833 protein-coding genes, 51 tRNA genes, 3 rRNA genes, 1 other RNA gene, 6 pseudogenes and 3 riboswitches (2 of these 897 only partly in view) are annotated in these 922,746 nt (G+C 40.2%); of the genes and pseudogenes, 334 read left to right on the top strand and 560 right to left on the bottom strand.

Translation table 11 applies throughout. From position 1 onward, the window contains the following. The 4 genes from lepB (RB215_RS06620) to aceK form a co-directional block, all read right to left on the bottom strand. A protein-coding gene (gene lepB / locus RB215_RS06620; RefSeq protein ID WP_309217052.1) for a signal peptidase I crosses the window boundary here: on the bottom strand, positions 1 to 113 show its 5' end (the start). It extends 538 nt beyond the left edge of the window; 113 of the gene's 651 nt are visible here — the first part of the coding sequence; the start codon lies at positions 111 to 113; its stop codon lies off the left edge, out of view. 141 nt (positions 114 to 254) lie between these two features. After that, the gene (locus RB215_RS06615) at positions 255 to 506 is read right to left on the bottom strand and encodes a DUF2999 domain-containing protein (protein ID WP_058373242.1); all 252 of its coding nucleotides are present in this window, start codon (positions 504 to 506) and stop codon (positions 255 to 257) included. 83 nt (positions 507 to 589) lie between these two features. Further along, positions 590 to 1,552, bottom strand: coding sequence for a zinc-binding dehydrogenase (locus tag RB215_RS06610; RefSeq protein WP_086995580.1), 963 nt, complete (start codon positions 1,550 to 1,552; stop codon positions 590 to 592). 89 nt (positions 1,553 to 1,641) lie between these two features. Continuing rightward, the gene (gene aceK / locus RB215_RS06605) at positions 1,642 to 3,420 is read right to left on the bottom strand and encodes a bifunctional isocitrate dehydrogenase kinase/phosphatase (protein ID WP_011327988.1); all 1,779 of its coding nucleotides are present in this window, start codon (positions 3,418 to 3,420) and stop codon (positions 1,642 to 1,644) included. Between the two features lie 102 nt (positions 3,421 to 3,522). On the opposite strand from aceK, the gene RB215_RS06600 reads away from it, so the two are divergent. Next, a complete protein-coding gene (locus RB215_RS06600) occupies positions 3,523 to 4,470 on the top strand; it encodes a LysR family transcriptional regulator (RefSeq protein ID WP_011327987.1) in 948 nt (315 codons plus the stop codon). 112 nt (positions 4,471 to 4,582) lie between these two features. On the opposite strand, the gene RB215_RS06595 is transcribed toward RB215_RS06600, so the two are convergent. Beyond that, positions 4,583 to 4,951: an MliC family protein gene (locus tag RB215_RS06595; protein ID WP_011327986.1), complete on the bottom strand. Its 369-nt coding sequence runs from the start codon at positions 4,949 to 4,951 to the stop codon at positions 4,583 to 4,585. Positions 4,952 to 5,265: 314 nt separating this feature from the next. Here RB215_RS06595 and RB215_RS06590 point away from each other — a divergent pair, with 314 nt between their 5' ends. Beyond that, a complete protein-coding gene (locus tag RB215_RS06590; RefSeq protein ID WP_086995586.1) occupies positions 5,266 to 5,712 on the top strand; it encodes a hypothetical protein in 447 nt (148 codons plus the stop codon). 12 nt (positions 5,713 to 5,724) lie between these two features. Here RB215_RS06590 and icd read toward each other — a convergent pair whose 3' ends face one another. Both icd and RB215_RS06580 read right to left on the bottom strand, forming a co-directional pair. Continuing rightward, positions 5,725 to 6,975, bottom strand: coding sequence for an NADP-dependent isocitrate dehydrogenase (gene icd, locus RB215_RS06585; RefSeq protein ID WP_041454683.1), 1,251 nt, complete (start codon positions 6,973 to 6,975; stop codon positions 5,725 to 5,727). Positions 6,976 to 7,201: 226 nt separating this feature from the next. Then, positions 7,202 to 7,765 carry a hypothetical protein gene (locus RB215_RS06580; RefSeq protein WP_375144250.1) on the bottom strand — a complete coding sequence of 188 codons (564 nt, stop codon included), beginning with the start codon at positions 7,763 to 7,765 and terminating at the stop codon, positions 7,202 to 7,204. A gap of 341 nt (positions 7,766 to 8,106) precedes the next feature. On the opposite strand from RB215_RS06580, the gene RB215_RS06575 reads away from it, so the two are divergent. Continuing rightward, positions 8,107 to 8,274: a hypothetical protein gene (locus RB215_RS06575; protein ID WP_007375427.1), complete on the top strand. Its 168-nt coding sequence runs from the start codon at positions 8,107 to 8,109 to the stop codon at positions 8,272 to 8,274. Between the two features lie 137 nt (positions 8,275 to 8,411). Further along, on the top strand, positions 8,412 to 9,263 hold the full coding sequence (locus RB215_RS06570; protein ID WP_011327981.1) for a transporter substrate-binding domain-containing protein: 852 nt from the start codon (positions 8,412 to 8,414) through the stop codon (positions 9,261 to 9,263). A 34-nt stretch (positions 9,264 to 9,297) separates the two neighbouring features. Here RB215_RS06570 and RB215_RS06565 read toward each other — a convergent pair whose 3' ends face one another. From RB215_RS06565 to RB215_RS06545, 5 genes are all read right to left on the bottom strand, one after another. Further along, entirely contained in the window at positions 9,298 to 9,876 is a 579-nt protein-coding gene (locus RB215_RS06565; RefSeq protein ID WP_011327980.1) for a YceI family protein, read from the bottom strand. A gap of 63 nt (positions 9,877 to 9,939) precedes the next feature. Beyond that, positions 9,940 to 10,497 carry a cytochrome b gene (locus tag RB215_RS06560; RefSeq protein ID WP_309217050.1) on the bottom strand — a complete coding sequence of 186 codons (558 nt, stop codon included), beginning with the start codon at positions 10,495 to 10,497 and terminating at the stop codon, positions 9,940 to 9,942. 233 nt (positions 10,498 to 10,730) lie between these two features. Next, complete coding sequence (locus tag RB215_RS06555; RefSeq protein WP_089368950.1) at positions 10,731 to 11,483, bottom strand: ScpA family protein; 753 nt, start codon at positions 11,481 to 11,483, stop codon at positions 10,731 to 10,733. 96 nt (positions 11,484 to 11,579) lie between these two features. After that, positions 11,580 to 12,200 carry an L-threonylcarbamoyladenylate synthase gene (locus RB215_RS06550; protein WP_011327977.1) on the bottom strand — a complete coding sequence of 207 codons (621 nt, stop codon included), beginning with the start codon at positions 12,198 to 12,200 and terminating at the stop codon, positions 11,580 to 11,582. After that, positions 12,197 to 13,051 (bottom strand): PHP domain-containing protein, encoded by an 855-nt coding sequence (locus RB215_RS06545; RefSeq protein WP_182683269.1) that lies wholly within the window; start codon positions 13,049 to 13,051, stop codon positions 12,197 to 12,199. The genes RB215_RS06550 and RB215_RS06545 overlap by 4 nt, the downstream gene beginning before the upstream one ends. Positions 13,052 to 13,539: 488 nt before the next feature. On the opposite strand from RB215_RS06545, the gene RB215_RS06540 reads away from it, so the two are divergent. From RB215_RS06540 to trpA, 6 genes are read left to right on the top strand one after another with little or no spacing between them, the layout of a single operon-like run. Continuing rightward, a complete protein-coding gene (locus tag RB215_RS06540) occupies positions 13,540 to 15,108 on the top strand; it encodes an anthranilate synthase component 1 (RefSeq protein WP_182683268.1) in 1,569 nt (522 codons plus the stop codon). A gap of 1 nt (position 15,109) precedes the next feature. Beyond that, positions 15,110 to 15,712, top strand: a complete 603-nt coding sequence (locus RB215_RS06535; protein ID WP_041454404.1) for an aminodeoxychorismate/anthranilate synthase component II — start codon at positions 15,110 to 15,112, stop codon at positions 15,710 to 15,712. Between the two features lie 11 nt (positions 15,713 to 15,723). Further along, positions 15,724 to 16,791, top strand: coding sequence for an anthranilate phosphoribosyltransferase (gene trpD, locus RB215_RS06530; RefSeq protein ID WP_089368172.1), 1,068 nt, complete (start codon positions 15,724 to 15,726; stop codon positions 16,789 to 16,791). After that, complete coding sequence (trpCF, locus tag RB215_RS06525) at positions 16,784 to 18,148, top strand: bifunctional indole-3-glycerol-phosphate synthase TrpC/phosphoribosylanthranilate isomerase TrpF (RefSeq protein WP_309217047.1); 1,365 nt, start codon at positions 16,784 to 16,786, stop codon at positions 18,146 to 18,148. Before trpD ends, trpCF begins: the two co-directional genes overlap by 8 nt. Positions 18,149 to 18,155: 7 nt before the next feature. Next, positions 18,156 to 19,340 carry a tryptophan synthase subunit beta gene (gene trpB, locus RB215_RS06520; protein WP_011327971.1) on the top strand — a complete coding sequence of 395 codons (1,185 nt, stop codon included), beginning with the start codon at positions 18,156 to 18,158 and terminating at the stop codon, positions 19,338 to 19,340. After that, positions 19,337 to 20,158: a tryptophan synthase subunit alpha gene (gene trpA / locus RB215_RS06515; protein ID WP_309217046.1), complete on the top strand. Its 822-nt coding sequence runs from the start codon at positions 19,337 to 19,339 to the stop codon at positions 20,156 to 20,158. Before trpB ends, trpA begins: the two co-directional genes overlap by 4 nt. Positions 20,159 to 20,242: 84 nt before the next feature. Here trpA and RB215_RS06510 read toward each other — a convergent pair whose 3' ends face one another. Together RB215_RS06510 and RB215_RS06505 are read right to left on the bottom strand one after the other, a co-directional pair. Then, the gene (locus RB215_RS06510; protein WP_089368169.1) at positions 20,243 to 20,512 is read right to left on the bottom strand and encodes an HU family DNA-binding protein; all 270 of its coding nucleotides are present in this window, start codon (positions 20,510 to 20,512) and stop codon (positions 20,243 to 20,245) included. 199 nt (positions 20,513 to 20,711) lie between these two features. Beyond that, positions 20,712 to 22,136, bottom strand: coding sequence for a sodium-dependent transporter (locus tag RB215_RS06505; RefSeq protein ID WP_011327968.1), 1,425 nt, complete (start codon positions 22,134 to 22,136; stop codon positions 20,712 to 20,714). Positions 22,137 to 22,324: 188 nt separating this feature from the next. Here RB215_RS06505 and RB215_RS06500 point away from each other — a divergent pair, with 188 nt between their 5' ends. From RB215_RS06500 to RB215_RS06475, 6 genes are all read left to right on the top strand, one after another. Then, positions 22,325 to 22,627 carry a YciI family protein gene (locus RB215_RS06500; protein WP_058373227.1) on the top strand — a complete coding sequence of 101 codons (303 nt, stop codon included), beginning with the start codon at positions 22,325 to 22,327 and terminating at the stop codon, positions 22,625 to 22,627. A gap of 159 nt (positions 22,628 to 22,786) precedes the next feature. After that, positions 22,787 to 23,044 (top strand): PepSY domain-containing protein, encoded by a 258-nt coding sequence (locus RB215_RS06495; RefSeq protein ID WP_011327966.1) that lies wholly within the window; start codon positions 22,787 to 22,789, stop codon positions 23,042 to 23,044. A 3-nt stretch (positions 23,045 to 23,047) separates the two neighbouring features. Then, a complete protein-coding gene (locus RB215_RS06490) occupies positions 23,048 to 23,722 on the top strand; it encodes a response regulator transcription factor (RefSeq protein ID WP_002959806.1) in 675 nt (224 codons plus the stop codon). Continuing rightward, positions 23,716 to 25,053 (top strand): ATP-binding protein, encoded by a 1,338-nt coding sequence (locus RB215_RS06485; protein ID WP_011327965.1) that lies wholly within the window; start codon positions 23,716 to 23,718, stop codon positions 25,051 to 25,053. The genes RB215_RS06490 and RB215_RS06485 overlap by 7 nt, the downstream gene beginning before the upstream one ends. Next, the gene (locus RB215_RS06480; protein ID WP_182677070.1) at positions 25,040 to 25,450 is read left to right on the top strand and encodes a hypothetical protein; all 411 of its coding nucleotides are present in this window, start codon (positions 25,040 to 25,042) and stop codon (positions 25,448 to 25,450) included. Before RB215_RS06485 ends, RB215_RS06480 begins: the two co-directional genes overlap by 14 nt. 102 nt (positions 25,451 to 25,552) lie before the next feature. Beyond that, positions 25,553 to 26,647, top strand: coding sequence for an FAD-dependent oxidoreductase (locus tag RB215_RS06475; protein ID WP_309217045.1), 1,095 nt, complete (start codon positions 25,553 to 25,555; stop codon positions 26,645 to 26,647). A 50-nt stretch (positions 26,648 to 26,697) separates the two neighbouring features. Here RB215_RS06475 and RB215_RS06470 read toward each other — a convergent pair whose 3' ends face one another. Further along, positions 26,698 to 27,732: an AI-2E family transporter gene (locus tag RB215_RS06470; RefSeq protein WP_041454403.1), complete on the bottom strand. Its 1,035-nt coding sequence runs from the start codon at positions 27,730 to 27,732 to the stop codon at positions 26,698 to 26,700. A 172-nt stretch (positions 27,733 to 27,904) separates the two neighbouring features. Between RB215_RS06470 and RB215_RS06465 the strand changes: the two genes are divergently transcribed. Together RB215_RS06465 and RB215_RS06460 are read left to right on the top strand one after the other, a co-directional pair. Then, positions 27,905 to 28,795, top strand: a complete 891-nt coding sequence (locus RB215_RS06465) for a TIGR01777 family oxidoreductase (RefSeq protein ID WP_182677066.1) — start codon at positions 27,905 to 27,907, stop codon at positions 28,793 to 28,795. Positions 28,796 to 28,935: 140 nt separating this feature from the next. Beyond that, positions 28,936 to 30,114 (top strand): GGDEF domain-containing protein, encoded by a 1,179-nt coding sequence (locus RB215_RS06460; protein WP_208834038.1) that lies wholly within the window; start codon positions 28,936 to 28,938, stop codon positions 30,112 to 30,114. A gap of 75 nt (positions 30,115 to 30,189) precedes the next feature. Here the strand turns inward: RB215_RS06460 and RB215_RS06455 are convergent, their stop codons facing one another. Both RB215_RS06455 and RB215_RS06450 read right to left on the bottom strand, forming a co-directional pair. After that, positions 30,190 to 30,858: a DUF2987 domain-containing protein gene (locus RB215_RS06455; protein ID WP_041454402.1), complete on the bottom strand. Its 669-nt coding sequence runs from the start codon at positions 30,856 to 30,858 to the stop codon at positions 30,190 to 30,192. Further along, positions 30,851 to 31,660 carry a glucosaminidase domain-containing protein gene (locus RB215_RS06450; RefSeq protein WP_089368164.1) on the bottom strand — a complete coding sequence of 270 codons (810 nt, stop codon included), beginning with the start codon at positions 31,658 to 31,660 and terminating at the stop codon, positions 30,851 to 30,853. The genes RB215_RS06455 and RB215_RS06450 overlap by 8 nt, the downstream gene beginning before the upstream one ends. 186 nt (positions 31,661 to 31,846) lie before the next feature. Here RB215_RS06450 and RB215_RS06445 point away from each other — a divergent pair, with 186 nt between their 5' ends. Continuing rightward, the gene (locus tag RB215_RS06445; RefSeq protein ID WP_306288096.1) at positions 31,847 to 33,139 is read left to right on the top strand and encodes an anti-phage deoxyguanosine triphosphatase; all 1,293 of its coding nucleotides are present in this window, start codon (positions 31,847 to 31,849) and stop codon (positions 33,137 to 33,139) included. Positions 33,140 to 33,226: 87 nt separating this feature from the next. Here RB215_RS06445 and RB215_RS06440 read toward each other — a convergent pair whose 3' ends face one another. Further along, complete coding sequence (locus RB215_RS06440; protein ID WP_309217043.1) at positions 33,227 to 35,383, bottom strand: prolyl oligopeptidase family serine peptidase; 2,157 nt, start codon at positions 35,381 to 35,383, stop codon at positions 33,227 to 33,229. A 158-nt stretch (positions 35,384 to 35,541) separates the two neighbouring features. On the opposite strand from RB215_RS06440, the gene RB215_RS06435 reads away from it, so the two are divergent. Together RB215_RS06435 and RB215_RS06430 are read left to right on the top strand one after the other, a co-directional pair. Beyond that, positions 35,542 to 35,850 (top strand): DUF962 domain-containing protein, encoded by a 309-nt coding sequence (locus tag RB215_RS06435; RefSeq protein ID WP_011327955.1) that lies wholly within the window; start codon positions 35,542 to 35,544, stop codon positions 35,848 to 35,850. A gap of 217 nt (positions 35,851 to 36,067) precedes the next feature. Continuing rightward, positions 36,068 to 38,650 (top strand): TonB-dependent siderophore receptor, encoded by a 2,583-nt coding sequence (locus RB215_RS06430; RefSeq protein ID WP_011327954.1) that lies wholly within the window; start codon positions 36,068 to 36,070, stop codon positions 38,648 to 38,650. A gap of 109 nt (positions 38,651 to 38,759) precedes the next feature. Here the strand turns inward: RB215_RS06430 and RB215_RS06425 are convergent, their stop codons facing one another. From RB215_RS06425 to RB215_RS06415, 3 genes are all read right to left on the bottom strand, one after another. Beyond that, on the bottom strand, positions 38,760 to 39,755 hold the full coding sequence (locus RB215_RS06425) for a branched-chain amino acid aminotransferase (RefSeq protein WP_011327953.1): 996 nt from the start codon (positions 39,753 to 39,755) through the stop codon (positions 38,760 to 38,762). A gap of 230 nt (positions 39,756 to 39,985) precedes the next feature. After that, positions 39,986 to 41,038 carry an acyl-CoA desaturase gene (locus RB215_RS06420; protein WP_309217042.1) on the bottom strand — a complete coding sequence of 351 codons (1,053 nt, stop codon included), beginning with the start codon at positions 41,036 to 41,038 and terminating at the stop codon, positions 39,986 to 39,988. Continuing rightward, positions 41,035 to 42,078 (bottom strand): FAD-binding oxidoreductase, encoded by a 1,044-nt coding sequence (locus tag RB215_RS06415; RefSeq protein ID WP_309217041.1) that lies wholly within the window; start codon positions 42,076 to 42,078, stop codon positions 41,035 to 41,037. Before RB215_RS06415 ends, RB215_RS06420 begins: the two co-directional genes overlap by 4 nt. Positions 42,079 to 42,305: 227 nt before the next feature. Between RB215_RS06415 and RB215_RS06410 the strand changes: the two genes are divergently transcribed. After that, positions 42,306 to 42,479, top strand: coding sequence for a DUF6435 family protein (locus RB215_RS06410; protein WP_182677052.1), 174 nt, complete (start codon positions 42,306 to 42,308; stop codon positions 42,477 to 42,479). Between the two features lie 28 nt (positions 42,480 to 42,507). On the opposite strand, the gene RB215_RS06405 is transcribed toward RB215_RS06410, so the two are convergent. From RB215_RS06405 to RB215_RS06385, 5 genes are all read right to left on the bottom strand, one after another. Beyond that, on the bottom strand, positions 42,508 to 43,101 hold the full coding sequence (locus RB215_RS06405) for a DUF2238 domain-containing protein (RefSeq protein ID WP_309217157.1): 594 nt from the start codon (positions 43,099 to 43,101) through the stop codon (positions 42,508 to 42,510). A 42-nt stretch (positions 43,102 to 43,143) separates the two neighbouring features. Next, positions 43,144 to 43,935, bottom strand: a complete 792-nt coding sequence (locus RB215_RS06400) for an SDR family oxidoreductase (protein ID WP_309217040.1) — start codon at positions 43,933 to 43,935, stop codon at positions 43,144 to 43,146. Positions 43,936 to 43,986: 51 nt separating this feature from the next. Further along, positions 43,987 to 44,490, bottom strand: coding sequence for a DUF962 domain-containing protein (locus tag RB215_RS06395; RefSeq protein ID WP_011327946.1), 504 nt, complete (start codon positions 44,488 to 44,490; stop codon positions 43,987 to 43,989). A gap of 87 nt (positions 44,491 to 44,577) precedes the next feature. Further along, positions 44,578 to 44,985, bottom strand: coding sequence for a hypothetical protein (locus RB215_RS06390; RefSeq protein WP_309217038.1), 408 nt, complete (start codon positions 44,983 to 44,985; stop codon positions 44,578 to 44,580). A gap of 228 nt (positions 44,986 to 45,213) precedes the next feature. Further along, positions 45,214 to 46,167, bottom strand: a complete 954-nt coding sequence (locus RB215_RS06385; RefSeq protein WP_306288099.1) for a LysR substrate-binding domain-containing protein — start codon at positions 46,165 to 46,167, stop codon at positions 45,214 to 45,216. A gap of 108 nt (positions 46,168 to 46,275) precedes the next feature. Here RB215_RS06385 and RB215_RS06380 point away from each other — a divergent pair, with 108 nt between their 5' ends. Then, a complete protein-coding gene (locus RB215_RS06380) occupies positions 46,276 to 47,223 on the top strand; it encodes a sodium-dependent bicarbonate transport family permease (RefSeq protein WP_011327943.1) in 948 nt (315 codons plus the stop codon). Positions 47,224 to 47,646: 423 nt separating this feature from the next. Continuing rightward, complete coding sequence (locus tag RB215_RS06375) at positions 47,647 to 48,816, top strand: MFS transporter (RefSeq protein WP_011327942.1); 1,170 nt, start codon at positions 47,647 to 47,649, stop codon at positions 48,814 to 48,816. A 121-nt stretch (positions 48,817 to 48,937) separates the two neighbouring features. Here the strand turns inward: RB215_RS06375 and RB215_RS06370 are convergent, their stop codons facing one another. After that, entirely contained in the window at positions 48,938 to 49,345 is a 408-nt protein-coding gene (locus tag RB215_RS06370) for a hypothetical protein (RefSeq protein ID WP_011327941.1), read from the bottom strand. Positions 49,346 to 49,688: 343 nt separating this feature from the next. Here RB215_RS06370 and sbcB point away from each other — a divergent pair, with 343 nt between their 5' ends. Continuing rightward, positions 49,689 to 51,134, top strand: coding sequence for an exodeoxyribonuclease I (sbcB, locus tag RB215_RS06365; protein ID WP_182677048.1), 1,446 nt, complete (start codon positions 49,689 to 49,691; stop codon positions 51,132 to 51,134). Between the two features lie 227 nt (positions 51,135 to 51,361). Here sbcB and RB215_RS06360 read toward each other — a convergent pair whose 3' ends face one another. Continuing rightward, positions 51,362 to 52,243, bottom strand: coding sequence for an NAD(P)-dependent oxidoreductase (locus RB215_RS06360; protein ID WP_041454398.1), 882 nt, complete (start codon positions 52,241 to 52,243; stop codon positions 51,362 to 51,364). 118 nt (positions 52,244 to 52,361) lie between these two features. Here RB215_RS06360 and RB215_RS06355 point away from each other — a divergent pair, with 118 nt between their 5' ends. After that, positions 52,362 to 52,856, top strand: coding sequence for a glutathione peroxidase (locus tag RB215_RS06355; RefSeq protein WP_086993431.1), 495 nt, complete (start codon positions 52,362 to 52,364; stop codon positions 52,854 to 52,856). 53 nt (positions 52,857 to 52,909) lie between these two features. Here RB215_RS06355 and RB215_RS06350 read toward each other — a convergent pair whose 3' ends face one another. Further along, entirely contained in the window at positions 52,910 to 54,235 is a 1,326-nt protein-coding gene (locus RB215_RS06350) for a sodium-dependent transporter (protein WP_011327935.1), read from the bottom strand. Between the two features lie 173 nt (positions 54,236 to 54,408). On the opposite strand from RB215_RS06350, the gene RB215_RS06345 reads away from it, so the two are divergent. Then, entirely contained in the window at positions 54,409 to 55,152 is a 744-nt protein-coding gene (locus RB215_RS06345; RefSeq protein ID WP_309217036.1) for a 4'-phosphopantetheinyl transferase superfamily protein, read from the top strand. Here RB215_RS06345 and lysC read toward each other — a convergent pair. Both lysC and nhaD read right to left on the bottom strand, forming a co-directional pair. Next, the gene (lysC, locus tag RB215_RS06340; RefSeq protein WP_172459232.1) at positions 55,129 to 56,520 is read right to left on the bottom strand and encodes a lysine-sensitive aspartokinase 3; all 1,392 of its coding nucleotides are present in this window, start codon (positions 56,518 to 56,520) and stop codon (positions 55,129 to 55,131) included. The two genes, RB215_RS06345 and lysC, sit on opposite strands and share 24 nt — an antisense overlap. Positions 56,521 to 56,595: 75 nt before the next feature. Further along, a riboswitch (Lysine riboswitch) is annotated at positions 56,596 to 56,768 on the bottom strand. A 132-nt stretch (positions 56,769 to 56,900) separates the two neighbouring features. Next, positions 56,901 to 58,148 (bottom strand): sodium:proton antiporter NhaD, encoded by a 1,248-nt coding sequence (gene nhaD / locus RB215_RS06335; RefSeq protein WP_182677040.1) that lies wholly within the window; start codon positions 58,146 to 58,148, stop codon positions 56,901 to 56,903. A 231-nt stretch (positions 58,149 to 58,379) separates the two neighbouring features. Between nhaD and RB215_RS06330 the strand changes: the two genes are divergently transcribed. The 4 genes from RB215_RS06330 to RB215_RS06315 all read left to right on the top strand — a co-directional run bounded on the left by RB215_RS06330 (position 58,380) and on the right by RB215_RS06315 (position 63,631). Continuing rightward, positions 58,380 to 59,651 carry a hypothetical protein gene (locus RB215_RS06330; RefSeq protein WP_011327930.1) on the top strand — a complete coding sequence of 424 codons (1,272 nt, stop codon included), beginning with the start codon at positions 58,380 to 58,382 and terminating at the stop codon, positions 59,649 to 59,651. 5 nt (positions 59,652 to 59,656) lie between these two features. After that, positions 59,657 to 60,205 (top strand): hypothetical protein, encoded by a 549-nt coding sequence (locus RB215_RS06325; protein ID WP_058373159.1) that lies wholly within the window; start codon positions 59,657 to 59,659, stop codon positions 60,203 to 60,205. Next, complete coding sequence (locus tag RB215_RS06320) at positions 60,202 to 62,976, top strand: ATPase (protein ID WP_011327928.1); 2,775 nt, start codon at positions 60,202 to 60,204, stop codon at positions 62,974 to 62,976. The genes RB215_RS06325 and RB215_RS06320 overlap by 4 nt, the downstream gene beginning before the upstream one ends. Positions 62,977 to 63,085: 109 nt before the next feature. Further along, positions 63,086 to 63,631: a DUF4136 domain-containing protein gene (locus tag RB215_RS06315; RefSeq protein WP_011327927.1), complete on the top strand. Its 546-nt coding sequence runs from the start codon at positions 63,086 to 63,088 to the stop codon at positions 63,629 to 63,631. Between the two features lie 147 nt (positions 63,632 to 63,778). On the opposite strand, the gene RB215_RS06310 is transcribed toward RB215_RS06315, so the two are convergent. Beyond that, positions 63,779 to 64,288 (bottom strand): peptide-methionine (S)-S-oxide reductase, encoded by a 510-nt coding sequence (locus tag RB215_RS06310; RefSeq protein WP_011327926.1) that lies wholly within the window; start codon positions 64,286 to 64,288, stop codon positions 63,779 to 63,781. A gap of 164 nt (positions 64,289 to 64,452) precedes the next feature. Between RB215_RS06310 and RB215_RS06305 the strand changes: the two genes are divergently transcribed. Further along, positions 64,453 to 66,321: a TonB-dependent siderophore receptor gene (locus tag RB215_RS06305; protein WP_208834048.1), complete on the top strand. Its 1,869-nt coding sequence runs from the start codon at positions 64,453 to 64,455 to the stop codon at positions 66,319 to 66,321. 55 nt (positions 66,322 to 66,376) lie between these two features. Here RB215_RS06305 and RB215_RS06300 read toward each other — a convergent pair whose 3' ends face one another. Further along, positions 66,377 to 66,640 carry a YkgJ family cysteine cluster protein gene (locus RB215_RS06300; RefSeq protein ID WP_011327924.1) on the bottom strand — a complete coding sequence of 88 codons (264 nt, stop codon included), beginning with the start codon at positions 66,638 to 66,640 and terminating at the stop codon, positions 66,377 to 66,379. Positions 66,641 to 66,952: 312 nt separating this feature from the next. On the opposite strand from RB215_RS06300, the gene RB215_RS06295 reads away from it, so the two are divergent. Then, positions 66,953 to 68,623, top strand: a complete 1,671-nt coding sequence (locus RB215_RS06295) for an RluA family pseudouridine synthase (protein WP_309217035.1) — start codon at positions 66,953 to 66,955, stop codon at positions 68,621 to 68,623. A 62-nt stretch (positions 68,624 to 68,685) separates the two neighbouring features. Here the strand turns inward: RB215_RS06295 and RB215_RS06290 are convergent, their stop codons facing one another. After that, positions 68,686 to 69,309, bottom strand: a complete 624-nt coding sequence (locus RB215_RS06290) for a LysE family translocator (protein WP_011327920.1) — start codon at positions 69,307 to 69,309, stop codon at positions 68,686 to 68,688. 120 nt (positions 69,310 to 69,429) lie between these two features. Continuing rightward, positions 69,430 to 70,365: a LysR family transcriptional regulator gene (locus RB215_RS06285; RefSeq protein ID WP_089368947.1), complete on the bottom strand. Its 936-nt coding sequence runs from the start codon at positions 70,363 to 70,365 to the stop codon at positions 69,430 to 69,432. A gap of 168 nt (positions 70,366 to 70,533) precedes the next feature. Here RB215_RS06285 and RB215_RS06280 point away from each other — a divergent pair, with 168 nt between their 5' ends. Beyond that, on the top strand, positions 70,534 to 71,190 hold the full coding sequence (locus RB215_RS06280; RefSeq protein WP_086993412.1) for a nitroreductase family protein: 657 nt from the start codon (positions 70,534 to 70,536) through the stop codon (positions 71,188 to 71,190). 72 nt (positions 71,191 to 71,262) lie between these two features. On the opposite strand, the gene ribB is transcribed toward RB215_RS06280, so the two are convergent. The 7 genes from ribB to dapB all read right to left on the bottom strand — a co-directional run bounded on the left by ribB (position 71,263) and on the right by dapB (position 81,020). Beyond that, positions 71,263 to 71,916 (bottom strand): 3,4-dihydroxy-2-butanone-4-phosphate synthase, encoded by a 654-nt coding sequence (ribB, locus tag RB215_RS06275; RefSeq protein WP_011327916.1) that lies wholly within the window; start codon positions 71,914 to 71,916, stop codon positions 71,263 to 71,265. Between the two features lie 159 nt (positions 71,917 to 72,075). Further along, positions 72,076 to 72,256: riboswitch (FMN riboswitch) on the bottom strand. A gap of 64 nt (positions 72,257 to 72,320) precedes the next feature. Further along, the gene (locus RB215_RS06270; RefSeq protein ID WP_089368110.1) at positions 72,321 to 73,379 is read right to left on the bottom strand and encodes a S66 peptidase family protein; all 1,059 of its coding nucleotides are present in this window, start codon (positions 73,377 to 73,379) and stop codon (positions 72,321 to 72,323) included. Between the two features lie 207 nt (positions 73,380 to 73,586). Then, entirely contained in the window at positions 73,587 to 74,432 is an 846-nt protein-coding gene (locus RB215_RS06265) for a magnesium transporter (RefSeq protein ID WP_011327914.1), read from the bottom strand. A gap of 522 nt (positions 74,433 to 74,954) precedes the next feature. After that, positions 74,955 to 75,431: a transcription elongation factor GreA gene (greA, locus tag RB215_RS06260; RefSeq protein ID WP_011327913.1), complete on the bottom strand. Its 477-nt coding sequence runs from the start codon at positions 75,429 to 75,431 to the stop codon at positions 74,955 to 74,957. A 53-nt stretch (positions 75,432 to 75,484) separates the two neighbouring features. Beyond that, the gene (gene carB, locus RB215_RS06255) at positions 75,485 to 78,703 is read right to left on the bottom strand and encodes a carbamoyl-phosphate synthase large subunit (protein WP_197108078.1); all 3,219 of its coding nucleotides are present in this window, start codon (positions 78,701 to 78,703) and stop codon (positions 75,485 to 75,487) included. 16 nt (positions 78,704 to 78,719) lie between these two features. Further along, complete coding sequence (gene carA, locus RB215_RS06250) at positions 78,720 to 79,856, bottom strand: glutamine-hydrolyzing carbamoyl-phosphate synthase small subunit (protein ID WP_041454397.1); 1,137 nt, start codon at positions 79,854 to 79,856, stop codon at positions 78,720 to 78,722. A gap of 360 nt (positions 79,857 to 80,216) precedes the next feature. Then, on the bottom strand, positions 80,217 to 81,020 hold the full coding sequence (gene dapB / locus RB215_RS06245) for a 4-hydroxy-tetrahydrodipicolinate reductase (protein ID WP_011327910.1): 804 nt from the start codon (positions 81,018 to 81,020) through the stop codon (positions 80,217 to 80,219). A gap of 308 nt (positions 81,021 to 81,328) precedes the next feature. Here dapB and RB215_RS06240 point away from each other — a divergent pair, with 308 nt between their 5' ends. Then, positions 81,329 to 82,642 (top strand): Na+/H+ antiporter NhaC family protein, encoded by a 1,314-nt coding sequence (locus RB215_RS06240; protein WP_011327909.1) that lies wholly within the window; start codon positions 81,329 to 81,331, stop codon positions 82,640 to 82,642. Between the two features lie 115 nt (positions 82,643 to 82,757). After that, positions 82,758 to 83,546 (top strand): nucleoside-binding protein, encoded by a 789-nt coding sequence (locus RB215_RS06235; protein WP_086993405.1) that lies wholly within the window; start codon positions 82,758 to 82,760, stop codon positions 83,544 to 83,546. 124 nt (positions 83,547 to 83,670) lie between these two features. On the opposite strand, the gene RB215_RS06230 is transcribed toward RB215_RS06235, so the two are convergent. Beyond that, positions 83,671 to 84,468: a M48 family metallopeptidase gene (locus RB215_RS06230; RefSeq protein ID WP_011327907.1), complete on the bottom strand. Its 798-nt coding sequence runs from the start codon at positions 84,466 to 84,468 to the stop codon at positions 83,671 to 83,673. A gap of 401 nt (positions 84,469 to 84,869) precedes the next feature. Here RB215_RS06230 and RB215_RS06225 point away from each other — a divergent pair, with 401 nt between their 5' ends. Next, positions 84,870 to 86,072 carry a Bcr/CflA family efflux MFS transporter gene (locus tag RB215_RS06225; RefSeq protein WP_309217031.1) on the top strand — a complete coding sequence of 401 codons (1,203 nt, stop codon included), beginning with the start codon at positions 84,870 to 84,872 and terminating at the stop codon, positions 86,070 to 86,072. A 27-nt stretch (positions 86,073 to 86,099) separates the two neighbouring features. Here the strand turns inward: RB215_RS06225 and grpE are convergent, their stop codons facing one another. Both grpE and RB215_RS06215 read right to left on the bottom strand, forming a co-directional pair. After that, positions 86,100 to 86,711 (bottom strand): nucleotide exchange factor GrpE, encoded by a 612-nt coding sequence (gene grpE / locus RB215_RS06220; protein WP_011327905.1) that lies wholly within the window; start codon positions 86,709 to 86,711, stop codon positions 86,100 to 86,102. Positions 86,712 to 86,768: 57 nt separating this feature from the next. After that, positions 86,769 to 87,734: an HrcA family transcriptional regulator gene (locus tag RB215_RS06215; RefSeq protein ID WP_041454395.1), complete on the bottom strand. Its 966-nt coding sequence runs from the start codon at positions 87,732 to 87,734 to the stop codon at positions 86,769 to 86,771. Positions 87,735 to 87,901: 167 nt separating this feature from the next. Between RB215_RS06215 and nadK the strand changes: the two genes are divergently transcribed. From nadK to recN, 3 genes are all read left to right on the top strand, one after another. Continuing rightward, positions 87,902 to 88,786: an NAD(+) kinase gene (gene nadK, locus RB215_RS06210; RefSeq protein ID WP_011327903.1), complete on the top strand. Its 885-nt coding sequence runs from the start codon at positions 87,902 to 87,904 to the stop codon at positions 88,784 to 88,786. A gap of 77 nt (positions 88,787 to 88,863) precedes the next feature. Next, on the top strand, positions 88,864 to 89,421 hold the full coding sequence (locus tag RB215_RS06205) for a hypothetical protein (protein WP_089368105.1): 558 nt from the start codon (positions 88,864 to 88,866) through the stop codon (positions 89,419 to 89,421). Positions 89,422 to 89,496: 75 nt separating this feature from the next. Further along, on the top strand, positions 89,497 to 91,170 hold the full coding sequence (gene recN, locus RB215_RS06200; RefSeq protein WP_011327901.1) for a DNA repair protein RecN: 1,674 nt from the start codon (positions 89,497 to 89,499) through the stop codon (positions 91,168 to 91,170). Between the two features lie 688 nt (positions 91,171 to 91,858). Here the strand turns inward: recN and RB215_RS06195 are convergent. Continuing rightward, complete coding sequence (locus RB215_RS06195) at positions 91,859 to 92,197, bottom strand: Grx4 family monothiol glutaredoxin (RefSeq protein WP_004335359.1); 339 nt, start codon at positions 92,195 to 92,197, stop codon at positions 91,859 to 91,861. A 267-nt stretch (positions 92,198 to 92,464) separates the two neighbouring features. Between RB215_RS06195 and RB215_RS06190 the strand changes: the two genes are divergently transcribed. The 4 genes from RB215_RS06190 to RB215_RS06175 all read left to right on the top strand — a co-directional run bounded on the left by RB215_RS06190 (position 92,465) and on the right by RB215_RS06175 (position 98,036). Next, positions 92,465 to 93,046 (top strand): superoxide dismutase, encoded by a 582-nt coding sequence (locus RB215_RS06190; protein WP_011327899.1) that lies wholly within the window; start codon positions 92,465 to 92,467, stop codon positions 93,044 to 93,046. Between the two features lie 210 nt (positions 93,047 to 93,256). Beyond that, positions 93,257 to 95,179: a PrkA family serine protein kinase gene (locus tag RB215_RS06185; protein WP_011327898.1), complete on the top strand. Its 1,923-nt coding sequence runs from the start codon at positions 93,257 to 93,259 to the stop codon at positions 95,177 to 95,179. Positions 95,180 to 95,209: 30 nt separating this feature from the next. Next, on the top strand, positions 95,210 to 96,493 hold the full coding sequence (locus RB215_RS06180) for a YeaH/YhbH family protein (RefSeq protein WP_309217029.1): 1,284 nt from the start codon (positions 95,210 to 95,212) through the stop codon (positions 96,491 to 96,493). Positions 96,494 to 96,512: 19 nt separating this feature from the next. After that, the gene (locus RB215_RS06175) at positions 96,513 to 98,036 is read left to right on the top strand and encodes a SpoVR family protein (RefSeq protein ID WP_309217028.1); all 1,524 of its coding nucleotides are present in this window, start codon (positions 96,513 to 96,515) and stop codon (positions 98,034 to 98,036) included. 78 nt (positions 98,037 to 98,114) lie between these two features. Here the strand turns inward: RB215_RS06175 and RB215_RS06170 are convergent, their stop codons facing one another. Beyond that, positions 98,115 to 99,086, bottom strand: coding sequence for a diguanylate cyclase (locus RB215_RS06170; protein WP_011327895.1), 972 nt, complete (start codon positions 99,084 to 99,086; stop codon positions 98,115 to 98,117). A 5-nt stretch (positions 99,087 to 99,091) separates the two neighbouring features. After that, positions 99,092 to 100,096, bottom strand: a complete 1,005-nt coding sequence (locus RB215_RS06165) for a response regulator (RefSeq protein ID WP_011327894.1) — start codon at positions 100,094 to 100,096, stop codon at positions 99,092 to 99,094. 226 nt (positions 100,097 to 100,322) lie between these two features. Here RB215_RS06165 and tpx point away from each other — a divergent pair, with 226 nt between their 5' ends. After that, positions 100,323 to 100,904 (top strand): thiol peroxidase, encoded by a 582-nt coding sequence (gene tpx, locus RB215_RS06160; protein WP_011327893.1) that lies wholly within the window; start codon positions 100,323 to 100,325, stop codon positions 100,902 to 100,904. Positions 100,905 to 100,977: 73 nt separating this feature from the next. Here the strand turns inward: tpx and adk are convergent, their stop codons facing one another. The 12 genes from adk to RB215_RS06100 form a co-directional block, all read right to left on the bottom strand. Then, the gene (gene adk, locus RB215_RS06155; protein WP_011327892.1) at positions 100,978 to 101,622 is read right to left on the bottom strand and encodes an adenylate kinase; all 645 of its coding nucleotides are present in this window, start codon (positions 101,620 to 101,622) and stop codon (positions 100,978 to 100,980) included. Positions 101,623 to 101,786: 164 nt separating this feature from the next. Then, the gene (htpG, locus tag RB215_RS06150) at positions 101,787 to 103,700 is read right to left on the bottom strand and encodes a molecular chaperone HtpG (RefSeq protein WP_086993345.1); all 1,914 of its coding nucleotides are present in this window, start codon (positions 103,698 to 103,700) and stop codon (positions 101,787 to 101,789) included. A gap of 110 nt (positions 103,701 to 103,810) precedes the next feature. Beyond that, complete coding sequence (locus tag RB215_RS06145; RefSeq protein WP_011327890.1) at positions 103,811 to 104,524, bottom strand: RluA family pseudouridine synthase; 714 nt, start codon at positions 104,522 to 104,524, stop codon at positions 103,811 to 103,813. 197 nt (positions 104,525 to 104,721) lie between these two features. After that, complete coding sequence (locus tag RB215_RS06140) at positions 104,722 to 105,891, bottom strand: alginate export family protein (RefSeq protein WP_309217026.1); 1,170 nt, start codon at positions 105,889 to 105,891, stop codon at positions 104,722 to 104,724. Between the two features lie 980 nt (positions 105,892 to 106,871). Then, entirely contained in the window at positions 106,872 to 107,480 is a 609-nt protein-coding gene (recR, locus tag RB215_RS06135) for a recombination mediator RecR (RefSeq protein ID WP_182679204.1), read from the bottom strand. A 6-nt stretch (positions 107,481 to 107,486) separates the two neighbouring features. Continuing rightward, entirely contained in the window at positions 107,487 to 107,813 is a 327-nt protein-coding gene (locus RB215_RS06130; RefSeq protein WP_011327886.1) for a YbaB/EbfC family nucleoid-associated protein, read from the bottom strand. A 63-nt stretch (positions 107,814 to 107,876) separates the two neighbouring features. Beyond that, positions 107,877 to 110,411, bottom strand: a complete 2,535-nt coding sequence (gene dnaX / locus RB215_RS06125; RefSeq protein WP_309217025.1) for a DNA polymerase III subunit gamma/tau — start codon at positions 110,409 to 110,411, stop codon at positions 107,877 to 107,879. A gap of 3 nt (positions 110,412 to 110,414) precedes the next feature. Next, entirely contained in the window at positions 110,415 to 110,960 is a 546-nt protein-coding gene (gene apt / locus RB215_RS06120) for an adenine phosphoribosyltransferase (RefSeq protein ID WP_011327884.1), read from the bottom strand. 163 nt (positions 110,961 to 111,123) lie between these two features. Further along, positions 111,124 to 111,246: a hypothetical protein gene (locus tag RB215_RS06115; RefSeq protein WP_011327883.1), complete on the bottom strand. Its 123-nt coding sequence runs from the start codon at positions 111,244 to 111,246 to the stop codon at positions 111,124 to 111,126. A gap of 72 nt (positions 111,247 to 111,318) precedes the next feature. Continuing rightward, a complete protein-coding gene (locus tag RB215_RS06110) occupies positions 111,319 to 112,071 on the bottom strand; it encodes a DUF2063 domain-containing protein (protein ID WP_011327882.1) in 753 nt (250 codons plus the stop codon). Between the two features lie 45 nt (positions 112,072 to 112,116). After that, a complete protein-coding gene (locus RB215_RS06105; RefSeq protein WP_086993388.1) occupies positions 112,117 to 112,944 on the bottom strand; it encodes a DUF692 domain-containing protein in 828 nt (275 codons plus the stop codon). A gap of 123 nt (positions 112,945 to 113,067) precedes the next feature. Then, on the bottom strand, positions 113,068 to 113,553 hold the full coding sequence (locus tag RB215_RS06100; protein WP_309217024.1) for a hypothetical protein: 486 nt from the start codon (positions 113,551 to 113,553) through the stop codon (positions 113,068 to 113,070). 217 nt (positions 113,554 to 113,770) lie between these two features. Here RB215_RS06100 and RB215_RS06095 point away from each other — a divergent pair, with 217 nt between their 5' ends. Both RB215_RS06095 and RB215_RS06090 read left to right on the top strand, forming a co-directional pair. Next, entirely contained in the window at positions 113,771 to 114,751 is a 981-nt protein-coding gene (locus RB215_RS06095; RefSeq protein ID WP_086993336.1) for a tRNA-dihydrouridine synthase, read from the top strand. 60 nt (positions 114,752 to 114,811) lie between these two features. Further along, positions 114,812 to 115,138: a conjugal transfer protein TraR gene (locus RB215_RS06090; RefSeq protein ID WP_309217022.1), complete on the top strand. Its 327-nt coding sequence runs from the start codon at positions 114,812 to 114,814 to the stop codon at positions 115,136 to 115,138. A 35-nt stretch (positions 115,139 to 115,173) separates the two neighbouring features. Here RB215_RS06090 and RB215_RS06085 read toward each other — a convergent pair whose 3' ends face one another. From RB215_RS06085 to RB215_RS06055, 7 genes are all read right to left on the bottom strand, one after another. Continuing rightward, positions 115,174 to 116,217 carry a hypothetical protein gene (locus tag RB215_RS06085; RefSeq protein ID WP_309217021.1) on the bottom strand — a complete coding sequence of 348 codons (1,044 nt, stop codon included), beginning with the start codon at positions 116,215 to 116,217 and terminating at the stop codon, positions 115,174 to 115,176. A 62-nt stretch (positions 116,218 to 116,279) separates the two neighbouring features. After that, positions 116,280 to 117,539 carry a lipopolysaccharide assembly protein LapB gene (locus RB215_RS06080; protein WP_011327876.1) on the bottom strand — a complete coding sequence of 420 codons (1,260 nt, stop codon included), beginning with the start codon at positions 117,537 to 117,539 and terminating at the stop codon, positions 116,280 to 116,282. A gap of 11 nt (positions 117,540 to 117,550) precedes the next feature. Next, entirely contained in the window at positions 117,551 to 118,168 is a 618-nt protein-coding gene (locus RB215_RS06075) for an energy transducer TonB (protein ID WP_011327875.1), read from the bottom strand. Then, the gene (locus RB215_RS06070) at positions 118,168 to 118,572 is read right to left on the bottom strand and encodes a biopolymer transporter ExbD (RefSeq protein WP_007583867.1); all 405 of its coding nucleotides are present in this window, start codon (positions 118,570 to 118,572) and stop codon (positions 118,168 to 118,170) included. Before RB215_RS06070 ends, RB215_RS06075 begins: the two co-directional genes overlap by 1 nt. Positions 118,573 to 118,586: 14 nt before the next feature. Next, positions 118,587 to 119,111, bottom strand: coding sequence for a MotA/TolQ/ExbB proton channel family protein (locus RB215_RS06065; protein WP_011327873.1), 525 nt, complete (start codon positions 119,109 to 119,111; stop codon positions 118,587 to 118,589). After that, positions 119,111 to 120,475: a MotA/TolQ/ExbB proton channel family protein gene (locus RB215_RS06060; protein ID WP_011327872.1), complete on the bottom strand. Its 1,365-nt coding sequence runs from the start codon at positions 120,473 to 120,475 to the stop codon at positions 119,111 to 119,113. The genes RB215_RS06065 and RB215_RS06060 overlap by 1 nt, the downstream gene beginning before the upstream one ends. Before the next feature lie 6 nt (positions 120,476 to 120,481). Then, positions 120,482 to 121,252 carry a DUF3450 domain-containing protein gene (locus RB215_RS06055; RefSeq protein ID WP_011327871.1) on the bottom strand — a complete coding sequence of 257 codons (771 nt, stop codon included), beginning with the start codon at positions 121,250 to 121,252 and terminating at the stop codon, positions 120,482 to 120,484. Positions 121,253 to 121,924: 672 nt separating this feature from the next. Between RB215_RS06055 and RB215_RS06050 the strand changes: the two genes are divergently transcribed. Then, the gene (locus RB215_RS06050; protein WP_309217020.1) at positions 121,925 to 122,059 is read left to right on the top strand and encodes a hypothetical protein; all 135 of its coding nucleotides are present in this window, start codon (positions 121,925 to 121,927) and stop codon (positions 122,057 to 122,059) included. Between the two features lie 652 nt (positions 122,060 to 122,711). Here RB215_RS06050 and RB215_RS06045 read toward each other — a convergent pair. Continuing rightward, the gene (locus RB215_RS06045) at positions 122,712 to 122,915 is read right to left on the bottom strand and encodes a cold-shock protein (protein WP_002961702.1); all 204 of its coding nucleotides are present in this window, start codon (positions 122,913 to 122,915) and stop codon (positions 122,712 to 122,714) included. 493 nt (positions 122,916 to 123,408) lie between these two features. After that, entirely contained in the window at positions 123,409 to 124,461 is a 1,053-nt protein-coding gene (gene pyrC, locus RB215_RS06040; protein WP_086993324.1) for a dihydroorotase, read from the bottom strand. Between the two features lie 206 nt (positions 124,462 to 124,667). On the opposite strand from pyrC, the gene RB215_RS06035 reads away from it, so the two are divergent. Then, entirely contained in the window at positions 124,668 to 127,037 is a 2,370-nt protein-coding gene (locus tag RB215_RS06035; RefSeq protein WP_011327867.1) for a GGDEF domain-containing protein, read from the top strand. A gap of 124 nt (positions 127,038 to 127,161) precedes the next feature. Here RB215_RS06035 and RB215_RS06030 read toward each other — a convergent pair whose 3' ends face one another. After that, complete coding sequence (locus tag RB215_RS06030) at positions 127,162 to 127,227, bottom strand: hypothetical protein (protein ID WP_231613568.1); 66 nt, start codon at positions 127,225 to 127,227, stop codon at positions 127,162 to 127,164. A 378-nt stretch (positions 127,228 to 127,605) separates the two neighbouring features. Between RB215_RS06030 and RB215_RS06025 the strand changes: the two genes are divergently transcribed. Then, a complete protein-coding gene (locus RB215_RS06025) occupies positions 127,606 to 128,493 on the top strand; it encodes a LysR family transcriptional regulator (RefSeq protein WP_309217019.1) in 888 nt (295 codons plus the stop codon). A gap of 53 nt (positions 128,494 to 128,546) precedes the next feature. Continuing rightward, positions 128,547 to 129,311 (top strand): YdcF family protein, encoded by a 765-nt coding sequence (locus RB215_RS06020; RefSeq protein ID WP_309217018.1) that lies wholly within the window; start codon positions 128,547 to 128,549, stop codon positions 129,309 to 129,311. Between the two features lie 410 nt (positions 129,312 to 129,721). Here RB215_RS06020 and RB215_RS06015 read toward each other — a convergent pair whose 3' ends face one another. The 3 genes from RB215_RS06015 to RB215_RS06005 form a co-directional block, all read right to left on the bottom strand. Beyond that, positions 129,722 to 130,849, bottom strand: a complete 1,128-nt coding sequence (locus tag RB215_RS06015) for an MFS transporter (protein WP_309217156.1) — start codon at positions 130,847 to 130,849, stop codon at positions 129,722 to 129,724. 581 nt (positions 130,850 to 131,430) lie between these two features. Beyond that, the gene (locus tag RB215_RS06010; RefSeq protein WP_309217017.1) at positions 131,431 to 131,763 is read right to left on the bottom strand and encodes a YnfA family protein; all 333 of its coding nucleotides are present in this window, start codon (positions 131,761 to 131,763) and stop codon (positions 131,431 to 131,433) included. 369 nt (positions 131,764 to 132,132) lie between these two features. Continuing rightward, positions 132,133 to 132,885, bottom strand: coding sequence for a Nif3-like dinuclear metal center hexameric protein (locus RB215_RS06005; RefSeq protein WP_309217016.1), 753 nt, complete (start codon positions 132,883 to 132,885; stop codon positions 132,133 to 132,135). Positions 132,886 to 133,035: 150 nt separating this feature from the next. Between RB215_RS06005 and RB215_RS06000 the strand changes: the two genes are divergently transcribed. Next, the gene (locus tag RB215_RS06000; protein WP_011327857.1) at positions 133,036 to 133,377 is read left to right on the top strand and encodes a hypothetical protein; all 342 of its coding nucleotides are present in this window, start codon (positions 133,036 to 133,038) and stop codon (positions 133,375 to 133,377) included. A gap of 129 nt (positions 133,378 to 133,506) precedes the next feature. Here the strand turns inward: RB215_RS06000 and RB215_RS05995 are convergent, their stop codons facing one another. From RB215_RS05995 to RB215_RS05970, 6 genes are all read right to left on the bottom strand, one after another. After that, positions 133,507 to 136,689: an amidohydrolase family protein gene (locus RB215_RS05995; protein ID WP_309217015.1), complete on the bottom strand. Its 3,183-nt coding sequence runs from the start codon at positions 136,687 to 136,689 to the stop codon at positions 133,507 to 133,509. 99 nt (positions 136,690 to 136,788) lie between these two features. After that, positions 136,789 to 137,613: a M90 family metallopeptidase gene (locus RB215_RS05990; RefSeq protein WP_182678473.1), complete on the bottom strand. Its 825-nt coding sequence runs from the start codon at positions 137,611 to 137,613 to the stop codon at positions 136,789 to 136,791. 58 nt (positions 137,614 to 137,671) lie between these two features. Next, on the bottom strand, positions 137,672 to 140,560 hold the full coding sequence (locus tag RB215_RS05985; protein ID WP_309217014.1) for a two-component regulator propeller domain-containing protein: 2,889 nt from the start codon (positions 140,558 to 140,560) through the stop codon (positions 137,672 to 137,674). Positions 140,561 to 140,696: 136 nt separating this feature from the next. Next, a complete protein-coding gene (locus RB215_RS05980) occupies positions 140,697 to 141,335 on the bottom strand; it encodes a chloramphenicol acetyltransferase (RefSeq protein WP_080516808.1) in 639 nt (212 codons plus the stop codon). Positions 141,336 to 141,458: 123 nt separating this feature from the next. After that, positions 141,459 to 142,499: a Glu/Leu/Phe/Val dehydrogenase gene (locus tag RB215_RS05975; RefSeq protein ID WP_089368020.1), complete on the bottom strand. Its 1,041-nt coding sequence runs from the start codon at positions 142,497 to 142,499 to the stop codon at positions 141,459 to 141,461. 658 nt (positions 142,500 to 143,157) lie between these two features. Further along, positions 143,158 to 144,684 carry a fumarate hydratase gene (locus RB215_RS05970; protein ID WP_011327851.1) on the bottom strand — a complete coding sequence of 509 codons (1,527 nt, stop codon included), beginning with the start codon at positions 144,682 to 144,684 and terminating at the stop codon, positions 143,158 to 143,160. A gap of 165 nt (positions 144,685 to 144,849) precedes the next feature. Here RB215_RS05970 and pabB point away from each other — a divergent pair, with 165 nt between their 5' ends. The 3 genes from pabB (at position 144,850) to RB215_RS05955 (ending at position 148,259) form a co-directional block, all read left to right on the top strand. Further along, a complete protein-coding gene (gene pabB / locus RB215_RS05965; protein ID WP_089368018.1) occupies positions 144,850 to 146,190 on the top strand; it encodes an aminodeoxychorismate synthase component I in 1,341 nt (446 codons plus the stop codon). 16 nt (positions 146,191 to 146,206) lie between these two features. After that, positions 146,207 to 146,782 (top strand): CoA pyrophosphatase, encoded by a 576-nt coding sequence (locus RB215_RS05960; protein WP_011327849.1) that lies wholly within the window; start codon positions 146,207 to 146,209, stop codon positions 146,780 to 146,782. Positions 146,783 to 146,882: 100 nt separating this feature from the next. After that, positions 146,883 to 148,259, top strand: coding sequence for an L-serine ammonia-lyase (locus tag RB215_RS05955; RefSeq protein ID WP_011327848.1), 1,377 nt, complete (start codon positions 146,883 to 146,885; stop codon positions 148,257 to 148,259). 94 nt (positions 148,260 to 148,353) lie between these two features. Here the strand turns inward: RB215_RS05955 and cysB are convergent, their stop codons facing one another. Next, positions 148,354 to 149,331 carry an HTH-type transcriptional regulator CysB gene (cysB, locus tag RB215_RS05950; protein WP_011327847.1) on the bottom strand — a complete coding sequence of 326 codons (978 nt, stop codon included), beginning with the start codon at positions 149,329 to 149,331 and terminating at the stop codon, positions 148,354 to 148,356. Between the two features lie 286 nt (positions 149,332 to 149,617). On the opposite strand from cysB, the gene RB215_RS05945 reads away from it, so the two are divergent. Further along, a complete protein-coding gene (locus tag RB215_RS05945) occupies positions 149,618 to 150,376 on the top strand; it encodes a hypothetical protein (protein WP_182683239.1) in 759 nt (252 codons plus the stop codon). A gap of 75 nt (positions 150,377 to 150,451) precedes the next feature. Here the strand turns inward: RB215_RS05945 and RB215_RS05940 are convergent, their stop codons facing one another. Then, entirely contained in the window at positions 150,452 to 151,744 is a 1,293-nt protein-coding gene (locus RB215_RS05940) for an NCS2 family permease (RefSeq protein ID WP_050754470.1), read from the bottom strand. 436 nt (positions 151,745 to 152,180) lie between these two features. Here RB215_RS05940 and RB215_RS05935 point away from each other — a divergent pair, with 436 nt between their 5' ends. Beyond that, positions 152,181 to 152,615 (top strand): SulA-like leucine-rich domain-containing protein, encoded by a 435-nt coding sequence (locus RB215_RS05935; RefSeq protein ID WP_011327844.1) that lies wholly within the window; start codon positions 152,181 to 152,183, stop codon positions 152,613 to 152,615. Positions 152,616 to 152,655: 40 nt separating this feature from the next. Then, entirely contained in the window at positions 152,656 to 153,135 is a 480-nt protein-coding gene (locus tag RB215_RS05930; protein WP_011327843.1) for a YchJ family protein, read from the top strand. Positions 153,136 to 153,346: 211 nt separating this feature from the next. Here the strand turns inward: RB215_RS05930 and RB215_RS05925 are convergent, their stop codons facing one another. From RB215_RS05925 to RB215_RS05915, 3 genes are all read right to left on the bottom strand, one after another. Next, a complete protein-coding gene (locus tag RB215_RS05925) occupies positions 153,347 to 154,267 on the bottom strand; it encodes a diguanylate cyclase (RefSeq protein WP_011327842.1) in 921 nt (306 codons plus the stop codon). A gap of 306 nt (positions 154,268 to 154,573) precedes the next feature. Further along, on the bottom strand, positions 154,574 to 154,876 hold the full coding sequence (locus tag RB215_RS05920) for a DUF6172 family protein (protein WP_011327840.1): 303 nt from the start codon (positions 154,874 to 154,876) through the stop codon (positions 154,574 to 154,576). Positions 154,877 to 155,164: 288 nt separating this feature from the next. Then, a complete protein-coding gene (locus RB215_RS05915) occupies positions 155,165 to 155,692 on the bottom strand; it encodes a VC2046/SO_2500 family protein (protein WP_011327839.1) in 528 nt (175 codons plus the stop codon). Positions 155,693 to 155,804: 112 nt separating this feature from the next. Between RB215_RS05915 and RB215_RS05910 the strand changes: the two genes are divergently transcribed. Beyond that, positions 155,805 to 155,889 (top strand) — tRNA-Tyr (locus RB215_RS05910). A 49-nt stretch (positions 155,890 to 155,938) separates the two neighbouring features. Next, a tRNA-Tyr gene (locus RB215_RS05905) sits at positions 155,939 to 156,023 on the top strand. Between the two features lie 76 nt (positions 156,024 to 156,099). On the opposite strand, the gene RB215_RS05900 is transcribed toward RB215_RS05905, so the two are convergent. Continuing rightward, positions 156,100 to 156,786, bottom strand: a complete 687-nt coding sequence (locus tag RB215_RS05900) for a M48 family metallopeptidase (RefSeq protein WP_011327838.1) — start codon at positions 156,784 to 156,786, stop codon at positions 156,100 to 156,102. A 162-nt stretch (positions 156,787 to 156,948) separates the two neighbouring features. Between RB215_RS05900 and RB215_RS05895 the strand changes: the two genes are divergently transcribed. Together RB215_RS05895 and RB215_RS05890 are read left to right on the top strand one after the other, a co-directional pair. Next, a complete protein-coding gene (locus RB215_RS05895) occupies positions 156,949 to 160,272 on the top strand; it encodes an MHYT domain-containing protein (protein WP_309217013.1) in 3,324 nt (1,107 codons plus the stop codon). A 3-nt stretch (positions 160,273 to 160,275) separates the two neighbouring features. Next, complete coding sequence (locus tag RB215_RS05890; protein WP_179806739.1) at positions 160,276 to 161,271, top strand: two-component system response regulator; 996 nt, start codon at positions 160,276 to 160,278, stop codon at positions 161,269 to 161,271. A 1-nt stretch (position 161,272) separates the two neighbouring features. On the opposite strand, the gene RB215_RS05885 is transcribed toward RB215_RS05890, so the two are convergent. Together RB215_RS05885 and RB215_RS05880 are read right to left on the bottom strand one after the other, a co-directional pair. Beyond that, positions 161,273 to 161,704 carry a VOC family protein gene (locus tag RB215_RS05885; protein ID WP_086993303.1) on the bottom strand — a complete coding sequence of 144 codons (432 nt, stop codon included), beginning with the start codon at positions 161,702 to 161,704 and terminating at the stop codon, positions 161,273 to 161,275. Beyond that, positions 161,691 to 162,350: an HD domain-containing protein gene (locus RB215_RS05880; protein WP_011327834.1), complete on the bottom strand. Its 660-nt coding sequence runs from the start codon at positions 162,348 to 162,350 to the stop codon at positions 161,691 to 161,693. The genes RB215_RS05885 and RB215_RS05880 overlap by 14 nt, the downstream gene beginning before the upstream one ends. A 152-nt stretch (positions 162,351 to 162,502) precedes the next feature. Here RB215_RS05880 and RB215_RS05875 point away from each other — a divergent pair, with 152 nt between their 5' ends. After that, positions 162,503 to 163,693 carry a class I SAM-dependent methyltransferase gene (locus RB215_RS05875; protein WP_011327833.1) on the top strand — a complete coding sequence of 397 codons (1,191 nt, stop codon included), beginning with the start codon at positions 162,503 to 162,505 and terminating at the stop codon, positions 163,691 to 163,693. Positions 163,694 to 164,076: 383 nt separating this feature from the next. Here the strand turns inward: RB215_RS05875 and RB215_RS05870 are convergent, their stop codons facing one another. The 11 genes from RB215_RS05870 to RB215_RS05820 form a co-directional block, all read right to left on the bottom strand. Then, positions 164,077 to 164,373 carry a PilZ domain-containing protein gene (locus tag RB215_RS05870; RefSeq protein WP_086998101.1) on the bottom strand — a complete coding sequence of 99 codons (297 nt, stop codon included), beginning with the start codon at positions 164,371 to 164,373 and terminating at the stop codon, positions 164,077 to 164,079. An 8-nt stretch (positions 164,374 to 164,381) separates the two neighbouring features. Next, complete coding sequence (locus RB215_RS05865) at positions 164,382 to 164,762, bottom strand: two-component system response regulator (protein WP_058373030.1); 381 nt, start codon at positions 164,760 to 164,762, stop codon at positions 164,382 to 164,384. A 76-nt stretch (positions 164,763 to 164,838) separates the two neighbouring features. Continuing rightward, positions 164,839 to 168,726: an ATP-dependent RNA helicase HrpA gene (gene hrpA, locus RB215_RS05860; RefSeq protein WP_182676876.1), complete on the bottom strand. Its 3,888-nt coding sequence runs from the start codon at positions 168,724 to 168,726 to the stop codon at positions 164,839 to 164,841. A gap of 127 nt (positions 168,727 to 168,853) precedes the next feature. Next, on the bottom strand, positions 168,854 to 169,888 hold the full coding sequence (locus tag RB215_RS05855) for an isoaspartyl peptidase/L-asparaginase family protein (protein ID WP_089368012.1): 1,035 nt from the start codon (positions 169,886 to 169,888) through the stop codon (positions 168,854 to 168,856). Between the two features lie 122 nt (positions 169,889 to 170,010). Beyond that, a complete protein-coding gene (locus tag RB215_RS05850) occupies positions 170,011 to 170,715 on the bottom strand; it encodes a SapC family protein (RefSeq protein WP_011327828.1) in 705 nt (234 codons plus the stop codon). 341 nt (positions 170,716 to 171,056) lie between these two features. Next, positions 171,057 to 171,767: a 6-phosphogluconolactonase gene (pgl, locus tag RB215_RS05845; protein WP_182676874.1), complete on the bottom strand. Its 711-nt coding sequence runs from the start codon at positions 171,765 to 171,767 to the stop codon at positions 171,057 to 171,059. Then, positions 171,767 to 173,242 (bottom strand): glucose-6-phosphate dehydrogenase, encoded by a 1,476-nt coding sequence (gene zwf / locus RB215_RS05840; protein WP_011327826.1) that lies wholly within the window; start codon positions 173,240 to 173,242, stop codon positions 171,767 to 171,769. The genes pgl and zwf overlap by 1 nt, the downstream gene beginning before the upstream one ends. Before the next feature lie 299 nt (positions 173,243 to 173,541). After that, positions 173,542 to 175,188 (bottom strand): glucose-6-phosphate isomerase, encoded by a 1,647-nt coding sequence (gene pgi / locus RB215_RS05835; protein WP_011327825.1) that lies wholly within the window; start codon positions 175,186 to 175,188, stop codon positions 173,542 to 173,544. Between the two features lie 272 nt (positions 175,189 to 175,460). Beyond that, positions 175,461 to 177,719 carry an aminotransferase class V-fold PLP-dependent enzyme gene (locus RB215_RS05830; RefSeq protein WP_182676870.1) on the bottom strand — a complete coding sequence of 753 codons (2,259 nt, stop codon included), beginning with the start codon at positions 177,717 to 177,719 and terminating at the stop codon, positions 175,461 to 175,463. A 133-nt stretch (positions 177,720 to 177,852) separates the two neighbouring features. Next, positions 177,853 to 178,926 carry an AI-2E family transporter gene (locus RB215_RS05825; protein ID WP_011327823.1) on the bottom strand — a complete coding sequence of 358 codons (1,074 nt, stop codon included), beginning with the start codon at positions 178,924 to 178,926 and terminating at the stop codon, positions 177,853 to 177,855. Beyond that, positions 178,919 to 179,137 (bottom strand): hypothetical protein, encoded by a 219-nt coding sequence (locus tag RB215_RS05820; protein WP_011327822.1) that lies wholly within the window; start codon positions 179,135 to 179,137, stop codon positions 178,919 to 178,921. The genes RB215_RS05825 and RB215_RS05820 overlap by 8 nt, the downstream gene beginning before the upstream one ends. A 146-nt stretch (positions 179,138 to 179,283) precedes the next feature. On the opposite strand from RB215_RS05820, the gene RB215_RS05815 reads away from it, so the two are divergent. Genes RB215_RS05815 through RB215_RS05795 form a run of 5 tightly spaced genes read left to right on the top strand, consistent with a single transcriptional unit; the run spans position 179,284 to position 182,809 of the window. Then, a complete protein-coding gene (locus tag RB215_RS05815) occupies positions 179,284 to 179,949 on the top strand; it encodes a hypothetical protein (protein WP_089368010.1) in 666 nt (221 codons plus the stop codon). A gap of 1 nt (position 179,950) precedes the next feature. Then, entirely contained in the window at positions 179,951 to 181,408 is a 1,458-nt protein-coding gene (locus tag RB215_RS05810) for a M48 family metalloprotease (protein WP_011327820.1), read from the top strand. 53 nt (positions 181,409 to 181,461) lie between these two features. After that, positions 181,462 to 181,809, top strand: a complete 348-nt coding sequence (gene arsC / locus RB215_RS05805) for an arsenate reductase (glutaredoxin) (RefSeq protein ID WP_011327819.1) — start codon at positions 181,462 to 181,464, stop codon at positions 181,807 to 181,809. Continuing rightward, positions 181,809 to 182,363, top strand: coding sequence for an NAD(P)H:quinone oxidoreductase (gene wrbA, locus RB215_RS05800; protein ID WP_011327818.1), 555 nt, complete (start codon positions 181,809 to 181,811; stop codon positions 182,361 to 182,363). The genes arsC and wrbA overlap by 1 nt, the downstream gene beginning before the upstream one ends. Then, entirely contained in the window at positions 182,360 to 182,809 is a 450-nt protein-coding gene (locus tag RB215_RS05795; protein ID WP_011327817.1) for a DUF2069 domain-containing protein, read from the top strand. The genes wrbA and RB215_RS05795 overlap by 4 nt, the downstream gene beginning before the upstream one ends. Before the next feature lie 164 nt (positions 182,810 to 182,973). On the opposite strand, the gene RB215_RS05790 is transcribed toward RB215_RS05795, so the two are convergent. After that, positions 182,974 to 184,311: an ankyrin repeat domain-containing protein gene (locus tag RB215_RS05790; protein ID WP_089368009.1), complete on the bottom strand. Its 1,338-nt coding sequence runs from the start codon at positions 184,309 to 184,311 to the stop codon at positions 182,974 to 182,976. 221 nt (positions 184,312 to 184,532) lie between these two features. Next, positions 184,533 to 185,126, bottom strand: a complete 594-nt coding sequence (locus RB215_RS05785) for a phospholipid-binding protein MlaC (RefSeq protein ID WP_011327815.1) — start codon at positions 185,124 to 185,126, stop codon at positions 184,533 to 184,535. 245 nt (positions 185,127 to 185,371) lie between these two features. Here RB215_RS05785 and RB215_RS05780 point away from each other — a divergent pair, with 245 nt between their 5' ends. After that, positions 185,372 to 185,899, top strand: a complete 528-nt coding sequence (locus RB215_RS05780) for an acyloxyacyl hydrolase (RefSeq protein ID WP_011327814.1) — start codon at positions 185,372 to 185,374, stop codon at positions 185,897 to 185,899. 94 nt (positions 185,900 to 185,993) lie between these two features. After that, positions 185,994 to 186,140 carry a DUF2897 family protein gene (locus RB215_RS05775; protein WP_011327813.1) on the top strand — a complete coding sequence of 49 codons (147 nt, stop codon included), beginning with the start codon at positions 185,994 to 185,996 and terminating at the stop codon, positions 186,138 to 186,140. A gap of 45 nt (positions 186,141 to 186,185) precedes the next feature. Here the strand turns inward: RB215_RS05775 and RB215_RS05770 are convergent, their stop codons facing one another. Both RB215_RS05770 and bamC read right to left on the bottom strand, forming a co-directional pair. Then, positions 186,186 to 187,601, bottom strand: coding sequence for a YjiH family protein (locus tag RB215_RS05770; protein WP_011327812.1), 1,416 nt, complete (start codon positions 187,599 to 187,601; stop codon positions 186,186 to 186,188). Positions 187,602 to 187,666: 65 nt separating this feature from the next. After that, positions 187,667 to 188,725 carry an outer membrane protein assembly factor BamC gene (gene bamC / locus RB215_RS05765; protein WP_011327811.1) on the bottom strand — a complete coding sequence of 353 codons (1,059 nt, stop codon included), beginning with the start codon at positions 188,723 to 188,725 and terminating at the stop codon, positions 187,667 to 187,669. A 353-nt stretch (positions 188,726 to 189,078) separates the two neighbouring features. On the opposite strand from bamC, the gene RB215_RS05760 reads away from it, so the two are divergent. Further along, positions 189,079 to 189,615: an ACT domain-containing protein gene (locus tag RB215_RS05760; protein ID WP_309217009.1), complete on the top strand. Its 537-nt coding sequence runs from the start codon at positions 189,079 to 189,081 to the stop codon at positions 189,613 to 189,615. A gap of 14 nt (positions 189,616 to 189,629) precedes the next feature. Continuing rightward, positions 189,630 to 190,109, top strand: a complete 480-nt coding sequence (gene bcp / locus RB215_RS05755; RefSeq protein ID WP_011327808.1) for a thioredoxin-dependent thiol peroxidase — start codon at positions 189,630 to 189,632, stop codon at positions 190,107 to 190,109. A gap of 302 nt (positions 190,110 to 190,411) precedes the next feature. Here bcp and RB215_RS05750 read toward each other — a convergent pair whose 3' ends face one another. The 4 genes from RB215_RS05750 to queE all read right to left on the bottom strand — a co-directional run bounded on the left by RB215_RS05750 (position 190,412) and on the right by queE (position 193,226). Then, complete coding sequence (locus RB215_RS05750; RefSeq protein WP_011327807.1) at positions 190,412 to 190,654, bottom strand: DUF2789 domain-containing protein; 243 nt, start codon at positions 190,652 to 190,654, stop codon at positions 190,412 to 190,414. A 103-nt stretch (positions 190,655 to 190,757) separates the two neighbouring features. Beyond that, on the bottom strand, positions 190,758 to 191,219 hold the full coding sequence (locus tag RB215_RS05745; protein ID WP_089368007.1) for a flavodoxin family protein: 462 nt from the start codon (positions 191,217 to 191,219) through the stop codon (positions 190,758 to 190,760). A 402-nt stretch (positions 191,220 to 191,621) separates the two neighbouring features. Continuing rightward, the gene (locus tag RB215_RS05740; protein WP_089368006.1) at positions 191,622 to 192,365 is read right to left on the bottom strand and encodes a class I SAM-dependent methyltransferase; all 744 of its coding nucleotides are present in this window, start codon (positions 192,363 to 192,365) and stop codon (positions 191,622 to 191,624) included. A gap of 195 nt (positions 192,366 to 192,560) precedes the next feature. Next, entirely contained in the window at positions 192,561 to 193,226 is a 666-nt protein-coding gene (gene queE / locus RB215_RS05735; RefSeq protein ID WP_041454388.1) for a 7-carboxy-7-deazaguanine synthase QueE, read from the bottom strand. Positions 193,227 to 193,372: 146 nt separating this feature from the next. Between queE and queC the strand changes: the two genes are divergently transcribed. Continuing rightward, positions 193,373 to 194,029, top strand: a complete 657-nt coding sequence (queC, locus tag RB215_RS05730; RefSeq protein WP_011327802.1) for a 7-cyano-7-deazaguanine synthase QueC — start codon at positions 193,373 to 193,375, stop codon at positions 194,027 to 194,029. 48 nt (positions 194,030 to 194,077) lie between these two features. Here the strand turns inward: queC and RB215_RS05725 are convergent, their stop codons facing one another. After that, positions 194,078 to 194,527, bottom strand: a complete 450-nt coding sequence (locus RB215_RS05725; protein WP_089368004.1) for an isoprenylcysteine carboxylmethyltransferase family protein — start codon at positions 194,525 to 194,527, stop codon at positions 194,078 to 194,080. A gap of 185 nt (positions 194,528 to 194,712) precedes the next feature. On the opposite strand from RB215_RS05725, the gene RB215_RS05720 reads away from it, so the two are divergent. After that, positions 194,713 to 194,955: a hypothetical protein gene (locus tag RB215_RS05720; RefSeq protein ID WP_011327800.1), complete on the top strand. Its 243-nt coding sequence runs from the start codon at positions 194,713 to 194,715 to the stop codon at positions 194,953 to 194,955. Here RB215_RS05720 and RB215_RS05715 read toward each other — a convergent pair. From RB215_RS05715 to RB215_RS05695, 5 genes are all read right to left on the bottom strand, one after another. Next, positions 194,950 to 195,996 (bottom strand): hypothetical protein, encoded by a 1,047-nt coding sequence (locus RB215_RS05715; protein WP_182676861.1) that lies wholly within the window; start codon positions 195,994 to 195,996, stop codon positions 194,950 to 194,952. The two genes, RB215_RS05720 and RB215_RS05715, sit on opposite strands and share 6 nt — an antisense overlap. Positions 195,997 to 196,105: 109 nt before the next feature. Then, positions 196,106 to 196,237, bottom strand: coding sequence for a hypothetical protein (locus tag RB215_RS05710; protein ID WP_280117935.1), 132 nt, complete (start codon positions 196,235 to 196,237; stop codon positions 196,106 to 196,108). 72 nt (positions 196,238 to 196,309) lie between these two features. Further along, entirely contained in the window at positions 196,310 to 197,248 is a 939-nt protein-coding gene (locus RB215_RS05705) for a class I SAM-dependent methyltransferase (protein ID WP_011327797.1), read from the bottom strand. A 2-nt stretch (positions 197,249 to 197,250) separates the two neighbouring features. Then, on the bottom strand, positions 197,251 to 199,245 hold the full coding sequence (uvrB, locus tag RB215_RS05700; RefSeq protein ID WP_011327796.1) for an excinuclease ABC subunit UvrB: 1,995 nt from the start codon (positions 199,243 to 199,245) through the stop codon (positions 197,251 to 197,253). Beyond that, entirely contained in the window at positions 199,242 to 200,618 is a 1,377-nt protein-coding gene (locus tag RB215_RS05695) for an MATE family efflux transporter (protein WP_011327795.1), read from the bottom strand. The genes uvrB and RB215_RS05695 overlap by 4 nt, the downstream gene beginning before the upstream one ends. A 1,049-nt stretch (positions 200,619 to 201,667) precedes the next feature. On the opposite strand from RB215_RS05695, the gene RB215_RS05690 reads away from it, so the two are divergent. From RB215_RS05690 to nth, 12 genes are all read left to right on the top strand, one after another. Continuing rightward, positions 201,668 to 201,744, top strand: a tRNA-Asn gene (locus RB215_RS05690). 21 nt (positions 201,745 to 201,765) lie between these two features. Next, a tRNA-Asn gene (locus tag RB215_RS05685) sits at positions 201,766 to 201,842 on the top strand. Between the two features lie 22 nt (positions 201,843 to 201,864). After that, positions 201,865 to 201,941 (top strand) — tRNA-Asn (locus tag RB215_RS05680). A 25-nt stretch (positions 201,942 to 201,966) separates the two neighbouring features. Further along, positions 201,967 to 202,043, top strand: a tRNA-Asn gene (locus RB215_RS05675). A gap of 150 nt (positions 202,044 to 202,193) precedes the next feature. Then, positions 202,194 to 204,137, top strand: a complete 1,944-nt coding sequence (locus RB215_RS05670; RefSeq protein ID WP_011327792.1) for an EAL domain-containing protein — start codon at positions 202,194 to 202,196, stop codon at positions 204,135 to 204,137. Positions 204,138 to 204,400: 263 nt separating this feature from the next. After that, positions 204,401 to 204,982, top strand: coding sequence for an electron transport complex subunit RsxA (gene rsxA / locus RB215_RS05665; protein WP_011327791.1), 582 nt, complete (start codon positions 204,401 to 204,403; stop codon positions 204,980 to 204,982). Position 204,983: 1 nt separating this feature from the next. Beyond that, on the top strand, positions 204,984 to 205,538 hold the full coding sequence (gene rsxB, locus RB215_RS05660) for an electron transport complex subunit RsxB (RefSeq protein WP_011327790.1): 555 nt from the start codon (positions 204,984 to 204,986) through the stop codon (positions 205,536 to 205,538). Between the two features lie 8 nt (positions 205,539 to 205,546). After that, positions 205,547 to 208,087 (top strand): electron transport complex subunit RsxC, encoded by a 2,541-nt coding sequence (gene rsxC, locus RB215_RS05655; protein WP_309217006.1) that lies wholly within the window; start codon positions 205,547 to 205,549, stop codon positions 208,085 to 208,087. Beyond that, positions 208,084 to 209,142 carry an electron transport complex subunit RsxD gene (gene rsxD, locus RB215_RS05650; protein WP_309217005.1) on the top strand — a complete coding sequence of 353 codons (1,059 nt, stop codon included), beginning with the start codon at positions 208,084 to 208,086 and terminating at the stop codon, positions 209,140 to 209,142. The genes rsxC and rsxD overlap by 4 nt, the downstream gene beginning before the upstream one ends. Then, entirely contained in the window at positions 209,139 to 209,780 is a 642-nt protein-coding gene (gene rsxG / locus RB215_RS05645) for an electron transport complex subunit RsxG (protein ID WP_309217003.1), read from the top strand. The genes rsxD and rsxG overlap by 4 nt, the downstream gene beginning before the upstream one ends. After that, complete coding sequence (locus tag RB215_RS05640) at positions 209,777 to 210,475, top strand: electron transport complex subunit E (protein WP_086998156.1); 699 nt, start codon at positions 209,777 to 209,779, stop codon at positions 210,473 to 210,475. Before rsxG ends, RB215_RS05640 begins: the two co-directional genes overlap by 4 nt. 40 nt (positions 210,476 to 210,515) lie before the next feature. After that, entirely contained in the window at positions 210,516 to 211,151 is a 636-nt protein-coding gene (gene nth / locus RB215_RS05635; RefSeq protein ID WP_041454385.1) for an endonuclease III, read from the top strand. Between the two features lie 934 nt (positions 211,152 to 212,085). Here nth and RB215_RS05630 read toward each other — a convergent pair. The 3 genes from RB215_RS05630 to RB215_RS05620 all read right to left on the bottom strand — a co-directional run bounded on the left by RB215_RS05630 (position 212,086) and on the right by RB215_RS05620 (position 216,122). Continuing rightward, positions 212,086 to 212,748 (bottom strand): hypothetical protein, encoded by a 663-nt coding sequence (locus RB215_RS05630; RefSeq protein WP_309217001.1) that lies wholly within the window; start codon positions 212,746 to 212,748, stop codon positions 212,086 to 212,088. A 168-nt stretch (positions 212,749 to 212,916) separates the two neighbouring features. Next, entirely contained in the window at positions 212,917 to 215,256 is a 2,340-nt protein-coding gene (locus RB215_RS05625) for a helicase-related protein (protein ID WP_309217000.1), read from the bottom strand. Next, a complete protein-coding gene (locus tag RB215_RS05620; RefSeq protein WP_309216998.1) occupies positions 215,223 to 216,122 on the bottom strand; it encodes a DUF1837 domain-containing protein in 900 nt (299 codons plus the stop codon). Before RB215_RS05620 ends, RB215_RS05625 begins: the two co-directional genes overlap by 34 nt. Before the next feature lie 444 nt (positions 216,123 to 216,566). Here RB215_RS05620 and RB215_RS05615 point away from each other — a divergent pair, with 444 nt between their 5' ends. Continuing rightward, positions 216,567 to 218,474, top strand: a complete 1,908-nt coding sequence (locus RB215_RS05615) for an aminotransferase class V-fold PLP-dependent enzyme (protein ID WP_011327780.1) — start codon at positions 216,567 to 216,569, stop codon at positions 218,472 to 218,474. Positions 218,475 to 218,705: 231 nt separating this feature from the next. On the opposite strand, the gene fbaA is transcribed toward RB215_RS05615, so the two are convergent. After that, the gene (gene fbaA, locus RB215_RS05610; RefSeq protein ID WP_309216997.1) at positions 218,706 to 219,788 is read right to left on the bottom strand and encodes a class II fructose-bisphosphate aldolase; all 1,083 of its coding nucleotides are present in this window, start codon (positions 219,786 to 219,788) and stop codon (positions 218,706 to 218,708) included. Between the two features lie 762 nt (positions 219,789 to 220,550). Here fbaA and gloA point away from each other — a divergent pair. Continuing rightward, positions 220,551 to 220,952, top strand: coding sequence for a lactoylglutathione lyase (gloA, locus tag RB215_RS05605; protein ID WP_309216996.1), 402 nt, complete (start codon positions 220,551 to 220,553; stop codon positions 220,950 to 220,952). 54 nt (positions 220,953 to 221,006) lie between these two features. Here the strand turns inward: gloA and RB215_RS05600 are convergent, their stop codons facing one another. The 10 genes from RB215_RS05600 to RB215_RS05555 all read right to left on the bottom strand — a co-directional run bounded on the left by RB215_RS05600 (position 221,007) and on the right by RB215_RS05555 (position 226,046). Further along, complete coding sequence (locus RB215_RS05600; protein WP_011327776.1) at positions 221,007 to 221,273, bottom strand: DksA/TraR family C4-type zinc finger protein; 267 nt, start codon at positions 221,271 to 221,273, stop codon at positions 221,007 to 221,009. A 124-nt stretch (positions 221,274 to 221,397) separates the two neighbouring features. Then, positions 221,398 to 224,265 carry a pitrilysin family protein gene (locus RB215_RS05595; RefSeq protein ID WP_309216995.1) on the bottom strand — a complete coding sequence of 956 codons (2,868 nt, stop codon included), beginning with the start codon at positions 224,263 to 224,265 and terminating at the stop codon, positions 221,398 to 221,400. A gap of 284 nt (positions 224,266 to 224,549) precedes the next feature. Then, positions 224,550 to 224,625 (bottom strand) — tRNA-Glu (locus RB215_RS05590). A gap of 178 nt (positions 224,626 to 224,803) precedes the next feature. Then, positions 224,804 to 224,879, bottom strand: a tRNA-Glu gene (locus tag RB215_RS05585). A 178-nt stretch (positions 224,880 to 225,057) separates the two neighbouring features. Further along, positions 225,058 to 225,133 (bottom strand) — tRNA-Glu (locus RB215_RS05580). 89 nt (positions 225,134 to 225,222) lie between these two features. Beyond that, a tRNA-Glu gene (locus RB215_RS05575) sits at positions 225,223 to 225,298 on the bottom strand. Positions 225,299 to 225,387: 89 nt separating this feature from the next. Next, a tRNA-Glu gene (locus RB215_RS05570) sits at positions 225,388 to 225,463 on the bottom strand. A 174-nt stretch (positions 225,464 to 225,637) separates the two neighbouring features. Then, a tRNA-Glu gene (locus RB215_RS05565) sits at positions 225,638 to 225,713 on the bottom strand. 144 nt (positions 225,714 to 225,857) lie between these two features. Then, positions 225,858 to 225,933 (bottom strand) — tRNA-Glu (locus tag RB215_RS05560). A gap of 37 nt (positions 225,934 to 225,970) precedes the next feature. Continuing rightward, positions 225,971 to 226,046, bottom strand: a tRNA-Ala gene (locus tag RB215_RS05555). Positions 226,047 to 226,781: 735 nt separating this feature from the next. On the opposite strand from RB215_RS05555, the gene RB215_RS05550 reads away from it, so the two are divergent. The 10 genes from RB215_RS05550 (at position 226,782) to RB215_RS05505 (ending at position 230,795) form a co-directional block, all read left to right on the top strand. Then, positions 226,782 to 226,857 (top strand) — tRNA-Val (locus RB215_RS05550). A 150-nt stretch (positions 226,858 to 227,007) separates the two neighbouring features. After that, a tRNA-Val gene (locus RB215_RS05545) sits at positions 227,008 to 227,083 on the top strand. 156 nt (positions 227,084 to 227,239) lie between these two features. Further along, positions 227,240 to 227,315, top strand: a tRNA-Val gene (locus RB215_RS05540). 151 nt (positions 227,316 to 227,466) lie between these two features. Next, positions 227,467 to 227,542, top strand: a tRNA-Val gene (locus RB215_RS05535). A gap of 158 nt (positions 227,543 to 227,700) precedes the next feature. Continuing rightward, positions 227,701 to 227,776, top strand: a tRNA-Val gene (locus RB215_RS05530). 150 nt (positions 227,777 to 227,926) lie between these two features. Beyond that, positions 227,927 to 228,002, top strand: a tRNA-Val gene (locus RB215_RS05525). 56 nt (positions 228,003 to 228,058) lie between these two features. Next, positions 228,059 to 228,134 (top strand) — tRNA-Val (locus RB215_RS05520). 511 nt (positions 228,135 to 228,645) lie between these two features. Continuing rightward, a tRNA-OTHER gene (locus RB215_RS05515) sits at positions 228,646 to 228,736 on the top strand. Between the two features lie 57 nt (positions 228,737 to 228,793). Beyond that, a tRNA-OTHER gene (locus RB215_RS05510) sits at positions 228,794 to 228,885 on the top strand. A 269-nt stretch (positions 228,886 to 229,154) separates the two neighbouring features. After that, positions 229,155 to 230,795 carry a response regulator gene (locus RB215_RS05505; RefSeq protein WP_309216994.1) on the top strand — a complete coding sequence of 547 codons (1,641 nt, stop codon included), beginning with the start codon at positions 229,155 to 229,157 and terminating at the stop codon, positions 230,793 to 230,795. A 5-nt stretch (positions 230,796 to 230,800) separates the two neighbouring features. On the opposite strand, the gene msrB is transcribed toward RB215_RS05505, so the two are convergent. The 17 genes from msrB to RB215_RS05420 form a co-directional block, all read right to left on the bottom strand. Further along, positions 230,801 to 231,241 (bottom strand): peptide-methionine (R)-S-oxide reductase MsrB, encoded by a 441-nt coding sequence (gene msrB / locus RB215_RS05500; RefSeq protein WP_086997997.1) that lies wholly within the window; start codon positions 231,239 to 231,241, stop codon positions 230,801 to 230,803. Positions 231,242 to 231,329: 88 nt separating this feature from the next. Then, entirely contained in the window at positions 231,330 to 231,770 is a 441-nt protein-coding gene (locus RB215_RS05495; RefSeq protein WP_309216993.1) for a hypothetical protein, read from the bottom strand. A gap of 2 nt (positions 231,771 to 231,772) precedes the next feature. Further along, positions 231,773 to 232,288 carry a DUF2919 domain-containing protein gene (locus tag RB215_RS05490; protein ID WP_011327771.1) on the bottom strand — a complete coding sequence of 172 codons (516 nt, stop codon included), beginning with the start codon at positions 232,286 to 232,288 and terminating at the stop codon, positions 231,773 to 231,775. Further along, positions 232,285 to 232,629 (bottom strand): DUF3392 domain-containing protein, encoded by a 345-nt coding sequence (locus RB215_RS05485; protein WP_011327770.1) that lies wholly within the window; start codon positions 232,627 to 232,629, stop codon positions 232,285 to 232,287. The genes RB215_RS05490 and RB215_RS05485 overlap by 4 nt, the downstream gene beginning before the upstream one ends. Beyond that, entirely contained in the window at positions 232,622 to 234,643 is a 2,022-nt protein-coding gene (ligA, locus tag RB215_RS05480) for an NAD-dependent DNA ligase LigA (RefSeq protein WP_309217155.1), read from the bottom strand. Before ligA ends, RB215_RS05485 begins: the two co-directional genes overlap by 8 nt. A gap of 81 nt (positions 234,644 to 234,724) precedes the next feature. Continuing rightward, positions 234,725 to 235,471: a cell division protein ZipA gene (gene zipA, locus RB215_RS05475; RefSeq protein WP_011327768.1), complete on the bottom strand. Its 747-nt coding sequence runs from the start codon at positions 235,469 to 235,471 to the stop codon at positions 234,725 to 234,727. Between the two features lie 68 nt (positions 235,472 to 235,539). Beyond that, positions 235,540 to 238,953, bottom strand: coding sequence for a chromosome segregation protein SMC (smc, locus tag RB215_RS05470; protein ID WP_309216992.1), 3,414 nt, complete (start codon positions 238,951 to 238,953; stop codon positions 235,540 to 235,542). A 53-nt stretch (positions 238,954 to 239,006) separates the two neighbouring features. Next, positions 239,007 to 239,738: an RNA methyltransferase gene (locus RB215_RS05465; RefSeq protein ID WP_041454384.1), complete on the bottom strand. Its 732-nt coding sequence runs from the start codon at positions 239,736 to 239,738 to the stop codon at positions 239,007 to 239,009. A gap of 67 nt (positions 239,739 to 239,805) precedes the next feature. Further along, the gene (locus tag RB215_RS05460; RefSeq protein ID WP_309216991.1) at positions 239,806 to 241,857 is read right to left on the bottom strand and encodes an FUSC family protein; all 2,052 of its coding nucleotides are present in this window, start codon (positions 241,855 to 241,857) and stop codon (positions 239,806 to 239,808) included. After that, a complete protein-coding gene (locus RB215_RS05455) occupies positions 241,857 to 242,717 on the bottom strand; it encodes an HlyD family secretion protein (RefSeq protein ID WP_309216990.1) in 861 nt (286 codons plus the stop codon). Before RB215_RS05455 ends, RB215_RS05460 begins: the two co-directional genes overlap by 1 nt. Then, entirely contained in the window at positions 242,717 to 242,926 is a 210-nt protein-coding gene (locus tag RB215_RS05450; RefSeq protein WP_011327763.1) for a DUF1656 domain-containing protein, read from the bottom strand. The genes RB215_RS05455 and RB215_RS05450 overlap by 1 nt, the downstream gene beginning before the upstream one ends. A gap of 243 nt (positions 242,927 to 243,169) precedes the next feature. Beyond that, a complete protein-coding gene (gene speB, locus RB215_RS05445; protein WP_011327762.1) occupies positions 243,170 to 244,093 on the bottom strand; it encodes an agmatinase in 924 nt (307 codons plus the stop codon). A gap of 2 nt (positions 244,094 to 244,095) precedes the next feature. Beyond that, positions 244,096 to 246,009 carry a biosynthetic arginine decarboxylase gene (speA, locus tag RB215_RS05440; protein ID WP_011327761.1) on the bottom strand — a complete coding sequence of 638 codons (1,914 nt, stop codon included), beginning with the start codon at positions 246,007 to 246,009 and terminating at the stop codon, positions 244,096 to 244,098. Between the two features lie 374 nt (positions 246,010 to 246,383). After that, positions 246,384 to 246,827 carry a hypothetical protein gene (locus RB215_RS05435; RefSeq protein ID WP_011327760.1) on the bottom strand — a complete coding sequence of 148 codons (444 nt, stop codon included), beginning with the start codon at positions 246,825 to 246,827 and terminating at the stop codon, positions 246,384 to 246,386. Positions 246,828 to 247,028: 201 nt separating this feature from the next. Beyond that, on the bottom strand, positions 247,029 to 247,199 hold the full coding sequence (locus tag RB215_RS05430; protein WP_167376930.1) for a hypothetical protein: 171 nt from the start codon (positions 247,197 to 247,199) through the stop codon (positions 247,029 to 247,031). 1,354 nt (positions 247,200 to 248,553) lie between these two features. Further along, a complete protein-coding gene (locus RB215_RS05425) occupies positions 248,554 to 250,119 on the bottom strand; it encodes a BCCT family transporter (RefSeq protein WP_011327758.1) in 1,566 nt (521 codons plus the stop codon). Between the two features lie 569 nt (positions 250,120 to 250,688). Continuing rightward, on the bottom strand, positions 250,689 to 251,042 hold the full coding sequence (locus RB215_RS05420) for a YkgJ family cysteine cluster protein (protein WP_011327756.1): 354 nt from the start codon (positions 251,040 to 251,042) through the stop codon (positions 250,689 to 250,691). Between the two features lie 352 nt (positions 251,043 to 251,394). Between RB215_RS05420 and cysZ the strand changes: the two genes are divergently transcribed. After that, on the top strand, positions 251,395 to 252,108 hold the full coding sequence (gene cysZ / locus RB215_RS05415) for a sulfate transporter CysZ (RefSeq protein ID WP_172459247.1): 714 nt from the start codon (positions 251,395 to 251,397) through the stop codon (positions 252,106 to 252,108). Positions 252,109 to 252,180: 72 nt separating this feature from the next. Here the strand turns inward: cysZ and rlmM are convergent, their stop codons facing one another. The 11 genes from rlmM to hemA form a co-directional block, all read right to left on the bottom strand. After that, positions 252,181 to 253,266 (bottom strand): 23S rRNA (cytidine(2498)-2'-O)-methyltransferase RlmM, encoded by a 1,086-nt coding sequence (gene rlmM / locus RB215_RS05410; RefSeq protein WP_011327753.1) that lies wholly within the window; start codon positions 253,264 to 253,266, stop codon positions 252,181 to 252,183. A gap of 9 nt (positions 253,267 to 253,275) precedes the next feature. Continuing rightward, entirely contained in the window at positions 253,276 to 253,644 is a 369-nt protein-coding gene (locus RB215_RS05405) for a DUF423 domain-containing protein (RefSeq protein ID WP_041454382.1), read from the bottom strand. 19 nt (positions 253,645 to 253,663) lie between these two features. After that, on the bottom strand, positions 253,664 to 254,293 hold the full coding sequence (locus tag RB215_RS05400) for an alpha/beta family hydrolase (protein WP_182683214.1): 630 nt from the start codon (positions 254,291 to 254,293) through the stop codon (positions 253,664 to 253,666). Between the two features lies 1 nt (position 254,294). Then, entirely contained in the window at positions 254,295 to 255,191 is an 897-nt protein-coding gene (locus RB215_RS05395) for a transcriptional regulator GcvA (protein ID WP_011327750.1), read from the bottom strand. A 110-nt stretch (positions 255,192 to 255,301) separates the two neighbouring features. Continuing rightward, positions 255,302 to 256,156: a 3-deoxy-8-phosphooctulonate synthase gene (gene kdsA, locus RB215_RS05390; RefSeq protein ID WP_011327749.1), complete on the bottom strand. Its 855-nt coding sequence runs from the start codon at positions 256,154 to 256,156 to the stop codon at positions 255,302 to 255,304. A 9-nt stretch (positions 256,157 to 256,165) separates the two neighbouring features. Continuing rightward, positions 256,166 to 257,419 carry a DUF819 domain-containing protein gene (locus RB215_RS05385; protein WP_011327748.1) on the bottom strand — a complete coding sequence of 418 codons (1,254 nt, stop codon included), beginning with the start codon at positions 257,417 to 257,419 and terminating at the stop codon, positions 256,166 to 256,168. A 14-nt stretch (positions 257,420 to 257,433) separates the two neighbouring features. Next, positions 257,434 to 258,264, bottom strand: a complete 831-nt coding sequence (locus RB215_RS05380; protein WP_011327747.1) for a tetratricopeptide repeat protein — start codon at positions 258,262 to 258,264, stop codon at positions 257,434 to 257,436. Positions 258,265 to 258,412: 148 nt separating this feature from the next. After that, a complete protein-coding gene (locus RB215_RS05375; RefSeq protein ID WP_011327746.1) occupies positions 258,413 to 258,787 on the bottom strand; it encodes a SirB2 family protein in 375 nt (124 codons plus the stop codon). Positions 258,788 to 258,870: 83 nt separating this feature from the next. Beyond that, entirely contained in the window at positions 258,871 to 259,710 is an 840-nt protein-coding gene (prmC, locus tag RB215_RS05370; RefSeq protein ID WP_086997954.1) for a peptide chain release factor N(5)-glutamine methyltransferase, read from the bottom strand. 5 nt (positions 259,711 to 259,715) lie between these two features. Continuing rightward, a complete protein-coding gene (prfA, locus tag RB215_RS05365) occupies positions 259,716 to 260,801 on the bottom strand; it encodes a peptide chain release factor 1 (protein WP_011327744.1) in 1,086 nt (361 codons plus the stop codon). A 6-nt stretch (positions 260,802 to 260,807) separates the two neighbouring features. Further along, entirely contained in the window at positions 260,808 to 262,064 is a 1,257-nt protein-coding gene (gene hemA / locus RB215_RS05360; protein ID WP_041454381.1) for a glutamyl-tRNA reductase, read from the bottom strand. An 83-nt stretch (positions 262,065 to 262,147) separates the two neighbouring features. Here hemA and lolB point away from each other — a divergent pair, with 83 nt between their 5' ends. The 16 genes from lolB to RB215_RS05280 all read left to right on the top strand — a co-directional run bounded on the left by lolB (position 262,148) and on the right by RB215_RS05280 (position 268,739). After that, positions 262,148 to 262,735, top strand: a complete 588-nt coding sequence (gene lolB, locus RB215_RS05355; protein WP_309216987.1) for a lipoprotein insertase outer membrane protein LolB — start codon at positions 262,148 to 262,150, stop codon at positions 262,733 to 262,735. Between the two features lie 2 nt (positions 262,736 to 262,737). Beyond that, positions 262,738 to 263,592: a 4-(cytidine 5'-diphospho)-2-C-methyl-D-erythritol kinase gene (ispE, locus tag RB215_RS05350; RefSeq protein ID WP_011327741.1), complete on the top strand. Its 855-nt coding sequence runs from the start codon at positions 262,738 to 262,740 to the stop codon at positions 263,590 to 263,592. Between the two features lie 87 nt (positions 263,593 to 263,679). Continuing rightward, positions 263,680 to 264,627, top strand: coding sequence for a ribose-phosphate pyrophosphokinase (locus RB215_RS05345; RefSeq protein ID WP_011327740.1), 948 nt, complete (start codon positions 263,680 to 263,682; stop codon positions 264,625 to 264,627). A gap of 170 nt (positions 264,628 to 264,797) precedes the next feature. Then, complete coding sequence (locus RB215_RS05340) at positions 264,798 to 265,412, top strand: 50S ribosomal protein L25/general stress protein Ctc (protein WP_011327739.1); 615 nt, start codon at positions 264,798 to 264,800, stop codon at positions 265,410 to 265,412. 18 nt (positions 265,413 to 265,430) lie between these two features. Further along, positions 265,431 to 266,015, top strand: coding sequence for an aminoacyl-tRNA hydrolase (pth, locus tag RB215_RS05335; RefSeq protein WP_011327738.1), 585 nt, complete (start codon positions 265,431 to 265,433; stop codon positions 266,013 to 266,015). Positions 266,016 to 266,067: 52 nt separating this feature from the next. After that, complete coding sequence (ychF, locus tag RB215_RS05330) at positions 266,068 to 267,159, top strand: redox-regulated ATPase YchF (protein ID WP_011327737.1); 1,092 nt, start codon at positions 266,068 to 266,070, stop codon at positions 267,157 to 267,159. Positions 267,160 to 267,478: 319 nt separating this feature from the next. Next, positions 267,479 to 267,555: transfer RNA gene (locus RB215_RS05325), tRNA-Met, on the top strand. A 65-nt stretch (positions 267,556 to 267,620) separates the two neighbouring features. After that, positions 267,621 to 267,705: transfer RNA gene (locus RB215_RS05320), tRNA-Leu, on the top strand. Positions 267,706 to 267,741: 36 nt separating this feature from the next. Further along, positions 267,742 to 267,816, top strand: a tRNA-Gln gene (locus RB215_RS05315). Between the two features lie 5 nt (positions 267,817 to 267,821). Then, positions 267,822 to 267,898: transfer RNA gene (locus RB215_RS05310), tRNA-Met, on the top strand. A 92-nt stretch (positions 267,899 to 267,990) separates the two neighbouring features. Continuing rightward, positions 267,991 to 268,075, top strand: a tRNA-Leu gene (locus tag RB215_RS05305). A 38-nt stretch (positions 268,076 to 268,113) separates the two neighbouring features. Next, positions 268,114 to 268,188: transfer RNA gene (locus RB215_RS05300), tRNA-Gln, on the top strand. A gap of 84 nt (positions 268,189 to 268,272) precedes the next feature. Next, positions 268,273 to 268,357 (top strand) — tRNA-Leu (locus RB215_RS05295). Positions 268,358 to 268,395: 38 nt separating this feature from the next. Beyond that, positions 268,396 to 268,470, top strand: a tRNA-Gln gene (locus tag RB215_RS05290). 70 nt (positions 268,471 to 268,540) lie between these two features. After that, a tRNA-Leu gene (locus RB215_RS05285) sits at positions 268,541 to 268,625 on the top strand. A 39-nt stretch (positions 268,626 to 268,664) separates the two neighbouring features. After that, positions 268,665 to 268,739 (top strand) — tRNA-Gln (locus tag RB215_RS05280). Between the two features lie 264 nt (positions 268,740 to 269,003). On the opposite strand, the gene RB215_RS05275 is transcribed toward RB215_RS05280, so the two are convergent. Next, the gene (locus RB215_RS05275; RefSeq protein ID WP_011327736.1) at positions 269,004 to 270,173 is read right to left on the bottom strand and encodes an FAD-dependent monooxygenase; all 1,170 of its coding nucleotides are present in this window, start codon (positions 270,171 to 270,173) and stop codon (positions 269,004 to 269,006) included. A gap of 264 nt (positions 270,174 to 270,437) precedes the next feature. Here RB215_RS05275 and miaB point away from each other — a divergent pair, with 264 nt between their 5' ends. The 5 genes from miaB to lnt are packed head-to-tail and all read left to right on the top strand — an operon-like array spanning position 270,438 to position 275,896. Further along, positions 270,438 to 271,886 (top strand): tRNA (N6-isopentenyl adenosine(37)-C2)-methylthiotransferase MiaB, encoded by a 1,449-nt coding sequence (gene miaB / locus RB215_RS05270; RefSeq protein ID WP_086994706.1) that lies wholly within the window; start codon positions 270,438 to 270,440, stop codon positions 271,884 to 271,886. Positions 271,887 to 271,936: 50 nt separating this feature from the next. Continuing rightward, positions 271,937 to 272,995 carry a PhoH family protein gene (locus RB215_RS05265; protein WP_011327734.1) on the top strand — a complete coding sequence of 353 codons (1,059 nt, stop codon included), beginning with the start codon at positions 271,937 to 271,939 and terminating at the stop codon, positions 272,993 to 272,995. Between the two features lie 4 nt (positions 272,996 to 272,999). Next, positions 273,000 to 273,458 (top strand): rRNA maturation RNase YbeY, encoded by a 459-nt coding sequence (gene ybeY / locus RB215_RS05260; protein WP_011327733.1) that lies wholly within the window; start codon positions 273,000 to 273,002, stop codon positions 273,456 to 273,458. Between the two features lie 22 nt (positions 273,459 to 273,480). Beyond that, positions 273,481 to 274,365 carry a CNNM family magnesium/cobalt transport protein CorC gene (gene corC / locus RB215_RS05255; protein ID WP_011327732.1) on the top strand — a complete coding sequence of 295 codons (885 nt, stop codon included), beginning with the start codon at positions 273,481 to 273,483 and terminating at the stop codon, positions 274,363 to 274,365. Beyond that, positions 274,346 to 275,896: an apolipoprotein N-acyltransferase gene (lnt, locus tag RB215_RS05250; RefSeq protein WP_309216984.1), complete on the top strand. Its 1,551-nt coding sequence runs from the start codon at positions 274,346 to 274,348 to the stop codon at positions 275,894 to 275,896. Before corC ends, lnt begins: the two co-directional genes overlap by 20 nt. Positions 275,897 to 275,951: 55 nt before the next feature. Here lnt and RB215_RS05245 read toward each other — a convergent pair whose 3' ends face one another. The 4 genes and pseudogenes from RB215_RS05245 to RB215_RS05230 all read right to left on the bottom strand — a co-directional run bounded on the left by RB215_RS05245 (position 275,952) and on the right by RB215_RS05230 (position 281,116). Next, positions 275,952 to 277,217: a hypothetical protein gene (locus tag RB215_RS05245; protein ID WP_182676827.1), complete on the bottom strand. Its 1,266-nt coding sequence runs from the start codon at positions 277,215 to 277,217 to the stop codon at positions 275,952 to 275,954. A 41-nt stretch (positions 277,218 to 277,258) separates the two neighbouring features. Further along, positions 277,259 to 277,479 (bottom strand): annotated as a pseudogene (locus RB215_RS17840) (RDD family protein); the annotation flags it as partial. Between the two features lie 16 nt (positions 277,480 to 277,495). Then, positions 277,496 to 277,807, bottom strand: a complete 312-nt coding sequence (locus RB215_RS05235) for a monooxygenase (RefSeq protein ID WP_011327728.1) — start codon at positions 277,805 to 277,807, stop codon at positions 277,496 to 277,498. Positions 277,808 to 277,933: 126 nt separating this feature from the next. Then, positions 277,934 to 281,116, bottom strand: a complete 3,183-nt coding sequence (locus RB215_RS05230) for a PDZ domain-containing protein (RefSeq protein ID WP_375144258.1) — start codon at positions 281,114 to 281,116, stop codon at positions 277,934 to 277,936. Between the two features lie 398 nt (positions 281,117 to 281,514). On the opposite strand from RB215_RS05230, the gene RB215_RS05225 reads away from it, so the two are divergent. Next, positions 281,515 to 282,111: a hypothetical protein gene (locus tag RB215_RS05225; RefSeq protein ID WP_011327726.1), complete on the top strand. Its 597-nt coding sequence runs from the start codon at positions 281,515 to 281,517 to the stop codon at positions 282,109 to 282,111. A 113-nt stretch (positions 282,112 to 282,224) separates the two neighbouring features. Here the strand turns inward: RB215_RS05225 and RB215_RS05220 are convergent, their stop codons facing one another. The 5 genes from RB215_RS05220 to RB215_RS05200 all read right to left on the bottom strand — a co-directional run bounded on the left by RB215_RS05220 (position 282,225) and on the right by RB215_RS05200 (position 287,251). After that, positions 282,225 to 283,013 (bottom strand): hypothetical protein, encoded by a 789-nt coding sequence (locus RB215_RS05220; protein WP_011327725.1) that lies wholly within the window; start codon positions 283,011 to 283,013, stop codon positions 282,225 to 282,227. Positions 283,014 to 283,154: 141 nt separating this feature from the next. Beyond that, positions 283,155 to 283,670, bottom strand: coding sequence for a hypothetical protein (locus RB215_RS05215; RefSeq protein WP_182676823.1), 516 nt, complete (start codon positions 283,668 to 283,670; stop codon positions 283,155 to 283,157). A gap of 143 nt (positions 283,671 to 283,813) precedes the next feature. Further along, on the bottom strand, positions 283,814 to 284,290 hold the full coding sequence (locus RB215_RS05210) for an FKBP-type peptidyl-prolyl cis-trans isomerase (protein ID WP_309216981.1): 477 nt from the start codon (positions 284,288 to 284,290) through the stop codon (positions 283,814 to 283,816). 2 nt (positions 284,291 to 284,292) lie between these two features. Further along, positions 284,293 to 286,716 (bottom strand): Lon protease family protein, encoded by a 2,424-nt coding sequence (locus tag RB215_RS05205; RefSeq protein WP_011327722.1) that lies wholly within the window; start codon positions 286,714 to 286,716, stop codon positions 284,293 to 284,295. A gap of 76 nt (positions 286,717 to 286,792) precedes the next feature. Next, positions 286,793 to 287,251, bottom strand: coding sequence for a hypothetical protein (locus RB215_RS05200; protein WP_011327721.1), 459 nt, complete (start codon positions 287,249 to 287,251; stop codon positions 286,793 to 286,795). Positions 287,252 to 287,483: 232 nt separating this feature from the next. Here RB215_RS05200 and leuS point away from each other — a divergent pair, with 232 nt between their 5' ends. From leuS to RB215_RS05125, 15 genes are all read left to right on the top strand, one after another. Then, positions 287,484 to 290,072, top strand: coding sequence for a leucine--tRNA ligase (gene leuS / locus RB215_RS05195; protein WP_011327720.1), 2,589 nt, complete (start codon positions 287,484 to 287,486; stop codon positions 290,070 to 290,072). 1 nt (position 290,073) lies between these two features. After that, positions 290,074 to 290,565 carry an LPS assembly lipoprotein LptE gene (gene lptE, locus RB215_RS05190; RefSeq protein ID WP_011327719.1) on the top strand — a complete coding sequence of 164 codons (492 nt, stop codon included), beginning with the start codon at positions 290,074 to 290,076 and terminating at the stop codon, positions 290,563 to 290,565. Further along, the gene (gene holA / locus RB215_RS05185) at positions 290,565 to 291,602 is read left to right on the top strand and encodes a DNA polymerase III subunit delta (RefSeq protein ID WP_011327718.1); all 1,038 of its coding nucleotides are present in this window, start codon (positions 290,565 to 290,567) and stop codon (positions 291,600 to 291,602) included. Before lptE ends, holA begins: the two co-directional genes overlap by 1 nt. Before the next feature lie 15 nt (positions 291,603 to 291,617). Next, on the top strand, positions 291,618 to 292,262 hold the full coding sequence (gene nadD / locus RB215_RS05180; protein ID WP_041454377.1) for a nicotinate-nucleotide adenylyltransferase: 645 nt from the start codon (positions 291,618 to 291,620) through the stop codon (positions 292,260 to 292,262). A 92-nt stretch (positions 292,263 to 292,354) separates the two neighbouring features. Beyond that, entirely contained in the window at positions 292,355 to 292,672 is a 318-nt protein-coding gene (gene rsfS / locus RB215_RS05175; RefSeq protein ID WP_011327716.1) for a ribosome silencing factor, read from the top strand. A 42-nt stretch (positions 292,673 to 292,714) separates the two neighbouring features. Beyond that, positions 292,715 to 293,185, top strand: a complete 471-nt coding sequence (gene rlmH, locus RB215_RS05170) for a 23S rRNA (pseudouridine(1915)-N(3))-methyltransferase RlmH (RefSeq protein ID WP_058372938.1) — start codon at positions 292,715 to 292,717, stop codon at positions 293,183 to 293,185. Between the two features lie 8 nt (positions 293,186 to 293,193). Beyond that, positions 293,194 to 295,062, top strand: a complete 1,869-nt coding sequence (gene mrdA, locus RB215_RS05165) for a penicillin-binding protein 2 (protein WP_011327714.1) — start codon at positions 293,194 to 293,196, stop codon at positions 295,060 to 295,062. Next, a complete protein-coding gene (gene rodA, locus RB215_RS05160; protein WP_011327713.1) occupies positions 295,059 to 296,165 on the top strand; it encodes a rod shape-determining protein RodA in 1,107 nt (368 codons plus the stop codon). The genes mrdA and rodA overlap by 4 nt, the downstream gene beginning before the upstream one ends. Beyond that, entirely contained in the window at positions 296,165 to 296,938 is a 774-nt protein-coding gene (locus RB215_RS05155) for a septal ring lytic transglycosylase RlpA family protein (protein ID WP_041454376.1), read from the top strand. Before rodA ends, RB215_RS05155 begins: the two co-directional genes overlap by 1 nt. A 314-nt stretch (positions 296,939 to 297,252) precedes the next feature. After that, positions 297,253 to 298,416, top strand: coding sequence for a serine hydrolase (locus RB215_RS05150; protein WP_011327711.1), 1,164 nt, complete (start codon positions 297,253 to 297,255; stop codon positions 298,414 to 298,416). A 218-nt stretch (positions 298,417 to 298,634) separates the two neighbouring features. Then, positions 298,635 to 298,913, top strand: coding sequence for a DUF493 family protein YbeD (gene ybeD, locus RB215_RS05145; protein WP_011327710.1), 279 nt, complete (start codon positions 298,635 to 298,637; stop codon positions 298,911 to 298,913). 19 nt (positions 298,914 to 298,932) lie between these two features. After that, the gene (lipB, locus tag RB215_RS05140) at positions 298,933 to 299,586 is read left to right on the top strand and encodes a lipoyl(octanoyl) transferase LipB (RefSeq protein WP_011327709.1); all 654 of its coding nucleotides are present in this window, start codon (positions 298,933 to 298,935) and stop codon (positions 299,584 to 299,586) included. Further along, entirely contained in the window at positions 299,583 to 300,548 is a 966-nt protein-coding gene (gene lipA / locus RB215_RS05135) for a lipoyl synthase (protein ID WP_011327708.1), read from the top strand. Before lipB ends, lipA begins: the two co-directional genes overlap by 4 nt. Positions 300,549 to 300,770: 222 nt before the next feature. Further along, positions 300,771 to 301,010: a hypothetical protein gene (locus RB215_RS05130; RefSeq protein WP_011327707.1), complete on the top strand. Its 240-nt coding sequence runs from the start codon at positions 300,771 to 300,773 to the stop codon at positions 301,008 to 301,010. A gap of 298 nt (positions 301,011 to 301,308) precedes the next feature. After that, the gene (locus tag RB215_RS05125; RefSeq protein WP_041454375.1) at positions 301,309 to 302,922 is read left to right on the top strand and encodes a M28 family metallopeptidase; all 1,614 of its coding nucleotides are present in this window, start codon (positions 301,309 to 301,311) and stop codon (positions 302,920 to 302,922) included. An 87-nt stretch (positions 302,923 to 303,009) separates the two neighbouring features. Here RB215_RS05125 and RB215_RS05120 read toward each other — a convergent pair whose 3' ends face one another. From RB215_RS05120 to RB215_RS05010, 23 genes are all read right to left on the bottom strand, one after another. After that, positions 303,010 to 303,225, bottom strand: a complete 216-nt coding sequence (locus RB215_RS05120) for an EF-hand domain-containing protein (RefSeq protein ID WP_011327705.1) — start codon at positions 303,223 to 303,225, stop codon at positions 303,010 to 303,012. 96 nt (positions 303,226 to 303,321) lie between these two features. After that, positions 303,322 to 303,534 (bottom strand): calmodulin, encoded by a 213-nt coding sequence (locus RB215_RS05115; protein ID WP_011327704.1) that lies wholly within the window; start codon positions 303,532 to 303,534, stop codon positions 303,322 to 303,324. Positions 303,535 to 303,683: 149 nt separating this feature from the next. Further along, positions 303,684 to 303,896 carry an EF-hand domain-containing protein gene (locus RB215_RS05110; RefSeq protein ID WP_011327703.1) on the bottom strand — a complete coding sequence of 71 codons (213 nt, stop codon included), beginning with the start codon at positions 303,894 to 303,896 and terminating at the stop codon, positions 303,684 to 303,686. 554 nt (positions 303,897 to 304,450) lie between these two features. Continuing rightward, the gene (locus RB215_RS05105) at positions 304,451 to 304,666 is read right to left on the bottom strand and encodes a TIGR02450 family Trp-rich protein (protein ID WP_011327702.1); all 216 of its coding nucleotides are present in this window, start codon (positions 304,664 to 304,666) and stop codon (positions 304,451 to 304,453) included. Positions 304,667 to 304,738: 72 nt separating this feature from the next. Continuing rightward, positions 304,739 to 305,092, bottom strand: a complete 354-nt coding sequence (locus RB215_RS05100) for a cupredoxin domain-containing protein (RefSeq protein WP_011327701.1) — start codon at positions 305,090 to 305,092, stop codon at positions 304,739 to 304,741. 30 nt (positions 305,093 to 305,122) lie between these two features. Further along, positions 305,123 to 307,369 carry a heavy metal translocating P-type ATPase gene (locus RB215_RS05095; protein ID WP_086998339.1) on the bottom strand — a complete coding sequence of 749 codons (2,247 nt, stop codon included), beginning with the start codon at positions 307,367 to 307,369 and terminating at the stop codon, positions 305,123 to 305,125. Further along, positions 307,369 to 307,803 (bottom strand): MerR family transcriptional regulator, encoded by a 435-nt coding sequence (locus RB215_RS05090; protein ID WP_179808057.1) that lies wholly within the window; start codon positions 307,801 to 307,803, stop codon positions 307,369 to 307,371. Before RB215_RS05090 ends, RB215_RS05095 begins: the two co-directional genes overlap by 1 nt. A 184-nt stretch (positions 307,804 to 307,987) precedes the next feature. Next, positions 307,988 to 308,317 (bottom strand): Na+/H+ antiporter subunit G, encoded by a 330-nt coding sequence (locus RB215_RS05085; protein WP_011327698.1) that lies wholly within the window; start codon positions 308,315 to 308,317, stop codon positions 307,988 to 307,990. A 9-nt stretch (positions 308,318 to 308,326) separates the two neighbouring features. Continuing rightward, entirely contained in the window at positions 308,327 to 308,596 is a 270-nt protein-coding gene (locus tag RB215_RS05080) for a K+/H+ antiporter subunit F (RefSeq protein ID WP_011327697.1), read from the bottom strand. Next, entirely contained in the window at positions 308,590 to 309,126 is a 537-nt protein-coding gene (locus RB215_RS05075) for a Na+/H+ antiporter subunit E (RefSeq protein ID WP_011327696.1), read from the bottom strand. The genes RB215_RS05080 and RB215_RS05075 overlap by 7 nt, the downstream gene beginning before the upstream one ends. Then, complete coding sequence (locus RB215_RS05070; RefSeq protein ID WP_011327695.1) at positions 309,126 to 310,643, bottom strand: monovalent cation/H+ antiporter subunit D; 1,518 nt, start codon at positions 310,641 to 310,643, stop codon at positions 309,126 to 309,128. The genes RB215_RS05075 and RB215_RS05070 overlap by 1 nt, the downstream gene beginning before the upstream one ends. After that, positions 310,640 to 310,987, bottom strand: a complete 348-nt coding sequence (locus tag RB215_RS05065; protein WP_011327694.1) for a Na+/H+ antiporter subunit C — start codon at positions 310,985 to 310,987, stop codon at positions 310,640 to 310,642. The genes RB215_RS05070 and RB215_RS05065 overlap by 4 nt, the downstream gene beginning before the upstream one ends. Then, positions 310,987 to 313,779, bottom strand: coding sequence for a monovalent cation/H+ antiporter subunit A (locus RB215_RS05060; protein WP_309216978.1), 2,793 nt, complete (start codon positions 313,777 to 313,779; stop codon positions 310,987 to 310,989). The genes RB215_RS05065 and RB215_RS05060 overlap by 1 nt, the downstream gene beginning before the upstream one ends. 256 nt (positions 313,780 to 314,035) lie before the next feature. Beyond that, entirely contained in the window at positions 314,036 to 315,211 is a 1,176-nt protein-coding gene (locus RB215_RS05055; RefSeq protein WP_375144249.1) for a hypothetical protein, read from the bottom strand. Next, entirely contained in the window at positions 315,195 to 316,073 is an 879-nt protein-coding gene (gene nlpI, locus RB215_RS05050) for a lipoprotein NlpI (protein ID WP_011327691.1), read from the bottom strand. The genes RB215_RS05055 and nlpI overlap by 17 nt, the downstream gene beginning before the upstream one ends. 254 nt (positions 316,074 to 316,327) lie before the next feature. After that, the gene (gene pnp, locus RB215_RS05045) at positions 316,328 to 318,454 is read right to left on the bottom strand and encodes a polyribonucleotide nucleotidyltransferase (RefSeq protein ID WP_011327690.1); all 2,127 of its coding nucleotides are present in this window, start codon (positions 318,452 to 318,454) and stop codon (positions 316,328 to 316,330) included. Positions 318,455 to 318,804: 350 nt separating this feature from the next. Then, on the bottom strand, positions 318,805 to 319,074 hold the full coding sequence (gene rpsO / locus RB215_RS05040) for a 30S ribosomal protein S15 (protein WP_011327689.1): 270 nt from the start codon (positions 319,072 to 319,074) through the stop codon (positions 318,805 to 318,807). 154 nt (positions 319,075 to 319,228) lie between these two features. Beyond that, the gene (truB, locus tag RB215_RS05035; RefSeq protein WP_011327688.1) at positions 319,229 to 320,188 is read right to left on the bottom strand and encodes a tRNA pseudouridine(55) synthase TruB; all 960 of its coding nucleotides are present in this window, start codon (positions 320,186 to 320,188) and stop codon (positions 319,229 to 319,231) included. Further along, entirely contained in the window at positions 320,172 to 320,672 is a 501-nt protein-coding gene (rbfA, locus tag RB215_RS05030) for a 30S ribosome-binding factor RbfA (RefSeq protein WP_011327687.1), read from the bottom strand. Before rbfA ends, truB begins: the two co-directional genes overlap by 17 nt. 106 nt (positions 320,673 to 320,778) lie before the next feature. Continuing rightward, on the bottom strand, positions 320,779 to 323,439 hold the full coding sequence (gene infB / locus RB215_RS05025) for a translation initiation factor IF-2 (RefSeq protein ID WP_011327686.1): 2,661 nt from the start codon (positions 323,437 to 323,439) through the stop codon (positions 320,779 to 320,781). Between the two features lie 25 nt (positions 323,440 to 323,464). Beyond that, entirely contained in the window at positions 323,465 to 324,964 is a 1,500-nt protein-coding gene (nusA, locus tag RB215_RS05020) for a transcription termination factor NusA (protein WP_011327685.1), read from the bottom strand. Positions 324,965 to 325,002: 38 nt separating this feature from the next. Then, positions 325,003 to 325,458, bottom strand: a complete 456-nt coding sequence (gene rimP, locus RB215_RS05015) for a ribosome maturation factor RimP (protein WP_041454374.1) — start codon at positions 325,456 to 325,458, stop codon at positions 325,003 to 325,005. 279 nt (positions 325,459 to 325,737) lie between these two features. Then, positions 325,738 to 325,814, bottom strand: a tRNA-Met gene (locus tag RB215_RS05010). A gap of 291 nt (positions 325,815 to 326,105) precedes the next feature. Here RB215_RS05010 and RB215_RS05005 point away from each other — a divergent pair. After that, positions 326,106 to 327,659, top strand: a complete 1,554-nt coding sequence (locus RB215_RS05005; protein ID WP_309216977.1) for a cryptochrome/photolyase family protein — start codon at positions 326,106 to 326,108, stop codon at positions 327,657 to 327,659. Positions 327,660 to 327,739: 80 nt separating this feature from the next. Here the strand turns inward: RB215_RS05005 and RB215_RS05000 are convergent, their stop codons facing one another. Then, entirely contained in the window at positions 327,740 to 328,186 is a 447-nt protein-coding gene (locus RB215_RS05000; RefSeq protein ID WP_011327682.1) for an Hsp20 family protein, read from the bottom strand. A gap of 290 nt (positions 328,187 to 328,476) precedes the next feature. Next, a complete protein-coding gene (locus RB215_RS04995; RefSeq protein WP_011327681.1) occupies positions 328,477 to 328,923 on the bottom strand; it encodes an Hsp20 family protein in 447 nt (148 codons plus the stop codon). A 349-nt stretch (positions 328,924 to 329,272) separates the two neighbouring features. On the opposite strand from RB215_RS04995, the gene RB215_RS04990 reads away from it, so the two are divergent. Both RB215_RS04990 and RB215_RS04985 read left to right on the top strand, forming a co-directional pair. Next, positions 329,273 to 329,536: a GrxA family glutaredoxin gene (locus tag RB215_RS04990; protein WP_011327680.1), complete on the top strand. Its 264-nt coding sequence runs from the start codon at positions 329,273 to 329,275 to the stop codon at positions 329,534 to 329,536. A 160-nt stretch (positions 329,537 to 329,696) separates the two neighbouring features. Next, a complete protein-coding gene (locus RB215_RS04985; protein ID WP_011327679.1) occupies positions 329,697 to 331,547 on the top strand; it encodes a DEAD/DEAH box helicase in 1,851 nt (616 codons plus the stop codon). A gap of 526 nt (positions 331,548 to 332,073) precedes the next feature. Here RB215_RS04985 and RB215_RS04980 read toward each other — a convergent pair. The 4 genes from RB215_RS04980 to RB215_RS04965 form a co-directional block, all read right to left on the bottom strand. Continuing rightward, complete coding sequence (locus RB215_RS04980; RefSeq protein ID WP_011327678.1) at positions 332,074 to 333,630, bottom strand: AbgT family transporter; 1,557 nt, start codon at positions 333,628 to 333,630, stop codon at positions 332,074 to 332,076. A gap of 161 nt (positions 333,631 to 333,791) precedes the next feature. Next, positions 333,792 to 334,067 carry a YfcL family protein gene (locus RB215_RS04975; RefSeq protein WP_011327677.1) on the bottom strand — a complete coding sequence of 92 codons (276 nt, stop codon included), beginning with the start codon at positions 334,065 to 334,067 and terminating at the stop codon, positions 333,792 to 333,794. A 30-nt stretch (positions 334,068 to 334,097) separates the two neighbouring features. Next, the gene (locus RB215_RS04970) at positions 334,098 to 335,213 is read right to left on the bottom strand and encodes an ATP-NAD kinase family protein (RefSeq protein ID WP_309216976.1); all 1,116 of its coding nucleotides are present in this window, start codon (positions 335,211 to 335,213) and stop codon (positions 334,098 to 334,100) included. After that, on the bottom strand, positions 335,203 to 335,757 hold the full coding sequence (locus RB215_RS04965) for an elongation factor P hydroxylase (RefSeq protein WP_309216975.1): 555 nt from the start codon (positions 335,755 to 335,757) through the stop codon (positions 335,203 to 335,205). The genes RB215_RS04970 and RB215_RS04965 overlap by 11 nt, the downstream gene beginning before the upstream one ends. Before the next feature lie 303 nt (positions 335,758 to 336,060). Between RB215_RS04965 and RB215_RS04960 the strand changes: the two genes are divergently transcribed. Continuing rightward, a complete protein-coding gene (locus RB215_RS04960) occupies positions 336,061 to 336,753 on the top strand; it encodes a 2'-5' RNA ligase family protein (RefSeq protein WP_309216974.1) in 693 nt (230 codons plus the stop codon). Positions 336,754 to 336,762: 9 nt separating this feature from the next. Here RB215_RS04960 and RB215_RS04955 read toward each other — a convergent pair whose 3' ends face one another. The 3 genes from RB215_RS04955 to prmB form a co-directional block, all read right to left on the bottom strand. Beyond that, positions 336,763 to 337,122: a DUF4112 domain-containing protein gene (locus RB215_RS04955; RefSeq protein WP_179807220.1), complete on the bottom strand. Its 360-nt coding sequence runs from the start codon at positions 337,120 to 337,122 to the stop codon at positions 336,763 to 336,765. 125 nt (positions 337,123 to 337,247) lie between these two features. Next, on the bottom strand, positions 337,248 to 338,345 hold the full coding sequence (aroC, locus tag RB215_RS04950; RefSeq protein ID WP_086998304.1) for a chorismate synthase: 1,098 nt from the start codon (positions 338,343 to 338,345) through the stop codon (positions 337,248 to 337,250). Between the two features lie 105 nt (positions 338,346 to 338,450). Continuing rightward, positions 338,451 to 339,386, bottom strand: coding sequence for a 50S ribosomal protein L3 N(5)-glutamine methyltransferase (prmB, locus tag RB215_RS04945; RefSeq protein WP_309216973.1), 936 nt, complete (start codon positions 339,384 to 339,386; stop codon positions 338,451 to 338,453). Positions 339,387 to 339,509: 123 nt separating this feature from the next. Between prmB and smrB the strand changes: the two genes are divergently transcribed. Both smrB and RB215_RS04935 read left to right on the top strand, forming a co-directional pair. Beyond that, positions 339,510 to 340,067, top strand: coding sequence for an endonuclease SmrB (gene smrB / locus RB215_RS04940; protein WP_041454372.1), 558 nt, complete (start codon positions 339,510 to 339,512; stop codon positions 340,065 to 340,067). A gap of 41 nt (positions 340,068 to 340,108) precedes the next feature. Further along, positions 340,109 to 341,032 carry an AEC family transporter gene (locus RB215_RS04935; RefSeq protein ID WP_086998297.1) on the top strand — a complete coding sequence of 308 codons (924 nt, stop codon included), beginning with the start codon at positions 340,109 to 340,111 and terminating at the stop codon, positions 341,030 to 341,032. Positions 341,033 to 341,065: 33 nt separating this feature from the next. On the opposite strand, the gene sixA is transcribed toward RB215_RS04935, so the two are convergent. Next, the gene (gene sixA / locus RB215_RS04930) at positions 341,066 to 341,536 is read right to left on the bottom strand and encodes a phosphohistidine phosphatase SixA (RefSeq protein WP_309216972.1); all 471 of its coding nucleotides are present in this window, start codon (positions 341,534 to 341,536) and stop codon (positions 341,066 to 341,068) included. Between the two features lie 192 nt (positions 341,537 to 341,728). Between sixA and RB215_RS04925 the strand changes: the two genes are divergently transcribed. Continuing rightward, positions 341,729 to 344,452, top strand: a complete 2,724-nt coding sequence (locus RB215_RS04925; RefSeq protein WP_309216971.1) for an insulinase family protein — start codon at positions 341,729 to 341,731, stop codon at positions 344,450 to 344,452. Between the two features lie 64 nt (positions 344,453 to 344,516). Further along, the gene (locus RB215_RS04920) at positions 344,517 to 346,772 is read left to right on the top strand and encodes an EAL domain-containing protein (protein ID WP_309216970.1); all 2,256 of its coding nucleotides are present in this window, start codon (positions 344,517 to 344,519) and stop codon (positions 346,770 to 346,772) included. 23 nt (positions 346,773 to 346,795) lie between these two features. On the opposite strand, the gene RB215_RS04915 is transcribed toward RB215_RS04920, so the two are convergent. Continuing rightward, entirely contained in the window at positions 346,796 to 346,990 is a 195-nt protein-coding gene (locus RB215_RS04915) for a hypothetical protein (RefSeq protein ID WP_011327659.1), read from the bottom strand. 139 nt (positions 346,991 to 347,129) lie between these two features. Further along, entirely contained in the window at positions 347,130 to 347,702 is a 573-nt protein-coding gene (gene yeiP / locus RB215_RS04910) for an elongation factor P-like protein YeiP (protein WP_011327658.1), read from the bottom strand. Positions 347,703 to 347,894: 192 nt separating this feature from the next. Here yeiP and RB215_RS04905 point away from each other — a divergent pair, with 192 nt between their 5' ends. Beyond that, entirely contained in the window at positions 347,895 to 348,281 is a 387-nt protein-coding gene (locus RB215_RS04905) for an MmcQ/YjbR family DNA-binding protein (RefSeq protein WP_011327657.1), read from the top strand. A 343-nt stretch (positions 348,282 to 348,624) separates the two neighbouring features. On the opposite strand, the gene fadJ is transcribed toward RB215_RS04905, so the two are convergent. Next, a complete protein-coding gene (gene fadJ / locus RB215_RS04900) occupies positions 348,625 to 350,814 on the bottom strand; it encodes a fatty acid oxidation complex subunit alpha FadJ (RefSeq protein WP_309216969.1) in 2,190 nt (729 codons plus the stop codon). Further along, a complete protein-coding gene (fadI, locus tag RB215_RS04895; RefSeq protein ID WP_011327655.1) occupies positions 350,814 to 352,124 on the bottom strand; it encodes an acetyl-CoA C-acyltransferase FadI in 1,311 nt (436 codons plus the stop codon). Before fadI ends, fadJ begins: the two co-directional genes overlap by 1 nt. Before the next feature lie 328 nt (positions 352,125 to 352,452). On the opposite strand from fadI, the gene RB215_RS04890 reads away from it, so the two are divergent. From RB215_RS04890 to RB215_RS04850, 9 genes are all read left to right on the top strand, one after another. Next, a complete protein-coding gene (locus tag RB215_RS04890) occupies positions 352,453 to 353,409 on the top strand; it encodes a MoxR family ATPase (RefSeq protein ID WP_011327654.1) in 957 nt (318 codons plus the stop codon). Positions 353,410 to 353,412: 3 nt separating this feature from the next. Further along, positions 353,413 to 354,357, top strand: coding sequence for a DUF58 domain-containing protein (locus RB215_RS04885; protein WP_086998270.1), 945 nt, complete (start codon positions 353,413 to 353,415; stop codon positions 354,355 to 354,357). A gap of 2 nt (positions 354,358 to 354,359) precedes the next feature. Then, complete coding sequence (locus RB215_RS04880; protein WP_011327652.1) at positions 354,360 to 354,794, top strand: DUF4381 domain-containing protein; 435 nt, start codon at positions 354,360 to 354,362, stop codon at positions 354,792 to 354,794. Continuing rightward, positions 354,787 to 355,773, top strand: a complete 987-nt coding sequence (locus RB215_RS04875; RefSeq protein ID WP_011327651.1) for a VWA domain-containing protein — start codon at positions 354,787 to 354,789, stop codon at positions 355,771 to 355,773. The genes RB215_RS04880 and RB215_RS04875 overlap by 8 nt, the downstream gene beginning before the upstream one ends. Next, positions 355,773 to 357,650, top strand: coding sequence for a VWA domain-containing protein (locus RB215_RS04870; RefSeq protein ID WP_309216968.1), 1,878 nt, complete (start codon positions 355,773 to 355,775; stop codon positions 357,648 to 357,650). Before RB215_RS04875 ends, RB215_RS04870 begins: the two co-directional genes overlap by 1 nt. Beyond that, on the top strand, positions 357,644 to 359,290 hold the full coding sequence (locus RB215_RS04865; RefSeq protein WP_309216967.1) for a BatD family protein: 1,647 nt from the start codon (positions 357,644 to 357,646) through the stop codon (positions 359,288 to 359,290). Before RB215_RS04870 ends, RB215_RS04865 begins: the two co-directional genes overlap by 7 nt. A gap of 101 nt (positions 359,291 to 359,391) precedes the next feature. Continuing rightward, on the top strand, positions 359,392 to 359,907 hold the full coding sequence (locus tag RB215_RS04860) for a sigma-70 family RNA polymerase sigma factor (RefSeq protein WP_372811878.1): 516 nt from the start codon (positions 359,392 to 359,394) through the stop codon (positions 359,905 to 359,907). Then, on the top strand, positions 359,907 to 360,662 hold the full coding sequence (locus tag RB215_RS04855) for a DUF3379 domain-containing protein (protein ID WP_011327647.1): 756 nt from the start codon (positions 359,907 to 359,909) through the stop codon (positions 360,660 to 360,662). The genes RB215_RS04860 and RB215_RS04855 overlap by 1 nt, the downstream gene beginning before the upstream one ends. Positions 360,663 to 360,820: 158 nt before the next feature. Further along, positions 360,821 to 361,672, top strand: coding sequence for a Tim44-like domain-containing protein (locus tag RB215_RS04850; protein ID WP_309216965.1), 852 nt, complete (start codon positions 360,821 to 360,823; stop codon positions 361,670 to 361,672). Between the two features lie 272 nt (positions 361,673 to 361,944). Here the strand turns inward: RB215_RS04850 and RB215_RS04845 are convergent, their stop codons facing one another. The 4 genes from RB215_RS04845 to RB215_RS04830 all read right to left on the bottom strand — a co-directional run bounded on the left by RB215_RS04845 (position 361,945) and on the right by RB215_RS04830 (position 365,995). Then, positions 361,945 to 363,138 carry an amino acid aminotransferase gene (locus RB215_RS04845; protein WP_011327645.1) on the bottom strand — a complete coding sequence of 398 codons (1,194 nt, stop codon included), beginning with the start codon at positions 363,136 to 363,138 and terminating at the stop codon, positions 361,945 to 361,947. 189 nt (positions 363,139 to 363,327) lie between these two features. Beyond that, a complete protein-coding gene (locus tag RB215_RS04840; protein ID WP_309216964.1) occupies positions 363,328 to 363,987 on the bottom strand; it encodes a GAF domain-containing protein in 660 nt (219 codons plus the stop codon). A gap of 55 nt (positions 363,988 to 364,042) precedes the next feature. Then, complete coding sequence (locus tag RB215_RS04835; protein WP_309216963.1) at positions 364,043 to 365,689, bottom strand: fused response regulator/phosphatase; 1,647 nt, start codon at positions 365,687 to 365,689, stop codon at positions 364,043 to 364,045. After that, positions 365,690 to 365,995, bottom strand: coding sequence for an STAS domain-containing protein (locus RB215_RS04830; RefSeq protein WP_011327642.1), 306 nt, complete (start codon positions 365,993 to 365,995; stop codon positions 365,690 to 365,692). It lies immediately after the preceding gene. A gap of 130 nt (positions 365,996 to 366,125) precedes the next feature. On the opposite strand from RB215_RS04830, the gene RB215_RS04825 reads away from it, so the two are divergent. Beyond that, entirely contained in the window at positions 366,126 to 366,455 is a 330-nt protein-coding gene (locus RB215_RS04825) for a stress response translation initiation inhibitor YciH (RefSeq protein ID WP_089367934.1), read from the top strand. A gap of 15 nt (positions 366,456 to 366,470) precedes the next feature. Here the strand turns inward: RB215_RS04825 and RB215_RS04820 are convergent, their stop codons facing one another. Beyond that, positions 366,471 to 369,479: an EAL domain-containing protein gene (locus RB215_RS04820; protein ID WP_309216962.1), complete on the bottom strand. Its 3,009-nt coding sequence runs from the start codon at positions 369,477 to 369,479 to the stop codon at positions 366,471 to 366,473. Positions 369,480 to 369,918: 439 nt separating this feature from the next. On the opposite strand from RB215_RS04820, the gene RB215_RS04815 reads away from it, so the two are divergent. Then, positions 369,919 to 371,079, top strand: a complete 1,161-nt coding sequence (locus RB215_RS04815; protein ID WP_086997942.1) for a chorismate mutase — start codon at positions 369,919 to 369,921, stop codon at positions 371,077 to 371,079. 55 nt (positions 371,080 to 371,134) lie between these two features. Here RB215_RS04815 and tyrA read toward each other — a convergent pair whose 3' ends face one another. Beyond that, positions 371,135 to 372,268: a bifunctional chorismate mutase/prephenate dehydrogenase gene (tyrA, locus tag RB215_RS04810; RefSeq protein ID WP_089368941.1), complete on the bottom strand. Its 1,134-nt coding sequence runs from the start codon at positions 372,266 to 372,268 to the stop codon at positions 371,135 to 371,137. A gap of 306 nt (positions 372,269 to 372,574) precedes the next feature. On the opposite strand from tyrA, the gene RB215_RS04805 reads away from it, so the two are divergent. Continuing rightward, positions 372,575 to 373,408, top strand: a complete 834-nt coding sequence (locus RB215_RS04805; RefSeq protein ID WP_011327637.1) for a mechanosensitive ion channel family protein — start codon at positions 372,575 to 372,577, stop codon at positions 373,406 to 373,408. A 727-nt stretch (positions 373,409 to 374,135) separates the two neighbouring features. Here RB215_RS04805 and rplS read toward each other — a convergent pair. The 5 genes from rplS to ffh form a co-directional block, all read right to left on the bottom strand. Then, on the bottom strand, positions 374,136 to 374,495 hold the full coding sequence (gene rplS, locus RB215_RS04800; RefSeq protein ID WP_011327636.1) for a 50S ribosomal protein L19: 360 nt from the start codon (positions 374,493 to 374,495) through the stop codon (positions 374,136 to 374,138). A gap of 33 nt (positions 374,496 to 374,528) precedes the next feature. Further along, entirely contained in the window at positions 374,529 to 375,296 is a 768-nt protein-coding gene (gene trmD / locus RB215_RS04795; RefSeq protein WP_309216961.1) for a tRNA (guanosine(37)-N1)-methyltransferase TrmD, read from the bottom strand. Then, positions 375,296 to 375,832, bottom strand: a complete 537-nt coding sequence (rimM, locus tag RB215_RS04790; protein ID WP_011327634.1) for a ribosome maturation factor RimM — start codon at positions 375,830 to 375,832, stop codon at positions 375,296 to 375,298. The genes trmD and rimM overlap by 1 nt, the downstream gene beginning before the upstream one ends. Positions 375,833 to 375,849: 17 nt before the next feature. Beyond that, on the bottom strand, positions 375,850 to 376,098 hold the full coding sequence (gene rpsP / locus RB215_RS04785; protein WP_011327633.1) for a 30S ribosomal protein S16: 249 nt from the start codon (positions 376,096 to 376,098) through the stop codon (positions 375,850 to 375,852). 260 nt (positions 376,099 to 376,358) lie between these two features. Further along, the gene (gene ffh, locus RB215_RS04780) at positions 376,359 to 377,738 is read right to left on the bottom strand and encodes a signal recognition particle protein (RefSeq protein ID WP_011327632.1); all 1,380 of its coding nucleotides are present in this window, start codon (positions 377,736 to 377,738) and stop codon (positions 376,359 to 376,361) included. A 252-nt stretch (positions 377,739 to 377,990) separates the two neighbouring features. On the opposite strand from ffh, the gene RB215_RS04775 reads away from it, so the two are divergent. Both RB215_RS04775 and RB215_RS04770 read left to right on the top strand, forming a co-directional pair. Beyond that, complete coding sequence (locus RB215_RS04775; protein WP_011327630.1) at positions 377,991 to 378,797, top strand: inner membrane protein YpjD; 807 nt, start codon at positions 377,991 to 377,993, stop codon at positions 378,795 to 378,797. A gap of 61 nt (positions 378,798 to 378,858) precedes the next feature. Continuing rightward, positions 378,859 to 380,127, top strand: a complete 1,269-nt coding sequence (locus tag RB215_RS04770; protein WP_140391177.1) for an HlyC/CorC family transporter — start codon at positions 378,859 to 378,861, stop codon at positions 380,125 to 380,127. Between the two features lie 59 nt (positions 380,128 to 380,186). Here RB215_RS04770 and RB215_RS04765 read toward each other — a convergent pair whose 3' ends face one another. Further along, positions 380,187 to 380,798, bottom strand: coding sequence for a hypothetical protein (locus RB215_RS04765; protein WP_193038679.1), 612 nt, complete (start codon positions 380,796 to 380,798; stop codon positions 380,187 to 380,189). Positions 380,799 to 380,931: 133 nt separating this feature from the next. Further along, complete coding sequence (gene gshA / locus RB215_RS04760) at positions 380,932 to 382,509, bottom strand: glutamate--cysteine ligase (RefSeq protein ID WP_208834224.1); 1,578 nt, start codon at positions 382,507 to 382,509, stop codon at positions 380,932 to 380,934. Positions 382,510 to 382,936: 427 nt separating this feature from the next. Between gshA and RB215_RS04755 the strand changes: the two genes are divergently transcribed. After that, a complete protein-coding gene (locus RB215_RS04755; RefSeq protein WP_309216960.1) occupies positions 382,937 to 384,484 on the top strand; it encodes a PAS domain-containing methyl-accepting chemotaxis protein in 1,548 nt (515 codons plus the stop codon). A gap of 61 nt (positions 384,485 to 384,545) precedes the next feature. Here the strand turns inward: RB215_RS04755 and clpB are convergent, their stop codons facing one another. The 3 genes from clpB to rluD form a co-directional block, all read right to left on the bottom strand. Beyond that, positions 384,546 to 387,122 carry an ATP-dependent chaperone ClpB gene (gene clpB, locus RB215_RS04750; protein WP_011327625.1) on the bottom strand — a complete coding sequence of 859 codons (2,577 nt, stop codon included), beginning with the start codon at positions 387,120 to 387,122 and terminating at the stop codon, positions 384,546 to 384,548. A gap of 97 nt (positions 387,123 to 387,219) precedes the next feature. Beyond that, positions 387,220 to 387,954, bottom strand: a complete 735-nt coding sequence (gene pgeF / locus RB215_RS04745; RefSeq protein ID WP_309216959.1) for a peptidoglycan editing factor PgeF — start codon at positions 387,952 to 387,954, stop codon at positions 387,220 to 387,222. Beyond that, positions 387,954 to 388,931: a 23S rRNA pseudouridine(1911/1915/1917) synthase RluD gene (rluD, locus tag RB215_RS04740; RefSeq protein ID WP_011327623.1), complete on the bottom strand. Its 978-nt coding sequence runs from the start codon at positions 388,929 to 388,931 to the stop codon at positions 387,954 to 387,956. The genes pgeF and rluD overlap by 1 nt, the downstream gene beginning before the upstream one ends. A 141-nt stretch (positions 388,932 to 389,072) precedes the next feature. Here rluD and RB215_RS04735 point away from each other — a divergent pair, with 141 nt between their 5' ends. After that, complete coding sequence (locus tag RB215_RS04735) at positions 389,073 to 389,837, top strand: outer membrane protein assembly factor BamD (protein ID WP_182678528.1); 765 nt, start codon at positions 389,073 to 389,075, stop codon at positions 389,835 to 389,837. A gap of 64 nt (positions 389,838 to 389,901) precedes the next feature. On the opposite strand, the gene glnB is transcribed toward RB215_RS04735, so the two are convergent. Next, complete coding sequence (gene glnB, locus RB215_RS04730) at positions 389,902 to 390,240, bottom strand: nitrogen regulatory protein P-II (protein ID WP_011327621.1); 339 nt, start codon at positions 390,238 to 390,240, stop codon at positions 389,902 to 389,904. A 160-nt stretch (positions 390,241 to 390,400) separates the two neighbouring features. Between glnB and RB215_RS04725 the strand changes: the two genes are divergently transcribed. Both RB215_RS04725 and RB215_RS04720 read left to right on the top strand, forming a co-directional pair. Beyond that, on the top strand, positions 390,401 to 390,952 hold the full coding sequence (locus RB215_RS04725) for a GspH/FimT family pseudopilin (protein WP_011327620.1): 552 nt from the start codon (positions 390,401 to 390,403) through the stop codon (positions 390,950 to 390,952). Positions 390,953 to 391,027: 75 nt separating this feature from the next. After that, on the top strand, positions 391,028 to 391,564 hold the full coding sequence (locus tag RB215_RS04720) for a GspH/FimT family pseudopilin (protein ID WP_309216958.1): 537 nt from the start codon (positions 391,028 to 391,030) through the stop codon (positions 391,562 to 391,564). Positions 391,565 to 391,570: 6 nt separating this feature from the next. Here the strand turns inward: RB215_RS04720 and RB215_RS04715 are convergent, their stop codons facing one another. The 13 genes from RB215_RS04715 to murJ form a co-directional block, all read right to left on the bottom strand. After that, positions 391,571 to 391,996 (bottom strand): type IV pilin protein, encoded by a 426-nt coding sequence (locus tag RB215_RS04715; RefSeq protein WP_086993276.1) that lies wholly within the window; start codon positions 391,994 to 391,996, stop codon positions 391,571 to 391,573. Between the two features lie 19 nt (positions 391,997 to 392,015). Beyond that, entirely contained in the window at positions 392,016 to 395,219 is a 3,204-nt protein-coding gene (locus tag RB215_RS04710) for a PilC/PilY family type IV pilus protein (RefSeq protein WP_309216957.1), read from the bottom strand. A gap of 1 nt (position 395,220) precedes the next feature. Continuing rightward, the gene (locus RB215_RS04705) at positions 395,221 to 395,751 is read right to left on the bottom strand and encodes a pilus assembly protein PilX (protein ID WP_309216956.1); all 531 of its coding nucleotides are present in this window, start codon (positions 395,749 to 395,751) and stop codon (positions 395,221 to 395,223) included. Continuing rightward, positions 395,739 to 396,749 carry a PilW family protein gene (locus tag RB215_RS04700; RefSeq protein WP_309216955.1) on the bottom strand — a complete coding sequence of 337 codons (1,011 nt, stop codon included), beginning with the start codon at positions 396,747 to 396,749 and terminating at the stop codon, positions 395,739 to 395,741. The genes RB215_RS04705 and RB215_RS04700 overlap by 13 nt, the downstream gene beginning before the upstream one ends. Position 396,750: 1 nt before the next feature. Beyond that, positions 396,751 to 397,317, bottom strand: a complete 567-nt coding sequence (gene pilV, locus RB215_RS04695; protein WP_179807241.1) for a type IV pilus modification protein PilV — start codon at positions 397,315 to 397,317, stop codon at positions 396,751 to 396,753. Between the two features lie 142 nt (positions 397,318 to 397,459). Further along, positions 397,460 to 398,161 (bottom strand): LytTR family DNA-binding domain-containing protein, encoded by a 702-nt coding sequence (locus RB215_RS04690; RefSeq protein WP_182678537.1) that lies wholly within the window; start codon positions 398,159 to 398,161, stop codon positions 397,460 to 397,462. Continuing rightward, positions 398,158 to 399,192 carry a sensor histidine kinase gene (locus RB215_RS04685; RefSeq protein ID WP_179807243.1) on the bottom strand — a complete coding sequence of 345 codons (1,035 nt, stop codon included), beginning with the start codon at positions 399,190 to 399,192 and terminating at the stop codon, positions 398,158 to 398,160. The genes RB215_RS04690 and RB215_RS04685 overlap by 4 nt, the downstream gene beginning before the upstream one ends. Positions 399,193 to 399,239: 47 nt before the next feature. Continuing rightward, a complete protein-coding gene (ispH, locus tag RB215_RS04680) occupies positions 399,240 to 400,169 on the bottom strand; it encodes a 4-hydroxy-3-methylbut-2-enyl diphosphate reductase (protein WP_086997376.1) in 930 nt (309 codons plus the stop codon). Continuing rightward, on the bottom strand, positions 400,169 to 400,609 hold the full coding sequence (gene fkpB, locus RB215_RS04675) for an FKBP-type peptidyl-prolyl cis-trans isomerase (protein ID WP_011327610.1): 441 nt from the start codon (positions 400,607 to 400,609) through the stop codon (positions 400,169 to 400,171). Before fkpB ends, ispH begins: the two co-directional genes overlap by 1 nt. After that, positions 400,606 to 401,106, bottom strand: coding sequence for a signal peptidase II (gene lspA / locus RB215_RS04670; RefSeq protein WP_011327609.1), 501 nt, complete (start codon positions 401,104 to 401,106; stop codon positions 400,606 to 400,608). The genes fkpB and lspA overlap by 4 nt, the downstream gene beginning before the upstream one ends. Before the next feature lie 10 nt (positions 401,107 to 401,116). Continuing rightward, positions 401,117 to 403,945, bottom strand: a complete 2,829-nt coding sequence (ileS, locus tag RB215_RS04665; RefSeq protein WP_089367921.1) for an isoleucine--tRNA ligase — start codon at positions 403,943 to 403,945, stop codon at positions 401,117 to 401,119. Between the two features lie 29 nt (positions 403,946 to 403,974). Continuing rightward, a complete protein-coding gene (ribF, locus tag RB215_RS04660; RefSeq protein ID WP_309216954.1) occupies positions 403,975 to 404,901 on the bottom strand; it encodes a bifunctional riboflavin kinase/FAD synthetase in 927 nt (308 codons plus the stop codon). 85 nt (positions 404,902 to 404,986) lie between these two features. Continuing rightward, complete coding sequence (gene murJ, locus RB215_RS04655; protein ID WP_375144248.1) at positions 404,987 to 406,525, bottom strand: murein biosynthesis integral membrane protein MurJ; 1,539 nt, start codon at positions 406,523 to 406,525, stop codon at positions 404,987 to 404,989. Between the two features lie 295 nt (positions 406,526 to 406,820). On the opposite strand from murJ, the gene rpsT reads away from it, so the two are divergent. Then, positions 406,821 to 407,081: a 30S ribosomal protein S20 gene (rpsT, locus tag RB215_RS04650; protein WP_002958225.1), complete on the top strand. Its 261-nt coding sequence runs from the start codon at positions 406,821 to 406,823 to the stop codon at positions 407,079 to 407,081. 174 nt (positions 407,082 to 407,255) lie between these two features. On the opposite strand, the gene RB215_RS04645 is transcribed toward rpsT, so the two are convergent. After that, positions 407,256 to 407,639 (bottom strand): response regulator, encoded by a 384-nt coding sequence (locus tag RB215_RS04645; RefSeq protein ID WP_011327605.1) that lies wholly within the window; start codon positions 407,637 to 407,639, stop codon positions 407,256 to 407,258. Positions 407,640 to 407,743: 104 nt separating this feature from the next. Between RB215_RS04645 and RB215_RS04640 the strand changes: the two genes are divergently transcribed. Then, on the top strand, positions 407,744 to 408,187 hold the full coding sequence (locus RB215_RS04640) for a hypothetical protein (protein ID WP_182683967.1): 444 nt from the start codon (positions 407,744 to 407,746) through the stop codon (positions 408,185 to 408,187). Positions 408,188 to 408,293: 106 nt separating this feature from the next. Then, positions 408,294 to 408,539, top strand: coding sequence for a hypothetical protein (locus RB215_RS04635; protein ID WP_011327603.1), 246 nt, complete (start codon positions 408,294 to 408,296; stop codon positions 408,537 to 408,539). Positions 408,540 to 408,741: 202 nt separating this feature from the next. Here the strand turns inward: RB215_RS04635 and RB215_RS04630 are convergent, their stop codons facing one another. From RB215_RS04630 to RB215_RS04555, 16 genes are all read right to left on the bottom strand, one after another. Beyond that, the gene (locus tag RB215_RS04630; RefSeq protein ID WP_309216951.1) at positions 408,742 to 410,319 is read right to left on the bottom strand and encodes an amidase; all 1,578 of its coding nucleotides are present in this window, start codon (positions 410,317 to 410,319) and stop codon (positions 408,742 to 408,744) included. Then, on the bottom strand, positions 410,319 to 411,200 hold the full coding sequence (locus tag RB215_RS04625) for an SDR family oxidoreductase (protein WP_089367919.1): 882 nt from the start codon (positions 411,198 to 411,200) through the stop codon (positions 410,319 to 410,321). The genes RB215_RS04630 and RB215_RS04625 overlap by 1 nt, the downstream gene beginning before the upstream one ends. Before the next feature lie 14 nt (positions 411,201 to 411,214). Further along, positions 411,215 to 412,366, bottom strand: a complete 1,152-nt coding sequence (locus RB215_RS04620) for an acetyl-CoA C-acetyltransferase (RefSeq protein ID WP_306287362.1) — start codon at positions 412,364 to 412,366, stop codon at positions 411,215 to 411,217. Beyond that, positions 412,363 to 413,427 (bottom strand): acyl-CoA dehydrogenase family protein, encoded by a 1,065-nt coding sequence (locus RB215_RS04615; RefSeq protein WP_309216950.1) that lies wholly within the window; start codon positions 413,425 to 413,427, stop codon positions 412,363 to 412,365. Before RB215_RS04615 ends, RB215_RS04620 begins: the two co-directional genes overlap by 4 nt. 11 nt (positions 413,428 to 413,438) lie before the next feature. Continuing rightward, positions 413,439 to 414,602 (bottom strand): acyl-CoA dehydrogenase family protein, encoded by a 1,164-nt coding sequence (locus RB215_RS04610; protein ID WP_011327598.1) that lies wholly within the window; start codon positions 414,600 to 414,602, stop codon positions 413,439 to 413,441. A gap of 8 nt (positions 414,603 to 414,610) precedes the next feature. Continuing rightward, positions 414,611 to 415,363 (bottom strand): enoyl-CoA hydratase family protein, encoded by a 753-nt coding sequence (locus tag RB215_RS04605; RefSeq protein ID WP_089367916.1) that lies wholly within the window; start codon positions 415,361 to 415,363, stop codon positions 414,611 to 414,613. Positions 415,364 to 415,366: 3 nt separating this feature from the next. Beyond that, on the bottom strand, positions 415,367 to 416,482 hold the full coding sequence (locus tag RB215_RS04600; protein ID WP_309216949.1) for a nitronate monooxygenase: 1,116 nt from the start codon (positions 416,480 to 416,482) through the stop codon (positions 415,367 to 415,369). Positions 416,483 to 416,484: 2 nt separating this feature from the next. Next, positions 416,485 to 417,354 carry an enoyl-CoA hydratase gene (locus RB215_RS04595; protein WP_011327595.1) on the bottom strand — a complete coding sequence of 290 codons (870 nt, stop codon included), beginning with the start codon at positions 417,352 to 417,354 and terminating at the stop codon, positions 416,485 to 416,487. Next, positions 417,354 to 418,160: an acyl CoA--acetate/3-ketoacid CoA transferase subunit beta gene (locus tag RB215_RS04590; protein ID WP_011327594.1), complete on the bottom strand. Its 807-nt coding sequence runs from the start codon at positions 418,158 to 418,160 to the stop codon at positions 417,354 to 417,356. Before RB215_RS04590 ends, RB215_RS04595 begins: the two co-directional genes overlap by 1 nt. 14 nt (positions 418,161 to 418,174) lie before the next feature. Continuing rightward, positions 418,175 to 419,050, bottom strand: a complete 876-nt coding sequence (locus RB215_RS04585) for a CoA transferase subunit A (RefSeq protein ID WP_058372859.1) — start codon at positions 419,048 to 419,050, stop codon at positions 418,175 to 418,177. Beyond that, a complete protein-coding gene (locus RB215_RS04580) occupies positions 419,050 to 419,940 on the bottom strand; it encodes a VOC family protein (protein WP_011327592.1) in 891 nt (296 codons plus the stop codon). The genes RB215_RS04585 and RB215_RS04580 overlap by 1 nt, the downstream gene beginning before the upstream one ends. 192 nt (positions 419,941 to 420,132) lie before the next feature. Then, entirely contained in the window at positions 420,133 to 421,068 is a 936-nt protein-coding gene (locus tag RB215_RS04575; RefSeq protein ID WP_058372857.1) for an OB-fold domain-containing protein, read from the bottom strand. Between the two features lies 1 nt (position 421,069). After that, positions 421,070 to 422,281: a thiolase family protein gene (locus RB215_RS04570; protein WP_011327590.1), complete on the bottom strand. Its 1,212-nt coding sequence runs from the start codon at positions 422,279 to 422,281 to the stop codon at positions 421,070 to 421,072. Then, a complete protein-coding gene (locus tag RB215_RS04565; RefSeq protein WP_309216948.1) occupies positions 422,281 to 424,149 on the bottom strand; it encodes a long-chain-acyl-CoA synthetase in 1,869 nt (622 codons plus the stop codon). Before RB215_RS04565 ends, RB215_RS04570 begins: the two co-directional genes overlap by 1 nt. A 20-nt stretch (positions 424,150 to 424,169) precedes the next feature. Beyond that, complete coding sequence (locus RB215_RS04560; RefSeq protein WP_309216947.1) at positions 424,170 to 424,805, bottom strand: nuclear transport factor 2 family protein; 636 nt, start codon at positions 424,803 to 424,805, stop codon at positions 424,170 to 424,172. Positions 424,806 to 424,813: 8 nt separating this feature from the next. Beyond that, complete coding sequence (locus RB215_RS04555) at positions 424,814 to 425,557, bottom strand: SDR family NAD(P)-dependent oxidoreductase (RefSeq protein WP_011327587.1); 744 nt, start codon at positions 425,555 to 425,557, stop codon at positions 424,814 to 424,816. Between the two features lie 270 nt (positions 425,558 to 425,827). Here RB215_RS04555 and RB215_RS04550 point away from each other — a divergent pair, with 270 nt between their 5' ends. The 3 genes from RB215_RS04550 (at position 425,828) to RB215_RS04540 (ending at position 429,773) form a co-directional block, all read left to right on the top strand. Continuing rightward, positions 425,828 to 426,682, top strand: a complete 855-nt coding sequence (locus RB215_RS04550) for an alpha/beta fold hydrolase (RefSeq protein ID WP_089367913.1) — start codon at positions 425,828 to 425,830, stop codon at positions 426,680 to 426,682. A gap of 42 nt (positions 426,683 to 426,724) precedes the next feature. Next, entirely contained in the window at positions 426,725 to 428,845 is a 2,121-nt protein-coding gene (locus RB215_RS04545) for an FAD-dependent oxidoreductase (RefSeq protein WP_309216946.1), read from the top strand. 139 nt (positions 428,846 to 428,984) lie between these two features. Beyond that, on the top strand, positions 428,985 to 429,773 hold the full coding sequence (locus tag RB215_RS04540) for an SDR family NAD(P)-dependent oxidoreductase (RefSeq protein WP_011327584.1): 789 nt from the start codon (positions 428,985 to 428,987) through the stop codon (positions 429,771 to 429,773). 104 nt (positions 429,774 to 429,877) lie between these two features. On the opposite strand, the gene RB215_RS04535 is transcribed toward RB215_RS04540, so the two are convergent. The 8 genes from RB215_RS04535 to RB215_RS04500 are packed head-to-tail and all read right to left on the bottom strand — an operon-like array spanning position 429,878 to position 437,924. Further along, the gene (locus tag RB215_RS04535; RefSeq protein WP_011327583.1) at positions 429,878 to 430,990 is read right to left on the bottom strand and encodes an acyl-CoA dehydrogenase family protein; all 1,113 of its coding nucleotides are present in this window, start codon (positions 430,988 to 430,990) and stop codon (positions 429,878 to 429,880) included. Further along, the gene (locus RB215_RS04530) at positions 430,990 to 432,189 is read right to left on the bottom strand and encodes an acyl-CoA dehydrogenase family protein (RefSeq protein WP_197181900.1); all 1,200 of its coding nucleotides are present in this window, start codon (positions 432,187 to 432,189) and stop codon (positions 430,990 to 430,992) included. The genes RB215_RS04535 and RB215_RS04530 overlap by 1 nt, the downstream gene beginning before the upstream one ends. A 14-nt stretch (positions 432,190 to 432,203) precedes the next feature. Beyond that, positions 432,204 to 433,373 carry an acyl-CoA dehydrogenase family protein gene (locus RB215_RS04525; RefSeq protein WP_309216945.1) on the bottom strand — a complete coding sequence of 390 codons (1,170 nt, stop codon included), beginning with the start codon at positions 433,371 to 433,373 and terminating at the stop codon, positions 432,204 to 432,206. Between the two features lie 9 nt (positions 433,374 to 433,382). Further along, positions 433,383 to 434,558, bottom strand: a complete 1,176-nt coding sequence (locus RB215_RS04520) for a lipid-transfer protein (RefSeq protein WP_011327580.1) — start codon at positions 434,556 to 434,558, stop codon at positions 433,383 to 433,385. A gap of 17 nt (positions 434,559 to 434,575) precedes the next feature. After that, a complete protein-coding gene (locus tag RB215_RS04515) occupies positions 434,576 to 434,986 on the bottom strand; it encodes a MaoC family dehydratase (protein ID WP_231617931.1) in 411 nt (136 codons plus the stop codon). Beyond that, positions 434,967 to 436,100, bottom strand: a complete 1,134-nt coding sequence (locus RB215_RS04510) for an acyl-CoA dehydrogenase family protein (RefSeq protein WP_309216944.1) — start codon at positions 436,098 to 436,100, stop codon at positions 434,967 to 434,969. The genes RB215_RS04515 and RB215_RS04510 overlap by 20 nt, the downstream gene beginning before the upstream one ends. Next, a complete protein-coding gene (locus RB215_RS04505) occupies positions 436,100 to 437,086 on the bottom strand; it encodes an OB-fold domain-containing protein (protein ID WP_197181902.1) in 987 nt (328 codons plus the stop codon). Before RB215_RS04505 ends, RB215_RS04510 begins: the two co-directional genes overlap by 1 nt. Before the next feature lie 55 nt (positions 437,087 to 437,141). After that, on the bottom strand, positions 437,142 to 437,924 hold the full coding sequence (locus RB215_RS04500) for an SDR family oxidoreductase (RefSeq protein WP_011327576.1): 783 nt from the start codon (positions 437,922 to 437,924) through the stop codon (positions 437,142 to 437,144). A 161-nt stretch (positions 437,925 to 438,085) separates the two neighbouring features. On the opposite strand from RB215_RS04500, the gene RB215_RS04495 reads away from it, so the two are divergent. Further along, positions 438,086 to 438,871: an enoyl-CoA hydratase gene (locus RB215_RS04495; RefSeq protein WP_011327575.1), complete on the top strand. Its 786-nt coding sequence runs from the start codon at positions 438,086 to 438,088 to the stop codon at positions 438,869 to 438,871. Between the two features lie 126 nt (positions 438,872 to 438,997). On the opposite strand, the gene RB215_RS04490 is transcribed toward RB215_RS04495, so the two are convergent. The 5 genes from RB215_RS04490 to RB215_RS04470 form a co-directional block, all read right to left on the bottom strand. Continuing rightward, on the bottom strand, positions 438,998 to 440,158 hold the full coding sequence (locus RB215_RS04490) for a helix-turn-helix transcriptional regulator (protein ID WP_011327574.1): 1,161 nt from the start codon (positions 440,156 to 440,158) through the stop codon (positions 438,998 to 439,000). A gap of 287 nt (positions 440,159 to 440,445) precedes the next feature. Continuing rightward, a complete protein-coding gene (locus tag RB215_RS04485; protein WP_011327573.1) occupies positions 440,446 to 441,513 on the bottom strand; it encodes an alkene reductase in 1,068 nt (355 codons plus the stop codon). 9 nt (positions 441,514 to 441,522) lie between these two features. Beyond that, on the bottom strand, positions 441,523 to 442,293 hold the full coding sequence (locus tag RB215_RS04480) for an SDR family NAD(P)-dependent oxidoreductase (protein WP_306287381.1): 771 nt from the start codon (positions 442,291 to 442,293) through the stop codon (positions 441,523 to 441,525). 90 nt (positions 442,294 to 442,383) lie between these two features. Further along, complete coding sequence (locus RB215_RS04475; protein WP_309216943.1) at positions 442,384 to 443,454, bottom strand: ferredoxin--NADP reductase; 1,071 nt, start codon at positions 443,452 to 443,454, stop codon at positions 442,384 to 442,386. 14 nt (positions 443,455 to 443,468) lie between these two features. After that, complete coding sequence (locus RB215_RS04470) at positions 443,469 to 444,689, bottom strand: acyl-CoA dehydrogenase family protein (protein WP_309216941.1); 1,221 nt, start codon at positions 444,687 to 444,689, stop codon at positions 443,469 to 443,471. 528 nt (positions 444,690 to 445,217) lie between these two features. Between RB215_RS04470 and RB215_RS04465 the strand changes: the two genes are divergently transcribed. Further along, positions 445,218 to 447,575 carry a TonB-dependent receptor gene (locus RB215_RS04465; protein ID WP_089367904.1) on the top strand — a complete coding sequence of 786 codons (2,358 nt, stop codon included), beginning with the start codon at positions 445,218 to 445,220 and terminating at the stop codon, positions 447,573 to 447,575. Between the two features lie 226 nt (positions 447,576 to 447,801). On the opposite strand, the gene RB215_RS04460 is transcribed toward RB215_RS04465, so the two are convergent. From RB215_RS04460 to rlmE, 8 genes are all read right to left on the bottom strand, one after another. Beyond that, positions 447,802 to 448,599, bottom strand: a complete 798-nt coding sequence (locus tag RB215_RS04460) for an SDR family oxidoreductase (RefSeq protein ID WP_309216940.1) — start codon at positions 448,597 to 448,599, stop codon at positions 447,802 to 447,804. Positions 448,600 to 448,844: 245 nt separating this feature from the next. After that, positions 448,845 to 448,929: transfer RNA gene (locus tag RB215_RS04455), tRNA-Leu, on the bottom strand. A gap of 85 nt (positions 448,930 to 449,014) precedes the next feature. Next, positions 449,015 to 449,368, bottom strand: coding sequence for a preprotein translocase subunit SecG (gene secG, locus RB215_RS04450; RefSeq protein ID WP_011327567.1), 354 nt, complete (start codon positions 449,366 to 449,368; stop codon positions 449,015 to 449,017). After that, positions 449,369 to 450,118, bottom strand: coding sequence for a triose-phosphate isomerase (gene tpiA, locus RB215_RS04445; protein WP_309216939.1), 750 nt, complete (start codon positions 450,116 to 450,118; stop codon positions 449,369 to 449,371). Between the two features lie 72 nt (positions 450,119 to 450,190). Continuing rightward, positions 450,191 to 451,540 (bottom strand): phosphoglucosamine mutase, encoded by a 1,350-nt coding sequence (gene glmM / locus RB215_RS04440; RefSeq protein WP_011327565.1) that lies wholly within the window; start codon positions 451,538 to 451,540, stop codon positions 450,191 to 450,193. After that, positions 451,541 to 452,386 (bottom strand): dihydropteroate synthase, encoded by an 846-nt coding sequence (gene folP / locus RB215_RS04435; protein WP_309216938.1) that lies wholly within the window; start codon positions 452,384 to 452,386, stop codon positions 451,541 to 451,543. A 97-nt stretch (positions 452,387 to 452,483) separates the two neighbouring features. Next, positions 452,484 to 454,421 carry an ATP-dependent zinc metalloprotease FtsH gene (gene ftsH / locus RB215_RS04430; protein WP_041454669.1) on the bottom strand — a complete coding sequence of 646 codons (1,938 nt, stop codon included), beginning with the start codon at positions 454,419 to 454,421 and terminating at the stop codon, positions 452,484 to 452,486. Between the two features lie 66 nt (positions 454,422 to 454,487). Next, a complete protein-coding gene (rlmE, locus tag RB215_RS04425; RefSeq protein ID WP_011327562.1) occupies positions 454,488 to 455,117 on the bottom strand; it encodes a 23S rRNA (uridine(2552)-2'-O)-methyltransferase RlmE in 630 nt (209 codons plus the stop codon). Positions 455,118 to 455,205: 88 nt separating this feature from the next. On the opposite strand from rlmE, the gene yhbY reads away from it, so the two are divergent. Then, positions 455,206 to 455,502: a ribosome assembly RNA-binding protein YhbY gene (gene yhbY, locus RB215_RS04420; RefSeq protein WP_011327561.1), complete on the top strand. Its 297-nt coding sequence runs from the start codon at positions 455,206 to 455,208 to the stop codon at positions 455,500 to 455,502. A 77-nt stretch (positions 455,503 to 455,579) separates the two neighbouring features. On the opposite strand, the gene RB215_RS04415 is transcribed toward yhbY, so the two are convergent. Continuing rightward, positions 455,580 to 456,101, bottom strand: a complete 522-nt coding sequence (locus RB215_RS04415) for a histidine phosphatase family protein (RefSeq protein WP_309216937.1) — start codon at positions 456,099 to 456,101, stop codon at positions 455,580 to 455,582. A gap of 5 nt (positions 456,102 to 456,106) precedes the next feature. Further along, positions 456,107 to 457,252: a serine hydrolase gene (locus tag RB215_RS04410; protein WP_011327558.1), complete on the bottom strand. Its 1,146-nt coding sequence runs from the start codon at positions 457,250 to 457,252 to the stop codon at positions 456,107 to 456,109. A 114-nt stretch (positions 457,253 to 457,366) separates the two neighbouring features. Here RB215_RS04410 and RB215_RS04405 point away from each other — a divergent pair, with 114 nt between their 5' ends. The 6 genes from RB215_RS04405 to RB215_RS04380 all read left to right on the top strand — a co-directional run bounded on the left by RB215_RS04405 (position 457,367) and on the right by RB215_RS04380 (position 463,088). After that, entirely contained in the window at positions 457,367 to 458,185 is an 819-nt protein-coding gene (locus tag RB215_RS04405; protein WP_011327557.1) for a hypothetical protein, read from the top strand. Positions 458,186 to 458,277: 92 nt separating this feature from the next. Next, positions 458,278 to 459,135, top strand: coding sequence for a MipA/OmpV family protein (locus RB215_RS04400; RefSeq protein ID WP_086993499.1), 858 nt, complete (start codon positions 458,278 to 458,280; stop codon positions 459,133 to 459,135). Further along, a complete protein-coding gene (locus tag RB215_RS04395; protein ID WP_041454364.1) occupies positions 459,125 to 459,511 on the top strand; it encodes a DUF3019 domain-containing protein in 387 nt (128 codons plus the stop codon). The genes RB215_RS04400 and RB215_RS04395 overlap by 11 nt, the downstream gene beginning before the upstream one ends. A 12-nt stretch (positions 459,512 to 459,523) precedes the next feature. Next, entirely contained in the window at positions 459,524 to 460,228 is a 705-nt protein-coding gene (locus RB215_RS04390; RefSeq protein ID WP_011327554.1) for a response regulator transcription factor, read from the top strand. Positions 460,229 to 460,234: 6 nt separating this feature from the next. Then, positions 460,235 to 461,533: an ATP-binding protein gene (locus tag RB215_RS04385; RefSeq protein WP_179808223.1), complete on the top strand. Its 1,299-nt coding sequence runs from the start codon at positions 460,235 to 460,237 to the stop codon at positions 461,531 to 461,533. A gap of 199 nt (positions 461,534 to 461,732) precedes the next feature. Then, the gene (locus tag RB215_RS04380) at positions 461,733 to 463,088 is read left to right on the top strand and encodes a sodium-dependent transporter (RefSeq protein WP_011327552.1); all 1,356 of its coding nucleotides are present in this window, start codon (positions 461,733 to 461,735) and stop codon (positions 463,086 to 463,088) included. A 52-nt stretch (positions 463,089 to 463,140) separates the two neighbouring features. Here the strand turns inward: RB215_RS04380 and RB215_RS04375 are convergent, their stop codons facing one another. Both RB215_RS04375 and RB215_RS04370 read right to left on the bottom strand, forming a co-directional pair. Continuing rightward, positions 463,141 to 463,590, bottom strand: a complete 450-nt coding sequence (locus RB215_RS04375; RefSeq protein ID WP_011327551.1) for a GNAT family N-acetyltransferase — start codon at positions 463,588 to 463,590, stop codon at positions 463,141 to 463,143. A gap of 169 nt (positions 463,591 to 463,759) precedes the next feature. Further along, the gene (locus RB215_RS04370; RefSeq protein ID WP_011327550.1) at positions 463,760 to 464,503 is read right to left on the bottom strand and encodes a sporulation protein; all 744 of its coding nucleotides are present in this window, start codon (positions 464,501 to 464,503) and stop codon (positions 463,760 to 463,762) included. Between the two features lie 309 nt (positions 464,504 to 464,812). Between RB215_RS04370 and RB215_RS04365 the strand changes: the two genes are divergently transcribed. Together RB215_RS04365 and RB215_RS04360 are read left to right on the top strand one after the other, a co-directional pair. Beyond that, the gene (locus tag RB215_RS04365; protein ID WP_041454668.1) at positions 464,813 to 466,384 is read left to right on the top strand and encodes a cation:proton antiporter family protein; all 1,572 of its coding nucleotides are present in this window, start codon (positions 464,813 to 464,815) and stop codon (positions 466,382 to 466,384) included. Positions 466,385 to 466,648: 264 nt separating this feature from the next. Beyond that, positions 466,649 to 466,870: a DUF3820 family protein gene (locus tag RB215_RS04360; protein ID WP_041454363.1), complete on the top strand. Its 222-nt coding sequence runs from the start codon at positions 466,649 to 466,651 to the stop codon at positions 466,868 to 466,870. Between the two features lie 162 nt (positions 466,871 to 467,032). On the opposite strand, the gene RB215_RS04355 is transcribed toward RB215_RS04360, so the two are convergent. From RB215_RS04355 to ilvY, 5 genes are all read right to left on the bottom strand, one after another. Then, the gene (locus tag RB215_RS04355) at positions 467,033 to 468,274 is read right to left on the bottom strand and encodes an ATP-binding protein (protein WP_182676801.1); all 1,242 of its coding nucleotides are present in this window, start codon (positions 468,272 to 468,274) and stop codon (positions 467,033 to 467,035) included. Between the two features lie 26 nt (positions 468,275 to 468,300). Then, on the bottom strand, positions 468,301 to 468,993 hold the full coding sequence (locus RB215_RS04350) for a response regulator (RefSeq protein WP_011327546.1): 693 nt from the start codon (positions 468,991 to 468,993) through the stop codon (positions 468,301 to 468,303). 14 nt (positions 468,994 to 469,007) lie between these two features. After that, complete coding sequence (locus RB215_RS04345) at positions 469,008 to 469,382, bottom strand: DUF3019 domain-containing protein (RefSeq protein WP_011327545.1); 375 nt, start codon at positions 469,380 to 469,382, stop codon at positions 469,008 to 469,010. Between the two features lies 1 nt (position 469,383). After that, on the bottom strand, positions 469,384 to 470,235 hold the full coding sequence (locus RB215_RS04340; RefSeq protein WP_011327544.1) for a MipA/OmpV family protein: 852 nt from the start codon (positions 470,233 to 470,235) through the stop codon (positions 469,384 to 469,386). A 228-nt stretch (positions 470,236 to 470,463) separates the two neighbouring features. Next, entirely contained in the window at positions 470,464 to 471,369 is a 906-nt protein-coding gene (gene ilvY / locus RB215_RS04335) for an HTH-type transcriptional activator IlvY (protein WP_011327543.1), read from the bottom strand. A 136-nt stretch (positions 471,370 to 471,505) separates the two neighbouring features. Here ilvY and ilvC point away from each other — a divergent pair, with 136 nt between their 5' ends. The 4 genes from ilvC (at position 471,506) to RB215_RS04315 (ending at position 477,263) form a co-directional block, all read left to right on the top strand. Then, positions 471,506 to 472,978 (top strand): ketol-acid reductoisomerase, encoded by a 1,473-nt coding sequence (gene ilvC, locus RB215_RS04330; protein WP_011327542.1) that lies wholly within the window; start codon positions 471,506 to 471,508, stop codon positions 472,976 to 472,978. Positions 472,979 to 473,138: 160 nt separating this feature from the next. Then, positions 473,139 to 475,058 (top strand): methyl-accepting chemotaxis protein, encoded by a 1,920-nt coding sequence (locus RB215_RS04325; RefSeq protein ID WP_011327541.1) that lies wholly within the window; start codon positions 473,139 to 473,141, stop codon positions 475,056 to 475,058. Positions 475,059 to 475,144: 86 nt separating this feature from the next. Further along, complete coding sequence (locus RB215_RS04320; protein ID WP_089367894.1) at positions 475,145 to 476,326, top strand: tetratricopeptide repeat protein; 1,182 nt, start codon at positions 475,145 to 475,147, stop codon at positions 476,324 to 476,326. Next, entirely contained in the window at positions 476,316 to 477,263 is a 948-nt protein-coding gene (locus tag RB215_RS04315) for a M20/M25/M40 family metallo-hydrolase (protein ID WP_309216935.1), read from the top strand. The genes RB215_RS04320 and RB215_RS04315 overlap by 11 nt, the downstream gene beginning before the upstream one ends. Here the strand turns inward: RB215_RS04315 and RB215_RS04310 are convergent. Next, complete coding sequence (locus RB215_RS04310) at positions 477,250 to 477,564, bottom strand: GIY-YIG nuclease family protein (RefSeq protein ID WP_089367892.1); 315 nt, start codon at positions 477,562 to 477,564, stop codon at positions 477,250 to 477,252. The two genes, RB215_RS04315 and RB215_RS04310, sit on opposite strands and share 14 nt — an antisense overlap. Before the next feature lie 112 nt (positions 477,565 to 477,676). Between RB215_RS04310 and RB215_RS04305 the strand changes: the two genes are divergently transcribed. Then, positions 477,677 to 478,036, top strand: coding sequence for an outer membrane protein assembly factor BamE (locus RB215_RS04305; protein ID WP_086993523.1), 360 nt, complete (start codon positions 477,677 to 477,679; stop codon positions 478,034 to 478,036). 65 nt (positions 478,037 to 478,101) lie between these two features. Here RB215_RS04305 and RB215_RS04300 read toward each other — a convergent pair whose 3' ends face one another. Then, the gene (locus RB215_RS04300) at positions 478,102 to 478,425 is read right to left on the bottom strand and encodes an RnfH family protein (protein WP_011327536.1); all 324 of its coding nucleotides are present in this window, start codon (positions 478,423 to 478,425) and stop codon (positions 478,102 to 478,104) included. After that, positions 478,422 to 478,862 carry a type II toxin-antitoxin system RatA family toxin gene (locus RB215_RS04295; RefSeq protein ID WP_011327535.1) on the bottom strand — a complete coding sequence of 147 codons (441 nt, stop codon included), beginning with the start codon at positions 478,860 to 478,862 and terminating at the stop codon, positions 478,422 to 478,424. Before RB215_RS04295 ends, RB215_RS04300 begins: the two co-directional genes overlap by 4 nt. A 147-nt stretch (positions 478,863 to 479,009) precedes the next feature. Here RB215_RS04295 and smpB point away from each other — a divergent pair, with 147 nt between their 5' ends. Together smpB and RB215_RS04285 are read left to right on the top strand one after the other, a co-directional pair. Beyond that, positions 479,010 to 479,489, top strand: a complete 480-nt coding sequence (smpB, locus tag RB215_RS04290) for an SsrA-binding protein SmpB (RefSeq protein ID WP_011327534.1) — start codon at positions 479,010 to 479,012, stop codon at positions 479,487 to 479,489. 364 nt (positions 479,490 to 479,853) lie between these two features. Next, positions 479,854 to 482,442 carry a TonB-dependent receptor gene (locus RB215_RS04285; RefSeq protein ID WP_309216934.1) on the top strand — a complete coding sequence of 863 codons (2,589 nt, stop codon included), beginning with the start codon at positions 479,854 to 479,856 and terminating at the stop codon, positions 482,440 to 482,442. Positions 482,443 to 482,501: 59 nt separating this feature from the next. Here RB215_RS04285 and RB215_RS04280 read toward each other — a convergent pair whose 3' ends face one another. Then, positions 482,502 to 483,107, bottom strand: a complete 606-nt coding sequence (locus RB215_RS04280) for a peroxiredoxin (RefSeq protein WP_011327532.1) — start codon at positions 483,105 to 483,107, stop codon at positions 482,502 to 482,504. A gap of 278 nt (positions 483,108 to 483,385) precedes the next feature. Beyond that, complete coding sequence (gene fadR / locus RB215_RS04275; RefSeq protein ID WP_011327531.1) at positions 483,386 to 484,099, bottom strand: fatty acid metabolism transcriptional regulator FadR; 714 nt, start codon at positions 484,097 to 484,099, stop codon at positions 483,386 to 483,388. 443 nt (positions 484,100 to 484,542) lie between these two features. Between fadR and dsbB the strand changes: the two genes are divergently transcribed. Further along, positions 484,543 to 485,061 carry a disulfide bond formation protein DsbB gene (gene dsbB, locus RB215_RS04270; protein WP_309216933.1) on the top strand — a complete coding sequence of 173 codons (519 nt, stop codon included), beginning with the start codon at positions 484,543 to 484,545 and terminating at the stop codon, positions 485,059 to 485,061. Then, on the top strand, positions 485,061 to 485,363 hold the full coding sequence (locus tag RB215_RS04265) for a DUF6170 family protein (RefSeq protein WP_309216932.1): 303 nt from the start codon (positions 485,061 to 485,063) through the stop codon (positions 485,361 to 485,363). Before dsbB ends, RB215_RS04265 begins: the two co-directional genes overlap by 1 nt. Before the next feature lie 15 nt (positions 485,364 to 485,378). Here the strand turns inward: RB215_RS04265 and RB215_RS04260 are convergent, their stop codons facing one another. Further along, the gene (locus RB215_RS04260) at positions 485,379 to 485,678 is read right to left on the bottom strand and encodes a helix-hairpin-helix domain-containing protein (protein WP_011327528.1); all 300 of its coding nucleotides are present in this window, start codon (positions 485,676 to 485,678) and stop codon (positions 485,379 to 485,381) included. A 314-nt stretch (positions 485,679 to 485,992) separates the two neighbouring features. Between RB215_RS04260 and RB215_RS04255 the strand changes: the two genes are divergently transcribed. After that, positions 485,993 to 486,310, top strand: a complete 318-nt coding sequence (locus RB215_RS04255; protein ID WP_089367888.1) for a YebG family protein — start codon at positions 485,993 to 485,995, stop codon at positions 486,308 to 486,310. A gap of 58 nt (positions 486,311 to 486,368) precedes the next feature. On the opposite strand, the gene putP is transcribed toward RB215_RS04255, so the two are convergent. Continuing rightward, the gene (gene putP / locus RB215_RS04250) at positions 486,369 to 487,880 is read right to left on the bottom strand and encodes a sodium/proline symporter PutP (protein WP_280117914.1); all 1,512 of its coding nucleotides are present in this window, start codon (positions 487,878 to 487,880) and stop codon (positions 486,369 to 486,371) included. A gap of 321 nt (positions 487,881 to 488,201) precedes the next feature. Between putP and RB215_RS04245 the strand changes: the two genes are divergently transcribed. Next, positions 488,202 to 489,425 (top strand): EAL and HDOD domain-containing protein, encoded by a 1,224-nt coding sequence (locus RB215_RS04245; protein WP_179807121.1) that lies wholly within the window; start codon positions 488,202 to 488,204, stop codon positions 489,423 to 489,425. A 63-nt stretch (positions 489,426 to 489,488) separates the two neighbouring features. Here RB215_RS04245 and RB215_RS04240 read toward each other — a convergent pair whose 3' ends face one another. The 10 genes from RB215_RS04240 to ccmA are packed head-to-tail and all read right to left on the bottom strand — an operon-like array spanning position 489,489 to position 497,199. After that, entirely contained in the window at positions 489,489 to 490,220 is a 732-nt protein-coding gene (locus tag RB215_RS04240; RefSeq protein WP_058372810.1) for a VacJ family lipoprotein, read from the bottom strand. A gap of 9 nt (positions 490,221 to 490,229) precedes the next feature. Then, entirely contained in the window at positions 490,230 to 491,471 is a 1,242-nt protein-coding gene (gene ccmI, locus RB215_RS04235) for a c-type cytochrome biogenesis protein CcmI (RefSeq protein ID WP_309216930.1), read from the bottom strand. Beyond that, on the bottom strand, positions 491,472 to 491,933 hold the full coding sequence (locus RB215_RS04230; protein WP_011327522.1) for a cytochrome c-type biogenesis protein: 462 nt from the start codon (positions 491,931 to 491,933) through the stop codon (positions 491,472 to 491,474). Beyond that, a complete protein-coding gene (locus RB215_RS04225; protein WP_011327521.1) occupies positions 491,933 to 492,502 on the bottom strand; it encodes a redoxin family protein in 570 nt (189 codons plus the stop codon). Before RB215_RS04225 ends, RB215_RS04230 begins: the two co-directional genes overlap by 1 nt. Next, entirely contained in the window at positions 492,499 to 494,469 is a 1,971-nt protein-coding gene (locus RB215_RS04220; protein ID WP_011327520.1) for a heme lyase CcmF/NrfE family subunit, read from the bottom strand. Before RB215_RS04220 ends, RB215_RS04225 begins: the two co-directional genes overlap by 4 nt. Before the next feature lie 2 nt (positions 494,470 to 494,471). Then, positions 494,472 to 494,951: a cytochrome c maturation protein CcmE gene (gene ccmE / locus RB215_RS04215; RefSeq protein WP_011327519.1), complete on the bottom strand. Its 480-nt coding sequence runs from the start codon at positions 494,949 to 494,951 to the stop codon at positions 494,472 to 494,474. Next, the gene (ccmD, locus tag RB215_RS04210; RefSeq protein ID WP_011327518.1) at positions 494,951 to 495,151 is read right to left on the bottom strand and encodes a heme exporter protein CcmD; all 201 of its coding nucleotides are present in this window, start codon (positions 495,149 to 495,151) and stop codon (positions 494,951 to 494,953) included. Before ccmD ends, ccmE begins: the two co-directional genes overlap by 1 nt. A gap of 2 nt (positions 495,152 to 495,153) precedes the next feature. Beyond that, positions 495,154 to 495,891, bottom strand: a complete 738-nt coding sequence (locus RB215_RS04205; protein WP_011327517.1) for a heme ABC transporter permease — start codon at positions 495,889 to 495,891, stop codon at positions 495,154 to 495,156. 1 nt (position 495,892) lies between these two features. Beyond that, entirely contained in the window at positions 495,893 to 496,579 is a 687-nt protein-coding gene (gene ccmB / locus RB215_RS04200; protein ID WP_011327516.1) for a heme exporter protein CcmB, read from the bottom strand. After that, positions 496,579 to 497,199, bottom strand: coding sequence for a cytochrome c biogenesis heme-transporting ATPase CcmA (gene ccmA / locus RB215_RS04195; protein ID WP_157863170.1), 621 nt, complete (start codon positions 497,197 to 497,199; stop codon positions 496,579 to 496,581). The genes ccmB and ccmA overlap by 1 nt, the downstream gene beginning before the upstream one ends. Before the next feature lie 113 nt (positions 497,200 to 497,312). Here ccmA and RB215_RS04190 point away from each other — a divergent pair, with 113 nt between their 5' ends. Together RB215_RS04190 and RB215_RS04185 are read left to right on the top strand one after the other, a co-directional pair. Further along, entirely contained in the window at positions 497,313 to 499,415 is a 2,103-nt protein-coding gene (locus RB215_RS04190; RefSeq protein WP_309216929.1) for a flagellar hook-length control protein FliK, read from the top strand. A 2-nt stretch (positions 499,416 to 499,417) separates the two neighbouring features. Then, complete coding sequence (locus RB215_RS04185) at positions 499,418 to 499,726, top strand: EscU/YscU/HrcU family type III secretion system export apparatus switch protein (protein ID WP_011327513.1); 309 nt, start codon at positions 499,418 to 499,420, stop codon at positions 499,724 to 499,726. 30 nt (positions 499,727 to 499,756) lie between these two features. Here the strand turns inward: RB215_RS04185 and RB215_RS04180 are convergent, their stop codons facing one another. The 31 genes from RB215_RS04180 to RB215_RS04030 form a co-directional block, all read right to left on the bottom strand. Continuing rightward, complete coding sequence (locus RB215_RS04180) at positions 499,757 to 500,158, bottom strand: DUF2802 domain-containing protein (RefSeq protein ID WP_011327512.1); 402 nt, start codon at positions 500,156 to 500,158, stop codon at positions 499,757 to 499,759. 18 nt (positions 500,159 to 500,176) lie between these two features. Next, a complete protein-coding gene (locus RB215_RS04175; RefSeq protein WP_011327511.1) occupies positions 500,177 to 500,674 on the bottom strand; it encodes a chemotaxis protein CheW in 498 nt (165 codons plus the stop codon). Positions 500,675 to 500,698: 24 nt separating this feature from the next. Beyond that, positions 500,699 to 501,448, bottom strand: a complete 750-nt coding sequence (locus RB215_RS04170) for a chemotaxis protein CheW (protein WP_193038482.1) — start codon at positions 501,446 to 501,448, stop codon at positions 500,699 to 500,701. 3 nt (positions 501,449 to 501,451) lie between these two features. Beyond that, complete coding sequence (locus RB215_RS04165; protein WP_011327509.1) at positions 501,452 to 502,222, bottom strand: ParA family protein; 771 nt, start codon at positions 502,220 to 502,222, stop codon at positions 501,452 to 501,454. A gap of 12 nt (positions 502,223 to 502,234) precedes the next feature. Continuing rightward, a complete protein-coding gene (locus RB215_RS04160; RefSeq protein ID WP_309216928.1) occupies positions 502,235 to 503,194 on the bottom strand; it encodes a flagellar motor protein MotB in 960 nt (319 codons plus the stop codon). A gap of 8 nt (positions 503,195 to 503,202) precedes the next feature. Further along, the gene (locus RB215_RS04155) at positions 503,203 to 503,967 is read right to left on the bottom strand and encodes a flagellar motor protein (RefSeq protein WP_058372798.1); all 765 of its coding nucleotides are present in this window, start codon (positions 503,965 to 503,967) and stop codon (positions 503,203 to 503,205) included. Continuing rightward, entirely contained in the window at positions 503,960 to 505,135 is a 1,176-nt protein-coding gene (locus tag RB215_RS04150; RefSeq protein WP_011327506.1) for a chemotaxis response regulator protein-glutamate methylesterase, read from the bottom strand. The genes RB215_RS04155 and RB215_RS04150 overlap by 8 nt, the downstream gene beginning before the upstream one ends. Positions 505,136 to 505,186: 51 nt before the next feature. Next, entirely contained in the window at positions 505,187 to 507,364 is a 2,178-nt protein-coding gene (locus tag RB215_RS04145) for a chemotaxis protein CheA (protein WP_182683999.1), read from the bottom strand. Positions 507,365 to 507,379: 15 nt separating this feature from the next. Continuing rightward, the gene (locus tag RB215_RS04140) at positions 507,380 to 508,141 is read right to left on the bottom strand and encodes a protein phosphatase CheZ (protein ID WP_309216927.1); all 762 of its coding nucleotides are present in this window, start codon (positions 508,139 to 508,141) and stop codon (positions 507,380 to 507,382) included. Positions 508,142 to 508,156: 15 nt separating this feature from the next. Next, on the bottom strand, positions 508,157 to 508,540 hold the full coding sequence (gene cheY, locus RB215_RS04135; RefSeq protein WP_011327503.1) for a chemotaxis response regulator CheY: 384 nt from the start codon (positions 508,538 to 508,540) through the stop codon (positions 508,157 to 508,159). A 40-nt stretch (positions 508,541 to 508,580) separates the two neighbouring features. After that, entirely contained in the window at positions 508,581 to 509,291 is a 711-nt protein-coding gene (locus tag RB215_RS04130; protein WP_011327502.1) for an RNA polymerase sigma factor FliA, read from the bottom strand. A 26-nt stretch (positions 509,292 to 509,317) separates the two neighbouring features. Beyond that, entirely contained in the window at positions 509,318 to 510,178 is an 861-nt protein-coding gene (locus RB215_RS04125; RefSeq protein WP_011327501.1) for a MinD/ParA family protein, read from the bottom strand. Then, positions 510,171 to 511,661, bottom strand: coding sequence for a flagellar biosynthesis protein FlhF (gene flhF, locus RB215_RS04120; protein WP_193038479.1), 1,491 nt, complete (start codon positions 511,659 to 511,661; stop codon positions 510,171 to 510,173). Before flhF ends, RB215_RS04125 begins: the two co-directional genes overlap by 8 nt. Positions 511,662 to 511,681: 20 nt before the next feature. After that, positions 511,682 to 513,793: a flagellar biosynthesis protein FlhA gene (gene flhA, locus RB215_RS04115; protein WP_089367879.1), complete on the bottom strand. Its 2,112-nt coding sequence runs from the start codon at positions 513,791 to 513,793 to the stop codon at positions 511,682 to 511,684. Between the two features lie 72 nt (positions 513,794 to 513,865). Then, on the bottom strand, positions 513,866 to 514,996 hold the full coding sequence (flhB, locus tag RB215_RS04110) for a flagellar biosynthesis protein FlhB (RefSeq protein ID WP_309216926.1): 1,131 nt from the start codon (positions 514,994 to 514,996) through the stop codon (positions 513,866 to 513,868). A gap of 9 nt (positions 514,997 to 515,005) precedes the next feature. Continuing rightward, entirely contained in the window at positions 515,006 to 515,785 is a 780-nt protein-coding gene (gene fliR, locus RB215_RS04105) for a flagellar biosynthetic protein FliR (protein ID WP_011327497.1), read from the bottom strand. Between the two features lie 2 nt (positions 515,786 to 515,787). Then, complete coding sequence (gene fliQ, locus RB215_RS04100; RefSeq protein ID WP_011327496.1) at positions 515,788 to 516,057, bottom strand: flagellar biosynthesis protein FliQ; 270 nt, start codon at positions 516,055 to 516,057, stop codon at positions 515,788 to 515,790. A 41-nt stretch (positions 516,058 to 516,098) separates the two neighbouring features. Then, positions 516,099 to 516,839: a flagellar type III secretion system pore protein FliP gene (gene fliP, locus RB215_RS04095; protein WP_011327495.1), complete on the bottom strand. Its 741-nt coding sequence runs from the start codon at positions 516,837 to 516,839 to the stop codon at positions 516,099 to 516,101. Between the two features lie 4 nt (positions 516,840 to 516,843). Further along, on the bottom strand, positions 516,844 to 517,227 hold the full coding sequence (gene fliO, locus RB215_RS04090) for a flagellar biosynthetic protein FliO (RefSeq protein WP_309216925.1): 384 nt from the start codon (positions 517,225 to 517,227) through the stop codon (positions 516,844 to 516,846). Then, the gene (fliN, locus tag RB215_RS04085) at positions 517,224 to 517,622 is read right to left on the bottom strand and encodes a flagellar motor switch protein FliN (protein ID WP_011327493.1); all 399 of its coding nucleotides are present in this window, start codon (positions 517,620 to 517,622) and stop codon (positions 517,224 to 517,226) included. The genes fliO and fliN overlap by 4 nt, the downstream gene beginning before the upstream one ends. Before the next feature lie 20 nt (positions 517,623 to 517,642). Further along, positions 517,643 to 518,734: a flagellar motor switch protein FliM gene (gene fliM / locus RB215_RS04080; RefSeq protein WP_011327492.1), complete on the bottom strand. Its 1,092-nt coding sequence runs from the start codon at positions 518,732 to 518,734 to the stop codon at positions 517,643 to 517,645. A gap of 9 nt (positions 518,735 to 518,743) precedes the next feature. After that, the gene (gene fliL, locus RB215_RS04075) at positions 518,744 to 519,274 is read right to left on the bottom strand and encodes a flagellar basal body-associated protein FliL (protein ID WP_089367876.1); all 531 of its coding nucleotides are present in this window, start codon (positions 519,272 to 519,274) and stop codon (positions 518,744 to 518,746) included. A gap of 57 nt (positions 519,275 to 519,331) precedes the next feature. Further along, positions 519,332 to 520,885 carry a flagellar hook-length control protein FliK gene (locus RB215_RS04070; protein ID WP_309216924.1) on the bottom strand — a complete coding sequence of 518 codons (1,554 nt, stop codon included), beginning with the start codon at positions 520,883 to 520,885 and terminating at the stop codon, positions 519,332 to 519,334. Positions 520,886 to 521,038: 153 nt separating this feature from the next. Further along, positions 521,039 to 521,488: a flagellar export protein FliJ gene (gene fliJ, locus RB215_RS04065; protein WP_041454359.1), complete on the bottom strand. Its 450-nt coding sequence runs from the start codon at positions 521,486 to 521,488 to the stop codon at positions 521,039 to 521,041. Further along, a complete protein-coding gene (fliI, locus tag RB215_RS04060; RefSeq protein ID WP_011327488.1) occupies positions 521,488 to 522,822 on the bottom strand; it encodes a flagellar protein export ATPase FliI in 1,335 nt (444 codons plus the stop codon). The genes fliJ and fliI overlap by 1 nt, the downstream gene beginning before the upstream one ends. A gap of 18 nt (positions 522,823 to 522,840) precedes the next feature. Then, positions 522,841 to 523,656: a flagellar assembly protein FliH gene (fliH, locus tag RB215_RS04055; protein ID WP_309216923.1), complete on the bottom strand. Its 816-nt coding sequence runs from the start codon at positions 523,654 to 523,656 to the stop codon at positions 522,841 to 522,843. Positions 523,657 to 523,659: 3 nt separating this feature from the next. Then, positions 523,660 to 524,700 carry a flagellar motor switch protein FliG gene (gene fliG, locus RB215_RS04050; protein ID WP_011327486.1) on the bottom strand — a complete coding sequence of 347 codons (1,041 nt, stop codon included), beginning with the start codon at positions 524,698 to 524,700 and terminating at the stop codon, positions 523,660 to 523,662. Then, complete coding sequence (gene fliF / locus RB215_RS04045; RefSeq protein WP_182676773.1) at positions 524,693 to 526,408, bottom strand: flagellar basal-body MS-ring/collar protein FliF; 1,716 nt, start codon at positions 526,406 to 526,408, stop codon at positions 524,693 to 524,695. Before fliF ends, fliG begins: the two co-directional genes overlap by 8 nt. Positions 526,409 to 526,428: 20 nt before the next feature. Then, positions 526,429 to 526,761 (bottom strand): flagellar hook-basal body complex protein FliE, encoded by a 333-nt coding sequence (gene fliE / locus RB215_RS04040; protein WP_041454357.1) that lies wholly within the window; start codon positions 526,759 to 526,761, stop codon positions 526,429 to 526,431. Between the two features lie 160 nt (positions 526,762 to 526,921). Beyond that, entirely contained in the window at positions 526,922 to 528,382 is a 1,461-nt protein-coding gene (locus RB215_RS04035) for a sigma-54 dependent transcriptional regulator (protein ID WP_309216922.1), read from the bottom strand. Further along, positions 528,379 to 529,491, bottom strand: coding sequence for a PAS domain-containing sensor histidine kinase (locus RB215_RS04030; protein ID WP_192531795.1), 1,113 nt, complete (start codon positions 529,489 to 529,491; stop codon positions 528,379 to 528,381). The genes RB215_RS04035 and RB215_RS04030 overlap by 4 nt, the downstream gene beginning before the upstream one ends. A gap of 146 nt (positions 529,492 to 529,637) precedes the next feature. Here RB215_RS04030 and RB215_RS04025 point away from each other — a divergent pair, with 146 nt between their 5' ends. Then, positions 529,638 to 530,234 carry a DNA-3-methyladenine glycosylase I gene (locus tag RB215_RS04025; RefSeq protein WP_309216921.1) on the top strand — a complete coding sequence of 199 codons (597 nt, stop codon included), beginning with the start codon at positions 529,638 to 529,640 and terminating at the stop codon, positions 530,232 to 530,234. Between the two features lie 144 nt (positions 530,235 to 530,378). Here RB215_RS04025 and RB215_RS04020 read toward each other — a convergent pair whose 3' ends face one another. After that, entirely contained in the window at positions 530,379 to 531,812 is a 1,434-nt protein-coding gene (locus tag RB215_RS04020; protein WP_179807102.1) for a sigma-54 dependent transcriptional regulator, read from the bottom strand. Between the two features lie 374 nt (positions 531,813 to 532,186). Between RB215_RS04020 and fliS the strand changes: the two genes are divergently transcribed. Both fliS and RB215_RS04010 read left to right on the top strand, forming a co-directional pair. Next, positions 532,187 to 532,588 carry a flagellar export chaperone FliS gene (gene fliS, locus RB215_RS04015; RefSeq protein WP_309216920.1) on the top strand — a complete coding sequence of 134 codons (402 nt, stop codon included), beginning with the start codon at positions 532,187 to 532,189 and terminating at the stop codon, positions 532,586 to 532,588. A 6-nt stretch (positions 532,589 to 532,594) separates the two neighbouring features. Next, positions 532,595 to 532,894 (top strand): hypothetical protein, encoded by a 300-nt coding sequence (locus RB215_RS04010; RefSeq protein ID WP_011327478.1) that lies wholly within the window; start codon positions 532,595 to 532,597, stop codon positions 532,892 to 532,894. 508 nt (positions 532,895 to 533,402) lie between these two features. On the opposite strand, the gene fliD is transcribed toward RB215_RS04010, so the two are convergent. From fliD to RB215_RS03925, 17 genes are all read right to left on the bottom strand, one after another. Beyond that, on the bottom strand, positions 533,403 to 534,815 hold the full coding sequence (gene fliD / locus RB215_RS04005; protein ID WP_309216919.1) for a flagellar filament capping protein FliD: 1,413 nt from the start codon (positions 534,813 to 534,815) through the stop codon (positions 533,403 to 533,405). An 80-nt stretch (positions 534,816 to 534,895) separates the two neighbouring features. Further along, positions 534,896 to 535,312: a flagellar protein FlaG gene (locus RB215_RS04000; protein WP_309216918.1), complete on the bottom strand. Its 417-nt coding sequence runs from the start codon at positions 535,310 to 535,312 to the stop codon at positions 534,896 to 534,898. Positions 535,313 to 535,476: 164 nt separating this feature from the next. Beyond that, positions 535,477 to 536,883 carry a flagellin gene (locus RB215_RS03995; protein WP_375144257.1) on the bottom strand — a complete coding sequence of 469 codons (1,407 nt, stop codon included), beginning with the start codon at positions 536,881 to 536,883 and terminating at the stop codon, positions 535,477 to 535,479. Positions 536,884 to 537,180: 297 nt separating this feature from the next. Further along, the gene (locus RB215_RS03990; protein WP_309216916.1) at positions 537,181 to 538,995 is read right to left on the bottom strand and encodes a flagellin; all 1,815 of its coding nucleotides are present in this window, start codon (positions 538,993 to 538,995) and stop codon (positions 537,181 to 537,183) included. 995 nt (positions 538,996 to 539,990) lie between these two features. Further along, positions 539,991 to 541,250 carry a flagellar hook-associated protein FlgL gene (flgL, locus tag RB215_RS03985; protein ID WP_309216914.1) on the bottom strand — a complete coding sequence of 420 codons (1,260 nt, stop codon included), beginning with the start codon at positions 541,248 to 541,250 and terminating at the stop codon, positions 539,991 to 539,993. Between the two features lie 2 nt (positions 541,251 to 541,252). After that, the gene (gene flgK / locus RB215_RS03980; protein ID WP_309216913.1) at positions 541,253 to 543,265 is read right to left on the bottom strand and encodes a flagellar hook-associated protein FlgK; all 2,013 of its coding nucleotides are present in this window, start codon (positions 543,263 to 543,265) and stop codon (positions 541,253 to 541,255) included. A 1-nt stretch (position 543,266) separates the two neighbouring features. After that, positions 543,267 to 544,262, bottom strand: coding sequence for a flagellar assembly peptidoglycan hydrolase FlgJ (gene flgJ, locus RB215_RS03975; protein ID WP_182684554.1), 996 nt, complete (start codon positions 544,260 to 544,262; stop codon positions 543,267 to 543,269). A 127-nt stretch (positions 544,263 to 544,389) separates the two neighbouring features. Continuing rightward, the gene (locus RB215_RS03970; protein WP_309216912.1) at positions 544,390 to 545,484 is read right to left on the bottom strand and encodes a flagellar basal body P-ring protein FlgI; all 1,095 of its coding nucleotides are present in this window, start codon (positions 545,482 to 545,484) and stop codon (positions 544,390 to 544,392) included. Positions 545,485 to 545,496: 12 nt separating this feature from the next. Next, positions 545,497 to 546,180: a flagellar basal body L-ring protein FlgH gene (flgH, locus tag RB215_RS03965; protein ID WP_011327469.1), complete on the bottom strand. Its 684-nt coding sequence runs from the start codon at positions 546,178 to 546,180 to the stop codon at positions 545,497 to 545,499. Positions 546,181 to 546,196: 16 nt separating this feature from the next. Beyond that, positions 546,197 to 546,985, bottom strand: a complete 789-nt coding sequence (gene flgG, locus RB215_RS03960; RefSeq protein ID WP_011327468.1) for a flagellar basal-body rod protein FlgG — start codon at positions 546,983 to 546,985, stop codon at positions 546,197 to 546,199. Positions 546,986 to 547,006: 21 nt separating this feature from the next. After that, complete coding sequence (locus tag RB215_RS03955) at positions 547,007 to 547,750, bottom strand: flagellar basal body rod protein FlgF (protein ID WP_011327467.1); 744 nt, start codon at positions 547,748 to 547,750, stop codon at positions 547,007 to 547,009. Positions 547,751 to 548,177: 427 nt separating this feature from the next. Next, positions 548,178 to 549,542, bottom strand: a complete 1,365-nt coding sequence (gene flgE / locus RB215_RS03950; protein ID WP_179807093.1) for a flagellar hook protein FlgE — start codon at positions 549,540 to 549,542, stop codon at positions 548,178 to 548,180. Between the two features lie 49 nt (positions 549,543 to 549,591). Further along, positions 549,592 to 550,269, bottom strand: coding sequence for a flagellar hook assembly protein FlgD (locus RB215_RS03945; RefSeq protein WP_011327465.1), 678 nt, complete (start codon positions 550,267 to 550,269; stop codon positions 549,592 to 549,594). Between the two features lie 13 nt (positions 550,270 to 550,282). Continuing rightward, entirely contained in the window at positions 550,283 to 550,714 is a 432-nt protein-coding gene (flgC, locus tag RB215_RS03940; protein ID WP_011327464.1) for a flagellar basal body rod protein FlgC, read from the bottom strand. Between the two features lie 5 nt (positions 550,715 to 550,719). Then, on the bottom strand, positions 550,720 to 551,127 hold the full coding sequence (gene flgB, locus RB215_RS03935; RefSeq protein WP_041454356.1) for a flagellar basal body rod protein FlgB: 408 nt from the start codon (positions 551,125 to 551,127) through the stop codon (positions 550,720 to 550,722). Between the two features lie 630 nt (positions 551,128 to 551,757). Continuing rightward, positions 551,758 to 552,588 carry a protein-glutamate O-methyltransferase CheR gene (locus RB215_RS03930; protein WP_011327461.1) on the bottom strand — a complete coding sequence of 277 codons (831 nt, stop codon included), beginning with the start codon at positions 552,586 to 552,588 and terminating at the stop codon, positions 551,758 to 551,760. Between the two features lie 20 nt (positions 552,589 to 552,608). After that, a complete protein-coding gene (locus RB215_RS03925; protein ID WP_309216911.1) occupies positions 552,609 to 553,544 on the bottom strand; it encodes a chemotaxis protein CheV in 936 nt (311 codons plus the stop codon). A gap of 138 nt (positions 553,545 to 553,682) precedes the next feature. On the opposite strand from RB215_RS03925, the gene flgA reads away from it, so the two are divergent. The 3 genes from flgA to flgN all read left to right on the top strand — a co-directional run bounded on the left by flgA (position 553,683) and on the right by flgN (position 555,211). Then, positions 553,683 to 554,390 carry a flagellar basal body P-ring formation chaperone FlgA gene (gene flgA, locus RB215_RS03920; protein ID WP_309216910.1) on the top strand — a complete coding sequence of 236 codons (708 nt, stop codon included), beginning with the start codon at positions 553,683 to 553,685 and terminating at the stop codon, positions 554,388 to 554,390. 76 nt (positions 554,391 to 554,466) lie between these two features. Beyond that, on the top strand, positions 554,467 to 554,787 hold the full coding sequence (gene flgM, locus RB215_RS03915) for a flagellar biosynthesis anti-sigma factor FlgM (RefSeq protein ID WP_011327458.1): 321 nt from the start codon (positions 554,467 to 554,469) through the stop codon (positions 554,785 to 554,787). Beyond that, positions 554,780 to 555,211: a flagellar export chaperone FlgN gene (gene flgN, locus RB215_RS03910; RefSeq protein ID WP_011327457.1), complete on the top strand. Its 432-nt coding sequence runs from the start codon at positions 554,780 to 554,782 to the stop codon at positions 555,209 to 555,211. Before flgM ends, flgN begins: the two co-directional genes overlap by 8 nt. A gap of 103 nt (positions 555,212 to 555,314) precedes the next feature. Here flgN and RB215_RS03905 read toward each other — a convergent pair whose 3' ends face one another. Next, the gene (locus RB215_RS03905; protein WP_011327456.1) at positions 555,315 to 555,773 is read right to left on the bottom strand and encodes an LPP20 family lipoprotein; all 459 of its coding nucleotides are present in this window, start codon (positions 555,771 to 555,773) and stop codon (positions 555,315 to 555,317) included. Positions 555,774 to 555,928: 155 nt separating this feature from the next. Between RB215_RS03905 and RB215_RS03900 the strand changes: the two genes are divergently transcribed. Further along, on the top strand, positions 555,929 to 557,122 hold the full coding sequence (locus RB215_RS03900) for a flagellar assembly protein FlgT (protein ID WP_011327455.1): 1,194 nt from the start codon (positions 555,929 to 555,931) through the stop codon (positions 557,120 to 557,122). Here the strand turns inward: RB215_RS03900 and RB215_RS03895 are convergent. Continuing rightward, positions 557,119 to 558,021 carry a LysR substrate-binding domain-containing protein gene (locus RB215_RS03895; protein ID WP_041454354.1) on the bottom strand — a complete coding sequence of 301 codons (903 nt, stop codon included), beginning with the start codon at positions 558,019 to 558,021 and terminating at the stop codon, positions 557,119 to 557,121. The genes RB215_RS03900 and RB215_RS03895 overlap by 4 nt on opposite strands. Positions 558,022 to 558,134: 113 nt before the next feature. Here RB215_RS03895 and RB215_RS03890 point away from each other — a divergent pair, with 113 nt between their 5' ends. Together RB215_RS03890 and RB215_RS03885 are read left to right on the top strand one after the other, a co-directional pair. Further along, positions 558,135 to 558,863 carry a glutathione peroxidase gene (locus tag RB215_RS03890; protein WP_309216908.1) on the top strand — a complete coding sequence of 243 codons (729 nt, stop codon included), beginning with the start codon at positions 558,135 to 558,137 and terminating at the stop codon, positions 558,861 to 558,863. 70 nt (positions 558,864 to 558,933) lie between these two features. After that, complete coding sequence (locus tag RB215_RS03885; protein ID WP_309216907.1) at positions 558,934 to 560,382, top strand: dihydrolipoyl dehydrogenase; 1,449 nt, start codon at positions 558,934 to 558,936, stop codon at positions 560,380 to 560,382. 489 nt (positions 560,383 to 560,871) lie between these two features. Here the strand turns inward: RB215_RS03885 and RB215_RS03880 are convergent. The 11 genes from RB215_RS03880 to rppH all read right to left on the bottom strand — a co-directional run bounded on the left by RB215_RS03880 (position 560,872) and on the right by rppH (position 570,380). Continuing rightward, a tRNA-Arg gene (locus RB215_RS03880) sits at positions 560,872 to 560,946 on the bottom strand. Positions 560,947 to 561,004: 58 nt separating this feature from the next. After that, on the bottom strand, positions 561,005 to 561,664 hold the full coding sequence (locus tag RB215_RS03875; protein ID WP_179807087.1) for a FlgO family outer membrane protein: 660 nt from the start codon (positions 561,662 to 561,664) through the stop codon (positions 561,005 to 561,007). Positions 561,665 to 561,675: 11 nt separating this feature from the next. Continuing rightward, positions 561,676 to 562,368 carry a FlgO family outer membrane protein gene (locus tag RB215_RS03870; RefSeq protein WP_309216906.1) on the bottom strand — a complete coding sequence of 231 codons (693 nt, stop codon included), beginning with the start codon at positions 562,366 to 562,368 and terminating at the stop codon, positions 561,676 to 561,678. Positions 562,369 to 562,381: 13 nt separating this feature from the next. Continuing rightward, entirely contained in the window at positions 562,382 to 562,975 is a 594-nt protein-coding gene (locus RB215_RS03865; RefSeq protein ID WP_309216905.1) for a FlgO family outer membrane protein, read from the bottom strand. Between the two features lie 51 nt (positions 562,976 to 563,026). Next, positions 563,027 to 563,680, bottom strand: a complete 654-nt coding sequence (locus tag RB215_RS03860) for an SPOR domain-containing protein (RefSeq protein ID WP_309216904.1) — start codon at positions 563,678 to 563,680, stop codon at positions 563,027 to 563,029. Positions 563,681 to 564,111: 431 nt separating this feature from the next. Next, a complete protein-coding gene (gene galU / locus RB215_RS03855) occupies positions 564,112 to 564,990 on the bottom strand; it encodes a UTP--glucose-1-phosphate uridylyltransferase GalU (RefSeq protein ID WP_011327445.1) in 879 nt (292 codons plus the stop codon). 23 nt (positions 564,991 to 565,013) lie between these two features. Next, positions 565,014 to 565,865 (bottom strand): thymidylate synthase, encoded by an 852-nt coding sequence (locus RB215_RS03850; RefSeq protein ID WP_011327444.1) that lies wholly within the window; start codon positions 565,863 to 565,865, stop codon positions 565,014 to 565,016. Between the two features lie 10 nt (positions 565,866 to 565,875). After that, complete coding sequence (gene lgt, locus RB215_RS03845; RefSeq protein ID WP_089367854.1) at positions 565,876 to 566,679, bottom strand: prolipoprotein diacylglyceryl transferase; 804 nt, start codon at positions 566,677 to 566,679, stop codon at positions 565,876 to 565,878. Between the two features lie 12 nt (positions 566,680 to 566,691). Continuing rightward, positions 566,692 to 567,501 (bottom strand): sulfite exporter TauE/SafE family protein, encoded by an 810-nt coding sequence (locus tag RB215_RS03840; RefSeq protein ID WP_309216903.1) that lies wholly within the window; start codon positions 567,499 to 567,501, stop codon positions 566,692 to 566,694. Positions 567,502 to 567,568: 67 nt separating this feature from the next. Beyond that, positions 567,569 to 569,833, bottom strand: coding sequence for a phosphoenolpyruvate--protein phosphotransferase (gene ptsP / locus RB215_RS03835; RefSeq protein ID WP_309216902.1), 2,265 nt, complete (start codon positions 569,831 to 569,833; stop codon positions 567,569 to 567,571). A gap of 28 nt (positions 569,834 to 569,861) precedes the next feature. Then, a complete protein-coding gene (rppH, locus tag RB215_RS03830) occupies positions 569,862 to 570,380 on the bottom strand; it encodes an RNA pyrophosphohydrolase (RefSeq protein WP_008111786.1) in 519 nt (172 codons plus the stop codon). 426 nt (positions 570,381 to 570,806) lie between these two features. On the opposite strand from rppH, the gene mutH reads away from it, so the two are divergent. Continuing rightward, entirely contained in the window at positions 570,807 to 571,478 is a 672-nt protein-coding gene (gene mutH, locus RB215_RS03825; RefSeq protein ID WP_011327439.1) for a DNA mismatch repair endonuclease MutH, read from the top strand. Positions 571,479 to 571,887: 409 nt separating this feature from the next. On the opposite strand, the gene eno is transcribed toward mutH, so the two are convergent. The 5 genes from eno to rlmD form a co-directional block, all read right to left on the bottom strand. Beyond that, entirely contained in the window at positions 571,888 to 573,186 is a 1,299-nt protein-coding gene (gene eno, locus RB215_RS03820; RefSeq protein WP_058372749.1) for a phosphopyruvate hydratase, read from the bottom strand. 109 nt (positions 573,187 to 573,295) lie between these two features. Continuing rightward, positions 573,296 to 574,930 (bottom strand): CTP synthase, encoded by a 1,635-nt coding sequence (locus RB215_RS03815; protein WP_011327437.1) that lies wholly within the window; start codon positions 574,928 to 574,930, stop codon positions 573,296 to 573,298. Between the two features lie 160 nt (positions 574,931 to 575,090). Next, positions 575,091 to 575,888: a nucleoside triphosphate pyrophosphohydrolase gene (gene mazG, locus RB215_RS03810; protein WP_089367850.1), complete on the bottom strand. Its 798-nt coding sequence runs from the start codon at positions 575,886 to 575,888 to the stop codon at positions 575,091 to 575,093. A 2-nt stretch (positions 575,889 to 575,890) separates the two neighbouring features. Next, a complete protein-coding gene (gene relA, locus RB215_RS03805; protein ID WP_192531826.1) occupies positions 575,891 to 578,047 on the bottom strand; it encodes a GTP diphosphokinase in 2,157 nt (718 codons plus the stop codon). An 8-nt stretch (positions 578,048 to 578,055) separates the two neighbouring features. After that, on the bottom strand, positions 578,056 to 579,381 hold the full coding sequence (rlmD, locus tag RB215_RS03800) for a 23S rRNA (uracil(1939)-C(5))-methyltransferase RlmD (protein ID WP_011327434.1): 1,326 nt from the start codon (positions 579,379 to 579,381) through the stop codon (positions 578,056 to 578,058). A 102-nt stretch (positions 579,382 to 579,483) separates the two neighbouring features. Between rlmD and barA the strand changes: the two genes are divergently transcribed. Together barA and RB215_RS03790 are read left to right on the top strand one after the other, a co-directional pair. Next, entirely contained in the window at positions 579,484 to 582,240 is a 2,757-nt protein-coding gene (gene barA, locus RB215_RS03795; protein WP_309216901.1) for a two-component sensor histidine kinase BarA, read from the top strand. Positions 582,241 to 582,302: 62 nt separating this feature from the next. Beyond that, positions 582,303 to 582,671, top strand: a complete 369-nt coding sequence (locus tag RB215_RS03790; RefSeq protein WP_086995046.1) for a VOC family protein — start codon at positions 582,303 to 582,305, stop codon at positions 582,669 to 582,671. A 135-nt stretch (positions 582,672 to 582,806) separates the two neighbouring features. Here RB215_RS03790 and pdxJ read toward each other — a convergent pair whose 3' ends face one another. The 10 genes from pdxJ to rpoE form a co-directional block, all read right to left on the bottom strand. Further along, positions 582,807 to 583,538 (bottom strand): pyridoxine 5'-phosphate synthase, encoded by a 732-nt coding sequence (pdxJ, locus tag RB215_RS03785; protein ID WP_011327431.1) that lies wholly within the window; start codon positions 583,536 to 583,538, stop codon positions 582,807 to 582,809. Positions 583,539 to 583,560: 22 nt separating this feature from the next. Beyond that, positions 583,561 to 584,253, bottom strand: coding sequence for a DNA repair protein RecO (gene recO / locus RB215_RS03780; RefSeq protein WP_011327430.1), 693 nt, complete (start codon positions 584,251 to 584,253; stop codon positions 583,561 to 583,563). Between the two features lie 22 nt (positions 584,254 to 584,275). Then, entirely contained in the window at positions 584,276 to 585,208 is a 933-nt protein-coding gene (gene era, locus RB215_RS03775) for a GTPase Era (protein WP_011327429.1), read from the bottom strand. Beyond that, positions 585,198 to 585,875 carry a ribonuclease III gene (rnc, locus tag RB215_RS03770; protein WP_041454353.1) on the bottom strand — a complete coding sequence of 226 codons (678 nt, stop codon included), beginning with the start codon at positions 585,873 to 585,875 and terminating at the stop codon, positions 585,198 to 585,200. Before rnc ends, era begins: the two co-directional genes overlap by 11 nt. Positions 585,876 to 585,877: 2 nt before the next feature. Next, complete coding sequence (lepB, locus tag RB215_RS03765; protein ID WP_011327427.1) at positions 585,878 to 586,813, bottom strand: signal peptidase I; 936 nt, start codon at positions 586,811 to 586,813, stop codon at positions 585,878 to 585,880. 16 nt (positions 586,814 to 586,829) lie between these two features. Further along, positions 586,830 to 588,620 (bottom strand): translation elongation factor 4, encoded by a 1,791-nt coding sequence (gene lepA / locus RB215_RS03760; RefSeq protein WP_011327426.1) that lies wholly within the window; start codon positions 588,618 to 588,620, stop codon positions 586,830 to 586,832. Positions 588,621 to 588,742: 122 nt separating this feature from the next. Continuing rightward, positions 588,743 to 589,192 carry a SoxR reducing system RseC family protein gene (locus tag RB215_RS03755; RefSeq protein WP_011327425.1) on the bottom strand — a complete coding sequence of 150 codons (450 nt, stop codon included), beginning with the start codon at positions 589,190 to 589,192 and terminating at the stop codon, positions 588,743 to 588,745. A 20-nt stretch (positions 589,193 to 589,212) separates the two neighbouring features. Next, the gene (locus tag RB215_RS03750; protein WP_011327424.1) at positions 589,213 to 590,166 is read right to left on the bottom strand and encodes a MucB/RseB C-terminal domain-containing protein; all 954 of its coding nucleotides are present in this window, start codon (positions 590,164 to 590,166) and stop codon (positions 589,213 to 589,215) included. Between the two features lie 4 nt (positions 590,167 to 590,170). Next, positions 590,171 to 590,788 carry a sigma-E factor negative regulatory protein gene (locus tag RB215_RS03745; protein WP_011327423.1) on the bottom strand — a complete coding sequence of 206 codons (618 nt, stop codon included), beginning with the start codon at positions 590,786 to 590,788 and terminating at the stop codon, positions 590,171 to 590,173. A gap of 1 nt (position 590,789) precedes the next feature. Continuing rightward, positions 590,790 to 591,371 carry an RNA polymerase sigma factor RpoE gene (gene rpoE, locus RB215_RS03740; protein WP_011327422.1) on the bottom strand — a complete coding sequence of 194 codons (582 nt, stop codon included), beginning with the start codon at positions 591,369 to 591,371 and terminating at the stop codon, positions 590,790 to 590,792. A 244-nt stretch (positions 591,372 to 591,615) separates the two neighbouring features. On the opposite strand from rpoE, the gene nadB reads away from it, so the two are divergent. Beyond that, a complete protein-coding gene (nadB, locus tag RB215_RS03735) occupies positions 591,616 to 593,223 on the top strand; it encodes an L-aspartate oxidase (RefSeq protein ID WP_011327421.1) in 1,608 nt (535 codons plus the stop codon). Here the strand turns inward: nadB and RB215_RS03730 are convergent. Both RB215_RS03730 and RB215_RS03725 read right to left on the bottom strand, forming a co-directional pair. Continuing rightward, positions 593,201 to 593,569, bottom strand: a complete 369-nt coding sequence (locus RB215_RS03730) for a hypothetical protein (protein ID WP_041454661.1) — start codon at positions 593,567 to 593,569, stop codon at positions 593,201 to 593,203. The genes nadB and RB215_RS03730 overlap by 23 nt on opposite strands. Before the next feature lie 40 nt (positions 593,570 to 593,609). After that, positions 593,610 to 593,861, bottom strand: coding sequence for a succinate dehydrogenase assembly factor 2 (locus tag RB215_RS03725; RefSeq protein ID WP_011327419.1), 252 nt, complete (start codon positions 593,859 to 593,861; stop codon positions 593,610 to 593,612). Positions 593,862 to 594,025: 164 nt separating this feature from the next. On the opposite strand from RB215_RS03725, the gene ygfZ reads away from it, so the two are divergent. Further along, positions 594,026 to 594,937 carry a tRNA-modifying protein YgfZ gene (gene ygfZ, locus RB215_RS03720; protein ID WP_197107751.1) on the top strand — a complete coding sequence of 304 codons (912 nt, stop codon included), beginning with the start codon at positions 594,026 to 594,028 and terminating at the stop codon, positions 594,935 to 594,937. A 12-nt stretch (positions 594,938 to 594,949) separates the two neighbouring features. Next, complete coding sequence (locus tag RB215_RS03715; RefSeq protein ID WP_011327417.1) at positions 594,950 to 595,435, top strand: peptidylprolyl isomerase; 486 nt, start codon at positions 594,950 to 594,952, stop codon at positions 595,433 to 595,435. Between the two features lie 67 nt (positions 595,436 to 595,502). Here RB215_RS03715 and RB215_RS03710 read toward each other — a convergent pair whose 3' ends face one another. The 3 genes from RB215_RS03710 to RB215_RS03700 all read right to left on the bottom strand — a co-directional run bounded on the left by RB215_RS03710 (position 595,503) and on the right by RB215_RS03700 (position 597,207). Further along, the gene (locus RB215_RS03710) at positions 595,503 to 595,979 is read right to left on the bottom strand and encodes a hypothetical protein (RefSeq protein WP_011327416.1); all 477 of its coding nucleotides are present in this window, start codon (positions 595,977 to 595,979) and stop codon (positions 595,503 to 595,505) included. 45 nt (positions 595,980 to 596,024) lie between these two features. Further along, positions 596,025 to 596,807, bottom strand: coding sequence for a DUF481 domain-containing protein (locus RB215_RS03705; RefSeq protein WP_086995029.1), 783 nt, complete (start codon positions 596,805 to 596,807; stop codon positions 596,025 to 596,027). 79 nt (positions 596,808 to 596,886) lie between these two features. Then, positions 596,887 to 597,207 (bottom strand): HI1450 family dsDNA-mimic protein, encoded by a 321-nt coding sequence (locus tag RB215_RS03700; protein ID WP_011327414.1) that lies wholly within the window; start codon positions 597,205 to 597,207, stop codon positions 596,887 to 596,889. A gap of 547 nt (positions 597,208 to 597,754) precedes the next feature. On the opposite strand from RB215_RS03700, the gene RB215_RS03695 reads away from it, so the two are divergent. The 4 genes from RB215_RS03695 (at position 597,755) to RB215_RS03680 (ending at position 600,568) form a co-directional block, all read left to right on the top strand. Then, entirely contained in the window at positions 597,755 to 598,546 is a 792-nt protein-coding gene (locus tag RB215_RS03695) for a crotonase/enoyl-CoA hydratase family protein (protein WP_089367841.1), read from the top strand. A gap of 67 nt (positions 598,547 to 598,613) precedes the next feature. Continuing rightward, a complete protein-coding gene (locus RB215_RS03690) occupies positions 598,614 to 598,967 on the top strand; it encodes a CidA/LrgA family protein (RefSeq protein WP_011327412.1) in 354 nt (117 codons plus the stop codon). After that, entirely contained in the window at positions 598,960 to 599,703 is a 744-nt protein-coding gene (locus tag RB215_RS03685; protein ID WP_086995023.1) for an LrgB family protein, read from the top strand. Before RB215_RS03690 ends, RB215_RS03685 begins: the two co-directional genes overlap by 8 nt. 37 nt (positions 599,704 to 599,740) lie before the next feature. Then, complete coding sequence (locus RB215_RS03680; protein WP_309216900.1) at positions 599,741 to 600,568, top strand: mechanosensitive ion channel family protein; 828 nt, start codon at positions 599,741 to 599,743, stop codon at positions 600,566 to 600,568. A gap of 18 nt (positions 600,569 to 600,586) precedes the next feature. On the opposite strand, the gene RB215_RS03675 is transcribed toward RB215_RS03680, so the two are convergent. The 3 genes from RB215_RS03675 to RB215_RS03665 all read right to left on the bottom strand — a co-directional run bounded on the left by RB215_RS03675 (position 600,587) and on the right by RB215_RS03665 (position 605,256). Next, on the bottom strand, positions 600,587 to 601,648 hold the full coding sequence (locus tag RB215_RS03675) for a DUF21 domain-containing protein (RefSeq protein WP_182684605.1): 1,062 nt from the start codon (positions 601,646 to 601,648) through the stop codon (positions 600,587 to 600,589). Positions 601,649 to 601,690: 42 nt separating this feature from the next. After that, positions 601,691 to 603,043 carry a magnesium transporter gene (locus RB215_RS03670; RefSeq protein ID WP_011327408.1) on the bottom strand — a complete coding sequence of 451 codons (1,353 nt, stop codon included), beginning with the start codon at positions 603,041 to 603,043 and terminating at the stop codon, positions 601,691 to 601,693. A gap of 545 nt (positions 603,044 to 603,588) precedes the next feature. Then, positions 603,589 to 605,256, bottom strand: coding sequence for a methyl-accepting chemotaxis protein (locus RB215_RS03665; RefSeq protein ID WP_309216898.1), 1,668 nt, complete (start codon positions 605,254 to 605,256; stop codon positions 603,589 to 603,591). A 501-nt stretch (positions 605,257 to 605,757) separates the two neighbouring features. On the opposite strand from RB215_RS03665, the gene RB215_RS03660 reads away from it, so the two are divergent. The 9 genes from RB215_RS03660 (at position 605,758) to purU (ending at position 620,477) form a co-directional block, all read left to right on the top strand. Continuing rightward, positions 605,758 to 608,469 (top strand): endo alpha-1,4 polygalactosaminidase, encoded by a 2,712-nt coding sequence (locus RB215_RS03660; RefSeq protein WP_309216897.1) that lies wholly within the window; start codon positions 605,758 to 605,760, stop codon positions 608,467 to 608,469. A 2-nt stretch (positions 608,470 to 608,471) separates the two neighbouring features. After that, complete coding sequence (locus RB215_RS03655; RefSeq protein WP_309216895.1) at positions 608,472 to 611,753, top strand: tetratricopeptide repeat protein; 3,282 nt, start codon at positions 608,472 to 608,474, stop codon at positions 611,751 to 611,753. A gap of 14 nt (positions 611,754 to 611,767) precedes the next feature. Continuing rightward, positions 611,768 to 612,283, top strand: coding sequence for a protein PelC (locus RB215_RS03650; RefSeq protein WP_182683784.1), 516 nt, complete (start codon positions 611,768 to 611,770; stop codon positions 612,281 to 612,283). After that, positions 612,280 to 613,581, top strand: coding sequence for a PelD GGDEF domain-containing protein (locus RB215_RS03645; protein WP_309216894.1), 1,302 nt, complete (start codon positions 612,280 to 612,282; stop codon positions 613,579 to 613,581). Before RB215_RS03650 ends, RB215_RS03645 begins: the two co-directional genes overlap by 4 nt. After that, positions 613,574 to 614,557 (top strand): HEAT repeat domain-containing protein, encoded by a 984-nt coding sequence (locus RB215_RS03640; RefSeq protein ID WP_011327402.1) that lies wholly within the window; start codon positions 613,574 to 613,576, stop codon positions 614,555 to 614,557. Before RB215_RS03645 ends, RB215_RS03640 begins: the two co-directional genes overlap by 8 nt. After that, entirely contained in the window at positions 614,550 to 616,067 is a 1,518-nt protein-coding gene (pelF, locus tag RB215_RS03635; RefSeq protein WP_011327401.1) for a GT4 family glycosyltransferase PelF, read from the top strand. Before RB215_RS03640 ends, pelF begins: the two co-directional genes overlap by 8 nt. After that, positions 616,055 to 617,419 (top strand): exopolysaccharide Pel transporter PelG, encoded by a 1,365-nt coding sequence (pelG, locus tag RB215_RS03630; RefSeq protein WP_011327400.1) that lies wholly within the window; start codon positions 616,055 to 616,057, stop codon positions 617,417 to 617,419. Before pelF ends, pelG begins: the two co-directional genes overlap by 13 nt. A gap of 133 nt (positions 617,420 to 617,552) precedes the next feature. Beyond that, on the top strand, positions 617,553 to 619,442 hold the full coding sequence (locus RB215_RS03625; RefSeq protein WP_309216893.1) for a hypothetical protein: 1,890 nt from the start codon (positions 617,553 to 617,555) through the stop codon (positions 619,440 to 619,442). 204 nt (positions 619,443 to 619,646) lie between these two features. Then, a complete protein-coding gene (gene purU / locus RB215_RS03620) occupies positions 619,647 to 620,477 on the top strand; it encodes a formyltetrahydrofolate deformylase (RefSeq protein WP_011327398.1) in 831 nt (276 codons plus the stop codon). A gap of 73 nt (positions 620,478 to 620,550) precedes the next feature. On the opposite strand, the gene RB215_RS03615 is transcribed toward purU, so the two are convergent. The 3 genes from RB215_RS03615 to acs all read right to left on the bottom strand — a co-directional run bounded on the left by RB215_RS03615 (position 620,551) and on the right by acs (position 624,990). Further along, positions 620,551 to 622,152, bottom strand: coding sequence for an AbgT family transporter (locus RB215_RS03615; protein WP_011327397.1), 1,602 nt, complete (start codon positions 622,150 to 622,152; stop codon positions 620,551 to 620,553). Between the two features lie 149 nt (positions 622,153 to 622,301). Further along, positions 622,302 to 622,952, bottom strand: coding sequence for a response regulator transcription factor (locus tag RB215_RS03610; protein ID WP_011327396.1), 651 nt, complete (start codon positions 622,950 to 622,952; stop codon positions 622,302 to 622,304). A gap of 97 nt (positions 622,953 to 623,049) precedes the next feature. Then, positions 623,050 to 624,990 (bottom strand): acetate--CoA ligase, encoded by a 1,941-nt coding sequence (gene acs, locus RB215_RS03605; protein ID WP_011327395.1) that lies wholly within the window; start codon positions 624,988 to 624,990, stop codon positions 623,050 to 623,052. A gap of 413 nt (positions 624,991 to 625,403) precedes the next feature. Between acs and RB215_RS03600 the strand changes: the two genes are divergently transcribed. Both RB215_RS03600 and RB215_RS03595 read left to right on the top strand, forming a co-directional pair. Next, positions 625,404 to 626,573, top strand: coding sequence for a DcaP family trimeric outer membrane transporter (locus RB215_RS03600; RefSeq protein WP_086997396.1), 1,170 nt, complete (start codon positions 625,404 to 625,406; stop codon positions 626,571 to 626,573). 201 nt (positions 626,574 to 626,774) lie between these two features. Then, positions 626,775 to 628,895: a TonB-dependent siderophore receptor gene (locus RB215_RS03595; RefSeq protein ID WP_309216892.1), complete on the top strand. Its 2,121-nt coding sequence runs from the start codon at positions 626,775 to 626,777 to the stop codon at positions 628,893 to 628,895. A gap of 85 nt (positions 628,896 to 628,980) precedes the next feature. Here RB215_RS03595 and recA read toward each other — a convergent pair whose 3' ends face one another. Continuing rightward, complete coding sequence (recA, locus tag RB215_RS03590; protein WP_011327391.1) at positions 628,981 to 630,024, bottom strand: recombinase RecA; 1,044 nt, start codon at positions 630,022 to 630,024, stop codon at positions 628,981 to 628,983. A gap of 67 nt (positions 630,025 to 630,091) precedes the next feature. Next, positions 630,092 to 630,580 (bottom strand): CinA family protein, encoded by a 489-nt coding sequence (locus RB215_RS03585; protein ID WP_041454352.1) that lies wholly within the window; start codon positions 630,578 to 630,580, stop codon positions 630,092 to 630,094. A gap of 21 nt (positions 630,581 to 630,601) precedes the next feature. On the opposite strand from RB215_RS03585, the gene mutS reads away from it, so the two are divergent. Then, positions 630,602 to 633,187, top strand: coding sequence for a DNA mismatch repair protein MutS (mutS, locus tag RB215_RS03580; RefSeq protein ID WP_182677747.1), 2,586 nt, complete (start codon positions 630,602 to 630,604; stop codon positions 633,185 to 633,187). A gap of 71 nt (positions 633,188 to 633,258) precedes the next feature. Here mutS and rpoS read toward each other — a convergent pair whose 3' ends face one another. The 11 genes from rpoS to RB215_RS03525 form a co-directional block, all read right to left on the bottom strand. Then, complete coding sequence (gene rpoS, locus RB215_RS03575) at positions 633,259 to 634,233, bottom strand: RNA polymerase sigma factor RpoS (protein WP_011327388.1); 975 nt, start codon at positions 634,231 to 634,233, stop codon at positions 633,259 to 633,261. Positions 634,234 to 634,271: 38 nt separating this feature from the next. Further along, positions 634,272 to 635,096: a peptidoglycan DD-metalloendopeptidase family protein gene (locus RB215_RS03570; RefSeq protein ID WP_011327387.1), complete on the bottom strand. Its 825-nt coding sequence runs from the start codon at positions 635,094 to 635,096 to the stop codon at positions 634,272 to 634,274. A 41-nt stretch (positions 635,097 to 635,137) separates the two neighbouring features. Further along, positions 635,138 to 635,716, bottom strand: a complete 579-nt coding sequence (locus RB215_RS03565; protein WP_041454351.1) for a YqaA family protein — start codon at positions 635,714 to 635,716, stop codon at positions 635,138 to 635,140. Between the two features lie 9 nt (positions 635,717 to 635,725). Further along, entirely contained in the window at positions 635,726 to 636,364 is a 639-nt protein-coding gene (locus RB215_RS03560; protein ID WP_011327385.1) for a protein-L-isoaspartate(D-aspartate) O-methyltransferase, read from the bottom strand. Next, positions 636,354 to 637,118 carry a 5'/3'-nucleotidase SurE gene (gene surE, locus RB215_RS03555; RefSeq protein ID WP_011327384.1) on the bottom strand — a complete coding sequence of 255 codons (765 nt, stop codon included), beginning with the start codon at positions 637,116 to 637,118 and terminating at the stop codon, positions 636,354 to 636,356. Before surE ends, RB215_RS03560 begins: the two co-directional genes overlap by 11 nt. Beyond that, a complete protein-coding gene (gene truD / locus RB215_RS03550; protein ID WP_011327383.1) occupies positions 637,099 to 638,148 on the bottom strand; it encodes a tRNA pseudouridine(13) synthase TruD in 1,050 nt (349 codons plus the stop codon). The genes surE and truD overlap by 20 nt, the downstream gene beginning before the upstream one ends. Then, on the bottom strand, positions 638,145 to 638,642 hold the full coding sequence (gene ispF / locus RB215_RS03545) for a 2-C-methyl-D-erythritol 2,4-cyclodiphosphate synthase (RefSeq protein WP_011327382.1): 498 nt from the start codon (positions 638,640 to 638,642) through the stop codon (positions 638,145 to 638,147). The genes truD and ispF overlap by 4 nt, the downstream gene beginning before the upstream one ends. Continuing rightward, positions 638,639 to 639,340, bottom strand: a complete 702-nt coding sequence (gene ispD, locus RB215_RS03540; RefSeq protein WP_041454350.1) for a 2-C-methyl-D-erythritol 4-phosphate cytidylyltransferase — start codon at positions 639,338 to 639,340, stop codon at positions 638,639 to 638,641. The genes ispF and ispD overlap by 4 nt, the downstream gene beginning before the upstream one ends. A 1-nt stretch (position 639,341) precedes the next feature. Beyond that, positions 639,342 to 639,620: a cell division protein FtsB gene (gene ftsB, locus RB215_RS03535; RefSeq protein ID WP_011327380.1), complete on the bottom strand. Its 279-nt coding sequence runs from the start codon at positions 639,618 to 639,620 to the stop codon at positions 639,342 to 639,344. A 48-nt stretch (positions 639,621 to 639,668) separates the two neighbouring features. After that, positions 639,669 to 640,301 carry a hypothetical protein gene (locus RB215_RS03530; RefSeq protein ID WP_041454349.1) on the bottom strand — a complete coding sequence of 211 codons (633 nt, stop codon included), beginning with the start codon at positions 640,299 to 640,301 and terminating at the stop codon, positions 639,669 to 639,671. A gap of 75 nt (positions 640,302 to 640,376) precedes the next feature. Next, the gene (locus RB215_RS03525; RefSeq protein ID WP_309216888.1) at positions 640,377 to 640,856 is read right to left on the bottom strand and encodes a DUF2947 domain-containing protein; all 480 of its coding nucleotides are present in this window, start codon (positions 640,854 to 640,856) and stop codon (positions 640,377 to 640,379) included. A gap of 60 nt (positions 640,857 to 640,916) precedes the next feature. On the opposite strand from RB215_RS03525, the gene RB215_RS03520 reads away from it, so the two are divergent. The 3 genes from RB215_RS03520 to RB215_RS03510 all read left to right on the top strand — a co-directional run bounded on the left by RB215_RS03520 (position 640,917) and on the right by RB215_RS03510 (position 643,515). Further along, positions 640,917 to 641,156 (top strand): DUF1653 domain-containing protein, encoded by a 240-nt coding sequence (locus RB215_RS03520; protein ID WP_179808076.1) that lies wholly within the window; start codon positions 640,917 to 640,919, stop codon positions 641,154 to 641,156. Positions 641,157 to 641,215: 59 nt separating this feature from the next. Next, on the top strand, positions 641,216 to 642,061 hold the full coding sequence (locus RB215_RS03515; protein WP_309216887.1) for a MoxR family ATPase: 846 nt from the start codon (positions 641,216 to 641,218) through the stop codon (positions 642,059 to 642,061). Between the two features lie 266 nt (positions 642,062 to 642,327). Then, positions 642,328 to 643,515, top strand: a complete 1,188-nt coding sequence (locus RB215_RS03510; protein WP_309216886.1) for a VWA domain-containing protein — start codon at positions 642,328 to 642,330, stop codon at positions 643,513 to 643,515. Between the two features lie 203 nt (positions 643,516 to 643,718). Here RB215_RS03510 and RB215_RS03505 read toward each other — a convergent pair whose 3' ends face one another. The 5 genes from RB215_RS03505 to tkt all read right to left on the bottom strand — a co-directional run bounded on the left by RB215_RS03505 (position 643,719) and on the right by tkt (position 649,097). Continuing rightward, positions 643,719 to 644,300 (bottom strand): outer membrane beta-barrel protein, encoded by a 582-nt coding sequence (locus RB215_RS03505; protein ID WP_192531710.1) that lies wholly within the window; start codon positions 644,298 to 644,300, stop codon positions 643,719 to 643,721. Between the two features lie 362 nt (positions 644,301 to 644,662). Next, positions 644,663 to 645,835, bottom strand: a complete 1,173-nt coding sequence (locus RB215_RS03500; RefSeq protein ID WP_375144256.1) for an NRAMP family divalent metal transporter — start codon at positions 645,833 to 645,835, stop codon at positions 644,663 to 644,665. A 212-nt stretch (positions 645,836 to 646,047) separates the two neighbouring features. Further along, positions 646,048 to 646,404 (bottom strand): ribosome hibernation-promoting factor, HPF/YfiA family, encoded by a 357-nt coding sequence (hpf, locus tag RB215_RS03495; RefSeq protein ID WP_011327370.1) that lies wholly within the window; start codon positions 646,402 to 646,404, stop codon positions 646,048 to 646,050. 201 nt (positions 646,405 to 646,605) lie between these two features. After that, positions 646,606 to 646,920, bottom strand: coding sequence for a pyrimidine/purine nucleoside phosphorylase (locus RB215_RS03490; RefSeq protein ID WP_011327369.1), 315 nt, complete (start codon positions 646,918 to 646,920; stop codon positions 646,606 to 646,608). A gap of 185 nt (positions 646,921 to 647,105) precedes the next feature. Next, complete coding sequence (gene tkt, locus RB215_RS03485; RefSeq protein WP_309216885.1) at positions 647,106 to 649,097, bottom strand: transketolase; 1,992 nt, start codon at positions 649,095 to 649,097, stop codon at positions 647,106 to 647,108. Between the two features lie 303 nt (positions 649,098 to 649,400). Between tkt and metK the strand changes: the two genes are divergently transcribed. The 5 genes from metK to serA all read left to right on the top strand — a co-directional run bounded on the left by metK (position 649,401) and on the right by serA (position 653,818). Beyond that, on the top strand, positions 649,401 to 650,552 hold the full coding sequence (metK, locus tag RB215_RS03480) for a methionine adenosyltransferase (RefSeq protein WP_011327367.1): 1,152 nt from the start codon (positions 649,401 to 649,403) through the stop codon (positions 650,550 to 650,552). 152 nt (positions 650,553 to 650,704) lie between these two features. After that, positions 650,705 to 651,256: a hypothetical protein gene (locus RB215_RS03475; RefSeq protein WP_011327366.1), complete on the top strand. Its 552-nt coding sequence runs from the start codon at positions 650,705 to 650,707 to the stop codon at positions 651,254 to 651,256. Between the two features lie 20 nt (positions 651,257 to 651,276). Then, on the top strand, positions 651,277 to 651,873 hold the full coding sequence (locus RB215_RS03470) for a 5-formyltetrahydrofolate cyclo-ligase (protein WP_089367824.1): 597 nt from the start codon (positions 651,277 to 651,279) through the stop codon (positions 651,871 to 651,873). 52 nt (positions 651,874 to 651,925) lie between these two features. Continuing rightward, a complete protein-coding gene (gene rpiA / locus RB215_RS03465; RefSeq protein WP_089368934.1) occupies positions 651,926 to 652,579 on the top strand; it encodes a ribose-5-phosphate isomerase RpiA in 654 nt (217 codons plus the stop codon). A gap of 9 nt (positions 652,580 to 652,588) precedes the next feature. Continuing rightward, a complete protein-coding gene (serA, locus tag RB215_RS03460; protein WP_011327363.1) occupies positions 652,589 to 653,818 on the top strand; it encodes a phosphoglycerate dehydrogenase in 1,230 nt (409 codons plus the stop codon). A 103-nt stretch (positions 653,819 to 653,921) separates the two neighbouring features. Here serA and RB215_RS03455 read toward each other — a convergent pair whose 3' ends face one another. From RB215_RS03455 to radA, 3 genes are all read right to left on the bottom strand, one after another. Further along, positions 653,922 to 654,500, bottom strand: coding sequence for a TMEM175 family protein (locus RB215_RS03455; RefSeq protein ID WP_011327362.1), 579 nt, complete (start codon positions 654,498 to 654,500; stop codon positions 653,922 to 653,924). 249 nt (positions 654,501 to 654,749) lie between these two features. Beyond that, positions 654,750 to 655,682: a hypothetical protein gene (locus RB215_RS03450; RefSeq protein WP_089367823.1), complete on the bottom strand. Its 933-nt coding sequence runs from the start codon at positions 655,680 to 655,682 to the stop codon at positions 654,750 to 654,752. Between the two features lie 81 nt (positions 655,683 to 655,763). Continuing rightward, positions 655,764 to 657,149, bottom strand: a complete 1,386-nt coding sequence (gene radA / locus RB215_RS03445) for a DNA repair protein RadA (RefSeq protein ID WP_309216884.1) — start codon at positions 657,147 to 657,149, stop codon at positions 655,764 to 655,766. A gap of 365 nt (positions 657,150 to 657,514) precedes the next feature. Between radA and RB215_RS03440 the strand changes: the two genes are divergently transcribed. Then, the gene (locus tag RB215_RS03440) at positions 657,515 to 659,992 is read left to right on the top strand and encodes a PilZ domain-containing protein (protein WP_309216883.1); all 2,478 of its coding nucleotides are present in this window, start codon (positions 657,515 to 657,517) and stop codon (positions 659,990 to 659,992) included. Here the strand turns inward: RB215_RS03440 and serB are convergent. After that, positions 659,989 to 661,017: a phosphoserine phosphatase SerB gene (gene serB, locus RB215_RS03435; RefSeq protein ID WP_011327358.1), complete on the bottom strand. Its 1,029-nt coding sequence runs from the start codon at positions 661,015 to 661,017 to the stop codon at positions 659,989 to 659,991. The two genes, RB215_RS03440 and serB, sit on opposite strands and share 4 nt — an antisense overlap. A 173-nt stretch (positions 661,018 to 661,190) precedes the next feature. On the opposite strand from serB, the gene RB215_RS03430 reads away from it, so the two are divergent. Next, a complete protein-coding gene (locus RB215_RS03430; RefSeq protein WP_011327357.1) occupies positions 661,191 to 661,811 on the top strand; it encodes an AhpA/YtjB family protein in 621 nt (206 codons plus the stop codon). Here the strand turns inward: RB215_RS03430 and RB215_RS03425 are convergent. The 4 genes from RB215_RS03425 to prfC all read right to left on the bottom strand — a co-directional run bounded on the left by RB215_RS03425 (position 661,778) and on the right by prfC (position 666,907). Further along, positions 661,778 to 662,545, bottom strand: a complete 768-nt coding sequence (locus RB215_RS03425) for a TatD family hydrolase (RefSeq protein ID WP_011327356.1) — start codon at positions 662,543 to 662,545, stop codon at positions 661,778 to 661,780. The genes RB215_RS03430 and RB215_RS03425 overlap by 34 nt on opposite strands. Before the next feature lie 21 nt (positions 662,546 to 662,566). Further along, the gene (gene pdxH, locus RB215_RS03420; protein WP_011327355.1) at positions 662,567 to 663,205 is read right to left on the bottom strand and encodes a pyridoxamine 5'-phosphate oxidase; all 639 of its coding nucleotides are present in this window, start codon (positions 663,203 to 663,205) and stop codon (positions 662,567 to 662,569) included. A 303-nt stretch (positions 663,206 to 663,508) separates the two neighbouring features. Further along, on the bottom strand, positions 663,509 to 665,260 hold the full coding sequence (gene argS / locus RB215_RS03415) for an arginine--tRNA ligase (protein ID WP_309216882.1): 1,752 nt from the start codon (positions 665,258 to 665,260) through the stop codon (positions 663,509 to 663,511). Positions 665,261 to 665,317: 57 nt separating this feature from the next. Next, positions 665,318 to 666,907 carry a peptide chain release factor 3 gene (prfC, locus tag RB215_RS03410; RefSeq protein ID WP_011327353.1) on the bottom strand — a complete coding sequence of 530 codons (1,590 nt, stop codon included), beginning with the start codon at positions 666,905 to 666,907 and terminating at the stop codon, positions 665,318 to 665,320. A 366-nt stretch (positions 666,908 to 667,273) separates the two neighbouring features. Here prfC and RB215_RS03405 point away from each other — a divergent pair, with 366 nt between their 5' ends. Next, the gene (locus tag RB215_RS03405; RefSeq protein ID WP_309216880.1) at positions 667,274 to 669,940 is read left to right on the top strand and encodes an ATP-binding protein; all 2,667 of its coding nucleotides are present in this window, start codon (positions 667,274 to 667,276) and stop codon (positions 669,938 to 669,940) included. 65 nt (positions 669,941 to 670,005) lie between these two features. Here the strand turns inward: RB215_RS03405 and rimI are convergent, their stop codons facing one another. The 3 genes from rimI to RB215_RS03390 form a co-directional block, all read right to left on the bottom strand. Next, positions 670,006 to 670,473: a ribosomal protein S18-alanine N-acetyltransferase gene (gene rimI, locus RB215_RS03400; protein ID WP_309217153.1), complete on the bottom strand. Its 468-nt coding sequence runs from the start codon at positions 670,471 to 670,473 to the stop codon at positions 670,006 to 670,008. Next, the gene (locus RB215_RS03395) at positions 670,460 to 670,780 is read right to left on the bottom strand and encodes a hypothetical protein (RefSeq protein ID WP_011327350.1); all 321 of its coding nucleotides are present in this window, start codon (positions 670,778 to 670,780) and stop codon (positions 670,460 to 670,462) included. Before RB215_RS03395 ends, rimI begins: the two co-directional genes overlap by 14 nt. A 65-nt stretch (positions 670,781 to 670,845) precedes the next feature. Further along, a tRNA-Trp gene (locus RB215_RS03390) sits at positions 670,846 to 670,922 on the bottom strand. A gap of 705 nt (positions 670,923 to 671,627) precedes the next feature. Between RB215_RS03390 and RB215_RS03385 the strand changes: the two genes are divergently transcribed. Next, on the top strand, positions 671,628 to 672,200 hold the full coding sequence (locus tag RB215_RS03385; protein ID WP_011327349.1) for a TetR/AcrR family transcriptional regulator: 573 nt from the start codon (positions 671,628 to 671,630) through the stop codon (positions 672,198 to 672,200). 66 nt (positions 672,201 to 672,266) lie between these two features. Next, complete coding sequence (locus RB215_RS03380; RefSeq protein ID WP_011327348.1) at positions 672,267 to 673,697, top strand: MDR family MFS transporter; 1,431 nt, start codon at positions 672,267 to 672,269, stop codon at positions 673,695 to 673,697. An 85-nt stretch (positions 673,698 to 673,782) separates the two neighbouring features. Here the strand turns inward: RB215_RS03380 and guaA are convergent, their stop codons facing one another. Together guaA and guaB are read right to left on the bottom strand one after the other, a co-directional pair. After that, entirely contained in the window at positions 673,783 to 675,360 is a 1,578-nt protein-coding gene (guaA, locus tag RB215_RS03375) for a glutamine-hydrolyzing GMP synthase (RefSeq protein WP_011327347.1), read from the bottom strand. Between the two features lie 106 nt (positions 675,361 to 675,466). Further along, positions 675,467 to 676,936, bottom strand: coding sequence for an IMP dehydrogenase (gene guaB / locus RB215_RS03370; protein ID WP_011327346.1), 1,470 nt, complete (start codon positions 676,934 to 676,936; stop codon positions 675,467 to 675,469). A gap of 136 nt (positions 676,937 to 677,072) precedes the next feature. On the opposite strand from guaB, the gene xseA reads away from it, so the two are divergent. Beyond that, on the top strand, positions 677,073 to 678,407 hold the full coding sequence (gene xseA / locus RB215_RS03365; RefSeq protein WP_309216879.1) for an exodeoxyribonuclease VII large subunit: 1,335 nt from the start codon (positions 677,073 to 677,075) through the stop codon (positions 678,405 to 678,407). Positions 678,408 to 678,414: 7 nt separating this feature from the next. Here xseA and RB215_RS03360 read toward each other — a convergent pair whose 3' ends face one another. The 4 genes from RB215_RS03360 to RB215_RS03345 form a co-directional block, all read right to left on the bottom strand. Next, positions 678,415 to 679,062, bottom strand: coding sequence for a hypothetical protein (locus RB215_RS03360; RefSeq protein WP_309216878.1), 648 nt, complete (start codon positions 679,060 to 679,062; stop codon positions 678,415 to 678,417). Between the two features lie 18 nt (positions 679,063 to 679,080). Next, positions 679,081 to 679,899 (bottom strand): serine O-acetyltransferase, encoded by an 819-nt coding sequence (gene cysE / locus RB215_RS03355; RefSeq protein WP_011327343.1) that lies wholly within the window; start codon positions 679,897 to 679,899, stop codon positions 679,081 to 679,083. Between the two features lie 138 nt (positions 679,900 to 680,037). After that, positions 680,038 to 680,961 (bottom strand): sensor domain-containing diguanylate cyclase, encoded by a 924-nt coding sequence (locus RB215_RS03350; protein WP_089367811.1) that lies wholly within the window; start codon positions 680,959 to 680,961, stop codon positions 680,038 to 680,040. 138 nt (positions 680,962 to 681,099) lie between these two features. Then, positions 681,100 to 683,979, bottom strand: coding sequence for an insulinase family protein (locus RB215_RS03345; RefSeq protein WP_309216877.1), 2,880 nt, complete (start codon positions 683,977 to 683,979; stop codon positions 681,100 to 681,102). Positions 683,980 to 684,250: 271 nt separating this feature from the next. Between RB215_RS03345 and RB215_RS03340 the strand changes: the two genes are divergently transcribed. Continuing rightward, entirely contained in the window at positions 684,251 to 685,207 is a 957-nt protein-coding gene (locus tag RB215_RS03340; RefSeq protein ID WP_011327340.1) for a methylenetetrahydrofolate reductase, read from the top strand. A 173-nt stretch (positions 685,208 to 685,380) separates the two neighbouring features. On the opposite strand, the gene RB215_RS03335 is transcribed toward RB215_RS03340, so the two are convergent. The 4 genes from RB215_RS03335 to RB215_RS03320 form a co-directional block, all read right to left on the bottom strand. Further along, complete coding sequence (locus tag RB215_RS03335) at positions 685,381 to 685,593, bottom strand: hypothetical protein (RefSeq protein ID WP_192531697.1); 213 nt, start codon at positions 685,591 to 685,593, stop codon at positions 685,381 to 685,383. Positions 685,594 to 685,828: 235 nt separating this feature from the next. Beyond that, complete coding sequence (locus RB215_RS03330) at positions 685,829 to 686,728, bottom strand: hypothetical protein (protein WP_309216876.1); 900 nt, start codon at positions 686,726 to 686,728, stop codon at positions 685,829 to 685,831. Positions 686,729 to 687,180: 452 nt separating this feature from the next. Then, positions 687,181 to 688,428, bottom strand: a complete 1,248-nt coding sequence (locus RB215_RS03325) for a DEAD/DEAH box helicase (RefSeq protein WP_041454344.1) — start codon at positions 688,426 to 688,428, stop codon at positions 687,181 to 687,183. A 157-nt stretch (positions 688,429 to 688,585) separates the two neighbouring features. After that, positions 688,586 to 689,287, bottom strand: a complete 702-nt coding sequence (locus RB215_RS03320) for a DUF3581 domain-containing protein (protein ID WP_011327338.1) — start codon at positions 689,285 to 689,287, stop codon at positions 688,586 to 688,588. 203 nt (positions 689,288 to 689,490) lie between these two features. Between RB215_RS03320 and RB215_RS03315 the strand changes: the two genes are divergently transcribed. Together RB215_RS03315 and RB215_RS03310 are read left to right on the top strand one after the other, a co-directional pair. Beyond that, positions 689,491 to 690,276 (top strand): CPBP family intramembrane glutamic endopeptidase, encoded by a 786-nt coding sequence (locus RB215_RS03315; protein ID WP_226898029.1) that lies wholly within the window; start codon positions 689,491 to 689,493, stop codon positions 690,274 to 690,276. Between the two features lie 104 nt (positions 690,277 to 690,380). Beyond that, positions 690,381 to 690,773, top strand: a complete 393-nt coding sequence (locus RB215_RS03310) for a hypothetical protein (protein ID WP_309216875.1) — start codon at positions 690,381 to 690,383, stop codon at positions 690,771 to 690,773. A gap of 4 nt (positions 690,774 to 690,777) precedes the next feature. Here the strand turns inward: RB215_RS03310 and RB215_RS03305 are convergent, their stop codons facing one another. The 4 genes from RB215_RS03305 to proB form a co-directional block, all read right to left on the bottom strand. After that, positions 690,778 to 691,077 carry a hypothetical protein gene (locus RB215_RS03305; protein WP_011327334.1) on the bottom strand — a complete coding sequence of 100 codons (300 nt, stop codon included), beginning with the start codon at positions 691,075 to 691,077 and terminating at the stop codon, positions 690,778 to 690,780. A 162-nt stretch (positions 691,078 to 691,239) separates the two neighbouring features. Continuing rightward, the gene (gltX, locus tag RB215_RS03300) at positions 691,240 to 692,724 is read right to left on the bottom strand and encodes a glutamate--tRNA ligase (RefSeq protein WP_011327333.1); all 1,485 of its coding nucleotides are present in this window, start codon (positions 692,722 to 692,724) and stop codon (positions 691,240 to 691,242) included. A 38-nt stretch (positions 692,725 to 692,762) separates the two neighbouring features. Further along, a complete protein-coding gene (locus RB215_RS03295) occupies positions 692,763 to 693,122 on the bottom strand; it encodes a glutaredoxin domain-containing protein (protein ID WP_011327332.1) in 360 nt (119 codons plus the stop codon). Between the two features lie 176 nt (positions 693,123 to 693,298). Beyond that, a complete protein-coding gene (proB, locus tag RB215_RS03290) occupies positions 693,299 to 694,402 on the bottom strand; it encodes a glutamate 5-kinase (protein ID WP_011327331.1) in 1,104 nt (367 codons plus the stop codon). 118 nt (positions 694,403 to 694,520) lie between these two features. On the opposite strand from proB, the gene RB215_RS03285 reads away from it, so the two are divergent. Then, complete coding sequence (locus RB215_RS03285) at positions 694,521 to 695,510, top strand: DMT family transporter (RefSeq protein ID WP_140391198.1); 990 nt, start codon at positions 694,521 to 694,523, stop codon at positions 695,508 to 695,510. On the opposite strand, the pseudogene RB215_RS03280 reads toward RB215_RS03285, so the two are convergent. The 3 genes and pseudogenes from RB215_RS03280 to pdsO form a co-directional block, all read right to left on the bottom strand. Beyond that, a pseudogene (locus tag RB215_RS03280) lies at positions 695,510 to 695,932 on the bottom strand (class GN sortase); the annotation flags it as partial. The gene RB215_RS03285 and the pseudogene RB215_RS03280 sit on opposite strands and share 1 nt — an antisense overlap. A 62-nt stretch (positions 695,933 to 695,994) precedes the next feature. Beyond that, on the bottom strand, positions 695,995 to 697,989 hold the full coding sequence (locus RB215_RS03275) for a marine proteobacterial sortase target protein (RefSeq protein ID WP_182678993.1): 1,995 nt from the start codon (positions 697,987 to 697,989) through the stop codon (positions 695,995 to 695,997). 26 nt (positions 697,990 to 698,015) lie between these two features. Further along, positions 698,016 to 698,750, bottom strand: a complete 735-nt coding sequence (gene pdsO / locus RB215_RS03270) for a sortase-associated OmpA-like protein PdsO (protein ID WP_011327327.1) — start codon at positions 698,748 to 698,750, stop codon at positions 698,016 to 698,018. Between the two features lie 202 nt (positions 698,751 to 698,952). Between pdsO and pdsR the strand changes: the two genes are divergently transcribed. The 3 genes from pdsR (at position 698,953) to RB215_RS03255 (ending at position 702,092) form a co-directional block, all read left to right on the top strand. After that, positions 698,953 to 699,642 (top strand): proteobacterial dedicated sortase system response regulator, encoded by a 690-nt coding sequence (pdsR, locus tag RB215_RS03265; protein ID WP_011327326.1) that lies wholly within the window; start codon positions 698,953 to 698,955, stop codon positions 699,640 to 699,642. Beyond that, entirely contained in the window at positions 699,642 to 701,777 is a 2,136-nt protein-coding gene (gene pdsS / locus RB215_RS03260) for a proteobacterial dedicated sortase system histidine kinase (protein WP_309216873.1), read from the top strand. The genes pdsR and pdsS overlap by 1 nt, the downstream gene beginning before the upstream one ends. A 150-nt stretch (positions 701,778 to 701,927) precedes the next feature. Beyond that, positions 701,928 to 702,092 (top strand): hypothetical protein, encoded by a 165-nt coding sequence (locus RB215_RS03255; protein ID WP_011327324.1) that lies wholly within the window; start codon positions 701,928 to 701,930, stop codon positions 702,090 to 702,092. 18 nt (positions 702,093 to 702,110) lie between these two features. Here the strand turns inward: RB215_RS03255 and RB215_RS03250 are convergent, their stop codons facing one another. Then, positions 702,111 to 703,361, bottom strand: a complete 1,251-nt coding sequence (locus tag RB215_RS03250) for a multifunctional CCA addition/repair protein (protein WP_011327323.1) — start codon at positions 703,359 to 703,361, stop codon at positions 702,111 to 702,113. 142 nt (positions 703,362 to 703,503) lie between these two features. Between RB215_RS03250 and RB215_RS03245 the strand changes: the two genes are divergently transcribed. After that, complete coding sequence (locus RB215_RS03245) at positions 703,504 to 703,731, top strand: hypothetical protein (RefSeq protein WP_089367803.1); 228 nt, start codon at positions 703,504 to 703,506, stop codon at positions 703,729 to 703,731. A 15-nt stretch (positions 703,732 to 703,746) separates the two neighbouring features. On the opposite strand, the gene RB215_RS03240 is transcribed toward RB215_RS03245, so the two are convergent. Genes RB215_RS03240 through RB215_RS03225 form a run of 4 tightly spaced genes read right to left on the bottom strand, consistent with a single transcriptional unit; the run spans position 703,747 to position 707,625 of the window. Then, positions 703,747 to 704,247, bottom strand: a complete 501-nt coding sequence (locus tag RB215_RS03240; RefSeq protein WP_309216871.1) for a DUF1543 domain-containing protein — start codon at positions 704,245 to 704,247, stop codon at positions 703,747 to 703,749. A 24-nt stretch (positions 704,248 to 704,271) separates the two neighbouring features. Further along, positions 704,272 to 705,621, bottom strand: coding sequence for a sigma 54-interacting transcriptional regulator (locus RB215_RS03235; RefSeq protein ID WP_309216870.1), 1,350 nt, complete (start codon positions 705,619 to 705,621; stop codon positions 704,272 to 704,274). Between the two features lie 2 nt (positions 705,622 to 705,623). Next, the gene (locus RB215_RS03230; protein ID WP_011327319.1) at positions 705,624 to 706,166 is read right to left on the bottom strand and encodes a hypothetical protein; all 543 of its coding nucleotides are present in this window, start codon (positions 706,164 to 706,166) and stop codon (positions 705,624 to 705,626) included. Position 706,167: 1 nt separating this feature from the next. Then, complete coding sequence (locus RB215_RS03225) at positions 706,168 to 707,625, bottom strand: HAMP domain-containing sensor histidine kinase (protein ID WP_309216869.1); 1,458 nt, start codon at positions 707,623 to 707,625, stop codon at positions 706,168 to 706,170. A 310-nt stretch (positions 707,626 to 707,935) separates the two neighbouring features. Between RB215_RS03225 and RB215_RS03220 the strand changes: the two genes are divergently transcribed. From RB215_RS03220 to RB215_RS03195, 6 genes are all read left to right on the top strand, one after another. Then, a complete protein-coding gene (locus tag RB215_RS03220; RefSeq protein WP_011327316.1) occupies positions 707,936 to 708,169 on the top strand; it encodes an EF-hand domain-containing protein in 234 nt (77 codons plus the stop codon). Between the two features lie 27 nt (positions 708,170 to 708,196). After that, the gene (locus tag RB215_RS03215; protein WP_058372653.1) at positions 708,197 to 708,424 is read left to right on the top strand and encodes a hypothetical protein; all 228 of its coding nucleotides are present in this window, start codon (positions 708,197 to 708,199) and stop codon (positions 708,422 to 708,424) included. A 155-nt stretch (positions 708,425 to 708,579) separates the two neighbouring features. Then, positions 708,580 to 708,816 carry a hypothetical protein gene (locus RB215_RS03210; RefSeq protein ID WP_011327314.1) on the top strand — a complete coding sequence of 79 codons (237 nt, stop codon included), beginning with the start codon at positions 708,580 to 708,582 and terminating at the stop codon, positions 708,814 to 708,816. A 7-nt stretch (positions 708,817 to 708,823) separates the two neighbouring features. After that, the gene (locus tag RB215_RS03205; protein ID WP_011327313.1) at positions 708,824 to 709,060 is read left to right on the top strand and encodes an EF-hand domain-containing protein; all 237 of its coding nucleotides are present in this window, start codon (positions 708,824 to 708,826) and stop codon (positions 709,058 to 709,060) included. 123 nt (positions 709,061 to 709,183) lie between these two features. Next, positions 709,184 to 710,857 carry an amidohydrolase gene (locus RB215_RS03200; protein ID WP_309216867.1) on the top strand — a complete coding sequence of 558 codons (1,674 nt, stop codon included), beginning with the start codon at positions 709,184 to 709,186 and terminating at the stop codon, positions 710,855 to 710,857. A 113-nt stretch (positions 710,858 to 710,970) separates the two neighbouring features. Continuing rightward, positions 710,971 to 711,639 (top strand): FlgO family outer membrane protein, encoded by a 669-nt coding sequence (locus RB215_RS03195; protein ID WP_011327311.1) that lies wholly within the window; start codon positions 710,971 to 710,973, stop codon positions 711,637 to 711,639. Positions 711,640 to 711,662: 23 nt separating this feature from the next. Here the strand turns inward: RB215_RS03195 and RB215_RS03190 are convergent, their stop codons facing one another. Further along, positions 711,663 to 711,899 (bottom strand): YgjV family protein, encoded by a 237-nt coding sequence (locus RB215_RS03190; RefSeq protein WP_011327310.1) that lies wholly within the window; start codon positions 711,897 to 711,899, stop codon positions 711,663 to 711,665. A gap of 277 nt (positions 711,900 to 712,176) precedes the next feature. Here RB215_RS03190 and RB215_RS03185 point away from each other — a divergent pair, with 277 nt between their 5' ends. After that, on the top strand, positions 712,177 to 712,833 hold the full coding sequence (locus RB215_RS03185) for a Crp/Fnr family transcriptional regulator (RefSeq protein WP_011327309.1): 657 nt from the start codon (positions 712,177 to 712,179) through the stop codon (positions 712,831 to 712,833). A gap of 89 nt (positions 712,834 to 712,922) precedes the next feature. On the opposite strand, the gene RB215_RS03180 is transcribed toward RB215_RS03185, so the two are convergent. Beyond that, entirely contained in the window at positions 712,923 to 713,489 is a 567-nt protein-coding gene (locus tag RB215_RS03180; RefSeq protein ID WP_011327308.1) for a phosphoribosyltransferase, read from the bottom strand. A 187-nt stretch (positions 713,490 to 713,676) separates the two neighbouring features. Then, a complete protein-coding gene (gene pepB, locus RB215_RS03175) occupies positions 713,677 to 714,972 on the bottom strand; it encodes an aminopeptidase PepB (protein ID WP_011327307.1) in 1,296 nt (431 codons plus the stop codon). A gap of 104 nt (positions 714,973 to 715,076) precedes the next feature. Here pepB and sfsA point away from each other — a divergent pair, with 104 nt between their 5' ends. The 8 genes from sfsA to RB215_RS03135 all read left to right on the top strand — a co-directional run bounded on the left by sfsA (position 715,077) and on the right by RB215_RS03135 (position 721,515). Then, a complete protein-coding gene (gene sfsA, locus RB215_RS03170) occupies positions 715,077 to 715,793 on the top strand; it encodes a DNA/RNA nuclease SfsA (RefSeq protein ID WP_089367800.1) in 717 nt (238 codons plus the stop codon). A gap of 315 nt (positions 715,794 to 716,108) precedes the next feature. Further along, positions 716,109 to 716,552 (top strand): RNA polymerase-binding protein DksA, encoded by a 444-nt coding sequence (dksA, locus tag RB215_RS03165; RefSeq protein WP_309216866.1) that lies wholly within the window; start codon positions 716,109 to 716,111, stop codon positions 716,550 to 716,552. Between the two features lie 20 nt (positions 716,553 to 716,572). Then, positions 716,573 to 717,469: a tRNA glutamyl-Q(34) synthetase GluQRS gene (gene gluQRS, locus RB215_RS03160; RefSeq protein WP_208834614.1), complete on the top strand. Its 897-nt coding sequence runs from the start codon at positions 716,573 to 716,575 to the stop codon at positions 717,467 to 717,469. 193 nt (positions 717,470 to 717,662) lie between these two features. Next, the gene (gene pcnB, locus RB215_RS03155) at positions 717,663 to 719,084 is read left to right on the top strand and encodes a polynucleotide adenylyltransferase PcnB (protein WP_309216865.1); all 1,422 of its coding nucleotides are present in this window, start codon (positions 717,663 to 717,665) and stop codon (positions 719,082 to 719,084) included. 5 nt (positions 719,085 to 719,089) lie between these two features. Next, positions 719,090 to 719,575, top strand: coding sequence for a 2-amino-4-hydroxy-6-hydroxymethyldihydropteridine diphosphokinase (gene folK / locus RB215_RS03150; protein ID WP_011327302.1), 486 nt, complete (start codon positions 719,090 to 719,092; stop codon positions 719,573 to 719,575). 30 nt (positions 719,576 to 719,605) lie between these two features. Continuing rightward, complete coding sequence (gene panB, locus RB215_RS03145; protein ID WP_011327301.1) at positions 719,606 to 720,400, top strand: 3-methyl-2-oxobutanoate hydroxymethyltransferase; 795 nt, start codon at positions 719,606 to 719,608, stop codon at positions 720,398 to 720,400. Next, the gene (gene panC / locus RB215_RS03140; protein WP_011327300.1) at positions 720,400 to 721,248 is read left to right on the top strand and encodes a pantoate--beta-alanine ligase; all 849 of its coding nucleotides are present in this window, start codon (positions 720,400 to 720,402) and stop codon (positions 721,246 to 721,248) included. The genes panB and panC overlap by 1 nt, the downstream gene beginning before the upstream one ends. 30 nt (positions 721,249 to 721,278) lie before the next feature. After that, complete coding sequence (locus RB215_RS03135) at positions 721,279 to 721,515, top strand: hypothetical protein (protein WP_011327299.1); 237 nt, start codon at positions 721,279 to 721,281, stop codon at positions 721,513 to 721,515. 78 nt (positions 721,516 to 721,593) lie between these two features. Here the strand turns inward: RB215_RS03135 and RB215_RS03130 are convergent, their stop codons facing one another. The 6 genes from RB215_RS03130 to epd form a co-directional block, all read right to left on the bottom strand. Beyond that, on the bottom strand, positions 721,594 to 722,562 hold the full coding sequence (locus tag RB215_RS03130) for a PstS family phosphate ABC transporter substrate-binding protein (RefSeq protein ID WP_011327298.1): 969 nt from the start codon (positions 722,560 to 722,562) through the stop codon (positions 721,594 to 721,596). 90 nt (positions 722,563 to 722,652) lie between these two features. After that, positions 722,653 to 723,984: a phosphate regulon sensor histidine kinase PhoR gene (phoR, locus tag RB215_RS03125; RefSeq protein WP_309216864.1), complete on the bottom strand. Its 1,332-nt coding sequence runs from the start codon at positions 723,982 to 723,984 to the stop codon at positions 722,653 to 722,655. Between the two features lie 54 nt (positions 723,985 to 724,038). Then, positions 724,039 to 724,728 (bottom strand): phosphate regulon transcriptional regulator PhoB, encoded by a 690-nt coding sequence (gene phoB / locus RB215_RS03120; protein WP_011327296.1) that lies wholly within the window; start codon positions 724,726 to 724,728, stop codon positions 724,039 to 724,041. Positions 724,729 to 725,288: 560 nt separating this feature from the next. After that, a complete protein-coding gene (gene fba, locus RB215_RS03115) occupies positions 725,289 to 726,353 on the bottom strand; it encodes a class II fructose-bisphosphate aldolase (protein WP_011327295.1) in 1,065 nt (354 codons plus the stop codon). A gap of 208 nt (positions 726,354 to 726,561) precedes the next feature. Beyond that, positions 726,562 to 727,737, bottom strand: a complete 1,176-nt coding sequence (locus RB215_RS03110; protein WP_011327294.1) for a phosphoglycerate kinase — start codon at positions 727,735 to 727,737, stop codon at positions 726,562 to 726,564. A 43-nt stretch (positions 727,738 to 727,780) separates the two neighbouring features. Further along, positions 727,781 to 728,812: an erythrose-4-phosphate dehydrogenase gene (gene epd / locus RB215_RS03105; protein ID WP_089367797.1), complete on the bottom strand. Its 1,032-nt coding sequence runs from the start codon at positions 728,810 to 728,812 to the stop codon at positions 727,781 to 727,783. Positions 728,813 to 729,323: 511 nt separating this feature from the next. On the opposite strand from epd, the gene RB215_RS03100 reads away from it, so the two are divergent. Together RB215_RS03100 and RB215_RS03095 are read left to right on the top strand one after the other, a co-directional pair. Then, the gene (locus tag RB215_RS03100) at positions 729,324 to 729,680 is read left to right on the top strand and encodes a hypothetical protein (RefSeq protein WP_011327292.1); all 357 of its coding nucleotides are present in this window, start codon (positions 729,324 to 729,326) and stop codon (positions 729,678 to 729,680) included. Positions 729,681 to 729,737: 57 nt separating this feature from the next. Then, positions 729,738 to 730,478 carry a complement resistance protein TraT gene (locus RB215_RS03095; protein WP_011327291.1) on the top strand — a complete coding sequence of 247 codons (741 nt, stop codon included), beginning with the start codon at positions 729,738 to 729,740 and terminating at the stop codon, positions 730,476 to 730,478. A gap of 209 nt (positions 730,479 to 730,687) precedes the next feature. Here the strand turns inward: RB215_RS03095 and RB215_RS03090 are convergent, their stop codons facing one another. The 5 genes from RB215_RS03090 to RB215_RS03070 all read right to left on the bottom strand — a co-directional run bounded on the left by RB215_RS03090 (position 730,688) and on the right by RB215_RS03070 (position 736,675). After that, complete coding sequence (locus RB215_RS03090) at positions 730,688 to 731,785, bottom strand: transporter substrate-binding domain-containing protein (protein ID WP_115121833.1); 1,098 nt, start codon at positions 731,783 to 731,785, stop codon at positions 730,688 to 730,690. Positions 731,786 to 732,051: 266 nt separating this feature from the next. After that, on the bottom strand, positions 732,052 to 732,675 hold the full coding sequence (locus RB215_RS03085; RefSeq protein WP_192532045.1) for a 3'-5' exonuclease: 624 nt from the start codon (positions 732,673 to 732,675) through the stop codon (positions 732,052 to 732,054). A 47-nt stretch (positions 732,676 to 732,722) separates the two neighbouring features. Further along, the gene (locus RB215_RS03080) at positions 732,723 to 734,561 is read right to left on the bottom strand and encodes a putative nucleotidyltransferase substrate binding domain-containing protein (RefSeq protein WP_309216863.1); all 1,839 of its coding nucleotides are present in this window, start codon (positions 734,559 to 734,561) and stop codon (positions 732,723 to 732,725) included. A 115-nt stretch (positions 734,562 to 734,676) separates the two neighbouring features. Next, a complete protein-coding gene (locus RB215_RS03075) occupies positions 734,677 to 736,401 on the bottom strand; it encodes a sodium:solute symporter family protein (protein ID WP_011327287.1) in 1,725 nt (574 codons plus the stop codon). A gap of 10 nt (positions 736,402 to 736,411) precedes the next feature. Continuing rightward, on the bottom strand, positions 736,412 to 736,675 hold the full coding sequence (locus tag RB215_RS03070) for a DUF4212 domain-containing protein (protein ID WP_011327286.1): 264 nt from the start codon (positions 736,673 to 736,675) through the stop codon (positions 736,412 to 736,414). 402 nt (positions 736,676 to 737,077) lie between these two features. Here RB215_RS03070 and RB215_RS03065 point away from each other — a divergent pair, with 402 nt between their 5' ends. Continuing rightward, the gene (locus tag RB215_RS03065) at positions 737,078 to 740,518 is read left to right on the top strand and encodes a PAS-domain containing protein (protein ID WP_309216861.1); all 3,441 of its coding nucleotides are present in this window, start codon (positions 737,078 to 737,080) and stop codon (positions 740,516 to 740,518) included. 63 nt (positions 740,519 to 740,581) lie between these two features. Here the strand turns inward: RB215_RS03065 and RB215_RS03060 are convergent, their stop codons facing one another. After that, complete coding sequence (locus RB215_RS03060) at positions 740,582 to 743,227, bottom strand: DUF2339 domain-containing protein (RefSeq protein ID WP_309216860.1); 2,646 nt, start codon at positions 743,225 to 743,227, stop codon at positions 740,582 to 740,584. Positions 743,228 to 743,267: 40 nt separating this feature from the next. Continuing rightward, complete coding sequence (locus RB215_RS03055) at positions 743,268 to 743,852, bottom strand: VTT domain-containing protein (RefSeq protein WP_309216859.1); 585 nt, start codon at positions 743,850 to 743,852, stop codon at positions 743,268 to 743,270. 193 nt (positions 743,853 to 744,045) lie between these two features. On the opposite strand from RB215_RS03055, the gene RB215_RS03050 reads away from it, so the two are divergent. Further along, the gene (locus RB215_RS03050; RefSeq protein ID WP_024605789.1) at positions 744,046 to 745,296 is read left to right on the top strand and encodes a TMEM143 family protein; all 1,251 of its coding nucleotides are present in this window, start codon (positions 744,046 to 744,048) and stop codon (positions 745,294 to 745,296) included. A gap of 83 nt (positions 745,297 to 745,379) precedes the next feature. Here RB215_RS03050 and RB215_RS03045 read toward each other — a convergent pair whose 3' ends face one another. The 4 genes from RB215_RS03045 to RB215_RS03030 form a co-directional block, all read right to left on the bottom strand. Then, complete coding sequence (locus RB215_RS03045; RefSeq protein WP_309216858.1) at positions 745,380 to 748,526, bottom strand: CusA/CzcA family heavy metal efflux RND transporter; 3,147 nt, start codon at positions 748,524 to 748,526, stop codon at positions 745,380 to 745,382. A gap of 8 nt (positions 748,527 to 748,534) precedes the next feature. Then, entirely contained in the window at positions 748,535 to 749,767 is a 1,233-nt protein-coding gene (locus RB215_RS03040; RefSeq protein ID WP_309216857.1) for an efflux RND transporter periplasmic adaptor subunit, read from the bottom strand. Next, the gene (locus tag RB215_RS03035) at positions 749,764 to 751,029 is read right to left on the bottom strand and encodes a TolC family protein (RefSeq protein ID WP_024605792.1); all 1,266 of its coding nucleotides are present in this window, start codon (positions 751,027 to 751,029) and stop codon (positions 749,764 to 749,766) included. Before RB215_RS03035 ends, RB215_RS03040 begins: the two co-directional genes overlap by 4 nt. Positions 751,030 to 751,194: 165 nt before the next feature. After that, positions 751,195 to 751,515, bottom strand: a complete 321-nt coding sequence (locus RB215_RS03030; RefSeq protein ID WP_309216856.1) for a hypothetical protein — start codon at positions 751,513 to 751,515, stop codon at positions 751,195 to 751,197. 97 nt (positions 751,516 to 751,612) lie between these two features. On the opposite strand from RB215_RS03030, the gene RB215_RS03025 reads away from it, so the two are divergent. After that, positions 751,613 to 751,999 carry a MerR family transcriptional regulator gene (locus RB215_RS03025; protein ID WP_309216855.1) on the top strand — a complete coding sequence of 129 codons (387 nt, stop codon included), beginning with the start codon at positions 751,613 to 751,615 and terminating at the stop codon, positions 751,997 to 751,999. A 58-nt stretch (positions 752,000 to 752,057) separates the two neighbouring features. On the opposite strand, the gene RB215_RS03020 is transcribed toward RB215_RS03025, so the two are convergent. Continuing rightward, positions 752,058 to 753,203: an iron-containing alcohol dehydrogenase gene (locus RB215_RS03020; protein ID WP_309216854.1), complete on the bottom strand. Its 1,146-nt coding sequence runs from the start codon at positions 753,201 to 753,203 to the stop codon at positions 752,058 to 752,060. 184 nt (positions 753,204 to 753,387) lie between these two features. On the opposite strand from RB215_RS03020, the gene RB215_RS03015 reads away from it, so the two are divergent. Further along, positions 753,388 to 754,272 carry an AraC family transcriptional regulator gene (locus RB215_RS03015; protein ID WP_041454651.1) on the top strand — a complete coding sequence of 295 codons (885 nt, stop codon included), beginning with the start codon at positions 753,388 to 753,390 and terminating at the stop codon, positions 754,270 to 754,272. An 8-nt stretch (positions 754,273 to 754,280) separates the two neighbouring features. Here RB215_RS03015 and RB215_RS03010 read toward each other — a convergent pair whose 3' ends face one another. After that, positions 754,281 to 755,081 (bottom strand): hypothetical protein, encoded by an 801-nt coding sequence (locus tag RB215_RS03010; RefSeq protein ID WP_050754469.1) that lies wholly within the window; start codon positions 755,079 to 755,081, stop codon positions 754,281 to 754,283. Positions 755,082 to 755,392: 311 nt separating this feature from the next. On the opposite strand from RB215_RS03010, the gene RB215_RS03005 reads away from it, so the two are divergent. Continuing rightward, positions 755,393 to 756,496 (top strand): polysaccharide lyase family 7 protein, encoded by a 1,104-nt coding sequence (locus RB215_RS03005; RefSeq protein WP_208834652.1) that lies wholly within the window; start codon positions 755,393 to 755,395, stop codon positions 756,494 to 756,496. Between the two features lie 69 nt (positions 756,497 to 756,565). Here RB215_RS03005 and RB215_RS03000 read toward each other — a convergent pair whose 3' ends face one another. Then, positions 756,566 to 756,985 (bottom strand): VOC family protein, encoded by a 420-nt coding sequence (locus tag RB215_RS03000; protein ID WP_011327270.1) that lies wholly within the window; start codon positions 756,983 to 756,985, stop codon positions 756,566 to 756,568. 259 nt (positions 756,986 to 757,244) lie between these two features. Between RB215_RS03000 and RB215_RS02995 the strand changes: the two genes are divergently transcribed. Together RB215_RS02995 and RB215_RS02990 are read left to right on the top strand one after the other, a co-directional pair. Further along, positions 757,245 to 757,610 carry a hypothetical protein gene (locus RB215_RS02995; RefSeq protein WP_176359692.1) on the top strand — a complete coding sequence of 122 codons (366 nt, stop codon included), beginning with the start codon at positions 757,245 to 757,247 and terminating at the stop codon, positions 757,608 to 757,610. Continuing rightward, complete coding sequence (locus RB215_RS02990; protein ID WP_011327268.1) at positions 757,610 to 758,005, top strand: hypothetical protein; 396 nt, start codon at positions 757,610 to 757,612, stop codon at positions 758,003 to 758,005. The genes RB215_RS02995 and RB215_RS02990 overlap by 1 nt, the downstream gene beginning before the upstream one ends. A gap of 4 nt (positions 758,006 to 758,009) precedes the next feature. Here RB215_RS02990 and RB215_RS02985 read toward each other — a convergent pair whose 3' ends face one another. Both RB215_RS02985 and RB215_RS02980 read right to left on the bottom strand, forming a co-directional pair. Next, positions 758,010 to 758,822 carry a sterol desaturase family protein gene (locus RB215_RS02985; protein WP_086997331.1) on the bottom strand — a complete coding sequence of 271 codons (813 nt, stop codon included), beginning with the start codon at positions 758,820 to 758,822 and terminating at the stop codon, positions 758,010 to 758,012. Continuing rightward, positions 758,819 to 759,262, bottom strand: coding sequence for an SRPBCC family protein (locus tag RB215_RS02980; RefSeq protein ID WP_306287508.1), 444 nt, complete (start codon positions 759,260 to 759,262; stop codon positions 758,819 to 758,821). Before RB215_RS02980 ends, RB215_RS02985 begins: the two co-directional genes overlap by 4 nt. 96 nt (positions 759,263 to 759,358) lie before the next feature. Here RB215_RS02980 and RB215_RS02975 point away from each other — a divergent pair, with 96 nt between their 5' ends. After that, positions 759,359 to 760,369 carry an AraC family transcriptional regulator gene (locus RB215_RS02975; RefSeq protein ID WP_089367787.1) on the top strand — a complete coding sequence of 337 codons (1,011 nt, stop codon included), beginning with the start codon at positions 759,359 to 759,361 and terminating at the stop codon, positions 760,367 to 760,369. A 105-nt stretch (positions 760,370 to 760,474) separates the two neighbouring features. Here the strand turns inward: RB215_RS02975 and RB215_RS02970 are convergent, their stop codons facing one another. The 4 genes from RB215_RS02970 to RB215_RS02955 are packed head-to-tail and all read right to left on the bottom strand — an operon-like array spanning position 760,475 to position 764,758. Then, positions 760,475 to 761,641 carry an FAD-dependent oxidoreductase gene (locus RB215_RS02970; protein WP_309216853.1) on the bottom strand — a complete coding sequence of 389 codons (1,167 nt, stop codon included), beginning with the start codon at positions 761,639 to 761,641 and terminating at the stop codon, positions 760,475 to 760,477. Beyond that, entirely contained in the window at positions 761,638 to 762,828 is a 1,191-nt protein-coding gene (ubiH, locus tag RB215_RS02965) for a 2-octaprenyl-6-methoxyphenyl hydroxylase (protein ID WP_309216851.1), read from the bottom strand. Before ubiH ends, RB215_RS02970 begins: the two co-directional genes overlap by 4 nt. A gap of 15 nt (positions 762,829 to 762,843) precedes the next feature. Continuing rightward, complete coding sequence (gene pepP / locus RB215_RS02960) at positions 762,844 to 764,166, bottom strand: Xaa-Pro aminopeptidase (RefSeq protein WP_309216850.1); 1,323 nt, start codon at positions 764,164 to 764,166, stop codon at positions 762,844 to 762,846. Between the two features lie 28 nt (positions 764,167 to 764,194). Then, a complete protein-coding gene (locus tag RB215_RS02955; protein ID WP_011327261.1) occupies positions 764,195 to 764,758 on the bottom strand; it encodes a UPF0149 family protein in 564 nt (187 codons plus the stop codon). Between the two features lie 288 nt (positions 764,759 to 765,046). On the opposite strand from RB215_RS02955, the gene ssrS reads away from it, so the two are divergent. Further along, positions 765,047 to 765,228: non-coding RNA, 6S RNA (gene ssrS, locus RB215_RS02950), on the top strand. Positions 765,229 to 765,366: 138 nt separating this feature from the next. On the opposite strand, the gene RB215_RS02945 is transcribed toward ssrS, so the two are convergent. The 8 genes from RB215_RS02945 to RB215_RS02910 all read right to left on the bottom strand — a co-directional run bounded on the left by RB215_RS02945 (position 765,367) and on the right by RB215_RS02910 (position 772,342). After that, a complete protein-coding gene (locus RB215_RS02945; RefSeq protein ID WP_011327260.1) occupies positions 765,367 to 768,450 on the bottom strand; it encodes an efflux RND transporter permease subunit in 3,084 nt (1,027 codons plus the stop codon). Beyond that, positions 768,447 to 769,748, bottom strand: a complete 1,302-nt coding sequence (locus tag RB215_RS02940) for an efflux RND transporter periplasmic adaptor subunit (protein WP_011327259.1) — start codon at positions 769,746 to 769,748, stop codon at positions 768,447 to 768,449. Before RB215_RS02940 ends, RB215_RS02945 begins: the two co-directional genes overlap by 4 nt. Beyond that, positions 769,738 to 771,156, bottom strand: a complete 1,419-nt coding sequence (locus RB215_RS02935) for an efflux transporter outer membrane subunit (RefSeq protein ID WP_309216848.1) — start codon at positions 771,154 to 771,156, stop codon at positions 769,738 to 769,740. Before RB215_RS02935 ends, RB215_RS02940 begins: the two co-directional genes overlap by 11 nt. Before the next feature lie 310 nt (positions 771,157 to 771,466). Next, a tRNA-Phe gene (locus tag RB215_RS02930) sits at positions 771,467 to 771,542 on the bottom strand. A gap of 221 nt (positions 771,543 to 771,763) precedes the next feature. Further along, a tRNA-Thr gene (locus RB215_RS02925) sits at positions 771,764 to 771,839 on the bottom strand. Positions 771,840 to 771,898: 59 nt separating this feature from the next. Further along, positions 771,899 to 771,974: transfer RNA gene (locus RB215_RS02920), tRNA-Phe, on the bottom strand. A gap of 144 nt (positions 771,975 to 772,118) precedes the next feature. Continuing rightward, positions 772,119 to 772,194 (bottom strand) — tRNA-Thr (locus tag RB215_RS02915). Between the two features lie 72 nt (positions 772,195 to 772,266). Next, positions 772,267 to 772,342: transfer RNA gene (locus RB215_RS02910), tRNA-Phe, on the bottom strand. Between the two features lie 337 nt (positions 772,343 to 772,679). Here RB215_RS02910 and RB215_RS02905 point away from each other — a divergent pair. Beyond that, the gene (locus RB215_RS02905; protein WP_309216847.1) at positions 772,680 to 775,454 is read left to right on the top strand and encodes an ATP-binding protein; all 2,775 of its coding nucleotides are present in this window, start codon (positions 772,680 to 772,682) and stop codon (positions 775,452 to 775,454) included. 55 nt (positions 775,455 to 775,509) lie between these two features. Here RB215_RS02905 and RB215_RS02900 read toward each other — a convergent pair whose 3' ends face one another. Further along, complete coding sequence (locus tag RB215_RS02900; RefSeq protein ID WP_309216846.1) at positions 775,510 to 775,782, bottom strand: oxidative damage protection protein; 273 nt, start codon at positions 775,780 to 775,782, stop codon at positions 775,510 to 775,512. A gap of 34 nt (positions 775,783 to 775,816) precedes the next feature. Continuing rightward, a complete protein-coding gene (gene mutY, locus RB215_RS02895) occupies positions 775,817 to 776,878 on the bottom strand; it encodes an A/G-specific adenine glycosylase (RefSeq protein ID WP_182683844.1) in 1,062 nt (353 codons plus the stop codon). 174 nt (positions 776,879 to 777,052) lie between these two features. On the opposite strand from mutY, the gene trmB reads away from it, so the two are divergent. The 3 genes from trmB (at position 777,053) to arcA (ending at position 780,370) form a co-directional block, all read left to right on the top strand. After that, a complete protein-coding gene (gene trmB, locus RB215_RS02890; RefSeq protein WP_089367781.1) occupies positions 777,053 to 777,778 on the top strand; it encodes a tRNA (guanosine(46)-N7)-methyltransferase TrmB in 726 nt (241 codons plus the stop codon). Between the two features lie 89 nt (positions 777,779 to 777,867). After that, the gene (locus RB215_RS02885) at positions 777,868 to 778,893 is read left to right on the top strand and encodes a methyltransferase (protein ID WP_309216844.1); all 1,026 of its coding nucleotides are present in this window, start codon (positions 777,868 to 777,870) and stop codon (positions 778,891 to 778,893) included. Positions 778,894 to 779,653: 760 nt separating this feature from the next. Further along, on the top strand, positions 779,654 to 780,370 hold the full coding sequence (gene arcA, locus RB215_RS02880; RefSeq protein ID WP_011327252.1) for a two-component system response regulator ArcA: 717 nt from the start codon (positions 779,654 to 779,656) through the stop codon (positions 780,368 to 780,370). A 4-nt stretch (positions 780,371 to 780,374) separates the two neighbouring features. On the opposite strand, the gene arcB is transcribed toward arcA, so the two are convergent. Then, on the bottom strand, positions 780,375 to 782,693 hold the full coding sequence (arcB, locus tag RB215_RS02875; protein WP_208834678.1) for an aerobic respiration two-component sensor histidine kinase ArcB: 2,319 nt from the start codon (positions 782,691 to 782,693) through the stop codon (positions 780,375 to 780,377). Positions 782,694 to 782,906: 213 nt separating this feature from the next. On the opposite strand from arcB, the gene folE2 reads away from it, so the two are divergent. The 4 genes from folE2 to RB215_RS02855 all read left to right on the top strand — a co-directional run bounded on the left by folE2 (position 782,907) and on the right by RB215_RS02855 (position 786,299). Then, positions 782,907 to 783,827: a GTP cyclohydrolase FolE2 gene (gene folE2 / locus RB215_RS02870; RefSeq protein ID WP_182677157.1), complete on the top strand. Its 921-nt coding sequence runs from the start codon at positions 782,907 to 782,909 to the stop codon at positions 783,825 to 783,827. A 115-nt stretch (positions 783,828 to 783,942) separates the two neighbouring features. After that, positions 783,943 to 784,539 carry a DUF2726 domain-containing protein gene (locus RB215_RS02865; RefSeq protein ID WP_309216842.1) on the top strand — a complete coding sequence of 199 codons (597 nt, stop codon included), beginning with the start codon at positions 783,943 to 783,945 and terminating at the stop codon, positions 784,537 to 784,539. 107 nt (positions 784,540 to 784,646) lie between these two features. Then, on the top strand, positions 784,647 to 785,354 hold the full coding sequence (gene mtnN, locus RB215_RS02860) for a 5'-methylthioadenosine/S-adenosylhomocysteine nucleosidase (RefSeq protein ID WP_011327248.1): 708 nt from the start codon (positions 784,647 to 784,649) through the stop codon (positions 785,352 to 785,354). After that, on the top strand, positions 785,355 to 786,299 hold the full coding sequence (locus RB215_RS02855; RefSeq protein ID WP_309216841.1) for a cobalamin biosynthesis protein: 945 nt from the start codon (positions 785,355 to 785,357) through the stop codon (positions 786,297 to 786,299). It abuts the gene before it with no gap. Positions 786,300 to 786,393: 94 nt separating this feature from the next. Here RB215_RS02855 and tyrS read toward each other — a convergent pair whose 3' ends face one another. Beyond that, on the bottom strand, positions 786,394 to 787,593 hold the full coding sequence (tyrS, locus tag RB215_RS02850) for a tyrosine--tRNA ligase (RefSeq protein ID WP_011327246.1): 1,200 nt from the start codon (positions 787,591 to 787,593) through the stop codon (positions 786,394 to 786,396). 502 nt (positions 787,594 to 788,095) lie between these two features. Here tyrS and RB215_RS02845 point away from each other — a divergent pair. Then, a complete protein-coding gene (locus RB215_RS02845) occupies positions 788,096 to 789,409 on the top strand; it encodes a peptidoglycan DD-metalloendopeptidase family protein (protein WP_011327245.1) in 1,314 nt (437 codons plus the stop codon). Positions 789,410 to 789,503: 94 nt separating this feature from the next. Here RB215_RS02845 and RB215_RS02840 read toward each other — a convergent pair whose 3' ends face one another. From RB215_RS02840 to RB215_RS02820, 5 genes are all read right to left on the bottom strand, one after another. Further along, the gene (locus RB215_RS02840) at positions 789,504 to 789,680 is read right to left on the bottom strand and encodes a hypothetical protein (RefSeq protein ID WP_011327244.1); all 177 of its coding nucleotides are present in this window, start codon (positions 789,678 to 789,680) and stop codon (positions 789,504 to 789,506) included. Between the two features lie 26 nt (positions 789,681 to 789,706). Beyond that, a complete protein-coding gene (locus tag RB215_RS02835; RefSeq protein ID WP_309216840.1) occupies positions 789,707 to 790,684 on the bottom strand; it encodes an aldo/keto reductase in 978 nt (325 codons plus the stop codon). A 129-nt stretch (positions 790,685 to 790,813) separates the two neighbouring features. Continuing rightward, positions 790,814 to 791,944, bottom strand: a complete 1,131-nt coding sequence (locus RB215_RS02830) for a sodium ion-translocating decarboxylase subunit beta (RefSeq protein WP_011327242.1) — start codon at positions 791,942 to 791,944, stop codon at positions 790,814 to 790,816. A 13-nt stretch (positions 791,945 to 791,957) separates the two neighbouring features. Next, positions 791,958 to 793,739 carry a sodium-extruding oxaloacetate decarboxylase subunit alpha gene (oadA, locus tag RB215_RS02825; protein WP_011327241.1) on the bottom strand — a complete coding sequence of 594 codons (1,782 nt, stop codon included), beginning with the start codon at positions 793,737 to 793,739 and terminating at the stop codon, positions 791,958 to 791,960. A 12-nt stretch (positions 793,740 to 793,751) separates the two neighbouring features. Continuing rightward, on the bottom strand, positions 793,752 to 793,997 hold the full coding sequence (locus RB215_RS02820; RefSeq protein ID WP_011327240.1) for an OadG family protein: 246 nt from the start codon (positions 793,995 to 793,997) through the stop codon (positions 793,752 to 793,754). 644 nt (positions 793,998 to 794,641) lie between these two features. Here RB215_RS02820 and RB215_RS02815 point away from each other — a divergent pair. The 3 genes from RB215_RS02815 to RB215_RS02805 all read left to right on the top strand — a co-directional run bounded on the left by RB215_RS02815 (position 794,642) and on the right by RB215_RS02805 (position 795,738). Beyond that, positions 794,642 to 794,812 carry a DUF1328 family protein gene (locus RB215_RS02815; protein WP_011327239.1) on the top strand — a complete coding sequence of 57 codons (171 nt, stop codon included), beginning with the start codon at positions 794,642 to 794,644 and terminating at the stop codon, positions 794,810 to 794,812. 65 nt (positions 794,813 to 794,877) lie between these two features. After that, entirely contained in the window at positions 794,878 to 795,069 is a 192-nt protein-coding gene (locus RB215_RS02810) for a hypothetical protein (RefSeq protein ID WP_011327238.1), read from the top strand. 201 nt (positions 795,070 to 795,270) lie between these two features. Further along, positions 795,271 to 795,738: a YcxB family protein gene (locus RB215_RS02805; RefSeq protein WP_011327237.1), complete on the top strand. Its 468-nt coding sequence runs from the start codon at positions 795,271 to 795,273 to the stop codon at positions 795,736 to 795,738. A gap of 50 nt (positions 795,739 to 795,788) precedes the next feature. Here the strand turns inward: RB215_RS02805 and csrA are convergent, their stop codons facing one another. The 6 genes from csrA to ribA form a co-directional block, all read right to left on the bottom strand. Then, entirely contained in the window at positions 795,789 to 795,980 is a 192-nt protein-coding gene (gene csrA, locus RB215_RS02800) for a carbon storage regulator CsrA (protein WP_011327236.1), read from the bottom strand. 90 nt (positions 795,981 to 796,070) lie between these two features. Then, the gene (locus RB215_RS02795) at positions 796,071 to 797,288 is read right to left on the bottom strand and encodes an aspartate kinase (RefSeq protein ID WP_011327235.1); all 1,218 of its coding nucleotides are present in this window, start codon (positions 797,286 to 797,288) and stop codon (positions 796,071 to 796,073) included. Continuing rightward, positions 797,289 to 799,895 carry an alanine--tRNA ligase gene (gene alaS, locus RB215_RS02790; protein ID WP_011327234.1) on the bottom strand — a complete coding sequence of 869 codons (2,607 nt, stop codon included), beginning with the start codon at positions 799,893 to 799,895 and terminating at the stop codon, positions 797,289 to 797,291. Positions 799,896 to 799,914: 19 nt separating this feature from the next. Then, complete coding sequence (locus RB215_RS02785) at positions 799,915 to 800,367, bottom strand: regulatory protein RecX (protein WP_011327233.1); 453 nt, start codon at positions 800,365 to 800,367, stop codon at positions 799,915 to 799,917. Then, positions 800,367 to 801,155 carry a BPSS1780 family membrane protein gene (locus tag RB215_RS02780; RefSeq protein WP_058372598.1) on the bottom strand — a complete coding sequence of 263 codons (789 nt, stop codon included), beginning with the start codon at positions 801,153 to 801,155 and terminating at the stop codon, positions 800,367 to 800,369. The genes RB215_RS02785 and RB215_RS02780 overlap by 1 nt, the downstream gene beginning before the upstream one ends. Positions 801,156 to 801,168: 13 nt before the next feature. Continuing rightward, a complete protein-coding gene (ribA, locus tag RB215_RS02775; protein ID WP_011327231.1) occupies positions 801,169 to 801,792 on the bottom strand; it encodes a GTP cyclohydrolase II in 624 nt (207 codons plus the stop codon). A gap of 254 nt (positions 801,793 to 802,046) precedes the next feature. Between ribA and RB215_RS02770 the strand changes: the two genes are divergently transcribed. Continuing rightward, positions 802,047 to 803,144 (top strand): energy transducer TonB, encoded by a 1,098-nt coding sequence (locus RB215_RS02770; RefSeq protein ID WP_011327230.1) that lies wholly within the window; start codon positions 802,047 to 802,049, stop codon positions 803,142 to 803,144. A gap of 123 nt (positions 803,145 to 803,267) precedes the next feature. On the opposite strand, the gene RB215_RS02765 is transcribed toward RB215_RS02770, so the two are convergent. The 3 genes from RB215_RS02765 to RB215_RS02755 form a co-directional block, all read right to left on the bottom strand. Beyond that, complete coding sequence (locus RB215_RS02765) at positions 803,268 to 803,729, bottom strand: low molecular weight protein-tyrosine-phosphatase (protein ID WP_309216839.1); 462 nt, start codon at positions 803,727 to 803,729, stop codon at positions 803,268 to 803,270. A 55-nt stretch (positions 803,730 to 803,784) separates the two neighbouring features. Further along, entirely contained in the window at positions 803,785 to 804,438 is a 654-nt protein-coding gene (locus RB215_RS02760; RefSeq protein WP_011327228.1) for a glutathione S-transferase family protein, read from the bottom strand. Between the two features lie 84 nt (positions 804,439 to 804,522). After that, entirely contained in the window at positions 804,523 to 805,029 is a 507-nt protein-coding gene (locus tag RB215_RS02755; RefSeq protein WP_309216837.1) for a DUF3087 domain-containing protein, read from the bottom strand. 229 nt (positions 805,030 to 805,258) lie between these two features. On the opposite strand from RB215_RS02755, the gene RB215_RS02750 reads away from it, so the two are divergent. Continuing rightward, the gene (locus RB215_RS02750) at positions 805,259 to 806,407 is read left to right on the top strand and encodes a hypothetical protein (RefSeq protein ID WP_182677147.1); all 1,149 of its coding nucleotides are present in this window, start codon (positions 805,259 to 805,261) and stop codon (positions 806,405 to 806,407) included. Positions 806,408 to 806,520: 113 nt separating this feature from the next. Here RB215_RS02750 and RB215_RS02745 read toward each other — a convergent pair whose 3' ends face one another. The 14 genes from RB215_RS02745 to xerD form a co-directional block, all read right to left on the bottom strand. Then, a complete protein-coding gene (locus tag RB215_RS02745; RefSeq protein ID WP_041454342.1) occupies positions 806,521 to 807,897 on the bottom strand; it encodes a Na+/H+ antiporter NhaC family protein in 1,377 nt (458 codons plus the stop codon). Between the two features lie 135 nt (positions 807,898 to 808,032). Then, a complete protein-coding gene (pbp4b, locus tag RB215_RS02740) occupies positions 808,033 to 809,694 on the bottom strand; it encodes a penicillin binding protein PBP4B (RefSeq protein WP_011327224.1) in 1,662 nt (553 codons plus the stop codon). Between the two features lie 10 nt (positions 809,695 to 809,704). Continuing rightward, positions 809,705 to 810,880 carry a DUF1343 domain-containing protein gene (locus tag RB215_RS02735; RefSeq protein ID WP_309216835.1) on the bottom strand — a complete coding sequence of 392 codons (1,176 nt, stop codon included), beginning with the start codon at positions 810,878 to 810,880 and terminating at the stop codon, positions 809,705 to 809,707. Positions 810,881 to 811,198: 318 nt separating this feature from the next. After that, positions 811,199 to 811,275, bottom strand: a tRNA-Arg gene (locus RB215_RS02730). 114 nt (positions 811,276 to 811,389) lie between these two features. Continuing rightward, a tRNA-Arg gene (locus tag RB215_RS02725) sits at positions 811,390 to 811,466 on the bottom strand. A 244-nt stretch (positions 811,467 to 811,710) separates the two neighbouring features. Continuing rightward, positions 811,711 to 811,787, bottom strand: a tRNA-Arg gene (locus tag RB215_RS02720). Between the two features lie 74 nt (positions 811,788 to 811,861). Further along, positions 811,862 to 811,938: transfer RNA gene (locus tag RB215_RS02715), tRNA-Arg, on the bottom strand. 35 nt (positions 811,939 to 811,973) lie between these two features. Further along, positions 811,974 to 812,066 (bottom strand) — tRNA-Ser (locus tag RB215_RS02710). 130 nt (positions 812,067 to 812,196) lie between these two features. Continuing rightward, the gene (locus RB215_RS02705) at positions 812,197 to 812,376 is read right to left on the bottom strand and encodes a hypothetical protein (RefSeq protein WP_182677141.1); all 180 of its coding nucleotides are present in this window, start codon (positions 812,374 to 812,376) and stop codon (positions 812,197 to 812,199) included. A gap of 193 nt (positions 812,377 to 812,569) precedes the next feature. After that, positions 812,570 to 814,105, bottom strand: coding sequence for a lysine--tRNA ligase (lysS, locus tag RB215_RS02700; RefSeq protein WP_011327221.1), 1,536 nt, complete (start codon positions 814,103 to 814,105; stop codon positions 812,570 to 812,572). Between the two features lie 27 nt (positions 814,106 to 814,132). Beyond that, positions 814,133 to 815,231, bottom strand: a protein-coding gene (gene prfB / locus RB215_RS02695; RefSeq protein WP_011327220.1) for a peptide chain release factor 2 whose coding sequence is annotated in 2 segments (ribosomal slippage) — positions 814,133 to 815,155 and positions 815,157 to 815,231 — 1,098 coding nt in all. Because the reading frame shifts where the segments join, the coding sequence is not laid out codon by codon here. Positions 815,232 to 815,376: 145 nt separating this feature from the next. Further along, complete coding sequence (gene recJ, locus RB215_RS02690; RefSeq protein WP_309216833.1) at positions 815,377 to 817,098, bottom strand: single-stranded-DNA-specific exonuclease RecJ; 1,722 nt, start codon at positions 817,096 to 817,098, stop codon at positions 815,377 to 815,379. A gap of 84 nt (positions 817,099 to 817,182) precedes the next feature. Continuing rightward, positions 817,183 to 817,911, bottom strand: a complete 729-nt coding sequence (gene dsbC, locus RB215_RS02685; RefSeq protein ID WP_041454340.1) for a bifunctional protein-disulfide isomerase/oxidoreductase DsbC — start codon at positions 817,909 to 817,911, stop codon at positions 817,183 to 817,185. A gap of 62 nt (positions 817,912 to 817,973) precedes the next feature. After that, positions 817,974 to 818,900: a site-specific tyrosine recombinase XerD gene (xerD, locus tag RB215_RS02680; RefSeq protein WP_011327217.1), complete on the bottom strand. Its 927-nt coding sequence runs from the start codon at positions 818,898 to 818,900 to the stop codon at positions 817,974 to 817,976. A 107-nt stretch (positions 818,901 to 819,007) separates the two neighbouring features. Here xerD and fldB point away from each other — a divergent pair, with 107 nt between their 5' ends. Continuing rightward, complete coding sequence (fldB, locus tag RB215_RS02675) at positions 819,008 to 819,529, top strand: flavodoxin FldB (RefSeq protein WP_011327216.1); 522 nt, start codon at positions 819,008 to 819,010, stop codon at positions 819,527 to 819,529. Positions 819,530 to 819,592: 63 nt separating this feature from the next. On the opposite strand, the gene RB215_RS02670 is transcribed toward fldB, so the two are convergent. Both RB215_RS02670 and RB215_RS02665 read right to left on the bottom strand, forming a co-directional pair. Then, positions 819,593 to 820,039: a DUF2147 domain-containing protein gene (locus RB215_RS02670; RefSeq protein WP_011327215.1), complete on the bottom strand. Its 447-nt coding sequence runs from the start codon at positions 820,037 to 820,039 to the stop codon at positions 819,593 to 819,595. A gap of 52 nt (positions 820,040 to 820,091) precedes the next feature. Further along, positions 820,092 to 820,790: a tRNA1(Val) (adenine(37)-N6)-methyltransferase gene (locus tag RB215_RS02665; protein ID WP_182683836.1), complete on the bottom strand. Its 699-nt coding sequence runs from the start codon at positions 820,788 to 820,790 to the stop codon at positions 820,092 to 820,094. 75 nt (positions 820,791 to 820,865) lie between these two features. Here RB215_RS02665 and srmB point away from each other — a divergent pair, with 75 nt between their 5' ends. Then, complete coding sequence (gene srmB, locus RB215_RS02660) at positions 820,866 to 822,092, top strand: ATP-dependent RNA helicase SrmB (RefSeq protein ID WP_058372586.1); 1,227 nt, start codon at positions 820,866 to 820,868, stop codon at positions 822,090 to 822,092. Positions 822,093 to 822,345: 253 nt separating this feature from the next. After that, positions 822,346 to 822,666 carry a BON domain-containing protein gene (locus tag RB215_RS02655; RefSeq protein ID WP_011327212.1) on the top strand — a complete coding sequence of 107 codons (321 nt, stop codon included), beginning with the start codon at positions 822,346 to 822,348 and terminating at the stop codon, positions 822,664 to 822,666. Positions 822,667 to 822,805: 139 nt separating this feature from the next. Here RB215_RS02655 and RB215_RS02650 read toward each other — a convergent pair whose 3' ends face one another. Continuing rightward, positions 822,806 to 824,983: a YgiQ family radical SAM protein gene (locus RB215_RS02650; RefSeq protein ID WP_011327211.1), complete on the bottom strand. Its 2,178-nt coding sequence runs from the start codon at positions 824,981 to 824,983 to the stop codon at positions 822,806 to 822,808. Positions 824,984 to 825,284: 301 nt separating this feature from the next. Here RB215_RS02650 and RB215_RS02645 point away from each other — a divergent pair, with 301 nt between their 5' ends. Then, on the top strand, positions 825,285 to 825,845 hold the full coding sequence (locus RB215_RS02645) for an SRPBCC family protein (protein ID WP_011327210.1): 561 nt from the start codon (positions 825,285 to 825,287) through the stop codon (positions 825,843 to 825,845). Next, positions 825,814 to 826,701: a TIGR03899 family protein gene (locus tag RB215_RS02640; RefSeq protein ID WP_011327209.1), complete on the top strand. Its 888-nt coding sequence runs from the start codon at positions 825,814 to 825,816 to the stop codon at positions 826,699 to 826,701. Before RB215_RS02645 ends, RB215_RS02640 begins: the two co-directional genes overlap by 32 nt. A 36-nt stretch (positions 826,702 to 826,737) precedes the next feature. On the opposite strand, the gene RB215_RS02635 is transcribed toward RB215_RS02640, so the two are convergent. From RB215_RS02635 to RB215_RS02590, 10 genes are all read right to left on the bottom strand, one after another. After that, positions 826,738 to 827,508, bottom strand: a complete 771-nt coding sequence (locus RB215_RS02635; RefSeq protein ID WP_086996921.1) for a TIGR04219 family outer membrane beta-barrel protein — start codon at positions 827,506 to 827,508, stop codon at positions 826,738 to 826,740. Between the two features lie 3 nt (positions 827,509 to 827,511). Further along, positions 827,512 to 828,498 carry a DUF2333 family protein gene (locus RB215_RS02630; RefSeq protein WP_011327207.1) on the bottom strand — a complete coding sequence of 329 codons (987 nt, stop codon included), beginning with the start codon at positions 828,496 to 828,498 and terminating at the stop codon, positions 827,512 to 827,514. An 8-nt stretch (positions 828,499 to 828,506) separates the two neighbouring features. Then, on the bottom strand, positions 828,507 to 829,016 hold the full coding sequence (locus RB215_RS02625) for a copper chaperone PCu(A)C (RefSeq protein WP_309216832.1): 510 nt from the start codon (positions 829,014 to 829,016) through the stop codon (positions 828,507 to 828,509). Positions 829,017 to 829,094: 78 nt separating this feature from the next. Next, positions 829,095 to 829,421 (bottom strand): hypothetical protein, encoded by a 327-nt coding sequence (locus RB215_RS02620; protein ID WP_011327205.1) that lies wholly within the window; start codon positions 829,419 to 829,421, stop codon positions 829,095 to 829,097. Positions 829,422 to 829,457: 36 nt separating this feature from the next. Then, on the bottom strand, positions 829,458 to 829,664 hold the full coding sequence (locus tag RB215_RS02615) for a PspC domain-containing protein (protein WP_086996915.1): 207 nt from the start codon (positions 829,662 to 829,664) through the stop codon (positions 829,458 to 829,460). Between the two features lie 10 nt (positions 829,665 to 829,674). Further along, positions 829,675 to 830,355 (bottom strand): PspA/IM30 family protein, encoded by a 681-nt coding sequence (locus RB215_RS02610; protein ID WP_179808192.1) that lies wholly within the window; start codon positions 830,353 to 830,355, stop codon positions 829,675 to 829,677. A 253-nt stretch (positions 830,356 to 830,608) separates the two neighbouring features. Beyond that, positions 830,609 to 831,541, bottom strand: coding sequence for a tRNA dihydrouridine(20/20a) synthase DusA (gene dusA, locus RB215_RS02605; RefSeq protein WP_375144255.1), 933 nt, complete (start codon positions 831,539 to 831,541; stop codon positions 830,609 to 830,611). 348 nt (positions 831,542 to 831,889) lie between these two features. Next, positions 831,890 to 832,004, bottom strand: a 5S ribosomal RNA gene (gene rrf / locus RB215_RS02600). A 145-nt stretch (positions 832,005 to 832,149) separates the two neighbouring features. Beyond that, positions 832,150 to 835,038 (bottom strand): 23S ribosomal RNA (locus tag RB215_RS02595). A 299-nt stretch (positions 835,039 to 835,337) separates the two neighbouring features. Next, positions 835,338 to 836,873 (bottom strand): 16S ribosomal RNA (locus RB215_RS02590). Together the 16S, 23S and 5S rRNA genes form the textbook arrangement of a ribosomal RNA operon. 1,041 nt (positions 836,874 to 837,914) lie before the next feature. On the opposite strand from RB215_RS02590, the gene RB215_RS02585 reads away from it, so the two are divergent. The 3 genes from RB215_RS02585 (at position 837,915) to RB215_RS02575 (ending at position 839,308) form a co-directional block, all read left to right on the top strand. After that, positions 837,915 to 838,352: a transcriptional repressor gene (locus RB215_RS02585; RefSeq protein ID WP_011327201.1), complete on the top strand. Its 438-nt coding sequence runs from the start codon at positions 837,915 to 837,917 to the stop codon at positions 838,350 to 838,352. A gap of 63 nt (positions 838,353 to 838,415) precedes the next feature. After that, positions 838,416 to 838,883, top strand: coding sequence for a chemotaxis protein CheX (locus RB215_RS02580; RefSeq protein ID WP_011327200.1), 468 nt, complete (start codon positions 838,416 to 838,418; stop codon positions 838,881 to 838,883). Next, a complete protein-coding gene (locus RB215_RS02575; protein ID WP_309216829.1) occupies positions 838,880 to 839,308 on the top strand; it encodes a secondary thiamine-phosphate synthase enzyme YjbQ in 429 nt (142 codons plus the stop codon). The genes RB215_RS02580 and RB215_RS02575 overlap by 4 nt, the downstream gene beginning before the upstream one ends. A 289-nt stretch (positions 839,309 to 839,597) precedes the next feature. On the opposite strand, the gene RB215_RS02570 is transcribed toward RB215_RS02575, so the two are convergent. The 4 genes from RB215_RS02570 to orn form a co-directional block, all read right to left on the bottom strand. Next, positions 839,598 to 839,673 (bottom strand) — tRNA-Gly (locus RB215_RS02570). Positions 839,674 to 839,789: 116 nt separating this feature from the next. Continuing rightward, positions 839,790 to 839,865 (bottom strand) — tRNA-Gly (locus tag RB215_RS02565). Between the two features lie 205 nt (positions 839,866 to 840,070). After that, a tRNA-Gly gene (locus tag RB215_RS02560) sits at positions 840,071 to 840,146 on the bottom strand. A 174-nt stretch (positions 840,147 to 840,320) separates the two neighbouring features. Beyond that, a complete protein-coding gene (gene orn, locus RB215_RS02555; RefSeq protein WP_011327197.1) occupies positions 840,321 to 840,866 on the bottom strand; it encodes an oligoribonuclease in 546 nt (181 codons plus the stop codon). A gap of 121 nt (positions 840,867 to 840,987) precedes the next feature. On the opposite strand from orn, the gene rsgA reads away from it, so the two are divergent. Both rsgA and asd read left to right on the top strand, forming a co-directional pair. Then, on the top strand, positions 840,988 to 842,046 hold the full coding sequence (gene rsgA / locus RB215_RS02550; protein WP_011327196.1) for a small ribosomal subunit biogenesis GTPase RsgA: 1,059 nt from the start codon (positions 840,988 to 840,990) through the stop codon (positions 842,044 to 842,046). Between the two features lie 15 nt (positions 842,047 to 842,061). After that, entirely contained in the window at positions 842,062 to 842,928 is an 867-nt protein-coding gene (asd, locus tag RB215_RS02545) for an archaetidylserine decarboxylase (RefSeq protein WP_309216828.1), read from the top strand. Between the two features lie 169 nt (positions 842,929 to 843,097). Here asd and RB215_RS02540 read toward each other — a convergent pair whose 3' ends face one another. From RB215_RS02540 to RB215_RS02505, 8 genes are all read right to left on the bottom strand, one after another. Continuing rightward, positions 843,098 to 843,844, bottom strand: coding sequence for a HesA/MoeB/ThiF family protein (locus tag RB215_RS02540; protein ID WP_099046596.1), 747 nt, complete (start codon positions 843,842 to 843,844; stop codon positions 843,098 to 843,100). Positions 843,845 to 843,865: 21 nt separating this feature from the next. Further along, positions 843,866 to 845,392 (bottom strand): thiamine phosphate synthase, encoded by a 1,527-nt coding sequence (gene thiE / locus RB215_RS02535; RefSeq protein WP_192532530.1) that lies wholly within the window; start codon positions 845,390 to 845,392, stop codon positions 843,866 to 843,868. Between the two features lie 11 nt (positions 845,393 to 845,403). Next, a complete protein-coding gene (locus RB215_RS02530; protein WP_197182785.1) occupies positions 845,404 to 846,195 on the bottom strand; it encodes a thiazole synthase in 792 nt (263 codons plus the stop codon). 5 nt (positions 846,196 to 846,200) lie between these two features. Next, positions 846,201 to 846,395, bottom strand: coding sequence for a sulfur carrier protein ThiS (thiS, locus tag RB215_RS02525; RefSeq protein ID WP_011327191.1), 195 nt, complete (start codon positions 846,393 to 846,395; stop codon positions 846,201 to 846,203). A 7-nt stretch (positions 846,396 to 846,402) separates the two neighbouring features. Next, the gene (locus tag RB215_RS02520) at positions 846,403 to 847,404 is read right to left on the bottom strand and encodes an FAD-dependent oxidoreductase (RefSeq protein WP_309216826.1); all 1,002 of its coding nucleotides are present in this window, start codon (positions 847,402 to 847,404) and stop codon (positions 846,403 to 846,405) included. 57 nt (positions 847,405 to 847,461) lie between these two features. Then, entirely contained in the window at positions 847,462 to 849,414 is a 1,953-nt protein-coding gene (thiC, locus tag RB215_RS02515; protein WP_011327189.1) for a phosphomethylpyrimidine synthase ThiC, read from the bottom strand. Between the two features lie 172 nt (positions 849,415 to 849,586). Then, a riboswitch (TPP riboswitch) is annotated at positions 849,587 to 849,699 on the bottom strand. A gap of 162 nt (positions 849,700 to 849,861) precedes the next feature. Next, positions 849,862 to 850,260, bottom strand: coding sequence for an META domain-containing protein (locus tag RB215_RS02510; protein WP_041454338.1), 399 nt, complete (start codon positions 850,258 to 850,260; stop codon positions 849,862 to 849,864). 123 nt (positions 850,261 to 850,383) lie between these two features. Further along, a complete protein-coding gene (locus RB215_RS02505; RefSeq protein WP_086993121.1) occupies positions 850,384 to 850,785 on the bottom strand; it encodes a thioesterase family protein in 402 nt (133 codons plus the stop codon). Between the two features lie 102 nt (positions 850,786 to 850,887). Between RB215_RS02505 and RB215_RS02500 the strand changes: the two genes are divergently transcribed. After that, positions 850,888 to 852,987, top strand: a complete 2,100-nt coding sequence (locus RB215_RS02500) for a TonB-dependent receptor domain-containing protein (RefSeq protein ID WP_309216825.1) — start codon at positions 850,888 to 850,890, stop codon at positions 852,985 to 852,987. 141 nt (positions 852,988 to 853,128) lie between these two features. Here the strand turns inward: RB215_RS02500 and epmA are convergent, their stop codons facing one another. Together epmA and efp are read right to left on the bottom strand one after the other, a co-directional pair. Beyond that, entirely contained in the window at positions 853,129 to 854,103 is a 975-nt protein-coding gene (gene epmA, locus RB215_RS02495) for an elongation factor P--(R)-beta-lysine ligase (RefSeq protein WP_011327185.1), read from the bottom strand. A 59-nt stretch (positions 854,104 to 854,162) separates the two neighbouring features. Beyond that, positions 854,163 to 854,729 carry an elongation factor P gene (gene efp / locus RB215_RS02490; protein ID WP_011327184.1) on the bottom strand — a complete coding sequence of 189 codons (567 nt, stop codon included), beginning with the start codon at positions 854,727 to 854,729 and terminating at the stop codon, positions 854,163 to 854,165. A 41-nt stretch (positions 854,730 to 854,770) separates the two neighbouring features. On the opposite strand from efp, the gene epmB reads away from it, so the two are divergent. After that, entirely contained in the window at positions 854,771 to 855,784 is a 1,014-nt protein-coding gene (epmB, locus tag RB215_RS02485; protein WP_041454337.1) for an EF-P beta-lysylation protein EpmB, read from the top strand. 8 nt (positions 855,785 to 855,792) lie between these two features. On the opposite strand, the gene RB215_RS02480 is transcribed toward epmB, so the two are convergent. Further along, positions 855,793 to 856,002, bottom strand: a complete 210-nt coding sequence (locus RB215_RS02480) for a hypothetical protein (protein ID WP_058372567.1) — start codon at positions 856,000 to 856,002, stop codon at positions 855,793 to 855,795. 168 nt (positions 856,003 to 856,170) lie between these two features. Here RB215_RS02480 and RB215_RS02475 point away from each other — a divergent pair, with 168 nt between their 5' ends. Continuing rightward, on the top strand, positions 856,171 to 856,461 hold the full coding sequence (locus RB215_RS02475) for a hypothetical protein (protein ID WP_011327181.1): 291 nt from the start codon (positions 856,171 to 856,173) through the stop codon (positions 856,459 to 856,461). Between the two features lie 79 nt (positions 856,462 to 856,540). Here RB215_RS02475 and RB215_RS02470 read toward each other — a convergent pair whose 3' ends face one another. Further along, complete coding sequence (locus RB215_RS02470) at positions 856,541 to 857,032, bottom strand: DUF3016 domain-containing protein (RefSeq protein WP_182678883.1); 492 nt, start codon at positions 857,030 to 857,032, stop codon at positions 856,541 to 856,543. Between the two features lie 274 nt (positions 857,033 to 857,306). Here RB215_RS02470 and galE point away from each other — a divergent pair, with 274 nt between their 5' ends. After that, complete coding sequence (gene galE / locus RB215_RS02465) at positions 857,307 to 858,320, top strand: UDP-glucose 4-epimerase GalE (protein ID WP_011327179.1); 1,014 nt, start codon at positions 857,307 to 857,309, stop codon at positions 858,318 to 858,320. Positions 858,321 to 858,509: 189 nt separating this feature from the next. Here the strand turns inward: galE and zapE are convergent, their stop codons facing one another. Continuing rightward, on the bottom strand, positions 858,510 to 859,619 hold the full coding sequence (zapE, locus tag RB215_RS02460) for a cell division protein ZapE (protein ID WP_182684100.1): 1,110 nt from the start codon (positions 859,617 to 859,619) through the stop codon (positions 858,510 to 858,512). Between the two features lie 59 nt (positions 859,620 to 859,678). Here zapE and RB215_RS02455 point away from each other — a divergent pair, with 59 nt between their 5' ends. After that, positions 859,679 to 860,377 (top strand): pseudouridine synthase, encoded by a 699-nt coding sequence (locus RB215_RS02455; RefSeq protein ID WP_309216822.1) that lies wholly within the window; start codon positions 859,679 to 859,681, stop codon positions 860,375 to 860,377. Between the two features lie 127 nt (positions 860,378 to 860,504). After that, positions 860,505 to 861,620: a non-hydrolyzing UDP-N-acetylglucosamine 2-epimerase gene (gene wecB, locus RB215_RS02450; RefSeq protein WP_089367747.1), complete on the top strand. Its 1,116-nt coding sequence runs from the start codon at positions 860,505 to 860,507 to the stop codon at positions 861,618 to 861,620. Positions 861,621 to 861,730: 110 nt separating this feature from the next. On the opposite strand, the gene RB215_RS02445 is transcribed toward wecB, so the two are convergent. Both RB215_RS02445 and RB215_RS02440 read right to left on the bottom strand, forming a co-directional pair. Beyond that, on the bottom strand, positions 861,731 to 862,504 hold the full coding sequence (locus RB215_RS02445; RefSeq protein ID WP_089367746.1) for a YggN family protein: 774 nt from the start codon (positions 862,502 to 862,504) through the stop codon (positions 861,731 to 861,733). A gap of 210 nt (positions 862,505 to 862,714) precedes the next feature. Continuing rightward, positions 862,715 to 865,144 carry a zinc-dependent metalloprotease gene (locus tag RB215_RS02440; protein WP_309216820.1) on the bottom strand — a complete coding sequence of 810 codons (2,430 nt, stop codon included), beginning with the start codon at positions 865,142 to 865,144 and terminating at the stop codon, positions 862,715 to 862,717. 154 nt (positions 865,145 to 865,298) lie between these two features. Between RB215_RS02440 and RB215_RS02435 the strand changes: the two genes are divergently transcribed. After that, positions 865,299 to 866,267: a class 1 fructose-bisphosphatase gene (locus RB215_RS02435; RefSeq protein WP_011327173.1), complete on the top strand. Its 969-nt coding sequence runs from the start codon at positions 865,299 to 865,301 to the stop codon at positions 866,265 to 866,267. A gap of 33 nt (positions 866,268 to 866,300) precedes the next feature. On the opposite strand, the gene RB215_RS02430 is transcribed toward RB215_RS02435, so the two are convergent. Further along, a complete protein-coding gene (locus RB215_RS02430) occupies positions 866,301 to 866,624 on the bottom strand; it encodes a hypothetical protein (protein ID WP_309216819.1) in 324 nt (107 codons plus the stop codon). 42 nt (positions 866,625 to 866,666) lie between these two features. On the opposite strand from RB215_RS02430, the gene RB215_RS02425 reads away from it, so the two are divergent. Beyond that, positions 866,667 to 867,017, top strand: coding sequence for a DUF5522 domain-containing protein (locus RB215_RS02425; RefSeq protein ID WP_309216818.1), 351 nt, complete (start codon positions 866,667 to 866,669; stop codon positions 867,015 to 867,017). A 145-nt stretch (positions 867,018 to 867,162) separates the two neighbouring features. On the opposite strand, the gene RB215_RS02420 is transcribed toward RB215_RS02425, so the two are convergent. The 9 genes and pseudogenes from RB215_RS02420 to RB215_RS02380 form a co-directional block, all read right to left on the bottom strand. Next, positions 867,163 to 867,966: a sulfurtransferase gene (locus RB215_RS02420; protein ID WP_309216817.1), complete on the bottom strand. Its 804-nt coding sequence runs from the start codon at positions 867,964 to 867,966 to the stop codon at positions 867,163 to 867,165. A 67-nt stretch (positions 867,967 to 868,033) separates the two neighbouring features. After that, positions 868,034 to 868,453, bottom strand: a complete 420-nt coding sequence (locus RB215_RS02415) for a group 1 truncated hemoglobin (protein ID WP_309216815.1) — start codon at positions 868,451 to 868,453, stop codon at positions 868,034 to 868,036. Further along, complete coding sequence (locus RB215_RS02410; RefSeq protein WP_192532542.1) at positions 868,453 to 869,286, bottom strand: DUF3034 family protein; 834 nt, start codon at positions 869,284 to 869,286, stop codon at positions 868,453 to 868,455. The genes RB215_RS02415 and RB215_RS02410 overlap by 1 nt, the downstream gene beginning before the upstream one ends. Continuing rightward, on the bottom strand, positions 869,273 to 871,588 hold the full coding sequence (locus tag RB215_RS02405) for an EAL domain-containing protein (protein WP_309216814.1): 2,316 nt from the start codon (positions 871,586 to 871,588) through the stop codon (positions 869,273 to 869,275). The genes RB215_RS02410 and RB215_RS02405 overlap by 14 nt, the downstream gene beginning before the upstream one ends. Continuing rightward, a complete protein-coding gene (locus RB215_RS02400) occupies positions 871,581 to 872,258 on the bottom strand; it encodes a methylamine utilization protein (RefSeq protein ID WP_192532540.1) in 678 nt (225 codons plus the stop codon). The genes RB215_RS02405 and RB215_RS02400 overlap by 8 nt, the downstream gene beginning before the upstream one ends. A gap of 121 nt (positions 872,259 to 872,379) precedes the next feature. Then, the gene (locus RB215_RS02395; protein ID WP_192532539.1) at positions 872,380 to 873,483 is read right to left on the bottom strand and encodes a phosphoribosylaminoimidazolesuccinocarboxamide synthase; all 1,104 of its coding nucleotides are present in this window, start codon (positions 873,481 to 873,483) and stop codon (positions 872,380 to 872,382) included. Between the two features lie 149 nt (positions 873,484 to 873,632). Continuing rightward, positions 873,633 to 874,936: pseudogene (locus RB215_RS02390) on the bottom strand (type II toxin-antitoxin system HipA family toxin). A gap of 22 nt (positions 874,937 to 874,958) precedes the next feature. Further along, the gene (locus tag RB215_RS02385; protein ID WP_008465246.1) at positions 874,959 to 876,161 is read right to left on the bottom strand and encodes an IS256 family transposase; all 1,203 of its coding nucleotides are present in this window, start codon (positions 876,159 to 876,161) and stop codon (positions 874,959 to 874,961) included. Between the two features lie 56 nt (positions 876,162 to 876,217). After that, on the bottom strand, positions 876,218 to 876,508 hold the full coding sequence (locus RB215_RS02380; protein ID WP_041454642.1) for a helix-turn-helix transcriptional regulator: 291 nt from the start codon (positions 876,506 to 876,508) through the stop codon (positions 876,218 to 876,220). A 360-nt stretch (positions 876,509 to 876,868) separates the two neighbouring features. Here RB215_RS02380 and RB215_RS02375 point away from each other — a divergent pair, with 360 nt between their 5' ends. Genes RB215_RS02375 through RB215_RS02365 form a run of 3 tightly spaced genes read left to right on the top strand, consistent with a single transcriptional unit; the run spans position 876,869 to position 879,311 of the window. Continuing rightward, complete coding sequence (locus RB215_RS02375) at positions 876,869 to 877,555, top strand: ABC transporter ATP-binding protein (RefSeq protein ID WP_192532537.1); 687 nt, start codon at positions 876,869 to 876,871, stop codon at positions 877,553 to 877,555. After that, complete coding sequence (locus RB215_RS02370; protein WP_309216813.1) at positions 877,552 to 878,799, top strand: FtsX-like permease family protein; 1,248 nt, start codon at positions 877,552 to 877,554, stop codon at positions 878,797 to 878,799. The genes RB215_RS02375 and RB215_RS02370 overlap by 4 nt, the downstream gene beginning before the upstream one ends. 11 nt (positions 878,800 to 878,810) lie before the next feature. Continuing rightward, positions 878,811 to 879,311 carry a DUF3299 domain-containing protein gene (locus RB215_RS02365; RefSeq protein WP_309216812.1) on the top strand — a complete coding sequence of 167 codons (501 nt, stop codon included), beginning with the start codon at positions 878,811 to 878,813 and terminating at the stop codon, positions 879,309 to 879,311. 127 nt (positions 879,312 to 879,438) lie between these two features. On the opposite strand, the gene mutM is transcribed toward RB215_RS02365, so the two are convergent. Both mutM and RB215_RS02355 read right to left on the bottom strand, forming a co-directional pair. Beyond that, positions 879,439 to 880,248 (bottom strand): bifunctional DNA-formamidopyrimidine glycosylase/DNA-(apurinic or apyrimidinic site) lyase, encoded by an 810-nt coding sequence (gene mutM, locus RB215_RS02360; protein WP_058372547.1) that lies wholly within the window; start codon positions 880,246 to 880,248, stop codon positions 879,439 to 879,441. A gap of 26 nt (positions 880,249 to 880,274) precedes the next feature. Then, entirely contained in the window at positions 880,275 to 880,781 is a 507-nt protein-coding gene (locus RB215_RS02355; RefSeq protein WP_182679283.1) for a hypothetical protein, read from the bottom strand. A gap of 119 nt (positions 880,782 to 880,900) precedes the next feature. On the opposite strand from RB215_RS02355, the gene RB215_RS02350 reads away from it, so the two are divergent. Both RB215_RS02350 and RB215_RS02345 read left to right on the top strand, forming a co-directional pair. Beyond that, complete coding sequence (locus RB215_RS02350) at positions 880,901 to 881,827, top strand: manganese-dependent inorganic pyrophosphatase (protein WP_011327155.1); 927 nt, start codon at positions 880,901 to 880,903, stop codon at positions 881,825 to 881,827. Between the two features lie 293 nt (positions 881,828 to 882,120). Next, on the top strand, positions 882,121 to 883,125 hold the full coding sequence (locus RB215_RS02345) for an acyltransferase family protein (protein ID WP_309216811.1): 1,005 nt from the start codon (positions 882,121 to 882,123) through the stop codon (positions 883,123 to 883,125). Between the two features lie 129 nt (positions 883,126 to 883,254). Here RB215_RS02345 and RB215_RS02340 read toward each other — a convergent pair whose 3' ends face one another. Further along, the gene (locus RB215_RS02340) at positions 883,255 to 884,421 is read right to left on the bottom strand and encodes a nucleotide sugar dehydrogenase (RefSeq protein WP_011327154.1); all 1,167 of its coding nucleotides are present in this window, start codon (positions 884,419 to 884,421) and stop codon (positions 883,255 to 883,257) included. Between the two features lie 344 nt (positions 884,422 to 884,765). On the opposite strand from RB215_RS02340, the gene RB215_RS02335 reads away from it, so the two are divergent. From RB215_RS02335 to RB215_RS02295, 9 genes are all read left to right on the top strand, one after another. Beyond that, positions 884,766 to 886,133 (top strand): MBL fold metallo-hydrolase RNA specificity domain-containing protein, encoded by a 1,368-nt coding sequence (locus tag RB215_RS02335; RefSeq protein WP_375144254.1) that lies wholly within the window; start codon positions 884,766 to 884,768, stop codon positions 886,131 to 886,133. A gap of 437 nt (positions 886,134 to 886,570) precedes the next feature. Beyond that, positions 886,571 to 887,866, top strand: a complete 1,296-nt coding sequence (locus RB215_RS02330; RefSeq protein WP_375144253.1) for an MFS transporter — start codon at positions 886,571 to 886,573, stop codon at positions 887,864 to 887,866. 300 nt (positions 887,867 to 888,166) lie between these two features. Continuing rightward, positions 888,167 to 888,844, top strand: a complete 678-nt coding sequence (locus RB215_RS02325) for a hypothetical protein (protein WP_225741053.1) — start codon at positions 888,167 to 888,169, stop codon at positions 888,842 to 888,844. Between the two features lie 4 nt (positions 888,845 to 888,848). Then, entirely contained in the window at positions 888,849 to 889,181 is a 333-nt protein-coding gene (locus tag RB215_RS02320; RefSeq protein WP_179807683.1) for a type II toxin-antitoxin system RelE/ParE family toxin, read from the top strand. A 72-nt stretch (positions 889,182 to 889,253) separates the two neighbouring features. Beyond that, the gene (locus RB215_RS02315; RefSeq protein WP_179807684.1) at positions 889,254 to 889,580 is read left to right on the top strand and encodes a helix-turn-helix domain-containing protein; all 327 of its coding nucleotides are present in this window, start codon (positions 889,254 to 889,256) and stop codon (positions 889,578 to 889,580) included. A gap of 27 nt (positions 889,581 to 889,607) precedes the next feature. Then, positions 889,608 to 889,732: transfer RNA gene (locus RB215_RS02310), tRNA-OTHER, on the top strand. Positions 889,733 to 890,843: 1,111 nt separating this feature from the next. Then, on the top strand, positions 890,844 to 892,163 hold the full coding sequence (locus RB215_RS02305) for a hypothetical protein (protein ID WP_309216808.1): 1,320 nt from the start codon (positions 890,844 to 890,846) through the stop codon (positions 892,161 to 892,163). A gap of 151 nt (positions 892,164 to 892,314) precedes the next feature. Further along, positions 892,315 to 892,713, top strand: coding sequence for a hypothetical protein (locus tag RB215_RS02300; RefSeq protein WP_309216807.1), 399 nt, complete (start codon positions 892,315 to 892,317; stop codon positions 892,711 to 892,713). Positions 892,714 to 892,809: 96 nt separating this feature from the next. Next, positions 892,810 to 893,322 carry a hypothetical protein gene (locus tag RB215_RS02295; RefSeq protein ID WP_309216806.1) on the top strand — a complete coding sequence of 171 codons (513 nt, stop codon included), beginning with the start codon at positions 892,810 to 892,812 and terminating at the stop codon, positions 893,320 to 893,322. A 430-nt stretch (positions 893,323 to 893,752) separates the two neighbouring features. On the opposite strand, the gene RB215_RS02290 is transcribed toward RB215_RS02295, so the two are convergent. After that, positions 893,753 to 896,008, bottom strand: coding sequence for a TonB-dependent siderophore receptor (locus RB215_RS02290; RefSeq protein ID WP_309216805.1), 2,256 nt, complete (start codon positions 896,006 to 896,008; stop codon positions 893,753 to 893,755). 215 nt (positions 896,009 to 896,223) lie between these two features. On the opposite strand from RB215_RS02290, the gene RB215_RS02285 reads away from it, so the two are divergent. The 4 genes from RB215_RS02285 (at position 896,224) to istB (ending at position 899,267) form a co-directional block, all read left to right on the top strand. After that, positions 896,224 to 896,616 (top strand): IS66 family insertion sequence element accessory protein TnpB, encoded by a 393-nt coding sequence (locus RB215_RS02285; RefSeq protein ID WP_192532861.1) that lies wholly within the window; start codon positions 896,224 to 896,226, stop codon positions 896,614 to 896,616. After that, complete coding sequence (gene tnpB / locus RB215_RS17835) at positions 896,526 to 896,741, top strand: IS66 family insertion sequence element accessory protein TnpB (RefSeq protein WP_375144247.1); 216 nt, start codon at positions 896,526 to 896,528, stop codon at positions 896,739 to 896,741. The genes RB215_RS02285 and tnpB (RB215_RS17835) overlap by 91 nt, the downstream gene beginning before the upstream one ends. Before the next feature lie 188 nt (positions 896,742 to 896,929). Next, positions 896,930 to 898,474: an IS21 family transposase gene (istA, locus tag RB215_RS02280; RefSeq protein ID WP_008111092.1), complete on the top strand. Its 1,545-nt coding sequence runs from the start codon at positions 896,930 to 896,932 to the stop codon at positions 898,472 to 898,474. Positions 898,475 to 898,502: 28 nt separating this feature from the next. Beyond that, positions 898,503 to 899,267: an IS21-like element ISShfr5 family helper ATPase IstB gene (gene istB, locus RB215_RS02275; protein ID WP_008111090.1), complete on the top strand. Its 765-nt coding sequence runs from the start codon at positions 898,503 to 898,505 to the stop codon at positions 899,265 to 899,267. Between the two features lie 72 nt (positions 899,268 to 899,339). Here the strand turns inward: istB and RB215_RS02270 are convergent, their stop codons facing one another. Both RB215_RS02270 and RB215_RS02265 read right to left on the bottom strand, forming a co-directional pair. Next, complete coding sequence (locus RB215_RS02270; RefSeq protein ID WP_192532923.1) at positions 899,340 to 899,684, bottom strand: hypothetical protein; 345 nt, start codon at positions 899,682 to 899,684, stop codon at positions 899,340 to 899,342. 89 nt (positions 899,685 to 899,773) lie between these two features. Beyond that, on the bottom strand, positions 899,774 to 900,016 hold the full coding sequence (locus tag RB215_RS02265) for a type II toxin-antitoxin system RelB/DinJ family antitoxin (RefSeq protein ID WP_008114006.1): 243 nt from the start codon (positions 900,014 to 900,016) through the stop codon (positions 899,774 to 899,776). A gap of 446 nt (positions 900,017 to 900,462) precedes the next feature. Between RB215_RS02265 and RB215_RS02260 the strand changes: the two genes are divergently transcribed. Together RB215_RS02260 and RB215_RS17830 are read left to right on the top strand one after the other, a co-directional pair. Next, positions 900,463 to 900,669, top strand: coding sequence for a hypothetical protein (locus RB215_RS02260; protein WP_024606882.1), 207 nt, complete (start codon positions 900,463 to 900,465; stop codon positions 900,667 to 900,669). A gap of 87 nt (positions 900,670 to 900,756) precedes the next feature. Further along, positions 900,757 to 901,011: a hypothetical protein gene (locus RB215_RS17830; protein WP_024606400.1), complete on the top strand. Its 255-nt coding sequence runs from the start codon at positions 900,757 to 900,759 to the stop codon at positions 901,009 to 901,011. Here the strand turns inward: RB215_RS17830 and RB215_RS02250 are convergent. The 4 genes from RB215_RS02250 to tnpA all read right to left on the bottom strand — a co-directional run bounded on the left by RB215_RS02250 (position 900,978) and on the right by tnpA (position 903,080). Continuing rightward, on the bottom strand, positions 900,978 to 901,268 hold the full coding sequence (locus tag RB215_RS02250; protein ID WP_024606401.1) for a type II toxin-antitoxin system RelE/ParE family toxin: 291 nt from the start codon (positions 901,266 to 901,268) through the stop codon (positions 900,978 to 900,980). The two genes, RB215_RS17830 and RB215_RS02250, sit on opposite strands and share 34 nt — an antisense overlap. A gap of 1 nt (position 901,269) precedes the next feature. After that, entirely contained in the window at positions 901,270 to 901,509 is a 240-nt protein-coding gene (locus RB215_RS02245; protein WP_008113998.1) for a type II toxin-antitoxin system ParD family antitoxin, read from the bottom strand. A 762-nt stretch (positions 901,510 to 902,271) separates the two neighbouring features. Then, positions 902,272 to 902,583: a helix-turn-helix domain-containing protein gene (locus tag RB215_RS02240; RefSeq protein ID WP_024606402.1), complete on the bottom strand. Its 312-nt coding sequence runs from the start codon at positions 902,581 to 902,583 to the stop codon at positions 902,272 to 902,274. 92 nt (positions 902,584 to 902,675) lie between these two features. Next, on the bottom strand, positions 902,676 to 903,080 hold the full coding sequence (tnpA, locus tag RB215_RS02235) for an IS200/IS605 family transposase (protein WP_375144246.1): 405 nt from the start codon (positions 903,078 to 903,080) through the stop codon (positions 902,676 to 902,678). Between the two features lie 98 nt (positions 903,081 to 903,178). Here tnpA and RB215_RS02230 point away from each other — a divergent pair, with 98 nt between their 5' ends. After that, positions 903,179 to 904,405: a transposase gene (locus RB215_RS02230; RefSeq protein WP_309216803.1), complete on the top strand. Its 1,227-nt coding sequence runs from the start codon at positions 903,179 to 903,181 to the stop codon at positions 904,403 to 904,405. 320 nt (positions 904,406 to 904,725) lie between these two features. Beyond that, positions 904,726 to 905,166, top strand: a complete 441-nt coding sequence (locus tag RB215_RS02225; RefSeq protein ID WP_309216802.1) for an antitoxin Xre/MbcA/ParS toxin-binding domain-containing protein — start codon at positions 904,726 to 904,728, stop codon at positions 905,164 to 905,166. A gap of 315 nt (positions 905,167 to 905,481) precedes the next feature. Here the strand turns inward: RB215_RS02225 and RB215_RS02220 are convergent, their stop codons facing one another. Next, positions 905,482 to 906,867: a Fic family protein gene (locus RB215_RS02220; RefSeq protein ID WP_192532874.1), complete on the bottom strand. Its 1,386-nt coding sequence runs from the start codon at positions 906,865 to 906,867 to the stop codon at positions 905,482 to 905,484. 1,584 nt (positions 906,868 to 908,451) lie between these two features. Here RB215_RS02220 and tnpB (RB215_RS17825) point away from each other — a divergent pair. The 3 pseudogenes from tnpB (RB215_RS17825) to RB215_RS02210 all read left to right on the top strand — a co-directional run. Beyond that, positions 908,452 to 908,616 (top strand): annotated as a pseudogene (gene tnpB / locus RB215_RS17825) (IS66 family insertion sequence element accessory protein TnpB). A 192-nt stretch (positions 908,617 to 908,808) separates the two neighbouring features. Next, positions 908,809 to 909,141, top strand: a pseudogene (locus RB215_RS02215) (transposase); the annotation flags it as partial. Positions 909,142 to 909,316: 175 nt separating this feature from the next. Beyond that, positions 909,317 to 909,511, top strand: a pseudogene (locus tag RB215_RS02210) (transposase); the annotation flags it as partial. 55 nt (positions 909,512 to 909,566) lie between these two features. Here the strand turns inward: RB215_RS02210 and RB215_RS02205 are convergent. Continuing rightward, positions 909,567 to 910,430 (bottom strand): hypothetical protein, encoded by an 864-nt coding sequence (locus tag RB215_RS02205; RefSeq protein WP_309216801.1) that lies wholly within the window; start codon positions 910,428 to 910,430, stop codon positions 909,567 to 909,569. Continuing rightward, on the bottom strand, positions 910,420 to 912,138 hold the full coding sequence (locus tag RB215_RS02200) for a hypothetical protein (RefSeq protein ID WP_309216800.1): 1,719 nt from the start codon (positions 912,136 to 912,138) through the stop codon (positions 910,420 to 910,422). Before RB215_RS02200 ends, RB215_RS02205 begins: the two co-directional genes overlap by 11 nt. Positions 912,139 to 913,694: 1,556 nt before the next feature. Between RB215_RS02200 and RB215_RS02195 the strand changes: the two genes are divergently transcribed. From RB215_RS02195 to RB215_RS02175, 5 genes are all read left to right on the top strand, one after another. Beyond that, the gene (locus tag RB215_RS02195; RefSeq protein ID WP_309216799.1) at positions 913,695 to 914,168 is read left to right on the top strand and encodes a hypothetical protein; all 474 of its coding nucleotides are present in this window, start codon (positions 913,695 to 913,697) and stop codon (positions 914,166 to 914,168) included. Positions 914,169 to 914,181: 13 nt separating this feature from the next. After that, entirely contained in the window at positions 914,182 to 915,747 is a 1,566-nt protein-coding gene (locus RB215_RS02190) for a hypothetical protein (protein ID WP_309216798.1), read from the top strand. Then, positions 915,740 to 918,592 (top strand): site-specific integrase, encoded by a 2,853-nt coding sequence (locus tag RB215_RS02185; protein ID WP_309216797.1) that lies wholly within the window; start codon positions 915,740 to 915,742, stop codon positions 918,590 to 918,592. Before RB215_RS02190 ends, RB215_RS02185 begins: the two co-directional genes overlap by 8 nt. A 10-nt stretch (positions 918,593 to 918,602) precedes the next feature. After that, entirely contained in the window at positions 918,603 to 919,913 is a 1,311-nt protein-coding gene (locus tag RB215_RS02180; RefSeq protein WP_309216796.1) for a hypothetical protein, read from the top strand. A 472-nt stretch (positions 919,914 to 920,385) separates the two neighbouring features. Further along, positions 920,386 to 921,540 (top strand): site-specific integrase, encoded by a 1,155-nt coding sequence (locus RB215_RS02175; RefSeq protein ID WP_309216795.1) that lies wholly within the window; start codon positions 920,386 to 920,388, stop codon positions 921,538 to 921,540. A gap of 72 nt (positions 921,541 to 921,612) precedes the next feature. Here the strand turns inward: RB215_RS02175 and galU (RB215_RS02170) are convergent, their stop codons facing one another. Together galU (RB215_RS02170) and RB215_RS02165 are read right to left on the bottom strand one after the other, a co-directional pair. Continuing rightward, positions 921,613 to 922,494, bottom strand: coding sequence for a UTP--glucose-1-phosphate uridylyltransferase GalU (gene galU, locus RB215_RS02170; RefSeq protein ID WP_309216794.1), 882 nt, complete (start codon positions 922,492 to 922,494; stop codon positions 921,613 to 921,615). Between the two features lie 203 nt (positions 922,495 to 922,697). Beyond that, a protein-coding gene (locus tag RB215_RS02165; RefSeq protein ID WP_309216793.1) for a nucleoside-diphosphate sugar epimerase/dehydratase crosses the window boundary here: on the bottom strand, positions 922,698 to 922,746 show its 3' portion. It continues 1,913 nt past the right edge of the window; only the last 49 of its 1,962 coding nucleotides appear in the window; the start codon falls outside the window, past its right edge; the stop codon is at positions 922,698 to 922,700.

Here is a 922,746-nt window from a genome sequence, read left to right as displayed (position 1 = left end):
GAGCCTGTAGGTACTTCGTACCAATCGGCAACTGCACTTCTAAATACGCTCATTAACGCTATAAATATGATTAATGAACGGTTATTTTTCCAAAATTTAATCTGTGTTTTCATACAATATTCCCACCATTTTATCGACTAAAACTAAGACGCTAAAAATCAATAGCAGTTCAATTGCTAATGTAACAAAACATGTTTAAGGTGAGCTAAAGTACCAAGGTATAAGGTTATACCTTGGTTAAAAGTGCGGAGGGATTACTGATTTAACTTATCTTTTGCGGCTTGTACTTTCGAAAAGTCTAAACCTAACTCGTCTGTCGCTTCTTTAATTAAGTGCGGCTGAGTCATCACTACTGCCATTAGTTGCTGTAGTTTTTCAGGTGGTATACCAAGTTGTTGCACCATGGCCATTGCCATCATTGGGTTTTGCGTTAATGCTTCAAATAGCTCGGCTATTTGCTCGTCGCTAACATTATGCTCTTTTAAAGTGGCGATAATTGGATTCATTATTAACCTTATTATGTGTGTTATAACTAAATTATATTGACTACCAGAGACATAAACAATGCCTATACATTACACGTACTGGTTTATTCTACACTTAACACTACTTTACCGGCGTTTTCATTGCGCTCTAAAATAGCATGAGCCTCGCTTGCTTGGCTCCAAGGTAGCACTTTATATAAATTAAAATCGTAGCTTTTACTTGCAATATCGCTATAAAAACGCGCTACAAAATCATCTCTTAATGCGCGTTTAAACTCTATACTACGGTTTCTAAGTGTTGATGCATGAAACGAGATACGTTTTTGCAGTAAACGGGCAAAATCAACTTCAGCAAAACGACCATCTAAAAATGCCAGCATTACAATTTGGCAATCCATAGCCGCAACAGCCGCATTTTTGTTTAAATAACTACCCGAAACAGGATCTACAATTGTGTTAGCCGTTAGGTTATTAGCCTTCATATATTCTACAAAATCAGTGGTTTTATAGTTTATAGCATGATCGGCGCCCAGTGCTTTGGCATGTGCACATTTTTCATCTGAACCTGCGGTTATAACCACAGTTGCCCCTGCGCTTTTAGCCATTTGAATTGCAGCACCACCCACACCGCTTGCACCTGCATGAATTAACGCCGTTTGCCCAGCTTGTAATTTACCTAATTCAAACAAAGCACCAAATGCTGTTAAATATACTTCACTTATTGCAGCGCCCTCTCTCATAGACACGTCATCTGGTAACTCCATTAGCTGTTTGGCATCAACCGCAACATATTCACTGTAAGCACCACCAGCACATAAAGCAAAAACGCGTTTATTAAGCCAAATTTTATCAACTTTACCACCAATATCGCAAACGATGCCTGCGCACTCTAATCCTAATATTTGGCTGTCATCTTTTGGCGCCGGATACTTACCTTGGCGTTGCATACAATCGGCGCGATTTACACCAATGGCGGCTACTTTTACCAGTACTTCATGGCTCTTTAAAACCGGTTTATTGGTTTCACTAAATGCAAGTATGCCATCTTCATGAGAAATGTATTTCATTGCCACTCCTAAGCTTTATATAACTAAACGCTATTACTAAACGTTGCATAACTAAATTAATGTAATTTATATATGGGGATCAAAACACCTTATTTAAAGCGCCAACTTTGTTTATATGGATACACGTCGGGTAAATAGCCTTGTTGTACCTGTTGTTGGCAGGTTTGCCAAAACTGGGCGTTAAATAAATCGCTGTGATGACTATTAAAAGCATTAAATGCCAATTCATTAGCACTAAAAAACACTTTAAATTGACTCGGGAAAATATCATTTGGCTCTATATCAAAATACGAGTCTGAACTTAGCTCTTCTAGCGCATTTTGCGTTTGCGGCACTTCTCTAAAGTTGCAATCGGTAAGTGGGCAAATTTCGTCATAATCATAAAAAACTACCCGCCCCCAGCGCGTAACACCAAAGTTTTTCATCAGCATATCCCCAGGGAAAATATTAGCACCGGCTAAGTCTTTAATTGCTCTGCCGTAATCTAGCATCACTTGTGCAAGTGCTTTGCTGTCGCAATCATTTATATATAAATTAAGCGGGGTCATTTTTCGCTCAACATAAACATGTTTTAAAATAAGCGCCTTGCCCGAAATAATTAAACTGGACCCAATGTGCTCTTTCATTTGTTGCAGCAACTGCTCGCTAAAGCGGCTCAAATCAAACGCTAAATACCTAAACTCATGCGTATCTACCAGTCGCCCTACTCTATCGGCTTGTTTTACAAAGTTGTATTTTTCTTTTACTTGCGCTTTAGTGGCGGTTTTTGGTGCGCTAAATTTATCTTTAATTACTTTATAAACATGGTCTGAGCCAGCAATAGTAAACACTAGCATTACCATACCCGGTGTACCTGGCGCAGCCACATACTTAAAGCTCGCGGGGCTATTTTTAGTGGTATCTACTTTATAACGATAAAACTCTGTTTTGGCATGTTTTATAAAGCCAATCGCATTAAATAGCTCAAAGCGCTGTTTATGCGGCATAAGTACACTTAAGTAATCTACATAACGCGCTGGTTGGTCGGTATCGACCATAAAATACGTGCGCGCAAATCCAAATAGTAAACTTAGCTGGTCGGCGCCCATCATTACCGCATCAATTTTAAGCCCCTTGGGGGTATTTAAAATGGCAATAGCAAAGGGCATATTATCGCCATTTTTAGCAATGCATCGGCCTATTAAGTAACAGGCTTTGTTTCTATAAAAATGTGAATATGCATATTCTATATAGCCGTCATTTAAGTTTATTAACTCATAAACTTGTCGACATTGTTGCTTAGCACCTTGCGTTAAAGTAGCCTGCAGGGTGGCAACATCTTGGTTTAAATTACTAAATGGCACTCTAAAAACCTGATTAGTGATCAGCGTTTTTATTGCGCTATTAAAGCCATGCTGCAATGAAATACGTTTAACTAAGCTGTCGTATGGTCGAGGTTGAGTACGATATTTAGCTTTTAATACAAATAAATGCACAGTACGTATTTTTTTATCGTCCCAAATAGCACCAAAGGTAGAATTAAAAAAAGTATGCGCTATTGGCTCGTTTTCATGATTTTTTACCATGTTGCCATAAATATTTTTAGCTAATTGCCAGGTCTGTGGACAGCTTAACTCCGCGTAGGCAATAACCTTTACCGCTTCACTTACACTTTTAACTTGGCGCTCATACACTTGTAAGCGCTCGCGCATAGCACTTTGTACCTCGTGATATTGTCGCTGTTCAAAGCGGCTTTGTGCGCCTAAGGTTATATTTAAAAAGGTGGCAAACATAGCTTCAAACCCAGCAAAAACGGCGCGCGCTAACTTAGTCGCAATCACATCTTGCACTGTACTATTTTGCAGTTTATTCGTTATTGTATCTGGCATATTTACTAGGCTTATTACGGCTATTATTTTTTAGTTGTTTACACCTTAGCAAGCAGGCTTTAATTTAGATAATTAATACAGTAAATAAATAAGATTGATTAAATGAATATAAGAAATGTCGATCTCAACTTGCTTGTGTACCTAAACGTACTAATAGACGAAAAAAGTGTTTCTAAAGCGGCTAATAAACTCGCACTTACCCAACCAGCTATGAGTAATGCGTTAAAGCGGCTGCGTGACTTATTTGACGACCCGCTTTTGGTGCGGGCTTCAGGCTCTATGGCGCCCACAGCAAAAGCGCTGGCACTAAAGCCCGAAATAGAGTTATTACTTAAAATGGCTGAAGAAATTACTCAGCCCACTGAGCTATTCGATCCGACAAGTGCCAAAGTAACGTTTAGAATTATGGCAAACGATTATTTAGAGTCGACGTTAATCGCCCCTTTTATAACTGAGCAGTTGAGTAAAAACCCAGGAATAAACTTTGATATACTCAGCCCAAGTGATGTAAATCTGCAAGATATGGAAAAAGGCACCATAGATTTAGCAATTAACCGCTTTAATGGCCTACCACGCTCGTTTCACCAAGCTACGGTTTGGCGCGATAACTATTGTTGTTTAACGCACCCCAATAATCAATTTTTACAACAGTCGAGCCTAGAAGATTACTTAAAAAGCGAACATATTTGGGTAAATCGTGCAGGCTGGGGGCCTGAGCCCGCTGTTACTAATAAATCTGGTAAGCAAAAGTTAGGATGGGTAGACGAAGCACTGTGGCAATTAGAACAAACTCGAAAAATACGCGTTTTTACACGCCATTATATGATTGCCAGTTTACTGTGCCAGTCAGATAAGTTAATTGCTACATTACCACGTCGCCAAGCTAAGCTGTTAACTACGCATACTAACTTGGTTATCAGCCCAGTACCTTTTCAAATTGTACCTATTGAGGTAAAAATGATCTGGAGCCCATTGTTGCATCATGCATCGGCGCACCAATGGTTACGCAGAGAACTACTGGAATTTGCAAAAACAATTGCCGACAGGTAGTAATACTAGTGCAAAGGTATATAAAATTTACAACGAGTAACTTGCACAGTAGGTGTTGCAAATTACTCGTTAAATTCGCCTAAACTTAGGCTTTAATGCGTATTAATAAGGCTTATAGCGCTGTACATGTTTCAATTGCATCACCCGTGCTACCATCTTGCATATGGCTAAACAGCGTGCCTTCAGAGCCAGTACCTGATGCTTTAGTCCAAAACTCGTACTTGTCATTCATATAGCGCGCACCACTGGCCGACACAGCAATCTTCATTTCGTATTCTGTACCTAAATAGTCAACTGTTGCAGTGTCTGTAGAGGGGTAAGTTACCGCCATTGTATTACCACTTTCACACTGATAGTTATGCACTATTACCGCTGTTTGTGCCGTGTTTTTTACGTCGGTGTGGCTGTTGTCTTGTGGCTCATTACCACAAGCCGAAAGCATTAATGTGGTGATAATAATAGCAGGAGCAAAAATTTTCATAGCAGTCTCTTTATTGTTAGTTAGTGGTTAAACCATTGCCTGTGTAACAAGGTTATTGTTAAGTGTTATCTGTTAACTTACTAATAATAGATACTTATACCAGTGTGGTTAAGCCTCTGTATCTAGTTTGTAAAATTAACAACTGTGGCTACTGTAAGCTAATTAGGCTTAATGTAGCCTTGCTAAACACACTAAAATTCGTCGTAATTTAACAGTATTGATATAATCAATATCAGTTATTGAAAACAACAATTTTATTAATACTAGAGTTAGCGCTAGAGTGAAGTTAAGCCAACTAACTAAGAGTAATAATTATGCAAACTTCATCAAGCTTCACCCAACAAGACGGATTGTTTATTAATAGCCATTTTCATCAATTTATTGAGCAGCAGTTAGCACCACTAGCGGCGATGCCAAGCGATGATATTTATCAGGTACTTGCCACTTTAGTAGATGAATTTGGCTGTACTTGTCGTAAAACTAAACATAATGCGGATGATGTTTTAGATGTGCAAACATTGCTTAATGCTTATCAGCATAATAACCACCCTTATTGCAATGTAGACTCGCAAACAACAGAAGCTGTTCTGGATGAGCATTGCTGCCAAGTTCCAGCCATTATTGTAGTTGCGTTAATGGATACGCTTAGCGGCACATTTAATACCGACCAAGATGCACATGCTATTTATCATCGTGCTGCGCAGTTAACTAATCGTGCATGTACGCATCGCGTAAACCTTGTTAACGTATCTGCAGCCTAATAATGGTGTTGTTTAAAAGTGCTCGATGACCCTAAGTGCAAAATCTGTACAACTTAAGGGCATCGAGTTATGAGGCTCAGATAGTAAATCAAACGTAACCTCTCCCGCCGCTAACGTGCGCTCTAAGGCATTTTCTATTAAATTAGCCGCCTCATGCCACTGCATAAACTTAAGCATTAATACCGCACTTAAAATGCTGCTGCTCGGATTCGCTTTATTTTGCCCAGCAATACGCGCAAATGTACCGTGCGTGGGTTCAAAAAATGCTACCTCATTATTTAAATTAGCCGCCGGCATTATGCCTACTCCACCTACTTGTGCGCTAAGCATATCTGCTAAAAAGTCACCATTTTGATTAGTCGTTGCAACTACATCAAATTGCTCTGGGTGCATTAAACACTGCTGTAACATGTTATCGGCTATAACTTCTTTAATTATAAGTGGTGGCTGCCCTTGTCGTGGAATATGTAACCAACGGCCGTTTTCATCATCAATGGCTTGGTATTCACGCTTAGCGAGTGCAAAGCCCCAGCGTTTAAATGCACCATCAGTAAATTTAAGCACATTACCTTTGTGCACTAAAGTCAGCGATTCGCTGTTATTTTTTAGCGCGTAATTAATTGCGTAACGTACTAGGCGCTCTGAGCCTTCTTTAGAAATGTTTTTAATGCCAATTCCGCATTCTTGGGTAAACCTTAAACGCGTAACCCCCATTTCTTCGCATAAAAAATCGAGTACTTTTTCGCTTTCAACACTACCAGCTTGCCACTCTATACCCGAGTAAACATCCTCACTGCTATCGCGCAACACAGTGATATTAGTTAAATAAGGATTTTTTAACGGCGATGGCAATGCACTAAAGCCTTTTATAGTGCGCATATTGACAAATAAATCCATTTCTTGTCTAAGTGCAACGTTAAGCGAGCGAAAACCACCACCTAAAGGAGTCGTTAATGGCCCCTTAATCGCTATTTTACATTCTCTTACTGCATTTATTGTTTCTTGTGGAAACCAATCACCATCATATAGTTTGGCTGCTTGCTCACCATTGTATACCTGCATCCAATGAATTTTTCGCTTTGCTTGGTAACAATGCGCTATCGCGCTATCAACCACTTTTCGCATTACAGGCATCACATCTTGGCCTACTCCATCACCATCAATGTAAGCAATAATAGGTTGCAACGGAATTTGCCATTGGCCATTTTTTGCTATTTTTATGCTTTGCCCCTGTTCGGGCACATTAATATGTTGATACTGCAAAGCTAACATCCATCAAAAGTACATTACCCTCGATTAAAGCATGTTAAATTAAGCGTGTCTGCAGTTGCTTTTTATAGCGACTATTACAGTAATGAATAGTCAGAACTTGCCATTTTATAGCTGTTAATAAATGAGTTTTTGAATTGGCGCAGCTTATAATAATTAAAACTGTAAAAAGTAATCTTAGTGGTTTTTATACGCACTTATTATTTGCAGCCGGGCATTTTTAGTGCGCTTCGCTATTCGCTGTTTTTATAACTTTATAAAAATATTGGTAACCATATTCACTAAAATTTTGTGACTGCTGATTCATAAAGCCATGCAGGTATAGTGTTTTTAAACAGCGCACATTGTTTTTGGCCGATAAATTAGTTATTAATTCATCTACATTAAAGTGCGGTTCAAACCCAGGGAAAATGAATTCACATGGATGAATAGCATCTATATTTAAATAATTACGTATTTGCGTAGGATAAAAAGCAATTACTTTTTTAAGATGTGTAGTTGTAGTGCGCGCTTGTGCCCGCCATGCAGCGCTAGCACCGGCACTAAATGCAATACAAATAGTGGGTTTGCTTAATTTATTAAAATATTCTTCGAGCTTGGCTGCATATTCGTCATGGCCACAGTGTTTAATAAATAACTTATAATATTCCTCTTCATTTTCAAGGGCTTGATGAACTCCATTATAGGGATCAACTATTTGGTTTTCAGCATTAAAGTGCTTAGCTAATTGCTGTAAACAAGGTGTTTTACCGTAAATATCGCTGATAACTAGGTATTGCATCATTTCCCTTTTAAGTTATTGATAGTGGCTGTCATAAATAATATAACAAAAAGCTTGCATATAAAATACAACTGGGTTACCTTCCCTCTCTGGTTTAAATAAACCACCGCGGTTAACCATTTACCCTGATCCAGTAAGCCCCGCAAAACGTATATTCAAAAGCTAAGTTATTGTACGGCGAGAACCCCTTAAATAATACCGAGATGATTTTATTATCATCGCAAAAGTGTCATAAAGATCGTCAACACTGTAATGAAGCTAAACACAACATCGTTAATTTATTAACTGCATATAGCTATAAAAAATAGCGCAGAATAAATAACAAGAATAAAGTGAGTTTTATTATGTCTTATAAATATAACGGGTCTATGATCCAAATTGCACATCCAGTGCAGTCAATTTCAGTAAACAAACATCGTGTAATTTTTAGTGATACACAAGGTTTAAAAAATGCATTGTTTCAAAAAGCAAGCGATGCGCGTCAATTTGTTAAATGGCTAAAAGCCAGTTAACCTACACTGATTATAATTTGCCTACTTATTAGCGCAATAATCAAAATTAAATGCCAGCCTTGTTGCTGGCATTTTACTTTTTATCACTTTATTAGCTACACTTAAGGTTAATAGAATAATAGTAGGTAAATTTTGTAATGCTCCGCGCATTTTTAGTTGTTTTTATACTTAGCTTATTCAGCTCACCAGTTATTGCTAACACCATTAACTGGTTAACGCATGACTTTGCACCCTACTACATTTTAAATGGAGAAAACAAACACCAAGGTCGCGACGAAAGCATTATTTCTTTACTCGAAAAACAACTCCCCAATATTACTTTTAATAGAATACTCATTCCTTCGGGCAGAGTTATCCAAGAACTCTCCAATACCTCAGCCAATACGTGTGCTTTGTCACTGTATAAAAATAGTTTTAGAGAAGAGCGCATTTACTTTACTGATGAAAGCTCTACTACTGGCCTTTCTCCTGCAGTAGCTATGCATATTAAGCTCAGTAGAGCACTTAAGCTACCTGCTGATAAAGCGGTGTCGTTAGCCTCTTTAATTACGGCTGATAAGTTAACTTTAGGTATTTCTATGAGCCGCTCTTACGGTAACGAAATAGACACACTTATTAATACCACACCCGATATAAATTTAATTATTAGACCTACCCGAGATAGCTTAGCAAGCCTTACTTATATGCTTAATTTAAAACGCATTGATTTGTTATTAGGTTACCCAAGCGAACACTACTATTTAGCTAAATCTATGAATTTTGATAAAAACCTAACACAGCGACCCCTTCTAGAGTCACCTGAGTTAAGTTATGGCTATATAGGTTGCACTAAAAACCAGCAAGGTGCCAAACACATTGCTTTGTTAAATGAACAACTAAAAATAATTAAACAAACCCAAGCTTATACGCAAATATTAATGCGCTGGTTACCTCCGCATTTAAAAATAAAGCTTAAAACACGCATAGCAGAAACAAAAAACGCCACATAATGTGGCGTTTTTATCGAAGTGCTTACTTCAGATATTACTGACGAATACCTTCAATAGATAAACCAATATCAACATGAGTTGATGCTGGGCCTAAATTGTAGTCAATGCCATAGTCAGCTAACTTAAGGCTAGTTTCGCCTTCAAAACCTACACGATGACCACCCCATGGATCTTTACCTTCGCCTACTTTATCTATTTCAAAGGTAATGGTTTTAGTAACGCCATGCAAAGTAAACTCACCCGTCACTTCACCAGAATCGTCGTCATCAAACTTTACGCTGGTACTTTTAAACGTTGCCGTTGGGTATTTACTAACATTTAAAAAATCTTTACCTCGTAAGTGCTTATCGCGCTCTGCATGGTTAGAATCTAAACTCGTGGTATCAATGTTTACCGTGATCTGTGATGCGTTTGGTGTTTTTGCATCATAACTAAATGTACCGTCAAAGGTATTAAAGCGACCATGTAACCAACTATAGCCTAAATGCTTTATTTTAAAATTTACAAACGCGTGTGCGCCTTGTGTATCAATCACATAATCAGCAGCGTTTACAGCACTTGCCGATAGCAGCATAGCGCCTGATACCGCGGTACTTAATAGTAGTTTTTTCATTGTAATCATCCTTTTATTGGTAAATACCCGTTAACATTAATAGCTAATCTGAGTTCAGATTAGCTATTTATTTTTAGCGTTAATTGGTTTAATCATTCGAATTAATGTTTTATCTTTATCTATAAAATGGTGTTTTAATGCACCTAGTGCATGCAGTACAGCAAAACCAATTAAAGTGCAGGCTGCGTAATAATGCACTTCCCCAGCAATATCGGCTTGTCCGTCAAATGTAAAGTTTATTGCTGGCACATTGAATAACGTAAACACTTCGATAGCTCGCCCATCTGCGGTAGAAATTAAATAGCCTGCTACAACAATAACCGCCAAAATAATGTACATAATAATATGGGCAGTGTGCGCTATTTGGTTCATTGTTTTGTTAGTACCCAGTGGCTTAGGTTGAGTCGAAAAAGAGCGCCATAAAATTCTAAACAAAAACACCGCAGCTAAAGTCAAACCTATGCTTTTATGCAAGTCTAATGAGCCTTTATACCAACTATCGTAGTAGGTAAGTTCTACCATGTACAAGCCAAGGCCAAATAAAGCAAAGATAGTTAATGCCATTAGCCAATGTAAAATAATCGCAATAAGCCCGTAAGATGCAGGCGAGTTTTTAAACATGTCTTTATTCCTTTATGTTATTACACCTACAATATCGCGCAAGAGCATAAATAGGAATAACATTTACAAACACTTTACGTGCATATACGCACAGAAGTATGTTTACGCAGCCAATTTTATTAACTAGTAGGTAATAAGTAGAGAATTATAAGACTTGCATGCGGAGCTTTTTAATAACTATTGTTAATTGTAATCGTTATTAAAAGAGGTTGTTTTTGAGTGCTTATTAATAACTATTGAGTCGATTTTTTACTGAGGCTCACATAAATAAGGCTATCTGATGTCACTTGCAGGCAGGTAATTAACCCTTCTTTTACCAGCTCAAGTATAGCGATAAAGCTAACCACTGCACCGCTTCGCCCTTCATTAACAGTAAAAAGTGCACTAAATGGTAAAGCCGATTGAGTATGTGATAACTGCTGCAATATTTGGCTCATGCGTTCACGGGTAGAAAGTACTTCGGCGCTAATTAAGTGATGTTCTAGTGTTTTAGCGCGCGCCATTATATCGCTCAGGGCAAAAAGTAAATCTTTAAGTTGCACTTCAGGAAGCTGCTCAGTGATATTTTCAGCCACCGGCATAGCAGCATGGGCTACAAAAATATCACGACCCACCCGCGGAATTTCGTCTAAGTTCTCGGCGGCTTTTTTAAATTGCTCGTATTCTTGCAAACGTTTAATAAGCTCTGCACGTGGATCTTCCTCTTCTTCTAGCTCTTTGTGTACGGGCAACAGTAAACGAGATTTTATTTGCGCCAATAAGGCTGCCATCACTAAATACTCGCCCGCAAGTTCGAGTTGAAACTCAGTCATCATTTCAACATAACTCATGTATTGCTCTGTAATACTAAAAATAGACAATTCGAGAACATCAAGCTTGTGTTTTTTTATTAAATACAGCAATAAATCGAGCGGGCCTTCAAACGTTTCTAAAATAATTTCCAGCGCATCTGGCGGAATATATAAATCAGACGGTTTATCGACCATGGCTTTACCATGTAAAAAAGCCAGTGGCAGCTTTTGCTGCACTGGCTTTTCAATGGGGGTGCTTATTGGTTTGGTGTTTTCTTCGTTCACTATTTTTTACTCAAACGGACTAGTATCACCACAGCCAACACGCAAAATTTGCACTTCATCTTCAGATAAATCAACCACTGTGGTTGCTTGCTCTGCTAAATAACCACCATGGATAATTAAATCTACGTGTTTATCTAATCGCTCAATAATTTCATCTGGATCTGACTCAGTGTATTCTTCACCTGGCAAAATAAGTGAACACGACATGAGTGGCTCGCCAAGTTCCTCTAGCAATGCACACGCAATAGGATGCGCTATAACGCGTATACCTATGGTTTTTTTCTTGTCGTTTAATAAACGTTTTGGTACTTCTTTAGTGCCTTTAAAAATAAAAGTATAAGGCCCGGGAGTATTGTTTTTTATTAATCTAAAGGTTTGATTATCTACGCGTGCATACGTAGAAAGCTCAGATAAATCGCGGCACACTAAGGTAAAGTTATGGTGTTTTTCTATGCCACGAATACGCTCAATACGCTCTTTTGCTTGTTTATTACCAATATTACACCCTATGGCGTACCCCGAATCTGTAGGGTAAACAACAACGCCGCCTTGCTTAATTATATCGGCAGCTTGTTGAATTAACCTTGATTGTGGATTCTCTGGATGAATATGAAATAGTTGACTCATGTTGCTGCTCCTTCTTGCTTTTCCCAAGCTTGCCAAACGCCGCGGCAATCCTTAGGTAAGTATAGATTTTTACCAAGCTCTAAGTAGCTTGTCGGAAAATGAAAATCAGACCCTTGTGAACACAACAAATCATACTCACGGCTCAACTCGCCTAAAAATTGACGATCACTTGGTGCTTGCTGAGGCTGAGCAACTTCCATTGCGTCTCCGCCAACAGATTTAAACTCAACCAATAATTTGCGTAGCCATTTATTAGACATTTGATAACTGCTAGGGTGAGCTAAAACCGCCACTCCACCAGCGGCATGAATCGCCTTAATAGCCGTTTGCATATCGCACCAACTACTTGGTACATAACCGGTTTTTCCGCGCCCTAAATATTTTTTAAATACCCCAGGAAAGTTTTTTGCAACACCGCGTGCTATTAAAGCGCGAGCAAAATGCGCGCGAGTAATTTGCGCATCTTTTGCAAGCTCTTTGGCTTGTTCGTAAATATCATCAAAGCCATTTTTAGCTAGGCGTGTACCTATTTCTAACGCGCGAGTTTCGCGTTTTTGCTGTTGCTCTAGCAATAAAGCCGTTAGGTCTGAATTTTCAGTATCAATATTTAACCCCACAATATGAATTTCAAAGCTTTCCCAGCGGGTTGATATTTCAACTCCGGTGATCAGCGATAATGGTAGGTTTTCGGTATCAATAATATGCTGAGCAGGCTTTATGGCCGCCACAGTATCGTGATCTGTAATAGCAAACACATCTATATTTTTATCAACAGCACGATGCAATAGCTCTGCAACGCTTAGCTGCCCATCGGAATGTGTTGTATGGCTATGTAAATCATATTTTATCAAAAGAAAACTACTTAAAATTAAGTGTGGAAAGTATCGGTAATTAGTATAACAAGTTTTTTAACTAAATTGTTTTTAAATAAACACTTGACATCAAAGCATATGATACGTTTTACTGTAGCCACTTAAAGACACTATAAGCATTAACAATAATGAACAATTCTACTTTAAACACTATTTGGTGGTGGCACTCGTAATTTCCGGGTGATGAATTGTCGTGTCTAACAAATATTCAAAACCCGCAACTGTGCGGGTTTTTTTATCACTAAATTTTATAATTATTATTTAAACGTATCTTTTTAACCAGTAACGACTGGAAAAAATAAAAAGCATTAGAGGCTAAAAAACATGAATAACAATCTTACTCTTACACATCGTTGGTGGCGCTTAATTTAGCGGGACGGTAATGATCTGTTTGTAATTTAGATATCGTTATTTAAACCCCGCATTGCACAGCATTGCGGGGTTTTATTTTTTTGAGGGAATGAGGTTTGATTTTTAGTCACATAACTACCACACCAGGTGAAGTAACCAGCATTACGCAAGTACGCGACTATATTAGTAGCCCGCTTGCACTATATAGCGCACTTGATAAGCCAAATTCGCTACTGCTTGAGTCGGCCGAAATTGAGTCTAAAGACAGTGTTAAAAGTTTAATTTTAGTTGATTGCGCACTGCGTATTGTATGCCAGGGTAAAACCGTAACTATTACAGCGCAATCAAATAATGGGCAACAGCTACTAAGCTATTTACAAGCCAATGTAAAAAGCTGCGAAGCCACTCTAAACGAGACAACATTAACGCTTGCGTACTTAAGCTCAAACAATGATATTGACGAAGCGAGTAAGTTGGTTGCCGATAATGCATTCAGTGCACTGCGCACCTGTATTAACAGTATTAAAAGCACCACCAACAATCCTTTTTCGGTTTTTTTAGGCGGTGTATTTGCCTACGATATGGTAGCCAATTTTGAACAGTTAAGTGATGTGCCAGACGGCGAAAACACCTGCCCTGATTACGTATTTTATTTAGCCGAAACACTAGTGGTAATTGATCATCAAAAACAAACCACAGAACTTATTGGTAATGTATTTAATGGCCCCGACGTACATGCAAACTGCTTTGAAGTAGGTAAAGAGTTAGAGCGCTTAAATACCTTATGCGATAACGCTGCACAATTTAGCGCCAAGATGCAAAGCGGTGAATGCGATGTTGCTATTGATATAAGCGACGAAACTTACTGCGAACAAGTAATTAAGCTTAAAAAGAATATTGTAGATGGCGATATATTTCAGGTTGTGCCTTCGCGTACTTTCTCGCTGCCTTGCCCCGACCCACTTCATGCTTACAGCAAACTTAAACAGCAAAATCCCAGCCCGTATATGTTTTATATGCGCGACGAAGACTTTGCTTTATTTGGTGCATCACCCGAGTCAGCACTTAAATACACTGTGGCATCAAAACAGGTCGAAGTGTATCCAATTGCAGGTACTCGAGCGCGTGGCAAATTTGCGAATGGTCAAATAAATCTAGACTTAGATAGCCGCATCGAGCTTGAGCTGAGAAACGATCAAAAAGAGCGCGCTGAGCATTTAATGCTAGTTGATTTAGCCCGTAACGATGTTGCCCGTATTAGCGTAGCCGGTACGCGCTTTGCAAAAGAGCTATTAAAAGTAGACCGCTACTCTCAAGTAATGCATTTAGTGTCGCGCGTTGTCGGCACGCTAAAGCCAGAGCTTGATGCACTACACGCATACCAAGCATGTATGAACATGGGAACCTTAGTTGGTGCACCAAAAGTACGCGCTGCAGAACTTGTGCGCCAAACCGAAGGTAAACGCCGTGGTAGCTACGGTGGCGCTGTAGGTTATTTAACCGGTGATGGCGCTATGGATACCTGCATTGTTATTCGCTCAGCTTTTGTAAAAAATAATATTGCTTACGTGCAAGCCGGAGCCGGAGTGGTATTTGACTCAGATCCGCAGTCAGAAGCAAACGAAACCCGTGCTAAAGCACAAGCGGTTATTACCGCTATTAAATCTACTTTCGAGGCGGGTTAACATGAGCCAGCAACACCCAATTAAAATTTACTTTTTAGATAACTTTGACTCGTTTACCTATAACTTAGTTGACGAGCTAACTATGCTTGGCTGTGAACTGGTTGTTTACAGAAACAATATTAGCGCTGAGGTTATTTTTAATAAAATGCGCCAAGAACAAGGCCAAGTGCTATTAGTACTTTCCCCAGGCCCTGGCACACCAAGTAATGCAGGCTGCTTAATGGATTTAATAGCGCTTACCAAAGGTCACTTCCCTATGCTGGGTATTTGTTTAGGCCAGCAAGCTTTAACCCAAAGTTATGGCGGCGTAATTGGCCATGCTGGGGAAACCGTACACGGCAAATCGTCAATAATTGATTTAGGTGAACACCCAGTATTTAACGGTATGGGCAGCACTATGCCCGTAGCGCGTTATCACTCTTTAATGGCCACTAAAGTGCCTGATAATATTGCAGTAATTGCCCAATACCAAGATATTCCTATGGCTATTTATCATCATGATGACAATGTTTTAGGGTATCAGTTTCATCCTGAGTCTATTTTAACCCCAAACGGCGCGCAGCTATTACAGCAAAGCATTGCCTACTTAACCGCTAGCCAATAAAGGAGAACATTATGAGTATACAAACCAAGCAAAACATTAATGTTCTCAGTGCTAATATGCACAATGCGAGCATTCAAACTGCAATTGAGCAACTGATAAGCAACCAATCATTAAGCTACACGCAATCTAAAGCGCTGTTTGATGAAATAATGCAAGGTAACATGAGTGATATTGAGCTTAGCGCACTGCTTATAGCGTTAAAATCAAAAGGCGAAATCAGCGATGAAATAGCTGGCGCTGCGGCGTCTATGCGAGAAAATGCGCTCGCCTTTAATACTACCCGTAACCAACTTGCTGATTGCTGCGGCACCGGTGGCGATGGCTCTAATACAATTAATATTAGCACTACCGCTGCTATTGTTGCAGCCGCGGCAGGTATTAATATGGTAAAACACGGTAATCGCAGTGTCTCGAGTAACTCAGGCTCTGCCGATTTGCTCAAAGCATTGGGCATCAATATTGAAATGACGCCAGCACAAGCGGCAAATTGCTTAGAACAAACAGGCTTTACTTTTTTGTTTGCACCTCAGTACCACCCAGGCGTACGCCACGCAATGGGAGTTCGCACTGCCCTTAAAACACGCACTATTTTTAATATTTTAGGGCCTTTGGTAAATCCAGCGGCGCCTGAAGTACAGTTACTCGGGGTATACAACCCCAATTTATGCCTACCTATGGCACAAACATTAAGAACCCTAGGCACCAAGCGCGCAATGATAGTACATGGCTCTGGCACCGACGAAATTGCTCTGCACGGCCCAACTACTGTGGTTGAGTTAAATAATGGCAACATTAGCGAGTATACGCTTAACCCAAGTGACTTTGACCTTGCAAACTATTCACTTGAACAACTAACCGGTGAAGGCCCACAATACAACGCTAATGTCTCTCTTGCTATTTTGCAAGGTAAGGGTGATGAAGCGCATAATGCCGCTATTATTGTTAATGTGGCCGCACTGTTATACCTAAGTGGTAAAGCGCAATCGCTAAAAGACGGCGCACAACAAGTACACACGTTATTAAGTTCAGGGCAAGCCATGAACACACTAAATGCAATTATTGAGGTAAGTAATGGCTAATGTATTAGACAAAATTGTTGCTGATAAAAAATTAGAACTAATTGAGCGCAAAGCCGCTCGCCCACTAGATAGCTTTAAGCACATTGCGGTGCCAACAACTCGCAGCTTTTATAAAGCACTTGCAGCCCCTGGCATTCAGTTTATTTTAGAATGTAAAAAAGCATCGCCGTCTAAAGGGCTTATTAGAGAACCTTTTAATTTAACAGAAATAACCTCGGTTTATAAAAAGTATGCCAGCTGTATGAGCGTGCTAACCGACACCAAGTATTTTCAAGGTAGCTTTGATTACTTAGAGTTTGTACGTAGCCAAGTAGAGCAACCTCTTATTTGCAAAGATTTTTTTATAGACGAGTATCAAGTATATATGGCGCGTATTTATGGCGGCGACGCTATATTATTAATGCTCTCAGTACTTGACGATGAAAGCTATAAAGCATTGCATAGCGTTGCTGACTCGTTAAATATGTCGGTGCTAACTGAGGTAAGTAACGAAGCAGAAGTACACCGTGCGCTTGCCCTTAATGCTAAAATAATTGGCATTAACAACAGAGACTTACGCGATTTAAGTACAGATTTAGCCGCCACCGAAAAGCTACGTAAACTTATTCCGGCTAATAAAGTCGTTATTTCGGAGTCGGGTATTTACACCCACCAAGACGTAAAACGATTAGCGCCACTTTGCGATGGCTTTTTAATTGGCAGCTCACTTATGAGCGAACGCGATTTAGAACAAGCCTGCAAAAGAGTTATATTAGGCGATAACAAAGTATGTGGCTTAACGCGCAGCCAAGATGCGCTTGCAGCGTATGAAAGTGGCGCCGTATATGGCGGGTTAATTTTTCATCCTAAGTCGCCTCGTTATGTCGACTTAGACTGCGCCATAGAGCTTAGCCAAAGTGCACCGCTTAACTTTGTTGGGGTATTTGTAGATGCGCCTATAGAGCAAGTAGCCCAGTACGCAAGTGTGTTAAAATTGGCGGCTGTGCAATTACACGGTCAAGAAAGTGACGATTACATTACCACCTTGCGTACACAACTACCTAGCGACTGCGAAATTTGGAAAGCACAGGCAATAAAAGATGCATTGCCGACTCCAGTACATGGTGTTGATCGCATTTTGTACGACACCCACAGCAACACCCAAGCTGGCGGTACAGGTAAAACATTTGATTGGTCGGTGCTACGTGATGCCACCACCCCCTTTATGCTTGCTGGAGGCTTAAATCCTGAGAACATTAAAGAGGCACTTTTTCAAGGCGCCTTAGGGCTAGACCTTAATTCTGGAGTGGAACAGTCTCCGGGTAAAAAGTGCCCTAACAAGTTACAAAACGCATTTACAAGTATTAGAAATTATTGAGGTTAAAATGAAAAATCCAGCTTATTTTGGCGAGTTTGGCGGTATGTTTGTACCCGAGCTACTTGTCCCTGCGCTTAAGCAGTTAGAAAACGAATTTAACAAAGCACAAAAAGATCCACAGTTTCAGGCTGAGCTTTCAAAATTACTTAACGAGTATGCGGGTCGCCCTACACCACTTACTTTAACGCGTAATTTAATTAAAAACCCAAAGGTTAAACTGTATTTAAAGCGTGAAGATTTACTGCACGGTGGCGCGCACAAAACTAACCAAGTACTTGGCCAAGCGTTATTAACTAAACGTATGGGTAAAACAGAGGTTATTGCCGAAACAGGTGCAGGCCAACATGGTGTTGCTACAGCACTTGCTTGTGCTCTGCTGGGTTTAAAATGCCGTATTTACATGGGTGCAAAAGACGTTGAACGTCAACAACCAAACGTATTTAGAATGGAGCTAATGGGCGCGACTGTGATTCCGGTAACAGCGGGTTCAGGCACATTAAAAGATGCTGTAAACGAAGCACTACGTGACTGGTCAGCAAATTATCAAGATGCGCACTACCTACTTGGTACTGCAGCGGGCCCACACCCATTCCCAACTATTGTGCGTGAATACCAAAAAATTATTGGTGAAGAAGCAAAACAACAAGTGCTAAAAGCTGAAGGTCGCCTACCTGATGCCGTTATTGCCTGTGTTGGCGGCGGTTCTAATGCCATTGGTATGTTTAGTGATTTTATTAACGAGCCAAGTGTAAAGCTCATTGGTGTTGAGCCTGCTGGTAAAGGTTTAGATACACACGAGCACGGTGCTACTATTTGTAAAGGTACTAAAGGTATATTGCACGGTACTTACACCTATATTATGCAAAATGACGACGGCCAAATAGAAGAGTCGTATTCTGTATCTGCCGGCCTTGATTACCCAGCTGTTGGGCCGCAACATGCATTTTTACACGAAACAGGTCGTGCACAATATGTAGCCATTACCGACACCGAAGCACTAGACGCTTTTCAGTCGCTTGCCAAAAATGAAGGTATTATTCCGGCGCTCGAATCTAGCCACGCCCTCGCTTATGCACTTAAATATGCAGAAGCGCTAACTGATGAAAGCATTATAGTGGTTAATTTAAGTGGCCGAGGCGATAAAGACTTAGCCCACGTTCACAATGTATTGTCGCAAGGAGGTCAAATATGAGCCAAGTAAAAACAGATCGCTACGGTAAAATGTTTGCAGCCCTAAATGAGCAAAAACACGGGGCATTTGTACCCTTTGTAACTATTGGCGACCCCGGTAAAGAGCAAAGTATTGCTATTATTAAAAGTTTAATTGATGGCGGCGCTGATGCCCTAGAGTTAGGTATTCCGTTTTCAGATCCAATTGCTGATGGACCAGTCATTCAAAAAGCAAATATTCGCGCCCTTAATGTACACATTAACACCCAAGACTGCTTTGATATTATTAAACAAATACGCCAGTACAATGCAGATATTCCAATTGGTTTATTACTGTATTCAAACTTAGTTTTTAAGCGCGGTATAGACACCTTTTATAAAAATGCTAAAGCCGCCGGCGTAGACTCTATTTTAGTGGCCGATGTGCCACTGCATGAGTCAAAAACATTTAGAAAGGCAGCCATGGCAAACGGTGTAGACCCTATCTTTATTGCCACCCCTAATGCTGATGACGACACGCTTCGTGCATGCGCATCGTATGGCAGAGGTTACACTTATTTACTGTCGCGTGCGGGAGTTACCGGCACTGACGAAAAAGCGCAAATGCCAGCGGGCAACATTGTAACTAAATTAAAAGAATACCATAGCGCACCAGCACTATTAGGTTTTGGTATTTCAACGCCTGATGATGTAAAAGCCGCATTAAATGCCGGTGCTGCGGGGGCTATTTCGGGCTCGGCAGTGGTTAAAATTATCGAAGCAAACCTTGATGATTTACCCACCATGACCACACAATTAAAAGCCTTTGTAACTAAAATGAAAGCTGCTACAGCGCTTTAATAAACTACAACGGAAATTAAAAAAGGGCATTTTTAAAATGCCCTTTTTTGTTTTTATAAATAAAGTGTTTAATGGAGAATAAAATTAAAGAACATCTTTTAACGTTTTAGAAGCCTTAAACACCGCTTTATTAGCCCCTTCAATTTCAATACTAGCACCGGTTTGTGGATTACGCCCAGTGCGTGCTGGGTAATAGCTTAATGCAAAAGTACCAAAACCGTTTATTTGAACTTGATCCCCTTCTGCTAGCGACTTAGTAATTACTTTTTGTAAACTGGTAAGTGCTGCTTGTGCGTCTTTTTTAGTTAACTCACTTTTTTGAGCCATAGCGGTAACTAGTTGTGCTTTATTCATTGAATGCTCCTAAATACACGCATAATGAAATTAATTAAGCGTGGGAATTTAACCATAATATAAAATAAAGTCAGGGAGGCTAAGGCTTACAAGGACGCAAGTCAACCCTGCAGCGTTAATACAATTAATATTAGCTGTACATTTATATCAGACATAAAAAAGCCGCGAAATACGCGGCTTAATTAATATTAATCAGTTTTTAAAAACCAAATAATTTCAATCCAAAAAACTTAGTTGCAACTGTGTTTATAAATATAGTCGCTAAAATAATTGGAATAAACGTTGAAAGCGAAAAGTTAACATATTTTTCCATAAAGCTGCCTGCATAATTAGGCGAGCCTATGCTCAACTCTTTACTTAAATTTGCTTTTTTCCAGCGGTACATTACAAATAAACACACCATTAAACCGTTAAGCGGTAAAATGGTGTCGTAAAATACATCGTAAACTACATCAAAAAAGCTTTTACTTTCACCGCCGTAACCAGTAAACGACGTTAAGCTATCTACCATACCAAACGACATAGTACATAAGATTGTAAGTACGCCTGTGGCTAAGGTTAAAATACCCAATGCTTTTTTACGGCTTATGCCTTTGCGATCGCTTAATGTTGCTGTAGGTACTTCTACAATAGAAACGAGTGATGTAATTGCAGCAAAAAATACTAATAAAAAGAATAAGAATGCCACTGCCGATGCACCAAAGTAACCAATATCATGTTGCAGTGCTAACAATATTTTAGGAAGGTATACAAATATCATCGATACTGATGAATCAGAAAGCGTTGCTGGGTCTGTATTTGGATCAAAGCTAAAAATAGCCGGTAACACCATTAAACCTGCAACAAACGCAACTAATGAGTCGGTAATCGCAACCATTTTTGCACTGCCTACAATGTCGTCCTTTTTAGATATATAAGACGCATACGTCATTAAAATACCCATACCAAGCGATAATGAGAAAAATGCTTGCGCTAACGCACCATTTAACACACTGGCATTCATTTTAGAAAAATCTGGAATAATATAATACTTAACACCTGCCATCGCGTTATCTAGCGTTAATACATAACCCACTAACACAATTAACATGACGAATAATGCCGGCATTAAAAATTTAGCCGCTTTTTCTATTCCTTGCTTTACGCCACCTAACAAAATTAAGTTAACAACAAGTACCACAGCTGCCATATAAGCAAATACTGTGTAGCTATTAATAAACAACCCAAAGTGTCCAGGGTTTGCCAACGAATCTAAATTACCAAGTGCGGTTTGCGTTAAATAGCCAAAAATCCATACGGTAATAACCATATAAAAAACCGCTATCATAAAAGGAGTAAATACAGCTAAAAAGCCAGCCAACTTCCATTTTGTGTCATTGTTACCCAATATTTTGTATGAACCTAGGGGATCTTTTTGCGCTTTACGGCCCATGGCCATTTCAGCCATCATTACGGGTAAACAAATAAATGCGACAAACAAGGCATAGACGAGCAAAAATGCGCCACCACCGTTTTTTGTTGCAGAAACAGGAAAGCCCACTAAATTACCAATGCCCACAGCAGAGCCCGCCGCTGCTAATATAAACCCTAGGCGGGAGCTAAAATGCTCTCTATTTTCACTCATGTATAAACCTTGTTATTATTTATCTTATCCATGGGACTCTAACAGTGTTACACAGCGCTTTTCAAGCAATTACACAGTAAAAAAATATTCTCACTGTAAACAAAGCTGTAAACACTTTTAATTCACCATTTTTCAACGCTATGCTAGTATACACTTAACTAAATTTAACAAATTTTATGAGATTCTTTATGTTGTACATGATTTATTCAATCGATGTTGAAAACAGCTTAGCACTGCGTAAAGAGGCCCGACCAGCGCACCTTGCACGCTTAAGTGAACTTGATTCGCAAAACCGTTTACTGACTGCAGGCCCGCTTCCGGCTATCGATAATGAAGACCCAAGTGATGCAGGTTTTACCGGTTCACTAGTAATTGCTCAGTTTGACTCTTTAGAGGCCGCCCGAGAATGGGCAGCAGCCGACCCTTATGTTGCGGCTGGCGTATATGAAAACTCAATTGTTAAACCATATAAAAAAGTATTCCCTGCTTAATAACGCATGTACTTAACCTTGAATGATCTCACTATAAAATTCAGGGTTTGTTCACTCGTTAATTATTAAACTGTTGCCGTAAAATTCTTATTAAGTATTTAATTGAATTTTGGTAACTCAGTTTATTAAACTGAGTAGGTCTGATCTAGGAGTCCCGTCATGCGCGTATTATTAATCCTCAACTTTTTCGCTTGTATTTGTTTTGCTAATACGCTGCAAGCTAATACAATAACCAAGGTTAATAGCGTTGAGATAAGCAAAAAGAAAGCGGTAGTACTTGCAAAAGAAACCACTGACGGTACGACATTAAAAATTACCGAAAAAATAAATTTTTATACTGTACGAATTTTAAAATCTGACGGCCACGTCGTAGATTTAAAAATAAATAAAAAAACTGGCGAAGTGAAAAAGGATTGATTGATGCGAATTTTAGTTATAGAAGATGATTTACACTTAGCAGATAACCTGCGTAATGCTCTAGAAAAAGAACGTTACAGCGTAGATTTATGCCACGATGGTGAAGCGGGTCTTTTTCATATCACTGAGTACCCTTTAGACATGGCTGTGGTTGACTTAGGTTTACCTAAAATAGACGGGATTGAGCTTATTAATAAAGCCCGTGCCCAAGGCATTACCATTCCTATTTTAATACTAACAGCGCGCGATCGTTGGCAAGACAAAGTAGAAGGCTTAGATGCCGGTGCAGATGACTACCTAACAAAACCATTTCATGTTGAGGAGCTAATTGCCCGTTGTAATGCACTAATTCGCCGCAGCGCAGGTAAAGCAAACCCAGAAATGACAGCAGGACCAATTAAAATTCATACTCGCTCGCAGCAAGTGTGGGTTGACGATAAAGAGTTAAGCTTAACTGCATACGAATACAAAGTACTAGAATACCTCATGGTTAATCCGCAAAAGGTAATTTCTAAATCAGAGCTTACTGAGCATATTTACGACCAAGACTTTGACCTTGATTCGAACGTAATTGAAGTATTTGTACTGCGTTTACGTAAAAAATTAGATCCTGATGGCGTACTAAATCCTGTAGAAACACTACGAGGACGCGGCTACAGGCTTAAAAGCCAGTGGTAGCACCGCAAATATCGTTAAAAATAAGGCAAGGATTTATCCTTGTCTTTGTTTTGTTAGTCGCCCTGCCTATTTTGTTTTACTCTATAGGCACCGCTTATTATGCCTCTTTGGTTGATGCAACAGAAAAAAACCTCGAAGCCCATCTGTACTCCCTAATTTCTGAAGTCGACTTTACAGAGCGCGGCATTATTATGCCCAGCACTATTTTAACCCCCGAGCTTAATAATTTAAATTCAGACACCTACGCAATGATATACCGCGATGATGTACCTATTTGGTATTCTGAGTCGGCGGTGAATGTTAATTTTACGCCAGAATATATTGAGCCCAAAGCCGGCGCCGCTGACTTTAGGCGTGTGGAGTATAATAACACCAGCTATTGGCAATTAAGCTTAACCGTTATTCTCAATAATATTGATCAGTCTGAGCAAGCACGCTTTATTTTACTCAAACGTAACGACGCGTTAGTAAAGCTTATGGATGGCTTTAAACAAACGCTGGTTGACTGGATGTTTATAATGGGAATAGCAATTGCTGGGTTAATGGCAATTGGTTTTATTTGGAGTGCCCGCCCACTACAGCGCCTAGATAAAGAAATTAAAGCGATAGAGTCTGGCGATATACAAGAAATAAAAGGCTTGTACCCAGTAGAGTTACAAACAATAAAAGCTGATTTAAACTTATTACTTGAGTCGCAACAACGCCAAAAAGAGCGCTACAGAGCGTCATTAAGCGACTTAGCCCACGCACTTAAAACACCATTGGCAGTACTAAAGTCGAGTCCATTGGCAAATGATGCCGATGCACAAGAACAACTAGATCGCATCAATGTGATGATCGAGCATCAATTAAAGCGTGCTGCTACAGGTGCTTCCGACACTTGGAAAAAACAAACCGTTATTAAACCTGTTTTAGACTCTATTTTAAGTGCTATGGGTAAAGTATACCGCGATAAAGATATTATTTTTGACTGTAAAGTAGGTAAAAAAGATTACTTTTTAGGTGATAAAACCGACCTAATGGAATTACTTGGTAATTTAATTGATAACGCCTGTAAAGCATGTCGCTCGCAAGTAACCATTAAAGTAGCGCAAGGTAAAACCCTGTGTATTAGTATTAGCGACGACGGCCCAGGTGTACCACAAGACAAACGCGAATCTCTGCTTACCAGAGGCACACGCTTAGATACCTACGAAAGTGGCCATGGTGTGGGTATGGCAATCGTATCTGACTTAGTTAAGTCGTATCGTGGCTTACTCACCATTTCTAAGTCTGAGCAATTAGGCGGGGCCAAGTTTATGCTAGAGTTTAATTACCATGAAAAAAAGTAACTCTATAATTTATTTATTAAGCTTAACTTTATTATTTTTTAGCTCGGTAAGCTTTGCCCAGCAAACATGTAAATTACCTGCTCAAGCAACACCAGAGGTTACTAAGCGTTACATTCAGTGCCTTGATGATCAATTAAATACAGCTAAACAACTGCAAAACACTTGGATCCAAAAGCGCAAATTTGAGTTAAACAAATTAGAATTTGAAACTGGCAATACGCAAATTTTACAGCTGTTTATAAAAAGCATTGCCAGTAACGAAAATTATATTAAGCATAGTTGCCAATGGCGCTACTCATTAAAGTTGCCTAATGCTTTAACTGCTGCAATAACCTATAAAACCTGCGAGTTATCACTAGTAGAGCAATTTACTTTAGACTTAAAGCGGCCTCTTTAATATTCAAAATAAGTGCTGCGCTATTGATATCGACATAAGTAGCGATACTAATAAATAGTCCAGCGCCTTACAATGCAAACCACAAAGGTATAAAAGCTTACTATGAGCAAATCCACTACAAATGAACCCGTTATTATTATTGGCGGCGGCTTAGCTGGGTTATATAGTGCATACCTGCTACAGCAACGCAATATTCCCTACCTATTATTAGAAGCAAAACCACAGTTAGGCGGGCGAATTGAAGCAGCACATGACACTCACAATAGTGCTATTAGCTTTGATTTAGGCCCTACTTGGATTTTTGATCATCAACCTAAAATTCAACAACTTATCTCGTTATTATGCTTACCTGTATTTGCACAATATACACAAGGCGATGTGTTATATCAGGCAGCGCAAACGCTAAAGCCGCAACAAATAGCCGGTGCAGGCGAAATGCACCTACTAAGATTAACAGGCGGCATGTACAGCTTAATTAAAGCCTTGTATAAACAGCTTAATCCGGCTTCAATCCTAACAGAGCATCACGTCGTTAAATTACATAAACAACAAAATACCTGGCATATAACCGCTAACCACAATGGCAAAGTTAAGCAATTTAGCGCAAAGCAACTAATTGCAGCGCTCCCCCCACGTATGATAACCCAACACTTAACTCCTGATCTTTGGGCTGACCAAACACTTATAAATCGCTTAACTGCAGTGCCTACATGGATGGCAGGCCAAGTTAAATTTATAGCAACTTTTGAACATGCTTTTTGGCGTGATAAAAACTTATCTGGGCAATGCTTTAGCCGTGTTGGGCCATTAGTAGAAGTTCACGATGCAAGCGCCAGTCATAATGGCCACCCCGCCCTATTTGGCTTTATTGGTGTACCTTATTCAACGCGCAGTACAGTAAGCACTGAGCAATTAAAACAAGCGTGTATAGAGCAACTTGCTTATTTTTATGGCGATGAAGTATACGCGGCAACGGGGTATTTTATTAAAGACTGGGCAGCTGACCCCTATGTAGCAAATGAAAATGATAAAACAGGGCCTTCACAACACCCAGAGTTTAACTACTCGGGGCTAAGCTCACAGTTAGCTAACTTAAATATTCATTTTGTTGGCAGTGAATTTGCGCAGCAAGAGGCAGGATATTTAGAAGGTGCAATAAACGCAGCAGATACGGCTATTAATGCTTTAAAAGTTTAATAGCCGTAAAGTTATGCTTATAGCAAAGTAGTATACTACTTTGCTATAAATTAGTTTTCAGTAAGCTCTTCGCCTGTACCTAGTAATGTTGCCACCCAGCGGCCTTCGTCACTTGCCTCAAGCCCTATTTTAACTATCATAGTTAAAGGTACCGACAGCAACATACCTACAGAGCCTAATAACCAGCCCCAAAATATCAAAGACAAAAACACCACTAAGGTAGAAAGCCCCAGCCCTTTACCTAAAAATTTAGGCTCTACTATATTACCCATCACAGTATTAATAACTAAATATCCGGCTCCCACTAAACCAGCAACTAAAGGGCCTTGCGTTATAAGTGCCAATAATACCGCAGGTACAGCAGCAATAATTGAACCGATATTTGGAATGTAATTAAACATAAAGGCTAATACACCCCACAATACAAAATAATCGACATCTAAAAACCACAGTAAAGAAGCAGCTAATATACCCGTTCCTAAGCTTACTAAGGTTTTAATGGCTAAATAAGAGTTAATTGAGTCTAAAAAGCGATTAATTTGTTTCATTTTTTTATCAGGATCGTTAAGCGCCGAATGTATTTTATGATTAAGCGACGGCCCTTCAAATAGCATAAAAACCACGGTTAAAATAATTAAAAACATATTCGCCATTACTCCACCTAAGCCGGTGAGCATATTGGTGGCGACATCAACCATTTTACCAGGATCAAACATAGATAATATTTGGTCTTTATTAATTAAAATATTGTACTGCGACGCTATATCAACCAGCCAAACAAACTCTTCTTTTAATTTAACTTTAAATTGCGGAAGTTGCTGCGAAAAATCGTTAACTGACTGCCCTACCAAGCCGCCAAGGCTGACTCCTAGCCCTACAATAATAAGCACCACAAAAATAACAGCAATGCCTTTAGGAATACGATAGCGAGCAAAAAATTTAATTAGCGGACTGCAAATAATTGCAATAAATGCCGCTAAAATAAAGGGAATAATAATAGCGCTGGCCGACTTGATCCCTGCGAGCACAATAACCAGTGCAGCAAAAATAATTAAGCTTTTATTTACCCCTGTTAAACTTGCCAATATTATGATCCTTATTATTTTTTATTAGGCTTTAGTGTAAGGCAAAAGCTAATAAAATGAAATATTTACTAAGTGATCATAAAACTGCATTACACGTATAAATTTGCAAAACCAAGCACTAGCGAGTATAAATTTTAAACACTTGCTAGCAATTAAAAAATAAGGCTGTGTTATGCATATTTTTATTACTGGAGCTACTGGCTTAATTGGCCAACACCTTTGTCCTTTTTTAACCCATCATCATAGTGTTACTGTGCTAAGCCGTAACCCCACAAAAGCAAACGTACTTTTAGGGCATAAAATAAATGCAGTTACCAACATAGAAGCGGTTGATTTTAATAATGTTGATGTAGTAATTAACCTCGCAGGTGAGCCCATTGTAAATAAACGCTGGAGTGATAAGCAAAAATCGATTATTCGCGATAGCCGCATTGAGCTAACAAAACAAATATCTGCAGCAATCGCTGCATCCAATACCCCACCGCATACGTTTATATCAGGCAGCGCTGTTGGTTTTTATGGTCGCCAAGGCATTACCCCAATTGATGAAGAAAATAATAAACCCCACGATGAGTTTAGCCACCAGCTTTGTAAAGACTGGGAAAACGCAGCATTAGCAGCTCAATCAACTAGTACCCGCGTGTGTTTACTGCGCACAGGTATAGTATTAGCAAAAAAAGGCGGTGCTTTGAGCAAAATGCTACCGGCGTTTAAGCTCTGTTTAGGCGGCCCTATTGCCAATGGCGAGCAAGGTATGTCGTGGATCCATATTGACGATATGACGCAGTTAATATTATTTATTATAAAACATAAAAATATGACTGGGCCTATTAATGCAACGGCACCAAACCCTGTAAGTAGTAAAGTATTTAGCAAAAGTTTAGGTAAGGCGTTATCTCGACCAGCTCTAATTCCTATGCCAGCGCTTGTGTTAAAGCTGTTAATGGGCGAAATGGCTGATCTGCTCATTACCGGACAATATGTTTTACCCCAAAAAGCATTAGAGCATAACTACCGATTTCATTTTTCTGATATTGATTCGGCATTAGAGAGTTTAGTATAAGCACAGTCATTCAGCATTTATAAATACTTATTTAGTTATAAATACAATGCTTTACAACGATTTTTAAAATTTTATAACAGTATATAATACACGGACGCAGCGAATTGCTCTGCCACTTTATATTTAAGAGTACTTACAACATGCTGCACTTACCAACTATAACTAGCCTATCTTTTATTTTCAACTTACTGATAGGTATACTGTTTACTTCTTTTTACCTGCACAAAAAAACAACTAGCTTTTTGTTATTTGGTGGTGCTTGTATCTCGTTTGCCACTGCTATTTTACTTGTGAGCTTTAAAGAAGAGCTAAACCTCCCATGGCTAACTCACTACCTTGCAAACCTATTTATTATACTGAGCCCACTATTACTTGTAATCGGCTTAAATAAGTTTAACAACAAAGCTGTAATAAACTTAACGCCTTTGGCTTACCTTTATGGCTTGTGCGCTTTATTACTCGTGTTTGTATACAATCATGTTTTAAGCCAAATATTAACAAGCTTTATTGTTGCCATTTTATTTTTATACGGCGCTTTTATTTTATTAAAAACACACTGCGTTGCTAAATTACAGCAACGATTACTTATAATAGGCTTAGTAACACATAGCTTAGTGATGTTAGGACAAGTTATTTTATTGTTGCTCCCCTTTATAACCTCAAATAATGATGACTTTAAGCCCCAGTTACACATACTATTAATAGCGCACCTTTTTATTACCACACTCTGTGCTTTAATTTTGCCTTTTATTATTTTTGCAAATTCAGAATCTAAGCTGATTAACTTGGCAAACAATGATTCGTTAACGCAATTATTAAATCGCCGCGGATTTTTCTCTACCTGTAAAAACATTAAAGCCAATACAGCCGATAAAAATCATACCCTTGCTTTAATTATGTTAGATATAGATTTTTTTAAGCGTGTAAACGATAAATATGGCCATGATGTAGGCGACCAAGCATTAAAATGGATAGCGCAACATATCAGCCAATTATTTATGAATATTGGCATAACAGCGCGAATTGGGGGAGAAGAGTTTGCAGTATTGCTTAATGGTTATACGCTTGAGCAAGCAAATACCTTGGCAGAGCAATTAAGCTTTAATATTCGTCAGCAACCATTTTATTGTAATGATCAATCCATTCCTCTGTCTGTTAGTGCCGGTGTTAGTAGTACCACTATTAACCAGCTAAATTTAAAAGAGCTATTATTACACGCCGACAAACACCTATACCTTGCAAAAGAAACAGGCCGCGACAAAGTAGTTAGCCAATACGATCACACCCTCTTCTCGCAAGCCAACACGTCCGCAATATAATACTTAACCAGAGTTAAGGTTACTAAATAAAAAAGCGGCAAAAGCCGCTTTAAATAATTTTTTATAAAATTATATTTATTTAGTTATCCAAGGTGTTACTTTTATAACATCTGCTATATCAGCTAATTCTTTGGTATCGTCTTGCCAATTGTCTGCAACAGCGAAATAGCACACTGATTTTTTACACTCAATGCTTTCATCATCAAAATGCATTGGCTTTTTAAAGGTAACAACTACGCCTTTTTGTTCTGGTAATAAAAACCACATTAATTTGCTAACAAAAAATCCCGATAAATCAGCCAACAGTTCGTCAAGTTCAGTGTGTATAGTAAATAACGACTGTTTAGTAAAGCTTAAACCTTCAAGTTCATTCGCTTCTATTTGTAATTTTAACTGACAGTCATGTACCGGATTTTGCGGTTGCACCACAATAACCGCTTTATCTGTATCAAGTTGCTTATCAAAAGGCAGTAATAATTGCGCTTGTTCGGTGTAATTGAGCGGGTATTCGTTATTTTCGGTTAAAATTGTGCCACTTTTAATTGCACAGGCTTCGTTAGTGCCAATATCGCTAATATAAAAATTAACTCGCGCATATTGAAAATCACCTTTATTAACCACTTTTAAGCGATCGTAAAAGCCATCGTACGACATTACAAACTCTCTAGCAGAGGCATTTAATGCGGTAACACTCAGTAGTGTTAACGACAGTGCTGTCATTATATTTAATACACTTTTATTCATCAAAGTAGGCTCTATTTTGGTTAATCATAGTGTTTAGCTCTTCTATATACGCTTCACCACGCTCTGAATACGACATTAAACCCTGAGTTAATAATGTTGCTGCTATGGGTTGTTGTTCTAAGCGTAGGTTTTCGCGAATAGATCGCAGCTCTTTATAAGCATTATGGGTGTTTATATTTTTAAAGTAAGAACTAACCGCAGCACGCACTGACTTAAACGCAGCCACTTCATGTGCAGCACCGGTATCGCGTCTACCAGGGACCATACCGCAGCCTTTTGAATAACACCACTGGCCAAAAAAGTTCAGGCCAATACGTGCAAATCGCGATGTTCCCCACGCAGACTCATTAGCAGCTTGCATTAGGGCTAGTTCTTTAGGGATCACGTCTACACGGCGAAGTGCTTGTTTAAGCGTAAAGCTATCTATTGTTGTGGGTAGGTCGTACGACTTTAATATTTTAACAATATCATTGCTTTGTTTTTCATCTAACGGTAAGTCGTTTTCAAGCATCATTCGAGCAATTTCTAAATTAGCGCGTTGTTGTAAAATCTTTTTATTTTCGGCTTCTACATGCGGTTTAATAAAGTTAAAAAATGCCCGCTTTTTATCTTTTACATCCGCAAACTCAGAAAACTTTGGTAGCGTTACACTGTGCAGCGGTTTTTCTTTTTTCTTTTGCTTTTTAGATTGCTCTGAACTTGTTTGTTCATCTGAACCACTCTCGTCACTTTGTAAAAAAGGAAACGCCAGTGCCCAAATAAAAAGTGCGGCTAATATAAACTTTATAATGTTTTTTAACATGTACTCTCTCAATAAAACTTTAAATTATGTATGGGTAATGCACATACATACGAAGCGTTATTATACCTAAGCCACTTTATAAAGGCGAACTTTCACTAACTGCGCAAATACCGTACAACGTGTGCACTCGCAATTTATAGTTCATGGGTATATTCTAACGTTATTAACTAATTACGAGTCAGTAGTATGGACAAACAGTGGCAAAGCCGAATTATAGAACAGTATAAACACCGCCCTAATGATAATCGCTCACCGTGGCAGGTTGATCGCTCACGTATTATTCATGCTGCTGCGTTTAGGCGTCTGCAAGCTAAAACCCAAATTATGGGTATTGGCTTAAACGACTTTTACCGTACTCGCCTTACTCACTCATTAGAAGTGTCGCAAATTGGCACCGGCATACTGCGCCATTTAAAAGTACAACACAGCGACTTTAGCCATTTTCCGTCAACCGGATTACTAGAAACCCTATGCTTAGCCCACGACATTGGCCACCCGCCGTTTGGTCATGGCGGCGAAATTGCACTTAATTATATGATGCGCGATCACGGTGGTTTTGAAGGCAACGCGCAAACGCTGCGTATTGTTGCCAAGCTTGAACCATACAGCGACGGCCATGGTATGAACCTTACCCGCCGCACCTTATTGGGCTTTATAAAATACCCTGCATTTATAAATAAGCTTTGGCACACTATCCCTAAAGCAAACCCTGAGCGTGCATTTATTAAAGCAGACGATTGGCGACCAGCTAAAGGCTTATATAACGACGATGCGGCTATATTCAATTGGATAGTAGAGCCCTTGAGTCAAAACGATAAAAGCTTGTTAAGTAACCACACGGCAATAGATAAGTACCGCGCTAAAACCAGCTATAAGTCGCTCGATAGCGCCATAATGGAGCACGCCGACGATATAGCCTATGCGGTACACGACCTAGAAGATGCCATAGCCACCAAAGTACTTACTCTTGATGATTGGCAAACCCATGCTTTACCACAACTGCAGGCGCTTAACTATAGCTGGTTAAACGATATGCTTGAATCACTCACTTTACGACTGTTTTCAAAGCATGATTTTGAGCGCAAAGATGCCATAGGCGAGCTGGTTAATACCTTTATCATTCATATTCATTTAGATGTGCAAAACGAAGCGTTCGAATGCCCTATTTTAAAATACACAGCCAAGCTAGAAACTCAGTACGAAAGTGTACTGCAAATACTTAAACACTTTGTGTTTCAGCGCTTAATTCGCAACCCTAAAATGCAACAAATTGAGTTTAAAGGGCAAAACCTACTGATTGAATTATTTACCGCTTTTGCCAGCGATCCGCTGCGGTTATTACCCGAAACCACGCAAGCCCAGTACATAGAGGCGCAAAAACAAAACCAAGGTATGCGTATTATTTGCGATTACCTCAGTGGTATGAGTGATGAATACGCCTATAAAACCTATCAACGGCTGTTTTCACCCGTTCAATAATGAGTGGCTTATAAACGATTAATAAAAAACCGAGTAAGTTAATTTACTCGGTTTTTTTGTGGTTACTTCACTTTTAAAAGGTCGTAATTAAAGTGACTTAACTCCCATGTTATAAAGCGTAAAGCCATACATATCGGCGTACAAATCAATAATTTTACTCGTTGGTGTGCCTGCACCATGTCCGGCGTTTGTTTCAATACGAATAAGCGTAGGGTTTGTACCCGCTTGTTTAGCTTGTAACTGCGCAGCAAATTTAAATGAGTGCGAAGGCACTACTCTATCGTCATGATCTCCTGTTGTTATCATAGTCGCAGGGTATTCTATGCCCGCTTTTACATTATGCAGCGGTGAGTAGTTTTTTATGTAAGTAAACATTTCTTTGCTTTGCTCACTGGTTCCATAATCGTACGCCCAGCCTGCGCCTGCAGTAAATGTATGGTAACGCAGCATATCGAGTACGCCTACAGCCGGCAGCGCCACTTGAAATAAATCAGGTCGCTGGGTCATAACTGCGCCTACCAATAAGCCACCATTTGAGCCGCCACGCAGAGCTAAACGCTGTTTAGATGTGTACTTTTTGCTTTGTAAATACTCAGCTGCGGCAATAAAGTCATCAAATACATTTTGTTTTTGTAATTTAGTGCCCGCATTGTGCCACTCTTTCCCGTACTCACCACCACCGCGAATATTGGCCACCGCATACACACCGCCTTGTTCAAGCCACGCGGCAGTGGTTGGGCTAAAGCTTGGCGTTAAGCTAATATTAAAACCACCATAACCATATAAAATAGTTGGGTTTGAACCATCTAACTTTATACCGTTTTTGTAGGTAATTATCATAGGTACTTTAGTGCCGTCTTTTGAGTTATAAAACACTTGCTCAGAGGTGTAATCGTCACTATTAAAATCAACCCCAGATTTACGATAAACACCCGACTCCCCTGCAGTTACATCAAACGTATAGGTCGTTCCTGGGGTTTTGTAATTGGTAAAAGAGTAATACAGCGTTGTTTGCTCTTTTTTGCCACTAAAGCCACCCGCTGTGCCCACACCCGGCAAGGTAATATCGCGAATTAGCTCCCCCTTTTTGTTGTACTGTTTCACTTTTGAAATAGCATCAACCATGTAATTTGCAAAAAAGGTATCGCCGCCTTTAGTAAGTTTTAATACATTTTCGGTTTCGGGAATAAAGTCTTGCCAGTTTTGCGGGCCAGGATCAGCTGCATCTACCGTCACTACTTTTTGATTTGGGGCATTTAAGTTAGTCACTAAAAACAGCTTACTACCTTCGTTATCAATAACCGATGTATCTGAGTCAGTGTTTCCTACAATAGTCACAAACTCGCTATTTTTTTGAGTTAAGTCTTTAATAAATAGCTTATTACCCGAAGTAGAAGTACTAGCCGAAATAAGTAAATAACGGCCATCATGCGTTACATCTGCTCCTACATAACGATGTTTTTGCTCATCGGTTGCGCCAAATACCAACTTATCGGTTGCTTGATCAGATCCTAAGGTGTGATAGTACACTTTATGCTGATCGGTTTTAGCCGACAACTCACTGCCTTCAGGTTTATCGTAGCTAGAATAGTAAAAACCCTCGTTGCCTAACCAGTCTATGCCACTAAATTTCACATCAACTAAAGCCTGCTCCACTTGCTCTTTAGTTTGCGTGTCTATAATAATAATTTTGCGCCAATCACTGCCGCCTTGAGATATTTGATACGCGAGTAATGAGCCATCTTTTGAAAACGACAACCCCGACATAGACGTAGTGCCATCGTCGCTAAACGTGTTTGGATCTAAAAACACCTCAACGTCACCACCCTCTTTACTGCGATATAAAACATACTGGTTTTGCAGGCCATCGTTTTTATAAAAGTAGGTGTAATCGCCCTCGGTAAAGGGAGCGCCTATTTTTTCGTAGTTCATTAACTTTTCAAGACGTTGCTTTAACTTATCGCGATAAGGAATTTGCTCTAAATACGAAAAGGTTACCTTGTTTTGTGCTTTAACCCAGCTGGCAGTCTCTGCGCTCATATCATCTTCTAACCAGCGATATGGGTCGGCCAGTGTTTCGCCAAAGTAGCTATCTACTACCTCACCCTTTTTAGTTACTGGGTAGCTCACTGAATTTGCTTGGCTCATAGGTGCTTTAACTTCTTTATTAGTTGCGGTATTTGTTGGCTCTGAACAGCCACTAAGTGCTACAAGAACAGCACATGCTAGGGTTTGTTTAAACATTTATCGTTCCATTATTATTGATTTTTAATAGTAGGCCTAAGTTATTAACTTTAAGCAAGTTTGTCTAGCTAGATACGTTCAATACCACTTGTCGCTGTAAACAAGTGTAAACTTAGGCTTTAATAAGATTACACAGCATTAATAAATAAGAGCAGTACATGCCCAGCCCTAAATTTAATAGCTTTAAAGCATTTTACCCCTACTACTTAACAGAGCATCGCAATATTACGTGCCGACGCTTGCACTTTATTGGCAGCACTTTAGTACTTTTTGTTATTGGCGTAGCGGTGCTTAAATCGCAATACCCTTTATTGTGGTTGTTACCAGTAATTGGCTATGGTTTTGCCTGGGTTGGGCATTTCTTTTTTGAAAAAAACAGACCCGCTACCTTCAAGCACCCTTTTTACAGTTTGTGGGGCGACTGGGTTATGTTTAAAGATATGCTCATTGGAAAAATAAAGTGGTGAGTTATATCTAGTAAACAATGTAGTGAGTTATAGCTAATAAAATAAATTTCTATTATTAACCCCTCACTTTAAAGTAAACATTATGTTTATTGAATGTTATTCAATTGACTGCCTTTGCTGCTTGGGTATATGTTAAAAGCTGTAATTTTAATTAGCTCAATTGTTACTGCAAATTTAACTGAACTAATTTACTGCGTTTTTGAATGAGGGAATCAACATGAATAATAAATTATTATTAAAACTGCAAAAATCAACGCCACTCACTGTGTGCGCGCTAAGCGTATCGGCGGCATTACTGGGCTCTATGTACGCATCTGCTGCTGAGCAAGACACCCAAGCCGAGGCAAATATTGAACAAATTAGTGTTATTGGCTCACGCCGACTAGGCCGAACTGTAGAGGACAGCCCAGTTCCAATTGATATTATTGGTGCCGATTCGCTTAAAAATTCAGGTCAAACCGAAACCAACGCCCTGCTTAGTAGCTTACTGCCTAGCTTTAACTTTCCGCAAGCATCACTCACCGATGGTAGTGACCATGTGCGCCCAGCTCAACTGCGTGGTTTAGCACCCGATCACACCTTAGTGCTTGTTAATGGTAAGCGTCGCCATAGTAATGCGCTACTTAATTTAAATGGCTCAACGGGTCGAGGCTCATCATCGGTTGATTTAAATGCTATTCCGGCCAATGCTATTGCCCGAATTGAGGTACTGCGTGATGGCGCTGCTGCGCAGTATGGATCCGACGCAATAGCCGGTGTTATTAATATTGTACTTAAAAGTGCTAGTAGTGGCGGTTCTGTATCGGCTATATATGGCGCAAACATGACCGAAATGGATGGCGTGCCTGAACTTAAATCGGTATCAGAAGATGCCAATGGTAATTTAGCCTTTAACGAAGGGAGCGACCGTTCATTAACCGATGGTCAAACGTTAACACTGCAAGGCAATATGGGATTTGAGCTAGGCGATAACGGTTTTTTAAATATATCTACCGAATATCGCGATCGTCATTCAACCAATCGCTCTGACTACGACCAACGTGAAAACTACGCTCGTTTAGATGATGGCTCCGTAAATGGCGCACTCGATCCACGCGAGTTAACCTGGGATCGCTACAATCATAATTTTGGTAATGGTAATGTAGAAGACTTTTCTGTTTTTTATAACGCAGGATATGAGCTAACAAATAACGCTGAACTGTATTCTTTTGGCTCTTATAGTAAACGTGAAGGCGAAGGTGGAGGTTTTTACCGCCGCGCGCAAGATGATCGTAACGTCACCGAAATTTACCCCGACGGCTTTTTACCGGTTATCACCTCTGATATAAATGACTTTTCTCTCGCATTGGGTGTTAAAGGCTTTGTGAGTGAGTGGAATTACGATGTATCTGCCGTATACGGGCTAGATGACTTTGAATTTGGTGTAATAGATAGCGTAAATACCTCGTATGGGCCAAGCAGCCAAACACGTTTTGATGCCGGTACACTTACCTACGACCAACTTACGCTTAATGTTGATTTTAGCCGCGAGGTTGATGTCGACTTTTTAGCCAGCGGCTTAAACATTGCTGTAGGTGCTGAGTACCGCCGCGAAGGCTACGAAATTCAAGCAGGCGAAGAAGCCTCTTATGCCCAAGGTACATTTGGCCCTGGTGGTGCAGTAACCGATCCAGTGAACGGCCCATTTGGTTCAGCAGGCTCGCAAGTGTTCCCTGGCTTTACCCCTGAATCGGCAAGCGATAACAGCCGCCATAATGTAAGCTTATACGTAGATTTAGAAGCCTACATTACCGACAACTGGAACTTAACCGTTGCAGCGCGTTACGAAGATTACTCTGACTTTGGTGATACCTTAAACGGTAAAATTGCCACACGTTATACACTAACCGAAGATTTAGCGCTGCGCGCCTCAGTATCAACCGGTTTTAGAGCGCCTTCGCTACAGCAACAACATTTTACTTCAGTCGCTACTGTATTTGTTGATGGTGAACCCACACAAACCGGTACTTTTGCACCCAGCAGTAACGTTGCAAAAGCACTCGGATCACCTGGCCTAGATGCCGAAGAAGCCACCAACTATGGAATAGGCTTTACTTGGTCAACCGACTTTAATTTCAGCTTATCGGTAGATTACTATCAAATACTTATTGATGACCGTATTGTACTGTCGAATAACTTATCTGGCGCTGCTATTGCCGATTTACTCGAAGGTACAGGGGCTAATCAAGGACGATTTTTCTTAAACGCTATTGATAGTAAAACTCGCGGTGTTGATGTTGTTGCTTCATATAACCTAATTACAGATAACTACGGCGATGTAGCATTTAATTTAGGCTTTAACTATGGCAAAAACCAAGTAACAGACATTATTGCCCCACCTGCAGAGCTGCAAGGCGCTGGGTTTGATCAAGACAACTTATTTTCTGGTAACGAACTACGTCGCTTTGAAGTAAGTACCCCGCGTAATAAATATAACTTAAGCGCGGTTTGGACTATGGATGATTGGCGTGCCACCCTACGAAACACTCGCTACGGCGAAACCCAAGATCCATCGGATATTGCACAGCGTAACGAGGTTTTAAAACCTAAATGGATCACCGATTTAGATGTAGCCTACGCAGTAACTGACAATGTATCGGTAAGCTTAGGTGCTAATAATATTTTTGATGTATACCCAGATCCAACCCGCGACCTAGTTGATGACGTAACTACATTCTCACGCTTATTTTCGTACTCAAGCTTTTCGCCATTTGGTTTTAATGGCCGCTACGTTTACGGCAAAATAGAAATGAGATTTTAATCCGCTAAGGTGTAAAGCTATTTAACCTAAGCGCTAATTAAATAGCAAAAATACAAAAGCCACCTAATTAAAGTTAATTAGGTGGCTTTTTAGTGGGTTAAATTAAAAACTAAATTTTAGTTAACCAACCGTGTGTATCTGCAGTTTTACCCCATTGAATATCGTTCAATGCTTGGCGCAGGCGCGCAGTAGTTGGGCCAGCTTCGCCGTTACCAACTTGGTATTCTTTATCATTATGAATAAATGTGCCCACTGGTGTTAATACTGCCGCAGTACCCGAAAGTGCTGCTTCAGTGCCCGGTTTAGCTGCGCGCTCTAAAAGCTCAGTAACGCTAAAGTTACGCTCGCTTACCGTCATACCTAAGTCTTTAGCTATGGTTAAAATACTATTACGGGTAACACCATGTAAAAACGTGCTATCGAGCGCTTTAGTAATAATTTCGTTGCCATCAATTAAAATAAAGTTAGCTGCACCGGTTTCTTGTACGTCGCCGCCTGGACAAAATAAAATTTGATCAGCCTGATGCTTAGTACGTGCTGCTGAAATTGGTCCTAGTGCACTGGCGTAGTTGCCACCACTTTTTATCATGCCCATGTGCGGCGCACAGCGCATACCATCTTCTTCAAGTAATACGCGCAGTGCCGTTGCACCGCCACTAAAGTAATCACCTACTGGCGATAACAAGGTATATAGCAATGAGCTCATTGAAGGCGCAGCGGCTTTACCAATTGCGGCCTCAGTACCAATATGCGTTGGGCGAATATACATAGAGCCCGGTGGTAAAGGCGTTTCATCTGCATATTGGCGCACAATATCAATAATCATGGTTTTTAGCATCTCGCCATCAACACTTGGTAAACTAAGCAATTCTGAACTCTGCTGCATGCGCGCAATGTTTGCATCCATTCTAAAAATATAGACTGAGCCATCTTCATGGCGAAAGGCTTTTAAGCCTTCAAAACATGTGCTTGAATAATGTAAAACGTGAGCGCCAGGATGCAGTTCAAGCTTATCAGAAGGGACAATTGAGCTTTCGCTCCATTTATTATCAGAAAAACGAGCTTGAATCATCTGCGGCATAAACACAGTACCAAATGCGGCCATTTTAATCTCTCTTGTGTGGTCTATTTTTCTCCATTGTATGACAACCAACTACTACTTAACCATAGCAAAACAGCCTGTTTTTTAATTAATTAGAAGAATTTTTTGCATGTAGTGATGGTTATTTAATCAAAAAAGCCATTTTCAACACTTTAATGCAATAATCAGCTAACGCCTTTACGCTAACCGATTATTTAATGCAGGCATTACCGTTACAGCTACTTTATTAATCATTATTTAAAAGAATACCGAAATATACGCTTTAACACCGAGGCATATTGACTAAAAAACCCACCAGTATTGTAAGCAATCCCTTGTTTTTGCAATACTGCTTGTACTTGCGGTGCCACTTCTTGATAACGCGACGAAGGCATATCTGGAAATAAGTGATGCTCAATTTGAAAACTCAAATGCCCGGTTAATACATGAAACCAACGCGGCCCTTTAATATTTGACGAGCCCAATACTTGGCGGTAATACCACTGCCCTTGGCTTTCGTTTACACAGTCTTGTTCTTTAAAGGTATGGGTTTGCTCAGTAAAGTGACCACAAAATATAATGGTCGACGTCCATAAGTTACGGATTAAATTTGCCACTAAGTTACCCGTTAATACCCACAAAAATAATGGTCCAGCAAGTAGCGGAAATATCACATAGTCTTTAATTAATTGGCGCGCGCCTTTACTAAAAAAGCGCTGCTTTAAGGTGCTATGCAACACGGCTCCATCGCGGTGTGGCTTCTTTTTACCTATAAACACGCGCTCGCCTGCCAGTTCGTGATACGACACTCCCCATTGAAACAACACACTTAAATTTAAATAGGTTATAAATTGCCACGTGTTTTTTAAACGCCATTTAAAATCGTCACTTAACCTTAATAAGCCATAACCAAAATCGCGGTCTTTACCTATAATATTGGTGTATGTGTGGTGCTCAAAGTTATGCACTCGGTGCCAACTTTGTCCATCGCAGGCTATGTCCCATTCATAGTTTTGTGAATTAAGTTGCTTATCGTTCATCCAATCGTACTGGCCATGCATTACATTGTGGCCAATTTCCATATTATCTAAAATTTTAGCAAGGGCGAGTAACAGCACACCCACAACCCACAGTAATGGCACAATAAAACCAAGCATAAGTAAAATACGCCCGCTCCATTCGCATACTCGCTGTTTACGTACAACAGCGCGAATATAATCAGCATCTTGCTGGCCTACTTTGCCAAGGGTATCCATTTTTATGGCATTTAATTCTTTTTCTAATTGCTCAAAGTTAATGGTTTTCATAATTGTAGCTCCAAATCACTTACCGCTTGGCTTACGCAAAGTTGAATTAACTGCTCGCCGCTATCACTCAATTCACCGGTTTTTAAATTGCGTACCACGCCTGACTTTTTAATACATTGGCACTGATGGCAAATACCAATGCCGCAACCGCGTTTAACGGGTAGCTTTTTTTCTTCAAACTGAGTCAGCAAAACATCGTTGCCCAACACCACATGCGCGCCACTGTTAATTTTCACATTAAATTGGCTATCGCCTTTAAAGCTCGGCAACGCTAAACCAAATGCCTCTTGGTAGTAATTTAAATCATGCTTTTTAGCAAAGTCACTCACCGTTTGCATAAAGGCTGCAGGGCCACAGCAATAAATATCGGGGTTTTCCCATGGTTTAATATTGCAGGTTATATCGCTTGATTGCTCGCGCGTTAATAATAAAAACGAAAAATGCTCAAACCGTGCAGCCAGTTCACCCAACTCATCAACACATTGATGCTCAGTTACTTTTGCGTAATACACTAACAACACCTTTTGCGTTGTTTGGCTTAGGTAATCATCAAGCATAGCCAGCATGGGGGTAATGCCCGACCCACCAGCAATAAAAGTGGCCGGTGTATGTGTGTTTTTAAATACAAAGTCGCCGTTTGGCGCAGAAATACTGCACCACAAACCCGCTTTTAAGGTGTTATTTAGTAAACTTGTAAAACGCCCTTGTGGATTTGTTTTGATTAGTAAACGCACTAACCCTGTATTTTTAAATTGCTGAGCGCTTGAAGCCACAGTAAAAACACGCGTTAATAATCGCCCGTTAATTTCAAGGGTTAAACTTATATGCTGCCCAGCAGTATGCTTAGGCCATTGCTTACTTGGTTTAAGTTGCACACTTAAAAAATTGCCATTAAGGGTAACTGCGTCAACTACTTGGGCTCTATATTGCCCTGCGCGCCATGCGGGTTTAAACACCTGCATAATTGGCTCTATATAACTGGCAAAACTTTGATGATGTAAAAACCATTTTGAAAATTGATCTAATATTTGCGTGATCATAAGCACTTAATTCTCTATTGCGATTCAAAACACTTTGGGCTTACACGTGTGCGCCCAAACTTTCAGCGCACAAGTGTACGCTCAATATTTGTGATTTCAACCCTGTTAGAGTAATTATTCAATATTTAGCTGCAGGACTAATTTATACTTTAATAATCGATTTTCCACGCGGCATCGTATGTATACTCAATCAAGCAAATACATTAAAAGTAATTAAGAGAGTAAGCATGTTTTCGATATTTAAATCAGATCCAAGCAAAAAACTACGCAAAGAGTACGACGCAAAATTAGAGCAAGGCATGCAGGCACAGCGTAAAGGCGATATTAAAAGCTACGCTATGTTAAGCGCCGAGGCCGAAAAAATTTGGAGTGAAATAGAAAAAATAAACGCTGAAAAGTAATATACTTCTTAGCGTTGAAGAAAGATTATTACAAATCGTTTTTAGGCTGTTTTAGCTGCTTGTCGTGTACTTTAGAAAGTACTAGCAGCGAGCAAATAGCACCTAATAGTGCTAATCCCATATCTGATTGGGTATCCCAAATATAACCTTGGGTGCCTAAAAATGCTTCGGCATTTTCGCCGCTCAACAATGCCACCCACCACTCTAGTAGCTCATAAAAAGCACTAAAGGCTAAGCATATCGAAATAATAAACGTAATGAGCCACCCTTTGCCATTAACTACATTTTTACGCAGTAAAATTTCGCGTGCTAGTAATGCAGGTACAAAACCCTGAAAAAAGTGCCCTACTTTGTCGTAGTTATTGCGCTCACTGCCAAATAAATTATCGAATAGCGGTACTTCAGCATAGGTGTAATGGCCGCCTACCATCAACACAATACAATACGCTAGAATAAACCAATATAAAATAGGGGTTAACTTAAATTGTTTATAGGTGCCAAGCATAATTACCACACCAATAATGGCTGGTAGCACTTCTAAAAACCAAGTAAATTGATCTTTTGGGTTTATGCCCGACCAGATCAGCACGCTAAAAAATAATCCGAGCCATATATACTTTATTATCATTTTTATACTCAACTATAGCTTTCTTGAATTTTGGTATTACTTAAAGTTAACTTTTGCAGTTAAACGGTTAAATAAACGTGGAAAAAAGCGTTTAATGGTAGGAGCCCAACCACTTAAACCTTGGCCAACAATCACTTCATCTTTTTTGCTATTAATAGCGTTAATCATTTTTGATGCGGCTACTTTAACATCCATGCCATTTTCTATAGCTTGCTCAGATTTATTTTGTGCAACACCTTGCGGGTTTAATGAGTTGTGCGCAATCGCGGTTTTTATAAAACCTGGGCAAATTGTTAAACAATGAATGTTATGCTCTTTTACTTCTGCGCGCAGGCAATCCATAAACCCCACCACAGCAAATTTAGTGCCTGAGTAACCGGTTCTTAGTTTAGAGCCTACCTTTCCTGCCACACTACTTATAGCCACAACCGAGCCACTTTTTCTTGCAACCATAGAGGGCAGTACCGCTTTAGTTAATGCCACTAAACCAAAATAGTTAACCTCCATTAATTGGCGGTACACTTTAAAGTCGTTTTCTAAAAATAAGCTACGCTGCGATATGCCACCGTTATTAATTAAAATATCGATTGCGGGCAACTCATTTATTGCCGCGGTAACTTTACTCAATACTTCTTCGGGCTTTGCTAAATCGAGTGGCAATATTAAATGCCCACCTCCTTTTAGTTCAGCCTTAAGAGCTGTCAGTTTTTCAACATTACGCGCCGATAAAATAACGCTAGCACCTAGCTCTGCAAACTGTATTGCCAGCTCCCTACCTATGCCCGATGACGCACCGGTGATCCATACTGTTTTATTATTATAATTCATATATTGTTACCGTATTTTTATGCTTTAGTTACAGCACGTTAGTTATTGTTTTTATGGCTTAGTTGGGCCAGCAATGTCGGTTACTTGCTGCTCTAGCTTTTTATAACAGCCCAACATAAATAATAGCTCTGCAGTTACATACAAAGGGCCAATAATAAGCCCCGATATATCATCTATAAACGCGGGTTTTTTACCTTCAAAATAATGGCCAGCAAACTGTAAAATCCAACCAAATACAAACAGCCCTACACTAATCGTTAACCAAGGAGTAAATGCCATGGCTGCAATAGGTTGCGCGCCCACAAGTAATATAGTTAATAGCACAGCCATAATAAGGCCCAACGACACACTCAACATTAAATAATACACAACTGATACAAATACAATAAGTTGTCCGCCATCTATAACAAGGCCTCCCAACGGGATCTGAATGCGCGCCAATAAGCACAATACGGCAAATACAATTAGCGGAATGCCTAACAGGTGGGTGAGTACATTGCGTTTTGAGCGGTGATAAAGCCCGTAGTTACCTAGTTGCTGCTGCAGGGTTTTCATTAGTAATCCTTGTTTATTTTTGTTATAAGTTTTTACCTTAGCAAAAGTAAGCACAATAACAATGTAAACTATTCAATATTATGTAAATTAAATAAGTGCAAAAATTATTTTTCCCGGCTCATGCTGAGGTTTCATATCCATTCGATCGCGCCCTTGTTGGTATTCTTGCTCAAGCATTTTTTCAAGTTCGTTAATTTTATCTGCAATTACATCAAGATCAGCGCCTTGCGCTTGTAACTCTTTAGTCAGCTCCTCTATTGCCGCTTTTAGCTCGTCTATTTTGTCTTTATTTACACCTAAACGCTGATAAACAAGCGCTTCTTGGGCTTTTTCTAAAAATGATTGCTCTTTAGGGGCTGAGTTTATGCCTTTAACATCACCTGCTTTTTCATCAATAGGGGGATTGATTGCCGCAACTTCGCTTGGGCTTGCCGCTTTATTTACACTAGGGGGATTATAGTTACTGTATTGATTTTTAAACGTTATTGTTGTCATTAGCTCAAATCCATTGTTGCGTTACAAGCTATGCAGCAATTTTAGTTCCAACTAAGTAAAAAAGCCCTAACAAAATCTAAACTTAAACCTTACTTAGCTTTATTTAAAATAAAACCAAAATAATAAATAGTTAGAGCTAAGTATTATGGGTGTTTTTATAACCATGTATTGATAGCAATATAACTATTCTAAGTAGTTATATTGCAACATAACTACTATTTTTTAAATTTAACTTTTAGGTTCTAAATATAATCTATGAAGTTCATTGCGTACCCATTTTGTATCGAGGTAATGCTCTAAATTAGCTTGGGCAAACTTTAAAAAGCTGCGCGCTGCGTGCGAAATGTGTCTGTCGGTACGCATTACAAAGTACCATTGGCTGGCTATATCGGTGTCGATCACATGCAGTTTTGTATAGCTATTATCATCTTTTGGTAAAACATGATGCGACAGCAAGCTAATTCCCATACCCGACGACACTGCAACCCGTATGGCTTCGTTACTCGCCATTTGTACGCCGTCGCTAAGTACTAAGCCCCTACTTTGTAGCTCACTTTCAAATAGCATACGTGTGGCAGATCCGTTTTCACGCAGTAAAAATCGATATGGCATTAAGTCCGCCAACGTTACGTTTTTTTTATTCAATAGAGGATGATTATTAGGCACTATAAATTCTAATGGATTATGTAAAAACCGAGCAGCTTGGGCTTGCTCTAACGATGGTGGGTGGCTAAAAACGTAAATGTCGTCTTCTCCACGCTCAAAGCGAGCTAATACCTCTTCGCGATTGCCTATTTCCAGCGGTAACTCTACATGCGGATGCAAATTACTATAAGGGCCGAGTAATTTAGGTAAAATATATTGCGCCGTATTTACCATGGCAATTTTACATCGGCCTCGCTCGCCTCCACGTAATTCGGCTAAAAAATCTTGGTAATCTTCAAAATGAGCAAACACCTGCTTGCAGGTTCTAAATAGCTCAAGGCCAGCCTCGGTTACCTGTAACTTTTGCTGTTGCATAGTTATTAGTGGCTCTCCTATTTCTTCTTGTAAGCGCTTTATTTGAAGTGAAACAGTAGGTTGCGTTAAATAAAGCTGCCTTGCTGTTTCACTTAACGAGCGGGTTTTTACTACACTCATAAATACTTCTAGTAATCTAAACGATATATGCCTTAAATCCATACCCACCTCATAGATAGTTATCTATATATAACCACTGTTCATTTTATTATTTACTATACAAAGTTTTCTCTACAATAGCGCCACTTAATTTTATAGCTAGGAAACACCGTGCCCGATATTGTTGTTATGTTTTTTATATTAGGTTTAATCGCCGGACTTATACACTCTGATCTTGCTATACCCAAAGCCACTTACGAAACCCTAAGCTTACTGCTAATGCTTACTATTGGTTTAAAAGGCGGTATGGTTTTACACGGTAATTTAAATTGGCAGCTACTCCCTGAAATGGGGGCCATTATGCTGCTTGGGGGGCTTATTCCTTTAATGCTGTACCCTATTTTAAAGTACGTTATTACACTTTCTCATGCTAATAGTGCCAGTATTGCGGCGCATTATGGCTCTGTTAGTGCGGGTACATTTGCTGTTGCGCTTGCCTACGCAGAGTCGTCTAGTTTGGTTGTAGGCGCTGAAGTAACTTTGTATTTAGTGATGCTAGAGCTGCCGGCCATTATTGTTGGCCTGTTGATATATAGAAAATTTAATAAAGAAAGTGCGCCAGCTAAAAAGCTGTCTTTAAAAGCGGTTTGGCACGAAGCGCTAACCAATAAAAGCGTTATTTTACTCGTTGGCGGTGTAATTATTGGCATAATGTACGGCACGCAACAAGGTAGCCAAGTTACCAGCTTATTAACTAACGGCTTTAAGGTTGTACTGGCATTATTTTTACTTGAAATGGGTTTAACCGCAGCGCAAACTTTGCGCCCTGTGCCTTGGCATCATTGGAAGTTAGCTTTATTTGCTATTATTACCCCTTTATTTTTGGGCACGCTTGGCGTAGCAGTCGGTACACTTTTACACCTGGAAATGGGTTCAATTGTAGTTTTAGGGAGCCTAGTTGCTAGTGCCTCATACATTGCAGCGCCTGCAGCCATAAAAGCCGCTATTCCAGAAGCGAATATTGGCCTTGCTATGCTGTGCTCTTTAGGTATTACTTTTCCGTTTAATGTTTTAATAGGTATTGGTTTGTATCATCAATTAGCGCTGCTAATGCAGTAATCAAACGTTTAGTTTTAACTCAGCTGCATAAATTAAAACCGCTCGTTTACAACACATAAAAGTAATCGTTTTAAAGGCTGTTACTTTTATTTGTTGTGCCGCAACTGTTTATAACTTAAAAACACTTACTAATGGTTTGCTCAATAGCTTAAACTTATTGCTCTTATCGCATTAAACCAAGCAAATAAAATAACAAAAACCATACAATTTTAATACGTTTAAAACACAAACACGTCGCAATTGTGCGCTTATTTTACGTAATTGTGCAGTTAAAAATTTATTTTCATTGATTAATAAAAAATCACTTTACTTCCTTTCAAAAGAGTCCTACATTCGCCGCAAAATCAACCAACATTAAATAATCGCCTTAAAACATAGTCGGTAAACAGCGTTTATTTATGACCTTAAAATCGGATAATTCTAATGATAGAATTCGTTGCTACTAGCAAGTCAAATAACCCGTTAGCACCTGTTATCGGTTTGTCTTTTTTTGCTATAGCTTCTGGCTTTTTAATGAGCCTGATCCCGCTATCGCTATCGGCATTTAAACTCGATGTAGATCTTGCCCCATGGCTAGCGAGTGTATTTTATTTTGGCTTACTTATTGGCGCTACATGCATTGAGCGCATAGTAGTAAAAATAGGCCACAGGTTTGCTTTTATTTTATTTCTTAGTTTATTAATTTTAAGTGTTCTTGCTCAGCTAGTTATGCCTAAAGCTGGGGTTTGGTTAATGGCGCGTTTTGTTGCCGGTATGGCCGTTGCAGGTGTATTTGTGGTGGTTGAATCGTGGTTATTAATGACCAACACGCCTAAAGCTCGTGCTAAACGTTTAGGCCTTTACATGACCTCGCTTTATGGCGGCAGCGCAGTAGGCCAACTTGCTATAGCACCGCTAGGCACGGTAGGCGCTGTGCCCTACTTATTTGTAGTTGGTTTATTATTGCTAGCAATTTTAGCACCGCTATTAATTACATCAGGCCAACCAGATAGCCAAGAGCTACAAAAACTGCCATTAAAAGAAATTAAAACCCTTAGCCGTCCAGCAATATTAGGTTGCTTAGCGTCGGGGCTATTACTGGGGCCAATTTACGGATTAATGCCTGTATATATCGCAGCACAAAGCGAGCAAGCTCAATACACAGGTTTGCTAATGGCAATTATTATTCTTGGCGGCATGTTAGTACAGCCACTTGTAAGTTACTTATCTACTCGTATGGGTAAAAACTTACTCATGGCAATGTTTTGCTTTTTAGGTGCAGCAAGTGTGTTAGGTATATTGCAAGCAACCAGCTTTAGCGGCTTAGTTGTTAGCTATTTAGTGTTAGGGGCAGCAAGCTTTGCACTTTATCCTATTGCCATTACGCTCGCCTGCGACTCTTTGCCTATGGCTAAAATTGTATCAGCAACCGAAATCATGCTTTTAAGCTACAGCCTAGGCTCTGTGCTAGGCCCAATGCTTGCAGCTAACTTCTCTGATGCAAGCGATGGTATTTTACTTTATTTAGGCGGCTGCTTAGCCACCACCTGTATTTACATGCTAATTAAAAGCATGAAAGACATTCCAACAGGCAGTACACCCGTTGCAGGCTAAGCTAGCAACCACATAAATTAGTAATACAAAAATGCCGCTCAGTAAAATGAGCGGCATTTTTTGTTGTTCACAATTAATAATAATACTTTATAAAGGCATCACTCTTTATTGTTTATGCTTTTTATAAAGATAGCTCTTGTTTAGCGCGCGTTAAATTATGAGATACAAGTGCGTTTTTATTAAGCTGCACTGCCTCGTATAAATCAGCGATTGCAGCAGTCTCGTTATTTGCTTTTAAACGTGCAACACCACGGTTACTTAACGCGTACGATGTAAGCTGGCGTAGTTTAAATTTAGAGCCTTGTGCATTATTTAATAGTGCTATTGCTTGTGTACATACGGCTTCAGCTTCAGCGTAATTTTTTGACTTAACGTTAAGCGCACAGCTGTTAAACGACTGTTCTAATTGCTGTGGTGCAGTTGCGGTTTCAATAACCATTAATTTGTAATCACTTTGCTCAGCCATTGCAGCAGCTGAACATGTAAGTAGTGAGCTAAGAGCGATAGTTTTGATAAGTGTTAATTTCATGGTCATAGTCCTATTAGTTAAGTCGTGCTTGTTGCCGACAACTGAACTTTAGAGAATTAACACAAAATCGACAAACGATTAAAATAAACTCGATAGGTGAATTAAACTAACCTATAGACTTTAGTCTAGTGATGATTCATTAATTTACTCTCATATAATTTATCTAGTTGTCGTAGCCCCTCTACTTACTTTTTGCTTCACTTATACTTAAAAAGCAAGCACATCATTTTTCACCCAAAACTATAAACTCCCCCGCCCATATGCCATAATCTAAATAATTCATAATTTTAGTAACTTGGCGCTATTTTTGGCGCTTTAAAGTTAACTACTCAAGGTTTTACGCATGGCATATCAAGAGCAAAATCAAGCAACAATCTATTGGCACGACTACGAGACTTGGGGGGCTAGTCCGCAAAAGGATAAGCCGAGCCAGTTTGCGGGTGTTCGTACCGATCTTGATTTGAATATTATTGGTGAGCCGCTTATTGAATACTGTAAACCGCAGGCGGATTACTTGCCGCATCCTGAGGCGTGTTTAATTACCGGCATTACGCCACAAGTGGCGATGAAAAAAGGCTTGGTTGAGGCTGAATTTATAGCAAAAATTCATGCACAATTTAGTGTGCCAAATACCTGTGTTGCCGGTTATAACAGTATTCGCTTTGATGACGAAGTAAGCCGTTATAGCTTTTATCGTAACTTTTACGACCCGTACGAGCGCGAATATAAAAACAACAATAGTCGCTGGGACATTATTGATTTAGTGCGTGCTTGTTATGCACTGCGCCCAGAGGGCATTGAATGGCCGTTAAAAGAAGACGGTAGCCCAAGCTTTAAGTTAGAGCATTTAACCGTTGCCAACGGTATTGAACACGCTGCGGCGCACGATGCACTAAGCGATGTAACCGCTACTATTGCACTGGCTAAACTAATAAAAGACAAGCAGCCAAAGCTGTATAACTTCTTTTTTAGTTTACGTGGTAAAAAAGCCTTAGCTGAGTTGGTTGATGTATTTAACATGACCCCACTCGTACATACCAGCTCACGCATTCCAGCAACGCAAGGCTGTACTAGCTGGGTTGCACCTATGAGCTTCCATCCGGTAAATAAAAATGCCGTAATTTGTTTTGATTTAACTCAAAGCCCACAAGTACTTATTGATTTAAGTGTTGAGCAATTACGTAAACGTTTATATACCAAGCGTATTGATTTAGCTGAAGACGAATTACCCGTAGGGTTAAAACTAGTGCATTTAAACAAGTGCCCTATTTTAGCACCTGCTAAAACGTTATTACCTGAAAATGCAGCGCGTTTAGGCATTGACCGCGAGCAATGTTTAAAAAACTTGGCGGTGTTAAAAGCCAATAGCGAGTTGCGCGATAAAGTAACTGAGGTGTTTAACGAACAAGGCGATTACAGCGCCACAACTAACGTTGACTATTTACTTTACGATGGGTTTACTAGCCATGCTGATAAAGCTAAATTTGCGATTATTCGCGATGCAAAACCCGAAGACTTAGCCGATTTAAAACTCGATTTTGAAGATAAAAAGTTTAATACTTTATTGTTTAGATACCGCGCTCGCAACTGGCCGCAAACGCTTAACCAGCAAGAGCTGGATCAATGGCGTCAGTATTGTCAAAACAAGTTAATGCACGGGGAAGATCAACCCTCAATTAACGCTCAAGACTTTATGATCACACTTGAGAATTTAGCCCATGAGCACGACGACAGTGAAAAAAACCTAACCATTTTAAAAGCCTTATATAACTACGCACAAAGCATGTAGCTTGCTTTAAGTTTATTGGTACAAGGCATACAAAAACGCGACGCTTTATAACTAAAGCGTCGCGTTTTTTGTTTTAAGTAAATGAGAAGACATAAAACCAACAATGATCTTTTTAGATCTATCACTTTCTCTAAAAGCGCAGCGCCTCTAAACCTCTTGGTGAATAAATCACTTTACGGGCTTTGCACGCAAGCTTGGCGTCTACAACGACATACTCAAGGTAAACGTTATTTTTTATGCTGTGCTTCAATGCGTGCAAGTAAGCTTGATGTATCGTAGCGGCCACCGCCTAATGCTTGCACGTCGGCGTAGTACCCATCTACTGTGGCTGTCATTGCTAGCGTTGCGCCGTTATTTTTAGCCTCATTAAGCGCTATGCCTAAGTCTTTACGCATCCAATCAACTGCAAAACCAAAGTCGTATTCCCCTGCCCACATGGTTTTGTAACGGTTTTCCATTTGCCACGAACCGGCTGCGCCTTTAGAAATAGTTTCTATTACTTTTTCACCATCAAGCCCTGCTTGCTTTGCAAAATGTAAGCCTTCGGCTAAGCCCTGTACTGCACCCGCAATACAAATTTGATTAACCATTTTACATAATTGCCCTGAGCCTACGCCACCTAACAATTGGCTAAAACGACTAAATGCCGTCATAACAGGCTGCACTTTGGCAAATACAGCTTCGCTGCCACCAGCCATTACTGTAAGCACGCCATTTTCGGCGCCAGCTTGGCCACCCGATACTGGCGCGTCAATAAAGTCGACTTTTAATAACGCTGCTTTTGCTGCCACTTCGCGTGCCACAGTTGCTGAAGTAGTAGTATGATCGACCAAAATACTGCCCGCTTTAATACCGGCTAACACCCCATTTTCGCCATATACTACCGAGCGTAAATCGTCGTCGTTACCCACACACATAAATACAATGTCGGCATCGTTTACAGCTTCGCGTGGAGTAGCTGCAAAGCTGCCGCTAAATTCGTTAGCCCACTTTTGAGCTTTAGCTTGAGTACGGTTATAAACGCACACACTGTGCCCTGCTTTTGCTAAATGCCCCGCCATTGGGTAACCCATTACGCCTAAACCTATAAATGCTACTTTCATTGACATAAAAATGACCTATTAAACTGATAACTTAAAAACCATGCCTGATTATGTCAATCGGTTGATAAAAAAGCGAATGAAGTCTTTATAAAGTTTATTTAATAGGAATTTAAGTAGGTGATCTATGGATAGTATTTATCAATTTAATGCAGAATGCTGTAACAAGGCGCTTTTTTCTTTTAAGCAGTTAAAAGGCAAAACGCTACTTATTGTAAATATTGCCAGTGAATGTCATTTGTCGGCGCAGTTAACCGCTTTAGAAAAGCTGTATCAGCAGTATAAAAACAGTGGATTTACCATTTTAGCGTTTCCGTGCAATCAATTTGGCCAAAAGGAGCCGCTTGATAATTTAGCCATTAACAGCTTTTATCAAGCGCAATTTAATACCACATTTGAAATATTTGCCAAAGTAATGGTAAACGGCCCAGAAGCTCACCCCTTGTTTAATTACTTAAAACTGCACACCAGAGGTATTTCGCAAGGACGAGTAATAAAGTGGAACTTCACTAAATTTTTAATTAATTCGCAAGGCCAACTTGTTTCTCGTTATGCGCCGCGCACCAAGCCAGAAACATTAAAGCAGGCAATTGAAAATCAGTTATTGCTAACAGCTAAATAACAAAGCAAAACGAGAGCAAAAGCTCCCGTTTTATTTATAACGTGCCGTAATGCTTAACTACTAAATGCCACATTGGCAAATACCAAGGTCATTAATATTGGGCAAACAAAACGTATGTACTGAGCAAACCAGTAATGCGCGCCGCTAGTTGCTTGGTGTAATTTGTTACCGCGCTGCCATAACCAGCCCACTGTAACAAAGTAAAACAGCCCCATTAACGGTAATTGGTACTGGGTAAATACCATAATAACCAAGCCAAATAACCAATCAAAATTAAGTATTATTAAGCTGGCAAACACTAGCACTACGCCACTAACCAGCCACGTAGCTTTAGTGCGATCAACGCCGTGGTTTTCGACTAAAAACGCCACCGGAATTTCGGTGGTTGATATAGTAGAAGTAACCGAGGCTATCGACATTAATACAAAAAACAATAAACCAACCAATAAGCCAATATCGCCCATGGTGCTGAATAACGCTGGTAAAATGGCAAAAATAAGCTGCCCTTCGCCAATTAATTTACCGTTACTAAACACTTCTACGCCGTTGTGCTGCGCCACATAAATAGCAGGCACAATAAGTAAACCAGCTAAAAAGGCCACACTGGTATCGAGTAGTGCTACGCTGGCAGTCAGTTTTGGTAAGTTAGCACCGGGTTTTAAATACGAGCCGTAAATCATCATACAGCCCACACCTAGCGATAAGGAGAAAAAGGCTTGCCCCATAGCTGCAATAATTAAGTTAGGGTCGAGTATTTGGCTAAAATCAGGTATTAAATACGCTGCAAAGCCATCACTTGCACCATCTAGCGTTGCAATATAAATAATTAAACCAATTAGCAATACTAGTAGCACCGGCATTAAACGCCGTGACCAGGTTTCAATACCCGATTTAACCCCTTTTAAAATAATACTCGCGGTTAAAATAAGCATAAGTGGGGTAAACACAAAATTACGCAGCGCAGAGTCGCTGTGTAAAAATTCGCTAGCGCCGCTAAAGCCTAAAAATGTAGTTACGGGTTCAATAGCATACGACAGCATCCACCCCGCCACTATTGAATAAAAGCTAAGCATTACAATAGCGCCGCCAAGGCCAATATAACCTGCAGCCGCGCCTACTTTAGGGGCTTTATTTTGCCATGCTTGCCTAAGTGCTTTTACCGGATTAGCTTGGGCGTAATACCCTAAATACAGCTCGGTATATAAAGCCGGCAAAGCAAGTAAAAATATAACAATAAAGTAAACCAGTAAAAAAGCACCGCCACCATGATTAGCAGCCTGCGTAGGAAAACCCCATATATTACCTAAACCTACCGCTGCGCCAGCGGCGGCCAATACAAAACCAAGTCGACTTTGAAAACCATCACGCACTTGTGTCATACACCTACAAATCTGTTATTATTTTAGCTGTTGTGAATTAAACCATATTTCATCGCGCCTTAGTAATAAAAATGTACCTAGCGCGCACAACAACTAACAACCGCTCACTATATGTTCAGCTTATGCATACAAGCAGGTAATCGGTATTAAATTTATTATTATTTTGAGCGTTTATGAGTTCACTTTACTTTAAAAACACCCTGCAAATTAATCAGCCTTTTAGTAACAATAAAAGCCCTATTTTATTGTTTGACGCTAAAACGCTCGATATAAGCCAATATAATTTGCCTGATTATTTAAGCCCTTTTGAGCTGCAAATAATAAACCGCCGTAAAAGTGTATCGGCCAAGCAAGAATATTTAGCCACGCGATTATTACTTAAGTATTTAGTTATAACCTCGCACCCTAATATGGCGGGCATTAAGCCGTGTAATATAAGTTCAGAGTTTAACCTACAAACAAGTAAATTAGCGCTACACATTAATAACAGCCACACCGTTATTAATACCTGTATATCGCATTCTAATGGTTTTGTTGGCGCTGCACTTAACCCTACAAAAGCCCAGTTTGGTTTCGATATTGAAAAAATAAGCACAAAGCGCCCATTTGAAAAGCTCGCAAAGCATTTTTATCATACCGATGAAATTGCGCTGATCACCAAGCCTGCTAATGCAGAGGATCAAGCTAAACACTTTTTTAGAATTTGGACCTTAAAAGAAGCGCTCGCTAAAGCCACTAGCCGCCCTATTGCCAAGTTGCTAAGCCCTAATGTGTTTACTGAGTTAACTTGCTCACAGCTTAATGCCAGCAGTGCTGTGATGGGTAAGTTTGATATAAGTGTAGTGAGTGAAAAAAGCACTGACTGGCAGTGCTCTCTTATTAATTTAGCTGTATTAGGCCGCGCAATCGCTCTCTAATAGTCGGCTATGAATAGCTTGCACTACGTTGTCGGATTCGCCTTGCTCGACCAAAAAGCACAAGTTATGCTTACTTGCACCGTGGCAAATTAGCCGTATATTAAAGTCACTTAATACCTGCATTAAGTTCATTTCATGCTGGCGTAACTGTATTTCTGAGCCAATAAGCGCCACTAAAGTTAAGTTATTTTCTACCGATACATGGCAAAACTCAGCAAGTTTATCTAAACACCCCTGATCAAGCTCTGGGCGCGATGCATTAGGCGCGTTATCAAGCGTTATTGCTACGCTAATTTCAGAGGTGGTCACTAAATCTACCGAAATATTAAACTCACTTAAAATAGTAAATACTCGTGCTAAAAAGCCACTAGCTAATAGCATTTCTGGGCTTTTAAGAGTAAGTAATATTTGGTTTTTGCGTTGTGTTACTGCGCGGATTCCTGGCAGTTGCGACTTTTCACGCTCAATCCAAGTACCACCACGCTCAGGTTCACGGCTCGACCCTACAAACACATTAATATGGCTGCGGCTGGCGGGTAAAATAGTTGCCGGATGCAATACTTTTGCACCAAAGGTAGCCATTTCGGCGGCTTCGTCAAAGCTGAGGCGTGCAATTGGCGTGGCTTTTACACATAAACGCGGGTCGGTACTAAAAATACCCACTACATCAGTCCAAATATGTACACTTTTAGCATGAATAGCCTCGGCCAGTAATGCCGCGCTGTAGTCTGATCCACCGCGCCCTAAAGTGGTCGTTTGGCCGTGTTCGTCGCTGCCAATAAAGCCCTGTGTAACAATTACTTGATCGTCTAACAGCGGAACAAGTAATGCGCTTGCCGCTTGTGCAGTAGCTGCAACATTAGGGGTTGCTTTGCCAAATTGACTGTCGGTTTTAAGCACTTGACGCACGTCAAAGCGTATTGCATTTAAACCTTTTGAGCGCAGCACTTGGGTAAATAAATAAGTTGATAATCGCTCGCCAAAACTTAATAGCTCGTCATGTAGCGCTTTTGTTTGTAACGTTTGGCTGGCTAGTTTTTCAAATGCCGCTAACGTCTGGGCAAAGCCCTGCTCTAAATCGGTATCTAAACTCAATTCAGCTAAAATAGCCTGCTGAATCGCTAGCACACCGTTAATATGCGCTTGGCGCTCATCTTCGCTAAGGCTGCTATTGCACAGCTCAACTAAATGATTAGTGACTCCTGCGCTGGCGCTTAGTGCAACAATACGCACGCTTTTATCTGCTACTATTATTTTACTACTGTGATCCATAGCTGCAAAGTTAGCTACGCTGGTGCCGCCAAATTTAGCAACGGTATAATTTGATTTGTTGCCTAATACTACATGTGGCACTGATTGGGTTGTCATTTCGTCTCCTTTCACGGCATCCAAACCGTAATAAAACAAGAAGAACTTGGCAGCAAATATAAGGTAAGAAAATTCACTGCCAGAAGCTCTCCACCTATATTGGTGACAGTTTTGAGGATTCAGCCCCATAAACCGAAAAATAACGACGACGACGTGTTATTTTTCTCGGCGAGTACTTCCCTCTTTAATGCTCAACGGCGTTCGTCACCTCACATTAAATACCTAAGTATCGCACCTCTTCTGAATGTTGTATTAATGGCTATTTCAGCAATCACTAATAAAACAAAACCCCAGCAATATATTGAAAAGCTCAATACTTTACTGGGGCTTTGAAAGTTATCGTTTAGACATCTAGCTGTCAAGCACTTTAATAACTAATATTAAACAAAACCAGCCATAAAATACGAGCCGGTATAGCCTACGGTGTAACAAATTAATAAATAAAACGACAAACGTAAGTAGTTCATAAAGGTCAGTTCTTTAACTTTACTCATGGCAATAATACCCGCCGCTGAGCCTATAATTAACATAGAGCCCCCTACGCCTGTGGCATAAGTAAACGACAGCCAATGCTGTTGTGTCATTACTATATCTGCTTTTAATAACGCGGCTGTAAGTGGTACGTTATCAACGCCTGCCGACAATATACCCATTAAATAGTTTGCGTATTCAGGTGCCATTATTGTGTACAGGTCGCTAAAGTGGCTTAACATACCAACTTCTTTTAGCGCTCCTACCAGTAATAATACACCTACAAAAAACAACAAGGTGTCGTATTCTATTTCACGAATGAAATCTATCATGTCTTTGTTTATGTCTTTTTTGCGCATTAAAAATTGCGCTACTAAAAACATCATAGACAAACCAAACAAAAAGGTAAGCAATGGCGGTACACTGTATAAAACACTCAGTGTTAAGGTAGCAATAACCGTAGATAAGAAGATAACTGCAATTGTAATATCGGTTTTTTCAATGCGTTTTTGCTTCGTTTTAGTAAAGTCGAGCTGGCCATTTAAGCCAATTGACAACAGTGCGGCTAACAGCATCACACTTACAAATGCTGGCCCAATTAACAATAACAAATTGCTAATAGTTACTTTGCCATCTAAAAATATCATTAACGTGGTTACATCGCCGGTAATTAACGACACACCACCGGAGTTAACCGCAAAGATAATCAGCGTGGCGTATCTAATTAGCTTTTTGGCTTCAAGTTTTAATGATAAAACCACCGCTAAAGATATAAGCGTAGCGGTTACGTTATCGGAAATAGAAGAGAATATAAATGCAAAAACACCAACCAAAAACATTAACTTACGTTCGCTAATTCGTTTTGGCATAATCCGGTTAACAATATTTTCGATAAACCCTTTTGAGTTTAAATAGGCAACAAAGGTCATTGCCGCCATTAAAAACAACCATAAGGAGGCAATTTCTAAAATATTATGATTAAGGAGTGATTGAATCGTATCAGGGCTTTGCCCATTAATAGGGAAGATAAAAGAGATAATCCAGCAGAGCGTACCAAAAAAAAGTGTCGTTTTAGCTTTGTTTACGTGGATTATATCCTCAATAACGATCAGCAAAAATGCAATCGCTATTAAAGTCAGGATAATAGAGGAAACCATGATAATTGAACAACCTTTGGAATAATGTAAAAATTGAACCTATGAAGAAAATAGAGCCGCACATTTCGTGTGCCTATTTTCGGTGCGGATGTTATCACTATGACCTGGTAAAAACTATTATTAAATCGTTGTAAAAACGAATACCATATAGCTATCAGCGCTATTAAAATTACGAATAACTAGCTTATTTAGCTACTTATTTAACAACATACTAGGATGTATAAACGCCTTATGATCCCAGCTAAAAAGCTATTAAATACCCTTAGCGAACATTGGGGGGTGCTAGAGCTATTATTTAAACGTTTTAAAATGGCCGACTTTAGTATTAAAGATTTGCAAAATGCCATTAAACAAAAACAACCTACATGGCATAACGAGCGTATTTATAAAGAAACCAATCGCTTGTTAAATCAAGATATTATAATTCCTTTAGCGAAATCTTCGCAGCTTGAAATAAACCGTGCCATTGCCGACTTTGCTACATTTTTACTGCAAGAAGAACATTTAGGTTTAGCACAAGAAATTAGCGTATTAGTAGAGGATTTAGCCCGCCTTGGCGATCGCTTAGCTAACGCGGGCGAAGTGGAAGACTTTGACGACTTACGCCGTTTTAGCCGTATTATGGATGATCGGGTGCGCAAAATAATGAAACTGTACGCACACAACGAAAACGCCATTTTAAATATTGTTGAGCAAGCTAAATCTAATAACGCGGTGCAATCGCTGCAAAAGCGTTATAAAGCGGTAATAGAAGCGTTTGACGAATACATAGAGCCAATGCTAGAAATGGTTGATATTCGAGGCGATTTTCATGCCTGCTTTAATCTTATAGAGCAGCAAATTAGTACGCAAATAGAGCATATTGAGCAATCGGGTAAAGCATATACCGACAAACGCATGCTAGAGCAATTACGTACCCGTATTCTCGAAATGCATTTAATCGGCCGCGAAAGCCTGCGTAAAAGTGCCGACATGCTTATGCCACTGCGTGAAGAACTACGCCGTAATAACTTAATTACCCGCCAAGCTGCAAAAGTGCTTGGGTTAGTGCGTAAAAATGGCGTAGACAACATGCTAACTGCGGTGCAACCGCATTTTGTGAGCGACGCACAGCGTTACTCGCTGGGGCAACAACGCCATATAGTTGCCTATATGGCAAGTTTGGTTGAGTTTGAGCATCAAGAATATCAATTGCCTGATCAGCAAGATGTACCGCCTTTTCAAACGCCAAATATTCCCGATTACAACGATGTTAAAAGCAGCTTTGCAAAACGCTTCAATACAAAACGTAAAAAGCCGCAACCATTGCTGCAATTTTTAGACGAAAGTTACCCCGATTTAGATGCCGAAGAAATGCTGTTTTTGTATCAAAAATTAGTAAGTGACAACGAGCTTGAAAAAAGCCAAAGCGATGAAAAAGCGCGCTTTAAAATTGCCGGTCAGTATTTTTCTCTTTATCCCTATAATTCACAGCCGCAAACACCTAGTAAGGCAGATGAGTAATCACCATGACACAAATAAACTTAAACGAGCTTACCCACTTACAAGCAATTAATAAAAAATTAGTGGCGGGTTATCATATTTGCGAACAAGACAACCTAATGTGGCAAGAGCTGGATCAAAACATAGACGCGTACAGCGCGCTATTTAGCGCCCTAGGTAATGAGCTAAAACACGACAGCCGTGGCTTTTATTACTTTAGCAGCGACGAAAGCACACCCAATATGGGCAAAATATCCCGTGCTATTGCGCTCACTATTTATATTTTAATTGAGCACTACGCCAACACCGGCAAAGACCCAATGCGCGCCTTGTTCGACGAAGTAAACGATTTAGAGTTAATGCAAACCTTAGTGCAAATTAACAAACATTTGTTTGATCAACTGGAGATATTTTCGGGTTCAGATCTGCGCAAAGACGTGTACCTGCGCATGGTACGCTTAGGTTTGGCACGCGAAGTAGAAGCAGGCTTTATGCTACAAGCCCCTATCCATCGCTATATAGATGCCTTAATGGAAGTAAACGAAGAAACCTACCTAACAGAGGACGAGCAATGAAAAATTTATACGGACTAAGTAAACTCGCCCTACTCAATACCGCAGGTTACGCAAAGTGTGTGATCCCGCTGGATAAAAGCAGCTCTATTTGCGCGCCCAACAATACGGGTAAAAGCTCAGTAATAAATGCCCTGCAATTTCCGCTTATTAACGATTTACGCCTAACCGAATGGGATGGCCACGATTTAGACGAAACCCGAAAGTTTTATTTTTCGTCAGATCAATCCTACATTTTGCTTGAAGCAAATTTGCCCCATGGCTCAGTAGTGATTGGTGTAGCGGGTTTGGGGAAAATTGCCGGTTATGCGCATCAATATTTTTGCTACCAAGGCAAGCTTGATTTAGAGCAGTACACCCAAGGTAAAACCATTATTAAATACACTAAGCTGTTCAGCCATTTAAAACAGCTTGGTTACAACCCCATAGAGCTAAAAGCGCAAGAACTAAACGCCCTACTCACCGGCGGTGCAACCCCGTTTGACGACGAGATCAACTTAAAAATGATCCCGCTTAATAACGTTCAAGATTCGACTATTTATAAAGAAATATTTCGCCGTATTCTTAACTTACATAAACTCGGTGCCGCCGATGTAAAACGCTTTATGCTACGTGTATTTGAGCGCCACATGTCTAACTCTAAGGTCGACTTTTATGAAGTGTGGCGTCGCTCGTTCGATAAAGTAAACCGCAGTAAACGTGAATTGCACGCCCTTGAATCGATGCAAGAGCCCATAGCGGCGCTTGAGTCGATGCTAGAGAACCAAACCGTTCTAAAAGGTAAATTAGCGGCTTATGCTCCAAAAATTGACCAAGCACTCATTGATTTTGACAACTACCAAGAGTCGCAACTAGAAGAGCTAGCAATAGCACTTGAAAACATAGAACACGAAAAACACGAGTTTGAACAAAAGCAAAGTTTGTACGTACAGCAGTCGCGCGATATAGAGCGCAGGCAAACGCAAATAGAGCAATGGTTTTTAGATTTTAACGCACTTAAAAACGAATTTGAACTGGTTAACAAAGCCACGCTTAAAACGAGCCTTACCCAGTTAAAGCAAGACTACGAGTCGCTTTCACACTCTATTACCAGCGCACAAGGGCAAAGCCTGCATACACTTGACTACCGTATTAGCGAAACCCAAAAACAAATTAAGAGCTTAAAGCTACAACTTAAAAACTTGGAGTTTAATTTATTTACCCGCATGCGCGAAGAGCTGTCGTTAAAAGAAGTGGAAGAAATTTCGCGCATTTTAAACCCCGACATGCTCTCGTTTGCAACCACCAGCAATGGCGACATAAGCATTGATGACGAAGACGCATTTAGTGCGTTTTTATCGCACTTAAGCGAAAACGTAAAAGGCGGCGTGCTTAGCTTACCTGGCGCGAGTATTAAGCTTAAAAAGCTCTCCCCTGTACAAATGCAAAGCGGCGAAAATAAAGAGCAGCTAACCGCTCAATTAAGTGCCCTTGAGCATGCTTTAAAAGAGTTTAAGCAACAGCGCGATGTAGCTGCAAATGTGGCCGATAAGCAAAAAGAAAAAGACACCTTGTACGATGAACTAATGAGCGCCGAGGCCGCCCTTAAACGTTTAGAGCAGTTTGACACTATGCTGCAATCGGCTGAAGCACAAACCATGCTAAAAGAGCAGTTGTTAGCTGAGCGCGATCAGGTTGACGACTACCTACAAGACATTCAAAAAAATAGCGGCTCAATTAGCGACAGACGCTCAATTATTAAATCAAAACAGGCGCAAATTAATCGCCAATCAGATCGTCTGCGCCAAGTGAAAAGCGAACGAATTGATCACACGCTTGATTTATACAGCGGCAAAGTTACCCCTTACATGATAGAGGTAACAATAGACTTTGATAATTTAAGCGACCTAGTGCACCACTTTAATAAAGACTGCCAAGAGCTGCGTAACTTTGAGATAAACGTACGCAATACCTATTTGCATATTTATAATGCCGGTATTACCAAGTTTGATAACGAAAACGATGAGTTTAGTAAGTATCAAAAACTCATTAGTGCGTTTCATAACATTGATAACGAACGCGATGCCGTTGAGCGTCAAGGCCGTGTGGCCCTAACAGAAGTAGCCGCAACCATTAAAGGCCTACGCGAAGATTTAGACCGCCTGCGCCGCGAAATGAACAGCTTTAATAAAGGCATTAGCCAGCATCGTATTTCGAACCTGCAAGCATTTAAAATTAATGTAATACCGCGCAAAATGTTAGTTGATAGTATAGATACTATAATTAGTACCTCGCATCAGTTTGAGCAAGGGGACACGCTGGATTTACTCAGCCAAGAACCGTATAGCGAAAGCGCAGTAAACGAGGCGAAAGATCATTTAATTAAGCTCGCCTCCGACAAAGCTGGCCTTACCCTCACCGATTTATTTGATATTCGTTTTGAAGTAGTCAATCGCGCAGGCGATACCGAACACTTTGACAAAATAGACTCGGCGGGTTCAAACGGTACGCGCATAACTATTAAGTTATTATGTGGTATGTTGTTTATTCGCTATTTGTTAAGCTCACAAGAACAAAATTTATACCGTATACCTATATACATAGATGAAGCCGCCGACATTGATCCGCAAAATCAAAAGGCAATTATTGAAACCGCACTTAGCTTTGGCTTCGTCCCTATATTTGCCTCAGTTAAACCACAAACAAGCTGCGATTATATTGTGCCAATTCGCTCAGTTAAAGACGGTGCACAAAACTGGGTAGACGAAAAAGACTGGATAGAAGTTGAACATTAAGTAATTAATCAATGGTTCAGCTATAGCAGCTAAACTGTTGTTAAGCGCTTAAATATCACACTGCCTAACAATGTGTGTTATTTTATAAAAAAGATTAGGAGTAAACTGTATGAAAAATATTTTTATTGTAGCCGCACTTGCGTTTTTAACTGCTTGTACGCAAACCGCAGATTGGGATTACGACAAGTCAGCAAACTTTGCTAACTATAAAACGTTTGCGTGGGTAGAAAATGCAGATTTAACAAAAGACACCAATAATTATCAAATTAATGCGTTAATGGAAAAACGTGTACGCAGCGCAATAAGCAGTGAGCTTAATCAAAAAATGGGCATGAGCTTAGCCGATCCTGCTCAAGCAGACGTGCTGGTAAACTACCATGCATCGGTAGATAAAGAGCTAGACGTAAGTTCTTTTAATATTGGCTACGGCGCTCGTTGGAGCTCGTGGGGTTTAGGGTATCAAAACGATATATCTGCTCGTGAATACGAAGTAGGTACTTTAGTTATTGATATTATTGACCGTGAATCAAACCAGTTAGTATGGCGCGGCGCTGAAGATGGTCGATTAAAGAAAAACCAATCTCCTGAGCAACGTGAACTGTCGGTTAGAAAAACAGTCGCTAAAATTTTAAATAACTTCCCGCCACAAAAGTAGCGGCAGGTTTTAAAGCACATAAAAAGCTCACAATTTGTGAGCTTTTTTGTGGCTGAATGTTTTTTATTAAAGTTTTACTATAGCCACAGAGCTTACTGATGAGAGAAACAGTTGCTCTTAGCATAATTGATATAGCAGACTTTAACTTTATTTCGATTTATATTTATGTAATAACTCAGGTGGGATATGACAATAGTCATCGGGAAAATTAGTTAACCGGTCTTGGTGCTCTGCATCGCTGGGAACATAATTGGTTAGCAACTGAACTTGTACCACTATTTTATCTGCATCAGCGCGTTGATTTATATAGTCGTTTGCAATTGTTAAGTGACATTGCTGTTTACTATAAATAGCACTACGGTATTTTAAACCAACATCGTTACCCTGCTTATTAACACTGTAAGGGTCAATAATCTCAAAAAAGTATTCAATCAGTTTATAGAGTGTCACGGCTGTTATATCAAAGGTTACTTTCACGCACTCGGCATAACCGTCGTATTCACCTTGTGTATTATTATTTGTGCCATTAGCTCGCCCAGCCTCAGTGGTAACAACGCCGGGTAAGTACTTAATAAACTCTTGTACCCCCCAAAGGCAGCCTCCGGCAAAGTAAATACTTTCTAGATGCAAATTTTCGCTTGTTTGTACTGTGCTCATAAAATCAATTACCCTACTTTACGAATGATTATCAAATGCAATTTTTTAAGATTAATATACAATACCAAGCCAAATTACAATTATTTGACTACTTTATCACGCCTTAACAGGCGTGTTTCGGATTTAATTGTTAGCACAATTACATATACAAAAATGAGAAAAACATGAATCGTGCCCCGCGCCTTATATTACCCGTATTATTACCTACATTGCTATGCAGTGTTACTGACTTTGCCTACGCTGAAGTGCAAACTAAAAATGCCACTGCAATAGAGCAAATAACGGTTGAAGCCTCCCCTACTGCAAATAAAGAACCCGTGGGCACTTTCGACTCACCGGTTTCTAATTTAGAGTATGATCCGCGTGTTGATGTGCAATCGCGTAATATGGCCGAAGCACAAGCAGATGTAACCATTCGTGGTGGTATTTTCGAAAATACTGGTTTTAGGGTTGGCAGCGCCACTTTGTTCGATCCGCAGTCGGGACATTATTTTGCCGAAATTCCTATAGCGCCGCAAATGCTGCGCGGCCCAGCTATATTCACCGCAGCAGATAATGCACTTTATGGCGTTAACAGTTCAGTTGGTACAGTATCGTTTGCTTGGAAGCCAATTAGTACAGGTGGTAGCGTGTCACTTGGGGTTGGTAGCAATGATTTTAATTTACAAAGCCTGCATGCGGGCGTGAATATACCATTGGATGGTATTACCGATTGGCAGCTGGGTGTGGAAGGCGAGTTTTCTCACTCACAAAGTGATGGCTCTATTGATTATGGCGATCATGACTTTACCCGCGCCTCAAGCCGTGTTCAATTAGTGGGGCCAGACTCACAAACCGATCTGTTTTTTGGCTCTCAAGAAAAGTTTTTTGGTTGGCCAAATTTGTATACTCCTTTTGGGGTTAACGAAACTGAAGATCTTAAAACTCAGCTATTTATGCTCAACCATAAGCAAAACTATAGCGCCGAGAGCTCGTTTGAAGTATCTACATATTATCGTAAACACGAGGATCACTATGTGTATTCTCGTGAAAACCCAATGTCGTTCGAAGCGTTTCATCAAACCGACGTTAAATCACTAGCACTTTCAGGGCGCCATGCGCACAGCACGTCTTTTGCTCTCAATTATTCTGCGCAATTTATTAATGATTCGATTGAATCGACCACGCTTGAAAATAATTTTACCTCACGTAATTATTATAAAGTAAGTGTGCTGCCAGAGTACCAAATGGCACTTGAGAGCGATCAACACCTTACTATTCGCCTTGGTGCGGCTTTTGACGATACCAATCGTGACGATTCTGAAATTTCACTTATTGGTGATATAACTTTAAATACACAAAATAGCGACGGCACTGAGCGCACTGTTTATTTATCGTATGCACAGGCAAGCCAAGTAGCAGGCTATACCGCAATTGGCGGCAGTGACACTGGCGGTTTGTTTAGAAGTAACTATAACCTTGAGCGCGAAAGTACTAAAAACCTCGAGCTGGGCTTATTATTAGAACGACAAAGTTGGCGCTTTAACTCTGCTGTTTTTTATCGCCAAGATGATAACTTAACCGATTGGACTTATAGTTTTGATGCCACTTCTGCCCGCTTTGCCAATCCGGTAGATATTAATACCTCGGGGGTTGAGTTTCTTGCAACTAAGCATTTTGATAACGCAGAAATTATTGCCAGTTATAGCTTTTTAAAAAAATCAGAGAATTATGGCGCAGCCGATATAGATGCCAGCTTTTACGCATTAAACTACCCAGACCACAGGCTAACCCTTGCGGCTATTTGGAACCCAACAGATATTTTAGAGTTTCGTATAGATAACGAATGGCGCAAACAACATGAAAATACGCTGCGCAGTGGCGATGATGATGCGTTATTTACTCATTTAACCTTAAAAATAATGCCGCCGCAGATTAAAAACTTATTTATTACATTGGCCGCAGATAACCTGTGGAATGAATCGTTTCAAGAGATCCCGGGCACTCCTGGACGTGGCGAGCAATATACGCTAAGCGCAACGTATAGCTGGTAGCCCACTTCACAAGCAAGCTTATTATTTACCAGGTGGTTGTAGATGATAGGCTTGCTCAGGTCAACTCCTCAAGCTCAGTAATAAGCGCTAAAGCCTGCGCATTAGTTGTACCGCATACATCTAATGTGGCGCTAAAATCGCTGCATACTTTTGGCCGACTGGCGTCGCCAAATAACTTACATAAATTACGCTCATCTAGCTGAATACAGCGCTCTCCGGCCTTTTTACCGTTTGGCATTCCTGGAATGGGCGAGCTAATACTTGGCGCAATACAACATGCCCCACAGCCTAACCGACACGCCATAGGCTGTGTTTTCATAATAACCTCTGTTTAAATGCATTTGCTTATTAGTAATCTAGTTGATGCTACACACACGATATTAACGCTTAGCGTTTTGTAAAATTAAAGCCCAGCCTAGCTCACTAAAATATTGATTTTTTAACGGGCTAATATTTTAACACGAATTACGATAAATAATGGCGCTACTCATTTAATTAAAACTTTGCAGCAACCCGTTACATCAAACAATTAAGGCACATACTAATAACACAACACACTTAGTGACATAGCAGCGACTATGTTATTATATTGGCTAATTATTTCGTTAAAAACTTCATTATTATATTGCCCATGCCAAATATTGCTACTTGCTTTACGCCATTTTCAGCGCCTGTAAATCACATGGCGCTACCAGATAAATTTACTTTTCCTTTTTACTATGAGCCTAAAGCAATTGCTGTAGCAGCAACCGAGCAGTTGCAACAACAGCTCGAAACACAGTTAGAGTACTTGGCAAACCCAGCTAATAATGAAGAGTCGGGTAAAATGTTTGGCGTACTAGTGGTGCAAAATAATCAGCAACAGCTTGGTTATTTAGCCGCTTACTCGGGGCAACTTGAGGGCGTAAGCAGTAAAATTAACTTTGTACCTGCCGTGGCCGATATGCAGCTACACGATGCTGAGTATTTAGCACAAAGCAGCATTATTAATAATATTAACGCCCAAATTGAGCAGCTAGAAAATAGTGAGCAATTTAGCACTCTTAATAACGCATTTAACCAAGCCAATGCCACTTATCAGCAGCAGTTAGAAGCGCAGCAAGCGTTAATGCAAGTTAGCCGCCGAATGCGTAAACAACAACGCACTGATGCAAGCACTCAGTTATCCCCAACTGACTTTGAGCAGCTAAAAATTCAGTTAGCTGGGCAAAGTATTGTCGAAAAAAAGCAACTACAAGCACTAAAGCAGCTGTGGCAAAGTAAACTCGACACCCTGCAGCAAGCTCTAAATAATATTACTGATGAAATTGCACACTTAAAAAAACGTCGTAAAACACTTTCTAAAAGCTTACAAAAAAAGCTGTTTGCGCAATACCAATTTTTAAATGCTAATAACGAAACTAAAGATCTAAACGCTATTTTTGCACCCTTGCCTGAGCATACGCCACCAGCAGGCGCAGGAGATTGCGCCGCGCCTAAGTTATTGCAATATGCGTATCAACATAATTTAAAACCTTTAGCTTTGGCAGAATTTTGGTGGGGCGCTGCGCCTAAATCAGCTATTAGGCATCATAAACATTACTACCCGTCTTGTTATAGTAAATGCCAACCTATTTTAGGGCATATGCTCAAAGGCTTACATGTAGAAGAAAATCCATTATTGATCAACCCTGCTATTGGTAAAGATTTAACTATTATTTACCAAGATCACGATATATTAGTGATCAATAAACCAGCTGAATTTTTGTCCGTTCCTGGGGTTAATATTGAAGACTCGGTTTATTTGCGCATTAAAACACAATTTCCACATGCTACCGGCCCGCTCATTGTGCATCGCTTAGATATGTCAACGTCAGGGTTATTAATTATTGCACTCAATAAAAGAGCGCATAAAGCCCTGCAAAAACAGTTTATAGAGCGTACCATAGAAAAACGTTACGTTGCTTTAGTTGCCGGAAATGTAGTTCAAAACAGTGGTACAATTGATTTACCTCTGCGCTTAGATTTTGATGACAAACCGCGCCAATTAGTGTGTTATCAACACGGTAAAGCATCCCTTACTACTTGGCAGGTGTTAGAGCGAAAAGATAATATTACCCGCTTGCACCTTTACCCTAAAACGGGGCGTACGCACCAGCTAAGAGTGCATTGCGCGCATAAGTTAGGCTTAAATATGCCCATAGTTGGTGATGATCACTACGGTGAAAAAGCCAATAGATTACATTTACATGCCGAGTACTTATCGTTTTGCCACCCGATTAATCATCAGCAGTTAGAGTTTGAAGTAGCGCCCGACTTTTAAAAATGGTCGAGCCTAGGCCCATTGACTTCTTATTGTTTAAATTTGCTCTCAGGGTGTTTTGTTTAAACGCCTTGGGAGAATACCTGCAGCGTAATTTCTTTCACCACAGGTGCTACCGATAAAACCAGTAACGCCGACATAGTATAATTAAAGTAGCGTCTATAACGTTCAGACTTTAATACTTGCTTTAATAATGTACCAAAAAACAACCATACTCCTGCACACGGAAAAGCAACCAACAAAAACGTCAGCGCTAATGTAAAACTTTGCCCGTAATAACCTGCGCCAACGGTTGTAAACGCCGCAATAGCACCAGTGGCTACAACCCATGCTTTACCATTTACCCACTGAAATAGTGCTCCTTTTATAAAAGTAAGCGGCTTGGTTTGACTGTTTGTTGAGTTTACACTGCCAGATTTAGCAATGAGCCATGCTAAATACAGCAAGTACAGTGTTCCTAAGCACTTAATAATTAAATGCAAATTAGGGAACAACGCAAATAATTGCCCAAAGCCTAAGCCAATCAGTAGTATCATTAAGGCAAAACCAATACAGATCCCCGTAAGTAAAGGTAGGCTTTTTCGCACGCCAAAATTTACCCCTGAGGTCATAAGCATGATGTTATTTGGCCCAGGAGTGACCGAAGCTGATACAGCAAAAAATACGGTTGCAACTAAATAATCCATAAGCACACCTTATTAAAAGTCCTTTATTTAAATTTAACTGCCCGACTTAATATTTACCACCTTAAGCTAAAGCCTTATATTTATACCCTACACTTAAAATTATCAAGCGTAAATAAATGGCTAGTCCAATACACTTTTATCAATAATACCTTTGGCAATTAACTGTTTTAAAATTGTGCGGCATTTTTCACGGCACACATCGCGCAGTAAACGCACCGCGGGAGTAATCGACTGCCTGCTTGGGCAAATAAGCCATAACTCACCGCTAACATGTTGATAATTTGGCATCACCGTAACCACCCTATCGGCCAGTAAATCATCTGCTATATCGAGCGCTGACTTAACCGCCAGCCCCTTACCTGCAACGCACCAGCGCCTAACTAAATCGCCATCGTTAGAGGCACGCTTACCTTGCATTTTAACTTTAAACTTACTTTGCCCGTCGGTAAATTCCCAGCTGTTATTTATAATGTCTTGTAGTTGATAAAACATGCCCTGATGACGATTCAATTCGTCTGGGTGATTGGGGCTACCATGTGCTATTAAGTACTCTTTAGTGGCGCAAAGGAGCCGTGGTACATTACAAATTTTAAAACCATACATATTAGTATCGCTCGGAGATCCATAACGCAGCGCTATATCGACCGAATCACGATAAAAATCAACGTTACTGTCGCTTATATGCGTTCTTAAACTGAGTTTAGGATAATTATCCATAAGCTCATCAATCCAGGGGATCACTAAATTACGCCCAAAATCTGATGACAGTGCAACGCGCAGCTCTCCCTCAATTTCATCATGTTCGCCTTTGAGGTTTTGTTTTGCTTGCTCTAGCACTGCAAGTGCTTGCTCACACTGAGGAATGTAACGCTCACCCGCTGCCGAAAGGCGTAAGTGGCGTGTTGTTCTTATAAACAGCTCACTGCCAAGGGCTAACTCTACACGTTTAATGGCAGCACTCGCAGTTGCGGTGCGCATATCGCATTTTGCTGCGGCTAAAGTAATGCTTCTAAATTCTGCAACTTTTAAAATAAGTTTAAGATCGTCTATCTGCATATTATCTATTTTTATTTGATAATGTTTCAATTATTATGCTGTTTATTTTTCACAAAGCAAAGCGTATATTAGCTGCCATTCGCACTAAGCACTTATTACTCTAACCAATCGTTAATTTTTATCTGTTAAGTATGATTGTTTTAAAGTTAAATTTACCCGGAGAAAACCATGACTCACCCTATTATTAGCGATTTAGAAAAACGCCACACGGCCAAACATTATGATGCAGCTAAACGTATTAGCGATCACGACCTTAACGTAATTTATGAAGCTATGCGTTTATCGCCTTCATCAATTAACTCACAACCGTGGAAGTTTATTGTTATTGAGTCTGATCAAGCTAAGCAACGTTTTCATGACAGCTTTGCAAATATGTTTCAGTTTAATCAAAAGCACGCAAAAACAGCATCGCATATTGTGCTTTTTGCTCACAAAACTAACTATACCCGTGATGATTACGCACACGTTATAGACACAGATATTAAAAATGGTCGCACGCAAAGCGAAAACCGTGAACAAGCTTTTGGCGCGTTTGCGTTTGTAGATATGAATACCGATGAGCAAGGCAATAATGCAACTTGGACTAAAGCGCAAACTTACATTGCACTTGGTAATACCATGCACGCAGCTGCTCGTTTAGGCATTGACTCTACCCCAATGGAAGGCGTAGATGCGCAGTTACTTGGTGAAATTTTTGCGAAAGAATTAGATGGTTACGTATGTGATGTCGCATTAGCGCTGGGCTATCACGATAGCGCTGAGGACTATAATGCTAAGTTACCTAAATCGCGTTTAGACGCTGAGCAAGTAATTCAGGTTTTATAATCGCGTTTATCGCCCGTTTTTAATAATTTAAACCCCTGTTTAATTTAATTAAACAGGGGTTTTTTATTGCAGTTAACTTACTTTTTGTTGTGCAATTTGAATGTACTGCACTAAATCCTCTATCGATACCACTGGCATATTATGCTTATTTGCATAACCGCTCACCTCAGGTAAACGCGCCATTGAGCCATCGGGGTTAGTTAGCTCGCAAATAACGCCAAACGGCTTTAAACCCGCAAGTTGCATTAAATCTACAGATGCTTCGGTATGACCACGGCGTACCAGTACTCCACCCGTTTTAGCTTTTAAGCCAAATACATGCCCTGGGCGCGATAAATCCTCAGGTTTAGCATTGTCGGCTGTGGCGGCTTTAATCGTTGTAACTCTATCGGCTGCAGAAACGCCAGTAGTTACGCCCTCTTTGGCCTCAATGGTTATGGTGTAAGCGGTATTGTTTTGACTGGTGTTATGAGTAACCATTTGCGGTAGGTCGAGCTGTTTTATGCGCTCCTCCCCCATGCATAAACACACAATGCCGCTGCCTTCGCGGATCATCTCAGCCATTTGGGCGGTGGTTAAATGCTCGGCTGAAAATACAAAGTCACCTTCGTTTTCACGGTTTTCGTCATCAACAACCAATACGCCTTGGCCTTGCTGTAGTGCGGTAATGGCATTTTCGACGCGCGTTAACGGCTCGCCAAATTGAGTAAGTAGAGACTGAATCATCATTATATTCCTGATTAAAAATAAATAGATTCAGGACACTGAAAGGATCGATAAAATAAACTCTAAAAGCATTAAAGTATAAGTACCAACAATAACTTAAATTAAAAAACATAAATAGCACACAGCCAAAAGCCACGCACTATTAACGCTATATTTAAGCCATATTCTCTTTCATCCGGACTGTAACCGTCGGCTCTGGCATCTCACCAGATCTGCTGACCTTTGATATTATATAAAACAACAAAGCGCTCGCGGGCTTATTTAAACACTACAAATGTAATTAAAATAGTGAATTAAACATACCGCCGGTGGGGAATTTCGCCCCGCCCTGAGAATGTACTTAAATAACGAATTATAAAAGCCAGCTTATTATACCCCTGTACCGGCACGTTATTCAAAGCCAATTAAGAGAGCGACGTATTTAATGACGCTTTTATTACTCTGCCTTCGTTTATATCGGCAATTAATGTGCAAGTAGCACCATTAATTAAATTTAAGTTAGGTGCAATATGGCCTATATCTGCATCTATAATAACCGGAAACATACAGCCTCCAAGCGCTACATTTAATGCGTGGCGATAGTCAAATTCGGGGTTTTTGCCTTGTGTAATTTCACTGCGGCCGATAATTATGCCGTTAATGTCGTCAAATATACCGGCTAGTTTTAACGACAGTAAAAATCGCGCTACAGTAGTGGGGGTTAATTCTGAATTTTCTAAGTATAAAATTAGCCCTTCGGGCGCGCTGTGCTTTTTAAATTCATGCAGGTCTAAAAATGGTGAATCGAGTAATAAACCCACGGTATCTAGGCAGCCTCCAAATAAACGCCCCGACATTTCGATAGTACGCTGATCAAAGTAATTTAAGCATTGCCACTGAGTCGTCTCGGTATAATTAAATAAGGCTTCTGGGTGCTGTGCATAATCGGGGGCTACTTTTTGATAATGTGTTGATGGTGCCTGTGTAAACTCACTATTTGCTGCATAACTTAGGGTTTCAAATATTTGTAAGCAATAAGGGCTTTTTTCGTTTGGGTGCAATTGCATTAAATTGGCACAATGCAGCGTTGCCCATTGGCATTTAGCAGTGAGTGCACAGGCCACAGTACTCACATCTGAAAACCCCACAAGCCATTTGGGTTTAGCCTGTTTAATAGCATTAAAATCAAGTTGTGGCAGTATTTCCATCGCAAGCTCGCCACCAAAGGGAGGCATAATTGCATCAATACTATCGTCAACTAAAAAGCCCATTAACTGCTCTGCATGGGCTTTGGTAGCTAATTCTGCTGTTGCTTCGCTGCGCCGTAAAAACGCCCCCTCAATTACTTCATAGCCACGCTGTTTTAAACCGTTTATTACACTCTCTAAACGAGCATGATATTTAGCCGCGATCCCTTCTGAAAGCGAACACACCGCAATTTTAGAACCTACTTTTAAAGGTGCCGGGTAAAGTATATTAGCCATTATTTATCCTTATTTGAGAGGACGTTAAACCGTATTGCTCCATATCAGCATAGATCAAATTGATGGCAGATGAATAACCTAAAGAAATTTTAGTTAAAAGTAATTGGTAGAGGGGGAAATGTGCAAGAATAAATTCAAACTAAGTTTTGCGCTAATTACTGAGTGTTAAGTGATTAGCGCAAAACATATAAACCTAAAATTTTTGATTTAACCAATTTCTAAAAAATAGTTAACTACGGTAAAGTAAATCCACATCCCCGATATATCAACAATTGATGCCAATACAGGGCTCACTAATACCGCGGGGTCTAGCTTAAGTGCCCGCGCTAAAATAGGTAATAACCCCCCTAGCGTAGTAGAAATAGTTACCTGAATAAACAATGCCACTGCGATGGCCATCGCAATTATATTTAAATCGAACCCACCGGCAGATTTAACATCGCTAAAAAATAAGATGCGAATAACCATTACGCCCGCCACCGCTAACGCAAGACACACTGCAATTTGGCTTTCTTTAAGAAACACAGCAAACCATTGTCTTTTTTTCAGCTCGCCTGTTGCTAACGCCCGTATTACCAAAGTAGCCGCTTGTGAGCCTGTGTTACCGCCCGCAGCCGCAATAACCGGCATGTACACTGCCAACAATACTAACTGGCTTAATGTGTCTTCGTATTGAGTAATAATTAACCCAGACACTATACCTAATAACGCTAATACTATGATCCAGCCAATACGCTGCTGCACATGCCCCAGTGCCGAGGTATTTAAATAACTTTGCGCTGTTTCAACTTCTGAGTGAATAAAACCCAACTGATGCGCATAGTGTCGAGCGAGTTTGTCGTAACCGTCTTTTTCTAAACGACTTATTAAGTCTTGTACATAAGTAATTGAACAGTGCTGTAAAATAGCAACCGCTTCTTCAACATCCATTATTGTTAATAAGTGCACTTGTTTATTATAGCTGTGCGCTAAAAACACTTTTCTAGCCGCCCCTATTTCTGCTTGAGAAAAGTGTGGGTTATTTTCTACGTAGTTTTTGCTCATTACCGTCATGGCGAATCTCCCGATTGGCTAATGCTAGGCTAATTGTATTTTATTTAAATTAATAACATGGCGTTCAAACAGTTAAAACTACTGCTTAGCTAATAGCCATTAATTAGGAGTAAAACACATTAGCATAAGGTAACGACCATCAAATAATGAAACTATATGACTGATTAAAATACCAGCGTACTAGTAACTATAATCAGCACTTTAATAAGGCTAATTTCATTATTTATATCTAGGTGTCTGAGAGAAGAAAAATAGGAAAGAATAAAATTACTCTACCGCTTAGGTAGATTTATAGAAGATAAATACCAATACGGGTTATTTTTCTGCCCTCAATCTAGAGGGATGGTCGGTATCGTTCATAAATATCTCCGAGTAAACTGCTTAATTTGCAGCCTGTATATGGTAACAAAGTAAAATTTTTAAGGCCAATTTATAAGGGCTGTTTTAACACTTTTAAACACTTTAAAACAAAAAAGCCAGTGTATTAATACACTGGCTTTTATTTACACGTAAAGTGAGTTATTAAATATACTCAACCTCGATGATTTCGTATTCAACGGTGCCTTTAGGGGTTTCAATGTTCACAGCATCATCTGCTTGCTTACCAATTAAACCTCGTGCGATCGGTGAATTAACCGAAATACGATTATCTTTAATACTTGCTTCGTCATCACCAACAATCTGGTATTTAACTTCAACATCAGTTTCAACGTTGACAATAGTAACTGTTGTACCAAAAATAACTTTGCCGGTATTAGGCATTTTAGTTACATCAATTATTTGTACATTTGAAAGCTTAGCTTCAATTTCTTGAATTCGGCCTTCACAAAAACCCTGTTGCTCACGCGCAGCGTGATACTCAGCATTCTCTTTTAAGTCACCATGCTCTCGTGCAACTGCAATATCGCTGACGATTTTAGGACGGGTAACTGTTTTTAATTCGGTAAGTTCTTTGCGCAGTAAATCTGCACCACGAACTGTCATCGGAATTGTTTGCATACTTTTTCTCACTTAATCCCAAGGCCGCAATTTAACGGCCTTGGCACATTTCCTTAGTTCAATCGCAGGTGTAGTTCTTGAACTGACGTCACCTTCCCACGGTCATCTGCTTGGTTTGCTGTACAGTTTGCAAACGCCGCATTTAAGGTCGTAGTATAGTTGGTTTTGTGCTGTAAAGCACCACGACGTAACACCTTCGAATCTTCAATCGCTTGGCGACCTTCTGTGGTATTAACAATATAGCTATACTCGCCACTTTTGATTCTATCAAGAATGTGCGGGCGCCCTTCAAATACTTTATTTACACGGCGAACCGCAATGTCAGCATTTTCAAGTGCAGCAGCTGTACCACCTGTTGCATCTATTTCAAAACCAAGGTCTGTCATGATTTTAGCTAGTTCAACAATACGTGGCTTATCGCTATCACGCACGGATAATAGCGCGCGACCACCGCGTGGTAAAGTATTGCTTGCACCTAATTGTGCTTTTGCAAACGCTTCGGCGAAAGTATCACCAACACCCATCACTTCACCGGTTGAACGCATCTCAGGGCCACGGATTGGATCCACACCTTGAAACTTAGCAAATGGTAAAACAACTTCTTTTACGCTGTAATATGGAGGAATAACTTCTTTAGTTATACCTTGGCTTGCCAAAGACTGACCCGCCATACAACGTGCAGCTACTTTTGCAAGTGCAACACCGGTTGCTTTTGATACAAACGGTACGGTACGTGCAGCACGTGGGTTAACTTCAATTAAATACACTAAGCCATCTTTTACAGCAAACTGAGTATTCATTAAACCAACAACACCAAGTTCAAGTGCCATATCAGTAACTTGCTTGCGCATTACATCTTGTACTTCTTGCGATAGCGTGTGAGCCGGTAATGAACATGCTGAGTCACCTGAGTGAACACCCGCTTGCTCTATGTGCTCCATAATACCGCCAATAATTACTTGCTCGCCGTCGCAAATTGCGTCAACGTCAACTTCAATCGCGTTATCTAAAAAGCGGTCTAGTAATACTGGTGCTTCGTTTGAGGCTTGTACTGCTTCGGTCATGTAGCGACGTAAGTCTTGCTCGTCGTATACAATTTCCATGGCGCGACCACCTAGTACATACGATGGACGTACTACTAATGGAAAGCCAATTTCAACTGATTTTAAAATTGCTTCTTCAGTTGATGTTACCGTAGCGTTTTCTGGTTGCAGTAGATTTAAACGCTCAACTAATTGTTGAAAACGTTCGCGGTCTTCTGCACGGTCTATTGCATCTGGCGATGTACCAATAACTGGCACGCCATTCGCTTCAAGTTCACGCGCTAATTTAAGCGGTGTTTGACCACCGTACTGCACAATTACACCCACTGGCTTTTCAACACGTACAATTTCTAGTACGTCTTCAAGGGTAATTGGTTCAAAGTATAAACGATCTGAGGTGTCGTAGTCGGTAGATACCGTTTCAGGGTTACAGTTAACCATAATGGTTTCATAACCGTCTTCACGCAATGCAAGCGAAGCGTGTACACAACAGTAATCAAACTCAATGCCTTGACCAATGCGGTTAGGACCGCCACCAATCACCATGATTTTGTCACGGGTTGTTGGGTTGGCTTCACACTCTTCATCATAAGTTGAGTACATGTAAGCTGTGTCTGAACTAAACTCTGCAGCACAGGTATCAACACGCTTGTATACTGGTAGAATGTTTAGTAAATGACGCTTTTTACGAATTTCAGCTTCTGATACGCCTGCAATTTCTGCAATACGTGGGTCAGCAAAACCTTTACGCTTTAACTTGCGTAGGAAGTCAGCATTTAAGCCTGCCATGCCTACGTCGCTAATTTTTGCTTCGTCTTTTAAAATGTCTTCTATTTGTACTAAGAACCAGCGGTTAACTTTTGTCAGCTCGTAAACATCCTCAACGCTCATACCATGGCGCATTGCATCGGCAATATACCAAATACGCTCTGCACCTGGCTCGCGTAGTTCACGAATGATAATTTCTTTTGCTTTAGGGTCGTCAAGCGCCACAATTGGGTTAAAACCAGTTGCACCCACTTCAAGGCCACGTAATGCTTTTTGTAATGACTCTTGTTGGTTACGACCAATCGCCATTACTTCGCCTACTGATTTCATTTGCGTGGTTAAACGGTCGTTCGCACCGGCAAATTTTTCAAAGTTAAAGCGAGGTATTTTTGTAACTACATAGTCAATTGCCGGCTCAAACGACGCGGGTGTTTTACCGCCAGTAATATCATTTTGTAGCTCGTCAAGTGTGTAGCCTACGGCTAATTTTGCAGCAATTTTAGCAATTGGGAAACCCGTTGCTTTTGACGCTAATGCTGATGAGCGTGATACGCGTGGGTTCATCTCAATGATAACCATACGGCCATCTTCAGGATTAATACCGAACTGTACGTTAGAACCGCCTGTTTCAACACCAATTTCACGTAATACCGCCATAGAGGCGTTACGCATAATTTGGTATTCTTTGTCGGTTAATGTTTGCGCTGGTGCAACTGTGATCGAATCACCCGTGTGCACACCCATAGGGTCAAAGTTTTCAATGGTACAAACAATAATACAGTTGTCGTTTTTATCACGTACAACTTCCGTTTCGTATTCTTTCCAACCAATCAGTGATTCATCAATTAGCAATTCGTTCGTTGGCGATAAGTCTAAGCCACGCTCACAAATTTCTTCAAACTCTTCTAAGTTATACGCTACACCACCACCGGTGCCGCCCATAGTAAAAGAAGGCCTGATAATACACGGTAAGCCAATGCGAGTAATGATGTCTCTTGCTTCATCCATTGAATGAGCAATTTCAGCACGTGGGCATTCTAAACCAATGTTTTTCATTGCTGTATCGAAACGTTCGCGGTTTTCTGCTTTGTCGATTGCATCTGCTGTTGCGCCAATTAACTCAACGCCGTGCTTAGCCAATACGCCGTGCTTGTCTAATTCAAGCGCACAGTTTAATGCTGTTTGCCCACCCATAGTCGGTAGGATTGCATCTGGCTTTTCTTTTTCGATAATTTTTTCTACAACTTCCCAGTGAATTGGTTCGATGTACGTCGCATCTGCCATATCAGGGTCAGTCATAATTGTTGCTGGGTTTGAGTTAACTAATATAACTCGATAGCCTTCTTCTCTCAGTGCTTTACACGCTTGTGCACCAGAGTAGTCAAATTCACAAGCCTGACCAATAACAATTGGGCCTGCGCCTAAGATAAGAATGCTTTTTATGTCGGTACGTTTTGGCATTATTACTCCGGTTAAATTAGTGTTTACGCGCTTGCATCAAATCGATGAAGTGATCAAATAATGGGGCGGCATCGTGCGGGCCTGGGCTTGCTTCAGGGTGACCTTGGAAGCTAAACGCTGGCTTATCTGTACGATGAATACCTTGCAAAGTACCGTCAAATAACGATGTGTGCGTAGCACGCAGGTTATCAGGTAGCGTAGTTTCATCGGCAGCAAAACCATGGTTTTGTGCGGTGATCATCACTACATCACGTTCTAAATCTTTAACTGGGTGGTTGGCACCATGATGGCCAAACTTCATTTTGACTGTTTTAGCACCTGAGGCAAGCGCTAATAATTGATGGCCTAAACAAATACCAAAAATAGGGATTTCGGTTTCTAAAAGGGTTTTAATTGCATCAATGGCATAAGTACACGGTGCTGGATCGCCCGGGCCATTAGATAAAAAGATACCATCAGGGTTTAATGCTAGTACGTCAGCGGCAGAGGTTTGCGCTGGTACTACAGTCAATTTACAACCACGATCTACAAGCATACGTAAAATATTACGCTTAACACCGAAGTCGTAGGCAACAACATGAAACTTTTCATCAGCCGCGTTTAAGGTTTTAAAACCTTCGCCTAATGTCCAGCTTGATTCGCGCCACTCAAACATTTCCTTGGTTGAGACTACTTTTGCTAAATCCATACCTTTTAAGCCTGGGAAGGCTTGCGCGGCTTGAAGCGCTTTGTTTTCGTCTAATTCGTCACCGGCTATAATACACCCGTTTTGAGCGCCTTTATCACGCAAAATACGCGTTAGTTTTCTGGTGTCGATGTCCGCAATACCTAAAATATTACGTTGTTTTAAGTAATCATCTAACGATTGCTCGCTACGAAAATTACTTGCTAGCAGTGGCAAATCACGGATCACTAGGCCTTTGGCCCATATTTGATTCGCTTCTTCGTCTTCGCTATTAGTACCCGTATTACCTATATGTGGGTACGTCAAAGTTACGATTTGTTCCGCGTATGATGGGTCAGTCAAAATTTCTTGATAACCAGTCATAGACGTATTGAATACTACTTCACCTACTGACATGCCGTCAGCGCCGATTGCAGTACCGCGAAACACTGTGCCGTCTTCTAGGACTAACAGAGCGGATTTAGTCAAATTAACCTCCTAACAGTAAAAAACGAGGCTAAGCAAAATGCTTAACGCCCCGCCAATACCCAGGCGATTGTTAAAGCGAGTTTTTGTGGATAAAGTTATTTTATAAACAGTGTTAAATGACGCCGATAACGAGCTTTAAACCTTAATCATTTTTTCTTGCCTTAAAACGACTTTATTCCCACTGAACCCTGCTTTTTTCAAGCCACTTGGGTATAATTGGAAACACGCGATTATTAATTTTTGGCAAATTGGCTGCATTTTACATTAAGTTTTCTTTTAGATCTAACGCTATTTAGTAAATTATAATAAATAACTGCTTGTACCTTTATTCAGACCCAAACAGCCGAAAGAACAAGTTAACTACTTCAAATCTAGCACATCTTGCATATCATAAAGTCCTGCGGGTTTATTTATTAACCAGCCTGCAGCTCTTATAGCCCCTAATGCAAAGGTCATTCTTGAGCTTGCTTTATGGGTTAATTCGAGTCTTTCGCCCATTGTTGCGAAGTATGCGGTGTGTTCACCTACTATGTCGCCGCCTCTGAGCACCGAGTAACCAATTTCATTTTGCGACTTAGCCTGCTCAACTTTGCTGCGGTCGTATACGGCAACTTTGTCGTGATCCCAGCCTTTTGCATCTGCAATGGCTTCGCCAATGGCCAGCGCAGTACCCGACGGCGCATCTATTTTATGGCGATGATGCGCTTCAAAAATTTCAATATCCATATCATCGCCAAACTTTGTAGCGGCTGTTTGCACTAAATTAAGTAATACATTTACCCCCACACTATAATTGCGCGCAAATACGATAGGAATATGGTTTGCAGCCTCGTGTAGCAATGTCATATCGGCTTCGTTTAGCCCGGTGGTACCAATTACCATAGGGACACCTTGCTTAACCGCTGTTTGTAAATGTGTGCGCATGCCGGCTGGCAAAGTAAAATCAATTAATACATCAACATTCGTAATATTAGCTTCATCGCTAAAGGTTACTGTTTTATCTGCAGCACTGTTGAGTTGATTAACATTAATGCCTAATAACGGTGAACTACTGCGCACATAAGCGGCTGCAAGTTCACTATGCTCTTTTGTACTTGCTGCTTCTAATAAGGCTGAGCCCATTCTGCCGTTGGCACCAAAAACACCGATTTTATTTTTTGTCATTACCTTACCTAATATTTTAATTTGCAGCACCTTGTGGCTCGCGCGAAGATACTATTGGTCAATTAACACTATTTACTAGGCTAGATATTACCTAAATAGCATGTAATAGTCAGGTCACAGTTTTAATTTAAGTAATAATACCAGTTTACTTTAGCCGTCTATACATTTAAACTTCTTTTCAGCGTCGATTTGGTCTTTGGCTTGCGGGCGCAGTGGTCTCCTAGTTTAAGTACAGTGGAGGATTCGCTAAACACAGCTAAAAGAGGAGTTTTTGGCTGTGATCTTTTTTCAATAATACGAGGAATATGATGCAGCCATCATTTAACAAAAATAAAGCAATACTTTCTTTGCTTCCCCTACTTACCTTTGTAGCGATATTTTTAGGCTCAGGCTTATATTTACAATCACAAGGGGTTGATTACGCTTTTTATCAATTACCTGCACCTGTTGCTATTTTACCCGCCATTATTCTGGCTTTCATTTTAAATAAAACCTCAATAAACCAAAGCGTCGAAACCTTTATTAAAGGCGTAGGTAATAACAACATAATTACCATGTGTTTAATTTACTTATTAGCGGGTGCGTTTTCTGCTGTTGCCGGTGCCACAGGTGGCGTTGATGCGGTTGTTAACGCTGGTTTGTCAATTATTCCACCTTCTTTATTGCTCCCTGGATTATTTTTAATTGCCGCCGTAATTTCCACCGCCATGGGTACTTCAATGGGAACTATTGGTGCCATTGGCCCTATAGCGTATGCAGTGTCGGTTAAAACCGGCATAGATCCAGCACTCATGGCCGGTACTATAGTATCGGGCGCGATGTTTGGTGATAACTTATCGATTATTTCAGATACCACTATTGCGGCCACCCGTACTCAGGGTTGTGAAATGAAAGATAAGTTTAAAGAAAACCTTAAAATAGCTATTCCGGCCGCCATTGTTACAATTGCGTTGTTGTTATATTTAACACCCGCTGCACAAGTTGTTGAAACCAAAGATTACGACATTTTATTAGTGTTGCCTTATGCCTTTATTTTAGTGCTTGCGGTAATGGGCTTTAACGTATTTGTAGTTTTGCTTAGCGGTATTGTTTTTGCTGCACTTATGGGCTTTACTGGTAGCTATGAAGGCGCCAGCTTTGTAAAAGATATTTATAAAGGCTTTACCGACATGCAAGAAATATTTTTGCTGTCGATGTTTATAGGTGGTCTTTCTGAGTTTATTCGCCTTAATGGTGGCCTGGATTACATAGCGCAAAAAATCCAAGCAATTACTAAAGTGATTGCTAAGTGGCATCGAAAAGTGGCTGACCAACTCGGTATAGCGGCGTTAGTAATGGCCAGCAATATGTGTATTGCTAATAATACCGTGTCTATTATTGTTACCGGCCCAATTGCTAAAAAACTTGCTGATGATGGTAATATTACTGGTAAACGCTCGGCTAGTTTGCTCGATATATTTGCCTGCGTAACGCAAGGGACACTGCCTTATGGCGCGCAAGCATTGCTACTTGGAGCTACATTTAAAATTAGCCCATGGGAAGTATCAACTTCTTCTTATTACTGTTTTATATTAGCTTTTAGTGCTATTGCGGTTATTTGTCTGCGCAGAAATAAAGCATAAATTAACGTTACTGTGTTGTAGCTTAGTGATTAAGCTGCAACACGTAATATAATAATTAACAAACCACTCCCCTTTGCTTATAATAGCGCTCCCGCGTGTCACACTAATTAGTATTATGAAACTAAAAAAATTACTTCCCGCTTTATGTTTAAGCACTTGCGCTTTATCTACCTCTGCTATTGCTGCTAACTGGAGCAGTACTGCTCTACACATTAATTATGGCGAGCAAACAAATCCATTCACAGAGCAAGAGTCAGATACCGCTGTGTATTCAATTCAGCACGCATCTGGTTATGATTACGGCGATAATTTTTTCTTTATTGATTACAGTAAAGACGACCTTGAAGACGGTTTTCAAGACCGTGATTTTTATGGCGAATGGTATTCAACCGTTAGCCTATCAGCTATTACCGGCCAACAGATTGGTTCAGGCGCGTTAATTGATGTTGGTTTAACCGCCGGTATTAACGTAGCAGGAGACGCCAAGGTAATGAAATATTTACCGGGTGTTAAATTAAGCTGGGATGTACCTGGTTTTAACTTTTTTCAGACATTGGTAACTGCCTACATTGATGACAGTGAAGGCGTAGCAAAAGGTGGTGCACCAATAGAGACTAATAGCTGGATGTTTGATGTTGCGTTTGATTACCCTTTTATGATCGGCACGCAAAAGTTTAATGTAAAGGGCCATGTTGAGTACATTGCTGAGCGTGAAAATGAATTTGGTCAAGATGTGCGTGCGTGGTTTTTAGCGCAGCCTATTATTACCTGGGATTTAGGCCATGCCCTTGAAATGAAAGAAAACACTCTGTTGCTAGGGATGGAGTGGCAATATTGGCATAACAAATTTGGCACTAATGTTACAGAATCGGTACCACAACTTCATGTTGAGTGGACTTTTTAAGCTTTAACTAGGGTCTTATATGGACTCCCTAATAGCTCTTTACTCAATAAATAAAGATTAGCACTGAATATAAAAACCCTGTAAGTAAATTACTTACAGGGTTTTTATTTGTAGTTAAACTAAATTACAGCTTACATTGTGGGTTTTTACCCTGTGCTCTTGCTGTTTTTTGCTCACCTAAAGCTTGGCTCATTTGTGCTTGCAAGTCTTTAATTCGGCTTGCTGGTGCTGGGTGAGTTGATAAAAACTCAGGTGTTGCGCCACCACCCGCTTTACTCATATTTTGCCATAAAGTAACTGACTCTTTTGGATCAAAGCCAGCTTGCGCCATTAAATCCAAGCCGATTTCGTCAGCTTCTGATTCGTGCGAACGACTAAACGGCAATACAACACCGTATTGTGCACCCAAGCCCAAACCCTGCATAATTTCGTTACGATACCCAACATTACCCATTTCAAGAGCTGCACCGCCAATTTGCATGCCGGTTTGTAGCATTGAGCTTTGCGATACACGCTCGTTCGAATGCTCTGCAATTACATGCCCTACTTCATGGCCAAGCACTGTAGCCACTTGGTCTTGGTTAGTAGCCACTTTTAGCAGCCCCGTATGCACACCAATGTAACCGCCTGGCAATGCAAACGCATTCGCTGAGTCGTCTTCAAATACCACTACTTCCCATTTTTGCGAAGCGTACTGCTTAGGTAAAACAGCCACTACTTGCTCGGCAATACAATTTACATACGCGTTAGTTTGTGGATTTTTATTGATTGGCTGATTTTTTTTCATCTCAGCAAAACTGGCTGTGCCCATTTCACTCATTTGTTGATCAGAATAAAGCGCAATTTGGGTGCGCCCTGTTGGTGATGTTTTACAGCCAGCCAGCACTGCAGTAGCTAATATAGCTATCACGAGTTTTTTCATTATATTCCCTCAAATCATATTTTTTGTTAGCGCTAGAATAGCAAATACCACCGCAGTTTAAAATAATTGCTTTTTAGCAAGTAACAATAAAATTTTGTTGTTTATTTAACCTGAACTCTGGTTAAGAGATTTACTAACGTATTGAATCATAGTTATATTTAATTTTATTTTCTCTAGCCAGAGATTTTCAGTGAAAATAAGGCAAATTTACGCGTCAATAGCTGGCCTATTGCAAGTAAATTCAACGCAGTTAGCGCTGAAAATAGCTGCTCGAGATAGGTTTATTATCCGGATCTCAGGTTATTTACCCATTACAATTAACTTAGCAGGCAAACTAAGTTTATCCAATCAGCATGCCCTGTTACACTATACATCCTGTTTAGTAATGATTGAGTTTATACATGCCTGCATCGGCTTCGTCTTTTAACACCCGTATTTTATTGCCTTTACTAGCTAGTATTGTGGCAATTACGCCTTTAGCTATTGATATGTATTTACCGGCAATGTTAGTTATTGCGGGCGACTTACAAACCAGTATGCCTAACGTACAAATATCGTTAAGTATTTATTTAGCGGGCTATGCATTAGGGATGTTATTTTTTGGCCCTATTGCCGATCAAATTGGTCGCCGTAAATTGGCTAAAATTGGCTTAACTTTATTTGGTATAACGTCATTAGCACTTGCCTTTACTACCGATATATATTCATTTTGGGTCTTGCGTACCGTACAGGCATTTACCGGTGCAGCGGCAACCGTGGTAGTTCCTGGGATAATTAGGCATATTTACCAAAAAAACACCGCCAAAGGTATGTCTTATGTATCGATGATTATGATGGTAGCGCCATTACTTGCACCTTCAATTGGTTCGCTTATTTTAGGGTTTTCTGCTTGGTCTACCATCTTTTTAATTTTAGCGGCCTACAGCTTTATTATTTTAGCTTTTGTGCATGTGTATTTAATCGACATTCCTATTTTTAAAAATGACCTTAAAGGGCTGCCATTATTTTTTAATAGTTATAAAATAATACTGAGTAACAAAGATGCACGTGCCGACATTTTAAGCTCTATGTTTGTCTCGTTTGGATTTTTTTGTTTTTTAACCTCAGTACCGTTTGTATATTTAGACTTATTTAAAGTATCAGAGCAGTTATTTGGCATTTTGTTTGCATTTAACGTTATAGCACTCATGTTTGGGAATTTTTTAAATACTCGTATTGTGCCGCGAATTGGCTCTCGTAAAATGCTCTACTACGGATTAATATTTGGCTTACTTTCGGGCGCTGCGTTACTTACTTTTAGTATTATGCAGCTGTCGCTTTACTTTATTGTTGGTGCTATTGCACCACTTATGATGAGCTTAGGCATAATAGCCAGTAATGCTGACTCACTTATTTTAATGAAGTTTGAAGCAAATACAGGCACAGCAACCGCAGTTATTGGTACGTTACGCTTTGGTAGCGGTGCTTTGGTCGGCCCCCTATTAGCTATACTACATGCTAAAAGTGCCGTGCCTTTTTCAAGCTTGATGTTTGGTGCTGTAATACTAACTGTTTTAGTGCAATTGGTTCACTATTTAAATAGCAAAAAAAATGCCTCAAATTGAGGCATTTTTTAAATCATTAATAACAACTTAAGCGTCAGCTGCTTTAGATACCATAACCATAGCTGGGCGCAATAAACGTCCGTTTAAGGTGTAGCCTTTTTGCATTACCGCTAATACTGTATTTGGCGATACATCGTTGCTTGGCTGAATTGACATAGCTTGATGAAACTCTGGATTAAACTGCTCACCCTGTGGGTTAACAATTTCAACGCCAAATTTTGCAACAGCATCGTTAAAGCTTTTTACCGTCATGCTAATACCTTCTAGCACAGGTTTTAGCGTTTCGTTTTCTTTATCAGAAAACTCAATTGCGCGCTCTAAGTTATCAATAACCGGGAGTAATTCGTTAGCAAACTTCTCTAGTGCAAATTTATGTGCTTTTTCTACATCTTGTGCTGCACGACGACGCATGTTTTCAACATCAGCAGCGGCGCGAACTACACCGTCTTTTTGATCTGCTATTGTTTGCTTTGCTACTTCAAGCTCTGCATATAACATTGCAATTTCGGCTTCAGGGCTTTGCTCTTGCTCTGCGTGTTCTTCTGCTGCTTGTACAGCGGCTTCAACATCAGCTTCCATTTTTGCTAGGTCTTCGTTTAATTCTACTTCTTGTTCTGGGTTTTGTCTCTGCTCAGACATAAATATGTGCTCCAATTCTTTACAACTGCGGTAATTATGGGGATTGAATTAAAAGATTCAAGAGTTAGATGTCTCAATTAATTTAAATTCTTGGATTATTTTTTCGATTGGCGCTGATTTTGGACAAATTACACAAAAACGACTCTGATATTCTTGATTTTGAAAGTACGGCAAGCTAATCACAATCAATTCGTTACACTCTGAAAAAGGTAGGTTTTCAGTATTAAGTACCGACACCCCATTTTTAAATACTAGCTTGTCTTCGACAAAATTTAAAAAAGACACCCCAATGTTTAGGCTTTGCTCGCAATCTATTTGTTTATACAAATAGTTTTCACCAACCACAATACTATTATCAGAGCCAAGCTTTTGGCTTAGTTCACGCGTCCATTGGTTGAGTGAATCATGACAGTTACGCGGCGCAGTATTAGCCATTGCCTGCATACGGTACAAGCCTTCTATTAAGGTTTGTTGGCTAAATACCGTATTTAACCACGTGGCAAACTGATAACGCACAGTATCACTTGCGTCATCGGGCTTATTAATACAAATGTTATGACTTTGCCCTGCTCTGTCTATTAATAAGATTAACCAATCCGTGGAATCAAAATCGAGCACTTCCACTCTAAATACTTGTTGCGAGCGTACCTGTGGCAAACCAACACAACAACACACCTGATAACGCTGACTTAAACCATGCGCTAATTCAACTAATTGTGTTTGCGCAGGTTGCCAGTAATTAGCTATGTCGGCGAGTGCAAAAAATTCCTCAAACCAATAATCAAATCCGTAGTCTGTTGGCACGCGCCCCGCTGATGTGTGGGGTGAGTAGAGCAAGCCCACTTTCTCTAAACGTGCCATGGCATTACGTACTGTAGCTGAGCAAACTGCCATACCTTTTAGCTTGGCAATTTTTGTTGATGGCACAGGTAAACCTTCACCATTACAATACGTGCTCATTACAGCCGCAAAAATTTGTTGATCTCGTGGGTTTAGTTTCATGGTTACTGCATCTTGTCTCATGTGCTTTATATCGGGGCAGAGCTTCTTAATTTCAAGTCATTAGCTACACGGCACGTAAATTAATGAGCTGCAAGATTAATTCATTGCAGTATTGCTAACGATCTGTATTTTCAAACACTTCTGTTTTAGGTTACTCTACAAATATTAAAACTTGCTGTGTATTTATTATGGATTCTCCTTTTCGCACTATCGGCCTTATTGGTAAACCAAATCATCCAGATGCGGCGGCAACCTTGCAGCGCCTGCATACATTTTTACTTGCGCTTGGTTTTACAGTTATTGTAGAAAAACGCACAGGAAGCCAACTTATTGATATACCAAAAAATAAGTTAGTTAAACTGGTCGACTTAGGTGAACAAGCTGATTTAGCCATTGTAGTAGGTGGCGATGGCAATATGCTTGGCGCAGCGCGTGTATTAGCACGCTTTGATATAGCCGTTATAGGTGTAAACCGAGGCAACCTTGGGTTTTTAACCGATTTAAACCCCGAGGGTTTCGAAGCCAGTTTAGAGCAGGTACTCAGCGGTGAGTATGTTGAAGAAAAGCGCTTCTTACTCGAAGTAGAAGTGTATCGTCATAACGAACTTAAAAGTGCAAACTCGGCTGTAAACGAAGCCGTTTTACATGCCGACAAAGTAGCGCATATGATTGAGTTTGAAGCCTTTATAAATAACGACTTTGTGTTTTCTCAGCGCTCTGATGGACTTATTGTATCTACCCCTACCGGCTCAACTGCTTATTCACTATCGGGGGGCGGCCCTATTCTTACTCCTGAGCTTAACGCAATAGCGCTAGTGCCTATGTTTCCACATACTTTATCGAGCCGACCTCTGGTAGTTGATGCCGATAACGAAGTACGCTTAAAACTAAGCCTTGAGAACACCGATAGTTTGCAAGTTAGCTGCGACAGCCATGTGGTACTCGCCGTTTTACCTGGTGATGAGGTAGTCATTAAAAAAGCCGATAAAAAGCTGCGCCTTATTCATCCTAAAAATTACTCTTATTACAACGTATTACGCCAAAAGCTCAATTGGGGCAGTCGTTTATACTAATTTTATTGCTAAGTATCGTGCTTTAGAGCAAAATATATTTTTTATAAAATAGCTAACCAAATCAGGATTGTGCGGCAATGACTTATATTGTTTTTTTTGCTTTATTATTATTAATTACATTATTAGCTAGTTATTTAATTGTTGAAAATAACCGTAAAAAAGCAATCGAAGCGAAAAAAAAGCTTTTTAATGCTCGAGTATCACAAGTTAATACTCGCTTAAAGCTAAAGCTCAATGAGTTACTTGACGCTAAGCTTATCCGACCCAAATACCTGCCACGTATACAAGCCATTGTAAGCAATTTTTTTGTGGTGCAAGCTCACACGGATGAAAACCTAAACCAGTTAGAAAGTACTGCCGATTTACTTATTAATATACTGTCGAACGAGTTAATTAAAACTTATCAAAGCAATGTTTCTCAAAATTTAGTCGATAATATCCAGTACTTTGTAGCGGAACTTCCCTTGCAAGGTATTTTATATAACAAGACTTTTTATCAAACTATTTTACCCGCCCTTATTGTTAATATTAAAACAGAAGACATAGAACAACTCGCTGATAATATTAATAATGCTGACGAAACAAGCGAAACTAATAGCCATTCTAAAATTATTCAAGATGAAGAAATTGCGTAAGTCATAAAAATTTAATTTGCAAAAAACCAAAACACTGTATAAATTAACAGTCAATTGACTGGATGGATAAACAGTATGTTAATTGGTTTAGAAATTAAAAATTTCGCAATTGTAAGTAATTTAAGTACAGAGTGGCAAAACGGCATGACCGCAATTACCGGTGAAACGGGTGCGGGTAAGTCGATTGCTATTGATGCCCTTTCGCTATGTTTAGGCGAGCGCGCCGAAGCCTCAGCTGTGCGCCCAAACACAGATAAAGCGGAAGTATGCGCGCAATTTGATTTAAGTAATTTACCCCTCGCTCATGCTTTTTTAGAACAAAATATGTTGAGTAACGCCGATAACGAATGTTTATTGCGCCGCGTGGTGTGTAAAAATGGCCGCAGCAAAAGCTACATTAATGGCAGCGCTGTAACAGCAGCGCAACTAAAAGAGCTTGGCCAGTATTTAATTTCGATTCATGGCCAACATGCCCACCAACACTTGTTAAAAGCCGAGCATCAACTGCAGCTACTAGATGCCTATGCCGGACATCATAATTTGGTCAGTGGCGTTAGCCAAAGCTATAAGCAATTTGCTAATTTACAAAAAGAATTTAAACACTTACAACAACAACAGCAGCAGCAAGCTGCGCAAAAACAACTATTAGAATACCAAGTAGCAGAACTTAACGAGTTTGCCCTACAAGAAGGTGAGTTTGAACAAATAGAAGCTGAGCATTACAAGTTAAGTAATAGCCAAACGATTTTAGAAACGTGTCAGCGTGAGTTACAGCATTTATACGAAAGTGATGAGCAAAATGCTTGTTCGTTATTGCAACACAGCGCGCAACAGTTTTCTGAGCTGGCACAATATGACGAAACATTAGCAAGTGTAGCTACATTGCTTGCAGAGGCCGCAGTACAAGTAGAAGAAGCTAGCCGAGAAGTGCGCAGTTACACTGAGCAGGCCGATTTAGATCCTGCTCGCTTGGTGGAGGTAGAAAACAGATTAAGCGGCGCTATGGATTTAGCGCGTAAACACCATATTAAACCACAGGCATTGGTTGAGTTTCATCAAGCTATTAGTCAAGAACTCGAGTCTATTAGCAATAACAGCTCTCGCTTAGAGCAGTTAGAATCTGAAATTGAAAACACACTTAGCCATTATCAACATGCTAGTGAACAGCTAAGCCAAAGCCGCCGTGAGTATGCTAATACACTAAACCGCTTAATTAGTAACAGCATGGCAAACCTGTCAATGGAAAACGGCATATTTGAAATTGCCCTAACTCAAGAAACCGAACGCGCACCAAATAGCTTAGGCTACGACAATGTATCGTTTTTAGTATCAACTAACCCAGGACAACCATTACAACCATTAGCAAAGGTTGCATCGGGTGGTGAGCTGTCGCGTATAAGTTTAGCTATTCAGGTAATTATTGCGCAAAAAGTCACAACACCTACCCTTATTTTTGATGAAGTTGATGTGGGGATCTCCGGCCCAACGGCCTCTGCTGTTGGTAAGTTATTGCGTCAATTAGGTAAGTCTACCCAAGTGATTTGTGTTACCCATTTACCGCAAGTAGCCAGCAGTGCGCATCAACAGTTTTTTGTTGCTAAAGAAATAGCAAATGGAGAAACTTTTACCCATATGCAGCCTTTAAACAAAGATGGCAGAGTTAACGAAATAGCACGCCTATTAGGGGGTGATAATATAAGTAAAACAGCAAAAGCAAATGCTAAAGAGCTAATAATGGCACACGCTTAATATTACTTTTATACGTTTATTTTAATATGTGGTTAGTAGGGTTAAGAGTTAAGGATTAAAATGCAAAATACAGTTGCCTACTTTTGTTTAACTGCGGGCTGGTTAGTGTTAATCGTTAGCCTTGTTTTTCTAATTTTGAGTACCTTTAAACATACTCACTTTAAGCAGATTTTATTGCGCTATTTAAATACAGCATTGGTATGGCAGTTATTGATCACGCTGTTTTTTATAATGAATAATACAACAGCCACTTTGAACAATTTTATTATTATTTGTGGGGTAATAATTACATTGCAATTGCTATGTAATTTAGCCTGTTATTTAGGTTTAAAACGCGCAAAAGCAAAAGGCAGACCCTCATTAGATCATTTTTCTATGGACTAAGTATTACTGTATTTTATTCAAGCAATAAATAAAGTACTTACAGTGGGGTAAAGCGTTTTAATGTGGTGCTTTGATGTTGGCTTTTAGTAGGTATTTTATTGCTGAGCTACTCAACTTTTTAAGTCTAAAAGCTAATGTTGCAGCATTTACGCACGTCTAATTTGGTTTGGCTGGTAAGTTTTTAATGATTAATTTATCGATAAGAAACGATTAATAAAAAACAATAAAACCACTATAAAAGTGGTTTTATTGTTTTAGCAAAATTTTGTATCAATACACCTTAAAAAGCGTGCTTATCGAGATATTATTCTGCGTCAGCTTCTTTATATTTAGCTGCTGTTTCAGTAATTAATGGTTGTAATTCACCACGCTGAAACATTTCGATGATAATATCACAACCACCAACTAATTCGCCATCTACCCATAACTGTGGGAATGTAGGCCAATTTGCATAAGCAGGAAGCTCAGCACGAATGTCTGGATTAAGTAAAATATCAACATATGCAAATGGTTCACCACATGACATTAACGCTTGCGATGCTTGTGAAGAAAAACCACAGTTAGGCAACTTAGGCGATCCTTTCATGAAAAGGATTATTGGGTTTTCTGAAATTTGCTGTTTAATTTTATCAATGGTTTCCATCTACAACCTCAAAATGACGATAATTTAATATACCTAAGGCCTTGAAAATAACTCAGTGAGACCATAGATCTATAACTTAAAATGGGCAAATAAAGCCGCAATTGAAATAGTCTTTAGCAATAGCATTGCTGTTTGCTAAAACTTGAGTAGAATACTCAACAATTATAGTAACACTATATTCCCGTTTGGTATAGATAACTGGCCTGTTCCAACAGGCATTACGTATTACTAAATGGACTATTAACTAAAAGAAGATGGAGATAAAAAATGGCATTTGAACTACCGTCACTACCATATGCAATTGATGCACTTGAGCCGCATATTTCAAAAGAAACTCTTGAGTTTCATCATGGTAAACATCACAACACTTATGTTGTTAAACTTAATGGTTTGATCCCAGGCACTAAGTTTGAAAACAAATCTCTTGAAGAAATCGTATGTTCATCAGACGGTGGCGTGTTTAACAACGCTGCACAAATCTGGAACCATACGTTCTACTGGAACAGTTTATCGCCAAATGGCGGTGGTGCACCGACTGGCGCGGTTGCTGATGCAATCAATGCTAAATGGGGCTCTTTTGATGCATTTAAAGAAGCATTAAACGACAAAGCAGTTAATAACTTTGGTTCTAGCTGGACTTGGTTAGTTAAACTAGCTGATGGTTCACTAGACATAGTTAACACTTCTAACGCTGCTACACCATTAACTGATGATGGTGTTACTCCAATCCTAACTGTGGATTTATGGGAACACGCTTACTACATCGATTACCGTAACGTTCGTCCAGATTACCTTAAAGGTTTTTGGTCGCTAGTTAACTGGGAATTCGCGAACGCTAACTTCGCTTAATTAGCCCTTAAAAGCTAAATTTAAAAAGACGCTGCGGCGTCTTTTTTTATGCTTGGTAAATTACCACCTCCTTGTACAAGTACCTCTTATATTAAAAAGTCAAGATCATAATTTTTAATATAAATTTTTAATTTTATTGCACAAAAATTCAAAATCGTGACTAGACTTTAAGAAGTTAAGCTATTTTTAAAGTGGGTTTTGGAGGTCTTTATGACGATTTTTGATCATTACCAAGCACGATATGAAGCTGGACAAGAAGAAGAGTACAGTATTGCTGAGTTTTTAGATATTTGTAAAACCGACAAATCTGCCTACGCAAGTGCTCCTGAGCGTCTACTAATGGCAATTGGCGAGCCACAAATGATAGACACAGCAACAGACGCACGCTTAAGTCGATTGTTTTCTAATCGTGTAGTAGCACGCTACCCTGCCTTTGCTGATTTTTATGGTATGGAAGATGCCATCGAACAAATTGTTTCTTATTTAAAACACGCCTCTCAAGGCCTAGAAGAATGTAAACAAATTCTTTATTTATTGGGTCCGGTTGGTGGTGGTAAATCATCTATTGCCGAAAAACTGAAATACTTGATGCAACAAGTACCCATTTATTCTATTAAAGGCTCCCCTGTAAACGACCACCCGCTGTCATTATTCGATCCGATTGAAGATGCTAAATTACTTGAACAAGAATACGGCATTAAACCACGCTATTTGAAAACTATTATGTCGCCTTGGGCCGGAAAACGCTTAAAAGAATTTAACGGCGACATTAGTCAATTTAAAGTGGTTAAGCGCTACCCTTCTATTTTAAATCAAATAGGGATTGCCAAAACTGAGCCTGGGGATGAAAACAACCAAGATATTTCGGCACTAGTAGGTAAAGTAGATATTCGCCAACTAGAACATTTTGCACAAAATGATCCCGATGCTTACGCCTACTCTGGATCTTTATGTTTAGCAAACCAGGGCTTAATGGAGTTTGTTGAGATGTTTAAAGCGCCTATTAAGGTACTGCATCCTCTGCTAACAGCCACCCAAGAGGGTAACTACAACGGTACTGAAGGTATTAGTGCTCTGCCCTTTAACGGCATGATACTAGCCCACTCTAACGAATCTGAGTGGCAAACTTTTAAAAACAATAAAAACAATGAGGCATTCCTAGACCGGGTATATATTGTTAAGGTTCCTTATTGCTTACGTGTTACCGAAGAAATTAAAATTTACGATAAGCTACTTCAACACAGTGAGTTGTACAACGCGCCATGCGCCCCGGGAACACTTAAAATTTTAGCGCAGTTTTCAACGCTATCACGATTAAAAGAGCCTGAAAACTCGAGCCTTTTTTCAAAAATGCGAGTGTATGACGGCGAAACCCTAAAAGACACCGACCCTAAAGCTAAATCGTATCAAGAGTATCGAGATTATGCTGGGGTTGATGAAGGTATGACAGGACTTTCTACCCGTTTTGCTTTTAAAATTTTATCGCGAGTATTTAATTTTGACACCCTAGAGGTTGCTGCGAATCCAGTACATTTATTTTATGTGTTAGAACAACAAATTGAGCGTGAGCAGTTTGCATCTGATACCGAAGAGCGTTATTTGAGCTTTTTAAAAGGCTATTTAATTCCGCAATATGTGGAGTTTATTGGTAAGGAGCTGCAAACCGCATACTTAGAGTCGTACTCTGAATACGGACAAAATATTTTTGACCGTTATGTTATTTACGCCGACTTTTGGATTCAAGATCAAGAATACCGCGACCCCGATACTGGCCAACTATTTGACCGTGATGCCCTTAATGCAGAACTTGAAAAAATAGAAAAGCCAGCGGGTATTTCTAATCCAAAAGATTTTCGTAACGAAATAGTAAACTTTGTGCTTAGGGCTCGAGCGCACCATAATGGTAAAAACCCACTGTGGACCAGCTACGAAAAATTGCGCACCGTGATCGAGAAAAAAATGTTCTCTAATACCGAAGATTTGCTACCCGTTATTTCGTTTAATACCAAAACCTCTGCCGAGGATCAGCAAAAACACGAAGACTTTGTTAATCGTATGGTCGAAAAAGGCTACACACAAAAACAAGTGCGGTTGTTATCTGAATGGTATTTACGGGTTAGAAAATCGCAATAACCTTCATATTGGTAGTTTAGGAGGTAATTAATGGCGCATTTTATAGATAGGCGATTAAACGCAAAGAATAAAAGCACGCTTAATCGCCAGCGCTTTATTAGGCGCTATAAAAAACAAATTAAAGAAGCGGTTTCTGATGCGATTAATAAACGCAGTGTCACCGACGCAAGTTCGGGAGAGAGTATTTCTATTCCGCAACGCGATATTAGCGAACCTACATTTCATCAAGGAAAAGGCGGCAATAGAGAACAAATACATCCAGGGAACGATCAGTTCTCTACTGGCGATAAAGTAGAGCGCCCTAAAGGTGGGCAAGGTGGTGGCGCAGGAGGCGGTGAAGCGAGCGACTCGGGAGAAGGCCAAGACGAATTTGTATTTTCGATTTCAAAGGATGAATATTTAGATTTATTGTTTGAGGATTTAGAGCTGCCAAACTTGCAAGAAAATCAGCTCGACAAACTAGTACAAATGAAAACTCATCGCGCTGGTTTTTGCAGCGATGGTATGCCAAGTAATATTGATATTGTACGTTCACTCAAAGGCTCGTTAGCACGGCGCGTGGCCATGAGCGCAGGTAAAAAGCGTTTATTGGCAGAGCTTGAAGCTCAGTTAGTTATTTTACTTGCACAAGCACATCCTGATGAAGCTGCTATTGTGCTGTTAAACAGTGAAATTGAACTAATTAAAAAGCAAATTAAGGCAGTGCCTTTTATTGATAATTACGACTTACGTTTTCGTAATTACGAAAAGCGCCCTCACCCTACCAGCAAAGCCGTGATGTTTTGTATTATGGATGTGTCTGGCTCTATGGATCAGGCCACAAAAGACATGGCTAAGCGCTTTTATATTTTGCTATATCAGTTTTTAACACGCAGCTATAAAGACATTGAAGTGGTATATATTCGCCATCACACGCAAGCTAAAGAAGTTGACGAACAAGAGTTTTTTTACTCCCAAGAGACCGGTGGCACGATTGTTTCGAGTGCCCTTAAACTCATGGACGAAATAATTAAAGCGCGTTATAACTCTGAACAATGGAATGTGTATGCCGCGCAAGCGTCTGATGGTGATAACTGGGCAGACGACACACCGCAATGTGGACAAATTTTGCGTAATAAATTATTAAACGCAGTGCGCTATTTTGCCTATATAGAAATAACCACACGGGCGCATCAAAGTTTATGGCGCGAGTATCAAGACATAACCCAAAGCCATGCTAATTTTGCCATACAACATATTCAAAGCGTTGAGGATATTTACCCTATTTTTAGAGAGCTATTTAAAAAAGGTCGTCAGCAGCAAGGGGCTGCATAGCCTAAGCGAGGTAGTAAATATGAAGGATAAACATATAAGTGATGGCCCAGATTGGACTTTTGAGTTATTGGCCCAGTACCGTGATGAAATAGCCCGTGTTGCACAGCACTATCGCTTAGACACGTACCCTAATCAAATTGAAGTGATCACCGCTGAGCAGATGATGGATGCCTATTCTAGCGTTGGTATGCCTATAGGCTATAGCCATTGGTCATACGGTAAAAAGTTTATTCAAACTGAGCAAAATTATAAACGCGGTCAAATGGGATTAGCCTACGAAATCGTCATTAACTCCGATCCATGTATTGCCTATTTAATGGAAGAAAACACCCTGCCCATGCAAGCACTGGTTATGGCGCATGCTTGTTATGGGCATAATTCTTTTTTTAAAGGGAATTACTTATTTAAAACCTGGACCGACGCCGGCTCAATTATCGATTACCTACTGTTTGCTAAAAAGTACATTAGCCGCTGCGAAGAAAAATACGGTATTACTGAGGTAGAAACCCTGCTCGACTCTTGTCATGCGCTAATGAATTACGGCGTAGACAGATACAAGCGCCCGCAACGTATTTCATTATTTGAAGAACAAAAGCGCCAGCAAGAACGAAAAGACTATCTACAATCACAAGTAAACGAGTTGTGGCGCACTATTCCAGCTCAACAACAAGAAGCTAAAAAGCATGAGCGTCATTTTCCACAAGAGCCACAAGAGCCACAAGAAAATATTTTATACTTTATTGAAAAAAATGCGCCATTGCTAGAGTCATGGCAGCGTGAAATCATTCGGATTGTACGTAAAATATCGCAATATTTTTATCCGCAAAAACAAACCCAGGTGATGAATGAAGGTTGGGCTACATTTTGGCATTATACTATTTTGAATCACTTATATGACGAAGGAAAATTGACTGATTCATTTATGATGGAGTTTTTACAAAGCCACACTAATGTGATTTATCAACCACCTTATAATAGCCAATATTACTCGGGTATAAACCCTTATGCTCTGGGCTTTAATATGATGGTAGACATTCGCCGTATTTGTGAGCAGCCAACAGAGGAAGATAAACGCTGGTTCCCGCAGTATGCTGGCAGTAATTGGCTCGACACGCTGCACTTTGCTATGCAAAACTTTAAAGATGAAAGTTTTATAAGCCAGTTTTTATCACCTAAACTGATCCGTGACTTTAAATTATTTACTATTGTTGATCATACAAATAACCCTCATTTAGAAATAGGTGCTATTCATGATGATAATGGCTATAAAGCAGTGAGAGAGGCGTTATCGGCGCAATATAATTTAAGTAATCACGAGCCTAATATTCAAATCTATAATGTTGATATTAGAGGCGACAGATCTCTTACATTACGTTATGTGCCGCACAATAATATTCCGCTCGCTAACTCACACGATGAAGTACTTAAACATCTTTACCGTTTATGGGGATTTAAAGTAAAGCTAGAGCAAGAGTCGAGTAGCGGTGAAGTTTCTATTCTTAGTCAATGTCCAATAGATGATTATCGCCATACCACGGAGTAAATAATCTAGGTTATGGATAATAGATTTATTAAGCAACGCTGCATACTCGCGTTAACTAACCGATATAAAAAATGACGCTTAGGCGTCATTTTTTATATCGTCAAACATAGTAATACTATTCCTACCATTGTGTTTTGAATTATAAAGTGCTTTATCGGCAGCCTCAATCCAGCGTTCATGGTTTTTAAATTCATTACTATAAGAGGCAATGCCAATACTAACCGTCATACTCACTAGCTGATCTTTGTAAGCCACCGGGGTTGCCGCAATTAGTTCACGTAAACGCTCGGCTATTATCATCGCACCTTGTTTATCAGTATCGAGTAAGGTGATAGCAAATTCTTCACCACCGTAGCGCCCTGCTATATCTGTTTCGCGCAATGTGCCTTTTAGTAATTTTGCAATATGACGCAATGCCTCGTCACCACAACTGTGGCCGTACTCATCGTTCACTTTTTTAAAGTGGTCAATATCAAACATTAATAAAGTACTGCAACCACCACTGCGTTTAGTACGCAAAAACTCTTGGCGTAACGTATGTTCCCAGTGCCCTCGGTTAGCTAGCTGCGTTAAGCTATCGGTTTGACTAACTTGCTCAAGCTTTTTATTTAACTGTTCGAGTTCTTTTTTATTAACGGCTACATCTGTTACATCGTAAATAATAATACATATATGCTCAACATCACCACGGGTATTTGTTAGTGGAATAAAGGTGGCATTTTGGTACATATAATCAGCTTTGCCGGTAATTGGCCGATAGTTTTTAAAACGAAAGATATAAGGTTGCTGTTCCCAAATTGTAAACGAGCGGTTTTTTAGTACAAACACGGATTCAGATTTACTTCTAAACCACTTTTCATCTATTGCGGGAAATAAATCAAATAAGTCTTTGTGTTTAACTGCGCTTGGCAGTAATCCAGAATGATTTTCCATAAAACCATTCCATACACACACTTTATATTCTCTGTCGAGCACCACTAGGCCCACATCAACAGTATTAAACATATCCATTAACCAATGGATTTCATTCATATTTAAATCAGCTGACATAATCGTTAATCTTCTAATAGGTAGGCAACTTTGTACTTCAAAGTTTTTAGTGAGTCTTCGGTAAATAACAACATCAAATCGCAATTTATATTGTGGTTTTCAATACCGTAACTTATCTCGATTGCTAAGGTACGTTGCCAACGTGGTTTGTTAGATTTAACCAGCTCTGATACATCTCTATGCTGACCCAGTACTATGGGATGCCCTTGGCTAAATGTCATATCAAGTTGTTTAGAGAGTCCAGTTAAAATAGCGCCAATAAGTATATTACTGATATCCATTAACAGCTCTAGCTCTACTTTTTCATTGAGCTCACCGTCGTAGTTCATTAGCGATGCTATTTCTTTAAAGCTCGAGTCATTTAAAAGTAGTAATGCTTCCCCTGATACACCGCCGCCTATAAAGCCTTGGCAGATACCCGAGGTTGAGGTGCTGTTATCAATTGAGCGCAGCGCCATATCAAGCTCATTTACTTCTAGAATATTAACATTAGGTATGGGCAGCTTAACAAATACATTAAGTAACCTTGCGAGTAGGTCGCCTGCTTGCCCCATGGCCACGTTAGTAAGCTCTTGGTATATATCTCGTACATCAGGGTCTACCTGCTCACCTAACGAGTGCGCAAGGCGCTCTCGCATTGCTTTGTCTTTAATGCCATGATGTTCAATAATAGTGGCTAGCTTTTCTGCGGAGCAAGGTTTTTGAATAAAATCAATTGCACCTAGCTCTAATACGCGCTCATGTGCCGCCGGCTGAATATCGCCAGAAACCACCACAGTGAGCACATTAAGACCAAGCTCTCGTATCGCTATGAGTACTTCATAACCATCCATTTCCGGCATATTTAAATCAAGAAAAAGAATTTCTGGCTGTATTTTTTTTATTTGGTTTATACAATCTACACCGTCATGCGCAAATTCAATTTTAATATCCCAATCCACTGGTAAAGATCGAGCTAGTTGGCGTCTAGCTAATTTTGAATCATCACATATTAGTACCGATGTTGACATATTCTCTCTCTATTTTGACCCTGTTATAGGTATCAAACTGCATTAATAAAGGTTTAATTATTGTTTTTTATATACATATTTTTTACATATGTATGTTATATCAAAGTATACCTTGTTTACAATTTTTGATTAATAAATAAAAGCATCTACTTCTTCTGCTTGGTGAGCACTTCGCAGTATAATACACTTAACGCTATTACAGCCTGAATCTAAAAGGAAATACCCTATGTTTCGCTCGTTAATTTTTGCATTAAGTGCATTTAGTTCTGTGGCTTTTGCTGCCGATTATACCGAAAACACGCTTGATGCTGGCAAAGTATCCGCACAAGGTAAACCTGTTACTTTATTAGGTAAGGGAGTTGCTGTAGGCGATAGCGCACCAGAGTTTAAAGTGGTCGACGCTAACTTTACCCCTGTTACATTGAGTGCGTATAAAGGCCAAGCCGTTTTGATTAGCGTAGTACCTAGTTTAGATACCGGTATTTGCAGCCTACAAACTAAACACTTTAACGAAAAAGTAGCACAACAATTTCCAAACATAACCATGTTGACCATTAGTAGCGATTTACCTTTTGCGCAAAAACGTTTTTGCAAAGCTGAGAACATAGATAAGGTAATTGTGCTTTCTGATTCGGTATGGCACGACTTTGGTCAGAAGTATGGATTTATAATTAAAGATATGGGGCTACTAACACGCGCTGTACTTATTTTAGATAAAAACCATAACGTGGTTTATAAGCAATTAGTGAGTAACCTTGCAACTGAACCAGAATACGCCAGCGTGATTGAAAAACTAAAGGCACTTTAAATTAACCTAAACTCTGCACAAAAAAACCGCTAAATTTTACATTAGCGGTTTTTATTTAATAGAGGACTGTAAATTAGCCTAATAGCTCACCTAACTGTTTGCTAATAGCATCAACAGCTTGTGTACCATCTAGCTTATGATACTGGGTGTTACCCGCAGCAGCTTCTGCTTGGTAGTAATCAACCAATGGCATAGTTTGCTCATGGTAAATACCTAAGCGTTTACGTACTGTTTCTTCAGTATCGTCTGCACGAATAATAAGCTCTTCACCTGTTTCGTTGTCTTTATCTGCCACTTTTGGTGGATTATAAACAACGTGATAAACACGACCAGAACCTGGATGAACACGACGTCCACCCATACGCTCAACAATCACTTCATCAGCAACATCAAATTCAATAACGTGATCAACCACTACGCCATTTTCTTTCATCGCATCAGCTTGTGGAATAGTGCGCGGGAAACCGTCTAATAAAAAACCATTTTCGCAATCAGCTTTAGTAATACGCTCTTTTACTAAACCAATGATAATATCGTCAGAAATTAACTGGCCTGCATCCATTACTTTTTTTGCTTCAAGACCCAGTGGAGTGCCTTCTTTAATTGCTGCACGTAACATATCACCAGTCGAAATTTGTGGAATACCGTATTTATCCATCAAGTACTGAGCTTGAGTGCCTTTACCTGCACCCGGCGCGCCCAAAAGAATAATGCGCATATCATTGTCCCTTAGTAATAGTTTGTTTTTTGAAGCCTGAATTCTTCCATAAGCGCCGCCGATACTCAAGCAACTTATACTAATTGATAAGTCATTAGCGGGCATATAGCGTATAAAAAAGGGAACTTAGGTTCCCTTTTAACTTAATCTTTAATTTTTTAAACTTATTTGCTTAATTCAAGCATAAGTTTATTTAAGCGAGTTACAAACCCTGTAGGGTCTTTAAGTGTGCCACGCTCTGCAAGTAACGCTTGGTCAAGTAATACATGCGACCACTGTGCAAACTTATCTTCGTCTTGCTCATCATTTAAATGCTTAACAAGTTGATGCTCTGGGTTTAGCTCAAACACAGGTTTTGCTTCAGGAGCGGCTTGACCAACCGATTCCATTAGCTTTTGCATTTGTGAGCTCATGTCGTTGTCATCGCTAACAACACATGCTGGAGAGTCGGTTAAACGATGCGTAAAACGCACTTCTTTAACTTCATCACCTAACGCAGTTTTAATACGCTCTACTAAACCGGCAACTTCTTTTTCAGACTCTTCTTGCGCTTTTTTAGTCTCTTCGTCGTCAAGCTTACCTAAGTCTAAATCACCACGGGTGATTGATTGTAGTTGCTTATCAGCAAATTCTGTTAAGTGGCTCATCATCCACTCATCTACACGGTCACTTAGCAGTAATACTTCAATGCCTTTTTTACGGAAAATCTCTAAATGCGGAGAGTTTTTCGCAGCAGTAAACGTATCAGCCACTACGTAGTATATTTTTTCTTGGCCTTCATTCATGCGCTCAACGTATTGCTCAAGCGATACATCTTGCGTTGCTGAATCGGTATGCGTAGAAGAGAAACGTAATAGTTTACAAATTGCTTCTTTATTAGCTGCATCCTCTGCAGGGCCTTCTTTGATCACTTGACCAAATTCATTCCAAAATACTTGGTAATCGTCCGCTTTGTTTTTAGCCATACGCTCAAGCATTTTAATAATACGCGATGTACACCCTTTACGAATAGCTTGCGTTACTTTGTTGTCTTGTAGAATTTCGCGAGATACGTTAAGTGGTAAATCGTTTGAATCTAACAACCCTTTTACAAAACGTAAATAACTTGGCATGAATTGTTCAGCGTCATCCATAATAAACACGCGTTGTACGTACAGTTTTAAACCACTTTGGCGATCACGATTCCATAAGTCGAATGGCGCTTTTTTAGGGATGTATAACAAACTAGTGTATTCAGTTTTACCTTCTACCTTGTTATGCGCCCAGCTTAGTGGATCTTCCCAATCGTGGCTTACGTGCTTATAAAACTCTTTGTATTCGTCATCTGAAAGCTCTGACTTATCACGAGTCCACAGTGCAGTAGCACGGTTAATACTTTCCCACTCACCTGGTACTGCTGGGATTTTTTCGCCATCTTCCCCTTCAGACTCTGGCACTTCTGCTTTGTACATTTGTACTGGGGTCGAAATATGATCCGAGTATTTAGTCACTATGCTGCGCAGGCGCCACTCATCAGCAAACTCTTTTTCTTCTTCGCGAAGATGTAGAATAATGTCGGTACCACGGCCTTCTTTTTCAATTTCTTGCAGCGTGTACTCGCCTTCGCCTTGAGACTCCCACTCGTAAGCAGTTGTTTCGCCAGCTTTACGGGTGCGAACCGTTACTAAGTCTGCCACGATAAATGCTGAGTAAAAACCAACACCAAACTGACCAATCAACTGCGAGTCTTTACTCTGATCGCCAGTTAAGTTTTTGAAAAACTCAGCAGTACCCGATTTTGCAATCGTCCCTAAAGAGCTAATTACTTCATCGCGTGTCATACCAATACCATTATCTGAAATAGTAATGGTGTTAGCTTCTTTGTCAGCGCTAATACGCACACGTAAGTCAGCGTCGCCTTGGTACAGATCACCTTGTGATAATGCTAAAAAGCGTAACTTGTCTGCTGCATCTGAGGCATTTGACACAAGTTCACGTAAAAATATTTCTTTATTAGAATAAAGAGAATGAATCATTAAGTTTAATAATTGTTTTACTTCTGTTTGAAAGCCTAATGTTTCTTTTTGTGCTGCAGTCATTTATATATCTCCAATTTGCAAAGTGTCTGCGTTATGCACTTAATATGGGGGGAGCTGCTAGAACTTCAAGGGAAAAAATAAAAAAAGTCCTAACCAATATTGTCTTAAAACTAAAACGTACCAGCGCATTGCATATGAATTTGTTCATTGCTTACCGGGTGCTGAAAATACAAATCACTTGCATGAAGCTGTAAGCGCGCTGCCATATGCTCGCTTTGTGCATTGTTATATAAATCGCACCCTAAAATAGGATGCCCTATAAACTGGCTGTGAATACGCAATTGGTGCGTACGCCCTGTAATGGGTGTAAATTGCACTAAGGTTCGCTGTGGTTGCGTTAGGCGCTGCAGCACTTTATATTCACTTACGGCTGTTTTACCTGTGGTTTCGCAGATTTTAACCCGCGGAAAAAGCAGTTTATCTTTTGCTATCGACGCACTAATTTGCCCTTCGTCGTCAATTAACCATCCGTGTAACATGGCTACATAGCGCTTTTTAATTGTACGCGCCTGAAACTGTTTATTTAGGTGCTTAGAAGCCGCCGCGTTTAATCCCACAATCATAATGCCTGATGTACCTAAGTCTAACCTATGCGGTAACTTAGCCTCAGGGTACGCAGCCGTAATACCTGTTTGCCCATTTACCAAACGATAATGCACAGAATCCCAATTGAGCGGATTTTTACCCGACAAACTCAACAAACCACTGGGTTTGTTGATCAGTAAAATGTCTTCATCGTGATAAACAATCTGCACGCTCTGATCACACTGCGGCGCGACAAAGTTATCAATAGCGCAGGGGGTTAAGTGATGAAATTCAGACATAGTCTTCCTAATAACACATAGCGCCACCTAGGCGGCATGTGTCTGGTTCAAAGTAAAGTGAGTAAATTACACCGGTAAAGCTGAGCGCTGATTAGCTGCTCTGCTAGGGATAACACTTGATACAGGGCCATTTATTAAAAGCAGATAGTAACATTTGTCGCTGTAAAATAACCCATGAATTGGTTAATCAGTGTGACTTAATAGGCAAAATGCAGCATAGCTTCAACAAAAAAGCTTTGATCTTTTTCTAAATTCGCTCTGTTACTCATATTTATATAGCTGGTAATCAGTTCAAAAGAGATTTTTTTTGTATACAAATACTGTGTTGTTAAGCTATAAGTATCGGCAATTTTAGCGCCTTTTAATTGCTCATTAGCAATAAATAGACTCCTGCCAGGACCAAAAATATCGCCCTGTTCGTTCACTCTAAATAATCGACGCATATCCAAACTAATATCAAATTTATCAGTAAGTTGAGCTTGCAATTTTGCGCCTATATGTTTGATATTTGTGGTAGAAAATATACCTGCCTCAGAATAATACGGCGCTTTTGCATATAAAGATCGAAAATATCCATCTTCATGCCCTGCCTCACCGCCCGTTGCATAACTTAAAGTAGGGCCAAACTTTAAGTTTGCGAAAGAATACAGCCCAGAAAACTGTGCAAACCATGCTTTAGTATGCTCACTCTTTACTATGCCGGTTTGATGAGCCACGTGAAAAGTGCTACTAAAACGGCCTAATTTTTTACGATATTGAGCTTCAATAGTGTGTCTGCTTTCGTTATTTTCTGCCGTGGTATCGCGGTACCACATGCTGTGCAGCAGTAATTCAGCTGTGCTAAAGTACACACCTGTTATTCTTTCAGAAGATAAATGTTTATCATCAAACACGCCTGTTTTGCTAGCCACAGCATAGCCATGGTATGCATTAATTTGCAGCTGGTTAAGGACGTTATTTTGATACATCACGCCATCGAAGCGCCTTCTTACGTTGGTACCTTCGCGCTTACCTAACAACCTTTGGTCTGCAACTGACCAAACTTGTCGACCTAATTTAATAGCATGATTAGGGCTTGTAACACTCAGATAGCCTTGATGCAGATCAAATTCATTATGCTCAAATGAATATTTTCCTTGTGCAAAAGAGGAATCATACGCAGCAATCGTTTCGAGATAAAATAAGCTATTATTACTAAGTGGCAAATCTGCCTTAAGTAGCAGTCGAGCGAAGTTGGTTGATAAATCAGTATCGGAGAGCTCATTATTTTCAATGTGTTGAAACTTAATACGTCCTTCAACGGCAACCTCAGCCAAAACACAACTACTAAGTAAAAGTAATAGTAAAGACAAACCATATCGAGTCATTTAACTTTCTCCGCACGCGACGACTAGCTAAGCTAGCTCATCAGTTAAACCTAAAGAACCACAATAATTGGTTATCTTTATTGTGTAGCTAAACGGATATTAATTTATTCCAGCCAAGCTATTTACGGTATCGGTGTTGTTTACACTAATTTTTTTGCAAACACAGCTGAAATTATAAGTGATTATTAAAAAGATCAATATTATAAAAAATAGCCTGTTACACTCTACTCACGAGAACGTAATGCCATTGTGCGTATAATTCTTACTCAAACAGTAAATTACTCGAGGTTTTCAGCTAGTAAAAGCGAATGACATCCCAGATAGCACCTACCAATAAAGCATTAAACACTGAGCACTCCTAATAGAGCCTTAAGGTATAAAATGATAAAAACGATAGCTTATTAAGTGCAGCAATCGTTGTGGCGTTAGTTTCAGCCACGGCTAATGCGAGCAGCGCATATGGATATGGATATGGATATGGAGTGAACTACCCAGCGACTAAAGATCACAGGGTTTTCTCGTTAAGTAATCGATAAAAATGCAGATCGTATTGCAGCAGGAACAAGTTTACTTGGTTACGATGTATATCGTACAAGCGATATACAGGGTAAATCTGATGGGTTTACTAAGATTAATGAGGCAATGATTGCTGCTAAAGGTTTGCAGATTGCCCAAGTGAAAAGTCGTCACCATTACGCGTTAACCGATACACTGCTATTAACAGAGAGAGTTATTAAACGTATAGTTCGTCACTCTAGTTATAGTCCAATCTCAGCGGTTGCTTAGTCAGCCTATGTAACCTGAGCTCCGGATAATAAACTTAAATATAACTATGATTCAATACGTGAGTAAATCTCTTAACCAAAATTTATCCTAAGCGTCTTACGCGGTTATAATGCTGTTAATTAAAGCGAAAATTAATCAGCCCACACAACATAAGTTATGTGGGCTGATTTAGTTATTCAAATAGCCGTGCTAGTTCAGTCTTGTGTTACCGCTCGTCTGCCACTAAAGGCATGCATTAACGTTGTCCCGTCGACTAAGTCAAGCTCACCACCTACCGGTATGCCATGGGCAATACGCGAGGCACCTACTTTGTATTTATGACAAAGCTGGGCAATATAATGTGCGGTGGTTTCGCCTTCAACCGTAGGGTTGGTTGCTAAAATCACCTCATTTATACCGCTTTGAGCCAGCTTTGTCTCTAAAACATCTAGGCCAATTTCTTTAGGGCCAATACCATCAATAGGCGATAAATGCCCCATTAATACAAAGTACAACCCTAAATATTGACCCGTTTGCTCTATAGCAAGTACGTCGCTTGGCGATTCAACAACACATAATATGCCGCTGTCTTGGCGTTTAGTACTTAAACAAATATCGCACTGCGACTGCTCGCAAAAAGTGCGACATGACTCACAATGACCAACCGCCGTCATAGCTTTTGTCAGTGCATTGCCAAGTTGAGTGCCCCCTTTACGGTCGCGCTCTAGCAAGTGAAAAGCAATTCGTTGCGCTGACTTAGGGCCAATGCCCGGCTGACAACGCAATGCTTCTATAAGCTGAGTTAAACTAGCTGAAAGTTGCATATAGGCTTAAAACGGCATTTTCATACCTGGTGGTAATTGCATACCGCCAGTTACTTTACCCATACGCTCTTGTGTTTCGTCTGCTACACGGCGTACAGCATCGTTACATGCAGCTGCAAGTAAGTCTTCAATCATGTCTTTGTCGTCTTGCATTAAGCTCTCATCAAGCTCTACGCGACGAACGTTGTGATTACCTAGCATAGTTACTTTAACTAAACCGGCACCGGCTTCGCCTACAACTTCTAATGTTGCAATTTCGTCTTGGGCTTTTTGCATGCGATCTTGCATTTGCTGCGCCTGCTTCATCATGTTACCCATTCCACCTTTAAACATAACTTTCTCTCTTTCTTTTTTAATACATTAACTAGGTTACTAAATAAGGGCTGTTGTAATAAATTACAATGCCTGAATGCTGTTTTCGTCAATTTCGGCGCTAAATAGCTGCTGAAATTGTACTATATTATCATCTGAGGTGATCACATCTATTGCTTGCTGATGACGACCTGCATCAATTTTTTGCTGAATTAAGTAAGGCGAATCAATCACCCCTTTAGCAAAATTAATACTCAGTGTTACATTGTGCTCATAAATACTGGATAACGCCGCATCAAGTCTTTGGCGTAGCATGGGCGTATCTAAATGTTTTTGTGATTCATCAACATCTATATGCAAATTATTGCCTTGCTTAGTAAAAATAGAGTGCAACGCAAACTGGCGCATACGCCCGCCTAATCCCATGCGTTTAATTAAATATGCCCACTCGTCTTGCTGATGCGCAAAGCGAATTTCGCTTATTGGGCTTTGAAAATCATCAGGCGCTGGAATGCTAGGCTGCGCTACAACAACTTCGGGTACTTTTTGCGGGTTAATTTGCTCAAGTAACTCAGGGGCTAAATTTTCGGTAATTGTTTGGTGCTTTGCTTTAAAGTCTATTTTTCGCTCAGGCTTTGACTCAAACTGAGCTTGGCTTGCTGCCTTGTTTTGGCTCCCCGCTAGTGGGAGCTGTGGCTTTTTTTCGCTCTCACCTGCGAAATCATTAGGCCACGGCGGCGGATTATCTGCGTGTGTTTGCTGCGCATTATTGTTAGCTCTACTGTGATTAATTGCATCGCTATTTGTTGTAACATTTTGCTCATTGCTGTTACTGCTATTAGCTGTAAAACGACTCGGGCGAGTGTTAGCAGAGCTTAAATTTGCTGTATTTTGCTGCTCCGTCTCTTTTGCATTTGAGAGCTTACCCGCACCCGATATATTTCTATCTCTTAAAATACGTGCAATAGCAGATTGCGCTCGCGCTTCTTGTTCGCTAATTGAGGTGTCTGTTGCTTGGCTTTGCTGAGCTTGCGCTGCCATATTTGTTGCAGGGTTAAACCCTTGATCAACCGCACTACTAATAACATCATCAAACTGTGCAGCTAATGAGTGCTCTAAATTACTTTGCTGTAAGTAGGCTTCATCTTCGCTTTGACGCTGGGCTTGCTCGTCAGTAACGTCATTTGTATGCTGATGTTGCTGAGTTACTAATTGCTCACTCGCCGCTTCATTTGGCACAGCCGACACAATTGTTGGCTCTACTGCTTGCTCAACTGCTGGTACCGTAGTTGAAACCTGCTGCGTTGTACTAGAGTTATTATTAAGTGGATCGGGCGCTACGTTTTGCGGCTCTGATAGCTTAGCGACCTCAGCTGGTTTTGGCTCAATAATTTGTGGTTGCGTTGTATCATTATTTTGAGCTGTGCTTGGTAGCGGTTTACTTTTATTTAAAATATCACGTAAGGCACTGGCCTTTGTCGTATTACTTTGCATCGGCTGTGTATTTACAGCTACTGGTTGCTGACTTTGTGTATCAATTGGTTGAAACGCTAACAGCCTCAGCATAATCATTTCAAAGCCTAAACGAGGCTCTGGCGCCCATTGTAGATCTTTTTTACCGTTTAACAGTAGCTGATAGTAAATTTGAATTTGCTGTGGATTTGTATTTTGAGCAACATGCGTGATGTAATCGGCATTTGTTTCATCAAGGGCGGCAGCTTCAGGCACTAATTGGCTTAACTGTGTCAAATGCGTTAATGCAATTAAATCATCTAGTAAGGCCACATAATTAGGATTTCTGCTAGCAACATTAGCTACTTCTTTCATTAGCGCTGCGCCATCTTGGGCAAGTAACGCGGCTAGTAAACTTTGGCTATAATGGGAGTCCATTAAACCAAGCATAGTTTGTACAGCTTGGTTATTAATATCACCATTAGTTTGCGCTATAGCTTGATCGGTTAAGCTAAGTGCATCTCGCATACTACCGTCTGCGGCTTTGGCAATAATACGCAAAGCATCGTCGTCAAAGTTCAGTTTTTCATGCGTCAGTACGTGTTCAAGCTGAGTTTTTATTTCACTTTGCGATAACGCATTTAAGTTAAATTGTAAGCAGCGAGATAATATAGTGACAGGTAGCTTTTGTGGATCGGTAGTCGCAAGTAAAAACTTCACGTGCTCAGGCGGCTCTTCCAACGTTTTTAGTAACGCATTAAAGCTGTGCTTAGAAAGCATGTGAACTTCATCGATTAGGTATACTTTATAACGGCCCCGTGTAGGCGCGTATTGTACGTTATCGAGTATTTCGCGAGTATCTTCTACTTTAGTGCGCGAAGCTGCATCTATTTCGAGTAGGTCAATGTAACGTCCTGCTTCTATATCTTTACAGCTACTACATTGACCACACGGATTTGCCGAAATGCCTTCATCACAATTTAAGCTTTTAGCAAAAATACGCGCTATTGTGGTTTTACCCACACCTCGGGTTCCAGTGAATAAATAAGCGTGGTGCAGTCTATTTTGCGTTAGCGCATTAACCAGCGCTTGTTTAACATGAGACTGTCCAACCAATTCATGAAAGGTTTGTGGACGCCATTTTCTCGCTAGAACCTGATAACTCATCGATTACTCGCCTTCGAATTCAACCAATTTTAGGATTTTAATACCCATTTTTGCGATACGCTTTTCACCACCAAGCTCTGGTAATGAAACAACAAATGCTGCATCAGTGGCTTCGCCACCTAATTTTTGCACTAATTTAATGGTTGCTTCAATAGTACCACCGGTTGCTAGTAAGTCATCCACAAGCAATACTTTGTCACCTGGAACGATAGCATCTACATGCAGTTCTAATGTGTCTTCGCCATATTCAAGTAGGTAGTCTTGACGAACAACTTCACGCGGCAGTTTGCCAGGCTTACGCACTGGAATAAATGGAATACCCAAAGCATAAGACAAGGGTGCACCAAAAATAAAACCTCGTGATTCAGTACCAATAATTTTGGTAAAGCCCTGATCTTTATATGCAGCAATAAAAGCATCGATAGTCGCTTTAAATGCATCTGGGTTTGCCATTAGTGTCGTTACATCGCGAAACATAATGCCCGCTTTAGGGTAATCAGCAATAGTAGTTATGCTGTTTTTGATAATTGCTGGTGTTACTTGAGTCATAATTTTAACTGCTCAATGGTTTATATTACAAAGCAGCTGATTATAACCTTAAGTGACCTTTGATTGCGAGTTTGACGTTATTATAAAAGGTGTTTTAACCGTTTCAGGCGAGGGGAAGTTTTATAAATAAGGCTGTTGGTAACAACAGCCTTGAGATAAATAATTAAGATAACACAGCAAACCAGCCAACAATTGCATTTAAGCAACCAATACCTACAAATATAGCTACGAAGCCAAAAAAGTACGCTGCATTGAACGGATCTTTAAATTCTTTATCATCTGACATTTTTACAACCTTTTATTAAGCACGACACATAAGGGCGTCATAATAAACGATGTAAAATAATCTATAAAGAGCTTAAGCTTGATTTTTTGTCACTATAATCCCAAGCTCAGCCATGGCACGTAAAGTAACAAGTGCGCCTTGGGCAATTTGTGCAGCGCTAAACTGCACAGCATGGCGGGTTACTTGCTCGCAAATAGTATCGAGTATCAAACCATCATGCTCACTTATAATCGATAATAACAAGGCTGTCATAGCATTAGTTGTTAAAAATTGAACTTCATCATCGCCATCGCGATATACAACAAAATAATTTGGCTGTGCTGATGGTTGTTGCGGCTGAAACTGTGTACTTATTGTTTGCACCGCAAATTGGTAACTTAAATTACGTGCAGTACTTGATAAGTACAAACGCGCAGAAGCAACCTGATCAGACGCTATGAGTTGCTCATTTTCAGCCTGCTGTGTAATAGCTACATCTAATTCAATCCATTCATAATGGGCAAGCTCGAGCATAAATGGCGGATCATATTTTTGCATCTCATAATTACTTGATAAATAATTAATGAACTCCCCTGCTATATCTAAAAAATACGGTGAGTGACAATCATATTCACTAAAAAATCGGCGAATAAGCATTTGCCATTGTTTATCGCTGTATAAGGTTTTTAACACCGGAAAACCTGACGAAATAAACCCAACAATATTATTAAAAAATAAATCGCGGTAAATCGCCATGCGTCTATCTTCAATCCCTTGCGGCTTTTTATTTTGGCTGGGTTTGCGAATATGCGCCATAAATTCGTTTTGTATTTCAATAAAGCTCATAACTAAATACTCCTTTTGCAGGCACTCTAGGTTCAGACATGCTTATTAAGCTCGCTGTTTGATTAATGATTTATCAAGGTATTTTGCTTGCAGGTTATGAATAATATCTAGCTCTTTGGTTAATACATTAATGGTCGGTATATTAAAATCTCGCTCGAGCAGCGTCGAAAATACACCGTGAGTTTGGTACGCTTTATCGAGTAACTGCCAAACTGGGTCAATTACATCTGCACCATGAGTATCTACAATTAGATCATCTGCTTCATTGTAATGCCCAGCTACATGGCCGTAAGCAATGCGCTGTGTAGGTAATCCGGTTAAAAAGGCTTCGGCGTCATAACCATGGTTTACTGAGTTCACATAAATATTATTCACATCGAGTAACAGCTTACAATCAGCTTGCTCTAAAATAGCATTAGTAAACGCCAGCTCTGACATTTGCTGCCCAGGGGCTGCGTAATAAGACACATTTTCTATAGCAATTTGGCGCCCTAATATATCTTGTACTTGTTTGATACGCGGCACTACATGAGCAATCGCTTCTAAAGTAAACGGAATAGGCATTAAATCGTACATATGCCCAGTGCCAGAGCAGTAACTTAAGTGCTCGCTGTAAATTTTTACATCATGTTCATCAAAAAACTTTTTTAGTGATTTTACAAATTCAATATCAATTGGCGCAGTTGAGCCAATTGAGAGCGATAAGCCATGACAAGCAAAACTATTAGCACTGGTTAATGCTTTAAATTGTTTTTTAAAACGCCCACCTAATTTCAGCCAATTTTCTGGAGCAACTTCCATAAAATCGACTTGTTTAGGTACATGCATTAGTAACTCGTCGAGCATTTCTCTGCGTAAGCCTAAACCAACCATACCTAAGTCAGTATTTATAATTTGTGTCATAACCACTCCCAACAAAAAGGGCCAACCGGCCCTTTATTCTATATGGTATTAAAGTATTTAACCTGAAGTAAAGTTATTCTACTTTAATAAATTTTAATGACCGCCACACTTACCTTCACCGCACTTGCCTTCTTTTTTGGCTTTTGCATCTACGCCACTTTTAGCTTCGCCACATTTGCCTTCTTTTTTAGCTTTTGCATCTGCGCCACATTTAGCTTCGCCACATTTGCCTTCTTTTTTAGCTTTTGCATCTGCGCCACATTTAGCTTCGCCACATTTGCCTTCTTTTTTAGCTTTTGCGTCTGCGCCGCATTTAGCTTCGCCACATTTGCCTTCTTTTTTAGCTTTTGCATCTGCGCCGCATTTAGCTTCGCCATATTTGCCTTCTTTTTTAGCTTTTGCTTCGCCGCCACATTTACCTTCGCCACACTTACCTTCGGTAGCATCTATTTGATAGCCGGTAACCATTTGTTGAAACTCAAAAGGATTGGCTTGCACATCCACAGATACAAAGTTTGCAGAGCCAACAACAACTGCACCTAGTGTTAACGCGATTGAACTTTTTTTGATTGTATTCATTATATGACTCTCTTTTTAATAAGATTGTATAACCAAAGAATTGGAAAATACGAGTATGTATTTAAGTAGACCTGTATAAAAATAAAAAATTTCATTTTAGTTTAATTAATTGTAAACTTTTTGGCTAAAGTAACTATGCGCGGTAATTACGGATTTATCAATTTATGATTAACGGTTACACTACACATCCCTTTATTTAGCCATAATTAATCTTTCTATGAAACTTGTTTTAGCACCGATGGAAGGTGTTGTTGACTTCAAAATGCGCCAACTTCTTACCAATATAGGTGGTTTTGACTTATGTGTGACTGAGTTTGTGCGTGTTGTTGATGCTTGCTTACCTGATAAAGTTTTTTATCGTTACTGTCCTGAACTTAGCAATAATGGCCTCACTAGTGCTGGTACACCGGTACGCATTCAGTTATTAGGTCAAGTTGCAGGTGCGCTTGCAGAAAATGCAGTTAAAGCAATTAGTTTGGGCTCCCATGGCATAGACCTAAATTTTGGCTGCCCTGCAAAAACTGTTAATAAAAGTAAAGGCGGAGCTGTACTGCTTAAAGATCCCGAGCACATGTATGAAATAATTAAAGCGGTAAGAGACGCCGTTGATAGCAAGCATCAAGTGAGTGCAAAAATTCGTCTTGGTTTTGATGATGACAGTAACAGCCAAGAAATAGTAGATGCTGTTGTCAGCGCTGGTGCAAGTAGTATTGCAATTCATGCTCGCACTAAACGTGATGGCTATAACCCACCTGCTTATTGGGAAAAGATCCCACCTTTAATTAAAGATAAAAATATTGCGGTTGTGGCCAATGGCGAAATATGGCAAGTAGAAGATGCTATGTTGTGCCAAAAACGCAGTGCTTGTACCGACTTAATGCTTGGTCGTGGTGCGTTATCTCATCCCGATTTAGCAAAAAAAATTAAAGCAAATATAAATAATGAACCTTATGTAGGGCTCGAGTGGGAGCATATTCTTTATCATTTAATAAATTCTGCTATTCATCACGACCCGGCTAAAGATGAAAAGTACTTTGCATCGCGTACTAAGCAGTGGCTAGGTTACTTAAAACGTCAGTACCCACAGGCAATAACATTATTTGACGAGATCCGCCGGTTAAAGGCCAAAGAAGATGTCGCAGAGGTACTAAGTAAGTATGCCAAAGCGCCACAGTTTGATGCAAATCATAACGCGTAAGTAAATCTACCTAGATAATACCCCTATTGCTCAATGCTAATTATAAAGGGGTTATACACGATGCAACATCAGCAAAGGTTAATTAATGAAATAGAGGAAGTAAAATTAACTATATTAAACTTACTTTCTCAATCAGCGCATCTATCTCATCAGCATTTATTATCTTTATTAACGCAAACAGCCAATGCAGAGTGGCTCGATTTGGCGGCGCAAAAACTAGGCCCCGAATACGATGAATATATTCAACGAATGACCACTTTAGAGGCTGCTGTGAGTCAAATTGAGATAGGTCAGTACGGTTATTGCTGTGATTGTGAAGAGCCTATAACCACAACATTACTCGAATTAGATCCAGCTACACAACGTTGTGAACAGTGCGCTAAATAAAGCGCACATTGAGCAACGTTAAGTCGCTGGAGCAGTTAAAGTAATTGCTGAGCAAAGCTAAATGCCTGCCCAGGGTAAAGCACTATATTTTTAACTAATCTTGTTGCATCTATTTCGCTAATGTTTAAACGCTTTATTAAGTTAACCTTTGCCTGTGGCAAGGTCCACGCATGAATATGCAACCCAACATCAGTTTCCATCATTGCTAACATTAGCGTTTTTTGCTGCGCTAAAAGTGATTTGTTTTCAGCTATAGCGGGTAAGTTTCTAAACCCCGACAACCAGTCTAAACCTGGTACCTCTTTATCCCCATTAGTAAATTGCACCAAAAATGACTGTGGATAAATTTGGCTAACCTCCTGATTAACTGGCTGTGTACTTTCTTCTTTTAACTGCTTATTTATAATAGTAAGCCACTCTAGCGGAGAGTGCACTGTACCACTAAAATAGTTTAGCTTACTTTGATACCACTCACTGCCATTAGCTAAACCATATAGCCCGACACTTCCTCTGGGGCTATATTGCACTAAATAATCTTTTAAAATATTAAGTTGAGCTAATAAGCTATTGGGTATGTTTTTATCGTTTAGTGCACTAAGCACATAATTTTTTATTAAATTGTGTTCAATTTTATTCAACTTTAAATTGCTTAATTGCGCACTTTCTAGTTGTCGCTGCACAAATTCAAGCCAATTACTTATATTTTGATAGTCACTTTCTGAACTTGCTAAGTTAAGTAAATTAACTAAAACATTTGTATGTGCTGGCCAGGCAAAGTAACGTTCAGGAAAACGCTCTGCAATAACAAGATAGTTAACCTGCTCAGTTTGCTGCTTGGTTAGTTGCATTTGCATTAAGCTTTGATAAATAGCGTGGCGTTTTTTTAAATACGCATCTGTAAAAGGCAATTGCTCACCACGCAGCCCTGCGTGTTTACTATTTTTTGGCTGATATAAAGCTAAGTTAAGCGATTTTAATGCGTGCTGCGCTTCATCAAACGATGTGTACTGCTGTGGTTGCTTAGAGCAAGAGGCCAAAAATAGACAAAGTAAAAATGAAAAAATAAGCGTTTTGTTCATGTTCATCCCAATAAAAAAAGCCCCAATGGGGCTTTTTAAAAATTGCTAATATACATTAAAAATTAAATTTTAACACCGTTGCGAGCGGCTTTATCTTTAATATATGTAGCCCAACCTTTTGCAAACTTACGCGTGCGAGGGTCATCCATAGCTTTAGTAATTGCAGCATGTGCTTGCTTATACTTAGCTTGGTAGTAGTACGCTTCAGCTAAATCTGAATAAATAGTGCCCTTTTTATCAGAGCCTAACTCTAGTGCTTTGTTCAAACGAACAACTGCAGCGCTAAAGTTTTCAGATTGTAAAAGTAACGAACCGGCTTTGCGATAAAGCTCAGCATCGTTATCAAATTTTGCAGCTTCTTCGTAATACTTAGCGGCTTTTTCAATATCTTTTGAACGATGGTAGTTACTAGCAATTGCACTGATATTTTGCTTAGTGCGTTGTACTTTTTCTTCTTTAACACCTTTTTCAAGCGTTAATGCTGCTTTATAAGGTATTTCGTTTAAAGAATAAAAGTTAGCTAGTACTTTGTATTCAACTTCGTTCTCAAAGTAACCGTTTTTGTATGCAACTTCCATAGTTGCTAGGCCTTTTTTGTAGTCTTCAGTTTGTAAGTAATACTTACCTAAGCCTACCCAAGATTTTTTATCATCTGGCCATACACGAACGATTTCTTCTGCAACTTGAACCATATTTTGATACTGCTTTTGTTCAAAATATGAAGCTAGCTTAAGTTGGTAAGGAGCTTTTGTAGGCTCTTTTTCAAGCTTAATCGCTTTATCTGCAGGTTCTATAACATCCTTAAACTGTTTAAGTTCGTAACTTGCTTGCGCAATACGAGTATAAACTTTCGGATCTTCTTCACCTGTAAAGTCCATCCAATCAGCGTAGGCTTTTTTTGCAGCACTATATTGCTCAGTACCTGCATACATATCACCTAAGGTTTTTAAACCCTGTGCTTGATCGGCAAAGTTTAATACATCTGGTGCAATCGCTGCTTTCATATACTTAATGGCTGTTTTGTATTGCTCTTTTTGAGCATACATACTACCTAAGTAACGATTTACAGTTGCTTTGTCAAAATCGTTAGACGGATCTAACTCTTTAAGTAAAGCAAGTGCACCATCAACATCATCTTCATTATACAAGTCAAACGCTTTAATTACCTTTTTACCAGTACGCTCGCCCATGATTTTAGTTTTTGCTTTTTTACGCTCTTCAATTTTTGCGTAATTTGGCGCCGCTAAAACAGGTGCAGTCAAAGCTGCACCCGACACAGACATAAGAATTGCAAGAGCAGTTACTTTAGATAAATTTCTCATTACTCGCCTCCTTAGTTGCCTTGGTTAAGTTTAAAGTCTAATTGAACTTGTAAACCAACTTGTCTTTGTGGTTTACCGTCAATAATTTTAGGACGGTACTTCCACTTGCGCAATGCACGTTTAGCTTCACGGTCAAAGACACGTTTCGGGTCAGCGTCAATTACATCAACGTCAACCACGCCACCTAACTCATCGATAGTGAACGAAAGTTGAACCCAACCTTCTCTACCATCACGTGCTGCTTGCGTTGGATATTTTGGTTCAATTCGAACGATAGGTGTCGCATCACCATCTCGTCCAAATGCACCCGGACCACTTAGTCCACCTGCCGTGCTTCCCACATCGATGCTTGGCATATTAAATGACAATCCACCAGGATTAGGGTTGTTATTTTCCGGCTGTGGCGGCTGCGGTTTAGGCGGCTGCTTAGGCGGTGGAGGAGGCGGAGGCGGAACACGCCTTCTTTCCTGCACCTTAGATTCAGGCGGATTCGTCATTATTTCGACTATGATCTGCTCTTTTTGTTCAGTATTACGGTCAGCCCCACCAGAGATGAGGAATGCCATGAAGTAGAACAAGCCGAAAGTAACTGCCCCACCTGCAATCAGTGAAAACAGAAAACGAATCATTACTGATCTCCAGCGATTGAAATTCTTAGGTTATCACCCGTCGCTTTAATCTGGTCCATCACTTTAACTACCGTGCCGTGCTTAGCTTCTTTATCAGCTTGTATAATCACAACTTCGGTAGGTTGCTCTGCTAATAAACTTTCAATTTTTGCTGAAATACGTTCAACATCAATTTGTTGTTTATCAACCCAGATTTCGCCGTTACTACGTATAGCAATAAAAATGTTAGCATTTTTTTGCTTAGTAGCTTGGGCAGCTTTTGGTTTATTGACCTCGATACCAGCCTCTTTAACGAACGATGTAGTTACGATAAAGAAAATAAGCATGATAAATACGATGTCAAGCATCGGCGTCATATCGACCGCTGCTTCTTCTTCTTCACGAAAACGTTGTTTACGTGCCATATTTAATTCTCTCTCTAGTGATGAGGCATGTTATCTACAAGTTTGGCTTTCACCATTTTAGCTTTTGTCTCAAGACGTGAGCTAAAAAACACTCCAGATAGTGCCGCAACCATTCCAGCCATTGTTGGGATTGTTGCCATTGAAATACCTGAGGCCATTAATCGTGCATTACCAGTACCTTGACTAGCCATGGTTTCGAAAACCGAAATCATACCCGTAACAGTACCTAACAAACCTATTAAAGGACAAACAGCTACTAATGTTTTAATCAACAACATACGCTGATCTAATTTTTCAGACGCTTCAGAAATCCATGCTTCACGGATTCTGTGTGCGTACCAAGACGTAGTGTCTTGGCGGGCATCCCACTTTGCAATAATTTCTTGCGATAAACGCGGAAACTCTGCAAGTAAGAACCAATAGCGCTCAATCATTAAAACCCACATCAGAAAGAGTGCTATCGCGACCACGTATAAAACCTGGCCGCCTGTGCCAACAAAATCCCTGATAGATTCCCATATCTCCATCAGGACTAGCATTAGGCTTTCTCCTTCTCCGCGTGAGTCGCAACGATACCTGCGCTTTGCTCATCTAGGATGTGTAATACCGACTTACTACGACCAGCTACAAGTGCGTGAAGTAGAATTAGTGGTAGTGCAGCAATTAGACCTAGCGCTGTAGTTACAAGTGCTAGAGAGATATTACCAGCCATGATCTTCGGATCGCCCGTACCGAACAATGTGATTGTTTGGAACGTTAATATCATACCGATTACTGTACCTAGTAGACCAAGTAATGGTGCGATTGCAGCAAGGATCTTGATAATGTTGATACCAGCTTCGATGCGTGGCGTTTCACGAAGAATCGCTTCATCAAGTTTAAGCTCAAGGTTTTCAACATCTTGATTCTTGTTGTCATGGTACACTTTAAGAATACGACCCAATGGGTTATTTGTATTCGGTGTAGCAACATTTTTAAGTTGGCTCTTAATTTTGCTTGTAGTAAGCGTAAGGTCAACAAAACGAATTAGAGTAATTAACATACCTAAAGCTAACAACGCAGTAATTATGTAACCTACTACGCCACCTTGATGGAAGTATTCCATAAGTGTTGCTTTTTGAGTGTTAATACGCAAAATCGCGCCACGTGTTGGATCCACATATACACCAGCATAGTTGTCAGGTGATGTTTTTTCAAGGTCTGCAATACCGTCTAAAATGTAGCTATCAGGCTGCTTACCAAGTGGTTGAATCGACTTTGTTTCTGGTGAATAAATTAAGTAACCGTCATCTGTAACTAAGTTAAAGTTACCAATACGTGTTACTTTTTTCATTGACGGGTTACCGTCAAGACCAGCAACTTCAGTTTCAAAAGTAGAAACTTTAGCAGACTCTGTCATTTCAGTTTGAAGTGAAATCCAAAGCTCTTCTAACTCACGAACTGTAGGAAGCTCTTTAGCCGCAGCTAATGAACGTAATACTTCAGCACGACCTGGCTTTTCAGCACTTACTAATGACGCTTCGATAGAACCGATAGCATCTTGAGCTGCACGACGTACAACACCAAACATTTCACCAAGTGTACCTTGAGCATTTTGTAGTGCTTGCTCTTTCTCAGCTAGCGTGTTTTCGTTTTGTGCATACTCTTTAGTTAAACGATCGCCACGTGACTTTTCAGCAACTAATTGGCTTTTCGCTTTATTAAGTAATGATTGCTTGTCAGCACGTTCTGATAAGAACTCTTGCTCACGTTGCTTATTAATTTTACCTTCAGAGATACGCTCTTGCTTTACTTGCTCAAGAATTTTATCTAATGCATTCGTATTTGCGTGTGCATTAAGCGCGGTACCTGCAGAAACAGTTAGTACTGCTGCAACAGCAAAACCTTTAAATAGTTTCTTCATTATTGATTACTCCGCGCCAAAAATTGGTAGTTTAACAAGTTCTAGTGTCGCTTGCTTACGTGCCATACGGATCACTTCTTTAACAGGTTTTAGGTATTCTTCACCTAATTCTTTCCACTGTTTAGTGTTGTTATCCCAAACCCAAGCATGTTTTAAGTCAAATGACTGTGCAACATAAGTAATACGACCTAAACGACCGATATCAACGTTAATGCTACGGCCATCAACATCAAGCGTACCTTGTGAAGCATTTACAGCTGAGCTGTATGATGTTTCTACTGTGTAAGCTTCAAGTACTTGACGGAATTTCTCAGACGTTGTTACAGAAGAAGAAGACATGATTTCACGTAATCTTTCAACACGACCTAAGCGCGTTTCAAGATTAAATGGAACGTCCGCTTTGATGAATTGCTCAAGCGTATCGATCATGCGATACATCAGAGGCACAACGTTTTGTTTAGTGTTATCAATAGTTGCTATTTGACGGTCAAACGATTCAATAGACGCGTTTTGGTCATCAACCAAACGTGCTACGTGATCGTTGTACACTTTCATAAGTTCAGTCTCATCAACGATGCTACGGTACTCAGCTATTAGCTCTTGAGTTTGACCATATACATTGTCAATTTTAGTTTGAGACTTAACTGCAGCCTTTTGAATTTGCTGACCTGCTTGTTGCACGTCATTCAAAGGATCTGCAATCACATTGCTGCTTGCAAATGCAAATGCGCCAACCAACGCAGTTGCTACAAGACTCTTTCTGATTTTAACAGACATAGTTCCCAACCAATTAAGTAATGTTACTTTTATAATTTAATTATCAACCTACAAGAGGAAGACAACCCTGATATCTTTTAATAGATATCAACCTTTCAATAATGCTAAATGCAGTAAGTCATGTCAACTTGATGTTTAGCATTACCTATAAATAAATATGCATATGAACTAGTTATTTAATATACCAACCCGATAACATTAACATTATTGCAACCACTTTACCGCAAATACTTTCATGAAACCCTTTTGTAATAACAACATTCATAATTAACAACTTAAAAATAAACATTATTATAACATTTGACATTAACTATTTAGAGACTAAAAAAAAAATATAAATAACCTTCTATTATTTTATCTTTAACAACTTTTGAGCGTTTTATAGACGAAAACTCATTTGTACCATAGATAATCTACAATCCACTTCATAATAACTATTGTGTATTACATTATAAAAAACTAATCATAAAGGTAGAATTCAAACAATAAATATGGCTTATCCATTTTTTAAAATGCAAAAATAATATAAATCATTACCACCCTATTAGCACAATGTTTATTTTTAATGTTTGCTACTAAAGCGGTATCTGCAGGCTTATTTTAGAGTAGTTGATAATTACTACATCCCCTAAGGCAATAATATTAATATGCTTAATTAAAAGGGTTATTTTAATGACGAGCAAGCCTCTTGGTCTTAATCAAGGCTTTATATTTCGTTGTTCTGAATTATTACTTTGCCATCACTTTCACTTAGTACGCTCGTGTGGTGACTATAAATTACTTTTAACGCAGCTAGTGATGATTTAATTCTATAGTCTGATCATTTTTTATTAATTTAAAGTGATGTGGATTGATTAACACAGCATTAAAGCTAAGGAGTGCTTACCCCTTAAACTCTGAGGCTGGTAGTTTGTAATATCCTGTTGTAGCGCCTTTGTTCGCTCGCAGCACTTACATACGCAACTTACATGCGTACACAAGTTACTTTTAATAACTTTGACGACCTTTTATTAAAACTGCTTTAAATTCAGTGGGAGTAAATAACGAAGGGGGATTTAAATTAACTACGCACAAACAAAAATTAGTTACTCTTTTTAAGTTACTTTCAACACAGTGAAGAAGCTATTTAATCTTTTTTAATAATATTACCATTAAACTTTATAATCCATGATTTGCTGTATTTGTGGTTATTTAAACTATAAATAGCAAATACATAAAGAATGATTTTATTTATTGAGTAATGGAATTTTTAAAAATTGTAATTATTAAAATGACGCATAACAACAGAGTGTTTAAGCTGATAAGTGATAATTAAAATATTTGGAGGTTAATATTTGGAGGTTAATATTTGGAGATAAAAATTTGGATTTTATTTGCGAGAATGTGAATTATTTAAAAAGAAAATTATGGTGAAACAGTAGCCTGTTTCACCACGTTGAACGAAGGTTCACATAATAAATTATGCTGCTTCTACGTTCTCAGCTTCAGGGCCTTTTTGACCTTGCTTGATGCTGAATGTCACTGCTTGACCTTCGCTAAGAGTGCGAAAACCAGAACCAGTGATTGCGCTGAAATGTACAAACACGTCAGGACCATTTTCTTGTTCAATGAAACCAAAGCCTTTAGCTTCGTTGAAAAACTTTACTTTACCAGTAACCGACATACTAAATTTTCCTGTAAGTCAATAATTAAAATTCAGCCATATTATTATGGCAATATCCTCCTTGAATCAATGCTCAAAAATATGGAGGTACAGTACAGGAAGAAGTAATAACCAAACCGGTAACCTTAAACGCAGCACAACATCCGTAAATTCATTAGGCAAAAACTCAAAGCAAGTTAAGATTAGCACATTAAATTTTATTTCGCTCTATTAATTAGAAAATATTTATCAATAATGCGTTGTTTCTGATTTTTTTTCTTAAACGGTTAATTTAAAAGCAAATAAATATAGATTTTATCCTGTAAGTGTCACCTTGCTGGCAATACTATTAAACGCTTTAGTATTTTCTATAATCATCTAACAATAAATCTAAAGCGCTTTTCTAAAATTACCAGCTGATTCTACCTAAACTTTAAACTCCGTTTAAAAAATGAAAAAGCCGCTTAGCTAAGCTAAACGGCTTTAAAAATTTTAGGTATTGTGAGCAACCAGGCTACTTAACTTGCCAGTCAATTGTATCCTCTGCCTTTATAGGTACTACTTGTGAGTCGCCAAGCGTATAACTTGCAGGCACTTGCCACGGGCTTCTTTCTAAAGTAATGGTATCTTTATTACGTGCAAGGCCATAAAAGTCTGGTCCAAAAAAGCTTGCAAAGCCTTCCAGTTTGTCTAGTTTACCAGCGCCTTCAAATGCCTCTGCGTATAACTCAATAGCAGCATGTGCGGTATAAGCTCCTGCACAACCACACGCAGCTTCTTTTTTATCTTTATAATGAGGCGCTGAGTCAGTACCTAAAAAGAATTTTTTATTACCACTTACTGCAGCAGCCATTAAAGCATGTTGGTGAATATTACGTTTTAAAATAGGTAAACAGTAATAATGTGGGCGAATGCCCCCTGCCAGCATATGGTTGCGATTGTACAGTAAGTGATGAGCAGTAATTGTTGCTGCAACATTATCCGGCGCATTAGTTACAAACTCTACCGCATCTTTGGTTGTAATATGCTCAAGTACTATTTTTAGCTCAGGAAAGTCAGTTACTACATCACCTAAAATCGTTTCGATAAATATTTTTTCACGGTCAAAAATATCAATAGACGAATCTGTCACCTCACCGTGTATTAAAAGCAGCATGCCTACGTCTTGCATTGCAGCTAAAACAGGGTAAATATTTTTAATTGAGGTAACACCTGAGTCTGAATTTGTTGTTGCACCTGCCGGATATAGTTTTGCTGCAACTATTTTGCCAGTTGCTTTGGCTTTTATTATTTCATCTGGGGTTGTTTTATCTGTAAGGTATAGCACCATTAAAGGCTCAAAATTGCCTTGTGGGCCTGCAGCCATTATACGTTCTCTGTATGCTAATGCCGTATCTGTACAAGTTGCTGGCGGCATTAAATTAGGCATAATAATTGCTCGACCCATATAACGGCTAATATCACGAACCGTGTCTTTTAATTGATCACCATCACGTAAGTGTACATGCCAATCATCTGGCCTGGTAATAGTGAGTGTTGCTGCAGAGTCTGTATTTTTAACGGTCATGAGTTGGTCCCTAAGCTAAATTTATCCGATCATAGGCATAGGACGTTTTCGAGTAAAGATCTTATTATAAATAATCAACCTTTGTAGCGCTGCAATTAAACTTTACAGTTTACATAAAGCAATTATCATTTTGTTTTGTAGGAAAGTTAATACCATGTTAAATTAGTACCCGTATTTATACTTAACTAAGAACTACATTATTTGCTATGCCTAACAAAGTAGATATCATTACAGCGCTCGAAGTTAAAACCGATCAGCTGAGTATAATTAATCAGTTCTCCTCAAGCTTGCTGCAATTAGATACGCTTGATGAGCTATTTGAATATGTAACTACCCAAGTGATTAATAGGCTTGGCTTTGTTGATTGTGTTATTTATCTTGCTGATACTGCCAATTTAACGCTTATTCAAGCCGCTTCTATGGGCGTTGCCAGTGAGCGCAAAGAATATCAAGCACAGAGAAAAGTGATCCGCTTTGATGAAGGTATCACCGGCTATGTAGCAACCACAGCTAAAGCAATCATGATTGGCGATGTAACCAAAGATAGCCGCTACATTGCTGATGAGCGCCCTGCTCAATCTGAAATATGTGTTCCACTTATATACAAAGATCATGTTTTAGGGGTAATAGATTGTGAGCACCCAATTAAAAATTACTTTACTAACTCGCACCTCGAAATACTCACTACGGTTGCTCACTTATTAAGTGCCAAAATAAACCAAGTTAATACGGTAAACAGCTTACAAACAACGGTTTTACAATTAAATAATGCCCAAAAGTTAGAAAATAGCCTGCTGCAAATTGCAAACTTAACTTATAAAGCTAAAAATTTAGACGTTTTTTTTGAATCGCTGCATTTAATTATTAATAGTTTACTCCCTGCCGATAACTTTTTTATAGCGCTATACGATAAACAAATTGACGTGTTAGATATTGTTTATATTGTTGAAGAAGGCATTAAAACCAACAGCCATCAAAAAATTTCAAAAGAGCAATTAAAAGACACTGCCTCGTATTATTTATTAGTTACGGAGCAATCTTTACTGCTCACTAATAGTGAGTTTTTACACCATGTAGAACAACAGCATTTTAAAATGGTGGGTAGGCGCGCAGAATCTTGGTTAGGTGTCCCATTTAGGGTAAACGATCGCCATAGCGGTGTTATAGTAGTGCAAAGTTACGATAAAGCACTACATTACAGTCAACACGATAATGCGCTGCTGACCTATGTTAGCCGACAAATAAGTATGGCGATTGATCGCCAATTAGCTCGCCAAGAACTAGAGCACCGCGCCCTGCACGATGACCTCACTGGCCTAGCTAATCGCTCATTACTTATTGAGCGAATTAAGCATGCTATTTTACGCCTTGCAAGAGCAAAAAAAGGCACTAGCCACGCCTTACTCTATTTAGATTTTGATCGCTTTAAAAGTATTAATGATTCACTTGGTCATGAAGTTGGTGATCACTTTTTAATAAAAATATGCCAATTAATTAAAGGCACGGTGCGCAATACCGACACATTTTCACGTTTAGGTGGCGATGAGTTTGCTATTTTTATGGAAAACATCACTCACCGCAATCAGGTAACGGATGCGCTCAAACGCATACAACTTGCCCTTTCAAAGCCAATTAATATTGACGGCCACCTATTACAAGCATCTACAAGTATTGGCGTAGCATTAAGTGATAACGAAAACGACAAAGCCTATATTTTATTGCAACAAGCTGATGCAGCTATGTACGAAGCTAAATCGACAGGACGCGGACAAGTTAAGCTATTTAATAATATTATGCGCAAAAAGCTTAAAACACATGCCGATATTGAAAACGACTTACAACACGGTATAGAGCACAATGAGTTTGAGCTGTATTTTCAGCCTATATTTACCATTGCAACATGTGAAGTAATCGGTTTTGAAGCACTTGTTCGTTGGCATCATCCCAGTAAAGGGTTTGTACCGCCAAATGACTTTATCCCAATTGCTGAAAAAACCGGGCAAATAATTAATTTAGACTTACATTTATTAGATTTAGCCGCACAACAAATTAGCACTTGGCATCAACAAGGACACCGGTTTTTAAAAGTCACCGTTAATGTATCGTCTCGTCACTTTGCCAGTTTAGATTTTGTGGCACAAATTCACGCTATTTATAATAAATATCAGCTCCCGCTGGGATCTTTGTGTTTAGAAATTACTGAATCGGGGTTAATCGAAAATTTAGACTTAGCTACGCAAATAATTGAAGGCTTATCGCCATTAAAAGTAAAGCTTTGCCTTGATGACTTTGGTACAGGTTACTCAGCGCTTGGTTACTTACATCAGCTACCTATTCATATTTTAAAAATAGATAAGAGCTTTATTGATCACTTACATGACTCAGCCAACCCACTCGTTGATGCTATTTTGTCGCTAGCAATATCACTTAATCTTGCAGTGGTTGCTGAGGGGATTGAAACTGCTGAGCAACTCGCTATTTTACAAACTACGCAGTGCAATTACGGGCAAGGCTATTTAAAATCAAAACCGGTAACAGCCCAAGAAGCTATTTTACTAATCGACGCCCCACTATAATAAAAAAGCCAGCTAATTATTGCTGGCTTATTTTTACGATTATTTTTATATAAGTAATATACGTAAGCTACATTTTTAAGGTGTAGATCTAACCTTTAACTCTTCACGCAGCTCTTTGGTTGTTTTAACCATGTTGGTAAGTGCTTGTCCCATGATCTGGTTTTAAACCACAATCTGGATTTATCCACAAACGCGCAACCGGTGCTTTAGCTGCTTTGTGAATAATTGCTTTTTATCCATGCAATACTAGGCATCTTAGCTGTATTAATATCCTAATACACTTGGTCAGTGTCATTCGGGTAATCAACATTTCAAACCTTTGTAATAAATCCATGCTCGCCCACAATATTTTTAGTAATTACACCAAAACCCAACATGAGCTAAACTCATGCAAAATCCATCAAATCTATTTTAAAATGACTTTCATGATTAAAAAACTTAATGTTAAGCATAGAGGTTACTAATAAAACACAATTAACAGCCTTCTAGACGTTGAAACGTTTTTTGTAAAAGCGTAATATGTGCTTACTCTGAGTTAAACTCACCTTTTTCATGAGAATTTTTAAAGATGATTGGTCTTAAACACTTAAAAACCATTGCTACCTTAAAAGAAACGGGATCTTTGGTTAATACCGCACGTGAGTTATTTTTAACGCAATCGGCTTTATCACATCAAATCAAAGATTTAGAGAACAAATTAGACTGCCAATTGTTCGAGAGAAAAACCCAACCAGTACGATTTACCCCCCAAGGTATGCTATTACTTGAATTAGCCCACGAAATATTACCAAAAGTAGAAGCAACCAAGTGCCGCTTAAAAGAAAGTTTAAACCAGCCTATTTCACAAATGCGCTTAAGTGTTGAGTGCCATGCGTGCTTTCATTGGTTATTGCCAACAATTAAAGAGTTTAATAATTTTTGGCCCGATATAAAAATTGATTACGAACGCGGTTTTAGCTACGACGCCATCCCTGATTTATTAAGTGATGAACTTGACCTAGTGCTCACCTCAGATATACGCGAACCCGACCAGCTAGAATACGCCCATTTATTCGACTTTAAATTAAAGCTCATTGTTGCCCCCGACCATGAGCTTGCTAAAAAAGCCTATGTAACTGCGCTTGATTTAAAAAACGAAACTATTATTTCCTACCCTATTCCGCGCGAACGCCAAGATATTTTTAAACACTTTATTCAAAATGCCCGTTTTGATGGCACACTTAAAACAGTTGACCAGGGATTACTTATTTTTCAACTCGTTAGTGCGGGCATGGGCGTGGCTGCATTACCCGACTGGCTGGTTACACCTTACGAAAGCCAAGGATTAATTAAGTCAATTCCGCTAGGAGCATTAGGCTTAACTCGCCCTATGTATTTAGCGATGAAAAAAGAAATGAAAGACAACCCTGTTTATCGTCACTTTTTAAATACCTGTAAGTTAAATAACGGTCGATAAACATCTTACACATGAGTAATATAAAGCTAACTTAGCTTTTTATATTACTCATTATGTTTGCCATTAAAAAATTATTGGGTGGTTTATTAATGCCACTGCCTTTATTGGGTCTATTTGCCCTTATTATGCTACTTTTGGCATTTAGAGGTAAAAGATCTGCTTTATTTTTATCTTTTATAAGCTTAACGGCGCTGCTTTTAGTCAGCACACCGCTGGTTGCTAACCTAATTATAAAAAATAACGAGTCACCCGCACTGGCATTTAATTCATTAAAACAGCCAAAAATTGACAAAATAGTCGTACTCGGTTGCGACATTAACCCCAACACGGCTTTAAGTGCTAATAACCAACTTGGCAACTGCGCACTTACTCGTTTAGTCGAAGGCATAAAGCTAGCCAAACTCTACCCAAATGCACAACTTATTGTATCGGGCGGCGGATACCAAAAAGTCACTAATAGTAGCTTAATGTATAACACAGCAATAAATTTAGGCATTAATAAAAATCGCTTAGTGCAAAATCCAGCGGCTATGGATACCCCAGCCGAAGCAAAATTATTAGCCCCCACATTAGTTGACTACAAAGTGGCATTGGTTACTTCAGTTTTACATATGCCGCGCGCAAAAGATTTATTTAACGCCCAAGGTGTTGAGGTAATAACAGCAGCAACTGACTATCATAACTTTGCTGTATTACCTTGGCACAAACAACTCGTACCAAATGCCCAAGCTTTGCATGTAGTAACACAATACAGCCATGAGGTAGTGGGTAAAGCGTGGATCAGCATGCGCCGTTGGATAGACCCAGAAGCACTTTAACGTAAGTTCAACGCAGTAAATTACAAATAGTGTATCAAACCGGATTACTTAAATAAGTGTCCGGTTTTATTAATTTATAACTCTTTTCGCCAGTAATAAGTGTCGTACATTCTGTCAGTGAGCGGCATAACATCCCACAAAGTTACACGTGTTAGTGCACTTACCAAAGACAGCTTTGATTACTTTGTTAAGCAACAAGCAGTGACTTTCCATCGCGCTTAGAGTCAAATTCCAAATGCTAAAGCAGATACATAGGGAGCTCACTTTAGGCCATTTTACTACATGAACAAGCTATAACTATAACCATCATCATCCGGCACTAGAGGGAGTAATATTAGCTACACTACCTTTCAATTGGCCACTTCACTTTAACTGTATAGATTTTATTTTCTTAGTATCAATAAGTTTTTCTAAAACACTTTACTTAAAGTTTTTTTCGCAAAAAATGAGATAATAATACCCGGAATAGATAAAGCAACGGCAAAGTACACCAAGCTCATAGGTGAATAAATCCCCAGCAGCAGCCCAGCAACAGAAGATGCGATCATAACGGATAAATTAAATACCGAGGACTGAACTGAAGTAGCAACATCTTTAGCATTTTTTACCTGCCTGCTAACGGCGGCCTGCATTAAAGTGACTAAGGGACCAAATGAAAGACCCCAGATAAAAAAAGCAAAATGCCCTACACCTTTTACTTTGCCAAACATTAGTAATGTGAGCATAGAAACAATAAGTAATGCAAACATGGTTATTGTTAATAGCCGCAGGTATTTATCGATAAGTTTTATAGCTAAAAAAACAGAAATCATCGAACCTATACCAAAAAACAATAAAGCACTTTCAATCCCACCAGCTAAACCAATTTCCTCAACCAGGCTTGTAATGTAAACATAGGCACCATAATGTGCGGTTACACCAAGCAAGGTAAGCACAAGAATAACTAGTACAGCTGGATTTGTTAATACCGCAAAAGGTGAGGAGCTTTTGCTCAGCTTTTCACCGGGCGCAGAAGGCAATGCAAAAAAGCTAATAATGGCAATAGCAATAATAACCAGCCCAAAGCCAATAAACTCACTTCGCCAGCCATATTCATTGCCAATAGTGGTCATTATGGGCATACCAAGACTAATTCCCAGCGTGGTGCCTGCCATAATAACCGCAATAGCCTTGCCATGATGTTCCTCATCTACCAGTCGCATACCGTAGGCTGCAATCATTGGCCACATCACACCTGCACAAATGCCTCCGATAATCCTAAGAAAAATAATAACGTTATAATTATCAATCAGCCCAACCACAATGTTTGAAACAGCAAAGCCACTCAATAAAAGCAGTAGCAAGTGCTTACGATTAAATTGCATGGTCATTGAAATGAGCGGAATTGCAAATATCGCTGACGCAATGGCGTAGTAACCCACTAAATTACCTGTTTGCATTTCACTAATATTAAGATCGGCCATCATTAAAGGCAGGATACCTGAGGGCATCAACTCCGACAGTATTCCTACAAAGGTCACTGACGACATTAAGATCATAATCAGCCAAGGGAAAAAGCTCGCGTTTTTTTGAGAAATATTTTCAGTGCTCATAGTTTTTATCGGTTCTTACATTTTTTAAATTTATTGGCTTGGATGTGGCCAGATTAAGTGTGTGGTGAAAATAGCTGTTGAGTTGCAGTAAAGCCAATTGTTACTCTATAAACACTACAGTCGCTTACTCTTCAACTCGTGGTTGTTAATTAAACAACCCCATTTGCTTTCATTATCTCATAGTCTCGCCAGAAATCGTTGGTCTGTAAAATAGCAAAACACACCCAGACTTGGTAACTAACAGCTTGTGCCTGCTCGTTTGCTATCCATGAGCCAAAAGTAAATTCGTGTCATTAGCATTTAAAAAACAAACCTAAACTCAGCATTTCCTGCCGCCTAAATTAGTATTTCCGAGGAGTATAAGTTGAAGTTTCTTAGTATAAAACTCGATAGCACCGTCTTAGTTTTCAATGATTAGAGCTACATTTTTAATGTGCGGTTGAACTGATTTAGACCTGATAATTTACGAATATATGCAGTTTTTTTAACTACGCTGTAATTACAAACCCACCACCTCAGATACTGTGTTATACGCTACGTGGAGCAAACATAATGATAGCCATACCCACAAGTGCTACACCTGAACCCACCAGATCCCATGTAGTTGGACGAATACCATCAACAATCCACAACCACAAAATAGCCATGAAAATATACACGCCACCATAAGCGGCATACACCCTACCCGCAGCGGCTGGGTGTAACGACAATAACCAAGCAAATATAGCTAGGCTAAGGGCTGCAGGAACCAGTAACCAAACCGATTTCCCCTCGCGCAACCAAAGGTATGGTAAGTAACAGCCTATTATTTCTGCCAAAGCAGTAATTAAAAAAAGACCAAATATTTTTATTTCGCTCAAAAGTGACTCCTCTCATTACTTATATTCGAGGCTCTGAAGCTTCTAGTTATAAAAAAGCCTTCAAACACTAAGCCCTAAAACGCGATAGCTGCTTAAATATAAAATAGTTTTTAATATTAATAGCTTAATTTTAAACTGTTACTTTGCATGTAGTAAAAACTCCACAGCCGCAACGTTCACTAACACATGTATTAATATGGTTTTTGCGTTATTTACCAAAACCATGGCAGCTAATGATGAGCCTCATCTCTTTATAAATAATTTCTCAATGCATTAGCCATTAGCTAATTAATCACCTAGCTGCTACCTAACTTTATATAGCAGCTAGGTAGCTAATGATGATTCTATATGTATTACATTTTCAACTATTTATACTGGGTTATCTATGTCAATAAATGTGACGTCAAAACCATGCTCTTGAGCGAGCAGCTCGCCTAATGCTTTAATGCCGTAGCGTTCTGTGGCGTGGTGCCCTGCGGCAAAAAAGTCAATATTCTGCTCGCGCGAGCTATGAATAGTTTGCTCCGACGCTTCGCCAGTTAAGTAGGCGTCAAGGCCTTGCTCTGCAGCTAGGTCAATGTAACCTTGCCCGCCACCGGTGCATAACCCAATTGTCTCTATTTTATCGGTTCGTACTAAACTGCTCAGTGGTGATCTGTTTAACACTTGAGCTATTTTATTGGCAAACTCTTCACCCGTTAACGGTGTTTTTAAACGCCCTTTCATTGCTACGCTGTTTGCAACAGGCTCTAAACCCGCTTCAATTTCAATATCTAGCAACAGTGCTAATTGTGCGTTATTACCAAGTACCGGATGTATATCGAGCGGTAAATGATAAGCAAATAAGTTAATGTCATTTGCTAATAACGCACCAATGCGGCGTTTTTTCATACCTGTAATTGGTTGCGATTCGCCTTTCCAAAAATAACCATGGTGCACTAATATTGCATCAGCATTTTTTTCTATTGCAGCATCAATCAGTGCTTGGCTTGCAGTAACACCAGTAATTATGGTTTTAATTTCATTTTTGCCTTCAACTTGTAGGCCATTTGGGCAGAAATCATTAATTGTGTGGGGTTTTAAAATGTCATTTAACAGCTGGTTAAATTCTCGATGTTGCATACAAGTTACCTTACTTAACACTGAATTTTGTGCAAATTTTGGCTGTTTATGGGCTAAAATGGAAGGAAAATCGCAAAAAATTGAAAAACACTTTTAAAATAGGTATAAATAGGACTTCTTTATCTGTGTTAACAACGTATAGGGTCTCTAATGAGCAAACTAGACAAAACAGCAGTGTTATCTGCCTTTGAATCAGCGTATGAAGCTGCCAACGGTAAAAAACCTGAAATCACTACAAAACCAGGCTGGTACAGCATCGATGGCGGCAAAAATTTACGCCTAGCTGATGTAGCAGAGTTAACTAAAAAGTTAACTTCTGGCAAAACTGCTAAAACGAAAAAAACTAAAGTGGCTGCACCTGCTAAAGCACAGAAAAAAGCACCATTTACTGTTGTTACCGAAAATGAAGACGGTTACACAGCTGAAGAGTTTTGGATTGTAGAATTAGCGCGTAAAGAGCACGACTGTCGTTTACCGCGCGGTGTTGTTTAACAACCTAATTTGATTTTAAAATAAACCGCGTTAAGCGGTTTTTTTATGCCTATAAAAAAGCGGCTAACTTAAAACTAAGTTAGCCGCTTTTAAATGTGTTATGGGTTATTTAAACTCTAACTTTAAATGCTATTTGTTGTTTTCAAAATAAAGTGGTTTACGCTGCTTTTTACCCACTTCAACCATAGTTGCGGCATTAAATAAGCGGCCGTTGATCATGGTGTAGTCAATTTTGTCTGAGTCGCGGATATTACTTAGCGGGTCGCCATCAATTACCATTAAATCAGCAAGTTTACCTACTTCAAGCGATCCGACGTTTTTATCTAGCCCTAAGTACTTAGCAGGATCAAGTGTTGAGGCCCTAATTGCTTCAAGTGGGGTCATACCACCTTGGGCAAACATCCACATTTCCCAGTGCGCACCTAAACCTTCACGTTGGCCATGCGCACCTAAGTTAACTAGCACACCTAAGTCTTGCAGCTCAGCAGCTACGCGGGCATTGTTAAAGTGGTTATAGTGATGCTCAGGTGCTTTAACGCGGCGCATTGAGCGTGGTAGTAATTGGTTTTTAGGTACAAATTTACTTAACCGTGGGTGATTCCACACATCCGTTTTATCGTACCAGTAATTTTCGCCCCAAATACCGCCATAGGCTACAACAAGCGTTGGTGTATAACCTACATCACTTTGTGACCACAGCTGTTTTATATCGTCGTAAATATGCTCTATCGGAATTGAATGCTCAATGCCTGTATGCCCATCTACTATCATACTTAAGTTATGCTGTAGTAATGAACCACCTTCAGGCACTACCATCATTTGCAGTTCACGCCCTGCTTCTATTACTTGCTGGCGCTGCTCGCGACGCGGTTGGTTGTACGATTTAACACTAAACGCGCCAACCTTTTTTAAACGCTCTAAATGAAATTTAGCATCATCTAACGAGTCAATATGCGAGGTATACCCTGGCATATTGGCGCCATATAAAATCGAACCGGTAGAGAATATACGCGGGCCAACTATCATGCCTGCTTTTTGCATTTCGCTGGCGGTGAATATTTCAGAGGTGTCGTTTGATGGATCGTGAATTGTGGTTACACCTAATGCAAGCCCTGCAAAGTTTTTCCAGTTTTGTTGTGGAATAATTTCATCACTTGCTTGCGAGCCATGCGCATGAGCATCGACTATCCCAGGCATAATCGTTTTGCCTGTTACATCAACTACTTTAGCGCCTTTAGGAATACTTATATCAGCGGCTGTGCCAATGGCTTTGATATGCTTGCCATCGGTGATTATCACGCCATTCTCAATCACTTTTTCGCCATCCATAGTAATAATTTTAGCGCCAGTTAGGGCTATCATGCCCTTTGGCTCAGCCATTTTTTTACTAAAGCTAATGTTATCGCCACTTTTTACTTTAAAGTCTTTATCGTCAGCTTTGTTAATAGCAAACATACCCTCAAGGCTGGCATGATAAAGCTCAGGACCTAAGGTCCAATACAACTTATTGCTGTTAGCGCTCCAGCTAATATTTTCTCCCGCACGAACAGATAACTGCTCAATAGGAAATTGGTTGTCTGTGGGGCTAATATTAAGCGTTTTACCGCTTTCTACAAACGGTGTTACAAATACTTTAAAGCGCTCCGCAAACGCAAGGTATTGGCCATCTGGCGATACTCTAAATTCGGTGGCATGCTCAGATTCGTAAAGCTTACGCACTTTTTTAGTATCAAGCTCTACTACACTCAGCGTTGGTTTTGGCCACGGGCTCATGATGTACACTCGATCGTTAGCTGCGCCAAACTGTGGCTGATAGCCATTTTTTGAAATTAACTCACTTTTGCCGCCTTTAGTACTTACGCTGTAAACTCCTGGGTTTAGTGACCACTTAGGGTTTAAAATACTGCCACCGGTGGCTTTGCGATAAACCACTGTTTTACCGTCTGGGCTAAAGGTAGGCTCAACGTACTTACCCGGTTGCTCAGTTATGGTGTCACCACGGCCACTGCTCGCAGAAACCACACGTACTTGGCCTTGCTCGTTATCGTCCCATGTGGTGTAAACTATTTTTTTGCCATCACGCGAGTACTGCGGAAATAGCTCATAATGATCGGTTTGTTTGGTTAAGCGTTTAATTTTACCTGATTCTAAATCACGTTTATAAATGTGTCCTAACGCTTCAAAAATAGCCGTTTCACCATCTGGGCTAATTTGTACGTTACGCAGCATTTTTACATCAAATTCATCTGTATCGAGGTTTTGAGTAAAACGCACTGCTTTTTGAATTTTTTTAGTGGTTTGTACTTTAAAAGCAATGGTTTCTACCGATTTATCGCTAACATCGAGTTTATGTATTGTGCCACCAGCCCAAAATACCAGTTGTTGATTATCTGGCGTCCAAGCAATCGTGGGGTAAACACCATGAATAGCCCAGGTTTCTTGCATATCGCGTTCTAACTTATCGTACAGTTTAGTGTGCTCACCGCTAGTTAAGTCGTATAAGTACAGGCTAGTTTGAAAGTCGTCACGCTTTATATAAGCAAGCTTTTTACCATCGGGTGAGGGGGTTGGTCTTATTGCGCCACCCATGCCACTAATCACCGTTTCAATTTCGCCGGTTTCACGGTCGTAACGTTTTATTTTATAAATTCCCGCTACAGAGTCTTTTGAATAATGAAAGGTTTTACCTGGCGTTGCATCATGTGAAAAGTACACATAACGACCATCGGGCGAAAACATTGGTTCACCCAAGTCTTTTTGATCGTCAGCTCGCTTAGTAAGCTGTACTCCTTTGCCACCCGCTTTATGATAAAGCCATACTTCGCCTGCCCCTAATGAGCGACTTGCGGTAAAGTGTTTACGGGCAACTAGGTAGTCGCCATCAGGACTCCATGCAGGGCTGTTTAATAAGCGAAAGGTTTCGTCGGTTACTGCACTTTGGTTTTCGCCGTTTAAATCCATAATCCAAATATTATCGCCGCCACCTTGATCTGAGGTAAAAGCAATGTGTTTACCATTTGGGCTAAAGCGCGGTTGCATTTGCCATGCAATATCTGAGGTAAGTTGTGTGGCACTGCCACCACTTATTGGCATAGTATAAATATCGCCAAGTAAATCAAACACCAGTGTTTTACCATCAGGGCTAATATCTAGGTTCATCCATGTGCCTTGATCAACACTAATGGTGGCATCTACAAATTGCCCTTTAGGTGAATCTACTTGCCATTTTGGCTCATCGTCTTGTTGGGCTTGTGCGTTGCCTAGTGCCAATGACACAGATAAAGCTAGCACCGTTTGCAGCATTTTTTTCATGCAATTCTCACTTATTATTGTTGCTCTATGTAACTCTCTTACATGATTGCAACAAAAACGTCGACAAGTTGCCAGCGTTATAAGATGAAATGCCGTAAATTAATGCCAGACTATAGGGTCAAATTGATAATAGTCCACCAGCAAGCGATAAATTTCAGGGTCATATCGGCGCAGTTCTGCTGGTTTTTCTAAAAAGGTTTCGGTGATCACCGCAAAAAATTCAGCCTCATTAGTCGCACCATAACTATGAATAACATGCTCCATACTATAAGCAACATGACTTTTTAACTGATTAAAGGCACGACTAAATACGCGCCCCCATTCTTTATACTCGGCTGAAGTTTTAAGTAACGGCGTGCCGGTTGTTTTGCCGGTTTCTTGATCTAGCTGATGCGCGAATTCATGAAACACTAAATTATGGCCATCACTGGGTAATCTATTCCCCTCTAGTACATCGTGCCAACTAAGTACTAGTGTACCGCCTGGCCACGACTCTCCAAGCCTAACTGCATTATGATAGCTAACTAAGCCAGCACTATCACGCGTTGACTGCGGTGCATAATAAGCACTTGGGTATAGGAGTATTTCTTTTACGTTTTTATACAAAGGCCAAGGCTTATTGAGCACTAGCAGGCAGGCATCTGCAGCAACTATTAACTTCATTGCGCCAGTTAGTTTTAAGCCATCGCACCCCACAAAGCGTTTTTCGCTTAAAAACCACATAATATGGCGCTCTAACTTTGCTCTATCGGCATCGGTCATTTTTTTATAAATAGGCATACAACGCAGTAAAATATCTTTTTGCTGCGAATTAAGCTCAAGAGTTTTATATTTACGTTGCCATAATCTATTTTGAATAGCTGGCCAACGCCAAAAAATAACCACAAAAATAATTAAGATAACAATTAACAATCCATTTATCATGCTGATGCCTTCGCTCAATGTATACTCTCTATATGTGTGCGACTGAGGCACTTTTCAATTACATGATTTCGGTACGATTACGGCCACCGTTTTTTGCTTTGTATAATGCCTGATCGGCTCCCGATAACAGTCGGTCGTAATCGTCTATATTATTGGAGTCAGAAACACCAAAACTTACGGTTACTTGATGCAACCCTTCTGCAATTACTGAAAAATCGTTACTTGCAATATCCTCCCGTAATAGTTCACACATGAGCTTTGCTTCTGCTGCAGTTTTGTTAGGAAATACTAAGGTAAATTCCTCCCCGCCCCAGCGAGCTACTTGTTGCTCTCCTTCACAGCGCGATTTAAGCATTTTGGCTATTTCACAAATAACTTTATCACCAACAATGTGTGACCAGCCATCGTTCACTCGCTTAAAGTGATCTATATCCATGATAGCAATAGCTAATATTTTATTTTCCTGCTTATAAGTGGCAAAATTTGCTGCTAACCAACTATCGAAAGCGCGCCGGTTAGGCATGTCAGTAAGTTGATCGTGAGTGGCTTGATAAGCAAAAGCATTGGCCTGTTCTTGAAGGTCCTGTGTTTGCTTTTCTACTCGTTTAGTTAGCTCTGCCTCTACTTTTTTATAATGATATAAGCGGTATTTATAAATAGCATATATAGTGACCAAAAAAGTAAAAAACAGTGTTAATTTAAAGCTCAGTTTTTGCCAATAATGCGCCTGAATTATAAAGCTAATTTTTTGCTCATTTTGCTGCCATTGAGTATTTGGATACCCGGCGCGCACCTTAAACGTATACTTACCTGCAGGTAAGTTGGTGTATTCTGCACCTGTCATGTGCTGGCGGTTTACCCACTCTTTATTAAAACCTTCTAACTGTGTTTGAAAACTTAAACGCTGCGGCATAATAAAACTCAAACCCGCATACTGAAAAGATAATCTTGAAACATTAGGCGGCAATAATACTGTTTCACCATCTAATGGGAGCGCTGTTGCTCTGCCGTTAACGCTAAAGCTCTCAATGATAGTAGGCAAATCTACTTTGCTTGATGCTTGCAATAACTCAAGTTTTAGCGCGCTTACTCCTTTTGCAGTAGCAAACCAAATGGTGCCATTTTTATGCACTGTTGCTGATGGGGTCGAGCCGCCATTAACTTGTGCACTGAGCATGCCATCGCCCTCGTCATAAAGTTGAAATACGAGTGGAATATTTATATTTTTTTGTTTTTCATCAAGAACATGATTAACGTGCTGGCGATCAACCTGAATAACCCCGCGGTTACTCGATAACCAAAATGAATCTTTATGAGCCACAATTTGAAATAACTTATCGACTGGCAGCCCTTGCTCCCGCCCTAAAATAGCCATTTTGCCCGCACTGTGCTCATAGCGCATTAATCCACGATCTGTCGTCATCCATGTGTAGTCGTCATCGAAATAAAAACCAAATCCATACTCGGCAGCAAATTGCGCTGGAAAGCTTATAGCACTAAATTGCTCAGTTAGTATATTAAACACCACAACCCCATTGCCGGTGCCAATCCAAACATTGCCTTTGTTATCTTCACTGAGTGCTAAAATAAAACCGCTAGGCAGCTCTTTTTCATTGGTAAATTGCACTAATGAGCCATCTTTTTCAACTCGCGTTAACCCCATAGCAGAGCCGATCCATAATCGCTGTTTAGAGTCGAGTAATAGCCCTCTTACTTCGTTACTCCCAAGGCCATTACTACGATTTAAATAAGGCGTTATTTTATTATTACTGACCTTTAATACACCCGATGTATAAGTGCCTATCCATACATCGCCATCCTCGCCCTCCAGTAAACTCAATACCGAATAGGGAGAACCTTCTTTAGCACCTTCTATTTGAGTTACATTATTATTTTTAATTTTGTTAAGGCCGGCACTACTCCCTACCCATAAGCTACCATCGGAGTGCGATAATACCGTTCGCACGTAATCCCCAGCTAAACCCCGCTTAGTAGTCCAGGCGGTAAATGGCGCCTCCCTTAATCTAAACAGCCCGGCATTAGTGCCCACCCAAATACTGTTTTCCCTATCTTGTAATAAAGACAATATTCTATTAGCAGGGAGTCCGCCTTTCGCATCTAATTGCTCAAGCCCAGCCACACTGAGTCGAAAAATACCTTTATTAATAGTGCCAAACCATAAATCACCGTGGTTATCTTCTAATAAACTAGAAATAGACTCGACACTGAGCTGTGGATGGATGGCAGTAAATACTGCGTCTTTGAGAATATAAGCGCCGCGCTCACTGCCAATAATTAATTTCCCTTGGCGAGTAAGTAGTAGAGTATAAACTGCTGCATTGGGTAGCCCGTCATCGGCTGTTATTAAGCTTGCTTGCTGATCAACAATTTTATATAAACCATCGCTAGTAGCAGCCCAAATAACGCCATTGGCATCTTCAAGCACACGATAAGCGCTAACATTATGAACAATGGCCTGATCGTGTTTACTATTAGCCCCGCGGTAAAATACGCCATCGTTTTCTAATGCCAGCCAAAACCCGTCATCGTTACTTTTAATTATGTGATTAACCATAGCTGAGGCACTCGGCTGAGTATTCCACTGTCTATATTGATATAAGCTGATACCACCTCTTGCACCGGCTATTAATAAGCCGCCGTCATCGGTAGGAGTAAGTGCACGAAGCCCTGAGTCGGGAATATTATTTATTTCAGCGCGAGTAAATAGTTTAAATTCTTGGCCATTAAAGCGCGCTAAACCCTCCCATGTTGCTATCCATAAATAACCGTCTTGAGTTTGCGCTAAGCTATTAATACTATTGTGAGGCAGGCCTGAGCGGGTATTCCATGTTTCAAAAAAATAATCACTTAAAGGTAAACGAGTTTGTGACTGCACCTGACACGTGAACATGACGAAAAATACACATAAAATCCCTAAATGCTTCATCACTGCGACCTTTATAATTATTATTGATTAATTAGTATTACCCACCAAATTTAACGCAATCCTAAGTGATTAAAAACCAACCAAAACCAGCTAAACTAAGAAAATACTACCACAGCCTGCAGTAGCATTTCATTAACTAATCTTTACAAAAGTTATCAAATGTATCTTGTAAAATGTTTATAAACTTTGCCACGTGTAAACCATCCATTAAAGAGTGATGTACATCAATGGCTAAGGGCATAGTTTGCTGCTGTTTATTAAGCTGACCAAATACAAATTTAGGGATCCCTAAACATTTCCCTTCACTAAACGCATGCGAAAAAGCACTAAAATTTAGCCAAGGTAACACCGAAATATGAATTAAGTCGGCCTGCCCTTCGGTTTGTGCAAAGGCGTCAGAAAATAAAGGCTGCGATTTAGCATTAAAACTAACTGCGCTGGCATGCACGGCAAACTCAGTAAAGTTGGCCTTATCACTAAAGTAACTAAACCTGAACGAGTCATCTGCTGCCAGCTCAACCACACTAGCGCGGGTGTTACTTAGTAACCATGGCTTATCATTAATAATACGCAGCATAATTGGCGGGTACGCATGGCACGCTTTAAGTGTGGCATAAGTATAGGCCTGAAAAAAAGACAGCTGATGCGCTTTACAGTAATTATATAAGGCCTTCGCGTTTAGCTGTACACACACATTAAAGTAAGGTTGAGAAAAGTGTTTAAACAACTCAAAATGTTGTTTACGGGGCCAGCTATCAAAATCAATAGGCTGCATAGAAACAGGCGAAGAAGACATAGATAAATAAACACACAAAATAAAAAACTAAGTTTAACGTATAAACAAAAAAAAGGCGTGCAATTGCACGCCCTAATATTTACGGTTAACTTATTTAGCCGATTAAAGACCGTTTTTAAGGATCTCTTGTGCAAGCTCATCAGCAATTAAATGCGTAGATTTTTGCTCTTTTTCACTACGCGCAAAAATTTCAGTTAGGGTATCAAAAATACCTTCAACATGTTTATTTGACGCAGCAGCACTGTACCCTTCTGGTAGCGTTTCATAATAAACATTAATAATACCACCGGCGTTAATTACGTAATCTGGTGCATATAAAATACCTTTCTCACGAATAATTTCACCATGGCGCGATTGTGCCAACTGGTTATTGGCACAGCCTGCAATTATAGTAGCTTTAAGGCGCGGTATAGTTGCATCGTTTATAGTTGCACCTAGTGCACAAGGTGCGTACACGTCTACGTCTAAATCGTAAATTTCGTCAATGCCAACGGCTGTAGCACCAAACTCATTAACAACACGGTCAATTGCTGCTTGGTTAATATCAGTAACATATAGCTCAGCGCCCGCCTCTGACAAATGCTTACATAAAGTATAAGCAACAGTCCCTAACCCTTGTACTGCTACTTTAATACCAGCAAAGTTTTGATGACCACGCTGATGGTTTAATGCCGCTTTTATACCTAAAAACGTACCGTATGCTGTAAATGGTGATGGGTTACCACTTTTGCCTTCAAGGCCAAGTACATAACTGGTTTCTTTGTTCATCATTGCAACATCGTCGCAGTTGATATTTACATCTTCAGCAGAATAGTAGCTGCCGTTTAATCGCTCTAATTGACGACCAAAAGCACGGAATAATTGCTCAGATTTAATTTCTTTAGCATTACCAATAATCACAGATTTACCGCCACCAAATGGCAAGCGCGCAACTGCATTTTTATAGGTCATGCCTTTGGATAAACGCAGCACGTCGTAAACGGCATCTTCATCATTTGCATAATCCCACATTCTACATCCGCCCACTGCCGGACCTAGGTTAGTATTATGTACCGCAATTATTGCTTTTAAACCCGACTCTTTATCAGTACAAAAAACCACTTGTTCATGGTTATCAAATTCAACTTGATTAAACACAACCACTTTAAATACTCCGAAATAGTTAACCCTAAAGGGTATGCATGCATGAAATTGCCGAGACTTTATCACTTCGGATAACGCTTCGCTATACCACGAGAGGATAAACCCAAGCGCAAAACAGCATTGAATTAAATAGCCAGCTTTAATGGTAAGTGCACATAAAAATTCCACAAAGGTAAAGCAATCAAGTATTAAAAGCTAAAAATAACAAACACCGCAAGGTTTACGCTTACGTGAACGTAACGCAACTAATAACTGTAAAGTTTAAATTACACGCAAGCATAATATGCAAACGCTTATGCTACATAGGTTTGCCTTAAAAAGGGGGTGGTTTAAGAGAACTGGTCAGAGCTGTTCACTCTTTTGCTAAGCAAATTAAATTACGGGGAGTAGAACAGGTTATTTAACCTGAACTCTGGTTAAGAGATCTACTAACGTATTGAATCATAGTTATATTTATCTTTATTTTCTCTAGCCAGAGATTTTCAGTGAAAACAAGACGAATTCACGCGTCAATAGCTGGCCTATTGCAAGTGAATTCAACGCAGTTAGCGCTGAAAATAGCTGCTTGAGATAGGTTTATTATCCAGAGATCAGGTTACTTAGTTTAAGTTAAACAAAAAGCGAGCACAGGGCTCGCTTTGTATATTAGTAAGTTAGATTACTTTAGCTTGCTATCTAGCTCTTCAATTTTAGCTTTCCAAATTGCAGGGCCTTGCGTATGCGCATTAGCACCTTCGCTATCAACAGCGACTGTTACCGGCATATCTTCTACTTCAAACTCGTAGATGGCTTCCATACCTAAATCTTCGAAAGCAACAACACGTGCTTTTTTAATTGCTTTAGATACTAAATACGCCGCGCCGCCAACTGCCATTAAGTACACTGACTTATGCTGCTTAATAGACTCAACCGTAGCAGGGCCACGCTCTGCTTTACCTATCATGCCTACAATACCGGTTTTTTCTAGCATCATATCGGTAAATTTATCCATACGCGTAGCCGTTGTCGGACCCGCTGGGCCAACTGCTTCGTCACGTACAGCATCTACTGGGCCTACGTAATAAATAAATTTATTATCAAAATCTACGCCTTTAGGTAAACCTTCGCCTGAGTTGATCATGTCTTGCAAACGCTTGTGCGCGGCATCTCGACCCGTTAAAATAGTACCCGAAAGTAAAACAGTTTCACCCATTTTCCACTCTTGCACATCTTTTTTGGTCAAGGTATTTAAATCAACACGACGTGTGCCTTCGCCCACTTCAAAGGTTACTTGTGGCCAATCTTCTAACTTAGGTGCTTTTAGGTTTGCTGGGCCTGAACCATCAAGGGTAAAGTGTACGTGGCGAGTAGCCGCACAATTAGGGATCATCACGACCGGTTTTGACGCTGCATGCGTTGGTGCTGTTTTAATTTTAACATCAACAACCGTTGTTAAACCGCCTAAGCCTTGTGCGCCAATACCTAATTTATTAGCACGTTCAAATATTTCTAAACGTAGCTTTTCTTCTGTGGTTTCTGCACCGCGTTCCATTAATTCATGAATATCTACCGGATCCATTAACGACTCTTTAGCCATTACTGCCGCTTTTTCAGCCGTACCACCAATACCTATACCTAGCATGCCAGGCGGACACCAGCCTGCGCCCATTGTAGGTAGCGTTTTTTCTACCCATTCTGCCACATCGTCAGATGGGTTTAACATAACCATTTTACTTTTGTTTTCAGAGCCGCCGCCTTTAGCCGCTACCATTACTTCAACCTTACCGCCCGCTACTAAATCTATATGTACAACTGAAGGGGTATTGTCTTTGGTGTTTTTACGAGTACCTGCAGGGTCTGCAACAATAGAGGCGCGCAGCGGGTTGTCTGGATTTAAGTATGCACGGCGTGTGCCTTCATCAACCATTTGTTGAACGGTTAAATCGGTTTTATCCCAGTTAACATCCATACCTACTTTAACAAAACAGGTAATAATACCTGTGTCTTGGCAAAGCGGACGCTTGCCCTCAGCCGACATACGCGAGTTAATTAGAATTTGTGCGATGGCATCTTTTGCTGCTTTACTTTGTTCTTTGTTATAGGCTTTTTCAAGCGCTTGAACAAAATCAAGGGGATGATAGAAGGAAATATACTGCAAAGCATCTTCAATGCTATCTATAAAGTCTTGCTGACGGATTGTACTCATAGTGGTTCCTTAAGTTACCGTTACGCGGGGTCGCGTAAGCTATATCAAACCGGTGACGGTGGTTTGCACTGTTTTTAATTTGGGAAGCAACTAAACGCTGCCAAAAAAATTTGACTTATGATACCCTCCTCGCCCGTTTCGAGCCAGTTCTTAAAGGGGTAGTAAATGCTAAACAATAAAAATAATTGTATAAAATTAGCCATAACACAAAGCTGTATTGATGTATTTGCGCATTTTGCCCACTTGCCTTATGCCATTTTACTCGATTCGGCCAATAGTGAGCATGTAGACAGTCGTTTTGATATTATTGCCATCGAGCCCAAAAGCACACTGGAAGTACAAAACAACCTCAGTATTTTAAATAACCAACCCGATGCAAGAAGCTGCTTTGAAATAATGAACAGCGAACTGCTAAAACTTAATAACAACAAAGCGGCCAACAACCTACCCTTTAGTGGTGGCTGGCTGGGTTATTTGGGTTATGACTTAGGCCGCACACTTGAAAACCTCCCAAGTAGCGCTATAAACGATATAGACTTGCCACAAATGGCCGTTGGCTTGTACTTAGATGCACTCATATACGATAAACAACAAAACAGTTGGTTTTATATTGCCCAGCCTAAGGTTAATCGCTTAGCACTTTATCAGCAGTATTTAGCACAACCTGCCATTATGCCTAGCTTTGCACTTAAAACTGCGTGGCAATCTAATATGAGCCGCGCTGATTATGCGCAAAAATTTGCCGTAATTGAAGATTATTTAAAAACAGGCGATTGCTATCAAATAAATTTAGCACAACGTTTTAGTGCCCAATATGAAGGCTCGCCTTGGGCTGCCTACGTTAAATTAACAGCTGCGAATAAAGCGCCGTTTTCTAGCTTTATAAACCATCCGCAAGGCGCAATTTTGTCTATTTCTCCGGAGCGTTTTATATTAGTAAGCGATAATCAAGTGCAAACTAAGCCGATTAAAGGCACGTTACCGCGAAAAGCGGATCCGCAGCAAGACGCCCAGCAAGCACAATTATTGGCAAACTCTGCCAAAGATCGCGCCGAAAATGTAATGATTGTTGATTTATTACGAAACGATTTAGGTAAAGTAGCCAAACCAGGATCGGTACAGGTGCCCTCATTATTTGCTATTGAGAGCTTTCCGGCGGTGCATCATTTAGTTAGTACAGTTACTGCCACATTGGCAGAGGGTAAAACGGCGGTTGATCAACTCGCTGCAGCATTTCCTGGGGGCTCGATTACTGGCGCGCCTAAAGTGAGAGCAATGGAGATTATTGAAGAACTTGAACCGCATCGTCGCAGTATTTATTGTGGTTCAATAGGCTATTTAAGTGCTTGTGGTAACATGGATACCAGCATTACTATTCGCACTTTAGTATGCCACGCTCAACAAATACACTGCTGGGCCGGTGGTGGCATAGTAGCTGATTCTAAAGTTGCATTGGAATATCAAGAAACATACGATAAAGTAAATAAAATACTTCCATTATTATAAATAACAGTAGGTCGCTTTGAATAGTGAACACATTATAGCGCGGTTTCAGTTAAGCCCTACGGCAGCGCCAGATCAAGGAATAGATACCCCTAAAAAGCGTGCCAGCGCAGTCATGTTGCCGCTTATTGATGTAGATGATCATGCGCATATTTTACTGTGTAAGCGCCCTATTTATTTGCACCATCATCCCGGTGAAATTTGCTTGCCCGGTGGTAAGTTTGAAGCAAGTGATATTACGCTTCGCACTACTGCCCTGCGTGAACTACATGAAGAGCTAAATATTACGCCCAGTAATGTTAAAGTATTTGGCCAATTACCTTTGTACTCAACACTCACCGGCTTTAACATTAGCCCTTTTGTTGGCATGCTTAATAAACACACTATTTGGGAGAACGATCATAATGAGGTACAAGCTAGTTTTTTATTACCACTGCGTGATTTAACTAACGAGGCTAATTGGCAGCCCCTGCCTTTTCAGCGTTTTGGTAAAACCATTATTTTATATGGTTACAATACCCCACATGGTTTACTTTGGGGTGCAACTGCAAGCATCATTAAAAACTTTACAAAACAACTCGCCTTACCAGTTTAAATGTTATTGATTAATGGTTACATAGTCACAATTTAGCGTTACTATACACGACCGTTCAAAAAAGCAGCCTAGTGCTGAGTAAACACAGAAGAGACACATTATGATAAGTGCATTTGATATGTTTAGTATTGGTATTGGCCCTTCTTCGTCACATACCGTTGGCCCAATGCGCGCATCTCGTTTATTTGTTAATGACCTACAAGAAAAACAATTATTAGCAAACGTTACCGACATTAAAGTAGAGCTATATGGCTCGTTAGGTCAAACTGGTATTGGCCACGGCTCGGGTAAAGCTGTAATACTTGGCCTTGCTGGGTATGATCCTGAAACCATCGACGCCGATTTGGTTGATACTATTTTAGCCACAATTGAAAAAGAACAAGTTATTTATTTAAATCAAACGCATAAGGCTAAATTCCCAAAGCAAGGGGCTATTGTTTTTCACCGTCGTAAAACGCTACCTAAGCACTCTAATGCAATGGAAATTATTGCCTCTAATAATGGCGAGAAGGTTTATAGCCAAATTTATTACTCAATTGGCGGTGGCTTTATTGTTACTGACCAAGATTTTGAAAACGAAAAACAAGCAGCGCTTGATATTCGTGAAGAAAACCCTGCACCTTTTCCGTTTGGTAGCGCACAAGAATTACTGGAAATGTGTAAAGAGTCGGGTTTCAGTGTATCTACTTTAATGATGCATAACGAAAAAACACTACGCAGCGAAAACGATATTAAAGACGAGTTATTTAATATTTGGCAGGTAATGAAAGCCTGTATTGAGCGTGGTATGCGTACCGAAGGGATTTTACCAGGCGGTTTAAAAGTAAAACGTCGTGCTCCTAATTTACATTTAAAACTTAATGTTGAAGTAAGTAACGACCCCCTACGTGCTATGGATTGGGTCGACTTATTTGCTTTAGCTGTAAATGAAGAAAACGCCGCAGGCGGGCGTGTTGTAACCGCTCCTACCAATGGCGCAGCGGGTATTTTACCAGCAGTACTTATGTATTATCATACTTTTATAAAAGAAGTTGATCGCGACATAGTTACGCGTTATTTATTAACCGCCGCCGCTATCGGTATTTTATATAAAAAGAACGCCTCTATTTCGGGTGCCGAAGTAGGTTGCCAAGGTGAAGTGGGCGTGGCTTGCTCAATGGCTGCAGGCGCACTTACCGAAATTGTAGGTGGTAATGTAGTGCAAGTAGAAAATGCCGCCGAAATTGGCATGGAGCATAACTTAGGGCTTACGTGTGACCCAGTTGGTGGCTTAGTGCAAGTACCGTGTATTGAACGCAACGCCATGGGCGCGATTAAAGCAATTAATGCGTCACGCCTTGCAATTCGTGGTAGCGGCGAGCAAAAAGTATCACTCGATAAAGTGATTAAAACTATGCTCGAAACCGGTAACGATATGAAAACTAAATATAAAGAAACCGCTCGTGGTGGTTTAGCCGTTAATATAATTGAGTGTTAACACACTTAATTATAATTAAAAAAGGCGCCTGTTTAAAAACAGGCGCCTTTTTTATTAGCTACTTTTAACAGTTAAGTATTAGATACCGAAACAATTATTTAACTGGCAATTCTATATCAGCAAATAACTTATCAACATCTTCTTGGTTGCGTAATAAGTTAGCACGCTCTACTCGCTCTTTTGTTAAGTGTGGTGCAAAGCGTTCAATAAAGTCATACATATAAGTGCGTAAAAAACTGCCTTTTCTAAAACCAATTTTAGTGGTACTCGCTTCAAATAAATGGCTGGCATCAATACACACTAAATCAGTATCACTGACCTGGTCAATCGCCATTGACGCAACCACTCCAACACCTAATCCTAAGCGTACATACGTTTTAATAACGTCGGCATCGGTGGCGGTAAATACTATGTGCGGCTCAAGTCCATGAGCACTAAATGCTTTATCTAGTTCTGAGCGGCCAGTAAAGCCAAATACATAAGTAATAAGCGGATATTTTGCAATATCAGCCACGGTTATACTATTGGCTTTTTTAGCTAATGGATGATCTTTTGCCACCACAATACTACGGTTCCAATGATAGCAAGGCAGCATAACAAGGTCTGAATATAAGTGTAGCGCTTCTGTTGCAATAGCAAAGTCGGCATCGCCACGTGCAGCTGCATCTGATATTTGCTGGGGTGTACCTTGGTGCATATGAAGTGACACTGCGGGGTATTTTTTCATAAACCCTTTAATAACATTCGGCAATGCGTAACGTGCTTGGGTATGAGTAGTGGCAATATTAAGCTTACCTTGATCAGGTAAAGTATGCTCATGAGCAACCGCTTTAATACCTTCCACTTTTGAGAGGATTTCGCGCGATATATTAATGACTTCTTCACCGGCACTCGTTACATGCGTTAAATGTTTACCACTGCGACCAAAAATTTGAATACCTAACTCATCTTCAAGCATGCGCACTTGCTTAGAAATACCTGGTTGTGAGGTAAATAAACTTTCAGCTGTTGCTGAGACATTTAATTTATGATTTTGAACTTCTACAATATATCTAAGTTGTTGTAATTTCATAGCTATGTATTTTCGTTATTATTCGTTTTTGAGAGGGTAAATACTTTATCTTTAAAAACTGACCACCCGACAAATGGTAGGTTTTAATTGATAATATCGTATTTAATAAATATAGGCTTAGGCTAGCACAATAAATATACTTCAGATAGCAATGATTATCATATAAAGCATTAAGATTTAAACGCTTTCTTAGCCTGCTTTTATAGTTAATTAGCGCAAAGTTTTCCTGTTCTTATATATTTAATGTAAGATTGAGCAATTAGGTTTAGAACCCGAGAACTGTAACATGATCGTCTCTATTATAATTATACTCATTGTTGCTCTTATTGTGATTGCGCTTTGGGTAAGTGCGGTGCAACAGCATAAAGAAAAACAAGAAGCTGATCGCCGTAAAGAACTAACCAAACAAAAAGCTATCATTGAGGAAACCGAGGAAGCGTTAATGAATAACGCTAATATCCCGTTTTCAGATAACACACTACGTGTTTTACAGCGTCGTAATCACGATGCGCTTAGTACTATGGTATCGCTTTCACCTGGTTCTAAAATATTAAAAAACCGTTTAAATGAAGCGAAAGAGCGTTTGAATAACCCAGTTCAAGGAAGCAATAGCGAATCGCTTTCACTGCCAAGTAACGATAAACAACTGGTATCGCTAATACAGGGCATAAAAAAATTACGTATTATTCTACGCTCTGAGCACAATAAAGGTAACCTCGATAGCCAACTATTTGTAATCGAAGACAAACGAATGGAAAAACTGCAGTTACAAATAAATATTGAAAGCCAAATTAAACGTGGTTTATCGGCGCGCTCTGCAGGTATGGTAGGTTCAGCTAGACAATATTTTGAAAAAGCCCATGCCTCACTCAGTGCGGTATCGTATAGCGATCCATATGTAACTGCTAAATACCAAGAAGTAGAAGGCTACTTAGAAGCTATTAGTGTTGAGTTAAGAGCATCGAATGCCGATGCACTTAAAAAGAAAACTGAACAAGAGCAAGATGACCTAGACATATTGTTTGCTCCGAAAAAGAAATGGTAAATTAGTACTATAATTTATAAAAAAAGCCCATACAAAATTGTATGGGCTTTTTTTATTGATAGATAAATAAGTTTTTTAAGATAAAAATGCAAACTTAACAATAAACAATGCCGTTAAAATCCACACACTAATACTTACTTGATCCTTTTTACCGCATAATACCTTAACCGCAGTGTATGAAATAAACCCAAGCGCTATACCGTGAGCAATAGAAAATGTCAGCGGGGTCATTAATAACACCACACTAACAGGAATGGCATCTGTCATGTCGTCCCAGTTTACAAACTTTAAGTTTTGTAGCATAAGTACCGAAACATATAAAATAGCACCGGCAGTGGCATACGCTGGCACCATTTGCGCTAGTGGCGCAAAAAACATCATCAATAAAAAACAAATACCCACAACAACGGCTGTTAAGCCTGTGCGTCCGCCTACAGAAACGCCAGCCACCGACTCTATGTAAGATGTAGTAGTAGATGTACCAAGCATTGCACCAGCAATAGTGGCAGTGCTATCAGCGCTAAGAGCGCGCCCTAAACGTGGCATATTGCCTTTTTCATCTGCAAGCCCTGCTTTTTGCGTGACTGCAACCAGGGTGCCTGAGGTATCAAATAAATCTACAAATAAAAATGCAAAAATAACACTCAACATTGAAAGCTCAAATGCCGCACTAAAATCAAGTTGCATAAAGGTTGGTAAAATTGACGGCGGCATAGACATAACCCCCTGATATTCAACCAAACCAAAAGCCAAAGCAATGCCTGTTACCAGTAAAATACTAATTAACACACCACTTTTAAAATCGCGATATAACAATGCCGCAATCACAAAAAAACTTAAAATAGCAAGTAATGGCCCAGGTGCAGTAATATCACCTAGCTGCACTAAGGTTGCAGGGCTAGATACTATGATCCCTGCACTTTTAAGCGCAATTAGCGCCAAAAAAGCACCAATACCGGTCGCTATTGCTTGTTTTAGCACCAGTGGAATGGCATTAATAATCCACTCTCGTACTTTAAATAAACTTAAAAATAAAAATATACAACCCGACATAAACACAGCACCTAATGCCGCTTCCCAGGTATAGCCCATTCCTAAAACAACGCCATAGGTAAAAAAAGCATTTAATCCCATACCCGGCGCTAACGCTAACGGATAATTGGCCCATAGGCCCATAATAAAACAGCCTATTGCAGCTGCAATACATGTAGCTACAAACGCAGCGCCTTGATCCATTCCTGCTTGGGCAAGCATTGCTGGATTAACAAAAACAATATAAACCATAGTAATAAAAGTAGTCATACCGGCAACACATTCACGTTGTACTGAGGAATCATTTGCGCGGATTTTAAATAAGGCTTCGAGCATAACAAACTTAAGGTAGTAAAAAGTGGCGAGATTTTAGCATAAAAATAGCGAAATACCGGACATTTTACCTTGTTATGCATTAAGTTATTGAAGTAGCTGAAATAATAAATATGACACGGTAATACGTATGTACTTCAGGTTTTAAAAATAATAATTACCGTGCTTATATGCTGAGCAATCAGCTTTACTTTAACGTAAATAATAGAGCATAAAGTACTGTATAGGTGCTATTCGCCGCATAACTTTAATAAAAAATATAAATATATACCTAAAATATTAACGCTCTGTTTTTAATAGTTATTTTTGTTTTTTTATCCGTGTAAAAATTTAAAACTGAATGACTGTACAAATAATTAGCAAAAAAACACTTGCACCATAACACTGTATAAACTACTGTATATGGGTACTGTATAAAAACCCAGTGAGTGAGAAATTTATGTTACAGCCTATTACCGTAAGAACCGTTAAAAGTTATCAGCAAGACGATAAAAGTGATTGTGTAAATTTAATTCAAATTGAAGATGAAATTTCAGCAACCTTTGAATTGCTTAAAGTATTACACCAATACAACAGCTTAAATGCATGGACACTGCTGATTGCCCCTGACCATGTACCGAGTAAAGCCTTGCTTGATTCATGCTCCATTGACACCAGCAAATTACTGGTGATCAGGCAAAAACATTTAGTAAACTTAGAGTATGTACTTAGCTCGGCGCTGCACAACGGAAACTTTGCTGCGGTTATTACCTGGACTGATATTATTAATGATCAACAGCTGACACAGCTATCATTAAATTTAAGCACTACAAATACTAAGCTTTACTGTTTTACTAAAAATACTCACAACCTTGAGATACCACTAACTCAATAAGCTTGTTAAACTCGTGTTTTAAACACTTTATATTAATATTATGACCTCATTAACGACTTCTCCTTGCTTTTGTGGCAGCCAGCAAAATTATGCTGACTGCTGTGAACCACTTCATTTAGCATCAAAAATAGCTGAAACACCTGAGCAACTTATGCGTGCTCGCTACAGTGCATATGTACTTAAAAATGCAACTTATGTTTATCAAACTTATGCAAGTGAAAAACAGGCAGAAAACCCTGTAAAAGAGATTAAAGACTTTGCTGATAGCTGCCGCTTTATAAAGCTAACCGTCATCGACACTGAGCACGATGCAAGCGAAGGCTTTGTAACATTTAAAGTAAATTACTTTTACCAAAACCTATATTGCGAGTTGCACGAAAAGTCGTTGTTTATTAAACAAGATGGGCAGTGGCGCTACCTTGAAGGCACACTATTTCCGGTAGCCGATATTAAAATAAGCAGAAATGACAACTGCCCTTGCCAAAGTGGCAAAAAATATAAAAAGTGTCATAGCGTATAACAAACTGCAGCTGTGCGGTGAGTAAAGTAGGTAATTACAGGCAACTGAACCTTAAATACATCCAATAGCCATGCCTAGGGTTGGCTGTTACAGGCGATGTGTATGGCTAAAATAAAATTTTACTTTCGAGCAACTATTGGCAATTTACATACCTATAGGCCTGTGTTAATAACTGCTCTACCGTATATTTTGGTATTGGGTTCGCTGCGCTTTAAAAGCACACTGTATTTCGCCCTTGTGCTTTAGCGGCGTACATTTTTTTATCTGCGCGTTGCAAAATATCCATGTTGCCTTCGTCTGATTGCAATAACGTAGCTCCACCTATACTTATAGTGACAAATTCAAACTCTGAGTACTTATGTAAAACACCTAAGCCATATATGTTATTTTTAATTTTTTCAGCAACACAGCGAGCGCCTTCCTCGTTGGTATGGGGTAGCACAACCACAAATTCTTCGCCGCCATAGCGGGCAACAAAATCGCTTGGCCTTTGCAGGCTGTTGGCAATTGTTTGAGCAACTAAGTGTAAAACAACGTCGCCTTCTACGTGTCCATAAATATCGTTGTATTGCTTAAAGTAATCAATATCCATAAGTAATAAAGCATATTCTGTATTCTCTCTTAATGCACTCAATTGTATTTTATTAATATGAGTATCAAAATAACGACGGTTAAATACTTTAGTTAAGTCATCAAGAAACACTTTTTGACTTAATAAGTCATGTTGCAGCTTAATAGTTAAGTGCGCTCTTACTCTTCTGTATAAGGTTTCTGGGTTAATCGGTTTTTGAATAAAGTCTACCGCACCCGCTTCCCAGCAGTCCTCTTCTTGGTTTTCAAAGGAGGTAACAAATATAACGGGAATGTCTTGGGTTTGTGTCGTCGTTTTAAGTTTTAAACAGGTTTCTATACCGCATATGCCATCCATTGAAATATCCAGCAGTACGATATCGGGAGTATTAGATTTACATATTTCAACTGCTTCTTCACCGCTGTTGGCGGTGTTAACAATAAAGTGCTTTGATAATATTTTTTTCAGTACAATTATGCTAAGTAACTGATCATCAACAATGAGAACTTTTGAGGTTTTAAGGCTAAGTTTTAAATCGCTATCGGCATAATTTAATGGCATAAATACTACTGTTTTCTATAATTATCAACTAACACAGTATAATACAGTCTTATGTTATGCAAATGTATTAAAGTTGGGTTTTTAATCAAACTTACAACCAAATATAAAAATGGCGATACAGAGTTGTTGTTAATTGTTTTAGAAAATCACGGCCATAATTTTCAGGGTAATACTGAAAGTAAGCACTGCTTATAAGCTGCTTGTACTTGAATGCTCAAGGTTTAAATCGCGTTTGTATAAACGTACAAACAAAAAATGGGCCACTAGGCCCATTTTAAAAATTACGCAAATTACTTTATAAGCGTCTTATTCGTCGTCATCCAAATCTGGTTGTTGACGTTGAGCTGGGCGCGCTAATATTTCTACATAAAAAGAAGTTAAGCTTTGCTTTTCTATTTCGCTTATATGATTACTAAGCTCTGCAACGTGCACTACTTGTGCATCTTCAGCGGTATTACCAAACTTACAATCAAACGCCCAGTAATCAGCATCGAGTGGTAGAGTTTTGTTACGCTCTCTTTTCAAATATTTTTTCACTTCATGCTTTGCGGCGTCAACCATACGAGGATATTTGATTTTCTCGTGATTTAGCGTGAATATTTTCTTCATTACGTTCCTAATTACCTTGGTTTAATGATAACGGCATTTAATGTCATACCATTTGAGCCTATTATAGCAATTGCATTTAATTTTTGGATGCTTTTTTTATATTAAATCAATTATTAATCCATTAATAAAATAAAGTATCGCTAAAATGCGCTTAAGTGTAGAGAGTTAGCGGCTTTATGTTACAGACAAGTAACTTAATAGTTAGAGTGATGGCGCAATCGTTTGCCAAGTTCTATTAATATGATTGGTTATTGCAATATCAAAGCAGTTACAGCGTACGCTTTATAATTAAGCGCTTACTAAATGCAATGGGTGGTGAAGCGCATCATTATTTAGGCTTTCGTAAAAGGCAGCAGCATCGAGTTGCGGGTTAGATAGTTGCGTTTGTGTGTTATTTATACGCCTGCGCACTGCTAATTCACAATTATCACGCACCTGAAGCGGAATATGGCTTACATCATCTCTTATAAACAATGGTTCAGGGTTTAAACAGTGATTTAATTTAATATCGCTCATTCCAGCGCGTTCCCCTGCTTGCATTAATAGTGAGGCGTTAAACTGCCCTATCAAGATATCAAACTTATCTGGCGCTAAAAGTTGCTTTGGACCTGCTCCTATTTGTTTGCGAAGGGTATCTTCGCCAACAGTTGAATCTTCAATTTCTGTTTTTGGTAAATGGAATTGGCTAAAATCGAGTGCATCATGAGATAGCATAGCGAGTAAAAGCGCAAACTCTCCTCGGCGCTTTTCATGCACACTTTTATTAAGTCGAGTGTTGAGCTGACTCTCTGTGATTAACAAATCACCGATTTGCATAGACTTTAGCCGATTGAAGTAAGTAATACCTATTTATCGGCTTTATTTCATTTTTCTTTAGCTTTTTTCTTTACTTAAATACGATGTTTGCTATTATCAGCGCCGTTGCATTGGAGGGGTTCCCGAGCGGCCAAAGGGATCAGACTGTAAATCTGACGGCTCAGCCTTCGCTGGTTCGAATCCAGCTCCCTCCACCACTTTTCTTACCGCTAAGTTAAGTGGGGCCAAATGTAACAAAATTAGTGTGGAGGGGTTCCCGAGCGGCCAAAGGGATCAGACTGTAAATCTGACGGCTCAGCCTTCGCTGGTTCGAATCCAGCTCCCTCCACCACTTTTCTACTTATTTTCTACTTATATAGTTACTACATTCCTTGTTAGTAATCTCCGTGTTTTTTCTTAGTTAAACATTAAAATACCCATTGTAAACTCATACCATGCTGTTTTAGCCATAACGTACTTGCTTTATAGTCGGGACAAAATTGTGCTACGCGCTGCCAAAATGCTTTGCTATGATTTAAATGTCGTAAATGCGCCAGCTCATGCACTATTACATAATCAATAATGCTATGCGGTGCACCAATCAATAATAAGTTAAATGTTAACGCCCTTTTACTATTACAACTTCCCCATTTGCGTTTATAAACTGCAATATTTAAATCGTTAGGCAGCGCTTCTTGCATCAGCGTGCAAAAGTCATTAAGTCGCATTTCAATGTATGCGGTTAACTGCTCTTTTAAATACGCCTCTAAAAGTAATTGGTACTTTTGCTGCTGATGCTTAACACGAGCAGAAACGGTAATAAGCAGGCCATCTTGTTGGCGCTCCACTGTAGAGGTATTGCCTTGCTGAAACGTTAAATTAATTGCTTCTGAAAAAACCCAGATCTTTTTGTCCTTAAGTGGATACTGTTTTGTATCAACCAAAGTAAGCTGTTTTTGCAGCTGCGCCTCAACCCATGATTTTTTTTCTAATAACCAGTTATCGAGCACTTTTTTTTGTACGTGATGGGGGGCATATACCGTCACATTTTGATTATGCACTTTAATAGCAACGGTCTTTCGTCGGGTACTTTTTTTTAGTTGGTAGGCAAACAAATTAATCTCTCACACTATACTAGCTAGGGGCTACTTTTCGTCTAATGGTTAGTTAATGCCGTGTTGTTTATTTATAGCTTAATAAGCAATCATAAAATTAACGGTTTATTAATTAATTAATTCTATTAAACTACACGATTAAAATGCCTATTTAGAGCCGCCATGTTATCAGCTTTCTTTATTACTGACCAAGATCCTAGTTTAATTATAAACGGGGTTTACGATCCTCTCTTGGTTTCTCTTTCAGTTTTAATAGTGATATTTGCCGCTTTTTTTACTACAAAACTCATTGATTTAGCTAAAAAAACTACTTTCCCAAGCTATCAACGTTTAGCTACTGTAACCGCTGCAGCTGTTTTTTCTGCGGGTATTTGGAGCATGCATTTTATTGGTATGTTGGCTTTTTCTTTGTGTACTAACATTAAATATAACCCAACTATTACCTTACTCTCTTTTATACCGGCATTTTTAGCGTGCCAATACGCTGTATCTATACTGGTAAAAAGTAATGGTAACTTTAAAGTATTAGCTGTTTGCTCAGTATTATTAGGCTCGGGTATTGGCACTATGCATTACAGTGGTATGGCAGCGATGGAGCTTGCGCCTATGCTACGGTATGACCCAGTTATGTTTGGGTTGTCTATTTTAGTGGCCGTTGCCCTATCGTTTATAGCTTTATATAGCCACTTTAACCTTGAAAGAATTTTCCCTCGGTTATCACAGTTACAAATTCGTTCAACCAGCGCCGTTATATTAGGCTTTGCTGTTACTGGTATGCATTATATGGGTATGGCAGCAACCCGTTTTGTAGCAACTTCCCCACTAATTTACGCAGACGAAAATGCGTCTGCTGGGCTTACATTTGTTGCAATTGCGGTTGCCACTGCAACTGTTGCAATAACCAGCGTGGTTGCTGTAATTAATGGCATGGTACGCTATAAACTGCTGCTTGAAGAAAAGTCAGCCGACGAGTCGCGGTTAAACGCCATATTAGAAACAGCAATAGATGGCATTGTGACTATTGATCATCAAGGTATTATTTTAAGCTTTAATGAAGCAGCAAGTAAGATTTTAGGTTGGCACGAACATGAGTTACAAGGTAAAAGTGTACAGATTCTTTTAAATGATAATAACGCTCTAAATAATGCGTCATCATCTGGTGATATGACTCTTGATCTAAGCGCTATTATAGGCATAAACCGCGATACTTTTGCTAAACATAAAGATAACCATTTGATCCCTGTGCGCCTTGGTATTGGACAAGTGACGCAAACTGGGCAACCTCCTTTGTATGTTGGCTTTATTACTGACTTAACGCAGCAACGAGCGCTACAAAAAACGGTCGTTGAAAATGAGCAAAAATATCGCTCATTAATGCAAAATATGCCAGGCGTTGCCTTTAGATGTAAATTCGATACTAACTACACCATGCTATTTGTTAGCCCAAGTATATTGGATTTAACTGGCTATACACCAGATGAATTTATTGAGCAACACATTGAGTTTACAGACCTGATTTTAAAGTCTGATCAACAAATGATTATTACCACGCTCACTAATGCCGTTACCGAAAAGCGTCAATACTCTGTTGAATATAGAATTCGCCATCGCAACGGCGCAACTGTATGGGTATTAGAGAAAGGTAGTTTTGACTTTAATAATACCGATGTTGCGCAGTGGATTGATGGTGTACTTGTTGATATTACTGAGCGCAAAGAGTATGAAGCAAAATTAGAGCACGCTAAACTGCAAGCAGAAGAAGCTGCAAATGCTAAGCAATCTTTTATGGCAAATATGAGCCATGAAATACGCACCCCTATGAATGCAATTATTGGCTTTAGCGATCTGCTTATGGATACACCGCTAAGTAAAGAGCAGCAAAAGCACCTTGTTACGGTTAACAATGCAGCACGCTCTTTGCTACGCCTACTTAATGAAATTCTCGACTCTGCAAAGTTAGAACGAGGAAAGCTAACCATTGAGCCTGTGCATTTTAATTTAAAGCCCGTTATCGACAGTATTATTTCAACTTTTTGGTTAGAAGCTAAAAAGAAAAACCTTAATTTAACGCTTAATATTAATAAATCAGTTAGCACCGCATACTACGGTGATCCCGACCGCCTTAGGCAAATACTTACAAACCTTATTGGTAACGCTATTAAATTTACTGAGCAAGGCGCTGTTACTGTTACCGTAAGTACCACACAAAATAATCACCTATTTTTTGAAGTACACGATACAGGCATTGGTATTGCTAAAGATCGTATTAAAGCGGTTTTTCAGCCTTTTGTGCAAGCCGATGGCACGACCACACGTCGATTTGGTGGCACAGGTTTAGGCACAACAATAAGTAAACAATTAGTAGAGCTTATGCATGGCTCAATTGATTTAGTGAGTGAAGTTGATAAAGGCAGCTGCTTTTACTTCTCATTACCTTTTACTGTTGGTGATGAAAATAAAATAGATTATTTTGAAGGCCTACATACCGAACTACCTCCGCTTAGAATATTAGTGGTTGATGATATAGAACAAAATACAGAGCTACTTTCTATATTACTTTCGCGAGATCAACACACAGTAACCACTGCAAGTAATGGTTTAGAAGCCATTGAGGCGTTTAATCAGCAAGACTTTGATGTCATTTTAATGGACATTCACATGCCTGAATGTGACGGTATTGAGGCCACCATTAAAATTCGTGCATTGGAGCAACTAAAACAAATAAAATTTACACCTATTATTGCATTAACAGCCAGCGTGTTACAGCAAGATAAACTAACCGCTAAAAATGCAGGCATGAATGGGTTTGCTAATAAGCCGGTTGATATCAACCAACTGAATCAAGAAATAGCACTGGTGCTTGGACTTGGCTTAGCAAAAGAAACATTAATTGCGCAAACCGACCCCGATGCCAAGCACATAGATTTTGAAAAAGGGTTAGCTTTGTGGGGCTCTAAATGTAAACAGCTTACCGAAATTACTAAATTTGTTAATACCAACGAAAAGCAATTTATAAGCTTATTTAAGCTGCAACTAAGCGATATTAAAAGTGTTTATACGCTTATTCACACTTTAAAAGGCGTGGCTGGTAATTTAGGGTTATTAACCTTAATGACACTGTTAACGCGTTTAGAGAACGCAGACGATGAAGCTGCGCTAACCAGCGTTTTGGCAGATATAAAAACTGAATTGGCGCTTATCGGCCAATTATTAGCAAGCACTATATGTAAAGAGCCCGCCAAACTTATCGACAATGCTGAGCCGTTATCAACAGCTGAGCTAATAGAAATTTGCCAAGAACTCTATGCTGATGCACAAAATGCCGAACTTAATGATGATCTTCTCGATCAGTTACAACGTAAATGTATAGCATCAGTACAAGTAGATATAGATGAAATAGCCAGTGCCTTTGATGAATTCGACTTTGATAACGCGCAAGTTAAATTAGCAAATTTACTTAAAAAGTTAACCCTAAAGGAGAATTAATTAATGGATTTTATTCTAGATAAGCCCCGCATATTAATTGTTGACGACGAGCCTGCAAACTTAAAAGTAATGCGCGAGGTGCTTGGTAATCAATATAGAATGTCGTTTGCTAAATCGGGCGCTGCCGCTATAGCATTACTTGAAAAAGAACTACCAAAGCTAATTTTACTCGATATTATGATGCCTGATATGAATGGCTTTGAAGTATGCCAAATTGTTAAAGCTAACCCTGCAACATCGCATATCCCTATTATTTTTGTTACTGCACTAAGTGATGAAAGTGATGAATTTAAAGGTTTTGAACTAGGCGCTGTAGACTATATAACCAAACCCATTAGCCCTGCTATTGTACGGGCACGTGTTAAAACTCACCTGTCGTTAGTGCAAGCTGAGCAGCTAAAACAAGCTCATGTCGATTTAGTACAGCGTTTAGGTCGTGCTGCAGAATATAAAGACACCGATACCGGTGAGCATATTATACGTATGAGTCAATACAGCAAAGTACTTGCATTGGCGCTGGGTATGGATGAGCAACACGCCGAATTATTACGCCAAGCAGCCCCTATGCACGATGTAGGTAAAATAGGTATTCCGGATGCCATTTTGCTAAAACCCGGAAAGTTAACTGCCGATGAGTTTACCCACATGAAAGAGCACGCTTTAATTGGTGCACAAATTTTAGCAAATTCATCATCGCCACTATTACAACTGGCGCATGTGCTGGCAATTGAACATCATGAAAAGTGGGATGGTACTGGCTACCCCAATGGCCTAAAAGGAGAAGCCATATCGCTGGAAGGCCGTATTGTTGCCATTGCCGATGTATTTGATGCACTTACCTCAAAACGCCCCTATAAAGAGCCTTGGAGCATAGAGCAAACTATAGAACATATGCAACAACAAGCCGGTAAACACTTCGACCCGCAATTGGTTGAGCTATTTATTGGCAAAATTGACGATATTATTGCCATAAAAAATGCTCATCAGGAGCGATTTTAATTTAGCTCTTTTTGGCTGTATGCGAGCCTAATAATACCTGCGGATACACAGTTTTAATCTGCGTATAGTCATGAGAGGTAATTTCATGGCTATTTCCGCTGTTATCTTTAAAATAAATTGAAAACGTAACGCCGTGATCAGCTAATACTGTTTTAATATTTAGGTGTTCAAAATGCTCAAGCCATGCAATAAATTGCTCCCCAGTGGCTAAAAAAGCAATGCCTTTACTACGTCCCTGTGCAGTAAATAACGCTAAACGCGTGGTAGCATTTGCATCTTCAAGGGTTAATGGCCCTTTGCCATCTTCATTCCAAAAGGCGAGCGCTTCAACCACACTAAAACCTAAAACACGCTCATACCATTTAACCGCTTGCGCTAAATCATCCACATTTAAATGACAATGATCAATCCCAGCTAGCTTAGGTATACTCACGCTGCTCTCCTATTTCAGACTTTAGTTGCTCTAAAAAGTCATGCATATACTCAGTACGTCTTAGTGCTTCGGCCTTAGCCGAGGGAGTATTCATGCTTTGAGCTATGTGTAATAACTTAATAAAAAAATGATCAAGCGTGTATTTTTTATCATCTGCTTCGCGTTGTAGGCAAAATGGGTCATCCGGGTTATATAGTAATCGACTTATTGAGCCACCTACTTTCATGCAGCGGCTTATACCAATCGCGCCTAGTGCGTCCATTCTGTCTGCGTCTTGCACTATTTGTGCTTCTACTGAGTTCACTTTAATATTGGCGCTAAAGCTATGCGCCGCTATTGCATGATGAATTTGAGTAAATAATTGCGCGTCGTAATTAATAGAAGCTAAAAAAGCAATCGCTTTATCGGCGGCCATAGTAGAGGCTTTAGCCCTATCTGGGTGGTTTTTAGCCACGGCTACACAGTCGTGTAACCATGCAGCCGGGAGCACTACCTTCATATTAGCTTGCTCTGCATCGCACAATTTAATAGCAACCCGAACTACGCGTTCAATATGGGTTATATCATGCGCCACATCGGCATGAATTAGTGTGGTAATAAAGGCTCTGCACTGTAAATTGAGCTGCTGCAGCTCAGGGCTTAACATTATGTCTGTCACAACGTGTTCCAAATACCTAATTAACATATTGAATTAGCCATACTTTACCGCGATTTATGGGCTCCATGCAAAACATTCATTGTATGTTGCCCTTGCCTTGACTAAAATACAGCGCTTATTTATTACTACTGAGAAGCTTTATGACATCTGCCGTTTACCTGCAAGCTGGCCGCGATAAATCATTAAAAAGAAAACACCCTTGGTTATTTTCCAAAGCCATCAAAAAAATTAAAGGTAAACCAGGCCTAGGTGACACAGTTACTATTCACGACAGTGAAGGTAAATTTTTAGCAACAGCAGCTTATAGCCCACATTCACAAATTCGTGCCCGTGTTTGGAGCTTTGACGAAAAAGAAGTTATTGATCAACACTTTTTTGAACGCCGCCTACGTCGTGCACTAGAAGCCCGTAGCCAAGTAATTGAAGAAGGTGGTTTAACTGGCTTTAGACTCTGCGCCGCAGAATCAGATTTTTTACCCGGCGTTACCATAGATAAGTTTGACAACGTATTAGTGTGTCAATTACTTAGCGCGGGTGCTGAGCGTCATAAAGGTGAAATTGTTGGCGCGTTAATGGCTATATTCCCTGGTATGAGCATTTACGAGCGCTCAGACGTAGAAGTACGTACCAAAGAAGGCCTTGAGCCAATTAAAGGGGCATTATGGGGCAATGAACCAACTGCCCCAGTACTCATTGCAGAAAATGGCTTTAAAATTGAAGTTGATATTATTGATGGCCATAAAACCGGCTTTTATTTAGATCAACGCGATAGCCGCGCTGCACTTGAACGCTTTTCTAAAGACAAAACCGTATTAAACTGCTTTAGCTACACGGGTACATTTTCGTTGTATGCCTTACGTGGCGGCTGTAAACACGTAACTAATGTGGATGTATCGCAGCCAGCCCTCGATACAGCTAAGCGCAATGTTGAGCATAACAATCTTGATTTAGATAAGGTTGATTTTGTCAAACAAGATGTATTTAAGTTACTGCGTCAATACCGCGAAGACGGTGTTTTGTTTGACACTATAGTAATGGATCCGCCAAAGTTTGCCGACAACAAAGCACAACTTACTGGTGCGTGTCGTGGCTATAAAGATATAAACATGATTGCTATGCAAATATTAAAACCAGGTGGCACCTTATTAACCTTCTCGTGTTCGGGCTTAATGGAGCAAAACTTGTTTCAAAAAGTGGTGGCTGATGCAGCCCTTGATGCTGGTAAAGACTTACTTATTATGGAGCGTTTAAACCAAGCCGCCGATCACCCTATTGCGGGTAGTTACCCTGAAGGTTTTTACTTAAAAGGCTTAATTTGTAAGGTTTACTAACGCCTAGGCTTGATTAGGGTCTGTTGATCTTTCAAGGTTGAATTTGCAGCAGTGTGTTTGGTATTTAGGCAAGGCAGAGCCTATTTGGTGTGGTTATTCCCCATAAATAGGCGATAACGTAGCATCAATGCCAAACAGGCACTGCCCGAAGGGTTCTGCCTAGGGGCGATTGACTCTTTGTTGCCTACATGGATGTAGGTAAGGGGCGTGAGCAGGACGCGGAAGCTTTGCTCGGTTTTTACTTAGCCCACTAGGTTACAAACCTCGCGCCGTGATTAAATCGCCCCTAGTTTGAACAAATTTCAATCCGCAAAGGTCAACAGACCCTAGTATTTATACGTAGTTATTACCTATTTATATGGGCAATAACCACGCTACCTAAGCTAATTAAACTGTATTATCTCAAGTCCGGCAGTTATTGTACCGTCATCTTCTTTGCTGGCGCGTATCACCTTAGCCGTTGCGTCTAAAGGCGCAATACTCGGATGAGTTGAGTCTATATGTACCAATAAAATAGTGTTTGGCTCAAGTAACTCATCTAAATGCAACGACAACCCAGTTGCACTCAAATCTACACATTCTGCATTATAATTTAAGCCAGCAATCGGCTCTATTGTGGTTAGCTTTGCTGGTGTATTGATCTGCATACGTCGAAAATTTCGCTTATCATCTGTAAACATAATTTTTCCTATACTATTTTATTAATTTGCTCTAACAACAGTGGTACAGAAAACGGCTTAACCACATAAGCATCACAGCCCGCGTCAAACCCAGCTTGCTTTTCAAGCGGTGACTCCAGCCCTGACACCATAACAATAGGGATGTTTTTTGTCTCAGGTGTATGTTTAAGCATTCTACACGTATCGTAACCATCCAGCCCTGGCATACATACATCAAGTAAAATAATATCGGGCGGATTAGCAATAGCAGAGGCTAAACAGCTTGTTCCAGAATCGGCATAATTAACATCAAACTTTGCGCTAAGTGCTGCTTTGAGTATTTCATAATTAAAATACTCGTCATCTACCACTAGTAGTTGTTGTACTTTATGTTCTATTGATGAGGACATGGCTATGTCGTTTCCTTCTCAAAACAAAAAATAAGTTCTACTATTAAGTACTTAAGCTTAATAGTAGATACACCTTTTACTCTATTTCTTTTATTGCATTTAACACACGTTTCGCCGAAATTGGATACGGAGTACCCAAGGTCTGTGCAAATAAAGACACTCTCAGCTCTTGCTGCATCCAAAAGATAGCTTCTACCTCTTTTGGAATTGGCATCCCTTTAGGGGTTTTGTTTGCTTGCTTTTTATACTCTTGAGCCACTTTATCAAGCTCAAGTACACATAATCTATCGCGATTTGGATCTATGGGTAACTTTTCTAAACGTTTTTGAATCGCTTTTAAATAACGGATTAAGTCACTTAGCTTAGTTGCCCCATGTTGGCTTACAAAGCCTTTAAAAACAAGAGACTCTAATTGCGATTTAATATCTCCATGCGCAGTGATCATGGTTAAATCTACCCGTCCTTTCATTTTTTTATGTAAGGCATGGGCTATACTTAACACTTGCTCTACTTGCGTGGCAATTTCAACTACAGCGTCACCAAGCTCACCACGTATATGCTCTTTTACATTTTCAAACGCGTCGCTGGTGCGAATGTCACCGTACTTTAATAATAAGCTATCAACACCGGCGGCAATGCAGTCATCAATTAAATCGGCTATTTTACCAAAAGGATTAAAATACAATCCAAGCTTAGCCTTATTTGGTAAGTTTTGCTGCAAATACTTTATTGGTGAAGGCACATTTAATAATACTAATCGGCGCAGCCCTTGTTGATGGGCAACCTGTGCTTTTACTTCGTTATCGAAAAGCTCAATAGCAGCAGTTGATTTTTTATCCACCAGCGCCGGATACGCTTTAATTTCGTATTGGCCTTGTTTTTTTACATATGAATTAGGTAGCTCGCCAAAATCCCACTGCGTTAAGTCTGCTTTTTCTATGCCTTTATCGGCTACTTTGGATAATGTTTGCGTTACTTCGCCTTGTAGCTGCGCTTTAAGTTTGGCTAAATCTAGGCCACGCGCGAGTAACTTATCGTTATCGCCACGTACTTCAAACTGCAAACGTAAATGCGCTGCCAAGGCACTTAAATCCCAGGCATCAGGGTCAACTCGCACCCCTGTCATTTTTAATAGTCGATTACTAAGTGCGTCAATTAAACTCCCCTGCAATGGCTCAATAGCCGCCAAAACAGCATCGGCATAGTTAGGCGCAGGTACAAAATTACGGCGCAGTGACTTAGGCAATGATTTAATTAAACCACTTATTAACTCATGTCGAAACGCAGGTATATGCCAGTCAAAGCCGCTTTCTTGCACTTGGTTTAATAGCGCAACCGGTATTTGTACCGCCACACCATCAACCGCTTGACCGGGATCGAAATGATACGCTAAAGGTAAAATTAAATTATCTTGCTGCCAAGTATCTGGGTAGTCAAACTCGGTAATACTGCTTGCACCATGCTGCATTAAGTCATCGCGGCTCATTTGCAAATAGTGTTTATTTTGTTGTTTTTGCGTTTTATACCATTTTAAAAATGCTGCACGATTATTAATTTCTTTTGGAATTTTTTTATCGTAAAACTCAAATAAAGTTTGCTCATCAACTAAAATATCGCGCCTGCGTGACTTGTTTTCAAGCACTTGAATATCTTCAATCAGCTCGCGGTTAAACTCTAAAAAGCTTTCGTTTAACCCCAGTTCTTGCTCAACTAATGCGGTGCGAATAAACAGCTCACGGCTCACTTTAGGATCAATATTGCTATACACGCAGCGGCGCTTATTGACGATTAGCAGGCCATATAAGGTTTGTTGCTCAAAGGCGATTACCGCACCGGGTTTTTTCTCCCAATGTGGCTCTGTATAACTGCGCTTAACCAAATGCTGCGCCAGTGGCTCAACCCAGTTAATGTCTATTTTGGCGTTAGTGCGGGCATATAATTTACTGGTTTCTACCAGCTCTGCCGACATTAGCCATTTTGGGCTCTTTTTAAATAACCCCGACCCCGGAAAAATATGAAACTGGCTATTACGCGCGCCTTTATAAATTTGTTTTTCATCTTTAAAGCCAATATGGCTAAGCATACCGCTCAGTAATGCTTTGTGAACTTGCTCACCGTCGGCAGCATTCGATGTGGCTTTCATACCCATTTCGTTGCATACGGTACTTATTTGATAAACAATATCTTGCCACTCACGAAGGCGCATATAAGCGAGGAAGTCTTTTTGGCAGAGTTTTCTAAACTGGCTATTAGTCAGTTCGCTTTGTTGCTCTTCTAAATAATTCCACAAGTTTAAAAATGCAATAAAGTCTGAATCAGGATCATCAAAACGGCCGTGTTTTTCGTTTGCCGCAGCACGTTTTTCTTGCGGGCGCTCACGGGGGTCTTGAATAGACAGTGCCGCCACTATAATAATTACTTCACGTAGCGCACCGAGCTTATGTGCGGTTAACACCATTTTAGCTAAACGCGGATCGACCGGTAAACGGCTTAATTCTCGGCCTGACTGGGTAAGCGCTGTTTTGTCGTTACGTTTAGTGGGATGTACTGCTTGGAGTTCCTCAAGCAAGGTTAAACCATCGCTAATATTACGACTATCTGGGGCTTGCACAAACGGAAACTGCGCCATGTCGCCTAAACCCAGCGCTAGCATTTGTAAAATAACCGAAGCTAAGTTAGTACGTAGTATTTCAGGATCGGTAAACTCTGGGCGCGATAAAAAGTCATCCTCAGCGTATAAACGAATACAAATACCCGCCTCTACGCGGCCACAACGTCCCATTCGCTGATTTGCACTGGCTTGCGATATTGGCTCTATAGGCAGGCGCTGTACCTTGGTGCGGTAACTATAACGGCTAATACGCGCCGTACCCGGATCAATTACATAACGAATCCCCGGTACGGTTAACGATGTTTCGGCCACGTTGGTCGATAAAATAATATGGCGGCGCGAGTGCGGTGCAAATATACGGTTTTGCTCGGCGTTTGATAGTCGCGAATAAAGCGGTAATATATCAGTGTGTTTTAAATTACGTTTACTGAGAGCATCGGCGGTATCGCGTATTTCACGCTCACCATTTAAAAATATTAAAATGTCGCCAGGGCCTTCTGCACACAGTTCATCTACAGCATCAAAAATACCTTGCAGTTGGTCGCCTTCGGCTTCCATATCCTCTTTATTTATCTCAGTAACTGGGTTGTAACGTACATCAACCGGGAAGGTTCGCCCTGATACTTCTATAATTGGCGCATCATCAAAGTGCTTTGAAAAACGCTCTGGATCGATCGTTGCTGAGGTAATTATTATTTTTAAATCGGGGCGCTTAGGGAGTAAGTTTTTTAAATAACCTAAAATAAAGTCAATGTTTAAGCTACGTTCGTGCGCTTCATCAATAATAATGGTGTCGTATTGATTTAAAAATCGATCTTGTTGAATTTCGGCAAGTAAAATCCCGTCGGTCATTAGTTTAATATAGGTATTATTCGAGACCTGATCACTAAAGCGTATTTTAAAACCAACTTGTTGGCCAAGTTCACACTGCATTTCTTCTGCAATACGATTAGCCACCGTTCGTGCTGCTAGTCGCCTTGGTTGGGTGTGGCCAATTAAGCCATCAACCCCACGCCCTAGCTCTAAACACATTTTAGGAATTTGCGTGGTTTTACCTGAACCGGTTTCACCTGCAATAATAACCACTTGGTTATTAGCAATGGCGTTTTTAATCACATCCTTTTTTTGACTCACCGGTAATTGCTCTGGGTAAGTCACTTTAGGCAGAGCCGCTAAACGCTGCGCGCGCAGTGCTTGGCTACGGGTAATGTCGGCCGCTATTTTTTCAAGCGCGTTGGCATGCTTATTCTCATCGGTTATTTTTTTTACGCCATGTAAGCGTTTTTTAAAAATGAATTGATCTTTTTTCAAGCACGTCTTTAGCTCGCCAAACAACTGACCTAGGTTTACCACCCGCATACCTTATAAAATTAGTAAAAGAGCCGCAATTGTAGCAAATTAAATGGCTGGGGTTAATCCTACAAAGTGCATAACGCTTAGTAGTTTGTTATATAAGCCACCAGCCAAACAAATAAAGCGCTTATTCGCCTTTAAAAATGCCTACATAAGTGGCTTGGGTATTTGATTTACTGGCTCTGTACATACCTGAGGTATTAAACGGCAAACTAATATTACCTTTAGTATCCACTATAATAACACCGCCCGTACCGCCTATTGGTGCAAGTACCCCATTAATCACTTCGTCCCCTGCTTGCGTTATGGTTTTACCTTGGTATTTAACGCGCGCACAAATATCGCTGGCTACATTGTAACGAATAAAATACTCACCATGGCCGGTAGCCGATACCGCACACGATTCATTTTCCGCAAACGTTCCTGCACCAATTACCGGCGCATCACCAATACGGCCATAGCGTTTGGCGGTCATACCGCCGGTTGATGTACCAGCTGCTAAATTGCCATTTTTATCCAGTGCTACCGCACCAACCGTGCCCATTTTATAGTTATTTGGCAAGGCTTTATGCGCCGCTTGATAGTCTTTACTGGTTGCTTTGGCTTTATCTAATTTTTGCTTTGCTTTTAATAATGCTTTATAGCGGTGCTCGGTATCAAATAAGTTATTTTCGATTAAGGGAATACCTTGCTCTTTAGCAAATTCTTCAGCGCCTTGCCCACTGAGCATGACGTGTACTGAATTATCCATAACCAAACGTGCTAAATTAATTGGGCTCTCTACATGCTTAACACCTGCAACTGCGCCCGCCTGACGATTACGACCATCCATAATTGATGCATCGAGCTCATGGCTGCCATCGTAAGTATAAACCGCGCCACGCCCTGCATTAAAATAAGTAGACTGCTCCATCACTTGAATCGCTGCCGTTATGGCATCTAAGCTTTCGCCGCCTTGCTCAAGTACTTTATAACCGGCCTCTACCGCTTGGGTTAATTTAGCACGATAAGCTTGCTCTTCTTTTGGCGTAAATTTACTTTTTTCAATCGTGCCCGCACCGCCATGAATGGCAATAGCAAAAGGTACTTCTGCGCTTAAGGCGTTATTGCTTACGCTAATAAAACTAGTGGCGATAAGCGCCATTAAAAGTGATTTTTTCATAATGAGCTCTTATAAACTTCAGTGAAACCAATGTGGATGGTCGCTAACTATTTATCAAGTAAAGTAAGTTTAAACACATAAAAAAAGCGCCCAAAGGCGCTTTTTTTTGCTGGTTTAAATTATTACGCTTGTTGCGCTTTTAAACGAGCTAAACGTGCTACTTGATGCGTAGACGTTAAAAAAGAATAAATTGGTGCTAAATAACCACGTTTACGTAGCTCTAAAAAGTCAGCATCACTTAATTCATTAAGTTTTTTCTCATCGATAAGGTAAATACCGTTGATGTCTTTTTTCTCGCCTTTAATATCAACTGTTAGCGTTTGCGCTACTAAAAGCTCTTTATCGGCTAAAAACTTCGTAAAAGCATCTGTGATCTGTGAAAACTCAATAAACGATACTAATGCTTCTTTACGACGCTTTAAGTAGTCAGTTTCTTCGCCGTTTTCAAACAACGCATTACCTTCTTCTTCGCCAACTAATGGGCTCGCTTCGTCAATAACAATACCGTATTGATCTTGATCTGGGTGTTTTACTAAACCTAGTGGGTAGCGCGTCGTAGCCATTGGTGCAAATGCTGCCGTCCACTTATCGCCTTCAACAAACAAGTTTTCGCCTGGCTCAAGGCCAAACATAGCAACTGCTTGAAAAGTGCCTGTTTCGTTATTTTTAACGAAAGACATTGGAAATTCATTCGCTATACGCGCAAATTCATGTGCAACTACTGGCACTAAATGTTGCGTTTTCATAAATTCTACATTGATGCCGTTTTTAATTTTAGTATTGGCATGTTTTTCGTTGTGTAAAGGCTGTACTTGTTGCTCCGCCATGTTACTGCTCCGTTTATTTTTAATTTGTATGTTTCTTTGTTAATACCTTTAGGCTAATGCTTTTGAGCAAAAAAAGGAAGGGAAACTTTTATGACAACCGTTTTGATAAAATAAAATTTAAATAAATCTGCACCTTGCCAAAAAACGTACACATAACAAGGGTTAAATCTGCTTAAAAATCACACACAGTAAGGCTATTTAACATACAGGCTTGTTTTTAATGTTAACCTGTTTTAACAAAATCACGTTACTAACCACGTTATTTTGGATGATAATTGCACAAATAAAAAGGCAGCTAGTTATAGCTGCCTTTTTATTTGTTCATTCGCACTCATTTTAAATTACGGCGCCCAATAAACCTCAATATTAATACTTGGGTGATTTAGCACTGCGCGCAGTGGCATGTCGTTTACATCCCCACCCGCTTTGGCTTGCTTATACACAGCGAGTTTTTCATCACCGCTAATAAGTAGCTTAACCACTTTAGATTGCGCTATCGCGTTTAACGTAAGTGTCATACGCTCAGTTATACTGCCAGTTACATCACTTTCAATGGCATTAATTGCACACACCAGTTGATCCGAGTTTAGGCCTATTTCTAAACCCTCTGCATGTGGGAATAATGACGCAGTATGACCATCTGGCCCCATACCTAAAATAGTCACATCATACGGGCGTTTTAACGCAGCATAAGCAGCTTCACACACTGCAGTGCCTTGCTGCGCTGTCTCGGCGCTATTTTTCATCGTGACAAAGTTAGCCGCAGCACCATAGTTTTGTAATAACGTGCTGTTAATAAATGCTTCGTTACTTTTTTCGTGGCTAGCATCTACCCAACGCTCGTCAACCATAGCAACATCAACATGCTGCCAATTTAAATCAAGGGTTGATAAATGCTTATACGCCGCAGCAGGGGATGAACCGCCCGATACCATTAATACTGCACGGCCATCATTGCTTATGCCATCACGTAATGATTGTTCAAGTGTTGCTGACAGCTCTGCTGTAAGCGCCTCTTTACTATCAAAAAACTTTTCAATTATTGTTGCCATTATGCTCCCTTATCACCGGTGTTAAACCATACATGGTTGTTCTCTGCTAATAATTCGTCAGCATCTTCTGGGCCCCAGCTACCTGCACGATAAAGCGCCGGTTTGCCTTTTTCTTGCCAGCGGTCGATGATTGGATCAATCCACTTCCATGCTTGGCGTACTTCATCACGATGGATAAATAACGAAGGATTATTAGCGGCTGCATCTAGCATTAAGCGCTTGTAGGCATCTGAGTGAAAACCATTGCTATAGGCTTGTGAAAGCTCAATATTCATCGTTACTGGCTCAAGCTGCATTTCAAGGTTATCTAAGCGTTTAGACATCAATGTTAGCTGAATAGTTTCCTCTGGTTGTAGGCGAATCACCAAGCGGTTTGGCTCTATTTCGCCTACGCTGTCTTCGTATACATTGTGTGATACTTTTTTATATTGCACTACTATTTCAGCACAGCGTTTAGCCATGCGTTTACCAGTGCGCAAATAAAATGGCACACCTGCCCAACGCCAGTTATCAATATGCGCTCGAATACCTACAAAGGTTTCGGTTTTACTTGAACCTTCATTAAGCTCTTCTAAGTAACCTGGTACAATTTTACCGTTTAGATCACCTGGTACATATTGGCCACGAATAATATTTTTATCTACGTCGCTGCCAATAAGTGGACGCAGCGCTTCTAATACTTTGAGCTTTTCGTTGCGAATACTATTGGCATTAAGTTTATGGGGTGATTCCATTGCTACTAAACATAACAGTTGTAACAAGTGGTTTTGAACCATATCACGCAGCGCACCGGCTTTGTCGTAAAAGCCTGCACGGGTTTCAAGGCCCACAGTTTCTGAAATGCTAATTTGAATATTATCGATTGATTTAGCATCCCACATGTTTTCAAACAACGAGTTTGAAAAACGCAGTGCCATTAAGTTTTGAACAGTTTCTTTACCTAAGTAATGATCAATTCGGAAAATTTGCTCTTCGCTAAAATACTCTGCGATTTTTCCATTGATAGCCTCAGCAGATTCACCACAATAACCAATAGGCTTTTCAACCACTACACGTGAAGTAGGCGTTATTAAGTTTTTAACAGATAATATTTCACAGCAAGTGCCGTACACAGCAGGTGGTAGTGATAAATAAAATACGCGAGATTTAGTGCTGTCGTGCTCATCTAAAATACCTTTTAGCACATCCCAGTTATCGTCAGGGGCTGTTACATTGCTAACAACAGGTACTAAAAAAGTAGCAAAGGCTTTCCAATCTTTAGCATTAAACTCATCCTTTGCTAAAAACTCTTTTAAGGCTTTGTGTGCTGTTTCTATGTACTCAGCACGTTGGGTTTCTTCGCGTACCGTTGGCAAAATACGTGAGCCTTCAGGTAAATTACCTTCTTGATATGCTCGATACATTGCAGGTAGTAATTTGCGTAACGCAAGGTCACCACCGCCCCCAAAAATTATAATATCAAAAGGATTAAGCATAGTTACTCTCTACGTTTGTGCTACCTGGCACTACCCGTTAGGTAATCAGATATAGCGGTTTATTGCTTGAATGATGTCGGTTTTTATAAATATGTTTGCACAAAAACCTGCTTTGTTATGCTGTGATGATGATGTTTTTTATTTAACCACACTGCTGGCTATTTATTTTTAATTTTATCATCTGCGCTTAAAAATGGGCCTTAGGGAACTGTAATTCCTCTCACAAAAATACAGTCCCTAAGTACACCAGCGCTACCCGTTCAAAGGTATTTGGTTGCTTATGTTACTAAGCTAAATTTTTACTGCGTACGATGTTGCTTATAATACGCCATTAAACCATTAGTTGAACTATCATGAGCATATTTAACGCGCTCATCAACTAACTCTGCTTCTATTTTTGATGCTAATCCTTTACCTAGCTCAACACCCCATTGATCAAATGAGCAAATTTCTAAAATAATGCCTTGGCAAAAAATCTTATGCTCATACAACGCAATTAAGCGCCCTACCGTTTTAGCGTCTACGCTATCTAGTAACATAGAGGTAGTTGGGCGGTTGCCTTGATGAATTTTGTGCTTTAGTAACTCATCTATTTGTGCCTGAGATTTACCCTTAGCGGTTAAATCTGCGGTGATCTCTTGCTCATCTACGCCATTCATTAGTGCTTCTGTTTGCGCAAAAAAGTTCGATAATAAAATATCGTGATGTTTATCAACGTTTACTTGCGGCTTAATTGAGGCAATAAAATCAGCCGGTACAATAACATTACCTTGATGCAAACATTGGTAAAATGCGTGTTGCCCGTTAATCCCGGTCATACCCCAAATAATTGGCACTGTTGTATAAGGCACAGTTTCACCCGCAAAGTTAACATGCTTGCCGTTACTTTCCATTTCGCCTTGTTGTAAGTACGCAGGCAACATGTGCAGCGCTTGGTCATAAGGTAAAATAGCTTGCGAGGTATAACCTAAAAAGCTGGTATTCCACACACTTAATAATGCCATAATAAGCGGAATATTTTGCTCTAGTGGTGCGTTTTTAAAGTGCTCATCAACTTCGTACGCACCCTCTAAAATTGCTTCAAAAGCGTCATATCCTGCATATAATGCAATCGGTAAACCAATAGCGCTCCATAATGAAAAGCGACCACCAACCCAATCCCACATCGTAAATACGTTGTCGTTACTAATGCCAAACTCGGCTGTTTTTTCTAAATTAGTGCTCACCGCAACAAAATGCTTAGCAATAGCGGCGTTATCTTTAGCTGTTTGTAAAAACCAATCAACCGCTGTTTTAGCGTTGGTCATTGTCTCTGACGTGGTAAACGTTTTTGATGCAATAACAAACAAGGTTGTTTCAGCATCAATATTTTTTAATACCGAGGCAATTTGTACTCCGTCAGCATTCGACACATAATGTACATTTAAGGTATCGTCACTTAATGCTTTTAATGCTTCGGTTGCCATTTGCGGGCCAAGGTTTGAACCACCTACACCTATACTTACTACATCTTTTACTGGCTTACCACTGTAGCCTAACCACTTACCACTGCGTACTTTTTCAACAAACAGTTTAATTTTAGCAAGTTCGTTATCAACCAACTCAGTTACATTTTCACCATCAACAATAAGTGGCGTATGAGCGCGGTTACGTAATGCTGTGTGTAACACTGCTCGGTTTTCGGTGATATTAATTTTTTCACCATTAAACATTTTTTCACGCCAAGCGCTAATGTCACACTCTTTAGCTAATGCAATTAACTGCGTAAAAACATCTTTATCAATACGTTGTTTTGAGTAATCAAATAATAATCCAGGGATTTGCGTAGAAAACTGAGAAAAACGCGCGTCATCTTTAGCAAATAAATCCCTAAGATGGCTTTGTTTCATCTTGGTTGCACTTTTTTCAAGCGCTTGCCAACTTGCTAATTGCGAACGGTTAGTCATGTAAACATCCCCTAAAATATTAATCTATTGATTTAAATGTATTTATTATATAAAACTTAGTTAATTAACATATATAGCAAAGTTAAAAATGAGCTGTTTTTATATTTTATGCTGTGAATGATAACGTAATTTTTTGCTTTTGACACCGGTATCATAAAATTAATATATTAATTTAACAACCCATTCAGAGGCGACTCAGTTAGCTTAATTTGGCAAATAAATAAAAAGGCCGACAAATGCCGGCCTTAATTATATTTATTTGCTAACTAATTTTAACTTCCCAGTGCCAAACCGCCATTTAAATTATAAACCGAGGTATAACCTAGCTCAATTAAATTAGCTGCTGCCAACTTTGAGCGGTTACCACTGCGGCACACTAAAATATATTGATTATTTTTATCTAGCTGCTGCTCTACTATTGCGTTTGCCATACGACTAAGCGGAATATTTAAGGTTTTAGCTGTAGCAACATTTAACAGCGATGAAATGTTATTAGCGCCATGCTCATAGGGTTCGCGCGTATCAATTAAATATACATTGCCGTGGCTGAGCATTTCTTTTGCCTGTGAATAACTCAATTGCTGTGTATTTGTATCTGGTTGCGCATTTACATAACCACAAAGCTGGTTGTTATTATCTGTTTGTTTTTGCTCATCGTGCTGCTGCTTTTTAGCAGCAAATTCATCTTTCGTTATTTGCTTAGATAATAATGCGCTCAATAAAGGAGTTTGCTGTTGTTGCACCGCCCAGTTCATAGCAAAACACTGTTGGTAATCGTGTCCTGAGCAAATAACCGCCTCTGGGGTTAACTGCTGCGCTAATAATATTAACGAGTCAGCCATTTGCTCTGCACTACCACCAAGCAAATGAGTATTACCCAGCCCCGCTGGTAAAATGAGATCACCACAAAAACAATAGCGAACCTCACCCGAGGCTTCTTTTAATAAGTAACTCACACTGTCTTGGCTATGCCCAGGTGTGGCAAGTTTTTCTAGGCGTTGCCCATTTAAATTAATCACCGTTTGGTTAACTGGCCAACCCAATTGATCAACCTCTCCTGCTACTAAACGTGCTGCTAACACACTGCGTAATAGGGTAATTGCACTATTACGCTCTTGGTGAGCATGGGTGTCTAAAATAGCGGCTATGGTTAAATTTTGCGTATTGGCTATTTTTTCAAAGCGCGGTATTAACTCTATAATAGGGTCGATGATCACCGCTTGGTTGTTGCTATTAACATATAACCAGCTGCACGCGCCTTGGTGCCTAAATTGGGTTAAGCCTAGTGCACATAATTCCTGCGTAGGTGTAGCGCTGTCAGATACTACCAGGCAATTTGCTTGTAATACTTGTTTAAGGGCGCGAATTCGCTCACAGGCATGGTCAATATCTTGTTGCGTGGCGGCAGGTCCAAACGATAAACGTATGGCGTTTTCACTTTGCCACTGGCTTGCACCCATTGCATCTAGTACAAAACTTTGTGAAGCACCAGTACTACACGCAGAGCCGCCGCTCACGCGTATGCCGGCAGCATCAAATAAATCAATAACTTCTTTACTGGTTAAGTCGTTAACCGCAAAATTAAGCGTGGTGGGCACTGAGTATGCAAAATCATGGTTAAAGGTAATGGCACCAAATGTATCGCTTATTGCATTGTGTAATTGGCTGCGATATTGCGCAAGCACAGCACTTGATTTAAACGTGCCATCGGTTTTATCTAATAACAAACTAAATAACTTATTAAGTCCTGCAATACCAGGGAGATTTTCAGTACCTGAGCGCATACCACTTTCTTGCCCGCCACCGGCTATAAATGCCGTATAAGCACTGCCTTGACGAATATATAATAAGCCAATGCCTTTGGGAGCGTAGAGTTTATGGCCCGAAAACGGTGCGTAATCTATTGTTGTTTCGCTCAACATAAGCTGCTGCTTACCTAATGCTTGAACGCAATCGACCATCCAAGACACGCTGCTATTGCGATTACGAATAACCTGCTCTATTGCCGCTAGATCTTGGTATACACCGGTTTCATTATTAACCGCCATAGTGCAAATCATCAGCGCATCATCAATATGCTGAGCAATAAAATCTAAGTCTAAAATACCGTTACTATCAACCGGAATAGCAAGTACTTGAGCGTTAATCTCTAGCACTTGATTCCAATGTTTTAGGGTATTTGGTACTGCTTTGTGCTCTGTAGCGCCATAAAGTAACACCGGATTTTTTTTATTATGGGTTTTAGCATTTATCAGCGTAGACACTACAGCCGTTTGAATACCTTCGGTTGCCCCTGAGGTAAATAAAATATCACCATTATTAGCGCCAATTACCGCGCGTGCTTTTTGTCGAGTTTGCTCCAATAAGTGCTTAGCTTGAATACCCGTTATGTGTGGGCTAGAAGGATTACCAAAACAGGTTTGCATTGCATGGCACACCACATCAACTATGCATGGCAACACAGGGGTCGTTGCATTTGCATCAAGGTAAACTTGTTTTACTGGCTCATCGGGTAATAAATACTCAGACATTAAAAAACGCACCTTATTACTAATAAATATATCTTATACCAATATTACATAGTTTTGGCTGCAATAGATAATAATCAATTAGTTTTAAAGATGCGTTTTCTATGCTTTTTTATACTTAAAGCGGTGTTAACTTTTAGCTCAGCTCTTTAATGATTTCTTCTTGAGTAGATGACCACGCATTGATCAGCGCTTTGACTAATGACGCCAGTGGAATGGCAAAAAATACGCCCCAAAAACCCCACAAGCCACCAAAAAACAATACCGCTACAATAATAAATACCGGATTTAAATCAACCGCTTCAGAGAACAATAAAGGCACTAGTACATTGCCATCAAGCGCTTGAATAATACCGTAAATAATTAAAATGGTCCAAAATTGGGTTTCAATTCCAAACTGAAACAACGCCACTGCCGCCACCGGAATGGTTACCAATGCCGCACCCACAAAAGGGATCAACACCGAAAAGCCCACTAATACTCCCAATAACGCAGCATAGCGTAAATCAAGTACCGTAAAGGCAATAAACGACACCGAGCCAACAATCAGTATTTCAAACACTTTACCGCGAATGTAGTTCATTATTTGCTGATTCATTTCATTCCACACCTGCATTATTAAGCGTCGTTGTTGCGGAATAAGTTTAGCAATACTGTGGCTAAGCTCTAGTTTGTCTTTAAGCATAAAAAACACTAACAAGGGCACTAAAATTAAGTAAATTAACCACGCAACCGCATCTTTTAAAGACGTGAGCGACACCGACAGCACTACTTGACCAAATTCAATTACTTTAGTCTCTACTGTTAATACAATTGTTTGTACTTGTTCTGCAGTAATTAAACTAGGGTACTGCGCAGGCAAGGCCAATAAAAACGATTTTCCTTGCTCTACCATATGCGGTGTTTCTTGAAATAAATTACTGGTTTGCTGCCACAGCACAGGGCCAATAACTAAAATAAGTGTCAGCATAATACCTGTAAATATAAGCATAACAATTACTGTAGCGGTAAAACGCCTTAACCCAAAACGCTCTAAGTGCAGTACCGGCCAATCGAGTAAATAGGCAATAATAAGTGCCACCAATACCGGCACTATCAAAGATCCAATAAAATATAATAAGGCTACTAACGCCAATAATAAAAATAATAAAGTAACTGAATGAGGATCAGAAAACTTTTTTTCGTACCACGCTTTTATATATTCAAACACGTAATGGCTCCACTAATAACATTCCTTGGCGCTTATTTAAGGTATAACAATATGCATGCTTTTGTAAAAATCGTTCAATGTCGTTTATATTTTCTGCATTATTAAAACTAAAAGTAATACTTTGTTGTAACGACACGGCTTTACGCAGCCCAAGTTTAAATTGAATAAACTGCTGTGGGCATTTATAAGCTGATAAATTTTGCTCTAGCATACTCGTTTCACCTTGAGTTCACATCAATAATAAGTCCCATAGTCACCACCTAAAAATGTATTAAGTGTGAACATGCATAACTTTTCCTTAAAACAACCTCGGCAATAGTTTATCCTTAGGGCATAATTAGCAGTAAGGATAGGTTAATGCCTGGCACGCATAATAAAGCGCAATTACCCAGTAATCCAACACTCAAAGAGATTAATTGGTATAAAAAACAAATAAATTGGGGCGAATTACCACCTTTTTATCACCTTGTTGCCTCATCGGTCAGCGAAGCTGAAGGTATTTTAGAACATGGGTTTGATAATGCAGTAAAAAGCCTTTTAGACAAACGTAATTGGAACCTTGATCTACTTGACGGCTACGAAACCGAACTAGGCGAAATTCAATGTAATAAAAAGCCACGCATTGCACTGCATCAAGTATTTACCGATCGTGGTTTTGAGCTTTGGGCTCAACCGTACGCTAAAGATGTTATTATTGATCAATACGTTAAAAATAATCGTTTTATGGAATTTAAAGTATGGGATCCACTTTCCATGAAGTGCTTAATTAGAATAAATCAATTACATACATTTATTGGCTTTTATTTTGAACGTGGAGACAAAGCCGATAAAGCTATTATTTTACACGCACACAAGGTAGTGCATAAAATTATTACTTTTTTACAAATACAATTGAACGTAGTAAAGCTAGATGGGGTCACAATAAAAGCGCTTTATCAATTATGTGAAAAAGACAGCCGTGCATGCAGTGACGAAATAAACATTGCCAAAATTGCTCTTGGTGAACCAATTAACAGGGAATAAAATGCAGCTAAAATCAGCCTTTATCACTTTATGTAGTGCCGCGCTTACATTTAGCCTATTAGTAAGTGAGCCTTTAAAGGCGCAAACAAACTTTAAATTGCCAGATTTAGGTACCTCAGCCTTACAAGTGCTGCCGCTCGAAAAAGAACAAGCGATTGGCGAAGTAATGATGATGCAAATTAGAGGCTCGTCGCCAATAATTAACGACCCTGTGCTTGATGAGTACTTAACCACTGTGGGCCGTAAACTTGTGGCTAGCGCCAATGATGTGCGGTTTCCGTTTTCATTTTTTTGGTTAAATAACTCTGAAATAAACGCCTTTGCATTTTATGGCGGCCATGTTGGCGTACACACCGGATTAATTGCGCAAGCTGATGATGAAAGTCAATTTGCATCGGTACTTGGCCATGAAATTGCCCACGTTACCCAGCGCCATTTAGCACGGCGCTTACAGCAACAACAAGACAACAGCGCAATGACCATAGCTGGAATGATTGCCGGTATTTTAGCCGCTGTAGTCGTGCCCGATGCTGGTATTGCTATTATTTCAGCAAGCCAAACACAATCGGCTTTTAGCCAACTAACGCATAGCCGCTCAGCAGAGCAAGAAGCCGACCGCATTGGTATGCAAACGCTTAATAATGCGGGCTTTGATCCTCGTGCATCAAGTGAATTTTTAACTAAGCTAGCTGCGCAAATTCGTTATAAATATAAGCCACCTGCGTTTTTACTTACTCACCCGCTTCCTGAAAGTCGTGTGTCTGATGTAAGATTACGCGCGCAGCAATACCCTAAACGCCAAGTAAATCCGAGCCTTGAGTTCAACTTAGCAAAAAGTCGCGTGCTGGCAAGATACGACAATAAGCCAGAAGCAGCAGAATCGCTGTTTAGAAAGTTAATTCGCGAAAATAGCTACAATAATGCCGCCCTAAAATATGGCTTAGGCATTAGTTTACTAGATCAAAAAAAGCTTGATGAAGCGCAGCCTATTTTAGATGAACTACTAAAAAGCGATCCTAAAAACTTATTTTATATAGATACCTATACTGATTTATTAATAGCGCAAAAAAAGGCAGCTGAAGCCGTTACCTATTTAGCAGAATTAAACAATTACCGCCCTAACAATCAGGTAATTACGCTAAACTATGCCAACGCAGCCCTAGAAGCAAAGCAATACGAGCTTGCCGAAAACATCTTAAAAAGCTTTTTACTAGAAAAACCAGATCACAGCTTAGGTAAGCAACTATTAACCGACGCCTATAAAAAGCAAGAAAAACTCGCCGCCTATCACGAAGCCAATGCCGATGTATTATCGCAATACGGCGCTTATTTAAAAGCTGCCGACGAAATACAAAAAGCACTCAACTTTATTGAGCCAAACGAGCTAGTTAAACAACAAAGGTTAAAAGCGCTACTTACACAATACCGACTTTTACAAAAAGAGCTTGCTAGGCTTTAAGTCTACAAGCGCTTGGCCTAAAATGGCCGCAACTCATTTATTGGAAGCACTTTATGTCTGTAACTATTTATCATAATCCGCGCTGCTCTAAATCGCGCGAGACCCTAGCTTTATTACAAAGCAAAGCTATTGAGCCAAGTATAGTTGAATACTTAAATACGCCTTTAAGTAGCGAGCAGCTAACTACATTAGTTAAGCAGCTGGGTTTTACATCTGCACGCGAGTTAATGCGCACCAAAGAAGACATTTACAAAACGCTAAACTTAAAAGATGAAACCAGTGAAGCTGCACTTATTAATGCTATGGTACAAAATCCAAAACTAATTGAGCGCCCTATTGTGGTTAACAATGATAAAGCTGCTGTTGGTCGCCCACCAGAAAACGTATTAAGCGTTTTATAATGAGCACGACCATAGTGGTACTTTACCATTCAAGCCATGGCTCAGTTGAAGCTATGGCCCATGAAATTGCCGAGTCTATAGAGCAACAAGGGGCCAGCGCTTTGCTGCGCACTTTTGTTGCTAAAAACCCACACGACATTATTATCACTAAAGACGATTTAATAAACTGTGATGGGCTTGCCTTTGGCACACCTACTCGCTTTGGTATGATGGCCTCTCAAGCAAAAATGTTTTGGGAAACCACCAGCGAATTATGGTTAAAAGGGCAATTAATTGACAAGCCAGCCTGTGTTTTTTCGTCGTCAAGCAGTATGCATGGCGGCAACGAAGCCACATTACTGAACTTATCGCTACCGTTACTGCACCATGGCATGATGTTACTCGGTGTACCTTACGATGTACCCGAATTGCTGGCAACACAAACCGGTGGCACGCCCTATGGTGCAACACATGTTGCTGGTAGTAGTAATAGTACTGAATTAAGTAAAGACGAAATTAAAATATGCCAAAGTGTTGGCAAACGCCTCACTCAAATTGCGAGAAAACTTCAATGAAAACAGCTGAAATTCCAGCTAAAAAGCCAATTACTATTAAATTTCAACGTACCGCGATTTTTGGTTATGTCGGTTTATTAATTTTAATGCCGTTATGGATGTTTGTATTTGCACCGAGAGAAGGCCACAGCAATGGCTTTATTTTTGCCGTGTACATACTGCCATTATTATTTCCTCTTAAAGGCATAATTCAAGACAAAGCGTATACGTATGCATGGGCAAACTTTATTGTTATGCTTTACTTTATTCATGGCCTTACATTGCTTTGGGTAGCGCAAGATGAGCTGGTATGGGTATTGTTAGAGCTACTATTTGCCTCTGCTATGTTTATTGGCTGTACCTACTATGCTAGGCATCGTGGGCAAGAACTTGGCTTAAAAATTCGTAAATTGAAAGACGATCTCGCCGAAGAAAAAGCAGCGCACGAGCACGAAAAAACAGATTAAATTATAATTTAAACACAAAAAACGCGCTAATTAGCGCGTTTTTTATTTATGCATCGTTATCGCCTATTTATGGGGAACAGCTACACTACATAGGCTCTGCCTTGCCTAACGGCCAAACACATTGCTGCAAATTTAACCTCGAAAGATAAACTTGCCATAAATTTTTAAACTAAAGAACTTAATGCGGCAAGGGTTACAATAGCGGCTAAACCTAACTGCCCTACTAGGCTAACTAAAGAAAAGCCTCTTAATACAAATAATCCCCACGGGTGTTTAATGTGCGGGTACAGCGCGCAGCGCTTTAAAGTAGCCGCAAAAAAGAAACACACCGCCGCAATCATAGTTAGAGTTAATGTTAATTCGCTTTTTATGGTTATTGTTTCATCAAAAAAGAAAAACAATTGCACCGGCAATAATAAAGTAACCAGAGCATGCAGCGCATGCACTTTTTTAATGCGATCAAACTGCCCTTCAGGCGACAACTCTTTAATACCAAAGTCGCGCTCAAGGCACTTTACTAAGTTACTCGCTTTTATGCTCACTGCTAAGCGATAACAGCTAAGCCCTTCGTTATTACGCACTCTAAAGTCATACCCCGCCTTTAGCAGCAATACCATAAGCGATTCGTTTTTAGAGAGCACAGCATAATGCAAGGCAGTATTCCCCTTATCATCAACTGCTTTTTTATCTTGTTGGCTCAGCAGGGTTTCAACTACATTTACGTAGCCTTTTTCAGCAGCCCACATAAAGGCCGTTTTATTGTGCTCATCGGCAAGCGTACCTGTTGCGCCTTGCTCAATAAAGCGCATGGCCATCATTTGCTTAGCGGTTTTTTTATTTAAATGAGCAAGCAAAGCTTTTTCAAGTAGTACCACAGAATCTACATCCGGCGATACTTGAGTGAGTAAAGTAAAGTAGTCTTTGCCTTTAGCCACTTTTTCACTTGCCAGTTCAGTTAAATGCTCAAGATCGGCAATTGAACCTGGAATATAAGCACTCAAACGTTCTCTAAAATCAACTTCTTGCCACAGAGCTAGCGTGTCAACCGCCGATAATTTACTGCGATTATTTAACGCATGCTCAATTAGAGTAAAATAGCGTTTAGCAAAAAATAAACTAAATAACGACTGCGGTGTATCAATCTCATTTTGCGCCGATACATTCGCGTATTTTTCGAGCCGTTGGCAAAGCATAAGTACTAAGCTTTCGGGGGTATATTCGTTATCAAAATAATGTTCTTTTACCGCGCTTATATACGTTTGTGCACTTTCGTCATACTCGCAAATATGTTGAAAATAACACTCTTCAAAAGGCTCCAGCGGAGTAAACCACGCTAAATAAAATATGGGCGGTAAAACAGTAGTACATACTCCATCATCTTCATGGGTAGAACGACAGGCAGGCCAAGCTTCTAAAGCATCTAAAATAAAGGCACCATTTTGTTCTACAAGTCCTTTGATAAGTAATGGGTATTCCTTTGGCCAAATCAGTACATTTTCCATTAAAACAACACAACTCCAGTGTAGCTTGGGACAGTGGTCAGTTATAGCAGCTTTTAGCTGACACCACGCTTAATCGACGAGCCGATATTCTAGCACACCTTGATCGCCACGCTAGCGCAAAGTAACGCAATACTTATAAAATAAAAAAGCAGCCAACTACATAACTAGTTGGCTGCTTATTTGGTTGGAGCTGGACTTAATCAGGGTCACATAATCTACTATTAGTTGCTTTTTAATTCGCTAATAACGCTCTCTATACCTACATCAGAAATACGTTGTATAATTTCTTTTTGCTTGGCGCTGAGCAATGAAATGCCTTCTGCAACTATGTCGTATACTTTCCATTGTTCATCTTTCCCTAAGCGCAATTTAAAATGTAAATCTATAGTAGGCGCATTTGCTTGTATTATCTGGGTTTTAACCGTAGCGTACTGTGAGTCGCTCAAAGCGTTATCTTGCTCAAAAACTACTTTTTGACCAGTGTACTTCATTAAAGCACCGGCATAAGTGCCTGTTAAATAATGCTCTACTGCATCAATAAAATTAACTGCTTGCTCGCGCTCAATGCCCTTTATATGTTTGCCTAATAATTTAAATGCTACAAATTTTATATCAATATGCGGCATTAAGCGCTGCTCAACAATGTTAAACATGTCTTCTTTACTTGCATCGCCTTTGGCATTAACTTGGGCTATATCGGCAAATAAAGTATCGGCTACGCTTTTAAGGAGTTGTTGTGGAGATTGTTGCGTTTGAGCAAAAAGTGAGCCGCTAAAGAATACAGCTACAACGAGAAACAGTTTTAAAAACTTCATAATAAATTATTGTCTGTGTGATTAAGATGACGCTAATTTACGCGATAATTACACCTTTAAATAGACTTAAATAAGCAACTTATTAATGCCCATTTAGCACCAATAAAACAAAGTAAATAAATTCAATTAGTTAATCAACCTCGGTTAACACCCTATATACAAGCGTATTTTTGTCCCATTGAAAACACCCATGTTGCGCCCTTACTATTTAGTCACTATTTAACTCAGGCACAGCACTGACACCTATGAAAACGTCATTTTTATCATTATTTATATTTGTTTTATTATTCACGAGTCAACACGCATTCGCACAATCGCAGCACGGCTACGCAATTGATCTGCTCAAGGGAGAAGGTGGCGTAAATGGCTTTAAACTAGCCCATCAATATTATCCTACAGGGTTGCAGTCTTTACTTGGCGATACGCGCTTTTATTTCGAAACCAGTGTAAACCTTTGGCAATATAACCATGGCGATAAAACACAGTCTAATGTAGTGCTTGCCATGTCGCCTGTGCTGTTGTTCCCAGCATTTAGCATTAACAATACCCCCATATATGTAGAAGCGGGTATTGGTATTTCATTGGTTGATGAAACCTATTTTGCGGGTAAAAACATTAGCACTCACTATCAGTTTGAAGACAGAATTGGCTTAGTTGCTGATTTTGGCGAAACCAACGTGGCGCTAAGAATTATTCATTACTCTAATGCGGGCTTTAAAGATCCCAACCCCGGGCTAAATTTTTTAACTCTATCGGTAGCAAAACGCTTTTAAATACTGCATTAGCACCATTTTTTAAGTCACTTTATTGCTGTTTTAAACTAAAACGCTCACACTTATACTTTGCTTATAATTAACGGACGTTGCTATGCAAACTTGGCACATGGTTGTTATTGTTATCATTGTATTTGCTATTATTATTGGTAATCTTGCACTGCTAAAGCACTCGGCAAATTTACCCTTTAAAAAAACAAAGCCCGATAAAACTAACTCTACAGATACAAAAAAGCCCTGAATATCAGGGCTTTTTACTGCTTAATCTTTATAACCAACTAACCAACTAACCAACTAACCAGTGCGCCATTAAGGCAATAACTGGTAAAGTGATTAAGGTTCTAAGAATAAAAATAATAAACAATTCAAAAATATTAACCGGTATTTTACTGCCTAGTAAAAGTGCACCCACTTCCGACATATAAATAAGTTGCGTTACACTCATTGCCGCAATAATAAAACGGGTTACGTCGCTTTCAATTGTGCCCGCTGCTAATATTGAAGGAATAAACATATCAGCAAAACCAACCATAATCGTTTGTGAAGCAAGCTCAGCTTCTGGTATTCGTAGCAGCTCTAAAAATGGAATAAACGGCATACCTAAATACTGAAAAACAGGGGTATATGTGGCAATAATTAACGCAAATGTACCTACCGCCATTACGACAGGTAATACAGCAAACACCATATCAAATGCATTGTGTAAGCCTTCTTTTAACGTGCCTTTAAACCCTGGCGATCTATGCGCTTTAGCTAACGCAACATCTAAAGAATGCCCAAACAAGGTTTTACCACTTGGTACAGACTCAGCATGCTCATCGCGTTTACTGCCATCTATAAAGCTATCTTTTTTGAAGCGTAACGGCGGTAAGCGCGGCACAATAATCGCAGCAACCACACCGGCTAAACACACAGTTAAATAAAACGGTGCAAAGTGACTCTCTAAGCCCACTTGTTCAATAACCACTAAGCTAAAGGTAATCGAAACTGCCGAAAACGTAGTACCAATTATGGCCGCTTCACGCTCAGTGTAATGTTTTTCTTCGTACTGACGCGCAGTCATTAAAATACCTACGCTGCCATCACCTAACCACGACGCCGCACAGTCAACAGCACTGCGCCCCGGCACACCAAATAACGGACGCATAAGTTTAGTAAACAAGGTGCCCACTAGCTCTAACAAACCAAAATTTAATAACAGCGGCAGTAATAAACCCGCTAAAACAAATACCGAAAACAAAATAGGCAATAAATCGTTTAAAACCAAGCCGCCCGTATCTGCCGAGGTAATAGCATTAAATACCGGTAATAAAAACGCAGGAAGCGCCGAGCTCACGTCTGCGCCGGTTTGACTAATAAAGGTCAAAACAATAAACAGCATACCCAGTAAGCGAATACCTAGCCAAAGCCAGTTAACATCAAATAAGTGTTTTAGTATAAAAGACTTTTTAATAAAGCTAGGCTTAACAACTTTAGCTAATAGCGAAAGCACACCCGTTACACAAATAATGAATGTAAGCAGCTCAATCATAACAGAGCTAATTCCCTCTTTAATTGCTTTAGCCATTAATGCAATGGGAATGGTCATACCATCAGCAATAGGGATTGGTGTCATAAATAAAAACAAACCAATTAGCGAAGGAACTAAAAAGGTAAGCCAAGTGCGCATATTATATTGCGACGAAGTGGGTAACTGAGACATATTTTTAACCTATAAAAACCACAAAAAGAGCAAAGTGCTCTTTTTGTGGTAAAAACTTATTATTATTAAATATTAATACCGCGCTGAATGAGTGCAGCCACTAATGCTTGCTGTAAACCATTCATAGTACCTGGCTCAAGCGTATCGCCTTGTTCATCCATCCAGGTCAGACTAGTGCCGCCTTGTTTGGTTTTACTTACTAATATTTGATATTGACCTTCATCAATAGGTAATTGGGTTACTTCGTCACCCCAAATAGAATCCCATACACTTGACTCTGGTTTTTTATAATCTGCCGTAATTAAGCCTGTATCTGGGTTAATTTCAACAATAGTGAACGACAAGCGCTCTAAAAACCCTGAAAAACGGTCAAATACAGCTTCATACGACTGCTCAGTTACAAGTGCTGCATTACCTTTGTTATCAAAGCCCATTTCTAAAGAAATAATACCTTGGCGTTTGCGCATATCAACTTCAAGTTGACGATAACGATAATCAAACTCGCTAATAACTTGGTTAAGTGCACGCACTTCTAACTGTTGCTTAAATAAATCACTTAAAGGCTCATCACCTTTAAAGTCAATAAGTTCAGCACTTAATGAAGCCGTACGCTGATGCGACTTTTCTTCAATTGTAAATTTAAAGCGTTCTAAATCAACACTTTCGTCGCTATTCCATAACCAGCTTTCTTCTGGCTTAATAATAGCGTACCAATCTGTTTCTATAATGCCTAGTAGCTTGTCTGCTTTAGTCGCTTGCGTGTTATTGTCGGCTAAAACCGCATTAATAGACTCCCAAATAAACTCATCTAGGTCATCAATACCATCGTTTTTATCAAAATAAACACGGGCGTTTTTATCTGTTTCTTCAACCCAACTACCCTTTGCTACTGTAAGTACTTGAGCAGGCGGACGGTAATTTGTAGCATCTGGATTATTACTATATTGGCCTACATCCATTTTATATGTTGGATCTTGAGCGGGTTGTGATAACGATGCAGGCACTTTTACTGCTTCATGAGCGCGATAATTACGCTCGTCATGTGCATCATTAGTAAATACACTACATCCTGATAAACTTACCAATACACTTACTGTTAGTGCTTTTGGGATCCAATACTGCACAGATATTTCTCCTTAGCATACCCTTTAATTGTTTTAACAAGTATATGAGTGGGTAATGCCGATTTGGTTCAGTGTAAAATCAATATTAACTTTACAGTTATAATTTGGTTGCCTGGTTGCTTAATACTCACCTCTGTTAACAAAAGTAAGCAACAAATAGACACATTTGGGCTATGGTACTTTCCCATGCTTGTAAAAACAAGAAACACTGTACTTTTAAACTGCTAAATTAGCAGCCTGTGTAGTTTAAACACGTTTTTGTGTTAAACTTCGCCGCCACGCAACTTTATGTGTTTACTTTTTGTGTTGCCAACTGCGCTGTTGTAATTCAAGTAACTTAGGTATTTAAACCCATGACTGCACACTCAAATCATCAAATTGTTTTAACAGCTATTGGCGAAGACAGGTCTGGCATAGTTAGTGAGTTAACTCAGCTAGTAAGCGATTGCCACTGTAATATAATAGATAGCCGCATTGCTATTTTAGGTAACGAATTTACATTTATCATGCTACTTAGCGGTGACATGTCGGCCATTAGCCGCATAGAACACACCCTGCCTACCAAAGCGATGGAACTGGGTTTGCTCACTATGATGAAGCGCACAGCAAGTCATAACCAAGGAGCGTTTCGCGCCGGTTACACACTAGAGTACACAGGCACCGACACACCCGGCACTTTGAGTAAAGTTACGCGCTTTTTTGCAGACAAAAATATTATTATTTGCTCACTAAAGTCAGACACTTATGATGACGAAGAAGCAGTAATGAGAATGCGCTGTGAACTAGAGTTTAATATTCCTGTTGAAGTAGATGTAGACCAATTTAAAATTAGTTTTGAAAAACTTTCTCACCTTCTCAACGTAGACTATATATTTAGACGTATTCGTTAAATTAAGGAGCAAGCATGAACAAAATCAGCCCATTACAAGCCGGCGACAACGCCCCCGCTTTTAGCTTACAAAACCAAAACGACGAAACAATCACCTTAAGCGAGTTGTTAAAACAGCAACAAGTACTGGTTTATTTTTACCCTAGAGCGTCAACACCTGGCTGTACCGTACAAGCCGAAAACCTACGCGACCAGCAAGCAGAGCTGGCAAAATTTAACACCCGCGTAGTAGGCATAAGCCCAGATCCAATTAAACGCCTTAAAAACTTCGAAACTAAAAAAGAACTTAACTTCGATTTACTCTCAGATGAAGATCACGCCATTGCAGATGCATTTGGAATTTGGGGCTACAAAAAATTTATGGGCAAAGAATACGACGGCATACACCGCCTGACGTTCTTAATCGGTCAAGACGGCAAAATTAAACACCTGTTCGATAAGTTTAAAACCAAAGATCACCATCAGGTAGTGTTGGATTATCTCGCAGCAGAATAAGTTAGCGGCAGAGTAAGTTACTCGCTGTTAGAAATTAGACATAAAAAAGCGTTGCTCAAGGGCAACGCTTTTTTGTGGGTGTTGATTAAATTATACTTTTCATCGAAAGGTAAACTCACAGCGACTATCAAACGCTCAATGATGATAATGTCTGAAGTCAAGATTTGACCCCTACGGCTTTCCTATGGCTTTATAATGTCTGAAGTCAAGATTTGACCCCTACGGCTTTCTATGGTTTTTGTTCTACATTCGCTACGCCCAAGATCGACATATCTATTATCTGATAATTACTGCAAATTTATTTACTCAGCGACGTTTGACAAAAGTAAATTTAAATCATCGATGACTTGAGTCCACATGCTGTTTTTATCCCATTCCTCTTGGAGAAACGTGCGTTGGCTATCATTCCAAATCTTAGATTCTTTTAATGATTCGCCTGCTGCTAATTGATTTTTTTCGATAAACTCATTAATGGCGTCATCCGAACTGTCTAATCCTAATTGCGCAAACAAGTTATTCATCGTATATTCTGATTCTGCTAACATTTTGTTTCTCCTACAATTATTTTAATTTAAACCTTAGCATATTGGCCCGGGTAAGTATACTCAGCCTGGGTAGAGCACGCGGCTTACCCTGTGTTTTGGTTCGTTAATAAATCCCCACATCAAGCCCAGCTGCTATGGTCATACCTAACGCTTCGCATTGCTCAAGAAACGCTGGTTGCCAGTCGCCACGACACACTAATGGTGGATGAGCCCAGTGCCAACGCAAGCCACTACAAATTGATTCAACTGCTCGGCAAGTACCAGTACCATCGTTACCAGCACGAACAAATAATGCACAAGGCAAACCCTGTTTTACATCTAGGCAAGGGTAATAACAACGGTCAAAAAAATCTTTCAATGCGCCACTCATATAACCGAGGTTTTCCGTCGTGCCCATAATTATCGCATCGCAAGCTAATACATCTTCAGGTGTGGCGTTTAATGGTGATACCCAGCGTGCTTGTACTTGCTCAATTTCTGGATGCTGTGCCCCTGTCAAAACAGCATTAACCATTAACTGGGTATTTTTAGAGGGCGCATGGGCAACAATTAACAGTGTTTTCATAGTTTTCCTGCTTTTGTGTTTTAGCGGCAACTGTTTTTCGCCAGCTGTGTTACTGCCGATAGAGTAGAATTTTTATACTATAAGATAAAGCCATTGATAAGTTAATACTATGTCATTAGATAAAATACCGGCGCAAATTGCCACTGCTCGGCAAGGGCCATGTGAAAAAATGCCGCCTGAGACAAAGGGGTCAAATCTTGACTTCAGACATCACGATTAATTAACGACTGATCTCCAATCGTACGACAACGCTAAATGCTGATAATAATTGGCAAGATATTTTGCTGTGTCGGATGGCGCTTCGCTTATCCGACCTACGTTTTCAAATATATAATGCGGGTTTATTAGGGGGTGGGTATTCGTTGCGTTTCGCTACGCTCTAACCAACCTACGTCGTTTGTCTTAAATTTTTACGCAAGCAAAAATAGCATTGCCCGAATTACCATTCCACGGGGTTATTTGCTCATAGTTATGCTCAAATATATGGATTTCGAAATAAGGCTGCAAAACTGCTTTTAGCTCGGTGAAGCTAAGCGCCACCATGGGGTGTTCATCATTCCAGATGAATGTTTCATCGCTTGTGGTTTTTTCAATACGCAGTTTTAGCGACTGTTTTTCGCCCGTGCCACTGTAATGCCAGCCAGAGCTGAAGGTAAATAAACTATTTTCACTAGTTGCTGTATGTTTTACAAATGAATCGTTATTTATAGTATTTTTATCAACTGCGTTAAAACACAACATGCCACCGGCTTTTAGTGCGTTATGTACGCTGATGATACATGCTTTTAATTTTTCAATGCCATCACAGTAGTGAATTGAATACAAAAAACAGGTAATTAAATTTTGCTGCTGCGCTACGGTAAACTCGCTCATATTTTGCAATGTAAATTGTGCTTCTGGGCAGCGAATAGCGGCTCTATCTAGCATAGGTTGATTAATGTCGAGGCCACTGCTTGTATAGCCAAAATTAATAAAATGCCGTACATGCGGGCCTGTGCCACACGCTAAATCTAGGTGTGTATTTGCGCCATTACCAAAAATTTGGTGTAACCGTTTAATAAAATGGCTTTGAGCTTGATAATCTATATCAGCGCACATTAAGTCATAGTAACCAGAGAGATCTGTGTATAAAGCATTTGCGGACATATTGGCCTAGTTATTAAAGGGTAAGTAATTTGGGTGGCGCATAGTAAACTAGTTATTAGTATTAGCGAAGTAAGCTTTAGGGTAGATGTAATTAAGGGTTGTCGGATGGCGCTTCGCTTATCCGACCTACGTAATATAAATTAACGCCGAGCTGGTATTAGCTCACAGCTAATCACTTAAAACCCGGCTTAATTATTAGCTAATCCCTAAATACTTATGCACTTGAATTGATAAGCGCCAGTTTTTAGCAATACAGGTTTTAATAGCCAGTTTAGTTGCTGACTCTTTTTGGCTAATAGGCTGTAAATAAACCAATTTAGGATTAACACCCGTTTTAACAAACAGCTCTTCTAGCTCCTCTACATGCTTTTGCATGGCAACGGGGTGTTTAATTTCGTTGGCGCGCTGCATGGCGGTTGTAAGTACCTCAAAACCACCGCGCATATTAATTTTTGGCGATACAGTAACCCAAGTTTGCGCAGGGGCAAGTATTTCAAAGGTGCCGCTGGTTTCTATTTGCGTACTGAAGCCGTTTTCGTGCAATAAATTACACACTGGGTTTAAGTCGTACATGCAAGGCTCGCCACCTGTGATCACCACATGCTTTGCGGTATAACCACGTGATTGAAATAACGCTAATATGTTTGCTGCGCTGGCTTGTGCCCAATGATCTGAATCGGCCTTTTTTTCTACTGTTTCGTCAAGCGACACTTTGTACACATTATCAACATCCCATGTTTGTTTTGTATCGCACCAAGAGCACCCTACTGGGCAACCTTGCAAACGCAAAAATATAGACGGTGTACCAGTATAACTAGCTTCACCTTGGATGGTTTCAAACACTTCATTTATTTTGTACAAAAGAGAACTCACTTACGATCAAGCAGCAAAATTGCTACCATTAAGGACTAAATAGCGCAGCGCAAAAATTGTTATTTATGCCGTGGGCATGTAGTATATCGTGCCCTGATATAAACCTCTATTAAAACTAAAGAGCAAAACCAGATATGACGCAAAAAGTAGTAGTTATTTATTCCGGCGGTATGGATTCATTTACCGTATTAAATAAGGCCCTGCAACAAGGACATGATGTTTATGCCTTATCGTTTGACTATGGTCAGCGTCATGTAAAAGAACTTAAGGTGGCAGCCCAGGTATGTAAGCAATTAAATGTGCCACACAAAATTGTTGATATTTCGGCTATTAATCAAATTATTGGCGGCTCATCTTTAACTGATGATATTGACGTGCCAGAAGGCCATTACGAAGAAGACAGCATGAAAAGCACAATAGTGCCAAACCGTAATATGATTTTACTGTCTTTAGCGGTAGGTTATGCAGTGTCGCTTAAAGCGAGCCAGGTTTATTATGGTGCCCACTCTGGGGATCATGCGATTTACCCTGATTGTCGTCCTGAATTTGTGCAAAAAATGGATGATGTGTGCCGCATTGCCAACTACGATGCCGTAGAAATTTTTAGCCCGTATTTAAACAATACAAAAATTGATATTTTAACCGATGGTATTGCAATGGGCTTAGATTACAGCCAAACATGGACCTGTTATAACGGCCGTGAAAAAGCCTGTGGTAAATGTGGAGCATGCCAAGAGCGCTTAGAAGCATTTGAGGTCAATAACTTAACCGACCCGCTAGAATACGAATAAACAATTTATTAAGGCTATCATCGATAGCCTTTTTTTATGGGTGCTTGTTTATAGCCAGCGTTTTACTTTGTTTTTGTATTGGATGTAATCCTCACCAAAGAGCTGAGTAAGCGCCCGCTCTTCAGGAATAATTTGAAACAGTGTTAAGTAGGCAATAAAACCCGCCACACACAAAAGTGCCCATAACGAGCTTAACCAAATACCCCACCCTAGTAGTATAAATACAAAACCCACATACATAGGGTTACGAGAAAACCTATAAACGCCACTGGTAACTAAACTTGTCGCTTGCTCTGGTTTACTTGGGTTTACTGTGGTGTTAGCCAAACGAAAACTAACCAATCCGGCAATACAAAATACGCAGCCTATAGTTACTAAACTCACCGTTAAATATAAAATAAAGGCACTAAAATCAATCACACTATAATGTGCAATTAAGGCCATTATTAATGCAAAAAAAAGCACAACAACAAGTGGAGGAATTTTATTATTTAACATAGCAGCTCACTTAATTAGTTAATAAAAGGGGCAAACTCTTTGCTTAATCATTACACAATATAGCCAATGTATAAACTACCAGCACACCGGCAATCAACATTTAGAAAAATAAAGTTACAATTAGGCGCTTTATCGTAAATGTATTACGGTTATACTTTAACCAAAGTAATTAACAGGAAGCGGTTATGTCGGGCACTACCATGATTGTATTAATTGTACTTATATCTGTTGGCTCTGGAGTTATATACGATATGTACAAAAAACATTTAGAATTTAAACACCGTATGCAAAATAATAATAGCGATGCTAATAAGCACCTTGCTGAAGTAAGTGCGCAAGTTCAAGCATTAAAAGAGCGTGTGCAAACCCTTGAAACCATAGTTACCGATTCAAGCTTTGACGTAAAACAAGAAATAAATAAACTATAAATAATTTTCATATAAATGGGCGTTTTCTGGCTGCTCAATACCGTGGGCAGCTAAAAAACCACCAATAACCTGACCACAGCCCTGTGGTGCTCGGGTGCTGTCTATTTCAAAGTTTAATTGGTTAGCGTGCTGCTTGCCCATAGAGCACAAGCCTAGCGCGTCTGGCGAACGTATAGCTACACTTAACTCCCCTATTTGCTCGGCCATTACCTGTTTGCTAAAGCGTGCAAAATTTTTATATTTAAAGTGCTCGCTTACATACTCGTTACTAATGGCTACAAGCGCTGTAATAAAGCCATGTAAAAAGCTATTTGCCGACGTATCGGTTATTAAAAATGCCATGGTTTTATTATTAAACTCATTTAATTGGCAATCACTACAATTAAGCTCAAGCGTATATAAGTGCTGCTTACTGGTTATTACTTGATGGTTTTTAATTACTATGCTCATACCGGCAAATATCAGCCGTTTAGCTATCGATTGAGCGCTCGCTTGATCAGTGCTATTACTTACCAACTCAGGGTTTTGCGCCATTAATGACAAGTCGTGGTGGTTATTAAATGGCGTACTTGTTGCCCCTTTATGCGTTAATTGCAGCAGCTCTCGCACTTCGTGCTCTCGTGCTATTTTAAGTGCTAAAAACGCAGTTTGAATAAGCTCTGAGGTTGGTAGGTTTTTTTCTACTAGCCAGCGCCTGCCAAATAATAATTTTTTTGCGCGAGTGTGATTTTTGTTAGCTGCGCTATTTTTCTCGCAGTTTGAATTATTTGAATAGTTGTCTGGGCTAAGCACTGCCACTTGTAAGTAAAGCTGTTCATTTTGCTGGGCAGCAACCACTCTAAAGTGCGCCGAAAAGTCGATATTTTCAAGCACTGTATTAACACTTTCAAGTGTGTGTTGGTAGCGTAAAAAATGCTGTGGAACAACCCAATTATTATTCTTTAATTGCACCAAAGGGGCATACGAAATTGGCTGCTCGTAACTGTATTGCCATTTTTTATTATTGACGAGAGGTATACGGTGGCTGTTTTTATTTGGCATAAATTAGTTCGCACATGGCAATATATTGTCTGTAGCTATTTACGTTATTAGCGGCAATATTAGATCACATTTATGTGCAATTCTAAGTGGCTAATATTTAATTAATTAATTAAGCTCTGCGTTTGTGATGATCGGGTGCAGGAATGCCTGCCTTAAAAGTAAAATCACCTATTACCCCCATAAACACTACTTTAGGTAAATAGCGCCTTAGTAATAAAAATGGCGCATGTATTATAAACATTACGCCACGGCTCATTTTTTACTGGTAACTAATAACTAAAAACTGGTTATTAATTAAGAGTCATAATTTAAATTAGGCTACTGTTTGCGATGTTTTATAAACAAGCGCTTTTAAGCTTCTGTCACGATCTACTTCAATAAAACGCTCTGTAGCAGCTAACCGTTCAACAAACTCAATAGCGCCCTCTGTGTGCTCTGTAATTAAGGCTTTAAAAGCCTCTTCACTAAGCTCTGGGCTGTTAGCGCAAAGTAATAACTGGGTTGTATCGCTTAATAGCTCAGGTAATCTGCGCAGTACTTTTTGATAGTCTTTCGTTAAAATAAAGCTGCCTTTTTGAAAGCTTGGCGGATCAACAATAATGAGATCAAACGGCGCTGCTTTTTTTAATTTACCAAACGACTTTAAAATATCATGCGGTAAAAAGCTCACCCCTTTATTAAAGCCATTGAGCTGATGATTTTGTTTACCCACCCTAAGCACGCCTTTGCTCATATCCATGTTCATTACATGATCGGCTCCGCCTTGCATTGCCGCCAGCGAAAACCCACAGGTATACGAAAATAAGTTAAGTACTTTTGCCTGTTTACTGTTTGCTTGCACAAACTCACGGCCGCTGCGCATATCAGGAAATATTCCAGTATTTTGGCGGCTGGTTAAATCAACTAAAAAGCCAATACCGTTTTCTTTTACCACATGTTGGCTAGGCAATTGCCCATAAACCAGAGTATTTTGGCTTTGTACACCCGCGCGCTGCTGATACACAAGCGCAGTAATAAGCTCAGGGTGATGTTGCTGCGCCCATTGCCACAGCACACTGGTTAGTTCGCTCAGCGTTGGCTCATCTATTTCATCATAAGACACTAAAAACAAACTAGGTGGGTAAAAGTCTAAGTTAATATGGCTTAGCGCTTCTACGCTATGGCCGCGGCCATGAAACACGCGGCACAGCTCATTTTTTAATAAAGGGGCATCGGCTAATGCGTCAATAAGTGGAGTAAAATTAGGGGTCATAGTTAATTTATCAACTGTTGTTGGAGTTCGTGTATTTCATCACGCACTGAGGCTGCTTTTTCAAATTCTAGATCACTGGCGTAAGCGTGCATTTTACTGTCGAGTTGCTTAATTTGCACTGTGATTTCTTTAGCACTAAGGACTTTTTTAGACTCTTTACGAATGAGTCTAAGGTTATCTTTTGGCCCTGCTTCTTCGCCTACGTCCATCGAATCTAGAATCTTTTTGGCTAACGAATGTGGTTCAATACCGTGTTCAATATTATAAGCATGCTGAATTTCGCGCCTACGTGCGGTTTCGTCCATCGCCTTAGCCATCGATTTTGTAATTCGATCACCGTATAAAATTGCGCGCCCTTCTAAATGACGTGCGGCGCGGCCTACGGTTTGAATAATAGAGCGCGCTGAGCGTAAAAAGCCTTCTTTATCGGCATCAAGAATTGCCACCAGTGCTACTTCTGGCATATCGAGGCCTTCACGCAGTAAGTTAATGCCTACTAACACATCAAATACTCCAGCGCGTAAATCGCGAATAATTTCGACTCGCTCTACGGTGTCTATATCTGAGTGAAGGTAGCGCACTTTTACATTGTGCTCACTTAAGTAGTCGGTTAAATCCTCCGACATACGTTTGGTTAGCGTGGTAACCAGTACCCGCTCACCTTTCTCAACACTTTTATAAATTTCTGAAAGCAAGTCGTCAACCTGGTCCCCCACTGGGCGCACTTCAATAAGTGGATCAAGCAGTCCTGTTGGTCGAATTACTTGCTCTGCAATTGCGCCTACGCAGCGATCTAATTCAAAATCGCCTGGGGTTGCCGACACATAAATTGTTTGTGGCGAAATAGCTTCAAATTCTTCAAAGCGCAGTGGGCGGTTATCCATAGCCGATGGCATTCTAAAACCATATTCAACCAGGTTTTCTTTGCGGCTTCTGTCGCCTTTGTACATAGCGCCAATTTGCGACACTGTTACATGCGATTCATCAATAATCATTAATGCATCGTCGGGTAAATAGTCAAGTAAAGTTGGCGGCGGATCGCCCGGTGTACGCCCCGATAAGTAACGGCTGTAGTTTTCTATGCCCGAGCAATAACCAAGCTCGCGCATCATTTCAATGTCGTACTGCGTACGCTGTGTTACGCGCTGCTCTTCTACCAATTTATTGGCACTTAATAGCTGTGCTCGGCGATCTTTTAGCTCTTCTTGTATTTTTTCGATAGCACCAAGAATTTTTTCACGCGGGGTTACATAGTGTGTTTTAGGGTAAATAGTGGTGCGCACTATGTGTTTTTCAATTGCGCCTGTGAGGGGGTCAAAAATACTTAAGCGTTCTATTTCGTCATCAAACATTTCTACACGTATCGCAAATGTGCTTGATTCTGCAGGAAATATATCAACCACTTCGCCACGTACTCGGTACGTGCCGCGGCTAAAGTCTACATCATTACGGGTATATTGTATTTCGGCTAAGCGGCGTAGCATATCGCGCTGATCCACTTTTTCGCCCACTTTTAAAAGTAGCATCATTTTCATGTATGATTTTGGATCGCCCAAACCATAAATGGCCGACACTGAGGCTACAATTATAGTATCGCGGCGCTCAAGCAGTGCCTTTGTAGCACTTAAGCGCATTTGCTCAATGTGTTCGTTAATAGATGCGTCTTTTTCTATAAACGTATCACTAGAAACCACATAGGCTTCTGGCTGGTAATAATCGTAATAAGAAACAAAATATTCAACTGCGTTTTTAGGAAAAAACTCTTTCATTTCCCCGTAAAGTTGCGCGGCTAAGGTTTTGTTATGTGCCATTATTATCGTTGGACGGTTTAAGTCGTTAATAATGTTAGCCATGGTAAAGGTTTTACCTGTGCCGGTAGCACCTAGCAAGGTTTGATGAGCAAGCCCGGCCTCAAGTCCTTCGCATAACTGCGCAATCGCGGTGGGCTGATCTCCCGCAGGCTTAAAGTGTGACTTTAGTTGAAAATGATCGCTCAATGACTGCACTCCTGTAACGATTGGTTACTTAATGTTTCAAGCTCTTTCATAAACCATTTATAGGCCACCAAAGCGGTAAACAAGTTACCCACAGCAGCGCCAATAAATAACCCCAATAAGCCAGCAAGTTCGTTGCCTATATACGCAAAGGGTAAATAAAAAATAAATAAACGAATAATACTTAAAAACAATGCGTTCATCGGTTTATGTAAAGCATTAAACGATGAGTTTGATAATATGATCACCCCTTGCAAGCCGTAACTTAATGGAATGGTGTAAATAAATAGTTTTATAACATCAATAACGGCTTGTTCTTTGCCAAATAACTGGCTTAACACGCCTGCACTAGCAATTAGTAATATATAAATAATAAACTGCCAAACCATTACAAATTTTAAGGTGCCGGTGTAGGCGTCTTTCACTCTGGATAATTTACTAGCACCAAAGTTTTGGCTTATAAATGGCGGTAATGTCATCGAAAGCGCCAATACTAACAAGCTGGCAATAGATTCTATTTTACTCCCTACCCCAAATGCAGCAACCGCTTCGGGTCCATGGTGAGCCACTAATGCGGTCATTACTGCCATTGCAACTGGCGTAAGCATATTTGCCCCTGCCGCAGGCAAACCAATTTTTAATATTTTACTAATAGAGCCAATAACCGTTTGTTTACCTGCTTTTAAACTCAATAAACGTTTTTTTAGTAATATATATAAAATAACCACTACCGCTACTGACCAGGCAATAACACTGGAAATAGCAGCGCCTTCAATACCTAATGCCGGAATAGGTCCAAAGCCAAAAATAAGTATAGGATCGCAAATGGCATTTATTAGCCCTGCCCCGCCCATCACAAAGCTAGGCGTTTTGGTGTCGCCGCTGGCACGTAATACCGAGTTGCCAATCATAGGTGTTATTAAACACACGCTGCCTAAAAACCATACATTCATATACTGATGTATTAGCGGTAATACGTTTTCACCAGCCCCTAGTAAAGTAAATATGGGGTCAATAAACACATAACCAAAAAAAGATAATATAAGTACCAAAATCACAGCCACCAATAAAGAAATACTGGCATCAAAACGCGCTTCATTTACTTTGTGGCTGCCCAAGGCTTTTGCAATAACCGCAGAAGTGCCTATGCCCAAACCAATGGCTAAGCTTATTACCATAAAAGTAACCGGAAATGTAAAGCTCACGGCTGCTAATGGCTCTGTTCCTAATAAGCTAATAAAAAACGTATCAACAATGTTAAACATCATCAACGACACCAGGCCAAATATCATTGGAATGGTCATTTTTTTTAGTGTTGGCGAGATAGGATCATTGAGTAAATCAGGGCGAGTATGTTTTTCTGAAATTACGCGCATAGAATAAGTTGGCCTCTTTTTACTGAGCTAAACATTTTAAAGCATCTGGGCAATTCAAGCCATGCTTTATTGAGTATAGAGGGCTAAATACCTAACTAAGGAGTAAAGCTTTGTTTTCAAGCCTTAGCGTATAAATTCACCTTGAGAGCGCCAAAAAACAAATATAGATCATTTAAATTACTTTTATAACATTTAACGCTTCATAAATGGTGCATTATCACACAACATATTTTTTTACTTTATCGTCACGAAAAGTTTTACTTATCGTTAGAGTCGCTTTCAGCATCAATTCATAACACACTGTTTTTTAATGATTTAAAAAAACATTCTTAAAGACTTGAAATCGTTGCAGCCCCCTAAAATACTGGGGGTACTGAAGTTCATAAAGTTTAATAAACAGAGTTATCCACAGAAACCGTGGATAACTCATTCAAAGCCGCATTTATAAAGGGGTTACAGCGGTTCAAATAAAATGCCGTATTAAACTTATCCACGTTACCAATATGAAAACTTTCTTGGGCTTTAATGTAAAGCTTGCTGTTAGCTGCAATCACCACCTTATTGAGCAACCTAAAGGTGTAAATAAAATTATTTAAGCTATTGATTGTGTTGTTTTTGTACAAACCTTTGCGATTGGCTAATTATTAACTAATAAGTAATTAAATAAAGATATTTTTAGTTTTTGCCGTATTCGTTTTTTATGGAATTTAAGTATTAAATCGATTTTAAGCGTTAAATTTTAAAAACCACTCTGCCTGTGTAAGCTCTTTACGGTAATGTTTTTGTAATATTGAGCGCTATTTTTAGGTGTAATGGCTGTTTTTTATATTTTAAATTAAGTAAATACGCCCTTTAATTTAATAATTTTTAAAAACAAAAGTACTTTTTCATAAAAATGACGCGCTTTAATTTTGGCATTTGTGCTATAAAACGTGCAGATCGAACACAAAAACAACGAATAGAGTTCTTTTTTGTATTTATGATCTTTTATGTGTTGACACTTTGCGGCTGGATCATTAATATTTCGCCCCGTTGAAAGGCAAGACGCTTCCCCCTTAGCTCAGTTGGTTAGAGCGACGGACTGTTAATCCGCAGGTCCCCCGTTCGAGTCGGGGAGGGGGAGCCAAGTTTTTCAACCATAAACGATTCCCCCTTAGCTCAGTTGGTTAGAGCGACGGACTGTTAATCCGCAGGTCCCCCGTTCGAGTCGGGGAGGGGGAGCCAAGTTTATGTTTATGATAGTAGTTCCCCCTTAGCTCAGTTGGTTAGAGCGACGGACTGTTAATCCGCAGGTCCCCCGTTCGAGTCGGGGAGGGGGAGCCAAATCATAAAATAGCACTACTTTAGTTCCCCCTTAGCTCAGTTGGTTAGAGCGACGGACTGTTAATCCGCAGGTCCCCCGTTCGAGTCGGGGAGGGGGAGCCAATTGCTAATAATTCCATAGACATTCCTCTCAATATCTACTACCCTTTCTGATTAATAACTAAAGTATATTCACTCAATTTTCGTGTTACGATTAGTTTATAAATCAAGGATTTGATTCCTTCCCTTTCTGACAATTAAAAGATTGAAAAAATGGCAGGCTTTAAAAAACTCATATTAATACAAATACTCTCTTGGTTAGCATGTGTTGCCGTTGGTAGTTATTTTATAGCTATTAGCTTTAATTACACAGTTAACGAAGCGCAAAAAAATGCACAAGCTACAGTCCAAAATTATATAGATGGTTTAACTTTATCTGATATATCAACAAACAATTTTAAACGCGCTATTACTAATAACGATACTTTTGCAAACTTCATCCTCAGAGACAATCAAGGAGCTGAAGTATTTAAAGTAACGCATTCCCCTGCACTGCCTTTTATTGCCGAATTTGTACAAACAAATTTTAACTCGGTACGTCCCCAGTTTGTAAGCGGTAGTAATACTGATATAAAAGTAGAATTTACACTTAATGTGCAACGTTTTGCACACTTATTACAAAGCGCGTTTTTTATTATTGTGCTTGTTAGTACTTTTTTAGTCCTTATTCCTATGGCGTTAATGAAGACCCTTTCTCATAGAGTAAATAAAAGAATTAGTATGGACGTGGCTGATGTTATTGATGTTTATATAAATCAAAACCAGTTAGATCATGACCTAGAAGTCAGCCTTGATACAAGCAGGCTCAAAAGCCAAGGAAAGAGCTTAGTTCCTAGCTTTAATCGTTTATCGCACTTTTTGAAAAGTAAAAATGAAGATCTGCAAAACGCAGCACTCACAATAAAACACCAAGCCTATAAAGATGGTGTAACCGATTTAGGCAATCGGAATATGTTTGTTGAGTATTATGAAAAAAATATAGAAAACAGCGAAAAAAGCACTTTTGGTACACTCGCTTTAATTAGGTGTAGTGAACTGCAATCTATTAACCAAACCCGCGGTTATCAAAAAGGTGATGAATACATTAAAGGTGTGGCTGATATTATTAAGCACATTAGTGGCACCTACACTGGCAGCCAAGTATTTAGACTTAATAGTTCTGATTTTGTAGCTGTATTACCTAATATACCGCTAAAAGAAGCCGAACGTTTTGGTGAAAACTTACAATCTCGCTTTACTCAGTATCAACAAACCCAAGAGCTCAGCTCAGTAGCTAATACTGGTATTGTGGGTTACGAAAAAGCAAAACCACTTGGTGAGTTACTTTCGGTAGTAGATAACGCCATGAGTATGGCGCAATCAAAACATGCAAACGCTTGGCATGTACAGCGCGAAAGCGATTTAATTAATAATGTAAGTGCTGGATTTGGTAATCAAAATTGGCGCAAAGTTATAAATGAAGTAATTGAAGCAAAACGTGTGCATTTAGTAATGCAAAATATTATGCCTTTGGGCAAAAATATTAAAGCGTATGCTGAGATTCAGGTACGATTTAAAACCGAAGATAATCAAATGCTACCTACAGCCTCATTTTTAGCCATGGCCGAAAAACTTGATATGGCTATAGAAATCGACAGGCTAATTATTGACTCATCACTTGAGAAAATAAAAAGCCGAAATCTTTCAGAAAAGTTTTTTGGTTTAAATGTTACGCCTTCAAGTGCGCACAACGACCAGTTTGTAATTTGGTTAGAACGCCGATTATTAAAAGATACCCATATTGCATCAAAACTTGTTTTTGAAGTAAGTGAATTTGGGCTACAACAAAACATTAAAGCGAGTAAACGCTTTATTGACATGATTCATCGCGTGGGTGCTCGCATAACAGTTGAGCGTTTTGGCGTTGGCTTAACATCGTTTAAGTTTTTCCGCGATTTAAAACCAGACTTTATTAAAATGGATGCCAGTTATACCCGCGGCCTAGAAGATGATAAAAACAATCAATATTTTATGCGCTTAATGGTCGATTTAGCACACAGGATTGGTGTAAGTGTTTTTGCTGAAGGGGTCGAAAGCCAAGAAGAAAAGCACATTATAGAAACCCTGTGCTTAGATGGTGTACAAGGTTACTACATAGAAAAACCTAAAGACATTTGATATAAGGGCGTAGTTAACCCAAGTTCAGGTTATTTAATTAATAAAAAGAGCACTTGTTGCTCTTTTTTGCTTTATTTTCAGTACTGTCACCCATACTAAAACCATAACGTTAAATAAACTCTACAAACAAATTACAGTAATTTTACATCTTCATTATGCGTTAATTATTTTACCTTATTTATTTGACTGATAACTACTCCACATGTTGTTTATCTCGGCAGAAAAAAGGATAATGCATTGGATTTTAATAGCGCGAGGCACACATGACAGAATATGTATTGTTATTGATTGGCACTGTTCTGGTTAATAACTTTGTATTAGTACAATTTTTAGGCTTGTGTCCGTTTATGGGCGTGTCGAGTAAACTAGACACGGCTATAGGTATGTCTTTGGCTACCACTTTTGTGCTTACCCTTGCCTCTGTAACCAGCTACTTAGTTAACCAATATATTTTAATACCGTTGGATATTACCTATTTACGCACCATGAGCTTTATTTTAGTGATTGCTGTAGTAGTACAATTTACCGAAATGGTAGTACGTAAAACAAGCCCTACTTTATATCGCTTGCTGGGTATTTTTTTACCCCTTATAACCACAAACTGTGCTGTGCTAGGCGTTGCATTACTTAACATTAAAGAAGATCACTCCTTTTTACAGTCGGCGGTTTATGGCTTTGGTGCCGCAGTTGGTTTTTCGTTAGTACTTGTATTGTTTGCTGCCCTGCGAGAGCGCCTTGCAGCGGCCGATGTTCCTACCCCCTTTAAAGGTGCCTCTATTGCCTTAATTACCGCAGGCTTAATGTCGATGGCATTTATGGGGTTTACCGGATTAGTGAAGTTTTAATATGACCTTGTTTTATGCATTAATAGCACTAGGCTCACTGGCATTAGTTTTTGGCCTAATTTTAGGATTTGCCGCTATCCGCTTTCGGGTAGAAAGTAACCCTATTGTTGAGCAAATTGATACCATTTTACCGCAAACTCAATGCGGCCAATGTGGCTACCCTGGCTGTAGGCCATACGCCGAAGCGATTGCCAATGGCGACGAAATAAACAAATGCCCACCTGGCGGCGAAGCTACTATGAAAAAGCTCGCCGAATTAATGGGCGTTGATCCCAAGCCCTTAGCTGGCGGAGAGCAAGCTGAACCAATTAAAACTGTGGCATATATTCGCGAAGACGAATGCATTGGCTGTACCAAGTGTATACAAGCATGCCCAGTTGACGCCATTGTTGGTGCAACTCGACAAATGCATACTGTATTAATTGACGAATGTACTGGCTGCGATTTATGCGTAGAGCCCTGCCCTGTAGATTGCATTGATATGCTCCCTGTAGCCGAAACTAAACAAAACTGGAAATGGCAGTTAAATGCAATTCCCGTTACACAAATAGATTAGAGGTTTGAGTGGATAAGTTACTTGAACAAATAAAAAAAGGGGTCGTTTGGCCATTCCCTGGCGGCGTTCACCCACCACAACAAAAATCACTCTCTAATAGTGCCAGTATTACTCGCTTGCCATTACCCGACAAACTCGTAGTTGCACTTAAACAACACATAGGTGCTAACGGTAAACTTATTGTTGAGAAAGGTCAGCACGTTTTAAAAGGCCAAGCTTTAACCATACCTAAAGCTAACTGGTCGGTGCCTATGCATGCGCCAACCTCAGGCACAATAGCCGACATAAAGTTAATGCCTTCGGCGCACCCTTCGGCCCTACCTGAACTTAGTGTAATAATTGAGCCCGATGGTAAAGATTTATGGTGCGAGCTTAACCCAATTAAAAACCCAGCAACGCTAAGCCACGATGAACTTGTTAATATTATTCATCAAGCGGGCATTAGTGGTATGGGAGGCGCTGGTTTTCCAACTTATGTTAAAGCCGATACTAAGCAACCTATCGAGTTTTTAATTATTAATGCGGTTGAGTGCGAACCTTATATAACAGCTGATGACATGCTAATGCGCGAGCATGCCAAGCAAATAGTGCAAGGTATTGAGCTAATGCAACAACTGCTCAATCCTACGTTATGCATTGTGGGTATAGAGGACAACAAGCCAGAAGCAATTGCTGCAATGATACAAGCAGCGGAGCATAATAGCTTAATATTGGTGCAAAAAGTGCCCACTATTTATCCCTCTGGTGGCGAAAAACAGCTTATTAAACTGCTTACTAATCGCGAAGTGCCTAATAATGGCATTCCGGCAGATGTTGGTATACTGGTACATAACACCGGTACTTTATTTGCTATACAACAAGCTGTTTATGAAGGTAAACCCTTAATTGAGCGCGTAGTCACAGTAACGGGTAATACTATTCATAAACCCGGAAATGTATGGGCTTTATTAGGCAGCGAAATAAAGCACTTGCTCGATTGCCAAGGTTTTTCGCCGGTACCACAGCAACAAGTAATTATGGGCGGCCCAATGATGGGCTTTACCCTACCAACAATTCGTATTGGCGTGGTAAAAACCACTAACTGTATACTCGCGCCCGATCATAAAGAGCTTGCAGAGCCCGGCCCAGAAAAAGCCTGTATACGCTGTAGTGCCTGTGCAGATGCTTGCCCTGCTTCTTTATTACCTCAGCAATTACAATGGTTTGCTAAGTCAAAAGAATACGACAAACTACAAGAACACAATTTGTTTGACTGCATAGAATGCGGCGCGTGTGCCTACGTTTGCCCAAGTGAAATACCGCTAGTGCAGTACTACCGGGTAGCCAAGGTAGAAATAAAAGAGCAGCAGGCAGAAAAAATTAAAGCAGATCGTGCTAAAGAGCGTTTTGATGCGCGAAAAGAGCGCCTTGATCGCGAACAAGCTGAGCGACAAAATCGCCATAAACGTAAGCCTGCAGTTAAAACACCAGACGAAAAACAAAAAGTAGCCGATGCTTTAGCAAGAGTTAAAAGTAAATCAGCTAATAGCGATGAAAAATCAGCCGTAGCCGCTGCTATTGCCCGTGCTAAAGCTAAAAAGCAACAAGGCGATGCACTTGAACCTGATAATAGCGAAGTAGCAAAAGAACGCGCATTGCGTAAAGAACAAGCTCGACAATATAAAGAGCAAAAAGCACAAAGTGATGAGCCAGCAAGCCCTGATGATAAAAAATCAGCTGTAGCCGCAGCCATAGCTCGCGCTAAAGCTAAAAAGGCCGCACAACTAGCAAACGCTGAAAGTACAACTGACGATGCACCGCAAAACGAGGCCCCCGTTGATGACAAAAAAGCTGCTGTAGCCGCAGCCATTGCTCGCGCTAAAGCTAAAAAGGCCGCGCAATTAGCAGACGCTGAAAGTACAACTGATGATGCGCTGCAAAACGAGGCCTCCGTTGATGACAAAAAAGCTGCTGTAGCCGCTGCCATTGCTCGCGCCAAAGCGAAAAAAGCCGCTAAAGCGTTAGCCGATGCTGACAATACAACTGACGATGCGCCACAAAACGAGGCCCCCGTTGATGACAAAAAAGCTGCTGTAGCCGCTGCCATTGCTCGCGCCAAAGCGAAAAAGGCCGCGAAAGCATTAGCCGATGCTGAAAGTACAACAGACGATGCACCGCAAAACGATGCACCCGTTGATGACAAAAAAGCTGCTGTAGCCGCAGCCATTGCTCGCGCCAAAGCGAAAAAGGCAGCGAAAGCATTAGCAGACGCTGACAATACAACAGACGATACACCACAAAACGATGCACCCGTTGATGACAAAAAAGCCGCTGTAGCCGCAGCCATTGCTCGCGCCAAAGCGAAAAAGGCCGCAAAAGCATTAGCCGATGCTGAAAGTACAACTGATGATGCGCAAGTAACGAGCGCTGTTGAGAATAACGACGCCGCATCTAGTACTAAAGCCGACGAGCCTAAAGCGAACGATGACAAGAAAAAAGCCGCAGTAGCTGCTGCTATTGCTCGAGCAAAAGCCAAAAAGTCTCAAAAAGAAGGAAATGATCAGTCGTGAAATTAACCATGGCCAGTTCGCCTCACAGCCATAGCCATAAATCGTTAACCCGATTAATGCTTTGCGTTATTGCTGCGTGTATTCCTGGGCTAATTGCTCAGATCATCTTTTTTGGTACAGGTGTGCTTATTCAGCTCATATTAGCGCTGATTGCTGTAAGTGTATTTGAAGCTGCAGTAATGCTACTTCGCAAACGCCCCGTTTGGCCTGCGTTAAGTGATGGCAGCGCGTGGCTTAGCGCAGTACTACTTGCATTGAGCATTCCGCCATTAGCCCCTTGGTGGATAGTTATTATTGGCTGTTTATTTGCCATCGTTATAGTTAAGCAGCTCTATGGTGGTTTAGGGTTTAATTTATTTAACCCTGCTATGGCCGCTTATGTATTATTATTAATTTCGTTTCCGGTACAAATGACCGCGTGGATGCCAATTACCGAGTTATTAAATACTCCGATTGGTTTTACCGAGCAGCTTAGGGTTGTTTTTACCGACTTTACTGCCACCGGTTTTAGTTTAGATCAAGTACGTGCAGGTATAGATGGCATTACTATGGCAACCCCACTGGACACTATTAAAACAGATATTGCCCATGGTTTAACCGTAACCGAAAGCATGCAAAAGCCGATATTTAATGAGTGGGCTGGACATGGATGGGTGTGGGTTAACTTAGGCTTTTTAGTCGGTGGTTTATACCTTTTAAAAGAAAAAATAATTAACTGGCATATCCCAGTAAGTTTTATTGCAAGCTTAGCACTGTGCAGTGGCATAGGTTATATAGCAGCGCCCGGTACAGAGCCTGGTATAATATTTCATCTATTAAGTGGTGCCACTATGATGGCTGCATTTTTTATTGCTACCGATCCGGTGTCGGCTGCCACCACCAATAAAGGGCGCTTAATTTATGGCGCAGCTATTGGCTTATTAGTGTATTTAATTCGCACCTTTGGTGGCTTCCCTGATGCTGTTGCTTTTAGTGTATTACTGCTCAATATTGCTGTTCCCTTAATTGACTACTACACACAGCCGCGCACTTATGGCCACGGAGCAGCAAAATGATACTATCCTCTATGGCTAAAAACGGCGCTATTTTAACTGCTTTTGCATTAGTGACTACAGGGCTGGTTGCCTCTATTAATATGCTTACCGCCGATAAAATAGCAGAGCAAGAGCTATTGCACCTTACTTCACAATTACAAGAAGTGCTCGACCCTAGTACTTACGACAACGAACTAACAACAGATTGCGTTATTATTTCAGATGAACGACTAGGCCCTTACGCTAATCAAATAGTTTACCGTGCCCGTAAAAACAATGAACCTGTAGCCCTTATTGTAAGGCACGTAACGCCAAGTGGTTACAGTGGTGATATTAACTTACTAACCGCGGTTTTAAGTGATGGTAGTATTGCCGGTGTGCGTACTACTAAGCACGAAGAAACTCCAGGCCTAGGCGATAAAGTAGAAGTTAAAAAATCACCGTGGATCACTAGCTTTAAAACGTTAACTGTACAAAGCAGTAGCGATGCACGTTGGGCGGTTAAAAAAGACGGTGGCCAGTTTGATCAATTTACCGGTGCAACTATTACACCTCGCGCTGTGGTTGGCTCGGTAAAAAATGCCGTATTATTTGCTCAAAGTGAATTTGATGCTATTTTTGCAGCACCTAATGCCGAATGTGTGGAGGTAACTAAATGAGTGAATTAAAAACACTATATAAAGACGGTATGTGGGTCAACAACCCTGCCCTAGTACAGCTATTAGGCCTTTGCCCACTGCTTGCTGTTACGTCTACCATTACTAACGCACTTGGCTTAGGGCTGGCTACACTACTTGTTTTAGTGGGTTCTAACATTAGTGTATCAATAGTGCGAAACTGGGTACCTAAAGATATTCGTATACCGGTATTTGTCATGATTATTGCCGGCTTTGTAACTATAGTGCAGCTATTAATGAACGCTTATACCTATGGGCTTTATCAGTCGTTAGGTATTTTTATTCCGTTAATTGTTACTAACTGCGCCATTATTGGTCGCGCCGAAGCATACGCGTCTAAAAACCCAGTTCACTTATCGGCGTTTGATGGGCTAATGATGGGTTTGGGCTTTATGATTGTGCTTGTTGTTTTAGGCGCAATGCGCGAGCTAATTGGGCAAGGCACTTTATTTGATGCCGCCGACTTGTTACTTGGCCCTTGGGCACAAAGCCTACGCATTGAAATATTTAGCTTTGATAATCAATTTTTACTCGCAATTTTACCACCGGGTGCCTTTTTAGGTCTTGGGCTACTTATTGCCGCTAAAAATGTAATTGACGCACAAATAAAGTCAAAACAAGTTACCCCACCAGAGCCTGAAAAAGGCCCTCGTGCTCGTGTTACTAGCTTAACTTAATAGGAAAAGCGCACATTAATAAGGTGTGCGCTTAAGTAATATGAATAAAGAAAAACGCCACCAAATTCTTACTCGCTTACGCGACGATAACCCGCACCCAGAAACCGAGCTTGAATACTCAAGCCCGTTTGAGTTACTTGTCGCTGTAACGCTCTCAGCGCAAGCAACCGATGTAGGCGTTAATAAAGCCACTCGAAAGTTGTTCCCTGTGGCTAACACACCACAAGCCATTTTAGATTTAGGCCACGATACACTGCGAGATTATATAAAAACCATCGGCTTATTTAATTCTAAAGCGGCAAACGTTTATAAAATGTGCCAAATTTTGGTGGATGAACACAACAGCATAGTTCCCGAAAACCGAGAAGCACTAGAAGCCCTACCTGGCGTTGGCCGAAAAACCGCAAACGTAGTACTCAACACCGCGTTTGGCTGGCCTGTAATCGCAGTAGACACGCATATTTTTCGTGTTTCTAACCGTACTAAACTCGCCATGGGTAAAGATGTTGTAGCCGTTGAGCAAAAGCTTGAAAAAGTAGTGCCTAAAGAATTTAAGGTCGATGTACACCACTGGCTTATATTGCACGGGCGTTATACCTGTGTGGCGCGCAAACCTAAGTGTGGCAGTTGTATCATCGAAGATTTATGTGAGTTTAAAGAAAAGACCGAAGAATAAAAAGCAGCTAAATAGCTGCTTGATTTATTTACAGAGAGGAGCATTTCTGTCTAATTTCTTTGATGAATAAGTTTTACTTGATCTGTCAAATCCAACTAATAGGGCTCGATCAAATCTGACAGTCCCATGTGTGCCATTAACGGGCCTTCAAGGCGTGAATCTGAAACTTTGTTGGGTGGCGCCTTCGGCTTAACCAACCTACCTTTTGACGTTGGTTTGAGCGCAGCGAAACCCAACGAAAAAAGGCAGTGCCAGTTAACATTAGCGTTATGTATTATCGATTACCTAAAAAAGTACCGGATGTAGGTCGGATAAGCGAAGCGCCATCCGACACAGTAAAATATCTTGCCAATTATTATTATCAGCATTTTATATTGTCGGATGTCTGGAAAGTGCCAGAAGCAGCCCTTTAAGCCGTTAACCTGAAACTCTGTTGGGTGGCGCCTTCGGCTTAACCAACCTACCTTTTGACGGTACGGTACGGTACGGGGTAGGTCGGATAAGTGGCGAAGCCACGCCATCCGACAAAAATGATGAGTTTACTAGAAACAGCCAGACTTACCGCGTTGCCAGTTACTTATACGTTCATTTAATACGCAAACAAGCAGTTTTCAATTAAAAATTAGCCCCGCAGTGCCAATTGTAGGTCGGATAAGCGAAGCGCCATCCGACACAGTAAAATATCTTGCCAATTTATTATCAGCATTTTATGTTGTCGAATGGCTGGAAAGTGCCATAAGCAGACATTGAAGATTCTTAATGTGTGAAGTCAAGATTTGACCCCATTCACTTTTTCAGAATAAATTGGTTAAATCAATTAATAAACTGACTTAACTTATTATTTACTAGCCGACCAATGCAATAGGCTAGTAAGTAAAATGGCTGAAAGAGCGTATTTAGGACTGTTATAATAATTAGTAGTATTAAAGAAAATCTAAACTCTAATAGGTCCGTACATTCCTGTATTAATTATTCCATTCCAGATAGTTTTCATTGCTTGACCCGTATCTTGGCTAATGAAAAGTGATGATCGGCTACCGTATGGTTGTCCCAAAAAATACGGTCTCATAGTCTCCCAATTTTCACTAAAGGATGCCCAAGTCCAACAAGGAATTTCCTTTTCTAACATTAATGGAATTGCAATGTTTTTAGGGATCATACGATCCGAAGGTATAGGATTATTCCATTCACACTTTACCAATACAGATTGGGTTGTTGGATTATATAAAGGTATCTCCAGCAGTTCAGCTTCAATATATGCTGCATTGTTTGGTGGTAGTTTGTTAACTGCCTTTATAACTTCATCCGCACCGTGATAGGGACAAGTTATAAAAGCGTGTGCCAGTAAAATTGTATGATCCAATCCCTCATAGCCACAACGGTCGCTAGGAGTTGTTACGGGATTTCTATTGTTATGATTAGACACGATCGGATGCCACGATGGGTATGAGTCAATTACTGGTCCATATTTATCTATTAAATCTATAACTAACTCTCTAGCTTCGTCTCTTTGTTCAGGAGTACCCTGCCTTGGTACTAAATAATTTAAGGCTCGTTCATAACCCCTATTTGTTTCACTTTCTGCTCTAAATGCCATTTTAGTATTCCTCGTTTTATAAACAACAAACACACCATAATAGAAATCCGCGCACAAAATAATGGTTTCGTGCGGAAAATACAAACATCGTGTGTTTGTGTTTTTATAAACTAAAATAACCGAATGTAAACTTTTCTATTAGTTACGCCTAAAACAAAAAATACAAACCTAGTTCTCTGAATTTAATATAGATTCTATTAATTTAAATTTAGTTAATTCAAATTTATCAAATTGCCTTTTTAATGTTGTAGATTCACCATCATCATAATATTCAACTATACGATGAGGCACACCGTAATCACTTGCTAATCGCCCTTTTTCTGACATTGCATTGTATTCAAGTTTAAGTAATAAACGATCAATACCAATTACGTTCTCCATTTCAAGCTCTGTTATAGATGATTCATAATATTTATACATCAAATTGAATACCCCTAAATACTTTACTAACTGATATTTCAACGTGTTATATACAAATTTTGAGGTATCTCTAATTGCCTGATCAACATTATAATTACTACCATCTGAATTCTTTCTTGTCATATTATATTTGACACTTCCTGAAAACCCATCAGTTAAATAAGCGGACAAAATATATATTAATGTTGAATATTGTTTACCTGCGTTTGTTCCTTTTTTAAGAATTGATTCATTTTCTATCAAAAACAGTAAGTTTAAGTTGGTAACTATTGGTTTAATTATCTTGAGCAGAACTTTAAAACCATCATAATCAATTTTTAGGCCTATATTTATCATTCTTATTAATTGCTTTATCATCAGGTGTTCTTGTACGGTCAGTATTGAAATAGAATCAAATATAGTTATTTTGTCACTATAAGAAATAACTTTATACATAGCCATTACTTCATCAGGAATCTCCCTTTCCTCCTGTTTTTCAATAACTTTCTTTTTATTATTCAAATCATCTTCATTGAGGAAATCTTCCCCTGTAATAAAGTAGTCTATTTCATTTTTTATTGAATCAGGATCAAAATTCTTATGTTTAATTTCACTATCGGTTCCGTCCATAACTTCTTTAAATTTTTTATCAAAAATTAAAACCCGTCCACTATAATGATGTAAAAACCTTCCTGCCCTACCTGCAATATTTTTTGCATCAAAAGTTTTTAGGGGCTTATTTCCTTTGGTTGCATTCAAAACCAACAAGTTTTTAGCTGAAGTATTTACTCCTTCAGTAATTGTTGTTGTTGATACTAATACATCTAAATCACCATTATTAAAAAAATTGATAATCTCTTTTTGTATATACTTGGGAACTAAACCATGATGAATACCGATCTTATGTCTTAAACTTTTAATAACAACCCAATCATCGTATTTAAAGTTAGTTACAAGATGACTGATAAACATAGATAATTCTGAAGAGAGCTCTGGAGGTTCCCCCAAAGAGAATTCAATAATTGACCTAGCATAACCTTCAGACATCCCTGGACCTTTTGAATACAGTATGGCATTTTCTCCGATTGCTCTTATGTCAAAAACTACTTTAGATATCTGTTCGGCTTTCTTTTTTCCACTATATCCTTTCAATGTTATAGCCAATTTATCATCAACGGAGTAATTTCCATTTTTAATGATGGTGCTACTTTTATTCACAATTTCATATTTGTTGTAATCAATGACTATAAATTTATTTATGTTTAAAAATGTATTAAATGATTGATTTAACGAAGAGTCTGTTTTATCAGGAAATTCGATATAAGGGCCTACCAGTAAGATATCTTGGCTTTTTAACAAAATACTTTGTAAAGCGACGCGGTAAGCTGTGTCTCTCTCATTTTCTTTATTTATCGAATCTATAAGGTATTCATTATCTATCTTATAAATCTCATCAACAAAAACAAAGTCCAACTCAATATCAGGCTGATTATCAATAAATGATAAATATCTTTCAGGAGTAAAAACAAAAATATTTCTATCTGCTAATTCTGATGTATCACTTAATGTATGTATTGAGAATTGATTTTTAAAATACTCATAATTTGAATCAAGTATGAGTCTTTCATGATTTTCGGAAAGAAGTGCAATTGTAGGAAAGATTAGAACAATGTTATTGTATTGAAGTTTTTTTATAATTTCATATATTAGAAATGTTTTACCAAAAGAAGTAGTCGCAGACAAAAAATATCTATTCTGTTCGTTTAGGATAAACTTATCTAAAACTTCTTTCTGATATCTATGTATTTTTATATTTTCATCTATATGTAGTGTACTTTCATATATACAAGCAGAAAGAGTATTCAGATCATAATCATCAATGTCATCTGATTTACCAAATTTACTAATTAAAAGATCATAGTAATGAGGTATTCCTGCAACATTGGATATATATTTAAGAAATTTTAGATCTGCTTTAGTTACATCTTCATTTTTAATTTTATCAAAATAAGCACACACCTTTGTTATGAAGTATGGCGCATCAGTTATATCGTTCTTAAAGTTATTTAACTCTTTTATGATAAAAGCGGCTTCTTTGAACTTATCCATCCAATTACATCCTCCTTTATCTTTTTAACATTACTAACAGGTACTAATATAAAAAATAACTCAATACTCACAGAAGCACTGTACTGTTTTTTAGAATATTTAGAATTAATATGATCAATCGTTTTTTTTATTTTAGATTTAAAATCTTTAGAGTTGTCTGGGTATATCAAAAGAATGGGATATACCAATTTCATTTTATGTTTTTTTACTTCATCAATAATATTAATAGATGAGTTATCAAGCCATAAGTCAATGATTTCTTGAATTTTACTTCCAGTCATAGCAAAGTTATTTGTATGGTTAACCATAGCTAAAACATTTTCCTCTAGATAAGCATCGGTAAAGGCTTTGTCAAGACCTTCTATCGCTGATTTAGCACCACTACCTAAAGTATCTCTGAACTTAACTTCTCCAAACCATAGTTCCACGCTGCCTTTTTCTTCAACCAAATGATATGAGTCATATCCTTTAGTTTCAGAGTTTTCAAGAGGGTTATAAAAATAACCTCTTGATATTAATGGCTTAGATTTATAGAAATGATAGATCATTAGATAAAGAAGAACTTCTCCAAAAAAGCCATACTTTATTTTGGTTGCATCAGTCTGATCTTCTTTGTATTTAATTTTTGTGCGAAGTGCAGCACCTAGTAAGCTATCCAGGTCTTTTCCTGTTATATCAAATTCATTAAATGAAGATTCAATTATAGAATTATAAATAATTTCAGATAGTGATGAATCACTTACACACTCAAAAGCATCATCTTCTAGCGTACTAATATCAACCCTATCTAACCCTAATTGTTTATTAGGAAGTGAATACCGAAATAACAATGTTTTATCGAGTAATTTAATAAGTGAAGGTCTCACTGATGTCCCTATAAGTTAATGACCAATTTGTTATTAATCATATAGTAAAACGATTAATTAAAGGGGATTTACATCAATAAATATCCTTATAAAATTTTCGTCCATTTTACTAATTAGACCTAAGGGGTCTAGACCTAAGGGGTCAAATCTTGACTTCATACATCATAATTTATCACTGTCCGGTTATCGCTCATAGCTGTAAGTCAGATATGAGCTACTTCAACTCAATAATTAATGCGCATTCCAGTATTACTTTTTGTTTTTTAAAGTAGGTGGCTGACTTTGGCACCTTTGATTTTTCATACCTTGTAAGTCAATTTAAATAAAATCTATTTATTCGTGATTTTGCGTAATTATTGGCGCATTTTCAAACTATTAATTTCACAAGTATCAATCCTTTGGTTATGCTACTAAACATTATGAAATTTTATTGCGAAAACGCCTATGTTACCTTTACTTCGTATCTTGTTAATTGAGCAAGACCCTATCATCTTGCAAGAGCTTTCAACGAATCTGTCGAAAACGATCCCTAACTTTGAGCGAAATGATGTTCATATCGACATAATTGAATGTCTTGATTTAAAGCAAGCGTTGGAATATGTAGAGGAAGATGGTGATATTCAAGCTGTGGTTCTCAGTTGGGATGTACACAACAAGGGCGAGAGAACATATAGTCGCTTTATCGAGCAGTTAAAAGGGATCCGTATCGAGTTGCCTGTGTATGTAATCGGCGACGACACGAAAGGGTTAGAAATAGTTAACGAGTCGGGGGAAATTGAGTCTTTCTTTTTTAAAGATGAGGTGATTTCTGACCCAGAAGCTATTTTAGGTTATATGATCAACGACTTCGATGATCGAGGAGAAACCCCATTCTGGACGGCATATCGCCGTTATGTTGGCGAAGCAAACGATTCATGGCACACACCTGGACATAGCGGCGGTTCTAGCTTTAGAAACTCCCCTTATATCAAAGATTTTTATCAGTTTTATGGCCGTAATGTATTTGTTGGCGACCTGTCGGTTTCAGTCGATTCGTTAGGTTCATTGTCAGACAGTACCAATACCATTGGCCGTGCTCAAGAATCAGCAGCGGCGACGTTTGAAGTTAAGCATACCTATTTCGTTACGAACGGTTCATCTACCTCAAATAAAATCATTTTGCAGACACTGCTACGCAAGGGCGATAAAGTAATCATCGACCGAAATTGTCATAAATCTGTGCACTATGGCATATTGCAATCAGCTAGTTTTCCCATTTATTTATCGAGTATTTTAAATCCTAAATATGGGATCTTCGCACCACCTTCGTTGGCCGACATAAAGCAGGCGATCGAGCAAAATACCGATGCAAAATTGCTGGTTCTCACTGGTTGCACTTACGATGGCCTACTTAGCGATCTGAAACAAGTGGTAGCTTTTGCCCATCAACATGGTATTAAAGTGTTTATCGACGAAGCGTGGTTTGCTTACTCCCTTTTTCATCCCAGCTTACGCTATTATTCTGCCATTCATGCTGGGGCCGACTATATCACCCATTCTGCGCATAAAGTGGTATCGGCGTTTTCTCAAGCGTCTTATATTCATATTAACGATCCAGATTTTGATGCCGATTTCTTTCGAGAAATTTACAGTATTTACGCCAGCACATCGCCGAAGTATCAACTTATAGCGTCGCTTGACGTGTGCCAAAAGCAATTAGAAATGGAAGGCTATAAGCTGCTCAATGCCTTGCTAAAACATGTGGAAGAATTTAAACAACAAATGACCTCGCTCAACCATATTAAAGTGCTTGGTAAGCAAGACTTTATGGAAATATTTCCGCACTTTAGCGGAGACAATATGGGCCATGATCCACTAAAAATTCTCATCGATATTAGTCAATTGCCTTATTCGTTAAAAGATATTCATAAATTCTTGCTGGATGAAATTGGGCTAGAAATAGAAAAATACACTCACAGCACTATCTTGGTTTTACTGACGCTTGGAGGTACGCGTTCGAAGATCATTCGTCTGTACAATGCATTAAAAAAACTCGACAGCGGTAAGGTAAAACTGTCAACATCGACGCGTCGCTCCCGCTTGCCGGAAAATTTGCCTGCCATCGACCTAGCGTGTATTCCAAGCGATGCTTTTTATGGCGAACGCGAATCTGTGCCTATTAGCAAAAGTAACAACCGCATTTGTGCCGGTTTAGTTACGCCATATCCACCGGGCATCCCACTGTTGGTTCCGGGGCAGCATATAACTGAAGATCATATAGAGTATCTGAAAGAGTTAGCGGGACAAGGATTGACGATTCAGGGAAGCTTCGATGGCGAGATCTATGTTCTTAAAGGCAAGGTTAAGAAGTAAGGCATCTTTTGGTCATAGTCTTTTTACTGGCAGCAGTGTCGCTAGGCATTGCTGCTGTATAAAGCGTTATTGAGTTAATTTTTGAATTACTATTTTAATGTTTAGCTGTATTTTATTTAACGAATAAATAGCTTAGCCATAGAAAACGGTGTTATTAGTATTAAAAGGCTCAACAGATCTGTTGAGCCTAACATACCGAGTAACTTACCTTAGCTTACTAACAAGCTATTTTTATGAGCTGTACCGATTTACACAATTTAAATCGTTAAAACATTGCTCTAGTCTTGCGGCCATATGCTGCTCTGTATGACGAAGCCATACGCGAGGATCATAGTATTTTTTATTAGGCTTGTCGTCCCCTTCTGGGTTACCAATTTGCCCTTGTAAATACGCTTGTTTGTCTTGGTAATAGTTTAAAATACCGTTCCAACACGCCCACTGCGTATCTGTATCGATATTCATTTTTACTACGCCGTATGTTAACGACTCTGCAATTTTATCGTACTCAGAGCCACTACCGCCATGAAACACAAAATTGATTGCGTTATGCTCTAAGCCAAATTGTTTTGCTACATAGGCCTGTGAGTCTTTTAATATAGTAGGAGTAAGCACAACATTACCCGGTTTATATACCCCATGAACATTGCCAAATGACGCCGCTATAATAAAGTTTGGACTAATACGACTTAAGCGCTCGTAAGCGTAAGCTACATCTTCTGGCTGGGTATAAAGCGCAGAGCTATCGAGATGTGAGTTATCCACCCCGTCTTCTTCACCACCGGTACATCCTAGTTCAATTTCTAGGGTCATGCCTATTTTTGCCATGCGCGCTAAGTAACGTTCACATATTTCAATATTTTCTTCTAAAGATTCTTCTGAAAGATCGATCATGTGCGAACTAAAAAGCGGCTTGCCAGTAAGTGCAAAATGCTGCTCGCCTTCATCTAATAAACCATCAATCCACGGTAATAATTTTTTTGAAGCATGATCGGTATGTAGCATAACCGCTACACCATAATGCTTAGCAACAGAATGAACATACTTAGCAGCACTAACCGCGCCAAGTACAGCCCCTTGGTGTTCAGGTAGCGACAAGCCCTTACCACAAAAAAACTGCGCTCCACCATTTGAAAGTTGAACGATAACCGGTGACTTCATTGTTTGCGCGGCTTCAAGAGTTGCATTTATAGACGAGGTACTAACAACGTTAACTGCAGGTAATGCATATTGATTTGTACGGGCATGCTTATATACCGCACTTACTTCATCGCCAACTATAACGCCGGGTTGAATAGTTGTAGCTAAATAATTCATTATAGGTTCCTTACTGTTTTAAAGCTTTTATACAAGCATCTGTAATTGCTCGCCAGTTTTGTTGCTCTACTCACCCTTTTTAGCAACGCCTGTTACGGCAAAAACTAACAGAGCAAAAAATACGCCGATAAAAAATTAATACCATCACACAAAGATGGCGGAAAATGTTTTTGCTCATCAAAGCCGTATTTTAACGCCATAATATCACGGTATTAAAAACACCGGGCAATACTGGCACATTACAGTTAACAAGTTCGCTGAGTGATTTTGGTTACGTAGCAGTTGTACCTATTAAATCGGTAGCCACTGCACATACTTGCTCTAGTATAGCTGTATTTATGACTGTACCTGTACCTACTTTACGCTTCGGCTGGTGTTTTTATTGCTTTTAATACCTCAACTAAGCTTGCGCCTTAGTAGAAACAGAGCAATTAGATTCTGCGCGCTAAATAAATCCCATAGTGAAATTGTTTAAGAGTAGATGTATTGCAAATCTATATGAAAACCATAGAATGTGTATCAAGACTTACTACTGTTATATTTTCTGGCCTGCGCTGAATACACAATTGTTACCAGCAATTATATTTTGAGTCTAAAATTGCAGTGTTTTACTCTGTGTATGGCCAAAGTAGCTGCTAAGCAAACATGCGATATATTATAAAAATGAGTTTCAGCTTACTTTATAATAAGCGCTATTTTGCGCAGTCTTCGTCATGTTGTAACAGTATTTTTTAAATTTAAAGACAATCCAAGGGTGCTTAAATGCGTTTATTACACACTATGTTACGTGTTGCTGATTTAGAAAAATCAATCGAATTTTATACCAAAGTACTTGGGATGAAAGAGTTACGCCGTGCAGATAACGAAGAATATCGTTATACCTTAGCCTTTGTTGGTTACGGAGACGAAAAAGACAATACGGTATTAGAGCTAACCTATAACTGGGATCAAGACAGTTACGACTTAGGCAATGCTTATGGCCATATAGCCATTGAATTTGATGATATTTACAAAACATGTGCTGATATTAAAGCTGCCGGTGGCAATGTTAGTCGTGAACCTGGCCCGGTAAAAGGCGGCAGCACTGAAATTGCTTTTGTAAAAGACCCCGATGGCTATGCAATTGAGCTTATTCAGAAAAAAGAAGATATGAGTCGTTTTTAAATTTGTATTAAAGCAAGTAGGTTTAAATTAAAAAGGTGCTTTGAGCACCTTTTTTTAGCGCAGTTGACTGTCTTTACTGCCTCGGCGATTAAAAGCCCCTGCTGTTGCGCTCTTGCCTTCAATTGCTTGCTGGCATGCAACACAATAACGAACACCGGGTAACGCCAATCTACGCGCTTGAGGGATCGCAGCATCACATTCTTCGCACAACTCAGCACTTGAGCCTGAAGCCAAATTACTGCGAGCGTACTGAACAGCATCGTTAACACTTGCGTCTATTTGATCTTGAACTGCACCTTCTCGTGCCCATCCACTTGCCATATATAACCTCCTAATGAGTTGGACGTTTATACTTATAATAGCTATTAACAGCTTTATTGGCACTGAATAGAACAAAAAAGCCGCCTGTAGCGGCTTTTTGTTTTTAATCGATTAATTTTAACAGTTATAAACTGTAATCAATCACCTGCATGCCTAACTTTTCAAGCTCAGGGCGCAAGGTTTTGGCATCACCAACAACTAAATAAATCATCTCTTTAGTGTTTAAATGTTTTTTAGCTAAGGCGTTAACTTCTTCTTTGCTAATATTACTAACAATTTCATTTCTTTCTTTTACAAAGCTAGGTTTTAAATCAAACTCTAATATTTGTGCTAAAAAGCCAAGTTTTGCATTAGGTGTTTCGTATTTAAGCGCATCTTTTTGGTTAATAGCTTTGCGCATAAACATAAGCTCTTGGTCTGTTACACCATTTTGAGCGTAGTTATTAAGCTCGTTGGTAAACTCTGTAATAGACGCAGCAGTAGAATCTGCTCTTACGGCTGCAGAGGCTGTAAAGCCACCTGATGTTTTATCACCCCAAAAATGAGAGCGAGCACCATAAGTGTAGCCTTTATCTTCGCGTAAATTTAGATTGATACGGCTGTTAAACGTGCCACCCAATGCAAAGTTCATTAAGTTAGCTTTAAAAAACTCACCGGTAATATCTTCAACCATGCCACGCTTACCAATACGAATTTCTGATTGCGGTGCGCCAGGCTTATCAACTAAATAAATTACATTTGTTTGTACTTTTGGCTCAGCAAAATTTAAATCAACGCTTGAAGCTTTGCCCTGCCAGTTTGTAAGGGCAGCTTTAATTTTAGGTTCAATTGTTGATTCTTTTAAATCAGAAACAATAATAACTTGGGCACCCTGCGGTTTAAAGTTTGCATTATAAAAAGCTTTAACATCATCGAGCGTAATGGCTTCCATACTTTCAACAGTACCGCTACTTGGTAGTGAAGCTATGTTATTTCCGTATAGTAATTTGCTATACGTATTAGAGGCTAAATAACCTGCATCTTTCATTGAATGTTGGATGTTTTGAATGCTTTGCTTTTTATTACGCTCAAAGTCATCTGCATTAAATGCCGGTTTAAATAACTTTTCTTCTACAAGCTTTAATGTTGCATCTAGATTTTTAGTTAAGCTAGAAACATATACATTTGTATGTGTTTTATCAGCGTATATGCTTACTTGACTACCCAACTTTTCAAGCGCGTTACTCATTTGCTCTGTGGTGTAGTTTTGCGTAGCCTCACTCATTAGCGATGCAGTCATTGACGATAAACCCACTTTACTCGCTTGTTCATTATACAAGCCACCCGGAACTTTAATAAAAATAGCAGTCGTTGGCGTTTCGGTGCTTTGAGTACCTAATATTTTAATACCGTTTGCAGTATTAGCTTGCCAAAGTGCAGGAACATCCACAGCAGGATTTGCACCGGCCTCTGGATGAACACTTCGATCAAATGTATCAACTGCTCTTCGTGCCACTAAATCATCAGCTGAAGTGGTCGATGGCCCTCCAAAATCATGCGCTTTAGGAGTAAAGTTGTCTGGGGCAGCTATAAGTTGAGTCTGCCCTTCTGGCACAACACTCATAATAACGGCAGATTTACCTTTGATATATTGATTAAAAACACGCATAACATCAGCTTTTGTAACTTTGTTATAACGTGCAATCTCATCTTTAGCTGAGTTTGGGTTACCTGTAAACGTTTCTGACGCGGCAAGTTGAGAGACTTTTCCTGATACGCTTTGCAGACCAAAAATTGCACCCGATTCTATTTTAGCTTTTACTTTATCTAAATCATCTTGTGTAACACCACGCTCTTCAAATTCAACAAATGAATCACGAATAATTTTTTCCATATCAGCTAACGTTTTTCCTGCTGTAGGATTAGGTAAAGCATAAAGACTAATTGAGCATGCTAACTCTTGGCATGGATGGTTTGCACTTGCTTGAACTGCAAGCTGGTTTTTAACTAGGTTTTTGTATAGTAATGAATTGTTCCCCCCACCTAATATTTCTGCAAGTATATCCAGTGGTGCTTCATCTTCAGAGCGAGCGTAAGTCGTTGGAAAACTCATACTTAATAAAGGTAAGTGAACCTTATCTTCCATTGAAATATATCTATCAGCATTTAGTGTTACCGCTGTTTTTTCTACTTTAGGTATTGCAGGGCCTTTTGGAATTGGCGCAAAGTATTTAGTAACCAGTGGTAGTATTTCATTAGCGTTGATGTCGCCACCAATGGTAAGCGTTGCATTATTAGGGCCATACCACTTTAAAAAGAATGCTTTTAAGTCATTCACATTTACACGGTTAAGGTCATCCATAAAACCAATTACAGGCCAAGAATACGGATGCCCATCTGGATACATTGCTTGAGCAACACGCTCACCTAAACGACCATAAGGGCGATTATCAACGCGTTGGCCGCGCTCATTTTTTACTGTTTCGCGTTGTACTTCAAATTTTTCTTGGGTTACAGCATCGAGTAAAAAGCCCATTCGATCAGCTTCTAGCCACAACATTTTTTCTAATTGATTTACAGGTACGGTTTCGAAATAATTTGTTCTATCTGAGTTAGTTGTACCATTTAAAGTACCGCCTGCTTCAGATATTATTTTAAAATGTTCCTCATCAGCAACGTTTTCTGAGCCTTGAAACATCATATGCTCAAAAAAGTGAGCAAAGCCTGACTTACCCAACTCTTCGCGAGCAGAACCAACGTGGTATGTTACATCAACGTGTACTAAGGGATCTGAATGATCCTCATGCACAATTACAGTTAAACCGTTATCTAGTTTATATTTTTTATACGGTATGTTGATTTCACCTGCGTTTGATTTCACTGATTCAATAAGTGTAACGCCTGGGATTGATGCTTCTGTAATAATATTTTTATCAACAGCTTGAGTTGAGCTATTACATGCAGCTAACCCTGATGCAAGTAAAACAGCAAGTGCGATTTTTGTGAGTTTCATTTTTTAGTCCATATTTAAATTAACTCAATGAGTTTAAAGACTAATTAAAAGTACAACAAGGAATATGAAACAATTGTAAGATTGGTTTTGTAACGAAGTGTAAATAGATAGATATAAAAATGAAGTGTGAAATGAGGGTATAAATTTGTAGTTTTATTCTTATAACACTGCACTAGCTTATTAAATAAATTAAGCGGCATTTACAAGATATAATTGTTCTTGATAACGTCATGAATAGAACGTCTGGTATCACACTGCTTTATACAATACTTAAAATAAGTAAGTGGCGTCCCCAAGGGGATTCGAACCCCTGTTACCGCCGTGAAAGGGCGGTGTCCTAGGCCTCTAGACGATGGGGACGCAGAAATTGGTTTGCAAATCATTGATTTACTATTTCTGTGTAAGATGAGACCGAGCCTGCGAGGCGAATGGCATTATCTTCTCAGAAACATTTTCTGTGTCACTAGGACAACTGAATTTTTAGACTCGTTTCAGGCGAGCTTTCTTAATAACACTGCACTGACTATTAAATAGTAAGTGGCGTCCCCAAGGGGATTCGAACCCCTGTTACCGCCGTGAAAGGGCGGTGTCCTAGGCCTCTAGACGATGGGGACGCAGAAATTGGTTTGCAAATCATTGATTTGCTATTTCTGTGTAAGATGAGACCGAGCCTGTGAGGCGAATGGCTTTATCTTCTCAGAAACATTTTCTGTGTCACTAGGACAACTGAATTTTTAGACTCGTTTCAGGCGAGCTTTCTCAATAACACTGCACTGACTATTAAATAGTAAGTGGCGTCCCCAAGGGGATTCGAACCCCTGTTACCGCCGTGAAAGGGCGGTGTCCTAGGCCTCTAGACGATGGGGACACATAAATGTGTCACTAGGACAACTGAATTTTTAGACTCGTTTCAGGCGAGCTTTCTTAATAACACTGCACTGACTATTAAATAGTAAGTGGCGTCCCCAAGGGGATTCGAACCCCTGTTACCGCCGTGAAAGGGCGGTGTCCTAGGCCTCTAGACGATGGGGACACATAAATGTGTCACTAGGACAACTGAATTTTTAGACTCGTTTCAGGCGAGCTTTCTTAATAACACTGCACTGACTATTAAATAGTAAGTGGCGTCCCCAAGGGGATTCGAACCCCTGTTACCGCCGTGAAAGGGCGGTGTCCTAGGCCTCTAGACGATGGGGACGCAGAAATTGGTTCGCAAATCATTGATTTACTATTTCTGTGTAAGATGAGACCGAGCCTGTGAGGCGAATGGCATTATCTTCTCAGAAACATTTTCTGTGTCACTAGGACAACTGAATTTTTAGACTCGTTTCAGGCGAGCTTTTAATAACACTACCCTACTATAAATAGTAAGTGGCGTCCCCAAGGGGATTCGAACCCCTGTTACCGCCGTGAAAGGGCGGTGTCCTAGGCCTCTAGACGATGGGGACACATAAATGTATCACTAGGACAATTGATTAGTTTAACTCACATCCTGAGTTTTAAGGTAATTGCGCTTAATACAAGTAAAGACTCGAGCTTTAATTGTGACGCTATTTTCTCGGTAAAACCGCCTTTAACTAATTAAAGCTAAATGGCGTCCCCAAGGGGATTCGAACCCCTGTTACCGCCGTGAAAGGGCGGTGTCCTAGGCCTCTAGACGATGGGGACACAGAAAACTGCTACCCTAGGACAAACACTAATAAGTTGGTGGAGCTATGCGGGATCGAACCGCAGACCTCTTCACTGCCAGCGAAGCGCTCTCCCAGCTGAGCTATAGCCCCAACTTATTTACACACGCTGTGATAAACACGTCGTGTATTGCTTAGTGCGGGGCGCATTCTATGCACCACCCAAAATAAAGTCAACAGTTTTTTGTTCTGCTTTATTTAAATGGTTTATTTTTCAACAAACTGGCTACCAAGCAGGCTAAAAAGGGCAATTTACAGTAAATTAGCCCCTTGAGTGTATTATAAATTATGGCTGGATGATTAGATAACCCCTGCTCTGCTTGTTTTAATTTTTATTGAGCATAGAAAAGGTATACATTTATATGCAAATTCAACTTGGCATATTTAGTTCATCGTTCAATGACGTATCCTTACTTTATGCCTTGGCATAATAACCACTTTACGCACTATTAGATCGCATTGGTTTTTTGCGGATTAAAATTGGTTTAATTTAAAGGCGATTTAATCACGGCGTAAATTTATAACTTAAGTGATTACTTTATATAAGCTGCACTTTATGATCAATAAACACACCACAGCAACTAAGTTAAAATAGATTGGCTTATTACTTTCTTGATTTTCGATATTAACTATCTAAGCCTAAACAGATAATACGGCGTTTATTTAAACACTAAGCATTGATTTGTCGATAAAACAAACTCCAAACATTACTTGTTGTTTATAAAACCCCCACTCAGCACATTTTTATCATTCAAGTGTTGACACATTTACAACTCTATCTATAATAGCGCCCCACAACAACGCAGCATTGTATTGTTGTTTAGATGTGGGTGATTAGCTCAGTTGGGAGAGCATCGCCCTTACAAGGCGAGGGTCACTGGTTCAAGTCCAGTATCACCCACCACTTTTTATAAGTGTTCACATCTAAATTTCTATATGAGTAATTAGCTCAGTTAGAAAAAGAGAGCATCTCCGCTACTAATAAGCAACGGCGAAGTTCACTGGTTAAAGTCCAGTACTATTTATTTTAATAGTAGCGTTTTAATTTATATGTGGGTGATTAGCTCAGTTGGGAGAGCATCGCCCTTACAAGGCGAGGGTCACTGGTTCAAGTCCAGTATCACCCACCACATATAAAACCTATGATTATATAATAGTCTCGTTTTAAAATTGTAATATGGGTCGTTAGCTCAGTTACAAAAAGAGAGCATCACCGCTACTTACAAGTAATGGCGAAGTTCACTGGTTAAAGTCCAGTACTATCTATAGATAGTAGCATGTAATATGGGTCGTTAGCTCAGTTGGGAGAGCATCGCCCTTACAAGGCGAGGGTCACTGGTTCAAGTCCAGTACGACCCACCATTTTTAAAATGGTGTATATTACAAAAATCTAAATGGGTAATTAGCTCAGTTAGAAAAAAGAGAGCATCGCCGCTATTTACAAGTAAAGGCAGTGTTCACTGGTTAAAATCCAGTACTATTTATTTTAATAGTAGCGTTTTAATTTATATGTGGGTGATTAGCTCAGTTGGGAGAGCATCGCCCTTACAAGGCGAGGGTCACTGGTTCAAGTCCAGTATCACCCACCACATATAAAACCTATTATTATATAATAGTCGCGTTTTAAAATTTTAATATGGGTCGTTAGCTCAGTTACAAAAAGAGAGCATCACCGCTACTTACAAGTAATGGCGAAGTTCACTGGTTAAAGTCCAGTACTATCTGTATAGGTAGTAGCATGTAATATGGGTCGTTAGCTCAGTTGGGAGAGCATCGCCCTTACAAGGCGAGGGTCACTGGTTCAAGTCCAGTACGACCCACCATTTTTAAAATGGTGTATATTACAAAAATCTAAATGGGTGATTCGCTCAGTTAGAAAAAAGAGAGCATCGCCGCTATTTACAAGTAAAGGCAGTGTTCACTGGTTAAAGTCCAGTGTTAACTATCACCCTTGATAGTTAATAATGTAATTTGGGTGATTAGCTCAGTTGGGAGAGCATCGCCCTTACAAGGCGAGGGTCACTGGTTCAAGTCCAGTATCACCCACCAAATTACAGTTTAAATGTTTAAAGCATTTAATTAAGCGTTATACCTATTTTATATGTGGGTGATTAGCTCAGTTGGGAGAGCATCGCCCTTACAAGGCGAGGGTCACTGGTTCAAGTCCAGTATCACCCACCACATATAAACATTTCTTAATATCTCCATCAAATACTTAAATAATATATAAATCCTTTTGGGCAATTAGCTCAGTTGAAAGAAAAAGAGCATCGCCGCCCTTTAGAATGAATGGCAAGGGTCACTGGTTCAAGTCCAGTATCACCCACCACATATAAACACTTCTTAATATCTCGGAATATCTCCATAAAATACTAAAATAATATATAAGTCCTTTTGGGCAGTTAGCTCAATTGAAAGAAAAAGAGCATCGCCGCCCTTTATAACGAATGGCGAGGGTCACTGGTTCAAGTCCAGTATCACCCACCACATATAAACACTTCTTAATATCTCCATAAAATACTAAAATAATATATAAGTCCTTTTGGGCAGTTAGCTCAATTGAAAGAAAAAGAGCATCGCCGCCCTTTATAACGAATGGCGAGGGTCACTGGTTCAAGTCCAGTATCACCCACCACATATAAACACTTCTTAATATCTCCATAAAATACTAAAATAATATATAAGTCCTTTTGGGCAATTAGCTCAATTGAAAGAAAAAGAGCATCGCCGCCCTTTATAACGAATGGCGAGGGTCACTGGTTCAAGTCCAGTATCACCCACCACATATAAACACTTCTTAATATCTCCATTAAATACTAAAATAATATAAAAGTCCTTTTGGGTAATTAGCTCAGTTGAAAGAAAAAGAGCATCGCCGCCCTTTATAACGAATGGCGAGGGTCGCTGGCATCAAGTCCAGTATCACCCACCACATATAAACACTTCTTAATATCTCCATTAAATACTAAAATAATATAAAAGTCCTTTTGGGTAATTAGCTCAGTTGAAAGAAAAAGAGCATCGCCGCCCTTTATAACGAATGGCAAGGGTCGCAGGTATCAAGCTAAGTATTACCCACCACATATAAGCCTATGAATGCATATTAAGTACTTAATAAAGTTGAGTAATAACCTAAATTCCCTTGTAAGCAGCTAAACTGTTGATTATAGTCTGTGTTAAACGTAATCACTGTTAAGCCAAATGCCAACAAAGATCTATTCAACAGCCAAAATACTTATAGTGGAGGAGCAACCGCTCGCCCAAAGCTATATGAAACAATCGCTAGAAAAGCTTGGCTTTGGACAGTTACGATTTGCAGATCATGCTAACTCGGCAAAAGAGCAGTGTATAAACGAGCAATTTGATTTAATTGTATGCTCATTCAATCTAAATAAGCATCAAGATGGTTATCAGCTTTATGAGGAATTGCGAATAAAGCAGTTAATTAAAAGCTCCACTGGGTTTATTTTTATTTCTGCAGAAACAAGTGGCTCGCTTGTACATAGTGTTCTTGAATTACAACCCGATGATTTTTTGGTTAAACCATTTACAGCACAAGAGCTTAAAATACGTATAGAGCGTATTTTAAAACGTAAACGTGATTTACAAACAGTTTACAACTTTATTGATGACGGTAATGATTCCAAAGCACTTAAGTACATAAGTGCAGCATTAAATAAAAACAACAACTACAGCCCTATTTTACTGCGATTAAAAGGTGATGCCCTACTACGCCTTAATCGTAACCAAGAGGCCAAAGACTTTTTTAAATCGGTACTCGATATCCAAAAATTTGCATGGGCTAAAGTAGGTTTAGTAGAAGCACTGATAGAAAATAATGAACATATTTTAGCCCAGCGCATGCTTAAAACCATGTTAGAGCGCAACGAAACTCGTTTAATCGCGCTTGATTTATTAGGTCGTTTAGAAATAAAACTTAATCAATTTGAGCTCGCACAAGAGTTTTTAAGTCAGGCTGCGGATATTGCTCCTCTTAATATTATGCGTCAAAAGTCTTTGAGTAATGTATCGTTAATTAATCACGATTATGAAAAGAGCTATTTAACCCAAAAAGATATTGCAAGCTATGCAAAATACTCAATTCACGATAGCCCAGATATTTATTTAAATGCGGCGCGTGCCGGTATCGACTTTGCGCTAACCACAGATCAAACGGATCAAATACAACGAATTTCTCGCCAAACTAATCAATATATTAATGATTTAAAAAAGCAGTTTCCTAATAATGTAAACCAGGCGCAAATCGATGTATTAAACGCACGCCTACACTACTTAAAAGATGAACATCAAAAAGCTAAGCGACTAATAGAGCAGCTTGATGAAGATGATACACAAATTCGCTCTGTAGACGGCGCACTCGATAAAGCAAAAGCATTTCACGAACTAGGCTTTCATCAAAAAGCTCAAAATTTATTTGCCCAAATAATTACGCATTGTCAGCGTCATCCAAGTGTAAGCGACACAACCTATTTACGTTATATTCAACAACAGCAAAGCGAGCGTCGTGATATTAAAATGGGGCCTAAAGAGTTAAACAACCATGCTGTGAATCAATTTAATAGAGGGCAATTAAATACGGCATTAGAAGCGTTTACTCAAGCATTTAGGGTGATGCCTCGTAATCAAAGTATCGCACTTAACTTATTACAGTGCTTGTTTGATTCGACCAAGCAACAAGGGGGGGATTCGTTTAATATGGGGCTTGCTAAAAAATGCTACGCCTTACTGAGCAAAGCTAAACTACCTGCAGATCAGGCGCAGCGTTTAAATAAAATTTTGCATAAAGCAAAAGATATGCAGCTAGATATTCAAGTCGACTAAACGCGTTAAAGCTTTTTCATTGACGCGGCATTAACGCAGTATCGCAGGCCAGTCGGTAATGGGCCATCAGGAAACACATGACCTAAGTGCGCATCGCACACATTACATACTGCTTCAATACGCTGCATCCCATGAGTGTTATCACTAATATAGGCAACAGCTTCTATTGTTGCGGGTTTTGTAAACGAAGGCCAACCCGTACCGCTATCAAACTTTTCATCTGCGTCAAACAATAAGTTATCGCAACATATACATACATACTTGCCTGGCTCTAACAATGTGCAGCTACCGGAGCTGTGCGGTCGCTCAGTGCCTTTTTTACGAGTAACGTAATAGGTATCTTCAGATAATAACTCTTGCCACTGAGCGTCGGTTTTAATAACCTTTTTCGGCGGCGTTGGATTGCCATTATTGGCAAAATTAATAACATCATTCCACTTCAACATAACAGCCTCTTTAAATGCTTGGTTAGCTATAAATCGTATTTAGCTTTATTGGTTAATTATTACGTTATTACATTTGCTTAAGATCAACTTAATCAAATGTAATACTTCGTCTTTCTGAATTAGTCAGTATCTGCTGTAAAAAAGCATCTAGCTCTACTTTTGACGCAGGTAAACTAATACTAAATTGCGTTTGCTGGTAGCTGTGTACTAGCAGTTCATTATTGCGGGTTGAAAGGTGCTTAATATTTTTAATTGCTAACCACTGCGGGCCAGATTTTTTATCAAAAAATCCCGCTAAGCTAAACAATACTAAATGTTTTGCATCGCGCTTAATAAAATCATTAACTTGGTTTCGTGTTTTAAACAGTGGGGTTAATCGGTAACAACAAGAGCAAAAAACAAATACCCATAAGACAAATAAAAATATAAACCAAGTCTGCTCTGTAAGCTTTGTAGTTAGCATTAGCACACTAAGCGCCACACCTATAAACAGCACCACCACCGCTATTTTTTTATTTATAGCGTCCACTTTTAATCCTTATTAAGGCGTTTTTCTGCTGCGGCTTTTTCGGTAGGCTCAGGCCAATCATTAAAAAACACTGTTAAATAACGACTTTTAGCTAAGTACCACAGCACCCATAATACAACCACCATTTGAATCGCTAAAAATAACGAAAAATGATAATAGCTATGAGCCGCTTGAATACTTAACCAAGTTAAGTCTATTACTGCACACAAAATAAGAGGCCAGCGCATATAACGCCAAATCTTAGCTAAGCGTTCACTACTTTTATGAGACTCGCGGGGTCGACGCAAACAAAATAAAATAATTGGTACTATGGCTATAGCGCCAATGGCAATAGCAATAAAAAAATCGTTTTTAGATTTAAAAAATATCGACATCAAATCCAATTCTGGGCGTCGGCTTAACCCTGCCACTATCCAAATAAAGTAAGCTCGTAACAATACCAGCACACTTAAATGAAAGGCGATGGGTGTACGGTAACTGCCGTACTTATCCCAGTACTCTGGGCCATAGCGGCTCATAATTGATTTTTCCTATCGGCAATAGTGCCCAATATAAAAAATGCTGCTAACAAGGTAACACCTAACCACTTAGTGCCAAAAAACAATAACGCCTTAATCAGTAGCGGGCTAAGCCACACAACCACAAAACCAAATCCAAAGGCGGTGATCAATACAAAGCACAGCACTCTTACTATAAAATGACGACGTGCAACCAGCCCTTTGGTTAGCTTTATAATATCGCCTGCGTATAAAGACACTAAGCACACCATTATCAGCATAGATAAATTATATAAATAACTATGCAGCCACTGCCCTACGTTAATTAAAAGTGAATTTAATATATTTAATAAATCAGCCATTATGTTGCTCTAATAAATTAATTAAATCTTCTTCTGTCAGTACATCTATACCTAAGTCTTGTGCCTTAGTTAGTTTAGAGCCGGCCTTTTCGCCTGCTACTAACGCATCGGTTTTAGCCGACACACTACCCGACACTTTAGCACCTAACTGTTGCAAACGTGCTTTGGCGTCATTACGGTTTAATGTGTTTAAGGTACCGGTAAGCACATAAACAAGGCCAGCTAATGGCTGCTCTTGCGCTGAAGGTGGAGTAAGTTCAGGCCAATTAATACCTTGCTCTACCAGCGCATTTACAACATCTAAATTATGCTGTTCGGCAAAAAAGCTACGTACATGGGTTGCTACTATTTCGCCCACATCACTTACTTGAGTTAAACTATCAATGCTGGCATTTATTACGTTTTCAAGGGTTAAGAAATGATTAGCTAAATTCTGTGTGGTTGCCTCACCCGCTTCACGAATACCCAATGAGTATAAAAACTTAGCCAACGTTGTCGCTTTAGCGTCTTGGAGCGCAGTAACCAAATTTTTAGCCGACTTTGGCCCCATACGCTCAAGCGATTCAAAATGTCCTTGCTTTAAAATAAACAAATCTGCAGGGGTTTTAATCAGCTCTCTGTCGACGAGTTGGTCAACAATTTTATCGCCAAGGCCGTCAATATCGAGGGCTTTGCGCGATGCAAAGTGTTTAATCGCCTGTTTACGTTGCGCCGGGCACACTAAACCACCAGTACAACGCGCTACGGCTTCACCTTCTACTTTTTCTACATGGGAGTCACAAATAGGGCAAGTTACCGGAAACTCAATATCGCGGGCATCATCAGGGCGGCGCTCAAGTACTACTTGCGTTATTTGTGGAATTACGTCCCCTGCACGGCGAATAATTACCGTGTCGCCCACTTTTACGCCTAAGCGCGCTATTTCATCGCCATTGTGCAAGGTAGCGTTTGATACAGTAACACCACCAACAAATACCGGCTCTAAGCGTGCAACCGGTGTAATTGCTCCCGTACGCCCCACCTGAAACTCTACATCGAGTAATTTGGTTATTTCTTCTTGGGCCGGGAACTTATAAGCAATAGCCCAACGCGGAGCGCGTGCTACAAAGCCTAAACGCTCTTGTAAGGCTTTTTGATTTATTTTTATTACCACGCCATCTATTTCATATTTAAGCTCGCCACGGCGCGTTAAAATGTCATTATAATAAGCCAGTGCAGCTTGTGGGCCTTCTACTAATTTTGTTTCAGGGCAAAGTGGTAACCCCCAATCAGTCAATTTTTCTAATTGCTGATAATGATCCTCTGCAATGCTACCGTCGGCTACAAGACCTGTGCTGTAGGCATAAAACATCAGTGGGCGTTTAGCCGTAATTTTAGAGTCAAGCTGGCGCAGGCTACCTGCGGCGGCGTTGCGTGGGTTTACAAATACTTTTTCACCACGTTTTTCAGCTTCAATGTTAAACTTTTCAAAGCCTGCATTATCCATAAACACTTCGCCGCGCACTTCTAGTTCAGCAGGATAATCGCTACCTCGTAATTTAAGTGGCACATTACGAATTGTTTTAACGTTTTGAGTTACATTTTCTCCCGTCAACCCATCACCTCGGGTCGCGGCTTGCACTAGTACGCCATCACGATAAATAATCGACACAGCTAAGCCATCTAGTTTTGGCTCACAACAAAAAGTAAGCTCTTCGGTACTCATTAAACGCTCTTTTATACGGCGATTAAAGGCAATAAACTCATCTTCGCTAAAGGCGTTATCAAGCGATAACATAGGCACTTGGTGCGCTACTTGCTCAAATTTACTTAGCGCAGCACCGCCCACTTTTTGGGTTGGTGAGTCGGCAGTTATTAATTCTGGGTGCTGAGTTTCTAGTGCGCTGAGTTGTTGTAATAAACGGTCGTATTCAGCATCAGGAATACTGGGGGTATCAAGTACATAATAATTGTAACTGTGCTGTTCAAGCGTACTACGAAGATGATTTATTTGCTCACTAATGCTGCTTGCCATTTTGACCTCAAAAAACATAAAAAAAGCCACTTTGACGAGTCAACGCCCAGTGGCTTATAAAAATTTAACCTATTGCGTTAATTACGCAGAAAATGCACGTACCTGTTCAACATATTGACGAACGCGATCTACGGTCATTTCTTCACGCTGCGCATCTAAAATTTGCGCACCAAATTCGTCGCTGAGCTTTTTAGCTGCACTGTGCAGCATATTAAATGCTGCTAAGCCATCACCTTCACACGGTAAGGTCATAAATAAGCTAACGCCTGCGGTACTAAATTGTTCCATATTATCAATATCGAAAGTACCTGGGTTATACATATTTACTAGTCTAAATAATACCGGACCTTGGCCTGCTGGATCTAAATGACGATTAAAAAAACCTTCCTCTGAGTATTTAAACCCTAAGGTGTTTACCGCGGGCAATAATTTACTGCCTTGCATGCTCATTCCATCTGGCATTTGAATATGCACAATCACAAAGTCTGAAACCTCTGCAGGCTCTTCGCTTGGCTCAAGGTCATGCTCTGGCTCAATTACACTAAGGTCATCTTCAATTGGCACTTCTGGCACGCTAGTATCTATTTGCGGCTCGTTGGCATCAAAATTTAGTTCACCAAATTGTGGTTCTTCTTGCTCAAAGGCAACGCTCTGTGCGGGCTCTGCACTTGGCGAATGAGAGTGAGCTGTGTGTTGTGGTTCGACCCGCTCGTTAGCAGGTATTTCTGGGTTGTCTTTTTTTCGCACTGACCATAAACCGTGTACTAATAAGCCACCTATGACAAATACACTGATCACGATTAAAACCCATCTTAATTCTTCGGCCATCCCCTCACCTTTTTTATTTTATATGCCTAAACCTGTGTATTAGTTAAAACCTAATACGTTTAATTTAACTATGCGTGTGCAAGTTGCACAGCTTGTTCAATATCTACAGCCACTACGCGCGACACACCTGGCTCAGCCATGGTAACACCTGTTAATCTACCAGCCATTTCCATCGCAATTTTATTATGACTAATATAAATAAACTGCACCGATTGTGACATTTCTTCAACCAAACGGCAAAAACGTACCACGTTGGCATCATCTAGCGGCGCATCTACTTCATCCAGCATACAGAATGGAGCTGGATTGAGCCTGAATATAGAAAACACTAATGATAATGCGCTCAGCGCTTTTTCTCCACCACTTAACAAATGAATTGTTGAATTTTTTTTACCTGGTGGTCGTGCCATTATACTAACACCACTTTCGAGTAAATCGTCACTGGTTAATTCTAAATAAGCACTTCCACCACCAAAAACCTTTGGAAATAGCTTTGCAAAGTCTTGGTTAACTTGATCAAAGGTCGCTTTAAAGCGAGTTTTGGTTTCTATATCAATTTTACGAATAGCCCCTTCTAGGGTACTCAGCGCTTTTGTTAAGTCATCTAATTGATTATCAAGATATTCGCTGCGCGCTTTGGCTTGATCAAACTCATCAATAGCGGCTAAATTTACCGCACCTAAGCGCTCCAACTGATTAACAATATCTGCGAGTTTATTTTGTGCTGTGCTTATAATGAGTGTTTCTGGTAACTCATCAAGCACCTGCTTTAGGTTTTGCTTTAACTCTTCTAGCGGTTCAAGCGCCAACTGTGCTTTTATTAATAAACTTTGCTCTTCTATGCTTAATTTTTGATGCTGCTCTTGTAGCGCCACCAGCTCACCTTGTGAACTTTTAAGACTCGCTTGCTTCGTGCTTAAGCTCTCTTTTGCTTGGTTTAATTTATTTTGTAATGTGTTTAAGTTTTTCTCGCCTTGCGCATGCTGTTTAAGTAACTGGGCTATTTTTTCAAGTAGTTCTTGCTCGGGTATTAGCAGCTGGGTTAATTGATCGTGTAATTCTTTTGCACCCTGCTCTGCACTTAAATGCGCTTGCTCTGCATGGCTTAGTTTAGCTTGGCTTAATTGCCACTCGCTACGTGACTGTTGCTCTGCAAGCGTTGCTTGATGGGCTTGCGTTTTATATTGCTCAAGCCTAGCTAATACTTGGCTATAATTTGTATCACTGTGGGTGCGCTTGTTATTTGCAGTAGCAAGATCACTGCTTAAACTTAACTGTTGCTGCTTAAGTGTTTCAAACTGCACTGTTTGATCTTTAAGCACCCCTTTTATTTGTGCTAACTGCGTAACTAATTGCTGTTGTTGCGTTTGGTACTGTTGCAATTGCTGCTGGTACTGCGCTACTTGCTCTTTTAACATATCGTTGCGCGTACTCGCTACGGCAATATTTTGAGCCAGCTGATGTATGGTTTCTTTAAGTTCACTTTGCTGCGTACTAAGCTCACTTTGCAGTGCTTTTTGCTGCTCAAGCACTTGGGCTGCGAGTTGTAACTCATCCTCTACATTTTTTAGCCGCGCTGTTTTAAGCTGCAATTGCTTGTGCTTTACCAGTAATGAGTTTTCAGCATTTCGATCTGAGCTTATATGCCAGTTCCGACCATGCAAAGCGGCGGTTTCATCCATTACGGCAATATAAAAATTATCCTCTAATGCTTTAAGTTCGCCGCTTTTACTATAAGCAATACGGCTCAATACTTCAGGGTAAACCCCCTGAGTTATAAATGCCGCTAAGCTATTTTTTATATTTGCCTGATTGCTTTTTGTTGATGCGATATGCCACACACTATTATTTGCCGACTGCTCACTTACATTTAAATGCTCAAGCGATTTAAGTGCCTGTTCAATACAGTGCTCAAACCCGTCTTTAACCTTTAATTGGTTAAATAAGGTGTTGTGGTGCTCGCTCTCATTATCTAGCCCTAATGTACTGCTTAGTCCTGCGATACTGGCTTTTAGCTCGTTAGCTTGCTGGCTAAGTTGCTTATATTGCTGCTCGGCATTGTTTAACTGCGAACTTTGCTCTAAAAGCAGCATTTGGCCTTTACTGTGCGCCGTTTGCTTAGTTGCTAACTCTTGAGTAAGCACTTGCCTTTGTTGTTTTTGAGAAGCTAACTGCTGTTCAACATCGCTACTTTTTAGGTGTGTAATTTGCTTATTTAACTGCTCACTTTGTTCATTAACGTGTTTGCTTTGCTGCTGAGTTTGCTCAATATTATTTGCTTGCATCTGCAACTTATTATTAAGTTGCTGCAGTTGCTCGCTAAGCGATTGCCAATCCTCAGTGTGTTGCTGCTTTAGCTCTAAAGCACTCTCAAGCTCTTGGCTTAACTCACTTACTTGCTCGTTGCGCATTAAGTTGTTTTCTATTGCCTGCTGCAAAGCGTGTTCTAGTTGTTCGCACACTGTTTGCTGCTGCGTTTTAAGCTCTAAACTATGCGTTTGGCGCTGATGTAGTTTAATCTGATTTTGTTTAAGCGTTTGAATTTGTTGCTTTATGCTTATTTGTTGTTGCTCAGATCGCGTAAGCTCAGTGTGTATTACATGTTGTTGCTGTTGCGCATCACTTACGCTTTCTTGCGAGGCTTGTACTTGGGTTTCTAAGCTTGCAAGTACGTCGTCGTGACCAGAATGAGCCGTTTTAAAAAACGTAACTTGCTCATTTAATTTATTTATTTGTTGGCTTTTTTCGAGTTGTTGTTGGTGTAGTTTTTGCCATTTTAAAACGGCAATTTGCCCTTTTAACGTTCGCTCTTGCGCTTTTAACTCGCGGTATTTTTTAGCATCAACCGACTGCACCGCTAACTTAGTAAGTTGACTTTGTAACTCTTTGCGTACATCGAGTAAGCGCTCTAAGTTTTCACGGGTGCTTTTTATTCGAGTTTGCGTTTCGCGGCGGCGCTCTTTGTATTTAGATACCCCGGCGGCTTCTTCTAAAAACACCCTAAGCTCTTGCGGTTTACTCTCTATTAAGCGCGAGATCATGCCTTGCTCAATAATTGCGTAACTACGTGGGCCAAGGCCTGTGCCCAAAAATATATCGGTAATATCGCGTTTGCGGCATTTACTGCCATTTAAAAAATACAACGACTGACCATCGCGAGTAACTAAACGCTTTATAGCAATTTGATTACGATCGGCAAAGGTATTAGGAAAGTCGCCTTTGTCGTTATCAAAAGTAAGCTCTACCGAGGCCTGCGAAATAGCTTTACGATTAGTTGAGCCATTAAAAATAACATCGGCCATGGCGTCGCCACGTAAATTTTTAGCCGAGCTTTCGCCAAGCACCCAGCGCACTGCATCAATAACATTAGACTTGCCGCAGCCATTAGGGCCTACAACACAGGTCATTTGATCAGGAAATGGAATTTTAGTTGGCTCTACAAACGATTTAAAGCCTGCCAATTTTATAGTGCTTAAGCGCATCTTTTTGTTATTACCGAATATTATTGGTTATAAACATTAACCTTGCTTTAGTTTTAAGCTTGGCGTTTAAAATTATCTAAAATAATACCGGTTGCCATAGCCACGTTCAGCGACTCAGCCTGACCAAAAGCCGGTATGGTTATTTTATCAGTTACTAATTTGGCACACGCTTCGCGTATACCGTGCGACTCACTGCCCATTAATAACACGCCTGAACCTGTAAATTGAGTGTTGTGCACATTTTCCCCGTCTAAAAAGGCACCATAAATTGGTAATTTTAATGTGGCTAAATGCGCAGGCAAATCGACTTGGCTTACCGACACTCTTACAAACGAGCCCATAGTGGCACTAATTGTTTTAGGGTTGTATGCATCGGCGCTATCTGTACTGGTTACAATATGTTTAATACCGTACCAATCAGCAACTCTAATAATAGTGCCTAAATTGCCCGGATCAGATACGCCATCAAGTGCTAATATTAAGCCACTGGTTTGTAGTTGTGCTGCTTGTGGCATATTTACAATAGCAATGGCGGCATTGTTACTAACCAGCGTACTTGCTTTTGTTAGCAGCTCTTCCTCGGCGCAAATAAAATTAATACCCAGATACTGTGCTTGATAGGTATTTATAAATGCCTCGGTAGCAAATATATCAACCGCCTTTAATGGGCTGTTTAATAACTCAAGTACGTTTTTTTCACCTTGTACAAGGTATTGATTAAATTGCTTGCGGTACTTTTTTTGGCCAAGTTGGCGAATAAGTTTGAGTTGGTTTTTTGAAATCATAACAGCCCCATAAAATGATGCGCACAGTATAGCAGATCTCATACCGACTTCTGAACTCGAAAAATAGCTAAAGTAGTGAGTTTGGGGTCTTAATACTATTGGCGCTGCGCTCAAAGGTTAAATTAATCCGCATAAACATTCCTTGTATTGCCTCAACCTGCTGCGACTCTCCTAATATACACACTAACTCTTGATATAACGCGTCGCATGCATGTTTAAACCGCTGATCAACTTGACCTTTACTTGCCAGCAAAAATGCATCGGCAAGAGCATGCTGCCACAGTGCAAAATATTTTAGATCTTTACCTGCTACGTTTTCGCACACAGAGCGTAATCGCACTGCTGCGTGGCCTAAATTTAATGCGGTTAATGCCAAGTCAGTAATAGCGCGAGACTGCGAACCTTGGTCGTAATGAGTGAGTCGTAATAATCGGTCGGCCATCCGCTGGTTATACCAAACAATAGGCGCACTGTGTTTATTAATATCGAGCAGGTCTTGATGGGTTGCTTTAAAAATTCTATGCACTAATAACTGGGCGTTTGGCCCTGTAATTAAATGAAAAACCCAAAATAAAATAGCTACCCCAGTAAAAATAGCCATTGCAGCACTCAGCGTATAATCAATTGAAAATGCTCGGCTCATATCGGTACTTGGGCTCACCAAAATAGAAAACGGTATACAAAAGCCTAATCCGTAAGGCAGGGTTTCTCTATCGGCAAGTAGTAATAAACCAATAAAGTAAGGGCCAGCTAATACCAATATGAGTATTTCTAATTGCCCACCACTGTAGGCTAATAAGTTAAGTGCATAAAAAATACTGACAAAACTAGCAACCACAACTCCAATCATTATCCGCTTTAACACCACACGCAAAACAATGAGTGGAAAACGCGCTAACATAATTGAAAATATCACCGGTAAAATCATAATCATTATTGCTGCCGGCGATCCTGTGCTTACCCAAATACACGCGCCAATAAAAAACACCATAACGGTGCGAAACCCAACAATTATTGCCGCTAACGGATCACGGTAAGTTACTGTGCTAGGTGCATTTAGCAGCCTTGTATCGCGCTCTTCAAGGGCGCGATAAGCACGCAGCAACACTGTTAACTCTGTGGCTATATCAACACTAACATTGAGCATATGCGATTCAAAGGGCAGCTCACTGCTATTATTCGCACGATATTCGGTTAACTCTCGGCGCAAGTTTTTTACTTGTTCTATGCAATCATCAACACTGTTTGCTTGCGCTATATTTGCTAAAACCTGTTTGAGCTGAGTAAATAATTGAGTCAGTAGCGGGCTCATCAGTTTTGTATGGCTACGTTGTAAACGGCCAAATATTTGAATTAACGCCAGTAAAGATAATACTTTTTGCGACAGTTGATTTGCTGCACGAGCGCGCCCAGGACCTTTAGGGCCTTCGTAACGCACCGCGCTAGAATCTTCGTTAACTGCGCCTAAGGTTGCCAAAATGCCATCTATTTGCTGGTGTCGTTCTTCGTGCGAGCCTTGTATGTTTAGCTCAGTAACTAGGTAATTAAGGGTTTGGTTTATTAGTGACTTTGCCTGAATTTGCAGCCCATTCTTCACTTTTACTGGCCAAAATAAATGGCTCACAATGCCGGCGCAAATTGAGCCAATTATAATTTCGCTCATACGCGATTGGGCAATACTAAATACAGCTTGGCTACTTACGGTGGTAGGGCTTGCTATTACCAGTAACACTATAATTTCGGCGGTAACCGCCGCCATAGCAAACCCATAAATAAAATTTGTTTGCCTAACCAAAGCCGATAACGTTGAGTTAATACCCAGCCACAACCCCAGTATGCCCAGTGCTAAGTAAGGGTAAGATATGAGCTGCGTTAATAGTAATATGCCAAACAAGCCGCCTATAACAGTGCCTACTATTTGGCACAGAGCTTTTTCGGCCACTAAGCCACTCTCTGGGCGTATTTGTAAAAACACCGCTGAAACTAAAGCCCAGTAAGGGCGATCTAAATTAAGAAACAAAGCAACTGTAAGCGCCATTGCCATAGCAATTACGCCTTTTAGTGCAAAAATAACAGCCTGCTTTTTAGGTAAAAACAGGTTACGCAGCACAGCCTCCATTAGCGCTCAACAAGTCGAATAGTTGCGGTCATTCCGGCACTAAGCTGAGTATCTGCAGGAAACACGTCTAATTTAATATCCACCGGAATGCGCTGCGATAAGCGTACCCAGTTAAAGGTTTGCTGAACTTGTGGTAAACGCTGGCCATTACTTTGCGTATTAGTATTAGCAATTGCTTTACCTATACTCATTACCTGACCAGTTAAAGGTTTACCACCACTTAACAAAGCTACATTTGCGTGTTGCTTTAAATGAATAAGAGGGATTTTGGTTTCTTCAAAGTAGCCTGTTACATAAAAAGAGTCGGCTTGTACAATGGCAAATACCGACACGCCTTGAGCAACATAATTGCCTTGGCGTAAATCTAAGTTAATTATGTAACCCGACACAGGTGCAACAACTTGGGTCCTATCAAGGTTTAACTGCGCTACTGCTTGTTCTGTTTTAGCGAGTTCATAGTTTGCTTTTGCTATTTTTGTATTAATTCGCGTTGCTTCTAAACTTTCTTCACTAATTGCTTGTTGGCTGTTTAATGCTATTCGACGCTCGTATTTATGCTTAGCAAGCTCCCAGGTATATAATGCATTTTCGGTACTGGCTTTACTGCGCTCTAGCGCTGCCTGATAACGCTTAGCATCAACACTAAAAAGCAGATCCCCTTGCTTTACACTTTGCCCGTCAATCATGTTTAAATGAGTTACCCAACCAGACACATCTGGCGCTACCGTAACTATATTGGCTCTAATGCGGCCATCGCGGGTCCATGGTGTATGCATGTAATCATTCCATACCCAACGCCCTGCAAATACGGCCATAAAAATAACCAGTACTGTAACTAAAATACGTAAATATTTGGCCATTAAATTATTCTTCCACTTAATAAATATACGGTTAATGCTAAGTAACATACAAATAAAGACACCTCAAACCAGGCAACCCGCCAAATGCGATCGTGCCAATCTAAACGGTGCAAAATAAAACGACTCAGCGCTGTTAATAAAAATGCTATGGGAAAATAAACAACCAAAGGACTAAATTCTAGCCCTCCTAAAACAACAGCCTGAAGCATAAAAAGGTATCCTATTTTAGTTTTTATAAGTGGATAATTAAGCTCAGTATAGACTGAGCCTGACGAGCTTATAATAGAATGATATGTAAATAACCTAAATTCAGGTTAAATAACACCAAATTACTGCATAACGGTATTAAATAAACACGACTAAAAAATTATACTACTTTTATGGGGCGCAAAAAAATAGGGCACGCTTTAAGGGTGCCCTATTCATTAGTATTTTCTTTAGTTTAATTTAGTTTAATACTTATTTTTATATGCCCATAAGTGCAAAAGCTCATGCGCAATGGTTGCTGCAGCAATGGCGGTTACTTCACTTTGATCATACGCTGGCGATACTTCTACTACATCCATACCTACCATATTAATGCCTTTTAAAGCACGTAATATTTTAAGTACTTTGTCTGATGTTAAACCACCACACACAGGAGTACCTGTACCAGGTGCAAACGCAGGATCAAGGCAATCAATATCAAAGGTTAAATAAACCGGTAAATCACCTACTCGCGCAATTATTTGCGCAGCAATATCGTTTGCCGATAAATCGTTGGCTTGCATGGCATCAATCACTGCAAACCCATGCTTGCTTTGATCAAAGTCGGTGCGAATACCAATTTGAATACTGTGCTCTAAATCAATTAACCCTTCCATTGGTGCATGATAAAACATGGTACCGTGGTCGTAGCGTGAGCCATTACTGTAAGTATCTGTGTGCGCATCAAAGTGCACCAAAGCCATTTTGCCATGTTGTTTTTCATGCGCACGTAGCAATGGTAAAGTCACAAAATGATCGCCACCTAGCCCTAACAAGGTTTTACCTTGGCTTAATATTTTACTCGCGGCTTGTTCAAGCTGCGCCGTAAAATACTCAGCGTCGCCTACCGGATAAGTAAAGTCTCCAGCATCGGCCACTTTTAAATGCTCAAATAATGGAAACGTCCATGGATACTTAGTGCCTTCCCACGCTAAATGCACCGATGCACGACGAATCGCGTCTGGGCCTAAACGTGCACCTGGGCGGCCCGAGGTCGCCATATCAAATGGTAAACCAAGCACTACTACATCAGCGTCAATCGCGGTAATATTTTGCACCATAGGACAACGTAAAAAGGTCATCCCATTGGAATACAATGAGTGATCTGGATGATCAAACAAAGTCGACATACTTATAGCTCTTCTAAATAAGTGTAGCCATCAAGGCCATTTTGCAATTCGTCTAAAACGCTTTGCTGTTCGTGTTCTGCAATTTTGCTACTTACCAACTGCTGATACGACTGCTGAAAACTCTCAACGTCTAAATGCACGTAACGCATCATATCGGCTACTGTATCGCCTTGGTTTATTTCGGTAATGCTGGCTACGCCGTGCTCATCCATATTCACCATAGCGCTGTGCGTATCGCCAAATAAATTATGCATATCACCTAATATTTCTTGATAAGCACCCACCAAGAAAAACCCCATTAAATATGGTTTATCTGCACTAAACTCAGGTACTGGTAGTGTACTTTCAATGCCTTGACCATCAACATAATGATTAAGTGCACCGTCAGAATCACAAGTAATATCCAGTAATACTGCACGTTTTTTTGGCGCTTCGGTTAAGCCACTTAATGGCAACACCGGAAACACCTGATCAATTCCCCACGCATCTGGCAGTGATTGAAACAACGAGAAATTTACAAAAAACTTATCGGCTAAACGTGCATTAAGCTCGTCAATTATTGGCCGATGAAAGCGGTTTTTGTTGTCCATGTGCTTATTAAGCTCATAACACACACGTAAATTTGTTTGCTCAGCCCACGCACGCTGGGTTAAGTTTAGTAACCCCATTGCAAACTGATTATGTGCTTCGGCTAAATCGCCTTGGCTATCGTGATAAATCTCAATTAATGCACGGTCATCAGTTAATACATGCAATTGCTGCCACGACATCCACATATTTTTAAGTAACTGCGGGGCATCATCAGCCGGTGCTTCAATTTCTTCAGGTGTATAACTTTCAGTACCAATCACATTTGAAATAAGCACAGCATGGTGCGCGGTTAATGCCCGCCCCGACTCCGAAATAATAGTTGGAAACGGCTGTTCATACTGCTTACAAATGTCGCCTATGGTGTACACAATATTGTTAGCGTATTCAGCTAAGCTATAGTTCATTGAGTTATGTGACTGGCTACGAGTACCATCGTAGTCAACAGCTAAACCACCGCCCACATCAAGACACTCAATTTTTGCACCTAGTTTACGTAACTCGCAGTAAAAACGTGCTGCTTCGCTTACACCTAAACGTACATCACGAATATTCGCCATTTGCGAACCTAAGTGAAAATGCACCAACTGGACTAAATCAAGTTGATCCGATTCTTTCAAACGATTAACCACATGCAAAACTTGTGATGCCGATAAACCAAATTTTGATTTTTCGCCGCCACTTGCTTGCCATTTACCTTTACCTTGCGATGCCAAGCGCACGCGAATACCAATGCGTGGCTTTACATTTAATTCTTTAGCTTGGCTAAGAACCATGTCGAGTTCAGAGAGCTTTTCAAGCACTATGTATACTTTATGGCCTAGCTTTTCGCCTATTAGCGCTAAGCGTACATATTCTTTGTCTTTGTAACCGTTACATACAATCACCGCACTGGTTTTTTCAGCCAATGCAAGTACGGTTAATAACTCTGGTTTGCTACCTGCTTCTAAACCTAGTTGTTTTTTTTCTAGTTGTGCTTGGCTGGCAACAATTTCTTCAACCACTTCACGCTGTTGGTTTACTTTAATTGGGTAAACTAATAAATAATCTTTAGGGTAGCCGTAATCTGCAATCGCGGTATTAAATGCAGCACATAAGCTGTGCACACGATGATGTAATATTTGCGGAAAACGTACTAATGCAGGCAAACTTAAGCCTTTATCTTCTAGTTGCTTAGCAATGTCCGTCAGTGCAATAGTTTGCTCTGGCGCATCGGCTTTAGGGGCAACATATACATCACCTTGTTCATTAATACCAAAAAAACCTTGGCTCCAATGACGAACATTGTAGCTCGTACGAGCTTGTTCTAGTGATGTTGTTTCTTTCATTTATCTTTCTCTTTTATTTAGAAATGCCGAACTGGCTAATTGCGCGCATTAAAAGAAAAATAGCGGTTTAAGTCCAACAAGAATTTTTACTCGTAACGAGTAAATTTTAATGTTAAAAATTAGAAACAAAGTAACGCTAAAGATCATAGCGCCTCAGAGGCAGGTAACATAAAGGAAGAATCTAAATTGCGCTTAATATACGGCTTTTATTACAACTTTTGTTATTAAGGATTGCAGATATATAGCGTAAAATTAGTTGCTAAATTGCGGCTTGAAAAGCCAATATTAGCGATATTAAAATAAAAACAGGGTACAAGCTAAAGTCGGATAAACGCAGCGCCACCCGACAAATTATAGCTTATTTAATAACTCACCTAGTCCAATACTTTTATCTGATTGAGTGATGTTATATTTATATGCGTTTGAAAATAGTACTTTCCTGTTTTTTTACCCATAGCGTAAAAATCAATTATCATACGTTTAGCCTCGCCCGTAACTTCAACTGTTTTATTAATAAAATATAAATCGGGCGAAGTTCCATACTTTTTTATAAAAGCATTTACTGTTCTAGGGTGAATAGCGACACTCACATTTCTTCTATCTCTATAATCCAATTCTGTATTTAAATAGATACCACTGTTTTGAATGCCCGCCGCCTTTATTGATAACTTAAATACGCCTTTTATTCCTGCAGGAGCGACTTCTTCGGTGAGGGCAATTAAATTCATAGTGCTGGTTATATCCGAGTTAGATATAACTTTAGGTGTTGATGTACACCCACTAAGAATTAAAATAGAAATTAAAACAAAATACTTCATCTATACAACTTCCTTGTTAATCAAATTTGTGAGGCTAGCGTACTTTTACTTAAGCCTAATATTAATAATAAATGAGCTACTATAATACGCTATAAGCAACTTTATTAGTTTAAAAATATATTATGCGCCCTTAAATAAAACGTAGTATTTATTAGTCGCTTTTACCTAAACAAACACATGGCGCAAAAATAATGCCGCTAATTAGTCTTTTTTATCTATCGTTATTTCAAGCGTTTTGCTATTCCCAGCAAACCACTTCTGAACATACAAAGATCCAACAATAGGGGCAACGCCTTCATCTGGGACTTCTTTGTAACGAACACTGTTTTTTGTTTCTTTTTCGTATTCAAAAGTTACTACTTTTTTCGACATAAAATACTCCTTATACTCACATTTATACCTAGGATAATAATTTAATAGTTTTAACAAATAACTTAAAGTATTGCTACGTAATCATTTTTAAATAATCTAAAAATATTTTTCCGCTATAATTACGTATTACATTCAAGGCCGTCATACTCTTTAAAAGTGTTGGTTAATATTACCGCCCCCTTACAAGCCAAACGCGTAGAATATAAACCAACTTAAAACAATACCTTAACTAAATTAATACTTAAATGAGTACTGCTTTCAGTTTAAAAATAATGGTTATTTAACCCATAAATTTAATCTTTAATTAAAGCATCTAAGAGAGCTTGAAGTTATTATTTAAGCTGCTATATTGGAGCTATGAAAACATATATTTTTTTATTTAATTATATTATTTGTTTGGGGAGCTTCGCCCTAAAATTCCCCGCTTAAGCGGACGCTTCTCTGCGTCCATCTGTTTCACAGAATTTACTATTAATTTTTAATTTAACTTTTAATTTAGGCCATTCTCGGCAAGCTTTCTATCGCCTAGATTAAAGTGAGATTTAAATATTACTGTGTTTTTATTATCAATATTATTTATGCGCTATTGTTTAGCGTGTGGCAAATTTGGTTATTAAATACAGTAAAAGCATAAAGTTTCTTCGTTTAGTTTTAAGCAATATAAACGAAGATCAGTAATTATTTAATCTTATTAAAGGAGGTGAATAGCCGATTGATATTGTTTCTTTAATTTTTAGTTTACTAAAAGCAGAAGTAATTAATTTGTTATTTATTAATAGGTGATGATATGTCTAAAAATGATATGAAAAAACCACAGTTATCGTTAAAAGAAAAACGTAAGTTAAAACAAGAATCGAATACAACAGAAGTAGCAAAGCCAAGGAAAAAGAGAAAGGCTTAAGTTACTTTAAGTAACGCTAACTTTTAATGTTATTAGCTATGCCTTTAATTAGGCAAATAAAGTGAGCTGCGGTGGTTATTTACGATGAAGCCGAACGTGGATCAGCCGGCTTATCGGTAGAAGGAAACTAACCCCGCTCCACTTTTAATGCGAATAATTTATAAGTAACTAACGTTTATTTTCGACAAAGTCTGGAGGTAACTTACCTTGATTGTTGTTAGGTTTTTAGTTTGTGAAAAAAGCATTTTAAATTAATCTATTATTTATTGTTTAGGTGGTGAATATGTCTAAAAATGATAAGAAAAAACCCGCTTTATCGTTAAAAGAAAAACGTAAACTGAAAGAATCAAATACTGTTGAAGTTGCAAAACCAAGAAAGAGAAAATCTAAGTAATAACAAAAAAGGGCGCCAATAATATTGGCGCCCTTTTTTATGCTCTAATATTAGCTGTATTATTTATATAAACCTTGCTCAGTAGCCATTTTTTTCGCAATTTGTGGAGCCGTCCAAAGTGATGGTAACAACACAAAAGATACTGGTACGGCGGTTACTACAATAAACGATTGCAGTGCAGAAATACCACCAGAACCTATCGAAATTAATATTGCTGCCATAACTCCCATCATAATGCCCCAAAACACTCTAATGGGTGTTTGCGGATGATCGTTACCTGTCATTACCATAGATACCGAGTAGGTCATAGAGTCACCCGTGGTTGCTACAAATATTGTGGTTAAAATTAAAAACAACACCGATATAACAAAGCCCATAGGCAGCTGCTCAGTAATGGCCAACAGCGCAGCGGGTAAATTTAAGCCCGCAAAGGGTTCTGAAATAACACCCGGGTTTGCTAACTCAAAAAATATTCCTGAACCACCCACTATCGTAAACCAAAAACAAGTAATAACAGGAGCAATTATTGAGATAAGTGTGATCATTTCACGAATAGTACGGCCGCGCGAAATTCGTGCAACAAACATAGCCATTAAAGGTCCGTAACCTAAAAACCAGCCCCAAAAGAATACTGTCCACCAGTCTAACCAAGCGGTATCGGCACGAAAAGTGGCCATAGGAATAAAGTTATTAATATAAAGCCCAAACGAATGAATATAGCTATCAAAAATAAAGGCTGTAGGCCCCATCAGCAAAATAAACAGCATTAACGCCACGGCTAAAATTACATTAAAGCGACTGAGTAATTGAATTCCTTTAGTAACACCACTTACGGCAGATAGAGTATAAATTGCAATTAAACTAAATAAAATGGCCACTTGAGTGGTGTAAGTATCTGGAATACCAAATAGTTTTTCTAAACCAAAACTTACTTGCAAGCCTAAAAAGCCAATAGGGCCTACCGTGCCTGCTACTACAGCTATAACACAACACGAATCGACAATAGCACCAAATGCGCCTTTCATTACGCGATCGCCAAATACCGGATACAACAAAGTACGCGGCTTAAGCGGTAAACCTTTTTCGTAATGTAAATGCATATACACTATGCCAGTCAGGCTGCCTAAAATAGCCCAGGCTAAAAAACCCCAATGCATAAAGCTTTGCGCTAAAGCATTAAATGCAGCCTCTTTAGTGCCTGATTCACCACCAAAAATTGGCGGCGGCGAAATAAAATGTGCCATTGGCTCAGCAGCAGCCCAAAACACCCCGCCACCAGCAAGGAGTGTACACATAATAATGCTGATCCACTTAAAGGTAGTAATCTCTGGCTTTTTTAAGCCACCTAATACCACTTTCCCGGTACGTCCAAAGGCTAAAAACAACCCAATTATAAAGGTCGAAAGCAATAATATTTGCCAAAAGGCACCAAACGTTTTAGTAGAAAAAGCAAAGGCGGTATTGATCCAACCCGACATCAAATCAATATCATAAAGTGCTAGCACAGCAAATAGCACAAGGATGCCACCACTGATTAAAAATACCGGTATATCAACCCCTGCCAAATACTTTATTGTAGATGAATGCTCATCCTTATGTTGTTTTGTTACTCCAGTGGTACTCATTTATCGTCTCCTGATGGATTTTTAGTTACCGACATAGCGACATACCACAACACCCACCCTAAATACGAAATTACACAATGAAGCGACGCTAATCAAAAGGTTAAATTATCTTTCGATCTTGCTTTATTTCGAGTTTAGAAAATGCCATAACAAATATCTTAACTGCCAATTTGTGAATATTTTACCCTTTTCAGCAACCTAATCCAACGGTACTCTAATTATTAATAGTGAATTTACACAATAGCAAAGCCTTGCTTACAGCTATTTTTAATAATAAACAAATATAAAACAACAATTTTGAAGGGGCTAGGCAAACAGAAATGGCAATATAAATAAAGAGATGCGAAAGTGTAGCTGTAAAACAAGCTGCATAAGGCTAAGTATATTAATAGTCAAATGCATAATTAATCTCGTAATAAATTTAATATGTATTGATAGTATTTTTGTAAAATAACTAAGAGAGTGTTTGGAATAAACTTATTGATGGTTTTTAAATTATTAGCAACGCGTATAACATACATAAAAAAAGCGCTTAATAAGCGCTCTATTACTTTAATAAATACCGATACTTACACTAATACTTGACGCGTGTTTGCTATAAAGTGATGTACTTCACGCTCAATTTTAGGGTCAACAGGTTCGTCTGGTCGACGATCATTCGGGCAAGGCATTCTTGGCGTAGTACCAAATAAGCGACAAATTAATGGACGCTCGTCATATACAGTGCAGCCATTGGGACCAAGATGTACACAATTGAACTCGTTTAACGCCGCTTCATGCTCGGCATCTGTTTTTACCGGTAAGCGCGACATTTCCTCTGAAGACGTTGTTACTGGCCCGCAGCAGTCGTGGCATCCTTTTACGCATTCAAACGCTGGAATATTAGCGCGTAATCGTAAAATTACTTCCTGATTTTTGTACATCACTATTTATACCCTTTATTTTTGCAACGCACTGACGCGGCAACTTTACTAATTTCTCCACAACGCATCAAAGCGATGCCTAAGCCTAGAGTGGCTAGATCAGCTATAGTACGCTTTGCACTGCCCAAAAATCAAGCTAAGTTAGCATTTAGTTACGCCATAGCGCTAATATACACAGCTTATAAACTAAATATTATTTATTAAGCAGGATGAATAAAGTAGTAAGCTGGCCGTTGTTATTATTTTACTTAAACACTTTGTTACCTAAAAATACTGTTTAAAATTACTCAGCTATTTATACTAGTGCAAATGAAAAATATTTTTTGAGGTAGTTGTGCAGATCATACAAGGTATGGAGTATTTTTTTTCGGGTTTTAAATTAATTACTCAAAAGGGATTAAAGCGTTTTGTGTTTATTCCGTTGTTAATTAATATTTTACTTTTTGGTAGCTCGTTGTTTTTTTTATTTGGCTGGTTAAGCGACAGTTTTAGCTACATAAATAATATGCTACCCGAGTGGTTAAGCTGGCTTGAGTGGTTAATGTGGCCCATTGCCCTGTTAATAGTGCTGTTTAGCTACAGTATGTTATTTACTGTAATCACAAACTTTATTGCCGCACCTTTTAATGGTTTACTCAGTGAAAAAGTTGAGTTGCATTTAACAGGTCAAAAAATTAATGATGATGGCTTTGCTGAGTTATTAAAAGATGTGCCACGCATGCTTGGCCGAGAGTGGACAAAACTTTGCTATTACCTTCCCCGCGCCATTGGCTTTTTTATATTGTTATGGGTGTTGCCGGTTATAGGGCAAATACTATGGGTGCTTTTTTCGTGTTGGATGTTTGCCGTGCAATACCAAGATTACGCGTTCGATAATCATAAAATCAGCTTTAAGCAAATGAAAACCGATTTACAAAGCAAGCAAGGTTTATCGTACGGGTTTGGTTTTGCAGTAATGTTGCTAACAGCCATTCCGTTGGTAAATTTAATTGTAATGCCTGTTGCTGTTTGTGGTGGCACCAAATTATGGGTTGATAACTTTCGCAGCCAATACCGAAATCAATAATATGAAATAAAAAATGGGTCACTTGACCCATTTTTTATTTAACCTTAACTCTGGTTATTTACTAATTCATCATTAGCTATACAAGCTTTGTGGCACTTTGGTCACATTTAAATGCACGGTCACTTCCTCGCGATCATGATATAAATGCTTAGCTTGTAACTCATAGCTTATACCGTATTTTTCCAGCTCTGCTCTGATCATGCTTAAGCACTCGTAAACACTATCAAAGCGTTTTTTCATTGGCAGCTTTAAGTTAAAAATAAGCTCTTTAGCATATGCATTTACTGCCCAGTCAATCATTAGGCTGGTTACTTTAGTTGGCTTTTCTACCATGTCGCATACTAACCAAGTAATGTTGCGTTTTTCTGGGCGATATTTAAAGCCATCGGCCCTAAAATGCTTTACCTGCCCTGTTTGCATTAAATCGTCGTTCATTGGGCCATTATCTATCGCGCTTACAAACATACCACGGCGCACTAACTGATAAGTCCAGCCACCTGGACACGCCCCTAAGTCAACACTGCGCATTCCGGCTGCAACGCGTGACTCGCGTTGTTGTTCTGGAATAAACACATTAAATGCTTCATCTAATTTTAAAGTAGAGCGGCTTGGCGCATCACTTGGCATACGTAAACGTAAAATACCCATAAAAAATGGCGAGTTATTAAAGCTATACGAGTAACCCACATAAGCGGTGTTGTTAGTTAAAAACAGTACATGCATTACTGGGCGGTTTGCTTTTGGCTCGCGCAGTACAATATTACGTTTTTCGAGGGCTTTTTTAAGGGGCGTTGATATTTTTTTACAAAAGGTTAACAGCTCTTTGCCTTCGTTGGTATCGGGGGTTTCTACACGTAGCTCAGAGCACAAGGTAAAATCTTTAGCAGCCTCTACAACGGCCCCTACACGATCTTCTACTGGCATGTTTTCGATCAGCGTACCAGCAAACCATTGACGAGCAAACACCATGTTTTTAAAATCAACTTTTTTAATTATTTCGTCGCCATGCTGCGCGTCAAAACACTCATAAATAACATAACCGGTATTTGGCTTTGCTTTAACATAACCGGCAAAACCTTGCTCGGCAGCGTGGAACGTTATTTCAGCAGCGGCATCGTTTTCAAACCCACTACGACAGTAAATCACAACACTAGACATATTAACCCTTTAAAACTTAAATCGTGCAACTTGCACTAAAATAACAATCCAACCAATAATAAAGCATAAACCACCCAATGGGGTTATTGGGCCTAGCCACTTCATACCTGTTATGGCAAGTAAGTATAAACTGCCACTAAAAAGCAGTGTGCCCGCAATAAAAAAACCGCCAGCCCAATTGAGGTTAATACCCCACTTAATTAATACCGCCACAGCTATAAGCGCTAATCCATGCACCATTTGGTACTCAGCTGCGGTTTTAAACACACCTAATGAGTACTCCGACAGTCGGCTTTTTAAACCGTGGGCGGCAAAAGCCCCTAGCATTACCGACAGCATACAAAAAAAGCTCCCGGTCATTAAAAATAATTTAATCATTTATTACTCTCTCGAATACTTATTTAACAATGCATTTTATAAAACGCACAGCACTTTGTACTGCAGTTGCTCGATTTTGCGCCTCACTAACGCCACTTTTTTTACGCGGTTTTAGTGAATGGTCGCCATCGGGTAGCCAGCAATATTCTGGTTGCTTGGGCATTAACATAGTAGCTAGCTCCTCACGAGTACCAAACGTATCGCGCTCACCTTGTAATACCAAAAATGGGCAGCCTATATCAGCAAAGTGATCGGTGCGTAGCTTTTCAGGCTTGCCTGGCGGATGAAACGGATAGCCAAACGCTAATACACCTAAAATAGCATGCTCGCTAGTACAGGCAAGCATTGACGCCATTCGTCCCCCCATAGATTTGCCACCAATAAATAACGGCAACCCTGGCTGTGCATGGCTAAGTATTTGCTCATAGTAGCTAAGCAATTTAGGCGCGCGATCGGGTGGGCGGCGTTTATTGGTTTGTTTCGCTATTTGCATATATTCAAAATCAAATAAACCAACATCAATCCCTTGCTCACTAATGAGTTGTGCCATATTTTGCATAAACTCATGGTCGCTACCGGCTCCTGCACCATGGGCAAAAATAAACTGTGCTATAGCTGGCTGCTGTGTACTTTTAAACCATTCAATCATATTAATACTCTTGTTCTTGCTCTACTAAGCTCAGCATCCATTCTTTAAATGACACTATTTTACCCATTTCAGTTTGCGACTCGCGCAGCACTAAATAATAAGCGTTTTTACTCTCTAAACTATGATTAAACGGGATCACTAATCGTCCGGCGTCAATATCGGGCTTAGCGAGTACACTATTGCCTATAGCCACACCTTGGCCATGTACTGCGGCTTGTAACACCATAGATGAGTGACTAAAAATGGGCCCTTGGTTAACTTGCACATTACGTACACCGGCGGTTTTCATCCATGTTTTCCAATTTTTACGTGTGGTGTCGTGCAATAAGGTATGGTGCGCTAAATCACTGGGTTGATTAAGTGGCTTAATGCCATTTAATAATAGCGGGCTACATAGCGGCACTAAATACTCGGTATGTAACTTAAATGTTTGCACCCCACTCCAATGCCCACGGCCATAATAAATAGCAACGTCGACATCGTCGGTTAAAGAGTTTTCGTCTAGATCTTGCGCTTTTATTCGCACGTCTATTTCTGGGTGTAACTCATTAAATAAACTTAATCTGGGTACTAACCACTGAATCGCAAAGCTTGGCGTTAAGCTTACCGTTAAAGAGCCTTTTGCACCTCGTGCTAGTAATTTTTCGGTGGCGTCTATTAGTTGGGTAAATATTTCTTTTATATCGAGAAAGTAACCCTGCCCTTCTTCGGTTAATAATAGCGAGCGGTTTCTGCGTATAAATAGCTTTAAGCCCAAATGTTCTTCTAATGTTTTTATTTGATGACTTACAGCGGCTTGCGTTACATATAGCTCTTCTGCAGCTTTGGTAAAACTTAAATGACGTGCTGCTGCTTCAAAGGCTTTAAGCGCGTTTAATGGAGGGACCCGTCTTGACATGATAACCACGCTTTGAATTAGTTTTTCTTATGCATGGAATTATATATTTAAGGTGTAAAAAAAGCGACCTTAGTCGCTTTTTAAATATTACCTAATATATAGGTTATAAATTATAAATCGCTGGCACTGGTATCAAGCGGTGCGAAGCTTTTAATTAAATCATCTACAGCTTTCATTTGCGTTAAGTAGCCTTCTAATTTACTCAATGCTAGTGCACATGGGCCATCGCATTTTGCTTCATTTGGATTTGGGTGTGCTTCTATAAATAAGCCTGCAATACCAAGTGCCATACCACTGCGGGCAAGCTCTGCTGCTTGAGCGCGACGACCATCAGCCGAATCTGCACGGCCACCTGGGCGTTGTAGTGCATGGGTAGCATCAAAAATAACAGGTGCCATTACTTTCATGTCATCCATGCCGAGCATATCAACCACTAAGTTATTATATCCAAAGCTTGAACCACGCTCACACAGTGCCACGTTGTTATTACCTGCTTCGTTAAATTTAGTAATAATATGGCGCATTTCGTGTGGGGCTAAAAACTGTGGTTTTTTTACATTTATAATTGCGCCGGTTTTTGCCATAGCAACAACCAAATCTGTTTGGCGGGCTAAAAATGCCGGTAACTGAATAACGTCAACTACTTCAGCAACAGGTGCTGCTTGATGTGGTTCGTGTACGTCGGTAATTAACGGAATATTAAATGTTTTTTTAATTTCTTCAAATATTTTTAAACCCTCGTCTAAACCCGGGCCGCGGTAAGAGTTGATTGATGAGCGATTAGCTTTATCAAACGACGCTTTAAATACATAAGGGATATTTAATTTAGTGGTTACTTCTACGTAATGCTCTGCAACACGCATGGCTAAATCACGAGACTCTAATACATTAATACCGCCAAACAATACAAACGGTTTGTTGTTTGCAAGTTCTATGTCATTAATTTTAATAATTTGGTTGTTCATTTTTATTCCTTATGGTGCAACTGCTTGCATCATTAATCCACAAATATAAGCCATATAAGTACCTACGCCATAGCCAAGTACCGCTAATAATACACCTACAGGAGCAAGCGACGGGTGAAATGCAGCGGCAACAACGGGTGCAGATGCCGCGCCGCCTACGTTGGCTTGTGAGCCTACCGCCATATAAAATAACGGTGCTTTAATTAGTTTAGCTACAATTAACATTAAGCTCGCATGGGTAAGCATCCATATAATGCCAATTACAAAATACATTGGTGTTTCAAAAATCGCCGTTATATTCATGTGTAAGCCGATTGATGCAACCAAAATATACAAAAATGTAGAAGCAACTTTCGACGCGCCAAACGATTCTATATGGCGTACTTTAGTAAACGATAAACTAATACCAATAGTGGTTGAGATCACGATTAACCAAAAAAACTTACTGTTTAAGCTGTACTCTTGTGCCCATGGGAAATTAGCACCAAAGTAAGGGCCTAAAAAGTCAGCACAAAAATGTGCCAAGCCGGTAATACCAAAGGCAATGGCAATAATCATCATATAATCGTTAAGCGTTGGCATGCGCGCATGCTCAGCATGATATTTTTCAACCCGGTTTTTAAGATCTTCAATGGCGCTGGTATCGGCACCTGTTCTTGCATCAATGGCTTTATGATTCGCTGCCATTAATAATAAAACGGCCATCCATAAGTTAGCAACAATGACATCTACCGTCACCATGGCCGAAAATATATCACCGCCAACTTCAAACATTTCTTTCATTGATGCTTGATTAGCACCGCCACCAATCCAGCTACCTGCTACTGTGGTCATACCGCGCCATACCGCATCGGGGCCATGTCCGCCAATTGCTTCTGGGTACACTGCGCTCATAATTAAAATAGCTAAAGGGCCACCAATAACAATACCAGTAGTACCGGTTAAAAACATAATGAGTGCTTTGGGGCCTAAGTTTATAATGGCTTTTAAATCAATACTTATAGTCAGCAGTATTAAACACGCTGGCAATAAGTAGCGTGACGCTACGTAATATACGTTTGATTTATTACCATCAACAATACCAAAGGTATTAAGTAATGAGGGCAAAAAGTAACATAACAGTAAAGCGGGTACATATTTATAAAATGCTTTAAAACCTGGGTGCTGGCTGTTAGAGGTTTTAAACACAAACCCTAAAATAATAGCCAGTAAACCAAGTACCACAGCATCGTTAGTAATTAATGCAGTTTGGGCTTCAACCATAGTTATTCCTATTTTTAATGGTGAGTTTTATTATTATTGTCTTCTAGTTCTTCTATTTGGTGTTGAATAATCTCTATTGCAGGATCGTCAGGGCATTCATCTACAAAAAACTGTAAATCGTCACGTGCCATTTTAGGGCAACCTAATTGATTGAGTAAATACCCTCTGTCGCGTCGCTCATAAGGGTCGTCACCAATTATATCCATCAGCATTTCGACGCAGTTTAACGCATGACCAAATTTATTTTCGCTAATAAACGACCACTTTTGCTGGGCTAAAAATAATTTATATACTTCGTCGTCAAAAATAAGCTCAAGTGGCTCTTGCTCTTGGGCATTATCTTCATCAACGTTTTCAGGAATGATATACCAGCTTTGTTGGCCGCTGCTTGGCTCAATGGTATAGCCTTCTTCATCACTCATAGCTACATGTATACCAATATCACCTTGGGTAATACTTACACAAGCGTCTAGTTTGGCATGTTGTAAAAAGTGGCTGAGTAAAATAGCAAGTGTTGTTGGTGAACCACTGCGCATAGTTAATGTATAGCTTATGCAATTTAATTTGTACTCTGGCACTTTTAAGCTAGAAGCACTAAACAGCCATTCACTATAAAAGCGATCTAATAGCTTATCTAAACGCACATGCTCGTCAGATGTTTGCAGACACAAAGCATCTATTTCCTGTTCAAAGGAAGTTAAAATTTCATAGCTAGGCGTTAAGTCAATCTGAGGGTCCCATTTAGATTCGGCTTGAATACAACGATAAATCGCCGGTGGCAAAAAATCATCATAAGCTTCATCAAAATAAGAATCATCGTGTTCATCAAACCCGAGGGTGGTCATTCATACTACAACATTTTAGAAAACGAAGGCGTAGTTTACTACTTTTTAAGCTAGATACCAATGTAGAGGGGCTTGAATGTGAACTTATGTTTAGAAATAGTTGAGCTTTGTACACAATTATACAAAGCTCAATTGGGCTAATTATTACTTATAAAAGCAGTGCCGACTTAGCGGTTGCTAAATAACCGATAGCTAAAATAACCAAAGTGTTAAAAATGGTATATGCTACTTTTGGTGCTGTTTTTGTTTGTTTTGAGCTAACAATACCAACGGCAATATAAATAACCACTAGCACTATTTTTTCTAGTAACCAATATTGCTCAAACGGATTAATTTTAGCGATCCCCATTAGCATTAATGCTGAAACAAGTAACAAAGTGTCTATGCCGTGGCTGCCAATAAACACCAGTTTATTTTTTGCCAACTTACCACTACCCATGCGTGAAAATGAGCGTACATAAAATAAAATTACACTCAACATCGCAATAGCCATGTGTGAATGTTTAACTGCTAAATAATCCATAGTTTTAATACTTCTGTTTAGTTAAATGTTTTTATTTTTAAAAACGAATAAGCAGTGCAAATATTACACTGCTGTAATTTAGTTTAAGAGCACTGTGCAAGTGTAACGCGATCGTTATTGCCTAAGTCTTTCACTGTTTTAATATTTATAAACCCCATTTGTGCAAAAAATTGGCTAACCGCACCACTTTGCTCAAAACCATGTTCGATCAAAAGATAACCTTTAGCGTGAAGATAGTCACGTGATTGGGTAATTATTTGTTTTATATCAGCCAGTCCATCATCATCTGCAACAAGTGCTGAGAGCGGTTCAAAGCGCACATCACCTTGCTTGAGGTGTATATCGGTTGTTTCTATATACGGCGGATTAGATACAATTAAATGAAACTTTTCGCCATTAAGCGCGCTAAACCAATTACTTTGCTTTACTTGCACATTATTAATGGCTAATCGCTGCTGGTTACGTGTAGCAAGTGCAACAGCATCAGCTACTCTATCTACTGCGGTAATTTGCCAAGTGGGCATTTCGCTCCCCAGTGCTAACGCGATTGCGCCAGTCCCTGTGCCTAAATCGAGCACCTTTGCATTACTTGGCACCGCCATTTCAAGCGCTTGCTCTACTAAGGTTTCGGTATCTGGACGCGGTATTAAAGTGGTGGCATTAACCTCTAGCGATAAACTCCAAAATTCACGTTGCCCTGTAATATGTGCAACTGGCTCGCCATTTAAACGCCTTTGGCAAAATGTATCAAATTGCTGCTGTTGCTCTGTACTAAGCGTGCTTTCTGGCCAAGTAAAAAGATAACTGTGAGGTTTTTGCAATATATGCAGTAGTAAAACTTGCGCGTCTAATTTAGCGCTTTCGCTGCTAGGTGCTAATAAATTAGCGCCTGCAGCAATTGCTTGTTCGAGGGTTTGGGTCACTATTATTACTCGTCGCCCATGGCCGCTAGTAAGTCGGCCTGATGCTCTTGCATTAATGGCTCTACAATACAGCTTAAATCACCGGCTACCACTTCGTTTAAGCGATATAGGGTTAAGTTAATACGGTGATCGGTAATACGACCTTGTGGATAGTTATAAGTACGAATACGCTCAGAGCGATCGCCACTGCCTACTAAGTTACGACGCTCAGAGGCTTCTGCTGCATCGCGCTTTTCGTCTTCAGCTTGTTGCAAACGCGCTGCAAGTACCGACATAGCTTTAGCACGGTTTTTATGTTGCGAGCGCTGATCCTGACACTCTACAACCACACCGGTAGGTATATGGGTAATACGAATAGCAGAATCGGTTTTATTTACGTGCTGACCACCCGCGCCTGATGCACGAAACGTATCAACTTTAAGATCGGCCGAATTAATTTCAATTGCCTCAGCTTCTGGTACTTCAGCCATTACCGCAACCGTACACGCAGAGGTATGAACTCGACCTTGCGATTCGGTTTCTGGTACACGTTGTACACGATGCACGCCAGATTCAAATTTCAGCTGACCAAAAACGCCTTCACCACTAATATTAGCAATTATTTCTTTATAGCCGCCGTGCTCACCTTCGTTGGTGGTCACCACATCTACTTTCCATTTTTTAGTTTCGGCATAACGGCTGTACATTCTAAATAAGTCGCCGGCAAATATAGCCGCTTCGTCGCCACCAGTGCCCGCTCGCACTTCTAAATACACGTTATTATTGTCTTTAGGATCTTTTGGCAGCATTAATACTTGAATTTCATCTTCTATGGTCAGTATTTGTGCTTTAGCTTCTTTGTATTCTTCTTGCGCCATTTCACGTATATCTGGGTCTGAATCTTTCAGCATTTCTTCTGCGCTTATTACATCTTGTTGCGCTTGTTGGTAGCTTAAAAACGTTTTTACTACCTCTTCTAAATCTGAGTATTCTTTAGAAAGTGCACGAAAGCGGTTTTGATCACGAATGACCGATGGGTCGCTTAGTAGCGCTTGTACTTCTTCATAACGCTCAACTAAGATTTCTAACTTATGATAAACGGATTCTTTCATTAACTGCTATTCCTGATCAATACCTAACATTTTTTTCAATTGGTTTAACTGAGCCACTTCACCTTTTTTCGCTGCATCTTGAATAGCACGGGTAGGCGCGTGCATTAAGCGATTGGTTAACTTATTGGCCAGCTCTAAAATAACTTTTTCGGCATCTTTACCTGTATTGAGCTGACTCACTGCTCGCTCTACAAGTTCGGACTTTATTGTTTGTACATCGTTTCGATAGTGGCGAATTAAATCCACCGAATCGAGTGAGCGTATCCACATTAAAAACTCTTTAGTGCGCTCGGTAATAATAACTTCAGCCTGCTCAGCGGCTTCTTCTCGGGCACTCATATTCTCGCTAACAATGGTTTGTAAGTCATCAACAGAATATAAATAAGCATCGTCAAGTTCACCCACTTGGCTTTCAATATCGCGAGGAACCGCAATATCAATAAACAACATAGGCTTATAACGACGCTGTTTAAGTGCTTGCTCCACCACACCCTTACCAATAATAGGCAGTGTGCTGGCGGTAGAACTAATAACAATATCGGCTTTATGTAAACGCTCAGGTAGCTGAGCAAGTGCAATTACATCACCCGATACTTGATCCGCTAAACTACGTGCACGCTCAAGGGTTCTGTTCGCAACCGTAATGTTTTGCGGCTCATTTTGGTACAAATGTTTGGCTACTAGCTCAATTGTTTCACCGGCACCAATGAGAAGTACATTGGTTTTATCGAGCTTGCCATAAATATGTTTAGCTAAATTAACCGCCGCATAAGCAACCGACACTGCACTGGCACCAATGTTGGTTTCAGTACGTACTTGCTTAGCAACTGAAAACGTTTTTTGAAATAATCTATCAAACGTCACGCCCACAGCATTATGAGTTTTAGCACTGTTATACGCTTGCTTTATTTGCCCCAAAATTTGCGGCTCGCCCAGTACGAGTGAATCTAGGCCACAGGCTACGCGCATTAAGTGATTTATAGCATCACTACCTTCATGGCAGTAAATGTTTTTACTCAGCTCATGTTCATCCAAACCATGGAAACTAGATAACCACTGCAACAGTGTTTGGGAATTTTGCTGTGCAAGGCTACAATACACTTCAGTTCGATTACAGGTGGAAACAATCACTGCCTCATTAAAATGGGCGTGGCCACTTAATTGCTGTAGCGCCTCTGAAATTTGCTCAGGGGAAAAAGCCACTTTTTCACGTAATTCTACGGGAGCGGTTTTGTGATTAATACCAAGTGCGATTATGGTCATATTTGCCAAATATTGATGAGCCCTACTTTAAAGGCCGCAATTTTATCAAAAATCTCAGGAATATGGAAAGTAAGGAGCAACATTTGATTCGACAATATTTTATTTTAGCGATGTTTTTCTTGTTTTTAGCCGGCTGCGCTCAAAAAAGAAACTTAGAAACAAACACTTACGAAAACTGGAAAACACATCTTGCCGAGCAAAGTATTTGGCAAGTAGAAGGTAAACTTGCTTTTATTAGCCCCGATGAGCGCCAATCTGCAAACTTAAACTGGCAACAGAGCCAAAATATCAATAATTTAGTGCTCACCACTTTTATTGGTACACGTATATTGTCACTCAAACAAACTGCAAATACGGCAGAACTAAACTATGATGGCGAGCAGTATTTTGACACTAATGCAACGGCATTACTAAAACGTTTAACTGGCTTTGCTTTACCGGTAAATAACGCCGACAGTTGGTTAAAAGGCACCATTGATGACCAAACTTTAAAGGTTGATCAATTAGGCCGCGCTAAAAGCGTATTATGGTTTGATAGTACAGGTAAAAAATGGCAAATTGAGTACGCTAGCTTTGTGCAAAAAAGCGGCTACTGGCTTCCCAGCAGACTGACCTTAACCCATCAAAAAATTAAAATTAAAATTCAACTCTACGATTGGCAGTTTAATTAACCATGAATAATATCACTTCATTTTCACTTATTGCGCCGGCAAAGCTCAATCTTTTTTTACATATTAATGGCCGCCGAGATGACGGTTACCATGAACTAGAAACCCTGTTTACGTTTTTAAATTATGGCGACGAACTTAGTTTTGAGTTAAGCGATTTACCTGCAATTATTGTTACCGGCGACACAAATGGCATAGCCACAACCGACAACCTTATCTATAAAGCGGCTTTATTATTGCAAACACAGTGCAAAATAAAGCAAGGCGTGAAAATAAATTTAATTAAACGTTTGCCAATGGGCGGCGGTGTTGGCGGTGGATCATCAGACGCTGCCAGCACATTATTAGCCTTAAATAAGTTGTGGAAAACAGCCCTCAGTTTAGATGAATTAGCTCATTTAGGCTTACAACTAGGTGCCGATGTACCCGTATTCATACATGGTAAAAGCGCCATAGCGCATGGGATTGGTGAGCAATTAGAACAAGTAATGCTTGAGCAAAAGTGGTATTGTGTGGTCTTCCCTAATCAACATGTAAGTACTGCTAAAATATTTACTCATCCTGAACTAAAACGCGACACGCCAAAAATTTCAGGAGACTGGCAACAGCATATTTTAACTAACGATTGCGAATCTTTAGTGAAAAAGCTGTGTCCCGAGGTTGAAAAAACCCTGCAGTGGTTGCTAAAATACGCTCCATCAAAGATGACCGGAACAGGTTCATGTTGTTTTGTAGAATTTGCTACGCAAGTTCAAGCACAAGATGTACTTGCTAATCTCCCCCATACTTGGCAGGGGTTTATCGCATCAAGCGTTAATACTTCTCCCGCTCATACGGAGTTAGCCGCCATATTTGATTGAAGTAACGTACAAGTAGTCATAAGTTAACACGCAGTGGTTTAATTATTGCCTGTTAGTCCAAAAATTCAGTGCCTGAGGAACCCTACCGTGCCTGACATGAAGCTCTTCGCTGGTAACGCAACACCTGAGTTAGCTCAAAAAGTTGCAAAACGTTTATATATTGAATTAGGCGATGCTGTTGTTGGCCGTTTTAGCGACGGTGAGATCAGTGTTCAAATTAATGAAAATGTTCGTGGATCGGATGTTTTCATCTTACAATCAACCTGTGCCCCTACAAACGATAACCTTATGGAACTTATCGTTATGGTTGATGCTCTACGTCGTGCATCTGCCGGTCGTATTACTGCCGTTATTCCTTATTTTGGTTATGCTCGTCAAGATCGTCGTGTACGTTCTGCCCGTGTACCCATTACCGCTAAAGTCGTTGCCGATTTCTTATCTAGTGTAGGTGTTGACCGCGTTCTTACGGTTGATTTACACGCTGAGCAAATCCAAGGCTTCTTTGATGTACCTGTAGATAACGTATTTGGTAGCCCTGTTTTACTTGAAGATATGAAAGCACGTCATTTTGACGACGTTGTTGTTGTATCTCCAGATATTGGTGGCGTTGTACGTGCGCGTGCTATTGCAAAACTACTAAACGATACCGATTTAGCTATTATTGATAAACGTCGCCCACAGGCAAACGTTTCTCAAGTGATGCATATTATTGGTGATGTTGAAGGTCGTGATTGTATTATCGTTGATGATATGATTGATACCGGCGGTACATTATGTAAAGCAGCTGAAGCACTTAAAGAACACGGTGCTAAGCGCGTATTTGCATATGCTACTCACCCTATTCTTTCGGGAAAAGCGGCTGAAAACTTGCGCAATTCAGTGATTGACGAAGTTATTGTAACTGACTCTATTCCACTGTCTGCAGAGCTTAAAGCACTTAATATTGTTAAAGTACTTACACTTGCCGACATGCTTGCAGAAACTATTCGTCGTATTAGTAACGAAGAGTCTATCTCAGCAATGTTTGAGCATTAATTAAAGATCTACTTTAGCGAAGCTAAGTAACTTTAATTTTAAAAAGCGCCTTTTGGCGCTTTTTTCGTAACTGTTATATATTTTGCTGGGGGGCGATGTTATGATAGCGCGCCTTTTGGCTAGGGACCTTGGTCGCAAAGGCCCTATACTTTTAATTATTGGAAACTATTATGTCAAACAAAACTTATGTATATAACGCAGAACTTCGCGAGCAAACTGGTACTGGTGCGAGCCGCCGCCTACGTCGCGAAGACAAAGTGCCTGCTATCGTTTACGGCGCAAACAAAGAAGCTACTTCAATCACTTTAGATCATAAAGATGTGATTAAAGCTCAAGAAAGCGAAGGTTTTTACACGCAAATTCTTACACTTAACATTGGCGGCGAGTCTGTTGAAACTATCCTAAAAGATATTCAACGTCACCCTTTCAAGCCTAAAGTTACACACCTTGATTTCCAACGTATCGATGCAAACCAAAAGCTACATACTATTGTTCCAATCCACTTTGTTGGTGAAGACGTTGTAGAAAAACTTGGTACAACTGTTGTTCGTCAGTTAACTGAAATCGAAATTTCTTGTTTCCCTAAAGCAATCCCTGATTTCGTAACAGTAGATGTTTCAAAATTAGTTGCAGGCGATTCTCTACATATTTCTGATGTTGCATTACCAGCTGGCGTTTCATCAATAGATTTAGCAAAAGGTCCTGGTCACGATCAGTCTATCCTAATTGTTAAAGCTAACAAATCAGCTCCAACTGAAGATGAAGCTGAAGACGCTGCAGAATAATATTTAAGGCTTAACACCTTGAATTCTATTCAAATGCTTGTGGGCCTGGCTAATCCAGGCCCCGAATACGCAAACACACGCCACAATGCAGGTGCTTGGTTCATTGAGCAACTCGCTGCACGCTATAACTGCACTCTAAAACACGATCCTAAATATCACGGCCTTACAGGTAAAGTGATTATTCAAGATCAAGAATTCAAATTATTGATCCCCACTACTTATATGAACTTAAGTGGTAAAGCGGTCGGTAGTTTAGCTAATTTTTTCAAAATTCCTGTGGAAAGCATTTTAGTTGCCCACGATGAATTAGACTTAGAACCTGGCGTTGCCAAATTAAAGAAAGGCGGCGGACACGGCGGTCATAATGGCTTAAAAGACATTATTGCAAAAATGGCAAATCAAAAAGACTTTATGCGCTTGCGCATTGGTGTAGGTCATCCGGGGCATCGTGAAATGGTAACTGGTTGGGTGCTAGGAAAAGCGGCCAAAGCAGACCAAGAAAAAATGGATGCTGCCATTGATGAAGCGGTACGCTGCATGGAAATACTTGCAAAAGATGGTGTGTTAAAAGCACAAAACAGACTACATTCGTTTAAACCCTAGTAACTTGGGTACAAGTTCGCCGTTTAAACGAATCTAAACAAGGTATCTTACTATGGGTTTTAAATGTGGCATTGTTGGCTTGCCTAATGTGGGTAAATCGACACTTTTTAATGCATTAACAAAAGCGGGTATTGAAGCCGCTAACTTTCCTTTTTGTACCATTGAGCCTAATACAGGTGTGGTACCAGTGCCTGATCCTCGCCTAGACGCACTTGCTAAAATTGTAAACCCACAGCGCATTCTTACAACAAGTATGGAGTTTGTAGATATTGCCGGTTTAGTAAAAGGCGCATCTAAAGGTGAAGGTCTTGGTAACCAGTTTTTAGCTAATATTCGTGAAACTGACGCCATTGGCCACGTAGTTCGCTGTTTTAATGATGATAATATTATTCACGTAGCTGGCACTATTGACCCTGCTGATGATATTGACGTTATAAACACTGAATTAGTGCTTGCCGATATGGACAGCGCTGAAAAAGCATCGTTCCGTAATGCTAAAAAAGCTAAAGGTGGCGATAAAGACGCAAAAGAGCAAAATGCAGTACTTGAAAAAGTAAAAGTACACCTTGATGAAGGCTTAACATTACGTTCTTTAGAGTTAACTAAAGAAGAAAAAGCAGCTATCAGCTCTATTAACTTTTTAACTATCAAACCAACAATGTATATTGCTAACGTTGCTGAAGATGGTTTTGAAAACAACCCATACCTTGATGTTGTACGCGCTATTGCCGCAGCAGAAGATGCGATTGTTGTTCCTGTATGTGCTGCTATTGAATCTGAGCTTTCTGAGCTAGATGAAGAAGACAAGCTTGAGTTTATGGCTGATCTTGGTTTAGAAGAGCCAGGCCTTAACCTTGTTATTCGTGGTGGCTATGAATTACTGCAATTACAAACCTACTTTACAGCAGGCGTAAAAGAAGTACGCGCATGGACTATTCCTGTAGGTGCAACTGCGCCACAAGCAGCAGGTAAAATTCATACCGACTTTGAGCGTGGCTTTATTCGCGCACAAACGATTGCTTTTGACGACTTTATTGCCTTTAAGGGTGAGAGCGGCGCAAAAGAAGCAGGTAAAATGCGCCAAGAAGGTAAAGAGTACATTGTAAAAGACGGCGATGTAATGAACTTCTTGTTCAACGTATAAATATACATTACCCAAATTTAGTGTGGTGATGATTTTAAAGGCTCGTTTTTACGAGCCTTTTTTATTTCTTTAATACCTGCTGCGGTTTTTTAACGTCTGTATTTGTTTAGCAAAATTGAAGAACTGCGAATAAGTTTAAGTTTAGTGTTTTTAATGCAGCTAAAAAAACAGCATTTATGCTAAATTTTAGCCGCTTAGCTTACTTTTCCTGCAAACAAACCAAGTTAAGTGTTTTTTTGCAAAAAAGGTGTTGACGAATTTGGGCCATATCAGCATAATACGCCCCGCACTCAGCGATGAAGTGCTAACGAAAAAATATGGCTAAGTAGCTCAGCTGGTTAGAGCACATCACTCATAATGATGGGGTCACAGGTTCAAATCCCGTCTTAGCCACCATTATTTTTTTGTTACTCAATGAAGAGTTTAAAATAACTACCTAGTGTTTAATTACACAAAGTAATGCGGGAGTGGCGGAATTGGTAGACGCGCTGGATTTAGGTTCCAGTATCTTAGGATGTGAGAGTTCAAGTCTCTCCTTCCGCACCATTCTTGATAAGAATTAAAACTATCAATTGTTTTTGTTGGGATATCGCCAAGCGGTAAGGCACCAGGTTTTGATCCTGGCATTCCCAGGTTCAAATCCTGGTATCCCAGCCAACAATGGCTAAGTAGCTCAGCTGGTTAGAGCACATCACTCATAATGATGGGGTCACAGGTTCAAATCCCGTCTTAGCCACCATTTCTTCTTTTAGAAATGGCTCTGCAAGAGTTAAATTGCAGCTCAATGAAGAGTTTAAAATAACTACCTAGTGTTTAATAACACAAAGTAATGCGGGAGTGGCGGAATTGGTAGACGCGCTGGATTTAGGTTCCAGTAACTTCGGTTGTGAGAGTTCAAGTCTCTCTTTCCGCACCATTTCTTGATAAGAAATAAAACTATCAATTATTCTTTGTTGGGATATCGCCAAGCGGTAAGGCACCAGGTTTTGATCCTGGCATTCCCAGGTTCAAATCCTGGTATCCCAGCCAACTTCTTCTACCAAGGAAAGTTGTTTAAAGAATAGCTCAGCTAAGAGCTTAAAATTGCAAACTGTGTTTTATTACACAAACGATGCGGGAGTGGCGGAATTGGTAGACGCGCTGGATTTAGGTTCCAGTAACTTCGGTTGTGAGAGTTCAAGTCTCTCTTTCCGCACCATTTCTTGATAAGAAATAAAATTATCAATTATTCTTTGTTGGGATATCGCCAAGCGGTAAGGCACCAGGTTTTGATCCTGGCATTCCCAGGTTCAAATCCTGGTATCCCAGCCAACTTCTTCTACCAAGGAAAGTTGTTTAAAGAATAGCTCTAGCTTAGAGTTTAAATTAGCAAATTAGTGATGCGGGAGTGGCGGAATTGGTAGACGCGCTGGATTTAGGTTCCAGTATCTTAGGATGTGAGAGTTCAAGTCTCTCCTTCCGCACCATGTTCTTAACTAGAACGAAAACTTGTACAAATTTATAGTTGGGATATCGCCAAGCGGTAAGGCACCAGGTTTTGATCCTGGCATTCCCAGGTTCAAATCCTGGTATCCCAGCCAATTTGTTTATACTTCCTACTTAAATTACTTTTCCTTTTGTATTACTCATAACTACTCATTTTAAATCTATTTATTTTAAACTTCTATATTTTTAATCTATCTATAAAATCTTATTTTAATAACTGTATTTAAACAGCAGTATTTTAGTGGCTATATTTTATTAGCAGCCCCTCTGCTACCGCACTTTTAATCAATAAATAAGCATAAAAAAAAGACCCATAAATGAGCCTTTTCAATAGTTCGCAAATGTTATAGCAATTAGTCTTAATTTAACTCGCCGCTAATAGCGTATTTTAAAACCCAGTTTTTTACCGGTCCGGTATTGTTAGCTATTTTTAAAAATTGGCTACGCGCCCATTTTAATGGCGCAATTTGATTAGAAAACCCAAAGTAGCAGGCATCCATCATACTCATCATTAATAAGTTTGCTTTGCGGCGCGATTTTTCATACTCATTTAATTTTAATGGGCAACCTATGTCATCAGCACTTAATAGCACCTGTGCAAGCGCTACAACGTCTTGAAAGCCTAAATTTACGCCCTGCCCGGCTAATGGGTTAATAGTATGTGCAGCGTCACCTACAAGCACTAGTCGCCCTTGCGAATATTTGTTTGCGTGCTGGCGAGCCAGTGGAAACACCGCGTGCTTTAACACGGTAAAATCACCGGCAAGCTCAGGAAACTTTTTAACAATATGTGTTTTAAGTTGCAGCGGGTTTAAACCTTTAAAGCTTTGCAGTGTATTGGCATCGTCATACCAAATTAAATTAGCGTAAGGAGCCTGCATAGGTAAAAAGGCCAAAGGGCCGGTGGGAGTAAATTGCTGCCACGTTTTTACTTGTTGCGGCGCATCAAGTTTTATAAGTACGCCCATGCAGTGCTGCTGATACTGCCAACCGGTTATACCTATGTTGGCTTTAGCGCGTAATTGCGATTGCCCGCCGTCGGCTGCAATAACTAAATCAGCGGTATACGTTTGCTCACCATACACTAGCGTAATTGCATCTGAGGTTTGCTCAATACTCGTAATAGGCGCTGCTTGCTCAATAACTTCAATGTTGTATTGCTCAAATTGCTGCCATAAACTGGCTTGAATTAGGTTATTTTCAATTAAGTGGCCTAAATGCGTGGTGTTTATATCGGCGCAATCAAATAATAAATTATCGCCACCGCGCTCAAATGCTTCTAATTGTTGATACGGTGCTAACCTGCTTTGTTTTAAAAGTGGCATTGCGCCCAATTCGTCTAGCAGCTTTTCTGAAAAACGATTTATTGCCGATACGCGAATATCAACCTGATCACTGCTTAAAACTTGCTGTGGATTTATTAGTTTTTTTTCTATTATGCGCACTGCTTTGCCTTGCTGGGCAAGTTTAATTGCCATAGCAGCACCCACCATGCCAGCACCCACAACAATTACTTTATTTTTTGTCATGTTCTCATCTTTTTAATTTCTTAAAACTATTTTAATTGTATCGTAATTAGCTTGTTATGTGCCAAAGGATACGCTCAACTGTGGATAAAACTAAAGCTGCATTGATTTGAAATCACAAACATGAAAACTATACTTGGATTTACGTGTGTATCCAGCTAAAATACGCGTCCTTTAAGTGGGTATAGCGCAGTAATGCATTTCACTTAATCCTGTTTCTAGCACATTTTTGTGCCACTATCGAATTGAACACGAGGCAATATTTCAATGAGCAAAAAGCTGCATATTAAAACCTGGGGTTGTCAGATGAACGAATACGACTCTCAGAAAATGGCTGAACTTTTAGATGCCACCAATGGCTACCAGCTAACTGATGATGCAACAGATGCCGACGTAATTTTACTTAACACCTGTTCAATTCGTGAAAAAGCACAAGAAAAAGTGTTCCACCAGTTAGGTCGTTGGAAGTTGTTAAAAGACGACAAGCCAGACTTAATTATTGGCGTAGGTGGTTGTGTTGCCTCACAAGAAGGTGACTCTATTCGCCAGCGTGCGCCATTTGTAGACGTTATTTTTGGCCCGCAAACGCTGCACCGTTTACCAGAAATGATTAAACAAGTGCAAGGCGATAAAGGCTCATCGGTTGTTGATATTTCATTCCCAGAGATTGAAAAATTTGACCGTTTACCAGAGCCAAAAGCCGATGGCCCATCTGCGTTTGTATCTATTATGGAAGGCTGCTCTAAGTACTGTACTTTTTGTGTTGTACCATACACTCGCGGCGAAGAAGTTAGCCGCCCAGTAGATGACGTACTATTAGAAATTGCCCAGCTTGCTGAGCAAAACGTACGTGAAGTAAACCTACTTGGCCAAAACGTAAACGCGTACCGCGGCGACACACACGATGGCGAAATTTGTTATTTTTCGGATTTAATTCGTCTTATTGCTGCCATTGATGGTATTGACCGTATTCGTTACACCACATCGCATCCAGTAGAGTTTACCCAAGATATAGTTGACGTATACGCCGATGTACCAGAGCTTGTAGATCATTTACATCTACCAGTACAAAGTGGTTCAGACCGTATTTTAAACCTAATGAAACGCGGCCATACGGCAATTGAATATAAGTCGACAATTCGTAAGTTACGCAAAATTCGTCCTAACTTAAGCATGTCGTCAGATTTTATTATTGGTTTTCCGGGTGAAACCCAAGATGACTTTGAAGCAACCATGAAGCTAATTAGCGACGTTGGTTTTGATATGAGCTTTAGCTTTATTTACAGTGCACGCCCAGGTACACCAGCGGCCGACTTGCCAGATGACGTAACCGAGCAAGAGAAAAAAGAGCGTTTATACTTACTGCAAAATCGTATTACACAAATGGCGCAACAAATTAGCCGTCAAATGTTCGATACAGAGCAGCGTATACTCGTTGAAGGTCCTTCTAAAAAGAACCCAATGGAATTACGTGGCCGTACCGAAAACAACCGTGTAGTTAACTTTGTTGGCCCACATACAGTGATCGGTCAGTTTGTTGACGTACGTATTACCGAGGCACTACCAAATTCTTTACGTGGTGACTTAATTCGTACAGAATCAGAAATGAACTTACGTCGTGAAATCGCTCCTTCAGCTATTTTAACCAAAGCTGCAAGCCTTGAGCCTAAACCTGACACTATAAACGAAATTGGCGTTGCTACTTTCGTCCCTTAGTGGAAATTTTAGCGCCAGTTAACACTGGCGCCATGCTATAGGAAGTAATTTTGAGTAATCAGTTAAAAACATTAGAGATTTATTTAGAACCTGCCGATAACAAACGCCTTTCTTCTTTATGTGGCCCGTTTGACGAAAACATCAAACAAATTGAACGCCGACTCGGTGTTGAAATTATCCACCGCGATAACTTTTTTAAAGTCACAGGCAAAACTTACAGTAGCGCCAGCGCTGTAGAAATTTTAAAAAACCTTTATATTGATACTCAACCTGTGCGCGGCGAAATTGGCGAAATAGAACCCGACAACGTGCACTTAGCCATTACCGAATCAAACGCCCTTGAACAAGACGCCACAACCAGCACTTACACCAAAGAAATGGTGATTAAAACGCGCCGTGGTGTTATAAAGCCGCGTAACGAAAACCAAGGTATATACGTTTCTAATATTTTGCATCACGATATTACCTTTGGCATTGGCCCTGCTGGTACAGGCAAAACATACTTAGCTGTGGCAACTGCAGTTGATGCCCTAGAGCGCCAAGAAATTCGCCGTATATTGCTTACCCGCCCAGCGGTAGAAGCAGGTGAAAAGCTCGGTTTTTTACCGGGCGATTTAAGCCAAAAGGTCGACCCATACTTGCGCCCGCTTTACGATGCGCTATTTGAAATGCTTGGCTTTGAAAAAGTAGAAAAACTAATCGAAAAAAACGTTATTGAAATTGCCCCACTTGCTTATATGCGTGGGCGTACGCTTAATGATGCCTTTATTATTTTAGATGAAAGCCAAAATACCACCGCAGAGCAAATGAAAATGTTTTTAACCCGTATTGGGTTTAACTCAAAAGCGGTTATTACTGGCGACATAACGCAAGTAGATTTACCACGTGGTGTGCGCTCAGGCTTACGCCATGCAATGGAAGTACTCGATGGCGTAGACGAAATAAGCTTTAACCACTTTAAAGCCCAAGACATAGTTCGCCACCCTGTGGTTGCGCGTATTGTTGAAGCCTACGAGCGCAACGATGAAAGCGAGCGACTTATGCGCCTAGAAAAGCAAAAAGCCCGAGAGCAACTTGCCGCTCAACAACCGCCTGCTACTAAAGAGTAATACCGTGAACACTGAACTTGATTTACAAATAGCCTGTGAGTTTGACAACTTACCAAGCGAGGCACAATTTGCGCTTTGGGCCGACAAAGCCCTTAGCCAATACCGCGACGAATCTGAACTCACTATTGTAATTAGTGACGAAGCGCAGTCGCAACAACTCAACAACGACTACCGTGGTAAAAACAAGCCTACCAATGTACTGTCGTTTGAGTTTGAAGCACCACCGGGAATAGATATTCCTTTAGTAGGTGATTTAGTTATTTGCCCAGCTATTGTATTGGCTGAAGCAATTGAGCAAGAAAAGTCATTTCATGACCACTTTGCTCATATGGTTATTCATGGATGCTTGCATTTGCTTGGATTTGACCATATAAAGAGTGAAGATGCTTTTGAGATGGAAAGTATAGAAAAGCAATTACTTGCTGAGCTAAACATAGCAGACCCATATCGGGACGAAATTTAAATAAACGGAGTAATCAGATATAATGAGCGACGGTAACTCGCATTCTAGCCAGGGTTCTTCTGGAAAAAGCTGGCTGGGCCGAATAGCCCAAAAGTTTCAAGGGGAACCCCAGAACAGAGAAGAGCTGGTTGAAGTAATTGCCGATGCGCAAGAGCGGGATGTAATCGATCCAGAAACCAAAGAGATGATTGAAGGTGTGCTTGGCGTGTCTAAGCTTAAAGTGCGAGACATTATGGTGCCGCGCTCACAAATGATCACCCTTGAGATCGACAGCCCGCTTGAAGAGCTCATACCTATGATGGTTCACTCTACGCACTCACGCTTTCCGGTGGTGTGTGAGGACAAAGACCATGTAGAAGGGATTTTACTCGCTAAAGATTTATTACCCCTAATCTTAAACAAAGACGACTTACTGCCCTCACTGCGCGATTATTTACGCCCAGCAATGGTAGTACCCGAAAGTAAACGTGTCGATACCCTGCTTAACGAATTTCGTCAGCAACGCTACCATATGGCTATTGTTATTGATGAATACGGCGGTGTATCGGGCTTAGTCACTATTGAAGATATTCTTGAAATAATCGTGGGCGAAATAGAAGACGAACACGACGAAGAAGAAGAGCAACAAGATATTCGCCAACTTGCTAAGCATGTTTACGTAGTACAAGCGCTAACCCCTGTTGATGACTTTAACGAGCATTTTAAAACAGGTTACAGCACAGATGACGCCGATACTATTGGTGGCACTGTATTACATGCCTTTGGCCACATGCCAAGCCGTGGCGAAACCATTGATATAGAAGGTTACCAATTTAAAGTAACCAACTCTGACAATCGCCGCATCTTGCAACTGCAAGTCACCGTTCCTAAGGTTGATGATAACTACAGTGAAGATTCTGCTAACTAAGTTCACCTTATTAGCAAAAGATAAAAAAGCATGGCTCGCATTAATTGCGGGCCTTATTTTAACTTTTGCCTATGCCCCCTTTGAAATTTGGCCCATTGCATTTTTTAGCCTTGCTGCCATCATTTTTTGTATTAATCCAAAAAACACCGGTAAAACACACGCAAAAACAGCCGCTAAATATGGCTTTATATTTGGTTTAGGTTGGTTTGGTGCTGGTATTAGCTGGGTACATGTATCTATAGCCACTTTTGGCGGCATGCCATTAATCGCTTCTTTAGCGCTTATGGCCTTATTGTGTTCATACTTAGCGTTATTTCCTGCACTTGCCTTTTGGGCAACAACTCGCTTTGCCAGCGGCCCTAAAAGTTATGGCGCATTATTAATTGTAAGTTTTGCCATAAGCGAATACTTACGCGCACACTTACTAACAGGCTTTCCATGGTTAAGTTTTGGTTATACGCAAACCGACAGCCCACTTAGACTGCTTGCCCCTTATATTGGCGAATTTGGTTTAACCTTAGTATGTATTGCCATTGGTTTTGCATTGTATCGCCTAAGCCAAAAAGATTTTAAAACATTGGCCATAACCAGCAGTGCTTTAGCACTACTTTTTGCCGGTGCATACACCACAGGTACAGCACAGTACTCTGGAAAAAGCATGTCGACATTACTTGTACAAGGTAATATAAAACAAAATCTGCGCTTTGATCCCAGCCAGTTTTGGACCACCATGAGTAAATACCAAGACCTAACCCGCACACACTGGGACGCCGACTTAATAGTATGGCCCGAAGCCGCAGTACCCGAAATAGAAGCGCTTGCCGACTCATACCTAGCAGGCTTAGACAGCGCCGCTTCATTTAATAAAACCGCGCTAATTACCGGTGTTGTTGACTACCAACTCGACACTAAAACTATTTTTAATACCCTTATAGTAGTGGGTAATAAAAATAAAGATGATGAACACGGCCACTACCGCTACCTAGATAAAAACCGCTATCAAAAACACCAATTACTCCCTATTGGCGAATTTGTACCATTTGAAGATTTACTGCGCCCTATCGCACCGTTGTTTGATTTACCTATGTCGTCGTTTACCCGTGGCGACAAAGTACAAAACAACCTACGTGCTAACGGCTTTAATATACTACCCGCTATATGCTACGAAATAGTATTTGCCGACCTAGTGCGTGGTAATTATCAGCACAGCTCAGATTTACTCTTTACCGTAAGTAACGATGCTTGGTTTGGCGACTCCATTGGCCCCCACCAGCATATGCAAATCGCTCGCATGCGCGCTCTAGAGCTACAGCGGCCACTAATACGTGTTACTAACAACGGCGTAAGCGGCGTATACGACCCAATAAGCCACACGCAACAAAGCATGCCACAGTTTGAAGCAACCACCATGAAAGCCGACGTTAAGTTAATACAAGGCGACAGCGTGTACAGCCAATACGGCAACATGTTTGTATGGGGATTTGTGTTGTTGCTGGGTGTTGGCGGGTTTGGGATTAGGTTTAGAAGTTAAGCTCGCTATTTAAGATGTAGAGCCTACATATTTAGCTCTACATTTTTAAATGTGTTTAATTGGCTTCTAAAGCCATTTCTTCTAAAGATAACCTTAGTAAGTAGCTACACCATTCCCTTAAATTTAGCAGGCTAACTTGGTAGTACTCTCTAGCGTTACTCATTGTATTGCTATCTAATAGTGGTATCGCACTGCCTGAGTATGAATTATCGACAAACCTAATTCCTTGGTGAAGATATCTTGACCTTAAACCGTAATATGAATTAATTATTTTAACTAATGGGTCATTATTGCTATCTTTTTCCACATAACTTCTCACTCTCTCTGAGATTGAATATACTTGTTGACCACAACTATCACACTTTTTACTCTTCGAAACTCCAATCAACGACACAACTTCTAATGAAGACATATAAAGTATCATTGCATCTTCACTTGATGATGAATGAAGTCTGGCTGCATTAGAGAATCTTAAATCGCTCTGAAAGTCGATATTACCCTCATCACTTGCCTTTCCTACTCTCGGAGTTGGGTGATATGCATCTAGAGTAAATGAATCTAAAGATCTGCCTGATGAAAAATGAGCATAAGAATTCAAAAGTAATTGAATTTCATAAGAGTAAATATCATTACTCAGTATGTAATCAATAAGGAAACAGGTTTTTTCTGAGATTTGAACTAAGCCATCAGCTATTGGTTTTGCATCAATCCAACTTATATCTCTAGAGTATTTATTAATTTCAATACTAGAGAACGATGAATCCTTGTCACATTGAGTATCTCGAATAATCACACAGTTGGTGCTAACAGTTAAAATTTCAATAATCGTTTTAATTTTTTCTGATGCTTTAGCTTCTGCATCTAAAGCATCATAACCATTAATATCAACTATCAATTTAATAGAGCTATTACCTGTTGGCTCTAAAGCAAAACTTTTACCTGAGTATGCGGCAATAGAGCCCCTAATAACTTCTAGAGAAATACTAAAGCTAAATTTAGAAATCAGTTTTTTATAATCTAAACTATTTTTAACTAGTTCTTTAATAATTTTTAGGTCGCTTATAATTTCATCATCTTCGATATAATCAGAAAACATGACCGCGACTAAGTTTCCTTTTTGTTTATACCTGACTGAAACCTCGAAAGAATCTTTACCGTTATAGCTCATACGCCCTAAAGTTATTTTTTTAGAACCTTGCTTTTTATACGGAGAGTAATGCCAAGAGCACTTGCCAAAGTGATCTCTAATACTTGCCCATAAAGATCTCAAAAAATGATTACTTTCATTTTCATTATTTAATCCTTCAAGTAAGACTTCCAAATAAATATACCTATAGTTTTATTAAGTTATGTTAATCAGAGCTAATCTTTTACTGCATCTACAACGGTTTCAACGTTTACTGGTTGGTTCAAGTTTCCTTTAATAACCACAGTCCTGATATTTTACCTTGAATAGCTTGCCTATTTGGATCCCAATATATTTGCAGGAAGCCTAATAGCTCGCTGCTTAGTACTACAACATTGATATTATGCTTTTTAACCCGACTTTTGGCCGCGCTAATGTAACGAAAGTAAACAGCAGCCCGGCAAAAATATTATCTATTTAACGGTAAGCGGTGCGTTATTAATCGCTGATAATGGCAGGTTTACATCGAATAATTGGCCACGAACTTGGGCAACCCCCATAGCCTTTAAGCGTGCTGTGTGCATAGTTAAATACGCATTAGCTGATGCTTCATCTTCAAATAGGTAAATACCACCAGCAAGTTGACCTTGTTGGTTTTCGGTCCAAATTTTCCAAATAATACCGGGTTCATGGTTAATTGATTCGGCTAAATCTTTTAATGCTGCTGACATTTGCTCCCCAAACGGGCCTGCAAAATCAAAGTCTACCTGTAATAATTTTTTCACTATAAGCTCTCTTTTAACTAAAGCGCGGTATCACGCTTTTAATAATACTCTAATAAATTAGTTAGCTACCAAGCACACGCAAAGTAGCTAACAGGCTGCGTGACTTAGCAGCTTAATTTATTGCAATTAGCGACCAAATTCACTCGGTGGTGCTGGCACTACCAATGGTTTTTTCGGATTTGCTTTAAGCTCTTTTAATAACTCTTTTACAGCGCGTTCAATCGACGGATCTTGTCCGGCTTGAATAAGCTCTGGGCGATCAATCACTTCTATGTCTGGGCTTACGCCTTCATTTTCAATGATCCAGTTACCTTCGTTATCTAAAATTCTAAAAGTAGCGGCAATAACTGAGCCGCCATCTACAAGCCCAGGGTTGCCCGAAATACCAATTAAACCGCCCCAGGTACGCGTACCAATTAATTTGCCTAAACCTGCTTGGCGAAAGTAATACGGTAGTGCGTCGCCGCCTGAACTAGAGTAGCCATTGATCAGCATAGCTTTAGGGCCATCGTGAGCAAACTGCGGGGTTTTAGTTGGCTCTACACCACGGCGCTTCCAGTAGTTAAGCGGTTTACGCGCTAACCAGGTGATCATATGTTCAGGTATAAAACCGCCGCCATTGTAACGATCGTCTATGATCATCGCTTCTTTATTAGTTTGCGGTAAAAAGTTTTTAAATAACGAACGGTTACCTTCGTAATGGGTGTTAGGTAAATGCACGTAGCCAATACGCCCATCTGAAAGCTTATTAACATACTCAGCGCGCGATTGTGCCCACTGTAAGTAACGCAATCCAGTTTCGCTGGCAATAGGCGTTACCATTACTTTCCAGCTGTTTTTTAGGCTTGGTGATTTACTGAGTAGTAATTCAACCGATTTACCTTGGGTGTTTTCTAGTAGTTCGTAAAAGTTGACTACGCTTTTTACTGAGCGGCCATTTACTGCAATTATGTAATCGCCTACATTGGCGTTAATGCCGGTTTCGTTTAGCGGTGAGCGAAAGTTTTCGTGCCAGTTTTCGCCTTTAAAAATAGTCTCTATTTTTACAAAGCCTGATTTATGCGCGCTAATTTCTGCGCCCAATAAGCCATGCTGTAAACGAGGAGATGTTGGCATATCGCCCGAGTTAACATAAATATGCCCTGAGTTTATTTCGCCTGCTATTTCACTTAATACATAATCTAGGTCGGCTCGATGTGCAATAGCGTCTGCCATAGGTTGGTAACGCGCTAAAATAGCATCCCAGTCTTGGCCATGATGGTTTTCGTCATAAAACCAGTCGCGCAGAGTGCGCCAGCCTTCACGATACATTTGTGCCCACTCGGTTTGCGGGTCAATTTTTAATACCATGTCTTGCAAGTTAAGTTGCGTAGCTTTTAAGTCTTGTTTAGCTTCTGGCTTTATTACGCTAATGTTTTTTCCTGCACGAGCAATAATATGCTCAGCATTAGCCGACACTTTATAATTACTCACTCCTGCTGCTATTGTGGCAACTTCACCATCAACGGCATTAGGCACTAACTTAAGCTCTCCTGCCGATAGTGTTAATACGCCGTCTTTTACGCCGCTTAGTGCGCCGTAGTTTCCTGCAGGTACATTTAGCGCCACAACACGGCTCATAAAGCCGTTACTTTCTATATAATTGCTGGGTGCTTTAGCTGACTTTTTATCGTCTTTATCTGCTTTTGAGTCAACAATGCTTATTTCGTCACTCAGCGGTGTATTAAGTGGCTTGATTTTACTGTTTACTGCAACCGAATACAGTCGGGTTGCATTGTTAAACATGTAGTCAAACTCGTAGCTACTAAAAGTTAAATTAAAGTCGCGCTCTGATGTGAAATACAATTGCTGCCCGTCGGGAGAAAACGCTGGGGTTGTCTCACTGCTCATGTCATCAGTTAAGCGAGTAACGCGTTTGTCTTTTAAATTGTAATGCCATAATGAGGCGTAGCGATTTTCGTTATTTTTAACAAACACTATATCCTCGCTATTAGGCGACCAAATATAGCTAGTTAAACCATCTTCATTATATTTTGCGGTATCAATTTTACGCTGCTTACCGGTTTTAATATCGAGCCACCACAGGGTGTGATTCTGATCGCTAAACAATAACTTTTTATTATCTGGTGACCAAACTGGCTCAAAACGCCAAATACTGCCATTACTGGTCAGTTGCTTAACTTGGTTATTGTTAGCTCTGTCTTTTAGGTAAATTTCGTATTCGCCTGTTTCATCACTCATGTAAGCAATATAGCGTCCATTGGGCGACCATGTAGCCGATATTTCACGCCCTTTTGGCGTATGGCTTAAGTTTCGGGTTGGGCCATTTTTAACCGGCACAGAAAACAGTTCGCCGCGGGCGGTAAATAGTACTCTTTTTCCATCGTGCGATACGTCCATTGAATCAATAAAGTCACTAACATTTTTACTGTAGGCCATTGTATGTTCACGGTTACCTTGAACATTTATGCTCAGCTTTTCAGATTGCTGCGTGGCGTCATCAAAGCGATACAAATAACCACCATTTTCATACACTATGGCGTTGGGCCCAGCCGAGGGCCAAAGCACATCAAAGTCGCTGTGGTTAGTTACTTTTATCGGATTTTTGCCATCTTGATGTTTGTATAAATTTAGCGTGTATTCTCTGTCCGACACGTAGTAAATGTTATTGTTAACCCAAGTAGGCTGTTGGTCGGTTGCTCTGTTGGTTGTTAATTGCTTTGATTTGTTATTTTCTAAATCGTAAACCCATACATCTTGTGCGCGCCCGCCACGGGTGCGTTTCCAAGTACGAAATTCGCGATCAATGGGTGTATACACATACTGTTTGCCATCGGGCGATAACATGCCACCGCCAGTTTCTGGTATGGCTAATGGTTGCTCTAGGCCACCCGCAGCTGGCACTATATAAGGTCGGCCAACACGCTGACCATAAGGGGTGCGGTTAGCTCTAAACACAATATGCTTACCGTCTGGGGTCCAATCAAGTACGCGATAATCAAAACCACCGCGCGGCGGCATTACACCTACGTCGTTATAATAAGTCAGTTGTTTTAAATCGGAGCCATCGCGGTTCATTACATACACTTGGCGGCTGCCATTATATTGGGCAGAAAAAGCGATTTGGCTGCCATCTGGCGAAAATTTAGGAAAGGTTTCAAAACCAATATGATCAGTTAAGCGCGTGCTTTTACCTGTTTTAGTGTTTGCTATATAAATATCGCCCGCATAAACAAAGGTTACTGATTCTTTATGAATATCGGGAAAGCGTAATAAGCGGGTATCTTGTGTTTGATAAGCCGCAACCATCGGCGATATTGCCGGTGCAACCGCTACTGCTATTGCTGTTAATAAAGTGCGTAGTTTCAAGGTTATCGTCCTTACAATGTTATTTCATTTCATAATAACAATAAAAAGACAGTTTGCAGCTTTGTGCGACAAATTACTGTAACAAGGTGTAAATACAGTCATTGTAAAAGCTTAATAATTGGTAATATATTTCACTCACATTTTAATATTTTAAACACCTACTCTAGCTAAAAGCAGTACTTTAAGCCCATTAAAAAAATAAAAGTTAATACTGCCTTGATTTATTCAGCTTTTGTTAATACTATCTTGCCCAATAAAATCCATTACTTTCATGGCATTACCTAACGATCTGTAATTTGGTTTTATTTAATCATAAATACACATAAAAGGAATATAATGTGAACAAAATAGCTTCAATCTTTATCGCTGTTACCCTACTTTTAACTACCGGCTGTACGGCCATTATGACTGCAGAACAAGCAGCTCCTACGTTAAATAAGCCCCAAGTTGATGAAATACAAATTGCAGTGGTAGATCATCGCCCATATGTTGTAAATGGTGACAAACTCTCTGGTTTTGAAGGATTAAGTCGCTCTGGCTTTGGTATACCTTATACACAAAACATCATTACTGGCGAAACTATGCCACAACACTTAGGTAAACGCCTTGCTGCTGGTTTTATTCGCTCTGGTATTAACGCTAAGCTAATAGCTACCACACCACAGGTCGATATTAATGACATTAAAGCAGATAGCGATACTGCGACTATTATAATCGTACTTAACGAATGGAAGTATGATCACCACGCTTTTACTGATAACTCATGGTATAACTTTGATCTAATAATTAAGGATCGCACTGGTGCTACGCTTATAAATAAAAACTTTACTGGCGAGCAAGACATTCCAAGTATGCATACCAACGACTTACAAATGCTTTATAAAGAGCGCTTTGAATTAGCGTTTGCAGATCCTGAGGTTAAAGCGTTACTGTAATTTTAAACTACGCGAACATTTTTATTGGCGAACTAAATAAGTATTTAGTTCGCCAAAGCAGCAAACAATATAACTGTTATTTACGCGCTTAAATTAAAACCCCTTCTTTATTACTATTTAATATTTTCTGAAACCTCAATCATTACCGTTTGATCTACTTGTATAAGCCCGCGCTTTGGCCGGTCTAAATCTATAATAATAAATACGATTAAAGTAATTAACAAAGAAACCAATACTATGGGCACAATCATTCGCTTACCACTGAGTCCTGCGGAATAACCCATAATGCCGCCAGACGAAATAAAAACAATAAAGAGCAGTATTAATACCACCTCAGGTACATGCATTTGCAATAAAGCATTTCGCTTTCCTTGGCTGTCTATTACATCATTAAGCGATTTTACAAACGCTCCTGTAGTTACAGGCCTTGGGTCAACATTTGTGGCTGCGATAGCCAATGACCATAACTGACGCTGTAGGTTGGCTATTTTATTATTGTAGTCGTTACGCTGCGCGTGTTTGGTTAAATCTAATTGGCCTATAGCAACTCGTAAGTCTACATACTCTTTAAATAATTCATTGGCTTGTTTTTTGTATTCTTGTGGCAGTAATTCAACCCGTAATATGGCTGTGCCGATTGTGTTTGCTTCATCTATTAACGCCATGCTGCGGTTATCATACCGTTGCATCGACATGCTAAATGTAAAACCCAGTAGTAATGCTAACAAACCTAATATACTGCCCTGAATAGAACCCGTTAGCGTCTTAACTTCACTGTCGGTTCTGCCTTGAATAAACCGCCCTGCTCTAAAGCCTATTTCGTTAAAAATAACGATCGCAATAAACAATGTAACTGCAATTAATACACTGCTGTATCCATAAAGTAATTCATCTTCGAACATAATTTAGTAAATTCCACTGGCCATTATTTGGGTGTACTTTTTAAAGCGTACTCAACAAAGTTATACTTTAAAGATACGGTAAATTTAAACTGGAAGTAAGTAAAATTAAGTTAAGGGCTGATTCACCAACCTGCCTTAACGCTAAACATTATAGTCGTGATCGCCTCGTCTTTTCATTTCACTCATAACCAGCTCAACCATTTGTTGTTTTATTGCTGCTTGCTCTGATTTTAACTCCCCTAATTGCCGCTCTAGTATATCTATTTGCTCTTGTTGTTGTGAGTTTTTATATTTTTTAGACCCTAAATGCTCAACATCAATAGCTAAACTAGCATCACTTTTATTTGGCTCATTTGCGGTGCTATTTATGGTTAAACTGCTTTGAATTGGACTTTGTTTGAGTTTGTTAATTTGCTCTTGCAATGCAATAACCCGCCCTAAAAAGTGCTTATACACTTTTTCTAGGTTTTTATATTGATCGCCAAACATTGCGTTATCTTCACTGTACTTTTGTGCTTTAGTGTCTAAGAACTTTGATAAAACATATTTTGGCTCATCCTCTGTCTCACCTTCAGCAAGTTGCTTACCTGGTTGTGTTAAAGGCTGAGTATTAAGGCTGTATGCATGGTGTAAAGGGGGCGCTGGTGAAATCTTCATTACTTTATCCCTAAAATAGCTTTGTCACTATTATAGGTATCGACCTAACATTAAAATTCTTGAGTAACGTTTACAGGCTGGCTAAAAGCAAAAAGCCCCACTTTATGAAAGCAGGGCTTAAGTAATTATTACTTAAAATAATATTACGACTCAATAGCCAATAACTCAACTTCAAATATAAGCAGTGATGCCGGTGGAATGCTGCCCACACGTTTTTCACCGTAAGCCAGTTGATGCGGTACATAAAGTAGGTATTTATCGCCGGGGCTCATAAGTTGCAGACCTTCGGTCCACCCTTTAATAACTTGATGTAAACCAAAGCTAATAGGGGCTTTACGCTCAACTGAGCTGTCAAATACTGTGCCGTCTATTAACGTACCGTGGTAATGCACATTAACCATGCTTTTGGGGTTAGGCTTGTCATCGCTTTGCCCTTGGTGCAATACTTTGTACTGCAAGCCTGAAGCGGTCTCTTGTACGCCATCTACTTTTGCATTAGCTGCCAAAAAATCAGCTTCTATTTGCGCGTTAATACCCACTTGTTGTTTGGCTTTTTTGCTGTTTTTAAATATTAAAAAGCAAAATATGCCGATAATTACCGCTAATATTATATTAAGCATAGTTAATTTTTTTCCTCTTCTGGTTCTGCGTCTTTTTCATCTTCGCTATCGCCGTTTACAATGTCTGCAATATCTTTAAGTCGTGCTAAGGCTAGGCCGTTTACTGAGTTTTCAGGATAGTGCCCGTCAACTAAATCGCCAGCTTCTAAATCCATCAGTAAGTTAAGTGCCTGATCTACCGTCTCTACTGCGTAAATATTAAATTTACCAAGTTCAACTGCATTAAGTATTTCCTCATCTAACACTAAGTTAACTTGGTTAGATTTAGGAATGATCACGCCCTCTTCGCCAGTTAAACCGCGCATTTTACACAGTTTAAAAAAGCCTTCTATTTTTTCGTTTACGCCACCAATAGCTTGTACATCGCCATGTTGGTTAATTGAGCCTGTAAGCGCAATTGATTGACTCAGTGGTAAGCTAGTAATAGCCGAAATTAACGCGCATAACTCGGCAAGTGACGCGCTATCGCCATCTATGTAGCCATAACTTTGTTCAATTGCAATATTTGCACTGAGCGTTAAGCTAAAGTGCTGCGCGTATTTATTGCCTAAATAGCCAGTAAGTAGCATTACCCCTTTAGAGTGAATTGCTTTACCTAGCTCGGCTTCGCGCTCTACATCTAAAACGCCATCGGCACCGGCATAAACTGTTGCCGTAATACGCGCAGGTGTACCAAATGAGGTATCGCCAATATGCAGTACAGTTAAACCATTTACTTTGCCTATGGCTTGGCCTTGCGTGGCAATAAGGGTGTGCCCTTCTTTAATATCACTGAGCATGTTTTCGCTAATTTGCCCAGTACGATACTGTTTACCTTCAATGGCTTCGTCAATATGATGAGCGTCTATAACCGTTAGCTTGTCTTGTTTGGCATAATAACTTGCTTCGGCTACCAGCTCTAACACATCGGCAAAGCGGGCAGAGAGTTTATTATGATGCTCGGCTTGGCGATAACTAAATTTGAGCAAGCGCACCATTGCTGCTTCTGTAGTGGTGCATTTTAAAACGTGCTCACAATAGTCAGTTACTTTGGTAATAAATTGGTACTGTAATTTATCGCTACTCGGTAAGTAGTAGTCAAAGTCGGCTAGTATTCTAAACAGCTCAGCAAATTCTTCGTCGTACTCACCTATGGTGTAGTACAGCTCGCGCGAGCCTAATAATATTATTTTTACATCTAGCGGAATTAACTGCGGGCGCAACGTAAAACTGCTGCCTACAACGCTATCTTGATACGGTAAGTCATTTTTAATTTGATGGGTTTTAAGCGATAGTTTTAAACCATCCCACACTTGTGGGTTAGCCATTACTTTTTCGGCGTCCATCATTAAATAGCCACCGTTAGCGCGATGCAATGCGCCGGCCTGAATTGAGCGATAGCTAGTTATAAGCGAGCCTTGTGAGGTAGCGTACTCAACCTTGCCAAATATGTTGCCAAACGTTGGGTTAGGTTCGTAAACCACAGGAGCGGCGTCGCCTTCTTTAAACTCAACTAAAATATTGGGCGCAAAAAAGTCTGTAAGCATGCCTTTGCGATCAAAGTCTTCTTTGTTTTCTTCGCTTTCGCCTTCATCGTCTAACCACTCAAGCACAGCGTCAATAATTTCTACGCGAATGTCTTTTAAATAACGCAGCACGCCAATATGGCTGGCATATTTATGCTCTAAGTCTTTTAATAAGGGCTTAGTTGCTTGCTCGGCAGTCGACTTTTTAAGGTTACGTAGTTTTTCGGTAGATTCACGCTTCCAGCGCGGCAGCTCAATAAGTGCTTCTATTAATGTGTCTTCGAGTTTTTCAATTCTTTCAAAAAAGGTTTCACGTAGCTCATCTTCAAGGTGCGAAAATTCATTATCGCTTAGCTGCTTGCCACCTATTAATGGAGCAAAACCTACTACGCCTTTTTCTTCAATAAGCGCCACACTTTGTTCAAGCGCCGCAATTTCTACCGCGGTAATAGCACCGTCATAGGCGTCGTTAAATTCACGGTCTATGGATTTCTTTTTGCGCTGGTACGCAGGGTTGTCAAATGCGGCAGGAAAGGTGTCGAGCACTTCGTCAATAAAAGCATCAATGTCATCGGCAAGCTTTTTACTTTGCCCAGCTTGCATAAACAGTGCGATAGGCTCGCGGTGGTCGTCGTAATTATTTACATACAACCACTCATTAGGCGTTACTCTGCCTTTGGCATGCTCTTTTAGTTTGTCTTTTACTAGGGTAAAACGTCCATGTGCAGCTTCGCCCATTACGTATACGTTATAGCCAGGTAAATCCATACCGAGTGAAAAGTCTAATGCACTTTGCGCCCGTTGTTGGCCTATAAAAGTAAAATGCTCTGGGTATGGGTTGCTCATGCAAGTATGCACGTGGCTAGTAGAAATGCTCGGCGCAAGCTTTGATACAGGTAGTGGCAGTAATTTTTTCGTCATTCTAACTTCTTTGTTTACCAGCGTATTCACTGGCTTTTGGCGTATTAAGTGGCCTGCAGCCACTTAATACTTATATTTAGGGTTGCAAAGCCTTACGGCTAAAATAGATTCCATCACACTCTAAACAAGGTGTTATTTGCGTAGCATGATAAACATCGTAACTATGATTACAATTCTTACATACTAATGTGCCCATGGCTATCCATTCGCCTACGTGATATATGCCATTGTGCTTAAAATCTTGGCTAAGTGAGTGCCACTCTAGCTGTGTTTTGTCTTCTATGTGCGAAAGCTCATACCATAATGATTCTTTAAGCTCTTGCCATGCAAGCGAATTATAGTGGGTTTCGTGCTCTTGCAAGTGTTCTAAATCGCGCATTAAGTAGTTACGATAAAGTTGATACTTTTCTTCTCCTAAATTTTTAAGTGCCTGCTCAGATTCAACAAATCGTTTTACCGCCTCTTTTAATTCATGATCTTTTACATCTTTTAACCAAAGCGTTAAATCGTTTAGCCATGTTTTGTAGTCAGCCATTTTCTTACTCCTGCAAATTTAGGGCATATTTAGATTTGTAGGTTGAACCTATTAGGGCTGTTAAATCAACCTTTAACCTATGCTTTTCAGCAACTAGCTTACAAAAGTATAGGTTAACCTGCACTGAAAGTTATAATTTAATAAAAGCGTGTTTATGGCGCTATAAATAGCGGTTTATTTGGGTTATCCTAGAGCTAATTTTTTATTAGTCGTAAGAAGTCTGGAACCGTAGATGCAAGAGCAATATAACCCTCAAAAAATAGAGTCAAAAATCCAACGTTACTGGGAAGAAAACAAAGTATTTAAAGTTACGGAAGATGAGAGCAAAGAAAAGTATTACTGCCTTTCTATGTTCCCCTACCCGAGCGGTCGACTCCATATGGGTCACGTGCGTAACTACACTATTGGTGACGTTGTATCTCGCTTTCAGCGCTTAAAAGGCAAAAACGTAATGCAACCTATGGGTTGGGATGCGTTTGGTTTACCTGCAGAAAACGCGGCTATTAAAAACAAAACAGCCCCTGCAAAATGGACCTACGAGAATATTGACTACATGCGTACCCAACTTAAGCAGTTAGGTTTTGGTTATGACTGGGATCGCGAAATTGCCACCTGTCATCCAGAATACTATAAATGGGAACAATGGTTTTTCACTAAGTTGTACGAAAAAGGCTTAGTGTACAAAAAAATGTCGACGGTTAACTGGGATCCGGTAGATCAAACTGTATTAGCTAACGAGCAAGTTATTGACGGTCGCGGTTGGCGTTCGGGCGCTGTGGTTGAGCAAAAAGAAATTCCACAGTGGTTTATTAAAATTACCGACTACGCACAAGAACTACTTGACGATTTAGACAAGTTAGAAGATTGGCCTGAACAAGTTAAAACCATGCAGCGCAACTGGATTGGTCGCTCTGAAGGGTGTGATATTGAATTTAAACGCACTGATAACAACGAAACATTTAGCGTTTATACCACGCGTCCAGATACCTTTATGGGTGTGACTTATGTAGCGGTTGCTGCAGGCCACCCAATTGCTAAAGAAGCGGCTAAAAATAGCGATTCTGTGGCACTGTTTGTTGAAGAATGTAAAAACAACAAAGTAAGTGAAGCCGACATGGCAACCATGGAGAAAAAAGGCATAGCAACAGGCTTTTTTGCTACTCACCCACTTACTGGTGAGCAAGTACCAATTTGGATCGCTAACTTTGTATTAATGCATTACGGCTCAGGCGCGGTAATGGCAGTGCCTGCACACGACCAACGTGACTTTGAATTTGCAACAGCCTACGGCCTTGATATTAAACAAGTGATTGCGCCAGTTACGGGCTCTGACCTTGAAGTAAACCTAAACAAAGAAGCGTTTACCGATAAAGGTGTATTGGTTAACTCGGGTGAATTTGACGGCCTTGATTTTGACGCGGCATTTAATGCCATTGCCGATAAGTTAGAAGCCTTGGGTGTGGGCGAGCGTAAAGTAAACTTCCGCCTGCGTGATTGGGGCGTAAGCCGCCAACGTTATTGGGGTTCACCAATTCCAATGCTTAGCGACGAAGACGGTAACGAACTTGCAGCAACCGACGATATGCTGCCAGTACGCTTACCAGAGGACGTAGTAATGAATGGCGTTACATCGCCAATCAAAGCTGATCCTAACTGGGCAAAAACCACCATGAATGGCGCACCAGCGTTTCATGAAACCGATACCTTTGACACCTTTATGGAATCGTCTTGGTATTACGCTCGTTACTGTAGCCCACGTCATGACGAAGGCATGCTAGACCCAGCAGCGGCTAACTATTGGTTACCAGTAAACCAATACATAGGCGGTATTGAACACGCTATTTTACATTTATTGTACTCGCGCTTTTTCCATAAACTATTACGCGACTTTGGTTTAGTTGATTCAGACGAGCCATTTGACCGCTTACTTTGTCAAGGTATGGTATTAGCCGAAACATTTTATCGTAAAGATGAAAAAGGAGCTGATATTTGGATTTCGCCAAGCGACGTAAATACCGAAACAGACGACAAAGGCCGCGTAACTAAAGCATGGCATAAAGTTGATGGTAACCCGGTGTTTTCATCTGGCATGAGCAAAATGTCAAAATCGAAAAATAACGGTATTGACCCACAGCATGTTATTGCACAATACGGCGCCGACACTGTACGTTTATTTATGATGTTTACAGCACCACCAGAGCAAACGCTAGAATGGTCTGACGCGGGTGTTGAAGGTGCACATCGCTTCTTAAAACGTGTGTGGAAATACGCGGTTGATGTTAAAACAGTTGGTTTTCAACCACTCAATAAAACAGCATTAAATAACGAGCAAAAAGTACTGCGTCGCGATTTACACAAAGCAATTGCTAAAGTGAGTGATGATGTTGAACGTCGTCAAACCTTTAATACTGCTATTGCGGCAATTATGGAGCTGTCTAATAAATTATTAAAAGCACCGTTAAATAGTAAGCAAGATGTAGCGATAGCTAACGAAGCGCTTGAAGCAATGCTTATTATGCTTGCACCTATTACGCCGCATTTGTCGCACCAATTATGGCAAGAGCTAGGTAAAGAAGGCGATATAGTTAACGCTTCATGGCCAGAGGTTGATCAGTCGGCTTTGGTTGAAGATGAAAAGTTAATTATTATTCAAGTTAACGGAAAACTACGCGCTAAACTAACCGTTGCAGCCGATGCCACAAAAGAGCAAGTAGAAGCACTCGCTTTTGAACAAGCAAGCGTAACTAAATACACTGACGGTGTTACCGTTCGTAAAGTTATTTACGTACCGGGTAAACTGCTTAATGTGGTAGCTAATTAATATGGCCGCTTTTAACGCCATTAAAAACGGACTAGCCTTAGTGCTAGTCTGTTTTTTATTAACTAGCTGTGGCTTTCATTTAAAAAAAGCCTCTAGCTTGCCAGACGATCTAAAACAAATAACCCTCATTGGCGACGATGAAAAGTCAGCGTTATTTAGCGCCTTAAAAAGTGAGCTTATTGCCAGTGACGTTAAACTAGTTGCGGCTAGTAAAAAGTCGGCACAGCTTTATTTATTTAAAGATCAGCTTGAACGTCAAACCTTGTCGTTGTTTCAAAATGGCCAAGTAGCAGAATACGAACTTACTTACAGTGTTGCGTTTGTGATCAATCGTCCTAATGCTGAGCCAATAGAAAAGCGCTTTGAGTTATATCGTAATTATCAAGACGATCCTGACAATGCATTAGCCAAAGCAAAAGAGCTTGCACTCCTTATTAGCGAAATACGCCAACAAGCTAGTCGTCGTATTCTTAGAGAGTTGTCGCAACTATAATGCGCTGTTACGCTAATCAATTACCGAGTGAACTAAAAAAAGGCTTAAAACCCTTTTACTTAGTGTTTGGTGAAGAGCCTTTTCAAGAAGCGCAATGTGTACAACAAATTCGCGCAATTGCTAAAGAGCAAGGCTTTGATGAAGTAATTAAATTTACTTTAATGCAAGGTTTTGATTGGCAAGAAATTATAGCTCAATATCAAAGTATGTCGCTGTTTAGCGCCCGCACTATTATTGAGCTTGATTTAAACCAGCAAAAGCCAGGAATTATTGGCAGCAACACGTTTAAAAAAATTATTGAGCTAATAAACCCCGATACCATTTTAATTATTAAAGGCGCTAAAGCCAGCCAAGACGTACAACGCAGTGCTTGGTTTAAAGCGCTTGATAAACACGGTTTATTTGTACCTTGCTATCCGCTTACCGGTACGCATGTAAAGCGTTGGTTAGATGAGCAATGCCAGCGTTTATCTCTTAATATGCAAAATGAGGCAAAGCTGAGTTTAATTAGCGCCACTGAAGGTAATTTACTGGCGTGTTTTCAAGAACTCGAAAAACTCTCATTACTACACGCCAATGCGCTCATTACACAACAATTAGTAATGCAAGGGCTATTAAATCAAGCCAAGTTTGATATTTTTGATTTAAGCGACGCACTATTAAACGGCCAAGCTAAACAAGCAATAAAAGTGCTGAATAAACTGGCCAGCGATAACACCGAAGTGGTGAGTATTTTATGGGCAATAACCAAGGAGCTTAACACCTTAATTGATGTGCAAATTGGTTTACTTAATGGCGAGCCCATTGCTAATTTATTTAAGCAAAAAGCAATATGGAAAAACCAACAAGCGCCAGTACAAAGTGCTATAAACAGGTTAAGTATTCATACCCTTGAGCAAATTAGCTCTGAGCTTGCAATATTTGACGCCAGCTACAAACAAGGTAACTTAATTGCGCCCTATCAAGCACTCGCGCATATTTGTATTAAGTTTTGCCAACCGCTGAATATTTCGCTGCCATGTCATCCTGTTAATTAAAATGCAGAATTTAACATGATCGCAATTTTTGGTGGCACTTTCGACCCCGTTCATTTGGGGCACATTAATATGGCAAAGCAATGCGTAAATGCACTTAACTTAAATACGTTGTACTTTATGCCTTGCGCACTGCCCGCCCACAAAATGGCTCCTGGCATTAGCACCGAGCACCGAGTAGCTATGCTCAATGCAGCAATTGCGCCTTACCCTTTTTTTCAACTCGATTTAAGAGAGTTGCACCGCACTGGGCCTTCTTATTCTTTATTGAGTTTACAAGAATTAAGAGCACAGCATCCAAACACGCCAATTGTGTTTTTAATTGGCATGGACTCGTTTAATAACCTCGATAAATGGTATCAGTGGCAAGCAATCACGCAACTTTGCCATATTGTGGTGTATCAACGCCCTGGGCAGCAATGTGCTGTTAGTGGCCATTTACAGCATTATATGCAACAAGCGCAAGTTAATAATGCAAAAACCCTTTCACATACGGTTGCCGGTAAACTTTATTTTTTACCCGGTGAAATGCTCGATGCAGCATCGAGTAATATTCGCCAACAACTTAAAAATACTAATAAAAAGAATGAACTATTACCCGATGCAGTGAGTCTGTATATAGAGCGCCATGCGCTTTACCAAAATGATGATAATACTAATTAACCTTGACAAGTGAATACTCTGCAAGAGTCATTGGTATAAAACCCCTAGCATGTTAAAATGCACGCTATTAAATTTAAAATTGAGACAAAACCTTGGATTCGAAACAACTACTCGCTTTTGCAATAGATAAAATTGAAGATATGAAAGCACGCGATGTGATTCATATTGACGTAACAGCAACATCAGACATTACAGACTACATGGTTGTATGCTCTGGCACATCTAAACGTCATGTTCTGTCAATTGCTGATAATTTAGCAAAAGAGGCTCGCCACGCAGGTGAAGAACCTTTAGGTTATGAAGGCCAAAGCGACGGTGAATGGGCATTGGTTGATTTAGGTGATGTGGTTGTACACGTGATGCAAAACGAAGCACGTAGCTATTACGATCTAGAAAAACTGTGGGGCTAGTAATAAACACCCACTTATTTTAGACAGGCTTGGAAGTAACACGTGAAAATACAAATGATTGCCGTTGGTACAAAAATGCCAGCTTGGGTAGAAACCGGATTTACAGAGTATCAACGTCGTTTTGCTAAAGATATGGCACTTGAACTGATTGAAATCCCAGCCGGAAAACGTGGTAAAAATGCAGATATAAAACGCATTTTACATATTGAAGGTGAAAAAACCTTAGCAGCTATTCCTAAAGGCAACCGTATTGTTACTCTAGAAGTAACAGGTAAACCACTTGATACCCACGAACTTGCTAAAAACATGGAAAAATGGCAACTCGATGGCCGCGATGTAAGTTTACTTATTGGCGGTCCTGAAGGACTTGCACCAGAGTGTATTGCTGCCTCTGAGCAAAAATGGTCGTTATCTAACTTAACTTTACCGCACCCTTTGGTGCGTATTATTGTTGCTGAAAGCCTATACAGAGGCTGGAGCTTAAATAACAACCATCCTTATCATCGCGAGTAATCCTTGCCATGTTAAAACAAAGACCCACTATTCGCGACCATTCAGCAGAGGCAAACTTATTTGCACGGCGTGCGTTTGTGGGTTTTATTTTTATATTAGCTCTAATTGCTATTTTACTCTCGAATTTATATAAAATTCAGGTAGATGATCATCAAAACTACCAAACTCGCTCCAACGACAACCGTATTAAAGTTATTCCAATTGCGCCTAACCGAGGTTTAATTTACGACCGCAATGGCGTATTACTTGCCGAAAACAAACCCGTTTATAATCTTGAGGTTATTCCTGAAGATGTTGCAGACCTGCCGCTATCGCTTGAACAAGTAAGTAAAATAATAACCATAAGCGAGCAAGAAAAAACCGACTTTTTAGACGATATAAAACATACGCGGCGTTTTAAAAGCCAAGTACTAAAAGCACGTTTAGATGAAACAGAAGTTGCTAAATTTTCGGTAAACCAACATAAATTTCCGGGCTTTAGTATTGAAGCTCGCCTCGCCCGCTATTATCCGTTTGGCGATACCCTTACCCATGCACTGGGCTATGTGGCTAAATTAAACAGAAAAGAGCTAAATAAATTAACTCAAGAAGATCAAGCTACAAATTATCGCGCCACTCACGACATTGGCAAACTCGGCATCGAAAAGTATTACGAAGAACTCTTGCATGGCCAAGTGGGCTCGCAGCATGTTGAAGTTAATAATCGCGGTAGAATAATTCGCACTTTAAGCATGCTCCCCCCGCAACCAGGGAGCGACTTAGTACTCACACTCGATATTGGTTTACAGCAAATTGCCCAACATGCGCTTAAAGATATGCGTGGTGCTATTGTCGTTATGGACGCTAAAGATGGCGGTGTACTTGCGCTTTATTCTAACCCTAGTTACGACCCTAATTTATTTGTGCACGGCATAAGCAGCAAAAACTATAAAGCCTTACTAAACCCAGACCGCCCGTTAATTAATCGTGCAACTCAAGGTCGTTATGCACCTGCCTCTACTGTAAAACCACATATGGCTATTTTAGCCCTAGAGGAGAATATAGTCAGCGAAAGTACTTCTATGTGGGATCCTGGTTTTTTTCAAATTCCAAATGTAGAGCATAAATGGCGCGACTGGAAACGTTGGGGTCATGGTCATGTTGATGTATACAAAGCAATTGAAGAGTCGTGCGATACCTATTTTTACGATGCAGCTTATCGCTTAGGTATTACTAAAATAAGTAACTTTATGTCGCGTTTTGGCTTTGGTGAACTCTCTGGTATTGATATTCATGAAGAAACTACGGCAATACTGCCCTCAAAAGAGTGGAAAGAAAATCGCTTTAAAGAGTCGTGGTGGCGTGGTGACACTATTTCTGTAGGCATAGGCCAAGGCTATTGGACCGCCACTCCAATTCAGATTGCAAATGCGACAAACATTTTAGTAAACCGTGGTATTAACCATCCGCCACATTTAGTGCAAGTCGTTAAAAAAGATAACGACATTATACAAATCAATAATGAAGAAAAGCCCCCTGTAATATTAAAAAACCCTCATCATTGGCAAATTGCTTTAGATGCAATGCACAACACAGTAAAAAAAGTATCGGGTACTGCGCATAAAGCATTTAAAGGGACTAATTATGACTCTGCTGGTAAAACGGGCACAGCACAAATAGTAAGTATTGCTCAAGGCGAACGCTACGATGCTGATGCGTTAAAAGAGCGACAACGCGACAACACTATTTATATTGGTTTTGCACCGTATAACGATCCCAAAATTGTAGTGTCTGTAATATTAGAAAATAACCATGGTGGTGTGCAAATTGCTCGGCAACTTATGGATTACTACTTTGCAGCCAACCCCGTTAATCTTGCAAGGAATAACATCCCATGACCGCTTTGCACGATAAACGCTCAATTTGGATGCGCCTACATATAGACTTACCCTTATTTATTGCGCTGCTAATAATGATGGTCGGTAGTATCACTATTGTGTACAGCGCCAGTGGCCAAGACAACGCCATGATGATCCGCCATATTACGCGTATGGGCGGTGCAATTGTAGCTATGTTCGTATTAGCGCAGCTATCTCCTGCTACTTTAAAGCGCTTAGTTATACCGCTTTATTGCTTAGGGCTATTAATGCTGGTTGGAGTGTTATTATTTGGAGTGAGTTCTAAAGGTGCTCAGCGCTGGCTAGACTTAGGTATCACTCGCTTTCAACCATCTGAATTAATGAAGCTTGCAGTCCCCATGATGGTTGCTTGGTATATAGGACGTAATCACTTACCCCCTCGCCCACTGCATTTAATTATTGGTTTTGTAATTATGATGCTACCGACGCTACTAATTAAAGAGCAGCCCGACTTAGGCACTTCTATATTAATTGCCAGCTCAGGTGTTTTTGTATTGTTTTTATCGGGTTTGAGCTGGCGTTTAATTGGTTTTTTAAGCTCTATCGTAGCACTCGCTGCATGGCCTTTTTGGCACTACGGTATGCACGATTATCAAAAGCAACGAGTACTTACTTTTTTAGATCCTGAAAGCGACCCGCTTGGCTCTGGCTATCATATTATTCAGTCTAAAATTGCGATTGGCTCTGGTGGCATTGAAGGTAAAGGTTGGTTACAGGGTACGCAATCGCAACTTGAATTTTTACCAGAGCGCCATACTGACTTTATATTTTCGGTGTTAAGTGAGGAATTTGGCTTATTTGGGGTGTGTATTTTACTCAGTTTATATTTATTTATTATTGGCCGCGGTTTATACATTGCCGTTAATGCACAAGATGCCTTTGGCAAGTTATTAGCTGGCTCACTTACACTGACATTTTTTGTTTATGTGTTTGTAAATATAGGCATGGTATCGGGTTTATTACCCGTTGTAGGTGTACCGCTTCCACTAATAAGTTATGGTGGTACGTCTATGGTGACGCTGATGGCCAGTTTTGGCATTATTATGTCTATTGCAACTGATAAAAGGATGCTTTTAAAATAATGCAATTTTATACTCGATTTTTTACTATCAGCTTTGTCCTAATACTTTTAAGTGCTTGTAGTAGCTCAAATAACACCCCAAGCAGTCGCTACAGCATGCGCCATGATGCTGCACCATTACGTGCGCCTACCACATTAGAAATGCAAGACGCTGTAGTGGTTAAAGTTACTAAAAGTGCCAGCGCAAGCCGGCCTTATACCGTATTAGGTAAAAGTTATACGCCTATGCTTGACGAGACTGGTTATGCAGAGGAAGGCATTGCATCGTGGTACGGCCGTAAATTTCATGGTTATCATACTTCAAATGGCGAAATATACGATATGTTTGCCATGACCGCCGCTCATAAAACACTGCCCTTACCTAGCTTTGTAAAAGTAACAAATACCAGTAATAATAAATCTGTCATTGTGCGCGTAAATGACCGTGGCCCATTTCATGAAGATAGAGTGATTGATTTATCCTACGCAGCCGCATACAAACTAGGTTATTACACCCATGGTACAGCCAAGGTTAAGCTTGAAGCAGTTACGCTTGACAATTCGACTGCGCATTTAACCTATATTCAGGTAGCAGCAGGTAGTACACTAGCAAATATTGAAGCACTGGCTAGTCGTTTACGCCTCGATTATAAATTACCCACTAATATCGTGCAAAAAGACGATATTTTCAGGTTGCATTTAGGGCCAATTAAAGACGCCCAGCATGCACAGCAAGTATTAACACAATTAAAACAAAACCAATTTAAAAACGCGTTCTTGCTTTACACTCAGTAAGACTAATACCCAAACTACCCTAAGATGCAGAATTCAGCGTTGTACTGGGACTTAATATCTAGGCGTTACTTTGCTGAAATGGTAATCCCTTTTAAAAAGTAACAACACAGAGAGTAAGCTCCAGTGAAACGCCCTGGAGGTTGGTTTAAAAACGATTTATACTGCGTTATTGATTTGAACAATAGAGTGACTATTATTTGTAATCAATGCCTTGCCTAAATCGTTTTTAATTCCAACGACGCCCGCATCTAGGGGTAGTTTGGGTATGTGAATGGGCTAACGCAAATCTTTAACTTTAACCATTAATGAGTATGATGAAATCTATTAAACATAAAATTCTCAACGGGGTATGCGGCCTAGTTTGTTCTGCCGCCGTATTTTCAGCCACCGCACAAATTATTCCAGCACCTCCTCAAGTTAATGCTAAAGGTTATTTTTTAGTAGACTTTACAACTGGTAAAGTTATTGCCCAAGGTGAAGCTGATACAAAGTTAGCACCTGCTAGTTTAACTAAAATGATGACCAGTTATGTTATAGGCACAGAAGTTAAAGCCGGTAATATTGCACCTACCGACATGGTTACAGTTAGCGAAAAAGCATGGGCTAAAAACTTTCCAGAATCATCTAAAATGTTTATTGAAGTAGGTAAACAAATTAGCGTTGATGACCTAAACCACGGAATAATTATTCAATCAGGTAACGATGCCTGCGTTGCTATGGCAGAGCACATTGCCGGTAGCGAAAGCGCTTTTGCTGATTTAATGAACGCCCACGCTGCAAAATTAGGCATGAGCAACACTCACTTTATTAATAGCCACGGCCTTGATACCGACGCGCACTATACAACACCGCGTGATATGGCAACACTTGGCGGCGCACTTATTCGCGATGTACCCGATGAGTACGCACTTTATAAGAAAAAGTCATTTACTTATAACGGCATTAAACAATACAACCGCAACTCATTATTATGGGATGAAAGCCTAGACGTAGACGGTATTAAAACCGGCCATACATCAGATGCAGGCTACAGCTTAGTAACCTCTGCAACTAAAAACGATATGCGTTTAATTGCCGTTGTTATGGGTACTTCAAGCGAGCGCGCACGTAAAGAAGAAAGCAAAAAGTTACTTAACTATGGCTTTCGCTTTTATGAAACAATTACACCGTACAAAGCAGGCGATAGCTTTGCAGAGCAACGTATTTGGATGGGTAATAAAGAAAATGTTTCTTTAGGTATTTTAGAAGATACCCCTATTACTATTCCACGTGGTCAGCATAAAAATTTAAAAGCGAACTTTAAATTAGATAACACGCTTGAAGCGCCATTAGCTAAAGGCACTAAAGTAGGTACTTTATTTTTACAACTAGAAGGCGAAGATATTGCACAATATCCGCTAGTTACACTTGAAGAAGTGGAAGAAGGTAGCTTCTTTAGTAAAATTTATGACTACTTACGTTTACAGATTATGCAATAGCCGCATAAAACAATATTAACGCCTCTGCTATGAGGCGTTTTTTTTTGCTTGAAAAATGCTAGAATGCGCCCCATATAAGTCAATTATGTTGAGTTGTAACTTTTTTGGCACAGCCAAACAAGCTTAACTCAGATTGCCATTAGCCCAATAGTATTAAGCTTAGGGTTTGCCACTTAGCAAAATTAAGCCAACACTTTTTTGTATGAGGAGTCACTGTCGTGGTTCAACCAGTTAAAGATACTAAATTTGATGAGTATTTAGAGTTCCCTTGCCCGTTTACATTTAAAATAATGGGTTTAGCCAATGTAAACTTAACGGATCAAATTTTAGCTAAGTTACAAGTTATTGCACCTGGCGACTATGCCCCAAAAGTAAAACCAAGTAGCAAAGGTAATTACGAATCAGTTTCGCTTGTTGCAACCGTTACTAGTGGCGCTCATATTGAAGAAATTTATAACGTGATCAGTAATCTAGATGACGTACGCCACATGCTTTAAGCCATAATTGAGATTTGTTGTGAAAGAAAACACCTTAATCGTGCGCCAACTTGGCCGCCAGCGTTACTTGCCAATTTGGCAGAAAATGCAAGACTTCACCGATACCCGCGACGACGATAGCGCGGATGAAATTTGGTTAGTAGAGCACGAAAGTGTATTTACTCAAGGCCAAGCAGGTAAAGACGAGCACTTACTCGCACCCGGCGATATAGAAGTGATTAAAGTTGATCGCGGTGGGCAAGTAACCTACCACGGCCCCGGCCAGCAAATGATGTATGTACTATTTAACTTACGTCGTTTAAAAATTGGTGTACGCGAATTAGTTACTTGGCTAGAGGAGTGTATTATTGAATCCCTCGCCGAGTACGACATTCAAGCATACGCCAAAGCCGATGCGCCCGGTGTTTACGTTAACGACAGTAAAATAGCCTCTTTGGGTTTACGCGTTCGTCGTGGTTGCTCGTTTCATGGCTTAGCATTAAATGTTAACATGGACCTAAGTCCATTTTTACGCATTAACCCATGTGGTTATGCAGGCATGAATATGGTGCAAACTAAAGAATTAAAGGGTCCTCAAAACCTAGAAACAGCAGGTGCAGGACTGGTAAAACACATGATTAAAAAGCTTAATGCAACACAGGTTAAGCATACTGAAGGGTTTGAAAACGAATGAATAAACCAGTCAAGATGGAACCAGGTGTAAAACTACGCGACGCAGCAAAAATGGCGTTGATCCCCGTAAAAGTTTTACCAACAGAAAAAAACGAAATGTTACGCAAGCCAGAGTGGCTAAAAATTCGCTTACCTAAATCAACAGAGCGTATTGAGGGTATTAAACAGGCAATGCGTAAGCATGGGCTGCACTCGGTATGCGAAGAGGCTTCATGCCCTAACCTATCTGAATGTTTTAACCACGGTACAGCTACCTTTATGATTTTAGGTGCAATTTGTACTCGTCGTTGCCCATTTTGTGATGTTGCCCATGGTCGTCCATTAACACCTGATGCAACTGAGCCTGAAAAACTAGCGCTTACAATTAAAGACATGAAGCTAAGCTATGTGGTTATTACCTCGGTAGATCGTGATGATTTACGTGATGGCGGCGCGCAGCATTTTGCCGATTGTATTCGCGAAATTCGCAAGCACAGCCCGAATATTACTATTGAGATTTTAGTACCCGATTTTCGTGGCCGTATGGACCGCGCACTCGAAATACTAATCGAAACCCCACCAGATGTGTTTAACCATAACCTAGAAACTGCGCCGCGTTTATATAAGCTTGCGCGTCCAGGGGCTGATTACAAATGGTCACTTGAGCTACTGCGTCGCTTTAAAGAAGCGCACCCAGAGATTAAAACTAAGTCTGGTTTAATGGTTGGTTTAGGTGAAGAAATTAGCGAAATAGAAGAAGTACTTCGCGACTTACGTGCCCATAACGTTGATATGCTTACAGTAGGCCAATACTTACAGCCTTCTAAGCACCACTTACCAGTAAAACGTTACGTGCCACCTGCTGAGTTTGATGCACTAAAAGCCTACGCTGATGAAATTGGCTTTACTCATGCAGCCTCTGGCCCATTTGTGCGCTCTAGCTACCATGCTGACCAACAAGCGGCAGGTAAAGAAGTAAAATAAGTCGTTTTTGGCATAAAAAAACCGCTCGCTTTTATTAAGCAGCGGTTTTCTATTAGGCACCTAGCATTATGCTAATTGCTTAAACCAAAACAAATCCGCGCATAATTATCTCGCTTGTAGCCACCACTGGCTAAACTATTTTTACTGATCGCAATTTATCGTTAGGTCAATCGGCTTTTACTTGAGACAATCGCGGTAGTTATTTTTAAAACATGGTTTATTATGAAACTATTAGTTCGCAACTTATCTCGTGCTACTTCTGAGCACGACCTTCGTACTTTATTTGCAGAGCACGGTAAAGTGACTACCTGTAACTTAGTACTTGATAAAGAAACTGGCCAATCTAAAGGTTTTGCCTTTGTTGAAATGCCAAACGACATAGAAGTTAAAGGTGCAATTAAAGCCCTTAACCAAGCAACTGTTGATAAAAGCAAAATCCGCGTTAAATTGGCAGATGCTTAATTAGTTAGCCGCGGCTATTATTGCCCTTAATATTATAAACACAGATGTGTTTTATTATTAGGGCAGTATTAATTTAGCCTACATTTATAACACTGCCACAACTAATTTTTGCTCCTTGCTCCCCCTCCTAAGTTCTAAGTTCTAAGTTCAAAGTTCAAAGTTCAAAGTTCAAAGTTCAAAGTTCAAAGTTCAATATTGTGCAACAGCTAAAACTTAAGTCTATAAAATTATATCCTGTATAGACACTTTAAAGTTCGCTGTATATAGTCGAGCTATGTATTACCTACCCTCAGTTATTATGACAATTATAAAAACAACCAGCCTTTTTTTATTTCTAACGCTCATAGGTTGCTCAGAGCAAGCTGCAGACACAACTAAACTTGAGAATTCCCAAGAACTTAGTATTAATAATATTAAGCAGCACATTAAAACACTCGCCTCAGACGAATTTGAAGGTCGTGGCCCCCTTACAGCCGGTGAAGTAAAAACGATTGGTTATTTAACTAAGCAATACCAAGCGTTTGGTTTAAGCGGTGCTTATAACGATAAGTACTTACAACCGGTGAAAATGGCAAAAGTAACTGCTGATCAAAATATGCAATTAACTATTGGTGAGCTCACTTTTAGTGCAGGTAAAGACTTTACTGCCCGTACCGAGCAGCTACAAAGCGTTATTGATGTGCGTAATTCTGACGTGGTATATGTAGGCTATGGTATTAATGCACCAGAATATAACTGGAACGATTATAAAAATCTTGATGTAACAGGCAAAACCGTGGTGGTGTTAGTTAACGATCCTGGCTTTGCAACTCAAGACGACAGCCTGTTTACCGGTAATGCTATGACCTACTACGGTCGTTGGACTTACAAGTACGAAGAAGCGGCTCGTCAAGGTGCTGCTGCCGTTCTTATAGTGCACGAAACTGCACCAGCAGCTTACCCGTGGAGCGTGGTAGAGAGCTCAAATACGGGTACTAAATATACGCTAATTGATGACACCAACAACACCTCAAAACTTCCCGTTATGGGATGGTTACACCTTGAGGCTACCGAGCGCTTATTTAATGCTGCAAACCTTAACTATCAGCAATTAAAACAACAGGCTTTAAATGCTGACTTTAAAGCGCTGCCGCTTAATGTAAAAGCCAACCTGGCTTTTAAAAATGAAGTATCGCATGCAAAATCGCATAACGTAGTAGCACAACTTACCGGTAGCGAACTGCCAGACGAATACGTTGTAATTAGTGCGCATTGGGATCACTTTGGCACTAAACAAACAGATAGCGGGCCTAAAATTTATAATGGTGCGGTAGATAACGCATCAGGTACAGCCGCCACGCTCGAAATTGCCAGAGTAATGAGTAAAATACATCAACAAACGCCATTTAAACGCTCGATCATTTTTGCCAATTTTACCGCAGAAGAAACTGGCCTAATTGGCTCAGAAGAATTTGCATCTGGTGCGGTGATCCCAACTAAACAAATGGTTGGCTTATTAAATATTGATGGCATGAACGTACTTGACGCTACTGACTATGTTTTACAGTATGGTAAAGGGCTTTCTGAAATGGAAGATTACTTAGCTAAGGCCGCTAAGGCACAAGGTCGAACGGTAAAAATGGATCCTCGCCCGCAAAATGGTTTATTTTTTCGCTCTGATCACTTTTCGCTTTCTAAGCAAGGTGTGCCCAGTTTATTATTTATGAGCCTTGGTGATACCGACCCTGATTACATTACTCATAAGTACCACAAAGAAGCCGATGATTACTCTACCGACTGGTCGCTTGGTGGTGTAGAGCAAGATAGCCAACTGATCATTAATATAGCCACACAACTGGCTAACAGCAACGATTGGCCAAAGTGGAAAGCAGAGTCTGACTTTAAAACAAAACGTGAGCAAGATAAGCGCTAGCAATTGCGTTTTAAACACACATAAAAAAGCAGCCAATTGGCTGCTTTTTAGTACGTATTATCATTATTTAGTTAGAAATGGGTAGCATTATTGAACTGCTGCAAACTCTTCTTTAGAAAGTTCACCATTACCATCTGCATCTAATTCATCAAATATTTGTGCAAGCTGCGGGTTTGCCTGCGCTTCTGTTTGGCTAATAACGCCGTCGCCATCTGTATCAAATGAGTCGAAGTCTACTGCTGCAAATGCCGCTGAAGATGATGCTAGTGCGATTAGTGCTAATGTCTTATGTAATGTTTTCATTGTGTTATCCTTAAGCTTAAAGCCTGTTTAATAAAAAATAATAAAGTGAAAAGTCCTTTTCAAGAATCCATATTCTGTAAATTAATGTGCTGAAAATTAATACTCAGCAAATTCTTCTTTAGAAAGCTCACCGTTGCCATCAACGTCAAGCTCTGCAAATTGCTCCATTAACTCAGCGGCAACCGACGCTTCGGCTTGGCTAATTGTGCCACTGCTATCTACATCAAGTGTTTCAAAGTCGGTGCCTGCAAATACTGCAGATGAAGACGCTAATGCCATTAAAACCAGTGTTGATTGTAACTTTTTCATAATTTAATCCTTCAAGTCTATGTAATATAAATGTATTAACTTTCCCATGAACACTTGAATTTCCTTATTATTCTTTATCAAAGGCTCCCTTGCCTATTTAGGTTGTCTTTGGCAACTCAGAATATTAATTGTGTTGTAGGGCTTGAGGCTTATGCCTTAGAAAATTCTTCTTTAGATAACTCACCATTTTGGTCAGTATCAAGCTCAGTAAATTTACTCATAAGCTCTGCATCTACCGACGCTTCTGCTTGGCTAATTGCACCATTACCATCTACATCGAGTGTGTCAAAATCTGTTGCTGCAAAAGCCGCTGATGAAGAAGCTAAAGCCATTAGTACCAGTGTTGATTTAAATGTTTTCATAATGTAATTCCTTCATTGGGTTATGATTTAAGCTGTTTAACTTTAATCTTGTTTTGCTCAATACAGCTTAGGTATTACAACTTCGGTGCCATGTTTTTAAATCACAATAAAAACAGTTACTTATACTTATTTAAGCCGTTTGAGGGTGTTTTATAATGATTTTTTGTTGCTTTTTAGCAACAGCTGTTTGATGTTAAATAATTAAAGCTTAAAAATCATAAGGTTAACTTTAATAAAAAAGACACAACACAGCGCAAATAAGCCACTACTGGCTGCTTTAAGTTGATTTTGTAATAAACCCACCATGAACAATTTACTTTTTATAAATTATTAAATAAAAAACAAACAATAAGGCATTGAAATTTAATAGCTTTTTATAATTAATTTTATTTATTCAGCATTTATGAAGTGTTTTAAAGTAAATGATACTTTTTGTCGCCATTTGGCGAATGCAGGGCACATTAGGATGTGATTAACAGTGAATTGAAACAAAAAACCGCTACATAATCTTAATGCAGCGGCTTTATTATTTTTACGAGAAGTGGAATTAGTTGTTATTTCCAGCCTTGTAACCAATTTTGTGCGTTTTTTAAATCTCGCCAACTAATTGGGTATTGGCTTTTTGAAATTATTGCCTCAGTAACGCACGCAATCACGTTGCTATCCTCATCGTACTCAACCTCTATAATAATAAAGTGTTTTTCTTTATTGATTGCAGGTACTGCAGTCCACTTACTATTAAGTAGCTTTTTAGGGTTTAGTTTATTCATAAAATTGCAAAGTCCAACCAAGCTGTAAATATGATAAGCCAATACGCGCTAACAATACGTTTAGCTCAACTATTACTGCACTATTAGCTTACCTTTATACATTTGCATTTGGCAGTGAAAGTCGTACTCACCTACTTTAAGCTCGGGTATTTTTAAGGTATTAGCATCGCCCATTACGAGGGTTTTACTTATATCAAGCTGTGGAAATATGACTGTTTCGCTACATGGTGCACTATCTTGGCGATCGAAGTTAAGTGTTAACTCTTTACCTGCAACAACTTTAATTTGCGCCGGCTGGTATATACCGTTATCAACCACTATAACTACCTTATTGTCGTTACTTTGCACTTGCTTTGGCTTAAAAAGCCAAAACCAGTACACAATCGCAATTATGAGTAATGCGCCTAATATATTAATCATCAACATAATTATTACTCCTAAATTAAAGGCTTTGGCTTATGATTTTGCTGGTTTAAAAAAGCGTAATCTATTGGCGTTACTAACAACCGTTAGCGATGATAGTGCCATAGCAGCCCCTGCTACTACTGGGTTAAGCAATAATCCAAAAAATGGATATAACAACCCAGCAGCAATTGGAATACCCGCCACATTATAAATAAAGGCACCAAATAGATTTTGCTTAATATTTAAAATGGTCGCGCTACTTACTGCAATTGCATCTGCAAGGCCGTGTAACGATCCGCGCATTAGGGTTATGTCGCCACTTTCTATGGCTATATCAGTGCCTGTGCCAATCGCAAAGCCAACATCGGCTTGTGCTAGTGCCGGTGCATCGTTAATGCCATCGCCCGTCATACCCACTATTTCGCCCTTTGCTTGGCGTTTTATAACTTCATTTACTTTGTCGTCAGGGAGTACTTCTGCAATAAAGTCCTTTATTCCTACTTTTTTAGCAACTGCTTGCGCTGTTGCTTGGTTATCACCTGTGAGCATGACTAAGTGAATGCCTTTATTTTGCAACCGCTTAATTGCTGCAGCTGAGTCTGCTTTAATAGGATCTGCTACAGCAATAATAGCCTGTAGCTGTTGATTAACTGCAAAATACATTGGGGTTTTTGCTTCACTTGCCAATGTTTGTGCCTGCTCGTACGCATCGTCAATTGCAACATGGTATTTATCCATTAAGGCCTTATTACCAAACAACAGCGTTTGTCCATCAAGTGTCCCTATTACTCCTTTACCGGTAAGTGCATCAAAGTCAGTTACTTTACTCAGCGTTAAGTTTAGCGCTTTAGCATAACTTATTATGGCCTCGGCTAATGGATGCTCTGAACTACTCTCTAGGCTAGCAACGTGCTGCATTACTGTGTTTTCATCGCTGTTATTAAAGGTAATAACATCGGTTACCGTTGGCGATCCTTGGGTAATGGTGCCAGTTTTATCTAAAATCATGGTGGTAATTTTAGAAGTTACTTGTAGTGCCTCACCGTTGCGGATCAGTATTCCCGACTCAGCAGCTTTACCTATGCCCACCATTACCGACATTGGCGTTGCTAAACCAAGCGCACACGGACAAGCAATAATAAGCACTGTAGTGACAGCAACTACCGCATAAGCAATTGCTGGCTCAGGGCCAAAGTTTAACCAGGCAAGCCCAGCAAGTATTGCTATTATCATTACCGTGGGAACAAAAATACCCGAAATAACATCTGCTAAACGACCAATTGACGGCTTTGAGTTTTGTGCCCGCTTTACCATATTAATAATATTGGCGAGTGTTGTTTCGCTGCCTATATGGGTCGCTTTGAATAATAATGTTCCGGTTTTATTAATACTACCAGCGACTACCGTATCGCCTATTTGTTTAGTAACCGGCATAGGTTCACCCGTTAGCATTGATTCGTCAACACTACTACTGCCTTCAAGCACTTCGCCATCTACTGATATTTTTTCGCCCGGGCGCACTCGTACCTGATCACTTTTTACTACGTCGCTAATATCAATATCGCGCTCTTGCCCGTCGCGAATAACACGTGCTGTTTTTGGTTGCAGCCCTATTAAACGCTTTATAGCCTCAGAGGTGCGCCCGCGTGCTTTTACTTCTAATGCTAGGCCTAAGCTTATTAAACCAATGATCATTGCTGAGGCTTCAAAGTACACATGCCTTGCCACCTCTGGTAGTAGGTTAGGGGTAATAACGACTACCATAGAATATAACCAAGCAGTACCGGTTCCCAGCGCTATAAGCGTATCCATATTGGCGGCATGGTTTTTAAATGCTTGCCATGCGCCATTGTAAAATTGCTTACCGGCTACGGCCATCACTGCCAACGTGGCTAAACCCACAATAAACCAAGCTATACGTTGAGTCGTGGTTATTACGTTCATATCGAAAATAAGCCCATAAAGCATTAATGGTGCACCTACGCCTAACGCTAATATCATATTGCGCATTAATTTTTTATAATGCGCGTCATCGGCTTTGGCTTTTTCATCGAGCGCATCTTGCTCTGAGTCATTACTCATGGGCTTTGCTTTATAGCCAATGTTTTCTACCGCTGCAATAAGCGCCGCTTCATCCGCTTGCCCTTCCACTTGTACGGTGCGTTGTGCAAAGTTCATTTCTACTCGCTGTGCACCCGATACTGTTTTTAGCGCTTTTTCTATTTTTGCTACGCAGCTGCCACAATTAGCCCCTTCAATAATAAAGTTTTGTGAGCTGCTGTTAATATTATTACTCATTACGCCTCCGGGTTATTTTCTTCAGTGCTAATGGGGTCAACAAATGACTCTATTAAACTACATATATCAGCGCTAGTTGCGCCATCGGGAGAACTTTGCCACTGCTTAACTGCCGCTTGCATTCGTGTGCGCAGCTTAAGTGTTTCTTGAAAAAGAGCTTCGGTTTCGGCTAAGCGTTTAACTATTAGTTTTCGTGTTAATGGGCATGGGCAGTTTCCTTGCTCCGACTCAGTAATAATGTGCTGAATATCTTTAACAGAAAAGCCCAACTGACGAGCATTGATTATAAACTTTAAACGCTGTTGATCAGTTTTTGTATATTCTTGATAACCGTTACTTACACTACGGACTGGTTTGAGCAACTGCATTCGCGTGTAATGGCGAATAGTGTCGGGTGTAACGCTCATTTTATTGGCAAGTTGTTTAACGTACATAGCTCCTCCGTGATAATTCATAGTTTAAAGCTAAATTCATACCTGTAGTGTAAACCTATGTGTCACACATAGGTCAACTTAAATACTTTAAAAACAACAAAGCCGAATAAATTAACTTTATCCGGCTTTATTGTAGTTAAATATATCTAGGGTAGTTACACGCTAAATGCATTTATAAATAATATTAATCTTCAATATTATCAAGCCCTTTGGTGCCATCTTTTGGTTTGAGCTTATGATGAATGGCTGCTTTAATTAACATATACCCACTAATCGGTGCGGTAATTAATAAAAATATAGTAATAAGTACTTCTTTAACACTCACGCCATGTTCGGTATTTGCAAAGTACACCATAGCGGCAGTTAAAATGTTCGCCATACCTAGGGTAGTTGCTTTAGTTGGGCCATGTAAGCGCATAAAAAAATCAGGCAGTTTAACTAAGCCTATTGAGCCAATTAAAATAAACACGCCACCTAGTAATAATAATATTGATACTATCCATTCACTGATCATTGCTATACCTTATTCGATTATATCGCCGCGAAGTAAATACTTACATAATGCTACTGTGCTTATAAAGCCAAGCATTGCAATTAATAAAGCCGCTTCAAAGTACAACCCCGTGCTCATACTTATACTGTATAAAATAATCAGCGCAATCACGTTTATATACATAGTATCGAGCGCTAAAATACGATCGGGAACCGATGGACCAATTACCAAACGCCATAAATTTAATAGTAGCGCTAATCCAATCATGCTAAATACAATTAATAATACGGTTTCTAACATTGAAATATCTCCTTTAAGGGAGCCTCATAACGCTCTTTTATTTGTTTAATAAGTGCTTGCTCGTCTTTAAGATCAAGTACATGAATAAGCAAATAACGCTGTTTTGGTTGCTCACCTTTATTAAGTGATTCTAAAATAGGATATACCTCAGCGCTCACAGTGCCAGGTGTGAGTGACACGCAGCTTGCCAAAATAGTAATCGGCATTTCATGGGTTAAATCTACGGGTACTTTAACAAATGCTGGGCGCATGTTTTTACTTGGCCCAAGTATTAATACAGCCACTTGTAAGTTGGCCACTATTATATCGTACAGTACAATAAAAACTTGTTTAAAGGCTAATCCGGGCCTTAAAATTAATGGCTGAGGATCGCGAAACGATATAGTAAATAACGGAATAACAATCGCAAATATAGCCGCTAATACCAAGTGCCCTGCAGACACACTATTATTTAATAACAGCCATACTATAAATAAAAATACACTACGAAATGGCGTAGGTAACAATCTAAAACGTGCTTTTAGTCGCATTAAACACCTCCTTTAAGCACGGCATTAATACCACCACTTATGTCGTGTAATTGGGTTGCGGCCTTTATGGTGTACTCACTAATAGCACCACCAAAAACAACTAGCATTACTGAGCAAATAAGTAACCCCACAATAGCAATTACTTGCAATGGATGCGCGTTTGGTGCGTCATTTGGCTCACTACCTGTGTACTTACCTTCCCAAAACAAACTAGTTCCGGCGCGTGCTAGTGCAATAATTAACACTAAACTGGTAATTAAGTAAGCAGGCCAAAATACAAGTGCATTTTCACTATTGAGTGTTGTTTTTAAAATCCAAATTTTGCCTACAAAGCCTGAAAATGGCGGCATGCCTATTACAGTTAATGCTGCAATAATAAATAACGTACCTAATAAAAACGGCTGTTTTACCACTCTACCTGCTACCAATCTGTCGCCAACTTTACCGCGTTGAATAGAAATTATATCGGCGAGTAAAAATAAAGCAGCACATACCAAAGTTGAGTGTACTAAATAATATAGCAAGGCCGCCGTAGCGTTTATGTTTTGTAACGACACTAAAGCCACCAAAGTACCCACCGACACCAGTACTAAATTGGCAGTGATCTTACGTAAATCCTGAGCGGCTAATACCCCTATGGCCCCTACAACTATCGTTGCAATTGCTAAGCCCCATAACCAAGTTTGCGCCATGTGTTCAAGTTCGCCAGCTTGCTCACCAAACATAACGGTATAAACGCGTAGCATGGCGTACACACCAACTTTGGTCATAATCGCAAATAGCGCAGCAACAACTGGGGCGGCACTTGAATAGGTATTTGGTAACCATAAATGTAGTGGCAACAACGCACTTTTTAAAGCAAATACTACTAATAACAATAGTCCACCGGCTTTAGCTAAATAAACATCGTCGCCAGTAAGTAAAGATATTTTTTGCGCCATATCGGCAATATTTAGCGTGCCTAGTACACCGTATAAAATACCTAAACCAATTAAAAACGCACTCGAACCTACTAAGTTTAAAATAACATAGTGCAATGCAGCTTTAGTTTTTTGCTTGCCACCACCGTGCATAAGCAAGGCATAAGAGGCAATAAGCAGCACTTCAAAAAATACAAATACGTTAAATAAATCGCCAGTTAAAAATGCACCATTAACACCTAAAATTAAAAAGTGAATTAGTGGATGAAAAAAACTGCCGTGTTCATCATCGCCTGCACATCCGTACAGCACAACCATTACGCCTAAAAATGAAGTAAGTGTTACCAACAAGCTAGAGAGCATATCTGCAACAAGTACAATACCAAATGGTGCTGACCAGTTACCTATTGCGTATACGTTAATACCTTCGTTGTGTACGGTTATCAGTAATAAAACACTCACTACAAATGTAATAATTGCCATTACGCCTGAAGCCAAACGACGGGCAAATAAGTTTTTACCACACGGTGGTAATAGTAAAATAATAGCTGCTAGCATAGGCAGCAATACAGGAAGCGATGTTAAATGCTGAATCATTTTTTCACCTTGTACTTACTTTTAACAAGGTGACCATCAACATGGTCATTACCTAAATCTGCACGGCCACGTATTGCTAATATAACCACAAAGGCGGTCATTGCAAAACCAATTACAATGGCTGTTAACACTAAAGCTTGCGGCAGTGGATCGGCGTAATCTGCACCTGTACCTAATACAACAGCTTTATTTGTGGTTAGTCGACCCGATGAAAATAAAAACAAGTTAACTGCGTAAGAAATCATAGTTAGACCAAGCACAACCGGAAAAGTACGTGCTCTTAGCAGTAAAAATACACCGCAACTAATTAATACACCCACGCATGACGCGTATAATAACTCCATTAAACATCACCTTCTTTTTGCTCTGCACTTGTGGTCATATCACCTAAGCTTGCTAATATCATCAATGTGGCACCCACTACGGTTAAGTACACACCAAGGTCAAATACAATGGCACTTGCTAACTCTGTTTTACCAATAAATGGAATGTCAAAATAGTCAAACCACGTGGTTAAAAATGGCTTATCAAAAAACCAGCTACCCACACCCGTGAACATAGCAATAGCGATACCCGAGGCAATAATTTTTCGGTAATTAACATCAAAGCGCTCACTGATCCAAGTAGAGCCATGTGCCATATACTGCAAAATAAAGGCAATAGAAGTAACAAGCCCGGCAATGAAGCCGCCGCCCGGTAAATTATGACCACGTAAGAAAATATACGCCGACACTAACAGTGCAAGCGGGAGTAAGCTTTGCGAAATACTGGCTAATAAAATAGGGTGGCGCTCGCGTGCCCATGAACGGCCATCACTGTCGGTTGCAGGCATAAACAATGGAATTCGCGATAAAAGCTTAAAAATCCCTAGTGCTGCAATACCTAATACAGTAATTTCGCCAAGCGTATCAAAGCCCCTAAAATCAACTAAAATAACGTTAACTACATTGGTACCGCCACCACCGGTTTTTGCATTGGCAATAAAAAAGTCAGAAATAGAATCAAGCGGACGAGTAAGCAAAGCGTAACAAATACTGGCTATAACCACGCCCACTGTCGAGGCAATACTTAAATCACGTAATATACGCAATGAGCTTGATTCTCTTGGGGTGCTTTGCGGTAAGAAAAACAATGCCAACATAAGTAGTATTATTGTTGCCACTTCTACCGTTAATTGCGTTAAGGCTAAGTCTGGTGCCGAAAAGCGGGTAAACACCACAGCTACCATTAATCCCACAATAGATACCATTAACAAAGCGACCATACGCGATCTATGGCTTATCACTGTGGCAATGGCACCTACAATTAACAAGCTAGCACCTATGCCGTTGTGTAAATCAACCGGTGTATTTGGCACACTTCCCGCTAATTTTTGCATTTCGAATAACGGCCAACCAGCAGCTAATAAAATAACGCCCAGCATAATAAATACATAGCGTTGCAGTGAGCCATTTTCTGTTTTGCTTATTTTATCTTGGCTCCAATCAATAACGCATTGTACTAAATGATCAAACATTTTTTTAGCGTTTAGCGGCGGTAAAGACGCTTGAAATTGAAACAGGTGTTTACGGTTAACATAAATAAATAAGCCACCAGCAACTGCCATGGCACTCATTAATAACGGTAAATTAAAGCCATGCCAAATGCTCAGCTGATACTCTGGCATTGCTTTGCCCAGTACTGCTAATGAGGCTGCCGATAAAATACCATCAACTACAAAGTGCGGAAACATGCCAACAAGTAAACACAACACCACTAATATTTCGATGGGTACGCGCATATAACGAGGCGGCTCGTGTGGCGTACGCGGTAAATCTATTGGGTCGCCATTAAAAAACACATCGTGGATAAAGCGCGCCGAATAAGCCACGGCAAATGCCCCCGCAATGGTTGCTAAAACCGGGATTAACCACGACATAGAGCCAAGTACTTGCTGATGCAGTGTTTCGGCAAAAAACATTTCTTTTGAAATAAAGCCATTAAGCAAAGGGACACCCGCCATTGCTGCAGCGGCAACCATAGCAAGCGTTGCTGTGTAGGGCATAAAGCGCCACATACCATTGAGTTTACGCATATCGCGCGTACCTGTTTCATGGTCAATAATACCAGTGGCCATAAACAGTGACGCTTTAAAGGTGGCGTGATTAATAATATGAAAAATAGCGGCAACAGTCGCAAGTTCGGTATCTAGGCCAAGCAATAGCGTAATTAAACCTAAATGACTTATCGTTGAATACGCTAATAAACCTTTTAAATCATGCTTAAATAAAGCCACGTATGCGCCAAATAACAAAGTAATTAAACCTGTTAAGGCAACTAATATAAACCACATTTCGGTGCCCGCTAAGGCCGGATAAAAACGCGCTAACAAAAAGATACCCGCTTTAACCATGGTCGCCGAATGTAAATAGGCGCTCACGGGTGTTGGCGCTGCCATGGCATGAGGTAGCCAAAAATGAAACGGAAATTGTGCCGATTTAGTAAATGCACCTAATAACACTAAAACCAGTGCAAGCTCATATAGATCGTGCGATTGAATAATTGCTCTGCTGGCTAAAATTATATCTAGGTTATAACTGCCAACAATGTCGCCAATTATCAGTAACCCACCAAGCAGCGCTAAACCACCGGCTCCGGTAACTGTAAGCGCCATACGTGCGCCCTTGCGCGCCTCTGACTTATGCCACCAATAACTAATTAATAAAAACGAACTTATACTGGTTAATTCCCAAAACACCCATAGCTGAATAACATTATTAGACATAACAATGCCAAGCATTGCGGTCATAAATAACATTAAGTAGCTATATAGCTTTGCCATTGAGTCGTTATTACTTAAATAATAACGAGAATATAAAATAACCAATAAGCCTATGCCCAAAATCATAAATATAAACAGTAAACTTAGACCGTCTAAGCGCAGGGAGAAATCGAGCCCTAAACTTGGGATCCAAGCAGCACTAAAACGAATAGTTTCACCGGCAAGTACCGCAGGCGCATGATATAGAGTTATGCAAAGTGCGATTAATGGTGCAAGCATAGTTAAGCTTGTCGCTTGGTTTCGCGTTAGTTTGCCTGTAAATGCAGAAATAACACTGCCAATTAAGGATAGCAGGGGTATCCAGAGCAAAGTCATAGTAAAGGACCTTTTAAAATCATAAATTTATCAATACGCTATTCGTTATAGTTAATTACCAAAGTGACTTGGGCATTAGCTTTTGTGGTCTGCTTTTTTAACAGCATTAATACGTATAGTTATACTGATAAACGCCGTTTTTGTCTATAGAAAGCGCCTCTAGCTGCATAATTATCAAGCAAATTTATATATAAATTAATGCAACAATATCAACTATGTTCGCTTTTCATACGCCTTAGAGTAAAGACTTTAAAATTTAGCGTGGCGTTATTGAGCGTTCCATGAAGGAGTTAAAACGAGGAAACACTGTAAAATGGGTATTTATGTGTGCTTGCCACAACGCTCTGTATTGCGCTGAGAGAGCTAACTGCTGATATTGCATAATAGACCAAGCTTCACTGGGCTTATAAGCCACGGCCCCTTGCTGGCAGCTCTGGCTTTTATACCAACCTACTGGTGGGGTAGCTTCGCTATTTGCTAAAAACAAATTAGGTGCCACAAAACCACTTTGTGCACACAGCCAAGCTTGCTTCGTTTTTGGTAGCGCGTATTCATCCTCAAAACCATTAAAGTGCATTAACTCATGTAAAAACACTTGGTAACCTGCTTTTGAATTTAATTGCATAATGCCACTGCGCACATTTGCACTTCCCTGCTTGGGCATCATTACTATAAAGTCAAAATCAGTAGGAAGCTGTTTTTTTAGCCTAGCGGTTTGCCAATCGCACTGCGCCATTTTATTTGCTGCACTACTACAATTAATAGCACCGCCAACATAAATCGGTTGCGATAAACAAAAAACCCCAGCACTGGGCTCAGGGCGCTTATTGTATTGCTTTATAAGTTTAGCGAGCTTATATAACCCGCTACGGTGATCGCTCATCATTAACACGTTAAACAAACATTGTTCATCCGCTTTAACCTCTGAACTCAATGATAAAAAACCAAGGCGCTGCATAAACGCTGTGGGCAGGCTGCTATAAGGCTGAGTTGTTTGCAGTTTAAGATGATTTAATGCATCTCCCTCAGGCAATAACCCCTGCTTTGCCAATAATTTAAGATCGCCCCATTGAGATTGAGCTAATAACTCCATCGCTAATGCTTGGCGTTTTGACTCATTCATAGTATGGGTGTTTTTTTGCCAAAATAACTTTGCAGTATCGGTATGGTTATTTTTTAATAATTTAAGTGAATATCTATATTGCGCGGCAGGTATTTTATTTCGCGCTAATGAAGCGAGCGCAATATCAGGGAGTTGCTGTAAATGCAGAGAAAAATAATCAGGAAATAGCCAATAATTTTGTATTATATTGGCCTTGGCATTTAAAACCTGCCAAAAGCCAATACTGTTAGCATGATTACTCGAGCCACTAATTAATAGGCTACACAGTAATACTACCGCTAGTTTATAACGCTTAGCTTTCGTCAACACCTGTCATCAGCTCAAGTTCTAATCGCGCATATTTATATTCAATAAACTCATGCACGTTGGTAGCCAGTGCCAGCTTAAAATAATCAGCGGCTAAATTAATATTACCTGCTGCTTGATGCGATTTTGCCAAATAAAAGTAAGCCTCGCATAATCGCTGTGCGTATTCTTGCTCTGATTTAACCCCATCACTAATAACAGATAAAAAATCATGTTCGCTAATATCGCCCAGGTAAAGCGCAATTAACTGATACGCCCATTGCGATTCATCAAGTGCTTTAGCATTGGTTTTAAGCACACTAAGTGCTTTAACTTTATCATCCTGTGCTTGCGCTAAAAAAAGCCATAACACACGGTAAGGATCGTTTGGAGAGCGCGCTAAAAACTCATTAAAATCGTTTTGTGCAAGCTCTGCTCTGTCGCCATAGTACAGTGCAATACCACGATTTAAATACGCATATTCATGTTCTTCGTTAAGCTCAAGGGCTGAATCAAAAAGTTCATAGGCTTTTTCATACTGCTGCATTAAGGTATGTTGAATACCTAAAAAATTATACACCTCGGCTAAATCTGGTTTTAATTTAACAGCACGATTAAAGTCAATTCGCGACAACGTGGTCATGCCTAAACTGTCAAATAATACACCCCGATCATAATAAAGTTTTGCTTGTTGCTCAGGGCTTAGATCTACTCTATTTAGTAGCTCTGAATAACGTGCAATTGCAATTTCACTTCTAAAATCAGAGGCGAGAGGCGCAGTAAAAGGCACATTAACAATCGGCATTGACTCAGCTTTTGAAGTGCTTTGGCACGCGCTTAAAGACAAAATAGTAAAAGATGCCAAGGCTAAATGTTTGAGTGTCATTAAAATCCTTAATACCAAGGTAAGTAGCAAATAAATAAGACATGCGATGTCTAGTAAGGTTCATATTAACTGCGTTTAGCTAATAAATTATTTAACGCTTTAAAATAATGATATCCATTCAACTTAAGCGCTTAAAATAATTAACTTTAAATTCAATTGCTATAAGCAGTTAGTTTCATTAAAGCATAAAAAAAGGGGCTAAACAGCCCCTTTTTATGTTATCCAGTAAATATAACCGGATTAAGTATTAGCAATTATGCGTCAGTTGGCGCATCAGCTGCAGGTGCTGCAGATTCCATTGCTTCTTTAATACTTAGACGTACACGGCCTTGGCGGTCTACTTCTAGTACTTTAACTTTAACTTCTTGACCTTCAGAAAGGTGATCAGTCACGTTATTAACACGCTCAGTACTAATTTGCGAAATATGTACTAGACCATCTTTACCAGGAAGAATATTTACAAACGCACCAAAATCAACAATACGTACAACTTTACCTTCGTAAATAGTACCTACTTCAAGCTCAGCAGTTAATTGCTCAATGCGGCTAATTGCATTTGCTGCGCTTTCGCCGTCAGTTGCTGCAATTTTGATTGTGCCATCATCACCGATTTCAATCGTTGTGCCAGTTTCTTCAGTAAGTTGACGAATTGTTGCGCCACCTTTACCAATAACTTCAGCGATTTTCTTCTGTGGGATCTTCATAGTATAAATACGTGGAGCAAACTGAGAAAGCTCTTCAGACGGTGCAGAAATTGCTTTGTCCATCACTTCTAAGATATGTAAACGTGCAGCTTTTGCTTGTTTAAGCGCAATTTGCATGATTTCTTGAGTGATACCTTCAATCTTAATGTCCATTTGTAGTGCTGTAATACCGCCAGCAGTACCCGCAACTTTAAAGTCCATGTCGCCTAAGTGATCTTCATCACCTAAGATGTCAGAAAGTACAACAAACTTATCGTCTTCTTTAACTAGACCCATTGCGATACCCGCAACAGACGCTTTAATTGGTACACCAGCATTCATAAGTGCAAGTGAAGTACCACACACAGAAGCCATTGAAGATGAACCGTTTGATTCAGTGATTTCAGATACTACACGGATTGAATATGGGAATTCAGTCAATGTTGGCATTACTGCTGCAATACCACGCTTAGCAAGGTTACCATGGCCGATTTCACGACGCTTAGGAGAACCAACAAAACCAGTTTCGCCTACACAAAATGGAGGGAAGTTGTAGTTAAGCATAAAGTGGTTTTTGTGCGTGCCAGTTAAATCGTCGATTAACTGTGAATCACGCTCTGTACCAAGTGTAGCTGTTACAAGTGCTTGAGTTTCGCCACGAGTAAAGATAGCAGAACCGTGAGTACGCGGTAATACGCCAGTCATTACGTCAAGTGCACGAATCATATCTGGTTCACGACCATCGATACGCTTTTCGCCAGCAGCGATACGGCCACGAACGATTTTCTTCTCAAGTGAACCGAAGATTTTACCAATTTCTTGCTTATCTAAAGACTCGCCTTCAGCAAGTTCGCTTGTTAATACAGCAACAACTTCATCTTTAGCTACGCCAAGTGCTTCTTTACGCGCTACTTTATCTGTAATGCGGTAAGCTTCGCCCACTTTATCAGCAGCAATAGACGCTACTTTCTCTTCAAGTGATACGTTTTTAGCTGGTGCAGTCCAATCCCAAGTAGGCTTGCCTGCTTCTGCTTTAAATTCTTTAATTGCTGTAATGATCGCTTGAGCTTGCTCATGGCCATAAACAACCGCACCTAGCATAATGTCTTCTGCAAGTACGTCTGCTTCTGACTCAACCATTAATACTGCGTTATCAGTACCAGCAACAACTAAGTCTAGCTTGCTTTCTTCTAGCTCTTTTAGTGTTGGGTTAAGTACGTATTCGCCGTCGATGTAACCAACGCGAGTAGCACCAATTGGACCACTGAACGGAATACCAGAGATAGCAAGTGCAGCTGAAGTACCAATTAACGCAACCATATCAGGTTGAATTTCAGGGTTAACAGAAACAACAGTAGCAATAACTTGTACTTCGTTTACAAAACCACTTGGGAAAAGTGGACGAATTGGACGGTCAATAAGACGTGCAATAAGTGTTTCGCCATCGTTAGGACGACCTTCGCGCTTTAAGAAACCACCAGGGATACGACCAGCAGCGTACATACGCTCTTGGTAGTTAACTGTTAGTGGGAAAAAGTCTTGGCCAGGTTGCGCTTCACGTTTACCAACAACAGTAACAAGTACTGAAGTGTCGCCAATGCTTGCAAGTACAGCGCCGTCTGCTTGACGAGCGATTGCACCAGTTTCTAGTGTCACTGTGTGTTGACCTAGTTGAAATTCTTTAATAATTGCTTGCACTTAAAATATTCCTTAAATGTTTTAAAATGTTTTTAAGTTGTCATCTAAGTACCAATTACAGTACATAATTGTATTTATTTTAAAATCAATTAAGTACTACAATTGGCGATGACGTAAATAAACGTAACTAAACCTTTTTAGCTACGCGCATAGTATATACCAAAGCGCCGTTAGAATGCGAGTCTAGCTATTAGATAAAAGCTAAGCCTTATGAAGGCTAAAAATGACGACCTTTGCTTACCTATTAAATAGAGGTTTTATTTTATAATTTAAGGTGTTTATAAAACGTCGTGCTGAATTTTAGGCACAAAAAAAGGAGCTAAAAAGCTCCTTTTTTGATAATCAAGTGCTTAGCGACGTAGGCCAAGTTCTTTGATTAACGCAGTATAACGCGTGATGTCTTTACCTTTAAGGTAATCAAGCAATTTACGACGTTGGCTAACTTTGCGAAGCAGACCACGACGAGAATGGAAGTCATGCTTGTGATCAGCAAAGTGACCTTGAAGCTTGTTGATATCAAAAGTAAGTAATGCTACTTGTACTTCAGGTGAACCAGTGTCGCCTTCAGCACGTGCGAATTTAGCAATGATATCGATTTTTTCTTGATTGCTTAGTGACATAATAACTCCAAAAATTAAATTTAAAAGGTGCTTTAGCCGATCACTAATTCAGCCAAAACGATTAAGCGGGCGTATTCTACCAATTGTACAAATAACTACAAGTTAATTATCCCATCAATATAAATAAGCTGCTGAAAATATTTAAAGCAACTATTTATTCGGGTTTTACATAATCATCTTGTTGGCTGGCCAAGCCACGTTTAACTTTTAAATGGCCGCTGGCATTACGCTCGCCTGTACCAATAAAAATACCGTCAGCTACAACCTTAATTGCGCCTTCAGGCAAATCTATATCAAGGTCTATTGCTTGGCCGTGACTAAAAATACTGCCCTGCTCTTTACTTATCTCAACAACCGGTAAATCAACTAAAGCTGTATCGAGTGGCAATAACAACGCGTCTAAATAAGTAGAAGGTGCAACTTCTTCGTCTTTAGCTTTTGCTAATAACGCTTCAATTTCATCTAGCGACACCATTTTTTCTGCAGGATATTGACCAACCGCAGTGCGGTGCAGCATAACAACGTGTGCGCCACAACCTAGCTTTTCACCTAAGTCGTCAACAATAGTACGAATGTAGGTGCCTTTAGATACATGCGCCGTCATTTGTATTACGTTATTCACTTCATCAAATTCGTCAAACGTTAAGCTAAACACGTTTATTTTTCTGCATTTACGTGGTACTTCAATACCCTCGCGTGCATACTTATATAAAGGCCTACCTTGATACTTAAGCGCCGAGTACATTGACGGGTACTGATCTGACTCACCAACAAAAGCGGCAATTTCTTTAATCAGTTGTTCACGCGTTACATTTACATCTTTAGTGCTAACAATTTCACCATCAGAATCTGATGTCGTTGTTCTCTCGCCTAATTTAGCGCGTACCACATAGGTTTTGTCTGTATCGAGTAAAAACTGTGTAAACTTGGTTGCCTCACCAAAGCAAATAGGCAGCATACCGGTTGCCAATGGATCTAGCGCACCTGTGTGCCCCGCCTTCTGTGCAAAGTACACACCTTTTGTTTGCTGTAGTGCTTTATTTGATGAAATGCCAATTGGTTTGTTTAACAACAAAATACCGTCAACTGGACGGCCTTTACTGCGCTTTGCCATCTGTATTAGTGCCTTCTTCGCTATCTGTATCAATATCTACGTGCTTAGTCTCATCTTCGCTGTTAGTTACGTCATCTTCATGATCAGTGCTGTCTTCAACATCTGTTTCATCTGCAACATGTTTAGCGTTGTCTTCGCGAATAATGGAATCAACTAAGTTAGATATACGCATACCTTCCATTAGTGAGTTATCAACTAAAAACTTTAACTCAGGCATAATACGTGCACGAATACGCTTACCTAGTAACGAGCGGATATAACCGGTCGCTTCGTTAAGTACGTTTGCACTTTGCTTCGCTGCATTATCATCTTGCGTATTAAATACCGTAATGAATATTTTCGCATAAGATAAATCGCGCGATACTTCTACCGCTGACACTGTCACCATACCTAAGCGTGGATCTTTTATTTCGCGTTGTAAAATTACCGCAATTTCTTTTTGAATTTGCTGAGCAACACGATCTGTACGAGAAAATTCTCTCATTGCATTTGTCCTAAAATCATAACCTATTGGAATATAATAAGTTAATTAAATAATGGATACACAAATGGGGGCTAAGCCCCCATTTATTAGTCTAGCTAGCTAACAATTAAAGAGTACGTTGTATTTCAACTGTTTCAAATACTTCAATTTGGTCGCCAACACGAACGTCATTGTAGTTCTTAACGCCGATACCACATTCCATGCCGTTACGAACATCAGCAACATCGTCTTTAAAGCGACGAAGTGACTCAAGTTCACCTTCGTAGATAACCACGTTATCACGAAGTACACGAATTGGAGCGCTACGTTTAATAACACCTTCAGTAACCATACAACCAGCAATTGCGCCAATTTTTGGAGACTTAAACACGTCACGAACCTGAGCAAGACCAATAATCTCTTGCTTAAATTCTGGTGCCAACATACCCGACATTGCTTGTTTAACTTCGTCAATCAAGCTGTAGATTACGCTGTAGTAACGCAAGTCTAAGTTTTCAGACTCAATTACTTTACGAGCAGAAGCATCAGCACGAACGTTAAAGCCAACCACAATTGCGTTAGACGCTGCTGCAAGTGTTGCATCAGTTTCGGTAATACCACCAACACCTGAACCTACTATCTTCACTTTCACTTCATCAGTAGAGAGTTTAGTTAGTGAATCAGAGATTGCTTCGATTGAACCTTGAACGTCAGCTTTAAGTACCACGTTAACTTCAGACACATCGCCTTCAGTCATATGACTAAACATGTTTTCAAGCTTAGCTTTTTGTTGACGCGCTAGTTTAACATCACGGAATTTACCTTGACGATATAAAGCAACTTCACGCGCTTTACGCTCATCTTTAACTACAGTTGCTTCGTCGCCTGCAGCCGGAATACCAGAAAGACCTAAAATTTCTACAGGAATAGAAGGACCCGCAGACTTAATGTCTTTACCGTTTTCATCGCGCATTGCACGAATACGACCATACTCAAGACCACATAATACAATGTCACCTTGGTTAAGCGTACCCGATTGAACAAGTATCGATGCAACTGGACCACGGCCTTTATCTAAGCGTGATTCAATAACAACACCTGCAGCCATACCAACAGTTGGAGCCGTAAGTTCTAGTAGTTCAGATTGGTTTAATACCGCTTCTAAAAGCTCATCAATACCTAAACCTGTTTTTGCAGAGATATGAACGTACTGTGTATCGCCGCCCCATTCTTCAGGAATAACGTCAAGCTGAGCTAGCTCGTTCTTAACGCGATCTGGGTCTACGCCTTCTTTATCCATTTTGTTTACAGCAATGATTAAAGGAACGCCAGCAGCACGTGCATGCTGTACCGCTTCTTTAGTTTGTGGCATAACACCATCATCAGCTGCAACCACTAAGATTACGATATCAGTCGCTTGAGCACCACGAGCACGCATTGAAGTAAATGCGGCGTGACCCGGAGTATCTAAGAAAGTGATCATGTTGCCATTAACATCAACATGGTATGCACCAATGTGCTGTGTAATACCACCGGCTTCGCCTGAGGCTACTTTAGCTGAACGAATGTAATCAAGTGTAGATGTTTTACCATGGTCAACGTGACCCATAACAGTTACAACTGGTGCACGTGGCTCAGACTTACCATCTTCATGGCGATCGTTTAGTACTTTTTGCTCTAATTCGTTTTCTTTAACAATGATAACTTTGTGGCCCATTTCTTCTGCAACAAGTTGTGCAGCTTCTTGGTCAATCACTTGGTTAATAGTAACCATGTCGCCCATTTTCATCATTGTTTTTACAACTTCAGCGCCTTTAACAGCCATGCGTGACGCAAGCTCTGCAACTGTAATTGTTTCGCTAATACGCACTTCATTTTTAACATCAGCAGTTGGTTTTGTAAAACCATGCTGTAGCGATGTAGGTGCTTTTAACTTGCCTTTATTACGGCCTTTAGACGCTGCAAATTTATCTTTTGCTGGCGCTTTTTTCTTTTTCTTCGCACGGCGTGTGCCTTGCTCATCACGAGCATCAGCAACATCTTCTGCTTCACGTGCGTAAGTAGAAGTTGTAAGGTGGTGATCAGATGTTTCTTCACGCTTCTTACGCTCTTCTTCTTCTTTCTTCCAGCGTGCTGAGTTCTCTTCAGCTAGCTTTCTTGCTTCTTCTGCTTGACGTTTCGCTTCTTCTTCAGCTTTCTTCAATGCGGCCTCTTCTGCTTCTTTTTGCAGACGCTCAGCTTCGATGCGATCTTTCTCAGACTTAGCACTTTGCTCTGGGGTCATCTGCTTTTGTTTCGCTTTACGCTCTGCATCAGCTTTGCGTTTAGCTTCTTCTTTAGCTTTACGATCAGCGTCTTCTTTCGCTTTACGTTCTGCCTCTTGTTTCGCTTTCAATTCTGCGGCTTCTTGTGCAGCTTTTTGCTGCTCTTCAAGGCGCAGTTTTTCTTCAGCGGCTAGGCGTAGCTCTTCTTGCTCTTGCTCCATTGCGCTTTTCTTCACGTAGGTACGTGTTTTGCGAACTTCAACTTGAACAGACTTTGCTTTGCCCGTTGAGCCAGTCACACTTAATGTGCTTTTGCTCTTACGTTGCAATGTCATACGCGCTGGGCCATCTGAACCTGTGCCGCCATGCTGCTTGCTTAAGTGATCAAGTAACGTCGCTTTTTCAGCTTCGGTTACGCTTTCGCCTGCTTGCTTGGTAATACCGGCTTGTGAAAACTGCTGTAGCAATTTATCAACAGTTGTACCTATATCACCGGCTAGTTTTTCAACATTTACTTCTGCCATAGTCTCTAATACCTCCGTTAATAAATTACTCGTCTGCAAACCAACAAATGTTACGTGCAGCCATAATCAGTTCACCTGCTTTTTCAGGTGATAGTTCTGTAATATCCACTAATTCATCAATACCTTGCTCAGCTAAGTCTTCAAGTGTAATTACACCCTTGCTTGCCATAACAAATGCTAAATGACGTTCTAAGCCTTCAAGCGCAAGTAAGTCTTCAGCTGGCTCTGCGCCATCTAAGCTTTCTTCCGTTTTAAGTGCTTTAGTGGTTAATGCGTCTTTTGCACGTGAGCGCAATAGATCAACCGTTTCTTCATCTAAGCCATCAATTTCTAAAAATTCAGATGCCGGTACATACGCAACTTCTTCAAGTGACGAGAAACCTTCGTTAATTAATAATGAAGCAAATTCATCATCAATTTCTAAATTTTCAGTAAATAAGTTAAGTAACTTATCTGACTCAGCTTCGTTTTTGCTACGCATGTCTTCAACAGTCATTACGTTTAGTTCCCAGCCAGTTAATTGGCTAGCTAAACGAACGTTTTGACCATTACGACCAATAGCTTGTGCTAGGTTATCAGCTTCTACAGCGATATCCATTGAGTGCGTATCTTCATCCATTACGATTGAAGCTACTTCTGCAGGTGCCATTGCGTTAATAACAAATTGTGCTGGGTTATCATCGTAAAGTACGATATCAACACGCTCACCGCCAAGTTCTGACGATACAGCTTGAACACGTGCGCCACGCATACCTACACAAGCACCAATTGGGTCAATACGTTTGTCGTTAGACTTAACCGCAATTTTAGCGCGCGAACCTGGATCACGTGCAGCGGCACGTAATTCAATCATTTCTTCGCCGATTTCTGGCACCTCAATGCGGAACAATTCCATTAGCATTTCAGGCTTAGAACGCGTTACAAATAATTGTGCGCCACGTGCTTCTGGCTTAACTTCGTATAGAAGACCGCGAATACGATCGCCTGGGCGGAAGTTTTCACGCGGTAGCATGTCGTCACGGTAAATTACCGCTTCAGCATTATTACCTAAATCAAGAACGATCGCGTCACGAGTGGCTTTTTTAACCACACCCGTTACTAACTCACCTTCTTTACTTTTGTATTCTTCTACAACTAAAGCACGCTCAGCTTCACGTACTTTTTGTACGATAACTTGCTTAGCCATTTGGGTTGTAATACGGTCAAATTTAATTGAGTCAATTTGCTCTTCAACGAAGTCACCCATTTGCAAGTCAGGTTCTTCAACTTGCGCTGCTTCTAAGGTAATTTCGCTGTATGGGTTCTCTAAAGACCCATCTTCTAATACTGCAGCAATCTGCCAGCGACGGTAAGTATCGTAGTCACCTGTTTTACGGTCAATTGCTACACGTACGTCGATGTCACCACCGTGCTTTTTCTTTGTTGCTGTTGCTAGAGCGAACTCTAAAGCTTCAAAAATCTTTTCTTTTGGAACCGCTTTCTCATTGGAGACGGCTTCAGCAACCAATAATATCTCTTTTGCCATGGGTTATGCCTCGCTTGCCCTATTCCTTTGCGCTCGAATTAAAACTTTGCAATTATGTTCGCACGCTCAATGTTGCTAAGCATAATTAAATGCTCTGTACCATCACTAGATAGTGTAATCATATCGCTAGTAACTGCTATTAAATCGCCTTTAAAATTACGACGACCGTCTTGTGGAAGTTTAGTACGTAATTGTACTTCCTCTCCTTGCGCCTGCTCGTAGTGATCTTGTTTGAATAATAGACGATCAACACCAGGAGACGATACTTCCAAATCATATTCATTTGTAATTGGGTCTTCGACATCTAAAATCGCACTTATTTGGCGACTCGCATCTGCACAATTATCAACTGAGATCCCAGCCTCATGAGTAATATAAACTCTTAAGGTAGAATGGCGACCCGCTTGTACAAACTCAAGACCATGTAATTCAAAACCTAACATTTCTACCGCTGGCGTTAACATAGCTACTAAATCTTGTTCAAGTTTTGTCACGAAAATCCTCCATACAAACAAAAAAAGGGCTTATAGCCCTAAAATATTGAGTTTAAATTTTGATTTGATCACCATGTCACAAATCAAACAGTGCAGATACAACAACGCCCCGAACCAAGCGGGGCGTCACACCAAAAAGCACAAAACTGTGTGGCCTAGGGCCAAGCTTGGTTGCGAGTCAAAAATCTGACTAAATTAAACTACAGTAGCTTAAACGCAAAACGCGCATTACTTAGAATGCGCGATATAAATTAGTAAGATTAAACCCACTATTATGATTGGTTGCGGGAGCCGGATTTGAACCGACGACCTTCGGGTTATGAGCCCGACGAGCTACCAGACTGCTCCATCCCGCGCCAATAGATACTAAACTTAATAATTTAATATCGCTGTTAGTAATATCTTTCAACATACTAAACAATGGCGGGTATTATAAGTATGTACGCCGTAATTAGCAACCATAATAAGTAATAAGTTTATAAAAAAAGTGACACCAAATAGCGTGTTTATAATTTAACGCGTAATTATTTAATTTTGTTAATTTTTGCACTTAATTATCCAAATTTAGGAATTTTTAAATCTATGTTTTTATAAAGTAAGCGATCTTGATGTAATAATTTTGCGTATTAAATTTATTTGGCTTAGGCATGACACACTTTAATACTCTTAGACTCATTTTGGGCGATCAGCTCAACCCTGCTCACTCATGGTATAAAGATAAAAAAACCAATACCTTGTATGTTATTGCAGAGCTAAAACAAGAAACCAGCTATGTTAAGCACCATATTCAAAAAATCTGTGCATTTTTTTGCGCTATGGAAAACTTTGCAACAGCATTAAACCAAGCCGGATTTAATGTACTGCATTTAACATTAAACGAAACCTGTAATGATGAAGATTTACCCGCATTGCTTACCCGTATAGCAGCGCAACATCAATGCAATACTATTGAGTACCAATACCCAGACGAATATAGATTAAAAACCCAGTTAGCCCACTTTGCAAACACCAGCCCATTAACGGTTAGCGGTGTTGACAGCGAGCATTTTTTACTGCCCTTTGAGGAAATAAAACACCGCTTTATAAAAGATAAACACATAACAATGGAGCATTTTTATCGCGCAATGCGCAAACAATTTAATATATTAATGGATAGCAACAAACCACACGGTGGAAAGTGGAACTTTGATAGTAATAACAGAAATAAATTTTCAGCCGCCGACTTAGCTCAAATCCCGCCGCCTAAATTATTTAATAACGATGTAAGTGCTATAATTGCGCGTTTAAATAAACATAATGTTAGCTACTTTGGTAAAGCCGCAGAGCAACTTCCTTGGCCCACAACCCGAAAACAAGCTATTAGCTGCTTAGATTATTTTTGCTTGTATTTACTGCCTCATTTTGGCCAGTTTCAAGATGCAATGACAGAGCAAAGTAAACATAACAGTAGCTTGTACCATAGCCGCTTATCGTTTGCTTTAAATGCAAAGTTAATACACCCACTGTATGTAATAAAGCGCGTAATAGCCCAGTACGAACAACGTCCTAATGATATTTCTATTGCTCAAGTAGAGGGGTTTGTTAGGCAAATATTGGGCTGGAGAGAGTACGTACGCGCAATTTACTGGATTAACATGCCTGATTACGCAACTAAAAATCAGCTTAAAGCCAAAAATACATTACCGCCGTATTTTTGGCATGCTAAAACTAAAATGAACTGCATGCACCATGCGCTCTGTGAAAGCTTAACTACTGCATACGCCCATCATATTCAGCGCCTCATGGTTATTGGTAATTTTTGTTTATTAACGGCTATAAACCCAGATGACGTTGATGCTTGGTATTTGGGTGTTTATATAGATGCTATTGAATGGGTAGAAATGCCCAATACTCGGGGTATGAGCCAATTTGCCGATGACGGAATTATTGCCACCAAACCCTATGCGGCAAGCGGTAACTATATTAATAAAATGAGCGACTACTGCAAAAATTGTCACTATAAAGTAAAACATAAAGTGGGCGATGACGCCTGCCCGTTTAATAGCCTTTACTGGCATTTTATGCACACGCACAGAGCAAAGTTAGAAAAAAACCCACGTATTGGAATGGTGTATAAAAACTGGGATAAACAAGAGAATACGTTACAGCAAAGTACATTACAGCAAGCCACTTACTATTTGAACAATCTAGCAAGCCTATAACTTTTAACTTCTTATCAGGACAGCAAAAAGCCGCTAAAAAGCGGCTTTACGGGGATAATCAAAAACTAAGCTTATTTAAATTACTTGCCTTCTATAAGGCTACCACTGCCTATTTCAATTTTGCGTGGCTTAAGTGCTTCTGGTATTTCGCGTTCAAGGTTAATGCTCAATAAGCCATTTGCTAAATCGGCACCAAGTACTTTTACGTGATCCCCCAGCTGAAATTTACGCTCAAAGTTGCGCTCTGCAATACCTTGATGAATAAATTTACGCTCACTGGCTTGCTCTTTACCCGTTTTAATACCCGCAACAACAAGTGTGTTGTTTTCTGACTCTATGCTCAGCTCGCTTTCGCTAAAACCAGCAACTGCCATAGTAATTCGGTATTTGTCTTTATCGAGCGCTTCGATATTGTAAGGAGGAAAGCTTGGCTGCTTATCTGAACTCGCTGCCGCATCCATTAAAGACGCTAAATGATCGAAACCGATGAATGAACGATAAAGGGGTGATAAATCTACTGTACGCATAATAATATCCTCATATTTAAGCGATATTTCAGTTGTATTTTTCTAATGAACAAACACAAATGAAGTTTAATTAATAATATAAATTTCAATTACTTCTGTTTAACAAGGACCCATCAGGCGTCCTCTACTTATCTATATATGGACGTTAAAATTGTTTTCAAGCAAATAACAAATAATTTTTTAAATTTACTCTTTTAAAATACACAACAAGGTCGTTAAACATAAATTACAATGGTAAAAATACCGCCTCAAGCGAGGCGGCTAAAACAGTGGGAAATATTTAAAGTGAATTACTTATCTTCGAGCAAATCATTGCCACCGATTGCTATTTTGCGCGGTTTTAACGCTTCAGGTATTTCACGTTGTAAATCTATGCTGAGTAAACCATGGGCTAAATCAGCAGCGATAACTCTTACATGATCTCCTAACTGAAACTTACGCTCAAAATTGCGATCTGCAATGCCTTGGTGAATAAATTTACGCTCTTTACTATCGTCTTTACTTTGTTTAACCCCGCTAACTTTTAGGGTGTTATTTTCTGACTCGATTGTCAGTTCGCTATTGCTAAAACCTGCAACCGCCATAGTGATTCTATATTTGTCTTTATCGAGCGCTTCGATATTGTAAGGAGGAAAGCTTGGCTGCTTATCTGAACTCGCTGCCGCATCCATTAAAGACGCTAAATGATCGAAACCGATGAATGAACGATAAAGGGGTGATAAATCTACTGTACGCATAATAATATCCTCATATTTAAGCGATATTTCAGTTGTGCTTTTCTAGTGAACAAACACAAATGAAGTTTAATTAATAATATAAATTTCAATTACTTCTGTTTAACAAGGACCCATCAGGCGTCCTCTACTTATCTATATATGGACTGCAAAATTGTTTTCAAGATGATTTTTCAAAAAATTATTTATTTTACTTTTAACACCACATTAAGCGCCCAATAACAGTAGCGATTATTTAAAAACGCTGATCCCTAAGGCATATCAATAAAAGCGAACAGCTTAATCGCTTGTTTGCTCTTTAATATTTAACTCAATTGGTTACACTAGTAGCAATTTAATTGAGGAGTTCACTATGTTAACTGTAATTTTTGGTCGTGAAGGCTGCCCATTTTGTGTTCGTGCTAAAGACGTAGCAGAACAACTATCAAATGAACGTGATGATTTTAAATTTCGCTATATCGACATTATTAAAGAAGGCATAAGTAAAGAAGATCTTGAAAAGTCTGCCGGCAAACCTTGCCCAACAGTGCCGCAAATCTTTGTAGACCAAAAACACATTGGTGGTTTTACAGAGTTTGAGGCCTACGCCAAAGAGAATCTTGGACTTTATCAATAAGTTCTGTATCAAATATGTTAACCAGTTAAGTAATCTAGTTACTTAGCTGGTTAAATTTCGACCAACATCAATCACCTATAAATTAGTTGTAATTTCTACAAGCATTTACCGCATTTATCCTTTATAATGCGCGCCTCTTTAAATTCGTTGAGGCGTATTAATGTCAGAACCAGTCACGTTTGAATCTCTAAATCTTTCTCCTGCAATTTTGAAGGCAGTTGAAGAGTTGGGTTACAAGACACCATCTGAAATCCAAGCTCAATGTATACCGTTATTGCTAGAAAGAAAGGACGTACTGGGACTAGCTCAAACGGGTACAGGTAAAACCGCAGCATTTGCACTACCACTATTAAATAATATTGACCCGTCTGTGAAACAGCCACAGATCCTTGTACTCACACCAACCCGTGAGCTTGCGATCCAAGTTGCTGAGGCATTTGAACAATATGCTAAACATGTTCGTGGTATTGAAGTATTGGCACTTTATGGTGGCCAAAGCTACAGTATCCAACTAAGTGCACTTCGTCGTGGCGCGCAAGTTATCGTAGCTACTCCAGGTCGCTTAATAGATCATATTAACCGTGGCACTATCAAGTTTGATGCTCTACAAGCACTTGTACTTGATGAAGCCGATGAAATGTTACGTATGGGCTTTATCGATGATGTAGAAAGCATCATGGAAAAAACACCGCGCGAAAAGCAAACATGTCTTTTCTCTGCGACCATGCCTAAGCAAATTCAAAACATCAGCAGCAAGTATATGAACAATCCTGAACAGGTTCATATCTCTGCGCGTAACTCAACTGTATCATCAGTAGAGCAAGTGTTTTGGAATGCAAGCATTCATAAGAATAAAGCCATTGTTCGCTTTTTAGAAGCTGAGCAATATGAAGGTGCTATTGTTTTCGTACGTACGCGTAACGATACAGTACAACTTGCTGAATTATTAGAGCGCGAAGGTTTCTCTGCCGCTCCACTTAACGGTGACATGAACCAGCAAGCACGTGAACGCACAGTAGAGCGCTTAAAAAGCGGCATGCTAAATGTTGTTATTGCAACAGACGTAGCGGCACGTGGTCTAGATGTTGACCGTTTAAGTTTAGTTATCAACTACGATATTCCACAAGATTCTGAAGCCTACGTTCACCGTATCGGCCGTACAGGTCGTGCTGGTCGTACTGGTAAAGCAATCTTATTCGTAAAACATAACGAACGTTATTTACTTAAAAATATCATTCGTCATACGAATTCAGATATTGCACAAGTTGAATTACCAACAGCTAAAATTGTTGAAGAAAAACGTATCGAAGCGTTACAAGCCAAGTTAACACTTGCTCTTGAAAACAAAGATATTACTTTCTTTAATGAAGTAGCAGCAAACATGGCTCAAAAGCTTGAACTTTCTGCTGAAGACCTTGCTGGTGCGTTACTGTGTTTAGCACAGCAACAATCACCAATTAAGGTTGAAGAAGTTAAGATTCAACCTCGCGAACGTAACGAGCGCAATGATCGTAACCCACGTAGCAATGACCGTGGTGATCGTGGTCGTCGTAACGAACGTGGCGGTGAACGTGGTGGCGAGCGCGCTGAACGTAAACCTCGTGAGCGTAACAGCCGTGATGCAGGTCCTATGGATACATACCGTATCGAAGTAGGTCGTGAACATGGTGTTCAGGTTAAGAACATTGTTGGCGCTATTGCTAACGAAGCTGACATTTCAAGCAAGTTTATTGGTGATATTCGTCTACACGATAATCACAGCACGGTTCAATTACCGAAAAACATGCCTAAAGATGTACTTGATCATTTCCAAAAAGTGTTTATTTGTAAACGTCCTATGGGCTTAACAATCACTGCTGATCAAGGTCCTGCTGAGCCACGTGGCGAACGCTCTGAGCGTCCAGCTGGCGGCGAAAAACGCAGCTTTAATAAAGATGACAGCGCTCGCGGTGATAAGCGCAGCGGTCCTCGTAAAGAACGTCGCCCAGTAAGCTTTACAACGCCGAAATAAGCAACGACTCTTTAATAAAAACCTTGCCACGTAAGTGAGCAAGGTTTTTTTGTGCCTAAAATAAAGCTCTAGGCTCTAGGCTCTAGGCTCTAGGCTCTAGGCTCTAGGCTCTAGGCTCTAGGCTCTAGGCTCTAGGCTCTAGGCTCTAGGCTCTAGGCTCTAGGCTCTAGGCTCTAGGCTCTAGGCAGAAAATAATATTCCCCTGAGAAAATAAACACGATATTTTATTTCCACCTCACAGCTAAATTCTCGCCTGCACACCCCTTTCTTATCTGCACTGCTCTATTACTTCTCTAAAGCGCAGCGTCTCCTATCCTCTTGGTGAATAACTCACTTAAAAGCATTTAAACAAAGAGCTGTAAATGAGGAAGGCAATGCCATAGTAACTTTTAGCATTACTTTTATTAAGGTTACTTTATTCGGGGTACAGTGTTTGCCCTACGGTTAAATCTGATCTCTTAACACAAAAAAGCCCCACCAATTTCATGATGAGGCTTTTACTTTTATATTATCTATTTGTTTTACGTTAAGGCGCTAGCGCTGGGTAAACGTAGCTGGCATCAAGCCCTAGCGGGATACCAAGTGCCCAGTAACCTAATAAAAAGATACTCCAGCCAATCATAAAGGCGATTGAGTACGGTAGCATAATAGCAATTAAAGTGCCTATGCCGGTGCCTTTCACATACTTTTGACAGTACACCACCACTAATGGGAAATAGGGCATTAACGGTGTAATAATATTAGAGCTTGAGTCACCAACACGATAAGCCGCTTGAGTTAAGTCTGGCGAAATACCAAGTTGCATTAGCATAGGTACAAATATGGGGCCAAGTAATGCCCATTTTGCTGAACTTGAACCTACAAATAAGTTAACAAAGCCGGTTAAAAAGATAATTCCCACAACCGTTACTGCACTTGGCAACTGCATTGCTTTTAATAACTGCGCGCCTTCGATTGCTAGCAATGCACCTAAGTTTGATTTACTAAATGCGGCAATAAATAACGAACAGAAAAATGCCATTACAATATAATATGCCATGCCGCTCATCGCTTTACTCATGGCATCTATCATGTCTTTAGAGGTTTTAAAGGTGCCTACGGTAAAGCCGTAAACCGCGCCGGGTATCCAAAATAATAAAAAGATTAACGGTACGATAGATTGCATTAATGGCGAGCTAAAATTAGTTAACGAGCCATCGCTGCTGCGCATTGCCGAGTTACTATCTGCCGATACATAAGCAAGTAACGCAAGGCCTGCAACCATAACTGAACTGGCAATTATAAATGCACGTTTTTCATCACTGCGGGCATCTTCAAATACGGGTAAATCTTCTTTAGCGCCATCTACCGCGGTTTTTTGTAAACGTGGTTCTATAATTTTATCGGTAATATACCAGCCTAATGCCACTATAAATAAGCTAGATGCTGAAGCAAATGCCCAGTTATTTAACGGGTTAATTGTCATTGCAGGATTAATTATTTGCGCCGCACTTTGGGTAAAACTTTGTAGCAATGGGTCGATACCCGATGGAATAAAGTTAGCCCCAAAACCACCACTCACACCCGCAAATGCAGCAGCAATACCCGCAAGCGGATGGCGCCCTGCAGCATAAAATATAACCCCAGCTAGTGGAATAACTAATACATAACCTGCATCAGTTGCGGTATGGCTTACAATGGCCACTAAAATAATTGAAGGCGTTAATAACTTTTTAGGCGTCACTTTAAGCATTAACTTAAGGCCGGTATTAATAAAGCCCGAATGCTCTGCAACCCCCACACCTAACATAGCCACTAACACTACGCCTAAGGGTGCAAAGCCGGTAAAGGTTTTTACCATAGAGGATAAAAAGGTGGCGAGCGAATCACTTGCTAGCATATTATTGATAATAATGGCTTCGCCGGTACGTGGATCTATTGCATCAAAGCTTACGCCTGAAAACCACCACGACAAAAACCAAATTAGTAACATGGCAAACAAAAATATAATGGCCGGATCAGGAAGCTTATTACCTACCCGTTCAACAAAATTTAAAAATCGTGCAATTAAACCAGTTGGCACTGCACTTTGGTTATTATTCATTCTTTAAAGCTCTCTAAATCATATTTTCAATAACCATATCCTATCTTTACACAACAGTAAATTAACCTGAGGCTAACTCCCTCATATCAATACTTTTAAACATAAAAAACGCGATAAGCCAGTAGCGTATCGCGTTTAAATTAGTTTTAGCCTAGGTTTACTCAGGCCAATGCTTTTACTTCTTCCCACAAACGAGCAACAAGGGTTTTGTCATCTTCATTAAGTTCACCATTATGATAAGCCTTCACTAAGCTTTGCTCTACGGTTTCGTTAAGTTCATCTGTGCTAATAGTTAGCTTTTCTACTTGCGCATACCCTACTGCTAAGTCAAAGTGACCTCGCAAATAGCCTCCTGCAAATAATTCATCATCGGTGGCTTTAATCACTAAATCATCAAAATAGTGTTGGGCTGCATCAATATAGTTTACTAAACTCATTTATTCTGTCTCCTGGTTTTGCAATGGGTATTAATACCCTACTGCATACATAATGTGGTCGTTAAATCCGCATGTAACTTTAATATAACCGGTTAGTTCATCATCTAAACTGCTATCGCCGGTGTCACAAATAAGTGGACGGCCATTTAAAGCCTGCAATTTTGTTTTTGTAGCTACTACTATAATGTTATTGGTGCCAATAGCGCGAATAAGCGCGGGGCTAAGCTGTTGATTACCACGACCAAAAATATGTCCTTGGCCGCCAATTAAGGTGATCACTAATTTAGTTTTTTGACCTTGCGTATGCTCAAGTAATTGCGCTGCGGTTAGGTCTTGCGCTATAAGGGTTTGATCTTTAACTAAATCGACACCTAAAAGTGTATTTTCTAACCCCATTTCTTCCATTACTGCAGCAACGGTTGAGCCACTGCCCATAATGTAAAAAGTGTCCTCATCCATTTCACTCACCACATAGGCGGCAATATCTACAAGCACTAACTCGTCGGTTTCTTTACCGCCATTTTTAACCGCTTGCATGTAACGCACTTCGCTTGGTACTTGCATTTCGCCATAACGTTTAGCTTTAACTGTGCCTTGTCTAAATGCCTCTTCGTCAATATCCATTACATCGGCGTCACCTAAGGTAACTAAATCGCCTTTTACCAGCATTTCGACTACACGCCCTGCTGCTTTTGGCGTGATTGCATATACCCCTGAGTGTATTTTGCAGCCAGCAGGAATACCCAGTACGGGTATTGTGTCCTCAACAGCATGGCAAATATTACGCGCTGTGCCGTCGCCTCCAGCAAATAAAACTAAATCTACACCTAGCTCTTTAAGTGCTTTTACAGCGTGCTCTGTGTCGTTGGCTGTGGTTATAGCATTGCTGTTATATATTACTTGCACCTTAAAGCCGAGTGCTTTAGCACAGTGCTCGCCCATATCGCCATTTACTGTATAAATAGTTAATTGGTTTTTATAAGGCAGTAATACTTCAAGTGCGGCTTTTGTACGACTATTAGCTTTAGGCTGAGCGCCAAGTGCTAGCGCTTTTGCTGCAGTTGCTGCGCCATCGCTACCTTTTAACGCTACAGTGCCGCCTAAACCCGCTAGCGGGTTTATAATTAAACCTAACTTAAACTGCATCCTTGGGCTCCTTGGGATGTTGCCAATTAAATTGCTGTGCACTCATTGGCCATGGCGTATTATAAAAATGGCTTAGTGCTTTTAGCAATGCCTCGGTACGGGAGTTAAAACCGTTATTAATAAGTGTTAAAACTTGTTGGTGTACTCGCTGCTGAAAATCAAAACGACACGTTTGCTCGCCATTTAAATTATCTACCGACACATTAAATTCAAAACCTGCGGCGGTACTCAATAGCCACTCAATGGCTTGCGGTTTTATTTCTACATTTTCAAATTCGGCTTGTTTTTGCTTATCGCGGCCGTCGGGGCAATACCAATAGCCGTAATCTTCAAGTAAACGGCGCTTATCTCCCGCCACCAGCCAATGTGCTATTTCGTGCAGGGCACTGGCGTAAAAGCCATGAGCAAACACAATTTGGTGATACGGCGTTTTATCACAGCTAGGAATATAAATAGGTTCGTGCTCGCCTTTAACCAGCCGCGTATTATAGCTTTGGTCAAAAGTGGCTGCAAAAATAGAAATTAAATCAGCAATTTTATGCATAAAAGTTTAATTACTTACTCTGAATATAGGGCTTACTGCTCATTATATTAAAAATGTGCGCGCTAAAAACGAGGTGAATTGTACGGGCTTTCGCAGCGAATGTAAAAAATTGGATAGCGGGTTAACACTTCCATGTAACGGCGTTTTATAAAGCCCGTGGGGTTAGCTAATAATAGCTATATAAGGTGCTGTCGAATAGCTGGTATTTATACTGTTTGGCGTATTTACTGCTTGAGCAATAACCCTTACCATCACTATAACGACAGAGCTGCTTAATGAAATACTAAAATTATGTTTAAACTAATGAGTATAAAAAAGGTTAAATTTTTATTTATTGCCCTGCTTGGGCTTATGGGTGTATCACTGCCTGCTGTTGCAAAAAACATCAGTATTAATGTGTTTGCTATTCCTTCGCAACCAATCATTACTTTAATGGCGCAAACCAGTGATGTATTAAAACAAGCGGGTATGGTTAGCTTTTACGATAAAGGCATGCCGGTACACGCTACTTTATATTTAACTGACTTTGCACCCGGTACAGAGGAGGCAATTAAACTTGCGGTAAAAAGCATCGTAGCGCAACAGCAACCATTTCCCATAACCGCTGAAGGCTTTAGCGTAACTAAAAGTAATTGGGCTTTTATTAATTTACAGCCGTCGCGCCAATTACAAAGACTATCTGACGAGGTAACACTTGCTATTGAACCGCTGCGCGAGCGAAATGCTACTGTGCCTACTTGGGTTAAAAACTACCCCAACAAGTTAACTGCATTTAAGCGCTACGGCAGCCCTAACGTTTTTCAAAACTTTCAGCCACATTTAACATTGTTAGCTAACGAGAAAAGCCCTCAACTGGCTGTTATAAATAAACAAATACAGGCTAACCCACCTAAAGCACAGGGGCAAATAATAGGTGTAGGTATAGGGATTTCAGATCAGTTTGGTCAACAAAAGCAGGTTATTGCAGAATACTTTTTTAACAAGGGTAAAAGCTAAATTGCTTTATTACTTTTGCTGCGCTAAGTATTTTTTTAGCAGCTGGGTATTTCGGGTGTTTGCTTTAAAGTAAGCATCAAAAATATCACCTACTATGGGTAGTAAACCGCCCACAAAGTCGATAAGCATATTAGCTAATATACGTAGTTTTATAGTCCAGCTAACACCTAAGCGCTGCGCTTCAATTAATACATAAGCAGATAAAATAAAACCGGCCATATCACCGGCAACAGGCAATAAACCAATAATCGCATCGGCACCAACTTTAAAATTAGTAAAAGGAATTTTTAAACTACTGTCGGTAATGAAGCTAAATCGCTCCAGCCTTTTCAGTGCAGCTTGTTGCTGAGCCTTTACGTTATTTGTCATTGTCACATTTAGCTCCCTCAAACCTGTTTAATTAACTTTAGTAAAAAAGTTGAACTTGCACTGATAAACAAATACAAAAAACGCGGATCGCCCGCGTTTTTATTATCTACTTAATGTAACTCTAATTATACCGAACCGGGTATCGGCCCATGCTCGTGGTGTACATGTGGGTTTTGTCCACGTTGACGTAGCAAATGATCCATTAAAGTAATGGCCATCATCGCCTCAGCAATTGGCACAGCACGAATACCTACACACGGATCGTGACGACCTTTGGTGATCATCTCAACCGCTTCGTTTTCAGTATTTATACTGTTACCCGGTATGGTAATGCTTGAGGTAGGTTTTAGCGCAATAGAAGCAATAATATCTTGCCCAGTAGAAATACCCGCTAATACGCCGCCCGCATGGTTAGAGGTAAACCCTTGTGGTGTTAGTTCATCGCGGTGCTCTGAGCCTTTTTGCTCAATTACATCAAAGCCGTCGCCAATTTCAACACCTTTAACCGCGTTAATGCTCATTAACGAATGCGCAAGTTCGGCGTCAAGGCGGTCAAATACTGGCTCACCAAGGCCTACAGGTACATTACTTGCCACTACTTTTACTTTTGCGCCTACTGAATCACCTTGCTTTTTAAGGCCGCGCATATATTCATCAAGCGCTTCTAACTTGCTCACATCAGGAAAAAAGAATAAGTTGTTTTCAACTTCGTTCCAATCAAAAACGTCTGCTTTAATTGGCCCTAACTGACTTAAGCAGGCTTTTATTTCGATACCATGAAATTGTTTTAAATATTTTTTAGCAATAGAGCCCGCAGCAACACGAATTGCCGTTTCGCGCGCTGATGAGCGACCACCACCGCGATAATCGCGCAGGCCGTATTTATGCCAATAGGTGTAATCGCCATGACCTGGGCGAAACACATCTTTAATTTTGCCGTAATCTTTTGAGCGTTGATCGGTGTTTTCAATAAGTAAACCTATGCTAGTACCTGTGGTTTTACCTTCAAATACGCCTGAAAGAATTTTTATCTGATCGTCTTCACGGCGCTGCGTGGTATAACGACTTTGCCCCGGTTTACGACGGTCTAAATCTATTTGTAGGTCGGCCTCGGTGATTTCAAGACCTGCTGGTGTACCATCAACAACGCCGCCTAATGCAACGCCGTGGCTCTCACCAAAAGTAGACACTTTAAATAACTGTCCAATGCTATTACCTGCCATTACTTTTCCTCATTCCTAATGACTACCAATAGCCGAGCTTTACACTCGGCTATTTACTTATATCAATTTATATTCAAATACATATTCTATAAATGATATTGATTTTTATTGTGCAAAATACTCATCAAGTTGCTGTTTGCTAATAACAAACACACCTAAACCACCTTGTTCAAACTCAACCCATTCAAATGGCGCACCCGGATACAATGCATCCATATGTACCATAGAGTTACCTACCTCTACAAACAATAAGCCGTTTGCAGTAAGGTGCTTACTTGCTTCGCTTAATATAGTGCGGGTTACGTCTAGGCCGTCGTGGCCTGAAGCCAAACCAAGTTCTGGTTCATGATGAAACTCACGCGGTAAGTCGGCCATGTCCTCAGCATCAACGTACGGCGGGTTAGCTATGATCAGGTCGTATGTTTGCCCTGGTACACCACTAAACACATCTGACTGAATTGGCAATACTCGTTCACTTAACTGGTAGTCTGTAATATTTATGTCGGCTACTTCTAGAGCTTCATAAGAAATATCAACCGCATCTACCTGCGCATTTTCAAACGCTTGTGCAAGTGCAATCGCGATACAACCAGAACCCGTACATAAATCTAAAATACGCTTAAGCGACTCAGGCTCTTCAAGCCAAGGGGTAAAGCGGTTATTAATTAACTCTGCAAATGGCGAACGTGGAATAAGCACGCGCTCGTCTACATAAAATGGCATATTCGCAAACCAAGCAATGTTGGTTAAATACGGCACTGGGGTAAAATCGTTAATACGCTCAGCAATTAAGCCCGCTAAGCTGTTTTTTTCTGTACTCGTTAAACGCGCATGCATTAATTCTTTCGGCGCATCTATTGGTAAGCTTAATGCGGGTAATAATAAATTTACCGCTTCGTCCCACGCATTATCAGTACCGTGACCAAAAAAAATACCACTGCTGGCAAATTGGCTTGTAGTCCAACGTAACCAGTCGTGTAAGGTTGAAAGTTCTGCTACAGCTTCTTCTAGCGTTGCTTCTTCTATTTGTAATTCACTCATGTGTATTGCCTGCCTGCTACTTTCAAAATTATTAATTCAATCGAGGCCACAATCGCCTCCCGATTGCCCTATTGTAACGCCTTTTATCTCGATTTTTACCCTTTTTTTGTTTAGACTGCCGCTATGAAAAAAGATCCTTATTCAAACAGCCCAATTAGCAATGATGACATTGACATGTTTCGTCAAAGTATCACTGGTGCGCGCGTTTTTAAACAAGACACTCACCGCTTTACTAATAAGCCTAAAGTGTCACAAGCAAAGCAGTTTGCCCAGCAAAAAAAGCAACAACAGTCAGAATTCTTCTTTTCGGATGAATATATACCTGATATTGATACCAATGGTACGGTTAATTATGTACAAGATGGCCAAGACCGCTTTTTAGCTAAGCAACTACGCCGTGGTGACTTTGTTCCTGATTTAACCCTAGATTTGCATGGCTTAAATAAAGAGTCTGCAAAAGATGAGCTAGCTGGTTTGATCCACGAATGCAAAAAGAAACATTACTATTGTGCATGCATAATTCATGGCATTGGTGGGCATATACTCAGGCACAAAGTACCGCAGTATTTAGTACAACACCCAGACGTAATTGCAATGCACCAAGCACCGCTTGAATATGGTGGTAAAGGCGCTGTACTTATTTTAATTAATTTACCGCAAAGTGATGAATTTAGGCGCTAAATAACCACAGCTCTGGTTAAATACTATTAAAGGCGATATTAGTGTCTATTTTTTCAATTATATTTCCGCTGGTATTTATTGTTACTGCTGGTTTTATTAGCACTAAGTCACAGTTTTTAGAACAACAACACATAACCGGTATTAGTAAATTTACCTTTTATATTAGTATTCCCGCTTTTTTATTTTTAAATATGGCGCAAGCTAACTTACACAATAGTGTGAGCTTAAATGGCTTTTTAAGTTTTTATATTGCGGTTGTGGGTGTTTTTATAATTGGCGCTTTAATAGACCGGTTTTTAATTACTAAGCACAGTGATTATCAACGCCATAGCGTATTTGCTCTTGGCAGTAGCTATTCAAATACCGTACTGGTTGGCTTACCAATAATTATTGCAGCAATTGGCCGTGAAATGATTGGTATAGTATTTATGATTATCACTTTTCATAGTGCATTGTTATTTACTCTCACCTTTTTAGTGAGTGCAAAAAGCGAAAAAAGTGCGTTTTCGTGGCAACAATTTGCCAAAAACATGCTGTTAAACCCTGTGGTACTTAGCATTAGCCTAGGGTTATTGGCTAATGTTTTAGGCCTTACATTGCCACTGGATATTATTAATGGCTTAGATTTACTCTCACAACCCGCTATTGGCTGCGCACTATTTGTGTTGGGAGCTAATTTAGCATTTTATAAAATAAGCCAAAACTGGCAACCTGCGCTAATCGCCACATTATTAAAGCTAGTATTGCTACCCTGCTTAGTATTATTGTTAGGCCGATTTGTGTTTATGCTAGAGGCGCAACTACTCAACGTACTTATATTATTAAGCGCATCGCCTTTAGGTGTTAATGCCTACCTTATTGCTAATCAAATAAAACAGCACCAAGCAACGCTTGCCAGCACTGTGGTTATGTCGACCGTTTTAAGTGGTATAAGCTTTACGCTTTGGCTGGCATTTTTATTATAGAGCCTTGATTAGCTAATCAGCTAACGCGTTGCATTACACGTTACCCGGAGCATGAATGCTAAGGTATTCGCTGCGCTGGGTTTGCTCATTATAATTAATTACGGCAACTGCACCGGTATTAAAAATAGGCATATGGCCCACACATAACTGATCAACCAAATAACTTACTATGGGCATGTGCGCCACTACTAGCCAAGTATTACACGCAGGATGCGCCGCTATTAACGTTTCGATGTAATCGGCTGCAATTTGCGGTTTACCTTCAGGTATAATGTCTTTGCAGGTTTCGCTAAATTTAAACGTGTTATTTTTAGCAACCCCTTTTGCTGTTTGTTGAGCTCTAATGTAAGGACTAACTAACAGCGCATCGGGTGCATAGTTTTTTGCCAGCCACAGACCCATTTTTTCAGCTTCAATATGACCCTTTTGGGTTAACTGTCTCGCTGCATCATCGGCCCGCATTGGCGTTGCTTCGCCGTGGCGCATTATTAAGATTGTTTTCATAATAAATCAACCAATTAAAGAATATAAAACAGTAGCCAATTTGCCCGTTCTTCCGCTATATTAACAAGGTAACACTATTTATTTCTTAAATAGTTCTGTCATGATATTCAGGTAAATCTTATCGCTGTATTTCTCTGTCCTGAAGTTATCATCTGTTGTTAACAAGTAAACATTTAGTTTCAGGAGCATCATTTGAATATCAGTCGCAATGATAACAGAGCCTACCGCGCTCTAACACTGGACAATGGTCTAAAAGTACTCTTAGTGCAAGATAAAGATGCAACAAAAGCCGCTGCGTCTATGGCTGTTAATGCTGGACATTTTGACGACCCTGTTGATAGACAAGGCTTAGCACACTTTTTAGAGCACATGCTATTTTTAGGCACAGATCAATTTCCTGACTCAGGTAGCTTTAATAATTTTGTATCACAAGCGGGCGGCAATACCAATGCCTGGACCGGAACTGAGCACACTTGCTACTTTTTTGACATTAATAATCAAGAATTTGAACATGCGCTAAAGCAATTTAGCCGGTTTTTTATTGCGCCATTATTAAATGCTGCAGAAACAGAAAAAGAACGTAACGCGATAGAAGCAGAATTTAAATTAAAAATTAAAGACGACGGCCGTCGTATATACCAAGTACATAAAGAAACGGTTAATCCGGCTCACCCTTTTGCTAAATTTTCGGTGGGTAATTTACAAACATTAGCTGACAGAGAGCGCTGCATTAGCGACGAGCTAAGAGACTTTTTTAAGCAGTTTTATCAAGCTCAATACATGACTTTGGTCATATGCGCTAATGAGGAGCTCGACACTCTCCAAGCATGGACAAAACAATACTTTACTGCGGTTTGTGGTAACGCCAAGCAACCAAAACCCGCAATTAGTGCGCCGCTATACCGAGCGCAAGACCTAGGAAAACTGCTGCACATTGAACCTCATAAGCATATGCAAAAGCTTATAGTGAGCTTTGCAATGCCTAATATTGATGACTTTTATCGTCACAAAACAGTGAGCTTTATTGCACACTTACTCGGTTATGAAGGTGCGGGCTCGTTATACTCTATTTTAAAACAGCAAGGCTGGATAAATGCACTTTCTGCCGGGGGTGGCATTAATGGCAGTAATTTTAAAGACTTTAATATTAGTATGGCACTAACGGATGAAGGTATTGAATACTTTGAAGATATTATTGAAATGATCTTTGAGTATATTTGCCTCATTAATAACAATATTGAACAGCTACCGCGCTTATACCAAGATAAAAAGAAGCTATTGCAAATTGCCTTCGATAACCAAGAACAATCGCGCTTAATAGACTGGGTAAGTAACTTAAGCATTAATATGCAACATTACGATCAGCCTAACTACTTACAAGGCGACTATTTAATGGAAGGCTTTAAACACGCCACCCATGAAATGGCCATGCAATGGTTAAAGCCACACAATATGCGCTTGGTACTTATTCACCCCGGGGTTGAGCCTCAACATAAAGCAGCTTGGTATAATACACCTTACAAGGTTGAAAAAATTTCGACTAGTTGGCTCGATGCACTAAGTAACATTAATAAACCACTCAATGAAATGCGCTTACCTGTTGTTAATCCTTATTTAACCAAAGACGTTGAGCTGTTTGATATAATTGAGCCACAAACAAAACCTGAGCTAATAGTCACAGAGCCTGGTTTTGATTTTTGGTTTAAACAAGACAACACCTTTCGCGTTGCCAAAGGTCATTTTTACTTGGCAATGGACTCAGACTTTGCAATAAAAGATGTAAAGCACATGGCACTTACCCGCCTCTTTTCTGATTTATTTATGGATAGCGTTAGCGAGCAATTTTACCCTGCCGAACTTGCAGGACTTAGTTATCACTTAACGTCTCATCAAGGTGGGTTAACACTACATACAGCGGGGCTCTCATCAAGCCAGTTAGAGCTGGTTGATGAACTCATTGATGCTTTATTTAACGTAGAAATTTGCTCTAAACGTTTTGCCGAGTATAAAAAGCAATTAGTAAGGCATTGGCGTAACAGTAATCAAAATAAGCCCGTAGGTGAGCTGTTTAGCATGTTAGGCGCAAAAATAATGCCGTGGAATCCACAGCCAGACGAATTGGCTGACGCATTAAAAAACACGTGCTTTCAGCAGTTTAATGAATTTAGACAAGACTTTTTTAAAGCCCTGCATGTAGAGTCATTTTTACATGGTAACTGGCAACAAACTGATGCAATTAGTTTTCAGAAAAAAGTAGCCGCGCACTTAAAAAGCGCCGCTGTAATAGCCGATTTAACACGGCCATTATTTGAAATTAACAAAGTAACGCGCTTTGAGTTAACGCTTCCTTGTAATGATCACGCTATGCTTATTTACTATCAAGCACAAACCGACTGTGTAAGTGAAAAAGTAAAAATGATGGCACTAAATCATCTAATCAATCAAGATTACTTTAACGAACTACGCACCACGCAACAATTAGGCTATTTAGTTGGTGCCGGTTACGCGCCTTTTAACACCCGCGCGGGCATTGTTTTTTATGTGCAATCACCCAAGTTTGAAGCCAAAACAATACTGCAGCGCCATAATAACTTTATTCATGACTATTTAACCAATATCGATAATTTAACCCCGCAAGATTGGTTACAACAAAAGCACGGCCTAACCACACATATAGCCGAAGCAGATAAAAACCTGCGACTGCGCTCGCAACGATTATGGTTAGCTATTGGTAATCGCGATCACGAGTTTCATATGCAACAACGCTTGCTTGATGCATTAAATGCATTAACCCTTGCAGATATAAAAGCATACGCGCTAAGCCTTTTTAATGAAAATAGACCTAGATATGAGTTTTTAAGCTCTGCAAAGCCTAATAAAGCGCATAATCAGGCCCTTTACTCGCATTCTCTTTGACAGTGAGTAACGCTTGATTTAGATTGTCGTTTGAAAATTAAATGTTATAAAAACAATAAAAATAATGATCACAATAATAATAAAAATAAGCTTACTATTAGCCCTATTAGTTGCCTCGCATAGCCTATATGCCTTAGAGGCAACTTTTAACTTAAATTTAAATACCGTTGCAGTTACGGCAAGCGCAATAATTGTGCTTGTTTTATGCTACATGCTAACGGTTATATATAAACTTAAGCGCTCGCGCTATCAACTTATGCTTTCTGAACAACGCTTAAAAAGCACTGTTGAAGGCAGTGGCGATACCCTTTGGGATTGGAATATAAAAACCGGTAAAGTACTTCGTATTAACGATAAGTACTTAATGGATTCAATATTATCAACAGAGTTTCCACCTAATAAAAGCCTTATTCACCCAAGCGACATTACCCAAGTAGAATATTTACTTAAAAAACACTTTGCTCAGCAAACTCCTTATTTTGAAGCGACTTATCGGATTAAAGATCATTTTGGCGGCTGGCTCTGGGTACTCGATCGCGGCAAAATAATAGAAAAAGACACCAACCTTAGTCCCCTACGTATGACAGGTACAGTGCGCGACATTTCACAATTAAAGCTAACCGAAGAGCGCTTAAACCTTTTTGCAAAATGCGTTGAATCGCTAACCGATGCCCTGGCTATTTACGATAAAAACTTTAAGTTAGTCGATATTAACCCCAGCTTTTTAACCTTATTTGGTGGCGTGCGCGAGCAGTACCTTAAAAAAGATTTTAATTTGCCCGGCTACGATAAAAGTTACATTAACACCATTAAAAAAACCGTATACCAGCGAGATAGCCTGCAACAAGAAGTTAAATTACGCAATAGTGCACATGTTTTATTACCCATAGAAATTTCGATTGATGAAATTAGAAATGATCAAAACCAAATAACTAACTATGTCGTTGTATACTCTGATTTAACCGAGCGTAAAAAAGCCGAATCGCAACTGCATAACCTCTCCAATAGAGACCGCACCACCAACCTGCCTAACCGTAATTTGTTTTTTACCGACTTACAAAAATTAGGGCAACTAAACTCGCACCATGCTTTGTTAGTTTTCGACTTAGATAACTTTAAAAAAATAAATGACTCTTTAGGGCACCAACTAGGTGACAGCTTACTAGCTAAACTCGCTATGCGGCTAAATAAACTCACTCGCGAAAATGACGTGTTTTATCGTTTAGGCGGCGATGAGTTTGCACTGGTAATGTCTGATACTAACGACATATATACGATTACCCGCACCGCTAAACAGTTTTTAGCGGCTATTGCTACGCCTTTTAAAATGGCCGGACATGAGCTTGCCATTACCTCAAGCGTTGGCATTGTGTTGTTCCCTGAAGATGGTAATACCCCAGAGCTACTATTAAAAAATGCCGACACAGCTATGTACCACGCTAAAAAGAAAGGTAATAGTTATCTGTTTTTTAATGACACCATGAACCGTGAAGCCGTAAAGCGCCTGCAAATAGAAAACCTAATGCGCTTTGGTTTAAAAGAAAATCATTTTGCCGTGTATTACCAACCAAAAATGAATATTCATACCGGTAAACTTGTGGGAATGGAGGCATTAGTACGCTTTATCACGCCTAAAAAAGGCATTATTAGCCCGGGTGTTTTTATCCCAATAGCAGAAGAAACAGGGCAAATAATAGAAATTGGTGAAGTGGTTTTAAATAAAGCCTGTCGCGATGTAAAAGAGTGGCTTGATGCGGGCTTATTTAATGGCAGAGTTGCTGTGAATTTATCGGCAAAGCAATTTAGTTTACCCGACCTAACAACACGTATTGATGTGATTTTACAAAAAAATGCATTGCCCTCCTACTTTTTAGAGCTAGAAATTACCGAAGGCACGGTAATGGACGATCCTAAAGATGCTATCGCAATAATGTGCTCACTCAGCGCCCGAGGTATTCATTTAGCAATGGACGACTTTGGTACCGGCTACTCTTCGCTGGCCTATTTAAAGCAGTTTCCGCTTAATACGCTTAAAGTTGATAAAGCCTTTATCGATGACATGAAAAACGAGCGCGGCCGCAATATGGTCGACTCAATTGTTACTATTGCCCATAACCTTGACCTACATGTGGTTGCAGAGGGCGTAGAGCAAGCGTCGCAAATAGAAATACTCAAACAATTAAACTGTGAAACAGTACAAGGCTACTATTACTCTAAGCCGCTATCAAAAGATGAGTTTACCGAATTTTTAAAACTCCAGCACAGCAAGTCTGTACCTAGTTTAATTAGCCCGATTAAAAAAGTGGCTGTCACTAATTAAAGTTAAAAAACAGAAATAAAAAATTAAGGACGCCATATGCAAGGGTTAATACCTACACTTCGCAGTAACGCACGGCGGTAATGTAAATTAAACAAACACCATGCAACCGGCCCAAGTAAACCCGCTAACAACAGCCAACGCTTAACCGGCATACCCTTTTTAATCGCCTCTAAATACATAATCGCTATAAACACTGCGCTTAATAAAACAAAAATCAAAGCAATACCTAAACCTGTAAAAACAAGCCGCGTATTTTAACCACAAAATGACTATTTTTAAAGCTATGCACTTACTATTTGAATCTAAGCAATAAAAAAAGCCGAACAAGTCGGCTTTTTAATATAAATAATTAGGCGCTTACTTTTCAGCACGGCCCATAAATTTATGCTCTGCAGTATTGATACGAATGCGATCGCCTGTAGAAATATGCTCAGGAACTGAAATATTTAACCCTGTAGACATACGCGCCGGCTTTGAGCGTGCGCTCGCCGAAGCCCCCTTAATAGATGGGTCGGTTTCTTCCACAACCAGTTCAACACTTGATGGCAAATCTAAGCCAACCGGTGCGCCATCTATTACAATAACGTGCACGCCTTGAGTTTCTTCATTTACGAACAAAATCTCTTCGCTAATCGCATCTTTACTTAGGTTATATGGCGTGTAATCTTCGTTATCCATAAACACATACTCGTCACCATCAATGTACGAAAGCATCGCTTCACGACGAGTTAAATCAGCAAGTGTTAACATATCACTGTCTTTAAATGTTTCATCCACTTTGCTGCCCGTTACTACGTCGTATAAACGCATACGGTACAAACTACCACCAGCACGACCTTGTGGAACTGAGCGTACTATATCTTTTACAACTAAAACGCGGCCATTAAAATCAATGGCTGTCCCTTTTTTAACTTCACTCGCCTTTGGCATGAATATATTCCTATTATTTTTGACTCTGAGAAACATACCACGAACTAGATTTTGTTCAACTAAAACTGCTTCAAAACCCCGCTATACCTTGGATTAACTCATAAAATTATGATTTTTACAAAAATACATATAATCAAACATTAAAAAAACTGTTATGGTAGTTTCATCGAGTATGACTTCAAGGAATGGATCATGGACCAACAAACTGTACATGAGTATTTAGTTAACAAACCACTAGTTAAAGTAACCCAACCTTTTTCTAAAGAAGTTGATGTTTACAAGGTAAACCATAAAATGTTTGCCACCCTTGCACTGGGTAATGATGATAATAACGACGCCAATGGCGAGCCTATTTGGTGGTTAAATTTAAAATGTGACCCCGACGAAGCACTAGCATTAAGAGATATGTTTACTGCAGTGATCCCTGGCTATCATATGAATAAACGCCTTTGGAATACCATAATACTAGATGGCACAATCCCGCAAAATGAGATTAAGCGAATGATTGATAATTCATTTGATTTAGTGGTAGATAACATGCCTGAAAAAGATAAAAAAATTATCGCCGCCCATCTTTAAGTATCCCATTTTATTTTAAATACGCTTGAAGTACTTCAAGCGTATTTATTACCAATATTTAGCCCCCCTAAAGCTAAATTCAAACTTCCTGTTAGATACCTCGATGCCAAAACACTTTTCAACACACAGCGTTTACCTTTAAATATCAGCAGCTTACAAAAACCCACTTTCAAGCAGTAGACAATACTCTCTAAGGGTATGGTTTATTACTTATTCGAGTGATATTTAGTGAGTTTAATAATTTGAGTGGTTAGTAAACTTTTTAATAGGCTTTCGCTTAAATAATTTAGCCATAAAAAAACCGCATATAAAATGCGGTTTTTATTAGTAAATGCTTATTTACTTATTCTTTAGCACTTGGCGCTGCAGCATCGTCAGTGGCTTGCTCTGCAGGCTCTGACTCAACTGTTGGCTCTGCGCTTGGCTGAGCGGCATAAAACTTAGCACCTGACTCTGCCATTGCTACAAGCGTGTCGCAAGGGGTAAAAATTGCATTGCTACTGCCTAATGTAGACATGTCTGAGCTTATTTTACTTGCGCCTAGTTTATCCATATAGCTAAATGGTCCGCCGAAGAACGGTGGAAAACCAATACCAAAAATAGCACCAATATCACCGTCACGTGGGCTGGCAATAATGCCTTCGTCTAAACAACGAACCGCTTCATTTAGCATTTGTGCGATACAACGTTTGGCAATTTCGCTTTTATTTAAACGTGGAGCTGGGGTAACGTTTAGTAGTTCGTAAACTGACTCATCAACCTTTTTACCTTTTTTATCGTACTCATAAAAGCCACGACCAGTTTTACGACCAAGGCGTTTTGACTCTATCATACGAGTAAATGCATCGGGTGCTTTAAAACGCTCGCCTAGCTCTTTTTCTAAAATTGGCGCAATTTTAGAACCAATATCAATACCCACTTCATCAAGTAATGCCAGTGGACCTACCGGAAAACCAAACTCAACTAAGGCTGCATCAATTTTTTCAATTGGCTCGCCTGCTAGCATTAAGTTAGCCGCTTCGTTTAAGTAAGGCGCTAAAATACGGTTTACATAAAAGCCGGCGGTATCTTTTACTACAATAGGTGTTTTACCTTGCTTGCGCGCAAAATTTACCACACGAGTAATGGTCTCTTTTGAGGTGCCTGCGTGTGGAATAATTTCTACCAGTGGCATTTTTTCTACTGGTGAAAAATAATGTAAACCAATCACGTTTTCAGGGCGCTGAGCTTGAGCTGCAATTTGCGAAATAGGTAATGACGAGGTATTGCTCGCAAAAATAGTATTTTCTTGGCATTCACGCTCTACATCAGCAACCATGCCTTGTTTAAGCTCAAGATCTTCAAATACCGCTTCAATTACTAAATCTATATTTTTAAAACCGCTGTAATCGGTAGCGCCTGTAATACGGCTCATTGTTAGCTGCATATCGGCTTTAGACATAATGCGGCGCTTTAAGCGCTTATCTAAAATTTTATAGGTGTAGCTCATTGCATTACTAATGCCCTGCTCTGCTACATCTTTAATACGTACCGGTACTTTAGCTTTAACGGCACTTACGTGCGCAATACCTGCGCCCATTAGTCCGCCACCTAACACTGCGGTTTTGTTAATTGCTGGTGCGTCGCCGTTGCGCCAGTCTTTTTTCATTTCTGTGGTTGCAAAAAATACACTGCGCAGCGCTTTTGATTCGTCGCTCATTACCAGCGTTGCAAAGCTTTCCGCTTCGGTTTTATACGCTTTTAGCTTATCGAGCTCTACGCTTGCACGTACTGCTTTAATAATTAAAAGTGGCGCAGGGTAATGTCCGCCCGTTTGTTTAATGACGTTTTCTTTTGCTTTTTTAAAGATAAAGTTACGGCCAAACGGGTTTGATTCTAGCAGCTTGCTCACGGTGTCGAGTTTTGGCTCTTTAGCTGGTGCTTTGCCTTTAGCGGCAAATTCTTTCGCTACTTTTAATAGCACGCTATGTGGTACGCAATCATCTAATACACCGGCTTTTTTAGCTTGCTTTGCACGAATTTGCTTACCAGTTAGCATCCATTCTAAGCCTTTTTGAATGCCAATTATTTTAGTTAAACGCTGAGTACCGCCACCGCCAGGTAATAAACCTAACTGCACTTCTGGCAAACCAATTATGGTAATACCACTGTCGGTGCCTACGCGATAATCACAGGCTAGTGCAAACTCTAACCCGCCACCTAAAGCTGCGCCATGAATAGCACTAACCGTAGTAAAAGGTAGGTTTTCCATGTCAAAAAATGCATGGTGACATAACTCGCTAATAGCTAAAGCATCTTCACGCTTTTGCACACTATCAAGCATTTTAACGTCAGCGCCAGCAATAAAGTTATCACTTTTACCACTAATAAATACCATGCCTTTTACAGACTGCTGTTTAGCTTCGGCTAGTAAGGCTTTTAAATCATCGGCAAAACTACTGCGCAGGGTATTCATTTTTTCGCCCTGCACATCTATAGTTACTACGGCGATTTTATTTTCATCAACCGTTAAATTAAATACTGAATCTGACATTACGCACTCTCCAATACAAAAGCTGCACCTAAACCACCTGCAGCACAGGCTGTTGTTAATGCTAAACCGCCACCACGACGCTTAAGCTCGTATAAGCTTTGCGTAATTAAGCGAGCACCGGTTGCTGCAAATGGATGTCCATAAGCAAGCGATCCACCTAATACGTTAAACTTATCCATGTTAATTTCGCCAATCGCTTTGCTGCGACCTAAGTGCTCTTGCGCAAACTTATCTGAGGCAAACATTTTCATGTTAGCGAGTGTTTGCGATGCAAACGCTTCGTGCATTTCTATTAAGTCTAGGTCGGCAAGGGTAATACCCGCTCTATCTAGTGCGATAGGCGTGGCATGAGCTGGACCCATAAGCATATCTTTTTCAACACCAATGGCTGAAAACGCAAAACTGCGTACATAACCAAGGATTTCGTAACCCAGTGCTTTTGCTTTGCTTTCGCTCATCATTAATACCGCAGCTGCACCGTCGGTTAATGGGGTGGCGTTTGCTGCAGTTACTGTACCGTGTTGGCGGTCAAATACTGGCTTAAGCTTAGCGTAGCCTTCAACCGTTGAGTTTTTACGAATGTTGTTATCTTCTTCAATAAAGCTTTTATATGGCGGTAAGTGCGCCGTCATTACTTCATCTTTTAATTTTCCATCTGCCCATGCTTGGGTTGCTAATGAATGCGAGCGATGCGCTAATGCATCTTGATCTTCACGGCTAATGTTATGTGTTTTAGCCATTTGCTCAGCAGTTTGCCCCATTGAAAGGCCTGTTGAGTACTCTGCAACCGCAGGAGGCACTGGCAATAGATCTTTTAAGCGCAACTTTGAAAATATTTTTAAGCGCTGACCTAAGGTACGCGCTTTATTTAAATCAACTAAACTGCCAGCTAACTTTTTGCTCACGCCAATGGGTAGTACCGATGAAGAATCGGCGCCACCAGCAATACCTACAGTAACAGAGCCGGCCATAATAGACTCAGCAACGTTGGCAATAGCCTGAAAACTAGTCGCACAGGCACGTGATACTGAATACGCATCAACCGATACCGGCATGCCAGTACCTAATACAATTTCGCGTGCTATATTTGGTGCCTCTGGCATTTGCACTACCTGACCAAATACAAGTTGATCAATTTCTGACTTGTTGAAATTTAATCGCTCAAGCATTTCGTTAACCACAAGTTTACCCATATCAAGTGCAGGTACATGGTGGAACGCAGTTGCTTGCTTGGCAAAAGGTGTACGTAGGCCGCTAACTATGGCTATACGATCGCCTTTTGGTGTTTTAAGTATGTTTTGCTCAGACATTAATTATGCTCCCGCTGACAGGTCTGACCTGTTTATTTTACTCGATTCTAAACAACCCGTGTACTAAAGCCAATAGATAAACTGAAATTTATCGATTAGTAGGCAAATAAAATTCTCTAAAACCCACTATATAAGTACTACAATAGGCTTTTTTAGACGCATTTACAAAGTTTTGTGATAGGCTAAAAGTCGTTAATAAATAACGAACTATTTTTAAAAATACAGTCTAACTCTTGAGTTATCCAATTTTAAACCTTATAACTAGGTCAGTATTTCGTACCCAAATAACTTTGGTATTATTCCAGCTGACGAGGACAGTCTATTTATTATGGCAGCTAACGCATTTTCACAATTAAAAACGTACTTAGATACACAAATTATTGGCCAGCCAGAGCTTACTCAAGCGCTACTTATTACCATTTTAGCTGACGGCCACTTATTAGTAGAAGGCCCTCCTGGCCTTGCAAAAACGCGCGCCGTAAACGCCTTAGCTAAAGGCATTGAAGGCTCGTTTCAGCGGGTGCAATTTACGCCCGACTTGCTCCCTGCCGATATTACTGGTACTGATATTTATCGCCAGCAAACCAGTGAGTTTGTATTTGAAAAAGGCCCACTGTTTCATAATCTTATTTTAGCTGATGAAATAAACCGTGCCCCAGCTAAAGTACAATCAGCTTTATTAGAAGCCATGGCAGAGCGCCAAGTAACGGTAGGTAAAAATACTTATCCGCTAAGTGAGCTATTTTTAGTAATGGCCACACAAAACCCGCTGGAGCAAGAAGGCACTTACCCGCTACCTGAAGCGCAGCTTGACCGCTTTTTACTGCATTTGAGTATAGGTTACCCCGGCGCAGAGCACGAATTAGACATACTGCGTTTAACCCGAGGCGAAGCATTAAACGAGCAACCAGCGGTAATGCAAAAAATTAGTCAAAGCGATTTATTTGCCGCTCGTAAAGCTATTTTAGGCCTTTATTTAGCACCACCACTTGAGCAGTATTTAGTGCAGCTTATTATAGCTACCCGTGAAGGTGCTAAGTTAGATGCACAACTAGGTAGCTGGATTGAGTTTGGTGCTAGCCCACGTGCCACTATTGCCCTTGATAAATGCGCCCGTGCGCATGCTTGGTTGCAAGGCCGCGATTTTGTAGCGCCCGACGATATTCAGGCAGTAGTACATAATGTATTGCGCCATCGTATTATTTTAAGTTACGAAGCCCAAGCCGATGGCATTACTAAAGATCAGGTAATTAGCCGTATTGTTGAACTTGTAGCCGTACCGTAACTTATGCAAACACCATTAGATCCCCAAGCATGGCTTGCACAAAGCCATAGCCACGGTGTTAATTTAGCGCTTAAAGAGCTGATGTATTACAAAGCCAAAGCGCAATTGCTAGAGCTGGCTCCTAAAGTAAAAATTAAAAACACCTTAACCGGGCAATACCTTGCGCCGCATAAAGGCCGTGGTATGGAGTTTGCTGAAGTACGTCACTATCAACAAGGCGACGATATTCGCTCTATTGATTGGCGTGTAACTGCGCGCACTGGCGAAACACACACTAAGCTTTTTCAAGAAGAGAAAGAGCGCCCGGTGTTTATTTTTACTGATTTTTCAAACTCGATGCTATTTGGCTCGCAGTTGTTATTAAAATCGGTGCAAGCCGCGCACATTAGCGCATTAGTTGCTTGGTCGGCCTGCCAACGTGGTGACCGTATTGGTGGCATTGTATTTAATCAGCACTCTCATTTAGAGCTCAAGCCCAGCGCCCGTGAAAAAGCGGTATTAAAGCTGTGTCATAATTTGTGTGATAGCCACCAGCAAGCCCTTAACGCAATTGACGAGCAAGCCACTAACAACTTTAGCGATAACTTAAAGCGCCTTAACCATTTGGCTAAACCCGGTAGTTTAGTGTATTTAATTTCTGACTTTAATGCCCTAGACGACGCCAGCTTTAAACAGCTCGAAATACTAAGCCGTCACTGCGAGCTAATTGGTTGCCACATAAGCGATCCATTTGAGCATCAGTTACCGGCATTTAAACAAGCCGTTACAGTAAGCGCCAATGGCCAAGACTTTGCCCTACCACTTATGGATAGTAGTTTTAGAGCGCGCTTTGCTAAAAATGCCGAACAGGCATTTAGCACACGCTTTAATCGCTTAACTAAATCGGGTCTTAATTTAATATCATTCAATGCAGCCACACCGCTTGAGCTGCAATTAGTGAGAAAATAACCATGCAAACGTCTCCACTTGATGGCCTACACGACATAATAGCGCCAAGCCAAGTAAATTGGTGGCCACTTGCCCCTGCTTGGTGGGTTATTATTGCCGTTTTGTTATTGCTGCTAAGCGCCGCAATTTATATGGCTTATAAGCGTTATAAATTTAAACAACCAAAACGCTTCGCGGTTAATTTAAGCCAACAGCACACTGATCCTCAGCAATTACATATTATTTTAAAACGCTTAGTCATTGCCTATTACGATAAACGCCTTGCTACGCAATCTACCAAGCAGTGGTGTAATACGCTTAATACACTAACCGGATTAAGTTTTAGCGAACAAGAAATTCTCAGTGTTTATAATCTTGAGCAAAACAATAGCGCGCTAGAAAATAAGTTTCGCCAAGCAATTAAGCAATTTAAGTTAAAGGAAGTGGTTAATGTTTGAATTTAGCTGGCCATGGCTGTTTATATTACTCCCCCTGCCTTTATTACTATTATTACTAAAACCGGCTGTAAACAATGCGCACACTCGACTGCGGATCCCAAGCTTTGCCAAACATAACTTAACCAGCCAAAGCGTTGAAGCTCATGCACGGCGCTTAACCCCGTTCGAGTGGGTTATATGGCTATTACTGGTAATAGCCGCGGCAAACCCTACTTGGTTAGATGATCCTATTTCAATGCCAAACGAAGGCCGCGATATAATGCTGGCGGTTGATTTATCAGGCTCTATGACCGAGCAAGACATGGCTTACAATGGCCAATATGTTGACCGCTTAACTATGGTTAAAGCGGTATTAACTGATTTTATAGAGCAGCGCCAAGGCGACAGGCTCGGCCTTATTTTATTTGGCGACACCGCCTTTTTACAAACCCCCCTTACGCGTGATGTAAAAACCGTAAGTAAAATGCTTTCTGAGGCACAAATTGGTTTAGTTGGCCGCGCCACTGCCATTGGCGATGCTTTAGGGTTGTCGGTAAAACGTTTTGCAAACAAAGATAAAAGCAATCGTATTGTGGTGCTGCTAACCGACGGGCAAAACACTGCGGGTAATTTAAAACCCGAAGAAGCCCTACTGCTTGCCCGCGATGCTGGTATAAAAGTGTATACCATTGGCGTTGGCTCAGATAATCCTCGTGGGTTTAGTTTATTTAATATGGGCGGTATGAGCGGCGACACAATAGATGAAGGGTTATTAAAACGCATAGCCGAGCAAACTGGCGGCTTGTACTTTAGAGCTAAAGATGTAGCCGGTTTACAGCAAATTTATGCCGAACTAGACAAATTAGAGCCCATTAGTGTAGATGAGCAAACCTTTCGCCCGCAAAGCTCATTATTTTACTTGCCGTTATTAATCGCTATTTTATTAATTAGCTTAAAAGTAATGTTAACAACCCTGCGCGCAATAAAGGAGCCTAACTAATGGATTTTGAATTTATTCGCCCTGCTATTTTGTGGTTACTCATACCCGCAGTTGGGTTATTTTTTGTTGCCTTAATTAAGCGCAAAAAAGCCACCAATGAGCAGCTAATTGCACCGCATTTAGCACAGTTTATTATGAGCGACGCAAGCACTAAAACTAACCAGCCACTTTGGTTACTAGCGCTATTTTGCAGCTTAGGGATTATATTTAGTGCCGGCCCCAGCTTTGAAGAAAAGCAAGTACCTGTGTTTCAAAGCAAAAACGCTCGCGTTATTGTTATGGACATGTCGTACTCTATGTACAGCACAGATATTTTACCAAATAGATTAATGCAGGCGCGTTTTAAAGCCCTCGATATGATTGATTTATTTAAAGAAGGTGACACAGCGCTAGTAGCCTATGCAGGCAGTGCTTATACCATTTCACCGCTAACCAACGACGCCACTACACTTGAAAACCTAATACCTAGCTTAAGCCCAGAAATAATGCCCGACAAAGGCTCTAATGTTTTAGCTGGCCTTGATATAGCAAAAGAGCTATTAGGACAAGCCGGTTACCTAGATGGCGATATTATTTTAATAACCGACGGCATTGATCAGCAAGAGCAAAGTGAGGTGAGCACTTTTACTAAAAACACCCAATACCGATTAAATATTTACGGTGTAGGCACCGCCCAAGGTGCGCCAATTAAACTACCCGAAGGCGGATTTTTAAAAGACCACTACGGGCAAATTGTAGTGCCGACTATTAATACCAGCCAGCTAAAAAGTTTAGCTACAAACAGCGGCGGTAAATTTGCTAGTTATCAGCCAAGTAGCGCCGACATTGCTGTTTTTGCACCTAGCGCTAATGGTGAGTTGCTAAAAGATGAAAAACAAAATCATGCGCTTTGGCGTATAGACGCCGGTATTTATGGCTTGTTACTGCTACTACCTTTAAGCCTTTATTTATTTAGACGTGCGGCTTTGCTGAGTGTGTTTTTAGTGTTTAGCTTTTTACCACAACAAAATGCCTATGCCGTAGAGCTGCCCACAGTTTTAAAAAACACCGACCAACGAGCGCTTGATGCTTATAACAATAAAGATTATGAGCAAGCAATAACAGCCCAATCGAGCCAATTAAAAGGCGCTGCGCTTTATCAGCAAGGGAACTTTGAGGCCGCGGTTAATCAATTTAGTGATGATAAATCGGCAACCGGTTTTTATAACTTTGGTAACGCACTTGCTAAAGCGGGCAAGCTAGAGGAAGCAATTAATGCTTACCAACAAGCTCAAGCATTACACCCTAACTTTACACAAGCCGCAGACAACCAAGCACTGGTTGAGCAATTACTGAATCAGCAGCAAGAGCAACAAAACCAAGACGGCGGCGAATCACAAGACGGGCAAAAAAGTGATGAGCAAAACCAGCAACAAGATTCTGATGAAACCAAGCAAGATCAGCAACAAAATGATGAGCAAGGCGAAGCCCAAAGTGACAGTGAAAAAAACAGTGACGATAAATCGGATAAAGACTCTGAGCAAGCACAAGAGCAAGCTGATCAACAAAATAAACCTGACATGCAAGCTGAGCCGCAAAACGAGCAAAGTGAAAATCAACCAGCCGAACAGCCAAATGATAACGCTGAGCAACAAAGTGAGCCACAGGCTGCAAACGAACCTGCGCCCGACGAGCAACAACAAACTGCCGAGCAACAAGCGCAAGCAGTACAAGCCAGTGAGCTGACTAACGAAGAAAAAGAACAAGCACAGCAGCTTAATCAGTTACTGCGAAAAGTGCCCGACGATCCCGCTATTTTATTACGGAACAAAATGCAATTAGAAGCCCAAAAAAGACAATATCAACGTCGCCCCACAGGAGTAGAAAAGTCATGGTAATGCGATTATTTTGCTGTTTATTGCTATTAAGTGCGATGCCATTGATGGCTGCCACCAAACTCGAAGCCAGTGTAAATAAAAACCCGGTGTTAGCGGGTGAGTTTTTTATTCTTAATATTACAGTAGACGACACAATTAAAGATGAACAACCCGATACCTCAATGCTGTTAAAAAGCTTTGTGGTTGGCCCTACTAGCTTAAGTACCCGCACCAATATTATAAATGGCAGTATGAACAAGCAAACCACCTGGTCGGTTAAACTAATGACCCGCCGTGAAGGTGAATACACTATACCGTCGTTTACTGTTGCAGGGCTTAGCTCGCAGCCTATTACTTTAAAAGTAGCCAAGCGCGCAGCTGATGCCGATAAAAATAACGATATATTTTTAAAAACATCGCTCTCAAGTAAATCTTTGTTTGTACAAGAAGCCGGTGTTTATACGCTTAAACTTTATTTAGCCAAAGAGCTACTCGACGGCAGTTTAGGCACGCCTAGCATGGAAAATGCACAACTTAGCCAACTAGGTAAACAAACGGAAGATTATGAACTGGTTGACGGTAAACGTTACTTAGTAATTACCCGAGAGTATTTAATTCAGCCGCAAAAAAGTGGTGACTACACTATTGCCGGCCCAGCTTTTCAAGGCCGTGTGCAACAAAATTACCGCCAGTTAGAAGTATCGGCACTTGGCAATGATCAGCAAATAGAAATAAAGCCTATTCCAAGTAATTACAATGGCGCTTGGCTGCCTAGTGAGTTAGTAAGTTTAGATGAGCAATGGCAACCAGAGGATAATACTGTTGAGGTAGGCACTCCTATCACACGCACAATTACCTTAACGGCACTTGGTGTAACCAAAGAGCAACTCCCCGAAATATCAATGCCCGATATTACGGGGATCCGTAGCTACCCAGATCAAAAAGAAAATAACAATGCGGTGCGTAATGGCCGTGTAGTATCGCAGCAAATTGCCTCTTATGCTTTGTTACCACAAACACCCGGCACCTATACGCTGCCCGAAATAAAACTGCCTTGGTATAACACTAAAATAAATCGTATTAGCTTTGCCACTTTACCAGAGCGCACTATTACTGTGATCCCTAGTAGCAATGCTGCTAATCCTGTGGTTATAAATGATTCGCAAAATACCAATAACCAAACAGCAGGACAAAATAGTATAGATGCAACTAATCCGCTGCAAGTACAAAGCTCAACACCATTATGGTTAATAATTGTTGCTGTACTGGGCTATTTATTATGGATTGTGACTGCAATTTTTTATTGGTTAAGCCGTTCTACTCATAATGCGCATGTAGCAACTACAACTGACAAAACACCCGCGCTGCCTAGTTTGAAAAACTTATTACATGCAGCAAATAAAAACGATGCAAAAATGTTTTATAGTGCATTAAATATATATGCAAAAACAGTAACTAAGCAAAATATGGGCGCTATTGATACTTTATGCCGTGCTATTAATGATGCAGAACTAACTAATAACGTGATGCAGTTACAAACACAATTATACAGTAATAAAAAAACAACCAGCGATCTTACAGCTATAGTTAAATTACTTAAAAAGTATCAGGCTCAAACATTAAAGTCGCAACAAGCTGTATTAAAAGACCTTTACCATTAAATTTTAATGCGTATAGGCCTTTTATTACATTAAATAATATTTAACTAAAAAAAGAACTTATGTTTGGAAATAAAAAATCGAATAATCAGGTCTTAATTGATATGGCACAAAAGCAAAAGCGCTACGAAGCCTTGGTTCATGTTTACCATAAAGAGCTTTACCGCTTTGCCTATTGGTTATGCCGTGATCCACAAGTTGCCGATGACTTAGTACAAGAGACTTTTTTGCGTGCCTGGCGCTCGCTCGACTCTTTACTAGATCAAAAAGCAGCAAAGTCGTGGTTACTTACGATTTTACGTCGCGAAAACGCGCGACGATTTGAGCGCAAACAATTTGATTATAGCGATATAGAAGATGAATTATTGGTTGATGAAAGCAGCCACTCTTTAGACGATGAAATGGAGCAAACTGTTATTCAGCGCCAAATTGCACTCTTGCCTGATGAATACAAAGAGCCGTTATTACTGCAAGTAGTAATGGGCTGCTCAGGCGAAGAAATTGCAAATATACTCGATTTAAACAAAAACACGATAATGACACGTCTATACCGTGCTAGAAACCAACTTAAAGAGGCTTTAAGCCGTGATGATGAGCAACTTAAAGGGGCATCAAAATAATGGATGAGCTTGAGTTTCGTCGCCGCACTATTGCGCAGCCAAACGATATTGACAATGAGCTTACCGAGTTTGCTAAAGACAACTCAGAGCGACAACGTTTTATTAACGACATGAAAGATTTCGATAAATATTTACAAAGTGCAGCTAATGACGTTCCGGTACCTGAAAACCTAGCCGAGCGAATTCTTTTAAACACCTCTTTAAAAGAAAAAGCACAGCAACAAGCGCAAATACCGGCTAATAAAAACGTTATTGCATCGCGATCGCGCTTTAAGTTTGACCGAGTACATTTAGCCCTAGCCGCTTCGTTTGTTGTTACTATAAGTGCATTCTTTTTTAGTTCTGAGCAAAATACCTATGGCGCAGGTGAGCATGCTTTAGCCCACGTTTATCACGAAATAAATTCTCTCGATAAAACACAAGCAATTAGCCTGCAAAGCGTGAATGAAAAGCTCGCCTTACTTGGCGGACAATTAAGTGAGCTACCCGGTAAAATTACTTACGCTATGTTTTGTGACTTTAAAGGGGAGAAAGGCATACATTTAGTGTTTGAATCTGACTTTGGCCCTATGACGGTATTTATTGTGCCGACTAAAAATAAAGTGTTTGAAATGGGCTCTGATGACTTTCATGATGACAGATTTGAAGGCCATATTAATAGAGGCCAACAAGCCGATACCGTATTAATTGCCAGCTTAGGTGCACCGGTAAATATGTATAATGAACGTGTTTCTGGCGCTATTCGCTGGCTGTAACCTTGTAGCTTCTCGCACCGCTTAGACCTGCTAAGCGGTGTGCTTAATGTTTAGTAATTTATCCTGCCCCTTAAATATTACCAACCAGCCAACTGATTTTTAAAGTAAATAATATTTCTATAGGTATAATCGACACTTTATTTTATTTAAGGATTTTCATGAAGAATTTTGTCGTTATTTTATCTTTGTTGGCCTTGCTAATGACTGCAAGCTTTGATGCACAAGCACGTAAAAAGTTTGGTAGTAGCAAACGTGGTAAAACTCCAGCTACGCAACAAACCGCACAAAAGCAACAAACAGATACCAAGGCAGTTGCGCCTGCGGCAAAGCCAGCATCTAATAAAAAAGGCATTATGGCGGGTGTATTTGGTGGGCTGCTTGCTGGTGGCTTAATTGCTGCTATGTTAGGTGGTGATTTTGAAGGATTTCAGCTGTTAGAGATGATTTTACTTGCGGGTGCAGCCTTTATAATATTTAAACTTGTTCGTGGCTTTATGCGCGCAAGGCAGTCGCCTCAACTGGCCAGTGCTGGCATGTCACAAAATGCATTTAAACAAGCACCCATTGAGCATGAACAAACAACAAGTACAGGATTTGCTAATAATACTGCGCACAGCGACGATGTGCCTTTTAACTTACCCCCTGGCTTTGATACTAACGGCTTTTTACAAGGTGCTCGTGAGCATTACCACACACTACAAAATGCGTGGAACGAAGCTGATTATCACACTATGGCTGAGTATTTAAGCCCTGAATTAGTGGCCGAATTTAAAGCAGAGCGCGAAGCAATTACAAGCGTAGCTACTGAAGTGATGTTTATAGATGCAGAATTAGTACGCGCAGATACGCTGACTGACAAGTGGCAAGTAAGCGTACGCTTTAAAGGTAAGTATCGCGATTTAGCAGATAAACAAGAACAACCTGTTTTAGAAATTTGGCATTTAGAGCGTTTAACGCTTACTGATGCACCTTGGCTGATTGTTGGCGTTGAAGATTTAATAGACGCATAGGCTCTAAATACGAGGCAAAAATAAACCGCACTAACCTAAGGTTGTGCGGTTTTTTAGTTAAATAATTTAACTAACCTGAGCTCCGGATAATAAACTTATCTTAAGCAGCTGTTTTCAGCGCTAACTGCGTTGAATTTACTTGCAATAGGCCAGCTATTGACGCGTAAATTCGCCTTGTTTTCACTGAAAACCTCTGGCTAGAGAAAATAAAATTAAATATAACGATGATTCAATATGTTAGTAAATCTCTTAACCAGAGTTCAGGTTAACTATTATGATTTACATACGTCGGCAACTGCATTTGCAAAGTATTCAATATTTGCATCACTCACGCCCGCTACGTTTACACGACTTGAGCCAACAATATAAATGCCGTACTCTTTTTGTAGGCGAGTAATTTGCTCTTTATTAATTCCTAAGAAAGAAAACATACCGTGCTGACGCTCAATAAACGAGAAGTCTTGCGCTATGTCTTTAGTCGCTAGTGTTTCTTTAATTTGTGTACGTAAACCATTTATACGGCTACGCATTTCATCAAGCTCTTGATGCCACATTTGCGTAAGCTCAGTGCTGCTTAAAATTGTATTTACAATGTCGGCACCATGCGCTGGCGGCATTGAATAAATACTACGTACAACACTAAGTAATACTGAGTTTGAAATATCAGCAGTTGCGCTGTCTTTTGCAATTAGTGAACACGCACCAATACGTTCGCGGTAAAGACCAAAGTTTTTAGAACATGAAGAACAAATAATTAACTCTTCAACTGCGTCAGCTAAAATACGCAAGCCACGTGCATCTTCTTCTAGTGAAGAGCCAAAACCTTGGTATGCAATATCAACAAGCGGCGTAAAGCCCACTTCTTTTGCAAGCTCAGCAACTACCTTCCACTGTGCTTCGTTTAAATCCATACCACTTGGGTTATGGCAACACGCATGTAGTAAAACCACATCGCCTTTAGGCACTTGCTTAAGCGTGTTGATCATCTCATCAAATAGTAAATCTTTATTTTCGTAATCGTAATAAGGGTATTCTTTTACTGTTAAGCCCGCTGCTTCAAATAAGCTAATATGATTAGCCCATGTTGGCGTAGTTACCCACACTGTTGCTTTTGGATTACAACGCATAATAAATTCAGCAGCAACACGTAATGCCCCAGTACCACCTGGCGCTTGCGCCGTACGTACACGGTTAGCTAGTAATGTTTTGTGCTCACCTAATAGTAAGCTTTCCATTTTTTGACAGTAATCTAAATTACCCGCTAAACCAATATAAGATTTGCTGGTTTCATTTTCTAAACGAAACGCTTCTGCTTTTTTTACCGCTTTAAGTACCGGTGTATTGCCTAGCTCATCTTTATAGACACCCACACCTAAATCAATTTTATTAGGGTTAGTATCTTGCTTATAGGCCGCCATAAGGCCAAGAATAGGATCTGTGGGTAATGGTTTTAATACTGAGAACATTGACTATCTCTTATCATTATTTAGGGGGTTGGTGTGAGCTTAAGCTTATCATAAAAACACGCTAGGTTGACTAGTGTTATTGGTACAAAAAAGTGAGGAATTTTAATACAGCATGCCATTAATACAGTTAATACCTTGTGCATGCAAAAAATCATTATTAAAAACCTCAACATAGTCTATTTTTGTTATTTAAACTAAAAATTGAGGAATTTTAATACAGCATGCAATTAGGACTGCGAGTACTTTTTCATCAAAAAAATCATTATGAAACGCCTCAGCATCAATAATTCCTACGCATTCACCACTCCTATTAAATAAAGGTAAGCACACCTCAGACTTAACCTTTGGGTCGCAAGTATAATACTCCCCTCCTTGGCTTAAGTATTGCTCAACATTATTAATAATACGGCCCGTTTTAGAGAGCGCAACTTGCACGTTGTTACTGCCCGCGGCAAAATCGGCTGTAAGCGGAAAAAGTGGCCTACTTGGCGCGCCATGATAAGCTAACTTTAAAAGCTGTTTACCCTGTGCAGTATCGTGAGTTTGATAAATACCATACCAATCAACCCCAGTTTGCTGCTGTATGTAGTTTACAATAGCCTGTAAGTTAGCAAACTTAGTGTGCGTTTGCTCATTGTTAGTTACGTAAGTAGTTAACTTAAACGGTTCATCTTGCAGATAACCAAATAAACTACATGCTCCGCCCTCACCTAGCTGTGGAATTTGATACTGCCAGCGAACTTCAGGCAAGCTAATGCTTACAAGTGCTTGCTCAAGCGCTGTTAGCTCTGCTGAAATTAAACGGGTGTCAGCACTGAGTTGTGCTTGTTGTAAATAGGAATTAATCATTTGGCCATCCATACTTCTATAATGTGCAAATGTTAGCATGGATTTTTTTACAGTGCTAGCTCAACTTATAACACATTTCAACTTGGTTCCCGCTGCTGTTATAAGTCACTCTCTGTGCTATTTCGTCAAGCAGTGACAGCCCGCGGCCAAACTCAGCTGCGTCATTAAACAGGGTATCTTGCTGGTGAGTGTACCCGCAGCCGCTGTCGCAAATAATAAAGTATAAGCTCAAACTATCAGGGCAGTAACTTACATCTATAGAGAGTTTTGCATTACTAAGTTCTGCAAGTTTTTTTGCGCGCAATTCATAATATTTAAAAAAGCCATCATCTTGAGTTTTTAATTGTGAGTCTAATTTAAGTACACCATGATCAAGCGCATTATTGTATGCCTCCGATAGGAGTAAAAATATATTCGCTCTATGTGCTTTTAAGCCACTAATACTGCTGAGCATATTTACTAAATCATAAACCGGATCGGTGTTTTTTATTTGCTTCGAATCTAAACTCAATGACATATTAAACGCTAATTTAGAAAATGCCTCTCTGGGTTCCGGCTTTACACTTAGTGGTAAACAATTGAGTAACACTATGCTTATATCGTCTTGTTGTTTAGTACCATCAGCAAACTGACTTACGCTATTAACGATGTTTTCGCTGCTGATCATCGGGTTCATTTTTAAGGTTTCGATAAAGCGTTGTTCACTAAAAAAAACACCTTGTTTATTCGTTGTTTCGATTATGCCATCGGTTGCAAGTACAAGCCGTGTTTGCTCATTTACTTCAAAGTGAATAACCTCATGTTCAAACTCTTGATTGTTTAATATACCCAATGCCATATGTTGCGATTCGAGCGTTTTTTTAAGGTTACCTTGCTTATCTATTAAGTAAGTATCGGGAAGTCCGCCTAGCCATGCCGATATACTTTTACCAGATACACTTAGCTCTATAATAGTTGCAGCGCAAAACATATGTCCGGGCAGTAAATTGTATAATAATAAGTTTAATTCGCGGGCAATGTCGTGTAACGCCATACCTTTTTTAACCATAGTGTAAAACACACGCGATGCAGGTAAAGCGCCTATTGCCGCCGCTAAACCATGACCGGTAAAATCACCCAACATGCAATATAAATTACCTATAGGACTTTGCGCGACTAAAAACATATCGCCGTTAAACATGGTGGCAGGCGATAAATTAAAATCGAGGTGGGTTTTAAATTGATCTTGATTTTCGAGGGAGTTATTAAAAATATGCTCAATAATTTCATACTCTCGCTCACGCTGATTTTGATGCTCCTCAAGTAATATTTTTTGCTGGTTAGCCTTTTTACTTAATTCACGGGTCCTGCAGTGGGCTTTAATTTTGGCGTGTAAAATTACTTTTTCGAACGGCTTTTGAATAAAGTCATCACCGCCAACCGCTAAACAACGCTCAAAGCTGGCGTGATCATCCAGTGCCGTAATAAAAATAATAGGTAAATGAATATCGTTAAAGCGTTGTTTTATTATTTTTGCCGTTTCAAAGCCATCCATAATAGGCATTACTACATCAAGTAGCACAATATCAATTGGGGTTTGCGCGAGTATCTTTAGAGCGGCAACACCATTATACGCCAAAGAAACTGTATAGCCTTCTTGTGTTAATAGCCTTTGCAGTAATATTCGGTTAAGGGCTTGATCATCAACAACTAAAATATGCATTTAGTTAATATCAAACTTCTTATCAAACCGAGATATTTGTAATATTTTTTTTAATTGTGGTTGGCAGTTGCTGATCTCAAATTTATTGACCTGTGTATCTATGCTTTTTTGCATATTTAGCAGCATACCTAATGCTGAGCTGTCCATGTAATCGGTTTCCCTTAGGTCGATAATTACTTTAGTAATGCTTTTGTCTATTTGCGCATACGCTTGGCGAAAAGATTGCACTAAATTAAAGTCAAACTTACCCTTTATATGTATTGTTAACGTAGCTGCATCGGCCGATATACTTTTAGTTAAACTCATATTATGTCCTATTAATATTCTTTGAATCAAATATAACTGTTTAAAACTAATTAGCAAAAATAAAAACATCAATACACAAATTTGCTATTATTTACGCCATTGTTTGATTCAATTTTTGTATAGGTTAATGATGAGCGATAGTCACTTAGTATATTCAACACAAACGGGGCGAATAGAGCAACCAAAACCAGAGAAAGAAGTTGCAGGTAAACTATTTAAAGACGGGTTTGTGCGTATTGAGCGCCAAACAAAAGGACGCAAAGGCAAAGGCGTTATGCTGGTAGTTGGAGTCGATCCTAAAGAGCATGATTTAAAAAAATTAGCTAAAGCACTTAAAAGTAAAATGGGCCAAGGCGGCGCAGTAAAAGACGGTCTTATTGAAGTACAAGGTGATGATCGCGATAAACTAAAAGCTATTTTAGAAAGCTTAACCTTTAAAGTAAAAATTGCGGGTGGTTAAACCCGCATTTTAATTTTATTTTTCGTCCTTCGCCATTTGCTCCAATCGTTCAAAAAGCGTGGGTAAATCGCGCTCTGCAATTGGCGGGCTAAAGTAATACCCTTGCACTATAAAGCAATTGTTATTTTTCAAAAACTCTACTTGCTCAACGGTTTCTACCCCTTCGGCAACCACATCGAGTTTTAGCTTTTGCGCCATGGCTATAATTGCCGCTGTTATTGCCATATCATTATTATCACCTGGAATATCTTTTATAAATGAGCGATCAATTTTAAGAATATCCACCGGAAAACGTTTCAAGTAACTTAATGAAGAGTAACCAGTACCAAAGTCATCTATAGAAATAGAAACCCCGAGTCCCTTTAATTCATGTAGTTGTGCTATAGCAGCTTCTACATTGCCCATCAGCATACTTTCGGTTAATTCTAAATGTAGGCTTTTAGCCGACACCTGTGTACTGGCTATTATTTTTTTCAGTGTAGGTAATAAACTGGCATCTTTAAACTGTCTGGCCGATAAGTTAATCGCAATATTACTCGCTCTACCTTGGCGCTCTAACTTAACTGCAAAATTACATGCTTGGTGTAATACCCACTCTCCCAGTTCAACAATTAAACCGGTAGCTTCTGCAATAGGTATAAATTTAGTGGGTGCAATCGCCCCTTCTGTTGGATGAAACCAGCGTAACAATGCTTCGTAACCCATTACAAGCTGAGTGCGGCTATCAATCTGCGGCTGATAATAAACCGTGAGTTGTTTATCTTTTATAGCTTGGCGTAGCTCGTTTTCAATAAACAAGCGTTCATTTGCAGCAGTATTGAGCTCTTGGCTATAAAAATGAAAGGTGTTACGCCCTTTTGCTTTTGCTTCATACATGGCTAAGTCGGCATGCTTTAACAGTTGGTCTTCTTCTTGGCTGTCGTATGGGGCCATAGTAATGCCTATACTGGCACTAATAATAACTTCGTTACTGCCAAGTTGAATAGGCTCATTGAGGGTTTTTTGAATCGTATTTGCCACTTGAGTTGCATGCTCTTGATGCTCAATGCCACTGAGTAATATAGCAAACTCATCACCGCCTAAACGCGCAATAGTATCCTCGGCTCTTAGGCGTTGCTTTAATCTATTTGCAACTTCAACGAGTAATTGATCGCCTGCATTATGGCCTAAGGTATCGTTAATACGTTTAAATTCATCTAAATCAAAATAAAACAATGCAAAGGCATAATGCCCGCATTCAGCGAGCGCCATCGATTTACGCAGCTGCATTCTAAAAAATGTTCGATTAGCAAGTCCTGTTAAAGTATCAAAATAAGCAAGCTGTTCCATTTTACGCTGGCTTTCTTTAACAAACGAAATATCCTGCGCAGAGGCTACGTAACTGGTAATTGTTCCGTCATCTTCGCGAATAGGTGAAATACTTAAAGAAACCCAAATAGGCGCTTTATTATTGCTTTCAATTAAGGTGTCGCCACGCCAACAATTACGACTGCGTAAATCAACATCTATATCATCAATTAATATAGCCATTTCGCTTGCAATAATACTTAATAAAGGCGCTCTATTAAAATGTTCCTCTGAAAAGCTGGTCATTTCAAGCATTTTAGGGTTTACGTATTCAATGACAAAGTTTTTATCGGTGATCACCACACCAGTACCAGAAAACGCCACGGCTTTGGATAGTCGCCTGGCTGCTTTTTCTGCAATTTCTTTTTCAATAATACGCTGGTTAAGCCCATCTATTAGCTTTCTAATTTCAATGGTCATGTCTTTAAATGAGCCGTAGAGAGTGCCTATTTCATCTTTGTTTTCTTTTGGAAATTCTATTTGTAACTGGCCTTGACCAAAGTTTGTAACGGCATAAACCAAAGAATGTATACGCCTAAGTACTAGCTGATAAAGTGCTTGATGTAAGAGTAAGGCGACTAAAATGGCATAGAGTATAAATAGCCCAAAAAACTTCATCTTTAAATCTGCTAATGCTGAGAATGTTGAAGAACGTTTTTTATATACCCCTACATACCAATCTAAGCCATCTATTTTATGAATATTAATAATATGCGCTTCATTATTTAATTTGAATGAGTCGGCATATTCAGACCGTTGTATTTTAATCGCATCATCTACAATTACTTGTAATGTAGGATCAATAAAGTCCTCAGGGAGTAGTTTTTTACCTGCTTTACCATATTGTGCATAACTTGATTGGGTTAAATTGGGGTGCGCTAATAACTGCCCTTGGCTGTCAAATACCACTAACTGTTTTTCTTTTCCGCCAATTGGCAATTGCGATATTAATGTTTTTAGCGCGATGTCACTGCCAGTAACACCTAAAAACTCACCCTGTTTATAAATAGGAACCGTTAAGCTAATAGCCCATTTATGCCATATAGTATCGTAATAAACTTTAGACCAAACAGGCCTATGTTGAGGATTAGTAAGCGCCTTAGCGTAATTAAAGCGCGTACTTTGTGTAAATGTATAATTAGCTGGCGCATTTAAAGCCTCGTTAGGCGGCGCTATGCGAATAAAGTTATCTTTAGTAATAAGGTAAAAATTAAAAAAATCTTGAGTCAGTGTTGGCGATACAATTTTCCAGAGCGTTTCAGAGTCTGATATTAATTGTTTATAAAAAGGTGAATAGCTAGTTTGTGGGATAAATGCAGCCGAAAGCCCATCAGTAGAGGCACTGCGTATCGTACCGTCATTATTTAATTGCAGTGTATTTACTTTATTACTTATTAACGATGACTGATCACTAAATAGCTGCTCACCCACGACTATATTTGCTTGCTGAGCAACTTTAATTTTAGTGTTTAGTAAGTTTTTGAATTGTTTTATAAGTAATTCGTTAGATTCTTTTAATACTTCATGCTCTTCAAAAACCAGTTGTTTTTCTTCAGATTTGAGCATTAACGCGGCCGCACACACTCCAGCAATTAAACATATTGCAGAAATCAACAATGACAACTTGACGCTAAGTGAGTTTATCCCGAAACGAGATGGGGGGCGTCGATACACCACAGGCTAACCTTTTTATTATTAATAATTATTATTATTTGAACCAGTAATTGAAATATACCAGATCCAAGATCATATTTATAAATTATTTGTAAACTATATAAAAAAAACAAAGGGAACAAGACAAATTTATGCAACAATCACGGCCTATTACAAGTAAATCCAACACAGTTAACCTTGAAAATAGCCACTAGTGATAGATTTATTTTTCAGAGCTTAAGTTATTTAACAAAAGCGCTGTTGACATTAACAGTAACTCTCCATACATTATCAGCATGAACATTACTTACGCAGTTACTTTTTTTTCGTTTTTTAGCTTCTTTATATAGAAGAGGCTGAACTGTTTGTGAGATAAAATCAATCGAATAGCAAAGCCTCCCAACCGGGAGGCTTTTTTGTTTTTGCTGTATGAACAGCATACTTTTGGAATGAGGAAAGCCAAATGAGCAATGATGTACTAAATACACTTCGACACGATATAAATGAGATAGATTCTGATTTACTGGTTTTACTAGCCAAACGACGTCGTATTAGCCATGGTGTGGTGGAATATAAAATAGCGAACAATAAACCGATTCGTGATGAAGCCCGTGAATTAGCACTTCTAGAAAAGCTGATAGGTTATGGGAAATCGTTAGGGTTAGACGCCTATTACGTAAATAATGTTTTTCAAACTATTTTAGAAGACTCTGTATTGCATCAACAAGCTATGCTGCAAAAAAACCTTAACCCAGATGCGTTAAGCGAAACCCATCGTGTTACGTATTTAGGTGGGCAAGGCTCATACAGCCAGTTGGCCTGTCATAAATACTTTAGCCGTCGCCCAGGTAAGTTAGTTGAAATAGGCTGTAGCTCATTTGACGAAATTACCGGTAAAGTAGAAAACGGCCAAGCCGATTTTGGTTTGCTGCCTATTGAAAACACCAGTTCAGGCAGTATCAACGAAGTATTTGATTTACTACAACATGCACAAGTGTCTATTGTTGGTGAAGTAACGCACAGTGTTGAACATTGTTTACTTGCCAACCCAGATACTGAGCTTAGCCAACTTACAAAAATATTTGCTCACCCGCAACCGTTTGCTCAATGTAGCCGCTTTTTACAAGGCCTTGGTGAGCTGCAACACGAAACCTGCGACTCAACTTCAAGTGCCCTGCAATCAGCACTAAATACGCCAAATAGTGCCGCTATTGGCTCTGCCCAAGCAGGTAAAAATGTAGGCCTAGAAGTGATTAAATCTAACTTAGCAAACCAAAGCGAAAACCACAGCCGCTTTATTGTTGTAGCGCGTAAGCCATTACAGGTATCAAAGCAAATACCCACTAAAACCAGTTTAATTATGGCCACTAAACAGCAGGCTGGTTCACTTGCCGATGCATTAATGATTTTTAAACAACATAAAATTAATTTGGTTAAGTTAGAGTCTCGCCCTATGCCGGGTAACCCATGGGAAGAAGTATTTTACGTCGACTTAGAAGCGAACCTTGCCGACAGCCAAGTAAAAAATGCATTAGAGGAGCTAAAAGAATACACTCAGTATGTACGTATTTTAGGCTGCTATCAAAGCGAAACGCTCCAAGCTGTGAGTGTAAATACGCAATAACGCACAGCTTATAATGTAAAAAGGGCTTAATTAAGCCCTTTTTTGTTTTTCTGTTTTAATCTAGCACTTTTGCGTCATTCGCTTTATTTAACAGGCTGCGACTTTGGGTTAAAAAGTGCGCTGTCGAATCTGAAAAATAAGCTTTTGCATCAGCAAAGGCATCAATAAGCGCGGGCTTATCTCCTGCTTTTAACTTTTTAAGTGTGTCTGCAAAAGTCTGTTGATACTGCGCCAGTAAGCTCTCTACGTTATCAAATTGCGCTAACATAATATCTGAATATAACTCTGGCGATTGCGCAAATAAGCGCCCAACCATCATTAACTCTAATTGATAGATAGGTGATGAACAGCTACGTAACTCCGCTAATGTATGGCTTTGTTTTGCTAAAAACTGCCCATATACAAAGGTGGTTAAATGGCGCATTACCTGAATTATTTGCATTGCTTCGTCATGTTTTTTCGCATCAAGTTCAACTAGCTGGCAACCCCACACTTGCAACTGTGCTAACAAGCCCTGTGCAACATCGTGGTCACGCCCTTCACACACCACCACTGTTTGCTTAACCCAGTGCGAAATATCTGGGCCAAACATAGGGTGCAGCCCTACAACTGGGCCGCTATGCGCTGCTTTTAGTGCTTTAATTGGCGCTTGCTTAACCGATGTTATATCTACCAATAAACAGCCTTCATCTAACTTAGGTAGTTCAGCAACTACAGTTTCTAACGCATTAATAGGTACACTTAATAGTACTAATTTAGCGCCTTTTAAAATTGCTGCAGCGTTTGCTTGATCTTGCTTATCAAGGGTTTTCACTTCATAACCAGAGCGCTGAAATTGCTTAGCAAATAATTGCCCCATAGCACCTTGCCCACCCACAATAACAATAGGTGATAAATGCGGTGCAGCACATGCAAGTTTAGCTTGCTGATTCTGATACGCTTCGCGCATCATACGCCTAAGAATATCTTCAACTAACTCTGGGCTTACTCCCTGATTAATTGCTTCTTGGCGCCTTGCAGCTAATAAATCAGCTTCACGATCGGGTGCATGAAGTGGCGCACCAGTTTGCTGCTTTATTGCGCCAATTTTTTGAGTAAGCGAATTACGCCTTGCCAGCAGTGCCACCAACTGTGTATCACACTCATCAATACCCACTCTTAACTGTGCTAAATCATTTATATCCGCCACTTGCATACCACCTTAAAAAGCAAAAACGCCAACTTAAGTTTACATTAAAGTAAACTAATCAATACGATAAATACTAACAGGATCAATAGCCTGATAAAAGACTAAATAAGTAAAAGGTTAAATTGAAAAACAATACTTTGAGAAGCAACGAATACCTTTAAAGTAAATATTAATTATTTACCCTAAAAGCCGCAGTCAATAAAAGTAAATTAGCAAGCTAAAAAGCCTGCATTTGTTGCATAGTAGAGTTATCACGTTTATTCTTATATTATTCATATAGTAATTAAAATAAACAGGATCCATAAAATGGAAGAAGTTTTAGGAACAGATGTAGACGCTTCACAATTAATAGACCAAGCCATATCACTCGTTATGACTTACGCACCAAAATTTGTGCTCGCTATTATTACTTTACTGGTTGGCCTATGGCTGATCAACCGCTTTGTTAAGGTTTTAGATAATAGACTAGGCAAAAAAGATCCAACACTAAACAAGTTTTTATGTGGCTTAATTAGCGCTGTAGTGAAAATTATGCTGCTTATTTCGGTGGCCTCTATGGTAGGTATCGAAACCACCTCGTTCATCGCGGTGATTGGTGCTGCAGGCCTGGCAATAGGTCTTGCACTGCAAGGCAGTCTAGCTAATTTTGCTGGCGGTGTGCTGTTGCTAATTTTTAAACCGTTCAAGGTTGGCGATACTATCGAAGCACAGGGCTTTATGGGCGCAGTCGTCGAAATTCAAATTTTATACACAGTAGTAGATACCTTCGATAACCGCCGCATTGTTATTCCAAACGGTAGCCTATCGAATGCGACACTAGTGAACGTAAGTATTTATGACAAACGCCGCTGTGATATGACCTTTGGAATTTCGTATAACGACGACATAGATACGGCAAAAGCTATCTTAAAACGCCTGTTTGAAGAAGACGAGCGCTCTTTAACAGATCCGGCACCACGTATTTGTGTTGCCAGCCTTGGCGATAACTCAGTTAATTTAATGTTTCGCGCTTGGGTTGCAACAGGTGACTTATGGCCTTACTACTGGGATATGCAAGAAAAAGTGAAAAAAGCGTTTGATAAAGAAGGTATTTCTATTCCTTTCCCACAACGCGATGTACATATTCATAACGTTAAGTAATTTGTATTGTGCATAGGTTCAACTAGCCTAATAACTTAGTCGCGGTAAGGTCGTATAAAGCGCCCTTACCGCAATCCTTACTGCCCATCCAATACCCCTTCAAGTTATACCTAGTTACACTTGGCTCCACTTTTTGAGCTATTTTCATCACCCTACTTACTTAAATAACCTGAGCTCCGGATAATAAACTTATCTCAAGCAGCTATTTTCAGCGCTAACTGCGTTGAATTTTCTTGCAAAAGGCCAGCTATTGACGCGTAAATTCGCCTTGTTTTCACTGAAAACCTCTGGCTAGAGAAAATAAAATTAAATATAACTATGATTCAATACGTTAGTAAATCTCTTAACCAGAGTTCAAGGTTAAATACTATAATTCATCTGCCAAATTTTTATTTTCTGTGCTTTATTTGGCTTAGGTATATTTAGCTTAAGTTTTGCTTGAGCAAAGTTATGCTCATACTGGCGTTAATTGGGTTATTACGTATTCTGCGGGTAAGTTGAAAAGGTGTTTAAAACACATATTGATAAAAATTTATCGAGGTGCACTTTGTGTTTAGCAATAAAGGAAGCCTAACTATACTGGTGAATATTACGACAGTGCGACTCCTAGTCCGACAGCTGTGGTTTAAGCTTTAGTATTTAGCCTGAAATTTTATGTTATAGAAACCAAAACGGGTTGCAACCCGAAGGATGCAACCCGTTTTTTTGCGTTGATAAACAGCGCGTATTAGTTAAGTTTTTCTCTAATACGTGCAGATTTACCAGAACGCTCACGTAGATAGTAAAGCTTAGCACGACGAACTGCACCGCGACGCTTAACTGTTACGCTATCAATAAGAGGGCTGTGCGTTTGGAATACACGCTCAACGCCTTCACCGTTCGAAATTTTACGAACTGTGAATGCTGAGTGAAGACCACGATTACGCTTAGCGATTACAACACCTTCAAAGGCCTGTAGACGCTCTTTAGCACCTTCTTTTACTTTTACCTGTACAACTACTGTATCACCAGCGCCGAATGCAGGTACGTCTGTTTTAAGCTGCTCATCTTCAAGCGCTTTAATAATATTTTGGTTTACTTTTGCCATTATGTTTCTCACTTTCCTAGGTGTAACTGTCTTCTAGCCACAAGCTTTTTGGTACTCTTGCTGAAATTTCGCGAGTAATACCGCTTGCTCCTCAGTCAGAGCTAGGTTATGCAACAAGTCAGGACGGCGTAGCCAAGTTCTGCCTAATGACTGCATAAGCCGCCATTTTGCTATCTCTTGGTGGTTTCCGCTGAGCAATACAGCAGGCACCTGTTTGTCGTCCAATGTTTCTGGCCGTGTATAGTGAGGACAATCTAACAAGCCATCCGAAAATGAGTCTTGCTCTGCTGATTGGTTATGACCTAATACGCCAGGCACTAATCGCGCTACTGCGTCAATTAATGTCATAGCTGGTAGTTCACCACCACTCAAAATAAAATCACCAATTGACCATTCTTCGTCAACGTATGACTCTATTATTCTCTCATCTATACCTTCATAGCGACCGGCAATCAAAATCAGTTTTTTAGAGCTTGCGAGTTCGCTAGCTCCTTGCTGATCTAGTTTGCGCCCTTGTGGGGACATATAAATTACTTTAGCACCATCACCTGCAGCTTTTTTAGCCTCGGCAATCGCTTTTTTTAATGGCTCAACCATCATTAACATACCTGGTCCGCCCCCGTAAGGACGATCGTCCACGGTTCTATGCTTATCTAAAGCGTAGTCTCGCGGATTCCAGCATTTAAAATCAATTAAGCCACTTTTTACTGCGCGACCGGTAACACCCTGGTCTGTAATAGCGTCAAACATGTCAGGAAAAAGGCTTATCACCCCTACCCATAATGAACTCGTTTGCGTCATTAAAACCCTGGATCCCAGTCTACGGTAATTTCTCTTGCGTCGTGTTTAACTTCGATAATAACTGTATCAGTTAAAAACGGAATTAAACGCTCAGCTTGACCAAATGCGTCTTTACTGTTTGCTTTAACAACCAGTACGTCATTTGACCCTGTCTCCATTAGGTCATCAACAATGCCTAAATCGTAACCTTTATCAGTTACAACCGACATGCCAATGAGATCTCGCCAATAGAACTCACCTTGCGGGAGTTCTGGTAATTGCGCTGAATCCATTGAGATTTCTGCGTGGGTATAAGCCACTGCTTCGTCTCGATCGTTTACTTGCGCAAATTTAGCGATAAAGCCTTTGTTGTGGCGACGCCAGTCGACCACTTCTAAGGTCTGCCATTTACCTTGCTGCCCTATCAACCACGGGCTGAAATCGAAGATCCCTGCGGGATCATCAGTAAATGAATGTACCTTAAGCCAGCCCTTTATACCATACGGGGCACCGAGCTTTCCTACGACAATTATTGATGAGGTGTTCTCTTGACTCATGGTTACACTTACGCCTATTAAGCCGCTTTACGAGCGTCTTTTACTAACTTAGCTACGCGATCTGAAAGAGACGCGCCCTGACCTACCCAGTGTTCAACACGTGGTAAATCTAAACGAATTTTTTCTTCTTGACCTGCAGCAATTGGGTTAAAAAAGCCTACTTTCTCGATGAAGCGACCGTCACGCGAGAAACGGCTATCCGCAACCACAATTTGATAGAAAGGGCGTTTTTTAGCGCCACCACGTTGCAAACGAATAGTTACCATACCGTCCTCTATAAAGATTGACTGTTTTCATTAATAAGATTTACTCCCCAGAATGGGGAGCTGGGGAATTGTACGAGTTTTTAGCAACAATGCAAGTAAGAAGTGATGCTAAAAGCCAGTTTAGTAGGTTAAAGCGTGATCTCAACTTTAAATTAGCGTTAATAGCGTTTAGCACGCATAATTTATTCAACAAAAAAGGAGCCATTTGCTCCTTTTCATATATTTTATATCGTTACATTTAAGCTACGTTAAACTCAACTTTAAAATTTAGGGCCACCGCCACCCATCATTCCCGGCGGTAACATACCTTTCATGCCGCGCATCATTTTGGTCATGCCACCTTTGCCTTTCATTTTTTTCATCATTTTTTGCATTTGGGTAAACTGTTTTAGTAGTTTATTAATTTCTTGTACTTGCGTACCAGAACCTGCTGCAATACGTTTTTTACGTGACCCTTTAATGATTTCTGGACGGGCGCGCTCTTTTTTTGTCATTGAGCTAATAATGGCTTCCATTTGAATGAAGGTTTTATCGCCCATTTGGCCTTTAACAGCATCGGGTAAGTTAGACATACCTGGCAATTTATCTAGCATCGACATCATGCCGCCCATGTTTTTCATTTGCTTAAGTTGATCCGCAAAGTCATCAAGGGTAAAACCAGCGCCTTTAAATACTTTTTCAGCGACTCTAGCAGCTTGCTCTTTATCTACTTTCATTTCGACTTCTTCGATCAATGAAAGTACATCACCCATGCCTAGAATACGTGACGCTATGCGGTCAGGGTGGAAAGGCTCAAGTGCATCAATGCGCTCACCCACACCCATAAATTTAATTGGCTTACCGGTAATATGACGAATAGATAAAGCAGCACCACCACGCGCATCACCATCGGTTTTTGTTAATATAACACCGGTAAGTGGCAGGGCTTCGTCAAATGCTTTAGCTGTATTTGCCGCATCTTGACCTGTCATTGCATCTACAACAAACAAGGTTTCGATTGGGTTAATTGCTTTGTGAAGATTTTTAATCTCATCCATCATGTCGCTATCAACATGCAGTCGACCTGCAGTATCGACTAATACCACATCAATAAATTTCTTTTTCGCATGAGAAATAGCTGCGGTTGCTATATCAACCGGCTTTTGCGAAATATCACTTGGGAAAAAATCAACACCCACTTCAGCAGCGAGCGTTTCTAGTTGCTTAATTGCTGCAGGACGGTATACATCGGCACTTACTACGAGTACTGATTTTTTTTTGCGCTCTTTTAAAAACTTAGCCAGTTTAGCAACACTGGTGGTTTTACCAGCACCTTGCAAACCCGCCATCATAACAACAGCAGGGGGTTGTGCATTTAGGCTTAGCTCTTCGTTGGCTTCACCCATGGCTTTTTCGAGTTCTTCACGTACTATTTTTACAAATACTTGGCCTGGGCTTAAGCTTTTTGTAACTTCAACACCTACCGCACGCTCTTTAACTTGTTTTACAAAATCGCGAACAACGGGCAACGCCACATCGGCTTCTAAAAATGCCATGCGCACTTCACGAAGAGTGTCTTTAATATTCTCTTCTGTTAGGCGGCCACGGCCACTAATGTTTTTTAAGGTTTTACCTAATCGTTCTTGGAGATTCTCAAACATATTACGGTTCCGATAAGACGTTTATACCAATCCAATTAAAGCGCCTTTAACTCTCTGCGCTGTATTAATAGAATTAATATTATTAAATTTCAATTAAAAGCAGTATACCGTAAATGGTGTCTTACAATACAGTGTTCAAGTACAGCTTGTTGAGTTTCTTTTTTTAAGGTCTATGCATTTGCTTTGCTATAAAATACAATGGCTATATAACAATCATTAATTATTTGACTCAAATTAAGTGGCCCAAGCACAATGCTGATTATTAGCTTAACTATTATTGCCAGTTTATTTTATGTGTTAGCAACGTCTTACGTGCTCTCACGGTTGTTTCATCAACAAGGCCCTAGCCAAAAGCTAACTATTATATTGAGTACTGTGGCTATTTTGGCGCACATGCTGTTGTTAGTAAATTCGGTTTTTAGAGCAGACGGACAAGATTTAAGTATTGTCAATGTGGCGCTTTTAACCTGCTGGGTTATTGTGATTTCTGTCACTACGGTATCGTTAAAGTTTCCGGCGACCTTATTATTGCCGGTCGTGTACGGCTTTGCTGCACTACTAACTATGGCAAGCTTGTTTATACCACACCATATTTTACTGCAAAGTATTGATGTTGATGTGGGCTTAGTAACCCATATTTCGTTATCATTACTCGCTTACTGTATTTTAATTATTGCTACTTTATATGGCGTACAATTTTACTTTATTGATAAGCGCTTAAAGCGTAAAGATTTAGCTATTGTACACAGCCATTTACCACCACTAATGGTGGTTGAACGCCAACTGTATCAATTGGTTAACTTAGGTACTATATTACTCACTTTGGCACTATTGTCGGGATTTGTATTTCTCGATGGTATGTTCGCTACTCAATTTATCCATAAAACGATATTATCGCTTGTTGCATGGTGTATTTTTGCTGTGATTGCGCTTGGCCATATGAAAAAAGGCTGGCGTGGTAAACCTGTGGTTATTGCTATTATGGTTGCTGCTTTTATTCTTACACTGGCTTATTTTGGCAGTCGTTTTATACAAGAAGTTATTCTAAATAAATTTTAACTTGACTCTACTAACTCACTCTAGCCTAATACACGCTAGTTTATAATAAAAGGATCCATCGTTGGACGCCATATCGACCAGTACCTTGTTTATCATTTTAGGTTTTTTGGTACTTTTTTCTGCTTATTTTTCTGGCTCAGAAACCGGAATTATGTCAATCAATCGTATACGCCTGCGACATCTCACCAAAGAGAATCATCGCGCTGCTAAACGTGTCAGTAAATTACTTAGTCGTCCGGATAGGCTCATTGGTTTAATTTTAATCGGTAATAATTTAGTTAACATTGCCGCTGCACAAGTTGCTACTATTATTGGTATTCGTTTATACGGTGATTTAGGTATTGCTGTGGCAACAGGTGCGTTAACCTTAGTAGTGCTTATTTTTGCAGAAATAACCCCAAAAACACTTGCTGCTCTCTACCCTGAAAAAGTTGCCTTCCCAAGTTCTGTTGTGCTTAAAGGATTACTAAAAATCCTTTTCCCATTTGTCGTTGTTATTAACTGGCTAACCAACGGCATATTGCGGTTATTTGGTATTAGTGCGGCACAAATAGATGAGCACAGCATGAGTAAAGAAGAGCTAAAATCAGTACTTAATGAGTCTGGTGCACTTATTCCTGCGCGTCACCAAAGCATGTTGACCTCAATTTTAGATTTAGAACAAGTAACCGTTGAAGATATTATGATCCCACGTAACGAAATTGTGGCCATAGATATTAACGATGAATGGAAACTTATTAGCCGCCAACTGACTCATGCACAACATACGCGTGTATTGTTATATAGAGATAACATAGATGACGCGGTGGGGTTTATTCATTCGCGTGATGCGCTTAGGTTACTTACAAAAGAGCAATTTGATAAACCATCGTTGCTACGCGCTGTACGTGAAATTTATTTCATACCTGAAGGCACATCACTAAATACGCAGCTATTAAAGTTTCAGCAATCTAAAGAGCGTATTGGCTTGGTGGTAGATGAGTATGGCGACATTCAAGGTTTAGTTACCCTAGAGGATATACTTGAGGAAGTGGTAGGCGATTTTACCACCACCCAAACTCGTACGCCAAGCGAAGAAGTAACCACACAAACCGATGGCTCGTGCATTGTAGATGGCGGTGCTAACGTGCGCGACTTAAATAAAGAAATGGGCTGGGAGTTTCCACTCGACGGGCCTAAAACACTCAGCGGCTTAATAGTTGAGTATTTAGAAAACATTCCTGATGCCAATTTAAGTTTGCGTATTGCCGGCTACCCTATTGAAGTACTTGAAGTAAAAGAAAACATGATAAAGCTGGTTAAAATACAGCCGAAAAAACGTAAAAAATAAACTAAAAAAGGAGCCAATTGGCTCCTTTTTTGTAGGCTAAATAAATACAACAGATGTTATTAGCCAAAAAACAAACGCTCTAACCACCCTTTATTTAAATCTGCTTCACAACGCTTTAACTGCGCACCATAACGGCTCGCACGGTGTTTTACTTTATTAGCCACACCCATTAACCATTTTTTCTTTTTGTAAGTACCGCGTTTGTAACCGCCCCACCCTTCGTGATAATTAAGATACTGACCGTAGGCATCCCATTTAGATACGCCGTTTATTTTATGGGTTTTATAAGCAAACCAGCCCATAAAGTCGATAGCATCATCAAAGTCGTCTCTATCGGCGCCACTATTCTTACTTTCACGAATATAATCAGACCAGGTCATCGTTTTTGCTTGTGAGTAGCCATAAGCAGAGCTTGCTCTACCGGTAGGAATAATCCATAAGAAATACTGCATTGGTGGAGCTGCGTCATGTTTAAACGAGCTTTCTTGGTACATCATGCTCATAAGTACGTGCTTGGGAGCGCCCCATTTTTCTTGAGCATCTTTGGCACCAAAGTACCAACTTCTTTTTTCTTCAAAAATTTTACAAATATCATCAGGCTGCTTTGGTGGAGCTGTGGCACAACCGGCTAAACTAAGCGCTAATAATAAAACAACTACATTTTTTTTCATTTGGTTTATCTCGCTGAACTTTTGCAAAAATCAGTAGTCTGATTTTAACAATGCAGCAGAGCAGCATTGTTTCTTCCCTAAAATAATTACGCAGCTACCTTGAGCTGCGTTTTTTTTGCTTAAAACTAACTATTTATTTAGGATCAAAATAAGCATTTAAAAATGCGGTAAATGATACTGAGTCACTTTGCTCAATAGCACGCTGAGCGTCGTTAGAGCGTGTAACTTGCTCCTCTAACCATTGCTTTGAAAACACTTGATAGTCTGCAGCTTGATGGCTTTGCTTATACTTTTCAGCAATTGCTAGCGCATAATGGCCGTTATCTAGCCCTGAAGCTTCTAACTCAGCTACATAACGCCCAGAATATGTAAGTTCTGGGTTATTAATCCAAGTTGCCATGCGCTCAATAGTACTTGAATAATAACTAACGCCGTAGGCAGTATCCATGTATTTTGCCACTTCACTTAATTGCGAAAATATATCTTCACCCCAAGATTGAAGGGTACGCGGTTGATTAAAGTAATTAAGTTCAAGGCCTTTTTCTCGCCCTTTATTTACTACTGTATCAAGATTTTCTGTGCTGCGTGTTTGCTCTTCCCAATCCATTGCCGGTGAGCTTTTTAATAAACAATAAGTTAAAAACACATCTAAAAAGTGGAACTGCTCTATATCTATGCCCACTTCACTAAATGGATTAACATCTAATGCGCGAATTTCGACATATTCAATACCGGCTCTAAGTAGTGCATCTGTTGGTGTTTCACCGTTTTTAGCATTACGTTTAGGGCGAATTGGCGAATAAAATTCGTTTTCTATTTGCAGAATATTCTTATTTAACTGTTTTGGATTTTCGCTGGTGTAATCGTCAAGGTTGCCGTAAATATCTGAAGGTGTGTTAATTGATTTTTTCAAACCAGCTACATATTCATCTAACGAGTTATACATTACACGCAGTGATGATTGTGCGCTATTGGTGTAACCTAAGTTACCTAAGCGCAGCGCAGTGCCTACTTCTAAATACAGGGTGCCTTTACCTAGCTTTTTAAATGGTAAATCGGTTTTTCTACCCTGTAAAAACGAACTACATAACGCAGGTGATGCACCAAATAAATAACTGATCAGCCATAATTCACGTTTAAAATTACGAATAAGCGCTAAGTAACCATCAGATATAAAATTCTCTAAACTAAGGTCGCTATTTTTTAGCGTATGTAATGACTGCCACAATGAATCTGGAAACGAAATATTAAAATGCACACCAGCAATAGCTTGCATCATACTGCCGTAACGGTTTTTTAACCCTTCACGGTAAAGCGTTTTCATTTGCCCTACATTTGAACTGCCAAATTGCGCAATAACTATGTCGTCTTGATGTTCAATAAAGCACGGCATACTAATAGGCCAAAGTAATTCGTCACCCATTTTTTCTAGGGTAAACTTTTGTAAGTCTTTTAATTGCTGCAGCGTTTGTGTGGACGATTCACTAACTGGGGTAATAAATTCAAGTAACGACTCTGAAAAATCGGTCGTAATTTGGCCATTGGTAAGCGCACTGCCCACCCCTTCTGGGTGTTTTTGTGCAGAGATAACGCCATCACTTTTAATTCTTAGTGACTCACGCTCAATACCACGTTTTATTCCGTTAATTGCATGTTTATGCTGCGTTACTGAAAGAGCGTCAAGCGCGTTTGTTAGATCATGTGTTGCCAAAAAATACTTCCTCGAGCCAAGTGGCTTAATCATAAGGTTATGGGGTCTAATTACCTATACTCAAGATAAATACTAAGAAAAAATACTATTTATAGTTCTATTGTATCTGCTTTGCTTTAAACACGCTTTATTTAACGCCATAAACGATAATCTTGCCATTGCTATACAAAATATACAATTGCTTTGCACTATTATTTATCTTATCAAAACAAAAACTAACCGTACTAAAGTAAATAATTAGCTAACTATTAGCCGTATTAGTCCCATACTGGTATGTTATATATAGCTTATATAACTTTAATCTTGATTTAGATCATAAATACAGGCAATAAATAAACTGAGTGACCTTCATAATGGGATTACCCTACTACCGCTTTATATAAGCAAGTATAATAGTAAGTATTACAAAGGATGATTAAAGAATAATATGCGTCGTAATCAAAGCTTAATAAATGAAGAAGTGACCTTCGAAGAACAACAAGAACTGGTATCAACAACTGATTTGCGCGGAGTGATCACTTACGCTAATCAAGCATTTTGTACTATAGCCGGGTATGATATAGCTGAACTTATGGGTAAAAACCATAGTATAGTACGCCACCCCGACATGCCAAAAGCTGCATTTAAAGAAATGTGGGAAACATTAAAGCAAGGCCACTCTTGGCGCGGCGCAGTTAAAAACCGTTGTAAAGATGGCCGCTATTACTGGGTTGATGCATTTGTAACTCCTATTTTTGAGCACAGCCAGTTAATTGGTTATCAATCTGTAAGAACCAAATTAAGCCCACAGTTAAAACGCCGTGCAGAACTATTTTACAGTAAAGTAAATGCTAAAAAGTCATTCTTTAATTGGCGCGAACGCACAAGTTTAAGACAAAGCTTAAGTGTATTTGCTTTATTATGTTGGTTAGTTGCAACTGCTGTATGCGCTTCATTTGCTATTGCACTAATTAGCTTAGTGGTTTGCTTAGTTATACTTGCTTTAAATTATGATGAGCTAATAACAACGCCAAGAATATTGAATCAGCAAAAACAACAGGCCGATTCTATATCTCGTTATATATATAGTGGCCGACACCCTCACAGTATTAGTGATTACAGAGAGCAAATGCTAAGCGCTAAATTACGCACTGTACTGGGGCGTATGAAAGACTCTACCTTAAGCTTTAATGATATTGCTTTAAATTTAGATCAACAGTCAACGCTCACAGAGCAAGGCATTTCATCGCAAGGCTCGCAGCTTGAGCAAATAGCATCTGCAATGGCGCAAATGAGTTCGACTATAGGTGAAATATCAAGTAACACCTGCACCACTGCCGATAAAGTAAGTGTTACTTATCAAAGTTGCTCCGATATAAAAGTACACATTGCCGATAATAATGCCATGGTTTCTGATTTAGCCGTTCAGGTAGAGCAAGCAGCAACAACCGCTAACAGCCTAGCGTCAGAAGCCGATAAAATTGGCCAAGTAATGAGTGAAATTGAAGGTATTGCCGAGCAAACTAACTTACTTGCGCTAAATGCTGCCATAGAAGCTGCAAGAGCAGGTGAGCATGGCCGTGGTTTTGCTGTAGTTGCCGATGAAGTAAGAGCGCTTTCATCAAGAACACAAAATGCCACTGCGCAAATTCACAGCTCAATAAAGGAAATTCAAGACACCTTGTTTAGCTGGTCAAAAATAATGCAAAACACGAAGCAACAAGCCGACAGTTGTGTAAATACTACAACGCAAACACAGCAAGAGCTTGATAGCATTTTCACTCAAATTAGCGAAATAGCGCAACTCGCTACTGGTATTTCGGCTGCTGCAGAAGAACAACAAGTAGTGAGCCACGACATAGGTACTAATGTAGAGCAGATTAAAAACTTAGGTGATGATAATTTAAACTTAAGTTTTAATGTTGCCAGGGGCGCTGCTGAGTTAGTTGAAGGCTCAAGAAAGATCAACGACTTACTGCTTACTTTTAAAATTTAATTGTCAGCACAAATAAAAAAGCCGCTATGTTAGCGGCTTTTTCGTTTTTACTTTATAACGCTTAACGGCTTGAAAACACTAAACCGTCGTCATTTGCATCAATTACAACAACACTGCCTGGCATATAATCACCATTGAGTAATTTTTGTGCTAATGGATTTTCAATCGTTTGTTGAATAGCTCGTTTTAACGGACGCGCACCATAAACCGGATCAAAACCACTTGCGGCAATACGCTCTAAAGCAGCGTCGCTTATCTCGAGTAAATAACCCATTTGCGTTAAACGCTCACGTAATTTACTTAACTGAATATCAGCAATCTCTTTAATGTGCTCGTTAGCCAGTGGGTGGAAAACAACGGTTTCATCAATACGGTTAATAAACTCAGGTCTAAACTCATTGATTAATACATTCATTACTTTTTCTTTCAAAGTAACGTAATCGTTATTACCCGCTTGCTCTTGAATTATATCTGAGCCTAAGTTTGAGGTCATGATGATAACGGTATTTTTAAAATCAACCGTGCGTCCTTGACCGTCGGTTAAACGTCCATCATCTAAAACCTGTAGCAAAATATTAAACACATCTGGGTGTGCTTTTTCTATTTCGTCCAATAAAATAACTGAGTAAGGTTTACGACGCACGGCTTCGGTTAAATACCCGCCCTCTTCGTAGCCAACATACCCAGGAGGCGCACCAACTAAACGTGCTACTGAATGTTTTTCCATAAACTCAGACATATCAATACGCACCATGGCACTTTCGGTGTCGAACATATAGCCGGCGAGTGCTTTGGTTAATTCTGTTTTACCGACCCCGGTTGGGCCTAAAAACAAAAACGAGCCAATCGGGCGATTAGGATCGGCAAGCCCTGCTCGTGAGCGGCGAATAGCATTAGCTACCGCTACAACGGCTTCATCTTGTCCGATTACTTTTTCATGTAGCTTTTCTTCCATCTGCAATAGTTTTTCTCGCTCACCTTGTAGCATCCGCGATACTGGAATACCGGTCCAACGAGAGAGTATTTCGGCTATTTCATCTTCGCCCACTTGGTTTTTTAGCAAGGTCATTTCTTGCATTTCTGCTTGCGATGCTAAATCAAGTTTACGCTCAAGCTCTGGTATGCGGCCATATTGTAGCTCCGACATACGCTGTAAATCGCTGGCTCTTCGAGCTACATCTAAATCAAGTCGTGCTTGTTCTAGCTCAGCTTTAATAACTTGAGTACCTTGTAAAGATGCTTTTTCGGCAGTCCATATCTCATCAAGCTCATTGTACTCTCCTTCAAGCTCGGTGATCAGCTCTTGCATTTCAGTACGGCGTTTTAAACTTGCTTCGTCTTTTTCTTTGGCGAGTGCGTTATCTTCAAGTTTTAATTGAATAATACGGCGTTCTAACTTATCTAATGACTCTGGTTTTGAATCTATTTGTAAACGAATAGAAGAGCCCGCTTCATCTATTAGGTCAATTGCTTTATCGGGTAATTGACGGTCACTAATATAACGATGCGATAATTGCGCAGCAGCAACGATAGCAGGATCGGTAATTTCAACAGAGTGATGCAGCTCGTAGCGCTCTTTTAGGCCACGTAATATAGCAATAGTATCCTCAACCGAAGGCTCCTCTACCAATACCTTTTGAAAGCGACGCTCAAGGGCGGCGTCTTTTTCAATGTATTTACGATATTCATCAAGAGTGGTGGCACCTACGCAATGTAATTCGCCACGGGCAAGTGCCGGTTTTAGCATATTGCCTGCATCCATTGCGCCATCACTTTTACCTGCGCCTACAATTGTGTGTATTTCATCAATAAATAAAATCACTTGACCTTCTTCTTTAGCCAGTTCATTTAATACTGATTTTAATCGCTCTTCAAATTCGCCGCGGTATTTAGCACCGGCCACCAGCGCGCCTAAATCAAGCGAAAGTACCCGCTTGTTTTTTAATCCCTCTGGTACTTCACCATTAATAATACGCTGTGCTAAACCTTCGGCAATCGCAGTTTTACCTACACCGGGTTCACCTATTAATACTGGGTTGTTTTTAGTTCGGCGTTGTAAAACTTGAATTGTTCGGCGAATTTCATCATCTCGACCAATAACCGGATCAAGCTTACCTTGCTCTGCACGTTCGGTTAAATCTATGGTGTATTTTTCAAGTGCTTGGCGTGTTTCTTCAGCATTTGGATCATCAACCTTTTGCCCACCACGCACTGCATTAATGGCCGTTTCTATTTTGTCGGAGGTGATATTTAAGGTTTTAAAAATATTACCCAGCGGGCCTTTATCGTCGCAAGCAGCTAATACAAACAGTTCGCTAGAAATATATTTATCTTTACGCTTTTGCGCATACTTATCGCATAAGTTGATCAAGGATATAGTGTTGTTCGATAGCTGCACATCGCCGCCTACGCCTTCCACTTTAAATAGTTTTTCTATTTCTTGGGAAAGCTTAGTATTAAGCTCGTCAGCACTAACACCTGCTTGTGCTAATAACGCGCGCACGCTAGAACCGCTTTGCTTTAACAAAGCATACATTAAGTGTACCGGCTCAATAAATTGATGATCGCGGCCAAGGGCTAAAGATTGCGCATCAGAAAGCGCAGACTGAAATTTACTGGTAAATCTATCTAAACGCATTGGGGTTACCTATTAATAAAACTCATTGCTTAAATAATGGGTATGTTAGGGGGGTTGTTCAAGGTGTTGCAGAAAATATAATCATTATATTGATAAATTAGTTGCGCCAGATCAAGCTTGCCATGCGTCCGGTTTGGCCGTCGCGTCGGTACGAAAAAAACTGTTCAGTTTGAGAAACCGTACAGTGCTCACCACCGGTAATATTTATAACCCCTAATTGACGCAATTGAATACGTGCAAGGTGATAAATATCGGCAAGGTACTTTTGGTTTGCACACGCTTTAAACGCTTTGGCAAACAAAGGGTTTTGGGCATTAAACAATGCAAACACCTCGCTACCTACCTCAAATTTATCAGGCCCTATTGCGGGACCTAACCAGGCACTTATTTCACTTTTTTTGGCATTAAAGCAGTTTAGCGTATTTTTAATTACACTTTGCTCTAATCCACGCCAACCAGCATGTATGGCAGCTACTTCTTTTCCATCGTTACTGGCAAGTAAAATGGGCAAGCAATCGGCGGTCATTATTGCCAAAGGCTGAGCAACTAGTTGTGTATATAGTGCATCTCCTTGATGGTGAGCGTTAAATTTAAATAGCCCATCAACAATGAGTACATCGCCACTATGAACTTGATCTATCCATACAGCACTATTTGGCAAATGCTTATCCAACAAAGCACGATTTTTTAATACCTGTTGTTTATTATCACCAACATGCAGCCCTAAATTTAAACTCTTAAACGGCGCTTCTGAAACACCGCCTACACGTGTGGTACTTAATGTACTCACACCTGTTATAGGGACTTGCCATGCTGCTGATAAAAACTGCATTATCTATCTATGTCAGGATTAGCTTTTGTGTCTTCACGCAGTGCCAGTGTCATAGCAACCATGTCATCTGGAATAGGTGCTTGCCATGTCATCATTTCACCCGTAATTGGGTGCGCAATACTTAATTTAACCGCATGTAATGCTTGGCGTTTAAAACTACGCAGCAATTCAAATAACTCAGGCGTTGCCCCTTTAGGTGGACGCGGACGGCCGCCATAAGACTGATCGCCAATAAGCGGATGATTTAAATAAGCCATATGCACACGTATCTGGTGAGTACGACCGGTTTCAAGGCGTAAACGTAAACGTGTATGAGCACGAAACTTTTCAGCAACACGGTAATGCGTAATCGCTGGCTTACCCTGTTCATGTACATCCATATGCGTACGTTGCGTTGCATGGCGGCCAATAGGCTTTTCAACCATACCACCAGCGGTCATTGTGCCATTGCAAAGCGCTTCGTATTCACGCGTGAAATTTTCACGTTTTTGCAGTGCGGTTACTAAATGCGTTTGTGCCGGAATAGTTTTAGCTACCACCATAAGGCCTGTAGTGTCTTTATCTAATCGGTGCACAATACCCGCGCGAGGTACATTAATAATTTCTGGGTGGTAATGTAGCAATGCATTTAGCACTGTGCCATCTGGATTACCTGCACCAGGATGAACTACCAAGCCCATAGGTTTATTAATTACCAAAATATCATCATCTTCATAAACAATGTCTAATTTGATATCTTGCGCTATGTATTCACGAGGTGCTTCAATGGTTGTTTCAACATTAAGTACTTCACCACCAAGCAGTTTAGTGCGCGGTGTGTTGAATATTTCGCCATCAACGGTGATTTTATCATCCAAAATCCACGTTTTTATCCTTGATCGTGAATAATCAGGGAACAATTGTGCTAATACTTGGTCTAGACGTTTACCACCTAAATCGGTTGGAACGTCGGCTTGAAGAGAAATTTGCTCTGACATTAGTAATTTTACCCAATTTACCAGTGCAAGCTTTGCTCGACTGGGTTAGAATCGCTTTTAATAAAAGCATAATATAATACGCATAGTTTACTCGGTTTTACCGACTTGGCCTAGCCGTAGACAACGAAGGTAACAAATAAAATGATAAATAAAATAGGGAAACGTGCATTCGCCATTGTTTTTTCAGTTTCAGTGCTTAGTTTAGGTGCTTGTTCGTCGGCTCCTGACCAAGAAGACATTCAACGTGTACCTAATAAATCGGCTCACGCTTTGTATGAAGATGCCAAGCAAACTTTAGATTCTGGTTTATATGCACGCGCAATTGAACTTTTAAGTGCTATTGACTCTCGCTACCCGTTTGGCCCATTTTCTAAACAAGTACAAATGGATTTAGTCTATGCGCATTACCAATCGGGTAATACCGAGCAAGCACTAGCAACAATCGACCGTTTTATTCGCTTAAACCCAAATCATAAAGATTTAGACTACATGTATTACATGCGTGGATTAGTTAACATTAAAGCCGATAAAAACGCATTCCAAGAATATTTTGGTGTTGATAGAGCTGACCGCGATGCTAACCGTACACGTGTGGCCTTTACCGATTTATCAACCTTGGTTAAGCGTTTCCCACAAAGTGACTACGCCCCAGAGGCAAAACGTCGTTTAGTGTGGTTGTTAAACCGTATGGCAAGGTATGAGCTAAAAGTGGCCAATTACTATTATGAACGTGAAGCCTACTTAGCAGCTGCTAACCGCGGTAAGTTTGTAGTAGAACATTACTCTCAAAGCAGCTACTTAAACTCTGCACTTGAAATGATGGAAAAAAGCTACGATAAGCTAGGCTTAAGTGAGCTTAGCGAAGACGCTAAACAAACACGAATTTTTAACAGCAGAAATAAATAATTAATTAAAAAGGCGCTTACTAACTTGAGTAAGCGCCTTTTTAGCGTACTTGTTGTAATAAAGCTTAAATAGCTTCTTCATCTTCCTCTGCAGTACGAATACGCACAACACGCTCAACTTCAGTGACAAATATTTTACCATCACCAATTTTTCCTGTTTGTGCCGTTTTAATTATTACCTCAATTGCACGGTCAACATCATCATCGCCCAGTACAATATCTAATTTAACTTTAGGTAAAAAATCAACCATGTATTCCGCACCACGATACAACTCGGTATGGCCTTTTTGACGCCCAAACCCTTTAACTTCAGTTACTGTCATACCTGTAATGCCTACTTCTGATAGGGCTTCACGCACATCATCAAGCTTAAAAGGTTTAATGATTGCTTCTATTTTTTTCATATTAATTACTTTTTAAAGCTACAGTTGCCTCGATTTTAGACAATCACAAGGCTCATAGCAAACAAAGTGACTGTATTACGGTGATAAAACAATCTGTCATGCTATGATTATGCTAATAAAAATAGCTATACTAAAACAATAAGTAACCTACGGGATCAATATGAAAAAAATACAATACGGATTCACTTTACTAGAGCTGATGGTGACAGTGGCTATTGTAGGCATTATTGCCACCATTGCATTGTGGAACAGTAGCGACATGCTAGAGGAAAACCGCGCCGAGAACTTTTTATTAGAGCTAAAACGTAATATTAGTTATGCACGCGCGCAAGCGGCAAGCACCGATGAAATAGTCGTTGTATGTCCTGCTTCTAGCGCTAATGTTGCAAGCAATCAGCCAACTTTAACTTGTCAAAGTCAATGGGGAGCGACGAGTAGTGTTATTTTATTTGTCGATGCTGATCGTGATGGCAACTACAAAAAAGATAATGATAGCCTATTGCGTGTAATGGAGGCCGTTTCTAGAAATGATAAAGTGGAATATAGCGGTAAAGTTAACAGCCTTCGTTTTAACACCAGTGGCCGCATTACCACAAGCCCTGGGGATTTTATATATTGCCCTAATAGCGATAACGAGAATAATAAAGCATTAACTGTATCTCAATCGGGCACTGCCTTTTACGTTGGAGACACCAACCTTAAGTGCAGTTAAAAACAAGCTCCATATTGTTATTTTTTGATTATTTACTAAACTAAAATAATCACCTCTCCATTTAAGGCTTCAGGGATGAAGTTAATAACATATTCAACTAAGCATAATGGTATAACCTTACTTGAGCTAATGGTAACAATTGCTATTGTGGCTATTATTAGCCAGCTTTCTATGTGGTTTTTTCCTGATTTTTTAGCGCTAAACCGTGCTGATAATCAAGTAAACTTATTACACCGAAATATTAACTATGCTCGCCTTTACGCCATAGAAAACGGTACATACGTTACTTTATGCGCGTTAAAAAACAATGAATGTCAAGAAGGTGATTGGGAGGAGCAAATATCGTTATTTATCGATAACGATAAATCTACTTCTCTTAATAACGATGAGCTAATGCTAAGCACCTTTGAACACACCCATGAGTTTGATAGCTTAGAGTACCCCCGAGAGGCACTTACTTTTAGGCCCGATGGCTCATTAAACGGTTTTCAAAATGGGACTTTTATATATTGCCCTAATAGCGATAAAGCCAATCTGGAAGGATTGGCTTTATCTGTAAGTCAAACTGGCAGAATACGTATTAAATCGACTGATAAATGCCAGGAAAGGTAACTCTAATTATCTTCCCCAACAATAGTCAATATCCTTTCCTTCGTTTGTTTTTGCTCCTTGCGCACCTTTAGTACCTATATCAGTTATAGATAGTGCAGTGCAATCACCATCTCCTTTTACCGGCCCTGCAATAGGTTTTGCTGTGATTGTAAAAGTATTTTTATCAACTACTTTAATCGCTAATTCGAAATGCCCATTCTCTGTTTTACTTTGAATCCCTAAATCACTCGCTAATTCTGTATACTCTCTGTTATCTACAAAGTACTGCTCTTGCTTATTAGCTGCATCTAATAATGCAGCAACTGCCTCTGCGCGCGAAGCACGCTTCACATACTCTGTATAATTAGGCAATGCAATTGCTGCAAGTATACCGACGATAGCAACTGCTATCATCAGCTCAATTAAGGTAAATCCATGTTGCTTTTTATTCATTTAAACACCCTTAATCATCTTAATTAGATTTGATTTCGTCGTTTTCTTCGCGCTTATAAATGTAAGTTTGCTGGGTTTTAAAACCAAACCCTAGCGCTTTATCTTTTACAAGTTGTATTTTACCATCAACAACTTTTAATCCTGGCCCTGTAATTTCAAGTGGTTGAAGCGGGTTTTCTGCATTCTCACCTTTAATACCCGGGCCAATTAAATAAAACTGACTTTCTCCAGCTTCGTTCTCACCAAAGTATAACTGTGGAGTATCAGGTACTTCATTACTTGTATCAAACTTAAGTTTATCATATACCTTAGTTCCATAATGAAGATGAAAAGCATAGAGTGAACCACCACCACCACTAAGTGAACATTGATTTTTAATTGATGAATCTAACGTTGGAGTAAAAGATGTAAAATAAGCAACACCACCAACGACAGTTGCTGCAGCTAACGACTTCTCACCTGTCGCTAGTTTATAACGCCAGCCAACAAACTCATTAGCTAGCTTATCTTCCAATATTTCAAACTCAGTTGGCACCTTTTTTTCATCGTCTGACGGGACACTATCTAATGCACTTTCAAATGGATCATCATTCATGTCCATTAAGTTAGCTGGTTTGATAGCCGCGGGCTCTTTATCTGTAAATGACTGCGTAACTGTATTTTCATCTCTAATCATAAATAATTCATCAGCTGTGCCTTCTCCATTTGGATTTGAACGATTTCCACTTCCAATCACAATTGCATCGTAGGGGGTATCTAATCGAGTGATGACGTCTCCAGTTATTGTAACCTTACTAAACATAGTTCTTGCCACTACAGGCTTGTAAAAAAAGCGTCTATCGGCATCACTACCAAGATCAGCTAACTGAAAATGACTAAATTTCCCTTCATCTGATATATCTATACGCCAAATACCTCCACCAGTATCTGCCGCATATATCCGGTCTGTATAGCCATCATAATTAGAATCTAATAACGTTACATCGGCAGCAATACTATATTTCCCTTTAAATTCGGTATCCTTAGATGCATCTCCCTTAGGTGCTAAAATCCAAACCTTTTCACCTGTTTTTGCATCAACGATATAAATACCGCGGCCAATTTTATCTTCCGTTTTTATATTAGCTTTATCGGCATCATTCGAATCTTTATTAATATCATAACCAGCCCCAAATATTAAAAGGGGTGTATTTCCTTTTGATTTTATATAAGCAACTTGGGGTTTAGACCACGTTTGGCCAAGGTTTTTAAATTTCCCTTCACCGCCCTTAATAGTCCACATTAAACTTGGAGAGTCTGGTTTCGTAATATCCAAACCATAATAATTACGGCCACCTCTGCGCATACCTACCGCAGCCCAGACTTGGTCGCCTTTATTTGCGTTAATAGTTCCATCATTTAAACCATTACCATTTAGGCTCTTATTGTTGAAATAAACGCTAATAGGTCCATCTATGCCGTATTTTTTACCACTCTCTTTTTCACGAAGAGGCTTAATGATTTTGTATAGGTCAGAGGGAATAAACGCCCAACTTTCACTAACTTTATTATTAGTATCATCATCTTTAAACATATGTAAAAAACCAGCATTAGTGCCAATTAAAATACGAATATCACCGTTACCATAATCTATTGCAACTGGCTTTGAGTGTAGTGGATCACCAAATATATCACCGCGCACTGCAGATGTTGAAAATTCATTATCAACATCAACTCCACGCGCCCAATCTATAGTATTTTTTAAGTCAGATTCATTTACATCAAAAATAACAGCAGCTTTTTTATTAGTGTCATAGGCACTTTTAATTTTATCAAGATTAAAATCTATTAATGCATTAGTATTTGCGTTTGTAAGTATTTTGCGAGTTTTGTCACTGCTTATTAATGCAGCATTTACTCCACCCTCTTTTACAGAGCTACCATCGGAAGTTCCATCAGCACTCCAAAATGTATGCGCACTCGTTTTTATAAGGCCATCACTATCAAACGCCTCAATATCTTTGGAATCAATAACTTTGTTACCTGATAATTTCAGTTTTTTTAGATTACCACGCCATCTTGTATGCTTTTCAGGGTAAAACATACCTAAGTATATGGCATCTCGACTCCGAGTTTGATCTACATTATTACTTGCAACTGAAGGGGCTGTAAAAGTACTATTTTCCTGTCTAATCGCTGCTACAGCATTATTTAAAGCTTCAGAAAGCTTTTCTGGTGTAGTTGCAGGCAAATTTTTACCACCACCTAATGTTGAGGCTTGTTTTAATAAGTTTTGACCATCTGCAGTCATACCAGAGCCAAACCCAATCGTATATAGACGCCCTGTTTCATTAATATCGGGAGTAGAAGGGTACAAATCGACAATTGTGTCGTCTGTTCCATGAATGATTTTAGCTAATTGATGCAAGTAATTATCGTAAACATAATCACTTTCTATCAAGGGTTCATTGAAATAATAATTATGGACAGCACTTATTGAAGCATCGCTCGCATTATCACTATTTTTATTATTATAACGTCCCCCCCATCTGTCATACACATATCTAGGAGATGGATCTCCATCAGTCATATAAATAATATTGATGGAATTATCACAACGTTTAGCTTCAGCTACGCTATCAGCAAAAGGGGAGATATAAGTGTAGTTATATACATTTCCCCACTTCTTACAACGTTTTCTCTTCCATTCTATGCACTGCGTACCAATAAAATTTTTATTTTCAACAATAGTATCCCTCTCTGATTCACTAACTTGCTCGCCATAGTACACACTTTGTCCTGTTATGTATAAATAAGCCTCCCAGAGTGTTTCCGCTAATGGTGTTCCGCCACTTGCAGGCAGATTATTAATAGATGCTTTTATGGAATCGGGCGAACTACCGATGCCATTTAAAACATAACCTCCTTCGTTACCATTAAAGCGCATTAATCCGAAATCGATTGAATCCTTATTATCATCGACTACTTTACTCATAGCCTTTTGGGCAGCTTCAAGCCTGCTATCAGAGCATAATATTCTATTATCTGACCAATCTTTACACTCTTTACCAGTGCTTGATGAAAAAGCCATACTCCCGGAGGTATCAAAAATTAATAGTACTCGCGGCTTTTCATCTGAGTTAGCATCTTTATTTACATAAAGCTCGATATCCTCAGCGTATGCCTGCATATTAATTGCTGATGTAAATAATAAAACGAGTGCAACATAAAGTTTAAATTTCATCTTAAATCCCCTTACCCGTACTGGCCATCTCTTGAGCTATACCAGTAACTATGGTTAGTTGATGCTTGCTTTTAGAGCCATATTCTATCGTAGTAGATACTTGAACCATATTGCATGAAACACCCGCTGTAAAACTATAACTACGAGGACAATTAAGCTCTAGCGAACCACGATTTAAGTTCGTCATTATGCTTTTCATTTCGTGCCCAGGCTCTGTAATGTCCTTCTCTGGTATAGTGATTTTATTACCATCAGCATCAAGCTTACCCGAATCTGTAGCGATCTCATCTGGAGTAAGAAAAAAGTCACTATCAGCACCTTTTTTAGCTTCTGACGCAATTACTCTTTGCACTTCGCCAATCAATTGATTTTCTGCAACTTCTCGCTCTTGTGCTGCATTAGTAATTTTAATATCAATTGTACTACTACTCATAAGAGTAACTGCAATGCCGGTAACAGCTATCACCATAATTAATGCTGTTAAAAGCACCACGCCTTGTTGCTTATTTGGTAACAACTTTAAATTTTCCATAAGTTCCCTCCAACATTACTTAAGCGAATAGTTGTTGTAAAAACAGTGCGTCTATAATTATCATCAAATTTTAAAACTCGTTTTTCGGGTCCATCTCCTAATGTATATTCTTGTTTTTTTATTTTTATACCGGGGTCCGGTTGCAGTGATCTAATTAATAAGAAGAGTTGAACGGTTAAAATACCTTTACGATTTTCCCATTCTGTAGCAGAGATAGCTGCCGAGCTTTTATAAGTATCAACCTTGCTATCGCTATTAGTATCAAGGCCAAAAAGAAAACGCATGTTTTCAACACCTTCCATTATCGTTTCAGAGGTCATTTTTCCATTTACTAATCGTTTTCGTCTTAATGCGGGGACTTTTATTTCTTTATTATTTACTAAATACTTTTCTTCTTTAATATAATAAACATGATGACTATATGGCCAAATAGTTGCATTGATATTTGTTGGGGTATGTTTACCGGTTACAAAACTTGCTTGTTCTTGTTCTGCGATAAAATAATTTATTTTATCGCTAGTTGTATTAGTACCTGCAACAGCATCATATTGAGGATCACCTTGTAAAAACTTGAGCTGAAGAATATCGGTCTCTTTATTATCAGCAGGAATAATGCCATCGTTTATGCAATGTAGGTTATCTTTACTCGTAGTAGTTTTTGCATAAATAGTACGAAAATTACTACTACTGGTTAAATCTGGAAAGCTGCCGTTATTAGTTCCATCTGAACAATCACCTGTAATCGTCGTTGCAGAAACGGTTGTATTTACTGCTGTGAACGAGTCATCATAATAAGTTCCCCAAAAGCCAACTTGCTCGATATCGCGTTGCATAATATTTATAGCTAAACGTCCTGACTCCTGGAGTTCACCGATAGTCATAGTGTCTTTTGTGGTTACTTTCATACTAATAAAAGTAAACATAACGCCACCAAGAATTAAACCGCCTATAAATAGCGAAATCATTACTTCTACTAGCGTAAAGCCTTTTTGCTTCATGTTAGCTCCTAACATATATATAGCTGGTTAAGACCACTAAACGGCGTTTATTATTAGTTTTATCACCACAGGTAACTTTTCCTGTATTCGTATTTGCTTTGAACTCTTGCCGCCCTTGCCATGCTATAATTACTTCAATGTTGAACCCTTTCCCTCCAGTATCTGCTACTGAGGCTGGATTTATACATATTGTGGCATCATCTAAAGTTCCCGTATTTTCGCTAGCTCGAATGGCGCGTTTCCATTGCACTATATCCATATCCGCTATTCCTGATGAATCACAGCTTTTCCCAAAACAAGCATCAGTTGTAGCAAGTGCACCTGTACTGTCTATTTCTGCTTTCCCATACTTTCCAATTGATGCAATGGTATCATTTGCTCGAATGCGCTGAATAATGTCGTTACCTAAAGCCACAGCGGCGGCGCGCTGCATAGAGTCAAAACTGGCTTGTTTGGCTTTTGCTTGCAGTGCAACGGCGCCTAACAAACCAAAGCTGAGGATGATAAAAGCAATAAGTACTTCGATTAAAGTGAAGCCTTTGCGTCGCTTAATTGGGGGTGAATACATAATAAAACCAAATAAATATTATCTGATTATAAGTGTATGCAAATAAAATATAGATTCAAGAACTACTAAGACTAACGGTTGATTTTGTTGATAAACGGTTAATAAACACTGTTTTTGCCAAAATAGCTTTATAGTAAATGAGTTAACACAAGGTAGATTTAACTGTTTTTAGCTCGCGGCGACTAACCGCTAACAGCTCTTGGCAATTTTGTAGTTCAATAGCATGGCTACCGCTACTTAATGAGTGCAGAGCAACCACCTTATTTTTATTTACTAACGTATTGCGGTGTACTCTTAAAACATGTGTGGGATAAAGGGTTTCTAATTGTTTTAAACTTTGCTCTATAAGCGCACTGCCCCCTTTAAATACCATTTTTGTATATTTTTCTTCAGCAGCAAAATAATAAATACACTCCATTTCTATACTTTTTAATGTGCCCGCGAGCTGATACGTAATTTTTGTTGTTTGTTGTTTTTGTATATGTACTTTATTTAAGCGCCCAAGTTGTTCAACTACTTTTTGTAATGATTGCGCCGATACAGGCTTTACCAAATAACCCGCCGCATTTAATTGCAATGCGTCTAGCGCGTGCTCAGGGTGGGCGGTAATAAATACAATGGCGGGTGGAACTGCAAGTTTGTTAAGCTCACTTGCTACCTCCAAGCCATTAATACCCGGCATATCAACATCTAAAAACACTAAGTCAGGCTGGTTTACTTTACTTAACGCAAGTGCTTCTGTGCCATTGCTCGCTTCATTTTGTACAACTATATTTTGAGCCGCCAATAAACGTACTAAACGCGCTCTAGCTAAGGGTTCATCATCAACAATAATTACATTCATAATTGACTCTCAATATGTTTAGGGATCACTACTTTCACTCTAAATACGCCATTTTTATTAGCAATAGTGAGCTGCGCTTTACCCTTGTAATAAATATTAAGTCGTTGGCGAATATTTTCCAGCGCCATGCCGTTACTTGGCCGAGTATTTGTGGTTGCCACGGCTATTGGGTTAGTGACTATAATAGTTAAATAGCCACTTGTAACATGCAGCTCAACTTTAATGACAGCGCCTGTTTCGCTAGGCTCTACGCCATGGCACACGGCATTTTCAATTAAAGGCTGCAAAGTTAAACAGGGAATATTAAGCGCGGGAAGCTCATTGGGTATTTGCCAATCGAGCTTTAAGCGGTTACCAAAACGCCATGCTTCTAGTGCAACATATTGCTTGCTAAGGGTTATTTCGTCCTCTAATGGCACACTTTGCCCTGAGCGCATTGCCGCTTGAGATAAGGCAGCTAAGGCTAAAATAGCCTGCTCAGCTGCGGTTGCATCATGATGGGTAAGCTCTGCAGCGGTATTTAAACTGTTATATAAAAAGTGTGGGCGAATACGTGCTTGTAATGCATCAAGCTCTGCGCGGGCAAGCGCTTTAGTTTGCTGCTCTTTTTCAAAATAAATTAATAAAAACTGGACGAATAAAGCAGTCAGTAAAGCCACTATAATACAATTACGAAGTATGAAATAAATTAGGCTATTTGTATCATCTATATCAAAAGCAAAATGAGAAAATAAAATACTAAAAATGCATGTAGATAATAAAAAAAAGACAAAAAACAAACTTAACTGAAAAGTTTGAGTACGTTTTTGTAAAAAAAATCTACAGAAGTATAAAGAAGAGGTACTGACTAACACTATTAAGTGTAAAAATAAGCTTATTATTCCAAGGCGAAGCCAAATATCATCTTCTACATTGGGTGCAAAAGCCAGGACAATAGCAACAACTTGCGATACAACTAACGAGGCAAGTACGCCTCGCTCATTAAAAAGAGCCGAAAAAAGCAACCCATCCACTTGTGGCGATTTGCTCATAACGGCTCCCTTTTAAGCTAATTAATTAGATATATATTTAATTCAGATTAGCGCAGCTCAATAGGAACAGCAAATACAATGTTCTCTTCTTCGCCAGGATTTTCAGTAACTTGATTGCCACCAAGTTCTTTTAAGCGGGTTATAACCTGTTGCACTAACACTTCAGGTGCTGATGCTCCTGCGGTTACCCCAACAGCATTAATACCAGTAAACCATGACTCTTGCACGTTTGTGGCATCGTCAATTAAATAAGCTTTAGTGCCCATTTTATCGGCAAGTTCACGCAAACGATTTGAGTTAGAGCTGTTTTTAGCGCCAACCACTAATAACACGTCTACTTTGTCGGCTAAGTCGCGAACGGCGTCTTGACGATTTTGCGTTGCATAACAAATATCATCTTTGCGCGGCCCATCAATAGCAGGGAACTTAGCGCGCAGCGCATCAATTACATCAGCAGTATCATCTACCGAGAGCGTTGTTTGACTGCAGTAAAATAAGTTGTCAGCATTTTTTACATTCAACTTAGCTACGTCTTCTACAGTTTCTACCAGGTAAATACCGCCCTCGTCATTGCCATACTGCCCCATGGTACCCTCAACTTCTGGGTGTCCTTGGTGGCCAATTAAAATACACTCTATGCCTTTGCGGCTCGCACGGGTTACTTCCATATGTACTTTAGTAACCAGTGGGCAGGTCGCATCAAATATTTTTAAGTCACGACGCTTTGCTTCGGTGCGTACCGCTTGCGATACGCCATGCGCACTAAATATAACTATGCTGTCGTCAGGTATCTGATCAAGCTCTTCGACAAATACCGCACCGCGGCTTTTTAAGCCGTCAACCACATAGCGGTTATGCACCACTTCGTGGCGTACGTAAATTGGCTTTTCAAAAATATCTAAAGCGCGCTCAACAATACTAATAGCGCGATCAACCCCTGCGCAAAAGCCTCGTGGGTTGGCTAGTAATATTTCCATTAACCTTGCACCTCAATAATATCTACTTCAAAGGTTAAACGCTGACCCGCTAACGGATGATTAAAATCAATCGTTACCGACTCGCCTTGCACTTCGCGTACTAAACCCGGAAGCTCGGTACCATCAGGCTGAGTAAACGCTATTATAGCGCCTACTTTAGCTGGGGTTTCTGGGCCAAATTTACTGCGATCAACATAGTAAATGTTATCTGGATTTGGCTGACCAAATGCATCTTCTGGTTCTAGCTCAAAGGTTTTGCTCTCACCTGCGTTTAAGCCTAATAAGCACTTTTCAAAGTTAGCTGTTAAGCTACCATCGCCCATAGTTAATTTAGCAGGCTTGTTATGCACTTTGGTTGAGTCGGCAGCAGAGCCATCTTCTAACTTAATAGAAAAATGAAAAATAACCTGTGAGTTTTCACCAATTACAGCTTGGCTCATGCTTTATGCTCCTTCGGACTTTCGCCTGTAAAGGCGTCAAATAATAATAATGCTGCACCAATACAAATAGCGCAATCTGCAACATTAAATACCGGAAAATGTGAGTTTTTATAAAATACGTGTATAAAGTCAATTACATAACCGTATGCAATACGGTCGTATAAGTTACCAATTGCACCGGCAAGTACCAATGAATAGGCAGCGCATAATACTTTATTAGTTGCTGGCAGGCGTTTTAACCACCACACCAGCAATCCACTAATAGCAATTGCAATAGCACTTAAAAACCAACGTTGCCAACCACCTGCATCACTTAAAAAACTATAAGCTGCACCGTAGTTATGTACATAAGTAATACTAAAAACAGGCAGTAAATTAATCGACTCTTGATAAGCCATACTACTTACAACAAGTGTTTTACTAGCAAAGTCTACTACTAACAGCAGTAGACTTAACCATAGCCACACTAAACCACTTTTTTGGGCTAGTTTGCTCACTAATTAACTCCTAAGCGAATTGACGTTGCTCGCCTTCACCGTCAACATTGCTTACACAGCGTCCACAAATTTCAGGGTGAGCAGGCTCAACACCTACATCAGCGCTATAATGCCAACAACGCTCACACTTTTGTGCGTCGGTTGCAGCAACACTAATATAAAGACCATCAATTTCGGTAGTTTGTGTATCTGCCGGCTGGCTATCAACTTCGGTTACGTTTACTGCAGATGTTAAAAATACAAAACGCAGCTCGTCGCCAAGTGCTAATAATTTAGCTGCGAGCGCTTTGCCTGTATATAAATTAACAGTTGCTTGGAGCGTTGCACCAATCACTTCTTCTTTACGTGCAGCTTCTAATAGGCGGTTTACTTCATCGCGCACTGTTAGAATTTCTAACCAATCATCGTTACTAAATTGGCTGTTAGTAGGAGCTTGTAAGCCTTCGTACCAGGTTGATGTAAATACGTAGTCACTACGCTCACCCGGTAATGCTTCCCAAATTTCTTGAGCAGTAAAGCTCATAATTGGTGCCATCCAACGCGTCATTGCTTCAGCAATATGGTACAGCGCTGTTTGACAAGAACGACGTGCGTGGCTGTCACTCTTAGCTGTGTATTGGCGGTCTTTAATTACGTCTAAATAGAACGAGCCAAGCTCACCGGTACAAAAGTTCATTAGCTTTTGCGTTACTAACAGCATTTGGTAGCTATCGTAGGCAGCTAAAATTTCTGTTTGTAATTGTGCTGCACGGCCAACAATCCACTTATCAAGCTCAACCATATCATTAACAGCTACTTGATCTGTTTTTGGATCAAAGCCATTTAGGTTAGCTAATAAGTAACGACTAGTGTTACGAATTCGGCGATAACGATCTGCTGAGCGGTTAAATATTTCATCCGATACCGTCATTTCTGCAGTGTAATCGGTAGAGGCAACCCACAAGCGTAAAATATCGGCGCCTAGTTTATTCATCACATTTTGTGGTGAAATAACATTACCTAACGACTTAGACATTTTACGACCGTTTTCATCAACGGTAAAACCATGAGTAAGTACTTGGCGGTATGGTGCATGGCCGTTAATAGCGACCGATGTCATCATAGACGACATAAACCAACCACGATGCTGATCAGAACCTTCAAGGTATAAATCGGCAGGACCAGTTAAGTCTTCACGCGCATCAACAACACACGCATGCGATACGCCCGAGTCAAACCATACATCGAGAGTGTCTTGCACTTTCATGTATTGCTTAGCATCTTCTTCACCTAACAGTGTCGCTGGGTCTAAATCGTACCATGCTTGAATACCTGACTTTTCAACCAATTGTGCTGCTTGTTCAATTAACTCTTGCGTATTTGGATGAATAGCACCGGTGTCTTTATCAGCAAACAATGCAATTGGTACACCCCAAGTACGTTGGCGTGATATACACCAATCTGGACGGCCCTCAACCATGTTTGCAATGCGGCTTTCGCCCCACTCTGGTAACCACTGCGTGTTTTTAATTTCGTTTAATGAGTCTTGACGCAAATTAGCCTGATCCATACTAATAAACCACTGTGGTGTAGCACGGAAAATAATTGGCGTTTTATGACGCCAGCAATGTGGATAACTATGCGTAATAGCATGGTGATGCATTAATGCGCCATGCTCTTTAAGCACTTCAACAATGCTCGCGTTAGCTTTAAACACATGCTGACCGGCAAATAACTCAGTGTCTGGCAAGTACACACCATTTGCGCCAACCGGGTTAGCCACTTCTAGTTTGTATTCAAGTCCAGCCACGAAATCTTCTTGACCATGCCCTGGAGCCGTATGTACAACACCCGTACCTGAGTCGGTCGTAACATGTTCAGCTACGATTACAGGAACACTAAAGTCATAAAAAGGGTGTGCTACTTGTAAATTTTCAAGCGCCGCACCTTTAACATAACCTAATACATGAAAGTTATTAAAACCAAAACGGTCCATTGCATCTTTAACGAGCTCAGAGCCTAATATTAAGCGTTGCTGCTTACCTTCATCTTCAACTTGTACTAGTGCATATTCTAATTCTGCATGTACTGCTACTGCTCGGTTAGCAGGCAGCGTCCACGGGGTGGTAGTCCAAATAACAGTACCAACTTTACCTGTACCTTTATGACCATCGGCTAAATCAAACGCACTTACTACTGCGTCTTGGTCGTTAAAAATAAAGCGTACGTCAATTGCTGGTGATTGCTTATCTTGGTATTCAACTTCGGCTTCGGCTAAAGCAGAACCACAATCGGTACACCAATGCACAGGCTTAGCACCTTTATGTAAATGGCCTTTTTCAATAATACGACCAAGTACACGAATAGCATTCGCTTCAAAATCAAAGTTCATGGTTAAGTAAGGCTTGTCCCAATCGGCAAATACACCTAAACGTTTAAAGTCGACCTTTTGACCTTCAACTTGCTTTTTAGCGTATGCACGGCACTTTTCGCGAAACTCGCTCGCGGTTACTTTAACGCCTGGCTTGCCAACTTTTTTCTCAACCATTAATTCTATTGGTAAACCATGACAATCCCAACCAGGTACTAATGGCGAGTCAAAGTCAGATAAGGTTTTAGACTTAACAATAATATCTTTTAATATTTTATTTACTGAATGGCCTAAATGGATATCGCCGTTTGCATACGGAGGTCCATCATGCAAAATAAAGGTTTTTTTACCTTTTTTAGCACTGCGAATTTGACCATATAGGTCGTCTTCATACCATGCTTTTAGCATTTTTGGTTCACGTTGTGCCAAATTGCCACGCATTGGAAACGGTGTTTCCGGTAAGTTCAAAGTATGTTTATAGTCGCTCATTAATCCTACATTCCGTATCTATCGGCTACCTAATTTAAACCAAAACACTGTTTAGCGGCGGCAACGTCAGTTGCTATTTGCGCCGTTAATTGTGTTAATGTCTCGAATTTTTTCTCATCGCGGAGTTTTTTAATCAACTCCACATGCATAAATTGTCCATAAATGTCTTGTGCAAAATCAAAAAGATGAACTTCTAATAAGGCACGAGTTCCATTAAAAGTGGGCTTATTGCCTATATTGGCAACCCCATAAACTTGTTTCCCTGCTATGGTTGCTTGCACAGCAAACACTCCATTTACCGGGCAAACTTGACGTTTAAGCGCTATATTTGCGGTTCTAAAACCCAGCTCTCGGCCACGTTTCCAACCATGTATAACACGCCCCGAAATGGCATAGTTGTGACCAAGCATTACCTTTGCAGTGCTTAAATCACCAGCGGCAAGCGCTTCACGAATTAAAGTACTACTTACTCTAGCATTTAATTGGCGAAAACTCGCGGTGCTTTTAACATCCATGCACGCTTGTTTGCCCATACTTACTAGTAAGTCAAAATTACCTTGTCGCTGCTTGCCAAATCTAAAATCATCACCAACCGTTAATGCTTTAACGCCTAGCTTTTTAATTAAAATATCACTAACAAATTGCTCTGCATGCATATTTGCAAATTGCTGATTAAAGCTAATACAAATAACTCGTTCAATACCTAACTCGCTGAGCAATAGCAGTTTATCTCGTAAGCGAGTTAAACGCGCTGGCGCATTACTTTTAGCAAAAAACTCTTGTGGTTGAGGCTCAAACAACATTACCGTACTAGGTAAATTATTTGCTTTAGCATCAATAAGTAAGCCTTTTAATACTTCAGCATGACCTAAGTGAACACCATCAAAATTACCAATAGTAAGCACACAACCAAAATGTTGTGAGCGAATATTGTGTATACCTCTAATTAACTCCATGCCACCCAATGCCTTTTTAAGCGAGTTATTAATTCACAACTCAAAATTGAATGAAGTTGCAGAGTTGCCGATTATAATCTTTTTTTTAGTTCGATTCAGTAATTGCTACACTTTTTATCGTATTTAGTCGCACACCCATCAAAAATAACAGCGTAAAGTAACTTAACCCTGCAATTGCTAGCAACACTAGGAGTAAAATAACCTGTTCGCTAAAGTGCCAAGTCGTCCAACTATACTGCTCGCTGGTAAACCAAACCAGTAACCCCATAACAATACTTGCAACAAAGCATTTAAGGGTAAAATATAAGCTCATTGACGAAAACTGGTACACATTTTCTTTTTTAAGCTGCCTGTAAAGCAAAAATGCATTACAACTTGCCGACATTGAAGTGGCTAAGGCCAATCCTAAATAGCCAATAAAAGGCGCAAGCATTATATTAAACACCATATTAAGTACCAAGGTAATGATACCAATGCGCACTGGGGTTTTAGTATCTTGGCGGGCGTAAAATCCAGGGGCTAATACCTTTATTAGCATAAAGCTGACTAAACCAACCGAATAAGCCATTACCCCTAAGCTCACCGCTTTAACATGATCAATCCCCGCTTCTTTAAATGCACCATGATCAAACAACACAGTAATAATAAGTGGGCTAATAATCATTAACCCTATCATAGCAGGCAGGCCCAAAAATATTACAAAACGCACCCCCCAATCTAAGGTATGCTGAAAATCACTGCTTTTTTTACTACTGTGTAATTTTGACAGTGCCGGTAAAATAACCGTTGCTATACCAATACCAAATAATCCCAGCGGAAACTCTATTAAACGGTCTGAGTAATACAACCAAGCAATTGAGCCGGTCATGAGTAATGAAGCAATAACGGTATCGAGCAATAAGTTTATTTGGCTAATAGATACTCCAAACAAAGCAGGCAGCATTAATTTACGTACTTTTTTTACATTTTCGTCTTGCCAAGCCCAGCGCGGGCGCGCCAACATTTTTGCCCGATATAAAAAAGGCAACTGAAACAGTAATTGCACCACACCACCAATAAATACACCGATAGCTAATGCATATGCACCTACCGAAAATTGGTCATGTAAAAAAATAGCACACAAAATAATAGATATATTTAATAACACTGGGGTAAACGCAGCCACAGCAAAGCGGTTATATACATTCATAACCGCCCCACTTAGCGCCACAAGGCTTACAAAAAACAAATACGGAAATGTCAGCTTTAATAATGCACTGGCAAGTTCAAACTTTTCGCCATCAGGGCCACCTTGCCACCAATCTATAAACCAACCTGTGCCAAATAGTGCAGCAATAACCGGAGACGCAACCACACCTACAATTGTCACTATTAATAAAATAGTGCCTAAGGTTCCTGCTGCTTGCGCAACAAAAAGTTTAACCTTGTCGTCGCCTTGCTGCTCTTTTATTTTGCTTAATACAGGTACAAATGCTTGAGCAAACGCACCTTCTGCAAATAAACGACGTAAAAAGTTAGGAATTCGATTAGCAAACAAAAAAACATCGGCCGCAGCACCGGCTCCCAGGAGGTTTGCAACAACCGCATCGCGAACTAACCCTAAAATACGCGATATCATTGTCATACAACTAACAATCATACCGGAGCGAAATAAACCTTTTGACACCGCAAACCCACACTAAAAATCATTAAGATAAGTAATTATGCCATAGTCTTTTTTATAAATCGCTTTAAAGCACTAGGCTGAATCCTCATGCTTTGTTACAATGTCGATATTAACTGCTAGAGCGGCAAATTGATGTTCGTTATAAGGAGCAGTTTTTCTTGGATTGTCAAAATTAAATTGACATTCATGATAAAAACAGGCATATTCCACGGCCTTTAATTTAAGCTTTATTTAAGATTGTTAGGAGCAAACCTTGGCTAACATCAAGTCTGCAAAAAAACGCGCTATTACAAGCGAAAAAAACCGTCAGCACAACGCAAGTCGTCGTTCAATGATGCGTACTTACTTCAAAAAAGTAATCGTAGCTATTGAAGCTGGTGATAAAGAAGCTGCACAGCAAGCTTTTTCTGTTGCTACACCTATCCTAGACCGTTACGCAACTAAGGGTCTAATTCACAAAAACAAAGCTGCTCGTCATAAGAGCCGCATAGCTGCTAAAATTAAAGCACTATAATTTGTTTTTGCAAGAATATAAAAACCGGCCTTGGCCGGTTTTTTTTTGCTTTATATTTAATATTTACAGCATTAAACAGGTATGTAGCCAATTCACACAGCACCATCATCACATATTCTTATTTAGGGCAGTTGCGCTTAAATAAGCGCTTTTAATAAAATGGCGCGTAAGTTATTAAACCCCTTCTAGCTCGGGATAAAACTTTTTCAGCATAGCTGCTATTTTTTTAGGAGAGAAAGGCTTTACCACAAAACCTTTAGCCCCTTTATCAATTGCATCTTTTACATTTTCAACCCCTGAGTGCGCCGACACCATAACCACGTTTGTTTCTGGGTTCAGTTGATTAATTTGCTCAATTAACTCTTTACCATCGCCATCAGGTAACTCTATATCTAAAAAAATCATGTTATAATTTGCAGCACGACACTCATTAATACATTGTGCGGCAGTTGATGCTTCTTTTACGTTTTCTATGCCTAAATGCATCAATGTTTGGCTTAAAAAGCTGCGCACAGTACTAACGTCATCAACGATTAAAATTGCAAGCTGCGTGTTCATATTTGATCCTTATAGGCTAAAAGCAATGTTTGCAAATGCTATCATTTGCTTTAAATACAGTTATTTATTATAGAGAACTACACCAAAAAGGCCAGATTTGCTTTATGTCTACAAATACAAAAAAACAATCATTACTAGGTAAAGCACCTAGAAGTACAAAAACAACAAAAAACAAGCAAAACCGCAGTACGGCTACAAAGCCTAATAATATTAAACAAAGTGCTAATACAAGCGCTAACAATAAAGCAGCGCAAAAATCTAAAAGCAGCTTGCTGGCCACGCTTGGACTATTACTATTTATAATAATTATAATCCCTAAGCCTACACTGCTTAGTTATCATAAATTAGGTATGGTGAGTAATAGCATTTATTGGCCTGGGGTATTTGGTTACGGCGCAACGCTCCTCGATTCAAACTTACAGCCACAGCTAGACAGTAAGCGTAAGGCACTTTATTTATGTACTGATACGGTTAACTCAAAAAGCTGTCAAAAATATAAAGTAATTGCCGATAATGGAATTATTGCGGCAATAAAAGCTTACTTTTAGCATTAAAAAAACTAATCTGAAAATTTAAAATTACTTGGTTGAAAGGTGTGCAAAAGATCAACATAATGGCGCTCCTTTTTTCAACAAATGAACTATTGAAACTACCATGCTGAACGAGCTAGATTGGCTTTTAAACACGATATTACTTGCACTAGGTTTAGGTGCATTCTTTATTAACCAACTCACATTACTGCGTATTGCCGCGGTTAGTGCCTGTGGTTTGCTATTTTTATCATTTAGCTTAGATCTTATGTCGTCGAGTATTGTTTCGAATATGAGTTTGGTGTTAATCAATACATTTTATTTGTTTAAAGTTTATACTTTTGGGCAATTTACTGTAACCCAAAATTAAGCACTTCTCCTTAGAATATTTTATAGCCCAGCTTAGCTGGGCTTTTTTTTGCCTAATATTTAACAACCAAGCTGATTGCAGCTACTGCTAACTCATTACGATAGTTAACTGCAACTGAATTAACGCCGTATAGTTACTACTTTACAACTAAAAAAGAGCCTAGTTAGCTCTTTTTCTGCTTAGCATCTCTATATTTTGTGCCTTAGCTTAATATAGGCGGCCTTTTATCTGCCCACGGAGCGGCTTGCTCTAATTGCGCGGCCAGCGTAAGCAACTGCGCCTCACTGCCATACGCACCGGCAAACTGCACACCAATTGGCAAGCCATTCTTATTCCAATGCAGTGGCACCGACATTGCTGGTAAACCTGTCATATTAAATAACGCTGCAATGGGCGATGCTTTTAATACCTGTTGCACAAATGAGTCGTAGGGTTGATTTAAACTAAGCTCACCAATTTTTGGTGGTGGCGCTGTGGTCACTGGCGTCAAAATAAAGTCGTAGTCGTTAAAAAACACGTCAAAAGCTTGCCCGCCTTGATCAAAGGCACTGCGGGCGGCTAGCATTTGCTGAGCTGTAAATTCTTTAGCCCGCTGCAGGTGTCCCCAAACAATGGCTTCAAATTCGTTTTCGCGTGCTGCACGCCCTAGTTTTAATTCTCTAGCTTGTACCGCATTAAGCATACCGCTTGAAGTGGCTATGCCCATGCCGTTAAACATTTGCTCAAGTGGCAAGGTTGGCTGTGCTACTTCAACAATATGGCCTAAACTAGTCAGTAATTTAACGGTTTTATCTAAGGCGTCGCTACAATCTTGATGCACAGGGTAACCAAACGGATGGCTTTGCATTAATGCTATTTTAAGAGGCTTTGGTTTGGCGTTAACCGCAGCTAACATATTATCGTTGGGCAGGGTAACACGCGACCCTGGCTCTGCCCCTTGTGTTAGCTGCAGCAGCAATGCACTGTCGCGCACACTGCGGGTAAGCGCATGATGAACCGATAACCCCATTGAGCTTTCTAAGTTAGTGGGGCCAGATGCCACCCGGCCACGGCTTGGTTTGAGCCCAAATAGTCCACAATGCGATGCAGGTATACGAATAGAGCCGCCACCATCGCTACCATGAGCTGCGGGTAAAATTCTCGCGGCAACCGCCACTGCAGAGCCTGCCGAGGAGCCACCACTGCTATAGCGGGTATCCCACGGGTTAAGCGTGTCGCCATGTAAGCTCGACTCACCTGTAGGCGTTTGACCAAACTCAGGACTGGTAAGCTTAGCCATAATATTTAGTCCCGCTGCTTGATAGCGATTAACTAAGGTTGAATTTTCAGCCACACGGTTATCTTTAAAAAAACGACAACCATTAGTGGTAATAGTACCGGCCATAGTTACGCCTAAATCTTTAAGCGCAAACGGCACTCCCAACAGCGGCGCGCTGGCCATTTTAGCCGTTCGCTGTGCAGTGCTTAATTGGTTTAACTTTTGTGCTTGCTCACGCGCTTGCTCAAAATGATTAACGGCTATCATATTAAGCGCAGCATTTGCTTCAAACCTTGCAATTGCACTGTCGGTTAATTCTAATGGGCTAATATCGCCTTGGCGTAATAAATCCGCCATGGTCGACATATCCCAACTGTCGTAGTCACCAAGCGGCTGTTTAGGAGTGTTTACTGTTGCAGCCGCCGATGCTTGACTTGCAAGTGATAAACCTAGCATAGACGCACCACCAATTGCGCCGCACGCCTGTATAAGTCGTCGTCTATCTAAATCTATCTTAGTCATTATTTACTACCCCATACCTTTTGTGGTGCCACAGCTTGGGCATTTAATTGATCAATCACGCCGGCAATTTCATTTACATTTAAGCGTGCGCCTTTATCAATAGTAGGCCCAGTGCGCCAGCCATCACATAATGAGATACGCCCGCCTTGCGTTTCAAATATTTGCCCTGTTACGGCAGATGATGCCTCACTGCCTAACCAAACAACCAGCGGCGCTACATTTTCCGGTGCCCAAGCATCAAAGCTATCATCTTCTGGCTTTTTCACTAGATCAGGCATTGCTGATTCGGTCATTGCGGTGCGTGCTGCCGGTGCCAATGCATTAGCAGTAATACCGTAACGCGCCAATTCCGACGCTTGTACTAAAGTAAGCGTAGCAACACCGCCTTTTGCCGCAGAATAGTTTGCTTGCCCTACCGAGCCTTGTAAGCCTGCGCCCGAGCTGGTGTTTATAATACGTGCAGCTACTGGGTTACCTGCTTTTGACTGATCGCGCCAGCGACGGCTTAAAATATTGGCTAAACAAAAGTGCCCTTTAAGGTGCACTCGCATTACCATATCCCAGGCATCTTCATCTGAATTAACAAACATACCATCGCGCAGTACGCCGGCATTGTTAACTAGCACATGCACTTCGCCAAAAGCGGCAATGGCATCATCTACTATCTGCTGCGCCGTAGCCGTGGTAGTAATATCGCTGCTATTAGCAATTGCTTTACCGCCGGCAGTAATAATTTCATCAACCACTGCTTTTGCAGCATCAAGACGAATGTCGTTCACTACCACATTGGCGCCTTCTGCGGCAAAGGCAAGTGCATAAGCACGGCCTAATCCACCGCCACTTCCGGTAATAATAACTGTACGCTGTTGGCAAATACCCATACCTTTCTCCTTAATTATAATCGTTCAATGATAGTGACATTGGCTAAACCGCCGCCTTCGCACATTGTTTGTAGGCCATAACGCCCGCCTGTACGCTCTAATTCATGTAATAACCCGGTCATTAAGCGCACGCCGGTAGCGCCAAGGGGGTGGCCCAGTGCAATGGCACCACCATTAACATTAGTTTTTTCATGGCTGTAACCGGTTTCTTTTAGCCATGCCATTACTACAGAGGCAAACGCTTCATTAATTTCTACTAAATCAATATCATCAAGCGTAAGATTCGCTTTTTTTAATGCCGCAATAGTAGCTGGAATAGGTGCTCTAAGGTGCCAAATAGGATCATCTCCCAGCACACTAACATGATGAATACGCGCTCTTGGGGTCAGGTTATATTTTTTTAATGCGCGCTCAGACACAATAAGCATTGCTGCTGATGCATCGCACACTGAGCTCGAAACCGCTGCGGTAATACTTGGGTAAGTAGGGTCAACCGGCTCAAGTTCTGCCATTTTAGCCAAACTACTTTCTCTAGGTGTTTCATCAAATGTTAATCCTTCAATCGCCACTATTTCGCGATCAAAGCGTCCTTCTGCTGCGGCTGCTAATGCACGGCGATGACTTTCTAGCGCAAACACTTCCATATCGGCGCGACTTATACCCCAATGATCAGCAATGCGCTGAGCGGCATAAAACTGATTTACCGGCGCATCGCCAAAACGGGCATGCCACAATTTACTCTCTGCAAATGGCGTACTAAAGCCAAGTGGTTGCCCGGCAAGCATTGCTGACGAAATAGGAATTTGCGTCATTGTTTGCACGCCCCCTACCGCTATCACATCTTGCGTGCCGCTCATAATCGCTTGCGCAGCAAAATGCACGGCTTGTTGCGATGAGCCACATTGTCTATCAACCGTTGTACCCGGTACATTCATTGCTAGTCCCGCCGCTAACCAACTGGTGCGGGCAATGTTTCCTGCTTGCGAGCCTATCGTGTCTACACAGCCAAAAATCACATCATCGTAATCTTCTGCTGGTATGTTATTGCGCTCAACCAAAGGTTTTAATACTGCTGCACCTAAGTCTATGGCATGCACATGGGCAAGGCCCCCTTTGCGTCTGCCTGTAGGTGTACGCAGTGCGTCTACAATATATGCATGGGTCATAGTATCGCCTCAAAAGTTTTAGAAGGAGCCAAATCGACATCAGAGTTAAGTACATAATCTTGCACTCGTGCACGATGAAAAACACTGTCACCCCAGGTGTTGTTTAATGCCCAACTGCGTTTCATAAACATTTGCAGGTCTACTTCCCAGGTATAACCCATAGCACCGTGGATTTGAATCCCGTGGCGCGCTGCAAGTGCGGCTGCTTCGCTGCAAAAATTACGCGCTTGTGAAACATGCACGTCTGTTAAAGGATGGTTATTTTCTAGTGAACACGCCGCGCGATACAGTACTGGTTTTGCAATTTCAATTTTTCCTGCTACATCGGCCAAATGGTGCTTAACAGCCTGAAAGCTACCAATTGCTTTGCCAAACTGTTTACGCTGTACACTATAATCAACGGTTAAATCGAGCATGCGCTGCGCTAAACCGAGTAATTGCCCAGCAACCGAGAGCGCCCCGCGATTAAGCGTGTCATTCCATATTTTTTTGCCCGCCTCGCCCTGTGCAATACAGGTTTCGGCTGTTGGCTGCCAAGTTACTTGCGATAAGCGGCGCGACGAATCAATACTTAAATTAACGACGTTATCCACTTGCTCACGCGGTACTAAATGCACTTCATCAGCGTGTTGCATAAGTAGTACTTGCGCTAAATGTGCATCCGATACCAGCTCACTGCATTGATGGCCAATAGCTAAGCGCAGCTCGCCATCGCAAATTTTAGCTAAGTAATCAGCTTTACAAGCCACGCTATCATCAAGGGCTGAAAATACGCCACTGCCTACATAAGCCGTATCGGCAAGCGAATCAGGAATAGCGTAATAACCTAGCTCTTGGGTCATTAATGACCACGCTATATCGCCCATTCCCAAACCACCAAACTGCTCTGGCACCGATAGCGCAGTAAGCCCTTGCTCTGCCATTTTATTTCTTAATTCGGGAGAGCGACCCGCGTCGGTTTCCCATATTTCGCGTAGTGTTTCTGGTGCTGCTTCAGTCATTAAAAAACGGCTGATAGCTTCACGAAACATTAATTGGTCTTCAGTAAAGGTAAAATCCATAGTTTCACTCGCTATCTAGGTAGGCCAAGCATACGCTCAGCAACAATATTTCGTTGAATTTCATTGGCACCCGCATAAATTGGCCCAGCTTGAGAGAATAAAAAGCCGTTTAACCAATAACCATGCTCCTCGGCAAGTGCTGCCGATGAGAGTAACTCACCACAAGTACCCAAAATATCCATCGCCGTTTGATGAATGAGCAAATCTAGCTCTGACCAAAACACTTTATTTAGGCTCGATTCAGCGCCAATTTTATCGCCATGACTAATACGTCCTACAGTGTTGTAAGCCGACAACGCATAGGCTTCTGCATCAGCCCAACATTTAGCCACCGCAGCACCAATGGCTGGGTCGCGATCGGCAGCCGCTTTGTTATCCCGGTACAGTTGTACTAGTTTGCGCACAGGTTGCTGAAAACGCGCCGGTGAGCGCAGCAACAAACCCCGCTCAAAACCTGCCGTTGCCATTGCCACATGCCAGCCTTTGCCTTCTTCGCCTATGCGGTGTTCAACCGGTACTTTGACGTTATCAAAGAATATTTCTGCAAAGGCATCTTCGCCATCCAGCGCTTTAATTGGGCGAATAGTTACGCCCTGTGCATCCAGCGGTACCATTAAAAAAGACAAACCATGGTGGCGCTGCGAACCCGCTTCTGAGCGAAACAAGCCAAATGCCCAATCGGCATAAGTAGCACGGGTAGACCAGGTTTTTTGGCCATTCACAATGTAATGGTCGCCATTGCGAATTGCTTTACTACTAATGTTGGCCATATCTGAGCCGGCATTAGGTTCAGACCAGGCTTGCGCCCACATGTCTTCACTTGATGCCATACGTGGTAAAAAGTGCGACTTTTGCTGCTCCGTACCAAATTCGAGTAAAGTAGAGCCAAGTAATAGCTGGCCATTTTGATTTACTCGCCCTGGTGCACCTGCGCCGTAGTATTCTTCTTCAAAAATAAGCCAGTCAATTAAGTTACACCCGCGGCCGCCATATTCTTTAGGCCACATAACCATTGAAAAACCCGCTTTATGTAGCTTGCGCTCCCATTGGCGGTGCAGCTCAAAGCCTGCTTTGGTGTCGTAAGTGGGCAGTTTTTCTGCAGGTACATTTTCTGCAAGCCACTGACGCACTTCCATACGGAAATTTTGTTGCTCTGTTGTATAAGTTAGTTTCATAGTCGGCCTCAAAAATTCGCTTCGCGTTTGTCTACAAACGCGCGGCGGGTTTCAGCAGAATCTGGGCTGGTATAAGCTTGCAGCGTAAACCCTTGCTCCCAACGGTATTTAGCTTCTAGGTCACCGTCTTCAATACCATTTAGGCTTTCTTTAGCAATGCGGATCATATCGGAGCTTTTTGCGGCAATTTTGCTGGCAATTTCCAGCGCGGTATCGCGTAATTGCTCTTTAGGTACAATGCGTTCAATAAAGCCGTATCTATCGGCATCTTGTACCGAAATAGTTTCGCCAGTAAAAAACAAGTAACGTACTTTTTGCACCGGAAATAAGCGCTGTAAATGCGCGCCGCCGCCCATAGCGCCACGATCTACTTCTGGTAGCGCAAAAGTGGTACATTCTGACGCCACCACAATATCGGCCGCACCAGTAATACCAATACCGCCACCCAGCACATAACCATGCAGCGCAACTATTACTGGTATTGGACACAAATGTACCGCTTTAAACGTTTCGTAATTGCCGGCGTTAACGCTAACAATACGCTCTGGGTATTTATCTAACTCTTTAATATCAACACCGGCACAAAAACCACGCCCTTCTGAGCGAATAATTAATACCCGAGCAGCCAAATTTTGGCCAATACTGTTGATCAGATCGGCGAGCGCTTGCCATTCAGCACTGTCGAGTGCATTTACCGGTGCTTTATTTATAATTATTTCGGCGATACCGTTTTCGATATGGCTTTTAAATGCTGGGTTCATAGCTTAGGCCTCTTCTTCGACTGACCGGTTAGTCCGGCGGATTAACAATTGCTCAAGACAGGTGTCTGCCTCGGCGATAATTTCGTTTATTAGTGTCTCAACGCTAGGTAAGTTATTTATTACCGCCGCCACTTGGCCGCTGGGTAAAATACCTTCGTCGGGTTTGCCTTCAACCATAGATTTTTGAATTAACACCGGTTGATTAGCCGACATTACCAATGTTGCTGCAGCTTTGGGATCTTCACGCAGGCCATTAAAAAACACTTTGAGCATATGCAGCGATGTCATGCCGGTTTCTTTTTGCCAATGGCGCGCACTTTTTAGTGCCAACCATAAGCGCTTAACACCACCCGAGCGCTCTAAATCATCAATAAATGGCGTGTTGATCATCCGGTGACGCAGGCCATCTACCGCGGTAGAAATGCGAATATCGGCACTGTCTTTAGTATCAAGATAACGCTGCTGGGTGACTTTTGGCGTGGGTGCATCGCAGGTCAGCAAAAAGCGCGTGCCCATTGCCATACCTGCAGCGCCTGCGCCTAATACTGAGGCCAAACCACGCCCGCACGAAAAGCCCCCTGCGGCAATTACTGGTACCGACACCGCATTTAACACTTGCGGTAACAAAATAGTGCTCGGTACGCTGCCAGTATGACCGCCCCCTTCACTGCCTTGAATGGTGATCATATCGGCGCCCATGGCAACCGCTTTTACTGCATGCTTTACTGCGCCTACGGTGGGAATGCACAGCACACCTGCCGTTTTGAGTCGCTCAATAGTGGCTTTATCGGGGCCGCGTCCGTAGCTCACCGCACGCAATTTGTAACTAATAGCTAAATCAAGACATTGCTGCGCGTTTTCTTGAAACATATGAAAATTAAGACCAAAATTACTGGTCCCTGTGGCAGCAATTACTTTTTTTATGGCACTTTCCACTTCTTCAGTGTTCATCGTCGCGCCAGCTAAAAAACCAAAACCGCCCGCACGCGTTGTTGCTATTACTAAGTTTGCATCAGAGACCCAGCCCATCGCCGTTTGAATAATCGGATAACGACAGCCCAGTGCCTCTGTTAACGGCGTATTCCAGCGGCCATCGGCATTATTGTGCTCTGTGCTCATATTTATTTTTCCTTGGCTGCTGATTTATTGGCTTGAGCCATCGCTTTCGCGTCAAAGCCACCTAAGCGGTCACCCGATATTGTTTCGTTATGCGCATGCGCAAAATGATGCAAACCAAACGCCATATCCATGGTTGAACGTTTACCCATTAAATCTTCGGCGTTATTAATTACTTGCTTAGTTAATTGCAAACCCAGTCGTGGCATTTGTGCAATCTGATTAGCTAAAGTAAAGGTCGTCTCTTCTAAATTATCCCTTGGCACTACGCGATTCACCATGCCCATTTGATAAGCACGGTCTGCCGACATACGATCGCCGGTAAATAAAAACTCTTTGGCAATACGTGGATTAAGCTCGTGCACATGCGCAAAATACTCAACCCCAGGAATACCCATGCGCACAACCGGATCAGAGAAAAATGCTTTGTCATCGGCAATAATTAAATCACATACCCACGCCAGCATTAAGCCACCTGCCACACAGGCACCTTGTACCATAGCAATCGTTGGCTTAGGCAAATCGCGCCAGCGACGACACATTCCTAAATACACTTCGTGCTCGCGAGCATATAAAAACTCACCGCCGGGCTTATTAGCGTGATCGTAAAAAAGGTTAGTACGATCAAAGCTTTTATCAACATCGCGCCCAGGGGTGCCAATGTCATGACCAGCAGAAAAGTGCTTGCCGTTACCGGCAAGTACAATTACTTTTACTTCGTCGTCGTTACACGCAAGCTGAAAAGCCTTATCTAGCGCGTAGGTCATTTGCGAGTTTTGCGCGTTGTTATATTCAGGACGATCCATGGTAATAACCGCCACTTGAGCGCGCACTTCGTATAACACTACGTCATCTATTGTTTGAACTTCACTCATTACGACTCCTCTGGGCGTACACCCGGTGGGTTGTCTTTTAGCTGTTTAGCTCTAATATTGTGCGGATCCAATTTAGCAATTAATGCTAACTGCTCAGCTGTAGGTGCTGGTGTGGTTGGAGTGTTTGCCTCAACGTGAATTTCAAAGCCTGTTTTTTCAATTACTTCTTGTACACTCACACCAGGGTGAACGCTCACTAAGCGCAATTGATGCTCTGGACCTTGCCAATCCATCACACAAATATCGGTGATCACTAAACGAATATCGACATCCGATAGCTGATAACCTTTTGGCAAACGTGCTGGGTTGTAACCAATTGAGCACACCACATCACATTCTTGCTCTACAAATACGCGTTTACTGTGGCTTGGTACAAAAAACGAGTTAGCATGGCTAATTGAGTTACCCGGTAAACCACGTACGCCTAACATTTGTATTTTAGGTTTATCGTAGTCGCCCCCTAGGGCTGAAATATTACTTTGCCCGTACTTATCAATTTGCGTTGGCCCTATCATGGCGTGGCGTTTACGGCTCCACACATTGTCAAAAATGCGTGAAAAACCCATCCATGTTTCGTTACGCTGTACAAAATCATCGCCACGTGCGCCAATCGGATTTGGCTCACTCAGTAAGTAGGCTTCTGAGTCTGTCATCATTAAATCTGGGTTGTTAGTACTCATAGAAATACTCGCCGCTAAACGCGGAATAACCCCAATGCCGGTGGCAAGCACTTCACCATCGTTATCAAATGCGGTTGCTGCGGCACAAATCATTAATTCTGCCAAGCTGTATTGAGTTGCTGTCATTTTAATGTCCTGCCTTAGTAACTTGTGTTAGGGATTTGACGGATCGCATCGATGCCGCCTAATTTAGCTTGGTACTCTTGCTCTGATTTATTGTTAATAAACTCATCAAAGTAAGCACTAAAGCCGCCTTCTTTTGCGTATTTGTTATATTGCAGCAAATGTTTATTATCAATGCCGTAAAATGGCGGACAACTGCTTGGATGCGCGCCCCCAGGTACTTCACTTACGGCCGTTGTTAAGCTGCGTTCCCAAAATACTTTATCTGCCGCTGTGCGATCATAAAAATGATCGCTGCTAACTAGCTTGTCGCAGGTGACATAGCTTTTATTTGCTGCGCGTACAAACCAATCGTCTAGGTAATGATCTGGACCTGAAATCTGGCACACACCACGCTCATCAGCATGATCAACATGTACCAGTGCAGCGTCGAGTTTAAGCGCTGGCATTGCCACCCATTCTTTATCGTCATAGGGGCTATCAATCACTTGAATATCTGGGTTGTGGGTAAGTACATCTGTACCTAAACCAACTTGAGTTGGAATATAAGGACAGCCCCACGCCGCAGCACGAAGGCCAAGTAACAACATACCTTCGTCAATTTCCATTAGCTCAAGCTCGCCTTGTTCACGGGCTTTACGAAAAAAAGGTTCTAGTGGAATAAAGTCTAGCGATACAAACGCAAAGATTAATTTTTTTACTTTGCCGGCTGCGCATAACATACCCACATCGGCGCCGCCATACGCCACAATAGTAAGATCTTTAAGATCCGATTTTATAATTTCGCGAATAAGCGCCATAGGTTTACGGCGCGGGCCCCAACCACCTATGCCAATTGTCATGCCATCACTTAGCTCAGCCACCATTTGCGCTGTTGTTTTTACTTTATTCATTATTTTTCTCCTACTGAGAAATCGTGGCCCCACAGGCTCACTCGGCTAAATTCAAAAGCGCAATGCTCTTCCCAGTTTTCAACTTGTAAACCACCAAAGCCATACTCTAAATCGAAGCCTGATGGTGTTTTCATATAGAATGAGGTCATTTTGTCGTTAAGGTGCTGACCTAAAGTGGCCGACAGTTGTACTTGATGTTGTTGTTGTCTGTCGTGAGCGCGGCCTACTTCTGTCATGTTTTCAACTTCGACCATGGCATGCACGCAACCGCTTGGTACCGGAAATTCACAAATAGCTAAACTGTGGTGACGTGCGTTGCCACAATGCATAAAGTAAATGCGAATTGGATCGGCCTCTGGTGCAGGTTTAAAATTAAATAAATCTGATAATTCAAACCCTAATACGTCGGTTAAAAACGCAAAGGTTTCATCAAAATTTGGCGCAGGTAGTACGGTGTGGCCAAGGCCCATATCGCCGGTAATAAAAGCGGGTACACCTTGAGGAGAAGTAAACGGTTGGCAATCTGAAACATGACCCCAATACAGTTCATGACGATTACCAGCTGGGTCATTAACTATGAGTATATTTTGTACGCGGCGTTGCTCACATAAGGCTTTATTAGCCTCTTCAAAAGCAATGCCTTTATCAAGTAATGTTTGTTTAGCGTTGTTGTAAGCTTTTGCACCTGTTAGTTCCCAACCAGAAGCAAAATAGCGCTTGTCTGCGCCGGGTATAACCAACATGCGGTATGGGCGCTCATCCATTTTGATGTAGAATCCACCGTCGTCAGTTGGCGCCGTCATCATCCCTAATACTTGCTCTGCGTAGTGTTGCCACTCTTGTGGAGCGTCAGTCTGTGCTACGAAATAACCTAATGCGCGAATATCCATGAACCCTCTCTTACAAAATTGTGATTAGGTTCATTATTAGGGCAAATTACTAATGCTTCATCGTCCATTGAGACTAACCAAAAAAACGAAAAAAAAGCATTAAGAGTCATAAGCTTAAAACTAAAAAAACAAAAAGCCGCTGAGCAATAATGTTGCTCAGCGGCTTTATATTTACCAAATTATTTACAGTGTTTAGCGATACAGGATCACCAAATCGTTGATCACACTTGGTTTATCATTGCCAACCACATGAATGTTCATTTCTAGGGTTAATTGCACCCCTTTGTGCGACACGCTAATGTCTTTTACCTTACTACGGCCATAAATAGTTGCGCCCGCAGGCACTGGCGCAGGAAAGCGCAAACGATTTGAGCCATAGTTAACCATGTTATTAAAGCCGATAATTTCAAATGGCAGTGCAATCGTTAAACGCGACTGCAGCACTTGTACTAACGAGCCATGGGCAATGGTGGTTTTAAACGGGCTATCTGTTTTTGCGCGCTCAGGATCGGTATGCAACCAGTAATCATCCCCCGATAAATCGGCAAAAGCGTTAATCAGGTCTTGATCAACAACAACCACGTTACTCCAGTCGGTATATTTATTATCGGCCAGTGCATAAAGCGCAGCAAGGTTACTTAGCGGTACTTGTACTTGCCCTTTGTCGTTGCGTTCAAGCCCATTGAGCGGATTGGTATATTCACGCACACCACCGGCATTATTAATAGAGGTAAAACGTAGCAAGGTATCGCCATCGCTACTCACTTTATCAAACACCGCTTTAACAGGCATGCCTATTTTAATGTCTTGCTCTGCCACATCTATTAACGTGGTATTAATACGAACGCCTTGAGCTAGTTCGACCACGGCTAATGCTTGCGGCATTTCGTCACTAAATTCTGGCATAGTTGGAATACGTGTAAGGGTGTATGAATATAAGGTGCCCTCACCGCTCACTTGTTGCCACTGCAGCTCGTGCGCTAAACAATGACTACAATGATTACGTGGAAAAAACACCCACCCTTCGCACTGCTTACATTGCTGAATTTTTAACTGATTTTCTTTTAGCGCCTGCCAAAATGGTGCAGAAATTTTTGTTGCGACTGGCATAGGTTTTAACGTTGCCATACTAGCCTCCTTGTAATATCAATGCGCCCTGCTCACTCATCACGCCACCGGTGCCACTAACAAATACATTGTCACACCTTTTTAGCTGTCGTTGATCGGCAGAGTTTGAAATTTGATGGAAAGCCTCAATAACTTGAGAATAACCGCCCGCTGCTGCAGCTTGACCAAAACTAAGTTGCCCGCCGTGGGTGTTCATCGGAAAGTCGCCTTTAAAGGTGAGGTTATGCTCTTTAATAAAGCGCATGCCTTCCCCTTTAGGACAAAAGCCTGCATCTTCAAGTGATAACAACACAGTAATGGTGTAACAATCATAAATTTGCGCTGCATGTATATCTTTAGGCGACAGCCCGGCCATAGTAAACGCACGCTTTGCGGCTTCGGCAACTGGCGTCACTGTCATATCTTGCGCATACGATGGCGATTTAAATGATAAACGCTCACCAAAACCGGTAATAAATGCAGGGCGTTTTTTCGCTCTTGCAGCCACTTCTTTAGAGGCCACAATAACCGCCGCGCCACCCGATACCGGCATGACTATTTCTAGTACATGCAGTGGGTCGGCTACCATTTTAGAAGCTAATACTTGTGCAATAGTTAGCTCTTTGCCTTTAAAAATAGCGTCTTTGTGGTATTGCGCATTAAAGCGCTGATCGACTGCTATTTTAGCCATAGCCGCTTGATCGTAGCCATATTGCGCTGCGTAACGCTGTGCAATCATTGCATAACCGGTGTTTTGCCCCATGTGACCATAGGGCAAATCAAACTCTGCTTCTGGTGCGCCAAATGCCGTACTGTGGCCGCCATAACGCATAGCTTGCGCCATCCAAGCTGGGTCTTCATTTGGTGCCATTGGTGCCATGCGAGCGGGAATAACACACAGTACCGCTTGGCATAATCCCAGCTCAATCGCTGCCGCTGCACGCCAAATTTGTGCAACTGCGGTACAGCCGCCTAAATCAACTACTTCGGCAAAGTTTACTTCTATTCCTAAATATTCTGCGGCCATTGCCGGCACAAATACTGAGGCCTCGTGAAAATGTGGGCCATTAATAACCAAACCATCTAAATCACTTTTTTGTAGCCCAGCATCTAATAATGCTTGATTGGCTAAGTCGGCCACTTGTTCTAAATGAAACATTTGCGGCGCGGTTTGGTATTTCTCTGGTTTATATTGCGCCGCACCAACAATCGCGGCGTTTCCTGCTAAGCCCATTATTTTTCCTCCTGATTGCTACAGAACGGTAAAAATCCTGCCGCTTGCAACGCACTTTCACAGTATGGCTGGTAGCAGCCTAACTTATCGTTACGTATGTAAATTGGCTCATTACACGCTACTGGGTCATAACCTTGTTTTTGTAAGTCGACTTTACGCAGTTTATAGGTTGATGTCATGTCGGCGGCTTTGCTTACCCTAATAAACTGAGGGGCGGCGTAATTAGGCACTTTTTCTATGGTTAAAGCATAAAACACTTGTGGATCAAACTGCCGCCCTGGTTGCATAACAATGGCCGCCATACCTGCTCGTCCCTCATTTTCAGGAACCTGTACGCCATAAATATTAACCAGCTCGGCGCCATCGTATTCAGCCAAAGCGGTAGCCACTTCTTGCGATGATACATTTTCACTTTTCCAGCGATAGGTATCACCAATGCGATCGACAAAATAAAAATAACCGTTGTCATCGTAGCGCAGTAAATCGCCCGAGCGCCAATAGGCGTCACCTTGCTGAAACACATTGCGTAAAATTTTCTGCTCAGTGCCTTGTTTTGAGGTATAGCCCTCAAAGCGCCCGCCACCAAAATCAGGCATGTTAATTATCATTCCCAGCCCTTCCCCTACTTCGCCAGGTTGGCATAAAACATAATGCCCGTTCGCATCTTTAACATGGGTTTCGGTTTCGGTATCAAATTTAACTAATCTAAAATTGGTGCGATCCCAGCGCGGCACGCGACCACACGAACCAATATAGTTATCTAAATTAAGTAAGTTAGTATTCGCTTCGGTAGATCCCCACCCTTCTAGCACGTCCATTTCGCCAAAGTACTCAAGCCAACGATGCCAACTAGTTTCGGTTAAACCGGCGCCTAACATGCAGCGCAGTTGATGATCTTTTGGCTTAATTCCCGTGGCCTCGGCGTAGTTAAGCAGGTAGCGGCAAATCTCACCTATGTATTGGCAAACGGTAATGTTATGCGTTTGAATATCATCCCAAAATTGCCTAACACTAAATTTACGCCTAACCACTATGCTTGACCCCGCCGCGAGCGCAGTTGAAGTCACTGAAGTGGCTGCAGCGCCGTGGTATAAAGGTAAACAACAATAAAATACGTCATTTGGTGTGGCATCAATGGTTTCAACCATCACATCACCCGAGGTTAACCAACGCATATGGCTGTAAATCGCCGCTTTAGGTAACCCGGTAGTGCCTGAGGTAAAAATAAGTAAAGTTGGGGTTTCGCCCACCGTTGAGCCACGTGCCTGCTTACAACTTGTGCCACTGCGCGCAGCCACATCGCTATCAAAGCTGCTATCAATCCACTGAGGAAGTACCGGTTTATCAACTACCTCATCATCGCCTACCAGCCAAATTGACTTATTTGCCAGCTCTGGTGTGTCAATAAAACGCTGTACACATTCTTCACCAACAATAACTACATTGGCATCTGTGGTGTTAATTGCATGTTCAAGCACGCTGCCTTGTACTTGAGTGTTAATAAAAGCGACCACTACGCCCAGCTTGGTTAAGCCAAACCACGCAAAGAAAAACTCAGGGCGATTTTCAATCGCAATAGCACACACATCACCTTCCATTAAACCACGGGCCTGTATCGCTTTAGCAAATTTACTTGCTTGGGCATCTACTTCGCTGTAGCTGTAGCTTTTACCTTGATAAATCAAAAATGGCGCATCGCCATGTGCTACTGCTTGCGCTTCTAGGCGGTCGGCAATGCTGTACTTTTGCGACGGACTAACCGAGCGTACTGCTAGTGCGCGCTTATCCATTTTTTGTTGTGTGGCGGCTCTAGATACTGGCGCGTTGTCGAGACTTCCAGCATAAGGAATTTTATTATTGTCCAACATATTATCTCCTTTGGTGTTAATCAACGAACGCGGATTTTAGGTGCTGGGGTATCACCCCGCATGGTGCGTAAAAACTGTTCAAGTGGCGCAGGAGTTGCCACTTCGGGTAACTCATCTGAATTAGGTCGATGCTGCCAAAACGACTGCCATGATGGGAATAAATCATGAAAGGTGCCGGTGTAAGGTTCGCGACCCGGCCAGCGCATTTTCATATCGCCAATTGGCGCTGAATTTATATCGCTGGCGTACCAATAACATGGCAAACGACGGCGGAAGTACCACACCCCATCAATGCGTTGGTAGTCATCCCAATACAGCATTTGCATCAGTACCCATTCACGCCCGGTTTCATGCTCATTTTTAGAGTACACAACACCAATGGCATTGTTCTCATCAACAAACTCAATAATGTGCTGCCCTAAATGATGCGACGTGCCGGTGAATTGATCGCGCAAGGTTGAGTCAACCCAGGCTTTTAAATGAGCTCGGCCCGTTTTACCGCCCCCGACACGTACATCGGGAGCAAATAAGCCTACATGTGCGTCAATGTCACGCATATCTAATGACAACGAGTATTTACCCGCGAGCTGACGAATTGACTCAATAGACTCTAAGCGGTCAATTCGTTGTTCAAGGCTTGAACTTAAGTCACTCATATTCACTCCTAAATAAAGGCCATGCCGCCATTTACTGCGATATTTTGGCCGGTAATAAAGCCAGAATCATCACACGCTAAAAAGCTCGCTACTTTGGCAATGTCTTCACCTTCGCCCATGCGCGCTAATGGAATAGCCGCGATCATTTGCTGCGTCCACTCCTCTGGAATATCAGCCATCATGGGTGTATTGGTTGGCCCTGGTACTATGGTATTTACCCGAATACCCACTGGCGCTAGTTCGCGTGCCATACTACGCGTAAGCCCCATAACACCGGCTTTTGATGCACAATAATGACTTGGGCCTTCGCCGGTTAATGCCGCCGTGCTGGAAACATTAATAATGCAACCCGATCCTTGGGCTTGCATAACTTTAGCCGCCTCACGACAACACAAAAAAGTACCGGTTAAGTTAACTGCAATCACTTTGTCCCAGTGCTCATCTGGGGTATCAACAAATGCATCAATAGAGCCCACACCAGCCACATTAATAATGGCATCGAGTCGGCCAAATTTTTCCACTACAGCGGCAATGGCATCACGTACTGAGTCGCTTTTTGCTATGTTGGCAGTAATAGCCACAATATTGCCGGCAACGTTTGCATTTAATTCATTAACGCTGGCATTTAATGTGTCGGCGTTAATATCTACCGCGGCGACATTAGCGCCTGCAGTAGCAAAATAACTTACTATTGATTGGCCTATGCCTTGCCCTGCACCTGTTACTAGCACAACTTGATCCTGATGTTTCATTTTTATCCCCTTGCTTTTCTCAAGCCAATTTGGCGTATATAGAGCAACATTTGCAGTCGCACCAATATTAATTTTCCAATTCATACTGGGATATGTAATAAAAACCAGCATCGTCCAATAAGACTAACCAACACAAACAAAACACTGGTCTAAATGGACGATGTTTTAAGCAAACGAGCAACGCAGTATTAAGTAGGAAAATTATATAAATAAGCAGAGGTGGTGAGCGTTCATTACCTTGTTAGCAAGGCAAAATTAGGAGTAAGAGTTTTGAATCAGCAAACAACTAATCCAGAGAAAGCACAGGATTTACCGTTACCACTGGGACACTTTGTTACCCTAGAAAACGGCCTTAAATTACATTATTTAGAGCAAGGCCAAGGCCCTATTGTTATTTGGCTTCATGGTAGTGGCCCAGGAGCAAGTGGTTTTAGTAACTTTAAAGGCAATTATCCTGAATTTGCTGATGCGGGCTATCGTAATATTGTGCTCGACTTACCTGGTTTTGGTCGCTCAGATAAACCCGATGACGTTAATTACGATTTAGCTTTTTTTGTCACAGCACTTAATGGTTTTATAAACGCCCTTGATTTACCTAAGGTGACTTTATTAGGCAATTCTTTAGGCGGTGCTATTGCGCTGGGGCAAGCTCTCGATTATCCCGATACGGTAGAGCGCCTAATTTTAATGGCCCCGGGTGGTGTTGAAGAGCGTGAAACGTATTTTCAAATGGAAGGTATAGTGCGTATGGTAGAAGTATACAGCCGTGGCCCTATGGGTGTTGATCAAATGCGCGAAGTGATGTCGTTACAACTTTTTGATTCAGCTGTACTTTCTGATGATATATTAGCAGAGCGCGCTGCAGTGGCAGTTACTCAACCGGCTAATTTATTTAGCACTATGATGGTGCCAAACATGACCGAACGCCTTGGCGAGCTTAACTGCCCAGTGCTTGGCTTTTGGGGCACTAACGATAAATTTAATCCACATCAAGGCATGCATAAAATTTTGGATAACGTACCAACAGCGCGCTTTATTATGCTTAATCGTTGTGGTCATTGGGTACAAGTAGAGCATCAACGCCTGTTTAACAGCAGCTGTATTGATTTTTTACAACACGGCTAATACAGCACCTCAAAAAACATAAATAATAAGAGGTAATAATCTATGTCACATTATCAGCACTTGCTTAAACCAGGGAAAGTAGGCGGACTAACGCTGCGTAACCGCATTATGATGGCGCCAATGGGCTCTAATTATGCTGACCCTGATGGCCATTGTAGTGAGCGTATTCAAGCTTTTTATGAAGCCAGAGCAAAAGGCGGTGTGGGCCTTATTACTATGGGATCTATTGCTATTGCGTTTCCCGCAGGAACTGCCGAACCTTATCAGGTGGGTATTTCTAAAGATGAGTTTATTCCTGGATTAAAAGCACTTACCGAGCGGGTGCATAAGCATGGTGCAAAAATTGCGGTGCAATTACAGCATGCTGGTAAAACGGCAGTACGCGATTTAGCCGAAGGCCGCGAGCTTTGGGTGCCTTCACTGCCCCCTGCGCCACCACAAAGCGATATTATGCAAGCGGTAACACCAACAGAATTAAGTACCTTTGTTAGACCTCCAGCAGATAAACCCATTACCATAAAAGTAATGGAAAAAGCCGATATTGTCCAAATGGTGGAATGGTTTGCCGCAGCGGCAAAACGTGCTCAGCAAGCGGGTTTTGATGCTATTGAGCTGCACAGCGCGCACTCGTATATTTTGGCTGGCTTTTTATCGAGCTATTATAATAAACGTGATGACGAATATGGCGGCAGTATTGAAAACCGCGCACGTTTACTGCTAGAGGTAATAGCGGCAATACGCGAACGCGTAGGCCAAGATTTTCCATTGTGGGTACGCCTAGATGCGCACGAACTCAACACCCCTGGCGGTATTACCCTTGAGGACTGTATTGCAGTGAGCAAAATGGTTGAACAAGCGGGTGTAAATGCCGTTAGTATTTCTGCTTATGCCACCTTAACCACAGGCTCTGCATTTACCGCCGCGCCGCTAGTGCATAAACCAGCAGGCTTTTTAGATTGGGCTGCAGCAGTGAAGAAAGAAGTGTCTATACCGGTAATTGCCGTTGGCCGCTTAGAGCCCGATATTGCCGATGCTGCTATTGCCAGCGGTAAGTGTGATTTTATTGCAATGGGACGTAAATTATTAGCCGATCCCGAACTACCAAATAAACTCACCGCAGATCGTGAAGCCGACATTCGTCCCTGTATTTATTGCTATGTATGCGTAAGCCAAGTATTTATTAATCAGCGCGTTAAATGTGCTGTTAATGCCGCGACTGGTAAAGAATTTGAACTAAAAGTAATAATGACCGATAAGCCCAAACATATTGTGGTAATTGGTGGCGGGCCTGCTGGCATAGAAGCTGCTGTAACCGCCAGTGAACGAGGCCATAAAGTAACCTTGTTAGAGCGCAGTAAACGCTTAGGCGGCACATTATTTTTTGCAGCGCTGGCCTATCCCGAAAATGGCAAGTTACTCGACTACCATTTAAGGCAACTAGCCCAATCTAAGGTTACAGTAAAACTTAATACCACAGCGACTCCGAAATTAATTAGCACACTAAATGCCGATGAAGTGTTTGTAGCAACCGGCGCCAGCCGTGGCATGCCCGACATACAGGGTTGTGAGTTAAGCCACGTTTGGTCTGGCGAACAACTTAGACAGTTACTTACCGGCGAAGTAAGTACTAACACTAGCAATAAGCTAACCGCGCTACAGCGCTTAATGTTAGGAGCGGGCAACACCCTGGGCTTAACAAAACACGTAGATAAATTACAACGCTTATCGCATTTATGGATGCCACTTGGCAAGCGCGTCACTATTGTTGGCGGTGGCTTAGTGGGCTTAGAGCTGGCCGAGTTTTTAGCTGAGCGTGGCCGCGAAGTGACCGTTATAGAAGCCGGACGTAACTTAGGCATCGAGCTGAGTATTGTTAGGCGCTGGCGGGTACTTGATCATGTTAGGCAATTAGGCGTTACTTTAATTACTCAGGCAGACGTTACCGCCATCGATACCCACGCTGTGCACTATAAAGTGGACGAGCAACCCCGCAGCTGCCTTGCCGATACCGTAGTAATGGCAACGGGTATTACCACTGATAATAGCTTAACAAACAGCTTAATTGCAGCTGGCCATACAGTAAAAGACATTGGTGATTGTAATGACGTTGCCTATATAGAGGGTGCAATTAGTGCCGGTTATAAAGCTGGCTTAAGCTGCTAATAGCGACTAACTACTAACACTTTTAACATAGGGGCACTCGCCCCTATTTTATTACCATAATTAAAGCTGCTGCCTTTTTATGGCTCAGCAAGAACCTCAGCAATAATACTTACAACTATTTTAAAGCGAGAAACTAACAATGAAAAACGCTACACATTTAACCAATAAAGTCGCCTTAGTTACCGGTGCCGCACGGGGTATCGGTAGAGCAATATGCCAAGCACTGGTTGACTCTGGAGCCACTGTTATAGCCACTGATATTTTAACTGAAGAGCTTAACCAAATGGCGCAAGAGCTTGGCGACAAGGTTACGCCAATGACACACGATGTAACCGATGAGCTACAATGGCAGTCGATCGTATCAGCAACTTTAGAAAAGCACCAAAAAATAGATATTTTAGTTAATAATGCGGGGATTTTACTGTTCGCAACGCTCGAAACCACAGAGCCGCAGCAGTTTCGTAAATTAATCGATATTAATATTACCGGCACCTTTTTAGGCTTACATAGCGTGATCCCCTGCATGAAAAAAGCCGGCAGTGGCGCTATTGTTAATATTTCATCAGCCTCGTCTATTTTACCTAACAATGGCACAGGTGCGTATGCTGCAAGTAAATATGCAGTAAGAGGGTTAACTCGCACCGCAGCGCTTGAGCTAGGCCCGTTTGGTATACGTGTAAATAGTGTGCATCCTGGTGCTGTAAATACCCCCATGACTAACCCACAGGGGCTAAGTAGCGAAGAGCTGAACCCACGCTATAAATTTATTCCACAGCAACGTGGTTGTCAGCCTGAAGAAGTAGCCAATATGGTTAACTTTTTAGTCTCGGATCAGGCATCTTACTGTAATGGCACCGAAATGGTGGTAGATGGCGGCCTAACGGCTGGTCAATATTATTATGGTGTACCTGGCGCGCCAGCACAGTAATAGCGACCTTCAACGCGCATTAAGGCTCTCAGCGCATGTAAAAAAAACCAGCCAGCAGTGAATAACTGTTGGCTGGTTTTTTTATGTTTAACTCTAGATGAGTTTTAAGGCGCTAAAGCTGCAAACCGCGCTTGATGGTAATCGGCATCACCAAGGCACATTTGTGCTACGCGAATGCGCTTTAGGTAAAGACCAATGTCTAGCTCATCAGTAACCCCAATGCCGCCATGCATTTGCACCGCTTCACCGCTGATTAAATCGGCTACTTTTGATAGTTTCCATTTAGCTAAACTAGCGCTTGAGGCTAAATTTGCGTCAGCCTTATCTGCATCCGAAAGTGCGGCTATAACACAAGATTGAGCTAATTCTAATTCTACATAACAGCGTGCCGCACGATGTTGTAATGCCTGAAAAGTACCAATTTTTACACCAAATTGTTCACGTACCTTTAAGTATTCTATAGTCATATCAAACAGCGCTTTAATAGCACCAAGCATTTCAGCACTTAAACATAAACGACCTAAATCGAGTGCTTGTTGCAGTGCTTTTAAGCTATTGCCAGCATCGCCTAATAAGGCTTCTGCGGGTAGTTTTAAGTCATTAAAAGTAAGCTCGGCGTAATTGCGTGCATCGATAAGGTTAAGGCGCTTAACCTTTACTTGCTCACTAAATGGCACAATAAACACACTACAGCCAGCGTTATGCTGCGCCGCAACTATCCAGCCATCGGGGCTGACACCATCAATAACCATGGTTTTTTTACCATTTAACACAAAGCCATCTACCGCTGTTGTTGCCGTTGTTTGCATGCTGTCGGGATCGTGCCTTGCGTGTTCGTCAACCGCTAAGGCTAAGCGTTTTTCACCACTCATTATTGCTGTTAACCAGGTTTGCTGTTCTGCGTTGGCTAGTTGTTGTAATAATGAACCACACAGGGTTACCGACGATAACATTGGCGAAGCACTCAGGTGTTTACCCATAGCTTCAAATATTGCGCCCATTCCTTTATAACCAAAATCTAGGCCACCCAGCTCTTCGGGAAAAGTAATTGCTCCCCAACCTAGTTCCAGCATTTGTTGCCAAATTTTTTCATCAAAATTAACTGCGGTTGGCTTATCGCGTAATGCGCGCTGCGCTGCGACAGGGCTTTGCGCACTTAAAAACTCTTCTGCGGTATCTGCCAACATGCGATCGTCTTCGCTATATACCATACTCATCAGCTTACTCCTTTATTTTCAGGTAATTGCAATACACGCTTTGCTATCACGTTCAGCTGAACTTCTGAGGATCCGCCAGCTATGGTTTGCGAAAAACTATTTAGCCAAGCGCGAGTAATTGCTTGCTCTTGCTCGCTAAAGCTATCATCTTCCCAACCTAAACCTCGGTAACCCATTGCATCGAGTAATAATTCAAATTTAATTTTTTCTTGTTCGGTATGCACTAACTTCATAATCGACATTAAACCAAAACAGCTTTGCCCCGCTTGCATTTCTGCACCTAAGCGTTGCACCGTTAAGTTGTATGCCTGCTCTTCCATATTGGCTGCAACCGCCTTATTTAGAAGCGCGGCTTCACTAGCGCTGTGTGGCGCTGGCATGTAATCGCTCATTAGTGACATTAAGTCAAAGTGCGTGGGTAATTGAAACTCACCAAACTTAGACATTGCGCTGCGTTCGTGTTGCAGCAATTCTTTAGCCAATTTCCAGCCGCCATTGAGCTCACCTATAAGATTTTCTTTGGGTACGACTACATTATCGAAAAACACTTCACAAAAAGAAGATTTACCGCTAATTAAATCAATAGGTTTGGCTTGCACACCTTGGCTGTGCATATCGAGGAGTAATAAACTAATGCCTTGGTGTTTAGGGGCTTTAGCATCGGTGCGTACTAATGCGTACATCCAATCGGATTTGTCACCGTAAGAAGTCCAAATTTTACTACCATTAACTAAGTAATGATCGCCTTGATCAACTGCGCTGGTACGAATACTGGCCAAATCAGAGCCGGCGTTTGGCTCACTAAACCCTTGGCACCAACGTACTTCACCGCGAGTCATTGGTGTTAAAAACTGTTGTTTTTGCAGCTCAGTTCCGTGCTCTAACAGCACAGGACCTAACATCCAAATACCTAAATTAATTTGTGGCGGGCGACACTTTAAACGGCGCATTTCACTTTCTAATACGCTGTTTTGCTGCGCAGTTAAACCACCACCACCGTACTGCGTTGGCCAACTAGGACAAAACCAATGTTTGTCGCGCATGCTATTAAACCACTGGCGTTGATCATCAAAAGTGAAGTTAACCTCACTCCCGCCCCAAATGAGCTCGCCATCAGGCGTTGGGGTGCGCAGCGACATAGGACAATTTGCCTCTAGCCAAGTACGAACCTGCTGGCGAAATTCAGTTAACTCACTCATGCTGTTATCTCCTGTTAGCGCACTGCGCGTGGCATACCAATACCAAATTGGGCTATTAGTTCTCGTTGTAACTCATTAGCACCACCACCAAAGGTTAAGGTAACCGAGGCACGTACTTCGTATTCCAGCTCACCCAATAAAAATGACGCGGCAGAATCATCGCGAACCATGCCATTCATTCCCACAATATCAATCAGCTTACGCAGTATTTCAATTGAGCATTCTGAGCCATATACTTTAGTAATTGACGCCAGAGCAATATCCATATGGCCTTTTTCTAAATCGGCGGCGATACGAAAGTTAATTAAGCGCATGGCTTCTAACTTAGCGTAACACTCAGCTAACGCTGCGCGCACCCAAGGGTTATTAGCAGCAGACTTGCCTTGCTCATCTGCGGTATTAGCCCACAAATATACTCGACGAAATAAGCCAACCACTTTATCAGACCACGAACCTAAACCTAAACGCTCATGGTTAAGTTGCGAAGTAATTAAACGCCAACCGCCATTTAATTCACCCACCAGCATTTCTTGAGGTACTTTTACGTTGTCGTAATAAGTAGCCGCGGTTGGGTTTGAACACGTTGGAATAACTGTGCTGCTAAAGCCTTCACTTTGGGTATCTAAAATCATAATAGAAATCCCTTTGTGACGCGCCAGCTCTTGATCGGTTCGTGCAGCTAACCAAATATAGTCGGCCGACTCAGCGCCTGAGGTCCATAGCTTATTGCCATTAACAATAAAGTTGTTGCCCTCTAGGCTGGCTTTGGTTTTTAAAGTGGCTAGATCAGAGCCCGCATTTGGTTCTGAATAACCAATGGCAAAATGAATTTCACCATTAGCAATACCAGGCAAAAACTTTTCTTTTTGTAACTCAGTACCGTATTCCATTAACGCAGGACCTACTGTGCTAATAGTAACAAATGGTAGGGGCGCGCCTGCAATATTGCCTTCTTCAAAAAATATTAGCTGCTCGGTGGCTTGATAACCTTGGCCGCCGTGCTCTTTTGGCCAACCAACAGCTAACCAGCCGTCTTTACCCATTTGACGTACAACCTTACGGAAGTCTTCGCCGCCTTCACTGCCTCTTAGCTTTTGACGCAGTTCGGGTGTCATTAATTGCGAAAAGTAATCACGTACTTCTAGGCGTAACGCCCGTTGTTCTGGTGTTAAATCAATGAACATTTTGCACTCCTACTCTGCGCCTAAAATTAAGCCGCTGGTGGGTACACCAGTGCCTGCTGTAACGAGTACATTTTCAACATTATCAACTTGGTTTACTGCTGTTCCACGCACTTGTCGTACTGCTTCGGCCACACCATTCATACCATGGATATAGGCTTCACCTAATTGTCCTCCGTGGGTATTAATAGGTAACTTACCACCACGTTGATGATGACCTGCGCGAATAAACTCTTTTGCTTTACCACGTTCCACAAACCCAAACTCTTCAAGTTGTGGTAATACAAATGGGGTAAAGTGATCGTAAATAATCGCAGTTTGAAAATCATCTGGCCCTAGGCCCGATTGTGCATAAAGCTCTTTTGCTACTATGCCCATTTCGGGTAAACCGGTAATGTCGTCGCGATAATACGAGGTCATACTTTGCTGACCTTCGGCAATACCTTGCGAACCGGCTTTAATTACTACAGGTTTATTTTTTAGCGTTTTTGCACGCTCAACACTGGTAATAATCATTGCCACCGCACCATCAGATTCTTGACAACAATCAAGTAAATGTAGCGGTTCACAAATCCACTTAGACGCTTGGTGATCGGCCAAAGTAATTGGTTTTTCGTAAAAGAATGCCGCAGGGTTAGTTGCTGCGAAGTCACGTGCGGCAACCGCAACAAGACCAAAATCTTCTGATGTAGCGCCATACTCATGCATATAACGCTGTGCAAACATACCCACCCAACTTGCAGGTGTATGAAAACCGTGGGGCATGTAATAACCGTAATTCACATTTTCAAAAATAGGGGTTGATGAAAAGCCATAATCGCCAGTACCAAAACGATACCAAGAACGCTCGTTCATCGCCCGATACACCACTACGGTTTTAGCCACACCACTGGCCACAGCCATTGCCGCATGCACTATAGGTGCGCACGCTGCGCCGCCGCCATGAGGTATTTGTGAAAAAAACTTAACTTCTTTACAGCCTAATAAACGCGCAATTTCGTACTCTGGTACTTTATCAACTGAATAACTACTAAAGCCATCCACTTCACTGGGATCAATTCCCGCATCTTTTAAAGCTGCTAATGTTGCCTCCATGGCTAAACGTAATTCAGTACGCCCTGAATTTTTAGAAAACTCTGTGGCCCCCAGACCTACAATGGCAGCTTTACCACTAATTGACTCACTCATCTTGTCTCTCCTAAATTTTATGGCAATACCAATTGCACGGTACCTGTAACATGCATGCCGTATTTATTTTTGCCGGCTAAACCTACATCCACAGTGCGGGTTGTGGCATCGGTTGCGGTTACTTCGCCCATAAAGGTCATAACATCGCCTGGGTAATTAGGCATACCTAATTTAATATCAATATTTTTTAAGCGACTTTGTGGGCCGCTCCAGCCTTCTACATAGCTTTGCACTAAGCCATTAGTGGTTAAAATATTCATAAAAATATGTGGTGATCCCAGCGCAATAGCGGCATCTTTATCGTGATGGCCTGGAAAAAAATCACGCGTTGCTAAAGCCCCATTAGAGATAAGTGCCACGGTAATTGGAATCGCTTTTTCAGGTAGCTTGTCACCTACGTTTATGTCGTTAAATTGCATTGTTTTCATCAAGGTCATATTTCCACCCCAGCTTATTATTTTCGGTTAAGGCATCGCCAAGTTTTGCCAATAATGCGGGACTCCCGCCCAAGTTTAGGCTAATAGCCCGGCTCCAATAGAGGTATCGGTAGATAACGTAACTAACATCTACACCAAAACCGCCATGCACATGTTGCGCTTTGTGGCCAATAGAATGACCCGCTTCGCAGGCATGCCACGCTGTTGCTAACGCTTCGTGATCGCAGCCTAAGTTATTATCAAGGCGATAACACAACTGCCATACATTACTGCGTAATGCCTCAAGGGCAATTTTGGTATCGGCCATGGTCATTTGTACTGCTTGAAAGGTGCCTATAGCGCGACCAAACTGTTGGCGTTCACTAATATATTCAACGGTTTTTTTAATTTGCGCTTCACTAACACCTAACTGTAATGATGCCAAAGAGGCGAATATTCTTGGTACTAACCAGTCATTAGCTTTGCTATCGAGTAACGCCGCATTACTTACAAGCAGGTTATTTAGTTGTAAGTCTGCAACTTCTTCGCCTTGGGTCATCTGCCCTTTAACTAGGGTTAAACCTGGCGCTGTTGTTGCCACTAGTGCCCAGCGTGTTTGCTCATCAAGGGTTAGTGGTAGTAAAACAAAGTCAGCGAGTCCTGCAACTGCCACCGACTGCACTAAGCCATTAATACTTAAGCCGTCATGCGTTTTTTCTACGTTGAGCGTCGCTTCGCTGTGGGTATTTACTAAGTTAAATGCCAGCGTTAATAGGTTTGTGCCCTCAGCCGCAGCTTGTGCAACTGTTTGCAGCTGTGCACCCGCAAACTTTGCAATGGCAGTAGCCACCAGCTGATGACGCCACAAAGGAACTTGCCCTAACGCCCCGCCTTGCGCCTGTAATACTAAGCTCAGTTCGGTCATACCTAAATCAATCCCGCCTGTTGCTTCGGGAATAATTACCCCGTGCAGCCCGGTTTCTATACACGAGTTCCATAACTGCGTCATGGTGCCTTGGCCTGCTTCGTCATAGTCACGCAGAAAGTCATCGGTACAGGTATCGGTAAATAAGCTATTGGCCATTTCTGCAATGGCTGATTGCTCTTCGCTTAAATTAAAATCCATTACGACTCCTTAGTTGGAACAAGTCTAAATTGTGGCAAGGTCAGCTCACCATCAAATGTGTGATATTCGACTTGCACTTTTTGGCCAATTTTAGGAGCTACACCTTCTTCAACTCCGATTAAGCCTGCTGGAATACGTACGCCTTCTTCAAGCTCAATCAAACCAATAGGATTTGGGCTATCAAATGGGGCTACATGTGGGTAGTGCATTATCACAAATGAATACAGCTCACCCTTACCACTAGCTACTTGGTAATCAAGTTCAAACGAATGGCAATGCATGCACACAGGTGCTGGTGGGTGTTGTAATTTGTCGCAGCTTATACAATGTTGAATACGCAGCTCTTGCTCGCCAAATCCTTCCCAAAAGAAGCGATTATCGTCGCTGACCCCAGGCTTAGGACGCTTTCTAGCTGGTGCTTCTTTAGCGGGCGCTGTTTGCTCAGGCCTTTGCGCTGGTTTAAATTTAATGACTCTAAACATCATGTCGCCTACTTTTTCGTCGGCTTCACCATTGGTTTTTTCTGAGAAATAAGTCATTTTTAACGTAACAAAAAAGCCGGTGCCCAGTGCGGTAGTTTTTTCTTCACTGATGCTATCGAGTACTGTGGTGTAATAAAGCTTTTCACCCATAGTAATGTAGCGATCAAACGTTAGGTTAGAATTAACTGCCACGACCGCTGGGTAGCCATTTTTTTCAAGTATTTCGAGTACGCCATACGGGTTTTCGGTAGTTGAACCTGGTGCTAAAATTTTGTCACCAAAGCCCGCTAAACACCAACTTTGTAACATTGCTGGTGGTGCTACTAGTTGCCCATACTCGGTTGTTGCCGCGTAGTCTGCATCGGTGTAAAGTGGGTTTTCTACCCCCATAATTTCACACCACTGACGTACCATAGCTTCATTAACCTTGTCCCACGCATAGATACGACCATATTGTCGCCCTATCATCGCTTCTATTTCTGCAAACCATTCATATTTAGCCAATGTTCGTCTCCTGCATTTATCAAGATAAATTCTAAAAATTAAAATTATTAATTATTTAGTTAGTTTCGCTAGCACTAAGAAAAGCGGGCATTTCACCGCCGCCATTTAGCAGTAAATTACAGCCACTTGCATAACTTGCTTCTGCTGAAGCTAAAAACAAACAAGCGTTAGCAATATCATCTGGTTGCGCCATACGCCCTGCTGGAATTGTTGCGCTTACTGCGGCAATTCCGGCCTCATCACCGTAATGTAGGTGTGAGTTTTCGGTATGTACTAACCCTGGGCTTACCGCCACAACACGCACTTTAGGTGCCCACTCTACTGCAAGTGATTTTACTAAAGATAAAATACCCGCTTTAGCAGCGCCATAAGCCGCCGTACCTGGTGAAGCTCGCATGGCACTAATACTGCCTATAAAAATAATGCAGCCACTGTTATTTGCTTGCATTATTTCGTTTGCTTGCTGTGCTACGTTTAACGGTGCAATTAAATTAAGCTTAAGAATAGCCTCATGAAAACGAGGAGATGCTTTATCGGCCAAAGCAAATGGACTGCCGCCCGCATTATTAATGAGTACATCAAGCGTGCCATATTCTTTTACTATGGTGCTAAACATGGCTGCAGTACTATCAATATCTTTCACATCTGCTTGAATAAAGTGTGCCTGACGAGTTTTTCCATCAAGGATTACCTGTGGTAGCTGCTCTACTTGTTCACGACCACACACTACTACTTTAGCGCCTGCCGACAAGAAACCTTGTGCTATACCAAGGCCAATGCCTTTAGTACCGCCGGTTATGAGTACCACTTTATCTTTATAGTTTTTACTCGCATGCATAATTAAGCCTTGTCATAAAATAATTCCATAAAAACAGTGTACAGGCAGTATTAGATAACCAGCTTCGTCTAAATGGACGATGCTGTGTTTAGCGACAACAAGTGACAATAACAACATAGAAATTTTACTGTGCGTTGCCTAGCAATGTTTTGGAGTAATGAATGACAGATACAAACGAGCCTAGCGTTTTACTAAGTTTCCCTGAGCCTGGCGTGGCCGAGTTAACGTTAAACCGACCCAGTGCCACCAATGCATTAAGCTTAGAGCTGCAAACATTACTATCTAAGTACTTTACTGAGCTGGCAAACAATAAAGACATTCGCTGTATTTTATTAACCGGTGGCGACAAAGTATTTGCTGCAGGCGGCGACATTACTAGCTTAATAGATGCAGACCCAATTGAGATTTACCAGCGCCATACAGAACGCCTATGGGCACCTATTGAGCAATGCCCAATTCCTGTAGTTGCTGCAGTAAATGGCTACGCGTATGGCGGTGGCTGTGAACTGGCCATGTTGGCCGACATTATTATTGCCGGTAAAGGCGCAAGTTTTTGTCAGCCCGAAATAGCCATTGGCATTATGCCAGGTATTGGTGGCACGCAGCGTTTAGTACGTGCAGTAGGTAAAGCTAAAGCAATGCAAATGGCGCTTACAGGCAAGCCTATTAGTGCTTACGATGCTTGGGTAGGCGGACTGGTAAGTGAGCTGTGCGAAGATGACGATGTATATAAACAGGCACTAGCAAATTGTCGTCGCATAGCACGTATGCCTCCGCTAGCGGCAGAGCAAATAAAAGAAGTTATTTTAGCAGGAATGGACGCTCCACTTGCCAGTGCTATGGCGCTGGAGCGCAAAGCAAATGCGTTATTATTTGCATCAAAAGATCAACGTGAAGGTATGGAGGCGTTTTTACAAAAACGCCATCCTGTATTTAGCGGAAAGTAAGGGTAATAGTCATTAATTTAAATTAATTAACACTCCCCTTTGTTAATTTTAGCCAGCATTTAGCTGGCTTTTTTTTGCCTACTTATTTTTACTTTAAGGTAAGGCAGGAATCGTTTGTAATAAAGTTTACAAGCTATTTCTGTCGTCGTAGCCCAGCGCAGCGACACTATTTAAAAACAATCTAACTAACTCTGTTTGCCTGCGTACACCGGTTTTAGAAAATATAGAACGTAAGTGAGCACGCGCTGTGTTACGGCGAATATTTAGCTCTTCAGCAGCTTCTTCTAACGATAAACCATTAGTTAACTGCAGTGATAGCGCAGTTTCTGCCGGCGTTAAACCAAATAGCTTTTTCGATATTTCAATACTGGTGGTCGATTTACCTACCGCATCGCGAATGTAAATTACGGCCTTGTTTTGCCCTTTACCTTCAGCCCAACCTAATGAGGGAATAACTTCAATTACTACACCAAGAGCTATTTCGCCTGATGGACGAGTAATCGACATTGCCTCTGGCATAGTTTGCTTGCCATCAGCATTAGCAAACGTTGCTTTAATTAAGCGTTTCAACTCGCGATTATCACTGTTATCTTGCGCGGTTAGTTTACCGCCAATTATTTTAAGCCCGTCTTCGGCGTCGAGTATATGGCTAGCAAATACGTTTTTATCGAGTACTTTACCATGCTCGTCAATAGTAATAGTAGCAATAGACAAACGACCAATAGCACGAGAATATAACGAGCCTAAAGAGGCACTACTATTGAGTTGTAAAAAGGTAGTAATTGCGCGTCTAAAATGCGGGATAAGTAACTCTACAAACGCTTTATCAGCTTGAGAAAAATCTTCTTGTGCATCGGTTCGCGTAACCCTAAACCTTAAATGACCAACATTAGGAGTACTAATATCGGCAGTGAGTACATGATAAATGTTATTTTTTTCGCACCAGTGTTCCCTATATGATGAATTTTTCCATTCGTTTTCATCCATAAAATCCGCAACAGTTAACACTGTATCAAGTGGTTGATCAGCAAAAGGGGTTAATTTATATTGATAGGGTAAATGCTGAACGGTGTCCCCTTCTTCTAAACCTTCACCTACTGCGATCATTAATCCTAAATCGTCTTCCTCGGGAACTTTTAATATTAAGGTGACATAGTTTGCTTGAAGTATGCTTTGGATTAGCTTAAGAGGGATATTCCAACTTGAAGAACTGGTATCTGCCGACGCTTCGTATAATGCATTTATTAATTCATTATATGCATCGAGACTTATATCTAATTGTGCCATTTTTCAACCTATAGTTATTTTTTTTGATTAAAACTTGAAAATAAAACAAAAAAATAAGCATGCTATATTATTAATTTATACTGCTATTTAATATTTCACTTACTTCACTATCACCGTTATTAGCAAGGTTTGCAAGTGACTCCTTGATTATCATTTAGTCTAATTAGAGTAATATTAATCTATTTTAACGATTAAGTTTATTGTATGAAAACTATGACAAATGATGAAATGAAGCTATTGAGTGTTGCAGCACATATTATGTTGCAACACTCAATAACAGTACTTTATTATGCGTTTGGATAATCGGTGTAGCCTGCCGCACCTGGGGTATAAAGTGTTTCACGTTTAAACTTTGCCAGCGGTAATTGCGCTGCAAAACGAGTTACTAAATCAGGGTTAGCAACATAGTGACGAGCAAATGAAACCGCTTCTGCTTGATTTGAAGTAACCGCCTCAGCAGCAGACTCCCCATCAAAGCCATCATTAATGATCAGAGCGCCTTTAAATGCTTCTCTGCCCATTTTAAAGGCGTCGATATCGGCTGTCGGCGCACGCATAATATGCAAATAAGCAAGATCTAAATCGGCCACCGCATGCAGCAAGGCCAAATGACTTTCTGCTGGGTTTTCATCTTTGGTATCGTTAAAGCGGTTTCCCGGATTCATCCGCAAACCAACTCGCCCTGCGCCAAATACCGTCGCCATAGCTCGTATACATTCACTGGCAAATTTAGCGCGTGCTTGAGCGCTACCACCAAACTCGTCGTTGCGTTGGTTTGAATCAGAACACAAAAATTGCATAGGTAAGTAGCCACTGGTGCAATGCAGTTCAACACCATCAAAACCAGCTTCTTTTGCATTTTCGGCAGCTTGGCGATGCTCATCTATTACTTGCCACACTTGCTCTGTAGTTAAGGCCTCAGGCATATCAAATGGCTGCATACCCGCACTGTCGGTATACACTTCGCCACGAGCTTTTATTGCTGAAGGAGCAACAGTAGCTACATCATTACCTTTAATATGGTGCGAGCCAATACGCCCTGCATGCATAATTTGCAGCACTATTTTACCGCCCGCCTGATGTACTGCATCGGTTACCTCGCGCCATGCTTGAATTTGCTTTGGCGTTTCTATTCCCGGTTGGCGATTATACGCTTGCCCTGTAACAACAGGCCACGAGCCTTCAGCTACAATCAGCCCAGCACTTGCTCGCTGTGCATAATAGTCACGCATTATGCTATTAGGTGTACCATCTGCATCAGCGCGATTACGCGTCATTGGCGCCATTATTACTCGGTTTGCTATTTCTATATCACCCAATTTGCATGGGGTTAATAGTGGGTTATTTGTGGTCATACAATGTCCTTAATCTAAAGCGGTTACCAATACTGCTGCGCGGCCACCATCAACAGGTAAAGAAGCCCCTGTTATATAAGATGCGTCATCGCTGGCTAAAAAGACAATTGCACTGGCTAACTCATCGGCGCGGCCAACACGACCCATAGGAATAAGCCTGTTGGTATTATTTAGCATACCCTCGTCACTTAACATACCTGCCGTAGCCGGGGTTTCTACTACTGCGGGTACTACCACATTAACGCGAATGTTATGCGCTGCACCTTCTGCCGCAGCCGCACGTGAAAAATTAACTACCGCCGCTTTAGAGGCGCTATATCCGGCCATCATCGGCGTACCTAATTCACCACAAATAGATGAAATATTAACAATAGCACCGCCTTTTTCTTTCATTAATTGCATTGCCGTTCGGGTGCCCCAAAATGTACCATCGACCGAGGTTGTAAAGTTGCTATGCCACTGTTCGGTGCTCATATCTTCAATTGCCCCATACGTAAAGGCCATGGCATTATTAACTAAAATATCGAGGCTGCCATATTGCTGCGCCGTTTGCTCAAGTGCTGTAACAAATGCTTGCTCGTTGCTTACATCGGCTTGTACTGCATGAGCGTTACCGCCTTGCTGGCGAATAGTCGCTACTACTTCGTCTAATGGTGCTTTATTGCGACCACAAATAATTACTGTGGCGCCCTCTTGTGCAAGTCGCTGTGCAGTAGCTGCACCAATTCCGCTGCCACCACCTGTTACGAAAGCGACTTTATCTTTAAAACGAGATTGCATGAGAAATTCCTTATATCGGAAACGTGCAAACAATGTTGCACTGAGTGAATGAGTGATAACGCGTTGCGTTACTGATATTAATATTAAGTGTTAGGTATATTTGAGCTTAAGCTCACTGGTTAAAGGCACTGCTTGGCAACTTAGCGTTAAGTTGTTTGCTAAATCTTTTTCATCGAGCACATCATTATTATTAAGTTTTACTTGCCCTGACACCACTTCACACATACACGAGGCACACATGCCCTCGCGACAAGAGTAGGGTAATTCAATACCTATTTTTTCAGCTGCATCAAGCACGGTTTGTCCGCTCTCACAAGCAATAACATAATGTTCGCCATCAAGTTCAAGCTTTATTGTTGCCGCTGGCATATTTGCTTCATCAACAACAAGTTCTGCGATATTGTCTTGAATCGGTGTTTTTAATGAATTGGCTGGTACCGGTTTTGTTGTAATTTTTGGCGCTGCACTAGAAAAGCGTTCAATATGGATACGACTAGCAGGAAATTTAGCGGCTTTAACGGCCAATTCCATTGCATCCATAAATGGCCCAGGGCCACAAATAAAAGCACGTCCTTGTTGCATACCATCGGCTAACGAAGTTAACAGTGATAATGAAGGAATGCCTTGTAACGAATCTAATAAATGAATCACTTCAAGACGCTCTGGGTACTGCGCCGATAATGCCTTAAATGTTTGCTGAAATATAACCGAGGCTTCATCGCGATTAGCGTATATAACCCGCACCTTTCCGGTGCCATTAATTAACACATGTCGCAAAATAGACAGCACAGGAGTAACACCACTGCCCCCTGCACATAACAAATGATCTTCCGCTAAATCTTTTGGCACAAACAGCCCAGCAGGTTGCATCACTTCTATGTTGCTACCCGCTTTAAGATTATCGCAAATCCAGTTTGAACCTCGCCCGTCTGCTACACGCTTAACCGTGACACGTAATCCTGTATCTTGGCTTGGCGTGCTCGACATAGAGTAACAACGCATCAAAAACGCCCCTTCATAAGGGAGTTTAAGGGTCAAAAATTGACCCGGCTGATAGTCAAATTGCTCGGTTAACGATGCTGGTACGTCAAATACAATTGAGTTCGCATCAGCGGTTTCTTGTATTACTTCAGCAATAGTTAAATTATGATAACGAGACATAGCGACTCCCTAGCTTATACAAAAGGATCTGAGTTAGGTAAACCTAGCATTACAGTGCCATGTGCACGCATGTAAGTATCTGTATTGTTAGCAATATGACCACGAGACTGATTTATATCGCGAAAAATTCGCTCAATCGGATTACCTTTATAAGTTCCCGACGCTGCACAAGCGCGCATAATCTCGTTAATTCTTTCACTACACTGTTTAGGCACAGCTGCTGATTGCGCGCGCTGTAGTAAACGGTCATTAACTGGCATCATTTCGCCATTTTGAGTATGCTTTACCACTTCTGCAAAATTACGAAACAACACCAACTTCAACTGATCGCTGGTCATTATTGCTTCGGTTACTGCCATTTGCGCATTCACGTCTTCTGCAGTTTTACCACCGTGTTTACCCACATGTTCAGCGCAGCGATGACGAAATTCAGTAACAGCACCATCCAGTGCACCAATACACGCGGTAGATACAGCACGCTGAAATATCTGCACAAATGGGATACGGTATAACCAGTTATCATTAATCGCGCGCCCTTTACAAGCTGCGTCGCTGTAGTCATTAGTTTGGTGGGTGCGATACTCAGGAACAAATGCCCCTTCAACCACAATATCGTGACTACCAGAAGCGCGTAGTCCAAGTACATCCCAGTTTTTTACCACTTTAAAATCAGATTTAGGTAATAAGAATGTTCTATGTTCAAGCTCTTTACTGCCTGGTGATTTAGGCACTAAACCACCTAAAAATATCCATTCACAGTGCTCTACACCGCTTGAAAAACCCCAACGGCCTGAAAAGTTAAAACCACCTTTCACTTTTTCTACTTTGCCCACTGGCATATAAGTAGAAGCAATCAATATCTCTGGGTTTTCAGCAAGTACTTCTATTTGTGCCCTTTCATCAAACAAGCCAATTTGCCAGTTATGTACGCCAATAACACCATAAATCCAAGCGGTAGACATACAGCCTTGCGCTAGCGTCATTTGAATAATATAAAATACTCTAGGGTCAAGCTCATATCCGCCCCAGCGTTTAGGTTGTAAAACACGGAACAAACCTGCTGCAATCATTTCTTTTATTGTTTCATCAGGTACTTTACCAGCAGTTTCTGCAGCTTGGGCGCGCTCAAGTAAGTTAGGAACCAACTTCTCTGCCGCTGCGATGAGACGATTAGCTTCTGGTGTAAGAAAATCATCTGAGATACCTGTAATATCAATTTTATATGGAACACTCATGGTTGTTATCCTTCATAGAATTAGCGCGCAATTGCACTGGTTAAACTCACCAACTTGCTTAACACCAGATTTTCACACTAGCCACTATCTCTCATCGTCAATATGGACTAAGCAAAAAAACTTCTCATTCCATGCAATAATTAACAGCGCTATTAAGCAACCCACATAATAAAGAATAACATTTCCCAACTCAGTGATATCACTTTAAATTCAATAACTTAACCAAAGGAAGGGGGTTGAAATATGGGTGTAAAACTCAAGTGAACAAATACGGCAACGGGCACTAACTTATATAACGCTTATAAAACAACACCAAAGTAGCAGTTTGTTTACCTCTTATTTATACATAGTCCAAATGCGTGATGCTCAACAGATCACTTATCGCTACTTTCAAACCGCAGTGTAAAAAAAGTACAACAAAATAGCGGTTAGGCATTTCCTCTTTGATAAGCTTTACTCAATGAGGGTTGCAGTAGTTAGTGAATGCCTATCGCTGAAATAAATATAAAAAATCATCGAGGAAGTGTAATGAATTTAAATGACAATAGGTTTGCATCAAATCTCACTATAAAACCGTTAGCGTTTGCTATTGCATGCGCTGTATCTGGTCAGGCATTTGCAGCGCAAGAACCAGAGCAGGCCGAAGCTAAACAGACCGCAGTTAAAGGCATTGAGCGTGTTTCGGTAACAGCCCAAAAACGTATTAGCACATTACAAGAAACGCCTATCGCCATTACCGCTTTTAACGCTGAAGCAATAGAAAACCTGGGTATTGAAGATATCAGTGATGTTAATGCGCAAGCACCCAACGTCAAAATTTTTCCTCCATATGGTAGTACCTTTAACGTTGGCATGGATATTCGCGGCCTAGGGACATCTGAACCTTCATTAGCGATTGACCCTAAAGTAGGTATTTATTTAGATGGCGTTTATTTAGCACGTAACTCTGGGGCTATTTTTAATATCGTTGATTTAGAGCGTATGGAAATACTACGTGGACCTCAAGGTACACTTTGGGGTAAAAATACAACCGGTGGTGCGCTTAACTTAGTCACTAGAAAACCATCAGATGACTTTCAATTTAAGCAAAAGGTTACTGTAGGCAATAACAGCTTACTTAGCTCAACCACATCAATTGATACCGGCGCAATTGGTAATTTTACCGCCAGACTTACGTATATGACCAGTGAGCATGATGGTTGGGCTACCAATACCTTTGCTGGTGCAAAAGAAAAAAACTTAGGTGCAGAAGATGTTGATGCACTGCGTGTTGCACTGCGTTATACCGGTGATGATTTTACCGTTAACTACAGCTATGACAATACTGATGGCAGTTCAGTAGCTATGCCTGTACAAATTAGCAATGTGCGCCCGCAATATACAGATCCAAATGTACCCACTATGGACCTATCTACGGGTAAGCTCTATGCCGGCAACGTATTTGCAATGATGGCCGCCAATGAGAAAGCGCCTGGCCGTCAAACCGAGTTTGAATTAGATCAACATGGCCGTGAGTATGTTGATATTGAAGGACACAACTTAACGTTTGAATGGGATTTTTCTGACAACCATACCTTTAAATCGATTAGCTCATTTCGCAGCTATGACTCAGATTTAAGCGAAGGTTACGATACCGATGGCGGTGCTTATTTTGCTCCAGCTTTAGATTTCAGTACTTCGCCACCAAGTGTTGACACCAGTGACGTGCTTGCTATTCCGGCGTTTCAATATACTAGCGTGAAATCACAAGAGCAAAAATCACAAGAATTTCAACTACTCGGTCAGTTTTTAGAAGGTGATTTAAAGTACGTAGCTGGGTATTATTACTTCAGTGAAGAAGGTGAAGAAAACAACCCGTGGAATATAGGTATTTTTACAGGCCAAGGCGCTAACGTATTATTCACCGGCTCACTACCATGGGGTAGCTTTTATAAAGTAAACGCTAAATCATCGGCGCTTTTTACCAATGTTGATTATAAATTAACGGACGAGTTAAATGTGGTTGCAGGGATACGCTATACAAAAGATACCAAATCTCTGACTAACGTAGCAAAGCATGATGCAATGTTAAGAAACGATTTACACTCTGAAACTGACTGGTCAAAAACAGTGGGATCACTGCTATTTAATTATGTAGTAGATCAAGATTTAACTATGTACGCTAGTATCTCACAAGGGTACGCTGCAGGGGTTTACAACCCAGGTTCTATCGACCGATTTGCTTATCTTAATCCAGCAAATATGGGCGAAGCAAACTATGAAGGAACACTAACACCTGCCGATCCTGAAGATACCACAGCGTATGAGGTTGGTGTTAAAGCAATGCTGCTGGATGACCGTTTAATGCTTAATACCGCAGTATTTTTAAATAATAACACTAATCTACAAAAAACCATTTTCGATGGCAGTATTCGTCGTTCACTTAATACTGGTGAGTCGAAAAATAAAGGGATCGAGATTGATGCTAAATTTGCTGCTACCGACAGCCTATTCTTTACCACCAGCCTTGGGTATTTAGATACGAAATACAGTGATATTACATTTACCGACAACACCTCTTATTCGGCATCTGTTGCAATGAATTGGACTATAGCCGAATTAGACTTTGGTAACTTAGCACTCAATACAAACTATGTGATGGTGGATGACTATCAATTTTCTGTATCTGACCCAAGCTTAGTGGGTGATAACTATGCGCTACTCAATGCACGCCTAACATTATCTAATATCAAGATAGGTGAGCGTTCAAACCTTAAAGTATCGCTTTGGGGGAAAAATATTACCGATGAAGAGTACATTGTATTTGGTTCGAACTTTAACTTCTTTGATGCGCAGGCATACGGTACGCCAAGAACCTATGGCATAGATGTTAGTTTTGAGTATTAATTAAATAATTATTATAGTGAAAAAAGGCCTTAATATTTATTAAGGCCTTTTTATTTGTGCTGCTATTGTTGCTACGAATACAGCTGTATTTGCACAGTAATGATCGTTGAGATAGGGTTAATACGCATAATTTGGTAGGTAGGATATAAAGTTATATTAATTATAACCTTGCTGTAATTGCGCTTAATTGACCTAGCACAAAGCAGCAAGATTATATGAGGTTCGATTATTTAGGTAGGTTTAACTCGCGCGCTAACTTTTGTGCGGAGATGGTACTGTACTGCAGCTCATCTGCTGCAGAGTTATCTGCAATCCATAACAATACATTACCTATTTCATCCGGTTCGGCTACAGCCTGCTGCAAGCCTTTAATACCCTGATCGCCAATAGTCGCTCTTAGCGTTTCAGTGTTAACAACTCCTGGGTTTACTGTAAAAGCGCGAATACCTTGATGACCATGTTCACGGCAAATAATACCCGACAGTCGCGACACTGCAGCCTTACCTGCACCGTATGCATAACCCCAGCCCCCTTTAGATGCAGGAATAGGCGGATCTTTTTCACCCGCTCCCGAGGTTATATTTATTATACAACCGCTTTGTTGCGCTAACATACTTGGTAAAACAGCTTGTGCTATTTGCACTGGCGCGCCTATGTAAGCTCTAGCAACTTTTTCAAGCGTTTGCTGCGTTACATCTAGTAAAGAAGCATTAAGGCCAGCCCCCTGATAAATAGCATTATTAACAACCACGTCAATTTTACCAAAGTGTTCAAACACCTGCTTTAGAGCACTAGCAACGGAGTTAAAATCAAGTAAATCCATTTTTAGCGCAATGACCTCACAACCTAATTGCTCCATCATTTGGGCTGTTTGTTTTAAACTCCCTTGCGTACTTTGCTGTGCTACCTCGCTATCTAATTCACGAGCTGTTATTGCTACTCGATAGCCTGCTTTTGCAAATGCGATGGCTGTTGCACGACCAATACCTCTACTTGCACCTGAAATAAACGCTACTTTTGACACAAATTATCTCCTATTTTTTATTTAACTTAGCATCAATTTAGCATTGCGGCATAGTTTAAATGGACCAAGGATTTTATTGTTATATGAAAATGCTACATAACTGATTACACAAGTAATAATGTGTGTTCTAAAAGCATCTGTTGTTAGATTAAATAAGTGATTTTGTGAGGAGATTTTGTGGTAATAAAGGTTAACGTTAGCTAAAAGCAAAAAACCCAGCAACGTTAGTTACTGGGTTTTAAATTTGGTGCGGATGGGGGGACTTGAACCCCCATGCCCTAAAGCACCACCCCCTCAAGGTGGCGTGTCTACCAATTCCACCACATCCGCATTTTTTAAGCTTGCGCTTAGGTGTTAAACTTTATGATTTATTTGAGGAGTATAAATCGTTTAACGTTTTAGCTTTTACGCTAAATTAATTTGGTACGTCAGAGCGTTGCTCTTTCGAAGATGTAACTGGCACATCTTCTTCAACAGGAATAACTGTTTCTAAAGCTGGTGCTGCTTCAAGGTTTTCCCATTCATCAGTCTTTTTAATATGACTTGCAGTAAGGTTGCCCAGTACTATGCTTAATATAAAAAACACAGAAGCTAAAACTGTCGTTGTTTTAGTCATAAAGTTACCTGCACCTGATGATCCGAAAACAGTTGACGAAGCACCCGCGCCAAATGAAGAACCCATATCGGCACCTTTACCTTGCTGGATTAAAACCATTCCAACAAGCGCTAAAGCTACAACTAAATAAACTACTAGTAAAATTTCGTACATTTATACGGTCCCTTTTGCACTGTTGCAGATAGCAGTAAATGAATCTGCTTTTAAACTTGCGCCACCAATTAGGCCGCCGTCTATATCTGTTTGTGCAAATAATAATTCGCTATTTTTTTCGTTAACGCTACCACCATATAAGATGGTTAGCCCTTGTGCTAAATCGCTGTTTAATGAAGCGATTTTGTCACGGATAAATTTATGAACGCTTTGTGCCTGTTCTGGCGATGCAGTCTTACCTGTGCCTATGGCCCAAACGGGTTCATATGCTATCACAGAATCTTTGAGTGCTGCTACACCTAATTTTTCAATTACTGCATCAATTTGTGCAGCAACTATTTGTTCTGTTTTACCGTTTTCTTGCTCACTTTCGCTCTCTCCAACACATAAAATTGGCGTTAAACCAACTTGTTGTGCGCGAGCAAATTTTGCAGCTACGACATCATTGCTTTCTTTGTATATACTACGGCGCTCTGAGTGACCTACTAATACATATTGGGCGCCCAACTCTTTAACAAGTTGTGCATCAACTTCACCGGTAAATGCACCGGGGGTATTTTCTGACACAGTTTGAGTTCCCGTTGAAACACCGCTGGCTATCATTGCTGACACTAACGGAAACGGAGGAAATAAAACAATGTCTATCTCGTTTGATTTAACATTGTTAATAGCATCAGACATTTGTTTAACCAGCTCTAAAGAGCCATTCATTTTCCAATTGCCTGCGACCATCGCCTTGCGTGCTGCCATTTTTCCACTCCACATGAGAAAGCGGTCGAGATATTAACTCGACTCGCCCAAAGTTACAAGAGGTTATTGTTATCAATCAGTTTGTTTGCTCATAGATTCAACAACCGCGGCTATTTTTTCTGCGCTGTCGATTACTAACTTCTCTTGTTCGGCCTCAACCATAACACGTACAACAGGTTCAGTGCCTGATTTACGTAGTAACACACGCCCCTTTTCACCTAAAGTTTGCTCAACCTCTGCTACTGCAGCTAATACTGCAGGCGCTTTTGTCGGATCTGTACCTGGGGTGTAACGTACGTTAATCATTTTCATTGGGTACTTAGTAAAACCAGTACCTAAGTCTTGTAATGTTTTATTTTGCGCAACCATAGCAGCTAGTACTTGCAAGCTTGAAATAATGCCATCGCCGGTGCTAATTAAATCAAGGTTTAATACATGGCCCGAGCTTTCGCCGCCAATAGTCCAGCCTTTTTGTTGTAGCAATTCCATTACATAACGGTCGCCTACTTTACTGCGTGCAAATTCAATACCTTTGGCTTTCAATGCATTTTCAAGGCCCATGTTTGACATAACAGTGCCAACAACACCACCACCTAAATTATCATCTTGCGCTGCTTGACAGGCAATAATATACACTAAGTCATCACCATCAAACACACGACCATTATGATCAACCATCATTACACGGTCGCCATCGCCATCATAGGCAATGCCCACATCTGCATTATGTTCAAGCACTTTACGTTTTAGGGTATCTACGTGAGTAGCGCCGCATTCATGGTTAATATTTACACCATTGGGCTCACACGCATGCGTGATTATATTTGCACCTAGTTCGCGCATAACTGATGGTGCAATATGGTAAGTTGCGCCATTGGCACAATCGAGTACAATTTTTAATCCTTCAAGCGACAAGCTTTGTGGAAATTGGCTTTTACAAAATTCGATATAACGACCATCAGCGCTAGTTAAGCGACTCGCTTTACCTAATTTATCTGACTCAACACAAGTCATTGGTTCATCAAGCATGGCTTCAATTTCAAGCTCTACTTTGTCATCAAGCTTTAAACCGCGACAGTTAAAAAACTTTATGCCGTTATCGTAATACGGATTGTGCGATGCACTAATTACTATGCCGGCCTCGGCTCTAAATGTTTGTGCTAAATAAGCAATCGCAGGGGTTGGCATAGGGCCCAGTAATACAACATCGATTCCTGCTGCAATTAACCCTGCTTGTAATGCGGTTTCTAACATATAGCCTGAAATGCGGGTATCTTTACCTATCATCACTTTTTTAGTGCCATTTTCTGATAGGACACGGCCCGCAGCCCAACCTAGTTTCATTGCAAACTCAGGATTTATAGGATGCTCACCCACGAGCCCGCGTACACCATCGGTGCCAAAATATTTTCTTTCTTTCATTTAAAGTACTCCTTGTTTGCAGGCTTGTAGTACGTTAAGTACATCTGCGGTTTCTTTTACGTCGTGTACACGAATAATATGCGCACCATTTTGTGCTGCGATTAATGCGCCCGCTAAACTGCCGGCCAATCGCTCATTTGTATTTCTATTTAATAAGTTGCCAATCATCGACTTACGCGATAATCCCGCTAATAACGGTAAACCAAACTGAGTAAAGTCATTAAACTGCGCCAGTAGTTGGTAATTGTGGCTGAGTGTTTTACCAAAACCAAAGCCAGGATCAAGAATAAGTTGTGTTTGCTTAATCCCCGCTGTTTTACACGCAGCAATACGCTGACTAAAAAACTGTTTTATATCTGTAAATAAATCATCATAGTGCGGCGCTGCCTGCATGCTGCGAGGTTGGCCTTGCATATGCATTAAACACACCGCAACATCAGGAAACTGCGCCACTACGTTCAGTGCGTCGCTTTCTTGTAATGCACGTACGTCATTAACAATATCGGCCCCAGCTAAAATAGCTTGGTGCATTACTTGTGCTTTACTGGTATCAATAGATATAACGCAATCACTGTTTTCACGAATTGCTTTAATCGCTGGTATTACACGTGCTAATTCATCCTCAAGGCTCACATCAGGAGCACCTGGGCGAGTCGACTCTCCGCCAATATCTATAATTTGCGCCCCGTCGTCTAACAATTGCAGCGCACGCTGCAGCGCAATATCAGGGTCTATAAACTGCCCGCCATCTGAAAAAGAATCGGGAGTAACATTAAGTATTCCCATAATTACTGGATTTGCCAAACTTAGTGTACGTTTGCGAGGCAAGTTTAGTAAATTATTCATGATGACCTTTTTTGTTTGAATTAGCTGAAGTTTATTTTATACGTTTGATACAAAAAAGCCCCGAGGTTCGGGGCTTTTAGTTTAGCTATTTTAACGATTATTCAGCTTTGTCATCAAGGTTTGTTTCATCTTTTTTAGCTTCATCAGTTGGTTTTTGATCTTCATCAACTAATTTTTCTGCTGAAACATCTTCTTTAACTGGCTTTTTTTCATGGCGGTCATGCGCATCGCGTGGTTCACGAACTTCTTGGCGCGCCATTAAATCATCTATTTGCTTAGCATCAATCGTTTCGTACTTCATCAGCGCATCTTTCATTGCGTGTAGAATATCGATATTTTCTTTTAATATCGCTTCTGCTCGCTGATAGTTACGATCTGACAATAAACGTACTTCGCTATCGATAATTTTAGCTGTTTCGTCCGATATACTCATAGAGCGGCCACCGCCCATGTACATATCGTTTTGATCTTCTGCGTAAAGTAGTGGTCCAAGTTTTTCACTTAAACCCCAGTGCGTTACCATTTTACGGGCAATATCACTCGCTCGTTCAATATCGTTACTAGCACCTGTGGTTACTTTATCTGCACCATAAATAAGTGCTTCTGCGATACGTCCGCCATACAGGCTTGAGATCATCGACTCTAGCAATTCTTTAGAATGGCTTACACGGTCTTGTTCAGGCAAGTACATAGTTACACCTAGCGCACGGCCACGTGGAATTATAGATACTTTATAAACAGGATCATGCTCTGGCACCATACGACCAACAATAGCATGGCCAGCTTCGTGGTACGCTGTCATGGCTTTTTCTTGCTCGCTCATCACCATGGTTTTGCGCTCAGCGCCCATCATGATTTTATCTTTAGCAGCGTCAAACTCAGCCATACTAACAACACGTTTATTACCGCGTGCCGCATAGAGTGCAGCTTCGTTTACTAGGTTTGCTAAATCAGCACCTGAAAAACCCGGTGTACCGCGTGCAATTAAAGCTGCTTCAACGTTGTCGCCTAATGGCACTTTACGCATATGTACTTTAAGTATTTGCTCACGACCACGAATATCAGGTAAGCCAACTTCAACTTGGCGGTCAAAACGACCCGGACGAAGTAAGGCTGGATCTAATACGTCTGGGCGGTTAGTTGCAGCAATAACGATAATACCTTCGTTACCACCAAAACCATCCATTTCTACTAGCATTTGGTTTAGCGTTTGCTCACGTTCGTCGTTACCGCCGCCCATACCAGCACCACGTTTACGACCTACAGCATCTATTTCATCAATAAAGATAATACAGGGTGATGCTTTTTTAGCTTGCTCGAACATATCTCGTACGCGAGATGCGCCCACACCAACAAACATTTCAACAAAGTCCGAACCAGAAATAGTAAAGAACGGCACTTTTGCTTCACCAGCAACGGCTTTAGCAAGTAACGTTTTACCTGTACCAGGAGGACCAACCATCAACACGCCTTTAGGAATGCTGCCACCTAATTTTTGGAATTTTGATGGGTCGCGTAAAAAATCTACCAATTCTGATACATCTTCTTTTGCTTCATCACAGCCAGCAACATCGGCGAAAGTGGTTTTAATTTGATCTTCGCTCATTAAGCGCGCTTTGCTCTTACCAAACGACATTGCGCCTTTACCGCCACCGCCTTGCATTTGACGCATGAAAAATATCCACACACCAATAAGCAGTATCATTGGGAACCAAGAAATAAATATACTTGCTAAAAATGACTGCTCTTCAGGTTTAACCCCTTTCACATTGACGTTACTTTTTAACAAATCATTTAAAATGTCTTTGTCGTAAATAGGCATAATCGTTTGAAAACGTTCGCCACTGGTTTTAGTACCTGTAATTGTGCCACTGGTACTTTCAATTGCCACTTCTTGTATAGAGCCACTGCGGGCATCTTTAACAAATTGACTATAACTTGTTTGACGATCTACTTGATCGCCGCCATTAAAGCTCTGAAATACTGACATCAGCACAACTGCAATAACCAGCCAGAGTATTAGATTTTTTGCCATATCGCTCAAGGGGTTAACCTCTTGTATCCAATTAATTTAAATTCAACTAAACGCCCAACAACTGTACTACAGTTTATATCCAGTCGCTACTATATATACTTCCCGTGAACGGGCGCGCGAGGCATCTGGTTTACGTATCTTCACTGTTTTAAAACTATTACGTACATCTTGCAAGAACTGATCAAAGCCTTCACCTTGGAATACTTTAACAATAAATGCACCATTTTTCTTTAATACTTGATTACACATATCCAGTGCAAGCTCGACCAAATACATGCTACCAGCTTGATCAACTGAATTGTTACCACTCATATTTGGTGCCATGTCAGAGAGTACCACATCAACATTTTTGCCATCAATACGTTTTAACAATGCACTTAACACTGCTTCTTCACGAAAGTCGCCTTGTAAAAAGTCAACACCCGCTAATGAATCCATAGGGAGGATATCGCACGCTATAACTTGTCCTTTATCTCCTACTTTTTCTGCCAAGTATTGTGACCAACTACCCGGTGCAGCCCCTAAATCAACAACAGTCATTGCTGGGCGGAGTAACTTGTCTCTACTTTGGACCTCATCTAATTTAAAAACAGCTCGAGAACGCCAACCTTTTTTTTGCGCCTCTTGAACATATTTATCATCAAAATGTTCTTTCAGCCATCGCTGTGAACTGGCTGACTGTTTTTTATTTGTCATAAATTAACACGCAACTAATTAGTAATATTCTTTAGATGGCGGTAGAATACCCTTAATTCAAGCCATATTCAGCAAAATTTGTATAAACATGACATTATCAAACAAACAAAAGCAGTTTTTAAAAGGTCAGGCACATAGCCTCAAGCCTGTAGTTTTACTAGGTTCTAACGGTTTAACCGAAGGCGTAGTAGTAGAAATTCAAAGCGCATTAGAAATTCACGAATTAATTAAAGTGAAGGTTCCAACTGATGATCGCGAAACTAAAGCGCTCATTTTTGAAGCAATTGTGCGTGAAACTGGTGCAACTAAATTACAATCAATTGGTCACACTATTGTGCTTTACCGCCAAAGTGAAGAGAAAAAAATTAAATTACCGCGTGGCTAAACACCTACTTGTAGGATTTACCCGGTAATATAAAAAAACCAGCACCCGCTGGTTTTTTATTATCTGTCACTTTTAAATTAATGATTAAAATCCATAGTGAGTTCACTGACCCTATATTGTGGTGCATCTTTTGGGGCTTTATCGCGTATTTTATCTAGTATGTAATAGCGCGAAAACTCATCTTCAGACATAGCACTCACCGTACCTTTTGAAAGCAGTGCCGTAAGTTCAGGCGTGGTATTACTGTGTCCTACAACAATTACAACACCCTGTAATTTTAGTAGTTTACTTTCAAGTGAAGCTAAATCAGCTGCATCATACATTTTTACTGTAGTGCTTAAGTAAGCAGCCATTGGCGCTGCTGTTTGTAATGTACGCTTATAATTGCTGCTAAATAGCTGCACGTTTTTATGTTGTTTTATTAACTGTACCAAATACTGTGCACGTTGTGCGCCAAGCACTGTAAGCGACGGGTTTTTACCGGCTTGTTTTTCACTGTGGCGAAATAAATAAATCTTATCTGGGGCGGCAAATACAAATTGGCTATTAAACACCATAACCAGTAGCGCCAAGATTAAAAGCCTTTTATCTTTAATCATGATTTTTAGCCTCGCTTATATTTAAGCACTCTATTTATAAACTCTGTTGTAAGTTCATTTATCACCCCAGTTTCGGCATTTATTATTAAGCTAAAACCCACATTTAAATGAGGAAAAACCACTAAATCGGTGCGATAGCCTTGCACCCAACCACTATGGTAATAAAGGGTTTCATCATCGTAGTTATATACTCGCCAACCTAGCCCATAAAAAGCCTCACTAAGATGACCTTTCCATACTCGTCGGTATTGCTCTTTTTTGGTATGCGTATAGGGACGTGTTTGTACCGCTAATGCATCGAGCGATAATACATTTGGGTACTGACCTAATTGCGCCTTTAGCCATATTGCCATATCGGCAGCACTGGCATTTATGCCTGCAGCGGGGGCTACTTTATAATAATTTTTTTTCAGCTTAGCGCTATACCAACGTTTTTTCCCTCTTACATGTGGAAATGCGTAGTTTTTATCTTGCACCATAGCGTCGTAGCCTAAACTAGTGTCATGCATTTTTAAGGGCGTAAAAATAGCGTCATTTAGCCACTGAGAGTAACTTTTATGAGTACTCCTTAAAATTACATCGTCAATTAAACTAAACATCACATTTTGATAGCCATAACACTGCCCAGGATCGCATATGGGCGCTACCGTAAGTAGCTTTTCAACAATATCTGGATAACTCATTCGTGATTCAATTAGGTTATCGTAGGCGTTGGGAACTAGGCCACTAGAGTGACTTAAAATATGATAAACCTTTAAATTATCTTTGTAGTCGGTGTTAGCAAATTCAGGAATATAGTCGCTAATAGGCTGGTATAAATCTATTTCCCCTTCACTTGCAAGCTTAGCAGCTAACGATCCTGCAAAGGTTTTAGACACCGATGCTAATCTAAAACGTGTATGTTGATTAACCCTTTGAGAGCTACCCACTTTGGTAAAGCCCATGGTATGAATATAATCACTCGACTGCATATTAACAATCGATAAAGCCGCGCCAGGTATACCTTTTCGTTTAAGCTTTTTTTCTGCGTAACGCCCATATTTTTTTACAAATGCAGGCCAATCTGGATCTACATTTGCAGCAACCTCTGAGTGGGTTATTAAAATACAAAAGGCGAGCAGGTAATAAATCGAGTAATTAAGGTACTTCATCGGTGGCTGTTTTTTCTTTTTTTAATTGCTTCTATGCATATAATATCATGAACTTTTGTCAAGACTAACGTACAATATGTTGATTATTGGCCTTTTACTGAGTGTGAAGTATTTATGCGTTTTTTAGTTGTACCACTTTTTATATTATTTTCATCGGGTTGCGCTATAACCACAACAACAAATCAGCCTGCTGAGCCATTGGCAATGCCCTTAAAGCCAATGTTAAAAAGTCAGACATACCAACTGGAGTATGAGGCACAACACACCTCGCCTAAAGTAAAGTCAGTGCAATTACCAGCTCATAAAGTAATGAAAAACCAAACGGTTAAAATTGTTACCGACAGAGTAAGTGTAACCGACACTTTACTGGCGCAAATAAGCCAAGCGCTCAATGACAAACAACTAAAAGTAACTACTAAAAACGATAGTGATTACACACTTGCTATTCATCAAGTTGATCTGTCGTTTACCGATGATAGTAAATACACGTTAAATCAGCCCAAACAACCTTATGCTCTATACTCTAAAGTTGCACAGCAATTTCCAACCCAGCAATGTGCAACTATTTTAGCGCAAGTTAGCATGCGCTTAACGCATAAAGCCTCTGGTGATGTTGTTTGGTTTGCAAAATCATCTTTAGATAGCACTAGCTTTCATCGTGAATCACTGATTTATAGCTTTACCGAAGAGCAAAAAATCACTAATGAACTTGAAGTAGTCGCCTTTGTCCACCAGCAAAATACCGAACAAGCACGTTTAGCACGCGCCGAGGCAAATACAAAGGTAACTATTCCTAAATATAATACAATGAGCAAGCTTAGCACACTGACTAAAGTGCAAGGCCCGTGTACTCGCACAGAAATAAGTGCTTTAGCACCAATGATGCAGTTTTATTTAAGCAGTATATTAATCGACAAAATTAAAGTGATATAAGCGTAAGTTAAACACTACATTTTTTTACAGGTTTAAAGGAACGTTTAACAATATACTACGCTTTATAACCATTACTTATTTAGGTTCCAAGGATGAAGCACTCAATACTTAGCTATTTTTTATGTTACACCTGCTTATTATTTGCCTGTGTATTTAGTGCCCATAGTACTGCCAGTAACCGCTATTATGCTGATAATACCTTGGAGCCTATTCAAGGCTTTGCATGGGACTGGAGCGCCGGTACTGGTTATTATATTGAAGACTCTTACCTTATCGGCATGGACTCTTATGACGATGGTATTGAATTAGATCTCAGCCTTGCGGTTTCTTTTGATAACTTTTATCTCGATTATGACCATAACCAACTCAGCGGCGGCCTTGTTATAGGCTACAGTCTAATTAACAAATATAATTGGGAGCTCGATATAATCGGTGCTAACGCCCAAGCTGGGTTTGGTCAAAAAGGCTTGGGGTTTTATAACAATGGTGTGGTTGAGGAATTACGCGGCATTAAAAAGCGTAAGTATGACTTTAATACAGGCCTTAGATTTACCCACAGATTTGATGGCTCACAGGTTTCTATTGAATTTTTGCATGACATTTCAAACGCCCACAATGGCTGGGTATTTAATTCTTTTTTTAGCAAAATACAACCTTGGCGTAACTGGGAGTTTCGCTCAGGCATAGGCTTTAGTGCCTACTCTGCTGACTTTACTAACTATTATTTTGGTATTGAGCAAAGTGAAGTTACCTTGCTGCGTCCTGCCTATAAAACCAATGCCAGCAGCAGCATTATGCTTGAGTTTCATGCTGAGTACCCGCTTAACCAAGACTGGGTGTTTTTAGCCGGCTGGTTAACGACTTTATTTTCTAAAGAAATTGACGACAGCCCTATTATTTCTCAAGGGTACCAACACAAAGCCAAGCTAGGCGTGCGTTATGTATTTTAGACGCTGGTGTTATTTACTATTAGCTTACCCTGGCAGTTTACTCGCCGAGGTGCCCCAAGAGGTAACCGCACTTAGTGCAATACCTAATACCTGCGTGGCACTACGTGAAGGCCGCCACTGTTATACTGAAGTGGTTTTATCATGGCAGCAGCCCACAATAGGTAACTACTGCTTACGAGACGCTACCTCAAAATATATTATGCAATGTTGGCTTAAGCAGCAACACGGCGTTTTTAATTATGCATTTGACTCTGAGCAGAGCTTATCATTTGAATTATTTGATAGTAATACTGCAAAAGTCATAGCCACCACTGAAGTAAAGTTACAGTGGGTTTATCAAAACAGGCAGAAAAAACGCCGTTGGCGATTGTTTTAATAAGGAAGTCTTATGGATAATTACGGTACTATTTTACTCGTTGAAGATGATATTTCTTTGGCACAATGGGTGGCTGAATATTTAACAGAACAAGGCTATTGTGTACATGTTTGTCATCGCGGTGATGAAGTTGTTGGCCAAGTTAAAACCTTGAAACCGCAGTTAATACTACTTGATATTATGCTTCCTGGGTTAGACGGCATAAGCGTTTGTCGCGAGCTACGTAGCTTTTATCAAGCTCCTATTATTATGCTAACAGCTCGTGATGACGAAATGGATGAAGTGATTGGCTTAGAGGTAGGTGCCAGTGACTACATAATGAAACCGGTACGCCCTCGTGCATTACTAGCAAGAATAAAGTCAGCCCTTAGGCTCACCACCCAAAGCAGCCAATCTCATAAACAGCATAGTATTATTAATGTAGGGGCTTTGAGCATTAATAGTGAGTCGCGAAGCGTTAAACTTAACGATATCGATATAAATATATCTAGCGCTGAGTATTTATTGCTGCATTACTTAGCCAGTAACGCAGGGCAAGTTGTATCACGCGATGCGGTGTTTAAAGCAACCAAAGGACGCGAGTACGACGGCCTTGATAGAAGTGTTGATGTGCTTATTTCTGCGCTACGTAAAAAGTTTAATGACGATCCGCAAAACCCTGAAAAAATTAAAACAATTTGGGGACGAGGTTATTTACTCGTTGCCACTGCTTGGTAGCTACAAATGAAAAAGTTTTATATTGCACTGCTTAGCAGCGCACTGCTTTCGATTATTGTTTTAGGCTGGCTTATTGACGCTTTTAGTCAAAATACACACGCCCCTTTAGACGAATTTAGCATGCAAAGTAAAATGATTGCAGGGTTTAGCAAACAGCTTGCTACTCTCCCCCCTGCACAGCGCAGTAATTATGTTACAAAGTTAGCCAACGACTTTAGCCTGCCGCTTACCTATAAGCTAAACGACACTTTAGCGCTTAGCCCTGCCTTACTTATGCAAATGCAAACCCATGGTGGGTTAATTTTAGAGGGCGAACAGGGTTTTCATATGCTTTATAGCAACCAAGCATTAAGCCCTTATCATTTATCTATGCGCCTCGATAACTCATTTGAAGCAGAGCAACGCGACGATATTATTCTAACCTTATTATTTTACGCTGGGCTGTGTGTATTTATGGGCTTTATTATTTATCCCTTAGCCAAACGCTTGAGCGTGTTAAATGAAGCAGCTAAAAAATTTGCATCGGGTGATGTTAAAACTCGTATCAAAGTCTCTCATTTCACGTATATAAAAGATGTAGAGCTCACCTTTAACCGTATGGCGAGTCAAATAGAAAAGCTGGTTGCTGAAAATAAGCTAATGGCTTCGAGTTTATCCCATGACATTCGCACCCCCATAGCTTGCCTGCGATTTGGTTTAGATGCTGCAATAGATAGCAATGACATGCCAAAAGTGAAGCAATATTTAACCCGCATGGAAAATGACTTAGACCATATGGAGTCTATGCTAAAAAGCTACCTAGCCTTTGCCACGCTAGAACAAAATGCCAACCGCTTAACCTACTCTGCAACCCATATGCGCAGCTACTTTGAAGATATTTTAGCGCAGCTATCGCCTAAATTAGACTCCCACAAACTCAGTGTGCAACTTAATAGCAGTAACGATGTTATTTATGCCGACTTACATTGGCTTGCCAGAGCCGTTACTAATTTAATTAATAATGCCTGCGACTTTGCCCTGCAACATATTTATGTAAGTGCCACTGTCAATGAGCAACATATTATTATTACCGTAGAGGACGATGGCCCAGGCATAGCAGCTGAAAACTTTAGCAAAGTATTTAGCCCTTTTTTTCGCGAAAACAATCACCGCAATCGAGCTGATAAAAGTTATGGCCTCGGATTAGCAATTGTTGAAAAAGTAGCTGACTGGCATCACGGCCGTGTTTATGCAGGCAAAAGTAAGCAGTTAGGTGGAGCTTGTTTTACCCTGAAAATAGCTCAACAACACCCTAGTGTAAAGTAAAGGCTACACACTGTAAATTAACAATTATTAAACAATATCAAGCTGTTAATTTTTAGTTTTAAGTTACTAAACTAAAATCTATGTTCATAACACAGAGTTTAATAAAGTAATTGTGCTAGATCAGCAAATTAGCACTTTTTATTTTTTTACATTTCCAGTAGATTGTCTGCGCCGTCACAAAATAGAGAAGTACAATAATATGAGTGCAGTAAGAGGCGAGTTTAGCTCTCGCTTTGGTTTTATAATGGCCGCCGCAGGATCTGCTGTAGGTTTAGGTAACATTTGGGGTTTCCCTACACAAACCGCAAGTAATGGTGGTGCCGCATTTTTAATTGCGTATTTAGTACTGGCATTCTTTTTGGCTTATCCTGCTTTAATGGCGGAGCTAATGATTGGTCGTCATGGCCAAGCAAATGCGGTTTCTTCACTTAGAAAAATATCTAATAAACCTTGGCAAAAACATTTTTCTTTTGCGGTTGGTTTTGGCGGTATTTTATGTGCTGGCTTTATTTTAAGCTTTTATGCCATTGTTGCTGGTTGGATGCTAAGTGCAACAGTAGAACCTATTACAACATTAGTGGGCGCAAACTCTGCATCTGCTTGGCTAGGTGAACAGTCACTTAGCAGAAACATCATTTTCACTATGATCTTTATTGTACTAACCGTTGCTATTATTAGTCGTGGCGTTGAAAACGGAATCGAAAAATGGTCAAAACGTTTAATGCCTGCTTTGCTCAGCATTTTATTTGCGTTAATTATTTATGTAATGACCCAAGATGGCGCTATTGAAGGCTTAAAGGCGTATTTAGTACCTGATTTTTCATCTATTTTTGATGCTAACTTGTTAGTTAGTGCACTAGGGCAAGCATTCTTTTCATTATCACTAGGTACCAGTGTGATGATTATTTATGGCTCGTATATTAGTAAAAAAGAGAACTTAGTTTCGTTAGGTGCTTATGTCACGCTTATTGATGTATTTATTGCTTTTGTCGCAGGGTTATTAATCATTCCTGCTATGTATGTAGCACAAGCACAAGGGATTGAGATTTTCTCACCGACTACCGGAAAGCTCCTCTCTGAAGATACATTGGTATTTCAAGTATTACCTGCACTTTTTGATGGTATGGGTGGTATGGGGTTATTTGTTGGCTTTGCGTTTTTTGCGCTAATGAGCATTGCAGCACTCACCTCCTCTATTTCAATGCTCGAAGCGCCGGTATCTTATACGGTAGAACGCTTTGCAATGTCTCGCTTACAGGCCACTTGGGTAATTGGTGCATTAATCACTCTAGTGAGCATCACGATAGTGTGTAACTTAGAGTTACTGTTTGGTTTAGTGATCACCTTAACCACTAAAGTGGCACAGCCATTATTAGGTCTTATGTGTTGTATATACGTAGGCTGGATTTGGTCAAGAGGCTCATTACTAAAGGCCATTCAAGAAGGTAACCCTGAAGTACACAATACCTTATTTTGGAAAGTATGGCCTTGGTACACTAAGTTTGTATGCCCACTGGCGATAGGCCTGGTATTTTTACATTCATTATTAAGCTAAAGTTACTTTCTGCTCTTAACAACAAAAAAGCCCACATTGTGGGCTTTTGTAATCAAGGTACTAATTGTAAAACCATATCTTGATGAGCAATGCCATCTTCTAAATATTCAGCATTAATACTTTCAAATCCGAATGAGCGATAAAACTCCAGTAAGTACGTTTGCGCACCAATATAAATATCACGTTCTGGCCATTGGCTTTTACAGCAATTAATGGCCTCTGTAACCAATTGCTGAGCCAATCCTCTACCTCGTTCCTCTTTAGTGACTAACACGCGACCGATCGCACTGTATTTTGCGTTTTTTTCGTAGCATCGAGCATAAGCTTGTAGCGTATTATTTTTCACAGTGTAAATATGCAAGGTACTTGGTGCTACATCATTATCGTCAAGCTCTGGATAAGGGCACATTTGCTCAACTACAAATACCTCTACGCGCCCACGCATTATGGAGAATAAGGTTTGCGTATTGAGCGCAGTAAAAGTTTCACATTTAAACGCCATTGTAACTCCTGTCGTTGGCTCTAATAGATATAAAAGCCTATACGTTATTAGGGCTAGGCATAATAGCAGTAATGCAGCTAGGGGCTTAATTAACCGCTATGCTATATAATAAAATGGCTTAAAACAAAAACCCAGCATAAGCTGGGTTTGTTTTAAGTAATTATCTACCTTAGGTAAATAGTCGCTCTAACTGATCGCATAATTGCGAGAGATTTACATGGTCGTGCTCTATGGTTAAATCTACATAACCATCGCCTTTAAATGCTCTATCTAACTCAATTAACACATGGGTTTTATGTGCTTCTGGAATGAATGATAATTCAATTTCTTTCACTCCAAATAAACTGCGGCTGTTAGGCTTGTATTCTAGCTCTTGATAACAACCAGACACTGATTGAAACGTTGATGCGCGCAAATGGCCTTTTTCAACATCAGCTTTAGTTAGGCTAAAGCCTAGCTTTTCCATGGCCTGCATACACGTTTTAACAGCTTCATTGGGGTACACATGTAAATGGTCTTTATCACTTGGATCAAGCGCTAAATCAATGTCCAGCCCAGTTTCAAGCCAAACATAAGATTGGTTATACCCTGCATTAATTTCAGTAATAGGTGTTTCTGAATGCAACCGTGCTTGAAAAGGAATCGTTTTAACTTCCCCTGGCTCTACCGTGCCTATATCTGTAATGCGCCACTGCTCTATAACGTGGTTGGTAAAATAGTCACCATCTTCATTTGATGCTTTAACTCGCGTCATTAATAGTAAATCTAACCCTGCAATTTCTTGGCTTACATCACCAGCTGTAATAACGATTTGCGCATTAAATAATTGCCCAGGCTGAAGGTGCTCTGTTTCTAAAATAGTGTCTACTTTGGCGGCACCAATACCAACCGATGCTAAAATCTTTTTAAACATATTTTTCTCCTTAAGCTGAGCGGCTCTATAATGTGCTCTAACTTAAACTTCGTCGTTAGCGCATCTTAACCACATTTAAATGCTCTTGTCAGTGAAAAACTACTATTTACATGCTGTTTACGATTAAATAAGTGTTAAATGTCCATTTTTCATACGCAACAGAGCAAGTATTTGATTAAACGGCGCTTAAGCCTAATCTTTTATGAAGGACTTATTGTATGAGTAAAATGGTGAGTATTTGTATATTTATTTTCAATGGTATTGATTTTTCGTTACACTAAACCTCCCAATGAAGTGATATTTATAATTATGGAACTAATTTACTTTGCCGCCGCGTTTGTGTTTGGCTTTGCTGTTTATCAGCTAAAGCTCCCTCCTCTTATCGGTTTTTTACTTGCGGGATTCGCGCTTAATTTAGCGGGCTATAAAAGCACCGAATTACTCAACACCATTGCTACCTTAGGCGTTACGCTTTTATTATTTAGTATTGGTTTAAAGCTAAAAGTAAATAGTTTAATGAAACCACAAGTGTGGGCTTCTGCTACTTTACATATTATTTTGAGTAGTGCGTTATTTAGTGGCTTTATGCTATTACTTAGCCTATTTGCACTGCCATTATTTGTTGATTTGAGCTGGCAAAGCGCTTTATTAGTTGGCTTTGCATTGAGTTTTTCTAGTACCGTTTTTGCTGTTAAAGTGTTAGAAGAACGTGGTGAAATGGGCAGCTTACACGGAAAAGTAGCCATTGGTATTTTAGTTATGCAAGATATTTTTGCCGTGGTATTTTTAGCTATTAGCACAGGTAAAATCCCTAATATTTGGGCTTTGGTACTTATTATTTCACTGCCGCTAGTACGCCCAGTTATGGGGTGGATACTAAACCGCTCTAAACACGGCGAACTCCTGCCATTATTTGGGTTTTTCTTTGCACTTGTGGCTGGTTATCATGCATTTGAGCTAGTTGGTTTAAAAGGTGATTTAGGGGCATTAATAATAGGTATGATGATTGCGCCTCATAAAAAGGCCAGTGAACTTTCTAAGTCATTACTTAATTTAAAAGATATTTTATTGGTTGGCTTTTTCTTAACAATAGGTTTAAACGCAGAGCTTACCACCAGCTCATTACTTGCCGCATTATTATTGGTGTTAGTATTACCAATCAAAACGTTTTTATATTATGTGCTAACAAACATGTTTAACTTACGTGCTCGCACCTCATTGCTAACCACTTTTAGTTTAGCTAATTATAGCGAGTTTGGTTTAATTGTTTGCGCTGTAGCCGCCTCTACAGGCATGATCACCTCTGAGTGGTTAGCCGTTATTGCAATTGCCGTATCAATTACCTTTATTATTGCATCCCCTTTAAATAAGCGCTCTAACGAAATTTACGCAAAAATAGAGCCTTGGCTACTAAAGTTTGAAAGTAAAACTCGTTTATCCGAAGAACTGCCTGTTAACCTTAACGACACTAAAATTGTTATATTTGGCATGGGCAGAATTGGCACAGGTGCTTATGAAACAATAAATGCTACGCACCCACAGCTAGTTGCAGGTATAGACATAAAGCCTGAAGTAGTTGATAAGCACATAAAACGCGGAAGAAATGTATTAATAGCAGATGCGACCGACCCTGACTTTTGGCAGCGCGTAAATCACTCTCGTGTTGAAATGGTCATGCTAACAATGCCACAGCATATGCAAAATATTTTTGCGTTAGAGCAATTAAAAGCATCGGGTTATAAAGGGCAAGTTACCGCTATTGCTAACTACCCTGATCAGCAAAAAGAGTTAGAAGAAATGGGTGTAAATTCTACCTATAACTTTTACTTAGAAGCCGGTAGTGGTTTTGCTGAGCACGTTAAACAAAAATTATTTTCGTAAAGCAGCACTAATTTGAATTTACATTCTTTTACAAGCTAATTCTCTAACATAGAAAAAAGCAGGTAAACTAAAGACTATTGGTAAATATTAGCGCAAGCACCTGCCCCTAGTTAGACTCCAGCTAACGAAGGGCTTACTAATAAAATATATTAATCCAGAGGGCCTGCTCCCTCGTTAAATAGGCTGTTACTTGCCCGTCACAGCCTATTTTATCTCTTTAATATACCTTACACTTAGCTATGTTTTATAAAACCTTTAAAGCCAATGGATCCTACACAGCTAAAAATTGCCGTTAATACTATTATGCCCTTTGGAAAGTACGCAGGCCGCCCTTTACTGCTTTTACCCGAGCCCTATTTAGTATGGTTTAAACAACAAGGGTTTCCCGACTCAAAGCTAGGCAGCCAACTAGCCATGATGTATGAGGTAAAGCTCAATGGGCTAGAGCAAATGTTAATGCCATTACTAGAAAAGAAAAATAATTAAATTAAGAACTTTTTTATAAAGGGGCTGTCTATTACTTTGCTACTTGTTGATTTTGATTAAAACCCAAAAAAGCGCCCTTGTTAACAAGGGCGCTTTTTTATTGAGTGTTTTTTATCTGCGTACTTTTTATTTATGTACTTTTTATTTATGTATTAAAAGCTGCTATTTACTAATCGGTAAGCTGACAATAAATTTAGCTCCGCCTAAGCTTGAATCTTCAATTGTACACTGACCTTGATGCCAAGAAATAATTTTACTGACAATAGCCAATCCTAAGCCAAACCCACCGGTTTTTTTATCTCTACTTTTATCCAATCGAGTAAATGGCTTAAATACATTTTCACGCTCAACTTCAGCAATACCATTGCCATCATCTTCAACAATAAAAACTATATTATTAGCTTGCGCTAATAAGGTTATTTGCACACTATTATTGGCATGCTTTAAAGCATTACCTACCAAGTTTTGCATTATTCTCGCCATAAAGTGACTGTCGCAGCGGTAAATCAGTTCACTGGGTAATGTAGTGCTTAACTTTATTCGCGTATCAAAACTGAGTTTTTCAACCACCGTTTTAACCACTGCCACTAAATTACAATTGATCAGCTGTAAACTCGGTTGCTGTGAATCTAAACGTGCATACTCAAGCATTTCAGAAACCAGTGCCTCAAGTTCATTGATATCGACTTGCATATTAGCTAAGTATTTTTCGGCTTTATCATCGAGCATTCGGTCTTGAAGCATTGCAATGGCAAATTTTAACCGCGCCAGTGGCGTTCTAAATTCATGCGATACCGATGAGGTAAGCTCTTGCTGCGCGGTTAATAAAAACTCAATTCGCTGCTGCATCACTTGCAAGGTGCCCGTTATAGGTAAAAAAAATGATTTAGAGCTATCTGTTAATTGAAAGTCCTGTGAGCCACCTACGGCCTCGCATGCATTACGCAGCTTAGCAAAGTCTCGCCACAGTAAAAAACTCCACAAACCAACAGGAATGCCTACAATTAATAACAGCAATAAGTAGGGTAAAACAGAGGCTGCGGGCTTGGCTGCCCCCCCTATAGGGCCAACCTGTAATAGTTGTGTGGCGTTAAGTTGAACATACCAAACTATGCGCTGTTGTTTATCATATAAATAAAGGTAGTGATTTTTTAATAGCTGAGCTTGTTGCTCGGCGGGTAATATTAAATCGCGCTGAGCAATCACTTGACTAGAAAAATGGTTTTTTAGCTTTGTAAGCCCATTAGGGGTTTGTGATAATAACCACAAAGACTGGCCAAACTCATCGTCGAGTAGCACCTGCTGCTGCGATTCTTCATATGGCCAAAGCTGTTCAATTACCCCGCTGACAATAAATAACGAGACAATAATATACACATACAGGCTTATAAACAGCTTGCCCATTAACGCAGCTTAACACTAAGCATTAATTACATATCCCACGCGTCAGAAACAAATAAATAGCCTTGCCCCCAAACAGTTTTAATCCGATAAGGTTTGTCGCTGTTATCGCCCAGTTTTTTGCGAATTCTTGAAACGCGTACATCTACGGTGCGATCTAGGCCATCGTATTGTCGCCCTATCATATGTTGGTGCACATGTTCGCGGCTCAATACTTCTCCGGCATTTGATGCTAGTAGCCAAAGTAATTCAAATTCATGTGAGGTTAGGACTATTTCTGCACCCGATAACTTAACAATACGGCTGGTTTTATCAATAAATAAGTCGCCAAACTGCAGCTCTTCGGTGGCTTTTAAGTTAGGTTGCCCACGGCGTAATAATGCGCTAATTCTTGCTAATAATACACGTGGCTCAGCCGGTTTAATAACATAGTCATCAGCGCCAAGCTCTAGCCCTATTACCTGATCAAAGTCTTCACCTTTGGCCGTTAACATTAAAATAGGAGTGGTGTATTTATCACGTACTTGTCTGCAAACACTAAAGCCATCTTTACCTGGCAGCATTACATCTAAAATAATCAGGTCGACGGGATTACTTTCAAGGTAAGTAAACACTTCATCACCACGATCTAGTACGTCGACTTCTAAGCCATTATGTTCGAGGTAATCTTTGGTTAATTGCTGTAAACCAAGATCATCTTCAACAAGTAATATTTTTGGCATTTACTACTCCTAAATTAAAAAAAGCTCCACGGTGAACGCAGCCGATACTGTTTTTTAGTATGGGCACTTTGTACTTCAACGAGTACGCTCGCAAGTGAGTCACCGGTGTGAGGATTGATCAGGGAGTATATGGTCTCCACCTGAACACGCGCTTTATAGCTAAACTGACCAGAACCTTGCTGTTGCCAGCATCGTATTTGCGTATTTTGTTGATACAAACACACATCTTTAACCGCTAACTGCTGCCATTTAAACTGCAAATTGAGATCGCAAAAATCATGCTGTTCAGAGACAACACAAACTTTGGGAGATACATCAAGAATTGTTTGCGCCACGCTAACGCCACTAAGTAGTGAAGAAATAAACACAAAAAAGATTAAATACTTCATATTAAAAAGTATGTTCAAATCCTATAAAGGCAGTCGTTGAATAATGACGTTCAAACAGCGGGCTACTATCCATAGCCGAATAGTCATAATATGCTAAATGAAAACGAAGAGCGTTGGCCTTGCTAAGGGGCCAGCGGGCATCGATTTTAGCATAAGGTTGCCAACTACTACCAACTACTATTTTACCTAACAGTGTTTCATCACTGTTTAAACCGTAATAATAGTCGTTTAATTGCGCAGACTTATAATTAACTCCCACAGTGGGCTTTAATTGCAAATTACCTACTTGCCCATGATACTGCCATTGTATTGCAGCTCGCCAACCATTATAAGCTGAGTTTACATCGTGCAATGCTTGCACGGATAACATCTGCTGCTCAGCTACAAAGGAGTAACTAATACCTGCATCTAAAACGAGCTTGCGCTTACTAATATTATTAATATTTATTTGTTGAGGCGAGGTATCTGTTTCTAACTGGGTAAATTGATTATTTGAACTAGCACTTTTTAGCGCAAATATATTTTGCGGGTGCCAATCAATAAAAAAACGCGACTCAGGGTTTAATTCTGTTACTAGGCTTAAGTTATGCTGTTGCGTTTGTTTAAACGAGTAGCCAACTCGGCCATTATCAAAAAACCACTGTTGGCCATAAAAGGCTATTTGAGGAATGATCACCAACGGAATATTATCTGCACCATATAATGGATTAGTTATTACTCCCGCCCCTATACTCATACTTAAATGCAGTTGCTCTGTAGATATATGTGCATCTACAGGCTCGTCACTTTGCGCTAATACCTGAGCATTAAACGAAAGAGAGATTAATAATATTATTATAAAATAAAACCGCATTGTGTTCATCGTACATATATAAAAAGGCCATTTATCCATAGTAGCAAGGTCATTGAGAACAAGCTCTAGGCAGTTACAATCATTAACAACTTTTATACAATTATGATTACTTTGCGGCTTATATACTTAGCCTAACAGCTCTATTGATAGGCAATAGAGGAGCGGTAGATTAAAGGCTTACGCTATCTGGGCTTTTATACTAAGAGCAACCTTAGTAAGTGTATTGCATTAAATTATTTTTTCACCCATATTTTGCGCTATATTCCACAAGGCACTTATAGCCGGGTCGTTTAATTCCTTATGTAATACTGCCAAGCCAATATCAATACCTTTAGGTGCATGTGTATTTGTTTGTAAAACGTGTACTTTGTCTTGTAGTGGACTGTTATCTAAAACTATTTTAGGGATCATTGCTATACCAAAGCCAAGGCTCACCATAGATACCATCGCTTCGTGCCCCGCTACTTGTGCATAAATTTTTCCCTGAATATTATTTTTTCGCCACCATTGCTCCAAGCGCTGCCTAGCAAACCCTTGCTCTGGCACAATAAATTCAAGTTCTGACCAATCAATACTAGGTGTATTACTAGCAAGCTTTTGCGTAATTGAGCACGCAATTTTAGGCGCAATAAATACCAGCGGCGAATAGCCAATATCAACAAAGGCAATTTGTGCAGGTAACTTATTTGGCTTAGCAGCAATAGCCATAGATTCGTGGCCATCTAAAACACGGTTTATTGCCAGCGCAGGATCACCGGTATTTAGGGTGATTTCTATATGCTGATGTTGAGCGCGTAACTGCTCTAAAATATGATGTAAAAAGCTGTACGATGCGGTTACTGAACAATAAATACTCACGTTGCCATAAATATACTGCTGTGGCTCTTTTAGGTTCGCTTTAAAGCGCTGCCAATTAGCCAATGTGGATGTGGCGTAGTCAATAAATGCCAGCCCTTCGCGGGTTAGTTTTACACTGCGGTTATCACGTAAAAATAGCATTACCCCCACTTCGCTTTCAAGCTGCTTAATATTACGGCTCAATGTCGGCGCACTTATATGACAAAGTTCACTGGCACGCGAAAAGTGCAATGTTTTTGCCAACGCTAAAAAGTAATTTAAATGCTTGTGATCCATAACCAACTCAGTATTTCACATTATGAAACACTCTAATGCAAATATATCAGTTTACGCAAGAAAAGATTTTTCATATGGTTGAGTTAAGCAAAGCAACAGCAATGCATCTAACAAACTGAATCAATAGGACACTAACATGGCGAATTATTTTAATACCTTACCTTTACGCGAACAATTGGCGCAATTAGCCCAATGTGAATTTATGAACGCAGACGAGTTTACTGACGGCGTTGATGCTCTTAAAGGTAAAAAACTGGTTATTGTAGGCTGTGGCGCACAAGGCTTAAACCAAGGCTTAAACTTACGTGATTCTGGTTTAGATGTGTCGTATACGCTGCGTGACTCGGCCATTAGTGAACGTCGTCAATCATTTTTAAACGCGTCTGAAAATGGCTTTACTGTAGGCACTTACCAAGAACTAATTCCAACTGCCGACGTAGTATTAAATTTAACGCCTGATAAACAACATACTTCAGTGGTAAACGCAATTATGCCACTAATGAAACAAGGCTCAACCCTTGCCTACTCTCATGGCTTTAATATTGTTGAAGAAGGTATGCAAGTACGCGACGACATTACCGTTATTATGGTAGCACCTAAATGCCCAGGCTCTGAAGTGCGTGAAGAATACAAACGTGGCTTTGGTGTACCAACTCTAATTGCTGTGCACCCAGAAAACGACCCACAAGGGCATGGTTTAGCTCAAGCTAAAGCCTATGCCGCAGGTACTGGCGGCCACAGAGCCGGCGTACTTAAGTCGTCATTTATTGCTGAAGTAAAATCAGATTTAATGGGCGAGCAAACCATTTTATGTGGCATGTTACAAACCGGTTCTATTTTATGTTTTGATAAAATGATTGAAAAAGGCATTGATGCAGGTTACGCCTCAAAACTAATTCAATACGGCTGGGAAGTAATTACCGAAGCGCTTAAATACGGTGGCGTAACCAATATGCTTGACCGTCTTTCAAACCCAGCCAAAGTCAAAGCGTTTGAATTAAGCGAAGAACTAAAACAAATTATGCGCCCACTATATAACAAACATCAAGATGACATCATCGATGGTACTTTTTCACGTACCATGATGGAAGACTGGAATAATGATGATGCAAACCTACTTAAATGGCGCGCAGAAACAGCCGAAACTCACTTTGAAAAAACCCCAGCGGGCAATGTTGAAATTGCTGAGCAAGAATTTTTTGATAACGGTATTTTAATGGTCGCTATGGTTAAAGCAGGCGTAGAGCTTGCATTTGAAACCATGACTGCTGCAGGCATTATTGCAGAGTCGGCTTATTATGAGTCATTACATGAAACGCCACTGATTGCTAATACCATTGCGCGTAAAAAGTTATTTGAAATGAACCGTACAATTTCGGACACGGCTGAATATGGTTGTTATTTATATAACCACGCATGTTTACCTTTGCTACAAGACTTTATGCAAAAAATTGACACCGACGTAATTGGTAAAGGCTTAGGTGAGCATAGTAATCAAGTAGACAACCAAACGCTAATTCAAATTAATACAGCATTACGTGAACACCCTGTTGAAAAAGTAGGCGCTACATTACGCGGTTACATGTCAGCAATGAAAAAAATAGTTTAATCCCAAGTTAATCTAAGTTTCACTTGTTAGAAACCAAGCCCACCTGCTTTTGCGGTGGGCTTTTTCGTACCTGTATGGCGCGCTATTCATCACTCGCTCAAAATATATAATGTGTTAAAATAATCACCTACTTGGTTCAGTTGTAAACAAAATTACCCTTATGATGATACAAAACCTTTCTATTACTCAAAAAATCACCGCTTTAGGCAGTGTTATAGCAATCTGTGTTGCCGCGCTCATAGGCTTAACATCGTTACATAACGCAGAGGATATCATCGAAAAGCGCATGATAGAGTCTGAACTTCCAAGCAAGTTACAAACTATTAGTAACCATATTGGTGGCGAAATCAACGAGCTTTTAGGCGCCGCAGAACAACTTTCTTCAAATGTATTTCTGATCGATTGGGCAAACTCAGCCACCGAGGACGACTCTCAACTTCTTAATGAGTTAAATAGATTAGTACAGCAGTACGATCTTGCTACTGCATCATGGGCAAATAGAGACACCGCACAATACTGGAACCAAAATGGCTTTTTACGCGTATTAAAAAACGATGCCGCAGATGGCTGGTTTTTCGCATTTAAACAGTCAAAGCGCCCTTATGACATCAGTATTTATCAAGAATCTGCTAACGATGTAAAAATGTTTATTAACCATCAGCAACCCAATGGTTTAGGTTTGGCAGGGCTTGCTAAAAGCATTACCGATATGCAAAAGCTACTGCAGCAATTTAAGATTGAGCAATCTGGATTTGTTTTTCTTGCCAATAAAAATGGCTTGATCCAGTTACACAAAGACGCCAATAAAGTAGCTAAAGTAAATATAGATGCCCTGTACGGCGAAAATATACATAATAAATTATTAAATAGTAATGGCTTTTCATTGGCAGAAATTAACTTAGCCGGTGAAGACACCCTGGTTGCTGCAACACCAATAAAAAATACTGACCTTTTTGTTGTAGCCCAAGTACCTAAAAGCGAAGTGTTTTCGAGTGTGAGTAAATTAGAATGGCAAATTTTAACCTTCACTATAATTATCGCCCTTATAGCGAGCTGTATTAGTTATTTACTTGCTCGCTCATTGTCGTCGCCACTGTCGAAAATAGCCGAGCTATTCTCTCGTTTAGGCACAGGCGATGCTAATTTAGCATATAGACTGCCTTACTCTGCGCAACCTGAGCTAAATAATTTAACCGATGGTTTTAATCAATTTATCGAAAAAATAGACACAGCAATTAAACAAGTTGCCCATGAAAGCCATGGGATCCGCCAAAGCTCTGACCACGTGTTTGCGCAAGCAAAACATAACTCACAAGCAATTGATCAGCAAAAAGAGCAAACAATATCGGTTGCTGCCGCCATTAACGAAATGGGCGCAACAGTACAAGAAATAGCACAAAGTGCCGCCAACACCGCGAAGTTAACCAATAGTAGCCGTGAAAACACCAGTAAAAGCCATCAACAGGTACTGCAAAGCCAAACGACTATTGCAGCTCTTGCTAGCGACATAGATGGCATTACAGAGCAAGTAACCTTACTTTCTAAAAAAACGCTTGATATTGCTAGTATTGTTGACTCAATTAGAGGTATTTCTGAGCAAACAAACTTACTTGCGCTTAATGCTGCTATTGAATCTGCGCGTGCGGGTGAGCACGGTCGCGGTTTTGCTGTTGTTGCCGATGAAGTGCGAGCGCTGGCTAATCGTACCTCACAATCAACCACTGAAATTCAGTCGATGATTGAAGAATTAACCCAAATATCGAATGATGTTGTTACCGATATTAGTCAGTCCAAAAGTAAAGCTCAGCAAAGTGTAGGGGCAATGCAAAACTCAGTTGAGCTGCTTGATACAATTACTGAAACAGCAAATCAAATTAATGATATGGCAACCTTAATCGCAACAGCAACAGAGCAGCAAAGTAATGTAGTAGCCGATGTAGGACGTAATATTGAGCAAATTAGTGAAATTAGCGACAAGTCGATGAATGAGCAATTAAATACTGAGCAGGCTATTCGCGATTTAGCAAATAGCGCACAAACGCTTGCGTCACTTGTTGCCACTTTTGAGGCAAATCGCTAACTCATTTTTTGTAACATTTAAATTATACCTCTGAGTAAAATTACAACTACACTTAACTGGTAAGTAGTTTTGCTTAGAGGTGTTATATGAAAGCCACTCAACTTAAATATTATTTATCATTTAGCTTTATACTTTTTTTGTGTGCGTGTAGCTCACCGCCAAAGTTAGCGCTGCCGCAACTCATTGAGCCAGCAAACTTTAAGCTACAACAGATCGAAACTCCAGCAGAAATATTTAAATTAGATACCAGCTTAACGCGGCAATTAGATTCTCATTTAAACAGTCAAAATTCAGCCCAACATATTGCACAAGGCATATTTAGCTTTTTATTAAAAAATGGTGATGACTCACTTGCCTATCGCTCATCTGCCACTTTAACCGCTGCACAAAGCTATCAAAATCTAAACGCTAACTGTTTGTCATTATCTATATTAGCGTATAGCTTAGCGGAGCACTTAGGCTTAAAAGCGCAATTTCAAAAAGTACATATCCCTGAATATTGGGCACTTGATCAAGGCGTTAATTTATTAACCGGACACATAAATTTAAGCCTTAATAGCCAACCTCTAATAAAAGATGCTGGCACTTTATTTTACCAACGAGATCAGCGCTTAATTATCGACTTTGACTCTAACAGCCGACAAGCACGCTTTAAAACAACACGATTATCAAAAAATACTGTTACCGCTATGTTTTATAATAATAAAGGTGCTACTGCGCTAATAAATAAACAATATGAATTAGCCTATAGCTACTTTAATGCAGCAACCAAGGTAGCACCTAATTTTAGCGTGGCATGGGGGAACTTAGGTGTTTTATTTAGGCAATTTAACTATTTAAATGAAGCCGAGCAAGCTTATAATTACGCCCTTCATCTTGATAAAAACAACAACACAGCACAAGGTAATCTTGCTATGTTGTACTTACTTACAGAGCGAGAGATGCAAGGAACTCAAATACTTAATCAGCTTGATAAACAGCGCCAAAGTAATCCTTATTACCATATATCACTTGGTAATACCGAGTACGTACATAAATATTACGCTAAAGCACTCAAACACTTTAAAAAGGCCTATACATTATCCCCCACTCTTCACGAAAGTCATTTTGGCTTGGCGCGAGTTTACTTTCAGTGGGGCGATACAAAGCAAGCAAAGTACCATTTGCGTAAAGCCGGAAAAAATGCTGATTTTTTACATGACAAAAAACGTTATGGCGCAAAGTTAAAAGCGCTGCAATCATTAACCGCAAAGGTAGGTGCCCATTAAACAATTAACTGTCGTTATTATTTTTCTGCTTTTAAGCCCTTTTGTTAATAGTAAAACGGCGCAGCAGCTACTTATTGATGATTTAAATAACTTAGCAGACCAGCAACTTGCAGGTAGAAAAACAGGTTCTCAAAGCGCAGAGCTTACAAGAAGCTATATAAAACACAGATTAAGCCAAGTTAATAATAACGTGGTCGAGCAGCCATTTTGCTATAAATCGGGCCTATTTAGCCAAGCGTGTGGTATTAATATTATTAGTTCCAACATAGGTGCTCTAGAGGCAGTAACACAGGCAACCGACCCATTACAAAAAGCCACTCGTATTATTATTACCGCACACTATGACCATTTAGGTAAACGTGGCGGAAAACTGCATCCTGGAGCAAATGATAATGCCACCGGTGTTGCTGCTTTAATTTATTTAGCAAGCGTATTTAATGATAAGCCACTGCCTTTTTCTCTTACCTTTGTAGCCACAGATGCAGAGGAAAACGGCTTACATGGCAGTAAATATTTTGCCAAAACACTGCTACCAAATAGCGTTATTATGAACATAAATTTAGACATGCTAGGGGTTAAAAAACGTCGTAGCAACTTATATGTATTAACCTCTAGATCGTTAAAAAACACCTTAAATAGTGTGTTTTTAGCCGTTAAAAATAATAATGTAAATTTAAAACCGGTTTACTCCGCAGCGCAAATGAGCAGATATATAAAATCTAAAAATATAAACTGGCATAAAGCGAGCGATCACTATTCGTTTGCAAGACAAAAAATCCCTTATGTTTACTTTGGCATGGGCTACGACAGTGCCCATCATACAAGTAATGACACCGCTGAGAATATTAACAGCAAACTTTTTACTGATGCAGTGCTATTAATAGAAGCCTTTATTAACCAGCTTGCTAAAACACCACTCCCACTTAGCCCGTCTTAAATGATGCTACATAGGCTTCTTTTTTAGCCCTAGATAATTTTTTCACTTGGTATTCTAATTTACTTGCTGCACTTTTATTGCCAACACTGTGCTGATGAATAAGTAAAAGTGGGCCTTTACCTTTAAGGTTTTTTGCACCATTACCCGCTTGGTGCGTAGCAAGACGTTGCTCAACATTGGTCGTTATACCCGTATACCAATGGCCGTAGCGGGTTTGTACTATATACAAATACCAGATAGATGGCTTTTTTAAGCAGCTCTGATCACTGCATTTTAAACTTTTTTGATTATCAGTGGTCAAATCGCTACCTTAACTTAATGCCCTTAACAAAAAACAATTGCTTAAAAGGGTTTTACCTTCAGTGACTAATCGGTATCATGCAGATTATAAAAAATAAGGATCACAACTAACAATGCAGTCGTTAAAAACTTTTTCTCTTTGGCTTATCGTTGCTTTAACGCTTAGTTCAGCAGCTGGGTGTTCTAGCTGGGTATACAGAATCAACATCCCTCAAGGTAACTTTTTAGAACAATCTGATGTTGATAAACTGCGTGTAAACATGACTCGTGAGCAAGTTGTTTATGTATTAGGCAAGCCTATCGCCGAAAATGCATTTGATAATAACACTTGGCGTTATGTATATAGCTTTAATAAAGGCCGTAGTAACGAGCAGTACAAATCACTGGTTATTAACTTTGAAAATGAAAAGCTTGCTTCTATTTCAGGTGATTACGAACAGCCAGAAAACTTTACTACTCCACTCGAACAATAAGCACCCTCGCTTATAAAATTATAAAGGTGAGTTAAGCTCACCTTTATAATAGCTAAAACCTTATGCTATCGCTCTATAGGACGGCCACCGGTTACTTTATTTGCTCGCCCTTCTTCTTTCGCTTTTTCAGCTCGTTTTCTACGCGCATCTTTAGGATCGGCAATTAAAGGACGATAAATTTCAATTCTATCCCCCTCTTTTAGCTCTTGATTAGGCTTTACAGTTCTATTCCAAACACCGAGTGTTAGTGCTGTAGCATCTATTTCTGGGTGTTTTTCGATAATTCCTGATTGAATAACAGCTTGTTCTACCGTTGTTCCCTTAACAACTTCTATTGTTAAGCTTGTTGCTGTTTCGGGTAGTGCAAATACAACTTCAACATCAATCATACTCTCGCTCCATAAACCTGTTTCGCGCGCTGAGTAAACGCACTCACCATATTTTTTGCAACATCATTAAATATTTTACCAAACGCTAACTCAATCAACTTACTCGAAAACTCAAAGTCTAATTGTAACTCTACTTTGCAAGCATTTGCGTCAAGTTGTTGAAAGTGCCAACGCCCCTGCAACATTTTAAACGGACCATCTACAAGATTTAATACCACGGTTTGCTCATCAACAAAGGTATTTTCTGTGGTAAACCACTTTTTTATACCTGCTTTTGATATTTCTAAACTCGCGGTCATGCTATTATTGTGTTGCTTAATAATTTTTGAGTCTGAGCAATTAGGTAAAAACTGAGGATAGGCTTCTACATCATTAATAAGGTCAAACATCTCTTTAGTGCTGTACATAACCAGCGCACTTTTTTTTATTTGTGGCATACTCACTCCCAACTGTGTGGTGGAATTTTAGCAAGCTTTACGCGTTTCCCCAAACTTTCACGCTGCTTAAATTAATTACTAAGCTTTTAAATGCATTATTAAAAAATCGATGTAAAACATCTCGTATTACGTATAATATAGGGCACTATGGCTAAGAATAAATCATCAAAATCGACAAGCAATACCATCGCGCTTAACAAAAAAGCGCGACATGAGTATTTTTTACACGATAAGTTTGAAGCGGGTGTAGAGCTCCAAGGCTGGGAAGTAAAAAGCATCCGAGCTGGCAAAGTTAACATCACTGAAACTTATATCCATCTTAAAAACGGTGAAGCATTTTTATTAGGCGCCCAAATCCAGCCTCTTAACAGTGCATCTACCCATGTAATTTGTGATCCTTTACGTTATCGTAAGTTACTATTAAGCAGACGCGAGCTAGATCGCTTAGTAGGCGCAACTGAACGCGATGGCTATTCATTAATTGCTACTGCTATGTATTGGAAGAATTGCTGGGTGAAACTTGAGTTTCATTTAGCAAAAGGTAAAAAATTACACGACAAACGCGAAGACGGTAAAGATAAAGACTGGTCGCGTGAAAAAGAACGCTTAATGAAGCATAAAGCATAAATAAAAACGCCTAATTTATTAGGCGTTTTTTTATTTATTTTAAAATAATTTAACGCACAATTTTAAACCAAACTGCATAAATATACTGCAACTTAGTGGCTGTTAATAAAAGAATAAATTATTACAAAATAAGTGCTCACTAAACTATTTAATTCTTACCACTAATTGCAACGCAAGATTTATATTAAAACCCCGCTTTACGTCGAACTTCTATCTCCAAGTAAATAAAACACACTGACTATTTTACCAGCAACACCCAGACTAAAGTCACACCACACCGAAATTGCTAACACCTTTGTTACATGGTATTAATATGGAGGCTTTTTTAGCTACCAAATTCAACAAAACTAACAAGGACTTAAGGATGAAGCAATTTGCATTTACCCCTAGCTTAATTGCAGGGGCTACTTTGGCATTAACAGCTGGCTTTACAACAACAACATACGCCGCTGATGAAGTGAAAAAAGTAGAACGCATTGAAGTAACGGGCTCTCGTATTAAACGTTCTGATATGGAAGGCCCTTCTCCGGTTCAATCTATCAGTAGAGCCGATATTGATAACATGGGTTATGACAACCTACAGCAGTTGCTTGAAAGAATGCCTGTTGCAGGTAGCGGTACTTTCTCTACCCGTGGTAATAACCAAGACTCTACTGCAAATGGTTCTGCAGCGGTAAGTTTACGTGGCCTAGGTGCTGACGCAACTTTAGTACTTATTAATGGCCGCCGTGTTGCTATTAGTGCATTCGCTGAAGGTATTACTAACTCATTTGTTGATATTAACAGTATTCCTGTTTCAGCGATTGAACGTATCGACATTTTAAAAGATGGTGCATCGGCTATTTATGGCTCTGATGCTGTTGCGGGTGTAGTTAACGTTATCTTGAAAAAAGATATTGATGGTATTGAAGTAAACTTAGGCTACGGTGGCACTGACGGTCCTAATTACGAAGAAACATCAGCCAGCATCGTTTGGGGTACAAGTAACGAAAAAAGCAGTGCTTCCGTTATTATTGACTACTTTAAAAACACCTCTTTATCGTCAAGTGAAATGGGCAGTTTAGGCACTGCAGATCAAAGAGCTTTAGGTGGTGAGGACTTTCGTTCATCACGTGGCTTCCCTGGTTACTTTTACGTTGATGGTGTAAAAACCATTGACCCTGCTTGTCCAGCCGATAGCGCAACTGCCAGTGGCAGCTGTTTGTTCGATTACGGCCCATACGGCTATATTGCACCAGCATCTGAACGTATTGGGGCTATTTCGCAGTTTGAGTATAATTTTGATAATGGTATTACCGCATTTTTAGAAATGGCAGTACAACACAATAGCTCTGTGGCTATGGGTGCGCCAACCCCGCTAGATGAAGATGCAGGGCTTACTGTGCCAGCAAATCATCCTAATAACCCATTTGGTAAAGATATAGATATTGGCCGTTACAGAACGGTTGATGCCGGTGCTCGCCAATGGGATATTGAATCAGATACGATGCGTTTTGTAGCGGGTTTACGAGGCGAGTTTAACGACTGGAGCTGGGAGACAGCGGTACAAAAAGGTCGTAGTAAATCAATGCAAACTGGCGATCGCTCACAAGGCTGGGTGCGTACCGACTTTTTACAACAAGAAATAGATGCCGGTAATTACAACCCATTTGGCGGCACTTATAACGATCCTGCAGTAATCGACAGAATCACTACTAGCTTAGTACGTCAAGGTGAGTCACATATGACCTCATTTGACGCAAACATTAGCGGTGAAGCATTTAGCTTTGGCGACGATGTGGTGATGATGGCAGCCGGTATTGAGTACCGCGAAGAAGACGTTATAGATATCCCTGATGATCAGTTCCGTCGCGGTTTAATTTTTGGTACTGAAGCTGTATCAGCCGCAGCATCGCGCGATCAATATGCTGCTTATGTTGAATTTTCAATTCCACTAGCTGATACATTAGAATTGCAACTTGCTGGACGTCACGATGACTATAGCGATTTTGGCACAACTACCAATCCAAAAGTTGCACTTCGCTGGGCACCTAGTGATGAAATCACGGTTCGTGGCTCATGGGCACAAGGCTTTAGAGCACCCTCTTTAGCACAAGTTGGCCTAGGTCCATCAGAAAAAAGTCAGTTCTTTATTGATACTCAACGCTGTCAACAAACGGGCTTAGACTGTCAGGCACTTGATTACAACATTCAATTCTCTGGTAATGCAGACTTACAACCTGAAGAGTCTGAATCTTGGAACGTCGGCTTCATTTGGGCCCCTAGCGCAGAGTTTGGTTTAAGTGTTGATGTGTGGAGCATCACCCAAGACAATAAAATTGACCAAGAAGAGTTTGGTCCAATTTATGCTGCCGAGTGTGGTAACCAAAACAGTACTGTATGTGTTCGCTTACCGCCTACTAATGGTGAAAGCTTAGGTTCAATTCAAAAAATCTATAGCACATTTGAAAACGTCTCTTCACAAGAAGTATCTGGCATCGACTTTTCAGCAAATTACAATCATTCATTGGATGATTTAGGTTTATTGAAATTCAATTTAGAGTGGGCTTACCAAAACAAATTTGAAAAAGATGGCCGTGATTACTCTGGTGAGTATGGTTACCCTGAGCATCGTTGGATTTTCTCAACTAACTGGGAAGTGGGCGACTTTAATACTAATGTTAACTTAAGTTATGTTGGTGAGTTTGAAGACACACCTGATATCGACTTTGACGGTAACTTAGATTTTGATAGCAATACATCACGTATGATTGATTCACAAGTGTTGGTTGACTTACAAACGTCGTACCGTATCACTGAGTCAGCTAAATTATCACTAGGTATTAATAACTTGTTTGACGAAGAGCCTCCTTTTGCAATTGGTGATGGCGATTCTGACCTTTACGGTTATGCGTCTGGGGTTCATAACCCACGCGGTCGTTATATTTATACTAAAGTAAGCTTCTCGTTCTAAATTAGAAGCAACAAAAAAACCGCCAATTGGCGGTTTTTTTATTTAAAACGAGAGCTAAATTATAGATCGCCTTCGTTTTCAGATAGGAACTTAGCAACGCCTTCAGGGCTTGCATCCATACCTTTTTTACCTTCAGTCCAACCAGCAGGACATACTTCACCGTGCTCAGTGTGGAACGCTAGCGCGTCAACCATACGTAGCATTTCATCAATGTTACGACCTAGTGGTAAGTCGTTCACTACTTGGTGACGTACATTGCCTTCTTCATCTATTAGGAAAGAACCACGAAACGCAACACCCGCTTCAGGATGCTCAACGTCGTATGCTTTACAAATTTCATGTTTAATATCTGCAACTAGTGCATATTTAACTTTACCGATACCGCCATCTGCAACAGCAGTGTTACGCCATGCGTTGTGTGAGAATTGTGAATCGATAGAAACACCAATTACTTCAACGCCACGTTTTTGGAATTCTTCATAACGCTTATCAAATGCAATAAGTTCAGAAGGACATACAAACGTGAAATCTAGTGGGTAAAAGAAAATAACTGCTTTTTTACCTTTGATTTTTTCATGAAGGTTATAGCTATCTACAATTTCACCGTTACCAAGAACTGCTGCAGCGGTAAAGTCTGGTGCCTGGCGGCCTACTAATACACCCATTTTATTCTCCAAATATTTTGAGTTTGTTGTCAATTGCTTATGCAATGCTGATAGTTATATGGGCTCTAAAACTTAAAAACCAATAGCGCACATATAATTATTATTATTCTAGAGAGAACTGGTGCGAAATGACAATCGTATTTAACGATTCCTCCCATCGATAATACTGAACGCTAAAAAGTGATGGGGTTTATTTTATTAGCTCAGTTTCTTGGTTATAAAGTATTAATAAAATGAAGACACAAAAAAACCTGCAAATGCAGGCTTTTAAAATAGGTTTAATCCATTATGTCGCTGGGCATATCGCCACGAATTTGTTGCCAAATTTCACCGGTTTGATGACCATATTTACGCATCATCATGATCGCACCGTCGTGTTCTCTGTTTTCAGCCAATTTAGTTAAGTCTTTATAAAACTGGCGAGCCAACTCACGCGTCCCCGGATCTGAAAAATAATGACAACCTATTTTTGAATAAAACCCTTTAAAGCCATTGAGTATAAGCACGTAAATACGATTATTACCTGCAACAGCTAACTCGTGATGCACTTTATAATCGTAATCAGCAAATGCTTGCGCACTGTCTTCTAACTCATCGCTTTGTGAGAGAATTTCAATCACACGTTCTGGATTTAACTTTATAGCTGCACGCGTATAAATTGCGCTTATATTAGTGCGTGCAGAGAGTAACTGGTCGGTTAACTCTGGCATTTTATCTTCATCAAGACGTGCTAACGTTTCAAGAATATTTAGTCCTGACGTTTCCCAAAAGTTATTCACTTTTGTTGGCTTACCATGTTTAATAGTTAACCAGCCATCTCGAGCCAATCGCTGTAATACTTCACGTAACGTCGTTCGGGTAACACCTATTAACTCTGAGAGTTCACGCTCAGCAGGTAGAATAGATCCAGGAGGGAAATCGCCATTCCAGATAGACTCTACTATGTATTCTTCAGCAAATCCTGCTGGGCTTTTCGCTTTAAAAATTCTCATCCAATTCCCACTCGAATTAATTCACACTACTACATACGATTAACCGACTGATTGTACCAGACGACGCTCAAGTAACAAGTAAAGTACGCCATATTACTGCCAGTATGCGATTAAAATATTTGTGTCTATAAAATGCTTTATATTTTTTACTAATACTTGTCGCAAGCACTTATATATTCACCCTAGATACATTTTAAGTAGTTATTTACTTTAAGTTCGCGCCTTGCCTTATTAACTTATTACGTAAAGTCACCTCACACACATACTTTACTCGTTTAAAGGGCTACCTCTTTATTCACATTATTGGATTTTTATTGGCTTTTAGAATTATAACCTTAACTTTAATCATCATAAATGCATGTGGGTAGGCTTTAAGTCGTTTTGCTTGCCCCTAACTTTATCCTACGTCATAATCTAACGTCTTATTTAAATACGGATTTATTATGAACTGGCTTGCACAATTACCCACCCAACGTACTCCTTGGCTTTTGTTTAGTGGTATTGTTTTTCTGCTTGAAATAACGGCACTGTTTTTTCAATATAAAATGGGATTGGCGCCATGTATCATGTGCATATATCAGCGTACTGCGGTATTAGGTTTACTTATTGCAGGTATTATTGGTACAAGTAATCCAGAGCATAGAGGGGTTCGCTTGCTCGCCTATAGTGTATGGGCTGTTTCTAGTGTTTGGGGATTTATAATTGCCCGCGAGCATATCGAAATGCAAACAACCACTGATCCTTTTGCATTTAGCTGTGAGTTTGAACCTAACTTTCCTGCCTTTATGCCATTACATGAGTGGATCCCAAGCTTTTTTGCAGCCACTGGTGATTGCGGAAACATTGACTGGCAATTTGCGGGGCTAAGTATGCCGGCATGGATGGAAGTAATATTTGCGCTGTTTGCAGGCACTTTATTTTTACTGGTAACGAGTCGCTTAATGACTAAAAGGTCGCTGTAATGCTTGTGTTTTTTTCAAGCCAAATTAATGCTCTAAAACATTTAAAAATACGTGACAGACAAGCTGTTATAGCGATTTCTTTAAGTATGCTTTCACCTGTTAATAAAGTACTACTTCGTATTATAAAATTATTATTACTCAGTCCGCTGTTTTTAATATTTGTCGTATTTGAAGGCTGGTTACTCATCCCTTTTTTACTACTCGGTGGGTTGTGTTACCCACTACTAACGACTCCAATTGAGATTAACTTTGCTAAAAAGCATTTATGTGAAGCATTAACCCAATATACTAAGGGCGCTTAACGCGCCCTTTTTAACTTAAAACGAAACCTTACCTTCAAGCTTTGCAGCTAATTTTTTACCTATACCTTTTACCATTTTCAAATCCTCTAACGATGTAAAGTTACCCTTTGCTTCGCGATAATCTATAATAGCTTGTGCTTTTTTCTTACCAATACCAGGGAGCTTAGATAGCTGGCTAACATCAGCAGTATTAATATTTAAAGCCGCCTGTTTTACTTGCTGAGTTATTGCTGAGGTATCAACATTTGCGTAGGTAAGAGTTACTGGCAACATACAAAAAGCTGCAGCTAAAATACTATATTTTAGTTTTTTCATCTTTCTTCCTTTTTTGTTCATACATGAACATTTACTTTGTTGTTTATATGTTTAAGTCATAACGCAAAAGGCTTTTACACCTGCACTTTATTAAATACTTAAACCTAACATTCACTCCCTGTGAGATCCTTAACTGCAACGGTACACAAAAGTGATTAAGTTAAATAAAGTAAAGTTAATCTTTGTTGTCAACTATTATCACTTAATATTAATTAGGGGACTTGCAAATTTAGGCACAAACTTGTACTGTACATAAAAACAGTAATCTAATGGTTTATATATACTATATGCCACGCAAGTAAGCAGGAGAAATCATGGCTGTTGTTGTTAAATATGTTGTAGAACGAAACGGAGTCGAGCGCATGACGTTTACTACCAAAAAAGAAGCTGATGCCTATGATAAAATGCTCGATATTGCAGAGTCGCTTGAAATTTTGCTAGAAAAAGTTGATGTACCATTAAGTGAGCAACAAGTAGAGTCACTCGCTTTAGAAATGGCAAAAAGTAAAGATGACTTCATGACAATATTAAAAGGTGGCAAAGAGCCTATAGCCCCTAAAGCTGCTGTAAAAGGCAAAAAAGCAGATAATGTTGCACCCATAGAAGAAAGTAGCGACAAAAAAGCGAGTTAATAAATTTTGCATAAAAAAGGGAGTAACCTAAGTTACTCCCTTTTTTGTTTATAACTTTTTATAGTTCTTGTTCTACTTCATCAAATAAGGTTGTAATTTCTTTAGCTGGCTCACTGGTCATTAAGCTAACTAATACAATCGCAATACTTGATAAAATAAAGCCTGGGACTATTTCATAAATAACGCTACTTAAACTCCCACCATTAATGGTAATTGGTGCGTATATCCATATAAGTACTGTTGAAGCCCCCACTAACATGCCTGCTAAGGCGCCAGCAAAGTTCATTCTTCTCCAGTAAAGGCTAAACAATACGAGTGGCCCAAATGCAGCGCCAAAGCCTGCCCACGCATTACTCACTAAGTCTAAAATAGAACTATCTCTATCGTAAGCTAAGTAAATAGCAAACATAGCAACTAATGCCACACTAATACGCCCAACAAAAACCAGCTCTTTTTGAGAGGCTTCGCGATGCAGGTATATTTTATAAAAGTCTTCAGTTAACGAGCTTGAACACACTAGCAATTGTGAAGAGATAGTACTCATTACAGCCGCTAAAATAGCTGCTAATAAAAAGCCAGCAATCAATGGATGAAAAACCAATTCAGATAGCACTAAAAATATTGTTTCTTTATCATTTATCGGCATTTCATTTTCTAGTATGAAGGCTGCCCCAAATAAACCAGTTAGTACTGCGCCTATTGCAGATAATGTCATCCAAGACATACCAATGCGTCGCATTGCTGGAATATCTTTAACTGAACGTACCGACATAAAGCGTACTATAATATGAGGCTGACCAAAGTAACCAAAGCCCCAAGCTAACGCAGAAATAATTGCGATGGTAGAGCCACCAGCAAACCAATCTAGCATATTTAGAGAGTGAACTTCACTGGCCTTTGGCGAGATAAGTAACAGGTCATAGCTTGCATTAGCGAGCGTTTCCATTACTGGCTGATCAAGCATAGTAAACGTTACTATTGGTACTACTAATAGCGCAATAAGCATAATGCAACCTTGTACAAAGTCGGTCAAACTTACCGCTAAAAAACCACCAAAAAGCGTATAAAGTACTACAACGCCAGTAGTAACATAAAGGCCAACTTCATAGCTCATTCCAAATGAATTTTCAAATAACTTACCACCAGCAACCACGCCAGATGAGGTATAAAGTGTGAAGAAAACAATAATAACAATAGCTGAAATAACACGTAATATATTCTTATTGTCCGCAAAGCGATTTGCAAAATAATCCGGGATCGTAATTGAATCATTCGCTTTTTCAGTGTAAACACGAAGCCTAGGTGCAACTAAGAAGTAATTTGCCCAAGCACCAAGTACTAAACCAATCGCAATCCAAACCTTACTCAAACCAAAAAGATACATAGCGCCGGGAAGGCCCATAAGTAACCAACCGCTCATATCAGATGCACCTGCAGATAGCGCAGCAACACTTGGTGATAAATTACGGCCCCCTAACATGTAACCTGAAACATCACTGGTTGATTGCTTAAATGCATACAATCCTATACCTAGCATTACAACAAAGTATAATGCTAGTGAAATAATCATTCCTGTTTCCAAATTCGCCTCCACTAATAAATTGCAACAGGCTTTTGATCCAAATAATGACTCTTAAAATATTATAGTTAAGACAGTATTGGGATAAAAACCATTCTCTGTCACTATAGCATGGGTAATAGTTAAAATTCCAACATGTCAACTTTAGTGAATTAAAAATAAACAAATCGTATATATTTAAGTCAGAACTTCTGTAACTTATTAAAAATATGTTATTAATCTAAGATAAGCTTATTTACATCATGCTATTTTTAATGTTTTGCCATATATTGTTACAATCAATAGTTATTTTTTATCTATACGGAATTTTTTATGTACTTTTACGCTGCACGCCAACCGATCTTAGATCGCGATAAAAAGCTTATTGGCTATGAATTACTATTTCGTGATGGTGTAAATAATGTGTTCCCCGATATAGATGGAGATGAGGCAACAACACGCCTAATAGAAGGCAGCCAGTTTAATTTTGGCCTTGAGGATTTAACCGACAATAAACCAGCATATATCAACTTTACCCTAGAAACTTTACTAAAAGGCTACCCTACTTTACTGAGTAAAGACGCTGTGGTGGTAGAAATTCTCGAAACGGTGCAACCTGGTAAGCGTTTACTTGCTATTGTTAAAGACTTAAAAGAAAAAGGTTATACATTAGCCTTAGACGACTACATTCATCAACCTGTGTGGCGCCACTTTTATCCATTTATTGATATTATAAAAATTGACTTTTTAACCTGTAATATAGAAACAATTAAAACAATTATTGATGATTTAAAACCTTATCCACATCTAAAATTACTTGCTGAAAAAGTTGAAACCCATGAGGTGTATAACCAAGCATTGGAACTTGGCTTTGATTATTTTCAAGGGTTTTTCTTTTCAAAACCAGAGATGATCCAAAGTAAAGCGCTTCCCCCCTCTGGTATGACATTAGCCGAACTACTTTATGAGACCTCAACGCTTGATATGGATCTAAAAAAGATCACCGATATATTTGAGCGAGATGTAAATCTATCTTATAAGTTACTGCGTTATTCAAACTCTGCAGCATTTGCTAGACGTGCAAAAATAAGCACAATAAAACAAGCGCTTATCACCCTTGGTGCCAATGAAATTAAAAAGCTTTTATCTTTATTATTTGCAGCGCAAGTTTCAACAGATAAGCCTATGGAGCTAATTAGGTTATCGCTCACTCGGGCGCGTTTTAGTGAGTTACTGGCTATTTCGCATGGTAAGTTTAAAGACACAGGAATGGTTTTTTTAACCGGCATGATGTCGCTTATGGATGCTATTTTAGATGAAAGCATGCAAAGTGTGATGCAAAAGCTGCCATTATCTAATGAGATTAAAGCCGCTTTACTTAATGATGAGGGCTTGCTTGCAAGCTACTTAAACTTGGTTAAGTTTTATGAGCAAGGCAACTGGCTGGCAGCTAATCAGATCAGCCAACAACTTGGTTTAGATGATAAAGTACCCGATGCTTACCACGAAGCAATTAGCTGGGTGAACGAGCAAATGCAGTTAATGAGCAATGTTTAATAACAACTTTCTAATCACTAATGAGAAAATAAAACGCCAGCATTGCTGGCGTTTTTAATAGGTTTACAAACTTTCTAAAAAATCTTCATCAAAGTCATCAGGCTCTTCTTTGATTGGCGGGTTACCGTCGTAAAGTTCGTATAATTGGCGTTGAAAATAAATATCTTTAATAAATAAGTAAGGGTCTAGTGAATCGTTCAATAAACCTTCTTGCGCAATTAGTGATGCACGGGCCTCAACAGCCTTTAAAGCAAACACTATAATTGTTTGTGGTGTAGTTAACGCTATTTCAGGTAAAACAAAGTTATCAACCACATCACCGGTTAAGTTACGCGCTGTAGAAGGCCCCATAGCAGGTAGCATCAAGTAAGCACCATCCCCTGCTCCCCATACACCTAATGTTTGCCCAAAATCCTCATCTACATGTTCTAGCCCTAATGAGCTGGCCACATCAAATAACCCAAAAACACCTACGGTCGAGTTAACTAAAAAGCGCGCTAAGCTAACACTGGCATTACCTGGTTTACCCTGTAAGCCTGCGTTGATCATATCTACCGGTGCACTAATATTATTAGTAAAATGCACTAAGCTTTGACGCACTGGTACAGGAGTCACCGTGATATACCCTACGGCGGCCGGTCTTAGTATGTATGTGTCTAAAACATCCATATTAAAATCGTATATTGGGCGGTTAATATTTTGTAGTGGATCGCGCTCGTCCTTTTGGCTATCAGGTACTTGTGCACACCCGGCCAGCACTAACAAAAATATATAAATTAAACCATGTTTTAACATCGCATATCCTTAAGGTATTAATGTGTCTATTTGCAGTTGCAACTGACGGGTACTTTCACGTTTTAACGCTGCTGAATGCCCTTCTAACTCACCGCTACTTGGCATTACTGAGTCATCATTAGAGATACGTGCAGTAATAACTATATCTTCTGCGCTTGACAAGTTTAACCCTGCAACCATAGAGTTTGCATCACTTAGTTCAACTGTAATAGGAAATTGATACTCGTTAAGCTTAACAACCGCTATTGGCATTGGAGAGCCATTTAACGCTTTTGCAAAAACAAATAAAATTCCGTTTTCAGGTTGTTTATTTTTAAGTTCTGCACTTACATTTACTGTCACTTTAATTGCTGCACTCTTTGTAACGTCAACATTTTGTGCTTGTTGTTGTTCAATCTCACTAATACGCTGCGCAATCATATTATAGCGGGTATCTGCTTTATCCATACTGGCAAGTAATACTTCAAACGCCGCTTTTGCTTGTACCCAATCTTTACGTTCGTAAGCAATGAGTGCTAATAAAGAAATAGCATCTAAATTTTGCGGCTCTTCTTGCAGTACTTTTGAAAGCATACCTGCAGCACGTGTCATGCTTGCTTCACTGCCCTCAAGTAACAGCACTTGGCTGTAACTAATAAGCACCTGCATATTGGCAGGATTCATTTGCAACGCTTTATCAAACGACTGCTGCGCCATATCAAATTCGTTCAATGACATAGCCACACGGCCCAGTAACATCCAAGCAATTTCGTCATCCCCCGTTTGGCTAAGCTTAGTTCGCAGTGCCAATGCAAATGCTTGCAGCTCGTTTTCACTCAGCGGCTCGCCTTTTTGCATAACAGCTCGCTCACCGTACTCTGCCAAGTTATCCATAGCATCGTGCCAAGCCGATATTTGCTGCTGATTACCGGTCATAGAGTAAAAAATACCGGTTAGGGCAATCACAAACGCACCGCCTGTTAAGGCAAAAATACGATTATTACCACGGCTATTAAGTGACTTTTCTGGAGAGAGCTCATTGAGTAAGCGACGTTTGAGCTCGATCACTGACTCACTGTGATTTTGTGCATCAATTCGCTGGTTTTCTAAGTCGTTTTGTAGCTCAACTAAACGCTGTTCATAAATACTAATAAGTTCTGCGTTCGCATTGTGCGTAATGGTTTTAACACGCTCTTTTTTTAAAAAAGGCAACATCACAAACAACAGTGCAATAAGTGTGAGTAAAGCAAAAGACGCCCACATTAAAATCATTTAACTTTGCTCCTGACGTTTATTTTTAGCAATTAATTTAACTAACATTGCTTCGTCGTTGTTGCTCCAGCTTTGTTTTACCGATGCTTTGCGTTGGCGAATAACAATAAAACCAAAACCAAAAATCACAATCAATACCGGTAAAACCCACAGCACTAAAGTTGCAGGGGTTACTGGTGGATCGTAATGTACAAAGTAGCCATAACGATCGATCATATAATCTATTACTTCGTCTTTCGTTTTACCATCTTTTACTAAAGCTAATACTCGCTCGCGTAAATCTTTTGCTACTACCGCATCAGAGTCGGCAATATTTTGATTTTGACACTTAGGGCAACGTAACTCTTTGGTTAGCTCTTCAAAGCGAACCGCTTGCTCGTTACTGTCAAATTGGTAACGGTCTTGCTGAGCAAGCGCCCCCATACTGACAAAAAGGCTAAGGGTTAATAACAACCACTTCATTATTTGAGCTCCTGCATAATTGGTGCAAACTTAGCACGCCACACTCGCGGATTTATATCACCGGTATGGTGCAACAAAATGGTGCCGCTTTTATCAACTAAAAAAGTCTCTGGCGCACCCGACACACCTAAATCTAACGACAGTGTGCGATGTAAATCTAAAATATTAAACTGATATGGGTCGCCAGCACGCGTTAGCATATTGGTTACGTCACTACGCAGTGCTTGCATATCAAATGGCCCGTCAAAATCGGCATCGTAACCTTGCACATAGTACAAGCCTATAATTTTAACGCCTTGCTCGCGCAATTTAGTTAAGTAGCCTAGCTCTGCTAAACATGTAGGGCACCAGGTACCCCATACATTTAATAAATAAACCTCACCTTTTAACTGCTCATTGCTCCACTGCTTATTATCTTGCATTAGATCTGGCAGGCTAAATTCTGGCATAGATTGCCCTAATCGCCCTGTTTGTATTTCCCTTGGGTTAGCAAATAACCCTTGGAATAAAAACACACAAATAAAAGCAAAAACCAGTAACGGTGCTATAGCTAAAAGCTTACGATTCATGCTTCGCTCTCCGCTGTTTCTTTTGTTGATTGAGGCGATGAGGTGCGATAGCGTTTATCAAATAAAATTACAAACCCTGCTAACGAAATTAATATACCGCCAATCCACATCCAACGCACAAATGGCTTATGATAAATTCGTAATGACCACGCGCCTTCGCTTAATTGCTCACCTAACGCTAGGTATAAATCGCGTGTGAAGCCTGCATCAATTGCTGCTTCTGTCATAAACTGCATGCCAATATCGTAACGGCGTTTTTCGGCATGTAACTGAGTGACTAGCTTGTCATTTTTTAATACCGATACAACACCCGCATGGCCACTGTAATTAGCTCCGCGAACATTTTTCACTCCTTCAAAGCGGTATTGATACTGATTAAGCTGCACCGTATCACCTGGTTTCATTGATACGTCGCGCTCAACCGAGTATGCCGAAGTAAGGGTTACGCCAGCAATTACAAAGGCAATACCTATATGGCCAAGTACCATAGCCCAATAACCTAAACCTAAGCGCTTAAAGCCTTCTTTAAAGGTGCTATGTACGGTAACTTTACTGTACAAATCAATACCTGTTGTAATTACAATCCATACAGCTAACGTGGTTGCTAATAAGGTAAGCGGTGCAATCACATCATAGCTAGAAAATAACCAAGCAAAGGTAATAATAATACTGACTAATACACCCATTAGTATTTTGTTTTGTAAAAACGCCCATTTATTTTGCTTCCAGCGTAAAAACGGCCCAATACCCATTAAAATAGCAAATGGCACTAGCAGTATTGCAAACATCTTATTAAAAAATGGTTCGCCAATTGAAATGCTGCCTAAGCCCATTTCTTTGTGTACCATAGGCAATAAAGTACCTAGTAATACAATTAAAGTAGCAACCACTAAGAATATATTATTTAGCCACAGTGCTACTTCGCGCGATACTAACTTGTAACGCCCTTCGCTTCGCACTTGCGATACGCGCATGCCATAAAGTGCTAATGCACCGCCAACAACAATAGCTAAAAAGGCCAGTATAAATAAGCCTCTATCAGGGTCAGTTGCAAAAGCATGCACAGATACAATAATACCTGAGCGCACAATAAAGGTGCCCAGTAAGCTAAGTGAAAATGCTGCAATTGCTAACAGTACTGTCCATGATTTAAATACACCACGTTTTTCTGTCACACTCAATGAATGTAAAAGTGCTGTTGCTACTAACCAAGGCATTAAAGATGCATTTTCTACTGGATCCCAAAACCACCAGCCGCCCCAGCCAAGTTCTGAATACGCCCACCAACTTCCTATGGTAATACCTAAAGTTAAAAAGCCCCACGCGGTCATAGTCCACGGACGAGACCATTTGGCCCAAGTATTATCTAGCTTGCCAGTTAAAAGTGCCGCAATTGCAAAAGCAAACGCTACAGATAGCCCTACATAACCCATATAAAGTAACGGCGGGTGTATGATCATACCCGGATCTTGTAGTAGCGGATTTAAGTCGCGCCCCTCTACCGGGAAATAAGGTAATAAACGCTCAAATGGGCTTGAAAGCAATAAGGTGTACATCATAAAGCCAACACCTAAAAAGCCAAGCACACCAAGTACACGAGCACGCAATACCCAAGGTAGCGCTTTAGAGCGCAGTGCAACAACAGCTGTCCAACCAGCTTGCATCAATAACCACAATAAAATAGCGCCTTCATGCCCACCCCAGGTCGAGGTTATTTGATAATACCAAGGCAAAGAGCTACTTGAGTGATACGCCACATACGCAACTGTAAAGTCATTTGTAAGGCTGGCATAAATAAGGGCGGCAAACGAAATAAATACAAATACAAATTGCCCTACCGCTAACGAAGGAGCAGCACGCATTAAGCGTAAATTACCGGTATGTGCACCCCACAGCGGAAAAACACATAATAAAACGCTTAGCACCATGGCAAGCGTTAAAGAAAAATAACCAAGTTCTGGGATCATTATTAATTACCACTATCTAGGTTGTATTTAGGTTTCTCGTGTTTAATTCCTTTTAACGCTTCTGCCACTTCAGCAGGCATGTATTCTTCATCATGCTTAGCAAGTACTTCAAATGCTTCTATTACATTGGGCTCCACAAGTACACCTTGTGCAACTATGCCTTGGCCTTCGCGAAATAGGTCAGGCAAAATCCCCTGATAACGCACTACCACGGTTGGGCCTGTATCAACTAAAGTAAAGCTTACTTTTAAACTTTGCTCATTGCGCTCTACCGAACCTGGTACAACCATGCCACCAATGCGTAGCTTTTGGCCTATTTGTGGTTTTTCTTTATTGGGGCCTTTACCGTCAACAAGCTCACTTGGGGTATAAAATAAATTAATGTTTTCTTGTAATGCATACAGTACCAAGCCTATTGAGGCACCAATGCCAAACAGCACTGCAACAATAACTAAAAGGCGTTTTTTACGTCTTGGGTTCATTATATTTGCTCCTGCTTAGCATTTTTAATACGAACTTCTCGCGCTATTTGTTGCTCTACCGATGCCATAATATGTTTAGTCTCTCTGAGTGAACTAAATAAAATACCTAATAAAATAAGTGCGCATGTACCAAAAGAAAGCCACACATAAAATCCATAGCCTCCCATTGCAATAAAATCAGAAAATGAGTCAAACTGCATAACTACCTCTTAGTTAACAACTGGCGCACCCATGGGCGATGCTTTTCACGTTGTAATATTTCATTTTTAAGACGAATTAAAGTAACAGTGCCAACAAAAGCCGCAAACGCCAAAATGTTTACCATTAATGGCCAAAACATACTGGGATCAATTGCTTTGGTATCTAGCTTAGTTATTGAGGCTCCTTGGTGTAGGGTATTCCACCACTCAACAGAGTAATGAATAATAGGTAAATTAATAACCCCTACAATAGCCAAAATAGAAGCGGCACGACCCGCTGCCTTCTTATCTTCAAAGGCATGGTACAAAGACAACACACCCAAATATAAAAATAATAAAATTAGCTCTGAGGTTAAACGCGCATCCCACACCCACCAAGCGCCCCACATAGGTTTACCCCATGCAGCACCGGTTATAAGTGCAATCGCAGTAATGCACGCCCCTACAGGCGCAATTGCAATAACTGCAAGTTCAGCGTTTCGTAACTGCCAAACCAGCGCAATAATGGCAGCAATTGCCATTGATGAATAAGCACCCATAGATAAAATAGCCGAAGGCACATGAATAAAAATGATACGGTAGCTGTCTTTTTGTTGGTAATCGGCAGGCGCAAAACCAAGCCCCCATACCCAACCAACTAACATACTAATAACCGTAACTACGGCAAAATAAGGCAATAACGTATTGCATAACTTATATGCACGCTCTGCTTTAGCATAGGGATGTAACCACTTCCACATATTAACTTACACTCACTTTTAATGCTGACGATATGGCGATTGGCGCACTAATAATAGCAATAACTAACATAGCGCCAAGAATGGCAAGCTGCCCACTATAATCCAGCGACATAGTACTGGTATCGATAGCTGACGTTGCAAAAATTAAAACCGGAATATACAAAGGCAACACCAATAAACTCATTAAAATACCGCCTTTTTGTAATCCTACAGTAAGCCCAGCCCCAATTGCGCCAATAAAGCTCAACAAAGGCGTACCTAATAATAGCGTTAGTAACGTAGCCATTAATGCTGTGTTATCTAAATTCAATAGTAGTGCAAACAGTGGGGTCATTAATACTAAAGGAAGCCCAGTGATCACCCAATGCGCGGCTACTTTAGCCAACACAGTTAACGATAACGGATACGACGATGCAATAAGTTGTTCAAGTGAGCCATCGTTATAATCATCTCTAAACAGCTTATCTAACCCCAACATAGTTGAGAGTAAAGCAGCCACCCAAATTATACCCGGCGCCATTCTTGCCAGTAGACCGGGCTCTGGCCCAATAGCTAACGGAAATAATGAAATAACAATTAAAAAGAACAAAATAGGATTGATAATTTCAGCGCGCTGACGAAAAGCAAGTTTAACATCTTTACTAAACACGGCTTTAAAAAGTAACCAATAGGAGTGTTGTCGGGTCATTAGTGACGATACTCCAAAGTGAGTGTTTGTAGGTTGCTAAAATGAGCCGTTAAATCTTGATGCGTGGTTAGCAATATAGCTCCGCCAATTTTTAAATGCTCAACAAAACGTTGCTGTAAAAAGGCAACACCACTTTTATCAAGTGCTGTAAATGGCTCATCTAAAATCCATAACTTAGCTTCACTTAACCATAATCGAGCTAACGCAACACGGCGTTGCTGCCCAGCAGAGAGCGTTCTAACCGGTACATCTTCAAGGCCTACTAAGCCAAGCTTACTTAATAAAGGGTATAAATCACCTTCATTAGTGTAGCCATTAATTGCCAGCCAATGCTTAACGTTTTCAAGCGCACTGAGCTGCACATTAACCCCGGTTTTATGGCCTATAAATAATAGATCTCTGGCGTACTCTTCATAGTACTTTTTAATCGACTGATTAAGGTACAGAATATCGCCTTCATCAGGCATAGAAAAGCCCGCTATAATACGTAATAAAGACGTTTTACCAGCACCATTAGCACCTGCTAATTGCATGATTTGGCCGCTATTAAGGCTAAAATTAAGATCCGCAAACAAACAACGTTCTTGCTTGATGCAGGTGACGGACTTAATGTGTAACAAGATGACGATTCTCTCTGCCAAAAATTAGGCGTTAGTCTATCATAATGATAGGGTAATACGAATATTGCTTTAAAATCGATTCACTAAAAATAAAGAAAACTTGATTTAAAATAATGAATACACCTACGCAAATTACATTATCTAATTCATTGGTTAATAACCTAACCTCTAATGCGCCTAAGCATAACTTAACCTCGCTTCCTGGCGAGATGCTTGCGGCAAAAAACATTCAGTTTTCTAAAGAATCGATCACCCTAGATGTATTAATAAATAAGCACTGGCAAACTCTCAGGCTTGGTATTACAACTGCGCCAAAAAACTTAGACAAAATAGCCAGTGCGAGCATACAGCTCAGTAACGAGGGCAAGTCACTTGCAATTACCCCCAACAATACAAGGCTTACACTTAATCAACCGGTGCAATTACAGCAATTTTTAAATTATATAAATACCGGAAGCGAGTTACAAAATAATCCTATGCCGGCGCAGGTCGTATTAACGCCTACACCCAAGCTGGTAATTGAAAAGCTTAATGCCAGCATTGCAATTAATAAAGAGGTAGCGCAACTGCTGGCCGCAGAGCAACCATTAAAAATAATAATTAGCACTAATAATAAAGGCGCGCAGCTAGACGTTATCAATCGCTTTGCTGAATCCGTGCATACACAACCCATAACTCAAGCAAAGCTAGCAAGTTTACTTGCGCAAAATTTGCCAAATGCACAGCTACAAGCAACCCCTAAATTTGCAATTTTAACGCATGCACAACAAGCAGGTTCATTTAAGCTTAATATAAACAATAATCAACTTAACCAACTTTCGCATACCGTAACAAACGTAAACTTGAGCAGCCAAGCCAACAAACTGTTAATTCAAACTAATATAAACAGTACCACTGTCATACTTAAAAACTCGTTCACAAAACCGTTTAATCAACTAATTTCGGCGCAGCAAAGCAGCGTATCAACAAGCAATTTAAATAACCCTACTAGTCCATTAATAGCGGCTAATAACAGCCCTATTGATTCTTGGTTAAAAAGTAGTTTTGGTGAACTAAAAACGCGTATAAGTGATGCAGTAAAGTACTTCGAAAACAAACCTTTTGCCGCTATAAATCAAACGGTAACAGGTATTAATAAACTAAATGTCACCGAGCAGTTAAACCAGCAACCTAACCAGTTGCCACCTTTAGTGCAGTTAACCCAATTAATAAAATCAAGTGTTAGCCTATGGCAGTTGCCAACAAGCATGCTCTTTGCAACAACGAGCAATGGCAAACTAAGTTCGCAAAATCAATTACATCCTTTAGAAGCTAAATTACTCGCTCCACTGCTAAACCAACTCAGTGCAGCTAGCGCAATAAATACACCCAATAACACGCCGCTTTTAAGCAGCAAAATAGCAGATATTGCACAGCAGTTATCGCAGCAACCAGCCGACTTAACGCGCCTCGTAAATCAGGCATTTAATCGGATGGTTTCTAGTAATAATTTACACCCAACAGCTATACAGCGCGAAATTCTTGCCACATTACAACCAACGCAACTGACAAACGACACGCTGCAAAGCAGTTTTAGTAAGGGATTAGAGCAACTTGCAGTGAGCATTTTAGCCGCGCCTATTATTAGCCAAACAACTACACCTATTAGCATTAATAATCAAACCGGCTTAGATGCACTACTGCAGGTGTTATTACCCACATTTAAAACCGGCAACTCTGGTGCTAAATTACTTGAGCAACTGCAACAAAGCCAAGTGCAAGCACTTGCGGGGGAGTTAACACAAGTTAAAAATACCCTTGGCCAAGTAAATGTTACCCCTGCTAATCAGCTAGCCGACTCAAACCCCTTGGTAAACTTTTTATTACCAATGAAATTACCGCCAGAAGCGGCGCAAACAGAAATAACATTAGGCCAATATAAAAAGCCCAGTGGCGATAAGCTAGCAGAAAAAAATGTCTGGTTTGTTAGGTTAAACTTTGATTATGCACAGCTTGGTCAGTTACAAATTACTGCCGAATTAATGGATAAAGCACTTGATTGCCAGTTATTTGCATCAAGCCAAGAAGTGACCGCTATGGCTCATCCGCATCTTGATAATTTAAGATCAAAATTAGCCAAGCATGGTTTGCAAGTAGGTGATCTTACTTTAAAGCAAGGCGATGCAAGCCATCAAGCTTTTTATAAATCGCATGCCATTATTAATATTAAGGTATAAAAATGAGTGACTCAGCCAACAACAAATCTGCGATTGGGCTTTTATATGCAGCCGGAAACTCGCCTATGGTAAGTACCAAGGGCTTTGGCAAATTAGCTGATGAAATAATAGCAGCGGCTGAAAAAAAAGGCATTATGATCCATCAAGATGAAGCATTAGCCAAAACGTTATCACACTTAGAGCTTGGGGAAGAAATACCTAAAGAGTTGTATTATGTAATTGCTGAGCTAATTGCATTTTCGTATGTATTAAGAGGGCAATTTCCGCCAGGCTGGCAAGACTTTCAAGGTAAGTTAAATATTAAGGCGTAGCTTTAACAGCATTAAAAAGCAAAAAAGACGCTAAGCGCCTTTTTGTTTATGCAATGAAAACAGCAGTTCTGCTTCTGCTCTAGGTAATTCGCATTCACGAATTACTTCTTCTAAATCAGCTCCAAGTTCAACCATTTTTACAGCACGAGAATAAATTTTTGCATCTGGATCGTCATACTTTTGCGCTGCTTGTTGTTGAGTTAGCTCTTCATTTTGCTGCTCAACTTCAAGTACTCGCTTACCAATACTTAATAACCCAGTGCGCAACTCTTGTACCTCACTGCGTAAAATATTAATTTGCTCAGCCGAGTCTTTAAATTGCTGCAGCTGAGAGGTAAGCTCACTTGCATAGCTGCTTTTAAATAGAATGATCATCGCCAATGCTATAAGGGCAACAGCTAACGCTATAATTGCTAAACTGAGTAATAACATAATTTTTATTGGTAAAGCTTATAAATCGCTCAACTCATCCCATTCGTCGTCACTAAGTAGCTTATTTAAATCAACTAAAATAAGTAACTCGTTTTCGCGATTACACACACCCTGAATAAACTTAGCGCTTTCTTCTGTGCCTACATTCGGCGCACTGTCTATTTCTGAGCTGCGCAAATAAACCACTTCAGATACGCTGTCGGCTAAAATACCAATAACTTGCTCTTCAGCTTCAATAATTAAAATTCGCGAATTATCTGTTGCATCCGTACCGGCTAAACCAAAACGGGCACGAGTATCAATAACCGTAACCACATTGCCACGTAAGTTAATAATACCAATCACGTACGAAGGTGCACCAGGTACAGGGGCTATTTCAGTGTAGCGTAATATTTCTTGCACTTGCATTACGTTAACACCGTAAGTTTCGTCTTCTAACTTAAACGTTACCCACTGTAGTATTTCATCATTATTATCTGCATTTTTATTTGCTGACAGTAACTTATCTTGGTTCATGCTGTTTCCCCGTAATGGTCATTACTACTGACGGCTGTCTAGGCCTTTCTCTAATAATGCATTTAAATTATTTACATCTATTAAAGCGCACATTTTTTCTTTAATAACACCGGCAAGCCATGGGCGCTTACTTTGGTTTGTACGCCATTTTACATCTTCTTTACTCAATGTAATGTTATTTATTAGCTTTTCTGCCAATAATCCCCACTGACTGTCGCCTAGTGTAATTAAATACTTGTAGTTAAGTGACGCCTCTAACTTTTCGTCATACTTTTCTGGCATAACCCAACGTGCGGTATCAACCACATTAAGTTTTTCATCTCTATTGAGCATAACGCCTTTAAACCACTTTGGTTTACCAAATAAATGATTTACTTCACTTAATTCATGTATACCGCCTAACGCTTTAAGCGGCACAGCTAGCGTTAATCCTGCCACTTCAAAAAATAAGGCTTGAAACTGCCCGTCAAAATAATCAGCTTGGCTTTGTGCGGCTAATATTTGCTCGGCCGACAGTGTTTGCTCAGCAGAGGTAACTAGAGCTTTGACTTCTTGCGCTATCGGCTTTTTAATAACTTCTGGCACAGCTTGCTCAAATACTGGCGTACTTTGTGTGCTCTGCGCTTCTAAATCTGGGTGTTCAGTTTTTTTATCCGTTACTTGCTCAAGTAATTTTGCAACGGGTTCAAGATTATCTACAGGCTCGTCTTCGCACAATAACGCGCCTAGATATTGAGTCATTACTTTTTCATTAGCAAATAATTGCTTACTCATTGATTAACCTTGTTCTATTAAATAATCGAGCAATGCCTTGTAGGCATATACCCCGCGAGACCGTGGACAAAATTCACTTGGAACTTGTTGCGCTAAACTGGCGTCTCTAAATTTGGTATCTACCGGAACAACGCCCGGCCACACTTTATCAGTATAAGTATTTTGCAGTGTTTTATATGCCTCTAACGAGGCTTTCGTGCGCTTATCGTACATGGTGGCAATTATAGTATATTCATAGCTTTTAGCTTGAGATGTTTGCATTAACTGCATAGTACGCATCATTCTGTCGAGCCCCTTTAGCGCTAAAAACTCGGTTTGTACCGGCACTAAAATGCGTTCACTCGCAGCTAGCGCATTAACCATTAATACGCCAAGTACTGGGGGGCAATCGAGGATTGCATAGTCGTAATATTCGCTTATTTTTGCAAGCGCTTTTTTTAATATTAATCCCATGCCGGTTTTATTGCCCATACTTCTATCTAGGGTAGCAATAGCCATAGTGGCGGGTAATATATCTAAGTTTTCAATACTAGATGGACATAATGCTTGGAGTATTTCTTCGCTTTGCATGCTAGTTCCGCGTACAAAAATATCGTATACGCTAACCTCTAAATCCTCAGAATCAATGCCAAAGTAATAGGTTAATGAGGCATGAGGATCGGTATCAATCAATAATACGCGCTTACCTTGAGATGCTAAAATACCTGCAAGGCTAACCGCGGTTGTGGTTTTCCCTACTCCACCTTTTTGATTTGCTACAGTCCAAATCTTCACATTGCATCCTAATTACAGTTCATTTCGAGTCGATATACGAATACCGCCATGGGGTAAACGAATTATTTTTATTGTATTATCGTCAGAGGGTAATTCTGCTTCAGGCTCAGGTTTAACGACTACTTGTTGCGGCTCAACGCTTACTACTTCTGCTGTTGGTGGCAACCCATATTTAGATAGGGCAATAACTACTTTGCGATTTTCAGCACGCCCTTGCTTAGTATCGTTAGTGGCAAAAGGAGAATATTGACCATATCCCTCAATCGCCATTCGCGCTGAATTTATACCTAGGCTTTCAAGCTCAACTAAAACGGCTGTTGCACGCGCCACCGACAACTCCCAATTCGAGCGGTACATTTCATTACCTATGGTTTGGTTGTCAGTATAGCCGCGTACTCTAATATAGTTATCTACCGGAGCAATAATATCTTTAATTATTTTAACAACTTGCTTAGCTCGAACTTGCGCTACACTACTGCCACTTGAAAATAGCATACCAGAACTAAGCTCAATGATCAGCCAATCTTGGCTGAGTTCTAAACTTGCTTCACCATCGCGTATTTCATCTATTAATGACGATTGCAGCTTAGCCAACAAACTATCGAGTGGTTTGCCAAGGTGTTTTTGCTCAATATTACTGGTATCGCTTTGTCCGTCCAGCAGCTTTGGCCCGTGTTCTTCTTTTAAAATACTTTCGCCGTAGAGCACTTCTTGCTCTGGGGTTACTCTGTCTGTCAATATTGCGTCGCCATTTATCCCAGTTCCTTGCTGCGAATGTTGACGGGCTGACTTATCAAATACATAACCAATCGAATCGGACAGCACTTGAAATTTCTCTTCTTTGTTAATTGCTATTGCGTACAAAACCACAAAAAAGGCAAACATAATCGTCATATAATCAGCATAAGACACCAGCCAACGTTCTGTGTGTTGACTTTTAGTAGTGGTGTTGCGCAAGCGACGACGTAACATAATAGCTGCTACTCAACCACGACATTTGGGCGGTCAACCCGATAGGCTTCAAGCTTTAATTCAATACTTACTGGGCTTTCGCCTTGGCTTATTGCAATTACGCCCTCGGCAAGCATTTCGTGATAAAGCATTTTTTGCTCAACCCGTTGCTTTAACTTATTAGCCATAGGTAAAAATAATAAATTAGCTAAACCCACGCCATAAATAGTTGCTATAAAGGCAGTGGCAACACCGGCTCCAAGCTTTTGCGGATCTGTAATAAACGACATTGCCTGAATAAGACCAAGCACGGCCCCTAAAATACCTATGGTAGGACTATAACCGCCCATAGCTTCATAAACACGACTTGCCTCTAGCAGACGTTCGCGCTCTAACAGTAAATCTATTTCTAACGTATCGCGCAGTTTTTGATCTGAGCAACCATCAACTAATAATCCAAGCCCTTTTGCAGCATAGGCATCTGGGTGGGTAAGCGCTTCGTTTTCAAGGGCTAAATAACCTTCTTGACGTGCTTTATGTGACCATCCTTTTACTTGCTCTATGGCATCTTCAATATTGTATTTAGGCGATACAAAAACCCAGTGCGTAATTTCTAGCATCTTTTTAAAAGTACTGGCTGATGTTTGTAACATTACAGCACCCAATGTGCCGCCCAGTACAATGATCAACGCAGGTCCGTTAAATAATGCTGATACCACGCCGCCCTCTAACGAGTAACCTATTGCAATGGCGCCTAAGCCAATAAGTAAACCTAGTACGGAAAGCTTATCCACAGCCCACCTCTGTCTTTAAACGTATTGCTACTTCATCTAATGGCAAACTTTCGCTCGCTAAACCAGCATTAGCAATTGCTTGTGGCATACCATAAACAACACAACTTTTTTCATCTTGTGCCCAAATGGTTGCCCCTGATTGTTTAAGCATACGAGCGCCTTCACGCCCATCTGCGCCCATACCAGTTAATACTATAGCTAATACATCACCTTGATACGCTTTAGCGGCACTGGCGAAGGTTACATCAACGCTTGGTTTGTAACTAATGCGCTCGCTGTTATCTTCAAAAACTCGTAGTGTTCTACTTGCCCCACGACCATCAATCATCATTTGCTGGCCACCCGGTGCTAAGTAAGCCACACCTGCTTGCAGTCGATCTCCTTGCTGCGCTTCTTTTACCTGAATTTTACACAAACTATTTAAGCGTGCCGCAAAAGCCGGAGTAAACGCAGCGGGCATATGCTGAATTAATAATATAGGGTGCGGAAAGTTAGCAGGAAGCTGAGTTAATATAGTTTGCAGCGCAACAGGTCCACCGGTTGATGTGCCAATTGCAACTAGTTGATAGTGCTTGCCACTCGCGCGCTTTGTTACTATTGCACTGCGACTAGTTACTGGCGAATTATTAAAGCTTCGCTCTGGTTGTACTACTGTTGTTGCTGTTTTATTTGTTTGTGCAAACCTTGCTGCTAATGCGCTTGGCGCTGAAGTAGGTGTAAATAAAGGTTTGTTTATACTGGAGGGTCTAGGGCTAGCAACACGTCTAATACGTTGGCGGCCAATTTCTTTTACTTTGCTTTGCAGCAGCTTAATGGCATCTTCGTTATTGCGAGCAATGTCTTCAAATTTTTTCGGTAAAAAATCCATAGCACCAGCATCAAGTGCATCTAAAGTTGCAGTTGCACCGGAGCGAGTTAACGAAGAAAACATTAAAATTGGCGTCGGGTTACTGGCCATAATTTCTTTTACAGCACTTATACCATCTAACACCGGCATTTCTACATCCATAGTGATCATATCAGGACGTAAACTAGCTGCTTTTTCTACAGCATCTCGGCCATTTACGGCAAAGCCAATTACTTCAATCTCGCTATCTAATTCAAGAATCTCACTCACTCGACGGCGAAAAAAGCTCGAATCATCAACAACTAAAACTTTAACGGCCATTTTGCTCTCTTATTTTTATTATGTAGACGTATAAAGTATACGTCTACTTTATTATTTACCTGCGTAGTGTTTTAACATACTCGGTACATCTAATATAAGTGCAATACCACCATCCGAAGTAATAGTGGCACCTGCCATTCCAGGCGTACCTTGTAATAAAGCGTCTAACGGCTTAATAACCACTTCTTCTTGACCAATTAACGAATCAACCACAAAGCCAACTTGTTGTGTACCTATTTGCACAATAACCACATGCCCTTGCGCTTTACGGCTTGTACGATCGGCACCTTTCACTAGCCAATGCTCTAAATAAAATAAAGGCACTGCTTTTTTACGAACAATAATAGTTAACTGACCATCAACCACATTCGTTTTAGTAAGGTCTAAGTTAAATATTTCACTTACCCCTGCTAATGGTAGTGCAAATGTTTGCTCACTCACTACCACCATTAAGGTAGGTAAAATAGCCAAAGTTAACGGTACTTTAATTTCAAGTATAGTGCCCACACCTAGTTCTGACTCTATGCTAACCGAGCCATTTAACTGGGTGATTTTAGTTTTAACCACATCCATGCCAACACCACGACCAGAAATATCAGATATTGCTTCTTTGGTAGAAAACCCTGGCGCAAATATCAGATTGTAAGCTTCGGTGTTAGACAAACGGCTTGCTTGCTCTTGATCAAGCACACCTTTTTTAATTGCTATTTGTTTTAGTTTTTCAGCATCCATACCTGCGCCATCATCTTTAATGGTAAGCAAAATATGATCCCCCTGCTGCGAAGCAGAAAGCGTAACGGTACCTGTTCTCGGTTTACCCGCAGCTTCACGATCATCTGGCATTTCTATACCATGATCAACCGAGTTACGTACTAAATGCACTAATGGATCGGCCAGTGCCTCAACTAGGTTTTTATCTAAATCGGTTTCTTCGCCAACCAGCAATAAATTAATATCTTTATTTAAGGTACGTGCTAAGTCGCGAACAACACGTGGAAAACGGCCAAATACTTTTTTGATTGGCTGCATTCGCGTTTTCATTACCGCGCCTTGCAAATCAGCTGTAACAACATCTAAGTTAGATATTGCTTTACTCATAGATTCACTTTCTGAACTGGTGGCTAAACTCACTAAACGATTACGTACTAATACAAGCTCGCCCACCATATTCATAATTTGATCAAGGCGTTTAGTATCAACCCTTACTGTTGTTTCAGCTTGTGCAGGCGGCGCTTTTTTAGCAACTGGCGCAGCGGTATTGGTATTAGCACTTGCTGCTACAACAGCCGCTTGTGGCTGCTTAACTTTATCAACTGCTACTGGTGAGGCTTTAACTACAGCTGCTTTAGGAGCCGTAACTTTATTTACAGGTGCAGGTGTTGCCGCGCTTTCTTTAGATTTTGGCGCCGCTCCCTTGCCATGTAGCTCATCTAGTAAAGCTTCAAACTCATCGTCACTTATTTCATCATCGTTAGTGCTAGCAGCCGGACTTTGAGCTGCTTGAGGTTTTGGAGTTTTATTTACCGCACCAAAACTTCCCACCCCGTGAAGCTCATCTAATAAGCTATCAAATTCATCGTCGGTAATATCGCCACTTAAGTCGCTGCTATTACTTAATGACTCTTTTATTGCAGGGCCTTTACCTTTGCCATGAAGTTCATCAAGTAAGTTTTCAAATTCATCTTCGCTAATTTCATCAATATGCGCATCGTTTGCTGTAGCGTTTGTTGCTGCACTGGGTGCATCAAACAACTCATCAAATGCAAAAGGGTCATCATCTAAATTAGCATCTTGCGTTATTACTGGCGCAATAGTGTCACCGCCAAGCTCTTCTTCTGTGGGGGGTAAACCTAATTTATGTAATATTTCGAGTAACTGAGGATCGGCAGGCTCTGGTTGCTCACGATTTTTAATCGTAGCAAACATTTCATTAATAGTATCAAGTGCTTGAAGTATAACATCCATTAGCTCAGAGTTAACTGTTCGCACTTTTTGGCGCAGTAAGTCAAACACGTTTTCTGCGCCATGGCAGGCATCTACCAGCTCTGACATCGCTAAAAAGCCCGCGCCACCTTTAACAGTGTGAAAGCCTCTAAAAATAGCGTTCAATAATTCAGTATCTTCTGGGTTATTTTCCAGTTCAACTAATTGTTCAGATAAAAGCTCAAGGATTTCTCCAGCTTCAACTAAAAAATCTTGTAATATATCTTCATCGACTTCAAAGCTCATGCAGTTACTCTCCTATTAGAAGCCCAAACTTGATAAAAGATCATCAACTTCGTCTTGATCAGATACAACATCATCACGCGATTCTTTATCAATAATAGGGCCTTCTGGGCCTGCTAATGCTTGTGCGGCAATCGAGTTTTCTGTTTTTTGTTGCTCTTGGTTATTGTTTTCATCTTGTGCTGCAAACGCAGTTAACAGATGAATTAAACTTTCTTCAACTTCGCGTACCAGCTCAATAACACGGCGAATTACTTGCCCGGTTAAATCCTGATAATCTTGAGCCATTAACACATTAGTCATTAATACTTGCAACTCATCGGTTTTAAGATGCGAGCTGTTCATAAATTTATCAATGCTATGACACAATGTTTTAAATTCACCAAGTTCAAGATCGCGGCTCATTAACCGATCCCAGGTTGGCTTGATATGCGAAATATCATCAGCTAATTGCTGGGCTAAAGGCAGGCTCGCTTCAACCGCATCCATGGTTTTGTTGGCGGCGTTTTCTGTCATTTCTATGACATAGTTAAGTCGCTTTTTAGCATCCGGAATTGCATCAGTGGTTAAATCTGTTATGCGGGTGTCAAGCTCAAAACCCTTTAAAGACTCGTGCAACTGGCGCGTTAATTTACCTACTTCTGCAAACAAATATGATTGTTCTTGAGAGGCAGTTTCTAAAATTAACTGATCAGCTTTATGTTGCTCACCGTTTTCTAAAAAAGTGACCAGCTGACGTGCTTGCTCTAAAGTAATCTGAGGCGCAGCAGGTGCTGACATAAGCCTCTCCCCTTATTAACCTAAGCGTTCGAACACTTTTTCTAATTTAGTTTTTAATGTACCCGCAGTAAATGGCTTAACAATATAACCATTAACACCTGCTTGGGCTGCTGCAATAATTTGCTCTTTTTTAGCTTCTGCAGTAACCATTAAAACCGGAAGATGCTTTAATTTGTCATCTGCGCGTATTGCTCTTAACAAGTCAATACCTTGCATGCCCGGCATATTCCAATCTGTTACTACAAAGTCAAATGATTGATTTTGCAACATAGGTAAAGCAGTTGAGCCATCATCTGCTTCTAAAACATTGGTAAACCCTAAATCACGCAATAGGTTTTTAATAATACGTCTCATCGTTGAAAAGTCATCAACAACAAGAATTTTTATGTTTTTATCCAAAACATCCTCCAGTGAGGCCTAAACCTGTATTTACTTACTTCTAATTTATCCAGTCATTGATTTTTGCTTTTAGCTTAATCATCGCCTGACCATGTATCTGACTTACACGCGACTCACTTACATCGAGTATCTGTCCAATTTCTTTTAAATTCATTTCATCGTTATAGTACAACGAAAGCACCATTGCATCTCGCTCTGGTAGGGATTTAATTGCACTTAATAAAGATTCATTAAACCTTTCATTTTTAACATTATTAAAGGGTTTGTCTAGTGCTAAATCGTGCCCAACAGGTGTTATAACATCCTCATCAATACCTAAATCTTCTATTCCTAAGATTTTACTGGAATTAACATCGGTTAAAATATGATGATATTGCTCTAGTGTAATTTCAAGCTTTTGGGCAACTTCACTGTCTGTAGGTTCACGATTCAGGCTGCTTTCTAATGCTGAAATAGCTTCTATAACCTGGCGGCTTTTACGATGTACTGAGCGAGGAGCCCAGTCTCCACGGCGCATTTCATCAAGCATAGCGCCCCGAATACGAATACCCGCAAAGGTTTCAAAACTAGCGCCTTTAGTGGCATCAAAGTTTTTTGACGCCTCTATTAATCCTATCATTCCTGATTGAATTAAATCATCGAGTTGTACACTAGGGGGTAAACGAGCAATTAAATGACATGCTACTTTTTTTACTAATGAAGCATGCTTTTCAACAATCATATTTAAATTTTGTGTTGATTCATATCCCATAGCTCTATTCACCAATGTAGTCATAGTTAGCCGTTAACGAGTTTCTCAATGAAAAATTCTAAATGACCCGAAGGCTGGTTCGGTATTGGCCACTTTGTTATTCTTGTTGCTAATGTTTTAAAGGCAAGTGCAGCAGGAGAACTAGGAAACAGTTCAACAATTACTTTTTGACGACGTGTTGCTTTGCGCATATTTTCATCATAAGGAACGGTTGCAACCAGCTCCATTGATATATCTAAAAATCGGTCTGTAACCTTTGATAGCTTTGCAAATAACTCTTGCCCTTCGCGTAATGAACGCACCATGTTGGCAACAATTTTAAATTTATACACGCCATGTTCGCGGCTTAATACTTTGATCAGTGCATAGGCATCGGTTATTGAAGTAGGCTCGTCACATACCACAACCAAAACATCTTGTGCAGCGCGAGAAAAACTCAGCACCATATCCGATATACCGGCAGCGGTATCAACAACTAATATATCAAAATCAGTATTGAGTTCGCTAAAAGCACGAATAAGCCCAGCATGTTCTGCAGGCGACAACTCAACCATACTTTGTGAACCCGAAGTCGCTGGTACTATTTTTATCCCAGCGGGGCCTTCTACTAGTATTTCATCAAGCTCACATTCGCCAGATAACACATGCGATAAATTACGCTCAACACGTAGTCCAAGCATTACATCACAATTGGCTAAACCCAAATCGGCATCAAGCACTAACACTCTATTGCCTTGCTGACCTAAAGCGATCGCAGTATTTAACGATACATTTGTTTTTCCAACGCCACCTTTACCGCCAGTGACGGCGATAACCTTAACGCCGTTATTATTATTTTTGCTCATTTTACGCAGGCCGCTTGCTTGATCTAATACTGTGTTAATCATACATCTCTACTGTGCTCGACGCCACTGATTGGTGTCGTGAATGTTGTACTTTTGTTCTCTTTAAATATAATTGCTCAGCTTTTTTCACTAGTTTTTCTGCATTTGCAACTCGAATATCTTCAGGTACTCGTTGACCATTAGTAAGATACCCTATTGGCAGGCGATTTTGAATCGCAATACTAATTATCTCGCCTAAACTTAATGATTCGTCGAGTTTAGTGAAAATACAACCGCTTAACTGTACTTTTTTAAAGTGTCTTACGGTTTCTTGTAACACATTTATTTGCGCAGTGGCACTTAATACTAAGTAATTACGAATATCCACACGCTGATTACGCATTAAGGTATTTAACTGCTCAGTTAAACGTAAATCACGTTGGCTCATACCTGCGGTATCTATAAGTACTAAGCGCTTGTTACGTAAATGATATAACACTTCAGCCAGTTCGTTCGCATCTTTAACTTGTTTAACCCCACAGCCAATAATACGGCCATATGTTGCAAGCTGCTCGTAAGCACCAATTCTGTAAGTATCGGTAGTAATTAGCGCTACTTTATCAGCACCATATTTTTGTGCACCTAATGCCGCGAGCTTAGCCACTGTAGTGGTTTTACCCACACCGGTTGGGCCAACTAATGCGTAAACACCACCTTGGCGCAAAATTTCGTTATTCGTGGTTTGCATCTGATCTTCAACCATAGTTAACAGCGCTTTCCAGCCCTGCTGACGCGGAACATCTTCAGGTACAAAACAAGCCATTTGCTCAGCAACTTCTTTATCGATTCCCATGCCTACTAAGCGGTCAATCATGCATGCGCGCGTTGGGTCACGGCGCGCCATATCTTGCTGCATTAAACCCGACACTTGGTGCTCTAATAACTGGCGAATTGCGTTCATTTCTTCACGCATTGTGCTCATTGCTTCACTTTCGGTATTTTTAGTCGTGTGTGTTTGCGCAACTGGCGTGTCTAATTCATCAAAATCACGGTCTAGGTCATCAAAACCTAAGCTGTCAGCTTGCGTTTGTGGGCGTGCTTGCGCAGCTTCTTCACGCGCAAACATATTTGTAGGGCGTTGTTTAGCGACCGGCTCTTGATAATGCTCTGAGGTATCTATACCTGATTGCGAAAACATTGAGGCCAGCTCTGCTGAACGTGGACGCGGCGACTGGCGCTCTAATAGTGCTTGTAAGCTGTCGGCTACCTTTGCTTGTGGCTCAGGTCTAGCACGCTGTGGCTCTGGCTTTACAAAGTTATGCATGCTTTGCGAGTGGGCAGAATGTGCCGTACGCTGCTGCAGCGGCGCACTTTGTTGTGGCGCGGCGGCTTTAGGGGCTGCTTTGTCATAATCAACCGCTGCGACAATTTCTACGCCGTTTGCGAGTTTTTTATTAGACATAATAACCGCATCAACACCTAGCTCATCTTTAACTTCTTTAAGTGCTGTGCGCATATCTTTAGCAAAAAAACGTTTAATCTTCATGGTTTAACCCCTTTAAAATCTTATTGTTGGCCTACTGAGCTAACAATCTTGATCTGCCTTTCGTCTGGTATCTCTTGATAAGACATCACTCGCAATCCTGGAATGGTGTACTTAACAAAACGAGATAACACAGTGCGTAACATTCCTGACGTTAACAGTATTGAAGGTTCACCGGCCATTTCTTGATTTTGATGCGCTTCGTTTAATGACACTTGAAGTCGCTCTGCAAGTCCTGGCTCTATTCCGGCACCTTCGTCGCCTGCATTTTGTAATGACTGATGCAACATCTGTTCCAACTCAGGCGCCAAGGTTATGACAGGGATTTCTGAAGACATGCCCACTGCATCTTGAACTATTAATCGACGCAGTGAAATACGTACCGCAGCGGTTAAAACATCTGGGTCTTGGCTACGTGGGCCATACTCTACAAGGGTTTGTACTATTGAGCGCATATCGCGAATAGCCACACCTTCGTTTAATAAATTTTGCAAAACTTTAACTATAGTAGTTAATGGCAATACATCAGGCACCAAGCCTTCTACTAACCTTGGGTGACTTTTTGCTAGCATATCTAATAGGTTTTGTACTTCTTCGTGGCCTAATAATAACGCCGCATTATTGGTGAGTAATTGGCTAATATGAGTGGCAACCACAGTCGCCGAATCAACCACGGTATAACCAAGCGATTGCGCTTCATCTTTTTGATCAGGCTTGATCCACACCGCATCTAAACCAAAAGCCGGATCTTTAGTTTCAATCCCTTTTATAGGACCAAATACTTGCCCCGGATTAATTGCCAATTCATCGCCGTGTTTTAGTTCGCCTTCGCCACTTGATACGCCCATTAAGGTAATTCGGTATGCATTTGGGTCTAGCTCTAAGTTGTCGCGTATATGTACCGGGGGCACTAAAAAGCCTAATTCTTGAGAGAGCTTTTTACGCACGCCTTTAATACGGTTTAGCAATTCACCACCTTGGGATTGATCAACCAATGGAATAAGTCGGTAACCTACCTCTAAACCAATTACATCAACTTGCTGCACATCGTCCCAGCCTAACTCTTTTTGTTCTTGCTTATTGGCAATGCCTGTACCTACTGCGCTGCCATTAGCGGTTTCCTCAGCAAGTGCTGCTGCCGCTTTTAATTTATTTTGTTGAGTGTAGTAAGCTAAATAACCTAATAGTGCGCCCAAGCTTAAAAACGCTACGTGCGGCATACCAGGTACTAAGCCCATAATGATTAAAATGCCTGAAGCAATAAATAACGACTTTTCGTTACCGAGTTGTTTCTTAAATTGATCGCCCATGTTGTGCGACTCATTTTGACGCGTTACAACAATAGCAGTACCAATAGAGAGTAATAATGAAGGGAGTTGCGCAACCAAGCCATCACCTATGGTGAGCAAGGTATAAATTTCCATGGCATTGCCAAAGCTTAAATCGTGTTGGATCATGCCAACAAATAAGCCACCAACAATATTAATAATTAATATAACAATACCGGCAATAGCATCGCCTTTAACAAATTTACTGGCACCATCCATAGAACCATAAAAGTCGGCTTCGCGGGTAACTTCTTCGCGGCGCTCTCGGGCTTGCTCGGCGCTAATAAAGCCCGCATTCATGTCAGCATCAATTGCCATTTGTTTACCCGGCATAGCGTCAAGGGTAAAACGCGCCGACACTTCAGAAATACGCCCAGCACCTTTAGTAATTACCACAAAGTTTATGATGATCAAGATTAAAAACACCACTAAACCTACCGCATAGTTACCACCAATAACCACAGAGCCAAAGGCTTCAATTACTTTACCGGCAGAGTCACCACCATTGTGGCCCTCAAGTAATACTACTCGGGTGCTGGCAACGTTAAGTGCCAAACGCATAATAGTGGCGATTAGTAACACAGCAGGAAACATACCAAATTCAAGTGGTTTCATGGTGTATACAGTTACCAGTAACACCACCAAAGCAAGGGCAATATTAAAAGAAAATAATATATCAAGCAGGAACGGAGGAAGAGGTAAAATGACCATACCCAGCGCAGCAAGTACCATTAATGGTGTACCTACGCCTTTGGCATACTCTTTTTTATCTTTGTTAAGTTGTTGTAATACCGCTTTAAATCCCATAACCCTACAATTTCAAAAAATTGACACTACTGTGAAATTGCAATAACTATTCCAAGTTATAGGTTATTTAAATTAATACTGATAATCGTCAGGAATAGGCAGTTTTTTATTAAGTTTGGTGGGGCGTTTTCCGCGCCCTTTATTAAAGCGCTTAAGCTGAAACACATAAGCTAATACTTGCGCAACTGCGGTAAATAATTGATCTGGAATTTGCTCCCCCACTTCTGCAGTATGATAAAGTGCTCGAGTAAGCGACGGCGATTCTAAAATAGGCACTTCATTACCAATCGCTATTTTACGAATTTGCATTGCCATTTCATCAATTCCTTTGGCAACTACTATAGGTGCTCCGGCGCGTTCGGTGTCGTACTTTAAAGCCACTGAGTAATGGGTAGGGTTAGTTACAATAACATCGGCATCGGGCACATCTTGCATCATACGTTTTTGCGACATTTGCCGCTGGGTTTGCCTTATGCGCGCTTTTATTTGTGGGTCACCCTCTGAGTTTTTATACTCGTCTTTTACTTCTTGAAGGGTCATTTTAAGTTGTTTATTGTGGTTATAGCTTTGAAATGGCGCATCAATCGCAGCAATAATAATTAAGGTACAAGACAAGCCTAAAAACATCCAAGCCAATATTTCTAAGGCATGAATAATATTACCTGGGGCGCTTTCTACACTTAAGTGCAGTATTTCATCAAAAAAGGTATTAATTAAAAACACTGCAAAACTGGCAACTAAACCAAACTTTAACAGCGACTTTAACAGCTCCACCCCAGCTTGTGGGCCAAACATACGTTTAAAGCCTTTAGCAGGCGACATTTTACTGGCTTTAGGCGCAGCAGCTTGCCAACTAAAATTAAAGCCACCTAACATGGTGTTACCAATAAAAGCAGCTAATACAATAATTAATACAAACATTGCCATAGGAAACATCAGCGCATCGGCCACTTCGCCCCATACAGCAAACATTTTGGTGGTGTCGTAGGTTTCGTTACGGTTTAGGCTAAGCATTCTACCCATTACGTTATACAAACCTTTACCAATTTCGGGGCCGTACATGAGCAACGAAATAGCCGAAAAAATAAGCACAAACATAGTACCCAACTCTTTGGATCGCGCTATTTGGCCTTTCTTTTTGGCATCCTCTATTTTTTTGGATGTGGGTTCTTCGGTTTTTTCTTGTCCAGAATCTTCAGACACAATAACCTCCTAAGGCGAGCAGCCCACTAATGAGCACATTAACTCGACCATTTTTAGCCACTGAAACTCAAACTGCGATACAAAGTTACCTAAGGTCGCCCAAATAATGATAAGCCCAGCAACTAACGTAAACGGAAAACCAATAGAAAAAATATTTAGCTGTGGCGCGGCGCGGGTCATAATGCCAAACGACATATTAATTACCAGCATAGCGGTAAGCGGAGCCAGTGATAGCACCAGCGCTGTAGTAAACATCCAGCCGCCCCAAGTTACTATGTCCCAGTAATGATCCACCGACCACCAATTACCATCAATTGGCAGCACTTCAAAGCTGTGTACCACCATTTGAATCATCATTAAGTGACCATTAAATACAAAAAATAATAAGGTCGCTAAAATAAGGTAAAACTGCCCTACTGCAGGCACACTTAAACCATTGGAGGGGTCAACTACAGAGGCAAAACCAAGACCCGTTTGCATAGCCAATATTTGCCCAGCTAACACAAAGGTATTTAACAATAAGGTAGATGCAAAGCCAATCGCAATGCCTATTAGCATTTGCTGAATAACCACTAAAATCATTTCAAACGAAAACAAATTAGTAAAGGTAGCAGGCGGCAGCATAGGCACAGCAACAAAAGTAACAACAATTGCTAAGCCCATTTTTATACGTGTGGGTACGTTTTTAGCGCCAAGGCCAGCCATTACCATAATCATTGAACTAATACGCACTAATGGCAGTAAAAAGTCACTCAACCATTGAATAACGACAGCAAACGGTAATTCCATACTTAGCCTGCAATTTCAGGAATAAGTAATACTAGGCGGGTAAAAAAGTCCATTAACTCTTGGGTAAACCAGTGGCCGCCAACAATAAGCGCACTTATAGTAATAAGTAAGCGTGGTAAAAAACTCAAAGTTTGCTCGTTAATTGAAGTTGCAGCCTGAAACACGGCAACCACTAAACCCACAATTAAGCCCGGCACTACAATAGCAGAAACCAATTTAATTACTAAAAACAGCGCGCTACTTAAAATATCAACAAATACTTCTGGTTCCACGGCGTACTCCTAGTGCGTAATTAGCTTAGTGTTAAGTAAGGTCATGTGCCTAAACCAAAGCTTTTTGCCAAGGTTCCCATCACTAAGCTCCAGCCATCAACCAACACAAACAGCATTATTTTAAACGGCAAAGACACTATCATTGGCGATAACATCATCATACCCATGGCCATTAATACCGACGCCACCACTAAATCCACGATTAAAAAAGGAATAAAAAACATAAAACCAATAATAAAAGCAGTTTGCAGCTCACTGGTTACAAACGCCGGAATAAGTACAATTAAAGGAGTGGCTTCTGGTGAGTCTAGCTGATCGTACCCTGCTATTTTGGCAAAGGTTTCTAAATCTTTAATACGCACTTGCGACAGCATAAAGGCTTTCATTGGCTCTTTTGCCAGCTCCAATGCTTCCATTGAAGTGACTTGCTCGCTTAGGTAGGGCTCTATAGCGCGTTCGTTCACTTGCTGATAAATAGGCGCCATAATAAAAATACTTAAAAATAACGACATGCCTAGCAATACTTGATTTGAGGGGGTTTGTTGTAAACCTATGGCTTGGCGCAAAATAGCCAGCACTACAATTATACGGGTAAACGAGGTCATCATGATTATAGCCGCTGGAATAAAGCTCAGCGCGGTCATAATCGCCAATACTTGCAGCGTTACCGAGTAGTCTTGGGTGCCATCTGCATTTGTGGTAATGGTTAGTGCGTCTATTCCTTCTGCACTTACATTTGGTACAAACAGCATGACAAAAATAAGAAGCAGCCATTTAGTCATAATTTTAATTCTTTTTATTTTGATTTGCTTGTGGGTTTAAAAGCTTACTAAAGCGTTTTGCTAATTCTGGTAGCTCTTTTTCACTCAAAGGTGTATCTAATTTATGTAAATAGTTAATGCTGTGCGGGGTAACCCCTAATAAATGTTGTGCGTTATCTATTTCTACCACCATTAAACGCTCACGCGAGCCCAGTGGTAAACTACGCACTACTTTAAACTCATCACTATTTGCTAAATTTGGATTAAACTTTTTCACAAAAAATGCCAGTACTATAATTAGCACCAGCACCATAACAAGCGATAACACCATAGAGAGAATATCGCCTGTGGGTGTTACCTGCTCTGCTTTTGTAAATACCGAGCTGGTTAAAGCAGCAACCATACTCATCGTAATTTTTTGATCCGTTCTACTTGGCTAATTACGTCGGTTAAACGAATACCAAACTTATCGTTTACTACCACCACTTCGCCATGGGCTATTAAAGTACCATTAACCAGTACATCTAACGGCTCACCTGCAACACGGTCAAGCTCTACCACCGAGCCTTGGTTTAATTGTAATAAGTTACGAATATTAATTTTAGAGCGCCCTACTTCCATAGAAATAGTCACAGGTATATCTAAAATTGTATCGAGCTTGCGTTTTTCATCGCCACTGATCTCGTGTTTTGCATCGCTTAATTCATCGAGTTCAGTTACTTTTGCTTGGCCACTGTCATCAGTGCCCTCAGCTTCGGCTAAAGCTGCTGCCCATTCATCCATAGTGTCTTGATCATCGCTCATACATTTAACCTTTTAATCAATTACCAGTCTAAGTCTACACCGTCAGAGAGGTGTAAATCATCTTCTAGTTCTGCTAATTCTGCATCTGAATCAATTTTCTTGCCGCCTTTGGTAAATACATGCAGCTCAGATTTAACTGAATCAGGTCGTTTAATTTTTTCACTAATTTGCAGCGCAACACTATCGCGTGAGCGGCCCATTTTAGCTCTAAATGTCGGTAACTCTTCAACAAATACAGTTATATGCTCAGGCATTTCTACCGGAATAATATCACCCGCTTTAAGTTCCATTATTTGTTTTAGCGTTAAATCCACTTCCAATAACTGAGTAGATAACTCAACCTCTACATCCATTATTTCATCGCGTAGTGCCTTACTCCAACGTAAATCGGTGTCTTCGGTATCCGATTGCACACCCGCGTCAAGCAGCTCTCTAATTGGCTCCAGCATAGAATAAGGTAGAGCAATATGAAAGTCCCCTCCGCCGCCATCCAATTCAATATGAAAAGAGCTAATAACCACCACTTCGGTTGGGCTTACAATGTTAGCCATAGCAGGGTTTACTTCAGAATCTAGGTATTCAAACGATACATCCATTACCGGTGCCCATGCTTCTTTATAATCTTCAAAGATTATTTTTAGTAGCATTTGCACAATGCGTCGCTCTGTAGGGGTAAATTCTCGCCCTTCAATTTTTGCATGGTAGCGGCCATCACCACCAAAAAAGTTATCAACCAAAATAAACACTAAGCGTGCTTCCATGGTAATAAGGCCGGTGCCTTTTAAGGGTCTAAAACGCACCATATTTAAACTAGTTGGCACAAACAAAGTATGCACATACTCGCCAAACTTAATCATTTGTACGCCATTTATAGACACCTCAGCGGTGCGGCGCATCATGTTAAATAGGCTAATTCGCATATGACGAGCAAAGCGTTCGTTAACAATTTCCAGCGTCGGCATTCGCCCACGTACGATCCGATCTTGCGAAGAAAAGTCATACTGAAGCGTATTGCCTTCACCGTCTTCACCTTCGGGTATATCTTCCTCGTCAACGTCATCAACACCATGCAATAACGCATCAATTTCGTCTTGGGATAATAAATCGCTCACGCTAGCCCCTTATTGCATCACAAAGCCGGTAAATAATACCCGCTCAATTACTTTACTGCCTTCAACGTCCATTAAGCTAGCTTGTACTTTTTCTAGTGCTGCAAAGCGTAAGTTTTCTTTACCTACACTGGTGCTTAGTTCGTCAGCCGTGGTCATAGAAAATATACTTAATAATGTACTTTCTATTAGTGGAATATGCTTTTTAGCGGTTTCTTCGTTTGCTTCGCCGCGCACTAATAATTCCACTTTAATTTGCACAATTCTATCGCGACTAGAGCCCGGTATGTTAAATACAAAAGGTCTTGGCATTGCAACATAAAGTGCGCTGCCTATTTTGGCCGATGAACCTGTAGAAGAGCTTGCTTGCTGTGCTGTAGCGGCTTCATCATTTAACGTTTCCGCTGGCGTGTCTGAGCCCGAAAGCAAAAAATAACCAACAACAGCTGCAACAATAACAAGCAATACAGCTGCAATAATTACTATGATTTTCTTTTTGCTGTTACCTGTTTCTTCTATTTCTAAATTAGTCTCTTCAGCCATGATATTTCCTTTATTAGCAAAGGTACTTGCTTGTTTTAGCTATTATAATAGCAGTACTTAGGCATAGTAATCTATTGATGATGACGTTTGTTGTCGAGAACTTGGCATTTGTGTATTAATTTGCTCATCGTTTTCATCAGTAGTCAATTCATTATTAGCTAAACGACGACTATCGTTGTCATCATTTTGCTCTGCTCCTTGCCCTCCAGGCTCACCATAAGAAATAGTACTTTCGCCTAAATCTATGCCTTGTTGGGCAAGCATTTCGCGTAAGCGCGGAAGCGATTGTTCAAGCGCTTCTTTAGCTTGCTGGTTTTGTACTACAAAGTTTATTTGTGCTTGCTCTGCATCGCTTCTGATGCGAATTTGCATACTGCCCATTTCTGGTGGGTCGAGACGAATTTCTGCTACTTTATTATTTATGCTAAGCATAGAGCTCACTCGCTCTTGCAACATTTTTGCCGCGTCACTTTTTATAATATTAAGCGCTTGCATAACGCCTGGGTCCAAGCTTGCTTGTTTAACTTGCGCTGTGCTTTGTAATTGCCCAGCCTGCAACGCTTGCATATCAATTATAGTTTGCTCATACCCTACACTATCGTATAGGCCTAAACCATTTACCGTACTGGTAATTTGCGTCAATAATTGTGCTGCTCGGGGTGATAACTGTTCAGTGTTATTTTTTTGCAATGACTCTAACGATTTAGTGAGTTCTTTATCGCTAAGTGCGTTTAATGCTTTTTTATCAATCGATGCGCTTAAATCTGCAATTGTTTGCTTAATACTTGCTAGTTGCTCACCTTGGGGCTGCTCATTTTTAATATAGCTATTTAACTGGCTCAGTAGCGCTTGTTTTTCTGGTGTGGTCAAAGCATTTATTTGAGAATTTAAGGCCTGTTTAGCCGTGTCTGCCGCGCTTGCTTTATCACTTTCAACAACATATTGAGTAAGCATTTGCTTTAACGTTGCTAGGTTGTCGTTGCCATTGGGTTTGCTACTTGCCTGCAGCTGCGTAGTTAATTGCTCATGCTGCTCGGGTGTTAGTTTAGCAAGTAACGGATCTGCTTTAATTGCCTCGCTATCTTTGCTTAGCAAGTTCATTACTGCGGCATCTACAGATTGTTTTTGCGCTGTTGCATCGCCTTTATTATTTGCAGTGGCCATACTTTGAGATAAGGGCATTAGCTTTTCGTTTGCCGCCTCAGCGCTTGCTGCAACATCGCTAAGCACACCTTTTTGCGGTGCAATTACAATAGGGGCAAGCTGATCATCAGGCTTCCCTTTTAATTGCTTAGCGTCTTCATCTAAAGCCTCGGCTTTAGCATCAGCGTTCTTTTTAACTGAGGTGTCTATAGTGTGCGCAGCATTTATTTGCGCCAACATACTATCGCCCGAAACAGCATCGTCTTGTGTTTCAGGCTGCTCAGCCTTAGCATTGCTAGCGCCTGCTTTAGCTTTGCTGTTATTATTGTAAGCCGCTTTATTGGCATCTTCTAACTGATTAAAAAAACCAGTATCAGAGTCATCATTACGTCTTGAGTTACTCGTTTGTTTTTTAGAGTAAGCGTCTTGCTCAGATACCGCTAACATTGAAATATCATTAATCGTCATAAATCACCTAATATAAAGCGGCAACAAACCACCCAATAATGCCTAAAATTATAGTTCACTTAACAACAAAGCAATTAACGTGCCTTTGTTTATAAGGTACAAGCTTTTGTTAAAGCGGTTAAAGTACTCGCTACTTACTAAAGTCGATTGTTACTAAAGTCGATTGTTGTGTCGTTGAAAAAATTGATTAGCCGAAAATTCATCCAACATTTTTTGCTCATTTTTTGCCACTAGCACATCGGCCTTTAACTGTTGTTTTTCGATGAGTTTAGCGACTGCTTTAGCCTTAATTTGCTGCTTTAACCACAGGGTTTTACGCTGGCTAACCACTTGTTTTGCAGTGTTAACGGTATTGGCTTGTTGGCGAATTGCTTCTTCTATTTTAGCAATAAATGCATGAAACTGACTAAACCCAGCACTTGATAAGCCCGACTGCCCTTTAATGTGTAATTGCTGGGTGTATTCCAATCTAAAGTTATTTAAACCTTGGAGTTTTTGCTGGTTTGCCTGCAAATTTTGATTCGCCTGCAAATAGCTCATCCGCAGCGTTTCTTCTTTATCGTTTTCAATTTTTAGTAATAAATGCAGTTTGTTTTTAGCCATTATGCTTGCCCTAATAACTGCGCTAGCCCTTGCAGGCCGTCGTCGTAACTAATTACATCGCGCATGCCTTGCTGTAAAAAGGCATTTACTCTTGGCATCATATTTATGGCTTGATCAAGCATTTGATCTGTCCCTTTTTGATACGCACCTAAGGTGATCATGTCTTTATTTTGCTGGTACATAGAATATACCTGCTTAAGCACTCGCGCTTGTTGCATGTGCGTCTCAGATACCACTTGTGGCATCACTCGCGAAATCGATTTTTCTATATCAATTGCCGGGTAATGACCGCTGTCGGCCAGCTCCCGCGAAAGTACAATATGGCCGTCGAGTATGGCGCGCGCCGCATCGGCAATGGGGTCTTGCATATCATCGCCTTCACTTAGTACGGTAAAAAAGGCAGTAATAGAGCCTTGCCCTTCTCCGCCGTTACCGGCACGTTCCACCAGCGCTGGCAGTTTTGCAAACACCGAAGGCGGGTAGCCTTTAGTCGCCGGTGGCTCGCCTACTGCAAGTGCTATTTCACGCTGCGCCATGGCATAGCGCGTTACCGAATCGAGCAATAACAAAACGTTTAATCCCTGATCGCGAAAGTACTCTGCAATAGTCACCGCACTTTCGCAGCCTTTTAAACGCATTAATGGTGAAGAATCTGCCGGTGCTGCTACAACCACTGAGCGTTTACGCCCCTCAACACCAAGTATTTCTTCAATAAATTCTTTTACTTCACGGCCACGTTCACCCACCAGTCCCACCACAATAACATCGGCTTCACTACCACGAGTCATCATACCAAGCAGTACCGACTTACCTACACCCGAGCCTGCAAACAAGCCCATTCGCTGGCCTTGTCCTACTGTTATTACTGAATTTATAGCACGCACACCTACATCCATAGGCTGGCTTATGGGTCGTCTTGAAAGAGGGTTTATCGGTTTTTGGGCAAACTTAAGATAGTGCTCAGCATTAATTTTACCTAAACCATCAAGAGGACGACCTAAGCCATCAACTACGCGGCCCAGCAAACTCATGCCTACAGGTAAACCAGTGTCGTTAAGTTGGGGGATCACCCGAGCACCAGGGAGCACCCCCGATATATGATCGTTTGGCATTAAATATAAAGTTTGGTCGTTAAAACCAACTATTTCGGCATCAACAAAGCCGTTCATGGTTTCTATTTTACATTGGCTACCTACAGGCGCACGTAAGCCTTTGGCCTCAAGGGTAAGGCCAACTACTCGCGTTAAAATACCCGCTACAGCAAGTGTTGGCGGTTTAATATGCTGTTTGTATTGAGATAAGCGTTCGCTTAATGAAACATCTAAAGCAGACATAACAGACCAATAAAATAGTTAGATACTACTGCTATGCAAAAAACTATCCAATGTTTCTTTGACACGCGTTTTAAGTGTCATATCAAGCGATGATTGCGCCGTTTTAACTTCGCAGCCGCCTCGCTCTAACGTTGGCTCTGCAATCAACTGCCAGTTATTATCTGTCACTGTTTGCTCGCCATAACTTTGCTTTATTAGCTCTAAATCTTCGGGGTGTAGATGAATGCGTACTTTTTCTTGCTCGGTATTAAGCGCATCAATACTGTGTTTAAGGGTGTGTAAAATAACATCAGGAGAGGTTTTTACTTCTTGATAAATAATAGCCTCTGCAAGCATAACGGCTAATTGCACTAATTGCTTTTCAGCTTGCTCATCTACTTTACTTAGCGGCGCGGTTAACCCCTCTAAAACACTACGTAGGCCAGTTAACTGCTCTTCTATTAGTGGTTTTACATCTTCTTGGCCTTGGGTTTTTCCCAGCTCTAGGCCTTCTTTGTAGCCAGCTTCTTTACCTTCGGTAACGCCTTTATCAAAACCGTCTATGTAACCTTGCTCGTGCCCTTGTTTTACACCTTCTTCAAACGCATCTTGTCTAATGCGCTCAAGTTCGGCCATAGTAAGCGCAGGTAACTCAGGTTCTTGCGGCTCTTCAATTAGCGACTCTTCAGCCATTTCTTTTCGATACAACTCAGCAAGCGGTGTACCAAAGGCAGTAGAGCGATTACCAAAGCTTTTTTCATCGGGTGCTACATCAGGAACATCCCAGTGCTTTAATAGTTCATCGGCTTCATCGGCGTGCAGTGGACGCCCTTTGTGCATTGACGATTTAGTCATGGTTTATAAAAACTCCTCGCCGCCGCCGCCGCCAAGCTGTATTTCGCCCGAGTCAGACAATCGACGCGCCGTAGAGAGTATTTCTTTTTGCGCTGCTTCTACTTCACTAATACGCACCGGTGCCATTGCCTCTAAGTCATCGGCAAGCATTTCGGCAGCACGTTTAGACATATTACCGAGTATTTTTTCTTTAAGCGCATCGTCTGTGCCTTTAATCGCTTTCATTAGTACGTCTTGTTGTACTTCGCGTAAAATTGCTTGAATACCACGGTCGTCTACGTCCATTAAGTTTTCAAACACAAACATAAGATCTTGAATTTGTTGCGACATTTCTTCGTCATGCTCACGAATAGAGTCCATTAACTGCCCTTCTACGTTGGTATCTAGGTAGTTCATAATATCGGCAGCCGCTTTTAAGCCGCCCATTTTCGCAGCTTGCGCACCCGCTTGGCCAGCAAACTGTTTTTCCATAATTTCGTTAAGCTCTTGCAAGGCAGCTGGCTGCACTTCTTCAAGGTTAGCAATACGCATGGTTAAATCCAGGCGCACTTTATCAGGAAACTGCGCCAGTATTTCGGCAGATTGCTCAGGCTCTAAATAAGATAATACAATGGTTTGAATTTGCGGATGCTCATTACGAATAATGTTAGCTACTTGCTTCGAGTCCATCCACTTTAACGAATCTAGCCCTTTAGCGCCCGATCCCATTACTATTTGGTCAATTAAGCTGGCGGCTTTATCTTCACCTAATGCAGCGGTAAGTGCTTTTTTAATAAAGTCTTCTGATTGAAAACCAATTGTACTAAAGCTTTGAATTTGCTCTATAAATAAATTATGTACTGCGCTTATTTTAGCTTGCGATAGATCCTGCAAACCGGCCATCGCCATACCCACTTTTTGTACCTGTTTGGGCTCTAAGTGTTTGAGTATTTGCGCTGCATCTTCTTCAGATAAACTTAATAGCAGTATGGCCGCTTTATCTACGCCATCTAGCTTATCAACATCGAAAGCTGCTGGGAGTTGTTTTTGGTTTTGATCAGTCATCTTCGGTTAACCACGCTTTCACTACTTGTGATGATAGTTCTGGTTCATTAGCTACAAGGGCACGTACGGCTTTAAGTAAGTCTTCGTCACCATGTAAATCGGGTAGCTGCAGTGTACCATCGCTTGAGAAGCCAACTGAAGCAGAATCAAAGTCTTTATTTAGCATATCTAAGCTATTATCGCCAATATCAACCCCTGAGCTAAGTGCATCTTCATCGTACTCATCAAGCGTGCTGTCTGGGTAAATTAAGCGTTTTAGCATAGGTTTAACTACAGCCATAATCAACACAATAATAACCAATGCAGCCAGTACTAAGCGTACTATTTTCATAAACCAGTCTTGTTCCCATAAAGGTACTTCAAAACTCATATCTACGGCTTCTCGTACAAAGGGAACTGTTACTACTTCTAGGGCATCGCCGCGCTGTATATCAAAGCCAACACCACCTTGTAATAAACGTCGAATATTTGACAGTGCCTCAACCGAGCGCGGGGTCATGGTGGTTTCACCGTTTTCGCCCACTGTTGGCAAATAATCAACCGCTACCGATACACTAATTCTGCGAATCGTGCCGCTTTGTTGGCGCTTATGCGAAATAGTAGTATCGAGCTCATAGTTACGCGTGGCTTCTTTATGCGTACGACTCGGTGAAGTAGCACTTCCTGCGCCGCCTTGGCCTGCTACTTCTGGAATATCTGAATTTACCGGAGGCTGATTACTTAACGCGCCAGGAATACCCACAGCTAAGCCGCCTATGTTGTTTTCCTCAAACGTGGTTTCGCTTCTTACCGCTGGTAGGTCTGGGTTATAACGTTTTTGCGTTTCTTCTAATGAGCTAAAGTCCATACTCAAATCAACTTGCGCAGTGTAATTACTCAAACCAACAATAGGGATTAAAATGCTATCAATTTTTTCTAGGTATTCTTGCTCGCGCTTACGCTCTAGGTCGTACTCTTTACGAGAACGCGCAGAAAGTGAGCTTTGTGAGCCCGAATTTAATAAACGGCCATTTTGATCGGTAACCGTTACACGTGCAGGCTCTAATCCTTGCACTGCTGAGGCTATCATATCCACCACAGAGTCTACTTCTTCGCTGTTAAGCGAGCGTCCGCGTTTAAGCGTAAGTACGACCGTTGCTGATGGTTTTTTCTCTCTGCGGGCAAATACGTTTTCTTTTGGAATAGCTAACAGCACCTTGGCGCGAGTGATGTTATTTAGCTCTTCTATAGTGCGGGCAAGTTGTTGCTCTCGGCCATGCTTTAGGCGCTCGCGCTCTAAGCGCTGGCTTACACCAAAGCCCATGTCTTGCATTATTATGTCTGAACCAGAAGTAGGACCTTGATCCAAGCCTTCGCGAGTCATTAGTAATTTTATATTTTGGTATTCGCTTTCATCAACCGACACTACATTGCCATCTAGTTGATAATCTATTTTTTGCGCATCTAAAAAATCAAGCGTTTGAATTAGCTCTTCGGTGGGCATTTTACCTAATGGGCGCATATCTGGCTGACGTGCCCAAATAATCACAAAAATGGCAATTGCCAAACAAATCGCCAGTGCAATAATAAGGGTAACTTGACGCAATACATCAACACCGCTTAACGCACTTAAATAGCCCGACTTTTGTTCTTGTTGATCGTCACTATCGCTTTGCTCAATACCGCCACTAGCAAGTGCAAGATCTGTAGATTGATTAGATTGCGCCACAATTATTCTCCACTACCTGATTAAACAGGCATATTCATGATTTCTTTGTAAGCTTCAACAAGTTTATTACGCACTTGTACGGTCGCTTCAAATGCAACAGAAGACTTTTGCGAAGCAATCATTGCCTCAGCAAGCGATACGCTTCTGTCGCCCATTTCAACCGCTTTTACTTTTTGACCTGTGTCTTGCTGTAACTCATGCACAGTATTGAGCGCATTGCTAAGCATATCGCCAAATTGTGCTGATGACGTAGACTGAACTTGCGTAGGCAATTTATTAATTTGATTATTACGGCCCGCTTCTAAGGCCATTGATTGCATTTCTTGAAATACAGCGCTATTTTGAATTTTCATTATTTGTCTCTAACAATGCAGTTAACTCTTAAGGTTAATAAAGCACAAAACGTGCCACATAAATAAAGCTTTAAATACATGGTGTTACAGTTGGTTTTTACTTAGTCAGAGTTTTGACAGCCCTAAATTCAAGGTGTTGAATTTAGGGCTTTTTTGAAGGTTATGCAGGAAGTGAAATACCTAAGTCGCGCATTTGCGCTAGTTTATAACGTAAAGTTCGCGGGCTAATACCCAAAGTTTCAGCTACGTCTTTACGCTTGCCTTGGCAACGCGCAAGTGTTTCTAAAATAATTCGATGCTCTTTATCTTTAAGCTCATCTTTATAACTGCCTGTATCTTGAGCGAGTAAATCTGATTTTTGCTCATTCGGTGTTTGATCATCAAGCTTTTCATCACCCGACTTTTCGTCATTAATAACGGCTGTTGTTTTACTATCGTAATAGGCACTAGTTAACGCACTTTCACTAATTGCTGGCTCTACTACAAAGTTACTTGGGGCTAAATTTTCAATAAAAATAGCTTGCTCACTTATGCTGTTGCCACTGCGCAGTATAAGCGCACGCTGAATTACGTTATCAAGCTCACGCACATTACCTGGCCATGTATGGCTAAGGAGCTTTTGCTCAGCTTGCTTATCTAAAATAGCCAGCGGCTGCTTAGCTTTTATTAAATGGCGTTCAATTAAATGCTTTGCCAACACAATAATATCGCCAGGGCGCTCGCATAATGGCCGCCACATAAGCGGAAAAACGTTAAGGCGATAATATAAATCTTCCCTAAACTGATTATTTGCAACCGCTTGTTTTAAATCGCGATTACTGGTTGCGAGTATGCGTACATCCAGCGTAATGGTTTTACGACTCCCTAAGCGTTCAACTTCGCGCTCTTGTAATACACGCAGTAGTTTAACTTGTAAGCCTAAATCCATTTCGGTAATTTCATCAAGTAAAATTGTACCGCCCTGTGCTTGCTCAAACTTACCTGGGCATGCCTGAATCGCGCCAGTAAACGCGCCTTTTTCGTAGCCAAATAATGTTGCTTCTAGCATGTTTTCAGGAATAGCTGCACAGTTAATAGCCACAAAAGGCTTTGCTGCACGCGCTGATTTATCATGAATAAACCGCGCTAATACTTCTTTACCCGAGCCACTTGGTCCCAGCACCATAACACTGGCGTCTGATTTAGCTACCCTGCTTGCAAGCTCCAACAATTGAATACTCGTTGGATCGGCAACAATAGGGCCGTCGGTTTCTTTGGGTTTTTCGGGCAAATAGCGGCTCACCATATTTAATAGCACCTCGGGTGCAAATGGTTTGGCCATATAATCAATCGCGCCTAAGCGCATCGCCTCTACCGCATCGTCAATAGTTGCGTAGGCGGTCATCATTAATACCGGTAAATCGGGGTAATTTAATTTAATACTGCGCAGTAAATCTAGGCCGCTCATAGCGCCCATTTGCACATCGCTCACCACTAACGAAAAGGATTCTTTTTTAAGTAGTAACATTGCTTGCTCAGCACTGTCGGCAGCAACGCATTCAATACCTGACATTTCTAGGGTATCTATTAATGCTTCGCGAAGCCCTGCGTCGTCCTCTACAACTAAAATAGTATTACTCATAACGATTCCTCTAATTTAGATGCTGCGCTAATTGGCAATAACAGATTAAAACAAGCGCCGCCATGTACATTATTAGTCACCTCAATACGCCCTTGGTGCGCATTAGCAACAGAGCTAACAACCGCCAACCCTAAGCCTGTGCCTTGGCTGCTAGTGGTAAAAAATGGTTCAAACAGTTTATCTACCTGCTGTAGGTCAACACCTGGGCCATTATCACTCACGCTAATGCGTACAAAATCTGGGGTTTGCAAATCGCGCATTGCACTTACTTGCACTTGTGCCCCAGAGCCTATAATTTGAATACTGTTATGAATCAGGTTTTGAATCGCACTGGCAAGCGCGGTTTTATTCCCTAAAATCGCAATGTCGGGCTCAGGTAAGCTTACATCAAGCTCACTGTTATTAAGCGTTACCATGGCATCTGCACCGGTTTTTACTTCGCTTAATAATTGCTGCATAGACACCTGCTCAACCACATGCTGATCGCCACTTTTGGCAAATAGCAGCATGTCGTTTACTTGGTTTTCTAAATCTTTTAAGCGCGACATTAATTTAGTTTGAAAGTTATCGCGCGACGCTTCGGGTAAGCGTTTTGAACCTAAATTAGCAGCATAAAGCATAGCCGCCGACAGCGGCGTACGTACTTGGTGCGCCAAAGATGCCACCATTTTACCCAGCGCACTTAAACGCTGCATATGTGCAACCCGCTTTTGTAAGCGGCGGGTTTCACTCAAGTCTGTCATTAAAATAAGTTGCCCAGGCTCTGGGGCAAGTGCGGTAATATCAAGTTTTATTAAGCGCCCGTCTTTTAAAGACACTTCGTGGCCATCATCTTGCTGAGGCCGAAAAGAGCGCTGAATAACACTAAACCACTTTTCGCCTTCTAGCGGCTCGCCAAGCATATCAATCGCAATTTGATTCGCTTTCGCTATCATGCCTTTACCATCAAGCACTATTACTCCTGCGGGCATAGTATCTACTAAATGCGAAAGCCAACTAGCCTGTTTACGCAGATCACTTAACTCCCCTATATACTCCTCTTGAAGTAAACATGGGTTATACTGATTTGCAGAAATAAACTGTGGTTTTAACACACTAGCAAGTGCCATAATCAAATCTCTAATTGATGCAGATACAGGGTTAAATGCACAATTTATACCACCTTTTATTACCATGTATATCATTGAGTTACACAGTAAAAATACGCGACATTAAAATGACGCGCAAATAAAAGCACCGCAACTAAGGAACTATAATGACCAAGCAATCTCGCTGCTCATGGCTCGACACCAGCAAACCCGACTACGTTGCATACCACGATAACGAATGGGGAGTGCCTGTGTATGACGATAAAAAACTGTTTGAATTTTTAACGCTGGAGTCGGCGCAAGCAGGATTGAGTTGGTACACTATTTTAAAAAAGCGTAATGGTTATAAAAATGCTTTTGCCGACTTTGATGTACACAAAGTAGCAGCATTTACCGAGCAAGATATTGAGCGACTAATGCTTGATGCGGGTATTGTGCGCAATCGCTTAAAAATTGCTTCTACTGTAAATAACGCCAAATGCTTTATTAAAATTCAGCAAGAATTTGGCAGTTTTAGTAACTATCAATGGCAGTTTGTTGGCAATAAGCCGCAAGTAAGTAATTTAAATTCTGCTGATGACACACCAGCAATTACTCCTACCTCAAGCGCATTTGCTAAAGATTTAAAAAAGCGTGGTTTTAAGTTTTTAGGGCCAACAACCGTATACGCCCATATGCAAGCCTGCGGTATGGTTAACGATCACAGTAATAACTGTTTTAGAAAAGAAGAAGTTAAAAAGCTAGGGGCTAGGCAAACAGTCTGATTTCAGGCTTTTAATCAAGCCTCTGTAATTAGTGCGCGCGTCAGCAAGCTTAACGCCTACAGCAAAAGCTAAACGCTGTGCTTGGTTATTTTTTACCTAAAGCCTGAACCCTGACACCTAAAACCTGATAGCTACCCTTAGCTTTTAATCTCTCGACAAGTTATATTTTTTCATTTTTTCGACCAAAGTAGTGCGGCGTACTCCGAGTATTTCGGCGGCGCGAGCAACTACATAATCAAAGCGCTCTAATGCTTGAGTAATTAAGTTAATTTCTAGCTCGGCTAAGTATTCTTTAAGCTCAATCCCTTCGCTGGGTAACAAGCCTGAATCTGCTGCTGTAGAGTGTTCGGGCTCATCGTCATAATCGCTAAAGTCGGTGCTAAATATGTCGTTAAAAGCATCGCGCTCCATTAACTCTTCTGGGTACTGCGGTTCATAGGCTTCAACTTCAATATAACGATACTTAGCCGGTAAATCAGGAACATCTACCACTTTTTCTGGGAACATTATCACCATTCGCTCAACTAAGTTTGCAAGCTCGCGAATATTACCCGGCCAACTATGTTCTTTTAAACTCTCGACCGCGCGCTCAGTAAACTTAGCGGTTGAGCCGCTTTGCTCATTAACGCGGCGCATTAACTCTTTTAATAACAGCGGTATGTCATCGGCGCGCTGAGTAAGCGACGGGCTTTCAATAGGGAATACGTTTAATCGGTAGTATAAATCTTCACGAAACGTGCCTTGCTCTATCATAGTTTCGAGGTTGCGATGGGTTGCGGCAATAATACGTACATCAGCCTGAATCGCTTTAGTGCCGCCTACTCGCTCATAACTGCGCTCTTGCAATACGCGCAGCAACTTAACCTGCATTTGCAGCGGCATATCGCCTATTTCATCTAAAAATAGCGTACCGCCTTGCGCCAGTTCAAAACGCCCTTTACGAGCAGAAATTGCCCCTGTAAATGCGCCTTTTTCATGGCCAAACAATTCACTTTCGAGCAACTCCCCCGGAATCGCACCACAGTTAACTGGTACGAAAGGCCCTTTAAGGCGTTTAGACAATAAATGTACGTTACGCGCCACCACCTCTTTACCTGTGCCCGACTCACCTAAAATAAGCACATTAGCATCGGTTTTGGCTACTTGCTCAATTAAAAAGCGCAGGTCTTTAACCGCAGATGTTTCACCTACTAGGCCATCAAAAGTATTGTGTGGTTTACTGTGTTTGTGCTCAATAGGCAACATGCGCTGATATTGTTGACAGTCGTGTAATAATTGCGTGGTTATTTCGTGGCTAAATGGCTCACAAATTAGCCCCACTACATTAGCAATACTCAGTAAAGGCTTGAGTGTTTCGCCAATTAGCAAAAAAGGAAACGTAGGGTAGCGCTTAATTAAACTTTCGTGATCAAGTGCCTGCAATGCACCTAAAATTACAATGCATTCTTTACTTTGATACTTACTACACGCTTGCTCAAAGTCGGCTTCCGTTTGTAATTGCACCGCTTCACCTATAAAAGTAAGTGAGGCATATAATCCTATCGAGCGATTGTTATTATTATCTAAAATTAAGATCATATTTAGCGGGCCATTCATTTCACTAATTTATTTTGTTAATCAAATTGTAAGCCAGTTGAAATTGTATGCAAGCACTAGTGGCGACTTTTTGACATAAACGCCAAAAAACAGACACTTTAATTAAAGCAACAATACTTAAGGATTAACCATTAAGTATTAAGGTTATAAAGGCCCCCTACATTCGCATAATAAATTAATCGCAAAGCTTAATACTTAAATTAGAGATATAAAGTCACTTTATAATAAAAATATTCACTAATATTTACTTAAGTTGCCGCCTTAAATGCCGATAAGTAAGTATATATAAAATGCTTGGCATTATAATTGCTGGCATTGTATTAATATTTTTAGTTATCAAAATTTAGGATCTTCTCATGGCACATGCATCAATTAAAAAATACGGTCAAGTTCGTGCAAGCAGCATTAGCGAAATGACACCTTACGAACAAATAAACCTAATTTTTAGTAACATTATTGGGCGCTTAGCTGCAACCAAAGGTTTTATTGAACGCAAAGAAATTGAAAAAAAGGGCGAAAACATTTCAGCCTGCATTTTACTTTTTGGCGCATTACAAGACGCACTTAATTTTGACGTTGAGCAAGGCTCAGAAATTTCAGACAACTTATTAGCGTTATACGACTATTGCCAGCGTACACTAACTAAAGCTAACTTAAATAACGATACAGCAGCAATTATGGAAGTTTCTAGCATAGTGAAAGAAATAAAAGAAGGGTGGAATAATATTCCTGCTAGCGAACGCTCTCCTGCAGTTTAATTTATTATGCCTTTAATAACTGACCAACAGCCAGCAGAGCAAATTAAACAATTGCTCTGCGAGCTTGAAACACTGGTAAATAACAACGATGCTGACGCAGCAGCTTTACAGCTTGAAGCGTTAAATACGTGTTTAAAAAGCTGGTGCGAAAGCGCTGAGCAGCCAAGTAGTGACGAGCTTATAACAACACAAGCGCATATTAATGCTATTTTAACTCAAGCTAATATCCATAAAGACGACTCGTTTAAAGCCTTGTTAAAGCATAAAAAGTCAGACAAAGCGATCAGCGCTTACAAAAGCACTTAAAAAGACAGTTAGCATAATAAGAAGTAAATTAAACGATGGTGTTGCCCACTTTTCTTCTCTAAAGCGCAGCGCCTCTTAATATCTTTTTGTGAATAAATTATTTAAAGATCATTTTGCACAAAGAGAAAACAATGAGAGTAAATGAGAAGTAAATTAAACACATAATTGAGTGTCTTTTTTCTTCTCTAAAGCGCAGCGCCCTCTTAACCTCTTTGTGAATATATTTACTTAAATCAAATATGCATAGCGAGGGAGGACGCGGGGAATGAGAAGTGAGTTAAACAAGTAATTTAGTGCCTTTTCTTCTCTAAAGCGCAGCGCCTCTTAGCCTCTTTGTGAGTAAATCACTTAAAGCCTTTTTGCACTGTTTTAATCTGTTTAACGCAAAAAGTGCGGTATTGTTGTGATTAAATAAAGCCGCACTTATATAACTAACAACTGCCCTTTGGTAAGCTCAGTATTTGCCTTAGCCTAAAGCCTAGTATATTCCCTAAAGCCTAACCCTTAACTACTTAGACTTTCTAACTACGCCTGGCATATTATCTAACTGAGATTGAAGATAACTACTGGTTGAATTTAAGCCTGCTACTAATAAATCCATGCTGTTGTACTGCGCATAAAGGCGCGACTCTAACGACTGCATTTTACGTGCAAACGATACTCGTTCGTCATCAATCCCACGAAGCTGACCTTCTTTACTCTCTATTCTGTTTTGAATTAAGCCATCTGACTTAGTATAAAAGTTCATTAGCTCATCAAACGATTGGGCAAAACCGCCTTCGTCTTTATTTTCGTCAATAAAAAACTGCTGTACTAAATCAACATCATTTTTTACTTGCTCGTCTAAGCGTTCGCTATCTAAGCTTAACTTACCGTATCTGTCGGCTTCAACACCCAACTGCGATAGCGATAAAGAGTTACCATCGCCTAAGTCAACACTGTTGGTAATTTCTTGCCTTAACTTTGACATAACACCACGTAGCAGAGAATCACCCGCCATTACGCCAGCACCATCTTCGCCAGATTTACCTAAATTCTTACTTAGCTCTAACAGCTCGTTATAACTTTCGATAAACCCATTTAAGCCAGCTTTTATATTATTGTTATTTTCTTTAACGGTTAGCTTACTTAGGTCATCGTCTACACCTTGTGCTTTTTTAGCGGTAATAGTCACGCCATCAATCACGTTTTTAAATTCGTTAGTACTACTAGTTACTGTTACTGTGCCGTCAATAGTTATTGACGCATCAACAGCGGCAACCACTTCGCTCACATTTTTTATTCCTGCAGGTGCAGGGTCAAATGCTAAACGCGAAAGGCCTAGGGTATCGGTGTTGTTAGCATCGTCATCGGCCACTGCAATTTTAATTTGGTTTTCTACACCACTGGTTTGAGCCGAAAATACTAAGCGCTGGCCTGTGTCATCGGTAATTATGGTGGCGTTTATACTTTTATTATCTTTACTGTTGTTTATTGCATCGCGCACTTCGCTTAGCGTTGCAGTGTCTGATACTGCAATATCAAAGCTATTATCGCCCGAGCTTAACGTCATGGTGCCGGCACCAACAGGGTTGGTGGCATCAAACGCACTCGACATTATTTTATGCTCAGTGGCTAAATTATTTACTTTTACCGAGTAACCACCTGGTTGGGCGTCTTTATCTGAGCTAAGCGATATAAAATCATCATTACCCGATGTCGTACGTTTTTGATAGTTATCAACGTCGCCTAATGCACTCATCGACTCTTGTACTTTTTCAAGCGCAGCTTTAAGCGCACCCACAGCGGAAATATCGGTAGTTAAGTTAGCTTCTTTTCTATTTAAACGTGATTCAAAAGGCGCTTTTTCGGCATTAACCAATGCACCTACAATTTCAGATACTTGTAAGCCTGAACCTAAGCCAGTAAACGAAATAGCCATGTTTATACCCCTTTACACTATTAAATAAAAAACAAAAAACTTAAAAAACGCAGCTGCTATTTAGTTATATACTTATATAGCTATACCGTTTGGTCAATTAATAAACCCGCAGTTTCAGACAACTTAGACACTAAACTTAACACTTCTTCCGAAGGATACTGCTTAATAACCTCACCACTGGTTTTATCGAGTACTTTAATTACATCGCGACCTGAATCTTCATCAACTTTAAACTGTAAGCTCCGGTTCATTTCGCCCATAAAGTCCTGCAATTGTTGCGCCACTTTTTCAAGCTGTTCACGCTCTAGCGGTCGTTGCTGCTGCGTAGCAGTGTCTGCATTACTTTGATACTGCTGTACTTGTGAAGCACTTTTTTTAACATCATCAATGGCACCAGTAGTTAATATTGTACCGGCTTGCCCTGCTTTACTTTCGCTAGCTTGCCCTGCGTTACTTGCTGTTACTAAAGCTTCTGCGCCTGAGGTAATTGTATTCATAACGCCTCCTAAATAGTTTTAAACATTGTACACTATTTATAAATTAGCTTAATTTAGTAAGTTAAACGACAAAAGGAGATGAACAAAGCCATCTCCTTTTTTAAATTACTAATACAGACTTTTGGTATTAGTTAGCTATTAATAAGCTAATGCCTAATGAACTATTAACCTAATAAGCTAAGTGCTGCTTGTGGCAACTGGTTCGCTTGAGACAAGATTGACGTACCAGCTTGTTGCAATATTTGATTCTTAGTCATCTCTGCTGTTTCAGTTGCAAAGTCAGTATCTTGAATACGGCTACGTGATGCAGATACATTTTCTTGAATATTAGCAAGGTTACTGATTGTGTGACCAAAACGGTTTTGTACAGCACCAAGGTCAGCACGTTGCTCATCAATCTGGGCGAGTGCACCATCTATGATATCAATAGCGCTTTGTGATCCAGCTTGTGTTTCTAAGTTAACTGTTTCAACACTTGTGAATACCGCTTGAGCTGTTACAGCGGTTTCAGTACCGTCTGTTACGGTAAAGTCAGTATCAGATGATAATGTAATAGTTTCTTTTGCAGCTCCCGTCGCACTAGGAGTTGGTGTTGTTGCGTCAGATTCTGTAACTGAAGTTGTAACACCATTTGCATTAGTAAATGTAACCGTTGCTGCTGTAGCACCAGTAGTTGTGCTATCGCCATCATCATAATCGCTGAATTTAATATCAGTACCATCAGCTTTAGTTAATGTAAGCGTACCAGCGTCATTGGTTGCTATTATACTCCCATCACCAAATTCTGCATTAATAGCAGTAACTGTTGCATCAACATCAGCACCTGCAGTCACCGTCTTATCGTCTAATTTGAAAGTAACTCCATCAGCAAGTGCGCCTAGTGTTGCAGTAGTTTCCTCTGCTGAAGTTAGTGAAGCTGTAACGCCATGTACAGCGGTTGCAGCATTTATAGCATCGACAGCAGTATCTCCGTCAGCATTAGCGGCTACTGTTATTGTCGTACCACCTATAACAACATTACCTGTACGAGCATCAGCAAGTTCAGTACTAGCTACATTCGAACCTATTTTGTCTGCTGCAGTACTACTTAAGCTAACTTTAATTATTTCGTTAGCGTTTGATCCAACTTGGAAGTCTCTAGAACCAAAAGTGCCATCTAGTAACTGCTGACCACCAAACGAAGTAGTGTCAGAAATACGGGTTAATTCAGACTGTAATGCTGATACTTCTTTTTGCAGTGATTCACGGTCTTCTGTAGAGTTTGAACCATTTGCAGATTGTAATGCTAGTTCACGCATACGTTGAAGTATATTGGTTGACTCACTCATAGCGCCTTCAGCGGTTTGAGCCATTGAAATACCGTCGTTAGCATTACGCTGCGCTACACCTAAACCATTAATTTGCGATGTTAAACGGTTTGAAATTTGCATACCTGCCGCGTCATCTTTTGCGCTGTTGATACGCATACCTGATGACAAACGTTCCATTGAAGTTGCTAAATTAGAACCTGATTGCGATAGGTTACGCTGAGCGTTTAGTGAAGATACATTTGTGTTTACTGAAATCATAATAAAACTCCTGATTACTTTCGTAATGTTGCTATTTTAATTTAACCAAGAGCTGTCACAAATGTATGCTCAGCTCCGTACTGATTAAGTTAACGGCAGGAGATAAATTATCTTTAGGAGTATTTTAAAAATAAATTAGTTTATTTGTTTAATAAAACGTAACCAGCTGTTTTAAAATAAAAAAGTTACTTATTAATTTTTATAGCGCATAGGGTTATGTTTCAAATAATTTTTTCTATCACAAAAAACGCACTTCAAATTGAAGTGCGTTTATATAAACAGTTACAGTAAAGTAAATAATTAGCCGCCTAATAAACTAATTGCTGCTTGTGGAATTTGATTCGCTTGCGAGAGTATTGACGTACCCGCTTGTTGTAATATTTGATTTTTAGTCATTTGCGCTGTTTCTGTCGCAAAGTCAGTATCTTGAATGCGACTACGTGATGCAGATACGTTTTCTTGAATATTAGAAAGGTTACTAATTGTATGCCCAAAGCGGTTTTGAGCCGCACCTAAGTCAGCTCGTTGTGAATCAATTTGAGCAAGTGCACCATCAATTATAGATATTGCACTTTGTGATCCCTTCTCTGTAGTCAGATCAATATCCCCTACATTGTTTAATTCAGAAGATGCCGCTACTGCTGTTCCAGAACTTGCATCTAAGACGGAAAATGTTTTAGAGGATGATAACAATACTTCTGATGAAGTAATAAGCACAGGATTAGCCGCTGCGGCCGCTGCATTAACTAGTACACCTTCTTTTAGTTCAGTGTTATTTCCTGAAGAGTCTTTAAAAGTAGCGGAGTTCTCAGTTGATCCATCAACGTCTGCATAATCTGTAAGAGTAATATCAACACCAGCGGTACCTCTTAAAGTCAGTTCACCAGTACTACTATCGTGAGTTGCTGTGATTCCTGTAGTACTACTTTGAGCATTTATAGCAGTCTCAAGAGCAGACTGATCAGTAGTAGTTACGCCCAGTACTGTAATCGGTGTACCGTTTAAACTAAAAGATATATCACCATCTATACTTGGAGGGCTAAGCGTGGCTTTAGTTTGAGTTGCTGGAGTCACTACAGTCGCTTCAGAAGTTACATTCTCTATCCCACCTTCGGTTAATGTAGTGTTATTACCTTGGGAGTTTGTGAAAGTAGCTGAATTATTAGTTGCTCCATCAACGTCTGCATAATCTGTAAGAGTAATATCAACACCAGCGGTACCTCTTAAAGTCAGTTCACCAGTACTACTATCGTGAGTTGCTGTGATTCCTGTAGTACTACTTTGAGCATTTATAGCAGTCTCAAGAGCAGACTGATCAGTAGTAGCTACGCCCAGTGCTGTAATCGGTGTACCGTTTAAGCTAAAAGATATGTCCCCATCTGCATTAGGAGGTCCTAATATAGCTGTAGTTTGAGTCGTAGGATACTCTTCTACTTCTACCAATGATGCAGTAATTCCATGCTCATTACTGAGTGCATTTATTGCCTCTGCCTTTTCTGTTGCGGTTGCACCAGGCTCAATAGCTACATCTGTGTTAATATCACCTGTAGTAAAGGTAATATTGCCACCAATAACAGTGTCTATTCCAACATTAGTTTGATACTTCCCTATTTTTTCTGCAGCTGTATTACTCAAGCTAATTGAAATAGTTTCATTTGCATTTGCACCAACCTGGAAACTTCTGGTCCCGTATGACCCGTCTAATAATTGCTGACCACCGAACGATGTAGTGTCGGAGATTCGTGTTAATTCTTCTTGTAAGGCAGACACTTCTTTTTGCAATGCATCACGGTCTTCACTTGAATTTGAACCATTAGCAGATTGCAGGGCAAGCTCTCGCATACGTTGTAGTATATTAGTCGATTCTTGCATAGCGCCTTCTGCAGTTTGCGCCATTGAAATACCATCATTAGCATTTCGCTGCGCTACCGCTAAGCCATTTATTTGCGATGTTAATCTGTTTGAAATTTGTAGGCCGGCTGCATCATCCTTTGCGCTATTGATACGCATACCTGAAGCTAAGCGTTCCATTGAAGTGGCTAAGCCCTGACCTGATTTAGATAAGTTACGTTGTGCGTTTAGTGACGACACATTAGTATTTACTGTTAATGCCATTTTACCATCTCCGAGTGTTAAACAGGATGTGGTTCAAAATGCTTTTGCAGGAACCACTATTAGATGTAGTTAATAAAGCAGGTTTTGTGCCAACTCACCCAACAAGCTCAACGCATTGTTTTTAATGAAAAATATAAATATTAAACTGAGTTTTAGAGTGAAAGTGAGCTTTATAATGGAAGGTTAATAAATAGTGACGTTTTTTTGCCGCTTGGTTAGTGGAAATATTCGGGGGCGATTACCGGGGTATAACATGTTTTTACTTTAGTGTTTTTTCTTCTCTAAAGCGCAGCGCCTCATAACCTTTTTGTAAGCAAAGTATATAAATATTATTGCGCACAATGAGAGTAAATGAGGAGTAACTTAAACAGGTAATTTATATATTTTTTCTTCTCTAAAGCATAGCGCCCTTTTAGCCTTTTTGTGAATAAAGCATTTAAATATTATTGCGCACAAAGAGAAAACAATGAGAGTAAATGAGGAGTAACTTAAACAGGTAATTTATATGTTTTTCTTCTCTAAAAGCGCAGCGCCCTCTTAGCCTTTTTGTGAGTAAAGCATTTAAATATTATTTTGCACAAAGAGCAAACAATGAGGGTAAATGAGCAGTAACTTAAACACATAATTTATGTGTTTTTTCTTCTCTAAAGCGTAGCGCCCTCATAACCTCTTTGTGAATAAATTTACTAAACCCATTTGCACAAAGAACAGTAAATTTCAGATAGTCGAAAACCAAAAAGCGCGGTATAAAACCGCGCCTCCATCAACAAAAACGCCTAGCTTGGCTTGTTTTTGCCTAAAACCTGATACCTAACACCTAAAACCTGCTCTTTCACACCGTGCTTGGCTTGTTTTTGCCTAAAACCTGATACCTGACACCTAAAACCTGCTCTTTCACACCGTGCTTGGCTAATTTCTACCTAAAACCTGCTCTTTCACACCGTGCTTGGTTAATTTTTTCCTAAAACCTGATACCTAAAACCTGCTCTTAACCTTTAAATATAATCAAATAACGAGAGTTTGGCTAAGCGGCCAAAGGTGGCTTGCGATGCTTGTAGTGCGGTTTCTTGCTGAGTGAGTTCGCTAATTGCAGCAGCCATATCTACTTCAAGCAGGCTTGAACGATTACTTTGATTTTGAATGTCTAACGCAGAGTTAGAGTCGGTTACTCTTTCTAGTACATTCATCCGCCCACCTAAACTCGCTTGGGTAAACACAACTTGTTCGCTGGCATTTTGTAACTGCGTTACGCCATCGTTAAGGACTTGCTGAAAATCATCCCCCGCAAGCGTGCCATTATTTAAACCTGTAATTAAGCCCTGTAGCGTATTTAGTGCATTTTCTTTGTGGGGTTTTTCTAGGCTAAAATCGAGCTGCTGCCCAGGTGTAGCGCCGGTTAACTGAATTTTCATTCCGGCAAACTCTATTGGCTCGTCGGTTACATTTCCGCTAACTGGTGGTATTTGCGCTACTCCATCACGTAAAATTTCATACTGATCCGGATCGCCAGGGTTAGCACCAGCAGTAACCACTACATTAAAAGTATTTGCTGTGGCTGACACTAAAGGGTCTGGATCAGGGTTATATTGCTCTTTATGAAACTGATCGAAAACACCTTGTTTATCTACATAAACAGAACCCGTAAGCGTACTTGATGCATCGCCTGTGTTAGATGATACATCGAGGCGTGCCTTGGTTTTTTCAAAGGTGTCGTAGCCGTTGTCGCTAGATTTAATCGACACACCTTCGGCAATAGTAATTTTATGCTGGCCTTGATCGCCTTGGTAATTGTACTTGCCGCTAGCGGCATCAAACTGATACGGTTGCGTGCTGTCTTGGTAGCCTGAAAATATGTATTTACCGTCTTCTGAACGGGTGTTCATTAAATTAGCTAACGTTTTTTGTATTTCGGTTAGCTCCGACGCTAACGACTTTAAGTCGTCTTTATTGTATGCGCCATTACCTGCTTTTAAGGCAATATCTTTAGCCGCTTGAATACTTTCGTTAATACCTTGCAGTACGCTTTCTTCGGTTTTGAGTCGGCCATTGAGCTGGTTAATATTTTTTGTATATTGCTCATTGCTTTGTATTTTATTGGTATACAGCATAGCTTGCGATATGTCGGCAGGCGCTTCTGAGGTAGATAAATACTTTTGCCTAGTATTTACTCGCTCTTGTGCGTTTGCTACGCCATTTTGATTTTGTAATATTTTATTAATGCTGTTTTGATACATTAAGTTATTTGATAAACGCATAATTACCTCGTGGCACTAAGTAAAGTGTCAAAAATAGAACGTGCAGCAGAAAGCACCTGAGCTGAAGCCGCATAAGATTGTTGAAAGCGCAGTAAATTGGCCGCTTCTTCGTCAAGGTTTACCCCAGATAACGACTCGTACCAAGCCTCTGACTGCTGTGCGAGTGCGTCGAATGCTGCGCCGTTTGTTTTAGCTTGGCCTGTTACCACGCCAATGTCGGTTACTAATCCGGCATACGCTTGGTTAAACGTTTTATGGTTATCGGCATCTGAGCTTGAAACAACATTTTGACGCACCAAATCACCATTTTGTAAATCGGCTAATTTTAAGCCATTGCGGTTATCGTCAAAGCCGCCTTTGTTAAACTCTAACGTAAAGCTATCGCCTGTTGCTGGCGAGCCTTCAATATCAAAATCAAAGCCATAACCGTCATAAGGAGCACCAAGGCCAGCCAAAACATTTTTACCTGGTGGTGCAATAGTAATTGGCACATTGGCACCGTTTCCATCGCTAATTAAGTAATCATTTGTACCCGCTGCTTTAACAATGGTTATATCTCCATTAGCGAGTGCAGGAGGAGTCGTAGTTGTAAAACCACCAGCGGTAACACTACTCACACTGCCAGCAGAAATAGCGCCGCTACCGGTATTATTAACCCCATCGGCGGTGCGTATTGGCGATGCTAACGCTAGGTCTTCACCGCGCCCAGTTGTTAGCGATATATTTGCTGCGGCTTCTGAATTGAGCTTAATTTGAAATTTATCGCCTTCATTACCAGCACCAGCCATAGTTAACTGCAAGCCAAATAAATCAACACCAGGGTTATTTGCCGAGTTAATTTCACCGCCTACAAATGTTGCTGTTGTAGCGGCGCCTAATGGCTCGCCTTTATTATCTACTGGCTGAATACTCACTTCGTTTGGGTTTGCGGTATAAGTCACAATAAAATCACTGGCAGGTAAATTACTGCCTTTGCCGGGCTCTACTGTTGCACTAACACCCGCACCGCCGGTATTAGCTTGATAGGCAAACCCTTTTGCCGTAGGTATATTGAATATATCGCCACCCAATTTACCGTTAGCATCCATTCCCAAGTGATTTTGCTGATTAAATGCATCAGCCAACGCTAAACCCATTTGGCCTATTTGATTTTGTGCAGGTACTAAAATATCGTCTCTGAAGGCAAGTAAACCACCTATTTTGCCTTTTAATTTACTGGCATCAACTTCAAGCGGCACAGCTTTGCCGCCATTTACATCTAAGCGCAGTTCTTTAAAATTTGGATCGGGGTCGCCGCGCATCGAAAACAAGTTAAACGAGCCGTTTTGCATTACAACCGCTTCACCGCTGCCCATAAAAACGAGCTTTTCACCATTAGGGCCGTCAAGCGTTTCAATGTCGATTAACTCTGATAAATCGCGAATCGCTTTATCGCGCTCATTATATGTGCCGCTTGCAGCTGATGCGTTGTTAGTACCATTAACACCAGCAATTTGTTGGTTTAACGATCCTATTTTTTGAATTAAGGTGTTGGCTTCATCGGAGAATATTTCGAGCTGCTCATTTACAACATTTTTTTGATCCAGCACTATTCCCGACAACCTATCCATTTGGCTTATTAAGCTGTCGGCGTTAGTCATTACTAACGAACGTGCAACCGTTGACGATGGCTGATTAAGCGCTTCTTGCACGTTATTAAATAGCGAATTAATACCGGTCGATAAGCTATTCGCTTCTTGCGAAAATAAGGTGTCGACCCGGTTTGCTTCACTTACAAACTGATCAAAAAACGTTTTATTTGAGGTGTCTCGGTTTAATTGTTTTTGTGCAAATTCATTAAGCAATCTGTAAGTATTACCTTTGCCAACTTGATTGCCGATCATGGTGCCATGCTCTGTACGCTCGCGCACATAGCCATCGGTATTTACATTAGTAATATTTTTACTGGTTGTTTGCAACAGATCAGTGTTTGCTCTTATTCCTGAATTAGCAATGTTTAATAAATTAAACGACATGTTACTTTACTCCTTGGCGGATCACGTTTGTTGCAATATTTTTAAGCTCGCTACTGTTAAGTACGCGCTTTATTTTATCCGCATAATTTGGGTCTGTTGCATAACCGGCTTGTTGTAATGAGTCTAAAAACACTGCCGGTTTGGCGGTATTTTGTAATGCTTGTTGATAGCGTGGATTTTGAGTTAAAAAATCAACAAAGTCGTTTACGCTGTCTTTTATTGAGTCGTAAGCCCTAAAACTGGCTTGTTTTTTAACTGCAGCGCCTTGTTCAAACTCTAAGGTTACTTTGTTAGCTTTTTCGCCCTGCCAGCTTTTATCTGACTTAATATTAAATAAGTTATTTGAGCTGTTACCGTCGCTTTTATTAATAATATGCTTACCCCAACCGGTTTCAAGCGCTGCTTGAGCCACCATAACGGCTGGGTTTAAACCAATTTTTTTAGCCGCTGTTTTAGCATGCTCCCATACCGAACTTACAAATTCTTCGGCCGTTTCAAAGTTTGGCTTAGCTACTTCTGGCTTTTCGGTGTTCATAGCGCTTTTATCTACAGGCTCAGTTACGGCTTTTTTACGCTGTTGCTGCGGCAACTCTATGCCAGCACGCTGATCGCTTAAAAGATCGTTACTGGTTCTGAGTACTGAAGCTGGGGTGTAATTTTTTGCCGTAGGAGAAAGTTGCTGCACTATTAAGTCGGCAAGCCCTAATGAGCCATTAGACGAGAGCTCTGATGAAAGTTGCTGATCGTGCATTTCTTCAAAAAACTTTACGCTACTTGAATTTAATGGGCTTTCTTTATCTTCGAAGGCTTCGCTGGCTTTGCGCATGCTTTTAAGCAGCATTTGCGTAAATATGGCTTCAAATTGTGCCGCTGCTTTTTTGAGAGCCGCTTTTGAGGCATCACTAGACGCGTCGCCACTGTTTAGGGCGTCTTTACGCAAAGCGTTTAAGTTACCTAAATCAAAAAAGTTTTGCTTATCGAGATGATTTGTTTCCATCAGCTTTTTGACACAATAATGAATAATGTATAAAGCAATGCAAAAATTGAGCCAGAGGGGAAGGTGTTAAGCAAAATGCCATCGGTTACCAGCTTTTAAAACTGACCACCGATAGCATTACGTTGTTTTAAATTACAACTAGCTGGCCGTTTATTGCGCCAGCTTCTTTTAGGGCTTCTAGTATTGCCATTAAATCGCCAGGCGCGGCGCCTACTTCGTTTATAGCGCGTACTAGGTCATCTAGGCTAACTCCGGGGTTAAATACAAATGCCCGTGAGTCGTCTTGTTTTATATCTATAATACTTTGCTGGGTAACAACGGTATCGCCATCGCTAAAAGCATTAGGCTGCGATACGTTTAGCTGCTCTGCAATCGTTACTGTTAAGCCACCGTGAGTAATAGCAGCTGGTTGCAACTTTACATTTTTACCAATAACAATAGTACCGGTACGCGAGTTAACGATAATTTTTGCCGCTGTATCTGCTGGGGTAAATTCTAGGTTTTCGAGCGTTGATAAGTAAGACACGCGCTGCGAGGCGTCTCTTGGGGCAATCACTCTAATAGACGCTGAATCGAGTGCTTGGGCGCTATTTGGGCCAACTAAATCGTTTATGGTTTTTTCTAATCGCTTAGCGGTAGTAAAGTCTGGGCGATTTAAGTTAAAAGTAATATAGTCGTTTTGCATAAATGGGCTTTTAACTGCACGCTCAACGGTTGCGCCATTTGGAATACGCCCCACTGTTGGCGTGTTTATAACGACTTTACTGCCATCAAGCCCTTCTGCGCCTAAACCACCTACAATTAAACTACCTTGGCCAATAGCGTATACGTTGCCGTCGACCCCTTTTAAAAAGGTTTGTAGTAAAGTACCACCACGTAAACTACCTGCACTACCAATAGACGATACGGTAATATCAATAGTTTGCCCGGGCTTTCTAAAAGGCGGTAGCTCTGCATGCACTGCAACCGCAGCCACGTTTTTAATTTTTGGTTTTAAGCTTGCTGGTAACGTAATGCCAAAGCTGTTTAACATGCCTTTAAAGCTTTGCTCGGTAAATCGGCTTTGCTCGCCCGTACCAGGTAAGCCAACAACTAGGCCATAGCCTACTAATTGGTTTGAGCGTACGCCCTCAACCATAGACACATCTTTAATGCGCTCGGCCATGGCAGGAAGTTGCCAGCCAAGTAACACCATTAAACAAAAAACTTTAAATACATTCATAATGAATGTCCTCTAAAAAGGAAAAAGTGAGCTACTAAAAAAGCGTGTTAGCCAACCGGCACTTTGTGCTTCTTGAGTTTGCCCTTTGCCCGAATATTGAATTCGTGCATTAGCAATTCTATTTGACTGTACGGTATTGTCTGCAGTTACATCTTCTGGCCTTACTAATCCCTCTAAACGAATAAATTCTTCGCCTGAGTTTAACGTTAGCCATTTTTCGCCGCGAATAACTAAGTTACCATTAGGTAAAACACGCATTACGTTTACCGATATATCACCGGCTAAACTATTTGACTGATTTGATTTTGAGTCGCCTTTAAATGACGCGTCGCTGCCAATACCAAATTGAATGCTGTCGCCGCCAATATTTACCGGCAATCCGCCTAAACCAATAACGGGGTCGAGTTTTGCGTCTGACTGCTTATCAGTTTCTGTTTTTGCCGCTTTAGAGGCTTGCGTAGATTCTTGCAATTTAACTGTAATTATATCGCCGGTACGCAGTGCTTTTTTATCGGCGTATAAGTCGTTCGATAAATACGTATTAAACAGTGAGCCATTAGCAACAGCCGGTTCAACATTGGGTTCTGGGTACATGGGTGCGTAGTAAGGGTCGTCTTGTACTACATCACTATTTTGTGTAGACACACAGCCACTTAACAATAAAGTACCCGCTGCAAATAATATAATATTGCGCATAATAACCTCTAAAATATTATAATTGCTGATTGATGTAGCTCATCATTTCATCAACTGCCGAAATTACTTTTGAGTTCATTTCGTAAACACGCTGGGTTTCTATTAGGTTTACCAACTCTTCGGTTACGTTTACGTTTGACGTTTCTAGTGAACCTTGAATAATAGTGCCTAGCCCATCAACTCCAGGGTTACCCTGCACCGGCGCGCCACTTACCGCAGTTTCGGTGTAAAGGTTTTGCCCTATAGGCTCAAGGCCCGACGGATTAATAAAGTCACTAATGGTAATTTGCCCAATAACCACGTTATCGGCCTGCCCTGCAACACGTACAGATACTTCACCGTCTTGCGATACAGTTATTGATTGCGCGTCGTCGGGTACGTTCATTTCAGGTTGAACTACATAACCGGCACCCGAGGTTACAACTCGCCCGTCGCCATCGGTGGTAAATTGTCCGTTGCGCGAATAAGCAATATTGCCATCTGGCTGCAATACTTCAAAAAAGCCTGAACCAGAAATCATCCAATCTAGTGAATTTTCAGTAGTTAGCATATTACCTTGCGAAAAGTTTTTTTGGTTAGCTACCACTTTAGCACCAGCACCTAGCATTAAACCTGATGGCATTTCGGTATCTTGCGATGAGCGACCGCCTGGCTGATTAATGTTTTGGTAAAGTAAATCTTCAAAAACGGCGCGGCTTTTTTTATAACCAACCGTACTGGCGTTGGCTAAGTTATTTGAAATAACCGAAATGTCGGTTTGTTGGGCGTCAAGCCCAGTTTTACTGATCCACAATGCTGGATTCATAATCGTGTCCTCATTTTAAAGTTAAACTATGCGCAACAGCTGATCTTGCGATTGATCTATTTCTTCTGCTGTTTTCATTAGCTTTACTTGTAATTCAAATTGGCGTTGATGGCTGATCATATCGACCATTTCGTGTACCGGATTAACGTTCGACATTTCTAATGCGCCGCTTATCACTTGTACGTTAGCTGAGGTTTCAACCGTTTGATTTGGTTTTGGTCTAAATAAACCATCGTTACCTTTTTCAAGTGTTGAGTTATTTGCCTCAACCACTTTTAAACGATCAACCTCTTCTAAAAAGTTAGCCGGCGCGCCTTGTGGGCGTACTTGTATGGCACCGTCTTTACTAAATTCTATTTTTTCAATCGGGACTGGCAAAATAATAGGGCCGCCTTCGCCAATTACTTGACGACCACCGCTGGTAACTAACATGCCTTCGGCGGTAATATTAAGCGTACCTACTTTTGTATAAGCTTCGTTGCCGGAGGCGTCTTGTACACTCAGCCAGGCGTTATCGCTCATGGCAATGTCGAGCTCGCGACCGGTTTGCTGTATGCCACCCGATGTCATGTTTGAACCTGGGCGCTCTTCCATAGAAAACACCCGCGATGGCAAACCTTCACCAAACGCTTGCATAGATCGAGCTTGGGCAAAGTCGGCTTTAAAACCTGTAGTGTTTGCGTTCGCCAAATTATTGGCTTTAAGGGCAAGCCCCATTAAGCTTTGCTTAGCGCCAGACGCGGCAATGTAGACCATTTTATCCATAACATCGACTCACTTAAAAATCTCTGTAAGAACAAATGCAATATATGCGCCATTGTTAAATACAGCAGTAAAACTGCACCGCCAAGCAATGTGGTATACCGCCGGTAGCTGCAGAAATTATAGGGATGAGGTTCTAGGGGCTAGGTTCTAGGTTGATACCTGACGCCTCAAACCTGCTATTTAAATTTCTACCTAAAACCTGATACCTGACGCCTAAAATCTGCTCTTTAAATTTCTACCTAAAACCTGATACCTGATGCCTCAAACCTGCTCTTTAAATTTCTGCCTAAAACCTGATACCTGACGCCTCAAACCTGCTCTTTAAATTTCTGCCTAAAACCTGATACCTGACGCCTCAAACCTGATCTTATAAACAAAAAAGGCTGCAATTAAGCAGCCTTGAATATTCAAATTAATAAATTGTGCTTTATCTAATTTGCAGAATACTTTGCTGAATTGTTGAGTTAACTTCCAGCGCTCGCGAGTTTGCTTGGAAATTACGCTGTGCGCTAATTAAATCAACTAGTTCGTTAGTTAAGTTTACGTTTGACTGTTCAAGCGCTGATGAGTTGATATTACCTAAGGTGCCAGAGCCTGGTTCACCAGCAATAGGCTCGCCTGACGCTATACTCGCTTTCCAACCTGTGCTGCCCACTTGTTGTAAACCTTGTGAGTTTGAAAAACGTACCATAGCCACTTGGCCTAAAAATGTAGAGTCGCCATTACTGTACGAAGCCACAACTTTACCATCGGCACCAATATCAATACCCGCTAAACGGCCAACCGTTGCACCGTCTTGCTCAAGTGCTTTTACTTCAAAGCGACTTGCGTATTGAGTAGGTATTTTATTAGCTGTACCGGTTTCATCACGCCAGTTAATTTCAACAGGCGCTGGGAAGGTAGCGCCATTGGTTAATAAATCAGAAAGCCCCGCTGCACCACCGCCACCAGCTGCAATTGACAATGGATTAAAAGTATTACTTACGTTTGGCGTGCCGTCTGTACTTTGCGGTAAGCCACTTGAGTCAAATTTAAAAGTAGTCATAGGAGTGTACGGAGCTACTGTTTGTTCAACACCATTGGCACCAAAGGATTTACCATCAAGTGTTGAATGTACGTTCCATTGATTTTCATTACCGGGTACTGCAGGGTCACTTTTCACAAAAAATAGCTGCAATACATGTGGCTCACCGAGTGAGTCATACACGGTTGTTGAGGTTGATGAATTATAAGTTGCACTTTCGGTAGGGTTAAACGCAATTGTAGGTGCAATTGATCGTGAGTCTAAATTAAACGAGCTATACACGCTTGAAGTAGCACGCGGCGATCCTGACGAGTCAGGTATTTGTAAAGCCGATGAAGTGCTTAAACTCACTGATGTAGTATCGCCTGTTGAAGGGTCAACCGGAAAGCCTTGTAAAAAGCTGCCATTTGCATCTACCACAAAGTTGTCTTTGTTTAACTTAAATGCGCCGGCACGTGTGTAAGTAAAATCTTGCGCGCCTAGGTCTTGGCTGGTTGCAAAGTAACCTTCACCGGTAATCGCTAAATCTAACGAGTTATTGGTAAACTGTAATGATCCTTGATGAAATTGTTGTGCAACCATAGTCGTTTGCACGCCGTCACCATTTTTTGTTTTACCAGAACTAAATACCGACGATGCATACACGTCAGCAAATTCTGCGCGCGACTCTTTAAAACCCGTAGTATTTACGTTGGCTATATTATTTGCCGTAACGTTTAAATCTTTTTGTGCGGCAGCAAGGCCGGATAATGCAATATTGAAGCTCATAATTGACCTCTAAACTATTTAATTTTTAGCCCGCTGGCTAATGAATCTTTTACGCGATTTCTGCAACATCAGTCAGCCTAACCGCACCTTCTTTAGTGTTAATAATGATGCCATTTGCACCATTAATATTCACACTCTCAATATTTTTAAAGGTAGCAATTGGCAGGCTCGAAAACTCACCATTAGTACTCCCCTCAGCTTTAATTTTATATTCGCCAGGAGGTAGGCGCTCACCTGCTTCATTTTTACCATCCCATGCAAAACGCACTGCACCTGCTGGTTGCGAGCCTAAATCTATAGTTCTAACTAACTGCCCAGACTCATCTTCAATTCTAAGCTTTAAGCTTTCAACTGGCTTTTCGGCAACAACTGAGCCTCGTGCATCACCTGCTTCATTTAAGTCTAGCGTGTCGGACTCTAAAAGCGCCTGCTTGCCTACTAATGTAGATGCTTGCAGTGCTGAATTTGATGTCATTGATGCAGCTAAAGCTTCAAAGTTAGAGTTTAAATTTGAAATTCCCTCAGCCATAGTAAAGCTAGTCATTTGCGCAATCATCTGATCGTTATCAGCCGGTTTACTCGGATCTTGAAACGACAGTTGCTGCGTTAGTAATGAGAAAAAATCTTCTTGGGTTAACGCATCACTTTTGTCTTTACTGGCTGCTTGTTTTTCTTGCCACCGTAAAGAGTCTAAATAGGATGAAGATGTACTAATATCGTTACTCATAACCTACCCTCTGTTACCGCTGGCCTAGCAGCAGTGTTTTACTTAACATTTGCTTTGCTGCATCGGCAACTTGCACATTTGTCTGATACGAACGAGAGGCAGAAATCATGTTTGCCATCTCCTCAACAACATTAACGTTGGGTTTATAGATATAGCCATTTTCATCCGCACTTGGATGGTTTGGGTTATATTCGATTTGTAATGGTTTGTTGCTCTCAACAATGCCTAATACTTTAACGCCAACAGCGGAGCCCTGTGGATTACTTGCTGATGCTGAAGCTTTAGTAAGCTCAGCAGCAAATACAGGTTGTCGCGCTCGGTAAGTTTTATCCTGAGAAGAACTAATAGTATTCGCATTAGAAATATTACTTGCGGTGGTGTTTAAACGCACATTTTGTGCGCTCATACCAGAACCAGCAATATCAAAAACATTATATAAACTCATAATTATTATCCTTGGCTACCGAGTGCTTTTTTCAGACCTTTAAATCTGCCGCTTAAAAATTGCAAGCTGGCCTGATACTCCATAGCATTCTGTGCATACAAGTTTCGTTCCACCTGTATATCAACCGAGTTGCCATCACCTGTATCTGGTTGATTTGCATTACGAAACATTTCTGAACCACCTACTTCTTTACTACCACCGGCAATGTGTTTACTGTTGGTTCTAACCATACTATTGCCGCCTTGTTGGTGTGACTTTGCCGTTTTTAGTGCAGAGGCAAAGTCTATATCTTTTGCTTTATAGCCCGGCGTATCAGCATTAGCGATATTGGTAGCGAGCATTTCGGCTCTTTGCGAACGGATCAACATAGCATGCGGGTGCACACCAAGCGCTTTATCAAAACTGATAGCCATAACCATCTCCAAAAAATTGACTTAGCTTGAACAAAGCAAGAAATAAGCCATTTAACTAATTTTTGTTTAAAGTTATTTACTAAGCTGATTAAACATAGCTATTTAAAGTGCAGGTTTTAGGGAGGTTTTAAGGCAATAAGTAAATTGATATGAGCCAATACAGTTATTATAAAAAATGCCAGCAGTTAAAAACTCTAAAGCACATTTGCACAATGGATGCGAATGGCAGTAAATGAGCAGTGATTTAAACAGATAATTTATCTATTTTTTCTTCTCTAAAGCGCAGCGCCCTCTTAGCCTCTTTGTGAATAAAGTATTTAAATATTATTTTGCACAAAGTGAAAACAATGAGGGGAAATGAGGAGTAACTTAAACATATAATCTAGTGGTTTTACCTCTCTAAAGTGCAGCACTTCATAGCCTTTTTGTGGATATGTATGTTCGCTTAAACATATTGGCACAATGCGCTTTAAATAAGGGGAGGTGCGAAGCTATAACTTATACACAGTGCTTGGTAATACACAAAGCTTGGCTAATTACTTGCTTATCGCTAAAACGAAAAACGACGCTAAATGCGTCGTTTAAAATAATGCTTAAAATGTGCAAACTGCTCACACTTCACACTTGCAGTTATTTCTTTTGGTAAATAATACCAGGGTTACATCTAACCATATCAAAATCATTACTTAAACCGCTCATTGATTCCGACGCACCTAAAAGTAAATAACCTTTAGGGTTAAGTGCTTGAGAAAATTTAGCAATAATTTTTGCTTTTACTTCTGGTGCAAAGTAAATCAACACATTGCGGCAAAATATAATATCAAACTTGCCTAAAAGCGCGTATGAGTCGAGTAAATTAAGGTGTCTAAAGTTAACCTGCTTTTTTATTGGATCAATAACCTGAGCCATGCCATTGCCGCTGTCTTTAAAAAACTTTTTGCGGCGTTCGGCCGAGAGCCCTCTTGCTAGTGCTAACGCGTCATACTCGGCGTGTTTACACATATCCAGCATAGTATTTGATATATCGGTAGCCACTATTTGCGCTCCCATGCGTAAAACCCCAGGAGAACTTGTCTGAAACTCAGCAACCGACATAGCAATTGAATATGGTTCTTGACCAGAAGAGCTTGCCGCAGACCATATTTTTAATGGTCTGTTAAGCCCTTTAAACTCTGGAAACAGTTTAGTTTTTAATAACTCAAACGGATATTGATCTCTAAACCATAGGGTTTCATTGGTGGTCATTGCATCAACCACTGCAGCGCGTAATTGGCGCTCATGCAAACCCAACGTTTTATTTACTAGCTGTGATAAAGACTCAACATTAAATCGCTTCATTAACGGCGCTAAACGGCTTTTAACCAAGTATTGTTTGTTTTCGCCTAATACAATACCGCACTGTTGTTCTAAAAATAAGCGAAATTGATCGTATTCACTTTGCTGTAAATCTTTACTATTCAAATCAATAACACCTATATTTATTAATCACAATGAACCCATTTTCTTACTGCTGTTGCGAGTTCGTCGGGATTAAATTTTGCAATAAAGTCATCTGCACCTACTTTTTCAACCATGGCCTGATTAAACACGCCACTTAACGAGGTATGTAAAATAACATGTAATGGTGCCAATTTAGGATCGGCTTTTATTTCGGCGGTTAATGTATAGCCATCCATTTCAGGCATTTCTACATCCGAAATAAGTAACCCTACACGTTCTGTAATATCGTTTACGCAGTCATGTTCGGCTATTTCTTTTAATCGCTTAAATGCTTCTTTACCATTTTTGGCAAGCTCAGTTTGAACGCCAAGTGGCTCTAATGCTCGCTTAACTTGGTTTCGTGCTACTGCTGAGTCATCGGCAATAAAAACAATTCGCTCGCCTAAATCTTTTTTAATGTCACCTTGTGTAGCCGCAACATCGGCACTTACTTCGGTATTAACTGGGCAAATTTCGTTTAATATTTTTTCTACATCTAAAATTTCAACTAATTCGTTTTCTATTTCAGTTACAGCAGTTAAGTAAGAATACCGGCCTGCACCTGGCGGTGGCGGCATTATTTTTTCCCAGTTCATATTTACAATACGCTCTACACCGCCAACTAAAAAGCCTTGAACGGTACGATTATATTCAGCAATAATTATAAAACTGTCTTTAATATTTTCAATTGGACGCCCACCCACAGCCATAGAAAGGTCGATAACCGAAATAGTTTGGCCGCGAATATGGGCAACACCACGAATGTAAGCATTTGATTTTGGCATATTGGTAAGAGGAGGACATTGCAGTACTTCTCTCACTTTAAACACATTAATCCCAAAACGCTGACGCCCTCTGAGTTTAAATAGTAGTAGCTCTAAGCGGTTTTGCCCCACCAACTGGGTTCGTTGGTTTACTGAGTCTAAAATACCTGCCATTCAAATCTCCTAAAAAACAAACTATACGGAACGATAATTGCTTTGAATCTATAAAGTCACATAATACAACGGGAGCGTCTACTTTTTGACGCTAAATATTTATACCCTGTTTTAACCTATAAGCATAGCCGAAACATTATGAGTTTGTTAAAAAAAATCAGAAGATACAGTGTTTTTTATGTTCTTACTAGCCTCTGTTTAACTTTGCCTTTAGAGGCAAAAGTATTTAGCAAAGACATATTACAACAAATGGCTATAACTCATGTTGCTGCGCAAATTAACAACCTTGATGAAAATAAAATACAGCTTAGTGCGTTACCGCTCGACCCCCGCACTCCCGATCGCAGTTGCGAATCAGAGCCTGAGTTATTACTCCCCAACGATCCGCCTTTTAATCGCCAAGTAACATTACAAATAAAATGTAACGACACTAACAACTGGGCCCAGTATGTACACGTAAGAGTAACCGAAACGGCTCCTGTTGTAGTTGCTAATGTAAATTTAGCTCGCGGCGAAGTAATAACTGCGGCGCATTTAAGTATTGAAATGCGCTCAACTCACTTTATCAGAGTACAATATTTAGATAACCCAGCATTATTAATAGGCAGCCGAAGTAAACGAAATATACGCAGCGGAATGCCACTTTTATTGAGCCAAATATGCATGGTGTGCAAAGGCGATGCTGTAAATATTAATGCCAATATTAAGGGCTTAAAAGTTAAAACAACCGGTATTGCACTTGAAGATGGTAGCCTTGGCGAGCAAGTTAAAGTGAAAAACAAAAAAACCGGTAAAGTTTTAAATGCACGCGTAGATGGTGTAGAGTCTGTACAAGTTAATATATAATTTAAATTTATACTAAAGTATCTTATGTATATGCCGATAACTTGGCATTAGTTGGGTAATATACAGGTTTATTATTATGGTCGGTCAAGTTAATAAAGGTAATCAACAAGCAAATGTGTTAACTAACACTAAGCAGCAAAAAGTTGATATACAAAGAGATAATGCAAATACGCAAGCTGCACAGTCTTCGGCGCCTAAAGCTGCCAGCGACTCTGTAAGCTTAACCCCGCAAGCTAAACAGCTAAAAACCCTGCAAGATAAAGCGCAGCAATCTCCTGGTTTTGATACCGATAAAGTGGCAGAGCTTAAAAAAGCAATCACTGAGGGTAAATACCAAATAGACAGCGAAAAACTTGCAAAAAACCTAGCTGAATTTGAGTTTAACGTTTATGGCTGATCACAATAGTTTAATTACCATTAAACTAAATGAGCAACACAATTGCTTAGAATCACTTAATATTTTATTAAATGACGAGCTAACATCTATTGCCTCGCGCCGTGGTGAAGGTTTAAAAGAAATTGCCCAACAAAAAATGTCTTTTTTAACCACGCTAAGCAACCTCGATAAAGAGCTCAACAAGTTGATTGCCAATAACGATGAGCAAACAACCGAGATCACCGATTTAATTAAACTTATACGCAGCAAGCTTGAGCAATGCCAAAAGCAAAATGAAGTAAATGCCCACGCAGCGCATCAAGCACAATTAAGCGTTAAACAATTAAAAGATATTTTAATTGGTGCCCCCTCTTCTATGACCTACGACCAAGCCGGTAGTGTAATAAACACCGATAATAATTTGGTACGTAATTTAAAAGCTTAATTAAAAAACTTAATTAAAAATAACGTCCTACATAATAAAAAAGCCTTAACTGTTGATCAGCTAAGGCTTTTTTGTTTTTAGAGTTACTAACGTTTTTAGGGGGCTAGTAATAAGTTACTTTTTTAACTTCTCGGGGTTTAATTTCGCCTATGTACAGGTCGTGCACGCGCTTCATATTTAGTTCAAGCTCAGTTATATAGGTGTCGTCTACCGCGTAGGCTTTTATAACTTGTGCGCCTTTAATAATGCCCTGCACTTTGCTTTGTAGGTAATCGTCTTGTGCTATTGAACCTGCAACTGTAGTACCTGCGGTAATTTGTTGCCCATACACTTGCTCTGCAAGCTCTCGATACGCTTCTAGCTTAGAAGCTTTAATAGCCATTAACTGCTTTTGCGACTTATTAACACCCGACTGCAGGCTAATAGGTGCATAACCCACGGCTTTTAATACCGGATAATTGTTTGGCTCTACATATTTGTATTCAACGTGCTTATCAAACATATTGCTACAACCGCTTAAGGTTATGCATCCTAACGTGATAAGTAATGGCATTACTCGCATAGTACCTAGCCCTAAAAAACAAATTAAATAATTATACGATACTTATGCAGGTTTAATGCCATTGACACTTAAGTGGTGTTTACTCACAAATAATATTGGTACGCTCCTTGCTGTGTAACTTATGCTAATAGCTAAAATTTAACTGGAGTAAATGTATGAATTCGTTTTTATCATCGGTATTTGCAGGATTAAGCGCAACTGCTTTATTAACGTTTTCGCCTTTTACTGCAGCGCAGTGGTATGAATCGACCGGCCATGCACAAGTTAAAAGTAGCGATGTAGGCGCAGCTAAGTCTGCAGCAATTAAAGATGCCATTACACAAGCGTTAGTGTTCTCTGGTGCGCGGGTAAGCTCGGTACAAACCTTAGTAGACGGCGTGCTAATGCAAGATCAGCTTAAAATAAGCAGCCATGGCGAAATTCAAAAAATAGAACTTGTGAGCGAAGAACGTCATAATAATCAGCTAGCTATTACACTACGCTTAGATATTTTTGCGCAAACAGAGCAATGCCCACAAAGTAGTTTTAAAAAGTTTGTGGCCGTTACCCAAAGCCAGCTTAATCATCGTGAACAAGCCCGCATGGGTCAAATATTTGACATAGATAAAGCAGTTAGCAAAAATATTTATACCGCATTGCAAAAGTCAAAAATGAGCGCTGTACCAATCGCTTATTACAATAACGCTATAAAGGTCGATAAGTATTTTTCGCAGCAACACGACTACTCTAATGCGCAACTAGAAGATATTTCCTCGCGTAGTAACGCGCAGTACGTTTTATTAAGCCAAATAACCAACCTATCAACTAGCGATAAGCTCAATAGCGACTATGCCTTTTGGCAAGACGAAAGCTATCAACGTAGTTACCAAATAGAGTTTACCCTTTTTGATGGCACTACTTATGAACAGCTTTGGCAAAATAGCTACAAAAACCAAGCTATTTGGCCATTTGAAAAAACCGCTATTGTTGATGTTAACAGTAGTATGTTTTGGCAATCACCCTATGGGCAAAGCATAAACGATATAAACCAAACGCTAAGTTACGATTTACAATCAGCTATGGCCTGCTTGCCTACTCAAGGAAAAATTATGCACCTTGATCAGGGCAACATAGTGATTAACTTAGGTAAAGCACATGGTCTTAAAAAAGGTCAACTACTTAGCATAGCACACCACAATTACCTAACAGACGCTTTAGGCAATACTATGCCGCATAAAGTAATTACCCTTAATAGCATTCGTGTTGAGCAGTTATATCAACAAAGTGCCATTGCGGTAAGCATTAATAATGCACCACTTCCGGGCGTGCAAATTAACGATATAGTCGAAATAGTTAGCCAAAACCTTTAATTCAACGATTTAGTTAATTTAGCCTTTAAATTAGGGTGAGCCGATAACCATTCACCCAATTGCTCAACCCCCGATAAATGCGGGTAATGCTTTCTACATGCAAATACTATATTGCGCTGCTGATTAGGATAAATAGCTAAATAATTAACCCCTACGCGCTCAGTACAAGCCAATTTAGGCACAAATGTAACCCCGTCATCCATAGCCACCAGCGCCAGTAATGTTTCTAAACTATTACCCTGATACTGGCTCGACACATTAACTCCTGCCGAAAAACAAAACTGTTGAGCTTGATCTTTAAAGCAATGGCCATCACTTAACATTAATAGGCTGCATCCTTGTAATTCGCGCAGCGCTACTTTTTTTTGCTGAGCTAATGAATTATCGTGTGATACAGCCACTAAAAAATCTTCTTTGTATAAATTAACGCTATGGTACTTTTTGAGCTCGGGTACATCAGCCAAAATTGCAAAGTCGAGCTCACCGTTATCTAGCGCTTCTAAAATTGTAGCGGTTTGCATTTCAATAAACGAAAAGCGACTATTAATAAACGCCTCTTTCATTGAAGTGAGTAATACCGGCAGTAAATAAGGCGCAATGGTTGGAATAATACCAATAGTTAACTTACCCTGTAGCGGCTCGTTTGACGTAGCAGCAAGCTCTTTAAGTATTTGTGTTTGTTCTAAAATAACATTAATTTGTGTTAATAAACGCTCGCCTTTAGCGGTTAATGTTACCTGCTTAGTAGAGCGATCAAATAAAGTAACACCTAGCTCCTGTTCAAGTTTTTTTACTTGGCCACTTAAAGTAGGCTGGCTTACAAAGCACGCATCGGCCGCTTTACGAAAGTGCTTAAAGTGCGCTATGGCTTTTACATACTCTAAATCTTTTAAGTTCATATTCATTACCAGGCTGATAGCTTATACCTATCACTTTAATACAAACAAACGATTGGAACTATATTTAAATCACCGCCATAATGGCTATCAACAAATCAAGAGGAACAAAAATTATGTTAAACAATATTGAAGGCAAAAAAATCCCAAGCGTTACATTTGCAACTCGTCAAAACGATGAATGGAAATCAGTAACAACAGACGACATTTTTAAAGGTAAAACGGTTGTTGTATTTTCACTACCGGGTGCATTTACACCAACGTGTTCGTCTACTCATTTACCACGTTACAACGAACTGGCTGGTGTATTTAAGCAAAACGGCGTTGACGAAATTGTATGTTTATCGGTAAACGACACCTTTGTAATGAACGCATGGGCTGAGCATCAAGAAGCGCAAAACATTACTTTACTACCAGACGGTAACGGCGAATTTACTGACGGCATGGGCATGTTAGTAGACAAAAACGACCTAGGTTTTGGTAAGCGCAGCTGGAGATACTCTATGCTTGTAAAAGATGGCGTGATCGACAAAATGTTCATCGAACCAGATTTACCAGGCGACCCGTTTGAAGTATCTGACGCAGATACAATGCTTGACTACATCAACCCTAAGCAAGCTAAACCAGAGCCAGTAACTGTATTTACTAAACCTGGTTGTCCGTTCTGTTCAAAAGCTAAAGCGCTTCTTACAGAAAAAGGCTTTGCATTTGAAGAAATTGTTATGGGCTCAGGCGCATCACTAACAAGCCTTAAAGCAGTATCTGGCCGTGAAACCGTTCCACAAGTATTTATTGGCGGTAAGCACATTGGTGGCTCAGACGATTTAGAAAAATACTTTGCTTAATTAATAATTTTGCTCAATTAGTAAATATAAATAGGGGCACTGGTTGCCCCTATTTTATAAGGAAAAAATAATGAAAGAATTGCAAACCGACGTTGTTGTTATTGGTGCGGGTACTGCGGGTTTAAGTGCTTATCGTAATGCTAAACAATTTACAAATAACGTACTTATGATCGAATCAGGCCCTTACGGCACTACCTGCGCACGAGTTGGTTGCATGCCGAGTAAATTATTAATTGCAGCTGCTGAAGCTGCGCACTCAATCACAATGGCACCTGCATTTGGTGTACACAGCTCTGCACCACGTATTAATGGTAAAGAAGTGATGGCACGCGTTAAAAGCGAACGCGACCGCTTTGCCGGATTTGTAGTAGAAGCTGTAGATGAGCTTCCAAGCGATGACAAAATTCGTGGCTATGCTAAATTTTTAGACGCAAACCGCATACAAATAGATGATCACACCATAATTACTGCTAAACGCTTTGTTATAGCAACCGGCTCACGCCCTTCATACCCTGGCGTATTTAATAATTTTGGCGACAAATTAATTATAAACGACGACGTATTTGACTGGGACGACCTTCCAGAATCGGTAGCCGTATTTGGCCCAGGTGTTATAGGCCTTGAAATTGGCCAAGCACTGCACCGTTTAGGCGTTAAAGTAAAATTATTTGGTGTTGGTGGTGCAATTGGCCCCCTTACCGACCCAGTAGTAAAAGACTACGCAAACACCGTATTTGCCGAAGAATTTTTTGTTGATACCGACTCAAACGTATCCGACATGATGCAAGCAAACAGCAAAGCGCAGCTTACTTACACCGACAAACAAGGTGCTAAACACACCGAGCAATTTGACTACGTACTTGCCGCAACGGGGCGCGTACCAAACACAGATAAACTCGGCTTAGAAAACACCGGTATTGAACTCGATGAGCGCGGCGTACCTGTTGCTAATGCTAAAACAATGCAATGTGGCGATTCAAATATATTTATCGCAGGCGACGCCAGTAATATGCTGCCACTATTACACGAAGCATCCGATCAAGGCCTAATAGCTGGCCAAAATGCTGGACGCTTCCCCGATGTACAACCAGGATTACGCAGAGCAAAAATTGCCGCCGTATTTAGCGACCCGCAAATAGCCATGGTTGGCGAAAGTTATAAAGAAATCACCACTCGTCTAGGCAGCTGCGACTGTTTTGAAATAGGCGAAGTAAGCTTTGAAAACCAAGGCCGCAGCCGCGTAATGCTTAAAAACAAAGGCCACATGCGTGTTTACGCAGAGCAAGGCACAGGGTTATTTTTAGGGGCAGAGTTTATCGGCCCACAAGCCGAGCATTTAGCTCACCTACTAGCATGGGCGGTACAAAACAAAATGACCGTACCACAAATGTTAGAAATGCCTTATTACCACCCAGTGATCGAAGAAGGGCTACGCACAGCGCTGCGCGACCTAAACGCCAAACTTAAATTTGGCCCAGACATTATTAACCATTGTATGGAATGTGGCCCAGGGGCATAAGCTTAGGGCTTAGGGCTTAGGGCTTAGGGCTTAGGGCTTAGGGCTTAGGGCTTAGGGCTTAGGGCTTAGGGCTTACAAGGCTAATTAAAAATAATCAGCGAGTAAATTTATTTACTCGCTTTTTTATGCTCAACTTAAAGCGAGTGACAGCCAATCGATAATGCAAAACTGCGATATTAATTGATAACATACTTTTTCGTTGGGTTTCGCTTTGCTCAACCCAACCTACGTAAAAATTACCCACCCATGTTACGTTTAACACGACTCGCCAGCGCGACAAAACCTGAATAAAGTTTTTTATATCACGACCTAGCTTTAACTTAGTGCTGTAATATTTATTCGACTGAAGTGATAAATTGAATTAGATGTTTAAAATACAGAAGTATTAATAATCTTTTTTGAAAATGAATGCCTGAGTTAGCACTGCTACATATGTGCTAGATGAAGTTTGAATTTCAAAGCACCAACCTCGTAACTAATTGATTTTATTGGTAGCCCCTGCAAGAATCGAACTTGCAACTGCCCCTTAGGAGGGGGCCGTTATATCCATTTAACTAAGAGGCCTAAACTGAGGCTAAAATTATAACGGCATTGTCTTTTTTGGATCAAGTGCAAACTGAGTTTAATTACTTGATAAGTAGATATCTTCTTTGTTTAAAACGTATATTGGTATAAATTTTCGGCTACTGGCAACGACTTGTTTATTATTTACGTTTATAACTCGGGTATTCACTGTAACGCCATTAGCGCGGTATATTAACGTACCACCGAGTACATGGCTTGCCATATGCTTTTTGCTAAGGTTTTTTATGTCTCGTGAAAAAACAAAGTCGCCACGACGATTAACGTTTATTGCATCACTCGTTTTAAAATCAACCACCCCATAACCAAACTTTTGTAGTTGATGAATGAGTGTTTCTGATATTTGGTTACCCAGCTGGTTGCTGTTATTTAAGGTGGCATCTAAATCAACTATGCTTGTTACCGCTATATTTATGCTCTCATCAAGCTCACTGCTAGACTCTAGGGTGTCGACTAAATCAAGCGCCATTTGCTCTACATAATTAACCAGGGTTTTATGATGTTTTAACGGCGTAAATTGTCGCGACGAGTCGTATTCGCTCTGCGTTTGTAGCCCTTGTGCATGCTCATAACGAGCATTCACATCAAAATGAGTGTCTGCATTATTAGTTTTAACCTGCTTATTATTACCCGCAGTAGAGCACCCTGCTAATCCTAGCAGGATAAATAATGCGGTAACGCTATTTAATTTGTAACCCATTATTGCCTCACTCATTTACTGGCTTGTTTAAGCATAATGCCATCGGTACTGTAGCTACTATTAAGTGCATCAACCACTGACTGAGGAATAAAGCCTTGCGCTGTTCCTACTACGGCTTTACTAGCTAAGCCAATAATACGTGCATTTACAAGCACACCACCTTGATGGCTTACTAAAGTACCGGCTAAAACATAGTTAAAGTTTTGATCTTGGTTTAGCTCAAGGTAGTCGCGGCTAAATACAAAGTCGCCGCTTGGAGTTACGCGCATATAATCGGTAGTTTTAAAGTCGATAACAGGTATGCCAAAGCTGTGTAGTTCATGCATGAAACTTTCGGCAATTTGATTTCCTAACAAACTTGCGTCGTTGTAATCATCATCTAAAAACACAAAACTTGAAACGGCCAGTGGTGTTTTTTCGTTCACATATTGTAGGTTTTCTACCATGCTTTGCATTATGCCACGCACATAATGATTAATGTTTTTACGTGATGGCGTGCTCGATTTTGAATAATTAGTATGTTGCCCTAACCCCGACTGATATACCTGATTGTCGGTCATTGGGGCTGCCACTGCACGCTCGCCATTAGCCAATTGTACTGAGTTGTTTTGATTTTTTTGTGTGGTTTCTGAGTTCATGCCTGTTAGCATTTGTGAGCACCCAAAGCCCAATGGCAAACATAATGTAAGTAATAGCTTTTTCATTTTGTGCTCCTAATTAGTATTCGCTGCGATATAAGTTATTATCGCGTTGCTGAACCTTTTCACTGCCCCACATTACATTAATCGGGATCTCGGTACTGCCAGCTGATAAAACGTGTTTATTGTTAATATTAACCAATCGGGCATTAACAATGTAAGCATGTTGCTGGCGCGTAACTGTGCCGGTAATTATTAAGTCAATATTCTGACGTTCGCGCAGTTGAGTTACATCTCTGCTAAGCGCGCTGTCGGCGTTAGATGATAAATTTATATTATTACTTAAACGGTACTCAACGGTGTTATATCCCAATTGAGTGAATTGCGTTAGCAGGCTTTCTTGAATTTGTTGGCTTAAACCTTCAGCTTGGCCGCTGGGAAGCTTTGAATCTAGCGCGTTTGCGTAATAAAAGCTGCTTACCCCAATGCGAGAGTTACCGCTTAAAGGCCCTTTAAAGTGACTAAGCTGATAAGTTAAGTTATTTACGTAATCGTTAACCGTATAAGGTGCCATGGCTGCTTTACGCGCAGGTGTGCTTACACTTGGCTCAGGCTGTGGTGTTAAGCTACATGCTGCTAAGTTTACTAATAATAACGGTAATAAAAGGCGCATAGTTGCCATCCTCAAAAAACATGACAATAACAAAGCAATTACTATGCCTATTTATAATTTTAATGTTTGTTCTGTGTAATTACTAACAATACAACTCACTTGATGCTGCTTTAGTATGTCGCAATCTGCCGTTGCATTATTTTGAAGCTTATAAGCGCCAATTTTTAAGCGATAAAAAGTAACCCCTTTAACCTTTGCAGTCTCTACGTTAGCAATAAATGGGCTTACTAATAGTTTTTTAGCCTTAGATTTCACTTCATTATAACTTTGGGTTAATCGTATCCAATCGGTAACAGATGCAACCTGCAGGGCAAACAATGGCTGTACTACTTTGGGTTGTGAGGTAACCTTGGGGTGTAAATTAACAGCCGCCTCTGGCGCTGTAGTGTCTTGGTTTAGATTGCTCGCTTCTTGGTTTAGATTATTTTGTGTTGCCGACTCTCGTTGCGCTACTTCATTTAATTGGCTAATAAGTAACTTTAAATCATGTTCAATAACAAGCAAACGTCTAACGCCCGCTTTAGCTTGTTGCCACTGTTGAGATGATGCTCTTAATTGCGCTAATTCTTCTGCCGAAATAGTAACCTCATTACTAACCTTATTTGTGGTAGTAACATTGTTTTGAGCCTCTTTAACGTTACTACTACATCCGCAAAGTACTATTAGGCTAATACTTAACAATCTCATTAGCTGTTGTTTTATCATATTATTTGCCTTTAAATTTTTGCTTGGTTTTACTAAACGCCAACTTTATATATTACTTAAACTGGCATACAGCGCAGTTACAGACAACACTATAAACAAGCCTATTAATTTATGTTTATCTACATACTTACTATTGCTGGCTTTTAACTACTGTATTAACTTTAGCTCGACTTATAGGTATGTGTTAGCACACAGATAAATTGAGTTTCAACGTTATGACTAATCAGCTTTAAATACCTAAAACATACTTCGCTAAATTTTTTGGGTGTAATTGCCCACAAAACAAGTTATTTGCTGCAGCGCTAAAATTTTACAATCGCTTTGTGCCGGAGCTTTATTTTTATCGCCAAATACAACGATATTAACGACTATAAAACAAAAAAGACGCCATATAGGCGTCTTTTTAGTTATTTTTATAAAAAGTAGGTATGTTAAATTAATGTTTTAATAAACGTTTTTAACTCGTCAGCAAATTCTTCACGACGTAGTGCAAACTCAATAGTTGCTTTAAGATAACCAATTTTACTACCACAATCGTGGCTGCGCCCTTTAATTGCGTATGCATCAACAGTTTCGTGCTGCATTAGCATGGCAATAGCATCAGTAAGCTGAATTTCGTTACCAGCTCCTTGCGGGGTTTTAGCGAGTAATGGCCAAATATTTTTACTTAATACATAGCGCCCTACTACTGCAAGGTTTGATGGTGCTTCGTTAACTGGTGGCTTTTCTACCATGTTATGAATTGGCGAGCTTTCGCCTTGTTTTAGCTCAACACTGCCTAAGTCAACAACACCAAATTGATCAACTTCAGCCATTGGTACTGGCTCTACCATTATTTGGCTATGTTGAGTTTGCTCAAAGCGACTGATCATTTCGGCTAAGTTATCTTTACTAAGATCGCTTTCCATATCATCAATTATTACATCGGGTAAAATAACCACAAATGGTTCGTTACCTATAATTGGCGCTGCACAGTTAATTGCATGCCCTAGGCCTTTGGCCTCGCCTTGGCGTACTTGAATAATGGTTACATCTTTAGGACAAATAGACTGTATTTCGGCAAGTAGCTGTCGTTTTACTCGTTTTTCTAGTGTGGCTTCAAGCTCAAAACTGGTGTCGAAGTGGTTTTCGATTGAGTTTTTACTTGAATGCGTTACCAGTACTATTTCTTTAATACCTGCGGCAACGGCTTCGTTAACTACGTACTGAATTAGTGGACGGTCAACAACCGGTAGCATTTCTTTTGGGATTGCTTTGGTGGCTGGTAACATGCGAGTTCCGAGGCCCGCTACGGGGATCACTGCTTTCATGGTGTTTTCCTTAATCTGTTTTGTTATACCGAAAATGGGTATTGAATAGCTTCGTGACACTCATAACCTGTCACTTCAAAGTCATCGCGTGTTACCCAGGTTTCTATATCGTTTAGTGATTTAATGTTTGGATTAATTTTTAACTGCGGCGATGCAAATGGCTCGCGTTTTAACTGCACATCGCGCATTAGCTCAAGCTGGTTTTCATAAATATGCGCGTTGGTAATTTTATGATACGCCTTACCCGCTTTGTGGCCAGTAATTTGTGCAACCAGTGCCAATAAAACAAAACATTGAATTTGATTAAAGTTTAGACCTAGCGGTACGTCGCAGCTGCGCTGAATCGACGTTAAATAAAGTGTGTCACCTAATAATGAAAACGTGTGGGTGTGCATACACGGGCGTAAACAGCCAAGCTCAAATTCGCCTGGGTTGTAAAAACTAATTATTTCACCGCGATCGTCTATACCATTTTTTAAGTTATTAATTACTTTTGCTAGTTGGTCTAGCGTTGAGCCATCTGGGCGCTGCCAAGCACGCCCTTGTACGCCATAAACACGCCCCATGTCGTCCTCACCTTTACGGTGCGGATTATTAAGCCAAGCGCTATTTTCGTTTGCGTTTGCATCCCAGGTTTTACAGCCTATTTCGCGAAACTGTGCCGCGCTATCGTAGCCACGCAAGTAACCGAGTAATTCGGCAATAGCTGCTTTGTAATAGCTTTTACGTGTGGTGATCATAGGAAACTGATTATTCGCCACATCGTACTCTAAATCGGCGTTGATCACGGTTAAACAGCGTGTGCCCGTACGTTTGTTTTCTACCCACTGGCCTTCATCAACAATACGCTGACATAATTGTAAATATTGTTTCATGGTATTTATTCTAACCCTTTACCGCTGTTTTTTGTGGTGCTTGCTTATAAGCCCAAATTAATAAGCCTAATCCGCCTACTATCATAGGCAGCGAGAGTATTTGCCCCATCGAGATAAAATCAGCAAATAAACCCAGCTGTGCATCTGGTTGGCGAAAGTACTCAATACAAAATCTAAATGTGCCGTAACCTAGTAAAAATACACCCGCTACACTACCAGCAGGGCGAGGCTTTTTAATAAACCACTGTAAAATTAAAAATAATACTAAGCCTTCAAAAAATGCTTCGTATAGCTGCGATGGATGGCGTGCTAACGGCCCGCCGGTTGGAAATACCATAGCCCATGGTACATCGCTTACTCGACCCCAAAGCTCACCATTTATAAAGTTACCTATACGTCCAGCTAATAAACCTACCGGTACAAGCGGTGCAACAAAGTCGCCTACTTGCAGTATTGACTTTTTACGTGTCCAAGCAAAAATAACAACCGCGGTTATCACTCCTAAGGTGCCACCATGAAACGACATTCCACCTTGATCTATCCTGAACAAATATAGGGGGTTTTCTATAAAATAGCTAAATTGATAAAATAATACATAACCAATACGCCCACCAAGAATTACCCCTAGCATGCCGTAAAATAGGAAGTCGCCTACTTGGTCTTTAGTCCAACCTGAATTTGGTTTTGCCGCTTGGCGATTTGCAAACCACATTGCAAATGCAAAACCTATTAAATACATTAATCCGTACCAACGTACGCTCAGTGGCCCGACAGAAAATATGATCGGATCGATTACAGGAAATTCCAGTGCCATAAAAATAAACCTTTAGCTAAAAACCATTTTAATTGCGATGATAACAAGTAACACCGCGAAAACTTTCTTTATTGTATTAACCGGTAAATAGTGGGTTGCTTTAGCGCCAATAGGCGCTATAAACCACGAGGTAATTACAATCCCAAATAATGCGGGTAAGTATACAAACCCTGCAAAACCGTGTTCTAAATCGGTAACCTGCCATCCGGCACTGATATAACCAATAGAGCCAAAAAAGGCGATTACAATTCCGCATGCTGCAGCGCAGCCTATGGCCTTTTTAATATCAACCGAAAAATAATGCAGTAAAGGCACTATTAGTGCGCCACCACCTATACCTATTAATCCAGATAGTGCCCCCATAATGGCGCATAAGCTGCCTAGAATAGGACCCGACGGTAAAGGTTTTTCTGACAAAGGTTTATTGCGAGCTGATAACACCATTCTTAAAGCAATAAATACCACGCTTACAGCAAATACTGTGCGTAATATTTGCTCGGGTATTAAGCTTGCAGCAAAGCCACTAATTAGCGCGCCAACAGCTACGCCCGACATAACCCAAGGTGCAATAACCCAAGGCACGTTATCATTTTTATGATGAGCCAGCGCTGAAGATGTAGAGGTAAACAAAATAGAGGCAAGCGATGTTGCAATGGCAATAACTAATACGTTTTCAGCAGCCGTTACATTAAAAGCGAGTAATAAGGCACTTAATACTGGCACAATAATTAAGCCACCACCAATTCCGAGTAACCCGGCTAAAAACCCGACAACATAGCCTAGTAGCGCGCAACTTGCAACCAATAATCCTAGATCATACATAGTTATCCCATATACCTTTTATTATGCGCGTATCTTAATGGATTCTGATTACAGTTAACACGAGAATTTATTTGGGGGTATAAAATAAGTTACCCAGCTCATGCTCTATCATAAAGCTGCGAGTTAAACGCAATACTTGCTTAGCCGACGATTGCGCTAAGCACTCTTTAAGTAATGCTTCCATTTCGCTGACATGTAAGCGCCTAAGCACCCATTTAACTTTATTTAATGATGATAAGTTCATACTTAAACGACGATACCCCATGGCAATAAGTAATATTGCGCCTTCAGGATCGCCGCCAAGCTCGCCGCATAAACTAAACGGTAGATCGTATTGCTGGCACTCACGAGCCACTTTATTTAATACTCTGAGCACTGCAGGGTGATACGGGTTAAACAGTTCTGCAACCCGCGCGTTTGATCTGTCTACAGCGAGCAGGTATTGCGTTAAATCGTTACTGCCCACTGAGCAAAAATCGACTTTTTTAGACCAGTCTGCCAGCATAAATACACTCGACGGTACTTCAAGCATAATACCTATATCGGGTCGTTCAATTGTTTGCTCTGGGTATTGCTCGTTCAGCTCAAAATACGCTTGCTCAAAAAGAGCTAATGATTCGTCTACTTCTTCTGTACCACTTATCATCGGCAGCATTATTTTTAAATTACCTAAGCCTATATTTGCTTTAAGCATGGCTTTGAGCTGATCTAAAAATAGCTCAGGGTGATCTAAACTAATGCGAATACCACGCCAACCTAAAAAGGGATTTTCTTCGGTAATATTAAAATAATCGAGAACTTTATCGCCACCAATATCTAACGTTCGCATTACTACCGGATTAGGGTAATAACTATTAAGTACTTCTCGGTACCAGGTTTCTTGCTCTGATTGCGATGGAAACTGCCCTTTTTGCATAAACCAGGCTTCGGTGCGGTACAAGCCAACGCCGTCACAAATATGGGCACTGTTTTGCTGCGTGTTTAACTCCAGCCCCGCATTGAGTAGTAAACTTATGTGTTCACCATCAAGGGTGACCGCTGTAAAGTTTTGCTCGGCTAAAAAACGATTATTAAGTAAGTTGTCTTGGTGTTGTAATTCTGTGTATTCATCAATTAGCATTTGCGATGGGGAAATATATAACCGCCCCGAAAACGCATCCAAAATCATTGGTTTACTATTTAATTGCAGTAATGGAATATCTTCGATGCCCCAAATAGCAGGCACGCCCATAGCACGGGTTAATATGGACGCATGACTGTTTGCCGAGCCATTTATGCTCACCACCCCCACTAAGCGATCGTTAGGCACCTCAGCCAGCATGGCTGGAGTAAGTGTATGCGCTATAAGTATGGTATTGGGTGGATAATCTTTTATTGCGAATTCGGTATTAACAAGGTAGTGCAACACTCGCAGGCCAATGTCTTTAACATCAACCGCGCGCTCTTTTATGTATGGGTCTTGCATGGCATTAAACTGAGCGATTAAACGCTCAATTACTATTTTTAAGGCGCTTTTTGCACACCAACCTTGTTGCAACTCCATCTCAACGTTATGACCTAAGCTTTTAGCATCGAGTAATTGCTGATAAACATCAAAAACAGCCAAAGCCTCATGCGGAATAGAATCACTTAGTGTCATTGATAGTGTATTAAATTCTTTTCGGGTTGCCGCTACGGCTTGGGTAAATAAGCGTCGTTGCTCATTTACATCGCTTTCTTTTTCAAGCTCAATTGATTTAAAGTTAACTTTAGGAATAACTACAAATGCATGGCCAATACTAATACCCGGAGCACTCGACACCCCTTTTAATACCGAGGTTTGATGAGAAGACTCATCTTGACGCAATACTTCTTTTATTTCAGCATGCGCTAATTGTGAGGCAAGTTGCGCCGACAAAGTAATTAAAAACGATTCTTCATCTTGGCTAAATACACGTGCCATTTTTTGTTGTACTACAATAACGCCCAGTACTTTTTTTTGATGCACCACAGGCACAGACAAAAATGCGTTATAGCCTTCTTCGTTTACTTCTGGGGAGAGCTTAAAGCGAGGATGAGATTTGGCAAAGGCAATATTAATTGCCTCCTCGCGCTGTGCCACCAGCCCTACTAGGCCTTCGGTAAAACCAATTCTAAACTTACCCACCGCATCGGGGTTTAACCCTTCGGTGGCCATAAGTACAAAGTTATCTTGGCTGTAGTCAGCAAAATAAATAGAGCAGCACTGGGTTTGCATGGCTTCTTTAACCATTGTCACAAAGCACGCTAAAGCACTGTCTAAATTCGCTTGTTGCGAAACCGACTCTGCAATAGACCTAAGTGTTGCCAGCATGTCCTGCTCCTTTAATTTACTAAACTAACTACCTTTTATTTCGCCAATGATCTTTTTGCTGTTCGCGTTTATTAAAAGGCATAGCAAAAGGAGCAAACTCTTTCATTACACGCCGATAAACATCGCGTTTAAACGACACCACCTGCCTTACCGGATACCAATAACTTACCCAGCGCCAATCATCAAATTCAGGATGATGGGTTTTAAGTAAATTTACGTCCTCATCTTTACAGCGTAGTTTTAGTAAAAACCATTTTTGTTTTTGCCCAATACATACCGGACTTGAGTCACGGCGTATTAATCGTTTGGGTAACTTATAGCGTAACCAATGTTTAGAACTTGCGACTATCTCTACATCTTCTGGTCGCAAGCCTACTTCTTCGTGTAATTCGCGGTACATGGTTTGTTCTGGCGTTTCACCATCGTCAACACCGCCTTGGGGAAATTGCCAAGAATGTTGACCATAACGTCTAGCCCAAAACACTTGTCCTTGGTTATTGCAAATTACAATTCCGACATTGGCACGAAAACCTTCGGCATCAATCACCTTAGTGCCTCATTTGTAAGTCGATTTTTAATGATTGTTCCACATTACCTGCTTTACGGCAAACAATATTGGAATATTTACTGTGGTTACTCACAGCTTGTGCATAACTTTTGTAAAACACGCTCATTTAGCAAACAAATCCACAATATAAGATCGCAAAACTGGATTTCTCCACAGATTCTGTGGATAAACATGTTTATATATGTGTACTCATTCAAACAACCTTAGTATCACTTAATGAAAACTGAACAGTTCATTTTTAAATTTCATTATAATTCATGAGCTTATATTTATTTAACTGTTTATTAAAGTGTGCGAAATTGCACCAAACCCAAGGTGCACAAAAAACACTCAAAGGCAAAGATATCCACGGCTGGACTGATTTGCTATCATGCCGATGGTATTTATTCAACTTAAATAAACAGTATGCGACCTATAAAACCACATTCAATTAATGACTTAATGCAGCGTGTTAATAATATTGCTGGGCTTACCCTTGGCCAATTAGCCAATGAGTATAACTTTAAAACGCCTGACGATTTACTCCGTGAAAAAGGCTGGACGGGGCAATTAATTGAATATGTATTAGGCGCAACTGCAGGCTCAAAACCACTGCCCGATTTTGAAGATTTAGGCATAGAGCTAAAAACATTGCCAATTTCTTATAAAGGCAAGCCGCTAGAAACCACCTTTGTGTCGGTAACCCCACTCATTAACGTTACTGGCATGACCTGGCACGCAAGCAGCGTACGTAAAAAACTAAACCATGTACTTTGGTTGCCTATACTAAGTGAGCGCGACATAGCCCCGTTTGATAGAACCATCGGCAGCGGCTTTTTATGGCAACCCACACCTGAGCAAGACGCTTTATTGCAACGCGATTGGGAAGAACAAATGGAGCTTATTGCGCTAGGGCGTATTGATGAAATATCGGGGCATTTAGGTGACGCAATTCAAATTCGCCCTAAAGCCGCGCACAGTAAAATAGTAACCGATGCTATTGGCCCTAATGGTAAAATTATTAAAACCCTGCCCCGTGGCTTTTATTTAAAAACCAGCTTTACTGGCGAAATTTTAAAACAGCAGTTTCAACTTTAATTTGTACAAATAGAAGTAAATTAGGGCGGCATAAAATTTAACTTGAGGCGACAACTAACTTGAAAAACTCCGTTGTGAGTAAATCATTTAAAATTTTTTGCACAAAGAGAAAAAATGAGAGTAAATGAGCAGTGACTAGACACATTATTTAGTCTTTTTAGCTTCTCTAAAGCGTAGCGCCTCATAACCTCTTTGTGCATATATTCACTTAAAGTCTTTTCACACTACTTTTAACATATTTAAACTAAAAAGAGAGATAGAAAACCCCACCTAAAAATCGTATTTAAACTGTTACTGACAGTTATCTCACTTCTGATTTTCTGGTTACTGTTTTACTTTTTACCTAGGCAAAAAAATCCCCACCAAAGTGAGGATTTATAAGCTTAAACATCATATTCTAATTAAAGAATTACTGACCTTTAACTTCTTTTAAACCGTTGTACGGTGCTTTAGCGCCTAATTGCTCTTCAATACGAAGCAATTGGTTGTACTTAGCAACACGATCAGAGCGGCTTAATGAACCTGTTTTAATTTGACCTGCGGCTGTACCTACGGCTAAATCTGCAATGGTTGAATCTTCTGTTTCGCCTGAGCGATGAGAAATAACAACTGTAAAACCAGCATCTTTAGCCATTTTAATTGCAGCTAATGTCTCAGTTAAAGAACCAATTTGGTTAAACTTAATTAAGATTGAGTTAGCAATACCGTTGTCGATACCACGTTTTAAAATCTTAGTATTGGTTACAAATAAATCGTCACCCACTAATTGGATTTTATCACCCATTAGTTTAGTTTGGTGTGCAAAGCCATCCCAGTCAGACTCATCAAGGCCATCTTCGATAGACACGATTGGGTACTGCTGAGTTAAGTCTTGTAAGAAGAAGTTAAACTCTTCAGAAGTGAACTTTTTGCCTTCACCTTTAAGATTGTAAATATTTGCTTCTTTGTCGTAAAACTCAGAGGCAGCACAATCAAGCGCTAATGTAATGTCTTTACCTAGCTCGTAGCCTGCATTTGCAACAGCTACTTTAATTGCAGCTAGTGCCGCTTCGTTAGATGCAAGGTTTGGTGCAAAACCACCTTCGTCACCTACCGCTGTTGAGTGACCGTCTGCTTTTAGTACTTTAGCTAGGCTGTGAAATATTTCTGCGCCCATGCGTAGAGCTTCACGGAAGTTTTTAGCGCCAATTGGTTGGATCATAAACTCTTGAATATCTACAGAGTTATCTGCATGTTCGCCGCCGTTGATAATGTTCATCATTGGCAATGGCATAGAGTAAACACCCGGAGTACCGTTTAAGTCAGCGATATGTTCATAAAGCTCAACTTTTTTAGATTGTGCAGCAGCTTTAGCCGTTGCTAGCGATACTGCTAAGATTGCGTTAGCACCTAGTTTTTCTTTGTTTTCGGTACCATCTAAATCTAGCATTACTTGATCAACAGTGCTTTGCTCAAGTGCATTTTGGCCTGCTAAAGCGGTTGCGATTTCATTATTAATAAAACCAACGGCTTTTAATACGCCTTTACCTAAATAACGAGATTTATCACCATCGCGTAATTCTAATGCTTCGCGAGTCCCTGTAGATGCGCCAGACGGCGCCGCAGCACGGCCCCATGAACCATCAGCTAAATGTACATCAGCTTCAACAGTTGGGTTACCACGCGAATCCATAATTTCGCGACCAATTACTTTTACGATTACTGACATCTTGATTCCTCTATATTCCCAAAATGGTGAATTACTGCCAACTTAATTTAAACTAATTTGGTTGGCATTTAAAACAAATAAGCCGTGCAATATGCACGGCCTATTAATATTACGAAGACGCTTTTTGGTGGATGTGAGCCGCAGCTACAAATCCTTCAAATAGCGGGTGACCATCGCGTGGTGTTGAAGTGAATTCCGGGTGGAATTGCGCTGCAATAAACCAAGGGTGATCTTTGTTTTCAATAATTTCTACTAGTTTTTTATCTTCTGATAAACCAGTAAAGCTTAAACCTGCTTTTTCTAGCTGCTCTACAAAGTTATTATTAACTTCGTAGCGATGACGATGACGTTCTACTATTTCATCGCTACCGTATACTGCATGCACTTTAGAACCCGGTGTTAAATGACATTTTTGTGCGCCTAAACGCATAGTGCCACCTAAGTCTGATTTTTCATCACGCTGCTCTACTTTACCCTCAGCATCTAGCCATTCGGTAATTAAGCCAACTACAGGGCTTGCAGATTGTGCGTTAAATTCAGTTGAGTTTGCATCAACAAGGCCGGCTACGTTACGAGCGTATTCAATTAACGCCACTTGCATACCTAAACAAATACCTAAGTAAGGCACTTTGTTTTCACGCGCGTATTTAGCCGCTAATATTTTACCTTCAACGCCACGACCACCAAAACCACCAGGCACTAAAATAGCATCTAGATGAGCTAACGAATCAACGCCTTTGGTTTCTAAGTCTTGTGAGTCAATGTATTGAATATTTACCGTTAAACGATTTTTCAGACCGGCATGTTTCAATGCTTCGTTTACAGATTTATACGCATCTGGTAATTCAATGTATTTACCTACCATACCAATAGTTACTTCACCTGTAGGGTTAGACTCTTGATAAAGTACTTGTTCCCATTCAACAAGGTCAGCTTCAGGGACATCTAAATGAAAACGACGACATACAAAGTAATCTAAATCTTGCGACTTTAATAGCGCAGGAATTTTATAAATACTGTCTACATCTGGTAGTGATATAACCGCTTTTTCTTCTACGTTGGTAAACAATGCAATTTTTGCACGTTCGTTACTTGGCAGCTTACGATCTGAGCGACAAATAAGAATATCTGGTTGAATACCAATTGAACGTAGTTCTTTAACCGAGTGCTGCGTTGGCTTAGTTTTCACTTCGCCTGCAGGGCCTAAAAATGGTACTAGCGTTAAGTGAATAAATAACGCACGCTCACGGCCTATTTCTGTACCCATTTGACGAATTGCTTCTAAAAATGGTTGTGACTCTATGTCACCCACTGTACCGCCAATTTCAACAAGTGCTATATCATAACCTTCAGCGCCAGAATAAACACGTTGCTTAATATCGTTGGTAATATGTGGAATTACCTGAATTGTTGCTCCAAGGTACTCGCCACGTCGCTCACGATGTAATACATCTTTGTATACACGACCTTGTGTAAAATTATTGCGACTTGTCATTTTGGTGCGAATAAAGCGCTCATAGTGACCTAAGTCTAGATCGGTCTCTGCGCCGTCTTCTGTAACGTATACTTCACCATGTTGAATTGGGCTCATTGTGCCTGGATCAACGTTGATGTAAGGATCCAGCTTTAAGATAGTAACATTTAAGCCACGGGCCTCTAAAATAGCTGCCAATGATGCTGCTGCAATACCTTTACCCAACGAAGAAACAACCCCGCCGGTAACGAAGATAAATTTTGTACTCATGCGAACCCTAGAATATCAGGAATTAAAAGGAATATAATACCCAAACAAGTGATTTTGGAATATAAACAGGACGGGGAGAAATTGTACCAAAGCATAGCCAATCAATCCAGCTAAAATTAGAAATTGTAAGCACAAAAAACAGCCATAATTTTACTACAAACTATTTGACTTTTTTGATCTCATCCCATGCAGCATCCATCTCATCAAGCGTGGCAGACTCTAAACATTTACCTTGGGCATTTAAATAAGCTTGGACTTTTTCAAAGCGAGTTGAAAACTTGTCGCTGGCGCTGCGCAGTAATTGCTCTGGGTCGCGCTTTATATGGCGCGCAACGTTTACTGTAGCAAACAGTAAATCGCCCAGCTCTTCTGCACTATGATCTGAATACGGATTGTGAGCGAGTGCTTCTTTTACTTCGTCTACTTCTTCGCTCACTTTATCCAATGCACCATGGTAACTTGGCCAATCAAAACCAAGAGCTGCCACCCGCTGCTGAATTTTTTTAGCTTTGCTTAAGCTTGGCATATTAACGGGAATATCTTGCCACAGCGAAGATGTAGCGCTTGCAGTTTTAGCGCTGCGCTCTTGTGCCTTAATTGCTTGCCACTGCGCTGCAAGCTCATCATCGCTTAGCGCTGTTTGCTTGTCGAACACATGAGGATGGCGGCGCGTAAGTTTAGCGTTTAATTGTGTCACTATATCGTTAAAATCAAATAGTTTTTGCTCATTTGCAAGTTGGGCATAAAACACAATTTGAAAGAGTAAATCGCCAAGTTCATTTTTAAGCTCACCTAAATTGCCCGATTCAATGCAATCGGCCACTTCAAACGCTTCCTCAATAGTGTGCGGCACTATTGAGCTAAAAGTTTGCTTACGATCCCAGGGGCAACCAAGCTCAGGATCTCTTAGCGTTTTCATTATATTTAGTAGTTGCGCAAGCGCGGCGTTATCTGCCATATTTATTGCCCTCGCTTTGCACTGTGTACACCTTCAATTTGGTGTAACTTAGAAAGCACTCTATTAGTACCCGACAGATCGTGTACCTCTATTTGCATAGTAAATATAGCAATTTGATTATCATCAACGGTATTTACATTCATATTTAGCACATTCACTTTTTCGTTGGCTAACACTACACTTATGTCGCGAATTAAACCTGAGCGGTCGCTGGCTTCTATTCTAATACTTAGCGCATAGGAGTTATGAATATCGTCTGACCAGCTTACTGAAATAACCCGCTCTGGGTGCTGAGTTTTTAAATTATCAAACGAGTCGCAATCATCACGATGTACACCAATACCGCGCCCTTGCGTTATATAGCCAATAATTTCATCCCCCGGAACCGGACGACAACATTTAGCAACATGACTCATTAAACTGCCTACGCCGTCAACCACAATACCGTTATTATCGCCGGTTACTTTTGTTGGGGTTTTAAAGCGTATTACCGGCTCGTCTTCGGGGCGATCGGTAACAAAGTTAAGCATTTGATTAAGGCGAATATCGCCTGCGCCAATGGCGACCATTAAATCGTCGAGCTCTTTAAAGTTAAAACGCTTAATAGCGGGTGCTAAGTCTCTATAATTTAAATCGAGCTTTTGCAGTTCGTTATCGAGTATTTCTTTACCGGCACTAAGATTTTTGTCGCGATCGAGCTGTTTAAACCAATGGTGTATTTTTGCTCTAGCACGCGATGATTTTATATAGCCTAATGACGGGTTTAACCAATCGCGGCTGGGGTTTGGCTGTTTTTGGGTAAGAATCTCTACCTGATCGCCGGTGCTTAATTGATGGGTAAATGGCACTATTTTGCCAAATACTTTAGCGCCAATACAACGATGCCCCACATTAGAGTGAATATAATAAGCAAAATCTAATGGTGTTGCTCCCAGTGGTAAATCAAAAATATCGCCGCGCGGGGTAAATACGTATACACGGTCTTCTACCACTTGGTTTTTAAGCTCTTGTGCTAGGTCGCTGCCATCAACCACTTCTTCTTGCCATTGTAATAATTTACGCAGCCAGCTAATTTTTTGCTCATAACCTGAGCCTCGCCCTGGCAATGCGCCTTCTTTATACATCCAATGCGCAGCAACACCCAGCTCGGCATCTTGGTGCATATCGCTGGTGCGAATTTGAATCTCTACCGTTTTGCCTTCGGGGCCAAATACCACGGTATGAATAGACTGATAGCCATTTTGCTTTGGCGTGGCTACGTAGTCGTCAAACTCTTTATGCAAATGACGCCAGTTAGTGTGCACTATGCCCAGTGCACCGTAACAATCTTGCAGGCGCTGCACTACAATACGCATTGCGCGAATATCAAACAGTTGATCAAACTCGTAGTTTTTTTGCGCCATTTTTTTATAAATGCTGTAAATATGCTTTGGTCGCCCGTAAACCTCAGCTTCTATGCCCGCTTCGCTTAAGCGGTTTTTAACTTGCGCTACCATGTCTTCCATGTAGGCTTCACGCGCTAAGCGTTTGTCATCAAGCTGTTTGGCAATGTTTTTATAAATATTGGGGTGTAAATACCTAAACGATAAGTCTTCAAGCTCCCACTTTAATTGCCCTATACCTAAGCGGTTTGCCAGTGGTGCAAAAATGTCGGCGGTTTCTTTGGCGGCAATAACGCGCTCTTCTTCTGCGGCATTTTTTACATTGCGTAAATGACATACTTGCTCTGCTAACTTAATAACAACCGCGCGCACATCCTCTACCATAGCAAGTAACATACGGCGAATATTATCAACCTGTACCGTGCCTTTTCCTTGATGCGCCAAAGTGCTAATAGTCGCCATTTGTGCGACCCCGTTTAGCAATACCGCAATACTGCTACCTAGCTGCTCTTCAACAGTTTCAAGGGTGACTAAGTTATTTATAAAATACGGCGTTAAATAAGCAGTAGCTAATGAGTCTGCATCAAGATTAAGCTCGGCTAAAATTTCGACCATTTCAATGGCAGTGCTTTGTCGGGTGGTATTGTCGCACGCTAAACAAAGTGCCTGTGCTTTATTAAGCAGCTCTACTTTTTCTGCCGACAGAGCAAGCAACTTTAAGCGACTAGCAAAGTCCCCGGTTTCATCCTGTTGATGTGATTGACGTGTAGCTACCATAATGCGCTTTACCTCCGTTGAAATAACGCCATAGTTTCAATATGTCCGGTGTGCGGAAACATATTCATTAGCCCAATTTTATGCAGTTCAAAGCCTGCTTGCGAAATAATAGCGCTGTCACGGGCTAAAGTAACAGGGTCGCATGAGACGTATAAAATAGTTTTAAACTGCTTTAAAGGAAGTTGTTCTAATACCGTTATTGCCCCAGTACGTGAGGGGTCTAACACCAGTACATCTAAATTTTTATTAAACCACGAAGCCGTTTCAATTTTATTTGTTAAATCAAAGCAATTAAATTGAGCATTAGTGATTGAGTTAGTGTGCGCATTTTGCGTTGCCATTGCAACCGCTGAAGCAACCCCTTCTACACCAATTACTGTTTTTGCTTGTTTTGCCAGCACTAGTGAAAAGTTACCAATACCACAAAATAAATCCAATACGTTTTCGTCGCCTTTTAGTGCCAGCCAATTTTGTGCTTGTTTAAGCATTGCTTGATTAACGCTAGCATTAACTTGGATAAAGTTATTTAAGCCAAATTCAAACTTTAACCCTAACTCTTCAAGTGCATAAAATGGCATGGCTAAATGTGAGTGTTCAATCACTTCACTTTCGCTTTGCCACACTAATTGCCATTGTTGCTCAGCGGCACTTTGTGCTACCAGTGCTTTTATATCCTCTGAAATAGGTTTTGTGTGGCGAATAATAACAAAGTTTTGCTCATCGCCTTGGCACAATTGCAAGTGAGATACACTGTGCAATGCCTTGTGTTGATTAATTAAGTTATCAAATACAGTAAATACATTTGCAAATACTTCACTTAGTACTGGGCACTCATTAATACTAATAATACTTTTAGAGCCACTTGCTCTATAGCCTACATGCATTTTTTTTGCTTTTTTATCAAACATTACCGCTAAACGAGCACTTCGTCGGTAATGAGTGGCTTTACTTAATAAGGGTGCTTGCCAGTTTAATTCATCAAGCTTGGCAAACTTTTCAAATAATTTGCTCACTGCTATTTGCTTTTCGACTACCTGTTGGCTGCTATCTAAATGCTGCAACTGACAACCACCACATTGATTATAATGCTCACAAAACGGCGCTACGCGATATTCACTCGCCTGTAATACTTTATGCGTTTGCGCTTCGCTATAACGCGCTTTGTCGGCGATAATGGTGGCTTTTACTTGCTCGTTTGGCAAAGCATTACTTACAAAGCACACTTTATTATTATGTTTAGCTATGCCGCGACCATGGTGATCCATGGCGGTGATATCGAGCACTAAAGACTGTTGTTTTAGCGGTTTTTTTGTTGCTTTAAATATTTGCGCCATTAGGCATTACCTTAAACATTTGATGAATCGACTCCAATTGCAGAATACCTCATTATCCGTATATACTCTGAGCATGCTAATAACAATAATAACGCTCCCAATATGACTAAATTAGGCTTACGCGATTCTGTTTTAACACTCACTCTGATCCCCACGGTGATCATTGGATTGTTACTCGGTGGTTATTTTACAATAAATCGTTACATTGAGCTTGATGAAATTTTATATCAACAAGGGACGACTATTTCAGAGCCCCTTGCTATTGCGCTTGAGCAGCCATTACTTGAAAAAAACAAACAACTACTAAATCGTGTCATTAGCTATACCCACAATAAGCACTCCCCGGTAGTAAAGGCGATTGCATTATTTGACGACAATAATAAGCTAATAATAACCAGTAACTATCATCGCTCGTTTGATGACTTGCTCAACAACGAGCAACTAAATAATCTTAATGCCACTCAAGTCCATAAAACAGATGATTTAATTACCTTTTTTACACCCATTATTAATCACACAAGTCCTGATACAAAATGGGATAAATCGATATTTCAAACCTCACTAGGAACTGTGGTATTACAGTTAAATAGAGATCAAGCGGTTATTGGCCAGCAAAGAGCCTTACTGGTCAGTGGTATTGTTATTATACTAGCCCTAGTACTGGCTGCTATTTTAGCACTTAAACTTAGCCATATGTTTATGACCCCTCTTAATAAATTAGTACTGGCAACCGATAGGCTCGTAGAAGGTAAAAGAGAAACTGGTTTAAACGAGTCCATGATTGGTGAGTTTGAGTTACTCCGCGAAGGGTTAAATACTATTTCTTATTCAATGGTGATGCAAAAAGATGAAATGCAAAAAAACATTGATCAAGCCACCAGTGATTACCGCGAAACATTAGAGCAGTACGAAACGCAAAATATTCAGCTCACTATGGCAAAAAAAGAAGCTCAAGATGCCAACCGAGTTAAATCTGACTTTTTGGCAAAAATGAGTCATGAGCTACGCACCCCTTTAAATGGCGTGATTGTTTTTACGCGTCAGCTGCATAAAACGCCATTAAATAAAAACCAAAAAGATTACTTAGATACCATTGAACTGTCGGCTAATAGTTTAATGACCATTATTAGCGATATATTAGACTTTTCAAAATTAGAAGCGGGCGCTATGGAACTTGAGTCTATTCAGTTTCAGTTGCGCGATACCGTTAACGAAGTAATGACGCTGTTAGCCCCAAGCGCCCATGATAAGCAGCTTGAGCTGTCTATTTATATTAGCCCGCAAGTGCCCGATCACCTAACCGGTGATCCTACGCGATTAAAACAAGTTTTAATTAATTTATTAAGTAACGCAATTAAGTTTACCGAAAAAGGCGCTATAAAAGTCGACATTAGCCATAGACTACTCGATGAAGAGCGCACCTCAATTTTAGTTTCAGTGGCCGATACAGGCGTAGGTATTCCTGTTGATAAGCAAGATGCATTATTTACCGCCTTTGGCCAAGCCGATTCAAGTATTACCCGTAAATTTGGTGGCACTGGCTTGGGGCTAATTATCACCAAGCATATTGTAGAGGCCATGAGTGGTAAAATTACACTTAACTCAGCCCCTGGTAATGGCACCTGCTTTACCTTTAATGGCGTATTTAGACTGCCTAATCATGTGTTTGCCAGTGACTTACCAACTAAATCTTTGCTCGGTAAGCATGTTTTATATTTAGAGCCACACGAGCACACCCATCATGCTGTTTTATCTTTGCTTAACGAATGGCAAATAAGTGTGACCGGCTGCTTTAGCGATGCAGAATTTTTAGCTGCAATCGACAATAAAGAGCAGCAATATGATATTTGTATCATTGGTGATATGGCCTCGGTTAACGATATGCAGCGTTTAAAGGCTCATGTAAAAGCGGTGCGTGAATCAACCGACTATTTATATTTAATGCTCAACACGGTATCACATAGTATGCGTGAAGCCTTTATTGGCAGTGGCGCTGATGCCTGCTTAAGTAAACCACTTAACCATCGTAAATTGTGTGAACTACTTGCCGCGCCGTATCGATTAGATCATCCGGTGCACAACATTGAGCAAAATGAGCAAACACTCTTGCCGTTAAAAGTATTAGTAGTTGACGATAATGATGCTAACTTAAAATTAATTTATACCTTACTTAATGAGCAGGTTGAGCTAATAGACACTGCGCACAATGGCTCGCAAGCTTACAGTTTGAGTAAAAGCCACAAGTACGACGTAATATTTATGGACATACAAATGCCAATTATGGATGGTATTACTGCCTGTAAGTTAATTAAAGAATCATCATTAAACGAAGATACGCCCATCATTGCCGTAACCGCACATGCACTGCACAGCGAAAAAGAGCAGTTATTAAAAGACGGTTTTGAAGGCTATTTAACTAAACCGATTGATGAGGACATGCTCAATCAAATTATTTGCGATCACAGCCCGCAACTACCGGTTAGCCGCGATAAACTAAAAAACATGCCACAAAGCCCGCCCCCTTTTAAGAGTGTGCGCCTTGATTGGGGCATAGCACTGCAACATGCTGGCGGTAAAAGTGAGCTGGCATTAGAAATGCTCAATATGTTATTACTCAGCGTGCCAGAAACACTTAGCCTATTAGCACAAGCTATTGCCGATGAAGACTGCAAACAAGTACTGAGCATTATTCATAAGTTACATGGTGCGTGTTGCTACACTGGCGTACCTAAATTAAAGTCGCTGGCCGAAACAATCGAAAACGCGTTAAAAAGTAACTGCGTATTAGCCACTATTGAACCTGAGTTATTTGAACTACAAGACGAGCTAGAGAACTTACTACTTGATGCTAAAGATTAAAGGCTCGAAACTATAAAACGATAGCTATTGCGCCATCAGTACAATAAACTGGAAGAGACTTTATGAGCAATAACAAAGTAATTGGTAGTATTGAATGGCGCGATCTTACTGTGGCTGATGCACAGCAAATCAGCGACTTTTATGCACACGTTGTTGGTTGGCAAAAAGAGCCTGTAGATATGGGCAGTTACAATGATTTTAATATGAATAACGCACAAGGGACAATAGCAGGCATTTGCCATGCTAAGGGCGATAACGCCGATTTACCAGCACAGTGGTTAATGTATGTTCGCGTAGAAAATGCTCAGCTTAGCGCACAAAAAACGCTGGAGTTAGGAGGCGAAATTATTAAAGGGCCGACTGAATATGGTGGCGAAAGCTATTTTATTATTCGCGATCCAAGTGGCGCTATTTTGGCAGTGTATTCTTAACTTTTAGTGGCTTTAATTGTACTCACCCAAGCTAGTTGCTAACTTGCATAACAGCCGGGCTCAAAATTAGAAGCTCCATGCACCTAATATAACTAAGTAGCAAGAAGCTTCAAGTAGCTTATTTAAAGCGAGGCTTTAGGCACGCGCTTCAAGCATTAAGCGTTTCATATCGCGTACGGCTTTATCTAGCCCATCAATGGCGGCACGAGCAATAATGGCGTGACCAATATTAAGCTCATAAATTTCTTCCATTGCGGCAATTGGTTTTACATTATGGTAATGCAAACCATGGCCCGCATTGACAATTAAGCCAATACTGGCTGCGTATTTAACGCCTTGGCGAATATGTTCAAGCTCTTTGCTTATTGCCTCATCGGTTGTAGCATCTGCATAAGCACCGGTATGAATTTCAACATACGGAGCGCCTGTTGCTTTAGCTGCATCTAGCTGCGCTTTATCGGCATCAATAAATAACGAAACTTTAATACCTGCGTCGCTCAAGGTTTTTGTTGCTGCGGTAATTTTTTCAAGATTACCCGCCACATCAAGTCCGCCTTCGGTGGTTAGCTCTTCGCGTTTTTCTGGCACTAGGCATACGTACTCAGGTTTTACCTCAAGTGCAATATTGATCATTTCATCGGTTACGGCTGTTTCAAGGTTCATGCGTGTTTGTATGGTTTTAGCCATTACATACACGTCACGGTCTTGAATATGACGGCGATCTTCACGTAAATGAATAGTGATACCGTCGGCTCCTGCATGCTCAGCTACACTTGCTGCATGTGCTGGATCAGGGTAGCTAGTGCCACGTGCTTGGCGAAGTGTTGCAATATGATCAACGTTTACACCCAAAAGAATATCTTTCATTATTTTACCTGTAAAATTACGTTTATTGAGAGGCCGCAAATAACTCACGACTTTTTAATGGTTTATTACCAAGTAGTGGCTTTAATAAGTAGCGGCTTAATTGCTTTGCCATATATAGCACATCTGCTTGGCTAAAGTCATGATTAGCTATGGCATTAAGTTGCAAACCGCTAAATCCAGAGCGCGGATCGTCTTGTACTAAAAAGCCAACTTCTGCAAAATAGCTATACGTTCGCTTTTCATCTATGGGTTCACCGCTGGCGTCAAAACTAAAATCGACGCCATAACCTAATAGTTCTAATAGTTGAAATTCGTAAGAACGCAGTACTGCTTGTAAATTAGCACCGCTATTAAGGTTTTTTAAGTGCGTATTATAAAGCTGAAAAACCTGATCAATCGGTTCATTAATTGGCACAATTCGATTAGTTAATTCATTTAAATAAAAGCCGCAATAAAGCTCATCACCTTTTAAAAAAAGTGGCGTTCCGTGCAGTTCAAATTTGTTGATGTATTTTAAATCGTACTTGCCGTTGTAATGTACCAACAAGGCTTGGAAAGGTTGTAATTGCGCTTTATGTTTAGTGGCCTGGCGGCCACTAATACGGGCTAGCATTCTAAGTTGGCCAACGCCTTCTACTAGCATATCAAGCATTACTTGGGAGTCACTATAAGGACGCCGATGTAATAAATACGCTCTGTAGAAGTCGCTATCCATAATTTAAACTGCTAGCAGATTATTAGTCTTCACCATAACCTAGGCTTCTTAATGCGCGCTCGTCATCAGCCCAACCCGATTTAACTTTAACCCAAAGCTCTAAAAACACTTTATTATCGAGCATTTCTTCAAGATCTTTACGTGCTTCGCGACCAATGGTTTTTAGCTTTTCGCCTTTATTACCAATCACCATACGCTTTTGTGTTTCGCGCTCAACGAGTATTAAACCATTGATATGCCAAATACCGTTTTCTTGCCATTTAAACTGCTCTATTTCAACAGTAACAGAATACGGTAGCTCCTCGCCCATAAAACGCATTAGCTTTTCACGAATGGTTTCTGCTGCCATAAAGCGCATTGAACGGTCGGTTACGTAGTCTTCTGGAAAATAAAATTCACTTGGCTGAAGGCGTTTAGTTACTTCAGCTTTGATCAAGTCGATATTTTTACCTTGCTCAGCCGACACTGGCATAATACCAATAAAGTCAAACTTGTCGCCTAACCACTTCATATGAGGCAGTACTAGGTCGCGATCTTTTACTAAATCTATTTTATTGATCACCAATAATACCGGCTTACCACTTTGCGATACTTTATTAAGTACCATGTCGTCATCGGCATTCCAGTGGGTGCCTTCAACTACAAATATAATAAGCTCTACATCACCAATTGAACTTGATGCTGCGCGGTTCATTAAGCGGTTAATAGCACGTTTTTCTTCAACGTGTAGGCCAGGTGTATCAACATAAACAGCTTGATGCTTACCTTCGGTATGAATACCCATAATACGGTGGCGTGTGGTTTGTGGCTTACGTGAGGTAATACTAACCTTTTGCTCAATAATTTTATTAAGTAAAGTAGATTTACCTACGTTAGGGCGCCCTACTATTGCGATCATGCCGCAAAACGTATCTATATCGCCATCGTGTGGTTGTATTAAGGTATCAAGGTTCATTTTTAAGTATCTTCAATGCTTTTTCAGCAGCTTTTTGTTCGGCTTTACGACGCGAGCTACCAACAGAAATAATGCTATCCATGCCATCAACAATACATTCAACCGTGAATGTTTGATTGTGTGCCTGGCCTTTTGTATCAACAACTGTATAGCCCGGTAACGATAGTTTACGAGCTTGCAAATGCTCTTGCAGCAGGGTCTTAGGATCTTTTTGATTAAGCCCTGGTGAAATAGCATTTAAACGCTCTTCATACCAAGATAAAATTAATTCGCCACAGCGTTCAATATCCGAATCTAAAAACACAGCGCCAATAATCGCCTCTACGGCATCGGCAAGTGTTGACTCGCGACGAAAGCCGCCACTTTTTAGCTCGCCTGGACCTAAGCGTAAATAATCCCCTAAGCCAAACTCTAAGCCAAATTCAGCCAATGTTTGACCACGCACTAAGGTAGAGCGCATACGGCTTAAATCGCCTTCACGCGCTTTAGGAAACTTAGCATACAGCGCATTTGCAATCACAAAGCTTAAAATTGAATCGCCTAAAAATTCTAGTCGCTCGTTATGCTGACCTTTATGACTACGATGCGTCATTGCTTGCTCAAGCAAGCCTTGATCTGCAAATATGTAGTCTATTGTTTTGTATAGTTCTGTTACATTTTTTTTCATTGCTATTGAATATTACCTAGGCGTTCAAAACGAACACCAGTTGGAACCCATCCTGGTAAAATGTCATCTGGGCCATTATCAAATTCAAAACTCATCCATATAAAGACAGCTTTACCCACCAAGTTTTCTTTTGGCACAAAACCCCAAAAGCGACTATCTTGGCTGTTATCGCGATTATCACCCATCATAAAATAATGATCAGCAGGAACAACCCATTCATCGGTAGGTGTACCTGGTTGCTGATAATAACGCCCTTTACGTTCAGGCGCCTGAGGGTTAATTAAAATATCATGGTTTAACGTAGTTAAGTTTTCATTTAAACGCGCTAATGCCATTGAGCCTTGCTTAAATTCGTCATCATTAATTAATTTAAAATCAATTTTATTAAATTCATTACAAAGCAGCTCACCCTGCTGGGTTTCACCAGCTTTACAATTTGGTTGAATATATAAACGCTTATCACGATAAACAATTTTATCGCCAGGCAAGCCTATTGTGCGTTTAATAAAATCGACCTTTTCGTCTAGCGGGTATTTAAAAACAATAATATCACCACGCTCAGGCTCACCTACATCAACTAATTGGCTGCGCCATACTGGGTCTTTAATCCCGTACGAATACTTTTGCACTAAAATAAAATCTCCTACTAATAAAGTAGGCATCATTGAACCTGAAGGTATTTGAAACGGTTCAAACATAAACGATCTAAATATAGTGATAGCAGCAATCATCGGAAAAATCGACTTTGCTGTTTCAGTAAGCATAGGCTCTGGTGCGATTAATGCGGCAGTTTCTTCATCTAATTTACCACCAGCAGAAGCCTCTGCCATAGCCAAATGCGCATTTCGTTTCGGCGCAAACATTAAGTGGTCTATTAACCATATTAGACCTGAGCCTAAGGTTAATAGCACCAATAAAACTGAAAAATAGCCAGCCATTTATAATCCTTTGTTTTTATTTACCAACTTTTAAAATAGCTAAAAACGCTTCTTGAGGCACTTCAACGTTACCTACTTGCTTCATGCGTTTTTTACCATCTTTTTGCTTTTTAAGTAGCTTTTTCTTACGACTCACGTCACCGCCGTAACACTTAGCAATTACGTTTTTACGCATCTGTTTTATCGTAGTACGGGCAATAACATGTCCGCCAATAGCTGCTTGAATCGCAATATCAAACATTTGACGTGGAATTAGCTCTTTTAGTGCATCGGCTAATTGGCGACCACGTGATTGCGCACTGTCGCGGTGAGCAATGATCGCCAGCGCGTCGACGCGCTCTGAGTTGATTAAAATATCAACACGTACCATATCTGATGTTTGGAAATGCTTAAAGTTGTAATCAAGCGATGCAAAGCCACGACTGGTTGATTTTAACTTATCAAAAAAGTCCATAACTACTTCTGCCATAGGCAGTTCGTAAGTTACCGCAACTTGCTTACCATGATATGACATTTTAGTTTGCATGCCACGCTTATCAACACACAAGGTAATAACACTACCTAAGTATTCTTGCGGCACTAAAATATTGGCTTCTACAATCGGTTCACGAATTTCTAAAATATCGTTTACCGCAGGTAAATCAGATGGGTTATCAATTTGGAAAGTCCCGTCTTTTTTAGTCACTACTTCATAAATTACGGTTGGTGCTGTGGTAATTAAATCAATATCGTATTCGCGTTCTAAACGCTCTTGAATAATTTCCATGTGTAGCATGCCTAAAAAGCCACAACGAAAACCAAAACCAAGTGCTGTTGAGTTCTCTGGTTCGAAAAATAACGACGCATCGTTTAAGCTTAATTTATTAAGCGCATCACGAAACGATTCATATTCATCAGAAGCAATTGGGAACATACCTGCATACACTTGTGGTTTTATTTTTTGAAAACCAGGTAAACGCAATGGTGCCGCATTTTTTTGATGAGTAATAGTATCGCCAACAGGTGCACCATGTATTTCTTTAATACCAGCAATTACAAAGCCTACTTCACCGGTTCTTAAAATACCTGTGTTAGTTTGCTTTGGTGTAAATACACCTACCTGATCGGCTGTGTGTACGTGATCGTTCGACATGATTTTAATTTTGTCGCCCGCGCGCAGTTCACCGTGCTTAATGCGCACTAATGATACAACACCTTGGTATGGGTCAAACCATGAGTCAATTATAAGTGCTTGAAGAGGAGCATCTTTATCGCCAACCGGTGGCGGTACATCTTTAACTATCATTTCAAGTACTTCGGCAATACCAACGCCAGTTTTAGCGCTACATTGCACTGCATCTAGGGCATCAATACCAATAATATCTTCAATTTCTTCAGCCACACGAAGCGGATCGGCTTGTGGTAAATCTATTTTATTAAGTACAGGTATTACTTCTAAGTTCATTTCAATGGCAGTGTAACAATTTGCCAGTGTTTGTGCTTCAACACCTTGACCAGCATCTACAACGAGTAACGCACCTTCACATGCTGCTAATGAGCGTGATACTTCATAAGTAAAATCAACATGCCCTGGGGTGTCGATAAAGTTAAGCTGGTAGATCTCGCCGTCATTGGCTTTATAATTCAAGGTTACACTTTGCGCTTTAATGGTAATACCACGTTCGCGCTCAATATCCATTGAATCCAAAACCTGTTTTTGCATTTCACGGTCGGTTAAACCACCACAAACTTGGATCAAACGATCTGAAAGGGTCGATTTACCATGGTCAATGTGGGCGATGATCGAAAAATTACGGATATGCTTCATAAAATGGATTCTAAACTCTATTTTAATGGACTAAGTAGATATACCTAAACAACTTGAAAATATTTGTTTTTATATTTTCAAGTTGTTGTGGCGTAAGCGGGCAATTTTACATTTAATTGGCATCAATCACCATCTATTTGAGTTAAAGGAAGGCTAATTGGATGAATTTTTATCACTTTGATATCATGCCTGAATGATTTAACCCACATTTTAGCCATTAAAAAGCCAATACCGCCACCCAAAGCAGCAGCTAAAATTTGCCATCCTTCGGTAACTAACAGTAATTCAGCGGCAACTAGCGCAAAGCCTAGGCTTAAAAATAGCGGCAACATATATACAGTAAATGCGTGTTTAACAACGTGGCTGTCATCGAGCGACAAGGTAATTTTTTGTCCCACCACTACGGGCGTGTCAAATTTATAGGGAAAGGTTTTTTTAGCACTGCCAAATAACTTACTAAACACCTGCGATCCACAACGACCATTACAGCCTTCGCATGCTTGTTTTTGTTGTGCCTCTAAATGTGCAATGTGGCCACTAAGGGCCACAACTTTTAAGGTTTGTTCTATCATAACAACTCTTTATAAATCGTTTATAATGCGCGGGTCACCGACTCTGCAATTTTTTTGGCCGTTAAACTAGGAATATTACCCACCACCGAAACATCAAAATTACCGCCGTTGTGCACATAAACTGTGGTTGCCCCAGAGGTGAGTGAGCCACTTAAGCGCTTACCCGGCAAAGGTCTTTGTATAAATACCGACACTTCTACAAAGCCATCTGAAAATAAATAGTAGTCGGTTAATTCATTATTTAAATCTAATTTATGGCGGTCTGATTTTAATAATTCAAAGCCTGCTGGCAACCAGTCTATTTTCCACGTTTTTGCCGTATTACTGTCCAATGTTTCGAGTGAGTTATTTGGTAACGGGGTTGGAAAGTTGCGATTAAGTATTTCCAGCAACATACTAGCAGGCTGCTCTGTAACACTTATGTGGGTAAGTTGCAGTTGCTCTAAAGCTTCGCCTTGATGATTAACATAGGCCGCTTTTAGTAATAAAGAGGATTCCATATCAAGCCAAATCCAGTAGTTATATTTGTCTTCATCTTTAGATTCTATACGTACTAACTGAGCTGCTCGTCCTGATATACGCCCTTTTCCACCAAGTACAAAGTCATAATGGCCACTTAAACGCTCAACGTTTTTAAACAGTACTTCAGGAATTGGCCCTGCAATTGAATCAGTTGTAAGTGAATAAGGCTCTGATTGCGGCTCAAAATAAGTAACTTGGTTGTCAACGCGTACCATTTCTAGGCCCGCGCCATTGAGTAAACTTAAGTGTTCTATCTCAATGTCATCTTGTTTTGCATGTAACCAACGGTAGGGTTCCATGGTTTTACCTTTAACAACCACAAACGAGGCGTCAAAGTTACGGGTATGAACGGCATTAGCCATTTTAAGCAGTAAATCTTTGGCAGGATTGGTGTCGCTGGCAAAGGTATTAAAGCTGATTGCCAGCGACAGAATAAAAGTAATTACTTTCATTTAATTAGTTGTTTTCCTCTGGTTTTTTTGCATCCGTTTGCGCAGCCTCTAATGAATGTGCAACACGAGCTTGGCGTTGATGCTCTAAAACAAGTGCGCCAATACGTTGCTGCTGCAATTCACGCAAACCATTTTCTGCGTTTTTAAGCGCGGGCTCCGATGAATAACTCACTGGTGATGCAGTACCTGTAAAAGGTGTTGTTTGCAGCAATGGAATTTCGCTTTGTTGCGCGCCATCGCCCTGTGGCAACATATTTACGCCTACAATAGCAAACATAGCAACACTTGCTGCAATTGCAAGTTGCGCCACTGGCTTGCGCCAATTAAATGCCACAACTTTATTGTCGTTTATAGTATCACTTTGCGGCGCAGATTGCGCTTTAGACTGACTGAAATCTGCATATACTGGTTCGCTTTCGAGTGCTAACGCAACACGCTTGCTAATATCAATATGAATATCGCTGTGATCTTTTTGAGCTCGCATTGCATCACCAATTAACGCATAACGGCCAAAGGTAGCAACGTCTTGCTCTGCAATTTTTGCATCTGCTAGTTGTTGCTCGCCGTCAAGTAATGCAGATAACGATTCGTCATCTAACCTGTTAACGTGTGCTTTTATCATACTAAGACTCGCCTATTAATGGGTTTAATTTGTTATCAATTGCTTCACGGGCACGAAATATACGCGAACGTACCGTCCCGACTGGGCAATCCATTACCACAGCTATTTCTTCATAGCTCATCCCTTCAATTTCTCTGAGGGTGATTGCGGTTTTAAGATCTTCAGGCAAACTATCAATCGTATTAAAAATAACAGCGCGTACTTCTTCGCTCAGCAGTAAATTTTCAGGAGATGCGTTAGAACGCATTGAGTCCGCGCAGTCATAAAATTCAGCATCTTGTGCGTCTATATCACTTGCTGGCGGTTTACGCCCCTGAGCTACTAAATAATTTTTAGCACAATTTACTGCAATACGGTACAACCAAGTATAAAAGGCACTATCGCCCCTAAAGTTAGGAAGCGCACGATAAGCTTTTATAAACGCTTCTTGTGCTACATCTGCAATATCACCCTGATTTGACACATAACGTGAGATCAAACCGGCAATTTTGTTTTGATACTTCTTTACTAATAGGTTGAAGGCGTTTTTATCTCCTTGCTGAACCCTTTTTACTAGCGCTAAATCTTGATCCTGCTCGCTCATTCGAGCCGGTACTCCTGTGTCTAATTTTTGCTTATCATTCATAGTGTCGCCATTGTTCACAGATACTCTGACTCTTACATGAATAAAAAGTTCTGCTTTATATTGTTTTTTTATTAAATAGTCGTAAATAACCGTAGTTAGAGCCAAAATTACTACTTGGTATGATGGCAAATATGATACAACTACCACTATTGAAAACAAACATTGCTCTATATGGGCATTGTAACCGCAAAGTACCTCTGACATGAACCAAAATAAACATCACATTGCAGATGTCGCTATTATCGGTAGCGGCGCAGCGGGCTTATCACTTGCCTTATCTTTAGCTAACTATTGTAACGTTACCGTAATCAGTAAGGGAGCACTCACTGAAGGCTCCACACTCTATGCCCAAGGTGGTATAGCCGCGGTATTTGATAAGAAACATGACAGTATAGAGTCACATGTGCAAGACACGCTCGATGCGGGCGGTGGCTTATGCGACAAAGAAGCAGTGCACTATACCGCTAGTAATGCCCACGATTGTTTGCAATGGTTAATTAATCAAGGCGTACCGTTTGATATAGAGCTGGATAGCCATGGGAAAGAGCGTTTTCATTTAACGCGTGAAGGCGGCCACAGCCACCGACGTATTTTACACGCCGCCGACGCTACTGGTAAAGCCGTACAAACTACATTAATCAGCCAAGTTCAAGCCCACAAAAACATCACCCTGTTAGAGCATTACAACGCCATTGATTTAATTACAGATAAAAGCGGCAATAAAGCCAGCTCGCATATAAATGGCATGTATGTATGGAATAAAAACGCCAAAAAAGTAGAAACAATTGCGGCTAAATTTGTTGCTTTAGCGACAGGTGGTGCTAGTAAAGTGTATTTGTATACTTCAAACCCTGATGTTTCCAGTGGTGATGGTATTGCTATGGCATGGCGTGCGGGTTGTAGAGTGGCGAACATGGAATTTAACCAGTTTCATCCAACCAGTTTGTACCACCCTGAATTACAAAACTTTTTAATTACCGAAGCAATGCGTGGTGAAGGCGCTTATTTAAGACGCCCCGACGGCAGCCGATTTATGCACGAGTTTGATGAGCGTGAAGAGCTTGCTCCTCGCGATATTGTTGCTCGCGCTATCGACTTTGAAATGAAACGTTTGGGTGCCAATTGCGTATTTTTAGACATTAGTCACAAAGATAAAGATTTTATTATTGAGCACTTCCCCACTATATATGCAAAGTGTCTAAGTGTCGGGCTCGATATTACCAAAGATCCTATTCCTGTTGTACCTGCAGCGCATTATACCTGTGGTGGAGTAATGACTGACTTTAATGGTAAAACCGATTTAGATAACTTATATGCAGTAGGTGAAGTTGCTTATACCGGCTTACATGGTGCTAATCGTATGGCGAGTAACTCATTACTAGAGTGTATTGTGTTTGCCCATGCGGCTGCAAAAGACATTTTAAGCAAAATTGAACATGCACCAGAGCCCATTAATCTGCCGCACTGGGATGAAAGCCGCGTAGCTAATTCAGATGAAGAGATAGTGATTACTCACAACTGGCATGAACTAAGGTTGTTTATGTGGGACTACGTGGGTATTGTGCGCTCAACTAAACGCTTAGAGCGTGCACTACATAGAGTTGAGTTGTTACAGCAGGAAATACATGACTATTACGCTAACTTTAGAGTTAGTAATAACTTGTTAGAGCTGCGTAATTTGGTACAAGTTGCCGAACTAATTATTCGCAGTGCACTTGAGCGTAAAGAAAGCCGTGGCCTGCACTACACTATTGACTACCCAGAGCAAAACGCTAATCCAACACCTACTATTTTAACTCCACAGCGTTAATTGCATTAAGTGTGGCGCGTTTTAGGCGCGCATAGCTTTGTACATCAACACTATTGGCTGTAATAATCAGCCAATAGTTGTTATTAAAACCCTTAATATAAAGCCAAACACTGTTGCCAATTAAGCGGCTTTTAGCACTTATTTCGCCTTGAATTAACCGTGTGCTATTTTCAAACCTAAACTGCTTTGGGGCTAAAATAATAACGCCTTCAAGTGGCTGTACAGCCTGCATTTTTAGCCATACAAGTATGGCCGCTACAAAGTTAACAACTATGCAAAAAATGATTGCCTCAAGTGAACTTAAAAATAAGCACAGCAATAATGTTAAAACACAAAAAAAGACCACAATAGGTTTATGGTCTGTTTTGTTTGCTGTAACTGTAAACCTATACACGAACTCGGTCTAAAATAAGTTGCACCATGCTGTTGAGCTGCTCATCTTTACATTCTTTATGGCCCATAAACCAAGCAAATAAGTCAGGATCTTCTTCGGTAAGTAAACGCTGAAAAATAGCTTGCTGTTCAACGCTAAGTGAATCAAAAGCATCCTCTACAAAGGGCATAAACAATACATCTAGCTCTAGCATGCCACGGCGACAAGCCCAACGGATACGTGCTTTACTATGAATTTCAGTCATTTTAAACCTCATATTTAATTGACCTGAGTTTAACAAATACCAATTAATTTAGCAGCTCTTAATCACTTATTAAAATAATAAAAACCCGTACAGAGTTAGCTGCTGTACCCAAGGTTGTATCTACGTTATTATGTTACCTCATTAAATAGTCAAAGAAGGTGTTTATGTCGATTGTTCATGCATGTGCTTTATCTCATCAGCTTATTAGCTTCTCTGGCGCAGATAAATTATCTTATCTTCACGGACAAATCACTCAGGATATCAACAAGCTAACCAACAACAATTATCTTTGGGCCGGGCACTGTAGCGCCAAAGGTAAGTTATGGGGCGTGTTTAAATTATTTTCTCATCAAGATCATTACTATTTAATTGGCTCTAAGGCTGAAGTGGAGTGCTCTTTAGCCGAGTTAAAAAAGTATGCGGTATTTGCTAAAGTAGACATTAACGTAGCACCACAGCGATTAATTGGCTTAATTAGCGACGACTTTACTGAGTTACTCACACAACTTAATATCGAATTTGCGGCGCAAGACACTGCATGCGATTTTAGCCATGGTAAAGCTCTTAAGCTTACCGGCAATCGACTTTTACTAATGGTAGATGAGCAATTTAACTTGCCTGATAACGTAGTAACGCTTGAAAACGATATGCTATGGCAACAAGCTGCTATTTTAGCCGGCGAGCCACAGCTTAATGAGCAAGCGATTGGTGAATACGTGCCGCAAATGGTTAACTTGCAAGCAATAGGTGGCATTAGCTTTAAAAAAGGCTGTTACGCAGGGCAAGAAACCGTAGCGCGAATGAAATACTTAGGTAAAAATAAGCGTGCTATGTATATCGTTTCAGGGCAAAGCGATGGGTTACTTACTGAGTTGGATCTAGAAAGACAACTAGGCGAAAACTGGCGCCGCGCTGGTAAACTTATCAGCCAGAGCTTTAATGAACAAACTAAAACACTTACTGGCCTTGTAGTGTTGCCAAACGATACTGATGTTACTCAGGTACTTCGTGCAAAACACACTCCTTCGGTAGAGCTAAACATTCTTCCTCTACCCTACTCTCTTGAAGATGAATAAATAGGACTGACTATGATCGTTGCAGCAAACAAAGTGGTAAAAATGCATTATTCGGTATTAGATAATGACGGCAATACCATTGATAACTCGTTCGATGGCGAACCACTAATTTTTATTATTGGCACCGGCTATCTAATTTCAGGCCTAGAAAATGCTCTGCAAGGCAAACAAGCTGGCGACACGTTAAGCGTAAAAGTTGAACCTGATGAAGGTTACGGCGAACGTAGTGACAACTTAATGCAAGCTGTGCCTAAAGAAATGTTTGAAGGCATGGAAATTGAAGTGGGTATGCAGTTTCGTGCATCAACCGATGATGGCGATCAATCAGTCATGATCATCGACATTCAAGACGAAGAAGTTATTGTAGATGGTAATAACCCACTGGCTGGTATTACGCTTAACTTTAATGTAGAAATTTTAGAAGTACGCGATGCAACCGAAGAAGAACTAAGCCATGGTCATGTACATGGTGAAGGCGGTTGTGGTCACGACCACTAAAATGCCCTAAGCAAATAAAAAAGCGCCTAAGGCGCTTTTTTTGTTACTAAACTCAATTTAATTACATTTAAACCGCAGCAGGTTTAGCATCATCGGAAGCTGCTTTAAGTGTTTCTGCAGGTGCTATTTTACCTTCAAGCGCTGTGAGTAAGCCTTGCTGATCATTAGTACCCACTCTGTATAAAGTGCCATCCTTAAGGGTAAGTTGAATAGCACTAAAACCAGACACTGTATATATCCAGCCATCGTGGGTAATACGAATACCAATCCCATGACGATACGAGTTTTGCACCGCTTTAGCTTCTGCAATATCTGCAAGTGCAATACTTTGCCCAGCAACACCAGGACCAAATGCCCAACTAATATGAGTGTCATTTACTTTTACGGTTAAGCCATGAAACAAAAAACCCACCAGCACTAAAATACCGGCAAACACCATAAGTGGGCCATCAGCCCCAATTAAATTCCAGGCAAGGGCTACAAAGCCACCAATCCAGGCTAATACAAAAAATATAAATAGCGCATACTGCTTATGCTGATACATAACACTCTCAAAATTAAATAACGATACGATTAAAAATAAAACAACTTAAAAGCTATAAACTAATGTTGCGCTGAGCTCTGAGTCAAACTTGAGCTTATTTTCTTCAGGTTTGGAATTATAACGATACATATAAGCAAACTTAAGTGATACCCCACCAATTACTTGGCTGATCAAGGCTGTTTCTGATTTTAATCGTGAATTAAGCCCCGACAAAGACTGCTCTATACTTACATCTTGGTTAAAGCGCGTTCGCTCAGAAACCAACCGCTCCCATTGCATAGCAAAGCGCACTAAATAACCTACTTTGTTTTTATCATCTTCGCTAACATCAGACTGCTCCTCAGCCACAGAGCGATACAAACCAGGTCCTATATCAATATCAACTTTATTTTTAACGCCTTGGTAAACGCGCGCACCATAACCTGTTGCTACAGTACTTTTAAACGCTAGACCGCTAAATTTATCTTCTTCGTAATCGCCATAAATAAAAAATGAGGAATTCTTAACGCCTACTTTGTAGTTACCTTGCGCTGATATAAACACCCGGTTAGCGGTCACATCAGACTTTCCGGTGTCATCGTTATGATCGCGTTTGTATAAAGAATCTATTTTAAATTGATTACGCCAGCTTTCAAAATCTTGATAAAGGTTACCTTTGAGTTTAAAACTGGTCGAATTAGTATTGCCTTTACTTAATATAAAACCAAATTCGGTGTCGCCGTAAAGCATTTCGCCTTTATGTAAATCATGAATTTCTTCATCCGAGAGTTGTCCGTATTCATGAAAATCTTCAAAAGGATCGACAGCCCAACTTGGGCGGCAAACCATTAAAAAAATTAAGAATAAAAACTTACGCAAAACACTCTCTCTTGTAGGTGATCATAAAACAACTTTAACTAAAACTGAGTTACTCAGTCTCTTTCCATAAAATGTGACAAAAAGGCGCGTCTTTATCACGGCTAATTAAAATTTTAGCGAATAATACATCGTCATTTTCAAATTCTAAGCCTACTAACACCTGCAAAAAATGATCAGCTTCAACTTCTAGAGCAACAAAATCCTGCCATTGCTCATCGGGCTCGCCCTCTTCAATAAAACCAAGTTCTTCTCTGTATTGATTAAAAGTTTCAACGTCTTGCTCATTCAGGTTGCTTGGTGCCAACTCTAAAAAAATATCGTACGCTTGATGAGTTGCTTCTTCTTCTGTGTATAAACGCGGGCCTGACATGAGTAGTTAACCTTTGAGCTTTTAAAGTATGATCATAATACCAAAAGTTATCGTTGTTTTGAGAAAAAAACGCTGAAAAAACTGACTTTCTTCAGTCTCTTAATTGTTATAAGTAAAATCAATCAATTGAGACCTGCCGCTGAGTAATAAATTCATTTTATTTTAGGGTCTGTTGACCTTTGCGGATTAAATTTGTTCAAACTAGGGGCGATTTAATCACGGCGCGAGGTTTGTAACCTAGTGGGCTAAGTAAAAACCGAGCAAAGCTTCCGCGTCCTGCTCACGCCCCTTACCTACATCCATGTAGGCAACAAAGAGTCAATCGCCCCTAGGCAGAACCCTTCGGGCAGCGCATGTTTGGCATTGATGCTACGTTATCGCCTATTTATGGGGAATAACCACACCACATAGGCTCTGCCTTGCCTAAATACCAAACACACTGCTGCAAATTTAACCTTGAAAGATAAACAGACCCTAATCAACCACGCTCACTTTACTTAACTTAAATAACATCATAAGCTCAGGCAACAGGTCAGAGGAGTGCAAAATGATAAAATTAGAAAAACAACAAGGCATTGCAATTGTCACACTAAGCAGAGCTCAAAAACAAAATGCTTTAAGCTTTGCTATGTTTGTTGAGCTTAATAAAATAATAAAAAAGCTTAAAAAAGATCGCAGCATCCGCGCCGTAGTTTTAAAAGGCGATGGCGATCACTTTTGCGCGGGGTTAGATATAGCCGCAGTTATGGCGTCGCCGCTTAATATTATTAAATTATTATTTAAATGGTTACCTGGCAATAAAAATTTAGCCCAGCGGGTAGTATTGGGTTGGCAATCGCTTAGCGTGCCGGTTATTGCCCAAATTAATGGCAACTGCCTTGGCGGTGGATTGCAAATTGCACTCGGCGCTGACTATAGAATAGTGCACCACGATGCCCAATTTGCCATTATGGAAGCGCGTTGGGGGTTATGCCCAGATATGGGGGCTAATGTTGTAATGAGCGGTTTAGTAAAACGCGACCAAGCACTATGGCTTGCCAGCCATGCTGATCCTATAAGTGCACTACAAGCAAAAGAGCTTGGCTTGGTCACTCAAGTAACTGATGACACCGAGGCCGCCACACAAAAAATGTTGGAAATACTATTAGCCCGCTCCCCCGACACTCTGGCGGCAATTAAGCGCGTTACCCAGCAAAGCTATAAAACTCAGCAACGCAACATACTCGCCAAAGAAACCTTTAGCCAAATTAGATTATTACTTAGCCCAAATACCAAAAAGGCAATTGCTAAAGCAAAGGGTAAAACCGATATTCATTATGCCAACCCTAAACGCTGGTAAGATGATGCATGCATAAATAACAGGGATTTGTTAAAGTTAAATTCCTGACTTTCCAATGAGCTCTCTAATGAAATATGTGTTAAGTAGCGCAATTATTTTACTCTGCTTAGCGGCGGCTAAATTCATTATGCACAGTATTGGCGGCAGTTTTCCTGCGCCTTTACTAGCAATGGTTATTTTATTGCTGCTACTGTTAACTGGCATAGTAAAAGAGCATCAATTAAAGCCCTGCGCTTCACCTATTTTAAATATTATGCCCATCTTTTTTATTCCTGCGGGGGTTGGCTTTATTGAGCACCTTGGCTTAATAAAGTCGCATTGGCCTTTTTTAGTTGCCATTGTATTGCTAGTCCCTATTAGTACCTTATTGTTAGTGAGTAGTGTTATTGCCTACTTTAAAGGACGCGTAAATAATGACTGAGCAACTAAAATCGCTAACAACACAACTAACTCCAGATTTATGGTGGCTTAGCGTACCGTTTATTATTGCGCTGTTTTTATTATTAAGGCTACTTAACCAGCGGGTTAAGCATGTTATTTTAAAATCACTTACTAACCCTGTATTTTTAAGTATAGCTATTATTGCTTTACTCTTGGTTAATTTAAACTTGCCTTACACTAAATTTGCTAGCCACAGCCAATTACTAAGTTGGCTGTTAGAGCCCGCTATTGTGGCACTAGCATTACCTTTATATCAGCAGTTTGTTCATGTACGTAAAAACTTACTCTTAATTGTAACCACTTGTAGCTTAGGGATTATTAACGCCACTGTAGTGGCTTTTTTACTCAGCATGATATTTGCTGTACCCACACAACTTAGCGCCTCAGTTGCAGCATTGAGTGTAACAACTCCTATAACGCTAATTGTAACCGAGTCATTAGGCGGTATTGACTCGCTCGCTGCTGCCTTGGTTATTTTTATTGGTTTATTGGGTGCTTTATTTGGCTTTGTACTTTTTAAACTAATTAAAATTTATAACCATGAAGCGCAAGGCGTTGCCATGGGTACTGCCTGTCACGCTATTGGCACCGCAGCAGCATTGGTTGAGCATCCTAAAATAGGTGCATTTTCATCGGTTGCCATGGCATTAAGTGCGCTTTTAACGGCTGTAATAGTACCGTTTTTATATCCAATCTTAGTCAACACTTTGCTATAGTTAGCAAAAATATTTAACAGCCATCTTAAGAGCATATATGATCAGCCCAGAAATAGAACAGTTTGAAAAATACTACGCCATGCTTACCGAGTATTTAGTTACCTATAGCATGCAAATTGTAGGTGCTATTTTCATACTCTTAATTGGCTTATGGGTTGCGCAAAAGCTTGCCAACATAGTGGCTAATTTAATGGCTCGCCATAATATTGACGTCACGTTAACTAACTTTGTGAGTAACCTAGTTAAAGTGTTGCTCATAATAATTGTCATTATTATTGCGCTGGGCAAAATAGGCATTAGTGTTACCCCTTTCGTGGCCGCTATTGGTGCTGCGTCGCTTGGTGCGGGTTTGGCAATGCAAGGTATGTTGTCTAATTATGGTGCTGGCCTTGCTATTATTGCCACTCGCCCTTTTGTGGTTGGCGACACTATAGAGGTTAAAAATGTCAGCGGGCAAGTTAAAGTAATAGAGCTGGGGCATACAGTACTGATTGACGAAGAAAAGGTAGAAATAACCATACCCAATAAGCATATCCTCGGTGAAATACTCCATAACTCGTTTAAGTTTTCATTGGTAAAAGGCGAAATTACCATTGCTTACAGCGCGTGCTCAAATACCGCAGTTAAACTAATTGAAGATGTTGTGAATGGCCATGAGCTTGTGGCTAAAGTGCCCAATGCACAAATTGGTATAGAACGCTTTGCCGACAATGGCGTAACTATTAGCTACCGCTACTGGGTACCAACCACTAAAATAATCGAAACCAAGTTGGCTATTAATGGTGGGGTTTATAGCGCTATGAATAAAGCGAATATTGAAATACCTTTACCGCAGCGCATTGTTAGTATTATTAAAAGTGATTAATTTATAAACCTAAACCGTTTAAAGCGGTTTAGGTTTATCTATACTGGGGTTTAATTCAAGTTTAGGCGCACTCATACCTTTTAGTAATCGGCCAAAAATATCAGCCCCAGTAATAATGCGTTTTTCATCGCCCCATACCAGTACTACATCGTGCTCAATTGCCCCATCGAATGACTTGTCTAATGAATGACTGGCGCGAATTTTTAAAATAACGTCACTTAAGCGCATACTTTCATCGATCACTATTATTGGTCTGTGGCAAAAGTGGTACGGATCAAATGTGTCTGGCTCAAACAAAGCTGCGCGTAAAAAGCCATCCGCATCAACCACTAACAAAGGATCACCGGCCTGATTAGTAATAATTACCCAGTTGTAACCAGACTTGTGCAGTTTGCGTAAAAATTCATTATCGGCACTGAGTGTTAGTTCAGGAAATATTGGTAAATCAAGCTTGGTTGGTAACGCTATGATTGAGTCGGGATCTATCACTTCGCCTTCTTGAGTAACACTTATTTCATCTAAACTAAAAAAGTTAAGTGCACCAATACCTTCTACGTGCTGTACATCGGCTTCTTCAGCTTCTATGTGCTTACGAATAATGCCTCTGAGCTCACTCTCTGCAAAGTAGGTAATACCTTCTTTGCCTAACCAAGCATCGAGTATTAGCCCTGTAGGCTTAGCAACGACATAAAACAGTAATTGATAAAACTTAATTAACGGCGACAACATGCTGGCCATTTTTAACGCATTACGTGAAAAATACGCCTGTGGTGTAATTTCGCCAATAATAGTAATAGCAATAGTTGAGAATAAAAAAGAACTTGCACCCATTAATACCGAGTCAGAAAGTAAGGTCAGCAGTACGTTAATACCTACGTTTCCCCACAAAATAGTCGAGAGTAAAAAGTTTGAATCGTTACGCAGTGCCATTACTTTTATCGCAGCGGCGTTACCTTTACTGCTTTCCATTTCGAGTTGTAATCTACTTAGCGAAAAAAACGCCAAGTTTAAACCCGAAAATATTGCTGACTGCGAAATACACAGTGCAATAGCACACCAAATCATGACATCAAAAGTCATTGTTTTTCCTATTTATTTACGCGTTCCTTGCGATACAAGGCACTATAACAGTAGCAAACTACCTAAACCTAAAAAGGTAACAAAACCAACTATATCGGTTACTGTAGTTAAAATAACTGAGCCCGAAAGCGCTGGATCTATTTTCATTTTATCTAAAATAGAAGGGATCACTACACCGGCTAACGATGCTGCAACTAAGTTAAGCAAAATAGCCACGGTAATAGTAATACTTAGCATAACGTCGTTAAACCACAAAAAGGTCAATGCGCCAATAACAAAAGCCCATACAAAACCATTTACCGCGCCCACTCTTAGCTCTTTTTTAAGTAGCGCTGCGCGGTTAGAGTCGGTTACCTGGCCAAGTGCCAAGCCACGTACAATAACGGTGAGCGTTTGACTCCCGGCAATTCCGCCCATAGAGGCTACTATTGGCATTAATACCGCTAAAGCCACTACTTGCTCTATAGTTGCACCAAACAGGCCAATAAACCACGAGGCTAAAAATGCAGTCGCCAAATTTATACCTAACCAAATACCTCGGTTTTTAGCACTTTTTCGCACACTCGCAAATAAATCTTCGTCTTCACGCAGACCACCCGCTTTAGCGGCAGCCTCGTCGGTTATTTCTTGGCGTAACTCATACGCTGAAGCAATGGTTAAACGGCCCAGTAATTTGTTATCAACATTAACAACCGGCATTGCCATTTTTTCGCTATGAATAACCACTTCCGCAGCTTCGTATAAATCATCATCTGCATGCAGCGATACATAGTCATGGTTTGCTAAAGTAATTAAACTGTCGTTGTCATTGGCTTTTATTAAATCATTAATTGCCACTTCACCAATTAAACTGCCCTTACGGCTCACTAAATAAATAACCTCTGTGAACTGCGGCAACCCTTTATGGAGTAACTTTTTAGCGCCTCCCGCGGTTAACTTTTCAGACACTTTTAAAAAGTCAAAACCTAACCAGTGACCTATTTGCTCAGAAGGGTATTGTTGCGCTAATTCATATTGCTTTGTTTGTGCTTCATCGAGTTGTTTTTTTGCATACTCAACAAATCGCTCAGGAATTACTTCTTCAAGCTCAAGCAGTTCTTCTACATTAACTTCGTCTAATAGTTTAAAACCGTCGCTATCATCTAAAGTTTGCAGTAACCATAAGGTGCTGTCATCGCTTAAATTAACAAATATTTCGTGTTGCGTGTCTTCATCTAACAACTGCCAAATTTCAAGGCGCTGCTCTTTAGGTATTGCTTCAAAAAGCAATGATAAATGCTCAGTTGATAATGTTAATTGTGCGTCTATTAATAACTTATTTTTGCGCTCTGTGGTGTCGCACTGTAATAAGTCATTTATGAGTTGGGGTAGTTTATCAACCGGATACTCAATCATCTTAAGCCTTAAAGTTTAGTAGGTTATATTAATAAATAGTCACTTATTAATATGTATTGCTATTAGTGTAACGTAGCGGGCATAAAATATTGAAAAAATATGCAAACTCATCCGCTTTTTTTCGCATTGTATGCGTAAAAATAACCAGCGGTTAATGTTTTTTTATTATTTTTTAAATTTAATTATACAAGCACAATCACGACTTACTTTTGATATGATTTCAGATGCTTAAGTGTAGGCAATTTCATACATCTTCATTAACTAACCTGAACTCTGGTTAAGAGATTTACTAACATATTGAATCATCGTTATATTTAATTTTATTTTCTCTAGCCAGAGGTTTTCAGTGAAAACAAGGCGAATTTACGCGTCAATAGCTGGCCTATTGCAAGTAAATTCAACGCAGTTAGCGCTGAAAATAGCTGCTTGAGATAAGTTTATTATCCGGAGCTCAGGTTAACTAGGAAGGATTTTTTGCAGCAGGCAAAATAAAAGCCGTAGCTAAAAATTACGGCTTTATAAATGATTAAATTTAAAAATATGTCTTAAATTTTAAACTGCCCTACCAACTCGCCTAAGCTTTCACCACGACCAGCTAAATGTAAACTTACCGATGACGTTGTTTTACTTGACTCTGTTAGCTCATTTACAATTTCTTGAATAGCAAAAACATTACGGTTTATTTCTTCGGTTACACTACTTTGCTCTGTTGCAGCTGTTGCTATTTGGGTACTCATATCGTTTATAGTGGTAACCGATGTAGTAACCGCGCCTAAGCTTTCTGAAATAGCACGTGATGACTCAACTGAGCGATTACAGCTTTGCTGACTTGCTTGCATAGCGTTAACCGCCGCAGTAACTAAGTTATGTAGCTCACTAAGCATTTCGCTAATTTCTAACGTACTTACTTGGGTACGACTTGCTAAGCTTCTTACTTCATCAGCAACTACTGCAAAGCCTCTGCCCTGCTCACCCGCACGAGCCGCTTCAATTGCCGCGTTAAGTGCCAGTAAATTTGTTTGCTCTGCAATACCACCAATAACACTTAATACACTATTAATTTTTTTAGATTGCTCACTTAATGAATCAACCTGTTCTGCAGCTGTATTTATTTCGGCCATTAAGTTTGATACTTCACTTAAAGATATATCAACACATTCTTGCGCTCTTGCTACTTCTTGCGTTGCTGCCTGAGTTGACACCGCAACTTGGGTCGTATTTTGCGCCACTTCGTGAGAGGTTGCAGACATTTCAGTAATCGCGGTCGCGACTAAATCAGTTTCATGATTATGTTTTAATAACTTATCTTCAATCACCAAAGTTTGCGTATTTATATCTGCTGATGCTGTTTTAACATCGTTAGTTACATCAACCACACTGGCTATAATACCGTGCAGTTTACTCACGAATATATTAAACGACTCACCTAATTGGCCAATTTCGTCGTGGCTGTCAATTTCTAAACGTCTAGTTAAGTCGCCTTCACCTTTAGCTATGTCATCAAGGCTTTGCACCATTCTTTGTATTGGTTTAAGCATATGGTTGGCAGCAAATAAAGCACCCGCAATAGTTAATAACAAACAAAAGAACGCAATGATCAATAAGGTGGTTACTTTTTCGTTTATGCTTTTTTGCATAGATAGCTCAAAGCCTTCAAGCTCTGCTTCTATGTCGTCCATATAAGCGCCAGTGCCTAGCATCCAGTTGGTTCCAGGGATCATCGCTGCATAACCAATTTTTTCAACTAAGCCGTTGGTATTTGGTTTTTGAAAATGATAGGTAAATGCTCCGCCACCCTGGCGTGCTTGTGCAAGTAAGCCCACAATGATTTTTTTACCATTGGGATCAGTCATGGCTATTTTGTTTTGCCCTTCTATCGCATCACCTAACATGGCATGAAAAACACTCACGCCATTAGTGTCATAAATAAAGAAATAGCCGTCTTCGCCAAAGGTTAGTTTTCTTAATGCATTTTTAGCATCTTGCTCAGTGCCATTTGCAAGCTGGTGCTGTACTACTTGACTACCAATTTCAATTTCAGTTTTTAATAGCGTTTGTTTATCTTTTAATAACTTACTTTTAAAAGTGTCAAAGCTGTGCTGCTGACTTTGCATTTCTAAATAGTACGAACTTGATAAAAAGCTGACCAATAATAATATTAGCGGCAAAATAGCTAGTAGTAACAATTTGCTTTTCAAGCTTAAATTACTCATTTCTTCTCCAAATAAACACATTGCAAGCTGTAAAAGCCCTACTCTTATTTTGTAACTTAGTCGCTGCAAAATTTATAATTTACTCTAGCCCTCCTTCATCACATAAACGGCTAAGTCTATTCAATTTAGGTAGGTACTTACTTAAAAGTATAACTAATGGCTAGTGATTATAGTCGTAGTTACTTTGGTTTAATACAAAAAGACGCCATTGTCATTAATAAACCTAAGCTGAATAGTAATAAAGTTGCAACTTACTCTTGTATAATTAATAGCCTTTAAAGTAAGCAAAACACCTAATACAGGTAAAATATTTAATTCATTGCCGCAATGATGAGCAGACACAACATAAAATACTACTTACAATATAAACAATTTAAATTTGTTTAGTTTTTTTGCTTTTTGTAACATATAATTAAAGTATTAATACTAAATTCCTATAACAAATCAGGTACAATTATTCTAATTGCACCTTGGCTATTTATTAATTAAAACGAAGGGTTAATGAAGTATTTATTTTTTATACTGCTATTTATCACCGCAAATGTAACTGCTAAACCTGAGACTAATAATAGTATCGCTTTTTATTACTCTGCACCTATGCCCTTAGCTGAAATGACTTTTTATTCGCGTGTAGTAGTGCAACCCGAGCTAATAACCAAGCACGAGCTGAACTGGCTCAAACAGCGTAATATTGCTGTTTATGCTTATTTAAGTGTTGGCGAGTCGTTTTCAAAAAGTGAGTCTTCACTTAGTGTTAATCCTAATTGGAATAGCCATATTAGCGACTTAACTGCAGCGCAGTGGCAACAACATATACAAAATAGTGCGCTATCACTAAAGGCACGTGGCTTTAATGGCTTATTTTTAGATACCCTTGATAGCTACCAGCTATTAGACAAAAAACATAATAAAAGCGCCCAGCAAGCGGGTTTAGTTTTTATTATAGAGCAGTTATCAAACACCTTTAATAAACAACTCATTCTTAATCGTGGTTTTGAGCTTTTACCGCAACTTAAAGGTAGAGCTAACGATCTGGTTGCTGAAGGGTTATTTAGCCACTTTAACCCGCTAGATAACAGCTATAAGTTAACCAATAAAAATGATCAAGCATGGTTAAATGCTCAACTTCATAAAGCGCAAGACCTTGGTTTTAATGTACAAGTAATTGATTATGCAAAACCTAAGCAACGCCTTGCTATGGCGCAAAAAATTATTAATGCCGGTTATACTCCTTGGGTAACTGATGGCCACTTACAAACATGGGGAACATCTAATATAGCCCCAGTTCCACGTCGTATCTTAATTCCGTACAACAGTAATATTGAACCGCTTATATACACTACAGTACATTTAAACCTTGCTACTATGATTGAGTATTTAGGTTATATTCCCGATTATATTAATGTAGCCAAACGCGCTCTACCTGCAGTTGACCCAAGCTTGCACGCCGGTATTATTTCGTGGACTAGTTTTGATACCTTTTACACACCAACTATTACTAATTGGCTTGAAGCAAACTTAGGCGTAGTGCCTGAACTAATTTTAGGTGAACTCCCCTCATCAGCAAATAAGTTAATGTTGAGCCTTGGAGCCGAGCCGTTAGATGTTACACCTTTAGGCCCTTATGAGCTGGAGAGTTTTACCCCTTGGCTAAAAGGTGAATCAAGCATACCGCCAGTTGTAACTAACCCGTACTTTCTTAAATTAGCTGCTAATTCAAAAGCGCTGATTAGTATAAAAGCAGCCGATGGCACATCGCTAGTACAAGGCACTAAAACTAAATATGGTGCGCTAGTAGTGGCTCCATGGTTAATAGACACCTTACCTATGGAAGGTAGCAAGTGGGTAATAGATCCTCGTACCTTACTCACAAAAGCAATGGGCCTGGAACCTATTTTAGTACCCGACACCACTACACAAAGTGGTCGGCGCATGTTAACCATACATATAGATGGCGATGGGTTTACCAGTGTTGCGCATTTTGCAAAAAAGCCTTATTCAGCCGAGGTCATTCTCGACAAAATAATTAAGCACTATAAATTACCTTTAACCTCATCGATTATTCAAGCCGATATTGAGCCCGGCGGTTTACACTCAAAAATGAGCCCTAAGCTTGAGCGCATTGCTCGGGATATATTTAAACTTCCTTATGTTGAAATTGCTTCGCATACTTACAGCCATCCATATTTTTGGACGGCACTTGCCGGGCGTAAAGATATAGACGAGGAAGATACTGATTATGGTTTAAAGCTAGATATACCCGGCTACAATACCATTAGTTTAGAAAAAGAAATTACCGATTCCATTAAATATATTGATGACAAACTAGCCCCAGCAAATAAAAAAACTGTGATTATGCTATGGTCAGGCGATGCAACCCCAGGGCCTAAAGCACTTGAGTTGGCACGTGATGCCGGAGTGCTTAATGTAAATGGCGGTAATACCGACGTAAATGCAGATAACCCAAGCCTAACGCATGTATCGCCTATTGGCCGACCTGAGCGCGATTTGTTGTATCAAATTTACGCGCCAATATTAAATGAAAACGTATACACAAACTTATGGCATGGCCCTTATTACGGTTTTAAACGCTTAACCGAAACCTTCGAAATAACCGAAAAACCATACAGATTAAAACCCTACACTATATATTTTCATTTTTACTCAGGTGAAGTCCCTGCCGGCCTTGATGCACTAAAGCATAATATTGATTATGTTTTGGCAAGACCAAACACCCCAGTGCATTTAAGTCATTACGCTAAAGTAGCAAAAGACTTTTATTTTTCAGCCTTAGCAAAAAATAGCGATGGCCAATGGTTATTTAGCTCTAAAGATATTAAAACCCTACGCGTTCCAGATGTTTTTGACATGCCAAATATTTCCCAAAGTAGTGGCGTGGCTGGAGTTACCCAAAAAGGTGACTATGTGCATGTAGTGAATAATATTGCACAACTTAGTTTTGATCATAGTAAAGAAAATAAAGCCCCCTATTTAGCCTCTGCTAATGTCATTATTGATAATTGGCAAGTAAATGGCCCAGTAAGCTTTACGGCTTGGGTACCGGCAACGCTTGATTTAATCAATGCAGGTGCTTGCGTATTTGTTTCTCATTTAGGTGAGCGATACAAAGGCCTTACACGCGGCGATATTACACAATTTAAAATACCAGCAGGTGACTTTTTTGGTTATCTTAACTGCAACGCAGGGGTTTAATAATGACTAATAAAAAACGCCCTCAGTTAATTTCTTTAAAAACAATTTTAGTTATATTAGCCGTGAGTTGTTTTGCACTTTATGCGTTATTTCCGCGTACTTTGTTTTTTGAAAAAGAAGCTTTATCGCAAGATTACACCTTTGAAAAATCGTATTTAAATGCTGCGCTTAGTACCGATCCTAATAATGAAAAGTTACGTGCAAAGCTAATTGAACTGCACATAAAACTCAGTGAATATGCAGCTGCCACTAGTGAGCTTGAAAAACTACCTAAAAGCGACAAAAAATCACTACTTGAAATTCAGTTAATGTACGCTTTATGGTTAGCAAATGATGCAAAGAAAGATGACCGATTTGAGGAGCTATCGTTAAAAGTAGGTGCGCTAAAAAACTGGAACGAGCAAATACTTAACATAGCTAAAGCCCTTGGTTTACATGCTAAAGTGGCACTTTACTATCAGCAAAATGCACAACCCTTACTCGCTGCCGATTACTGGTTGAGTGCAGGGGAGCCTGCAAAAGCACTCGCAATATATAAAAATAATATTAATGCAGATATTGCGCCTAAAGCCATAACCACTGCACTGGGAGCAAATAACCCTGAGCAAGCCTATGCCTGGTGGAAAATATATGGCGATAGCACAAATATCAAACGCACCCTTTATTTAGCTAACCTAGCCGGTAATACCCAAGATGCCGCCAGTGCTATCGAAAACTTACTCAAGCAAGAGCCAAATAATAACGAATATCTAACTAAGGCAATGTATTTGCGCCTAGCCGATGGTAACACCCTAGGTGCTGAGCAATTATTAACACAGCTATTAATCAATAATCCAAACGATAAAGAGCTACGTTTGCTTAACTGGAAAATGAAACGTTGGCTAAATAAGCCAGAGCAAGCACTTGTAGAATTTAAATGGCTAATGGCCAACCATGCAGTTAACGTTGCCATGCTAACCGACAGCATTAATGACGCCGTGGCGTTATATTTGTACCAAGACGCCAACGATATTTTTCAATATAAAGCGCAAAATAGACAGCTCTCAGATAAGGGCTTCGTTCGTTGGATGCAAACTAATGAGTTTATTGGCAACCCAGAGCAAGAGCTCAATAATATAGAGCGTTTTGAGCAAATTAATGGCAAAAGCTTACTGTCGCAATATTGGAAAGCAAAAGTATTGCACGATACCGGTAACTTAAATGGGTTAAGAGCATTATGGCCTAGCTATAAAGGCCCTAAAAACGAAGAAGATTTATTATGGCTGGCACGCGCATTTTGGCTTGCAGAAGACTATAAAACTGCGCTCACTATTTTGCAGCAAAAACAACAAAGCACCGACGATGAGTTTTGGAGTGCCCGTGTTGATATGGCGTTAAGGCTGCAAAATAAAAAAGAAGAACTATATGCCTATGAGCAATTAAAAGAAATTAGCCCACTGAGTGTTGGTGACATGCAACAGTATCAGCAATTGCGCTTTGAGGGTAACGCCAAAGGCTTGCTTGAATACCTATGGCAACAAGCACCACTGAGTGATAGGCAGCTTATTCAAGTTACGCAACTGAGCGTGCAACTTGGCGACGCTGACTCTATTGCTCGCGTACACAACGAACTTGAAAAACAGCGCTACAATAAACAGCTTTATCCAGCATGGTCTTTACTGTCGAATTGGTATCAAAATCAAAACGATTTAAATTCTGCTTACACCACTCTTAACAGAGCGGCAAAACTCAGTGAATATAACCCTGATGTAGTCCTTGCCCAAGGCTGGTTAGCGCTGCAAATGCACGACACCATAATGATAAAACGTATACTAGCTAACTATTCGCAAACTGAGCCTTCTTATAATTGGGCGCAACTTTTAGCTAGTTTATCTATTTATGAAAGATCGTATAACAGTGCATACTTTTATTTACGCCAATTAGCTATAAGTAACCCAAAAGATTTAACCACCTTAGTTAATTTAGCCGACGTTTTACAGCTGCTTGGCTATAACGCCAATGCCACTGAACTACATCATTACCTATTGCAGCATTTACCTAAAGATAAATACGCTTACCGAGGGCTAATGTACCGCTGGGCGGGCGCTATGGCAGTGCCGCATTTAATGCAATTTAACACTATGGGTGAACTTGCACCCGACACTATTGGTGAGCCTGTTGCAAATTGGTGGCTAGCCAGACGAGCAGCAAAAAACTTAGCGCCTTGGCAAACTCTGCAGTTAAATATGATTAATGGTGAATTTAATAACGTTGAGCAACAGCTCACTGAAAACACTTTAAGTGAGCTTGATCAATTAAATGCATTGCTGTATTTAAAACAACCTTATGCCACCATGCAGCGTTGGTATGAAACGTTAACAAATGAGCCTACAGAGGCGCAAACTAGTTTATTACGCAACGCACGAAATGCTTATTTTAGAGCGCTTGAGGTAAACTTTTCGCCTGAGGCGGGCTTAAACAGCAGTCAATATGATGTAAACGTGTACTTTCCCTATGCAAAAGGCCAATGGAAATTAAGTGTTAGTAGCCAGCAAAACCTTAACAATAATGGCTTACTGTTCGCCATCGAAGATAAAATGACTTGGGGCCGATGGTATTTTGATGCCAAAATTGATACTCACCAAGGCACATTAGCGAGTCGCCAAGGGCTTAGTTTAGATACGCGTTACCAATGGGATTCGCGTACTCAAGTAGGTTTAAAGCTTGAGCATAATGTAGAAAACCGCCAATCTGAAACACTATTAAGTTTTGCCCAATTAGATAAAGCCACCGCATATATAAACTACAATATTGATGGCAGACAAAGCGTGCAACTTTCTGGTTCCGCACTGTCTTTTTCACGTAGAAGTGATAACAGCAGCATAGTAAGCGGGCAAGAATATAATGCCCGATACCAATACAACATTTTAAAAGACCGCCCTGTATGGAGCGCCTACTTTAGCGCGCAATGGCAAGATTTTGACTCTGTAAATACCTTTATTAATAATGAAGCTAATTTATTGCCAATCGATCTTCAGCCTTTTAGGCGTTTAGCCCTAGGCACTTCATTTGCATCTACAGGATCACTAGAGCCACCTTATTTAGGCGCTAGCCCTTCGTGGTTATTTGACATCAGTACAGGCTATCAAACCCTTAACGACACCCTAGATATTTCAGTTTCAAGTGGTGCGGGTTGGTCTATTTTAGGCGATGATTTATTTAGATTACAGCTGGGTTATCAAAGTAGTAATAAAGTGGGTAACTCAGATACACAATTACAATTAGGATATTACGTACATTTTTAATGTTAGGAGAGATTATGTTTCGTTTAGTTATACCGTGTTTGGTATTAGTTTTATCAGCTTGTACAACCAGCCATGTGGCTGATGATGTTGAGCTTAGAGCAACAACAACAGTGGCATTATTACCACTTGTAAATCATGCACAAACACCGCTTGCTGGTGAGCGCGCAGAGGATATTTTAGCCAGTATTTGGCAGCAAAATAAGCTACCTACTTTAATTCGTGCGCCACGCACTAACAATAAAGAACTACCACCGCTAGACGATCAATACCGTGTAGATAACGCAATGCAGTGGCTAAGCACGCAACAAGCTGATTATATTATAAGTGGTAGCATTGAAGAGTGGCGTTATAAAGCAGGACTTGACGGCGAACCTGTGGTTGCTTTAACTCTATCATTAACGGCTAGCGGCCAAACAACACCACTATGGACAGGCACAATTGCTAAAAGTGGTTGGGGACGAGATAGCATTGCTGCGGTAGCCCAAGATGTCATAGCCGATTTACTATCTTACATAGAGGTTAGTGAGTGAAAACACATTTCTTTCGCCCAAGAGAGGTTCCTGAGCTACAGATATGGGCTGAGGTATTTATATTTACCGCGCTGGCTTTAGGGCTACCCGTGCTGTTTAACACAGCGGATCCCTTTTGGACGCAAGGTGGGTTTTCGTGGCCGGTTTTAGGCCCTCTGCTGGTAGCATTACGTTACGGCTTTTCAAAAGGCTTTATTAGCATACTAAGTTTGCTTATTGGCCAACTGCTGCTTGTAGAAACAGATATTTTAACGCCCCAAAGTGACTTTAATATTAACGCTATTTTAGGTTATGTTATTGTCATTATGGTCACTGGCGAGTTTAGAGATGTATGGGATCGCACCAATCAAAGGCAAACTATTCAATTAGAATATGTAACCGAACGATTAGAGGTGTTTACCCGTCAATATCATCTTATTAGCTCCTCGCATGATCGCCTTGAGCAAGTGCTCGCTGGCCATACGCTTAGTTTAAGAGAATCGCTGCAAGCAGTAAGAGAATCTATTGGGCAACTAGAAGAAAGGTGTTTAGATAAAGCCGCACAAAGTATTTTAAATTTATTTGTTGAATACGGAACATTAGAAAAAGCGGGTATATACAAGGTTGAAAACAACATCATTGTAGAACCGCCACTTGCTGCTATTGGTAAAATGAATACAGTATCCATGTCAGATCCGCTTGTCAGTGCTATGTTTGCAGAAAACGAATTAGTATCGGTAAAAGACGTAAAAGCCTCTTTAGGTGTAAGTCAGTACCATATTGCGATTCCAATTACAGATATTAGCGACACAGTTTATGGGGTTATATTAGTCGAAAAAGTGCAATTTTTTGCTCTTAAAAACACCACACTTACCTTGCTTGCTGTTATGGCTGGACACATTGGTGACTTACTCCGTCACGAAATAACTAATCCGGTAATGCAAGCCAATGAAGCGCCCTACTTTATTAAACAAGTAAAACGTGCAAATAAAGAGGCTAAACGCTATAAAATCCCATCGCATTTATTAAAAATAACAGCTACAAATATTAATCCTGAATCGCGTCAACTTATGAAATATTTAAGCGAAGCCCGCCGTGGTTTAGACATTTATTTGTATAACAACGAAAAACAAACATTACTGCTACTTATGCCTTTGGCTGATGAACTTGAAAAAGCAGGATTCATTGCCCGCTTAAATAGTTGGAGCAAAGGACGTACTGGCAAAAATCTAACTGATTTAGGTATTGTTATCGAGCAACAAATAGCATTGCCTATTAATAATGACGATTTAAAAAGATTGGTCGCATTTCATGATTAAAATTATCATTGCAGCCATCTTAGGGTGTATATGCGAGTATTTTGCATTACTGCAAATACTCGACACTCCCAACTGGCTAATTGTTACTTTACTCCATGCATTAGCTAGCCTTTTTTATGCTTTTATTAGCTATACACTCATTCCTGTAAAATACAAAACAACCCCATTTAGCAGTGTTTTGTTTTTATTTTTATTACTGCTTTCACTGCCCATACTTGGCATTATAGGTGTTGTATTTGCATTAAGCTTTGCCCTATGTAAACCAATCAAAAATGACGACATTGAAATAGAAGAACATAAAATCCCAGCCCTTCCCTTTGAAGCTAAAATGACTTCGGCAAATCCGTCTTATTCTATTGGTGGCTTAAAAGCTATTTTAAAACACGCCAGTGAGCCTAATAAGCGTTTAAGTGCTGTAATGTCTGCACGTCACATGAGTGACGCACGCGCTATTCCTATTTTAAAACTTGCACTTAAAGATCTAGAAGATGATATTCGTTTACTTGCTTATTCAACACTGGATGGTAAAGAAACTAAAATAAACGAAAAAATAAGCCAATATCAGCAAGAAATCACCTTAACAAGCACGCAACCCGAACTAGGTAAATTGCAAGGGCAACTAGCTGAGCTGTACTGGGAGCTAAGTTATTTAGGCTTAGCCCAAGGCGCGCTAAAATCCTACGTACTAGAAAAAGCAGAGCTACTGGCTCTGCAAAGTGTTGAGCATGTAAAAGCCCCTGCTACCTTTGTGTTATTAGGCCGTATTTGTTTATCGCTAAACAAATATCCGCAAGCACTAACGCACTTAACACACGCTACAGAATTTGGCATGGCGCAGCGCCATGTATTGCCATATAAAGCTGAAGTCGCTTTTTACATGGGCCTATTAGATGATTGTAAGCGCTATTTAAATGAGCTCCCTAAACAACCTGAAGGTAGCGAACTACGCCATTTACAGGAGTACTGGCATGGCTGAAAAGAATGCTGACATATTACTACTTTTAGAAGGTACCTACCCATATGTACGCGGTGGCGTATCAAGTTGGGTGCATCAAATAATTGAAGGCTTACCACATTATAATTTTGAGTTGGTATTTTTGGGTGGAGCACCTGAGCACTACGGCGAAATTCAATACCAGCTACCTGATAATGTGACTAAATTACATGTTCATTATTTAATTGAAAATAATACCACTGAAATAAAAGCGAAGCATGGCACTAAATACAAGCAAGAACTGTTTGATTTTTGGCAACAGCTGCAAAGCTACTTTCGTGACTGTAACGACCCTATACCCACTGAGTTATTAAAATTTGCTTTTGAAACACTCGGCAAAAAAGATGGCATTAATGCAGCCGATTTTTTATATAGTGAGTCATCTTGGCAAGCCCTTTCAAAATACTATTTAAGCTATTGTGATGAATCGTCATTTATCGACTTTTTTTGGTCATATCGTAATTTATATAAGCCGTTATTTAAAATAGCAGAAATTGCTAGGGGCCTGCCAAAAGTTAAACTAATTCATTCTATATCAACAGGCTACGCCGGTATTTTAGGCTCTGGCGCCAGTGCAATAAGTGGTACGCCTTTTTTACTTACCGAGCATGGTATATACACAAAAGAGCGTAAAATTGATTTAATTCAAGCAAGCTGGATCAAAGATTCGGAGCAGAGCTTAGGTAAAAATTTAAATACCGAAATGGGCTTTATTAGGCGTATGTGGATCAACTTTTTTGAGCAAATTGGCCGTACAACGTACCAGCAAGCGACTAAAATTATTTCTTTGTACGATGGTAATATGCAACGCCAAATTAAAGATGGCGCAGAGCCGGCAAAAACGCTTGTGGTACCTAATGGCATTAAAACAGTGCGTTTTAAACAAGCCCTGTTACAACGCCCAGAAAAAACGCCAATGGTAGTAGGTTTAATTGGTCGTGTTGTGCCTATTAAGGATATAAAAACCTTTATACGCGCAATTAAAGAAGCACAATCTATTATACCCACCCTAGAGGGCTGGATAATTGGCCCTTTTGAGGAAGATCCAAAATATTATCAAGAATGCCAGTTATTGGTCGACAGCTTAGATTTAATCGACAATGTGAAATTTTTAGGCATGCAAAACATTGCTGAAATACTGCCTAAGTTAGGCGTTGTAGCACTCACCTCAATATCTGAGGCGCAGCCTTTGGTACTACTAGAAGCAATGGCAGCTGGCGTGCCTGTATTAGCCAGTGATGTAGGTTCTTGCCGCGAAATAATAGAAGGCGCAACCGCACAAGACAAAGCCTTTGGCAAAGCTGGCGAAGTGGTAGCAATAGCCTCACCTAGCGACACTGCTCAGCAAATAGTAAATATATTGCAAAACGAGCAAAGATGGCGCGAATATCAAAAAAGTGGCCTTGAACGGGTACAAAAATTTTATGATGAGAGCCATATGTTTGCTCGTTACGATAAACTTTATAAGGACACAATGGCATGGCCGGAATAGGTTTTGAGATACGTAAGATTCTCAAAAAAAACACCCTGCTTTCAGTATTTGAAGCTTACGGCTACGCTGGATTAATTGGCTCAGGCCCTTGGTTACTATCTATTATTGCTTTAATGCTTATTGGTATTTTAAGCTTGGGCATTGTGCTACCAAAAGTACTGATCATTCAGTTTTTAACCCTAGTTACCTACATGATGGCCGCCTCGCTTATTTTAACTGGCGGCTTACAGCTATTATTAACGCGTTTTATTGCCGACCTACTTTTTACTAAAGATGATGGTCAAATACTGCCTAATCTACTTGGCGCGCAATTAGTTACCACCATAGCTGCGTTACTCGTTGGCCTTGCTGTGTGGCCATTATTGCCACTGCCAGTAGTGACTAAATTAATTATTTTAGGTGCATTTGTCGGCTTATGTAATCAGTGGCTCGGGGCTATATTTTTATCGGGTATGAAAGAGTACCGGCTCATTTTAGTTACTATGCTTAGTGGCTATTCTTTTATGGTATTACTGGCATATTTACTAAGAGATTGGCAATTAGATGGATTGTTTTTTGCTTTTTTTGCTGGCGAAGCGCTGTTATTTTTTAGCTTTTTATTTATGATTATTCGCCGCTACCCTGGTGATAAGTTAATTAGCTTTGATTTTTTAAATAATAAAAAAGTGTATTACAGCCTGTTCTTTTGTGGCTTGTTTTACAATATAGGTGTTTGGGCTGATAAAATTATTTTTTGGTACTCTCCTAGTACTTCAATAGAAATTATCGGCACTCTCAGGGCAAGTCCTATTTACGACTTACCCATATTTTTAGCCTACTTGTCTATTATTCCTGGTATGGCCGTGTTTTTAGTAAGAATGGAAACCGACTTTGTAGAGGAGTACGACCGTTTTTACACTGCAATACGCGAAGGTGCCTCTTTAAATGAAATTTATCTATTAAAAGATAATATGATACAAACTGCTCAAGGTGGTTTATACGATATATTTAAAATTCAGGGTATTACTGTAGCTTGCTTATTACTTTGGGGTGAGCAAATACTCACTTTTATAGGCATAGATCCTAACTACAAAACCTTATTATTTATCGATGTAGTGGGTGTGGGTGTACAGGTTATCTTTTTATCAATACTCAATATTTTATTTTATTTAGATAAACGTTTTACTGTGCTGGTACTCGCAGCAATATTTTTAGTCGTAAATGTTGTTTTTACCTATTTATCGGTTGCACTTGGACCACAGTTTTATGGCTATGGCTTTGCATTTGCAACAATTATTAGCTCGGTTGTGGGTTTGTTTTGGTTATCTAAACAGTTTGAAGATTTAGAATACGAAACCTTTATGCTGCAATAATAAACGCTTAACATTTCAGGCTATTTGCTTAGACCAAGCTTATAATGCCAAAACTAATAAATAAGTGTAATAAACATAAATTGCTTATTACACTTATTTCTCCCAATAAAATTCTTTTATAAAGGAATATTCAATGGCTTTTGATTATGGATCGATTGATCTTGGACTTAAAAACCCCTTCAAGCTTGAAGGTAAAGTAACCGCACTAAGAGGTGCTATAGAGTCAATTACCGGCATTACGCTGCTTGTTGTTGCTGCAGGGTTAGTTAAAGAAGATGCAACTGCTGGGTGGATCTTGATGCTTTTTGGGATGATTATTTTAGGGTTTGGCATTGCTTCACTCTCAACAGGTATTTATGCCACACTAAAATACTTTGTTGGCCGTAATCACCCTACGTCACTGGCTTATAACTACAGTAAATCGCAAAGCTCTACCGCAAAAGAAGAAAAAAAAGAAGTTGCCTATAACGACCAAAAACTAGAAGAAATGCTTATGGGTCGTAAAAACATTACTTTTAAAGAGCCTAAAGGCTTTTTATCTCGCTTGTTGCATAGCCTTATTCCTAAACTAATGTTTTTACCCTACCCAATGCGTAATATTGCCCAGCAATTATTTGGCTCATGGGTAAGTACCTTTGTGGCACTTATTGCGTATGGACTGGTAGCTTTTGTATCTTTGTCGGGCTTTACCGGTGAAGCAGGCGAATTAGCATTTCCCATATACAGTAGCATTTTAATGTTTTATGTATTGTTCTCATGGCGCTCGGCAGGTAAACCAACCACTCGCAATGCTGCAAGAGAAATTGAACCACTTGGTGGTGGTGCACTGGCTAAAATTATTTCGCTATCGTTTATTTTACCCATTATTATTGGCCTTTCTATGTCGTGGTTAATGCAAGAACAACACATTAGTAAAGCGCAAATAGATGTTTGGTTTGAACAATTACCCAATCTACACGCGGGTATGTATTTAGTCGCTATTATTATTTTAGCCACCTTGAGCTGCGCACTGGTTTTTACTATGTTAAAAGCACGATTAAATACCATAACACCAAGCACTGAGGTATCTGAGCTGCGCGAAAACTGGCAAGAATCTGTACACCCTACTGAAATTTTTATTAATTTAGATAACCTAGTAATGGCTAACCGTCGTTATAAAGAAGTGCCTAATCGCGTATACCGCGAGCTCAACCCACAACTGCAAGAGCAAGTAGAAGGTAAAGGCGGCTTTAAAGGCGAAATAATTCAAGAAATACAACCTAAACTACATGAGCTAGATTTAGGTAAAGGTTTTAGTATGGCTAGATTATTGGCGCTACTTAGTGGTAATTTTCTGTATTTAATCGCGCTTATTTTCACGGTATTATTAGCCTACTCTTTCATCGATATTTATCGTTATATTGATAGCGCAAATATCAATTCAATAGAGCAAGCACTTAATAATCGTCATATTTCACCTATCAGCGAGCTAGTAATGGCAAGCGTACACTTATTACTGATAGGTGTATTAATTAAAGCCTTTGCTCAGCTATTAAGTAGCAATGCACATTTGTTTTTTGCTGAAATGCAATTTGAATCACTTCTGGTCTATTTTAAATGTGAAGGTACATTTACTGAGTCTAAAATATCAACCGGTACAGGTATTCACGACAGCACTCGCTCTGAAAACACCTTAGTACGTAGCAGCATTACCCCTTGGGTTATTGTTTCGCGAATAGTAACCACCACTTTTGCAGCAACAGGTATGAAAAATCTTGAGCATCCACGCCATATTATGGAAATGCACAAAGACGAAGGTCAGTTACAAGCAATTAAAAACGATGTGATTGCGTTCTTAAAAGATCGCGAGTCAATAGCCTCAATTACCAGTGAGCGTGATTTAGGTAACGCGTCGCAAATTCATCAGCTTAATCAGCAAACACGCGCTATGCCAACACAACAAAGCGCAATTACAAAAAATGATGAAGAAGCCGCCGGCTTTATCAGACAACAAGATGATTTAGCCTCAGAAACCAAGTCATAACACAGTAACTTAATTATATATCAATGCCACTGGCAATCAGTGGCATTTTTAACAGCAACTATACCTTTTTAAACCCCAGTTAACTTTGCTCACTTTAATGTCATGCTTGTTCTAAATTAAACCTTGTAACAACACACAAAGCCCTTGCTTTATGCGCTAAAACGCAAATAATAAAGCAATCTATAATTGGGTAAGAATGAGAGAATGAGCTACATACTAACCACACAATGCGCCGATGATGTAGGGCTAATAGCCAAAATCACCGGGCTTTGCCACCAGCATAATTTAAATATTACACGTAATAATGAATTTGTAGACAAAGACGCTAAACGCTTTTTTATGCGTACAGAGCTCACTGGTGAGCCACAAAGTAACTTTTTACCACTACTACGCGAAATACTACCTGCAGACGCTAAAGTGGCTTTACACAATGGTACAAAAACCAAAGTTGTGTTACTTGCTACTAAAGAAGCACATTGCTTAGGTGGCGTATTATTAAAGCAATTCGAACAAGCGCTAAATATTGAAGTGCAAGCCGTTATAGCAAACTACCCTATTTTAGAGCCGCTTGCTAAAGGGCTTAATGTCCCTTTTCATGTTATCTCTCATGAGGGATTAACGCGCAGCGAGCACGATCAACAAGTAGGCGATTTAATTGCCAGCTATAACCCTGACATTATTGGTTTAGCTAAATATATGCGTATTTTAAGCCCTGAGTTTGTACAACGCTTTGAGGGCAAAATTATTAATATTCATCACTCGTTCTTACCCGCTTTTATTGGTGCAAAACCTTATCATCAAGCATTTGAACGTGGCGTAAAAATCATTGGAGCCACAGCTCACTTTGTCAATAACGAGTTAGACGAAGGGCCTATTATTTTGCAAGATGTTACGCCTGTAACCCACGCAGAAACTGCAAAAATGATGGCCAATATGGGTAAAGATGTAGAAAAAACAGTATTTTGTAAAGCGCTACAACTTGCCTCTGAGCATAAGCTATTTATTAACGGTAATAAAACCGTGGTGTTTTCGTAAAACAAAAATGCCAGCAAATTATGCTGGCATTTTTAAACGATTAAATAATACTTATTGTATTACCCAGGTACTATTAAGGCGTGTAATAAGTGGGTGATCCTGGCCCTACTGGCATACCCAATACAAATACCCATAAATAAAACAAAACAACCCAACCAACAAAAAATATCATACTGTATGGCAACATAGTGGCTACCAGTGTGCCTATACCCATATCTTTTTTGTACTTAGCTGCGACAGCGAGGATCAAGCCAAAATAGCTCATCATTGGCGTTATTAAGTTAGTAACCGAGTCACCTATACGATAAGCCGCCTGAATGGTCTCTGGCGCGTAACCAACTAACATTAGCATAGGTACAAAAATAGGCGCGGTAACAGCCCATTGCGCCGAAGACGACCCTAAGCTTAAGTTAACCAACGCACACATTAATATAAATAATACAAAAACTTCGGGACCAGTTAAGTTTAAAGCTTGCAGTAATGCAGCACCGTTAATTGCTAAAATAGTGCCTAAATTGGTCCATTTAAAAAACGCGACAAATTGTGCAGCAAAAAACACTAGCACAATATACATGCCCATTGAGCTCATACTTTTGCTCATCGCATTAATTACGTCTTTGTCGTTTTTCATGGTGCCAACAACGCGCCCATATACAAAGCCCGGAATACCAAAGGTTACAAAAATAAACACCACTATGCCTTTCAAAAAGGGCGAGTGGGCTACTAATCCGGTTTCGGGATTACGTAAAATGCCATCGGCTGGCACTATGGTCCATGCAAGTAGCAGCGATACAACTAATAACGACACCCCTGCCCACTTTAAACCCGACTTTTCTTTGGCCGTTAACGCGGCAATATTATTTTGTGCAAGATCAGCACTGGCCTCTTCAGGATTATATTTACCTAAACGTGGTTCAACAATTTTTTCAGTAACTAAGGTGCCTAAAATCGCAATTAAAAACACCGACACCATCATAAAATACCAGTTAGCTTCTGCGCCTACTTGGTAAGTTGGGTCGATCATTTGCGCCGCTGGTGTGGTAATGCCTGCCAGTAAGGGATCTATTGTGCCTAATAATAAGTTAGCACTATAACCACCCGACACCCCAGCAAACGCCGCTGCTAAGCCCGCTAATGGATGACGCCCTAAACTATGGAATATCATTGCAGCTAATGGAATAAGTACCACATAGCCCAGCTCAGAGGCGGTATTAGATAAAATAGCGGCAAACACCACCATAAAGGTCACTAACCGCTTTGATGCGCCCATTACCATGCCGCGCATTGCTGCCGACAGCAGTCCTGAGTGCTCAGCAACACTCACACCAAGTAAAGCTACCAGTACCGTGCCCAGTGGTGCAAAGCTGGTAAAGTTAGTTACCAAGCCAGTTACAATACGCTGTAATCCCTCGGCACTAAGTAAGCTCACTACTTCAATAACACCATCGGGTTCGCGCCCAGGCGAGCCCTCAGGTCGAGGATCGATTGCACTTAGGCCAAACCAATCCGCCACTCCACTAAATACAACAATTACGATACAAAATATTGCAAATAAGGTGATGGGATGCGGTAGCATATTGCCTAAAAATTCTACGCCGGCTAAAAAGCGGTTAAACCAGCCTTTATTTGCGCTTTCATTACTACTTTGGGCCTTGGAGTCTAAAGAGTCTGACATACCATGTTCTCTTAATTATAAAATGCCCGTAAGCTAGCATTATTTTTATAGGAGATCATGTAATAAAGGTGAATGGCTTGTGATAATTGCGTATATAAGCGTAAATAAGACTAAAAAAGAGGCTTTGTGCCTCTATTCTATGCATGGTTTTATATTTGCTCTATAGGTGCTAATTGTAGTTTTGCAGCAATTAATACCGCTTGTGTGCGGTTATATACGCCAAGCTTTCTAAATATGGCGGTAATATGCGCTTTTACAGTGGCTTCTGAAATATGTAACTCATACGCTATTTGCTTATTTAGCAAACCTTCGTGCAGGTATTGTAAAACACGGTATTGTTGTGGGGTAAGTGAGGCAACTTGCGCTGCAATTTCTCGGTCTTCGCCTTGAATTTCGGCGACTTTATTTTTTAATTCTGTTGGTAACCAAGTATCGCCTTCGAGTATTTGATTAATTGCATTGGCAATATCATCTGATGATGATGACTTAGGAATAAACCCCATTGCGCCGTAACCCATTACTTTAGATACAATATTAGCGTCTTCACTTCCCGAAACTACCGCAATAGGTAAACTAGGATAGTCTTCTCTAATACGAATAAGGCCGTATAAATCACCATTACCTGGCATGTGTAAATCCAGCAGTAATATATCAAGATCTTCTTGCTCGCTTAACACCTGCAATGTACTGTCAAAATCAGATGATTCAAATACTTCTAAATCGTCAAATTTTACAGTTAGTGCACCCTTTAGTGCTTCACGAAATAACGGATGGTCGTCCGCTATTAAAAACTGACTCATGGTTCACTCCTAATAAATTCGGCTGTGCCCTATCTAGTAGAGCACAGCCGATATACTACGTTTAGAATCAACTTGTAATCAAGCTTTTAACGCGCATTTAACGATTTAATCGATTTTCAATTAACTCATCAACCACAGATGGATCGGCAAGTGTTGATGTATCACCTAGTTGTTCGTGCTCGTTGGCCGCAATTTTACGTAAAATTCGACGCATTATTTTACCAGAACGCGTTTTTGGTAACCCCGGTGACCACTGAATCATATCGGGTGACGCAATTGGGCTTAACTCTTTACGAACCCAGTTACGAATTTCTTTGGTTAACTCATCGCTTACCGTTATACCTTCGTTAGGGGTAATGTAAACATAAATACCTTGGCCTTTAATATCATGCGGATAACCTACTACAGCGGCTTCAGCTACTGCTGGGTGTGCAACCAGTGCGCTTTCTATTTCAGCAGTGCCTAAACGATGCCCCGAAATATTAAGTACATCATCTACGCGACCAGTGATCCAATAATAACCATCTTCGTCACGACGACAGCCATCGCCACAAAAATACACACCTGGGTAGGTAGAAAAGTAAGTTTGTTCAAAACGTTCATGATCGCCATAAATAGTACGTGCTTGCGATGGCCAGCTATCTAAAATAACTAAGTTACCATCAGCTTCACCTTCAAGCGTATTACCCTCAGCGTCAAATATTGCCGGCGCAATACCAAAAAATGGACGCGTTGCAGAGCCTGGTTTTAAATCGGTAGCACCTGGTAATGGGGTGATCATAATGCCACCCGTTTCTGTTTGCCACCAGGTATCAACGATAGGGCAATTTGACTTACCTATTTGTTCGTAATACCAATTCCATGCTTCAGGGTTAATTGGCTCACCAACCGATCCTAAAATTCGTAAACTATTACGATGAGATGACGCTACAGGCTCATCGCCTTTTGCCATTAAGGCACGAATAGCGGTAGGCGCGGTATATAAAATAGTAACACCGTGTTTATCAACAACTTCGCCCATACGCCCTGCGGTTGGGTAAGTAGGTACACCTTCAAATACAACTTGGGTACAACCATTTACCAGCGGACCATAAGCAATATAACTGTGCCCGGTGATCCAACCTACATCGGCGCTACACCAAAAAACATCGTCCTCTTTTACATCAAATATATATTCGTGCGTCATCGATGCATAAACTAAATAACCACCCGTGGTATGTACCACTCCTTTTGGCTGACCTGTTGACCCTGAGGTGTATAAAATAAATAACGGGTCTTCAGCGTTCATTACCTCAGGCTCGCACACAGGCTCTTCGTCTGCTACTAAATCGTGCCACCATATATCATGGTCGTGCCAATCAACATCGCCACCGGTAAGTTGGTGCACAATAACATGCTCTATACTTGTTACAGACTCTTGCAATACAGCTTCGTCAACGTTTGCTTTAAGTGGCACGCAGTTACCAGCACGGCGTCCTTCGTCTGAAGTAATAACCACTTTTGCGCCCGAATCCTTAATACGATCGGCAATCGCAGAGGGTGAAAAACCACCAAATATAACTGAGTGAATAGCACCAATACGTGCACACCCTTGCATTGCATAAATAGCTTGTGGGCTCATTGGCATATAAATAGCGACGCGATCACCTTTTTGTACGCCCAGCTTTTTTAAACCATTAGCAAACTTTGCTACTTCATCATGTAATTTTTGATAAGTAATATGCTCGCTTTGCGATGGGTTATCGCCCTCCCATATAAGCGCTACTTTATTGGCTTTTGTTTTTAAGTGGCGGTCAATACAGTTATACGATGCATTAAGGTAGCCATCTTCATACCACTTAATATTTATGTGGCCTTTATCAAAGGTGGTATTTTTTACTTTAGAATAAGGAGTAAACCAATCAAGGCGCTTACCGTGTTCAGCCCAAAAACTTTGTGGATCATCAATCGAGTGTTTATACATTTTATTATATTTATCGTTATCGACGAGAGCTGTGTTTTTAATATGCGTAGGAACTGGATAGATATTTTTTGACATCTTGGTCTCCATTTAAATTACTTGCCTTAGGCTTTTCTCAAGGATTACTCAGCAATGCGCTATTAAGTATTAGACCTTAGTTGTAAAGCTATTCTAATTACTAATTTGTTGTTTATAATCGCTGCGCTATTTATTACTTTTACATAAATAATACATGATGTTAAATGTAAGTAAATAATCACATTATAATCATTACACCTTAGTCTTATAGACTAATAGATGATTGAGTAAATAGTGTACATATTTAAAAGTGTTTCACCTAAGTATTATAATATTTGCATTAATTAGCTTTAATTTTTATTTAACGAATAAAAAATCTTTAAATTAACTTTTATTCGTAAGTAATACTCACGCTATTAATACACTCTAAATAAAAAGCAATAATCAACACGTAGCCTATAAAGGACGCAACAATGAAATTTACCCCATTAAAAACACTTGCAGCAAGTGCTGTACTATGTGCACTTTCAAGCACAGCTTATGCAGCCACTGCAGCAAAAGTTGGAGATACTGAATTTACTTACGGCGGATACATTAAATTAGATGCTATGTGGAGTGACTATTCTGCAGGCGCACCAGCGGGCACTAATGTGGGTCGTGACTTTTACGTACCGAGCACAGTGACTGTAGGCCCAGACAATAGCTCTGACGCTGTATTTGATATGCATGCCCGTGAATCTCGTTTTAACTTTGGTACAGCCACATTACTTGATAATGGCAAAACCATTAACACCAAAATTGAAATCGACTTTTTAGCTTCTGCTCCTGGTGGTAACGAGCGTGTATCTAACTCTTACGCTCCACGTGTACGTCATGCATTTATTAGCTACGATGGTTGGTTATTTGGCCAAACATGGTCTAACTTTCAAAACGTTGGCGCACTACCTGAAGCACTTGATTTTATAGGCCCAGCAGAGGGCACAGTGTTTGTACGCCAAACTCAAGTTAAATACACTACAGGCGCTTGGTCTTTCTCATTAGAAAACCCAGAAAGCACCATTACTACTGCTGGCGGCGGTATGGCTGTAACCGACGATGCTTCACTTCCTGACTTTACTGCACGTTATACCCATAAAGCTGATTGGGGTAATTTAGTAGTTGCTGCACTTGCCCGTCAACTTACTTATAAAGTAGGTGCTATTGATGCCGATGAAACATCATTTGGTGTTAGTGCATCGGGTATGGTTAAACTAGGCGAAGACAACTTTAAGTTTATGCTTACACAAGGTAAAGGCTTAGGCCGTTATGTTGGTGTTAATGTAGCCCATGGTGCAGTACTCAATGGCGATGATTTAGATGCTATTGATTCAACTTCTGGCTTTGTAGCGTATCAGCATAAGTGGAACAGCCAATGGCGTTCAACTTTCTTATATTCATTTTTCAGTGCTGATAACAACACAGACTTACTCGCCCTTACAGGCGATCCAACTAAATCAAGCCAAAGCTACAGTGCTAACATTTTATACTCACCAGTTAAACGCTTAACTTTTGGTGCTGAGTTTAAGCATGCCGAGCGCGAGCTTGAAAGCGGTAACGATGGCGATATGGACCGTTTACAATTCTCGGTTAAGTATGCATTTTAAGCGTACATAGTTTACTTCCTTGAGCGGCTTTGGCCGCTTTTTTTTGTTAATTAATTTATAAGTCTCATCTGTTTTATCAACTTCATCACTCTTTATTAATCCCGATAGTACAAATTGTTATAAAAACCAATAACGCAATTGCAAATCAATATCATTTAGATTAAGTTAAACGCTTTATTTTTGAACCTTTTGGAAAACCCCATGTCCTCCTCTAAAGTTTTGCTTTTATCTAAACTAAGCCTTATTACCTCTTTAATTTTATCTGCGCATGCATTTGCAAAAAACGATAAAAGCGAGCAGCAAATTGAAAAGATTGCTGTGTATGGTCAACATCATAAAAACTATATTACCGAAGAAGCACAATCGGCAACCAAACTAGGTTTAACCATAAAAGAAACTCCGCAGTCTATTTCAGTTGTTTCTCGCGCTTTAATGGATGATTTTTCACTCGATGATATAAACGCAGTGCTAGAAAGCACGCCGGGTGTAACGGTAGAGCAAATAGAAACCGATCGTACTTATTTTAAAGCCCGTGGCTTTGATATTACAAATTTTCAAGTTAATGGTTTAGGTATTCCACAAAGCTCGGGATCAATTCAAGGCAGCCTTGATACCTCAATTTACGACCGTGTAGAAATAGTTCGTGGCGCGAACGGTTTAATGACAGGTACAGGTAACCCTTCTGCTACTGTAAATATGGTGCTAAAAAAACCAACTTACACAACCCAAGCTAATGCATCTGTTTCGTACGGTTCATGGAATAAAAAACGCTTAGATTTAGATGTATCAACGCCTATTAATGAAGAGCATGCTGTTAGAGCTGTATTTACCAAACAAAAAGCCGACTCATATCTAGATCGCTACGAAACAGATAAAACCGTTATTTATTTAGCCTACGAGGGAAAGTTAACCGATAACACCCTGCTAAGTGTTAACTACGTTAATCAACAAAAAGATGCCGATAGCCCACTTTGGGGTGCACTACCACTTTATTATACCGATGGCACTCCAACAGACTATGACGAATCGACTAGCACCGCGGCTGACTGGTCTTACTGGGATAACACTGCCGAGCAAGTATATGTAACGCTTGAACAAAATTTATCAGCAACATGGGTGGCAAAAGCGCGTTACGCTCATGTTGAAAACGAGCAAGACTCTGAATTATTTTATGTATACGGTACCCCTGATAAAGACACCGAACTTGGCTTAACCGGTTACGCAAGCCGTTATGATTATAGCGATAAGCACGACTTATTTGATCTATATGCGAGTGGTAAATTTGATTTATTTGGCCAAGAGCACGACTTGTCATTGGGTGTGAGCCAAGCAAAAATGGATTACACCGAGCAATCTCTTTACGATTACACTACAGGGAATGGTTTTCCGGCAATGCCGTCACTTAAAACATGGGATGGTGTAATACCACAAGCAACACTTACAGATAGTGTAAATGGTAGCAATATAACTAATGAGCAAAAATCTGCTTATATTTCTACTCGTATCAAATTAAGCGAACCTTTAAGTCTACTAGCTGGTGTGCGTTACACTGATTGGAAAACAACAGGCACAGCTTATGGCGTTGCGCAAACACAAAGTGACTCACAGCTAATACCCTACATTGGCACTGTGTATGACTTTAACGAGTCTTTATCGGCTTATGCAAGCTACACAGAAACATTTGTGCCGCAAAAGGAGCTTGATATAAATGCCAACCAACTTGCACCTATTACAGGTAAAAGTAGCGAACTAGGTGTTAAAGCCCAGTTTTTAGACGAGCAAATTTTTGTAACACTTGCTTACTTTGATACAAAACAAGATGGCCTTGCTATCGCTATACCTAACTCATTACCCGACGATACTCGTTACTACGCAGCGGATGGTATTAACAGTAATGGTTTTGAAGTAGAGCTAAGCGGTAAGTTTACAGATGACTTGAGTGCAAGCATTAGCTTTAGTAATTTAAGCATTGATGGCGATGACACAGTAAAAGATTACACCCCTGAGAATCAACTCAAGGTGGCAGCAATCTATCAAGTTCCTTTCATTGATGGTTTATCGTTTGGTGCAAATTATCGCTGGCAAGATTCAACAAGCCGAGTCCAAGTCCAAGATACTAACAAAATCGCAAGCGTGACTACAAAGCAAGATGCCTACGGATTACTTGATTTAATGGCAACTTATAAATTGAGTGAAAATATAGGCGTTACTTTTAATATTAATAACACCACAGGTGAAAAATACTTACACAGCTTATATTGGGCTCAAGGTTACTATGGTGCACCGCGTAACTACGCTCTATCTGTAAATTGGCAGTTGTAAATTTAAACCAAAAAAAGCGCTAACCATTACTGGTTAGCGCTGCTTTAAAGCTCGGGTCAAATCAAGCTTAAATATTTAATACTGCTTAAAGGTCAGCTTCATCGCCTAACTTATCTTCACCATCGTCTGGTTCAATAGTTGCTTTAAGTAAAAGCATTTCGCGTAACTTGCCTTCAATTTCGTCTGCGATTTCTGGGTTTTCTTTTAAAAACTTAATTGAATTAGACTTACCTTGGCCAACTTTATTACCACAGTAACTGTACCAAGCACCTGCTTTTTCAACAATTTTGTGCTTCACACCTAAGTCAATTAGCTCGCCTTGTTTAGAAATACCTTCACCATACATAATGATAAATTCGGCTTGCTTAAATGGCGGTGCTACTTTGTTTTTAACAATTTTAACCCGGGTTTCGTTACCAACAACCTCGTCGCCTTCTTTTACCGAACCAATACGACGAATATCAATACGTACCGATGCGTAAAACTTAAGTGCGTTACCACCCGTTGTTGTTTCTGGGTTACCAAACATTACACCAATTTTCATACGGATTTGGTTAATGAAAATACATAAGGTGTTCGAGCGTTTAATATTACCTGTTAGCTTACGTAATGCTTGCGACATTAAACGTGCTTGTAAGCCCATGTGCGAATCGCCCATGTCGCCTTCAATTTCAGCTTTTGGTGTAAGTGCTGCAACCGAGTCAATAATAACTACGTCAACCGCGCTTGAGCGTACTAACATGTCACAAATTTCGAGTGCTTGTTCACCAGTATCTGGTTGCGATACAAAAAGCTCATCTATGTTTACACCAAGCTTTTGTGCATAAACTGGATCAAGAGCATGCTCAGCATCAATAAAGGCACATGTTTTGCCTTCTTTTTGTGCTTCAGCGATAACTTGCAAAGTAAGCGTTGTTTTACCAGACGACTCAGGACCATATACTTCTACAATACGCCCCATAGGTAAGCCACCTATGCCTAAGGCAATATCGATACCTAATGAGCCTGTAGATACAGATTCAATGTTTAACGCTTTGTTATCACCCAATTTCATAATTGAGCCTTTACCAAATTGACGTTCAATTTGTGATAAAGCCGCGTCCAACGCTTTTTGTTTGTTATCGTTCATTTTACTCTCCAAATCCAGCTAATGCGACAAGTATACTGTATGAAATCACAGTATCAAGTTAATTTTATTATTTTATCTGCTCTATTATAGTTTTTAAAGAAAATACAATAGCTTGCAGTCTAACCTGTGCTCTATCGCCGGTAAATACTTGTTTAAATACCAGCTGCTTGTCGTTAATGTGTAGTCCAAACCATACTAAGCCTACCGGCTTATCTGGGGTTGCTCCTCCTGGGCCTGCAATACCCGATACAGTAATCGCAATATCGGCATTAGTTGCTGCAATTGCGCCTAAAGCCATCTCACGCACCGTTTGCTCGCTTACCGCCCCATATTGCGTTAATGTGGCGGCACTTACATTTAGTAAATCTTGCTTTGCTTGGTTACTGTAAGTTACAAATGCACGGTCAATATAGGCAGAGCTTCCAGGGGTGTCGGTAAGTGCATAACTTACCCCGCCACCAGTACATGACTCAGCAGTAGTGATCCATAAGCATTTATCCGTTAAAATAGCGCCTAATTGCGCAGCAAGTGTTTTAATCTCTTGATGTAATTCCATATTCAGCCTTTGGGTAAATACATGTCGTTTGATCTTTATGCTCCACACACTATAAAACAACAAACCCCTATGATGCAGCAGTATCTAAAAATAAAATCAGAGCATCGCGATATTTTATTGTTTTATCGGATGGGGGATTTTTATGAACTCTTTTTTGATGACGCAAAACGCGCCGCTCAATTACTCGATATTTCGCAAACTCAGCGCGGTAAAGCCGGTGGCGATCCTATTCCTATGGCCGGTGTACCTTATCATGCCGTAGAAAACTATTTAGCCCGTTTAGTGCAAATGGGCGAATCTGTTGCTATTTGCGAACAAGTAGGCGATCCGGCTACCAGTAAAGGGCCTGTTGATCGCAAAGTGGTGCGTATTGTCACCCCAGGTACTATTTCTGATGAAGCCCTACTGCAAGAGCGCCAAGACAACTTACTTACCAGCGTATGGCAGAGTAAAAATGGTACTTATGGCATTGCATACCTTGATATTAACTCGGGTCGTTTTAACGTTGTAGAAGTTAATACCGACGAGGCATTTACTTCAACTATTCAACGCCTCGCCCCTGCAGAATTACTGTATAGCGAAAGCTTCGAAAATGTTCATTTAATTGAGCACATTAAAGGCGCGCGTCGCCGCCCTGAGTGGGAATTTGATTTAGACACCGCCCAGCATTTATTGTGTGAGCAATTTGGTACAAAAGATTTAGTCGGTTTTGGCGTTGATAAAGCCCACTGCGCCTTAGTTGCCGCAGGTTGTTTAATGCAATACGTTAAAGACACTCAACGTATTGCATTACCCCATATTCGTGCCATTACTCTTGAACACAACGAGCATGCCGTTATTTTAGATGCTGCTACTCGTAAAAATTTAGAGCTGACCGTTAATTTATCAGGTGGATTTGAAAACACGCTAGCGCAAGTACTTGATAAAACAGCAACCCCTATGGGATCTCGTTTACTTAAGCGCCGTATTCATACCCCGGTGCGTAATAAAGACGAGCTAAACTCGCGGTTAAACGCTATTAGCGCAATTTTAGATGTACAGCTTTGTGGTGAGCTACACGAATCATTAAGAGAAATTGGCGACGTAGAACGTGTTATTGCCCGCCTTGCTTTGTGCACTGCTCGTCCTCGCGATTTAACTCGTTTGCGCAGCGCCTTACAAGCACTTGCACCGCTGCATACTTTATTAAACGATGCCAGCGATCCGCGCATTGCCAGCATTATTAAGCAATCGCCTGAGCTACCTGATTTACAAGCGCTATTAGAGCGTGCAGTAATCGAAAACCCGCCGGTACTTATTCGCGACGGTGGTGTAATTGCCCCTGGTTATAACAGCGAGCTTGATGAATGGCGTAACTTAAGCAAAGGCGCAACCGATGTGCTTGATCAGTTAGAGTTACGAGAGCGTGCACGTACAGGGATCAGTACCCTTAAAATTGGTTATAACCGAGTACACGGCTTTTTTATTGAAGTTAGTCGCGCCAATGCGCATTTAGTGCCTGCCGATTATATTCGTCGCCAAACACTTAAAAATAATGAACGCTATATTATTCCTGAGCTAAAAGAGCACGAAGACAAAGTACTTGGCAGCCAGTCAAAAGCATTAGCGCTCGAAAAACAGCTTTACGAAGAGCTATTTAGATTTATTGCGCCGCATATTGAGCAATTACAAATAATGGCAGCCGCCCTTGCCGACTTAGATGTGCTAAATAACTTAGCAGAGCGTGCACTTACACTTAACTACGCTAAGCCGATACTTTGCGATAACGACAACATAAGCATTAAACAAGGTCGTCATCCTGTGGTTGAGCAAGTAATGAAAGAACCCTTTATTGCCAACCCAGTAGAGCTAAATGCACAACGTAAAATGTTAATAATTACCGGTCCAAACATGGGTGGTAAATCAACCTATATGCGCCAAACTGCACTTATAGTGCTAATGGCTCATATTGGCAGTTACGTACCCGCAGACAGCGCTAAAATAGGCAATATTGACCGTATATTTACTCGCATTGGCGCAAGTGACGATCTCGCCTCAGGGCGTTCTACCTTTATGGTAGAAATGACCGAAACCGCCACGATTTTAAATAATGCCACAGCGCAATCTTTGGTATTAATGGATGAAATTGGCCGCGGAACAAGCACTTACGATGGACTCTCGCTTGCGTATGCTACTGCCGATCATTTAGCGTCAAAAATATCAGCAAAAACCTTGTTTGCCACCCACTACTTTGAGCTAACCGAGCTTGCAGAGCAAACGCCTGGGCTGGTAAATGTGCACCTTGATGCCATAGAGCATAACGACACTATTGCCTTTATGCACACGGTACTTGATGGCGCAGCAAGTAAAAGCTTTGGCTTACAAGTTGCTGCACTTGCTGGCGTACCCAAGTCTGTAATAAATCAGGCAAAACAAAAGCTTAAACTACTCGAAAATCACCAAAGTGTCACCGCGCCTAATATTGAGCAGCAAGCATTTACCTTTAATAATCAAGCCCAACAAATTAGCCCTTCTGAAGTAGAATTGCAGTTAACGGCTATCGATCCTGATAATCTATCACCGCGACAAGCTCACGATTTACTCTATAAATTAAAAGCACTTCTTTAATTTACAAACAAAAAAAGCTGAAGAATAAAACCTTCAGCTTTTTTACACATAACATGGTACTTTATTAAAACTTACGCAAAGTGCTCAAATAAACTCTCTGTGCTTAAGCCTTCTTGTTGCAAAATATCTTTTAAACGACGTAATGCTTCTACCTGAATTTGTCTAACGCGTTCACGGGTTAATCCTATTTCACGGCCAACATCTTCAAGCGTTGATGGCTCATAGCCTAATAAACCAAAGCGACGGGCTAACACCTCACGCTGCTTTGGGTTTAGCTCTCCTAACCAGTCAACAATGTGTTTATTCATATCGTTATTTTGTACTTCGCCCTCAGGACCAACATTGTTGTCATCGGCAATAATATCGAGCAAAGCGGTATCGTTTTCGCCGCCGATCGGCATATCAACCGAGGCTATTTTTTCATTCAAGCGCAGCATTTTGGTGACATCTTCAACCGGCTTATCTAAACAAGCTGCTATTTCTTCGGCGGTTGGTTCATGATCTAATTTTTGAGTTAGCTCGCGCGCGGTACGTAAATATACGTTAAGTTCTTTTACTACATGTATTGGCAAGCGAATAGTGCGCGTTTGATTCATAATGGCGCGTTCTATCGTTTGGCGTATCCACCATGTTGCATAAGTAGAAAATCGAAAGCCACGCTCAGGATCAAACTTCTCTACGGCGCGAATTAAGCCTAAGTTACCCTCTTCAATTAAATCAAGTAACGCTAAACCTCGGTTGTTATAACGACGAGCAATTTTTACTACAAGGCGCAAGTTACTTTCAATCATGCGCTTGCGAGACGCTTCGCACCCTTTTAAAGATTTACGAGAAAAAAACACCTCTTCCTCAGCGCTTAACAACGGAGAAAAACCAATTTCACCTAAATAAAGCTGAGTAGCATCTAAATTTTTAGTGACTTCTTCTTTGACAAAAACGTCATCATCCACAGCTTCAAGCAGCGGTGTTGAATCATCATCAACAGCAGTTTCATCTAATTTATTATCTACGAGGGTGTTTTTATCAACTTTTGCTGCATCAGCCATAAGACTTCTCCTGAGCAAGTTATCAATATCTTTAAAAATTAGGGAAGGTACTTAGCAGGATTTACAGCTTGCCCTCGGTAGCGAATTTCAAAACGAAGTGCCGTTACCGCAGATTCTGTATTTCCTATCTCTGCTATTTTCTGTCCAGCCTTAACTTCCTGTTTTTCTTTAACAAGTAGTTTCGAGTTGTGTGCATAAGCACTCAAGTAGTCGTCATTATGTTTTAAAATAATTAAACTACCATAACCTCGAAGCGCATTACCCGCATAAACCACTGTTCCTTGTGCGGCGGCTAAAACGGCAGCCCCTTTTTTATTAGCAATCTGTAAGCCTTTGTAGCCATTTTCCTTGTTCGAAAAGCGTTGTGTTATTTTGCCTTTTGCTGGCCAAAACCACTGCACTTTACTACTCGACAAATGCTTAGAGTTACTAATTTTTTTATTGGCTTGTTTCTGAACATACCCTCGTTGTTTAGGCTTATCAAGCTCTTTCTTTGATTTATTGTTATTTTTTTGTGAAGTTTTTGCGACTTTTTTAATAGGAGGAGTGTATTTTTTTGTCTTTTTGTATTTTTTTGCTATGGCAGAAAAGGAAATACTCTGCCCGGGGAATATTGTGTAAGGTGCTGGTATTGAATTATTTTTTGCTAAGGTTCTAACATCTTGGCCTGCACTAAATGCAATTGAATAAAGTGTATCGCCTTTTTGAACAGTATATTTATCGCCATTAATGTTAATTTTTCTGCCGTAATTATTAACATCATTATTTAAACTACTGACAGGCGCCGGAACATGGCTAGACGAGCAAGCAAAGAGCAAAATACTAATAAATAAAGCAACATAACATTTTATTTGTTTATTCACTGTATTTAGCTCCTTATGTTAATAACATTATTTTATAGTGCTTAACGTAATAAAATGTATGCAACTGCAATTAAAAGCACAACTGCCCATCCAAGCACTTCAATGTATTGACGTAATTTTTGCTCCATTTTAACACCGCCCCACTTCATCAGTGCAGCAACTAAAAAGAACCGAGCGCCTCGCCCTACTGCAGACGCAATTAAAAACGGCAAAAATGCCATTTGTAATACCCCTGCGCCTATAGTAAATACTTTATAAGGAATAGGCGAAAAACCGGCTATAAATACCACCCACACGCCATAGTTTTTAAACCAATCAAGTGCAATATCAAATTTATCTTGCCAGTGCATTTGTACTATAAGTGGCTCAACAACCGGTTCAAATAACCAAAAGCCAAGTAAATAACCTACTATGCCACCAACAACAGACGCTATAGTGGCAAAACTTGCAAACCGCCATGCTTTTTTAGGCTGAGCAAGCGACATTGGTGCCAGCATTACATCAGGAGGGACAGGAAAAAACACAGACTCTGCAAAGCTCATTGCAGCTAAATAACGCTCAGCATGACGGTGCTTAGCCCACACTAGAGCCATATCGTATAACTTAGTAAACAACTTCAAAATGAATTCCTATTCAATATCACCAGCGACTAGCGGTACAAATCTAACCGGCGCAATTACGTGTTCTGTGTAGTTATTGCCATTGCGAATAACCATAGTTAATTTTTGCTCTTGCTCGCCAATTGGGGCAAGTAACACACCACCATCTGCTAATTGAGCTAATAGATCTTGCGGGATTTTAGCCGCGGCTGCGGTGACTATAATGCCGTTAAACGGCGCTTGCGACTCCCAACCTTGCCAGCCATCGCCATGTTTCATTGCCACATTATATAAATCGAGCTGATGTAAACGGCGCTTAGCTTGCCATTGTAATGCTTTAATACGCTCTACTGAGTAAACCTTGGTAAATATTTTAGCCAGTATTGCCGTTTGATAGCCCGATCCAGTGCCTATTTCTAGCACCTTGTCGCGCACACCAGCTAATTGCAGCAGTTCGGTCATACGCGCCACAATATAAGGCTGCGAAATAGTTTGCCCTTGGCCTATTGGTAACGCAGTATTTTGATACGCTTTATGTTGCAGCACGTCACCCACAAATATATGTCGTGGTATTTGTGCAATCGCATCTAGTACTTGCGTATCCTCAACACCTTCACGCTGTAATAGCGCTGATAGCGCCTTGGCGCTGCGGGTATAATTAGCCAGCACGGTTTATCTCCAAATCAGCTAACCACTCCCCTACCGCTTTAATGCTCTCGTTAGCGGTCATATCAACACTCAGTGGGGTAACCGAGGCATAGCCATTATTAATTGCATGAAAATCGGTACCTTCACCTGCATCACTTTCTGTCCCTAAAGATCCGTACCAGTAAATATCTCGACCCCAAGGATCGGTTTGCTTGGTCATGGTTTCGGCTTTATGGCGCGCACCCAAACGCGTTACCTGCACGCCTTTTAATTCGCTTAGAGGAATGTCGGGTACATTAATATTTATAATTTGATCTTTTGGTAGCGGATGCGACGCTAAACCTTTAATAATACTTATAGTTACCGCTGCCGCCGTTTCAAAATGCTCGCCGTGGTGCGAACACAAAGACACCGCAATAGCAGGCAAACCTAAATGGCGTCCTTCGGTTGCTGCAGCTACCGTGCCTGAGTACAAAGTGTCGTCACCTAAATTAGCGCCGTGGTTTATACCTGCGACCACTAAATCGGGCATTTCATCAACAAGCTGGTTAACGCCTAAATGCACACAGTCAGTAGGTGTACCATTAACCGATATAAAGCCATTTTCAAGCTTTGTAGCACGCAGTGGGTTAAGCAAAGTTAACGAGTTACTTGCACCACTGCAGTTACGGTCGGGGGCAACTAAAGTGACTTCGGCAATTTGCATTAATGCTTGATATAACACCGCAATACCTTTAGCGCCTACACCATCGTCGTTACTTAATAGGATCTTCATCTTTGCTGTCCTTTTCTTTTCGCTCGCGTGGGCTTGCGTCTGTGTAATCCACCAGCTCACGTAATAATGCCGTAGCAAAACAGCCTTTTGGTAAACCAAAACTTAACTTCAAAGTGCTTTCATCTATGGTTTCTACGCTAAAATCTTGCGGGATTAAACGCAGCATTCTGCGCTCATTTTTTAGCCCTAACTCGCCTAAACCATCGCACCAAGACTGATAAGGCCCAAGCCATACTTTTTCTTGTTCGGTGAGCCCTTTTTCGCTTTTACCTACCATAGGTGCCGACATCATAATATCGCCAGAGGCTAAGCGGGCAATATTTTCATCGCTAATAGCGTCTTCAAAAAAGGCGTTACTGCCGCTGAGCATAAATACTTCACGGTGCATGGTTTTAGCTAAACCATGCTCCTTTACTCGTAAACTTACGAGTTGATTAAATACATGCGAGCGCGCTGCAGAAATAATAATACCGCGTAATTTTTTATCGCGAATACGCTCACCTGCAAACATTTTTTCAGCCATTACCAGGTTATGACCATCACGGCCAAAGCGTTGCTCGCCAAAATAGTTAGGCACGCCACTGCGTACCGCATTAATACGGCACAAAATATCCAGAGGATCGGTAACATTGCGCAGCGTAATAGTAAATTTATTACCTTTATGACAGCCCGTTCTCAGTTTACGTTCGTGGCGTTGCTGCGATACAACAAACACGCTTTCGCTGTTTAAATCACTAAAATCAATCGGTTTTTTAATGGGTACTTTTACACTAAACCACTGCGAACACACTCCGTGGCGATCTTTCATCCCAGCATAACTTACATCGCGTGGTGATACCCCAGCTCGCTGCGCAATTAACTTTGCTACGTACTGGGTGTTTTCGCCTTTTTTTACTACTTGCAAACATACATGCTCGCCGCTACCGGTAAACTCAATGCCTAAGTCCTCATCTACCATAAAGTCTTCGGCTGTGGTTTTAAAGTCAGCTTTTGATAACGGTGCGCCGTATAAATAATTTAAATCGCTCATGCGTTTGTTTTACTCATTGACTCTTTGTTCATAATTACCACTGCATGGCTCGAAATGCCTTCTTTTCGCCCTTCAAAACCGAGCTTTTCGGTGGTTGTAGCTTTAACATTTATTTGCGATAGTTCGCAGTTTAAATCACTTGCAAGGTTGCTACGCATAGCTTGAATATGAGGCAACATTTTTGGCGCTTGTGCCACTATAGTTACATCTCCATTGCCCAATACATAACCTTGCTCTTTAGCTAAGCTCACCACATGACGCAGTAATATTCGGCTGTCGATATTTTCATATTCACTGGCCGTATCTGGAAAGTGTTTACCAATGTCGCCCATTGCAAGCGCGCCTAAAATAGCATCGCACAGAGCATGTATAGCAACATCGCCGTCGGAGTGCGCTAAAAAACCTTGCGGATAATCAATCTTTTCGCCGCCGATAGTTAATGGGCCAACACCGCCAAATTTATGCACGTCAAAACCATGACCAATTCGTATCATAATGCATTCTCGTTTTGTTGTTTTTGAAGTAAAAAACCAGCCAAGTCTAAATCCTCAGGAGTGGTTATTTTAATATTATCGCTACGCCCTGGTATTAATTTTACTGGCTTGTTAGCCCATTCAATGGCGCTTGCTTCGTCGGTAATAACTGCGCCGCTTGCCAGTGCATTTTGCAGCGCATTTTTAAGATCTTCGTATTTAAAAAACTGCGGAGTAAGGGCTTGCCATAAATCATCTCGGGGTACGGTTTGCTCAGCATAAATATGGCCACGTTTTATAGTGTCTTTTACTTTACTGGCTAAAATCCCGCCTTCATCGGCGCTTATACACTCATTTATAAGTGTATTTATGTCGTCAATAGTAACTAGCGGGCGGGCAGCATCGTGCACAAGTACCCAGTCAGGCGGGTTGGCGGCTAAAAAAAGCAAACTATTTAAAACGGAATCTGCACGCTCTTTACCGCCACAAGTACGCACAATGCGCGCATCAATCACTGGCAATTGTTCAAAGTAAGGATCGTTTTCATTTAGGGCTACAACAATTGTATTAAGCTGCGCTAAAGCAGATAATTTTGTGAGCGTATGCTCTAAAATAGTTTTACCTGCTAATTTAATATACTGTTTAGGTGCATTATGCTGCATTCTGCTACCAACCCCGGCAGCAGGTATAATGGCAGCTATAGTTGGTTTATTTGTCATATTATTGTTGAGCTGGTAAAACACGTATAAATGTTTCGCCCGCTTTAATCATTCCTAATTCGTTACGTGCGCGCTCTTCTATGCCTTCATGGCCAAGCTTTAAATCTTCTATATCGGCGGTTAATACTTTATTGCGTTTAATCAATTTTTCGTTAGTTTGTAAATGAGATGCAACCGCACTTTTTAAACGTGTGTAGTCTTGTACGCCATTATGGCCAAACCACAATCTATACTGCACAAACAGTGCTAAACATAACAAGCCAACCTGAAAAAACCGCATTTAACACTCCTTATTTTAAATTCAAATAAACTTATTTAATTAACCAAGTTACGTTTGTAATCGTTTTACATTGCGCCAATTTATACTTCCTGCCAGTAGCATTTCGCGCAGCGATAAAACCCGTGGCAAACAACGCTTTGAAAACTGCCATTGGTGCCCGCAACACGCCGCGGTTAATGACACTTTACTCGGCGTTAATAATTGCGCGTTTGGCAGCTCAAGTCCCTGCCCCGAAAACGCAAACCAACCTAGCTCATTACAATGCACTTTATTGTCGCTTACTTGGTCTAGGCTGTCTATTCTAACGCGAATTTGCTCATCACTACGCACTAAAATAGGAATTATTAACCCGACTTTGGCATTATGTTGATAAAAAAGTTCATTTGCTTGAATGTTAATCTCTGGTGGGGTCGGTTTTTGCTTTGCAAGCCAAGAGCCATTTTGCGAATCTAGTTTAAAAGGCGAGCTTGTATTAGCAACTAATGTGGCAGCACGTTCAATGTAATAAGGTAGACTTTTTAATTGGCGACGCAGCCTATCGCTATTAGGCTCAGCGACTAAACGCTGAACCTCACGTTGATAAAATGCATTACACAATTGTGCATATAACACTTTTTTTGCATCGGCTTGCCACATTTCAACTTGTTGTGGCGCGCCAACAGGCTCATTTTTTGCTGCCAATTGCCGTACTCAAAAACACTTAGGTAAATGTTTTATAACACAGTACTGCATAATTTTTAAGCGCCGAGTGCTAAATTAAGCGCTTGGCTTTTCACCTAATTTAGCCATGCCCGACTCTAAAAACTGCACTACAGTATTGCGTTTTTTACCTATGAGTAAACTGCCGTCGGCTAAAAACATAAAGTTTTGCCAGTTGCGTCTAAACACATCAAAGGTGGTTTCAATAATATTGTCGCGTGCCATGCAAAAATAAACAGTGGTATTAGCTTGCCAATCTAAGTGCGCTAAAATAGCTTCGGGAAGTTGTTCATCGCCGTTTTCCCATGCGCTTTCCCAGTTTACTTCTTGGCTATAACTTTCATCTTGACCACACCAATCTGTTTTATCAAAAAAATCAGGGTGATCAAACTCACGGCTCACCATAGTTGTCCACAGTACAGCTGCGCGCTCAAGGCTCATAGGTTTAATGTTTGCAGCATCGTCGGCTGAAACAGGCATGTCTTTATGGCGAAAAACCCATGCTTTTTTGTAATCATCTAGCGTAATATAGTTCATAGTATTGGCAAATTAGTTAGCATTAAAAGTGCAGAAACAAATTATACAAGAGATCAAAACATGACTACAGCAATAAAACCAATTTCCCTCAAATCAGGATTATACCAACACTACAAAGGGGCACAGTACAAAGTGCTTTATGTAGCCACTCACAGCGAAACCAGTGAGCAACTGGTAATTTACCAAGCGCTATACGGTGAGTTTGGTATATGGGCACGCCCTTTAGAAATGTTTAGCGAAACAGTTGAAAAAGATGGCAAAACTATTCCTCGGTTTAGCTACCTTGGTGAAGCCGGTTAACTATGGCATGATAGGATTATAAAAACTCATCTGACCTGTGACGAAAAGAAGGTAATAAAGTGCAATTTAATTCAACCGACAATTACATCGCCAGCTCTGCGCTTAAGCAAGCTGTAAACGCGGCTATTATGCTCGAAAAGCCACTTTTAATTAAAGGTGAGCCGGGTACAGGTAAAACCATGCTAGCTGAAGAGCTGGCAAAAAGTTTAGATACCGAACTTATTCAGTGGCACATTAAATCGACCACCAAAGCGCAGCAAGGTTTGTATGAATACGATGCGGTTTCGCGCCTGCGCGACAGCCAGCTGGGCGACGAGCGCGTACACAACATTAGTAACTACATAGTTAAAGGCAAACTGTGGCAAGCATTTACTTACGCCGACCAACACGGTAAACGCCCGGTATTATTAATAGATGAAATAGACAAAGCCGATATTGAGTTTCCAAACGATCTACTGTTAGAGCTCGATAAAATGGAATTTCATGTTTACGAAACCAGCGAGCGAGTAGTAGCAAAAGAGCGCCCTATTGTGATCATCACCTCTAATAACGAAAAAGAGCTGCCCGACGCATTTTTACGCCGCTGCTTTTTTCATTACATTGATTTTCCATCTGCCGATGAAATGCAGCAAATTATTGACGTGCACTACCCTAATGTTAAGCAAGATTTAGTACGCCAAGCACTCGAAGTGTTTTTTAACCTGCGCGACGCAAACGGCCTTAAAAAGAAGCCATCTACCAGCGAATTACTCGACTGGTTAAAGCTACTTATGGCAGAAGACATAGACGCAAAAACACTGCACGACAAAGCTAAAAAAGGCGGTTTAATGCCAATGTTTGGCGCATTACTTAAAAATGAGCAAGACATAAGCCTAATCGAAAAACTCGCGTTTATGAGCCGCTAGGGCCTGTTGACCTTTCAGGATTAAAATTTGTTCTAACTAAGGACGATTTAATCGTGGCGCGAGGTTTGTAACCTAGTGGGCTAAGTAAAAGCCGAGCAACAAAGAGTTAATCGTCCCTAGGACGAACCTTCAGGCAGCGCGTGTTTGGTATTTATGCTGCGTTATCGCCTATTTATGGGGAATAACCACACTACATAGGCTCTGCCTTGCCTAAATACCAAACACACTGCTGCAAATTTAACCTCGAAAGATAAACAGGCCCTAACATGTTAATACAGTTTTTTTTCACGCTGCGTAAATACCGTTTACCGGTAAGCCTGCGCGAGTTGCTTGATTTAATTAACGCCTTAAAAAAGGGTGTTATATTTGCCGACGTAGACGCTTTTTACCATTTAGCACGCACTATAATGGTAAAAGACGAAACCCACTTTGACCGATTCGACAAAGCCTTTAGCGACTACTTTAGTGGTATTGCCGACCTTGATTTGCTCGAGAGCTTAAAGCAACAGCACAACTTACCAGAAGATTGGCTGCGTAAAGAGTTTGAAAAAAACCTTAGCGATGAAGAAAAAGCGCAACTTAAAGCCATGGGCGGCCTCGACGAGCTAATGAAAACCCTAAAAGAGCGTTTAGAAGAGCAACAAAAACGCCACGCTGGCGGTAATAAATGGGTTGGCACCGGCGGCACCTCACCTTTTGGAGCATACGGCTATAACCCCGAAGGTGTGCGCATAGGCCAAGACGGCAACCGTAACCGCCAAGCAGTAAAAGTGTGGGATAAACGCGAATATCGCAATTTAGACTCCGACCGTGAAATTGGCTCGCGTACTATTAAACTTGCCCTTAAAAAACTGCGTAAATTTGCCCGCACTGGCGCCAGCGACACGCTAGATTTAAACGAGACCATTCGCGCTACCGCAAAACAAGGCGGTATGCTTGACGTAAAAATGGCACCAGAGCGCCACAATGCAGTAAAAGTACTGATGCTGTTTGATATTGGCGGCTCAATGGATGACTACATTCATACCTGCGAAGAATTATTTAGCGCCGCCCATGGCGAATTTAAACACTTAGAGTTTTACTACTTTCATAACTGCCTATACGAAAATGTTTGGCAAGACAACGAACGCCGCCACTCAAACGTAATAGACACCATGACGCTCATTAATAAGTTTACCAGCGACTACAAAGTAATATTTGTAGGCGATGCCACTATGGGCCCGTACGAAATAGCCTACCCTGGCGGCTCGGTAGAGCACTACAACGAAGAGCCCGGCAGTGTATGGTTACAACGTGTCACAAATCACTTTGATAAAGTGGCTTGGCTCAACCCACAACCGGTTGAACACTGGCCGTACTATCAATCAATAGGTTTTATTAAAGAGTTAATGAACAACCGCATGTATGCACTGAGTTTAGATGGAATAAGTAGAGCGATAAAAGAGCTGAGTTAAACAATGCACTTAAAGCATGGTCAATTTTCATACTGCCATTAGCGCAGTTCTAGGCGTGATAATAGAGTAAATACTACACGTTACTGTGACGGTTAGTTTTTACATAACTTGGGTTGAGCGCAGCAAAATTAACGCAAACGAGTATGGATTAGACGCAAAAAGCGCACCTATTTAGTGCGCTTAAACAAAGCTAGTATTCAGATTTAAAAACTATATCGCACTGTTGCACTAATTAAATCCACATCATCCAATGACGTATAGTTAGCACCGAATGAAAAATTTTCATTCATATGAAAGCGTGCACCTACAGAGATAGATGTCTCACTTTCATCTGCAATATCGATGTAACCCAGACGCCCATCCAGCTCGATGCTATCACTCACCATTGAACGAACCCCAACAGATAAACCGTATCCATTTTCGTCTTCCGAAATACTGTTACCGCGATATGATGCTTCTGTCTCAAGGTTTTCATACGTCACCAAACCATAAAAATCGGTGCTGGCGCTAATTGCAGTACGATACCCTACCCCTGCGCTAAGCCAATTTATATCTATATCTAAACCGTTTTCTGAATCACCAACGGTTTGATACTGACCCGATAAGAACACGTTCTCGTTTATTAGCGTACTTCCATCTATTGTCCAACCATCTGCGCCTTCACCATCAATATCGCCATCTAAGTAACCGCCAGAAACAAAGTTAAAGTTAGGAGTTTTTGCGAATGCTATAGGGCTCGCAACAAGAGTAGTTAATAGTAAGAGTGAAACTTTATTCATTTTCATAATACTTCCTTTTGAGTGTATCCTTTAATAAGCCTAAGATTATACATAGCACGTAACTGATAGCAATCGCAGGATTAAAAACCAGAATAAAGTAATACTTGCATTAATTACTGCTAATCGCCGTCGCTTGTTACTTTTTATTTAGCACTGTACTCAAGATTTTGTGGCGACGGCTGTCAAAACGGTAATTTTTGACTTTAAACATCATAATTATTTACTGTCAGTAATTCGCTGTTGACTATCTACTTACAAACAACGTGTTTATCTGCATCAAGTGAACTTCACAATATCTGTAACTGAAAAGTTCACATAGCTCGTTTAACTATGAACCTTCCAACCTTGCTTGCTCCTCATATCTAAAATCACATCATCATCCACACTACAAATGCCACAGAAAAACCGACTAAGTACAGTAGCCCTATCCAGCTTAAACTTTTAAGTAGTACGCCGTGTTTAATGCTGGGCTCGGAGCGCACTAGGCTAAAGTTTAGCCATGCAAATATAGGAGTGGTTACAAATGACAGTGTCATGGCAAAGGTAAGCATAGGGCCTAAGGCTGATTCAAAAAATAAAATAACCGCCATACCAGCAAGTGCTTGCAGTATTAGCCATGTATTTAAGCTGTGTTTTGATTGCTTAAAACCAAGTAATTTATGCGATTCGTTTAAAGTACGCGCATAACCATCAAGTACCGTTAATGTGGTGCCAAACATACATAAAAAAGCGATGGCTGATACTAGCGGCCTTGCCCACTCACCAATGGTAAGTGCGTACATATCAATAAGCTGTTTGGCAAAAGCGACCCCACCGAGTTCTATATTACTGCTTTGCCCGTATTGCACTAATACACCTAAGCTAAAAAATACCAGCGCTAAACCTGCTGTTAACCAGTAACCCACGTTAAAGTCGAATAAGCCTTCGCGTTTAGATATTGTTTGTTGTGTTTGTTTTTCTTTTAACCACAGTGAGCTAAGTGCGGATATTTCAATGGGGGCGGGCATCCAACCCATTAGTGCCACCATAAAGCTAAGCATGGCTAACTCATACGGTGAAGGGCCTACATAGTCAGCAGGTGCCATTGGGCCATTACTAAAGGCAATAGCAAGTGCTATTAATGTTGCTAATGTAAGTAGCCCCATAATGCCTTTTGCCACGTTATCTAGCGCTTTAAAGTGCCCTAGCAAAAGTATGGTTAAGCACACGCCAAGTAAAATCCAACACAGCAGTGTTATTTCTATTGTGATAGGTAGTGCGTAATGCAACAAGCTTGCGGTGAGTAATAATACGCCTGCGGTATTAACGATAGCGGCAACAACATTTAGGACAATGAAGCTGTAAAAATAAAATGGCCCTTTGCTTTTATAACCCTCTACTAGGCTATTTTTGGTAGCGAGTGTGTACTCCATGCCAAAGCGAAAAAATGGGTACTTTAAAACGTTTACTACTAAAATAAGCCAAAATAATTGCCAGCCAAATATGGCTCCCGCTTGGGTTGATGCCACTAAATGTGAACCACCAATTGCAGCGGTTGCCATTAGAATTCCCGGCCCCAATGCATTTAAGCGAGTTTGCCAATTTGATACTACAGAGCGCATGTGTGTACTTACTGTTTATTTATAATAATGAATAAATTACAGAGTTTTAACGCAAAATGAAAGCTGAAAAGTATTAATAAATGAGGGGGTAAAACGAAGCTAATAAATAATGGTTTTAGGCCCTAAAAGTTAGGGCCTAAACTCTAAAAACGTTAACGAAGATCCATCTCTTGGATGATTTCGTGTGCAATTTCTGGGGTTGTTATTTCTGGTTTTTCATGCAAATTAGCTTTAATTTGCCCTTTGCGATGTTTTAGTGACGTATCTAGTTTTTTTGCGGCACTACTAATTGCTGGATACAGCACTTCGTTTTCGCCCTTAACCGATATACGTGCACCTTCGTAAATAGTGCTAATTTCCGCTTGAAGCTTGTTGTGAACTTTAGAAAGAATAATGTCGAGCGCGATCAAAGATGGAAAGTGATTCGCTATTTTTGAAAACTTTTCGTTTACGTGTTCTCTAATTGAATCAGTAACGTCAACATGGTGACCTGTAAGATTAATTTTCATTTTATATCCTTTTATGTGTTACTTCATAGTTAGTATTGGGGGCAATATGAATTAACACAAGGAGAAATGTAACTATTTAAGCAAATATTTGTTAGTAAAGCTGATTTAGATCACTCACTGAGCATTAAACATGCAAAAGCCCGCATTATACGGGCTCTTTAAGCGGTTAAATAACATACTAACCGCGTTGTATTTGTGCTATTAATCTGTGTATGAACAGCAATAATCAGCAAAATCGCTTACTTTTACCTTAAAGCTTACGTTTGCATCAACATTAAATGATTCGCCCGCATTAAATGTTTTCCACTCGCTTTCACCTGGCAATAAAATATCCCACTGCCCTGCTAATAATTCCATACATTCTTTTTGGTTAGTGTCGAACACAAACTCACCTGGTTGCATAAAGCCTAATGTTTTTGCTTCACCACTGCCTAATAAAACGGTTCGGCTTGACACTTTGCCATCAAAATACACATTGGCTTTTTTAATTACACTAACATTTTCGAACTTTGACATATTTAGCTCCTGCTAATAATTTAAGATTTTTATTTATAAATTTTATCGCACTACCTTGCCTGATAGCTTACTTTCTTGCAAGGAAAGCAGCATTGCTTTGAGTGAAGTTGTTTCATATTCGGGCATAAAAAAACCCGCAACATATGCGGGTTTTTCAATTACTTACTTTATTTAATCAAAGGCGATTAAAAAAGTTCGTTTGCTTTATTTACTATGTTCTCAACAGTAAAGCCAAAGTGCTCAAACAGCTCACCAGCAGGTGCTGACTCACCAAAGGTAGTCATACCTACTACTGCGCCATTTAGGCCAACGTACTTGTACCAGTAATCAGCAATACCTGCTTCTACTGCTACGCGGCGTGAAACAGATGCTGGCAATACACTTTCTTTGTATGCTGCGCTTTGCGTTTCAAAAGCATCAGTACACGGCATAGATACAACACGTACCTTTTTACCTTGCTTGCGTAGTTCGCTTGCAGAATCTTGTGCTAGTTGCACTTCAGAACCCGTTGCAATGAAAATAAGCTCTGGATTGCCGTCGCAGCTAAGGATGTAACCACCCTTTTTAACGTCGCTCAGTTGCTGTGCGTTACGTGCTTGTTGCTCTAAACCTTGGCGAGTAAAGATTAGTGATGTAGGACCGTCTTTACGCTCAATAGCTTGTTGCCATGCAATTGCCGACTCCACTTGGTCACATGGACGCCAGTTGTATAAGTTAGGCGTTAAACGCATGCTTGCAATTTGCTCTACTGGTTGGTGAGTTGGACCATCTTCACCTAAACCAATTGAATCGTGCGTGTATACAAAAATGCTTGGTTGCTTCATTAATGCAGCCATACGTACGGCATTTTTTGCATATTCAACAAACATTAAGAACGTAGCACCGTAAGGAATAAAGCCTTTATGCAGCGCAATACCATTCATAATTGCCGACATACCAAACTCACGTACACCGTAATAAATGTAGTTACCGCTTGCATCATCTGCCGTTAAACCTTTAGAACCATCCCAAATTGTTAGGTTTGAGCCTGCTAAATCGGCTGAGCCACCCATAAATTCTGGTAATAACGGACCAAATGCATTTAATGCATTTTGCGACGCTTTACGAGACGCTGGGTTTGCTGGATTTGCTTGCAGCTCTTCAATGTATGCTTGAGATTTTTCAGCCCAATCGCCTGGCAGTTCGTTGTTAATACGACGCTTGTATTCTGACGCTAGCTCTGGGTATGCTTTTGCGTATGCTGCAAATTTTTCATCCCAGCTTGATTCAAGCTGTTGACCTTTTTCTTTGCTATCCCATTGTGCATAAATGTCTGCAGGGATTTCGAATGCATCGCCAGTCCAACCTAAAAATTCGCGAGACGCTTTAATTTCGTCCTCACCTAGTGGTGCACCGTGACAATCGTGGCTACCAGATTTATTAGGTGAGCCGTAACCAATAATTGTTTTACAACAAATTAGTGATGGCTTATCGGTAACACTTTTAGCTTCTGCGATTGCAGCACTTATAGCATCGCTGTCGTGGCCATCAACACCGCTAATTACATGCCAACCGTACGCTTTAAAGCGAGCTGGCGTATCATCGGTAAACCAACCTTCTACTTCGCCATCGATTGAAATGCCGTTGTCATCCCAAAATGCAACAAGTTTACCCAGACCTAATGTGCCTGCAAGTGAACCAGCTTCATGAGAAATACCTTCCATTAAGCAGCCGTCGCCCATAAATGCATAGGTAAAGTGATCAACAATATCGTGACCTTCACGGTTAAACTGTGCAGCTAGCGCTTTTTCGGCAATTGCCATACCTACTGCGTTAGTGATCCCTTGACCTAACGGGCCCGTAGTAGTTTCGATTCCTGGTGCATAACCGTACTCTGGGTGACCAGGTGTTTTTGAATGCATTTGACGGAAGTTTTTAATTTCGTCTAACGGTAAATCATAACCCGTTAAATGTAATAAAGAATAAATAAGCATTGAACCGTGGCCGTTCGATAATATAAAGCGATCTCGGTCAGCCCACTCTGGGTTTGTTGGGTTATGTTTTAGATAATCGCGCCATAATACTTCTGCGATATCTGCCATGCCCATAGGGGCTCCAGGATGACCAGATTTGGCCTTTTGTACTGCGTCCATTGACAAGACACGAATAGCATTTGCAAGTTCTTTGCGAGATGGCATGAATTCTCCTACCTTAATATATTTTTGCGCGGGTATTTATGTATTCGATTATGCCGCCGTATAACTTGGCGACTAGTGTATAGTCCATTCTTACTTATTGTAGGGGCGGTGTGCAATTAAAAACCCATAATAATAGGTCATTATGAATATTTTTTGAGACCGAAAAGTTATTAAATATTTTATTTAGACGTCTAGGCGTAAAAACACTATGCAAGGTGTTTTGTTTTCGATAAAATACGCCCCTTAATTTTTAAGCGCTAATACCGACGTTTGTGAAGCGCAATATTTGTGAGCAGAAATACAATGGCAAAACATTTATTTACTTCTGAATCTGTTTCTGAAGGTCATCCGGATAAAATCGCCGATCAAATCTCTGATGCGGTACTTGATGCTATCCTTGAGCAAGATTCTCATGCCCGAGTTGCGTGTGAAACTTACGTAAAAACCGGTATGGTTATGGTTGGTGGTGAAATCACTACTAGCGCATGGGTTGATATCGAAGAAATTACACGTAAAACAATTCGCGACATTGGCTACACTAATTCAGATATGGGTTTTGATGCAGATTCATGTGCAATTTTAAACACTATTGGTAAACAGTCTCCTGACATTAACCAAGGTGTTGACCGTACTAGCCCAGAAGAGCAAGGCGCTGGCGATCAAGGCTTAATGTTTGGTTACGCATGTAACGAAACTGAAGTACTAATGCCTGCTCCTATCACCTACTCACACCGTTTAGTGCAGCGCCAAGCACAGGTTCGTAAAAGCGGCGAGCTTAACTGGTTACGCCCAGATGCAAAATCACAAGTTACGTTTGCATACGAAAACGGCAAGCCAGTAGGTATTGATGCTGTTGTACTTTCTACGCAGCACAGCGAAGATATTTCACAAAAAGATTTAATCGAAGCGGTGATGGAAACTATCATCAAGCCGGTACTTCCTGCTGAGCTAATTACTAGCGCGACTAAGTTTTTTATTAACCCAACAGGTCGCTTTGTTATTGGCGGACCAATGGGCGATTGTGGCTTAACCGGTCGTAAAATCATTGTAGATACCTACGGCGGCATGGCTCGTCACGGTGGCGGTGCTTTCTCTGGTAAAGATCCATCAAAAGTTGACCGTAGTGCTGCCTATGCTGCACGTTATGTTGCTAAAAACATTGTTGCTGCTGGCCTTGCTGATAAGTGTGAGCTACAAGTATCGTACGCTATTGGTATTGCAGAGCCTACGTCTATAAGCGTAGAAACCTTTGGTACCAGCAAGCTAGAAGAAAGCCGTTTAATTGAGCTTATTCGTGAGCACTTTGACTTGCGCCCTTACGGTTTAATTAAAATGCTTGATTTAGAGCGCCCTATCTACCTTCCAACAGCGGCTTACGGCCACTTTGGTCGTGAAGAGTTCCCTTGGGAGCGTACTGATAAAGCAGAAGCACTTCGCGCTGCTGCTGGTCTTTAAGCCAACATACTATTAAAAATATAAACGGCCCTTTTAAGGGTCGTTTTTATATCTAAAGCTTATTATTCAAGCCGTGAAACATAAATCACTCTCGAATTGTTTTGCACTTTCGGTATATACTCGTTTTACTATAAAAGCTTAGGGAATTAAAAATGGCCGACAACTTTCGTGTTACCTTTGTAGGACTCGCTGAGGGCGTTGACAGCAAAGCTGTTACTGCCATGCTTGCTACTAAATTAAAAACATCAAATGAAAAAGTGTCGCTTTTTTTTAATGGTAAACCGCTATTTGTGCCAAGCAATAAAGACAAAGCCCTAAAGCAAGCCAAACTACTTGCCAGCTTAGGTATTAAAAGTAAGCTGCAGGCTGTTACCAACCCTAATCAAAATACTCAACTGGCAAGTGCAACGAGTAGCCAGCGCGATGACAGAATTTTTGATGCGCTTGATTACATTACCAGTAGCTTAATTCGCCTTGAAGAAAAACTAGACGAGCTTGAACAGCGCCTACCCGAGGTTGAAGCCACAGCAATTACCGATGAACACATAGAGTGGCAAGACGATGATCTTATGCTTGATGATGAGTTGCTCACACCACTGCAAAAACGCAGTAATGTGTTGTTATATTCACTCATAGCAACTGTGGTTACTTTGCTTATTTTATTAGCAATATATTTAACCGTCCCTAACTTATTCTCTTTTTAATTACGGGGTGAAATCCTAAAGTGAGCAATAAACGTGCAACAATAAGAGCATCTGTCCGCGAACTGCGTAATAATTTATCAAGTAACCAACAATTAATTGCCGCCCAATCGCTAAAAGTGAATTTTATTCAATACTTGAATGGCAAAAAAAACACTAAAAAAGAGCATATTGCCATTTATTTTAGTAACGACGGCGAGTTAGATACCTCATTGTTAATTAATGAGTTGTGGGATAAAGGGCACACCCTTTACCTACCTGTAATCCACCCCTTTAACGGGGCTAATTTACTATTTCAGCGTTATGAAAAAAACTCACCCATGAAGGCAAACCGCTATGGTATCTTGGAACCTAAGCTCAATTGTACTCAAATATGCCCGTTACCAGAGCTTGATTACCTACTTATGCCATTAGTGGCATTTGATAACCAAGGTAATCGCTTAGGAATGGGGGGTGGGTTTTACGATCGGACATTGGCGCGGCTACACCAGCAACACTGGCAAAAGCCGCAACTTATTGGTTTAGCACATGAATGCCAAAAAGTAACAGCCTTACCCATAGAATCATGGGATGTGCCACTTAAAACAATTATCACCCCAAATAAAACCTACTGTTGGTAAAGCGTTACTTTGTATACCAGCAGAAATTTTTGACATAAATGAGCATAAAACAATGACACAAGACGAATTAAAAAAAGCAGCTGCTTGGGCAGCGTTAGAGTTTGTAAAAGAGAACACTATTGTAGGCGTAGGTACAGGCTCAACGGTTAATCACTTTATTGATGCACTAGGCTCAATAAAAGACACCATTAAAGGTGCAGTTTCTAGTTCAGAAGCCTCAACAGCTCGTTTAAAAGCGCTAGGCATTGAAGTATTTGAACTTAATGACGTTGATGTTTTAGATGTATACGTTGACGGCGCTGATGAAATTAACGCCCATAACGAAATGATTAAAGGCGGCGGTGCAGCCCTTACTCGTGAAAAAATAGTAGCAGCGGTAGCTAAACAATTTGTGTGCATTGTAGATGACACCAAATTAGTAGCAACCTTGGGTGGTTTTCCACTGCCGGTTGAAGTTATACCCATGGCACGCAGTTACGTAGCACGCGAATTATTAAAACTTGGCGGTGATCCTGTGTATCGCCAAGGTGTAGTTACCGATAACGGTAACGTTATTTTAGATGTACATAATTTAAAAATTACCCAAGCTAAACAACTTGAAACACAAATTAATCAAATTGTTGGCGTAGTTACCAACGGCCTATTCGCAGAGCGTGGCGCTGATAAAGTGATTATCGGCACTAAAAATGGGCCACAAATTAAATAGGATGAGGTTATGAGTAAGGTATCGTTGGCAAAAGACAAAATTAAAATTCTTTTGCTTGAAGGTGTTCACCAAAGCGCTGTTGAAACGCTAAAACGTAACGGTTATAGCAACATCGACTATGTTAAAACATCCTTACCTGAGGACGAGCTAAAAGAACGTATTAAAGACGTACACTTTGTGGGGCTTCGTTCTCGTACTCATATTAACCAAGCTGTGTTAGAAGCAGCTGAAAAGCTCGTTGCGGTTGGCTGTTTTTGTATTGGCACCAACCAGGTTGACTTAAATGCGGCGCGCGAACGTGGTATTGCTGTATTTAACGCACCATTTTCTAACACCCGCTCGGTTGCAGAGCTTGTACTTGGTGAAATACTGTTGCTATTACGCGGTATTCCACAGCGTAATGCTGCTGCACATCGTGGCGGCTGGTTAAAAACCGCAAACGGCTCGTTTGAAGCGCGTGGTAAAACATTGGGTATTATTGGCTATGGCCACATTGGTACCCAGTTAGGTATTATGGCCGAAAATATTGGTATGCATGTTGAGTTTTACGATATTGAAGATAAGTTATCACTTGGCAACGCTAAGCAAGTACATAATTTAACTCAGCTATTACAACGCTCTGATATTATTACTTTACATGTACCTGAAACCCCACAAACTAAGAACCTTATTGGCACTGCCGAACTTGCGGTTATGAAACAAGGCGCTATTTTAATTAATGCGTCTCGCGGTACTGTAGTTGATATTGATGCATTGGCAGAAGCGCTTACCGACAAAAAACTCAGCGGCGCAGCAATCGATGTGTTCCCGGTTGAGCCTAAATCTAACGATGAAGAGTTTGTATCGCCACTGCGTAATTTTGACAATGTTATTTTAACGCCGCACATTGGTGGTTCAACTCAAGAAGCACAAGAAAACATTGGTATTGAAGTAGCTGGAAAACTAGCTAAATACTCAGATAACGGCTCAACTATTACTGCTGTTAACTTCCCTGAGGTTTCACTACCAGAGCTTGCTAATCGTAGTCGCTTACTGCATGTACATCACAACCGTCCTGGCGTATTAACACAAATAAACCAAGCGTTTGCACAGCACGGTATTAACATTGCCGCGCAGTACCTACAAACAGATGAGTCAATTGGTTATGTAGTTATTGATGTAGATACCGACCACTCAGAAGTTGCCCTTAAAGAGCTAAGCGCTGTTGAAGGCACGATAAGAGCACGTATTCTGCATTAACTAATTTAAGCTCTAGAAAATTTTAAGCCGCGTTTGCTTTATAACAAACGCGGCTTTTTTATTGCCCTACTTAGCGGTAAAACTAATTAAAAGAGTAATAAATTTAATTTTGATTAACGGCCTGCTCTATTCTTTTATCTGGTACTAACCATAACAGCGCCACTGCCACATATATTACTTGTGCTAACCATGGCGCTACAAATGCTACGCCTACTGCCGATAAGTAGAGCGCCATAGACACTTTGCCTTTCCAGTCTGCACCGATTGCTTTGCGTAATACAGAGCTGCAGCCATCTGTCGCCATTATGCTGCGTTGTAAAATATTATACGCAATCGCCGCCATAAACAGCACGGCACCATAAGTCGCGGTAGGTAGTGGCTCAAAGTGATTACCTCCCATCCAACTGGTCGAAAACGGGAATAATGATAACCAAAAAAGTAAATTTAAATTTGACCACAATACCCCACCCGAAACACTGCCAGCAGCGTGTAATAAATGATGATGGTTATTCCAGTAAATCCCTACGTATACAAAACTTAAAACATAGCTAAAAAAGTTAGGGAGCATAGGCACAAGTGCTTCAATTCCTGCGCCTTCAGGTATTTTTAGCTCCAATACCATAATGGTAATAATAATTGCCAACACACCATCACTAAAAGCTTCTAATCGACCTTTTCCCATCTGTAACCCCATTCAACTTTAAGTAATTAGTTTGAGCCTTAATGGCTATTTAATATGATAAATAACAGTTTTTGTAGTAATGAATACTAACGATAAAATGAGTACTGGTAAACTAATTGTTAATTTTGAGAGTTAACACCTAGTCTAAACGCAAAATTTACGCATAAAAAAGCGCGAGTTAAACTCACGCTTTAATTATGTGTATCGTGCTATCATTTTTAACTGATATCGCGATTGCTATAGCTACTTTTAGTCGCCTTTAACTTCTAGATTAATGTACTCTACAAGCTTTTCAGGCTGGCCTATTAGCATCATTATTTGTTGGTTAACTTCCATCATAGTTTTGCCTTCTGGTAGTTTTGCCGACACGCTAAATGAATTTAAGCCTTTAACAAAGCCGCTAATCGCTTCTGCAATTTCTTCAGTTACTGGCGCTTGCTGTAGCTGCTGCTCAACCATCATTTGCATTTGCTCAACACTCATACCTTGCTTAATAAGCTCGCTTTCTAGCAATGCTTTAAGCTCGCCTTGGTTATTAAGTTCAAAGTTAACACTGCGCGGCTCTAACTTACTCATAGCTTGCATTATTAGCGTTTGCTGCTGTAATTCTTGCTCATAAGTTAAAGGTTCGCTGCCCGCTGCTTGCTGCGCTTTACTGATCGCAAGCGATGCATCCATAAGTGCTTGTGTGTTTGCCAGACCCATATTCATATTAAAGCTAACAATGTCTTTTGCATCTAACTTAACTACCACATCGCTGTCGCCCGATTTTTCATCGTAATCAAGTGATGAATGTAAATCGTAACTGGCCGACGCTAACATAGTATTTGTATCGGCTGGTAATTTAGCCACAAAGTCTTTATTAAATTGAAAGCTTTTTACATCAAATGTAGTGTGTGGTGAAATTTTATCGGTTTCGTAGCCTGTCACTTCAATGCTTTGAATACTGGCAACATTATCGCCTTCAGAACTAATGACTTCCATATTGCTAATTTCTACACTATTGGAAATAACACTAGCCGATAAGTCTGCATACTTAAATGTAGCGCCGGTTTGCTCGCTCACTAGTGCTAGTTGCTTATCTATTTCTGCACGTACTTCTTTAGTGGCTACGTGATTTGCATAACTTACGCCACCAACACCGGCAGCTACAATTGCTGCAGCTATAACTAACTTTTTCATGTTATTTCCTTATTTAAGTCTTTATATAAATTGTTTCAGCTCAAGAGTAACATTGCAGAACATCACCGATAAGCGTTTTTGCTAATTAATTAAACTAAGTAACTCATGTACTGTTTTTATCGGGGTGATCTTAGCGCCCAGCCTTTCCATTGATTTATGGTAATTACGAAATGGAATAAATATTTCCGTAAAGCCATGCTGCGCAGCTTCTTTAACGCGCGGTACGCCACTGTCTATTGGGCGTACGTCGCCATTTAAGCTCAGCTCTCCCATAATACAAGTGGTACGTGGCACAACAAAATCATTTAAGCTGCTAAGTAGCGCAGCAACCAACGCTAAATCTATACAGGTTTCTGATTCATCAATTTTTAAGCCACCCACTATATTAAAAAACGTATCGTGAAATATTTTAGTTTTTGTGTGCTTACGCAGTATGCCGGTGAGCATTTTTATTCGGTTCATGTTTAAACCAACGCAAACACGCTGCGGAAATTCCGCCTCAATCTCAGTGGTTAAACATTGAATTTCGAGTAATAAATTACGATTACCTTTACGAATACACGTAATTGCAGAGCCAGGTGAATCTGTAGTTGAGCCTGATAAAAATATTTCGCTGGGGTTATCAACGCTGAGCATACCGCGTTCGCACATTCTAAAAATACCGACAGTATCTATATCACCAAAGCGGTTTTTATTTGCTCGTAAGGTACGAATTTGCCCATCGTTAGTATCTATATGCAATAGTGCGTCAACTATATGCACCAGCGTTTGCGGACCAGCTATTTCGTTGTTTTTATTTACATGGGCAATAATGAACATAGTGACATCATTTTGCTTACAGTATTGCGTAAGTGCTTGCGCGGCACTTTTTACTTGCGAAGGCGAGCCTGGGCTACCGTTAGCTGTGTCGGTGACCACTGCTTGAATGGAGTCTATTACTGCAAACTTAATTTTATTTTTATCGAGTTCTTCAATGATGGTTTCAACACTGGTTTCGGAAAGTAAATAAAGCGCATCAGGGTTATAATTTAACTTTAAACGATTCACTCTGTTTTTAAACTGCGATAAAGATTCTTCTGCGGTACAGTAAAGTGAGGGCATGCGTTGTGACATTCGTGCCACTAAATCAGATAACAAGGTTGTTTTACCAGCCCCTGGATCGCCAGAGATTATATTAACTGACCCCGTTGTTACACCGCCACTTAAAACACGATCGAGCTCGCCAATTTCAGTTAACTGTTTTTCAGTTTCTGCGGTAGCAATATCATTAATTTTTTTAGAACCGCCACCAATCCCCCCAGCATAACCACCTACACTTACGCGTGCCGATGCTTTTTTACTTTGCCCTGCTGACGGTTTAAATTCTGCTAATGTGTTCCATGCACCACAGCGGCATTGACCTTGCCAACGTTGGTAGTTCATGCCACATTCGGTACAAACAAACTCTACTTTTGCCGCTTTAGCCATTTATAACTTTACCTACTATTCTTTAATTTTAAAAATACTTAATGTTAAGTGCTTATTTTACCATTTTAAACTTTCGCCTAACAATGAGTCATACCAACAAGATAATTTAGCACTACTATTATTATCTATAAATGCTGTTTTCTTTTTTACTATACTTTAGGGCATACTTATTGCTTGAATAATAGTTTAAAGTAACTTGCCAATAAATTGGTATTTAACACATAATAACAAGCGCTAAACTGTAGTTACTCGAATAATCGTACCTATATTAACAACAATAACACGATACGACATTTATTGAGTTTTCTAATAAATGGATTTAATAGTATACCTACTTTTTTAATTAGACGGTGATGGTTTTATAAATGGCTGAAGACATACTGCTCAAGCACGAAGATCTTATATCTGAATTAAAACATTATTTAGGCAACCCTAAATTTGATTTAATTTTTAAGTCTAAAATAGCTGGGCTTACAAAGCCTGAACAGTTTTTAATGAAAATGGAAATGACACGCTTATCTCAGCCGATAGCGCGCTTTATTGACTTACGTGGTTTAGTGACTGGGCAGGTAAAGCCTTATGATCACAATGGCAAACAACATTTCATGGATGAAACAGCGATTGAAGTATTTGAAGCTGCGCTAAAACAACACGGTGGTTATACCCTTGCCGTTTATGAGGCAGTGATGAACACCGAAAATAATCATCGGGTGTTACAACGCAAAACCACAGAAAAAATTGCAGAGCAAGCCATTGATGACTCCCTTAATACAAATGTTATAAAGTTTGCCTCTTATGAAAGCCGCTCTGAAGAGCGAATGAACTATTCAATTAAAGTAACGGTTGAATACAACGACAAAAAAAGTATTGCTGCTAGCACTTCCGATATATCCCTCAGTGGTTGTAAAATAAAGCTAGCCACTCGTTATGTACTAAAAAAAGGACATTTAATCGCCTTGCGTTTGGTAGGTTTAGAGCAAGACTTTGAGCTAGGTTTAAAAAATGGCATTCAGTATGAGGTTGTCGCCGTAGAAAATATTTCTAAAGAGTTTAATCATATTCGTTTAAAACGCACCTTTATTGAAAATAATGAAGCATTTGATAATTTTTTAGAAAGCTTTATCCACGGTAATAAACGTCGCTATAAAGTAAACCTTGATAATACGCTCGATGCTGTGGTTTCTAAGGGTTACGAGCAATACTATATTCCACGCGTCACCTCTTTATATGTGTTTTTAAGTAAAAAAGACAATGTACTTTATCCTAGCTTAAGTCTAACCACCGAAAACAACATTTTTATTCAACGTTACTTTACCGATGAACGCCAAAACCCTTGTTTATACAGTGTGCTTAATGAGCAACGCATTAATGCATTACTTTTAAAACAGGCTCCAGTTAAAGAAGATTATTTATATACTTTTACTCATATTTCGGCGGGCAAAATTTATTATTATTCTGCAACACGTAATGAGCTTGAACAAAACCTTCAGCTAAAAAACTTATTTTTAGGTTTTGGCAGTCAAAAAGACACTTGGCAGTGCTTTAAAATACAAATTATGCCAAGCCATCCAGATGACTCATTTATTCCTTTATCGTTACCAAACACTGTAAGTAAAAATATTGAAAAGCTCAATAAGCCGCCTTCTCCTCGGGTAGAAGGGTTAGTGAAAAATGTAAAATATATGGTGGTACTAACTGCTATTGGTAATAAAACTGAACAGCAACACTATCAGCAATTAAATTACGATAAAGCTTTGATTAATCAATTGAAGAATTTTGGCCATAGCAAAAGTAAGTCTGCGCCTTATTTAGATATTGTACCTTTAGAGTATGTAAATCTTCGCTCTGATAAGCGCTACTTATATAAAACGAACGTGTCGATTAGCGTAAACGATGAGGTAGTACATGGCCTTACTCGCGACTTTTCGGTTATGGGCTTGCAGCTTGAATGCAAACAACCAGTAAGCTTAAAAAAAGGCGACATTGTTTTACTCTCGTTTCCTGACTTACAAAAAATAACCAAAACATATCAGCTTAGTGAGCTAAAGTACGAAGTGATGGCTGTAAATAAGTCGTTCACTATTATTAATTTAAAAGCCAGCCGAGTTGCCGACTTACCCCATGCTGGAGTGCTGTTTTTTACGCAGTTAATTAACAGTAATAAAGATAAACTAAAAGTGTCAGAAGAAGCGCCTAAAGTGCCTGGGCTCTCTACAGCACTTAGAAATATGGTAACTAAAAGCGTTTGCCAGTTCCCACTTTATTTACATAAAGAAGGAGCGCACTTTAAAGCAGGTGCAATTGGCTTTGGCTTATACCCTAGCCCACTACATGTGCTTTTACAAAACTTTGGTTTGTTGGGTAATAAAACCGATTTATCGAGCATTATTACTGATGAGCAAATCGTTAATGTGATCACCCCACAGATAAAAGATCTTAGCCGCCAAGATCCGCCAAGCGCCTTTACACTTGTGATTAATTTTGATCCCCGTAAGGGCAGTATTTCAGAGTCTATTACCAGTTATTGCATAGCAGGTGAGGATTATAATGATTTTCAGGAACAAATAAGCAAAGGCTTAAAGTCGAATCTTATTTTTGTTATGCGCTTGTATATATCACGTACTGGACGCCCAGATACCGATTATTTATCTAACGAACTAAAATATGTGAGTCAATATGCGCTGCATAAAGCAAGGGAATTAGAAGAGGCATTGTGGTCTGTAGCGGGTGTCGGTGATATTGTCGATATCACCGAAGAAGCCTTAAGCCATTTAAAACTTGAACAGCAACAAGTTGACCAAATGGGTCGCCGCAAACTGCTTTGGCTAAACCGCCTGCGTTAAACAGTAGCCTCACTATTTAATGGTATAGCTAGCATATACAGTAATTGTAATAACGAGCCTTGGCAAATAGCTGCTTGGGCTTGCTCAACCACTTTTGCTTTACCATGTACTGCTACACCTAGCCCTGCTGTTGCCATCATTTTTAAATCGTTAGCCCCATCGCCAATCGCCACTGTTTGCGACTTTATTAATCCCAGCTGTTGCTGTAATGACTCTAAAATAACGGCTTTTTGCTGTGCATCTACAATTGTGCCTAATACTTTACCTGTGAGCTTATTATCTTTAAATTCAAGCACATTAGCGTGTACTTCATCTAAATTGATTAACGCTTGTACTTGCTCTGCAAAGGGTACGAAACCACCCGACGCAATGGCTAAGTGCCACTGATGCTGTTTAAGTATTTGGCAAAGCATTTTAATACCCGGCATTAAAGGTAAATTATTTTTTAACTCATCTATTAAGCTTTTTTCAATTCCGGTAAGTTTAGCGACGCGCTGATTTAGGCTTTCACTAAAATCAAGCTTACCAGCCATTGCCAGTGCTGTTACCGAAGCAACCTCATCGTATACGTTAGCTAAGCGTGCAATTTCATCTATGCACTCAATAGTAATAGCGGTTGAATCCATATCCATTACCAATAAACCTGGCTCATACAAGTTGGGTGGGCAAGCTATTTGCACTAGCTGAAAATCAAGTGTGCTGGAAAATTGTTGTAATACTAGCGGGTTAATCGGCAGCTCTGCTTGCTTAATATAAAAACACAGTGCCGCTGGTAAACTTAAGTCGGGCTGATACTGGCAAAGCCCTGTAACGGTTTGATTATGCTTCGCAAAAAAATCTATTATGGCTTTAATATGGGTAATACTAAAATTGCCAGCAAAGGCAATACTAAATAAACCTTGGTGTTTATTAGGTAGGTTTTTTAACGGTAAAAACACCTCATCCTGATAGCTAAACCATTTATTTAATACTAACTGCGTTAATGGTTGCTCAGCACCAGGCTGTGCCATGTTCGTTTGCGACATGGATTCTCCGTGAATTTTTTTGTTATCCTGACAGCTACTTACAAAATGTTAAATATATTACTTGCGCTAAATTCGCCATCAGGTGGGGTTTAAGGTTATAGTATACCCAAACAACTTGGGTATAGCATTTGTAACATCAAATCAAAATGCTGTCAGTAGTATATACGGTGACTATGAAAAATAACCATCTTAAAAACCCTATCACTGCCTCACAAAAAAAACGCTTAGTGCGTTTATTGCTTGCTACTGCCTGCTTAATATTACTGAGCTGGGTGGGCATTAATAGTAGTTTTCAAAGCCATCAATTACTTTATGACAGTGCCGATAGTACGGCAAAATCGCTCACCAAATTTATGGCATTAAATGCTAAAACCCCGTTAATTGAAAAAAACAAACCGCAACTTAATGCATTATGTAACAACATAAGCAAAGATGAATTTGTACTTTCAGCCACAATTTACGACCAGCAAGGCATGCTTATAGCCAGTAGCGATAATTGGCAATCGCTGCATGTTAGCGGCCAGCTATCTGAATCAACTCCTGGTGTTAGTAAACTTAAAACACCGTTTATAGAGCCCGTGGTAAGTGACGACGACAGACCTGTTGGTTTTGTATCTATTACTTATTTAACCCGTGCGGCAGTTACATCTAGCCACAATCATTTTCATGACTTAGGTCGCCAAGTATTATTAATGTTGGTAATTGCATGTATTTTTACTTGGCAATTTGGCCGTGGCTTAAAAATATGGCAGGTTAATCGCTATATACAAAAAACATCACAGCATGAGTCGTAAAGCTCTGTAGCTAGTTGCTCTTTGTGTTGTTTGGGCTTTAATTCACACAATACATCAAATACCCGCACTATTTGCAGCGGCGTATTGATCTCCCCTTGATAACCACATAGCGGCATTGATGGCGAGTCGGTTTCAAGCACTAGGTGCGATGTATTTATATTGGCAATTACATCGCGCGTTTTAACCGCTCGCGGGTAGCTAATAACACCGCCTACACCGAGCTTAAAACCTTGCTTAATATAATATTGAGCTTGTTGAAGTGATCCCGAAAACGCATGAATAACCCCTCCATACTTAGGCTTACAACGCTTAAACGACTGCGCTATTAAATCATGGCTTTGCCTATGATGCACAATTAACGGTAACCCTAGCTGATTAGCCAGTGCTATTTGTTGTTCAAATAAAAAGGTTTGTTTGGAGAGGTTTTCAATACTTCGATCTAGACCGCATTCGCCAATTGCCACCAGCTGGTTTTTATTGGCCGTAGCAAATGTAAATAGCAGCTCTATATGGGACTCTTGATGCTGATTTAAAAAGTAAGGATGCAGTCCTGCAGCTATTTTTACGCCTGCAAAGTTAATTTTAAATTCAAGTAATGCACGCGATTGGGCCAAACTAATACCGGGCACCACAAACTGCTCAACTCCCTTTGCTACACACTCGCTAATGAGTGACTCGCGGTTTGAGTCAAACTCTGTAAAGTCGAGGTGGCAATGAGAGTCAATAAATTGCATTGTTACTTACTCATCGATTTATTAAGGGTTTAAGCGTGTAATTTGCCAGCTGTTGTCTGCTTGGCGCTGATACATAAAGCGGTCGTGCAGGCGGTGTGCCCCACCTTGCCAAAACTCAATTTTTTGCGGTACAACACAATAGCCACCCCAAAAGTCAGGTAAAGGAATTTCACCTTTAGCAAACTTGTTTTTCATATTGGCAAAGGTTTCCATCAACACTTTACGCGATGAAACTGGGCGACTTTGTGCTGATGCCCACGCTGCTAGCTGGCTTTCTTTAGGGCGAGATAAAAAGTACTTAGCCACCGCAGAAGTAGGTAAAGGTTTAGCCTCGCCATACACAATTACTTGGCGTTCCATAGGGTGCCAAGGAAAGTGCAGCGATATTTTATTATTACCTTTAAGCTCCTGCGCTTTGCGCGAACCTGTATTAGTAAAAAACACAAAACCATCATTATCTAAATGCTTAAGCAATACAATGCGCTGCGAAGGCTGCCCGGTATCATCAACTGTCGCCACTACCATAGCGGTTGGATCAGGTAAATTACTTGCTACAGCGTGCTCAAGCCAGGTTTCAAACTGTTTAAACGGATCATCAAGCAAGTTATCTTCGCTTAACGCGTTTTGCAGGTATTCACGACGGATATCTTCGAGTTTCATAATAAATCCTTTAAATAAAGCGTTAGAAAAGAGCTTAGAGTAACGAGCTTAAATAGTGATGCTAGTAACAACAAACATCAAGCTTTAGGTACATTCGATAGCAATAAACACAGAGTCTCAGGTGTATCGTTGGGTTTCGTTTCATTCAACCCAACCTACGGTGTAAAGCGTTACATCTGCAAGTGTAGGAGTGCTAGCAAGGCGGTAAAACTATTTATGCCAAGGAGCATACGGTTTGTATGTGACTTAGGCTAAATAGTTTTATCAACGCAGCTAAAGCGAACTACACGCAGCAGAAGGTGATTACATTTGCTCCATGACTTCAATGCCTAGTAAGTCTAATCCCGTCTCTAATGTTTTAGAAACCAAATTACATAACACTAAACGGCTATCACGTACGTTTGGCTCTACGCCTTCTTTAAGTACTGGGCAGGCTTCGTAGAACGTCATGTATAAGCTTGCTAGTTCATATAAGTAACCACATAGTACGTGTGGTGTGGCTTCGCTGATCATTAAATCAAGTACTTCTTCAAGCTGCAGTAACTTAAGCGCTAGCGCTTTTTCTTGCGGCTCAACTATTTTAACATTAACACCAAGAAGAGTTAGCGCTTCGGCACTTAAATCTGACTTACGGAAAATACTGCGTATACGTGTATAAGCATATTGTAAGTAAGGGGCGGTTGCGCCTTCAAAGCTTAGCATGCTGTCCCAGTTAAAAATATAATCACTGGTGCGGTGCTTAGAAAGGTCGGCATATTTAACTGCGCCAATACCTACTTTGCGGGCAATTTCGCTGCGCTCTTGCTCTGATAAATCAGATTCACGCTCGGCTAATTTTATTGCTGCGCGATTAATCGACTCTTCGAGTAAATCGGCAAGTTTAACTGTGCCACCGGTACGGGTTTTAAATGGTTTGTTGTCGGCGCCCATCATGGTGCCAAACGGGCAAAACTCATAGCTAGTTTCATCGCGTAAAAAACCAGCTTTACGTGCTGTAAGCTCTACTTGGTTAAAGTGCAGGCTTTGGCGCGCATCAACAAAAATTAAGATACGATCGGCACCTAACTTATTTGAGCGGTAATCACATGCGGCTAAATCTGTAGTTGCATATAAAAAGCCGCCACCCGATTTTTGTACAATAAACGCCGATGGTTCGCCATCTTTGTTTGCTAGTTCATCTAAAAATACTACCTGTGCGCCTTGCGACTCCACGGCAATATTTTTATCTTTTAATAAACTAATAATGTCATTTAGCTCAGCGTTGTATGCGCTTTCAGCCATAATATCAGCTTGTGTAAGCGTTACATTTAAGCGCTTATATACTTCTTCAGAGTGCTTAACTGAAGTGGCTATAAAAAGCTTCCACAGTTTTTCACAATGCGCGTCGCCGCCTTGTAATTTAACTACATAATTACGTGCTTTGTCGGCAAAGCCTTCTTCATCGTCAAAACGTTTTTTAGCGTCGCGGTAAAAGGTTTCTAAATCGGCAAGTGCTACTGTATCTAAATCTACGCCTTGGCTAATTTGATCTTCTAAATGCGCAATCAACATACCAAATTGTGTGCCCCAATCACCCATGTGATTTTGACGCACAACGCTGTCGCCTCTAAATTCAAGCGCACGCACAATCGCATCACCAATAATGGTTGAGCGTAAATGGCCTACGTGCATTTCTTTAGCAAGGTTTGGCGATGAGTAATCAACAACCACTTTTTGTGGATTAGCGTGTTCATTAACCGCTAATTTTGCATCACTATTCGCCGCTTTAACGCTTTGTGCTAAAAATTCAGGCTTTAAATGAATATTTATAAACCCTGGGCCGGCAATTTCAGTTTTTTCGGCAATGTCGCTTACATCTAGGTTATCAATAATTTTTTGCGCAAGCTCTCGTGGGTTGCTTTTCATTTTTTTAGCCGCGCCCATGGCAGCATTAATTTGGTAGTCACCAAATTGTGGACGAGTACTTTGTGTAACTGCTGGGTTAGTATCTGCTGGTAAGCCTACAGCTGTCATAGCGGCAATGGCTTTTTCTACTAAAATAGTACGAATGTTCATATTTTTTACCTTAATAAGCCCGCCAAAGCAGGCTTTTAAAATTTTACTAAGCTGGCTTTAGTTTTCGCGTGTATGGCTAAAGGTGACTTCTGGATAGCGCTCTACTGATAAATTAAGGTTTACACGGCTTGGCGCTATGTAAGTTAAATTATCGCCGCCATCTAAGGCTAGGTTGCTTTCACATTTACGCTTAAAGTCTTCAAACTTTTTAACGTCGTCGCTACTTACCCAGCGGGCTGTATTTACGTTAACCCCTTCGTAAATTGCATCTACGTTATATTCTGCTTTTAAGCGCGCTACAACCACATCAAACTGAAGTACACCTACTGCGCCTACAATTAAATCGTTGTTTATTAGCGGTCTAAATACCTGTACAGCACCCTCTTCTGAAAGTTGTACTAAGCCTTTTAATAACTGCTTTTGCTTAAGCGGATCACGTAAACGAATACGGCGGAATAATTCCGGTGCAAAGTTAGGAATACCACTAAACTTAAGCTTTTCACCTTGGGTAAAAGTATCACCTATTTGAATCGTACCGTGGTTATGTAAACCAATAATGTCGCCAGCGAATGCATCACCTGCGCGCTCACGATCGCCAGCCATAAACGTAACCGCATCAGAAATACTTACTTGTTTGCCAATTCGCACATGATTCATTTTCATGCCTTGGCTGTATTTACCCGACACTATGCGCATAAAGGCAATTCGGTCGCGGTGTTTCGGGTCCATATTGGCCTGAATTTTAAATACAAAGCCAGTAAAGTTCTCTTCAGTGGCAACTACTTGGCGGTCTTCTGTTTCACGTGGCAATGGCGTTGGCGCCCATTTAGTTAAGCCGTCAAGTACATGATCAACACCAAAGTTACCTAGTGCTGTACCAAAATAAACTGGCGATAGTTCGCCGGCTAAAAACAGCTCTAAATCAAATTCATTGGATGCGCCAATAACCAGCTCTAGCTCATCGCGTAATTGCGCGGCGAGATCGTCACCAATAGCATCAACCAGTTCTGGGTTATCTATCCCTTTAATGGTGCGCACGTCTTGAATTTTATGACCTTGGCCAGTTTTATATAAAACCGCTTCATCGTTATGAATATGATAAACACCTTTAAAGCCTTTACCACTACCAATTGGCCAAGTAATAGGCGCACACGCTATTTTAAGCTCGGTTTCAACTTCGTCAAGCAGCTCCATTGGGTCGCGTATATCACGGTCACATTTATTCATAAAAGTAACAATTGGCGTAGTACGCAGGCGTGTTACTTCCATTAATTTACGCGTACGGTCTTCTACACCTTTGGCCGCATCAATAACCATTAAGCACGAATCGACTGCTGTTAGCGTACGGTACGTATCTTCTGAGAAGTCTTCGTGTCCAGGTGTGTCGAGCAGGTTAACCAAGGCGTTTTTATACGGAAACTGCATTACTGAGGTAGTAACAGAAATACCACGCTCTTTTTCCATGTCCATCCAGTCAGATTTAGCATGCTGGTTAGAGCCACGGCCTTTTACTGTACCGGCTTTTTGGATAGCTTGTCCGAATAAGAGTACTTTTTCGGTGATGGTGGTTTTACCCGCATCTGGATGCGAAATAATCGCGAAGGTACGTCGTTTATTAATTTCACTGAGGAGATTTTGCTCTGCCATTAAAAAAGTTCTTTTAGTTTGAATACGGACATTTATGTATGCTGACGTTTCAGAGCTAATATTGCTCAACCCCGAAAGCTCAACACACCCTAGGAAGAACCCAATTTGGCTCCTCACACGCGATCCGTTATGTTAATCGTAATTGAAGACTATTTTCGCTGATCTTCACTCTATAAACAATCAATGCTTAGTTATTAACTGATTCTTTTTTTATTAACTCTCCCAGAGCGCGTATTTACTCAATTATTGTCCTAAATTGTGCTTAGTTATAAATATTACCAGCACAATAAACAAACGCTAAGCTTGAGTAATATAGCTGTAAAACATATTATTACTAACATTACATGGAGGATGTGTTGTTTGGTAATGAAAACCAGTAAGTTAAGCATTAGGTTATTATGGTATATAACGCCGTTAGTTATACTTCCGCTGTTATTTTTAGGTGGTTTTACGCTAACTAATGTAACCAACTCAACACAAAAACAAGCTGATTTAATTATGAGCCGGTTTGTTGAACAACAACAACAAAAAGTATTTAACTATATTGACTCATTTCAATCCACTGCCAAGCTATTATCCACCTCACCCGTATTGAACGATTTTTTAGCTAACGATTTACATGCTGATGGTGGCTACACCTATCGCCTAGGTGCGTTAATGGATGTGTTTGCCAGTTATAGCGAGGCCTATCCCGATATTATTAGCATTAACTTAATGTCGGTAAATGGCAAAAGCGATGCCTACTACTCAAGTAATTTAAGTATAGCGCCAAAATCGTATCCTTTTTTTGACAAAGTACAGCAAAGTAATTTAAGCCAACAGCAGTTTATGATGCAAAAAGCAGATGGCACCACCAGCTTGTATTTTATTCAGCGTATTTATAGCATTGACTACTATCTTAAGCGCCCACAACAGCTTGGTTTTATAGTACTGCATATTGATCCTTCTATTCTTAACACCAGTATTTTAGAAGCCCCTTACAACAACACTCTCAACTTACTCGTTAGTAATGAGGGGAAAATTTTATTTAGTTCCGATTATAATATTCGTGGCCAATATATTAGCGAATTTGAGCTCAACCAAGTACATAACTTAGCCGACATTGGCTCTTTATCAACCATAGAGCTTTCGAGTATAGATAAAATAGAGCGGATGATTTTTGCGGTGCAAATGAGCGGTGGTTATTATGTATCGACTATTCCTAAAGCCGTTTTGTATCAGTCGGGTAAGGCTATTAGCTTAATTACCGGCTTAATTGTTATTATTTCGGTTATTACGCTGCCAATACTTATTTTTATTGTAGTGCGTAATTTATTACTTAATCCTATTGAGCTATTAGGTGCAGCTAGCCACCGTGTAGGTGATGGCGATTTAGGTGTTTCACTGCCCGCGCACACCGATGATGAAGTAGGCATATTGTTTAACGACTTTAATCACATGGTTAATCAAATTAGGCATTATCAAGAGCAGTTAGAAGAATATAAACATCACCTCGAAGACAAAGTAGAAAGCCGCACCAAAGCGCTAGAAACCATGAACAGCCAGTTAGAGCTTGCGATTGGCCAAGCAGAGCAAGCAAATCAACTTAAAAGTCGCTTTTTGGCTAATATGAGCCACGAAATTCGTACCCCACTCACGGCAATAATGGGCTTTACCGAACAGCTTTTACATAACGATAAAATCACCAACAACAAACAGCATTTAAGCACCATTTTACGCAACTCTAAGCATTTACTAGAGTTAATAAATAACATTTTAGATTTGTCTAAAATTGAAGCCGAAAAAATTGCTGTAGAGCAAGCCCCACTAAATGTAGTGCGCTTAATGCACGACATTGAGTCAATTATTGAACCGCTGGCACAACAAAAAAAGCTAAAGCTTAGTATTAATTATCAACTCCCGTTACCACACACTATAAACAGCGACGAAACCCGCTTAAAACAAATACTGATCAACATTGCCAGCAATGCAGTTAAGTTTACCGAGCAAGGCCATGTATCTATAACGGTTCATTACCTACCAAGCCAAGAGCTGATGTTTGTAATACAAGATAGCGGAATTGGTATGGTTGAAAGTCAAATTAAGCGCTTATTTACTCCTTTTGAGCAAGCAGACGCTACCACAACCCGTCGCTTTGGCGGCACCGGGCTTGGGCTATGTATTTCAAAAAATTTAGCACAACGTCTTGGCGGTGATATAACCGTTAAAAGTGAATTAGATGTAGGTAGCTGCTTTACTATAACCATAGCCTGTAATTTACAAACGCCATTAGCCGATAACCTGTTTTTAGAGCAATCCAATCAACTCATTCCAGAAAAAGATCCGCTGCTTTCCTTCGCTAGTAATAATTTTGATGCACATATTTTAGTGGCCGAAGATAACCCCGATAATCAATTATTAATAAAGCTGCTGCTGCAAACTTGGGGATTAGAGCCCGACATAGCAAACAATGGCGCTGAAGCAGTAGAAATGGCGCTAGTAAACGACTATCAGTTAATTATTATGGATATGCAAATGCCAGTAATGGGTGGCCTAGAAGCGACTAAAATATTACGCCATGCAGCATACGACGGCCCTATAATCGCACTCACTGCGAATGTAATGAACCATGACGTAGACACATATATTGCTGCAGGATGCGACAAGGCTCTGGCGAAACCTATAGATAAAGACGCCCTAGAAAGCGTATTAGTAAGTTACCTACACCTTGAAAAAGACAATCAAAATAAATGGGACGTCATACTCAAAAGTGAAAAATTCCAACAAATAAATGCAAATTACGTCGCTAACCTGCCAACTTATTTAGCTGAAATAAAAAGCTTACAATTTTCGGGTAACTTAGTCGCATTACGCGCATTAGCACATAATATAAAAGGCAGTGCTGGGTGTTTTAACTTTGATGATATTTATCACTGTGCTGCGCGTTTAGAAGATCATTTAAAAAGCGATAGCAAAGCCGCGTTAAACGAATTAACAGCTAACTTAATTAACGCTATTGAGCAGGTTATTAGTGAGCAAAGTAAGCCGGTATAAGTTATCGGCTTACTGCAACAATATTCTTTATACAGTTATCACTGCAAACTCTTCACTACAAAATATTATTGAAAGTTTAAGCCCAGTGCCATGCCCATTAAAATAGCGTCTTCAAATCCGTTTTTAGCAGGATTGTCGCTTGGGTAATAGTTTTTACGCACTGACATTTCTATAAAGCCTGCATTTTCGTAGAGCTTTATTGCGGGGGTATTTGATTCGCGTACTTCTAAAAATAAATTTTCAGCATTTTGCTGCTCACCATATTCAATAAACTGGTTCAGTAGCTGTTTTGCAATGCCTTTTCCTTGCTCGCTTGGGGCAACGCAAATATCCATCAAGGTAAAGTCGGGCCCGGCCTTTTCGCCAATATAAAAACCTACCATGGTATCGCCGTTAAACGCTGCTAAATTAAAATAGCGCCCACCAATACATGAGCTCATGGTATTTAACGTCCACGGGTGGCTGTGGCATGCGGCTTCTATAGCCATTAATTTCGGTATAGCGGTTGCGTCTACTGATTTAAAGTTTATCAAGATGGTCACTCATTAAAGCCCATAAAGCACGTTTATCGGCAGTACTGAGCTGTGAATTTGTTAAAACTAACTGATCGCCATGTAATTGCAGTGCCGTGCCTTGTATTACACTATTGATGGTAATGGGGGCTATGGCACGCTTTATATCTGCAAATAACTGGCTTGTGAGCGAAATAGGCTCAGGCGCGACGCTGTCTGCTTTAGTGTCAGTTGCTTTATTATTTATTGGCTGGTTATTAACCGTTTGATAATGCTGATTTAATTCGAGGTTTTCTATACCAAAAACAGCTGCGTAACGTGAATGCATAACGACTCGATGAAATTAGTAAGTAAGGTAATATAAGAAGTAATAAATTCGATGTAAAGAAGAAATGGCAGGGGCGGAGAGATTCGAACTCCCAACCGTCGGTTTTGGAGACCGCTGTTCTACCAATTGGAACTACGCCCCTGCAATACCGACGAATTATAGAGACCTTTGGCCAAAGGTAAAGAAAAAAATCATCTTTTTGGTTTGATTGCCTTTTAAATAAACAAAACGACGAATTAGCAGGCTAATTCTTCATTTTTTAATTACTTAGACTCAGGCAAATATTAATAGCCGAGCACTAAATTAATTATTTTTACGTTTTGTGAATAAAAATATAATAGCAATAAAGTGCTGTCGCTTACTTTATCTCACTGTGCTGATACTACTATTTGTTGTGGTTCAATAAAACTAGGCACTAATTTAGATAGTTTACTAATAACTTACTGGTAGCTTGCTGATAATTTGCTGATAGCTTGCTGATAATTTGCTGATGGTTTGCTGATGGTTTCTAGGCAGCTTTTAGATACTTTTTAAATAGTTTTTACAATTTGAATAACTCAAGCTCCCTGCCTTACTAATTTTAGCATGCTCTTAAATCTTCGGTATTCCCTTTAAACTCGCTCTTGTAGCTAAATTATCACCTTCAAACCATATTGATACCAACGAAGCGTACTACTATTCCGCCCCCCTTTGGCTATCGCCTTTTGGCGCATTTTTAGAGCCATGCTGGTGATAATATTACCGGTTACACAAAATAAAATGTAAAGCCGATAGCATTGACACAGAGTCGATTCCTCCTTACCATTGGAATAATAGACCAGTCGTTATAATTTGAGGTGTTTTAGTTATGAGTGAAAAAGTAAAGCCGAAAGACGTTCTAATTGAGACGGCATCACGCTTATTTAGAGTGCGCGGATATTGCGGAGTGGGCCTAAATGACATAATTGAAGAAAGTGGCGTACCTAAGGGCTCCTTGTATTACTACTTTCCAAAAGGCAAAGAGCAGTTGGCGACTGCTGCAATTAACAATACTAAAAGACTTGTTATGGAAGATATTCAAAAAAACTTTGCGGGTGTATCCAATCCAATAGATGCTTTTCAAGCTTATGTTTATGAATTATCCAGAGTGTTTGGACAAGGCGGAACCCCTCTTGGCTCTCCAATTGGCACTATTGCTGGAGAAAAACATTCCACTAGTGAACCTATTCGCTTGGCGTGTGAAGCGACCTTTAAAAGTTGGCAATCTATTTATACTGAAAAGTTTCTTGAAGCAGGCTACACAGAGCAACAGTCCACAAGTTTAGCTACTGTTTTTCATGCGCTAACTGAGGGCGGTATTCTCTTAGCTTTAACAATGAAAACGGGCAAGCCGCTTGAAACAATAGCAGAGCAAATTCCCTCATTGCTTATTAAAAAGTAAATTTAAAAAGTAAATAAAGTATCAATCAACACAGGTCAATTTAGTTAATCAGCGAAGAGAGTTTTAATGTCTACAATTGCATATGAACAAGATAAAACAGTTATAAGACCAGTCCCTATTCTAATATCCTTTTTAATTGCCGGATTCATTGGCTTATTTAGCGAAACAGCTTTAAATATGGCACTTGGCAATTTAATGAGTGAATTAGATGTTGTTTCCTCTACCGTGCAGTGGATAACAACAGGTTACTTACTGACTATGGGGATCCTTATTCCCGTTTCTGCACTATTAATACAATGGTTTAGTACACGGCAATTATTCGTTGCTTCGTTACTTTTTTCGATTATTGGAGCGATAGTTTCCGGTATAGCCCCCTCTTTTAGTGTTTTGCTATTAGGTCGTATTATTCAGGCAATCGGAACCGGCTTATTAATTCCCTTAATGTTCCATACAGCCCTCATCATTTTCCCTGTTCATAAAAGAGGCACTATTATGGGATTGATTGGCCTTGTTATGATGACAGCACCGGCTGTTGGACCAGCTACTTCGGGGCTGATTATTGAGCTGTTGAGCTGGAATTGGATTCTTTGGTTACTCATTCCGTTTCTTGTTTTTTCATTAGTATACGGGCTGGCTTATGTGCAGAACGTTTCTGTTTTGAGTAAGCCTAAAATAGATGTGCTGTCAATTTTGTTATCGACTGTCGGGTTTGGTGGCATTGTATATGGCTTTAGTATTGCGGGTGAAAAAGGATGGGGGAACTTACTGGTAATTAGTACCATTATAATTGCGCTAATCTCTCTTATTATATTTTCGTTAAGACAGTTTAAACTCGATAAACCAATGTTAGATTTACGTACTTTAAAATATCCAAAGTATACTTTAGGTTTATTGAGTGTATCTGCCACATTCATGATTATTTTATCAACCATGATTCTTTTGCCTTTATATTTACAAATTGGCCTTGGATTAACTGCGCTTACTGCTGGCCTTGTGCTTATGCCAGGTGGAATAATAAATGGTGCTTTGTCTCCGATCGCGGGGCGTATATTTGATAAGTTTGGCTCTAAGTGGCTACTTACACCTGGCTTTATTATTATGATTATTACGCTATGGAATCTGTCGAATGTAACCACAGAAACCTCTATTGCAATGGTTATCTTTTTGCATTCATCTCTCATGATTGGCGTAACATTAATTATGATGCCTGCGCAAACAAATGGTTTAAATGAGCTCCCCAGAGAACTATATGCTGACGGGACCGCTTTAATAAACACTTTACTGCAAGTATCTGGCTCAATTGGCACCGCCTTGGCGATTACAATCATGTCGGCTTCTCAAAATAGTTTTTTGGAAAACGTGGCTGATCCATCAGCGCCCTCTGCAGTAAGTAGCTCATTAACAGCGGGTGTACAAACAGCGTTTATTTTGGGAATTGTACTTGCGATTAGCGGGTTAATTATGTCGTTCTTTATAAAGTCATCTAAAAATACTTAAAGTAATATTAGCAACAAAAAAGCCCATGAAATCATGGGCTTTTATTTTTATATACTGCTAATACTAGCTAGTAGCTAACGCGCGATTATTCCCACTCAATAGTTGCAGGTGGTTTACCCGAAATATCGTAAACAACACGCGAAATACCATCAATTTCATTAATGATACGGTTTGAAACCACACCTAAAAATTCATATGGTAAATGTGACCAGCGCGCGGTCATAAAGTCGATAGTTTCCACGCAGCGCAGTGATACAACCCAATCGTATTTACGCGCATCACCCATAACCCCTACCGATTTAACCGGTAAAAACACAGTGAACGCTTGGCTTACTTTATGGTAAAGCTCTGCTTTGTGAAGCTCTTCGATGAAAATAGCATCGGCGCGACGCAGTAAATCACAGTATTCTTTTTTAATTTCGCCAAGTACACGCACACCTAAACCTGGTCCAGGGAAAGGATGACGGTAAAGCATGTCGTACGGTAAACCTAGCTCTAGGCCAATTTTACGTACTTCATCTTTAAATAACTCACGTAGCGGCTCAACTAGGCCCATTTTCATGTCTGCTGGTAATCCGCCCACATTGTGGTGCGATTTAATTACGTGTGCTTTACCGGTGGCAGATGCCGCAGATTCAATTACGTCTGGGTAAATTGTACCTTGCGCTAACCATTTTGCATTTTTAAGCTTTTTAGCTTGCTCATCAAATACATTAATAAACGTGTGGCCAATGGCTTTACGCTTATCTTCTGGGTCTGACTTACCAGCAAGGTCATTTAAAAATTGCTCTTCGGCTTCAACTTTAACAATGTTTAGGCCAAACTTATTACCAAACATGTCCATAACTTGCTGGCCTTCGTTTAAACGAAGTAGGCCGTTATCAACAAATACACAAGTTAGCTTTTCGCCAATTGCACGGTGAATAAGCATAGCCACAACCGATGAATCAACACCGCCCGAAAGACCTAAAATAACTTCGTCATCGCCAACTGTTTCTTTAATGCGCTCAATGGCATTATCGATAATTTTTGCTGCAGTCCATAATTTTTCACAACCACAAATATCAATAGCAAAACGCTCTAATAAACGCTGCCCTTGATGTGTGTGCGTTACTTCTGGATGAAACTGTACGCCGTAAAAGCGTTTTTCTTCGTTCGACATTGCCGCATGCGGACACGTAGATGTTTTAGCTGTGGTTTTAAAGCTTTGTGGAATATCCATTACTTTATCGCCATGGCTCATCCATACATCTAGTACGCCATTGCCGCCGTCGGTGATATGATCTTCTATCGCATCAAACAACGCACAATTACCCACTTTTTCTACTTGGGCGTAACCAAACTCTTTTTTATCAGAGCTGTGTACACTGCCGCCAAGCTGAGCTGCCATAGTTTGCATGCCGTAGCAAATACCTAGTACTGGCACACCAGCATTAAATACATATTCAGGAGCGCGTGGGCTGTTTTCAAGTGTTGTCGACTCTGGGCCACCAGAGAGAATAATACCTTGTGGGTTGAACTCGCGAATTTGCTCTTCGGTCACATCCCATGCCCACAGTTCACAGTAAACACCAATTTCGCGCACACGACGGGCAATTAATTGAGTGTATTGTGAACCAAAGTCTAAAATGAGAATTCGTGAATCGTGAATGTCTTTGCTCATGGAGTATCTCGTAAAGTCAGATGCTAAATAATGCTACTGATATAGTGAGTAGCTATTTAAAAAGGGCTAGTAAAACTAGCCCATAAATTGATGTAATTACGGCTGATTAGCCTAAACGGTAGTTAGGTGCTTCTTTAGTGATTTGCACGTCATGTACATGCGACTCACCCATACCAGCTGAAGTAACACGTACAAACTGTGGTTTGGTGTTTAGCTCTTCAATAGTGGCACAACCGGTTAAGCCCATTGCGCTGCGCAGGCCGCCCACTTGCTGATGGATAATAGTTGCAATAGGACCTTTGTACGCTACGCGACCTTCAATACCTTCTGGTACTAACTTGTCGGCTTCGTTTGATTTTTGGAAGTAACGATCTGATGAACCTTCTTTTTGATCCATCGCGCCTAACGAGCCCATACCACGGTATGATTTGTAGTAACGGCCTTGGTAAAGCTCTACTTCGCCAGGTGCTTCTTCAGTACCAGCAAGCAAAGAGCCCACCATTACACACGATGCACCAGCAACAAGTGCTTTTACAATATCGCCAGAAAAACGAATACCGCCATCGGCAATTACCGGAATATCGCGGCCTTTTAAGCCATCAACAGCATCTGAAATAGCCGTAATTTGTGGCACACCACAACCCGTAACAATACGCGTAGTACAAATAGAACCTGGGCCTATTCCTACTTTAACCGCATCGGCTCCAGCGTCTGCAAGCGCAACAGCGCCTTCTGCTGTTGCTACGTTACCAGCAATAATTTGTAAGTCTGGGTATTCTTTGCGGGTTTTCGCAACGCGGTCAATAACACCTTGAGAATGGCCGTGCGAAGTATCGATAAGTAATACGTCAATACCTGCTTCTACTAATGCAGCAATACGCTCATCAGTACCTGCGCCAACACTCACAGCAGCACCTACACGCAAACGACCTTGGTCGTCTTTACAGGCATCTGGTTTTTCTTGTGCTTTTTGGTAATCTTTTACGGTGATCATGCCCTTTAGTTTAAACGCATCATCAACCACAAGAATTTTTTCAATGCGGTGTTCGTGCATTAAGCCTAAAATCTCTTCGCGCGCAGCACCTTCGTTTACAGTAACTAGCTTGTCTTTTTTAGTCATAACAGTAGAAACAGGCTGTTCAAGCTTAGTTTCAAAGCGCATATCACGCCCTGTTACAATACCAACAAGATTGTTATCGCTATCGGTTACTGGAAAGCCCGAAAAACCTTTTTCTTGCGACAGCTCAAGTGCATCTGCAATGGTTAAGTCGGCAGTTACTGTAATAGGATAAGTAACAATACCCGCTTCATAGGTTTTAACTTTACGAACGTTTTTCGCTTGTTCTGCAATAGTCATGTTTTTATGAATAAAACCAAGACCACCTTCTTGCGCAAGGGCAATAGCTAAACGAGCTTCGGTAACAGTATCCATAGATGCTGAAACAAGCGGCAAGTTAAGTTTGATTCCACGCGTTAAGCGAGTTGAAATATTTGCCGTATGTGGCAAAACAGTAGAATGACCAGGTACTAAAAGTACGTCATCAAAGGTAAGAGCTTCTTTAGCGATTCTAAGCATTTTGGCAACTTCTCACATGGTGGATCTAAGATAAGGAATTGCGGCCAAATTTTAACAGCGTTGCTGGCACTAGTAAATCATATTTTGTAAATATTTATGATAAACTAGGGTTATAAATAGTTTTTGGTAGTTTTTTATGTTTTCGAAGCCTTTGCAAACGATTTACACCGTGTCACGCCTTAATAGAGAAATACGCGCCCTACTCGAGCAAGGCTTTGCCTCGCTGGTACTAACTGGCGAAATTTCGAACTTTATTACTCCGGCGTCTGGGCATTGGTATTTTTCGTTAAAAGACGATAAAGCACAAATAAAAGCAGCCATGTGGCGCGGCAATAATCGTAACCAAAGTTACCGACCCATTAACGGTGCGCAGGTAACGGTAAAAGCGCGCGTTTCACTTTATGAACCACGCGGCGACTATCAACTTATTGTTGAGCATATGGAACCTGCTGGCGAAGGACAACTTAAGCAAGAGTTTGACGCCCTAAAAATGCGCTTAGCCGCTGAGGGGCTATTTAGCTCGGTTTATAAAAAACCTCTACCGCAAAACATTAACCGTATCGGGGTAATAACCTCTGCAACTGGCGCGGCCATAAAAGATATTTTAACCGTACTAAAACGCCGCGCACCGCAGTTAGAAGTTATTATTTACCCTGCTATGGTGCAAGGTAAAGACGCACATCTGCAGTTAATTAAACAAATAGAGTTGGCTAATATTCGCAGCGAAGTAGACGTGCTTATTTTAGGGCGTGGTGGCGGCTCTTTAGAAGATTTATGGTGTTTTAACCATGAGCAACTTGCACGCGCTATATTTAATAGCCAACTGCCTATTGTGAGCGCGGTAGGCCACGAAATCGACACCACTATTAGCGACTATGTAGCCGACGTACGTGCAGCTACGCCTTCTGCGGCGGCCGAGCTGGTAAGCCCTAATACGCAAGAGTTACATAATAAAGTAACTCAGCTAGTTAACCGTCTTGCTAATGCGTTTAAACACGATATGAGCGAAAAGCGCGCTCAAGCATTACAACTACAGCACAGGTTAAATTTATGCCATCCGCGTAACCAGTTAAATCAAAAAGCGCAGCGCTTGGATGAACTAACCATTGCACTACAACAAGCTATGCGTAATAGTTTATATCAACAAGAGCGCACCCTTAATAATTTAACGCCTAGATTAATGCGCCAATCACCCGACAAAAAGCTCACTCAAGCAAGTCACCAACTCGCACAATTACAAACTCGGCTTAACCAAGCAATACAGCAGCAATTACAGCAAGCTAATAACAGCTTAGCACTGCAGGCAAGTCGCCTAGATTCGGTAAGTCCACTTAATGTATTAGCGCGAGGCTATAGTATTACAAAAACAGATAAGCAAAAGGTGGTTAAATCGGTAGCGGATGTAAAAGTCGGAGATACTTTAATTACTGAACTAGTTGACGGCACGCTACACTCGCAAGTACTAAGTTAGCAGCGTCTTACTCTTTAGTACTCACTATAAAATCTATCTGTTCATCGGTTGAATTTGACGAAGTGAGCTTAAATTGCTGCCACCATGGCATTAGCGCTAACTTATCGTTCAGCTCGCGCCACTGCACATGCTCTTGTTGATTAGTTTTATCGGCAACTAGGCTAAACTTACAAAGTGTTTGTTTGCACTCTAAACTAGTTAGTTGCGCGGTATTACTTAAATCGCTGGTAATTAAAAAATCAGTTAGCGCGGTTTCTACTTCGTAGCTCCACTGGCTATTTTCATCCTCAGCTATAAACTTCTCTTCTAACTGCTTAGCAAAATCAAGCTGATCTAGTTGCGCTAATTTTAACGCTTGTTCAACGCGTTTAAGTTGTTTGGTTTTAAGCTCAAGCTCATTGGTAAGCGTGGCAATTTTATGCGTATATGGTGCAATACTCTCAGCCTGGGAGTTACCATCGGCAGGGTTAACATGCTCGTCAGTACTATTGAGTGACTCATCGTTAGCTTGCTTTATAACAATACTTTTATAAGGAAACGGCTGGCTTTGTTGCGCTTGAATAGGCATAGAATGTAAAAACAAAAAGTAACCACTGGTTAATCCTACGCCTAAAATAAAACAGCACAGGCCAAGTAAGTTACTTTTGTTTAGCATTTTAAATTGCTCATTACTTTAAAGCATAGAGCTAGTATGCGATTCATTTTCAGGCTCAGGTTTAGCTAAAAAGTTTTGGTTCATACTTTTTGCAGGGCATTCGCAATCTGGGCGACCAATAATTTTTGCCGGTACACCTACCGCTGTAGTGTGTGGCGGTACATTACTTAGCACAACAGAGCCTGCGCCAATACGCGCGCCCGCGCCCACTTCAATATTGCCTAATATTTTAGCCCCAGCACCAATAAGTACCCCGGCTCTAATTTTAGGGTGACGATCGCCTTGCTCATTGCCCGTGCCACCTAAAGTAACCGACTGCAGTATTGATACGTTATCTTCAATTACCGCCGTTTCACCAATAACAATACCGGTTGCATGGTCAAACATTATTCCTTTACCCACTTTACAAGCAGGATGAATATCAACGCCAAATACTTCTGAGCTACGGCTTTGAATAAAACGCGCCAACTCTTTACGGTTTTGCGTCCACAAACAATTAGCTAAACGATGCGCCTGAATAGCATGGAAACCTTTTAAATTTAATATTACCGTAAGGTAAGTTTCGGCTGCAGGGTCACGATCTTTTACCGCTTTAATATCGTGAGCAACGTGCGTTAGCATACGCTCACACCTTACAAACGACTGATCAAATAGCTCACGAATAGTAAATGCCGACACCACCGCATCTGCCAATTTATTAGCAACAATAAAACTCAGCGCCGCCCCTAAACATTCATGGTTCAAAATACACGAATAAACATGGCTCGCTAAAAGAGGTTCGCGTTTTACTACTTCATTTGCTTCGCTGCGAAGCTGTTGCCAAATTTCATGTCGCATATTACTGCCTTTGTTGATCAAAAAGAGCCTTTTGCTAAGTTTAACGGATTTAGCCGATAAGGTGTTAATTCCTTCTTTATTTTATCTGGTTATTAGATATAACCGTAATGAGCATAAGGTAGTACAGCAAAGCCCACATTAGCTTAAATCTGTCACTCGCACGCTATTTTTACCGGCTGTTTTTGCTTTATAAAGCAGTTTATCTGCTTCATTAAGTAAATCTTCAGCGCAGCTGTTATTACTTGGTATTATGGTCGCTATTCCCACACTTACAGTAACTATTTTACTTGGTAATGAGTGCTTATTTTCGATATTTAGTGCCTTTAATTGCGTAACAATCCGATCTATGTTGGCCGTTGCTTGTAAAGAGTTTGTATTGCCGTAAATTAATACAAACTCTTCGCCTCCAAAACGTGCACATAAGTCGCTCGGCCTTTTGCTATATTGCTTTAACAAGTTAGCAATTTGTTGTAAGCAAACATCACCTTGTTGATGACCATAGGTATCGTTTAACAGTTTAAAATTATCTACATCTATCATCGCAATTGATAAAGGCAGAGCCAAACGCTCGCAGCGCCTCCACTCACTATTTAATACGCTATCAAAATACCTGCGGTTAGCAATTTTCGTCAACCCATCAAGTCTTGCCAACTGTTTAGCTTTATTTTCGGCCTGTTTTCGCTCGGTTATATTGTTATGGTTAATAACATAGTATTCACTGTTATTATGACTAAATGGCATCACCCTCATCATAAACCAACGTTGTTCATCATCGCTGTGACATGGATATTCTAAATAAAAATCAGCCTGTTTATGGCTTATTACAGCAGTAATTCCCTTCAAAGCACTGACACCAAACTCATCGCCTTGTTCTGCCGCCTTTTTGCATTCATGTAAATAATTATACTGTTGTGACATAGCTATATAATTACTGCTATTTTGTACGCCAAAAGATTGCCAACTTTTATTTTCATAAATAATTTCACCAACCTTATCAATCACCACAATGTGATCAGGTATGGTATTTAATATCGATCGTAAAAATACTTTGTCGTCTAACATCTCTCCTCCATACCTATTTAATGTCACTTTATTTACTGTAATTAATAACTCAAAAAAGCAGTTTTTAACTAACTAAAAAAATACCCCGAATATATCGGGGTATTTTACTAAGTTAATTTTAATTGTTGCACTAATTACTTACTTAAATACTTTATCTACTGCTATTACTGCAATATTTTTTGCCGGAATAGCTAATTTGTAATCGGCAATCACTTTATCCTCTGCAACAAGCTCTGCTGGTTTATCGGTATTATAAACCATTGGCGATGTTTGCTCAGACGCTAAACGCTTTTGCATATCAGCGCCGTCACCGGTAATAAATACATAATGGATATTATCGGTTTGTAGATTATCTTTAATAACGCGGTTTACATCCTTTACTGTTAGCGTTTTAAGTTTGTTAGTTACGTAACTTACAAAGCTGTCGGTGTTGTAAAACTCACTATCAAGTGCATAACCTAGTTGGCGATTTTGGCTTGCCACCATTTGCGGCACAAAGTTAATTAAAAAGTTACGCGTGGCTTCAAAGTCGTCTTCACTCATGCCATTTTTAATTAGCTTATCAAGCTCAAACAAGGCGGTACGAGTCGCAAAATGCGCATCGTTATTAGAGCGAAGTGGGCGTAACCACACTTGAAATATTTGCTCAGAGCGTCCTAGGTTTGCATCAGGCTTAGTTTGAAACATACCTCGCGGAAAGTATTCAATGTACGCGTAATCGCCGTAGTTCATGCCACGGGTTTCACGAATACGCTCATATAAAAAGCTGTTAGAACTACGGTGCTCACCAAAGTAAGAACGCACTAACCACAGTGCAGTCCAATCCTCACTACTTCTTATTGTATCAATTGGAAAACCAAACGATACCGCTGTCGACTGCGCACTCTTTTCAACAATAGTAGCATGATGGCCTTTAAGCTCAGGCGCATCAGGAATACTTAAACGGCTTTGCTCGCCTTTAGGCAGGCCTGCTAAATCAGCTAACATAGTGGCTTTTAGTTTTTCCGGTACTGCACCAATTAAGCCAAGTGTTAGCTTAGATTGCGTAAGCTCTGTGTTATAAAACGTTTTAACATCATCAAGCGTAAGTGCTTCTAAATCTGAAATATCACCATAGTTGTAGCTTTCATAAGGATGGCCTTTGTAAAGCGCGCTGTAGAGTACTTCTTTACCTAGTTCTTCATTGTTAGATGCTTTTAAGCCCGATTTAATACCGTCAATTAGCTCTTTTTTAAGGCGCTTAAAGTCATCTTCTCTAAAACCGGGATTAAGTAACTGATCGCTCACTAATGCATACCACTTAGCAGCGTTATCTTTATGAATACGCCCTTGAAACGACAGCATTTCTTTATCTATTTGATAACCAAAGCTACCTGCCAGCGGATAAAGTGCTTGTTTAATATCTTTATAGCTTGTTGATTGTGAGCCACCTTGCGCCAGCATAGCTGCAGTTAATGCGCCAAGGCCTTTTTTACCTTGCGGGTCAGCAGCAGCCCCGGTATTGAATAAAAAGTTAACGTCGATTAATGGCGAGCTGTTAGTTTTATCTAGCACTTTAAATGCAGCAGCCTGAGGTGCTTGCTCCAGTTTTGCAACCAGTGCGTTTAAATCAACCTCTTGCTCAAAATTTGGCGCTTTATCAAGTGCCGACATAGTCACGGTAGTGCGTGCATTATCAACAAAATACTTGTTAGCAATTGCTTTAATATCTTCAGCTGTTATTTCATCTGAGGTTTTATATAGCTGGTTTATTACCCTAGGGTCACGCTCAAAATGCATATAGCTTGCAAGGGTTGCAGCAATTGCTTGCGACGAATCTAAACCATTTATAAAGCTGTATTTAAGGTTAGATTTTAAGTCGCTGAGTTTTTGGCTATCTACTAACTCAGTACGCGCTTGAGCGTAGGTACGATTGATTGCATCGCGTACTTTGGCTAAATCGTCTGCTTTTTCTACTTTTACAAATACATGCAGTAAACCCGGATCTTTGGTTTCTGGGTTATAGCTAAACATTTGGCTGGCAATTTGTTTATCTACCACTAGCTCTTGGTATAAATCTGAGTTGTTTGAAAAATAAAGCTGCGAGAGTAAATCAAGCGCAGCTCTGTCTTTTTTAGCCGGCTCCCACGCAGTGCCTTTATACGATACTAATAACCAATGCCCTGGTAAGCCTGGGTTTTGTTGATGACTATATTTTGGCGCTTGCTGTGTTGGCTCTGCTTTAATGTCGGCAACATAGTCACCCTTTTTCCACGCCCCCCAGTGTTTTTTAACCATAGCCATAGTGGCTTTTGGGTCTACATCACCCACAATTACAAGTGATACATATTCGGGCTTATAAAATTTGGCAAAAAATTCTTTACCATAAGCCATTTGATCAGGCATGGCTTCTATGTCTTTAAAAAAGCCCATAGTGGTGTGTTTATAAGTGTGTTGCTCAAAGGCCTCTTCGCGTACTGCGCTAAGTAATTTACGCACTGGGCTGGCATTATTTTTTAAGTACTCGCCTTTTACCGTTTGCGCTTCGGTTCTAAATTGCTCTTCGGTATAGGTTAAATTTTGAAAAATATCAGCTTCAAGTTCAAGTACTTTATCAAGATGCTGCTTTGAAAAGTTTAAATGATAGTTAGTGTAATCGTTGGTGGTGTAAGCGCGGTTATCAACGCCAGAATTTTTTAAAATACTTGAATACACAGCCTCAGGAAATTTTTCAGAGCCTTTAAACATCATGTGTTCAAAAAAATGCGCAAAGCCCGTTTTGCCCGCTTGCGTTTCATTACGTGATCCTACCGATACAGGAATTTGCAACGAGACTACATCAGGGTAATCGGTTTTAACCACCATAACGCGCAAGCCATTTTCAAGCTCTTCTAGTAAGTAGTCTTGTGAAAAAACGCCCTCGCCCGTAGTGTTTGTTTGTTGTTGTGTTACTGCTTGGCTCGTTTGATTTTGTTCAATAGCGCAACCCGACAGTGCCAGCGATACCGCTAAACTGGTTGCTAAAAATTTAAATTTCATTGTTTTTCCTTTTATAGCAATCAATTTTAATCGCTAAACGTTGAGCTAGTTTAATAAAAAGTACCATCTGATTATGCCGCAAAGCCGCCAATAATAAGAGCCTAAAGCGTTGTTATTATGTAAACAACTGTATCAAATTTACTAATTGGTAACGAGCTTGTATGAATAAACCTCACTACGATTGAAAAACTTTCATTAAATAAAGCTATCTAGCCATCTAAATGGCTGCTATATTAATTCCATCGTAACAAACTAAGCTGGAATGAGGATTATGGCTTTATCACTTCAAGAGAAAATAGAAGATAGCAATCAAGGCGTATACCTTATTGGTACTACGCCGCCAAAAATTGGTACCGATAAAGCGCAACTAAAAACCATTGCAGAAAAGCTATTGGGTCGCCTACACGAAATTGAATACGACGGCGTAATAATTTACGACATTCAAGACGAAAGCAGCCGTACTAATCAAGCGCGTCCGTTTCCATTTAGGCAAACTGTCGATCCACGTGAATACAGCAACCTATTACGTGGCTTATCGCACCTTGATGTAATTACCTATAAAAGTGTGGCGCAACGCAGTGCGAACGAGTTTAAAGATTGGCTAAGTGAAACTAAAAACGACTACGATTTAAAAAATATTGTTTTAGTAGGTAGCCCATCATCGATAGGCGATATAAAACTAAGCCTACCAGATGCGTATAAAACGCTGGCAGAGCAATCTGATGACTTCTTTTTAGGCGGCGTTACTATTGCAGAGCGTCATTCTAATAAACGTAATGAACACGAGCGCCTAATAGAAAAAACCGCTCAAGGCTGTAAGTTCTTTATTTCGCAAGCGGTTTACGACGCACAAGCAACAATAGAGTTAATAACTAGCTATGCACGTAGTTGTAAAGCACAAGGGCTTGAGCCTAAGCGCCTTATTTTAACTTTTACTCCGTGCGGCGGCGAAAAAACCTTAGAGTTTATGCAATGGTTGGGGATCTCAGTGCCAGAGGCCACTAAATGGCGCATGCTTGATGCGAACAATACGCTGAGTGAATCGGTACGTATTTGCCGCGAAAATCTCGATTTAATACTTAAAAGCTGTGCGCATTTAAACGTGCCGCTGGGCTTAAATATAGAAAGCTTAACTAACCGTAAAGAAGAAATTGACGCATCAATTAACTTATACCGCTTATTAAAAGCCACCATGGAATTAAATCTAGCTGAAAAGTTAATAGCTTAAGGGCTAAGCATTTAATACAAAACCTGATTAATTAGTTACACTCTTTGGCAAGCCTTATAGCTTGCCTTTTTTTATTTTAAATTTGAGAAGTAACGTATTTAGTTAAAGGTAAGGGGGAATTAGCAGTTATGTGCTAAATGCATTTTGCGCTTTATTATCAATGTTAACTATGTTTACTTTTGTTGCTGGCCGCTTTTGTTACTAACCTTTTGCCCTGAATAGCTTTTTAACGCTGCTCCCATAGCAGCGCACATAACACCAAAAATAACTCCTTCGTTAGATATAAACCTAAAACTGGTAAAAATATCTAATAAACTTATTATTGCCAGCGATAAAACTAAACCTATGCCTGAATACAGCAACCATATTTTAGTAACTTTGTTCATAAATTAATTCCTTTTAAATGTGCTCATTAATAAAAACTTGCTTTCCCTATGCTGTAAAACGGCTTTGTGGTGGGTAATATTTCTATAAATTAATGAAGTTAATACCTAAGTATCCATACTACTTCTTTTGGGAGGGGACATTTGAAGGCTTCTTTTATTTCCCCTCCTCCTTAACTCTGATTACACTAACAATATTATCGTTTTCATTGGTACATTATTGAAAATATAGCGTTTTCTAACCTACAAATTTAACACAGTTCAATTCATCTACAACGATAGGTTTTCCATTTTTTATAAAAAAGCCTCCATAGCAAGGCTTTCCTTCTTTCGCAAAGTAATGCGAGATGCCACGGTAAATTAAAATCGTCGGGTGTCTCTTAGAAACATTAATCAGCATATTTGATGCTTCTATATAGGGCAAATCAAGAAAACCTATTGTATCAGGCATACTTCTAGGATCTTTATTACCCCAAATAAACTGCTCCTCATTAATTTCGTCTAATTTAGGAACAGACATAACAGTCCAATCTAAATCCCTTTTACCTTCTGGCTCATCATAATTATAAAAAAGAGTAACTCTATCTAGTATGAAATTGGACGTTTTGATTTCAACTTTCTCAATAGGAGCGCCATTATGTCCCTTGTTAAAACTACTCTTGATGTACTCATCTGACATATCTTTGAAAAAACTAGATAGTGCTTTTTCAGTACATTTTAAATCGTCACACTTAGGGTCTTTATTGAAAAAGTATGTATAGGTTAGAGGGTGACGTTTCATATCTTTTGATACTAAAAAGCTCATAGCAGAAAACCCGAGTTGCCCCCAATTTGTGAAATTCCCAGGTGAGACCCAGGCACCTGATTCAGCTAGTACAGCGGCAGAGCTAACTAACCCACTTCCAAAAACAACATTTGTAGTAGTATCAAGCTGCGCGACAAGCTCTTTCGAATATTCATTATTTGGTAAGTCTTTAGTACTTTTTTCAAGTAGCTTCTTGATTTCATTATTTGATTGTATTTTAGTTTCCAGGAGTAATTGACCGCCTGCAGATAATGTTAACGGTTGATCCGAAGTTGAACTACAACCAGCTAAAGTACTTAAAAATAATAAATATAATACCTTTTTAAATCTCATTTATTGCCTCATGTTAATAATATTGGAATTAAAATTTTATCTGTTTGCTACTTTGTTTGAATACGCTTATTCGTAACATCAAGTTTTAGGTGTATTTAATTCGTTTACTAAAAAACTCATAATTAAGCTTAAGTTCTCTTACTTAATTCAATGTTATCATTATGTAAAATAATTTCAAATTACTTATGCGTGTTAAGTATTTAGAACAATATTGCAGCTAAAAATATGATGAGGGATTTCATTCTAAAATTGAATAAATAGATGGTATCTTTATAAAGTTAAAGATAATTATAGAAGGCTAAAGTTCACAGTTAAATGATTATGCCGTGTCTCACTCCGTTTTGAAGAGATTTACTCTTTGGATCAACCTGATCAATCCATACTACGGCGCTTAATTTAACGCCGTGGTACTTTTTCTCTTACAGGCCGCTGATAGCTAGACTAAAAAACTGTTATTTGCGTCTTCTACTTGGCTCTCTTTGTCCTGTAATGCGTTTTTTATCGCGGTCTTTTCGTGATTTATTGGTGTTTTTGCGGTTATCTTTTGGCTTTTTGTTTGGATCTGGCTCGTAGCCTGCTAGCCACTGTGGCGTTAAGCGGGTATCTAACAGTACTTCTATTTCTTCAAGTAACCATTGCTCGTCAATACTTACTAGCGACATTGCAAGCCCTTGCTCACCAGCGCGACCTGTACGGCCAATGCGATGTACGTAGTCTTCGGCTATGTATGGCAGTTCAAAGTTAATTACAAATCTAAGTGTTGGAATATCTAAGCCACGTGCGGCTACATCGGTAGCAACTAATACACGGGTAATGCCTTCTTTAAAGTTTTGTAGTGCGCGGTCGCGTGCGCCTTGTGATTTATCACCATGGATTGACTCGGTTTTTAAACCGTCTTTACACATTTCTTTAGCCAGTTGGTCGGCCATTTGTTTGGTGCGAGTAAAAATAAGCACTTGGCGCCAATTTTTCATGCCGATCATGTGCGATACCAGCTCGCGCTTGCGATCCTCGTCTACTGAGTAAATTACTTGCTCAACCTCAACTGCTGCTGAGTTGCGTTTATCAACTTCAACTAATTCTGGGTTTTTAAGTAGTTTTTTACTAAGCGCAAATACGCTGTCATCAAAAGTCGCCGAAAATAACAAAGTTTGGCGATCGCCTGGAATATGGCGCAATATACGTTTAATTTCGTCAATAAATCCCATATCAAGCATACGATCGGCTTCATCAAACACCAGTGAGTCAACACTTGAAAGCACCACACTGCCTTTAACAATATGATCGAGTAAGCGCCCTGGGGTGGCTACTATTACTTGCGCATCTTTTAGGGCTTTTATTTGTGGGCCTATGCTTGCGCCGCCATACGCTAATGCCCCTTTAATATTGGTGCCTTGGGCATATTTTTCAAAGCTGGCAAATACTTGCTGAGCAAGTTCGCGAGTTGGCGTTAAAATTACCACGCGAGCAACACCTGGCTCATCTTTTTTAGGGGTGTTTAAAAGTTTGTGTAGCAGTGGTAGTACAAACGCTGCGGTTTTACCTGTGCCAGTTTGTGCACTGCCCATTACATCACTGCCCGCTAAAATAGGCGGGATGGTTTTAATCTGAATTGCGGTAGGTTGAGTGTAATTATTTTGCTCAATCGCAGTTAATAACAACGGGTCGAGATTAAGTGATGAGAACGTAGTGGCAGACATAGGCTTAGCTTTAAAATGACAAAGAGCGCTATTGTACTCATATTCACTCATGCCGTAAATTAGAGTGCTTGAGAAAACTATTTAATCGTATTTATCTGCTTTTATTTGTGCCAATAAAAAAGGCGCTAAATAGCACCTTTTAAAATTCATCTCGTTTTTAAGCTGGTTTTAAATTTGCTTTGCGCTCGTTGTAAAAAGCAATCAAATCATCAACCGTAGCTTGGCAGTACTCGCGAATACCCGATACCACCATGTGCTTTTCACCAAAACCCACTTTTTTACCGTTTTCTAGCAAATTAAAGCGCAAAGTAATTTTGCCGCGTTTACCTGCGTATTCAAAACTAGGCTCTGCAAATTCAAGTGTCGGTGCACTAATTTCAACAGTATCAAGATTTATAATCATCGATTCGTAAATAATCATCGGGCGTGCAGGGTTAATCATTACCTCTTGCTTACCCATGAGCGGAATAATCACGTGCGGAAACGCCGCGCCTGAAAACTCAACATAATTTTTAATTAAGCTATTAGTAAGTGCTGGGCATTTGCTGGTTTTACCTTCGCGTTTTACCTTTAAAATTACTTTATCGCCGTTTGTTACATCAAATTCATCGGCCTCTGCAGGGAAGCTAAGTTTGGTATTTTCGTCAACCATACCCGCAAAAGTAAACTCCATGCGTTCACTAATACCGTAACGATCTAATACTAATGAAAAAAGTAAGTCTCCTGGAGCACAAAATTTCTTCGCATCTTTATCGTGAAGTGGGTTGTAATCATCAGCAATACACTTGGCGAAACGACAGCCTTGCTCACGAGAGATCGAAACATAATCAGCATGTTGCTGATAAAAAGGACTTAACATAGGGTGTTCACTACTTAAACGGCTTATAACCTGGCTATACTAACAGAAAAAATAAAATGAGAGGTCGAATCTGTTAGATTAGTTACTAAATAAAACAGAGTAATAAAAAAATAATGACTTTTTATTTATTAGCATTATCGATTATATGTGTTTTTCCGTACTGTAAAGTATCAATAATACGGCAACCACTTTGGCACTACTTAATGGCTTTAAGTGTTATATGTGCGTATTTTGAGGGTTATATAAATTTATATGGACTGCTCAGTACTGGGCTTTACGTTGCTTTATATCACTTTGTGCTATATACAAAGCAAACAATAATACGCGCTATTTTAAGCACTGTGTTTATAGTTTCCTCATTGGCATTAGCGCTTCATTGGGTGCCTGGTTTTAACAACCTTCCTATTGCTATAAACGAGCATATTACCAGCGATGCAATTGCTTTTACCCTTTATGCTAATTTTGATAAAGCTATGGCTGGCCTCTTTCTTTGTGCTTACTTTTATTCAAATATAAAGCCTTTAAAAGCAGAGTCTAAAAAGACGACTTCATTAATTAACCCCCCTATTTTAATAATTATTACTACCATTTTAGCCGCACTTACTGCAGCTTTAATGCTTGGGCTGGTAAGCTTTAACCCTAAGGTTCCTGACTTCTGGTTAGCATTTATTGCTATAAACCTTTTATTTACCTGTGTTGCTGAGGAAGCTTTATTTAGAGGCTTATTACAAACCAAGCTTAGCCAAATTATTACGCCTACCCGCTTGGCAATATTTGCGCCTGTAATTACTGCAGGTATTTTTGCTTTGGCACATTTTGCTGGGGGAGTTAGCTATGTATTAGTTTCATTTATTGCAGGTTTGGGATATGGCTATGTTTTTTATAAAACGCAGCGTTTAGAGTGGGCTATTTTATGCCATTGGTTAGTAAATATTTGTCATTTCTTTTTGTTTACTTATCCTATGCTAAGTAAAACCGAGTGCATATAAAGTCATTTACAAATACTAACAATTTACTCAGTAGTAAACATTGCCCACATTCGATTTTGTTAGTAATTTACTACTTCAAACAATAAATTAAAGGACTAATTAATATGCTACGTTTTATGGCAATAATAACTGCACTGGCTACTTTAAGTGGTTGCTCAAACATGACTTTTCATACTGATATAGACAACGACGTTTTATCTCAAGAAATTGGTACCTACGTTAATAAAAGAGATTTGCAGCAGTTTTACAGCGACCAAGAAGCACACGAAAGTGGCGCTACATTTTTAGGCCGAATAGCAGGTGAAAGCTGTGATGGCGATGGTATGGGTAACAATAATGTAAGCTATAACCGTTCTAAATCAAATGCTATTGATTTACTTAAAGCTGATGCCATGCGCAGAGGCGCAAATGCTTTTACTATTAACTCTTGTAGCGAAACCTCTGTATCGTATTGCGACCTATCTGTTTTATGTACCGGACAGGCCTACGACTATTAATAAATCATATATTAAGTGCAAAGCTCAGTAGCACACGCTTTCCAGACTCGATTTTAGATACGCTGTGTTCGTACTTATCGGGCCTAAATAAATACACCCTATTAAACCAGTTAATAATACATTTAGCGCATTTAAACACCCCACCGCTTTTAGGTTTTACTAATACAAAGTTGAGTTTGTAATAGCGCCCTTGCTGCACCGGATCAATGTGGTTCATTACGCTGTGATTAGTTGGGTAAGTAACAAGGTTTATCGAAAATGTATTACTGCTAAAAATGGCTTTGTTTTTAACGGTTGCAATCATACGGCCTCCTATGAGTTTATATGCCGCATTGTAGCATTTAGTAAATTATGAATGCTTAGACTAAACAATATCAAAATACGATGTCATATAACTAAACAACCTGAAACAAAAAAGCCGAACTTATTTACTAAGCTCGGCTTTTAAAAATGCATTATTTAGCAATTATGCACTTGGGTATTCGCGGTAGGCACGTTCGATATTTTTAGCCTGCTTTTTAGAAATACCTAAATGCGCCAATGCTACACGTAAACGAGCACGCGATAGGTCAGATCCTAATATTTCCATAGCATCAAGCACAGAGGTAGATGACGTTTTACCCGTAATTGCCACAAAAATCGGCTCTAAAAAGTCTTTAATTTTAAGCTCGTGGAACGTTGCTACTTCTTTTGCAATGGCAAAAATAGCTGGTTTATCAAAGCTACGTAGGCCTTCTAGCTGCCATACAAAAAATTGTAGTGCTTGGCGAATTACGTCTTCATCGGCTTTGCCCGCTGTTAATAGCGCAGGATCATAAGTAGGTATACCGCCTACAAAGTGCCCTGCTAAGTCAACTAAGTCCGACAATGTGTTAATACGTGCTTTGGCTTCTGGTAATACTTTAGCTAGCATTTCGCCATTAAACTTCCAATCAACAAAGCGCTGAATTAACTGCTCGTCAGTTAGGTTTTCGCGGATCCACATGCCGTTTAACCAGCTAAGTTTATCTACGTCGAATACTGGGCCACCTAGTGATACGCGCTTCATATCAAAGTTTTCAATCATTTCGTTAAGAGTGAATTTTTCACGCTCATCTGGCATTGACCAACCCATGCGGCCTAAATAGTTAAGCACGGCTTCTGGCAGGTAACCCATTTCTTTATAGTAGTTAATAGAGGTTGGATTTTTACGCTTAGACAGTTTTGACTTATCTGGGTTACGCAGTAGCGGTAAATGCCCAAGTACTGGCGCTTCCCAACCAAAATCTTCGTAAAGTTTTAATAGTTTAGGCGCTGAGTTAATCCACTCTTCGCCACGGAAAATATGGCTAATTTGCATATGGTGATCGTCAACTACGTTCGCTAAAAAGTAAGTTGGGAAGCCATCAGCTTTTAATAGCACTTGCATATCGACGTTTTCCCACGGGATCTCAATTTCGTCGCGTAGGTAGTCGTTAAATTTAAAAGTGCCTTCGCTAGGGATTTTCATACGTATAACGTAAGGTTTACCCGCTGCTAGGTTTGCTTTAATTTCGTCGTCTGTGTGGTTTAAGCCACGGCCGTCGTATTTAGGGCGTAGACCTTCTGCCATTTGCTCTTCGCGCATTTTATCCAGCTCTTCGCTTGTTGCAAAACAGTAAAATGCTTTGCCGTCGTCAACGAGTTGGTGTGCGTATTTTTTGTATAAATCGCTACGCTCAGACTGGCGGTACGGGCCAAACTCACCGCCCACATCTGGGCCATGATCCCACTCGAGTCCTAACCAACGCAAACTATCCATAATTGCTTGCTCTGACTCGGCAGTGCTACGTACTTGGTCGGTATCTTCAATGCGAAGTACAAATTCACCACCTTGCTGTTTAGCAAAACAGTAATTAAATAAGGCGATATAAGCGGTGCCAAGATGCGGGTCGCCAGTTGGCGACGGGGCAACACGGGTGCGAATTGTCATGGTAATGTCTCTTTTAATAAGTGAGATGGTAAAGTTATTTATGCTGCTACTTTGTTTATATAAGCAATAATATCGTTTGATTCGTATAGCCAAGTTACTTGGCCATTTTGCTCGATGCGCAGACAAGGCACTTTAACTTTTCCGCCTTGTTCTAGCAGTTCTTGACGATATTGCTCATTACTTTTTGCATCACGCGTTTCTATTTTAAGGCCCTCGCGCTTAATAGCACGGCGCACTTTTACACAAAACGGGCATGCTTTAAATTGATAAAGCTTAAATTGTGCGGTTTGCTGATCAAGCTGCTGTTGCACTTCTGGAGCACGTTTTTTACTACGTGGCGTAAATACAAAATTAAAGAATAAAATTATACTTCCTAATAACCAACGAACTAATTTCATTAACTGCACTCTATTTACAACAAATTTAAGGTGCCAGATTTTAACACAAAAATAGCAGCAAAAAAGCTCAAATATACTCAGCCAGTATATTTGAGCTTTGTAAGCTCAACCTCGGGTCAGGTTAATTATTTAGCTACTAAAATGGGAGCTTATTTATTCAGCTATACTGCTTTTTATTACAGTAAAATTAAGTCATCGCGATGCAGTACTTCTGCCCCGCCATCGTAATCAAGTAATTCACCTATTTGCTTAGAGTGCGCGCCTTTAATTTTATTAACTTCGCTGCTGCTAAAGCGGGTTAACCCACGAGCAATAAGTTGTTTGTCGCTATTTATTACACTTATTAGATCGCCGCGCTCAAATGCCCCCAACGCATTGGTCACGCCTTTAGCAAGTAAGCTTGCACCTTTAGTTTGCAGCGCGGTTATTGCACCTGCATCAATAACAATTTGCCCGCTACTTTTAGGTCCAGCGAGTAACCACTTTTTACGCCCTTCTTTTGGCGCAGTGAGCTTTAAAAAACGTGTGCCGGGCAGTTGCTCGCTCATACATTTTAAAATGACATTTTTACCCGCACCTTTGGCAATTATAACCTCAACCCCAGCACGCCTTGCAATGTCGGCTGCTTGCAGTTTGGTTGCCATACCGCCGGTGCCCAAATTTGTGCCACTACCACCAGCAAGCTGGCGCAATTCGTCGTTAATATCACTCACTTCACCAATTAATGTGGCATCGGCATTAGTGCGCGGATCGCTGGTAAATAACCCTTCTTGATCGGTGAGCAATAACAGCTTATTGGCATTAGCTAAAATAGCCACCAACGCTGATAAATTATCGTTATCACCTACTTTTATTTCACTAGTAGCAACCGCATCATTTTCGTTAATGATGGGCACTACGTCGTAGTTTAATAATGCATTTAGTGTATCGCGGGCATTTAAATAGCGCTCTCTGTCGTTAACATCGGCGCGGGTTAACAGCATTTGTCCTACGTTTACACCATACAAAGCAAACAAGCTTTGCCAAATATGAATGAGCTGGCCTTGACCAACTGCTGCTAGCATTTGCTTATCTATTACGCTGCGGCCACAGGGCTTTAGTAATTGTTCTCGTCCGGCCGCCACGGCTCCGCTCGAAACTAAAATAACGTGATGCCCTTGCTTTTTAAGCTCACAACATTGGCGCACTAGTTCAACCATATGCGCTTTATCTAGCTTATCGGTGCCGCCAGTCAGTACGCTTGTACCTAGCTTTACAACGATTACCTGATCCCTTTGCATTTATTTTTACTACTGAATAATTAAAGATGAATTTATTTATACCAGCTGGGTATTTTTCAACAAGTAAAATATATTCATGCTAGGATCTGATTTTATTCAATTGTGTAAATTACCTGCTATGCCTGCCAGTTTATGTTTAATTATTGCCACCTTTTTATGGGGTAGTTCCTTTATTGCACTTAAGTATGCCATTGCTATTTACGACCCCGCTTTAGTGATATTTTTACGCATGCTAACCACATTATTTTTATCGCTGTGCTTATGGCGCTATGTAATACGCTTTGAATACAGAGTTGGTGACTGGAAGTATTTAATTGCTATGTCGCTGGCTGAGCCTTGCTTGTACTTTTTATTTGAAGGCCATGCAATGGAATATACCTCGGCATCGCAGGCGGGGGTAATTGTGTCCTGCTTGCCTATTATTATTGCTGTACTGGCTTTTTTTATGCTTAAAGAATACATCAGTAAATCTATTATTATTGGCTTTACTTTTTGTATTGGTGGCAGCATTTTGCTCACTGTGCTTTCACCAAACTCCGAGCAAGCGCCTAACCCATTATTAGGTAATTTTTTAGAACTTATGGCCATGGTATGTGCGGCGTTTTATACCGTTTGCATTAAACACTTAGCGAGTCGTTATTCACCGTTAACGCTTATAGCGCTGCAAGGCATTAGTGGCAGTTTATTTTTTGCACCGTTTTTGCTTTTTATCGACCTACCAAGCGAAAATCAACACAATATAACCGCTTTATTAAGTATTTTATATTTAGGCTCGTTTGTTACTTTAGGCGGTTATGGTATGTATAACTACGCTATTAGTAAGGTATCGGTATTAACCGCAGCGGCTTATTCAAATTTAATTCCTATATTTACGCTGATTCTTTCGGCCATCATTTTAAATGAAGTGCTTAACTTGTGGCAGTGGCTGAGTATATTTGTGGTATTTGTTGGCGTAATGATCAGCCAACGTCATCAAGAATTAGTGGTTGATATCCCCAGCGCCGAGTCGGGCGAGGATATTTCCACCGATCTTACTACCTCCGATATCATATCGGCCGAAACCAATAGCCTAAATTCGGTTCCCGATGCTAACGCGTCAAAAGGGTAGCACGTTAGTAAATACAATTGTGCAGTGTGTAAAAATGTGTTTTCTGACTCATGAATTACCTCGCTGCCGGTTACTTTATAATGCTGCAAGGTGCCATTTTGTAATTGCAGGGTAAACTGCTCTCCCACTTTAACGTGCTGTAAAAAAGCAAAGTGAGTGTCGTTATGCCCTGCAATGAGTGCCCCAGCTTGTTTGCTACCAAGCTCTGCTGCGGGTAAAAAGTGGCTGGGCGCAAAAGCTAAATTACGCCCGCTAGCACCTGCTAATACGGTGAGTTTTTCATTATGCGCCGGCCAATTTAATTGTGCGGTTACATAACTATCGGCGTAAAACCATGGCTTAACTTTTGCTTCAGGCGTTTTAAGAGCCTGCTGCCAGGCCTGTTCAATTAGTAATTGCGCCAGCCATGCTTTGCCTTGCATGTAAGCGCCATGACCAAATAACCCCAAACCAAGTATTAATAGCCCCGCGCTTAGCCACTTTTTCATTTAAAACGCCTTACTAGCACAAACCCACTTAACAATAAAATTCCTAATATTATATGTACTTTGCTTTGCCCATCGGTTTGTGGCAAACGCATTGCCATACCCTGAGGAACTGCGTTAGTAGCATTAGCTGTTTGTTCTGCTATTGGATTGATTTGTGTTTGCTCTATTGCTATAAAAGCCGTAAATGGGCTGAGTAATTGATGAGTAAGCGCCAATTGTTGCACTTCGTCTTTAACTGCATTTTGTGAGTTATAGAGCAGCAACGACTTAATTTTTTGACGAGCCCACAGCTTAGCAATTCCTTTAGCATTTGAGCCTGCTTGTATGTTCAGGTTAATACTAATAGGCCCTTGTGCAGTTTGCCCGTTTAATATTACATTACTGGCATTATTGAGCTTTATAGCCACCATTATTGGCTCATTAAAATAGAGATCTGGCAGTGGCGAAGGCCAAAAGTCTAGGCTATTACCGTTTTCATCGCTTAGCGCTAAATTAGTAATTGCAGGATGTGCGAGCTTATCAAATAACTGCTGCATTTTAGGTTGCACCTCGCTAGTGCTGCCTATAAAAGTAAACGAGCCCTTGCCTACATCTGCCGCACGGCGCATAAAAAAGCTATTGGGGGCGCTGCCAATACCAACTGTAAATAAGCGGCTATCGCCTAATTTAGCTTGAATACTTTTAAACAGTGCATCTTCGTTGCTTACGCTACCATCGGTTAAAAATATTACTTGGCGTACAAAACCATCAAACTGCGAACCATCTAAAACGGCATCAAGTGCGCCTTGTATTTCTGTACCGCCGTCGGCTTGTAACCCATATATAAAGCGCTCTGCGCGGCGTAAATTAAAGCCACTTGCAACTAAAGGTTTATCGCTCATTAGGGTTACTACATTATCAAACCCTATAATGTTAAAACTGTCGTTACTGTCTAGCAGCGATAGCGCATAAAACAATGCGTTTTTAGCTTGCTCCATAGACTGCCCATGCATAGAGCCCGAAGTATCGACTACAAATACTGTTTCGCGGGCTAATCGCTGCGTTGCTATAAAGTTATCTGCAGGCGGCATTAGCATAGCGAGCCCGTAGCGCTCGCCATTTTCAAACTGCTCGGTAAAAAATGCAGCTTGGGCTTGCTCTTTTTGCAGTGGTTTAAACTCCAGCACAAAGTCGCGGTTTAGCGCATTTTGCTCATTTAACTCTATTGAGTATTGTCCAAATGCAGTGTTTTGAATATTTACATTATGAAATTTAGAATTTATATCTACCAGCTCTAAACCTACGTCTATATCTAAGTTTAAATTAAACTGACTACTTGGCTTATCGTCATTTTTTTGCGTGCTATAAACTGGGCTTAGCCAACCATGTGGTAGCGAGTTAGTTGGTTTTTGGCTTTCTTTATTTATGTCAATTTCACCTTGGGTTACATGATAACGCGGTGTGATTGTGCCCGGAAAGCGCACTGTAAAGGTGCCGCTGCTGTAATCAATTATTTCTTGATATTCCAGCTCAATAATAACCTGCTCCCCAGGGGCTATATTAGCTACGTTTGTAATAAACATATTAGCGCGTTGCTGGCGTACTAGTGCTGCTTGCTTGCCGGCCTGTTTGGCTTCTGCGTATTTTTTTTCGGCCGCCACTTTTTTATCAATTTGGCCCTTAATTACTCGCTCGCCAATACGCATGGTCATAGCATGTACTGCGCTTTCATCGGGCAGCGGAAACACATAACGCGCATTAACAGCAAACGGGTTTTGGTTTTGATAAGTTTGTTTAACTACAACATGATTTATAAGTCCGGTTAATGTCATATTTGCATCACTTTTTAATATTATTGCAGGGCCTGCTTGTGCGCCGCTGCTATCAAAAAGTTCTAACTTGGGAGAGTGTGCGTGGCTTTTAAAGCTCGTTAACATCACCAGTATACCCAGTGTAAAAAGGCTTACCCATTTAAGGGTAAGCACTTTGCTTGGTTTACTCAAAAAAAACATAAAATCACTCCATCGAAGGCTTTAATTTAATTACTTGCTGTTTGGCTATTTACAGGATTTATTAAACGAGTAGTAAGGGTTACCCGCCGATCAAACGTGTTGTCTTCTACTGTGTTAGTTTTAGCAAGTGTTTGCTGCTCACCAAATGCTTGCGTGCTTAAGCGCGTGTGGCTTACGCCCTGTTTTATTAAATAGCTTTGCACCGCATTTACACGTGCTTTTGAAAGTAAAAGGTTGGCTTGTTCATCACCGCGTTGATCGGCAAACCCACTTAAATCGAGCGCTAACTGTGGCTGGTTTTTTAAAAGCGTAACGAGTTGGTCTAACTGCAATGCAAAATGTGGCGCAATAACACGTGAGCCGGTTTTAAACTGTACTGTCATGGCAAGTAAATTATTAATTTGCGATTGTGTTAACTGCTCATTTTGATTAGCAAGCACTTCGATTTGTTGCTCTAACTGGCTGTTATGGCTAAGCAGGTGTTGGTAGTCGTTGGTTTTTTCTGTCATTACAATTATTGCACGCTGTTGCTGGGCAATTTTGTTATCAGCAACTTTTGCATCGCCTATTAAACCACCAGCAAATGCTCCCACAAAAGCACCAATAGGGCCGCCTACTACACCACCTATAATAGCGCCCGCTCCTAAGCCTATTGCGGTTTCGGTGTGCGCTTCTTTTGTAGCCGTATTATTAGAGGTTGATGCTAATGCGGGACCGCAAAAAACGGCCGCTAGGGTTAGCGCTATTAATGTCTTCTTCATGATTGATCCTTAAACTTACTTTTTAATTTATGATGTTTTGTTTTGATGGGTGTATTAAAACAAGCTCAAGTGGCAACAAAGGGGAGCAAAAATGGCAAACCACTGAGCAATTGTGGCAAAAAAAAGGCAATTGCCTTTTTAAGCGTACTTAGCTTAAAAACTTCGTTATAGTGCGTTGGTAATAAAGAGGATAAACCCAGAAATGAAAAAAATAGCCATCATTGAAGATGAACCCGCCATTCGCGAAAACTACACTGAAATGCTCAGCGCACAAGGTTATCAGGTAACTGGGTATGCAAATCGTAGTAGCGCAGAAGCGGCGTTTAAAAATGCCCTGCCCGATTTAGCCATTGTTGATATTGGCTTAGGTAATGAAATAGATGGTGGTTTTTTGCTGTGCCAAACATTGCGATCACTGTCTAAAACGCTGCCTATTATTTTTTTAACCGCTCGCGATAGCGAAATAGACACAGTGTGTGGCCTACGTATGGGCGCCGACGACTACCTCACAAAAGATATTAGTTTGGCTCATTTAGCGGCGCGTATTGGTGCGCTATTTCGTCGTATGGAAGCACTTAAACAACCTGCCGACGAAAATGCACTTATAACTCGTGGGCCGCTAACGCTCGATACACAGCGCATGCAGGTGTTTTGGCAACAACTATTAGTTGATTTAACAGTAACCGAATTTTGGATGTTGCACTCCCTCGCACAGCGCCCCGGACATGTTAAAAGCCGTAATGAATTAATGAGTGATGCTAAAATTTATGTAGACGACAGCACCATAACTTCACACGTAAAACGTATTCGTAAAAAATTTATAGCACTCGATAGTAACTTTGACTGCATAGATACAGTGTATGGCATGGGCTACAGGTGGGAGCAAATTTAATGTTGCGATTTGGCCTACGTAGTAAGTTTATTTTACTTTCTTGCTTTTTATTTTTATTGCCCTGGTTGGGCTACGAATATGTGTGGGAAATGGAAAAGTTTTTACGCCAAGGCCAAGAAAAAACCTTAGTAGGCACTACCCGTGCCCTCGCCACTGCCCTGCATGAACGCCCTGCATTATTTGATCAGCAAACTAGTTTTTTAGATCAAGTTGTAAAGGGCCGCGATCTATACGCGTACAACCTTAAAAATCCTATTCAACTCGATGGTAAGCTCACTGATTGGGAGAGCTATCAGGCATTATTTTGGCAATACGACAAACGCTACTTACAAAAAACCGACAACAAGCATCAAGCCAGCGATCTGTCGTTTGAGCACATGGTAGGAAAGTTTGATAATTACCTTTATGCACTGTTTAAAGTAACTGATAACCAACTCGTTTATCGACCAAAAAACAGTTTAAGTATTACTAATAACGACCATTTAAAAATTGGCTTAAAAACACCTGATGGGCAGTTTAACCGCTATATTATTGCGCCACGGCAAGATGGCTGGGTAAACGCTTTTAATGCAGATAGCAAAGTACCCTTTACAAAAATTCAGGGCTATTTTAGCAGTACGGCGGCTGGCTACAATATTGAGCTACGCTTTCCTATTAGTATGCTTGGCAATAAGCTTGGCTTTGCCATTGTTGATGTAGATAACAAAGAGCCCTTGTTAGAACCTAAAATAATGTCGACCTCAAATTTAAATAACCCCAGCGATTTAGGTTCAGTACTTGTGCCCTCTCCCGAAATTAATCGTATTTTAAAAGGCATGGGCCACAGTGGCAGCCGTATTTGGGTGGTTGATAAGCATCATAGAGTATTAGCACAATCGGGCTCGATTCATCATGCTGATGGCGTATGGGCTGACGGCCTTGCCAATCAAGCTCCTGAAACTTGGTGGCAACAGTTTGAGCAAAACTACTTGCATCCCCTTTATTATAAAATTTTAACACGCCCCGAAAACGAATTTTTAGATACTCTGCACGACGTAGCAGCTATGCAAGGCAGTCATTTAGCCAAAGCACTAAAAGGCCAGCCTGCATCATCGTGGCGATTAACCCCCGACAGTAAAGCCGTTATTTTATCGGCTGCTTACCCTATTTGGATCCAAGATAAAGTAATTGGCGCGGTAATAGCCGAGGAAACTACCAATGGCGTACGTACGCTGCGTAATAAATCGCTCGAAAAATTATTTAACGTTATTTTAGCCGTGATGCTTATTGGCACAGTAACGTTATTCTTTTTTGCCTCTCGAATATCGAGCCGTATTAGGCGTTTGCGCGATACTGCAGAGCAAGCTATAGATGCACAAGGGCGAGTTACTGGCAGTATTAATTACAGCGATGCTAATGACGAAATTGGCGATCTATCACGCAGCTTTGCTAATATAGTCAGCCGCCTTGGTGGCTATACTAACTATTTAGAAAATATGTCGTCGCGGTTATCGCACGAGCTGCGTACACCTGTTGCAGTAGTGCGCTCATCGCTCGAAAATCTGCAAATGCAACCACAAAGCGAGTTGAGTCAAAAGTACTTAGATCGCGCCAGTGAAGGCGTTGAACGCTTAGGTAAAATTATTACCACCATGAGCGAAGCCACTCGCTTAGAGCAAAGTATTCAAAGCAATGAGCCTGAGCCATTCGACTTACAAAAAGTAATAAATGGCTGCATGCAGGGCTACCAGCTTACTTACCCTAAGCAGCTGTTTACACTTGATATATGCCAAACTGCGCTTCCTATGCAAGGCGCACCAGAGTTTATAGCGCAACTGCTCGATAAGTTAATTAATAATGCAATTGAATTTAGCCACGCAGAAAAGCCAATTAGTGTTAGCTTAAAACAAAACGACAGTGCAGCAATTTTAACCGTAGGGAATTATGGTCCATTATTACCTGTCGGTTTAACTGAGCATATTTTTGATTCTATGGTGTCGGTGCGTAGCCAGCAAATGCAGCAACAGCCACATTTAGGATTAGGACTCTATATTGTAAGGTTGGTGTGCGACTACCATAATGCCAGTGTAACCGCTAAAAACAATCAACAGGGCGATGGCGTAGTGTTTACTGTAAGCCTGCCATTAGTTAAGTAAAAGTGGGTTGTAATTTACTTAACTAATACTCGCCACTGGGTTGGCTTTTTTTGGGTTACAATTTAGTAAGAGTTAAAATGTAACTGTTCACTTTTAATTCAGTGGCAAAACCCTAACCTAGCGCTAATCACCCTAAGCTAAGGTTTAATCATGCACCCACTATTAGAGCAAGAAGAGCTAGATTTTATATTTGAATTATATAGGCCAACAACAAGCACTAAACCTGTAAGCGAGCAGAGCCAAAACCGCAACTATAAAAAAGTAACGCAGCGCCAGTGCAATAAAGATAACAGCACATCAAGTTACTTAATTTAATTACTTTTAATGCCCTACTCACTGTGCCTGTTTTTCTCGTGTTAAAAACGCTTTTACACAGTTTATTTCCGCTTGTTTAACTTCCTCGCCTATTTCTGGGCCTTTTTTGCCGCTGTTAAGTGCAGCTTGTACCACTTGTTTTTTATCTAGCTTTAATAGTTCTGCATGAATAGCACGCAGCTTAGCTGCTTGCGGGTAAGGTTTATCTACGAGTGTTTCGCCGCGCCCTTGTGCATCGCATTGGCATGCTTGAGTAAAAGCAATAAAACGTTGTGGATGAACCAAGGCGTTTAAATTAGTCACAATTAACTTATGAACCGTTTCGGGCCTTAATTGCTCTAATGTATGACAAAGAGTGTGATTATCGCTAGTAAGTACGCCAATATCGCGAAAGCAATTAGGTATTTTTAAGCGTTCACAAAACTGTTCAACTACAGCAACCCCATCTCGTTCATGGCCACGTAAATTACCGCGTTTTTTAAAACTGATCGCTTTACCAAAGTCGTGAGTTAATGCAGCAAAACGCGTTGCTAAATCAAAATTCAAATCGGCTGCACGCCTAAGTACTAACATGGTATGCACAAACACATCACCCTCGGGGTGATGTTGTTTAGGTTGCGGCACATTAACCATTTTCTCAAGCTCGGGAAAAATCCCTAAGCCTTGCAACGCTTGAAAATAAAGTTCGGGATGCTTTTCACCCAGGGCTTTTTCGGTCTCTAACCATACTCGCTCTGGCACTAAATGATTAAGCTCGCCTTGCTGCTTAAGCTGTTGCATTAGCGCATAAGTGCTCGGATGTATACGCCACTCGCTGCCAAAACGGGCTAAAAAGCGAGCTATACGCAACACCCGCACTGGGTCTTCTACAAATGCATCTGTTGTATGGCGCAGTATTTTATCTTTAAGGTCTTGTTGGCCGTTAAATGGGTCAATTATATTGTCGTTAGCATCGAGCGCCATAGAGTTTATAGTTAAATCACGTCTGGCTAAGTCTTCCTCTAGAGTCACATCTGGGCTGGCATCAACCACAAAACCGGTATAGCCTTTACCACTTTTTCGCTCAGTGCGCCCAAGTGCATATTCTTCTTTGGTTTTTGGGTGTAAGTAAACCGGAAAGTCGCTACCTATTGGCACAAAGCCTAACGCTTCCATTGTCTGTGGCGTTTCGCCAATAACAACATAATCGTTGTCATTTGATGCTCTTTTTAGCAGTAAATCACGCACTGCACCACCAACTAGGTAAACCTGCTCCAATGCTTTATCCACGTAACCTCCAAAAACAAATACCAAAACTGCAATTAATGGTACTAATTATACCCAAAACCATATTAAAAGTCTGAGTAGTTTGACCTACCGCTAACTTGCTCATTACAATAGCGCTTTATTTTTAGCTAAAGTCATAACAACAATGAAAAAGCACTCTGCAAAAAAAGAACTCATGCTACTGCCTATATTACTGGTGGTTATTTTAATGTGTGTGGTGGGGCACTTTTTTATGCAAGCAGATTATCAAGACAGTAACATGATTGAATACATGTTAGCAGCGCTACCATTTGCAATGTTTGGCTTAGTGGTTGTAGCCTTTAAAATGGCGGCTAAAAGCGAAAAAAAAGAACAAAACGAGCAGGATTCTTAATCCTGCGTTATGTGTTTAAAGTACATGATAACCAAACCAATCAGGTTTAATTTTTTGTGCTTGCCCACTTGGGGTCAGTTTTATACTAAGCTGGCTGTCGAGTAAATCTATTGCAAAGCAATCGTCTACGTCGTGTAAATCATCTTTATGAATATGGCTAAAGCCAGCGAGTAAATCGTTTTTAGCGCGCTGTTTGGCCTCTTGACTACTGCTTGCTACATACAGTGTAAAGTCGTGTTGCTCAGCCATTAAATCGCTTCTGTAGGCGCCTAAGTTTACAAAGTAAAGCTGTTTAGTTTGCTCAACGGGCGTGTCGCTTACTGTAACTTTATAACCATCTATGTGGTTAATTGCCATGTAGCTATCCATATGCACGCTGTTTTTGTCGCCCACCCATTGGCTTTTTAATTTAGTATAGGTTTGCTCAATGTTTTGCCCAACTACAAAACGAATGTCGTGCATTTCTATGTGACAGCCCTGAATTCGCCCACCTAAATACACCATGAATAACTGCATGTTTAGTTCCTATAAATTGGTTATTTAAGCTAAATTATCAACATCTATATTGTGCTTTTTAATCAGTTTATAAAAATCTGAACGGTTACGTTTAGCTAGTTTTGCGCCTTCGGCGACATTTCCACCAGCCATTTTAAGGGTGTTTATTACGTAGTCGCGTTCAAATTCTTTTTTAGCGTCGTTTAGCGACAATGGCTCTACATTTTTTTCGTTGCTATTTAATGCACTTAGCACTAAATGCTCTGAAATAACTTCGCTTGGGGTAAGTGCTACAACTTGCTCTACCACGTTTTGAAGTTGGCGAATATTACCTGGCCAGTCGTAACGCACGAGTGCGTGCATGGCGTCGTTGGCAAAGTGTTTTTCGCTTTGCTTCATTCGCTTTGCAATACTGGCGCTAAAGTATTTTGCAAGTAGACTTATATCTTCGCGACGCTCGCACAAAGGAGGGAGTTTTAAATTAACCACGTTTAAGCGGTAGTATAAATCCTCCCTAAACTGCTGATTTATAATCGCTTCGGGGAGGTTTTTATGAGTTGCCGATACAATGCGAACATCTATGGCTATTTCTTCTTGAAAGCCGACTGGACGTATGGTTTTTTCTTGCAATACGCGCAGTAACTTAACTTGTAAATTTAGCGGCATATCACCTATTTCATCTAAAAATAAGGTGCCTCCCTCAGCTTGTTGAAACAGTCCTTGGTGATCTTTTATTGCCCCAGTAAACGAGCCTTTTTTATGACCAAATAATTCTGACTCTAGCAGTTCACCCGGTACTGCGCCGCAGTTTATCGCTACAAATGGGCCTTTACTTACATGGCTATGCTGATGAATAGCTTGAGCTAATAACTCTTTACCCGTACCACTGGCTCCCGATATTAATACGTTAACTTGCGTTGGCCCTAGCAGTTTAACTTGCTCTAGCAAATGTAGCATAGCGCCGCTACGGGTAACTATATTGCTAGTGGGTATTATTTCATCGGCATTTACGCCGTGTATTTCTATCGCTTTTGCTAAGCTGTCGAATAACTCGTCTTTATCTATTGGTTTGGTAATAAATGCAAAAATGCCTTGTTTGGTAGCCTCTACCGCATCAGGAATAGAGCCATGCGCTGTCATCATAATAACGGGCAATGCCGGATAGCGGCTTTGCAATTGGCGGTGCAGTGCCATGCCATCCATTTCGTCCATGCGCAGGTCGGTTACTACGGCATCGAACACTTGGCTTTTTAATATTTGTAACGCAGTTAGGCCGCTCTCGCAGGTGGTAACCTCGTAGCCTTTTGATTCGATACGAATAGCAAGCAATTTTAATAAGCTGGCATCGTCATCCACTAATAATACTTTTGCACCTTGCGGTTTTATTGCTGGCATAACTACTGCTCCTTAGTTTCTTCGCGTAATAACAGTTGCTGCTCTATGGTTGCTAATGACGAGAGCGTTTGTTGCATTTTATTATTAAGTGCTTGCTGCTCTTTTTTAGCATTTATTTGTAGTGTTACTTGTTGTTTTTGTAGCCATAAATACTGTTTTATATCGTCTGGCCAATAGTAAGCTTGGTCAAGTTTAAGTAACTTACTCATTACCGTATTAGGATCGCTACTAGTGTTTAAACACATAAATTGAAAAAAGTTTTTTAGTTCTTTTTCGCCAACAAAATCTTTGTTATCTGGGGTTAACTTAAAACCACCACATTTATTAGCATGCCAGGCTATTACTTGCTCCGCAGGGGGATACATAGGATCGCTTTTAGGCCGAGGCTTTGGGCTTGGCTGGCTGTTTTTATCGCTCGTTACTTTAGTTTGAGTTTGCGCCACTGGGCTATCAACCACTTGCTGTTGGGGGTTATTAGTTTTGCACCCCGATAAAATGATGGCACTGCCACACACACATAAAATAGCCATTAAACGCGAGGTCATGCTAGTTAACTCCTTGATTTGTTATTATGGGAAGCGTAATTAAAAATCGACAACCTTGGGGTTCATTTTGCTCTATTAATAATTGTCCGTTTAATTGCTCTACTGACTCTTTAACAATAGTTAAGCCTAAGCCACTGCCTTGTAGCGTAACATTTTTGCTATGCTTACCTTGATAAAATGCGCTAAAAACATGTGCTTTTTCGTGCTCTTTAATTCCGCATCCCTCGTCGCTTATCGCCATTTTTAGCTTACTGTGCTCAAAGGTTAACGCTATAGATACTGCCTGCCCGTGTTGTGAAAACTTTAAGCCATTAGAAATTAATTGCACTAAAATCATTTCAATTAACTCCCCAGGTAACGCAAGCGCCTTATTAGGTAAGTTGTTATGCCAAATAAGGGTTTGCTCTCGGGCTGTTAGGCGGTGCTCAAAATGACTATTAATTTTATTAATTAAATGATTAAACTCAACCTCACTTACGCTGTCTTTACTAGTACGAATCGCGTTATAACTAAGTAGGCTGTCAATCATAGTACGAAGGCGCACCATAGACTGGCTAATAAGCTCAAGTACAGCGCGTTGCTCTTTAGTTATAGGGCCAACTATTTCATCGCTGAGCAAGTCGGTGCCCTCGACCATTGAGGCTAGAGGTGTTTTAAGTTCGTGGGTAACGTGGCGTAAAAAGGTGTCTTTTTGCTGCTCAAGTATATGTAACTGAGCTTGCACCCATTGTAATTTATTACCTAATTCAACTAGCTCTGCTGAGCCTTGCACGGCTATTTTTTGTTGCCAGTCACCTTGCCCTAATTTACCAATAATTTTAGTCAGGCTTTTTAAGCGGCCACTTATACGCCACAAAAAACCGCCTCCTACTAAGAGTGTTAGCGGAATTAGCGCCACTAGCCAGTTAATAAATGAAGTTTGTAACTGCGCTATTTCTTTTTGATTATTAGTAATTTGGGTTTCGCTTTTATCGCGTAACCATAAGGTAAGTTCGGCGAGTAAATCGCTAATAGGTAAAAACAAGGCTACCTGCTGTTGTTTTTGTTCAACAAGTCGAGTGTGTGCTAGTTGCAGAGTATTCGTTAAACGCTGCCATTGTGCGGTGTGACTTTTACTGGGCGCTATACGTGTAAGATCTTCAATACTTTGTAGCGATGCTTGCCACTTATCAACTATGAGCGTATCGAGTGACTCACTTTTTAGTACCCAATTTTGCCGAGTAGCGCGCTCTAAACTATTGAGTTCTTGTTTTAAAATATTAAACGATTTAGTTACTTGGTAGTTATTACTAACAATTTGCTGAGTTACAGCTAACTGCTTATTAAGCGCATTTAAAAATACAATAACCACTAACGATAAGGGTAATAACGACAGCAGCATACTCATTACAAACTGGCTAATTAAATTAGGGCGCCAATTAAGTATTGCTTTGTATTTTTCAGCCATCGCTGCTGGCATTGCATCCATCCTTTAGTAACTTTAAACAGCCTATTATTAAGCGTTTAAGTTATACACTAGCTGAATCAATTTATATATCTGTTATTCGTACTGCAAAGCCGCCTGTTGCCAAACAGCAACAACTCAACTCTTTGATTTATATTGCTTCTTTATTTATAAGCCAAATTTCGTTGCAAAAAACACACAGATACCTGTAAAACTTGCTTAACCTATAACACCAAAAACCATAAGTAACTGAATTTAAACGGTAAAAATAATTGGCATCGTTTTTGTAATAGTTAATCTAAGTTTATCTTATAAGGAAATGACCATGAGTAATCGCTTTTTAATTATTATGCCAATCGTTGCGCTAGGCTTTTTGAGCGCTAACGCGCTGGCAATGGATGTACAAGCTACTTTTAATGAACTTGATAAAGACAGTAACGGTACTCTCAGCGAAGCTGAAGCTGGTGAGGACGCCGTACTTCATGAAAACTTTTCACAAATAGATACTGATCAAAATGGTCAGCTGTCGCTAGATGAGTTTAAACAGTTTATTAAGTAACTAACCTAGTAACCAAAGGAGTTTTTTATGAAACAGCTTATAGCCGCATTTTCGTTACTGTTTTTAGTTATTAGTGCTACTGCCCTGGCTTCATCGTTTAATGCTCGTTTTGCTTTTTTAGATAAAAATATGGATGGAAAAATATCTATTACCGAAGCCAAAAAAGATAAAGAAGTAATGAAACAGTTTTCTGATTTAGATGTAAATAACGATGAAATGATCTCTAAAAAAGAGTTTGAGGCGTTTAAGCCTTAAGTTTAAATTCAAGTTTGGTCTTGTAAAATTAACTAAAAGTATTTGCTATAACCCCTGAGGGAGTGTGTAAATGGATTTAATGTTGGGCGTTAAATTATGGCAAGTACTTTATTTTATTACGAATGACATTAAAATGAGCTTTGCGAAGGAGCACCATGAAGATACGCGCTTGTTTAGTTAGTTGCTTATTATTACTAAGCTTTAATTCATTAGCACTTGATGTAAAGCAACGTTTTGATCACCTTGATACAGATCAAAGCGGCTATTTAATTCACCATGAGCTTGAGGCTCAACCGCACTTACTAAACAACTTTAGCAAATGGGATAAAAACCAAGATAATAAAATTTCATTGGTTGAATTTAAAAATTATCTTACGAATAACCTCTACTGAGTAATTTATGAAAAATATAAGCTATATAGCGCTCGTTGCGCTTAGTATTTGTAGCACACCAAGCTTTGCCAGCAGCAATAACATTGCCAAGCAATTTGAAAAATTTGATCGTAACCAAAACGGCTTATTAAGCCGAGCAGAAACAGCCAGTGACCCTGCCCTATGGTCTCGTTTTGCAAGTTACGATAAAGACAAAGACGGCCACCTTTCTTTAAGCGAATTTACACTTTATGCAAGTCAGTAATTAATTTACCAATAAATTAACTGGCTTACTCTGCACAAATAACAATCCAACCACCTCAAGTGGTTGGTATTATAAAAGTGAGTTTGTTATGTTAAAGCCATTAACAATAAAAATAAGCTCACTATGCCACTCAAAAAAATAATCAAACCTTTGCTACTCGCTTGCCTTTGCGCAGGCTCAAGCCTTGCGATTGCGCAAACTAAAGTTATTTACAACGCCAACGGCTACACACCTTTGTACAAAGGTGAAGTGCAGCAGTTTTCTACTTTAGTTATAAAAAACGGTAAAGTAGTTAAACTTGGCGGCGATACGCTAAAAAATAGCTTTCCTGATGCAAAGCTTATTGATGCTCATGGCAATACGCTATTACCGGGTTTAATTGACGCACACGGTCACATTATTGGTTTAGGTAATAACCTGTCACAATTAGATTTACGCGGTGCGCTTTCTATTGATGAAGTTACTAATAAACTCAAGGTATTTGCAAATAACAAACAAGGTTGGATTATTGGCCGTGGCTGGAATCAAGAGCTGTGGCAAAAAAAGCAGTTTCCTACCGCTGCCGATTTAGACAAAGTAGTGAGCGATCGCCCTATTGTACTATCGAGAATTGATGGCCACGCTATTTGGGTAAATAGCAAAGCCCTAGAGCTTGCGGGTATTACTGCAAACACCCAATCGCCAGAAGGCGGCGAAATTATTAAAGACGAATTTGGCAATCCTACTGGTATATTTGTAGATAAAGCAGAATCGTTAATTAAACAATTTATGCCAAAACCATCAAAACAAACTCTTAGTGACTCTTTAGATGCTGCCGGTAATCATTTATTAAGTTTAGGGATTACCTCAACCCATGATGCGGGTATAGATAAAACCACTTGGGAATTATACAAAGAACGCGGTGAACTAGGCAATTTACCACTGCGTATTGTGGCAATGCTCAGTGGCGCGAGTCCTGATTTAAAAACCATGTTAAAAGCAGGTCGATACCAAGATGCCAACGACTTTATGTCTATTCGCAGCGTTAAGGTTTATGCTGATGGCGCATTAGGTTCGCGTGGCGCGGCGCTAATTGAGGATTATGCCGACAGAAAAAACCACCATGGCTTAATGCTCGAAACCCAGCAAAAACTAGAAGAGCTATTTACGCTTAGTTTTAAAAGCGGTTTTAGTGCCAACACCCATGCAATTGGTGACAAAGCTAACCACATCGTACTAGATGCTTATAAAAATGTATTTAAAACAACCGGCGGAATTTTACTACGTAACCGTATGGAGCATGCACAAATAGTAACGCTTGATGATATTAAGCGCTTTAAAACATTAAAAATTATTCCTTCAATGCAACCAGTGCATGCCACCTCTGATATGCACATGGCAGAGCAACGCTTAAGCGAAAAGCAATTAGCGGGTGCTTATGCATGGCAAACCTTTTTAAAACAAGGGTCAGTGATTGCAGCAGGATCTGACTACCCAATAGAATTGGCAAATCCTTTTGATGGCTTGTATGCAACAATTACTCGTATGGATCACAACCAACAACCAACCCAGGGCTGGCGTGCTAGCGAAGTATTAAGCCGTGAAGACGCACTGCGTGCTTTTACCCTAGGCGGCGCTTATGCAGCGCATCAAGAGTTTAAAGTGGGTAGTTTAGAGCAAGGAAAGTGGGCCGACTTTATTTTAATAGATAAAGATTATTTTAAAGCCCCGGTTGATGAACTATATAAAATAAACGTATTACAAACATGGATTGCAGGCAAACTTCGTTACGAAAAAGAGGCTGTGACTGCGCAATAAACTGAATACAAACTGAAAATAACAAATTAATGATAAAATTTAATTAAAGTAATCAAAAAGTGTGTCGATAAAGTGGGGTATTTAAAAATCCCCTTATGTTTCAGGAAGAAAACATGTTATCTAAAAAAATATCTCTTACTTTATCGGCACTTTTTACCCTTTCACTTTCAGCTTGTTCTAGTCACCCTGTTTACAATGGTCACGCTCCTCATAATGACTATTCTCATAACAAAAGGCACGTTCAAAATGACTCGCCTCGCGTGAGTAACTGGCAGTTTCCAGAAAAAAATTACCGCCCAATAAATAGCAGTAAATTACTTAGTAATTACACCGAACAATTAGCCATGAAGCTAATTGAAAATATGAATTACATAAATAGTAATACCCCTATTGCCATTACTTCTTTTGTAAATTTAGATGATAACCTACAAACAACTAATATTTTTGGTAACCATTTAGCTGAGAGCTTTATTACTGAACTACAAGAGTTTGGATTATCTGTTGTAGATTACAAACACACAGGTACTGTACATGTAACCCCAAATGGCGACTTTTCATTTAGTCGTAATGGTCGAGAAATTAAAGGCTACCCGCATATTGAATACACTTTGACTGGCACACTTACTTATACCAATCGCGGTGTTATTGTAAACGCACGTATTATTGGCGCTAAGTCAAAGGTAGTGGTGTCTTCGGCTAAAGGATTTGTGCCTAGTTTTGTGGTTGAGTCGTTATATCCCACTCGCCGCGTTGACGGCATAGCGCTTGACGCAATCTTATAAAAACCAAAAAGGATTAGCTTAGGCTAATCCTTTTTAGGCTCTGGCTGTTTATTACGGTATAATTTAATAATATGATACGCGTTTACAAACGCGAGTAAGCCGTTAGTAAAGGCAACGGGTACTGCACCAATAGCTAAGCCATAAATAGTAAAGGCGATACACCCAAATAAATTATACCAACGCAGCTTTACCACGTCGGTCATTGTTAACGATGCAACCAGTAAAGCAGATGCTATATAACCTAAATATTCCCAACTCAATTGTTCTCTCCTAGGCTTTAGGTTAGCATTGCATATTAAACTTTAGTACATTGAATCTGTACAGCAACGTAACAGCTAAATAAAAGTTAACCTATAAATGGCTTAAAACTCTGTTGGTTATCAGCAGCTATACTGCTCAAATAATTAGTCCAACAGTGCCAGCCCATTATATTAGCAGCACCTGATATGTTAATTAATTTAACATAATTTCTTAGAGCTTTGATGCTATCGCCATTAAGGTGCAATAAATAGGACAATTGTCCGAAGAGTATGATTGATGTTTCAATACCATTTTTCCAGTTATCTTGTTGAACAACTACTTACCTTTGCCGGTAGTAGTTATCAGCAATCAAAAAAAGAAATATTAATACAACAAGACCAGCCTTTAACTAAGTTGGTACTTGTGCGCAGCGGAACTGTGTCGTTTAGTTACGATGTAGGTAACGGACGACGCCTGCTGCTTGGTCAACTCGATTGCAATAACACCCTCATTGGTGAAATAGAAGCGCTCAATAATAACCCCTGTATTTATACAGTAACCTGTTTTAGCGATGTAACTTATAATTTAATTGAGTTAAAGCATTGGCGTGCGTTATTACTTGAAAAACCTGAGCTGAGTTTATACACAGCACAAACTATAGCGGCTAAATTTCAAGAAAATCAAAAAATAAACCTAGATAAATTATTACTGCCACTGAGCTATAACATAGCTAAAGACTGCCTACTAAGAGCCGAGAACAACAACCCTACACTGCTGCGTGCATACCCTACGGTAAATGCCGAAGCAGAACGTTTTGCAACCACTGAGCGCGCTTACAGGCGCGTTGTAACAGAACTCGTAGAAAAAAGCTTAGTACAAAGAAGTACCCAAGGTTTATTAGCAGTAGATATACCGCGCCTAAGCCAATATGTAGATAGCTTTGCGCAATTGTAATTTATTACATCAGGTTACATAGGTTGAAACGTTAAGTTTTATCCATAAAAAAAGGCCTTAATGGCCTTTTTTTTATTTATGCAGGTTGATTATTTTTCTAGCAAAATGTCATGTATTTTTGCTAGGTCTGATTTGCCAGCAATAATTTCATCCGGTGTTAAACCCGATAACTCATGCGGAAACACTAGCCATTCTTCAGACTCATGAATATAGTAATCTGGCTTCATGTCTACTTTAGAGTTTTTAGGCTTGTAGTAAGGGCATGCAATACGAATATCGCGCGGTAAGTTTAAACGCATTAGCTCTGAAAGCTTTTCTTTTAATGCAAAAATACTGCGGCCAGAGTCAAACACATCATCAACAATGAGTAATGAGTCACCTGCATTAGCATTTTCTACAATGTAGTGTAAACCGTGTACTTTTATCTCTTTAGATTGCTTTCCAATGCCATAATAAGACGATGTACGTACCGCAATGTGATCGGTTTCAATGCCTTTGTAATCGTAAAATTCTTGCACTGCAATACCTATGGGTGCACCACCTCGCCAAATACCAATAATGAAATCTGGACGAAAGCCATCATTATACACTTGCGCTGCTACGCGAAATGAATCTTCAAGTAATTGTTGAGCCGTGATATAGCACTTATCTGACATAGTTAGGATCCCAGTGGTGAGTACAACATTTGAGCGCAGCTTAGATTAAAGCTGTAAATGAAACGTTCAAACATCTAAGGCGAGGGATTTTACCGTAATTTAAATCAAAATGCTTGTTTGCAGCACAAAAAAAATAGGCACCAAACGGTGCCTATTATAATTTTTTAATAAACTAACTCTGCAAATATTACGCTTTTTCTAACAAGGTGCGAGCAACAGTACGCATGCCTTGTGTGGTAGCGCCTGCAGCCCATTGGTTAGTGCTGCTCATATTAAATGCAGCTGCCAGATCAATATGCACCCAGCCTTTGCCATCATTTGCTACAAAGCGCGATAAGAAACCAGCCGCATTTGATGCACCACCATAACCACCGCCTTTTTGCGCACGGCTGTTAGCTGTATCGGCATAAGCCGATGGGCAGTTTTGCTGATGCCACTTTTCAAGTGGTAATGGCCACGCTGCTTCCATTTCTTGAGAAGCAAAGTCTTCAACTTCACGTACTAGCTCTTTATCAAGTGCAAACAAAGCATTGTACTCTTGGCCAACAGCAACTAGCGCAGCGCCGGTTAGTGTTGCAGCATCAATAATTAATGGCGCACCACTCTCACCTGCGGCCATTAAGCCGTCAGCTAATACTAAACGCCCTTCAGCATCAGTATTTACAATTTCAACTGTAGTGCCATTTTTATACGTTAAAATGTCACCTAATTTATAAGCATGGCCAGAAATTAAGTTTTCTGCACAGCATAAAAACAGCTTAATACGTTTTTCAATACCGCGATTAATAGCCAGCGCCAAACCAGCCGTTACTGTAGCAGCACCGCCCATATCGCACTTCATGCCTAGCATACCTTCGCTTGACTTAATTGAGTAACCGCCTGAGTCAAACGTAATCCCTTTACCTACAAGCGCAGCGCTTACTGGCGCATTTGCGTCGCCTGTTGGGTTGTAATCAAGCTCAAGTAAAACTGGCGGGCGAACACTACCACGGCCAACAGCATGAATACCGATCCACTGTTGCTCTAATAATGCATCGCCTTTAATAATTTGGTAGCTCACATGCTCAGGCGCTAACGATTGAATAAATTCAGCGGCTTTTTCAGCAAGGCTTTCTGGGTAAATGTCATCGGCAGTACCGTTAACCATTTCGCGAGCCCAAATAGCTGAGGTTTTTAAGTTACCTAGCTCTTTAATATCTGACTGTGCGTTGTCAACAAAGGTAACGCCATTTAACGATTTAGGCGTTACAAACCCTTGATAAAACGCCCACTGGCTTTCGGTACACCAAGTATCGCCAGTTAGTTCAACAGCTTTTACGCCTTGAGTAGCAATAGTACGCGCTGCTTTTTGAACATTTTTTAATGTTTCTTGCTCAGATAAATGAACGGTTGCCCCGTGTTCATTAAAAGATAACGACGCGTTTTCGCCCCAATGGCTTGGTGCTGACTGCTCGCTTAGTTGAACAACAAATTTTTCACTCATGTTAGAATATCCTTGCACTTAAATGTGCCACCGAGTTTACTATAGAGCGCTTGAGTTCCCAACAGCTTGAGATAAATAACATAAATTACGCTACGGAAGTTATTATGAAGTACCAACCTGCCCTGCAATCAGCCACCTTATTAAAACGCTATAAACGTTTTTTAGCTGATTTACAGCTCAGTGATGGCTCAGAGTTTACCGCCCATTGTGCCAATACAGGTAAAATGACTGGCTGCGCTGAACCCGGTTTTAATGCTTTTTACTCCACCAGTACTAATAGCAAACGCAAATACCCGCAATCGTTAGAGCTCACCCAAAATAGCTTATCGCAACTTATTTGCGTTAATACCGCAGTAGCAAATAAAGTGGTTGCTGAAGCTATAAATGCCAATCTTATTAGTGAGCTGAGCAATTATGAGCAATTACAAAGCGAAGTTAAATATGGCAACGAAAACAGCCGTATCGACTTTTTACTAACCAGCGATGAGCGTCCTAATTGCTACGTTGAAGTTAAATCGGTAACGCTATTAAGCCAAGATAACCCCCGCAGTGGCCAAGGCTACTTTCCTGATGCACCAACTCTGCGCGGGCAAAAACATATTCGCGAATTAATAGAGATGGTAGAGCAAGGTCATCGTGCAGTATTGCTTTTTGCTGTACTGCACCAGGGAATAAACCAGGTAAGCGCTGCTGCTCATATAGACAATAAATATGCACAGTTACTAAATGAGGCAATTAACCAAGGCGTTGAGGTATTAGCATATAAAGCAGATATTTCTACCAATGAAATCATCTTAAAAGAGAAGCTCCCTTTTATATAATCATCATTTAATACAAAGTGTTGTAATTAGGTTTTGGTAAATACAAATATAAAGCAGCGGTAATGGGCTAAATATATAAAGTAAACTTTAAGTAACACCTTGTTTTTTAACTTTTAGCCCACATATATAGGCAAGTTTAGAAACCGATAGTGCGATTAAAAAAAGTACAAATATTACTTATCATACTTTTAAATCAATAAACGTGGTTACAGCTAATTCGATTAATTAAAAATAAATTTGCCTAGGGTATAAGATTCTGTTATTTATACCGCCGGCTAATGCTGAGGCATTAAATTAAGGATTTAGGAGAGAGTTATGCCAAACCAAAATAGATTAGGATTATTGGCTCAAGCCGGTTTAGAACCATACCAAGAAAAACCAGGTGAAGAGTATATGAATGAAGCACAACGTGTTCATTTTAAAACAATTTTAGAAACTTGGCGTAACGATTTACGCAACGAAGTTGATCGTACTAAATCGTATATGCAAGATGAAGCTGCTAACTTTCCTGATCCAGTTGACCGTGCTGCGCAAGAAGAAGAGTTCTCTTTAGAACTGCGTACTCGTGACCGCGAACGTAAACTGATCAAAAAAATTGAAAAAACAATCAACTTAATTAAAGAAGATGATTTTGGTTTTTGCGATTCTTGTGGTATCGAAATTGGTATTCGCCGCTTAGAAGCGCGCCCGACTGCTGATTTATGCGTAGACTGTAAAACACTTGCAGAAATTAAAGAAAAGCAATCTGGACGTGGCTAATTAACTTATATTAATTAGTTATGTTTACTACAGCCGTTATTACGCCAACGCGTAAATACTGCGGTCGCTTTGCACCGTCTCCTTCTGGGCCATTACATTTTGGCTCATTAGTAGCGGCTGTAGGTAGCTATCTTGATGCTAAAGCTAACCAAGGAAAATGGTTAGTTCGCATCGAAGATATAGACACCACTCGCGTTGTAAAAGGCGCCGACACCGACATTCTAAATACCTTACAAGCCTATTCTCTGCACTGGGATGAAAACGTCGTTTATCAAACACAACGTTTAGATTTATACCAAGATGTTGTTAACTCTTTACACAATAAAAACCTTATTTATGCCTGTAGTTGCTCGCGCAAACAGATTAAAGCTATTGGCGGAATTTACCAAGGTCATTGTAAAAACCTGCACCAAGATATAACCCACAGTGCCCTGCGCCTTAGCCAAAGCTTTGCCACCAACCAATTTAACGATTTAATTCAAGGCGATATAAACGTTAATAACGCCTTTGCTGCTGAAGATTACATAATAAAGCGCAGCGATGGTTTATTTGCCTACCAGCTTGTGGTGGTAATTGACGATATAGACCAAGGGATCACGCGCATTGTTAGAGGGGCTGACCTAATTGAGCCTACCGTTCGTCAGATCAGTTTGTTTAAACAACTTAATAGACAAGTACCCCAATTTGCTCATTTACCCTTAGCGGTTGCAAAGCCAGGCTTTAAGCTCTCAAAGCAAAATTATGCGCCAGCAATTTGTAAGCAAAACCCTAAACCGGTACTTATCGATGTGTTCGCGTTTTTAGGCCTAGCAGTACATAACCAGCTTATGGACTTAAATATTGAGCAACTACTTGCATGGGGGGTAAATAACTTTAGCTTAAATCAAGTGCCAAACCTTGCTGAAATTCAAATTTAGCAGCCCACAACTCCCCGCGCGCAATAATTTAGACCTTTAAGTAAATAAAAATCGCTAAAAATGGCTTAATTTCAGTGCAGCAACTTAATTTTTAAACCTTGCTGGTATATGATAGCCGCCTAAATATATGCTATTTACATTAATCAGCCAGTAATAGGTTATAACACCTACATTTGCTGTAATTTTGATTGCAATGGCAAGTCAATCAACACCTTCTAGGAGACAGACTATTATTTCCAAGCTTTTTCAATTTTGTCGACAAATAATCGGCCCAAATGCCAGTGCCGAAAACACGGCAATAAGCAGCGAACCGCTAGTGATCTCACGAGGTGAACATGGTATTTCTCGTAAACAATTTAGCCCAAATGCAATCAAAGTTTTATACCGTTTAAAAGACGGTGGTTTTGACGCCTACCTAGTTGGTGGTTGTATTCGCGATGTATTGTTAGGTCAACAGCCAAAAGATTTTGACGTGGTAACAAATGCCACGCCAGAACAAGTTAAAAAGTTATTTAGAAACTGTCGTTTAATTGGCCGCCGCTTTCGTTTAGCACACATTGTATTTGGTCGTGAAATAATAGAAGTAGCTACCATGCGCGGGCACCACGAAGCGCCAGAGGACAAAAACCAAATAAGCCAATCGAGTGAGCAAGGACAATTGCTACGCGATAACGTATTTGGCAGTATTGAGGAAGACGCAGAACGCCGTGACTTTTCAATCAATGCACTTTATTACTCAATTAACGATTTTTGTATTTACGATTACGCCAATGGTTTAGCCGCAATAAAAGCTAAACAAATTGAGCTAATTGGCGATCCAGAAACGCGTTACCGTGAAGATCCGGTGCGCATGCTACGTGCGGTACGCTTTGCTACTAAGCTAGATATGAAAATTGCACCAAGCAGCGAAAAGCCGATGACTGCTTTAGCAAGTTTGCTAGATAACATTCCACCGGCGCGTTTGTTTGAAGAAATACTCAAACTGTTTTTAAACGGCAAAGCACAAGCTAACTACTTAATGCTGCGCAAATACGGCCTATTTAACTCACTGTTTCCAGAGCTAAACCGTATTTTAGATAATAACCCGGGCGGGCTTGAAGCCACTTTTATTGAAAACATGTTTAAAAATACAGACGATCGTATTAACGCAGATAAAAAAGTAACCCCTGCGTATGTATTTGCTGCGCTACTTTGGTTTCCGCTATTAGAGCGCACTAAAACAGTACAAAATGAAGAGCAGCTCTCTGAATACGATGCATTTTCGCAAGCAATTAATAGTGTACTTAGCGATAACGCCCAGCACATAGCTGTTCCTAAACGCTTTACTTTAGGCGCACGCGACATTTGGCATATACAGCATCGTTTAGATAAACGTGCCGGCCAACGTGCATACAGATTAACGCAGCAACCTCGCTTTAAAGCCGCATACGACTTTTTATTAATGCGTGTAGAGGCAGGAGAAACACAACATAGCGAGCTTGCTCAGTGGTGGACACAATATTTGAGCCTAGATATTAATGGCCAAAAAGAAATGGTAAGAACCTTGGGTCAGCCTGCGGGGCCAAAACCACGCAGACGTGCTCGCCGTCGTACACCTAAAAAGCCAACAGAGTAACTTCTATGCACTGTGTTTATTTAGGTTTGGGTGCCAATTTAAACTCACCAAAAAAGCAGCTTGATAACGCTATTGCCGCGCTTAAAAAGCTGCCAGATTGTGAATTTATAAGTGTTTCGCATTACTATGCGAGTAAGCCCATGGGCCCACAAGACCAACCTGACTATATTAACGCCGTTGCCTGCATAAACACTACGCTTAGCCCTGAAAAGCTGCTTGATTTAACCCAAGCAATTGAGCTTGAGCATGGCCGTGTTAGAAAAGCCGAGCGTTGGGGGCCACGTACTTTAGATATAGATATGTTATTGTTTGACGCACAAACAATTAATACCGAGCGCCTTATAGTGCCTCATTATGGTTTAACTGAACGTGAGTTTGTTGTGTATCCACTGCTAGAACTTGCGCCAAAACTTATTTTACCCAGCGGCATTGCACTACACACTATTGCAAATACATTACCGCTTAACAATTTACAACAATTACCACAGTAATTAACTAAGGCTTATGCCGGTGAGAAAATTATGTCTAAAATAACAGTTTCAACTTTAAATAAAATGAAAGCAGAAAAAAATAAAATTACTGCTTTAACAGCTTATGATGCCAGTTTTGCTAAGTTATTTCATGATAACGGCGTTGAAGTTATTTTAGTTGGCGACTCTTTGGGTATGGTATTACAAGGCGGCGACGATACACTTGGCGTAACTAATCAAGATATTGCCTATCACACTCGTTGCGTACGTGCGGGCAGCCGTGAGTTGTTTGTAATTGCTGATATGCCGTTTATGACTTATTCGAGCCCCAATGACACCTGTAAAAATGCCGCTGAGCTAATGCGTGCTGGTGCTAACATGGTTAAGTTAGAAGGGGGGGAATGGCTTTTTGAGAGCATTGAAGCCCTAACTCAACAAGGTATTCCTGTGTGTGGTCATTTAGGCCTAACGCCGCAGTCGGTACATGTGTTTGGTGGTTTTAAAGTACAAGGGCGTGCAGAAGAGCAAGCACTAAAAATAATTGCCGATGCAAAAGCCCTTGAAGCGGCTGGCGCACAATTATTAGTACTGGAATGTATTCCAAGCGCACTGGCAAAACGCGTTACCGACGCATTAACTATTCCTACTATTGGCATTGGCGCGGGTAATACTACCGATGGTCAAATATTAGTAATGCACGACTTAGTAGGTATTTCTGCTGGGTTTATTCCTAAATTTTCGAAAAACTTTTTACTCGAAACAGGCAATATGCCTGAAGCCGTTAAAAAGTATTGTACCGATGTAAAAAGCGGTGCCTTTCCAAGTGCCGAACACGAGTTTAAATAATGCAGTCAATTACTGAAATTAAATCATTACGTAGCCAAATTAAAGCATGGCGTCAAGCCGGATTAAGCATTGCCCTAGTACCCACTATGGGCAACTTGCACTTAGGCCACTTTTCGTTAGTCGAAAAAGCAAAAATGATGGCCGATAAAGTCGTAGTAAGCATTTTTGTTAACCCTATGCAATTTGGCGCTAATGAAGACTTAGACAATTACCCTCGTACCCTTGATGAGGACAAGCGTGGCTTAGCCGACCTTGAAACTGATATTGTATTTACGCCAAGTGTAGAGACTATTTATCCTAATGGTTTAGCTGCACAAAGCTTTGTAGATGTACCCGATATTTCATTAGGTTATTGTGGTGGTTCACGCCCTGGGCACTTTAGAGGTGTGGCAACAGTTGTTACTAAACTCTTTAATTTAGTGCAGCCAGATTACGCTTGTTTTGGCGAAAAAGACTTTCAGCAGCTACAAGTAATTAAAACTATGGCTCGCGACTTATCGATTCCGGTTGAAGTTATTGGTGTATCAACTATGCGTGAAGTCTCTGGGCTTGCTATGAGTTCGCGTAATGGTTACTTATCGAATGAGCAAAAAGACAGTGCCACCGCACTTTTTAAAGTGCTTAATAACTGCGCTGAGCAACTTAAAAGTGGTAATACTGACTTTGCTACGCTGGAAGAAACAGCCAAACAAAGTTTACAGCAAGCTGGATTAAAACCAGACTATTTTTCGATAGCTCAACGAGATACGTTAAAAGCTGCTACACTCGATGATAACAAATTTGTTATTTTAGCCGCGGCCTATTTAGGCAGTGTTAGATTAATCGATAACCTTCAGGTTGAAGTTTAATATAACCGCGACTTTCATTTAAGGATAAGCATGCATACTTTAATAAAAATGAGCGCAGTAGCCCTTACATTTATGCTATTAGCAGGTTGTCAGAATAACGCTGGAAATCCAGAGTTAAATCAATGTGCACAACAAAACTATCAATGCGAAAGTAGTTGTGAGCAACAATCAACTGGCGAAGGTTTAAAGCAGCAAGTATGCTCAGCTAAGTGTGTTGAGAGCTATAATCAGTGTAAAGCACAAGCCGAAAACTTAGGTAACATATAAGTATTAGGCTTGTACCTGAACAGTAAATATAAAAAAACCGCTCAATGAGCGGTTTTTTATTGCGTATAATTTAGTGACTTAATTTAAGCCTAACTTTTTAAGCTCAACTTCAGCCAATTTGGCTGAAAGCGGTACATAACCGTCTTTTTCTACAATTTTTTGCCCATCTTTCGACAATACCATTTTTAAAAATTCAGCTTCAATTGGTGCTAATGGTTTATTAGGGTGCTTGTTCACGTAAAGGTATAAAAAGCGCGACAGCGGATACTTACCTTGTGCTACATTTTCAAGCGTTGCATCAACAAAGTGGCTGCCTTTTTTGGCCAGTGGAACTGTGCGTACACCAGAGGTTTTATAGCCAATTCCTGAGTAGCCAATCGCGTTCAATGAAGATGAAATAGACTGCACTACAGATGCTGAACCCGGTTGCTCATTTACGTTATTACGAAAGTCGCCTTTACACAGTGCTTTCTTTTTAAAGTAACCATAAGTGCCTGATACCGAGTTACGCCCATACAATTGAATATCTTTAGCAGCCCATTCTCCAGTTAAACCTACGTCACTCCAGCGGTTAACTTGCTGCGTTGCACCGCACTTACGAGTAGATGAAAAAATAGCATCTATTTCATCAATACGTAGCCCTTCTATAGGGTTGTCTTTGTGTACAAATACCGCAAGTGCATCGATGGCAACCCGTACTTCTGTGGGTTTATAACCATGGCGTTTTTCGAATGCTTCAACTTCTTTTGATTTCATTTTACGGCTCATTGGCCCTAAATTTGCTGTGCCTTCGGTTAATGCCGGTGGCGCAGTTGATGAGCCAGCTGCTTGTATTTGAATATTTATATTTGGATAAATACGTTTATATTCTTCAGCCCAAAATGTCATCATGTTCGCTAATGTGTCTGAACCTACCGATGAAAAATTCCCTGAAACACCACTAATTTTTTGATACTCAGGTAGTGCGTTATCCAAAGCGACTGCTTGTGCAGATACAAACGTTGTAACAGCCACACCCATTGCGGCAACTAAGTTTTTAAATTTCATGTGGGGTTCTCCAATTTGTTCGTCCCATTTTTTAACTGTGTTCACTGTAAATTGTGTAGATGACAGTGATATTACCCTTAAATGACACTTTTATGACTTGCCACTTGTTTGTACTGTGCTGCTCATAGGTACTATTTTATTACTTGAAAAATCAAAAGAAAAAAACGAACCTTGACCCAAAACACTACTAATATTTAACTGGCTATTGTGGCGAGTTAATACGTGCTTGGTAATTGCGAGCCCAAGGCCTGAACCACCTGTAGTGCGACTGCGCGCTTTATCTACCCGGTAAAAACGCTCCGTTAAACGATTTATATGCTCAGGCGCAATACCATCACCATTATCGGTTACGCTAAAGCAAGCTCGATCGTTTTGACGCTGCCAACATATTGTTATTTTTCCGCCTGGTTTAGTGTAATGAATGGCGTTAAAAACTAAATTAGAGAATGCACTGCGCAGTTCATCTGCTGATCCGCTAATATCTAAGGAAGTATCAATATTAAAAATAAGCTGATGCTTTTTTTGCTGATTAATTGAGTTAGCTTCTGTTTGAATATAGTTAAGTAGTAAGGGTACATTAACCGCTTTATCGTTATTTTGCTTACGCGCACCTTCTATACGCGATAGTGATAGCAGCTGAGTAACTAAACTGTCCATGCGTTTGCATTGCTCAAGCATAGTATTTTGGGCTTTATTCCACATTGCGGGCGGTGGCATCATGTCGCTATCCATCATCTCAAGATAGCCTGTAACCACCGTGAGCGGGGTTCGCAGTTCATGCGACACATTGGCAACAAAGTCTTTGCGCATTTGTTCTAGTTGCTTTAAGCGGGTTACATCGCGTACTACTACCATTAACTGTGTGCTGGCATAGGGCATAACTCTAAACTCAAGTATTTGCTCTATGTTATGACCACTTTCAAGCTCCAGTGGCTCGGTAAATTGGCCGCGGTGCATATACTTAGCAAATTTAGGTTCACGAATTAAGTTATCCAGACGCTGCCCTTGATCTGTAGGCCACTGCAAGCCTAATACTTTTAATGCCAGTTGATTACACCAATAAATGCTTAAATCATTTTGCAGCACTATCACCGCATCAGGAATGGCTTCAGCACCATCACGAAAGCGATGAATTAATGCCGATAGTTCATTACGCTTTTTACGATTACGATGCTGCAGCTGATAAATACCTTCGAATACCTGCTCCCATGCACCCTCTCCTTCGGGCGGGTTAAAGCTTTGTTGATTAAGCAACCAATCACTTAAACGATAAAGTTGGTAGTAGTGCCAAATAAGTAGCGAAAATGAGCCTAAAAATAACAATAAAAATGGGGCACCTACTAACAGCCCTATTAGCAGTAAAGGTATAAAATAGATAAACAGCCGTTTAACTAAGGTGCGTTTATTAATAACTCTATACATACACTGTTACCTTAAAGTCGCTATCCATTGGTACTTAGTTAAGCTGCAAGTACATTATAATTTACTTGAAAAGCGATAACCTGCTCCGCGTACCGTTTGCACTAAGCGGTCATGTCCTAAGGGTGAAATAGCTTTACGTAAGCGGCGAATATGTACATCAACCGTACGGTCTTCAACGTATACGTTAGTACCCCAAACTTGATCAAGTAATTGCTCACGGCTATATACGCGCTCGGTGTGGGTCATAAAAAAGTGTAGTAATCTAAATTCGGTAGGCCCCATATCAAGCTCACTGCCACCTGAGGTAACGCGGTGCGAAATAGGATCAAGACGCAGGCCATGTACGTCAATTGCTTCTTCTAATGAGGTGGGCGACACACGACGTATAACCGCTTTAATGCGGGCCATGAGTTCTTTGGGCGAAAATGGCTTAGTAACATAGTCATCGGCACCTACTTCTAGGCCGCGTACCTTGTCTTCTTCTTCGCCACGAGCGGTGAGCATAATAATGGGAATAGCGCGCGTGTATTCATTTTGTTTAAACTTTTTAGCAATTTGAATTCCGCTACCCCCTGGTAACATCCAATCGAGTAATACCATATCTGGGTATGGCTCTACCATTGCCGCAATAGCAGAGTCGTAATCTTCTGCTTCAATTGCCTGAAATCCATTTTGTTCTAAAACAAAAACCAACATTTCTCTGATCGGTGCTTCATCATCAACGACTAATACTTTACGTGACATTCCATTTATCTCTTAGCTATCGAATTTGTTTTCATTATTATGACTAAGTATGACACTTTTATGAAAACCTAGCGCGTAAGTTAATATAACAGTAAAAAAACACAAAATAGTGACAAAATAAATATTTACACGCAATTATAGCGATAAAGCAAAGCGTATAGCAGGATCATTATTTTACTAACATTGTGTGTTAAAGCAGCCAACTTTGCTCAGTTAAATAGCATACGCTAACCTAGTAATACAATTATGATCTGCATTGTGATGATCTTAAATTAAAAGATCAGAGTTTTATTAAGCAGATCCGTTTTGGGATCACTATTATACCCAGTGAAATAGCTAAGCTGATGATTGTTTGTACTATTCTTTTATTTAATAATGAATTTAAGTGTCAACTAGGGCTAAAATACCCGTTTACTTAGTAAAGTAATGATCTCAAACTGATCACGTTAGTAATTCAGTGATCCTAATTACCTGCTGTTAGTAAGATATTGATCCCTAAACGGCATAAAAAAAGCCAGTGACAATGCAACTGGCTTTAGTAAAAAGTCTAAAATGATCAATTATTTAATGCGTGGGTCTAACTCGCCGCTTAAATACTTAAGATGCATTTCATCTAATGAAATTGGTTTAATTTTGCTAGCTTGGCCTGCTGTACCAAACGACTCATAACGCGAAATACAAATATCGGTCATGGCTTGAGTTGCTGCCGCTAAAAATTTACGCGGATCGAAGTTTGCCGGATTAAGCGCCAAATGGCGACGCACCGCACCGGTAGATGCTAAACGTAAGTCTGTATCAATATTAACTTTACGTACGCCAAACTTAATCCCTTCAATAATTTGCTCTACTGGCACACCGTAAGTTTCTGGAATTTCGCCACCGTACTGATTAATTATTTCTAACCATTCTTGTGGAACCGATGATGAGCCATGCATTACTAAGTGAGTATTTGGAATACGTGCATGAATTGCTTTAATACGATCAATCGCTAAAATATCATCCGTTGGTGGACGAGTAAATTTATACGCACCGTGCGATGTACCACAAGCAATTGCCAGCGCATCAACATGGGTTTTATTTACAAAGTCAGCCGCTTCTTCTGGATTAGTTAGCATTTGCTCAGTGGTTAATTTACCCTCTGCGCCAATACCATCTTCTTCGCCTGCTTCACCTGTTTCAAGCGAACCTAAAACACCCAGTTCGCCTTCAACAGAAACACCACACGCATGTGCCATTTCTACAGTTTTACGGGTTACTTCTACGTTGTATTCGTAGCTTGAAGGTGTTTTACCATCGCTCAATAATGAGCCGTCCATCATTACTGATGAAAACCCAAGTTGAATTGAACGCTGACATACACCCGGTGATGTACCGTGATCTTGATGCATAACCACTGGAATATGTGGCCACTCTTCAACCGCTGCTAAAATCATATGACGAATAAATGGGGCACCAGCATAAGCACGTGCGCCTGCAGAACCTTGCACAATTACAGGGCTATTGGTTTTGTCAGCCGCTTCCATTATTGCGCGCATTTGCTCTTGGTTGTTAACGTTAAAAGCAGGTACGCCATAACCATGCTCAGCGGCATGATCCAGAAGTTGTCGCATACTGATTAAAGCCATTGGGTTTTCTCCAATTTTTTGATAGCAGTTCTCTGCCATCTTGTTTGAACGGATGTGTTAGTTTGGCGCAATCACTGCGCCACGAATTAGTACTGATAAACAGTAACTAACGCGTAAAAATCAATTATTAAATTAGGGTGAGAGGTATTTAATAATTAATTATTGCGGATGAAGTAACCTCCATCCGCTTACGCCTAAATAAAATAAATTACTTAGCGCGCGATTCTAGCATTTCAACTGCTGGTAGCTTTTTGCCTTCTAAAAACTCTAAAAACGCACCACCACCAGTAGAAATATACGATATTTTATCGCTAATGCCGTACTTATCAATTGCCGCTAAGGTGTCGCCACCGCCTGCAATCGAAAACGCATTTGAATTAGCAATAGCTTGGGCAATAGCACGAGTACCGTTACCAAATTGGTCAAACTCAAACACGCCAACAGGGCCATTCCATACTACAGTACCTGCATTAGCAATTATTTTTGCCAGCTTGTTTGCTGTATCTGGGCCAATATCAAAAATCATATCGTCGCTGGTAACTTCACTTACATCTTTAAGTGTTGCTACTGCTGAGTCTGAAAACTCATTACCTACAACAACATCAGTCGGTACTGGAATTTCACCATTGTTAGCAACAGCCGCTGCGCATAAGCGATTCGCTTCATCCATTAAATCAGCTTCGTAAAGCGATTTACCAACAGGATAACCCGCCGCCGCAATAAAGGTATTAGCAATACCGCCACCGGTTACTAGCTGATCAACAATTTTTGATAGTGAATCAAGCACTGTTAATTTAGTAGACACTTTTGAACCACCCACAATCGCCACTAATGGGCGAGCTGGGTTATCAAGTGCTTTGCCAAGAGCTTCAAGCTCTGCCGATAATAATGGCCCTGCACACGCAACATCTGCAAATAATCCTACACCATGGGTAGAGGCTTGTGCGCGATGCGCCGTACCAAATGCATCCATTACGTAAACATCACATAATGCTGCAAGTTGTTTAGATAGCGCTTCGTCGTTATTTTTTTCGCCTTTGTTAAAGCGTACGTTCTCAAATACCACCACTTCGTTATCAGCAAGTTCAACACCGTTTAGGTAGTCTTTTTCTAAACGTACTGTTTGCTCTAGGGCATCGTTTAAGTAATTAACGACAGGAGCAAGAGAAAACTCTTCGTCATATTCCCCTTCCGTAGGGCGGCCAAGGTGTGACATAACCATTACTTTTGCGCCTTTTTCAAGGGCTAACTTAATTGTTGGTAGCGCCGCACGAATACGCGCATCTGACGTCACTTTACCTGCTTTAACGGGTACATTTAAATCTTCACGAATTAATACACGCTTGCCGTTTAAATCTAAATCTGCCATTTTTATGACCGACATGAACATCTCCTTAGTTAACGATACTAAACCCAATAAAAGGCGGTTATTTTATATTAGTTATTTTTTCTAACGCGACCATTGCACGCGCAGTGTCGAGCATTCGATTAGCAAAACCCCACTCGTTATCGCACCAAACTAGTAACTTTATCAGTCGTTTATGACTAACTCGTGTTTGGGTACCATCTATAATACAAGAATGTGGATCATGATTAAAATCAATCGATACTAGTGGCTCTGCGGTGTAACTTAAAATGCCTTCAAGGCGATCTTTAGCTTGTGCTTTAAGCGCGTTATTTACTGCATTTAAATCTACATCGGTATTAACCGTTACACTTAAATCCATAGCCGTTACGTTAATAGTAGGCACGCGTACAGCAATGGCTTCAAAGCGGCCTTTAAATTTAGGTAAAATACGGTCTATACCGCGGGCTAGTTTTGTATCAACTGGAATAATAGATTGGCTGGCTGCGCGTGTACGGCGTAAATCGTGGTGGTAGGCATCAATTACCGGCTGATCGTTCATCGAGGCATGTATTGTGGTAATAGCACCCGATTCAATACCAAATGCATCATCTAACACTTTAATAACCGGCACTACACAGTTAGTAGTACACGAACCATTAGAGACGATAGTGTGCTCTGGTTTTAGCTCATCGTCGTTAATACCATAAACAATAGTGGCATCAACATCGTTATCAGCTGGATGCGAAAACAACACTTTTTTAGCGCCTGCGGTTAAATGTAGCTGTGCATGTTCGCGCGAGTGATAAACCCCAGTACATTCAAGTACTACGTCTACACCTAAGGTTTTCCAAGGTAATTCCGCCGGATTTGGCTCACAGAAAAGAGCAATAGCATCGCCTGCTACGCTAATGGTGTCCTCACCAAGCTTTACAGGAAAAGAGAAACGACCATGAGAGGTGTCGTATTTTAATAAGTGAGCAATAGCTTCAGGGTCAGCAAGTTCGTTAATCGCAACAATTTTTATCTCGTTGCTCAAACCTGATTCGTATAACGCGCGGACAATATTTCGACCAATACGACCAAAACCATTAATTGCAAGTTTGATTGCCATGAAATATAAAATCCACTCTTTTTGCGTGCAGATAAAGGCAATGTGCCTTTTAGATGGCGGTATTGTAATCGACCTTGAGCTTTATTATAAGAGGGAGCGATTAGAAACTTTAAATAAATGATAAGTTAAATATGTAACTCGCGGCCATTCGTTGTCAGAACTTTGCTTAATAAATTGCTCCCAGAGCAAAACAACGCCTGCCATTTTCACGCTAGCAATAACGCTACTATAAACAAAGCTAGTCGCCGTTAGTAACCAACCAGCAAAACCCTATATATTTAAGTTATTGTTAAATATAGCATTATTCATTTTTCAATCGCTATTTTATTTTAATACAAAAAACTTTAACTGCATATTTTGACGCTACAGCTGGATACTTATCCATTTAGTATCTACTGCGCATAAGTAAAAAATGTCCCCCTGCCACTCTGGTTGTTTTTTGAACAATGTTGACTATTATATAATTACTGCTACGCACATTCGCTTAAGCAACACTTTAAGGAGCAAGGTTATGAACAGTAGTCATGTTTCACTCTCCAACAGGTTAGTTTTACATCAGTTTCTAGCCATTTTTATTGCTATATGCGCATTTAATACCAACGCACAGCAAACCAAATCAGAAAAAAATGAATTGGCACGCATGCAAGCACAATTGAATGCTGAGGTTATGTCTAGACCCTTTTTGGCTGAAAAGCCTGAAGAGGTCGATGCTTATATAAAAAGTATGCTAGAGAAAAATATTAAACCTGAAGAATACAAAGGCACTTATTGGCGTAACGGCTATACCTGTCGAGATCTACTCAGATATAACTGGACTCAGTATCGTAATTGTCGTTACTACTACCGTTATCACGGCCGGTATTATTAGAGTAATGATTTTAGTTAATCTGTCTGATCCATAAATTCAAATTAGAAGGAAATTACTATGATAATGCATCAAATATATATTGTACTGTTTGCTGTTTTTACGCTTTTTATTTCGGGTTGTGGAGCAATTCATACCTCAATAGCTAAAAAAGATTTGGATGTACAAACCAAGCTCAGCACTTCTATCTTTGTTGATCCTGTTCCATCACAACAGAGAAAAATTTATATGGAGGTTCGATCTGCAGTAATGGAATTTGATCGTAATGTGTTTAGACAATCCCTGATCACTCAAATAGAGAGTAGTGGTAATGGCTATCAAATTGTCGATAGCCCTAGTGATGCGCAATACAGTATGAGTGTTTTTGTACGTAACTTAGAAAAGGCCTCTCCTACAGCAGCTGAAAACTATTTAAGCAGGGGTTACGAAGGCGTTGCTGCAGGTTCTGCAGTAGCATTTGCATCTGGTAGTGGATATCGCGGGGCCGCAGCCGGTGGCATAATTGGTGGCTTAGTTTCAACTGCCACAAATGCGTTTGTTAAAGACGTAACCTATCTTTTGGTGGCCGATATTCAAATAAAAGAGCGAGCTCGTAGTGGCGTAATAGTGCGTCGTGATTCAAAGACCAATACTAAAATATCTGACGATGGCGCAACAACTCAAACTTACTCAGAAGCAACTGATCAAAAAGAATACCGAACCCGTGTGGTCACCACGGCTAATAAAGCAAATTTAGAACTTGAGGAGGCCCAGCCACTTATGTTTGAAAAAACAGCCTACGCAATGGCTTCTTTTTTCTAATAATAATAACTAAAAGTACGGCATTATAGTGCCGTGCTTTTATTTTACTTCTTGATTATCTAATCTTAATTACTCTCTAATCTCTAGGCATTTTCAAAACAAATGTAACTACAAAATAAAACTGGCACCCAATAATTTAAATTATTGATGATAAAGTAAATAATAATTAATTATTGCCTTAAGGGTAGCCCCTAAGGCTTATATAACAGTTATTTATCACCTAAATACTCTGCCATTATTTGTTCAATTTTTTGATCTTCTGCAAGCCTTAATAAAACTAAGTTAACGTCGTTAACTAGTTTACTGTCGGCTCTAAATGCGAAGCCGTAACCTTGCTTATAATACTCCGCACTTGGAATATGAATATTCTCTGCTTTATGTTTATTTTTATAAAACAACAATTGTGGACGGTCAAAAACAACGCCATCAACACTTTTATCTTTTAGTCTTTCCATGGCTTGGCTTAGGTTATTTACCAATACTTTTTGGCCTTGATGTTCTTCAATAAAGCCTATAGCTGGCGAGCCTGCTGATGCTGCAATTTTTTTACCTGGAAATTGTTCAACTTGTGTAATAGTAGAACTGCTAAAGCTTGATACGGTAAGAGTACTGGCAATACCTGCAATCATTGATGTAGCAAAAATTAATGAAATAATCATCCAACAACCAGCTACAACTCGGCCTTTTAAGCTCACCGGTGCCATGTCGCCATAACCTGTTGTACTCATAGTCACTATGGCTAGCCACATACCGTTAGCTATCCCTCTTTTTGGATCTGCAGGAAACTGCTCTGGAGAATGTTTGCGCTCAGCAAGCCAAAAGAGCAGCCCAACAATGGCTAGTAAAGATAAAAATATGGCAACAGCAATTAGTAATTGCATGCTAAAAAAGGGTTTTATTTTACCCCAAATACTGGCATTTTCATCGCGCGAGGCAATAGTAAGACTCGATTGGTAATAAGGCTGAGAAAACAGAAACTTTTCCACTCGCTCCGAGGTAATACTAATCGGCCCAGCAAGTAAATCAACTTCGCCTTGCTGCAAAGCGGTAAGTGCCTCATCAACCGTAGTAAAATATTTATATTGGTATTCCCAATTTTTTTTATCGGCTATATTTTCCCAAATTGTAAGTGAAATCCCCTCTAGTGAATTATTTTGGGGATTGTGTATAACAAAGGGAGCATCCCCCGCTACACCAACGGTCAAACCTGTCTCTGGCAAAGCACTTTGAGCATGCACCGATAAGGTTAAAATTGCCATAAGGCTTAAAGCGCCTACACGTAATGAATTTAATATTTTTGTTAGCATAAAAACTCAATTGTTTGGGGTGATGTGAATAGCTTATAAGCTCACAAACATACTAATAGAATATGTATAAGGTTACGAAAGTGTAAAATAGTTTCAAGCTAAGGTCAAAAATAGCTTGATTTAGCGCTTAATTTTCAGATGGTAGCCTTAGCTTTCAGATAAAAATAAAAGCCAAGTACGGTGTTTAAAATGCATAAACACTATTTATTAAAGAGGTTAAGAGTGCATAAAGTAGTGATTTAAATCGTAGCAAATAAAGCTAGCAACTAAACAAGCTCCCTCACTTTTAATCCTCTGCCACTACTTATTTGATGGCACTGCGCCAAAAATAACTCTGCTGTGGCTTGTGCGTCGGTAAGTGCGTGATGACAATGATAACTAGGCAGTTCGTAGCGATTACGACATTCGTTTAACGTTAAATCATCTTGCTTTATTTCGACGCCTTGATGTTGCAGGCGCTTTTTTTCTATTTGTAAGGTGCAGAGTATTAGTTTTGGCCGCGTAGTAATATTGGCATTTTTAAGCGCTAGTTTTAAAAAACCCCAGTCGAGCATGGCATTATGAAACACTAAAATACAGTCATTAAAGTGCTCACTAAGGTGCTCTAAAATACTATGTAAACTTTGCCCTGCAGCTACATTATCATTATTAATGCCGTGATAAACTGGGCTTTGTGCCAAGTTTTTAACCTCTTTATTAATTAAATGCTGCGACTGACTCATTTTTATACATTGATTTTCTATAACCACCCAAGCTAGCGACACTATTTCGTGCTGCTTGGCGTCAAGCCCAGTTAGCTCTAAGTCAATCACTAGGTAGCGCTGCTTTAAAGCAGCATGTGCCAGTAGCTGTCGCCTTTTAAAATAACGGGTAATTAAGCGCTTAACCATAATGTTTATTACTCGCTTTGTGCGCCGCTTTTTTATAAACAGCCATGCTATAAGCTACCACGGGCAAATTTAAACACAGCGGCTTGCTGCGCTTGTTTTACCAGATAAAATGCTTCTTTTAGTTGGTGGCGCTCTAAAGAGTTTAATTGGTCGGGGTTAATACAATTACTGGGCAGCCCTTCTTGATTTATTTGCGTGCTTAATCGCAGCTGGGTTAAAAAACGCCAGCAATCTTTTAGGTTATAAATATCTTCTTTGCTGAGTAAAGTGTGTTTTAACAATGCGTCTAAACGCTCTTGGGTATTGGCACGGCGAATCCCCGCTCTTAATGCATATAAACGCACTATGTCGTTAATTATTACTACGCCACGTTTTTTTAAGTCGATATATTTATAGTTTTTTTCTGTTTTTTCGGTTTTAAAATTATTAAACAAGCCTATAGGCACGCTGTTTGAGTCAATGTCGTTGGCCATGGCGGCGTAAAATAATTCGTTGCGTGACATGTGCGTAAGTTGCTCATAAAACTTACTATAAAGTGTGTGTGAGCCTTCGATAAAGCGTAAATCAAAAAATATTTTACAGTTGAGCATGGCTTGAGGGGTTGGGCTGCTTATCCATTTAAAAAAGCGCTCGCGCCAGTCACTAATACTCATTCGGCACAACTCGCTACTGGCCATTATATTGCCAGGGCAACGTCTAATGCCGCACTCTACTAAGTTTTCGCAAACATATTCCCCCATGCCTTTAAAGTAGGCTAACTCATCGTCATTTAAACCATCGGGTAATAATAAGCCATTATCTTGATCTGAATGTAGGGTTTGTTCTTCACGGGCTTGCGAGCCAAAACAAATAAAACTAAAACTACTTGGTGCTACTCCATGTTCTTGTTGATACAAATAAATTAGCCGCGAGGTGAGTGCATCGGTTAGGCCACTGAGTAATTTGCCAATTAGCGATATGTCGTCAATATTATACGAAAAGCCGCGCAGCAACTCTGGGATCTCTTTGGCGTAGCGTTTTAAATCGACAATAGCGCGCGCTTTATAAATACGACCTATAAGTTGTACCGGGTCGCTTTTTTGCTGGCGTAATAAATCGGTACTGGTGATCATTCCCAAAGGTTTGTGGTTTTCGTCAAGTACTGGAATATGATGAATATTATGTTTAAGCATTAGGTGCAGCGCTGAAAACACCCGGTTATTTTCAAAAATAAACTTGGGTTTTGCTGTCATTATGCTGCTTACGCTTTGCTGTGGATCAACTTCATCTGCCAGTACCCGATTACGTAAGTCGCGGTCGGTTACTACCCCAACTAAGTGCGCATCTTGGGTGATCATAATAGATGACACACCATACTTTTGCATTTGTTTTGCCGCGTGGCGAATACTCGAATCTGGCGTTAAAGTAATGGCTTTTCGGGTCATTAATTCCGATATTTTTCTCTCCGACCAGCTTTCAGTTTTACTTTTATAATGTGATGAGAGTAAGCGGTTTGCATGAGCGCGAACAAAATATTGCTCAAACGGTTTATATTCACGGCGCAAATAATCAAACGGCTCCTGAGGCAGCATATACACTATGCCCTCTTTTTGTACTTCCAACCTGTTTTGCATCGCCTCACCGGTTAATAACGACGGAAAACCAAAATAATCACCTTGTGCTAAACGCGTAACTATATCGCCTTTACTATCCACTAAATCGTATAAGCCTGAGCGAATTAAAAATAACTTAGGATGCTCACTTTTCAGCCATTGTGCTTGGTTTTCACGGTTGAGGTAAGCAATATCAAGGTGCTTTACAAAATAACTGCAAGCACTCGCCTCAAGCATGCTAAACGGGGCCTGCATAGTTACAAATTGGGTTATATCTTGCTGCTCTGCACTCATAGTTACGCTCGTTAAGTGATTTATATAAGGTTTAATGTAATCATTTATTAAACAAATAAAAAGCCCGACTTAAGTCGGGCTTTTGGTACTTTTATTGCCTGTTAAGCAAATAGACTTAGTGATCGTGAGCTTCACTAGATCCTTTAGGATTACGAATACCTTCAACCAACTGCTGAATTTCCAGTGGTGTCGGTTTAGTAAATTTAAGTACTATTGCAGCAACTGCAAAGTTAATTATCATACCTACTAAGCCAATACCTTCAGGTGAAATACCTAAAAACCAATGCTCGGCACTATTAAGCTCTGGGCTAACAAATTTAAAGTAAATAATATAACCGGCGGTAAAACCAATACCCGTTACCATGCCAGCAATTGCGCCTTCTCTGTTCATTGCTTTAGAGAATATACCCATAATAATAGCTGGGAAGAAACTCGCTGCCGCTAAGCCGAAGGCAAATGCAACCACCGATGCCACAAACCCTGGCGGGTTAATCCCAAAGTAGGCGGATATAACAATAGCGACCATGGCAGCTAACCTCGCTGCGAGTAACTCTTGCTTATCGCTAATATTAGGCTTAAGGGTTCGCTTGAGTAAATCGTGCGATACGGAGGTAGAAATAACTAACAGTAAACCTGCGGTTGTTGATAATGCTGCTGCAATACCACCGGCAGCAACTAGGGCAATAACCCATGCTGGTAAGTTAGCTATTTCGGGATTAGCAAGTACCATAATGTCGCGGTCAACATCTACTTCATTAGCACTGTTTGGATCGTCAATGCTGCCTGAAGTGTAAAACATTTTGCCATCACCATTTTTATCATTAAAGGTAATTAAGCCGGTACGTTCCCAGTTTTTGATCCACGTTGGTGCTTGTGCATACTCTGTACCGCTACCATCTTTACCGTTAATAGTATCAACCATGTTTACGCGAGCAAATGCAGCAACTGCTGGTGCTGTAGTATAAACAATAGCAATAAACACTAAGGTCCATGCCGCTGATATACGCGTATCTTTAACGCGAGGTACAGTGAAAAAGCGAACAATTACATGTGGTAAACCTGCAGTACCCACCATTAATGCACCGGTAATAGCAAATACATCAATCATACTCTTAGAGCCTTCGGTATACTGAGAAAAGCCCAATTGCGAACTTATGCCATCTAGCTTATCAAGCACATAAGCACCTTCTCCGCCAATTAGTGTGGCACCAAAACCAGTTTGTGGCAGGAAGTGACCTGTCATCATCATAGAGATAAAAATGGCCGGTACTAAGTAAGCAAATACCAGCACACAATACTGTGCAACCTGCGTATAAGTAATACCTTTCATACCACCTAAAACAGCATAAAAGAATACAATAACCATACCTATGTATACACCGGTTTCAATTTCTACTTCTAAAAAGCGAGAAAAAACCACGCCTACACCACGCATTTGCCCTGCAATGTAGGTAAAACAAATGAATATGGCACAAAAAATAGCAACTAAACGTGCGGTACGTGAGTAGTAACGGTCGCCAATAAAGTCTGGCACAGTAAACTTGCCGAATTTACGTAAGTAAGGCGCTAAACACATGGCAAGTAATACATAACCACCTGTCCACCCCATTAAGTAAACGCCGCCGTCGTAACCCGCAAACGAAATAATACCCGCCATTGAAATAAACGACGCCGCGCTCATCCAATCGGCAGCGGTTGCCATACCATTAGCTAAAGGAGGTACGCCGCCGCCCGCTACATAAAACTCTTTAGTTGAACCCGCTCGGGCCCAAATTGCAATGCCGATATAAAGCGCGAAGCTTAAACCAACAATTAAAAACGTGAGTGTTTGAACATCCATTGCTTAGCTCCTATTCGTCTACGCCATATTTTTTATCTAACGTATTCATTTTGACTACGTACACAAAAATCAAAGCCACAAAGGTATAAATTGAACCTTGCTGGGAGAACCAGAAGCCAAGTTTAAACCCAAAAAAACGTACTTCATTAAGTACATCAACCAGTAATATGCCAAAACCAAATGACACGACAAACCACACTGCTAATAATTTAAATAACAGTGAAATATTTTCCGCCCAATAAGCTTTTGCTTGTTCTTCATCTTTAAAAGCCATTTTTATTTTCCCCTTTAAGCATCACTAAAAAGTAATGAGTGGTTTATTTTTCATCTACCAATTTAGCAACGCAATGCAAATATTGAATTGCGACCATAGTCGTAACAGCTTGTTAACTTTTAAGTAAAAAATCAGCATTTTGTAGATGTTAAAATTAAAAAGCATTATTTTTCAGTTGTTTAAAAATTTAATTAGAGAAGGTTTGTTAATATTTTGCGAGGATTTAGATTGCATGCGACATTAGTCTTATACTGTATTGCTATAATTTAATGTTTATAAATAGCAATTAAAAACAACAACTTAAACTTATAAATAAATATCGCACCCACACTTAATTCAAGCTCTGGTATTGTGTATAGTCCATGTTAGTTGAGTGCATATTCAAGAAGGTTTAATAAATACATGACTGCCGTACTAATTTTTGTTGCTTTGAGCTATATAGGGGTGCTGTTTTGGCTCGCAAGTTGGGGCGATAAAACCACGCCTTTGGCTAAGCGTATTAGTCATCACCCTTTTGTGTATGCATTTTCACTGGGTATATATTGTACATCTTGGACCTACTACGGCTCGGTAGGAACTGCAGCCACAAGCAGTTGGAGTTTTTTGCCCATATTACTAGGCCCCGCATTATTATTTTTTTTCGGCCAAGGCTTTTTACGTAAATTAGTTTTAGTGAGTAAAAAGCAAAATATTACTACCATTGCCGACTTTATTTCTGCCCGTTATGGCAAGCGCCAAACCACCGCTATTATGGTGACTTTAATCGCGCTATTAGCGACTATTCCGTATATTGCGCTGCAATTAAAAGCGCTCAGTTCGAGCTTTTTACTGCTGCAAACAAGTAATAAAATATCTGGAGATATAGTCGCCCTGTCGGCAACTTTAATTATGGCGTTATTTGCGATATTTTTTGGCACTCGAAAAGTTGATGTCACTGAATATCGCTCAGGGCTAATGCTTGCTGTAGCGTTTGAATCTCTCATAAAATTAATTGCACTCATGGCTGTAGCTGGGCTGGCTGTGTATTCTTTATTTAACTTACCTGAGTCTTATGCTAACCAAGTAGGCGAGCCTTTGTGGACACACTGGGCCGACTTTGACTTTTTTAGTTTTAACTTTATTGGCCAGTCATTAATGGCTGCGGCGGCTATTATTTGCCTACCGCGTCAGTTTCATGTAACCGTGGTCGACAATCAAGACAAGCGTCATTTATTTACCGCGCGCTGGGCGTTTCCACTGTACTTATTACTTACCGCTGCAATGATTTTTCCAATAGCAACTGCCGCTATTCATCCAGAAATAGGCCGTAGCTTTTCACCCGACAGCTTTGTTTTAGCCCTGCCAATGCTGCACTATAATGCCTTTTTAACCACCTTCGTTTTTATTGGTGGCTTGTCGGCCGCCACTGCTATGATAGTGGTAGCAACACTCACTTTAAGTACTATGATTTCAAACGATGTAGTACTGCCCCTAATACTGCGTCGCAAATTTAAACGTAACTTAATAACCACCAGCTATAGATCGAGAATACTATTAGTACGACGCTTTGCTATTGCCGGTATTTTAACCTTGGCTTATTTTTATCAGCATTGGTTTGGTCACGGAAGTGCATTAGCGAGCATGGGCTTGGTGGCATTTTCGTTAGTAACCCAATTATTACCCGCTATTGTAGGTGGTTTATATTGGCGAAAAGGCCATGCTTATGGCGTTTATGCGGGCTTACTTGCAGGCTTTATATGCTGGGTGCTGTTTTTAATGCTGCCTATTTTAGATGCTGGCAACACGCTAAATAACGATCTACAACAAACCCTTATGACCCGCGGCACGCTGATTGCGTTATTTGCTAACATAGGTTGTTATATTAGCTTTTCGTTAGGGGCTGAGGAGCGATTAATTGATAAAATTCAGGCTGCTGCATTTGTTAACCCAAAAGATCAGACTATTTTATCAAAGCGTTTAAATAAAGATGTTAAAGCCACAGTATACGACTTTAAAATACTGCTACAGACCTTTTTAGGTATTCAGCGCAGCCAGCAAGTATTAGCCAATTATGCCCTAGCCCATCATTTAAGTGACAACAACGCGCACCCCAAACCTGAGTTTATTGCTTATTGCGAACGTGCGTTAACCGGTGTGCTTGGTGCATCGTCGGCTCAGGCATTAGTGCACACTGTATCGTCTGGTAAGCGCATGGCATTTGAAGAAGTGGTTAACTTTTTTGATGAAACCACCCAAGCACTGCAGTTTAACCAAAACTTATTGTTTACCTCGCTTGAAAACTTAAGCCATGGTCTTTCTGTGGTCGACAAAGATTTAAAACTTGTTGCTTGGAATAAACGCTATAGCGAAATGTTTAATTACCCTGAAGGCTTTTTAGAAGTGAGCCAACCGGTAGAAGACATAATACGTTACAACGCAGAGCGTGGTGAATGTGGTCCAGGCGAAATAGAACGTCATGTAGATAAGCGGGTTCGTCATTTAAAAAATGGCACCTCGCATCATTTTATTCGCCACCGCCGCAACGGCCAAGTGTACGAAATGATAGGTAACCCTTTGCCTGATGGCGGCTTTGTTACCAGCTTTTCAGACATAACAACACATATTAATACTCAAAATGCGCTGGAAGAAATTAATATCGATTTAGAAAACCGCATCGAGGCGCGTACTCAAGAAGTACAAACCATTAATAAAGACCTTCAAGCGCAAATAGATAGCCGAGTTCAAACTGAGCAGGCGCTAACTTTAGCCAAACGTGAGGCCGAAAAAGCCAACGACAGTAAAACCCGCTTTTTAGCACTGGCGAGCCACGATATTTTACAACCATTAAATGCCGCGCGATTATACCTTGCCGCCATTGACGAAAAGCAGCTCAATAGCACTAATCAAAATAATCTTGATAAACTAGGAGACAGCCTAGACTCTACCGTGCATTTAATGTCGGCTCTGCTCGAAATAGCCAAGTTAGAACAAGGCGCAATGGCGCCTACGCCCCGCCACTTTTGTATTGACGATATTTTACAACCGCTTAAAAGCGAGTCGAGTATTTTACTCAGTGTAAAAGGGTTATCGTTCAAAGTGCTTTCTAACCAGCAAATAGTACACAGCGATATTACTTATTTACGACGCATTATCCAAAACCTGCTCTCTAATGCAATTAAGTACACACAAAGTGGTAAAGTTTTAATTGCCTGTAGAAACCGTAAACATAGCCTGCGCATAGAAGTATGGGATACAGGACAAGGGATCAGTGAAGCAGAGCAAGCTAAAATTTTTAATGACTTTTACCGGGTCGAGGCTGGCGACAATAAAGGCATAGGCTTAGGTTTAGGAGTAGTAAAAAGAATGGCTGACTTACTCAGCTTACCGCTTGATGTATGCTCAGTGCCCAATAAAGGCAGCCGCTTTAGTATTGAAGTACCTTATGGAGATGCAAAATTTGTACAGCATAAAAATATTGCTAATAGTGTAATGGAAAACCGCGCCGCCATTAATATTGTTGCCGTTGACGACGATCCTGCCAATCTAGCTGCCATGGCAAGCTTACTCAACAAATGGCAAGCCAATTACACCTTATTTGATAACGTTGAACAGGTGCTTGCGCACGCTAATGAGCACAGCGCACCCGATGTGATTTTAATGGATTACCAGTTAGGTAATGATTGCGACGGCATAACACTTATAAAAACCCTGAGAGATATTTGGCAACACCAAGTCCCTGCTATCTTAATAACAGCGGTGCGCGATGAAGAGCTTAAACTAGAAACTAAAGCGGCTAATATTCATTATCTAAGTAAGCCTATTAAACCGGGCAAACTAAAAGCGCTGCTAAATCACAGCACTTAAAGATTATACCCAGCCTGCTAGTAATAGCGGGCTGGGTTTTCCTTTGCTTTATTTTATAAAGGCTTAAGCCAGATTAGCGCGGCTTCTCAGCTTTTGAAACAACCAGCTCAGCCCCACTAAAGATAACCCTAATCCAATAAACGATATCGCTTTTAGTAAACCTGTTAAGTTTGCCATATCGATTAAAAATACTTTTAAAATAACCGCGGCCAATAAGCCTAAACCTACTTTTTGTATTAGTAGCTGATTTTTAAGATGGCCCACTATAACCGTACTTGCTCCTAGTACCAGCCAAATAATAGAATAGCTGTAAAGCTCAGCGTTACCTACCCCCTTAGATAAGTAAATATACGCCCCTTGCCAATATTGACGAATTAAACTGTTAATTGCCAAGAAGGTAAATGCCCCCGCAATTGCGAGAACTATTGCAATTACCTTAGTATTTATAGCTTTGCTATTTATAGTTTTAAGTAACCTTGCTAACCACAAAGTTAACCCTGCAGGTACTAACCATAATAACAATAACCAGTTAAATATTGGCGTTGTACCAATATCTATTGCACTCAATAACGGATTGTCGTCAACTAAGGTTTTTAGTGCAAACACACCAGCTAAGCCCGCCAATGCAAAGCCGCCAATGCGATACAGTTTTGCTAAACTCCCTGCTATTCGCGCGCGATATAAATACACACAACCTAACCCAAGCCAGTTACAAACCAGTAATACTTGCTCGTAAAAACTCAATGAATCAAATTGTGGATAATGCCCTACTAGCTGATAACTGGTTTCGGTGGTAATAAATAATGCCAAGCAATGCAGCGCTGCACCTTCTAGCCATAACTGCATTTTTGATGTGTTAAAACATCTTGCTGCAACATAAAATAGCACCGTACACAGCGGGTACACCACTATACTCCAGTGCAAACCAAAAATAGTAAGAGCCTCGTAACTTGGTGTCCAAGGTGAGAAAGTTAGTCGCAATAATAATGCTGCCACCAGTGCTTTAATAGGCCAATGTGGCATAGGTATGCTGTGGCGTTTGATCAGCAAGCTAATCAATAACACTTGAATAGCCAGCGCTATAGTTAAGCCACTGTCGTTTAATAGCATAGTAATCGCGAGCGTAATATTAGCATTTGCTGCTATCCAGTAGGTAAAACGCTTATACAAACTAGCACTGTGCTGCGCACTTTTTATTAAAACAGCACTACCAACAAGTAATATAACTGCCCAAAGCGGATACGCTGTACTTAACGCTGAATTAGGAATAAGTGCGTATAACGTGGCTATCATTAAAAAGAAACTAAATGCGCCGGTAATATGAAATGCCAAGCGCTTAGGAAACTTACGACCAAAATAAAGGCCATAAGCAGTCAAAGTAAAACCTAGTATTAAACCTAGTCCATATTCTTGTTTAAATATAAACAAGGCATCATCAAAATCAAAAGTTTGCTGGGTACTGACTAAAACGACCAGGGCTATGACTAAACACACAGCTTGCCATAAATCCCAGCGGCTATTTTTTAATACTAAAAACAGCATTAGCACTAAAGTTATTAAGCTAAATATCTGAAACTGCACGTCGAACCTATGCAATAGCATCATCAAAATAAACGGTGCGGTAAACACTAACATTAACGGGTGATCGGGCAGTACATTAATTAAACGCTTTAAGCTGTGCGGTCGAAACTCTATTAGCGCAAACCTTACCCCTAAACGAGGGATAGCTACGAGGCCAATAATACTGGCGACTGCATAAACACCCAGTAACCAAATGGTGCTGCTTTCGAGTAAAACAAAACCCGCTAAGTACCAAAAAACATGCCCAGCCCAGAGTAAATACCACAGCCAAATACGCTGTACTTGGTGCGCCACTATGGCGGCAAATAAACTAACAAAGCCAACATACATAAATAAAGAAAATAAATTAACGCTATTACTACTAACCCAAATAGGCACGCTGTAGGCGCCAATAATGCCCAAAACAGCAAGTAAAGGACCAAACTTAATTGCCATAACGCTTGCACTTAAAGCAATAATCGCCAACAGCACAAATGCAACTGTGGAGCTAAGCATGGCGTAGTTACTGTAAGCTAGTAAGGCTAGCGCAAAGCAAGTAATAAAGCCGCCACTAGCAAGGGCTGCCGGAATATAGTTATTAAACCCTTCAAATATAATGCGTTTATAATGTAAATACCCAGCGGCTGCTATTAAACCAAGGCCAAATAATGCACCTAAACTCAACCGCATAACGGGCGAAAGTAACCCGGCTTCTAAACTGTATTTTGCTAAAAAAATACCGCCAAACGCAAGCGCTATCGCGCCTATCCAGGTCATCCAGTTTTCTTCAAACCCTGCACGTAATTTATTAAATAATATATTTAAAACGCTAGGTTTTTTAGGGAAGGTATTTGTTTTAGCTGTTTTTGTAACTGCAACTTCATTGCCGCTTATAACCGCGGTTTTTACTTGCGCTGAAACGGATGCTGGTGTGCTTACTTGTGGTTGTGGTTGCGTTTGCGGTGGCGCTTGCTTACTAGCAAGCGGTGCTAATTGCTCTTGTTGCTGGAGTAAACTATTTACTTTAGCTGTTAACTGTACAACTTGTTGCCTTAAGCTTTTAAGCTGTGTAAGTGCAATAAACCCGCAAATAGCGCCTGCTATTATCGCTAATATAAATAGCCCAGCTAACCCAATCAACTCATCCATGGAATACTCTTATTATTTTATTTAATGTAAATTAGCGGTATTAAATTACCGTTGTTACCCACCATATACCGATTACAAAAACAGTTAAAGTAATCATGGCTTTAGTTTTATGTTTGCTAATAAGTTGCTCAGCTTTATTACCGGCATAATAAACGACTACCGCTAAAGCAAAATATCGTATAGCACGCGAAATTGCGCTGGCTAATAAAAATAACCCGAGGGAATATTTAGTCGCACCCGCTGCCAGCATGGCTATTTGAAATGGAATAGGCACTATGCCTAGCGTTATTACAAACCAAAAGCCTTGATTGTGCATTTGTTGTTTAACATTTTCAAACTGCTCGGGGCTTGAGAAACTATTAATAACCCAATCGCCAACTGCATCAAATAAGTAATAACCCAGCGCATAACCAAATAACGCCCCCACAATACATCCCAAAGTGGCCATTAAAGCAATAAGCCATAATTTTTCACGACGCGCTTGCATTAAGGGTACTAAAACAGCTTCAAGCGGAATAGGTACTATGGTCGACTCTAAAAACGACGCCACGGTAATGCCACTGAGCATATGTTTAGATTCAATAAAATTACGTGTTTTTTGTTTAAGCTTTTTTTGAATCGCCATAATAACTCCCTTTCATTGTGAATAAAACGCGATTTCAGATGCTTTATCATTACATACTTAAGTTAATCTAGACTGAAAATATAAACCGTTAGTTATAAAACACTTTAATTATTAACAAATTGGTAATAGCTACGGCGATCTTTTATTATTGAGTTATATCATTGAATTTACTTATCACAGTAGTTATTAATTTATGCAAAGTGCGCGTTTTATTCCCTTTAGAAAGCAAGATATTGTTGATATGTGTAGCGAAGAGCTCAATAACAGCACACAACAAACATCGTTTAAACAGTTTTGTGATTTACTAGCTAGCCTTATTCATTACGATTACCATACGGTACTTGAGTCACTTAAAAACAACTACGCCCCTTTTGATCCCAACAGTGACACGCGATCGTTAGCGCCAGTATCGGCAGAACAAAAAGCACAGTGCCAACGTGAGTTTGCTAAAGACTTTGCCAAGGTACTTAACGCCGCTAATTTTGAAGTAATCACCAATGAAGACTTACAAGACGCATTAAACGAAGAATCACTATTTAAGGTGCGCCTTGAAGTTGAATTTGACGACTTTGAAGAAGTGGTATTTTATCGCCGTGGCGAGTCGCAGCTCACTGAAACGATTACCAGCTTTTGGGGCTTGCGTAAAAAGCCGCTGCATTTTACTAATTACGATCGTGTTGCGGTGTTTATTCGCTTTAAAGATAGCGCTTATTTTGAAGCTAAAAACAAAACGCCACTGGGATTTGAGCCAAGCTCAACCATAGTAAAGTTGTTTCAAAATGTGCCTAAGGCCGATCTCGAAATGCTATTTCCTAATAGCGAAGTACGCATGCGCCCTATCGATAAGGTCATTATTGGATCGTCTGCTTTAGTTGGCGGTGCGGTGGTACTTATTACTAAATTGGGCGCATCAATCGTATTATTGCTTGCTCTGTTTGCTTTTTGGGGTGGTTTTAGAAGTGAAGCTGTAGAAATGACCCAACAACACTTTATTACCTTTGCTATCGGTATGGGCGTGTTTGGCAGCTTTATTTTTAAAGAATGGAGTAAGTTTAAAAACCGCAAAATAAAATTTATGAAAGCCCTAAGCGATAACCTCTACTTTAAAAACCTCGATAACAACGCGGGCGTATTTCACACGCTTATTGATGCCGCCGAAGAAGAAGACATAAAAGAAGCCTTGCTGGCGTATACCTTTTTACTAAAATCTGAAAGCGGATTAAGCGCACAAATGCTTGATGAGCAAATAGAGCATTGGTTTAAAAGCAAATACCAGTGCGTTCTTGATTTTGAAATTAGCGACGCGCTTGAAAAGCTGGTACGTATGCGTTTGGTAACGTGTAGTAACGAAATAGAAGGTAATGAAGTGTATAGCGCGCTGAGTTTAGAACACGCAAAAACCATTTTGGATGAGCGCTGGGATAATCTTTTTCAATATAATTAATGTAGTATTTTTACTAAATAATACTCAAAAAGAGCAGCTGTAAATACAGCTGCTCTTTTGATCAAGCTTTAAATAGCGAGTACTTAAGCTAACTCAGCTTTTGCTTTTTTAGTAAATTTAGAATGCACTAACTTATAAAGCGCAGGCAATATTAATAGTGTTAGTAGAGTTGATGAAATAATTCCGCCAACCACTACCGTTGCTAAAGGTTTTTGCACTTCAGAACCCGTCCCCGAATTAAGCGCCATAGGTATAAAGCCTAAACTTGCCACCAGCGCCGTCATCAGTACTGGGCGCAGGCGCTGTAATGCGCCGCTGTGAATTGCATCAAACAAACTTAAACCATCGCTTCGTAACTGCTTAATGAACGACAGCATAACCACGCCGTTTAATACCGCTACACCACTTAGGGCAATAAAGCCGACACCTGCTGAAATTGAAAGCGGCATATCGCGCAGCAATAACGCAAGCACACCACCCGTTAATGCCAGTGGCACGCCACTAAATATAATTAACGAATCTCGAAGCGATCCAAAGGCACTATAAAGTAAACCAAATATAAGCAATAAAGTGACCGGCACAACTAAGGACAATCGTTTACTTGCCGATTGCAATTGCTCAAACGTGCCGCCGTATTCAAGCCAATAGCCGCTTGGTAAATTAAGTTCAGCGCTCATACTTGCTTGCGCATCACTAACAAAGCTTGCTAAATCGCGCCCCTCTACATTAGCGGTTACCACTACATTACGCTTACCACTTTCGCGGTTTATTTGGTTAGGGCCTTTTTCAATACTGATAGTTGCCACTTCGCCTAGCGGCACAAATGCAAGTTCTGGGTTACTATTTTGTGGCAAAGCAACAGGTAAACGGGCAAGTGCTGATACATCACTCGACCAACGTTTATCTAGACGCACCAATAACGAAAAACGTTTATCGCCTTCGTAAATTAGCCCTGTTTGCACCCCACCAACAGCGGCGGCAAGTGTTTGTTGAATATCGTTTACGCTTAAACCTAATAACGCCATGTGGTCGCGCATTGGCGTTACAGAAAGCGTTGGTAGCCCTTCCATTTGCTCTAAACGTACATCGGTAGCACCTGCAATATTACGCATTAAGCCTGTCGCTTTTTCGCCAAACTCTTTAAGTACACTTAAGTCGTCACCGTAAATACGCAGTGCTACATCGGCACGTACACCTGCAATTAACTCGTTAAAGCGCATTTCTATTGGCTGTGTAAATTCGTAATTATTACCGGGCACATCATTAACACGAGTACGAATTTGTTTAACCAACTCTTCTTTAGTTAATTTAGGATTTGGCCATTGCTTTTGAGGTTTTAACATTAAAAAAGTATCGGCTACGTTTGGCGGCATAGGGTCACTTGCTACGTCAGCAGTACCAATTTTTGAAAACACGTTAGCGACTTCGGGTTGCTTTAAAATGGCTTCTTCAAGCTCTTTTTGCATTTGTACCGATTGCTCAATACCGGTGCCAGTAATGCGCAGCGCATGCATAGCAATATCGCCCTCATCTAGTTGCGGTAAAAATTCTGCGCCCATATTTTTAACTTTAAAACCAAGCACTAATACTAATACAGTGGCAATACCCACCATAAGCCACGGTAATTTAAGCGATATACCTAGTAATGGTTTATACACTTTTTTAACGCCGCGCATAACTGCGTTTTCGGTTTCATTAACCTTACCGCGAACAAATACCGCAATAGCAGCAGGTACAAAGGTAATGCCAAATATAAGTGCACCTATTAATGCAGCGACTACGGTAAACGCCATTGGCTGAAACATTTTGCCCTCAACGCCGCTTAGTGCAAATAAAGGCAAGTAAACCAGCATAATAATTACAATACCAAATACAGCCGGTGTAAATACCTCTTTGGTGGCTGCAGTCACTACATTTAAACGCTCGTTTAAGGTAAGTAGCCTGCCATGTTTATGCTGAGCCACACCGAGTTGGCGCAGGCAGTTTTCGACTACAATTACAGCGCCATCAACAATTAAACCAAAGTCGATTGCACCTAGGCTCATTAAGTTACCCGATACGCGATTACCCACCATGCCTGTAATGGCAAACAACATACTTAGCGGAATTACCATTGCCGTAATAAGTGCGCCTGTTACATTCCCCAGTAGTAATAGTAAAATAACTATCACTAAAACAGCACCTTCAAACAGGTTGGTTTGCACCGTTGCTATGGTTTTATCTACAAGCGTAGTACGGTCGTAAACCGCTTCAACAATAACGCCTGCGGGTAAGCTCTTTTGTACATCAACTAACTTATCAGCCATGGCTTTTGCCACTACTCGGCTGTTTTCGCCAATTAGCATCATGGCAGTGCCGAGCACTGTTTCTTCACCGTTATACGTAGCTGCGCCGGTTCTAAGCTCTTTCCCTAAATGCACGTTAGCCACATCTTTAATGCGTACAGGTGCATCATCGCGCTTAGCAATAACGGTATTGGCTATGTCTTCTACCGTTTTAAGTTGCCCTGGCGAGCGTACTAAATATTGCCCATCAAAGCGCTCAATATAGCCAGCACCTCGGTTACTGTTATTAAGTTCCAGTGCGGTAATTACATCGCTAATAGTAAGCTTATAGGCAATGAGTTTTTCGGGCACTGGCGCTACTTGATATTGACGTTCAAAACCACCTTGGCTGTTTATTTCGGTTACGCCTTTTACTTTTAAAAGCTGCGGACGAATAACCCAATCTTGCAAAGTACGTAAGTCTTCGGCGTTGTAAGGCGTGCCATCGTCTTTTAACGCGTTAGGCGCGGCGTGCACACTATAAGTAAATATTTCGCCTAAACCACTGGCAATAGGACCCAGGTTTGGTTCTACGTTATTAGGCAGGTCGGAGCGAATACTTTGAATACGCTCACCAATTTGCTGACGCGCCCAATAAATATCTGTGCCTTCATTAAAAATTACTGTTACTTGCGACAATCCATAACGCGAAAGCGAGCGGGTGTAATCAAGCTTAGGTATGCCCGCCATGGCGGTTTCTACCAAATAGGTAATGCGTTGCTCTACCTCTAATGGCGTAAAGCCCTGTGCTTTGGTATTAATTTGTACTTGCACGTTAGTTATATCGGGTACTGCGTCTACCGCTAAGTTTTGAATGTTGTATACACCAAATCCAGCAAATAAAAATGTGAGCGCAAGCACCAGCATGCGGCGTTTAACCGCAAAAGAAACTATCCAATTAATCATGGTGCCTCCTAGTGAGCGTGGCTTGCGCCGCTTTTTAAAATATCGGCTTTAATTACATAACTATTGTCTGTTACGTATTCGCTACCGGGGCTTAAACCTGTAAGTACTTCTACCCATTCGCTATTTTTTGCACCTAAGGTAACGGGGCGCACTTCAAACATATTACTTTTGCGAACAAACACACTTGGCTTGCCGTTAAACTCTTGAATAGCTTGTGGTTTTACACGCACACTGGCATTTATTTTAGCCACACTTACATCGCTGTTTACGTGCATGCCTGGGCGCCAATGCCCGTCTGGGTTATTAAGCTCTATACGTGCTCGCGCTATGTGTCCACCGGTCATCATTGGTGCTATAAAAAACACTTTGCCTTGTGTGTTTAAATGGTGATGTAAGTCGTACACTTTAGCGCTTTGCCCAATGGCTAGCTTTTCAATATTTTCAGGAAAAGCCGACAGCTCAACCCATACTTTATCAAGGTTAGCTACTTGCATAAGTGCGCTGGTGTTTGCAAGCTCACCACGCTTTAAATATTGCTCGGTTACAACGCCGCTAATTGAGCTTTTAATGGTGTAGTTTTGCAGTGTTTCGCGGTTAGTTACACTAGCAAGCGCCTCGCCTTTTTTAACACTTTGCCCAATACTTACAAAAATATCGCTGATCAATCCTGTATATGGCGCCATTACTTCTACTGTGCCGTGCTGCGTTGGTGCAATAACGCCAAAAAGCGTATCGGTAATATCAACTTCACCACTTTGTGCAAGCTCGGTTTTAATGCCTGCGCGTTCAATAGCTCGCTCTGTTAGCGTGGTTCGTCCTTCGTGTTGCTCGTAGTCGTAGCTAATACTCTCGCCTTTATAATTAGCAGTAACGGCAAGTACAAATGAATGCGGTTCGTTAATTGATTGCGTACTTACGAGGTAGTCGCCCTCAGTTGTGAACTGTATATTTTGCGGGGCTTCAACTAATCGTTTTAAACTCATTGTTATATTTAAATCGTTTATATCAATTGGCTTACTTTGCTTGTAACCGTATATACGCAGCTCAACATTACCGGCAAACTCTTGTAATTTAAGCTCAAGGTTTAACTTAGGATCAGTTAATAAAAAACCACCGTGTGGACCTTGCTTTTGCTCTTGTTGCTCAGTTTCTCCATGCTCTGCTGATGCAAGTACACTGGTGCTTAACACGCTGCCAGCAAGTGAAAGTGATACTAATAATGCAATTATATTTTTATTCATGATTGGTAAGTCTCAATTAAAGATTGGCCAGTTAAACGCTCAAGGGTAAGTAGCACTTGGTACAGCTCTGCGTGGGTTGCAATGAGTGCACGTTTAGAGTCAAAGTGTGCTTGTTGGGCATCGAGCAGCTGCAACACCGAAATTTGCCCGCCTTTATAGCTGTTTAAGCTTTGCTCAATCAATGTTTGTGTCTGAGGAATTATTTGCTTATTTAATAACGTAGCTTGATTTGCTACCCCTTGATAATAAGCATACAGAGTACGTACTTGCTGGCGTAACTGAACTCGCAACTGCCCTTGCTGCTGGTTTAAAAGCGCAAGTTCACTTGCTGCTGCAGCAATATTACCGCTATTAGCATTACTGATTTGCAGTGGCATAGAAAACGAAAACAACAAAGAACTCGAATCACTTTGTTGGTTATAGCGCACACCACCACCAACATTTATATCACTTTGCCCATTGGCTTTTTGCAGCGCTAAGTTAGCCGTTTGCTGTATATATTGCTGCTGTAGTAAGGCAAATTCAGGTGCTAAATTTACCGCATCTAAAAGCGCTTGCTGTGATTTAAGTGGTGTGATGACGTTAATATTGCCCGCTAAAAGTGCACTACTTTGCTCATCAACCCAAAGTTCACTAAGTAATAAACGCGCGCGCTCAAACTCACTTGTTAGCTTTACCTGCTCAAGCTCTACTTGGCTAAGTGCATAACGCATACGACTTACATCGGCTTGCGATACAGCTCCAGCATTCGCTCTTTGCTCAATTGTTTTGAGCGCCTGTGTTACAACGCTTTTTCGCTCACCATTTAATGCCAATAAGGTTTGAAATTTAAGTGCGCTATAATAACGCTCTGCGGTAGTAGCTAATAACGCTAAACGAGTATTTTGATACTGTATAGCCTGCGCTTTAATATTTGCAGTAGCAAAACCTACTCGACTTTGGCGTTTATCGCCCAACTCAATAAGCTGGCTCAGTCCTAAGGTAATTTCAGCGCCTTTTACGCCACGCGCATCATTGGTACCTAACACATTTTCAACTGCAACACTAAGCACAGGGTTTGGTGAAAGTGTGGCTTGAGATTTAAGTGCGCTCAATATTTTTTGATGATAAGGGTAGCGTTTTAATATCGGATTTTGTTGTTCGGTATTACTCAATGCTTGCTTAAGCGTGAGTATGTTTTCACTCGCACTAACTTTAGCCAGCGCATTAAATACCGGCAGCACGCAAAGTAGTGCCACCAGCATAATTGGTTTTTTATTCATATAGCTTGTCCGTTTTTTAACAAACAGAGTTAACTTACAAAATAATTTAAAATTAAAAAGCGCAATATAAATTTGTAAGCAACCTAAATATGCATATAACACAGCCTAAATAGCGTCTAAACGCAGGCAGTAAAATGCACCATATTTTATTAAGGTAAATTAAAACTAGCTAAGATAAATTGGAGGGCGCGACATAGGTGGATAAATTAATCCACAATAGCGTACAGGTAACGCAGGGTTACTCTGCTCAGGACTGATTGAGTGGTTTACTGTGCTGTAATAGCCACTATGACAATGTTGGTGAGCATGAATTTCGGCAGAGGCTTGAGCCTCATTTTGGCTACCATCGGCAGTTATATTACTTTGTAACTGTGCGCTGGTTACGTGATCAACGTCTTCTTGTAAATGATACGCAGCACCATCACAGCTAATAAAGCTGTGTACAAGTACTAAAAGTATCACTATTAAAAAACGCTTTGAATACATTGCCTACCTATTAAATTCAAAAAGTTACATCTCTTTAAAGCTTGAGTATAACGGGAACAAACTTCATAATAAACCTTCTAGTTACTGGAAGGTCAATATGCAAATTAAACAACTCTCGAATTTAGTTAATCTTAACGCAAAAACAATTCGCTATTACGAACAAATAAACCTTATTCCAGCCCCAAAACGTGCTAGTAATGGGTACAGAACCTACACCCAAGCCGATACAGACCGCTTAGTATTTATTTGCCGTTGCCGTGATTTACAAATTCCGATAGACGACATTAAAGCGTTGTTGGCGGCGCAAATACTTGGTGACGGATCGTGCATAAAAGTTGATAGCATTATTGAAAACCAATTAATAAAAGTACGAGCCGCACAAAAAGAGCTTAAAAAGCTCGAGGTATCGTTAGCCAGCTTATTAACTAACTGCACTGCAAATACTATAAACGACTGCCAAATAATAAAAGAATTAAATAGTTAATACGTATAAAAAACCGCTAACCTACAAGGCTAGCGGTTTTTATTAATAGCACTTTAAATTAAGCGACTGCTTTTTCTAAAATTTCACGACTTTGTATTAGCGTGATTGCTTGGTTTTCACCAAGGGCAAGCATGCCATGCACTTCAAGCTTGCCAATAATATTGTCAATGGCTGCAGCTTTATCATCACCATGTTCAGTAAGCTGCGTAGCTACATCAAGGCTATGGTAAAACGCTTCAATTGCTTGAATCGTTAGCTCTGCTAAATCGTCTGATTGTGCAAGGCCAAATACGTTTTTGCCCATTTGCTCAAGTTTTGCTTTTTTAACTGCAAATTGATTGCGTAGTAAAGAAGGCTGAACTATTGCAAGCGAACGCGCATGGTCAACACCGTATGCAGCTGTAAGCTCGTGACCAATCATATGGGTTGCCCAATCTTGCGATACGCCTGAGCCAATCAAACCGTTTAATGCTTGATTCGCTGACCACATAAGATTTGCACGCCATGCGTCATCTTGGTTTTCAAAGTTATCGCAAAGTACTTTAAGTGCTTTAAGTAATGCTTCTGCGTAACCATCTTGTACTAATGCACCTTCAGGTAACGTTAAGTACTGCTCGCAAGTATGCACCCATGCGTCGACTAAACCATTTACAAGTTGACGCTGTGGTAATGTTTTCATTACATCTGGGTCCATAATCGCAAATTTAGGTTGTACTGCTGGCGACATAAACGAAAGCTTTTGCTGTGTCGCAGCTTTGCTTACTACCGAGCCTTGATTAGACTCTGAACCAGTAGCAGGTAATGTAAGTACTGCACCAATTGGTAATGCGCTAGTTACTTTATGCTTACCAGTAGGAATATCCCAACCTTCGCCATCGTATACTGCTGAGGCTGCAATGTATTTAACGCCGTCAATTACTGAGCCGCCGCCAACACCTAGTACAAAATTGATGTCCTGTTCTTTACAGATTTTTACTGCTTGATCTAGTACTTCAATTGTTGGGTTAGCACCAACGCCCGAAAATTCTACCCAATCAAAACCTTCCAGTGCTGCTGCAACTTGGTCGTATACGCCGTTCTTTTTAATTGAACCCCCGCCGTACACAACTAATACCTTTTGATCTTTTGCGATCAAATCAGTTAGTGAGGCTATTTGTTGTTGGCCAAATTGAATTAGTGTTGGATTTACGTAGCTAAATTTCATTATTTTATCCTAGGGTGACGATTAAATATGGTTAAACTTACTTAGTTACTAACTAAGTAAATTTTCAATGAGTGCATATTACGGGCAAAACAAACATAAAAAAAGCCCAATAACGCGCAAAAGCTTGCCTAAAACTATCAACATTGTTATTTTACGTAAAAGTCAGCCATGTAAAGATGCTTTTATGTCCACCATTGCCAATATGTTGCAGCAGTACGCAGAACAAAATCAGTTACTCAGTTTTGAAGGCACGATGGAAACCATTATTACTGGGGTTTATTTTCATCGCGCCAGTAAAAGCTCGCCGCGACAGCCGCTTATTTATAACTCTGGGATTATTGTGGTCGGGCAAGGGCATAAAGTAATTCATTTTACAGATCATAAAATACAATATGGTGCGGGGGATTATTTAGTATTGGGCGTTCCTGTACCGCTAGAGTGCGAAGCCTTTACTGATGGCGACTTACCAGTGCTTGGGATTGCTGTTGATATTAACCCTGCGTTATTGCACAAACTCGTTAACCAAATGACTGAGCATAAACAATTTGCTCTGCCACCAACATGCGGGCAAATGAGTGGCGTGCAATCGGCTAAACTCGATAACGCGATGGAGCTGGTAACTAAGCGTTTATTAACCGTGTTAAATAACCCACTTGAAGCACAAGTATTTGGCGAAGATATAGTAAAAGAATTAGTATACCGTGTACTTTGCGGCCCCCAAGGACATACCTTGTTTGGCCTTGCTATGCACGACGGCCACTATGCACGTATAGCGCGCACACTGTCTATTATGCATAGTAATTATGCCAACCCCATCACAGTAGAAGGGTTAGCAGAGGACGTAAATATGAGCATTTCGTCGTTTCATCGCGCCTTTAAACAAGTGACTTTTGAGTCGCCGTTACAATATTTAAAAAAGCTGCGTTTAGCCAAAGCAAAAGCACTTATAACCGCCAGTGGCAGCAAAGCCAACGAAGCCGCATTAAAAGTAGGCTATACCAGCCCATCGCAATTTAGCCGAGAATTTAAACGCCACTTTAATAAAACACCAAAAGAAATGTTACTCTAAGCAAACCGCTAAAGCTGCGTTTTAGCGGTATTAAAAGCAACCGGATTAACGTATTTACGGTTTATAAAATGGCTAAAAATAAGCGTAAACAACACCGAGCTAATAGTTGCCACTGTATAAACTTGCCAAATTAAAATATCGTATTTTAATAGCAATGCAATGGCGGCAAAAAATATACACCCACCTAATGAGCCAATAATACCGCCGTTTAGTATTTTAAACGCTGAGTCTTTTTTATCACTGATATACGCTATGCTGCCCATTACCGCTAAAATAACCGGAAAAGTAGAAAGCAACCCACTCCATGCCGAGCCAATATGCTCAGAAATAAAGGTAACCAACATAATAAAACTAGTTACTAACACTATTTTTATTGGCAGCTCCCATTTTGAATTTAAAGGCTTTGCATCTATCGCTACTTTTAATTTTGTAGTAGCAAAAGTTAAAGCCAATAAAGTACTAATAGAGAACAAGCACGCTACAAAAATATTAACCGGTAAAAATAATGTCAGTATGCTAAATAAACACCACACACTCAGCGCTATTAACAACGACTTTGCTAAGCCACACTTATACGAAACCGCCATATACACAAAGCAAAATAAACCAATACCACTCATGCCATATAAAGCGCCCACCGCTGAGTTAGCTGCAAACAGTTTTCCTTGCTCTATAGCAATAAAATATGAAATAGGCCCAGAGGTGATTGGCAGGCCAGGAATAATACCGCTTATAAAACTACCAAACTTTTTTTGCGCGTAAGAAATAAAGAGCAGTAATAGCGGGGCAACCATTAATTTAACTAACATGACTAATAATAAAAGATGAGTAATGGCGCAAATTCTACTCACTTAGTTAATACAGTCAATCAATATTGAGTTGAATTTAAATCATCTCATCAGGCGTATTTATCTTTTTATGACTAATTTATAGCTACTTTTTAATAACTTAAAATTATTTACTCAATTGAGAATGAATTGGCATTACAATTAAGCAGCCAAAAAACAAAGGTTGCAGTAATTGGTAATATAATAATTGCACTTTGGTATGTTAAGTTGGTTTTAAATACGTTACAGTCATGTGCAACAATGTAAATATTTAACTTTATACTGAGGTACTAATGAATAAAAATAACATTACACATCTTATTAAGCCCGGCGCTTTAATTGCCCTCACTACCTCTTTGGTTATTGGTTGTGTTAGCCAACAACCAAAAAGCACTGAGCAACAAGCTAACCCATTAGTACCCGCCTCTAAATTTGATTTATCTCAGTGGAAAATTAATGTACCGGTTGATTTAGATAACGACGGTAAAATTGATGAAATAGATGTTAAAGAAATTCAGACTTACTCACATCCTGATTTTTTCTATCTGGATGATAAAGGTTACATGGTATTCACCTCGCCAAACAAAGCACTCACCAGTGCCAATTCTACCAATACACGCAGTGAATTTAGGCAAATGCTCCGCGGAGCAAATACAAAAATAAAAACCAAAAGTCCTAAAAACAATTTTGCTCTTGCTGTACACCCACTATCGGATCGATTTGGCTCTATTGGTGGCAAAATGGAAGCAACGCTAAAAGTAGATCATGTTGCATTACGTGCTACTGATCCAAGTAAAAATGCGGCCTACTCTGTTGTTGTGGGGCAAATTCACGCAGGTAAAGATCAGGCGCTTATTGACACTAAGCTTGGCTATGGCTGGGGTAACGAGCCACTAAAAATATATTATAAAAAGTGGCCTGGACATAAAACGGGATCGGTTTTTTGGAACTACGAGCGTAACCTACCAAAAACAGATCCTAACCGTACTGATATAGCTTATCCTGTTTGGGGTAACACATGGGAAAACCCTAACGAGCCAGGCAATGCTGGTATCGCGTTAGGTGAAGAGTTTAGTTACACAGTAAATGTGTATAAAAATGTGATGCACCTAACATTTAGCACAGCAGGCAAAAACGATGTTAGCTACTCTATTAACTTAGGTAATAACGTAGATGCGTATGGCAACGTAGACGAAAAAGATCACCCGCATGGGTATGCGGCTGATTGGCACTACTTTAAAGCAGGCGCGTATAACCAATGTAGTACCAAAAATGCTAAAGGCATTTGGTATCCGGGCTGTTTAGGTACGGGCGACTGGGCTACAGATAAACAAAACGGTGACTATGCACAAGTGAGCTTTAGTAAACTTGTATTAAGCCCCGCTAGCCCACAATAAAGGTAACTAAATTATTACTGCCCCGCTTGTTTGCCTTATTTAATAAAGTAAACAAGCGAGCGCGTACAATCAACTTTTCTTAAATAAAACCTCAGGGTTAACCATGGTTTTCATTTCGAGTACGTTACCGTTAGGATCTTCTATAAAAAATGTTTCTTGTTCAAACTCATCTCCTATAAAACGGCGATATGGCTTATCTAAATACTCCAAGCCCGCGCTTTCAATACGTTGTTTTAACGCATTAAATTCGTTTTCAGATAAATGAATGCCAAAATGTGGTACGGCAACTGCGCCCATATCAACATCATGGCGAACTGTAGGTAGGCGCTCAACACTTTGGTGCAGTGTTAACTCGTTACCCCAAAAATCAATATCTATCCAGCGTCCTTGCTCGCTATTTCCGGTTTTACAGCCAAGTACATCGCAATAAAAAGTTTTAGCTATATTTAAATCACCAGCCGGAATAGCCAGATGTAAACAGTTAGACATAAATTACCCTTGATAATAGCTTTTAATAAATTAAACAGTCAGCATTATACATGCTTTGTAATTTATAGAACATTAACGAGTATATTTTAGCATTTACAGCCCTTACAACTATTAGGCTAATAAAATGATTAAATTCTGACACCTACTATTTTTGGCAATTAGCTATTATTAGTTATGCTATAAAATTCTAGCTTTGAGCTATCAAACATAAAAGTGTTACTTTATTATACGCACGCTATAAGGTACTAATTTGCGCGCTATGATTAAATTTTTATTATTAAAGTCCATCACATTTTTTGCCGGCTGTATGTCGTGCTTTGTAATGCATACAACCTTTGCATTACCGCTTGTTATATCTGCAGCATTAACCGGGCTAGTTGGCTCGTTTATTCCTTTTCCTAAGCTTTATCAAAACCACCCTTATGCGGCCATATATGCAGGTAGCTTTGCCGGTATGTGCTCAACTAGCTTAATTACTAGCTACTGGGAAGTGGCAATAATCTCAATTATTGGCGCAACGCTATACACCCTTACCTTAAATGCATTTGCTGGTTTTGGTGGCCGATTAGGCAGCGTAGCCTTTGCAAGTGTTGCTTTGTATTCTTTAGCTAAAGGCTTAGTGTAATGAGTATTGAATATTCTATATTAGCTTTGATAGGCGCTTTTTTAACATTTTATTTAGCCAAGCATAGTCGTTTTGATGGTATTAGAGCTTCTGCGGCCTTATCTATAGTTACTTACTTAATTTTTTACTGGCTTAACCTTGATCCTGAGTTATACAGCGTTGTGTTTTTTGGTGGTACTTTTATTGGTATGAGCGCCCCACACCGCTTTGGCATATATACGCTTGCCAGCTCCGCTGTTATATTTTCGTTATTATTTGAGTACTTAGTACCCATACTCGACGGCTACGGCGGTGCTTTAGGTGTGAGTGCATTTTTGTCGGTATGTATTTGTCACTTATTCATTATATTAGGTGCACCACGCAGTAAAAACATTTCCTTTCGACGTGTTAAATAAGCAGTTAATTGGAACTTGTAGGGTAACCAAATATCACTTTTAGCTTTGCCGTTACCCCTTTTGCTTTAAATGCACTTTTTACTAAATAAGCCCATTGATGAAAAGTTATGGTCAGTGGGTTGTTACTATTTAACTGCCCAACAATACCGTACTTACACGGTTTATCGGCTTTTTCCTCGGCGTAAGTGCCAAATAACTTATCCCAAATAATGAGTACACCGGCAAAATTTTTATCTAAGTAGCCGGGGTTAATAGCATGATGTACTCGATGATGCGATGGGGTGTTAAATACCTTTTCAAACCAGCCTAGTGTACTTACCGTTTGGGTATGCACAAAAAACTGATAGGCCAAATTAAGCGCCACTACGGTAAATACACTCAGCGGATCAAAGCCGATTAATATCATTGGCAACCAAAATAACCACATACCCGCAAGCGGATACATTAAGCTTTGCCTAAATGCGGTTGAAAAGTTCATTTTAGTTGAACTGTGATGCACCACATGGGCAGCCCATAACCAATGAATATGGTGCGACGCTTTATGAAACCAATAATACAAAAAGTCTTGTAGTAAAAATGCGCCAAATATCGTCAGCACCGACAGTTCAATATCAAATAACCTATATTGATGCAGCCAATAAAAAAATGGCATTAGCACAATTAAAGCAATTGCATCGGCGCCTTGGTGCATAAGCGCCAGTGCTGTATTCGCCAAGCTGTCTTTTATGTCGTAATAACGCCGATATTTAATAAATTCATAACTTACAAAAATAATAAATACAGGACTAAGGGCAAGTAAAATTATTTCTATGCTCATGATATGTTGCCCTTAAAGTTGGCTTTTAGTTTATTAAGCGCTTGTGCTATATCTTTTTTAATAAAAAATTTAACCACTAGGCTTGGCAGCCACCAAGGTGTTTTACAACGTATGTTATAGGTAACTTCGGTGCTTGTTGGGGCATTGTCACTAACGCAAAAATAAATATCGCCACGGTGCTCTGCAACTGGTTTATTACCTATTATTTGATAACTAATATGATTGCTATCGGCGCTAATTATACGCTCTTCAAAGCGAACTCCCGCCATTATAACTTGCCTAATAGCACCTTTACCGCCAATAATTTCGCCTTCATTTTGCTTTTTTAACAGGACAAATTTAGCATTAAAAAAACGTTCTAATTGCGCATGATCAAGCAAAGCGTCTCTGACTTGTAGAGGCGTTGCTGCAATCTTTTGTTTTAAGGTTATTTGTATCATTTTTATATAATAAGTATTTTCATAATGCCCTACCATATAAAATTTTTTCGTGGCAAACTTGCTGTTACACGACCATTTTTTAGCTTTAGGCGACAAATGAGCACACTTGCCGATCATTATTTTTCAAGCTGTATTGATTACCTTGAAACACTTGGACTTAATAGCCAAGCTGTTTTGTCGGCTATTAACTTTAATGAATACAGTAATAAGCAAGCTCAGCAACTCGCGCCACGCATTAGCTTAAACTGTTACAACGCACTGCTAAATTATGCTCAGCAAACTCTAAACGAGCCTTTGTTTGGCTTTAAGCTTGGTCAGCAAATTCGAACTGCCGACTTTGGCATATTGGGTTACTTAATTGAATCGAGTAATAACTTAGCCAGCGCTATTACCGCACTGCTTAACTACGACAGTTTAGTTGCAGATATTGGTAGAGCAGAGTTTGAACAGCAAGGTGAGTTGGCAATTATTCGTTGGCTACCTAATACTAACTGTAGCCCACAGGTTATTTTACGTAATATGACCGCTTGGGTAAGTGTTATTCGACAACTATTAAATCCACAGCTATCGCCCAGTACTATTTATTTTACCCAAGCTTCTACCAGCAATGAAAAAACAGTACTCACACACTGGTTTAACTGCCCCGTTAAAACTAACGCACAGTATAACCAAGTGGTATTTCCGAGCAGTTATTTAGCACTGCCATTTAAAACCGACAATACGCAAATTAATTTAGTGCTTAAACAGGTTTCTGAGCAGCAACTTTCACGCTTTAAAAGCCAGCAGCTACTAACCGAAAAAATTAGCCAGTTATTTATAGCTAAAAATGACTTAATCGACTGCAGTTTAATACGCACAGCAGGCGCGCTAAACATGACCCCGCGCACCTTGCAACGCCATTTAAAGCGCGAACAAATATCGTTTGCCGACTTACTTGAGCAAGAGCGTAAAAGGCGCGTAATACTGTGCATTGGCAAAGAGCCATTAAGTAACATAGCAATTAAACTTGGCTTTAACGACCAAAGTTCATTTAATCGTGCTTTTAAACGCTGGTATAACTGCACTCCACTGCAATATCTAAAAACACTACCTAAAAACATTGGCTAAAAATCAAACGTTACTTAACTCTTTAATTCAACATAGGTAATAAAAAGCCGCGGTTAAATTTAACCACGGCTTTTTATTCGCTTACTCGTGCGCTTAATAATACGCTTACTTTCCTATCGCTTCTTTAGCAAACAAATGCTTTATTGGGCCTAAGTTATCAACCATTGAAAGCCCAACTCCACGAATTAGTTTTTTAATTGGGTTAGCACCGGCAAATAACTCTTTTAAAGAGTACATCATGGCAATGTGTTTTTGCGCATCGAGTTTACGGGTTCGCTCGTAATCACGTAAAGTACGCGTGCTGGCAAATTCTTTATTATCACTTGTTAGTAACTCAATTAAATAAGCGGCATCTTTTAGGCCTAGGTTCATCCCCAAGCCTGCAAGCGGATGAATCGTATGTGCAGCATCGCCAATTAATACGACTTTACCTGCAACCCATTGCTGGGCATAACGCATTTTAAGTGGAAATGCAGCGCGTACACTTTGCACTTCACACAAACCACATTGGCCATCTATTGCCGCCATAATGGCTTTGTTAAACTGGTTGTCGTCCATTGCTAATAGCTCTTCACAATGCGTTGGGTTTGTAGACCACACAATTGAATGGGTGTTGGCATCGCTCAACGGTAAAAATGCTAATGGCCCGCTTGGTAAAAACACTTGGCGTGCGGTATTGGCGTGTGGCTCTTGGGTTTTAACTGTAGCCACCAATGCATGGTGGTCGTAGTCTTTAAAGCTCAGCGCCATATTAAACTGCTTTCGAATTGCCGAATTTGCACCATCGGCGGCCACCAGCAGCTTTGCAATGATTGGCTCACCACTTTTTAAAGTAACAAATACATCCGATTCGCTTTGGTGTATTTGCTGATAACAAGTGTCGAACATCAGCGTAGCATTTGGCTGCTGCTCTAGCTCCTTTACAAGCGCGTAGCAAATAATATCGTTTTCAACTATATGACCTAAATGATCAAGCTCTAGTTGCTCACTATTAAAAGCTATTTTGCCAAAGCTGTCTGCATCGCGCACATCCATATGGGTATAGGCACTAGCACGCAAAGCAACTATGTGTGGCCATACGTTTAATTGTTCAAGCAAGGTTTGACTCGCAATACTCAGCGCACTTACGCGCATGCCATACTCGTCAGTTGGCGGTGTTTGCTTTGGCGCAGCGTCAAGCACGACTACGCTTATACCTGCTTTTGCCAACCCAAGCGCTAAGGTAAGCCCTACGCTGCCACCACCTACAATACATACCTGTACTTGTTTCATAAACCTTGACCTTGTTTAACTTGCCCCATTAACTGCTTAGCCAATGGCGCTTTTAAAGAGGGGAATAAATCCATCGAAAACAACCCAATACTACGGCCAAGTGCCAGTATGCGTGATGAATTTGAAAAAAGCCTTACTAAACCATCTGTTAGGGTCATCACGTTATTTATATCAGCGCTGCGCTGCTGTGCATACTCGCGAGTAAATGCATAACTGCCTAAGTCATTTGGGCTCTGGGCAATTAAGTTACTAAGTACTTGTACATCTCGCAGGCCTAAATTAAACCCTTGCCCTGCAATGGGATGAATTGCATGCGCAGCATTACCTATTACTACCGTGCGGTGCGCAATAAGCGATTCTACTTGCCCATACACTAAGGGGTAATTAGCACGCATACCCACTTTAGTAAATTGACCACCGCGATAACCAAAGGCACTTTGTAGTGCGCTTATAAAGTCGTCTTCACTTTGTGCCATGTGCTGCTCAACGTGCTGTTGCTGCATACACCACACCAGTGAATAGCGGTTGTTGCTCATAGGTAATAGCGCCATGGGGCCATGTTGCGTAAATCGCTCAAAAGCATGGTTATTATGCCCACCAGCTACTTCTATATTGGCAATAATAGCCCCTTGCTCATAAGCTTGAGTGTTAAACTTAAGTTCAAATAAGCTGCGAGTTGGCGACTGTGCACCGTCGGCAATAACTAACAGCTTGGCGGCTATTTGCTCGCCACTTTGCAAAGTAACTATATTATTATGTAATTGCTGCTCAATGGCACTTACGCTATCAGGGCAATATAAACTGATATTTATTTGAGCGTTTAATAATTGATGTAACGAGCGGCCAAACGGGTTTACTTCAACCACATAACCAAGGGCATCTTTAGCAAACTCTTCACAGTTAATATCTGCTTTACCAAAATGGTGACGATCAGACACACTTACTTTTTTAATTGCTGTAGCGTACGGTGAATTTAACGCAAATAAATTTAAGCCTTGCAAGTACTCTACCGACTGCTGAGCAAGTGCTATGCTTCTATCATCAAAGCTTGGGTGATAGTCATTACTTACTTCATTAGCCTCAACAACAGCAATACTAAGCGCGGGATTTATTTTAGCCACACTTAACGCACAGCTAGCACCGGCTAAACCGCCACCAATAACAACAACATCAAACTGCTTAGGCACTTTTTTCTCCTAGTCTTATGCGCTTTTATTGCTTTGCATAAGTGCTTCTATATCGCTTATGGTTTTTGGCGCACTTAGGGTGAGGTTTTCATAACCACTTGGGGTTACTAATAAGTTATCTTCAATGCGAATACCAATACCTCGGTATTTTTGCGGTGCATTTGAATCTTCGCTGATATAAAGCCCAGGCTCAATGGTTAAAACCATGCCCGCAGCAAATGCGCGTTCGCTATTGTTTTGCTTGTAGTCGCCTACATCATGTACGTCTAGGCCTAACCAATGCCCCAAACCATGCATGTAATATTCTTTACACGCACCTTTTGCCATTAGCTCGTCAAAGTCGCCGGTTAAAATACCCAAATCTAGTAGACCTTGGGTCATAACTGCCATTGCTAAAGCATTAGCATGCGACATATAACCGCCGGGTTTAATTTCTGCAAACGCCACTTCTTGCGCTTTAAGAACAATATTATATAACGCGGCTTGCTCGGGGCTAAATTTACCATTCACTGGAAATGTACGTGTAATATCAGCAGCGTAGCCTTGTAGCTCGCAACCTGAATCTATTAACACTAGATCGCCACTTTTAAGGGCGTCGCTGTTTTGGGTGTAATGTAAAATATTAGCATTGTCGCCACTGCCTACAATAGTGCCATACGCTGGGTGCCGCGCACCATGCATTGCATAATGATGATGTAGCTCTGCTTCTAATTGATACTCGGTTGCACCGCTATGGGCAAAACACATTGCTCTAACATGGCCTTGCGCGCTAATTTCGCAGCCTGCGCGCATAATGTTTATTTCACTTGGTGATTTAAATAAACGCATTTCGTGAATTAACAAACGAATATCTTTAATGGTACTTGGCGCTGTGTCACCTTTTTTAGGGGCGCTGCGCAGAGTATTAAGCAAAGAGAAAACACGCCCATCAAAAGCCGAATATGCACCTTGCGCATAATATAAAACCGCTTTGCCATTGAGCAAATTAAATAACTGTTCACTCAACTCACTTAATCCATGGGTTGCATCAAACAAATATTCGTTTTTTGCTTTTTCAAAGCCTATTCTACGGCCATGCCATACTTCGGCTAGTTTATCTTTATTAAGGCAAAATAATGTACTGGGGGTATCGCTATTTGGAGCAAGTACAAGTACGGCATCGGGCTCATTAAAACCAGTTAAGTAAAAAAAGTCACTGTCTTGCCTAAATGCATAGTGAGTGTCGCGGCTGCGCGTAACTTCGCTCGCCGCAGGTATAATTGCCACACTGTTACTATCCATTTTTGCAAGCAGACGCTCACGACGTGCTTTAAACTCTGACTTTTGTATTTCAACCATGTGCAACAAACCCGTTTAACTTAAACTATTAATGAAGTGTTTTTTTAGTGCTAGCAGTGCTTTGATCTTTACCTAACTCTGCAAAGCAAAGTAATGCCGACACACGCACATACTCAATCACTTCATGTAGTGCTTGGCTGTCTTCTTCTGTTTCTTCAAAGGTAGTATCAAGGCGAGTAATTTCGCTAAAATCGGTAATAACTTCTTTTACATCGGCTGATAATTTACCGTAATCTTTTTGCTTTAAACCAAAGCCAAGCATAAAACCTGCAACCCAAGAAACCAAACCATTAGCCTGATCTATAAGTGTTTCATCGTCGCTGGGTAAAAACAAATCAAACGCAAACTCTTCATCATTAAAACTAGCAACGACCTGCTTATAAATGCTGCCAAAAAACTGTTTTAAATTATTACTAAACGAATCACCATCGTTAAACACATCGCTTAACAGCCCTAGGTATTCTTTGTCGTCAATCGTTAACCCACAAGCTAATAAACCACTAATTACACCGTGCGCTTCGGCCGGTGATACAAATATTTCGTTTTTTTCTAATAATAATTGGGCTTCTTCGTAATCTGGTAAATCGCTCATTGTTATATCTTCATTTTGCTAGTTAAGGCAATGCTACCACTCGATAAAAAGCAACTCCAATAAATTCTATAATCAAACCGCTTAAGGGGCACTATTAAACACTTTAATAGTGGCAGCTCTTTATTGCTGCGGTATGCTTTATTAAGCCCAATATATAAAAAACATATTTATGGTTAAAAAGCACACTCATAAGTAAATAACTAGTAACAAGAGCATAATAACCACGCAAACAAAATAATATTTTGCTTTTGGGGTTTAAGCTTTCGATTATGTCTTATATACTGGATTTGTTCCCTGGGGTGCTGGAGCTTGGTTAAGTCCCTGAGCCGATAAATTTTATACCAGGGTTTCTGTTCGTATACTATTGTGCAAGCTCGGCATGTACCGAGAAGCCTACGGTAAACCGCAGATTCCCGCCCTGAAACCTCAAGGTTTCAGGACTGACACCAACACCACACTTTGGGGAACACCTTCTTATTTTTATAATCCCTCTTATTATTTATTTGTCTTTTTTGTTATAACTTTCTAAATTATTTTTATAATCTTTGGCAAAAAAAAGCTGCAAGTAATTCCTTACTTACAGCTAAACTCTAAATGCTTACACTTATTTACTTAAACCAACCCTGAAAACGCTCCATGAGCATATAATTTACCGGTACTAGCAATAAAGTAATGAAGGTGGCGAATATAATTCCAAAGCCTAAGCTCACAGCCATAGGAATTAAAAATTGCGCTTGAGTCGCTTTTTCAAATAATAACGGCATTAATCCTATAAAAGTGGTTAAGCTAGTTAGCATAACTGGGCGAAAACGTGACGCGCCGGCAAGTTTAACTACCTCAATTAATTCAATCCCTTCTGTGCGTTTTTTATTAATATAGTCAACTAATACCAGCGAGTCATTAACCACTACGCCAATTAATGCTAGCATGCCAAGCAAGCTCATAATGGTTAATTCCATTCCCATGATCCAATGCCCTACTACAGCGCCTATCATGCCAAAGGGTATAACACTCATTACTATTAATGGCTGTAAATACGATTTAAACGGTATCGCTAATAGCGCATAAATAATAAAAAATACAAATACTAACGCCCAAGCAAGTGAACCAAACGACTCTCTTTGCTCTTTTGCTTCTCCTTCTAATGCATAATCAACTCCTGGGTATTGCTGCATTAGCTCATCCAAATACTGGGATAAATCAGCTTGGAGTATGGTCATGTTAGTGTTGCTTTTTTCTATATCGGCGGTCACATTTAAAGTACGGTAACGATCGATTCGATTGATAGTAGACGGGCTTTGCCCTGTAATTAAAATAGCCACATGCGATAAAGGCACTGAGCCACCGGCAGGTGTGTTTATGAGTATATTTTGTAAGTCGGCTACCGAGCGTCTTTCATCAATAGGCAAACGTACCATTACGCGCACATCGTCTCGCCCACGTTGGATCCTTTGTACTTGCGAGCCAAAAAACGAGTTACGCACTTGCCCTGCTACATTTACTCTATTTAAACCCAGCGCTAAGCCTTGCTCTGTAAGCTCTATTTGTAACTCTTCTTTACCATCAGACATACTATCGGCAATATCGAATACAGTTGGGTAGGTCGATAAACGCGTTTTAATATGATCTGCCACGTCTTGTAAAACCTTTAACGATGTACCGCTAAGCTGCACATCTATTGGATCTGAACTACGACCTATTTCGGCTCTAAAGGTGAGACTTTCAGCGCCGGGAATAACGCCAATTAATTCGCGCCATTCACTGGCAAGCTCGCGTGAGCCTATATCTGAATCACGTTTTTCAGCTGGGGTAATTTCAAAGCGTACTGCGCCTGAGTTAGATACTCCGCCGCGCCCGCCCGTTGTTGCTAAAATATTTAAAATAACGCTCTCCCCCGTATCAGGGTCACGGTATTTTTCTTGTAATTGCTGCGCCTTTTGCGACATATCAATCACGTACTTATTAGTTACTTCAAACGGCGTGCCAGCAGGCAGGGTTAAGTTTACCCGTACGGTTTCGCTGGGAATACGTGGAAAAAATACAAACTTAGTCCAACCACTGGTGATCATAGTTAAAATAATTAAAAACACGCCAACAAATAAGCTCACCGTTGCCAGTTTATGGCGCAGAGCTAAATTAAGAATAGGTTGATAATATTTTAAAATCGCACTTTCAAAGCCATCAGCAAAACGTTGCTGTAGCAGATCAAACTTTGATTGCTTACCTTTTTGGTGACGTAGCTTTATATATTTTAAATGTGCAGGTAAAACAAATTTAGATTCAATTAAAGAAAACAATAATACCGGAATAACCACCACCGGAATTTGTGCAAATAATGCCCCGCGTGCACCTTCAATAAAGGCTAATGGCAAAAAGGCCGCTACCGTGGTTAATACACCAAAAGTCACTGGCGTTGCTACTTCTTGGGTACCTAATATGGCAGCTTGTTCGCCCGATTCGGCTGTTTTTAAATGGGTGTAAACGTTCTCTCCGGTGACTATGGCATCATCAACCACAATACCGAGTACTAAAATAAAACCAAACAAGCTCATTACATTAAGCGTTACGCCAAAAATAGGCATAGCAATAAATGCCCCCATGAACGACACCGGAATACCAATAAACACCCAAAATGCGATAGCTGGGCGTAAAAATAAGGTTAGCAGTGCCAGCACTAAAATACCGCCTTGCAAGGCGTTAGTGGTGAGTGTGGCAATACGGCTTTTAACTAGCTCTGAGTCGTCATCCCAATAACTTAATGCAAAACCTTGCGGCAATGAAGGTTGCTGGGCATTTATATAAGCTTTTACTTCATCGGCAACAGTAATTGCACTTTGTGGGCCTATTCGGTATACGTCGATAAAAGCGGCTTGTTTTCCGTTAAAACGTGTACGCACTGGGGTTTCTTCAAAGCCGTCATTAATTGTGGCTATATCACCTAAGCGAATAATAGTACCGTCGCTTTGGTTTTTAACCACTATGCTGGCAAATTCATCTTTTCGGTATGCTTGTCCTTTTGAGCTAATAAGTACATCGCCACCTTGGGTTTTTAAGTTACCCGCAGAAATGTCTGAGCTTGAGTTAGCAACCGCATTAGAAATTTGCGCCAGTGTTAAGTCATATTGGCGCAATGTATCTTGGCTTACTTCAATAGCCAGTTCGTAGTCGCGCACGCCACTTAACTCAACCTGCGTTACACTGGGTAAACGTAATATTTGATCGCGTACTTGCTCTGCATACTCGCGAGTTTCTTTTTCGCCATAATCACTAGATACAGTTACCGCTATAACCTCTCGTTTTCGCTCAGCTAGAGCAACGATGGGTTTTTCAGCATCCCCAGGAAAGGTATTAATAGCATCAACACGGCTTTTTATATCAGCGAGCAACTCTCGAGGATCGTAGCCGCTTTCCACTTCAACAGTGACAGAGCCCGAACCTTCAGATGAGCGGCTAAATATTTGCTTTATACCCTCTAAATCTTGTACAGACTCCTCTATACGTATAGTGACACCTTGCTCAACATCCTCTGGCGTCGCGCCACGTAAACTAACCTGAATGCTGATCATATCGGTTTCAAACGAAGGAAATACTTCGATCGGTATTTTCGTCGATAAACTAAACAGCCCAGACAGCAACAAAGTTACTAACAATAAATTGGCAGCAACATGGTTTTTGGTAAACCAAGCAATCATGGCTTATCTCCTTGCTTTGCTGCGCGACGTTTTTTTACTAGCTCTGCAACACTAATGTCTTGCTCTTTTGCTTGTTGTGCTAATTGCTCTGCTGTTGGGCGTTGCTTCATACTTTGTGGTTTAGTCGCTTTATTATCTTCGCCTAAAATATTCACTTGTGTACCCGAACTAACTTGCCCCAGTGGCGTAATAACAAGTTTATCACCTGCTTTTAAGCCGGTTTTTATCATTGCAAATGCGGCATTTTGCCATGCAAGCGTTATATCTTTACGCTTTAATACTCCCTGCTCAACAATATAAACGTAAGACCCCTGATAAATAGTGCTATTTGCAATAATAAGTGCATCAGAAACTGTTTTTCCGGTGATCTGCGCTTTAACGTATTGCCCTATTTTTATTGGGTATTGATTACTTTGTGTTGCTTTATAAGGGTCATTAATTTTAGCAACCACGTAGAGTTGCTGTGCACTTTCATCAATAGCACCTTCGGTACGCGCCAACTGCCCTTGCCATGTTTGCTCACCAACTAAATCAGAGCTAAATTTAATCACGGATCCGGCCTGGTTTTTAGCACCGTCGCGGTACTGCTCAGGTAAATTAATAAAAGGTAGGTCTTTGTTTTTTATTGGCAACCGAATCTCTACGCTGTCTATTGCGTAAATAGTAGCGAGCTGAGTATTGTTGCTAACAACTTGGCCTAAATCTACATTACGACTAAGTACTCGTCCTGCAAAAGGCGCTATTATTTGGGTACGTTCTAAGTTTAACTTGGCTTTTTCAAGTGTTGCTTGCGCCGATAATACTTGTGCTTGTGCTGCAGCTAATTGTGGCTCACGTAGCACCAAGCTACTTGCAGGTTTATCATTACCTAAACGCTGCCAATCTGTAATAGCCTGCTGCCCGCGGGCTTGTTCTTCTAAAAGGCCTTGCTTTGCTGTTAATAAGTTAGCCTGTGCCGATTTAACCTCTGCTTGATAGTCTCTATCGTCGAGTTGGATTAGTACCGCACCTTTTTTAAAAAAACCACCTTCTCTAAAGTCATCGCTTATATTTATAATTAAACCCGATGCTTGAGCAACTAATAAGCTTTGTGTACGTGGTTTTACTGTGCCGTAGCTGTCTACCATCACTTGATAGTTTTGCGGCTGCAACATTTGAACTGCTACATTAATTGATGCTTTTGGTGGTGCACCAAAGCGATTAGCTTCTGGCGGGTTACCTTTAATAAACATGACGATTAAAATAGTGGCAATAATAACCGCGATTGGAATAATAATTTTTGCTGTTTTAGTTTTCATTGCTATTACTCTGTAGTTCGGTTGAAGTGTTTGCAAAATCGCCACCAAGGGCAAGGTGTAAATTAACTCGGTTTGCTATCAATTGATTTTTAATACTAATTAAGGAGCTTTGAGCATCGAACGAGCGTCCTTGTGCATCAAGCACTGTAGTGTAGCTAACCAAGCCACTTTGATATTGCTCAAACGATAATTGCTCGGCAGCAAGGGCATTTTCTTGTGCTTCTAGCGTGCTTGTATATTGCGCTTTAAGTGATTGCTGTAGCGTAATCGCATTTTCTACGTCGCTAAAAGCATCGTAAAGTGTTTGTAAATACTGCTGCTCTTGTTTTTGGCTATTTAAACGCGCAATTTCTTCATTCGCTTTTAACCGGCCGCCATTAAAAATAGGCGCTGAAATACTGCCAAGTAATGACCATGCTAGGCTAGATGGCGAAAACAAATCACTTACTCTATCAGTAGTATCACTTAAACTTGCCGTTAAATTTAAACTTGGAAAACGTTGCTTATGGGCATAAGCCAAGTTTGCATCACTTGCTAAAAGCTGATACCAATTTGCACGTAATGTTGGCTTTCGGGTAATTAACTCTGAGGGTAAACCTAGTGGAATGTCAGTATTGATAACTGGTAGGTCATTATTTGCCGAGATAATTCCTTTCGGATAATCTCCCAATAAACGCTCAAGTACTCTTGCTGTAGTTAATAAGCTAGCTTGCTGAGTAGCAATACGTGAACGCTCATTATTTAGCTCGTTGCGAGCTAAATAAACATCGAGAGCTTCGTTTAATCCTTGACGATAACCTGACTCTATAATATCAAGATTTTGCAAAGCATTGGCTTCACGGCGCTTATATAAATCAAGTAATTGCTTTGCGGTTACTACATCAAACCAGCCCTTTACTACATCGGCAACTAGCTGTTGTTTGGCTTGTTCAAAGCGCGCCTGTTGCGCTAAGTAGTTTAAATTAGCTTGGCGATTAGAATCTGACAGCTTGCCCCATAAATCAACTTCGTAACCTAAATTCAAGCTCACTGAACTTGCATTATTATAACTAATTGGGCGGTTATTTTTACTACGGCTAGTACGCGCAGATAAGTCCAGAGTTGGCCACAACGCAGCGCCCGACACAATTAACTGCTGCTTTTGGATCGCTACATCGTAACTGCTTTGTAAAAGCTGCTGGTTATTTTTAAGTGCCTGCTCCACAAGCTTATTCAGCTGTGGATTTTGTAATTGTGTAAGCCATTGCTGCTGTACGTGTAATACCGGCGCAGAGGTTTTTTGTTGCCATTGCTGCGGTACATTGTTAGGTGCTTGTTCGCGCTGCGGTGAATTTATATTGCTCGCACAGCCGCTGAGCAGCACAATACTGAGTGCCAATAAAGTTGGCTGGTATTGTTGCCAAATCATAATTAAACCTGAATTACTGCTATTTATAATGTAATTCAAGCACTTTGAACCAAAACGCTCAACTTACTTTACATAACATTACATAATTAGCCATAAACTATCGGATAACTATTTATACTCTATTTCGACATTAATGATCATTAAGAAAGTTGAAAGTAACTATAAGTGGTTTGTATCACTAAGGGGGTTGCTAAGTAGTGTACTGATAAGCTTAAAATTAGTCTGGAACAATTTTAAGCTGTATGGGATGCAGGGATAAATAATCTTTATAAACAAAAAAACCTCACAAATGTGAGGTTTTTTTAATAAATGGTGCCTCGACGCGGAATCGAACCACGGACACGAGGATTTTCAATCCTCTGCTCTACCGACTGAGCTATCGAGGCACATAAACTGTGCGAGTTAACTAAATATTCTAAGCCAACTTTTTACTAAACTGATTTAGTAAATAAATGGTGCCGACTAACCGAGCCGACGGGTAACTTGAACAGACTACTGATTACAGCTTTCTTTCCAAATTACATTATAAATGGTGCCGACTAACCGAGTCGACGGGTAACTTGAACAGACTACTGATTACAGCTTTCTTTCCAAATTACATTATAAATGGTGCCGACTAACCGAGTCGAACGGTTGACCTACTGATTACAAGTCAGTTGCTCTACCAGCTGAGCTAAGTCGGCACACAAAACTGTGTGCTAAGGCACTTTATCAATTTTAAAGATTGATAACTTTTAATAAATGGTGCCTCGACGCGGAATCGAACCACGGACACGAGGATTTTCAATCCTCTGCTCTACCGACTGAGCTATCGAGGCACATAAACTGTGCGAGTTAACTAAATATTCTAAGCTAACTTTTTACTAAACTGATTTAGTAAATAAATAGTGCCGACTAACGAAGTCGACGGGTAACTTGAACAGACTACTGATTACAGCTTTCTTTTCAAATTACATTATAAATGGTGCCGACTAACCGAGTCGAACGGTTGACCTACTGATTACAAGTCAGTTGCTCTACCAGCTGAGCTAAGTCGGCACACAAAACTGTGTGCTAAGGCACGCATAATACTGTTTAATATCTTTGATTTCAAACACTATTATTTAATAATGGTGCCCAGACGCGGAATCGAACCACGGACACGAGGATTTTCAATCCTCTGCTCTACCGACTGAGCTATCTGGGCAATACTCGGTTTTAATAAAACCCTTCACAAGGATTTTCAATACAATTCCCACTGAGCTCTACCGACTGAGCTATCTGGGCGTGCGGCGTATTAAACGAGTTTTGCTGTTACAAGTCAACTTTTTTTTCATTCTTTATAACTGTTTGCACGGTTTTTATGCAACTCGGGTCTTTTTTAATTAACACTGCTCATTTATACTACAAACAAGTGAAAAGTAGCACCATAATTTTAATCTAAACTATGCTAAAGTTGCGGCGAGTTATTTTTACTTGTTTTGTTTATCCCAAAGTACGGTAAAGGCTTACCGTGTTATTAATATACCAATTAGGAAAAATCCATGCAGAGTAAGTTCTCTTCAGTGATAAAAGGTTTGTTACCTCTTTTTTTATTAAGTAATATAATTATAACCACACTGTTTATAATTGCCATCTCACTTTATTCTCAAAGTGAGATGGATACTAAAAAAAGTACACCGCTTATTGACATCACTTCACTGGCTAACAAGCTAGAAGCTCCTCTAGTCGACGCTTTAACTATTTACGGGCAAGGTAAAGTACAAGAGCTGCTTGAGCTTACCTCTGTATTTAGTGACAACTTTGAATACACGCTATATCGCTTTAGCGCTACATCACAAACGGAGCTGGTATATAGTACTAACAAACCTGCAATTGCTGCTATTAAACTTAACGAGCATTTAGTTGATCAAGGTATTTTACATAAAGTTTTAACGCTTAACGATCAACCTATTGGCGAGCTTATTTTAAAACAAAAAAAATCCCCTCCCACTTTAACTAAACAAACGTCATTATTGAGCGCCTATTTTATGGCTTGTATAGCGGTTATTACATTATTTGTATTAGCATTGCTATTAAACCAATATATTAATAACCGTTTACGTAAGAGTACGGGCTTGCTTAGCGAAGAATTACAGGCTGTAACTGATAGCAGTAATTTTAACAGCACTGTAAATGAACAGTTAGGTAATGGCTTAAATGTGATTGCACTAAATATTAATTTTTTATTGAAAAAAGTACAAGCAGCTTTATCTGAGAATGAAAAAACTCGAAAAGAATTACAAAAACTGCAAAACAATCTTGAAATTGAAGTGCAAACTCGAACCCTTGCACTTGAAAAAGAAACTTTAAATGCGCAAAAAGCAAGTGAAGCTAAAACCACCTTTTTAGCAACTATGAGTCATGAAATTAGAACCCCTATGAATGGCGTTATAGGGACTATAGATTTACTGCGCCAAACAAATTTAGACGGTTCACAATATCGTCTTAGTACCATTATTCGTGAATCTGCTTTTTCTTTACTGAGTATTTTGGACGATATTTTAGATTTTTCTAAAATTGAAGCAGGCAAACTAAATATTGACCCTATCCCGTTTTCTGTAACCGATACGATTGAAGAAGTGGTGCGCGTGCTTTCTTCTATAGCTAAACACCGCGATCTAGATTTAAACTTATCAATTGCTCCTGATATCCCTATTAATCTTATTGGTGATAACACTCGAGTACGCCAGATACTATATAACCTATGCAGCAATGCGATTAAGTTTACCAGTACGAGTGAATCGCATAAGGGGCAAGTTAATATCTCTGTAGAGGTGGCTCACAACACAGCAGAACACTTCACTTTACGTTTTTGTGTAACCGATAATGGTAAAGGCATGAGCCAAGCGCAATTAAGAGAAATATTTAATCCGTTTATTCAAGCGGAAAGCTCAATAACCAGAGAATACGGTGGAACCGGCCTTGGCTTGTCAATTTGTAAAAGTTTAACCGAGTTAATGTTAGGTACTATATCGGTTAATAGTAATATTGGTATAGGCAGTGAGTTCACTGTAGAACTGCCATTTAGTACCTCAGGAAAAATTAAGTTCGCACATAAAAATAGCTTAGATGGCAGGCATATTGTTGTAGTAAGCAATAATGTTGACCGTGAAAAAGTAATCTATCGTTACTTATCATTTATGGGCGCTAAAATAACCTATGTGCATAACGAGCAAGAAATTGAGTCTCTGCACGACGCTAAAGATATCATTTGGGTTGTTGATGGCATTGATAATATGGACAGCATAAATGCATTTTTAAGGCGTTTACTTTACTCTTTAGAGGATAATAATCAGCAGGTTGTCGTTTTAAGCAAGCTAGATGATGCAGCTATTAATCATAAAAATATTTTTTATATTAACGCAACGCCATTATGTAAGTCTAACTTTATGCTATCAATACTTGTAGCTGCAGGTTTACATCAGCCTAAGCACATTAAAAAAACCATAGCATACGACAACTATTTAACTACAGAGCAAGCTTTAGCCGCTAACAAGCTTATTTTGTTAGTTGAAGATAACATTTTGAATCAGCAAGTTATAACTGATCAACTGCACATCTTAGGTTACGGTGTTGAAGTAGCTAATAACGGTGAGGAAGGGATTAATATGTGGCGAAAAGGTAACTATTCGCTCATTTTAACCGATTTACATATGCCGATAATGTCGGGCTACGATATGGTCGAAAAAATCCGCAATGAGGCCGAAATGCTAGGTTCGGTTATTTCACAGCCTTATATAATAGCCGTGACAGCCAACTCTTTAAAAGGTGAAAAAGAACGCTGTTTAGCTGTTGGTATTAACGACTTTATTACTAAGCCTGTTGAGCTTAACGTTTTAGAAAATACACTAATACGCTGGAATGAAAAAAGTAATCACAAGAGCATAGACATACCACATCAAAAGCCAGCAATGCCAATAGATATGGATTCAGTAGCTAAATACATTAATGGCGATGACGCGAAGAAAATACGTTTTTTTAAAATGTATTTAGAGCAAAGCCAAGAGCTAATAAAGTCGATTAACTTTGGTGTTATGCAAAGCAACGTTAATGAGATTCTTGAGGGGTGTCATCAATTAAAGTCTATATCTAAAACCATTGGGGCGCATCGCGTCGCTGAACTGGCCGTCGTGTTTGAAGAGCAATGTAAAACAGATGAACTAAACAGCGATAAGTTAATTGATTTAAGAGATCAATTAGAAATTGAATATTCTAAAGCTGCTCAATTTTTAAAAGAGCAAATTAAAAGTGCCGAGCAGCAAGAACAACCGAGTTAATTAATTTAGGTATAAAAAAAGGGCTATTTAGCCCTTTTTTTATTCCACATAACAATTACTTTTTTGGTGGTTTGTAGCCTTCAATTTCTACTTCTTTGTTTTCAAACAAAAAACCAACCATTTGCTGCTCTAAAAAGCTACGATGCTCTGGGTCCATCATATTTAAATGCTTTTCGTTAATCAGCATTGTTTGCTTGTGCTGCCACTGCGCCCAAGCCTCTTTAGAGATATTGTTAAAGATTTTTTCGCCTATTTCGCCAGGATATAATTGAAATCCAAGCCCTTCAGCTTCTTTTTGTAACTTTTGACAAAATACTGTACGTGCCATAATTAATTCTCTTTAGCGATAGTTATAAACAAGTCTAACCTATTGGTGCAATTTGTTTAACCAACTTTTTAGTTGGTGCTGCTAAACCCACCTCAATTGACTGATCTAGTGGGTACCAAACTAATTGTCGGTCGTTAATTACATCTGGAATTTGTACTACATTTAGCACATGTGGATTAATAGTAAGTTCAAAGTGCGAAAATATATGGGTAAAGGGTTCAAGCGCCACTAAGTCAGCTGTTAGCCCTTGCTGCGCTATAAACACCTCTAGTTCGCTCAATTCATTAAACTCAAAAAAGCCAAACAACCCGCCCCATATTCCTGAGTTAGGCCGTTTTTCCATGAGCACTTTATCATCATGTTTAATAATTAACTGATGGCAGCTTTTTTTCGGCACTGCTTTTTTAGGTTTTGAGTGTGGGAATGTTTTTACCTGCTGCGTTTTAAATGCACCACAGCGGCTACTTAACGGACATGCAGGGCAGTCAAAACGACTACGCGAACATAAGCTCGAGCCTAAATCCATCATAGCTTGATTAAACTCGGTTACGTTATTTTTAGGCGTTAGCTGCTCGCTCAAATGCCAAAGTTGGCTTTCGACTTTTTTAACACCATACCAGCCTTCAACCATAAAAAAACGGGCTAATACTCGCTTAACATTACCATCGAGTATGGGGTGATGCTGCCCAAGTGAAAGTGATAACACTGCACCGGCTGTAGAGCGCCCTATTCCGGGTAAATCAATAACCTCTTCAAGCGTTGTAGGAAACTGCCCCTGATACTTGTCACGAACTATTTTAGCTGTTTTATGTAAGTTACGTGCCCTTGCGTAATACCCTAAACCAGTCCAGTGATGCAGCACCTGATCTTCATCGGCGTTAGCTAAAGCAATAATATCGGGAAAGCTTTGCATAAACCTTTCAAAATAAGGGATAACGGTCACTACTTGAGTTTGTTGTAACATCACTTCAGACACCCATACTTTATAGGGTGTTTTTGCTAACTGCCACGGCAGCGTTTTTCTACCATGAAGGTGATACCAATCAACCACTTGGTTAGAAAACCAATCTGACTGCTGTTTATTTAAATCCAAAATAGTTTACTTTTTACGTATGCTCAATGGCGGCTCAGTTTATTGCAGTTAGTGAAAAGATCAAGCTATAGCGCCTCTATACACCTAGTAAAATCAGCTAGAGCTTGTTATCCATGGCTTGGTCAGGGATAATACGCAACCATTTTTTAAACCAGTTATTTTTGTCAGGCCAATAATATGAGTGAATCAAGTAACACTAATCTTGAGCAAGCAAAGCAAGAAGGTAAGTATATCCGCACTATTCGTAGTTTTGTGAAGCGCGAAGGTCGTTTAACCAAAGGCCAAGCTGCCGCTATCGAAAAATGCTGGCCAATAATGGGCTTAGAGCATAAAAATGGCATGCTTGATTTAAGCGAAGTTTTTGGCAATAACAATGATGTAGTGCTAGAAATTGGTTTTGGTATGGGCAAATCACTGGTTGAAATGGCAAAAAATGCCCCGCATTTAAACTTTATTGGCATAGAGGTACACCGCCCAGGCGTTGGTGCTTGTTTAATGGATGCTGATGAAGCGGGTATTACTAATCTGCGTATTTTTGAACACGATGCGGTTGAAGTTTTAGCCGATTGTATAGCAGATGAAAGTTTAACAACCTTACAATTGTTTTTCCCTGATCCTTGGCATAAAAAGCGTCACCATAAACGCCGTATTGTACAAGGCGAGTTTGTTGAAAAATTACGTTCACAGTTAAAAATGGGCGGTGTTTTTCATATGGCTACCGACTGGGAAAATTATGCTGAGCATATGCTTGAAGTAATGCAAGCTGCGCCTGGCTTTAAAAATCAGTCAGCAACAAACGACTACGTACCACGCCCTGATTTACGCCCGTTAACCAAGTTTGAGCAACGCGGCCATCGTTTAGGTCATGGTGTGTGGGACTTAATGTTTGAACGCACTAAGTAATCTGTATTTCGGATAATAAATACCTTAACCAACATTTAGGTTAAGTACATAACTTTGTAAATTATATAATCTGTAAGGTAAAGCCATTTATGAGCGTATTAACCAATCCAAGCCTACTGTTACTTCGCAACAGCGAAAAGTTAGTTGGGAAATCTATATTGGTGGTCAACTTTGTTCAAGATGGCTTTTTAGCCGAGCTTAAAAAGCGCAACCCAGAGAGTAAAATAACCGCCTTTAGCTACAATCATGCTAATGGCGAATTTGCCAAAAACACACCCGGCGTTGATGTATGTGTAAACCACTGTATTAGCGGTAACGACTTTGATTTAGTGGTTCTTTACTATCCAAAATCAAAACCTGAAGTTCTTATGGCGCTTGATAATATACGCGCAGTAATTACAGCAGATGCTGAGTTACTGGTGGTTGGCGAAAATAAGAGTGGTGTTAAATCAATAGAAAAACAGCTTACTGATAAAGCTAATTTTAATAATAAAATAGACTCAGCAAAGCACTGTGTTTTATATTCATTTGCAGAGCTTAAACAACTTAGTCAGTTTAATATTAGCGATTATCATAAGCCATTTACGGTCAGTGTGGCCGATAGCGAATTTACCGCTATCAGTATTCCTGGGGTATTTAATCACGGTAATTTAGATGTTGGCACTAAAATATTGCTTGAAAACGCTCCGCTTATTAAGCAAGGTACTGTGCTAGATTTTGGTTGTGGCGCTGGCTTAATTGCAACTTATTTAGGGCTGCAAAATCCGGCATTGAGCTTTGTTTGTAGTGATGTGAGCGCTTTGGCAATCTATGCAACAACGCAAACCCTTAAGCTTAATAACATTAAAGGCGAAGCCCTCTTAAGTGATGGACTTACTAACATTACAGGTAAGTTCGATCTTATTATTAGTAACCCACCTTTTCATACCGGTATTGCAACCGACTACACAGTGGCTGAAACCTTTTTAGCCAATGCTAAACAGCACCTAACTAAAGCAGGTAAGTTGAATATTGTTGCTAATAGCTTTTTAAAATACCCGCCAATTTTAGAAGCACAATTTGATAACTATCACACCGTGTTTAAAAATAATAAGTTTGCCGTTTACAGCAGTTAATAATGCTCATGTTTGAGCACCTCACGTGCTCAAACTTATTTATAAAATTAATTACCCTCCTGAATTTTTAGCGCTTAGCAATAATAGTCAAAATATTGAGGGGAATAGTAAAATCAAGTATTTGACCTTTTTATAACAAATAAACAAGAATAAGGTGCAAGAACTATTTCAAGCCGTCTATCTGCTGGCAAACCTGTTAAGTAATATCCAAGTAAACTCTGAGCGTAAAACAGCTTTTATAGTCAAAGTAAAAACGACACTCACCAACAACACCACAGCTTAAACAACGTACTGATTAATTATAAGCATGCTCTTGAATTTTAACTTTATGACCTCATTAATAGAGCATTCGTTATTCAACTATATTATTTAGTGAATTAACTGCTTAAAGTTAAATATTTTCTGAACTTTAATGCTTTTAAGATATCACATAGATTGATGAAAGGTTGGAAAGTGATATAATTTCATTTTGAATTAGTCTGATTATTTTAAGTATCTTTACCTGATTGATGGATGTATCAATTACTAAAGGGAAATGGCTTTGACTTTAATAATTCAAAATATGCATCCAATTTTAAAGATCAATTAAACAGTAGCTTTACTCTATACCTTTTAAGTAGGCTGTGCGGATCCTGCTGTTTTTCTCTAATTGTTTTTACTTGTTAACAATTAGATATAATCCTATACTCTTTTAGTAATCGGTTTATAAAACTATACCGGTTTTTTTTATAAATAAAACACACCAAAAGGTTAATTAAAAATGCAAACGCCAGTCATTCTGATAGTAGAGGATGAAGACGTAACTAGACTAAACCTCGTTAGTTTATTTGAAGCTGAAGGTTACAAAGTTATTGAAGCCATTGATGGCGATGACATGCATGATAAGCTTACAAATAATGACGACGTCAATCTTGTAGTTATGGATATCAATCTACCGGGTAAAAACGGGCTAATTTTAGCACGTGAGTTACGCCAAAAACGCAAAGTCGGTCTTATTTTCTTAACAGGCCGTGACAATGATGTAGATCGTATTTTAGGCCTAGAAATTGGTGCTGATGACTATATTACTAAACCGTTTAATCCTCGCGAATTAACTATTCGTGCGCGTAATTTAATTACTCGTACTGCCCTAGGTGGTGAAGAGTCTGCACTTGAAACAAATGGTGTCATTACGTTTAACGGTTGGGAACTTGACGAAAACAGTCGCTGTCTTACTTCTCCAGGTGGAGACGCAAAACGTCTACCTAAAGGCGAATACAGAGCACTGCGTTTAATGCTTGACTCTCCAGGTCGTATTTTTAGCCGTGAGCAATTAATTAAACACATGACTGGCCGTGAGCTACGTGCAAACGATAGAACAGTTGATGTTACAATTCGTCGTATTCGTAAGCACTTTGAAAGCGACAACTCAACAACTGAGTTGATCAGCACCATTCATGGTGAAGGTTATCGCTTCATTGGTAAAATCGACAGCTAATTAGTTACTCTAATTGCTGTAAGAATAAATGAAGGGCATGTTGTCCTTCATTTATTTTGTCTGCTAAAACATCTAACCACTGCTTTAACACCTCGTCAGATTCATCCAGCGCACCATACTCCATTACTTTTGCATGTAATTGCACATCATTTAAGCCTACAGATCCCGCAGCACCTTTAAGCTTATGTGCAACTGATTTATATTCTTCTCTGTCGCCTGAGTTTAACGAGGTAAGTAACTCTTGCTGATACTGGGGATTGAGTTTTTCAAATAACTGACTACTGCGTTTAAACACCACCAAACCCATTGAGTTTACAAAGTCTTCTATAGTTTCAACATCAAGTAAATGTGCATTAATGTCTGCAAGCGCTGCTGCACTTACTTTTAATTGTGGCTCATTACTTCTTGTTTGTTTTATACCAAATAAATCAGCTAATATTTTATCTAGTTTTACCGTATTGATAGGCTTAGCGAGCGCTCCTTGGATTGAAATCCCCTCTAGCTCTTGCTCTGCACTGCGCACATTTGCGGTAAGCGCTACAATAGGTAGTTTATCAAAATGGCTATCGGCTCTTATTTGCCTTGCTACTTCATCACCGTTTATATCGGGTAACTGCATATCAAGTAAGATCAAATCTAAATCGTCTTCAGTTTCTACAAAAGACAATGCATCTTCGCCGGTCTCAGCCCAAATAACTTCATGACCACGCTGTTCAAGTAAGTTAGTCGCAATTTCGGCATTTAACGGCACATCTTCTACTAACAGTATATTTAAGCTGCGTCCTACATAACTATTCTCAGTGGGTGCGCTACATAAAATTAGCGGTATTTCTACTATAAAGCAGCTCCCCTCGCCTTCGGTACTATTAACCGAAATAATCCCCTGCATTGCATCAACTAAGGCTTTGGTTACTGCTAAGCCAATGCCAGAACCAATAGCATTGGTGCCTTTAAGATCTGGCGCTTTATAATACATATCAAAAATACGAGAGAGCTGTTCGGCTGGTATGCCTTCTCCAGTGTCTGATATTTTCATGGTAAGCCAAGGGCCATCATCTCGATTTTCACGAATACAGGTGAGGGTTACACTGCCCTTATGAGTAAATTTAACCGCATTATTTATTAAGTTCCAAACAACTTGGCGAAGTCGGGTTGGATCTAGTTGCGCATAAATATCTAGCATGCCTAAGCGTTTAATATCAAAAGAAAGATCTTTTTGTTCAGCAATTAGGCCTGCAAAGTTAACCACATCATTAATAAAGTCAGATACGTTTATAGCATTAGTTGCAATATCTAACTGCTCTCTGTCTATTTTGTCTAAATCTATAATGTCGTTAAATATATTACCTAGTGTTTCGGCACTCGAAAACACCGTATTACACCAACTACGTTGCTGTTTATTAAGTTCTGTATCTAGCAACATACGTGTTAAACCAACAATGCCATTAAGTGGTGTACGCAACTCATGGCTCAAAGTGGCAATAAACTTACCTTTATCTTTGTAGGCTGTTTCAAGTGCTTCTGCAGCCTCTTTACGACTCGTAATATCACGGCCAAATGCAAGTAAACCTATGTACTTACCTTTATCATTAATAAACGGCAATTTACGTAATTCAAACCAACGCGTTTCGCCGCCCACATCGTATTGAACATCTATAGTTAATGCTTGATGAGTTTGCTCTACCTGTTTATCGGTTTTTAAAACTTCAGATAAAAATTGATTAGGAAATATTTGTTCAGCACTCTTACCGATTAATTCGTCACTGGTTTTACCCATTACTTCTTCAAACATTTTATTACAGCCAGCAAACACACCGTTGTCGTCGCGGTAATAAAATAAATCGGGGGAGGAGTCTACTATTGAGCGCTGTAGCATACTTTGCTGGGCAAGCTCTTGTTGTGTTTTTTTACGCTCAGCAATTTCTTTTCTTAGCTCTTCTATTGCCCGGTGCTTGGCATGAAACGCCATTTTACGCTCATCAATTTCTACATTTAAGCGATTTATATTATCTTTTAATGTTTGATTGAGTAGCTTTTCTTGTTTTGTCGCACTGTCTAAATATGCATAGGAGGCATCTAGTTGCCTGATTGAATTTATTAGCACGCTTATAACCAGAGGCGATACCACAGAGGTAAAAAATACCACTGCTAATATATCAACAAGATTAACTTCTCCAACGGCAACATAATAAAACATACTTGATAAAACAAGCGAAACTGCCAATAACAAAGCATAGCAAATGGCTGCAGTTTTAAACTCACCAAACCGAGTTATTAAACTAGAAAGAACTCGAGCCCAAGGGCTCAAAGAAGAATCGGTCATATATCAGTGTGTCTCTTAGCTTAATTACAAAAAGGTTTAAATTGCATGTTATGGTTAATTTTAGCATTTTCTATCAGCTATTTTCAGGTTGTGCGATAAAAACTCTAATATTTATTGTTTGAATCATTAGCTGGCTACAACTCATCATTCCAGCAATAAATTATTTAGTGTAAAATGCGGCGCTTTATTATTGCTAATAACGAGTAACACACCATGCAAACTAATATGCCCGATATAGCTAACACGGCTCCCGCCTTACAAACTGGTACATTAGACTGGGTGGGAATGGGTGAAATTGAACTGCCATTTATTTTTGAGTCGCATGGCATAACGCCAGTTACTGTTAATGCTAAAGCCCGCGCTTTTGTAAACTTACACAAAGAAGATGCAAAAGGCATTCATATGTCGCGCTTATTTTTAGCGCTCGACACGCTCTCTACTGAGCAGCAAGTTAATCCTCAAACATTGGCTCAAGCGCTCGATTTTTTTATTAGTAGCCACGAAGGCTTAAGTGATAAAGCACTTATAGAATTTAAGTTTGAATTACCACTGCGCCGTAAATCGTTATTAAGCGGCAAGGCTGGCTGGAAAAGCTACCCCGTTATATTAACCAGCACAATTGAACAAGGTGTTATTAATTACGAGCTAAGTGTTGATGTAACCTATTCATCAACTTGCCCATGTTCAGCGGCACTTGCGCGTCAGCTGATACAAAATGCATTTGCCGAAAAATTCAGTCAAGAAACCCTCTGTCAAAAAGAAGCACTAGAATGGCTAGGTACTACGCAAGGTATTGTAGCCACCCCACACTCGCAGCGCTCAATTGCTAATGTAAAAGTAAAGCTCGACAGTAATATTACTCAATTTGACGTAGTTAATTTAATTAACACGATTGAAGATGAATTAAAAACGCCAGTACAAGCGGCAGTGAAACGTGAAGATGAACAAGAGTTTGCCCGCCTAAATGGTCAAAATTTAATGTTTTGTGAAGATGCTGCTCGTAAAATTAAAGCGCTACTAGAAACACAGCAATACAGTGATTACTGGTTACAAATAAATCATTACGAATCGCTGCATGCGCACGACGCACTCGCTATTGCAGTTAAAGGCGTTGCTGGCGGTTATAGAGCTTAAGTTCTTATTTTGCAGTATTCAATATCCATACGGAAACATACTACTTAACTAACTAATTTAGGCACGTTAATTGCTTTACTTAAGCAGTGTCAATTTGTTGTTATGGAGTTACCGTATGGAATTCGCTTTATTATCAATTTTAGTATTAGTTGTTGGGGCCTCTGTTATTGCGTCAAAGTTTAACGATGATGGCGGAAACCCTTACCCTTTTACCCGCAAGCAAAATGTATTTACTCAAGTAGAAAGTGCTTTTTTAAATTTATTAGAACGCGCAGTGGGCGATCAGTATAAAATTGTTAGTCGTGTAAAACTAATCGACGTGATTGATTGCAAACAAGGTTTATCGGCAAAGTCTAAGCGTGCAGCAATGGCTAAAGCTAAAAATAAACAGCTTGATTTTGTGCTAGTCGATAAAGAAAAAATGACCATAGTGGCAGCCGTAGACTTAGTAAACAATGCCAATAAAGATGGCCATAAAGCACAACGCGACTGGTTTGTTAATGGCGCATTAGAGGCCGCTGGCATCCCGCATATTCGTATGAAAGTAAAATCAGGCTATCGCCCAAGTGAAGTACGCGACGCTATTATGTTTAAACTCGGCAAACCTGCGGCTACGCAAACAGCTCGCCCTATTCGTACCCGAGTTCAAAAACCAGCGGTACTATCACCTTCTCAAGCTAAAGCGCACTCTACAGCACTAGCCGAAATTTAACGTAAATAACATAATAAAAAGCGAGCAAAGTAAAACTGCTCGCTTTTTTGTTTTTTAGCGCTAACTTCACGTATAATCAGCGCATTCAAACTCAGGAACTTAACACTATGAATGTTGGTATTATTGGCGCAATGGAGCCAGAAGTTAAAATTTTGCGCGAAGCAATGCAAAATCCACAAACTTTAACTAAAGCTGGTTTTACTTTTTATACCGGTGAATTAGCAGGTAACACAGTAACATTGGTTCAATCTGGTATTGGTAAAGTAGCATCAACTATTGCAACTACATTACTTATTGACAACTTCGCCCCTGATTGCGTAATTAACACCGGCTCTGCCGGCGGCTTTGATCCGTCATTAAATGTGGGCGATGTAGTTATTTCGTCAGAAGTTCGTCATCATGATGTTGATGTAACTGCCTTTGGTTACGAAATAGGTCAAGTACCACAAATGCCAGCAGGTTTTGCAGCACACCCTAAATTAGTGGCTGCCGCAGAGCAAACTATTGCGCAAATTAGTGACGTAAAAACCTTAGTTGGTTTAATTTGTACCGGCGACATATTTATGTGTGACCCAATACGTATTGAAAAAGCCCGTAGCGACTTTCCTACAATGCTTGCAGTAGAAATGGAAGGGGCATCAATTGCGCAAACCTGTCATACACTTAATACACCGTTTGTGGTTATTCGCTCGATGTCAGATATTGCCGGCAAAGAGTCGCCGCAGTCGTTTGAAGAATACCTAGAAACAGCATCAATCAATTCATCTAAAATGGTAGTGGCGTTACTTGAAAAGCTAACGGCAGTTTCACTGTAAATGCTCAGCAATATGGTTCAAAATCACTTGGACTTTATTGTATTTATAATGGCGCTCCTTGCTGAGCGCTTTTTACCACTTGTTAGTTGGTATCATCCTAACACCGCTTTAACGGCTATTTTTAGCGCTATTGGTAAGCGTATTTATAAAGCAGCAGAACCCAATAGCTATCAATATTTAGCCGCAGCCCTTGCCAGTACACTTATTTTAAGTGTGGTACTTATTATTATTGTATTACTACTGGAATTTGCATTTTACCCTGAATTACTCGCCGGGCTTATTTTATATTTATGCCTTGAGAGTAAAGCTATTGATAAAAAAGCACTACGTATTGCTAAGCTTACCAAACAAAACCAAAAATCTGCCGCCCGTGAGCTATTAAAGCCATTAGTAGCCCGAGACGTTACTAAACTCTCTGGTGCAGGCATAATTAAAGCCTTAATAGAGAGCCTAATATTACGTACTGCAAGATATTACTTTGTGGTGATATTTGTTTTTTTAGTACTTGGCCCTATTGCAGCGCTTGCCTATCGATTACTTACTTTAATTGAGCAGGCATGGCGCAGTAACATTAAACCCAACAGCCCTTTTTTAAAGCCGCTTAAAATTACCTTGTTTATTATTGAATTTATTCCTATGCGCTTATTGGCACTGACTATTGCAGCCAGTAAAGCGAGCAAGCTAAGCATGCATTATATAAAGCATTATGGCAGGCACTTTTATCAAACTAATACTGGGTGGCTTTTAAGCACTTGCTCTGCATCATTAGGCGTACAGCTAGGCGGGCCTGCAGTGTATTTTGGCGAACGTTTTAACAAAATGCGTATTGGTACCGAACGCCTCCCTATTGCTGAGGACGTGCCGGTTATTATTAATAGACTAAATCAAGCGCGGGTATTTTGGTTACTGGTCGTTGTTTGCATAGAAATACTAAAAAGTATTTAGCTAAGGGCGAGTGACACACCTATTATTGTGAACACTAAAATATAAGCACAAAAAAACCAGCCGTGGCTGGTTTTTAGTATTTTACTGTTTAGCTTTACGCTACAGTAATATTTGCAAACTTACGCTTACCTACTTGGTAAATAGCCGTACTGCCTTTTGCTATTTCAAGTTTAGTGTCTGTAATTTTATCTTCGCCGTTGAGCTTAACTGCACCTTGCTTAATCATGCGCATTGCTTCTGATGTACTAGCAACTAAGTTAGCTTCTTTAAGCAAGTTAGCAATTAAAATGCTGTCTTGCTCAATGGTTACTGTTAGTTCAGGTATTTCATCCGGCAGAGCTTTTTTCTGAAAGCGCTGAATAAAGTCATCATGAGCTGCTTGTGCATCGGCTTCACTATGAAAGCGCGCAATAAGCTCTTTTGCTAACTCAATTTTAATATCACGAGGATTTGTACCTTGCTCTACACGCTCTTTTTGCGCGTTAATACCAGCAATCGACAGCCCGCTTAATAAGTCGTAGTAACGCCACATTAGCACATCACTAATCGACATTATTTTACCAAACATATCGTTAGGCGCATCGGTAATACCTATATAGTTACCCAACGATTTAGACATTTTTTGCACCCCATCGGTGCCCTCTAATAACGGCGTCATTATTACTGTTTGTGGTTTTTGGCCTTCGTCTTTTTGTAGCTCACGACCCATTAGCAGGTTAAAGCGCTGATCAGTACCACCGAGCTCTACATCAGCCTCAAGTGCAACCGAATCCCAACCTTGTACTAACGGATATAAAAACTCATGAATAGCAATAGACTGGCCACTAGCGTAACGCTTTTTAAAATCATCACGCTCTAACATACGCGCAACGGTTTGGCGTGCTGCAAGTTTGATCATTCCAGCTGCGCCTAAATTTTCCATCCAGGTAGAATTAAATGCGACCGTGGTTTTTGCCGGATCAAGAATTTTAAATACTTGCTCTTTATAAGTCTCAGCATTAGCAAGCACGTCTTCGCGAGTAAGCGGCTTACGCGTTACGTTTTTACCTGTTGGGTCGCCAATCATACCGGTAAAGTCACCAATTAAAAATACAACCTCATGACCTAAGTCCTGAAAGGTTTTCATTTTATTAATAAGTACCGTGTGACCTAAGTGTAAATCAGGCGCGGTTGGATCAAAGCCCGCTTTAATTTTTAGTTTTTTTCCAGATTTTAATTTTTCAACTAACTCATCTTCAATTAATATCTCTTCTGTACCGCGTTTTATCTCTGCAAGAGCGGTTTGTAAATCCACTGTGTGTTACTCCAAAAAATTCTGTTAACGAAGGGGTTAATTATTAATATGCTCGCGGCTTATTACTAGATAAGTAGCACTTTTAGAGTCAATAAACCTATGTAACTAAGATAGCAAATTATTACCTAATTAAAACAACTTTTTAAACGATAGCGTCACTAAATAAGGCAAAGCGGCATAAGTTGCATAAACGAGTAAAGATAACTGTTTGCAACACTTTAAAAACAGCACAAACAGCTGCAGCTTTGGTTTTTAAATTACTAACGTGATGATGCATCATTGTTTTATTATTTTGCTCAAAAATACCGCGGTTTAGCCCTAGTTCTAGATTAATAAAACACCTAGATCATAAGCTGCTTTAATACTAAGATGCCTATAAGCCCTGTGATTTTAGCTTAATTTAGCATTAGTTTAAATCTACAAAATACTAGTATTCGTACATTATTCGTTATATCCTGCAAGATAATCTATTAATTTTCTTGACAGCAGAAAAAGGCACGTTATGGTTCACGTGGTTCACACGCTCCCCAAAAAACACAAATTGCTTATTTTAGGCTTAGTTTCTGCTATTGCTGGCTTAGCTTTTCTCCCTTCTGAAAAAGCCACTGCATCCAAAGACAATAGTGAAAACACGCTAGAAATTGGCAAGCGCTATGAGTTACAAGTTAAAGTTGATGACAACGAAAAATTAACTGCGTTAAACTCAGAGCAAGCAGCAGACAAGCTGCCAGAATACGACTTTGTTGATCACCAAGTAAAAAATGGAGATAACTTAGCTATTATTTTTAAACGTGCTGGCTTTTCAGCTCAAACGTTACATAAATTAATTAACACTAACGCAGAAACTCGCAAACTTACTAAAATTCACCCGGGTGAAACACTAAGTTTTGCCACCGCAAAAGATGGCGATTTAGCACAGCTGCGTTACGTTATTTCAAAAACAGACACTTTATTTGTTACCTTAAACGATGAAGGGCAATACGACACTTCAATCGATAGTAAAGAAATAGAAACACTAACTAAAACAGTAGGCGGCGAAATTTCTAGTAGCTTTTGGACTTCAGCAATAGCTGCAGGTTTAAGCGAGCGCCAAATAATGAACTTTGCCGATATATTTGGTTGGGATGTAGATTTTGCTAACGATATTCGCAAAGGCGATGGGTTTGGTTTAATTTATGAATCTCACTATGTAGACGGTGAGTTTATTGGTACTGGTAAAATTATTGCTGCGGAATTTGTTAACCAAGGCCAGCGCTATGCTGCAATTCGCCACACTGACGGTAGTTTTTATACTCCTGAAGGGCGCAGCATGAAAAAAGCATTTTTACGTGCACCAGTTAGTTTTAAATATATAAGCTCAAGCTTTAACCCGCGACGTTTACACCCAGTAACGGGGCAAGTTAGAGCGCATCGCGGTATAGACTTTGCGGCGCGCACTGGCACGCCGGTAGTTGCCTCAGGTAACGGTAAAGTTATTAAATCGGGTTACAGTAAATATAATGGTAACTATGTATTTATTAGCCATGGCACACAGTACGTAACTAAGTACTTGCACCTTAATAAACGCCTAGTAAAAACAGGGCAAAAAATTAAGCAAGGTGAGCAACTCGGTACTGTTGGCTCTACTGGTCGTGTGACCGGTGCACACTTACACTATGAATTTTTAGTTAATGGTGTTCATCGTAATCCTAAAACCGTTAAATTGCCTAAGTCAGAGCCGCTGCCACGTGCAGAGCTTGCCAAGTTTAAGCCTATTGCTGATAACTTTATTGCCCAGTTAGAGCGCAACCGCGAACTACAGTTAGCACTTAAGTAATATTAAATCATTATTAAAAAAGCCTTTGCTAGGTAACTTGCAAAGGCTTTTTTGTACCTATAATTTTTTTGCCTATGAATAATAGACTGACACACTAATTCATTAATACATAAATTAGCTGTACCACTAACGATACCATTACCAGTGGCCATATATACTTACTGTATTTTTTAGCGCCATCTAAGCCTATTTTACTTTGATACTTTTCTAATAACGGAATTAATATTAACAATGCGACAAACAAGCTAATTAAAATAACGAATATATTCATAGTAATACCTTAAGTGGGGGTCTAAATTAGGGTAACTCGTGCCCTTTGGCGCTGACATATAATGCATACCAATGCTCTCGGGTTAATTCTATATTTACAGCGCTGCACGATGCAGCCAGTCGCTTAGCATTAGTTGTGCCTATTACCGGTTGAATTAACGCCGGATGGCGCAGTAACCAAGCCAATACAATAGCCTCGGCAGACGTGCTATAAAGTGCTGCTAACTTAGCCACTAATATAGCGGTATTAATATCTGCTGGTGATGCATTTTGCAGCTGTTTTCCTGAATATAATCCTTGGCATAAGCTACCCCAGCTTTGAATTTGTATTTCCTGCTCGGTGCAATATTCTATAAAGCCGGGAGTAAAGTTAATGTCTTTGCCATCGCGGTTACCGACATATACCCCCTCATCAACCCAGGCTGATTGCTTTAAGCTTGCTTCAATTTGGTTGGCAACTATGGGCATATCAAGGGCTGTTTGTAAAAACTGTATTTGTTGCTGCGACATATTAGACACCGCAAAATGACGTACTTTGCCACTTTCTTTTAAGCGACTAAATACCTGAGCTACTTCTTCAACTTGTATCAAAGGGTCGGGTCTGTGCAGCATAAGTACATCTAAATAATCAGTATTTAACCGCTTAAGAGAGCCCTCTACTGATTGCTCAATCCATTGCTTTGATAAGTCGTAGCGCTTTGGCCCTTGCTCATCGGCAAAACGAATTCCGCACTTTGACTGGATATAAATTTGCTCTCTCAGCTCTGGGCGCTGCTTAAGGACTTGGCCAAACACCTGCTCAGCTTTACCAAATGTATAAATATCGGCGTGATCAAAAAGATTAATGCCACCGGCTATTGCTGTATCTATACAAACACGTGCCTGCTGGGTATGGGTATGAGTATTAGTTAAGGGGTCTTTATTCCAGCCTCCCCCAAGTCCCATACAACCAAATATGAGCTTGCTAACATTAGGTAAATATTTTGCCAAAGGAGTGTCATGCATGCCGGCTATCCTTAATTAATTACAAGTAGCTTACTGTAACAAAAACAGTCGATAAAAACCTATCCCTATAAATTAAGCATAAAAAAAGCGCAGTAAACTGCGCTAATCGGTTGGATTTTAAAATTGATGTTAGCCAACAAGTGCTAATAAAATACCTGCTGCAACTGCACTGCCTAGTACTCCGGCAACATTTGGCCCCATTGCATGCATAAGTAAAAAGTTATGTGGATTGCTCTCAAGGCCTACTTTATTTACTACGCGCGCCGCCATGGGTACAGCCGATACTCCCGCAGCACCTATTAATGGATTAATCGGCGTTTTAGATATTTTATTTAACCCTTTCGCCATAAATACGCCAGATGCCGTACCAATTGCAAAAGCCAGTGCGCCAAGCACTAAAATACCAATCGTCTCAACAGTTAAAAACTTATCTGCAGCAAGCTTTGAGCCTACAGCTAAACCTAAAAATATAGTTGTAACATTGATGATTTCGTTTTGAGCACTGTTACTTAATCTATCAACAACACCCGACTCTCGCATTAAGTTACCTAAACAAAACATACCTACCAGCGGTATAGCTGCCGGTAAAAACATAGCCGTTAAGCTAAGTACCATTAATGGAAAAATAATTTTCTCTTTTTTAGATACTTTACGCAGCTCTGGCATTTTTATTTGGCGCTCTTCAACCGTGGTTAATGCGCGCATAATTGGCGGCTGAATAATTGGCACTAATGCCATATACGAATAAGCAGCTACCGCAATCGCACCTAACAAGTCGGGTGCCAGTTTAGAGGCTAAAAATATAGCGGTTGGGCCATCAGCTCCACCAATTATCGCAATAGCCGACGCATCTTGCAGGCTAAATTCAAAACCAGGTACATAGTTAAGTAAAATAGCGCCAAACAGTGTAGCAAAAATACCAAACTGTGCAGCCGCACCTAATAGCAACATACGAGGGTTAGCAATTAGCGCACTAAAATCAGTTAACGCGCCTACTCCCATAAATATTAATAGTGGAAAAATACCGGTATCAATACCTACATAATACACATAATGCAGTAAGCCGCCGGGGTCGGATAAACCTGCCACCGGAATATTAGTTAATATTGCACCAAAGCCAATAGGTAATAATAATAGGGGTTCAAATTTTTTGGCTATTGCCAAAAACAATAATAAACAGCCTACCGCAATCATAATCAACGCTGGAAATGTAAAGTTAGCAATGCCTGTCGCATGCCAGAGGTTTAAAATACCATCCATCCTCTATTTACTCCTAAGCTAATGCAATCATAGCGTCGCCGGTAGTTACAGCATCGCCTTCACCAACTAACACTTCAGCAATTGTTCCGGTGTGCGTAGCGCGTATTTCAGTTTCCATTTTCATGGCTTCCATAATAATCACTACATCACCTTCATTCACAACTTGCCCTGCTTTTACCTTTATCTTAAAAATATTACCGGCTAAAGGTGCGTTAAGTGTTTCGCCTGATGCAACCGAAGCAGACTGAGGAATATGTTCTGAGTCTTTTAATGTAACTTCTTTAAGCTCGCCGCCTTGAGCTACAACAACGTCGTAAACTTTACCGTCTACTTTTACGCTGTATTGCTCAGCTTTAACGCTGTTGTTATTTGAAGCTGATTTAGAGGGAGCTTTATTGCTTTTATCTTCAACACAAGGAACTGGCTCAAATGCATCTGGGTTGTTACGGTTTTTAATAAACTTCAAACCAACCTGTGGGAATAATGCATACGTTAGTACGTCATCAATTTGCTCATCAGCAAGAGTTAAACCTTGCTCTTGTACTTCTTTTAATAATTCAGCCTCAAGCGTTGCAAGCTCAGGTGCAATATTATCTGCAGGACGACAAGTAATTACCTCTGCTCCATCAAGCACACGCTCTTGTAGCTCTTTATTCATGGGTGCTGGTGTTAGGCCATATTCACCTTTTAATACGCCAGCTGTTTCTTTAGTAATTGTTTTATAGCGCTCACCCGTTAGTACATTAAGTACCGCTTGAGTGCCTACGATTTGCGACGTTGGTGTAACAAGCGGTAAAAAGCCTAAATCTTCTCGTACACGTGGGATCTCAAGTAAAACTTCATTAAGCTTATCTGCTGCGCCTTGCTCTTTAAGCTGGTTTTCCATGTTAGTTAACATGCCACCAGGTACTTGCGCGAGTAAAATACGGCCATCAACCCCTTTTAAGCTACCTTCAAATGCCGCGTATTTTTTACGTACATCTCTAAAGTAAGCAGCAATTTCTTCAAGGTGATTTAAATCAAGCTCAGTATCACGCTCAGTCCCTTCAACTATCGATACAATAGTTTCAGTTGCGGTGTGTCCGTAAGTCATACTCATAGATGAAATTGCGGTATCGAGCATATCAATGCCTGCATCAATCGCTTTTTGATAAGTCGCAGTACTTAAACCTGTTGTGGCGTGGCACTGCATTGCAATTGGAATAGATACAGTTTCTTTTAGTGCTTTAATTAGTTTTTCAGCATCGTACGGCTTTAATAAACCCGCCATATCTTTAATACAAATTGAATGACAGCCTAAATCTTCCAACTGCTTAGCTAGCGTTAACCACATATCAAGCGTATGAACAGGGCTTACTGTATAAGAAATAGTCCCTTGGGCATGTGCGCCTACTTTTATAGCCGCTTTAATTGCCGTTTCAAGATTACGTACATCGTTCATTGCATCAAATATACGAAATACATCAACGCCATTTTTATGGGCACGCTCTACAAATTTTTCTACTACATCGTCAGCATAATGGCGGTAACCTAATAAATTTTGACCGCGTAATAGCATTTGCTGTTTAGTATTTGGCATCGCTTTTTTTAGTGCGCGAATACGCTCCCAAGGATCTTCACCTAAATAACGAATACACGAATCAAACGTAGCTCCACCCCACGACTCAATAGACCAATAACCTGCATCATCAAGCTTTTTTGCAATCGGTAGCATATCGTCAAGGCGCATACGAGTTGCTAACAATGATTGATGCGCATCACGTAGTACCAGTTCTGTTAATTTTAATTTAGCCATTTAAGTGCTCCTTTAATTATTGTTTGTTTTGTACTGAGCAATGGCAGCACTAATTGCGGCGATGTGCTCATTAGGCACACCTTGTGATTTAAAAGACGGTGTTCTGGCAGGCATTGCAAGCTCAGGCTCTGCAAAGCGAGATACCAGCTTAGACATAACCGTAACGCAGGTAATTAATAATGACAGAAACACAAACACCCCCACCATACCGGTTAGCATTAAGTTGCTTGCTGTTGTAAGTAAAGCAGCGATATCCATTTTCCTCTCCTATAAAACTTATACCGAAATCAAAATAAAAAATCATTTTACGTAAATAATTATTCACCGAATAATAACAAAAAACAGTGTTTTGTCTATAGCCTGTAAATTGGTAAAACCAATTTAAACAAAACTAACATGCTATTAATTAACTTAACACTACAAAAAGGACTAGATACGCGCTATTACATAGATAATAAAAATAGTGAATATAAATAAAAGTTATATAGGCGACCTAAAAACCGTTAATAATGCACTTAAAGTAAAGCGTTAACAGTTCTATTAGCATAAAGTAATTTCACCACTGGCAATTGGTCTTACCAAATATATTTGTTAATTATTCAACCATTTAAATAGCCGCTGTTATTAAGCCCGCTATGCTCGCAAGTCTCGAACTGCAATTTAATAGCTCTTAAACTCCATTCTAAAAATCAATATGCGCTAACTTCTCTTATAAAAAACTAACATCCATAATCACTTGTATCAGTATGAATAAATTACATAGCAAAGCGTAAAACTTACCATTGAGTGCACGCTGAAATAACACAAACAAAAGCAAACCATTGATTTAAAAGCAAAAAAAACAATGGCACGTAACTCGCATCATATCCATTGAGCAAATTTGATAAACCAAGGAGAATACAATGTTACGCTGGACAATCACTTTTTTAGTAATTGCTTTAATTGCTGCAGTGTTAGGTTTTGGTGGTATAGCAGGCGCCGCAGCGGGTATTGCAAAAATTATATTTTTTATATTTTTAATACTTTTAGTTATATCTTTAGTATCGGGTGCCCTACGTGGCAAAAAGCCCTAGGTAACAAACTAAAGTTTTAAACTAATTAAAAATCATTTAAATCAAAATTTACAAGGAATTACATTATGAATTCGACAACTTTAAGAGCAGCACTAATTGGCCTATTCGCAAGTTTATTTATTATGGGCTGTGAAGATAACCACGCAGAAGATGCTGGTGAACGTATTGACGAAGCAGTAACTGATGTGCAAAACAAAGTTGAAGATGCATGTGAAGAAGTAAAAGAAGGTGTAAATGCAGAAGAAACTAACTGTTAATTCTTCTAATTTATTAAAAAAACGGCTCTAAAATGAGCCGTTTTTTTATGTGTGTAATAAAATAATATCTAAATTAAAGGTTGGATCTGATAAATAATAAACGCCAATATCTTTATCTATTATGCAGTTATTTATTATATAACTGCGCATTTACTGGTTAGCTTGTTAAAATGCATATAACTATGTTTTAAGAACTTCTATATGACACTTACAACAACCTACACGCTTGATAAGCCTTATTTTTATGAGTGCTTTGACGAATCAGTTGCGCATAGCAAGCGCGCGCAACCAAAATACTTTTTATTGGCGCTATTAGTAGCACTCGGTTTATTTGGAATTTATGGTTTAGACGATCATTACCTAGGATCTTTTCTGATCATGGTTGCGGTACTCGAATGTATTGCCTTTTATTATCGCCGTCCTTGGTGGGTTACTAGACAAATGCTAAGCAAAGCCTCGGGTTCTGAGGTCACCCTTACCTTTGACGAAGAAGGGATTAAATCGAGTAACTTTTATAAAAACACCCAACTTCTGTGGTCAGATATTAACGAAGTTATAACCACAGAGCGCGGCATACTATTAAAAAACAAAAAAGGTATGCAGTATATATCCAAGCACATATTAACTGCCGAAACACTTAATTTTATACACAAAAAAGCCACTCAGTGAGTGGCTTTTGGCAATAACTCAGTATGTAACTAAGTTATATACATTGCTGATTAAGCATTGCCAGGTTCAGGGTTAGACTTTTCAGCTTGAATACGCATGTAAATCTCTTCACGATGCACTGAAACGTCTTTTGGTGCGTTAACACCGATTCGAACTTGATTCCCTTTAACACCTAGAACAGTAACGGTTACTTCGTCACCGATCATTAGGGTTTCACCTACTCTACGAGTTAGTATTAGCATTCTTTTGCTCCCTTGTTCCAATAAAATTATAAGATTCCGCTAAAACATTTTAATGAAAATTAGACTAAAAAGTAAGTAAAACCTATCAATCTATTCATTTTCTGTTAAAAATATCTTATGTAATGCACGAACAGCCAACTCTAGGTATTTTTCATCTATTAAAACCGATATTTTAATTTCTGATGTAGACACTAAAATAACATTAATATTTTCTGCAGCTAATGCATCAAAAAATAAACTAGCAACACCCGAATGTGACTTCATACCCATACCAACAGCAGACACTTTAGCCACTGTTGTTAACCCAAAAATATTTTGTGCTGTTAACTGAGCTTGCTGCTCTGTTAAAACGTCTAATGCGTGTAAATAATCATTTGTGTGTACAGTAAAAGCATAGTCTACTTTGTCAACATTATGATTAACTTGATTAATCATATCTATTTCGATGCCATTATCTGCAAAAAGTTTCAAAATCTTTGCAAGATATTGTGTACCACTAAGTACACCCTCTACATTTATTAAACATTCATCACGATTAAACGCAATACCCGAAACGACATTACCAGGCATATCGCTCTCCTCAAAACTAATCAATGTACCAGCATCAGGGTAAAAACTTGATAGCACCCTAAGTGGCACATTGTGCTTTCCTGCCGCTTCAACTGAACGAATATGCAATACTTTAGCCCCTAAACTTGCTAACTCTAGCATTTCAGCAAAGGTAACTTGGCTCATTCGTCGTGCATTAGGTTCAACACGAGGGTCTGTAGTATATACGCCGTTAACGTCGGTATAGATCTGACATTCGTCAGCTTTTATTGCTCCAGCAATTTCAACCGCCGAAGTATCGGTACCGCCACGCCCTAATGTAGTTACATTTCCTTCAATATCACGGCCCTGAAAACCCGCAATAATTGCAATACGGTTATGCTCAAGCTCATGTTTTAAACGCGTTGCAGCTACATCTGTAATACGGGCTTTGCCAAACATATTATCGGTTAAAATATTAACCTGATCGGCTAATAAACTCACAGCAGAATGACCGCGTTTAATAATAGCCATAGCTAATAAAGCCACCGAAACCTGCTCGCCGGTGCTAATTAATACGTCAAGTTCACGGCTACTTGGCCGAGTATCTATTTGTTTGGCGAGATTAATTAAGCGGTTGGTTTCTCCCGACATAGCCGAGAGCACTACAACCACTTGATGGCCTTGTTGTTTAGTTTTAACAACAAGGTCGGCAACCGCTTCAATTCGCTCTATTGAACCAACTGAAGTGCCACCGAACTTTTGAACAATAAGTGCCACTTAAGCTTGTGTTTTCTCAGTAAACCAAGCTGTTACACTGTCTAATGCTGCAGTTAGGTTTTCTGGCTCAGAGCCACCCGCTTGTGCCATATCTGGACGGCCGCCACCTTTACCACCTACTTGGCTGGCCATATGGTTAACTAGCTCACCGGCTTTAACTCTACCGGTTAAATCTTTAGTTACACCTGCAATTAAGCTCACTTTATCATCGCTTGCAACACCTAGTGCAATAACACCCGAGCCAATTTTGTTTTTAAGATCATCAACCATACCACGTAACGCTTTTGACTCAGTGCCCTTAACGTTGGCTATTAATAGCTTAATACCGTTAATTTCTACTACTGAATCAAGTAATGAGGCACCCGCAGCACTTGCTAGCTTATCGTTAAGTTGCGCAATTTGTTTTTCTAGCTGTTTTGATTTATCAAGCAACGCAGTTACTTTTTCAAGTACTGACGCGCTGTCGGCTTTAACTACAGCAGCTACATCATTTAGCTTTTGCTCTTGCTCACTCACGTAGGCAATCGCGTCAGCGCCGGTTACCGCTTCAATACGACGAACACCCGCAGCAATACCGCTTTCAGATACTATTTTGAATAAACCAATATCACCTGCGCGTTCAACATGTGTACCACCACAAAGCTCAATAGAGTAGTCCCCAATAGTAACTACACGTACTTCGTCATCGTATTTTTCGCCAAATAACGCCATTGCACCTTTTGCTTTAGCGTCATCTATTGCCATAAGCTCGGTACTTAACGCAAAGTTACAACGAATTTCATCGTTTACTACACGTTCAATTTCGCGTAATTCTTCTTTGGTAACAGCTTCAAAATGTGAAAAGTCAAAACGCAAACGCTCTGCTTGAACTAGCGAGCCTTTTTGACCTACATGTTCGCCTAATAATTGGCGCAGTGTTTCGTGTAATATATGCGTAGCAGTATGGTTTTTCTTGATGCGTTCGCGGCGTGCGTCATCAATTGTTGCTTCTACTTTATCGTTAAGACCAATACGGCCTTGTACTATACCGTGGTGTGCAAATGCATTACCTAATTTAGTCGTGTTAGTTACTGTAAACTCGCCACCAGCAACGCTAATTACACCTGTATCACCAACTTGGCCGCCCGACTCTGCATAAAATGGCGTACGGTCTAGTATTACAATGCCTTTTTGGCCATCTTCTAGTAATGAAACCGACTCACTGCCAGCAAACACTTCAACCACAGTCGCACTATGGCTAGTGGTGGTGTAACCTTTGTAAGTTGTTTGTTTGTCTGACTTTAATTGATCGTTATAATCGGCACCAAATTTACCGGCCTGCTGCGCTGTTTTACGCTGCACCGCCATGCACTCTTCAAAGCCTTTATTATCAATCGTCATTTGACGCTCACGCGCCACATCTGCAGTTAAATCCGCAGGAAAGCCATAAGTATCGTAAAGTTTAAATACTAAGTCGCCAGGAATTACATCACCTTTAAGGTCGCTTAAGCTTTCTTCTAAAATAGCTAAACCACGCTCTAGCGTTTTACCAAACTGCTCTTCTTCAATGCGTAATACTTTTTCAATAATTTCTTGCTGCTTTGCAAGCTCTGGGTACGCTTGGCCCATTTGCTCAATAAGTGCAGCTACTAATTTATAGAAAAAGGCACCTTGTGCACCTAACTTATTACCATGGCGAACAGCACGGCGAATAATACGACGTAGTACATAACCACGGCCTTCGTTAGATGGCATAACCCCGTCAGAGATTAAAAATGCACACGAACGAATATGATCCGCCACTACGCGTAGTGATTTGTCGTCCATGTCTTGTGCGTTAGTAACACTTGCAGCAGCGGCAATTAAGCCTTTAAATAAGTCAATTTCATAGTTTGAATGAACGCCTTGTAAAATAGCAGCAATACGCTCAAGCCCCATACCTGTATCAACCGATTGCTTAGGTAGTGGCAGCATAGTTCCGTCGTTTTGACGGTTGTACTGCATAAATACTAGGTTCCAAATTTCGATAAAGCGATCGCCATCTTCCTCAGGTGATCCAGGAGGACCGCCCCAAATATGCTCGCCATGGTCGTAAAATATTTCAGAACACGGGCCACACGGACCGGTATCACCCATTGACCAAAAGTTATCTGCAGTGGCAATTCTAATAATGCGATCTGCAGGTAAGCCTATATCGTTAGACCAGTAGTTAAACGCTTCTTCATCGTCATGGTAAATAGTAACTAACAGTTTTTCTTTAGGTAGCTTTACTTCCTCTGTTAAAAACTGCCACGCAAATTTAATCGCGTCTTGCTTGAAGTAATCACCAAAACTAAAGTTACCTAACATTTCAAAAAATGTATGGTGACGCGCAGTATAACCAACGTTTTCTAAATCGTTATGCTTACCGCCAGCACGTACACAGCGCTGCGAGCTAGTCGCACGCGTATAAGGGCGGCTTTCTGCGCCTAAAAATACATCTTTAAATTGCACCATACCGGCATTGTTAAATAACAAAGTGGCATCGTTACCCGGTATAAGCGAGCTTGAAGGAACAACTTGATGTTGTTTGCTGGCAAAAAAGTCTAAAAACTGTTGTCTAATTTGTGCGGTAGTCATGTGCTGCATGTGAAGGTCTCACCCGTATTTACTGTGCTTGCATTGCAAAATCGATTTCATCGTAGCTAAAGCCTCTATACATTAGGTAGCGCACGCGCTTGGCCTTGTCTTTGTACTCGAGGTCTGCCGGTGTATTTGAATATTTTTTATTGTACGCATCCTGCGCCAGCTCAAACCAATCTACTTCAAGCTCTTCAATTACTTTTTCAAGTAATGAACGGTCAATCCCTTTGCCCATAGCTTCGCTTTGAATGCGCCTTAAGCCATGGCATTTAAATATGTGTTTTCTAACAAAGCCTTCACAGTAACGTTGCTCGTTTACAAAATTGTGCTTTTCGCACCAATCAAGCAAGGTTTCGATAAACTCATCTGTGGCTTCTTTTTTTTGTAATTTGAACGTTAATTCTCGGCGTGAATATTCTTGCCTTGATAACAACCAAAGTACATAGTTTTTTAATTTCTGCTTTAACTTATCATCCATTAAGCGTCAAAACGCCCACTAGATTCACTACTTAATGGCGTAATATTGCTATCGTCACTTGGTGGTACAACCGGCATAAAAATAGCTTGATAAGATACAAAAAAGCTAATGTAGCAAATAGGCATTAAAACCAACAAGGGTAAGAACGATAAAAACATCGAAAGCACAATAAATAACCCGCAAATAATAGCATAAACGCTTAGCGGTAAAATATTATAATAAAACACCATAAAGGAGTTTTTAAGAGCGCTAAAAATGCGCTGTTCTTTATTAAAGTAAACTAATGGAACCGCGTAAGCGAATGCAGTTAAATAAACCGACAACGCTAATAAAAATAGCACCACGCTTGCCATAGAAATACTCTCTAACATTTGACTAATTGCCATATTAGGATCTAAATCTGGCTGCGCCATAACCGCAATTGCATCGGCAAATAAACCGTTTGCTAATAATGCCATTAAAATACCCGCACCCATTTGGTACAAAGCCAAACGCAGTAAACCTAAACGATTACCTTTAGTGGTAATGGGCTTGAGAATATCAGCGAGCATAATTTTACCGCCTTGCTGCTTAGTAAGCACAGCCTGATAAAATCCTGCGGTTAAAAATGGCGTAGCTAAAGCCGCTACCACTTGTAATAGCGGTAAAAATAACGACAACAGGCCAACAATACCAATAAATAAATGCATAAAAATAAAAGTAAGCGGCTGGGTTTTAAAAATAAGCCAGCCCGCTTTAAACCACTTTAGGGCAGCATCGGCCTTAAAAACTCGTAATTGTGTAGACATAGTTACTCTTAATTTAAGGTTTTTTAATTTTTTTGATATCTAACATGTGCGCGCCATGTTTAATTTTGGTTTCTAAATACGCTTTATTACCCGCAACACCGGCTTTAATGTGTGCGTGCGTACCCACAACCGAATCAACCGTAATACCAGCATCTCTTAGTGCATTAAGCTTTTTAGGGTTATTGGTCATTAATTTAACGTGGGGTAAATTAAGCGCATTTAGCATTAGCACCGCATCCGAAAAATCACGTAAATCATCGGCAAAACCTAAATGATTATTTGCCTCATAAGTGTTCATACCTTGCGACTGCAACACGTAAGCATCTATTTTATTATACAAACCAATACCACGACCTTCTTGGCGTAAATACAATAAAATACCGCCTTGCTCGTGCATCATTTCAATACACTCATTTAACTGCTCACCGCAATCACAACGCGACGAGTAAAATACATCACCCGTTAAACACTCTGAATGCATACGAATAAGCGGTACATCTTGCTCTGTATCAGCGTTGTTAAACACCATAGCAATATGTTCTTTGCCATCTTTTAAATCAGTAAACGAGATAATTTCAGCGGGAATATCACTGTTCTTGCCAACATTAAGCTGAACTCTTGCTCTTACTTGCGCCACGACAAATCCAAATATTTAAATAACTACGACACGATAATGAAGTGATATTATCACAAAAGAATACAAAAAGATCGAAATCCAAGGGTATTTATTGCAATTATATGGCGACGAGAAGCTTAATTATCAATGCATAATTACAATATATAATTCTCACTAAAGCCCTTACTGTTTACCTTTATTTACATCAATTCATGACTAATTATAAGTAAATTGTTAATGTGTTAAAAAGTATAATAATTATAATATGGAACATTATGAAACCACATAAACTCGCCTTACTGCTTAGCCTTAACCTTTCAGTTATTACTGCATCGGCTTTTGCAAGCGAAGCTACAAATGCAAACACTGCATTTTCTCAAGCGTACCAAAATTACTTAAGCGCCGTAGATACCAACGAAAACATACAACAAGCTGCCAAACTCGCTTACTCTTTAGGTGCTAAAGTATATGGCGATAACGCAGATAACACCGCAAATTTAGCCATTAATTACGCTAAAGCTATCAGCGGATTTAACCAGGAAGACGAAGCTAAACGCTACGAACTGTATAAACAGGCGTACAATATTTTAGCTAACAATCATGGTGAAAGCTCAGTCGAGACAATAGACGCCTTACTAGGTATGGCAAGCAATACTAAATCAGCGCGTCAGGCCGATAGCCAATTGGAACGTATAGTTGATATAGCAAAGGAGCTTAAAAAACCAAGATTTGTAGCCGACATGCAATTTGCTGCAGCCTCTTTGTTAGTTAAAAAGTTTGTGCCAGAAAAATACCGTTCTGCTAAACACTACGCCGAAGAAGCTGACGAGTATTACCAAGCAAACTTACCTGAAAACGCTGTAGAGCGTATCAAATCAGATTTTTTAATGGCCTCGTTTGATGAAGGTCGTAAAAAATATGATTCAGCAATTACAAGGTTAAACCGCATAGTCACCGTATTTGATAATAACTTAAGCTACGATCACAGCGCCGAGCTAAGCGCTCACTCTAAGCTTATAGCACTATACGAAAAGCAAGGCGAAAGTGAGCAAGCAACTAAGCACTGCTTAGCTATTGCTAAAATGGTGCCTTGGGAAGAAAGCCAAGAACAAACCCCGCTTTATCGTGTTAATCCTGACTACCCTATGGGCAAAGCACGCCAAGGTAAAGATGGCAGTGTAGTTATGGAATTTGAAGTAGACACCGCAGGCTTTGTTAAAAACGTGAGTGTGCTTGATTCAAATGGCGGCGTAACTTTTGAGCACTCGGCAAAAAAAGCAGTAGAGCAATGGCGCTATGCTCCTAAATTTGAAGATGGCATACCTGTAACAGCAAAAACCCAAGTACGGCTCGACTTCAAAATTAACCGATAACTTAGTGAACTACCCAGCGACTAAAGATCACAGGGTTTTCTCGCTAAGTAATCATAAATTTTCTAATAAAAAAGGCGCAATTTAGCGCCTTTATTAATTCACTGTAACGCACAAAGCCATTACTTAAATATTGGCTGTTAATTTAGCTAATATTTTATCACTTGCTGCTTCAATTAAATCTAGCACCTTTTCAAAACCATCGTCCCCACCATAATAAGGATCGGGAATAGCACTTACAGCCTGCTCACCAAACTCTAAAAACAGGGCAAGTTTATACTGTAAATGTGCTGGGCAACGCTGAGTTAAATCGGCTAAATTTTGTTTGTCGGCGGCTAAAATCAAATCGAATTCAGTAAAATCACTACTGCGCACTTTACGCGAATAAATCCCTTTGAAGCTGTAACCTCGTTTTTCGCCCGCCTGCATAGATCGGCTGTCTGGTGAATTGCCTTCGTGATGACCTATAGTACCGGCCGAATCAACTTTAACGGCAATACCTAACTGCTCAGCACGTTTTTTTAATACCGCTTCAGCTGTAGGCGATCGACAAATATTACCTAAACACACAACCAGTATTTTTTTCATAGAGCCTCCCTCTAAACTAAACGCTGTTAATTACTGAACTAAATAACCTTAAACACTATTGCATTGACGCAAGCATAGCCTGCTCACTTTGTAATAAAGTTTGCATTGCTGGTAATGCTTTTACACGCTCAAAAAGTGCAGCTAAATTTGGCCAGCGCTGTGCATTAATCTGCTCGCCCGCATGCTGCATATTGATTATTTGCGACGCAAACGCTATATCAGCAAGGGTTAACGCGTTACCTACAAAGTAATCATTATGACCTAGCACGCCTTCAAGGTAGTCAAAGTGCGGTGGTAACTGCTCATTCATAGCCAACTTTACTAAACTTTCATCACATACTTTTTGCATACCTAAATTAATTACTCGCTGCTGAAACACAGTAAAAGTAGTTAATGGGGCAAGTTCATAATCAGCGTATTTTTCTAACCAGCGTACCTGAGCAGTCTGCTCGACAGTGTCGCCAAGTAATGCTGTATTCCCTGTATATTTATCATCAAGGTATTGGCAAATAACACTCGAATCAGCCAGCACTAAATCACCATCTTTAAGCGCTGGTATACGCCCTAATGGATTTAACTCAAAAAACCAAGCCGGTTGATTAAACGGCGACACTATTTCTAACTTATAATCTAACTGCTTTGCAGCCAAACACAGACACACCTTGCGTACATAAGGAGAAAGAGGTACGCCATAAACAATTAAACTCATGTTAAACCCTTATCAGAAGAAAAAAGCGCAACTAATACGCTAATTAAAAAGCTATTTAATACTTAAAATCGTTTTAAAATTGCTTTAAAAGTTCTTTAAAATACTTGCATCATAGTCATTGGCATCAAGTGTTAAATTATACTTAGCCGCCACACTATCCAGCTCAGCTTGCTTAATTGCTAAGTCATCCATAGTGATTGTATTGTCATCGAGCTGCCATAACAATTTAGAGCCCGCGTAGCTGTAATGAATGGCTAATAACGCATCGGCATTACCTTCACGCCCTGCTGCCTTTAATTTCGCCATTTTACGCGTTATTTTATTAAGCGCTTGTTTAAGCTCCCACACATACACCACTTCAATCATAAACGGATGCGTGCGGTATTTATTAAGTAACCACGCAAGCCCTAATGCGCTAATAACAACGCCCGTTACGTTCCAATGAAAGTGAGTGCCGCTCTCATCAGGAAACAAAGCAATCAGCGTTTGCGATATAGCTAAGCTCCCAACAGCTAAACCCACAGCACAACCGGCAATAACACGGTTTAAATGCTTACGATAACGCGCTTTATTTATTTCAATGAGTTGCATAACAGCCTAAAATTAAGTGAACAAAATATAACTGCCGCCATTGTAACTAAACAATCCACTTATCGAAAAATCTATTTGCGTTCTTTTTGATTTAACAACAGCATTAGTGCTATTAGCCCTCTGCAACGTTAGGAGCTGTTAATCAATGGTTAGCCAACGAATTAATTTGCACTGCGTCTAGATGCGTAGGATAGTAACCAAATAATCGCTGTAACTGTATAGGACTACCATGCTTAAACTACTATTTGCTTCAAGTTTAATTTTTTCTTCTTGCTCGGTTTTGAGTAAAAATTTAACAACCGAAGAGCAACGAATTGAAGCCGCTACCCACGCCATGCCTCAGGTGCTAATGGCCTTTGCTGATGAGGTGAATCAATTTGAACAGCAATGGAAAAGCCTTAACAACTTTCGGCATGCAACTGACTTAATCGCTGATTATTCAAGTCAATTATGGTTAAACGCCAAACAACGCATTGTTACAACTAAAAACTACGATGATCGCGAGCTTTACTGGGCACGATTACTTTCAAGTAAAATAATTCGCTCTGTTAAGCCAAAATTTACCCTCTCAGTCGCTGAGCAAAATAACCTTTTAACTCAGTTAGAAAAAGGCAGTCGCGGTCATAACGACCTCAGCTTTACTAAAGGCAGCACTAAAAAAATTATCCTTACCGGCTTTGACCCCTTTTTATTAGATAAAAACATAAATCAAAGTAATCCATCTGGAGTTGCTGCCCTCTTGCTAGATGGTCAAGTAATTAACTACCAAGGCATTAGCGCTGAAATTAACACCGTTATGGTGCCCGTTCGTTATGCCGACTTTGATCAAGGTATAATCGAAGCACTCCTCGCGCCCTATTACGCCCTGAATAATGTCGATATGATTGTTACTGTAAGCATGGGTCGCAAAGATTTTGATTTAGAAAGATTTCCCGGTAAGCGCCGCAGCGTAACTGCCCCAGACAATGCCAATATTATATTTGGTGGGACACAAACAGCTCCCTTGCTCCCAAGTTTAAATAACCAGCCACTGCCAGGTAACGAATTTGTACAATTTAGCCTTCCCGTGGCAAATATGCAGCAAGCACAAGGGCCGTATAAGGTTATTGATAATCATAAAATCACTACCTTAGAAAAAACTTACGAGCCTGCAACACTTGCCGAGCTGCAAAATAGCATTGCCGTAAATGGCTCTGGCGGTGGATACCTGTCTAACGAAATTTCGTATCGCAGTATACGCCTTCGTAATCAACTTAATTCAACCATTCCAACAGGCCATATTCACACCCCCAGAATTCAACAGTTTGAGCCGAAAACGGAAGCAAAAATAGTAAAGCAAATTACCGCAATGCTAGAGCACAGCTTAAATGCGTTGTAAGTAGCTGACCTGTCGGATGGCGCGGCTGCGCCGCTTATCCGACCTACGTATAAACAAAAAGCCTGCAAATTTGCAGGCTTTTTGTCATTCAAAATGAGTAATCATAAACGCGCTTATAAAACAATTATGCTCGTTACTAAGTAGGCTATAAGTGTCAGGCCACCAGCGAACAAGGCATAGGGTAGCTGGGTTTTAACGTGAGTAAGTAAGTCACAGCCTGAGGCGATAGCCGATACTGCGCTGGTGTCGGATATGGGCGAGCAGTGATCGCCAAATATACCGCCACCTAAAATAGCGCCTAATACCAACGACGGCGGCAAACCCAATGCTTGAATAAGCGGCACGCCAATAGGGATTAAAATTGCAAAGGTGCCCCACGATGTACCCGTAGTAAACGACATAACCGCACCGGTTAAAAACAGTGCCGGTACCACCAAGTAAATAGGGAGGTAATCGCCCACTAAAGATGCCACAAACACACCAGTACCCAACTCTTTTAAGCTTGCTCCTAAAGTTAACGATAACAATACAATGCCTACTAATGGCAGTAATTCGCCCATCCCTTTAAAGCCTGTTTCAACTAACTTATGGTGGCTAAATTGGCGTGATGCTAGCATTAAAAAGTAAGCTACAACTATGGCTAAAACGGTTGCATACAATACCGACTTTGAGCCACTACCTTCTGCCAATACACCGTTACCTGTGTAAAACATAAAGCCCACCATGCTAACAATCAGCGTAATAAGGGGCACTAACATAAAGCGTGCTTTAGAGCCTTTTACTTCTTCTTTTAAGTCAGTTGTTTGTAGCTCTAGTTTTTGCTCAGCTTGTTTCATTGGGCCATGTACTTTATCAAACGCAATGGTGTAAAAAACAATAACAAGCGTGATTATGGCGTAAAAGTTATAGCCTACGCTGCCCCAAAGTACCGATACAGCTGATTCACCTAACTCGTAGTTACTTAATAACCCTAGTACAAATGCGCCCCAACCATTTAGTAATATTAAAATACATACCGGCGCACTGGTGCTATCGATAATATAAGCTAAGCGGGCGCGGCTCATTTTAAATTTATCGAATAATCCGCGCGATAAAATACCTGCAGTAAGTACACTCAGGTTTGACTCTATAAACACCGCAATGCCAGTAAACATAGTTAAAAAGCCAACTTGACGCTTACTTTTCGCTATACCTTTGTTCATTAACATATTAACGGTAGCGGCTACTCCACCCGACTCGCGAATGTAGGCAAGCAAAGCACCAATCAAAATACTAAAAATTAAAATACGGGTATTGCCGGGCGAGCTTGCTACGCTAACAATACGTTCAATAGTGTTTAAAAAGGTATTAAATACACTACTGCCCTCCCCCTGTAATGCGAGTAAAAACTCTGACGAAGCCACTGCAAGCAACAGCGCCATAATAACCTCTTTGCGCCAAAATACGACAGCAATGGCGATTAACGGCGGTAAAATAGAATACCAAGACATAAATTAACCTTTATTTTAGTGTGCTTATTTACGGGGTAAATATTTTACACTTTGTTATCTAGCTTAAGTTTTACAGTCAAAACCCATTTAAGTAAACCACTAAGCACATTGATATATGCTATTTATACTGTCAGTTTATTGATTTAATAACGCTTCGTATATTAATGAAACAACCGAGCCATATTGTGCAGTTTCATAATTTTTACCACTAAATTGATAACTTTTTTGCGAGCCTGTAATTGGCGTATGCCGCGCATTAGTTAATAAAATAATCGCTAAGTCGTAAACGGGATCAATTACCGTTACTGTGCCTGTCCAACCTGTATGCCCATAAGCCTGTGCGCTTGCGTAAGGGCCAAAGTGCCAACGCCTTGCTTGGTTATTACCAGCAAGCCTAAAGCCCAGCCCGTAGGTTTCATCGCTACTTTGTGGGGTTAAAAACTGCGCTAAAGCACTTGCACTAAAAAGCTGCTTATCGCCGTAACCACCATTATTTAATAGTAGCTGACAAAGTATGGCTAAATCTGGCGCATTACTAAATAACCCCGCGTGCCCTGCTACGCCACCTAGAGAATAGTACGCACGCTCGTCATGTACTTGGCCTTGTAAAACATGGGTGCGAATATTATCAAATTTGATTCGTCCGTCTCGCGTGTTACCACCCAGCTCTGTGGCGGCAAATTGCTGAGCATTAAAGCCTTTTTTAAGGGGGTTAAACACAGTGTTATGCAATTTTAATGGCGCATATACTTGTTGCTCTAGGTAATCGTCAAGTGAAAGACCGGTTATACGCTCAACCAATACTCCTAAAATCATGTAATCAATGTCTGAATAAACATGCTGCCCGAGCGATTTTTCGCTAAGTGGCACACTGGTAAGTAAGAGCTTTTTTGTAGTATGGCTATTTTGTGAGTAAAACACATCGCCATTGCTACTGTCTTTACGATGAAAATCAAACACCGGCGGATAGCCTGCGCTATGCGTGAGTAAATCTTTTACGCGTCGCTGCTCTCGACCATCGCCTTGATACTCTGGTAAATATAATTGCACTGGCTTATTAATATTTAATAGGCCTTCGCTTACTAACTTCATTAATGCAAAGTTGGTAGCAAATATTTTAGTATTAGAGGCTAAGTCAAATAAGGTATCGGTTTGCATTGGCTCTGGGCGTAATAGCATTAAATCATTTTGTTGATACTGTTTTGCATCGCCATAAGCAGTTAATTTAATTAACTCACCATTTTTTACTACCGCTAAAACAGCACCAGGAAAACCCGCTTTAATATCTCGCTCTATTAATGCATCTACCTCACTAAAATTAGCCTGCTGATGCGACGCTTTATTTAAAGTAGGAAACGCAAAGCGCAGCGTTAAACTTGCTCCCGCTGGTTGAATGTTTGCAACTTTAAAGGTGTTAACCCCGTTATGCGTTAGCTTAGCTAAACTATATTGGTACACAGTATTAGCACCGAGCAATTGCTTAATATTAAGCAGTTGATTATTTATATAAATGTCGGCACTTTTAGCACTATGATTTTGAATTAACAGCTGCCCATGGCCTTTATAGGCTTTAAACGTGCCGCGATTATTTACATACTCACGGCTACTAGGGTTTGGCTCAGGAAAGGTAACAATTACTTGCGCATTAGGCAGCTCAACAAGTTTACTTTGCGTTAATAGCGCCTTGGGCTCGAGCGGCTCTACAGAGGAGCTACATGCCCCCAGCATAAAACTTAAAGCCACTATTAATAACTTTTTTATACTGTAATAATTTTTATTTTTTAAATATAAGTACATAAGCTGCCTTTTACTCATATAACAAATAAGGTGCTCTTTGCTGTTTAAATTGCATCAGGGCCGCCTGCCAAGTTTGCTTTATTTGTTGTGCCGATTGCCCCGCCTCAATAGCTAAGCGCAGCTTATCGGTACCTGCTAACTTATCCATAAAATCAGCGCGCTCAAAAAACGTAATATCATTATTATTAAGCTGCTTATAAGCACTTATTAAGTAGCTTAAATCTAACCCTTTAGTGGTGGCTTGGCGTAAGTCGAGCCCCTGCACAGCTTGGTTTTTAAATTTAGGGTTTAGGGCCGCGCCTTTAATAGCGCGCGGGGTAAAACTAAACTCTCCTAAAGCAATCGGTGAATACCCTATAACCTGAAACGCAAAATCGGTGCCTCTGCCAATACTAATTGGCGTGGCTTCAAAAAAGCACAAGGACGGATAAAGCGAAATAGCAGTATCATTTGGTAAATTAGGGCTTGGCTTTATCGGTAAACTATAGCTAGTTGCGCGTGTATAACCACTAACTGGGATCACATTAAGCTCTAAAACAGCTGCTTGATTTATCCAGCCTTCACCTTTGATCATGTTTGCAAGCTCGCCCACAGTCATACCATGAACTATAGGAATGGGGTGCATACCTACAAATGACTTAAATTGTGGCTCTAATATGGGCCCATCAACATAAGCAATATTTGGGTTTGGTCTGTCAAGTACAATAAACTCCACACCTTGTTCGGCAGCTGCTTCCATCATGTAATGCATAGAGCTTATATAAGTATAAAAGCGCACACCCACATCTTGAATATCAAAAATTATTACATCAACATCAGCTAAAACTTCAGCGCTCGGTTTTTTATTGTTGCCGTAAATGGAAATAAGTGGAATACCGGTTTTACTATCAACGGCATTTTTTACGTGCGCCCCCGCATCGTGATCGCCACGAAAGCCATGCTCAGGTGCAAATATTTTAGTTATGTTTACGTTTTTTTCCCGCAGGCTATCTACTAAATGGATTTGTTCTACTGTTGATGTTTGATTAACCACCAGCCCTACGCGCTTATTTTTTAACTGCGGTAAATACTTTGTGTATTGCTGCGCCCCCACAACAATTGAACCTTTAGCTTCATCAGCTTGTACGCTGAGTATTAAAGTAGCGCTAAAAATAAAAAACAACGTAATAAATAGGGTTTTAAACATACTGCAATATCCTTTTAAACAAGGCGTTTAAAGTAACATAGGTAATAAAAAAGAGCAGCTTTAGAAAGGTGTTAAGTAATTAGAACCTGCCGTTTCTCTCGCGAACAAATTCTCCGTTAACAGGGGTGGCAATCTACAATTTTCACTTTATTTTAGGCATAAAAAACCGACTCAAATGTCGGTTAATTATGAAAGTGGTGGGCACAGGACGTATCTTGTAAGAGTGAACCTGTGACCGCACGGTTCTCGGCCACACAATAATTTCACTTTATTTCAGGCATAAAAAAACCGACTCAAGTGTCGGTTAATGTATGAAAGTGGTGGGCGCAGGAGGATTCGAACCTCCGACCGCTCGGTTCGTAGCCGAGTACTCTATCCAGCTGAGCTATGCACCCACTTTCATTGTTTGCTTATTTAAACTCTAAGCGGAGTGTATAACTTTAAAATAAAAAAACCGATTTTCATCGGCTTATTTTTCTTACACTTAAAAGTGTATGAAAATATGAAAGTGGTGGGCGCAGGAGGATTCGAACCTCCGACCGCTCGGTTCGTAGCCGAGTACTCTATCCAGCTGAGCTATGCACCCACTTTCATTTTTACTTTACTTGTTTTTACTCTAAGTAGGAGTCTATAAAGTGCTGGGCGCAGGACATATCTTGTAAGAATGAACCTCCGACCGTTTGGCTTTAGCCAACACTTTACTTATTTATACTCTAAGTAGGAGTCTATAAAGTGGTGGGCGCAGGACGTATCTTGTAAGAATGAACCTCCGACCATTTGGCTTTAGCCAACACTTTACTTATTTATACTCTAAGTAGGAGTCTATAAAGTGGTGGGCGCAGGAGGATTCGAACCTCCGACCGCTCGGTTCGTAGCCGAGTACTCTATCCAGCTGAGCTATGCACCCACTTTATAGTTTACTTATTTTAACTCTAAGCAGAGCTTTTGCTTATTTAAACTCTAAGCAGAGTTATTAAAGTATGGTGGGCGCAGGAGGATTCGAACCTCCGACCGCTCGGTTCGTAGCCGAGTACTCTATCCAGCTGAGCTATGCACCCATACTTTAAAACTTACAAAACACGCCATTTAAAAATGGTGGAGAGGGAGGGATTCGAACCCTCGATAGAGCTACAAACTCTATACTCCCTTAGCAGGGGAGCTCCTTCGGCCACTCGGACACCTCTCCGTCTTGTGGTGCGTATAATAAAGAGTTCAGAAAATATGTCAAACACTTTTCTACCAAATGTGCCTATATGGTTATAGATTGTGCATCTAGTTAGTTTTAATGTGTAATTAGTTTGAAATTCAAACAACTTTTAACTTTTTTCTGGTGGGTTAACGCCTAACACAGGCACTAAATCATCATTTAACTCTGCAAGATACTGCTCTTGATAACCTAACTTTTGAAACTCTGCAATACAGGCTCGGTAAAAGGCTTGTCTTGCATCTTCTGTTTCGCAGTTATTGATTGGGTTTTCAATACGTTTATTTTTCATATTATTATTTATAAATCCATTTAATCTTTTTATTTAGAGCCTTAAATCAATCCTCTAAATTTCCATCGTAGTGTAGCGAACAACTTTACATAAATGCAACAGTGCGTTTAAAAAACACTCAGATTAAAAAGTTATAGCCCAGACACAAAAACGCCGCATTTAAGCGGCGCTTTATTACTTTACATTATTAAGCTTAGTCGGCTTGCGGGCGCATATGCGGGAACAAGATAACGTCTTTAATGGTTGGAGAGTCAGTAAACAGCATTACTAAACGGTCAATACCAATACCTTCACCTGCAGTTGGTGGTAAGCCATACTCTAGTGCGCGTATGTAGTCTTCGTCGTAATGCATTGCTTCATCATCGCCTGCGTCTTTCTCTTCAACTTGACGAGTAAAGCGCTCTGCTTGGTCTTGTGCATCGTTAAGCTCAGAGAAACCATTAGCCAGCTCACGTCCGCCAACAAAAAACTCAAAGCGGTCTGTAACAAATGAATTTTCATCGTTACGACGTGCCAATGGTGATACTTCCCATGGGTAGCCGGTAATAAACGTAGGTTGAATAAGCATGTGCTCTGCTGTTTCTTCAAATATTTCACACAAAAATTTACCTGGGCCCCAAACACAGTTTTCAGGAATTTTAACGTGTACTTGCTTAGCGTACGCTTTTAATTGTTCAAAATGGTTTTCTGGGTCGTTAAATACTGCCGCATCAAACTCAGGGTTATATTTTAAAATTGCGTCGCTCATGCTTAAGCGCGTAAACGGTTGACCAAAATCGTATTCAACTGAGTCAATTACTTCGCCGTTTTCGTCTTTAGTTGTGTTAACTACCACAGCACTACCAAGTACGTTTTCTGCAACTGTACGTAGCATGTCTTCGGTAATGTTCATCAGATCGATGTAATCAGCGTATGCTTGGTAAAATTCAATCATTGTGAATTCTGGATTGTGACGCGTAGATAACCCTTCGTTACGGAAGTTACGGTTAATTTCGAATACGCGATCAAAACCACCTACCACTAAACGCTTTAAGTACAGCTCAGGCGCTATACGTAGGTACATGTCAATATCAAGCGCGTTATGGTGTGTTACAAACGGGCGTGCCGATGCACCGCCAGGAATAACCTGTAGCATGGGTGTTTCTACTTCCATAAAGTCACGGTCTGCTAAAAAGCGACGAATGCCTTCAACTACTTGTGAGCGAATGCGGAATGTTTCACGCGTTGCTTCGTTAGTAATTAAATCAACGTAACGTTGACGGTACTTAGTTTCTTGATCTGATAAGCCATGGAATTTTTCAGGCAACGGGCGAAGTGACTTAGTTAACAGTTGGTACTCTGTCATTTCTACGTATAAATCGCCTTTACCCGATTTATTAAGCGCGCCTTTAACACCAATAATATCGCCAGTATCTAGTTGGCCATATTTTTCTTTTAAATCTTTTTGCACATCTTTAGACGCATATGATTGTACGCGGCCTTTCATGTCTTGAATTACAAAAAATGGTCCGCGCTTTGCTAAAATACGTCCAGCAATAGACACTACTTGTTGTAACTCTACTAATTCTTCTTTGCTCTTATCACCAAACTGGGCTTGCAAATCTGCCGTGTAATGCTCACGACGGAATTGGTTTGGATGACCGTTGGCTGGGCAATTTTGGCGTATAGCATCTAATTTGCCACGACGCTCAGCGATTAACTTGTTTTCGTCTTGGATTTGATCAGTCATTTTTTTAGCTCTTTATTAGCTTGGTGGTTATAAACCAGATTTTAAGCTGGCTTCTATAAATTTGTCTAAGTTGCCGTCAAGTACCGATTGGGTATTACGGCTTTCAACGCCTGTACGTAAATCTTTAATGCGAGCGTCATCGAGTACGTATGAACGAATTTGACTGCCCCAACCAATGTCCGACTTTGAGTCTTCTTGGGTTTGTTTTTCAGCATTTTGTTGTTGTAACTCTAGCTCAAACAGTTTTGCTTTTAACTGTTTCATTGCTTGGGCTTTATTTTTATGTTGTGAGCGCTCATTTTGGCACTGCACTACGGTATTTGTTGGTACGTGCGTAATACGAACCGCTGATTCAGTGGTGTTAACGTGCTGACCACCTGCGCCCGAGGCACGGTAAACGTCAATACGTAAGTCAGACGGGTTCATATCAATTTCAATATTGTCGTCAACTTCTGGGTAAACAAATGCAGAGGCAAACGAAGTATGACGACGACCACTTGAGTCAAACGGGCTTTTTCGCACTAAACGATGCACGCCAGTTTCGGTACGTAACCAACCATACGCGTATTCGCCAACAAAGCGAACTGTTGCGCCTTTAATTCCTGCAACATCGCCACCAGTTGCTTCTACTAATTCAACTTTAAAGCCTTTAGCTTCGCCCCAGCGTAAATACATGCGCAGCAAAATATTACACCAGTCTTGTGCTTCAGTGCCGCCAGAACCAGATTGTAAATCAAGGTAAGCGTCGTTTGAGTCATGAGGACCGCTAAACATACGACGAAACTCTAACGCTTCTAGTTGCTCGTTCAAGTCTGCTAGTTCGCTTTGTGCTTCATCAAAGGTTTCTTGATCTTCGGCTTCTACAGCAAGCTCAAGTAAGCCTTCAACGTCGTCAGTACCCGTCACTAAAGTATCGATAGTTTCAACAACAGCTTCTAATGCCGACTTTTCACGGCCGAGAGCTTGTGCGCGTTCAGGTTCATTCCATACGGCTGAGTCTTCAAGTTCGGCGTTAACTTCTTCTAAGCGTTCTTGTTTAAGAGCATAGTCAAAGGTACCCCCGAAGCAACTCAGTACGTTCGCGAATTTCCTTGATTTGGTTAATCACAGGATTCACTTCAAACATGGTCATTACTCCAAAATGGCTAGGTTATTACGCTCCTTAAAAAGGAATTAACGCAATATATTATCGTCAAATGATAAAAACGCCCGATTTTAACAAAAAACCGTGCGCTTTATTAGCACTTTATGCGATCTATTCTAGATATTTTTTAGCTGGCTTTTTCTAGCTCTCGGATAATTAATTGCAGGGTGAACTTGCCTCTAAACTCATTTATATCGAGCTGATACGCTGCTTTAACAAATTGTGCGTTGTTATCTGGCCATTCTTTTACATCAATGCCAAAAGCTATGGCATCAACTAAGCGGCCTGATTGATGTTTTAATACCAGTTTTAAATGCTTTTCGCCCACTATACGCTGCTGAATTAACTCAAATGTGTGCTCAAATACCGGTTCAGGAAATTGCTGCCCCCAAGGGCCCGCTTGTTTTAATTGCTGGGCAAAATCCATGGTAAAACACTCATTTGGCAACTCGCCATCGGTAAATACAATGCAGCGTTTACTTTCTTCACTAAGCTGGGCGCTAACGGCAGTATCAAAGGCGTGTTTAAATTCGCTAAATTGCTGCTCATTAATACTTAAACCGGCCGCCATGGCATGGCCACCAAACTTACTAATTAAGTGCGGTTCGGCAGTACTTAGCCCTTCGAGTAAATCGCGTATGTGCAGCCCTTCAATTGAGCGACATGACCCTTTTATTTCACCGTTTTCGCCACCCGCAAATATAACTGTTGGGCGGTGGTATTTTTCTTTTAAACGCCCGGCTAAAATACCGATAACACCTTGGTGCCAATCCTCTTGGTATAAACAAATAGCGTCGGGAATATTGTCATCATTAAACGCTAACTTATCAAGCACAGCTTGCGCTTCATGCTGCATGCCTTGCTCTATTTCGCGGCGTGCAAAGTTTAAGCTATCTAGCTCACTGGCAATGCGCCTAGCTTGGTTTATATCGGTACTGAGTAAGCAGGCTATGCCTAAACTCATGTCATCTAAGCGCCCTGCGGCATTTAGGCGCGGAGCAAGCGAAAAACCAAAGTCGCTGGCACTCAATCTTGAGGCATTACGATTAGCAACCTCAATGAGGGCAGTAATGCCTGGGCGAGTTTTACCACTGCGAATACGCGCTAGTCCTTGGTGCACCAATGTCCGGTTATTGGCATCAAGCGCCACTACATCGGCTACAGTACCAAGCGCAACTATGTCGAGCAGGTCGGCTAAGTTAGGCATAGGCTGCTGCGCAAAATGATTTTGCTCACGCAGTGTGCTTCTAAGGGCAATAAGTAAGTAAAAAGCCACACCAACACCTGCAATCGATTTAGACGGAAAGCTGCAGTCGTGCCTGTTCGGGTTTACTATGGCATCGGCATTAGGGAGTGTTTCGCCCTGTAGGTGATGGTCGGTAACCAGTACTTTAATATTGGCGGCTTTTACAATATCAATACCCGCAATACAGGAAATACCGTTATCGACTGTAATTACTAAATCGGGTTTAAGCTGTACTATTTGCGCAGCTAACGCCGGGCTTAAGCCATAACCTAAGCTAAACCGATCAGGTACTAAGTAATCTAAATGAGCAAAGCCAAACATGGCCAAGCCTTGCATTAATGTAGCGGTACTGGTTGCACCATCAGCATCAAAATCGCCAACAATTAAAATATGGCTTTGGGCATGTAGCGCCTCAATTAACAAGTCGCAGGCTTTGTCCATATCTTTAAATAACTTAAAGTCGTGTAATGTGGCGGCGCTGTTATTTAGCTCATCGGCATGGGAAACATTTCGCGTGGCATAAATTTGCTTAATTACAGGGTGTAAATGACTCGGTAAATGTGAATCATCGACGTTTTCGCGCGTTTGGATCGTTTTTTTCATGCAGATTTTTAACTTATTTGGTTCATCATAAATATACAAAAAAAGGCCTTTCGGCCTTTTTTATGCGCACCGTAAATTTAATTACTATGGGGCTTTACTAGCGTTAAGCGCAGCGCTTAATGCGGCAGCTGGCTGATAACCTGGGATCATGGTGCCATCTTCTAAAATAATAGCAGGTGTACCGGTAACACCAAAGCTTTGACCTAGCTGATAATGCTCAGCAACTGGCGCACTACAACCTTTAACTGCTGTAGTATTTGAGCCACTTTTAGCTTCGGTTAGTGCTTCTTGTTGATCTTTAGCACACCATACGTTCATTAAGTCATTATAACCTGAACCTTGTAGGCCACCGCGCGGAAACGCTAAATACTTAACGGTAATACCCGCTTCAAGTAAATCATCTAGCTCACGGTGTAATTTACGACAATAACCACAGCTAATGTCGGTAAATACGGTAATGCTATGTTTTTCGTTAGGTGCTTTGTACACTATCATCGAATCTTCGTATTCTTTTAACCCAGCTTGGCGTACGCCGTTTAGTGCTTTTTCGGTTAAATTACTACGATTATTTAAGTCTATAAGTGTCCCTTGCATTAAAAACTGTCCGTCTGGGCTTGCATAAAGCACACCTTGATTAGTGATCAGTTCTTTTAAACCCGCTACTGGGCTTGGGTTTATTTGCTTAACGGTAACGCCAAGCGCGGCAAATTTAATAACAATAGGATCATTAGCGTTAGGGGCTACAGCCACATCATTCGCTACGGCACTTAAACTAGTGCATAACATGGCACCTGCTAACATTAATTTTTTCATAATTCTTCTCTATTTTTATAAATACATATCAATTGACCGGCTTAGTGATAATAAATTTCATATTAAGCACGTGGATGATGCTGCGCATGTACCGATTTTAATCGCTCATTTGCAACATGCGTATATATTTGGGTGGTTGATAAATCACTGTGTCCTAACATCATTTGAACCACACGTAAGTCTGCCCCATGATTTAATAAGTGGGTTGCAAATGCATGGCGCAATGTATGCGGTGACAATGACGACTCAATTGATGCCAAAATAGCATAGTGCTTCACTCTATGCCAAAAAGTTTGTCGGGTCATGCCAACCCCTCGCTTTGAGGGAAACACAAAGTCGGTGGCGTGTTTAATCATTTGCGCCCGTCCCACCTTTAAAAACTGCTCAAGCCAATACATGGCCTCTTCGCCCAGTGGCACTAAACGTTCTTTATTCCCCTTACCTTTTACAAACACTACAGCTTGGCGCAAATTAATTTGTTCAATCCGCAGCCCTACAAGCTCACTAACCCGCAAACCTGTTGCATATAGTAACTCAAGCATGGCTTTATCGCGCAGCCCCATTGGCTCATCGGTATTGGGAGCGCTCAGTAGCGCCTCTACTTCAGCCTCCGAAAGCGTTTTAGGCAAAGACTGTCCTGCTTTAGGTTGCGCAATATTGAGCATTGGCGAGTCGCTAATTAACTTTTCGCGCACAAAGTACTGATAAAAACGCTTAAGCGCACTAATACTACGCGCAGTACTACGCGGCTTTAAGCCTAGATCAACTCTATGGGCTAAATAGCTTTCAACGTCTAGGCCGGTTACAGTCATTAAATTTTTGCCTTTTAAAAACTGGCAAAACTTATCTAAATCGCTGCGATACGCCGATAGTGTATTTTCACTCACCCCTTGCTCTAAATACAAACAATCTAAAAAGGTTTCTAGGTAATCGTTATTGCTTTTTGGTGCCGTGCTTGGTTCTGAAAAGTCGTCAGCTAGCGTTGTCACTTTTGTGCTCTCATTTTTGTTATAGCCATTGCCTAAGGTATCAATTAAAAACACCTTACGGTAAACTTGAGCTTATCATATCAGGCAATTACACAGTGATAAATACGATGCAAATTGGTTTATTTTTTGGCTCTACTACCTGCTACACCGAAATGGCAGCAGAAAAAATTCGCGACATTATTGGTGCCGATATCGTTACCTTGCATAATATTAAAGACGAACCACTAAAAAATGCAGAGCAATACGATTTCATTATTTTTGGTATTTCAACCTGGGATTTTGGTGAAATACAAGAAGACTGGGAGTCAAAGTGGGACGACATAGCAGACGTAAACTTAAATGGTAAAACCATCGCGTTATTTGGCATGGGTGATCAACAAGGTTACGGCCAGTGGTTTCAAGATGCGCTTGGCATGCTACACGACGAAATAAGTCCGCAAACATTTACCCAGTTAGGTTTTTGGCCAAACGACAATAGTTACGAGTTTGAAGCATCTAAAGCACTCACCGAAGACGGTACACACTTTGTTGGTTTAGCCCTTGATGAAGACAGCCAGTACGAGCTAAGCGACGAGCGTATTGCCACTTGGGTTGAACAGGTAATGACCGAGTACAGCGAAACCCTGTAATACTGTTTATTATTGTTGTACTTGTAAAGCGCAGCCACACTGCGCTTTAATTTTATTGGCTAACTACTCCACTCTTAGCCAATATTGGTTACGATAAAAAAAGCCAATATAACCACGCACTTCTAATTTTTCACCAGCATCTTGAGTCGTTAAGCGCACTGTATAGCTTTTACCGTTATTTGGGTCGAGTATTTGACCGTCTTCCCAACTACCATCACCGCTATCAATCACATTATCAATAATGGTCATGCCTAATATGGGCTGATCTTTTTTATCGCCCGAGCACTGCGAGCACACTGCATTTTGCTTATCTTTATTTAATAATGTTTCAATGGTGCCGCTTAAAACCCCGTTATTTTCAACTATACGGACATACGACTTAGCTTCATTAGTGTCTTCATCAATGGTTTTCCAAAGCCCAACAGGCGTCATACTGGCAAGTACGCTCTGCGTTGTAAAAAATGTAGCGGCTAAGGCGCTTAATAATACTGATTTAGTTCGTTTTTTCATTATAAGTTTCCTGTATACATATAAACTCATCATACCAGCACTGTTTACCACATTACATCTTCAAATAAAATGCTTTGCATAGCGTAATATAATCTTCGCTATAGTTGTTTTCATTATCTTTTATACACAAAGCTGATTCCACAATGCTCTGGTTTATATAGCTAAAGGTCATTAGGCTTCGGCTAATCGCTTTATTTGGCGTCGCCTTTACTTGGCAATGAGTATTTAAAAAAAGCCCGTTTTGAGTAGCAAGTTCAATAAACACCGCAACCTCTGTAGTGGGTAAAATTAAGCTAAAGGTTGAGCCTGAATGACTGAGCTTTTTAAAAGCACTAATTAGCTCAGCAAAACTTAAACCATCTGTATGGCGCGCAATATTACGCGCCTTATTATTACCTTTTAAACTGTGATTAAAATACGGCGGATTGGCTATCACTACATCAAATGGCTGCGCGCTGTTAAAAGTTTGAATGCTTTGCTGGTGCACCTCTATATTTGGCCACGGGCTAGCGGCAATATTTTGCAACGCTTGTTGGTAAGCATTTTTATCAACTTCTACCGCCGTTATAGTTAACTGGGGGCTGCGCTGTTTGCACATAAGCGCCAGCAATCCCGTGCCTGTACCTATATCGAGCAAGCTGTTGGCATTACTTAAATTAGCCCATGCTCCAAGCAAAATACCATCGGTTGATACCTTCATTGCACACTGTTCGTGCGCAACTTTAAATTGTTTAAATGCAAAACCAGACATTTTTTCACCTTTTCATTCACCAAGCAGGCGTAACCGAGTATAATTAGTGCCATTGTCCTTTATTTTTGACACTCTATGCAATTTTCTGAATTTGATCTTGATAACAAGCTACTCGACGCCATTAATAAAATGGGTTACGAAACGCCAACCAGCATTCAACAACAAGCTATTCCTGAAGCACTTCAGGGGCGTGATATTTTAGCATCTGCGCCTACAGGTACAGGTAAAACAGCCGCCTTTTTAATTCCGGCTATTCAATATTTATTGGATTTTCCGCGTCGTGATCCTGGTTTTGCGCGCGTATTAGTAATGACGCCAACTCGTGAGCTAGCTTATCAAATTCATGAACAATGCGAACTACTTGCTAAACGTACTAACCTTAAAATTGGGGTAGTAACAGGCGGTATTAACTATGGTACGCATAAAGAGATTTTTGAAAAAAATAATGACATTTTAATCGCCACCCCAGGGCGTTTAATGGAATATTTAGAAACCGAAAACTTTCATGCTGAACACGTAGAAATGCTTATTATTGATGAAGCCGACCGCATGCTAGACATGGGCTTTAAAAAAGAAATGAGCCGTATTTGTGATGAAGCTAAAAATCGTCGTCAGTGCTTTTTATTCTCAGCAACCCTTGAAGGCGACAGTGTTGAAAGATTTGCTGAAACAACGCTAAACGATCCAGCATTGCTTGAAGCTGAATCGTCACGCAAAGAAAAGGCTAAAATTCACCAGTGGGTACATTTAGCCGACGACTATCATCATAAACTTGAGCTGTTAGTTAATACCCTTAATGGCCCAGACGTAACTAAAGCCATAGTGTTTGTTAAAACCCGTGAGCGCCTTGAAACGCTAATTGGTGAACTAACAACTAACGATGTTAAAGCAGCCTGGTTGCGCGGCGAAATGCCGCAAGACAAACGCATGAAAGCGATGGAAAACTTCCATAGCGGCAAAACCCGTATATTAGTTGCTACCGATGTAGCGGCGCGCGGTATTGACGTGGCTGATATTAGCCATGTAATTAACTTTGACCTACCACGCACAGCCGATATATATGTACACCGTATTGGCCGTACAGGCCGCGCTGGTAAAAAAGGCATCGCTCTTTCACTGGTTGAAGCGCACGATATTGGCATTCTTTATAAAATAGAACGCTATATTGAGCAAAAACTTAAACGTCGTGTTATTAAAGGATTAGAGCCAAAGCATAAAGAAGCTAAGCCTCCGGCTAAAAAGCGTAAAGATCCGGTTAAAATGAAAGCGAAGAAAAAAGCTAAAGTTAAAAAGAAAAAGTAACTTAAGCGCATACTGTAATTAGTATTATATTAGCCGACAAAAATGTCGGCTTTTTAATGCCTGTTCCCCATAACTGCACGGTTTAGGGCTATGTAATCTCTACTTAGTTTTATGTAACAATTGCCCACCTGAATTCCCACTTAATAAAATAGCCTTTATTTTCAGTACATTAAATATGGAACGATAATTGTAACTACCATGGTAACTCCGCCTAATTTGGCTACCCGATTAATTGCAATGTAAGGATATGATTATGAGCCGTTTAAAATTAACTATCGCTTTAGTATCATTTTGTTGTTTGTTTTTATTAGCATGCGCTACAAAAGTGAGTGCTACAACAAATATGGTTGTCGTTAGCAGCCTGGCAACCCAACCTAACTTACAGCAATCGATTACCCACACTTTGCGTACCAACCCTAATTTAGCGCTAAGCGATATTCGCGTACAAGTTAAAAATGGCGAAGTAGATTTATACGGTAAAGCGCAAACAGGTTTTGAGCGTGCGTTGGCACAAAAGTTTTTAGAAAATATGGATGGCGTAAAAATCATTCGTAACAAAATTGATATTATTTAAGTTTTACTTAAATAACTTACATAAAAAATGCCGCTTATTGCAAAATAAGCGGCATTTTTTTCAGTACTCATATATTCAGTAATCAAGCCCAAGCTTAGTAATAAGCCAAACAGGGTAACTACTTTTTAAACTATGATTTCTATTTAGCTCTTTGGCGATTACTCGCTACCTTTGGTTTTGTATTGGCCTTATGAAATTGGCTAAAACCAGTATGGCGCGTTAATGCTGGGCGCCCACCTCGACTACTTCCTTTTGCAGCTCTTTCGTCGCGCCCTTCTTCTGGCACTAAGCAATTTGGCGCTTTACCTATTAGGTTAGCTTTACCCATTTTGCGCAGTGCTTCGCGGATCATTGGCCAGCCCGCAGGATCGTGATAGCGTAAAATTGCTTTATGTAAACGACGCTGGCGCGCACCTTTCGGCACAGGTACTACTTCGGTATTATTTTTAATATTACGCAGTGAGTTCATCTCGGTATGATAAATAGTGGTCGCATTTGCCATTGGAGATGGGTAAAAATTTTGTACCTGATCAAGTTTAAAGTCGTTCGACTTAAGCCACAAAGCCATGTTTACCATGTCTTCGTCTTTAGTACCTGGGTGCGCCGAAATAAAGTATGGGATTAAATACTGTTTTTTACCCGCTTCTTTTGAGTACTTATCAAATAACGCTTTAAACTGATCGTACGCTCCCATACCTGGCTTCATCATTTTTGATAATGGTCCATCTTCGGTATGCTCTGGCGCTATTTTTAAATATCCACCTACATGGTGAGTAACTAATTCTTTAACGTAACGTGGATCTTGCACGGCTAAATCGTAGCGTACACCCGAGGCGATTAATATTTTTTTAATGCCTTTAACTTCACGGGCTTTTTTATACAGCTCAATTGTTGGCGTATGATCGGTATCCATATGCTTACATATTTCAGGGTATACACACGATAAACGTCGACAGGTACTTTCTGCTTTTTTGCTAGTACAACCCAATTTATACATGTTGGCTGTTGGGCCACCTAAGTCAGAAATAACCCCGGTAAACCCGGGTACTTTATCTCTAATTTGCTCAATTTCTTCAATTATTGATTCTTGCGAACGGCTTTGAATAATCCGCCCTTCATGTTCGGTAATCGAACAGAAACTGCAACCACCAAAACAGCCTCGCATAATATTAACTGACGTTTTAATCATGTCGTAGGCAGGTATTTTTGCATCCCCGTAGCTAGGATGAGGAATACGTTGATACGGCAAACCAAATACGGCGTCCATTTCATGTGTTTCTAGTGGATATGCTGGGGGATTAACCCAAATAGAACGATCGCCGTGGCGCTGAAAAATAGCACGAGCACAACCTGGGTTAGTTTCTTGGTGCACAATACGAGAAGCATGTGCATACAATGGCTTATTCACACTTACTTGCTCAAACGCAGGTAATTTAACGTAGGTTTTTTCCCATGGCTTAGGGCGCGCTGGCTGAATAGTAATAACCTTGGCGGCTTCGGCTTTTAAGTCTATACCTGCTTGTTTAAATTCTGATTTGCTACAGCCAACATCATCTGCGCCATACGGGTTTGGAATTGGATCAATTTTACCTATTTTATCAATAGCGGTAGAGTCACTGCCACGCCAGCCTGGTAACGGCTCTTTACGAATAACCGCAGTCCCTCGTACATCTTGAATGGTATCGGTACTTTCGCCCGCTGCAATACGATGAGCAACCTCAACCAGTGGGCGCTCCGCATTACCATATATTAAAATATCGGCTTTAGCGTCAAACAAAACACTACGACGCACTTTTTCTTGCCAATAATCGTAATGAGCAACACGGCGTAAACTTGCTTCAATGCCACCTAAAATAAGTGGTACATCTTTATACGCTTCGCGGCAACGTTGTGAGTAAATGATTACCGCACGATCAGGGCGTTTACCACCAATATTGTCTGGCGTGTAGGCATCATCATGGCGCATGCGTTTTTCAGCTGTATAACGGTTAATCATCGAGTCCATGTTGCCAGCGGTTACACCAAAAAATAAATTGGGTTTACCCAGCGCCATAAACGCTTCTTTAGAGTCCCATTCTGGCTGGGCAATAATACCCACTCTAAAACCTTGCGCCTCAAGTACCCGGCCAATTACTGCCATCCCAAAACTAGGATGATCTACATAAGCATCGCCACTAATAATAATTATATCGCAGCTATCCCAGCCAAGTGCATCCATTTCTTCGCGTGTAGTAGGTAAAAATGGTGCTGTGCCATAACACTCTGCCCAATACTTTGGGTATGAGAATAAGGCGCGCTTAGCTTTAAGTGTGCTCATAAAGTTGACCGTTTAATAACAAAAGGCGCAGATTATACCCTATACCAACCTACCTTGATAGAGCACTACTTTGCTGTGCCGCGCGGTTTTAAAGTGAAGTTTCGTTATTTTTTAATACTTATACACCTAAATTAACTATTACTTTTTATAGGTTGTGGCTAAGTATCTAGCTCAATTAAAAAATAGTTGCTATAAAATTAACCTCGAAAGTTAAGCACACCCGAGTTAATATGCTAAATTAATAATAAGTTATGAGTTTGTAACCTAATTTATCTGAGGTTTTTTTATTAAAATATTAAAAATGTTAGTGCAGCTTTTATTAGTTTTACTCTTACTTTTTATCGTTATTGGCCTATTACTACCACAGAGCTATAACGTAACAAAGAGTATTAACATTAATGCTAATACGCACATAGTAAAACCCTTAATCACTGATTTTTCGCAGTGGCATAAATGGTCGCCTTGGAAGAAGCTGGATCCCTCTGTGGAATTTTCCTTAGGTGAGCCAAGCACAGGGGTTGGTGCTCATCAATCATGGCAAAGTAAATGGGGCGCAGGTGAAATGACCACCACAGCGTTAAGTGCAAACAAAATGGTGTTGAATATTTTATTTGCTCAAGAACACATTATTGCCGCTAATGTAATATTTACGCAAAATGCAAAAACGGTCACGGTTACTTTTCAAATTACGGGGCAAGCCACGCTGCCTTTAGTTTCTGGGTATGTGGCTGTGCTTAGTGAGCACATTTTAAGTAACGCAGTATCACTGGGGCTCAATAATTTAAAAACAGTAGCGCAGCTAAGTGATGCACAAACAATAATGGAAAGTCATGGCAGTCAAAACCGCACAAGCAAGAATTAATCTCGCTAATACCATAGAGTCGTTACTGGGTTATCCTATTATTAAAGTAGGCAATAATGAGGCGTCCCATAATAATGAGCAAAGTTATGGCCCCCAAGGCAAGGTTAAACCGCTATATCGCATTAATAGCGACAATACCGTTTTAGCTAGAGCACAAAAAAGACAAGACTTACTGCTCATTAAACAACAGCAAAATATAGAAACAATTTTAGCTATGGCAATGGATTTTTGTCCTGACGTAGCCAGTAGTAAACAACCCGATGCCGATTGGGTAGAACACTTTGTAGCACTATGTGGTGATACCTCAAATCAATCTATGCAGTCACTTTGGGCAAAAATACTCACCGGTGAAACGCTTAACCCGGGGACTTTCTCAATAAAAAGTTTGCAAACACTTAAGCATATGACCCAGCGCGAAGCTGACTCTCTACAAAAGTGTGTATCCCTCTCTGGTTATAATGAAAAAGACGATAGCCACTTTATTTTACTGGGGTTTTATAAAAAACCATCACTATTTGATTTGTTACGTAAGGGCAATAAAGTATCTTTAAATTTAGGAAAAACAGGGATTAGCTTTCCTGATATATTAACTTTAATGGATTTAAATTTACTATATCGAAAAGAGATTGAGTCTGCGGTACTAAAAACTGGGCAAGAACTTACGTTATCGTTTTTATCACAAAAAGTAACGTTAAAAGCAAAAAATAGCGATTTAGTATTGAGTTATTATAAGTTTACGCAAACAGGTGATGAGCTATCTAAACTCATTAACTACCCGGTAAATAAAGTGTATAAGCAGTTACTTAATAGTGCACTTGAGAGTGAATTTGAACTAGCGTGGCATACTACTAAGTAGCAAAACCACGCTATATACTATTAATTAGCAGTGTAATTAAAAGTGTACTTGAATGCCCGCAAATGGACCCGATGCATCAATATTAGTGTTAATATCATCAACATCGTCTAGCTCTAATGTCATTGAGCGGTAACCTGCTTTAACAGCAACATCTATTGCTAGGTTATCAATAAATTCCCATGCAATACCCATTTGGTAATCTTGAACTTTGCTATCGTCAATTGCTACAAAGCTGCCCTCAAAAAACACGCTTAACCCGGTAAAAGGTAAGCCTGCTTCAGCGCGGCCGTAAACCAATGGTACAAAGCCTGAAAACTCAACAGTTTCAGTATAATCAGCGCCACCTTGTTGCGTAGTACCTTTAACTAAAATCTCACCATCAAACTGCTTAGCGTTAACACCCAAATCGATAGAGATTAAGTCGTTATCAAAGATTTCGTAATAAAATGTGTAATCAATGTGAGTTAAGTCACTTACTGAATTAACCGTAGTACCTACAACGTAATCTGAACCATTAAAAGAAAATGTTTTATCCAGACGTGTAGAGCCGGTAAGCTCAAGCTCTGTGTATCTTAATTTAATATTAGGTACTAATGGCACTGGATGCTCAAGTGCAGCGTAGTAGCTTACGAAGGTTTCATCGTCAAAATTAAAATCTTGTGGTGCATTTCCTTTATAAGAAAAGCTTCCTTCGTTATCCGCTTTCCAGCCATCAACACCTACATACAAGCCTAATAAGGTATCAGCTTGCGCTGCAGGCGCTAAACATGCCATTGAAAGGGCTGCTGCTAAACAATACTTTTTCATTTTCTATCCTTGGGTCAATAATTCGCTAAGTTCAATAAGAGCCGCATTGGCTCTAGAAATATAATTTGCCATAACCAGTGAATGGTTTGCTACATAACCAAAACCATTCCCATTTAATATCATTGGGCTCCATACTGTTTCTTGAGTTGCCTCAAGCTCTCGTATAATTTGCTGCACACTTACGCGTGCATTCTTTTTCTCAAGTACATCGGCAAAGTCATATTCTACCGCTTGTAAGAAATGCAATAAAGCCCAAGTAGCACCGCGCGACTCATAAAATACATCATCAATGTCTAACCATGGCGTTTTTGCTTGCTGTTGTAATGGAGAAAAAGTGGCTTGTGTATTTGATGTATTACCCGCTAAATCAGTGTTTACTTTATCTTGGCCTACACTAGCGCTTAAACGCTGACTCAAGCTACCTAAACGCTTTTCAGCTTCTTTTAGCCAACTGCGCAAGTTATCGGCGCGAGCATAGAATTGACTGTCACGCTCATGGTCATTCGCTATTTGAGTACGATATACCAATAAGTAATCAATGCCTTTTTGGTACTCACCTTCAGCGCTTGGCCACGCCCACGCTTCAGAGCTAATATTAAACTGCGGCTGTGCTTTTTTTAGAGCTTCGTGTTCAGTCGATTGCGATTGCGAACGGCTAAAATCTTTACGCATAGAAAGGGCTAAATCACGCACCATTTCGAGTGCGCCATATTCCCACGCAGGCATATCGTCCATTATTATACTTGGCGGCAAAACATCATTTGATAAATAACCGCCTGGCTTTTCGAGTAACGTACTTGCTACCGTTATTAATGTTGATGTTGTTGTATAACCAATAACAAATTGCTCATTACGTTGCTGGGCTTGCTGCTTTGCTTTTTCTACCACATTAAAACGAGCAGGCTCCGTACTCCAATAAACAGCTATTGCGTAAAAAATAATTAGTAATATAGCTAATGCAGCAACTATTTTCCCTTTATGTTGTGACATTGATCCTCCTAATGATGAGTATGTTGTTTTGATGCTTGTGATTGTTCTGCTTGTGATGCAAGCGATACCACCTGAGCATTGGTAAATACACGGTTGCCATCACTAAAATATAGTGTGAGTTTACGTTGTTGGCCTACTTTTAACGGTTCTTGTGGTTCAAAAATCATTAAATGATAGCCACCAGGCTTAAAATCGATTTGTTGATGGGCGTTAATTGTTAACGATTCAACTTTTTGCATTTTCATCATGCCATCTACGTGCAAGTGCTCATGAATTTCAACGCGACCTAAGCCATCAATAGTTGCTTTAGTCAACGTAGCCACAGTATCACTATGATTTATAATACTTAAATAACCTACACTTGAAATTGTGGCAGGTAAAAACTCCCTTACTTGTGCATTACTAACCTTAATAATAGCAACATCCGCATCGTGATTATGCCCTGAATGTGCCATCGATGATGATGAAAAAAGACTTAAAACCGACACCAAAACAATTGAAATACACTGTTTAATCACCACTCTAATCCTTGTTAAAACATAATGCTAAGTATCAAATTTAACATAGTTCAGTTGCAATAGTCAGTTAATTTGGAGTTAAGATGCTACTTTTTTGTTATCAGCTACTAACCAGCAAAGTACCGCAATAAATAGTAACGGCCAAGCAATCATCAGCGATCCAAATAAAAATGCCAATACAGTTCCGACTAATGCAACTGCTGCTGCGCCAACTAATCCTATCGTTATTAGTACTGCAACAGCTACAAAAATAATAATAGCCGCTAAAGCTCCTATTAGCTCAAGCCCAGTCCAACTTGTATCTGCAATCCAAAGCGGTAATTGCCAAGTATCAAAGTGCACCGCAGAGACAACATCAGTAAAAAATAGTAAATAAACAATTATACATACGGCTAACGCTTTCATTTAGCTCTCCTTAATTCAATCTAAATGTAAATTAGCTTAAATTGCTTTTTCTTCTAGGCAGCAATGCGCAATAAAATAACCTAGTGCAATTGCAAACGGAAAACTCAAAAATAATAAAATAGTGACAAGTCGTGTTGACCACACAGGTAAATCTAATCGCTGTGCTAAACCACTGCACACACCAGATATTTTTTTATCAAGTGGATCTTTGTACCAACCACGTTTGCTGTTAAAACTATTCATAATTATCTCCTTAAGCACTCTGTTTTAAGTTAGTTTTTAAATCAGCTTTTAAGCGAGCTAATTCTGCATCTACTTGTTCGTTTTTCACCAAAGCGTCTATTTGTGCAGCTATAGTATTTTCTGAATCAGTAAGCTCGTACGCTTCTACCTGTGCTTCAATACCTTCTACGCGCTGCTCTACTTTCTCAAATCGAGAGAGTGCATGTGCAACTTTTTCACTTTGTAATTGGCTATTTATTTGCCCCCTTGCAGCCACTATATTGTGCCGCTGTACTAACTGTGTTTGCTTGGCTTTAGCCTCGGCTATTCTTTGTTGCAAACGCTGACAATCCGCTGTCATTTTAGTTATTGATTGCTGCAGCGTTTCTAGTTGCAGCTGCTTTGCTACAACTGTGTTACTAATGGTTTGTTTTTCAAGCAAAGCTGATTTTGCTAAATCATCTCGACCTCTCTCTATTGCTAGCTCAGCTTTATCCTGCCAATATACTAAATTGTTATTTTTATTTTCAATTTGACGTTTAAGTGTTTTTTCTTCGCACAACAAAGCCGCTGTCGTAATGCGACACTCAGTAAGTGCATCTTGCATCTCGCTGAGCATTAAATTAAGTAATTTTTCTGGATCTTCTGCCTTGTCTAATATCGACACTATATTTGCTTGAACAATATCGGTTACGCGATTAAATATTCCCATGAGATTCTCCTGTTAACTTTTTAAGTGATTACACAAATTAGATTCCAAGAGTTATGCCAAGTAATAATATAAACAGTAAAACACATTAAATTCAGAAACTTAAACTTATAATTTATAAATTAAAGTTACTTTTAACTGAATATGATTAAGTGTAATTAGCCAATAAACTAAACTTTTGACTATTTTTTAGGATCAAAAAAGCCATCCGAAGATGGCTGTATTTATTCATTTATTAAATTATTCACTTAGCTGATTATTCAGGTACAAAACTCAAAGCTTTATCCATTACCGATAAGTCGGCTTGTTTTCCATGGCCATTTTCAGACAGATGACGCCTAAATCCACGGGCACCAGGCTGCCCCTGAAAAATCCCCAGCATATGACGAGCAACATGCCAAAAGTTAGCCCCTAAGCGCATTTCGTCTTCAATATAACTATACATAGAGCGCACGACATCATGACGAGATTGCGTGTTAGCGATATCACCATAAATCTTTTCATCCACTTCATTGAGTATAAATGGGTTGCTATACGCTTCTCTACCAATCATCACACCATCAATATGCTGTAAATGCTCTAAACTTTGTTCAATTGTTTTAACACCACCATTAAGACTTAAATCGAGTTGTGGATAATCTTTTTTCAACTGATAAACACGTGGATAATCAAGCGGCGGTACCTCTCGGTTTTCTTTAGGGCTTAACCCCTTTAACCAAGCTTTACGAGCATGAATAATAAAATCATCACAACCAACATTATGCGACGTTTCTATAAGTGCACACAAAAACTCATACGAGTCTTGCTCATCAATACCAATGCGCGTTTTAACCGTAACAGGTATATTTACTTCTGCTTTCATTGCCGCCACACAGTCAGCAACCAATTGCGGCTCACCCATTAAACAAGCACCGAAACGACCATTCTGCACGCGATCTGACGGGCAACCTACGTTTAAGTTAATTTCGTCATAACCACGCTCACCCGCAAGCTTTGCACATTGTGCAAGAGCCTGTGGATCAGAGCCACCCAGCTGCAATGCAACAGGCCCTTCGTGTTGATTAAAGTGTAGGTAGTCGCCTCGGCCAAACAAAATAGCACCCGTGGTGATCATTTCCGTGTACAACACTGTATGCTTAGTCATTTTACGATGAAAAGTACGACAATGACGATCAGTCCAATCCAACATTGGGGCTACAGAAAAGCGTCTATCGAGTGGTTTCATTGGTACACCGTGCTATATAAGTTTAAGTACATTTCGTTCAATTTAAATATCTCTTTTTTGCTTATTTACACACATTTAGATCTATTATTAATAAATAACTACACCATAGGGAACAATCAAAAGGGGTGTTTTAGAATATAAAATCAGGCGTATCTGCGCTAAATTCAAACATTATTATATCAGAATAAGCAAAAAATATAGATACCATTTATATTGAAAACGTCAGCGTTCAAAGTTCAGCCACTCACACTTCACTTTTCTGCAGACGTAAAAAAGCCCGACTATTTCTAGTCGGGCTTTTTACAATTTGGAGCCTGGCAATGTCCTACTTTCACATAGCAAATGCTACACTATCATCGGCGCTGTTTCGTTTCACTACTGAGTTCGGCATGGGGTCAGGTGGGTCCAAAACGCTATTGTTACCAAGCAAATTAGGGCGTTAATTCATATCACTACAAATTAACTGAATTTGGAAAATATCTGATAATATTTTTTAAGTCTTTGCGTAAATATCTACTTTAGCAATATTAACTTCTTGCTTGAACTGTCACATAAAACGCGTTTGGCGTTGTATGGTTAAGCCTCACGGGTAATTAGTACAAGTTAGCTTAATGCCTCACAGCACTTCCACATCTTGCCTATCAACGTTGTAGTCTCCAACGGCCCTTCAGAGAGCTTATAGCTCTAGTGAGAAATCATCTCGAGGCCTGCTTCGCGCTTAGATGCTTTCAGCGCTTATCAGTTCCGAACGTAGCTACCGGGCAATGCCATTGGCATGACAACCCGAACACCAGCGGTTCGTTCACTCCGGTCCTCTCGTACTAGGAGCAACCCCTCTCAATTCTCAAACGCCCACGGCAGATAGGGACCGAACTGTCTCACGACGTTCTAAACCCAGCTCGCGTACCACTTTAAATGGCGAACAGCCATACCCTTGGGACCGACTTCAGCCCCAGGATGTGATGAGCCGACATCGAGGTGCCAAACACCGCCGTCGATATGAACTCTTGGGCGGTATCAGCCTGTTATCCCCGGAGTACCTTTTATCCGTTGAGCGATGGCCCTTCCATTCAGAACCACCGGATCACTATGACCTACTTTCGTACCTGCTCGACGTGTCTGTCTCGCAGTTAAGCTGGCTTCTACCATTACACTAACCGTACGATGTCCGACCGTACTTAGCCAACCTTCGTGCTCCTCCGTTACTCTTTAGGAGGAGACCGCCCCAGTCAAACTACCCACCAGGCACTGTCCGTAATCCCGATTCAGGGACCAACGTTAGAACATCAAAACTACAAGGGTGGTATTTCAAGGTTGACTCCAACAAAACTAGCGTCTCATCTTCAAAGTCTCCCACCTATCCTACACATGTAGGTTCAATGTTCAGTGCCAAGCTGTAGTAAAGGTTCACGGGGTCTTTCCGTCTAGCCGCGGGTACACAGCATCTTCACTGCGATTTCAATTTCACTGAGTCTCGGGTGGAGACAGCGTGGCCATGGTTACACCATTCGTGCAGGTCGGAACTTACCCGACAAGGAATTTCGCTACCTTAGGACCGTTATAGTTACGGCCGCCGTTTACCGGGGCTTCGATCAAGAGCTTCTCCCTAAGGATAACCCCATCAATTAACCTTCCGGCACCGGGCAGGTGTCACACCGTATACGTCATCTTGCGATTTTGCACAGTGCTGTGTTTTTAATAAACAGTCCCAGCCACCTGGTCACTGCGGCTCCCGTCCGCTTAGAGAGCAAGTCTCATCACAGATAGGAGCGTACCTTCTCCCGAAGTTACGGTACGATTTTGCCTAGTTCCTTCACCCGAGTTCTCTCAAGCGCCTTAGTATTCTCTACCTGACCACCTGTGTCGGTTTGGGGTACGATTCCATATAATCTGAAGCTTAGAGGCTTTTCCTGGAAGTATGGCATCAGCAACTTCATCACCTTAGTGACTCGTCTCGTGTCTCAGGTTTAATGTTCGTCCGGATTTACCTAAACAAACGCCCTACTCACTTTCACATGGACTACCAACGCCATGCTTGCTTAGCCTGCTCCGTCCCCCCATCGCAATTATATCGAGTACAGAAATATTAATCTGTTTCCCATCGACTACGCCTTTCGGCCTCGCCTTAGGGGTCGACTTACCCTACCCTGATTAACATGGGATAGGAACCCTTGGTCTTCCGGCGTGGGAGTTTTTCACTCCCATTATCGTTACTCATGTCAGCATTCGCACTTCTGATACCTCCAGCATACCTCCCGGTACACCTTCAACGGCTTACAGAACGCTCCCCTACCACTCATCCTAAGATGAATCCGCAGCTTCGGTGCATAGTTTAGCCCCGTTACATCTTCCGCGCAGACCGACTCGACCAGTGAGCTATTACGCTTTCTTTAAAGGATGGCTGCTTCTAAGCCAACCTCCTGGCTGTCTGGGCCTTTCCACATCGTTTCCCACTTAACTATGACTTTGGGACCTTAGCTGGCGGTCTGGGTTGTTTCCCTCTTCACGACGGACGTTAGCACCCGCCGTGTGTCTCCCGGATATTACTTTACGGTATTCGGAGTTTGCAAAGGGTTGGTAAGTCGGGATGACCCCCTAGCCTTAACAGTGCTCTACCCCCGTAAGTATTCGTCCGAGGCTCTACCTAAATAGATTTCGGGGAGAACCAGCTATCTCCCGGTTTGATTAGCCTTTCACTCCTAACCACAAGTCATCCCCTAACTTTTCAACGTTAGTGGGTTCGGTCCTCCAGTTGATGTTACTCAACCTTCAACCTGCTCATGGCTAGATCACCGGGTTTCGGGTCTATACCTTGCAACTATTCGCCCAGTTAAGACTCGGTTTCCCTACGGCTACCCTAATCGGTTAACCTCGCTACAAAATATAAGTCGCTGACCCATTATACAAAAGGTACGCAGTCACCCAACAAGTGGGCTCCTACTGCTTGTACGTACACGGTTTCAGGTTCTATTTCACTCCCCTCACAGGGGTTCTTTTCGCCTTTCCCTCACGGTACTGGTTCACTATCGGTCAGTTGGGAGTATTTAGCCTTAGATGATGGTCCACCTATATTCAGTCAAAGTTTCACGTGCTCCGACCTACTCGATTTCACTTAAAATGTCTTTTCATGTACGGGACTATCACCCTGTATCGTGGCGCTTTCCAGCAGCCTTCCATTAACACATAATAAGCTTAAGGGCTGTTCCGATTTCGCTCGCCGCTACTTTCGGAATCTCGGTTGATTTCTTTTCCTACGGGTACTTAGATGTTTCAGTTCTCCGCGTTCGCCTCGTTAACCTATGTATTCAGTTAACGATACCTGCAAGCAGGTGGGTTTCCCCATTCGGAAATCCTAGTCTCAAGTGCTTTTTACTAGCTTGACTAGGCTTATCGCAAGTTAATACGTCCTTCATCGCCTCCAACTGCCAAGGCATCCACCGTGTACGCTTAGTCACTTAACCATACAACCCAAACGGGTCTTTGTTGTGTGACAGTTTAACTTCGCCAGAAGTCAATATTGAATACTAAAGTAGATACCAATCAATCAACTCAAAGAGTTAATTAAATGGCACTGAATGGTACTGCTACCATTCTTTTTTTACTTTTGAAAACTCTTGATAAATAACAATGTTATTCATCAGAATTTTATTATCAGCTTTTCCAAATTTTTAAAGAGCATATTAATTAGTTATCCCGAAGGACAAGCACTAATTAACAATCATCTGTGTGGACACTACGAACAAATAAGTTCTAAATCGTATAAGGAGGTGATCCAGCCCCAGGTTCCCCTAGGGCTACCTTGTTACGACTTCACCCCAGTCATGAATCACTCCGTGGTAAACGTCCTCCCGAGGGTTAGACTATCTACTTCTGGAGCAACCCACTCCCATGGTGTGACGGGCGGTGTGTACAAGGCCCGGGAACGTATTCACCGCGTCATTCTGATACGCGATTACTAGCGATTCCGACTTCATGGAGTCGAGTTGCAGACTCCAATCCGGACTACGACGCACTTTAAGTGATTCGCTTACCTTCGCAGGTTCGCAGCACTCTGTATGCGCCATTGTAGCACGTGTGTAGCCCTACACGTAAGGGCCATGATGACTTGACGTCGTCCCCACCTTCCTCCGGTTTATCACCGGCAGTCTCCTTAGAGTTCTCAGCATTACCTGCTAGCAACTAAGGATAGGGGTTGCGCTCGTTGCGGGACTTAACCCAACATCTCACAACACGAGCTGACGACAGCCATGCAGCACCTGTATCAGAGTTCCCGAAGGCACCAAACCATCTCTGGTAAGTTCTCTGTATGTCAAGTGTAGGTAAGGTTCTTCGCGTTGCATCGAATTAAACCACATGCTCCACCGCTTGTGCGGGCCCCCGTCAATTCATTTGAGTTTTAACCTTGCGGCCGTACTCCCCAGGCGGTCTACTTAATGCGTTAGCTTTGAAAAACAGAACCGAGGCTCCGAGCTTCTAGTAGACATCGTTTACGGCGTGGACTACCGGGGTATCTAATCCCGTTTGCTCCCCACGCTTTCGTACATGAGCGTCAGTGTTGACCCAGGTGGCTGCCTTCGCCATCGGTATTCCTTCAGATCTCTACGCATTTCACCGCTACACCTGAAATTCTACCACCCTCTATCACACTCTAGTTTGCCAGTTCGAAATGCAGTTCCCAGGTTGAGCCCGGGGCTTTCACATCTCGCTTAACAAACCGCCTGCGTACGCTTTACGCCCAGTAATTCCGATTAACGCTCGCACCCTCCGTATTACCGCGGCTGCTGGCACGGAGTTAGCCGGTGCTTCTTCTGTCAGTAACGTCACAGCTAGCAGGTATTAACTACTAACCTTTCCTCCTGACTGAAAGTGCTTTACAACCCGAAGGCCTTCTTCACACACGCGGCATGGCTGCATCAGGCTTGCGCCCATTGTGCAATATTCCCCACTGCTGCCTCCCGTAGGAGTCTGGGCCGTGTCTCAGTCCCAGTGTGGCTGATCATCCTCTCAAACCAGCTAGGGATCGTCGCCTTGGTGAGCCATTACCTCACCAACTAGCTAATCCCACTTGGGCCAATCTAAAGGCGAGAGCCGAAGCCCCCTTTGGTCCGTAGACATTATGCGGTATTAGCAGTCGTTTCCAACTGTTGTCCCCCACCTCAAGGCATGTTCCCAAGCATTACTCACCCGTCCGCCGCTCGTCAGCAAAGTAGCAAGCTACTTTCTGTTACCGCTCGACTTGCATGTGTTAGGCCTGCCGCCAGCGTTCAATCTGAGCCATGATCAAACTCTTCAATTAAAAAGTTTTATGTCTTTCGACAGCTCAATGAATTCTGAATTTTTTAATATCTTTCGATATTGAATTGACTGTGCCGAAGCAACTTATAAATAAGTTACTTCTGTTGGTCACTCAGTTTTCAATTGAGACTCTAATTTGTTTGCCTCGCTAATTACCCATAAAGAGTAAGTAGGTTGGCTGTTAGAACTCAATCTGTACGAGTGCCCACACAGATGATTGCTTTATATTGTTAAAGAACGTCGCGACAATAAAGTAAAACTTTATCTCGCTAGGGCTGCGCATATTACGCTTTCCTATTTTTTTGTCAACACTTAAATGTAAACTTTATAAAAATCTAAACTTAAGTTTTACTCGACTCACTGATTGACTCTTGCCTCGCTAAGCGTTGCTGTCTGCCGTCTCAGTGGGGTCGCATTATAGGGCGCAGCCAGTTTTACGCAAGCGTTTTTTAAAGAAAACTTAAAATAAAATGCTGTTCGCTTGATATTTAAACCAAACGATTAAAAACAATACTAAACCATCTGCATTTTGGGTAACTCGACTTGGTTTTACATTCTAAGCTGGTATTGAGCAGTGCATAATTTAAGCACCACTCGATTGTTTGGGTAATATAAAGTGTGCTTATTACGCTACGCATATTAAGCATGCACAAATAGTAAACAAAACTAAAAGTCATGCAATTCTTTATAAGTAATAACCTGAGTAATTAGAAATTAGAGAAAGCCAATGTACTTTTAATGTAGTTTAAAACTAATGGCCTTCATTATTTTACTATATAGTACTGAAGCTACTACATAGGTATTATTTACTTGCTCATTTACTACAAGCAAATATCCAAACAAGCGTTATCGCTTATTAATGGAAAATAGCGACACTATACAATAAGTACTGCCCTCCCTAAAACCAAACTCGCTACTATTAATTTAACCTCTAAAGATAAACACGCCTTAGTGAATAGCTTTAACAAACGCGTTTAATTTAAACACTGCAACTTAAATACAGTGTGATATTATATCAAGGTAGCATAAGGATAAGAGAACGATGAATATAGAATCACTCGTAAGTAAAGCAAAACAAGTATGTGACAACCGTGGTGCGCGATTTACACCTATCCGTGAAAAGGTATTTCGTTTACTTGCAAGTGCGCAAGGTGGTGTGGGCGCGTATGATTTGCTCGAGCAATTAAAAGTAACAGAAACTGGCGCTAAACCTGCCACGATATACCGTGCATTAGATTTTTTGGCTGAGCTTGGTTTTATTCATAAAATTGAAAGCACCAATGCATTTATGTTGTGCCATCATTTTGATCATATTCATCCTGTACAGTTATTAATTTGCGATACCTGTGGATTTGTTAAAGAACTGCATTCAACCGTTATTTCGCATGAGCTAAATAGTTTAGCTGCGGAAGGTGGGTTTGTTGTATCGGCGCAAACAATAGAAGCACATGGAAGGTGTGAGTCTTGCAGAGCTGCATAGTTTTAGTAGCGATATAAATATTTTATATCGCTATTTTTTAGCACTAATTTAAGAGTAAATTATATGAATGTAGAGTTCATCAACCCTTTTTTATCTTCTTTAATCAATGTATTAAGTACAATGGCTCAAACACAATTAAAGCCAGGTAAGCCACGCATTAAAACTGATGAGAAAGCTTGTGGTGATGTATCAGGCCTGATCGGAATGGTTGGCCCGCAAACACGAGGCTCTTTTTCAATAACTTTTGATGAGCAGTTAGCACTAACTATCATGGAGCGTATGCTTGGCGAACGTCCAGATAGTATAAATGAAGAAGTAACCGATATGGTAGGCGAAATTACTAATATGGTTACAGGTGGCGCTAAAAACTTATTGGGTCAAAAAGGTTTCGACTTTGATATGGCAACTCCAATAGTTGTATCTGGTAAAGACCATACAATTACCCATAAAAGCCAAGGTAAAAAAATACTCATGCCATTTACCTGCGATGCGGGTAACGCCAATATTGAAGTGAGTTTCGATAAGTTATGAGTTGGCAACAAAAAGTCATTACTTTAAAACCTCGTATCCGAGGTTTTCATTTAATTGATAACGAAATACTCATTCAAATCCCCGAACTCACAAATTACAAAGTGGGTTTACTACACTTATTTATCCAACACACTTCAGCTAGCCTAACCATTAATGAAAATGCCGATCCTACTGTACGCATGGATATGGAAAGCCACTTTAATGAATTTGTTCCGCAGTGCCAACCCTATTATCGTCACGATTATGAAGGTGACGACGACATGCCAGCACACATTAAAGCAAGTACATTGGGGTGTGAGTTAAGCATCCCTATTACAAATGGCTATTTAGCTCTAGGTACATGGCAAGGCATTTATTTAGGTGAACATCGAGACAGAGGTGGTTCTAGGCGGATTCTAGCAACCATTCAGGGCGAGTTGTTTTAATAAGTCGCCTGTTCAGCACTTAAACTTCACTCCCAACGCACACCCATTAATTACCACAGTAAAAACACATCACTTTATTGGTAAATAACTTGCTCTTCGCGAGTAATTATCGTTGCTAATTACTAAAGGCTTTAACGCAATTTTTATCGAATGGATAGCGAGAAAACCAAGTGTTCTTTAGTCGCTGGGTAGTTCACTGCATATGAAATCAGATAGAGAAAGATTGTATTTAAAATAAGAAATTTTTTATGGCTTTTTATTTAGGGGTATTTGTTATGGAATAAAAGATTGGAGCGGTACACGAGGCTCGAACTCGTGACCTCGACCTTGGCAAGGTCGCGCTCTACCAACTGAGCTAGTACCGCATTATAAAGTAGTTAGTAATTCGTCCGTTGGTGCGCGACAAATCGCGTTCAACATTCTGGCAACTGAACTAGTACCGCATTTTTATTCAACACTGCAATTTCTTTTGGTTAGAAATTGGAGCGGCACACGAGGCTCGAACTCGTGACCTCGACCTTGGCAAGGTCGCGCTCTACCAACTGAGCTAGTGCCGCATTTTTATTTCTTTAGTTATTTTACGTTGGTGCGCGACAAGTCGCGTTCAACATTCTAGCAACTGAGCTAGTGCCGCATTATAAAGTAGTCAGTAATTCGTCCGTTGGTGCGCGACAGGTCGCGTTCAACATTCAAGCAACTGAGCTAGTACCGCATTTTTACTTCTAGTTATATAAATAACTTCAATTTCTTTTGGTTAGAAATTGGAGCGGCACACGAGGCTCGAACTCGTGACCTCGACCTTGGCAAGGTCGCGCTCTACCAACTGAGCTAGTGCCGCATTTTTATTTCTTTAGTTATTTTACGTTGGTGCGCGACAAGTCGCGTTCAACATTCTAGCAACTGAGCTAGTCCTGCTTTATATTTATACAACTCAAACACACTAACCCCGCGTGGGTTATCGTCTTGAGCGGGGCAGGATTCTACAATAATACAGTGTGTTTGCAAGTGTTTTTTATAAATTAAAGAATTTTTCTCTATAGACCTTTAATTCCATAATCGAATCTTTAATATCGTCTAGCGCAAGATGTGAGCCTTTTTTATTCACTTGTGCAAGTACCTCTGGTTTCCAGCGACGCGCTAGCTCTTTAATTGTGCTTACATCTAGATTACGATAGTGAAAAAAGTCTTCCAATTCGCGCATATATTTATTCATAAAGCGACGATCTTGCCCTATTGAGTTACCACACATCGGTGATGCACCTGCAGGTACCCATTGTTTTAAAAAGGCTATTGTTTGCTCAACCGCGTAGGCTTCGTCGTAAGTACTTGCCTTGCAGCGTGCTGTTAAACCCGATTTTCCATGCTGAGTGGTACACCACTCATCCATATTATCAAGCAACTCATTACTTTGATGAATGGCAATAGTTGGCCCTTCAGCTAATATATTCAAATCAGCATCAGTGACAACGGTCGCAATTTCGAGTATTTTATCGGTCTCTGGTTCGAGTCCGGTCATTTCAAGATCGAGCCAAATTAAGTTTGATTTATTAATATTCATAATTACCTAAGCGGTGCTTTCCTTTAGATCCAGCGCATTTCGATATATCATATTAGCATCATACGTCGAGCTAAAGCATTTTTTAGCTAAGTCGACATTTAACTAAGGTTATAGGCCTCCTGTGGCAAAACAAAAAAAATTAAGTAAAGGCCAGTCTCGTCAGATCAAGGCTAATCATCAAAAGCGTATAAGCAGTGCTGATGCAAGGCCTGCTAAAAAAGGTGCGCAAGAATGGCAAACCGATAATTTAGGCCAAGTAGAAAGCGCTATTGTGATCAGTCGTTTTGGTCAACATGCCGATGTGGAAGTTGAAAGCGGCGAAGTACTACGCTGTAATATACGCCGCACTGTGTCTAATTTAGTGTGTGGGGATGAAGTACTGTTTCGTCGCGCTAAAGTAAGCGAAGGCGATTTAGCTGGTGTAATTGAAGCAACGCAAGAGCGTCGGTCACAACTTACTCGCCCTGATTTTTACGACGGTGTAAAAGTAATAGCTGCTAATATTGACCAAATATTAATGGTGTCAGCAGTATTACCCGAATTTACCCCAAGTATTATCGACCGTTATTTAATAGCCTGCGAAGATATGGGTATAGAGCCTATTTTAGTACTAAATAAAATAGATTTAATCGATGCGCAAGGTCTTAGTGAAATACAAAAAGTACTCGATGTATACCGCAAGCTCGACTACAAAGTTTTATTGGTTAGTAATATAAGTACCGATGGCATTGACGAATTAAAAGATGTACTCGTTGGAAAAAACAATATTTTTGTTGGTCAAAGTGGCGTAGGTAAATCTACTTTAGTTAATACCGTACTTCCAGATGCTGAAATTCTAACTAAAGAAGTTTCTGAAAACAGTGGTTTAGGCCAACATACCACCACGGTATCTCGCCTACATCATTTACCAAGCGGCGGTAACTTAATAGATTCACCAGGTATACGTGAATTTGGTTTATGGCACTTAGAAGTTGATCGTGTAACTTGGTGCTTTAAAGAATTTAGAGAATTTATAGGCGGGTGTCGATTTAGAGACTGTAAACATTTAAACGATCCGGGCTGTATAATTAAAGAAGCCGTAGCTGATGGCAAAATTTCGCAATTGCGCTTTGACAGCTACCACAGAATTTTAGAAACAATGGCCGATGGCCGTGCAGGCTCTCGCGCGCCTCGCGTATAATTTAGGAAACAACCAGTGAGTTTAGATAAATTTAAAATCGCAATGCAGTACGCAATGCCAAAACACTTTATTTCACGCGTAGTAGGAAAACTAGCCGCTGCTAAAGCGGGTGTGTTAACAACCACGTTAATTAAACTGTTTATTAAGCAATACAAAGTAGATATGAGTGAAGCTAAACACCCAGATCCTGCTCATTATGAAAGCTTTAACGAGTTTTTCACCCGTCCGTTAAAAGATGGCGCACGCCCAATAGTTGCAGACAGCGACATTATTATTCATCCAGTAGATGGCGCAATTAGCCAATTAGGCGATATTGTTGACGGCCAACTAATTCAAGCTAAAGGTCACGATTACAGCCTACAAGCACTACTTGGTGGTAATAAAGACGATACAACCCCATTTTTAGGCGGTAAGTTTGCAACTATTTATTTAGCGCCAAAAGACTACCACCGTATTCATATGCCAATTGATGGCACATTAAGTAAAATGATTTACGTACCAGGCGATTTATTTTCAGTAAATCCGCTGACTGCGCAAAACGTGCCTAACTTGTTTGCACGTAACGAACGTGTGGTTGCTATTTTTGAAACTGAAATAGGTCCACTTGCTATGGTACTGGTTGGCGCAACTATTGTTGCCAGCATTGAAACTATTTGGGCGGGTACAGTAACACCACCAGCTGGTAGCGATGTATTTAGCTGGAACTACCCAGCCAAGGGCGAAAACGCTATTAGCCTCAAAAAAGGTGAAGAAATGGGCCGCTTTAAACTTGGCTCTACCGTGGTACTTGCTTGGGGCGACGACAAAGCAGATATTCTTGATGATCAACTTCCTGAAACAGTTACCCGTTTAGGCGCCCCATTTGCCAAAATTGATGATTAAGATATAGATATCAGGTAAAAAAACCCCGCGTTTATGGTAATAAACGCGGGGTTTTATTTTTCAGTGAGTTTATAAATTCAATCGCGGTGGAAAATAACTCGCCTACAGTTTGCTTAAATACCGAGTTTGGCTGATCTCTGCCTGATACCTAACACCTGAAACCGTGGCTTTACCTACACTCCTTACAGTCGATATCTTTCACCACTTTAAATTGTTGCTGCTGCAAAGTGAGTGCATTAATACTCATAAACACACAATCGCTAGAATGACCTAATAACATATTGAGTGTCAGCTGCGCCTGCATTGAGCCGATAATACCTAACAGCGGACTAATTACTCCGGCGTTATCACAATTGATAAGCGGCGCAATATCGCTTTGTGGAAAAATACAGCCATAACACGGGCTATTAGCATTTCTTAAGTCTAAGCTAATCAGCTGCCCTTTTGTTGCCAGTGCCGCACCGGAGATTAATGGGGTTTTATGCTGCACACAAAAGCGATTAACACTGTAGCGAGTGGTAAAGTTATCACTGCAATCCAACACAATATCCGCATTATTGAGTAGTGCTGCGCTATTATCTTGAGTCAGTTTTTCGGCGTGAGTAATTACAGTAATTTGGTTATTAAGACTTGCGAGCACTTTACCTGCCGCAACCACCTTTTTTTGCCCTAAGTGATTCACTTTATACAGCACCTGACGCTGTAAGTTCGAAAGCTCAACCGCATCATCATCAATTAAAATGAGTTTTCCAATACCCGCAGCGGCTAAATACAGCAATGCGGGGCTGCCTAAGCCACCCGCACCTACTACTGCAACACTTGCCGACTTAAGCTTTAACTGTCCTGCAAGTCCCACTTCTTTAAGCAATATATGGCGACTATAGCGCAGCATTTCTTTATCGCTAAGTTCATTCATTTGGCTATTAACCTGGCCCATTTAATTTATTGCCGCTTGCAACGCACTTATTGCCTGCACATAATCATCAGCTTCGCTAATTGCACGTACCACAGCCACACTACCAACGCCTGTTTTGGCAACTTGGCTGGCACGCTTTAAATCTATACCGCCAATTGCCACTGTTGGGTAGCTTTGCATTAAGGGGACAAATTTAAATAACTTTTCTAGTCCCTGTATTTGCCCTGTCATATCTTTGGTAGTGGTAGGATAAATAGCGCCAAATGCCAAATAACTTGGGCGGTAATTATGTGCGCGGAGCATTTCATAGAAGCCATGTGTAGAAAGCCCGAGCCTAAGCCCTGCATTTTTAATCGCCGCTAAATTAGTGTTTTCTAGATCTTGTTGGCCTAAATGCACACCATATGCACCATGCTTAATTGCAAGTTGCCAATAGTCGTTTATAAATACCTGCGCATTATATTGCTCCCCCAGTGCCACCGCTTTTGCCACTAATTCGTCAAGTTGTGCATCGTCTTTATTTTTAACTCGTAACTGCGCAGTTTTAACGCCCTGTTGTAAGCACTTTTCTAGCCAGTCAACACTATCAACCACTGCGTATAAACCTAATGATTTACTTTCGCAGGGTGCAAAATCTGCAGCCATATTAAAATCAAGCGGAACGTCAAAATCGAGTTCATCACCTAACCAACTGCCCGCTTCTATTACTTGGGGGTAATCGGCTAAGTTGGTTGGAAATGAGGTTTGTGCTACTGGGCCAATTCCTTCTCCGTAGCGCACCGCTACTTTCAATCCTTGATTAATATAAGCTTTAGCTAAAATAAACGCATCTTTTAACGGGTAGTCTTTTGCTAAGCAAGCAGCAATAACCGAGGCCATACTGCAGCCTGTACCATGGTTATGTGGCGTTTGAATTTTTTCATTTCCCAGCCAGTATTCTTCGCCTTTTTGAGTGAAATTATTTATGCAGTAATCTATACAGTAGCCGCTTGGATAATCCCAATGCCCGCCTTTTATAACCACGGCTTTTGCGCCCCAGCTTAATAACTTATTGGCGGCTTCTTTTATTGCCGCAGGACCAATTAAGTACACGCCAGTTAATAACTGGGTTTCGTGCGTATTTGGGGTTATTACATCCACCAGCGGCAATAAGCATTCTTTAATAGCACTTACTGTGTCTTCCTCTGTTAATAAATCGCCGCTAGTAGCAATAGCTACTGGGTCGTAAACAATAACAGGCGGCACTGGCCATTTGGCTTTATAGTGGCTTATATGTTCACTGATCAATTGAATTTGCTGCACATTTGCCAGCATGCCTATTTTAATTACTTTGGCTTTCATATCTTTTTCGAGTGCCAAAAGCTGCGATTCAATAATATCGGTAGATACGGCATTAATTGCCTCAACACCTAAACTATTTTGCGCAGTCAGTGCTGTAATAGCAGTGCACCCATGCACACCAAAACTTTGCATTGCTTTTATATCGGCTTGAATACCTGCGCCACCGCCTGAGTCTGAGCCGGCAATCGTCCATACTACGTTATTCATATTCGTCTCACTTATTCTTGATGCCAAAATGGCATACCCATAGTCGGGGTTGAAGGGGCTGCAACGTCTTTTTCAGGCATTGCTTTGGCGTTATATGCAAAACGTCCAGCCTCTACCGCGGCTTTAAATGCTCGGCTCATGGTTATAGGGCAACCCGCTCCAGCAATCGCCGAATTTAATAATACTGCATCATACCCTAGTTCAAGTGCTTGGCAGGCATGCGAGGGCAAACCTAAACCAGCATCCACTATTAATGTTGTCTCTGGTAAGCGCTCTCTGATTGTTTTTAAATTATAACTGTTTAACAAGCCTTTACCTGTACCAATGGGTGCACCCCATGGCATTAATACTTCACAGCCTAAAGCATTTAAACGCTGGCACAGCACTAAATCGTCTGTGCAATATGGCAGTACTTTAAAACCATCATCAATCAGTATTTTAGTTGCCTCAAGCAGTGCAAATGGATCGGGCTGCAAGTTGTAATCGTCCCCTATCAGTTCAAGCTTAATCCAATCGGTAGCAAACACTTCACGGCACATTTTAGCAAGCGTAATGGCCTCTTTAACACTATGACACCCTGCTGTATTTGGTAAAATTTTAAGCCCAGTATTTTTTATTAACTGCCAAAAATCATCACCCGCAGCCGCACTTTGCTGACGCCTAAGCGACACTGTGACTATTTCAGCGCCCGATGCAACAATCGATTCATTCATCACTGCAGGCGACGGGTAAAGCGCCGAGCCTATTAGTAATCGGCTTTTTATTTGCTCACCATAAATAGTTAAATAGTCATTATTTGGCATAGCTGTTATCCACCCTGAATCGGCGAGAGCAGCTCAATACTATCACCCTCAGTTAATTGATAATCGCTATGCTGGCTTTGCGGTATAAACTCACCATTAATCGCCACCGCAAATGGTGCAACACCACCAAAATCTTGCAAACAGTTAATGAGCTTATTACTGCTAATAGCTATTAACTCACCATTAATTGTTATGTTCATTTAATTTTCACTCTATGCATAAAAGGGCATTTGCCACTAAACTTGGCGCCAACATGTAACCATGACGATATAAGCCATTAATACTAATGACTCGCCCAACGTGTGTTATTTGTGGGCGGTTATCGCTAAATGCCGGGCGCACCCCTGTTTGAATATTTAATAGCCGCGCTTCGGCAAAACCGCTGTGCACCGTATAAGCCGCCGAAAGTAACTCTAAAGCAGAGCGCACTGTGGCTGGGCCTGTATCTTGCGACTCTATTTCAGTCGCGCCAATTACGTATTCATTATTGGGTTTAGGCGCTATATAAATGGGGTAACGCGGATGCATTAAGCGCACGGGTCGCGTTAAACTCACCTCTGGCGCGTATAACCTAGCTACTTCTCCACGTACGCCCCGCAGAGGCTTGTCATCTTTTGCGCCAAGCCCTCGGCAATCAATAATATAATCAAACTCTCGGTTATTAATTTTATTATCGCTAATCGTTACCCGTTGATTAAATACAAACTTTACTTTGCGTTTGTTGAGCTGTGTAAAGCTGGCTTGATAAAATGCCTGATTATCTATTTGCCCGTCACAGGGTAAAAATAATCCCTGACTAAAACGATTAGCAAGCTCAGGCTCTAACATTTCAATTTGCTGGGAATTCACCGACTCCCCGGTATAATTAGCTAACGGTTTTAGCCGCTGAGCAAAGCTTTGTAAATCGCCTTTATCTTGCTGATGCGCGACAACTAATGTGCCCTGCTGCTGAAAAAAAACCTCACTATCAAGCTCATCAATAATCCCAGGCCAACGCTTTATAGAATCAAGCCCCATTAAAGCTAAATCAGCCTCGCACAATACCGACTCAGCAAGAGGAGCAAGCATAGCCGCAGCCACCTTGCCTGCGCTGTTTTGAGAGTGCTCATCATCTGCCTCAAATACAGTAACTCGGTGTTGCTTACTCAGCTCAAGCGCCGCCAACCTACCGGTTAAACCAAACCCCACTACCGCTATATTGTAAAACATAAAAGTTCCTTTTAGCTGCGAGCCCTCGCTGCCCGCAGCCCAACACCTTAAGCTGATTTATATCGCTTTATGATATATTTCTGATCCGGTTTTTTTAAACTCGTCCGATTTAGCTTTCATTTGTGCTTCTACATCAATCATTTTTATTGTAATCGTATCTGCAGCATTAGCAGGGTCAATGCCACGCGCTTCTAAATCTTTTGCATATTCGCGTACTTCTTGACTGATTTTCATTGAGCAAAACTTAGGGCCACACATAGAGCAAAAATGCGCTACTTTACCCGACTCTTGCGGGAGTGTTTCATCGTGATATTCGCGGGCACGCTCAGGGTCTAAACCAATATTAAATTGGTCATGCCATCTAAACTCAAAGCGCGCTTTTGATAGGGCATTATCACGCTCTTGCGCACCGGGGTGACCTTTTGCTAAATCGGCGGCATGGGCAGCAATTTTATAGGTAATTAAACCTTCTTTTACGTCTTCCTTATTTGGCAAACCTAAATGCTCTTTAGGTGTTACGTAACACAGCATAGCGCAGCCGTACCATGCTATTTGAGCCGCACCAATACCTGAGGTGATATGGTCATACCCAGGTGCAATATCAGTAGTTAACGGGCCTAAAGTGTAAAACGGTGCTTCGTCGCAATGTTTAAGTTGCTCATCCATATTGGCCTTAATCATATGCATTGGCACATGCCCGGGGCCTTCTATAAATACTTGTACATCGTGTTTCCAGGCTAACTTAGTCAACTCACCTAGGGTGCGCAATTCGCTAAATTGAGCTTCATCGTTGGCATCAGCAATCGAGCCTGGGCGCAGGCCATCGCCAAGCGAAAAACAAATATCGTATTGCTTTAAAATTTCGCAAATATCTTCAAAGTGGGTGTATAAAAAGTTTTCTTTATGGTGCGCTAAACACCACTTTGCCATAATAGAGCCACCGCGCGACACAATACCGGTTACTCGTTTTGCGGTCATTGGTACGTAACGCAGTAGCACACCTGCATGAATAGTAAAGTAATCGACGCCTTGTTCAGCTTGCTCTATTAACGTATCGCGAAAAATCTCCCAGGTTAAGTCCTCCGCTACGCCGTTTACTTTTTCCAGCGCTTGATAAATAGGAACTGTGCCAATAGGTACAGGCGAGTTACGTACTACCCATTCGCGAGTTTCATGAATATAACGCCCGGTTGATAAATCCATAACGGTATCGGCGCCCCAGCGAGTAGACCACACCATTTTCTCTACTTCTTCTTCAATCGATGAGCTTACCGATGAATTACCAATATTAGCGTTTACTTTTACCAAAAAGTTACGCCCTACAATCATAGGTTCGGTTTCGGGGTGGTTAATATTGTTGGGTAATATAGCGCGGCCACGCGCAATTTCGTCACGTACAAATTCAGGCGTAATAAAATCAGGAATACTGGCCCCAAACGACTCGCCTTTATGCTGCGCGGCTAATAGTTCAGCATGAATTTTTTTGCGGCCCATGTTTTCGCGTATCGCTACGTATTCCATTTCAGGGGTAATAATGCCTTGGCGAGCGTAATGCATTTGCGTGACATTTTTACCCGCTTTACCGCGGCGTATTTTTGGTAAATGCTCAAAACGAAGATGATCAAGCCCTTCATCAGCCATACGTTGTTGCGTAAAACGTGAAGTAACTGATTCAAGTAACTCGGTATCACCGCGACTTTCAATCCATTGCTCACGAAACTTTGCTAAGCCTTGGCGTACATCAAGCTTAAAGTTTGGATCGGTATACGGGCCTGATGTGTCGTAAACACGTAACGGCTCGTTTGGCTCATACACTGGATTTTCATCACTGCCGCCTATATAAGTATCGCTTAGGGTTATTTCACGCATTCCTACACGAATGTTGTTTTGCGTACCCTCAACATACACTTTGTGCGAATTAGGAAACGGTTGTCCCGTTAAGTTATAAATATATTCAGATGCAGCGGCTCGCGTTTCACGACGCGATGATTTTTTTGCAGTATTCGACATGACTTACCTCATAGTTTATGGGTTGTCTTGTGCGAAGAATTGAGAAGGCAAAATGCCTCATTGGATCGTAGATTGGTTAAGCAGTTTACTGTCACAGCCAATCTTGGCAGCCAACAGAACTTAATACCGGATGGTATAACTTGTACGCATAAAAAAAGACGCACAAGCGTCCTATTTTAGGCAGCTTGTTCCCTACGCAGGTATTAGCCTGATCAGGTTCACGGATCCCGCTTTCGCGATCTCAGCCTTAACTAATTATTTAGTTAGGCACTCCGACAAGTATTAATACCAATTATTAAATATACCTTTACCACTTATAACTGCAGCTGCAATGCTAAGTTGTTTGGGTATCAAATTGGTATTTGTAATTTATTAATTTGCGAATAGTATCTAGCAAATCAGCGTTGAGTGTACGCCAGTTAAAAATCGCCTGCAAGAGGGCGTTTTTTATTTCGCAATAAATACAAATGTTTTCTCGCCCTGCATTACCAATTGCTGGTCTTGCATTTTAAGCTGCGCGCCTTGTTGCAGTGCGTGTAGTAACTGCTGCTCAAACTTATCAAGTTGTTGGCCACACGACTTACGGGTCATCCCTATTTTGTTAACTGTTAAGCTACTATCGTCCAGCTCACCTTCACCAAAAAATTTATTGCAGCCAGCAAAACCATTGACTTGCAGTGCTTCAATAAAACCCACCGACGCATTAAACGAAGGCGGAATAGCTAGGCCATCAATACGTGATAACTGCCATTGAGTATGTTTAAGCTGCTCTGAGGTAACCGTTTGCGTTGATGCACAACCAACACATAAACCGATTATAAGCATGGGTATTGCTGCTAATTTCATGTTATTACTAATTATTTGTCTAATTACTGTAATAATAACAATTTTTAACAAGTTAATCCGTTAAAAAAACATGTTTAAAGTGTAAATTTTATTCTAAGATAGTTTGAAAATTACGCTGTTTTTTTATTCAGAATCCGTTTTAAATAAATTATCTATTTGCGCTGGTAAAAATGGCCGACCTTTTTCATTTAAAGCTGTGCCGATTACCAATGCATTAAGCATTATTCTTTCATCGTGTTTACGGATCAGGGTTTGTTTAAAAGCAAATTTAAGTCGGCTAATACGTTGTGGCTCTACAGCTACATAAAATTCATCGCCCGGTAATAATGACTGTTTATAATCCATTTCGCTGCGCATCACGACCAGGTTAATTTTATCTTTGGCAAGCTGAGCAAAATCCACCCCATGTGCATGCAAAAATTCATGGCGCGCATGCTCTAAGTAATTAAAATACACACTATTATTTACAATGCCTTGTAGGTCGCATTCGTAGTCACGCACTTTAAAGTCTACTGTAAAGGTCATATTCGTAATCCAAATTATTTAACGTATAATTGCCGCGTTTATAGCACATGTACTGAAATAATTGCTACCATGCAAGTCCCTAAAATGGAGTTAAGTAACCTAATGAACTTACGTTTGTCTTTAATTACCGCCGCATTATTACCACTGTTTGGTGCATCAGTTACCGCCAACGCTGACGATACAGATCTAGAACGCATTGTTGTTACTGGTGATTTTCAACGAGAAAGCATTCAAACCTTAAGTGCTAGCGCCAGCTTATTTAGCGAAGATGAAGTTAATTTACGAGGTGCAACCTACCTAGATGAAATGCTTGGGAGTACTGCCAATATTAATTTTGCTTCTGGGGCTTCTCGCGGTCGTTATATTCAAATTCGTGGCGTAGGACTACGTTCACAGTTTGTTGACCCCATAAATCCTTCGGTTGGTTTAGTTATTGATGGCATTAACTACTCAGGCCTTGGTGGCAGTGCATTATTATTTGATATTGACCAAGTAGAAATTTACCGTGGCCCACAAGGTACACGCTTTGGTGCCGACGGTATGGCAGGTATGATCCAAATGCAATCGGCGCAAGCAACAAGCGATCCTAGTTTAAAACTACAAGTAGGTGCAGGCACTTACAACAGCCGCGAAGCAGGTCTTGCTGCAAGTACAGGTTTAACCGACGATACCAGCGCTCGTGTTAGCTACTTTCGTAGAAAATCAGACGGCTATGTAGATAACCTATACCTAAATAAGCCAACTCAAGGGCAAGACGAGCAAGTAGCACGCTTTAAATTAAACAGCCAAATAACTGCCAATTTACGCACTGAATTAAATCTACACTATATTGATATTAACAACGGTTACGACACCTTCGCACTTGATAACGGCCGTAACAGCGTTGCCGATGAACCCGGTGAAGATAACCAATTAAGTTACGCTATTGGTCTAAATAACACTTATACGGGCTTTGATTTATTTGACGTAAACTTAAGTTTATCGGCGATCGACAGTGAATTATTTTATAGCTTTGATGAAGATTGGGTATGTAACGATCCGAGTAAACCGCAGCTTTGCGCCGCCGGTTTGCATCCTGATGGTTACAGCTCAACTGATGTTTACAGCCGCGATCGCGATGATCAAGGGGTCGATTTACAATTTAAAAGCAAAACCGGCAACTGGGTTGCAGGTCTTTACTATCAAAACCGCGACGTAGATTTAGAACGCCAATATACCTGGTTAGCTAGCCCTTTTAACTCAACGTATGAAACCAATAACGTGGCAGTATATGGCCAATTAGCGACTCCTATTGGGCCTAAAACCACCTTAATTACTGGCTTACGTGTTGAGCAATACCAAGGTGATTACACCGATAATAACGGTTTTATTGAAGATACCGACGACATTATGGTTGGCGGAAAAATAGCGCTTGAGTACCAAGTAATTGATCGCACCATGATCTACAGCAGCATTACCCGTGGTTATAAAGCAGGCGGCATTAACTCAGAAGCGCTCGCTAAAGCCAAAGATGAAGGCTTAAACCTTGATGCTGAATTTTTTAAACAACACACCAGTTTTGATCCAGAATACTTATGGAGCGGTGAGTTTGGTGTTAAAGGATCATCCCTTGATGACAAATTTGTTCTGCGTTTAGCTGCATTTTATATGCACCGCGACAACATTCAATTAAAGTCGTGGCAAGTACAAGATCAGAAGTTTACCGGTTATGTAGATAACGCGAGCTCTGGCAGTAACTATGGTCTTGAACTTGAAGGTAGCTATCAGCTAACCGACGATTTACTTATTACCGGTAGTGCTGGTTATTTAAATACTAAAATAAATAAATTTGTAACTAAAGCGGGTTTAAACCAAGACGGTCGCGACCAAGCACAGTCACCTAAATATCAATACGCACTGAGTGCCCGTTACAACCTTACCAACGAGCTTTATGCCATGGTAGGCGTTGAAGGCAAAGACGATTATTACTTCTCAGATAGCCATAATGCGCAAGCACCAAACAGTAATTTAGTGAATGTAAGCTTAGGTTATGAAGCCGATAGCTGGGCTGTACGCGCTTGGGCACGTAACGTGTTTGACGAAACAGTACCTACTCGCGGTTTTGAGTTTGGCAACAACCCACTTGATGGTTACGCTGATCATACCTACACCCAACTTGGTGAACCACGTGTAGCTGGCGTTACTTTTACACTTAATTTATAAAATAAAGCTGACAGCTTTTAGTACTCAGTTAAAAAAACCGCGTTTATTAAAATAAACGCGGTTTTTTATGTGGTAGCCGTAGATCCTGATCATGCGAGAGGTTAGTTACTAACTGACAGCCCCCCTGCATGTTAAGTTGCTTTAAGCCCTTGTCACATCAAACGCAATAACTTCTTTTATATTACTCTTTTGCGTGGCTAACATTACTAGCCTGTCTATGCCCAGCGCTACCCCTGCACAAGGCGCTAATCCATGTTCAAGCGCAGCAATTAAATGCTTATCCATTGGTACTTGCTTTAAGCCATTTTGTTTACGATATTCATTATCGTCATTAAAACGCTTAGCTTGCTCTGTCGCATTAGTTAGCTCGTTAAAGCCATTAGCTAATTCCATATTTTTATAATACAGCTCAAACCGCCCTGCTACGCGACTGTCATGATCGCAAATTTGTGCCAGTGCTGCTTGCGATGCCGGAAAGTGATACACAAAACACGGCTTATGTTGGCCAATTGTTGGCTCTACTTTCATACAAAATAAAAGCTGCAGTAAGGTATCTCTATGCGTTTCATTTTTAGCTATATCAGCAAACCCTTGCTCGCAGGCAAGTTGTTGTAATTGCTCTAAACTAGCAGTGAGTGGATCAAGTCCAAGTACTTGTTCAAATGCGTGTTGGTAAGTTAACCGTTCACTCGGCGCAACATCTAAAATAAGCTGCATTAGCTCATCTATTTCAGCCATTAATGCAAATTCGTCAAACCCCGGTCTATACCATTCCAGCATAGTAAATTCTGGATTATGATGGCTGCCAGCTTCTTCGTTTCTAAATGCTTTACACAACTGAAATATAGGCCCTGAGCCCGCCGCTAACAAGCGCTTCATTGCAAACTCTGGAGAGGTTTGTAAATATAGCTCAAGGCCGCTGGCGTGCCCTGGGCCTACAAATCGAGTGTTAAAACTCACTAAGTGTATATCGGTTACACTGGCTCCGCTTAAACTGGGGGTTTCTACTTCCATTACATTGCGAGCATAAAAGAACTCGCGAATACTGCGTAAAATAACAGCTCGCTGCTTAAGTGTTGCAATACTTGCACTGGGAGCCCAAAGATTTACTGACATATTTTCTCCAAAAAAAATCCCAGCTTTTAAGCTAGGATTTTATAAAGCGACGCTTAAAATTACTTAACGCGGCTTACGTATTCACCGTTACGGGTGTCTACTTTAATAACTTCGCCTATTTGTACAAATAGTGGAACACGTACTACAGCACCAGTACTTAATGTTGCAGGTTTACCGCCAGTTCCGGCTGTATCACCTTTAAGGCCCGGATCAGTTTCAGTGATCTCAAGCTCAACAAAGTTAGGTGGTGTTACTACAATAGGATTACCGTTCCATAATGTAATTGTACACACGTCATTTTCAACTAACCATTTACCCGCATCGCCTAACGCTTTTTCGTCAGCAGCAATTTGCTCAAATGTTTCGTTATTCATGAAATGCCAAAATTCGCCGTCTGTGTATAAATACGCTAAATCAGTATCCATTACATCAGCACCTTCAACAGATTCACCCGATTTAAAGGTTTTTTCAAGTACTTTACCTGAAATAAGTTTACGGATACGAACACGGTTAAACGCTTGGCCTTTACCAGGTTTTACCATTTCATTTTCTATGATACTACTAGGCTCGCCATCCATCATAATTTTTAGGCCGCCCTTGAACTCGTTGGTGCTATAATTCGCCATCGTTTCCTCTATTTATATTTTTTCGAGTAATCTACGTGCCAATGATACAAAGAAATGAAGCAAATTTGCATAAAAACTGGCAAAAAGAATTAGCAAATGTAGTTACCTGCCCAAAAGTGTTGCTAGAAATGGTCGGTTTATCGAGCCAAGTCCATGATAACGACATAAAAGCTCGTAGCTTGTTCCCAGTTCGTGTGCCAATACCATTTATAAAAAAAATGCGTAAAGGCGATGCAAACGATCCATTATTATTACAAGTTATGCCGCGCCATCAAGAATTCTTAACTAAAAGTGGTTTTAATAAAGATCCCCTGCTTGAGCAAAGTAACCAGCAGCCAGGGCTATTACACAAGTATAAATCGCGTGTTTTAGTAATGTTTAAAACCGGTTGTGCAGTAAATTGCCGCTATTGTTTTAGACGCCATTTTCCGTATCAAGAAAACCAACTTAATAAGCGTAGCCTGCTAGATGCGCTTAGCTATATAAAATCCGACAATAATATAAATGAAGTGATTTTAAGTGGTGGCGATCCGCTTATGGCCAAAGACGATGCCATTAGTTGGTTTTTAGATGAGCTTGAGCAACTACCACAAATTAAACGCATGCGAATTCATACCCGTCTGCCGGTGGTTATTCCGGCGCGCATCACCGATGAGTTATGCGAAAGACTTGCAAGGTCGCCATTAAAAATTGTGTTTGTTAATCATATAAACCACGCCAACGAAATAGACGACGACTTTAAAGCCGCAATGCAAAAGCTTAAACAAGTAGGTGTAGTGCTATTTAATCAAGCGGTTATTTTAAAAGACGTGAACGATACAACTGCAGCACAAGTGAATTTAAGTGAAGCGTTATTTGATGCCGATGTATTGCCCTATTATCTACATTTGCTAGATAAGGTAGAAGGGGCGAGCCACTTTGACATTAGTGAGGAGCAAGCAATTAAAATAATGGCAGAGCTGTTAGAAGCTCTACCTGGTTTTTTAGTGCCTAAATTAGTCAGAGAGATTGGCGGTGAAAAAAGTAAAACACCAATCGATCTTAAGTTAATTTAAAGCCGTATTTAAACGTAAATGTTTACGTTATTACCCAGTGTTGCAGTCGCCGACTTAGTCGGTGTTTGCGCGCTGGATGACTGCGCAGCCCCCTCAATCAGTGCTAATGCAGCTGCGCCATCAGCTAGTTGCTGTTTTTTAGACAATGCAGCGCTCAACACCTCGCCGCCTTGGCTTGAACTTGGCATTACCGGTAAATTTCCACCTGCTATATTCATAAAATTAATCCACCTTTAATCAGTGTTTGTTGTGCAATAATTTAAAAGGAGTTAAACAAGGCACAGTGCTAAAAACCTGACTTTTAAATATAATCCAAGTAACATATGCAGTATACGCATGCTACATAATAAATTATCGGCAACTCAATACAAAGCTTTAGGAAAACCATGGATTCTATTATTGAACAACTCAACGCTAACTTAAAAATTGTTTACCGACAGGCGCTTGATGCTGACAAAAAACTCGACGAGTTACAACAGCAAGGTCACGGCAAATTTAAAGCACTCTTTACAGCCGACTCAGGTTTTACCTTTGAAGCTAAACGCTTTAAGCCATATGTGCTTGATGTAGCAGCCGACGTAGAGAGCTTATCTAGTGACGGTTTTAATGAAGAAAAACTTAAAACCACCGTTATTAAATTACAGCAACTACTTACTTTGTTAGCTACGTTTAAGTAACGTAAACTTTAGTTAAAAAGTTTATTATTCTATAAGCATTAAAAGCGCCGCTATTTAGCGGCGTTTTTGTAAAGCTCAGTTAATCAACTTTCGATAATATTTCCTCACCAAACCACTCTGTAAGTAAGCGTTTTTCGTAATTAAATGGCTCATCTCGGCCCATTTTAATTTTATCCATAAAGCCCATATCTTTAAGCTTTACATCACTTGCTGCACTTATTACCTCACCTTTTTCATTGGTAAGTGAATAATTAAGTTTGAGTTGCGGAAAATAAATAGGCTTAACCACCCTGATTTCATTTATACCGCCATAGCGTACATCGCCAGCTAAATCGACATCAGTAATCTCTAGGCTAAGTTTGTAGTCTTTTGGCAATTGCTCTGCAAGTTTAGCAACATGCTCTTCAATACTGCTCGCTATATGCTTATGGTACGAAGCTTTACCTTGATTGGATTCGCGTACATCACGATAGTCTTTAAAATCATGCCATTTAATAGCCGACTCACCCGCATGGGCAAGTGCTGGTAGTGCAAAGCACATTAACATTGCGATTTTGTTTACTGGATTCATATCACTCTCCAAAAAGGTGCGCCGAATATTACATTATTGCAATTAGGGCATGCTCAGTATTAACACCTAAATAACTGAGTTCATTTTAACAGCTGTTTATTAACTATAACTTAATCTTATGACATAAGTGTTATTTAAAGCGTTCAAAATGTAATCAAATATGTAAATCTAGCTTTTTTAAAATAACAGCGTATTTAAAGCAGATAATGCATGTAAAATATCGCAATTTATGGTGCAATCAACATTATTGATAAAAGGTATCCACGGAGCATTCATGACTATTTTAGTAACCGGTGGCGCAGGCTATATTGGCTCGCACACTGTTTTAGAACTTTTACAACAAAACAGTAATGTTGTTGTTATTGATAATTTAAGCAACTCATCATCAGAGTCACTTACGCGCGTTAAAAAAATTACCGGTAAAGAAGTAACTTTTTACCAAGGTGATATTCTCGATAAAGCATTTTTAGACTCAGTATTTGCTAAGCATACTATTGAAAGCGTAATTCACTTTGCTGGCTTAAAAGCGGTGGGTGAGTCGGTTGTAAAACCAATTGAGTACTATCAAAATAACGTACAAGGTACATTAACACTAGTTGATGCGATGCGCGATGCGGGTGTATTTAAGTTAGTATTTAGCTCATCAGCAACCGTTTATGGCGACCCAGCAAGCTTACCTATTAAAGAAGACTTTCCTGTTGGTGGCACCACCAACCCTTATGGCACATCAAAGTTAATGGTTGAAATGATGTTGCAAGATATCGCAAAATCAGACGAGCGCTTTGCCTTTGCTATTTTGCGTTACTTTAATCCAGTAGGCGCGCATGAATCGGGGTTAATTGGCGAAGATCCGAACGGGATCCCTAATAATTTATTACCGTATATTTCACAAGTTGCCGTGGGCAAGCTCAAGCAACTAGCCGTATTTGGCGATGATTACGACACAGTAGATGGCACCGGCGTGCGCGACTACATTCACGTAGTCGACTTAGCTTTAGGACATTTAAAAGCGCTGAATAAAATTGCCACAAACACCGGTGCATTGGTTTATAACCTAGGTACAGGCAACGGTTATTCAGTACTGCAAATGGTGAACGCCTTTATTAAGGCCAGTGGGCAAGCAGTACCATATCAAGTGTCACCACGTCGTCCAGGCGATATAGCCGCTTGTTACGCAGCTCCTGAAAAAGCCCTGAATGAACTAGATTGGCAAGCGATGCGCGGTATCGATACTATGATGCAAGACACCTGGCGCTGGCAGTCAAATAACCCAAATGGGTATAAGTAAAAAATCATATACCTGTAATTAGAGGTCCCTACTTTTATAGGAACATGTTAATTATGATTAGATAGCACTTTTATTCTAATCATAATTAACGCTAATTTGATTAGAATATACGTGTTCAAATTTAAACTCAGAGTTTATATTTTAGCCTAGAACCTAGCTCTGATTTACTTCCTAGTACGATTATTATTTTTACCAATTTTGCATTTCGACTATACGCGATTGCGTTCGTGCATATTCAAAGCTTAGTTTTTTACCTTGATACAAGGTGTCTATATCAGCCTGTGCATTTATAACCAGTAACTTATGGCAGTCATAAAACTCATCGACCAAAGCAATAAAACGTCGTGCTTCATCATCAAAAAAGTGCTCGTCTAGAGTTTGTTTTTCACGCTGGTAGCTGTCCTCTATACCGTGCACTATTACTTTACCGGTTGCGCCAACGCCCATTTTTGGCACATTTGCCACGTATAACACAGAAAATTGCTGAGCTAAAAACATGTAATCGTTAGCGCTACGCGGGCCAGAGCACAACGCCATAAAATCAATCATTAAGGCATTTGCTGTTTTTAATAAATAAGGCAGCGCTCTACCGTGTACCGTGATATTGCCACTGTGCGATGCTTGCGGGTACTGCGTTAAAAATTTAGCTTTAAAGTCATCACTGGGTAAATTAATAAAGTAATGACTACTATTTTTACCATAACGAAAACGATGATCCTCCTCTCCCGCTACATTTACTATCTCGCAATAATTATTAATTAAATCTATAGTAGGTAAAAACCGTGCTCGCTGTAGGCCATTATAGTAAAGCTGCTCTGGTTTTGCGTTTGAAGTGGCCACCAACACTACACCTTGTTTAAATAACGCATCAAACAGCCGAGCCATAATCATAGCGTCGCCAATATCGCTAACAAAAAACTCATCAAAACATAGCACCCGAATATTTTTGGCCCAATTTTTAGCTATAATTATTAACGGATCTTTTTGCCCTTGTAACTGCCCTAACTGCTGGTGCACCTGCGCTATAAAGTGATGAAAATGCAGCCGCTGCTTTTTACTTATAGCAACATTGTTATAAAATAAATCCATTAACATGGATTTACCACGCCCTACCGGTCCATACAAATACACACCTTTTATGAGAGGCGACTTTTGCCACCAGCTATAGTGTATTTGTAATTGTTCACTAAGCGAATTAAGTGCCTGTACGGCATTATTTTGCGCAGCATCGAAGCTAAGCTCGCCCGATGCAACCTTAGCTTGGTAAAGGCTTATTATTTGTGTGTCCTGCACTGTCATGGTATTTCACTATCCGTTATAATCGCGTCCATTGTAGCCGACTCAAAATGTGAACCCCAATGAAATTCCCTTGCCGCCTAGATAAATTTATTAGCCATTTAGCAGAGCTGCCACGCTCAAAAGCCAGAGCCAGCATTAAACGCCAAGCTGCACTCGTCAATGGTGAAGTGGTCACTGCTTTCGATTTTCAAATTAAGCAGCAAGACGAAGTAGTTTTTCAAGGTGAACAACTCGTATTTTTAGGTAAACGCTACTTCATGTTAAACAAACCCGTTGGTTATGTAAGTGCCAATAGTGATGAACTACACAAAACGGTATTCGATTTAATTGACGAGCCAAATATGAGCGACTTTCACGTAGCAGGCCGCCTCGATATTGACACCACTGGCTTAGTTATCTTAACCAACGATGGCGACTGGTCGCATAAAATAACGTTTCCTAAAAACAATAAATTTAAAACCTACTTAGTAGAAACCCAAGAGCCCATTACTGACGAATCGTTAGAGGCACTGCGCGAAGGGGTACAATTACATAACGAAAAAGCTCTAACCCGTCCGGCAAAAGCAGAGCGCCTCGCTAATTACGGCTTACGCTTATCTATTTGTGAAGGTAAATACCACCAAGTTAAGCGCATGTTAGCCGCTGTAGACAACAAAGTGGTTGAATTGCACCGCGAACAAATTGGCAATATTAAACTAGACGAAAACCTAGCAGCGGGTGAATATCGCTTGTTAACAGCTGAAGAGGTTAAACTCTAAGGAACTTTTTAGGCTTCAATCAAGTATTAGTAACGAAAGATAAGGCAGCCTAAAAACACAGCACTTTTAACACAGATAACGAGCATAATAGAGCTTCGAGACTCTAATTTATTAAAAGGATATAACAGTGAAAGTATTAACCGTATTTGGCACCCGCCCAGAAGCGATAAAAATGGCGCCGCTAGTACATGCATTAACTAACGATAGTCGCTTTGAAGCTAAAGTTTGTGTAACGGCGCAGCATCGTGAAATGCTAGACCAAGTACTTGAGCTGTTTAAAATAACCCCTGACTACGATTTGAACCTGATGAAAGCGGGCCAAACACTACCAGAAGTAACCAGTCGTATTCTGCTAGAGTTAACGCCCGTACTTAAAGAGTTTAAGCCAGATGTAGTGCTTGTTCATGGCGATACCGCGACTACTTTTGCAGCAAGTCTGGCGGCTTATTATGAGCAAATCGCAGTAGGTCATGTCGAAGCAGGCTTGCGTACAGGTAATATTTACTCACCCTGGCCAGAAGAAGGTAATCGTAAATTAACCGGCTCACTTACAAAGTACCATTTAGCACCCACCGAAAATTCAAAAGCTAACTTATTAAAAGAAAACTACGCGGCTGAAAACATATCTGTAACGGGTAACACAGTAATTGATGCGTTATTAATGGTTAAACAACAAATTGAAAATGATGCAGAATTAAGCAATACACTCGCATCGCAATTCCCAATGCTTGATGAAAATAAAAAGCTTATATTGGTTACAGGCCATCGCCGTGAAAGTTTTGGTGGCGGGTTTGAGCGAATTTGCGAAGCATTAGCGCAAACCGCAAAAACTCATCCAAATACGCAAATACTTTATCCCGTGCATTTAAACCCGAATGTACAAGAGCCAGTAAAGCGCATTTTAAAGGATGTTGATAACGTACATTTAATTGAGCCACAACAATACCTGCCATTTGTATACTTGATGAATCGTGCTCATATTATTTTAACTGACTCAGGTGGCATTCAAGAAGAAGCACCAAGTTTAGGTAAGCCTGTATTAGTTATGCGTGATACCACAGAGCGCCCAGAGGCAGTTGAAGCAGGTACAGTGAAATTAGTTGGTACCGATGTAGCTAAGATCACCGCAGCATTAAATGAGTTGTTAACTGATGATGCTGCATATAAAACAATGAGTCGCGCTCACAACCCTTATGGTGACGGCAATGCATGCCAACGTATATGTGATATTTTAGCGCGTTAAAAGTTCATGGCACTAGGTTCTAGGCAATTTATAACGACGAGGCCTAATTGTAAATGCGTGCTTGGCTAATTAATTACTGAAACCTGAAACCTAATACCAGCTCTTAATTTTTAAGACTTTATTTGCACTAAATCAAAGCTCACCATACCTGGTACTATGGCTTGTAGGCGAGATTCAGTCACATCAAGGGCGTTTAAACATTCGCAGTATTCTGCAGCTTTTAGTTCGAGTTGGCGGGCTTTTTCTTGGAGTGATTTATCTATTTCTGATGAAATGATATCCATGCGTTGGCTCATGTCGTTCATTCGATCTTCAATATTACCTTCGCGCGATTTAAATGCATCGCCTAACGACATTAAAATAGCCCCGAGGGAGCCATGCACTGCCGAGTGAATTTTTTTGCTAATATCTTTAGTGAAAAAGTCGTCTATTTTGGAAAGTGATTGCGGCGCAATAAAGAAAAAGTCATCGCCGCGTTTAAACTTATCCATTAGCGCACGTTCAACGTACTGCAATTGCGTTTTAAGCACTTCTGATTCTTTATCTGTCATGCCTTCAACAACATGCTCAATTGCACTGAGCCCTAAATTAACGCCATCGGTGGCTAAGTTAACGAGTTCAGGAACAGTTTGACGAATACCGCTGCTAAACTGCTCAAGGACTTTACTTTCGTCATCACTTAAGTCAATCCAATAGCCACGGATAAACAATTGGTTATTATTATTAATTTGTACGCGGGTTTGGCCCTTATCAACAATGCGAATAATATCATCAGTAATGATTAAACCGTGACGAAGCTCTACATCACACTGCTTTTGCGCAAATACGTTATTGCTTAAAAGTGCTACAGACAACGCCAATATCGAACGAGATAAAAACGCCATAAACACCTCAAAATAGCCACAACAGAAGGCGGGTAGATTAACAAAAAAACAACTTTATGCAAGCAAAAGTAACACAATAACAAAGACAGCCCTGCGTATTTAACCTATGCAATGAGTAATACAAAAAAACACCGCGTTTAAATTAAGCGCGGTGTTTTTTAATTTCTTAGTTAAAAGCCGCCTGCTGCTTTATTGCTAAAAGCGATCCTTTTAAATTGGCGAACCTGGCGGGATTGGTAATGCTTTAAAGTTATCTGGCCAGCTACCTGTGGTTAAAAAATGGTTAACTTGTTCAGCTAAATATTGTTTAAACGCGCTTTCACCTATACTAGTGTTGCTTAGTAGTGAATTTTGTTCAAAGTCATCTTTTAGCTTAGTTAAATAGTAACGCAGTTGTGCTTGTACTTCTGGACTTACGTTATCGCTGGCCACTAAATCAGCCATTGTTTTAGCACTTAAAAATTGCACTCGCTGAGTGATCTTTGCCACCATGTTATTGGATGGTAATGCCACAAAAACCTGCTTATAAAGCTGTAAAAGTAACTCATCTAAACTATAAAAATCATCACTGCGTGCTTGTTGTTGCGCAAGGCGATTTAAACGTTGTGCATTTAGTAATAACGATAAGCTATGCTGCACGGCAACTTCAGGTAACGCCATAGCATCAAGGGTTAAACCAGTGCGCCCCACTATACTTTCACGCGTCCTAGACTCACCATACGCTTTAGGTGGAATAAGTGCGAGTATTGACTCTGGCAACACTAAATTACGGCCCTCAAGAGTGGTTAAAATAGCTTTAACCGCTTGTTGTTGCGCTTGCTTAGCAACCACTTGCGCGCCTTTTACAGGTTTATCACCGCGTACTTCGTACTCGTAATTTACCCCAGCAATTAATTTAGCCACCGCCTCTACTTGGTAACGGTGAAATAAATACAAGGGCACCAGTTTTTCTTCTAATTGCGATAACGCCTCTCCCGTTTTTATATTATGAATACCAAATTGTGCGAGTGCTTGCTTACGCACTTCTAGTACTCTTAATAGCTCTTCGCTTGGTGCTGCGCCGTTATCCCACAAATGAGCCGTAGGATGCGCACCACCGGCAGCGCGTGCGTCGCTATCAGATATAAACTCGAGCCCTTTAGTGTTGTTTTCTTTTAAAATAGCCGCCAATGCTGCTGCTTCGTTTTGATTAGTAAAGTCGCTGTAGCCGTATTTAATAACTTGTGTATCCCACACGCCCATACCCGTAGCATAACCGTGTGACACATCAAGCTTGCCTTGTTCATCAAAGCTAAGCAGCGGATGCGGATAATCCATTACCGAGGCTCTATCGCCTACAGAGGCGGCAAAATTATGAGAAATACCTAAAGTATGCCCAATTTCATGGGCACTTAACTGCCTAATACGATCAAGTGCCATGGCTTGTAGTGTTTTTGCTATTTCGTTGCCGTTTAAATAAGGCGCAGCCAGCGCTTCTGCAATTAAAATGTCTTGGCGAACGCGCAGTGAGCCAAGCGTTACATGACCTTTTATAATTTCGCCGGTACGCGGATCAATTACCGAACTGCCATACGACCAACCACGAGTAGCACGATGCACCCATTGCACTACGTTATAGCGAATATCCATAGGGTCGGCGTTTGTTGGTAGTACTTTTATTATAAATGCATTTTTATAACCCGCGGCACTAAATGCTTCATCCCACCACTGTGCACCTTCAAGCAATGCACTTTTTACAGGCTCCGGCACCCCAGGATCAAGGTAATAAACAATCGGCTCAATAGGGTCGCTAATAGGTAAGTTCGGATCTTTTTTAGTTAACCGATGGCGTGGTATATATCGCACATACATAGACTCGCCAAGTGCTGCAGCATAGTTTTTATGCTCAATACTCCAAAAACCCGATTGCGGATGGAAGTTGCGCGGGGTGTAATTATCGTCTGGTAATTTAATTAATGAATGATGCATATGCACCGTTAACGAATAAGCGTCGGGGCTTATTTCACGCACAAACTTACCCGGTTTAGTACCAGCAAAGGTAAGTACGGCTTCAAGCTCTGTATTATTAATAAATGCTTTAGAGCGGCTCATATAAACTGCACTACGCGATTCGTCTAGGTTAAAGTTACCTTGTTTAGTCGCAGCCAGGGTACGATTTACACCGTGTACGTCGCTAAGTAAATACGGGGTGTAATCGATTAATAACGCCCGCTTATTTTGCGCAACCACTTTAAAGCCCGCTAATATGCTTGATGCAAACGCTTCATTAATACTTTGCTGCTCAGCTTTATTACTGGTATTTGCGCGATAGTAAGTATTTACAGCGCGTAGCATTACTTTGTCGCCAAAGCGCTCAAATTGCACTAAGTGTGTATTACCAAGCTGTCCTCTATCAAGCCCTATATCGTTAGAGCCCAAGCCATTTGGCAAACTTTGCTGTAGCAAAAATTGCTGCTCTAGTTTATCTACTTTTAAATAAACCTTGCCGTTTTCTGTATCGTAAAAAAATGAAAAATATCCCGGAAAATGATTCATCTTTCCAGTAAATTCATCAATAGACTTAATTGCTGCGTGCGCTTGAGTTATCATAGTGAGCAACACAGTAAAGAGAATGTAACCTAGTAGTTTTATTTTTTGCATAATCTTATCTTTGTTATTGGCGTTTTAAGTACGATTAGGTAACCCCATTATAGGGGGGAATTTAAACAATACAGTTATTTAAGACGAATTTCAGCGCTCCAAACTAATCCCTCTCACATTATGATTAGTTTAATCACGTTATCAGGAAAATAGAATGCGTAGACTTCCTCCAGTATTACTTGAAGATGGTTGCCCAAGAGAATTAATCTCTTTGATCAGAACTATATTAGCCGCATGTAAAGAAATTTCATTTCGTGTTGGCCAAGGCGAATTATCGGGTGTATTAGGCTCAACACTTGATGAGAATATTCAAGGGGAAACTCAAAAGAAGCTTGATGTTTTAACCAACCAACTGCTTAAAGATATATTATTGGAATCGGGCTACGTAAAAGCCATCGCCTCTGAAGAAGAAGACTACACAGTTGCTGGCAATCCTGATGCAGAATATATTGTAGCGTTTGACCCACTTGATGGCTCATCAAACACCGACATAAACTCGTTAGTAGGTACTATTTTTTCAGTAATGAAAGCGCCTGAAGGCGCAGATCCTGCTGACCAAAGTATTTTTATGCAACCGGGTATTAATCAAGTAGCGGCAGGTTATGTATTGTATGGCCCATCGACTATATTGGCGCTAACGACAGGTAAAGGCACCCGCTTTTTCACCCTAGATAAAACGCACGGCACCTTTTTATTAACTCAAGATTTTGCAAAAATACCAGCAGATACCAACGAATATGCTATTAATGCGTCAAACCAACGCCATTGGCAACCGGCTATGCAAAACTACATTAACGATCTTGTAGCTGGCGACACTGGCCCACGCGCTCGAAACTTTAATATGCGCTGGATTGCTGCAATGGTAGGCGATGTACACCGCGTATTAAGCCGTGGCGGGTTATTTACCTACCCAACAGATACCAAAAACCCAAGCCAACCAAATAAACTACGTCTGCTTTACGAAGCAAACCCTATGGCCATGCTAGTAGAGCAAGCTGGCGGGATTGCCTCAACTGGCACCGAGCGCATTATGGACATACAACCTAATGCTATTCACCAGCGCGTAGCTGTAATTTTAGGCTCAAAAAACGAAGTAGAAACTTGCTTGGGATATCATAAGTAAAGCGCTAGGCTTTACTAAAAATTAGCCATGCTTTTACTCTTGTAAAAGCGTGGCTAATTTTGCGAGCTTTTCATTATTAAGCTCGCCCATTTGTTCACTGTTACTAAGTGCATAAATAACGCCTTCACACTCAGCGCAATCTATATCATCTCGCGCTTCAATCACATTCGCCCACAGTTCCAAATCATCAAGTGCTATTTCATTATGCAAACAACGCTCAAACACATTTAGCATGATTGACGTACTTAGGGTAAATAATGGCTGTTTTGCTGCTGCCGCAGATACAATAACAGCAACTGCCTCGTCTTTTTCTGGCCCGAAGGTAATAAACTGCGCTAATGCTTTTTGTATATTCATAATATTGTTATTCTGCGCTCACCGTGATTTAAAAGTAAAATAATGACCCAAATTAACTGCACGCAATGTAATACAGCTCTTACTTGTAATGTGACTGACATATCAGCATGTTGGTGCAACGAGTTACCCGCTATTTTACCGTTAGACCTTAACGCTACAAGCTGTTTATGCCGTAACTGTACGCTGGCTAAAATAAACACTTACTTACAAAGCCTTTATTCGCAGCCGATTAAAATACAACTCGCGTTTGCTAAGCAATTTAAAAATAATGGAGAGCTAATTGAAGGGCTCGATTACACTATGCAAAACAGCTATATGGTATTTAGTAAATGGTATTTTTTAAAGCGTGGTACATGCTGTAAGAATGGCTGCAAAAATTGCCCGTACAAGTAATAGCGGTTAAAGAAGGCCGTTAAATAACAGCTTTTAATTTGGGGCTGTTAATAAAGGAGTAAACAAGCGCGGGGTTTAGTTTGCTACAGGTATGCTAGTTTTCTCTTACTGAACGCGGATATCTTACTGCGGTCCTGTCTGCTCTTTATTTCTTTCCCCATTCACTCCATGAACCGTCGTAAACACTTAAGTTAGCGTAACCGCACTCATCAGCAAATAGCGCTAAAATACACGCGGTAATGCCCGAACCACAGCTAAATTGCAGTTGTTCAGCATTACCCACTAACACGGTAAACTGCTGCTTTATCTCGTTAAGTGGCTTAGCCTCACCACTGCACAGTAATTCGCTATAAGGTAATGAAAGACTATTAGGAATATGGCCGCTGCGCATATCTGCACGGGGTTCAGGGTCTTCGCCTGTAAAGCGTTTATGTGCACGCGCATCGAGTAATACTATGGCCGGATCATCAATTGCGTTTTGTACCTGTTGCTTATTAATAAAGTAACCCGCTTTATAACGTGCAATAAAATTACCATTATGTTTTTCCTTGCTATAGTTTTGCTGCACCGGGTAGCCACTCTCAAGCCATTTACTTAGCCCACCACTGAGCACTTTTACATTATCAAAGCCCATAGATTTTAGCATCCACCATGCCCTAGCTGCGCTAAACAAACCCTCATCCTCATAAATAACAATATACGAGTCGTGGTTAACGCCTGCCTTTTGCATTACTTGAGTAAATTGCATTTCGCTACACAAAGTATTAGGTAATGGGTTAAAGCGATCTGCTAGTTCATTTTTAATATCAAAGCGCTGCGCGTTAGGCAGTACTGCTTTAGCAACATAGTTACCGGTTATACCCGGGCGTAGCATACCCGCGTCAAATAATATTAATGCAGGATCATTTAATTGCGTATAAAGCTGCTCATTGGTAATTATATTTTTCATTTACCTATCTCAATGTTTGGCTGCTTTTTTTAAAAGTGAACAGCTGAGCGCTGCCCCTTTACAGCTCTTAAATCTTTATTATTTCACTGCGCAGTGGTGCCATTTTCGCTATTATTTTATTTTGTACTGAATGGGGTATATTTTGCTCGTCCATCGCATTAATTAGTAGATCGACTACATGATTAAAATCTTTTTCATTAATATTCATGCCGGTATGAATAGCAACCATAGAGTCGCCTTTATACTCACACGGGCCGTTTGTTAGCGCGCATAAGTGGCTGATAAAGCCTTGGCGAAAATGAGTAATGTTACTGTGCTCAAAATAATGAAACACTTGCCTGTCATTACCTATTTGATAAATAAAGCTATCCACTAGTTTTTCTATGCCGGCATTACCATTTATTTGCTGATACAAACTCTGTTTAGGCTTGCTGCTACAGCCAGCTAATACACTTGTAGCCAATAAAAATAGTATAAAAACTCTCATTACCAATATCCTGTCACCGATAAATACCAACCGGTTTGATCGCTTGCTCCAGCTATACTGCCTAAATCTAAGTAGGCGGCGGTTACGCTCATATGTTTATTTGGCATCCAAGCTACAAACACATCTTTCCAATCTTGCTCGCCTAATCCTAGGTTATTTGTTTTTTGACGATACTCAACACCTAACGCGACTTCACGGCTTAAAAATATCGCTGTGCTTGCTTCAAATAATATTTTATTGCTCACCTTATTCCCGCCATAACCCAGTAGTCCCAGTTGGTTGGCTTTACTGTAACGGGTGGTCACGTTCCAAAACCAGTTGTACCCCGCAATAGCACCTAAGTGTAATTTGCTTGCCGCTAAGTAAAAATCAGTACCGCTGGTACTCTCTGCACCCACTAGCTTTGCAACCGTGCCATCGTCTAACGACTTATGCTGTATGCCTAAACTTACTTGTGGCCAACTACTGTAAACAATGTCGCCATATAAACGAACTTTAGCACTGGTTATCGACTGCTCTATTTGCGTACTCAGCGCGGGTACATCAAACTCTTGCTGCGCATAACTAAGCTCAACGCGATTAAACAAATTAAGCTGTGCGCCACATACATCTAACGTATAGTCGGTTACATCTGCACGGCTACAAAAGCCATTAATCGAAACCTCATCCTCACTGGCATACCCCGCAAGTTGCGCCCACGGAACAATACCTCCACCACCAGCCCCCTCAACTTGAGACACCCCAGGAGTAGCTAATAATTTACCGCTACTCGCAGCAGCTATAAAACTGGCTGTGAGTAATACCCCTGCCATAAAACACTTAATGTACGCCATCGTATTCCTCTAACCATAGCTCTAATTGCTCGGCTTTTAATGGTCGACTTAAATAATAACCTTGTGCGTGATCGCATTGCATTTGTTTAAGTAACGTTAAGGTGCCTGCAGTTTCTACCCCTTCAGCTACTACCGAAAACCCTAATTGATGCCCTAAAGTGATACTCGACTGCACTATAAATTGATCTTTTTGCGATTCATCTAGTTTTAAAATAAAGCACTTATCTAATTTAAGCTCATCAATTGGCAGCATTTTTAAACGCCCTAGCGATGTTTGCCCTACGCCATAATCATCAAGCGATACTTTTACCCCAATGGCTTTTAAGTTCTCGAGGGCAATTATGCCCTTTTCTTCATTTTCGATCATATCGCGCTCGGTGAGCTCAATAGTGATCAACGCAGGGTTAACCTTATGCTTTTTTAAAGTACGTACTAATGACGAATGAAACCCTGCAAACGCAATATCTTGCGCCGATACATTAATAGCCGCTTGTAAATGTATGCCTTTTTGCTGCCAAGCGGCAACTTGTGCAATAACGGTATTAACCACCCAGGCAGTGAGCTCTACAATTAATCCCGACTGCTCTGCTAAATCAATAAACACCTCAGGCGACACCCAACTGCCATCTTTACGTTGCCAGCGAATTAAGGACTCAACCTTATCGACCTTTTGTATTTTCATATTTAGCTTTGGCTGATAGGTCATAAATAACTGGCCGTCATCATCGCTTATAGCTTGCTTAAGTTCGTCCAGCATAACTAAGCGTTCTAAATGCGCTTCGTCTTCGCCTTGTTGATAGTAATGAATATTTTGATCATGACTGGTTGCGCTTTCTACTGCTATAAGTACTCGACGAATTAGATCCTCAGCTTGTTCACCGTGTAGCGGATATTGCACCACCCCCACACTAAAGCGTAAATTTATTTTTAAGTTTTGAATGGTGTAACCCGCTTGGAGCTGCGCCATCAAAGCAACAATGCCGCGTTTAAAATCGCCCACGGCCGCTGCCGGAAACACAGTTAAAAATTCATCGCCACCAATACGCGCATGAAACCCACCCAACTCCTCCGAAAATTCACGAATACGATGTGCCACTGCTTTTAAGCACTTATCACCAATACGTGGTCCTAACTTATCGTTTATATGTCGCAGGCCTTTAATATCGATAGCAACTAGCGTGTGTACGGTGCTTTTACTTAACTGCTTAGCTAGCATTTCTAGCATGGCCGAGCGGTTATAAAATCCGGTTAGTGCATCATGGCGAGCTTGGTAGCTAATTTGCTGTTCACGTTCATTTATATCACTACCCATGTTATGAAAAGCATCCATTAGGGTAGCTATTTCACTGCTTTGTTTGTCACCTTTAAATTTAAAATTATAATTACCCTTTGCAAATTGTTTAGCCACCACAGCCAATTGCGACAGTGGTGTAGTTAAGTTATTTGCTAATAAACTACTGGTTACTACCCCAACAATTAAAGTAAGTATGGCAAGAACAATAAGCGTAAAAAAAAGCTGCTCAAAATCGCGATAGCTTTGGGTTAAATCGGCGCTGAGTAAAATTATTACCGGGTGAGCTTGCAGTGCAGATAGCTCAATTTCGCGATTTTTATACACTAAATAATCACCAAAAAAGCGCGACGTCGTTTTGCTATTAAAATAATTAACTGGTTGAAAGTTTGCTGGAGGAGCTACCAGTGAGGTTTTTACTAAGCTATCTACGCTCGCTATAAAGCTTACTTCCATACCGGTTAGGCTTTTAAGCTCTGAGGCTACATTACTGGTTATTTTAAAACCCACCAAACTGTAAGCTATGGTGCGCGGGGTTTTAACTGGCAGTAAAATAACCTGATACAGTTGGCCATTTAATACCACAAAATTAGATCGCTCCGAGGCAGTTAATAACTCACTCATTAAAGTCTGCAGGTTATCGGTAAAGTTGTCTTCATCATTATTGGTTGATATTAACTGCCCCGACAAATCTAACAGCAGCATTAAATCGGCGTCTATACGTTGGCTATGATTGTATAAAACACTGCTTATAGTAGCAGCGTCACGCGTGGCAACCGCTTGTTTAAAGCCAAAATCGGAGGTGAGTACTTTAGCGGCAGTTAATAATAGGTTTTCTTTCGAGTTTAAATATTGCTTATAAACATTTTGTGCCACACTTATGTCTTGATTGACTTTTTCTTCTTGAAACTTATTTGTAGACCACCAAAAACTCAGCAAACTAACCACAGTGGTTAATAACACCAAGCCTACACATAAAATGGTTATACGGTTTCGCAAATTGTTAGTCATTACCGCCCTTAAACTGGCTGCCAAAGGTGTTACGTGGTGCTGGCGAGGAAGTATTTATAGTTATAGGTAAAATAGCTTGAGGCTCTATATTCATCATTTTTTTATTTTCTAAAGGCGCGGTTTGCAACGCATGCCACACACTTATTTGCAACGGCTGCGTAGTAATAGGCAAACTTACAACTCCGTTTTTATCGGTTTTATAAACTTGCTCGCTCTTAGCCACATAAATATAACCCACCATAGAGTCATGAATATTACAGCCTAGTACCACAACACCTTGGGTGTCAAAAACAATTGGCTCTTTGGGTTGCCCTGAGTAGAGTTTTAATTGAAAAGATTTAGCGCTTGAAAACGAATACACGTTATGGCGAATATTGTCGCTATTAGGAAAGTTAACTAATTGCCCTTGCTGCACAATAAGTAGCTCAGGTAAAAACTGCTTATTTATCTGATCCATTACCGCAACGGGGAGCTTTTTAACACTTGGATTTGTAGGCTTAAAAGCAGCGTTTGCTTGGCCTATTTCAACAACGGCATTAGGTAACACCATACCGTGTTGATCTTTTATTACTAAATCAATATTTGCGCTAATAGCAGCGTGGCTAAAAAGCACACTTAAAGCGAATAAATAACGTTTTTTTGCAAAAACTTGCAATGCTCGTTCAAACATAACCATACTCAAATATTAATTTTAAGTTCAGTTAATTAGAGACGAGCACCAATTGCAAGAAATATAGTTCAGTCACTAAAAATAAACATTTTAGCATTCATTTTTTAGCACTTTAGTCGTGTTATTTTATAATTAATCCATAATCGGCATCTAAAATAGCAATTACTTCTTGACGCGGATCAGCAGGAATAACAATCTCTTTGCCCACTATTTTACTGGCAATGCCCACGTAGGTATTTGACACTTCAAGCATTACTGACTCAGGTAAAATGTAATTTTTAGCTAGCTGCTCACGCTCATCCATGCGGTCTTTATTAAGTAGTACGTCGCTCTCTGGCACGTTATTAATTAACAGCTGACGAAAACCTTCTTTTGAATTTTCAACAATTTTACCGTCGCGGTAAGATGCCTCATCCCAAATACGTGATGAATCAGGCGTGCCTACTTCATCAATATAAATAAGCTGCTCTGCGCCATTTATATCTTCTACATAGCCAAATTCAAATTTAGTATCTACAAATATTTGCCCAAGCTTAGCCAGCTCGCCACTTATTAGCTCAAAACCTTCCACTAATAACTTTTCGTATTGGGCTACATCATCAGCCGTTCTAAAGTTAAATACGCTTAGGTTATTAGTAATATTGCTACGCGTTATATTTACATCATCAACTGGGGGAATATCTGCCACGCCAGTAATAATGCCTTTGGTAGAGGGAGTAATTAATACTTTATCGAGCTTTTGATTAGCTGTTAAACCTTCTGGTAAATTAATACCACAAAAGTCTCGTATGCCTTTAGCGTAGTCGCGCCACATGCTGCCAGTAATATATTGGCGGGCAATGGCTTCTACTTTTACCGTACTGGCTTTACGTACAATCCAAACATACGGATGCGGAATATCAACAATGTGATTACCCGCCAGTCCTGCTTCATCAAATAACTTAAACCAATGCGCAGCCACCGAGTTTAACGCTATACCTTTACCTGGCACGCCATTTAAACCGTTTTCGCCTTGCCAAATACAATCAAAAGCTGAAATTCTGTCGGAAATAACCATAATTGCCAGCTCAGTATCGGCTGGTACTTTATAGCCCTTTTCGCTAATTAAACGTTTGCTGTCTGCGTCGGTTAGCCAATAAACCGAGCGTACTTTACCACTGTGTACTTCACCTTTGGTACGAATAGGTAAATCATCGTTTACGTCTAAAACTTTATAGCTAGTCATGCTATCTCCGGGGTTAGGCATGCTCAAAGAGCAAAGTATGGGATTGGGGTTATAAGCCACATATAATAATCTAGAGTCATAAAAAGCTCAATCGCTTTGGCTAAAGAGCCGATTTTAGCTAGTGATTTACTATTTAGGTTTAAGGATTATTAAAGACTACCGCATAACTGTTTATTTATGCGGTAAGTATTATCAAGTTGTTGTTCAATCAATTGAATAGTCTGTTTATTTACCTCAAATGTTTTAGCTGTGTCTTTAAAGCTAAAAACAATGTCTGCAATTTCAGAGATTATAATCTGAACTTGTTTCCAATTTGCATACCCAGCCGCAGAGGCTAACTTTTGAATTGCTTTTATTGGAGGGTTTTTCCCATATCCTGCAAACGAAGTTGCATGCTCATTAAACGGATGAGGACTAAAAGTAACATCGTAAAAAGGAGCTAGGTTCCACTCGCCAGAATCTTCTTGAAGAAATGCCCAGTTTTTTGAATGATCATCTTGATTACAACTAAACAAATTGAATATAGCTCGGCGAAACTGTAACTGCCCAGCAGCAGGAGACTTGCATAAAACACGACTAGCTTTAATTAAATCTTCATAATCTAATGTGGGTGCACGAAAGTCAGCATCCAATAAACCACATGCGCTGTGCATATGTTTACGGCCCATTTTATTGCTTGGTAATTTAAATCTATCAAATCGCTTTAATGCCAGCCATTGTTTTGCTCCAGTGCCTTCAGGTGCATTTACCAAAAGTCTTTCAGGTGTGCTTAATTTAGCTTTATCTGCTAACTCCAAATACACAGCTTCACACAATCCTTCTTCATGGCCTAAAGACAAATTTTTGGATGTAAATTTTATCAGCCATGCATCATCACCAATTTTAGGCTGAGTTCTACATTCTTCTATATTATGTTCAGGAAAATATACTTAAGCTTTAGGACGTGCACCACCAGAGCTACCAGCTGCAACCAATGCCGAAAGTACTGTTTCTGTTTGCCCATCAAAAATGGCTTGAGCTTGTTGGCCTAATTCAGCTAGACCTGGCTCCTCTTCACTTGGAATATTATAATTAGCCTCTGGTGTAAAAGATAATGCCCCCATAGCAGAATGGCCAACAAACGATAATCGTCCATTGCAGTAACGAAGTTTGGCATTATATTATTTTGTCTAAAAACACGGTCCTGAAGTAATGATCCCCAACCATCAGGCAAACAATCAGAAAAAACTCCATGAAGCCCATTGTGTGGGCTTTTAGGTGCTAATTGCACATCCCTATTAAAGGACAATGAAAATGGTGAAAGGTTGCTATATTGATCTAAGTAGTTTTGATCAAATTGAAAATAAACACCCTGCCGATTTTGAGCAAGCACACCAACAAGTAATTCTGTGAAATCAGATAGCGTACGTTTAACTTCTAGTTTATTTATTGGCTTAAAGACGAGGGCGTTCAGAATTCTGTGTCAGCCTAAGTTGCTAAATATCTAGCACACCATCTAACCTACCTTCGAAGTGGATGGCCAATTGCGACAATGTCAGATTCCAATTATGGATTGGCATTGTCCATTTCTTCGAGGCATTCAATATGCCTGCATACAATAATTTCATCAAGCTGTTTTCATTAGGGAATGCTCCCTTAGTCTTGGTGAGTCGTCTAAACTGACGATGTACAGCTTCAATTGCATTTGTGGTATAAATAGCTTTTCGCACGTAATCTGGATACTTGAAGTAAACCGACAGATTGCCCCACTTTCGACGCCAAGACTCGATAACGATAGGGTATAACTTGCCCCATTTGGCATCTAATTCGGCGAGAGCGGCTTCTGCTGCATCTTTAGTGGCTGCCTTATAAACGGGTTTCAAGTCAGCCATAAACTCTTTTTGGTGCTTTGAAGCAACATACTTCATCGAATTACGAATTTGATGAATAACGCACTCCTGCACTTCGGCGTCAGGATAGATTGTTGCTATTGCTTCAGGGAAGCCTTTTAGTCCATCAACACAGGCAATTAAAATATCGGATACACCACGATTATGTAAATCTGTTAATACTGATAGCCAATAGTTAGCCCCTTCACTTTCAGAGATATATAAACCAAGTAACTCTTTGCGGCCCTCGATATTGACACCTAGTACGGTATAAATAGCCTTACTCACGTAGCGCCCATTTTCTTTAATCTTATAATGAATAGCATCAAGCCAGATAAACGGGTAAAGCGTGTCTAAGCTGCGCGCTTGCCATGCTTTAAGCTCTGGTATCAGTTGGTCTGTTACGGCAGTGATGGTGGCCTCTGATACCTCAACGCCATACATATCCTGTATGTGGCCTCGAATATCTCGGTAGCTCATACCTAAAGCAAACATAGATAGGATTTTCTCATCAATTTCAGGCGTTAACTTGGTTTGGTTCTTTTTAACAAGCTGAGGTTCAAACGAACCTGAACGATCTCTGGGCGTTTCAAGTTCGAATTGACCTATGGATGACTTAACTGTTTTTTTGGTTGAACCATTTTTACGGTTAACTTGGGTCTCAGATTCTAAATGCTGCTCTAATTCAGCTTTAAGAGCCGCTTCGGTGAGTTGTTTAATTAATGGTGTTAGAACACCGTCTTCGCCAGTAAGGCCTTTACCAGCTTGAAGTTCAGCTAATGCTTTGTTGAAGTCGAAAGATTGAGTCATGTGTCACTCCTGTTTTCTTAATAATACTGAAATGACACAGATTTCTAAACACTACCTTAAAGACCATTTTTCAAAACCTGCTCTATAGACGTTGGTGCATCTTTACTTTGAGGAAGATCTTTTGTTAAATCATATAAACGAGTTAAGTCGTCTAATGATTGCCACAAAAGTAATAGCTGCCTAAATGAAATGAGTCCCGTAACTTCAAATTTTTTTATTGTAGAAGCCGGTACGGTACTTTTCTTAGCTAAAGCTTCTCGAGACAATTTAGCTTTTTTTCGAAGCGCTTGTAAATGTGCTGCAAAAGCAAGTTGCACATCGCCTTCACTTAATAATAAATAATTGATAACTGTAGCCCTAAAAACACAATTAGACACCAGCATACCCAAAAAGAACTAAAATAAAAGAAAAAAGACATCATAGCGTCCAATTATTTGTATTAAGTTAATATACTTCGATTCTCAAATGCAAATGATTCCTTAGCTATTGGGTTTATTAATATCACTGTATTGCTTTTCATTTACTCTCTTTCATACCCATTATATGAATGCTTATATTTTAAGCCATGCGTAAAGGGTTTGATTAGCTCAATGCTTGGCTAATATTAAGCTGGCCGCTGAAATATAACCACTGAACGCTCCCCTCCTTCCTTTCCCTTTTATTATCGCTTAACATCACAACTATAAATGTTTAACTATTAAGTTGTTATGATCACACTTTCTAAGCTGTTATTTAAATGGCATAAAAATGCAGTTAGCCCCACACTTAATATTAACCAGCTGAACATTAAGCAAGGCGAGCATGTGTTTTTACATGGACCAAGTGGCTGTGGTAAGTCGACCTTACTGGCATTATTAGCGGGTATTAATACCGCCACCAGCGGTGAAGTAAGTATTTTAAATAAAAACTTAAACAGCCTAAGTAATACTCAGCGCGATGTGTTTAGAGCGGATCATATTGGTTATATTTTTCAAAATTTTAATTTGCTCCCCTATTTAACGCCGCTGGAAAACGTAAGCTTGGGTTGCCAGTTTTCAAAGCAGCGCCAACAACGGGCGCTACAGCAATCAAGCTGCTTAACCGCAGAGTCCGCAAGATTGCTTAATGCCTTAGGGTTAGCGCAGCATTTACATCATCAAGATGTGGGTAAATTAAGTATTGGCCAGCAACAACGTGTGGCTGCTGCGCGTGCATTTATTGGCAGCCCAGAGCTAATTATTGCCGACGAGCCCACATCGGCGCTCGACACCAACAACCGCCAAAGCTTTATAAAACTGCTGTTTGAGCAAGCTAAGCACGCCAACAGTACTTTAGTATTTGTTAGCCACGACGAAAGTTTGCAACCACTTTTTAATCGCAGCATCGATTTAGTTAATTTGCAGGCAGCATCATGATCTTAATTAAACTCGCCTATAAAAGCCTATTAAACCGTCGTAGTAGCGTGCTGTTAACCTTACTTACCATCGCCATTAGCGTCATGTTACTGCTAAGCATTGAACGGGTACGCATAGACGCAAAAAGCAGTTTTAGTAATACTATTTCAGGCACCGATTTAATTGTCGGTGCGCGCACTGGCGATATTCAATTGCTGCTCTCGTCCGTATTTAGAATAGGCCACACTAACAATGGTGTGAGTTGGCAAAGTTATGAATACATAACCGGACAACGCGGCGTAAAGTGGAGCATTCCAATAAGCCTTGGCGACAGCCACAAAGGCCAAGCAGTATTAGGCACCACCCTTGATTACTTTAATTATTATCGGTTTGGCAAAAAGCAGCCACTGAGCTTTAAGCAAGGCCACGCATTTAACACGATTAACCAAGTAGTGCTGGGGAGTGAGGTGGCGAGTAAATTAAACTATAAACTGGGCGACAGCATTGTTATATCTCATGGTATGGGCAGCACTAGTTTTCATCATCATGATGACAACCCGTTTAAAGTGGTCGGTATTTTAAATGCCACCGGCACACCAGTAGATAAAACGCTGCATATACCGCTGGCCGCTATCGATTTAATCCATGGTGGCCATAGTGCAGAGCATGACAAACATGAGCACGAGGAACATAGCAACTTAGTTGGCCACCCAAAACAAATTACTGCGTTTTTAATGGGCTTTAACTCACCACTTTACACGCTGCAAATTAGGCGCAATATAAACCAATATAAAAAAGAAGCACTGCTGGGTATTATGCCTACAGTTACGCTAAAAGAGTTATGGGAAATGCTCGCTATTGTTGAAAAAATACTGCTGCTATTTTCTGTTGTGGTAGTCATTATTAGCTTGCTTGGCATGTTAACCACGCTCCTAGCTAACCTTAATCAGCGCCGCAGAGAGCTTGCCATATTACGCTCAGTAGGCGCTCGGCCATGGCAGCTATTTACGCTCATTAGCATAGAGTCACTGCTTACCACTTTACTCGGCTGCATAGTTGGGTGTGTATTATTTTATGCGCTGATGTTTTTTGGCGCAGGTTACTTACAAAGTCACGCTGGTATTAGCATTAGTATTGCCATGCTCTCTTACTATGAACTCACACTTATAGGCGTTATTATGATTGCAGGATTTATTATTGGTTTAATTCCCGCTACTCGCGCTTACTTTTACTCACTCAGCGATGGCATGAGTATAAAAATATAACTAGGACAATCATGACGTTTTTAAAAGCAACTTTTCAATACATCGCCTTGGTAAGCTTAATGCTAACCAGCTTTGTTAGTAGTGCAAATCCACCCAAAGAAATTTTTTGGGAAGACCTAATTCCACAAGGTCATATGCAAATAAACACCCAAGCGCAAGCTAACCACGAAGGCAGTGAACAAAACTGGGTTCAACCAGATCTAAACGCACCTGTAGTAAAAGCACTTGATGGTAAATCGGTAAGCCTACCGGGCTTTGTAGTACCACTTGAAGGCGACAGTGAAGTAATTACCGAATTTTTACTGGTTCCTTATTTTGGCGCCTGTATACACGTACCGCCGCCGCCGCCAAATCAAATAGTACATGTAACCATTAAAGGCGGTGTCCCCATCGACAGCCTATACGACGCCATAGTAGTGACTGGTGTAATTAGCACCCAAACATGGTCAGGCGAAATAGCCCAAGTAGGCTACACAATGAAAGCCGTAGGCGTAGCCCCGTTTGAGCTTTAAAACCGGAGGTTTCAGCGGGTAAGGTTCCCCCTCCACATCACGATCTCACCCTCTTTGTGAATTAATCACTTAAAAGCATTTTGCACAAAGAGGGTAGATGAGAATCTTTAGTACTATTCGCTGCCCTTCACTTCTGACACTTCCCACAAAACACAGTACTTCTTTGCCCTAACCTAACTTCTTGTAATTCGCTTTTACACACCAAGCAAGGTTGCCCTTTGCGACCGTACACTAAAAGTTGCTGAGCAAAGTAACCCGGTTTCCCATCGCTTTGGGCAAAATCTTTTAAGGTGGTGCCTCCTTGGGTTATTGCTGCGGCTAGCGTGTCTTTAATTATAGGGATAAGCGCTTCAAAACTTTTCAGTGATACTTTACCGGCTTCGCGGCGAGGATCTATTCCCGCTTTAAATAATGATTCGTTAGCGTAAATATTACCGACCCCTACGACAATAGCGTTATTCATTATAAATTGTTTTACCGGCACTTTTTTATTGCGTGATTGCTGATATACCTGTTTCGCAAAAAATTCGTCCGTAAGCGGCTCAGGCCCAAGCTTTGCCAATAACTTATGAACTGAGCCCGGCGCTTGCCATAGGCAACAACCAAAGCGGCGCGGATCGTTTAAGCGCAGCGCTTTACCGTTAGCAAAAATAAATTCTATATGATCGTGTTTTTTAAGTGGCTCGTTAGCACTTACTACGCGTAAATTTCCCGACATACCTAAATGCAAAATAGTAGAGCCTAACTCACAGTGTAATAACAAATATTTTGCGCGGCGCTCAACGCCCGTTACGGTTAAACCCGTTAGCTGATATACATCGTCTGGCACTGGCCAACGCATGCTGCCATTATGAATATTTACCTTAGTAACAACTTGATTTAAAACATGCGGGGTTATGCCCATGCGGCTTACTTCTACCTCTGGTAATTCAGGCATTTAATACACTCACTTTATTATAAAGATTATTGTTCGCTCGGGGTTGAACTAGGAAACAACTGTTTAACTACAGCTAAATCAAGCGCAAATACACGCTGGCTATTTTTTTCGAGTAGATAATACTGCCCATCGCCCTTGTAAAGCAAATACACCCAAGGTAAAGGTTCGCCCGCCAGTTCAAAGGTAGCTACCGAAAGTGGCGCATTAGGATTAAAAACAACTGACTCATGAACCGACATAAGCTGAGCACTTTGCCACACGTTAACCAGTTCACCTAGCTGCTGCTCCGTGCCTTGCCAAGTAAGCGGCACATCGATTTGTAATGCGGTTGTACGCCAGCTTGTGCCTATACGTTCAATTTTTTGATCAACAAAACTCAACGTTAATACAAAACTTTGTATTGGTAACACTGGTTGCAGTACCGGCTCGTTATTATTACCACCAATATTTTTATGCCAACCATTTAAAAAGAAGATCATAATCAACATCGAAAAAATAATAACGTTGTTCCAACCTTTACGGCTTAATTGCATGCTCGATGTTCCTAATTAGTTCAATAGTTTAAAGTGTAACCAAAACTTAATTACACTGTCTATATGTTAAATCCACTATACTTTGTTAGAATACGCGCAAATTTTTAGGAGTTTCATCAATGTCAATGTATGTAGTGGGCCATAAAATCCCAGATTCAGATTCAATATGCGGCGCAATTGCACTCGCTTATTTAAAAAACCAAATTAATGAACCAGCCATTCCAACGCGTCTTGGTGAAATTTCACCAGAAACTCAATTTATTCTTGATAAATTTGGCTTCGAAGCGCCAGAGCTAAAGCTTAGCTACGCCGGCGAAGATGTGTATATTGTTGACCACACAGAAAAAACCCAAGCACCAGATGATATAGACCAAGCTCGCATAGTCGGCGTAGTAGATCACCATAAGCTTGGTGACCTAACCTCATCAGCACCACTAGAGTGTTGGATCCGCCCTGTAGGTTGTTCAAACACCATAATTAAAATGATGTACGATTTTTACAATGTAGAAATCCCTAAAAACATCGCCGGTATTATGATGTGCGCTATTTTAAGCGACACCGTTATTTTTAAATCGCCAACGTGCACTACTGCCGATATTAAATGTGTTGAAGCGCTAGCAGAAATAGCCGGTATTGACGATCCTAAAGAGCTCGGCATGGAGATGTTTCGCGTTAAATCGGCAGTTGCCGACACGCCTATACGCGACCTGGTTATGCGCGACTTTAAAGACTTTAACATGAACGGCAACCTAGTAGGTATAGGCCAGCTAGAAGTGATCGACCTTGCAGTATTTGACGATATTAAAGCTGATTTAGCGACCGATATCGCCAAGCTTAAAACTGAAGGTAACCGCCACTCAGTATTTTTACTGCTTACCGACATCATGAAAGAAGGCTCAGAAATGCTAATTGCATCAGACGACGCAAACCTAGTAGAGCAAGCTTATGGTGAAAAACCAGCAGACGGAAAAGTATGGCTAGACGGCGTACTGAGCCGTAAAAAGCAAGTAGTACCACCACTACAAGATGCTTTTCAAAAAGTCTAATGTAAGCAGATACTAGAGGTCAGCAATCAGACTTCAAAAAAACACCGCGTTTAAATAAACGCGGTGTTTTTATTTAAAATCGTAGTAATCAAATGCTATAAAGTCACACTATCAACAAACATTACTCTAACCAGAAACCGACCGCCCCCTTAAAGTTCACCTCCAAGCCAAAAACAGCACTTTATCGCTGAAACTCACTCTTTATGCTATTTTTAATAAGCACAAGATAAATTCTTCAATGTCGGCTAACTTATACTAATTAAAACAACAAAATATGAGTGAGAAAAATAATAATGATAAATCGTGATAATAGCCCGGATGCAATTAAAGGAATGTGCATTTTATTGATGGTATTTGGTCACGTTTCATATATAGGTTCTTTTACAAGTAGTCTTTATACAGTGAAAGCCTTTATATACACGTTTCATATGCCATTATTTCTTATTTTATCGGGTTACTTTTTTAGTTTTAACGCTAATATTCAAAACAGTGCGCTAAAGATTTTAAAGAGAATTGCGTTACCCTACCTCATCTTTATTTTTTTATATTTAGTGGGCTTAATACTTGTTCAGTACTTAGGTATTAAAACAACAAACGTGGCCCCAAAAACAATATCAGAATTTATTCGTATCATCTTTTTAAACCCAATTGGAGGATATTGGTTTCTTCACTCCTTAATCGTTATTCAACTCTCAATTCTCTTTTCAAGATATGTAACAGCTCGATTCTCTTCTGATACTAAAAGCATTGCTATCGCACTGCTTATCTCTATATTTATCTTATTAATTATGACCAAGTTCGGGGTTATAACATTTAGAACTGTTACCTATTTTATACTCGGAATTATAGTTAAGCAGCTGTACCCGGATGGCTTTTCGTTCCCCTTTAAACTGTCTTTGCTGCTTGTAGTATTGTTTTATTTAGGAAACACTTTTTGGCTTATCGATATATATAATCTGTTTTCCGCCTCAGAAGTTATATGGTGTTTACTGCTCACATCGTTCTTTTGGTCTTTGTTTATTATTTTTAAAGATAACTATGTAACAAACTTAATGGCATACCTTGGCCGAAACACTCTAATTATATTAGTTTTACATGCACTCTTTATTGTCGCCATGAAACCTTTAAATAATTTATTTTTAGTCTTAGATGCTACGGGGATCATGCAATCGCTTATCGTTACAGTTATAACGTTAGTATTGTGTTTATTTTCAGCAAGGGTATTTGATTACTTAAACATAACCAGATTCATTTTCAATGTAGAGAATATATACAGTAAACAAGATAGAACAGGCTAAAGATAGCGCTGCATTTTAGTAATACTCAAACTTACCCTAATAGGCGCGAATTTATTTCGCGTGCTTTTAACCCAAGCGAAGTATAAACCTGAAAGCAACTATTAATCTCTATCTTTAACCGCCTCACTTTCAATCACTACCAAATAAATCGCGTGTGTATACTTTATCTGTAATATCACTCAACTCTTCAACCATACGGTTAGAAACAACTACATCAGATATTTGTTTAAATTCATTTAAGTTTCTAATAACGCGAGAGTTATAAAAAACATCTTCTTTAAGCTCTGGCTCATACACCACCATTTGCACATTACTGGCTGCAATTCGCTTCATGATCCCTTGAATAGCAGACGCTCTAAAGTTATCAGATCCCGTTTTCATAACGAGCCTGTAAATTCCAACGACTTTAGGATTTCGTTTAATAATTGAATCCGCTATAAAATTTTTACGTGTGGTATTGGCATCAACAATAGCGCAAATCATATTGTTGGGTATGTCTTTATAATTTGCTAATAACTGCTTGGTATCTTTTGGCAAACAATAGCCACCATAGCCAAACGATGGATTGTTATAATGATTACCAATGCGAGGGTCAAGTCCAACCCCTTGTATAATTTGTTTACTATTTAATCCATGCGCTTCGGCATACGTATCAAGTTCGTTAAAATATGCGACCCGCATTGCAAGATAGGTATTTGAAAATAATTTAATGGCTTCAGCTTCGGTCGACTCAGTAAACAACACTGCTATATCTTGTTTAATCGCCCCTTGCTTAAGTAAATTAGCAAATACAGCAGCACGCTCACTTTGCTCACCAACCACAATGCGTGATGGGTGTAGGTTATCGTAAAGCGCCTTACCTTCACGTAAAAATTCAGGAGAAAATATAATATTGTCTACGCCCAGCTGCGCTTTCATCCGCTGCGTAAAACGCACTGGCACTGTCGATTTAACAATTATTACCGCGTGTGGATTATAAGCCAAAGCGTCGTTTATCACGGCCTCAACAGAGCTGGTATTAAAATTATGAGTGTGGGTATCGTAATCGGTAGGGGTCGCTATAATAATAAAGTCAGCGTTACAGTACGCCATGCTTTTATTAGTTGTTGCAGTAAAACTTATATCATCTCGTTGTAAATATTCACTTATATGAAAATCGACTATCGGCGATTGCTTATTATTTAAAAGGGCTATTTTTTGCTCATCTATATCAAGTGCTATAACCTCGTTATGCTGGGCTAGTAACATGGCGTTCGACAAACCAACATAACCAGTACCTACAACTGTTACCTTCATATTCATCCCTAATATTTAAAATATTCTATATCAGCTAAAAGTATAGTTAAGGCTAAATTATAGGCAAATTGAAAAGTGCAAAAAACACACTAGCAACACACTCTGCCCTTATTTTTATTTCTAACTGAAAACTAATCGCAACCCATTACCTACCCTTGCATTTAAACTAATTAAAACTAAGCTGTTACAAACAATACGTTAAAACACTTAAAAGCTGCTTTCATCTTTAATTGAAAGGTACGGCTAAAAGTAGATCACCGCCCTTTTTAAGCATACAAGGACGAACAATGAAAATACTGCATCATGGGGCTGTTAATGGCGTTACCGGTTCGTGCCATGAACTAGTGATAAATAACAGCACATCAATACTCATTGATTGTGGACTATTTCAGGGGGAGGATTCAAAAGCTGATTTAGCTATTGGGTTTGATATAACTAATGTTACGGCATTAATTGTTACTCATTGCCATATTGATCATGTGGGGCGCATACCGTATTTATTGGCTGCGGGATTTAAAGGGCCTATTTACACCACTAAAGCGTCGGCCAGTTTATTACCACTGGTGATAGAGGATGCATTAAAAGTAGGGGTAACACGCGATCCTAAAATAATTGCTGCCTGTTTAAGCTTGTTAGCCAAGCGTATTGTTGCGGTTGATTTTAAAACCTGGTTTAACTTACCTATCAATCCAAGCGTTAGTAATGCTGAAAATACCCAAACAGCCAAAGCACGGTTTCAGCGAGCCGGGCACATTTTAGGTTCAGCCTATGTTGAAATTGACATTCTTGAGAACAAAAGCACTAAAACCACTCCTAACAACACACAAGGTAAAAGTACGCATCGCGTGGTGTTTTCTGGCGATCTAGGCGCGCCCTATACACCGCTATTACCCACACCTAAGCCGCCTTATAAAGCCGACACCTTGGTTATTGAATCGACCTATGGCGATAAAAACCATCAAGGGCGTAAAGAGCGTACTCAAACATTAAAAAAAGTAATCGAAGGTGCGGTTGCCGATAACGGCGTAGTACTCGTGCCCGCGTTTAGTATAGGTCGCACCCAAGAGCTACTTTACGAACTAGAGCAATTAATTCACAGCGCACCTAAAAACTCACCATGGCACAGCATACACGTAATACTCGACTCCCCTATGGCGGCAAATTTTACTGAGCAGTACAGAAATTTTAAACATTTATGGGACGCTGAAGCCAAACGCAAAGTTGCCAAAGGCCGCCACCCGCTCGACTTTAAAAACCTAACTACAATCGACACTCATAAAGAGCACATGGCCATTATTAACTACTTAGCCACTCGCCAAACACCCGCCATTATTTTAGCCGCCAGCGGCATGTGCACCGGCGGGCGCATTGTAAATTACCTAGCGCGTTTTTTAAGTGACAAAACCACCGACATACTGTTTGTAGGCTATCAAGGACGCGGCACATTAGGGCGTGATATACAAACCTATGGCCCTCGTAACGGCTATGTATTTGTAAACGACACTCGCATTATCATAAACGCCAAAGTACACACTATAAGCGGCTACAGCGCCCACGCAGATCAAAATGGGTTAATAAAATTTGTAACCGGCATGCGTAAAAAGCCCAGCCATATAAAAATAGTACACGGCGATGATGATGCAAAAAATGCGCTCGCAAATAAATATCGCGAAATTTTAGGAGAAAAAACATTAGTGGAAATAGCTAAATAATAAAAATTAACCATAGGTCAATGAAGTCTTAGTACACAGTGTGTAAAGCTGCCATTTCGTTCAATTATCCACAATGGAAACTTTTATTGAACCGCATTTAATATTGAACACTTTTATTTTAAAATCATAAAGATATTCCCCCCTTTTTTGGTGATAATGCGTAACACATATAAGCTCTGTTACGTTCGCTGGTAATAATGTACTGAGCTAGGTGTTAGTATGCCAACTTGTTAAGTGATCCTGGTTTGAGTGAGTTCCCCATTATATAGAACTAAAGGCATCGCTTCGCTCTTAACGACATCAAGGCCTGTACAAGTAAATATCTTCACGTATCATTTTAAGGCCAGTAAATAAAAGGACTCTTCTTGTTTAAACTTCCCCCGACTACCATTGCACTTATTATCGTTTGTAGCGGCTCTATTATAGGGCCACTTGGCATGGCAGGCGTTAACATAGCTATCCCAAATCTCGCTGAAGATTTAAATGCGAGCGCGAAAATGATCGCGTGGATGCCTACTTTGTATTTACTCAGTAGCGTCATGTTTATGCTGCCGTGCGGAAAAATAGCTGACAACTATGGTCGAAAACGCATATATGCTTCTGGTTTAGCCTTAAATGCACTGGCCTCGCTGATGTGCGCGCTAGCAACATCGATTGAGTGGGTGCTTTTTTGGCGCTTTATACAAGGGGCCGCTGGCGCCATGATTTTTGGTATCGGCGTTGCCATCATAACCTCTGTCACACCTGATAATAAACGAGGGATGGCACTGGGCACCTCTGCGGCATGTGTGTATATAGGGCTCAGCGCAGCCCCGGCAATGGGTGGTTGGCTCACTGAAATGTGGGGATGGCGCGCCGTGTTTTACTCGCAGATCCCCTTGGTACTTATGCTGCTCATTACCATTAAACTGTGTTTACATGGTGAGTGGAAAAACGATAAAAAATCGCCATTTGACTGGTGGGGCACCGTTATTTTCTCGCTTTTTGCACTGTGCTTAGTGTTAGGGTTAAGTGATTTACCACGTATGTCAGGCTGGCTTTTAACATTACTTTCAATCACCTTTTTGATGTTATTTATTGTTCATCAAAGTCGCAGTAGGCGACCACTCATTAGAGTGCAAATGTTTTTAGAAAGTCGTGTATTCAGCCTATCCTTGTCCACTTCCTTTTTAATGTATGCCAGTAACTTTTCACTGGCCTTTTTATTAAGTTTGTATTTGCAATATATTAAAGGATTAAGCCCCGCACATGCAGGGCAAATCGTATTACTCCAAGCGGTGTCAATGGCTATCATGGCGCCACTGGCAGGTAAATTTGCCGATAAAATACAGCCGCGCTTACTTGCTACATTAGGCTGTGTCATTGTTATGGTTGGCTTTTTTCTACTTTCTCTACTAACGGTGAACTCAAGCACAACTTATATTAGCGGCTCACTGCTATTATTGGGCATTGGCTTTGGCTTATTTTCAACCCCAAATAACAATGCCATTATGGGCGCCGTAGATAAAAGTGAGTTAGGGGTTGCGTCTTCCTCAATGAATTTGTCACGCACGATTGGTAATTTATTTGGTATGAGCTTAATCAACTTAATTGTGCAGTATTACCTTGGAGACAGTACTTTTTCAGCGCAAAATAGCCCCGCATTAATGAGTACCATTTCATTGGCGTTTAAAATGTCTTTAGGGTTTGTGATCCTCGCAAGCTGTATTTCTGCACTGCGTGGTCGAGCCTAAAGTGTGTTTAAAAATAATAGAAATGGACAATGCCCATCCTTAATTGGAGCCTGGCATTGTCGCAATTATCGACCCATTTCGAATGTTCGAATAGTTGACGTGTTAAATATTTCATTTTTAGCCTGACACAGAATTATGAATGCCTTCTACTTCACATGCCCTGGTGAACGAAGATGTTACCCCGCCTAAATCACTATTCCAATATCATCCCAGCCTAATTAACCGAATTTCCTTGTTAATAGACTGTGATAGTGTAATCTATATTGCATTAAATAACATTTTGATTATGCAACGAATAAAATGCTAAGACAAATATTAGTCGATAACGATATAAATTCGCTTCTAAATGACGCGTGTACTGGTAAGTATTCACTTAAAGATAGGTATCTAATAACCCAACTTGCTTGCGTCCCCTTGTCACTTACAGAGCATAATTTATTAAAACTACATCAGTTGATAAGTGACAAAGGAGAAGTTTATCGCAAGTGGGTTTTGCCAGCAGAATATAGTCGAAACAAGAATGAGCGCATTATCGAAGTGCCTGAAGTTTTTTGCCAAGCACTAGAGCAATATTTAGACTGGTACGAACAGCAACAAGATTTACCAGTTGAATACAGGCATAACTTAGGAACGTACAGGGGGTTTAGTCAAAAAGCCCCTGCTTTACTTAATGACCGTCTAACTGCGTTTGCTATGAGTGAGCGAACCGTTAAAAAGGGCATTAATAAACAACCAACAAACCTAAGAACCAAAGTTAATACACTGCTTAAAAAGGCTGGTTTAGATTGGGCTACAGCGAAAACCTTTGAGGACTCGCTCATAATCCATTTAGCAAAAAACGTAGATCATGGTGTTGTAGCTGACTTGTTTGGTTACGCATCAAGACAAGTAGTAACAGATAAGTACAACGGTAACTTGCTGCAATTATCGGACGCTATCAATAGCGTGTATTCAAGAATTAAAGTTACAGGACATTAGGAAGTTGAAAAAGTTTAAGTTCATAAACAGTCAATCAAAAAAAGAGTTTCTAGCGTTGCCAGATAAAATTCAAAAGCGCTTTGCAAATGATTTAAACGCTATCTGTCAAAACAAAGAGCCATTTAGCAAGTTCAAGCACTTAAAGGACAGTGTAGGTATTGGCGCGGTTGAACTGATTGAAAACGGTAGACCAGCATACAGAACGATTTATGTTGCTAAATTTGCTGACACTGTTTTTATTTTGCACTCATTTACCAAAACCACCAACGGGGTAGATGGGCAGGCAATGGACACTGCGAAGAAACGATACAAATTAATGCAAAAAGAAATTAAGTGACATATATCAATACTTGTATATATATCAGCACTGATATATAGTGCCTGTAAGTTAAACAATAAGGTTGTTAATATGACTCTTGAATACTCAAATATCTTTGATGCAATCACAAAAGATAAAGCAGAAGCCTCTGAACTACAGACGCGCTCAGATCTGATGATTGTTATTCGTGACATTATCAATGCTAAAAATTGGTCACAGGCCGATGCAGGGATTAAATTAGGGCTAACTCAACCTCGCGTAAGCGATTTGGTAAATGGCCGAATTGATAAATTCAGCATTGATAAGTTAATGACTTGTTTGTATAGAATTGGTTTTCGTTTCAAACCATCCTTTACGGATGATCAGTTAACAATGGCAGTCGAAGCCGTTAAAACACACTCGTTGGAATGCGAGTAGCGGCCATAAGTCGCTATTTATTCGCATGCGTTTTGTAGCTCAGATGGTTAGAGCGCTACGCCGTTACCAAAGTGTTTGCAAACGCTGAGGTTATAATTTCGCGATAAAGGCTATATGGGGTCTGTCACTGGTTCAAGTCCAGTCAAAACGCAGCCGAATAAATTAAATTGGAATAACGGGGGTAACATATGCACGTAGACAAAAAAGTCGGCTGGGCGCTAGAGGCGATAGGAGTTGTATTACTTCTTGCTACGGCTACTTTCAATCTGAAAATATTTTAGGCTGTTTTTGGTTTTTCATGCACAATAGCAGGAGCGTACAAAGTGATCAAAAGGCTTATTGTTGAGCGAAATTCAAGCGCTATTTAAAATGAAGATATTTGGATTTCAAGTGATGACATAAATGAACGACGCGAACTGGTCTTGAATCAATTTTAAGCTATTTAAAATCAATTACTTAAATTGAAACTATCTTGCTTTAAACAGTAATAAAACACGACTCAAACCATATAAACCATTGAAATTTAAATAAAAACCTCATCCAATAGTTCCCTCTATTAGAAGAAAACACTCCCCTCCCCTAAAACCCTTACACAGCAAGGCTTTGCGCGCGATTTAGCTTTTTAAATGAGACACAAAAACGTCTAATTTTTAACATTTGAGACAGTTTTTAATCGTGAAAAATGCAAGTGAGAAGTGTCTCAATCTGGCCATTTACGACACGCTAGCACATCAAAAGTCTGAGATGAAAAAGTGTAAAAATTCACTTTTTAATATGCCAACATATTAAATAATGCCCATAAAAAAGGATTCACCGTGTCTCAATATGGCTATTTCATAGAGTCTTAGCAGCTAAAAGTCTGAGATGAAAAAGTGAAAAAATTCACTTTTTTATTATGTGGTCAGGCGCTTTTTTACCTAATTTAAGGGGGTTTTACGCGTTAAAATAACAACCAGTGAGTCGGTTTGGCGCGCTCAAATCAGCGATTTTATCGTAGCTTCACGCGCAATCGGTGAAATAGTGAATACTCAATGTAGAATTCCCTGCTTTCACTAGGCCGTTTCTAACTCAGAATAATACGTTTTCTCACACTTAGCAGTGTGAAATTATAGTGGCATAGTTAATTTTTCCACCTAATCTATGTGAGTGAAACGCATTTCATTTTTTACAATATAATATTAAATTTTTAAAAAATATTTTTATTTTGTAATAGCTTATACTGTTTAGCATAAGTCAATATTCATAGTGTCAGGAAACTCTTGCTTGAAAATAAGGAAAGTGTCCTCTGATAAAGTTGTTTCAATTCAGATTAACAAACAAGGATTTTTAATGTATCTGTCAAATAAATTAATAAAAGCCGTTTTTTCCGGAACTGGAGTTGCCGTGATATTAGCCGGATGTTCAGCATCCCCATCAACAAAGCCATTATCATCTCCTTTAGCGTTACCAGACACCTTGATTGCTGAAAACAAAGGGGATATTGAAGCTCTGTACAGCTCTTGGATCGAGCCATTCAAATCATACAAAGACCACTATATTCCGCATATAAACGACGAACAACTTCTTGCCTCCGAAGCCGCTGTAATAGATGGGTTTAGTCGATTCTGCTTCACTAGTGGCGGAGCAGTCACACACAGAATAGACGAGTATGGCGGCTATAAATATAGATGTTCAACGTCAAATAGTAGGTTTATTGGCGAATTCACCATCAATTTCCTTGATGATAACCCAACGCAACTATTACATGTAAAAATTGATTCACCAAAGCGTTTAGAGGCTCGCGAGGCCTTGCTGAAGGTATTTGAAACACGCAAATCAAAAAATGGCCCAACTGGTGTAATTGTCACAGATGAAGGTCGATTTAAATTTTTGCGCATCGGCAATCTAAAAGAAAGACATGTTTTAGAAGTCCTGTTGGAAAAAGGAACAAATAAATATATTCCAATTGAAGATATTTCACAGATTAAGTTTTCTGAGAATGCTCACGGCCTAAACGTTACTTTGAGAAATGGTCGAAATAAGTCACTTAATACAATGCACTTAGTAAACCGCACAAGCCCGAATTTGCTTTCTGCATATAAGAGTTCTGACTTTCCAGTAGTAATGATTGATCCTGAGAGTGAGCAGCCTTATACAAAAATATTCTCTAATTTAAATAGCATTAAATCCATTTTTTTTGATGATACATCCGTTTGGAACACCGAGGCCGCAGCCGTTATTACAACAACATTCGACCCTTTGTCGCCTTCTCGATTAAATACATACACTCAGAAGTTACGTGTCGAAGCTAATAAACTATATTCTGAGGCGATTGATAACGGGTGGATTAAACTACTTCCAGACGGAAAACTTACTCTTCAGTTGGTGAATCATCTTAAATACGAATTACGCAAAATTTCTAAAAGTTCAGAGTGCAACGATAACGCAGTTATCGGCATCACAAGTCTAGATACTCTATTGCGCTGCCGCGTTGCTACTCGTGAACTCAAACTTATCGCGGGGAAGGGTTACTCATTAGTTACCGAAGTGACCCCACTAGCAACCATCATCGTTCTTAATAAAATCAAAAAAGATCTTCTTTAACATTGCAGGGAAACTGCAAAGCTCTTCATAGGTAAAGAGTGTTGCTCGCACTTGTACGGTCACCCTAGCTAATTTGGGGTGAAGTTATTACTAACTAAGTACCCTACTTCACCCTGATTGGCGGACAGCGAGGTTAGCACTATAACCTTTAATGAAAGATCAACCTGAGCGAGAGTTCACTGCATGGCGTGTGGTTAATTTATATTGGGCTATGTATACCAATAATAACCGGTACATTGGCATAGATGTTAATCATATTTACTCATCATTAGAGGAAGTTATTTTTGGTAACTACCTGCACCTTTGTGAAATTCCATTTGAAGCTCACTGCTCCTTAAAGACGATTAACCGTGTGGCTGATTTTAAGCTCTCTGACTTTGACGTCTATATTGAAATACTTATGTGTGATCCTAACGATCCTCGTGCATGTTCCAGGACAAGCAAACGGGCTGCTTACTCAAAGCGAACAAAAATGAAAGAGCGAGAGTATGAAGTTAATGACATACAAGTAAAATTTATTAATGGTGATGTTTCTGATACCGCCTTTTAACAAGACATTAAAACATTAATCAATAAGCTTTATCCCTCTCATACCCCGCCTGAATTTGAGTTGGTACGTCAATATAACAAGGATAATCTGGCTTATTTGTTGAAGTTGACAATCGACGAAGTACACAAACTAATTGATAATGCAGGTGGTGTGTCTAATTTAAAAAACAATAAGCATGCTGAGTATCAATTTTTAACAAATAACTATCCAAACTTTGAAAAAATATTGGAGGATGCTAAAGCTCGATGGAAAATAAAAAGATCCTATAAAATAACCAGCACTAGACGAAAAAACGCTAACTTTATGACCGTACCCGAACATATAGAGGCTATTTGGCAGTCTAACCTCCATAAAGCACTTGGTAATGGGCCATGGAAGCATAAACGGCAGGGGCTTTATTGGGCTTGGGTCAAATACTATGATACATACCGAGATATATTCGCAGGTTTGGGGGTAACACCACCGCCCAATAGATTCAAAAAAACGTTCTTTGTTAAGGCTGCTCCAGATAATAAAAACCTAAAATTTTATAATTTCATTAACGCGGATAAAACACAGCTAATGAAAGTATTAAAAGATATAACAAACTTAGGCAAGTTAATTTTGTAAGGTTTGTTTATGGAGTAGCTGTGATATAAGAAATTTTATTAGTAATACTCAAGATAAATTGAACTGCAAGATTGCTGCTCTTCGCTGTCTCCTAATGTGCTTCGACACACCGCAGCAATGTATACCACGGTAATAGCTATGTGGCTTAGTCAAGCATGCTCATATGGCAATGAAGGAAACCGCATTAGCGAAAGTAGCACCATTTCATAAGCGCATTTAAGCAGTGCGCTTAGCTATAATCGAAGTCTAGCTGCACATTCCACGGCATTAGGTCGGTAAAATCATCATCACCCACCTCTCGCTTTAGCATTTACTATGATGTGGCTACCAATGTGAGCTGATTGATATATGTATTACAAAGATCAACAGCCCCTCGTTATTTGATACCACGCGATTATAAAATCGCGTGGTATTTATTATGGCTTATGAGTTAATACGTCCATTTAATTGTAAAGTCGATATTTTGAGGCTCACCGTAGTTGGCAAAATCAATATTAGCCCAATATTTTTCGTCAGTTATATTGGTTGCACTTAGTGTTGCATTCCATGAATTATTAAAGCGCCAGTTAGCGTATAAGTTAACCAGCATGTAAGCACCTTGTTGGTAAGTTACTCCTTCACTTTCGAGTGGGTGATTCACACCATACCCAATGATTTCACTTTGCCAATTAATGCCACCACCTATATTTAATTTCTCTAACGATCCTGTGAATTGATAATGCGTGGAAAGCTGAACTGAGTGCTCTGGCAAGTTGGTCCAAATGCGGTCGTTTTCATTACGAGTGGTGTCAACATAGGTATATCCAGCATTTATCTGCCATTCATTGCTAACGCGGCCACTTAAACTAATTTCAACCCCTTTACTCTCTGTGCCATCAACACCTTTATAAGCAGAACTGCCATCTGGCAATGAGTAATCAGGTTGAGTTAGATCTCGTACACCATAATTGTCTTGCTTGGTATTAAATATGGCAAAGGTTGCCATAAGTTGACCATCATAAAATTCACTTTTGACACCTGCTTCTAAATTGCTACCGAGTACGGGTGCAAGCAAGTTATTATTTTTATCCTTGTAATTTTGTGGTGTAAAAATATCGGTGTAGCTCGTATATAGACTCGTTGCTGGTGTTAGATCATAAACGATACCTACATAGGGGGTAATTTCGTTACTTACTTTATAATTACCAGTCGTAATGGTATATGCAGAGTCGGTATCATAATTGTCGGTGCCTGTTTCCCAGGAGGTAACTCGTGCGCCCCCTACAAAAGATAAGGTCTCAGTCACCCGAAAGCGTGTTGCTGCATAAAAACCATATTGATCAGTTTTGCTTGTTCGGTACGCGCCAGTTGTAGCATAGCTGGGTTTCGGAGCCTCACCATCATAATCCCATGCATTTGGCACATTGTAAGACCAGTCAGATAGTGAAGAGTAACCTAAACTTGTTGATTCATGTTGACTAATGTTGAGACCGAACATAAGTTCATGTTCGCGCTCAAATAGGTTATAACTGCCTGTCAGGTATAAATCTAGGCTGTCACGAGTGTCCTCAGTGGAGCCTACTGCACCTCGCAAGAATACCCCTTCGCCAGTGTCTCGATCAGGAAGACCAGAAGCATAAACACGTAAACTTTCAACCTCACCCTCGGTGTGGTTTAGTGCAGCTCGTAGTTGCCAATAGTCATTGAAGTGGTGGTTTATATCAGCAAATACAGTCGATGATTCTCGCTGCCATTTTGTCCACTTAGGCGCATAGCTGGTAGTAACGGGTAAGTTTGCTTCGTTACCATCACTGGCAAAAATTGGGATGGTACCCCATGTACTGCCAACAGGATTATTATCTTGGTTTTGATAACCCAGCGATACTGTTGTGTTTTGGGTTATGTCGGCTTCAATAATGCCCATCATAGCTAACTTGTCTTCTTGATAACGCTCAAGATAACTATCAGAATCTTGATAAGCAACGACTAGGCGACTTCTAACGCTGCCATCTGCGGTTAGGGGTAAAGAAATATCAGCAACACCACGGCGTCGATCCCATGAGCCAATGCCTGCTGATATAGACGCGTCGAACTCTTGCTTTGGGCGTTTTCGTATCATATTAACCGTGGCCGAAGGTGAACCAACACCACTTAATAGGCCATTGGCACCACGGATCACTTCAACTTGTTGATATAGAGATGTGTCATATTCTTGATTGGTTGAGCCACTATAAGTTGGAATACCATCTACTTGGAAGTCGGTAATTTGAAAGCCTCGAGCAAAGTAAAGTGGACGTTGACTATCATATTTTGTGACATTCACGCCTGGTACATTTAGCATTATATCGTTTATGTCAGTAATGCCGCTTAAATCCATCAGTTCGCGCGAAATACTCGTAACAGACTGTGGTAGCTCTTTGGCTGACAGTGGTATTCTAGTAGGGTTTTGACTTGAAAAAGGTGAGTTTTTCACCTCGATAATTTCCATACCTTGGTTGTCTTTATGTATATCTTTAGTTTCTTGCGCTGCAAGCGCTTGTCCATAAAGAGCGGCTGTGACAGCTAAAGCTAAAGTGTATCGATTTTGGTATTTATTAAAACAGGGAGTTGATGCGTATTTCGATGTAGTATTCTGCAGGTAGTGTTTTTCGTTAAAGCTCATTTGTCTATATTCCCCTTTAATTGAAGTAATGATAATAATTCTCATTATCCTTAACATTAAACCCTGAGTCAATCGAAAATACTGAATAAAGTGCTATGGTAGATAAACGGCTATTACATTGATGACTATAATTAAACATTCGTAAGCGCTCATTACTCCGCTATTAGACGACAATTAGGTTGACGTCTAATACTCGCGTTATTCCAAATTTAATCTGAGCCTTGATAATGACGTCAGTCATTACTTATCGAGGTTTCAATATGTCACATACTCAACATTGGCAGCATCATATCAATGCATGGCAACAAACCGGCGGCTCGCAAGCACACTATTGCCGCGCTCACGAGCTCGACAAAAATCAATTTAGTTATTGGAAGTGCAAATTAGCCAAGCGCAATGATGTACTGCTTACTCGCCCGTCAGGATTTGCCGTGGCTCAGTTGGCAACGACGTCTGAGAGCGCATCATCGCTTTGTATCACCTTACCTAACGGCGTTGTGCTGGGTGGCATCGATGCCATGAACGCGGCGGTTGCGGCGCAATTGTTGGAGTACCTGCGCTGGTGCAACCGACACTGCGACCTGGTGCCCATTTACCGCGCGTGTATTTATATTGTGAGCCGATTGATTTTCGCAAGTCTCATCGCGGCTTAAGTACTTTGATTGAAGCCGAATTAGGCCACAACCCGTTTAGTGGTGAGCTGTATGCGTTCACCAATAAACAGCGTAACAAAATCAAATGCGTCTTCTGCGTATTCTCATGCATCGCGATCACCTAATACTATCTAAGCCGATCACCTAATACCATCCATCAAGATCACTCAATACCATCGATGCCGATCACTTTTCGGTCAAAATGGTATTGAGTGATCGGCTTGAATGGTATCGTTCAATTTGTACACGTTTTTGTCTAGCCAGTAGGTGTTTTTAACCGTTATTCTTTTCATTTTTGATGATGAGAATGACCATGCCAACGGCACCTATTTCAATGCGTAAACTTAAAGAGATTTTAAGACTAAAATACAGCTGTAAACTCAGTCATCGTCAGATAGCAACAAGCTTATCTGTTTCACCCTCAATCGTGTCTAAATATGCCTGTAAATCAGCAGAGTTAGATATTACTTACTGGCCGCTTGATGAGAAGTGGGATGATCACGCTCTGCAACAAGCGTTCTTCAAAACAAAGCCTCGATTAAAGGGCTTTACCATTCCTGACTGGTCGTTAGTTCAGCAAGAGCTTCGGCCTAAAACCATGACGTTGTTGCTGCTTTGGGAAGAATACAAAGAGCGGCACGCGGAAGGTTTTTACAGTTACACTCACTTCTGCCGTCAGTACAAGGCATGGCTTAAATGCCAAAAACCCTCCATGCGACAAAATCATAAAGCAGGTGAAAAACTGTTTGTGGATTACTGTGGCCCAACCATGAGTATTGTTGATACAAGTACAGGCGAATGTCGTACTGCACAAGTGTTCGTTGCGGTCATGGGTGCATCAAATTATACCTATGCCGAAGCGACTTACAGCCAGAAACTCGAAGATTGGGTGATGAGTCACGCCCGTTGTTTTGAGTTTCTTGGCGGTGTTCCTGAGCTAATAATTCCTGACAACCTTAAAAGTGCCGTCACCAAACCGTGTCGATATGAGCCTGACTTAAATCCAACCTACCAACAACTAGCGACACATTACGATACGGTCATTGTGCCCGCTAGACCCTATAAACCAAAGGATAAGGCTAAGGCTGAAGTGGGTGTGCAAATTGTTGAACGTTGGATAATGGCGCGCCTTCGCAATGAAACCTTCTTTAGCTTGCGTCAATTGAACTTGAAAATACAAGCATTACTGGTCGATTTAAATCAACGTAAAATGAAAAAGCATCCTGGCTCACGGCTCAGTCAGTTTGATGCTATCGACAGACCTGCACTCAAACCACTGCCTACACAGCCTTACAGCTATACCTTAGTAAAACAGGTGAGCGTGCATATTGATTATCATGTGGAAATTGAAAAGCACTACTACTCAGTGCCACATACCTTAATTAAACAAAAGCTTGAAGCCCATGCCTCCGGGAAGTTGGTGACACTCTACCATCAAGGCATACAAGTCGCTGTTCACCCCAGATCATACCGAGAAGGTGCGCACACCACGCTTGATCTGCATATGCCTATCGCTCATCAAAAGCAGCAACAATGGACACCACAGCGGTTCGAACGCTGGGCGAGTAAATTTGGCACATCAACTGAGCAGTTTGTTATGCAATTGATGCAAGCTAAAAAACATCCAGAGCAAAGCTACCGTGCTTGTATGGGGTTATTAAGCCTAGGTAAAAAGTTTAGTGATCAACGTCTTGAAGCCGCCTGTCATCGCGCATTAACCACAGGTGTTACTCGCGTTAAACAAGTAAAGACTATCTTAGAAAAAGGCTTGGATAAACAACCCTTGCCACAAGCTCAAGGTGATTTACTACAAGATATTGATCATAAAAATATCCGTGGCAACCACTATTACCATTAATAAAAATTAACAAACCATAGGAAGACTTATGCAAAATATCAATCAACAAGTTAATAATCAGTTAAGTAATTTAAAGCTAAGCGGCATACGTGATGCGCTATTGCAGCAATACGAGCAACCCAATTTATACGTTGAACAAAGCTTCGAAGAGCGGCTAAGTTTATTGCTTGAACATGAAATAACGCAGCGTGATCAGCGTAAAATAGATCGCCTAACGCGACAAGCAAAGTTCAGAGTTGGCGGCACACTTGCCCAACTCAACTATGGCGCAGCACGACAACTCGATAAAGCTCAGATCCGTTCATTAGCACAAGGTGAATGGCTTCGTCTTCACCAAAACATCTTGATCACAGGAGCAACAGGTTGTGGCAAAACTTACCTCGCTTGCGCGCTTGGTCAAAACCACTGCCAACAAGGGAGTAGCGTTTATTATTTTAGGCTCAAAGAGCTATTAGAAAAGATGTTTCTAGCGCAAGCCGATGGTAGTTATCGAAAACTGATCAACAAGCTTAGCTCTGCCAATTTACTGATCTTAGATGATTGGGGATTAGAGCCATTAACGGCTCAACAACGGAGTGATTTACTGGAATTAATTGATGCAAGATATGATACAAAATCGACCTTAATAGCGAGTCAATTACCGATAGAAAATTGGTATGAAATGATCGGAGAATCGACACACGCGGATGCGATTCTAGATAGGCTTGTGCACGGGGCGATAAAGTTGGAATTAAAAGGCGAGTCGATGCGAAAAAAACTAAATTTCTTGACTGATGCCGATCACTCAAGTTAGATTTTACTGAGGTCTACTGACAGACAAAAAAGTGATCGGCTTGAATGGTATTGAGCGATCGGCATCATGGTATTACGCAGTTATATCAACCACATGATTTTTAGCATCTTTTTCCATTTTCTTCATTTTTTGACTTCTAATCGCAGTTTCTTTCGAGGCAGGTTGCGTGTTTCGTGGTTTTGCTCCGCTCATTCTATCCCAAATTAACTCTTCAGGTATTACTTGTCTTAGCAACCTTTCGATAGCAATCTTTGGCTTAACCGAGTGCTTCTCTGCGGCTTTGTTTACCGCACTTTTGAAGCTCCAATGTTTGTCTAGATAGAGCCATAGAGCTAAATCCACCCCTTTATACAGTGCTTTATCTTCAATAAAAGGCAGGTCTTTCATTGCCTCTTCTTTAGTAAATAGAATTGCCATGAATTACTCCTTGTCTGGCTTAAAGTTAGTGGTAATCAGGTTATTTAAAGGTGGTTCATTAGATATCGAGCATTAAATTTGCGTAATGTTCATAGGGTATCTAGCGAGGTTTTGACACCTACTTTGGGAGCAGCTAAACGCGCTTTTGCTACAGTAATTAACGCTTCATCCTCACTTGTCAGTAGCGCGGATTTAAACGGCAACGCCTCTCTTTGTGCAACGTATTCTAGTGTCTGCCTTAGTAGCTCTGACGGAGTTATACCTAATTTTTCTAGTGCAGCGTAAGAACGCTTTTTCACATCATCATCGACACGAAAACTTATAGTACCCATAACGACCCTGTATTTATATATTGATTTACTGATTGTATTAAATTTATACCAGAGTACAAGTTAAAATATATTTCTGACACCTCGTACGATATTCCCAAAAAACAGAAGTTTACTTCCCTTTTAATCATAAAAATTGTAATTTTCGGAAGTATTCTTCCAGGGATGGTCATGAGTCTAATATTTCAATTGTTTGTAAGCGAGCATTTAAACAGTGCGCTTACGCTATTAATATCCATAATGAGAGATTAAGGCTAATAGCTTAAATAATTTGTGGCGGTAGGTAGTACCGACACATTAAATGCTTGTAAGAGGTTTTAGAAGTCTAAAGTGATCTAGTATCACAATGCTTAAACCGTTGACGACAAGAATCCCCTTGATTTATCAAGGGGTACTTCAACAAAAAAGAGAATAAGATTTCGTTTGCGTCTATTTATGACTTTGCGCCAATGAAAGCAGATCCTGAAATGGTAACGCGATTGTTTAAGTGGGGTGACGGTTTTGAACGTGGAGGCAAGGTAAACTTTTTGCAAGTAGCCGAGCAACTCTCACCTATGTGTGATCCAAATGAATTGATTGCATACCTTCAAGAAATAGCCAAAAGGCTCAAAAATCTGCCAACGCTACTTTTAGATGCCGGTTGCCCAAGTTATTAAGCGACAATTACGGTGGCCGGTCTAGCGACAATTATCTTGGCCGGTTGATCTGATAAGGTTCGGTACAGCAGAACGGAGGAGTTCACTGTGCCGGGAACACGAATCACTGATCAGCAGGTCACTATTTATATGAAACATAGAAAGCGTAATAGCCAAGTTATCGCGGCTGCGAAAGCAGGTATTTCTGAACGTTCAGCAAGGCGCATTGATAAACTGGATGAGCAGCCATTGTCTAATAAACGCCAATGGCGAACGCGTATAGATCCACTTGAGTCTATCTGGGACAGTATTGTTGGCCAGTTACGTTTTCAAAGAGCCCGATGTACATCCATGCTTTTATGAAGAACTCGAATAATTACAACTTCTTTCTTGCCGAATTCTTTGTAATAGATGACATGACTCCCTTGCGGTCGCTTTCTATAGCCTTCTCTAATGTAATCACAAATATAACCTAGCTCTGGTTCTTCTGCAATTTGATGAAAAACGCTATCAAGTAATTTTAAATAGTCATTTCTCTGCTGCCTGCCCCAGTTAAGTTGCGTGTAACGAGCGATTTTTATTAAATCTGATTTAGCTTTTTTAGATATATGAAATTTCATATCAATGATTTTCTTTATCTAAGTCACTTAATAGTGTGTCATATGAATAGTCAGCTATTCCGCTGTTTTCTCCCTCAACCAACATATTCCTTAAATTGTTCATTTTCAATTCTTGATCTTCTAAGGCTCTTAATCCAGCTCTTAGAACTTCACTTGCAGATCCATACCTACCAGTCTCTAATTGCTGACTAATAAATGAGTCAAAATGCTCACCTAATGTAACACTTGTATTTTTCGCCATGCCAACCTCCAATACCAAAATTCAATATATTTTGGTATCAAAAACATATCAAGTCAATTAAGAAAGACAAAAAACACCTCCTAATCCTACGTTGCTAAAGTATAAGCAACTTTTTTTTAGCTTCTTATTAAGGCGGTATGGTTGAAATTTAAAACAAATAACCCCTTACTTTGAATAACGAAAACTAGCTCTTCTAGAAGATTGACTTGCCCTGCAAGTGCAACAGAGACTTTGGGAAAATGCATGAGGGTTAAATCCTTTTACCGTACAGTTGAAATACTTCCATCCTCACAGGCGGATGCTTGCCGGTAACTGGAAGGTATTATTACAGGTTACTATAGAGGCTAAACATCTAATTTCAAGTCATTTTTATATTTTTAACAACATAAGTAATTAATGAACATGCATAAAATAGTCGTTACATATAAGCTGGTAAAATGTCTCCGTATTAGCACGAGTTCATACTCCCTTTTGATGTGCCTAGTATCGATATAGCTGCTTACCTAAAAAACTCACAGTTTAAAACAAAATTTGAAATAAACTCTGAATACTCTTCTCAGTCAGTAAAAGCTAACTTTGATCGCCTAATGAAAAAAGCACATGGCAGATTCCGCATTTATGGTAGTAACTCTAAACTGGGTTTAGAGGATAATCTACAGTTCAATGTTAAACATTTCGTGGTCAAACATCCTCACTGATTTTAGAGCTTGGAGATAGCTAATCATCCAAAGCGTCAAGATACAAGTGGTCAACTTATTCCAACTAGTGTTCTTTAACTGTTTCAACAGCCATTGTTAACTGGTTATCTGAAAAAAATGGTTTAAAACGAAAACCAATTCTGTACAAACAAGTCATTAGCTTATCAATACTGAATTTATCAATACGGCCATTAACAAGATCACTTACGCGAGGTTGGGTTAGTCCTAATTGAATCGCTGCATCAGCCTGTGACCAATTCTTCGCATTGATAATGTCACGAACAACAATCATCAGATCTGAGCGCGTCTGAAGTTCAGAAGCTTCGGCTTTATCTTCTGTAATTGCATCAAAGATGTTTGAGTATTCAAGAGTCATCTTAATAACCTTATTGATTAACTTACAAACAATATATATCAGTACTGATATATATCAGTACTGATATATATACAAGTGTTGATATATTTATTTTATCGAAATTTTCCGAGAAAACCCATTGATCGACGCGAAGCGGCGTCGATGGGATGAATCGGAATAACTAGCCCTGATTTTTGAATGTATTTTCGAATTGTATCAGCAGAAGCATTTCCAACTGAGCAAACAAAATACCCGTCAGACCAAAAGGTTTTCTCAATCCAGAATTGCTTTTTCAACCACTTAAATCTCGACCATAGGCTTTGTGTCGTTGATTGTTTAATTCTACGAACATAACTCGCAACACAAATGGTCGGGGAAATCGTAAGCAATATGTGTATATGATCTTTGTCTACCTCGATCTCTTCAATATTAAATTCTGAGCGCTCTGCAATTTCAGAAATTTTTTGTTTTACAAATTCACCTAAGTTACCTTGTAGCAATTGCCTTCTATATTTCACAACTAAGATTAAATGTAACGCTATTAGATATTTGCAGTGTGATTTAGTTTCATATTCTATCTTGACAACCCTTTCATATACAGTAGTCTATACAGTATATGAAAAAGACGCTTAGATACAACTACAGGCTAAATCCTACGCCAGAGCAAGAAGCTAAACTCGTTGAGTTTGGCGCGACAGCGCGTGGCATTTGGAACTTATTGTTGTCTGAGAACATACGTCGATACGAGCACGATAAAACGTTTTTGTTTTACAAAGACATGGCCTCACTACTTAAAGATATCAAGACGTTCGAAGAGTTTAACTGGATCAAAGCATTCGATTCTGCGGCAGCTCAACAAGTTGCCCGCGACCTGGAATTAGCGCTCAAGAATGTTTTTACTAAAGGTCGCTTGCAACGCTTTCCAAAGCACAAGATCTCATATAAAAAGAAAAAACTTCACAACGATAGTTTTCGAGCGGTCAATAACTCAAACTGTATCCGCATTGAAGATGGCGCTATCAGTATCCCAAAGGTAGGCAAGATACCCATTATCTTGCATCGCAAACTAGCAAGTAAAATCAAGACTGTAACTATCCAGTATCACCACGGAAAATGGGGATGCAGCATCACTCAGGAAGTTGAGTGCAAAACAGCTAAACAAGTTTTAAAAACAATCACAGGTTTTGACATTAACTCAAAGCAAACTGTTGTTGGCTCAGATGGTTTTGTGGTCGATAACCCCAAGTTTTTAAAGCAGTCAAAAACAAAGTTAAATCAATTGCAACGCCAGCTTGCACGCCGAACTAAAGGTTCAAATCGCTGGCACAAAACCAAACAACGCATCAACAAATTACACGGCAAAATCTCACGGCAAAGGCTCGACTTTGCACACAAAATTTCACGCCAGATAACCAATGAAAATGACATTTTAGTGTTCGAAGATTTAAACGTAAAAGGGATGCAAAAGTTCAATGGCAGCATGGTTGCCGACAATGTGATGGGCTTAATTACTCAGCTTTCAAAATACAAAACTGAGCTTGAAGGTAAACTCTATCACGAGATTGGCAGGTTTGAAAAATCCACTGGGGTTTGTTCTGGATGCGGCCAACATCATGTTTTGACATTGAACGACAGGAATTTCACATGTACGGCTTGTGAAACTTACCAAAACCGAGACTTGTCAGCGGCTAAAAGCATAGCAAAAACAGGTGAATTAGATTTGATTGCGGCTGGGATCGTCGCAAGGGTTACCCCCACATCTCAGCAGAAATCAGCCATTAAAACGAAAGTCTTCGAGCTATCGAAGTTTGCTGTTGGAACTGAGAAAAAAGAAGCAGCCTAGTCTCTAAGTCAAGGCTGTAGAAGCCCATTGATCGACACTGAGTGGCGTCGATGGGTAGTTCACTAGTTTTAGCTATGTCTGTAGTGGCTCTCGCCACTGGTTTATACGCCCTTAAAAATAGAAACAGATAGTGTTCTTTTATCTAATTAGCAATATTTTCCAGCTTTGATAGCGTATAAGTCGACATACGCATTTCGTGTCCCAAAGATCGTATGCGATTTAGGATATTACTCATTACCTTGCTATATTATTTTACTCAGGGTTTTACGAGTTAGCTATGAACGCTAAAGGTAATTGTTGTCAATCATAGTGAGCTACTAATGAATAAGGTACAGCAAAGTACAAAGCATGACTTTATCAATACCGTCACGCTTGGAGAATTAAATACGCACTCAAGTCCTATGGCTGAAATTGCGATAGTTAAAGTAGGCTTAACAACAGCCGGTTTACGTACTTTTTCTACTTCAATACAATGGGAATTGAGTACTTTAGCAAAAGCGCTGGGCACAACTGAACGTACTTTGTTACGTAATAAAGATAAGCCTTTAAATAAACAGATCAGTGAGAATGCGATTGAAGTGGCACGATTGTCAAACTTTGGGATTGCATATTTCAGCAGTATCGATAATTGGAATACATGGTTAGACACACCCAATGTTCAATTTGATAATCAACCTGCACGAGCCATAATGAACAGTATCCGTGGCCGTGAATTAATACGCAGAGTTATTAGCGGGCTACAGCATGGATTTACAGCGTAATAGTCGTTTATCGGATAGGCGCTAAGCAATATAACAACCCGAGGGTGTAACTAATTTTGTGTAACTGCCTATCATAATTTACTCTATCAAGAGTTTAAGGATTAGGCGATGAACATGAATAAAGAAGAACTCGAAGCGTTTGCTAAAGAAGCGGCTAAAAGTATAAAAACACCTGACGATGTAAATCAACTTAGCAAAATGTTAAAAAATAACTGTTGAAGCGGTGCTTAATGCAGAAATAGATGAACATTTAGGCTATCAAAAACACAGTAAATCTACGTACACCAATAGCCGAAATAGTAATTTAACTCGTAGCTAAGGAGTTAAATTACCATCATCTAATTGAGCCAATTGCTCATTTAATCGCTCAAGGTGAGTTTCGTCACTATCGGCAAATTCTTTGTACTTGCTTACTAATTTGTTGAGTTTAGCATTTGGCACCTGAAAGAAATCGATATTTCTCTGAATGTCATCTGAGATCTTTTTTAAGCTAATCTCAAGCATTTTCTTATCATTCCCTCTAGGAAAAATATTAAATACTGGCTTAGAGTCGATAAGCTTTATGTAATAGCGCATACTACGGCCACCAGAGACTGAGGGGTCAATGATACCCTTACCAACCATGTCTTTAAGGTCACGAGTAGCGGTTGCTGGGGAGCAGCCTGTCATATTCTGGTATCGCTCTGAGTTGATACCGTTTTTGATTAAACCACTCTCACCGAACTCAAAAAACTTATTCACTACTTTATGCTGACGCTTATTCAAATCAGTATTTTTGTGATGATCCCAGAAGATAGATTTTTTCAGAATGAAATCTATCTTGTTTTTAGAGTCTACCTGAGCCTGTTTCGTTATTTCAACAAACCACTTAACCCATTCACTCAAATCAACCGACGGATTTATACGAGAGCTTTCAGCAAGTTTTTTATAGTATTCATCACGATTTTCATTGATGGGTGTTGAGATACTAAATAATGGCGGTATATCAAAATCCTGAAACAAAGCATGCTCAGAAATAGCACGAGCTATACGTCCATTTCCGTCATTAAAAGGATGTATTGATGTAAACCACATGTGTGCTACTGCAGAACGCACAGGCCCGGGAATATAAACGACATCTTCATCAGCATTTAATGGGGACGTTGTATTGTACCACTCAACAAAAGCAGCCATTTCAGCCTCAACTATTTCACCCGGAGGTCCCTCGAAAACGACTTCTTCATAATCACCGTGACCAGAAACTATATCAACAGAACCATCACGATATTCACCTACCTTTATATCTCGTTTTCCACAATACTCTTCTTGCCCGGTAAGTAATAATTTATGCCAGTCACAAATCATTTCTTTGGATAAGTTATTGGCAAAGTTGCTCCGTACATCAATCAATAAGGATGCAATACCATTTTCTTTATGAAATATACCTTTAGGCTGTGATAAGTCTAAATCAAGATAACGTGCAACAGAGGATCGAACTTCTTCACGGTTTAGATTTTCACCCTCAATTTTGCTCGTGTTGATAGCTTCTTCAACCATAAGATAAATATAAGCCTCAGACTTATTATTTTGCTCGAGCTGAGACACTTGACCTTGAAGGTTAGAAGAAATTTGGATGTATTCATTGATGGCCTTGCTCAGTCTGTCAGACTGATATGTAAAATTTGGCCAATCAGGATGTTGCCAGTTGTATTTTAAATACATAGTTTTACATCTCTTTTATTCTAATCATATTATTAATTATTTTGATGATATTAAAACCATCATTCTCACCAATGCTATATTACCATCAACTTACACCTACTTTTGATTAGAATAAAGCATCTATTCTCATCATTTTGTATTTTCAATATATTTTTATATGGGATCTCAAGTAACTGCTCTTTAATCATAGAGATTGCAATTTTCTGAAGCAATCGATAAGTAACCAATAAGAAGCCCATTCACCTAGTGCATCAGCAACTGCGCACTCTTACGACTTTGATCACCAATTTTTACAGCTAACAGAGCTGCCCCTTTTTGAAGTTTAATTACCTGTCTAGAAGTCGTATAAGAGATCACACTTATGCTAACAGTGAAAGCTAGCTGAACTTTTAGTTAGCTATTTAGCTAAAACATATAATCAATAAAAAAAACAAAATAGACTATTTGAATTAAAATGATTTTTAAAAGTCAAATTTTAGAGAATGCTAAATAGAGTGGTCTATTTTTGGAACTCATCAAAAAATCTATTAAAAAAATAACATGCTTATATATGCAGCTGTAAACTTGAGGTGTTCCCCTGATTTGAAACGCCTCCTAGCCGCTCGCTCTCAAATACCGCTTTTAACAAGGCAAGCAAGGCTCTCATTTAGCGAGCGTGAAGAATCGTCATGAAAATTTTAGATAAATCACAATGCAAAAAAAACGCAACGGCCTTTCTTGTCTAATTCATTCAGTCTTTGAATTGCTAGTTCTTACTTCACAATTAGGTGCCTACTTATTACATTTATAAGCGTATAACTAACCACATAGTGTAAATCAAAGCTTTAAGTGAGTAGTTAACACACATCTAGGCAGTATAACTAAACACTTAACCTGCGTAATGCCCCTATTTAGCGAAAATTAAAAATCATCAAAGATGAAATGTAATATTAGACAGACAAAAGCAACCAGCTCGTTGATTATTTGCACTAAAAACAACCATAAATGACGCTCTGTAAAGTAATTAACTATGACCACACAGTAGGCTTTCTCACGGGTCTAAAATTATTGCAGGTTTTTTTAATGCCTTTAATTTAAAACCAACTCACTGTAGCTGCTCTTCTTGCGGTATTCCCTTAGCAGATTATTTAAGGCGGTTAATTGAGTTTTTGAATAGTAAGCACGTAATTAGCCCCACATACCAATGTTGATGGCACCTATGCATAATTAACTCAGCATATTAACTTGAGGTAATTATGAAAAAACAGCAAAAAATAAAACACTAGCAAGGTATTTTTAAGCAGCAAAAACCGAGTTGTTTAGCCATCATTCAATTTAGTCGTGATAACAACATTAGCGCATCGACTTTCTATGCTTGGCGTAAACGCCTTTCTGGCGAAACAGTAAGGTTTAAAAAGCAACAGGTGATCCCGTTTGTTATTCATGAGCAGCCTTTACACAATCTTCAATCATTAAACTCACCACACCAAAGGGCTATTAAATAGACTTCGAATCGACATTAGTTAACCAAACATTAACCAAATTATTGAGCGTATTGTGAGACCTTGCACGCACCAAGTTTACTTGGTCACGGGGCTCACCGACATGCGAAAATCAATCAATGGGTTGAGTATTATTGTCAGCGATACGCTATCACTCGATCCTTTAAGCCAAGCGTGATTCGATTTTTGTAATAAACAACGCGATAAATTAAAAATATTATTTTGGGATACCAACGGCTTTTGGCTCTATTATCGTCGTTTAGAGTAAAGGCAATTTCAGTAGCCAAAACAGACTAATGAACACACAGCAATGGGCATTGAGCAACGCCAATTGTAATGGTTACTCTCGGGGTTACCTGTCAGCAATCAAACCCGACTCCCGACCTTATCAGGATTATCGGTGATGTGATTAACATGATCGTTTTTTTGTACTTGAACGATCTTCCCCATGTGTCATGCTATAAATAAAGCGATAAAATATACCCTTAATCAATGGCCGAAGTTAGTGCGGTATATTTAGGATAGTGAATTAGGTATTAATAATAATATCACCGAGCGAGATATCCGGCCATTTACCACGGGTAGGAAAAACTGGTTATTCTCAAAATCAATTCATGAAGCAGAGGCAAGTGCCACACTTTATAGTATTGTGATGACCTGCCGTGCCAATGATATCAATCCTTATTATTATTTCCTGCATTTATTTAGAGCGTTGCCGAATCGAGAGGTAGGTGATGATGACTTTACCGACTTAATGCCATGGGATGTGCAGCTAAACTTCGATTATAGCTAAGCGCACAGCTTAAATGCGCGCTTACCAATAAACTAGGCGCATCAAAGATTATAAAAGGGGATGGATTTACTGTCGATCGTGATATCAACGGTGCTAGAAACATACTGCTTAAACATTTAACAAGGCAGCTTGAGCCTCAGTCATAACAACGAATGTTGCGTTCGTTGCGATTTAAATCAAGAGCTACATGTGGGTATATTGCTCAGGAGCAGACTCACCTAAAGCAGATGCCCCCCCCCAATATAGTACTTTACGGCTACCATAATAGTCGCGCAGCCGCATGCGTGATGAATTACCTTGTGGTTATCAAGGCTACTTACAAGTGGATGGCTATCAAGCGTATGAAAAAACACAACCCCCTCTTGTGGGCTGACAGCTACCTATGAGTGTCGCACTTATTATCTGAAATCAGGCTATCTTGTCTTTTAGAAAACTGTATCACCTGAAATCTTTTGCCATGCTTTGATTATTAAGTACTTTAACAATTTAATTAAACGGTAAATTAACCATGCAGCCAGAAAAACTAATAATAATAAAACGCTCCAAACAGCGATCTTAGATGCTAAAGAGTATTCCTTTTTGGGTTTATCTTTTTGGGCTGAATCGTCAGTTTTTCTAGTCCCCGTAACACTAATTAACTCAACATTTTTTTGTAATACCACGTTAAAATTGTTCTGGTTATGATCCAAATAAATATTAAATTTAGTTGTTTTATAATGTTTATGGCTCACTTCAACAAGGTACTTTCCTTGTTGAAGTGGCATGGAATATTTATATTTAGGCACTATGTTTAAAATTCTGACTCTCGCAGATTGCGGTATTGTGTTAATTTCTAGTGGGTAAACCTTTAAACCTTTTTGCCAAAAATTTAGTGAGATTTTATTAATAACACCACTATTTATGATGACTTTCCGTTCAATCGCTTGTTCCTTAGTACTTTTAGGTTGGGCTTTTAGCCAGTAAGTGCCTGACGGTAATATTGCCTTATCGAGTATTTTTAAACCTGCTCCATAGCGTGTTCGAGTAATAGTGATACTTTTAGCATCGCTATAATTAGCTAGTTTTAAAATTCCACGCTGCTTGTTTGTTGAGATAAGTACAAATTTGTTGGTTTCGATTTTTTCTTTTACTTGCTTTAGCCCTGGCAGTTTTGCTAATTCACCAGCCAACTCTTCAAAAATACCTTTTTTAATAGCGCCTTTAACTGCCTTTTTAGTATCTGCTTGTGCAATATTAGGTAAGTTAGTAATAAAAAAGAGACTACAAAACAATAAAATTTTATTCATCACTTGAATCTCCTATTAAACTTGTTAACCAACCAACGAGCTCGGGCGCTGAATCACCGAGTAAATCTATGATCATCATAATCGTATCGGTGTCACCATTATTTTTTATATAATCTGTAATAATAGTGTCAACCGCAGCCTTATTTTGTTGATAGAGCTCCATACCACTGCTTTTTATTAGCTCTTCTAGCGCCTCCCCCCGAAGTGCATCTTCAAGCTTTTCAGTTAGCTCATTTAAAGCTTTATTCTCGGTATTTATTTTTTCTAAGGTATCCTTATCATTAATTGTATGTTGATTAATACTGTCAGCTTCGACTCCCATTAACTGAGCGAAAAACGCACTAACATTGGAAAGTGCAACCACTTCAAAGATTTGCTTTTCAACCTCAGGCTTCTCAGGCATATCTTTTTTTCTTGGCCTGCTATGGTTGCATATTTTTGAGTCGGGTAATGTGCTGTAATGGCCTGTAGAAACTTCCTTATCATTAATAAGTAGTCGCCAGTTAAATGCCATACCAAAAACGAGCCATAACATATTTCCGCCCGGGTACTCTTTACCGCCCATAGTAATAACTTTAGCCTCAGTTTCTCCCGCCCATATAGATGCCTTACGAGAGCCTTTATTAGTATCTAATTGACACAGGTAAGCAATCTCAAAGCAAACATCTGGTTGGTTTAATACTGAGCTTGAGCAGGTTATGAATTCAACAAGATCATCGCCGATAAAACGTTTTCTCCCTTGATTAAGTACGCTAGCTAACTGCTTTTCTAATAAGTTATTAGCGGTACAAGGCTCAGGGTAAGAAAAGCGTAAATGCTCGGGGGCATTTTTTATCATAGTGTCGAATTTATCGGGCGTTTCCTTATTCAGCGCATTTGAGAGGAGATGTTGATAATACCTTTGCATAAACAGTTTAGGTTCTCGTGCGCCGAAGTTTCGCGCAGCGACTGTTATATCACGTACTTCAGCAAGAGGTTTATAGTTGTCGTGATGTGCTGCTTTAATCGTGATGCTATTGTAACCTGACTTTACAACTTCATTTAGCATTTCAAGAAATTCTGAGTTTAATCCTTGGGCACTATAGCCTTGGCGATACATATCAAGCTTCAAACGAGCTCGTTGATCAATCGATTGTATTGCGATAGCCGCCTTTTTTTTCATACCAAGGCAATGTAAACGTCTCAGTAGTTTACTATTAGCCCAACAAATAAACTCCCAATAACCTACTTTACTGTCTACCGCGAGTGCTTCTTGCCATCTTCTATCTGTTGAAATATGCCGCGATAGGTAGGAAAGTAAAAAAAAGAATGCTAAAATTGTGCCTAAAAATTGGCTAATACCTAAATAGTAAGGTTCGTAAAGGTAATATTGTGTTAATAATTGCGCCGACTTTTCTGTCAAAGGGTAAGTAGTTTCATAGTCTAAAGAAAGCAGTACTGGTGTCGCAAGGGTCTCGATAGGGAGTAATCGATTTTCTTGCCAAGCGAAAACAGTTTGTACATTACCTCTATAGGTAAATGTTTTGTCTGTATATATTTGATATTTTACAGAGCCTAAGGTGATAATTATTAGCCAACCTATAGCGCCAATTAAGGTATAACGAGATAAACGTTTTAATTTAATACGCCAAATTGAATTTGGGTTTGATTTAGTAAGCTGACGGATGAACATCCAAAGAACAAAACAAGCAAGAATAACAATCTTTATCATTGATACGTCCATGTTAAAGTGTATGGTGGATAGGCTAAGGCTTTATTATAAATAACTACGCCAAACACAATGTAAATATAATTAACCTAACTAAACTACCACTAAAACTTCAATAAGACTATATTGTATATCGTTATTAGCCGTCAGTTAGCACCAAAAAGATCCTCAGAATTAGTACTAATTGTATTAAAACTTGGGTGAGATGCGAGAGTATTCATGGTTATAGGCCATGTAAGCAGCGCTATAACGACACATATATATAACCTGATCCTTAAACATTGAATGGCCTATATACAACAGTACCTCCATTGGGGATTAAACATAAAATAAAGAGGCTGGATATTAGTTTAAAATTCGATCACCTAAAGGACAGTATAGGCATTGATGCGGTTGTGTAGTAACAGGTCTAATTGCACGTTCACGAAATTCTGATGTATAGCGATTTGATTTTTTCATAGTTCCAGTTTCTCAAGCTATTGTGTCTCTGGCAAACACGGGGCAATTCAGTTCGAATACGTGAACCTTTAAACCAGCCCAATTACTTCCTTTCCGTTTCAATACAAGTCAATATTTCTGTTTATTTCATGACCGATGTAACCTAACCACCTACTTAACATAATAATAGCTATCGTAAATAGGGGTTTACGAGAGTTATTTCTCACCCATGATAGGGACTATCTGCATACTTGTACCAACATACAAGAAGGATGAAAAAGCGCGGACACTGACAACAGGTATTGATCTATGAGGTTAATAATTTAAGCCACCTAAAACTATTAAAAAAGAGCAAGTACTCACAAACCGACTTTTTCTTAAATACATCTACTTAAATAAAGTGCTGCATGCGTATTCATTACGCCGTATTAAATTTATAGCCCAAGATTTCATTGAGTCATTATTTTTTATGATAAATCAGCGCATCAATATGAGTCCTCATTGCTTTCCCACTCCCAACCGTACCCAAAAAACCACATTTATTTCCTTAAAATAACACTGTCAACTTATAAATAATAAAAAAAAGCGAAAAAAACGTTTTTAACAAAGAAAAGAAAAATAATCATTAACATATTGAAAATAAATGAATTATACATTTAAAACACACTACTTTTTAAATACGCGAAGTTTAGAGGGCACAAAAAGGGGTGCTCTAATTTTAGAACTATTAAGAAAACCAGTTTAGAGTTTTTCAAATATTTATCACAGCTAAAAGCGTGAATGGTCTAAAAGCGTCATTTTCAAAAAACGTAGTGTAAATACACTCCTGCTTGCTTTATAGGCAACCCGAATAAGTAGGTCTAAATAGTCGGAGTAAATCGCCACTGCGGCAAAACATTAGCTTTATGATTATGCAGCTGTGTTGATAATTGTAACAACTTGACTCCTATAAGTTTTTTTGGGTGGTCTTGAACGACTGAGTATTTTTTAAACGGTTGCTTTTTTTTCAGCCAAATCCGAATAAGTAGGCCTACATAGCCGGACATAATCGTCAAAGCAACAATGGTAAAGGGTTACCATAAATAAAAACATAAATGCGTTAATTAAAAAGAATGAGTCATATGAAACATAAGCAAAAAAGGATTCAGTTTACCAAAGCAAAATTACAAGCTCATCCACGATTAAGGGAGCTGATTAAAAATGATCTCGTAAATTTAAAAGTAAACCACTGCATTAGTGAGTTACCCATTGAGGTAATACAAACGTTATTAGATTTAAATCCACTGCCAGTGACACCCGATACTAATGATGATTGCTACCTGACACTTGCGCCGGGCGGAATACTAGAGCGCTTTAAAGCCCACCCTTTAAGTAAAAAGCTTATCTTAAAGGTACATATTTACCCAGCAGATGTCGTTGATCATGTATTAAGCGTTACCTTGCTATATAACTGTGCGATAACACTTTATTTAAAAAATGGCTTGGCCGCTAATATTCAACAGCGACATGGCTGTTTTAAAGCGCACGGTAAACACGCCCCTAAAAAAACGATATTGGCAAACTTAGCTAATACCTCACCTTCTACTTTTAGATAATGGAGAAGTCGATATGAGTATGTTTACACACATAGCGAAAAGTAATCGTTTAAACAATGCGGGTGGCTGTTATCCAGATGCAATGGCACATGCTACAACATTTACCATCTTGATGATAAAGCTAAATAAAGAAGACAAAAAAGATCGTCTTGCAATGACTATTATTGCACTTTTTCTTTGGTTCACTCAGCAGTGGACTAGTATTAAATCTTACAAAGATATTCCAAATTTTACTCGTATATCAGGGACGTTTGATTGTCAGCCATTCACTTTTCGTACCTTTACACGAGGTAATAATTGTTGGGCAGAGTACGCTCATGAGATAAAAGATAATCAACACACTTATTACGTATGGCAGCCGATCCCGCGCTATTTGAATTGTATTTTTCAACCTTATTTAGGTGATCAAAGATATAATGTCCCCTTTTTAAACGATCGCGTTAAACAGCGACTTTTTAAATTAATAAATAGCCGTTGGAAGACGCCACTAGCGCTCAAAACTTTTAAGCCGGCGAGAAAAAATACCTTTTATCGTTACATATCGTTATGTGCTCGGGCAGACGAAACATTGACCCCTATCCCAAGAAAGCACTTAGTAAAATCAGTTAAAGCACACCATACTAGCGCTATATGCTATCAACGGCTCAGCAGCGACCGTCTGAGATTTAAAATTTTTGATGCCCATAACAGATATATCGGCTTTTTATTTGAATTCATACGAAAAGAGAATTTGCATTCGTATTTCAAAGTTCATCTCAAAAGTAAAACGGTTAACCTTATTACTGAGCGCCTAAGAGACACGCCTTACGAAAATATTGATCCAGATCTGAAACATAAAGGGAGTATGAGTCAATATAAAATCATTAAAACAAAAGGAAATAGTGATCATGTTGCAGTGCCTGCAATTATGCTCGGTAGTCGCCGTGTTCCTAAAGATAAAGACGTCACTGACTTTCTTAATCGTATTGATAGTTATGTTAAACAACTTAAACCAACCAATAGGGCTTCACGTGCGCAGTGGTTAGCTTACTTTAATGCAGTCAGCTTTCGCATAGCATTGCTGTTTATTGTATTAACAGGAGTAAGGCCAACTCACAGTATTAGTTTGCTCTCTCATTATTTTTCATTCACTCACATTACGTTTGTCAAAGATAAAGGCCGCTTAAGGCAAGTTATTTTAAGTGATTACCTGCTTAGAGAAATTACGCATTACACTGAGCTAAAAGCATCACTTCATTCCCAACTAAGCTTACATGATGATTTACCTGAGCTTTGGTACATTTATGATAAGTCAGAGACTCCAACACCATTAAGTGCTCGTGCGTTACGCGTATTTATGAACAAACACTGGGCTGGTGTTGTTCCTTATCAGCTCAGGCACTATTTTGCTCAATGTGCTCATACTATTATTAGTCTTACACCACTTACGGCTCAAGATATAGATCGCCTAATGGGCCATGAAAATACAGGGGAACATTTAGGTAGCGATATTATGTTCCCAAAAAATATTGACGTTCTGAAAGCTTACTTAAACGGGCTAGACCAACATATCGGCGTTAAGGAGTTACATTATGTCTAATCGCGTATTGATACATGCAGCAGATATTCAAGACTACCTAAGTAAAACGGCACAGCCGTGTGCTGATACAGAAGTTATTGCTGAACTTTTAACTAAATGGCCGGTAATGCAGCAGCAAACGCGTTCATTAAAAGAAAAAGAGATAAAGAAGGCACAAAAAATAATAGCAACTGTGCCAACAGGTAAGCGAGTACACTACACTAGAGCTCTGCAAAACATTCTTTATTATTTACGTTATGCATGCCAGTGGCAGTTGCCGGAGTCTCAGGATGGTTCTGAACTTGTTAAATCCTTACTTACTGACGCAGATCATGAGTGGTTTGAAAGTATAGCGAACGAAGCTGGGCTATCACACTGTGTATTCTCATGCTACCAAATAGATCTCAAAAAATTTTATGAGCAGCGTGAGCTTAGCACTGCTTTTATGGTGATTATGATTGGCTTTGAGATAGCGCCTTTATCGCTTGGCGATATATCAACTATTTTAAATGACCCCCAATCGATAACTAATGAACATCCTTATCCACGACTTCGCGTTAAACACCAGTGTAACAATACAGATATCACCCATTTTCCTACTCATTATTCTTTATCATTATTAAGTCAAAACTTACTGCGTGATTACTATGCACAACAGCCTAAGTCAACCACAACAGCGTCTTTAGTAAAAGAGCTTAAGCACTGGCTGGATACAAATGGCATTCAACACATAGCAAAAACACAATGGTCGAGACTATTTCAAATTCATTGGTATAACCAATATGAAATAAATCCTATTTTTATTAAAGATTTAGCTCAACCTGAGCGTCATGTGGGGCTAATAACTGACGACAATGTCTGCAAACAAAAATTAGCTGATATTTACAAGAATAATCAGAATACGACGTTGTTTACGTCATTATCAACGCATAGGCCTAAGAACCCATGGCAACATGGGAAGTTACTTAAAGCTGTCGACATAAATGAGGTAAATGAAATAGAACCCCCTCCTTGGGATACCGATAATATTTTGCCACGCTTGATGTTTGACTTCACAAAAGATTGGGTAATTAATGGCGGCCCTAAAAAAGCAGCGCTTGAGAAGGGAACCATTAGAACGTATACCTCACTCACAAAGGTACTAACCCCCTTTCCTCTGACTTTAACTGATGCGCTCATTGAGGAGTCGATTAATGAGTGGGCACAGGATATTTTTGTTTCAATTAAATCTGATGCAGTAAAAAAAGCCTTTTATAAATTTTTAGCGTTTTTAAGCTGGCAAGAGAAAACCGAAGCTCTGGATTTATCTAATTTTAGCAAACCAATTATTGCCCCTTCTGTTAGCGCTGCCCGCTTATGCGTAGATGAATGTGACTCTCTTATAAATGCACTTATCGTTAATGGGGCAACAAAGCCCACATTACACATTTTATTTTGTATTGTTGCTGCTTTGCTCGGTTTTTACGCTATGTTGCGCCGTGGTGAAGTACTTAGATTACGCATTAAAGATATTCAATTTAAAAATGAGACGGGGCTTTTAACACTCAATATTACGAACACCCGTGAAGGTAAAACAAAAAGTGGCTCCTCCCGTATGGTTTATACAACGATACCCACACGATACCGCTATTTTTTTTATACCCTGCTTGATATTAAAAAACACAGTAATCAAGATTTACCACTTATAAGTCATGACCTTGAGACACTATCCTCTCGCGCTATATCCTATTTAGTACCCGTATCGAGGGCATTACGAATATTATTTGGTATTCACTTTAACTTTCACCATTTACGTCACAGCGGTATGCATATATTTATGCTGCAAATATTACATTGCGTTAGCTATACGCCCGACAATTTGCGCGGGGAAACACCTCTTGAGCAAGAAGTGCTATCAGAAAAATCAGTGGCCATTCGATTAGATTATTGGTTCAAAGGCAGAGAGGCAATTGAGGTTAATAGTGCTGCTTTTTTAGATAATATGGGAAAACAAATTGGCCATATTTTTTATGCAACTACACGGTGGTCTTACCTACATGATATCGATTGGCTTTTACCAATAATAAGTAAATATCATAACCCTCATACTCACAAGCAGTTTTCACACTCTGCGTTACGCTACCTGATGGGGCTAAGTGCGTCATCTAATGATTTATCTAGACTACTAAGCCATATTATCCCTGATTATGATCAGCAAACACTTGCTGAAAAACGACGTCAATTAATAACAGTAACTGAACACGCATTAAGGGTATATGTGTTTCAGATAAATAATTTAAGCCAAGCCGCACAAAAGGAGCATATAACTGACACACTAAGCAATACATACTTGGAAGAAAAGTGGTTGGGTACGCTTGAAAAGAGCCAGTTAACACTGACTAACTTTCTTTTTGATAAGCTAATACACCCTGATCCTAAAGCTGAAGAAGCAGTAATTAACTTTGAGTCTATTAGTGCTATTTGGGAATGTGGGTGTCGTCACCGCTCTCAGCCTATCAATAATAAATATCTAACAGCATATAAATCATTCCCCAACATAACAGTGTGTAAACACAAACACGCATTACGTTTAAATATTGCCTGTACCACCAAAGATGCGTCTGCGTTTAATGCTGTATTTAGACATACAGAGTGGGCATGGATGCGATGTGAATTTGAGCTTCACATAAATAGAAAAGTAGACAGTAAGCGACCGTTAGAAATGGTTAAAAAGCATTATGCAAAGAAAAGTGAATATAAATATATCAACGTTTTACGTCAGCAAGAAGGGCCAAGTTCATTGACTATTTACCTAAAGCCAAAAAGCAAAATATCTATCCATACACTTGAATATGTAGAACAGTTTATTAAATTAATTAAAAATTAGGGGGGTCGTCATGGACGCTCACTTTACAGACAAAGAAATACATAAGTTAAAAAGGTTCACTAAATCCATATCTAGTTCAAAAAATAAGAACAAATGTAAAAATGTGACAGGTGTCATTGATAATACGATAAAAAAACTAACTCTTATAGCAGGGGAGGTACCGTACTGTTATATATGTAACATAGACCTTAACAAAACCTCAGGGCAGCTCAAAAATCGTTCTTTTTCCGTCAATGCCGAATTTTTGATTCAGCTGCCTTTATATCTATCAAAAAGTCCAATTTTAGCTATTACGCAAGAAAAGGGGCTCATTAAATTAGGTGTTACTGATCATACTATTAGGTCAAGTAAAAACCATCCACAGCTCCCCGGCTTTAAAAGCTATAAATGCGCTAAGGGCCAAAAAACTCATTTAGAATACCTAGATGAGTATCAAAAAATTGAAGGGGATCCAATATCAAAGACTGCTTTTGAAACGGTTATTTTTTTAGCAAGTAAATTTAAAAGCTTTGACTTTATTGAATTTGACCCAGTAAATAAAGCTATTTTTATTCAAATAGACGGTCATGTGTCACGGGTAACACTAGATGAAAACATTAAATTAACAGTCCCTTTAATATTAAATGAATTAGCGGTAGATGACATAAAACAGATGCTCGACCAAAACACAGACCCGTACATTCATTTTTTACAGCGAGGTAATGATCTCCTTTTGCAAGGCTCTGATATATCTATCACATGCCCGTTAGCGGGTATTGAGGAGTTTAGAAAGAAAAAGAAAATGCTGGCAAATGTCATTATCAAGGCCTCAATAGATTTTTACGCATTGAATATGGAAGTAAATAATTGTAAAAAGGCGTATAAATCAATAAAATCTGGACACTTATATATTAGTGAAAGCCTAGTATCTATCAACAATATAGGTGACGATGGGGACCTAAATAACGAAAGAGAGAATTTCACACGACCTTTAACTATTTTTAGTATTGATAAGATTGAAAAAGCAAAGGAGTACGTATTTCGCTTTACAGTAAAAGACTTTAAAGATCTAAAAAATCTTAGCATTAAAAGAATAGAAGAGATAAAAGAGATGTTCTTTCAGGTTACTGAAAACCAGGTTGGTCAACTACTTCTAGAGATTTTTGAATGTTCAGAAAGTACTGTGCCACTCAGTGTACTCTCTGTTGAAAGGGATGACAGTCGGCTTCAAGAAATTTTAGCATTACACAAGGATTATAAGCCATCACAACTTGAGCAACCATCCGATACAGATAAAAATCAACACAAACAGCAAGGAGCACAAGGGGAGCTTGATGTTTGATCCCGAGTGGGTAGAGGATAAAGAGGAAGAATATTAAAAAACAACAAAGTACTGGACAAATAGACAGCAGTTGCTATATTAATTAATGAAATTTTGAACAATTGTGAATTTAATCCCTAAAGCGTAAAAGCATTGTGGCATAGCACGATTGGGAACAATACCAATTCGCTTAATTAAGTAAGCTATTTTGAAGCAAGAAAACCGGGTCGAAAACAAGGCAAAAATTTCGTTATTTAGTGGTTCTAAATCAGAAATTTTTAACGCTGTTAGCGTCAGGTTTAATACTTCAGATTGATTACGTATTATTGCGGGTTGGTATCTTATAAGCAGTTGGGGTAAAGAGGCGGCAACCTCCCTACCCCGTACCGGCTGCGCTGACTTTAAACCCACCCCAGCCGATGACCCAATTCTAACGAATTCCATCGGTGAGGGATAGATCTATTTATAGATCCATTAACTGATGGAGGCCATTATGGCTCACATTCGCATTCGCCCCAATGGGCGTATTCAATTTGATTTACACATCTATGGGCAGCGCTTTCGTGAAGGCACTAAGCTCATGGCAACCCCTGTTAATATAAAAAAAGCCAATGCAACGCTTAAAAAAATCAATGCTGAAATTGACTTAGATACGTTTCAGTATCGTGATTATTTTCCTGACAGTAAAAAAGTGGCTAAGTTTGAGGCGCTGCAACGCGAAAAACATCCCGATCGTCTTTATCCGTTTTTTAACGACTATGCGAATGAATGGTTCGATCGTCAAAAAGCAAAATGGAAAAGCAGTTACCAAAGCGTGGTACGCAATACGCTGGACCGTTACCTTATTCCTGAGTTTGGCAATATATTAGTAAACGAGATCAAGCTGATTAATGTGGATTATTTTCGAGAAAGCTTAATGGTTTGCGATACCAAAGGGGCCCGTAAACTTTCTAATAAACGTATTAATGGCATTCTTTGGCCGTTTGTTGCCATACTAAGTTTAGCGGCAGAGGAGCACAGCTTTCCTTACCCATTACGCCGCTATAAAACCCTAAAAGAAGAACGCGCTAATTCGTTGCCACTTATTGCCGATGAAGTACAACGCTTTTTAGAGTGTACCCCCACACAATGGCGCGATTATTTTACAGTGCGCTTTTGGACCGGTATGCGTAGTTGTGAAATACATGGCCTTCGCTGGGAAGATATCGACTTTAATCATCGGCTCATTCGTATTCGACACAATTGGGTTAATGGTGAATTGGGTGATGTAAAAACACCTAAGTCGCGCCGAGACCTAAAAATGTGCAATACGTTATTTACATTGTTTAATCGCTTACAAAAACAAGCAGACAGTGAATTTGTGTTTACTCACAAAGGCAAGCCGCTTAATACCCACTTCGTAAGTACTCAACTGTGGTATCCCACTCTTAATAAAGCGGGGCTTGCACACCGCCGCCCTTACGAAACACGCCACACCGCAGCCGTACTGCATATCGCTGCGCACGAAAATCCACTGTACATCTCGCACATGTTAGGCCACAGCGACACGCGTTTATTGTTTGACGTGTACGCACCGTATGTTGCCAATGCATCAAGGCAGGATGGCTTTGCGTTTAATGAAATGATGATTGAGCGAGGGATAGCCTGAGACAATTAATTATAGCTAACGACTATTTTTTCGTTGGCTATAAAAGTTTATTTTAAAATTAATTTCTGAGAACTAGTTTACCAGCAATTTTAAATGCTCAGTGAATTCTTCACCTAACGTTTCATGGCGCATGCTGTATTCAACAATGGCTTTTAGGTAACCGAGTTTATCACCACAGTCGTGTGAACGGCCACTCATATGAAATGCTTCTACGGTTTCGCTTTCCATTAACGCATCAATCGCATCAGTTAGCTGTATTTCGCCACCTGCGCCTACTGGGGTTTCAGCCAGTAACGACCAAATATTTTTACTTAATACATAACGGCCAACAACCGCAAGGTTTGATGGTGCAACATCAACCGCTGGCTTTTCAACCATGGTTTTAATTGCTGCGCTTTCACCTGGATTTAACTGCACACCATTAATGTCGGCAATACCGTATTTACTCACGCCCTCCTGCGCTACCGGCTCAAGCATAATTTGGCTGGCTTGCGTTTGGTTAAAGCGGGCAATCATCGCAGCTAGGTTTTCAGTTTTTTGATTTGCTGTATAGGCATCCAGAATTACATCGGGTAATACCACTACAAAATCGTCATCACCAATAATAGGCTTTGCGCACAATACAGCATGGCCTAAGCCTTTAGCTTCACCTTGGCGTACATGCATAATGGTTACATCAGGTGGGCAAATAGAGCGTACTTCATCAAGTAAAACACGCTTAACGCGTTTCTCTAATGTAGCTTCAAGCTCAAAACTAGTATCAAAATGGTTTTCAATCGCATTTTTAGAGCTATGCGTTACTAATACAATTTCTTTAATGCCTGCAGCAACACACTCATTTACTATATATTGAATGAGAGGCTTATCAACCAACGGTAGCATTTCTTTAGGAATGGCTTTGGTCATAGGTAACATACGAGTGCCTAAACCGGCAACAGGGATTACAGCTTTCACAGATAGTCCTTTAATTTATTCGTTAAGTGTTTGTACAAATTAACAGCTCAGCAATATATCTAAGCTGAATGTTTTTAATCTTTTTTTAAAAGTGCTGTGTAATGTAAACAGCAGGTTTAATAACTAAAAAGCACCGAGCTCAGGTTGAGCTAGGTGCTTTTTAAATTTCTACCTAATACCTATGATTTGAAACCATAAGTAAATTATTTATTTAAATTAACCACATTATTTATGCTTTCAGTATTACCTTCA

This window comes from Pseudoalteromonas sp. HL-AS2, from assembly GCF_031198805.1.
Lineage (GTDB): Bacteria > Pseudomonadota > Gammaproteobacteria > Enterobacterales > Alteromonadaceae > Pseudoalteromonas > Pseudoalteromonas nigrifaciens.
This window is presented reverse-complemented; position numbering and strand designations above follow the sequence as displayed.

Excerpts from the sequence above, each read along its gene's own strand:
- RB215_RS06615 (WP_058373242.1), bottom strand. The coding sequence starts at position 506 with ATGAATCCAATTATCGCCACTTTAAAAGAGCATAATGTTAGCGACGAG.
- RB215_RS06610 (WP_086995580.1), bottom strand. The coding sequence starts at position 1,552 with ATGAAATACATTTCTCATGAAGATGGCATACTTGCATTTAGTGAAACC.
- aceK (WP_011327988.1), bottom strand. The coding sequence starts at position 3,420 with ATGCCAGATACAATAACGAATAAACTGCAAAATAGTACAGTGCAAGAT.
- RB215_RS06600 (WP_011327987.1), top strand. The coding sequence starts at position 3,523 with ATGAATATAAGAAATGTCGATCTCAACTTGCTTGTGTACCTAAACGTA.
- RB215_RS06595 (WP_011327986.1), bottom strand. The coding sequence starts at position 4,951 with ATGAAAATTTTTGCTCCTGCTATTATTATCACCACATTAATGCTTTCG.
- RB215_RS06590 (WP_086995586.1), top strand. The coding sequence starts at position 5,266 with ATGCAAACTTCATCAAGCTTCACCCAACAAGACGGATTGTTTATTAAT.
- RB215_RS06580 (WP_375144250.1), bottom strand. The coding sequence starts at position 7,765 with ATGATGCAATACCTAGTTATCAGCGATATTTACGGTAAAACACCTTGT.
- RB215_RS06575 (WP_007375427.1), top strand. The coding sequence starts at position 8,107 with ATGTCTTATAAATATAACGGGTCTATGATCCAAATTGCACATCCAGTG.
- RB215_RS06570 (WP_011327981.1), top strand. The coding sequence starts at position 8,412 with ATGCTCCGCGCATTTTTAGTTGTTTTTATACTTAGCTTATTCAGCTCA.
- RB215_RS06565 (WP_011327980.1), bottom strand. The coding sequence starts at position 9,876 with ATGAAAAAACTACTATTAAGTACCGCGGTATCAGGCGCTATGCTGCTA.
- RB215_RS06560 (WP_309217050.1), bottom strand. The coding sequence starts at position 10,497 with ATGTTTAAAAACTCGCCTGCATCTTACGGGCTTATTGCGATTATTTTA.
- RB215_RS06555 (WP_089368950.1), bottom strand. The coding sequence starts at position 11,483 with ATGGTCGATAAACCGTCTGATTTATATATTCCGCCAGATGCGCTGGAA.
- RB215_RS06550 (WP_011327977.1), bottom strand. The coding sequence starts at position 12,200 with ATGAGTCAACTATTTCATATTCATCCAGAGAATCCACAATCAAGGTTA.
- RB215_RS06535 (WP_041454404.1), top strand. The coding sequence starts at position 15,110 with ATGAGCCAGCAACACCCAATTAAAATTTACTTTTTAGATAACTTTGAC.
- trpD (WP_089368172.1), top strand. The coding sequence starts at position 15,724 with ATGAGTATACAAACCAAGCAAAACATTAATGTTCTCAGTGCTAATATG.
- trpCF (WP_309217047.1), top strand. The coding sequence starts at position 16,784 with ATGGCTAATGTATTAGACAAAATTGTTGCTGATAAAAAATTAGAACTA.
- trpB (WP_011327971.1), top strand. The coding sequence starts at position 18,156 with ATGAAAAATCCAGCTTATTTTGGCGAGTTTGGCGGTATGTTTGTACCC.
- trpA (WP_309217046.1), top strand. The coding sequence starts at position 19,337 with ATGAGCCAAGTAAAAACAGATCGCTACGGTAAAATGTTTGCAGCCCTA.
- RB215_RS06510 (WP_089368169.1), bottom strand. The coding sequence starts at position 20,512 with ATGAATAAAGCACAACTAGTTACCGCTATGGCTCAAAAAAGTGAGTTA.
- RB215_RS06505 (WP_011327968.1), bottom strand. The coding sequence starts at position 22,136 with ATGAGTGAAAATAGAGAGCATTTTAGCTCCCGCCTAGGGTTTATATTA.
- RB215_RS06500 (WP_058373227.1), top strand. The coding sequence starts at position 22,325 with ATGTTGTACATGATTTATTCAATCGATGTTGAAAACAGCTTAGCACTG.
- RB215_RS06495 (WP_011327966.1), top strand. The coding sequence starts at position 22,787 with ATGCGCGTATTATTAATCCTCAACTTTTTCGCTTGTATTTGTTTTGCT.
- RB215_RS06490 (WP_002959806.1), top strand. The coding sequence starts at position 23,048 with ATGCGAATTTTAGTTATAGAAGATGATTTACACTTAGCAGATAACCTG.
- RB215_RS06480 (WP_182677070.1), top strand. The coding sequence starts at position 25,040 with ATGAAAAAAAGTAACTCTATAATTTATTTATTAAGCTTAACTTTATTA.
- RB215_RS06475 (WP_309217045.1), top strand. The coding sequence starts at position 25,553 with ATGAGCAAATCCACTACAAATGAACCCGTTATTATTATTGGCGGCGGC.
- RB215_RS06465 (WP_182677066.1), top strand. The coding sequence starts at position 27,905 with ATGCATATTTTTATTACTGGAGCTACTGGCTTAATTGGCCAACACCTT.
- RB215_RS06460 (WP_208834038.1), top strand. The coding sequence starts at position 28,936 with ATGCTGCACTTACCAACTATAACTAGCCTATCTTTTATTTTCAACTTA.
- RB215_RS06455 (WP_041454402.1), bottom strand. The coding sequence starts at position 30,858 with ATGAATAAAAGTGTATTAAATATAATGACAGCACTGTCGTTAACACTA.
- RB215_RS06450 (WP_089368164.1), bottom strand. The coding sequence starts at position 31,660 with ATGTTAAAAAACATTATAAAGTTTATATTAGCCGCACTTTTTATTTGG.
- RB215_RS06445 (WP_306288096.1), top strand. The coding sequence starts at position 31,847 with ATGGACAAACAGTGGCAAAGCCGAATTATAGAACAGTATAAACACCGC.
- RB215_RS06440 (WP_309217043.1), bottom strand. The coding sequence starts at position 35,383 with ATGTTTAAACAAACCCTAGCATGTGCTGTTCTTGTAGCACTTAGTGGC.
- RB215_RS06435 (WP_011327955.1), top strand. The coding sequence starts at position 35,542 with ATGCCCAGCCCTAAATTTAATAGCTTTAAAGCATTTTACCCCTACTAC.
- RB215_RS06430 (WP_011327954.1), top strand. The coding sequence starts at position 36,068 with ATGAATAATAAATTATTATTAAAACTGCAAAAATCAACGCCACTCACT.
- RB215_RS06425 (WP_011327953.1), bottom strand. The coding sequence starts at position 39,755 with ATGGCCGCATTTGGTACTGTGTTTATGCCGCAGATGATTCAAGCTCGT.
- RB215_RS06420 (WP_309217042.1), bottom strand. The coding sequence starts at position 41,038 with ATGAAAACCATTAACTTTGAGCAATTAGAAAAAGAATTAAATGCCATA.
- RB215_RS06415 (WP_309217041.1), bottom strand. The coding sequence starts at position 42,078 with ATGATCACGCAAATATTAGATCAATTTTCAAAATGGTTTTTACATCAT.
- RB215_RS06410 (WP_182677052.1), top strand. The coding sequence starts at position 42,306 with ATGTTTTCGATATTTAAATCAGATCCAAGCAAAAAACTACGCAAAGAG.
- RB215_RS06400 (WP_309217040.1), bottom strand. The coding sequence starts at position 43,935 with ATGAATTATAATAATAAAACAGTATGGATCACCGGTGCGTCATCGGGC.
- RB215_RS06395 (WP_011327946.1), bottom strand. The coding sequence starts at position 44,490 with ATGAAAACCCTGCAGCAGCAACTAGGTAACTACGGGCTTTATCACCGC.
- RB215_RS06390 (WP_309217038.1), bottom strand. The coding sequence starts at position 44,985 with ATGACAACAATAACGTTTAAAAATCAATACAGTAACTATAATCCCCCT.
- RB215_RS06385 (WP_306288099.1), bottom strand. The coding sequence starts at position 46,167 with ATGGATTTAAGGCATATATCGTTTAGATTACTAGAAGTATTTATGAGT.
- RB215_RS06375 (WP_011327942.1), top strand. The coding sequence starts at position 47,647 with ATGATAGAATTCGTTGCTACTAGCAAGTCAAATAACCCGTTAGCACCT.
- RB215_RS06370 (WP_011327941.1), bottom strand. The coding sequence starts at position 49,345 with ATGAAATTAACACTTATCAAAACTATCGCTCTTAGCTCACTACTTACA.
- sbcB (WP_182677048.1), top strand. The coding sequence starts at position 49,689 with ATGGCATATCAAGAGCAAAATCAAGCAACAATCTATTGGCACGACTAC.
- RB215_RS06360 (WP_041454398.1), bottom strand. The coding sequence starts at position 52,243 with ATGTCAATGAAAGTAGCATTTATAGGTTTAGGCGTAATGGGTTACCCA.
- RB215_RS06355 (WP_086993431.1), top strand. The coding sequence starts at position 52,362 with ATGGATAGTATTTATCAATTTAATGCAGAATGCTGTAACAAGGCGCTT.
- RB215_RS06350 (WP_011327935.1), bottom strand. The coding sequence starts at position 54,235 with ATGACACAAGTGCGTGATGGTTTTCAAAGTCGACTTGGTTTTGTATTG.
- RB215_RS06345 (WP_309217036.1), top strand. The coding sequence starts at position 54,409 with ATGAGTTCACTTTACTTTAAAAACACCCTGCAAATTAATCAGCCTTTT.
- lysC (WP_172459232.1), bottom strand. The coding sequence starts at position 56,520 with ATGACAACCCAATCAGTGCCACATGTAGTATTAGGCAACAAATCAAAT.
- nhaD (WP_182677040.1), bottom strand. The coding sequence starts at position 58,148 with ATGGTTTCCTCTATTATCCTGACTTTAATAGCGATTGCATTTTTGCTG.
- RB215_RS06330 (WP_011327930.1), top strand. The coding sequence starts at position 58,380 with ATGATCCCAGCTAAAAAGCTATTAAATACCCTTAGCGAACATTGGGGG.
- RB215_RS06325 (WP_058373159.1), top strand. The coding sequence starts at position 59,657 with ATGACACAAATAAACTTAAACGAGCTTACCCACTTACAAGCAATTAAT.
- RB215_RS06320 (WP_011327928.1), top strand. The coding sequence starts at position 60,202 with ATGAAAAATTTATACGGACTAAGTAAACTCGCCCTACTCAATACCGCA.
- RB215_RS06315 (WP_011327927.1), top strand. The coding sequence starts at position 63,086 with ATGAAAAATATTTTTATTGTAGCCGCACTTGCGTTTTTAACTGCTTGT.
- RB215_RS06310 (WP_011327926.1), bottom strand. The coding sequence starts at position 64,288 with ATGAGCACAGTACAAACAAGCGAAAATTTGCATCTAGAAAGTATTTAC.
- RB215_RS06305 (WP_208834048.1), top strand. The coding sequence starts at position 64,453 with ATGAATCGTGCCCCGCGCCTTATATTACCCGTATTATTACCTACATTG.
- RB215_RS06300 (WP_011327924.1), bottom strand. The coding sequence starts at position 66,640 with ATGAAAACACAGCCTATGGCGTGTCGGTTAGGCTGTGGGGCATGTTGT.
- RB215_RS06295 (WP_309217035.1), top strand. The coding sequence starts at position 66,953 with ATGCCAAATATTGCTACTTGCTTTACGCCATTTTCAGCGCCTGTAAAT.
- RB215_RS06290 (WP_011327920.1), bottom strand. The coding sequence starts at position 69,309 with ATGGATTATTTAGTTGCAACCGTATTTTTTGCTGTATCAGCTTCGGTC.
- RB215_RS06285 (WP_089368947.1), bottom strand. The coding sequence starts at position 70,365 with ATGCAGATAGACGATCTTAAACTTATTTTAAAAGTTGCAGAATTTAGA.
- RB215_RS06280 (WP_086993412.1), top strand. The coding sequence starts at position 70,534 with ATGACTCACCCTATTATTAGCGATTTAGAAAAACGCCACACGGCCAAA.
- ribB (WP_011327916.1), bottom strand. The coding sequence starts at position 71,916 with ATGATTCAGTCTCTACTTACTCAATTTGGCGAGCCGTTAACGCGCGTC.
- RB215_RS06270 (WP_089368110.1), bottom strand. The coding sequence starts at position 73,379 with ATGGCTAATATACTTTACCCGGCACCTTTAAAAGTAGGTTCTAAAATT.
- RB215_RS06265 (WP_011327914.1), bottom strand. The coding sequence starts at position 74,432 with ATGACGGTAATGAGCAAAAACTACGTAGAAAATAACCCACACTTTTCT.
- greA (WP_011327913.1), bottom strand. The coding sequence starts at position 75,431 with ATGCAAACAATTCCGATGACAGTTCGTGGTGCAGATTTACTGCGCAAA.
- carB (WP_197108078.1), bottom strand. The coding sequence starts at position 78,703 with ATGCCAAAACGTACCGACATAAAAAGCATTCTTATCTTAGGCGCAGGC.
- dapB (WP_011327910.1), bottom strand. The coding sequence starts at position 81,020 with ATGACAAAAAATAAAATCGGTGTTTTTGGTGCCAACGGCAGAATGGGC.
- RB215_RS06240 (WP_011327909.1), top strand. The coding sequence starts at position 81,329 with ATGCAGCCATCATTTAACAAAAATAAAGCAATACTTTCTTTGCTTCCC.
- RB215_RS06235 (WP_086993405.1), top strand. The coding sequence starts at position 82,758 with ATGAAACTAAAAAAATTACTTCCCGCTTTATGTTTAAGCACTTGCGCT.
- RB215_RS06230 (WP_011327907.1), bottom strand. The coding sequence starts at position 84,468 with ATGAAAAAACTCGTGATAGCTATATTAGCTACTGCAGTGCTGGCTGGC.
- RB215_RS06225 (WP_309217031.1), top strand. The coding sequence starts at position 84,870 with ATGCCTGCATCGGCTTCGTCTTTTAACACCCGTATTTTATTGCCTTTA.
- grpE (WP_011327905.1), bottom strand. The coding sequence starts at position 86,711 with ATGTCTGAGCAGAGACAAAACCCAGAACAAGAAGTAGAATTAAACGAA.
- RB215_RS06215 (WP_041454395.1), bottom strand. The coding sequence starts at position 87,734 with ATGAGACAAGATGCAGTAACCATGAAACTAAACCCACGAGATCAACAA.
- nadK (WP_011327903.1), top strand. The coding sequence starts at position 87,902 with ATGGATTCTCCTTTTCGCACTATCGGCCTTATTGGTAAACCAAATCAT.
- RB215_RS06205 (WP_089368105.1), top strand. The coding sequence starts at position 88,864 with ATGACTTATATTGTTTTTTTTGCTTTATTATTATTAATTACATTATTA.
- recN (WP_011327901.1), top strand. The coding sequence starts at position 89,497 with ATGTTAATTGGTTTAGAAATTAAAAATTTCGCAATTGTAAGTAATTTA.
- RB215_RS06195 (WP_004335359.1), bottom strand. The coding sequence starts at position 92,197 with ATGGAAACCATTGATAAAATTAAACAGCAAATTTCAGAAAACCCAATA.
- RB215_RS06190 (WP_011327899.1), top strand. The coding sequence starts at position 92,465 with ATGGCATTTGAACTACCGTCACTACCATATGCAATTGATGCACTTGAG.
- RB215_RS06185 (WP_011327898.1), top strand. The coding sequence starts at position 93,257 with ATGACGATTTTTGATCATTACCAAGCACGATATGAAGCTGGACAAGAA.
- RB215_RS06180 (WP_309217029.1), top strand. The coding sequence starts at position 95,210 with ATGGCGCATTTTATAGATAGGCGATTAAACGCAAAGAATAAAAGCACG.
- RB215_RS06175 (WP_309217028.1), top strand. The coding sequence starts at position 96,513 with ATGAAGGATAAACATATAAGTGATGGCCCAGATTGGACTTTTGAGTTA.
- RB215_RS06170 (WP_011327895.1), bottom strand. The coding sequence starts at position 99,086 with ATGTCAGCTGATTTAAATATGAATGAAATCCATTGGTTAATGGATATG.
- RB215_RS06165 (WP_011327894.1), bottom strand. The coding sequence starts at position 100,096 with ATGTCAACATCGGTACTAATATGTGATGATTCAAAATTAGCTAGACGC.
- tpx (WP_011327893.1), top strand. The coding sequence starts at position 100,323 with ATGTTTCGCTCGTTAATTTTTGCATTAAGTGCATTTAGTTCTGTGGCT.
- adk (WP_011327892.1), bottom strand. The coding sequence starts at position 101,622 with ATGCGCATTATTCTTTTGGGCGCGCCGGGTGCAGGTAAAGGCACTCAA.
- htpG (WP_086993345.1), bottom strand. The coding sequence starts at position 103,700 with ATGACTGCAGCACAAAAAGAAACATTAGGCTTTCAAACAGAAGTAAAA.
- RB215_RS06145 (WP_011327890.1), bottom strand. The coding sequence starts at position 104,524 with ATGTCTGAATTTCATCACTTAACCCCCTGCGCTATTGATAACTTTGTC.
- RB215_RS06140 (WP_309217026.1), bottom strand. The coding sequence starts at position 105,891 with ATGACTCGATATGGTTTGTCTTTACTATTACTTTTACTTAGTAGTTGT.
- recR (WP_182679204.1), bottom strand. The coding sequence starts at position 107,480 with ATGCAACTTTCAGCTAGTTTAACTCAGCTTATAGAAGCATTGCGTTGT.
- RB215_RS06130 (WP_011327886.1), bottom strand. The coding sequence starts at position 107,813 with ATGTTTAAAGGTGGAATGGGTAACATGATGAAGCAGGCGCAGCAAATG.
- dnaX (WP_309217025.1), bottom strand. The coding sequence starts at position 110,411 with ATGAGTTATCAGGTTCTAGCGAGAAAATGGCGTCCACAAACCTTTCAT.
- apt (WP_011327884.1), bottom strand. The coding sequence starts at position 110,960 with ATGACTCAAGTAACACCAGCAATTATCAAAAACAGCATAACTACTATT.
- RB215_RS06115 (WP_011327883.1), bottom strand. The coding sequence starts at position 111,246 with ATGTCAGATGATAAAGAATTTAAAGATCCGTTCAATGCAGCGTACTTT.
- RB215_RS06110 (WP_011327882.1), bottom strand. The coding sequence starts at position 112,071 with ATGAGCTTTATTGAAATACAAAACGAATTTATGGCGCATATTCGCAAA.
- RB215_RS06105 (WP_086993388.1), bottom strand. The coding sequence starts at position 112,944 with ATGGTTGGTTTAGGCTTACGCAGAGAAATGCTCGACGAGTTACTAATG.
- RB215_RS06100 (WP_309217024.1), bottom strand. The coding sequence starts at position 113,553 with ATGAATACAATCAAAAAAAGTTCAATCGCGTTAACACTAGGTGCAGTT.
- RB215_RS06095 (WP_086993336.1), top strand. The coding sequence starts at position 113,771 with ATGAAACTTGTTTTAGCACCGATGGAAGGTGTTGTTGACTTCAAAATG.
- RB215_RS06090 (WP_309217022.1), top strand. The coding sequence starts at position 114,812 with ATGCAACATCAGCAAAGGTTAATTAATGAAATAGAGGAAGTAAAATTA.
- RB215_RS06085 (WP_309217021.1), bottom strand. The coding sequence starts at position 116,217 with ATGAACAAAACGCTTATTTTTTCATTTTTACTTTGTCTATTTTTGGCC.
- RB215_RS06080 (WP_011327876.1), bottom strand. The coding sequence starts at position 117,539 with ATGAGAAATTTATCTAAAGTAACTGCTCTTGCAATTCTTATGTCTGTG.
- RB215_RS06075 (WP_011327875.1), bottom strand. The coding sequence starts at position 118,168 with ATGATTCGTTTTCTGTTTTCACTGATTGCAGGTGGGGCAGTTACTTTC.
- RB215_RS06070 (WP_007583867.1), bottom strand. The coding sequence starts at position 118,572 with ATGGCACGTAAACAACGTTTTCGTGAAGAAGAAGAAGCAGCGGTCGAT.
- RB215_RS06065 (WP_011327873.1), bottom strand. The coding sequence starts at position 119,111 with ATGCTAGTCCTGATGGAGATATGGGAATCTATCAGGGATTTTGTTGGC.
- RB215_RS06060 (WP_011327872.1), bottom strand. The coding sequence starts at position 120,475 with ATGAAGAAACTATTTAAAGGTTTTGCTGTTGCAGCAGTACTAACTGTT.
- RB215_RS06055 (WP_011327871.1), bottom strand. The coding sequence starts at position 121,252 with ATGTCTGTTAAAATCAGAAAGAGTCTTGTAGCAACTGCGTTGGTTGGC.
- RB215_RS06050 (WP_309217020.1), top strand. The coding sequence starts at position 121,925 with ATGACGAGCAAGCCTCTTGGTCTTAATCAAGGCTTTATATTTCGTTGT.
- RB215_RS06045 (WP_002961702.1), bottom strand. The coding sequence starts at position 122,915 with ATGTCGGTTACTGGTAAAGTAAAGTTTTTCAACGAAGCTAAAGGCTTT.
- pyrC (WP_086993324.1), bottom strand. The coding sequence starts at position 124,461 with ATGACCGTTAAAAATACAGACTCTGCAGCAACACTCACTATTACCAGG.
- RB215_RS06035 (WP_011327867.1), top strand. The coding sequence starts at position 124,668 with ATGCCTAACAAAGTAGATATCATTACAGCGCTCGAAGTTAAAACCGAT.
- RB215_RS06025 (WP_309217019.1), top strand. The coding sequence starts at position 127,606 with ATGATTGGTCTTAAACACTTAAAAACCATTGCTACCTTAAAAGAAACG.
- RB215_RS06020 (WP_309217018.1), top strand. The coding sequence starts at position 128,547 with ATGTTTGCCATTAAAAAATTATTGGGTGGTTTATTAATGCCACTGCCT.
- RB215_RS06015 (WP_309217156.1), bottom strand. The coding sequence starts at position 130,849 with ATGATCTTAATGTCGTCAGTGACCTTTGTAGGAATACTGTCGGAGTTG.
- RB215_RS06005 (WP_309217016.1), bottom strand. The coding sequence starts at position 132,885 with ATGCAACATCGAGAATTTAACCAGCTGTTAAATGACATTTTAAAACCC.
- RB215_RS06000 (WP_011327857.1), top strand. The coding sequence starts at position 133,036 with ATGAGCAAACTAGACAAAACAGCAGTGTTATCTGCCTTTGAATCAGCG.
- RB215_RS05995 (WP_309217015.1), bottom strand. The coding sequence starts at position 136,689 with ATGAAAAAAATGCTGCAAACGGTGCTAGCTTTATCTGTGTCATTGGCA.
- RB215_RS05990 (WP_182678473.1), bottom strand. The coding sequence starts at position 137,613 with ATGATAAATGGATTGTTAATTGTTATCTTAATTATTTTTGTGGTTATT.
- RB215_RS05985 (WP_309217014.1), bottom strand. The coding sequence starts at position 140,560 with ATGAAGCATTTAGGGATTTTATGTGTATTTTTCGTCATGTTCACGTGT.
- RB215_RS05980 (WP_080516808.1), bottom strand. The coding sequence starts at position 141,335 with ATGCAGCCTATTGATTTTGATAGCTGGCCCCGTAAACAACATTTTGAG.
- RB215_RS05970 (WP_011327851.1), bottom strand. The coding sequence starts at position 144,684 with ATGAGTACAATCCGTCAGCAAGACTTTATAGATAGCATTGAAGATGCT.
- pabB (WP_089368018.1), top strand. The coding sequence starts at position 144,850 with ATGCTAAACAATAAAAATAATTGTATAAAATTAGCCATAACACAAAGC.
- RB215_RS05955 (WP_011327848.1), top strand. The coding sequence starts at position 146,883 with ATGATAAGTGCATTTGATATGTTTAGTATTGGTATTGGCCCTTCTTCG.
- cysB (WP_011327847.1), bottom strand. The coding sequence starts at position 149,331 with ATGAAATTACAACAACTTAGATATATTGTAGAAGTTCAAAATCATAAA.
- RB215_RS05945 (WP_182683239.1), top strand. The coding sequence starts at position 149,618 with ATGATCGTCTCTATTATAATTATACTCATTGTTGCTCTTATTGTGATT.
- RB215_RS05940 (WP_050754470.1), bottom strand. The coding sequence starts at position 151,744 with ATGCTCGAAGCCTTATTTAAAATCCGCGCAAATGATTCCTCAGTACAA.
- RB215_RS05935 (WP_011327844.1), top strand. The coding sequence starts at position 152,181 with ATGTTACAGCCTATTACCGTAAGAACCGTTAAAAGTTATCAGCAAGAC.
- RB215_RS05930 (WP_011327843.1), top strand. The coding sequence starts at position 152,656 with ATGACCTCATTAACGACTTCTCCTTGCTTTTGTGGCAGCCAGCAAAAT.
- RB215_RS05925 (WP_011327842.1), bottom strand. The coding sequence starts at position 154,267 with ATGCCATTAAATTATGCCGATAGCGATTTAAAACTTAGCCTTAAAACC.
- RB215_RS05920 (WP_011327840.1), bottom strand. The coding sequence starts at position 154,876 with ATGAAGAAAATATTCACGCTAAATCACGAGAAAATCAAATATCCTCGT.
- RB215_RS05915 (WP_011327839.1), bottom strand. The coding sequence starts at position 155,692 with ATGCAAATCGGTGATTTGTTAATCACAGAGAGTCAGCTCAACACTCGA.
- RB215_RS05895 (WP_309217013.1), top strand. The coding sequence starts at position 156,949 with ATGTTATCAGCTTTCTTTATTACTGACCAAGATCCTAGTTTAATTATA.
- RB215_RS05890 (WP_179806739.1), top strand. The coding sequence starts at position 160,276 with ATGGATTTTATTCTAGATAAGCCCCGCATATTAATTGTTGACGACGAG.
- RB215_RS05880 (WP_011327834.1), bottom strand. The coding sequence starts at position 162,350 with ATGTTAAGCCCTGAGCTGCAGCAGCTCAATTTACAGTGCAGAGCCTTT.
- RB215_RS05875 (WP_011327833.1), top strand. The coding sequence starts at position 162,503 with ATGACATCTGCCGTTTACCTGCAAGCTGGCCGCGATAAATCATTAAAA.
- RB215_RS05870 (WP_086998101.1), bottom strand. The coding sequence starts at position 164,373 with ATGTTTACAGATGATAAGCGAAATTTTCGACGTATGCAGATCAATACA.
- RB215_RS05865 (WP_058373030.1), bottom strand. The coding sequence starts at position 164,762 with ATGTCCTCATCAATAGAACATAAAGTACAACAACTACTAGTGGTAGAT.
- RB215_RS05855 (WP_089368012.1), bottom strand. The coding sequence starts at position 169,888 with ATGAAAAAATCACTTTTAATGGCGCTTATCGCCACTAGTTTTATTAGC.
- RB215_RS05850 (WP_011327828.1), bottom strand. The coding sequence starts at position 170,715 with ATGGCGGAGCAACAAGTACAGCCTTTACACAACGAAAAACATGCCAAT.
- pgl (WP_182676874.1), bottom strand. The coding sequence starts at position 171,767 with ATGGCAACAATAATTGAAAAGTTTTTTGATAGTAAAGAGGCGCTTACA.
- zwf (WP_011327826.1), bottom strand. The coding sequence starts at position 173,242 with ATGCTTAATCCTTTTGATATTATAATTTTTGGGGGCGGTGGTGACCTT.
- pgi (WP_011327825.1), bottom strand. The coding sequence starts at position 175,188 with ATGACTAACCGTTCGCAATTAGCAAGTTGGCAAGCGCTTGAAAAAAGT.
- RB215_RS05830 (WP_182676870.1), bottom strand. The coding sequence starts at position 177,719 with ATGTCTGAGTATTTATTACCCGATGAGCCAGTAAAACAAGTTTACCTT.
- RB215_RS05820 (WP_011327822.1), bottom strand. The coding sequence starts at position 179,137 with ATGCTAGAGCAAAATTTATCAGCTTATAAATGCCCACAGCAGTTTATT.
- RB215_RS05815 (WP_089368010.1), top strand. The coding sequence starts at position 179,284 with ATGCCTGGCACGCATAATAAAGCGCAATTACCCAGTAATCCAACACTC.
- RB215_RS05810 (WP_011327820.1), top strand. The coding sequence starts at position 179,951 with ATGCAGCTAAAATCAGCCTTTATCACTTTATGTAGTGCCGCGCTTACA.
- arsC (WP_011327819.1), top strand. The coding sequence starts at position 181,462 with ATGTCTGTAACTATTTATCATAATCCGCGCTGCTCTAAATCGCGCGAG.
- wrbA (WP_011327818.1), top strand. The coding sequence starts at position 181,809 with ATGAGCACGACCATAGTGGTACTTTACCATTCAAGCCATGGCTCAGTT.
- RB215_RS05795 (WP_011327817.1), top strand. The coding sequence starts at position 182,360 with ATGAAAACAGCTGAAATTCCAGCTAAAAAGCCAATTACTATTAAATTT.
- RB215_RS05790 (WP_089368009.1), bottom strand. The coding sequence starts at position 184,311 with ATGGAAAATGTACTGATTTGGCCAAAGGAATACCCATTACTTATCAAA.
- RB215_RS05785 (WP_011327815.1), bottom strand. The coding sequence starts at position 185,126 with ATGAAGTTTTTAAAACTGTTTCTCGTTGTAGCTGTATTCTTTAGCGGC.
- RB215_RS05780 (WP_011327814.1), top strand. The coding sequence starts at position 185,372 with ATGAAAACGTCATTTTTATCATTATTTATATTTGTTTTATTATTCACG.
- RB215_RS05775 (WP_011327813.1), top strand. The coding sequence starts at position 185,994 with ATGCAAACTTGGCACATGGTTGTTATTGTTATCATTGTATTTGCTATT.
- RB215_RS05770 (WP_011327812.1), bottom strand. The coding sequence starts at position 187,601 with ATGTCTCAGTTACCCACTTCGTCGCAATATAATATGCGCACTTGGCTT.
- RB215_RS05760 (WP_309217009.1), top strand. The coding sequence starts at position 189,079 with ATGACTGCACACTCAAATCATCAAATTGTTTTAACAGCTATTGGCGAA.
- bcp (WP_011327808.1), top strand. The coding sequence starts at position 189,630 with ATGAACAAAATCAGCCCATTACAAGCCGGCGACAACGCCCCCGCTTTT.
- RB215_RS05750 (WP_011327807.1), bottom strand. The coding sequence starts at position 190,654 with ATGTTAGCAGAATCAGAATATACGATGAATAACTTGTTTGCGCAATTA.
- RB215_RS05745 (WP_089368007.1), bottom strand. The coding sequence starts at position 191,219 with ATGAAAACACTGTTAATTGTTGCCCATGCGCCCTCTAAAAATACCCAG.
- RB215_RS05740 (WP_089368006.1), bottom strand. The coding sequence starts at position 192,365 with ATGTCCGCAAATGCTTTATACACAGATCTCTCTGGTTACTATGACTTA.
- queC (WP_011327802.1), top strand. The coding sequence starts at position 193,373 with ATGACGCAAAAAGTAGTAGTTATTTATTCCGGCGGTATGGATTCATTT.
- RB215_RS05725 (WP_089368004.1), bottom strand. The coding sequence starts at position 194,527 with ATGTTAAATAATAAAATTCCTCCACTTGTTGTTGTGCTTTTTTTTGCA.
- RB215_RS05720 (WP_011327800.1), top strand. The coding sequence starts at position 194,713 with ATGTCGGGCACTACCATGATTGTATTAATTGTACTTATATCTGTTGGC.
- RB215_RS05715 (WP_182676861.1), bottom strand. The coding sequence starts at position 195,996 with ATGCCAAATAAAAACAGCCACCGTATACCTCTCGTCAATAATAAAAAA.
- RB215_RS05710 (WP_280117935.1), bottom strand. The coding sequence starts at position 196,237 with ATGTTTATAATACATGCGCCATTTTTATTACTAAGGCGCTATTTACCT.
- RB215_RS05705 (WP_011327797.1), bottom strand. The coding sequence starts at position 197,248 with ATGACCCCTAATTTTACTCCACTTATTGACGCATTAGCCGATGCCCCT.
- RB215_RS05695 (WP_011327795.1), bottom strand. The coding sequence starts at position 200,618 with ATGCGCGTAATTTCAGAAAAACATACTCGCCCTGATTTACTCAATGAT.
- RB215_RS05670 (WP_011327792.1), top strand. The coding sequence starts at position 202,194 with ATGGCAGGCTTTAAAAAACTCATATTAATACAAATACTCTCTTGGTTA.
- rsxA (WP_011327791.1), top strand. The coding sequence starts at position 204,401 with ATGACAGAATATGTATTGTTATTGATTGGCACTGTTCTGGTTAATAAC.
- rsxB (WP_011327790.1), top strand. The coding sequence starts at position 204,984 with ATGACCTTGTTTTATGCATTAATAGCACTAGGCTCACTGGCATTAGTT.
- rsxG (WP_309217003.1), top strand. The coding sequence starts at position 209,139 with ATGATACTATCCTCTATGGCTAAAAACGGCGCTATTTTAACTGCTTTT.
- RB215_RS05640 (WP_086998156.1), top strand. The coding sequence starts at position 209,777 with ATGAGTGAATTAAAAACACTATATAAAGACGGTATGTGGGTCAACAAC.
- nth (WP_041454385.1), top strand. The coding sequence starts at position 210,516 with ATGAATAAAGAAAAACGCCACCAAATTCTTACTCGCTTACGCGACGAT.
- RB215_RS05630 (WP_309217001.1), bottom strand. The coding sequence starts at position 212,748 with ATGGCATTTAGAGCAGAAAGTGAAACAAATAGGGGTTATGAACGAGCC.
- RB215_RS05625 (WP_309217000.1), bottom strand. The coding sequence starts at position 215,256 with ATGGATAAGTTCAAAGAAGCCGCTTTTATCATAAAAGAGTTAAATAAC.
- RB215_RS05615 (WP_011327780.1), top strand. The coding sequence starts at position 216,567 with ATGTTACCTTTACTTCGTATCTTGTTAATTGAGCAAGACCCTATCATC.
- fbaA (WP_309216997.1), bottom strand. The coding sequence starts at position 219,788 with ATGAATTATTTAGCTACAACTATTCAACCCGGCGTTATAGTTGGCGAT.
- gloA (WP_309216996.1), top strand. The coding sequence starts at position 220,551 with ATGCGTTTATTACACACTATGTTACGTGTTGCTGATTTAGAAAAATCA.
- RB215_RS05600 (WP_011327776.1), bottom strand. The coding sequence starts at position 221,273 with ATGGCAAGTGGATGGGCACGAGAAGGTGCAGTTCAAGATCAAATAGAC.
- RB215_RS05595 (WP_309216995.1), bottom strand. The coding sequence starts at position 224,265 with ATGAAACTCACAAAAATCGCACTTGCTGTTTTACTTGCATCAGGGTTA.
- RB215_RS05505 (WP_309216994.1), top strand. The coding sequence starts at position 229,155 with ATGCCAACAAAGATCTATTCAACAGCCAAAATACTTATAGTGGAGGAG.
- msrB (WP_086997997.1), bottom strand. The coding sequence starts at position 231,241 with ATGTTGAAGTGGAATGATGTTATTAATTTTGCCAATAATGGCAATCCA.
- RB215_RS05490 (WP_011327771.1), bottom strand. The coding sequence starts at position 232,288 with ATGAGCCGCTATGGCCCAGAGTACTGGGATAAGTACGGCAGTTACCGT.
- RB215_RS05485 (WP_011327770.1), bottom strand. The coding sequence starts at position 232,629 with ATGGCTGATTTATTAAATATATTAAATTCACTTTTAATTAACGTAGGG.
- ligA (WP_309217155.1), bottom strand. The coding sequence starts at position 234,643 with ATGGCAAGCAGCATTAGTGAGCAAATAAATCATCTTCGTAGTACGCTT.
- zipA (WP_011327768.1), bottom strand. The coding sequence starts at position 235,471 with ATGGCCGAAGAATTAAGATGGGTTTTAATCGTGATCAGTGTATTTGTC.
- smc (WP_309216992.1), bottom strand. The coding sequence starts at position 238,953 with ATGCGCTTAAGCACTATAAAATTGGCAGGCTTTAAATCGTTTGTAGAG.
- RB215_RS05465 (WP_041454384.1), bottom strand. The coding sequence starts at position 239,738 with ATGATTTCAAAAAACCAACTCAAACTTATTCGCCAACTTGGCCAAAAA.
- RB215_RS05460 (WP_309216991.1), bottom strand. The coding sequence starts at position 241,857 with ATGGAGGCTGTGCTGCGTAACCTGTTTTTACCTAAAAAGCAGGCTGTT.
- RB215_RS05455 (WP_309216990.1), bottom strand. The coding sequence starts at position 242,717 with ATGGCCAAATATTTACGTATTTTAGTTACAGTACTGGTTATTTTTATG.
- RB215_RS05450 (WP_011327763.1), bottom strand. The coding sequence starts at position 242,926 with ATGCTTCAGGCTGTTGTTTTAGGAGGGCTAGAATTTAGTCCTTTGGTT.
- speB (WP_011327762.1), bottom strand. The coding sequence starts at position 244,093 with ATGTCGACTTTGTTTGATCATCCAGATCACTCATTGTATTCCAATGGG.
- speA (WP_011327761.1), bottom strand. The coding sequence starts at position 246,009 with ATGAAAGAAACAACATCACTAGAACAAGCTCGTACGAGCTACAATGTT.
- RB215_RS05435 (WP_011327760.1), bottom strand. The coding sequence starts at position 246,827 with ATGAAGTATTTTGTTTTAATTTCTATTTTAATTCTTAGTGGGTGTACA.
- RB215_RS05430 (WP_167376930.1), bottom strand. The coding sequence starts at position 247,199 with ATGTCGAAAAAAGTAGTAACTTTTGAATACGAAAAAGAAACAAAAAAC.
- RB215_RS05425 (WP_011327758.1), bottom strand. The coding sequence starts at position 250,119 with ATGAGTACCACTGGAGTAACAAAACAACATAAGGATGAGCATTCATCT.
- RB215_RS05420 (WP_011327756.1), bottom strand. The coding sequence starts at position 251,042 with ATGTACAAAAATCAGGAAGTAATTTTACGATTACGCGCTAATATTCCA.
- cysZ (WP_172459247.1), top strand. The coding sequence starts at position 251,395 with ATGGAGTATTTTTTTTCGGGTTTTAAATTAATTACTCAAAAGGGATTA.
- rlmM (WP_011327753.1), bottom strand. The coding sequence starts at position 253,266 with ATGTCTAGTGTTGTGATTTACTGTCGTAGTGGGTTTGAAAACGATGCC.
- RB215_RS05405 (WP_041454382.1), bottom strand. The coding sequence starts at position 253,644 with ATGATTAAATTATTTTTAATGACCGGGAGCTTTTTTTGTATGCTGTCG.
- RB215_RS05400 (WP_182683214.1), bottom strand. The coding sequence starts at position 254,293 with ATGATTGAATGGTTTAAAAGTACACAGCAGCCAGCTATAGCACAGTTT.
- RB215_RS05395 (WP_011327750.1), bottom strand. The coding sequence starts at position 255,191 with ATGTCAAGACGGGTCCCTCCATTAAACGCGCTTAAAGCCTTTGAAGCA.
- kdsA (WP_011327749.1), bottom strand. The coding sequence starts at position 256,156 with ATGAACAACCAAATTATTAAAATTAATGACATAGAACTTGCAAACAAC.
- RB215_RS05385 (WP_011327748.1), bottom strand. The coding sequence starts at position 257,419 with ATGGTTGAAGCCCAAACTGCATTAATTACTAACGATGCTGTGGTACTT.
- RB215_RS05380 (WP_011327747.1), bottom strand. The coding sequence starts at position 258,264 with ATGACCACCCTCGGGTTTGATGAACACGATGATTCTTATTTTGATGAA.
- RB215_RS05375 (WP_011327746.1), bottom strand. The coding sequence starts at position 258,787 with ATGGATTATTTAGCAGTTAAACATTCACACATGGCTATTGCGATGTTG.
- prfA (WP_011327744.1), bottom strand. The coding sequence starts at position 260,801 with ATGAAAGAATCCGTTTATCATAAGTTAGAAATCTTAGTTGAGCGTTAT.
- hemA (WP_041454381.1), bottom strand. The coding sequence starts at position 262,064 with ATGACCATAATCGCACTTGGTATTAATCACAAAACCGCTCCCGTAGAA.
- ispE (WP_011327741.1), top strand. The coding sequence starts at position 262,738 with ATGAATAATATCACTTCATTTTCACTTATTGCGCCGGCAAAGCTCAAT.
- RB215_RS05340 (WP_011327739.1), top strand. The coding sequence starts at position 264,798 with ATGTCAAACAAAACTTATGTATATAACGCAGAACTTCGCGAGCAAACT.
- ychF (WP_011327737.1), top strand. The coding sequence starts at position 266,068 with ATGGGTTTTAAATGTGGCATTGTTGGCTTGCCTAATGTGGGTAAATCG.
- RB215_RS05275 (WP_011327736.1), bottom strand. The coding sequence starts at position 270,173 with ATGACAAAAAATAAAGTAATTGTTGTGGGTGCTGGCATGGTGGGTGCT.
- miaB (WP_086994706.1), top strand. The coding sequence starts at position 270,438 with ATGAGCAAAAAGCTGCATATTAAAACCTGGGGTTGTCAGATGAACGAA.
- corC (WP_011327732.1), top strand. The coding sequence starts at position 273,481 with ATGAGCGACGGTAACTCGCATTCTAGCCAGGGTTCTTCTGGAAAAAGC.
- RB215_RS05230 (WP_375144258.1), bottom strand. The coding sequence starts at position 281,116 with ATGGTTGCGGCTTATCAAACACAAGATACCCGCTTATTACGCTTTCCC.
- RB215_RS05220 (WP_011327725.1), bottom strand. The coding sequence starts at position 283,013 with ATGTTCGAAGATGAATTACTTTATGGATACAGCAGTGTATTAATTGCA.
- RB215_RS05215 (WP_182676823.1), bottom strand. The coding sequence starts at position 283,670 with ATGAAGATTTCACCAGCGCCCCCTTTACACCATGCATACAGCCTTAAT.
- RB215_RS05210 (WP_309216981.1), bottom strand. The coding sequence starts at position 284,290 with ATGCTTAATATAATATTAGCGGTAATTATCGGCATATTTTGCTTTTTA.
- RB215_RS05205 (WP_011327722.1), bottom strand. The coding sequence starts at position 286,716 with ATGACGAAAAAATTACTGCCACTACCTGTATCAAAGCTTGCGCCGAGC.
- RB215_RS05200 (WP_011327721.1), bottom strand. The coding sequence starts at position 287,251 with ATGGCTGACTACAAAACATGGCTAAACGATTTAACGCTTTGGTTAAAA.
- leuS (WP_011327720.1), top strand. The coding sequence starts at position 287,484 with ATGCAAGAGCAATATAACCCTCAAAAAATAGAGTCAAAAATCCAACGT.
- lptE (WP_011327719.1), top strand. The coding sequence starts at position 290,074 with ATGGCCGCTTTTAACGCCATTAAAAACGGACTAGCCTTAGTGCTAGTC.
- holA (WP_011327718.1), top strand. The coding sequence starts at position 290,565 with ATGCGCTGTTACGCTAATCAATTACCGAGTGAACTAAAAAAAGGCTTA.
- nadD (WP_041454377.1), top strand. The coding sequence starts at position 291,618 with ATGATCGCAATTTTTGGTGGCACTTTCGACCCCGTTCATTTGGGGCAC.
- mrdA (WP_011327714.1), top strand. The coding sequence starts at position 293,194 with ATGTTAAAACAAAGACCCACTATTCGCGACCATTCAGCAGAGGCAAAC.
- rodA (WP_011327713.1), top strand. The coding sequence starts at position 295,059 with ATGACCGCTTTGCACGATAAACGCTCAATTTGGATGCGCCTACATATA.
- RB215_RS05155 (WP_041454376.1), top strand. The coding sequence starts at position 296,165 with ATGCAATTTTATACTCGATTTTTTACTATCAGCTTTGTCCTAATACTT.
- RB215_RS05150 (WP_011327711.1), top strand. The coding sequence starts at position 297,253 with ATGAAATCTATTAAACATAAAATTCTCAACGGGGTATGCGGCCTAGTT.
- lipA (WP_011327708.1), top strand. The coding sequence starts at position 299,583 with ATGAATAAACCAGTCAAGATGGAACCAGGTGTAAAACTACGCGACGCA.
- RB215_RS05130 (WP_011327707.1), top strand. The coding sequence starts at position 300,771 with ATGAAACTATTAGTTCGCAACTTATCTCGTGCTACTTCTGAGCACGAC.
- RB215_RS05125 (WP_041454375.1), top strand. The coding sequence starts at position 301,309 with ATGACAATTATAAAAACAACCAGCCTTTTTTTATTTCTAACGCTCATA.
- RB215_RS05120 (WP_011327705.1), bottom strand. The coding sequence starts at position 303,225 with ATGAAAACATTACATAAGACATTAGCACTAATCGCACTAGCATCATCT.
- RB215_RS05115 (WP_011327704.1), bottom strand. The coding sequence starts at position 303,534 with ATGAAAAAGTTACAATCAACACTGGTTTTAATGGCATTAGCGTCTTCA.
- RB215_RS05110 (WP_011327703.1), bottom strand. The coding sequence starts at position 303,896 with ATGAAAACATTTAAATCAACACTGGTACTAATGGCTTTAGCTTCTTCA.
- RB215_RS05105 (WP_011327702.1), bottom strand. The coding sequence starts at position 304,666 with ATGAATAAACTAAACCCTAAAAAGCTACTTAATAGTAAGTGGACTGCA.
- RB215_RS05100 (WP_011327701.1), bottom strand. The coding sequence starts at position 305,092 with ATGTTGATGATTAATATATTAGGCGCATTACTCATAATTGCGATTGTG.
- RB215_RS05095 (WP_086998339.1), bottom strand. The coding sequence starts at position 307,369 with ATGAGTAATAATATTAACAGCAGCTCACAAAACTTTATTATTGAAGGG.
- RB215_RS05090 (WP_179808057.1), bottom strand. The coding sequence starts at position 307,803 with ATGTACGTTAAACAACTTGCCAATAAAATGAGCGTTACACCCGACACT.
- RB215_RS05085 (WP_011327698.1), bottom strand. The coding sequence starts at position 308,317 with ATGATCAGTGAATGGATAGTATCAATATTATTATTACTAGGTGGCGTG.
- RB215_RS05080 (WP_011327697.1), bottom strand. The coding sequence starts at position 308,596 with ATGTTAGAAACCGTATTATTAATTGTATTTAGCATGATTGGATTAGCG.
- RB215_RS05075 (WP_011327696.1), bottom strand. The coding sequence starts at position 309,126 with ATGCGACTAAAAGCACGTTTTAGATTGTTACCTACGCCATTTCGTAGT.
- RB215_RS05070 (WP_011327695.1), bottom strand. The coding sequence starts at position 310,643 with ATGATTCAGCATTTAACATCGCTTCCTGTATTGCTGCCTATGCTAGCA.
- RB215_RS05065 (WP_011327694.1), bottom strand. The coding sequence starts at position 310,987 with ATGGAGTTATTATACGCGTCATGCGTGGGTGTATTAATTAGTTGCGGT.
- RB215_RS05060 (WP_309216978.1), bottom strand. The coding sequence starts at position 313,779 with ATGACTTTGCTCTGGATACCCCTGCTATCCTTAATTGGCAGTGTTATT.
- nlpI (WP_011327691.1), bottom strand. The coding sequence starts at position 316,073 with ATGACACTCAAACATTTAGCCTTGGCATCTTTTACTATTTTGTCTTTA.
- rpsO (WP_011327689.1), bottom strand. The coding sequence starts at position 319,074 with ATGTCACTAAGCAATCAAGAAAAAATCGATATCATTGCTAAATTCGCA.
- truB (WP_011327688.1), bottom strand. The coding sequence starts at position 320,188 with ATGGCAAAGCGCAGTAAAGGCCGTCCAGTTGACGGTATTTTGTTGTTA.
- rbfA (WP_011327687.1), bottom strand. The coding sequence starts at position 320,672 with ATGAGAGAATTTTCTCGTACAGATCGTGTTGCTCAGCAAATTCAAAAA.
- infB (WP_011327686.1), bottom strand. The coding sequence starts at position 323,439 with ATGGCAGAAGTAAATGTTGAAAAACTAGCCGGTGATATAGGTACAACT.
- nusA (WP_011327685.1), bottom strand. The coding sequence starts at position 324,964 with ATGGCAAAAGAGATATTATTGGTTGCTGAAGCCGTCTCCAATGAGAAA.
- RB215_RS05005 (WP_309216977.1), top strand. The coding sequence starts at position 326,106 with ATGACACACTTTAATACTCTTAGACTCATTTTGGGCGATCAGCTCAAC.
- RB215_RS05000 (WP_011327682.1), bottom strand. The coding sequence starts at position 328,186 with ATGCGTACAGTAGATTTATCACCCCTTTATCGTTCATTCATCGGTTTC.
- RB215_RS04995 (WP_011327681.1), bottom strand. The coding sequence starts at position 328,923 with ATGCGTACAGTAGATTTATCACCCCTTTATCGTTCATTCATCGGTTTC.
- RB215_RS04990 (WP_011327680.1), top strand. The coding sequence starts at position 329,273 with ATGTTAACTGTAATTTTTGGTCGTGAAGGCTGCCCATTTTGTGTTCGT.
- RB215_RS04985 (WP_011327679.1), top strand. The coding sequence starts at position 329,697 with ATGTCAGAACCAGTCACGTTTGAATCTCTAAATCTTTCTCCTGCAATT.
- RB215_RS04980 (WP_011327678.1), bottom strand. The coding sequence starts at position 333,630 with ATGAATAATAACCAAAGTGCAGTGCCAACTGGTTTAATTGCACGATTT.
- RB215_RS04975 (WP_011327677.1), bottom strand. The coding sequence starts at position 334,067 with ATGAGTTTAGTAAACTATATTGATGCAGCCCAACACTATTTTGATGAT.
- RB215_RS04970 (WP_309216976.1), bottom strand. The coding sequence starts at position 335,213 with ATGCAGTTTAAGTTAGGTTTAATTATAAACCCGCTAGCGGGTTTAGGC.
- RB215_RS04965 (WP_309216975.1), bottom strand. The coding sequence starts at position 335,757 with ATGCATAAAATTGCTGATTTAATTTCTATTTTTGCAGCCACTTTTGAC.
- RB215_RS04960 (WP_309216974.1), top strand. The coding sequence starts at position 336,061 with ATGAGTATAAAAAAGGTTAAATTTTTATTTATTGCCCTGCTTGGGCTT.
- RB215_RS04955 (WP_179807220.1), bottom strand. The coding sequence starts at position 337,122 with ATGACAAATAACGTAAAGGCTCAGCAACAAGCTGCACTGAAAAGGCTG.
- aroC (WP_086998304.1), bottom strand. The coding sequence starts at position 338,345 with ATGGCAGGTAATAGCATTGGACAGTTATTTAAAGTGTCTACTTTTGGT.
- prmB (WP_309216973.1), bottom strand. The coding sequence starts at position 339,386 with ATGAGTGAATTACAAATAGAAGAAGCAACGCTAGAAGAAGCTGTAGCA.
- smrB (WP_041454372.1), top strand. The coding sequence starts at position 339,510 with ATGAAAAAAGATCCTTATTCAAACAGCCCAATTAGCAATGATGACATT.
- sixA (WP_309216972.1), bottom strand. The coding sequence starts at position 341,536 with ATGAAAACAATCTTAATAATGCGCCACGGCGAAGCAACGCCAATGCGG.
- RB215_RS04920 (WP_309216970.1), top strand. The coding sequence starts at position 344,517 with ATGATCACAATAATAATAAAAATAAGCTTACTATTAGCCCTATTAGTT.
- yeiP (WP_011327658.1), bottom strand. The coding sequence starts at position 347,702 with ATGCCAAAGGCGAGTGAAGTTAAAAAAGGGACAGCCATTGATTTTAAT.
- RB215_RS04905 (WP_011327657.1), top strand. The coding sequence starts at position 347,895 with ATGGACCAACAAACTGTACATGAGTATTTAGTTAACAAACCACTAGTT.
- fadJ (WP_309216969.1), bottom strand. The coding sequence starts at position 350,814 with ATGTCAGATTCAGTATTTAATTTAACGGTTGATGAAAATAAAATCGCC.
- fadI (WP_011327655.1), bottom strand. The coding sequence starts at position 352,124 with ATGTCTGAGCAAAACATACTTAAAACACCAAAAGGCGATCGTATAGCC.
- RB215_RS04890 (WP_011327654.1), top strand. The coding sequence starts at position 352,453 with ATGGCAGCTAACGCATTTTCACAATTAAAAACGTACTTAGATACACAA.
- RB215_RS04885 (WP_086998270.1), top strand. The coding sequence starts at position 353,413 with ATGCAAACACCATTAGATCCCCAAGCATGGCTTGCACAAAGCCATAGC.
- RB215_RS04880 (WP_011327652.1), top strand. The coding sequence starts at position 354,360 with ATGCAAACGTCTCCACTTGATGGCCTACACGACATAATAGCGCCAAGC.
- RB215_RS04875 (WP_011327651.1), top strand. The coding sequence starts at position 354,787 with ATGTTTGAATTTAGCTGGCCATGGCTGTTTATATTACTCCCCCTGCCT.
- RB215_RS04870 (WP_309216968.1), top strand. The coding sequence starts at position 355,773 with ATGGATTTTGAATTTATTCGCCCTGCTATTTTGTGGTTACTCATACCC.
- RB215_RS04865 (WP_309216967.1), top strand. The coding sequence starts at position 357,644 with ATGGTAATGCGATTATTTTGCTGTTTATTGCTATTAAGTGCGATGCCA.
- RB215_RS04860 (WP_372811878.1), top strand. The coding sequence starts at position 359,392 with ATGGCACAAAAGCAAAAGCGCTACGAAGCCTTGGTTCATGTTTACCAT.
- RB215_RS04855 (WP_011327647.1), top strand. The coding sequence starts at position 359,907 with ATGGATGAGCTTGAGTTTCGTCGCCGCACTATTGCGCAGCCAAACGAT.
- RB215_RS04850 (WP_309216965.1), top strand. The coding sequence starts at position 360,821 with ATGAAGAATTTTGTCGTTATTTTATCTTTGTTGGCCTTGCTAATGACT.
- RB215_RS04845 (WP_011327645.1), bottom strand. The coding sequence starts at position 363,138 with ATGTTCTCAGTATTAAAACCATTACCCACAGATCCTATTCTTGGCCTT.
- RB215_RS04840 (WP_309216964.1), bottom strand. The coding sequence starts at position 363,987 with ATGATTAATTCCTATTTACAACAAGCACAACTCAGTGCTGACACCCGT.
- RB215_RS04835 (WP_309216963.1), bottom strand. The coding sequence starts at position 365,689 with ATGCATATTTTAGTTGTTGATGATCAAGCCCTTAACCGAATATTACTG.
- RB215_RS04830 (WP_011327642.1), bottom strand. The coding sequence starts at position 365,995 with ATGAGTTTAACTAAAAGTATATCGGCCGATGCAGCTACGTTAACAATA.
- RB215_RS04825 (WP_089367934.1), top strand. The coding sequence starts at position 366,126 with ATGAGCGATAGTCACTTAGTATATTCAACACAAACGGGGCGAATAGAG.
- RB215_RS04815 (WP_086997942.1), top strand. The coding sequence starts at position 369,919 with ATGAGCAATGATGTACTAAATACACTTCGACACGATATAAATGAGATA.
- RB215_RS04805 (WP_011327637.1), top strand. The coding sequence starts at position 372,575 with ATGGAAGAAGTTTTAGGAACAGATGTAGACGCTTCACAATTAATAGAC.
- rplS (WP_011327636.1), bottom strand. The coding sequence starts at position 374,495 with ATGGCAAAAGTAAACCAAAATATTATTAAAGCGCTTGAAGATGAGCAG.
- trmD (WP_309216961.1), bottom strand. The coding sequence starts at position 375,296 with ATGACGCAAACGAGTTCATTATGGGTAGGGGTGATAAGCCTTTTTCCT.
- rimM (WP_011327634.1), bottom strand. The coding sequence starts at position 375,832 with ATGAGTCAAGAGAACACCTCATCAATAATTGTCGTAGGAAAGCTCGGT.
- rpsP (WP_011327633.1), bottom strand. The coding sequence starts at position 376,098 with ATGGTAACTATTCGTTTGCAACGTGGTGGCGCTAAAAAACGCCCTTTC.
- ffh (WP_011327632.1), bottom strand. The coding sequence starts at position 377,738 with ATGTTTGAGAATCTCCAAGAACGATTAGGTAAAACCTTAAAAAACATT.
- RB215_RS04775 (WP_011327630.1), top strand. The coding sequence starts at position 377,991 with ATGCTGATTATTAGCTTAACTATTATTGCCAGTTTATTTTATGTGTTA.
- RB215_RS04765 (WP_193038679.1), bottom strand. The coding sequence starts at position 380,798 with ATGAAAAAAAATGTAGTTGTTTTATTATTAGCGCTTAGTTTAGCCGGT.
- RB215_RS04755 (WP_309216960.1), top strand. The coding sequence starts at position 382,937 with ATGCGTCGTAATCAAAGCTTAATAAATGAAGAAGTGACCTTCGAAGAA.
- clpB (WP_011327625.1), bottom strand. The coding sequence starts at position 387,122 with ATGCGTTTAGATAGATTTACCAGTAAATTTCAGTCTGCGCTTTCTGAT.
- pgeF (WP_309216959.1), bottom strand. The coding sequence starts at position 387,954 with ATGCAGTTTTTATCAGCAGCATGGCAAGTCCCTATAACAGGTGTGAGT.
- rluD (WP_011327623.1), bottom strand. The coding sequence starts at position 388,931 with ATGTCAGAGCAAATTTCTCTTCAAGCCGACGTTCCAACCGATTTAGGT.
- RB215_RS04735 (WP_182678528.1), top strand. The coding sequence starts at position 389,073 with ATGATAAATAAAATAGGGAAACGTGCATTCGCCATTGTTTTTTCAGTT.
- glnB (WP_011327621.1), bottom strand. The coding sequence starts at position 390,240 with ATGAAAAAAATAGAAGCAATCATTAAACCTTTTAAGCTTGATGATGTG.
- RB215_RS04725 (WP_011327620.1), top strand. The coding sequence starts at position 390,401 with ATGAAAAAAATACAATACGGATTCACTTTACTAGAGCTGATGGTGACA.
- RB215_RS04720 (WP_309216958.1), top strand. The coding sequence starts at position 391,028 with ATGAAGTTAATAACATATTCAACTAAGCATAATGGTATAACCTTACTT.
- RB215_RS04715 (WP_086993276.1), bottom strand. The coding sequence starts at position 391,996 with ATGAATAAAAAGCAACATGGATTTACCTTAATTGAGCTGATGATAGCA.
- RB215_RS04710 (WP_309216957.1), bottom strand. The coding sequence starts at position 395,219 with ATGAAATTTAAACTTTATGTTGCACTCGTTTTATTATTTACATCAGCA.
- RB215_RS04705 (WP_309216956.1), bottom strand. The coding sequence starts at position 395,751 with ATGGAAAATTTAAAGTTGTTACCAAATAAGCAACAAGGCGTGGTGCTT.
- RB215_RS04700 (WP_309216955.1), bottom strand. The coding sequence starts at position 396,749 with ATGAAGCAAAAAGGCTTTACGCTAGTAGAAGTAATGATTTCGCTATTT.
- pilV (WP_179807241.1), bottom strand. The coding sequence starts at position 397,317 with ATGTATTCACCCCCAATTAAGCGACGCAAAGGCTTCACTTTAATCGAA.
- RB215_RS04690 (WP_182678537.1), bottom strand. The coding sequence starts at position 398,161 with ATGAATGTAATTATTGTTGATGATGAACCCTTAGCTAGAGCGCGTTTA.
- RB215_RS04685 (WP_179807243.1), bottom strand. The coding sequence starts at position 399,192 with ATGAGCAAATCGCCACAAGTGGATGGGTTGCTTTTTTCGGCTCTTTTT.
- ispH (WP_086997376.1), bottom strand. The coding sequence starts at position 400,169 with ATGGAAATATTACTAGCCAACCCACGAGGCTTTTGCGCAGGGGTTGAT.
- fkpB (WP_011327610.1), bottom strand. The coding sequence starts at position 400,609 with ATGAGCCAAGCTGTAATTGGTGAAAACTCACAGGTTATTTTTCATTTT.
- ileS (WP_089367921.1), bottom strand. The coding sequence starts at position 403,945 with ATGAGCGACTATAAACATACTTTGAACTTACCGGAAACACCGTTTCCA.
- ribF (WP_309216954.1), bottom strand. The coding sequence starts at position 404,901 with ATGGAGTTAATTAGAGGTATACACAATATTCGCTCACAACATTTTGGT.
- murJ (WP_375144248.1), bottom strand. The coding sequence starts at position 406,525 with ATGACAATGATATCGCGTATTTTAGGGTTAGTTCGCGATGCGGTTGTT.
- RB215_RS04645 (WP_011327605.1), bottom strand. The coding sequence starts at position 407,639 with ATGAACACGCAGCTTGCAATTTTAATCGTTGATGACGTTAGTACTGTG.
- RB215_RS04640 (WP_182683967.1), top strand. The coding sequence starts at position 407,744 with ATGTCTACAAATACAAAAAAACAATCATTACTAGGTAAAGCACCTAGA.
- RB215_RS04635 (WP_011327603.1), top strand. The coding sequence starts at position 408,294 with ATGCTGAACGAGCTAGATTGGCTTTTAAACACGATATTACTTGCACTA.
- RB215_RS04630 (WP_309216951.1), bottom strand. The coding sequence starts at position 410,319 with ATGACTAAGATAGATTTAGATAGACGACGACTTATACAGGCGTGCGGC.
- RB215_RS04625 (WP_089367919.1), bottom strand. The coding sequence starts at position 411,200 with ATGGGTATTTGCCAACAGCGTACAGTTATTATTACCGGAAGTGGCGGT.
- RB215_RS04620 (WP_306287362.1), bottom strand. The coding sequence starts at position 412,366 with ATGACCCATGCATATATTGTAGACGCACTGCGTACACCTACAGGCAGA.
- RB215_RS04615 (WP_309216950.1), bottom strand. The coding sequence starts at position 413,427 with ATGGATTTTACCTTTACTGAAGACCAATTAATGTTTCGTGAAGCTATC.
- RB215_RS04610 (WP_011327598.1), bottom strand. The coding sequence starts at position 414,602 with ATGAAACTAACTTATACAACAGAGCAACAAAATTTCCGTATGGAAGTG.
- RB215_RS04605 (WP_089367916.1), bottom strand. The coding sequence starts at position 415,363 with ATGAACCCAGCATTTAAAAGCCATATCGAAAACGGTATCGCCGAAATA.
- RB215_RS04600 (WP_309216949.1), bottom strand. The coding sequence starts at position 416,482 with ATGAGCACAGAGCACAATAATGCCGATGGCCGCTGGAATACGCCGTTA.
- RB215_RS04595 (WP_011327595.1), bottom strand. The coding sequence starts at position 417,354 with ATGAGTGAAGTTCAAACAATAGATGACGTAGTGTTATACGAAGTGCGC.
- RB215_RS04590 (WP_011327594.1), bottom strand. The coding sequence starts at position 418,160 with ATGACAGCAACTCAATACAGCTTGGCAGAATTAATGATTTGTGCCGCA.
- RB215_RS04585 (WP_058372859.1), bottom strand. The coding sequence starts at position 419,050 with ATGAATAAAGTAAAAACAACAGCGCAAATGGTGGCTGAGCTAAGTGAT.
- RB215_RS04580 (WP_011327592.1), bottom strand. The coding sequence starts at position 419,940 with ATGGATATTCGCGCATTAGGTTATTTCGTAGCACAGACTGACGCTCCA.
- RB215_RS04575 (WP_058372857.1), bottom strand. The coding sequence starts at position 421,068 with ATGGCAACGTTAAAACCTATGCCAGTCGCAACAAAAATTTCTGCACCA.
- RB215_RS04570 (WP_011327590.1), bottom strand. The coding sequence starts at position 422,281 with ATGGGCTTAGCAGGAAACGCCGCGATTGTTGGTGCGGCGCAATATAAA.
- RB215_RS04565 (WP_309216948.1), bottom strand. The coding sequence starts at position 424,149 with ATGTTGGACAATAATAAAATTCCTTATGCTGGAAGTCTCGACAACGCG.
- RB215_RS04560 (WP_309216947.1), bottom strand. The coding sequence starts at position 424,805 with ATGAGTGACTTAAGTTCAAGCCTTGAACAACGAATTGACCGCTTAGAG.
- RB215_RS04555 (WP_011327587.1), bottom strand. The coding sequence starts at position 425,557 with ATGAAACATCAGGATCAAGTTGTGCTAGTAACAGGTGCAGGGCAAGGC.
- RB215_RS04545 (WP_309216946.1), top strand. The coding sequence starts at position 426,725 with ATGTCACATTATCAGCACTTGCTTAAACCAGGGAAAGTAGGCGGACTA.
- RB215_RS04540 (WP_011327584.1), top strand. The coding sequence starts at position 428,985 with ATGAAAAACGCTACACATTTAACCAATAAAGTCGCCTTAGTTACCGGT.
- RB215_RS04535 (WP_011327583.1), bottom strand. The coding sequence starts at position 430,990 with ATGAGTATGGTATATAGCGAAGACGATCGCATGTTGGCAGATACCGCA.
- RB215_RS04530 (WP_197181900.1), bottom strand. The coding sequence starts at position 432,189 with ATGAGTGAGTTAACTGAATTTCGCCAGCAGGTTCGTACTTGGCTAGAG.
- RB215_RS04525 (WP_309216945.1), bottom strand. The coding sequence starts at position 433,373 with ATGTTCATTGATTTAACACCAGAACAACGGGCGTTACGCCTAGAAGTA.
- RB215_RS04520 (WP_011327580.1), bottom strand. The coding sequence starts at position 434,558 with ATGAGTGAGTCAATTAGTGGTAAAGCTGCCATTGTAGGTCTGGGGGCC.
- RB215_RS04515 (WP_231617931.1), bottom strand. The coding sequence starts at position 434,986 with ATGAAAACAATGCAATTTAACGACATAAACGTAGGTGACAAGCTACCT.
- RB215_RS04510 (WP_309216944.1), bottom strand. The coding sequence starts at position 436,100 with ATGGATTTTAATTTAAGCGAAGAGCAATCAGCCATTGCAGAAATGGCC.
- RB215_RS04500 (WP_011327576.1), bottom strand. The coding sequence starts at position 437,924 with ATGCATGCGAGTAAAAACTATAAAGATAAAGTGGTACTCATAACCGGC.
- RB215_RS04495 (WP_011327575.1), top strand. The coding sequence starts at position 438,086 with ATGACAGATACAAACGAGCCTAGCGTTTTACTAAGTTTCCCTGAGCCT.
- RB215_RS04490 (WP_011327574.1), bottom strand. The coding sequence starts at position 440,158 with ATGGCACAATTAGATATAAGTCTCGATGCATATAATGAATTAATAAAT.
- RB215_RS04485 (WP_011327573.1), bottom strand. The coding sequence starts at position 441,513 with ATGACCACAAATAACCCACTATTAACCCCATGCAAATTGGGTGATATA.
- RB215_RS04480 (WP_306287381.1), bottom strand. The coding sequence starts at position 442,293 with ATGCAATCTCGTTTTAAAGATAAAGTCGCTTTCGTAACAGGTGGTGGC.
- RB215_RS04475 (WP_309216943.1), bottom strand. The coding sequence starts at position 443,454 with ATGTCTCGTTATCATAATTTAACTATTGCTGAAGTAATACAAGAAACC.
- RB215_RS04470 (WP_309216941.1), bottom strand. The coding sequence starts at position 444,689 with ATGAGTGTTCCATATAAAATTGATATTACAGGTATCTCAGATGATTTT.
- RB215_RS04465 (WP_089367904.1), top strand. The coding sequence starts at position 445,218 with ATGAATTTAAATGACAATAGGTTTGCATCAAATCTCACTATAAAACCG.
- secG (WP_011327567.1), bottom strand. The coding sequence starts at position 449,368 with ATGTACGAAATTTTACTAGTAGTTTATTTAGTTGTAGCTTTAGCGCTT.
- tpiA (WP_309216939.1), bottom strand. The coding sequence starts at position 450,118 with ATGGCAGCACGCAAGGCGATGGTCGCAGGCAATTGGAAAATGAATGGC.
- glmM (WP_011327565.1), bottom strand. The coding sequence starts at position 451,540 with ATGAAAGAAAGAAAATATTTTGGCACCGATGGTGTACGCGGGCTCGTG.
- folP (WP_309216938.1), bottom strand. The coding sequence starts at position 452,386 with ATGAATAATTTACTAAACTTGCCTCGCAAACGTACACTAAGTTTGGCA.
- ftsH (WP_041454669.1), bottom strand. The coding sequence starts at position 454,421 with ATGGCAAAAAATCTAATACTCTGGCTGGTTATTGCAGTTGTGCTGATG.
- rlmE (WP_011327562.1), bottom strand. The coding sequence starts at position 455,117 with ATGACAAATAAAAAACAGTCAGCCAGTTCACAGCGATGGCTGAAAGAA.
- yhbY (WP_011327561.1), top strand. The coding sequence starts at position 455,206 with ATGACATTATCAAACAAACAAAAGCAGTTTTTAAAAGGTCAGGCACAT.
- RB215_RS04415 (WP_309216937.1), bottom strand. The coding sequence starts at position 456,101 with ATGATTAAAGATAAAAGGCTTTTAATCTTGGCGCTACTGGTTATGGTG.
- RB215_RS04410 (WP_011327558.1), bottom strand. The coding sequence starts at position 457,252 with ATGAAGTACCTTAATTACTCGATTTATTACCTGCTCGCCTTTTGTATT.
- RB215_RS04405 (WP_011327557.1), top strand. The coding sequence starts at position 457,367 with ATGCGTTTTTTAGTTGTACCACTTTTTATATTATTTTCATCGGGTTGC.
- RB215_RS04400 (WP_086993499.1), top strand. The coding sequence starts at position 458,278 with ATGAAGCACTCAATACTTAGCTATTTTTTATGTTACACCTGCTTATTA.
- RB215_RS04395 (WP_041454364.1), top strand. The coding sequence starts at position 459,125 with ATGTATTTTAGACGCTGGTGTTATTTACTATTAGCTTACCCTGGCAGT.
- RB215_RS04390 (WP_011327554.1), top strand. The coding sequence starts at position 459,524 with ATGGATAATTACGGTACTATTTTACTCGTTGAAGATGATATTTCTTTG.
- RB215_RS04385 (WP_179808223.1), top strand. The coding sequence starts at position 460,235 with ATGAAAAAGTTTTATATTGCACTGCTTAGCAGCGCACTGCTTTCGATT.
- RB215_RS04380 (WP_011327552.1), top strand. The coding sequence starts at position 461,733 with ATGAGTGCAGTAAGAGGCGAGTTTAGCTCTCGCTTTGGTTTTATAATG.
- RB215_RS04375 (WP_011327551.1), bottom strand. The coding sequence starts at position 463,590 with ATGGCGTTTAAATGTGAAACTTTTACTGCGCTCAATACGCAAACCTTA.
- RB215_RS04370 (WP_011327550.1), bottom strand. The coding sequence starts at position 464,503 with ATGTTTAAAAAGATTTTAGCATCGGTTGGTATTGGTGCCGCCAAAGTA.
- RB215_RS04365 (WP_041454668.1), top strand. The coding sequence starts at position 464,813 with ATGGAACTAATTTACTTTGCCGCCGCGTTTGTGTTTGGCTTTGCTGTT.
- RB215_RS04360 (WP_041454363.1), top strand. The coding sequence starts at position 466,649 with ATGGATCCTACACAGCTAAAAATTGCCGTTAATACTATTATGCCCTTT.
- RB215_RS04355 (WP_182676801.1), bottom strand. The coding sequence starts at position 468,274 with ATGGGCAAGCTGTTTATAAGCCTGTATGTGTATATTATTGTCTCGTTA.
- RB215_RS04350 (WP_011327546.1), bottom strand. The coding sequence starts at position 468,993 with ATGCCAAAAATATTACTTGTTGAAGATGATCTTGGTTTACAGCAATTA.
- RB215_RS04345 (WP_011327545.1), bottom strand. The coding sequence starts at position 469,382 with ATGAAGTATTTAATCTTTTTTGTGTTTATTTCTTCACTACTTAGTGGC.
- RB215_RS04340 (WP_011327544.1), bottom strand. The coding sequence starts at position 470,235 with ATGCGGTTTTATTTTATAATAATATTATTAATCTCTCTTTCGTTTAAT.
- ilvY (WP_011327543.1), bottom strand. The coding sequence starts at position 471,369 with ATGGATCACAAGCATTTAAATTACTTTTTAGCGTTGGCAAAAACATTG.
- ilvC (WP_011327542.1), top strand. The coding sequence starts at position 471,506 with ATGGCGAATTATTTTAATACCTTACCTTTACGCGAACAATTGGCGCAA.
- RB215_RS04325 (WP_011327541.1), top strand. The coding sequence starts at position 473,139 with ATGATGATACAAAACCTTTCTATTACTCAAAAAATCACCGCTTTAGGC.
- RB215_RS04320 (WP_089367894.1), top strand. The coding sequence starts at position 475,145 with ATGAAAGCCACTCAACTTAAATATTATTTATCATTTAGCTTTATACTT.
- RB215_RS04305 (WP_086993523.1), top strand. The coding sequence starts at position 477,677 with ATGCAGTCGTTAAAAACTTTTTCTCTTTGGCTTATCGTTGCTTTAACG.
- RB215_RS04300 (WP_011327536.1), bottom strand. The coding sequence starts at position 478,425 with ATGATTGATGTTGAAGTTGTATTTGCACTACCCGAAACAGCAACAAGC.
- RB215_RS04295 (WP_011327535.1), bottom strand. The coding sequence starts at position 478,862 with ATGCCACAAATAAAAAAAAGTGCGCTGGTTATGTACAGCACTAAAGAG.
- smpB (WP_011327534.1), top strand. The coding sequence starts at position 479,010 with ATGGCTAAGAATAAATCATCAAAATCGACAAGCAATACCATCGCGCTT.
- RB215_RS04285 (WP_309216934.1), top strand. The coding sequence starts at position 479,854 with ATGAAGCAATTTGCATTTACCCCTAGCTTAATTGCAGGGGCTACTTTG.
- RB215_RS04280 (WP_011327532.1), bottom strand. The coding sequence starts at position 483,107 with ATGGGTGTATTAGTAGGCCGCCAGGCACCAGACTTTACCGCTGCAGCA.
- fadR (WP_011327531.1), bottom strand. The coding sequence starts at position 484,099 with ATGAGAATTTTTAAAGCGAAAAGCCCAGCAGGATTTGCTGAAGAATAC.
- dsbB (WP_309216933.1), top strand. The coding sequence starts at position 484,543 with ATGAACTGGCTTGCACAATTACCCACCCAACGTACTCCTTGGCTTTTG.
- RB215_RS04265 (WP_309216932.1), top strand. The coding sequence starts at position 485,061 with ATGCTTGTGTTTTTTTCAAGCCAAATTAATGCTCTAAAACATTTAAAA.
- RB215_RS04260 (WP_011327528.1), bottom strand. The coding sequence starts at position 485,678 with ATGAAAAAACTAAAATATAGTATTTTAGCTGCAGCTTTTTGTATGTTG.
- RB215_RS04255 (WP_089367888.1), top strand. The coding sequence starts at position 485,993 with ATGGCTGTTGTTGTTAAATATGTTGTAGAACGAAACGGAGTCGAGCGC.
- putP (WP_280117914.1), bottom strand. The coding sequence starts at position 487,880 with ATGATTATTTCACTAGCATTATACTTTGTTGTAATGCTAGGTATAGGA.
- RB215_RS04245 (WP_179807121.1), top strand. The coding sequence starts at position 488,202 with ATGTACTTTTACGCTGCACGCCAACCGATCTTAGATCGCGATAAAAAG.
- RB215_RS04240 (WP_058372810.1), bottom strand. The coding sequence starts at position 490,220 with ATGTTAAAACATGGTTTAATTTATATATTTTTGTTAGTGCTGGCCGGG.
- ccmI (WP_309216930.1), bottom strand. The coding sequence starts at position 491,471 with ATGATTTTAATGTGGGCGTCTTTTGCTTTACTCACACTTATTGCACTG.
- RB215_RS04230 (WP_011327522.1), bottom strand. The coding sequence starts at position 491,933 with ATGAAGTGGTTGTTATTAACCCTTAGCCTTTTTGTCAGTATGGGGGCG.
- RB215_RS04225 (WP_011327521.1), bottom strand. The coding sequence starts at position 492,502 with ATGAATCGTAAGCTTTTAGCTATAGCACCGTTACTGGTTTTTGCTTTT.
- RB215_RS04220 (WP_011327520.1), bottom strand. The coding sequence starts at position 494,469 with ATGATCCCAGAACTTGGTTATTTTTCTTTAACGCTTGCCATGGTGCTA.
- ccmE (WP_011327519.1), bottom strand. The coding sequence starts at position 494,951 with ATGAACCCAAGACGTAAAAAACGCCTTTTAGTTATTGTTGCAGTGCTG.
- ccmD (WP_011327518.1), bottom strand. The coding sequence starts at position 495,151 with ATGCAGTTTGACTCATTTTCTGATTTTATTGCAATGGGAGGCTATGGA.
- RB215_RS04205 (WP_011327517.1), bottom strand. The coding sequence starts at position 495,891 with ATGTGGAAGTGGTTACATCCCTATGCTAAAGCAGAGCGTGCATATAAG.
- ccmB (WP_011327516.1), bottom strand. The coding sequence starts at position 496,579 with ATGACCCGACAACACTCCTATTGGTTACTTTTTAAAGCCGTGTTTAGT.
- RB215_RS04190 (WP_309216929.1), top strand. The coding sequence starts at position 497,313 with ATGAATACACCTACGCAAATTACATTATCTAATTCATTGGTTAATAAC.
- RB215_RS04185 (WP_011327513.1), top strand. The coding sequence starts at position 499,418 with ATGAGTGACTCAGCCAACAACAAATCTGCGATTGGGCTTTTATATGCA.
- RB215_RS04180 (WP_011327512.1), bottom strand. The coding sequence starts at position 500,158 with ATGTTATTACTCAGTTTAGCAATTATAGCGTTAGCTGTTGCCCTTATA.
- RB215_RS04175 (WP_011327511.1), bottom strand. The coding sequence starts at position 500,674 with ATGAACCAAGATAAGTTACTGTCAGCAAATAAAAATGCAGATAATAAT.
- RB215_RS04170 (WP_193038482.1), bottom strand. The coding sequence starts at position 501,448 with ATGAGTAAGCAATTATTTGCTAATGAAAAAGTAATGACTCAATATCTA.
- RB215_RS04160 (WP_309216928.1), bottom strand. The coding sequence starts at position 503,194 with ATGTTACGTCGTCGCTTGCGCAACACCACTACTAAAAGTCAACACACA.
- RB215_RS04150 (WP_011327506.1), bottom strand. The coding sequence starts at position 505,135 with ATGGCCGTTAAAGTTTTAGTTGTTGATGATTCGAGCTTTTTTCGCCGT.
- RB215_RS04145 (WP_182683999.1), bottom strand. The coding sequence starts at position 507,364 with ATGAGCTTTGAAGTCGATGAAGATATATTACAAGATTTTTTAGTTGAA.
- RB215_RS04140 (WP_309216927.1), bottom strand. The coding sequence starts at position 508,141 with ATGTCAGCACCTGCTGCGCCTCAGATTACTTTAGAGCAAGCACGTCAG.
- RB215_RS04130 (WP_011327502.1), bottom strand. The coding sequence starts at position 509,291 with ATGGGATATGAATCAACACAAAATTTAAATATGATTGTTGAAAAGCAT.
- RB215_RS04125 (WP_011327501.1), bottom strand. The coding sequence starts at position 510,178 with ATGATTAACACAGTATTAGATCAAGCAAGCGGCCTGCGTAAAATGAGC.
- flhF (WP_193038479.1), bottom strand. The coding sequence starts at position 511,661 with ATGAAGATTAAACGTTTTTTTGCTAAAGATATGCGCACAGCACTTAAA.
- flhA (WP_089367879.1), bottom strand. The coding sequence starts at position 513,793 with ATGGGATTTAAAGCGGTATTACAACAACTTAACAAAGATAAAAAAGAG.
- fliR (WP_011327497.1), bottom strand. The coding sequence starts at position 515,785 with ATGGAATTACCGTTTGCTGTCGTTATTCAATGGTTGAGTGACTTTTTA.
- fliP (WP_011327495.1), bottom strand. The coding sequence starts at position 516,839 with ATGACTAAATGGCTGCTTCTTATTTTTGTCATGCTGTTTGTACCAAAT.
- fliO (WP_309216925.1), bottom strand. The coding sequence starts at position 517,227 with ATGAGTATGGTTGCTGCTTTAACCAGCTCGGTATTTACAAAAGCAGAG.
- fliN (WP_011327493.1), bottom strand. The coding sequence starts at position 517,622 with ATGAGCGATGATCAAGACACTATGGATGAATGGGCAGCAGCTTTAGCC.
- fliL (WP_089367876.1), bottom strand. The coding sequence starts at position 519,274 with ATGGCTGAAGAGACTAATTTAGAAATAGAAGAAACAGGTAACAGCAAA.
- RB215_RS04070 (WP_309216924.1), bottom strand. The coding sequence starts at position 520,885 with ATGACGATTAATGATATTTCAATGTTAGCGGTATCTGAGCAAGACGCT.
- fliJ (WP_041454359.1), bottom strand. The coding sequence starts at position 521,488 with ATGGCTAAAAACAAACTGCATTTATTACTAAAAATTGAAAACGATAAA.
- fliI (WP_011327488.1), bottom strand. The coding sequence starts at position 522,822 with ATGTCTGCTTTAGATGTTTCATTAAGCGAACGCTTATCTCAATACAAA.
- fliH (WP_309216923.1), bottom strand. The coding sequence starts at position 523,656 with ATGACTAAATCGTCAATGCACAAAGGGCGTCCACTGCACGCCGATGAA.
- fliG (WP_011327486.1), bottom strand. The coding sequence starts at position 524,700 with ATGACTGATCAAAACCAAAAACAACTCCCAGCAGCTTTCGATGTTGAT.
- fliE (WP_041454357.1), bottom strand. The coding sequence starts at position 526,761 with ATGAAAATTCAAAATAGCGCTGTATTTCAAGAAATGCAATCAATGGCC.
- RB215_RS04035 (WP_309216922.1), bottom strand. The coding sequence starts at position 528,382 with ATGAGTAATACTATTTTAGTTGTAGAGGACGACGCAGGGCTTCGCGAA.
- RB215_RS04030 (WP_192531795.1), bottom strand. The coding sequence starts at position 529,491 with ATGGCACTTGCTAGTGTGTTAAAACCACAGTTTATTTCTGCAAATCAG.
- RB215_RS04025 (WP_309216921.1), top strand. The coding sequence starts at position 529,638 with ATGACCAAGCAATCTCGCTGCTCATGGCTCGACACCAGCAAACCCGAC.
- RB215_RS04020 (WP_179807102.1), bottom strand. The coding sequence starts at position 531,812 with ATGATCTTAATTTTAGATAATAATAACAATCGCTCGATAGGATTATAT.
- fliS (WP_309216920.1), top strand. The coding sequence starts at position 532,187 with ATGGCACATGCATCAATTAAAAAATACGGTCAAGTTCGTGCAAGCAGC.
- RB215_RS04010 (WP_011327478.1), top strand. The coding sequence starts at position 532,595 with ATGCCTTTAATAACTGACCAACAGCCAGCAGAGCAAATTAAACAATTG.
- fliD (WP_309216919.1), bottom strand. The coding sequence starts at position 534,815 with ATGGCTATTTCGTTTACTGGCTTAGGTTCAGGCTTACAAGTATCTGAA.
- RB215_RS04000 (WP_309216918.1), bottom strand. The coding sequence starts at position 535,312 with ATGAATACAATTACCTCAGGCGCAGAAGCTTTAGTAACAGCAAGTAAC.
- RB215_RS03990 (WP_309216916.1), bottom strand. The coding sequence starts at position 538,995 with ATGGCATTAACAGTAAATACTAATGTGTCGTCACTAAACGCACAACGT.
- flgL (WP_309216914.1), bottom strand. The coding sequence starts at position 541,250 with ATGCGTTTATCAAATAACTTAATGTATCAAAACAGCATTAATAAAATA.
- flgK (WP_309216913.1), bottom strand. The coding sequence starts at position 543,265 with ATGTCGTTTAATTTATTAAACATTGCTAATTCAGGAATAAGAGCAAAC.
- flgJ (WP_182684554.1), bottom strand. The coding sequence starts at position 544,262 with ATGGAAACAAATCATCTCGATAAGCAAAACTTTTTTGATTTAGGTAAC.
- RB215_RS03970 (WP_309216912.1), bottom strand. The coding sequence starts at position 545,484 with ATGAATGTATTTAAAGTTTTTTGTTTAATGGTGTTACTTGGCTGGCAA.
- flgH (WP_011327469.1), bottom strand. The coding sequence starts at position 546,180 with ATGCGCAATATTATATTATTTGCAGCGGGTACTTTATTGTTAAGTGGC.
- flgG (WP_011327468.1), bottom strand. The coding sequence starts at position 546,985 with ATGAATCCAGCATTGTGGATCAGTAAAACTGGGCTTGACGCCCAACAA.
- RB215_RS03955 (WP_011327467.1), bottom strand. The coding sequence starts at position 547,750 with ATGGATAAAATGGTCTACATTGCCGCGTCTGGCGCTAAGCAAAGCTTA.
- flgE (WP_179807093.1), bottom strand. The coding sequence starts at position 549,542 with ATGAGCTTCAATATTGCATTATCCGGCCTTGCTGCCGCACAAAAAGAT.
- RB215_RS03945 (WP_011327465.1), bottom strand. The coding sequence starts at position 550,269 with ATGAGTAACGATATTAGTACATCTTCATCCTATTTAGACTCTTTACGG.
- flgC (WP_011327464.1), bottom strand. The coding sequence starts at position 550,714 with ATGAGTTTATATAATGTTTTTGATATTGCTGGTTCTGGTATGAGCGCA.
- flgB (WP_041454356.1), bottom strand. The coding sequence starts at position 551,127 with ATGGCTATCAGTTTTGATAAAGCGCTTGGTGTGCACCCGCATGCTATG.
- RB215_RS03925 (WP_309216911.1), bottom strand. The coding sequence starts at position 553,544 with ATGGCAGGTATTTTAGACTCAGTAAACCAACGAACCCAGTTGGTGGGG.
- flgA (WP_309216910.1), top strand. The coding sequence starts at position 553,683 with ATGAGTTTGTTAAAAAAAATCAGAAGATACAGTGTTTTTTATGTTCTT.
- flgM (WP_011327458.1), top strand. The coding sequence starts at position 554,467 with ATGGTCGGTCAAGTTAATAAAGGTAATCAACAAGCAAATGTGTTAACT.
- flgN (WP_011327457.1), top strand. The coding sequence starts at position 554,780 with ATGGCTGATCACAATAGTTTAATTACCATTAAACTAAATGAGCAACAC.
- RB215_RS03905 (WP_011327456.1), bottom strand. The coding sequence starts at position 555,773 with ATGCGAGTAATGCCATTACTTATCACGTTAGGATGCATAACCTTAAGC.
- RB215_RS03900 (WP_011327455.1), top strand. The coding sequence starts at position 555,929 with ATGAATTCGTTTTTATCATCGGTATTTGCAGGATTAAGCGCAACTGCT.
- RB215_RS03895 (WP_041454354.1), bottom strand. The coding sequence starts at position 558,021 with ATGAACTTAAAAGATTTAGAGTATGTAAAAGCCATAGCGCACTTTAAG.
- RB215_RS03890 (WP_309216908.1), top strand. The coding sequence starts at position 558,135 with ATGTTAAACAATATTGAAGGCAAAAAAATCCCAAGCGTTACATTTGCA.
- RB215_RS03885 (WP_309216907.1), top strand. The coding sequence starts at position 558,934 with ATGAAAGAATTGCAAACCGACGTTGTTGTTATTGGTGCGGGTACTGCG.
- RB215_RS03875 (WP_179807087.1), bottom strand. The coding sequence starts at position 561,664 with ATGGGTTACAAATTAAATAGCGTTACCGCATTATTTATCCTGCTAGGA.
- RB215_RS03870 (WP_309216906.1), bottom strand. The coding sequence starts at position 562,368 with ATGAAAAAGCTATTACTTACATTATGTTTGCCATTGGGCTTTGGGTGC.
- RB215_RS03865 (WP_309216905.1), bottom strand. The coding sequence starts at position 562,975 with ATGCGCCTTTTATTACCGTTATTATTAGTAAACTTAGCAGCATGTAGC.
- RB215_RS03860 (WP_309216904.1), bottom strand. The coding sequence starts at position 563,680 with ATGATAAAACAACAGCTAATGAGATTGTTAAGTATTAGCCTAATAGTA.
- galU (WP_011327445.1), bottom strand. The coding sequence starts at position 564,990 with ATGAAAGCAGTGATCCCCGTAGCGGGCCTCGGAACTCGCATGTTACCA.
- RB215_RS03850 (WP_011327444.1), bottom strand. The coding sequence starts at position 565,865 with ATGAAACAATATTTACAATTATGTCAGCGTATTGTTGATGAAGGCCAG.
- lgt (WP_089367854.1), bottom strand. The coding sequence starts at position 566,679 with ATGGCACTGGAATTTCCTGTAATCGATCCGATCATATTTTCTGTCGGG.
- RB215_RS03840 (WP_309216903.1), bottom strand. The coding sequence starts at position 567,501 with ATGTATGATCTAGGATTATTGGTTGCAAGTTGCGCGCTACTAGGCTAT.
- ptsP (WP_309216902.1), bottom strand. The coding sequence starts at position 569,833 with ATGCTGGCAACACTTAGGTCTATTGCAGAGTCGGTTTCGCAACAAGCG.
- mutH (WP_011327439.1), top strand. The coding sequence starts at position 570,807 with ATGCGACCTATAAAACCACATTCAATTAATGACTTAATGCAGCGTGTT.
- eno (WP_058372749.1), bottom strand. The coding sequence starts at position 573,186 with ATGTCAGTAATCGTAAAAGTAATTGGTCGCGAAATTATGGATTCGCGT.
- RB215_RS03815 (WP_011327437.1), bottom strand. The coding sequence starts at position 574,930 with ATGAGTACAAAATTTATCTTCGTTACCGGCGGGGTTGTTTCTTCGTTG.
- mazG (WP_089367850.1), bottom strand. The coding sequence starts at position 575,888 with ATGGCAGATAACGCCGCGCTTGCGCAACTACTAAATATAATGAAAACG.
- relA (WP_192531826.1), bottom strand. The coding sequence starts at position 578,047 with ATGGTAGCTACACGTCAATCACATCAACAGGATGAAACCGGGGACTTT.
- rlmD (WP_011327434.1), bottom strand. The coding sequence starts at position 579,381 with ATGGCGCAAATATTTAAAGCAACAAAAAAACCGCTAAAACAACAGTCT.
- barA (WP_309216901.1), top strand. The coding sequence starts at position 579,484 with ATGACTAAATTAGGCTTACGCGATTCTGTTTTAACACTCACTCTGATC.
- RB215_RS03790 (WP_086995046.1), top strand. The coding sequence starts at position 582,303 with ATGAGCAATAACAAAGTAATTGGTAGTATTGAATGGCGCGATCTTACT.
- pdxJ (WP_011327431.1), bottom strand. The coding sequence starts at position 583,538 with ATGAAAGATATTCTTTTGGGTGTAAACGTTGATCATATTGCAACACTT.
- recO (WP_011327430.1), bottom strand. The coding sequence starts at position 584,253 with ATGGATAGCGACTTCTACAGAGCGTATTTATTACATCGGCGTCCTTAT.
- era (WP_011327429.1), bottom strand. The coding sequence starts at position 585,208 with ATGAACCTTGATACCTTAATACAACCACACGATGGCGATATAGATACG.
- rnc (WP_041454353.1), bottom strand. The coding sequence starts at position 585,875 with ATGAAAAAAAATGTAACAGAACTATACAAAACAATAGACTACATATTT.
- lepB (WP_011327427.1), bottom strand. The coding sequence starts at position 586,813 with ATGGCTGGCTATTTTTCAGTTTTATTGGTGCTATTAACCTTAGGCTCA.
- lepA (WP_011327426.1), bottom strand. The coding sequence starts at position 588,620 with ATGAAGCATATCCGTAATTTTTCGATCATCGCCCACATTGACCATGGT.
- RB215_RS03755 (WP_011327425.1), bottom strand. The coding sequence starts at position 589,192 with ATGATAGAACAAACCTTAAAAGTTGTGGCCCTTAGTGGCCACATTGCA.
- RB215_RS03750 (WP_011327424.1), bottom strand. The coding sequence starts at position 590,166 with ATGAAAGTAATTACTTTTATTCTGTCGCTGGCAATCAGCTTTAATACC.
- RB215_RS03745 (WP_011327423.1), bottom strand. The coding sequence starts at position 590,788 with ATGATAAAAGCACACGTTAACAGGTTAGATGACGAATCGTTATCTGCA.
- rpoE (WP_011327422.1), bottom strand. The coding sequence starts at position 591,371 with ATGAGCGAGCAGGATCAAGATTTAGCGCTAGTAAAAAGGGTTCAGCAA.
- nadB (WP_011327421.1), top strand. The coding sequence starts at position 591,616 with ATGAACCAAAATAAACATCACATTGCAGATGTCGCTATTATCGGTAGC.
- RB215_RS03725 (WP_011327419.1), bottom strand. The coding sequence starts at position 593,861 with ATGACTGAAATTCATAGTAAAGCACGTATCCGTTGGGCTTGTCGCCGT.
- ygfZ (WP_197107751.1), top strand. The coding sequence starts at position 594,026 with ATGTCGATTGTTCATGCATGTGCTTTATCTCATCAGCTTATTAGCTTC.
- RB215_RS03715 (WP_011327417.1), top strand. The coding sequence starts at position 594,950 with ATGATCGTTGCAGCAAACAAAGTGGTAAAAATGCATTATTCGGTATTA.
- RB215_RS03710 (WP_011327416.1), bottom strand. The coding sequence starts at position 595,979 with ATGTATCAGCATAAGCAGTATGCGCTATTTATATTTTTTGTATTAGCC.
- RB215_RS03705 (WP_086995029.1), bottom strand. The coding sequence starts at position 596,807 with ATGGTTTGCCGCCCAAGTTGGGCTGTCGATCCTTTTGAAGATTTTCAT.
- RB215_RS03700 (WP_011327414.1), bottom strand. The coding sequence starts at position 597,207 with ATGTCAGGCCCGCGTTTATACACAGAAGAAGAAGCAACTCATCAAGCG.
- RB215_RS03695 (WP_089367841.1), top strand. The coding sequence starts at position 597,755 with ATGATAAAATTAGAAAAACAACAAGGCATTGCAATTGTCACACTAAGC.
- RB215_RS03690 (WP_011327412.1), top strand. The coding sequence starts at position 598,614 with ATGAAATATGTGTTAAGTAGCGCAATTATTTTACTCTGCTTAGCGGCG.
- RB215_RS03685 (WP_086995023.1), top strand. The coding sequence starts at position 598,960 with ATGACTGAGCAACTAAAATCGCTAACAACACAACTAACTCCAGATTTA.
- RB215_RS03680 (WP_309216900.1), top strand. The coding sequence starts at position 599,741 with ATGATCAGCCCAGAAATAGAACAGTTTGAAAAATACTACGCCATGCTT.
- RB215_RS03675 (WP_182684605.1), bottom strand. The coding sequence starts at position 601,648 with ATGACTTTTGATGTCATGATTTGGTGTGCTATTGCACTGTGTATTTCG.
- RB215_RS03670 (WP_011327408.1), bottom strand. The coding sequence starts at position 603,043 with ATGATTGAGTATCCGGTTGATAAACTACCCCAACTCATAAATGACTTA.
- RB215_RS03665 (WP_309216898.1), bottom strand. The coding sequence starts at position 605,256 with ATGAGTAATTTAAGCTTGAAAAGCAAATTGTTACTACTAGCTATTTTG.
- RB215_RS03660 (WP_309216897.1), top strand. The coding sequence starts at position 605,758 with ATGAAGTATTTATTTTTTATACTGCTATTTATCACCGCAAATGTAACT.
- RB215_RS03655 (WP_309216895.1), top strand. The coding sequence starts at position 608,472 with ATGACTAATAAAAAACGCCCTCAGTTAATTTCTTTAAAAACAATTTTA.
- RB215_RS03650 (WP_182683784.1), top strand. The coding sequence starts at position 611,768 with ATGTTTCGTTTAGTTATACCGTGTTTGGTATTAGTTTTATCAGCTTGT.
- RB215_RS03640 (WP_011327402.1), top strand. The coding sequence starts at position 613,574 with ATGATTAAAATTATCATTGCAGCCATCTTAGGGTGTATATGCGAGTAT.
- pelF (WP_011327401.1), top strand. The coding sequence starts at position 614,550 with ATGGCTGAAAAGAATGCTGACATATTACTACTTTTAGAAGGTACCTAC.
- pelG (WP_011327400.1), top strand. The coding sequence starts at position 616,055 with ATGGCCGGAATAGGTTTTGAGATACGTAAGATTCTCAAAAAAAACACC.
- RB215_RS03625 (WP_309216893.1), top strand. The coding sequence starts at position 617,553 with ATGGCTTTTGATTATGGATCGATTGATCTTGGACTTAAAAACCCCTTC.
- purU (WP_011327398.1), top strand. The coding sequence starts at position 619,647 with ATGAGCTACATACTAACCACACAATGCGCCGATGATGTAGGGCTAATA.
- RB215_RS03615 (WP_011327397.1), bottom strand. The coding sequence starts at position 622,152 with ATGTCAGACTCTTTAGACTCCAAGGCCCAAAGTAGTAATGAAAGCGCA.
- RB215_RS03610 (WP_011327396.1), bottom strand. The coding sequence starts at position 622,952 with ATGAGTCAGTTTTTAATAGCGGACGACCATCCGTTATTTCGTGAAGCA.
- acs (WP_011327395.1), bottom strand. The coding sequence starts at position 624,990 with ATGTCAAAAAATATCTATCCAGTTCCTACGCATATTAAAAACACAGCT.
- RB215_RS03600 (WP_086997396.1), top strand. The coding sequence starts at position 625,404 with ATGAAATTTACCCCATTAAAAACACTTGCAGCAAGTGCTGTACTATGT.
- RB215_RS03595 (WP_309216892.1), top strand. The coding sequence starts at position 626,775 with ATGTCCTCCTCTAAAGTTTTGCTTTTATCTAAACTAAGCCTTATTACC.
- recA (WP_011327391.1), bottom strand. The coding sequence starts at position 630,024 with ATGAACGATAACAAACAAAAAGCGTTGGACGCGGCTTTATCACAAATT.
- RB215_RS03585 (WP_041454352.1), bottom strand. The coding sequence starts at position 630,580 with ATGGAATTACATCAAGAGATTAAAACACTTGCTGCGCAATTAGGCGCT.
- mutS (WP_182677747.1), top strand. The coding sequence starts at position 630,602 with ATGTCGTTTGATCTTTATGCTCCACACACTATAAAACAACAAACCCCT.
- rpoS (WP_011327388.1), bottom strand. The coding sequence starts at position 634,233 with ATGGCTGATGCAGCAAAAGTTGATAAAAACACCCTCGTAGATAATAAA.
- surE (WP_011327384.1), bottom strand. The coding sequence starts at position 637,118 with ATGAAGATCCTATTAAGTAACGACGATGGTGTAGGCGCTAAAGGTATT.
- truD (WP_011327383.1), bottom strand. The coding sequence starts at position 638,148 with ATGAGCGATTTAAATTATTTATACGGCGCACCGTTATCAAAAGCTGAC.
- ispF (WP_011327382.1), bottom strand. The coding sequence starts at position 638,642 with ATGATACGAATTGGTCATGGTTTTGACGTGCATAAATTTGGCGGTGTT.
- ispD (WP_041454350.1), bottom strand. The coding sequence starts at position 639,340 with ATGACAAATAAACCAACTATAGCTGCCATTATACCTGCTGCCGGGGTT.
- ftsB (WP_011327380.1), bottom strand. The coding sequence starts at position 639,620 with ATGCGGTTTTTTCAGGTTGGCTTGTTATGTTTAGCACTGTTTGTGCAG.
- RB215_RS03525 (WP_309216888.1), bottom strand. The coding sequence starts at position 640,856 with ATGAACTATATTACGCTAGATGATTACAAAAAAGCATGGGTTTTTCGC.
- RB215_RS03520 (WP_179808076.1), top strand. The coding sequence starts at position 640,917 with ATGACTACAGCAATAAAACCAATTTCCCTCAAATCAGGATTATACCAA.
- RB215_RS03510 (WP_309216886.1), top strand. The coding sequence starts at position 642,328 with ATGTTAATACAGTTTTTTTTCACGCTGCGTAAATACCGTTTACCGGTA.
- RB215_RS03505 (WP_192531710.1), bottom strand. The coding sequence starts at position 644,300 with ATGAAAATGAATAAAGTTTCACTCTTACTATTAACTACTCTTGTTGCG.
- RB215_RS03500 (WP_375144256.1), bottom strand. The coding sequence starts at position 645,835 with ATGGCAACCGCTGCAATTGGTGGTTCACATTTAGTGGCATCAACCCAA.
- hpf (WP_011327370.1), bottom strand. The coding sequence starts at position 646,404 with ATGAAAATTAATCTTACAGGTCACCATGTTGACGTTACTGATTCAATT.
- RB215_RS03490 (WP_011327369.1), bottom strand. The coding sequence starts at position 646,920 with ATGTCAAAGTTCGAAAATGTTAGTGTAATTAAAAAAGCCAATGTGTAT.
- tkt (WP_309216885.1), bottom strand. The coding sequence starts at position 649,097 with ATGCCATCTCGCAAAGAACTTGCAAATGCTATTCGTGTCTTGTCAATG.
- metK (WP_011327367.1), top strand. The coding sequence starts at position 649,401 with ATGGCAAAACATTTATTTACTTCTGAATCTGTTTCTGAAGGTCATCCG.
- RB215_RS03475 (WP_011327366.1), top strand. The coding sequence starts at position 650,705 with ATGGCCGACAACTTTCGTGTTACCTTTGTAGGACTCGCTGAGGGCGTT.
- rpiA (WP_089368934.1), top strand. The coding sequence starts at position 651,926 with ATGACACAAGACGAATTAAAAAAAGCAGCTGCTTGGGCAGCGTTAGAG.
- serA (WP_011327363.1), top strand. The coding sequence starts at position 652,589 with ATGAGTAAGGTATCGTTGGCAAAAGACAAAATTAAAATTCTTTTGCTT.
- RB215_RS03455 (WP_011327362.1), bottom strand. The coding sequence starts at position 654,500 with ATGGGAAAAGGTCGATTAGAAGCTTTTAGTGATGGTGTGTTGGCAATT.
- RB215_RS03450 (WP_089367823.1), bottom strand. The coding sequence starts at position 655,682 with ATGAAAAAGTTAGTTATAGCTGCAGCAATTGTAGCTGCCGGTGTTGGT.
- radA (WP_309216884.1), bottom strand. The coding sequence starts at position 657,149 with ATGGCTAAAGCGGCAAAAGTAGAGTTTGTTTGTACCGAATGTGGCATG.
- RB215_RS03440 (WP_309216883.1), top strand. The coding sequence starts at position 657,515 with ATGGCTGAAGACATACTGCTCAAGCACGAAGATCTTATATCTGAATTA.
- serB (WP_011327358.1), bottom strand. The coding sequence starts at position 661,017 with ATGTCGCAAACGAACATGGCACAGCCTGGTGCTGAGCAACCATTAACG.
- RB215_RS03430 (WP_011327357.1), top strand. The coding sequence starts at position 661,191 with ATGAAAAATAACCATCTTAAAAACCCTATCACTGCCTCACAAAAAAAA.
- RB215_RS03425 (WP_011327356.1), bottom strand. The coding sequence starts at position 662,545 with ATGCAATTTATTGACTCTCATTGCCACCTCGACTTTACAGAGTTTGAC.
- pdxH (WP_011327355.1), bottom strand. The coding sequence starts at position 663,205 with ATGAAACTCGAAGATATCCGTCGTGAATACCTGCAAAACGCGTTAAGC.
- argS (WP_309216882.1), bottom strand. The coding sequence starts at position 665,260 with ATGAACATTCGTACTATTTTAGTAGAAAAAGCCATTGCCGCTATGACA.
- prfC (WP_011327353.1), bottom strand. The coding sequence starts at position 666,907 with ATGGCAGAGCAAAATCTCCTCAGTGAAATTAATAAACGACGTACCTTC.
- RB215_RS03405 (WP_309216880.1), top strand. The coding sequence starts at position 667,274 with ATGAAAACCAGTAAGTTAAGCATTAGGTTATTATGGTATATAACGCCG.
- RB215_RS03395 (WP_011327350.1), bottom strand. The coding sequence starts at position 670,780 with ATGCATTCACGTTACGCAGCTGTTTTTGGTATAGAAAACCTCGAATTA.
- RB215_RS03385 (WP_011327349.1), top strand. The coding sequence starts at position 671,628 with ATGAGTGAAAAAGTAAAGCCGAAAGACGTTCTAATTGAGACGGCATCA.
- RB215_RS03380 (WP_011327348.1), top strand. The coding sequence starts at position 672,267 with ATGTCTACAATTGCATATGAACAAGATAAAACAGTTATAAGACCAGTC.
- guaA (WP_011327347.1), bottom strand. The coding sequence starts at position 675,360 with ATGAGCAAAGACATTCACGATTCACGAATTCTCATTTTAGACTTTGGT.
- guaB (WP_011327346.1), bottom strand. The coding sequence starts at position 676,936 with ATGCTTAGAATCGCTAAAGAAGCTCTTACCTTTGATGACGTACTTTTA.
- xseA (WP_309216879.1), top strand. The coding sequence starts at position 677,073 with ATGTTTTCGAAGCCTTTGCAAACGATTTACACCGTGTCACGCCTTAAT.
- RB215_RS03360 (WP_309216878.1), bottom strand. The coding sequence starts at position 679,062 with ATGCTAAACAAAAGTAACTTACTTGGCCTGTGCTGTTTTATTTTAGGC.
- cysE (WP_011327343.1), bottom strand. The coding sequence starts at position 679,899 with ATGCGACATGAAATTTGGCAACAGCTTCGCAGCGAAGCAAATGAAGTA.
- RB215_RS03350 (WP_089367811.1), bottom strand. The coding sequence starts at position 680,961 with ATGTTAGACGACAAAGTATTTTTACGATCGATATTAAATACCATACCT.
- RB215_RS03345 (WP_309216877.1), bottom strand. The coding sequence starts at position 683,979 with ATGAAATTTAAATTTTTAGCAACCAGTTTAGCGGTATCGCTGGCACTG.
- RB215_RS03340 (WP_011327340.1), top strand. The coding sequence starts at position 684,251 with ATGGCTTTATCACTTCAAGAGAAAATAGAAGATAGCAATCAAGGCGTA.
- RB215_RS03335 (WP_192531697.1), bottom strand. The coding sequence starts at position 685,593 with ATGAACAAAGTTACTAAAATATGGTTGCTGTATTCAGGCATAGGTTTA.
- RB215_RS03330 (WP_309216876.1), bottom strand. The coding sequence starts at position 686,728 with ATGAGATTTAAAAAGGTATTATATTTATTATTTTTAAGTACTTTAGCT.
- RB215_RS03325 (WP_041454344.1), bottom strand. The coding sequence starts at position 688,428 with ATGTCTGCCACTACGTTCTCATCACTTAATCTCGACCCGTTGTTATTA.
- RB215_RS03320 (WP_011327338.1), bottom strand. The coding sequence starts at position 689,287 with ATGTTAAGTCCTTTTTATCAGCAACATGCTGATTATGTTTCGATCTCT.
- RB215_RS03315 (WP_226898029.1), top strand. The coding sequence starts at position 689,491 with ATGGCTTTAAGTGTTATATGTGCGTATTTTGAGGGTTATATAAATTTA.
- RB215_RS03310 (WP_309216875.1), top strand. The coding sequence starts at position 690,381 with ATGCTACGTTTTATGGCAATAATAACTGCACTGGCTACTTTAAGTGGT.
- RB215_RS03305 (WP_011327334.1), bottom strand. The coding sequence starts at position 691,077 with ATGATTGCAACCGTTAAAAACAAAGCCATTTTTAGCAGTAATACATTT.
- gltX (WP_011327333.1), bottom strand. The coding sequence starts at position 692,724 with ATGACAATTCGCACCCGTGTTGCCCCGTCGCCAACTGGCGACCCGCAT.
- RB215_RS03295 (WP_011327332.1), bottom strand. The coding sequence starts at position 693,122 with ATGAAATTAGTTCGTTGGTTATTAGGAAGTATAATTTTATTCTTTAAT.
- proB (WP_011327331.1), bottom strand. The coding sequence starts at position 694,402 with ATGCAAAGGGATCAGGTAATCGTTGTAAAGCTAGGTACAAGCGTACTG.
- RB215_RS03285 (WP_140391198.1), top strand. The coding sequence starts at position 694,521 with ATGCCTGCCAGTTTATGTTTAATTATTGCCACCTTTTTATGGGGTAGT.
- RB215_RS03275 (WP_182678993.1), bottom strand. The coding sequence starts at position 697,989 with ATGTTTTTTTTGAGTAAACCAAGCAAAGTGCTTACCCTTAAATGGGTA.
- pdsO (WP_011327327.1), bottom strand. The coding sequence starts at position 698,750 with ATGAAGAAGACATTAATAGCGCTAACCCTAGCGGCCGTTTTTTGCGGT.
- pdsR (WP_011327326.1), top strand. The coding sequence starts at position 698,953 with ATGAAAAAAATAGCCATCATTGAAGATGAACCCGCCATTCGCGAAAAC.
- pdsS (WP_309216873.1), top strand. The coding sequence starts at position 699,642 with ATGTTGCGATTTGGCCTACGTAGTAAGTTTATTTTACTTTCTTGCTTT.
- RB215_RS03255 (WP_011327324.1), top strand. The coding sequence starts at position 701,928 with ATGCACCCACTATTAGAGCAAGAAGAGCTAGATTTTATATTTGAATTA.
- RB215_RS03245 (WP_089367803.1), top strand. The coding sequence starts at position 703,504 with ATGAAAAAGCACTCTGCAAAAAAAGAACTCATGCTACTGCCTATATTA.
- RB215_RS03240 (WP_309216871.1), bottom strand. The coding sequence starts at position 704,247 with ATGCAGTTATTCATGGTGTATTTAGGTGGGCGAATTCAGGGCTGTCAC.
- RB215_RS03235 (WP_309216870.1), bottom strand. The coding sequence starts at position 705,621 with ATGCCAGCAATAAAACCGCAAGGTGCAAAAGTATTATTAGTGGATGAC.
- RB215_RS03230 (WP_011327319.1), bottom strand. The coding sequence starts at position 706,166 with ATGACCTCGCGTTTAATGGCTATTTTATGTGTGTGTGGCAGTGCCATC.
- RB215_RS03225 (WP_309216869.1), bottom strand. The coding sequence starts at position 707,625 with ATGCCAGCAGCGATGGCTGAAAAATACAAAGCAATACTTAATTGGCGC.
- RB215_RS03220 (WP_011327316.1), top strand. The coding sequence starts at position 707,936 with ATGAGTAATCGCTTTTTAATTATTATGCCAATCGTTGCGCTAGGCTTT.
- RB215_RS03215 (WP_058372653.1), top strand. The coding sequence starts at position 708,197 with ATGAAACAGCTTATAGCCGCATTTTCGTTACTGTTTTTAGTTATTAGT.
- RB215_RS03210 (WP_011327314.1), top strand. The coding sequence starts at position 708,580 with ATGAAGATACGCGCTTGTTTAGTTAGTTGCTTATTATTACTAAGCTTT.
- RB215_RS03205 (WP_011327313.1), top strand. The coding sequence starts at position 708,824 with ATGAAAAATATAAGCTATATAGCGCTCGTTGCGCTTAGTATTTGTAGC.
- RB215_RS03200 (WP_309216867.1), top strand. The coding sequence starts at position 709,184 with ATGCCACTCAAAAAAATAATCAAACCTTTGCTACTCGCTTGCCTTTGC.
- RB215_RS03195 (WP_011327311.1), top strand. The coding sequence starts at position 710,971 with ATGTTATCTAAAAAAATATCTCTTACTTTATCGGCACTTTTTACCCTT.
- RB215_RS03185 (WP_011327309.1), top strand. The coding sequence starts at position 712,177 with ATGTTTCAATACCATTTTTCCAGTTATCTTGTTGAACAACTACTTACC.
- RB215_RS03180 (WP_011327308.1), bottom strand. The coding sequence starts at position 713,489 with ATGTCAGATAAGTGCTATATCACGGCTCAACAATTACTTGAAGATTCA.
- pepB (WP_011327307.1), bottom strand. The coding sequence starts at position 714,972 with ATGAGTGAAAAATTTGTTGTTCAACTAAGCGAGCAGTCAGCACCAAGC.
- sfsA (WP_089367800.1), top strand. The coding sequence starts at position 715,077 with ATGAAGTACCAACCTGCCCTGCAATCAGCCACCTTATTAAAACGCTAT.
- dksA (WP_309216866.1), top strand. The coding sequence starts at position 716,109 with ATGCCAAACCAAAATAGATTAGGATTATTGGCTCAAGCCGGTTTAGAA.
- gluQRS (WP_208834614.1), top strand. The coding sequence starts at position 716,573 with ATGTTTACTACAGCCGTTATTACGCCAACGCGTAAATACTGCGGTCGC.
- pcnB (WP_309216865.1), top strand. The coding sequence starts at position 717,663 with ATGGCAAGTCAATCAACACCTTCTAGGAGACAGACTATTATTTCCAAG.
- folK (WP_011327302.1), top strand. The coding sequence starts at position 719,090 with ATGCACTGTGTTTATTTAGGTTTGGGTGCCAATTTAAACTCACCAAAA.
- panB (WP_011327301.1), top strand. The coding sequence starts at position 719,606 with ATGTCTAAAATAACAGTTTCAACTTTAAATAAAATGAAAGCAGAAAAA.
- panC (WP_011327300.1), top strand. The coding sequence starts at position 720,400 with ATGCAGTCAATTACTGAAATTAAATCATTACGTAGCCAAATTAAAGCA.
- RB215_RS03135 (WP_011327299.1), top strand. The coding sequence starts at position 721,279 with ATGCATACTTTAATAAAAATGAGCGCAGTAGCCCTTACATTTATGCTA.
- RB215_RS03130 (WP_011327298.1), bottom strand. The coding sequence starts at position 722,562 with ATGAAATTTAAAAACTTAGTTGCCGCAATGGGTGTGGCTGTTACAACG.
- phoR (WP_309216864.1), bottom strand. The coding sequence starts at position 723,984 with ATGTATAGAGTTATTAATAAACGCACCTTAGTTAAACGGCTGTTTATC.
- phoB (WP_011327296.1), bottom strand. The coding sequence starts at position 724,728 with ATGTCACGTAAAGTATTAGTCGTTGATGATGAAGCACCGATCAGAGAA.
- fba (WP_011327295.1), bottom strand. The coding sequence starts at position 726,353 with ATGGCTTTAATCAGTATGCGACAACTTCTGGATCATGCCGCTGAGCAT.
- RB215_RS03110 (WP_011327294.1), bottom strand. The coding sequence starts at position 727,737 with ATGTCGGTCATAAAAATGGCAGATTTAGATTTAAACGGCAAGCGTGTA.
- epd (WP_089367797.1), bottom strand. The coding sequence starts at position 728,812 with ATGGCAATCAAACTTGCAATTAATGGTTTTGGTCGTATTGGTCGAAAT.
- RB215_RS03100 (WP_011327292.1), top strand. The coding sequence starts at position 729,324 with ATGAACAGTAGTCATGTTTCACTCTCCAACAGGTTAGTTTTACATCAG.
- RB215_RS03095 (WP_011327291.1), top strand. The coding sequence starts at position 729,738 with ATGATAATGCATCAAATATATATTGTACTGTTTGCTGTTTTTACGCTT.
- RB215_RS03090 (WP_115121833.1), bottom strand. The coding sequence starts at position 731,785 with ATGCTAACAAAAATATTAAATTCATTACGTGTAGGCGCTTTAAGCCTT.
- RB215_RS03085 (WP_192532045.1), bottom strand. The coding sequence starts at position 732,675 with ATGGTTAAGCGCTTAATTACCCGTTATTTTAAAAGGCGACAGCTACTG.
- RB215_RS03080 (WP_309216863.1), bottom strand. The coding sequence starts at position 734,561 with ATGAGTGCAGAGCAGCAAGATATAACCCAATTTGTAACTATGCAGGCC.
- RB215_RS03075 (WP_011327287.1), bottom strand. The coding sequence starts at position 736,401 with ATGGATGTTCAAACACTCACGTTTTTAATTGTTGGTTTAAGCTTCGCG.
- RB215_RS03070 (WP_011327286.1), bottom strand. The coding sequence starts at position 736,675 with ATGGCTTTTAAAGATGAAGAACAAGCAAAAGCTTATTGGGCGGAAAAT.
- RB215_RS03065 (WP_309216861.1), top strand. The coding sequence starts at position 737,078 with ATGACTGCCGTACTAATTTTTGTTGCTTTGAGCTATATAGGGGTGCTG.
- RB215_RS03060 (WP_309216860.1), bottom strand. The coding sequence starts at position 743,227 with ATGGATGAGTTGATTGGGTTAGCTGGGCTATTTATATTAGCGATAATA.
- RB215_RS03055 (WP_309216859.1), bottom strand. The coding sequence starts at position 743,852 with ATGGCGATTCAAAAAAAGCTTAAACAAAAAACACGTAATTTTATTGAA.
- RB215_RS03050 (WP_024605789.1), top strand. The coding sequence starts at position 744,046 with ATGCAAAGTGCGCGTTTTATTCCCTTTAGAAAGCAAGATATTGTTGAT.
- RB215_RS03045 (WP_309216858.1), bottom strand. The coding sequence starts at position 748,526 with ATGATTAATTGGATAGTTTCTTTTGCGGTTAAACGCCGCATGCTGGTG.
- RB215_RS03040 (WP_309216857.1), bottom strand. The coding sequence starts at position 749,767 with ATGAATAAAAATATAATTGCATTATTAGTATCACTTTCACTTGCTGGC.
- RB215_RS03035 (WP_024605792.1), bottom strand. The coding sequence starts at position 751,029 with ATGAATAAAAAACCAATTATGCTGGTGGCACTACTTTGCGTGCTGCCG.
- RB215_RS03030 (WP_309216856.1), bottom strand. The coding sequence starts at position 751,515 with ATGTATTCAAAGCGTTTTTTAATAGTGATACTTTTAGTACTTGTACAC.
- RB215_RS03025 (WP_309216855.1), top strand. The coding sequence starts at position 751,613 with ATGCAAATTAAACAACTCTCGAATTTAGTTAATCTTAACGCAAAAACA.
- RB215_RS03020 (WP_309216854.1), bottom strand. The coding sequence starts at position 753,203 with ATGAAATTTAGCTACGTAAATCCAACACTAATTCAATTTGGCCAACAA.
- RB215_RS03015 (WP_041454651.1), top strand. The coding sequence starts at position 753,388 with ATGTCCACCATTGCCAATATGTTGCAGCAGTACGCAGAACAAAATCAG.
- RB215_RS03010 (WP_050754469.1), bottom strand. The coding sequence starts at position 755,081 with ATGTTAGTTAAATTAATGGTTGCCCCGCTATTACTGCTCTTTATTTCT.
- RB215_RS03005 (WP_208834652.1), top strand. The coding sequence starts at position 755,393 with ATGAATAAAAATAACATTACACATCTTATTAAGCCCGGCGCTTTAATT.
- RB215_RS03000 (WP_011327270.1), bottom strand. The coding sequence starts at position 756,985 with ATGTCTAACTGTTTACATCTGGCTATTCCGGCTGGTGATTTAAATATA.
- RB215_RS02995 (WP_176359692.1), top strand. The coding sequence starts at position 757,245 with ATGATTAAATTTTTATTATTAAAGTCCATCACATTTTTTGCCGGCTGT.
- RB215_RS02990 (WP_011327268.1), top strand. The coding sequence starts at position 757,610 with ATGAGTATTGAATATTCTATATTAGCTTTGATAGGCGCTTTTTTAACA.
- RB215_RS02985 (WP_086997331.1), bottom strand. The coding sequence starts at position 758,822 with ATGAGCATAGAAATAATTTTACTTGCCCTTAGTCCTGTATTTATTATT.
- RB215_RS02980 (WP_306287508.1), bottom strand. The coding sequence starts at position 759,262 with ATGATACAAATAACCTTAAAACAAAAGATTGCAGCAACGCCTCTACAA.
- RB215_RS02975 (WP_089367787.1), top strand. The coding sequence starts at position 759,359 with ATGAGCACACTTGCCGATCATTATTTTTCAAGCTGTATTGATTACCTT.
- RB215_RS02970 (WP_309216853.1), bottom strand. The coding sequence starts at position 761,641 with ATGAAACAAGTACAGGTATGTATTGTAGGTGGTGGCAGCGTAGGGCTT.
- pepP (WP_309216850.1), bottom strand. The coding sequence starts at position 764,166 with ATGGTTGAAATACAAAAGTCAGAGTTTAAAGCACGTCGTGAGCGTCTG.
- RB215_RS02955 (WP_011327261.1), bottom strand. The coding sequence starts at position 764,758 with ATGAGCGATTTACCAGATTACGAAGAAGCCCAATTATTATTAGAAAAA.
- RB215_RS02945 (WP_011327260.1), bottom strand. The coding sequence starts at position 768,450 with ATGATTGCTTGGTTTACCAAAAACCATGTTGCTGCCAATTTATTGTTA.
- RB215_RS02940 (WP_011327259.1), bottom strand. The coding sequence starts at position 769,748 with ATGAAAACTAAAACAGCAAAAATTATTATTCCAATCGCGGTTATTATT.
- RB215_RS02935 (WP_309216848.1), bottom strand. The coding sequence starts at position 771,156 with ATGATTTGGCAACAATACCAGCCAACTTTATTGGCACTCAGTATTGTG.
- RB215_RS02905 (WP_309216847.1), top strand. The coding sequence starts at position 772,680 with ATGCAGAGTAAGTTCTCTTCAGTGATAAAAGGTTTGTTACCTCTTTTT.
- RB215_RS02900 (WP_309216846.1), bottom strand. The coding sequence starts at position 775,782 with ATGGCACGTACAGTATTTTGTCAAAAGTTACAAAAAGAAGCTGAAGGG.
- trmB (WP_089367781.1), top strand. The coding sequence starts at position 777,053 with ATGAGTGAATCAAGTAACACTAATCTTGAGCAAGCAAAGCAAGAAGGT.
- RB215_RS02885 (WP_309216844.1), top strand. The coding sequence starts at position 777,868 with ATGAGCGTATTAACCAATCCAAGCCTACTGTTACTTCGCAACAGCGAA.
- arcA (WP_011327252.1), top strand. The coding sequence starts at position 779,654 with ATGCAAACGCCAGTCATTCTGATAGTAGAGGATGAAGACGTAACTAGA.
- arcB (WP_208834678.1), bottom strand. The coding sequence starts at position 782,693 with ATGACCGATTCTTCTTTGAGCCCTTGGGCTCGAGTTCTTTCTAGTTTA.
- folE2 (WP_182677157.1), top strand. The coding sequence starts at position 782,907 with ATGCAAACTAATATGCCCGATATAGCTAACACGGCTCCCGCCTTACAA.
- RB215_RS02865 (WP_309216842.1), top strand. The coding sequence starts at position 783,943 with ATGGAATTCGCTTTATTATCAATTTTAGTATTAGTTGTTGGGGCCTCT.
- mtnN (WP_011327248.1), top strand. The coding sequence starts at position 784,647 with ATGAATGTTGGTATTATTGGCGCAATGGAGCCAGAAGTTAAAATTTTG.
- RB215_RS02855 (WP_309216841.1), top strand. The coding sequence starts at position 785,355 with ATGCTCAGCAATATGGTTCAAAATCACTTGGACTTTATTGTATTTATA.
- RB215_RS02845 (WP_011327245.1), top strand. The coding sequence starts at position 788,096 with ATGGTTCACGTGGTTCACACGCTCCCCAAAAAACACAAATTGCTTATT.
- RB215_RS02840 (WP_011327244.1), bottom strand. The coding sequence starts at position 789,680 with ATGAATATATTCGTTATTTTAATTAGCTTGTTTGTCGCATTGTTAATA.
- RB215_RS02835 (WP_309216840.1), bottom strand. The coding sequence starts at position 790,684 with ATGCATGACACTCCTTTGGCAAAATATTTACCTAATGTTAGCAAGCTC.
- RB215_RS02830 (WP_011327242.1), bottom strand. The coding sequence starts at position 791,944 with ATGGATGGTATTTTAAACCTCTGGCATGCGACAGGCATTGCTAACTTT.
- oadA (WP_011327241.1), bottom strand. The coding sequence starts at position 793,739 with ATGGCTAAATTAAAATTAACAGAACTGGTACTACGTGATGCGCATCAA.
- RB215_RS02820 (WP_011327240.1), bottom strand. The coding sequence starts at position 793,997 with ATGGATATCGCTGCTTTACTTACAACAGCAAGCAACTTAATGCTAACC.
- RB215_RS02815 (WP_011327239.1), top strand. The coding sequence starts at position 794,642 with ATGTTACGCTGGACAATCACTTTTTTAGTAATTGCTTTAATTGCTGCA.
- RB215_RS02810 (WP_011327238.1), top strand. The coding sequence starts at position 794,878 with ATGAATTCGACAACTTTAAGAGCAGCACTAATTGGCCTATTCGCAAGT.
- RB215_RS02805 (WP_011327237.1), top strand. The coding sequence starts at position 795,271 with ATGACACTTACAACAACCTACACGCTTGATAAGCCTTATTTTTATGAG.
- csrA (WP_011327236.1), bottom strand. The coding sequence starts at position 795,980 with ATGCTAATACTAACTCGTAGAGTAGGTGAAACCCTAATGATCGGTGAC.
- alaS (WP_011327234.1), bottom strand. The coding sequence starts at position 799,895 with ATGCAGCACATGACTACCGCACAAATTAGACAACAGTTTTTAGACTTT.
- RB215_RS02785 (WP_011327233.1), bottom strand. The coding sequence starts at position 800,367 with ATGGATGATAAGTTAAAGCAGAAATTAAAAAACTATGTACTTTGGTTG.
- RB215_RS02780 (WP_058372598.1), bottom strand. The coding sequence starts at position 801,155 with ATGTCTACACAATTACGAGTTTTTAAGGCCGATGCTGCCCTAAAGTGG.
- RB215_RS02770 (WP_011327230.1), top strand. The coding sequence starts at position 802,047 with ATGAAACCACATAAACTCGCCTTACTGCTTAGCCTTAACCTTTCAGTT.
- RB215_RS02765 (WP_309216839.1), bottom strand. The coding sequence starts at position 803,729 with ATGAAAAAAATACTGGTTGTGTGTTTAGGTAATATTTGTCGATCGCCT.
- RB215_RS02760 (WP_011327228.1), bottom strand. The coding sequence starts at position 804,438 with ATGAGTTTAATTGTTTATGGCGTACCTCTTTCTCCTTATGTACGCAAG.
- RB215_RS02755 (WP_309216837.1), bottom strand. The coding sequence starts at position 805,029 with ATGCAACTCATTGAAATAAATAAAGCGCGTTATCGTAAGCATTTAAAC.
- RB215_RS02750 (WP_182677147.1), top strand. The coding sequence starts at position 805,259 with ATGCTTAAACTACTATTTGCTTCAAGTTTAATTTTTTCTTCTTGCTCG.
- RB215_RS02745 (WP_041454342.1), bottom strand. The coding sequence starts at position 807,897 with ATGTCTTGGTATTCTATTTTACCGCCGTTAATCGCCATTGCTGTCGTA.
- pbp4b (WP_011327224.1), bottom strand. The coding sequence starts at position 809,694 with ATGTACTTATATTTAAAAAATAAAAATTATTACAGTATAAAAAAGTTA.
- RB215_RS02735 (WP_309216835.1), bottom strand. The coding sequence starts at position 810,880 with ATGTTTAAAACCCTATTTATTACGTTGTTTTTTATTTTTAGCGCTACT.
- RB215_RS02705 (WP_182677141.1), bottom strand. The coding sequence starts at position 812,376 with ATGAAAAATAAACGTATTGAAAACCCAATCAATAACTGCGAAACAGAA.
- lysS (WP_011327221.1), bottom strand. The coding sequence starts at position 814,105 with ATGACTGATCAAATCCAAGACGAAAACAAGTTAATCGCTGAGCGTCGT.
- recJ (WP_309216833.1), bottom strand. The coding sequence starts at position 817,098 with ATGAAAAAAACGATCCAAACGCGCGAAAACGTCGATGATTCACATTTA.
- dsbC (WP_041454340.1), bottom strand. The coding sequence starts at position 817,911 with ATGAAAAAATTAATGTTAGCAGGTGCCATGTTATGCACTAGTTTAAGT.
- fldB (WP_011327216.1), top strand. The coding sequence starts at position 819,008 with ATGCAAATTGGTTTATTTTTTGGCTCTACTACCTGCTACACCGAAATG.
- RB215_RS02670 (WP_011327215.1), bottom strand. The coding sequence starts at position 820,039 with ATGAAAAAACGAACTAAATCAGTATTATTAAGCGCCTTAGCCGCTACA.
- RB215_RS02665 (WP_182683836.1), bottom strand. The coding sequence starts at position 820,790 with ATGTCTGGTTTTGCATTTAAACAATTTAAAGTTGCGCACGAACAGTGT.
- srmB (WP_058372586.1), top strand. The coding sequence starts at position 820,866 with ATGCAATTTTCTGAATTTGATCTTGATAACAAGCTACTCGACGCCATT.
- RB215_RS02655 (WP_011327212.1), top strand. The coding sequence starts at position 822,346 with ATGAGCCGTTTAAAATTAACTATCGCTTTAGTATCATTTTGTTGTTTG.
- RB215_RS02650 (WP_011327211.1), bottom strand. The coding sequence starts at position 824,983 with ATGAGCACACTTAAAGCTAAGCGCGCCTTATTCTCATACCCAAAGTAT.
- RB215_RS02645 (WP_011327210.1), top strand. The coding sequence starts at position 825,285 with ATGTTAGTGCAGCTTTTATTAGTTTTACTCTTACTTTTTATCGTTATT.
- RB215_RS02640 (WP_011327209.1), top strand. The coding sequence starts at position 825,814 with ATGGCAGTCAAAACCGCACAAGCAAGAATTAATCTCGCTAATACCATA.
- RB215_RS02635 (WP_086996921.1), bottom strand. The coding sequence starts at position 827,508 with ATGAAAAAGTATTGTTTAGCAGCAGCCCTTTCAATGGCATGTTTAGCG.
- RB215_RS02630 (WP_011327207.1), bottom strand. The coding sequence starts at position 828,498 with ATGTCACAACATAAAGGGAAAATAGTTGCTGCATTAGCTATATTACTA.
- RB215_RS02620 (WP_011327205.1), bottom strand. The coding sequence starts at position 829,421 with ATGAAAGCGTTAGCCGTATGTATAATTGTTTATTTACTATTTTTTACT.
- RB215_RS02615 (WP_086996915.1), bottom strand. The coding sequence starts at position 829,664 with ATGAATAGTTTTAACAGCAAACGTGGTTGGTACAAAGATCCACTTGAT.
- RB215_RS02610 (WP_179808192.1), bottom strand. The coding sequence starts at position 830,355 with ATGGGAATATTTAATCGCGTAACCGATATTGTTCAAGCAAATATAGTG.
- dusA (WP_375144255.1), bottom strand. The coding sequence starts at position 831,541 with ATGTTGGATTGGACTGATCGTCATTGTCGTACTTTTCATCGTAAAATG.
- RB215_RS02585 (WP_011327201.1), top strand. The coding sequence starts at position 837,915 with ATGAATATAGAATCACTCGTAAGTAAAGCAAAACAAGTATGTGACAAC.
- RB215_RS02580 (WP_011327200.1), top strand. The coding sequence starts at position 838,416 with ATGAATGTAGAGTTCATCAACCCTTTTTTATCTTCTTTAATCAATGTA.
- RB215_RS02575 (WP_309216829.1), top strand. The coding sequence starts at position 838,880 with ATGAGTTGGCAACAAAAAGTCATTACTTTAAAACCTCGTATCCGAGGT.
- orn (WP_011327197.1), bottom strand. The coding sequence starts at position 840,866 with ATGAATATTAATAAATCAAACTTAATTTGGCTCGATCTTGAAATGACC.
- RB215_RS02540 (WP_099046596.1), bottom strand. The coding sequence starts at position 843,844 with ATGAATGAACTTAGCGATAAAGAAATGCTGCGCTATAGTCGCCATATA.
- thiE (WP_192532530.1), bottom strand. The coding sequence starts at position 845,392 with ATGAATAACGTAGTATGGACGATTGCCGGCTCAGACTCAGGCGGTGGC.
- RB215_RS02530 (WP_197182785.1), bottom strand. The coding sequence starts at position 846,195 with ATGCCAAATAATGACTATTTAACTATTTATGGTGAGCAAATAAAAAGC.
- thiS (WP_011327191.1), bottom strand. The coding sequence starts at position 846,395 with ATGAACATAACAATTAATGGTGAGTTAATAGCTATTAGCAGTAATAAG.
- RB215_RS02520 (WP_309216826.1), bottom strand. The coding sequence starts at position 847,404 with ATGTTTTACAATATAGCGGTAGTGGGGTTTGGTTTAACCGGTAGGTTG.
- thiC (WP_011327189.1), bottom strand. The coding sequence starts at position 849,414 with ATGTCGAATACTGCAAAAAAATCATCGCGTCGTGAAACGCGAGCCGCT.
- RB215_RS02510 (WP_041454338.1), bottom strand. The coding sequence starts at position 850,260 with ATGAAATTAGCAGCAATACCCATGCTTATAATCGGTTTATGTGTTGGT.
- RB215_RS02505 (WP_086993121.1), bottom strand. The coding sequence starts at position 850,785 with ATGACCTTTACAGTAGACTTTAAAGTGCGTGACTACGAATGCGACCTA.
- RB215_RS02500 (WP_309216825.1), top strand. The coding sequence starts at position 850,888 with ATGAACTTACGTTTGTCTTTAATTACCGCCGCATTATTACCACTGTTT.
- epmA (WP_011327185.1), bottom strand. The coding sequence starts at position 854,103 with ATGTCAGTAAATCTTTGGGCTCCCAGTGCAAGTATTGCAACACTTAAG.
- efp (WP_011327184.1), bottom strand. The coding sequence starts at position 854,729 with ATGGCGAATTATAGCACCAACGAGTTCAAGGGCGGCCTAAAAATTATG.
- epmB (WP_041454337.1), top strand. The coding sequence starts at position 854,771 with ATGATACAAAGAAATGAAGCAAATTTGCATAAAAACTGGCAAAAAGAA.
- RB215_RS02480 (WP_058372567.1), bottom strand. The coding sequence starts at position 856,002 with ATGAATATAGCAGGTGGAAATTTACCGGTAATGCCAAGTTCAAGCCAA.
- RB215_RS02475 (WP_011327181.1), top strand. The coding sequence starts at position 856,171 with ATGGATTCTATTATTGAACAACTCAACGCTAACTTAAAAATTGTTTAC.
- RB215_RS02470 (WP_182678883.1), bottom strand. The coding sequence starts at position 857,032 with ATGAATCCAGTAAACAAAATCGCAATGTTAATGTGCTTTGCACTACCA.
- galE (WP_011327179.1), top strand. The coding sequence starts at position 857,307 with ATGACTATTTTAGTAACCGGTGGCGCAGGCTATATTGGCTCGCACACT.
- zapE (WP_182684100.1), bottom strand. The coding sequence starts at position 859,619 with ATGACAGTGCAGGACACACAAATAATAAGCCTTTACCAAGCTAAGGTT.
- RB215_RS02455 (WP_309216822.1), top strand. The coding sequence starts at position 859,679 with ATGAAATTCCCTTGCCGCCTAGATAAATTTATTAGCCATTTAGCAGAG.
- RB215_RS02445 (WP_089367746.1), bottom strand. The coding sequence starts at position 862,504 with ATGGCGTTTTTATCTCGTTCGATATTGGCGTTGTCTGTAGCACTTTTA.
- RB215_RS02440 (WP_309216820.1), bottom strand. The coding sequence starts at position 865,144 with ATGCAAAAAATAAAACTACTAGGTTACATTCTCTTTACTGTGTTGCTC.
- RB215_RS02435 (WP_011327173.1), top strand. The coding sequence starts at position 865,299 with ATGCGTAGACTTCCTCCAGTATTACTTGAAGATGGTTGCCCAAGAGAA.
- RB215_RS02430 (WP_309216819.1), bottom strand. The coding sequence starts at position 866,624 with ATGAATATACAAAAAGCATTAGCGCAGTTTATTACCTTCGGGCCAGAA.
- RB215_RS02425 (WP_309216818.1), top strand. The coding sequence starts at position 866,667 with ATGACCCAAATTAACTGCACGCAATGTAATACAGCTCTTACTTGTAAT.
- RB215_RS02420 (WP_309216817.1), bottom strand. The coding sequence starts at position 867,966 with ATGAAAAATATAATTACCAATGAGCAGCTTTATACGCAATTAAATGAT.
- RB215_RS02415 (WP_309216815.1), bottom strand. The coding sequence starts at position 868,453 with ATGAGAGTTTTTATACTATTTTTATTGGCTACAAGTGTATTAGCTGGC.
- RB215_RS02410 (WP_192532542.1), bottom strand. The coding sequence starts at position 869,286 with ATGGCGTACATTAAGTGTTTTATGGCAGGGGTATTACTCACAGCCAGT.
- RB215_RS02405 (WP_309216814.1), bottom strand. The coding sequence starts at position 871,588 with ATGACTAACAATTTGCGAAACCGTATAACCATTTTATGTGTAGGCTTG.
- RB215_RS02400 (WP_192532540.1), bottom strand. The coding sequence starts at position 872,258 with ATGTTTGAACGAGCATTGCAAGTTTTTGCAAAAAAACGTTATTTATTC.
- RB215_RS02395 (WP_192532539.1), bottom strand. The coding sequence starts at position 873,483 with ATGACTAGCTATAAAGTTTTAGACGTAAACGATGATTTACCTATTCGT.
- RB215_RS02385 (WP_008465246.1), bottom strand. The coding sequence starts at position 876,161 with ATGACTCAATCTTTCGACTTCAACAAAGCATTAGCTGAACTTCAAGCT.
- RB215_RS02375 (WP_192532537.1), top strand. The coding sequence starts at position 876,869 with ATGATCACACTTTCTAAGCTGTTATTTAAATGGCATAAAAATGCAGTT.
- RB215_RS02370 (WP_309216813.1), top strand. The coding sequence starts at position 877,552 with ATGATCTTAATTAAACTCGCCTATAAAAGCCTATTAAACCGTCGTAGT.
- RB215_RS02365 (WP_309216812.1), top strand. The coding sequence starts at position 878,811 with ATGACGTTTTTAAAAGCAACTTTTCAATACATCGCCTTGGTAAGCTTA.
- mutM (WP_058372547.1), bottom strand. The coding sequence starts at position 880,248 with ATGCCTGAATTACCAGAGGTAGAAGTAAGCCGCATGGGCATAACCCCG.
- RB215_RS02355 (WP_182679283.1), bottom strand. The coding sequence starts at position 880,781 with ATGCAATTAAGCCGTAAAGGTTGGAACAACGTTATTATTTTTTCGATG.
- RB215_RS02350 (WP_011327155.1), top strand. The coding sequence starts at position 880,901 with ATGTCAATGTATGTAGTGGGCCATAAAATCCCAGATTCAGATTCAATA.
- RB215_RS02345 (WP_309216811.1), top strand. The coding sequence starts at position 882,121 with ATGATAAATCGTGATAATAGCCCGGATGCAATTAAAGGAATGTGCATT.
- RB215_RS02340 (WP_011327154.1), bottom strand. The coding sequence starts at position 884,421 with ATGAAGGTAACAGTTGTAGGTACTGGTTATGTTGGTTTGTCGAACGCC.
- RB215_RS02330 (WP_375144253.1), top strand. The coding sequence starts at position 886,571 with ATGGCAGGCGTTAACATAGCTATCCCAAATCTCGCTGAAGATTTAAAT.
- RB215_RS02325 (WP_225741053.1), top strand. The coding sequence starts at position 888,167 with ATGCTAAGACAAATATTAGTCGATAACGATATAAATTCGCTTCTAAAT.
- RB215_RS02315 (WP_179807684.1), top strand. The coding sequence starts at position 889,254 with ATGACTCTTGAATACTCAAATATCTTTGATGCAATCACAAAAGATAAA.
- RB215_RS02300 (WP_309216807.1), top strand. The coding sequence starts at position 892,315 with ATGAAAGATCAACCTGAGCGAGAGTTCACTGCATGGCGTGTGGTTAAT.
- RB215_RS02290 (WP_309216805.1), bottom strand. The coding sequence starts at position 896,008 with ATGAGAATTATTATCATTACTTCAATTAAAGGGGAATATAGACAAATG.
- RB215_RS02285 (WP_192532861.1), top strand. The coding sequence starts at position 896,224 with ATGTCACATACTCAACATTGGCAGCATCATATCAATGCATGGCAACAA.
- istA (WP_008111092.1), top strand. The coding sequence starts at position 896,930 with ATGCCAACGGCACCTATTTCAATGCGTAAACTTAAAGAGATTTTAAGA.
- istB (WP_008111090.1), top strand. The coding sequence starts at position 898,503 with ATGCAAAATATCAATCAACAAGTTAATAATCAGTTAAGTAATTTAAAG.
- RB215_RS02270 (WP_192532923.1), bottom strand. The coding sequence starts at position 899,684 with ATGGCAATTCTATTTACTAAAGAAGAGGCAATGAAAGACCTGCCTTTT.
- RB215_RS02265 (WP_008114006.1), bottom strand. The coding sequence starts at position 900,016 with ATGGGTACTATAAGTTTTCGTGTCGATGATGATGTGAAAAAGCGTTCT.
- RB215_RS02260 (WP_024606882.1), top strand. The coding sequence starts at position 900,463 with ATGAAAGCAGATCCTGAAATGGTAACGCGATTGTTTAAGTGGGGTGAC.
- RB215_RS02250 (WP_024606401.1), bottom strand. The coding sequence starts at position 901,268 with ATGAAATTTCATATATCTAAAAAAGCTAAATCAGATTTAATAAAAATC.
- RB215_RS02245 (WP_008113998.1), bottom strand. The coding sequence starts at position 901,509 with ATGGCGAAAAATACAAGTGTTACATTAGGTGAGCATTTTGACTCATTT.
- RB215_RS02240 (WP_024606402.1), bottom strand. The coding sequence starts at position 902,583 with ATGACTCTTGAATACTCAAACATCTTTGATGCAATTACAGAAGATAAA.
- RB215_RS02230 (WP_309216803.1), top strand. The coding sequence starts at position 903,179 with ATGAAAAAGACGCTTAGATACAACTACAGGCTAAATCCTACGCCAGAG.
- RB215_RS02225 (WP_309216802.1), top strand. The coding sequence starts at position 904,726 with ATGAATAAGGTACAGCAAAGTACAAAGCATGACTTTATCAATACCGTC.
- RB215_RS02220 (WP_192532874.1), bottom strand. The coding sequence starts at position 906,867 with ATGTATTTAAAATACAACTGGCAACATCCTGATTGGCCAAATTTTACA.
- RB215_RS02200 (WP_309216800.1), bottom strand. The coding sequence starts at position 912,138 with ATGATAAAGATTGTTATTCTTGCTTGTTTTGTTCTTTGGATGTTCATC.
- RB215_RS02195 (WP_309216799.1), top strand. The coding sequence starts at position 913,695 with ATGAAACATAAGCAAAAAAGGATTCAGTTTACCAAAGCAAAATTACAA.
- RB215_RS02190 (WP_309216798.1), top strand. The coding sequence starts at position 914,182 with ATGAGTATGTTTACACACATAGCGAAAAGTAATCGTTTAAACAATGCG.
- RB215_RS02185 (WP_309216797.1), top strand. The coding sequence starts at position 915,740 with ATGTCTAATCGCGTATTGATACATGCAGCAGATATTCAAGACTACCTA.
- RB215_RS02180 (WP_309216796.1), top strand. The coding sequence starts at position 918,603 with ATGGACGCTCACTTTACAGACAAAGAAATACATAAGTTAAAAAGGTTC.
- RB215_RS02175 (WP_309216795.1), top strand. The coding sequence starts at position 920,386 with ATGGCTCACATTCGCATTCGCCCCAATGGGCGTATTCAATTTGATTTA.